This window comes from Sorangium sp. So ce693, assembly GCF_051521375.1.
GTDB classification, from domain to species: domain Bacteria; phylum Myxococcota_A; class Polyangia; order Polyangiales; family Polyangiaceae; genus Sorangium; species Sorangium atrum.
This window is the reverse complement of sequence record NZ_CP150347.1, coordinates 7,461,215-8,383,960: the sequence shown is the minus strand read 5'-3', so window position 1 is coordinate 8,383,960 and position 922,746 is coordinate 7,461,215. Positions and strand designations below refer to the sequence as shown.

655 protein-coding genes, 1 tRNA gene and 6 pseudogenes (2 of these 662 only partly in view) are annotated in these 922,746 nt (G+C 71.0%); 356 read left to right on the top strand and 306 right to left on the bottom strand.

Translation table 11 applies throughout. The features are described from left to right. On the top strand, nt 1–1,448 hold the 3' portion of the coding sequence (locus WMF14_RS31035) for a beta-propeller fold lactonase family protein (protein ID WP_437792066.1). It extends 1,306 nt beyond the left edge of the window; the window shows 1,448 of its 2,754 coding nt (coding positions 1,307–2,754); the start codon falls outside the window, past its left edge; its stop codon occupies nt 1,446–1,448. A 275-nt stretch (nt 1,449–1,723) separates the two neighbouring features. Then, on the top strand, nt 1,724–3,082 hold the full coding sequence (locus WMF14_RS31030; RefSeq protein WP_437792063.1) for an LLM class flavin-dependent oxidoreductase: 1,359 nt from the start codon (nt 1,724–1,726) through the stop codon (nt 3,080–3,082). Nucleotides 3,083–3,091: 9 nt separating this feature from the next. Here the strand turns inward: WMF14_RS31030 and lysA are convergent, their stop codons facing one another. The 4 genes from lysA to WMF14_RS31010 all read right to left on the bottom strand — a co-directional run bounded on the left by lysA (nt 3,092) and on the right by WMF14_RS31010 (nt 7,194). Beyond that, nucleotides 3,092–4,399 (bottom strand): diaminopimelate decarboxylase, encoded by a 1,308-nt coding sequence (gene lysA / locus WMF14_RS31025; protein ID WP_437792060.1) that lies wholly within the window; start codon nt 4,397–4,399, stop codon nt 3,092–3,094. A 186-nt stretch (nt 4,400–4,585) separates the two neighbouring features. Beyond that, a complete protein-coding gene (locus WMF14_RS31020; protein ID WP_437792058.1) occupies nt 4,586–6,142 on the bottom strand; it encodes a phospholipase D-like domain-containing protein in 1,557 nt (518 codons plus the stop codon). Nucleotides 6,143–6,149: 7 nt separating this feature from the next. After that, complete coding sequence (locus WMF14_RS31015) at nt 6,150–6,371, bottom strand: hypothetical protein (protein WP_272094528.1); 222 nt, start codon at nt 6,369–6,371, stop codon at nt 6,150–6,152. Between the two features lie 280 nt (nt 6,372–6,651). Then, nucleotides 6,652–7,194, bottom strand: coding sequence for a hypothetical protein (locus tag WMF14_RS31010; RefSeq protein WP_272094527.1), 543 nt, complete (start codon nt 7,192–7,194; stop codon nt 6,652–6,654). On the opposite strand from WMF14_RS31010, the gene WMF14_RS31005 reads away from it, so the two are divergent. Then, complete coding sequence (locus WMF14_RS31005) at nt 7,193–7,693, top strand: hypothetical protein (RefSeq protein ID WP_437792056.1); 501 nt, start codon at nt 7,193–7,195, stop codon at nt 7,691–7,693. The two genes, WMF14_RS31010 and WMF14_RS31005, sit on opposite strands and share 2 nt — an antisense overlap. Nucleotides 7,694–7,804: 111 nt before the next feature. On the opposite strand, the gene WMF14_RS31000 is transcribed toward WMF14_RS31005, so the two are convergent. From WMF14_RS31000 to WMF14_RS30985, 4 genes are all read right to left on the bottom strand, one after another. Continuing rightward, on the bottom strand, nt 7,805–8,149 hold the full coding sequence (locus WMF14_RS31000; RefSeq protein WP_437792053.1) for a hypothetical protein: 345 nt from the start codon (nt 8,147–8,149) through the stop codon (nt 7,805–7,807). 105 nt (nt 8,150–8,254) lie between these two features. Continuing rightward, complete coding sequence (locus WMF14_RS30995; RefSeq protein ID WP_437792051.1) at nt 8,255–9,016, bottom strand: hypothetical protein; 762 nt, start codon at nt 9,014–9,016, stop codon at nt 8,255–8,257. 642 nt (nt 9,017–9,658) lie between these two features. Further along, nucleotides 9,659–10,855 (bottom strand): glycoside hydrolase family 11 protein, encoded by a 1,197-nt coding sequence (locus tag WMF14_RS30990; protein ID WP_437792049.1) that lies wholly within the window; start codon nt 10,853–10,855, stop codon nt 9,659–9,661. 834 nt (nt 10,856–11,689) lie between these two features. After that, nucleotides 11,690–13,057, bottom strand: a complete 1,368-nt coding sequence (locus WMF14_RS30985) for a sigma-54 interaction domain-containing protein (protein ID WP_437792046.1) — start codon at nt 13,055–13,057, stop codon at nt 11,690–11,692. Nucleotides 13,058–13,236: 179 nt separating this feature from the next. On the opposite strand from WMF14_RS30985, the gene WMF14_RS30980 reads away from it, so the two are divergent. The 6 genes from WMF14_RS30980 (at nt 13,237) to WMF14_RS30955 (ending at nt 17,931) form a co-directional block, all read left to right on the top strand. Beyond that, nucleotides 13,237–13,572 carry a 4Fe-4S dicluster domain-containing protein gene (locus WMF14_RS30980; RefSeq protein ID WP_437792043.1) on the top strand — a complete coding sequence of 112 codons (336 nt, stop codon included), beginning with the start codon at nt 13,237–13,239 and terminating at the stop codon, nt 13,570–13,572. Nucleotides 13,573–13,677: 105 nt separating this feature from the next. Next, nucleotides 13,678–14,373: a hypothetical protein gene (locus tag WMF14_RS30975; protein WP_437792041.1), complete on the top strand. Its 696-nt coding sequence runs from the start codon at nt 13,678–13,680 to the stop codon at nt 14,371–14,373. Then, nucleotides 14,370–14,912 (top strand): hypothetical protein, encoded by a 543-nt coding sequence (locus WMF14_RS30970; RefSeq protein ID WP_437792038.1) that lies wholly within the window; start codon nt 14,370–14,372, stop codon nt 14,910–14,912. The genes WMF14_RS30975 and WMF14_RS30970 overlap by 4 nt, the downstream gene beginning before the upstream one ends. A gap of 703 nt (nt 14,913–15,615) precedes the next feature. Then, entirely contained in the window at nt 15,616–16,167 is a 552-nt protein-coding gene (locus tag WMF14_RS30965) for a hypothetical protein (protein WP_437792035.1), read from the top strand. Next, nucleotides 16,164–17,198, top strand: a complete 1,035-nt coding sequence (locus WMF14_RS30960; RefSeq protein ID WP_437792033.1) for an HTTM domain-containing protein — start codon at nt 16,164–16,166, stop codon at nt 17,196–17,198. Before WMF14_RS30965 ends, WMF14_RS30960 begins: the two co-directional genes overlap by 4 nt. A 70-nt stretch (nt 17,199–17,268) precedes the next feature. Then, nucleotides 17,269–17,931, top strand: a complete 663-nt coding sequence (locus WMF14_RS30955; protein WP_437792031.1) for a hypothetical protein — start codon at nt 17,269–17,271, stop codon at nt 17,929–17,931. A gap of 37 nt (nt 17,932–17,968) precedes the next feature. Here the strand turns inward: WMF14_RS30955 and WMF14_RS30950 are convergent, their stop codons facing one another. Continuing rightward, nucleotides 17,969–18,445 (bottom strand): helix-turn-helix domain-containing protein, encoded by a 477-nt coding sequence (locus tag WMF14_RS30950; protein WP_272094516.1) that lies wholly within the window; start codon nt 18,443–18,445, stop codon nt 17,969–17,971. 249 nt (nt 18,446–18,694) lie between these two features. On the opposite strand from WMF14_RS30950, the gene WMF14_RS30945 reads away from it, so the two are divergent. Together WMF14_RS30945 and WMF14_RS30940 are read left to right on the top strand one after the other, a co-directional pair. After that, a complete protein-coding gene (locus tag WMF14_RS30945; RefSeq protein WP_272094515.1) occupies nt 18,695–19,366 on the top strand; it encodes an FMN-binding negative transcriptional regulator in 672 nt (223 codons plus the stop codon). 307 nt (nt 19,367–19,673) lie between these two features. Further along, entirely contained in the window at nt 19,674–20,903 is a 1,230-nt protein-coding gene (locus WMF14_RS30940) for a flavin-dependent oxidoreductase (protein WP_437792029.1), read from the top strand. A gap of 162 nt (nt 20,904–21,065) precedes the next feature. Here WMF14_RS30940 and WMF14_RS30935 read toward each other — a convergent pair whose 3' ends face one another. Beyond that, nucleotides 21,066–22,730, bottom strand: a complete 1,665-nt coding sequence (locus tag WMF14_RS30935) for a glycoside hydrolase family 43 protein (RefSeq protein WP_437792026.1) — start codon at nt 22,728–22,730, stop codon at nt 21,066–21,068. 571 nt (nt 22,731–23,301) lie between these two features. Between WMF14_RS30935 and WMF14_RS30930 the strand changes: the two genes are divergently transcribed. Next, complete coding sequence (locus tag WMF14_RS30930) at nt 23,302–23,721, top strand: hypothetical protein (protein WP_437792023.1); 420 nt, start codon at nt 23,302–23,304, stop codon at nt 23,719–23,721. 246 nt (nt 23,722–23,967) lie between these two features. On the opposite strand, the gene WMF14_RS30925 is transcribed toward WMF14_RS30930, so the two are convergent. Further along, on the bottom strand, nt 23,968–24,801 hold the full coding sequence (locus tag WMF14_RS30925) for a helix-turn-helix domain-containing protein (RefSeq protein WP_437792021.1): 834 nt from the start codon (nt 24,799–24,801) through the stop codon (nt 23,968–23,970). Between the two features lie 128 nt (nt 24,802–24,929). Between WMF14_RS30925 and WMF14_RS30920 the strand changes: the two genes are divergently transcribed. Both WMF14_RS30920 and WMF14_RS30915 read left to right on the top strand, forming a co-directional pair. Then, a complete protein-coding gene (locus WMF14_RS30920; protein ID WP_437792019.1) occupies nt 24,930–25,658 on the top strand; it encodes an SDR family oxidoreductase in 729 nt (242 codons plus the stop codon). Nucleotides 25,659–25,690: 32 nt separating this feature from the next. Next, nucleotides 25,691–26,371 (top strand): dienelactone hydrolase family protein, encoded by a 681-nt coding sequence (locus WMF14_RS30915; protein ID WP_437792017.1) that lies wholly within the window; start codon nt 25,691–25,693, stop codon nt 26,369–26,371. A 171-nt stretch (nt 26,372–26,542) separates the two neighbouring features. Here the strand turns inward: WMF14_RS30915 and WMF14_RS30910 are convergent, their stop codons facing one another. Together WMF14_RS30910 and WMF14_RS30905 are read right to left on the bottom strand one after the other, a co-directional pair. Then, nucleotides 26,543–27,094, bottom strand: a complete 552-nt coding sequence (locus WMF14_RS30910) for a DUF1993 domain-containing protein (protein WP_272094507.1) — start codon at nt 27,092–27,094, stop codon at nt 26,543–26,545. Nucleotides 27,095–27,409: 315 nt separating this feature from the next. Further along, nucleotides 27,410–28,345 (bottom strand): LysR family transcriptional regulator, encoded by a 936-nt coding sequence (locus tag WMF14_RS30905; protein ID WP_437792014.1) that lies wholly within the window; start codon nt 28,343–28,345, stop codon nt 27,410–27,412. A gap of 194 nt (nt 28,346–28,539) precedes the next feature. On the opposite strand from WMF14_RS30905, the gene WMF14_RS30900 reads away from it, so the two are divergent. The 4 genes from WMF14_RS30900 to WMF14_RS30885 all read left to right on the top strand — a co-directional run bounded on the left by WMF14_RS30900 (nt 28,540) and on the right by WMF14_RS30885 (nt 34,502). Further along, entirely contained in the window at nt 28,540–29,304 is a 765-nt protein-coding gene (locus WMF14_RS30900) for an SDR family oxidoreductase (protein WP_437792013.1), read from the top strand. Nucleotides 29,305–29,978: 674 nt separating this feature from the next. After that, the gene (locus tag WMF14_RS30895) at nt 29,979–31,613 is read left to right on the top strand and encodes a hypothetical protein (RefSeq protein WP_437792011.1); all 1,635 of its coding nucleotides are present in this window, start codon (nt 29,979–29,981) and stop codon (nt 31,611–31,613) included. Nucleotides 31,614–32,090: 477 nt separating this feature from the next. Continuing rightward, on the top strand, nt 32,091–32,648 hold the full coding sequence (locus WMF14_RS30890) for a dihydrofolate reductase family protein (RefSeq protein WP_437792008.1): 558 nt from the start codon (nt 32,091–32,093) through the stop codon (nt 32,646–32,648). 1,059 nt (nt 32,649–33,707) lie between these two features. Further along, entirely contained in the window at nt 33,708–34,502 is a 795-nt protein-coding gene (locus WMF14_RS30885; protein WP_437792006.1) for a hypothetical protein, read from the top strand. A gap of 761 nt (nt 34,503–35,263) precedes the next feature. Here WMF14_RS30885 and WMF14_RS30880 read toward each other — a convergent pair. Then, the gene (locus WMF14_RS30880) at nt 35,264–35,695 is read right to left on the bottom strand and encodes an enoyl-CoA hydratase/isomerase family protein (RefSeq protein ID WP_437792003.1); all 432 of its coding nucleotides are present in this window, start codon (nt 35,693–35,695) and stop codon (nt 35,264–35,266) included. Between the two features lie 79 nt (nt 35,696–35,774). Between WMF14_RS30880 and WMF14_RS30875 the strand changes: the two genes are divergently transcribed. Continuing rightward, nucleotides 35,775–37,628 (top strand): CotH kinase family protein, encoded by a 1,854-nt coding sequence (locus WMF14_RS30875; protein WP_437792001.1) that lies wholly within the window; start codon nt 35,775–35,777, stop codon nt 37,626–37,628. Nucleotides 37,629–38,155: 527 nt separating this feature from the next. Here the strand turns inward: WMF14_RS30875 and WMF14_RS30870 are convergent. Then, nucleotides 38,156–39,061, bottom strand: a complete 906-nt coding sequence (locus tag WMF14_RS30870; protein ID WP_437804329.1) for a LysR substrate-binding domain-containing protein — start codon at nt 39,059–39,061, stop codon at nt 38,156–38,158. 84 nt (nt 39,062–39,145) lie between these two features. On the opposite strand from WMF14_RS30870, the gene WMF14_RS30865 reads away from it, so the two are divergent. From WMF14_RS30865 to WMF14_RS30855, 3 genes are read left to right on the top strand one after another with little or no spacing between them, the layout of a single operon-like run. Next, complete coding sequence (locus WMF14_RS30865; protein WP_437791999.1) at nt 39,146–39,415, top strand: hypothetical protein; 270 nt, start codon at nt 39,146–39,148, stop codon at nt 39,413–39,415. A gap of 44 nt (nt 39,416–39,459) precedes the next feature. Beyond that, complete coding sequence (locus WMF14_RS30860; RefSeq protein WP_437791997.1) at nt 39,460–39,915, top strand: DUF6640 family protein; 456 nt, start codon at nt 39,460–39,462, stop codon at nt 39,913–39,915. Between the two features lie 16 nt (nt 39,916–39,931). After that, nucleotides 39,932–40,564 carry a HupE/UreJ family protein gene (locus tag WMF14_RS30855; RefSeq protein WP_437791994.1) on the top strand — a complete coding sequence of 211 codons (633 nt, stop codon included), beginning with the start codon at nt 39,932–39,934 and terminating at the stop codon, nt 40,562–40,564. A gap of 986 nt (nt 40,565–41,550) precedes the next feature. Here WMF14_RS30855 and WMF14_RS30850 read toward each other — a convergent pair. Next, on the bottom strand, nt 41,551–41,931 hold the full coding sequence (locus WMF14_RS30850) for an FG-GAP repeat domain-containing protein (protein WP_437791992.1): 381 nt from the start codon (nt 41,929–41,931) through the stop codon (nt 41,551–41,553). 46 nt (nt 41,932–41,977) lie between these two features. Between WMF14_RS30850 and WMF14_RS30845 the strand changes: the two genes are divergently transcribed. Then, the gene (locus WMF14_RS30845) at nt 41,978–42,271 is read left to right on the top strand and encodes a hypothetical protein (protein ID WP_437791989.1); all 294 of its coding nucleotides are present in this window, start codon (nt 41,978–41,980) and stop codon (nt 42,269–42,271) included. A 20-nt stretch (nt 42,272–42,291) separates the two neighbouring features. Here WMF14_RS30845 and WMF14_RS30840 read toward each other — a convergent pair whose 3' ends face one another. Then, on the bottom strand, nt 42,292–42,687 hold the full coding sequence (locus WMF14_RS30840) for a GNAT family N-acetyltransferase (RefSeq protein WP_437791986.1): 396 nt from the start codon (nt 42,685–42,687) through the stop codon (nt 42,292–42,294). Nucleotides 42,688–43,486: 799 nt separating this feature from the next. On the opposite strand from WMF14_RS30840, the gene WMF14_RS30835 reads away from it, so the two are divergent. Then, nucleotides 43,487–44,338, top strand: a complete 852-nt coding sequence (locus WMF14_RS30835; RefSeq protein ID WP_437791984.1) for a hypothetical protein — start codon at nt 43,487–43,489, stop codon at nt 44,336–44,338. A 1,829-nt stretch (nt 44,339–46,167) separates the two neighbouring features. Beyond that, the gene (locus tag WMF14_RS30830; RefSeq protein WP_437791981.1) at nt 46,168–46,416 is read left to right on the top strand and encodes a hypothetical protein; all 249 of its coding nucleotides are present in this window, start codon (nt 46,168–46,170) and stop codon (nt 46,414–46,416) included. A gap of 671 nt (nt 46,417–47,087) precedes the next feature. Here WMF14_RS30830 and WMF14_RS30825 read toward each other — a convergent pair. From WMF14_RS30825 to WMF14_RS30815, 3 genes and pseudogenes are all read right to left on the bottom strand, one after another. Continuing rightward, nucleotides 47,088–48,182, bottom strand: a complete 1,095-nt coding sequence (locus WMF14_RS30825) for a GRAS family protein (RefSeq protein WP_437791979.1) — start codon at nt 48,180–48,182, stop codon at nt 47,088–47,090. A 369-nt stretch (nt 48,183–48,551) separates the two neighbouring features. Next, nucleotides 48,552–48,865: pseudogene (locus tag WMF14_RS30820) on the bottom strand (ATP-binding protein); the annotation flags it as partial. After that, nucleotides 48,787–49,116 carry an ATP-binding protein gene (locus WMF14_RS30815; protein WP_437791976.1) on the bottom strand — a complete coding sequence of 110 codons (330 nt, stop codon included), beginning with the start codon at nt 49,114–49,116 and terminating at the stop codon, nt 48,787–48,789. The gene WMF14_RS30815 and the pseudogene WMF14_RS30820, both read right to left, overlap by 79 nt. A 219-nt stretch (nt 49,117–49,335) precedes the next feature. On the opposite strand from WMF14_RS30815, the gene WMF14_RS30810 reads away from it, so the two are divergent. Next, complete coding sequence (locus tag WMF14_RS30810; protein ID WP_437791974.1) at nt 49,336–49,860, top strand: hypothetical protein; 525 nt, start codon at nt 49,336–49,338, stop codon at nt 49,858–49,860. Nucleotides 49,861–49,869: 9 nt separating this feature from the next. Here WMF14_RS30810 and WMF14_RS30805 read toward each other — a convergent pair whose 3' ends face one another. Together WMF14_RS30805 and WMF14_RS30800 are read right to left on the bottom strand one after the other, a co-directional pair. Further along, entirely contained in the window at nt 49,870–51,285 is a 1,416-nt protein-coding gene (locus WMF14_RS30805; protein ID WP_437791971.1) for an RCC1 domain-containing protein, read from the bottom strand. A gap of 151 nt (nt 51,286–51,436) precedes the next feature. Further along, nucleotides 51,437–52,930: a serine/threonine-protein kinase gene (locus tag WMF14_RS30800; protein ID WP_437791968.1), complete on the bottom strand. Its 1,494-nt coding sequence runs from the start codon at nt 52,928–52,930 to the stop codon at nt 51,437–51,439. 113 nt (nt 52,931–53,043) lie between these two features. On the opposite strand from WMF14_RS30800, the gene WMF14_RS30795 reads away from it, so the two are divergent. Continuing rightward, a complete protein-coding gene (locus WMF14_RS30795; RefSeq protein ID WP_437791965.1) occupies nt 53,044–57,054 on the top strand; it encodes a protein kinase domain-containing protein in 4,011 nt (1,336 codons plus the stop codon). A gap of 195 nt (nt 57,055–57,249) precedes the next feature. After that, complete coding sequence (locus WMF14_RS30790) at nt 57,250–58,128, top strand: hypothetical protein (RefSeq protein ID WP_437791962.1); 879 nt, start codon at nt 57,250–57,252, stop codon at nt 58,126–58,128. 81 nt (nt 58,129–58,209) lie between these two features. Here WMF14_RS30790 and WMF14_RS30785 read toward each other — a convergent pair whose 3' ends face one another. After that, nucleotides 58,210–59,577 (bottom strand): TolB family protein, encoded by a 1,368-nt coding sequence (locus WMF14_RS30785; RefSeq protein ID WP_437791960.1) that lies wholly within the window; start codon nt 59,575–59,577, stop codon nt 58,210–58,212. Nucleotides 59,578–59,691: 114 nt separating this feature from the next. On the opposite strand from WMF14_RS30785, the gene WMF14_RS30780 reads away from it, so the two are divergent. Further along, nucleotides 59,692–60,324: a hypothetical protein gene (locus WMF14_RS30780; protein ID WP_437791957.1), complete on the top strand. Its 633-nt coding sequence runs from the start codon at nt 59,692–59,694 to the stop codon at nt 60,322–60,324. A 243-nt stretch (nt 60,325–60,567) separates the two neighbouring features. Beyond that, a complete protein-coding gene (locus tag WMF14_RS30775; protein ID WP_437791954.1) occupies nt 60,568–62,154 on the top strand; it encodes an SNF2-related protein in 1,587 nt (528 codons plus the stop codon). Between the two features lie 40 nt (nt 62,155–62,194). Here the strand turns inward: WMF14_RS30775 and WMF14_RS30770 are convergent, their stop codons facing one another. Both WMF14_RS30770 and WMF14_RS30765 read right to left on the bottom strand, forming a co-directional pair. Next, nucleotides 62,195–63,571, bottom strand: coding sequence for a cytochrome P450 (locus tag WMF14_RS30770; protein ID WP_437791951.1), 1,377 nt, complete (start codon nt 63,569–63,571; stop codon nt 62,195–62,197). 67 nt (nt 63,572–63,638) lie between these two features. Then, the gene (locus tag WMF14_RS30765; RefSeq protein WP_437791948.1) at nt 63,639–65,096 is read right to left on the bottom strand and encodes a hypothetical protein; all 1,458 of its coding nucleotides are present in this window, start codon (nt 65,094–65,096) and stop codon (nt 63,639–63,641) included. A 398-nt stretch (nt 65,097–65,494) separates the two neighbouring features. Between WMF14_RS30765 and WMF14_RS30760 the strand changes: the two genes are divergently transcribed. Beyond that, nucleotides 65,495–66,685, top strand: coding sequence for a hypothetical protein (locus tag WMF14_RS30760; RefSeq protein ID WP_437791946.1), 1,191 nt, complete (start codon nt 65,495–65,497; stop codon nt 66,683–66,685). Between the two features lie 27 nt (nt 66,686–66,712). Here WMF14_RS30760 and WMF14_RS30755 read toward each other — a convergent pair whose 3' ends face one another. The 5 genes from WMF14_RS30755 to WMF14_RS30735 all read right to left on the bottom strand — a co-directional run bounded on the left by WMF14_RS30755 (nt 66,713) and on the right by WMF14_RS30735 (nt 73,234). Then, the gene (locus WMF14_RS30755) at nt 66,713–67,270 is read right to left on the bottom strand and encodes a hypothetical protein (RefSeq protein ID WP_437791944.1); all 558 of its coding nucleotides are present in this window, start codon (nt 67,268–67,270) and stop codon (nt 66,713–66,715) included. A 208-nt stretch (nt 67,271–67,478) separates the two neighbouring features. Beyond that, nucleotides 67,479–68,408: a trypsin-like serine protease gene (locus WMF14_RS30750; RefSeq protein WP_437791941.1), complete on the bottom strand. Its 930-nt coding sequence runs from the start codon at nt 68,406–68,408 to the stop codon at nt 67,479–67,481. A 430-nt stretch (nt 68,409–68,838) separates the two neighbouring features. After that, nucleotides 68,839–70,221, bottom strand: a complete 1,383-nt coding sequence (locus WMF14_RS30745) for a B12-binding domain-containing radical SAM protein (RefSeq protein ID WP_437791939.1) — start codon at nt 70,219–70,221, stop codon at nt 68,839–68,841. Between the two features lie 221 nt (nt 70,222–70,442). Beyond that, nucleotides 70,443–71,774 (bottom strand): restriction endonuclease subunit S, encoded by a 1,332-nt coding sequence (locus WMF14_RS30740; RefSeq protein ID WP_437791938.1) that lies wholly within the window; start codon nt 71,772–71,774, stop codon nt 70,443–70,445. Then, entirely contained in the window at nt 71,771–73,234 is a 1,464-nt protein-coding gene (locus WMF14_RS30735; protein WP_437791935.1) for an N-6 DNA methylase, read from the bottom strand. Before WMF14_RS30735 ends, WMF14_RS30740 begins: the two co-directional genes overlap by 4 nt. Nucleotides 73,235–73,377: 143 nt before the next feature. Between WMF14_RS30735 and WMF14_RS30730 the strand changes: the two genes are divergently transcribed. Genes WMF14_RS30730 through WMF14_RS30720 form a run of 3 tightly spaced genes read left to right on the top strand, consistent with a single transcriptional unit; the run spans nt 73,378 to nt 75,404 of the window. Next, nucleotides 73,378–74,064, top strand: a complete 687-nt coding sequence (locus tag WMF14_RS30730; RefSeq protein ID WP_437791933.1) for a hypothetical protein — start codon at nt 73,378–73,380, stop codon at nt 74,062–74,064. After that, nucleotides 74,061–74,975, top strand: coding sequence for a DUF4159 domain-containing protein (locus WMF14_RS30725; protein WP_437791930.1), 915 nt, complete (start codon nt 74,061–74,063; stop codon nt 74,973–74,975). Before WMF14_RS30730 ends, WMF14_RS30725 begins: the two co-directional genes overlap by 4 nt. Before the next feature lie 6 nt (nt 74,976–74,981). Continuing rightward, on the top strand, nt 74,982–75,404 hold the full coding sequence (locus WMF14_RS30720; protein ID WP_437791927.1) for a hypothetical protein: 423 nt from the start codon (nt 74,982–74,984) through the stop codon (nt 75,402–75,404). 34 nt (nt 75,405–75,438) lie between these two features. Here the strand turns inward: WMF14_RS30720 and WMF14_RS30715 are convergent, their stop codons facing one another. Continuing rightward, nucleotides 75,439–76,743, bottom strand: a complete 1,305-nt coding sequence (locus tag WMF14_RS30715; protein WP_437791926.1) for a PAS domain-containing protein — start codon at nt 76,741–76,743, stop codon at nt 75,439–75,441. A 248-nt stretch (nt 76,744–76,991) separates the two neighbouring features. Between WMF14_RS30715 and WMF14_RS30710 the strand changes: the two genes are divergently transcribed. Continuing rightward, the gene (locus WMF14_RS30710) at nt 76,992–79,373 is read left to right on the top strand and encodes a glutamine amidotransferase (RefSeq protein WP_437791924.1); all 2,382 of its coding nucleotides are present in this window, start codon (nt 76,992–76,994) and stop codon (nt 79,371–79,373) included. Between the two features lie 33 nt (nt 79,374–79,406). Here WMF14_RS30710 and WMF14_RS30705 read toward each other — a convergent pair whose 3' ends face one another. The 5 genes from WMF14_RS30705 to WMF14_RS30685 form a co-directional block, all read right to left on the bottom strand. Then, nucleotides 79,407–80,792 carry an SMP-30/gluconolactonase/LRE family protein gene (locus tag WMF14_RS30705; protein ID WP_437791922.1) on the bottom strand — a complete coding sequence of 462 codons (1,386 nt, stop codon included), beginning with the start codon at nt 80,790–80,792 and terminating at the stop codon, nt 79,407–79,409. Nucleotides 80,793–81,057: 265 nt separating this feature from the next. Then, nucleotides 81,058–82,602 carry a hypothetical protein gene (locus WMF14_RS30700; protein WP_437791919.1) on the bottom strand — a complete coding sequence of 515 codons (1,545 nt, stop codon included), beginning with the start codon at nt 82,600–82,602 and terminating at the stop codon, nt 81,058–81,060. 128 nt (nt 82,603–82,730) lie between these two features. Continuing rightward, the gene (locus tag WMF14_RS30695; RefSeq protein ID WP_437791916.1) at nt 82,731–83,813 is read right to left on the bottom strand and encodes an ABC transporter substrate-binding protein; all 1,083 of its coding nucleotides are present in this window, start codon (nt 83,811–83,813) and stop codon (nt 82,731–82,733) included. Further along, nucleotides 83,813–84,595: an ABC transporter permease gene (locus WMF14_RS30690; protein ID WP_437791913.1), complete on the bottom strand. Its 783-nt coding sequence runs from the start codon at nt 84,593–84,595 to the stop codon at nt 83,813–83,815. Before WMF14_RS30690 ends, WMF14_RS30695 begins: the two co-directional genes overlap by 1 nt. Nucleotides 84,596–84,772: 177 nt before the next feature. Beyond that, on the bottom strand, nt 84,773–84,904 hold the full coding sequence (locus WMF14_RS30685; protein WP_269454198.1) for a hypothetical protein: 132 nt from the start codon (nt 84,902–84,904) through the stop codon (nt 84,773–84,775). A 421-nt stretch (nt 84,905–85,325) separates the two neighbouring features. On the opposite strand from WMF14_RS30685, the gene WMF14_RS30680 reads away from it, so the two are divergent. The 6 genes from WMF14_RS30680 to WMF14_RS30655 all read left to right on the top strand — a co-directional run bounded on the left by WMF14_RS30680 (nt 85,326) and on the right by WMF14_RS30655 (nt 91,539). Beyond that, entirely contained in the window at nt 85,326–85,967 is a 642-nt protein-coding gene (locus WMF14_RS30680) for an HAD family hydrolase (protein WP_437791911.1), read from the top strand. A 155-nt stretch (nt 85,968–86,122) separates the two neighbouring features. Beyond that, nucleotides 86,123–87,094, top strand: a complete 972-nt coding sequence (locus WMF14_RS30675) for a hypothetical protein (protein ID WP_437791909.1) — start codon at nt 86,123–86,125, stop codon at nt 87,092–87,094. A 198-nt stretch (nt 87,095–87,292) separates the two neighbouring features. Then, nucleotides 87,293–87,880: an RNA polymerase sigma factor gene (locus tag WMF14_RS30670; RefSeq protein WP_272094452.1), complete on the top strand. Its 588-nt coding sequence runs from the start codon at nt 87,293–87,295 to the stop codon at nt 87,878–87,880. Then, entirely contained in the window at nt 87,877–88,656 is a 780-nt protein-coding gene (locus WMF14_RS30665) for a hypothetical protein (RefSeq protein ID WP_272094451.1), read from the top strand. The genes WMF14_RS30670 and WMF14_RS30665 overlap by 4 nt, the downstream gene beginning before the upstream one ends. A 97-nt stretch (nt 88,657–88,753) precedes the next feature. Continuing rightward, nucleotides 88,754–89,935 (top strand): glycosyl hydrolase family 8, encoded by a 1,182-nt coding sequence (locus tag WMF14_RS30660; RefSeq protein ID WP_437791906.1) that lies wholly within the window; start codon nt 88,754–88,756, stop codon nt 89,933–89,935. A 461-nt stretch (nt 89,936–90,396) separates the two neighbouring features. Continuing rightward, on the top strand, nt 90,397–91,539 hold the full coding sequence (locus tag WMF14_RS30655) for a purple acid phosphatase family protein (protein WP_437791903.1): 1,143 nt from the start codon (nt 90,397–90,399) through the stop codon (nt 91,537–91,539). A 39-nt stretch (nt 91,540–91,578) separates the two neighbouring features. On the opposite strand, the gene plsY is transcribed toward WMF14_RS30655, so the two are convergent. Beyond that, nucleotides 91,579–92,250 carry a glycerol-3-phosphate 1-O-acyltransferase PlsY gene (plsY, locus tag WMF14_RS30650; protein WP_437791901.1) on the bottom strand — a complete coding sequence of 224 codons (672 nt, stop codon included), beginning with the start codon at nt 92,248–92,250 and terminating at the stop codon, nt 91,579–91,581. Between the two features lie 114 nt (nt 92,251–92,364). Here plsY and WMF14_RS30645 point away from each other — a divergent pair, with 114 nt between their 5' ends. The 5 genes from WMF14_RS30645 to WMF14_RS30625 all read left to right on the top strand — a co-directional run bounded on the left by WMF14_RS30645 (nt 92,365) and on the right by WMF14_RS30625 (nt 99,210). Next, a complete protein-coding gene (locus tag WMF14_RS30645; RefSeq protein WP_437323528.1) occupies nt 92,365–93,639 on the top strand; it encodes a patatin-like phospholipase family protein in 1,275 nt (424 codons plus the stop codon). A gap of 136 nt (nt 93,640–93,775) precedes the next feature. After that, nucleotides 93,776–95,863, top strand: coding sequence for an SUMF1/EgtB/PvdO family nonheme iron enzyme (locus tag WMF14_RS30640; RefSeq protein WP_437791897.1), 2,088 nt, complete (start codon nt 93,776–93,778; stop codon nt 95,861–95,863). Nucleotides 95,864–96,199: 336 nt separating this feature from the next. Further along, nucleotides 96,200–96,823 (top strand): STAS domain-containing protein, encoded by a 624-nt coding sequence (locus WMF14_RS30635; protein ID WP_437791894.1) that lies wholly within the window; start codon nt 96,200–96,202, stop codon nt 96,821–96,823. A gap of 164 nt (nt 96,824–96,987) precedes the next feature. After that, nucleotides 96,988–98,175, top strand: a complete 1,188-nt coding sequence (locus tag WMF14_RS30630) for an oxygenase MpaB family protein (RefSeq protein ID WP_437791891.1) — start codon at nt 96,988–96,990, stop codon at nt 98,173–98,175. A gap of 132 nt (nt 98,176–98,307) precedes the next feature. After that, the gene (locus WMF14_RS30625; RefSeq protein ID WP_437791888.1) at nt 98,308–99,210 is read left to right on the top strand and encodes a hypothetical protein; all 903 of its coding nucleotides are present in this window, start codon (nt 98,308–98,310) and stop codon (nt 99,208–99,210) included. 79 nt (nt 99,211–99,289) lie between these two features. Here the strand turns inward: WMF14_RS30625 and WMF14_RS30620 are convergent, their stop codons facing one another. Further along, nucleotides 99,290–99,475 carry a hypothetical protein gene (locus tag WMF14_RS30620; RefSeq protein WP_272094442.1) on the bottom strand — a complete coding sequence of 62 codons (186 nt, stop codon included), beginning with the start codon at nt 99,473–99,475 and terminating at the stop codon, nt 99,290–99,292. On the opposite strand from WMF14_RS30620, the gene pgm reads away from it, so the two are divergent. Continuing rightward, a complete protein-coding gene (gene pgm, locus WMF14_RS30615; RefSeq protein ID WP_437791885.1) occupies nt 99,474–101,120 on the top strand; it encodes a phosphoglucomutase (alpha-D-glucose-1,6-bisphosphate-dependent) in 1,647 nt (548 codons plus the stop codon). The two genes, WMF14_RS30620 and pgm, sit on opposite strands and share 2 nt — an antisense overlap. 104 nt (nt 101,121–101,224) lie before the next feature. On the opposite strand, the gene WMF14_RS30610 is transcribed toward pgm, so the two are convergent. After that, a complete protein-coding gene (locus WMF14_RS30610) occupies nt 101,225–103,561 on the bottom strand; it encodes a DNA polymerase II (RefSeq protein WP_437791882.1) in 2,337 nt (778 codons plus the stop codon). 475 nt (nt 103,562–104,036) lie between these two features. On the opposite strand from WMF14_RS30610, the gene WMF14_RS30605 reads away from it, so the two are divergent. After that, on the top strand, nt 104,037–104,669 hold the full coding sequence (locus WMF14_RS30605; protein ID WP_437791880.1) for a DUF4142 domain-containing protein: 633 nt from the start codon (nt 104,037–104,039) through the stop codon (nt 104,667–104,669). 25 nt (nt 104,670–104,694) lie between these two features. On the opposite strand, the gene WMF14_RS30600 is transcribed toward WMF14_RS30605, so the two are convergent. After that, on the bottom strand, nt 104,695–105,864 hold the full coding sequence (locus tag WMF14_RS30600) for a zinc-dependent alcohol dehydrogenase (RefSeq protein WP_437791877.1): 1,170 nt from the start codon (nt 105,862–105,864) through the stop codon (nt 104,695–104,697). A 2-nt stretch (nt 105,865–105,866) separates the two neighbouring features. Beyond that, nucleotides 105,867–106,604, bottom strand: a complete 738-nt coding sequence (locus WMF14_RS30595) for a hypothetical protein (protein ID WP_437791874.1) — start codon at nt 106,602–106,604, stop codon at nt 105,867–105,869. A 332-nt stretch (nt 106,605–106,936) separates the two neighbouring features. Between WMF14_RS30595 and WMF14_RS30590 the strand changes: the two genes are divergently transcribed. From WMF14_RS30590 to WMF14_RS30580, 3 genes are all read left to right on the top strand, one after another. Next, nucleotides 106,937–107,806: a hypothetical protein gene (locus WMF14_RS30590; protein WP_437791871.1), complete on the top strand. Its 870-nt coding sequence runs from the start codon at nt 106,937–106,939 to the stop codon at nt 107,804–107,806. Nucleotides 107,807–108,043: 237 nt separating this feature from the next. Beyond that, on the top strand, nt 108,044–109,567 hold the full coding sequence (locus WMF14_RS30585; RefSeq protein ID WP_437791869.1) for a sugar ABC transporter ATP-binding protein: 1,524 nt from the start codon (nt 108,044–108,046) through the stop codon (nt 109,565–109,567). Continuing rightward, complete coding sequence (locus tag WMF14_RS30580) at nt 109,564–110,664, top strand: sugar ABC transporter permease (protein WP_272094433.1); 1,101 nt, start codon at nt 109,564–109,566, stop codon at nt 110,662–110,664. Before WMF14_RS30585 ends, WMF14_RS30580 begins: the two co-directional genes overlap by 4 nt. Before the next feature lie 402 nt (nt 110,665–111,066). Here WMF14_RS30580 and WMF14_RS30575 read toward each other — a convergent pair whose 3' ends face one another. The 6 genes from WMF14_RS30575 to WMF14_RS30550 all read right to left on the bottom strand — a co-directional run bounded on the left by WMF14_RS30575 (nt 111,067) and on the right by WMF14_RS30550 (nt 120,151). Then, nucleotides 111,067–112,998 carry an ABC-F family ATP-binding cassette domain-containing protein gene (locus WMF14_RS30575; RefSeq protein WP_437791865.1) on the bottom strand — a complete coding sequence of 644 codons (1,932 nt, stop codon included), beginning with the start codon at nt 112,996–112,998 and terminating at the stop codon, nt 111,067–111,069. 203 nt (nt 112,999–113,201) lie between these two features. Continuing rightward, entirely contained in the window at nt 113,202–116,393 is a 3,192-nt protein-coding gene (locus WMF14_RS30570; RefSeq protein ID WP_437791862.1) for a CARDB domain-containing protein, read from the bottom strand. 334 nt (nt 116,394–116,727) lie between these two features. Then, complete coding sequence (locus WMF14_RS30565; protein ID WP_437791859.1) at nt 116,728–117,123, bottom strand: type II toxin-antitoxin system VapC family toxin; 396 nt, start codon at nt 117,121–117,123, stop codon at nt 116,728–116,730. Beyond that, on the bottom strand, nt 117,120–117,365 hold the full coding sequence (locus WMF14_RS30560; RefSeq protein ID WP_437791857.1) for a hypothetical protein: 246 nt from the start codon (nt 117,363–117,365) through the stop codon (nt 117,120–117,122). The genes WMF14_RS30565 and WMF14_RS30560 overlap by 4 nt, the downstream gene beginning before the upstream one ends. 96 nt (nt 117,366–117,461) lie before the next feature. Next, entirely contained in the window at nt 117,462–118,304 is an 843-nt protein-coding gene (locus WMF14_RS30555; RefSeq protein WP_437791854.1) for an ABC transporter ATP-binding protein, read from the bottom strand. Between the two features lie 62 nt (nt 118,305–118,366). Next, a complete protein-coding gene (locus tag WMF14_RS30550) occupies nt 118,367–120,151 on the bottom strand; it encodes an SUMF1/EgtB/PvdO family nonheme iron enzyme (RefSeq protein WP_437791851.1) in 1,785 nt (594 codons plus the stop codon). A 102-nt stretch (nt 120,152–120,253) separates the two neighbouring features. On the opposite strand from WMF14_RS30550, the gene WMF14_RS30545 reads away from it, so the two are divergent. After that, entirely contained in the window at nt 120,254–121,039 is a 786-nt protein-coding gene (locus WMF14_RS30545; RefSeq protein WP_437791848.1) for an aldo/keto reductase, read from the top strand. A gap of 14 nt (nt 121,040–121,053) precedes the next feature. Then, entirely contained in the window at nt 121,054–122,028 is a 975-nt protein-coding gene (locus WMF14_RS30540) for an NAD(P)-dependent oxidoreductase (RefSeq protein WP_437791846.1), read from the top strand. Nucleotides 122,029–122,060: 32 nt separating this feature from the next. Here WMF14_RS30540 and WMF14_RS30535 read toward each other — a convergent pair whose 3' ends face one another. Then, entirely contained in the window at nt 122,061–122,318 is a 258-nt protein-coding gene (locus WMF14_RS30535) for a hypothetical protein (RefSeq protein ID WP_437791843.1), read from the bottom strand. A gap of 305 nt (nt 122,319–122,623) precedes the next feature. Further along, entirely contained in the window at nt 122,624–122,767 is a 144-nt protein-coding gene (locus WMF14_RS30530; protein WP_272094423.1) for a hypothetical protein, read from the bottom strand. A gap of 210 nt (nt 122,768–122,977) precedes the next feature. On the opposite strand from WMF14_RS30530, the gene WMF14_RS30525 reads away from it, so the two are divergent. Genes WMF14_RS30525 through WMF14_RS30470 form a run of 12 tightly spaced genes read left to right on the top strand, consistent with a single transcriptional unit; the run spans nt 122,978 to nt 136,957 of the window. Then, complete coding sequence (locus WMF14_RS30525; RefSeq protein ID WP_437791840.1) at nt 122,978–123,379, top strand: hypothetical protein; 402 nt, start codon at nt 122,978–122,980, stop codon at nt 123,377–123,379. A gap of 23 nt (nt 123,380–123,402) precedes the next feature. Continuing rightward, the gene (locus WMF14_RS30520) at nt 123,403–124,464 is read left to right on the top strand and encodes a hypothetical protein (RefSeq protein WP_437791837.1); all 1,062 of its coding nucleotides are present in this window, start codon (nt 123,403–123,405) and stop codon (nt 124,462–124,464) included. Nucleotides 124,465–124,473: 9 nt separating this feature from the next. Beyond that, on the top strand, nt 124,474–126,456 hold the full coding sequence (locus tag WMF14_RS30515; protein WP_437791834.1) for a tetratricopeptide repeat protein: 1,983 nt from the start codon (nt 124,474–124,476) through the stop codon (nt 126,454–126,456). A gap of 50 nt (nt 126,457–126,506) precedes the next feature. Next, nucleotides 126,507–127,493, top strand: coding sequence for a sialate O-acetylesterase (locus WMF14_RS30510; RefSeq protein ID WP_437791832.1), 987 nt, complete (start codon nt 126,507–126,509; stop codon nt 127,491–127,493). Nucleotides 127,494–127,502: 9 nt separating this feature from the next. Next, a complete protein-coding gene (locus WMF14_RS30505) occupies nt 127,503–128,960 on the top strand; it encodes an MBOAT family O-acyltransferase (protein ID WP_437791829.1) in 1,458 nt (485 codons plus the stop codon). A 9-nt stretch (nt 128,961–128,969) separates the two neighbouring features. Continuing rightward, the gene (locus WMF14_RS30500) at nt 128,970–130,277 is read left to right on the top strand and encodes an alginate O-acetyltransferase AlgX-related protein (RefSeq protein WP_437791826.1); all 1,308 of its coding nucleotides are present in this window, start codon (nt 128,970–128,972) and stop codon (nt 130,275–130,277) included. A gap of 1 nt (nt 130,278) precedes the next feature. Further along, entirely contained in the window at nt 130,279–131,238 is a 960-nt protein-coding gene (locus tag WMF14_RS30495) for an NAD-dependent epimerase/dehydratase family protein (protein ID WP_437791823.1), read from the top strand. Next, the gene (locus WMF14_RS30490) at nt 131,239–132,282 is read left to right on the top strand and encodes a hypothetical protein (RefSeq protein WP_437791820.1); all 1,044 of its coding nucleotides are present in this window, start codon (nt 131,239–131,241) and stop codon (nt 132,280–132,282) included. It begins immediately after the preceding gene. Next, nucleotides 132,279–133,358 carry an NAD-dependent epimerase/dehydratase family protein gene (locus tag WMF14_RS30485; protein ID WP_437791819.1) on the top strand — a complete coding sequence of 360 codons (1,080 nt, stop codon included), beginning with the start codon at nt 132,279–132,281 and terminating at the stop codon, nt 133,356–133,358. The genes WMF14_RS30490 and WMF14_RS30485 overlap by 4 nt, the downstream gene beginning before the upstream one ends. Then, nucleotides 133,355–134,074 carry a glycosyltransferase family 2 protein gene (locus WMF14_RS30480; RefSeq protein ID WP_437791817.1) on the top strand — a complete coding sequence of 240 codons (720 nt, stop codon included), beginning with the start codon at nt 133,355–133,357 and terminating at the stop codon, nt 134,072–134,074. The genes WMF14_RS30485 and WMF14_RS30480 overlap by 4 nt, the downstream gene beginning before the upstream one ends. Continuing rightward, the gene (locus WMF14_RS30475; RefSeq protein WP_437791814.1) at nt 134,061–136,106 is read left to right on the top strand and encodes an alginate O-acetyltransferase AlgX-related protein; all 2,046 of its coding nucleotides are present in this window, start codon (nt 134,061–134,063) and stop codon (nt 136,104–136,106) included. Before WMF14_RS30480 ends, WMF14_RS30475 begins: the two co-directional genes overlap by 14 nt. Then, on the top strand, nt 136,103–136,957 hold the full coding sequence (locus WMF14_RS30470; RefSeq protein WP_437791811.1) for a transglutaminase family protein: 855 nt from the start codon (nt 136,103–136,105) through the stop codon (nt 136,955–136,957). The genes WMF14_RS30475 and WMF14_RS30470 overlap by 4 nt, the downstream gene beginning before the upstream one ends. Before the next feature lie 287 nt (nt 136,958–137,244). Here WMF14_RS30470 and WMF14_RS30465 read toward each other — a convergent pair whose 3' ends face one another. Both WMF14_RS30465 and WMF14_RS30460 read right to left on the bottom strand, forming a co-directional pair. Continuing rightward, nucleotides 137,245–137,730, bottom strand: a complete 486-nt coding sequence (locus WMF14_RS30465; protein WP_437791809.1) for a hypothetical protein — start codon at nt 137,728–137,730, stop codon at nt 137,245–137,247. A 402-nt stretch (nt 137,731–138,132) separates the two neighbouring features. Next, on the bottom strand, nt 138,133–138,678 hold the full coding sequence (locus WMF14_RS30460; RefSeq protein WP_437791807.1) for a hypothetical protein: 546 nt from the start codon (nt 138,676–138,678) through the stop codon (nt 138,133–138,135). An 865-nt stretch (nt 138,679–139,543) separates the two neighbouring features. Between WMF14_RS30460 and WMF14_RS30455 the strand changes: the two genes are divergently transcribed. Both WMF14_RS30455 and WMF14_RS30450 read left to right on the top strand, forming a co-directional pair. Continuing rightward, nucleotides 139,544–141,718, top strand: coding sequence for an FG-GAP-like repeat-containing protein (locus WMF14_RS30455; protein ID WP_437791806.1), 2,175 nt, complete (start codon nt 139,544–139,546; stop codon nt 141,716–141,718). 268 nt (nt 141,719–141,986) lie between these two features. Next, entirely contained in the window at nt 141,987–144,125 is a 2,139-nt protein-coding gene (locus WMF14_RS30450; protein WP_437791803.1) for an FG-GAP-like repeat-containing protein, read from the top strand. 7 nt (nt 144,126–144,132) lie between these two features. Here WMF14_RS30450 and WMF14_RS30445 read toward each other — a convergent pair whose 3' ends face one another. Next, nucleotides 144,133–144,618 (bottom strand): hypothetical protein, encoded by a 486-nt coding sequence (locus tag WMF14_RS30445; protein WP_437791801.1) that lies wholly within the window; start codon nt 144,616–144,618, stop codon nt 144,133–144,135. Between the two features lie 148 nt (nt 144,619–144,766). Continuing rightward, nucleotides 144,767–145,273 (bottom strand): hypothetical protein, encoded by a 507-nt coding sequence (locus WMF14_RS30440; protein ID WP_437791798.1) that lies wholly within the window; start codon nt 145,271–145,273, stop codon nt 144,767–144,769. Nucleotides 145,274–145,657: 384 nt separating this feature from the next. Between WMF14_RS30440 and WMF14_RS30435 the strand changes: the two genes are divergently transcribed. The 3 genes from WMF14_RS30435 to WMF14_RS30425 all read left to right on the top strand — a co-directional run bounded on the left by WMF14_RS30435 (nt 145,658) and on the right by WMF14_RS30425 (nt 149,848). After that, entirely contained in the window at nt 145,658–147,319 is a 1,662-nt protein-coding gene (locus tag WMF14_RS30435) for a hypothetical protein (protein ID WP_437791796.1), read from the top strand. A gap of 782 nt (nt 147,320–148,101) precedes the next feature. Further along, complete coding sequence (locus WMF14_RS30430) at nt 148,102–149,607, top strand: EGF domain-containing protein (protein WP_437791793.1); 1,506 nt, start codon at nt 148,102–148,104, stop codon at nt 149,605–149,607. Beyond that, a complete protein-coding gene (locus WMF14_RS30425) occupies nt 149,579–149,848 on the top strand; it encodes a hypothetical protein (RefSeq protein ID WP_437791791.1) in 270 nt (89 codons plus the stop codon). The genes WMF14_RS30430 and WMF14_RS30425 overlap by 29 nt, the downstream gene beginning before the upstream one ends. Before the next feature lie 350 nt (nt 149,849–150,198). On the opposite strand, the gene WMF14_RS30420 is transcribed toward WMF14_RS30425, so the two are convergent. After that, nucleotides 150,199–150,933: a hypothetical protein gene (locus WMF14_RS30420; protein WP_437791788.1), complete on the bottom strand. Its 735-nt coding sequence runs from the start codon at nt 150,931–150,933 to the stop codon at nt 150,199–150,201. Nucleotides 150,934–151,068: 135 nt separating this feature from the next. Beyond that, nucleotides 151,069–152,289 (bottom strand): RNA polymerase sigma factor, encoded by a 1,221-nt coding sequence (locus WMF14_RS30415; protein ID WP_437791785.1) that lies wholly within the window; start codon nt 152,287–152,289, stop codon nt 151,069–151,071. Between the two features lie 233 nt (nt 152,290–152,522). Here WMF14_RS30415 and WMF14_RS30410 point away from each other — a divergent pair, with 233 nt between their 5' ends. From WMF14_RS30410 to WMF14_RS30385, 6 genes are all read left to right on the top strand, one after another. Then, on the top strand, nt 152,523–153,572 hold the full coding sequence (locus tag WMF14_RS30410) for a hypothetical protein (RefSeq protein WP_437791783.1): 1,050 nt from the start codon (nt 152,523–152,525) through the stop codon (nt 153,570–153,572). A 32-nt stretch (nt 153,573–153,604) separates the two neighbouring features. Continuing rightward, a complete protein-coding gene (locus tag WMF14_RS30405; RefSeq protein ID WP_437791782.1) occupies nt 153,605–154,717 on the top strand; it encodes a hypothetical protein in 1,113 nt (370 codons plus the stop codon). Between the two features lie 231 nt (nt 154,718–154,948). Further along, nucleotides 154,949–156,061 carry a hypothetical protein gene (locus tag WMF14_RS30400; protein ID WP_437791780.1) on the top strand — a complete coding sequence of 371 codons (1,113 nt, stop codon included), beginning with the start codon at nt 154,949–154,951 and terminating at the stop codon, nt 156,059–156,061. After that, a complete protein-coding gene (locus WMF14_RS30395) occupies nt 156,058–156,573 on the top strand; it encodes a hypothetical protein (protein ID WP_437791777.1) in 516 nt (171 codons plus the stop codon). Before WMF14_RS30400 ends, WMF14_RS30395 begins: the two co-directional genes overlap by 4 nt. 115 nt (nt 156,574–156,688) lie before the next feature. Continuing rightward, nucleotides 156,689–157,801, top strand: coding sequence for a hypothetical protein (locus WMF14_RS30390; protein WP_437791775.1), 1,113 nt, complete (start codon nt 156,689–156,691; stop codon nt 157,799–157,801). 636 nt (nt 157,802–158,437) lie between these two features. Beyond that, complete coding sequence (locus WMF14_RS30385) at nt 158,438–159,556, top strand: DUF6544 family protein (protein ID WP_437791772.1); 1,119 nt, start codon at nt 158,438–158,440, stop codon at nt 159,554–159,556. A 37-nt stretch (nt 159,557–159,593) separates the two neighbouring features. Here the strand turns inward: WMF14_RS30385 and WMF14_RS30380 are convergent, their stop codons facing one another. Then, nucleotides 159,594–160,580: a hypothetical protein gene (locus tag WMF14_RS30380; RefSeq protein ID WP_437791769.1), complete on the bottom strand. Its 987-nt coding sequence runs from the start codon at nt 160,578–160,580 to the stop codon at nt 159,594–159,596. 222 nt (nt 160,581–160,802) lie between these two features. Between WMF14_RS30380 and WMF14_RS30375 the strand changes: the two genes are divergently transcribed. Beyond that, complete coding sequence (locus WMF14_RS30375) at nt 160,803–161,093, top strand: hypothetical protein (protein WP_437791767.1); 291 nt, start codon at nt 160,803–160,805, stop codon at nt 161,091–161,093. Between the two features lie 110 nt (nt 161,094–161,203). On the opposite strand, the gene WMF14_RS30370 is transcribed toward WMF14_RS30375, so the two are convergent. From WMF14_RS30370 to WMF14_RS30355, 4 genes are all read right to left on the bottom strand, one after another. Next, nucleotides 161,204–163,165, bottom strand: coding sequence for a sugar-binding protein (locus WMF14_RS30370; protein WP_437791765.1), 1,962 nt, complete (start codon nt 163,163–163,165; stop codon nt 161,204–161,206). Nucleotides 163,166–163,350: 185 nt separating this feature from the next. Further along, nucleotides 163,351–166,173 carry a cation-translocating P-type ATPase gene (locus WMF14_RS30365; protein WP_437791762.1) on the bottom strand — a complete coding sequence of 941 codons (2,823 nt, stop codon included), beginning with the start codon at nt 166,171–166,173 and terminating at the stop codon, nt 163,351–163,353. Between the two features lie 13 nt (nt 166,174–166,186). Beyond that, nucleotides 166,187–167,023 (bottom strand): PspA/IM30 family protein, encoded by an 837-nt coding sequence (locus WMF14_RS30360; protein ID WP_272094395.1) that lies wholly within the window; start codon nt 167,021–167,023, stop codon nt 166,187–166,189. A gap of 53 nt (nt 167,024–167,076) precedes the next feature. Further along, a complete protein-coding gene (locus WMF14_RS30355; RefSeq protein WP_272094394.1) occupies nt 167,077–167,466 on the bottom strand; it encodes a hypothetical protein in 390 nt (129 codons plus the stop codon). 377 nt (nt 167,467–167,843) lie between these two features. Between WMF14_RS30355 and WMF14_RS30350 the strand changes: the two genes are divergently transcribed. Together WMF14_RS30350 and WMF14_RS30345 are read left to right on the top strand one after the other, a co-directional pair. After that, nucleotides 167,844–169,334 carry a serine/threonine-protein kinase gene (locus WMF14_RS30350; protein ID WP_437791760.1) on the top strand — a complete coding sequence of 497 codons (1,491 nt, stop codon included), beginning with the start codon at nt 167,844–167,846 and terminating at the stop codon, nt 169,332–169,334. A 1-nt stretch (nt 169,335) separates the two neighbouring features. Beyond that, on the top strand, nt 169,336–170,730 hold the full coding sequence (locus tag WMF14_RS30345) for a sigma 54-interacting transcriptional regulator (RefSeq protein WP_272094392.1): 1,395 nt from the start codon (nt 169,336–169,338) through the stop codon (nt 170,728–170,730). Between the two features lie 31 nt (nt 170,731–170,761). Here the strand turns inward: WMF14_RS30345 and WMF14_RS30340 are convergent, their stop codons facing one another. Further along, a complete protein-coding gene (locus WMF14_RS30340; protein ID WP_437791757.1) occupies nt 170,762–172,564 on the bottom strand; it encodes a monovalent cation:proton antiporter-2 (CPA2) family protein in 1,803 nt (600 codons plus the stop codon). Nucleotides 172,565–172,608: 44 nt separating this feature from the next. On the opposite strand from WMF14_RS30340, the gene WMF14_RS30335 reads away from it, so the two are divergent. The 3 genes from WMF14_RS30335 to WMF14_RS30325 all read left to right on the top strand — a co-directional run bounded on the left by WMF14_RS30335 (nt 172,609) and on the right by WMF14_RS30325 (nt 178,050). Beyond that, entirely contained in the window at nt 172,609–174,012 is a 1,404-nt protein-coding gene (locus tag WMF14_RS30335; protein ID WP_437791754.1) for a B12-binding domain-containing radical SAM protein, read from the top strand. A 422-nt stretch (nt 174,013–174,434) separates the two neighbouring features. After that, nucleotides 174,435–175,940, top strand: a complete 1,506-nt coding sequence (locus WMF14_RS30330) for a hypothetical protein (RefSeq protein WP_437791751.1) — start codon at nt 174,435–174,437, stop codon at nt 175,938–175,940. A gap of 547 nt (nt 175,941–176,487) precedes the next feature. Further along, the gene (locus WMF14_RS30325; protein WP_437791750.1) at nt 176,488–178,050 is read left to right on the top strand and encodes a hypothetical protein; all 1,563 of its coding nucleotides are present in this window, start codon (nt 176,488–176,490) and stop codon (nt 178,048–178,050) included. 33 nt (nt 178,051–178,083) lie between these two features. Here the strand turns inward: WMF14_RS30325 and WMF14_RS30320 are convergent, their stop codons facing one another. Together WMF14_RS30320 and WMF14_RS30315 are read right to left on the bottom strand one after the other, a co-directional pair. Then, nucleotides 178,084–178,605 carry a hypothetical protein gene (locus tag WMF14_RS30320; RefSeq protein ID WP_437791748.1) on the bottom strand — a complete coding sequence of 174 codons (522 nt, stop codon included), beginning with the start codon at nt 178,603–178,605 and terminating at the stop codon, nt 178,084–178,086. Between the two features lie 151 nt (nt 178,606–178,756). Continuing rightward, a complete protein-coding gene (locus WMF14_RS30315; RefSeq protein ID WP_437791745.1) occupies nt 178,757–178,894 on the bottom strand; it encodes a hypothetical protein in 138 nt (45 codons plus the stop codon). 430 nt (nt 178,895–179,324) lie between these two features. Between WMF14_RS30315 and WMF14_RS30310 the strand changes: the two genes are divergently transcribed. Together WMF14_RS30310 and WMF14_RS30305 are read left to right on the top strand one after the other, a co-directional pair. Continuing rightward, nucleotides 179,325–184,190, top strand: coding sequence for a hypothetical protein (locus tag WMF14_RS30310; protein WP_437791743.1), 4,866 nt, complete (start codon nt 179,325–179,327; stop codon nt 184,188–184,190). 442 nt (nt 184,191–184,632) lie between these two features. Next, nucleotides 184,633–185,763 (top strand): protein kinase domain-containing protein, encoded by a 1,131-nt coding sequence (locus tag WMF14_RS30305; RefSeq protein ID WP_437791740.1) that lies wholly within the window; start codon nt 184,633–184,635, stop codon nt 185,761–185,763. A gap of 148 nt (nt 185,764–185,911) precedes the next feature. Here WMF14_RS30305 and WMF14_RS30300 read toward each other — a convergent pair whose 3' ends face one another. After that, on the bottom strand, nt 185,912–187,138 hold the full coding sequence (locus WMF14_RS30300) for a glycosyltransferase (protein WP_272094383.1): 1,227 nt from the start codon (nt 187,136–187,138) through the stop codon (nt 185,912–185,914). A gap of 831 nt (nt 187,139–187,969) precedes the next feature. Next, on the bottom strand, nt 187,970–190,549 hold the full coding sequence (locus WMF14_RS30295) for a collagen-like triple helix repeat-containing protein (RefSeq protein WP_437791738.1): 2,580 nt from the start codon (nt 190,547–190,549) through the stop codon (nt 187,970–187,972). A 643-nt stretch (nt 190,550–191,192) separates the two neighbouring features. Here WMF14_RS30295 and WMF14_RS30290 point away from each other — a divergent pair. Then, a complete protein-coding gene (locus WMF14_RS30290; protein WP_437791735.1) occupies nt 191,193–191,723 on the top strand; it encodes a GNAT family N-acetyltransferase in 531 nt (176 codons plus the stop codon). Nucleotides 191,724–192,346: 623 nt separating this feature from the next. On the opposite strand, the gene WMF14_RS30285 is transcribed toward WMF14_RS30290, so the two are convergent. From WMF14_RS30285 to WMF14_RS30255, 7 genes are all read right to left on the bottom strand, one after another. Beyond that, nucleotides 192,347–193,081 (bottom strand): DUF7873 family protein, encoded by a 735-nt coding sequence (locus WMF14_RS30285; RefSeq protein WP_437791732.1) that lies wholly within the window; start codon nt 193,079–193,081, stop codon nt 192,347–192,349. A gap of 109 nt (nt 193,082–193,190) precedes the next feature. Next, nucleotides 193,191–199,241, bottom strand: a complete 6,051-nt coding sequence (locus WMF14_RS30280) for an AAA family ATPase (RefSeq protein WP_437791730.1) — start codon at nt 199,239–199,241, stop codon at nt 193,191–193,193. A gap of 165 nt (nt 199,242–199,406) precedes the next feature. Beyond that, nucleotides 199,407–205,421: an AAA family ATPase gene (locus WMF14_RS30275; protein WP_437791728.1), complete on the bottom strand. Its 6,015-nt coding sequence runs from the start codon at nt 205,419–205,421 to the stop codon at nt 199,407–199,409. 235 nt (nt 205,422–205,656) lie between these two features. Next, entirely contained in the window at nt 205,657–206,259 is a 603-nt protein-coding gene (locus WMF14_RS30270) for a hypothetical protein (protein WP_437791725.1), read from the bottom strand. A gap of 70 nt (nt 206,260–206,329) precedes the next feature. Further along, nucleotides 206,330–207,397 (bottom strand): hypothetical protein, encoded by a 1,068-nt coding sequence (locus WMF14_RS30265; RefSeq protein ID WP_437791724.1) that lies wholly within the window; start codon nt 207,395–207,397, stop codon nt 206,330–206,332. Next, the gene (locus WMF14_RS30260; protein WP_437791721.1) at nt 207,394–208,980 is read right to left on the bottom strand and encodes a FecR domain-containing protein; all 1,587 of its coding nucleotides are present in this window, start codon (nt 208,978–208,980) and stop codon (nt 207,394–207,396) included. The genes WMF14_RS30265 and WMF14_RS30260 overlap by 4 nt, the downstream gene beginning before the upstream one ends. Further along, complete coding sequence (locus WMF14_RS30255; RefSeq protein WP_012238084.1) at nt 208,956–209,603, bottom strand: RNA polymerase sigma factor; 648 nt, start codon at nt 209,601–209,603, stop codon at nt 208,956–208,958. Before WMF14_RS30255 ends, WMF14_RS30260 begins: the two co-directional genes overlap by 25 nt. 154 nt (nt 209,604–209,757) lie before the next feature. Between WMF14_RS30255 and WMF14_RS30250 the strand changes: the two genes are divergently transcribed. The 3 genes from WMF14_RS30250 to WMF14_RS30240 all read left to right on the top strand — a co-directional run bounded on the left by WMF14_RS30250 (nt 209,758) and on the right by WMF14_RS30240 (nt 213,634). After that, nucleotides 209,758–211,995 (top strand): DUF3160 domain-containing protein, encoded by a 2,238-nt coding sequence (locus WMF14_RS30250; RefSeq protein ID WP_437791719.1) that lies wholly within the window; start codon nt 209,758–209,760, stop codon nt 211,993–211,995. A 327-nt stretch (nt 211,996–212,322) separates the two neighbouring features. Continuing rightward, nucleotides 212,323–212,946: a hypothetical protein gene (locus WMF14_RS30245; RefSeq protein ID WP_437791716.1), complete on the top strand. Its 624-nt coding sequence runs from the start codon at nt 212,323–212,325 to the stop codon at nt 212,944–212,946. Between the two features lie 208 nt (nt 212,947–213,154). After that, nucleotides 213,155–213,634, top strand: coding sequence for a hypothetical protein (locus WMF14_RS30240; RefSeq protein WP_437791714.1), 480 nt, complete (start codon nt 213,155–213,157; stop codon nt 213,632–213,634). Between the two features lie 58 nt (nt 213,635–213,692). On the opposite strand, the gene WMF14_RS30235 is transcribed toward WMF14_RS30240, so the two are convergent. The 10 genes and pseudogenes from WMF14_RS30235 to WMF14_RS30190 form a co-directional block, all read right to left on the bottom strand. After that, on the bottom strand, nt 213,693–213,926 hold the full coding sequence (locus WMF14_RS30235) for a hypothetical protein (protein WP_437791711.1): 234 nt from the start codon (nt 213,924–213,926) through the stop codon (nt 213,693–213,695). Between the two features lie 248 nt (nt 213,927–214,174). Continuing rightward, nucleotides 214,175–214,602, bottom strand: a pseudogene (locus WMF14_RS30230) (sensor histidine kinase); the annotation flags it as partial. Nucleotides 214,603–214,753: 151 nt separating this feature from the next. Then, nucleotides 214,754–215,077: a hypothetical protein gene (locus WMF14_RS30225; RefSeq protein ID WP_437791708.1), complete on the bottom strand. Its 324-nt coding sequence runs from the start codon at nt 215,075–215,077 to the stop codon at nt 214,754–214,756. 361 nt (nt 215,078–215,438) lie between these two features. After that, on the bottom strand, nt 215,439–221,477 hold the full coding sequence (locus WMF14_RS30220) for an AAA family ATPase (protein WP_437791706.1): 6,039 nt from the start codon (nt 221,475–221,477) through the stop codon (nt 215,439–215,441). Between the two features lie 129 nt (nt 221,478–221,606). Further along, a complete protein-coding gene (locus WMF14_RS30215) occupies nt 221,607–227,654 on the bottom strand; it encodes an AAA family ATPase (protein ID WP_437791704.1) in 6,048 nt (2,015 codons plus the stop codon). A gap of 207 nt (nt 227,655–227,861) precedes the next feature. Beyond that, nucleotides 227,862–233,903, bottom strand: a complete 6,042-nt coding sequence (locus WMF14_RS30210) for an AAA family ATPase (RefSeq protein WP_437791701.1) — start codon at nt 233,901–233,903, stop codon at nt 227,862–227,864. A 212-nt stretch (nt 233,904–234,115) separates the two neighbouring features. Then, complete coding sequence (locus tag WMF14_RS30205) at nt 234,116–240,139, bottom strand: AAA family ATPase (RefSeq protein WP_437791699.1); 6,024 nt, start codon at nt 240,137–240,139, stop codon at nt 234,116–234,118. 160 nt (nt 240,140–240,299) lie between these two features. Further along, complete coding sequence (locus tag WMF14_RS30200) at nt 240,300–246,356, bottom strand: AAA family ATPase (RefSeq protein WP_437791696.1); 6,057 nt, start codon at nt 246,354–246,356, stop codon at nt 240,300–240,302. Between the two features lie 128 nt (nt 246,357–246,484). Continuing rightward, a complete protein-coding gene (locus WMF14_RS30195) occupies nt 246,485–252,538 on the bottom strand; it encodes an AAA family ATPase (RefSeq protein WP_437791694.1) in 6,054 nt (2,017 codons plus the stop codon). A 134-nt stretch (nt 252,539–252,672) separates the two neighbouring features. Then, entirely contained in the window at nt 252,673–253,758 is a 1,086-nt protein-coding gene (locus tag WMF14_RS30190; protein ID WP_437804327.1) for a P1 family peptidase, read from the bottom strand. 489 nt (nt 253,759–254,247) lie between these two features. Here WMF14_RS30190 and WMF14_RS30185 point away from each other — a divergent pair, with 489 nt between their 5' ends. After that, nucleotides 254,248–255,525 carry a PAS domain-containing protein gene (locus tag WMF14_RS30185; RefSeq protein ID WP_437791691.1) on the top strand — a complete coding sequence of 426 codons (1,278 nt, stop codon included), beginning with the start codon at nt 254,248–254,250 and terminating at the stop codon, nt 255,523–255,525. A gap of 99 nt (nt 255,526–255,624) precedes the next feature. Here WMF14_RS30185 and WMF14_RS30180 read toward each other — a convergent pair whose 3' ends face one another. Next, nucleotides 255,625–256,485: a helix-turn-helix domain-containing protein gene (locus tag WMF14_RS30180; protein WP_437791688.1), complete on the bottom strand. Its 861-nt coding sequence runs from the start codon at nt 256,483–256,485 to the stop codon at nt 255,625–255,627. Between the two features lie 81 nt (nt 256,486–256,566). On the opposite strand from WMF14_RS30180, the gene WMF14_RS30175 reads away from it, so the two are divergent. Next, nucleotides 256,567–257,562, top strand: a complete 996-nt coding sequence (locus tag WMF14_RS30175) for a quinone oxidoreductase family protein (protein ID WP_437791685.1) — start codon at nt 256,567–256,569, stop codon at nt 257,560–257,562. A 76-nt stretch (nt 257,563–257,638) separates the two neighbouring features. Here WMF14_RS30175 and WMF14_RS30170 read toward each other — a convergent pair whose 3' ends face one another. From WMF14_RS30170 to WMF14_RS30160, 3 genes are all read right to left on the bottom strand, one after another. Next, entirely contained in the window at nt 257,639–258,625 is a 987-nt protein-coding gene (locus WMF14_RS30170; RefSeq protein WP_437791682.1) for an HTTM domain-containing protein, read from the bottom strand. Nucleotides 258,626–258,629: 4 nt separating this feature from the next. Further along, nucleotides 258,630–259,418, bottom strand: a complete 789-nt coding sequence (locus tag WMF14_RS30165) for a DUF5819 family protein (protein WP_437791680.1) — start codon at nt 259,416–259,418, stop codon at nt 258,630–258,632. A gap of 115 nt (nt 259,419–259,533) precedes the next feature. Beyond that, nucleotides 259,534–259,929, bottom strand: a complete 396-nt coding sequence (locus WMF14_RS30160; protein WP_437791678.1) for a hypothetical protein — start codon at nt 259,927–259,929, stop codon at nt 259,534–259,536. Between the two features lie 570 nt (nt 259,930–260,499). On the opposite strand from WMF14_RS30160, the gene WMF14_RS30155 reads away from it, so the two are divergent. Then, nucleotides 260,500–260,793 carry a hypothetical protein gene (locus tag WMF14_RS30155; RefSeq protein WP_437791675.1) on the top strand — a complete coding sequence of 98 codons (294 nt, stop codon included), beginning with the start codon at nt 260,500–260,502 and terminating at the stop codon, nt 260,791–260,793. A gap of 140 nt (nt 260,794–260,933) precedes the next feature. Here WMF14_RS30155 and WMF14_RS30150 read toward each other — a convergent pair whose 3' ends face one another. After that, nucleotides 260,934–262,022, bottom strand: coding sequence for an AraC family transcriptional regulator (locus WMF14_RS30150; protein ID WP_437791672.1), 1,089 nt, complete (start codon nt 262,020–262,022; stop codon nt 260,934–260,936). Nucleotides 262,023–262,263: 241 nt separating this feature from the next. Between WMF14_RS30150 and WMF14_RS30145 the strand changes: the two genes are divergently transcribed. Both WMF14_RS30145 and WMF14_RS30140 read left to right on the top strand, forming a co-directional pair. Further along, a complete protein-coding gene (locus WMF14_RS30145; RefSeq protein ID WP_437791669.1) occupies nt 262,264–263,514 on the top strand; it encodes an esterase/lipase family protein in 1,251 nt (416 codons plus the stop codon). Between the two features lie 63 nt (nt 263,515–263,577). After that, nucleotides 263,578–265,002 (top strand): transposase, encoded by a 1,425-nt coding sequence (locus WMF14_RS30140; RefSeq protein WP_437791667.1) that lies wholly within the window; start codon nt 263,578–263,580, stop codon nt 265,000–265,002. Nucleotides 265,003–265,013: 11 nt separating this feature from the next. Here the strand turns inward: WMF14_RS30140 and WMF14_RS30135 are convergent, their stop codons facing one another. The 3 genes from WMF14_RS30135 to WMF14_RS30125 form a co-directional block, all read right to left on the bottom strand. Further along, nucleotides 265,014–265,493 (bottom strand): YbhB/YbcL family Raf kinase inhibitor-like protein, encoded by a 480-nt coding sequence (locus tag WMF14_RS30135; RefSeq protein ID WP_437791664.1) that lies wholly within the window; start codon nt 265,491–265,493, stop codon nt 265,014–265,016. A gap of 83 nt (nt 265,494–265,576) precedes the next feature. Next, nucleotides 265,577–266,257, bottom strand: coding sequence for an HAD family hydrolase (locus tag WMF14_RS30130; RefSeq protein WP_437791663.1), 681 nt, complete (start codon nt 266,255–266,257; stop codon nt 265,577–265,579). A gap of 75 nt (nt 266,258–266,332) precedes the next feature. Then, nucleotides 266,333–267,676 carry an erythromycin esterase family protein gene (locus WMF14_RS30125; protein WP_437791661.1) on the bottom strand — a complete coding sequence of 448 codons (1,344 nt, stop codon included), beginning with the start codon at nt 267,674–267,676 and terminating at the stop codon, nt 266,333–266,335. 793 nt (nt 267,677–268,469) lie between these two features. Here WMF14_RS30125 and WMF14_RS30120 point away from each other — a divergent pair. The 3 genes from WMF14_RS30120 (at nt 268,470) to WMF14_RS30110 (ending at nt 271,871) form a co-directional block, all read left to right on the top strand. Next, nucleotides 268,470–269,585 carry a glucuronyl esterase domain-containing protein gene (locus tag WMF14_RS30120; protein ID WP_437791658.1) on the top strand — a complete coding sequence of 372 codons (1,116 nt, stop codon included), beginning with the start codon at nt 268,470–268,472 and terminating at the stop codon, nt 269,583–269,585. Nucleotides 269,586–269,944: 359 nt separating this feature from the next. Then, nucleotides 269,945–271,483 carry a glucuronyl esterase domain-containing protein gene (locus tag WMF14_RS30115; RefSeq protein WP_437791655.1) on the top strand — a complete coding sequence of 513 codons (1,539 nt, stop codon included), beginning with the start codon at nt 269,945–269,947 and terminating at the stop codon, nt 271,481–271,483. A gap of 154 nt (nt 271,484–271,637) precedes the next feature. After that, nucleotides 271,638–271,871, top strand: coding sequence for a hypothetical protein (locus tag WMF14_RS30110; protein WP_437791653.1), 234 nt, complete (start codon nt 271,638–271,640; stop codon nt 271,869–271,871). Nucleotides 271,872–271,973: 102 nt separating this feature from the next. Here the strand turns inward: WMF14_RS30110 and WMF14_RS30105 are convergent, their stop codons facing one another. Continuing rightward, nucleotides 271,974–272,807 (bottom strand): hypothetical protein, encoded by an 834-nt coding sequence (locus WMF14_RS30105; protein WP_437791650.1) that lies wholly within the window; start codon nt 272,805–272,807, stop codon nt 271,974–271,976. 560 nt (nt 272,808–273,367) lie between these two features. Here WMF14_RS30105 and WMF14_RS30100 point away from each other — a divergent pair. Continuing rightward, nucleotides 273,368–274,393 (top strand): FG-GAP repeat domain-containing protein, encoded by a 1,026-nt coding sequence (locus WMF14_RS30100; protein WP_437791648.1) that lies wholly within the window; start codon nt 273,368–273,370, stop codon nt 274,391–274,393. A gap of 43 nt (nt 274,394–274,436) precedes the next feature. Here the strand turns inward: WMF14_RS30100 and WMF14_RS30095 are convergent, their stop codons facing one another. After that, on the bottom strand, nt 274,437–275,858 hold the full coding sequence (locus WMF14_RS30095) for a hypothetical protein (RefSeq protein WP_437791645.1): 1,422 nt from the start codon (nt 275,856–275,858) through the stop codon (nt 274,437–274,439). A gap of 307 nt (nt 275,859–276,165) precedes the next feature. Here WMF14_RS30095 and WMF14_RS30090 point away from each other — a divergent pair, with 307 nt between their 5' ends. The 4 genes from WMF14_RS30090 to WMF14_RS30075 all read left to right on the top strand — a co-directional run bounded on the left by WMF14_RS30090 (nt 276,166) and on the right by WMF14_RS30075 (nt 279,697). Next, the gene (locus WMF14_RS30090) at nt 276,166–276,981 is read left to right on the top strand and encodes a hypothetical protein (protein WP_437791644.1); all 816 of its coding nucleotides are present in this window, start codon (nt 276,166–276,168) and stop codon (nt 276,979–276,981) included. A 43-nt stretch (nt 276,982–277,024) separates the two neighbouring features. After that, nucleotides 277,025–278,182, top strand: a complete 1,158-nt coding sequence (locus tag WMF14_RS30085) for a sensor histidine kinase (RefSeq protein ID WP_437791642.1) — start codon at nt 277,025–277,027, stop codon at nt 278,180–278,182. Beyond that, a complete protein-coding gene (locus WMF14_RS30080; RefSeq protein ID WP_437791641.1) occupies nt 278,179–278,835 on the top strand; it encodes a response regulator in 657 nt (218 codons plus the stop codon). The genes WMF14_RS30085 and WMF14_RS30080 overlap by 4 nt, the downstream gene beginning before the upstream one ends. A 130-nt stretch (nt 278,836–278,965) precedes the next feature. Beyond that, nucleotides 278,966–279,697 (top strand): DUF2306 domain-containing protein, encoded by a 732-nt coding sequence (locus tag WMF14_RS30075; protein ID WP_437791639.1) that lies wholly within the window; start codon nt 278,966–278,968, stop codon nt 279,695–279,697. On the opposite strand, the gene xylA is transcribed toward WMF14_RS30075, so the two are convergent. Continuing rightward, on the bottom strand, nt 279,678–281,009 hold the full coding sequence (gene xylA / locus WMF14_RS30070; RefSeq protein WP_272094344.1) for a xylose isomerase: 1,332 nt from the start codon (nt 281,007–281,009) through the stop codon (nt 279,678–279,680). The genes WMF14_RS30075 and xylA overlap by 20 nt on opposite strands. A 1,092-nt stretch (nt 281,010–282,101) precedes the next feature. Between xylA and WMF14_RS30065 the strand changes: the two genes are divergently transcribed. Together WMF14_RS30065 and WMF14_RS30060 are read left to right on the top strand one after the other, a co-directional pair. Then, nucleotides 282,102–283,655 (top strand): hypothetical protein, encoded by a 1,554-nt coding sequence (locus WMF14_RS30065; RefSeq protein ID WP_437791636.1) that lies wholly within the window; start codon nt 282,102–282,104, stop codon nt 283,653–283,655. 196 nt (nt 283,656–283,851) lie between these two features. Beyond that, entirely contained in the window at nt 283,852–286,296 is a 2,445-nt protein-coding gene (locus WMF14_RS30060) for a substrate-binding domain-containing protein (protein ID WP_437791633.1), read from the top strand. A 34-nt stretch (nt 286,297–286,330) separates the two neighbouring features. Here the strand turns inward: WMF14_RS30060 and WMF14_RS30055 are convergent, their stop codons facing one another. Then, complete coding sequence (locus tag WMF14_RS30055; protein ID WP_272094341.1) at nt 286,331–286,774, bottom strand: DoxX family protein; 444 nt, start codon at nt 286,772–286,774, stop codon at nt 286,331–286,333. A gap of 171 nt (nt 286,775–286,945) precedes the next feature. On the opposite strand from WMF14_RS30055, the gene WMF14_RS30050 reads away from it, so the two are divergent. Continuing rightward, entirely contained in the window at nt 286,946–287,884 is a 939-nt protein-coding gene (locus tag WMF14_RS30050; protein ID WP_272094340.1) for a LysR family transcriptional regulator, read from the top strand. A gap of 159 nt (nt 287,885–288,043) precedes the next feature. Here the strand turns inward: WMF14_RS30050 and WMF14_RS30045 are convergent, their stop codons facing one another. Beyond that, the gene (locus WMF14_RS30045; protein ID WP_437791630.1) at nt 288,044–289,882 is read right to left on the bottom strand and encodes a vWA domain-containing protein; all 1,839 of its coding nucleotides are present in this window, start codon (nt 289,880–289,882) and stop codon (nt 288,044–288,046) included. A 327-nt stretch (nt 289,883–290,209) separates the two neighbouring features. Here WMF14_RS30045 and WMF14_RS30040 point away from each other — a divergent pair, with 327 nt between their 5' ends. From WMF14_RS30040 to WMF14_RS30025, 4 genes are all read left to right on the top strand, one after another. Then, nucleotides 290,210–291,403 carry a hypothetical protein gene (locus WMF14_RS30040; protein ID WP_437791628.1) on the top strand — a complete coding sequence of 398 codons (1,194 nt, stop codon included), beginning with the start codon at nt 290,210–290,212 and terminating at the stop codon, nt 291,401–291,403. Between the two features lie 78 nt (nt 291,404–291,481). Next, the gene (locus tag WMF14_RS30035; RefSeq protein ID WP_437791626.1) at nt 291,482–293,176 is read left to right on the top strand and encodes a DUF1592 domain-containing protein; all 1,695 of its coding nucleotides are present in this window, start codon (nt 291,482–291,484) and stop codon (nt 293,174–293,176) included. A 169-nt stretch (nt 293,177–293,345) separates the two neighbouring features. Next, a complete protein-coding gene (locus WMF14_RS30030) occupies nt 293,346–294,818 on the top strand; it encodes a protein adenylyltransferase SelO (protein ID WP_437791623.1) in 1,473 nt (490 codons plus the stop codon). A 48-nt stretch (nt 294,819–294,866) separates the two neighbouring features. Continuing rightward, entirely contained in the window at nt 294,867–295,796 is a 930-nt protein-coding gene (locus WMF14_RS30025) for a YkgJ family cysteine cluster protein (RefSeq protein ID WP_437791621.1), read from the top strand. A gap of 73 nt (nt 295,797–295,869) precedes the next feature. Here WMF14_RS30025 and WMF14_RS30020 read toward each other — a convergent pair whose 3' ends face one another. Both WMF14_RS30020 and WMF14_RS30015 read right to left on the bottom strand, forming a co-directional pair. Continuing rightward, nucleotides 295,870–296,910 (bottom strand): hypothetical protein, encoded by a 1,041-nt coding sequence (locus WMF14_RS30020; protein ID WP_437791619.1) that lies wholly within the window; start codon nt 296,908–296,910, stop codon nt 295,870–295,872. A 73-nt stretch (nt 296,911–296,983) separates the two neighbouring features. Continuing rightward, nucleotides 296,984–298,234 carry a hypothetical protein gene (locus tag WMF14_RS30015; RefSeq protein ID WP_437791616.1) on the bottom strand — a complete coding sequence of 417 codons (1,251 nt, stop codon included), beginning with the start codon at nt 298,232–298,234 and terminating at the stop codon, nt 296,984–296,986. Between the two features lie 477 nt (nt 298,235–298,711). Between WMF14_RS30015 and WMF14_RS30010 the strand changes: the two genes are divergently transcribed. Beyond that, nucleotides 298,712–299,557 carry a helix-turn-helix domain-containing protein gene (locus WMF14_RS30010; protein ID WP_437791613.1) on the top strand — a complete coding sequence of 282 codons (846 nt, stop codon included), beginning with the start codon at nt 298,712–298,714 and terminating at the stop codon, nt 299,555–299,557. A 144-nt stretch (nt 299,558–299,701) separates the two neighbouring features. On the opposite strand, the gene WMF14_RS30005 is transcribed toward WMF14_RS30010, so the two are convergent. Both WMF14_RS30005 and WMF14_RS30000 read right to left on the bottom strand, forming a co-directional pair. Further along, complete coding sequence (locus tag WMF14_RS30005) at nt 299,702–300,073, bottom strand: hypothetical protein (RefSeq protein WP_437791610.1); 372 nt, start codon at nt 300,071–300,073, stop codon at nt 299,702–299,704. 108 nt (nt 300,074–300,181) lie between these two features. Then, on the bottom strand, nt 300,182–301,162 hold the full coding sequence (locus WMF14_RS30000) for an aldo/keto reductase (protein WP_437791607.1): 981 nt from the start codon (nt 301,160–301,162) through the stop codon (nt 300,182–300,184). Nucleotides 301,163–301,212: 50 nt separating this feature from the next. Here WMF14_RS30000 and WMF14_RS29995 point away from each other — a divergent pair, with 50 nt between their 5' ends. After that, on the top strand, nt 301,213–301,833 hold the full coding sequence (locus WMF14_RS29995) for a TetR/AcrR family transcriptional regulator (RefSeq protein ID WP_437791605.1): 621 nt from the start codon (nt 301,213–301,215) through the stop codon (nt 301,831–301,833). Between the two features lie 18 nt (nt 301,834–301,851). Here the strand turns inward: WMF14_RS29995 and WMF14_RS29990 are convergent, their stop codons facing one another. The 4 genes from WMF14_RS29990 to WMF14_RS29975 all read right to left on the bottom strand — a co-directional run bounded on the left by WMF14_RS29990 (nt 301,852) and on the right by WMF14_RS29975 (nt 308,042). Continuing rightward, nucleotides 301,852–302,250 carry a hypothetical protein gene (locus WMF14_RS29990; protein WP_437791603.1) on the bottom strand — a complete coding sequence of 133 codons (399 nt, stop codon included), beginning with the start codon at nt 302,248–302,250 and terminating at the stop codon, nt 301,852–301,854. A 169-nt stretch (nt 302,251–302,419) separates the two neighbouring features. Further along, nucleotides 302,420–304,978, bottom strand: a complete 2,559-nt coding sequence (locus WMF14_RS29985) for a helicase HerA-like domain-containing protein (RefSeq protein ID WP_437791600.1) — start codon at nt 304,976–304,978, stop codon at nt 302,420–302,422. Nucleotides 304,979–304,983: 5 nt separating this feature from the next. Beyond that, complete coding sequence (locus tag WMF14_RS29980; RefSeq protein WP_437791597.1) at nt 304,984–307,179, bottom strand: hypothetical protein; 2,196 nt, start codon at nt 307,177–307,179, stop codon at nt 304,984–304,986. Beyond that, nucleotides 307,176–308,042 carry a hypothetical protein gene (locus WMF14_RS29975; RefSeq protein WP_437791595.1) on the bottom strand — a complete coding sequence of 289 codons (867 nt, stop codon included), beginning with the start codon at nt 308,040–308,042 and terminating at the stop codon, nt 307,176–307,178. The genes WMF14_RS29980 and WMF14_RS29975 overlap by 4 nt, the downstream gene beginning before the upstream one ends. 22 nt (nt 308,043–308,064) lie before the next feature. Between WMF14_RS29975 and WMF14_RS29970 the strand changes: the two genes are divergently transcribed. Beyond that, the gene (locus WMF14_RS29970) at nt 308,065–308,334 is read left to right on the top strand and encodes a hypothetical protein (RefSeq protein ID WP_272094323.1); all 270 of its coding nucleotides are present in this window, start codon (nt 308,065–308,067) and stop codon (nt 308,332–308,334) included. 91 nt (nt 308,335–308,425) lie between these two features. After that, nucleotides 308,426–309,976 (top strand): outer membrane protein assembly factor BamB family protein, encoded by a 1,551-nt coding sequence (locus tag WMF14_RS29965; protein WP_437791592.1) that lies wholly within the window; start codon nt 308,426–308,428, stop codon nt 309,974–309,976. Between the two features lie 110 nt (nt 309,977–310,086). Here the strand turns inward: WMF14_RS29965 and xseB are convergent, their stop codons facing one another. From xseB to WMF14_RS29940, 5 genes are all read right to left on the bottom strand, one after another. Continuing rightward, nucleotides 310,087–310,401, bottom strand: a complete 315-nt coding sequence (xseB, locus tag WMF14_RS29960; protein ID WP_437791589.1) for an exodeoxyribonuclease VII small subunit — start codon at nt 310,399–310,401, stop codon at nt 310,087–310,089. Between the two features lie 4 nt (nt 310,402–310,405). Beyond that, a complete protein-coding gene (gene xseA / locus WMF14_RS29955; protein WP_437791586.1) occupies nt 310,406–312,049 on the bottom strand; it encodes an exodeoxyribonuclease VII large subunit in 1,644 nt (547 codons plus the stop codon). A gap of 206 nt (nt 312,050–312,255) precedes the next feature. Next, nucleotides 312,256–312,879 (bottom strand): glutathione S-transferase family protein, encoded by a 624-nt coding sequence (locus WMF14_RS29950; RefSeq protein ID WP_437791584.1) that lies wholly within the window; start codon nt 312,877–312,879, stop codon nt 312,256–312,258. Between the two features lie 206 nt (nt 312,880–313,085). After that, entirely contained in the window at nt 313,086–314,450 is a 1,365-nt protein-coding gene (locus tag WMF14_RS29945) for an MATE family efflux transporter (protein ID WP_437791581.1), read from the bottom strand. Nucleotides 314,451–314,456: 6 nt separating this feature from the next. Further along, nucleotides 314,457–315,434, bottom strand: a complete 978-nt coding sequence (locus tag WMF14_RS29940) for a phosphotransferase family protein (RefSeq protein ID WP_437791578.1) — start codon at nt 315,432–315,434, stop codon at nt 314,457–314,459. 837 nt (nt 315,435–316,271) lie between these two features. On the opposite strand from WMF14_RS29940, the gene WMF14_RS29935 reads away from it, so the two are divergent. Then, nucleotides 316,272–317,324: an ATP-grasp domain-containing protein gene (locus WMF14_RS29935; protein ID WP_437804325.1), complete on the top strand. Its 1,053-nt coding sequence runs from the start codon at nt 316,272–316,274 to the stop codon at nt 317,322–317,324. Between the two features lie 99 nt (nt 317,325–317,423). Here the strand turns inward: WMF14_RS29935 and msrB are convergent, their stop codons facing one another. Next, nucleotides 317,424–317,822 carry a peptide-methionine (R)-S-oxide reductase MsrB gene (gene msrB, locus WMF14_RS29930; protein ID WP_437791575.1) on the bottom strand — a complete coding sequence of 133 codons (399 nt, stop codon included), beginning with the start codon at nt 317,820–317,822 and terminating at the stop codon, nt 317,424–317,426. Nucleotides 317,823–318,323: 501 nt separating this feature from the next. On the opposite strand from msrB, the gene WMF14_RS29925 reads away from it, so the two are divergent. Then, on the top strand, nt 318,324–322,553 hold the full coding sequence (locus tag WMF14_RS29925) for an nSTAND1 domain-containing NTPase (protein ID WP_437791572.1): 4,230 nt from the start codon (nt 318,324–318,326) through the stop codon (nt 322,551–322,553). A 41-nt stretch (nt 322,554–322,594) separates the two neighbouring features. Here the strand turns inward: WMF14_RS29925 and WMF14_RS29920 are convergent, their stop codons facing one another. The 11 genes from WMF14_RS29920 to WMF14_RS29870 form a co-directional block, all read right to left on the bottom strand. Beyond that, nucleotides 322,595–323,224, bottom strand: coding sequence for an SGNH/GDSL hydrolase family protein (locus WMF14_RS29920; protein ID WP_437791570.1), 630 nt, complete (start codon nt 323,222–323,224; stop codon nt 322,595–322,597). A 195-nt stretch (nt 323,225–323,419) separates the two neighbouring features. Beyond that, the gene (locus WMF14_RS29915) at nt 323,420–323,824 is read right to left on the bottom strand and encodes a 1-deoxy-D-xylulose-5-phosphate synthase (RefSeq protein ID WP_437791567.1); all 405 of its coding nucleotides are present in this window, start codon (nt 323,822–323,824) and stop codon (nt 323,420–323,422) included. A 24-nt stretch (nt 323,825–323,848) separates the two neighbouring features. Further along, a complete protein-coding gene (locus WMF14_RS29910) occupies nt 323,849–324,316 on the bottom strand; it encodes a hypothetical protein (RefSeq protein ID WP_437791565.1) in 468 nt (155 codons plus the stop codon). A 174-nt stretch (nt 324,317–324,490) separates the two neighbouring features. Beyond that, nucleotides 324,491–324,898 (bottom strand): VOC family protein, encoded by a 408-nt coding sequence (locus WMF14_RS29905; protein WP_437791563.1) that lies wholly within the window; start codon nt 324,896–324,898, stop codon nt 324,491–324,493. A gap of 168 nt (nt 324,899–325,066) precedes the next feature. Beyond that, the gene (locus WMF14_RS29900) at nt 325,067–325,483 is read right to left on the bottom strand and encodes a DUF6210 family protein (RefSeq protein ID WP_437791561.1); all 417 of its coding nucleotides are present in this window, start codon (nt 325,481–325,483) and stop codon (nt 325,067–325,069) included. Between the two features lie 167 nt (nt 325,484–325,650). Beyond that, nucleotides 325,651–326,262, bottom strand: a complete 612-nt coding sequence (locus tag WMF14_RS29895) for a hypothetical protein (protein WP_437791558.1) — start codon at nt 326,260–326,262, stop codon at nt 325,651–325,653. Between the two features lie 909 nt (nt 326,263–327,171). Next, nucleotides 327,172–327,711 carry a carboxymuconolactone decarboxylase family protein gene (locus tag WMF14_RS29890; RefSeq protein WP_437323405.1) on the bottom strand — a complete coding sequence of 180 codons (540 nt, stop codon included), beginning with the start codon at nt 327,709–327,711 and terminating at the stop codon, nt 327,172–327,174. Nucleotides 327,712–327,786: 75 nt separating this feature from the next. Then, nucleotides 327,787–328,251, bottom strand: a complete 465-nt coding sequence (locus tag WMF14_RS29885) for a MarR family winged helix-turn-helix transcriptional regulator (RefSeq protein ID WP_437791555.1) — start codon at nt 328,249–328,251, stop codon at nt 327,787–327,789. 108 nt (nt 328,252–328,359) lie between these two features. Beyond that, nucleotides 328,360–329,682 (bottom strand): hypothetical protein, encoded by a 1,323-nt coding sequence (locus WMF14_RS29880; RefSeq protein ID WP_437791552.1) that lies wholly within the window; start codon nt 329,680–329,682, stop codon nt 328,360–328,362. A gap of 62 nt (nt 329,683–329,744) precedes the next feature. After that, nucleotides 329,745–330,485: a HEAT repeat domain-containing protein gene (locus WMF14_RS29875; protein WP_437791551.1), complete on the bottom strand. Its 741-nt coding sequence runs from the start codon at nt 330,483–330,485 to the stop codon at nt 329,745–329,747. Nucleotides 330,486–330,567: 82 nt separating this feature from the next. Further along, entirely contained in the window at nt 330,568–330,963 is a 396-nt protein-coding gene (locus tag WMF14_RS29870) for a type II toxin-antitoxin system PemK/MazF family toxin (protein WP_437804323.1), read from the bottom strand. Between the two features lie 334 nt (nt 330,964–331,297). On the opposite strand from WMF14_RS29870, the gene WMF14_RS29865 reads away from it, so the two are divergent. The 3 genes from WMF14_RS29865 to WMF14_RS29855 all read left to right on the top strand — a co-directional run bounded on the left by WMF14_RS29865 (nt 331,298) and on the right by WMF14_RS29855 (nt 335,402). Further along, the gene (locus WMF14_RS29865) at nt 331,298–332,629 is read left to right on the top strand and encodes a serpin family protein (protein WP_437791548.1); all 1,332 of its coding nucleotides are present in this window, start codon (nt 331,298–331,300) and stop codon (nt 332,627–332,629) included. Between the two features lie 288 nt (nt 332,630–332,917). Beyond that, entirely contained in the window at nt 332,918–334,276 is a 1,359-nt protein-coding gene (locus tag WMF14_RS29860; RefSeq protein WP_437791545.1) for a serpin family protein, read from the top strand. Nucleotides 334,277–334,487: 211 nt separating this feature from the next. Next, nucleotides 334,488–335,402 (top strand): hypothetical protein, encoded by a 915-nt coding sequence (locus tag WMF14_RS29855; RefSeq protein ID WP_437791544.1) that lies wholly within the window; start codon nt 334,488–334,490, stop codon nt 335,400–335,402. A 107-nt stretch (nt 335,403–335,509) separates the two neighbouring features. Here WMF14_RS29855 and WMF14_RS29850 read toward each other — a convergent pair whose 3' ends face one another. Beyond that, nucleotides 335,510–337,027 (bottom strand): xylulokinase, encoded by a 1,518-nt coding sequence (locus WMF14_RS29850; protein ID WP_437791541.1) that lies wholly within the window; start codon nt 337,025–337,027, stop codon nt 335,510–335,512. Between the two features lie 136 nt (nt 337,028–337,163). Here WMF14_RS29850 and WMF14_RS29845 point away from each other — a divergent pair, with 136 nt between their 5' ends. Both WMF14_RS29845 and WMF14_RS29840 read left to right on the top strand, forming a co-directional pair. Next, a complete protein-coding gene (locus tag WMF14_RS29845) occupies nt 337,164–338,198 on the top strand; it encodes a zinc-dependent alcohol dehydrogenase (protein ID WP_437791539.1) in 1,035 nt (344 codons plus the stop codon). A 158-nt stretch (nt 338,199–338,356) separates the two neighbouring features. Next, on the top strand, nt 338,357–339,115 hold the full coding sequence (locus tag WMF14_RS29840) for an SDR family oxidoreductase (RefSeq protein WP_437791536.1): 759 nt from the start codon (nt 338,357–338,359) through the stop codon (nt 339,113–339,115). A gap of 24 nt (nt 339,116–339,139) precedes the next feature. Here WMF14_RS29840 and WMF14_RS29835 read toward each other — a convergent pair whose 3' ends face one another. Continuing rightward, entirely contained in the window at nt 339,140–339,301 is a 162-nt protein-coding gene (locus WMF14_RS29835) for a hypothetical protein (RefSeq protein WP_272094304.1), read from the bottom strand. Nucleotides 339,302–339,914: 613 nt separating this feature from the next. Between WMF14_RS29835 and WMF14_RS29830 the strand changes: the two genes are divergently transcribed. Further along, nucleotides 339,915–340,469, top strand: a complete 555-nt coding sequence (locus WMF14_RS29830; RefSeq protein WP_437791533.1) for an RBBP9/YdeN family alpha/beta hydrolase — start codon at nt 339,915–339,917, stop codon at nt 340,467–340,469. A 16-nt stretch (nt 340,470–340,485) separates the two neighbouring features. Here WMF14_RS29830 and WMF14_RS29825 read toward each other — a convergent pair whose 3' ends face one another. Both WMF14_RS29825 and WMF14_RS29820 read right to left on the bottom strand, forming a co-directional pair. Then, nucleotides 340,486–340,944 carry a hypothetical protein gene (locus WMF14_RS29825; RefSeq protein WP_437791531.1) on the bottom strand — a complete coding sequence of 153 codons (459 nt, stop codon included), beginning with the start codon at nt 340,942–340,944 and terminating at the stop codon, nt 340,486–340,488. A 107-nt stretch (nt 340,945–341,051) separates the two neighbouring features. Next, the gene (locus tag WMF14_RS29820; protein WP_437791529.1) at nt 341,052–345,353 is read right to left on the bottom strand and encodes a CARDB domain-containing protein; all 4,302 of its coding nucleotides are present in this window, start codon (nt 345,351–345,353) and stop codon (nt 341,052–341,054) included. 258 nt (nt 345,354–345,611) lie between these two features. Between WMF14_RS29820 and WMF14_RS29815 the strand changes: the two genes are divergently transcribed. Together WMF14_RS29815 and WMF14_RS29810 are read left to right on the top strand one after the other, a co-directional pair. Beyond that, nucleotides 345,612–346,439: an SDR family oxidoreductase gene (locus WMF14_RS29815; RefSeq protein WP_437791527.1), complete on the top strand. Its 828-nt coding sequence runs from the start codon at nt 345,612–345,614 to the stop codon at nt 346,437–346,439. A gap of 57 nt (nt 346,440–346,496) precedes the next feature. Further along, nucleotides 346,497–347,717, top strand: coding sequence for a lanthionine synthetase C family protein (locus tag WMF14_RS29810; RefSeq protein ID WP_437791525.1), 1,221 nt, complete (start codon nt 346,497–346,499; stop codon nt 347,715–347,717). Between the two features lie 44 nt (nt 347,718–347,761). Here WMF14_RS29810 and WMF14_RS29805 read toward each other — a convergent pair whose 3' ends face one another. After that, nucleotides 347,762–348,715 (bottom strand): hypothetical protein, encoded by a 954-nt coding sequence (locus tag WMF14_RS29805; RefSeq protein WP_437791523.1) that lies wholly within the window; start codon nt 348,713–348,715, stop codon nt 347,762–347,764. Between the two features lie 338 nt (nt 348,716–349,053). On the opposite strand from WMF14_RS29805, the gene WMF14_RS29800 reads away from it, so the two are divergent. After that, the gene (locus WMF14_RS29800; protein ID WP_437791520.1) at nt 349,054–352,047 is read left to right on the top strand and encodes a PEP/pyruvate-binding domain-containing protein; all 2,994 of its coding nucleotides are present in this window, start codon (nt 349,054–349,056) and stop codon (nt 352,045–352,047) included. A 16-nt stretch (nt 352,048–352,063) separates the two neighbouring features. Here WMF14_RS29800 and WMF14_RS29795 read toward each other — a convergent pair whose 3' ends face one another. After that, nucleotides 352,064–352,909, bottom strand: a complete 846-nt coding sequence (locus tag WMF14_RS29795) for a hypothetical protein (RefSeq protein ID WP_437791517.1) — start codon at nt 352,907–352,909, stop codon at nt 352,064–352,066. Nucleotides 352,910–353,428: 519 nt separating this feature from the next. Between WMF14_RS29795 and WMF14_RS29790 the strand changes: the two genes are divergently transcribed. Together WMF14_RS29790 and WMF14_RS29785 are read left to right on the top strand one after the other, a co-directional pair. Further along, the gene (locus tag WMF14_RS29790; protein ID WP_437791514.1) at nt 353,429–354,469 is read left to right on the top strand and encodes a Gfo/Idh/MocA family protein; all 1,041 of its coding nucleotides are present in this window, start codon (nt 353,429–353,431) and stop codon (nt 354,467–354,469) included. Between the two features lie 14 nt (nt 354,470–354,483). Further along, on the top strand, nt 354,484–354,621 hold the full coding sequence (locus WMF14_RS29785; RefSeq protein WP_437791511.1) for a hypothetical protein: 138 nt from the start codon (nt 354,484–354,486) through the stop codon (nt 354,619–354,621). A gap of 105 nt (nt 354,622–354,726) precedes the next feature. Here WMF14_RS29785 and WMF14_RS29780 read toward each other — a convergent pair whose 3' ends face one another. From WMF14_RS29780 to WMF14_RS29770, 3 genes are all read right to left on the bottom strand, one after another. Beyond that, nucleotides 354,727–358,242 (bottom strand): AgmX/PglI C-terminal domain-containing protein, encoded by a 3,516-nt coding sequence (locus WMF14_RS29780; protein ID WP_437791508.1) that lies wholly within the window; start codon nt 358,240–358,242, stop codon nt 354,727–354,729. A 110-nt stretch (nt 358,243–358,352) separates the two neighbouring features. Then, the gene (locus WMF14_RS29775) at nt 358,353–359,948 is read right to left on the bottom strand and encodes a carboxypeptidase regulatory-like domain-containing protein (RefSeq protein WP_437791506.1); all 1,596 of its coding nucleotides are present in this window, start codon (nt 359,946–359,948) and stop codon (nt 358,353–358,355) included. 231 nt (nt 359,949–360,179) lie between these two features. Next, complete coding sequence (locus WMF14_RS29770; RefSeq protein WP_437791504.1) at nt 360,180–360,686, bottom strand: hypothetical protein; 507 nt, start codon at nt 360,684–360,686, stop codon at nt 360,180–360,182. A 1,367-nt stretch (nt 360,687–362,053) separates the two neighbouring features. Here WMF14_RS29770 and WMF14_RS29765 point away from each other — a divergent pair. From WMF14_RS29765 to WMF14_RS29755, 3 genes are all read left to right on the top strand, one after another. Continuing rightward, nucleotides 362,054–362,230, top strand: coding sequence for a hypothetical protein (locus WMF14_RS29765; protein WP_437791502.1), 177 nt, complete (start codon nt 362,054–362,056; stop codon nt 362,228–362,230). A 145-nt stretch (nt 362,231–362,375) separates the two neighbouring features. Further along, nucleotides 362,376–363,053, top strand: coding sequence for a hypothetical protein (locus WMF14_RS29760; RefSeq protein WP_437791500.1), 678 nt, complete (start codon nt 362,376–362,378; stop codon nt 363,051–363,053). 45 nt (nt 363,054–363,098) lie between these two features. After that, the gene (locus WMF14_RS29755) at nt 363,099–364,187 is read left to right on the top strand and encodes a Kelch repeat-containing protein (RefSeq protein WP_437791498.1); all 1,089 of its coding nucleotides are present in this window, start codon (nt 363,099–363,101) and stop codon (nt 364,185–364,187) included. 96 nt (nt 364,188–364,283) lie between these two features. Here WMF14_RS29755 and WMF14_RS29750 read toward each other — a convergent pair whose 3' ends face one another. Further along, a complete protein-coding gene (locus tag WMF14_RS29750; protein WP_437791495.1) occupies nt 364,284–366,326 on the bottom strand; it encodes an ATP-binding protein in 2,043 nt (680 codons plus the stop codon). Nucleotides 366,327–366,488: 162 nt separating this feature from the next. Between WMF14_RS29750 and WMF14_RS29745 the strand changes: the two genes are divergently transcribed. Further along, complete coding sequence (locus WMF14_RS29745) at nt 366,489–367,715, top strand: sigma-54-dependent Fis family transcriptional regulator (protein WP_437791493.1); 1,227 nt, start codon at nt 366,489–366,491, stop codon at nt 367,713–367,715. 9 nt (nt 367,716–367,724) lie between these two features. Here WMF14_RS29745 and WMF14_RS29740 read toward each other — a convergent pair whose 3' ends face one another. Then, nucleotides 367,725–369,635 carry a DUF4215 domain-containing protein gene (locus WMF14_RS29740; RefSeq protein WP_437791492.1) on the bottom strand — a complete coding sequence of 637 codons (1,911 nt, stop codon included), beginning with the start codon at nt 369,633–369,635 and terminating at the stop codon, nt 367,725–367,727. 268 nt (nt 369,636–369,903) lie between these two features. On the opposite strand from WMF14_RS29740, the gene WMF14_RS29735 reads away from it, so the two are divergent. From WMF14_RS29735 to WMF14_RS29720, 4 genes are all read left to right on the top strand, one after another. Then, nucleotides 369,904–370,650 carry a TVP38/TMEM64 family protein gene (locus WMF14_RS29735; RefSeq protein WP_437791489.1) on the top strand — a complete coding sequence of 249 codons (747 nt, stop codon included), beginning with the start codon at nt 369,904–369,906 and terminating at the stop codon, nt 370,648–370,650. Nucleotides 370,651–371,301: 651 nt separating this feature from the next. Then, nucleotides 371,302–373,032, top strand: coding sequence for a glycoside hydrolase family 5 protein (locus WMF14_RS29730; protein ID WP_437791486.1), 1,731 nt, complete (start codon nt 371,302–371,304; stop codon nt 373,030–373,032). Between the two features lie 768 nt (nt 373,033–373,800). Then, nucleotides 373,801–375,444 carry a cache domain-containing protein gene (locus WMF14_RS29725; protein ID WP_437791483.1) on the top strand — a complete coding sequence of 548 codons (1,644 nt, stop codon included), beginning with the start codon at nt 373,801–373,803 and terminating at the stop codon, nt 375,442–375,444. A gap of 168 nt (nt 375,445–375,612) precedes the next feature. Further along, complete coding sequence (locus WMF14_RS29720; RefSeq protein ID WP_437791481.1) at nt 375,613–376,620, top strand: hypothetical protein; 1,008 nt, start codon at nt 375,613–375,615, stop codon at nt 376,618–376,620. Nucleotides 376,621–376,682: 62 nt separating this feature from the next. On the opposite strand, the gene WMF14_RS29715 is transcribed toward WMF14_RS29720, so the two are convergent. The 5 genes from WMF14_RS29715 to WMF14_RS29695 all read right to left on the bottom strand — a co-directional run bounded on the left by WMF14_RS29715 (nt 376,683) and on the right by WMF14_RS29695 (nt 382,322). Then, entirely contained in the window at nt 376,683–377,057 is a 375-nt protein-coding gene (locus tag WMF14_RS29715) for a DUF4406 domain-containing protein (RefSeq protein ID WP_437323371.1), read from the bottom strand. Between the two features lie 9 nt (nt 377,058–377,066). Then, nucleotides 377,067–378,101 (bottom strand): aspartate-semialdehyde dehydrogenase, encoded by a 1,035-nt coding sequence (locus WMF14_RS29710; protein WP_437791478.1) that lies wholly within the window; start codon nt 378,099–378,101, stop codon nt 377,067–377,069. 169 nt (nt 378,102–378,270) lie between these two features. Further along, complete coding sequence (gene glgC / locus WMF14_RS29705) at nt 378,271–379,533, bottom strand: glucose-1-phosphate adenylyltransferase (RefSeq protein ID WP_437791476.1); 1,263 nt, start codon at nt 379,531–379,533, stop codon at nt 378,271–378,273. Between the two features lie 96 nt (nt 379,534–379,629). Next, a complete protein-coding gene (locus WMF14_RS29700; RefSeq protein ID WP_437791473.1) occupies nt 379,630–381,291 on the bottom strand; it encodes a serine hydrolase domain-containing protein in 1,662 nt (553 codons plus the stop codon). Nucleotides 381,292–381,494: 203 nt separating this feature from the next. Further along, nucleotides 381,495–382,322 (bottom strand): TIGR02452 family protein, encoded by an 828-nt coding sequence (locus WMF14_RS29695; protein WP_437791471.1) that lies wholly within the window; start codon nt 382,320–382,322, stop codon nt 381,495–381,497. Between the two features lie 610 nt (nt 382,323–382,932). On the opposite strand from WMF14_RS29695, the gene WMF14_RS29690 reads away from it, so the two are divergent. After that, nucleotides 382,933–383,643, top strand: a complete 711-nt coding sequence (locus WMF14_RS29690; protein ID WP_437791469.1) for a matrixin family metalloprotease — start codon at nt 382,933–382,935, stop codon at nt 383,641–383,643. A gap of 41 nt (nt 383,644–383,684) precedes the next feature. Here the strand turns inward: WMF14_RS29690 and WMF14_RS29685 are convergent, their stop codons facing one another. After that, nucleotides 383,685–385,091, bottom strand: coding sequence for a serine/threonine protein kinase (locus WMF14_RS29685; RefSeq protein ID WP_437791467.1), 1,407 nt, complete (start codon nt 385,089–385,091; stop codon nt 383,685–383,687). A 217-nt stretch (nt 385,092–385,308) separates the two neighbouring features. Here WMF14_RS29685 and WMF14_RS29680 point away from each other — a divergent pair, with 217 nt between their 5' ends. Next, entirely contained in the window at nt 385,309–386,160 is an 852-nt protein-coding gene (locus WMF14_RS29680) for a hypothetical protein (RefSeq protein WP_437791465.1), read from the top strand. A 185-nt stretch (nt 386,161–386,345) separates the two neighbouring features. Then, nucleotides 386,346–390,176, top strand: a complete 3,831-nt coding sequence (locus WMF14_RS29675) for a protein kinase domain-containing protein (protein WP_437791463.1) — start codon at nt 386,346–386,348, stop codon at nt 390,174–390,176. Nucleotides 390,177–390,418: 242 nt separating this feature from the next. Here the strand turns inward: WMF14_RS29675 and WMF14_RS29670 are convergent, their stop codons facing one another. Further along, entirely contained in the window at nt 390,419–392,518 is a 2,100-nt protein-coding gene (locus WMF14_RS29670) for a hypothetical protein (protein ID WP_437791461.1), read from the bottom strand. 436 nt (nt 392,519–392,954) lie between these two features. On the opposite strand from WMF14_RS29670, the gene WMF14_RS29665 reads away from it, so the two are divergent. The 5 genes from WMF14_RS29665 to WMF14_RS29645 all read left to right on the top strand — a co-directional run bounded on the left by WMF14_RS29665 (nt 392,955) and on the right by WMF14_RS29645 (nt 398,645). Beyond that, the gene (locus WMF14_RS29665; RefSeq protein ID WP_437791458.1) at nt 392,955–393,662 is read left to right on the top strand and encodes an alpha/beta fold hydrolase; all 708 of its coding nucleotides are present in this window, start codon (nt 392,955–392,957) and stop codon (nt 393,660–393,662) included. A gap of 116 nt (nt 393,663–393,778) precedes the next feature. Beyond that, on the top strand, nt 393,779–395,293 hold the full coding sequence (locus WMF14_RS29660) for an NfeD family protein (RefSeq protein ID WP_437791456.1): 1,515 nt from the start codon (nt 393,779–393,781) through the stop codon (nt 395,291–395,293). Further along, on the top strand, nt 395,290–395,763 hold the full coding sequence (locus tag WMF14_RS29655; protein ID WP_272094270.1) for an NfeD family protein: 474 nt from the start codon (nt 395,290–395,292) through the stop codon (nt 395,761–395,763). Before WMF14_RS29660 ends, WMF14_RS29655 begins: the two co-directional genes overlap by 4 nt. Before the next feature lie 50 nt (nt 395,764–395,813). Next, entirely contained in the window at nt 395,814–396,806 is a 993-nt protein-coding gene (gene floA, locus WMF14_RS29650; RefSeq protein WP_272094269.1) for a flotillin-like protein FloA, read from the top strand. A 180-nt stretch (nt 396,807–396,986) separates the two neighbouring features. Then, nucleotides 396,987–398,645, top strand: coding sequence for a hypothetical protein (locus tag WMF14_RS29645; protein ID WP_437791452.1), 1,659 nt, complete (start codon nt 396,987–396,989; stop codon nt 398,643–398,645). A 190-nt stretch (nt 398,646–398,835) separates the two neighbouring features. Here the strand turns inward: WMF14_RS29645 and WMF14_RS29640 are convergent, their stop codons facing one another. The 6 genes from WMF14_RS29640 to WMF14_RS29615 all read right to left on the bottom strand — a co-directional run bounded on the left by WMF14_RS29640 (nt 398,836) and on the right by WMF14_RS29615 (nt 406,652). Next, on the bottom strand, nt 398,836–399,732 hold the full coding sequence (locus WMF14_RS29640) for a fatty acid desaturase (RefSeq protein WP_437791449.1): 897 nt from the start codon (nt 399,730–399,732) through the stop codon (nt 398,836–398,838). Nucleotides 399,733–400,538: 806 nt separating this feature from the next. Continuing rightward, entirely contained in the window at nt 400,539–401,549 is a 1,011-nt protein-coding gene (locus WMF14_RS29635; protein ID WP_437791446.1) for an FAD-dependent oxidoreductase, read from the bottom strand. Nucleotides 401,550–401,886: 337 nt separating this feature from the next. Beyond that, entirely contained in the window at nt 401,887–403,221 is a 1,335-nt protein-coding gene (locus WMF14_RS29630; RefSeq protein WP_437791444.1) for a formylglycine-generating enzyme family protein, read from the bottom strand. Nucleotides 403,222–403,438: 217 nt separating this feature from the next. Next, nucleotides 403,439–405,355, bottom strand: a complete 1,917-nt coding sequence (gene ilvD / locus WMF14_RS29625; protein ID WP_437791441.1) for a dihydroxy-acid dehydratase — start codon at nt 405,353–405,355, stop codon at nt 403,439–403,441. A 216-nt stretch (nt 405,356–405,571) separates the two neighbouring features. Then, the gene (locus WMF14_RS29620; RefSeq protein ID WP_272094263.1) at nt 405,572–405,808 is read right to left on the bottom strand and encodes a hypothetical protein; all 237 of its coding nucleotides are present in this window, start codon (nt 405,806–405,808) and stop codon (nt 405,572–405,574) included. Nucleotides 405,809–405,908: 100 nt separating this feature from the next. Continuing rightward, entirely contained in the window at nt 405,909–406,652 is a 744-nt protein-coding gene (locus WMF14_RS29615) for a class I SAM-dependent methyltransferase (protein ID WP_437791439.1), read from the bottom strand. 978 nt (nt 406,653–407,630) lie between these two features. Between WMF14_RS29615 and WMF14_RS29610 the strand changes: the two genes are divergently transcribed. The 4 genes from WMF14_RS29610 to WMF14_RS29595 all read left to right on the top strand — a co-directional run bounded on the left by WMF14_RS29610 (nt 407,631) and on the right by WMF14_RS29595 (nt 412,206). Next, entirely contained in the window at nt 407,631–408,146 is a 516-nt protein-coding gene (locus tag WMF14_RS29610) for a hypothetical protein (protein ID WP_437791436.1), read from the top strand. A gap of 206 nt (nt 408,147–408,352) precedes the next feature. Continuing rightward, nucleotides 408,353–410,197, top strand: a complete 1,845-nt coding sequence (locus WMF14_RS29605) for a type IV pilus twitching motility protein PilT (protein WP_437791433.1) — start codon at nt 408,353–408,355, stop codon at nt 410,195–410,197. Nucleotide 410,198: 1 nt separating this feature from the next. Then, nucleotides 410,199–411,269, top strand: a complete 1,071-nt coding sequence (locus tag WMF14_RS29600) for a type IV pilus twitching motility protein PilT (protein ID WP_272094259.1) — start codon at nt 410,199–410,201, stop codon at nt 411,267–411,269. 121 nt (nt 411,270–411,390) lie between these two features. After that, complete coding sequence (locus tag WMF14_RS29595) at nt 411,391–412,206, top strand: arylamine N-acetyltransferase family protein (protein ID WP_437791431.1); 816 nt, start codon at nt 411,391–411,393, stop codon at nt 412,204–412,206. 117 nt (nt 412,207–412,323) lie between these two features. Here the strand turns inward: WMF14_RS29595 and WMF14_RS29590 are convergent, their stop codons facing one another. After that, the gene (locus WMF14_RS29590) at nt 412,324–414,900 is read right to left on the bottom strand and encodes a LamG domain-containing protein (RefSeq protein ID WP_437791429.1); all 2,577 of its coding nucleotides are present in this window, start codon (nt 414,898–414,900) and stop codon (nt 412,324–412,326) included. 650 nt (nt 414,901–415,550) lie between these two features. Next, nucleotides 415,551–417,089, bottom strand: a complete 1,539-nt coding sequence (cysS, locus tag WMF14_RS29585) for a cysteine--tRNA ligase (protein ID WP_437791426.1) — start codon at nt 417,087–417,089, stop codon at nt 415,551–415,553. A gap of 177 nt (nt 417,090–417,266) precedes the next feature. Here cysS and WMF14_RS29580 point away from each other — a divergent pair, with 177 nt between their 5' ends. After that, on the top strand, nt 417,267–418,334 hold the full coding sequence (locus WMF14_RS29580; RefSeq protein WP_437791424.1) for a class I SAM-dependent methyltransferase: 1,068 nt from the start codon (nt 417,267–417,269) through the stop codon (nt 418,332–418,334). A 157-nt stretch (nt 418,335–418,491) separates the two neighbouring features. On the opposite strand, the gene WMF14_RS29575 is transcribed toward WMF14_RS29580, so the two are convergent. Next, nucleotides 418,492–420,045, bottom strand: coding sequence for a serine/threonine-protein kinase (locus WMF14_RS29575; RefSeq protein WP_437791421.1), 1,554 nt, complete (start codon nt 420,043–420,045; stop codon nt 418,492–418,494). Nucleotides 420,046–420,250: 205 nt separating this feature from the next. On the opposite strand from WMF14_RS29575, the gene WMF14_RS29570 reads away from it, so the two are divergent. The 3 genes from WMF14_RS29570 (at nt 420,251) to WMF14_RS29560 (ending at nt 426,705) form a co-directional block, all read left to right on the top strand. After that, nucleotides 420,251–424,138 (top strand): serine/threonine-protein kinase, encoded by a 3,888-nt coding sequence (locus WMF14_RS29570; RefSeq protein WP_437791417.1) that lies wholly within the window; start codon nt 420,251–420,253, stop codon nt 424,136–424,138. 215 nt (nt 424,139–424,353) lie between these two features. Further along, nucleotides 424,354–425,268 (top strand): hypothetical protein, encoded by a 915-nt coding sequence (locus WMF14_RS29565; protein ID WP_437791414.1) that lies wholly within the window; start codon nt 424,354–424,356, stop codon nt 425,266–425,268. 513 nt (nt 425,269–425,781) lie between these two features. Next, on the top strand, nt 425,782–426,705 hold the full coding sequence (locus WMF14_RS29560) for a hypothetical protein (protein ID WP_437791411.1): 924 nt from the start codon (nt 425,782–425,784) through the stop codon (nt 426,703–426,705). 52 nt (nt 426,706–426,757) lie between these two features. Here the strand turns inward: WMF14_RS29560 and WMF14_RS29555 are convergent, their stop codons facing one another. The 5 genes from WMF14_RS29555 to WMF14_RS29535 form a co-directional block, all read right to left on the bottom strand. Beyond that, the gene (locus tag WMF14_RS29555; protein ID WP_437791408.1) at nt 426,758–428,815 is read right to left on the bottom strand and encodes a protein kinase domain-containing protein; all 2,058 of its coding nucleotides are present in this window, start codon (nt 428,813–428,815) and stop codon (nt 426,758–426,760) included. 111 nt (nt 428,816–428,926) lie between these two features. Continuing rightward, nucleotides 428,927–429,565, bottom strand: a complete 639-nt coding sequence (locus WMF14_RS29550) for a hypothetical protein (RefSeq protein ID WP_437323339.1) — start codon at nt 429,563–429,565, stop codon at nt 428,927–428,929. 26 nt (nt 429,566–429,591) lie between these two features. Continuing rightward, nucleotides 429,592–430,113, bottom strand: coding sequence for a hypothetical protein (locus WMF14_RS29545; RefSeq protein WP_272094248.1), 522 nt, complete (start codon nt 430,111–430,113; stop codon nt 429,592–429,594). 95 nt (nt 430,114–430,208) lie between these two features. Next, the gene (locus tag WMF14_RS29540) at nt 430,209–431,309 is read right to left on the bottom strand and encodes a fibrinogen-like YCDxxxxGGGW domain-containing protein (RefSeq protein ID WP_437791404.1); all 1,101 of its coding nucleotides are present in this window, start codon (nt 431,307–431,309) and stop codon (nt 430,209–430,211) included. 120 nt (nt 431,310–431,429) lie between these two features. Next, a complete protein-coding gene (locus WMF14_RS29535) occupies nt 431,430–432,608 on the bottom strand; it encodes a PAS domain-containing protein (RefSeq protein WP_437791401.1) in 1,179 nt (392 codons plus the stop codon). A gap of 358 nt (nt 432,609–432,966) precedes the next feature. On the opposite strand from WMF14_RS29535, the gene WMF14_RS29530 reads away from it, so the two are divergent. The 6 genes from WMF14_RS29530 (at nt 432,967) to WMF14_RS29505 (ending at nt 440,585) form a co-directional block, all read left to right on the top strand. Further along, nucleotides 432,967–433,866, top strand: a complete 900-nt coding sequence (locus WMF14_RS29530) for a 1,4-dihydroxy-2-naphthoyl-CoA synthase (protein WP_012237941.1) — start codon at nt 432,967–432,969, stop codon at nt 433,864–433,866. Between the two features lie 196 nt (nt 433,867–434,062). Further along, nucleotides 434,063–436,027, top strand: coding sequence for a glycoside hydrolase family 9 protein (locus tag WMF14_RS29525; protein ID WP_437791398.1), 1,965 nt, complete (start codon nt 434,063–434,065; stop codon nt 436,025–436,027). A 267-nt stretch (nt 436,028–436,294) separates the two neighbouring features. Further along, entirely contained in the window at nt 436,295–438,196 is a 1,902-nt protein-coding gene (locus WMF14_RS29520) for a DEAD/DEAH box helicase (RefSeq protein ID WP_437791396.1), read from the top strand. A 102-nt stretch (nt 438,197–438,298) separates the two neighbouring features. Then, a complete protein-coding gene (locus tag WMF14_RS29515; RefSeq protein WP_272094243.1) occupies nt 438,299–438,700 on the top strand; it encodes a DUF4398 domain-containing protein in 402 nt (133 codons plus the stop codon). Between the two features lie 17 nt (nt 438,701–438,717). Further along, complete coding sequence (locus WMF14_RS29510; protein WP_437791393.1) at nt 438,718–439,689, top strand: OmpA family protein; 972 nt, start codon at nt 438,718–438,720, stop codon at nt 439,687–439,689. 53 nt (nt 439,690–439,742) lie between these two features. After that, nucleotides 439,743–440,585 carry a CPBP family glutamic-type intramembrane protease gene (locus WMF14_RS29505; protein WP_437791390.1) on the top strand — a complete coding sequence of 281 codons (843 nt, stop codon included), beginning with the start codon at nt 439,743–439,745 and terminating at the stop codon, nt 440,583–440,585. A gap of 160 nt (nt 440,586–440,745) precedes the next feature. On the opposite strand, the gene WMF14_RS29500 is transcribed toward WMF14_RS29505, so the two are convergent. Beyond that, nucleotides 440,746–442,899 (bottom strand): hypothetical protein, encoded by a 2,154-nt coding sequence (locus WMF14_RS29500; protein WP_437791387.1) that lies wholly within the window; start codon nt 442,897–442,899, stop codon nt 440,746–440,748. A gap of 140 nt (nt 442,900–443,039) precedes the next feature. Continuing rightward, the gene (locus WMF14_RS29495) at nt 443,040–443,801 is read right to left on the bottom strand and encodes an SDR family oxidoreductase (RefSeq protein ID WP_437791384.1); all 762 of its coding nucleotides are present in this window, start codon (nt 443,799–443,801) and stop codon (nt 443,040–443,042) included. 294 nt (nt 443,802–444,095) lie between these two features. On the opposite strand from WMF14_RS29495, the gene WMF14_RS29490 reads away from it, so the two are divergent. Then, nucleotides 444,096–444,293, top strand: a complete 198-nt coding sequence (locus tag WMF14_RS29490) for a hypothetical protein (RefSeq protein WP_272094238.1) — start codon at nt 444,096–444,098, stop codon at nt 444,291–444,293. A 52-nt stretch (nt 444,294–444,345) separates the two neighbouring features. On the opposite strand, the gene WMF14_RS29485 is transcribed toward WMF14_RS29490, so the two are convergent. Next, a complete protein-coding gene (locus tag WMF14_RS29485) occupies nt 444,346–445,596 on the bottom strand; it encodes an SLC13 family permease (protein WP_437791381.1) in 1,251 nt (416 codons plus the stop codon). Nucleotides 445,597–445,650: 54 nt separating this feature from the next. Here WMF14_RS29485 and WMF14_RS29480 point away from each other — a divergent pair, with 54 nt between their 5' ends. Both WMF14_RS29480 and holA read left to right on the top strand, forming a co-directional pair. Continuing rightward, complete coding sequence (locus WMF14_RS29480) at nt 445,651–446,130, top strand: hypothetical protein (RefSeq protein WP_437791379.1); 480 nt, start codon at nt 445,651–445,653, stop codon at nt 446,128–446,130. Between the two features lie 91 nt (nt 446,131–446,221). Further along, complete coding sequence (holA, locus tag WMF14_RS29475) at nt 446,222–447,298, top strand: DNA polymerase III subunit delta (RefSeq protein ID WP_437791377.1); 1,077 nt, start codon at nt 446,222–446,224, stop codon at nt 447,296–447,298. Between the two features lie 230 nt (nt 447,299–447,528). Here holA and WMF14_RS29470 read toward each other — a convergent pair whose 3' ends face one another. From WMF14_RS29470 to WMF14_RS29460, 3 genes are all read right to left on the bottom strand, one after another. After that, on the bottom strand, nt 447,529–448,659 hold the full coding sequence (locus WMF14_RS29470; RefSeq protein WP_437791375.1) for a hypothetical protein: 1,131 nt from the start codon (nt 448,657–448,659) through the stop codon (nt 447,529–447,531). Between the two features lie 266 nt (nt 448,660–448,925). Further along, nucleotides 448,926–449,909 carry a hypothetical protein gene (locus WMF14_RS29465; RefSeq protein WP_437791372.1) on the bottom strand — a complete coding sequence of 328 codons (984 nt, stop codon included), beginning with the start codon at nt 449,907–449,909 and terminating at the stop codon, nt 448,926–448,928. A gap of 1 nt (nt 449,910) precedes the next feature. After that, a complete protein-coding gene (locus tag WMF14_RS29460) occupies nt 449,911–451,698 on the bottom strand; it encodes a MutS-related protein (RefSeq protein ID WP_437791369.1) in 1,788 nt (595 codons plus the stop codon). 206 nt (nt 451,699–451,904) lie between these two features. Here WMF14_RS29460 and WMF14_RS29455 point away from each other — a divergent pair, with 206 nt between their 5' ends. The 4 genes from WMF14_RS29455 (at nt 451,905) to WMF14_RS29440 (ending at nt 457,178) form a co-directional block, all read left to right on the top strand. After that, the gene (locus WMF14_RS29455; protein ID WP_437791367.1) at nt 451,905–452,789 is read left to right on the top strand and encodes an STAS domain-containing protein; all 885 of its coding nucleotides are present in this window, start codon (nt 451,905–451,907) and stop codon (nt 452,787–452,789) included. 252 nt (nt 452,790–453,041) lie between these two features. Then, a complete protein-coding gene (locus WMF14_RS29450; RefSeq protein WP_437791365.1) occupies nt 453,042–454,343 on the top strand; it encodes a formylglycine-generating enzyme family protein in 1,302 nt (433 codons plus the stop codon). 97 nt (nt 454,344–454,440) lie between these two features. Then, nucleotides 454,441–455,544: a hypothetical protein gene (locus WMF14_RS29445; protein WP_437791362.1), complete on the top strand. Its 1,104-nt coding sequence runs from the start codon at nt 454,441–454,443 to the stop codon at nt 455,542–455,544. Nucleotides 455,545–455,675: 131 nt separating this feature from the next. Beyond that, nucleotides 455,676–457,178, top strand: a complete 1,503-nt coding sequence (locus WMF14_RS29440; protein ID WP_437804321.1) for a protein kinase domain-containing protein — start codon at nt 455,676–455,678, stop codon at nt 457,176–457,178. 164 nt (nt 457,179–457,342) lie between these two features. On the opposite strand, the gene WMF14_RS29435 is transcribed toward WMF14_RS29440, so the two are convergent. Next, a complete protein-coding gene (locus WMF14_RS29435; RefSeq protein ID WP_437791360.1) occupies nt 457,343–458,026 on the bottom strand; it encodes an HAD family hydrolase in 684 nt (227 codons plus the stop codon). Nucleotides 458,027–459,428: 1,402 nt separating this feature from the next. Here WMF14_RS29435 and WMF14_RS29430 point away from each other — a divergent pair. Together WMF14_RS29430 and WMF14_RS29425 are read left to right on the top strand one after the other, a co-directional pair. Then, nucleotides 459,429–460,223 carry a hypothetical protein gene (locus WMF14_RS29430; protein WP_437791358.1) on the top strand — a complete coding sequence of 265 codons (795 nt, stop codon included), beginning with the start codon at nt 459,429–459,431 and terminating at the stop codon, nt 460,221–460,223. A 136-nt stretch (nt 460,224–460,359) separates the two neighbouring features. After that, nucleotides 460,360–461,259 (top strand): helix-turn-helix domain-containing protein, encoded by a 900-nt coding sequence (locus WMF14_RS29425; RefSeq protein ID WP_437791356.1) that lies wholly within the window; start codon nt 460,360–460,362, stop codon nt 461,257–461,259. Here WMF14_RS29425 and WMF14_RS29420 read toward each other — a convergent pair. After that, entirely contained in the window at nt 461,225–462,145 is a 921-nt protein-coding gene (locus tag WMF14_RS29420) for a methyltransferase domain-containing protein (protein WP_437791353.1), read from the bottom strand. The genes WMF14_RS29425 and WMF14_RS29420 overlap by 35 nt on opposite strands. Nucleotides 462,146–462,365: 220 nt before the next feature. Here WMF14_RS29420 and WMF14_RS29415 point away from each other — a divergent pair, with 220 nt between their 5' ends. Further along, entirely contained in the window at nt 462,366–463,715 is a 1,350-nt protein-coding gene (locus WMF14_RS29415; protein WP_437791350.1) for an efflux RND transporter periplasmic adaptor subunit, read from the top strand. Continuing rightward, nucleotides 463,712–466,894, top strand: a complete 3,183-nt coding sequence (locus tag WMF14_RS29410) for an efflux RND transporter permease subunit (RefSeq protein ID WP_437791347.1) — start codon at nt 463,712–463,714, stop codon at nt 466,892–466,894. Before WMF14_RS29415 ends, WMF14_RS29410 begins: the two co-directional genes overlap by 4 nt. Here the strand turns inward: WMF14_RS29410 and WMF14_RS29405 are convergent. Beyond that, a complete protein-coding gene (locus tag WMF14_RS29405) occupies nt 466,871–468,235 on the bottom strand; it encodes a Vgb family protein (protein WP_437791346.1) in 1,365 nt (454 codons plus the stop codon). The two genes, WMF14_RS29410 and WMF14_RS29405, sit on opposite strands and share 24 nt — an antisense overlap. A gap of 612 nt (nt 468,236–468,847) precedes the next feature. On the opposite strand from WMF14_RS29405, the gene WMF14_RS29400 reads away from it, so the two are divergent. The 4 genes from WMF14_RS29400 (at nt 468,848) to ribA (ending at nt 472,418) form a co-directional block, all read left to right on the top strand. Continuing rightward, nucleotides 468,848–469,090, top strand: a complete 243-nt coding sequence (locus WMF14_RS29400) for an addiction module protein (protein ID WP_437323306.1) — start codon at nt 468,848–468,850, stop codon at nt 469,088–469,090. Beyond that, complete coding sequence (locus WMF14_RS29395) at nt 469,087–469,413, top strand: type II toxin-antitoxin system RelE/ParE family toxin (protein WP_437791344.1); 327 nt, start codon at nt 469,087–469,089, stop codon at nt 469,411–469,413. The genes WMF14_RS29400 and WMF14_RS29395 overlap by 4 nt, the downstream gene beginning before the upstream one ends. A 146-nt stretch (nt 469,414–469,559) precedes the next feature. Beyond that, a complete protein-coding gene (locus WMF14_RS29390; protein WP_437791342.1) occupies nt 469,560–471,374 on the top strand; it encodes an acyl-CoA dehydrogenase in 1,815 nt (604 codons plus the stop codon). A gap of 366 nt (nt 471,375–471,740) precedes the next feature. Beyond that, nucleotides 471,741–472,418, top strand: a complete 678-nt coding sequence (gene ribA, locus WMF14_RS29385; RefSeq protein WP_272094217.1) for a GTP cyclohydrolase II — start codon at nt 471,741–471,743, stop codon at nt 472,416–472,418. Between the two features lie 15 nt (nt 472,419–472,433). Here the strand turns inward: ribA and WMF14_RS29380 are convergent, their stop codons facing one another. From WMF14_RS29380 to glmU, 4 genes are all read right to left on the bottom strand, one after another. Then, on the bottom strand, nt 472,434–473,237 hold the full coding sequence (locus tag WMF14_RS29380) for a family 1 encapsulin nanocompartment shell protein (protein WP_437791340.1): 804 nt from the start codon (nt 473,235–473,237) through the stop codon (nt 472,434–472,436). 2 nt (nt 473,238–473,239) lie between these two features. Then, entirely contained in the window at nt 473,240–473,623 is a 384-nt protein-coding gene (locus WMF14_RS29375; protein WP_272094215.1) for a ferritin-like domain-containing protein, read from the bottom strand. An 18-nt stretch (nt 473,624–473,641) separates the two neighbouring features. Beyond that, a complete protein-coding gene (locus tag WMF14_RS29370) occupies nt 473,642–473,821 on the bottom strand; it encodes an FmdB family zinc ribbon protein (RefSeq protein ID WP_437791338.1) in 180 nt (59 codons plus the stop codon). Nucleotides 473,822–474,122: 301 nt separating this feature from the next. Beyond that, the gene (gene glmU / locus WMF14_RS29365) at nt 474,123–475,544 is read right to left on the bottom strand and encodes a bifunctional UDP-N-acetylglucosamine diphosphorylase/glucosamine-1-phosphate N-acetyltransferase GlmU (protein ID WP_437791336.1); all 1,422 of its coding nucleotides are present in this window, start codon (nt 475,542–475,544) and stop codon (nt 474,123–474,125) included. A gap of 177 nt (nt 475,545–475,721) precedes the next feature. Here glmU and WMF14_RS29360 point away from each other — a divergent pair, with 177 nt between their 5' ends. Together WMF14_RS29360 and WMF14_RS29355 are read left to right on the top strand one after the other, a co-directional pair. Continuing rightward, entirely contained in the window at nt 475,722–479,585 is a 3,864-nt protein-coding gene (locus WMF14_RS29360) for a hypothetical protein (protein ID WP_437791333.1), read from the top strand. Between the two features lie 5 nt (nt 479,586–479,590). Next, nucleotides 479,591–481,087, top strand: coding sequence for an OmpP1/FadL family transporter (locus WMF14_RS29355; protein ID WP_437791331.1), 1,497 nt, complete (start codon nt 479,591–479,593; stop codon nt 481,085–481,087). Here WMF14_RS29355 and WMF14_RS29350 read toward each other — a convergent pair. From WMF14_RS29350 to WMF14_RS29340, 3 genes are all read right to left on the bottom strand, one after another. After that, nucleotides 481,053–481,553: a host attachment protein gene (locus WMF14_RS29350; protein WP_437791329.1), complete on the bottom strand. Its 501-nt coding sequence runs from the start codon at nt 481,551–481,553 to the stop codon at nt 481,053–481,055. The genes WMF14_RS29355 and WMF14_RS29350 overlap by 35 nt on opposite strands. A 268-nt stretch (nt 481,554–481,821) precedes the next feature. Further along, entirely contained in the window at nt 481,822–482,784 is a 963-nt protein-coding gene (gene pip / locus WMF14_RS29345; RefSeq protein WP_437323292.1) for a prolyl aminopeptidase, read from the bottom strand. 164 nt (nt 482,785–482,948) lie between these two features. Beyond that, on the bottom strand, nt 482,949–484,802 hold the full coding sequence (locus tag WMF14_RS29340; protein ID WP_272094206.1) for an AMP-dependent synthetase/ligase: 1,854 nt from the start codon (nt 484,800–484,802) through the stop codon (nt 482,949–482,951). Nucleotides 484,803–485,143: 341 nt separating this feature from the next. On the opposite strand from WMF14_RS29340, the gene miaB reads away from it, so the two are divergent. From miaB to WMF14_RS29320, 4 genes are all read left to right on the top strand, one after another. Beyond that, complete coding sequence (gene miaB / locus WMF14_RS29335; RefSeq protein ID WP_437791324.1) at nt 485,144–486,649, top strand: tRNA (N6-isopentenyl adenosine(37)-C2)-methylthiotransferase MiaB; 1,506 nt, start codon at nt 485,144–485,146, stop codon at nt 486,647–486,649. 1 nt (nt 486,650) lies between these two features. Continuing rightward, nucleotides 486,651–487,235: a gamma carbonic anhydrase family protein gene (locus WMF14_RS29330; RefSeq protein WP_437791322.1), complete on the top strand. Its 585-nt coding sequence runs from the start codon at nt 486,651–486,653 to the stop codon at nt 487,233–487,235. Then, nucleotides 487,232–487,432 (top strand): sulfur carrier protein ThiS, encoded by a 201-nt coding sequence (gene thiS, locus WMF14_RS29325; RefSeq protein WP_272094203.1) that lies wholly within the window; start codon nt 487,232–487,234, stop codon nt 487,430–487,432. The genes WMF14_RS29330 and thiS overlap by 4 nt, the downstream gene beginning before the upstream one ends. 99 nt (nt 487,433–487,531) lie before the next feature. Then, nucleotides 487,532–488,959 (top strand): VanW family protein, encoded by a 1,428-nt coding sequence (locus WMF14_RS29320; protein ID WP_437791319.1) that lies wholly within the window; start codon nt 487,532–487,534, stop codon nt 488,957–488,959. A gap of 36 nt (nt 488,960–488,995) precedes the next feature. On the opposite strand, the gene WMF14_RS29315 is transcribed toward WMF14_RS29320, so the two are convergent. Both WMF14_RS29315 and WMF14_RS29310 read right to left on the bottom strand, forming a co-directional pair. Then, nucleotides 488,996–490,579: a DHA2 family efflux MFS transporter permease subunit gene (locus WMF14_RS29315; RefSeq protein ID WP_437791317.1), complete on the bottom strand. Its 1,584-nt coding sequence runs from the start codon at nt 490,577–490,579 to the stop codon at nt 488,996–488,998. A gap of 16 nt (nt 490,580–490,595) precedes the next feature. Next, the gene (locus WMF14_RS29310) at nt 490,596–491,837 is read right to left on the bottom strand and encodes an HlyD family secretion protein (protein WP_437791315.1); all 1,242 of its coding nucleotides are present in this window, start codon (nt 491,835–491,837) and stop codon (nt 490,596–490,598) included. 197 nt (nt 491,838–492,034) lie between these two features. On the opposite strand from WMF14_RS29310, the gene WMF14_RS29305 reads away from it, so the two are divergent. The 4 genes from WMF14_RS29305 to WMF14_RS29290 all read left to right on the top strand — a co-directional run bounded on the left by WMF14_RS29305 (nt 492,035) and on the right by WMF14_RS29290 (nt 496,232). Next, nucleotides 492,035–492,718 carry a TetR/AcrR family transcriptional regulator gene (locus WMF14_RS29305; protein ID WP_272094199.1) on the top strand — a complete coding sequence of 228 codons (684 nt, stop codon included), beginning with the start codon at nt 492,035–492,037 and terminating at the stop codon, nt 492,716–492,718. A 285-nt stretch (nt 492,719–493,003) separates the two neighbouring features. Next, nucleotides 493,004–494,374 carry an ABC transporter substrate-binding protein gene (locus WMF14_RS29300; protein WP_437791313.1) on the top strand — a complete coding sequence of 457 codons (1,371 nt, stop codon included), beginning with the start codon at nt 493,004–493,006 and terminating at the stop codon, nt 494,372–494,374. Then, nucleotides 494,371–495,369 (top strand): carbohydrate ABC transporter permease, encoded by a 999-nt coding sequence (locus WMF14_RS29295; RefSeq protein WP_437791311.1) that lies wholly within the window; start codon nt 494,371–494,373, stop codon nt 495,367–495,369. The genes WMF14_RS29300 and WMF14_RS29295 overlap by 4 nt, the downstream gene beginning before the upstream one ends. After that, the gene (locus WMF14_RS29290) at nt 495,366–496,232 is read left to right on the top strand and encodes a carbohydrate ABC transporter permease (RefSeq protein ID WP_272094196.1); all 867 of its coding nucleotides are present in this window, start codon (nt 495,366–495,368) and stop codon (nt 496,230–496,232) included. The genes WMF14_RS29295 and WMF14_RS29290 overlap by 4 nt, the downstream gene beginning before the upstream one ends. Before the next feature lie 261 nt (nt 496,233–496,493). On the opposite strand, the gene WMF14_RS29285 is transcribed toward WMF14_RS29290, so the two are convergent. Together WMF14_RS29285 and WMF14_RS29280 are read right to left on the bottom strand one after the other, a co-directional pair. After that, on the bottom strand, nt 496,494–497,456 hold the full coding sequence (locus WMF14_RS29285) for an MBL fold metallo-hydrolase (RefSeq protein WP_437791307.1): 963 nt from the start codon (nt 497,454–497,456) through the stop codon (nt 496,494–496,496). 174 nt (nt 497,457–497,630) lie between these two features. Further along, entirely contained in the window at nt 497,631–498,602 is a 972-nt protein-coding gene (locus WMF14_RS29280; protein ID WP_437791304.1) for an aldo/keto reductase, read from the bottom strand. 253 nt (nt 498,603–498,855) lie between these two features. Between WMF14_RS29280 and WMF14_RS29275 the strand changes: the two genes are divergently transcribed. After that, the gene (locus tag WMF14_RS29275; RefSeq protein ID WP_437791302.1) at nt 498,856–499,425 is read left to right on the top strand and encodes a hypothetical protein; all 570 of its coding nucleotides are present in this window, start codon (nt 498,856–498,858) and stop codon (nt 499,423–499,425) included. 54 nt (nt 499,426–499,479) lie between these two features. Here the strand turns inward: WMF14_RS29275 and WMF14_RS29270 are convergent, their stop codons facing one another. Beyond that, nucleotides 499,480–500,499: a LysR family transcriptional regulator gene (locus WMF14_RS29270; RefSeq protein ID WP_437804319.1), complete on the bottom strand. Its 1,020-nt coding sequence runs from the start codon at nt 500,497–500,499 to the stop codon at nt 499,480–499,482. A 203-nt stretch (nt 500,500–500,702) separates the two neighbouring features. Here WMF14_RS29270 and WMF14_RS29265 point away from each other — a divergent pair, with 203 nt between their 5' ends. Further along, nucleotides 500,703–501,251: an ester cyclase gene (locus WMF14_RS29265; protein WP_272094192.1), complete on the top strand. Its 549-nt coding sequence runs from the start codon at nt 500,703–500,705 to the stop codon at nt 501,249–501,251. A gap of 85 nt (nt 501,252–501,336) precedes the next feature. Here WMF14_RS29265 and WMF14_RS29260 read toward each other — a convergent pair whose 3' ends face one another. Together WMF14_RS29260 and WMF14_RS29255 are read right to left on the bottom strand one after the other, a co-directional pair. Continuing rightward, entirely contained in the window at nt 501,337–502,053 is a 717-nt protein-coding gene (locus WMF14_RS29260; RefSeq protein WP_437791299.1) for a serine/threonine-protein kinase, read from the bottom strand. Between the two features lie 523 nt (nt 502,054–502,576). Next, nucleotides 502,577–503,851, bottom strand: a complete 1,275-nt coding sequence (locus WMF14_RS29255) for a hypothetical protein (protein ID WP_437791296.1) — start codon at nt 503,849–503,851, stop codon at nt 502,577–502,579. Nucleotides 503,852–504,167: 316 nt separating this feature from the next. On the opposite strand from WMF14_RS29255, the gene WMF14_RS29250 reads away from it, so the two are divergent. Continuing rightward, nucleotides 504,168–504,779 carry a hypothetical protein gene (locus WMF14_RS29250; RefSeq protein ID WP_272094189.1) on the top strand — a complete coding sequence of 204 codons (612 nt, stop codon included), beginning with the start codon at nt 504,168–504,170 and terminating at the stop codon, nt 504,777–504,779. Nucleotides 504,780–504,899: 120 nt separating this feature from the next. Next, a complete protein-coding gene (locus tag WMF14_RS29245; RefSeq protein ID WP_272094188.1) occupies nt 504,900–505,589 on the top strand; it encodes a class I SAM-dependent methyltransferase in 690 nt (229 codons plus the stop codon). Between the two features lie 38 nt (nt 505,590–505,627). On the opposite strand, the gene WMF14_RS29240 is transcribed toward WMF14_RS29245, so the two are convergent. The 4 genes from WMF14_RS29240 to WMF14_RS29225 all read right to left on the bottom strand — a co-directional run bounded on the left by WMF14_RS29240 (nt 505,628) and on the right by WMF14_RS29225 (nt 510,653). Beyond that, complete coding sequence (locus WMF14_RS29240; RefSeq protein WP_437791293.1) at nt 505,628–506,776, bottom strand: hypothetical protein; 1,149 nt, start codon at nt 506,774–506,776, stop codon at nt 505,628–505,630. Between the two features lie 512 nt (nt 506,777–507,288). After that, the gene (locus tag WMF14_RS29235) at nt 507,289–508,410 is read right to left on the bottom strand and encodes an aminotransferase class I/II-fold pyridoxal phosphate-dependent enzyme (protein ID WP_437791290.1); all 1,122 of its coding nucleotides are present in this window, start codon (nt 508,408–508,410) and stop codon (nt 507,289–507,291) included. Further along, nucleotides 508,407–509,471: a cupin domain-containing protein gene (locus tag WMF14_RS29230; RefSeq protein WP_437791287.1), complete on the bottom strand. Its 1,065-nt coding sequence runs from the start codon at nt 509,469–509,471 to the stop codon at nt 508,407–508,409. The genes WMF14_RS29235 and WMF14_RS29230 overlap by 4 nt, the downstream gene beginning before the upstream one ends. 171 nt (nt 509,472–509,642) lie before the next feature. Further along, nucleotides 509,643–510,653, bottom strand: a complete 1,011-nt coding sequence (locus WMF14_RS29225; protein WP_437323270.1) for a methyltransferase — start codon at nt 510,651–510,653, stop codon at nt 509,643–509,645. Between the two features lie 127 nt (nt 510,654–510,780). Between WMF14_RS29225 and WMF14_RS29220 the strand changes: the two genes are divergently transcribed. From WMF14_RS29220 to WMF14_RS29205, 4 genes are read left to right on the top strand one after another with little or no spacing between them, the layout of a single operon-like run. Continuing rightward, nucleotides 510,781–511,695 carry a phytanoyl-CoA dioxygenase family protein gene (locus tag WMF14_RS29220; RefSeq protein ID WP_437791285.1) on the top strand — a complete coding sequence of 305 codons (915 nt, stop codon included), beginning with the start codon at nt 510,781–510,783 and terminating at the stop codon, nt 511,693–511,695. Continuing rightward, complete coding sequence (locus tag WMF14_RS29215; RefSeq protein ID WP_437791282.1) at nt 511,692–515,426, top strand: ATP-binding cassette domain-containing protein; 3,735 nt, start codon at nt 511,692–511,694, stop codon at nt 515,424–515,426. The genes WMF14_RS29220 and WMF14_RS29215 overlap by 4 nt, the downstream gene beginning before the upstream one ends. Next, nucleotides 515,423–516,445 (top strand): hypothetical protein, encoded by a 1,023-nt coding sequence (locus WMF14_RS29210; protein WP_437791279.1) that lies wholly within the window; start codon nt 515,423–515,425, stop codon nt 516,443–516,445. Before WMF14_RS29215 ends, WMF14_RS29210 begins: the two co-directional genes overlap by 4 nt. 30 nt (nt 516,446–516,475) lie before the next feature. After that, a complete protein-coding gene (locus tag WMF14_RS29205) occupies nt 516,476–517,657 on the top strand; it encodes an ATP-grasp domain-containing protein (protein WP_437791276.1) in 1,182 nt (393 codons plus the stop codon). A gap of 4 nt (nt 517,658–517,661) precedes the next feature. Here the strand turns inward: WMF14_RS29205 and WMF14_RS29200 are convergent, their stop codons facing one another. From WMF14_RS29200 to WMF14_RS29190, 3 genes are all read right to left on the bottom strand, one after another. Next, nucleotides 517,662–520,292, bottom strand: a complete 2,631-nt coding sequence (locus WMF14_RS29200) for a DUF5916 domain-containing protein (protein WP_437791273.1) — start codon at nt 520,290–520,292, stop codon at nt 517,662–517,664. Nucleotides 520,293–520,568: 276 nt separating this feature from the next. Beyond that, on the bottom strand, nt 520,569–520,838 hold the full coding sequence (locus WMF14_RS29195; RefSeq protein WP_437791271.1) for a hypothetical protein: 270 nt from the start codon (nt 520,836–520,838) through the stop codon (nt 520,569–520,571). Nucleotides 520,839–521,363: 525 nt separating this feature from the next. Next, nucleotides 521,364–522,107: a formylglycine-generating enzyme family protein gene (locus WMF14_RS29190; RefSeq protein WP_437791269.1), complete on the bottom strand. Its 744-nt coding sequence runs from the start codon at nt 522,105–522,107 to the stop codon at nt 521,364–521,366. Nucleotides 522,108–522,232: 125 nt separating this feature from the next. Here WMF14_RS29190 and WMF14_RS29185 point away from each other — a divergent pair, with 125 nt between their 5' ends. The 3 genes from WMF14_RS29185 to WMF14_RS29175 all read left to right on the top strand — a co-directional run bounded on the left by WMF14_RS29185 (nt 522,233) and on the right by WMF14_RS29175 (nt 525,591). Continuing rightward, nucleotides 522,233–522,970 (top strand): hypothetical protein, encoded by a 738-nt coding sequence (locus WMF14_RS29185; protein ID WP_437791268.1) that lies wholly within the window; start codon nt 522,233–522,235, stop codon nt 522,968–522,970. A 169-nt stretch (nt 522,971–523,139) separates the two neighbouring features. Then, the gene (locus tag WMF14_RS29180; protein ID WP_437791265.1) at nt 523,140–523,952 is read left to right on the top strand and encodes a hypothetical protein; all 813 of its coding nucleotides are present in this window, start codon (nt 523,140–523,142) and stop codon (nt 523,950–523,952) included. Between the two features lie 16 nt (nt 523,953–523,968). Next, nucleotides 523,969–525,591: an NFACT RNA binding domain-containing protein gene (locus tag WMF14_RS29175; RefSeq protein ID WP_437791263.1), complete on the top strand. Its 1,623-nt coding sequence runs from the start codon at nt 523,969–523,971 to the stop codon at nt 525,589–525,591. Nucleotides 525,592–525,639: 48 nt separating this feature from the next. Here WMF14_RS29175 and WMF14_RS29170 read toward each other — a convergent pair whose 3' ends face one another. From WMF14_RS29170 to WMF14_RS29145, 6 genes are all read right to left on the bottom strand, one after another. After that, entirely contained in the window at nt 525,640–526,098 is a 459-nt protein-coding gene (locus WMF14_RS29170; protein WP_272094173.1) for a tellurite resistance TerB family protein, read from the bottom strand. Between the two features lie 25 nt (nt 526,099–526,123). Next, complete coding sequence (locus WMF14_RS29165) at nt 526,124–526,903, bottom strand: HAMP domain-containing protein (protein ID WP_272094172.1); 780 nt, start codon at nt 526,901–526,903, stop codon at nt 526,124–526,126. 480 nt (nt 526,904–527,383) lie between these two features. Beyond that, the gene (locus tag WMF14_RS29160) at nt 527,384–528,907 is read right to left on the bottom strand and encodes an SOS response-associated peptidase family protein (RefSeq protein WP_437791260.1); all 1,524 of its coding nucleotides are present in this window, start codon (nt 528,905–528,907) and stop codon (nt 527,384–527,386) included. Between the two features lie 107 nt (nt 528,908–529,014). Next, nucleotides 529,015–530,388, bottom strand: a complete 1,374-nt coding sequence (locus tag WMF14_RS29155) for an extracellular catalytic domain type 1 short-chain-length polyhydroxyalkanoate depolymerase (RefSeq protein WP_437791258.1) — start codon at nt 530,386–530,388, stop codon at nt 529,015–529,017. Between the two features lie 627 nt (nt 530,389–531,015). Continuing rightward, entirely contained in the window at nt 531,016–531,822 is an 807-nt protein-coding gene (locus WMF14_RS29150; RefSeq protein ID WP_437791256.1) for an alpha/beta fold hydrolase, read from the bottom strand. A gap of 63 nt (nt 531,823–531,885) precedes the next feature. After that, nucleotides 531,886–532,758 carry an alpha/beta hydrolase fold domain-containing protein gene (locus tag WMF14_RS29145; RefSeq protein WP_437791253.1) on the bottom strand — a complete coding sequence of 291 codons (873 nt, stop codon included), beginning with the start codon at nt 532,756–532,758 and terminating at the stop codon, nt 531,886–531,888. A 113-nt stretch (nt 532,759–532,871) separates the two neighbouring features. On the opposite strand from WMF14_RS29145, the gene WMF14_RS29140 reads away from it, so the two are divergent. Then, nucleotides 532,872–533,780, top strand: coding sequence for a LysR substrate-binding domain-containing protein (locus WMF14_RS29140; RefSeq protein ID WP_437791251.1), 909 nt, complete (start codon nt 532,872–532,874; stop codon nt 533,778–533,780). A 24-nt stretch (nt 533,781–533,804) separates the two neighbouring features. Here WMF14_RS29140 and WMF14_RS29135 read toward each other — a convergent pair whose 3' ends face one another. The 3 genes and pseudogenes from WMF14_RS29135 to WMF14_RS29125 all read right to left on the bottom strand — a co-directional run bounded on the left by WMF14_RS29135 (nt 533,805) and on the right by WMF14_RS29125 (nt 536,297). After that, complete coding sequence (locus WMF14_RS29135; RefSeq protein ID WP_437804317.1) at nt 533,805–534,554, bottom strand: SDR family oxidoreductase; 750 nt, start codon at nt 534,552–534,554, stop codon at nt 533,805–533,807. 498 nt (nt 534,555–535,052) lie between these two features. Then, nucleotides 535,053–535,256 (bottom strand): annotated as a pseudogene (locus WMF14_RS29130) (LysR family transcriptional regulator); the annotation flags it as partial. 528 nt (nt 535,257–535,784) lie between these two features. Beyond that, nucleotides 535,785–536,297 (bottom strand): DUF1801 domain-containing protein, encoded by a 513-nt coding sequence (locus WMF14_RS29125; protein ID WP_437791249.1) that lies wholly within the window; start codon nt 536,295–536,297, stop codon nt 535,785–535,787. A gap of 157 nt (nt 536,298–536,454) precedes the next feature. Here WMF14_RS29125 and WMF14_RS29120 point away from each other — a divergent pair. The 3 genes and pseudogenes from WMF14_RS29120 to WMF14_RS29110 form a co-directional block, all read left to right on the top strand. Further along, nucleotides 536,455–536,613 (top strand): annotated as a pseudogene (locus WMF14_RS29120) (beta-xylosidase); the annotation flags it as partial. 665 nt (nt 536,614–537,278) lie between these two features. After that, entirely contained in the window at nt 537,279–537,653 is a 375-nt protein-coding gene (locus tag WMF14_RS29115; protein WP_437791246.1) for a molecular chaperone DnaJ, read from the top strand. A gap of 297 nt (nt 537,654–537,950) precedes the next feature. Beyond that, on the top strand, nt 537,951–538,301 hold the full coding sequence (locus WMF14_RS29110; protein WP_437791244.1) for a hypothetical protein: 351 nt from the start codon (nt 537,951–537,953) through the stop codon (nt 538,299–538,301). Between the two features lie 161 nt (nt 538,302–538,462). On the opposite strand, the gene WMF14_RS29105 is transcribed toward WMF14_RS29110, so the two are convergent. After that, entirely contained in the window at nt 538,463–539,236 is a 774-nt protein-coding gene (locus WMF14_RS29105) for an SDR family NAD(P)-dependent oxidoreductase (RefSeq protein ID WP_437791241.1), read from the bottom strand. Between the two features lie 446 nt (nt 539,237–539,682). Between WMF14_RS29105 and WMF14_RS29100 the strand changes: the two genes are divergently transcribed. Continuing rightward, nucleotides 539,683–540,648 carry a PAS domain-containing protein gene (locus tag WMF14_RS29100; RefSeq protein ID WP_437791239.1) on the top strand — a complete coding sequence of 322 codons (966 nt, stop codon included), beginning with the start codon at nt 539,683–539,685 and terminating at the stop codon, nt 540,646–540,648. Nucleotides 540,649–540,721: 73 nt separating this feature from the next. Beyond that, on the top strand, nt 540,722–541,795 hold the full coding sequence (locus WMF14_RS29095; protein ID WP_437791236.1) for a cyclase family protein: 1,074 nt from the start codon (nt 540,722–540,724) through the stop codon (nt 541,793–541,795). Nucleotides 541,796–542,129: 334 nt separating this feature from the next. Here the strand turns inward: WMF14_RS29095 and WMF14_RS29090 are convergent, their stop codons facing one another. Further along, entirely contained in the window at nt 542,130–543,308 is a 1,179-nt protein-coding gene (locus WMF14_RS29090) for a lipase family protein (protein ID WP_437791233.1), read from the bottom strand. A 186-nt stretch (nt 543,309–543,494) separates the two neighbouring features. Next, the gene (locus WMF14_RS29085; RefSeq protein WP_437791231.1) at nt 543,495–544,667 is read right to left on the bottom strand and encodes a lipase family protein; all 1,173 of its coding nucleotides are present in this window, start codon (nt 544,665–544,667) and stop codon (nt 543,495–543,497) included. A 448-nt stretch (nt 544,668–545,115) separates the two neighbouring features. On the opposite strand from WMF14_RS29085, the gene WMF14_RS29080 reads away from it, so the two are divergent. After that, nucleotides 545,116–545,433 carry a hypothetical protein gene (locus tag WMF14_RS29080; protein ID WP_437791228.1) on the top strand — a complete coding sequence of 106 codons (318 nt, stop codon included), beginning with the start codon at nt 545,116–545,118 and terminating at the stop codon, nt 545,431–545,433. 205 nt (nt 545,434–545,638) lie between these two features. On the opposite strand, the gene WMF14_RS29075 is transcribed toward WMF14_RS29080, so the two are convergent. From WMF14_RS29075 to WMF14_RS29060, 4 genes are all read right to left on the bottom strand, one after another. Beyond that, complete coding sequence (locus WMF14_RS29075; protein WP_437791227.1) at nt 545,639–546,325, bottom strand: translation initiation factor IF-2; 687 nt, start codon at nt 546,323–546,325, stop codon at nt 545,639–545,641. Between the two features lie 1,067 nt (nt 546,326–547,392). Further along, nucleotides 547,393–547,731, bottom strand: a complete 339-nt coding sequence (locus tag WMF14_RS29070; RefSeq protein ID WP_437791224.1) for a tyrosine-type recombinase/integrase — start codon at nt 547,729–547,731, stop codon at nt 547,393–547,395. Between the two features lie 17 nt (nt 547,732–547,748). Then, nucleotides 547,749–549,041: a trypsin-like serine protease gene (locus WMF14_RS29065; protein ID WP_437791221.1), complete on the bottom strand. Its 1,293-nt coding sequence runs from the start codon at nt 549,039–549,041 to the stop codon at nt 547,749–547,751. 85 nt (nt 549,042–549,126) lie between these two features. Then, entirely contained in the window at nt 549,127–549,675 is a 549-nt protein-coding gene (locus WMF14_RS29060; protein ID WP_437791218.1) for a hypothetical protein, read from the bottom strand. 1,267 nt (nt 549,676–550,942) lie between these two features. On the opposite strand from WMF14_RS29060, the gene WMF14_RS29055 reads away from it, so the two are divergent. After that, the gene (locus WMF14_RS29055; RefSeq protein WP_437791216.1) at nt 550,943–552,217 is read left to right on the top strand and encodes a metallophosphoesterase family protein; all 1,275 of its coding nucleotides are present in this window, start codon (nt 550,943–550,945) and stop codon (nt 552,215–552,217) included. Between the two features lie 113 nt (nt 552,218–552,330). On the opposite strand, the gene WMF14_RS29050 is transcribed toward WMF14_RS29055, so the two are convergent. Continuing rightward, entirely contained in the window at nt 552,331–553,368 is a 1,038-nt protein-coding gene (locus WMF14_RS29050) for a PA0069 family radical SAM protein (RefSeq protein ID WP_437791214.1), read from the bottom strand. A 232-nt stretch (nt 553,369–553,600) separates the two neighbouring features. Between WMF14_RS29050 and WMF14_RS29045 the strand changes: the two genes are divergently transcribed. Next, entirely contained in the window at nt 553,601–554,023 is a 423-nt protein-coding gene (locus WMF14_RS29045; RefSeq protein WP_437791212.1) for a cupin domain-containing protein, read from the top strand. A 153-nt stretch (nt 554,024–554,176) separates the two neighbouring features. Here WMF14_RS29045 and WMF14_RS29040 read toward each other — a convergent pair whose 3' ends face one another. Continuing rightward, entirely contained in the window at nt 554,177–554,623 is a 447-nt protein-coding gene (locus WMF14_RS29040; protein ID WP_272094160.1) for a CoA-binding protein, read from the bottom strand. 83 nt (nt 554,624–554,706) lie between these two features. Between WMF14_RS29040 and WMF14_RS29035 the strand changes: the two genes are divergently transcribed. Together WMF14_RS29035 and WMF14_RS29030 are read left to right on the top strand one after the other, a co-directional pair. Then, nucleotides 554,707–555,900, top strand: coding sequence for a mechanosensitive ion channel family protein (locus WMF14_RS29035; protein WP_437323250.1), 1,194 nt, complete (start codon nt 554,707–554,709; stop codon nt 555,898–555,900). A 181-nt stretch (nt 555,901–556,081) separates the two neighbouring features. After that, a complete protein-coding gene (locus WMF14_RS29030) occupies nt 556,082–557,044 on the top strand; it encodes an L-lactate dehydrogenase (RefSeq protein WP_437791211.1) in 963 nt (320 codons plus the stop codon). Between the two features lie 452 nt (nt 557,045–557,496). Here WMF14_RS29030 and WMF14_RS29025 read toward each other — a convergent pair whose 3' ends face one another. Next, nucleotides 557,497–558,699, bottom strand: coding sequence for an FIST signal transduction protein (locus WMF14_RS29025; RefSeq protein WP_437791208.1), 1,203 nt, complete (start codon nt 558,697–558,699; stop codon nt 557,497–557,499). 295 nt (nt 558,700–558,994) lie between these two features. Beyond that, on the bottom strand, nt 558,995–564,697 hold the full coding sequence (locus WMF14_RS29020) for a DNA repair ATPase (RefSeq protein ID WP_437791206.1): 5,703 nt from the start codon (nt 564,695–564,697) through the stop codon (nt 558,995–558,997). 531 nt (nt 564,698–565,228) lie between these two features. On the opposite strand from WMF14_RS29020, the gene WMF14_RS29015 reads away from it, so the two are divergent. After that, entirely contained in the window at nt 565,229–568,159 is a 2,931-nt protein-coding gene (locus tag WMF14_RS29015; RefSeq protein ID WP_437791203.1) for a DUF4215 domain-containing protein, read from the top strand. A gap of 540 nt (nt 568,160–568,699) precedes the next feature. Next, nucleotides 568,700–569,941 (top strand): hypothetical protein, encoded by a 1,242-nt coding sequence (locus tag WMF14_RS29010; protein WP_437791201.1) that lies wholly within the window; start codon nt 568,700–568,702, stop codon nt 569,939–569,941. A gap of 189 nt (nt 569,942–570,130) precedes the next feature. On the opposite strand, the gene WMF14_RS29005 is transcribed toward WMF14_RS29010, so the two are convergent. After that, complete coding sequence (locus tag WMF14_RS29005) at nt 570,131–572,344, bottom strand: hypothetical protein (RefSeq protein WP_437323244.1); 2,214 nt, start codon at nt 572,342–572,344, stop codon at nt 570,131–570,133. 183 nt (nt 572,345–572,527) lie between these two features. Beyond that, nucleotides 572,528–573,403 (bottom strand): glycine zipper family protein, encoded by an 876-nt coding sequence (locus WMF14_RS29000; RefSeq protein WP_437791198.1) that lies wholly within the window; start codon nt 573,401–573,403, stop codon nt 572,528–572,530. 646 nt (nt 573,404–574,049) lie between these two features. Between WMF14_RS29000 and WMF14_RS28995 the strand changes: the two genes are divergently transcribed. After that, nucleotides 574,050–575,330, top strand: coding sequence for a lipase family protein (locus WMF14_RS28995; protein ID WP_437791196.1), 1,281 nt, complete (start codon nt 574,050–574,052; stop codon nt 575,328–575,330). Between the two features lie 108 nt (nt 575,331–575,438). Here the strand turns inward: WMF14_RS28995 and WMF14_RS28990 are convergent, their stop codons facing one another. The 4 genes and pseudogenes from WMF14_RS28990 to WMF14_RS28975 all read right to left on the bottom strand — a co-directional run bounded on the left by WMF14_RS28990 (nt 575,439) and on the right by WMF14_RS28975 (nt 579,170). Then, complete coding sequence (locus WMF14_RS28990) at nt 575,439–576,578, bottom strand: radical SAM protein (RefSeq protein WP_437791193.1); 1,140 nt, start codon at nt 576,576–576,578, stop codon at nt 575,439–575,441. Nucleotides 576,579–576,733: 155 nt separating this feature from the next. After that, nucleotides 576,734–576,985, bottom strand: coding sequence for a hypothetical protein (locus tag WMF14_RS28985; RefSeq protein ID WP_437791191.1), 252 nt, complete (start codon nt 576,983–576,985; stop codon nt 576,734–576,736). 252 nt (nt 576,986–577,237) lie between these two features. Beyond that, nucleotides 577,238–577,996, bottom strand: a pseudogene (locus WMF14_RS28980) (AbgT family transporter); the annotation flags it as partial. A gap of 823 nt (nt 577,997–578,819) precedes the next feature. Then, nucleotides 578,820–579,170, bottom strand: a complete 351-nt coding sequence (locus tag WMF14_RS28975) for a BON domain-containing protein (RefSeq protein ID WP_437804315.1) — start codon at nt 579,168–579,170, stop codon at nt 578,820–578,822. A gap of 147 nt (nt 579,171–579,317) precedes the next feature. Between WMF14_RS28975 and WMF14_RS28970 the strand changes: the two genes are divergently transcribed. Further along, nucleotides 579,318–580,502, top strand: coding sequence for a hypothetical protein (locus WMF14_RS28970; RefSeq protein WP_437804451.1), 1,185 nt, complete (start codon nt 579,318–579,320; stop codon nt 580,500–580,502). Between the two features lie 466 nt (nt 580,503–580,968). Here WMF14_RS28970 and WMF14_RS28965 read toward each other — a convergent pair whose 3' ends face one another. Further along, on the bottom strand, nt 580,969–581,490 hold the full coding sequence (locus WMF14_RS28965) for an ion channel (protein ID WP_437791188.1): 522 nt from the start codon (nt 581,488–581,490) through the stop codon (nt 580,969–580,971). A 151-nt stretch (nt 581,491–581,641) separates the two neighbouring features. Here WMF14_RS28965 and WMF14_RS28960 point away from each other — a divergent pair, with 151 nt between their 5' ends. Then, nucleotides 581,642–582,961 carry a DUF5690 family protein gene (locus WMF14_RS28960; RefSeq protein WP_437791186.1) on the top strand — a complete coding sequence of 440 codons (1,320 nt, stop codon included), beginning with the start codon at nt 581,642–581,644 and terminating at the stop codon, nt 582,959–582,961. A gap of 70 nt (nt 582,962–583,031) precedes the next feature. On the opposite strand, the gene WMF14_RS28955 is transcribed toward WMF14_RS28960, so the two are convergent. Beyond that, entirely contained in the window at nt 583,032–584,525 is a 1,494-nt protein-coding gene (locus tag WMF14_RS28955) for a hypothetical protein (protein WP_437791184.1), read from the bottom strand. 329 nt (nt 584,526–584,854) lie between these two features. Beyond that, nucleotides 584,855–585,367 carry a hotdog fold domain-containing protein gene (locus WMF14_RS28950; protein ID WP_272094140.1) on the bottom strand — a complete coding sequence of 171 codons (513 nt, stop codon included), beginning with the start codon at nt 585,365–585,367 and terminating at the stop codon, nt 584,855–584,857. 446 nt (nt 585,368–585,813) lie between these two features. Between WMF14_RS28950 and WMF14_RS28945 the strand changes: the two genes are divergently transcribed. Next, on the top strand, nt 585,814–587,103 hold the full coding sequence (locus tag WMF14_RS28945) for an RNA polymerase sigma factor (protein WP_437791180.1): 1,290 nt from the start codon (nt 585,814–585,816) through the stop codon (nt 587,101–587,103). A 40-nt stretch (nt 587,104–587,143) separates the two neighbouring features. Here the strand turns inward: WMF14_RS28945 and WMF14_RS28940 are convergent, their stop codons facing one another. From WMF14_RS28940 to WMF14_RS28930, 3 genes are read right to left on the bottom strand one after another with little or no spacing between them, the layout of a single operon-like run. Further along, nucleotides 587,144–589,411, bottom strand: coding sequence for a hypothetical protein (locus WMF14_RS28940; protein ID WP_437791178.1), 2,268 nt, complete (start codon nt 589,409–589,411; stop codon nt 587,144–587,146). Next, the gene (locus WMF14_RS28935) at nt 589,408–590,808 is read right to left on the bottom strand and encodes a hypothetical protein (RefSeq protein WP_437791175.1); all 1,401 of its coding nucleotides are present in this window, start codon (nt 590,806–590,808) and stop codon (nt 589,408–589,410) included. Before WMF14_RS28935 ends, WMF14_RS28940 begins: the two co-directional genes overlap by 4 nt. Continuing rightward, nucleotides 590,805–591,119 (bottom strand): hypothetical protein, encoded by a 315-nt coding sequence (locus tag WMF14_RS28930; RefSeq protein WP_272094136.1) that lies wholly within the window; start codon nt 591,117–591,119, stop codon nt 590,805–590,807. Before WMF14_RS28930 ends, WMF14_RS28935 begins: the two co-directional genes overlap by 4 nt. A gap of 612 nt (nt 591,120–591,731) precedes the next feature. Here WMF14_RS28930 and WMF14_RS28925 point away from each other — a divergent pair. Continuing rightward, nucleotides 591,732–595,157: a protein kinase domain-containing protein gene (locus WMF14_RS28925; protein WP_437791172.1), complete on the top strand. Its 3,426-nt coding sequence runs from the start codon at nt 591,732–591,734 to the stop codon at nt 595,155–595,157. 179 nt (nt 595,158–595,336) lie between these two features. Further along, nucleotides 595,337–595,996, top strand: a complete 660-nt coding sequence (locus WMF14_RS28920) for a hypothetical protein (RefSeq protein ID WP_437791169.1) — start codon at nt 595,337–595,339, stop codon at nt 595,994–595,996. A gap of 13 nt (nt 595,997–596,009) precedes the next feature. Here WMF14_RS28920 and WMF14_RS28915 read toward each other — a convergent pair whose 3' ends face one another. Beyond that, nucleotides 596,010–596,999, bottom strand: a complete 990-nt coding sequence (locus WMF14_RS28915) for a helix-turn-helix transcriptional regulator (protein ID WP_437791166.1) — start codon at nt 596,997–596,999, stop codon at nt 596,010–596,012. A 116-nt stretch (nt 597,000–597,115) separates the two neighbouring features. Between WMF14_RS28915 and WMF14_RS28910 the strand changes: the two genes are divergently transcribed. Continuing rightward, nucleotides 597,116–597,571: a GFA family protein gene (locus tag WMF14_RS28910; RefSeq protein ID WP_272094132.1), complete on the top strand. Its 456-nt coding sequence runs from the start codon at nt 597,116–597,118 to the stop codon at nt 597,569–597,571. A 109-nt stretch (nt 597,572–597,680) separates the two neighbouring features. Here WMF14_RS28910 and WMF14_RS28905 read toward each other — a convergent pair. After that, nucleotides 597,681–597,770 (bottom strand): annotated as a pseudogene (locus WMF14_RS28905) (WYL domain-containing protein); the annotation flags it as partial. A gap of 145 nt (nt 597,771–597,915) precedes the next feature. Here WMF14_RS28905 and WMF14_RS28900 point away from each other — a divergent pair. Further along, nucleotides 597,916–598,371, top strand: a complete 456-nt coding sequence (locus WMF14_RS28900; protein WP_272094130.1) for a GFA family protein — start codon at nt 597,916–597,918, stop codon at nt 598,369–598,371. A gap of 67 nt (nt 598,372–598,438) precedes the next feature. Here the strand turns inward: WMF14_RS28900 and WMF14_RS28895 are convergent, their stop codons facing one another. Together WMF14_RS28895 and WMF14_RS28890 are read right to left on the bottom strand one after the other, a co-directional pair. Further along, nucleotides 598,439–600,364 (bottom strand): PAS domain-containing hybrid sensor histidine kinase/response regulator, encoded by a 1,926-nt coding sequence (locus WMF14_RS28895; protein ID WP_437791162.1) that lies wholly within the window; start codon nt 600,362–600,364, stop codon nt 598,439–598,441. 214 nt (nt 600,365–600,578) lie between these two features. After that, nucleotides 600,579–601,940, bottom strand: a complete 1,362-nt coding sequence (locus WMF14_RS28890; protein WP_437791159.1) for an SGNH/GDSL hydrolase family protein — start codon at nt 601,938–601,940, stop codon at nt 600,579–600,581. Between the two features lie 548 nt (nt 601,941–602,488). Here WMF14_RS28890 and WMF14_RS28885 point away from each other — a divergent pair. Beyond that, nucleotides 602,489–604,990, top strand: coding sequence for a PAS domain S-box protein (locus WMF14_RS28885; RefSeq protein ID WP_437791156.1), 2,502 nt, complete (start codon nt 602,489–602,491; stop codon nt 604,988–604,990). 211 nt (nt 604,991–605,201) lie between these two features. Next, entirely contained in the window at nt 605,202–607,583 is a 2,382-nt protein-coding gene (locus WMF14_RS28880; protein ID WP_437791153.1) for a hypothetical protein, read from the top strand. A 229-nt stretch (nt 607,584–607,812) separates the two neighbouring features. Here WMF14_RS28880 and WMF14_RS28875 read toward each other — a convergent pair whose 3' ends face one another. Then, nucleotides 607,813–608,883 carry a glucuronyl esterase domain-containing protein gene (locus WMF14_RS28875; protein ID WP_437791150.1) on the bottom strand — a complete coding sequence of 357 codons (1,071 nt, stop codon included), beginning with the start codon at nt 608,881–608,883 and terminating at the stop codon, nt 607,813–607,815. A gap of 676 nt (nt 608,884–609,559) precedes the next feature. Between WMF14_RS28875 and WMF14_RS28870 the strand changes: the two genes are divergently transcribed. Together WMF14_RS28870 and WMF14_RS28865 are read left to right on the top strand one after the other, a co-directional pair. Then, nucleotides 609,560–611,344: a DUF1592 domain-containing protein gene (locus WMF14_RS28870; protein ID WP_437791147.1), complete on the top strand. Its 1,785-nt coding sequence runs from the start codon at nt 609,560–609,562 to the stop codon at nt 611,342–611,344. Then, nucleotides 611,341–612,951, top strand: coding sequence for a DUF1552 domain-containing protein (locus WMF14_RS28865; RefSeq protein WP_437791145.1), 1,611 nt, complete (start codon nt 611,341–611,343; stop codon nt 612,949–612,951). The genes WMF14_RS28870 and WMF14_RS28865 overlap by 4 nt, the downstream gene beginning before the upstream one ends. Before the next feature lie 239 nt (nt 612,952–613,190). On the opposite strand, the gene WMF14_RS28860 is transcribed toward WMF14_RS28865, so the two are convergent. Both WMF14_RS28860 and WMF14_RS28855 read right to left on the bottom strand, forming a co-directional pair. Continuing rightward, nucleotides 613,191–618,326, bottom strand: coding sequence for an AAA family ATPase (locus tag WMF14_RS28860; protein WP_437791143.1), 5,136 nt, complete (start codon nt 618,324–618,326; stop codon nt 613,191–613,193). 334 nt (nt 618,327–618,660) lie between these two features. Continuing rightward, on the bottom strand, nt 618,661–619,239 hold the full coding sequence (locus WMF14_RS28855; protein ID WP_437791141.1) for a Uma2 family endonuclease: 579 nt from the start codon (nt 619,237–619,239) through the stop codon (nt 618,661–618,663). A gap of 124 nt (nt 619,240–619,363) precedes the next feature. Here WMF14_RS28855 and WMF14_RS28850 point away from each other — a divergent pair, with 124 nt between their 5' ends. The 11 genes from WMF14_RS28850 to WMF14_RS28800 all read left to right on the top strand — a co-directional run bounded on the left by WMF14_RS28850 (nt 619,364) and on the right by WMF14_RS28800 (nt 636,300). Then, nucleotides 619,364–623,956, top strand: a complete 4,593-nt coding sequence (locus WMF14_RS28850; RefSeq protein WP_437791139.1) for an nSTAND1 domain-containing NTPase — start codon at nt 619,364–619,366, stop codon at nt 623,954–623,956. A 146-nt stretch (nt 623,957–624,102) separates the two neighbouring features. Beyond that, nucleotides 624,103–624,636: a hypothetical protein gene (locus tag WMF14_RS28845; RefSeq protein ID WP_373372160.1), complete on the top strand. Its 534-nt coding sequence runs from the start codon at nt 624,103–624,105 to the stop codon at nt 624,634–624,636. Continuing rightward, complete coding sequence (locus WMF14_RS28840; RefSeq protein WP_437323200.1) at nt 624,617–624,994, top strand: hypothetical protein; 378 nt, start codon at nt 624,617–624,619, stop codon at nt 624,992–624,994. Before WMF14_RS28845 ends, WMF14_RS28840 begins: the two co-directional genes overlap by 20 nt. 40 nt (nt 624,995–625,034) lie before the next feature. Next, nucleotides 625,035–627,518 (top strand): SpoIIE family protein phosphatase, encoded by a 2,484-nt coding sequence (locus WMF14_RS28835; RefSeq protein ID WP_437791137.1) that lies wholly within the window; start codon nt 625,035–625,037, stop codon nt 627,516–627,518. Nucleotides 627,519–627,695: 177 nt separating this feature from the next. Further along, nucleotides 627,696–628,151 carry a hypothetical protein gene (locus WMF14_RS28830; protein ID WP_272094116.1) on the top strand — a complete coding sequence of 152 codons (456 nt, stop codon included), beginning with the start codon at nt 627,696–627,698 and terminating at the stop codon, nt 628,149–628,151. Further along, nucleotides 628,132–628,509 carry a hypothetical protein gene (locus WMF14_RS28825; protein ID WP_272094115.1) on the top strand — a complete coding sequence of 126 codons (378 nt, stop codon included), beginning with the start codon at nt 628,132–628,134 and terminating at the stop codon, nt 628,507–628,509. The genes WMF14_RS28830 and WMF14_RS28825 overlap by 20 nt, the downstream gene beginning before the upstream one ends. Before the next feature lie 17 nt (nt 628,510–628,526). Further along, nucleotides 628,527–631,016: a SpoIIE family protein phosphatase gene (locus tag WMF14_RS28820; protein ID WP_437791135.1), complete on the top strand. Its 2,490-nt coding sequence runs from the start codon at nt 628,527–628,529 to the stop codon at nt 631,014–631,016. Between the two features lie 298 nt (nt 631,017–631,314). Then, complete coding sequence (locus WMF14_RS28815) at nt 631,315–631,728, top strand: hypothetical protein (protein ID WP_437791133.1); 414 nt, start codon at nt 631,315–631,317, stop codon at nt 631,726–631,728. Further along, entirely contained in the window at nt 631,709–632,086 is a 378-nt protein-coding gene (locus WMF14_RS28810; protein WP_437791131.1) for a hypothetical protein, read from the top strand. Before WMF14_RS28815 ends, WMF14_RS28810 begins: the two co-directional genes overlap by 20 nt. Before the next feature lie 19 nt (nt 632,087–632,105). Next, complete coding sequence (locus WMF14_RS28805; RefSeq protein WP_437791129.1) at nt 632,106–634,574, top strand: SpoIIE family protein phosphatase; 2,469 nt, start codon at nt 632,106–632,108, stop codon at nt 634,572–634,574. A 223-nt stretch (nt 634,575–634,797) separates the two neighbouring features. After that, nucleotides 634,798–636,300 (top strand): pyruvate kinase, encoded by a 1,503-nt coding sequence (locus WMF14_RS28800; protein WP_437791128.1) that lies wholly within the window; start codon nt 634,798–634,800, stop codon nt 636,298–636,300. A 289-nt stretch (nt 636,301–636,589) separates the two neighbouring features. Here WMF14_RS28800 and WMF14_RS28795 read toward each other — a convergent pair whose 3' ends face one another. Further along, the gene (locus tag WMF14_RS28795) at nt 636,590–637,264 is read right to left on the bottom strand and encodes a hypothetical protein (protein ID WP_272094109.1); all 675 of its coding nucleotides are present in this window, start codon (nt 637,262–637,264) and stop codon (nt 636,590–636,592) included. Between the two features lie 18 nt (nt 637,265–637,282). Here WMF14_RS28795 and WMF14_RS28790 point away from each other — a divergent pair, with 18 nt between their 5' ends. Then, nucleotides 637,283–639,307: an ATP-binding cassette domain-containing protein gene (locus tag WMF14_RS28790; protein ID WP_437791126.1), complete on the top strand. Its 2,025-nt coding sequence runs from the start codon at nt 637,283–637,285 to the stop codon at nt 639,305–639,307. Between the two features lie 37 nt (nt 639,308–639,344). On the opposite strand, the gene WMF14_RS28785 is transcribed toward WMF14_RS28790, so the two are convergent. Beyond that, on the bottom strand, nt 639,345–639,950 hold the full coding sequence (locus WMF14_RS28785) for a hypothetical protein (protein ID WP_437791125.1): 606 nt from the start codon (nt 639,948–639,950) through the stop codon (nt 639,345–639,347). A gap of 206 nt (nt 639,951–640,156) precedes the next feature. On the opposite strand from WMF14_RS28785, the gene WMF14_RS28780 reads away from it, so the two are divergent. From WMF14_RS28780 to WMF14_RS28770, 3 genes are all read left to right on the top strand, one after another. Then, nucleotides 640,157–641,107: a hypothetical protein gene (locus tag WMF14_RS28780; protein WP_437791123.1), complete on the top strand. Its 951-nt coding sequence runs from the start codon at nt 640,157–640,159 to the stop codon at nt 641,105–641,107. A gap of 74 nt (nt 641,108–641,181) precedes the next feature. Beyond that, nucleotides 641,182–641,943 (top strand): S8 family peptidase, encoded by a 762-nt coding sequence (locus WMF14_RS28775; RefSeq protein ID WP_437791121.1) that lies wholly within the window; start codon nt 641,182–641,184, stop codon nt 641,941–641,943. Then, entirely contained in the window at nt 641,930–643,717 is a 1,788-nt protein-coding gene (locus WMF14_RS28770) for a hypothetical protein (RefSeq protein WP_437791118.1), read from the top strand. Before WMF14_RS28775 ends, WMF14_RS28770 begins: the two co-directional genes overlap by 14 nt. 58 nt (nt 643,718–643,775) lie before the next feature. Here the strand turns inward: WMF14_RS28770 and WMF14_RS28765 are convergent, their stop codons facing one another. Together WMF14_RS28765 and WMF14_RS28760 are read right to left on the bottom strand one after the other, a co-directional pair. Beyond that, a complete protein-coding gene (locus WMF14_RS28765) occupies nt 643,776–644,696 on the bottom strand; it encodes a transposase (protein ID WP_272094103.1) in 921 nt (306 codons plus the stop codon). Nucleotides 644,697–644,845: 149 nt separating this feature from the next. Continuing rightward, a complete protein-coding gene (locus tag WMF14_RS28760; RefSeq protein WP_437791114.1) occupies nt 644,846–645,808 on the bottom strand; it encodes a LysR family transcriptional regulator in 963 nt (320 codons plus the stop codon). Between the two features lie 124 nt (nt 645,809–645,932). Between WMF14_RS28760 and WMF14_RS28755 the strand changes: the two genes are divergently transcribed. Beyond that, nucleotides 645,933–647,153: an Acg family FMN-binding oxidoreductase gene (locus WMF14_RS28755; protein WP_437791112.1), complete on the top strand. Its 1,221-nt coding sequence runs from the start codon at nt 645,933–645,935 to the stop codon at nt 647,151–647,153. A 62-nt stretch (nt 647,154–647,215) separates the two neighbouring features. Here the strand turns inward: WMF14_RS28755 and WMF14_RS28750 are convergent, their stop codons facing one another. Further along, entirely contained in the window at nt 647,216–647,722 is a 507-nt protein-coding gene (locus WMF14_RS28750) for a hypothetical protein (protein ID WP_437791109.1), read from the bottom strand. Nucleotides 647,723–647,746: 24 nt separating this feature from the next. Then, nucleotides 647,747–648,382, bottom strand: a complete 636-nt coding sequence (locus tag WMF14_RS28745; RefSeq protein ID WP_437791108.1) for a TetR/AcrR family transcriptional regulator — start codon at nt 648,380–648,382, stop codon at nt 647,747–647,749. A gap of 84 nt (nt 648,383–648,466) precedes the next feature. Between WMF14_RS28745 and WMF14_RS28740 the strand changes: the two genes are divergently transcribed. Continuing rightward, a complete protein-coding gene (locus tag WMF14_RS28740; protein WP_437791107.1) occupies nt 648,467–648,931 on the top strand; it encodes a nuclear transport factor 2 family protein in 465 nt (154 codons plus the stop codon). A gap of 343 nt (nt 648,932–649,274) precedes the next feature. Here the strand turns inward: WMF14_RS28740 and WMF14_RS28735 are convergent, their stop codons facing one another. Further along, nucleotides 649,275–650,450 (bottom strand): lactonase family protein, encoded by a 1,176-nt coding sequence (locus WMF14_RS28735; RefSeq protein ID WP_437791104.1) that lies wholly within the window; start codon nt 650,448–650,450, stop codon nt 649,275–649,277. A gap of 960 nt (nt 650,451–651,410) precedes the next feature. Here WMF14_RS28735 and WMF14_RS28730 point away from each other — a divergent pair. From WMF14_RS28730 to WMF14_RS28720, 3 genes are all read left to right on the top strand, one after another. After that, nucleotides 651,411–652,208, top strand: a complete 798-nt coding sequence (locus WMF14_RS28730; protein WP_437791101.1) for a sensor histidine kinase — start codon at nt 651,411–651,413, stop codon at nt 652,206–652,208. 513 nt (nt 652,209–652,721) lie between these two features. Then, nucleotides 652,722–654,203, top strand: coding sequence for a hypothetical protein (locus tag WMF14_RS28725; protein ID WP_437791099.1), 1,482 nt, complete (start codon nt 652,722–652,724; stop codon nt 654,201–654,203). Nucleotides 654,204–654,268: 65 nt separating this feature from the next. Next, nucleotides 654,269–655,762, top strand: coding sequence for a flavin monoamine oxidase family protein (locus WMF14_RS28720; protein ID WP_437791097.1), 1,494 nt, complete (start codon nt 654,269–654,271; stop codon nt 655,760–655,762). Between the two features lie 14 nt (nt 655,763–655,776). On the opposite strand, the gene WMF14_RS28715 is transcribed toward WMF14_RS28720, so the two are convergent. The 3 genes from WMF14_RS28715 to WMF14_RS28705 all read right to left on the bottom strand — a co-directional run bounded on the left by WMF14_RS28715 (nt 655,777) and on the right by WMF14_RS28705 (nt 659,400). Beyond that, nucleotides 655,777–657,630, bottom strand: a complete 1,854-nt coding sequence (locus WMF14_RS28715; RefSeq protein ID WP_437791095.1) for a sigma 54-interacting transcriptional regulator — start codon at nt 657,628–657,630, stop codon at nt 655,777–655,779. Between the two features lie 186 nt (nt 657,631–657,816). Further along, nucleotides 657,817–657,984, bottom strand: a complete 168-nt coding sequence (locus WMF14_RS28710; protein ID WP_437791092.1) for a hypothetical protein — start codon at nt 657,982–657,984, stop codon at nt 657,817–657,819. A gap of 309 nt (nt 657,985–658,293) precedes the next feature. Continuing rightward, a complete protein-coding gene (locus tag WMF14_RS28705; RefSeq protein ID WP_437791089.1) occupies nt 658,294–659,400 on the bottom strand; it encodes a sensor histidine kinase in 1,107 nt (368 codons plus the stop codon). A 658-nt stretch (nt 659,401–660,058) separates the two neighbouring features. On the opposite strand from WMF14_RS28705, the gene WMF14_RS28700 reads away from it, so the two are divergent. After that, entirely contained in the window at nt 660,059–661,231 is a 1,173-nt protein-coding gene (locus tag WMF14_RS28700; protein WP_437791086.1) for an amidohydrolase family protein, read from the top strand. A 1-nt stretch (nt 661,232) separates the two neighbouring features. Here WMF14_RS28700 and WMF14_RS28695 read toward each other — a convergent pair whose 3' ends face one another. Further along, a complete protein-coding gene (locus WMF14_RS28695) occupies nt 661,233–661,682 on the bottom strand; it encodes a BMA_0021/BMA_0022 family TOMM bacteriocin (protein WP_437791083.1) in 450 nt (149 codons plus the stop codon). Nucleotides 661,683–661,827: 145 nt separating this feature from the next. After that, the gene (locus tag WMF14_RS28690) at nt 661,828–666,057 is read right to left on the bottom strand and encodes a TOMM system kinase/cyclase fusion protein (RefSeq protein WP_437791081.1); all 4,230 of its coding nucleotides are present in this window, start codon (nt 666,055–666,057) and stop codon (nt 661,828–661,830) included. A 561-nt stretch (nt 666,058–666,618) separates the two neighbouring features. On the opposite strand from WMF14_RS28690, the gene WMF14_RS28685 reads away from it, so the two are divergent. Then, on the top strand, nt 666,619–667,455 hold the full coding sequence (locus tag WMF14_RS28685; protein WP_437791079.1) for a hypothetical protein: 837 nt from the start codon (nt 666,619–666,621) through the stop codon (nt 667,453–667,455). A 163-nt stretch (nt 667,456–667,618) separates the two neighbouring features. Here WMF14_RS28685 and WMF14_RS28680 read toward each other — a convergent pair whose 3' ends face one another. Then, nucleotides 667,619–668,467: a hypothetical protein gene (locus WMF14_RS28680; RefSeq protein ID WP_437791076.1), complete on the bottom strand. Its 849-nt coding sequence runs from the start codon at nt 668,465–668,467 to the stop codon at nt 667,619–667,621. A 111-nt stretch (nt 668,468–668,578) separates the two neighbouring features. Between WMF14_RS28680 and WMF14_RS28675 the strand changes: the two genes are divergently transcribed. Then, nucleotides 668,579–671,302: a pentapeptide repeat-containing protein gene (locus tag WMF14_RS28675; protein ID WP_437791074.1), complete on the top strand. Its 2,724-nt coding sequence runs from the start codon at nt 668,579–668,581 to the stop codon at nt 671,300–671,302. Between the two features lie 128 nt (nt 671,303–671,430). Here WMF14_RS28675 and WMF14_RS28670 read toward each other — a convergent pair whose 3' ends face one another. Next, nucleotides 671,431–672,504 carry a GDSL-type esterase/lipase family protein gene (locus WMF14_RS28670; protein WP_437791071.1) on the bottom strand — a complete coding sequence of 358 codons (1,074 nt, stop codon included), beginning with the start codon at nt 672,502–672,504 and terminating at the stop codon, nt 671,431–671,433. 1,066 nt (nt 672,505–673,570) lie between these two features. Between WMF14_RS28670 and WMF14_RS28665 the strand changes: the two genes are divergently transcribed. Genes WMF14_RS28665 through WMF14_RS28650 form a run of 4 tightly spaced genes read left to right on the top strand, consistent with a single transcriptional unit; the run spans nt 673,571 to nt 677,506 of the window. Continuing rightward, entirely contained in the window at nt 673,571–674,302 is a 732-nt protein-coding gene (locus tag WMF14_RS28665) for a sensor histidine kinase (RefSeq protein WP_272094086.1), read from the top strand. Beyond that, nucleotides 674,299–675,207 (top strand): hypothetical protein, encoded by a 909-nt coding sequence (locus tag WMF14_RS28660; RefSeq protein WP_437791068.1) that lies wholly within the window; start codon nt 674,299–674,301, stop codon nt 675,205–675,207. Before WMF14_RS28665 ends, WMF14_RS28660 begins: the two co-directional genes overlap by 4 nt. Then, nucleotides 675,204–676,739, top strand: coding sequence for a sensor histidine kinase (locus tag WMF14_RS28655; RefSeq protein ID WP_437791066.1), 1,536 nt, complete (start codon nt 675,204–675,206; stop codon nt 676,737–676,739). The genes WMF14_RS28660 and WMF14_RS28655 overlap by 4 nt, the downstream gene beginning before the upstream one ends. Next, entirely contained in the window at nt 676,736–677,506 is a 771-nt protein-coding gene (locus WMF14_RS28650) for a response regulator (RefSeq protein WP_272094083.1), read from the top strand. Before WMF14_RS28655 ends, WMF14_RS28650 begins: the two co-directional genes overlap by 4 nt. A gap of 15 nt (nt 677,507–677,521) precedes the next feature. On the opposite strand, the gene WMF14_RS28645 is transcribed toward WMF14_RS28650, so the two are convergent. From WMF14_RS28645 to WMF14_RS28635, 3 genes are all read right to left on the bottom strand, one after another. Beyond that, complete coding sequence (locus WMF14_RS28645; protein WP_437791063.1) at nt 677,522–681,466, bottom strand: protein kinase domain-containing protein; 3,945 nt, start codon at nt 681,464–681,466, stop codon at nt 677,522–677,524. Nucleotides 681,467–681,675: 209 nt separating this feature from the next. Then, a complete protein-coding gene (locus WMF14_RS28640; RefSeq protein WP_437791061.1) occupies nt 681,676–682,362 on the bottom strand; it encodes a GNAT family N-acetyltransferase in 687 nt (228 codons plus the stop codon). A gap of 109 nt (nt 682,363–682,471) precedes the next feature. Then, nucleotides 682,472–683,008: a GNAT family N-acetyltransferase gene (locus WMF14_RS28635; RefSeq protein WP_272094080.1), complete on the bottom strand. Its 537-nt coding sequence runs from the start codon at nt 683,006–683,008 to the stop codon at nt 682,472–682,474. A 262-nt stretch (nt 683,009–683,270) separates the two neighbouring features. Here WMF14_RS28635 and WMF14_RS28630 point away from each other — a divergent pair, with 262 nt between their 5' ends. Further along, a complete protein-coding gene (locus WMF14_RS28630; protein WP_437791058.1) occupies nt 683,271–683,711 on the top strand; it encodes a hypothetical protein in 441 nt (146 codons plus the stop codon). 56 nt (nt 683,712–683,767) lie between these two features. Continuing rightward, a complete protein-coding gene (locus tag WMF14_RS28625) occupies nt 683,768–684,385 on the top strand; it encodes an antibiotic biosynthesis monooxygenase family protein (RefSeq protein WP_437791055.1) in 618 nt (205 codons plus the stop codon). 69 nt (nt 684,386–684,454) lie between these two features. On the opposite strand, the gene WMF14_RS28620 is transcribed toward WMF14_RS28625, so the two are convergent. Further along, entirely contained in the window at nt 684,455–685,315 is an 861-nt protein-coding gene (locus WMF14_RS28620; protein WP_272094077.1) for a PAS domain-containing protein, read from the bottom strand. Between the two features lie 575 nt (nt 685,316–685,890). On the opposite strand from WMF14_RS28620, the gene WMF14_RS28615 reads away from it, so the two are divergent. The 11 genes from WMF14_RS28615 to WMF14_RS28565 all read left to right on the top strand — a co-directional run bounded on the left by WMF14_RS28615 (nt 685,891) and on the right by WMF14_RS28565 (nt 697,317). Further along, nucleotides 685,891–687,132, top strand: a complete 1,242-nt coding sequence (locus WMF14_RS28615) for an enolase C-terminal domain-like protein (RefSeq protein WP_272094076.1) — start codon at nt 685,891–685,893, stop codon at nt 687,130–687,132. Then, a complete protein-coding gene (locus WMF14_RS28610) occupies nt 687,129–688,247 on the top strand; it encodes a hypothetical protein (protein WP_272094075.1) in 1,119 nt (372 codons plus the stop codon). The genes WMF14_RS28615 and WMF14_RS28610 overlap by 4 nt, the downstream gene beginning before the upstream one ends. Then, entirely contained in the window at nt 688,244–689,017 is a 774-nt protein-coding gene (locus WMF14_RS28605; protein WP_272094074.1) for an SDR family NAD(P)-dependent oxidoreductase, read from the top strand. The genes WMF14_RS28610 and WMF14_RS28605 overlap by 4 nt, the downstream gene beginning before the upstream one ends. Further along, on the top strand, nt 689,014–690,678 hold the full coding sequence (locus WMF14_RS28600; protein WP_437791051.1) for an MFS transporter: 1,665 nt from the start codon (nt 689,014–689,016) through the stop codon (nt 690,676–690,678). Before WMF14_RS28605 ends, WMF14_RS28600 begins: the two co-directional genes overlap by 4 nt. A 109-nt stretch (nt 690,679–690,787) precedes the next feature. Then, entirely contained in the window at nt 690,788–691,885 is a 1,098-nt protein-coding gene (locus WMF14_RS28595) for a PfkB family carbohydrate kinase (RefSeq protein ID WP_437791049.1), read from the top strand. Next, nucleotides 691,882–692,523, top strand: coding sequence for a bifunctional 4-hydroxy-2-oxoglutarate aldolase/2-dehydro-3-deoxy-phosphogluconate aldolase (locus WMF14_RS28590; protein WP_272094071.1), 642 nt, complete (start codon nt 691,882–691,884; stop codon nt 692,521–692,523). Before WMF14_RS28595 ends, WMF14_RS28590 begins: the two co-directional genes overlap by 4 nt. A 226-nt stretch (nt 692,524–692,749) precedes the next feature. Next, the gene (locus WMF14_RS28585) at nt 692,750–694,162 is read left to right on the top strand and encodes a hypothetical protein (RefSeq protein ID WP_437791047.1); all 1,413 of its coding nucleotides are present in this window, start codon (nt 692,750–692,752) and stop codon (nt 694,160–694,162) included. A gap of 44 nt (nt 694,163–694,206) precedes the next feature. Then, the gene (coaA, locus tag WMF14_RS28580) at nt 694,207–695,133 is read left to right on the top strand and encodes a type I pantothenate kinase (RefSeq protein ID WP_437791046.1); all 927 of its coding nucleotides are present in this window, start codon (nt 694,207–694,209) and stop codon (nt 695,131–695,133) included. Nucleotides 695,134–695,154: 21 nt separating this feature from the next. Further along, nucleotides 695,155–696,012: a hypothetical protein gene (locus tag WMF14_RS28575; protein WP_437791044.1), complete on the top strand. Its 858-nt coding sequence runs from the start codon at nt 695,155–695,157 to the stop codon at nt 696,010–696,012. A 216-nt stretch (nt 696,013–696,228) separates the two neighbouring features. Beyond that, nucleotides 696,229–696,678 (top strand): hypothetical protein, encoded by a 450-nt coding sequence (locus WMF14_RS28570; protein WP_437791043.1) that lies wholly within the window; start codon nt 696,229–696,231, stop codon nt 696,676–696,678. A gap of 45 nt (nt 696,679–696,723) precedes the next feature. Beyond that, complete coding sequence (locus WMF14_RS28565; protein WP_437791042.1) at nt 696,724–697,317, top strand: hypothetical protein; 594 nt, start codon at nt 696,724–696,726, stop codon at nt 697,315–697,317. Nucleotides 697,318–697,380: 63 nt separating this feature from the next. Here WMF14_RS28565 and WMF14_RS28560 read toward each other — a convergent pair whose 3' ends face one another. The 3 genes from WMF14_RS28560 to WMF14_RS28550 are packed head-to-tail and all read right to left on the bottom strand — an operon-like array spanning nt 697,381 to nt 700,130. Then, entirely contained in the window at nt 697,381–698,463 is a 1,083-nt protein-coding gene (locus WMF14_RS28560; RefSeq protein ID WP_437791041.1) for an AraC family transcriptional regulator, read from the bottom strand. A 12-nt stretch (nt 698,464–698,475) separates the two neighbouring features. Then, nucleotides 698,476–699,738 carry an RNA polymerase sigma factor gene (locus WMF14_RS28555; RefSeq protein ID WP_437791040.1) on the bottom strand — a complete coding sequence of 421 codons (1,263 nt, stop codon included), beginning with the start codon at nt 699,736–699,738 and terminating at the stop codon, nt 698,476–698,478. Next, the gene (locus WMF14_RS28550) at nt 699,738–700,130 is read right to left on the bottom strand and encodes a YciI family protein (RefSeq protein WP_272094063.1); all 393 of its coding nucleotides are present in this window, start codon (nt 700,128–700,130) and stop codon (nt 699,738–699,740) included. The genes WMF14_RS28555 and WMF14_RS28550 overlap by 1 nt, the downstream gene beginning before the upstream one ends. 510 nt (nt 700,131–700,640) lie before the next feature. On the opposite strand from WMF14_RS28550, the gene WMF14_RS28545 reads away from it, so the two are divergent. Together WMF14_RS28545 and WMF14_RS28540 are read left to right on the top strand one after the other, a co-directional pair. Continuing rightward, nucleotides 700,641–701,573, top strand: a complete 933-nt coding sequence (locus tag WMF14_RS28545) for a DUF2935 domain-containing protein (protein WP_437791038.1) — start codon at nt 700,641–700,643, stop codon at nt 701,571–701,573. Nucleotides 701,574–701,731: 158 nt separating this feature from the next. After that, the gene (locus tag WMF14_RS28540) at nt 701,732–702,097 is read left to right on the top strand and encodes a DUF4180 domain-containing protein (RefSeq protein ID WP_437791036.1); all 366 of its coding nucleotides are present in this window, start codon (nt 701,732–701,734) and stop codon (nt 702,095–702,097) included. Nucleotides 702,098–702,188: 91 nt separating this feature from the next. On the opposite strand, the gene WMF14_RS28535 is transcribed toward WMF14_RS28540, so the two are convergent. After that, nucleotides 702,189–703,379 (bottom strand): endo-1,4-beta-xylanase, encoded by a 1,191-nt coding sequence (locus WMF14_RS28535; protein ID WP_437791034.1) that lies wholly within the window; start codon nt 703,377–703,379, stop codon nt 702,189–702,191. A gap of 185 nt (nt 703,380–703,564) precedes the next feature. Continuing rightward, on the bottom strand, nt 703,565–703,831 hold the full coding sequence (locus WMF14_RS28530) for a DUF6289 family protein (protein WP_272094059.1): 267 nt from the start codon (nt 703,829–703,831) through the stop codon (nt 703,565–703,567). Nucleotides 703,832–704,225: 394 nt separating this feature from the next. Between WMF14_RS28530 and WMF14_RS28525 the strand changes: the two genes are divergently transcribed. After that, nucleotides 704,226–708,119, top strand: a complete 3,894-nt coding sequence (locus WMF14_RS28525; RefSeq protein ID WP_437791032.1) for an ATP-binding protein — start codon at nt 704,226–704,228, stop codon at nt 708,117–708,119. Between the two features lie 55 nt (nt 708,120–708,174). Here WMF14_RS28525 and WMF14_RS28520 read toward each other — a convergent pair whose 3' ends face one another. The 3 genes from WMF14_RS28520 to WMF14_RS28510 form a co-directional block, all read right to left on the bottom strand. Further along, complete coding sequence (locus tag WMF14_RS28520) at nt 708,175–708,678, bottom strand: SRPBCC family protein (RefSeq protein WP_437791031.1); 504 nt, start codon at nt 708,676–708,678, stop codon at nt 708,175–708,177. A 35-nt stretch (nt 708,679–708,713) separates the two neighbouring features. Beyond that, nucleotides 708,714–709,130 (bottom strand): VOC family protein, encoded by a 417-nt coding sequence (locus WMF14_RS28515; RefSeq protein ID WP_272094056.1) that lies wholly within the window; start codon nt 709,128–709,130, stop codon nt 708,714–708,716. 164 nt (nt 709,131–709,294) lie between these two features. Then, nucleotides 709,295–710,245, bottom strand: a complete 951-nt coding sequence (locus WMF14_RS28510) for a sigma-70 family RNA polymerase sigma factor (RefSeq protein WP_437791029.1) — start codon at nt 710,243–710,245, stop codon at nt 709,295–709,297. Between the two features lie 276 nt (nt 710,246–710,521). Between WMF14_RS28510 and WMF14_RS28505 the strand changes: the two genes are divergently transcribed. Both WMF14_RS28505 and WMF14_RS28500 read left to right on the top strand, forming a co-directional pair. Further along, nucleotides 710,522–712,291 (top strand): serine/threonine protein kinase, encoded by a 1,770-nt coding sequence (locus tag WMF14_RS28505; RefSeq protein ID WP_437791027.1) that lies wholly within the window; start codon nt 710,522–710,524, stop codon nt 712,289–712,291. 169 nt (nt 712,292–712,460) lie between these two features. Next, nucleotides 712,461–713,495, top strand: coding sequence for a serine/threonine-protein kinase (locus WMF14_RS28500; RefSeq protein ID WP_437791025.1), 1,035 nt, complete (start codon nt 712,461–712,463; stop codon nt 713,493–713,495). A gap of 135 nt (nt 713,496–713,630) precedes the next feature. On the opposite strand, the gene WMF14_RS28495 is transcribed toward WMF14_RS28500, so the two are convergent. Together WMF14_RS28495 and WMF14_RS28490 are read right to left on the bottom strand one after the other, a co-directional pair. Then, a complete protein-coding gene (locus WMF14_RS28495; RefSeq protein WP_437791024.1) occupies nt 713,631–714,671 on the bottom strand; it encodes a serine/threonine-protein kinase in 1,041 nt (346 codons plus the stop codon). Between the two features lie 530 nt (nt 714,672–715,201). Beyond that, entirely contained in the window at nt 715,202–716,671 is a 1,470-nt protein-coding gene (locus WMF14_RS28490) for a serine/threonine protein kinase (RefSeq protein WP_437791022.1), read from the bottom strand. A gap of 161 nt (nt 716,672–716,832) precedes the next feature. On the opposite strand from WMF14_RS28490, the gene WMF14_RS28485 reads away from it, so the two are divergent. The 5 genes from WMF14_RS28485 to valS all read left to right on the top strand — a co-directional run bounded on the left by WMF14_RS28485 (nt 716,833) and on the right by valS (nt 724,060). Further along, entirely contained in the window at nt 716,833–718,158 is a 1,326-nt protein-coding gene (locus tag WMF14_RS28485) for a flavohemoglobin expression-modulating QEGLA motif protein (protein WP_437791020.1), read from the top strand. A gap of 133 nt (nt 718,159–718,291) precedes the next feature. Then, entirely contained in the window at nt 718,292–718,996 is a 705-nt protein-coding gene (locus WMF14_RS28480; protein WP_437791018.1) for a hypothetical protein, read from the top strand. Between the two features lie 903 nt (nt 718,997–719,899). After that, nucleotides 719,900–720,109: a hypothetical protein gene (locus WMF14_RS28475; RefSeq protein WP_437323130.1), complete on the top strand. Its 210-nt coding sequence runs from the start codon at nt 719,900–719,902 to the stop codon at nt 720,107–720,109. Between the two features lie 214 nt (nt 720,110–720,323). Continuing rightward, on the top strand, nt 720,324–721,058 hold the full coding sequence (locus tag WMF14_RS28470) for a ferredoxin--NADP reductase (protein WP_437791016.1): 735 nt from the start codon (nt 720,324–720,326) through the stop codon (nt 721,056–721,058). Between the two features lie 299 nt (nt 721,059–721,357). Beyond that, on the top strand, nt 721,358–724,060 hold the full coding sequence (valS, locus tag WMF14_RS28465) for a valine--tRNA ligase (protein WP_437791015.1): 2,703 nt from the start codon (nt 721,358–721,360) through the stop codon (nt 724,058–724,060). Nucleotides 724,061–724,439: 379 nt separating this feature from the next. Here the strand turns inward: valS and WMF14_RS28460 are convergent, their stop codons facing one another. Further along, entirely contained in the window at nt 724,440–725,990 is a 1,551-nt protein-coding gene (locus tag WMF14_RS28460; RefSeq protein WP_437791013.1) for an ATP-binding protein, read from the bottom strand. Nucleotides 725,991–726,143: 153 nt separating this feature from the next. Between WMF14_RS28460 and WMF14_RS28455 the strand changes: the two genes are divergently transcribed. From WMF14_RS28455 to WMF14_RS28445, 3 genes are all read left to right on the top strand, one after another. Next, on the top strand, nt 726,144–726,566 hold the full coding sequence (locus WMF14_RS28455) for a WD40 repeat domain-containing protein (RefSeq protein WP_437791012.1): 423 nt from the start codon (nt 726,144–726,146) through the stop codon (nt 726,564–726,566). 17 nt (nt 726,567–726,583) lie between these two features. Next, nucleotides 726,584–729,565, top strand: coding sequence for a caspase family protein (locus WMF14_RS28450; RefSeq protein ID WP_437791010.1), 2,982 nt, complete (start codon nt 726,584–726,586; stop codon nt 729,563–729,565). 253 nt (nt 729,566–729,818) lie between these two features. After that, nucleotides 729,819–733,694: a protein kinase domain-containing protein gene (locus WMF14_RS28445; RefSeq protein ID WP_437791009.1), complete on the top strand. Its 3,876-nt coding sequence runs from the start codon at nt 729,819–729,821 to the stop codon at nt 733,692–733,694. Between the two features lie 96 nt (nt 733,695–733,790). On the opposite strand, the gene WMF14_RS28440 is transcribed toward WMF14_RS28445, so the two are convergent. Further along, entirely contained in the window at nt 733,791–734,582 is a 792-nt protein-coding gene (locus tag WMF14_RS28440) for an OmpA family protein (RefSeq protein WP_012237759.1), read from the bottom strand. Between the two features lie 807 nt (nt 734,583–735,389). Here WMF14_RS28440 and WMF14_RS28435 point away from each other — a divergent pair. From WMF14_RS28435 to alaS, 3 genes are all read left to right on the top strand, one after another. Continuing rightward, nucleotides 735,390–737,582: a TIGR04551 family protein gene (locus tag WMF14_RS28435; RefSeq protein ID WP_437791007.1), complete on the top strand. Its 2,193-nt coding sequence runs from the start codon at nt 735,390–735,392 to the stop codon at nt 737,580–737,582. Nucleotides 737,583–737,874: 292 nt separating this feature from the next. After that, complete coding sequence (locus WMF14_RS28430) at nt 737,875–738,714, top strand: HEAT repeat domain-containing protein (protein WP_272094041.1); 840 nt, start codon at nt 737,875–737,877, stop codon at nt 738,712–738,714. Between the two features lie 178 nt (nt 738,715–738,892). Beyond that, nucleotides 738,893–741,646, top strand: a complete 2,754-nt coding sequence (gene alaS / locus WMF14_RS28425) for an alanine--tRNA ligase (protein WP_437791005.1) — start codon at nt 738,893–738,895, stop codon at nt 741,644–741,646. Between the two features lie 33 nt (nt 741,647–741,679). Here alaS and WMF14_RS28420 read toward each other — a convergent pair whose 3' ends face one another. Then, nucleotides 741,680–742,072, bottom strand: a complete 393-nt coding sequence (locus tag WMF14_RS28420; protein ID WP_272094039.1) for a hypothetical protein — start codon at nt 742,070–742,072, stop codon at nt 741,680–741,682. Between the two features lie 847 nt (nt 742,073–742,919). On the opposite strand from WMF14_RS28420, the gene WMF14_RS28415 reads away from it, so the two are divergent. From WMF14_RS28415 to WMF14_RS28405, 3 genes are all read left to right on the top strand, one after another. Next, nucleotides 742,920–744,836, top strand: a complete 1,917-nt coding sequence (locus WMF14_RS28415; RefSeq protein ID WP_437791003.1) for an HTH domain-containing protein — start codon at nt 742,920–742,922, stop codon at nt 744,834–744,836. Between the two features lie 191 nt (nt 744,837–745,027). After that, on the top strand, nt 745,028–745,915 hold the full coding sequence (locus WMF14_RS28410) for a LolA family protein (protein WP_437791001.1): 888 nt from the start codon (nt 745,028–745,030) through the stop codon (nt 745,913–745,915). 161 nt (nt 745,916–746,076) lie between these two features. Further along, entirely contained in the window at nt 746,077–747,624 is a 1,548-nt protein-coding gene (locus WMF14_RS28405; RefSeq protein WP_437790999.1) for a serine/threonine-protein kinase, read from the top strand. A gap of 26 nt (nt 747,625–747,650) precedes the next feature. Here the strand turns inward: WMF14_RS28405 and WMF14_RS28400 are convergent, their stop codons facing one another. Continuing rightward, nucleotides 747,651–748,457: a glycerophosphodiester phosphodiesterase gene (locus tag WMF14_RS28400; protein ID WP_437790998.1), complete on the bottom strand. Its 807-nt coding sequence runs from the start codon at nt 748,455–748,457 to the stop codon at nt 747,651–747,653. Then, nucleotides 748,454–749,458, bottom strand: a complete 1,005-nt coding sequence (locus tag WMF14_RS28395) for a hypothetical protein (protein ID WP_272094034.1) — start codon at nt 749,456–749,458, stop codon at nt 748,454–748,456. Before WMF14_RS28395 ends, WMF14_RS28400 begins: the two co-directional genes overlap by 4 nt. A gap of 79 nt (nt 749,459–749,537) precedes the next feature. Here WMF14_RS28395 and WMF14_RS28390 point away from each other — a divergent pair, with 79 nt between their 5' ends. From WMF14_RS28390 to WMF14_RS28370, 5 genes are all read left to right on the top strand, one after another. Then, nucleotides 749,538–750,281 carry a hypothetical protein gene (locus WMF14_RS28390; RefSeq protein ID WP_437790997.1) on the top strand — a complete coding sequence of 248 codons (744 nt, stop codon included), beginning with the start codon at nt 749,538–749,540 and terminating at the stop codon, nt 750,279–750,281. 82 nt (nt 750,282–750,363) lie between these two features. Continuing rightward, nucleotides 750,364–751,335: a DNA-processing protein DprA gene (locus WMF14_RS28385; protein ID WP_437790996.1), complete on the top strand. Its 972-nt coding sequence runs from the start codon at nt 750,364–750,366 to the stop codon at nt 751,333–751,335. Nucleotides 751,336–751,462: 127 nt separating this feature from the next. Beyond that, nucleotides 751,463–754,057: a type I DNA topoisomerase gene (gene topA, locus WMF14_RS28380; RefSeq protein WP_437790994.1), complete on the top strand. Its 2,595-nt coding sequence runs from the start codon at nt 751,463–751,465 to the stop codon at nt 754,055–754,057. A gap of 33 nt (nt 754,058–754,090) precedes the next feature. Further along, the gene (gene trmFO, locus WMF14_RS28375) at nt 754,091–755,524 is read left to right on the top strand and encodes a methylenetetrahydrofolate--tRNA-(uracil(54)-C(5))-methyltransferase (FADH(2)-oxidizing) TrmFO (RefSeq protein WP_437790993.1); all 1,434 of its coding nucleotides are present in this window, start codon (nt 754,091–754,093) and stop codon (nt 755,522–755,524) included. Nucleotides 755,525–755,818: 294 nt separating this feature from the next. Beyond that, nucleotides 755,819–757,309 carry a DUF2330 domain-containing protein gene (locus WMF14_RS28370; protein WP_437790991.1) on the top strand — a complete coding sequence of 497 codons (1,491 nt, stop codon included), beginning with the start codon at nt 755,819–755,821 and terminating at the stop codon, nt 757,307–757,309. Nucleotides 757,310–757,316: 7 nt separating this feature from the next. Here WMF14_RS28370 and WMF14_RS28365 read toward each other — a convergent pair whose 3' ends face one another. Then, nucleotides 757,317–757,802 (bottom strand): DUF421 domain-containing protein, encoded by a 486-nt coding sequence (locus tag WMF14_RS28365; RefSeq protein WP_272094028.1) that lies wholly within the window; start codon nt 757,800–757,802, stop codon nt 757,317–757,319. A gap of 7 nt (nt 757,803–757,809) precedes the next feature. Further along, nucleotides 757,810–758,370, bottom strand: coding sequence for a hypothetical protein (locus WMF14_RS28360; RefSeq protein ID WP_437790990.1), 561 nt, complete (start codon nt 758,368–758,370; stop codon nt 757,810–757,812). Nucleotides 758,371–758,746: 376 nt separating this feature from the next. Between WMF14_RS28360 and WMF14_RS28355 the strand changes: the two genes are divergently transcribed. Then, nucleotides 758,747–759,880, top strand: coding sequence for a phospholipase D-like domain-containing protein (locus WMF14_RS28355; RefSeq protein ID WP_437790989.1), 1,134 nt, complete (start codon nt 758,747–758,749; stop codon nt 759,878–759,880). A gap of 34 nt (nt 759,881–759,914) precedes the next feature. Here the strand turns inward: WMF14_RS28355 and WMF14_RS28350 are convergent, their stop codons facing one another. The 4 genes from WMF14_RS28350 to WMF14_RS28335 all read right to left on the bottom strand — a co-directional run bounded on the left by WMF14_RS28350 (nt 759,915) and on the right by WMF14_RS28335 (nt 768,925). After that, nucleotides 759,915–761,783 carry a serine/threonine-protein kinase gene (locus WMF14_RS28350; RefSeq protein WP_437790987.1) on the bottom strand — a complete coding sequence of 623 codons (1,869 nt, stop codon included), beginning with the start codon at nt 761,781–761,783 and terminating at the stop codon, nt 759,915–759,917. 184 nt (nt 761,784–761,967) lie between these two features. Further along, a complete protein-coding gene (locus tag WMF14_RS28345; RefSeq protein WP_437790985.1) occupies nt 761,968–762,483 on the bottom strand; it encodes a hypothetical protein in 516 nt (171 codons plus the stop codon). A 272-nt stretch (nt 762,484–762,755) separates the two neighbouring features. Beyond that, complete coding sequence (locus WMF14_RS28340) at nt 762,756–767,783, bottom strand: HAMP domain-containing protein (protein WP_437790983.1); 5,028 nt, start codon at nt 767,781–767,783, stop codon at nt 762,756–762,758. A 545-nt stretch (nt 767,784–768,328) separates the two neighbouring features. Next, nucleotides 768,329–768,925, bottom strand: a complete 597-nt coding sequence (locus WMF14_RS28335; RefSeq protein ID WP_437790981.1) for a hypothetical protein — start codon at nt 768,923–768,925, stop codon at nt 768,329–768,331. A 407-nt stretch (nt 768,926–769,332) separates the two neighbouring features. Between WMF14_RS28335 and WMF14_RS28330 the strand changes: the two genes are divergently transcribed. Further along, on the top strand, nt 769,333–770,514 hold the full coding sequence (locus WMF14_RS28330; protein ID WP_437790979.1) for a mechanosensitive ion channel family protein: 1,182 nt from the start codon (nt 769,333–769,335) through the stop codon (nt 770,512–770,514). Nucleotides 770,515–770,949: 435 nt separating this feature from the next. Continuing rightward, complete coding sequence (locus WMF14_RS28325; RefSeq protein ID WP_437790978.1) at nt 770,950–772,074, top strand: CBS domain-containing protein; 1,125 nt, start codon at nt 770,950–770,952, stop codon at nt 772,072–772,074. 367 nt (nt 772,075–772,441) lie between these two features. Here the strand turns inward: WMF14_RS28325 and WMF14_RS28320 are convergent, their stop codons facing one another. The 4 genes from WMF14_RS28320 to WMF14_RS28305 form a co-directional block, all read right to left on the bottom strand. After that, a complete protein-coding gene (locus WMF14_RS28320; protein ID WP_272094019.1) occupies nt 772,442–772,990 on the bottom strand; it encodes a hypothetical protein in 549 nt (182 codons plus the stop codon). Between the two features lie 10 nt (nt 772,991–773,000). Further along, nucleotides 773,001–773,507 carry a YtxH domain-containing protein gene (locus WMF14_RS28315; RefSeq protein ID WP_437790977.1) on the bottom strand — a complete coding sequence of 169 codons (507 nt, stop codon included), beginning with the start codon at nt 773,505–773,507 and terminating at the stop codon, nt 773,001–773,003. Nucleotides 773,508–773,865: 358 nt separating this feature from the next. Then, nucleotides 773,866–774,438, bottom strand: coding sequence for an OmpA family protein (locus WMF14_RS28310; protein ID WP_272094017.1), 573 nt, complete (start codon nt 774,436–774,438; stop codon nt 773,866–773,868). Between the two features lie 129 nt (nt 774,439–774,567). Beyond that, entirely contained in the window at nt 774,568–777,111 is a 2,544-nt protein-coding gene (locus WMF14_RS28305; RefSeq protein ID WP_437790975.1) for a PAS domain S-box protein, read from the bottom strand. Nucleotides 777,112–777,401: 290 nt separating this feature from the next. On the opposite strand from WMF14_RS28305, the gene WMF14_RS28300 reads away from it, so the two are divergent. Further along, nucleotides 777,402–777,908 (top strand): hypothetical protein, encoded by a 507-nt coding sequence (locus WMF14_RS28300; RefSeq protein ID WP_437790974.1) that lies wholly within the window; start codon nt 777,402–777,404, stop codon nt 777,906–777,908. A gap of 222 nt (nt 777,909–778,130) precedes the next feature. Here the strand turns inward: WMF14_RS28300 and mug are convergent, their stop codons facing one another. Beyond that, entirely contained in the window at nt 778,131–778,643 is a 513-nt protein-coding gene (gene mug / locus WMF14_RS28295) for a G/U mismatch-specific DNA glycosylase (RefSeq protein ID WP_437331175.1), read from the bottom strand. A gap of 227 nt (nt 778,644–778,870) precedes the next feature. Here mug and WMF14_RS28290 point away from each other — a divergent pair, with 227 nt between their 5' ends. The 8 genes from WMF14_RS28290 to WMF14_RS28255 all read left to right on the top strand — a co-directional run bounded on the left by WMF14_RS28290 (nt 778,871) and on the right by WMF14_RS28255 (nt 794,977). After that, nucleotides 778,871–782,059, top strand: coding sequence for a hypothetical protein (locus WMF14_RS28290; RefSeq protein WP_437790972.1), 3,189 nt, complete (start codon nt 778,871–778,873; stop codon nt 782,057–782,059). Nucleotides 782,060–782,221: 162 nt separating this feature from the next. Beyond that, nucleotides 782,222–783,664, top strand: a complete 1,443-nt coding sequence (locus WMF14_RS28285) for a sigma 54-interacting transcriptional regulator (RefSeq protein ID WP_437790970.1) — start codon at nt 782,222–782,224, stop codon at nt 783,662–783,664. Between the two features lie 204 nt (nt 783,665–783,868). Further along, nucleotides 783,869–787,054 (top strand): hypothetical protein, encoded by a 3,186-nt coding sequence (locus tag WMF14_RS28280; RefSeq protein ID WP_437790968.1) that lies wholly within the window; start codon nt 783,869–783,871, stop codon nt 787,052–787,054. Between the two features lie 147 nt (nt 787,055–787,201). After that, nucleotides 787,202–790,555, top strand: a complete 3,354-nt coding sequence (locus WMF14_RS28275; RefSeq protein WP_437790966.1) for a hypothetical protein — start codon at nt 787,202–787,204, stop codon at nt 790,553–790,555. A gap of 59 nt (nt 790,556–790,614) precedes the next feature. After that, nucleotides 790,615–791,217, top strand: a complete 603-nt coding sequence (locus tag WMF14_RS28270; RefSeq protein ID WP_272094010.1) for a hypothetical protein — start codon at nt 790,615–790,617, stop codon at nt 791,215–791,217. A 159-nt stretch (nt 791,218–791,376) separates the two neighbouring features. Continuing rightward, entirely contained in the window at nt 791,377–792,300 is a 924-nt protein-coding gene (locus tag WMF14_RS28265) for an MYXO-CTERM sorting domain-containing protein (protein WP_437790964.1), read from the top strand. A 195-nt stretch (nt 792,301–792,495) separates the two neighbouring features. Beyond that, nucleotides 792,496–793,965, top strand: coding sequence for an alpha-amylase family glycosyl hydrolase (locus WMF14_RS28260; protein ID WP_272094008.1), 1,470 nt, complete (start codon nt 792,496–792,498; stop codon nt 793,963–793,965). Nucleotides 793,966–794,134: 169 nt separating this feature from the next. Further along, complete coding sequence (locus WMF14_RS28255) at nt 794,135–794,977, top strand: glutathione S-transferase family protein (RefSeq protein ID WP_437790962.1); 843 nt, start codon at nt 794,135–794,137, stop codon at nt 794,975–794,977. A 117-nt stretch (nt 794,978–795,094) separates the two neighbouring features. On the opposite strand, the gene WMF14_RS28250 is transcribed toward WMF14_RS28255, so the two are convergent. Next, nucleotides 795,095–796,135: a phosphatase domain-containing protein gene (locus WMF14_RS28250; protein ID WP_272094006.1), complete on the bottom strand. Its 1,041-nt coding sequence runs from the start codon at nt 796,133–796,135 to the stop codon at nt 795,095–795,097. Nucleotides 796,136–796,668: 533 nt separating this feature from the next. Between WMF14_RS28250 and WMF14_RS28245 the strand changes: the two genes are divergently transcribed. Together WMF14_RS28245 and thpR are read left to right on the top strand one after the other, a co-directional pair. Beyond that, nucleotides 796,669–798,606 (top strand): M2 family metallopeptidase, encoded by a 1,938-nt coding sequence (locus WMF14_RS28245; RefSeq protein ID WP_437804314.1) that lies wholly within the window; start codon nt 796,669–796,671, stop codon nt 798,604–798,606. Nucleotides 798,607–798,633: 27 nt separating this feature from the next. Beyond that, complete coding sequence (gene thpR / locus WMF14_RS28240; protein ID WP_437790961.1) at nt 798,634–799,221, top strand: RNA 2',3'-cyclic phosphodiesterase; 588 nt, start codon at nt 798,634–798,636, stop codon at nt 799,219–799,221. Between the two features lie 64 nt (nt 799,222–799,285). On the opposite strand, the gene norR is transcribed toward thpR, so the two are convergent. Beyond that, nucleotides 799,286–800,857, bottom strand: a complete 1,572-nt coding sequence (norR, locus tag WMF14_RS28235; RefSeq protein WP_437790960.1) for a nitric oxide reductase transcriptional regulator NorR — start codon at nt 800,855–800,857, stop codon at nt 799,286–799,288. A 327-nt stretch (nt 800,858–801,184) separates the two neighbouring features. Here norR and WMF14_RS28230 point away from each other — a divergent pair, with 327 nt between their 5' ends. Next, complete coding sequence (locus WMF14_RS28230; protein ID WP_272094004.1) at nt 801,185–801,643, top strand: globin domain-containing protein; 459 nt, start codon at nt 801,185–801,187, stop codon at nt 801,641–801,643. 56 nt (nt 801,644–801,699) lie between these two features. Here WMF14_RS28230 and WMF14_RS28225 read toward each other — a convergent pair whose 3' ends face one another. Further along, nucleotides 801,700–802,113 carry a secondary thiamine-phosphate synthase enzyme YjbQ gene (locus tag WMF14_RS28225; RefSeq protein WP_437790958.1) on the bottom strand — a complete coding sequence of 138 codons (414 nt, stop codon included), beginning with the start codon at nt 802,111–802,113 and terminating at the stop codon, nt 801,700–801,702. 171 nt (nt 802,114–802,284) lie between these two features. Between WMF14_RS28225 and WMF14_RS28220 the strand changes: the two genes are divergently transcribed. Further along, on the top strand, nt 802,285–802,638 hold the full coding sequence (locus WMF14_RS28220) for an HNH endonuclease (RefSeq protein ID WP_437790956.1): 354 nt from the start codon (nt 802,285–802,287) through the stop codon (nt 802,636–802,638). Nucleotides 802,639–802,738: 100 nt separating this feature from the next. Here the strand turns inward: WMF14_RS28220 and pdxH are convergent, their stop codons facing one another. Continuing rightward, on the bottom strand, nt 802,739–803,359 hold the full coding sequence (pdxH, locus tag WMF14_RS28215; protein ID WP_272094002.1) for a pyridoxamine 5'-phosphate oxidase: 621 nt from the start codon (nt 803,357–803,359) through the stop codon (nt 802,739–802,741). A gap of 177 nt (nt 803,360–803,536) precedes the next feature. Here pdxH and WMF14_RS28210 point away from each other — a divergent pair, with 177 nt between their 5' ends. Together WMF14_RS28210 and WMF14_RS28205 are read left to right on the top strand one after the other, a co-directional pair. Next, nucleotides 803,537–805,090 (top strand): serine/threonine-protein kinase, encoded by a 1,554-nt coding sequence (locus tag WMF14_RS28210; RefSeq protein WP_437790954.1) that lies wholly within the window; start codon nt 803,537–803,539, stop codon nt 805,088–805,090. 83 nt (nt 805,091–805,173) lie between these two features. Further along, nucleotides 805,174–806,280 (top strand): hypothetical protein, encoded by a 1,107-nt coding sequence (locus tag WMF14_RS28205; protein WP_437790952.1) that lies wholly within the window; start codon nt 805,174–805,176, stop codon nt 806,278–806,280. 501 nt (nt 806,281–806,781) lie between these two features. Here the strand turns inward: WMF14_RS28205 and WMF14_RS28200 are convergent. Continuing rightward, nucleotides 806,782–807,051, bottom strand: a complete 270-nt coding sequence (locus WMF14_RS28200) for a hypothetical protein (RefSeq protein WP_437790951.1) — start codon at nt 807,049–807,051, stop codon at nt 806,782–806,784. Between the two features lie 132 nt (nt 807,052–807,183). Between WMF14_RS28200 and WMF14_RS28195 the strand changes: the two genes are divergently transcribed. The 7 genes from WMF14_RS28195 to WMF14_RS28165 all read left to right on the top strand — a co-directional run bounded on the left by WMF14_RS28195 (nt 807,184) and on the right by WMF14_RS28165 (nt 816,564). Continuing rightward, nucleotides 807,184–808,689, top strand: coding sequence for a PQQ-dependent sugar dehydrogenase (locus WMF14_RS28195; RefSeq protein ID WP_437790949.1), 1,506 nt, complete (start codon nt 807,184–807,186; stop codon nt 808,687–808,689). 243 nt (nt 808,690–808,932) lie between these two features. Beyond that, on the top strand, nt 808,933–809,124 hold the full coding sequence (locus WMF14_RS28190; protein ID WP_272093998.1) for a hypothetical protein: 192 nt from the start codon (nt 808,933–808,935) through the stop codon (nt 809,122–809,124). A gap of 41 nt (nt 809,125–809,165) precedes the next feature. Then, a complete protein-coding gene (locus tag WMF14_RS28185; protein ID WP_437790947.1) occupies nt 809,166–811,337 on the top strand; it encodes a hypothetical protein in 2,172 nt (723 codons plus the stop codon). A gap of 156 nt (nt 811,338–811,493) precedes the next feature. After that, nucleotides 811,494–813,002 (top strand): FAD-binding oxidoreductase, encoded by a 1,509-nt coding sequence (locus WMF14_RS28180; RefSeq protein WP_437790945.1) that lies wholly within the window; start codon nt 811,494–811,496, stop codon nt 813,000–813,002. Nucleotides 813,003–813,006: 4 nt separating this feature from the next. Beyond that, nucleotides 813,007–813,546 (top strand): crossover junction endodeoxyribonuclease RuvC, encoded by a 540-nt coding sequence (ruvC, locus tag WMF14_RS28175; protein WP_437790943.1) that lies wholly within the window; start codon nt 813,007–813,009, stop codon nt 813,544–813,546. A gap of 293 nt (nt 813,547–813,839) precedes the next feature. Continuing rightward, on the top strand, nt 813,840–814,538 hold the full coding sequence (locus WMF14_RS28170) for a LolA family protein (protein WP_012237707.1): 699 nt from the start codon (nt 813,840–813,842) through the stop codon (nt 814,536–814,538). 379 nt (nt 814,539–814,917) lie between these two features. Then, complete coding sequence (locus WMF14_RS28165) at nt 814,918–816,564, top strand: PrsW family glutamic-type intramembrane protease (protein ID WP_437790941.1); 1,647 nt, start codon at nt 814,918–814,920, stop codon at nt 816,562–816,564. 8 nt (nt 816,565–816,572) lie between these two features. On the opposite strand, the gene WMF14_RS28160 is transcribed toward WMF14_RS28165, so the two are convergent. After that, nucleotides 816,573–817,154, bottom strand: a complete 582-nt coding sequence (locus WMF14_RS28160; RefSeq protein ID WP_437739493.1) for a serine O-acetyltransferase — start codon at nt 817,152–817,154, stop codon at nt 816,573–816,575. A gap of 248 nt (nt 817,155–817,402) precedes the next feature. Here WMF14_RS28160 and WMF14_RS28155 point away from each other — a divergent pair, with 248 nt between their 5' ends. The 7 genes from WMF14_RS28155 (at nt 817,403) to WMF14_RS28125 (ending at nt 825,329) form a co-directional block, all read left to right on the top strand. Then, nucleotides 817,403–818,110, top strand: coding sequence for a response regulator (locus WMF14_RS28155; protein WP_272093991.1), 708 nt, complete (start codon nt 817,403–817,405; stop codon nt 818,108–818,110). Nucleotides 818,111–818,287: 177 nt separating this feature from the next. Next, the gene (locus WMF14_RS28150; protein ID WP_437790938.1) at nt 818,288–819,058 is read left to right on the top strand and encodes an energy transducer TonB; all 771 of its coding nucleotides are present in this window, start codon (nt 818,288–818,290) and stop codon (nt 819,056–819,058) included. Nucleotides 819,059–819,115: 57 nt separating this feature from the next. Further along, nucleotides 819,116–819,826, top strand: coding sequence for a MotA/TolQ/ExbB proton channel family protein (locus tag WMF14_RS28145; protein ID WP_272093989.1), 711 nt, complete (start codon nt 819,116–819,118; stop codon nt 819,824–819,826). Further along, nucleotides 819,777–820,238, top strand: a complete 462-nt coding sequence (locus WMF14_RS28140) for an ExbD/TolR family protein (RefSeq protein ID WP_437790936.1) — start codon at nt 819,777–819,779, stop codon at nt 820,236–820,238. Before WMF14_RS28145 ends, WMF14_RS28140 begins: the two co-directional genes overlap by 50 nt. A gap of 4 nt (nt 820,239–820,242) precedes the next feature. Continuing rightward, entirely contained in the window at nt 820,243–820,680 is a 438-nt protein-coding gene (locus WMF14_RS28135; RefSeq protein ID WP_437790934.1) for an ExbD/TolR family protein, read from the top strand. 198 nt (nt 820,681–820,878) lie between these two features. After that, nucleotides 820,879–823,815 carry a TonB-dependent receptor domain-containing protein gene (locus tag WMF14_RS28130; RefSeq protein WP_437790932.1) on the top strand — a complete coding sequence of 979 codons (2,937 nt, stop codon included), beginning with the start codon at nt 820,879–820,881 and terminating at the stop codon, nt 823,813–823,815. A 101-nt stretch (nt 823,816–823,916) separates the two neighbouring features. Next, a complete protein-coding gene (locus WMF14_RS28125; RefSeq protein WP_437790930.1) occupies nt 823,917–825,329 on the top strand; it encodes a hypothetical protein in 1,413 nt (470 codons plus the stop codon). A 128-nt stretch (nt 825,330–825,457) separates the two neighbouring features. Here the strand turns inward: WMF14_RS28125 and WMF14_RS28120 are convergent, their stop codons facing one another. Beyond that, nucleotides 825,458–826,105: a hypothetical protein gene (locus WMF14_RS28120; RefSeq protein WP_272093984.1), complete on the bottom strand. Its 648-nt coding sequence runs from the start codon at nt 826,103–826,105 to the stop codon at nt 825,458–825,460. Nucleotides 826,106–826,311: 206 nt separating this feature from the next. Between WMF14_RS28120 and WMF14_RS28115 the strand changes: the two genes are divergently transcribed. Then, nucleotides 826,312–827,700: a sigma 54-interacting transcriptional regulator gene (locus tag WMF14_RS28115; RefSeq protein ID WP_272093983.1), complete on the top strand. Its 1,389-nt coding sequence runs from the start codon at nt 826,312–826,314 to the stop codon at nt 827,698–827,700. A gap of 962 nt (nt 827,701–828,662) precedes the next feature. Then, a complete protein-coding gene (locus WMF14_RS28110; protein WP_272093982.1) occupies nt 828,663–829,970 on the top strand; it encodes a GRAS family protein in 1,308 nt (435 codons plus the stop codon). A 106-nt stretch (nt 829,971–830,076) separates the two neighbouring features. Here WMF14_RS28110 and WMF14_RS28105 read toward each other — a convergent pair whose 3' ends face one another. The 4 genes from WMF14_RS28105 to gltB all read right to left on the bottom strand — a co-directional run bounded on the left by WMF14_RS28105 (nt 830,077) and on the right by gltB (nt 837,692). Then, nucleotides 830,077–830,487, bottom strand: a complete 411-nt coding sequence (locus WMF14_RS28105) for a hypothetical protein (RefSeq protein WP_437790927.1) — start codon at nt 830,485–830,487, stop codon at nt 830,077–830,079. 160 nt (nt 830,488–830,647) lie between these two features. Further along, nucleotides 830,648–831,643, bottom strand: a complete 996-nt coding sequence (locus WMF14_RS28100) for an MDR/zinc-dependent alcohol dehydrogenase-like family protein (protein WP_437790925.1) — start codon at nt 831,641–831,643, stop codon at nt 830,648–830,650. A gap of 9 nt (nt 831,644–831,652) precedes the next feature. Continuing rightward, entirely contained in the window at nt 831,653–833,092 is a 1,440-nt protein-coding gene (locus WMF14_RS28095) for a glutamate synthase subunit beta (protein WP_437790923.1), read from the bottom strand. Then, nucleotides 833,085–837,692, bottom strand: a complete 4,608-nt coding sequence (gene gltB / locus WMF14_RS28090) for a glutamate synthase large subunit (RefSeq protein WP_272093978.1) — start codon at nt 837,690–837,692, stop codon at nt 833,085–833,087. Before gltB ends, WMF14_RS28095 begins: the two co-directional genes overlap by 8 nt. Before the next feature lie 230 nt (nt 837,693–837,922). Between gltB and WMF14_RS28085 the strand changes: the two genes are divergently transcribed. Both WMF14_RS28085 and WMF14_RS28080 read left to right on the top strand, forming a co-directional pair. Further along, a complete protein-coding gene (locus tag WMF14_RS28085; protein WP_437790921.1) occupies nt 837,923–838,762 on the top strand; it encodes a metallophosphoesterase family protein in 840 nt (279 codons plus the stop codon). Continuing rightward, a complete protein-coding gene (locus WMF14_RS28080; RefSeq protein ID WP_272093976.1) occupies nt 838,763–839,503 on the top strand; it encodes a 4'-phosphopantetheinyl transferase family protein in 741 nt (246 codons plus the stop codon). A 121-nt stretch (nt 839,504–839,624) separates the two neighbouring features. Here the strand turns inward: WMF14_RS28080 and WMF14_RS28075 are convergent, their stop codons facing one another. Beyond that, a complete protein-coding gene (locus WMF14_RS28075) occupies nt 839,625–841,244 on the bottom strand; it encodes a metallophosphoesterase (RefSeq protein WP_437790919.1) in 1,620 nt (539 codons plus the stop codon). A gap of 267 nt (nt 841,245–841,511) precedes the next feature. On the opposite strand from WMF14_RS28075, the gene WMF14_RS28070 reads away from it, so the two are divergent. The 5 genes from WMF14_RS28070 (at nt 841,512) to WMF14_RS28050 (ending at nt 847,617) form a co-directional block, all read left to right on the top strand. Continuing rightward, nucleotides 841,512–842,750, top strand: coding sequence for a YncE family protein (locus WMF14_RS28070; RefSeq protein ID WP_437790917.1), 1,239 nt, complete (start codon nt 841,512–841,514; stop codon nt 842,748–842,750). Further along, the gene (locus WMF14_RS28065) at nt 842,747–843,502 is read left to right on the top strand and encodes a c-type cytochrome (RefSeq protein WP_437790915.1); all 756 of its coding nucleotides are present in this window, start codon (nt 842,747–842,749) and stop codon (nt 843,500–843,502) included. Before WMF14_RS28070 ends, WMF14_RS28065 begins: the two co-directional genes overlap by 4 nt. Then, a complete protein-coding gene (locus tag WMF14_RS28060; RefSeq protein WP_272093972.1) occupies nt 843,499–844,125 on the top strand; it encodes an endonuclease III domain-containing protein in 627 nt (208 codons plus the stop codon). The genes WMF14_RS28065 and WMF14_RS28060 overlap by 4 nt, the downstream gene beginning before the upstream one ends. A gap of 225 nt (nt 844,126–844,350) precedes the next feature. Then, nucleotides 844,351–845,412, top strand: coding sequence for a 3-oxoacyl-ACP synthase III family protein (locus WMF14_RS28055; protein ID WP_437790913.1), 1,062 nt, complete (start codon nt 844,351–844,353; stop codon nt 845,410–845,412). 582 nt (nt 845,413–845,994) lie between these two features. Next, on the top strand, nt 845,995–847,617 hold the full coding sequence (locus WMF14_RS28050; protein ID WP_437790911.1) for a protein kinase domain-containing protein: 1,623 nt from the start codon (nt 845,995–845,997) through the stop codon (nt 847,615–847,617). Between the two features lie 74 nt (nt 847,618–847,691). On the opposite strand, the gene WMF14_RS28045 is transcribed toward WMF14_RS28050, so the two are convergent. Next, nucleotides 847,692–848,582: a BON domain-containing protein gene (locus WMF14_RS28045; RefSeq protein WP_437790909.1), complete on the bottom strand. Its 891-nt coding sequence runs from the start codon at nt 848,580–848,582 to the stop codon at nt 847,692–847,694. A 208-nt stretch (nt 848,583–848,790) separates the two neighbouring features. Between WMF14_RS28045 and WMF14_RS28040 the strand changes: the two genes are divergently transcribed. Further along, on the top strand, nt 848,791–850,515 hold the full coding sequence (locus tag WMF14_RS28040; RefSeq protein WP_437790907.1) for a MutS-related protein: 1,725 nt from the start codon (nt 848,791–848,793) through the stop codon (nt 850,513–850,515). Nucleotides 850,516–850,564: 49 nt separating this feature from the next. Further along, entirely contained in the window at nt 850,565–851,548 is a 984-nt protein-coding gene (locus WMF14_RS28035) for an aldo/keto reductase (protein WP_437790905.1), read from the top strand. A 19-nt stretch (nt 851,549–851,567) separates the two neighbouring features. Here the strand turns inward: WMF14_RS28035 and WMF14_RS28030 are convergent, their stop codons facing one another. Next, nucleotides 851,568–851,927, bottom strand: a complete 360-nt coding sequence (locus WMF14_RS28030) for a phage holin family protein (protein ID WP_272093966.1) — start codon at nt 851,925–851,927, stop codon at nt 851,568–851,570. Nucleotides 851,928–852,059: 132 nt separating this feature from the next. Further along, complete coding sequence (gene argG / locus WMF14_RS28025; RefSeq protein ID WP_437790902.1) at nt 852,060–853,412, bottom strand: argininosuccinate synthase; 1,353 nt, start codon at nt 853,410–853,412, stop codon at nt 852,060–852,062. Between the two features lie 314 nt (nt 853,413–853,726). On the opposite strand from argG, the gene WMF14_RS28020 reads away from it, so the two are divergent. Beyond that, on the top strand, nt 853,727–854,554 hold the full coding sequence (locus WMF14_RS28020) for a GNAT family N-acetyltransferase (protein WP_437790900.1): 828 nt from the start codon (nt 853,727–853,729) through the stop codon (nt 854,552–854,554). A 493-nt stretch (nt 854,555–855,047) separates the two neighbouring features. Here WMF14_RS28020 and WMF14_RS28015 read toward each other — a convergent pair whose 3' ends face one another. The 3 genes from WMF14_RS28015 to WMF14_RS28005 form a co-directional block, all read right to left on the bottom strand. Beyond that, nucleotides 855,048–857,201: an anthranilate synthase component I gene (locus tag WMF14_RS28015; RefSeq protein ID WP_437790898.1), complete on the bottom strand. Its 2,154-nt coding sequence runs from the start codon at nt 857,199–857,201 to the stop codon at nt 855,048–855,050. Nucleotides 857,202–857,290: 89 nt separating this feature from the next. Further along, nucleotides 857,291–859,498, bottom strand: a complete 2,208-nt coding sequence (locus WMF14_RS28010; RefSeq protein ID WP_437790897.1) for a chorismate-binding protein — start codon at nt 859,496–859,498, stop codon at nt 857,291–857,293. A 97-nt stretch (nt 859,499–859,595) separates the two neighbouring features. Continuing rightward, nucleotides 859,596–860,876 (bottom strand): isochorismate synthase, encoded by a 1,281-nt coding sequence (locus WMF14_RS28005; RefSeq protein WP_272093961.1) that lies wholly within the window; start codon nt 860,874–860,876, stop codon nt 859,596–859,598. Nucleotides 860,877–861,619: 743 nt separating this feature from the next. On the opposite strand from WMF14_RS28005, the gene WMF14_RS28000 reads away from it, so the two are divergent. The 3 genes from WMF14_RS28000 to WMF14_RS27990 all read left to right on the top strand — a co-directional run bounded on the left by WMF14_RS28000 (nt 861,620) and on the right by WMF14_RS27990 (nt 864,958). Next, complete coding sequence (locus WMF14_RS28000) at nt 861,620–863,023, top strand: ABC transporter substrate-binding protein (protein ID WP_272093960.1); 1,404 nt, start codon at nt 861,620–861,622, stop codon at nt 863,021–863,023. A gap of 122 nt (nt 863,024–863,145) precedes the next feature. Beyond that, nucleotides 863,146–864,078, top strand: a complete 933-nt coding sequence (locus WMF14_RS27995; RefSeq protein ID WP_437790894.1) for a carbohydrate ABC transporter permease — start codon at nt 863,146–863,148, stop codon at nt 864,076–864,078. A gap of 1 nt (nt 864,079) precedes the next feature. After that, nucleotides 864,080–864,958, top strand: coding sequence for a carbohydrate ABC transporter permease (locus tag WMF14_RS27990; protein WP_272093958.1), 879 nt, complete (start codon nt 864,080–864,082; stop codon nt 864,956–864,958). A 24-nt stretch (nt 864,959–864,982) separates the two neighbouring features. On the opposite strand, the gene WMF14_RS27985 is transcribed toward WMF14_RS27990, so the two are convergent. The 3 genes from WMF14_RS27985 to WMF14_RS27975 are packed head-to-tail and all read right to left on the bottom strand — an operon-like array spanning nt 864,983 to nt 866,600. Further along, on the bottom strand, nt 864,983–865,519 hold the full coding sequence (locus tag WMF14_RS27985; protein ID WP_437790892.1) for a hypothetical protein: 537 nt from the start codon (nt 865,517–865,519) through the stop codon (nt 864,983–864,985). Further along, the gene (locus WMF14_RS27980; RefSeq protein WP_437790891.1) at nt 865,516–866,223 is read right to left on the bottom strand and encodes a DUF4166 domain-containing protein; all 708 of its coding nucleotides are present in this window, start codon (nt 866,221–866,223) and stop codon (nt 865,516–865,518) included. Before WMF14_RS27980 ends, WMF14_RS27985 begins: the two co-directional genes overlap by 4 nt. Continuing rightward, complete coding sequence (locus WMF14_RS27975; RefSeq protein WP_272093955.1) at nt 866,223–866,600, bottom strand: hypothetical protein; 378 nt, start codon at nt 866,598–866,600, stop codon at nt 866,223–866,225. The genes WMF14_RS27980 and WMF14_RS27975 overlap by 1 nt, the downstream gene beginning before the upstream one ends. A 362-nt stretch (nt 866,601–866,962) precedes the next feature. Here WMF14_RS27975 and WMF14_RS27970 point away from each other — a divergent pair, with 362 nt between their 5' ends. Genes WMF14_RS27970 through WMF14_RS27960 form a run of 3 tightly spaced genes read left to right on the top strand, consistent with a single transcriptional unit; the run spans nt 866,963 to nt 869,930 of the window. Further along, complete coding sequence (locus WMF14_RS27970) at nt 866,963–868,102, top strand: hypothetical protein (RefSeq protein ID WP_437790889.1); 1,140 nt, start codon at nt 866,963–866,965, stop codon at nt 868,100–868,102. After that, on the top strand, nt 868,102–868,827 hold the full coding sequence (locus tag WMF14_RS27965) for an RNA polymerase sigma factor (RefSeq protein WP_437790888.1): 726 nt from the start codon (nt 868,102–868,104) through the stop codon (nt 868,825–868,827). The genes WMF14_RS27970 and WMF14_RS27965 overlap by 1 nt, the downstream gene beginning before the upstream one ends. Continuing rightward, complete coding sequence (locus WMF14_RS27960; protein ID WP_437790886.1) at nt 868,824–869,930, top strand: hypothetical protein; 1,107 nt, start codon at nt 868,824–868,826, stop codon at nt 869,928–869,930. Before WMF14_RS27965 ends, WMF14_RS27960 begins: the two co-directional genes overlap by 4 nt. A gap of 60 nt (nt 869,931–869,990) precedes the next feature. On the opposite strand, the gene WMF14_RS27955 is transcribed toward WMF14_RS27960, so the two are convergent. Continuing rightward, the gene (locus WMF14_RS27955; protein WP_437790884.1) at nt 869,991–870,146 is read right to left on the bottom strand and encodes a hypothetical protein; all 156 of its coding nucleotides are present in this window, start codon (nt 870,144–870,146) and stop codon (nt 869,991–869,993) included. Nucleotides 870,147–870,368: 222 nt separating this feature from the next. Here WMF14_RS27955 and WMF14_RS27950 point away from each other — a divergent pair, with 222 nt between their 5' ends. Both WMF14_RS27950 and WMF14_RS27945 read left to right on the top strand, forming a co-directional pair. Then, nucleotides 870,369–872,351 carry a hypothetical protein gene (locus WMF14_RS27950; RefSeq protein WP_437790882.1) on the top strand — a complete coding sequence of 661 codons (1,983 nt, stop codon included), beginning with the start codon at nt 870,369–870,371 and terminating at the stop codon, nt 872,349–872,351. Nucleotides 872,352–872,665: 314 nt separating this feature from the next. After that, nucleotides 872,666–873,292: a hypothetical protein gene (locus WMF14_RS27945; protein ID WP_437790881.1), complete on the top strand. Its 627-nt coding sequence runs from the start codon at nt 872,666–872,668 to the stop codon at nt 873,290–873,292. Between the two features lie 71 nt (nt 873,293–873,363). Here WMF14_RS27945 and WMF14_RS27940 read toward each other — a convergent pair whose 3' ends face one another. From WMF14_RS27940 to WMF14_RS27930, 3 genes are all read right to left on the bottom strand, one after another. Then, complete coding sequence (locus WMF14_RS27940) at nt 873,364–878,301, bottom strand: translocation/assembly module TamB domain-containing protein (protein ID WP_437790879.1); 4,938 nt, start codon at nt 878,299–878,301, stop codon at nt 873,364–873,366. A 5-nt stretch (nt 878,302–878,306) separates the two neighbouring features. After that, a complete protein-coding gene (locus tag WMF14_RS27935) occupies nt 878,307–878,633 on the bottom strand; it encodes a hypothetical protein (RefSeq protein WP_437790877.1) in 327 nt (108 codons plus the stop codon). Nucleotides 878,634–878,699: 66 nt separating this feature from the next. Further along, on the bottom strand, nt 878,700–878,864 hold the full coding sequence (locus tag WMF14_RS27930; RefSeq protein WP_012237660.1) for a DUF1328 family protein: 165 nt from the start codon (nt 878,862–878,864) through the stop codon (nt 878,700–878,702). Between the two features lie 478 nt (nt 878,865–879,342). Between WMF14_RS27930 and WMF14_RS27925 the strand changes: the two genes are divergently transcribed. Further along, nucleotides 879,343–880,650 (top strand): DUF362 domain-containing protein, encoded by a 1,308-nt coding sequence (locus WMF14_RS27925; protein WP_437790875.1) that lies wholly within the window; start codon nt 879,343–879,345, stop codon nt 880,648–880,650. A 47-nt stretch (nt 880,651–880,697) separates the two neighbouring features. Here WMF14_RS27925 and WMF14_RS27920 read toward each other — a convergent pair whose 3' ends face one another. The 3 genes from WMF14_RS27920 to WMF14_RS27910 form a co-directional block, all read right to left on the bottom strand. Beyond that, on the bottom strand, nt 880,698–881,282 hold the full coding sequence (locus WMF14_RS27920; RefSeq protein WP_437790874.1) for a Uma2 family endonuclease: 585 nt from the start codon (nt 881,280–881,282) through the stop codon (nt 880,698–880,700). 114 nt (nt 881,283–881,396) lie between these two features. Then, nucleotides 881,397–881,831, bottom strand: coding sequence for a hypothetical protein (locus WMF14_RS27915; RefSeq protein ID WP_437790872.1), 435 nt, complete (start codon nt 881,829–881,831; stop codon nt 881,397–881,399). 408 nt (nt 881,832–882,239) lie between these two features. Further along, nucleotides 882,240–884,291, bottom strand: a complete 2,052-nt coding sequence (locus tag WMF14_RS27910) for a B12-binding domain-containing radical SAM protein (protein WP_437790870.1) — start codon at nt 884,289–884,291, stop codon at nt 882,240–882,242. A 127-nt stretch (nt 884,292–884,418) separates the two neighbouring features. Between WMF14_RS27910 and WMF14_RS27905 the strand changes: the two genes are divergently transcribed. From WMF14_RS27905 to WMF14_RS27870, 8 genes are all read left to right on the top strand, one after another. After that, a complete protein-coding gene (locus tag WMF14_RS27905; protein WP_437790868.1) occupies nt 884,419–886,227 on the top strand; it encodes a DUF2169 domain-containing protein in 1,809 nt (602 codons plus the stop codon). Between the two features lie 193 nt (nt 886,228–886,420). After that, complete coding sequence (locus tag WMF14_RS27900) at nt 886,421–888,559, top strand: type VI secretion system Vgr family protein (RefSeq protein WP_437790866.1); 2,139 nt, start codon at nt 886,421–886,423, stop codon at nt 888,557–888,559. A 215-nt stretch (nt 888,560–888,774) separates the two neighbouring features. Continuing rightward, on the top strand, nt 888,775–889,257 hold the full coding sequence (locus WMF14_RS27895) for a DUF6484 domain-containing protein (RefSeq protein WP_437804312.1): 483 nt from the start codon (nt 888,775–888,777) through the stop codon (nt 889,255–889,257). Next, a complete protein-coding gene (locus tag WMF14_RS27890) occupies nt 889,254–890,498 on the top strand; it encodes a TIGR02270 family protein (RefSeq protein WP_437790864.1) in 1,245 nt (414 codons plus the stop codon). The genes WMF14_RS27895 and WMF14_RS27890 overlap by 4 nt, the downstream gene beginning before the upstream one ends. 74 nt (nt 890,499–890,572) lie before the next feature. Then, complete coding sequence (locus WMF14_RS27885; RefSeq protein WP_437790862.1) at nt 890,573–891,742, top strand: beta-ketoacyl synthase N-terminal-like domain-containing protein; 1,170 nt, start codon at nt 890,573–890,575, stop codon at nt 891,740–891,742. Nucleotides 891,743–891,762: 20 nt separating this feature from the next. Further along, nucleotides 891,763–892,491, top strand: coding sequence for a hypothetical protein (locus tag WMF14_RS27880; RefSeq protein ID WP_437790860.1), 729 nt, complete (start codon nt 891,763–891,765; stop codon nt 892,489–892,491). A gap of 47 nt (nt 892,492–892,538) precedes the next feature. Next, nucleotides 892,539–893,120 carry an imm11 family protein gene (locus WMF14_RS27875; RefSeq protein ID WP_437790858.1) on the top strand — a complete coding sequence of 194 codons (582 nt, stop codon included), beginning with the start codon at nt 892,539–892,541 and terminating at the stop codon, nt 893,118–893,120. A 1-nt stretch (nt 893,121) separates the two neighbouring features. Further along, a complete protein-coding gene (locus tag WMF14_RS27870; protein WP_437790857.1) occupies nt 893,122–893,925 on the top strand; it encodes an Imm49 family immunity protein in 804 nt (267 codons plus the stop codon). A gap of 56 nt (nt 893,926–893,981) precedes the next feature. Here WMF14_RS27870 and WMF14_RS27865 read toward each other — a convergent pair whose 3' ends face one another. Further along, the gene (locus tag WMF14_RS27865; protein ID WP_437292911.1) at nt 893,982–894,452 is read right to left on the bottom strand and encodes a DUF4150 domain-containing protein; all 471 of its coding nucleotides are present in this window, start codon (nt 894,450–894,452) and stop codon (nt 893,982–893,984) included. Between the two features lie 28 nt (nt 894,453–894,480). Then, nucleotides 894,481–895,560: a DUF2169 family type VI secretion system accessory protein gene (locus tag WMF14_RS27860; protein ID WP_437790855.1), complete on the bottom strand. Its 1,080-nt coding sequence runs from the start codon at nt 895,558–895,560 to the stop codon at nt 894,481–894,483. Nucleotides 895,561–895,792: 232 nt separating this feature from the next. Between WMF14_RS27860 and WMF14_RS27855 the strand changes: the two genes are divergently transcribed. The 5 genes from WMF14_RS27855 to WMF14_RS27835 all read left to right on the top strand — a co-directional run bounded on the left by WMF14_RS27855 (nt 895,793) and on the right by WMF14_RS27835 (nt 900,440). Continuing rightward, the gene (locus tag WMF14_RS27855) at nt 895,793–896,824 is read left to right on the top strand and encodes a synaptic vesicle VAT-1 family membrane protein (RefSeq protein ID WP_437790853.1); all 1,032 of its coding nucleotides are present in this window, start codon (nt 895,793–895,795) and stop codon (nt 896,822–896,824) included. Nucleotides 896,825–896,915: 91 nt separating this feature from the next. Beyond that, nucleotides 896,916–897,095, top strand: coding sequence for a hypothetical protein (locus tag WMF14_RS27850; protein WP_437790851.1), 180 nt, complete (start codon nt 896,916–896,918; stop codon nt 897,093–897,095). A gap of 276 nt (nt 897,096–897,371) precedes the next feature. Next, nucleotides 897,372–898,325, top strand: coding sequence for a hypothetical protein (locus tag WMF14_RS27845; protein WP_437790849.1), 954 nt, complete (start codon nt 897,372–897,374; stop codon nt 898,323–898,325). 232 nt (nt 898,326–898,557) lie between these two features. After that, nucleotides 898,558–899,643, top strand: coding sequence for an AAA family ATPase (locus WMF14_RS27840; RefSeq protein WP_437790848.1), 1,086 nt, complete (start codon nt 898,558–898,560; stop codon nt 899,641–899,643). Next, entirely contained in the window at nt 899,640–900,440 is an 801-nt protein-coding gene (locus WMF14_RS27835) for a hypothetical protein (RefSeq protein WP_437790846.1), read from the top strand. The genes WMF14_RS27840 and WMF14_RS27835 overlap by 4 nt, the downstream gene beginning before the upstream one ends. A 30-nt stretch (nt 900,441–900,470) precedes the next feature. Here the strand turns inward: WMF14_RS27835 and WMF14_RS27830 are convergent, their stop codons facing one another. Together WMF14_RS27830 and WMF14_RS27825 are read right to left on the bottom strand one after the other, a co-directional pair. After that, nucleotides 900,471–901,205, bottom strand: coding sequence for a sigma-70 family RNA polymerase sigma factor (locus WMF14_RS27830; RefSeq protein WP_437790845.1), 735 nt, complete (start codon nt 901,203–901,205; stop codon nt 900,471–900,473). Continuing rightward, entirely contained in the window at nt 901,202–901,507 is a 306-nt protein-coding gene (locus WMF14_RS27825) for a hypothetical protein (protein WP_437790843.1), read from the bottom strand. The genes WMF14_RS27830 and WMF14_RS27825 overlap by 4 nt, the downstream gene beginning before the upstream one ends. A 168-nt stretch (nt 901,508–901,675) precedes the next feature. Here WMF14_RS27825 and WMF14_RS27820 point away from each other — a divergent pair, with 168 nt between their 5' ends. From WMF14_RS27820 to WMF14_RS27805, 4 genes are all read left to right on the top strand, one after another. Continuing rightward, nucleotides 901,676–903,250 carry a protein kinase domain-containing protein gene (locus WMF14_RS27820; RefSeq protein ID WP_437790841.1) on the top strand — a complete coding sequence of 525 codons (1,575 nt, stop codon included), beginning with the start codon at nt 901,676–901,678 and terminating at the stop codon, nt 903,248–903,250. A 78-nt stretch (nt 903,251–903,328) separates the two neighbouring features. Next, nucleotides 903,329–903,637 (top strand): hypothetical protein, encoded by a 309-nt coding sequence (locus WMF14_RS27815; RefSeq protein ID WP_437790840.1) that lies wholly within the window; start codon nt 903,329–903,331, stop codon nt 903,635–903,637. Continuing rightward, a complete protein-coding gene (locus WMF14_RS27810; protein ID WP_437790838.1) occupies nt 903,634–904,746 on the top strand; it encodes an AAA family ATPase in 1,113 nt (370 codons plus the stop codon). The genes WMF14_RS27815 and WMF14_RS27810 overlap by 4 nt, the downstream gene beginning before the upstream one ends. Then, nucleotides 904,743–905,369 (top strand): hypothetical protein, encoded by a 627-nt coding sequence (locus tag WMF14_RS27805; protein WP_437790836.1) that lies wholly within the window; start codon nt 904,743–904,745, stop codon nt 905,367–905,369. The genes WMF14_RS27810 and WMF14_RS27805 overlap by 4 nt, the downstream gene beginning before the upstream one ends. Before the next feature lie 176 nt (nt 905,370–905,545). Here WMF14_RS27805 and WMF14_RS27800 read toward each other — a convergent pair. The 3 genes from WMF14_RS27800 to WMF14_RS27790 all read right to left on the bottom strand — a co-directional run bounded on the left by WMF14_RS27800 (nt 905,546) and on the right by WMF14_RS27790 (nt 907,436). Then, nucleotides 905,546–905,617: transfer RNA gene (locus tag WMF14_RS27800), tRNA-Thr, on the bottom strand. Between the two features lie 48 nt (nt 905,618–905,665). Beyond that, nucleotides 905,666–906,532, bottom strand: coding sequence for an alpha/beta fold hydrolase (locus WMF14_RS27795; protein WP_437790834.1), 867 nt, complete (start codon nt 906,530–906,532; stop codon nt 905,666–905,668). 139 nt (nt 906,533–906,671) lie between these two features. Further along, nucleotides 906,672–907,436: a peroxiredoxin gene (locus WMF14_RS27790; RefSeq protein WP_437790832.1), complete on the bottom strand. Its 765-nt coding sequence runs from the start codon at nt 907,434–907,436 to the stop codon at nt 906,672–906,674. A 78-nt stretch (nt 907,437–907,514) separates the two neighbouring features. Here WMF14_RS27790 and deoC point away from each other — a divergent pair, with 78 nt between their 5' ends. From deoC to WMF14_RS27775, 3 genes are all read left to right on the top strand, one after another. Beyond that, nucleotides 907,515–908,468: a deoxyribose-phosphate aldolase gene (deoC, locus tag WMF14_RS27785; RefSeq protein ID WP_437323010.1), complete on the top strand. Its 954-nt coding sequence runs from the start codon at nt 907,515–907,517 to the stop codon at nt 908,466–908,468. Between the two features lie 63 nt (nt 908,469–908,531). Then, nucleotides 908,532–910,085 carry an aldehyde dehydrogenase family protein gene (locus WMF14_RS27780; protein ID WP_437790829.1) on the top strand — a complete coding sequence of 518 codons (1,554 nt, stop codon included), beginning with the start codon at nt 908,532–908,534 and terminating at the stop codon, nt 910,083–910,085. A gap of 131 nt (nt 910,086–910,216) precedes the next feature. Next, nucleotides 910,217–911,056, top strand: a complete 840-nt coding sequence (locus WMF14_RS27775; protein WP_437804311.1) for an aldehyde dehydrogenase family protein — start codon at nt 910,217–910,219, stop codon at nt 911,054–911,056. 48 nt (nt 911,057–911,104) lie between these two features. Here WMF14_RS27775 and fmt read toward each other — a convergent pair whose 3' ends face one another. Both fmt and WMF14_RS27765 read right to left on the bottom strand, forming a co-directional pair. Further along, nucleotides 911,105–912,040, bottom strand: a complete 936-nt coding sequence (fmt, locus tag WMF14_RS27770) for a methionyl-tRNA formyltransferase (RefSeq protein WP_272093909.1) — start codon at nt 912,038–912,040, stop codon at nt 911,105–911,107. 78 nt (nt 912,041–912,118) lie between these two features. Continuing rightward, nucleotides 912,119–912,952: a formylglycine-generating enzyme family protein gene (locus WMF14_RS27765; protein ID WP_437790827.1), complete on the bottom strand. Its 834-nt coding sequence runs from the start codon at nt 912,950–912,952 to the stop codon at nt 912,119–912,121. A 398-nt stretch (nt 912,953–913,350) separates the two neighbouring features. Here WMF14_RS27765 and lon point away from each other — a divergent pair, with 398 nt between their 5' ends. Then, nucleotides 913,351–915,804: an endopeptidase La gene (lon, locus tag WMF14_RS27760; RefSeq protein WP_272093907.1), complete on the top strand. Its 2,454-nt coding sequence runs from the start codon at nt 913,351–913,353 to the stop codon at nt 915,802–915,804. 272 nt (nt 915,805–916,076) lie between these two features. After that, complete coding sequence (locus WMF14_RS27755; protein WP_437790825.1) at nt 916,077–917,264, top strand: FHA domain-containing protein; 1,188 nt, start codon at nt 916,077–916,079, stop codon at nt 917,262–917,264. A 13-nt stretch (nt 917,265–917,277) separates the two neighbouring features. On the opposite strand, the gene WMF14_RS27750 is transcribed toward WMF14_RS27755, so the two are convergent. Continuing rightward, entirely contained in the window at nt 917,278–918,381 is a 1,104-nt protein-coding gene (locus WMF14_RS27750; RefSeq protein WP_437790823.1) for a hypothetical protein, read from the bottom strand. Between the two features lie 158 nt (nt 918,382–918,539). Next, nucleotides 918,540–919,250 carry a hypothetical protein gene (locus WMF14_RS27745; protein ID WP_272093904.1) on the bottom strand — a complete coding sequence of 237 codons (711 nt, stop codon included), beginning with the start codon at nt 919,248–919,250 and terminating at the stop codon, nt 918,540–918,542. Nucleotides 919,251–919,396: 146 nt separating this feature from the next. Between WMF14_RS27745 and WMF14_RS27740 the strand changes: the two genes are divergently transcribed. Continuing rightward, entirely contained in the window at nt 919,397–920,104 is a 708-nt protein-coding gene (locus tag WMF14_RS27740; protein ID WP_272093903.1) for a hypothetical protein, read from the top strand. Nucleotides 920,105–920,186: 82 nt separating this feature from the next. On the opposite strand, the gene tssG is transcribed toward WMF14_RS27740, so the two are convergent. Together tssG and tssF are read right to left on the bottom strand one after the other, a co-directional pair. After that, on the bottom strand, nt 920,187–921,320 hold the full coding sequence (gene tssG / locus WMF14_RS27735; RefSeq protein WP_272093902.1) for a type VI secretion system baseplate subunit TssG: 1,134 nt from the start codon (nt 921,318–921,320) through the stop codon (nt 920,187–920,189). Then, nucleotides 921,284–922,746: the 3' portion of a type VI secretion system baseplate subunit TssF gene (gene tssF / locus WMF14_RS27730; protein ID WP_272093901.1), read on the bottom strand. The gene runs 307 nt beyond the window's last position; the window shows 1,463 of its 1,770 coding nt (coding positions 308–1,770); the start codon falls outside the window, past its right edge — the gene reads right to left on this strand; the stop codon is at nt 921,284–921,286. The genes tssG and tssF overlap by 37 nt, the downstream gene beginning before the upstream one ends.

Below are 922,746 nucleotides of genomic sequence, written 5' to 3'. Positions count from 1 at the left end.
AGCGGCTCTACGTGCTCGCGCGCTTCGATAACGCGATCTCGGTCATCGATACCCGGACCCGCCGCGAGGTCGCGCACGTGCCGATGCACAACCCGGAGCCTCCGAGCGTCGTCCGGGGGCGCCGCGTCCTCTATGACGCGTCGCGGAGCTCGAGCCACGGCGACTCGTCCTGCGCGAGCTGCCATATCTTCGGAGACTTCGACAGCCTCGCGTGGGACCTCGGGAACCCGGACGGCTCTGCGGTGGAGAACCCGGGACCGTTCTGCACCGATCTCTTCGGCCAGGATACGAGCTTGCATCCGATGAAGGGGCCGATGACGACCCAGAGCCTGCGCGGCATGGCGAACCACGGTCCGATGCACTGGCGCGGCGATCGCACGGGCGGCCAGGATGCGCCCACGTCCCAGCCGGACAGCGGGGTGTTCGACGAGCGGGCGGCGTTCAAGAAATTCAGCGTATCGTTCGTGGATCTGCTCGGGCGAGACGAGACGATCTCGGAGGAGGAGATGGACGATTTCACGGACTTCATCCTCCAGGTCACGTATCCACCCAACCCCATCCGCGCGCTCGACGACTCGCTCACGCCCGATGAGAGCGCGGGGCGCGACTTCTTCGGGGGGCCCGTGTCGAGCATCCTCGGCACCTCGTGCATCGGGTGTCACGTCGTCGACCCTGACGCCAACCCCGACGACTTCGCGCCGGGCTTCTTCGGCAGCGACGGTGGCTCGGCCAACGCCAACGAGACCCAGCTCTTCAAGGTCCCGCACCTGCGCAATCAGTACCAGAAGGTCGGGATGTTCGGCATGGCGGAGTCGTTCGTGTTCCCGTTCGGCGGCTCCAACGCGCCCATGGGCGACCAGGTCCGGGGCTTTGGCTTCCTCCACGACGGCGCCGTCGATACGCTCGTTCGGTTCAACGCGTTCTCCGATTTCGTCCAGACGCCGGAGAACCCCGGTGGCTTCTCCGTCGACCCCGAGGGGGAGCTCCTGAAGCGGCAGGTGGCGGAGTACATGCTGGCGCTGGAGTCGAACCTGAAGCCCATCGTGGGCCAGCAGATCACGCTCACGTCGTCGAACGCGGCGGTGGCCGGCCCGCGCGTCGATCTGCTCGTGGCGCGCGCCGACGCCGGCGACTGCGATCTCGTGGTCAAGGGCTGGTCACAGGGGGACGAGGTGGGCTTTCTGTACATCGGCAATGGCCGTTTCGAGGCCGACCACGCGCGCGCGCCGCGGCGATCGGACGGCGAGCTCCGCTGGCTGGGCACGAGGGGCGGCGGCGAGCTGACGTATACCTGCGTGCCGCCCGGGTCGGGCGGGCGCATCGGCGTCGATCGCGACGGCGACGGCTTCCGCGACGGCGACGAGCGGGACGCCGGCAGCGACCCGGCCGACCCGCAGAGCATTCCGCGACGGGGACCGCACGGGCCGTTCCCGTGGCCGCATCGCTGAGCGGAACGATCGCGCGCGCTCACCCGCCCATCGACCGGTGAGCTGCCGCGGACGGGTGCTTCCCTGACAGCAATGCTTCCGCAGCGCTGGTGGTCCGTTGCTGCCCTCGCAGCACGTCGGGGGGCAGGGGAGGGGCGGCGCTTCGATCTCCGCCGCTGCGCCCGTGGCTCCGGCGCCGGGCACGGCGCTTGCGCTCTGGGCGTGGTGATGGCGTGCGGCGGTCGCGCGGCGACGCGCCCTCGCGCGCACGTGAAGGACCGAGATCGAGGACATCCATGAGCGACAATCAGAGGAAGATCCGTTTGGGCGCCTTTTTGCCTGGCGCAGGACACCACGTGGCGGCCTGGCGGCACCCGCAGGCGCAGGCGGACGGAGGCATCAACTTCGCGCATTACAAGCGCATTGCGCAGGCGGCGGAGCGGGCCAAGTTCGACGCCGTGTTCCTGGCGGACGGGCTCGCCTTGCAGAACCGGCCCGGAGCGCAGGGCCGCACCGCTTATGGGGCCAGCTTCGAGCCGGTCACCTTGTTCTCTGCGCTCGCGGTCGTCACCGAGCGCATCGGCTTCATCGCCACCGCGTCCACCACGTACGAGGAGCCTTATTTGCTGGCCCGCAAGTTCGCGTCGCTGGACCATATCAGCCAGGGGCGGGCAGGCTGGAACGTGGTCACCACCGGCGGGGGCGAGGCGGCGGGGAACTTCGGGCTCGACGCTCACCCCGATCACGCGCAGCGCTATGTCCGGGCGCGCGAGTTCGTCGATGTGGTGACCGGCCTGTGGGACAGCTGGGAGGACGACGCCTTCCTCCGCGACAAGGCGTCGGGGGCTTACTACGATCCGGCAAAGCTCCATACGCTCGATCACAAGGGGAAGTTCTTCTCCGTTCGAGGGCCGCTCAACATCCCGCGTCCGCCGCAGGGACACCCGGTGATCGTGCAGGCGGGATCGTCGGAGGCGGGCAGGGAGCTCGCGGCCGAGACCGCCGAGGTGATCTTCACCGCGCAGCAGACGCTGGAAGACGCGCAGGCCTTCTACGCCGACGTCAAAGGCCGGATGGCCAAGTACGGGCGGCACCCTGACCAGCTGAAGATCATGCCGGGGGTGTTCCCCGTGGTCGCAAGGACGGAGTCGGAGGCCAGGGCGAAGTACCAGGAGCTGCAGGACCTCATCTTGCCGGAGGTCGGGCTGTCGCTGCTCTCGGGCCTGTCGGGCGGGATCGATCTGTCCGCATATCCGGTGGATGGGCCGCTCCCCGAGCTGCCCGAGACCAACAACAACAAGAGCCGGCAAGCGCTGATGTTCGACATCGCGCGTAAGCGCAACCTCTCCATCCGGGAGCTCTACCTCTGGGTGGCTGGAGCGCGCGGGCACTGGACGATCGTGGGCTCGGTGGAGCAGATCGCGGATCAGCTGGAGGCGTGGTTCACGCAGGGCGGCGCCGACGGGTTCAACGTGATGCCGCCGTGGCTCCCGGGCGGGCTCGACGACTTCATCGAGCTGGTGATCCCGGAGCTGCGGCGGCGCGGGTTGTTCCGAACGGAGTACGAGGGCCGCACGCTGCGGGAGAACCTCGGGCTGGCTCGGCCGGTGAACCGCCATGCGGCCGGCGCGAAGCCGCGGGCGTCGGCGGCCTGAAGCTCGCGCTCAGCCGCAGCCGGTCGCGCCTGCCGCCTCTCCCGCCGCCGCGCGCAGGCGCCCCTTGATGTCGTCGGACAGGCACATCCGCGAGACCATGTCCTCGAACGTGTCGCGCCGCCGGATCAGCCGGCTCTTCCCGCCGTCGATGAGCACCTCGGCCGGACGCAGCCGGCCGTTGTAGTCGTAGCTCATCACGTGGCCATACGCGCCCGCGTCCATCAGGACGACCACGTCCCCCGCGGCGACGTCCGCGGGGAACTCGCGCTCCGCGATCCACATGTCCGTGTTCTCACAGACCTGGCCCGTCATCGCCATCGGCGCCGTCGGGCCGAGGCGGCCGTTGATCCGCACCTCGTGGTACGCGCCGTACATCACCGGGCGCGCCATCGTGTTCATCGAGATGTCCGTGCCGATGATCGTCTTGTATCCCTGCTTGATCGAGATCACCCGCCCGAGCACGTAGCCCGCGTCCCCGACGAAGTAGCGCCCCGGCTCCATGACGAGGCGCGGCTCCTTCAGGCCGTGCTCCGCGCACTTCTTCCGGACCACCGCGGCGATCCCGCGGGCGACGGCCTCCACGTCGAGCGGCGGCTGCTCCCTCCGGTAAGGGATGCCGAGCCCGCCGCCGATGTCCATGAACGCGAGATCGAAGCCGAGCTTCCGGGCCACCGGGCCGATCAGGTCGAGCAGCTTGCCCGTGACGTGCGCGAAGTTCTCCGGCTTGTGCGCCTGCGAGTGGGGCATCATGTGCACCCCGAGCCGCTCGACCCCGTTCTCGAGCGCGGTGCGATAGGCCTCCTCCACGTAGCGCGGGTGGATCCCGAACTTCGCGGACGGGCCCGCGAACGGCTTCAGATCGGGGGTCGCGATGTCCTCGCCGCTCGGGTTGATCCGGAACGACAGACAGCGCGGCTTCCCGAGCGAGAACAGGCGCTTCAAGATGCCGTGATCATCCACGTTGAAGACCACCCCGGCGCGCAGCCCCGCGGCCAGGTCCTCGTCCGACAGGCTGTTGCCCGTGTAGATGATCTGCTCGCCCGACAGCCCGAGCGCCTGCGCCAGGCGGATCTCGTTCGGGCTCGCGGCGTCCACGCCGGAGCCCTCGTCGACCAGGAGCTTCGCTACCTCCAGGTTGTTGCACGCCTTGATGGCATAGAAGACGGACACCTCCGGGTAATTGCCGCGCAGCGCCCGCGTGAGTCGACGGAAGTTCTCCCGGATGCGCTCGGCATCGTAGGCATAGAGCGGTGTTCCGTAGTGCTCCGCGAGGTCGCGGACCGAAATGCCCCCGATCTTGATCTCTGCCTCTTGCATACTCCTCGTCGCGTCAACGCTTCAACTTTGAGAGACAACCTGAAGAAACCGTTCGCAATTCCGCGGCACAGCCTACCATGTGCCCCTGGCGGCCGGAAGGGGCGCGCCCTGCCTCGGGGTCCAGGAAGACCGCGGGGGCCCGCGCCCCCGCCTCCCAGGCGCTCGCCCGGAGCGCCTGGCGCGCGCCTATTTCGCGGGGTCCCGGCTGACGAAGAGGTGCCGCCAGAGCGCGCCGAGCCCGCCGACGAACAGCGAGCCCTGGCGCTGGTCGATGTCCTCGACCGCGGCGGGGTCGAACGGCAGCTGCTGCGGGTCGATCACCTCGAGCAGGGCGCGCTCGTCCGCCGTGGGTGAGGGGTGGAGCCTCAGCCGGCACGAGCTCCCAGGCGTGCGCGGCCCGGTCGCCGGGCTCGCCAGCCCGTCGAGGCAGGCGACGAGGTCGTCCACCCGATCGAAGTCCGTGTCCCCCAGGTGCTCGCCGATGAGCGACGCGCGCGCCGCGCGGATCGAGCGGCCCAGCGCGTCGTCGGGGTCGTCGGTCTCGACCGAGGCGTTGATCTCCGTGTCGATCGAGAGGCTGCGGTTCGTCAGGTTGGCCGAGCCCACGGTGAGGAAGCGGTCGTCGACGATCATCAGCTTCGAGTGGATGTACGTGGCGCGTTCGGCGGTCTCGTCCTCGGCGCACGCCGGCAGGGTGTAGTAGACGCCGAGGTGATGGCCGGTCTCGGCCGCCACGTCGCGCAGCCCGCCGAGCACCTTGGCCTGGGAGAGGCCGACGGCGATCTGCTCCTTCATCGTCTCGGCCTCCATGTTGAGCACGAGCACCACGTCGAGGAGCGGCCGGCCCTCGGCGCGCATCCGCCGCGCGAGCCCCTCGGCGATGACGTGAGAGCTGAAGTACTGCGTCTCGATGTAGATGAAGCGCTCCGCGGCGTCGATGGCGTCGAGGTAGAGGTCGCGTATCTCCGTGCGGTGCGGGGCGCCGGTGGGCGCGCCGTGCGGATCGGTGCGGCTCAGCGTCACGTGCGCCGCCGCGAGGGGGACGCCGCCCTCGGGCCGGTAGTCGGGGAACGTCGGATCGGCCCCGTCGAGGTCCGGCAGCGTGATGTCCACGCCGCCCGCGCGCCGCCAGCGATCCGTGAAGATCTCTGTCAGCGCCCGCGCGACCGCGCGGCTGCGCAGGTAGGCCTGCACGTCGTGAAACGGCTTGTGCGGCTCTCCTCGGCTGACGCGGAGCGGGTTCTTGTTCGTGTGGCTGCGGTCGTCCCAGCGGTGGTCGCAGAGGTCGAGGCCGCCGAGGAACGAGAGCTCGCCGTCCACCACCACGAACTTCTGGTGGTGCGAGGCGCGCTCGACGTGGGTGGCGTCGAAGAGGAAGCGCAGGCGATGGTTCGTCCACTCGAAGACGAGCTGCTGGAGCCACTCGCGCTCGAGCGCGAACACGAGGTGGAAGTCCCAAGCGAGGATGAAGATCTGGAGATCGGGGCTCTGCTCGCAGAGGTGGTTCAGGAACTTGAGCAGCGTGATCGGGCTCGACACCTGCTCCTCCCTACCGCCCCGGAGCAGGGCGACGTCGCTGTCGAACTGCCAGCCGGCGAGGAGCAGATACCGCCGCGCCCTGGACGCGACCCGGTAGAACTCGGGGTAATACTCGTCGGCGTCGACCAGCAGGCCGATGTCGTCCACCGGGGTGTCGCACCACGTGTGGCGTCGAGGGTCGATGATCGTCCGTGCGCCCTTCATTGCGCGCCTATGGCTTCAGGTGCTCCTCGACGAGCCGCTTCAGGCCCGCCACGTCGGGCCGGCTTCCGCTCGCTTCGCCGATCGCGGCGAGCCGCTCCGCCTCGTCGCGCGAGAGATCGGGGCATATCCACTCCAGCAACGCTGCCCAGTCCGGCGCGCCGTCGCAGCTATAGCAGTCATCGGGGATGGGTGTATTGTCGGGGAAATTCCGGAAAACCAGGTACGGCATCGCATCTACCTTCGTGCCGGGATCGCGGTCGCGTCGCCACCGTGTTGCCACCACGGCTCGCGCTTGCGCGCGCCCGCGGAGCGCTGGCCACATAGGCTATGGGGCCGGCGGAGCGAGGGAGCAAGCGTGCCCGGGGCCGCCGGGGCCCTCCGCCGACGGGCCGTGCCCCGAGCGGGGGCGGTGCGCGTTCAGGGGAGAAGCAGGAAGGAGGCCGCGTGGCGCGCGCGACGGCGATCAGGCCATCGCGCTGGCATCACCTACGCGCCGGCGCTCGGCCGTGTCAGGGGGCGCAGCCGATCCGCTCCGGCGCGACCGCCACGTCGTCATACCACATCGTCCGCGCCGGGCCGTGGAAGCCGAGGTAGCCGAAGCTGAACGTCTTGTAGTTGAGCGTCTTCACGCCGGTCTTGTCGATGATCTTGGTGCCGTTGGCGTAGACCTGGACGCCGCCCTTGGCGCCGTCGAAGTAGGCCTCCATGCAGTGCCACTGGTCCTTGGGGAGCTTCACACCGTTGCTCCCGCACCGGGTCTCGCCGCCCGTGGACAGGGTGACATCGTCGTGCAGGTTCAGCACGATCTGGCAGTACTGCTCGGCGACCTCCATGTTGTCGCCCGTGTTCGGCTCGCCGTCGCCCGTCATGGCCTGGAAGTAGGCGTTGTGGTCGGACTGGCCGAGATCGACGCTGCTGCGCACGTAGAGCCGGACCCAGAACGTCGAGCTGGGCGACGGGACGGAGAGCATCCTCCAGTCGTAGCCGGCGGCACCGGGGTTCACGCGCAGCGCGCGCGTGCCGGCGTGGAAGATCGAGGAGTCGATCGCCATGTTCTTCAGCGCATCGGCCGCCTGGTACGAGGGACGGTACGTCGCGCCCTCGGGCAGCCCGTCGCCCTCGAAGTCGGAGCAGAACGTCGCGCTCGCCGGGCACCCGCCGGTCGGCGTCCCGCTGCCGGTGCTCGACGTGGCGCTCGTCTCGGGTGTCCCGGTGCTCGTGGTGCTGGTGCTGCTGGGGTCACCGCCGCCCCCGCTGCTGCTGCTGCTGCTGCCGTTGCTGGTGGTGCTGCCGTTGCTGGTGGTGCCGCTGCTGCCGCTGCTGGTGGTGCCGTTGCTGCTGCTGCCGGCGACGGGGCTGCCCGCGCCCGAGCTCACGCTCGAGGCGCCGCCGGTCCCCGCGCCGCTGCCGCCCGCGCCCCCCGTTTCCGAGGAGTCGCCAGCGCCGTCCGAGCAGCCCGCCGCCGCAGCGGACAGGGCCAGACAGGAGATCCCGACCCAAGTGAAGCGTGCGATTTCGCGATGGAAAGTCATGTTGATGCCCGAAAGGTGATAGGCCCGTTCGCCGGAGCTGCGCGCTGCCGCAGCGCGGCACGTCTGCCGGTGATCCTAAGAAGCTGCCGCTGCGCCGAGGCGCTACCAGCGCTCGACGCGGCTCACAGCTCTAGCAGAATTCGCCGCACCTCGGGAGGTGTTCTTCCGGGTCCAGATGGGCAGTAAACTTCTCAGCGGAGCGGCGAGCGCGGATGGCGCGGCGCCTGGGCGGGCTGGACGGCCAAGAAGGGGAGGGCGAGCTCACGGCGGCGCTCCCCGGCAAGGCGGATGCGCCGAGCAAGGCCGCGGCGGCGGGGCGCACGACCTCGTCGAGCGCGCGGCGGAGGGCGGCGGCGACCTCCGCACCGCCGAGCCGCCCGTGGGCCGCTAGCTCGGAGCTCGCCGCGGCGCCGCTGACGAAGCCGGCCGGCACCTCCTCGCCCGCCGCGAAGGCGTCGACGACGGCGGCGCGCACCTCGGCGCCGCCCGCCTTGGCCGGTTCGCGTCTGCCGTCGCTGGCTCGCTCCGATTCTGCGAGGCGTTCTCACGAGAGCCGCGGCCCCGGAATGAGAGCGGTCCGTCACAGCGCGCGACAACCTGGATTGATGGAGTGCACATAGTCGTCGGCCTCGCCGATGATCTGAACGATGGCGCTCCCCATCGGGCATTTGACCCCGTAACCTGTGCTGTGCATGTTGCCGATGCCGGGGCCGACATTGACGCTATCGCTCATCTTCCACGCTTCGACCGTCTGGCACAGCAGCTCGACCCGGTAAACCTGGGTGTCGACCCAGATGTTGATCCCGACCAGGACCTGGTTCGCAGGGCAGATCACGCTGCCCGGCCCGCCGCCGTTGCCGCCGGCGGTCACGGTCTGGAAGGCGGTGCCCAGGGTGCCGTCGCCGGCGAGCGGCGCGCAGATCAGGCCGATTTGATCGATCGAGCCGCCGCTCCGGCCGTGGACGCCGACTGCCACGTTGCCGCTACCACAGGGGATTACGTAAGAGTTGTCGTCGCCCGTGCCGCCGGCGCCGCCCGTGTCGCCGGCGCCGCCCGTGCCGCCGGCGCCGCCCGTGCCGCCGGCGCCGCCCGTGTCGCCGGTGCCGCCCGTGCCACCGGCGCCGCCCGTGCCACCGGCGCCGCCGCCGCCCGCGTCACCGCCGGCCGTACCACCGCCGCTGCCGCCAGCGCCGACGCCCGTCGCGCCCGCGGTGCCCGAGAAATCGAGATCGTCGACCCCCGAGATCGCGTTGCATGCCGCGCTCCAGCAGACGACGGCGAGCGCCGCGGCCATGACCGTCGCGATGGGCTTCGTCGTCCGGACTGCTGCGTGTTCTCTCATCAGAAGCTCCTGTGGCGGGTGATCTTGCCGGGCCCGAGGCTCGCCTGGAGGGCTGACGAACCCGAGGGGCCGAGGTGCAGGGTGGGGTCAACCTGGGGGGGGTCGGGTCGGCGGCATGAGGGCTCCCCGTTCGGGGATCGAGGTCTCGGTGCGGGCGATGGTCTGCTGTTCCGAGGCCTGGCTGACCCGGAGGGTGCGGTCGTCGTGCCGGGTGGTCAACGACGAGGGCAGCCAGGACGCCTGGCGTGACCATACCCGCGAGAATGGCCGGAAGGAACCCGAACCTCGCCCCGGAGGCCCTCGGGAAAGCGCCGCCGCCCAGCGGCAGGCCCTCGCGGGGAGGCAAACACCCGGGCGTGCGCGGGCGACGCCCCTCGCGCCGCCGATGGTTGGCGACGCCATGGCGGAGCTGCGACGCCGCGGGGAGCGGCGAAGGGGCTCCTGCGAGGCAGGCGAGCTGAGCGTGCCCGATGCAGTGCGAGCGAGAGCGATCGGCGACGGCGGCCGCCAGCCGTTCGAGCCTTCTCCGCGTATCTGTCAGGTGGGTGGGGAGTCGTGCCCGGGGCTGAAGAAGTCCGGGCACGTGGCGCGCGGGATGGACATCCCGCGCGCGTTCATCATGCGACGCTCAAGGCCGAGCGCTCACTTCATCGACACGTTCACGTTGGCGCTACCGCTGCTCTGATAGCCCTCCACGACCATCGAGACCTCGTACAGGTTCCCCATCTTCATCCCCAGGCGATCCCACGCGTTGAAGTGGTTGGCGACGGTGATGGTCCCGCTCGTGCGCTTCTGCTGCCGGACGCTCCAGAACTGATAGAAGGTGGTCGAGTTGCCTTCGATCGACGGCTGGTTGACTCGCTGGGTCCGATAGATGTCATAGGTGCCTCCGTCGCTGGTGACGGTGCCCATGAATCCTTGGCCGCCCGGCGGACGCCAGGTGCCCCAGCTGTCGACGATGTAGTACTCCACGAGCGGGCTCTTCGTCCACCCGTAGACGGCCAGGTACGAGTTGCCGTTCGGCCGGTAGTCGGCCGAGTAGGTCACGATCTGGTTCTTCGACCCGGGCCTCAGACCCTTACGGCCCAGCAGGTTGTTGATGTTGCTCCATTCGACGTTGAAGCCATTCGCCGTGTTGGTCTGGCATCCGCTCCCGGTGTCCTTCCAGTATTCGAAGGTGTAGCCGCAGTGGGTGCCCGTCTGATTCCCGCAGACCTGCTGGTTGGGTGAATTGCACGTGCTGCCGCCGCCGGAGCCGCCCGACCCGCCGGAGCCGCCCGACCCGCCGCCGCCGCCGGCGCCTCCCGCGCCCGAGCTGCTGCTCGAGCTCGCGCTGCTGCTCGACGAGCTCGCGCTGCTGCTCGAGCTCGCGCTGCTGCTCGACGACGAGGACGCGCTCGAGCCGTCGATCGTGCCGCCGGAGCCGGTGACCGAGGCGATCGTGGGCCGCCCGCTGCCGTTCGCGCAGAACCCCCACTCCGTCGAGGAGCCCTTGGCGATCGCGCCGTTATGGCTCACGTTCGTGGCGGTGAACTGGCCGCCCGAATCCGTGGCGTTCACGTTCCACGAGTTGCTCCTCGTCGAGCCGTTGAGCCCGACGACGACGTTCCAGCCCGTGGTCGCCGGGCTGCGGGAGTTGTTCTTGACCGTCACGTTCGCGCAGTAGCCGCTTCCCCAGTCCGAGGTGACGGCGACGTTCGCCGACACCGAGCGGTCCGCGCTGTCCAGCGCGCCCTCCTGTGCCTCGATGTCCTCGTCCACGATGTTCTCGACGCTGCACGCCAGCAGGCCACACGCGATCGAAGCGGATAGATAGCCAAGTAAGGGAACGATGCGCATTTAAGATTTCTCCATGATCGGATCGGCGGAGTCACGGCCTCTGCTCGAAATGGATTTGTGAACCATCGAGGAAGACGCGAGCCCTCCGAGTCCTTGGTTAAAGTTCAAAATTCCCGGCCAGCGTGCTCGTGATCCGGTGATCACGGATGCGCCCGCGGGCCTGCGCCGACCACATGCCTGGCAATCACGATGTTGGTCGGACAGATGCTCACATGCGAACACCCCGTGTGACGGGGCCGGGCATCGACTCGGAAAAAGCAAGAACAACTCGAACGCGAAGCCGCAAGAAGCAAGTAGCCCCGGCAGTGTCACCCGGAGTCGACCTCTGTACGATCCTGCAACCGTCTACGGCCCCCGGCCGAGAACGGTCCGGATCGTCAAAGGGGATTAGAATATTCATACAGACAGGAGGTGAAAGTCAAGACTCTTTTCTAAGTCGCGTCCGCTTTTCCCCGGCCCGCCCAGCTGCGTCCTTGGCGTGCTGCTGTTGGTTGTCTCGTAGAGCGCAAGATCCAGCCACGTTGCGCGCGTACGTCCGACGATAGAATCCAGATTCGTTCACTCTCCTCGAAAAGCGACGAACCCTCGAAGAAAACCGGTTTTGCGACGATCGGCGTCATCCGGTATTGCGGTGAAACTCCACGAGGAACAGGGCCTGACCGTCAGGGTCGAACTGATGCAGCAGCTCTGATACGACGATCCTGGGGCGCTCCGGATCCAGGGGAATCTCTCGACCGCCGGGCCCGTCGGTGCGACGGCGGAGCCGCCTGGAGGTCATGTGGATCACGCCCCCACACCGGGTAGGGTGGCATGGTTTGACGAGGCTCTCGGTCGTCAGCCCTTCTCTCCGCCCTTCCGGATCCCGAGCTTCCGCATCTTGCTTTGCAGCGTCGTCGGCTTGAGCCCCAGCGCCGCCGCGGCCCCGTCCTCTCCGTAGATCTTCCCGCCCGCGGCCCGCAGCGCCTCCTCGATGCAGCGCTGAGCGGCCTCTCGGTACGTCGTCACGCGCCCTGTCGCGCCGGGCGCAGCAGAGAGCGGCGCTGACAAGATGAGCTCGTCTCCTGTCGACATCACCATCGACCGCTCGATCACGTTCTCGAGCTCCCGCACGTTGCCCGGCCAGCCGTGCGCCCGCAGCCGCGTCATCGACTCCGCGCTCACCCGCGGCGGCGTCCGGCCGAAGGTCGCCGCCACCTTCTCGACGATGACGCGCGTGAGCGGCTCCAGGTCCTCTGGCCGCTCCCGCAGCGGGGGGACGATGATCGGGAATACCTGCAGCCGATAATAGAGGTCGTCGCGGAACGCTCCGCTCGCCACCATGGCCTCGAGCGGCCGGTGTGTCGCGGCGATCACCCGCACCGAGACGCGCACCGCGCCCTCGCCGCCGACGCGCTCGATCTCGCCCTCCTGGAGCACGCGCAGGAGCTTCGCCTGCGCCGCCCTGGGCAGCTCGCCGACCTCGTCGAGCAGCAGCGTCCCGCCGCTCGCGCGCTCGAACAGCCCGAGGTGCCGCGCCGCAGCGCCCGTGAACGCGCCGCGCTCGTGGCCGAACAGGGCGCTCTCGACGAGCCCCTCGGGCAGCGCTCCGCAGTTGACCGCGAGGAACGGCCGCTCCGCGCGGCGCGAGAGCGCGTGGATGCGGCGCGCGATCACCTCCTTGCCCGTGCCCGTCTCGCCGCGCACAAGCACGGTCGTGTCCTGCCGCGCGACGAGCGGCACCATCTGCTGGAAGATCGCCCGCATCGCCGGGCCCACCGCGACCACCTCCCTCGGCAGCGCGACGCGATCGAGCTCCTCCTTCAGCGTCCGCTTCTCCCCCTGCGCGCGGCGCGCGATGGCCGCGACGCGCCCGAGGACCTGCACCTGCCGCAGCGCCACGGCGAGCAGGCGACCGATCGCCTCGAGCAGCGCGGGCGAGACGTCGAGCGCCGCGCCGTCGCCGAGCGCCATCGCGGCGCAGCCGACGGCGCCCTCCGCGTCGCGGAGCGCGAAGACGGCCATCGTCTCGCCGCCCGCGCCGCGCCGGACCTCCGGCGCGCCTGGGGCGGCCGCGCCGCGGCGCAGATCGAGCCGCCGCAGCGGGAGATGGCGCGAGAGCGCGGCGCTCACCGCCGGGACGAGCGTCGCCTCGGTGTGCGCGCGGGCCGAGGCCTCGCCGAGGTCGGCGAGCAGGAGGAGGGCGTGATCGGCGGAGGCGGTCATCGTGCGCGGAGCGAGGCCGACGAAATGGCGTCGTGCGGCACCGTAGGAGCGTTGTCTGGACCGCACAAGGCCGGCGAAAGCCCAGGAAAAGCCGCTCGGGCCGCGGGCACGCTCCCTGCTCCCTGCCGAAGGGGGGAGAGGAGAGCGCGCGGAGGACCGCGCCGCGGAAAGGAACCCTCATGGCCTACGTCATCGCCGAGCCCTGCGTCGCCACGTGTGATACCGCCTGTGTCCCCGTCTGCCCCGTGGACTGCATCCACGGCCCGCTCGCGGCGGACGAGATCTCGCGCATTCCCGAGGCAGAGCGGAAGACACGCCTCGCCGGCCTCCAGCTCTACATCGATCCCGAGTCGTGCATCTGCTGCGGCGCCTGCGAGAACGAGTGCCCGGTGGGCGCCATCTTCGATGAAGACGAGCTGCCGGCCGAGTGGCAGCGTTACCGGGAGATCAACGCCCGCTTCTTCGACGACCGCGCGACGGAGCGCGCGAAGGAGCGCGTTCCGGAGACGACCTGAGCGCGGCTCGGGAGCGGCCGATATCGGCGAGCGACACGAGGAGAGGCGGAGGTGGCTGCGGGGCATTGACAGCCCGGAGTCGCCGCGATGTCATGATCCTCTCACGTGCTCCGCCCACCGGTCAGCTTCCAGGCGCGCGCGATGTGCATCGGGCTCTGCTGTGCGGCGCTCGCGTGCATGGCGCCGCCCGGCCCGAAGGGCGTGCTTCCCTTCCTCGCGTCTCCGGCGGGGCTGGGCGTCGCCGCGCTGGCGCTCATGGCGCTGGGGACGTCGATCGAGGAGCTCGGCAGGATCCGGCGCATCCGCGCCGGCGTGGGCTTCTGCATCGTGGCCGCCGCGCTCATCGCGGCGGGCGCGCTGTGGGGCGCCGCGCTGCCCGCGCTCAAGCCGTCGCTCGCCTGGTTCGCCTGGCTTCTTTATGGCGCCGGCGCGACCGGCGTCGCCCTCGCGCTCCGGCGTGACATCGCCGTCTTCCGCGATCCGCGTCACGGTCAATCCGTCCGCCTGGAGTCGATCTCGGCCGACGCCGTTCGTCTCATCGCCAACGGCGCTCCGGTCACCATCCCCGCCGCGCAGATCCGCGGCGTGAGCCTCGGCGCCGGCCTCGAAGGGCGGGGCGTCTTCGTCCTCGTCGGCAGCCGGGACAAGGTGATCGGCGACGCGCGCGCGCTCCCCTGGGTCGCCGCCCACCGGGACGGCGACACCTTCCTCTTGACCGAGCACCAGGCGGCGATCGACGCAGAGGTCCTGGCCGTGCGGCTGCACGAGGCGGCTGCCGCCAGCGGAGGGGATTATCGATGAAGGCGAGCGAACACGCGGCGGACGACGCTCTCGAGATCCCGCTCCGCCGTCCCTACCCGGAGCTCCTCCTGAGCGCCCTCTTCTTTGCAGTCTGCGCGGCGGTCCTCGCCCACCGGGCCCAGACGAACGATCGCGGCCTGATCCTGAACGGGATCATCCATTTCGAGCCTGGAGGCGCCGAGGTCTTCTACGCGGTGCTGGCGATCCTGTCAGGGGCCTTCTGCGCGCTCGGCGTCGCCGGCGCTGCGCGGTTTGCGGCGCTCAAAGAGTTCCGGATCGTCCTTGGCCCTCGATCGATCACCTTGCCGTCGATGCATCCGCTCCGTGGCGCGCGGGAGGTCACCGTGCCGCTCGATCGCGTCGAGTCGGTGGAGCTGCAGCCCCCGGCCAAACCGATCACGCTGGTGATCCGCGAGGACGATCGCGCCCACAGCATCCCGCAGCGCTGGCTCGCCAAGGGCTGGCCGGCCGAGGAGGTCGCCGGCGCGATCATCGCGCGGGTGCGGGGGGCGCACGCCGGGGAGCGCGACGGGGGGTAGCGCCCCGAGGCGGTGGGATCGTGGCGGCGATGAGGCGGTAGCGCTGCTGCCGCACGAGCACGAGAAGGAGGAGCTCCTCGGGCTTGCCCAGCGCATGAGGCGCCTCGTTCTCTTCACAGGAGGCCAGGAATCGCCGGCACACTCGCCGCGTCCAAAGCCCCTCCTTGGACGGCGCCGGGCCGTCCCTGGCTGTGCGCTTGCCCCTCTTGGCGTCGGGCGCACCATCACCCGGCACGTAAGTCAGCGTGCCCGGATGGAAGGACAGGAATCGAAAATGAAACAGTCGAGGTTGACCGGCGCTCTCGTGGCGACCGCGGTCGTCGTTGTCGCTCCGCTCGCTCGTGCGGCCAGCACGATACCGATTCAGGACCTCGCGCTCGTCGAGGAGACGAGCGCGTCGGGCTCGGCGGACGCGAGCGCCAGCGATCGTCAGGGCCACCACGGGCATCACGGCCTCCACGGGGCTCACGGCCATCACGGCCATCACGGCCATCACGGCCCTTGGGGGGTCAGGGGCGACGTTTCGCGGGCAGGGCTCCCGGCTCCGGTCGTGAGCCTGACGGCTGGTCAGCGCTGATCCCTGACGGCCCATGGCGCCGCGTGCAGGTCGAGTCGACGCTCGGCCCCAGCGCCGCCTTGCCGGCAACGCGGATCGTCCTGTCGGGAGAGGTGCCGGCGTCGTGGCACCCTGGAGGTGAGTCGCATGAACGGAACAGCCGCGGGCCGAAGGCGGGCCATCCTTCTGCTCGCCGCAGCGGCGGCGCACCTCGCGGTGGTCTGCCTGGGCGCTCTGCACGTCAACGTGGGAGACGGGGGCTGGGCGCGCCGGGCGGTGCAGGTTTATGGCCTGCTCTCCGGAGCGGACAGCGGGTACTCGTTCTTCGCTCCAGGGGTCGGAACGACGCTCTCCGCGAGCTTTCAGGTGAACGGCGCGAACGGGAGCAAAGCCTCCGACGTCCTGGAGACGGGGGTGAGCCGTGAAGCGGATATCCGGGTCAGGAACATCATCGGGATGTTCTCGCTGGAGGACGATCCGATGGTGAGGCGCTCGCTCGTGGCTTCCTGGGCCGGCAAGGTGCTCGCCAGGCACCCAGACGCCGACAGCGTCGTCGTACGACTCGACACGTTCGAGCTCCCCACGATGGCGGAGTACCGCGACGGCAAGCCCACGGGATGGAAGCTGAATTATCGAGCGAAATTCGTTCATCGCGCGAAGCTCGTGCGCGCGCAGCAGAGCGGCGGGAGCGCGCCGTGAACGCGCGGTCGACGGCTGCTCCCCGGGCCGCGATCGAGCGTGGGGTCGCGCGAGCGTGCGCGGCCGTCGATCGCTTCGCCTTCGCTCCTGCGTCGGCGGCGCCGCTCGCCGTCCTCCGGATCGGGCTCGCCTCGGTTCTTCTCATCCAGGCGGCGATGGTCGCTCCTGCGCTCTTCGAGCTTTATGGGCGATCGGGCATCCTCCAGACTCCATTCCTCGACGCGCTCGGGAGGCCGGGGGCTGTCCGGCTCAGCTGGCTGATAGACCGCCTCGCCGCGCTCGGAATCGGAGAGGCGCCCATCATCGCCGCCGTGGGCGCCCTCTACGTGCTCGCGCTCGGCGCGCTGCTCGCGGGATGGTACACGAGGGTGGCCGCGGCAGGCGCCTGGTTCGCCCACCTGATGCTGATGATGACGGCGGACAGCACGAATTACGGCGTGGACCAGTTCGCCAACATCTTCCTGTTCTATCTCCTGTGGATGCCGGCGGGAGCGGCGCTCTCGCTCGATCGACGGCTCGGCCGCGCGCCCGCCGGGCCCACGAGCATGGCGCGGCTCGCCCTGCGCGTGGTGCAGATCCACCTCTGCATCGTCTACCTCGCGAGCGGGCTGGGAAAGGCGCTCGGTGAGCAGTGGTGGAACGGCGATGCCATCTGGCGGACGCTCAACCTGCCCGAGTATCGCCAGCGCGACTTCACCTGGCTTGCCCGCTATCCATGGCTCGCCGTGGGCGCGGGCTGGATGGTGCTGCTCATCGAATGCGGCTATCCCCTCATGATCTGGCCGCGGCGCACCCGGCGGCTCTGGGTGGCGGCCACCGTGGCGCTCCACGTCGGCATCGCGGCCTTCATGGGGCTCGGCACCTTCGGAGCCATCATGACCGTGCTGACCATCTCTGCGTTCGCGGTGCGCGCAGATGAAGGGTCGGCAGGCAGCAGCTCGACCGGAGCATCGCGGACAGCGCCGTGCGCGTGGGCCCACCGGGCGGCGGCGGCGCCGGGGGGCGCAAGCGGGCAGCGCGCCGGCGGGTAGCGCCCCGCAGGTCGTGGGATCTCGGCGGCGATGCGGTAGTAGGATGGCGCCCGATCAGGAGGAGAGATCCATGAAGACCGCGGCCGCGCTGGTGAAGGACATTCACGAAGAGCTCCGGAGCATCGACGATCAGCTGAGGGCTCACCCCTATCCGGACGCCATCGAACGGGGAGAGGTCACGGCCGTTGGATTGAGGGCCTTCCCGGGCCACCAGCACCACGTGGTGCTCAGCGACCTGCGCTCGATGGCGATGATGCTCCAGCGCTTCGGGGACACGCCCTGGCGCGATTTCTGGAGCGGCGTCCTCCAGGGCGAGCTCGTGGCGCCGGACGGGATCGCCGCCATGGGCCGGAAGCTCGGCATGACGAAGGACGACCTGGATCGGTACGAGGTCACCGCGGAGGGGTTCGCGTACGCCGTCCAGATGGCCTGGGCGGCGGCCAACGCCTCGGCGGCCGAGATCGCGTGCGCCCTGCTCATCAACTTCCCAGCGTGGGGGTTCAACTGCGGCAGGATGGGGAAGGCGCTCCGCGACCGGTACGGCTTCGGCCCCGAGCACACCGCCTTCCTGGACGCGTTCGCGGCGCTGCCGTCGTTCGAGGACACCGCGGTCGCCATCGTGCAGGACGGGCTCGACCGCGGCGTGGAGCCCCGCGCGATCCGCCGCACGACCAGGCTATTTCAGGCGTATGAGAAGATGTTCTGGGACGCGATGATGGCGCTGGGAACGTAGAAGGCGAGCGGCTAGCGACTGCGACGGTCTTCCGGAGCTAGCGCCGCCCTTCCTCGCGTTCACACCCGTACTTCTCGCGGATCTCCACCGCCATCCGGTGCACCACCGCGCCGGCGTCCGCGCGCACGTGCAGCTCCAGCCCCGGCATCAGCTCCACGCGCCGCCACGCCCGGCCGAGCTCCGCGGCGTCCGCGCGTTCCCCCGCGCCGGACGCCGCGCTCTCGGCTGGCTCCGGCGGCAGCACCTCTTTCGCCAGCTCCTCGAGCGGGATCTCGGCGAGCTTCCGCTTGATCTCCGGGAGCAGCAGGTTGTGCTCGCGCAGCTTCTTGATGGCGAGCGCCCGCACGAGGTGCTCGCGACCGTACGTCGTGCGGCGGCCGTGGAACGCGGGCTTGTCCATCAGACCCTCCGCGAACCAGTGCTTGATCGTGCCAGTGCTGACACCGGCGGCGCGCGCCAGCTCGACGGCGCTGTAGCCGCGCGGGGCGACAGGGGGCGCAGGGACAAGGGGCATCGAGACATCCTAGCCAAAGAACCAGACAAAAGTCGACAGAATCTAGACAATCAATTCTGATTTCTAGGTGGGTGGAGGCTCCAACGAGAGATCTACCTCTGGAATCTGGCTAATAATGGGCATGAACCAAAGAATCTTCTCAGAAAACTAGAATAATACACCCTGAATCCAGAAAAACGGCTCAAAAATCGAGCCAATCGAGTCGCCCGATCGCGCTGGTCGGGTCGCCAAGGGCTGCCGGCGCGCGCCGTGGTACACCCTGCCGTCATGACGACGGGCGCGCCGCGATCCATCTACCTTCCCCGGGTCTACGAGGCACCTGACCTCGCCGACCTCCACGATCTCATCGACGCGAACCCGTTCGGCATGCTCATCGCGCCCGGGGAGGACGGCGTGCCCATGATTGCGCACGTGCCCTTCCTCCTCGATCGCGACAGCGGCCCTCATGGCACCTTGCTCGCGCATGTCGCGCGGGCCAACCCGATCCGGCGCGCGCTCGACGGGAGCACGCCGGTCCTGGCCGTCTTTCGCGGGCCGCACGGGTACATCTCGCCCGGGTGGTACGCCTCGCGCGACGACGTGCCGACCTGGAACTACGCCGTCGTCCACGCGCATGGCGCGCCGCGGGCCATCGAGGACCACGACGCGCTGCTCGCGCTGCTCGCGCGCCTCTCCGACGTGAACGAGCGCGGGCGGCCCGAGCCCTGGAGCGTCGCGGAGCTCTCGCCGGAGAAGCGGGCCGCGCTGCTCCCCGCGATCGTCGGCCTCTCCATCGAGATCACGCGGATCGAGGGCAAGCTCAAGCTCTCGCAGAACCGCCGCCCCGAGGATCGCGACGGCGCCATTGCCGGGCTGCGCGCGCAGGGCACGCCCGACGACCTCGCGCTCGCGGAGGCGATGGCGCGCGCCCGCCCTCGCTGAGCCGTCAGCTCCGCTCCCCATCGCCGCTCGCGATTGCGCGCGCGTGCTCCTACGCGATCAGCGCCTGTCGGGATCGGTGCTCCCCGGAGGAGAAGATTCCCAGCTCCTCGGATCGAGCACGGTGCTGGACGCCAGGTGCGTGCTGTCCTCGAGCGACGGCGAGGTCATCGTGATAAGGACCTGTGGACCGCTCGTCGCAATGCTCGGAGGCCGCGATGATGACGCTCAGCGGCCGCCGTGCCGGCGATCGAGAGGGCGGCGGCTTCAACAAGGGGCGGCGTCGAGCCGCATGTCTACGGGAGGACCTATGCAAGTGATCGTCGCGGGCGCCGGGATCGGCGGCCTGGCCGCGGCTCTGGCGCTGCACGCCTCGGGTCATGAGGTGACGGTGTTCGAGGCGGCGCCCACCGTCCTGCCGCTCGGGGTCGGCATCAACCTGCTGCCCCACGCCCTCGAGGTGCTGGGCGAGCTGGGTCTCTTCGAGGCCCTGTTGGCCCAGGGCGTGGCGACCCGCGAGCTTATCTATTTCAACCGCTTCGGCCAGCGCATCTGGGGCGAGCCGCGCGGCCGCTTCGCGGGTCATGCCACGCCGCAGCTGTCCCTTCACCGCGGCGCCCTCCAAAGTGTGCTGTTCGACGCCGCCGTCGAGCGGCTGGGCCCCGACCGGGTGCTCTGCGATCGGCGCCTCTCGGGCCACGACGAGGGCGAGGGCCGCATCGTGGCGCTCTTCCACGATCGCGCGGGCGCGGCGTGGAAGGTTTCCGCCGACCTCCTGATCTGCGCCGACGGCATCCACTCGGCGGCGCGCGCCGGCCTCTATCCGGACGAGGGGCCGCCGATCTACGGCGGTCGCATGCTCTGGCGGGCGACCACCTTGGCGGCGCCCTTCCTCACCGGCGCCAGCATGATCATTGCCGGGCATCAGGACCAGAAGTTCGTCGCCTATCCGATCTCCCCACCGGGGCCGGACGGCCGTCAGACGATCAACTGGGCCGCCGATCTCGCGGTCACCAGGAGCCTGCGACGGGAGGACTGGAACCGGCTGGGCGACCCCGCCGACTTCCTGCCCAGGTTCGAGGCCTGGCGCTTCGGCTGGCTGGATGTGCCCGACCTGATCCGGGGCGCCGAGGCGATCTACGAGTTTCCGCTGGTCGACCGCGATCCCCTGCCGCGCTGGAGCCATGGGCGCATGACGCTGCTGGGCGACGCCGCCCATCCCATGTATCCGAACGGCTCCAACGGGGCGAGCCAGGCCATCCTGGACGCCCGCGCGCTGGTCCGCGCGCTCGCCGCCCATGCGGATCCGGTGGAAGCGCTGGCCGCTTACGAGGCCGAGCGCCTGCCCGCTACCGCCGCCATCGTCGCGTCCAATCGCCGCAACGGTCCGGAGCAATGCTTGCAGATCGCTTATGAGCGCGCGCCCGACGGCTTCGACCGTATCGAGGACGTCTTCGCCCCCGGCGAGCTGGAGGCCATCGCCGCCCGCTACAGGGCGCTGACCGGCCTGAAGCGCGCCTCGGAGCCCCTCGTGCGCTGACGAGAGCCCCCGGCGCGCTCGCGGATCCAGGTGTTTGCGGGGTGCGCCGGGACCTCGCCGCCGCTGCTGCTCAGGCGCAGTCCCGCAAACGCCTATTCGATTTCGCCAACCTGGCCAGCGATGCCGGCCGTTCGCAGCGATCCGCGACCGGATCGCGAGCGCCTACCGGCGCCGACGCCCGAGAACGAGCGCCGAAGCGACCAGCCAGAGAGCGGCGGCGCTTCCGCCGTTCCCGGTGCTCGCGCCCGTCCGGCAAGCGCACGAGCCGTCCGAGTCGTCGCCGTCCGCGTCGTTCCCACCGGAGGATCCGGCGCTGCCGCTGCTGCCCGAGCCGGCGGTGCCGGTCGTTCCGCTGGTGCCTCCGGTGACCGAGCCGCCGCTGCCCGAGGTCGTGCCCCCGGCGACGGCGCTGCCGCCGGTGCCCGACGTCGCGCCCCCGGCGCCGTCGCTGCCACCGCTGCCGCCCGCTCCCGGGTCCGAGCCGCCTCCGCCGCCTCCGCCGCCTCCGTCGCCCCCGTCACCCGGCATGGTGGGTCCGGTAAACCGCCACCAGTTGAACTTGAAGAGGTCGCCGCCGCCACCGACGAACTTCAGGAACAAGTCGTGTTTCCCGCTCCCACCGCTGACCGCACAGGTCTTGGTGGTCCAGGACGCCGCGCCCGAGACGTCGCACGTCCCGAGCAGCGTGCCGTTCTGGCTGTCGAGGTGGAGCTCGATCTTCGCGTTGCCGGCTGCGGACGATACCCGAGCCTCGAAGGAGGTCACGCCGTCCAGGAAATCGACGTCCTTCACCTTGATGTAGTCGCCGTTGCTGATGGACGTGACGTTCATGCCGCCGCCGGTGTCGGTGCACACCTCGGTCTTGAGCCCTGACGAGAAGGCGATGGTCTCGGCCTCGACTTGCTTGAACGGATCCAGCGTGGCGATGGCGGGCGGTCCATTCGTGGACATCGTGAGCTTCGGGATGCTGCCGTCGGCGCCGTACTTGAACTCCTCCACGCACACCGAGCGCTTGAAGTCACCGCCGCCCGGCAATGCGCTGTTGTGATAGAAAAAGTACGAGTGCCCCTTGTAGTCGACGACGCCGGGGTGATTGGTGAAGGTGCGGCCAGCGTCCATGACGTCGCCGCGGATGTTCCAGGGCCCGGTCGGACTGTTGCTGGTCGCGTAGCTGATCTTCTCGCTCCCGGCGATGGCGGCGTAGACCATGTAGTACAGCGACCCTCGCTTGTAGAACCACGGCCCCTCGGTGAAGCCATTCAACGCCACGTTGGTGATGTTTCCCGAGGTGGTGATCATGTCCGAGTTCAGCTTCACGTACCGGAGGGTGCCATTCCCCCAGTACATGTAGGCCTGTCCATCGTCGTCGACGAACACCGTCGGGTCGATGTTGCCGCTGTCTTTCTGGGCCAGCGCCTTCCCCAGCGGGTCCATGAACGGGCCTGCCACGTTGTCCGATACGCCCACGCCGATCTTCGCGCCGGTGGCGTTGTTCAGCGGCACGTAGAGATAGAACTTGCCGTTCCTGGCGACGCCCTGCACCGCCCACGCATCGCCGGTTCCCCAGCTGAAGCTCTTGTAGCCCGCGGGCGTGCCGTGGTCGGTCCAGTTGACCATGTCCGTGGTGGAGTACAAGTGCCAGTCGTTCATGGTGTAGAAGTTGTTCACCGACACGTCCTCGTCGTGGGACGTGTAGAGGTACAACCGGCCTTCGTGCACCATGGGAGCGGGGTCGGCCGTGTAGGAGGTCTGCACGATCGGGTTGTCCGCCCGAGCGGGGGACGCAATCGCGGCGGCGGTGGCCAGCGCCATCGCCGACAGGGTCATTCTTCTTGCTCGGTACCACGTTGTGTTAAGGCGCACGTTGAATCCTCTCGCGAGCGGAATTACCGGCGCCCCGCACCCCTGGTGCTGACTCGACGGAGGCGCCCATCAGATGGGAGGATGGCCCGCGCAAAGGCACGCAGGACGACCCACCCATGGCAAAGAACAAGTATTCCCCTTCGAAATGTGAACGATCACATTCCTTGTGTCAAACCCAATCGACCGGCCCGAGCGGATCCTCGATCCCGAAGGGAGGACGCGCCGGCGGGCTCATCTGGAGCGCCGCGTCACGGGGCGGGGCGGGCGCCGGACCGCGGTGATCGCCGGCCCGATGCGCTCGATGGCGACCTGCGCCGACCTGCGGCGACCTGGCAACGGACGGCTGGCGCTCGAGGCCGCAGGCGGCCGGCTCCCTGGGTATCGCCTCTTGTGCGCGTCGACTCGAGCGCGCGCTCCGGCCAAGAGACCGCCCCATCCTCGGCCGATTTGGATTGACGTCGGCAATGTGAACGATCACATTTCGTGCTGCGATGGGGTGGTTGAGCTTGCTTTTCACCAGACCAGGAGACGTCAGATGTCGATGAGCATGAAGCTGATGGGGGCCATGATCATGAGCGCCAGCATTGGCATTGTCGGCGGCGTTGCGGGCGCAGCGTGGGCCGCGGGCGAGGCGGCGGACGTCCCCGCATCGGTCGCCGAGGGGAAGGATTTCGGCTGCGGCGCAAAAGGACAGAAGGCCTGTCCGATGCAGGGCTGGATGAAGACGGTGATGCAGTCGGCGACCACGAGCGGCGACGGCGCGAAGATCGCGTCGGCGCTGGACTATGTGGCGTCGAAGCCGCCGCCCGGGATGTCGAAGTGGGTCGCCATCTCGAAGGAAGGCGCGGAGAAGGCCAAGAAGGGCGATATCGACGGCGCCAAGGCGAGCTGCAAGGCCTGCCATGATCTGTACAAGGCGGAGTACAAGGCGAAGCACCGTGACGCCGCCTTCTGAGGCGCCGCGCCCCGCTCTCGCCTTCTCCGCTCCTCGCGCAGGGCGCGCGCTCTGCCGTGAATCAGACAGAACAGATTGAAATTGTTGATATCCCGCCCGCGTCCGCCGCATCGTCGCTGAAATCCTGGCGGGACTCTTCCGCGGGGGCGAACCGTCGCAATCCGTCGCTTCCGGCTGCATCCCGCCGGAGATCGACAGGCTGATCCGGCAGGCGTAGGCGAGGCGCGGCGCGTCGAGGAGAAAGAGTCAGCGGACGGCTCGGGCGTACGCCCCCGGCGTCACCCCGGCGATGCGCTTGAAATGCCGGTGGAGCTGGCTCTGGTCGTAGAGCCCCACGCGCGCAGCGACCTCCGCCTGAGGGACTCCCCGGGCGAGCAGCGCCCCTGCGAGGCCGACGCGCCGGTAGGTCACGTACGCGTGCGGGGGAAGCCCGACCTCCTCGCGGAAGGCACGACAGAGGCGGAATTTGTCGAGTCGCGCGTGGGCGGCGAGCTCGTCGAGCGCGATCGATTCGGTGAACCGCGCATCGAGGAGCTCGCGCGCGCGCGTCACCGCGCGAGCCCACGCGCTGCGCGGACGGGGCGGATCTCGGCGCATGGTGGTGAGCTCGCACAGGGCGGCGAGCGCCTCGGACGACACGCCCGCGAGCTCGAGAGGCGTCGCGTCGCCGCGAAGCAGCGAGCGATGCAACGCCGCCAACGGTGCAGCGCGCGGGTCGTGCGCGCAGAGCGCGTTCTCCGTCGGGGGCGACGCGGGAGAGTCCAGCGTCGCGCGCGCCTCGTCGACCATGCGCGCGTCGAAGATCACGACTTGAAACCGCCGCTGGCCTTGGCGGGCGTGCTCTGCGAAGACCTCTCCGGGGACCTTCACGTCGATCGTGCCCGGGCCGCTCGACCAGCGCGCGCCTCGAAGCGACCACTCGGAGCGGCCACTGAAGTGCAGCGCGGTGGCGTAGCGGTCCGTCACGCAGGTGAACAGGGGCCCGTCGCTCCGGAACTGCCCGACGGTGAGGCCGGGGAGCGCAGCCGGGCGTGAGAATGCGATCTGGCTCCGCCCGCGCTGCGCCGCCGAGAGATCCACGCTGAGGACGTTACCGCGCGGCCCTTCTCGGCGCTAGGGCGTTCTCGGGCTGCTCCCTGCTCCCCAAGCACGCGCGTCGAGCCAAGATCGCCCAATCTCCTCTGGGCGCTCGGTCGTAGAGGGAGGGCATGAACGTCCAGCGAACAGCGCTCGTCACGGGCGCGAACAAGGGAATCGGCCTCGAGACCGCCCGCCAGCTCGGCCGCGCGAGCCTGACGGTGCTCGTCGGAGCACGCGACGAGGAGCGCGGCGCGCGAGCCGCTGCGGCGCTGCGCCGAGAAGGCATCGACGCGCGCTTCATCGCGCTCGACGTGACGGACGCCGCGAGCGTCGCCGAAGCGCATCGCACGATCGAGCGCGACCTCGGGCGGCTGGATGTCCTCGTGAACAACGCGGGCATCCTCCTCGGCCGCTCCACGCCGAGCGCGACGCGAGTCGACGAGGTGCGCCACGTGTTCGAGGTCAACGTCTTCGCTGCCATCGCCGTGACGAATGCGATGCTCCCGCTGCTCCGACGAGCGTCGCCCGCGGCGCGCATCGTCATGGTGTCGAGCGGGCTCGGCGGGCTCGCGAACCACGGCGACCCAGCGTGGGAGTACGCGTCGTTCAACGCCATCGCGTACCCCGCCTCCAAGGCGGCGCTCAACATGGTGACGGTGCAGTACGCGAAGGAGCTCGCCCCGACGGGCATCAAGGTCAACGCCGCGGACCCCGGTTACACAGCGACCGACCTGAATGGCCACCGCGGCACGCAGACCGTCGAGGAAGGCGCCCGCGCGTCCGTGAGGCTCGCGCTCCTCGACGACGCCGGCCCGACCGGCGGGTTCTTCGACGCGCGCGGCCCCGTGCCCTGGTGACGAGGAGTGAGTGACGAAAGGAGCAGGACAACATGACGACGATGGTGACGTTTTCGCTGGGGAACGCGGGGCAGATGAAGGGCGCCCTCTCCGAGCCGCCTGGCTCGGGCAAGGTCGGAGGGCTCGTCGTGGTCCACGAGTGGCACGGCCTCAACGAGGTGATGCGAGCGCACTGCCAGCAGTTCGCGCAGGCGGGCTTCCTCGCGCTCGCCCCCGACCTCTATCACGGCAAGCTCGCCGAGAACGACGAGGAGGCGGCGAAGCTGATCGGCGCCTTCGACTTCCAGAAGGCCGTAGGTGAGCTCGGCCACGCGGTCGGCTACCTGCGCTCGCATCCCCGGTGCAACGGGAGGGTCGCGGTCGCGGGCTTCTGCTTGGGTGGCGCGCTCACCCTCGCTGCGGCACGTTACGTGCGGCCGGCCCTGGAGGCGGCGGTCCCGTTCTACGGTCTTCCGCGGATCGCACCGGAGGAGTTCGCCGAGGTGAAGACGCCCATCTGCGGGCACTACGCCAAGGTGGACGACTGGGCGAACCCTTCCATAGCCGAAGAGATCCAGAAGGCGGCGCGCTCCGGTGGAGGCGAGATGGATCTCTACGTCTACGACGCCGGCCACGCGTTCATGCGCTCGACCGATTCGTCCAAGTTCGAGCCGAAGAGCGCCGCGCTCGCGTGGCAGCGCACGGTTGAGTTCCTCCACACGCACATTGGCTGACGCGTCAGGCGGTGCCGGGCGAGGGCTACGCCGGGTCGGAGCGGCCGGCATCTTGAGCGTCAACGGGCCCACGATCGAGCCCTCGACGCCGGCGGTGCGACCCTCGGTATCGCGCCGGTGGCACAGGGGGGCGCCTCCTCGTGCGTCCGCCGGAGGGGCGACCGTTGATGGTTACTGCCGCCCGCTTCCCTCGGCAGGCGGGGTGCCGCGCAGCGCGTAGCCGATGTGGGCCAGGTAGTCGGCTTTGCCGATCTGGACACCCTGGTTGCGCAGGATGTCGTAGGTCGTGACCAGGTGGAAATAGAAGTTGGGGAACGCAAAGTCGCGCAGGAACTGCTCGCCTGTGAACTCCACCGCCAGGTCGGTCGCCAGCGGAAAGGCGATCGTGCGCGTCTCCGCGCCCCGGTAGCGGTCGGCCGCGACGGACTCGACGTAGGCGATGGTGCGCTCGATCCGGGCCTTGAAGCCGGCGAGGTCGGCGTCGGCGTCGGCCTCGGCCACCGCCGGCGGCTCCTCGCCCACGAGCCGCGCGACGCCGAAGCGGGCCTGGTCGCAGACGAAGCGCACCTGCATCGAGAGCGGCAGCATATCGGGGGCGAGCCGGATCTGGGCGAGCGCAGCACCGTCGTGGCCCTGCGCCGCTGCCTTGTCGAACAGGGCGGAGAGGTTGCGCAGGAAGGGTACGAAGGTCCCGGTCGTCAGGCTGTGCAGGGCGATGGTCATGGGCGTCTCCTTGGGTCTCGGTCGGTCGGCGGCCTCTCGGCCGCGCTCGCGTCGGCGCGCACGCAGGTCGTGAAGCCGAAGCCCGGCGGCGCCCAGAGTACCCTGTCCGGGCGCCCCCCGGGGATATGCCCCGCCCCGTCGTCGTCATTCGCAAGCGCTTCGAGCTGCTCGGCGCGGAGCGCGCGGCGCCGCGCCGCACGTCGACGAACATCCACGAGCGGGTCGCGCAGCAGACCCCGCAGGTGCGCGGCGTCGAGCGCTTCGTGGGTTGCGAACCGCAGACGGGAGGGCGGAAGGGCCGTCAGTCTTCCGGGTTCACTTCGGCTTCGCGGAGGAGCCCTTCTTCTCTCCCACGTCTTCATCCCAGTACGGCGGCTTCCCGAAGGCGGTGACGAGATGGTCGGCGAGCGCGCGGAGCTTGGCCGAGGGGCGCCGCCCCTCCGTGTGCGCGATGAAGATGAACTCGGGCTCGGGCTGGGCGCCGACGTCGATGACGCGCAGCTCACCTGCCCTGAGCGCCGCGCCCACGATGAACATCGGCAGTAGAGCGACGCCGAGGCCGGCGACGGCGGCGTCCCGCATCATGTCGCCGTTGTTGACGCGGAGGCCGACGCGCGCCCGCACGAGCACGGCGCCGTCCGGCCCCGGGAAGCGCCAGTCGGCGATGCCGCGGTTCGTGTAGAAGATGCCCCGATGCTTCTCCAGCTCGGCGATGGACGCCGGCGCGCCGTGGCGCGCCAGGTAATCCGGCGAAGCGACGAGGACGCGCTGGCTCGGCGCAAGGCGCCAGACCACGAGGCGCGAGTCGACGATGGGCCCGTGCCGCACCACCGCGTCGTGGCCGGCGGCGGCGGCGTCCACGCGGCGGTCATCCAGATCGAGCGTCAGCTCGATCCTCGGGTGCTGCAAAAGGAAGGGGTAGAGCGCCGGGCCGAGGTGCATGCGCCCGAAGGTCACCGGCGCCGACAGCCGGAGGGGGCCCGCCAGGGTGCCGCGCCGCGCGGCGAGATCGGCGGTCGCGTCCTCGACCTCGCGGACGATCCGGACCGCCCGCTCCAGGAACGCCGCCCCATCTTCCGTGAGCGACAGCTTGCGCGTGGTGCGGTGGATGAGGCTCGCGCCCGCGCTCTTCTCGAGCTCGGCCAGGCGCTCGCTGACGACGGACTTCGACAGGCGCAGGCGCCGCGCCGCCTCGCTGAGCGATCGCGCCTCGGCGACGGCCACGAACGTCGCGATGCCCTCGAGCTTCATCGTTCGGCGTTTCCGAAATCCAGTTCCACCGACGGGAGCCTACTGCGAACGCGCGCCGCGCTCTACCCTCTCGCCTGTCAGAGGGGCTGACGCGCTGGCTGATGGCGGCGCCCTCTCCCCTCTTTCGAGCAGCAACGCTGACCGTCTGTCACTCGGCCCCTGGGACGCCGCGCGCCGGACAGGAGAGAAGGATCATGGGACGTTTGCAAGACAAGGTGGCACTCATCACGGGCGCAAGCGCTGGTATCGGCGAGGCCACCGCCAAGCTCTTCGCCGCCGAGGGGGCGAAGGTCATCCTCGGGGCGCGGCGCGAGAGCGAGCTCGCGCGCCTGGTGAGCGAGATCGAGAAGAGCGGCGGGCGCGCCGCCGCGCTGGCCGGCGACGTGCGCTCGGAAGACTACGCCAAGGCCCTCGTGGCGCGGGCGACAGAGAAGTTCGGCAAGCTCGATATCGCCTTCAACAACGCGGGCGTCCTGGGCGAGGGTGGCCCCAGCACCGGGGTCTCCGAGGCCGGCTTTCGCGACACCCTCGCCGTGAACCTCACCGGCGCGTTCCTCGGCGCCAAGCACCAGATCCCCGCGATGCTGAAGCACGGCGGAGGGTCGGTCATCTTCACCTCGACCTTCGTCGGCTACACCGTCGCGTTCCCGGGCACCGCCGCGTACGCCGCGAGCAAGTCCGGCCTGATCGGCTTGACGCAGGCCCTCGCCGCCGAGTTCGGGCCGCAAGGCGTGCGGGTCAACGCGATCCTACCGGGCGCCGTCGACACCGCGATGTACCACGAGGCGAACAGCACGAAGGAGTCGCAGGCGTTCATCACGAGCCTCCACGCCCTCAAGCGCGTCGCGACCCCGGAGGAGGTGGCCCGCTCCGTGCTCTACTTCGCCTCGGACGACGCCTCCTTCGTCACCGGGACGGCCGCGCTGGTCGACGGCGGCCTCTCCATCACGCGCACCTGACCCGAGGAGGTGAGGGGGAGTCGAGGCGAGGAGGCGAGGGGGAGTCGGGGCGCGCCCCGCCGGGCCGACGTGAGGAGAGGCGGCCGCGCGGGCTCCTGCGCGCTTGCGGACACAAGCTCGCGACGTGCACCTGCTCGGTGATCGGGATCATTGGCGTGGACAGCTCCGCTAGCCGGCTCTGCTGCACCCGGATGATCTCCTCCTGCAACGCTGCGCGCTCGCTCTCCCGACCGGGGACCACCGTACTGGAAAAGCACCGTTGTGCGCCGCAAGGCGCTCGGTGACGCCGTATAGCGTCTCGCGACGCGCCTCCCGGGCCCGACCAACGCCCGGACGGCCAGACCAACGCGCGGACGGACACGTGTGCCCACGGCACGCCGATGCGCCCCTTAGCGCGCGCGGCGCCGTTGGCGAAGGTGCCCGACGGGTCGAGGTCGCGGCGCGCGATCGGCCGCCGTTGTCAAGGTGACCGAGCACATGGAGCTTTCGTGCCACGGAGCCATTTCGCGTTAAATTGACGATCCCGACGTCCCGTCAGGCTCCGAATGCACCCGGAGCAGGAGGCGAACGACCCGCAAGTACGGCGAAGGTGGCGTGGCGCAGGCGCCGCCGAGTGGCATCGTTTGGCCCGTCCGCAGCCGGGAGTATCAGGCAAAGCACCGCGGAGGTGAAGAATGGCGAGAGTCAACGAAGGTACCCCCAAGGCCGTCGGCGCGGCGCTCTTCGTGCTGCTCACCGCTGCCACAACGCATGCCATGCCGCGACCCGTGCCTCCCGATCCCGACCACGTGCAGGTGGTGGGGAACGGCACGGTCATCCGGGTGACGCCGGTGGGGCTGCAAGACGATTTCAAGCGCATGGCGACCGACACGAGGAACCTGCAATGGGCGCTGAACAACGTGGCGCGCGGCGGCCGCATCGCGCTGGGCGCCGGCACGTTTCACGTGAGCGAGACGCTGGCGGCCGAGGGCCTGGACGCGGAGGTGCATGGCGCCGGCATGAACGAGACCGTGCTGGTGGCGCGCGGCCGCGCCGCGAACGGCACCTACGTGTTCCCCCTGCTGAATGAAGCGTATCGTAAACGGCTGTTCCCACCGGGCTATCCGCCGATCCTGGCGGTCTTCAACAAGCCGCCTTCGCGCAAGACGCCCTGGCAGCTGACCAGCACGAACCTCACGCTGCGCAATCTGTCGTTCACCGTCGAGGGCGAGGGGCCCACGTTGACGTACTACGGCACCGAGGTCAGGCCAGTGTGGGCGGCCGTGCTGGTGACCGGATCCAAGGGCAACTACGACCCGACGCAGGACTTCGAGGTGGAGCATTACGACGTGTCGATCAAAAACGTGGGCGTGTACGGCCAGATCCTGAGCCCGACGCTGGGCAGCAATCTGATGGGGGGCCTGGTGTTCATCGGCGGCGAACAGTGGCTGCCGGTCACGCCCGGCACCGCCGTCGGTGGCTGGAATGAGTTCGACCACATCCCGGTGAACGGGCTCGTGACGGTGAAGAACTGTGACTTCGAGCATACCCAGCTGCACTCGGTGGCCGTGGAGACGCTCCTGTCGCCGCCCGCCTCCCTGGCGGCTTTCGAGGCCCAAAGCGCCTTCCGCTTCCCGTTTCCGCCGCAGGACGTCTACCCGCAGGCGTTCGCCGATATCGAGAACAACGTCTTCGACGATTCGGGGCGCGGCGTGGCGGCGGATCCCTTTCAGATTGCCTTCGGGACGCTGCTGCTGAGCCCGTCGAACGCGCCGGTGACGGTGGAGCACAACCGCTTCCTCAACTCGAACGCGCACGCCGTGGGCGTGATCGCGGGCCAGAGCCTCACCCAGACGGGCGGCTGGCCCAAGGAGCCCTCGACGGTGAGCTTCGCCCACAACAAGATCCAGGCGGTGGCGACAGGCGGCTTCAACGCGTCGTCCCTGTTCATCGCGGACCTCAGCGAGCTCGACGGGGCGCCTCCGTACCTCCAGCCTTCGGTGCGCTTCAACCATATCGACGCGGCGCCGGGCTTTGGCAGCAGCCTCATCGAGCACCTGATGGGCAACGGCCTGGTGGCCGACCACAACGTGCTGTCGGGCAGCGCTCCGCTGGGCATCAGCGTGGGCGCGCCGAACATCATCCTGGGCACGCCGCTGCGCTGCACGAACGACCTGCTGACGCTGAACAACTTCGCCAACTTCAGCGGGCAGCCCATCTTGCTGGGCCCTGGCTCGCAGTCCTGCACGGCGAAAGTCTTCGACGCCTCCGACGTCGTCGACACCGGAACCAACAACATTATCGTGGTGGTCGGGCACGGAGGCGGCTGATCCTGCGCGTCATCCTCGGAGCGCGCAGGCGGGGGGCCAGGACAAACCTGCGCGCTTCCTGTATGTTCGCGCGATGAATGCGACGAATATCGAAGCCGACGTCTGCGTGGTGGGCGCAGGGGTCGACGTCGAGGTGGCCACCCGCGAAGAGCTGCGGGTGACGGCGTAACCCGATGGCACGCCCAGCGGGCGGCTATCGGGCGGTCGACAAACCAACCTTGGCGACGCAGGAGACCCAAGTCTCCTCGAAGGTGAGCCGAGTTGTCCCCTGGGCCGCTACCGAAAACGTCTCACCTAGTGTAGGGGGGACTCAGGCATCCCTGCAGCTGCACATCTTGCCAGAACGTCAGATTGGGCCTGTGCTTTGCGACACCACGGACTCGAGGGTCTTGCGAGACGACAAAGCCGAGAGCCTCGCGGTGCGCATGGCACTACCGCAACATTGACCGATGCCTCGTTCCGAGGGAGACTCGCCGCATGGGACTGCTGACCTTCGCCATCAACGTCACCCTGGACGGCTGCGTCGACCACCAGGAGGGGATCGTCGACGACGAGACGCACGCCTTCTTCACCCGCCTCATGGACGAGAGCGGCGCGATGCTGTGGGGCCGCGTCACCTACGAGATGATGGAGAGCTACTGGCCGGCGGTCGCCCGCGGCGACGAGGAGGCGCCTCCGGCGCTGCGCGAGTGGGCGGCCAAGCTGGAGACCAAGCCGAAGTACGTGGTGTCGTCCACGCGCAAGGACTTCCCGTGGACCAACAGCCACCCCATCGCCGGCGACCTGCGCCTGGGCGTGCAGAAGCTCAAGGACGCGACCCCGGCCGGCGTGCTCCTCGGCAGCGGCAAGCTCGCGACCGAGCTGGATCGGCTGGATCTCATCGACGAGTACAAGTTCCTCGTCCACCCCACGCTCGCCGGCCACGGCCCGACCCTGTACCAGAGCGGGCTGCCCGCCACGCGGCGGCTCGATCTGGTCTCGGCCAAGCCGCTCCGCTGCGGCGCGATGGCGATGCACTACCGGCGCGCGCGCTGACTCAGAGGAGCCCCATCGCGCCCAGCTCGCGGGCCGAACCGCGCGTCCGCTGGCGCGGACTGGATCTCGATCAAGCCGGCGCGATCCCCAGCCACCGGCGCAGATCCGCTGTTCTCATCCAAGCTGCCCAACCAGCGGATGCTGCCGGTCGCATTTCACGCGGCGGCAGATCCGCACGTCGTTGGGCCGGCAGAGTGCGGGGACGCAGGCACGATCCCGAAACAGGCGGCAGCGCATCGAAGGGCCCGGCAACAGGGCGGCGAGCGAAGGAGAACCCCTCGGCGCTGCGCCGCCAGGCCAGGCGCCGACCCCGATCGGTGATGCCGCGGGCCCTTCACCGCGGGCGATGCGGCGGAAGAGGGCGCCGCGTTGGGCCACACCGGAGCCGCCCTCGGCGGCGAAGCAGGCGGAAACTACGAAAATCGCTGCTGTTTCCAGCGACCACTCGCTATCGACCGGTTTCTCTGGCGGGACGATTCCGCGGGGGCGAACCGTGGCGATCCGTCACTTCCTCGGGGATCTGGGGAGGGCGTGACGATCGATCGCAGCCCCTCGGAAGGCGTGGGCCCAACCCGGGCCCAACCGGCGAGCCTCGATCCTGGGAAGCTCGCGTCGGCCGACGCGTCGCCTCGGGCCGTCGTGGTTGCCTCGCTCGCCGGCACCCTGAACCGCGCCGTCGTCCTTGGGGATGAGGAGGCGGCGCGGATCGTTCACGAGGCGATCGGCCGGCTGCTCGGCCTGGTGCCAGCACAGGAGGGGAGAGAAAGGTCGCGCCGACGGTAGCAAGCCGCAGCCGTGCTGAGCGCGCCTCGGCGCACAGCGCGCTCTTCGTTCAACCACTCGAGCGTCAAAGCGATCACGGATCGAGCCATGCCGTCTGGGCCGTACCAGGCTTTGAGCCCCGCCCGGGGCGGCGCGAGCACGGCTGACATTGGCCCGCTTCGTGACGCTTGACATTCATTAAAAGTCACGCATGGTTAACAAAATTCCAAGGCCTGATTCAGCCGGAAGCGCGCGGCCGACGAGGAAAGTTGGGAGCGTTGTTCAGGAGGTCTTTTTTTGAAAAAGCAAACGCCATTCGTCCTTTGCTGGTTGTTGTGTGTGGTGACCCTGGCAGGTTGCGACGGGGAAGCACCGAGCCAGGAGGAGGGGGTCGGAAACGTCACTGCCGCCTTGACGATGGCGAATCAGCACGATGTGGCAGCCATCGATTTTCGTGTCGCGACGCTTGCCCAGTCTTGTGATAATCCGCTCACGCAGGCCATCAATGCGCTGGAAACGGAGGTCCTTCCACCATCGCTCCAACCACCCGGCTCCGGCGCACACGCATTCGCAGACGCACTATTCGTGTTGCCAGTCGGCGACTACCGACTGTGCGCCATCCCTGTCACCACGTTCGGCACGCCATCCGTGCAATGTGGACGAGTCGAGGCCACAGTGACGGTGTTGCCGAACGTGACGAACGAGGTTGTCCTCGTATCACAGTGTAGTGGCGCCGAGATGGGCGGGCTTGACGCGGTCGTCGTGCTCAATGATCCGCCGCAGATCACAGGACTGCTCATCGCCGAGAGCAAATTCATCACCTTGTGCCAGGCGGCGCAGATCAGGGTCAACGCCGTCGATCCGAACGGTGATGCCCTCTCGTTCTCGTTCTCGGTCGTGTCAGGACCCGGCCCGGGTTCGCTGATGCAGGGCGCTCCGGCGATCGTAGGTTGCACGGCCGAATCGCCGGAATGCCAGACCTTCACTCCCAGCATCGTGGGCGATTACCTGTTGCGGGTGGAAGTTGGCGACGGGCTCGGAGGCGTGGCTACTCTCACGTTCCCGATCCACGTCTCCCCATGTGACCCATAGCACCGCCGTGGAATTAGGGACGCAAGTCCTTGAAATGACATGGAAGCGCCCGTCGGCGAGGTCATCCATTGATCCGCGCCCGAGCGGGGCCTCGCTCCAGGTAGGGTCTCTCCCTCGCTTGACCGGCGAAGGATCCACCGGCATGCCGAGGTGCTCGAGGATCTTTGTGATCGTGGCGCGCTCGGTGATCGCACAGAGGATGCAGATCCGCGCGTGGCACTTTCTGCACCGAGTTTCATCGATTTCGAACGTTCGGCGCAGAGGTGTAGCCCACGGGAGGCGCCTTGACTTCGCGAGCAACGCCCCACCGAAGAGCCGATCCCAGTGGTGCACCATGATGATGTTGAAGTCGACCTCCACGCCCTCGGTGATCTTTGGCGACACATCGCTCTCTGCGCCAGCGGCGACAGAGCGAGGAGTCGGCTAAGGTGCCAAGGAAAGCGGCGCGGCGAAGGGTGAGCCGGTAGCGGAAACGGTTGTCAGGCGACGGCAACTTTTATTGACGCTCTACACCCCATAGCTCCAGTCGTTGGGCCGGAAGAGTGCGGGGACACATGCAGGATCCCGAAACAGGCGGCAGCGCATCGAACGGCCCGGCAACAGGGCGGCGAGCGAAGGAGAATCCCTCGGCGCTGCGCCGCCAGGCCAGGCGCCGACCCCGATCGGTGATGCCGCGGGCCCTTCACCGCGGGCGATGCGGCGGAAGAGGGCGCCGCGTTGGGCCACACCGGAGCCGCCCTCGGCGGCGAAGCAGGCGGAAACTACGAAAATCGCTGCTGTTTCCAGCGACCACTCGCTATCGACCGGTTTCTCTGGCGGGACTGTTCCGCGGGGGCCAACCGTCGTGAACCGTCGCTTCCCCGGGGATCTGGGGGGAGCGAGACGACGGATCGCACCCCCTCCGGGAAGCGGAACGCCGCGCCGAAGGCGGCGTCGAAATCGTCGAGGAAGCTTGAGAGCCTCTCCCGATCGAGCGATGCGAGCTCGTGCAAATCGAGCCCCGCGGACAGGCACTGTCCGGTGCCGCGGACGAGAACGCCGCTCACGGCGTCGTCCTGCGCGAGCCGCCCGAAGACGTCGGTCATCTCACGGAGCAACGCCTGGTTCATGGCGTTGACCTTGGGTCGGTTCAGCGTGATCTCGGCCATGCCGTCACGGGTGAGCACCTCGACGCATTGCATCGCGAGATGCATCGCGCAGCGCCGCTCATGGCGCAAGATCGCGTGTCAGGCGGCCCCGCGGAGGCGGCCGGACGTGCTAGACGCTTGTCTCATGGGACGGAAACACACAACCACGCTCGTTCGTGCACGCAGCATGCTCTCGGTGATGGCGTTGGCGCTGGCCCTCGGCGCGTCCGCGTGCGGCTCCGACCCGCCGCAGACGCCCGGCGAAACCCCCGACGCCTCCTCCGGCGGTGGCCCCCCCGGCGACGGCGGCGGCCCCTCCGGCGGCGGCGGCCCGTCCGGCGACGGCGGCGGCCCCGACACACCCGATCCCGACCCGAGCGACGCCATGTTCGATCCCGACCACGTCATCGAGGTGGGAATCACCCTGGCGCCCGAGGACTGGGAGACGCTCCGCCGCCAGTCCCGCGACGTCTCGGAGGTGATCGGTGAGGGCTGCATGGAGGGCCCCAAGAGGAGCCCTTACACCCAGTTCCCCGCGACCGTCACCGTCGACGGCACCACGCTCGAGATGTCGTCCGTCCGCAAGAAGGGCTTCCTCGGTTCCGCCAGCCTGTCGAAGCCGTCGCTCAAGGTGAGCTTCGACGAATACGTGGACGGGCGCGAGTACGCCGGCCTCGAAGGGATGACCCTCAACAACGCCCGTCAGGATCCCTCGCTGATCAAGACGTGCCTCGCGTTCAAGGTCTTCCGCGACGCCGGCCTGCCCGCCTCGCGCTGCAACTTCGCCCACGTGACCGTCAACGGGCAGGACCTCGGCATCTACGCGCACGTGGAGCCGGTCGGGAAGCGCCTCCTCGAGCGCCATTTCACGGACGCGAGCGGCGACCTCTACGAGGGCCAGGTCAGCGACTTCCGCGACGGATGGACCGCCACGTACGAAAAGAAGACCAACGAGGACGACCCCGACCTGAGCGAGCTCGACGCGGTCTCCGCCGCGCTCCTGGCCAGCGACGCCGAGCTCGAGGCGACGCTCGGCGCGGTCCTGGATATCGAGACCTTCCGGCGGTACTGGGCCACCGAGTCGCTGATCGGCGCGTGGGACGGCTACGCGGGCAACACGAACAACCACTTCGTGTATTTCGACCCGGCGTCCGGGAAGATGTCCTTCTTGCCGTGGGGCCCCGACATGTCATTCGACGCGGACGACCCGCTCGGCCCGCCAGGGCGGCCGCAGTCGGTCTCGGCAAAGGGCGCCATCGCGAACCGGCTCTACCAGACCCCGGAGCTCCGCGCTGCCTATGCCGAGGCGATGATGGACCTCCTCGAGACGGCCTGGAATGAGGACGCGCTGCTCCTCGAGATCGACCGGATGGAGGAGCTCCTCGCGCCGTACGTGCGCGCGGACGCGGCGGCCGTGAGGGGGGCGACCGACGCGATACGGAGCTTCGTGAGCGGGCGCCGCGCCACGATCACCGCCGAGATCGCGCCGACGCCCCCCGCGTGGACGTTCCCGCAGCCCGCCACCGCGTGCCTGACGACGGTCGGGACCGTGAAGGGCACGTTCTCGACGACGTGGGGGTCGCTCACCGAGCCGGATCCCTTCGCCGCGGGGACGGGGACGTTCGACGCCGCGTTCCCTGCGGATGACCCGCAATCGGCCCGGACCGTCGGCTCCGCGGCGGGCTATGAAGGCTCCGAGCCAGGGGTCGAGTCCATCACGAGCGGCCGCGCCCAGGTGACGGTCGTCGGGAGCTTCCCCGACGGGACGGTGCGCGCCCTCGTGTTTTTCGTGGACCCGGAAGTCTTCGCCGCCGGAAAAGAGGGCCCGTACGACTGGCAATCGGTCATGGCGTTCGCGCTTGATTACACGCAGTCGGAGCCGGTGCTCACGGGCTTGTTCGGCGACGGCAAGATCCACTTCGACGAGGCCTCGACGGAGTCGGGAGCGCCGGTCACGGGCTCCTTCGAGGCGACCGTCCTCGGACGCGGTCTATTCTGACGTGATGCCGATTCTGCTCCGCCCGGCAGGACGGCGCTGGCCGCGCGTGGCCTCACCCGCACCGTGATCGCGGTGCTGCGCCGCCAGGCCAGTCGCCGACTCCGATCGGTGATGCGGCGGGCCCTTCACCGCAGGCGACGCGACGGAGGAGGGCGCCCCGTTGGGCCACACCGGAGCCGCCCTCTGCGCGCAACAGGCGAAAACGATGAAATATCTACTGTTTCCGGTGGCCGCTCGTCATCGCCCGGCTTCTATGGCGGGACTGTTCCGCGGCGCTGAACCGTCGCGATCCGTCGCTTCCCCGGGGATTTGGGGAGAGCGTGACGACGGATCGCACCCCCTGGATGGAATGAGGCAGCCGAAGCGGCGCCTGGACCCATGATGCCGATTGCACCGACCCGAGCCTCCTCTCGACGCGTTCGCGCGGCGGGGCCTGCGAAGACAGCCCGCAGCAGCGTGGAGGTCGGCCCATCGGTAGCCGAGGGTGTCCATTCTGTGCGTGCACGACGACATCGACGAAAGGAAGCTTACGACCGTGAGGTGGCCCGATCCGAGGAGCCGGATGCTAGCTTCACGAAGGCGCGTACAGCGCCGGCGGTCTCGTCAGCGCGGCCGATCAGGTGCAGCTCGGCGAAGACGTTCTTCGGGGCGACGAACGGACGATAGACGACGCGGGGAACCTTCACCTGAATCAGCGGTTTTGGAGCCAGCGCCACGCCCAGGCCTGCGCCGGCCAACGACAGCATGCTCAAGGTGGTGTCGGCGCGGTGGACCCGGCGCGGCTCGCGTCCTATCAAGAAAATCAATCTCTTCAGCACGTCGCCACCGGCCTCTTCCGATGGGAACATGATGAGCGGCTCTCCGGCGAGCATCTTCGGCGTCACGCGCCTGTGCGCCGCGAGCGTGTGCTCCTCTGCCATCGCGACCACCAGCGGCCAGGCGCCGATCGGCTGGACGCTCAACCGCGGATCTACCTTGAGAGCGAACGCCGAGCAGTAGCCGACGTCAACCTCGCCGGTCAACACGGCTTCCGCCTGCCTCGAAGGTGGCATCTCGCGCAGCTCGATCTCCGCGGCAGGATGGGCTTTGCGGAACGCTCGCAGGTGGTCCGTCATCTTGCCAGTGAGGATCGCGTTGCCCGCGTAACCGATGCGAACTTTGCCGATGTCGCCGCGCAGCGATTGCTGGACGATCGCCTTGGCCCGCTCCGCCTGCGCGACCGCCCGCTGCGCCTCGACGACCAGCAATGCGCCGGCTTCGGTCAGCTCCACGCGCCGACTCGTCCGCACGAACAGCGCGCCGCCGATCTCGCTTTCGAGCGCCCGAATCTGCATGCTCAGCGCCGGCTGAACGATGTGCAGTCGCTGCGCGGCGCGGCCAAAATGGCGTTCTTCGGCGACGGCCAGAAAATAGCGAAGGTGTCGTAGGTCCACGACATTCGACCGTACCATGGATCAATCAGCAGATCAAATCGATCGATTGGATCAATATATTGTTATTCTTGTGAATGGGCGGCTATGGTCTTCCTGGCCGACGCGCCCGCCACCTACTGGCCAATGCTGATAGCCAACGGAGTCACCGGTGTGCGGGAAATGGGTGGCTCGTCACAGCGGATCGATCGTGCCCGCCGGCTCAATGACGCCAGCGCGGCAGGGCGCGTCGACGCTCCCGAGATCGTGCTCATCCCCGGGAACATCATCAGCTCCACCGTATCGCCGCGCGAAGCGATCCAGACCGCGCAGAAGCAAGTTACTGTGATTTTCAACGCAAGGTGGCCGCGCCGATGAGAAAAGCGGGCTATTCAACCAACGAGAGTCAGGAGCCTATCACCATGAACCGAAGTACCCTGGGAAGAGTCGTTCTCACGTTCGTTCTGGCGAGCAGCGCCATCGTCGCTGTCGGCGTGGACTGGAATAAAACCCACCTGTTCAACCCTGCATGGCATGAGCATGCGCGCTTTCATGACGCCCTCATGCTGCTCATCCTGTGTGGCGTGACGATCGTCGGATTGTGGATGGTGTGGCGGCGGTCCATGGAGCCGCAGGTCGGGTTCAACGTGGCGGCCTGGATCGTCGTCATCATCTGGACGCCCTTCTTCTACATTACGTGGCTCATCCCGGGGACCAGCCTGCTCGCGGGACCCGACGTGCCGCTCCCGGTCGTCGCGGGCATCCCGCTCTACCCGAACGTGCTCATCGCAGGTACCGAGCTCTTGCTCGCGGCGCTCGCCTACAAGCTCTTCCACAGCGATCCTGCATCGACGGCAGCGCGCGTGGCGAACGCCTGACGAGGAGAGGCGCTTCATGAAATCCAGGATCCAAAACACGATGGGATGGGCTTCTTGTCCCGGCGCGCGCGCCCTGCTCGTCGCCATGCTCGTCTCGTGGCCCTCCGTGAGCTGGGCGCACCCGGGCGGCGCCGATGCGGGATTTCTGAAGGGCCTCTTCCATCCGGTGTTCGGCGCGGACCACCTGCTCGCGATGGTGAGCGTCGGTGTCGTCAGCTCGCAGCTCGGCGGAAAGCACCTCCTCCGGATCCCCGCCACGTTCGTCGCCGCGATGCTGGTCGGCGGCCTCCTGGGGATGGCGCGATGGCCCATGCCCCTGGGTGAGCTTTGCATCGCGGCGTCGGTCGCGGCGCTCGGTCTCGGCATCGTCACCACGACCCGTGGCTCCTCACCGTTCCTGCTCTCCGGATGCGTGGCGATGTTCGGTGTCTTTCACGGACATGCCCACGGCCTGGAGATGCCTCATGCGGTCAGCCCGACGCTGTATGCCCTGGGCTTTCTGCTGAGCACGACCGTGCTTCATCTCTGCGGTCTCGTCCTCGGCGAGCTCGCCGCCGGTCGAGAGTCCCTGTCGCGGGGGCTGCGCTATGCCGGCGCCGCCGTGATGGGGACGGGGATGGTCCTTCTGGTGCGCGGGGCCGGCATCTGACTGGAAGCGGCTCGCCGCGACGGATGCGTAAGGCGAAGAGGGCGCGCGCCCACGCGGTCAGCGACTGGATGGAAATGGTGCGCGAGCGTCGGCACCCAGGACACGCCATGCGGCCGCGCGCGCCATGCGGTCGCGCACGTCGTGGCCGACCCATGCGGCACTTGCAAGGGGCGGATGAAGCTCGTCGCCATGGTCACTGAGCCCCGGAACATCGCCCGCTTCCTCTCCGCGCTCGGCGAGCCGACCGATGTTCCAGCACGCTCTCCCAACCGAGCGAGGTGAGCCCGCTCCTGCAGCACGCCGCAGACCGCGCTCCCTCCCCCAGGGCCGCCGGGCGAAAGCGCAACGAGCGCTGAGGCGTTTCCCGGGCGGTCACGAGAGCAACACGCGTCGCCTCCGCGCCTGTGCGGCTGATTTGCCAGTGCGGAGGTCGAACTATGCCGAAGACGGCCTCCCCGACGCTGGGTCCGCGCCGTGGCTGCCCGTTCCGATGGCCTGGGCTTCCTCCTGCTCGATGCCCGGCTCGGAGGCGGGCGGGCTCGGATCCGTGCCGTACCGGTGGGTGCCCTCCGAAGGGCCAGGGCGTGAGTCATCTCGTGGCCCAGGATCACCTGCGGCGGCTGCGCGATCATCGCGCCGGAGGCATCGAAGGCATTGGAGCGATCATCTGGATTGTACTGAATGACCGAGCCCGTCGAAGACGGCGGCTCGCCGGGGGCGGCGATGGCTTGGTACGATGCGTAATTCGCCGAGTCACCGGGCGGCCCGTTCGCCGCCGAGGCGCTCGGCCGCAGGATGGTCGCGGTCGAGCGCACGGGCGGCCTTCGGCTCCTTGCCGCGCGCAGCGAGCCGGTCGGCGGATGGCGCCGCGGGGCGGCGGCGCCGACGCGCTGACGCAGCTCCGCGCGATGTCCCTCAGGGATCACCCATGGAGGGCGCGGCGGTGCACCAGGTCCCGCCCAGACAGGCGGAAGCTATGGCAATCGCTACTGCTCAGGCACGCCGTCGCCGGTGATGTCGGCGAACACGGGCGACTCGTTGTCGATCGGCCACGGCAGCGTGTCGTGACGAGCCCAGAGCGCGTCGCCGCCGCGCGGGTTCTGGTACCAAGCCGCGGGCATCCCCGGAAAGCCGACGACGAGGACGTCGGTGAACCCGTCGTGGTCGAAGTCGTAGGGGAACTCGAAAAAGCAATCCGAGTAGCCGTGCGGATCGAAGGCTTCCCTCGGCCACACGGGATGGCTCGTGCCATACCCCGGACCCTCGTACCAATCCGGGCCCGCGATGACATCCGTCACCCCGTCGTGATTGAAGTCCGCAAAGCTCGCCCCCTCGCAGTAGAACTCGCGGTGCAGCGTGATCTTCACGAAGCGTGCGTCGAGGGCGGCCTCACGCGGGAGCGGTGAGGGCGCGGTGACGGTGCCCGCGGGCGGCGCGTCGGTGCCCGCGTCGACGGGCGCGCGCGAGGATTCGGCCGCGCAGGCGATAACCAAGTCGAGCGGTGTGCAGCACAATAACCCCATTCCCGAAGCCATCTCCGAGCGCTTAGCACGTCGTGGCCTGCTCGAGAACGTGCTCGCCGCGCGCAACCTCGGCGACGAGGCCCGCGCCGCGCATGCGGTGCTCCTGGAGAAGGACCGCGAGAAGCTGAAGGAGATGAGCGACGACCTGTCGCTGGCGATGGACGACCTCGACGATCCGCTCTGACGGCGGACCGGCGCTCGATCTCAAGTGCGCGCGTTCTGCGCGTCGCTTGCAGCGCATTGTTCGGCACACAGGCCCAGCTCTGTCAGCCTGCCTGCAAGCACCACCATGTACACGAGTGATGTGACGCTGGCATCGTCTTCTGGGTACCGAGCTTCCACGAACCCCAGCCTCCGATACAGCCGAATCGCGGGCGTGTTGTCTGCAGCAACGAACAAGGAGCATTCGCCAACGCCAAGCTCCTGAACGCCAAGCTCAACCAGACCACGAATGAGCCACCGCCCTAGGCCGGCACTGTCGGAGATGGCAGCCGAGGTGGCGCAGGACCGGAGCAGGCGAGAACCAGCGCTAGCAGGCCGAAAGCGAGCCAGACGACGAGACGGAATGTGGGGCAGCGACAGGGACCCAAGCCTGGCCATTAATGCATGGGGAGGCGCGGTCCAAGGGGCAGAGCTTAAGCTTCACAACGGTTGCCATCCGAGCAACCCCGATTGCACCTGGACAAATCGGTAGTGCTTTCGGAGGAGGGGAACGCGATCGGGGACGCTCAGGCTGGGATCATCGTATGCCTCCGAGCGCACGAACGACGTGGGCCAGCGTATCCTCGTCGGACGTCGCCGGCACGCGCACGAACGCCCCGTCCGGAAACACGATCTCCAGCGTGGTGCCCGGCGAGCACGCCGTAGCGCCCGACGGGGCGACCACCACAACGCAGGCTCCAAGACAGCATGCGGGTCGCCTCACGCGTACTCCGGGCGGTCCGATCAGACGTACGCCGCCTGTCGCCCTGGGGCTTCGGCTCCGTTTTCGGCAATAGAGGCTCGACTCGTTCCCAGAGCTCGTCCGGCACCAACAGCTTACCCACGCTCTATTCTGTCGCACGTTCCGCATCGCTCAAGCGAGCGGGCAAACGAGCGACGTCAGCGGGGTAATGTTAGGTGCTCTTAGCCCTCGCAGGCTCACAGGGTACCGCACGACATCCAGTTGGACGGTTTTATTACATAGGGATAGCGCGTTCCGGCAGAACGGTTCTCGTCAGCAGCCGGTTCCGGGCGCGACTGAGCGATGCCGCTCGTCATGTCTCGCCGTTATTGCGTCGCGCGGGACGCTGAACCGGGTCACCTTGACGCGAGCACGGATCACGTATAGCTTTGAGCGATGCGTTCGACAGGTGTATCGAGCGGATCTCGTGCGCGGTGGGCCACGGCCCTGAGCGCGATGATGCTCGCCGGCTGCGGAGTGACTGAGCTCTCGCCCATTGAGGGCGCTGCGGGTGCGATCGATAACGCCGGCAGCGCGGGTTCGGGCGCGGGCGCCTCCAGCCAGAGCGGCTTGGGGCATTCTGGTTCCGGCGCGTCCGGCTCCGGCGGCTCCGGCCCTGGCGCAACACCAGAGCTGGACATCAGCGGTACATGGGCCATGTTCGGGTTTGAAGACCCGGTCGCCGTGGACATCGAGCAGCGCGGCAGCGTGTTGTCCGGGAAGGGTTGCTTCTCGGGGCTCGAGGTCGACGGGGTGCCCCATCCCTTGGGGCCGTGCACGCCGCTCACCGGGCGCATCGTGAACGGGCGCGCCGAGTTCGCGTTCATGGCCCTCGAATACCGCTATGCCGCGGACGCTTTTGTCGCAGAATCCGGCGATCGCATGGCGGGCCGCTTTCACGGCGTTTCAGCGTGGTACGGGCCGACGGCGTGGCTGCGGATCGATCCTTCGCAACAGTGGCTCGCGCACGACAAGCGCCTCGGAACCGCGCTGCGCGAACACCAAGGCAGCTACGATTTGACCCTGGATCCGAGCAGCGCACCGGGCGACGCGTTCTCGACCGATCGCTCCTACGCGCTGAGTCTGGGTGTCAACGCTTCGCCGCTCATCTTTGGCGATCTGGGTGCCTTTTGGGCGAGCGAGATGGCATGGCATGAGCCCACCCTCACGATCGGCCCTGTACCGGCGACTCATCCCGAGCTGCCCGTTGCGCTCGAGCTCCGCTTCCGCGACACCGTGCTTCACGAGGTTACCGCGACAATGCCGGAGGGCGAGCGCTACGTCTTCACCGCGGCGCCCACGCCCTGATACGGGCGGGACACTGTCCCGGGCTTTCGTGCTGTCGTCAGTTCGGCTCAGTCTTCGAGCGGCGCTTCGGGACAGCGCTGCTGTTCGATGCCGCGGCGCGCTGCCGCTGCTCGAAGCATGTCAGGGCGCACGCTCCGCGGTCTTGATATGTGTACTGGAGCAGGTAGACGCGATTGACTCCGGGGGCGATCCGCACCGTTTGCTCGCTCAAATACTTATCCACGCATCAAAGGCGCCGCCTTCACTCCACAGCCACAGCCTGCGAGGCCGAGGGCGATCTGCAGGAGCACCGGGACGCGGACATGCGGCGGAGCGAGGTCGCGAGCTCGCCGATCTCGTCGCCGCGCGCGCCGTGCGAGCCGTCGCCGAGCGCGAGCTCGCGCCAGCGACGCGCCGATGAGCCGCGCCTGCGCGACGAGGCGCAGGATGGGACGGGTCACGTGTCCCGCCGTGACCACGGCGGCGAGGAGCGCGAGGAGCAGCGCGCCCGCGGCGACCGCGAGGCCGCGCCGCCGCATGTCGGCGAGCGTCGCGTACGCCACCGGCTCGGGGGCAGCTAACCGTTGCTTGGCTAAGGAAGGATACCATGCAGAATCGTCGCTCGTTGTTCGCTCTCGTCGGCGCGTGCGCCCTGTTCATTGGCATTCCGATTGCCCTCGCGGGCAACGGGCCCGCGCAGCCGCCGCCCGCCAACCCGATACAATGCTTCCAGGACAATGTTTGCGAATGCCGACAGGAGCAAAACGAGACCATGCAGACAAGGCGCGTCGCTCGGGTGGCCCTCGAGTGTTTCTGCGGCACTGAGGCGTGCCCCCATCCCTGAGTAGACCGGCGTAGGCTCGGAACCCCAACCGAGCGCGAAATGCCCGGGTGCCGCCGTCCTCGGAGCACCAGGGAACGCCTTGTACTCTGCCGCGTGTTCGGCATATCGCTCCGACGCAAGCACGCTCGCGCGTCATGCGCTCGTCGTGCCAAACCCGTTTGCTGCCGTTTTCTCGAGGGTTTCAAGTGTCGACACCTGGCGGCCGCCATGGCGGCACCTGGCGGCCGCCAGACGATTGGCTCCTGCCGGATGATACGGCGAATTCGCGGCGCTCCTGGCAGATTGGCGTGCGGCGCCTTGGCCACATCATGAGGTTTTGCAGCAAGCGATGAACGAAGCTCGAGCTCTCACAGCACAGCAGAGCGAGAGCCCTTGAGGACCAACACGGGCCGCTCGTGCTCCGCGGGGGATTCAGCGGGACGAAAGCCGGCGGGACCTGGCAGCGCCATGGCGGAGAGGTAGGGCGCGACCACGACCGCTACTGCGGCGAGCGGCGGCTCTCAGCCCGGCAAGAGGCGGCTCTCGGATGTCTGATCCCATGATGTGCGACCAGACACCACCCGACACAGAAATGGACCTGACGGCGCTTCGCGCCGCAGGTCAATTCAACGTTGGGCTGGCAGAGTGCGGGCACGCAGGCACGATCCCGAAACAGGCGGCAGCGCATCGAGGGGCCCGACAACAGGGCGGCGAGCGAAGGAGAATCCTGGGGCGCTGCGCTGCCAGGCCAGGCGCCGACCCCGATCGGTGATGCCGCGGGCCCTTCACCGCGGGCGGCGCGACGGCGGAGGGCGTCCCGTTGGGCCACATTAGAGCCGCCCTCGGCGGCGAAACAGGCGGAAGCCACGAGAATCGCTTCTGTTTCCAGCGGCCGCTCGTCATCGATCGGTATCTCCGGCGGGATGATTTCGCGGGGGCGAACCGTCGCGATCCGTCGCATCCCTGGGGATTTGGGGAGGGCGTAACGACGGATCGCAGCCCCTCGGAAGGCGTGGGCCCAACCCGGGTGAGCAAGCTTGGGCCGAACGTCGAGCCCGCCGCTCGCGTCGACTCGCTTGCGATCGATGTTCTCGAGTGCCCAACCTGCAAGGGGCGGATGAAGCTCGTCGCCATGGTCACTGAGCCCTGGAACATCGTCCGCTTCCTCTGCGCGCTCGGCGAGCCGACCGATGTTCCAGCACGCTCTCCCAACCGGGGACCACCGTACTGGAAAAGCACCGTTGTGCGCCGCAAGGCGCCCGGTGACGCCGCATAGCGTCTCGCGACGCGCCTCCCGGGCCAGACCAACGCCCGGACGGACATGTGCCCACGGCACGCCGATGCGCCCCGTATCGCGCGCGGCGCCGCCCGGACCACGCTCTTTCGACCCAGGACCGAGCCATCACGACGCTCGCGGCCCCACCCTTTCGGTTTGCTGCGCTACGCTTCTTCGCGCTGCGATCCGGCTTCTTTTACCTACGCGCACTCTTTGGGGACTACCGCGTCACATGGACCCGCGTGAAAGCATGGGCCACCCGAGCGGACCCATAACCCCGAGGGAAGGCGCCTCCGCGGCGAGCCGGATGCGGGAAATCCGCCCGTCCGGTTCGATGTGGCGGGGGCCGGAAACGGAGCGATGGAGCGGAGACTGAGGCACCGTCAACCGAAAGGGACGGGAACAGATGGGCCGGCGTAGCAGCTCGCGGCGCGTTCTGGGTCGTCGTCTCGCGCGTCTGGTGGCGCTGGACCGAGGTGCTCGCCATCGTGCGGCCGAGACGGTGATCGCGTGGCCCCGGCGCGGCTTCAGCAACCACCTCGAAAAGGTAGGTGGACTCCATTCCAGGTATTCGAGAGCGGCGTGACTCCGGACGATTCTAGCCGTCACAGGCTTGGTGGCGGTCTTCGCGGCAGGCACGGCCTGCGGCGGTCACGATCGCCGCCTGCGCGTCAGGCTACCGCGCAAACGATCGCGACCAGCGTCTCCTGCTGGAAATCGAGCCCCACGTACCCCTCGCGCGCCACCACCTCGACGCCGCCGCGCCCCTCGGCGCCGATCCTGCCGAGATCGTTCGCCGGCTGGAAGCCGGCCTCCGCCAGCCGCGAGAGCCAGCGCGCCGCGGGCTCGTGGCGCTCGTAGCGGCGCTCCTCGGCCGAGGCGAGGATGTCCTCGATCTCGCGCGCAAAGAACATCTTCATCGCGTTCCTCTCCTCGCGCGAGAGCCCGAGCGAGTCGATGAGCTGGAACGTCGCCCCGAAGTGCTGCCAGCAGTGCTGGAAGCGCCGGCGCAGCGAGGAGTTGAGGTGATCGGCGTTGGGCTCGCAGAGCACCACCGCCTCGGCGCCGAGAGCGCGCAGCCGGCGGAAGAGAGCGTCGCGCGCATCGAGCGACTCGGTGTTGCGCACGTGGTGCACCGCGAACGAAGCGTTGACCACCCGCTTGCCGGGCAGGGTCGCGAAGAAGTCCCAGTCCTCCTGCCCGAGCTCCTCCACCAGCTTGTTCACTCCGTAGAAACGCAGATCCAGGCCGACCTGCGCTGCGATCTCGTGCAGCGCGCCGCCGGCGCACGCGAGGCTGCTCGGGTCGGGCTCGAGCGCCACCACGTGCAGCACCCGCGGCAGGGCCGAGCGCTTGGCGAGCAGCCGGATCAGCGCGATCTCCTGCTGCCCGGTGCCGATGCCGATATCGAGCAGCGTGATCTCGTCGTTGCCCGCGAACTGCTCGGCGAGGATCTCGTTCCCCACCTGGCCGGCGAGCGCCACCGTGGGCAGATGCTTGGCCACGAGGTTGAAGAGCGCGATCTGCGGTAAGCCGAGCTGCTGCAGGTAGAGGTTGATCTCTTCGTGCCGCTCCCATGCGAGCCGCTTGGAGAGGGCGCGCGCGAAGATGAGCGCCTGGATGTCCTCCGGCTCCCCGTCCCCGCCCTGCAGGCTGTTCAGCAGGCGGGAGAGGATGCAGCGCGCCGCGTCCTCGCAGCCGGTGACGATGGCGTCGATGACGGAGGCGACGGCGGGATACTTCTTCGAGGGCAGATGACAAGGCATGGCGGTCTCCGGTTCCTTCCCTGAGCCGGGGCGCGCACACGGGGGCGCTCCGCTCGGTCACGGGTTGAAGAGAAGGTGAAGTGCAGAGCGAGCCAAGGACGCGAGAAGGTTTAGGCCAAGGACGCGAAGCCCTGGACGAGGTGGCGTGCCCAGCGCTTAGCAGGGAGCGGGCCAATGCCATGAGCGGTGATTGGCCCGTCTTTTCGGCCGGAGCTCTGCGCACTCCGCTCGAACCGCGCCGAGCTTGCGCAAGTTGTGCAAGCGCAGCTCGACGGGTGTGCGTATTCCGACGGACGTGACGGCTCGTTCCGGAGCGACGCGACGGCCCAGTCCGGCGTGACGTGGACCGGAGCGTAGCGACGAGCGCGGTCAGGTCTTCGTCTCGGTCACCTCGGGAGCCACCGCCTTCTTCTTCCGCATCGACCCGCCGCGGAGCGTCACCACGTGCGCGTTGTGGACAACGCGGTCACAGATCGCATCGGCGATACTCGCCTCTCCGATGGCTTGGTGCCAACTTTCACCGGGATCTGCGAAGTGATCACCGTTGACGACCTGTCGTATCTATCCTCGAGGACCTCGAGCAGATCGCGCCTCTCGACATCGGTCATCGGCGCGAGCAGAAAGTTGTCGAGGACCCGCACGGCGACCTTGGCCAGGCGCGCGAGGGCGTTCGCGTAGGTCCCGTCGGCACGCGCACCGCGGGCTGCTGGAGCAGGCGCGGGGTGCGGATGACGAGGGCGCGGAAGCCCTGCCTGCAGGCCGCCTGCGCCAGCGCGCCGCCGAGAAAGCTCTTCCCGGCTCCGGTCGCTCCCAGCACGATCACGTTCTGCTTCGCTCGGACCCACTGGCAGGGGCCCAGCGACCGAGCGAAGGACCTGTCCACGCCGCGCCCCGCCTCGCAGGAGAAGTCCTCCATGCACGCGCCCCCCGGCACACGCGCATCCTTCTGCAGGCGATGGAGTCGCTTGTTCTCACGGGCCGTCCACTCGCCTGGGCACTCTCACCCGACGTCGTGCGCGCGCTTCGGACCTATTTCGCTCTATGTCCCCCGAAGGCGCGTGTCTTCAATGGGCCGAGCGGATCCCTGCCGGGGCGCAGTGGGGCGCACAATTTTCGAAATCGCCTGCGCCGCGCTGGCATCGATCGGCCCGAGTTGTTCGAGACCACGCAGTCGAGGCTGAATATACGCTTGCACGATACCCGTGCGACCTTCATCACGATCAAGCTCGCGAACGGCCGCACGGAGACGTGGATCTCCGATCGGACCGGGCATAAGTCGAGCCGCCAGATCCACCACCACAAGCGCGCGGCGCGCAAGGTCGCTGAGCTCGGCTTGGGGGACTTCGTTCCTCTGGACGAGGCGATCCCTGAGCTGAACGGTAGGGGCGGCCGTTTAGGTGGAAGTGATCCCATGTCCGCGAGCCGGGAGGCGGGCTCGCCGTCGCCGAGCAACGACGCGTCCCTTGTCCGCGCGCTGCACCACCGAGCGCCGGGCGCGGTCGTTGACCACGCCGGCCAGCCAACAGCGGGCGCCCCGGTGGCTGCAGGTGGCCCGTTGGGTCCGCGTTGGGCCACGCCGGCGAGCGACCCGGCCGCGAATCAGACAGAACAGATTAAAATTATTGATATTTCGTCCGCGTCCGCCGCATCGTCTCAGGAATCCTGGCGGGATTTCTGACGCGCGGAATCAGTACCTCGGCTCCCACGGGATCTGGATGCGCACTGGAGTCGCCTCGAACGACGCACCCGGGCCGCGGCCGAGCTGGCCGTGCGTGTCGAGGCCCCAGCAGTAGACGTCGTTCGCGCCGGTGAGCGCGCACGCGTGGCCGTTGCCGACGGCGACCGAGGCCGCGTTCACAACGCCGGAGACCAACCGCGGTATGGGCGCGCAATCTGGAGACCCCGGCCAGCACTCCCCGGCGCTCGCCGGGCTCGTGCGCGACGGGGTTCCCCAGCAGTACACGACGCCGGGCTGCGCCACCGCGCACGCGTGCTCGTAGTACGCCGCGACGTGCTTCACATAAGGGATCTCCACCCGCACTGGCTTCGTTGCGCAACGCCCGTTCCCCGGGCACCACTCGGGGGAATCCTGGCCATCGACGCCCCAGCCGAGGCCGCCGAACTGGTTCTGGCCCCAGCAGAACAGCTGCTGGCCCCTGTCGACGCCGCAGGTGAAGTCGTTGCCGGCGGCGAGCTGCACGAAGCCGAACACGGCGTCGCGCGTGATCGGCCTGGACGCGACGTCCAGGCTCGTGCCCAGCCCGAGCTGACCCACGCCGTTGTCGCCATAACAAACGACGTCGCTCGCCGGATCCTGCCCGGGCGCGGGCGCGAACAGGACGCACGTATGGGCGTAGCCCGCTGCCGCGGAGAGCGCGTGGAAGCCAGAGTCGGTCACCCTCGGCGCCGCGCCCCAGCACTGGACGTCCCCGTCCGGCGCCAGCACGGCGCAGGCGTGGTGCGGGCCCGCTGCGAGACTGACAGCCTCCGTGACCGGCGCCTGTACCGGGACCGCGCTGCAAGGGAAGCGGAGCCCGGGACAGTCGGCGGTCTGCGCGCCGAGCTGGCCGTGGGAATTCGAGCCCCAGCACCAGACGGTGCCGTCCAGCCGCCGCGCGCACATCGCGAGGCTGCCGATGGCGAGCTCCACCACGCCGTCGAGGTCGGGGATCCAGGTCGGGGTCGAGTGATCCACGAAGCCCCCCAGCCCGAGCTGCCCTGTCTCGGCGCTGCCCCAGCACGCGACGTGACCGTGAATGCCCACGACGCAGGTGTTGTCGCCGCCGGCCACGAGACGCATTTCTTGCGGGGGAAACGGGTCGGCCCCACCGTACGGCTTGGGGGCAGGCTCAGGCTCCGGCTCGGGTTCTGGCTCCGGCTCGGGTTCTGGCTCCGGCTCGGGTGCTGGCTCGGGCTCAGTGACCGTCCCGCCGGCATTACCGGGCTCGGTGACGGGCGAGGACCCACCATCGCCGGTGGGCGGCGATCCGCCGTCGACCACCGGCGGATCGCCGGCCCCGAACTCGACCGTGGTGCCGCACGAGGCGGCGCTCACGGCGAGCGCGGCGGCGACCGAAACGAAGGCGAATGACGAGGTGCTCATGATCGCGAGGATGCCGCTCGATCGGCGCGCTGGGCCTTAATCCGGCCTTAATCCGGGGGCGCCAGCGCTTCGCGGCGTCCCGCGCCGCCGCCCGCCGGGGAGCGCCGCGTCGAGTCCGCCTCGGCGCGGGCGCCGAGGGCTACGCCCGCTGCTAGGGCTCCAGCACCCGGAGCAGCGCGCTCGACCCCTGCGAGACGGACGCGGGGTGCGCGGTGACGCCGAGGCCGTCGAGCAGGGCGGGCGATGCGAAGAGCCCCTCCGCCGCCCCCTCCGGCACCCACCCGGAGAGCTCCAGCAAATCGCCGCCCGTCAGCGTGCCGTCCGCGCTCGCCAGGAGCTCGCCGACGTGCACGCAGAGCCGGACGTGCACCCGCCGGTCGCGCCCCGAGCGCGCTTCGAGCCGCTGCTTCAGCGACAGCGCCGCGCCGAGCGCGTCGCGGCGCGCGGCCTCGTCGCGCGCCGGGTCGAGGGGCCGGTCGGCCGTGACCAGCGCGGTCGTGCCCGTCTCGACCGCGGTCGAGAACCCCGCCTTCGTGAGCTCGGACAGCGCGAAGGGCAGGACGGACTCGAAGTCGTCGAGCAAGTCCGGCGTCGGCTCATCGAGCGCGCCCGGGTCGGCCTGCACCTCCACGTGGATGCCCATGGCCGATCGCCGGGGCGCCGCGGTCGTCGCGCCCGCCGCCCGCGGCGCCGCGACGGCCGCGCGCAGCTCGGCGAGCAGCTGCCCCGCCGACGGCTGGCGCTCCGCCGGGGCCTTGCTGAGCGCCCGCAGCACCACATCGTCGAGCGACGGGCTCACGCGCGCCTGCGCGCTCGGGCGGGGCGGGCTCGCGAAGAGGTGGAGCTGGCGCAGCACCGGGAACGACGCGCCGGAGAACGGCGGCTCTCCCGTGAGCATCGCGTACGCCAGCGCGCCGAGCGCGTAGACGTCCGTCCGCGCGTCGACCGGGCGGCCCAGGAGCTGCTCGGGCGACATGCTGGAGGGCGAGCCCAGGACGTGCCGCGACGTGGTCAGCGCGGGACCGGGCGCGTCGAGCAGCTTCGCCACGCCGAAATCGAGCAGCACCACGCGGGGGCCGCGTCTCTGCATATCGCCCGAGCACAGGAAGACGTTGGACGGCTTCACGTCGCGGTGCACGATCGCCTGCGCGTGGGCCGCGTCGAGGGCGCTGCAGAGCGGCTCGAGGAGGGCGAGCACCTCCTCCAGCGGGAGCCGGCCGCGGGCCTCGAGGTGCGTCTCCAGGCTGACGCCGTCGAGCAGCTCCATGACGAAGTAGGGGCGGCCGTCCTCCAGCCTGCCGACGTCGAGCACGTCGACCACGTTCGGGTGCCGCACCCGCTGCATCACGACGACCTCGCGCTCGAAGCGGAGGCACACGTCGGGGTGCAGCGCGAGCTCGGCGTGCAGGACCTTGATCGCCGCCTTCGTGCCGCGCGCCGCGTGCTCGCCGCGGTAGACGACGCCGAAGCCGCCCTCGCCGAGGACGCTCTGGAGCACATAGTCTCCGGCGCGCGAGGGCACCTCGGCGCTGCACCGGCCACCCGCGATGGATTCCTCCACGGCCGAGAGGGTGACCGTCTCGTCGGTGGGGCTCACCACCCCGCGCGGCGCGCTCGGGATGGTGTCGTCATCGACGTGTGCCATGCTGGCCCGCGACGATAGCATAGGCGTGGTGCGCGCTCGCGCGCGCGCCTGTGCGCCTGCGTTGGAGAGGCCGAGTGCATCGCTGTCCTTTGTGTCACCGGCGTCGCGAGGGCATGGCGCCGTGCCCCCTCGACGGATGGACGCCGCCGCCCGGCGAGCCCTCCGCGCCCGCTCCGCCGCGCGTCCCCGGCGTCTCGCTCGGCGAGCGCCTGGGGCAGGGCGGCTTCGCGATCGTGTGGGCGGGGGTCTCGGACGAGGACGGCGCCCCGGTCGCCGTCAAGGTCGGCATGTCCACCACGCCGATGCTGGAAGAGCGCTTTCGCCGGGAGGCCGACGCGCTCGAGCGCATCGGCCCGCCGCACGTGGCGCGGTTCCACAGGTGCGGCCGGCTCGACGATGGTCGCCCCTACCTCGTGATGGAGCGGCTCTTCGGCCGCACCCTCGCCTCGGAGCTCGCCGCCCTCGCCGCCCCGCCCGATCCGGGCTGGGCCGCGGCGCGGGCCGACGCCGTGCTCGCCGCGCTCGAGGCCGCCCACGGCAGGGGCGCGATCCACAGGGATCTGAAGCCGGAGAACCTCTTCATCGAGGGCCGCTCCGGAGCGGCGGACGAGCGCGTCGTGCTGCTCGACTTCGGGCTCACGAAGCGCTCCGAGCGCACGCCTGGCGACGCGGCGCGGGAGGAGCTCCTCACCCGCAGCGGCGTGGTCCTGGGGACGCCCGAGTACATGGCGCCGGAGCAGTTCCGCGGCGAGGTGGTCGACGTGCGCGCCGACGTGTACGCGTTCGGCGTCATCCTCTTCGAGCTGCTCACGCTTCGGCTGCCCTTCGCGGGCGACGGCGCCTCGCTCGAGCATGCGCACCTCACGCTGCGCCCGGAGCGTCCGGGCGAGCTAGCGCCGGTGCCCGCGGCGCTCGAGGAGCTCACGCTGGCGTGCCTCGCCAAGGATCGCGAGCGCCGCCCGTCGGACGCGCCCGCGCTGCGGCGTGCCCTCGCCGCGGCGCGCTCCACGTTCGCGCCGGCCGGGCCGGGCGCGCCGGGCGCTCCGGCCGAGCCGGGCGCGCCGCCCGCGCGCGCCGCGCCGCCGGCGGACTCCACCGGCGCCAGGCTGATCGCCGGGGGGCGGAGCTCGGTCGTGCTGCTCGTCGCGGACACGACCGCCGCGGCGTCGCCCGTCATCGCCTCCGTGACCGGCCGCAAAGGGTTCATCACGCGGCAGCGCGGCAGCCGCTACGTGGCGGTCTTCTCTGGCAAGGACACCGATCACCCGGCGCAGGCCGCGCTCGCCGCCGCGCGCGAGCTCGCCGGGAAGCACGGGGCGCGCGCGGCGCTGCACCTCGCGTCGGTCACCCTCCGCCGCAGGGCGCGGGGCGCCGTCTCGGCGTACGGCGCCGCCGTGGAGCGACCCGAGACCTGGCTGCCGCCGGAGCCGTGGTCCGGCGTCGCCCTCTCCGCCGAGATCGAGCGCGCCCTGCCGGCGCGCGAGGACGGCGACAGCCGGCCCGCCTCGGCCGAGGCCGAGCCGTCGGTCGAGATCGAGGCCCCGCTCGCCGGCCGCGACGATGTCCTCGCGGCGATCGCGGAGAGCGCGCGCGCGGCCTTCGACGGCACGTGCCCCGGTCTGTTCACGCTGATCGGCGACACCGGGCTCGGGAAGAGCCGCCTCGCGGCGGAGGCGGCCTCGGCGGCGCTCCGCTGCGACGCCGGGGCGCTCGTTGTCTCGCTCCGCGCGGCGCAGCCGCTGCTCGGCGACGCGGCGCGCGACGCGGCGCGCGACGCGGCGGAGCTCCTCGGCCGTGTGCTCGACGCGCCCGCGGAGGCGCCGCCGGACGTCGCCGCGTTCTGCCGCGAGCGGCTCGGCGCCGCGCTCGGCGAGGCGACGTGGCCGTCGGTCGCGGCGGCGCTCGGCTGGTCGTCGCTGCCCGCGCGCGGCGCGCCCGCCTCGCTCCACCACGGCGTGGTCCAGGCGCTCGGCGAGGCGCTGCGCCGGCGCGCCCAGCGCGGGCCGGTGGCGGTGATCGTGGACGACGCGCACTGGGCCGACGACGCGCTGGTCGACGCGCTCGAGTACGCCACGCTCGACGGCGCCGGCGTCGCGCTGTGGGTGCTCGTCGCCGCGCACCCGCGCTTCGAGCAGGTGCGCCGCGCCTGGGGCGCGCGCACCCAGCGCCACGACCGCGCGGCGCTGACGCCGCTCGACGACGCGGCGGCGATGGCGCTCGCCGCCGAGCTGCTGCGGCCGGCGGAGTACCCCCCTGCCGAGACGCTGCGCCGGCTCGCGCGCTGGGCGGGCAACAACCCGGCGTGCCTCACGGAGCTCGTGCGCTCGCTCAAGCGGGCCGGCATCGTGAAGCGCCGCGTGAACGCCGGCACCCACTACGTCGCCACGGCCGAGCTCGACAACCTCCCCCCGTCGCCCGCGTGGCAATGGCTCGCGGAGCGGCGGCTCGACGCGCTCTCGCCGGAGCTCGCGGCGTGCGTCCGGCTCTGCGCGGTGCTCGGCGACTCGTTCGCCCGCTCGGAGCTCGAGCAGATCCTGGACTCGATCGCCCGGGCGGGGGACGCCGGCACGCCCATCGACGCGGGCTACGGCCTGAGCGCCCTCGTCGAGCAAACGATCCTGGAGCGCGGCGCGGGCGAGCGATACTCGTTCCAGAGCGCCGTCTTCCGGGACGCGGTGGTCGAGCTGCTCGACCCGGCGGAGCGCGCGCAGATCCACCTGCGCGCGCTCGCCTACTTCACGGCCAGGGTGGAGGCGGAGGGGCCTCGCCCGGAGCTCCTGGCGCCGCTCGCGCGGCACGCCGGCGGGTGCGGGGCGCGGGAGGCGGCGGCGGACGCGTGCCTCACGCTGGCCGATCTCGCGTTCGCGCGGCACCGCCACGTCGAGGCGGACCGGCACTACACGGCGGCGCTCTCGTTCGCGGCGGCCGGCGACGCGCGCCGGCGAGCGCGCGCGCTGGCGGGGCGGGGCAAGAGCCGCTACCGCGTCGACCGGACGCGCGAGGCCACGGACGACCTCGCGGCCGCGCGGGCGCTCGCCGTGGAGCTCGGCGACGACGCCTCCCTCGCGGACGTGCTGCTCGAGGAGGCGGCCGCGCTCGACTGGGCGGGCGAGTTCGAGCGCTCGGCCGAGCGCGTCGAGGAGGCGCGCGCGCTCGTCGATCGGCTCGGCGCACGCGCGCTCGTCGACCGGCTCGGCGCGCGCGCGCGCGCGCTCGAGGGCCGCGTGCTCGTCGCCGAGGGGCGCTCCTGCTTCCGGCGTGGCCGGGTCGCCGAGGCCGTCGAGCTCCTCACGCGAGGCGCCGCCAGCGCGGAGGCCGAGGGCGACTACGGGACCAGGATCGTCGCGCTCCTCCTGCTGTCGCCCGCCTTGATGTGGCTGGGAGAGCTCGACCTCTCGAACGCCCGCTTCGACGAGACGTTCGCCCTGGCGTCGTCCGCCGAGGACTGGCCTCACCTCTGCGCCGCTTGCACGTGCCGCATCCCGCTGCGGGCAATGCGGCGCGAGCTCGACCTCGCCATGGCCGACATGCGCCACGCCATCGCGCTGGCGCGCGAGCTCGGAAACCCCGTCCTGGAGCGCCACGTGACGCTGAACGCGGCGGAGCTGCTCCACGCCAGCGACCACGGGGACGAGGCGCTGAAGCTGGCCCGCCGCGCGCACGTGCTCGAGCGGCGGTTCTTCGAGCACACCGCGCCCGAGTGCTCCCTGCTCCTTGCGCGCATCCTCGTCTCGAGGCGCTGCCACGACGAGGCGAGCCGCCACCTCTCGTGGATCGAGCGGAGCTGCCCGCCCGACCCCTCGGCGCCCTCGCTGTGGGCGTTCTACCGCGCGCTCCACCTGGCGCTCTGCGAGCAGGGCCTCCGCGCCCGCGAGCCGTCCGCGAGCGCCGATCCGTGGGAGGACGTGCTGTCGCGGTGCCGGGGCGGTCTCCTGGCGATCGAGCTCGTCGAGCTGCTCTCGATGCGCGCCGAGATGGCGATCGCCGGCGGGCGGCCGCTGGAGGCCGCCTGTGCTCTCCAGGAAGCGACAGCGCAGCTCGACGAGGCGCCGGGCTTCCGCACGCGCCTGGCGCGGCTCGCGGCTCAGCTGGATCGGATGGAGGCTCCGGGCATCAGCGGGTGAGGGGCGGAGCCTCCATCCGATGCCCCCGCGAGCCGGCCTTCGCGCCGGATCCGGGTTGTAAATATTGGATATAATTGATTATTTTGTGAAGGGGCGCGCGTCGGCTTCCCGCGCGGGAGGGGGTCGGCCGCCTGGCACGAAAGCTGGAAGTAGCCGGTCAGGACGCGCCGCACGGCGTCGCCTCAGGAGAAGATCATGTCCAGCTTGGGAGCCCCGGTTACAGCGCTGCTCGGTACGTGCCTGTTCGCGCTTGGATGCGTGGTGACGCCGGCGCCGGCCCACGACAACGAGGAGGACATCGTTGCCGAGGAAGACGTAGCGTCGGTCGAGCAGGCGTATGTCTTTCCGAACGGCGACGATCCGGTGTTCTTCTGGGAGCCGCGGACGATACAGATGCTCCAGCGGCTCGCCATGGCTCCTCTCGCGGACGCCGCCGGCAAGCTCGCGAGCACGCCGCTCCTGGAGACGGCGCAGGGCCGCAAGCTCCTCCATTATGTCGTTGGCTGCGCGCTCCGCCCGGACATGACGGTGAAGGGGGTGGTGGGCGCGTCCTCCTACGTGTACCAAGGGGCGCTCGGCCTCGCGGCGCCGTGGCGGAGTCAGGCGATGACCCTCACGTCCCCGCAGCGCTGGGTGACGGCGTGTCTCCTCCAGACCTTGAACGGCTTCCTGGAGGAGGTGCCGATCCGCATGGTGGGCAAGCACCCGGGCCTCGCGGACGCGCCGTGGATGAACCCGGCGCAGTACACGTTCCCGGACGCGACCATGTTCGGCAACATCTTCGTCCCGGGCCAGGAGGTCGCTTATGCCTGCGCGGATGAGGGCGCGCAGCTCGCGTGCGGCGATCTTCTGTGGAGCCAGTTCGCGAACCTGCGGATCTGCGACTCGTTACCGACGTGCAAGCTCACCCTCCTCGGACCGTGCAAGGGCTCGCTCCCGAACGAGACGGACTGCACGACGAACGCCGCTGGCCAGCCGACGTGCCACGCGGACGGCGTGTCCTACCCGGAGTCGATCTCGTCGAAGCTCGACGCGGAGGGCATCTTCCACCTCTACCCGAGCTGCGGGCAATGAGGCGCGGGGACCCTCGTCCACCGAGAGCGCCGCGGGCAGCCCGAGCCGCCGGCGCGGCGCCGCCGACGAAGGGTCGTCTCTCTAGGGAACTGGGCTCCACGAGGCGTTGCCGCCGTAGGCGATGAACGCGGGCACGGCCCTGGCGTCCCGGGTGTCGACGACGACGACGCTTCGAATCCTCGGCTCGCAGCCGGCGTAAGGGCATAACGAGAGCGTGAAGGCGAGGTGGCGATCGTCGGGCGCCCAGGCAGGCTCGTAGGCGCTGTAGAAGGGGCGCGGAAACGTGCTGGTGAGCGGGCGGTCGGCGCCGCCGTTCGCGTCGAGCAGCGTGAGCTCGTTCCAGTAATCTGCGCCGAACCCTCCCACGCGGACGGACCACGCGACGGCGATCTTCGAGCCCTTCGGCGAGACCTCCGGGCGCATCGAGCCCGAGACCCAGAACGAGCCGAGCCCCTTGATCCCGGTGCCGTCGAGGGCCGTCGTGTAGAGCTGCGACCGCTGGCAGCAGAGAGCCCCCGTCGGGCTCGCCGAGAAGAGCAGGCGATCGCCGAGAAAGCGGGCGGCGCTGAACATGTGGTTGCCCGCGTCCGGCAAGCGCCTGACGCGCCTCGTGGCGATATCCACCGAGAGGAGGTGCTCTGCGTCGAACTCGCCTGCGACGCAATGAACTGCGTCGCCGCTCGGCGAGAACGTGCACTCGCTCAGAGGTGTTGGTGCGCCGATGCGCTGGTCGTCGCCGCTCGCGACGTCGACGAGGTGAAGCTCTTCCAGGCCTTCGTCCGCCGGCGCTCGCGCCCTGGCCACGTAGGCGACGCGGGCGCCGTCCGGCGAGATGGTGAATGAAGGCTCGCCATACCACGCAGCGAATTTGCCGGTGATCGGCCGCTGCTCCGTGCCGTCCGCGTTCATGAGGAAGACGCGCCAGGCCATCCCGTCGCGGTTGCTGAGAAAGGCGATCCGCCGACCGTCGCCAAGGAAGGTGGGCGCGACGTTGCGCTGCGTCTTTCGCGTGAGCTGCGCCTCGACCCCCGTCGCGAGGTCCATCGTGAAGACATCGCCCGAGCGCACGAAGGCGATGCGCCCCGACGCGAGGGCGAGCTCCTTGGCGAGGCGGAGCCGCGGGGGCCTCTTCTCCGCCTCGGGCTCGCCGAGCCCCGCGTACGCCTTCACCCAGTCGTCGAACGTGCCGATCGACCGGCGCGGGGCTGGGGCCGCGGTTGGCTCGGGGGGCGGCTGGTAGGGAGCGGTTGGAGGCTCCGCGCTCGGCGCCGGCGACGCCGCGAGGGCAGGGGTGGCGAGCGAAGCCGTGTCGGCGCATTGGAGCGAGGCGTCCGCGCTCGAGGCGCTGGGCGGGGGAGGGGGCTCACCGTCGCTCACCTGCCTGGGCGTGCACGCGGCGAGCAGGAGCCACGCGATCGCGGTGCGCTGCGTGCGTTCGTGCATGGTCATGGGAGAACGCCGCGGCAGGGGGGCGCTCATCCCGTTCTCGGAGCATTGCGCCGCGAGCCGCTCGAACGGCAGGGCTCCTTCTGGCGCCCACGCGAGGGGTGCTAGGCTCGCGCGATGAGCGCCGCCGCGCCGCCCACCCTTGAGGCGGTCCTCCCTCGCCCCTTCCTCCGCGCGCGCTCGCCCGCGGGGCGCGCCCTCGGCGCCGCGACCGTGGCCGCCGCGCTCGTGTCTCCGGCCGCGGCCAGCGCCTCGGACTCGGCGCCCGCGTTCACCGCCATGGGCTCCGCCGTCGTCGAGGCGCTGAATGAGCTCCGCTTCTGGGGCCAGGCCCAGATAGGCGCCACTGGCGCGATCAGCGATTGGGAGGAGCCGGGTGGGGTGAGCCTGCGCGCCTCGATGAGCTTGCGCGGAATCGGGCTCGCCGGCGCGCTCCGCTATGAGCAGGTGGAGGGCCGTGACGGCGGCGTGCTCGCGCTCGGCGGCCAGTTCCGGCCGCTCGCCTTCGCCCAGATGACGGCCTACGAGCGGATCGATCCCTTTCTGAGCCTGGGCGGTGAGGTCGGCGGCGAGCGAGACGCTCTTCGCGCCGATCTCTACGCGGGCGCTGGCCTCGATTTCGTGCTCTTCCCCGAGGAGGACGCGCAGCCTACGCTCGTCCTCGAATACCAGCTCCGCCCCCTCCGCACGCCCTCGGACACGCCGCTCCAGATCCTGCACCTCGGCGCCGCCATGCGCGGCGTCTTCTAGCTCGACCGTGAGAGGTCTTGCTTCCTTGCGTTGATTCGAACCGACGATCTCCAGGCTACACGCGGAAGTCGTCGATCCACCTCGACCAAGTGGCTGCTTTCTGCGCGGGCGCGCGTCCGCGCTGGTATCAGGGTCGTCATGACGACGATGCGTGCCAAGCGAACGGTGTCGGCCCCGCGTAGAGCTTCCAGAGCGGCCGCTCCAGCGGCCCCCGCTCCGCGTGCGGCGCCGGAGCGAGCCCATGTGCTCGACGTCCCGTTCGCGATGCGCGCGGTCGCGTCCGCGAGCGGCGCGCGCTGGGACGCGGAGCGCGGCGTGTTCGTCGTCCGCGCAGAGACGCTCCCGCCGGCCCTCGCGCCGTTCGGCGCCGCGCCGTACTCGTGGGAGCGACGCATCGAGCACGAGCTCAACGACGACCCCGCGCCCGCGCCGGCCGCCCCCGCCGGGGCGATGGTCCTCCGCCCGCACCAGCTGGACGGCGTGCGGGCCATCGCCGTCGCGAAGGCCGCCAGGCGCGCCGGGTTCCTCCTCGCCGACGACGTCGGCCTCGGCAAGACGATCACCGCCTGGGCAGCGGTCCTCCAGATGCCGGACGTCACCACGGTGCTGATCGTCTGCCCGCTCGCCGTCGTCGCGCACTGGCGCCGCACGGTTCAGGCCATGGGCGACGCAGGCAAAGAGATCGTGATCATCAACTATGATCGGCTGGGCAAGCTCTTCGAGGTGACCCCGGAGGCGCGGCGAAGGATCCGATCGAAGAAGGGCCTTGCGCGCGCCGGCAGCGCCGCGGAGTTCGACGTGGTGATCTGGGACGAGAGCCACCGCTGCAAGAACCCGGCGGCGGCGCGCTCCAAGCTCGCGGTCAAGCTCAACGCACGCGCACGGTTCGTGCTGTGGCTCTCGGCCACCGCCGGGCAGAACCCGCTGGAGCTGTCGTATCTCGGGCCGCTCCTGGCGAGCGCGACCGGGAGCCGCTCCGCGGATCTGAAGGACTTCGAGCAGTGGTGCGAAGGCCAGGGGCTCGGGGTTGCGCGCGGCGCGTTCGGCAGGTGGGACTGGCGCGGCGATCCGGCGGACTGCGAGAAGGTGCGTGCCCTCCTGTTCGACGGCCGTCCCGCGGTCGGGATGCGGCGCCGCCCGGAGGACGTGGCCGGCTGGCCCGAGATCAACCGCATCCTCACCCCGCTCGAGCTCGACGCCTCCGCGCGCGAGCTCTACGCGCAGGCGTGGACCGCGTTCCGCCGGGAGATGGACCTCCTGCCAAAGGGCGCGAACCCGAGGTCGGCGCTCGCCGCGACGCTGCGCCTGCGACAGAAGAGCTCGCTCATCCGCGTGGCCGGCACCGTGGAGCTGGTGCGTGAGCTGCTCGACAACGGGCATCAGGTCGCGGTTTCCATCGCCTTCATGGAGACGCTCGAGGCCGTGGAGGCCGCGCTGGCCCGGGAGCGCGTCCCGTGCGCGCTGATCCACGGCGCGCTGCCGGCCGGCGAGAAGGAGGCAGAGCGCCTCCGCTTCCAGCGCGGCGAGCCGCGCGTGGTGCTCTTCACCGTGGAAGAGGGGATCTCGCTCCACCAGGGCGAGCACAACGAGGTGCCGCGCTCGGAGGTGATCCACGATCTGCGGTGGTCGGCGATCCAGATGGCGCAGATCGAGGGCCGCTGTCACCGCGATGGACGCTTTGCGCAGGTCTACTGGGCGTATGCCGACGATACCGTTGAAGACAAGATCGCCGAGATCGTGTGCCGCAGGATCCGGTCGATGAAGGCGATGGTCGGCGATGACGTCGAGACGATGCGCGAGATCGAGCGGTTGCTCGCCGGAGCCGATTGAGAGGCGCGCCACGCGTCATGCTGTCGCCGGACGCAGCGCCTCAGCCATCGAATCGGACGCGCGTGCCCCCCGCGGGGCGGAGCACCGGGAGGTAGCGCGAGGCGGGGAATCCGTTCTGGAGCCTGGGGCCCGAGGCCGGGAGGCTCCGCCCGAGCGCGACGAGGAACTGGACGATTTCCATCCAGGCGAGGTGATAGCCGAGGCAGAAGTGCGCGCCACCGCCGAACTGGGCGATCTCGAGCGGCGAGAGCGCCTCCTTGCGGCCGAGCCAGCGCTCGGGGCGGTAGCTGTCCGGATCCGGGTAGAGCTCGGGATCGCGTGAGAGCAGGACCAGCGGGATCGCCACGTGGGTCCCTGCGGGGACGGCGCGGCCCTCGATCTCGAAATCGGCGACGGCGCGGCGGGCGTCGTGCGCCACCGGCGGGTGGAGGCGGAGCGCCTCGCGGAACACGGCCTCGGCGTAGGGGAAGCGGCGGAGATCCGCGGGCGAGCGCGGGAGATCCGGCGCGCTCGACGCCTCGTCGCGGAGCGCGCGCCAGACCGCGGGGCTCTCGGCGAGGTGGGCGACGCACCAGGCCATGACCGAGGCCGAGGTCTCGTGGCCGGCGAGGAGGAGCAGGCGGAGGTTGCCCACGAGATCCTGCTCCGAGAGCGGCTCGCCGTCCTCGTCGCGGGCCGCGAGCAGCGCGGGCAGGAGGCCCTTCGCGCCGCCGCGGGCGCGCACGCCGGCGAGGATCCGGCCGATGCGCTCGTCGAGCCAGGCGCGGGCGCGGAGGCCGCGGCGCCGCGGCGAGCCCGGCACGTCGGGCAGGCTGAACACCACGAGCATCAGATCCTCGTAATGGTGGCGCCACTCGGGGAGCTCGTCGTCCTCGACGCCGGTGATCTTGAACATCACCTCCAGGGCCAGCTCGCGGGTCTCGCGCAGCAGCGGGACGTCACGCCGGCCGAGCCACGAGCGGACCTTGCGCTCGACGCTGGTCGCGACGATCGCGCCGACCTCCGCGGCGTCGAGGCCCTTCGGCGAGAAGGGCCCGTTCATCGCGGTGCGGAGGCGGCGGTGCGAGGCGCCGTCGTGGGCCATCAGCGTCTGACCGAAGATGTGACCGACGCCGCGCTCGGTCAGGTACGAGGAGTCGACGGCCTTGCTCTTGAAGAGCGAGAAGGCCTCGTTCGACGCGTAGATGAGCTGCCATGCATCGACGCCAGGGGCCCAGAAGAAGAGGGAGCCGAAGCGGCGCTGGCCCTCGCGGAGCAGGTCGAGCTCGTCGACGGCCATTGCCGGCAGGTGGCCCACGACCGGGAAGCGGCCGGGGAGGATGGGGAAGCCATGCCGGGTCTCGATGCGGCGGGCGAGGGGATTGCGGCCCCGCAGGAGCGGGAGATCGGTGAAGGAAGCGGGGAGGGCGGTGCTCATGGCGGGTGCGTACTCCTCTTGTACCATCGCGCCGGCGCGGCCTGGGCGCCCGGCGAGAGGCGCGCTGTCATCTCCGGATCTCGGACACGAGGACGAGCCGCCCGTCATCGTATCGGGCGCACACATGGTAGTCGGGGTCGGTCCCGGGGCCCCGCTCGAGCACGCCCGCGATCACGCCGAGCAGGTTTGGCCATGTGCCGGCGGCGGCGATCAGGTAGGCAGACCAGCCTGCCTCCTCGAACGCGGTGACGACCTTCTTCGGGTCGTCGAAGCCCTTCCCCGGCTCGCCGACCGCCGCGCGGAGCGCCGGCAAGAGCTCCGTGATCGCCGCGTCGCCGACGGCGCATCGCTCGGCGGCGAACGCCCTCTCGACGCCGGCGCGCGAGGCGTCCGTCAGCGCCCACGACGCGACGAAGCGGCCCCGCTTGCCCTGCACGGTGACCCCGAGGGTGCCGTCGCTGGCGAGCCTGCGCGCCGGCGCGGCGAGCCAGAGGTTCTGCCGGGCCTCGGCGAAGCCCTGGGCGGCGATCCCCGGGATCGCCTTCGGATCGACGTGGCCTCCGGAGAGCGCCCTCGTGATCTTGCCGTAGCCGTCCGTCGCGCCCAGCTCGCCCATCCGGTCGGGATCGATGCACACCGACACGACGGGGCTCGCGTCGAACCTGGAGCACCGGCCCTCCGGGCCCCCGACCTCTTCGCTGAACGCGACGAGCTCCTTCAGGGCGGCCGGATCGCCGCCGGATCCGAAGAGCGGCATGACGACGTCGATCCGGAGGTCGGCGCCGTCCGCGTAGACCGCGACAGCGGCGATCCCGCCTTGCGCCACGCCGAGCGGCGCCCGGGCGCCGAAGCCGGCGCAGCGCGCTGCGCCCGGGCACGCGTCCAGCGGGGCGCCGCCCGTGAGGACATCGACCACGGTCGCCAGGGCGCGCCGCGGGTCCGCCCCGCTCACGAGCGGAACGAGGAGCCGCACCCGCGTCGCGTCCGCCGCGTGCCCGCGGACGACCTTCTCGAGCGCCTTGCCGGAGGCCCCCTTGGCCATGGCGTCGACGACCGCGCGCGCGCTCTTCTCGGACGCCGGCACCACGGCGCCCAGGATCGGCCTGCGCGGATCGATGCCGGTCTTCGCGAGCGTCACGTCCGGCGGATCCTGGCTGCCGAGCGCGCGGTTCGCCTCGATCAGGACCTCGGCGATCTGGGGCACGTACTGGACGGCAACGTCGAGGGCGCTGTTGCGAAGCGAGGCGTAGATCGCGGCGCCCGGCGGGAGGCGCGCGATCTGCTCGGCCGACGGGGGCGGCGGCTCGGGCGCAGCTCCCCCGGGCGCGGCCGGGTCGCTCGCCGCCGGTCGCGCCGGCGCCGCCGCGGAGGCGCTCGCCGGTGCGCTCGGCCGCGCCGGCTGCGCGGCGGCGCTCGACGAGCTCGCGCCGGTCGAGCCTTGTCGTGCGGCGCAGGCCGCACTCCCCGCCCCGAGCGCGACTCCTGCGCCGAGGAGGACGATGGGAAGGAGCTCTCGGAGGGGCATGAGCGGGCTTCATGCCCGCGCGGTCGCCGCGCCACAAGCCATGAGGTGATACGCTCGGGCGTAGGGGCGGCCAGGGGCGGAGGCGCGGGGCCTCCCGCAGGCTGAGCCGGGGTCTTCGCGAGATCATGCGCGCCGCTGCGCCGGGCGGCGCGATGGTCGTGAAGGGCTGCGGGGCCGCGCCGCCCTTGTCCTCTGCCAGGCGACAGTGCCGCCGCCGCGTGTGACGCCAAGACCACCGTCGGCCCCGCCCTCCACGCGAGAACCCCCGGAAACCCGCAGCAGCTCGCGCGCCCGGCGTCTGGCCCGCGCGCTGCAATGAGCCCCGCGTCGCCACGAAGCTGCGCACCGCGAGAGAGGGCGCGCACCCCAGTCCCTATTTCACCCCGAGAGGTCTCCCCATGTCGATGCTCAAGAATGGCATCTTCGCTGTACTCGTGTCGTCCTTCGCCTCGCTCGCCGCCACGGTCGCGGCTGGCTGCGTCGCGGATACGCAGGATCCCGAGGCCGCGGCGCTCTCCGAAGAGGACACCGGCAGCGCCGAGGAGGCCATGCTCTCCAGCTCGTCCACGCAGGGCTTCGGATGGGTATGGTCGACCCTGACCAGCGTGGGCACCATCAACGCCAACGCCTCGTACTCGTACAACTCGGCCGGCGGCACCAACACGATCACCAACACGGGCACGGGCGTCTATTACGTCGACTTTCCGAACCTCGCCGGCGCCGGCGGCAACGTGCAGGTCGCGAGCTACGGCAGCGGCAGCGACCGCTGCAAGGTGGCGTCGTGGGGCACCGGCGCCCTCGCCACCACGCTCCGCGTGAACGTCCGCTGCCACACCGTGGGCGGCGCCCCGGTGAACACGTATTTCGTCGCGCTCTATTCGCGCGAGAACAACAGCTATGGCGGCGCGTACCTGTGGAACGACCAGGCGTCTGCCTCGCTCAACGCGCCGTACACGCCCTCGACAACGTACCAGTACACGAGCGGCAGCCAGTACAGCACCATCACCCGCGTGAACACCGGCCGGTACACCGTCCGCGTCCCGGGCATGTCCGCAACCGGCAGCACCGTGCATGTCACCGCGTACGGCGGCGGGATGGAGTACTGCAACGTCTCGGGCTGGACCCAGAGCGGCGCCGACACCCTCATCGACGTGGGCTGCTGGGGCGCGGCGGGCGCGTCGGCCGACAGCCTGTTCAGCCTCAGCTATCACCTCGGCATGCCGAGCACCGGCCGCGTGGGCGGCTTCGCGTGGGCGAGCGACCCGGTGTCGTCGTCGTACACCCCGCCCGCGAGCTACACGCGTCTGTACAACACGCTGCATCCTTGCTACTTCGGCCCGGGCATCAGCGCGGGGCACAACGCGCCCGTCGGCTCGCATTTCGTCCGGTACCCGAACATGCTGTCGTACAACTCGACCGCGATGGTGACGGCGTACGGCTATGGCAACCAGTACTGCAAGGTCTCGTACTGGACCGGCGTCGGCTCGGACACCCAGGTCAACGTGCAGTGCTACGATTACCTGGGCAATCCGGTCAACAGCCAGTTCACGAACACCTATCTCGGCGCCGAGATGTTCACGCCCTGCTGAGCGAGCGCTGATACCCGGGGGCCGAGCTCACTCGCCCGTATCGAACTCGCACGCCGCGACCTCCGGCTCGCACTCGCCCTCCACCTCGGCGGCCACAGAGACGAGGCAGTCGTTGCACTCGGCGCTCCGCGCCTCGCCGGCGCCGCACGCGCCATAGCAGGGCAACTCCTCCACCAGGCCGCAGGCAGCGCAGAGACAGTCCATGAGCCCCTCGTAAATCTCGGCCGACGCCTCGCACAGGTCGGCCGGATCGTCGGTGTCGTAAGGGGGCAACGAGCAGGTCGCGCACTCGACGCTGCCACCGGCTCCGCTCGCGGCGCCGACATCGCCGCCGCCGGCCTCGCCTCCCGTCGAGCTGCCGCCCGAGGCGCCGCCGGCCTCGCCTCCCGTCGAGCTGCCGCCCGAGGCGCCGCCGGCCTCGCCTCCCGTCGAGCTGCCGCCCGAGGCGCCGCCGCCTCCGCTCCCGTCCACCAGATGGTAGCTTTCGTCCAGCCCCGCCAGCGCGGTACATCCGCCTGCCGCTGCAGCCGCGAGCCCGACCAGCCCCATCGCCAGGGACGCGTTCACCTGCTTCCAGCCCGCCATGGCGGCGGAGCATCACCCTCTCGCGCCCTCGGCGTCAAGTGACTGTATGGCTGCTTCGACCTGGCGCCGTGGCTGGAGGCACGCGACACGCGAGCCTTTCATGTCTGTTACAGTCGTAGCAATCGCATGTTCGTGGACGCCAGCGCTCATGACCGCCACCCTCCAAACTTGCCCTGATCGCCCTGCCATGTCGTGGCTCGCCATGGAGTCAGCCGGCCGGGATCGGCACGACCGAGATCAGGTCGTCTTCACCCACCGTCGCGGCTATCTCGAGGATCCAGTCGAGCAGCTCCTGCTGATCGACCCGGAACGCGAACCCGTTGCCGAGGCACTGCCGGTGTTTTCCGAAGCTGACGAGGCCGGCGATGATGTCGCTGTCATCCCAGAGCACGGGTCCGCCTGAATCGCCGATGCAGAGCCCGCCCCGATCGTTTCCCGGAGACATCGAGACCTGGAAGTTGTAGCCGTCGGTGAATACGTTCCTCAGGTTCTGCAGCTTCGTGGTGGCCATCAATCGCTGGCCGAACCACACCACCGGTCTGTCAGGAGGCCAGTTGTCCGATACCCCGTAACCGCTCGCGACGAACGTGGTGTCCTGGGTCCCCCGCCGCGTCGCGAGCTGATCCAGCGTGCCGGGGGCGGCCAGGCTCGGGAAATTTGTGGGGAACGAAGCCGGTTCGTCGAGCACGACGATCCCCGCGTCGTGGGTGTTCGGGATGAAGCCGGGGAAGCCGACGAAGCCGAAGTCGTACAGCGTGTGGCCGGTGACACAGTACGGGTCGTCTCCGACGCATCCGGTAGGATAGCCCGTCACGGGGTCCATTTGCGTCGCCGGGTCGAAGCTCGTGGCCGCGAACTGATGAAAGTAGACTCGCGCGTAAGACCAATTGAACGCGTCGTTCGTGCAGTGCCCAGCCGTCAGGAAGATGCGCGGCGACAGCAGACTGCCCGAACATTGAAACGAAGGCACGCCGTCCTGATTGTAAAATTCGACGAGGCCCACGTAGGTGTGTACCGGGTCGGGTTTGTAATTCCCGGTGATCGCACGCGCAGGCGCGGCGCGCAGGCTCACGGCCAGGGCCACGGCAGCGGTGGCGGCCAGCAAGCGGCCTGGAACCAGCTTCTCGATCGTCGTCATATCCCATCCCCCCAGTTGCTGAGATCATCGGACGCGAGGCGCAGATCTTCAGCGTCGGGGCAGGCTCCACCCGCGGCGCGCCTGCACCGGCGCTGCTGCTCCGAGGTGCCAGCCAGACCGTCGGGCACGAAGCACGTCGGAAGCACAATGTCTCATGACATCGATTTGCTCCTCGCCTTCATGAAACTACCTTCGCGCACGAGCGCCTGGGTCTAGTCCGCTCAGCATGCTTGTCAAGCGGCCTTGACCTGGCGGGCCAGGGCCCCCGCGAGCCGCCGGATGCGCTGCGTGCAGGGCGTCCTGTGGGCTCGAGCAGGGGATGAGCAGAGGTCGCGACGTCAGGGACAACGGCGTGGTGACCGTCGAGATCATCGACGCTCGCTGTGTACGTGGACCGGTGATCACTGGGAGATCCCGACGCCGTCCCGCTTCAGGCCGAGGCGCGAGAGCCGGACCGGGGCGTCCCGGGCGCGGGGTGCCGGATCGTCCCTTTCGGCTCGATCGGCGGCGCGGCCGGCTCGTTGCCGGTCATCTGCTTCAGGCCGTAAAAGCCGTTCATCGCCGCCGACAGCATCATGGCGCCGCGGCTCAGCGACCGCGCGCCCCGCGCGAGGCGCTCGAGCACCGCAGCCGGGCCGAAGGCGCGATTCCACATCTGGCGGTGGGCAGCCAGGAGCTGCTCGGGGGACATGCGCGCCGGCCGGAAGGCGACCCCATAGCCGCTGTAATGGGGCCAGTCGCGCTCTTCCAGGATGCGCCCGTCTCGCCGGTGCTCGTCGTACAGCGGCGTGCCCCGGAACGGCGTGAGGATGCTCAGGAACGGGACGTCGACGCCGATCTCGTTCAGCCGATCGGCCGTGGAGGCGATGACCTCCGGCGTCTGATCGTCGAAGCCCGAGATGAAGCCTGCCATCACGCAGATCCCGCGATCGTGCAGCTTGCGGATGGCGTCGCGGTACTCGCGCGCGCGGTTCTGGCGCTTGTCGACGCTCTTGAGATCGGCCTCGTCGAGGCTCTCGATGCCGAGGAAGATGCCGATACAGCCGGACCGCTCCATCGCGTCGAGGAGCTCCCGGTCCTTGACGATATCGATGGATGCCTGCGTGAGCCACCAGCGATCGAGCCCGGCGAGCTCCCGCAGGAGCTCCTTGGCCCAGCGGCGCTGGACGAGCAGGTTGTCGTCCCAGAACCACGCGACCTTCTCCTGCCAGAAGCGGGGGAAATGGGTGGTGGCGATGTCGCGGATCACCTCGCCGACGGGGCGCACGCGGAAGCCGGGGTTGAGGTCCGGCACCGTGCAGAAGGTGCAGGTGAACGGGCACCCGCGCGTCGCCTGGAGCACGCGGGGGACGAGGAAGCGCTCTTCGAGCAGATCGTAGCGAGGGGTCGGCAGCCCGGCGAGCGAGGTCGGCTCGCCGCGATAGACGCGCCGCTGCGTGCCTCGCGCGAGATCGCGCAGGACGGAGGGCCAGACCGCCTCGGCCTCCCCGGTGACCACCACGTCGACGTGCTCGAGCGCCTCCTCGATCGAGTACGAGACATGCGGCCCGCCGGCGACGACGCGCACGCCGAGGGCGCGGTAGCGATCGGCGAGCGCGTAGGCGCGGCGCGCGAAGCCGGAGAAGAACGAGAGCGCGACAACGTCCGGCGAGGCGTCGACGGGGATGGGGCGCACCTGCTCGTGGAAGAGCTCGACCTCGTGCTCAGGCGGGGTGATCGCCGCGAGGTGAATCCCGGTGACGGGCGGGACGAAGTGGAAGCGGTGGCCCCGGCGATAGCGGGGGACGTAACTCACGACAATCCGCACCTTCATGAGCACCTCCTCGGGATCATGCGCTTCATCGGATCGGACCCGCGATGACGGCGTGGAGCCGCGGGCGAAGGTGATCCGATGAGGCGTGCTGAGGATAACGGAAGGCGACCCGTGGCGATTCCAGAAGCGGGAGGAGCTACCGTGGAGGGACGGTGGTGGACGCGTGCGGGGGCCGAGGAAGCGAGAGGATCGATGAAGTTCGATGTCGATCAAACCGAGAGCTAGCCGCTCACCCCATTGCGCCGGACGCGGCGCAGCAGCGCCTCCGCCGGCTCGTAGCCCCGCCCCTCCGCGCGGGCCAGCGCCGCCTCGGTGGGGACGAGCTCTCCGGAGAACGCCCTGGCGAGGATCGTGTGCGGTAGCCTGTCGGCCCGGGCCGCGGCTCGGGCCACGCGCTCCTCGACCTCGCTGGCGAGCGCGAAGAGCGCCTGTGCGCGGCGGACGATCTCCGCCTGCTCCTCCGCCGGCGGCACCGGCACGGGGACGCCGTTGAGCGCCGCCTGCGTGAGCTTCGGCTGCGCCGAGCCGGTCACGTGGTGCTGCAGGTCGAGCGAGTTCAGGAGCAGCTCGAGGTACCCGAGGACCACGCCGGCCTTCGGCTGGACCACATGAGCATGGTTGTTCACCCAGAACCTCCCGCTGGCGGCGAACGCCACCCGGGTGTTCCTCGACAGGAGGTTCGCGCCGTCCTCGGCGATCAGCAGGTAATCGCCGTCGAACAGGTAGCCATCGATCGAGTCGATGACCCCCGACGCGCCGTAATACGGATAGGGCCCCCGGCGCCTCTCTCGAACCGCGGAGCTCACCGGGACGCGTCGGCCATCGTGGTTGTCCACCAGGGAGCCGAACGGGCAGAGGACCCAGGACGGCGGCAGGGGGCGCCCCGGCCCGTCGCTGCTCGCCCTGGGCGCGGCCGGCGCCGACGTCGAGCAGCGCGGCAGGGGCTCCGCCGGTCCCTCGGCCGGCGCAGCGGCGCCCGGCGCGCGCAGGTCCTCGGTGAGCCTCCCCGAGCACGCCGCCGCCAGCACGGCCTGCCGGAGCCGCCGGAGGAGCAGCGACGACCTCGCAAGCCGGGCCTTCGCCGCGTCCACCTCGCCGAGCAGGGCCTCGGCCTTCGCGACGATGCGGCGCTGCTCGGGGAGGGGAGGCAGAGAGAAGGGCCGCTCGAACGTCTCGCGCACCTTGACGAACGGCTGCGCGGAGCCGCCCTTCGCCCAGAATCCCTCGTCGTTGAGGTGGAGGAACAGGTAATCGACGTCGACGGCCCGCTCATCCGGCCAGACCACGTGGGTGTTGGCGATCGCCGACCACCGCCCGCGCGCCTTGAACGCCTTCCCGCACCGCGTCCCCACGGCGGAGACGACGATCGCATCGCCCTCGTGCTCCCAGCCGTCGCACCACACGTCGGGGCCGGCGGCGCTGAACCCCTGGTAGCGCCCTGGCCGCTGCTCGGCGTGGAGCTTCCCCTTGATGAGCTTCGAGCTCCCGCTCCGGTGCGAGCAGAGCGACGCGAGCGTCGTCTCGGCCCATCCCTCGGGCAGCGGCCCGCTCACGCCTCCGCCGCCTTCGCCCCGCCCTCGAGCAGCGCGAGCACGCGGTTCAGCGCGGCGACCGCCTCCGCCAGCTCCTGGAGGGCGTCGGTCGCCAGCTCCTCCGGCTCGGGCGGCTCGCCGGCCTCGTCGGGCGACTCCTCCCTGAGCCACCTCAGCCCGTCGAGCTTGAACTCTCGCTCCTTCACCTCGCGGAGCTCGAAGCTGCGGAACCGACCCTCGCTGGAGCTCGCCGCCTCGCGCGCCCCGCGCCCGTCGGGGTCGCCGCCGTAGCACCGCTCGAACTCCGCGAAGTGCGCTGGAGACAGCGGCCGGCCCTTCTTGGTGATCGACGGGACGCCCGTCCGCGCGTCGTAGATCCAGACCCTCTCCGTCGCGCGGCCCTTCGTGAAGAAGACGACGTTGGCCTTCACCCCGGCGCTGTACGGCGTGAAGGTCCCGTGCGGCAGGCGGAGCACCGTGTGCAGGTCGCAGCCCCCGGCGACGATCTCGAGCACCGCGCCTGCCTGGTCGGCGAACAGGCAATGGTCCGGCAGGACCATCGCCGCCCGGCCGCCGGGCCTCAGGATCGTCAGCACGTGCTGGATGAAGTTGAGCTGCTTGTTCGCTGTCGCGATCGCAAAATCCTCGCGGCGCGGCGTCTCGTGCGCCCCCTTCGTGCCGAACGGCGGGTTCGTCAGGATCACGTCGAACCGCTCGTCCGGCGGCGGGGCGTCGATCGAGTCGCCGAGGGTGATCCTCGGCTCGATCCCGTGGAGGTACAGGTTCATCAAGGCGAGTCGGCGGGGGCGCGCGACGAGCTCCTGGCCGAAGAACGCCCCGGCCTTGATCCGGCGCGCCGCCTCCCGGTCGAGCGCTCCCCGCGCCTCGGCCTCGATCCACTCCCAGGCGGCGACAAGGAAGCCCCCGGTGCCGCACGCCGGGTCGCAGAGGGAGAAGCCCGGCTTCCCCTGCGGATCGGGCCTGATGCACCGCACGATCGACTGGATCAGGGCGCGGGGCGTGAAGTACTGCCCCGCGCCCTTCTTGCCCTCGGCGGCGGCCTTCTCGAGCAGGCCCTCGTACGCCGCGGCCTGGATGTCCACGCCGAGGCGCGTCCACTCGATCTCGTCGATGAGGTCGACGAGCTTCCCGAGGCTCGCGGGGCTCTTGAAGCGCGGCTGTGAGCCCGCGTAGATCTCCCCGAGGACGCCCGGGGCTCCGTCGAGGGATCGGAGGACGTCGGCGTAGCGCTCGAGCAGCGCTTGCCCGCTGCGCGCGCGCAGCGCGGGCCAGGAGCAGTCCGTCGCATCGACCTCGCCGCGGGGCGTCCTGTGCTCGACGCGCGAGAGATCGATGCCCCTCTCGGCGGCCATCTTCAGGAAGAGCAGGTAGGTGATCTGCTCGATGTAGTCCCCGTGGTCGATGCCGTCGTGGCGCAGCGTGTGGCAGAACCCCCAGAGCTTTCCAACAACGTCGGTCATGCGGCGGCGGCTTCGTTCGGGTCGTGGAGCGGGAAGGCGAGGCGCGGAAGGAGCCGGCTTACCACGGCCGGGCCCCTCACGGCGGCCGCCGCGCTCGTCCATGGCGCTGGGACGCGCCGCCGTTGATGTACTAGGCTCGCCCCGTGCCGCGCGCCCTCACCTCGCTGCTCGCGCTTCTCTTGCCGCGATTGCCCCGATCGCCGCGGCTGCCGCTGCCGCTCCTGTCGCTCTTGCCGCTGTCCGGCCTCGCCTGCGCGTCGTCCTCGCTCCCCGACCCCAAGGAGGCGGTGCAGGTCTACGCCGACGCCGCGGCGCGCGGCGACGCCGACGCCATCTACGGCATGCTGAGCGACAAGAGCCGCACCGCGATGTCGCGCGACGAGGTGCGGCGGCGCGTCGCCGAGGCGCGCGCCGAGCTCGCGGAGCAGGCGCGGAGCGTCACGGCGCCGGGGGTCGTGGTCAAGACCCGCGCCCGCGTCCGCTACCCGGACGGCGAGATCGCGACCCTCGAGCTCGACGAGCGGGAGCGCGCCTTCCGGATCTCGGCCGCCGACGCGCTGCCTGCGGGCGGCCGCACCCCCGAGCAAGCCCTCGAGCAGCTCCGCCGCGTCCTCGCGCGCCGCAGCTACGCCGGCCTGCTGCGCGTCCTCACGCCGGCCACGCGCGCCGCCATCGAGAGCGACCTCCGCTCGCTCGTCGAGGGGCTCGCTCAGCCCGAGGGGCTCGAGGTCCGGATTGCCGGCGACTCCGCGACGGTGCAGATCCCGGGTGGGCACGAGGTGAAGCTCCGGCGCGAGGCGGGCGTATGGCGGGTCGAGGACTTCGATTGAGGCGATGGCTCGGCCAGCTCGGCGCTCGCCGGCCGCGCGGCCGGGGCGGTGAGGTGGCGCTGCCGCCCTCGCGCCCAGCCGCCTCGGCCCGGCCGCTGCGCCTCGCCGCGGCGCGACCGCGGCGCGTCGCGGTCCTGGCGCTGGTGCTGGTCTCCGCGCTGCTCCTCCTCGCGGCGCCGCGCCCCGTGCGCGCCTTCGGCGAGGAGGGGGCGTGGAACCCGCGGCCGCTGCTGACGGGCGACGCGCGATGGGAGGGGGTGCGCGCCACCGCCCCCGCGCGCTGGTCGTTCGAGCTGGAGCGGCGGACGAGCGCGCCGGCGCGCCGCAACCCGACCACGGTCCGCGCCGACGACCCGGCGCTGCTCGCCGAGCCGTTCGCGTTCTGGGGCGGCGAGGGCGATCTCCCGCCGCTCACCGAGCGCGAGGTCTTCGGCTTGCGCCGCTTCCTGGCGCTCGGCGGCGTGCTCCTCGTCGACGACTTCGCCCCGGGGAGCGGCGCGTTCGGCCGCGCCGCGCGGCGCGAGCTCGCCCGCGTCCTGCCGGAGGGCTCTCCCATCCCGATCGGCACGGAGAACGTCGTCTTCCGCTCCTTCTATCTCCTCCCGCGCGCCGTCGGCCGGGTCGAGGGCCCGCCGAAGCTCTCCGCGATCGTGCGCGGCGGCATGCCGCAGGTGATCTTCTCCGACCACGACCTCGCCGGCGCCCTGGCGCGCTCGGAGGGCGGGGGGCCGAGCGTCGAGGTCACGCCCGGGGGCGAGGCGCAGCGGGAGCGCGCGTTCCGCCTGGCCGTGAACATCGCGATGTACGTGCTCTGCTCGAACTACAAGGACGATCAGGTGCACGCGCCGTTCCTGATGCGCCGCCGCGCCATCGACGACAACCGACCCCGCTCCGCGCCTTCGCGGCCGTGAGGCCCGATGACGTCGGATCGCCTCGCCCCTGCTCCGAAGCTGCTCTGGCAGGACGACCACTTCACCGTGCTGTTCGACGCGTCCCTGCGCGTCGTCTGGACCGTCCGCAGCTCCAGGCCGTTCGCCTCGCTGGAGGAGATCGAGGCCGTGATGGGAGAGCTCATCCGCGTCCTCGACAGGCTGGGCCGCTCCCATCACGCCCTCTTCATCGATGTCCGCGCCGTCCCCGGCAGGAACGACCCGTCGTTCGAGGCGACGATGAAGCGCTTCCGGCCGCACTGGCTGCGGGGCTTCCGGAGGGTCGGCGTGCTCGTGCAGAGCGTCATCGGCGCGCTCCAGATCCAGCGCCTCGCGAGGGATGACGGCATCGAGCGGCTGATCACGAGCGATGAGGACGCGCTCCTCCGGTACCTCACGCAGGAGGGCTGAGCGGCCAGGAGCTCCGGTATCCGGGCGCGCTCAGCTACCGTCTGGCGTGGCGGAGGGCGTGCGCGATGCCGCTCTGCAGCGTGCTCAGCGTGGTGATCCCGGAGAGATCCACGCCGAGCGTGACGAGCGTCTGCGCCACCTCCGGGCGGACGCCGGTGAGCACCACGCGGGTGCCGAGCAGCTGGGCGGCGCGCGCGGTGCGCGTCAGCGCGTCCGCGACGTGCGTGTCGACGGCGCGCACGCCGGTGATGTCCAGGATCGCCGTGTGGGCGCCCTGGCTGCTGATGCCGGAGAGCAACGTCTCCATGATCTGCTCTGCGCGCCCGCTGTCGATCGTCCCGACGAGCGGCATCGCGACCACCCGGTCGGCGAGCGGGATGAGCGGCGTGGACAGCTCGCGGAGGGCGGCCTGCTGCGCGAAGATGATCTCCTCCTGCAGCGCCGCCCGCTCCGCCTCCGCGCGCTTCAGCGACGTGATCTCGGTCACGATGCCGCCCATGCCGATCGGCGCGCCGCGCTCGTCGTGGATCGGAAATTTGACCGTGAAGAAGTGGTATTGAGCGCCGCCTATCGGCACCACCTCCTCGAACTGCATGACCTGCCCGCCGGTCATCACCTCGCGCTCCTTCGCCACGATCATCTCGCTGGCCGCGGGGTCCACGGCGGCCAGCTCGAACTCATCTCGGCCGATGAGCTCGAGGACGTGCCTATTCATCATTTGCGCATGCAGACGGTTGGCGAGGACGTAGCGCCCTGCGGTGTCCTTGACGAAGATGGAGCTGCGCGCGTTGTCCACGAGCTGCAGGAGCAGCTGGTACCGCCCCTGCACCGTCTTCTCCCTCCGCTCCCGGTCGCTGGTGTCATCGACGAGCGCCGCGAGCTCGTGCGCGTCGCCTCGGCCGTCGCGCAGCACGGCGTAGGTCCATCGGCAGCTGAGCGCGTGACCTCCCTTCGTCCTGCACTCGCTCGTGGCCGCGGCGAAGCGGCTCTCCTCCCGGGCGAAGTTGAACGCCCGCGCCGCGGCGGCGGACACGGGGACCGCGCCCACGAGGTCGGCCAGCGGGCGGCCGACGGCCTCGCTCGCGCTCCAGCCGAAGAGGCGCTCGGCGCTGTCGTTCCAGTACGTCACCTCGCCGTCCAGGCGCCAGTGGATCACCGCCGGCACCGCCGTGGGCAGCCCCTCGAGCGCATCGAGGGCCTCCGCGCCTGCCGGCGCGGCTCCGTTCTGCGCGTGACCGTTGGAGCGCTCCGCCAGCGCCTTCTCCAGCGCCTCTACGCGCGCGCGTAGATCTGCGTTCTCTGCCCTGAGCCGCCCTGCCTCGTCCAGCTCTTCGCGCATCGTCACAAGGCTTCGAGCCTACGCGCGGCGCGCCCGGCGTTTCAAGGTGGCTCGCGGGTCGTTCGAGGTCGCCCGAGAGGTCGCAGTGACGGCGCCGGGCTGGGACACCCCGCTCCGATGTACTAGGCTCCGCGCGTGTCACGCGCCCTCGACTCGCAGCCCGCGCTGTCGCTCTCCCACGCCGGCGCGGCGAGCGGGCCTCCCTCTCCTCGCATGCTTCTTGGGCTCCCCTCGCTCCCGGAGCGGCCGTGACCCGGAGCTTCGCGCCCTCGGGCGACCTCTCGTCGCCGGTCGTCGCCGTCGCCTGCGTCGTCGCCGCCCTGAGCTTCGGCCTGCTCGTGCTCGAGCTCGTCCGCGCGCGCGGCCGCGCCGCCGGGGCGGTGGGCGCCCCGTCCGCGCGCGCGGCGCTCGGCACGGCGCTCACGGGCGCGCTCGCCGTGCTCGGCCTGCTCGCCGCCATCCTCCGTCCGGTCGCGGTCACGTCGCGGGGGAGCCTCGTCGGCCCCAAGGTCGTTGTGCTGGTCGACGGCTCCCGATCCATGGACCTGCCGGGCGTCGCGGGGACGCGCCGCGACAGCGCAGCGCGGGCGCTCGAGGAGCTCGGGAAGCGCGCCGACGTCCGGCTCTCCCGCTACGTGTTCGGCGAAGGCGCGCCGCTGCCGGCCGACGGGCAGGCAGGCGAGGGCGGCAGCGTCGCGCCGGCGCCGGGCGGGAGCGCTGGCGCCGCTGCGACCCCCGACAGGGACGCGGGCGCCGGGGCGCCGGCCGCTGCGTCCGCTGCGTCCGCGCCGGCCGCGCGAGGCCGGCCGCAGCGCCGCTCGGACCTCAGCGCCGCGCTCGAGGCGCTCGCCCGCGCCGCCGACGAGCGGCCGTCGGCGTTCGTCGTCGTCTCCGATGGCCGGCTCGATCGCCCGGGTCCGGACGACACCGCCGCGGCGACGCGGGCCGCGCTGGAGGGGCTCGACGTCCCGGTGCACACGGTCGCGGTGGCGACCGAGTCCGTGCGCGACGCCGGCGTCCGCGCGGTCCGCACCTCCGGCGCCGCGGTCGCCCACCAGCCGCTCTCGCTCCGCATCGACATCGGCTGCAGCGGCGGCCTCGCGTGCGACGCGGTGCCTGTCGTGGCCCGCGAGCTGCGCGAGCAGGGCGCGCCCACGACCCTCGCCACGGGCACGGCGCACGTCGAGGGCGGCGTCGGCACGGTCGAGCTCGGCGTGACGCTCGACCGCGCCGGCACCCGCATCCTGGAGGTGTCGATCAAGGCGCCGGACGGCGACGAGCTCCCCGAGAACGACGTCCGGTACGTCACGCTGGACGTCGCGCGCGACCGCATCCGGGTGCTCCACGTGGCGGGCCGGCCGACGTACGACGTGCGCGCGCTCCGGATGTGGCTCAAGGCCGACGCCTCCGTCGACGTCGTGGCCTTCTTCATCCTGCGCACGCCCGGCGACGAGGTGAACGCGTCGTCGGACGAGCTCGCGCTGATCCCGTTCCCGGTCGACGAGCTCTTCAGCGTCCACCTCTCGAGCTTCGATGCGGTCGTCCTGCAGGACTTCGACGCCGCGCCGTACGGCCTGACCAAGCACCTCCCGGCGCTGGCCCAGTATGTCGACAAGGGCGGCGGGCTCATCATGGTGGGCGGCCCGAACGCCTTCGTGTCGGGCAACTATGCGCGCACGCGGCTCGCCCGCGTCCTGCCGGTGGATCTCGACATCGGCCGCGCGCCCAAGGTGGATCTCGGCGCCTTCGTGCCGCGCATCACCGCCGCGGGCCGCGCGGCGCCGGTGCTCGCGCCGCTGCTCGCGCTGATCGGCGACGAGATGCCGGAGATGCCGGGGACCAACGTCGTCGGCGATCCGCTCCCCGGGGCGACGGTGCTGATGACGCACCCGACCCGCACGACGGCGTCGGGCGCGCCGATGCCGGTGCTCTCGCTGGGCGAGCACGAGAGCGGCCGGACGATCGCGCTGACGCTCGACGGCAGCCACCGCCTGCTCTTCAGCGCGTTCGCCTCGAGCTCCGCGGGCCGCGCGCACGGCGCGTTCTGGGACGCCCTGCTCGGCTGGCTCATGCGCGATCCGCGCTTCGAGCCTGCCGCGATCGAGCCGCGCGGCGGCTGCCTCGCGGGCGAGGAGACGGCGCTCGTGCTGCGCCCCCTCGCCGGGCAGCGCGGCGAGGCCAGGGTGACCATCGCGCGCCTCGGCAGCGGCGCGGTCGTGAAGACGTTGACCGCGCCGATCGGCGAGGGCGGCGAGCCGGTCGAGCTCGCCGCCGGTCGCCTCGAGCCCGGGGGGTATTCGGCCACGGTGGAGATCGTCCCTGAAGGCGCCGCTGGCGACGGAGGCGACCAGAAGCGGGCGACGACGCGGCGCGACTTCGCGTGCGAGCGCGGCGGCGATGAGTGGGCCGATCCCCGCCCCGACGTCGCCCGCCTGGAGGCGATCGCCCGCGCGACGGGCGGCGCGTCGGTGCTCCCGTCCGGCGCCGGCTCGCTGTCGCTGCCTGCGGCGACCCAGGTGGCGGCCGAGCGCCACGTCGCGCCGCTCCTGCCCCCCTGGGCCTGGACGCTGGTGGCGGCCGCTGCGCTCGGCGCGCACTGGATCGTGCGCCGGCGCGGGGGCCTCACCTGAGGCGAGGGTGGCGTCCGGAGCCCTGGTCTCGTCTCAAGGAAGCGACGGCTTCTCGAGCGGATCGGCCTTGTCGCCGACCCAGACCCTCAGCACCCCGAAGTGCTCGGGGTTCCCGGTGAAGCTCGCGTGATTCACGATGAGCAGCATCTGCGCCGGGTCGTTGAAGGCCACGTTGGCGGGGGCGTCGAGGGGAATCTCCTCCCCTGGTGCGCTCTCGATGCGCGACTTTTCGACCCCGTGCTCGTCGAGCACCGAGATCGCGTTGGCCGCCGCGAGGGCGACATAGAGCTTCCCCGACTTGCCGAACGCGAACCCGTCGGGCGCCTCGCCAGCATCGTAGTCGTGGACCAGCTCCAGATCGGCCTCTTCGGGGGCGTCGACGAGGGGGAGCCGGTAGATGGATCCCAGGCTCGTATCCGTCGGGGAGAACGTCACAGAGAGATAGACGTGCTCCCGCTCCGGATCGAGCCGGATCCCGTTCACGCCGATCGGCAGGTCGCCGCTGCCGACGAGGGCCGTGCTCTGGAACCAGATCTCCGGCGCGCCGCCGCCGGGCGCGTAGCGGAAGATCGTCGCCTGCAGCGAGTCGGTCACATACGCGTAACCCTCCTCGTCGAAGGCGATATCGTTCGGTAGCGGCGGCGTCGGGAAGGGCGTCGGCGAGCACGCCTGTCCCGGCGCGGCCATCACACAAGCCGGTAGATCCGGCAGCGGATCGCCGTAGCTCTCCTGGACATATCCGTGTCCAGTCTTCGTGAAGCGCAGAAGCCCGAGCTGCGTGCTGAGCGCGTAGACGCGGCCGTCGTCGTCGACGGCGATGCAGCTCAGGGCATGCTCGGCGCCGAGCGCCTCGCCCGCCACCACGATCGTATTCTTCTGGACTTTGCTGTCCCTGTCGAATACAGCGATCTTGGACGGGCCTTGACCTGCGGTGCCGAACGTCGCTGGGCCGGAGACGTAGACCCGATTGCCATGGACCGCGATCCCTTCGGGGAACCCCGGAGCCGCCGGAACCGTCGCGAACGTCTTGATCTCGCCGTAGCATCCCCCCTGCGCCAGCGCCGGACCCGGGATCAGCGGCGACACGGCGGAGAGGAGCACCAGCGCGCCGCAGGCCAACCATTTTCCGTTGGAGTGCGATGATTTTGACGTGGCGGAATGCGACATATGCCCTCCAGGGGTCCATGGTTGCCGGACCGGGGTTGTCGAAATAGGCCGCGTCGAGAAGCCAAAATGCAAACTGCCTGGCTTCGTCAGGCTGACGACGCGGTCATGATAGCTGGAGTATATGCGGTTGAGTTGATTGGCTGTCGAGTCGAAATTATCCGGTTCATGAAATATCAGGGTGGCGGCTGACCAGCTGACCAGCTGACCGGTGCTCGCATCGCCCGCGTCACCCGCATCGCTCGCGTCGCCCACGTCTGTTTTCGCATGTGTGTCCGCGTGGTTGCGCGCTTGCGCCCTTGCTGCACGGCGCGCGTCACGTCGGTCATGTCTGTCACGTCTGCCACGTCATGTTACGTGGTGTCCCTGGCGGCAGATGTGTGCAACAGGCGGAGATCGCGTCCTGGTCGGGTAGTGGTGAATGCTGCCGGATGTTCTCGAAGGCCATTGAGGCGCGTCGGGCGATGCCCAGTCGGCTCACCGCGCGTGCGTCGGCGGTCCCCGCGGTCGAGGCGTCGCGTTACGGCGGCGTCGGCCAGACGACGCGCGTCGGCACGAGCCGGGGCTCGACGGTCCCGTCGCCCAGCTCGCCGTTGCTGTTGTTACCCCAGCAGAGCATCTCGCCCGTGCGCTTGAGCGCGCAGCTGTGGTCATCGCCGAGGGCCAGCTCGACCACGTCGGTCAGCCCGATCGGCTCCGGAAGGAGCCCCGGATCCTGCGTGCCGGTGCCGAGCTGCCCCTTCGCGTTGTCGCCCCACATGAGCACCTCGCCGCCCGTCAGGACCGCGCCGGAGTGCCTCGCGCCGAGCGAGATCCGGGTCACGTCCACGAGGTCCGAGATCTTCCGGGGAATCGCCTCAGGGTTCACGACGCCAGTCCCGAGGCGGTACTGCTCTCCCTTGCCCCAGCAGGAGGCCACGCCGCGCGCCGGCGCGGCGCACGTGTGCAAGGCGCCCGCGGCCGTGAGCGCGACGCTGGTGAGGCCCGCGACGGGCTGCGGGGTGTTCTGCTGGTTGAAGTTGCCGATGCCGAGCTGGCCGCTCTCGTTGTGGCCCCAGCAGTTCATCGTGCGCTCGCCCATCCGCTCCACCATGCCCGCGCAGGTGTGCGAGAGACCGGCGCTCACCGAGTCCACGCCGTCCAGCATCACGGTGGGCTCGACCCGATCGACCTCGTCGCCATAGCCCAGCTGGCCGGAGCTGCCCTCGCCCCAGCAATAGAGCTCGTGCGACGTCGTCACCGCGCACGTATGGGTCCCACCTACGGCGACCTGGGTCGCGCCCGCGAGCTCCTTGGCGCGCACGGGGGAGGGGGAGTTCGTCGCCTCGCCGTCGCCGAGCTGTCCGCTGTTGCCCGCGCCCCAGCACCAGACCGAGCCGTCGCTGAGCACCGCGCAGGTGTGCACGCGCCCCGGCGAGATGCTCGCCGCGACCCTGGTGGCGCCGCTGAGGCCCGCGACCGGCCTGGGGAGCGGTCGATCCTGCTGCAGCGTGCCGTCGCCGAGGTTGCCCCAGGTGTTCTTGCCCCAGCACCAGACCGAGCCGTCGCTGAGCACCGCGCACGTGTAATCCGTGCCGGCCGCGATGTGCGTGGGCGCGACGCAGGCGCCCCGCACGCACTGGCCGCCGCAGGGCTTGTCGCACCTGCCGCAGTGCGCGGTGCTCGTGAGGAGATCCACCTCGCAGGCGTTCTCCGGGTCCTTGTCGCAGTTGCCGCGGTTCTCCTCGCACGCCGGCGACTGGCAGACCCCGTCCAGGCAGGTCGGCTCGCCGCCGAAGGTCGGGCAGGCGACGTCGCACGTGCCGCAGTGCTGCGCGTCCGTCATCGGGTCGACGCATGCGTCGCCGCAGATCATGCCGCCTCCAGGACACCCGCCGCCGCTCCCGCCGCTCCCGCCGCTCCCGCCGCCTGTGCTCGAGCTCGTCGACGCGTCGGGGGGGCGCGCCGTGAACTCGGGGCCGCACGCGGCAAAGGCGATGGCGACGGCGGCAGGCACGTACGCCGCCGCGAGGGGCAGCGAGGCGAACGGGAGCCGGCTGGCCCGAGGTCGATGCGTGGAAGCCATGGAGGGCGTTCTTCCCTTGCGTTGAGGCGCGGCTGCGCCGGGAGGCGCGGCGGCGTGCGACATTCTAGACGAAGTCGCGCGCCGAGATCTCGCGCCGCGCGCCGCGCGCGGGGCGCCTGTCGTGCCGATCAGCGCATCGCGACGAGCACCTCGTCGATCGGCGGCGCCTTCTGGAGCACGCCGAGGTCGACGAGCTGCTTCGCGAGCGTCTCCCAGCGTTCGCTGGTCATCACGCCGAGGCCCTTCTCCTTGGTCTCGGGGGTCTCGATCAGCGGCCGCTGCGCCTCGGCCGCGGCGACGAAGGTCTCCGCGTCCATCGAGGTGTTGAGCTTGGCCATGATCTCGTTGGACCGCGCCGGATCCTGGAGGTACGTGCGCCAGCCCTCGCGCGTCGCGCGGACGAACGCGCGGACGCGCTCCGGGTTCTCCTTCCAGAGGGCTGCGCGCGTGATCACGACGACGACGTACGGGTTGAACCCCTCGGTGGCCACCAGGAACGCGGCGGGGTCGCTCCCCTTGCGCTTGGCCGCGATCGGCTCGGCCGTGATGAAGCACTGCTGGGAGAAGTCCTTGTCGGCGACGAAGCGGGCGACGCCGCCGTCGTACGGCACGACCTTCACCTTGTCGAACCCGTACTTCTTCTTGAGGTATGCGGCGTAAGGCAGCCCCGGCTCGATCGCGAGCGTGCCCGACTTGAGGATGTCGGCGATGCTCTTCGCGCCGCGGCTCTCGTGGGTCATGATGGCCTGCGGCGAGGTCTGGAACACGGCGAGGAGGGGGAGCACGTCCGCGCCGCGGGCGCGGGCGGTGAGCACCTCGTCGGCGCCGGAGATGCCGAAATCCACCTGCCCGCCGGCCACCATCTGGACGACCGGCACGCCGGCGCCGCCGCCGAGGATCTCGACGTCGAGCCCCTCCTTGGCGAACGCGCCCGACTCGCGCGCGGCGTAGAACCCGCCGAACTCGGGCTCCGGGACCCAGTTGAGCGCGAGCTTCACCTTCGCGGCCGGCGCGCTCTGGGCAGCCGTGGCCGGCGCGGCCGGCGCGCCCTGGGAAGGCGTGGCCGGCGCGCTTCCTTGCGGGGACGCGGACGACGCGCGCCCGTCGCCTTCCGGAGATTGCGAGCGCGAGCAGGCGGGGGCGAGGAGGGGGACGGCGACCAGGGAGGCGAGGCGTTGAAGGAACAACCGGCGGCTGTCGGGGGAGTGCATCAGCGATTGATCTCCGAAGGATGCCAGCGCCGCAAGAGCCGCCTGCCGGCGAGGTCGACGGCGCCGAAGAGCGCGAGGCCGAGCCCGGAGGCGAGCAGCACGGCGGCGAAGAGCAGATCCGTGCGCAGCTGGCGATAGGCGGAGAGGACAAGGATGCCCAGGCCGGCGGCGTCCTCCGAGAAGCCGGCGACGAACTCCCCGACGATCGCGCCGATGACCGCGAGGCCCGCCGCGATCCGGAGCCCCGTCACGAGGTGGGGGAGCGCCGAGGGCAGCTCGAGCTTGCGGAGCGTGGCGAAGCGGCCGGCCCCGTAGAGCCGGAAGAGATCCCGCAGCGCGGGCTCGACGGAGCGCAGGCCGGTGAGCGTGTTCGCGATGACCGGGAACACGGACACGATGAACGCCGAGACCGCGACCGCGCGCAGTCCGGGGCCGCACCAGAGCACGAGCAGCGGGGCGATGGCGACGATCGGGACGGTCTGCAGGAAGACGGTATAGGGATAGAGCGCCCGCTCGAGCGGGCGCGACGAGGCGAGCGCGATGGCGGCGAGCACGCCGACCACGGCGCTGAGGAAGAAGCCCGCGAGCGCGGCCTTCGCCGTCGTGACCGCGCCGGCGAGCAGGGGGCCGGCGTCCACCGCGCCCGCCCGCGCCACGTCCGAGGGGGGCGGCAGGAGGTAGGCAGGGATGCTGAGCGCTCGGGCGAGCGCCTCCCAGAGCGCGAGCAGGATCGCGAGCGCGGCGAGCGGCGGCGCGACGGCTTGGAGCGGGGTGGGTCGCACGGCTCGACCCTCTCTAGCGCGAGGCCGCCGCGCCAGGAAGATGCTGCGGTGGAAGAAATCTGGCCCCTCCGCGGCCCGGCGCCGAGCGACCCGCGCGCCGAGCCCCGGGAGAGGCGAGGTGGGGAGCTTGTCGAAAGGGGGTGTGGACCGCGCCGAGCGCGGCCCCGCTCGGTCCGACTACTTGCCCTTCTTGGCGGGCGCGGCCGGAGCAGGCGACGCCTTGGCGGTCGCGGCTGCCTTCTTCTGGTTCTTCTCCGCCGTGTCCTGCTTCTTCTGTCGCTCTTTGGCCTTCGGAGATTTGTCACCCATGGGAGCACCGCCTCGGTGGATGCGTTGGTGTTATGCGCCTTGACCGAGGCTAGCACCATCCCTGGTGGCGCAGTCACGAACTTTGTCCTTCGCGAGCGCTTATGTCTCGGCTTCTCCGTATCTCGCCTCGTCGCCTTGTCGCCTCGTCGCCTCGTCGCCTCGTCGGTTTGCCTCTGGGTTGCCTCTCCCACCGACAGGCAGGGCGGCAGGGAAACGGGCGACGCGCTCGGCCGGGTCCCTCGCTGCCTGCAGCAGATGGGTGTCCGCTGCGGGCGTCCACGACGTGAGTCGCGACGGCCCGGCGGCGCGCATCCGCGCTCGCGCGGGCGCGTCCTGCCGAGCGCCGAGGGGACGAGGCGCGGCGTCCGCTGCCGCGGAGCTCGCTTGCCGGCATCGTGGGGCGGCGCTACGAAGGCCCGGCGTGTTCAAGGCCATCCTCTGGGACAACGATGGAGTCCTCGTCGACACCGAAGGGCTTTACTTCCAGGCGACGCGCGAGACGATCGCGTCGGTCGGCGTCGAGCTCACCATCGACGACTATCGCCAGCTGTTCCTCGTCGAGGCGCGCGGCGCCTGGCACCTCGCCGGCGCTCGCGGGGTCGACGAGGCGGGCGTGCGGCGGCTGGCCGATGAGAGGGATCGCCGGTACCTCGAGCTCGTCGCGGGCGGAGACACGCTGTTGCCGGGCGTTCGCGAGGTCGTCACGGAGCTCGCCGCGCGCTTTCGCATGGCGATCGTCACGAGCAGCAAGCCCGAGCCGTTCCAACGAGCGCACGCGGCGACGGGCCTCCTGCGGTGGTTCGAGTTCGCGCTCACGCGGGACCAGTACGCGCGCGCCAAGCCGGACCCCGAGCCGTACCGGATCGCCTGCGAGCGGCTGGGGCTCGCGGCGCGCGATGTCCTCGTGATCGAGGACTCCGAGCGCGGGCTCCGGTCGGCCAAGGCCGCGGGCCTGACGTGCTGGGTCGTCCCGTCGCCGCTCACCGCGCCGTCGGACTTCACCGGCGCGGACGCGGAGCTCGGATCGCTGCGCGAGGTGCTCGTTCGCCTCGGAGGAGCGTGAGCGCGATCTCACGCTCCCGCGATGAGGTAGCTCACAGCGCCTGTGTGCGCGCCGCCACCGCGCCGCGTCACCACCCTGGATTTTTGCACGTTGCACATCGGCTGGCTGCATGACCATCTGGCGGTTCGCGAACGGTTCGTGGCACCTTCGGGCCCGTGGCTTCCGGTGACGGCATCTCGCTCATCGAGCTCGTCGTCCTCGGTTGGTCGTCAGCCACCGCGGCGCCGGCGCCGATCCCCATTCGCATCGACTTCGATGCCCCGGCGGACTGCGCGACCGCCGACCAGTTCTACCAGGGCATCCGTGCCCGGTCGGACCGCGTGCGCCTCGCGGCTGACGGCGAGGACGGCTGGGGTGTCCGCGTCCGGCTGAGCCGCGGCGGGGCCGGGGTCCACGGCGAGCTGCGCGTCGTTCACGCGGGCGGCGAGACCGACACGCGGATCGTCGATGCCACGTCGTGCGACGTTGTGGTGCAGGCGCTCTCGCTCACCGCGTCGCTCGCGCTCGACGAGGTGGCCGAGGTGACCGAGCCCCTCTCTCCCCCTGCGCCGCCGCCCGCTGTCCCCCAGGCGCCTCCGGTCGCCCCGCAAGAGGCGCCGCCGCTCCCGCTCAGGTTCACGCTCGGCGCGCACGCCCTGGTGACCCAGGTCGTCGCACCTCATGCGAGCCTGGGCGGCGCCCTCGGTGTCCGGGTGACCCCGCACGTCGAGGGCCCGCTGAGCCCGTCGTTCGGTCTCTCGCTGATGTACGCGCGGAACGACCTGCTGTCGGGCGGCGACAGCGTCCTCATCCAGTGGGCGGCCGCGGCCCTCTCCGCGTGCCCGCTGCGCTGGCAGATCGTCGGTATCGTCAGCGCAGAGCCCTGCGTCGTCGCCGCCGGCGGCTGGCTCGCGGCGGCGGGGCGAGGTATCTCGAACCCGGAGTCCGCTGTGCGGTCGTGGTGGAGCGCCGGAGGCCTCGTGCGCGCCGCTGCGCTCCTCGGCGAGGACACCGCCCTCGAGCTCGAGGCGGGCGCCTCCGTGCCGCTCGTCCACCGGCGGTTCACACTGGGGTGGTCTGCAGAGACCGTCGGTGAAACGCCGGCGATCTCGCCGCTCGTCGGCGTTGGAATCGTGCACAACTTCTAAGCCAGGATTCTGTGATCACTCCGACTCGCGCTGGGAATTATGACCCATGGACGGCATCCGGAAGCTGGGCCGCAGGCACGCTGCCCCCCCCGACCCGAGGACAATGTTCCGCTCTGGCTGTCGCCCATTGCTTCCCGGTAGTGTCCGTTCTTCACTGGTCTCATGCCTCGCCTCGCGGTGAGTATGGTTGTCGACGTCATGACATCGTCTGCTTTGCCTGACAGCGAGCCGGCGAGCGTGGCGCCACCGGCGGCCAGCGTGAAGCAGCGGGACGCGCGCTTGCGACGGATGGTGGACGCTCATCTTGACTTCATCGGGCGGGTGCTCCGCAACGCGGGGACCCCTGCTGCCGAGATCGACGATGCGGTGCAACGCACCTTCATCGCGGCCGCGCAGCGGCTGGACGACGTCCGGCCAGGCGCCGAGAAGAGCTTTCTTCTCCAGACCGCGCTTCACGTAGCCGCCCACGCGCGCCGCAGCGCCGCGCGTCGGCGGGAGTTCCCCGCGGCCGAGCCGCCGGAGGTTGTGGACGCTGCGACACCCGAGCAGCTCACCAGCCAGAAACACGCGCGACAGATGCTCGATCAGGTCCTCGACCAGATGGAGTCAGATCTGCGGACCGTGTTCGTGCTGTACGAGTTCGAGGAGATGAGCATGGTGGAGATCGCCGGCGTGCTGGGGATCCCGCAGGGCACCGTGGCCTCTCGGCTACGAAGGGCCAGGGCCGATTTTCGTGAGCGCGTCCGCGCGCTGGAGCTCGTTTCGACGAGCGAGGTGAGACGATGATGGAACCACGTCGCCTACTGGATGAGAGCGACAACCCGCTCGAACGCGCGCTGCTGAGCGCAGGCGCATCGTATTCTACGTCACCGGAGACGCGCGCGAAGACGCTTGCCGCGCTGGGACTCGCCGGCGCTGCCGCCCTGTCGGCCAGCGTGGCGGCGCCTGCGGCGCTCTCCGCGGCAGGGGTGTCCTCTACGTCTTCGTCGCTCGCCGTGAAGCTCGGCTGGACCAAGATCCTCGTCGCGCTCTCGACGGTGGGCATGCTCGCGGGCATCCCGGCGGGCTACCTCGCCTGGCGCGGGCAAGACGCGTCGGAGGTCGCCGCGGCGCACCGCTTCGGCGCCGCGCTCGCCGACCCGGTCGCGCAGACGGCGGTCCAGGCGCCTGCGCAGGCGCCAGCCACGGCGCCGGCGCCGGTAGAGGCTGTCGCGGAGGAGACGATCGCCCCGGCGCTCGCTGGTGGCAGCAGCGCTGCGGCCACGAAGCTCGATCCCAAGCCGTCCGGTACGGGCGCCGCCCTGGAGGCAGAGCTCGGCGCGCTGGACGCGGCGCGCACGATGCTCGCGAGCGGGAACGCGCGAGGCGCGCTCTCGCTCCTGGACGCCTACTCCAGGACGCATCCGCGCGGGCGGCTGAGCCTCGAGGCCGAGGTCCTGCGGATCGACGCGCTCGCGAAGAGCGGCCGCTCCGACGCTGCGTCGCAGCGCGCCGCGGCATTTCTTCGCCGGCATCCAAACAGCGTGCTTGCTTCCCGGGTACGGCGCTATGTAAACAACTGAACTCTGGGTCATGCGTTGCCCTGCCCTCCTCCGTTCGTTCCGCGCAGCTTCCGGCGTCGCCGGTGCCTGGATGGCGGTGTGTGTGTTGCCTGGGTGTATGACCACGGTGGATTCGCTCGGCTACGACCGAATGAGCAGCGATGAGCTCGGCCCGCTGACGGGCCCCTCCGAGTACCCCAACGCGTTCCGCGACGTGCTCGGCAAGACGGACGAGGAGATCGCGGCCAAGATCGAGGACAGCTTCAATCAGCTCTTCTACGGCAATCCCAGCGACGAGACCGTCTACTACACGGTGCCTGGCAAGGAACAGGCTTACATCTGGGACGACTACCACAATAGCGTGCGCTCCGAGGGCATGGGCCTCGGGATGATCATCACGGTCGAGCTCGACAAGCGAGACGAGTTCGACCGGCTCTGGAGATACGCCAAGTCCACGCTCCAGCCCACGTCCGGTCCCAACCAGGGGTATCTCATGTCGTGGTGCGACACCCCGGCAGGCCCGATGTTGTGCGCCGATCCCTTTGGCCTCCAGCAGATCGCGATGGCGCTGTTCTTCGCCCACGGCCGCTGGGGGAGCGACACCGGGACCATCGACTATGGGCTGGACGCGATCAACTTGCTCGAGGTGATGCGCCACAAGGAGGCCCTGAACGGGGGAGTCGACTCGGGTGTGACGAACACCTTCGATTCGACGACGAAGCTCGTCTACGACTACCCGCACGTCTCGGCGGCGGACGTCACCCGTCCTTCCATCGAGATGCCCGCCTATTACGAGCTCTGGGCGCAGGCCATGCGCGACCCCTTCTGGTCCGACGCTGCCTCCAGCGCGCGCACACACTGGCAGGAGGCCGCGCACCCGAGCACCGGGCTCATCCCGGTGCGCACCCACTTCGACGGCACGCCGGTGCTCAACTGGGACTACTTCGGCTCCGAGGCCTACCGCACGCAGCTGAGCCTCGCGCTCGACCACGTCTGGTTCGGCGTCGACCCGTGGCAAGTGGAGGAGGCGGACCGGCTGCTCGGGTTCTTCTCGAAGCTGGGCATCGGCAAATACGGCGCGGTCTTCAAGATCGACGGCGCGATGCTCAACGCCACGCCGGAGTCGGCGCTCATCTTCATGAACGGGGTCACCGGGCTGGTCGCGACGACCGAAGATCGCGCCGATTACATCGCGGCGGTGTGGACGACGCCGCCGGCGACCGGGGAGACCCGCTACTTCTCGGGGTTGCTCCACATGCTCTCGCTGCTGACGCTGAGCGGGCAGTTTCGCGTGTACTGATCCGGCGCGAGCTCGCGCTCGCGAGGATTGTCGGCGGCGGAGGCGAGCCCTCCTCGCACGCGGGCTCCGGCAGGCACGAGAGCTCAGATGGGAGCAGGCGGCCGACAGAAAGCGGTGTGCGCGAGCTCACGAGGCTTCTTCCGGGCGAACGTCGGACAAGAGGAAAGCGGCGAGCGCGGCGCATCCGTACAGGCTCGAGGCAGGGGCCGTCTCTCGGATCACGTTGGCTTCGTTGTTGATGTTGAAAGTAATGTTCAATTTTCTTGCTTGTGGATCTCGCCGACGTCAAGCAAAAACGGGCACCGCTGGAGGGGGCCGGCCCGCGGCGCGGATACCGTGTTGATGCCTGTGTCCGGTCTGGATGGAAGAGCTGGTGTGCTCGAGTTTCCTGGCGCGCCGGGACGAACAAAGCTTTGGACGGGTGATCATCGGAGACCGGCGTTGGTTACAATGGGCGCCAGATGAAGCCTCGCCGCGCAGCACGTCCTCTCGCGATCTCCACGAAGTCCCTTGTCGCTCTCGTCCTCTCCGCGTCTCCGGCCATCGTCTTCGGCGCGGGCTGCGGCGTGGCGGACAGCGTGCCGATCCCGGGCGCAGGCGCGCTGGCGGGGGCAGGCGATGAGCCGACCAGCACGGGCGCCGCGAGCAGCGGCGCCGGGCCGAGCGGCGGGATCCCCGCGGACCACGGCGCGAGCTTGGGCGCGGCGGGCGCCCAGGCCATCGGGACCGTCGTCTCTCACCTCGATGTCGTCAGGATCATCGCTATCGGCGACACCGGCGAGGGAAACCTCGCGCAGAACCAGGTCGCCGATCGGATGAGCGAGAAGTGCATCGAGGTCGGGGGCTGTCATGCCGTGATGATGAACGGCGACAATTTCTACGACAACGGCGTGGCCGACACGGGCGATGCGCAGTGGGGTCCCAAGTTCGAGCAGCCCTACGACAGGGCCGGCCTGAACGGCCTCCCGTTCTATGCGGTGCTGGGGAACCACGACCACGGCCCCAGCAGCAACGGCGTGCGGCAAGCGCAGATCGACTACTCGCAGCTGCCCGTGGGCGACGGGCCCGGCATGCGGATGACCGGCAAGTGGCACATGCCCGCCTCGTACTACGACGTTCGCGTCGGTGACGTCCATCTCTTCGGGATCGATACCGTCGACTTCACCTCCGATGACCAGGCGCGCGACATGGGCGCGCGGGTCGCCGCCTCGGACGCCACCTGGAAGATCGTCTTTGGCCATCACCCCCGCTACACGTCTGGAGCTCACGCCTCGGACAACCCGTCGCTCGGGATGAGCGGGATGTTCGCCATGCAGCAGGCCATCTACTGCGGGGCCGACATGTATATGGCCGGCCACGACCACAACCTCGAGTTCATCGACAAGGGGCGAGACGAGGGCTGCCCGAGCACCTATTTCGCCATCAGCGGCGCCGGCTCGAAGACCCGCCCGGTGTCCCCCTCGGTCCCGACGGAGCGGGGGCAGCTCTTCTTCACGGACAAGACCGAGGGCTTCGCCTATCTGCGGTTCGAGGGGCGGAACCTGCTGTTCGAGTTCATCGACAAGCAAGGCGCGGTGATCTTCACGAAGACCATCTCCAAGTGAGCGGGCGCCGCGCTCGGCGGCCGAGCGACGCCGCGGCCGTCACCGGCGCTCGTCGTCGCGCGGCGCGCCGTCGCGCTCGTCGTTGCGCTCGCCGTCGCGCTCGTCGTCGCGTCGCTTCCCGAACGAGATCGTGTTCTCGGTGCCCGCGAGCATCCGCCGGATGTTCGGGATGTGCTTCAGCCAGACGAGCCCGGCGAGGAGCAGCGAGAGGCAGAGGGCCGGGGCGGCCCGCTCGCCGAGCAGCCAGAGGAAGAGGGGCAGGGCGAGGGCGCCGGCGAGGGAGCCCGCCGAGACCATGCGGGTCGCCCGCACGATGACCGCGAAGACGGCCAGCGTGGCGAGCGTGGATCGCGGCGCCAGCACGAGCAGGACGCCGCAGGAGGTCGCGACGCCCTTGCCGCCCCGCATCCCGAGGAAGACCGTGTAGTCGTGGCCCAGCACCGCGGTGAGGCCGCCCGCCGCGGCGACCCACCCGCCCGGCGCGACGGAGAGCCACGACGCGAGGGGCCCGGCGACGAGCGCGCCCTTCGCCACATCCGCGGCCAGGACGGCCAGGCCAGGCCCCCAGCCGAAGGCGCGCAAGACGTTCGTCGCGCCGATGTTCCCCGAGCCGACCTGGCGGAGGTCGACCCCTTTGACGAACCGCGCGAAGAGGTAGCCTGTCGGGATCGCTCCGAGGAGGTAGGCAAGGGCCAGGTAGATTGCCGTCATCTGCCGTCACCGCGCGCCTCCGTGCCCGCGCTCACGGCGGGTGTAGCACGCGCGCCGCGTCGAGCGCGCGCCAACGGGACCATGTCACGATGGCGATCATGGTATTCTGCGACGATGGCTGACCTGGCGCCCGTCTCGACCCGGAGTGGCCGCGCCCCCAAGATCGCGCTCGTCCTGGCCGGCGGCGCCGCCCGCGGAGCTTACGAGGTCGGCGTGGTGCAGCACATCCTCGAGGACGTCTCTCGCGATCTCGGCCGCGAGGCGCCGCTCGATATCCTGTGCGGCACCTCGGTCGGCGCCATCAACGTCTGTGGGCTCGCCGCGTTCGCGGACGAGGCGCGGAGCCGCGCGCGGCGGCTCGCCGGGGTGTGGACGCGCCTGCGCATCGACGACCTCGTGCGCCTCGACGTGCGCGGCGTGCTGGCGGTCGGGCACGACCTGCTCCGCGGGGGCGCCGCGAGCGCGCCCTCGAGCGGCCGCGCCGCGATCCTCGACACGTCGGGCCTCGAGCGGCAGATCGCGGAGGCCGTGCCCTTCGAGCGGATCGACGGCCACCTCGAGAGGGGGCTCCTGTCGGCGCTGACCGTGTCGACGACGCTGGTCAAGAGCGGCCGCACCGTCGTCTTCGTCCACCGCCGCGAGCCCGGCCTGCCGCCCTGGAGCCATGATCCGACGATTTCACCGCGCGCCACCGCGATCCGCGCGCAGCACGCGCTCGCCTCGTCGGCGCTCCCCATCCTGTTCCGCCCGGTGAGCATCGACGGAGAGCTCTACTGCGACGGCGGGCTGCGCCAGAACGTCCCTCTGTCGCCCGCGCGGCGCCTCGGCGCCGACGGCGTGATCGTGGTCAATCCGCGGTACATCGAGCCCGCGTCGAGCGCGGCCGACCGCGACGCGCCGGGCTTCCCCGGGCCCCTCTTCCTGCTCGGCAAGACGCTGAACGCGCTGATGCTCGACCGGATCGACAACGACCTGGCGCGCCTCGAGAGCATCAACGGGATCCTGGAGGCGGGGCGGCGGCGTTATGGAGAGAGCTTCATCGGCGAGCTCAACGACGAGCTCGGGCTGCCGCCGGGGCGCGCGCTGCGGCCGATGCGGTCGCTGCTCATCCGCGCCTCCAAGGACATCGGCAGCCTGGCGGCGGAGTTCGTGCGCTCCCCCGCGTTCCGCGCGCGGACTACCAGCGTGCTCGGCCGCGTGATGCGGCGCCTCGCCGAGGGAGACGAGCAGCGCGAGGCCGATTTCCTGTCTTACCTGCTGTTCGACGGGGAGTTCGCCGGGGCGCTCATCGAGATAGGCCGCGCGGACGCGCGCGCGCGGCACGAGGAGCTGTGCGCGTTCTTCGAGCGGGCGCTGAGGCCGGGCGGGTTCGAGGAGCGGGCGCCCTGAGGGGATCGGGAGACACGCTCTGGATCCGTCCGGATCCTCCCGGGCGCCGACGCTCAGACGATGTCGGGGCGCTCGGCGCCTATCTCGGCGCGAGCTCCGCGCGGCCGCGGCGCCCGGTGTAGACTCGCGCCGCGAGATGGCACCTTCGGATCCCTTCGGCTGGGTGGGCGCGACGATCGGCGGCAAGTACCGGCTCGACGCCGTGGTCGGCGAGGGCGGGTTCGGCGTCGTCTACCGCGGCCAGCACCTCGGGTTCGACGAGCCGGTCGCGGTCAAGTGCCTGAAGCTGCTCGGATCGCTGGCCCCTGCGGAGCGCGCGTCGTTCCAGCGGATGCTCCTCGACGAGGGGCGGCTCCTCCACCGCCTCTCCCGCGCGAGCGCCGGCATCGTGCAGGCCCTCGACACCGGCGCCGCGGTCTCGCCGTCGGGCGAGTGGACGCCGTATCTCGTGCTCGAGTGGCTCCATGGCGTGCCGCTCGACCGCGAGATCGCCGAGCGGCGGGCCCGCGGCGATGCGGCGCGCCCGCTCGCCGAGGCGGTCGCCCTGCTCGCGCCCGCGGCGTACGCGCTCGATGTCGCGCACGCGCAGGGCGTCGCCCACCGCGACGTCAAGCCGGCCAACCTGTTCCTCGCGGAGATCGGCGGCCGGCGCACGCTGAAGGTCCTCGACTTCGGCATCGCCAAGGTGCTCGGCGAGCTCTCGAGCATGACGCAGGCGATGGCCGAGACAGGGAGCGCGCTCCGGGCCTTCACCGTCCATTACGGCGCGCCGGAGCAGTTTCACCACCGCTTCGGCGCGACCGGGCCGTGGACCGATGTCTTCGCGCTCGCCTTGGTGCTCATCGAGGTCGCCTCGGGTAACCGCGCCCTCCTGGGAAGCGACGTCACGCAGCTCTACATCGCGGCGACCGATCCGGCGTTCCGCCCGAGCTTGCAGGGCGCGGGCGTGAGCGCGCCCGACGCCGTCGAGGCGGTGGTGCGCCGCGCGCTCGCCATCGACCCGCGAGAGCGCTACCGCACGGCAGGCGAGCTCTGGGGAGCGCTCGAGGCTGCGATGGCGACGGTCGCGCCCGCCGGCGCTGTCGCGCTCGCGGCGGGCAGCCCGCCTGCGGGCGCAGCGCCCGGCGCTGCGGCGCTGGGCGTGGCGGGGACGGAGCGCGTGGCCGCAGGCCCGCCCGCCGGCGGGCTTCCCACGTCCGTCGGTGCGCCGCCCACGCCGTCCCTCACGACGATGCGCGGCCTGGCCACGAGCGCGCCGCCGCAGGCAGCCCCGCAACCGGCGTCGCCCCCTCCCGCGCCGCAGGCCGCCAGGGCCGCTCCGCGGCGGCGCCTGTTGCCCGCGCTCGCCTCGGCGGCCGCGCTGGCCGCCGCGGCCGGCGCAGGCGCCGTCGCGTTCGTCCGTTACCGCGCGCCCGACGATGCGCGGCCGGCGCGTGTGCTGGGCGGCCTGACCGCGCCCCAGATGAAGGCGCCGCTCCGGCCCGACATGGTCCGGGTGCCGGCGGGCCACTTCACGATGGGCAGCGAGAAGGGCGGCAAATCCGAGCGCCCGCCCCATGACGTGACGCTGACCCGCGCGTTCGACGTCGATCGTACCGAGGTGACGGTCGCCGCCTACCAGCGCTGCGTCGAGGCGGGCCGGTGCACGCCGAGCGGCCTGCACGGCCCTCGCGCGACCGACGCCGACGTCGAGCAGCGCGGCGCGCTCTGCACCGCGGCGGATCCCGCGAAGTCGCAACACCCGATCTCGTGCGTCGACCAGGCGCAAGCGGCCGCGTACTGCGCCTTCGCCGGAAAGCGGCTCCCGACCGAGGCCGAGTGGGAATACGCCGCCCGCGGCGCCGACGGCCGCGAGTATCCGTGGGGCAACGAGGCGCCAGGGTGCGCGCACGCGATCGTGTCTCGGCCTCCTGGGCAGGGCTGCGGCGGGCGCGGCAAGGGCACCCAGGAGGTCGGCTCGGCCAAGGCCGGAGCGAGCCCGTCGGGCGCGCTCGACATGGCGGGCAACGTCTGGGAATGGGTGGCCGACGGCTGGGATCCGGGCGTGTACGCCAGAGGCGCCCAGACAGATCCCCAGGTGCCGGCGACCGGCAGCAGGGGCGTGCTCCGGGGTGGATCGTGGGACTTCTCCGCTAGCACCGCAAAGGCGACATTCCGGCTGGCGTACGATCGTGAGGCAGGTGACGTATCGACCGGGTTTCGTTGCGTTCGCTCGGTCGATTGAACACGAGGTCGCCAGAGCGGGCGGCGGGGAAGCGCGGAAGCGCGGATCAACCGGCCAGGCTCATTTCAGCCGCGCCGCGGATAGGCTATCTATCCCATCTTGGTCGAAGGTCGATTCACACGCCCGGTCGCGAGGTAGGATGTGGGGATAGATAGGTAGAGCCGTGCGATCGGGCACACGAGGCCAGATCACCGCGGGCACGTCCTCCCATGCGGCCGGCGAGGTCGACCCGGCGCATGAGCCCGGTGACTCCGCTTCCTCACCGGTCAACCCCTGCTGCGCCCCCAGGAGCCCATGCAAGAATCCGAGAACATGATCTCCATTGAGGAACGCCGGATGCAACGCGTCATCGATGCGGTTGCGCTCGCGTCCACCGGAGAGGTCGAGCTCGCGTTGACGCAGCTCGCGGAGGTCGAACACGACGCCTTCGGGGTGATCGAGGAGGCTCTGCGCGTCTTTCTCTCCGAGCTCTCCGTGACCACGCAGCAGAAGAGCCAGGCGCTCGCCGCGCTCGCCACCTCGAAGCGAGAGCTCGAGCATCAGCTCGACACCATCCAGCGCCAGGAGTGCGCGATCCGGGAGCTCTCGGTGCCGATCATCGATATCTGGCACGGCATCCTCACGCTCCCGCTCGTCGGGCTGTTCGACTCGGTGCGCGCCGTCGAGGTGACCGAGCGGCTCCTCGTGCGCGTGGCGGAGGACAGCGACGTCGAATGGGTGATCCTCGATCTGACCGGCGTCACGCTCATCGACTCCATGACCGCCCAGCACCTCATCAAGCTGGCTCAGGCGGTGCAACTCCTCGGCGCGCGCTGCGTCCTCACCGGCCTGGGCGGTCATGTCGCGGAGACGCTCGTCGCGATCGGGGTCGCGTTCGATGAGCTGAACCCGATGCGCAGCCTGCGGGAGGGGCTCAGGTTCTGTCTTGCGCAGCGCGGGCGCACGATCTCACCGAGGTGATCCGCGGAGCTCCGGTCCGCGCGCGGCGTCGCGCAAGGCGGCGCCCTGAGCCGCAGCGACGCCCCGCGGCGGAGCGCTCGGCCGCTCGCCTCGGCGTGATGATCCGCGCGGCGTCGCCTTTGCGGAGTGCAGCCGGTGCGCCAAGGGATATTCTGTTCCAGCGCATGGAGAACGCGACGATTCCGGCTCGCTTCCAGGACACCGCAGACGCCCGCCGTCGCTTCGGCGACCAGCTCGATCGCCTGGGGCCCTTCCTGCTCCGCGTCGATCCGGCGGCCGACGCCGTCGTGGAGTCGTTCGCGTCGATGTCCCCGGGCCAGGGCTTCCGCCTCCTGGAGGCTGCCCTCGCGCGCGGCATCGACGATGACCGCACGGCGAAAGAGGCGCCGGCCGAGCTGCGGGCGCTCTTCGCGTCGGTCGATCACGTGCCCCTCTGGGTGGACTGGGAGGCGGTGAACCGCGGCGGGGCGGCGTTCCTGCGCACGGGCTTCCTCGGAGGGATCCTGCTCGCGATGCAGTCGCTCGTCCTCGGGTACGCGTCGCCTGGCGGGAACAAGCCGCTCGTCTTGTCGGGGAGGCTCCGCGAGCAGGCCGCGCGCCGCCTCGCCGAGACGAGCCGGTTCGTCTACGCCGTGAGCCAGGCGAACGGAATGCGCCGCTCCGGCGAGGGCTTCGCGATCACCGTCAAGGTGCGCGTCATGCACGCGCAGGTGCGGCGCCTCATCCGCGCGAGCGGCCGGTGGCAGACGGCTCTCTGGGGCGAGCCGATCAACCAGCACGACATGGTGGCGACGGCGCTGCTCTTCTCGGTCGCGGTCATCGACGGCCTCGACAAGCTCGCCTACCGCTTCACGCCCGCCCAGAGGGAGGACCTCGTCCACCTGTGGCGCTACGTGGCCCACGTCATCGGCGTCGAGCCCGAGCTCATCCCCGGGTCCTACGCCGAGGCGCGAAGGCTGGCCGAAATGATCTTCGCGACGCAGGGCGCGCCGGACCACGACTCGCGCATGCTCGTGGACGCGCTGCTCACCGGCAAGGTCCGCAGCGCGCGCACCGCCGGCGAGCGCCGGAGCGCCGAGCGGTTCATGGCCATCTCCTGCAGCCTCTCCAGGGCCGTGCTGGGCGACGAGCTCGCCGAGCAGCTCGGCGTGCCCCGGCAGCGCGCGCCCCTCGTCGTGCCGCTGCTCCGCGCGATCGCCGCCGCGTCGAGCCGCGCGCACGCGCTGCCGCCCCTGCAGGATCTCGCGCTCGATCTCGGCGACCTCCGCTGGCGGCGCGTCATCTCCATGGGCCTCGGCGGCCGCCCGGCCGACTTCGCGCCTCCGGAGCGCTTGGCCGGCAGCGGCACCTGAGCGCACCTGAGCGGTCGCGCCGCTCGCAGGGCGAGGCGGCTGCGGCGCCGGATGTCCAGGGCGATGGCGTGGGAGCGGGCGCGGCAGTCGGGGTTGAACCGCCGTCCGGTTCTGCGGTACGAGACCTCCGGCATGGAGATCATCCCTTACGGCGGTTGGAAGCGCGCCGCGCGCCTCGTCTGCGGCGACACGGAGCTCGTCGTCACGCTCGACATCGGCCCGCGCATCATGCGGTACGGCGTCATCGGCGGCCCGAACGAGTTCTCCGAGATCCCCGAGGACCAGGGCGCGACAGGCGGGACCAAGTACAGGTTCTACGGCGGTCACCGGCTCTGGATCGGCCCCGAGGACGAGCAGCGGACGTTGCAGCCCGACAACGATCCGGTCGAGCACCGGGAGGAGAACGGCGCGCTCGTGCTCCGGACCGCGCCGGACAGGTACGGAATGCAGAAGGAGGTCCGCATCGCGGCGGACGCCGCGGCGGGCAGGTTCGTCATCGATCATGCGATCGAGAACCACAGCGCCTATGCCGTCGAGTTCGCCCCGTGGTCGCTCTCCGTGATGGCGGCCGGCGGCGAGTGCCTGTTCCCGCAGGCGCCGTTCGTCCCGCACCCCGATCGCGTCTTGCCGGCGCGGCCGCTCGTGCTGTGGTCGTATACCGACATGGCCGAGCCCCGGTGGACCTGGGGCAAGCGCGTGATCCGCCTGCGGCAGGTCGCCGGCAAGGACCCGCAGAAGGTGGGTGCGCTCGTGAGCCAGGGCTACGCGGCGTACGCGAACCACGGGAACGTGTTCCTGAAGCGGTTCCCGTTCATCGAGGGCGCCAGGTACCCGGACATGGGGTGCAACTTCGAGACGTTCACGAACGCGGACATGCTCGAGATCGAGTCGCTCGGCCCGCTGCAGCACGTGGAGCCCGGCGCCCGCGTGGAGCACCGGGAGGCGTGGTATCTCATCAAGGGCGCTCAGCCGCCCGCCGAGGACGGCGCGTGCGCGGACTGGCTCGAGGCGCTGGCGCAGGCGCGGCCGCTCTGAACCGCCGCTCCTGAGCGCGTGGCGTTCGGCTCTCCTCGCCATCGCCCATCGCGCCCCCGCGGGCGGCGGCGAACGGCGCTCAGGCCTCCACCTTGACGGCCGCGCGCCCCAGGAACCCCTCCACGAGCGCCACGCCGACGAGCTGGCCGGCGCTCCAGCAGGCCAGGCGGAGCGCGAGCGGCAATCCAGATTCGCCGTGCCCGGGACCCGCGGCACCCGTGGAAGGGTTGGCTCGTCCCGCGCGCTCGGCTATGCGGAGGCTCATGCCGCTCCACCCCCTCGCAGGCCGCAAGGCCCCTCCCGATGTGCTGATCGATCCCGACACGCTGCGCGCGCAGTACTACAGCGAGCGCCCCGACATGGGCGATCCGCAGCAGCGCGTCGCCTTCGGCACCTCAGGCCACCGCGGCTCGGCTGCCCGGCGCAGCTTCAACGAGGCGCACGTCCTCGCGATCGCGCAGGCCATCTGCGAGTACCGCGCGAAGGAGGGCACGACGGGCTCGCTCTACCTCGGCATGGACACGCACGCGCTCTCGGAGCCGGCGCAGCGCAGCGTCATCGAGGTCTTCGCGGCCAACGGCGTCGACGTCCTCATCGCCGAGCGGAGCGGCGTCACGCCGACGCCGGCCATCTCGCACGCGATCCTCACGGCCAACCGCGGGCGCACCTCGGGGCTCGCGGACGGCGTGGTGATCACGCCGTCGCACAACCCGCCCGACGACGGCGGCATCAAGTACAACCCGCCGAACGGCGGGCCGGCCGACACCGCCGTCACCGGCTGGATCGAGGATCGCGCCAACGAGCTGCTCCGCGAAGGCAACGCGGGCGTGAAGCGCACGCCCTACGAGGCCGCGCTGCGCGCGCCGACGACCCACCCGTACGATTTCATCGGCCCCTACGTCGCCGATCTCGGCAACGTGGTCGATCTCGAGGCCGTCCGCGGCGCGAAGCTGCGCATCGGCGTCGATCCGCTCGGCGGCTCGAACATCGCGTACTGGGCGCCTATCGCTGAGAAATTCGGGCTGGATATCACCGTGGTGAACCAGGCCGTCGACCCCACCTTCGGCTTCATGCCCCTCGATCACGACGGCAAGATCCGCATGGACTGCTCGTCGCCCCACGCGATGGCGAACCTCATCGCGCTCAAGGACGACTACGATCTCGCGTTCGGCAACGACGCCGACTCGGATCGCCACGGCATCGTCACGCGCAGCGCCGGGCTGATGAACCCGAACCATTACCTCGCCGTGGCGGTGTCCTACCTCTTCCGGAACCGCCCGCTCTGGCGGCCCGACGCGGCCGTGGGCAAGACGCTCGTCTCGAGCAGCATGATCGATCGGGTGGCGAAGGACCTCGGCCGCCCGCTCCGCGAGGTGCCGGTCGGCTTCAAGTGGTTCGTCGACGGGCTGCTCGACGGCTCGCTCGGCTTCGGCGGCGAGGAGAGCGCGGGCGCCTCGTTCCTGCGGAAGAACGGGCAGGTGTGGTCGACGGACAAGGACGGAATCCTCCTCGACCTGCTCGCCGCCGAGATCCTCGCCCGCACGGGGCGCGATCCGGCCGAGCACTACCGCGACCTCACCGCGCGGTTCGGCGCGCCGATCTACACGCGCATCGACGCGCCGGCCACGCCGAGCCAGAAGAGCGTGCTCAAGAAGCTCTCCCCCGACGCGGTGCGCGCCAAGACCCTCGCGGGCGAGCCGATCACCGCGAAGCTCACGCGCGCGCCCGGCAACGGCGGCGAGATCGGCGGGCTCAAGGTCGTCGCGGAGAACGGCTGGTTCGCCGCGCGCCCGTCGGGCACCGAGGACGTTTACAAGATCTACGCGGAGAGCTTCAAGGACCAGGCGCACCTCGATCGCGTGCTCGACGAGGCGCGCGCGATGGTCACCGACGCGCTGTCGGCCAAGTGAGCTTCCCGGGCGCCCCCGCGAACTCCTGATCTCCCGGCGCTCCGCCGGGGACTCCGCCACGCGCCCGCCCGCCCCCGGATGCGCCTCGCGCGACCAGCGCCGGGTCAGAACAGCGAGAGCTGCCGCCGCGCGCCCGTCATCTCATCGAAATCGGCCCCGCCCAGCCACCGCAGCACCGCGTCCGCGATCGGCTTGAGCTGCTGCGACACGTAATGGTCGTAGTCCGGCGGCGCGGTCGTCTGGCCCGCCGGCTCCGGGCCGGCGCGCGTGATCACATAGGCCACGATCCTCCCCGCGTCCCCGCCCAGCTTGCGGGCCGCCTTCACGTGCGGCGGCGTCGTCTTCGTGTAAGCGCCGAGCGGCTTCCTCAGCGCCTTCTTGTAGACGAGCTCCGCGTCGAACCGCCCCGCGCGGAGCTCCGTCACGAAGCTCCGCACGAAGCCCTCCACCGGGCGATCGTGGAAGACCAGGTCGAGCAGCTCCCGCTGGAAGCGCCGCGCCACCGCGCTCGCGTCGCGCCGCACCGCCTCGAGCCCGACGATCTCGAGCTTGTCGCCGCCCTCCCCGGCGACCAGGCCGGCATAGCGCTTCTTGCTGCCCTGCGCGGCGCCGCGCAGCTCGGGCAGGAGGAAGCGCGCATAGACCTTCTCGAACTCGAGCTCCAGCCGGCTCTCGCAGCCGAACGTCCTCGCGATCTCGGCGGCGACCGACCCGGAGATGGCCTCGCGGAGCTCCTCGGCCCGGGCGACGGCGCGCGCCGTGTCGGGCTCGCCGATATCGACGAAGAGAGAGTCGGTGTCTCCGTAAAGCACCCGGTGCCCGGCCCTCCGCACCGCCTCGGCCGTGCGCCGGATGACGTGCTGCCCGGCGCGCGTGATCGCGTTCGCGACCTCCGGGGAGAACAGGCGCGACGCGGGAGAGCCGAGCACGCCGAAGAGCGAGTTCATCAGGATCTTGATGGCCATCGCGCCCCGCTCGTCGCCCGCCCGCCGCGCCTCGGCCCGCTCGTCCCAGAGGCGCGCGACGAGCTCGGGCAAGATGCCCGGCTCGTCGCGCCGGAAGGCCGCGCCGCCCGGCGTCACGATGAGCGCCTCGGGCGGCCCGGCGCCCCCGGCGACGAACGTCAGCGGGTCGATGTTGAAGGTGCGAATGAGGCTCGGATAGAGGCTCTTGTAATCGTACACCACGATGTTGCGGTAGAGCCCCGGGAGCGAATCGAGCACCAGGCCGCCGGCGATCTCCGCCTCTCCCTCCGGCCCCTCCCTCGATACCGAGGGCGCGACCTTGCCGCGGGCGCGGAGCGCCGGCAGGTAGAGCGAGTCGATCGCGGCGATCTGCGCCCCCACGCGGTCGAGCTGCATTCCGGTGAGCAGGCTCCTCCGCACCGAGAGCTCGATGAGCCCCGTCTTCTCCAGCAGATCCCGGACGAGGCGCGCGTCCTCGAGGTTGTATTCCGCGAGCCGCGCCGGATCGTCGCGGTACGACGCCTCGATCTGCTCGCCCCGGTCGTCTGGGCCGAACAGCTTGCCGCGCCCGAGGATCGTCCGGGCGGCGGTCTCGAGGCGGTAATCGTCGAGCCGCAGGAAGGCGCCGCGGAGGAGCGCGAGGCCGTCGAGCACCACCCGCCCCGGCAGGACGGCGCGCGCCTCGCGCGAGAAGCCCGGATCGCGCAGGATCGTGATCTCGTCATCGCCCCTCCCGAGCGCGCACGGGAGCCCGGCGCGCCGGCAATAGCGCTGGATCGCGGGCAGATCGAAATCCGGGATGTTCCAGCCGGTGAGGACGTCGGGGTCCGCCTGGGCGACGAGCTCGAGGAAGCGCTCGAGGAGCGTCCGCTCGTCAGGGAAGCGCTCGACGAAGGAGGGGAGTCCGCCGGGCACCGGCTCGTCGCGGACGAGGAGGCAGCGCTCGCCGCCCGCCCCCGCGAGGCTGATGGCATAGAGGCTCTCGCCGTCGAGGCTCGTCTCGATATCGAGCGAGAGCACGCGGAGGCGGGGGACGAAGCTCGCGGGCACGAGCGTGGGATTGCGGTACACGCGCCCGACGCCCGGGCGGAGCTCGAAAGGCCCGGAGACCGCGAACGCCCCGCGGATGCCGCGATCGATGAGAAAGCGGTAGGGAAAGCGCACGTCCGCCTCGAGGGCGTCGGCGCCGGCCTCCGCCAGCCTGTCGCGCAGCGCCGCGACGTCCCGGGGGAGCGCCGCGTCGACGCGCAGGACCGGCTCTCCGTCGAGCGTCTCGAGCGCCTGCGGGGAGACGCGGCGGTCGGCGAGCCGCCGCGCGGCGTCCTCGTCGCGGGCGCGCACGAAGAAGTAGGGCCTGAACCTGTCCTCGATGACGAGCGCCGGCGCGCCGTCCTCCATCACCGCGTGGAGGTGGATCTCCGGGCACCCGGCGACGACGCGGGTCGTGGGCGTGAGGATGAAGCCGCGGTCAGGCATGTGCGAATTCGCGGAGGCCCCCAGGCGAGCTCTTCGCCAGCGCGCGAGGCGGCCCGGGGGCCGCGCCACGCTGCACTTGACCACCGGGACCGGCGCCCCGCAAGCCCCTCTCGCCCCCGGCGCAGGGGATTTCCCGGAGGAGCCCGATTGCCGAGGGAGCGGGGCCACCGCCGGAGAGGGCGCCTTTCGAGGAGGCGACCCTCCCTTGCACGGCCGATTGAACGGCGGATAACGGGCCCTCTTGGCTCGACGTGGAATCCCGAGACACGGCGCGGACGACTCGCCGGGTGTGCGGTGATCGCCCCGCGAGCGCGCCCGCGCGCAGCGCCATGAGCAGGGCAGTCCCTCGGTCTACGTCGAGAGTTACGTCGAGAGCGGGTCCGCCGCTTGCTTGACGTTCGAGACGTCGTGAGCCGCGGGCATCCACGGATCGGCCCGTGAAGCGCGCCGCGGAAATCCAGGAAGGGAATCCACCATGATGCGCCATCATTTCAAGCATCGCGTCGCGGTCACCGCCGCGCTCGCCGCGAGCGTCATCGGCAGCACCGCGCACGCGGGTGGGCGGGGAGGTCATGTCCATCAGGGCGCGCAGATCTCCCAGCAGCAGAGGCCGCAACTGGCGAGGCTGCAGCCAGCGGAGAGACGGGTATCGGACGGCGCCCTCGTCAAGGTGATCTCCGCGGCGAACCAGGGTGAGATCGCCCAGGCGAAGATCGCCCTCGAGCTGGCGAAGTCGCGCGAGGTGAAGGACTTCGCCCGGGAGATGATCAAGGCCCACACCCAGGCGGAGAACGACCTGGGCGCGCACCTCCGGCGCCTCGGGATCAAGGCGGAGCCGACGCGGGCGAGCGCCATGCTCGCCGCGCACTCGTCCATCATCGCGGCGCACCTCCGCGCGCAGCCGGTCGAGAGGTTCGACCAGGAGTACATCGCCATCCAGGTGAGGATGCACAGCTATGCCGTGCGGATTCTGGACGAGCAGGTCATCCCGCGGGTGAAAGACCAGGAGCTCAAGCAGGAGCTCCAGCGCATTCGCGACACGGCGGCGAGCCACCTGAAGCGGGCGCAGGCCATCCAGGCGACGCTGGCGGAGGGGAAGGAGCGCTAGATCCCGCGCGGCGGCCTCCCCAGGGTCAGGGGGCGAACACCGCGCGCATGCACCCCTCCGTGCGCGCCTCGAACAGGCGGTATCCGCGCGGCCCGTCATCCAGGCACATCCGGTGCGTCAGGAGGTACGACGGATCGACGTCGCCGCGCTGGATGTGATCGAGCAGCCGCGGGATGTACCGCTGTCCGTGCTGCTGACCGGTCCTGACGATGAGCGCCTTGTTCATGAGCGCGCCGAGCGGGATCTTGTCGGCGAACCCCGAATAGACGCCCACGATGGACACCGTGCCGCCCTTGCGGCACGCCAGCATCGCCTCGCGCAGCACGAGCGGGCGGTCGCTCTGCATCCGGAACGCCTGCTTCACCCGATCGACCGCGTGCTGCAGGCCCGTCCCGTCGGCCTCCATGCCCACCGCGTCGATGCAGGCGTCGGGGCCGCGCCCTCCCGTCATCTCGCGGAGCGCCTCCTGGACGTCGACCTCGGCGTAGTTGAGGGCGTCGGCGCCCCCGTGCGCCTTCGCCATCGCCAGTCGGTCCGCGATCCGGTCGATCGCGATGACGCGCTCGGCGCCGAGGAGATAGGCGCTCTTGATCGCCATCTGACCGACGCCCCCGCACCCCCAGACGGCCACGACCTGGCCCGGGCGGATGTCGCAGAGCTCGGCCGCCATGTAGCCCGTCGAGAGCGCGTCGGAGGCGAACAGGGCGCTCTCGTCCCGCACCCCGTCGGGGACCTTGAACGCGCCGTGATCGGCGAACGGCACGCGCACGTACTCGGCGTGGCTCCCCGCGAAGCCCCCGAAGGCGTGGGAGTAGCCGAAGATCGCGGCTGTCGTGTCCCCGAACACCCTGTCCGCCACCACGTGATGAGGATTCGAGTTCTCGCAGAGCGACCACAGCTCGCGCTGGCAATACGCGCACCGCCCACACCCGATGATCGACGCCACGACGACGCGATCGCCCCGCTGGACCCGCTTCACCTCCGCGCCGGTCTCCACGACCTCGCCGAGGAACTCGTGCCCGAGGATGTCGCCCTGCTTCATCGTCGGGACGTACCCGTGGAGCAGGTGCAGATCCGAGCCGCACACCGACGACAGCGAGACGCGGACGATGGCGTCGTGCGGGCTGATGAGCCTCGGCTCGGGCACCGACTCCACGACGATGTCATCCACCCCGTTCCAGCAGATCGCGCGCATGGTCACTCCCCCTCACGGTCTGTCCGGCCGGACGGCTGCCCCGCCGTCGTCGGGATCTCGCCGATCTCGATCCATTGCCTCAGCCGCCGCAGCTCGCCCCGCAGCTGCCGCCTGGGCAGCTCCGCGAGCAGCTCTCCCGCCGCGCGCGCGAGCCGCCCTCTCGGCCGCGCGCCGGGCAGCACCACCTTGATCTCCGTGCCCCCGTCGCCCGGCGCGGTCGCGAGCGAAACGACGCCTGCCGGCGTGCGCTCCGGGCCACCCGCGCCGGCCGCCCGGATCGTGGAGGCCTGCCTCTTCGCGCCGGCCTCCACGCGCCCGATGCTCGGCAGGAGGCGCCTCACGCCCGCCGCGTCCTGCAGCGCGTTCAGGACCGCCGCCCGCGCGCGGCTCACCGTGACGCTGCTCACGACCCGCGGGGCGCGGGCCCCGAACGCCCGCAGCGCCGACGCCGCGAGCTCGACCCCGAGCGCCGGCCGCTCCTCGGACAGCCCGGCGACCCGCTCGTAGATGCGGTATGCCGCCGTCTCCAGCCGGCTCAAGAGCAGCCCCGCGACTCCCCTCCTCCCCGGCAGCCGCGCGCAGCTCCCGCGCTGCGCCGCCGCGCTCTGCCGCTCTCTCCGCGGGGCTCTCTCCTGCTCCGTCGGGGGCGCGCCTTCGCCTTCGCTCCGCTCCCGGTCCGCGCTCTGCGCGCCCCTCTGCGCCGCGGCGCGCGCTCGCCGGCCAGCCTTCGCCCGTGCCATCTTTCCTCCTTCGAGCCTCGCCGAGAGAGCCCGCGAAGGCGCCTTGCAAGCAGGCGGCCACTCGCGCTGATCCAGGCGCTCACGTCTCAACGACGCTTCGAACGTGCCACCGCCGTCGCGAGCGGCCCCAACAAGGACATTCGCGCGAGCCTCGTCTCCAAGGCGAACGAAGGCGAACGAAGAGAAAGACGGATTGCAGAGAAGGAAGAAGAAGGTTGCAGGGCCTGAACTTCCAGGCGATACTCGCCGCGCCAGGACGCTCCTTGATTCAATTGACGTCCGGCCCAGCGCGAGCGCTGATTAGCATAACCTAGGTTCGGAGATATGAACGTATGAAGACTAGAATTTTCCTGCGTGCCTTTAACTTGACGGTGTGTGGACTGGCTGTCGCGGCGTTCGCGGCGTGTGGCGGCGACGACGATGGTGGCGGCGGCGGGAGCGGGGGCGCTGGCAGCGCCGGCAGCACCACCTCCTCGGGCAGCGTGGATCCGTCGACCACGACGGCGGCGAGCACGGGGACCACCGATCCCACCACGACCTCGACGGCTGCGAGCACCTCCGCGTCGACGGGCGCGGGCGCGGGCCCCCAGACGATCGAGATGATCGATGACATGGAGGACAACGACAACGCCATCCTCGCCGAGGGCGGGCGGGTCGGTTACTGGTACACCTTCAATGACGCGACGGAGGGGGCCACGCAGACCCCGCCGCCCGATCCGGAGGGGACCGGGGAAGAGCCTTTCACGATGACGGCGCTCGAGCCGGCGCGCGGGCAGAGCACGTACGCGGCGCGATCGTGGGGGACGGGCTTCACCGAGTGGGGCGCTGGCTTCGGCTTCGATCTGAACAGCCCCGAGGGGGTCAAGGCCTCCTATGACGCCTCGGCGTACACGGGAATCACCTTCTGGGCGAAGCTCGGCCCGGGCTCCGGCACGAGCGCGACCGTCATGATCTCGGACCCGGGGACGGATCCTGCCGGCGGTGCCTGCTCAGACAAGTGCGACGCGTGGCAGAAGACCTTCGCCGCCACCGAGGAGTGGCAGCAGTTCACCATTTCCTTCGCGGACCTGAAGCAGGGCGGCTGGGGCGATCCGGCGGGCACGGACCAGATCGACGCATCGAAGCTCTACTCGCTCCAGTTCCAGATCGGCAAGGCGCCCCAGTTCGACCTCTACATCGACGACCTCGGCTTCTACAACTGAGCGTCCTCGCCCGGGCCGCCCCGGGAGCCCTCGCGCCGGGGGCTCTCAACCACTCCTCTTCGCCCCCGGCGCTTCCCAGGGAACATGCGTGACGCGCGACACGCGACCGCGCGGCGCGGGTCGACGCGCGTCGACCCGAGCGCCCAGCTCCTCTTCGCGCTTCCAACAAAGTGCTTGCATCGCAGGCCCCTCCCAGGCGAACGTGGCCGCGCGCTGACGCCCCTTGCGCCCAGGACAATGCCTCTCCTCGAGCTCGCATCGATCACGAAGCAGTTCCCCGGGGTGAAAGCCCTCGATGGCGTCTCGTTCGACCTCCAGGAAGGCGAGATTCACGCCCTCTGCGGCGAGAACGGCGCGGGTAAGAGTACCCTCATCAAGATCCTCTGCGGCTACTACCCCGCAGGCACCTACGGCGGCGAGATCCGCTTGAACGGCGGCGTCGTGCAGTTCAGCAGCATGCGCAGCGCCGAGGAGCACCGGATCGCGCTGATCGCGCAGGAGCTCGCGCTCGTGCCCGATCTCACCGTCGCCGAGAACCTCGTGCTCGGGCGCGAGCCCATCCGCGGGGGGCTCATCGACTGGGACGCGGTGCGGGCCGTGGCGCGGGAGGCGCTCGCGCGCGTCGGGCTCGACATCGATCCCGAGCGCCCGATCAAGGAGCTGGGCATCGGCCAGCAGCAGATGGTCGAGATCGCGAAGGCGCTGCTCAAGGACGCGAAGATCCTCGTCCTCGACGAGCCCACAGCGGCGCTCACCGAGTCTGGCGTGAGGACGTTGCTCGGCCTGCTCCGCGACCTGCGCGCCCGCGGCGTCTCCTGCATCTACATCAGCCACCGGCTCGAGGAGGTCTTCGAGATCGCCGATCGCATCACGGTCCTCCGTGACGGGAAGTCGATCACGACCCAGCCGCGGACCGCGCTCACGCCCGACAACGTCATCTCGTACATGGTCGGCCGCGAGGTGACGAACCTCTATCCCTGCCCCCCGCCGCCGGAGGGCCCTGTCGCGATGTCGGTCCAGGGCTGGTCGGTCGAGGACGCGGGGCACCCCGGGCGGTACGTGCTGCGCGACGTGAGCTTCGAGGTGCGCGCCGGCGAGGTGCTGGGCGTCGGCGGCCTCATGGGCGCCGGCCGCACCGCGCTCCTCTCGACGATATTTGGCGCTGCAACGAGCCGCGTCACCGGCGCGATCTCGGTCCGAGGCGGACCCGCGACGCCGCCGTTCAGGGAGCCCGCGCAGGCGATCGACGCGGGCATCGCGCTCGTCAGCGAGGATCGCAAGCGCTACGGCCTCGTGCTCGAGGCGACCCTCCTCGACAACATCACGCTCGCGACCCTGCGGCGGTTCGTCAAGGGGCTCTTCCTCGATCACGCCGATCGGGAGGTCACTGCGGTCGAGCAGATGAAGGCGCTCCGGACCAAGGCGTCTGGGCCGCTCGCGCTCGCGAACCAGCTCTCGGGCGGCAACCAGCAGAAGATCGTGATCGGCAAATGGCTGATGACGGGGCCGCGCGTGCTGCTGCTCGACGAGCCGACCCGGGGAATCGACGTCGGGGCGAAGGCGGAGATCTACCAGCTCATCCACAAGCTCGCTTCGGATGGGCTCGCGGTGGTGCTCGTGTCCTCCGATCTACCGGAGCTGCTCGGCATGAGCCACCGCGTGCTGGTCCTCAACCAGGGCAGGCCGACGGCCTGCCTCGATCGGAAGGACGCGACCGCGGAGCGCGTGATGGCTGCTGCAACGAGGAAGGTGACGGAATGAGCGAGGCCAAGCTTCGCGTGCGTATCCCCTGGCGCGCCCTCTCGATGGTGGGCTCGCTCATCGCGATCTGGATTGCCTTCTCCATCACGACGGATGGGACGTTCGTGACGCCGCGCAACCTGACGCTCCTCGCGCGGCAGATGTCGGTGACCTCGATCCTGGCCATCGGCATGGTGATGGTCATCGTCTCGGGGCAGATCGATCTCTCGGTGGGCGCGCTCGCCGGTCTGCTCGGCGCCTCATCGGCGATGATCTACGTGAGCCTCGGCTGGCCGCTGCCGGCCGCCTTCGTCCTGCCGCTCCTGCTCGGGGCCGTCCTTGGCTTCGTGCAGGGCACCCTCGTGGCGCGGCTGCGGATTCCCCCCTTCATCGTCACGCTCGGCGGGATGCTCATCTTCCAGGGCTCCATGCTCGGCTTGACGGGCGGTGTGTCCATCTCGCCGGCGCGTCCTTACCTGTTCGTGGGCCAGGCGTACGTGCCGCACGCCCTCGGCTGGGCGGGCGCCGGCGTCCTCTGCGTCGGGCTGCTGTACAAGGCGGCGCGCGCGACCGGCTCGGCGCGCTACCCGTGGATCGGGCTCGCCGTGTTCTCCGTCGCGTTCGCCGCCCTGATGAACTCCTACGAGGGAGTCCCGTTCCCCGTGCTGGTCGTGCTCGTGCTCGCGACCGCGTTCACGGTGCTCGCGAAGCACACGACGTTCGGGCGGCACCTCTACGCGATCGGCGGCAACCGAGAGGCGGCCTTCTACTCCGGCATCAGCATCGATCGTCACCTCATCGCCGTGTTCACGCTGATGGGCGTGATGGCGGGCATCGCGGGCGTGGTGCTCACCGCCCGCGTCGGCTCCGCGACCTCGGACGCCGGCCGGATGATGGAGCTCGACGCGATCGCGGCCGCCGTGATCGGCGGCACGTCGCTCCTCGGCGGTCAGGGCACCATCTGGGGCGCGCTGCTCGGCGCGCTCGTCATGGCCTCGCTCGACAACGGCATGAGCCTGATGAACACGGAGAGCTTCTGGCAGCCGATCATCAAGGGCATCATCCTCATCCTGGCCGTCGGCATCGACATGGCCAGCCGCAAGACAAGAAGTCACTGAGCGGCGGCTCACCCGCTTCGGATACGGGCCCACCTCGACGTTTTCGGTGCTCAGCGCACTTGAGTGCGCTTCCGCGCCGAAAACGCCGATCTGGGCCCGTCTCCTGTGCGGGTGAGCCGCCGCTCGCGTCGCCCAGGGGAGCCGCCGCTTGCGTCGCCCAGGGGAGCCGCCGCGTGCTGAGCGGGTCATCAACAGAGCACCGGTAGGCCCCGGGAGAGGGGGTCCGCCGCGCGGCGCGGGGGATGGGCCGATGTTTGAGCCTGAGACGATGATCCTCCGGCGAAGCCGGAGGATCATCGTCTCAGGCGAGTTCGGCGGGGCCCCCGCGCCGCGCGGCGGACCCCCTCTCCCGGGGCCGTGCAGCCCGGCAGGACCTTCGGGCCGGGGCAGCCCGGCAGGACCTCACTGCGCCTGGACCGCCCCGAGCTCCGCGATCTCCTGCTCGATCTGCTCCCACTCCGCCATGAGCGCGTCGATGCGCGGCCCGAGCGCCACGTCCTCGGCCTGGAGCGCCGCGATCTCGGCCTGTCCGGTGCGCTCGAAGAAGCCGTCGCTGCAGTAGAGGTCGTGGATCGCCTTTTTTCGCGCCTCGGCCGCCTCGATGGACGCGAGCACCTTGTCGCGCCGCGCGGGCAGCTCCTTCTGCCGGTTGCGACGCCGCTTCTGCTCCTCCCAGGAGCCGCCCGCCTCGGCCGGCGCGGCCGCCTTCTGGTGGTCGCGCTTCGCCTTGAGCACCACCGTGTCGGCGTCGAGGTGATCGTCGCCGCAGCCGGCCAGGTACTCCTCGTAGGTGCCTGGGAAATCGCGCGGCCCGCTCGGCGTGACCTCGAGGATGCGCGTCGCCAGCTCGGACACGAAATAGCGATCGTGCGAGACGAAGAGCACCGTCCCCTCGAACGCCTTGAGCCCCTCGACGAGCCCCTGGATCGCCTCGAGGTCGAGGTGGTTGGTCGGCTCGTCGAGCACGAGCACGTTGGGCCGCTCGACGATGATCCGGCAGAAGATGAGCCGCGCCGCCTCGCCGCCGGAGAGCGAGCCGACGCTCTTCTCGACGTCGTTGCCAGAGAACAGCGCCTTGCCGAGCTGGCCGCGGACGTAGCTCGGCGACTCGTCGGGGCACGCCGCCCACAGGAAGGAGAGCGGCGTCATCGACCCGTCGACGAGCAGCTCGCGGTGATCCTGGGCGAAGTAGCCGACGCGGGCCTCGTGCCCCCACGACGCGCCGCCGGCGTCGGCCGCGAGCCGGCCCACGAGGATCTTGAGCAGGGTCGATTTGCCTAGCCCGTTCGGCCCGATCACCGCGACCCGCTCGCCCCGCCGCACAGACAGCGAGACGTCGCGCAGCACCTGCTTCGCGCCGTACGATTTCGAGATCCCCTTCGCCTCGAGCACGTCGCGCCCGCTCGGCCTCTGGATCGCGAACCGGAACACAGGTGAACGCCGCGACGTGTCGGCGAGCTCCTCGACCTCGATCTTCTCGATCTGCTTGAGCCGGCTCTGCGCCTGGCGCGCCTTCGTCGCCTTCGCGCCGAACCGCTCCACGAACGCGCGCTTGTCCGCGATGATCTTCTCGGCGCGGGCGATCTCGGCCTGCTTGCGCTCGCGGATCGCCTGCTTCTCGACGACGAACGCGGCGTAGTTGCCCGTGTAGAGCGTGATGGTCTCGTAGTCGACGTCGAGGATGTGCGTGGCGACGTTGTCGAGGAAGCGCTGGTCGTGGGAGATGACGAGCGCGCAGCCCTTGTAGCCGGCGAGGAACTTCTCGAGCCAGCGGATGGAGAGGATGTCGAGGTGGTTCGTGGGCTCGTCGAGCAGCAGCACGTCCGCGCCGCCGAGGAGCACCTGCGCGAGCAGCACGCGCAGCTTGAAGCCGCCCGAGAGCGTGGAGAGCGGCCTCCGGTGCGCCTCCACGGGGATGCCGAGCCCCTCGAGGACGGCGCTCGCGCGCGCCTCCAGCGTGTACCCGTCGTGGGCGCGGATGCGATCCTCCAGGTCGGCCACCCGGCCGGCGTCGCCGCCGTCCTCCGCGAGGCGCCGCGACTCGACGAGCGCCTCCCACACGACGCGATCACCCATCATCGCGAGATCCAGGATGATCTGGTCGTCGCTGAGGAACCGGTCCTGCCGGAGCACGCCCACGCGGGCGTCCTTCGGGACGCTGACGCTCCCGTCGCTCGCGGGCTCGTCGCCCGCCACGATCTTCAGGAAGGTGGTCTTCCCCGAGCCGTTCGCGCCCACCAGGCCGTAGCGGGACCCGGCGTTCAGCTTGAGCGAGACGCCCTCGAAGAGGGTCCGATCACCGAATGATTTTGCGAGGTTCGAGGTTCCGAGCATGGCGCTGTGGGGGCTTGGGTCGCGGGGCGTGGGGCTCCGCGGGCCGGGGCGGCGCGCCGTCAGCGGCGCGGCGGGGCGCACAGGCATAGCACCGCGCTCCGGGCGGGAGCCTGTGTTCGTGCGTCAGCGCGGCGCGCGGCGCGCGACGCCGGCGTGGCGCGCGCCCGGCCGGCGGGGAGGCCCGCCGGCCGGACGCCGAGGCGTCAATTGATCTCCGGGCACAGGAGCTTGTCCGAGGCGGCGTCCTTGTTGTTCCCGTCGTTGCACTCGTCGATCGCCCCGTCCGGATCGACGACGGCGTAGATCAGGATCGACAGGTTCGACGGGAACTGTTCGATGGTGGCGGTGAGATCCACGCTCGCCCCTGGCGCGATCGGCCCCGGGATGACCTCCTCGTGGAGCACCGTCCCGCCCTGGCCGGGGTCGCCCGCGTAGTACCGGATCCGCACGTCGCTGGCCGGCGCGGAGCCGGCGTTGGTGACGGTCGTCGGGACGTCGACCTGCTTCCTGTCGCACTTCGCGCCGGTCACCCGGCCGATCTCGATCTGGAGGTCCGGGCGCGCGCTGCCGGCGTCGAGCGGCGCGGTGAGCGCGTTGTTGTCCTCGTGGCACTCGCGCTCGACGGCGTCCTCGTCGACGACCGCGCGCAGGCGGGCGGGCAGCGTCCCCTGCGCGTTGTTCGCGGCGTCGTACCTCACCGTCAGGAGCAGCGAGCTGTGCGGCTCGATGCTGCTCTGGAGGACGAACTGCAGCGGGGCGAGGTCCTCACCGTAGAGCGGCTCATCAACGTCCGGCGTGTCCCACTCGCCGTAGAAGTTGATGGCGACGCCGGGGCCCACGCGGAGATCGCCGAGGTTCTCGACGCGCACCGTGATGGCGATCTCGTCGGTGAGCTCGCCGCAGGTCGCGTCCGGGGACGAGACCTGGATGCCGCTCAGCGCGAGATCCGGCGCGATGCCGTACGACCGCGGGTTCGAGCGGTAGGTGTTGTAGACGCGGCCGCCGTACGCCTTCCAGCTCTCGGGCTCCCGCACGGGGATGCCGCCATTCTCGAGCACGTTCGTCACGTGGTAGCTGTGCTGGTTCCAGATGCGGCGCGCCGAGACCCAGAGGTCCTTCTGCGCGCCCCAGACCTCGAGGCCGTTGTTGTAGTCGGCGCCCTCCGAGCAGTGGTTGGACTCGTTCGAGGTGCCGAACACGATCTCCGCGTTGCCGTCGTTGTCGACGTCGGCGACGATCGGGTACTCGGACCGGGTGCGGCTCGGCGAGTGCTCCTTGAACAGGACGTCGGCCGTCACGCCGTCGTAGATGCGGAAGTAGCACTCGTCGTTGTAGATGACCTCGGCGGCGCCGTCGCCGTTGAAGTCGAACACGCTCGACCCGGTGGTGCGGCTCGAGTCGTCCTCGGTCAAGCGCTGCCAGCCGTTGTGGTAGCAGACGCAGGTGCCCCGCTGCTGGTTGCACGTCGCCGCGCCCGGGGCGCCGCAGTCCTCGTCGGTGGTGCACGGCTTCCCGTTCGGGGTCCGCGGCGGGTTGCCCTGGAGCCCCGTCCCCGCGTCGGTGAACGCGTTGGGCCACGCCGGGCACTCGGCCGTCGGCTCCTGGAGATCGAACATCATGTAGCGGAGGCCGAACGCCGTGCCGACCTCCGGGAAGCCGTCGCCGTCGAAGTCGTCCACGTTCGGGGCGCCGCCGTCGAAGGTGGTGCCCTCGGCCGTCATCACCTGGTGGCGCTGGATGGTGCCGTTCTGCCCGTTGAGCACGAAGAAGTGCCCGTTGTTGAACAGGATCACCTCCGGGCGCTGATCGAGCGGGTTGTTCGGCCCGGGCGCGGCGGCCTGGTTGCGCCCGAGGATGTCGGCCACGGCGCAGAGGCCGTCTCGCTGCGCGTTCGGGATCTGGGCCGTGCCGTTGACGATCTGCCCGTCCCAGAGCTCGAGGAGCCTCCCCTCGCAGAACGCCGTCGCGTCCTCGTTGGCGTAGGGCGGCGTGCACCCGGCCCTGCTCGTCACGCCGGCCGGCGGGCGGGGCAGCCGGTAGGCGGTGCTGCCCGCGACGATCTCCAGCCGGGGGTCGTCGTCGAGGTTCGCGACGCACGCGATGGGCCCGAGCCGGTTCTGCGGGTTCGTCGGTGACCCCTGTATCCCTTGCGCCTTGTCGCCCTTGAAGTGGTCGACGATCGAGAGCTCGCGGGTGTCCTTGTCGACGCTGAGCGTGAACACGTGCGGCCCGACCACGATCTCCGGGAGCCCCTCTCCGTCGATGTTGGCGAGCGCGGGCGACGGCTCGTTGTAGCCCGTCCAGATCTCGTTCACGAGGACCTTGGTCTCGCCCGTGTTGCTGAAGATCTGGAGCCCTGTCTTCGTCACCTCCGTGGCCCCAGACCCCGTCACGACGGCGGTGATCGCGACGATCTCGGGGACGCCGTCGCCGTCGAGATCACCGACGGCGAGCCCGGCGGTCGGCATCAGCGTCGCGTCGGCGCAGGCGTAGGGCGCGTCGATGGGGTCGCCTTCGTGCCAGACCTGCGCGCCGAGCACCGCGAAGTAGTTCTCTCCCTTGCGGGGCCCGCCGCCGTGGATCGCCCGGAGGACGCCCTGCTTGCCGAAATTCGAGCCGCAGAACGTCGTGAAGATGATCTCGGGGAAGTCGAGCTCGTTGATGAGCCCGTCGCCGTTGTCGTCGTCGAGGTTGGCGACAAGCGGCGTCATGACGGTCTGCGCCGAGGTCTTGAACGGGCTGTTGGCGGCGTCGGAGTTGGCGCGGTTCTGCCCTCCCCACTGGATCTCGTTCTGCGGCAGGGCGCCCGCGAACGGCTCCGGCGGCAAGAGGCACGTCGGCGCGGCGCCGGTGCCTGCGCAGGAGCCGACCTCGCAGGCGGCGTACGTCGGGCAGTCCCAGTCGTCCTCGCAGGGGCAGCTGGCGTGCCCGGCGCCGTCGTCGGTGCACGTGCTCTCGAAGTAGGCCTCTCCGCCGCACGTGAAGAGCTCGCTCGTCGTGCTGCCGTTCGACACGCACAGCCGGAGGCTGTCGCCGTCGCACGTCCGCGCTCCGGCCGTGCAGGCGTCGACGACGCAGATGGTGCCGTTGCAGAACTGGTCGACGGCGCACTGGAGGTCGCTCTCGCAGGCGATATCGACGCAGCGCGCGCCCGCATCCGGGGGCGTCTCGCACACCTCGGTCGCGTCGCAGGTGAGGTCGTCGCACGTGTTGTTGACGCAGGTGCCTTGTCCGTCCTCCTCCTCGCAGTGCTGGTCGGCCCGGCAGCTCACGCCCTCACAGCCAGTCCCGCCGCCGGCGCCGCCCGAGGCGGCCATCGACCCGACGAACCCGCCGCCTTCGCTCGAGCTGCTGCTCGCGCCGCCGTCGCCCCCGCCGCCATCGCCGGGCGGCATCACGACATCCGGATCGCCGCCGCAGGCGGCTACAGCGAACAAAAACCAAGGAAGGGCGCGGGGAAGCAACCGCCGGGGGCACGTGGGCATGAGGCGATTGTACGAGCGCGCTGTCGGCATGGAAGCGCGTTCGCGCGCGGGATCGTGCGGCGAGTGGGAGCTCTGCCCACGATGGCCACGATGGACGTCGCTTTGCGGCAGGGGGCAGCTGCGCGGCGGAATGGGCGCGCGGACCGCCCTGGGGGCCGTGGGGACGGCCGTTCCGGGAGGGGCCGGGCTCAGCGGGCGTGCGGGAACGACGGTTCGACTTGGCGGCGCCAGCGTCGCTGCTCTGTCACGATCCGGCCCAGAGCACTGTGGCGCCGTAGCGAGTGAGCAGCTCGTCCACTGTGACGAGCGCTGCGCCTTCGCAAAGCGCCTGTGCCACGAGGAGGCGATCGAAGGGATCTCGGTGATGGTACGGCAAGGCGGCGGACGAGATCGCGTGACGGGAGGTCACGGGGAGCTCGATCGCTTCGAGCGCGGCGATGACCCGCGGGACGAGGAGCTCCGGCTTTTCGGGGAGCGGGAGCTTGCCGATCGCGTACTTGACCGCGATCTCCCAGGCGCTTGCGGCGGAGATCAGGAGGGTGTTGTGAGGATCCTCGATGGCCTGACGGGCCGTCGCGGCGATGCGCTCCGGCGTGAGCACAGCCCAGAGCCACACATGGGTGTCAAGGAGCAGCTTCACGTCTCGTCATCTCCCTCGAAAGCGCGCAGCATGTCCTCGGGCAGGGGAGCGTCAAAATCGTCAGGGACGTCGAACAGGCCTCGGAGCGCCCCGAGCGTGCGCGTCGGTGGCGTGAGCCTGCGCGGGGCCGACTCCTCCTCGAGGATGATCACCTCGACGTTCTTGCCCGCGAGCGCCGAGAGCTCCGGGATGTGGAGGATATCGGAGGTGACCTGGGTGCGAATGCGGATCGCGTTGGCCATGGTGGGCAGGAGGGACTGTAGCGCACGTCAGGAGCCTCGCGGCGCGCCGCCGAAAGCGCGCGGCGGCAAAAGGCGAGCGGGAGGGACCTCCACGCCTCACGCCCCGCCGCTCTCCAGCGCCTCTTGCAGCGCGCGCACCTCGCGCGCGAACGCGGGCTCGGTGCGCAGCGCGGCCGTCCGCTCATCCGGCAGCGCCAGCGTGCGGTCGGCGACGACGCGCGCCGGCCGCGGGGACAGGACGACGGCGCGCTCGGCGAGGTAGGCGGCCTCGGTGATCGAGTGGGTCACGAAGAGCACCGTCATGCCGAGCTCGGCCCAGAGCGCGCGGAGCTCGTCGTCGAGCCGGCTCCTCGTGAGCTCGTCGAGCGCGGCGAACGGCTCGTCGAGCAGGAGCAGCCGCGGGCGCGTGACCAGCGCGCGGGCCAGCGATACGCGCATGCGCATGCCGCCGGAGAGCTCGGCCGGGTAGCGCGCGCCCGCGTCGGCCAGGCCGACCTGGACGAGCGCGGCCCGCGCCGCCGCGTGGCGCTCGTCGAGCGGCGCGCCGGCGAGCTCGAGCGGCAGGGCGGCGTTCTCGAGGACGCTCCGCCAGGGCAGGAGGTGGGCGTCCTGGAAGACGTACGCGAGGGGCGCGCGCGCGCCGCCTGCGCCGCTTCCGCCGCCCTGCGTCTCCTCGGCCTCCACGACTGCCGCGCCGGTGTCGGCGCGGTCCAGCCCGGCGACGAGCCGCAGCAGGGTGGATTTGCCGCACCCGGAGGGCCCGAGCAGCGCGACGAACGCGCCGGGCGCGATGTCGAGATCGATGCCGTCGATCGCGATCACGCCGGGGGCGCCGTCCCTCGGCCCTCGGCCCGCGTCGTCCAGCACCGGGAAGACGCGCCGGACGCCGGTCAGCCGCACGCGGACGCCGCCGCTCGTCCTGGCCTTGTTCGTCTGCATCTGCGCCCGGCGTTCTATCCGCGCCGCCGCCGGTTGACCAGGCGCTCGTGCGCCGCGCGCCCTCAGCTCGCCGAGGCCGTTCGCACGCAGCGGAAACCGCCGCCGGCGAAGCGGTAGTGCGCCTCGAAGCTCGTGCGCGCCCAGGTGCGGAGCGACTGCGCGCCGTACATCCACGAGCCGCCGCGCATCACGAGCAGCGGCCGATCCGAAGGCCGCGTGTTGCGCGGGTTGTGGGAGGGGCCGTCCGCGTAGAAGTGCGGATCGTCGTAGTCCTCGCACCACTCCCACACGTTGCCGGCGAGGTCGAGGATGCCATACGGGGAGGCGCCCCCCGGCAGCGAGCCGACGGGCACCGTCCCGCCCTCGCGGTTGTCGTAGTTCGCGCGCGTGGGCCCGGGCTCGGCGCGCCCCCACGGGTATTTGCGGCCGTCGGTGCCGCGCGCGGCCTTCTCCCACTCGGCCTCGGTCGGCAGGCGCTTGCCGGCCCAGTTGGCGTAGGCCCGCGCGTCGTCCCACGACACGTACACAACCGGGTGGTCCTCGAGGCCCGCGGGGATCTCGCCGCGCCTGAAATGGGCGAGGAGCCGGCTCGCGTCGTCGTCGTCGGGGCGGTACCCGGTCACGTCGAGGAACGCCTTGAACTGGCGGTTCGTGACCGGCGTGCGATCCATGTAGAAGGCGTCGACATGGACCTTCCTGCGCTGCTGCCCGCTCAGGAACGGCCCGCCGGGGACGAGGATCATCTGCTCGCCGGTCTTCTCGCGGACCGTCGGCGCGAGCTCGCGCCCATCGGACGAGGGCCGCGACGGGGCGGGCGAGAACTCCGAGAGCGCCTCGTCGAGCCGCGCCCGGAACTCCGCGCACGACGCCGGCCGCCCTGCCGGGTCCTTCGACAGCGCGTCGAGCACGAGCCGGTCGAGGGCCGGCGGGATGTCGGGGCGCAGCGACGAGGGGGGCGCCGGGGCGTCGGCGACGTGGGCCATCATCACGGCGAAGTGGTTGGGGCTGTCGAACGGCACCTGCCCTGTCGTCAGCTTGTAGAGCGTCACGCCGAGAGAGTAGATGTCCGAGCGCCGATCCGCGGCGTGGGGGCTCTTCACCTGCTCGGGCGACATGTAACAACACGTCCCGAGGAACGCGCCGCTCAGCGTGTACGTCGTCCCCTCCAGGATCTTGGCGATGCCGAAGTCGACGATCTTGGGGGAGAGGCCGTCTTTCCCGGTCGTGACGAGGATGTTGTCGGGCTTGAGGTCGCGGTGGATGATGCCCATGCGGTGCCCCTCGTCCATCGCCTCGAGGACGCCGCCGAACAGCGCGCGGATCTCCTGGAACGGGATGCGCCCGCGCCACCGCTCGAGGTGCCGCACCAGCGTCGACCCGTCGACGTACTCCATGACGATCGCGAGCAGGTGATCGCGCTCGACGAAATCGTAGACGGCGACCACGTTGTCGTGGCTCCAGGAGCGGAGCACCCGCGCTTCCCGCGCGAACCGCCGCCGGATCTCCGGGTTGCCGCAGAGGTTCGAGTGCAGGCATTTGACGGCCACGACGCGCTCGCGCGCCCGGTCGTAAGCGCGGTAGACGACGCCCATGCCGCCCTCGCCGAGCGTCGACTCGATGCGATAGACGCTGATCTCCGTCCCGGGCAAGAGCCGCACCGGCGGCAGCGGCAGGGAGGTTGGCGGCAGCCCGACGGCGCCGGGCTGCGTCGCGGGGAACGCCGTCGGGGCGAGGGCGGGGCCGGGATCCGGGGCGGTGACGAGCCGGCCGCACGAGGGGCAGAAGCGGGCGTTCTCCGGGAGCGGAGCGCTGCAGCCGGCGCACCGGGGAGGCGAGTCCTGGCCCATCGGTGGCCCGGGAGTCTCGCACAGGTCGGGGCGGCCGTGGGCGGCGAATGTGCGGCGCCCCGGAGCCGGTGACATCGACGGAGGTGATGTAAGATCCGGCCCATGGACGACTGGCTCCACCGCGCGCCGACCGCCTTTCGCGGCAAGCGCATCTTCCGGCTCGGGCTCGCGGCGAACTACGGCATCGACGAGGGCGGGGTGCGCGCGGCGATGGACCGGGGCGTCAACCTCTTCCTCTGGACGATGCGCTCGGGCGGGCTCGGCAACCCGCTGCGCGAGGCGCTGAAGGGGCGCCGCGACAGCGTGGCGGTGGTCGGCTTCGCGCAGGCCGGCTGGTTCGGCTGGGGCGTGCGCCGGGGCGCCGAGAAGCTGCTCCGGGAGCTCGGGACCGACCACCTCGATGTCTATCTGCTCGGCTGGCTCGGCGTCGGGTCTGCCTGGACGAGCGCGACCGAGCGCGAGCTCGTGCACCTGCGCGAGAGCGGCAAGGTGCGGGCGCTCGGGGTGAGCATCCACGATCGCGCGCGGGCAGGCAGCCTGGCCGAGTCGTCGCCGCTCGACCTGCTCATGATCCGCTACAACGCCGCGCACCCCGGCGCGGAGCGTGACATCTTCCCGCGCGTGCGCGACGCGAAGCCGAGCATCCTCGCCTACACGGCGACGGCGTGGCGTCGGCTGCTGAAGCAGCCGAAGGGCTGGGATCGCCCGGCGATGACGGCCGGCGACTGCTATCGATTCCAGCTCTCCAGCCCGCACGTGGATCTCGCGCTGACGGGGCCGAAGAGCCGCGCCGAGGTGGAGGCGAACCTCGACGCGCTCGCGAAGGGCCCGCTCACCGCCGACGAGGAGGCGTGGATGCGGGAGTTCGGGCGCGCCGTGCACGGGTGAGGGGGGAGGCGTCGGTGGATCGGCTGATCATCGCGAGCACCGTTGTTCTGCCGGCGGAGGCGGCGCGCTCGCTCTCGGAGGGCGTCGCTCCGCACGCGCTCGAGCTGGCCGCGGCGCGCTCGGCGAAGAACCTCGCCGTCGTCGCGCCGGATCCGCTCGTCCTGGGCGCCGAGGTCGTCTTTGGCCAGCCGCACCCGGACGACGTGTGCGCGGCGCCGCGGCTCCGCTGGGTGCACCTCAGCACCGCGGGGTACGCCCGCTACGACGTGGCGGCCGTGCGCGCCGCGCTCGCCGCCCGCGGCGCCGCCCTGACGACGAGCAGCGGTGTCTACGCCGATCCCTGCGCGGAGCACGCGCTCGCGTTCCTGCTCTCGGCCTCGCGGCGGCTGCCCGAGTGCCTCGAGAACCAGCTCGGTCCGCGCGGCTGGCCCGACGCCTCCGTGCGGTCGAGGAGCGCGCTCCTGCGCGGCCGGCGGGTGCTCCTCCTCGGCTTCGGCGCCATCGGCCGCCGCCTCGCCGAGCTGCTCGCCCCGTTCGATGTGGATCTGCGCGTCCTGCGCGCCCGCCCCCGCGGCGGCGAGACCTTCCGCGTGGTCGTGAGGGAGGAGCTGGGCGACGCCTTCGCCTGGGCGGATCACGTGGTCTCGAGCCTGCCCGAGGCCGAGGGCACGCGGCGGCTGGTCTCGGCCGCGCTGCTCGGGCGGATGCGGCCGGACGCGTGGTTCTACAACGTCGGCCGGGGCATCACGGTGGACCAGGCCGCGCTGCTCGAGGCGCTCGAGGCGCGCCGCATCGCGGGCGCGTACATCGACGTGACGGATCCCGAGCCGCTGCCGCCGGAGCACCCGCTCTGGCGCGCCCCGGGCTGCACCATCACGCCGCACACAGCTGGCGGGCGGCGCGAGGAGCCGATGGCGCAGGTCGAGCATTTCCTGGCGAACCTGCGGCGGTTCGAGCGGGGGGAGCCGCTCGTCGACCGGGTGATCTGAGGCGGCGGCGCGCGCGGGCAGCGGGCGGCGCGTCACTCCAGCCGGAGCTGATACCGAGGCAACGGGTCTCTGCTCGTCCCCTGCAGCCACCTGGCGTCGTGCCGCCACGCGCCATTCACCTCCTCGCGGCAGCGCGTCTCGACCGTCATCGTCCCCCCGGAGAACAGGAGGAGATTGTACTGGAGGGGGTATCCCGGCACCCATTGCCGCGCGGGCGCGCCGAAGGTGCCGGCGGAGGCGAGCTCGAGCCGCCTGCCGCCCGGGCTCATGTCGCACCGTGATGAGCTCATCGCGATGCGTGAATCGGATGTTCGCCGCTTGCTCTCCTTTGATGATCAGCTCGGCGATCTTGACGTCCTTCTGGCGATCCATCTGGATGATCCGGAATCGGCCGGAGAGGTCGGGCAGCGCCTCAATGAACGAGCTACCGATCGGGTTGATCCCTATGAGGGTCACCTTGGCCTAAGGCCGCTCCTGATCCGCGAGGATCTTCATACGGCAGCCGGCGCAGAGCGAGACAAGGGGCGCGTCGGCGTGCCGCGGGCACACCTCGCCCTCCGGGCGTTGATCTGGCCCGGGATGTTGTCGCGATGCGCTACGCGGCGTCGCCGAGCGCCTTGTGGCGCAGGACGGTGTTCTTCCAGTACGGCGGTCCCCGGTCGGGTGAGCGACCAGGAACGTCGGTCGGCTCGCCGAGCGCGGAGAGGAAGCGGGCGATGCTGCTTGGCTCGGTCACCATGGCGGCTCTCGCGCACCCTGCCGTAAATTACCAGCGGTAGTGCTGCCCTCACGGTGGAAAGATGCCGACAGCCTGGAGCGATCTCCGGCGTGGGTTGCTTCATTTCGAGAATCGGCGCGTGCCTTGTTGCGAGAACGACCTTTCTCGCCCTATTCTTCGACGATGATGCATTCGAGCCGACGCCACTTTGGTCGCCAAGCGTTGATGAGCATGCTGCTGCTCGCCGTAGCCGGTGTCGAGCGGAGCGCCCGGGCGGACGGGGTGGTACCCCTGGAATTGACGGCAAAGCTCGTTGAAATTCCCTCCAAAATGCCCCCCGATGACCTGTACGATTACGCCTACGTGATGCGCTACCAGGTCCAGGGCGGGCCGCTCGACAAGCAGTTCATCCTTGTCGCGCACTACAAGCCGCTCGTGCCGCGCTCCAAGATCAAGGACAAGATGAAGGAGCAGGTCGGCGGCAAGCTGCGCAGCTTCAACCAAGGCGACGTTCACCAGATGAAACTGACGGCTGATCTGAAAGCCATCTGGAAAGGTGCACTCGTAGACGAATATGCTGCTACGGATCGCGGGAGCGTTCGCTATTGGTGCCTCCAGGTCGACCCAGCTTGACCTCGCGCTTGGGAGAAACTCGATTGAACTTCAGACGACTACGTGTCCCGGGCGCCTGGCTGGTCACATGTGGTTTGGCCGCGGTCGCCAGCTTCCCGTTCATTGCGGCCGAGCGCGCGGCTCGGCAAAACGATGTGCGAGTGGCCCGCCTGGAGGCGACTCTCGGCGAGCGAGGCGGCGCGCTCGCCGAGCTCGGACCAGCGCTGTCTTTACGAGTTTCACGGTTGGAAGGCCTGCTCTCGAGCTGGGAGACGATCGGCGGCTGCGGGGCCGGTAGCTCCACGGGCGCGGGGGGCGGAATCAAGTGGATCGGCCACAGCGTGACCGGGGGGCTATTCGAGCAGCAGACACTCGGCACGTACACTCACCTGGACGACGGCTACAACCTCAGCCTCAGCCCTCAAGTCTCGCGTAATTTGAACGAGAAATGGAATGTGGGGCTCGTGGTTCCGCTGCTCTACAAGTACTACCGCGACTACTACGGCCTGCCCGTGGACATCTCGAACTCCGGCGTGGGTGACGTCGCGGGGTTCGTCACGCGGCGCTTCGGCGAGATCAACTCCACCAGCCTGACGTTGCAGGTCGGTGTCCCGACCGGCGTGCACGACGCCCAGTACAAGAACGACTATCTCACGCAGGAAAAGCAGCTTGGCCTTGGCAAGGTGAGCGGCAGCCTGACGCTCGACCATACGATCGACAAGACGTGGGGGCTGATCGTGCTGGGCGGCTCGTTCGGCTACCGCGGCGGGGAAAACGAGCTGGGCAACTACCGCGCACCGGCGGCCGCGATCTACGGCTACTCGGGCTATTTCTGGGGGCCGCTGGTGCCGTCGCTCGGCCTGTCGCTGTCGCACTTCTTCGGTGCGGATCGTGACCGTGGGCTTGACCAGGAGGTGCAGCTGTGGGCAGTCACCGGCACGCTCGCCGTGGAGTGGTCGAACGCCTGGCTGGCGATCCTGGGGGGCGTGTCGCTGCCGCTCGGCTGGGACAAGCGCGGAGTCGTCGACGGCGCCGAGAGCAGCAGCCAGGGCGCGAGCCTGCAACCGTGGACGGCAGGCATCGGCTTCACCGTCTCACCGTTCTGAGAAGTGGTCATGTTGCCCGTCGCCGCCCTGCTCCGCCATCGCACGCCGCTCGTCGCGGCGTTGCTCGGCCTGGGTGCGGCCTCGACGGGGCTCGCGCCTTCGGCCGACGGTGACATCTGGTGGCATCTCGCGGCAGGTCGCGAAATGGTCGCTCGGCGTGGGCTCCTGTTCACCGATCCCTTCTCGGTCAGCGCGCAAGGGCGTGCCTGGGTCGACGTGCACTGGCTTTTTCAGCTCGCGGTGTACGCGGTGCACCAGGCGGTCGGCCTCGTCGGTCTTGTTCTGGTCAAGTGCGCGCTGATCGGCCTGGGCGCGGGCTTCCTCTACTTCGCGCTCGAAGCGCGGCGCGGCTCGTGGGCGAGGGGGCTCCTCGTGACGTCGCTGGTCGGCGGGCTCCTGGCGGCTCGCTCGCTCTTGCTCGTCCGGCCCGTGATAGGCACGCTCGTCCTGCTCGCGTTCTTCTGGTTCGCGCTCGAGCGCTTTCGGCGCGACGGCCGGGTCCGGCACCTGCTGCTATTGCCCTTGGCGCAGCTGGTCTGGGCGAATTTCCAGGGCCTTTCGGCGCTTGGCCCCGCGGTGATCGCGGCGTACGCGGTGGCGGCGCTCGGCTGGGCGAGCTTTGGCCAGACGCGTGCGTGGCCGTTTGCGCGCGAACACGCCGGTGCGCTGGCACCGTGGGCGCGGGTACAGCAGCTGTTCGCGACGCTAGGGGGGTGTTTGCTGGCGACGTGTCTCACGCCGTTTGGCTTGCGCGGCGCAGCGTTGCCGGCGCTGCTGCTCGGGCGCTTGTTGCCCGGCGAGCACCAGGTCTTCGCCCACGACGTGGCGGAGAACCTGCCGCCCTTCGAGCTCGAACGCCTGTCAGACGGCGAGTTCTGGCACTTCAAATGGTGTTTGGCGCTGCTCGCTCTGTCCGTGCTCCTGGCCGGGCGCCGCTTGAGACTGAGCCATGCGCTGCTGCTGCTCGGCTTCGCCGGGCTGGCGCTGATGAGCAACCGCAACGTGCTCCTGCTGTACTGGGTCGGGGCGCCGATCTTCGCGGTCAATCTGGCCCCGGCGCTCCGGCGGCTTTGTGTCTCGAGCTTTCGCCGCGCGGGCGTGCGCGTGGCGGTGGGTCTCAACGCGGTGCTCCTGAGCGCGCTGCTGCTCGTCTCGGCGTCGGCGGCGGCGCGCGAGCCGCCGCTGGCGGATCCGAGCCCGTTCCGGGTGCCGGCCGAAAGCGCTGCGCGCCTCGACGCGCTGCCCGGGGGCGACGTCTTTGCGGCCGATCATCACGGAGGCTACCTGATCTGGCGGCTCTATCCGCGGTTTCGGCCGTACATTGACACCCGGCTCGTGTTGCGCACCGCCGACGAGTTTGCCGAATACCTGAGGCTCGCGGACGAGCCAGAGCGCTTCGAAGCGTTTCAGGCGCGCCATTCCTTCGCCTACGTGGTCTTGCCGGTGATGTTCCCCGAGCGCTACCAGCGCTTGATTGGCCACCTCTACGCGAGCGCTGATTGGAAGCTACTCTACACGGACGGCTCGGAGGTGCTGTTTGCTCGCCGCGACCTCACGCCCGGCGTCGCGGAGCAGCCGTTCCGTGAAGCCAGCGAGACGGACCGCACCTTGGTCCAGCTGGGGCAGCGCTTCGCGGATTCCCCAAAGGTGCACGCCGCGGCACGTCTGAGCCTGGCCACGTTGCACGGCGTGCTCGGTCAGTTCGAGCAAGCGGAGCGTACGCTCGCGAGCCTCGACACGCCGCAAGCCCGGGCCCTCGAAGCGCGTCTTCGCTTCGCGGCGGGTGAGCTCGATGCCGCCGAGCGGCTCGCCCGGCAGAGCCTGATTTCCCAGGACGACGACGTCGGGAGCCTGAACCTCATGGCGTTGATCGCCCTGCGAAGGGGCGAATCGGCGCAAGGCCTGGGCTTTCTACGGCGTGCCTTGCGCGTCCGGCCTTTCGACCCCGAAGCGAGGCGGATTCTGGTGAACTTGGAGGAGAGTCGACGATGAAACCACTTCTCAACGTGAGCCTGTCCAGGTCTCGGTGGGCGCTCGTTTCCTTGTTCGCGCTGATCGGCGGGCTCGCCTGCGGGGTCGCCGAGCATCCACACGACACGCAGTCCGTCGGGACGGGGGACGACTTCGGGCCTTCGAGCGGCGCTGGAGCGGGGACCACCACGGGTGGAGCTTCGGTCGGCGGTGCCATGACCGCGGCGAACGGGAGCGGTGGCGGCGGGAGCAGCGGGACCGGCGACGCGGGGTCCGGCGGTGGGCCGGCGCCTTCGGGCGTGACCATCAACCTTGGAGGCGTTGACGTCCCGAGGGAGCGCGCGATCGCCTTCATTCATATCGGTCACTCCAACATGGCCGGTCGCGCCACGAGGCCCCAGAGCTCACGCCCGTTCCATTTCACGGAGACCCATCCGCACGCCTTCATGTACCACCCTGGCTCGGCGCCGGAGCTCGCGATCGAGCCGAAAACCGCGGGTGACACCGACGCCGGCGGGCCGGGTACGGCGCTGGTCAAGGAAGCCGCGATGCTCGCGCCCGACAACTATTTCATCTCGCTCGGATTTGGGTGGCCCTCGGCCTACTGCTCCCAGTTCGTTCCGGGCGGCCTCTACTACGACAAGCTGATCGCCGCACCGAAGGCTATCAAGGGGCGGGTGACCTTCGGCGGTATCTTCATCTATCTCGGGATCACCGAGCGACACGGCACTGCCGCCGATCGCTCCGGTTTTCCCGAATGCATCAATACTCTCGTGACCGCCATTCGCAACGACGTCGGCGAGCCCACGCTGCCTGCATTGATGAACGACTACGAGGTGGAAGGCTCGGGCGAGTTCGTGGTCGGCGGCGCCGTGGCGACCGCCATCCGTCCCGAGATCGAAAGGTGCCCGAGCGTGGTGTCGAACTTCGCGCTCGTCTCGGCCGAGGGTCTGGGCATGCAAGACGACCATCACTTCAATCTGGACGGCCATCGCACCTGGGTGCAACGCGCGCTCGCGACGATGAAGGACAAGGGCTGGCGCCCGTGGGCCCCGTGAGCCGCTGAGATGGTCTTTTCCAGCCATATCTTCCTGTTCTACTTCTTGCCGCTGGTACTGGCCGCGTACTACGCCCTGCCGGGCCGGGCCCGCACGGCCCTCATCGCCGTGTCGAGCTACGTATTTTACGGCTGGGCGAACCCGAGCTGGGCCGTGATCATGTTCTTCGGATCGAGCGTCGACTACGTGTGCGGCCTCTTGCTTCTGAAGATGTCACGGCTGCCCGACGTCGACGGCTTGCCGCCCGTGATCGGCCCCGAGGTCGTGCGGACCCGCCAGATGAAGCTGGTGCTGGCGACGTCCATCGTCACCAACCTCGGGCTGCTCGCGGCGTTCAAATACACGGGCTTCGTCGCCGAGAACATCAACGCGCTTGGCGCGCTCTTCGGCAGCTCGACGCAGATCGTGCCGGTCTTGCACGTCGTTTTGCCGGTGGGCATCTCCTTTTACACGTTCAAGGCGATGAGCTACGCCATCGACGTGTACCGCGGTGACGCCCGACCGATGCGGCGCTTCACCGACTACATGTGTTTCGAGGCCTTCTTCCCCGACTTGGTGGCGGGCCCCATCATCCGTTATGCGGCGATCGAGGAGCAGATGCGCGTGCGCCAGCACACGCTCGAGAAGTTCGCGCGCGGCGTCGCGTTCTTCTCGCTGGGGATGGGTAAGAAGATTCTGCTGGCCAACCCGATGGGGCACATCGCCGATACGGCGTTCGCCGGTGGCGCCAAGCACTTCTACGACGCGTGGTTCGGGCTGGTAGCTTACGCATTCCAGATCTACTTCGATTTCTCCGGCTACTCAGACATGGCCGTGGGCTTGGCGCTGATGCTCGGCTTCGTGCTGATCCAGAACTTCGACTCACCCTACAAGTCGCGCAGCATCACGGAGTTCTGGCGGCGCTGGCATATCAGCCTGTCCACGTGGCTGCGCGACTATTTGTACATTCCGCTCGGTGGCAACCGCAAAGGCCCCCTGCGCACGTACGCCAACTTGATGGCTGTCATGTTGCTCGGCGGGCTCTGGCACGGTGCCAGCTGGAACTTCGTCATCTGGGGCGGCATCCACGGTGGCATGCTCGGGGTGGAGCGCAGGCTCGGTAAAGCTCACCCGCTGCGCCGCCTGCCACCTGCTGTCGGCGTCGCCTTCACCTTCTTGATCGTGTGTTTGTCGTGGGTGTTCTTCCGCGCCAAGACGCTCGAGCAGGCGGTGACCTACCTGGGCTCGCTGTTTGGGCTCGCCGCCGTTTCGCCGGCGGCGGACGTCGTGGCGGGCGCATTCCACCCGCGGTACTACGTGGGGCTATTCGCTTTGGCCGCGGTCGTGATCTTCGGCATGCCCAACAGCTGGGAGCTCACGCGGCGCTTGTCCTTGCCACGTACCGCGTTCGTGACGGCCACGATGGCGCTCGCGACGTTGATGATGTGGACGCAGACCATCAACCCGTTTCTGTACTTTCAGTTCTGAGGCCGCGCGATGCAAAGTACCTTGCCTCCCTCGTCCTCCGCCATCGAACGCAGCGGCGGTCCGACCGACCCCACAGGCGACGAGCAGCTGCGCCGCGGTATCATCGCGACCGACGTGAGTCGCGGCGCGGCCTGGCTGCTCACGCTGCTGTTTCTGGGGGCGATCTACGCTGTTCCGCTCGCGCAGGCCTACCTCGAGAAGAGCGAGGGTGAGGAATCGCCTCTCGCGGATCTGGTGCGCCGCCCACCGACGGCCGAGAACCTGCGTCAGCTCGAGAAGGGCATCGAGGATGCCTCGTACGTCAAGGCCTGGGTCCAGCCCCGCGTGCAGCTGCTGCTCACTCGTCTAGGTCGTGTGGGCAACAAGCTCGCGGTCGTCGGGCACGGCGGCTGGCTCTATTACACGCCCGGTGTGCTGCACGTCGGCGGGCCCGGATTCCTGGAGCCCGAGGTGCTGCGGGGCCGCGCCAGGGAAGCCCTCGACGCAGGCCAGGAGCCCATCCACCCGGATCCGCGACCCGCCATCTTCGCGTTCCAGCAAGCGCTCGCGCAACGCGGGATCCGCCTCGTGCTCCTGCCGATGCCGGACAAGGCTGGGATCGAGCCCGGTCCACTTCTTGGGCGTGATGGGCGCGTCGAAATGGCGCAGAATGTCGACTACGACCGCTTCTTGAGCGAGCTTCGAGCCGCCGGCGTGGCCGTGCTCGACGCGCGCCGCAGCGTGCCTGAGCCCCGTACCGAGCCGCTCTTCCTCGCTCAAGATACGCATTATACGCCCGGCTACATGGAGCGCATCGCCGCCGACCTCGGCCAGCTCGTGATCGGGCTTGGGGTATTGCCAGAGCTGGCCGAGAAGCCCGTGATGCGCGGCGTTCCGCAGCAGGCTTCGCGCGTCGGTGATCTGGTCGACATGCTCAAGCTGCCCGACGATCAGAGCCTGTTTCAACCGGAGAGCGTGGTCGTGCACCAGGTGCAGGACGCGGCCGGCACCCCCTGGGAGCCTGACGAGAGCGCCGACGTGCTCCTGCTCGGCGACAGCTTCACCAACATCTTCACGCTCGAGGGGATGGGCTGGGGCAATGCGTCGGGCCTGGCCCCGCACCTGGCCCTGGCGCTTGGTCGCCCCCTCGACGTGATCGCGCAGAACGACTCCGGCGCCTTCGCTACGCGCCAGGCGCTCGCGCGCGAGCTGAAGGCCGGCCAAGATCGCCTGGCGGGCAAGCGCGTGGTGGTCTGGGAGTTCGCTGCGCGCGAGCTGTCGGTCGGAGATTGGATTCCGCTGGATCTCCCGACTCCCGAGCCTGCGGGGGCTCCGTAGGATGCTGACAGCCCTGGTGACTGGCGCCGCCGGCGTGATGGGCGCCCGCTTGACGGCGCGGCTGCGCAAAGCGGGCTGGCAAGTGCGAGCGCTCGTGCTGCCCGGTGATCCGTTGCGAGCGCGCATCGATGCGCTGGGCTGCGACGTGCGCGAAGGCGACATCAGCGATCCGAACACATTGGCCGGCGTGTGTCGCGGCATCGACCTCGTCTACCACCTGGCCGCCATCATCATTACCCACGACCCCACGATGTTTCAGCGCGTCAACCGCGACGGCACGGCGCACCTCGTTGCGGAGGCGAGAAAAGCGGGGGTGCCGCACTTCGTGTACGTCTCGTCGGCCTCGGTCGTTTACCCCCGTCGCACGCGCTATGCCGAGTCCAAGCTCGAGGCCGAGCGTCTCGTCCAGGGCTCAGGGCTCACCTACACGATCGTGCGGCCCACGCTGGTTTACGAGCAGGGCGGCGGTCAGGAGCTCCTGATGTTCCTCGACTACTTGCGGCGGTTTCCGGTGGTGCCGTTCATCGGCGCCGGGGGCGCGCTCAAAAGGCCCGTTTGGTCCGAGGATATCGTCGACGGCCTCGTGCGGCTCGCCAATGCGCCGATCGCGCACGGCAAGATCTACAACTTCAGCGGCGCGGAGGTGATCTCGATGCGCGAGCTCGCGGAGCTGCTGCTGCTTCATCACGATCGGCCTAGGCCCTTCTTGCACCTGCCGGTGTGGGCGTGCCGGGCGCTGGCAGCCGTGCTCCCCGTGTTCATGAAGCGGCCCCCGCTCACCTCGAGCGCGATAGCCGGCATCGTCAACGACGCCGATCTCGACCCGACCGAAGCCATGAACGACCTCGGCTACGCGCCGCTCGGCGTGCGCGCTGGGTTGCGTCACTGTTTCCCTTCACCCGCCGTCGAGGCGGCCACCCTCGCACCCCGCGCGAGTGGAGCTCGCGAAAGGACAAATTAGATGAGCCTGCGTTTCCCACTGCGGCAAATTGGTACTCTGTGCTGCTCGGCTGTGCTCGGATGCTCGGCCTTTTCGGGCGAGCCCCCGAAGGGTGCCGACGAAGCCCCGCCCGCGGAGGACGTCGCGCTGATGCGCGAGGTCGGCGGAAAGGCCAACGGCACCATCGTCTGGTCCAGCTCCCGCGTGGGCAATCACGACCTGTTCACGATGAAGACGGACGGCTCGGACGTCAAACAGATCACCAAGGGCGACGAGGTCGACTGGTTCCCGAGGTACTCTCCGAGCGGCGAGCAGATCCTGTTTTGCCGCAGCAAACAAGGCTGGGTGAGCGAACGCGACGCCAACACCAGCGACAAATGGGACATCTACACGATCAAGCCGGACGGCTCCGAGCCGAAGAAGGTCGTCGAGAGCGCGAGCTGGGGTAGCTGGATTTCGGAGGATGAGATCCTGTTCGTACGCGGCACGAAGGTCTTTCGCAGCAAGCTCGGCAGCGGCGCAGAGACGCAGTTGATGGACAGCGAGGGCGTATCCGAGCTGGACGGCGCTTTGCTACAGCAGCCGGAGCTTTCGAGTGACGGCAAGTACCTCGCCATCACGCTGCGCGGTTCGAAGCGCGAAACCGGCATCTGGAACATCGCCAAGAAGGCCTGGACCCAGACCGGGCTGGGCTGCCAGGTGAACTGGACGCCGGATCACACGGCCATCTACTGGGTTCACCCGACCGGGAACGGCGATAGCCGGGTGCTGCGCATGCCGATCGATGACGGCACGCCGCCGAAGGACGTCGACCTGGACAAGCTCCAGTTCATGGACTTGCCGGGTCGCCGCTCGCACGAGTACTTCCCGCAGCTGTCGCGCGATGGCAAATGGCTGGTCTGGGGCATCACCCAGCGCGGTCACGACCACGACACCGCCGACTACGAGATTTACCTGTGGGAGGTGGGCACGCCGCCCGAGAAGGCCGCGCGCCTCACCTACAACTCGGCCAATGATCGCTGGCCCGACGTCTTCATTCCGTCCGCCGGGAGCGGCTCACCGTGAGGGAAACGCGCATCGCGGTGGTCGGCGCGGGCGGCTTCATCGGCTCGCACCTGGTGCCGGCTTTGCTTGAACGCTTTGCCTGCCAGGTCGACGCCGTCGACGTGGATCTGACCAAGCTCGAGTGTTGGGACCCGCGCGTGCGGCGCATCGAGGCGCGCGTCGAGGCGCCGGGGCTCGTCGAGGACGTGACCGAGCGCTGTCAGGTCGTGATCTCGCTCACGGCGCTTTGCAACCCAGCCCAGTACTCGACCATCCCGCTGGAGGTCATCGACGCCAGCTTCACGCACCTGTTGCCGCTCGTGAAGCGCTGCGCGGAGCGCGCCGTGCGCTTGATTCATTTCTCGACCGCCGAGGTGTACGGGCGCACCGCGCTGGACGGGCAGGGGCTGCCGACCGCGCGTATGCACGAGGACGACTCGTGCTTCTTGCTCGGCCCGGTGGGGCGCGAGCGCTGGACGTATTCGTGCGCGAAGCAGCTGCTCGAGCGGGTGATCTGGGCGCACGGTCAGCACGGCGCGTTGCCGTTCACGATCGTTCGGCCCTTCAACACCATCGGCGCGCGCATGGACTTCCTGCCCGGCATCGACGGGGAGGGGACACCCCGCGTACTGGCCTGCTTCATGAGCGCGCTGCTGCGAGGGGAGCCTTTACCGCTCGTGGACGGCGGCGCGCAACGGCGGGCGTTCATGGACGTGAGCGACATGGTCGAAGCCGTGTGCCGCGTGCTCGAGCGGCCGAAGCAAAGTAGAGGCCAGATCTTCAACATCGGCAACCCGGACAATAACGTCAGTATCGCGGAGCTCGCTCGGCTGTTGGCCGACGCTTTCGCTGAGCGGTTACCCGAGCGCGCGCCTGCGCAGTTTCGCGCGGTGTCGGCCGCCGAGTTTTATGGCCCCGGCTACGACGACACGCAGGAACGCATCCCGGACGTTCAGAAAGCGCAGCGACTGCTCGGTTGGAAGCCCCAGCGACGCCTGGCCACCTCTTTGCCGCCGATCGTGCACGACTACGTCGAGCGCTACGGCGCTCGCGTCGCAGCGGCATCCTCGCTCTCCCAGCTCGCGAGCTCCGCATGAAGCTAACGGTCGTCATCCCTGCGTACAACGCTGCCCGGCACATCGAGTCGGTGCTGGAGCGCGTCGGCGGCTTGGCTTCGTCGGGGCCCACCCACGTGGTGGTCGTCGACGACGGCAGTCGCGACGACACGGCCCGTCGGGTCGAGCGCTACAGCTCGTCGGCGTTTCGCCTTAGCTTGCTCCGGCGGCCCAGCAACGGCGGTTACGGTGCGGCGATGAAGGACGGTCTGGCCAAGGCTCGCGCCGATGCGCCGGAGCTGGTCGCCTGCATCCACGCCGACGGTCAGTATGCGCCCGAGGCCTTGCCTGGGCTGATCGGGGAGCTCTCACGTCGCGGGCTCGATCTGCTGCAGGGCTCGCGCATCGCTGCAGGCACGGCCTTGCAGGGCGGTATGCCCATCTACAAGTACGTCGGCAATGCGCTGCTGAACCGCATCGAGAACCGGACGCTGTCGCTTTCGATGACTGACTACCACAGCGGCTATCTTCTCTATGGGCCGCGCGCGCTGGCGCTGCCGTTTCACGACTTGTCCGACAGCTTCGATTTCGATCTGGAGGTCATCGCCTCGGCGCGGGCACGTGGGCTTTCGGTCGGCGAGGCGCCGGTGCCCACGCACTACGGGGACGAGGTCTCGCACCTGAACCCGCTGACGTACGGGCTCCGGGTGCTTCGAGTGATGTGGAACTACCGTCGAGGTCGCTATGACGCAGCGTAAGCGCGCACTTGGGGTCTGGGGCTTGCTCGCCGCCGCATCGGCGCTCGGCATTGTTGCTTGTAACGCCGGGTCCGCGAAATTTCCCTGGGGTGATGCGAGAGCCGGCACGCGCGTCGAGCACGCTTACGTCCATACGCTGAACGAAGGCTATGCACGAACGCGCTCGCAGGTCTGGGTGCGTGAGGTGGCACGCCCGACGCGCGCCGCGCTCGACTACGCCGCCTATCACAGCAACTTCATGATCGCCGACCCGGAGCCAGAGACGCCCATGTCGGCTGCGGGCACGCCCGACACCTCGCACGCGTTCGCGGGTCAGCTCGAGCAGGGCAGCCTGACGAGCGATCTCGCGAAGACGCCGCTCTCGCCGGTCGAGCAGCAGCAAGCGTTGGCTTTCGCGCCGCTGTCGGAGTTCTTGCAAGCGCACAAGGTAGCGGGGGCCGAAGCGCTGGCCGAGGTTGGCTCAGCCGTGCGCAGCGAGCGGTGGGGCCTGCAGTTGCCGCCCGGCACCTCCGGCCAGCTCCTGAGCGAGGTGTTCGTTCATCAGGCCGCGTCGGGCGCAGTGGAGTTGTGGGCCAAGGTAGAGTTTCAGCCTTGGTTCAAGCCTTTTGCGGGCTCCGTCGATCAGGACGGGGACGGCTTTCCCGAGCTCTATGGCCGAGTGGCGCCTGGCGTCGTCACTCCCGTGCTTGTGGCTGCGATTCAGAAGGACTACGTCGCGCCAGTGCTGTCGCCGAGCGAGGTGAAGGCTTGGGCGAACCAACTCTCGTCGTATTGGTACCCGTCCTTCAACACCGATCTCATGCCGGTGGGAAAGAGCTTTCCCGACGCGCAGACCGAGCCTTACATCAAGCAAGAGCTGGGCGGGCGCGCCTTTCCGGCGCCGACCATCGTGCTGCGCGGCAAGCCGCAAGGCAAAGCCACGTACAACGTCTTTCTTGTGCGTGGCGAAGGCGCGGCGCTCGCGGCCGCTGCGCCCGCGAAGCCGGCGCTTCGGCTGAGCAAGACACGTCCGTCGCCGAACCCCGCGCCGGGGCTCGAGACGGTGCAGCGCGAGCTGGCCCAGGCGGGCGGCTCTTGGCCGACGTGGATGGCCAAGCTCAGGCCGACCCATGACGCCCTGAAAAAGCGGCTCAAAGGCATGCCGCCGAAGGTCAAGGCGCTGGCTGGGCGAGATGGCTTTCTGTTCTACCGCAACGACCTCGAATACGTCAGCGGTGGTGATCTCGAGCAGCAACGCAAGGGAAAGAACCCGCTGCCGGTGATCCTCGAGTTCAAGAAGCTGCTCGACGAGCAGGGGGTCGACTTCTTGTTCGTGCCGGTCCCGACGAAGCTCGAGGTGTATCCGGAGAAGCTGGACCCCGCTTTCACAGCGCTGTCGGGTCACGTCATCAATCCGGCTTTCCGCAAACTGATCGAGAGTCTCAGCAAGGAAGGCGTGGAGATCGTGGACCTGCTGCCGGCGTTCCTGCAGGCGAAGGTCACGAGCGCAGCGGAGCCGTTCCTGTTCCAGCGCCAGGACACGCACTGGACCGACCGTGGGCTGCGCTTGGCCGCAGACCTCCTGGCCACCCGCGTGAAGAAGTACCCCTGGTACGCCGAGCTCGCCAAGCAGAAGCGCGCTTACGACCTGCGCGAAACCAGCTTCACCCGCTTCGGCGATCTGCATTCGCGACTGCCGGAAGCTGAGCAGAAGAAATACGCGCCTGAGACGCTCGTGGCGCACCAGGTCGTCGCCGACGGCAAGCCGTACGACGACGACCCGGATAGCCCGGTCGTGCTCCTGGGCGACAGCTTCACCGCCGTCTATGAGCTGACGGACGCCGAGCACGCTGGCGTCTCGGCGCACGTCGCGCGTGGCATCGCGTATCCGCTCGACCTGGTCATGAGCTACGGCGGCGGCCCCAACGTGCGGCAAAAGCTGCTGCGCCGCAGCGTCGAGGCGCTCGGCACGAAGAAGCTGGTCATCTGGATGATGACGGCGCGTGATCTCTACAACTACTGGGAAGACTGGGAGCCGCTGAAGAAGCCATGAAGCGCCGCTCGCTCCTGCTCTTGCTCGCGGGCAGCGGCTGCTGGCGTGTTCCGCGTCGAGAGCTCGCGTTCGGCCGCGCCCTGATCGGCGTGGCCCGTGACACCGCGTTCGTCGACGAGAGTCAGGTGACCTGGAGCCTGACGGAGCTTTCGCGTCTCGTCGACGAGGCGGAGAACGCGCTCGCTTCGTCGCCCCAGCGCTCACCTGCTTCGGTGTTGAGTGAGCTCTTGTTCGGTCGTTGGAGCTTCGTGCGCGAAGTGGCCGACACGAATCTAGCCTTCGTGTGCCTGCCCGGCGTGCTGGAGCGCCGCCGCGGAAGCTGCGTTGGCCTTGGTACCTTGTTTCTCGCGCTGGCTGACGCGCTCGGCTATTCGGCGTCCGGGGTGATGATGCCTGGGCACTTCTACGTGCGGGTGCAGGAACAGGGCGGCGCGCGCAACGTGGAGCTGCTGCGCGCCGGTGAGGCGATGCCGGACGCGTGGTACGGCCAGCGCTTTCCGGTACCGGGCGGCTCGGCGCGCGAATACGCGCGTCCACTCAGCCAATCCGAGGTGCTGGGCGTCGTCGAATACAACGTCGGCAACGAACGGCGCCGGCAGCTACGGCTGACCGAAGCGCGAGCAGCCTTCATCCGCGCCACCGGCTTCTTTCCGGAGCTGTCCGAGGCCCACGCCAGCCTTGGCGCCGTCGAGCAGCTGCTCGGTAATCTCGAGAGCGCGGAGGCAAGCTACCGTCGCGCTTGCAACGCCAATCCGCACTTGCCCGGCATCGAGCAGAACCTTTCTCTCTTGGCAGCGGAGCGCACGACCGCGACGACTCCGCGGGCGTGCCCACTGCCGCCGAGCTACTGATTGGCAAGGCAATCTCGCTAGGGCGTGTCGGCAAAGCTGCTCGCGCCCCGAATCGTCGCTCGCCCTCCCTCGAGATCCTCCGTAAGTCCGTAAGTCCTCGCCCTGGCCCGTCCCCGGTGCGCCTGGCGTTCGTGTAAACGCGCGCGCGCGAGTGCCGCCGGCACATCGTTCGCGCACGAGTGCGCGTTCCCCTGCGGACGGGTGCGTATTCCGAAGGACGTGACGGCTCGTTCCGGAGCGACGCGACGGCCCGGTCCGGCGCGACGTGGAGCAACCCGATCATCTCGTCAGTGGAGAGTGGCTCCGTCGGCGGCGCCGCCGCCCTCTCTCTCAGCATCGCCGCCATCGCGTTGAGCTTCATCTCGATCAACTTCTGAATTGTCTCTTCCAAGATCACTCCTCTCCTCCTTGTCGAAGTACTCGGCGACGCGGAGGTTCTCGTGCGGCAGCGCTCCACGAGGCGGCGGCTCGACCAGCGGCGCGCGCTCGAGACCATGCTTCAGGATCGCGCTCACGCTCTTCGCGGTGGGGCTGCCGATGCGAAGCGCCCGCGCGCACGCGGCGTCCACGCGCTCGCGCCCGTACTTGTCCGCGAGGCGGATCACCCCGAGACACGTCCTGTATCCCGTCTCCGGGTGCGTGCGGTGGCTCATGACCGCGCGCGCGAGCTCGCCGACGTTCGGGCCGACCGTCTCGGCCCACGCGACCACCCGCTCCGGCGGCCACTTGCCGTAATCGCGATGAGCCCTGGGACGGTGCTCGTCGGCGATCACCGCCGCGGCTGCGCTTGCACTCGAACTTGAGCCTCAAAATCTCTCGAACCTTCCGCATCGATAGCCGCTCCGACATCGCGCCCATGTACGCGATGAGGCTGCGACCGCGATCGCCGCGTGCGGGCCGTCACCCCCGTCGGAAAGGTCCGTCACGTCCCTCGGAACGGCCGTCGCGCGTGTCGGAACGAGCCGTCACGTGCGTCGGAACGAGCCGTCGGGTGTGTCGGAACACCCCGTCGGGTGGCCCGGAACGCCCCGTCACGTCCCTTCGGAACGAGCCGTCACGTGCGCTCGGAATCGGCCGTCACGTCGGCCCGGAATACGCATTCTGTCAACCCAAGGCAGGTTCCGCGGTCGGTGCGTGACGCCTCCAAGGTGTTCAGGCTTTCTCCCCCCGTGCAATCATTGGGTGAGCACGATGCTGTCGACCAGGCCTGTGGTGTTGCTGACGGGCGTGCCGAGCAGGCACTCGATGACGCTGCCGAGATAGCTGATCCCGGATGTGACCTTGGTGGCAGAGTCTCCGGCGTAGCGCCCGGCGGTGACCGTCCCGGTAAATAGGGCGGTCTGGCCGACGACGGTGGGGGCCGCCCAGGTGATGGTGCTGGTGCCGCCGGTGGCATCGTTCCAGGTGACGGTCTCCGTCTCCGGCGGTCCCGCGGAGACGGGCACGCAGCCGAGGGACAGCGTGATGGAGGCGGCGCCGGTCGCGCTGGGGCCGATCAGGCACGTGTCGTAGTCGAAGGCTTCGGTCACCGTGACGGTCTGCGGGGTGACGGTGACGGCCGGGCTGAACGATCGGTTGAAGTCGCCCACGCATTGAACGTCGATGACCGCTGCGCGCGCGGGCGCGGCGAGGGTGAAGCAAACCGGGACTGCGGCGGCCATGAGGGTGGCAATGGTGAGCTGAGCGATTCGGAGATGGTTGATCTTCGCATTGCGGAGCATAGGTCATCCCTCCTGTGAGAATCGGGGAGAGCAGCGCGCCAAACGTGCACGCTCATGGCGCCCTGCGAACGCAGGGCGGCACCCTACGCCTCGGCGCCGCCGCGATCAAGGCGCCGAGGCCAGCGCTCACCGACGCGTTGTACGATCCTGGCCACGCGTCGTCGGGGAAGGCGAGCTGCTGCAATATCTGCGCACGGAGCTTGCTCCCGTCCCTTGAAGGCCGGCTGGACCAGCGGTGTGGCGCCGTCCGGAGCGGAACTGCGTTCGGGCACCTGGGTCGGTTCAGCGATGTGCTGAGCGTCCTGTCGGCTATGCACAACGTCGCCCTCTGTGCAACATGCGAGATGGCGCCTCCCCACGCACGTGAATCACAGATGTGAATCACACTGTGAATCGCGTGGGCCGGCGAATTTTCCGATTTACGTGACTCGCCCGGTCCGTACTATACAGGCGGGCACTTCTCCATCGTTCTCGACAGCGGTCCGAAGTCGTTCACGTCAGTGAGGGGCGCGCTCCGCGGCTGAGACATACAGGCAGCAGTGCCGGCAGCGGAGCGCGGCTGGGCCCCAGGCTGTTCGTGCCCGGTACCGCGGCGTGCGCGATACCGGGCAAACGGCCCTGATATGGCGATATCCCCTGGTTTCAGCGCGATCTCAGCGCGGGAGCCGGTGGCTCGTGCGGCGGCGCGCGCGAGACGCAGCGCGAACGGCGCGCAGGGGCCTGCCTCGACATCACCTCCGCCTGCGGCGCCTTCACGCTGGCATCGGTCTTGAACTGTTGAAGTGCGTGACCTGAGGTTGCTCCAGCCAGCGCAGGCTCCGCAGCGCGCGGCACACCCCATCTGAACGAAAACAGAGGACAAGACATGCTCCATCGCAAGAGCTCTCTTCTCGGCTATCTGGCGATCCCTGCTTTCTCCACCCTGCTGGTCGCGAGCTGCACCAGCGCCGGCCCCTCCGTGACCGGCGGCGATCACGACGACGAGGCCGTGGGCGAAGCTCATGACGCGCTCACCCCCGAGCAGTGCAACTACTTCGACGTCAACGGTACGGTCAAGATCTGCCACAAGACGGGCTCCACGAAGCATCCGTACACGATCATTCGCGTCAGCGAGCAGGCGTGCATCGACGCGCACAGCGCCCACGCCGGCGATTATGTCACCAGCCTCGACCCGAGCTCGCCGCTCTACGACCCGACCTGCAGCGGCGAGGGCTGCCTGCCTGTGAACGCGCCGTGCGACCCCACGGTGCCGTGCTGTGACGGCCTCACCTGCCAGAGCGGCACGTGCACCGATGTGAACGAGTGCGCCCTGGGCGCCGACAACTGCGACGCGAACGCGGCGTGCACCAACACGCCGGGCTCCTTCACGTGCGCTTGCAACGCGGGGTACTCCGGCGACGGCGTGACCTGCACCGACGTCGACGAGTGCGCCTTGGGCACCGACAACTGCGACGCGAACGCGGCGTGCATCAACACGTCGGGCTCCTTCACCTGCGCCTGCAACGCGGGGTACGAGGGCGACGGCGTGACGTGCACCGACATCGACGAGTGCGCCGGAAGCCCGTGCCAGAACGGCGGGACCTGCACCGACGGCATCAACAGCTACACCTGCGCGTGCTTGCCCGGCTACACAGGCGCCAGCTGCGAGACCGACATCGACGAGTGCGCGTCCAACCCGTGCCAGAACGGCGGGGCCTGCACCGACGGCATCAACAGCTACACCTGCGCGTGCTTGCCCACCTACGAGGGGACCAACTGCGAGGCGTGCGAAGGCAGCCTCGCGGACTGCAACGGGCTCACGTCCGACGGCTGCGAGGTGAACCTCCAGAGCGACGCCGCCCACTGCAACGCCTGCAACAGCGCGTGCGGGTCGGGGCAAATCTGCTCGAACGGTGGCTGCCAGACCCCGCCCTCCGGCCAGGTCCCCGGCACGCCGATCAACGCCTCCGTCCCCCACAACCCGCTGGCCCCGGCGGTCGCCGATGTGAATGGCGACGGCAAGCTCGACGTCCTGGTGGCCAACGGCGAATCCGGGGCGCTGCTGTTCCCCTCCGGGTCGCTCTCCGTGTTCCACGGCAACGGCGACGCGACCGTCCAGCCGGAGCTCTACTCCACGGGCGCCCCGCTCTCCAGCAACGCGGTCGTGGCGGTGGACGTGGACGGCGACGGGTGGCTCGACGCCGTCACGGTCAACGGTCAGACCAACCAGCTCCTCATCAACGGCAGCATCAGCGTCTACCGGAACCTGGGCCCGAGCGCGCCCGGAACCTTCGGCGCGCCGACGACCTTCACCACTGGCACCCCGGGCTCCGTCCACCTCTGCACCGGGGACTTCGACGGCGATGGGAGGGCCGACATCGCCACCACCAGCGTGACCCTGAGTCAGGTGAGCGTGATCTTCGGCACCGGCACGGGCAGCTTCGGTGCGCCCACGCTCATCGCCATCGCGGGCACCGGGGGCGTCCAGTCGAGCATCGCCTGCCGCGATCTGAACGGCGACGCCTTCACCGATCTCGTGGTGACGAGCCCCGCCTCCGCACGCCTCTCGATCCTCATCAACCAGGGCAACGGCTCGTTCGCCGCGCCGGTCGCCTACACCAACGCCGTCAACGGCCAGACGGCGGGCATCGCCTTCGGCGACGCCGACGGGGACGGCAAGCTCGACATCCTCTCGAACGGCGCGGCCGGCCGGTACCTCTTCTTCTTCAAGGGGAACGGTAACGGCACTTTCGCGAGCGGCGTTCAGTCCGCCGCCGCGCCGACCACGAGCGCCAACTCGGCGCTGGGGGTCGTGGCCAATGACTTCAACGGCGATGGGAAGCTCGACGCTTACATCCTGGTCACCACCGCCTCGGGCGGCGTCCGCCCGATGACCGGCAACGGCAACGGGACCTTCGTCGCGGGCCCGGTCGTCCCGACCGGCACCTCGCCCGGCCCCAACGCCATCGCCGCCGCGGATCTGGACGCCGATGGGTACGACGATCTCGTCCTGACCAACAGGGGATCCGGCACCCTCACCGTGATCCCCAACGGACTCTGACCCGCCTCTTCGCCCTTTTTCATTTACGTGGCTCGCCTGGTTGGAGCATCCTACGTGAGCTGAAAACGCTCCACCGACGGCGGATCGTACGCAGTCCTTCCGCACGATGAGGGGCGCGCTCTGCAGCTGAGGCATTCACGCAGCAGCAGCAGTAGCAGCGGAGCGCGCCTGGTCCCGGGGGCTTGGACGACTTGACGTCTCTCCAGCCAGCGCAGGCTCGACATCGCGCGGCATCCCCCCGGCTTCAACAAAAAACAGAGGACAAACCATGAGCTATCGCAAGAGCTCTCTTTTCAGCTGTCTGGCGATCCCGGCATTCTCCAGCCTGCTGCTCGCGAGCTGCACAAGCGCCGGCCCCTCCGTGGCCGACGGCGATGACGACGAGGACGCCTGCCAGAGCGGCACATGCACCGATGTGAACGAGTGCGCCCTGGGCACCGACAACTGCGACGCGAACGCGGCGTGCACCGACACGCCGGGCTCCTTCACCTGCGCTTGCAACGCGGGGTACGAGGGCGATGGCGTGACGTGCACCGATGTCGACGAGTGCGCCCTGGGCACGGACGACTGCGACGCGAACGCTACATGCACCGATACGTCGGGCTCCTTCACCTGCGCTTGCAACGCAGGGTACGAGGGCGACGGCGTGACCTGCACCGACGTCGACGAGTGCTCCCTGGGCACCGACGACTGCGACGCGAACGCGGCGTGCACCGACACGGCGGGCTCCTTCACCTGTGCCTGCAACGCAGGGTACTCCGGCGACGGCGTGACGTGCACCGACGTCGACGAGTGCGCCCTGGGCACCGACGACTGCGACGCGAACGCTACATGCATCGATGCGTCGGGCTCCTTCACCTGCGCTTGCAACGCAGGGTACGAGGGCGACGGCGTGACCTGCACCGACATCGACGAGTGCGCCGAAAGCCCATGCCAGAACGGCGGGACCTGCATCGACGGCATCAACGGCTACACCTGCGCGTGCTTGCCCGGTTTCACCGGCGACAACTGCGAGACCGACATCGACGAGTGCGCCGAAAGCCCGTGCCAGAACGGCGGGACCTGCGTCGACGGCCTCAACAGCTACACCTGTGAGTGCTTGCCCACCTACGAGGGGACCAGCTGCGAGGCGTGCGAAGGCAGCCTCGCGGACTGCAACGGGCTCACGTCCGACGGCTGCGAGGTGAACCTCCAGAGCGACGCCTCCCACTGCAACGCCTGCGACAGCGCGTGCGCGGCGGGTCAGATCTGCTCGAACGGTGGCTGCCAGGACCCGCCCTCCGGCCAGGTCCCCGGCACACCGGTCAGCGTTTCCGCGCCCCACAGCCCGCTGGCTCCCGCGGTCGCCGATGTGAATAACGACGGTGAGCTCGACATCCTCGTGGCCAACGCCGAATCCGGGTCGTCGACGACCCCCTCCGGGTCGCTCTCCGTGTTTCACGGCAACGGCGACGCGACCGTCCAGCCGGAGCTCTACACCACGGGCGCCCCGCTCTCCAGCAACGCGGTCGTGGCGGTGGACGTGGACGGCGACGGGTGGCTCGACGCCGTCACCGTCGACGGCCAGACCAACCTGCCCACCAGCAACGGGAGCATCAGCGTCTACCGAAACCTGGGCCCGAGCGCGCCCGGGACCTTCGGCGCGCCGACGAGCTTCACCACCGGAACCCCGGGCTCCGTCCACCTCTGCGCCGCGGACTTCGATCTCGACGGGGCGGCCGACATCGCCACCACCAGCGTGGCCCTGAATCAGGTGAGCGTGATCATGGGCACCGGCGGGGGCAGCTTCGGCGCGCCCACGCTCATCTCCATCGCGGCCACCGGGGGCGTCCAGTCGAGCATCGCCTGCCGCGATCTGAACGGCGACGCCTTCACCGATCTCGTGGTGACGAGCCCCGCCTCCGCACGCCTCTCGATCCTCATCAACCAGGGCAACGGCTCGTTCGCCGCGCCGGCCGCCTATACCAACTCCGCCAACGGCCAGACGGCGGGCATCGCCTTTGGCGACGCCGACGGGGACGGCAAGCTCGACATCCTCTCGAACGGCGCGGCCGGCCGGTACCTCTTCTTCTTCAGAGGGAACGGCGACGGCACGTTCGCGAGCGGCGTTCAGTCCACCGCGTCGTCCAGCGCGATCGCCAACTCGGCGCTGGGGGTCGTGGCCAGTGATTTCAACGGCGATGGGAAGCTCGACGCCTACATCCTGGTCACCACGTCATCGGGCGGCGTCCGCCCGATGACCGGCAACGGCAACGGGACCTTCAGCGCGGGCCCGGTCGTCCCGACCGGCGCCGCGCCCGGCCCCAACGCCATCGCCGTCGCGGACCTGGATGGCGATGGGTACGACGATCTCGTCCTGACCAACACGGGATCCGGCACCCTCACCGTGATCCCCAACGGACTCTGACCCGCCTTTATGGGCTCGCCTTCGCGCGGCGGCCGGTGAAGGTGTCGGAGGCGATGGGATCGCCGGTGTCGGTCGAAGGGTCGAGCGGATCTTCCCCGTCCTCGAAGGTGCGCACGACGAGGGAGCCGGCGATCTCGTCGCATCCCTGACCGACCGTGTCGAGCACGATATCGATCCGGGCCGTCGTCATCAGGGTGTTGTCCTCGTCGTAGACGAAGGCGAACAGGGCGCCTCGAGCGCCGTCGTGGCCGACCTTCTCCCAGCTCCCCTGCTGGTTGGAGAAGTTGTAGAGGGGCTGTGTCGAGGTGGTCCCGAAGAAGGACCCGTCGGCCGCGAACGTCCAGAAATCCCTGGCACCGCCCCCTTCCGAGATCAGGTAGGTCCCGGCGCATCTGGAAGGGAAGCCGCCGGCCAGGGTGGGCGCCGGCCGGACGGCGAGCCCGAGGGCCGCGAGCGGGAGCAGCGAGAGAGCAAATAGAAGCTTTTTTCGCATACGTTTCGATCCTTTCCACGGATCGGTGCGCGTGCTCTCGGCGCGTCCTCGCGCCAGGGCGCCGCGACAGGTCCGTTAAACGAGCGTGGAGAAACTCTCTCTTATCTCATGGCAGCGACGCCGCCGGAAGCGCTTTCGGTGCGGAGAGCTAGGGCGCGGACGACCGATGGTAGAGATGCCCATTCAGGTACGCGCAATCGAACGCCGTGGTCGGCGTGGCGGCGGGATCGAGCGGGTCGACGCCCGTGGCGAAGATCTTGCCCTGGCAGCTCGCCGTGAACGTCTCCTTGTTGGGTGCGAACACCAGGACGTAGTCGACGACGGCGATCCCGGAGAACGCGGGCGCTGCGCCGGTCAGATCGAAGTTGAGGTTGAGCATGCGCACGGAGATCGTATGGTTCCCCGAGCGCCTCCAGGAGCCCAGGCTGTCGCTGAACGTGAACCCGCCGGCGCCGAACGTGACCTGATCCGAGAGGGTCATCCCGGCCGTGCCGTCCCGGTGAAGGTGCATGATCTCCGCGCGATCCGGGAGGCTCGCCACGTAGGTCCCGGCGAAGTCCGTGCCCTCCGCGAGAGCGCCCCCGGCGCCGGCGAAAAGCCCTCCGGTCGCTGCGGCGAGCGCCGTGGCTGCAAGATGGATTCGAGAGATACGCATCGCTGAACGCTCCTTTGTATTGAAATGTTCATTCAATCATGTCCGTGCATCGGCTGTCGATGGGCAGTGAAGGAGCACGGAACCCGGGATCTCGGGATCAGGGCCTGGCCGAGCAGCGAGGGGAGGGGGAGGCCCGGCCTGCGTCTCGCGGAGCGGGGCATCGAAGACCGCGACCGGAGAGGCGCTCCAGAGGGCCAGAGCCGGCCCGTTGCCCCCGAGCGTCGCGGAGGCCGCCTCGCGCACCTCGGCCATCGCCTCGCGCGCCTCCCATGGGAGCGCGTCACCGCCGGGCGCGCGGAGCGTGGGCGAGGCCAGCCGGGTGGGAGCTCGGTCCGATTCACGCTGTTGCGTCCACGAGGGCCACGGGTGAGGATGTGCAGACGAATGAAGCGTTCTCCGCAGAGCGCCCAGCACGCCGCCGTCGCGGCCGAGCTGGAGCAGGTGGTGGCGAGTCCGGTGTTCGGTGGGTCAGCGCGGCAGATCCGGCTGCTCCGTTTCCTTGTCGGCGAGGCCCTCGCGGGGCGCGGCCCCGATCTGCGCGCACCTCTCCTCGCCACCCGCGTCTTCGATCGGCCCGAGGGCTTCGACTCCGTCGAGGACTCGATCGTACGCGTCGAGATGAGCAAGCTCCGGCGCGCCCTCGAGCGCTACTACGCCGCGAGCCCCGCCGCCGTGGTGCGCATCGAGCTGCCGCGCGGCCGCTATGCCCCCGTCTTCGCCACGGGGCCGGCCGCGGCCGACCCCGCCCCGTCCGGCGCCTCCCCGCGCCCCCCGATGGACTCGCAGCCCGCTGATGGGTCGGGTCCGCTGTCTCCCCGATCGGGCTGTGTCCCGGACAGCGCCGGGGGGCCCGTCGTCGCGATCCTCCCCTTCACCTCGATCATCGCCGTCTCCGCCTCCTTGAACGCGAACGCGCCGGAGAGCGAGCCGCCGGTGTCGGGCTCGACCGGCGCGCGGAGCCGCGCCGTCGCCCACGGCCTGACCGACCGGCTCGGCGACCTCTTCGTTCGCGCCCCGCGCGTGCGCGTGCTCTCGCGCGCCGCCACCCTGGACGAGGCCGAGGCGCGGGGCGCGCGCTACGTGGTCGAGGGGAGCGTGCGCCTCATCCCCGGCGCGCTCCGCGTGACGGTCAAGCTTCACGACACCGCGTACGGGATCCAGGTGTGGGGCGAGAAGTTCGACCGCTTCGACGTCGATGGCCGTCTGTTCGCCGTCGAGGACGAGATCGCCCGCGAGATCACCACCTTGCTTGTCACGCTGCCCCTCGGCGCGGTCCATACCATCGAGTCCGAGGAGCGCGCTGTCCACCCTCCGCGCTCGGCGTATGAAGTGCTCCTGCGCTTCCCCCGGTGGCTCGCCACCTTCGATGGCGGCCTGCAAGCCGAGCTCGCGGACCACTGCGCGCGCTTCCTCGACCGCGACCCCGATGACGGGGTGCTGCTGGGGTATTCGGCGTTGTTTCATGTGCTCTCCTCGTGGACGGCCGCCGGCAGGGATCACGACCTTCGCCGGGCCGCGGACCACGCGCGGCGGGCCGTGGCGCTCGAGCCGGAGCTGACCAATGCCCGCCAGGTGCTCGCGTTCGTGCTGCTCGACGCCGGCGACGGTCCGGGGGCGCTGGCCGAGGCCGAGATCGCCTTGAAGCTCGGCGGGTCGCTCATGTTCACGGGCTTCCTCCTCGCGCTCGCCGGTGACTGGGAGCGCGGCACTGCCATCCTCCGCAAGCATCAGGGCCTGGCGAAGCGCTATCCCGGCGCCGTCCACCACGCGCTCGCGCTCGACGCCTGCCGCCGCGGCGACTACGAGGCTGCCCTCGTCGAGGCCGGGGCCATCGGCCACCCCAACCTCGCCTGGAGCGCGCTCGACAGCGCCGTCGCCCTGGCCCGCCTCGGCCGCCTCGCCGAGGCCCGCGTCGCCGGCTGCCAGCTCGCCGCCGTCCTGCCCCAGGTCTCGCGGGATCCCCGGGCCGTTGTCAACCGACTGACAGCGGACCAGGCCCTTGTCGACGACCTCGTGGAGGCGCTCGCGCTCGCAGGGCTCGGTTGAAGAAGGGACGGCGGCGTAGCACGGCCGCGGCCGCTCGTGCCGGTGCGGCGCGCCCTCGCGGCGGCCTGCACCTGCCTCGATATCGAGCGCTTGCAGGACGCCTGAGCCGTGCTCGGGCGGCGGAAGCCCGGCGAGCTCGCCGCCCGCACAGCGCGTGATCTGCCGGTAGCCTGCCGTCGATCGCTGCGGATTGCGCGGGTCGCGACCGAGGATCTGTCATGAGCGATATCGCTCGTGCACGAACGGCGGCGTCTGTCCACGAACAGCGCCGCCCGCGCATGAACGGCAGCGTCCGTCCACGAGCGGCGGCAATAGTCCAGAAAATGGCAATCAATGGGGCGAGCGCATTTTCTGGTTTACATGGCTCACCCCGTCATTCATATGCAGACCAGCGCTCTGTTATCGGTCGCGGCAGAGCGTCCGTATTCGTTCAGGATGGTTGGGGCGCGCTTCGCAGCTGAGGGGTTCGGGCGAGGGGAGCGGCGGAGCGCGACTGGCGGCGGGGGCCGCTCGTGCCCGGTGCCGCGGTGCGCGCGACACCGGGCAAACGGGCTTGATGGGGCAGTGTTCCCTGATCTTGGCGCGATTTGAGCGCGGGAGCAGGTAACTCGCGCGGCAGCGCGTCGAGAGACGCGCAGGGGCCTGCCTCGAGATCACCTCCGCAAGCAGCGTATTCGCACAGGCATCGATCCTGAGCTGTCGACTTGGATGCACCGAGGTTTCTTCAGCCGGCGCAGGCTCGGCATCGCGCTCCGGCTTGAACACGAACAGGGGGACACACCATGCGCTATCTCAGGAGCTCTCTTCTCGGCTATCTGGCGATCCCGGCGTTCTCCGCGCTGTCGGTCGCGAACTGCTCCAGCGTCGGCCCCTCCGCGGCCGACGGCGAGGACGAGGCCGCGGGCGAGGCCCATGGTGCGCTCACCCCCGAGCAGTGCGACTACGTCGACGTCAATGGGACGGTCCAGCTCTGTCACAGGACCGGCTCCGCGACGAAGCCGTACACGATGATTCGCGTCAGCAGGCGGGCGTGCATCGACGACCACAGCGCTCACGCCAATGATTACATCACGAGCCTCGACCCGAGCTCGCCGCTCTACGACCCGACCTGCAGCGGCCAGGGCTGCCTGCCTGTGGGCGCGCCGTGCGACGCCACGGTGCCGTGCTGCGGCGGCCTCACCTGCCAGAGCGGCACGTGCACCGACGTGGACGAGTGCGCCCTGGGCGCGGACGACTGCGACGCGAACGCCGCGTGCTCCAACACGCCGGGCTCGTTCACCTGCGCCTGCAACGAGGGATACGTCGGCGACGGCGTGACGTGCGTCCTGCCCGGCTGCGGCAACGGCTTCGTCGAGGCGCCTGAGGAGGTCTGCGACGATGGAAACCAGACCGCCGGCGATGGTTGCCGCGCGGACTGCAAGGGCCTGGAGGTCTGTGGGGACGGCTTGACCGACTACCCCACGGAGCAATGTGACGACGGTGACGACGCCGATCCTGCCGACAGCTGTCACACGTGCCAGTGGCTTGCGATCACGAGCGTGCCCGCCCAGAAGATCAGCGGCGCCCTCTCGTGCCCGAACAGTGAATTCTCGAACACAGGGCGCAAGATCTCCAGCGATGTGTTCGGCAACGTCTACGTCGTGATGCTCTGCGGGGGTGAGGCCTTCACGGTCGTGAGCCGGGATTTCGGTCAGACCTGGAGCGCGCCGATCTCGACCGGTCTCACCGGCGTGTTCGAGGCGGCGATCGAAGGCGGCGTCGGCAATACCGCGTACGTCGCGGCGACCCGCAGCTCCGGCAAGCTCAGCTTCACGCGCTCGACGGACGGCGGCGCGAGCTGGGAGGCCGTCCAGGAGCTCGTGGAGCCCATCGTCGACGCGGAGGTGAGCATCGACTCGCTCGGACAGCACGTCTACATCTCGGTCGTTCCGGCCGCCGGGCAGCTCCAGATCCTGCGCAACGATCAGGGCGGCGACTCCGGCGCGTGGGCCTCCACGACCATCGCGCAGTCGAGCGCTTTCCACGAGGTGATCGTCGACAAGATCAGCGGCGCCGTGATCTCGGCGTCGGACGACCCTGCTTTCCACATCCGCACGAGCACGGACGGCGGCGTCACCTTCGGCCCCGAGGCCAACCCCCCCGGGCAAGCATTCTACTCGGACTGGGCGAGCGCGAAGGGGCTCCTTATACACGACGGGCACCTTCGGCGGCACGGACATCGACATCATCCCCCTCTCCGCGCCCGGGACATCGACCCAGGTGAAAGGGCTCCCCGCCAACGGTCCTGACCCCCTCCGCGCGATCGACGCCGATCCGGTCGGCAATGCGTACGTCGTCAGCCAGCTCAACGACGACAGCATCCAGCTCGACCGCATGGTGTACCAGTCGGGCGTCATCTCGGCCGCGGATGCCCGGCTGATCGCGCCGACCGGCGCGGCGCCGGGCGTCGCGGGGCTGCCCAACAGCCAGGGGGCAATCGTCGTGTTCCGCGACCGGAGCGACATCTACGCCGCGGTCGAGGTCTACTGACGAGACCGGCCGCACTGGCACGTAGCGGTCCCGGAGGGTCCCGGAAGCGCAGAGGCCGTCAGGGGCTCGGCCTCGCGCGCCGCCGGCGCGGCGGTGAGCCCTCTTCTGCGGTGAGATCGCCTTCCCTGGCGCACAGTCACCCGCCTCAAGGCTTGAAATGCCCGACTCGGTCGCCGAGTTGGCGATCTCAAGGCCTGAAACGGCCCACCGGGCCGCCCAGTCGGCCGTCTCAAGGCGTGAAACGACCCGCTGGGCCACCGAGTCGGCCGTCTCGAGCCTTGAAACGGCCAACTCGGCGACCGAGTCGCCCGCTGCAACGCTTGCATCAAGCGTTGCAGCGGGCCGTCGGCTCACGCCTCCGGCGAGGGCCCCGGCTGGGCGGCGGCCGGCGCCGTCGGCGCGGCCGGCTGGCCCGGCGGGACCGCGTCGCTGACGCCGGACGCGCGGTGGATCTCGGCCAGGTCGTCGAAGATGAGCGGCAGGAGCTCGGGCTTGCCGAGGTGGGCGAGCAGCCCGCGGACGAGGCTCTTGTTCGCGTTGTAGACACCCAGCCAGGCCTCGCGCGCGGTCGACACCTCGGGGCCGAGCTCGAGCCGCTCGACACGCGTGGCGCGCTGCTGCCGCTCGATGATCCCGAGCTTCTCGTGCGCCTCCCGGAGCTCGGCCAGCCACATGTCCGCGCCGCGGACCTTGTCGCGCTGTCTCTCGAGCTCGTCCGCGATGTGCCCGACCGCGGCGGTGAGCTTCGTGAGCCGCCGGCGCGCGAGCACGCTCGGCGCCTCGCCGCGGAAGAACAGCCGGGTATCGACCGGCCTCCCCTTGAGCGAGTCGAGGTAGGAGGCGAACCGCACGATGACGTCGCGCGCCTCGTCGAGCACCTCGGCGGTGTCGAGCTCCGGCGCCGGCTTGGGCTGGCGGTCGAGGACGTCGGACATCGCCTGATCGGCGAGGAGCTGCTTGCCCATCGCGAACTCGACCATGCCGTCGAGGGCAGCGACCTTGCCCATCAGGACCGCGGCCATCTGCTCGCGCGCGAACTTCCCGTAAATCTTCGTCTCGAAAGGATCGATGTAGGGGTCTGCCATAGGCGCCTCCTTGGGTTGAGCAAAACGCGCTGATGTTGGCAGAGCTCCTCGGGCCATGGCAATGGCTCATGGCCTCATCGGCATGGAATGGCACGAATCGGACGCCCTGCGGGGCTGACCAGGCCGCGGTCCCGTTCAGTTGCGGTGTGGCAACGCCCGCAGCCGCTGCAGGAGCACCTCGCGATCTCCGGCGTAGGTGCCCTTGGGGAAGTCGCGTCTGTGTTGCTCGAGCACGAGCCGCACAGCGTCGTATTCACCGGACGTGAGCGCCGCGAAGGCCTGCCGCATCAAGCGGTCCTCTGGCATCGAGACGGCGGCGTCGCGCCGAAGAAGGCTGTGCGGAGCGCGCGGGGGCGTCACGTCGGGGCGCGGCGCCTTGAGGGCGCCGCTCACGGCGCCGGTGGGCGGCTCCTCGGGGCGCAGCTCCGGGCCCGAGGGCAGGGCGCCGCGGCGCACCGTCGCGGCGACTGGGGAGCGCAGCGCGACGGCGTGAGGTTGCGGCGGCGGGCTCTCGCTGCGCGGGCCGGGGACCAGCAGGACGAGCGCACCTGCCAGGGCGGCCACGGCGCCGGCTGCGGTGCTTCCCACGCTGCGTCTGCCGGCCCTCGTGGCCAGGGGCGGCCTCCGCTGCGAGCTCGCGGCCGGGCTGGCCTCGCCGCGAGCCGGCGCGCGCCGGAGGGCGCGGCGGGTCCAGTCGAGCAGCCGCCGCAAACGGCCTTCGTGGAGAGGCCGCGAGGCGGCACGCGCCTCGAGCGCGCCGAAGGCGATGGCGAGCGGCGCGATCAGGGCGCCGCTGCCGCGGTTCCGGGCCCGCCAGCGGCGCGCGGCGGCGACGAGGCTCTGCCGCGCGAGCCGGAGGTGATTCCATGCGGTGTTGCACGGCATCGCGCGCTCCTCGGCGATGTCCTGGACCGCCTCCTCCTCCAGGTCATGCGCGACGAGGATCTCCCGGCGCATCGGGGGCACCTCCAGGAGCAGATCCGCGAGGAGCTCGTGCTGTTGCGCCTCGATGAGCTGTGTCTCGGAGTCAGGCGCTGCGCTGGAGAGCCCGTCCAGCGCCTCCTCCGGCCAGGGCTCCTCGTGCCGGCGATGGGCGCGCTTGCGCTCGTTGGAGATGTGGTTGAACGCGATCCGCAGGAGCCAGGTGCGCACGCTGGCAACGTGAGGATCGTACCGGGGCAGCGACCGCGAGGCGCCGAGGAAGATCTCCTGGAGCAGGTCGTCCCGATCCGCGCCCCGGAAACCCTGCCGCTCGACGTAGCGGCGGACGAGATCCAGGTGTTCGGCCATGATCGCCTCGATGGTGAGCGGTGATTGCTCGGCGGGGGTGTCCGTCGTGCGAGACGATTTCCTCATGCGAGCGTAGTTACCTGGTGACCTCGTCGGCCATTTGAGAATCGACATGCCGCGCTGAACCGAGCCAGGCGCATGGGGTTCGCGCGTGGGCTTCTGGCACAGGCCGCGCAGCCGCAGGGCGCGCATTCTCGCGGCGCGACCAAAATTGCCTGACGGTCGAGTCGATTCCGTCACTTTCTCCGGACCAAGGCGGCTTGACCGAAATGAGACTCGCCACGTAGTATGCCGTGGAGATGGCGTCCACAGGACGGTTGCTCCTCGCGGTGACCGCCGCAGCTGTCGTGTGGAGTCGTGCGGCAGTGGCCGCCGAGGAAGGTCCTTCTGCTGGACCGTCCGGAGCGGCCACGATCCGCTCCGAGGGCGAGGAGGCGTTTGCGCGGGGCGAGAGGGCGCGGCGCGCGGGGCGGTGGGAGGACGCGGAGGCGTCGTATCGCGCGGCGTGGAAGGCGGATCCGCGGCCGGAGTTCGCGGGGGAGCTCGGGCTTTCGGAGCTCGCGCTGGGGCGGCCCCGGGACGCGGCAGAGCACCTGCGGGAGTCCCTGCTGTATCCGGAGACGCTCCAGCTGGCGGCGCAGCGGCGCTTCCGGGCGGGGCTCGAGAAGGCGGAGCGCGAGATCTCGTCCGCGACCGTCGCGGTGAGCCGGCCCGAGGCCGAGGTGTTCATCGACGGTCGGCGGATCGGCCGCGGACAGGGCATGTATTTCGTCTACCTCGATCCGGGGCGGCACGAGGCGCGCGGCAAGCTCGAGGGGTATGTCGATGACGTCTATCCGTTCGAGGCGCAGCGGGGAAGGGAGTCGATGGTCGGCCTTCACCTGGAGCCCAAGCCCCCGCCGACGGCTGCGCCTGCGCCGGTCGCGCCCGCGCCGGTTGCGCCTGCGCCGGCTGCTGCGCCCGGGGGGCCGTCGGCGGGAACGGTGTTCCGCGTCGGCGGGATCGCGCTCGCGTCGGCCGGGGTCGCGCTCGGGACAGGCTTCGCGCTCGCGGCGGCGGCGCGCGGCGACGAGGCCGCGGCGCAGGCGGAGGCGCTCCGCCGGCGCGGCGGCCCGGCGGCGTGCATGTACCCCGAGCATGCGGACGCGTGCGCGGCGCTGGCCGACAGGAACGGCGCGCGCGGCACGCTCGAGACCGCGGCCTGGGCGAGCTTCATCGGCGCGGGCGTCGCCGGCGCGGTGGCGATCTCGTCGTTCTGGTGGGCTCCGGCGCCGCGCGCGAGCGCCGTGCGCGCCGTGGCGCTCGCGACGGCGGAGGGCGGTGCCGTGCTGTTCGTCGGCGCTTGGTAGGCCGGAGCGACAGACGGAAAGGAGCGATAGTGATGTGGTGTGTGCGAAGCTGGGTCGCGGGGGGCTTGCTCCTCGCTGTGGGCGGCCTGGCAGCGGCGGGAGGGTGCGGCGGCGCCGATGCCTACGACTGCGCGGAGGAAGTGACCTGCGACATCGTGAACGCCAACGGCACCAGCAACGGCCACTGCTGGGGGCAGTGCGTGCCCGAGCCGCCGCGTGCTTTCGATGAGCCGATGCTCGTATGGACGGGCCTCGAGACGCTCGCGCCGTCGTGCGACGATCTCGTCTGGGCCATCCCCGGGACGAACGAGGTGATACGGATCGCCGACGGGCCGCCTGCGTTCGTGGGACGGACCCCGCCGGCGGAGGCGCCTTCATGTCCCGTGTGCGCGTGCACCGCACCGTCCTGTGCGCTGCCCTGGGACATCACGACGAGCTCGCTGCCCCTGTGCGAGGGAGAAGGCGCGGGGACACAGACGCCCTTCGCGCCGCCTCCGGGCTGGGACGGCTCGTGCGTGTCGCCGGGCTGGGTGCCGTCCGGGCGCCTCGGCTCGCTCTACATCGGGTCCACCACCGAGCAGCCCTGCGCGCCGGTGGTCGAGGAATCACCCACGCCTCCCGATGCGCTCACCGGCGAGGTGGCGATCGCCTGCTCCGGCAAGGTGTCGTCGACACTGTGCGCGCAGGACGGGCAGCGCTGCATGCTCTACCAGCAGCACGACCACCTACCCGAGGGGTGGCGGCACTGCATTCTCGCGGACGGGGACGACCGCGAATGCCAGGCGCCCGTCGCGGCGGGGGACCCTTGGCCGAGGTTCTCCGAGAAGCTGGGGGTCTTCTACACGGAGGTGGACGATACGCGCGGCTGCACGGCGTGCACGTGCAAGCCGCCCGAGACGCACCGATGCGTGGCGGACGTGTCCGGTTACGAGGACCGCGCGTGCAGCGACTTCCTCGTCGTCGCCCGTATGACCACGCAACGAAAGATCTGCGTGGATCCTGGGTCAACCCGGACGCTCGGGAGCCTGAGCGCGACGTGGATCGTCAACGAGCCGGGGCGCTGCACGCCGGAGGGCGGGGCGCTAGCTGGCGAACTCGATGCCCGAGGTCCCAAGACGATCTGCTGCTTGCCGAGGGACACTTGATGCGGCGAGAGGCGGAGCACCTGCGTGAGTCGCTGCTCGATCCGGGGTCGCTCGCGCTGGCGGCGCAGCGCCGTTTCTGCGAGGGGCCGTGCAGGGTGGGGCGCGAAGATGGCGCAGGCGACCATCCTGGCGAGTCGGCCCGATGCGGAGGTGTTCATCGATGGCTGGTGGGTCGGCCGGAGACAGGCGAACTGCGGGACTGGTAGGCCGGAGGGCAAGCCGAAAGGAGCGATGGCGATGCGGCGTGTGCGGAGCTGGGTGGCGGGGGGCCTGCTCCTCGGTGCGGGCGGCCTGGCGGCGGCGGGAGGGTGCCGCGCCGGGGAACACGACTGCGCGGAGGAAGTGACCTGCGAGATCGTGAACGCCAACGGCACGAGCAACGGCCACTGCTGGGGGCAATGCGTGTACCCACCGGGCGGGAAGTTCGGGGAGCCGATGCTCGTCTGGACGGGGCCCGACACCCTCGCGCCGTCGTGCGAGGATCTCACCTGGGTCGTCCCCGACACGGATGTGATCATCCGGCCGTCGAGCGGAACGCCGAAGCTCCTGGGACGGGCGCTGCCGCGCGTCGAGCGCCATTGCCCCACGTGCGCGTGCACCGTACCGTCCTGCGCGTTGCCCTCGGACCTGGCGGCGGTCTCGTTGGCCATGTGCGGGGACGGGCCGGCGGAGACACGGACGCTCTTCGCGCCGCCGCCGGGTTGGGACGGCTCGTGCGTGTCGCCGGGCTGGGTGCCGCCCGAGCAGCTCGCCGCGCTCTTGGTCGGGCCGATGATTGAGCAGCGTTGCGAGCCGGTCATTGAAGAATCCCCGGTGCCCCGCGACGCGGTCGCGGGCGAGGTCGCGATCGCATGCCCGAGCCGGGTATCGACCACGCTGTGCGCGCAGATGGGCCAGACATGCCTGGTGTACCAGCAGCAGGATTCCCTGCCCGCGGCGTGGCGGCAGTGCGTCTACATCGAGGGGCTCGACACGGAGTGCGAGGCGCCCGCCGCGGCGGGAGACCCTTGGCCGAGGTTCTCCGAGAAGCTGGCGGTGTTCTACAAGGGCGTCGAGGACACGCGCGCGTGTACGCCGTGCACGTGCAAGCCGCCCGCGACGAGCCGGTGCGAGGCGTTCGTGTCCGCCTACAAGGACAGCGCGTGCGGCGATTGGCTCGTCGGCATCAGTGTGACCACAAAAGAGGTCTGCGTCGCCCCTGGGCCAGCCCCGATGATCGGGAGCCTGAGCGCGACGTGGATCGTCAACGAGCCAGGACGCTGCACGCCGGAGGGTGGTGTACCTGACGGCGCGCGAGAGCCGGAGGAGCCGGTGACGATCTGCTGCTTGCCGAGGGGCACATGAGGCTGCCGGCGGAGCGAGGCCGAGTTGCATGGCAAAAGAGGAAAGAAAAACCGCCAGGGCACAAGGATCGCAAGCAGCAGCCGGCCCATCTGCCCGACGGCTGGCGCCACTGCATCGTCGGGGAGGGGGATCTCGGATGCCAGCAGCCCCAGGGAGGAGCGGACCCTCGGAAGATCTTCTCGGACAGGGTGGGGGTGTTCTATGTGAACCTGGTGACCGCGCCCGCGTGCTCGCCGTGCACCTGCGAGGCGCCGGCGACGAGCCGGTGCGAGGCGCTCGTGTACGCCTGGGAGGATGCCGCTTGCAGCGACATCCTCCTCGGCGTCGATGTGACCGAGCGTGGGATCTGCCTGGTTCCTGAGCCTACCTCCAGCCTGGGCAGCGTGAGCGCAACGTGGCTCTCGAACGAGCCCGGGACATGCAAGCCGACGGGGGGCGATCCCATCCACGACGAGGTGGTCGGCGACGCCAAGACGGTCTGCTGTCTGCCGAAGGCGCTGGAGGCGCCGTGACGGCCTGGTCGAGAACACCGGCGGGCGGCGGGCGCGCCGCCCGCGGCAGGAGCCAACCGGTGGTACAGCGTGCACGGGCTCCTTGGGAGCGCGCGGGGAAGGCGGTGATGTCGCGATGAGGTGGAACAGGAAAGGGTGGCTCCTGCGAGCGTCGATCACGCTGTCGCTGGGGGGCCTGGGCGGCGTGCTCGTCGCGAGCGGCTGTGGCAGCGCAGAGCCGCCGTGCGGCCTCCCGGGGAATCTCTGCCACATCACCAACGAGGACGGCACCAGCAACGGCGTCTGCGCCGGGAGGTGCGTGATACAGCCGATGGTCGGCTTCTACGATCCGCTGCTCCTGTGGATCGGAGACCCTGACGAGCCCGAGCCGTCGTGCGGGGACCTCACCGGATACGACCTTCAGCGTCGCAACACGCAGAAGATCGCTCCGACGGTGTTCTCCCGGCTCCGGTCGTTGCGGCCGGGCGAGGAGCCCTGTCCCAAGTGCGGATGCAGCGTTCCGCTCTGCTACATGCCGGCGCTGGTTGCGGCGCACTCGCACGCCTCGTGCGAGAACACCCCGGCGGAGACGCTCAGGCCGTTCAATCCGCCCCGGAACTGGCGAGGCGAGTGCACGTCTCCAGGGACCGTGCCGGCAGACGAGTTCAGCGCAATCTGGATCGCGCCGGGGCCGGATGGTTCGTGCACGCCGTTCACCGTGGACGAGCCCTCTCCGCCGGCGGGCCCTGCCAAGATCGCGATCGCGTGCAGTGGCGGGGTGGCCCACTTCGAGTGTCCAGTGGGCGGGGATGTCTGCATGCTCAACCAGCAAGAGGCCAACGTGCCCCCCGGGTGGCGCTACTGCATGATCGGGTTGGAGGGGGATCGCGGATGCTACCCGCCCGCCGCTCCGGGGGAGCCGCCCGTGTTCTCGGAAAAGTTCATCTTCTATAACCGGGACCTCACGCGGAGCTGCGAGCCGTGCGCCTGCGTGCCCAACCGCACGCCGAGGGAGTGCGTCGCGCGGGTGAGCGCCTACTCGGATCGCGCCTGCAGCGAAGACGCGCTCCTCGGGACGACGACGGTGACGGCCGGCGGGGCAGATGACTGCCTGCTTCCCGAGGAGGATGGTGCGGCGCTCGGCAGCATCCGCGCCGAATGGGAGGTCAACCATGTGGGGTTCTGCGACCCGGCCGGCGGCGAGCCGCGCCCGACGACCGTCTGTTGCCTGCCGGAGCCCACCGGATGACACGGCCGTGAACGGCGACGGCCACGCGGACGCGGGCCTCTTCGATCCCACCAGGCTGCACGCGGCGGTCTCCCCCTGGCGCTTCACGGCTTCTTGCGGGTACGTCTTTGCCGAACCTTGAAGAGCTCTTCCTGGTTCTCGGCAGGAGCTCTCTTGCTGGTGACATGCGCCACCACGGTCCGGCTCGGGGATGCTTCGCCGCACCGGGATTCGTCAACCTGTCGAGCGCCGCTCCGTTTTCGTCATCGTGCCAGCAGCTGCTGGCCAGGCGGAGCGTAGGATACCGGCGACCGACGCAAGCAGCGGTCCACTTCGGTCGAGTGAGGCGGTGCCGTGCGGCAGGGATCTCTAGCGCCTCGATTGGGAGCTTCGTCAGCAGCGTCCGCAACACCTCGTCGAAGTTGAGCCCAACAGGTGTAGCAGCGACGGCGAACGTGGCGCGCAAGATCTGCGTGGACGACGGCCGAGCCGCGCGTCTCGGCGCTCGGCTCCGCCCGAATGGACAGCCCCCTCGGCGTCGATCCCGGTTTGGCACGCGGGCTGCAAATGCAAAAAGAGCACGTGAGAGATGGAGTCGGCTGCAAACGACCACTCGACGGCCGGGCGCAGCAGGCGATTCCGGGAAAGAGACACGCCATGCGGCTCGGATTGGCCCTCCTGATCGCGCTCCACGGCGCGATTCACCTCGTCGGATACCGCGAGTGGTCGAAGCTCGCGGCCGCCGGTCAGCCGAGCGATCGCACGCTCGTTCCCTTCTCTCCCGCGGGAAGCCGGGTCTTCGCCCTGCTCTGGCTCGCGGCGCTGCTCGTGCTGCTCGCGGCGGCAGCGCTCTGCGTCCTGCGGCGCGACGCGTGGTGGGCGCTGGCGCTCTTCGGCGTGTTCCTCTCCCAGGGCCTCATCGTCCTCGCGTGGCCCCAGGCGAAGTTCGGGACGCTCGTCAACGTGCTCCTCCTCTTGCCGATCGTGGCCGCAGCCGCACACGCACGCTTCCGCCATCAGGTTGATTCGGAGGTTCGAGCGCTGCTCGCGCGCTCCGCCGAGCCGCACGCTTCCACCGTCGAGCCCTCCGAGCTCGAGCCCTTGCCCGCGCCGGTGCGCACCTGGCTGGAGGCCTCGGGCGTCGTCGGCCGGGAGAGGACTCAGACGGTCCGGCTGAAACAGCGCGGCGAGCTCCGGGCCAGCCCCGGCGCCGCCTGGATGCCCGCGGAGGCCGAGCAGTACTTCTCCGTCGGCGAGCCTGCGTTCGTCTGGAAGGTCACCACGAAGATGATGGGCGTCCTCCCGATCGAGGGCCGCGACAAATACGCCGCCGGCAAGGGCCAGATGCTGATCAAGGCGGCGTCGCTCCTCGACATCGTCGATGCGGCCGACGAGAAGATCGACCAGGGCGCCATGCTGCGCTTTCTGGGCGAGATCGTCTGGTTCCCGTCAGCGGCGCTCCGCCCCTACATCGCGTGGGAGTCGATCGACGCGACGAGCGCGAAGGCGACGATGCGCCACGCGGGGAAGGTCGCATCGGCGGTGTTCATGTTCGATCCTCAGGGGCGCGTGCTCGGGCTGCAGGCAGAGCGTTATCTCGGCGGCGGCGCGGACGCGAAGCTCACGCCCTGGTCCGTGGCGTGCTCGGAGTGGGGCACGTTCCGGGGCATCCGGATCCCGAGCCGAGGGGAGGTCCTGTGGAAGCTCGAGAGCGGGAATTTCAGCTACTACCGCTGGGAGATCCTCGACGTGGAGCACAACCCCGCAGGGCCGTAGCGGGAGAGCGGCTCCCGCACGCAAGCCCTGCGCTTCGCTAGAGCGGGCGGCCGATCCGGGCGCGGATCTGCGCCCGGACATCCTCTGGAAGCGAGCGCAGGTAGTCGTCGGGCAGCAGCCGCAACGTCTCGTCAGGCACGAGGAGGAGCCGCTCCTCGGGGGTGAGCCCTGCGACGCGCTGCTCGGGCGGAAGGCCGGCGAGCCGCTGCTCGGGCGGAAGGCCGGCGAGCCGCTGCTCGGGCGGAAGGCCGGCGAGCCGCTGCTCAGGGGTCAGCCCCGCGGCCCGCTGCTCGGGGGTCAGCCCCGCGGCCCGCTGCTCGGGCGGCAGCGCCGCCAGCAGCTCGTCCACCGGCAGCGCTGGCAGCAGCGTCTCGATCGGCAGCTTCTTCAGCAGCGTCCGCAGCACTTCGTCAAAGCCTTCCAGCTCGCGCATCGCCATCGCGATCTCCTCCGCACCGACCTGCTCGGCCAGCCAGCGGCGCGCCTCAACAGTCCGCGCCGTGCCGTGACCGAGCAAGTGTAGCAGATCATCGCCCTCCTCCTCGGCCACCCTGGCGAGCTCGACCACGTACAGCGCGAACGCTCCTCCCTGGAGCTGCCAGTAGCCGCCGGCGAGGTTGCGCCAGAGCAGCCCGAGCGCCGCGGCATCGGCGTCAAGGGGGCGGCTGCGCGACGGCAGCAGCAACACGCCGGCCAGGTCGCGGCGCGGTCCGAGCCGCTTCCCAGCGCCCGCGTAGTGCAGCGACAGGTAGCCCCAGAGCCGGTCGAGATCGCGGCCGCGGTAGGTGCGCCGGACACTCTTGAACTCGACGATCGTCTCCCTGGGCAAGAGCGACCAGAGCCTTCGCAAGGTGCCGGCCGGCCCGTGGGTTTCGCCCGGAGCCTCATTGCGCAGCAGGAGAACATCGGCCCGGGGCGGCTCTGTCGACAAGGGCACCTCGTTTTGGATCTGAAAATGGCGCGGGCGGCGCTGGCGCAGCAATGCGGCGAGCAGCACGTGCCACGCGGTCCGGGTCGAGCCCATGGCACCCTGTACTGGCAACTCCGGCGCAGGACAAGCAAGCATGAGCGCGAGAGGCGTCTCAAGGTCCTTGTCTCATCGGCCTCATCGCTTTACGAGGACAGGTAACCTTTCATCATGCTTTCTTCAGGAGCAAGCGAATCGTGGTGATCCCGGGCACCACGCGGCCCCGCGCCAGCGGGCTCGGCGCGTGCCCTGCCCCCTCCGAGAAGGCGTCATCCCGGCGTGACCACCCCCCAGCCCCTGCGCGCGCAGCGTCTCGGCCTGGAGCCGCTCCGCGACCGCGTTGAGCTCGCCGAGCGCTTGGCCGGAGCCGCCGCCCACGATCGTGCGCAGCGGCCGCTTGCCGGCCGGCGCCTCGACGAGCGCCACGAGAGCACGTTCACCTGGAACAGCCTCAGCGCCTGGTCGGTCGTGAACCCCTCGCTGAGCCCCATCGCCGACAGGCCTGCGTTGTTGACCACCACGTCGATGCCGTGGCCCCCGGCGCGCCGGAGGGACCCGACGAGGTCGTGAAGCGAAACTCGGCCACCTGCGCCCCTCAGGCCCGCGACGGCCCCCGCCTCACCGCGCGCCGCTCGCGGTGAGACCCAGCGTTTTCTGACGCCGCGAGGCCCTCTTCCCGCCTACTTGGCAAAGATCGACCCGTTCCAGACGTACCGCGCCGGCTGCGCTCCGCCCCACGGCAGCAGCAGCGGCTCGAAGCCGCCGACGGGCGCCTTGTCCTGGTTGAAGGGGTACGTCTGCTCCGTCCACTCGACGGCCTTCCCCGGGGCGAGCTCGATCCCCATCTTGTCGCCCACGCGCACGAACTTGAGCTCGCCGGCGATCTTCTTGCCGCCCACGCTGCGCGCGATCTCGGCCGCGAAGATCCGCTGGATACTCTCGCCGTCGACCCGGAAAATCATCACGACGTCGCGGTCCACGGTCCCGCCGCCCGCCTCCTTGGGCGCCGCCGCGCGGACGGTGCCGTGGACAATGATCTCCGCCTTGCCGTCGCCGGTGAGATCGAGCGCGCGCACCGAGCGGATGTCGGCCGGAGAGGCGAACTGCGCGAGCGTCATGAACGCGTACCCCGCGCCGCCACGGAACCCCTTGCCGAACACCACGATGTCGCGGTCGTGCAGGAGCACCCGCTCGGGCTCCTTGCCGCCGGCCACGTCGGCGCCGAGGTCGAACTGCGGCTTGCTCGCCGAGGCGCTCCGGTCGCGCCGGTAGAGGGCGTACACCTTGTCGAGCATCTCGGCCGGCGAGAGGCCGGCCGGCTTCGGCGCGGCCCGCGCCTCCTCGGCCCTCGCCGGCGCCGGGCGCGGCCCCGCGGCGCTCGCCTGCCGCTGCTCGCTCGCCTTGGTGAACACCCCGCCGGTCAGCTTGTAGAGCTGCGACTTGATCGACCCCCACGGCAAGAGCAGCGGGTCGTACGTCGTCTCGACCCCCTCCGCGTAGTTGCTCGCGTCGTACCGGGTCGCCTTGCCCGGCTCCACGCGGATCGCCACCTTGTCGCCGTCCGCCACGAAGTCGACGTCGTTGACGACCGAGCCCTTGTCCGTCGCGATCGCGATCTCGTGCTGGAAGATCGGCTTCGGCGTATCGCCGGCGCCGAACTGGAGCACGTGCATCACCTCGCGGTACTTCGCGCCGCTGCCGGAGCGCTTCCGCAGGATGAGCTCCGCCTGGCCGTCGCCCGTCAGGTCGCGCGCCGTGAGCGACGGCAGCATCCCGTCCTTGGCGTCGACCCCGAGGTCCTCGAAGTAGTACTGCGCGCCCTTCCGGAACCCGGGGCCGAGGACGATCATGTACCGCTCGTAGACGAGCACCCGCTCCCGCATCGCATCGCCGGCCACGTCGGCGACGAGGTCGTAGCTCGCGCGGCCCTGGATGCCCTTGCTCCGGAGGAGGCCGTCGGTGAGCGCGAGCTCCGGCTCGGTCGCGAGCGGCGACAGCGACGCGTACGCCTCCGAGGCGGCGCTGCCGACGACGGCGTCGACCCCTCCGCCGTCGTCGTCGTGGACGAAGAGCCCCGCCCGCAGCCCGACCCGGGTCGTCGCCGCCTCGGGGAACGCCGCCCAGGGGACGCTCGCCTCCAGGGTGTACCCGCCGCTGCGGGGGGCCTCGACGACCCTCGCCCCGGCCACCGCCTTGCCGCCCGGGACCTTGACGCTCCCCGCTGTCTTGCCCGGCTGCCCCGGGTAGAGCGCGACCTCCTGCACCTTTCCGCCCGGGAACCCGATCACGACCTTCACGTGATCGGCGCCGCCTCGCAGCGTGTCGTCGGTCACGTCGGCCGCCACGTAGATCCGCGCGTCGTCGTAGGCGATGGCCACCTGGGCGGCGAGATCGGCCTTGCTGGGCTTGCCCTTGAGCTTGAGGCCGAGGGAGGTGAACGCCACCGGCCACTCCTTCGGGACCCCGTCGAGCTTGAGCCATTTCGACTCGACGAGCGGCGCCGCGATCGGCGTGCCGGCGGCGAGGGCGGGGGAGGGGGCGGCGGTGGTCAGCGCCGCCAGCGCGACCGGCGCGAGCGCGGCGAGGCGGGAGCCGGAGGTTTGCGCCCCCGGCGCACGGTACGAGTGTGTTTTACGTCTCATAAGCTCGGGTTTGGACGCCTCTCCGCGCCCGCTTGTTCTTACCACGAGCACTTTCTTTCCGGATCGCTCCGCGTCGCCCACGTCGCCCACGTCGCCCACCCGAGGCGGCACCCTGGACGCCGCGAGGCGGCGATCTCGACGTGGCAGGCGAGGGGACCCGGCGGTGCCGAGGCCCTCACCCGCTGTCATCCGTGGGGCCCGGGAGAGGGCGCGAGGCGGGCGGGGCCGGCGCCTTCGGGGCGGATCCGGCGGTACACGAGCTTTGCGATCTCGACGGCCGGCACGATGAGCGCCGAGAGGACGAGCAGGAGCATCCACTCGTTCGACGACATCGCGTACGTGCGGAAGACCGGGCGCAGGGCGGGCACGAGCAGCGCGATCAGGTGGATCGCCGCGCTCGCCGCGACCGCCAGGAGGAGCGGGAGGCTGATGAGCGGCTTCGACGCGAAGAGCGAGATGACCGGGCTCCGGCAGCTCCAGGCGTGGAAGAGCGGCGACAGCGCCAGCAGCGAGAAGGCGACGGCGCGCGTGCGGAGCAGCGCCTCCTCGGTCTGGTCCGACGTCGCGTAGAGCGCGACGGCGGCGAGCCCCATGATCGCGCCGACGTAGACGATGCCGAGGTAGTCGCGCTTGACGAGCAGGCCCTCGTCGCGCGGCCGCGGCGCCTCGGACATGAGCTGCGGATCCGGCGGATCGATGCCGAGCGCGAGCGCCGGCAGGCCGTTCGTCACGAGGTTGATCCAGAGGATCATGAGCGGCGTCAGCGGCGGCCACTTGCCGAAGAACGAGACGACGAACACGGCCACGAGGAGGCCCATGTTCGACGAGAGCAGGAAGAAGATGAACTTCTGGATGTTGCGGTAGATGGCGCGCCCCTCGCGCACCGCCTCGACGATGGTCGCGAAGTTGTCGTCCGCCAGCACGAGGTCCGCCGCCTGCCGCGCCACGTCGGTGCCCCCGCGCCCCATCGCCACGCCGATGTGCGCCTCCCGGAGCGCGGGCGCGTCGTTCACGCCGTCGCCCGTCATCGCGACGATGTGGCCGTGCGCCTTGAACGCCCGCACGAGCCGGAGCTTCTGCTCCGCCGTCGTCCGGGCGAAGACGCGCAGGTGCATGATCCGCCGCGCCAGCTCCTCGTCGCCCATCGCCGCGAGCTCCGCGCCGCTGAGCGCCTCGTCGCCCTCGTCCCAGAGCCCGATCTCCTTGGCGATCGCCGTCGCGGTGAGCCGGTGGTCGCCGGTGATCATGACGGCGCGGATGCCGGCGCGGCGGCACTCGGCCACCGCCTCCTTCACCCCCTGCCGCGGCGGGTCCATCATCCCGACCAGGCCGAGGAACGTGAGCTCGCGCTCGACGTCGTCCTCGTCGCGGCTGAGCCGCACCCGGCGGCAGATCGCGAGCACGCGCAGCGCGGCCGCGCTCATGCGATCGGCCTCGGCGACGATCGCGACGCGGTCGTCCTCGGTCAGCGCCCGCACGCCCTTGTCGTCGGCGAACTTCACGCAGAGCGGGAGGAGCACGTCGACGCTCCCCTTCACGTGCGCGATCTCGCGGCCGCGCTCGTCCCGCGTGATCACCGTCATCCGCTTGCGGTCGCTGTCGAACGGCAGCTCGTGCACGAACGCGTGCGACGGCGCGACCGACTCGCGCGAGTAGTTGCCCTTCGCGGCCAGCGTCAGCAGCGCCCCCTCGGTCGGATCGCCGACGATGTTCCAGCGGCCCGTCGCCCGGTCCTCGTCCAGCGACGCGTTGTTGCAGAGCGCGACCGTCGCGAACAGGTACGTGAGGGGCGCCGCGTGGTCCACGACCTCCGCGCCGTGCTCGTCCCGCAGCGCGCCCGCCGGGTTGTACCCCTCGCCGGTGACCGTGTAGCGGCGGCCGCCCGCGTACACGTGGCGGACGGTCATCTCGTTCTGGGTGAGCGTGCCCGTCTTGTCCGACGCGATGATCGTCGCGGCGCCGAGCGTCTCGACCGCGGGCAGCTTGCGCACGATCGCCCCGCGCCGCGCCATGCGCTGCATCCCCAGCGCGAGCGTGATCGTCGTGATCGCGGGCAGCCCCTCGGGGATGGCGGCCACCGCGAGGCTCACGCCCTCGAGCAGGAGCTCGTGCCACGGCCGGCCGCCCCGGATGAACCCCCAGCCGAGCAGCACCGCGGAGAGCGCCAGGCACACCCGCAGGATCACCGAGCCGAAGCGATCGAGGCGCTCCTCGAGGGGCGTCTTCTGCTCGCCGACCGAGCGGATCATCTCGCCGATCCGGCCGAGCTCGGTGCCCACGCCGGTCGCGGTCACCACCGCGCGCCCCTTGCCGCGCACGACGCTCGTGCCGGTGAAGACCATCGTGACCCGGTCGCCGAGCGGCGCGTCGCGCGCGACCGGGGCGAGCGCGTCCTTGACCGCGGCCGCGCTCTCGCCCGTCAGCGCCGCCTCCTCGGTCGCGAAGCTGATCGTCTGCACGAGCCGCGCGTCGGCCGGGACCGAGTCGCCCGCCTCGAGCTCGAGGATGTCGCCGGGCGCGACGTCCTCGGCCGCGATGACCACGGTCTTGCCGCCGCGGCGGACGCGCGCGTTCGGCGCGCTGAGCTTCTGGAGGGCCTCCAGGGCCGCCTCCGCGCGCCGCTCCTGGTAGTAACCGAGGAAGGCGTTCAGGATCACGATGAGCAGGATCGCGATCGCGTCGCCGAACCGGTGGAGCAAGCTCTCGTCCTGGTCGGCCGTGAAGCCGACGACCACGGCGATCGCCGCCGCGGCGAGGAGCGTGAGCACGAGCGGGTTCGCGAACTGCTCGAGGATGCGGACGAGCGCGCTCTTCTTCTTCGTCTCGGGCAGCCGGTTCTTGCCGTGCTCCGCGAGGCGCCTCTGCGCCTCGGCGTCGGAGAGCCCGCCGGACGAGCTGACCCCGACGCGCTCGAGGAAGGCGCCGACCTCCTCGGCGTGGACTGGGATGGGAGCGGCGGGAGAGGCGTTCGGTCCGGCCGGGCGGAGCGCCGTGGCGGCTTGGCTCATGGGCAGGCGTGCTCTAGCGCTTCATCCTGGCTTGTTCACGTTGTTCTTCGGCCTCGAGCTCCGCGATCGCCGCCGCGAGCTCGTCCTGCTCGGCCTGGGGCGCGGCGGCCGGCGCGCCGCCCGCGCCGGCCACGCGCACCTGAGGCGGCGGCGCCGCGGCGGGCGGCGGCTCGGGCGGGAGCACGCCCATCTTCCGCTTGAGCGCGAGCAACTCGTCGTCCGCGCCCGCCGTCGCCTCGAGCTGCCCGAACCGGTGCGCCAGCGTGTCGCCCGTGTACTGCTCGGCGATCTCCCCGGCGGCCTCGGCCTCGGCCTCGATCTGGTCGATCTTGTTCGCCATCCGGTCGAACGTCTCGAAGGCGGAGGCGTTGTTCAGGCCGCTCATCGTCTCCTGGATGGCCTTCTGCGCCTCGGCCCGCTTCTTCCGGGCGATGAGCACGTTCTTCTTGCGCTTCGCCTCCTCGATCTTGTTGTTCAGGAGGCGCAGCGCCGTCTTCAGCTGGTCGACGGCCTGCTTCTGCTTCTGCCACTGGTCCTTGTAGGAGGTGGCGAGCTGGTCGTGCTCCTTCTTGCGGTTCAGCGCCTCCTTGGCCAGCGCGTCGTCGCCCGCCTTGATCGCGAGCATCGCCCTGCGCTCCCACTCCGCGGCGTGGGCGGCCTCCTGCTCGGCCTGCTTGGCCAGCCGCTTCTCGTCGGCGATCGAGACGGCGACCTGCTTCTTCGCCTCGATCAGCTGGTTTGCCATGTCGATGACGACCTGGTTCAGCATCTTCTCGGGGTCCTCCGAGCGGCTGATGAGGTCGTTCAGGTTCGACTTGATGAGGGTCGCAAGGCGCGCGAAAATTCCCATAGATCAGCTCCAACTCTCGGGGTGCGCAGGGTCGAAAGGCGCGGCGGGTCTGCTCAGCTGAGCGCGAGATCGTGCAGCACGGGGACGTGGCGGGCGAGCGCGAGATCGATGTCGCTCAGGATCGCCTCGAGCTCGTTCATGTCGAGGTTCTCGAGCTCCAGCGCCGCCGACAGGACGACGGTGCCCGCCTCGATCCCATACGAAGCATGCATCAGATCGGTCGCGTTGTACTCGAGCAGGCGGCGGAAGAGCTTGGTCTGGTGTGCGTCGTCCCCGGGGACAGGGCCGATCGAGACGCGCACCGCCACGATCGGCGGGTCGATGCGGATCGCGATCGGCGGCGCTCCCGCGCCCCCCGAGACGAGGTAGGTACCGGCGTCGTTCTCGAACCGGCGATCGAGCTGCAGGAGGTAGGTTTCGACATCCTCGGCTGTGCGCGGCATGGCGCGCCGAGCCTACAGAATCATGTCGCCTCGGGCTAGTGCCGCGTCCCTCGGATTCTTCCCGGGATTCCGCGCGCCGCGGGCTGCGGGCTGCGGCGACGACGCCGCGACGATGGTTCATCGAGCCCGCGCGGCTCGCCGTGGTCCTCCGAACCATGGCGCCCCCTTCGTTGGGTTCGTGCTCCGATCGCATCGGCGCGCTGTCACGTCACGAGCGCGCGACGCGCGCCGCACGCCTGGATTGCGCGCCGCGAGCCGCGACGCGCGCCGCTCCGTGATCGGTTCTGCTCGCTCCGGGAATCACCGCCTTTCCCCGGACGCTCGCTTTTTTCTCACCTGTCCGAGAGTGGCGGTGGTACGGTCCCGATCCAGGTTACGTGGCGATCCACCCGGGCGACGTCGTTGCTGGCTACCGTGTCACCCGCCTGCTCGGGCGGGGCGGCATGGGCGAAGTCTGGGCAGCAACACGGGAATCGGACAATCAGCAGGTCGCCATCAAGGTCCTGCTGGCGCGCGCCGCGATGAAGCCGGATCTCGTGCGGCGCTTCGACCGCGAGGCGAAGATCGCCTCGGCCATCCAGAGCCCGTACGTCTGCCAACTGCTCGAGGTCGGCCAGACGGACGAGGGCGAGCACCTGCTCGTGTTCGAGCAGCTCGACGGCGAGTCGCTGGCGGACCGGCTGAAGCGCGAGCAGTACCTGCCGTTCAGCGAGGTCGGGCCGATCATCGATGACGTGCTCCAGGGGCTCGTGGCCGCGCACGCCGCGGGCGTCATCCACCGCGATCTGAAGCCGGGCAACATCTACCTCGAGCACCTCGGCCTGCCGGATCGGCGCGAGCGCGCGAAGATCCTCGATTTCGGCATCTCGAAGCTCACGCGGCGCGAGAAGGAAGAGCCGACGCTCACCGCCTTCGACGCGACGCTGGGATCGTTCGCGTACATGGCGCCGGAGCAGGTGCGGGGCGCCGCGCGGGCCGACGAGCGGGCCGACATCTACGCGGTCGGCGCGGTGGCCTTCCGGGCCCTGTCCGGGCGGCTGCCGTTCGAGGGGGCGAACGCCGCGGTGCTCGTCGCGATGAAGCTCGACCGCCCGGCGCCGTCGCTCGCCGAGGCGACCGGCGAGAAATGGCCGGTGGGCATCGAGCGCTTCCTCGAGCGGGCGCTCGATCGCCGGCGCGAAGGGCGCTTCGGCTCCGCGGGAGAGGCGCTGTCGAGCTGGCGCGCCATCCAGCCGGCGAACATCACCCGCGCGACGCGCCGCTCGCAGCGGAGCAGGTATCCCTCCGAGCTGCCCGACGCGTTCCTGGAAGACAACCCCACGGTCGTCGACGGCCCCCCGACGATGACGGAGAACGGCGGCGGCTTCACCGACGCCGGCCACAGCTCGCCGCCGCCTGCTCCGCTCGCCCCTCCCAGGGCCGGGAGCACCGTGCCGCCGCCGCCGCCGAGCAGGGCCGCTGCGCCGCCGGCGTCGCCGAGCAGGACGGGCGTGGGCGCGCCGCCGGCGCCGCCGAGCAGGACGGGCGCAGGCGCGCCGCCGGCGCCGCCGAGCAGGGCGGGCGTGGGCGCGCCGCCGGCGCCGCCGAGCAGGGCGGGCGCAGGCGCGCCGCCGCCACCGCCGAGCAGGGCGGGCATGCCGCCGCCACCGCCGAGCAGGGCAGGCGCAGGCGCGCCGCCGGCGCCGCCGAGCAGGGCGGGCGCAGGCGCGCCGCCGCCACCGCCGAGCAGGGCGGGCGCAGGCGCGCCGCCGCCACCGCCGAGCAGGGCGGGCGCAGGCGCGCCGCCGCCACCGCCGAGCAGGGGCGGGGGCGCAGAGATTCCCCGGCCGGAGGGACCCCCTTCGCGCCGCAAGACAGAGAGGCACTGAGTTGCTCGACGCAACGGTAGGCACGAAGAACCGGGTCGAGGTGCGCGGCGGGCGCATCCGCCTCACGAAATCGTCGGCCGCGCGCGGCGGCGGATGGATCGAGATCGGCACCGATCCCGTCATCGTCGGCCGCAACGCGGCCTGCCAGCTGGTCCTCGACGACGCCAAGGTCAGCGCGGTGCACGCCGAGTTCGTCGCCACGGAGCAGGGCGTGCGCGTGCGCGATCTCGACAGCCGGAACGGGACCTTCGTCGGCGGCGTGCGGGTCGGCGACATCTACCTGCTCACGAGCACGAAGCTGCGGCTCGGCGAGACCGAGATCCAGTTCGAGCCCCTGCGGCCCGAGCGCATCACGGTCTCGGCGATCCCGTCGTTCGGCCCGCTCGTGGCGAGCAGCCCCGGGATGCGGGCCATCTTCGAGCGCCTGTCGAAGATGGCGCCGACCGACCTCACGGTGCTCATCACGGGCGAGACCGGCACGGGCAAGGAGCTCGTCGCGCAGGCGCTGCACCTGGCGAGCGCCCGCTCGAAGAAGCCGTTCGTGGTCGTGGACTGCGGCTCGATCCCGCCGACCCTGGCCGAGGCGACGCTGTTCGGCCACGAGCGCGGCGCGTTCACGGGCGCTGTCGACAAGCGCCTCTCGCCGTTCATCGAGGCGGACGGCGGCACGATCTTCCTCGACGAGCTCGGCGAGCTGCCGCTCGAGGTGCAGCCGAAGCTCCTCCGCGCGCTCGCCGAGCGCCGCATCAAGAGCGTCGGCGGATCGAGCTACCGCGAGGTCGACGTGCGCGTGCTCGCGGCGACGCGCCGCGACCTCGTGCGGGCCGTCAACGGCGGCAACTTCCGGAGCGACCTCTACTTCCGCGTCGCGCAGATCAAGATCGAGCTTCCGGCGCTCCGGCAGCGCGTGGAGGACATCCCCGTGCTCGTCCGCAGGATGCTGAAGGATCTCGGCGACGAGAGCGCCTACGAGCGCGTCTCGAACATGACGCTCGAGCGGCTGATGCGGCACGACTGGCCGGGCAACGTCCGCGAGCTCAGGAACGCCGTCGCCGTCGCGTTCGCGCTCGCCGCCGAGGGCGAGGAGATCGACATCGCGGCGCACCTCGGCGCCCTCACCGAGACGCCGGTGCACCCGAGCTCCTCCTCGCCGTCGATCCCGCCGGGCGCCGGCGGCAGCGCGGCCGGCAGCTCGTTCGCGTCGATGAAGGGCCGCCAGTTCCAGGAGGCGAAGCGCGACGTCCTCGCGCGGTTCGAGCGCGACTACTTCGCCGCCCTGTCCGAGGACGCGAAGGGCAACGTGAGCGAGATGGCGCGGCGCGCGGGCATGGAGCGGGCGCACGTGCGGGCTTACCTGCGCCGCCACGGCATCGGCGCGAAGCAGGAACAGGAGTGAGCGGGCGCGACGGCGGCTCGCTCGCCTCGCGTCACACCGCCGCGGCCTTGTCGTCCCTGCCGGACGGCGCGATCTCGTCGGACTCGAACAGCCCTTCGAGCTCCTGCGCCGCCTGCTTCGCCGCCTCGATGAGCTTGACCTCGTCGTTGTGCACAGCGTGCCCGCGGAGCAGCACCTTCTCGTCGTGGGCCCTGAACCGCTCGATGGTCGCGCGGGCGTCCCGCTCCCGCATCCCGAGGCCCTCGAGCACGCGCCCCGCCACCTCGAGCGACGACAGGAACGTCTCCCGCTCCAGCACCGTCACGCCGATATCCATGAGCTGATACGCGTGCTGGCGGTTCCTGGCGCGCGCGTAGATCCGGATGTCCGGGAAGTGCTGCTTCACCACCTCCGCCGTCTTCACCGACGACGCGACATCGTCGATCGCCAGCACGAAGATCTTCGCCTTGTCGGCGCGCGCCGCGCGGAGCAGGTCGAGCCGGGAGGCGTCCCCGTAGTAGATCTTGTTGCCGTACCTGCGGACGAAGTCGACCTGCGTCGCGCTCGCGTCGAGCGCGGTGAAGGGGATCTTCCTCGTGCGGAGGACGCGAGAGACGATCTGCCCGAAGCGGCCGTATCCGGCGATGATGACCCTGGGGTCGTTGTCGTCGATCGCGTCGAACTCGCGCTCTGGCGCGCCCCGCCGCCATCGCTTCACGATCGCGTCGCCGAGCGCGATGACGAGCGGCGTGAGCGCCATCGACAGGGTGACCACGACGACCAGGAGGTCGGTGAGGAGCCTGTCCATGATGCCCTGTCCCGCGGCCATCCCGAAGAGGACGAAGGCGAACTCGCCCCCCTGCGGCAGCGCGAGCGCGAGGTCGCGCGCGGAGCCCCGCGCGTGGCCGGTCGCCCTGCCCAGGACGAACAGGACGGCGGCCTTGAGCGCCATCACGCCGAGGACGAGCCCGAGGACGAGCAGCGGCCGCGCGACGACGAGGCCGATGTTCGCCGACATGCCGACGGCGATGAAGAAGAGCCCCATGAGCAGGCCCTTGAACGGCTCGATGTCCGCCTCGAGCTCGTGGCGGTACTCCGAGTCGGCGAGCAGCACGCCCGCCATGAAGGCGCCGAGCGACATGGACAGGCCCACCTGCACCATGAGGAGCGCCGTGCCGAGCACGACGAGCAGGGCCGCCGCGGTGAAGATCTCGTGGGCGTGGGTGGCGGCGATGGCCCGGAAGACGGGGCGCACGAGGTAGCGGCCGCCGGCGACGACCGCGAGCAGCACGGCCACCGCCTTGAGCGACGAGGCGACGGCGCTCCCCTCGGCGGGGGCCCCGCCCGCGTGGCTGAGCAGGGGGAGCACCGCGAGCAGCGGGATCACGGCGAGGTCCTGGAAGAGCAGGATGCCGAACGCGGAGCGGCCGTGCTGCGACTGCATCTGGCCCTTCTCGGCCAGGATCTGCAGGACGAACGCCGTCGACGAGAGCGAGAGCCCGACGCCCGCGATGGCCGCGGTGTCGGCGCGCAGGCCGAGCGCGGCGCCGATCAGCGCGATGAGCGCGCCCGTGACGGCGACCTGCGCGCCGCCGAGGCCGAACACGGCGCGGCGGAGCACCCAGAGCCGCGACGGCTGGAGCTCGAGGCCGATGAGGAAGAGCAGCAGCACCACGCCGAGCTCCGAGAAGTGGAGGATGTCTTCGACGTTGGTGATGATCCGCAGCCCCCACGGGCCGAGCAGCGCGCCCGCGACGAGGTAGCCGAGCACCGCGCCGAGGCCGATCCGCTTGAACAGCGGCACGGCGACCACGGCCGCGCCGAGAAAGACTGCGGCGTCAGAGAGCAAGCTCATTCGTCGTGGGTCTCCTTGGGGCTCCGTGATAAGCACGATCGGCCATGCAGATCGAGCTCATCGCCACGGCAAGCGAAGATTCCGCGTACCTGCCCCGGGTGGGGCTCGGCACCCTCGCGGCGCTCACGCCCCCCGAGGATGAGATCATCTACACCGATGACGTCGTACAGCCCTTCGATCTCCAGCGCGACGTCAAGGACGTCGACCTCGTCGGGATCAGCGTCGACAGCAAGACCGCCCGCCGCAGCTACGATATCGCCGCCGCTTACCGCAGGCGCGGCGTGAAGGTGGTGCTCGGCGGCATCCACCCGACGGCCTGCCCCGACGAGGCCCTGCAGCACGCGGATGCCGTCGTGGTCGGCGAGGCGGAGGACGCCTGGCCCGCCCTGCTCGCGGACGTGAAGCGCGGCGAGCTCAAGCCGATCTACCGCCCGGAGCTGCCGAGCCTCGCGGGCAGGCCCCCGCCGCGGCGCGACCTGTTCACCTCCAAGAAGTACATCCCGTTCCAGGTCGTGCAGACGATGCGCGGCTGCCCGTATCCGTGCGAGTTCTGCAGCGTGTCGACGGCGAACGGCACCACGATGCGGTTCCGCCCGACCGACGAGGTGCTGAGCGAGCTCCGGTCGCTCGGCAAGCTCATCATGTTCGCGGACGACAACGTGATGATCCACCGGGCTTACTCGAAAGAGCTCTTCACCCGGATGGTCCCGCTGAAGAAGCACTGGATAGGGCAGTGCTCGCTCGCCGCGGTCAAGCGCCTCGAGAACGTGAAGCTCATGGCCGAGAGCGGGTGCAAGGCGCTCTTCATCGGCTTCGAGAGCATCGACGAGGAGACGGTGAAGTTCACCGGAAAGCGGCAGAACCGGCCCTCCCAGTACAAGGACACGATGGCGATGCTCCACGATCACGGCATCTCCGTCTGGGGGAGCTTCGTCTTCGGCTTCGATACGGACGATCCCGAGGTGTTCGATCGCACCGTGGAGTTCGGCATCGACATGAAGCTGACGATGGCGCTGTATGCCATCCTCACCCCGTACCCCGCGACGCAGCTGTACCGCCGCCTCAAGGCGGAGGGGCGCCTCACGGACGAGCGCTGGTGGCTGCGCCGCGACCACGACGCCGGCTCACCCTATTTCGTTCCCAAGCAGATGTCGCGGGAGCGGCTCCGGGAGGGGTGGGTGTCCGCGTGGACGAAATTCTACTCGCCGTCCTCGATATGGCGCAGGTTCACCCTCACGCGGCAGTCGAGCTGGATCCAGCTGGCGGGCTTCTTCCCGCTGAATTTCATGCAGCACACGCTGGCGCACCGCAAGATCGCGGGCGGCGAGCAGCGCTTCCGCTCCGGCGTGCACATCGAGGAGACGGCCGCTTCGTCCGTGGCGCAGCCGCAGCCGGAGCCGCAGCCCGCGAAGGCCAAGGGCGCTCGGCAGCTCCCGATCATCGGATAGGCGATCCCCTGGCGCCAGCTTCGCGCCCTGTGCGTGCGTGGGCGCCGTCCTGCACGCTGCGGCGCAATGGTACGCCACGGCGCAATGGCGCCGCGCTCCGCTCGCCGGCAATGAGGCGGCGCCCTGGCGCGGCGTTATGGGGCGCCGCAGGACGCCGCGTCTAGGCCGCTCTTGCGCCCGCGCAGGCCGAGCGCTCCGCGGCGCGCGGAGCGCCCGCAGCGCATCGGTGGATGTGGGCAATCGACCGCTCCTGGATTGACAGCAGCATACGGTGAGCGAGCGACGTTCTTCTGTCGCGCTTGCAGTGCGATTGTCGCTTGCTGATTTTGCTACACTCGCGTGAGCTCCTGGAATGCCGGGGTATCGAGCGGGGTGTGAGCCCGCTTTGTCGCGGCATCGAGCATCCCTCAAGCGGAGGTGTCATGGGTCGACGTCGGTTCTCCTTCTCGCTCCTCATCGTGGTTGGCGCTGCCGTGTCCAGCGCTGGCTTCGCGGCCAGCTGTAGCGCGACGGGTCCGTCCAACCAGCTCGACTCGAGCGGAGCTCACGATACAGGGGTGGGAGGGGGCGGCACGACCGGCGGAGTCGACGGGCTGGGTGGGCTCCTCGACATCGATGGAGGGCGCGAGCCGCAGGGCGATGTGGTGGTGAACTCTTGTGGGAGCGCGTGCGGCGACAGGGAGCTATGTACCGGCGCGACCCTCGGCCTGGACGACGACTGCGATGGTTCCATCGACGAGACGTGCGCCTGTATCCCCGGTCAGGCGCACTCCTGCTTCCGCGGCGATCCGTCGTTCCGGAACAGCGAGGGGTGCTTTCCTGGCACCCAGATCTGCGACGAGACCGGCACCTGGGGCCCGTGCGTCGGCGGCGTGCACGCCGACGAGAACTGTCATATGGATAGCGGCGCTCCGTGCCGCCCGATGCAGGCGTCGCCCTTCGCCGATGTGAACCTCAAGGCGGGCACCGGCGCGTTCGGCGCGGATGCGGTCGCGGGATCCGAGCTGTGGACGGTGGATTGCCCCGACGGCGTCGACCCGTGCCCCGGAGTGGCCGGCACCGATCCGGCGGACGATTTCAAGCCTCTGCAGTCGGGCGAGTACACTGTCACGTACACGAAGCGCGTCGCGAGCGGCGCTACCCAGAGCTGCCAGTACCCGCTCTTCGTCAGCGCGGGCGGCCTGCGCGTCGAGCTCGAGTGGGAGCACGACGTCGGCGACATCGATCTCGATCTACACCTCCACAAGCCGAACAACACGCAACCCTGGAGCATGTCGGGCTCGTCGGTGGACTGCGGCTTTTACAACTGCACCATCGACCACTTCTCGTCAAAGGGCTCGGATATCCGCTGGTTCTTGAACAGCGCGAGGCTCCCGGATCCCGTGAACTGGTACCTCGACCCGGTGCCGGGCAACAATGGCTGCTTCAACGCCCCTCGGGGCGTGGGGAGACAATGGGAGGCCAACGGTCTTGGCTGCCACAACCCGCGGCTCGACCTCGACAACTGGAAATGCGACCCCACCGCGACGGACCCCAACGACGTAGACTTCTGCGCGCCGGAGAACATCAACCTCGACTATCCGCCGAAGGGACAGTGGATGCGCATCGGCGTGTATTACTATGGTCAGGGCAGCGCGAAGCACGATATCCACCCCCGGGTCAAGATCTTCTGCGACAGCGCGCTCGGGGCCGATCTGGGGCACACGGGGTTCTACAGCCCGGAGCGGCCCGTCGCGTTCAAGCCCACGGACGGACACAAGAGGTTCTGGCTCGTCGCCGACGTGCTCTTCCCCGAGCCGGACGAGTGCGGCCAGGCGGCCTGCATCGTGCAGCCACTCTATGAGAACGCCAGCGCGATGACGCCGCTGCTCACCACGCGGAACGACGTCGAGGCGAGCTTCGGTCCCGCCTACCCCACGCTGCCCTGAAGAGAGCGCGCGCCGCGCGCCCTGAACCGTATCCCATCCAGCTCACCGGCCAGGCCTCGCGACGTCAGCGCGCACGAGCGCGCCGTCGCGAGCGCGCGAGCTCTGCCGGCGCCGCCTTGCCCCACGCAGAGGAGCGGTGAGGCGCAACGCCACACCGGCCAGCAAGGCAAGCTCCGTGGCGATCTGTCTGAGGATGATTTGTCTGGCTCCTTGGCTGAGCTGGTGATTCGCCTGACTCTGTCTCTGGCGAGGGCGCCTCTCGCCGGCTGAAGGCGGCTCATTGTGTCCATCGCCGGACGGAGTCCGTGCTAGGGAGTCCTCCTCCTGCGACTCACCCTGCTGAGTCTGCATGACAGTGGTTCTTGTTACTCGATGAGGGTCGGGGCTTCGTGATCTGGCGTCCCGAGCCGCGCGTCCGCGCGCGCTGGGGACACCGGTATCCGCTTTGCTTCACGCCGTAGTGCCTGGTGCACGGCGCGCTTCGCCGTCGCGCGGAGCGGGCGCAGGCCGCGGCGACACCGCGTCTAGGTCTCCAAGTGGAGGTATCATGTCTCGTCTTCGTGTCTCCTCCGTGCTCCCCGTCGCGATCGCGATCGCGGCGTCGGGCGCCGGTTCCGCGGCCGGCTGCAGCGCCGAGGGAAAGCGGCTCACGTTCGATCCGACGACGGGCGGCGGCTCGCGCGCCGACGAGGCCGGCAGCGCCGGCGGGGCGGGCGGCGCCGGCGTGGCGACCGCCCAGCCCGGCGACCCGGAAGGTTACGGCGGCTTCCTCGGCGATATCGATGAAGGGACGCACGAGGGCTTGCCGGTGACGGTCAACCCGTGCGGGAGCGCCTGCGGTCCGACGGAGCTGTGCGGCGTGGATGAGCTCGGCGTGGATCACGCCGGGCTGGACGACGACTGCAACGGGATGATCGACGAGAGCTGCGGGTGCATCGCCGGGCAGGCGCACTCCTGCTTCCGGGGCGATCCATCGTACCGGCGCAGCCCGGGGTGCTTCCCCGGGACCCAGATCTGCGACGAGACGGGCACGTGGGGCCCGTGCGTCGGCGGCGTGCACGCGGACCAGGACTGCCACCGGAACGACGTGGCGGGCTGCCACCCGCTCCAGGCGGCGCCGTTCACCACCGTCGATCTGAAGGAGGGCACCGGCACGTTCAGCGAGGACGCGCAGCCGGGCTCCGAGGTGTGGACGGTGACGTGCCCGCCGGGCGTGAACCCGTGCCCCTCGGTGGGGGGGCAGGGGCCGGCGGACGACTTCAAGCCGCTCCAGTCGGGCGAGTACACGGTCACGTACACGAAGAGCCTGGCGAGCGGCGAGGCCGCGACCTGCGTTTACCCGCTGTTCGTCGGCGCCCGCGGCCTCCGCGTCGAGCTCGAGTGGGAGCACGAGCCGGCCAGCGTCGATATGGATCTCTACCTCCACAAGCCGAGCAACATGCAGCCCTGGACGGTCGGCGGCTCCAGCGCCGCGTGCGGCTACGGGAACTGCACGCTCGACAGCCTCTCGGGCGGCTCGGCCATCACGTGGTTCAGCGACGCGGCGACGCCCCCCGAGCCGGTGAACTGGTACCTGGATCCGGAGGAGACCAACAACAGCTGCTTCTACGCGCCTCGCGGGGTGGGGGAGGAATGGCGCGAACACGGCAGGGGGTGCCACAGCCCGCGGCTCGATCTCGACAACATCTCCTGCGCCCACCGCACCACGGATCCGGACGACCCGACCTTCTGCGCGCCCGAGAACATCAACGTCGATTTCCCGCCCAAGGCCAGCTGGATGCGCATCGCCGTGCACTACTTCGGCGGCAGCGTGTCGTTCGACGTGCACCCGCGGGTCAAGATCTACTGCAACGGCGAGCTCGGGGCCGACCTCGGGCCCACCGGCTTCTACGATCCCGAGGTGCCCGTCGCCTTCGTTCCGGAGGACTCTGGCGACAGGTTCTGGCTCGTCGCCGACGTGATCTTCCCCGAAGCAGGGGAGTGCGGAGACGACACGTGCGTCGTCAGGCCGATCTACCGGGACGAGGCCGTGAAGACGCCGTTCCTCTCGACGGTCCGCGACATGCGCAACGACTTCGGTCCGGCCTACCCCAGCCTGCCGAGGCCCTGACGGCGCGGCGCCGGCCGGCGGCGGGCGCGCCCCTCACGCCTCGACGCCGGCCCGCCTGAGGAAGGCGAGCGCCGGTCCGAGCGCGTAGGCGGGCGCCCTGCCCAGGCGCAGCTGCTCCCCTGTCGACAGGTGGAGGAGCAGCCAGCGCGGCGCGAGGCCCGGCTCGTCGACGTCCGTGTCCGAGGCGGGCGGGGTCGAGACGCCGACGATCGCCTGGATCGGCAGGGTCCGCCGGAAGCCACGGCCGTCCTGGATGAGCTCGTGCCGCTCGAAGTCGAGGCGGAACAGCCCGTGGAGCCGGCGGCGCCGGCGGACGGCGAGCAGCGCGGCGGTGGCTCCGGCGGTCCAGGTCCCCGCGATGAAGAGGATGGGAAAGGGGGCCGCGCGCGCCGTCACGATGCCCGCCACGACGAGCGAGGCGACGAGCGCGAACGTGGCGACGCGATGGACGGCGAGGTCCAGGCCGTCGCCACGGCACTCGCAGACGAGCACGGCGGGGCCTTGCGCCAGGATGGTGCCGTCGGTGTTCGAGAGCAGGACGTCTCCGTCAGGCACTGCGGTCCTCCCGATCGGGTGAGGTGGTCGAATACCGCAGCCTTGGGGGCGAGGCGAGGGGAGGCGAAGGTCGTGCCGAGCCGCCGGGGGCCTCAGGCGAGGACCAAGCTTCGCACCGCGTTCTCCTACATCCGAACGTTTACGTGGTCGTTTACGTGGTCGTGGTCGTGGTCGTGGTCGTCAACGGCAGGCCGTGAACGACCACGACCACGTAAACGTTCACGACCACGACCACGTAAACGTCCACGACCACGACCACGACCACGTGAACGTTTACGTAAACGTTCACGTTAATGACGGATGGGGGCGGGTTTCGTGCCCTGAACGTGACCGAACGATCTTGGTTAACGCCGATGCCCCGGGGGCCTCCCGCGAACGACTGGAGCAGCCGAGCCGCTCGCCGATTAGAACAGGCTATTTCCGTCCACGCACGGAGAGGCGCGCGACAAAGGGGGCAGCGGCTGTCAATCGCCTAACGCCCGGCGGCGCAGCGCGGCCGCGCGGTGAGAGGGACGCGAGGCGGAAAAGGCATTGAATGCCCGTGGATTGGCCAGGAATGGCGAGGGTGTTGCGCGCGTGGTACGTGGTATGCCGCTGTGCCGGCGAGGGCGAGCAGGCACGCCCCTCGCGCGACCGGGGCGGTCGTCGCGGCGACTGACGCCGAGGTTCTCATGGGGGCATGCGCGCTCGGGACCGAGCTGCCAGAGGAGGACTCTGCGATGAGTTGGATTGTGAGACAGGCATTGCTCGCGGCAGCGGTGTGCTCGATCGCGGGCTGCGCCGAGGAGCGGCCGGCCATCCGCCAGGTTCAGGCGAACGCGCTGGCGAAATCGTTCTTCGTCGGCGCGGATCTGCAGAGCAAGGAGGACGATCCAGAGTTCTGGGCGCGGACCACGGTGGTCGACGTGGGCTACGGCGCCTCGCAGGACGGGCTCTTCTCCTCCTCGTACGCTCAGGCCGAAGTCGCGCGCATCAAGTGGATCATCCAGGAAGACCTCCTGCTGGGGCGCCTCACCTACGAGCGCGTGAAAGACAGCGACGGCAAGGGCGCCGGCGCCGCCACGGACGATGGCGTCGTGGTCGTCGCCTACAAGATCCTCTCGCACTTCGACATCCAGCGCGACTACAACCGGGCGACGGGGGAAGAGAGCAACGTCGTCGTCGAAAATACGACCGACCGTCCATGGTATGAGCGCGAGTACATGCGGGTCGATTGGTCGAAGAACCTGAACGTCGACTCCTACGACTTCGACACGCTGTCGCTCATCGGCGTCTACGGCGGCGTGCAGTACGAGCCGCTCTCCTACTACGTCAGCGACCCGAGCCACCCCGACGCGCCCCATTTCGACCCCGAGGAGGGGTATTTCGACGTCACCAACAAGGCCTTCGCGGTGCCCCAGCTCGTCGATCTCAGCCACCTCGGGTGGGGCATCGACAGCTTCCCGGCCTGCATGCTCGACACGGACTTCGCGGGCGGCACCGCGCCGGTCGGCTCGTGCAACCCGGTCGAGATCACCCTCCGGCAGTCGTTCCGGCGCGTCGTCGATCGGGACTACGAGCCGGCCGAGTGGGACGGCTACCGGTTCCGAGCGTTCGGCGCCTTCGTGCGGGAGCGCTTCGGCTACGCCCGCAACTACGGCATGAGCGACGCCAAGTGGCACCGCATGATCTCCCGTTACAACATCTGGGAACGCAGCCACTACTACGACGATCCGGAGAGCATGACGGGCGAGATCCCGTGCTTCACGCCCGAGACCACCCCCGCCGGCGCAGATCCGCACCGCGACCAGGACCGGAACGGGACCGAGGACGAGTGCGAGGCCGTCACCGGGGCCTCGATGGCCCGGGATGGAGGGATGGAGGCGGTGGGGCCCGGCTCGCGGTGCGATACCTTCAAGCAACGGTGCACCCTGCCGTACCAGCGGCGCGAGGCCGTGCCGCAGGCGTGGTACGTGACCTCGGACAGCAACCCCGACTATTTCGCCGCCACGGACATGGCAGCCCACGAGTGGGACGTCGCCCTGCGCAGCGCCGTCGTCACCGCCAAGTACGCCGAGTGCGTCCGGACGCAAGGGGACGCGGCGCGCTGCGGCGAGGCGTTCCCGATCTACGACGGGCAGATGGACGATGACGCCGACGCCGTCGCGCTCGCGCGCGAGGTCGACGCGTGCCGGCGCGGCGCGGCGCCCGAGGGGCAGCGCTGCGAGGCGCTCGCCGACGAGATCGGCGCGCGGCGCGGGTACTCGAGGGGCGTCATCGCGCTCGCGAAGATGCCCGAGATGATCGTGCTCTGTCACAGCCCCGTCGAGGCGGCCGACCCCGAGGCGTGCGGCGGTCCGCGGCTGCCGGCGGGCGTGACCGCCAGGATGTGCAGCGACGAGCGCCGCAAGGAGACAGGGCGGGATCCCGAGCTGATGAAGTCGTGCGGCGACGCGCTGAACGCGCGGATCGGCGACCTGCGCTACCACCAGATCAACAACTTCGAGGCGCCGCAATCGCCCTCCGCCTGGGGCATCTACAGCGACTCGGAAGACCCGCTCACCGGCGAGAAGGTCGCGGCGAGCATCAATGTCTGGACGCACGTCAGCGACATCTGGAGCCAGGGCGTCGTGGACACGGCCCGCTACATCAAGGGAGAGCTCAAGACCGAAGACGTGACGGACGGCGGCTACGTCCGGGACTGGGCGCAGGCGAGCGAGGGCGCGTCGCGCAGCGGCGCGCTGCCGCGGCTCACGCGGGAGGAGCTGGCGCGGCGGATCGCCCGGTCCGCCGGGGTGGACGAGGCGGCCGTCTCCGAGGGCGCCGGCCAGATGCCGCAGAACCCGGCGCTGCGCGAGAGCCTCCGGCGGCTCTCGAAGGAGGTGCGCGGCATCGCGGCCGACGCCACGGCGCCCGACAGCATGCGCGGGGTCTACGAGGCGCGCCGCAGGGCCGCCGTGGGCACCGAGCTCGAGGCCGAGCTCACGACGAAGGCGATCCAGGAGCTCACCGGCGTCGAGGGGCTGCCGCTCACGGACGAGGTGATGCGCTTCGCCTCGCCGCTCCGAGGGGCGAACCCGAGCGTGCGGCGCGAGCTCGGGAACCTGAAGGAGCTCGCGCTCGCCGAGCGCGGCGCGTGCGTGATGCACGAGGCGCCGGCGCCGCTCGCGACCGCCAACCTGGCGGACCTCCTCGAGGAGAAATTCGCGAGCAAGCTCGGGCGCTTCGGCGAGGGGGACGACGCGCGGAAGGCGCGGCGCGCCGAGGCCATGCGGCGCTACCTCGCGCAGCGGGCGCACACCTCGGTGATCCTCCACGAGATGGGCCACTCCGTCGGGCTGCGGCACAATTTCGTGAGCTCTTCCGACGCCTGGGGCTACCGGCCGCAGTACTGGCAGCTTCGCACGAACGATGGACGGGTGAAGACGCGGTGCGAGACGCTCTCGGAGGACGGCGAGGCCTGCGTCGGGCCGAGGTACTACGACCCCGTCACCGAGAACGAGCAGAAGAACCTGATCTGGATGTTCATGCAGTCGTCGACGATGGACTACGCCGGCGAGCCCACGCAGGACCTCATCGGGCTCGGCGCGTACGATTTCGCCGCGGCCCGCATGTTCTACGGCGATGCCGTCGCCGTGCACGCCGACCCGAGCTACAAGGCGACCACCCCGCGCGGCAAGGGCATGCTCGCGAAGATCGACGATTTCGGCGGCATCCTCGGCATCCAGCCCGAGTACGACGACGAGGACATCCATTACTCCGAGCTGCAGAGCAAGTACGAGCTGATCAAGCCGCGCAGCTGCGTCGAGGTCGACCCGAGCGCGTACGTGCCCTCGGACTGGGACGAGGAGCGGAACGGCGCCTGGCACCCCTTGCTCGACGGCCAGATCGTGTCGATCGGCGGCAAGTACACGCGGTGCCGGCAGCAGAAGGTCGATTATGTCACCTGGCGCGCGCTGGCGACGCCGAAGGACGTGAAGGGGCCCTCGGTGGACCCGGCGGGGCGGACCCGCCTGCCCTACGGCTTCGCGAGCGACCGGTGGGCCGACCTCGGCAACCTGAGCGTGTACCGGCACGACAACGGCGCGGACGCCTACGAGCTCTTCAATTTCTTCGTCACGCAGCAGGAGGTGAACCACATCTTCGACAACTACCGCCGCGGCCGGCAGGCGTTCAGCGTGCGCGCGGCGTCGGAGCGGACCCTGAACCGGTACAACGCGAAGATGCGCGACGGCGCGAAGGGCCTCGGGCTCATCATGAACATCTACCGCGAGTTCGCGCTGGGCCGCGGCTACGATTTCGACACGTTCTGGGTCCAGGCCGCGAACAGCCTCTTCAAGGAGAACACCCTCGCGGCCGGGATCGCGTTCGATCACTTCTCGCTCCAGATGGCGCGCCCGCAGCCGGGTGAGCACTTCCTGCCGGACGGGGATACAGTCCTCCGGTCATCGAGCGATGTCTTCGGCGATCCCGGGGAGCCGCTGGTGGTCGTGCCGAACGGCGCGACGGGCTATTTCGGCGACATCGCCATCGGGGGCAAGCCGCTCGAGAACGCGCTCGCGGAGGACAAGGGCGAGTACGACTCGTCGTACACGATGAACGCCGGGGCCTATTACGACAAGGCGTGGGTGTCGATGCTGATGACCGAGTCGGTCGACAACTTCATCAGCGACTCGCGGCACGACTTCCTCGACGCGCGCTACCGCGCGGTCTCGCTCGCCGACGTCTTCCCGGAAGGGTACCGCCGCTGGCTCGCCAACAACCTGACGGGCGACGACGCCTTGAAGGGCGTGCGCGTCGAGGCCGACCAGCGCGGGCGGCCGGTCCGGGACTCGAGCGGGTACCCCGCCGGCGCGCTCGGCTGGACCTCGTGGTGGGCCGAGAGCGGGCCGGAGAGCTGCTTCCCCGGGGCCGGGAGCATCGTCTGCAGCTCCTACGGCGCGCCCGACAGCGCGCCGTGGAACCCGCGGGCCCCGGCCAAGGTCGCCATCCTCGACCCGCAGATCGGCTGGGAACAGCAGAAGTTCCTCATCGCGTGGACCCTCCTCTATCTGCCGGAGAACCAGAAGCAGAAGTGGCTGGACATGATGCACGTCTGGGAGGCCGGGGCAGACACCGATCCTGCCTTCCCGGACCGGATCGAGCTCCACCATCCGTCCGGGAAGGTGTTCGTGGCGAAGGCCTACGGGACCGAGACCGTCTTTGGCAAGGTCGTGCAGAAGGGCATCGGCGCGCGCGTCCTGGAGTACGGGAATGAGCTCCTGGCAAAGGCGTATGTCACGGAGCCTGGACCCGACCTCGACGGCGACGGCAAGGCGGACTGGTACAAGGTGAAGCCGAACCCGGAGACCGGTCAGCCGATCGTGCGGTGGGATCCGACGATCGCCGCCATCGCGGACGACGGCGAGGTCCTGCGGGAAGGCGTGGACGGCTGCAAGGCGGACGCCGACGCGGACGACGACGACTTCAGCGATTTCTACAAGTGCACGTGCTCCTCGAACCGCGCTTGCGGCGCGCTCGAGAGCTACCTCTCGGTGCCCGCCTTCATCCGGCAAGCGCTGGCGGCGTTCAAGCTGGGGGATCCGACGATGAAGGGCCTCCACTGAGCCCACGCCCGAGCACATCCGATCCTGTCCGATTGCGCCCCACGGCTCCGAGCACATCCGAGCACATCCTTGGCAGCCTCACGATGACGAGCCGGAGGCCCCGGCGAGGCCACAATGGTCGGGGCATCTTGCCGCATGGGGCGATTCGCCCCACGCGGTCGCGCGTTCGCCGCGGCGCTCCAGGCGCGCCGGCGTGGCTCGGGTTTTGCTGAACTTTTCCATGAAATGACGTGTTGTTGGATATCGCCCACCCCCTGCGGCTCTCGTGTCGGTGACGCGGGACGGCCGGGCGGGTCGCGGTGCCGACGAGCTGCAACCCCGGCCTTCCGTCGTGGAGCGCCGATTCGACCGTAGCGCCGTCGCCGGGACACGGGAAACGCAGAGCAGAGAGGCTCTCCTGCGCCGGGAGGGCCGTTGGGTCGAGGTACGGAGAGGACCAGCGATGGAGTTCGAGAACGTCACGAACGCCCAGAGAGCGCAGGCGCGGGTGGGAACGTCGCTCAACGGCGCATGGCGGCTGGATGCGCTGATCGGCCTCGGCGGGATGGCGGCCGTGTATGCCGCGACGCACCGGAAGGGCCAGCGGGTCGCGATCAAGCTGCTGCACCCCGAGAGGGCGAGGGACCGGGGCGATCGCGCGCGGTTTCTCCGAGAGAAGGCCATCGCGCAGACGGTCGATCACCCGGGGGTCGCGGCGGTGATCGCGGACGACGTGACCGAGGACGGCTCGCCGTTCCTCGTGATGGAGCTCCTCGAGGGAGAGAGCCTTCTCCAGCGCTGGAAGGCGCAGAGGGGCCCGCTCCCGCCGGCCGAGGTCCTCTCCGTGAGCGAGCAGATCCTGGAGGTGCTCGCGGCGGCGCACGCGAGGGGCGTCGTTCACCGGGATCTGAAGCCTGACAACATCTTCCTCACGCGAGAGCGCGGGGTGAAGATCCTCGACTTCGGCATCGCGCGCCTGCGGGCCCCCTCGGGGCAAACCTCCCTCGTGGGGCTCCGTGCGATGGGCACGCCGGCGTACATGCCGCCCGAGCAGGCCCGCGCGCGCTGGGATCTCGTCGATGCGCGGACGGACCTCTGGGCGCTGGGGGCGACGATGTTCTCGCTGCTGACGGACCGCTACGTCCAGGAGGCGCCGACCGTCAACGAGCTCTTCTTCCTGAGGATGACCTGCCCGATTCCGTCGCTCGCGCGGGTCGCGCCGTCGATGTTTCCGGCCGTGGTGCGGGTGGTGGACCGCGCGCTCGAGTTCGCGCAGGCGGATCGCTGGCCGGATGCGCGGTCGATGCTGGCAGCTTTGCGCGAGGCGCACGCCGCGCTCGCGCTCGCGCCACCCCGGAGCACGCTGGTGCCGCCACCCCGGAGCACACTGGTGCCGCCGCCCCGGAGCACACTGGTGCCACCGCCCCGGAGCACGCTCGCGCCGGCGACGGACCCGCGCGACCTCGGCGCGCTGGACGAACGGCCGCCCTCGGGTCGTCCCCAGGCGCGGCTTTCCCGGACGGCGGCGCTCTCGTCGCCGCCGTCGCTCGCGACGAGCCGGCGTGCGCGCTCGACGATCCCCCGCGCGCCTTGAAGCGAGCGTGAGGCAGCGACAGCCTGCCCCCGGAGCCTGGCGACGCGCTTGCCGCGCCGTTCGCGGTTCGCCTGGGTGTGGATCGTGGAGGCGAGCCTGCGAGCCGCTCGCTGGGTGATGGGGGCGAGCCTGCGGGCCGCTCGCTGGGTTATGCGTTCAGGCCAGCGAGCAGCTCGCTAGGCCGCAGCACGCCTCGCCGCTCCGACTCGCGCCGGGCGAGGAGGGTCTCGTAGATATCCATGTAGCTCGCCATCATGCGTTCGGCGGAGTAGCGCCGCAGCGCGAGCTTCCTCCCGCGCTTGCCCATCGCCGCGGACTGCGTGGGATCCCCCTTGAGCGCGGCGAGCTTGGCGGCGAGCGCGCCCTCGTCGTCCGACGGCACGAGGAAGCCCGTCTCCCCGTCGGCGATCAGGGCAGGGATGCCGCCCACGGCGGTCGAGATCACCGGCAGCCCCGTGGCCATGGCTTCCACCATGGAGAGCGGCAGACCCTCGGACTTCGACGACAGGACGAAGACGTCGCTGGCGGAGAGGAGCCCCGGTACGTCGTGCCGCTCGCCTGCGAAGACCACGCGGTCGCTGATGCCCAGCTCTTCGGCGAGGGCGCGCAGCGCGGCGGCTTCGGGCCCGTCTCCGACCAGGAGGAGGCGCGCGTCGTCCGAGTCGCCCGACAGGATCCCCGCGGCGGCGGCCGCGCGGAGCAAGAGCGCGTGGTTCTTGACCTGCGACAGGCGCCCGACCGCCCCGGCGACCCACGCGTCCTGGGGGATCCCGAGCTCGGCTCGGATGCGGTGCCGCGCCGCGGCGTCCGGCCTGAACCGGGAGAGGTCGATTCCATTCAAGACCACATGGAGCTTCGAGCTCGGCACCTCTTTGTGCTTCAGCATGAAGTCGGCCGTGGACTGCGACACGGCCACGTGCGCGTCGGCGAGCCTGGCGGCCATGTGCCGCAGCCACGCCCTGCGTCCCTGATCGAACATGGCGCCGTGCAGCGTGTGGCACACAGGTACACGGTGCAGCCGGCCCGCGGCCGTGGCGTAGATGAGCGGCAGCTGGTTGTGCGAGTGCACGATCGAGACACCGTGCTTGGCGAAGAACGCCGCGAGCTTCCCGGGGAGCTTGAGGTCGAAGCCGGAGCGCTTCGGCAGCATGTGCACCGCGACGTCGCGCTCCCGGAGCTGCGCCGCGCGCGGCCCGTCGGGGTTCGTCTCGATGCCCACGACCATCACCTCATGTCCGGCGGCGCGCTGCAGCCCGGCCAGATCCACCACGACCTGCTCGGCGCCGCCCACCTGGAAGGAGTTCAGCACGTGTGCAATCACGAGACGGTCGTGGCGGCGTGCTCCGGTCATCGTCGCATGCTCGGTGGTCTTCATATCGTAATCTATTCTCATGGTTCCCCTCTGGGGTGCGCTTCGGGCGCATGTGGTCCGACCTGAGAGAAACCCCTCCTTCGTGTCCGCGTCCCCGGGGAGGGGCAAATTACCACAGCATTTACGAAGCGAGGAGATTTCTCTGTGTGTCTCCTCGATATGCCGGGTATCGCTGGATTGACGTGAGGGGATGTCTTCATCGGCCCGTCCGCTGACTACGTGCAATCGCGCCTGTGGCAGATGGCAACAGCTGTGACAAAGAGCGTCGCGGTGGCTTCACGCGCGTGCCATCGGAGCTCTCCCTGATCCAGGGCAGCAGCGATGCCACGCCGACATTCCGGCAGAAATGTCGGAAGCCGCGCATTTTTTTCGGAACGTGGAAGAGCCCGCTGTTCACGCAGTCACCAGCCAGGAATTCATGCGAAAAGCGTGCAAGCTGCCTCACGCGTCCCTGCGGCACAGCTGTACCCCCCGGTGCCGCGATGGCGAGGGATGTCATCCTTTGTGGGTGAATGTGTGGCGATGGTGCTTCTATGGTCGCGCGGGGGCCGCTGATGCGGCGGTGTAAGGAGCTCCGGGGAGGGCCGCGACCTGGGTCCGGCGGCGTCGCTGACCGTGCTCCTGGGGAGCACGGGCGGATCGCGGTGACCCGTCCAGGCGGGGCGGCAGGTGGGGCTGTGCGGCGATGGCACGGCTGCCCTGCGGCGTGCAGAGAGCAACGGTGAGGTGCTGAGCCAGCTGCCCCCGCCCTCGGATCACGGTGGACGGGCGGGGGACAGCGGGTCGAGCGATGGGCCCGTGCTCAGGCGAGCAGGGCCCTCCGGTCTTGCGGGATCAGCGCTCGGACAGCTCGGCGCACACGGCGAAGGTGGTCAGCGACACCGTCTGCGCCTTCTTGCCGTAGCCGCTCTCGAACACGGCGGTCGATGTCCAGCCCGTGCGGCCTTCGGCGGCGTCGGACGGCGAGTTCTCGACCACCCTGCTCGTCGCCTGTGCGCCGCCGGAGATCGAGAATCCGCCGCCGAGCACGACTTCACCCGCGTCGCAGAGCGCCTTGACGTTGACGAACGCGCTCCCGGGCGACGCCTCGCGCGTCACGGAGACCACGTGGATCTTCACGAGTCCAGGCGATCCGGCCTGCCCCTGGGGGCCGCGCTCGCCCTTGGGTCCAGCGGGGCCCTGAGGACCACGCGCGCCGTCAGCGCCCTTGAGGCCCTGAGCGCCGTCAGCGCCCTTGAGGCCGTGAGCGCCGTCGACGCCCTTGAGGCCCTGGAGGCCCTGAGGACCGACGATCCCCGGGAGGCCGCGCTCGCCGCGCTCGCCCTTGGGTCCGGCCGGTCCCTGGGGACCCGCCTCGCCCTTGGGTCCAGCGGGGCCCTGAGGACCGCGCGCGCCGTCAGCGCCCTTGAGGCCCTGAGCGCCGTCAGCGCCCTTGAGGCCGTGAGCGCCGTCGACGCCCTTGATGCCCTGGAGGCCCTGAGGACCGACGATCCCCGGGAGGCCGCGCTCGCCGCGCTCGCCCTTGGGTCCGGCCGGCCCCTGGGGACCCGCCTCGCCCTTGGGTCCGGCCGGTCCCTGGGGACCGAGCTCGCCCTTGGGTCCAGCGGGGCCCTGAGGACCGCGCGCGCCGTCAGCGCCCTTGAGGCCCTGAGCGCCGTCAGCGCCCTTGAGGCCGTGAGCGCCGTCGACGCCCTTGATGCCCTGGAGGCCCTGAGGACCGACGATGCCCGCGGGGCCCTGGAGGCCGCGCTCGCCGCGCTCGCCGCGTTCGCCCTTGGGTCCGGCCGGTCCCTGGGGACCGAGCTCGCCCTTGGGTCCAGCGGGGCCCTGAGGACCGCGCGCGCCGTCAGCGCCCTTGAGGCCCTGAGCGCCGTCAGCGCCCTTGAGGCCGTGAGCGCCGTCGACGCCCTTGATGCCCTGGAGGCCCTGAGGACCGACGATCCCCGGGAGGCCGCGCTCGCCGCGCTCGCCCTTGGGCCCGGCCGGTCCCTGAGGACCCGCCTCGCCCTTGGGTCCAGCGGGACCCTGAGGACCGCGCGCGCCGTCAGCGCCCTTGAGGCCCTGAGCGCCGTCAGCGCCCTTGAGGCCGTGAGCGCCGTCGACGCCCTTGATGCCCTGGAGGCCCTGAGGACCGACGAGCCCCGCGGGGCCCTGGGGACCGGGCTCGCCGCGCTCGCCCTTGGGCCCTGCCGGCCCCTGCGGACCACGCGCGCCGTCAGCGCCCTTGAGGCCCTGAGGACCGCTGTGCCCCTGAGGACCCATCTCGCCCTTGGGCCCTGCCGGCCCCTGAGGACCCATCTCGCCCTTGGGCCCTGTCGGCCCCTGAGGACCCATCTCGCCCTTGGGCCCTGTCATCCCCTGCGGACCATGCGCGCCGTCAGTGCCCTTGAGGCCCTGAGGACCGCTGTGCCCCGCCGGCCCCTGAGGACCCATCTCGCCCTTGGGCCCCATGGGTCCCGCGGGTCCCTGAGGACCGCGCGCGCCGTCGACGCCCTTGAGGCCCTGGAGGCCCTGGAGGCCTTGCGGGCCGATGTGCCCCGCGGTGCCTGCCGACCCCTGCGGGCCCGGCTCGCCACGCTCGCCCTTGGGTCCCATGGGTCCCGCGGGCCCCTGCGAACCGCGCGCGCCGTCGACGCCCTTGAGCCCCTGGAGGCCGGTGTGCCCCGCCGGCCCCTGGGGGCCGACCTCGCCCTTGGGTCCCATGGGTCCCGCGGGTCCCTGCGGACCGCGCGCGCCGTCGACGCCCTTGAAGCCCTGGAGGCCCTGCGGGCCGATGAGCCCCGCGGTGCCCGCCGGCCCCTGGGGGCCGACCTCGCCCTTGGGTCCCATGGGCCCCGCGGGTCCCTGCGGACCGCGCGCGCCGTCGACGCCCTTGAAGCCCTGGAGGCCCTGCGGGCCGATGAGCCCCGCGGTGCCTGCCGGCCCCTGCGGGCCGGGCTCGCCCTTGGGTCCCTGCGGGCCGCGCGCGCCGTCAGTGCCCTTGAAGCCCTGGGGACCGATGAGCCCCGCGGTGCCCGCGGCGCCTGCCGGCCCCCGCGGGCCGGGCTCGCCGCGCTCGCCCTTGGGCCCCTGCGGACCGCGCGCGCCGTCAGTGCCCTTGAAGCCCTGGAGGCCCTGGGGACCGATGAGCCCCGCGGTGCCTGCGGCACCTGCCTGCCCCTGCGGGCCGGGCTCGCCGCGCTCGCCCTTGGGGCCCTGCGGACCCTGCGGACCGCGCTCACCCTGCGGCCCAGCGGGCCCCCGCTGCCCCATGGGCCCCTGGGGACCACGCTCCCCCTTCTGATACTGCTGATACTGCTGTCCCACGAACCCCTTGCCCGTGCCGGGCATGTGGTGCCCGACCTCGTCGGACCCCCCGGCCTCGGCCTTGACGTCTTGCGGATCGCCGGCCCAGCTCGCGCCTGTGCTGGCCATCACGCCGGCAAACCCGGCAAGGATTCCAGCAGAAACCGCACTCGCTCGATACTTTCGCATGTGACTCCGCCTTTCTATCGATTCCGAGCTTCAATGCGCTCGATCCCGCAGACAGCCGCGTTCCGATGAGGTGGAGCCCAGCAGGCGAGTGAATCGGGCGAAGGCCGACTCCGGGACGGATCTCCGCCCTGCCCCGCACCGACTCCTCGATGAGAGTCCCACCAATTGCCGGCACGAAAAGTCAGGGCGATTCGTCGATGCGGCACCCGACACGCCACGCCACGACGCGGGCGTGACCAGGTGCAGCCAGCGCTCGAAGGCTCCAGTCGCCAACCCGCTGTGTCTGGAGCGATCCTAAGTTGATGGGGGCGGTTCACCAAGCCCCTGAGGAGGGGTTGACGGCCACGCCGCCCGTCGAGCCGCCGGCGATCGTTCGTCCTCGCGCCGGGGGAACGCCGCGCCCCCGCGCGAAGCCGGGGTATTTGCAGGTATCGAGAGCAGATCAGGGCGAACGCGTGGAAAGGCAGCAACTCGCGCCTGGGAGCAGGCAACGGCGCCAAGGAGCATCAAGGCGAGAATCAGGAGACGACCGCGCACGGGGCAGGAAATGGCGAACACGCGGCGGACCGGGTAGGATCGCCGGGTGCCCGGCCTCGACACAGACGACGACGCCCTCCTCTTGACGGAGCGCCTGAGCCTCCACCCCCACCGGCTGGCGGACGTCCGGTTCATGATGGAGCTGAACTCGGATCCCGAAGTGGTCCGCTACACCGGCGACACCGCGTTCGCGTGCGAGGACGAAGCGCGCGCGGTCGTCGCGCGGCTCGCGCGCCAGTTCGAGGACTTCCGCATGGGCCGGCTCATCGTCTCGGACCGGACGACGGGGGAAAAGCTCGGCTGGTGCGGCCTCAGGTGGCACGACGACCTCGAGGTCGCGGACCTCGGGTACCGCTTCTTCCGGAAGCACTGGGGCAGAGGCTACGCCACGGAGTCGGCCGCCGCGTGCATCCGGTATGCGGTCGAGGAGCTCCGGCTCCCACGCCTCGTCGCGCACGCGATGCTCGAGAATGTCGCGTCGGTCAAGGTGCTGGAGAAGCTAGGATTCTGCCGGACCGGCCCGACCGTGTTCAAGGGGCTCGTGGCCGAAGGGTTCGAGCTCCTCCTGAGGGCCTGAACCGCCGGCGCTCTCGCGCGCTGCGCCCAGCTTCACCCCGCCCCGCGGTCGTCAGCGGCGGAGAACGAGGCGTCGTCGATCGAGCTCCCGCGACCCGAAGGCCCCTGAAATAGGTGAGACCCGGGACTGTGGCCTAGTCCCGGGCCTCGGTTTGCCGCCATCTGCGCACACCCACACGTTTAAGGTCGAAGGTCAGTCCTTACACCGCCGTGTTCTGCCATTGAACTACCGGCCATCACAGACTGCGCGCCGGGGCGGGAGCGCCCCGGCGCCGCGCGAGGCGAGGCGACGCCTCACCTCGCGCGGGCTGGCCAGGCTGGAATTGAACCAGCATCCGACGATTCAAGCCTCCTCCCGTTCGATTGGGTGATCGGCGGCGAATGCTCGAGCCTGGAGTGAGAGCTTGAGACCATTGAACGGGCCGGCGCTGCCTCTTCCGAGTTGGGCTACCCCGCCGCGAGAGAAGATGCGGTGGCGGGGGCAGGATTCGAACCTGCGCTTGGGCGCCGAGCCCATCAAGCTGAGCTTGAGCTTCAACTTGCACTCCGCCGCCACGATATCGCTCCGGCGGCCGCGGCGCAAGCGCGGCCTGGGCGGCGCAAGCGCGGCCTGGGCGGCGCGCGTCAGGCGCTGAAGAGGTACCCGAGGACGGCGGCGCCGACCTTCTGCTCCTCGACCGTCTGGTTGTTCGCCTCCTCGCGGGCGAACTTGACCGCCTTTTGCAGCTTCTCCACCCGATCGAGCAGCTCGTTGATGCGCCGCGCCGGCAGCGCGCCCGAGAACTTGACCGTCTTCCAGTAACCGACGACCACGTCCTCGTGATAGACCTCCACCTGCGCCGGGTGTTTGTCCGTCGCCTCGGCCTTGACGTGGTTGCGTGGGATCTTCTTGGTCCGCGCCGTCTGCACCGGCTCCGTCGCCCAGGAGTCCGCGGAGGGATCGAACGTCCAGCTCTCCGACGCGTCGAGCACCGGCAGCTTCTTGATGAAGGTGTTCATGTCGACCAGCTGCTTCTCCAGGAAGAGCAGGTAAGTCACGGGCGCCCCCGTGAGGAGCACCTTGCCGTCGACGACCACGTCCGCGCGGGCCTTGCAGTTCGCGTAGTCCTTGGTGGCCGTGACGTCGAAGAGCTCGCCCAGGATGTCGGCGGTGCTCCGGATGATGTCCTCGGCCTTCGCCTGCACCCTCGTCGCCTCGGGCGGGAGCTGCTCGCCCTCCTCGTCCTTCGACCGGTAGGTGCGCGAGATCCCGGAGAGCAGCGCCGGCTTCTGCAGCGCGTGGTGCGCCTCGGTGAGGCGCTGGTGGGAGCGGGCCTTGACGCCCTTCTCGATGGCGATGATCTGGTTCAAGCGAGGCATGGCAGTCTCCTAGGACGACTACCCTATCAGAGGAGCAAAGCGCCTGTCAGCGCCGTCGCGTGAGCGCGCACGGCGGGCTCGGGAAGCGCTGTCGTGAGCGCGTGAGCGCCTAGGCCGATGGGAGCAGAGCCCCTTGGCCATGGGTCGCCGTCTCCGCCTCGGCCGGGCGCAAGGGGAGCTCGACGATGAAGGTGGCGCCCGCGCCTGGCGCGCTCTCGACGCGGATGGTGCCGCCGTGGGAGGTGACGATCCACCGGACGATGTAGAGGCCGAGGCCGAGGCCGCCGAAGTTGCGGACGGAGACGGCGCGCTCGAAGCGCTCGAAGATCCTGGCCTGGTCGGCCTCGGCGATGCCGATGCCATGATCGCGGACGACGAGCAGCGCGCGGCCTTCCAGGCGGCGCACGACGACGTGAATGGGGCCTCCCGCGCCGTACTTGAGCGCGTTGGACAGCAGGTTGATGAGGACCTGCTCGACGCGAGAAGCATCCCAGTCGCCCACCACGGGCCCTTCCAGATCGAGCTGGGTGCGGCAGCGGGCGTCGGCGAGCTGCTGGTGCATGCGCTCGACGACCTCGCGCGTCAGGGCGGCCAGGTCGAGGGGCGCTCGCGCGAGGGAGAGGCGGCCGGCGTTCAGGCGGGTGACGTCGAGCAGCTCGTTGACCAGGTGGGCGAGGCGCGCGATCTGTCGGTTGAGGACCTGGAGCGCGGCGTCGATGCGCTCCGGAGCGACCTCGGCGCGCTGGAAGCGGGGCAGGAGCCGGGCGAGGAGGTGGGCCTGCATCTTGAGCGAGGTGAGGGGGGTCTTGAGCTCGTGGGATGCGACGAGGAGGAACTCGTCGCGGCGCTCGATCGCCACCTGGGCCTCGGCGAACAGGCGGCTGTTGTCGAGGGCGAGCGCGGCGCGGCTCGCCAGCTCCTCGGCCAGCCACAGGTCGGCGGGGCGGTAACGGCGCCGTGGCGAGGTCGCCAGCAGGGTCATGACGCCGAAGCACCGGTCGCGGGCGAGGAGCGGAGCCCGGAGCAAGGAGTGAACGCCGAGCCGTTCCAGGAGGGGCGCGGCGCGGACGTCGCCCACCTCGGGGCGGCTCAGCGACGCCGCCGAGAGGGGCTGCAGCGCGTCCATCACTGCCCCTGCGAGGTCGGCAGGCATCCCCGCGGCGATCGTGTGTCCCGGGGAGCTGCGAGCGAGGTCCACGTGGATGACGCACCGGTCGGCGAGCTCGGGCACGGCGAGCTGCGCGACGCTCTCGAGGGTGGCGCCGTAGCCGAGGGCCATGAGCTTGCGGCTCGCCTCGGCGAGGAAACGCTCGGCCAGCTCGGCGCGCCTGCGCTCGGTGATGTCGGTGGAGATGCCGCAGAGCACGCCGGGCATGACGCTCTCTCCGAGCGGGAACTTGACCGACACGAAGGTGTGCGGCCCGTCGTCCAGCAAGATCTCCTCCTCGCACTGCAGCGGCTCGCCCGCGTCGAGCACCTTCCGGTCGTTGTCGTGGAGCAGCTCGGCGGTCGCAGCGTGAAAGACCTCGGCGTCGGTCTTTCCGAGGAGCCCATGGCGCGGCAGCCCGACGGCGCTCTCCGCGTGGCAGTTGGCGAGCAGGTACCGGCCGCCGCGATCCTTGAGGTAGATGGATGCCGCGGAGTTGTCGACGATGGCCTGGAGCGTCTTCTGGTTGGCCTGGAGCTCGCGCTCCGCCCGCCGCCGCTCGGCGTTCTCCTGCTCGATATCGGCATAGAGCACGGCGTTCTCGAGCGAGATGGCCGACTGCGAGGCGAGCAGCTCGAGCACGGTGAGCCGCCCTGGGGTGAACGCCCCGGTGATGAGCCTGTTCTCCAGGTAGAGCACGCCGAGCAGCCGGGCCTGCCGCACGATCGGGAGGCACAGCGCCGATCCCGGCCCCCTCTGCCTGAAATAGTCGTCCTCCGAGAACGGGTGCCGCCCGGCGGCGTCGTCGAGCAGCACGCGCTCGTGGCTGCGGCGAACGTAGTTGAGAATGGATTGCGGCAGAGCGACCGCCGCCGCCTCGCCCGCGTCGAGCAGCCGCGCCGCGCCGCCGGACGTCGAGATCGCCGCCGCGGTCGACAGGCGATCCCCCCGGAGCAGGAGCACGACCCCCTCCCCCGCGCCCGCGTGCTCGACCGCGACGCGCAGAAGCGTCTCCAGCAGGCGCGGGAGCTTGAGCTCGCCCGAGATGCTCTGAGAGGCGGTGACCACCGACAGGACATCGAACTGCTCGGCGCGCACGGCGAAGGTGACGGTGGGGGCGATCGGCTTGCGCGGGGCGAGGTAGGGATAGCGCTGGTCGAGCTGCTCCACCTTGGCGTGGGCGCCCCAGCGAAAGTAGCCGGCGCGGGCCTCTCGCAGGTAGGCGTCGGCGGACGTGAAGAGGCCGCACGCGCGGTAAAACGCCGCGGCGAGCTCGCAGGCGATGGCCTCGTGCTGGACGAAGCCGCCCTCCCGCGCCGAGGAGATGGCTTGCTCGTAGAGCCGCATCGCCTGCGGTTCCTGCCCGCGGAGCCGGGCAATCTCGGCCCGGACCAGGGCGTGCTTGTGGAGGAAGTTCTCGGGGCAGCTCCTGGCCCAGGCGCCGAGCTGCCGCTCGCACTCGAGCAGCTCGTCCGTGGGCTCCCCCGGCGGGGCGGGGCGCGCCTCGCGAGCCTCGCTGGAGAGGGCCGCGAGCGAGAGCGCGAGGTAATAGGAGCTCTCGGCGACGATGGCGTTCGACTCGACCCTGGTGGGGTGCTCGGCGCGCCCGCGGGTCACCGCGGCGAGCGCCGCTCCGGGAGGGCCGATCAGGAAGCGCGCCTGCGCCTTCAAGTTGTAATAGAGGGCGCGGACGAGCGGGGGATTCCCTTCCTCCAGCGACGCCTCGAAGGCCAGCAGGTCCAGCGCCGAGCCGTCCAGCGCCGAGAGGCGCACCGGCCTCCCGCGCAGCGCCTGGATCATGGCGGAGATGCCGACGAGGACGCAGTGCGGTAACGCGTAACCGGCCCTGCGCACGAAGCCGAGGCGCTCTTCGACCGCGCGGAGCACGTCTTCCAGCGGCTCCCCGGAGAGCAGCGGGAACACCTCGGCCCACATGCAGTTGTAGCAGGCGTCGTTCAGGTTGCCGGACTCCACCGCGGCGCTGAAGCCGGCGCGCGTGTACGGATACGTCTCTCTGTAATGGTGGGTCCAGAAGACGATGTGCTGTCCAAACATGGTGAGCACCACCGATTTCGTGGTGAGCAGGCCGCTCCTCTGCGCCAGGTCGTGACCGAGCTTGCCGAACAGATATCCTTCCTTGTATCGCCCGTACCTCGGGCCGATCACCCGCGCGAAGAAGGTGTACGCGTTGGGGGAGCTGTCGGCGTTGCCGTGGCGCAGGCTGAGCTGGACCATCCGCAGGACGACGAGGTAGTGCAGGTTCGCGTCCATGAAGAACGCGGGGAGGGACACACCGTTCAGCACGCCCATCGCGCTCTCGATCTCCGGATTCGTCATGCGGGGCAGGTGGATCAGGTCCGCGATCTCGCGAACGCCCAGATCCCGCCAGACGCGCTCGGTCTCCTCGTCGACCTGCGCGTCGCCGGGGCCGAGCGGGAGCGCGATGTCGCAGGCGCGGAGCCACCCGAGCCCGATCTCCACCGCGCGAGCGTGCCGCCCTCGGGTGACGTTCAGCGCGACGGCGAGCTCGACGGCGGCGGCCGTCTCGGTCCTGGTCCTCGCGCGCTCCATGAGCTCTTCGAGGAGCCGCTCGGCCTCGTCGAAGCTGCCTGTGATGTACGCGACGTGCGCGCGCTCGAAGGTCAGATCGTAGGTCAGCGCGCGCCGGGCCTCCCAGCGGCCCGGCGCGAGCAGGGAGAGGCCCGCGGCGAAGAGCGCGGCGGCGGACTGGAAGGCCGCGGAGGCCTTGGCCTTCCTTCCGGCGCGGAGGTTCAGCGCGGCGAGCTCGTCGCGCTCGGCCTGGGAACGGAGGAGCGCGGCGCCGCGGTTCAGGTGCCCCACGACGTCGAAGAGCGACGCGTCGCGCTCGTCGGCGCGCTGCGCCTTCACGAGCAGCTGGCCGATCCGGAGGTGCACCTCGGCGAGCTGCTCGGGCGGGATCAGCGAATACGCGGCCTGCTGCACCCGGTCATGGAGGAAGCGATAGCCAGAGCTCCGGCGGAGCAGGAGCACCTCCCGCGCGGCCTCCTCGAGCGCGTCGCGGAGCGCTTCCGCCGATCGGCGCGCGACGATCGCGAGGGTGTCGAGGTCCAGGCTGCTGCCGAGGCACGCGGCGAGCTCGAGCGCGTCCCGCGCCGGGATGGAGAGCCGCTTGAGCTTGCCCACCATCAGCTCGACGACGTTGTCGGTGAAGCCCTTGTCGCGGATGGCGGCGATGTCCCAGCGCCATACGCGCTGCTCGGCGTCGAGGGTGAGGAGACCTTCCTGGTGCAGCTCGAAGAGGAACTGGAGCACGAAGAAGGGGTTGCCGCCGGTCTTCTCGTGGACGAGCTGCGAGAGCGGCTCGACCTGCGCTTCGGGCGCGTGGACGGCCTCGGCGACGAGCGCGCCGACGTGGGCGGCGGAGAGCGGCGCGAGGACGAGCTCGGAGACGGCGGCGCCGCGCTTCTGCGCCTCGGCGAGCGTGAGCCGGAGCGGGTGCGCGGGGCCGACCTCGTTGTCGCGGTAGGCGCCGATCAGCAGCAGGTGCTCGGAGCCGGTATAGGTGGCGAGCTGCTCGAGCAGGAGGAGGCTGGCGGGGTCGGCCCATTGCAGGTCGTCGAGGAAGAGGGCGACGGGGTGCTCCTTCCGGGCGCAGGCGGCGACGAAGCGCCGGAGCGCGGCGAGCAGCCGGCTCTGCGCCTCGGCGGGGGGGAGCTCGGGCACGGGCGGCTGCGGGCCGAGGAGGACCGTGAGCTCGGGGAGCACGTCGGCGAGCAGACTGGCGTCCTGGCCGAGGGCCTCGCGGAGGCGCTGTCGCCAGCGCTCGACCTGCTCCTCGCTCGCGCCGAGGATCTCCTGCAAGAGCGCCCGGAACGCCTGAAGGAAAGGGAGATAAGGGACGTCGCGCTTCAGCTGCTCGAACTTGCCGGAGAGGAAGAAGCCGCGCTCGCGCACGACGGGCCTGTGCAGCTCGGCGACGAGCGAGGACTTGCCGATGCCCGAGTAGCCCGACACGAGCGCGAGCTCGGACCGGCCAGCCGCGACCACGCGCTCGAACGCGGCGAGCAGCGCCTCGAGCTCGCGCTCGCGGCCGTAGAGCCGCTGCGGGACGCGGAACCGGTCGGAGAGATCGCGCTCACCGAGCGCGAAGGGCTCGATGGCGCCGGTCGCCCGCAGCTGGGAAGAGCACCGTTCGAGGTCGTGGCGCAGGCCGAGGGCGCTCTGGTAGCGCTCCTCGGCGGCCTTGGAGAGCAGCTTGAGGACGACGGCGGAGAGCTGCGGTGGAATCGAGGGGACGAGCGCGTGCGGCGGCCGCGGCGCCTGGGCGATGTGGCAGTGCACCCACCCGACGGGATCGCTGGCCTGGAACGGCAGGGCGCCAGTCAGCGCCTGGTAAAAGGTGATGCCAAGGGAGTACAGGTCGGTCCGCTCGTCGATCCAGCGGTTCATGCGGCCCGTCTGCTCGGGCGCCATGTACGCGAGCGTGCCCTCGATGAGCCTGTCGCGGGTGAGGTCCTGGGACTCGCGGGGCAGCAGGCAGGCGATGCCGAGATCGGTGATCTTCACCTCGCCGGTGTCGGGGTTGCAGAGCAGGTTCTGGGGTTTGATGTCCTTGTGGATGATGTGATGGCGGTGCAGCTCGGCCAGCGCGTCGGTCAGGCGGAGAGCGAGGGGGAAGAAGCGCTCGATCGCCATCCCGCGCATCCCGCCCATCCCGCGCATCGCTCGCATCGGCCCGTCGCCATCGAGCAGCTGGTCGAGCGAGCGGCCGCCGAAGTCCTCGAGGACCAGCGTCACCTGGTCGCGGAATGGCTCGATCCCATAGGCCTTGATGACGACGGGCGAATCGAGCGCTCTGGCGACCTCGAGCTCGTGCTGGAGCCTGCCGAGGGCGCGGGGGCTCGCGTGGTCGCGCCGCAGGACCTTGAGCACCACCGGTCGGCCGTCCTCCGCGCGCCGCGCCCGGTAGAGGATCGTCTCTGCACCTTGGTGCAGGACCTCCACCACGAGGTAACGCGGACTTTCTGGCATAGGTCGGATCGTCGGCAGCCGGAGCGGCCTCCGAGGCGTCGGCGTCGGGCCTGATGGTGCCAAACGCGCCATGCTTCGCCACGGGAAATGGCGGCGCGTCCTCGCGCCGGCTCGCCCGCAGGACGGCGAGTGGACCGGTCGCTCCGAGGGGGCCCGGGTGAGCGCCTACGTGGGCGAGAGGGAGGTGCCCTGGCCGTCTGTCTCCGCCTCGGCCGGGCGCAAGGGGAGCTCGACGATGAAGGTGGCGCCCGCGCCTGGCGCGCTCTCGACGCGGATGGTGCCGCCGTGGGAGGTGACGATCCACCGGACGATGTAGAGGCCGAGGCCGAGGCCGCCGAAGTTGCGGACGGAGACGGCGCGCTCGAAGCGCTCGAAGATCCTGGCCTGGTCGGCCTCGGCGATGCCGATGCCATGATCGCGGACGACGAGCAGCGCGCGGCCTTCCAGGCCGCGCACGACGACGTGAATGGGGCCTCCCGCGCCGTACTTGAGCGCGTTGGACAGCAGGTTGATGAGGACTTGCTCCATGCGAGAAGCATCCCAGTGCCCGACCACGGGCTCGTCCAGATCGAGGTGGGTGCGGCAGCGGGCGTCGGCGAGCTGCTGGTGCATGCGCTCGACGACCTCGCGCGTCAGGGCGGCCAGGTCGAGGGGCGCGCGCGCGAGGGAGAGGCGGCCGGCGTTCAGGCGGGTGACGTCGAGCAGCTCGTTGACCAGGTGGGCGAGGCGCGCGATCTGTCGGTTGAGGACCTGGATGGCGGCGTCGATGCGCTCCGGAGCGACCTCGGCGCGCTGGAAGCGGGGCAGGAGCCGGGCGAGGAGGTGGGCCTGCATCTTGAGCGAGGTGAGGGGGGTCTTGAGCTCGTGGGATGCGACGAGGAGGAACTCGTCGCGGCGCTCGATCGCCTCCTGGGCCTCGGTGAACAGGCGGCTGTTGTCGAGGGTGAGCGCGGCGCGGCTCGCCAGCTCCTGGGCCAGCCACAGGTCGGCGGGGCCGTAGCGGCGCCGTGGCGAGGTTGCGAGCAGGGTCATGACGCCGAAGCACCGGTCGCGCGCGAGGAGCGGAGCCCGGAGCAGGGAGTGAACGCCGAGCCGTTCCAGGAGGGGCGCGGCGCGGACGTCGCCCACCTCGGGGCGGCTCAGCGACGCCGCCGAGAGCGGCTGCAGCGCGTCCATCACCGCCCCTGCGAGCTCGGCCGGCACCCCCGCGGTGGCCGTGCGCTCCGGAGTGTCCGGATCGAGGCGCACGTCGACCACGCACTGGTCGGCCAGCTCGGGCACGGCGAGCTGCGCGACGCTCTCGAGGGTGGCGCCGTAGCCGAGGGCCATGAGCTTGCGGCTCGCCTCGGCGAGGAAGCGCTCGGCCAGCTCGGCGCGCTTGCGCTCGGTGATGTCGGTGGAGACGCCGCAGATCACGCCGGACATCACGTCCTCGCCGAGCGGGAACTTGACCGACAGGTAGGTGCGCGGCCCGTCCTCCATGAACAGCTCTTCCTCGAACTCGAGCGGCTCGCCCCTGTCGAGCACTTGCCGGTCGTGCGCGTCCAGCGCCTCGGCGCGCGCGGCGGGCAGGAGCTCGGCGCTGGTCTTTCCGATGATCTGATCGAGCGGCCTGCCGAGGGCGCGGCTCACCCCGCGGTTGGCGAGCAGGTGCCGGCCCTCGCGATCCTTGAGGTAGATGGCCGCCGCGGAGTTGTCGATGATGGCCTGGAGCGTCTTCTGGTTGGCCTGGAGCTCCCGCTCCGCCCGGCGCCGCTCGGCGTTCTCCTGCTCGATATCGGCGTAGAGCATGGCGTTCTCGAGCGAGATGGCCGATTGCGAGGCGAGCAGCTCGAGCACGGTGAGCCGCCCCGGGGTGAACGCCCCGGCCACGAGCCGGTTCTCCAGGTAGAGCACGCCGAGCAGCCGCGCCTGGCGCACGATCGGCAGGCACAGCACCGACCTCGGCTTCTTCCGCGTGAAATACTCCTCTTCCAGGAAAGGGTGCCTCCCGGCGGCGTCATCGAGCAGCACGCGCTCGTGGCTGCGGCGAACGTAGTTGAGGATGGATTGCGGCAGCGCGGCCGCCGCCGCCTCGCCCGCGTCGAGCAGCCGCGCCGCGCCCCCGGACGCGGCGATCGCCGCCGCCGTCGACAGGCGATCTCCTCGGGCCAGGAGCACATAGCCTTCCTCTGCGCCCGCGTGCTCGATCACCGTGCGCAGGAGCATCTCGAGCAGGCGCGGGAGCTTGAGCTCGCCGGAGATGCTCTGAGAGGCCTTGACGATGGACAGGACGTCGAACTGCTCGGCGCGGACGGCGAAGGTGACGGTGGGTGCGATCGGCTTTCGCTCGACGAGGAAGGGATAACGCTGGTCGAGCTGCTCGACCTTGGCGTGGGCGCCCCAGCGGAAGTAGGCGGCGCGGGCCTTCTGAAGATGGGCGTCGGCGGCCGTGGCGAGGCCGCGCGCGCGGTAGAACCCCGCGGCGAGCTCGCAGGCGATGGCCTCGTGCTGGACGAAGCCGCCCTCCCGCGCCGCCGACGCGGCCTGCTCGTAGAGCCGGGTCGCCTCCGGTTCCTGCCCGCGGAGCCGGGCGATCTCGGCGCGGACCAGGGCGTGCTTGTGGAGGTAATTGTCGGGGCCGCTCCTGGCCCACTCGCCGAGCTGCCGCTCGCAGTCGAGCAGCTCGTCCGGCAGCTCCCGCTCCGGCGACGGCGGCGCCTCGTGCGGGCTGCGCGCGTCGTGCGCATCGCCGTCGTCGACGAGCGCCGCGAGCGCGAGCGCGTGATAATAGAAGTCCTCCGCCACGAGCGCGTGCGGCTCGGTCCTCCAGGGCCTGTCGACGATCACCCGGCGCGTCGCCTCGCACGCCTCCGCGGGGGAGCCGAGCAAGAACAGCCCCTGGGCCTTCAGGCTGCAATAAAAGCTGAGCACGCCGCCCATGTCCCCGGGAGGCAGCCGCGCCTCGAACGCGCCCGGATCCAGCTCGGATCCATCCATCATCGGGAGCCGGGCCGGCCTGCCTCGCAGCGCCTGGACAAGCGCGTAGGCGCCCAGGAGGATATCGTAGACGAACTCGTATCCGGTCTTGCGCACGAAGCGGAGGTGCTCCTCGACGTCGCGGAGGACGTCCTCCAGCGGCTCGCCGGCGAGCAGCGGGAACAGCGGGGCCCAGATGCAGAGGAAGCACGCCTCGTTCAGGTTGCCGGTCTCGACCGCGGCGTTGAAGCCGGCGCGCGTGTACGGATACGTCTCCCGGTAGTGGCGCTTCCAGAAGATGATCAGATTGCCGAACAAGGAAAAGACCATGGCCTTCATGGCGAGGAGGTTGTCCCTCTCCACCAGGTCATGACCGAGCTTGCCGAACAGATATCCCTCCTGGTACCGCCCGTATTTCGGGCCGATCACCTTCGCGAAGGCCGCATACGCGTGGGGCGAGCTCGCGGCATTCCCGTGCTGCAGGCTGAGCTTCACCATGCGCGCGACGACGAGGTAGTTCAGGTCCGGGTTCACGAAGTAAGCGGGGACAGACACGCTTGCCAGGACGCTCATCGCGATCTTGCACGTCAGGTGCGTCATGGGAGGCAGGCGGATCAGGCCCTCGATCGCCCGGTCGCCGAGGGCCTGCCAGACGCCCTCGGTCTCCTCCGCGAGCCGCGCTTCGGTGAGCGGGATCGACAGGTCGACGTCGCAGGAGCGGAGGAACGAGAGCCCGATCTCGACCGCGCGGGCGGACTGCCCGCGGGTCACGCTCAGGGCGATGGCGAGCTCGACGGCCGCGGCTCGCTCGGCCTCGGTGCTCGCGTGATCCATGAGCTCTCGCAGGAGCCGCTCGGCCTCGTCGAACCCGCCGGTGATGTACGCGGCGTGCGCGCGCTCGAAGGTCAGATCGTAGGTCAGCGCGTGCCGCGCCTCCCAGCAGCCGGGCGCGAGCAGGGAGAGGCCCGCGGCGAAGAGCGCGGCGGCGGACTGGAAGGCTGCGGCGGCCTTGGCCTTCCTGCCGGCGCGGAGGTTCAGCGCGGCGAGCTCGTCGCGCTCGGCCTGGCAACGGATGAGCGCGGCGCCGCGGTTCAGGTGCCCCACGATGTCGAAGAGCGCCTCCTCGCGCTGACCCTTCAGGAGCAGCCGGCCGATGCAGAGGTGCACCTCCGCGAGCTGTCCGGCGGGGATCAGGGCATGGGCGGCCTGCTGCACCCGATCGTGGAGGAACCGGTAGGCGGCGCCCCGGCGGAGCAGAAGCCCCTCGCGCACGGCCTCGGCGAGCGCCTCGCCGAGCTCGGCTGCAGGGCGGCTCGCGACCAGGGCGAGGGTGTCGAGGTCCAGGCTGCTGCCGAGGCACGCGGCGAGCTTGAGCGCGTCCTGCGTCGGGACGGGGAGCCGCTTCAGCTTGCCCACCATCAGATCGACGACGTTGTCGGTGAAGCCCTTGTCGCGGATCGCGGCGATGTCCCAGCGAAAGGCGCCGGCCTCCGCGTCGAAGGCGATGAGGCCTTCCTGGTGCAGCTCGAAGAGGAACTGGATCGCGAAGAAGGGATTGCCGCCTGTCTTCTCGTGGACGAGCCGCGCGAGCGGCTCGGCGCGCTGGGCCGCGGCGTGGACCGCCCCCGCGACGAGCGCCCCGACGTCGGAGGCGGAGAGCGGCGCGAGGACGAGGTCGCTGAAGGTCGCGCCGCGCTTCCGCGCGTCGGCCAGCATGAGCGGCAGCGGGTGCGCCGGGCCGACCTCGTTGTCCCGGTAAGCGCCGATGAGCAGGAGGTGCCCGGTCTCGGTGTAGGTGATGAGCTGCTCGAGCAGCTGGAGGCTCCCGGCGTCGGCCCACTGGAGATCGTCGAGGAAGAGCACCACGGGGTGCTCCTTCTGGACGCACGCCGCCACGAAGCGCTGGAGCGCCGCATGGAACCGGTGCCGGGCCTCGACGGCCGGGAGCTCCGGCACGGGCGGCTGCGGGCCGAGGAGCAGCGCGAGCTCGGGGAGCACGCCGGCGAGCAGCGCGCCGGTCGAGCCGACGGCCTCCCGGAGGCGCTGCCGCCAGCGCTCGAGCTCCTCCTCGCTCACGCACAGGATCTCCCGCAAGAGCGCCCGGAACGCCTGGAGGAAGGCGTGGTAAGGGACGTCGCGCCTCAGCTGCTCGAACTTGCCGGCTAGGAAGAAGCCCCGCTCGCGCACCACCGGCCCGCGCAGCTCGGCGACGAGCGACGACTTGCCGACACCCGAGTAGCCCGACACGAGCACGAGCTCGGGGCGGCCGCTCGCGACCGTCCGGTCGAACGCGGCGAGCAGGTCCCTCAGCTCGCGCTCGCGGCCGTAGAGCCGCTGCGGGATCTGGAACCGGTGGGAGAGATCGCGCTCACCGAGCGGGAAGGGCGGAATCGCCCCGCTCGCTCGCCACCTGGCAAAGCACTCGTCGAGGTCGTGCTGCAGGCCGAGCGCGCTCTGGTAGCGATCCTCGGCGGACTTGGAGAGCAGCTTGAGGACGACCGCCGACAGCTGCGGGGGAATCGAGGGGACGAGCGCGTGGGGTGGGGATGGGCGCAGGGCGACGTGGCAATACACCCATCCCACGGGATCGTTCGCCTGGAAGGGCAAGGCGCCGGTCAGCAGCTCGTAGAAGGTGACGCCGAGGGAGTACAGGTCGGTCCGCTCATCGGTGGGGCGGTTCATCCGGCCCGTCTGCTCGGGCGCCATGTACGCCAGCGTCCCCGCGATGAGCCCGTCGTGGGAGAGGTCGTGGCATTCGCGGGGCGAGAGGCAGGCGATCCCGAGGTCGGTGATCTTCACCTCCCCGGTGTCGGGGTTGTAGAGCAGGTTCTGGGGCTTGATGTCCCTGTGGATGACGTGGTGTCGATGCAGCTCGGCGACCGCGCCCGAGAGGCGGAGAGCGAGGGGGAAGAAGCGCTCGAGCGGCGTCGGCCCCTGGATGAGCCGGTCGAGCGAGCAGCCGCCGAAATCCTCGAGGACCAGCGTCATCTGGTCCCGGAACGCCTCGATCCCGTGGGCCTTGACGATGGCCGTCGAGTCGAGCGCCCTGGCGACCTCGTGCTCGTGGCGCAGCCGGCCGAGGGCGCGGGGGCTCGCGTGGTCGCGCCGCAGGACCTTGAGCACCACCGGCCGGCCGTCCTCCTCGCGCCGGGCTCGGTAGAGGATCGTCTCGGGCCCGTCGTGCAGGACCTCGATCACGAGGTAGCGTGGACTATCGGCCATAGGGGGATCTTCGAAGGCCAATGCGGGCGGCGGCCTCCGAGGCGTCGAGCATCGGCGCATGTTGCCAAACGCGCCGCGCTCCGCCATGGGAAATGGCAGAGCGCCCTCGCGCCGGCTCGCCTGCGACGACGAGGGAAGAGAGGGAATTCGCCGAGGATCCTCCGACGCCTACCGCACGGGCGCGCTGTGCTGCTCCTCCCGGAGCCTGACGGCGAGCCGCCGTGCGACCGTGGAGCTATGAGCCGCAGCGCTGGACCGTGTGATCTCCGTCGATCGGAAAGCTCGTGTTGCCCGTGCCGCGCACCTTCACGAAGAGCGAGGTCTCGTCGCTCTCGACGATCTCGAGCGTGCCCCAGTATCCGCTGCCCACCCCACCCCCGCCGCCGCCGGCGCACCCGGCCATCGCCATGAACTGATGGAAGCCGATCCGTCGATTGGAAAGATCGATCAGCCCGGGCGTGTTGAGCTCGGGCGGGATCATCAAGATGTGTTGCCAGACAGGCTCGATTTTGCACGTGCCGTCGGACTCTATCTCGATCGGGATCACGGGCTGGGTACACTGCTGGACAGCGCTGCTGAAGAACAGGACGAGCGCGTCGGGATCATCCCAGGGGTGCGGGTCGAATGTGGGATAGAAGTGGAGCGACTCGAAGTCCACGTCGCTGCCTCGCAGCGCGATCACGTGGGGGGTCGAGGGGCCGTTGTCCGCCTCCTCCGGCCCCTCGTCGACGGGCACGACGGACTCCGGGGAGCTCTCCAGAGACCCACTTTGAATCGGATCGAAGACGACCTCGTGACATCCGCTGTTCATCACCGCCATCGCTCCGAGGACCATCATCCATCGTTTCATTCGAACGACCTCCAGGCCAGGCTCCAGAGGTGAAGTCCCTCCGGCGCGAGACGGCGGCTCATAAAAACAGATCGAGCTCGATGCCGGCCGAAGAGAGGATGAACGGCTTGCCCCAGGTCGCCGTCTCTCGCTCGACGAACCGGACGGAGACTCCCTGGACGAGCACGCTGGCGAGGGCGTCGGCGCGCAGCCGGAAACGCGGGGTCAGGGCGAAGGAGAGGCCGACGCCCGCGAAGGGGCTGGCGGCCACCGCGGCGGATGCGCTCGAGCGGAAGCCTTGGCTGGAAACCCCCGAGCTCCAGAGCAACACGGCCGAGAAGCCGAAGTCTGCCGAGGCCGTCCACGGGGTGTCGCGCGGGGCCAGCTGGAAGCGCGCGCCCCCACCGGCGAGCAGGACGGAGAGATCGGCGGTGCCTTGCGATCGCTCGATCCGGTGAGGGCTGAGCGGAATCGCGGCGAACGCGATCGCGCCGACGTGCTCGCTCGGCATCCAGGAGAGGCCGACATCGACGCTGACCTCCGCGCCGAAGCCGCCTGGGCTCAGCAGCACGCCGGGAGCGAGCGAGAGCCGGAGCGCCGGCGACGGCCTCTGGGCCGGCGCGGGCGGCGTGTCCGGCGCGCGCACCCGCAGCTTCTCGCGGATCTCGGGCGTCGCGGGCACCTCTCCGGGCGGGGGCGCGGGCAGGCCGACCTCGAGGAGGCTGGCGCGCAGGAGCTCGACGGCGCGGAGCGCGAGCGCCGCGTCGCGGTCGAGCGTGCCGCCGTCGTCCGCCATCTCGCGGAGGACGGTCTTGCCGGTCACCCGATCGGCGATCCAGATCTCGACGCCGCGCTCGGAGGGGACGGCGCGGATCGCGGCGATGGCGCCCACCTCGCGCGCCGAGGCCTCGAGGGACGCGCGCGACGCCGGCTCGGCCGCGGGGTCGAGGCGCTCCGCCCGGAAGCCCAGCGACTCGATCTCGGCCACGATCCGCAGGCCGAAGCGATCGCCTGGGGCGCAGAGGACAGCGATGGTCGAGGAGGCTTCGGTCCGGGTCTCGTCGGCGCGCGCGCCCTCCGCGAGCGAGGCCCCGGCGGCGAGCGCGGCCCCGGCGAGGAGGAGGAGCGTCGCGGAGCGGCGTCTCACGGCGCCGGAGGCTCGGCGGCAGGGCCCGGCTCGCCGGGCGAGCCTCCGGGGGTGACTGGCCTGGCAGGCGAGCCTCCGGGGGTGACCGCCTTCGCGCCGCGCGCGAGCACGTGCTTCGCGTACCCCGCGTGCGAGCCGCTCGGATGAGCGGCGAGGTACTGCTCGGCCGCCCTCCGGGCGCCCGCCTCGTCGCCCCGCCTGTCCTCCGCCTCGACGAGGCGCCCCGCGGCGTCGGCGGCGAACGGGCCCGCCGGCTGCTCGCTCAGGTACCGGGCGAACCAGCCTGCGGCGGCCGCGTGGTCCTTGCTCTGGTCCTGGGCGATCCTCCCCAGCATGAACGCGGCCGACGCCGCCTCGGGCGAGCCAGGGAACCGGGCGCGGAGGGAGGCGAAGGCCTGGGCGGCGCGCGCCGGGCTCCCGCCGAGCCGGGCGGCGTCGCCGAGCGCGCGCAGATCGCTCGCGCTCGCTGCATCGCAGAGCGCGTCGAAGCCGTCGCCCTCCGCGGCGGCCAGGGCGTCCCTGTACCTGGCCTCGAGGGCCAGGGCGCGCCACGACGACGCCTCTCGGCGCGCGGGCAGGGGAGCGACCGAGCCCCCGCCGCCCGCTCGCCCTTCCAGCGCGGCCGTCCCGGCGCCCGGGGCGCGGGCGGTCGCGAAAGGCCCACTCATCGAGGGCGCCGCGCTCGGAGCGGCCGCGCCCGAGGGCGCCGCGCCTGGAGCGGCTTCGCTCGGGGCAGGCGCGCCTGGAGCGGCCGCGCTCGGGGCAGGCGCGCCCTGGGGGGCCGCCGTCGAGGTGAGGCCCGAGGCGGCGTCGATCGAGCCCACCGCGAGGGTGTTCGTCGCGGCCGAGATGGTGAGCCGCTCGCCGGCGCGCACGGCGCGCGCATCACCCACCACCGGCCCGGAGACCGTGATCGCCCCCTCGCGCAGCGCGACCACGAGCTGCTCGGTCTCCGGGTTCCAGCGGGTCTCGAAGCGCGTCCCGATCACGTGGACCTGGAACGGCCCGACCCGCACCGTCCAGCGCGCGCCCTCGCGGTGGATGACCGAGAGATCGAGCGCGCCTCGCTCGAGGGAGAGCTCCGCGCCGTCCGCGTCCACCGAGGCGACGCGGGCGCGCCCCCCGGGCGCGAGGCGGAGCAGCGAGCCGTCGGAGAACCGGATCGGCAGCTCCGCCGTGGTCGGCGCGGCGATCCACGCGCCGACGACCCCTGGCTCGGCCGTCCCGAGCTCGAAGCGCATGGGAGCGCGGGGGCGCGCCACGAACGCCACGGCGAGCGCGGCGACGACCAGCGCCGCCGCTGCCAGCGAGGCGGCGCGCCGCGCCGCGAACGACCTTCCAGGCGCCGGCAGTCCGGGGCCGCTCGCCGCGCCATCGCCGCGGAGCCTCGCCAGCCGCGGCGCTCCGGGGGACCCGTGGCGGAGCCCCGATCCACGATCGGCTCGCTCCGTATCGGGCAGCCGCGCCGCCGCGAGCAGCCGCGCTCGCCCGCGCTCGCGATCGAGCCGCGCCGCCGGCGCCCGGTCCTGCAGCTCGGCCACGTGCCGCCCCAGGGCGGTCAGCGGGCGCTCGGATTGCCCCACCGGGTACCTCCATCGAGCCACGCCTCGAGCGCGGGTTGCTTGCGGGCTTCGGCCTCGAAGCGGGCGCTGGCGCGGGCGAGCCGCCGCTTGATCGTCGCGAGCGAGGTCTCGCACGCCGCGGCGACCTCGGTGAGCTCCATCCCGTCGATGAACCGGAGCGCGAAGGCGATGCGCTCGTCCACCGGGAGCGCGTCGAGGACCGCGTAGGTCGCGCGCAAGGCGTCCAGCACGTCGCCCGACGCCGCGCCGGACTCGACCTCGGGCAGCTCCTCGCTCGGCAGGAACCAGAGCCAGCTGCGCCGCTTCCTGCGGGTGATCGACGATCGCGCCACGTGCACGGCGATCATCGTGAGCCAGCCCTTGAGCGCGCTCGGGTCCTCCAGGCCCGGCAGCGAGCCGAGCGCGCGGACGAAGACGTCGTGGTGCAGGTCGGCCAGGTCGTGGCTGAAGCCCAGCAGCCGGTAGAGCACCCGGTGGACGTGATCCGCGAACCGGTCGTAGAGCGCGGCGCGCGCCCCCGGGTCGCCCCGCCGGAACGCGTGCACGAGGGTCGCGTCGTCGCCCGCGAAGGCCCGCTTCGGGGCGGGCGGCGGTGGTCGGACGAGCTTCAAGGGACGGGTCAAACAGGGCTCCTCTGCTGAAGTCCCGCGAGGGGAGGCTCACGGCTCAGGGGGTCGCGCGATCGTCCCCGAGGCCGGAGAAGAGCCCACGGCACCACCTTTGCTTGCGAAGCCGTCGCGCCCCGGGCCGAGGGGCACGCTTCGAAAGGGGAGCACGATGCGCAACCTGCTTCTTCGCCTTCACGTCGTCCCGATCCTCGTCGCCCTCGCCGCCGGCTGTTCGGGGGAGGGGAGCCAGCCCGCGCCCGGCGCCGGCGGCACCCAGCTGCCGGCCACGGAGCTCGGGCCCGAGCAGCAGGCGGAGCTCACCGCGCTGCTCGCCGAACAGGAGGCCTCGGCGAGCATGACCGCCGAGGACTTCGCCTCGCGGTACCCCGTCCCCTTCGCGTCGGGCCTGTCCTATGCGCCGGCGGAGGCCGCGGGCCTCTCGCTCCTCCAGGGCACCGCGCTCGCCCTCGACGAGGGCGAGCTCGCGAAGCTCTCCGAGAACGGCTTCGTCATCTCGAGCAAGAAGTCCTTCCCGACCTTCGTCTACGGCTACAGCAGCATCTACGCGCTCGACCTGCCGCTCTACGTGTCCGCGGACTCGATCCTGTTCGCGGTCCACCGCTCGTACGACGAGATCCTGAAGGCGGTGGAGCGCGCCTCGCTCGCGCCCGAGCTCGGGACGATGCTGAAGCAGATGCGCGCGCGGCTCGCCGAGGGCGCCGGAGCAGAGCTCGGCGCCGAGGCGCGCGCAGACGCGGATCTCTTCACGGCCGTCGCGCTCGCGCTGCTCGAGGGCGCGCCCGTCGCCCCCGTCGCGGGCGCCAGCGCCGCGGCGATCGACGAGCTCGTCGCGGGCGCCGAGGCCCACGACGGCATGGGAAAGGTCCGCCTCTTCGGCTCCGAGCGGCTCATGGACTTCTCGCAGTTCGAGCCCCGCGGCCACTACATCGACGAGCTGCACCCCGAGCTCGCGCGCTACTTCCGCGGCATGATGTGGCTCGGCCGCGTGGATTTCCGCTTCCTCGAGACCCAGGAGGACGGCACCCAGCGCTTCCAGCGGCGGCACCTCGAGGGAGCGTACATGCTGCGCGCCCTGGCCGACGCGGAGACGCTCGCGCGCTACAAGCGCATCGACGACGCCGTCCAGGCCTTCGTCGGCGAGAGCGACTACATGACCCTGCCGGAGCTCGACGACCTGCTCGCCGACCTCGGCCTCAGCGACGCCTCCGGCCTCGCCGGCGTCCCGGACGCGCGGATCGCCGACGTGATCGTGAAGGGGGGCTACGGCACCCAGCGGATCTCGAGCCACATCATGATCAACGGGCTCGGCGAGGGCACATTGCCCCTCTCGTCGAGCTTCGCGCTGCTCGGCCAGCGGTACGTCGTCGACTCCCACGTCTTCTCGAACGTGGTCTTCGACCGGGTGCAGGGCGGCGCCGTCAAGCGCATGATGCCGAACCCGCTCGACGTGGGCTTCGCCGCGCTCGGCAACGATCAGGCGGGCCAGCTGCTCGCCCCCGAGCTCGGGCAGTTCGGCTACGCGCCGGACCTGCACATGATGCGCGTGCTCGTCGACGCGCACCCCGAGGACTTCTGGGGCAAGAACCTCTACAACCGCTGGCTCGGCGCGCTGCGGGAGCTGTCGCCGGCGCGCGCGATCGGCGACGGTGAGGGGCTGCCCGGCGTGACGAAGACCGAGGCGTGGGGCCGGCGGCTGCTGAGCACCCAGCTCGCCTCCTGGGCCGAGCTCCGCCACGACACCCTGCTCTACGCCAAGCAGTCGTACACGGGCGGGGACACGTGCGAGTTCCCGGACGCGTACGTCGACCCGTACCCGTCTTTCTTCACGCGCATCGCCGAGCTGGCCGAGCACGGCGTCGAGATCGTCGGCGCGCTCGATCTGTCGAGCGCGCCGCAGCTCGGGGAGAGGGTGTCGGCGTACTTCTCGCAGCTCCACGACGTCGCGCGGACGCTCGGCGAGATGGCCGCGAACGAGCGCGCCGGCCTGCCCCTCACCCAGGAGCACCTCGATTTCATCAACAAGGCCGTGAAGGTCCAGCCGCAAGGGTGCGGTGCGCCCTATGTCGAGGGGTGGTACATGCAGCTCTTCTTCGACCAGATGAAGAGCCTGGAGCAGGATCCGACGATCGCCGACGTGCACACCCAGCCGACCGAGAACGGCGTGCCGGTCGGCCGCGTGCTGCACGTGGGCACCGGCCTGCCGCGGCTCATGGTCGTGACGGCCGATCCCTGCGGCGGCGCGCCTCGCGCGTTCGTGGGGCTCGCCTCGTCGTACTTCGAGGCCGTCACCGAGGACTTCGAGCGCATGGACGACCAGCAGTGGGCCCGCACGGTCCTGAGAACGACCCCCGACGTGCCCTGGATGACGGACCTCGTCTCCCGCTGATTCCGTCGACGCAGCGCTCGGCGCTGGCGATGGCGGCCCCCTGAATTCGTGCCGAGTCGTGCCGGCTTGTGCCGATCAGGGACCTCTGCGCGCCAGCGGGATCATGGTGCTCGATCGATCCCGCCAGCCTCCCCCGTCAGCCTCCTGAACGTACCGCCTTCATGCGCTTGTCGCCATTTCGATCTCGCGCCGGAGGCAAAGCTCGCGGAGGATCCCGCCGATCTCCGCTTCGTTTACTCCATTTACTTGGGGTCCGGCAGGCCTCCCGGGATCGTCGGCTCCCCGGCGGATCGGGGCCATGAAAACACATAGAGAGGTTCGGCTCGTATGCAAGCGCAGAGCATGTTGGTGCAGGCAGGGACGGCGGTCTTCGCGATACTGGCGGCGTCGGGCTGCATCGTCGCCGAGCGGATAGAGCAACCAGGAGAAGAGGAGGTCGACTCGGTGAGCGAAGCGCAGCTCGACCCTGGCATGTTGACCCCATGGCGGCTGTACACGGCGACCTTCTCGAACGGCCAGCCGTTCTTTCGGGTCCTTGCCATCGGCGGGAGCAACGTGGGCAGCTACCAGGCGAACACCGAGTACGTCTATGTGACAACGGCGAGCCTGCAGTACCTCGGCAAGAAGGGCGTGAGCTTCAGCCACACGGACGGCACCGGCGCGCCGCCGGCGCAGAGCGGAACGCAGCAATTTCAGCTGCCGGTGAGCTCCTCCTGGACAGGGTTCTCGAGCGACCAGGTGAGCGGTGGATACCGCTATGACAGCGGCACCGTGCACCTGCGGCTCGACACGGGCGGCGGAGAGATCACGCGGCTGACCTGGTACCAGACCATCGGGCAAGGACAGAACCCGGCCAACATCACGCCGAACGGGGCGTTCGCCATTGGCTCCGGGGCCGTGACGGTCCCGGTGGGAAGCGCCGGATACTACGTCGACGACACGATCCCGTGATCCCGGCGATCCATGGCGGGTCGAGGCGCTCGGCGGCGAGGGGCCGATCCGCGATCGGCCCGCAGAGAGGGAGCGCCAGCGCATGACGTTCATCCCACCGCTCGCTCTCGCAGCGGCCGTCCACCCAGCCCGCGCCGGTGGCGCGCCAGGCGCTTCTCCGTGACCGCGGCGACACGCATGGGGTCAGCGCGAGAGGCTCCCGGCAGGGATGAAGCTCGAGCCGGAGGGCGTCGAGAGGCTCCCGGGACAGATGAAACTCAAGCCGGAGGGCGTCGAGAGGCTCCCGGCAGGGATGAAGCTCGAGCCGGAGGGCGTCGAGAGGCTCCCGGGACAGATGAAACTCAAGCCGGAGGGCGTCGAGAGGCTCCCGGCAGGGATGAAGCTCGAGCCGGAGGGCGTCGAGAGGCTCCCGGGACAGATGAAACTCAAGCCGGAGGGCGTCGAGAGGCTCCCGGCAGGGATGAAGCTCGAGCCGGAGGGCGTCGAGAGGCTCCCGGGACAGATGAAACTCAAGCCGGAGGGCGTCGAGAGGCTCCCGGGACAGATGAAACTCAAGCCGGAGGGCGTCGAGAGGGTCCTCCAGGCTCCACACGTGCCCGGTGAGCCCAGCCTCCATCGCGGGCGTCACGCGTGGTGTGCGCACCGCACCGGTGCCGAGCGCGAGGGCGAAGCGGGGGTGGCGCGATGACGCGGCGCCGCCGCAGGGATGCTCGCGGCCACCTCGATCCCGTGCGCCCTGGCGCGGCCTACTCTCTCCCCGTCGTGCCGTCTCTCTTTTTCTCCAGCAGCATGGCCGTGCCGCGCACGATCATCATCAGGAAGAGCACCGGAGGGAAAGGCATGCAGAGCCCTATTCCGATGAAGATCATGAGGTGCGCCTTGAGCAGCGCGCCTGCGAGCACGAGCAGCAGACCGAGCGCCGCGAGCCGGAGGAAGAGCCTGAGCCACCATCCCGCAGAAAATAGACTATCTCCCGGCATACGGACTCCTTGCGTTCAGGGGAGACCTATCCAACATACTCGTCCTGCTGACCCTGCCCGGATTGCCACCTGACCCGGGTTGATCCATCGATGTTTGACCCATCTCCATCGGGATCGTCCACCGGTAAGCACGCTTTCGTCCGATTCAGCAGGGCCTGCGCTCGAAGATGGGACCTCGTATCGGAGACGAGCGCTTCGCCGGTCGTCGTCCCGTGCCCGTGCCTGGGAAGAACCTGGGTTACGCGGAGCTACGCCCGCGGGGGAGGCGCCCCGTGGCCGTCCGCCGCCGTCTCCGACCCCGCCTCCACCGGGTGGAAAGGAAGCTCGATGATGAACGCAGCGCCCGCGCCCGGCTTGCTCTCGACGCGGATGGTGCCGCCGTGGGAGGTGACGATCCACCGAACGATGTAGAGGCCGAGTCCGAGACCGCCGAAGTTGCGGACGGAGACGGCGCGCTCGAAGCGCTCGAAGATCCTGGCCTGATCGGCTTCCGCGATGCCCATGCCGTGATCGCGGACGATGAGCAGCGCGCGGCCTTCCAGGCCGCGCACGACGACGTGAATGGGGCCCCCGCGCCGTACTTGAGCGCGCTGGACAGGAGGTTGATGAGGACCTGCTCCATGCGCGTCGCATCCCAGCTGCCCACCACGGGCTCTTCGAGATCGAGCTCCGACCGGTGCGCGCGGCCGGCGACGGCAAGATCTTGCCGCCGCCGGCAATGGTTTGCCGGGGCGCCTCGGCGAGATCTTGCCAGCGCGGGCCGTCGCGGGGCCGATGCGCATCACCGACCAGGGCGTGCGGTCACCGCGCCCGCTGAAGCGACGCGGCTAATACGTCAGCGTGACGGGCTGCTCGAAGCACGGGTTCACTCCGGTCGTGCCGTTCGCCCAATCGTACTCCCAGAACCCCAATGGGTCGTGGATGTGAATGTGAACCTCGACGTCCATGTCCCCGGTGATCGTGGCGGTGATGTGCATGACGGGATCCGAGGGCGACGTGTGACCGCCCGCCGACACCTTCACGACAGTTTTTTTCGTGCCGAAGCTCGTGTTTTCCAGCGCGGTCTGCACGATCCACTCGACCTCCCTTTTCTTCAGGCCGGCCGTGTTCTTGTTGCCCTCATTCCAGCCATCAAGGATCTCTATTCTCATGGCGCACCTCCGTCTTCGGCGACCGCATACCCTTGCAACGCGGGCAGCTCCGGCGAGGTAACGCCCGCGCCGTCGGTCGCCTGATGACTCGTGAAGATGGCAAGAGCAATGCCAGTATCCAGGCAGCGCGCCAACGCGCCCTCTCCCCGCACGGCACGCCGGGGACGCGCAAGACGACGCCGGTGGCCGGACAGCCGGCCACCAAGGGCTGGCCAGCGCAGGCGCCGCACGCAGCGCTCGACCACGTTGAGGCGATGCGCGCAAGATCGCGGCGGCGCCTCGTCCGTGGTCGGCATGTACTGGAAATGGGGGCTTGTACTGGGTTGAGCTCGAGGACGATAAGATCCTGCGCGACGCGGCGCTATGCCGTCGGCTGCAGATCCTCTTGGCCGTCCGTCTCCGCCTCTGCCGGGCGCAAAGGCAGCTCGATGATGAACGCGGCGCCCGCGCCTGGCTTGCTCTCGACGCGGATGGTGCCGCCGTGGGAGGTGACGATCCATCGAACGATGTAGAGGCCGAGCCCGAGGCCGCCGAAGTTGCGGACGGAGACGGCGCGCTCGAAGCGCTCGAAGATCCTCGCCTGATCGGCCTCCGCGATGCCGATGCCGTGGTCGCGGACGACGAGCAGCGCGCGGCCTTCCAGGCAGCGCACGACGACGTGAATGGGGGCTCCCGCGCCGTACTTGAGCGCGTTGGACAGGAGGTTGATGAGGACCTGCTCCATGCGAGAAGCATCCCAGTCGCCCACCACGGGCCCTTCCAGATCGAGCTGGGTGCGGCAGCGGGCGTCGTCGAGCTGCTGGTGCATCCGCTCGACGACCTCGCGCGTCAGGGCCGCCAGATCGACCGGCGCGCGCGTGAGCGAGAGCCGGCCGGCGTTCAGGCGGGTGACGTCGAGCAGCTCGTTGATCAGGTGGGCGAGCCGCGCGATCTGGCGGTTGAGGACCTGGATGGCGGCGTCGATGCGCTCCGGAGCGACCTCGGCGCGCTGGAGGCGAGGCAGGAGCCGGGCGAGGAGGTGGGCCTGCATCTTCAGCGAGGTGAGCGGGGTCTTGAGCTCGTGGGAGGCGACGAGGAGGAACTCGTCGCGGCGCTCGATCGCCACCTGGGCCTCGGAGAACAGACGGCTGTTGTCGAGGGCGAGCGCGGCGCGGCTCGCCAGCTCCTGGGCCAACCACAGATCGGCAGGGCCGTAAGGGCGTCGCGGCGCGGCCGCCAGCAGGGTCATGACGCCGAAGCGCCGGTCGCGCGCGACGAGCGGGACCCGGAGGAAGGAGTGAATGCCGAGCTGCTCCAGCAGGGGCGCGGCGCGGACGTCGCCCACCTCGGGCCGCTCCGGCGAGATCGCTGCCAGGGGCCGCAGGGCGTCTGCCGTCGCGCCTGCGAGCTCGACCGGCACGCCCGCGGTGACCGCGGTGACCGTGCGCCCCGGGGCGTCCTGGGCGACGTCCACGTCGATGACGCACCGATCGGCCAGCTCGGGCACGGCGAGCTGCGCGATGCTCTCGAGGGTGGCGCCGTAGCCGAGGGCCATGAGCTTTCGGCTCGCGTCGGCCAGGAAACGCTCTGCGAGCTCGGCCCGCTTGCGCTCGGTGATGTCGGTCGAGATGCCGCAGAGCACGCCGGGCATGACGCTCTCACCGAGCGGGAACTTGAGCGACAGGTAGGTGTGCGGCCCGTCCTCCATCATCACCACCTCCTCGCACTGCAGCGGCTCGCCCGAGTCGAGCACCCGCCGGTCGTTGTCAGCGATGATCTCGAGATCCGTGGAAGGGAAGAGCTCGGTGGTCGATTTGCCGATGATCTGCTCGGGCGGCATGCCCAGGAGGCGGCCCACCTCCCGGTTGACGAGCAGGTGTCGGCCGTCGCGATCCTTGAGGTAGATGGTCGCAGCCGAGTTGTCGACGATGGCCTGCAGCGTGGCCTGGCTCCCGCGGAGCTCCCGCTCCGCCCGGCGCCGCTCGGCGTTCTCCTGCTCGATATCGGTGTAGAGCATGGCGTTCTCGAGCGAGATGGCCGACTGCGAGGCGAGCAGCTCGAGCACGGTGAGCCGCCCCGGGGTGAACGCCCCGGCCACCAGCTTGTTCTCCAGGTAGAGCAGGCCGAGCAGCCGCGCTTGCCGCACGATCGGCAGGCACAGCACGGACCTCGGCTTCTTCCGCGTGAAGTACTCGTCCTCCGAGAACGGGTGCCGCCCGGCGGCGTCGTCGAGCAGCACGCGCTCATGGCTCCGGCGAACATAGTTGAGAATGGATTGCGGCAGCGCGTCCGCCGCCGCCTCGCCCGCGTCGAGCAGCCGCGTGGCGCCCCCGGACGCGGCGATCGCCGCCGCGGTCGACAGGCGATCTTCCCGGAGCAGGAGCACGTACCCCTCTCCGGCGCCTGCGTGCTCGATCACCGTGCGCAGGAGCATCTCGAGCAGGCGCGGGAGCTTGAGCTCTCCCGAGATGCTCTGAGAGGCCTTGACGACGGACAGGACGTCGAACTGCTCGGCGCGGACGGCGAAGGTGACGGTGGGTGCGATCGGCTTTCGCTCGACGAGGAAGGGATAACGCTGGTCGAGCTGATCGACCTTGGCGTGGGCGCCCCAGCGGAAATAGGCGGCGCGGGCCTTCTGGAGGTAAGCGTCCGCGGGCGTGGACAGGCCGCGGTCGCGGTAGAGCCGGGCGGCGAGCTCGCAGGCGATGGCCTCGTGCTGGACGAAGCCGCCCTCGCGCGCCGAGGAGATGGCCTGCTCATAGAGGCCGATGGCCTCCAGGTCCTGCCCGCGGAGCCGCGCGATCTCGGCGCGGACCAGGGCGTGTTTGTGGAGGAAGTTGTCGGGGCCGCTCGCGGCCCACTCGCCGAGCTGCCGCTCGCAGTCGAGCAGCCCGTCCGGCAGCTCCGGCCGGGGCGACGGCGCCGCCGCGCGGTCCTCGTCGTCGACGAGCGCGGCCAGCGCGAGCGCGCGATAATAGAAGCACTCGGCGTACAGCGCGCACGCGTCGAACTTCCAGTCGTAGTCGACGACCACACGGGTCGTCGCCGCGAGCGTCTCCCGGGGCGCACCGAGGACGAACGTCGCCTGAGCCTTCATGCTGAAGTGGAAGCAGCCAGAGACGATCGCCCCCTCCCGGCCGAGCCGCGCCTCGAAGGCCGCCTGATCCAGCTCGGCGCCATCCAGCATCGCGTAATGGACCGGCCGCCCGCGCAGCGCCTGGATGAGGTGCCGGGCGCCGAGGAGGATGTCATAGACGAACGCGTAGCCGGCCTTGCGCACGAAGGCGAGGCGGTCCTCGGTCAGGTGGAGGGCGTCCTCCAGCGGCTCGCCGGAGAGCAGCGGGAACATCGCCGCCCAGATGCAATTGTAACATGCGTTGTTCCAGTCGCCGCCCTCCACCGCGGCGTTGAAGCCGCGGCGAGCAGTGAAGCCGGTCTCCCGGTAATGGCGCGTCCAGAAGACGATCTGCTGCCCGAACAGGGTGAACACCGCGCCCTTCGTGGCGAGGGCGTGGCCCCTGTCCGCGAGGTCGTGGCCGAGCTTTCCGAACAGGTAGGCGTCACGGTATTGCCCGAACCGCGGGCCGAACATCCGCGCGAACGCGGTGTACGCCTGGGCGGAGCTCTCCGCGTTGCCGTGGCGCAAGCTGAGCTTGACCATCCGCACGAGGAGCAGATAATGCAGCTTCACATCCACGAAATAGGCAGGGATGTTCACGCCCATGAGGACGCGCATCGCGACCTTGATCTCGGGGTGCTCCATGGGGGGCAGGTTGACCAGATCCTCGATCGCCCGGCCGCCCAGGGCCTGCCGGACGCTCTCGGTCTCTTCTTCGACCTGCGCGTCGGTGACGGGGAGCGACAGCTCGATGTCCCAGGCGCGAAGGCATGAGAGCCCGAGCTCCACGGCGCGGGCGCACTGCCCGCGGGTGACGTTCTGCGTGACGGCGAGCTCGACGACGGCGGCTCGCTCGATCTTCGTCCTCGCGCGCTCCATGAGCTCGTCGAGCAGCCGCTCCGCCTCCTCGAAGCTGCCGGTGGCGTAGGCGGCGTGCGCGCGCTCGAGGCTCAGGTCGTAGGTCAGATCGTACCGAGTCTCCCAGCGCTCGCGGGGATCTTGCGCGAGGAGCGCCATGCCCGCCGCGAAGAGCGCGGCGGCAGACTGGTAGGCGGCGGCGGCCTTGGCCTTCCTGCCGGCGCGGAGGTTGAGGGCGGCGAGCTCGTCGCGCTCGGCCTGGGAACGGAGGAGCGCGGCGCCGCGGTTGAGGTGGCCGACGACATCGAAGAGCGCCTCATCGGGCTCCTCCGCGCGCCGTGCCTTCAAGAGCAGCTGGCCGATCCGGAGGTGCACCTCGGCGAGCTGTCCTGGCGGGATGAGCGAATAAGCGGCTTGCTGCACCCGGTCGTGGAGGAAGCGATAGGCGCTGTCCCGGCGGAGCAACAGCCCCTCCCGCACGGCCTCCTCCAGCGCCGTGCGCAGGGCCTCCGCCGGCCTTCGCGCGATGATCGCGAGGGTGTCGAGGTCCCCGCTGCCGCCGAGGCAGGCGGCGAGCTTGAGCGCGTCGCGCGTGGCGACGGGGAGCCGCTCCAGCTTGCCCACCATCAGCTCGACGACGTTGTCGGTGAAGCCCTTGTCGCGGATGGCGGCGATGTCCCAGCGCCATGCGCCCTCGTCGGCATCGAAGGTGATGAGCCCCTCGTCGTGCAGGGTGATGAGGAACTGGAGCACGAAGAAGGGGTTGCCGCCGGTCTTCTCGTACACCAGCCCTGAGAGCGGCTCGACCTGCGCTTCCGGTGTGTGGACCGCCTCGGCGACGAGCGCCCCGACGTGGGCTGCGGAGAGCGGCGCGAGGACGAGCTCGGAGACGGCGGCGCCGCGCTTCTGGGCCTCGGCGAGCGTGAGCCGGAGCGGGTGCGCGGGGCCGACCTCGTTGTCGCGATAAGCGCCTATCACGAGGAGGTGCGCGTCGCCCGCGAGGGTGGCGAGCTGCTCGAGCAAAAGGAGGCTGCCGGGGTCGGCCCATTGCAGGTCGTCGAGGAAGAGGGCGACGGGGTGCTCCTTCCGGGCGCACGCGGCGACGAAGCGCTGGAGCGTGGCGAGAAGCCGGCTCTGGGCCTCGGCGGGGGGGAGCTCGGGCACGGGCGGCTGCGGGCCGAGGAGCAGGGCGAGCTCGGGGAGCATGTCGGTGAGCAACCCGCCGCTCGCGCCGAGGGCCTCGCGGAGGCGCTCTCTCCAGCGCTCGACCTGCTCCTCGCTCGCGCCGAGGATCTCCTGCACGAGCCCCCGGAAGGCGTGAAGGAGGGGGCGGTAGGGGACGTCGCGCTTCAGCTGATCGAACTTGCCGGAGAGGAAGAAGCCGCGCTCGCGCACGATGGGCCCGTGCAGCTCGGCGACGAGCGAGGACTTGCCGATGCCCGAGTAGCCCGAGACGAGCAGGAGCTCTGGCCGGCCGCTGGCGACCACGCGCTCGAAGGCGGCGGCCAAGGCCTGGAGTTCGCGCTCGCGGCCATAGAGCCGCTGCGGGACCTGGAACTGGTCGGAGACGTCGCGCTGTCCGAGCGGGAAGGGCTCGATGGGGCCGCTCTGGCGCAGCTGGGAAAAGCACCGATCGAGATCGTGGCGCAGGCCGAGCGCGCTCTGGTAGCGCTCCTCGGCGGCCTTGGAGAGCAGCTTGAGGACGACGGCGGAGAGCTGCGGTGGAATCGATGGGACGAGCGTGTGTGGCGCCTCTGGCGCCTGGGCGATGTGGCAATAGACCCACTCGACGGGATCGCTGGCGCGGAAGGGCAGGGTGCCAGTCAGCATCTCGTAGAAGGTGACGCCGAGGGAGTACAGGTCGGTCCGCTCGTCGACCCGGCGGTTCATGCGGCCCGTCTGCTCTGGCGCCATGTAGGCGAGCGTGCCCTCGATGAGGCCGCCGTGCGCGAGCTCCTGGGCCTCGCGGGGGGAGAGAGAGGCGATGCCGAGATCGGTGATCTTCACCTCGCCGGTGTCGGGGTTGTAGAGCAGGTTCTGGGGCTTGATGTCCTTGTGAATGACGTGCCGCCGGTGCATCTCGGCGAGCGCGGCGGCGAGGCGCAGGGCGAGGGGGAGGAAGCGCTCGATCGCCATCCCGCGCATCGGCGCGTCGCCATCGAGCAGCCGGTCGAGCGAGCGGCCGCCGAAGTCCTCGAGGACCAGGGTCGTCTGATCGTGGAACGGCTCGATCCCGTAGGCCCGGACGACGACGGGCGACTTCAGGGCGGTGGCGACCTCGAGCTCGTGCTGGAGCCTGCCGAGGGCGCGGGGGCTCGCGTGGTCGCGCCGCAGGACCTTGAGCACCACCGGCCGGCCGTCCTCCTCGCGCCGCGCGCGGTAGAGGATCGTGTCCGCACCTTGGTGCAACACCTCCAGCACGCGGTAACGTGGACTATCGAGCATAGGAGGATCTTTGAAATCCGGGGCACCGGTGGCGTGCTGCGGTTCAACCCGGTACACTGCCAAAAGCGCCGCGCCTCGTCACGAGCAAACGGCGGCGCGTCCGTGCCGCCTGAGGCTCCCGGAGAACGCTTACGCCGGCGGGAGGAAGGTTCCCTGGCCGTCCGTCTCTGCCTCCGCCGCATGCAAAGGCAGCTCGACGATGAACGCAGCGCCCGCGCCTGGCGTGCTCTCGACGCGGATGGTGCCGCCGTGAGAGGCGACGATCCACCGAACGATGTAGAGGCCGAGGCCGAGACCGCCGAAGTTGCGGACGGAGACGGCGCGCTCGAAGCGCTCGAAGATCCTGGCCTGGTCGGCCTCCGCGACGCCCATGCCGTGATCGCGGACGACGAGCAGCGCGCGGCCTTCCAGGCCGCGGACGACGACGTGAATGGGGGCTCCCGCGCCGTACTTGATCGCGTTGGACAGCAGGTTGATGAGGACCTGCTCCATGCGAGAAGCATCCCAGTCCCCGACCACCGGCTCGTCCAGGTCGAGCTGGGTGCGGCAGCGGGCGTCGGCGAGCTGCTGTCTCATTCGCTCGACGGCCTCGCGCGTCAGGGCGGCCAGATCGACGGGCGCGCGCGCGAGGGAGAGCCGGCCGGCGTTCAGGCGGGTGACGTCGAGCAGCTCGTTGACCAGGTGGGCGAGGCGCGCGATCTGGCGGTTGAGGAGCTGGATCGCGGCGTCGATGCGCTCCGGAGCGACCTCGGCGCGCCGGTAGCGGGGCAGGAGCCGGGCGAGGAGGTGCGCTTGCATCGTGAGCGAGGTCAGCGGTGTCTTGAGCTCGTGCGAGGCGACGAGGAGGAACTCGTTCCGGCGCTCGATCGCCTCCTGCGCCTCGGTGAACAGGCGGGTGTTGTCGAGCGCGAGCGCCGCACGGAGCCCGAGCTCCTCGGCCAGCCACAGGTCGGCAGGGCCGAACCGGCGCCGGGGCGCGGTCGCCAGCAGGGTCATGACCCCGAAGCGCCGGTCGCGGTCGCGGGCGAGGAGCGGGACGCGCAGGAAGGAGTGAACGCCGAGCTGCTCCAGGCGGGGCGCGGCGCGGACGTCGCCCACCTCGGGGCGGTCCGGATAGATCGCTGCCAGGGGCCGCAGCGCGTCCGTCACCGCGCCTGCGAGCTCGGCCGGCACGCCCGCCGTGACCGCGGTCACCGTGTGTCCCGCGGTGCAGCTGGGGAGCTCCACGTGGATGACGCACCGGTCGGCGAGCTCGGGCACGGCGAGCTGCGCGACGCTCTCGAGGGTGGCTCCGTAGCCGAGGGCCATGAGCTTGCGGCTCGCGTCGGCCAGGAAACGCTCTGCGAGCTCGGCGCGCTTGCGCTCGGTGATGTCGGTGGAGATGCCGCAGAGCACGCCGGGCATGACCTCCTCCCCGAGAGGGAACTTGAGCGACAGGAAGGTGTGCGGCCCGTCCTCCATCGTCACCTCTTCCTCGAACTCGAGCGGCTCGCCTGTCTCGAGCACCCGCCGGTCGTGATCGCCGATGATCTCGGCGAGCGCAGCGGGCAAGAGCTCGGCGTCGGTCCTTCCGAGGAGCCGATGGCCCGGCAGGCCGGCGACGTTGCTCGCCTGGCGGTTGACGAGCAGATACCGGCCCTCGCGATCCTTGAGGAAGATGGCGGCGGCGGAGTTGTCGACGATGGCCTGCAGCGTGGCCTGGCTCTCACGGAGCTCCCGCTCCGCCCGGCGCCGCTCGGCGTTCTCCTGCTCGATATCGGTATAGAGCATGGCGTTCTCGAGCGAGATGGCCGACTGCGAGGCGAGCAGCTCGAGCACGGTGAGCCGCCCCGGGGTGAACGCGCCGGTGACGAGGTTGTTCTCCAGGTAGAGCAGGCCGAGCAGCCGCGCCTGCCGCACGATCGGCAGGCACAGCACCGATCTCGGCCGCTTGCGCGTGAAATACTCGTCCTCCGAGAACGGGTGCCTGGCGGAGGCGTCGTCGAGCAGGACGCGCTCGTGGCTCCGGCGGACGTAGTTGAGAATGGATTGCGGCAGCGCGGCCGAAGGGGCCTCGCCCGCGTCGCGCATCCGCACCGCACCCCCCGGCGCCTCGATCGCCGCGCTCCACAGGCGTTCGCCCCGGACCAGGAGGACGCACCCCCGCTCGGCGCCCGCGTGCTCGACCATGGTGCGCAGGAGCATCTCGAGCAGGCGCGGGAGCTTGAGCTCTCCCGAGATGCTCTGAGAGGCCTTGACGACGGACAGGACGTCGAACTGCTCGGCGCGGACGGCGAAGGTGACGGTGGGTGCGATCGGCTTTCGCTCGACGAGGAAGGGATAACGCTGGTCGAGCTGATCGACCTTGGCGTGGGCGCCCCAGCGGAAATAGGCGGCGCGGGCCTTCTGGAGGTAAGCGTCTGCGGGCGTGGACAGGCCGCGGTCGCGGTAGAGCCGGGCGGCGAGCTCGCAGGCGATGGCCTCGTGCTGGACGAAGCCGCCCTCGCGCGCCGAGGAGATGGCCTGCTCATAGAGGCCGATGGCCTCCAGGTCCTGCCCGCGGAGCCGGGCGATCTCGGCGCGGACCAGGGCGTGTTTGTGGAGGAAGTTGTCGGGGCCGCTCGCGGCCCACGCGCCGAGCTGTCGCTCGCAGTCGAGCAGCTGGTCCGGGAGCTCCTGCGGCGGGGAGTCGCGCTCCGCGTGCGGCGCGCTGGAGAGGGCCGCGAGCGAGAGCGCGAGATAATAGAAGCTCTCGGCCATGAGCGCGTGCGGCTGGTTCCAGAAGGGTTGCTCGGTGACGACGCGGGTCGCCGCCTCGAGCGCCTCCCCGGGAGCGCCGAGCACGAAGAGCGCCTGCGCCTTCAAGCTGTAATAGAATTCGCGCGCGGTCTCCAGCTCTCCCTCCTTCAGCCGCGCCTCGAAGGCCGGAGTATCCAGCTCGGAGCCGTCGAACATCGCGAAGCGGACCGGCCTCCCGCGCAGCGCCTGGATCATGGCGTGGGCGCTGACGAGGGCGCCGTGCGCGAACGCGAAACCCGCGCTGAGCACGAAGCCGAGGCGCTCGTCGACCTCGTGGAGCACGTCGTCGAGCGCCTCGCCGGAGAGCAGGTGGAACAGCGCGTCCCACATGCAGTTGAAGCACGCCATGCTCAGCGCGCCGGACTCGACCCCGGCGCTGAAGCCGGCGCGCCCGTACGGATACGTCTCTCTGTAGTGGCGTGTCCAGAAGACGACATGGTGTCCGAAGGTGGCGAACACCATCGATTTCGTGGTGAGGAGGCCGCTCCTCTGCGCCAGGTCGTGGCCGAGCTTGCCGAACCGATAGGCCTCCTCGTATCGCCCGAACCTCGGGCCGAACATCCTCGCGAACGACGTGTACGCGACAGCGGAGCCCTCGGCGTTGCCGTGGCGCAGGCTGAGCTGGACCATGCGGAGGAAGATGAGAAAGTAGAGGTTCGGGGTCATGAAGGACGCCGCGATGCCCGCGCCCTCCAGCACACCCATCGTCAGCTTGACCTCCCGGTCGGTCATGGAGGGCAGGTGGATCAGGTCCTCGATCGCCCGGTCACCCAGGGCCTGCCAGACGCCCTTCGTCTCCTCTTCGAGCTGTGTGTCCGTGGGGAGGCGTGGAAGAGCGATGTCGCAGGTGCGGAGCCACGAGAGGCCGATCTCCACGGCGCGGGCCGATTGCCCGCGGATCAACTGGAGCGTGACGATGAGCTCGACGGCGGCGGCCGTCTCGGTCCTGGTCCTCGCGCGCTCCATGAGCTCTTCGAGGAGCCGCTCGGCCTCGTCGAAGCTGCCTGTGATGTACGCGGCGTGCGCGCGCTCGAGCGTCAGGTCGTAGGTCAGCTCGTGCTGCGCGTCCCAGGAGGTCTGCGCGAGCAGGGAGAGGCCCGCGGCGAAGAGCGCGGCGGCGGACTGGAAGGCCGCGGAGGCCTTGGCCTTCCTTCCGGCGCGGAGGTTCAGCGCGGCGAGCTCGTCGCGCTCGGCCTGGGAACGGAGGAGCGCGGCGCCGCGGTTGAGGTGGCCGACGACATCGAAGAGCGTTTCGTCGGGCTCGTCGGCGCGCCGTGCCTTCACGAGCAGCTGGCCGATCCGGAGGTGCACCTCGGCCAGCTGCTCTGCCGGGATGAGCGAATACGCGGCCTGCTGCACGCGGTCATGGAGGAAGCGATAGCCAGAGCCCCGGCGGAGCAGGAGCCCCTCCCGCACGGCCTCCTCGAGCGCGTCGCGGAGCTCCGCCGCTGGACGGCCCGCGACCACCGCCAGGGGTTCGAGGTCCAGGCTGCTGCCGAGGCACGCGGCCAGCTTGAGCGCGTCGTGCGCGGAGGCCGAGAGGCGCTTGAGCTTGCCCGCCATCAGCTCGACGACGTTGTCGGTGAAGCCCTTGTCGCGGATGGCGGCGATGTCCCACCGCCATGCGCCCTCGTCGGCGTCGAAGGTGATGAGCCGCTCTTCGTGCAAGGCGATGAGGAACTGGAGCGCGAAGAAGGGGTTGCCGCCGGTCTTCTCGTGGACGAGCTGCGAGAGCGGCTCCACCTGCGCGTCGGGCGCGTGGACGGCCTCGGCGACGAGCGCGCCGACGTGGGCGGCGGAGAGCGGCGCGAGGACGAGCTCGGAGACGGCGGCGCCGCGCTTCTGCGCCTCGGCGAGCGCGAGCCGGAGCGGGTGCGCAGGGCCGACCTCGTTGTCGCGGTAGGCGCCGATCAGCAGCAGGTGCTCGGAGCCGGTATAGGTGGCGAGCTGCTCGAGCAGGAGGAGGCTGGCGGGGTCGGCCCATTGCAGGTCGTCGAGGAAGAGGGCGACGGGGTGCTCCTTCCGGGCGCAGGCGGCGACGAAGCGCCGGAGCGCGGCGAGCAGCCGGCTCTGCGCCTCGGCGGGGGGGAGCTCGGGCACGGGCGGCTGCGGGCCGAGGAGGACCGTGAGCTCGGGGAGCACGTCGGCGAGCAGACTGGCGTCCTGGCCGAGGGCCTCGCGGAGGCGCTGTCGCCAGCGCTCGAGCTGCTCCTCGCTCGCGCACAGGAGCTCTCGCGAGAGCGCCCGGAACGACCGGAGAAAGGCGTGGTAAGGGACGTCGCGCTTGAATTGCTCGAACTTGCCGGAGAGGAAGGAGCCGCGCTCGCGCACGACGGGCCTGTGCAGCTCGGCGACGAGCGAGGACTTGCCGATGCCCGAGTAGCCCGAGACGAGCACGAGCTCTGGCCGGCCGTTCGCGACCACGCGCTCGAACGCGGCGAGCAGCGCCTCCACGTCGCGCTCGCGGCCGTAGAGCCGCTGCGGGACCTGGAACCGGTCGGAGTGATCGCGCCCGCCGAGCGGGAAGGGCTCGATGGCGCCGGTCGACTGCCACCTTGCGAAGCACGTGTCGAGGTCGTGGCGCAGGCCGAGGGCGCTCTGGTAGCGCTCCTCGGCGGCCTTGGAGAGCAGCTTGAGGACGACGGCGGAGAGCTGCGGTGGAATCGATGGGACGAGCGCGTGCGGCGGCTGCGGCGCCTGGGCGATGTGGCAGTGCACCCACCCGACGGGGTCGCTGGCCTGGAAGGGCAGGGTGCCCGTCAGCATCTCGTAGAAGGTGACGCCGAGGGAGTACAGGTCGGTCCGCTCGTCGATCCGGCGGTTCATACGGCCCGTCTGCTCAGGCGCCATGTACGCGAGCGTGCCCTCGATGAGCCCGTCGTGGGCGAGCTCCTGGGCTTCGCGGGGGGAGAGGGAGGCGATGCCGAGATCGGTGATCTTCACCTCGCCGGTGTCGGGGTTGCAGAGCAGGTTCTGGGGCTTGATGTCCTTGTGGATGATGTGATGGCGGTGCAGCTCGGCCAGCGCGTCGGTCAGGCGGAGAGCGAGGGGGAAGAAGCTCTCGACCGCCATCCCGCGCATCCCGCCCATCGCGCGCATCGGCCCGTCGCCATCGAGCAGCCGGTCGAGCGAGCGGCCGCCGAAGTCCTCGAGGACCAGGGTCACCTGGTCGCGGAATGGCTCGATCCCATAGGCCTTGATGACGACGGACGAATCGAGCGCTCTGGCGACCTCGAGCTCGTGCTGGAGCCTGCCGAGGGCGCGGGGGCTGGCGTGGTCGCGCCGCAGGGCCTTGAGCACCACCGGCCGTCCGTCCTCCTCGCGCCGCGCGCGGTAGAGGATGGTATCCGCACCTTGGTGCAGCACCTCCAGCACGCGGTAGCGTGGACTATCGAGCATAGGAGGATCTTTGAAAACCGAGGCGCCAGCGACGCCTTGCGGCTCAACTCGCTACACTGCCAAAAGCGGTGCGCCTCGTCACGGGCAAACGGCGGCGCGTCCTCGCGCCAGCTCGCCTGCGGCGACTCCCTCGCCCAGGCATGGCGATGGCGTGGACGGAAAGCGAGCTGCTGACGCGCAGTCGGGTAGCGAGCGCGCAGCGCGCACCTACGCCTGCGGGAGCAGGGCATCCTGGCCGTCCGTCTCTGTCTCCGCCGCATGCAAAGGCAGCTCGACGACGAACGTGGCGCCCGCGCCCGGCTGGCTCTCGACGCGGATGGCGCCGCCGTGAGAGGTGACGATCCACCGAACGATGTAGAGGCCGAGTCCGAGACCTCCGAAGTTGCGGACGGAGACGGCGCGCTCGAAGCGCTCGAAGATCCTGGCCTGGTCGGCCTCGGCGATGCCGATGCCGTGATCGCGGACGACGAGCCGCGCGCGATCGCCCTCGCCGCGCACGACGACGTGAATGGGAGCCCCCGCGCCGTACTTGAGCGCGTTGGACAGGAGGTTGATGAGGACTTGCTCCATGCGAGAGGCATCCCAGTGCCCGACCACGGGCCCTTCCAGATCGAGCTCGGCGCGGCAACGCGCGCTCGCGAGCTGCTGTCTCATCCGCTCGACGACCTCTCGCGTCAGGGCCGCCAGATCGAACGGCGCGCGCGTGAGGGTGAGCCGGCCGGCGTTCAGTCGGGTGACGTCGAGCAGCTCGTTGACCAGGTGGGCGAGGCGCGCGATCTGCCGATTGAGGACCTGGAGCGCGGCGTCGATGCGCTCCGGGGAGATCTCCGCGCGCCGGTAGCGGGGCAGCAGCCGCTCGAGCAGGTGCGCCTGCATCTTCAGCGAGGTGAGCGGTGTCTTGAGCTCGTGCGAGGCGACGAGGAGGAACTCGTTCCGGCGCTCGATCGCCTCCTGCGCCTCGGCGAACAGACGGCTGTTGTCGAGCGCGAGCGCGGCGCGGCTCCCGAGCTCCTCGGCGAGCCGCAGGTCGGCAGGGCCATAACGGCGTCGGGGCGCGGTCGCCAGAAACGTCATGACCCCGAAAGACTGGTCGCGCGCGAGGAGCGGGACCCGGAGAAAGGAGTGAACGCCGAGCTGCTCGAGCAGCGGCGCAGCGCGGAGCTCGCCCACCTCGGGGCGGTCGAGAGAGCTCGCAGCCAGGGACTGCAGCGCGTCCATCACCGCACCTTCGAGCCCGTCCGGCACGCCTGCGGTGACCGTGGTTCCCGGGGCCCGGTCGGCGAGGTCCACGTCGATGACGCACCAGTCGGCCAGCTCGGGCACGGCGAGCTGCGCCACGCTGTCGAGGGTGGCGCCGTAGCCGAGGGCCATGAGCTTGCGGCTCGCCTCGGCGAGGAAGCGCTCGGCCAGCTCGGCGCGCTTGCGCTCGGTGATGTCGGTGGAGATGCCGCAGAGCCCGCCGGGCATGACCTCCTCCCCGAGAGGGAACTTGACCGACAGGAAGGTGTGAAGCCCGTCCTCCAGCGGCAGCTCCTCCTCCCACTCCATCGGCGCGCCCGTCTCGCGAACCTTCCTGTCGTGGTCGTGCAAGGCCTCGACGACCGGAGAACACACGATCTCGGCGACCGTCTTTCCGACGATCGCCTCGATCGGCATGCGCATGACGGCGCGCACGTGCCGGTTGGCGAGCAGGAGCCGGCCTTCGCGATCCTTGACGTAGATGGACGCAGCGGAGTTGTCGACGATGGCCTGGAGGGTCGCCTGGTTGGTCTTCAGCGCCTGCTCGGCCCGCCGCCGCTCGGCGTTCTCCCGCTCGACCTCGGCATACAGCATGGCGTTCTCCAGCGAGATGGCCGATTGCGACGCAAGCAGCTCGAGCACGCTGAGCCGCCCGGGGGTGAACGCCCCGGTGATGAGCCTGTTCTCCAGGTAAAGCAGGCCGAGCAGCCGGGTATGCCGCACAATCGGGAGGCACAGCACCGATTTCGACCCCCTCTGCCTGAAATACTCGTCCTCCAGGAACGGGTGCCTCGCGGTCGCGTCGTCGAGCAGCACGCGCTCGTGGCTGCGGCGAACGTAGTTGATCACGGATCGCGGTAGCGCGGCCGCCGCCGCCTCGCGCGCGTCGAGGAGCCGCGCCGTACCGCCGGATGTCGAGAGCGCCGCCGCGATCGACAGGCGATCCTTCCGGACCAGGAGGACGTGCCCCTCTCCGGCGCCCGCGTGCTCGATCGCGACGCGCAGGAGCGTCTCGAGCAGGCGCGGGAGCTGGAGCTCGCCGGAGATGCTCTGAGAGGCCTTGACCACGGACAGGACGTCGAACTGCTCGGCTCGCACGGCGAACGTGACGGTGGGCGCGATCGCCTGGCGCGGGGCGAGGTGGGGATAGCGCTGATCGAGCTGCTCCACCTTGGCGTGGGCGCCCCAGCGGAAATAGGCGGAGCGGGCCTTTTGCAGGCAGGCGTCCGCGGGGGTGGCGAGGCCGCGCGCGCGGTAAAACGCCGCGGCGAGCTCGCTGGCGATGGCCTCGTGCTGGACGAAGCCGCCCTCTTGCGCAGACGACGCGGCCTGCTCGTAGAGCCGGATCGCCTCCGATTCCTGCCCACGGAGCCGGGCGATCTCGGCGCGGACCAGGGCGTGCTTGTGGAGGAAGTTGTCCGGGCCGTTCCTGGCCCACTCGCCGAGCTGCCGCTCGCACTCGAGGAGCTGCTCGGGGAGCTCCACCGGCGGGGAGGGCCGCGCATCATGCGCCTCGCGCGCCTCGCGCTCCCGCCCGGCGTCGACGAGCGCCGCGAGCGAGAGCGCGAGATAATAGCAATTCTCGGCGATGAGCGCGTGCGGCTCGGTCCTCAAGGGGTTCTCGTGGATCGCGCGGGTCGCCGCCGCGAACGCCTCGCCGTGAGCGCCGAGCACGAAGAGCGCCTGGGCCTTCAGGCTATAATAGCGGCTGCGGATCCGGTGCAGATCCCCCTTGTCGAGCCGCGCCTCGAAGGCCGACGCATCCAGCTCGGACCCGTCCAGCATCGAGACGCGGACCGGCCTCCCGCGCAGCGCCTGGATCATCGCGTGGGCGCCGAGGAGGGAGCTGTGTGCGTACGCGTATCCGGCCCTCCGCACGAAGCCGAGCCGCTCGTCGACCTCGCGGAGCACGTCCTCCAGCGGCTCACCGGAGAGCAGCCTGAACAGCGCGACCCAGATGCAGTTGAGGCACGCCATGTTCAGGTCACCGGACTCGACCGCGGCGCTGAAGCCGGCGCGCGAGTACGGATATGTCTCTCGGTAGTGGCGTGTCCAGAACAGGACATGCTGTCCAAAGACGGTGAACACCGCCGATTTCGTGGTGAGCAGGCCGCTCCGCTCTGCCAGGTCGTGGCCGAGCTTGCCGAACAGATACCCCTCCTGGTATCGCCCGAACCTGGGGCCGAGCACCCTCGCGAAGTCGGCGTACGCGTAAGCGGAGCTCTCGGCGTTGCCGTGGCGCAGGCTGAGCTCGACCCTGCGCAGGACCATGAGACAGTGCAGGTCCACGTCCGCGAAGAACGCAGGCGTGGCCATCGCATGCAGCACGCCCATCGTGATCTTGATCTCCGGGTGCTTCACGAGGGGCAGATGGATCAGGTCCTCGATCGCCCGTTCGCCCAGGGCCCGCCAGACGCACGCCGCCTCCTTTTCGAGCTGTGCGTCGGTGGGGTGGAGCGGAAGCTCGATGCCGCAGCTGCGGAGCCACGCGAGCCCGATCTCCACCCCGCGGGCGCATTGCCCGCGGGTCAGGTAGAACGCGAGCGCGAGCTCGACGACGGCGGCCGTCTCGCCATGGGTCCTCGCGCGCTGGCGGAGCGCTTCGAGGAGCCGCTCGGCCTCGTCGAAGCCGCCGGTGATGTACGCCACGTGCGCGCGCTCGAAGGTCAGCTCGAAGGTCAGCTCGTGCCGCGTCTCCCAGGAGTCCTGCGCGAGCAGGGAGAGGCCCGCGGCGAAGAGCGCCGCGGCGGACTGGAAGGCCGCGGCGGCCTTGGCCTTCCTGCCGGCGCGGAGGTTGAGCGCGGCGACCTCGTCCCGCTCGGCCCGGGAACGGAGGAGCGCGGCGCCGCGGTTGAGGTGGCCGACGATCTCGAACAGCGTGTCCTCGCGCTCGTCGGCGCGCTGCGCCTTCACGAGCAGCTGGCCGATGCAGAGGTGCACCTCGGCGAGCTGCTCGGGCGGGATCAGCGAATACGCGGCCTGCTGCACCCGGTCATGGAGGAAGCGATAGCCAGAGCCCCGGCGGAGGAGCAGCCCCTCCCGCACCGCCTCCCCGAGCGCGTCGCGGAGCTCCTCCGCCGGACGGCGCGCGATGATCGCGAGGGGGTCGAGGTCCAGCGTGTTGCCGATGCACGCGGCGAGCTTGAGCGCGTCCCGCGCCGGGATGGAGAGCCGCTTGAGCTTGCCCACCATCAGCTCGACGACGTTGTCGGTGAAGCCCTTGTCGCGGATGGCGGCGATGTCCCAGCGCCATGCGCGCCGCTCGGCGTCGAGCGTGATGAGGCCTTCCTGGTGCAGCTCGCAGAGGAACTGGAGCACGAAGAAGGGGTTGCCGGCGGTCTTCTCGTAGACGAGCTGCGAGAGCGGCTCGACCTGCGCTTCGGGCGCGTGGACGGCCTCGGCGACGAGCGCGCCGACGTGGGCGGCGGAGAGCGGCGCGAGGACGAGCTCGGAGACGGCGGCGCCGCGTCTTCGGGCCTCGGCGAGCGTGAGCCGGAGCGGGTGCGCCGGGCCTACCTCATTGTCCCGGTAGGCGCCGATCAGCAGGAGGTATTCGGGCTCGGCGTAGGTGGCGAGCTGTTCGAGCAAGAGGAGGCTGGCCGCGTCGGCCCACTGGAGATCATCGAGAAAGAGCGCGACGGGGTGCTCCTTCCGGGCGCAGGCGGCGACGAAGCGCTGGAGCGCGGCGAGGAGCCGGCTCTGGGCCTCGGTGGCCGGGAGCTCGGGCACGGGCGGCTGCGGGCCGAGGAGGAGCGTGAGCTCGGGGAGCACGTCGGCGAGCAGACCGCCGTCCTGGCCGAGCGCCTCCCGCAGGTGGCGTCTCCAGCGCGCGACCTGCTCTTCGGTCGCGCCGAGGATCTCCTGAAACAGCGCCCGGAACGCCTGAAGGAAAGGAAGGTAGGGGACATCCCTCGTGGTCTGATCGAACTTTCCGGAGAGGAAGAAGCCGCGCTCGCGCACGACAGGCCTGTGCAGCTCGGCGACGAGCGAGGACTTGCCGATGCCCGAGTAGCCCGAGACGAGCGCGAGCTCTGGCCGGCCGTTCGCGACCACGCGCTCGAACGCGGCGAGCAGCGCCTCCACCTCGCGCTCGCGGCCGTAGAGCCGCTGCGGGACGCGGAACCGGTCGGAGAGATCGCGCCCGCCGAGCGCGAAGGGCTGTATGGCGCGGCTCGCCCGCCACCTCGCGAAGCACTCGTCCAGGTCGTGGCGCAGGCCCGCCGCGCTCTGGTAGCGCTCCTCGGCGGCCTTGGAGAGCAGCTTGAGGACGACGGCGGACAGGACCGGTGGAATCGAGGGGACGAGCGCGTGGGGTGGGACCGGGCTCTGCGCGATATGGCAATAGACCCACTCGACGGGATCGCTGGCCCGGAACGGCAGGGCGCCCGTCAGCATCTCGTAGAAGGTGACGCCGAGGGAGTACAGGTCGGTCCGCTCGTCGAGCCGGCGGTTCATGCGGCCTGTCTGCTCCGGCGCCATGTAGGCGAGCGTCCCCTCGATGAGGCCGTTGTGGACGACGTCCTGGGATTCGCAGGGCAGACGGCAGGCGATGCCGAGATCGGTGATCTTCACCTCGTCGGAGCTGGGATTCCAGAGCAGATTCTGGGGCTTGATGTCCTTGTGGATGACGTGCCGCCGGTGCAGCTCGGCGAGCGCCGCTGTCAGGCGGAGGGCGAGGAGGAGGAAGCGCTCGATCGCCATCCCGCGGATCGGCCCGTCGCCCTCGAGCAGCCGATCGAGCGAGCGGCCGCCGAAGTCCTCCAGGACCAGCGCCGCCTGGTCGTCGAACGATTCGATTGCGTACGGCTTGACGATGGCCGCCGTATCGAGCGCGCTGGCGACCTCGAGCTCGTGCTGGAGCCTGCCGAGGGCGCGTGGGCTCGCGTGGTCGCGCCGCAGGACCTTGAGCACCACCGGCCGGCCGTCCTCGTCGCGCCGCGCGCGGTAGAGGAGGGTATCCGCACCTTGGTGCAGCACCTCCAGCACGCGGTAACGTGGACTATGGGGCATAGGAAGAACTTTGAAACCGGTGCGTCAGCGACGTGCCATGGCCCAATTCGATACACTGCCAAAAGCGGTGCGCCGCGTCACGAGCAAACGGCGGCGTGATCTCGCGCTGGCTCGCCTGCGTCGGCGCAGCCGTCATGCACGGCGGAAGCGAGGACGGAAAGGGTGCGTGTCCGTCGCGGCCGATCGAGTGAGCGCGCCTGCCCGGTGGAGGCTCACTCCGGCGGGAAGGGAGCGCCCTGGGGGTCGGCCTCGGCGTCCGCCTGGCGCAAAGGCAGCTCGACGATGAAGGTGGCGCCCGCGCCCGGCTTGCTCTCGACGCGGATGGTGCCGCCGTGAGAGGTGACGATCCATCGAACGATGTAGAGGCCGAGGCCGAGGCCGCCGAAGTTGCGGACGGAGACGGCGCGCTCGAAGCGCTCGAAGATCCTTGTCTGATCGGCCTCGGCGATGCCCATGCCGTGATCGCGGACGACGAGCCGCGCGCGATCGCCCTCGTCGCGCACGACGATGTGAACGGGGCCTCCCGCGCCGTACTTGATCGCGTTGGACAGGAGGTTGATGAGGACCTGCTCCATGCGAGAAGCATCCCAGTCCCCGACCACGGGCCCTTCCAGGTCGAGCTTCGTGGGGCAGCGGGCATCGGCGAGCTGCTGTTTCATCCGCTCGAACACCTCACGCGCCAGGGCGGCCAGATCGACCGGCGCGCGCGCGAGGGTCAGGTGGCCGGCGTTCAGGCGGGTGACGTCGAGCAGCTCGTTGACCAGGTGGCCGAGGCGCGCGATCTGGCGGCTCAGGACCTGGATCGCCGCGTCGATGCGCTCCGGAGAGACCTCGGCGCGCTGGAAGCGGGGCAAGAGCCGAGCGAGGAGGTGCGCTTGCATCGTGAGCGAGGTGAGCGGCGTCTTGAGCTCGTGGGATGCGACGAGGAGGAACTCGTCGCGGCGCTCGATCGCCACCTGGGCGTCGGCGAACAGGCGGGTGTTGTCGAGGGCGAGCGCCGCGCGTAACCCGAGCTCCTCGGCGAGCCACAGGTCAGCGGGGCCGTAGCGGCGCCGTGGCGCGGTCGCCAGCAGGGTCATGACCCCGAAGCGCCGGTCGCGCGCGAGGAGCGGGACGCGGAGGAAGGAGTGAATGCCGAGATGCTCGAGCCGCGGCGCAGCGCGGAGCTCGCCCACCTCGGGGCGGTCGAGAGAGCTCGCTGCCAGGGGCCGCAGCGCGTCCATCAACGCGCCTGCGAGCTCGTGCGGCACGCCCGCGGTGACCGCGTGAGCCGGGTCGCCGTGAGCGAGGCCCGCGTCGATGACGCAGTGATCGGCCAGCTCGGGCACGGCGAGCTGCGCCACGCTGTCGAGGGTCGCGCCGTATCCGAGGGCCATGAGCCTCCGGCTCGCCTCGGCCAGGAAGCGCTCGGCGAGCTCGGCGCGCTTGCGCTCGGTGATGTCGGTGGAGATGCCGCAGAGCACGCCGGGCATGACGTCCTCGCCGAGCGGGAACTTGATCGACAGGTGGGTGCGCAGCTCCCCGTCTATCAGAATCTCTTCCTCGAACTCCATCGGCACGCCCGCCTCGAGCACCTTGCGGTCGTGGTCGCTGGTGGCCTCGAGGAACGCAGCGGGCAAGAGCTCGGCGCCCGTCTTGCCGATGACCTGCTCGGCCTTCATGCCGATGTTGCGGCTCGCCCGCCGGTTGACGAGCAGGTACCGGCCGTCGCGATCCTTGAGGTAGATGGCGGCGGCGGAGTTGTCGACGATGGCCTGCAGCGTGGCCTGGCTTTCACGGAGCTCCCGCTCCGCCCGCCGCCGCTCGGCGTTCTCCTGCTCGATGTCGGTATAGAGCATGGCGTTCTCGAGCGAGATGGCCGACTGCGAGGCGAGCAGCTCGAGCACGGTGAGCCGCCCTGGGGTGAACGCGCCGGTGACGAGCCTGTTCTCCAGGTAGAGCAGGCCGAGCAGCCGGGCCCGGTGCACGATCGGGAGGCACAGCACCGATCTCGGCCTCTTGCGGGCGAAATACTCGTCCTCCATGAACGGGTGCCTCGCGGCGGCGTCGGCGAGCAGCACGCGCTCGTGGCTGCGGCGAACGTAGTTGAGGATGGACTGCGGCAGCGCGGCCGCCGCCTCGCCCGCGTCGAGGAGCCGCGCCGCGCCGCCGGACGCGGCGATCGCCGCCGCGGTCGACACGCGATCTTGCCGGACCAGGAGCACATGGCCCTCCTCGGCGCCCGCGTGCTCGACCACGATGCGCAGCAGCGTCTCGAGCAGGCGCGGGAGCTTGAGCTCGCCGGAGATGCTCTGAGAGGCCTTCACGACGGACAGGACGTCGAACTGCTCGGCCCGCACGGCGAAGGTGACGGTGGGCGCGATCGGCTTGCGCGGGGCGAGGTGGGGATAGCGCTGGTCGAGCTGATCCACCTTGGCGTGGGCGCCCCAGCGAAAATAGGCGGCGCGGGCCTTCTCCAGGTAAGCGTCGGCGGCCGTGGCGAGGCCGCGCGCGTGGTAGAACCGGGCAGCGAGCTCGCAGGCGATGGCCTCGTGCTGGACGAAGCCGCCCTCTTGCGCCGAGGAGATGGCCTGCTCGTAGAGCCGGATCGCCTCCGATTCCTGCCCGCGGAGCCGGGCTATCTCGGCGCGGACCAGGGCGTGCTTGTGGAGGAAGTTGTCCGGGCCGTTCCTGGCCCACTCTCCGAGCCGCCGCTCGCAGTCGAGCAGCTGCTCGGGGAGCTCCAGCGGCGAGGATTCCCGCTCCGCGTGCGGCGCGTCGAGGAGGGCCGCGAGCGCGAGCGCCGAATAATAGAAGTTCTCGGCGAGGAGGGCGGTCGGCACGACCCCGTGTCCATGCTCGATCATCGCGCGGGCCGCCGCCTCGAGCGCCTCTCCGGGAGCGCCGAGCACGAAGAGCGCCTGGGCCTTCATTTCATGATAGAAGCTTTGAACGTTCTGCAGGTCCCCCTCGCCGAGCCGCGCCTCGAAGGCCGGCAGATCCAGCTCGGACCCATCGAGCATCGAGAGGCGGACCGGCCTCCCTCGCAGCATCTGGATCATGCCGCGCGCGCCGAGGAGGATGCCATAGGCGAACGGGTGACCGGCGCTGCGCACGAAGCCGAGGCGCTCGTCGATCTGATGGATCACGTCCGCGAGCGGCTCGCCGGAGAGCAGCCGGAACAGCGCGTCCCACATGCGGTTGAAGCACGCGTGGTTCAGATCGCCCGACTCGACCGCGGCGCTGAAGCCGGCGCGCGAGTACGGATACGTCTCTCGGTAGTGGCGTGTCCAGAAGACGACATGCTGTCCAAAGATGGTGAACACCGCCGATTTCGTGGTGAGGAGGCCGCCCCTGTCCGCGAGGTCGCAGCCGAGCTTTCCGAACCGATAGGCCTCCTTGTATCGCCCGAACTTCGGGCCGAACATCCTCGCGAAGGAAATGTACGCGTGAGGGGAGCTCTCGGCGTTGCCGTGGCGCAGGCTGAGCTGGACCATGCGCAGGACGATGAGAAAGGGCAGGTTCGGGGTCACGAAGGACGCGGGGATGCCAGCGCCCAGCAGCACGCTCATCGTGGCCTTGATCTCCGGGTGCGTCATGGCGGGCAGATGGATCAGGTCCTCGATCGCCCGGTCGCCCAGGGCCTGCCAGACGCTCTTCGTCTCCTCTTCGAGCTGTGCGTCGGTGGGGAGGAAGGGAAGATCGATGTCGTAGGTGCGGAGCCACGCGAGCCCGATCTCCGCCGCGCGGGCGTATTGCCCGCGGGTGACCTTCAGCGTGATGACGAGCTCGACGACGGCGGCCGTCTCGCTCCTCGTCCTCGCGCGATCCTCGAGCGCTTCGAGGAGCCGCTCGGCGTCGTCGATGGCGCCGGTGATGTACGCGACGTGCGCGCGCTCGAAGGTCAGGCCGTAGGTCAGCTCGTGCTGCGTCTCCCAGGAGTCCGGCGCGAGCAGGGAGAGGCCCGCGGCGAAGAGCGCGGCGGCGGCCTGGAAGGCCGCGGCGGCCTTGGCCTTCCTGCCGGCGCGGAGGTTCAGCGCGGCGACCTCGTCCCGCTCGGCCCGGGAACGGAGGAGCGCGGCGCCGCGGTTGAGGTGGCCGACGGCGTCGAAGAGCACCTCGTCGCGCTCGTCCTGGCGCCGCCCTTTCAACAGGAGCCGGCCAATCCGGAGGTGCACCTCGGCGAGCTGCTCTGCCGGGATGAGCGAATAAGCGGCCTGCTGCACCCGGTCGTGGAGAAATCGAACTCCGTTGCTCTGGCGGAGGAGCAGCCCCTCCCGGACGGCCTCGTCGAGCGCGTCGCGGAGCTCCGCCGGGCTACGGCGCGCGAGCAGCGCGAGGGTGTCGAGGTCCAGGCTGCTGCCGAGGCACGCGGCGAGCTTGAGCGCGTCGCGCGTCGGGACCGAGAGCCGGTTCAGCTTGCCGGCCATCAGCTCGATGACGTTGTCGGTGAAGCCTTTGTCGCGGATCGCGGCGATGTCCCACCGCCACATGCGCTGCTCTGCGTCGACGGCGATGAGCCCGTCTTCGTGCAGCGCGATCAGGAACTGGAGGACGAAGAAGGGGTTGCCGCCGGTCTTCTCGTGGACGAGCTGCGAGAGCGGCTCGACCTGCGCTTCGGGCGCGTGGACCGCCTCGGCGACGAGCGCCCGGACATGGGCGGCGGAGAGCGGCTCGAGGACGAGCTCGGAGACCGCGGCGCCGCGCTTTCGGGCCTCGGCGAGCGTGAGCCGGAGCGGGTGCGCTGGGCCGACCTCGTTGTCCCGGTAGGCGCCGATCAGCAGCAGGTGCGCGCCGCCGGCATGGGTGGCGAGGTGCTCGAGCAAGAGGAGGCTGGCCGCGTCGGCCCACTGGAGATCATCGAGGAAGAGCGCCATGGGGTGCTCCTTCCGGGCGCACGCGGCGACGAAGCGCTGGAGCGTCGCGTGCAGCCGGGCCTGTGCCTCGGTGGGCGGAAGCTCGGGCACGGGCGGCTGCGGGCCGAGGAGCAGCTCGACCTCGGGGAGCACGTCGGCGAGCAGCCTGCCGTTCTGGTCGAGGGCCTCGCGGAGGCGCTCTCGCCAGCGCTCTACCTGCTCCTCGCTCGTGCCGAGGATCTCCTGAAACAGCGCCCGGAACGCCTGCAGGAAAGGACGGTAGGGGACATCCCTCGCGGTCTGATCGAACTTGCCGGAGAGGAAGAAGCCGCGCTCGCGCACGACGGGCCTGTGCAGCTCGGCGACGAGCGAGGACTTGCCGATGCCCGAGTACCCTGACACGAGCGCGAGCTCTGGCCGGCCGTTCGCGACCACGCGCTCGAACGCGGCGAGCAGCGCTTTGACCTCGTGCTCGCGGCCGTAGAGCCGCTGCGGGACGCGGAACCGGTCGGAGAGATCGCGCTCCCCGAGCGCGAAGGGCTGAATCTCGCCGGTCACCCGCCACCTCGCGAAGCACACGTCGAGGTCGTGGCGCAGGCCGAGGGCGCTCTGGTAGCGCTCCTCGGCGGCCTTGGAGAGCAGCTTGAGGACGACCTCGGACAGGACCGGTGGAATCGAGGGGACGAGCGCGTGGGGTGGGACCGGGCTCTGCGCGATATGGCAATAGACCCACGCGACGGGATCGCTGGCCTGGAAGGGCAGGGCGCCCGTCAGCATCTCGTAGAAGGTGACGCCGAGGGAGTACAGGTCGGTCCGCTCGTCGATCCAGCGGTTCATCCGGCCTGTTTGCTCAGGCGCCATGTAAGCCAGCGTCCCCTCGATGAGGCTGTTGTGGACGAGGTCCTGGGATTCGCGGGGGGAGAGGGAGGCGATGCCGAGATCGGTGATCTTCACCTCGCCGGTGTCGGGGTTGTAGAGCAGGTTCTGGGGCTTGATGTCCTTGTGGATGACGTGGTGTCGGTGGAGCTCGGCGAGCGCGGCGGCGATGCGGAGGGCGAGGGGGAGGAAGCGCTCGATCGTCATCCCGCTCATCCCGCGCATCGGCCCGTCGCCATCGAGCAGCCGGTCGAGCGAGCGGCCACCGAAGTCCTCCAGGACCAGCGCGGCCTGGTCGCCGAGCGATTCCATCGCGTAGGCCTTGACGACGACCGCCGTATCGAGCGCGCTGGCGATCTCGTGCTCGTGCTGGAGCCGCCCGAGAGCGTGGGGGCTCGTGTGGTCGCGCCGCAGGACCTTGAGCACCACCGATCGGCCGTCCTCCTCGCTCCGCGCGCGGTAGAGGAGGGTATCTGCACCGTGGTGCAGCACCTCCAGCACGCGGTAACGTGGACTATGGGGCATAGGAGGATCTTTGAACCCGGGGCGTCAGCGGCGTGCTGCGGTTCAATTCGATACACTGCCAAAAGCGCTGCGACCCGTCACGAGCAAACGGCGGCGCGTCAGCGCCCGACGAGGCAGCCGTCGGCGGCGAGTGCGCAGCGCGCGCCTGCGCCTGCCGCGCCTACGCCTGCGGGAGGAAGGTGCCCTGGACGTCCGTCTCCGTGTCCGGCGAGCGCAAAGGCAGCTCGACGATGAAGGCGGCGCCCGCGCCCGGCTTGCTCTCGACGCGGATCGTGCCGTCATGGGAGGTGACGATCCACCGCACGATGTAGAGGCCGAGGCCGAGACCTCCGAAGTTGCGGACGGAGACGGCGCGCTCGAAGCGCTCGAAGATCCTTGCCTGATCGGCCTCCGCGATGCCCATGCCATGATCGCGGACGACGAGCACCGCGCGGCTGGCCAGGCTGCGCACGACGACGTGAATGGGGCCCCCCGCGCCATATTTGAGCGCGTTGGACAGGAGGTTGATGAGGATCTGCTCCATGCGGGAAGCGTCCCAGTCGCCCACCACGGGCCCGTCCAGGTCGAGCTGGGTGCGGCAGCGGGCGTCGTCGAGCTGCTGGTGCATCCGCTCGACGACATCACGCGCCAGGGCGGCCAGATCGACGGGCGCGCGCGCGAGGGAGAGCCGGCCGGCGTTCAGGCGGGTGACGTCGAGCAGCTCGTTGACCAGGTGGGCGAGGCGCGCGATCTGGCGGTTGAGGAGCTGGATCGCGGCGTCGATGCGCTCCGGAGCGACCTCGGCGCGCTGGAGGCGGGGCAGGAGCCGGGCGAGGAGGTGCGCTTGCATCGTGAGCGAGGTGAGCGGCGTCTTGAGCTCGTGGGATGCGACGAGGAGGAACTCGTCGCGGCGCTCGATCGCCTGCTGGGCCTCGGCGAACAGGCGGCCGTTGTCGAGGGCGAGCGCGGCGCGGCTCGCGAGCTCCTCGGCCAGCCACAGGTCGGCGGGGCGGTAACGGCGCCGGGGCGCGGCCGCCAGCAGCGTCATGACCCCGAAGCGCCGGTCGCGGGCGAGGAGCGGGACGCGAAGGAAGGAGTGAACGCCGAGCGGCTCCAGGAGGGGCGCAGCGCGGATGTCGCCCACCTCGGCCTGATCCAGAGAGCTCGCTGCAAGGGGCCGCAGCGCGTCCGTCACCGCGCCTGCGAGCTCGGCCGGCACGCCCGCGGTGACCGTCCGCCCCGGGGCGTCCTGGGCGAGGTCCACGTGGATGACGCACCGGTCGGCGAGCTCGGGCACGACGAGCTGCGCCACGCTCTCGAGGGTGGCGCCGTAGCCGAGCGCCATGAGCCTCCGGCTCGCGTCGGCCAGGAAGCGCTCGGCGAGCTCGGCGCGCTTGCGCTCGGTGATGTCGGTGGAGATGCCGCAGAGCACGCCGGGCATGACGCTCTCGCCGAGCGGGAATTTGAGCGACAGGTAGGTGCGCAGCTCGCCCTCCAACTGCACCTCCTCCTCGAACTCCAGCGGCTCGCCCGCCTCGAGCACCCGCCGGTCGTGTTCTTCGATGATCGCGGTGGCGGTGGCAGGCAAGAGCTCGGCGCTCGTCTTTCCGAGGATCTGCTCGGCTGGCTTGCCGAGGGCGCGGCTCACGCGCCGGTTGACGAGCAGGAACCGGCCGTCGCGATCCTTGAGGTAGATGGCGGCGGCGGAGTTGTCGACGATGGCCTGCAGCGTGGCCTGGCTCTCACGGAGCTCTCGCTCCGCCCGGCGCCGCTCGGCGTTCTCCTGCTCGATGTCGGTATAGAGCATGGCGTTCTCGAGCGAGATGGCCGACTGCGAGGCGAGCAGCTCGAGCACGGTGAGCCGCCCTGGGGTGAACGCGCCGGTGACGAGGTTGTTCTCCAGGTAGAGCAGGCCGAGCAGCCGCGTTTGCCGCACGATCGGGAGGCACAGCACCGACCTCGGCCTCTTGCGGCCGAAATACTCGTCGTCCGAGAACGGGTGCCTCGCGGCGGCGTCGGCGAGCAGCACGCGCTCGTGGCTGCGGAGGACATAGTTGAGGATGGATTGCGGCAGCGCCGCCACGGCCTCGCCCGCGTCGAGCAGCCGCGCCGCGCTCCCCGACGCCGTGATCGCCGCGGTCGACACGCGATCTTCCCGGACCAGGAGCGCAACCCCCTCTCCGGCGCCCGCGTGCTCGACCACGATGCGCAGCAGCGTCTCGAGCAGGCGCGGGAGCTTGAGCTCGCCGGAGATGCTCTGAGAGGCCTTGACGATGGACAGGACGTCGAGCTGCTCGGCCCGCACGGCGAAGGTGACGGTGGGCGCGATCGGCCTTCGCTCGACGAGGAAGGGATAACGCTGGTCGAGCTGCTCGACCTTGGCGTGCGCGCCCCAGCGGAAGTAGGCGGCGCGCGCCCGCTGCAGGTGGGCGACGGCGGGCGTGGACAGGCCGCGGTTGCCGTAGAACCGGGCGGCGAGCTCGCAGGCGATGGCCTCGTGCTGGACGAAGCCGCCCTCGCGCGCCGAGGAGATGGCCTGCTCGTAGAGCCGGATGGCCTCGGGCTCGTTCCCGAGGAGCCTGGCGATCTCGGCGCGGACCAGGGCGTGCTTGTGGAGGTAGTTGTCGGGGCAGCTCGCGGCCCACACGCCGAGCTGCCGCTCGCACGCGAGGAGCCCTTCGGGGAGCTCCCGCCCTGGCAACGGCGGCGCGTCGTGCGTGTCGTGCGCGTCGTCGGATACCGCGGCGAGCGCGAGCGCGTGAACATAGAAGGTCTCGGGGATCTCCGCGCATGCGTCCATCCTCCAATCGTAATCGACGACGACGCGGGTCGACGCCGCGAGCGCCTCCCGGGGAGAGCCGAGAAGGAACAGCGCCTGCGCCTTCAGGCTGTAGTACAAGCTATGAGCTCCGTACGAGGACCCCGGAGGGAGCCCCGCCTCGAAGGCCTCCTGATCCAGCTCGGAGCCATCCAGCATCGCGTAACGGACCGGCCTCCCGCGCAGCGTCTGGATGAGGTACCGGACGCTGAGGAGGATGCCATGGATGAACGCGTAACCGGCCTTGCGCACGAAGCCGAGGCGCTCCTCGGTCACGTGAAGGACGTCCTCCAGCGGCTCCCCGCAGAGCAGGGGGAACACCGATGCCCAGACGCAATGGAAACATGCGTTGTTCAGATCGCCGCACTCCACGGCGGCGTTGAAGCCGAGGCGATTGTAGGGGTAGGTCTCTCTGTAATGGCGCGTCCAGAAGACGGTCAGCTGCCCGAACAGGAAGATCACGGTGGGCTTCGCGGCGAGGTGGTCGCTCCTCTCCGCGAGGTCGTAGCCGAGCTTGCCGAACAGGTAAGCCTCCTTGTATCTCCCGAACCGCGGGCCGAGCACCCGCGCGAAGGCGGTGTACGCATGGGCGGAGCTCTCGGCGTTGCCATGGTGAAGGCTGAGCGTGACCATGCGCTCGAGGACCAGATGATGCAGGTTCTGGTCCTCGAAATACGCAGCGACGGACACGCTCTTCAAGATGCTCATCGCGATCTTGATCTCCGGGTGCGCCATGGGAGGCAGGTGGATGAGGTCCTCGATCGCCCGGTCGCCCAGGGCCTGCCATACGCTCTCGGTCTCTCGTTCGATGCGCGCGTCGGTGAGGTGGGTCGGCAGATGGATGTCGTAGGAGCGCAGGAAGGAGAGACCGAGCTCCACAGCGCGTGCGCTCTGCCCGCGGGTCACGTGCAAGGCGACAGCGAGCTCGACGACGGCGGCCCTCTCGATCTTGGTCATCGAGCGATCCGTGAGCTCCTCGAGCAGCCGCTCGGCTTCATCGAAGTTGCCGATGATGTACGCGCAGTGCGCTCGCTCGAAGTTCAGGGCGTGGGTCAGCGCGTACTGCGTCTCCCAGCGTTCCTGCGGCTCGCTCGCGAGGAGGGCCGCGCCGGCGGCGAAGAGGGCGGCGGCGGACTTGTAGGCGGCGGCAGCCTTGGCCTTCCTGCCGGCGCGGAGGTTGAGGGCGGCGAGCTCGTCGCGCTCGGCCCGGGAACGGAGGAGCGCGGCGCCGCGGTTGAGGTGGCCGACGATCTCGAAGAGCGTGTCCTCGCGCTCTTCGGCGCGCTGCGCCTTCAAGAGCAGCTGACCGATCCCGAGGTGCACCTCGGCGAGCTGTCCTGGCGGGATGAGCGAAGTTGCGGCTTGCTGCACCCGGTCGTGGAGGAAGCGATAGGCGCTGTCCCGGCGGAGCAGCAGCCCCTCCCGCGCGGCCTCCTCGAGCGCCTCGCGGAGCTCCTCCGTCGGCCGCCTCGCGACCACCGCGAGGGCGTCGAGGGTCAGGCTGCCACCGAGGCAGGCGGCGAGCTTGAGGGCGTCGCGCGTCGGGACCGAGAGCCGATTGAGCTTGCCCACCATCAGCTCGACGACGTTGTCGGTGAAGCCCTTGTCGCGGATGGCGGCGCTGTCCCAGCGCCATGCGCCCTCGTCGGCATCGAAGGTGATGAGCCCCTCGTCGCGCAGGGTGATGAGGAACTGGAGCACGAAGAAGGGGTTGCCGCCGGTCTTCTCGTACACCAGCCCTGAGAGCGGCTCGACCTGCGCTTCGGGCGCGTGGACCGTCTCGGCGACGAGCGCGCCGACGTGGGCTGCGGAGAGCGGCGCGAGGACGAGCTCGGAGACGGCGGCGCCGCGCTTCTGGGCCTCGGCGAGCGTGAGCCGGAGCGGGTGCGCGGGGCCGACCTCGTTGTCGCGATAAGCGCCTATCACGAGGAGGTGCGCGTCGCCCGCGAGGGTGGCGAGCTGCTCGAGCAAAAGGAGGCTGCCGGGGTCGGCCCATTGCAGGTCGTCGAGGAAGAGGGCGACGGGGTGCTCCTTCCGGGCGCAGGCGGCGACGAAGCGCTGGAGCGTGGCGAGCAGCCGGCTCTGGGCCTCGGCGGGCGGGAGCTCGGGCACGGGCGGCTGCGGGCCGAGGAGCAGGGCGAGCTCGGGGAGCATGTCGGTGAGCAGCCTGCCGTTCTGGCCGAGGGCCTCGCGGAGGCGCTCTCTCCAGCGCTCGACCTGCGGCTCGCTGGCGCTGAGGATCTCCTGCACGAGCCCCCGGAAGGCGTGAAAGAGGGGGCGGTAGGGGACGTCGCGCTTGAGCTGATCGAACTTTCCGGAGAGGAAGGCGCCGCGCTCGCGCACGACAGGCCCGTGCAGCTCGGCGACGAGCGAGGACTTGCCGATGCCCGAGTAGCCCGAGACGAGCAGGAGCTCTGGCCGGCCGCTGGCGACCACGCGCTCGAAGGCGGCGCGCAGGGCCTCGAGCTCGCGCTCGCGGCCGTAGAGCCGCTGCGGGATCTGGAGCCTGTCGGAGACGTCGCGCTGCCCGAGCGGGAAGGGCTCGATGGCGCCGCTCTGGCGCAGCTGGGAAGAGCACCGCTCGAGGTCGTGGCGCAGGCCGAGGGCGCTCTGGTAGCGCTCCTCGGCGGCCTTGGAGAGCAGCTTGAGGACGATGGCGGAGAGCTGCGGTGGAATCGAGGGGACGAGCGCGTGCGGCGGCTGGGGCGCCTGGGCGATGTGGCAATAGACCCACGCGACGGGGTCGCTGGCCTGGAAGGGCAAGGTGCCAGTCAGCATCTCGTAGAAGGTGACGCCGAGGGAGTACAGGTCGGTCCGCTCGTCGACCCGGCGGTTCATGCGGCCCGTCTGCTCTGGCGCCATGTAGGCGAGCGTGCCCTCGATGAGGCCGTCGTGGGCGAGCTCCTGGGCGCCGCGGTGAGAGAGGGAGGCGATGCCGAGATCGGTGATCTTCACCTCGCCGGTGTCGGGGTTGTAGAGCAGGTTCTGAGGCTTGATGTCCTTGTGGATGACGTGATGTCGGTGGAGCTCGGCGAGCGCGGCGGCGAGGCGGAGGGCGAGGGGGAAGAAGCGCTCGATCGCCATCCCGCGCATCCCGCCCATCCCGCGCATCCCGCGCATCGGCGCGTCGCCATCGAGCAGCCGGTCGAGCGAGCGGCCGCCGAAGTCCTCCAGGACCAGGGTCATCTGGTCGCGGAACGGCTCGATCCCGTAGGCCTTGGCGATGACCGGCGAAGCGAGCGCCGTCGCGACCTCGAGCTCGTGCTGGAGCCTGCCGAGGGCGCGGGGGCTGGCGTGGTCGCGCCGCAGGACCTTGAGCACCACCGGCCGGCCGTCCTCCTCGCGCCGCGCGCGGTAGAGGATCGTGTCCGCACCTTGGTGCAGCACCTCCAGAACGCGGTAACGTGGACTATGGGGCATAGGAGGACCTTTGAACCCGGAGCGTCAGCAGCGTGCTGCGGTTCAACTTGGTACATTGCCAAAAGCGCTGCGACCCGTCACGAGCAAACGGCGGCGCGTCAGCGCCCGCTGAGGCTCCCGGTGAACGCTCACGCCGGGGGGAGAAAGGTGCCCTGGCCTTCCGTCTCCGCCTCCGGCAGGTGCAAAGGCAGCTCGACGATGAAGGTGGCGCCCGCGCCCGGCTTGCTCTCGACGCGGATGGTGCCGCCATGGGAGGTGACGATCCATCGAACGATGTAGAGGCCGAGGCCGAGGCCGCCGAAGTTGCGGACGGAGACGGCGCGCTCGAAGCGCTCGAAGATCCTTGCCTGATCGGCCTCCGCGATGCCCATGCCATGATCGCGGACGACGAGCACCGCGCGAGCGCCCTCGCGGCGCGCGATGACGTGAATGAGGCCTCCCGCGCCGTACTTGATCGCGTTGGACAGGAGGTTGATGAGGACCTGCTCCATGCGGGAAGGATCCCAGTGTCCAATCACGGGCTCGTCCAGGTCGAGCTGGGTGCGGCAGCGGGCGTCGGCGAGCTGCTGGTGCATCCGCTCGACGACCTCGCGCGCCAGGGCGGCCAGATCGACGGGCGCGCGCGCGAGGGAGAGCCGGCCGGCGTTCAGGCGGGTCACGTCGAGCAGCTCGTTGACCAGGTGGGCGAGGCGCGCGATCTGGCGATCGAGGAGCTGGAGCGCGGCGTCGATGCGCTCCGGGGCGACCTCCCCGCGCTGGAGGCGGGGCAGGAGCCGGGCGAGGAGGTGGGCCTGCATCTTCAGCGAGGTGAGCGGCGTCTTGAGCTCGTGGGATGCGACGAGGAGGAACTCGTCGCGGCGCTCGATCGCCTGCTGGGCCTCGGCGAACAGGCGGCTGTTGTCGAGGGCGAGCGCGGCGCGGCCCGCCAGCTCCTCGGCCAGCCACAGGTCGGCAGGGCCGTAACGGTGCCGGGGCGCGGCCGCCAGCAGCGTCATGACCCCGAAGCGCCGGTCGCGCGCGAGGAGCGGGACGCGGAGGAAGGAGTGAACGCCGAGCGGATCGAGGAGAGGCGCGGCGCGGATGTCGCCCACCTCGGCCTGATCCAGAGAGCTCGCTGCCAGGGGCCGCAGCGCGTCCGTCACCGCGCCTGCGAGCTCGGCCGGCACGCCCGCGGTGACCGTCCGCCCCGGGGCGTCCTGGGCGAGGTCCACGTGGATGACGCACCGGTCGGCGAGCTCGGGCACGACGAGCTGCGCCACGCTCTCGAGGGTGGCGCCGTAACCGAGGGCCATGAGCCTCCGGCTCGCGTCGGCCAGGAAGCGCTCGGCGAGCTCGGCGCGCTTGCGCTCGGTGATGTCGGTGCAGATGCCGCAGACGACGCCGGGCATGACGCCCTCGCCGAGCGGGAACTTGAGGGACAGGTAGGTGCGCGGCTCGCCCTCTTGCATCACCACCTCCTCGAACTCCAGCGGCTCGCCCGCGTCGAGCACCCGCCGGTCGTTGTCTCGGAGGACCTCGGCGTTGGAACCCCGAAAGAGCTCGTCGTCGGTCTTTCCGAGGAGCTCTTGGCTCGGCACGCCGGCGACGTTCCCCGCGTGGCGGTTGGCGAGCAGATACCGGCCCTCGCGATCCTTGAGGAAGATGGTCGCGGCGGAGTTGTCGACGATGGCCTGGAGCGTCGCCTGGTTCGCCTGCAGCGCCTGCTCTGCCCGGCGCCGCTCGGTGTTCTCCTGCTCGATATCGGCGTAGAGCATGGCGTTCTCGAGCGAGATGGCCGACTGCGAGGTGAGCAGCTCGAGCACGGTGAGCCGCCCTGGAGTGAACGCCCCGGCCACGAGCCCGTTCTCCAGGTAGAGCACGCCGAGCAGCCGGGCCTGCCGCATGATCGGCAGGCACAGCACCGACCTCGGCCTCTTGCGCGCGAAATACGCGTCCTCCGAGAACGGGTGCCTGGCCGCCGCGTCGTCGAGCAGCACGCGCTCGTGGCTGCGGAGGACATAGTTGAGAATGGATTGCGGCAGCGCCGTCGACGCCTCGCCCGCGTCGAGCAGCCGCGCGGCGCCCCTGGACGTCGCGATCGCCGCCGCCGTCGACAGGCGCTCCTCCCGGACCAGGAGCACGACCCCCTCTCCGGCGCCCGCGTGCTCGACCACGATGCGCAGGAGCATCTCGAGCAGGCGCGGGAGCTTGAGCTCGCCGGAGATGCTCTGAGAGGCCTTGACGACGGACAGGACGTCGAACTGCTCGGCGCGGACGGCGAAGGTGACGGTGGGGGCGATAGGCTTTCGCTCGACGAGGAAGGGATAACGCTGGTCGAGCTGCTCGACCTTGGCGTGGGCGCCCCAGCGGAAGTAGGCGGCGCGGGCGTCCCGCAGGTAGGCGCCTTCGGGCGTGGACAGGCCGCGGTCGCGGTAGAACCGGGCGGCGAGCTCGCAGGCGATGGCCTCCTGCTGGACGAAGCCGTTCTCCCGCGCCGAGGAGATGGCCTGCTCGTAGAGCCGGATGGCCTCGGGCTCGTTCCCGAGGAGCCGGGCGATCTCGGCGCGGACCAGGGCGTGTTTGTGGAGGAAGTTGTCGGGGCAGCTCGCGGCCCACGCGCCGAGCTGCCGCTCGCCGTCGAGGAGGCCCTCGGGGAGCTCCTGCGCCGGCGACCGCCGCGCTCCGCGCGCGCCCTCGTCTGCGAGGGCCGCGAGCGCGAGCGCATGAAAATAGCAGTTCTCGGCGATGAGCGCGTAGGGCTCGCTCTTGAAGGGGTGATCGACGATCACGCGCGTCGCCGCGGCGAGCGCTTCGTCGTGGGAGCCGAGTATGAAGAGGGCGCGCGCCTTCATGCTGTAATGGAGGCCGCGGGCGCCCCTCATGTCCCCCTCATCGAGCCCCGCCTCGAAGGCCTGCCTATCCAGCTCGGAGCCGTCGAGCTTCGAGAAGCGGACCGGCCTCCCGCGCAGCGTCTGGATGAGGGCGCGGGCGCTGGCCAGGACGCCGTGGGCGAACTCGTAGCCGGCCTTGCGCACGAAGCGGCTGCGCTCCTCGACCTCGTGGAGGACGTCCTCCAGCGGCTCGCCGGCGAGCAGCGGGAACAGCGGAGCCCAGACGCAGTTGAAGCACGCCATGCGCATATCGCCGGACTCGATCGCGGCGCTGAACCCGGCGCGCGTGTAGGGGTACGTCTCCCGGTAATGGCGTGTCCAGAAGACGACTTGCTGCCCGAAGAGGGTGAATACCAGCGACTTCACGGTGAGGAGGTCGCTCCTGTCCGCGAGGTCGTAGCCGAGCTTTCCGAACTTGTAGGCCTCCTTGTATCGCCCGAACCGCGGGCCGAACAGCCGCGCGAAGGCCGCGTACGCGTGGGCGGAGCTCTCCGCGTTGCCGTGGCGCAGGCCGAGCTTCACCTGGCGCAGGACGATGAGGTAGTGCAGGTCCTGGTCTACGAAGATCGCGGGGCCGGCCACGGCTTGCAGCACCGCCATCACGACCTTGCACTCCGGGTGCTCCATGGGGGGCAGGCGGATGAGGTCCTCGATCGCCCGGTCGCCCAGAGCTTGCAAGAGGCCCTCGGTCTCTTCCTCGACCTGTGCGTCGGTGGGGTGGAGAGGAAGATCGATATCCGAGGCGCGGAGCCACGCGAGCCCGAGCTCGACGGCGTGGTCGGACCGGCCTCGGGTCTGGTAGAAGGTGACGGCGAGCTCGACGACCGCGGCGCGATCGAGCTCGTTCCTCGTGCGCCCCAGGAGCTCCTCGAGCAGCCGATCGGCCTCCTCGGAGCTGCCGGTGACGTAGGCGGCGTGAGCGCGCTCGAGGCTCAGGGGATAGGCCAGATCGTACCGAGTCTCCCAGCGCTCGCGGGGATCTCTCGCGAGGAGGGCCAGGCCGGCGGCGAAGAGGGCGGCGGCGGACTGGTAGGCGGCGGCGGCCTTGGCCTTCCTGCCGGCGCGGAGGTTGAGGGCGGCGAGCTCGTCGCGCTCGGCCTGGGAACGGAGGAGCGCGGCGCCGCGGTTGAGGTGGCCGACGATCTCGAAGAGCGCCTCATCGGGCTCCTCCGCGCGCCGTGCCTTCAAGAGCAGCTGGCCGATCCGGAGGTGCACCTCGGCGAGCTGTCCTGGCGGGATGAGCGAAGTTGCGGCTTGCTGCACCCGGTCGTGGAGGAAGCGATAGGCGCTGTCCCGGCGGAGCAGCAGCCCCTCCCGCACGGTCTCCTGGAGCGCCTCGCGGAGCTCCTCCGTCGGCCGCCTCGCGACCACCGCGAGGGCGTCGAGGGTCAGGCTGCCGCCGAGGCAGGCGGCGAGCTTGAGCGCGTCGCGCGTCGGGACCGAGAGCCGATTGAGCTTTCCCACCATCAGCTCGACGACGTTGTCGGTGAAGCCCTTGTCGCGGATGGCGGCGCTGTCCCAGCGCCATGCGCCCTCGTCGGCATCGAAGGTGATGAGCCCCTCGTCGTGCAGGGTGATGAGGAACTGGATCACGAAGAAGGGGTTGCCGGCCGTCTTCTCGTGGACGAGCCGGGCGAGCGGCTCGACCTGCGCTTCGGGCGCGTGGACCGTCTCGGCGATGAGCGCCCCGACGTGGGCTGCGGAGAGCGGCGCGAGGACGAGCTCGGAGACGGCGGCGCCGCGCTTCTGGGCCTCGGCGAGCGTGAGCCGGAGCGGGTGCGCGGGGCCGACCTCGTTGTCGCGATAAGCGCCTATCACGAGGAGGTGCGCGTCGCCCGCGAGGGTGGCGAGCTGCTCGAGCAAAAGGAGGCTGCCGGGGTCGGCCCATTGCAGGTCGTCGAGGAAGAGGGCGACGGGGTGCTCCTTCCGGGCGCAGGCGGCGACGAAGCGCTGGAGCGTGGCGAGCAGCCGGCTCTGGGCCTCGGCGGGCGGGAGCTCGGGCACGGGCGGCTGCGGGCCGAGGAGCAGGGCGAGCTCGGGGAGCATGTCGGTGAGCAACGCGCCGCTCGCGCCGAGGGCCTCGCGGAGGCGCTCTCTCCAGCGCTCGACCTGCGGCTCGCTGGCGCCGAGGATCTCCTGCACGAGCCCCCGGAAGGCGTGAAGGAGGGGGCGGTAGGGGACGTCGCGCTTGAGCTGATCGAACTTTCCGGAGAGGAAGGAGCCGCGCTCGCGCACGACAGGCCCGTGCAGCTCGGCGACGAGCGAGGACTTGCCGATGCCCGAGTAGCCCGAGACGAGCAGGAGCTCTGGCCGGCCGCTGGCGACCACGCGCTCGAAGGCGGCGCGCAGCGCCTCGAGCTCGCGCTCGCGGCCGTAGAGCCGCTGCGGGATCTGGAGCCTGTCGGAGACGTCGCGCTGCCCGAGCGGGAAGGGCTCGATGGCGCCGCTCTGGCGCAGCTGGGAAGAGCACCGTTCGAGGTCGTGGCGCAGGCCGAGGGCGCTCTGGTAGCGCTCCTCGGCGGCCTTGGAGAGCAGCTTGAGGACGATGGCGGAGAGCTGCGGTGGAATCGAGGGGACGAGCGCGTGGGGTGGGACCGGGCTCTGCGCGATATGGCAATAGACCCATTCGACGGGGTCGCTGGCCTGGAAGGGCAGGGCGCCCGTCAGCATCTCGTAGAAGGTGACGCCGAGGGAGTACAGGTCGGTCCGCTCGTCGACCCGGCGGTTCATGCGGCCCGTCTGCTCTGGCGCCATGTAGGCGAGCGTGCCCTCGATGAGGCCGTCGTGGGTGAGCTCCTGGGCCCCGCGGTGGGGGAGGGAGGCGATGCCGAGATCGGTGATCTTCACCTCGCCGGTGTCGGGGTTGTAGAGCAGGTTCTGGGGCTTGATGTCCTTGTGGATGACGTGGTGTCGGTGGAGCTCGGCGAGCGCGGCGGCGAGGCGGAGGGCGAGGGGGAGGAAGCGCTCGATCGCCATCCCGCGCATCCCGCCCATCCCGCGCATCGCGCGCATCGGCCCGTCGCCATCGAGCAGCCGGTCGAGCGAGCGGCCGCCGAAGTCCTCGAGGACCAGGGTCATCTGGTCGCGGAACGGCTCGATCCCGCAGGCCTTGACGACCGCGGGCGACCTCAGCGCCCTGGCGACCTCGAGCTCGTGCTGGAGCCTGCCGAGGGCGCGGGGGCTGGCGTGGTCGCGCCGCAGGACCTTGAGCACCACCGGCCGGCCGTCCTTCTCGCGCCGCGCGCGGTAGAGGATCGTGTCCGCACCTTGGTGCAGCACCTCCAGCACGCGGTAACGTGGACTGTCGGTCATAAAGGGAGGGTGTCCAAGGCCGGATCGGCCTCCGAGGCGCCGGGTCGATTTGTGATGTTGCCAAAAGCGCCTCGTTGCGCCACGGGAAATGGCGGCGAGCTCTCGCGCCGGCCCGCCTGCGGCGGTCTCTTGCGTCATGCAGGGCGGGAGCGGCCGGACGGCCGCTGGACGCCGTGCCTCGACAGCACCTCACGGACGCGATCCAGCGGAATGGCATCCACGGTGCGACCGCTCCCCGTGGTGGTCTCGGCCGTGAAGAGCGAGTTGTAGATGGCCTCCTCCGTCGCCTCGATCACGGCCTGGAAGAGGGCGGACGTCTCCTGGTTCGAGAGCTCCGTGATCGCGAGCCGCTTCGCGCCGGAGCGGCGCCGCACCGAGGCGCTCGTCGAGAAGGCGATCACGTAGTCGCCGGAGCCGTTCGCGCCGGAGGATCCGGTGCGTGCCAGGCCCAGGATCGCGCGGGCAGCGAGTCGCCCGAGGTTGCGATCCGACAGCGGCGCGTCCGTCGCGACGAGGATGAGGATGGAGCCGTCGCCCGCCGCCGCCTCGACCTGCGACCGGAAAGCGTACCGGCCGAGCTCCTCGCCGACGGGCGCGCCCATCACCTGCAGCACGCCGCCGAAGTTCGACTGGACGAGCACGCCGACGCAGGCCCCGCCGAGCGACGCCGGCAGCACCCGCGAGGCGGTGCCGATCCCCCCCTTCCAGCCGAAGGCGACGGTGCCCGTGCCCGCGCCGACGCACCCCTCCAGCGTGGGCCCCTCCCGCGCCGAGCCCAGCGCCGCGCGCACGTGCTCGGCGGTGATCGGACGGAGCCGGACCGCGTTGAGCGCGCCGTCGTTGGTCTCGCCGACGACCGGGTTGAGCGAGCGCACCTCCTCCATGCCCGGCTGCGCCAGCATCCATTCGACGAGCGCGTCGGCGGCCCGGAACACGCAAAGCGTGGTCGTGAGGAGAATGGGAGTCTCCAGCTCACCCAGCTCGCGGACCTGGGTCGCGCCGACGAGCTTGCCAAACCCGTTGCCCACATGGATCGCCGCGGGGACGCGATCGAGGTAGAGGTTCCCTCCGTGGGGGAATACGGCGGTGACGCCGGTGCGGATCGCGTCCCCCTCGATCACCGTGGCGTGCCCGACGCGCACGCCGCCCACGTCGGTGATCGCGTTCAGCGGGCCCGGATCGAAGATGCCAGGCGCGACGCCGAGATCACGCGCGCGCACGGCGTCTCCCGCGGGCTCCGGGGATCCGGGCGCGAACGGCGCGCTGCCCGCCTCGTCCGGGCGCCGAGCGATCGGGCAGCGGCAGGACGAGGCGGCCGGGCGCGGCGTGCGGCCCGGTGGCGGCAGGCGACCGAGAGAGGTATTCGGCATCCACGGGGAGCATCGATATCATCGATATGATCATCGATACAAACGGTATCAATCTCCGTGCCAGGCGCGTTGGAGGCCGCCCGATCAGGCCGTGTCCTTGCCGGTGCACCGCGAGCGGCCCGAGCAGGGTTCGAGCGGAGCCCGCGCGCCTGAACAGGGTTTGAGCAACAATCGGTCTTTCCGGGGAGCTACGGCGCTACCTGTACGAAATTGTTAGATATATCACACGATGACGAGCGCATCACGATTCCCGGAGAGCGCGTTGAAAGGTTGGGGTATTCGACGGGTCGTCCGGCTCGGAGAGCGCTGGGCAGCTCGTGTCGCGTAGAAGGATCCCGAATGACCCTAGATCTCGATGGGCCCGGCCTGCACGTCGGCGCTGGTCCCCTGCCGCACGCTGGCGTCGACCCCCTGCCGCTCCTCTGCGCGCTCCCGGTAGCCGCCGCCGTCTTCGATGCAAAGGGAGCGCTCCGGTGCGCCAATCCTCGCCTCGAGCAGATCCTCGCGGAAGGCGCGCTCCCCGCCTGGCCGGTGTCTCCCGCGCACGCGCCGGCCGTCCTGCCCGCATCGCCCGAGGGGCTCGCCGGCGAGGCGCAGGAGGTGCTCGCAGCCATCCGCGCCGTCCTCGAAGGCGAGCGCGAGCAGGCCGGCATCGAGCTCCGGGGCGGCGCGCCCGGCGCGCCTTCCTGCGGGATCTCGGTCACGCAGCTTCGCGTCGATGGCGCGCGCGGCGCGCTCGTCTGCGTCCACGACCCGGCTGCGCCGCGCGGCAAGCCGGGGACGGTGCCTATCGAGAGCTTCCTCGACACCATCATCGAGCACGTGCCGGTCTCGGTCTTCATCAAGGAGGTGACGGAATTCCGCCTCGTCCGGATGAACGGCCATTACGAGAAGGTCTTCGGCGCCCCGCGGAGCGGCGTTCTCGGCAAGAACGTCTTCGACCTCTTCCCGCATCGACTGGAGGAGGCCAGGTGGCTCGATCGCATGGATCGCGACGTGATCGAGAAGGGCGAGATCGTGGACATACCCGAGTCGCGCATCGCCACGCCGACCGGGGAGCGGTGGCTTCACATGGTGAAGGTGCCCCTCAAAGACGAGCACGGCGTCTGCCGCTATCTCCTTGTCATGATCGAGGACATCACGGAGAAGAAGCGCGCCGACGAGGCGGTGCAGAAGGAGCTCGCGTGGTTCGCGACGCAGCGGCAGCTCCTCGACGTCATCCAGGAGCTGTCCACGCCGGTCATCCCGGTCCACGAAGGCATCCTCGTGGTGCCCCTCGTGGGGACCATCGACTCCGCCCGCGGCGCCCAGCTCCTGGAGACGCTCCTCCAGGGCATCGAGCGCCACAGGGCCGAGACGGTGCTCATCGACATCACGGGCGTGCCGGTCCTCGACGCCGACGTGGCTGACCGCCTCCTCCAGGCCACGCGGGCCGCCGCGCTCCTCGGTGCCACGTGCGTCCTCGTCGGGGCGTCACCCGACGTCGCACGGACGCTTGTCGCGCAGGGGATCGATCTGGGCAACCTCCTGACGCAGCGCGATCTCCAGGCCGGGATCCTCTATGCCCTCGCCCGTCAGGGCAAGGCGATCGTCCAGCAGCGGCGCGAGCGCCGCTGATCTCACGCCGCGGCTCGCCCGGCGCCAGGCTGGAGCCATGAAGGCGCGACGAGGGGGGCTGGGCGACCGAGTCTCGAGCGAACCCCCTGGATGGCGGCGTCAGATCGCGACGAACCGGTCCTGGCAACCCAGCGGCCGGTACACAGGCGCGATCAGGCTCGCCCCGGTCGCGCCGCGCAGCGCGGCGGGCGTCATTCCGGCATACCGCCGCACGGCGCGGCAAAGGTGGCTCTGGTCGGCGAACCCGGCGTCGGCGCTCAGCGCGGCCCACGACAGGTCCTGATCGAGGCGCTCCAGCGCGCGCTGGAAGCGCCGGATACCCTTCATCTCCCGCAGCGTCACCCCGTGGTGGCGCCGCAGCAGCCGCTCGGACTGGCGCAGCGAGACGCCCAGCGCGCGCGCCAGGCCGGCCGCGTCCCGGTCGGCGAGCCGGGCGTCGCGCAGCGGGGCTGGCGCCGCCGCGCGCGGCGTCAGCGCGGCCAGCCAGCGCCGCACCGCCAGCAGGCGGCCCTGCGCCGTGCCGGCGCGCTGCACCGCCGGCAGCAACCTCGCCACCGGCGCGGCGCCGAGGACGTCGCGCAGATCGACGCGGCGATCGACGAGGCAGGCGGCGTCGACGCCGAACCACTCGGAGATCGCCCAGGGCTCGATCAGGACGATCACGGCGTGCAGCTCGGCCGACAGCCGGTAGCTGAACGGCCGGGTCGCGACGCCGGACAGCCACACCGCGCCCCCCGCGCGGTCGTCGCGCTCGCTCTGGATCTCGCCGAGCAGGCCGATGCTCAGCACCGCATGCAGCGACGGCAAGGCGCACGGCGCCGGCGGGCCCCACGACGCGACCCGCCCCGCCACGTCGACGAGCCCGGTGACGCCGCGCTGGCCGCCCCCGGGCGCGGCATGCGCGGCCAGCTGCGGCGCGCGGAGGGGGCTCCTGGCGATGGTGAGCGTCGATGTCGACATCGTTCAATACAGGGCCGCCGCCGGCGGGCACACTGCGCCTGCGCCGCCGCACGCCGGCGTCGTTCGAGAGGACTGCAGCGAATGAAGGCAATCGGAATCCATCACCATGGCGACGCCTCGCAGCTCGTGCCGCTGGAGCTGCCCGAGCCATCGCCCGGACCTCACCAGGTGAGGGTGCGGGTGATCGCGTCGTCGGTCAACCCGGCGGACATCCGGGCGCGGTCGGCGGCGCCCGGGCCCCGCCGCATCGAGCGGCAGTTCCCGCTGGTGCTCGGCTACGACGCCTCCGGGATCGTCGACGCGGTCGGCCCCGGCGTCGACGAGCTCGCGGTCGGAGACGAGGTGTTCGGCTCACCCAGCCTGTTCGGGCAGGGCGCGAACGCGGAGCGGGTGGTGGCCGACAGCCGCACCCTCGCGCGCAAACCGGCGGCCCTCTCCCATGAGCAGGCTGCATGCCTGTCGCTCGCGGGCGTCACGGCCTGGGAATGCCTCTCGCGCGCGCGGCCCGCGCCCGGCGCCGCGGTGCTGGTCACCGCGGGCGCGGGCGGCGTGGGCCATCTGCAGCTGCAGCTCGCGCGTCACCTCGGGCTACGGGTGGTGGCGACCGCCAGCCGACCCGAGTCGACGGCGCTCTGCCGCGAGCTCGGCGCCGCGGTCGTGCTCGATCACACGACGCAGGACGTGGGCCAGGCGTGCCGGGATCTGACCGGTGGGGCGGGCGTCGCGGTGGCCTTCGACAACGCAGGCGGCCGCGCGCTGGATCAGGCGCTCGACGCCGTGGCGCCGATGGGCACCGTGGTGAGCATCGTGCCGACGCCCGCGCCGGTCGCGGACCGGCTGTTCATGAAGGCAGCGTCGCTCATCTATCATGTGATGGGCGCTGCCACGATCTGGCGGCTCGACCCGCACGCGCAGGGCCGCGCGCTCGCCGCTGTGGCGGAGCTGGCGGCGCAAGGCCACATCAGGCCCATCGTCAGCGCGAGCTACCCGGTGCGCGAGCTCTCGCAGGCCCACCGCGCCATCGAGTCGGGCCGCACGATCGGGAAGATCGCGATCCGCGTGGCGGAAGGCTGGTGAGGCTGGGCGGGGAGCGCTGGGACGCCGGCGGGAGGGACATGGCGCGGGCGCTCGAGCGCGCCTGCGCCACGCCGCGCTACTTCGTCTGGATCCGGCGCGCGGGCAGGAGGCGCCGGAGCGCGGGCGCCTCGAAGGACACGAGGCGCCTGGCGAACGCGCCGATCGACCGGTACTCCGCGTCCGCGATGAGCGCCAGCTCGACGCTGATCATGAAGGCGGCGAACGTGCCGAGCCCCATCATGACGGCGATGCCGGCGTGGAACAGGAACGCCGCGGCGAGCGAGAGCCTGCGTGTGTGCCGGTTCAGGGCGAACAGGAACGGGAAGCTGAGCTGGAACCCGACCGTCGCGTAGGTCAGCGCCGTCACCACCGCGACGCTGCGGGAGAGGCTGTCGCTGTGGCCGGGCCAGGTGAACTCGCCGACGCGGGTGATGTAATAAAGGGCCGTCCCGTTCTGCCACAGCTCCCCCTGCACCTTGTAGAGCCCTGCGACCCCGTAGACCAGGCACACCTGGACGGCGCAGGCGAGGATCGCCGCGTTGTGGAGCGTCCCCTTGATCCGCTGGAGGTCCCCGCCGCGCTCCCGCTGCGCGCGGAGGCGGTCGGCGTCGAGCGAGAAGTAGGCGCCGAGCTCGGCGAAGATGCCATAGAGGAGCGCGAGCCGGACGAGGTTGTCGCCGCCGTCGAGCAGGACGGGGTTCCGCTGATGCAGCGACCAGAGCCCGACATACGTGAGCAGCGACATGAGCCGCGTGCGGAAGCCGATGACCCACAGCGCCGCGAACAGCATGGCGAGGTGGAAGACGACCTCGAAGTAGAGCGGCGACCTGCTGAGCAGGTAAATCGAGAACGCGCCGGTGCTGTGGGCCTCCTCGAGCGACCGCGCGAATGGCCACACCCCCTCGGGGCCGTAGAGGTAATGGCGCTGGAAATAGTTGGCCAGGTAGAGGTGGAGGAGGGTCAACCCGGCGACGATCCGGAAGAGGCTGGCCCCGATCAGGCAGCGCTCGCGGCTCGCGAGCTCCACGACGCGGCCCCAGCGTGCGTTCAGCTTGCTCAGCATGGCGTCACCGCTCCTCCACGGCCGCTGCCCGGAGGGCCACGGGCGTCTGGCGTCTGTCCTCGGTCGCCGCCTCCAGCGGCGCCACCGGCTGATACGGAGCCCAGTCGAAATCGTAGTACGACAGTTCACCCTTCGCGTCGGGCAGGTCGCGCCGGGAGAAGCGCGGGAACTTCAGCACCGCCAGGCGCAGCCGCACCGCCGCGGTGCGGTTCGGGCCGAACAGCCTGTCACAGTGCGCGGAGCCGGCCCGCTCCAGGACGGTCTTGCCGAGCTGAAAGCCGGCGTCCTGCTCCTTCTTCACCTGGTCCCTGAGCATGTCGACCACCTGAGCATCGGCGGCCTCGGCGCCGCCTCCGCCCGCCTGCGCGCGGGCGCGCTGCTGATCGAGCTTCTTCGCCATCTGCAGCGACGTCGGATCGACGGTGTAGATCATGCGCGCAGCGCCCGTCACCGATCGTCCGAGGCGCGTCGCGGGGCCGAGGCGGTTCTCCAGGTGGGATTCCCAGTAAGGGGTCGTGATATCGGTCCACCCGGTCTCGGTCGTGCTCCCGTCCGGCTCGCGCAGGCGGCAGGCGACCATCACGAATCGCGTGTCGGTGATGGGATCGGGGGCGAAGAGGTGCCAGTTCTGCTGGAGGAACGGGTTCATGTACCCGCTGATGAGCCGCGCCAAGCGGAGCTGGAGCGGGTTCTGCGGCGTCAGGTAAGCGACTGTCATCGCGAAATGAAAACAGAGCGCCGCGGCGAGCAGCGCGGGCGCGGACGTCGAGAGCACACGGAGTAAACGGCGCATGGTTTCGTCCATCCCGGGTTCGGGGTCGTCGGAGAGAAGGCCGCGCGCGGCCGGAGCGCCGCGCGCGGCCCGTGGATGCTCCGGCCCCAGCGGGCCGGCCGGGGCGGGCGGAGCGCTAGTTGTCGAAGAGGATGTCGGCTTGACCCGGCGCCGGCGCGTCGTTCAGCGCGACGCTCCTCCAGCCTCCAGGGCCGCGGCCGTGGAAGCCCCCTGCGTTGGCCGTCGAGACGCCGAGGTTGCCGTACCCGCCGGCCTGGGCGACCGACGACTGGGCGACGGACCCCGAGGTCCCGATGGCGATGCCCGCGATGCCGATGTTCGTCGTGGTGGCCACGTTGGCCCCAGGGAACCCACAGTAATAGGCCACCTTCTCGGGGATCCCGGCGCTCGCGTTGGTCTGGAGGACTGAGCGGCCCTTCAGGCTCGAGGTGGGGAGCGTCGCCGCCTGGGCCATCGCCACGCCGACGAACAACGACATACCAGCGACCGCGGTGATGATCTTTCGTGTCATGTTCTTCCTCTTTCGTTCGATCTTGTGATGGTTGATGGTCGGAGAGGCCAGACACGCCAGCTGCGTTTGCCGGCCGCGCGGAGCCCCTTTGTTCGAGGAGCTCCGCAGGACTCGGTGCATCGAGCCAGCTCGCAGGCCATCTGCCCCTGTGTGTGCCTGCTCCTTGGCGGAAGAGCACTCGTCGTGCCAGCCGTGCTCACCGCTGGTGCAGCGCGCGCCGCGCGCTCTGGCCGCGCCAATGTGAGGCCGCGGCCGCTCGGCGGCGCCGCCCGCCCGCGGGCGGTTTGCGTGTTCGAGCAAACGATCGCGCGCAACCCTTTGCTCGGATTGTCGCGTTCGAGGCAGCGATCTCGCCGCCTTGGGTGATGGCGTGACAGGCGAGCTCGACCGGAGCAGCCGGGCTGGCTCCGCCGTCCGAACACCGCAGACACACGCGGGGCAGCGCTCCCGTACCCGTCACGACGGCGCGAGCGCCGCCGCCGTCCGCGCCATTCGGCACGCCGCGTGCCTCGGCCCCTGGCGACCCATGATGCCCATTCATGGAAGCATCGCTGATCAGGAGGAGTGAAGATGCGCGGTACGCTGTTATCGGTGTTCGGGTTGTCGATGCTGCCCGCGTCCACGGCGCTCTGGACGAGCGCGGGCGCGGAGCCTGTAAACCGCAGCGCCTCGGCGTCGATCGACGCCGAGGCGCCTGATCCTTCGCAGGCCAGCGACGCCGAGGTCGCGGCGGGCGCCGAGGAGGCCTCGAGCGCCTCGTGCGTCGCCACCTGCCCGAAGGGCGATAAAGTCGTCACGTGTCCCGAGGGAGCATGTCAGTGCCACTGTGACGATGACGGTCGCCCGGTCTGCAAGTGCGGTTGAGCGCGGGCCGTTCAGGATGACCGGGATGACAGGCGCGTGAGGCTCCCGAGGTGCCGCAGCGGGCTCTCGAGCGAGCCACGATCTTCATCGCGGATGCGGCGCGCGAACGTCGCGCTTTTCGATCCGCTTGCGCTTTTCGATCAACGCACGCGGCCGCGGCTTCGCATCGTCACGCGGCTCAAGAGCGTCTGGGAGGGGCTCTCATGGAAGCGCTTCCTGTACTCGACGCTGAATCGCCCCGCGCTCCGAAACCCCATCGCGCTGGCGACCCCCGCCACGGTCGTGTCGGGGAGGGCGGCGAGGAGCATGTGGCGCGCCTGCTCGAGCCGCCGGATCTTCAAGAACCCCATCGGCGTGACGCCGCGCGCGGCGCGAAACGCCGCCTGGAGCGAGCGGGCCGGCGCCCCCGCAGCGGCGACCACGTCCGCCAGCGTGATCGCCTCGCCGGCGTGAGCCGCGATGAAATCTTCGGCCCGGCGCACGATCGCCGGAGCGATGCGCGGAGGCGCGCGCTCGAACACGTGCGAGCTCGTATGGCGCGGGATGGTCACGAGCGCGGTGAGCAGCACCTCGTAGAGCAGGGGCCGGACGACGGGCGTGTGCGCGGGAGACTCGATCTCCTCCCGGAGCGAGCGCACGATCCCGTGGAGCGTCGCGCCGCCGCCCACGGCGAGATCCAGCTCGGGCTCGAAGGCGATCGCCGCGCGCGGCGCGTGGCCCGTGAGCAGCGCGAAGTGCACCTCGAGCGCGGATCGCTCGACGGCGATGCTTCGCCCCCTCCAGCCCGGCGGCAGCCGGACGCTCCCGGGCCGCTCTGGGATGAACAGGACGGCCCGCTTCTGAGGTCGGATCGAGAGGCGCTGCCCGCCGAGCTCCACGTCGGCGTCGCCGCTGCCTGCCCCGCCGAGCCCGAGCGCGTACCGATCGCGGAGGGCGGCTCCTTCCAGCCGAGCGCCATGGACCCAGTCTGCCGTCACGAAGCTCACCGGGCCGACCGTGACCATACCGATGTCGCACGCAAACGCGTGTGCCTGGAGGGGCCGAAGCGCGGCTCCCGGATAGAGGCGGGCAATGTACGGGGCCGCCTCGTCCGGATCGGAGGTGCGGATCCGGGAACGCGCCACCGGAAGCGGCGGCGCGGCAGGGGGGCGCGCCCTGGGGGCCGGCTCCGCGCCGCGGTGGGTCTGCGATGAGCGGGCGAGACCTGGCTTCGATTTGGCGTGAGTCATCGGCGAATCTGGTCTGGATTGAACGTCTCCCGCGGCGCTCGAGGCGCCGGCGGTCATCGGGATTCGTGCCCGGGCGGGGCGCCGCGGGTGGTGATCGAAAAGTGCAGGATCGATCGAAAAGCGCAGGAAATTTGCGCACTGCGTCGACGCCTGTTGCTGCGGGAACATAGGAAGGAACAGGATGCGAGCCAAGCGCTTCTGAGGCGAGCGGCGTGCGCGGATCTCCCAGACGAGGGCGTACATGACTCACATCTTTCTCGTGCCAGGCTTCATGGGGTTTCAGTCGTTCGGCGAGTTGACCTATTTCCGGCGCGTACCGGAGATGCTGGCGCGGCGCCTCCGCGAGCTGGGGCATGAAGACGTCCAAGTGCACGAGTGCCCCACCATCCCCAGCGGATCCATCGCGCGCAGGGCGCAGCGAGCGCTCCAGTTCATCGCGGATCGCGGCGGGGCTCAGGCCGAGAGCATCCACATCGTCGGCCACTCGACCGGTGGGCTCGACGCGCGCCTCGTCGCGGCCCCGGGCGTGAGGCTCCTGCCGGGCGGGATCGAGGAGGAGGTCGGCAGGCGTATCCACTCCGTGATCACCGTGTCGACGCCCCATTATGGGGCGCCGCTGTCCAAGGTGCTTATGGCGATGCCGTTCCGTCGCGCGCTCGAGACGATCGGCTTCATGGGGCGGAACCCGCGCGGTCGGGTCGCTCTCCTGGCGCTGGCGCGCGTGATGGAGATGGTGGCTCGCGCCGACGACTGGATGGGCCGGACGGATACGTTCCTGGACGTCGTGGTGAACAGGGTGCTGAAGCGGATCGGCAAGACGAGCGACGACCCGGTCTGGGAGTTTCTGCACGAGCTCTCGTCGGACCAAGGCGCGACGATCCAGCTCACGATGGAGGCCATGCACCTGTTCAACGCGGCGGTCGCCGACCGCCCGGGGACGCAGTACAGCTCGCTCATCACGGTGGCTCCGACGCCTCCTGGCTCGTTCCGCCGCGCCGATTTCCTCTCTCCGGTGAAGGCGGCGTCCGCCCTCGTTTTCTGGGTGCTCTACCGGATCGCCGCGTCGGTATCGAAGCAATACCCCTACACCGCGCTGGACATCGAGGCCCTCAAGCTCAGCGAGCACTCCGCGCCCGTCTCGATCACGATAGCATCGAACGACGGCATCGTCCCCTGCCAGAGCCAGGCGTATGGCAAGGTCCTGGACATCGTGCTCGGCGACCACCTCGACGTGGTCGGGCAGTTCCCGGGCTCAGGGGGCGACGCCCACGCGGACTGGCTCCCCTGCGGCGCGAACTTCGGCGAGGAGCAGTTCTGCAGGGCGTGGTCCCGGGTGGCCGAGGAGATCTCCAGGAACACGCCGGCGACGCGGCGGCCGGCCCGGATGCCCGCGAGCCTGCCCGCGCCGATCGTGAGCGTCGCGCGCGCGAGCAAGGCCGTATCGGCGAAGAACGGGAAGGCGAAGCCGAAGCTCGTGCCCGTCGCCAGCTGACGTGTCCCCTGGCGAGCTCGATGGACGGCCTGCTCGGTGGTTTCTCGGTCTGGAGGGTCAGGTATGCTGGATTCGGTCTGGAGCCCGTTTAAGCTGAATGATCCGGACTCGTTCGAGAACCGCACGACGGACTTCGTCAAGAGGTGGACGGGGATCTTCGACAAGACCCTCGTGCCCTACCACAGGGCGGAGGTGCGCGGCCTCGATCGGATCCCCCGTCAGGACGGCCTCATCTACGTCGGCAACCACAACGGCTACCCCTACATGACGGAATTATGGCTCTTTCTGGCCGGGCTCTTCAACGAGTACGGCATGAGCCGATATCCGTACATTCTCACGCATCAATTCTCGCTCAAGCTGCCGTTCGTGAACCAGCTCTTCACCGGGATCGGCGGCGTGCGGGCGACGGCCAAGAACGCGATTCGCGTGCTGGAGCGCGGGAGCCCGCTGCTGGTCTATCCGGGCGCGGACGCCGAGCTGATGCGCCCCTACCGGGAGAGGACGCGCCTCCGGTTCAACGGCCGCACGTCCCACATCCGACTCGCGCTCAAGCGCAACGTGCCGATCGTCCCCGTCGCCGGCGTCGGCGGCCACTCGACGGCCATCATCCTCGACGATCTGCCCTGGCTGGCAGAGGCGATCGGCGCCAAGAGCAGGCTTGGTGTCCACGCGTGGCCCCTCATCCTGAGCATCCCCTGGGGACTGACGCTGGGCCCCGCCATCCCGCCGTACGTCCCGTGGCCCTCCAAGATCATCCTCGAGGCCCTGGAGCCCATGGCGTGGAAGCGAAGCGCTGCGGGCGCCGAGAGCGAGAGCCGTGTCGCGGAGTGCGCGGCTCAGGTCGAGCAGGCGATCGAGAGCGCGATGGCGCGCCTGGAAGCGGAGCGGCTGGCGCGCGAGCGGCCTCCTCTCGACGTGGCGAAGGACGCCGCGCTGAGGTCCCTGCGCTGGGTCGAGGAGCAGATCAAGCTGTTCGTCCGCTGGCTGGCCGCAGTGATGGAGGGCTCGCCGGGGCTATCGGGCAGGCGCGAGGAGCAGCGAGAGGCGTCGTCGGCCGCCGCCCGCGTCCGGTCGGACCTCGCCCATGACATCGACCTCCTTCGCGGCATGCTGGAGCGGACGGGGCGCCGCGCCGCTGGCGCCGTGGCCGCCGCCGGATCTCCGCCGCCGGGCACGGCCCGCCCCTCGATGCCGCCTGCTGGCGAGCCTGAGGGCCCGCCTGCCACCGCGTCGCGAGCCGCGTCGGCGCCCGCGAGATCGCGGTACACGGAGAGCGAGATCCGCGCGGTGCTCGAGCAGGTAAAGCACGGGAAGACCGTGGCCGAGGTCTGTCGCGAGCATGGGATTGCCGCCGGCACCTTCTATCGCTGGCGGTCACGGTACCTGCCGGCGAGCGCGGCAGCGGGCCTGCCGGCGCGATCCGATCCGGATCGCAAAGGCATGCGACCGGCTCGGCAGGGTGTCGCGCCAGCGGCGCCTGCTGGATGAGCGCTCGGCTCCTACGGGCCGCCCCTCTTCTGGTACGTCCCGACGAGCTCGACGCGCGCGAGGACGTGTCCCTCCATCGCCTTCTCGACCTCCACCTTCGTGAGCCCGTCTCGCGAGGGCAGCACCGTGTCGAGCGCATACAGCTTGAAGAAGTAACGGTGTTTGCCGATCGGCGGGCACGGGCCGCCGTAGCCGGCGCGCTTCCAGTCGTTCCTTCCCTCGAGCGTGCCCGCCGGCAGGTTGGCCTTGCGCGCGCCCTCGGGCAGGCCGCCGGCGTCGGGCGGGATGTTGTAGAGCACCCAGTGGACCCACGTCGTCTTGGGGGCGCGCGGATCGGGCGCGTCCGGGTCGTCGACGATGAGCGCAAGGCTCCTCGTGCCGCCGGGGACACCCGACCAGGAGAGCGCGGGCGGCACGTCCTTGCCCTCGCAGGTGTGCACGATCGGGATCACATCGCCATCGTGGAAATCGGGAGATTGTAACGAGAGCATCGGAACACCTCGCCTTCAGAGCCTCCCTGAGGCTCATGCCTGAACTCCGCCGCCGCGCGCGGACCGCCTTCACCAGGCGGCCCTCAGGGCAGGACGCCGAGCTCGTCGAGCGCGGCGCCGAGCTCCGCGGGGTCGCGGTACACCCGGTACGCCCCCGCCGCGAGCAGCTCGTCCTGCCCGTACCCACCGGAGAGCAAGCCGACCCCGAACATGCGGGCTCGGCGCGCGGCGAGCAGGTCCCACACAGAGTCGCCGACAACGTAGCAGTCCTCGGCCGCCACCCCGAGGCGCTGCTGGCAAGCGAAGAAGAGATCGGGCGCCGGCTTCGCGCGGCTCACGTCGCCGCGAGCGACGACGACCATGTCCGGCGGGAGCTCGAGCGCCGCGAGCGAAGCGTCGATATCCGGCCGCCGTCCGGAGGTGGCGATGCCGTGCGGCACGCCCGCCTCGCGCAGCTGACGGAGCAGCGCGACGGCCCCCGGGAGCGGGCGTCGCTCCGGTAGGATCTGCTGGAAGATCGCGCCGTGGCGTTCCTGGACGAAGCGCGCCTGCTCGGCCGCCAGCGGATAGCCGACCTCGCGCGCGACCGCGCGAGCGAAGAGCCCGCCGCTCATCCCGATGCGCCGGTGCACCCGCCAGGCGTCGATCGGCATGCCCGCCTCGGCGAACGCGCGCTGCCACGACAGGACGTGGGCGTAGACCGTGTCCACAAGGGTCCCGTCGAGGTCGAAGAGGATCGCGTACACAGCGCTCTCGCGGTTCACTGGATTCACCTCCTCCGGCGCCGGGATGCCCGCGCCCCCGGCGCGCTTTGCGCTGCGCGCGCCATGCCGCCGGCGTCACACGCCGGTGGGGTAGGTCTCCGGCGGCTCCCTCTCTGCCCGCGGCGCGAGGTGCAGGGGCCGGACGGCCTGTGACTCGTCCACGAAGAGGAGCGCGTCGTAGCGGCGCGGCAGCACCGTCGGCACGTAGTTCCCGTACCAGTCGTACTCGGGGTGGTAGACGACGCCGACGGCGCGGTGGCCGCGCCAGGCCAGCGACTCCTGCGGCAGCCGCCCCGGCTCGAAGATCAGCAGCTGATCCCGGCCGCCCGTCTCGTGCAGCAGGTCCTCCCAGCTCTCGGGCCGCCCGACCGGCAAGCGCATCACCTCCATCGGCGCGTCCCACTCCCGGGCGGCGATCACCGTGCCGCGGTGGGTGCCGAAGGCGACGAGCGCGACGCGCTCCTCTCCGTGGCGCTCGCGGGCGAGCTGGCCGAGGTTCACCTCACCCCGCTCCGCCATGTCGGTGAAGCGCGAGTCGCCGATGTGCGTGTTGTGCGCCCAGACGATCGCGCGCCCGCGCGGGCCGTGCTGCTCGATCAGCCGATCGAGCGTCTCGGCCATGTGCCGATCGCGGACGTTCCAGGACTCCGCGTCGCTGCGCACCATCGCCCGGTAGTAGGCCTCGGCGTTCTTGACCACGAGCGCGTTCTGCTCGGCGACGAAGTGCCCGTCGCGCCCGTCGGCGCCGAACGCCGGCGCTCTCCTGCGCACCTCGGCGAGCAGCCTGACGGCCTCCGCCTGGCACGACTCCGGTACGAGCACCGTCGCCCTGGCGTACCCCTGGGCATCGTCGGCATACGGCTCGAAGCAGCGGAGCGCGCGCCGCGCGGCCGGAAGCGCGTCGGGCGCGGCCCCCTCCAGGTAGCGCATGACCTCGCGGAGCGAGTCCCAGAGGCTGTAGACGTCGAGCCCGTAGAAGCCGACCCGCTGCTCCTCGGACCGACCCTCGTTGTACCTGCGCAGCCACTCGATCAGGTCGGCGACCTCCTCGTTGGCCCACATCCAGGTCGGCCAGCGATCGAAGGCGCGCAGCACCGCGCGGGCGCTGCTCCCCGCGTCCGCGTAGCCCTTCACATACCGGTTGACGCGGTAGCAATCGGGCCAGTCGCCCTCGACGGCGATGAAGGAGGCGCCCGCCTCGACGATCAGCCGCCTGGAGAGCTCTGCGCGCCACGTGTAGAACTCGCGCGTCCCGTGCGTCGCCTCGCCGAGGAGCGCGCAGCGCGCGGCGCCGATGCGCTCGATCAAGGGGTCGAGATCGGCCGTGGAGCGCAGCGGCCGGGCCAGCGCGCGGAGCCCGGCCAGGAGGTCGGGCGTCGCGCGCGTCCCCGGCTCGATGAGGCGTCGCAGCCGCGCCATGATGGGATCCTCCTGGGGCACCGCGGCGGAACGGCAAGCTCGCGCGGGGGAAGGGCGCGTGTGCAGGCCGCCTGGCGGCGGAAGAAGGGCCGCCCGGCGCCGCCGAGCCCGTGCCTCCGCGGGCGCATCGCCGCCGGAGTCCGGTTCGTCCTTCGATCACGAGCAGGCGATCAGACTCTACGTGAACGCGACGCGACGCGACGCGACGCGACGAAACAAGTCTTGCCCCAAAAGTGTCGCTTCCTCGGATGTCCCGCAGGTGTGAGCTTTCGTGATGTGTTCCCGGAGACGAACCGGATGGATGACATCGACTACAAATTTGTTGAACATTTGCATCCTGACCAAACGCTGCCCGCTCCGGTCGTACGATTCATAGCGATAAGCGTGATCGAACCGCCCTCCGCCGGGAATGTGCACTCGAAACATGGAGGCCTTCATGTCTGTCCGTTCTCGTGCCTCGCGCAAGTTAACCGCTCTCGCGATTCCCGTCCTCGCCCTCTTGAACTTCCCTGGCTGCGCTTCAGAAGTAGGATCCGGAGGTGCCGGGGGAGATGCTTCGGGCACAGGCGGCGGGACGCCGAGCGGGAGCGGGGGAGTCACCACGGGTGGAGGCTCCGCGACCAGCGGTGCTTCCGCGACCAGCGGAGCCGCCAGCACGGGCGGCGGTGCTCCGACGGGCGGAGCCGGCACGGGCGGCTCCCCGACTGGCGGGGCCAGCGCGACCAGCGGGACTGGCGGGGCCAGCGCGACCACCGGGACTGGCGGCGGCGCCTTCACGTGTACCCTGCCCACGTTGCCTGAGCCGAGCGGTCTGACCGAGGTAAACGAGAAACTCCCGGATCCATTTACGTTCTTCAACGGAACGAAGGTCACCACCAAGGAGCAGTGGGAGTGCCGCCGCAAGGAAATCCTGGCAATGGCAGCCAAGTACCTCTACGGTCCAGTTCCCGCCGAGCCGGATGAGGTGACCGGAACCGTATCCGGAGGTAACGTTTCAATCACCGCCAAGGTGGGTGGAAAAACAGAGAGCTTCTCGGCGACTATCAGCGGATCCGGCAGTGTGATCGCCCTCAAATTGTCGGGTGGGATTTTCCCTTCGGGCAGTAAAACGCTGTCGTTTGGGAGCGGCTTCGAGGGCAAGATTAGAAATCTCTTCGGCTTGTCCGAGGTCAACACCAACATCGCCAACGGGTGGATGATTGACCGGGTGATGGACGTGTTGGAGCAGAACCCGGGCAGCGGGCACGATCCCACGAAGGTGATGGTGTCGGGGTGCTCCGGGTGCGGAAAAGGTGCTTACCTGGCGGGTGTCTTCAGTCGTGCACCGGTGGTCGTCATCGTGGAGTCGGGCGGTGGTGGTGTAGCCAACCTGCGTCAGGCAGAGTGGTTCAGGCACGGTGAAGGTGGTTCTGTTTGGCAGTGCTCAGACGCCAAGCCTCAGAGCATCGACAACCTTGAAGACAGCGGCATCTGCGGACCCTGGGTGACCAGTGCAGCCCGTTGGCTCCGGAGCGACCCCTCGAAGGTGTACAACCTCCCCTTCGATACGCATATGCTCCTGGCGACCATCGCTCCACGGTATCTGGTGCACTTCACGAATGCCAATGGCAAGAACTCATGGTGTCACCTGGGTGGAACCTGTGAGGCGCTCTCCGCATGGGCAGCAAAACCGGTATGGAAAGCGCTCGGTGTCCCGGAGCGCATGGGTTTTCAGATGTACAGCGCAAACCACTGCGGCGCATCGGCCTCTCAAACCGCCCTTGCAGGCGAGATGTTCAAGCGAGCGTTCGAGGGCAACACCAGCGCAAACACGGACGTGTTGAACATCATGGACAATGGCGTTCAGCAGCCGGTCAGCGAATGGAAAGACATGTGGATTGACTGGGATATGGATACCGTGCTGCAGTAGTGATGCCCTTGGGGGGCATGAAAGCCGTTCTGGCCTTGCCCCCCATTCGGCGTGGTTCCCGGGCGTCGGTCATTCGCCGGCCAGGCCCGGCTCGCTCGCCGGCGACGAGCACGAGCACGAGCAGACGACCAGACGCTGCGAGATCGCGATGGGCGAGGCCTTGCTCGAAAAATGTCACCTCATCGGATGCCCCCCGGGCGCACCTTGGGTGCGAGGCGTCCCCGCAACCGATCAGAGTGAATTACAGCGGTTGCATCCAAGGTGGATATCTGCCGCTGAGTTGAAGACCTCCCACGCCGGCGATGCGATTCCCAGCCGTAAGCGTGATCGAACCGTCGTCCGCTGGGAATGGGCGTCCCATGATGTCGTTCCGATCAAACTTCTCCCAGCTTCTCCCCCTGACCGCCCTCCTCCCCCTGTTCGTCGCGTGCGGCCCCAGCGATGGTGGCGTCACAGTTGATGAGGATGACACCACCACCACCACCAGCTCCGGCGGCCCGCCCAGCGGCTCTTCGTCGGCTGGCAACACGTCGTCCGTGTCCGGCACCGGCGGCGGCAGCACCAGCGGCGTGACCTCGGGAACGGGCGGTCCGTCGACGAGCGTTTCGGGGGCCGGTGGGTCGGACCCGACGGGCGCCGGCGGCTCGGACCCGACGGGCGCCGGCGGCGCTGACCCGACGGGCGTTGGCGGCTCGAACCCGACGGGCGGCGGCGGCTCGAACCCGACGGGCGGCGGGGACACGACGCTGGTCGGAGTCGAGACCCCCGGCGAGGACTGTGCTGTGCCGAAGATGCCCTCCTTCGGCGAGCTGAAGGCGTACGACAAGCTGCACGATCCCTTCACCATGCTGGATGGTACGAAGGTGACGACACGCGCGCAGTGGGTGTGCCGGCATCGTGAGATCTCCGAGCTGGTCCAGCACTGGGAGACCGGCCCGAAGGAGGTGAAGAAGGCCACCGTCAAGGGCAGCTTCGCCGGCGGCAAGCTGACGATCAACGTGAGCGGCGGCGCCCAAAATGTCTCCTTCTCCGTGAGCATCTCCCTGCCCAGCACCGGCTCACCTCCCTATCCTGCGCTGATCGGGCTCAGCAACGGCTCGCTCGACAACAACCATCTGAAGCAGATGGGCGTCGCGATCATCAACTACGATCACAACGGGGTGCAGCCGGAGAGCGACCGGAGCGGCGGCATCTTCTCCAAGTTCCATGGGAACGCGGAGAGCGGCGCCCTGATCGCCTGGGCCTGGGGCGCGAGCCGCATCATCGATGCCCTCGAGTCCACGCCCGACGCGCAGATCGATCCGAAGCGGCTCGCCATCACGGGCTGCTCCCGCAACGGCAAGGGCGCGCTGATGGTCGGCGCGATGGATTCGCGCTTCGCGCTGACGATCCCGCAGGAGTCTGGCTCGGGCGGCGTGGCGGCGTGGCGCGTCTCGGAGGTCGATAACAAGGGCCAGACCGGCAGCGCCGGCGTCCAGAACCTCACGAGGACTTACGGCGAGCAGAAGTGGTTCAGCAAGACGATCGAGCAGTTCGGCAGCGCGGTGACCAAGCTCCCGCTCGACCACCACCAGCTGGTCAGCATGGTGGCGCCTCGCGGCCTCCTGATCCTCGGGAACCTCAACTACGAGTGGCTGAGCACGAACAACGCAGATCAGGCCGGCGGAGCCGCCAGGCTGGTCTACGAGGCCCTCGGCGTGAAGCAGAACATCGGGTACGTCGACAGCGGGCACAACCACTGCGGCACGGACTACAAGAACGGCGAGCAGGCCGCGATCGACGCCTTCGTCAAGAAGTTCCTGCTCAACGACGCCAGCGCGAACACCGACGTCTGGAAGCCGAAGAACGAGCTCGACAAGGCGAAGTGGGTGGAGTGGACGGCCCCGATGATCCCGTGACGGAACGTCGTGGCTGAGTGAAGGGCCCCGAGCACCGAAGGTGAGGGGCCCGGCGGCCCGGTCATGAGAACGCGTGGCCGGGCCGTTCTGCGAGGCATGGCCGAACCGCCCCGTCGACCCACCATCGCTCACCAACGCTAACGCTAACGCTAACGTGAACGTAAACGTTTACGTGAACGTTTACGTGAACGTTTACGTGAACGTTTACGTGGTCGTGAACGTGGTCGTGGTCGTGGTCGTTAACGGCCTGTCGTTGACGACCACGACCACGACCACGACCACGTTCACGACTACGACCACGTTCACGTTCACGACCACGTTCACGACTACGACCACGACCACGACCACGACCACGTTCACGACTACGACCACGTTCACGACTGCGTAAACGTTCGGAGGTAGGAGAACGCGGTGCGAAGCTTGGTTAACGCGTATGCGGGCGCACGGTCCGATCAGCGGAACGGTAGAAACGAGCGGAGGCGAGGCTCGTTCACTCCCAGCCCGAGCTGCTGGCCGCGCCCAGGAACGCGCTCACGCCGTAGACCTGGCCGCCGCGCATCTTGAACATGTGCATGTCGGTGTTCCCCATGAACATGGTGAACCCGACCCCGATTCCCCTCTCGACATCGGCGAAGATGAGGCGAGGGGGCAGCGCGGGTGACCCCGAGCCCGGCTGGCCAGGATCGCAGCTCGCGCCGGCGCTGCACGTGAACGACCCGCCGCCGTTCTCGATGCGCTTGCAGTTGCTGACCGTGTTGCAGACGCCGCGCGGGAACATCCAGAAGTACTTCTCCATCCAGCCCTCGAGCTCGTCCCGCGAGTTGCGCTCGTTCTCCGGAACGGGCTCCTCCCACTTGACGGTATCCCCGCTCGCGATGATGGCGCCGGTGTTCGAGGCAAAATTTTGCCCGGAGACCTTGTAGTCCCCCGGCCGCACGGCGATGGTCTCGATCTCGGTGATCTCCTGGCCCTGGAGCTTGAGTCGAAGGGCGAGCGGGATGTCCATGCTGCCGTCCGGCACCACGGCCTGGCTCGCGGAGCTACAGGTCTCGGTGTCGAGCGCGCTGTGAGCATATTTGAGCGCCCCTGCGGTCTTCCAGAGCCCTTCTTGGCCGAGCGTCAGGGCTTTGCCATTTTCCGTGAATTTTACGCTGTTGGCGAGGGGCAATGTCGACGGATCGTGCGCCGCGAGCGCTTCGAAATAAGCGTCGATCGTGCTCTTCAGGAGCTCGCGCGTGCAAGCCGTGGAATTCCCGCCTCCGCCCGTCCCTGCCCCTGTCGCTGTCCCGGTGGTCGCGCTGTCGACCCCGCTTCCAGCGGACATCGCTCCCCCGCCTGCCCCGCCTGTCGATGATGCGCCGGCCCCGCCGCTGCCCGTCGCGCCGACGCTCTCACTGGTCGACGTCGCGCCCGTGCCGCCGCTGCCGCTCGTTTCCGGCGTAGGTGGTGTGTTGGCGCCGTCTCCGCCGCAGGCGATGAGCGCGAGCAACGGCAGACAGGCAGCGAGGGAGCGACACACAGAGAGGGTGGATATCACGCCATGGTCAGCCATATCCTCGGCTACATCTCCCACGTCGGCACGTCAAGGCCATCTTGCCTGCAGCGATCGCGCACCTCTCTTCGAATGTTCGAGTGCTCCTCCGAGACAGAGAAAAATATCGTCACAACGTGCCCGTCACACGCTGGCCCGGCCTTGCTCGCCGCCGCTGGACTGGCGCTTGCCGCTCCACGGGCGCGCGTGCTCGGCGCACCCACGAGGCCGGATACCGGACAGGAAATGCCCGAACGGCACCCGTGCCTGCGCCTGAGGCGCAAGAGAGGGCGGGTATGAGACGGTCTGCGGCTACAGGGGCGGCGCTGCGCGTAATCGCTGCGATTCACACCATGGCCGCCTGCTCGGCGGGCGTGGACCTGCACGAGGAGCGTGGGGCGGACGAGCCCGCGGTGTCCCTGCTGGGGGTCGCGACACCGAGGCTGGGCCGCCACCGGTGGGAGGCAGTCCGCCTGAATGACTTCGATGCCGACGGCATGGGAGACATACTCTGGAGCAGCAAGGAGCAGAACCTGATCGCGATCTGGCTGATGGAGGGGAGCCGGCTCCTGGCGCCGGGGGCGTTCATCCCGGGACCCATCGGCCAGGGGTGGGAGGCGGCCAATGCGGGCGACTTCAACCGCGACGGCATGGCCGACGTCGTCTGGCTCAACGCAGGCCAGAACCTGGTGACGATCTGGCTGATGAACGGAAGCCAGCTGCTGGCGCCGGGGCCGGTGCTCCCAGGGCCGCCCGGCGAGGGATGGACGGTCACCTCGGCGACCGATTTCAACATCGATGGGATGTCGGATCTGCTCTGGAACAACGAGCGACAGAACCTGATAACGATCTGGCTGATGGACGGAAGCCAGCTGCTGGCGCCGGGGCCGGTGCTCCCAGGGCCGCCCGGCGAGGGATGGTCGGCGCCCACCGCGCAGGACGTGAACTACGACGACATGGGGGATGTGTTCTGGAACAACGTAGAGAAGAACCTGATGGAGATCTGGCTGATGGATGGCGCCCAGCTGCTGTCGCCGGGGCCGGTGATCCCGGGGCCGCTCGGCCGCGGCTTCCAGATCGTCACGTCGTCGGACTTCAACCTCGACGGCATGGGGGACGTGCTCTGGAACAGCCCCGAGCAGGGCCTGATGGCCGTGTGGCTGATGGACGGCGCCCAGCTGCTGTCGCCGGGGCCGGTGATCCCGGGGCCGCTCGGCCGCGGCTGGCAAGTGCGCCCCGGCACCGACGTGAACTTCGACAACATGGCGGACGTCCTCTGGTACGCCGTCGGGACGAACCAGGCGGCGGTCTGGCTGATGGACGGCACGCAGCTGCTCGCTCCCGGGCCGGTGATCCTGGGGCCTCACGACGGCGGGTGACGCGGCCCCGCCGCGCGCCCAGGCACGCGGCGGCGCGCTCGCGTCAATGCCGCCGCTCGTTCTGGACGCGCGACTGCGGCAGACCGGCGCGGCTCTTCTGGAGGTAGCAGATCTCGACGAGCGTCGGCCACAGCTCGAGCGAGCCCTTGAACTGGCTGATCACGTCGTCGACGATGCGGACGAGGTTCTGCTGGAAAAAATCGGGCTCGAACCCGTAAAAGGTCTTCTCGAGGGTCACGGCGAAGCGGCGCAGGGCGTCGGCGCGCTCGTGATTCACCGTCGCCGCTGCGGTGCCCAGCACCCGCGCATGGAGCGCTGTGATCCGCCCGAGGATGCGGTCGCAGTCCTCCGCGGTCACCTCGCCGCCGTAGTCGAAGCTGATGCTGAGGTCCTCGACCTTCGAGAGGGTCGACTTGATCTTCAGCTTGAGGAGGTTCGACACCTCCTCGTTGAACACCTCCGCGGCGAGCGGGCTCCGCATGTAGTTGCTCTTGATGTGCGTCTGGGCGGCGTCGACGTGGGCGGCGGCCACGCCTTGCTGCTGGATCCAGAGCCGGTAGATGTAGTCCTCGAACCTGAGCCGCGTCGGAAAGAACGGTGGAAGACCGAAGCTGTTGTCATAGCCGGCCACCCCGCAGTCGATGCGCCAGTTCTTGTTGGTGACCGCGGGGCGGAAGTTGACGAGGACGTAGACGTCGTTCAGCTCATCAAGCTCCACCTGCCCCTCGTCGTCGAGGAACATCTCCACGTAATCGATGGCGTCGATGTCGTTCGTCCCGGACCGGAACGTCTGCGCGACCTTGACCACCGCCTCGTCGGGCACCTCGCCCGGGTCGAGCAGCAGCGAGTTCTCGCAGACGAGGCCCTGCGTGGCGTTGGTCTCGAGGTCCATGGCGCTGTCGCGGAGCAGCTCGCCGCGCGCGTGGTTGGCCGGGACGTCCGCGACGCGCCTGCCCAGCACGTCGAGGAACGCGGCCAGGATGTCGAACGACTTGCGGGTGAAGCCGTCGCCGTTCGCCTTCAGGAGCTTGCCACGGCAGACCTCGTCCTGATCGAGCGACTCCGGGCTGTGCTCGACCAGCGCATAAGGCCGCATGTCGTCGTCGGCGCTCAGCATGCGGGTTCCCAGCGTGTACATCAGGGTATAGTTGCGGTTCCCGCCGTAGCTCGGCCTAAACAAATTCCTGACGAGCGGCTCGAGCTTGCGATCGCGGAGCCGCTGGTTGAGGTACGCGATGAACGCCTCCTTCTCGCGCGGACCGACGTAGTAGAGGTCGTTGTAGGTCGCCGTCGCCTCGAGCAGAGCGTAGTATTTCTGCTGGTTGTGGACGTTCGAATCGTCGAAGACGACCATCGGGATCGCATGTCCGTTGCGCCAGAAGTGCTCGTCGTAGAGGTGGATGGTCTCGCCCACGTCGCGCAACCGGTACGTGGGGATGACGAAGATGGGTGGCCTGTTCTGCATGACAGCCCCAAAGCTAGGTCCGCCGGCTTCAAGAAAACGTCAAGAGCCGCCCGGGCGGCGTCAAGAAGTCATCAAGCACGGGGCGCTCGTGGGCACGTGAACACTTCGCTTTTCAGGAGGGGCGGATCGTGCAAACGATTGTTCTGTCGACTCAAAGCACGTCGTGTAGCGGCTGGGGGCTTGACGTTGTCGAGGCGTTTCGATTTCCTCCTCTCTCATGAACGGTGTGAATTCAGCTGCCGGAGCTGCTGGCGAACCCGCGAGAACCCGGCGTTCGGCTCGGTCGTGGCTCGGCCGGCTGACGTTGATGGCCGCGGTCTCGTCGTTCCTCGCGTGCGGCTCGGGCGATGGGGACAGCGCCAGCGCGGGCGACACGGTCACGGGGGGCCCGGGCGGCGCAACGAGCGGGACCTCTCACGGTGCGTCGGGAGGTCTGGGCGGAGGCAGCGACGGCGGCCGCGCGGGGGAGGGCGGCTCGGGCGGAGACACGGGCCCTGGCGCGACGTCGGGGGCTTCCGCCGGGGGCGCTGGGGATTCCGGAGAAGGCGGCGCCGGAGATTGCGAGAGCGGGCCGGAGGCGCTCGAAGGCAGCGTCCATCAAGGCGATCTGCTCATCGCGTCGGACGCGGACGCCCTCGCAGCGCGCGCTTACTCTGCCATCAACGGCATGATCTCGGTCAGGTCCGACTTCGCCGGGACGCTCGACTTGCCCAGCTTGCTCGAGGTCGGCGGTATCCGGGCCGAGGGCGGTGCCTCGAGCGGGGAGCTGGTCACGGCGAAGATCAAGGCGATCCGCATGCCGAACCTGGCGCGAGTTCGCGGTACGCTGTGGATCTACCTGGCGTTCGAGCTGGTGGAGGCCGATTTTCGCAAGCTCGAGGCCGTCGACGAGCGGCTCTGGATCCATCGAAACACGGAGCTCGCGACGCTGCGGCTCGATGCCTTGCGCAGCGTGGGCGAGGACGTACAGATCACCGACGACTTCAAGGTCCCGGCATGCGCTCTCGAGAGGATCGAAGCCAACCTGAGGGCGGCCGGCAACACCAGCATGAACATCTCCGGAGGCCTCCAGGAGAACGGCTGTGAATGCAGGCTCGTCTGCGGGCAGGGGCTCTGCTTGTAACGGGCGTCGATCCGTGGCCGAGCCGAGAAGGTGAGCCATCGTCATGAGGCAGGTGCGCGAGTTCTTTCGATCCGTGTGGTCCGAGCCACGAGCGCCGCACCCCCCTCGACGCGTCCGGATGGACTGGGTGCTCCTGGCCGTGTTCGCCGCGCTCGGGTCTCTCGAGGTGGCGATCCGGCGCGGCCTGCCGTGGCGGATCGCCTCGCTGGTCCTCTGCCTCGGGCTCTTGCCGACGCTGCTCTGGCGGAGAACCAGGCCGCTGGAGATGGTCGTGATCGCGTTCGGCCTCCTCATGGCGATACAGCTCGCCGTGATGGTGACCGGCAGCGCGTCGCCGGGGCTGTACGCGATGGTCTACATGGTGCTGCTGCCCTACTCGTTGTTCCGGTGGGGTACGGGGCGTGAAGCGATGATCGGGCTGCCGATCATGGTGACCTCGGCGGCGCTCGACATGATCCGTTCTCATGCCAGGACGGGCGATGTCATCGGGGGCTACGCCGTCCTGCTCTCCACGATGGCGCTCGGCGCGGCGGTGCGCTATCGGGATCGCGTGCGTCTGCGAGAGCTCGACGAAGCCAAGCTGGCCGAGCGAGAGCGTATCGCCCGCGACCTGCACGACACCGTCGCCCACCATGTATCGGCGATCGCGATCCGCGCGCAGGCTGGCCTGGTCGCCGCGTCGTCTCGCCCCGAGGCTCCCGTCGACGCGCTCCGCGTGATCGCGGACGAGGCATCTCGCGCCCTCGGCGAGATGCGCACGATGGTCCGGCTCCTGCGTCGCGGCGAGTCGGCCGAGCTCGCGCCGAGCCCGCGGGTCGCCGACCTCGGGCAGCTCGCAGGCACGTCCGCCACGGGGCCTTCTGTCGAGGTGAAGTTGACCGGGAGCTTCGATGACCTGCCATCGTCGGTCTCCGCCGCGATCTTTCGCCTCGCGCAGGAGTCGATCACCAACGCTCGCCGACACGCTCGCCATGCGACCCGGATTGACGTGGAGGTCACGGCCGACGACACGTCCGTACGTTTGCGGGTCACCGACGACGGCCAGGGAGCCCACGGTGGCCAGTCGACGTCGACGGGATACGGGTTGGTCGGCATGATCGAACGAGCGACGCTGCTCGGGGGCACGTGCCATGCGGGCCCGGGCCCAGAGCGAGGCTGGACGGTGACGGCCGTACTGCCTCGGAAAGGACAACCCAGTTGAGCATTCGCGTCATCGTCGCCGACGATCAGGAGATCGTCCGCACCGGGCTCAGCATCATCCTCGACGCCCAGCCCGACATCGAGGTCGTGGGCGTCGCCGACAACGGAATCAAGGCCGTGGAGCTGGCGCTCGCTCTCCGTCCCGACGTGTGCCTGTTCGACATTCGCATGCCCGGGATCGACGGCATCGAAGCGACCCGACGGCTCGCCGGCCCAGGGGTCGATCCTCCCCTGGCGGTCGTGGTGATCACCACCTTCGATCATGACGACTATGTGGTTGGCGCCCTCAAGGCCGGCGCCCGCGGCTTCCTGCTGAAAGACGCCGGTCCCGAGCTGCTCGCGCAGGCCATCCGCGCCGCCGCGAGCGGCGACGCCTTGATCGCTCCACGCGTCACCGCCCGCCTCCTCTCCACGTTCGCCGCCTCCAAGCCCCAGCTGACGCGAGCGCAGCCCGGGGAGTCCCTCACGGCCCGCGAGGAGGAGGTCCTCCTCACCGTGGCCCGCGGTCGAACCAACGCCGAGATCGCCGACGAGCTCCACATCAGCCTGAGCACCGTCAAGGCGCACATCGCCAGCCTCATGACCAAGCTCGGCGCGCGCAACCGGGTCGAGATCGCCATCTGGGCCTACGAGACCGGTCGCGTCCGGGACTGACCCGTCGGCCCGGGGCGAGGTGGCGGTGCACCTGGCCGAAAGTACGATCGCCCCGTCGGGCGATCGGCCGACTCGGATCCGACATTTGCGCCAATTGCGACGCAACCATGGCCGTCCCTAGCTTGGCGGCATGACGAACGAGAGCACCACGGCCCCCTCGGCGAAGCGAGACTGGCTCGTACCCGCGCTTCTGCTCGGCCTCAGCGCGGTCCCTGTCGCAGCCGGCGCCTTCCGCCTGGCCGAGCTGAGCGCCGGCGCCAAGGTCACCCCGGACAACGCCCGCTTCTTCGCTGCGCCCGTGCCCATCGTGCTGCATATTTTCAGTGTGACCGTATTCTCGGTCCTGGGTGCGTTCCAGTTCTCCTCGGGCTTTCGCCGCCGGAAGCCTCGCTGGCATCGCATGACGGGGTGGGCCGTCGCCCCGTCGGGGCTCGTCGCTGCCGCTTCGGGTCTGTGGATGCAGGCATCCTACGAGCTCCCCAAGGGGGACGGCTACGCCCTCGCCGTCCTCCGGGTGCTGTTCGGCTCTGCCATGTTCACGTCGCTCGTGCTCGGCCTTGTCGCCATCTGGCGGCGCGACTTCGAAGGGCACGGCGCCTGGATGCTGCGAGGCTATGCGATCGGTCTGGGCGCGGGGACTCAGGTGCTGACCCACGTACCGTGGGTGTTGCTCGTCGGCGTGCCGAGCGAGGGCGTCAGAGCGCTCCTGATGGGCGCCGGCTGGGGGATCAACGTCGCCGTCGCGGAGCGGATCATCCGCAGGAGAGCGACATCTCCTCGGAAAGAAAGACAGCCGGGCGCGCAGCTGCGTCGCCCGGCCGTCGTTCCCGCGATCGCTCGACTTATCGGATCCAGCGATTGACGATGTTTTCGTACAGCTCTTGCTGACCGCTCGTGAGCTTGACCTCACCGCCGGCGTTGCCGATCTCGGCCAGCTGCTCCAGCGTCAGCTTGCCCTGCTCGAACTCGGCGCCCTTGCCGCCGTCGAAGGACGCGTAACGCGCCTTGCGCATCGCCTCGAGCGGCGACTTGCGGATCAGGTCATCGGCGATGAGGAGCGAGCGGGCGAACACATCCATGCCGCCGATGTGTCCGTGGAAGGTGTCGATGAGATCGCTCGAGTTGCGGCGGCGCTTGGCGTCGAAGTTGACGCCGCCGCCCTGGAACCCACCGCTGCGGAGCAGGATGAGCATCATCTCGACCGTCTCGTTGATGTTGTAGGGGAACTGATCGGTGTCCCACGCGTTCTGGTAGTCGCCGCGGTTGGCGTCGATGCTGCCGAGCATGCCGTTGTCCGCGGCCACCTGCATCTCGTGGTCCATGGTGTGGCCGGCGAGCGTCGCGTGGTTCGTCTCGAGGTTGAGCTTGAAGTCCTTGTCCAGGCCGTGCTGGCGCAGGAACCCGATCACGGTCTCGGCGTCGAAGTCGTACTGGTGCTTGGAGGGCTCCATCGGCTTGGGCTCGATGAAGAAGACCCCCTTGAAGCCGCGCGCGCGCGCGTAGTCGCGGGCGATGGTCAAGAAGCGAGCGAAGTGCGCCTTCTCGCGCTTCATGTCCGTGTTCAGCAGGCTCATGTAGCCTTCGCGGCCGCCCCAGAACACGTAGTTCTCGCCGTTCAACGCGATGGTCGCGTCGAGGGCGTCCTTGAGCTGCGCGCCGGCGTAGGCCAGCACGGAGAAATCAGGGTTCGTGGAGGCGCCGTTCATGTAACGCGGGTTGGAGAACAGGTTCGCCGTGCCCCACAGCAGCTTGACGCCCGACTGCGCCTGCTTCTGCTTGGCGTACTCGACGATGCTCTGGAGGCGACGCGACGTCTCGGCGCGGTTCTCGCCCTCTTCGACGAGGTCGATGTCGTGGAAACAGTAGTGCGTCGCGCCCAGCTTGGTGATGAACTCGAAGTTCGCGTCCATCTTCATGCGAGCGCGGGCCAGCGCGTCCTTGCCCTCATCCCAGGGGAAGTTGATCGTCCCCGGGCCGAACGGATCGTGCCCACGTCCGCAGAACGTGTGCCAGTAACACACGGCAAACTTGAAGTGATCCTTCATGGCCTTGCCGGCAACGACGCGGTTGGCGTCGTACCACTTGAAGGCGAGGGGGTTGTCGGACTCGGGCCCCTCGTAGGGGATCTTGCCAACACCCGGGAAGTACTCTCTGTCTCCAGTGACAACGGTCATAAACGGATCTCCAGCTCGTGGTTTGCGTGTGCCTTAGTTCAGAGGGCGCTTTCGACAACGGTGTCCGCGGCAAGCCCCAGGGCTCTGGTCTGCGGGCCAGGGTGGAGGCGGCGTCTCCACGCCCAGGTTGGGCTTCCAGGCATGTTGCGTTTGTTGTGGCTCCAGCGCTCCTCAAGTCAGGTGAACCACCGGCGCGCATCAATTGCGCGCGTGGCGGAATCGGCGGGCTAGCAATAACATGGTGCCGGGTCGGAGGCTAGGGCGGGCCTCCGGCGCCGGGGCCTCGCACCGTCGACTCTGGCTAGCTGTGCCGCGTCAACCTGCCCCGCGCGGACGAGCCGCTAGGCCTTACCGAGGTTGCCTGCGTTTCCCTCGCTGGATCCGTCGAGGCGCTCAGGCTGCCGCCCTCTGCGACGCCGGCCGTGTTGGGCGAGCCGGTCCGCGGTGGTGGTCTCTTACAGCTACATGGCATTAAAGCGCCTGGCGGCGGAACTCGACGTGGGCGGCGCCTGGGCGCCTGGGCGGGGCCAAGCGCTGTAGTACATCGGTGGCCTCGCGAGGCAGGAGCTCACCGGCATCGTTTGCCGCCGGCCGCGCTCGCACGGACGCTTGGGTCACGTACCAGGTCAGCGTGTGCGTGTCAACGCTCGCCAGGACCCGCGTGACGAGGGGGCGGAAGGGCGCAGAGGAGGCGTTGCCGAGCCGCCCGGCCCCCGGTGAGGTGGCGCGTCGCGCGGGGCAGGGACGGGCAGAACTCGCGTGAGACGTCCTGTGCCCTGCGTGCGGAGCACGCAGGGCACAGGACGTTGATGGCGCTCAGACATCTGCCCGTCCCCACCCCGCGCGACGCGCCACCTCGCGCCACCTCACAGGGGGCCTACGGGAGATCCTGGGAATCATCGCGCGGCGGTGGGTGAGCGGATGTCCGCCATCGATGGCTGTTCTGGGTCAGGGTGCTGGCGTGGCTTCCCTGCCGGCGAGATCTCCGCACAGGAAGCGGAGAGCCCGGGAGCGTTCCTCGGCGCCGAGCGGAGATTCTGCCCCATGAGGGGCCGGTCAGCGCTGTAGCGTGGCGAGATGTCGAGACGATGCATGCGAGTCATCTGGTCTTTGGTTCTCGTCTCCCTGCCCCCGGGCTGCGTTGGCGAGTCGGGCGGTGAGGTGTCGAGCAGTGGCGGAGGCGCATCGAGCGGGAGCGGGGGAGGGGTGTCGAGCGCGACCGGCGGCGGAGCGTCGAGCGCAAGCGGGGGAGAGGCATCGAGCGCGACCGGCGGTGGAGCGTCGAGCGCCAGCGGGGGAGGGGCATCGAGCGCGAGCGGCGGTGGAGCGTCGAGCGCGAGCGGGGGAGAGGCATCGAGCGCGAGCGGCGGAGGCGCGGGCGGGGATCCGGGACCTGGCGCGTGCGGCGTCACCCGGGACCGCGTCCGCATCACCGAGGTCGACGTCGGGGGCCGCGTGATCAACAACGAAGACGAGGCCGCGCTGAAGCCGCTCGTCATCTCGCCGATACCGTCCGGCGGGTCGCGCCTGGCATGGATGAGCGACGACGGGCAGGTCCACGTCGTCCAGCTCGACGCCGATGACAAGGCCGCGGGGCGCCCGTTCGGGTTGCCGGCGAACGACTTCGCCGACCTCTACGCTGACGACAGCGGCGGCGTGCTGCTGCTGACCCGCGACGCAGAAGGCGGCGGGACACTGAATTGCGGAACGCCCTCGAACCTGTGCGGTACGCCGCCGTCCCCACCGATCGCCTGTCACGACATGTACATGGTCCGCTTCGACGGCGAGCGCGCGACCTGGGCGACGAAGCTCACGAGCTCGAGCGCCGCGCTGCCGCCCTACTCGACCGGACCCGCCGGGCCCGATGTGTACATGATCTGGTGGTACGCGCACCACGGCCGCATCGCCTTCGACGGCTCGCGCTATGCGGGCTATTTCGGCGCCGCGATCAGCGTCTCGCAAGGCGGGTGCATCAACATCCATCAGGGCGATCGCATGAAGGTCGTCGACGCGAGCGGGGAGCTGCAGCGGGACGGCTTCGACTGGGGCTGCAGCCACAGCGGTTACGAGCGCATCCTCTGGGACGACAGCGCCCGGAAGTTCGTGACGGTGTGCAAGACCGACAACAACAACCGCATCGCGTTCGCGCCGAATTACAAGACCATCTATCCGGTCGATCTCGCCTACTCGAACCTTGGAAACCTCGTCACGGCGGCCGGCGGCGGCTACTGGCTCACGACGAGCAATATCCGCTCGGGCCAGCCGGCGGGCGCGAACGGGCTCGCGGACGTCCGGCTGCTCCACTTCACCGACGGCGCCGCGGACAAAGACATCACGATCGCCAGCGAGGCGGGCATGAACCACCGCGCTCCGCACCTGGCCGCCTATGGCCGCTCCCGCATGCTCGCGGCCTGGGAGACCACGACGAAGGCCGGCGATATCGCCCGCAACGACGCGGCGCGCGCGCTGTACCTGCAGACGCGCGATCGCGCCACCGGCGAGGCCGAGGGCGAGCCGCTGGAGGTCGACGTGCTCGGCAATCGCTACCAGGACTTCGTCGCGTTCCCCGACGGGAGCGTGGCCTTCGCCGCGCCCGGCAGCACGAACACCTCGATCCGCGTTCTGCGCGTCCTGCCCTGCGAGTAGCGCGCGCCGCGCGGGCGACTCGCCACCTCCACAACGACGCGGCGCGCGCCGCGACGCCCCCGGCCGCCGACGGCGGGCCGCGAGCCGGCCCGCGCGCCTGGGGAGAGGGGCAAATCGACCTTGACAGAACTGTGGTCGATCGCGCTTTCTGGACCGCCGCGTCGCGCGTCGTGACGGCGGATCGAGCGGGACCCGTATGCGCCATGGAGTGGATCTCTTCGCGACATTGCAGCAGATCGTGCGACGGGCCATGGCGATCGCGCCGCGGGCGCCGCGCGGCAGCCTGCTCCTCTGCGAAGGGCACCGCCTCGTCTACAGGGCGCTCGAGGGGTTCGACGCGCTCGCTCGGCAGGGGGTGATCCTCTCGACCGAAGCGTGCCTCGCCAGCGAGAGCGGTCTGCGCGCCCCGCGCGCGGCGCCAGAGGCAGCGGGCGGGATGTGCGTCGTCGGCGCACATGCGTGGTATGAAGCGCACCTTCCTCTCGCGAGCGCGGCAGAGGGGGCCGTGCCCGCCGACGCGGGGGTGCTGGTCGCGCCCGTCGTCGTCCGGGGAGCGCCGGCAGGCTACCTCGCCCTGGAGCAGGCGACCCTCGAGCCTCCGCAGGGCGAGCGCCGCGCGATGCTGGAGGTGTTCCTGGACGCCGCCGGGGCCGCGCTGGAGCGGCACAGGCTCTATGACGAGAAGGCGAGACTGGCACAGGAGATTCGCCTTCTCGAGCAGGTGCTGAACGCGGTGGGCACCACGGTGGAGCCGCGCCACCTCCTGGACACCCTCGCTCACGGCATCAAGAGCGTGCAGATCGACCAGCAATGGGCCTCTGTGGATCTGTGGCTGGTCGAGGACGCCGGCGGCGGAGAGGGCGCCGCGGCCGCTTCGGGCGAGCAGGAAGCCCGCGTGTTCCGTGCCCGCCGTTCGGCCCCCATGACGTACTTCCACAACATGCGCGACGGCGCGGTCGACGCCGCGCGCTGCCTGGGCATCTCCGTGGATTTCCGCGTCGGCCCCGCCAGCGGCCCGGGAGGCCAGAGCGAGATCCTCGAGGACGGCATCCGCCGGGGCGTGGACGGCATCATCATCGCTCCGGGCGCCCCCGAGGAGGCCGAGGAGGGGTTCCGGCGGGCGGCGGAGGCGGGGATCCCGGTGGTCGTCGTCGACACGCCGCCGGTGCCGGGCAGCCGGGCCCCGCTTTATATCGGCACGGACAACGTGGCGGCGGGCAGGCTGGCGGGCGAGGTGATGCGCCGGCTGCTGCCGAGCGGCGGGGTCGTGGCGCCGCAGCGGCCCACGAAGGACGCGAACAACACGCGCGAGCGCATCGAGGGGTTTTGCGCGGCGATGGAAGGGGCGGAGTTCACCGTGCTGCCCCCCCACCAGGACAACGACCACGACCAGGAGCTCGGGACGGTGCTCGCGCGGGCGGCCCTCCAGCAGCGGCCGGACATCGCCGGCGCCTTCGGGGTGGCGGGCGGCGGCGGGCCGGCCTGGGGCCGCGCCGCGAGGGAGATCGGCAGGGGCGGAGAGCTCAAGATCGTCGCGTTCGATCTCTTCTCCGCGACGGTCGCGCTGCTCCGCCGGGGCGCGATCCACGCGACGATCGTGCAGCGCGAGTACGACATGGGGTATCGCGCCGCCGAGATCGTCCACCGGATGATCACCCACGGCGTCGAGGCGACGCTCGCGGAGCTGCCGGCCTCGCGCATCATCCACACCGGCGTCGATTGCGTCACCCTCGAGCACACGCCGTGGTCCACGACGCTCAGCGATCACCTCGCGCTCGACGCGGCCCGCCGCGTCGCGAGCCGGCGCATCGATTGCGACGCGGCCGGCCGGCCGATCGAGGTGCTGTTGATCGGCGTGGCGGCGCGCAGCGAGCCCATCGTCGAGGAGCGCGTGCCCTTCTCGCCGCGCTCGCTGGTCGGCCGTGTGCTCGATGCCGGCCGCCCGATCGTGATCGATCCGGCCGGGCACGACGAGCGAGAGGACGCCTCCCTCCTCCGCGAGCACGCCGGCGCGCGGACGCTCGTCGGCGTGCCGCTGCGGGCGCGGGGCAGCGTCGTCGGCGTCCTCGTCCTGAGCAGCGAGCGTGAGGACGCCTGCGGGAGCGACGACGTGCCGTTCCTCGAGCGCGTGGCCGCCACCGCGGCCGTGGCCATCGAGAACGCCCGGCTGTTCAGCCGGATCTCCGAGCGGACCGCGGAGCTGGAGCGGGCCAACGAGCTCCAGGAGTCGATGCTCCGGACGATCCATGAGCTGTCGAGCCCCGTGGTGCCGATCGCCGATGGAATCCTCGTCATGCCCGTGGTGGGCACGATGGATGCCCAGCGCTCGAGCCGCTTCATCGCGTCGCTGCTGAAGGAGATCCACGAGCACGACGCGCAGGTGGTGCTGATCGACGTCACGGGGATGGCGGTGGTCGACGCCACGGCGGCGAACCAGCTCGTCCGGGCGGCGCAGGCGGCGGCGCTGCTCGGCACGGAGGCGGTGCTCGTCGGCGTGACCGCGGGAGCGGCGCAGATGATGGTCGCCCAGGGCCTGGACGTCGGCGCGATGGTCACGCACGTCGACCTGGCGCGCGGCTTCCGGTACGCCCTGGCGAAGACCGGCGGCCGCATCCTTTACCAGGGCTCACCGCGGCGGTGACGGGGGCCGACCGGGGGAGCGCCGGGCGGGCGGCTCAAGCCGCGCTCTCGACCGGCCGGAGCTTGCTCTGCTCCGCGCCGACGCTCGCGTCGACGCGCGCCGCGAGCATCGGGCGGAACGCGGCGCGGTACGCGAAGGCGAGGTAGAGCTCGATGGCGAGGATGAACCACGCGAGCGGGTTCCCCGGCGCGAGGAACGTGTGGAAGGCGACGATGTTCACGACGATGGGCGCGAGGAGCGCGAGCGCGAGGGGGACGTAGCGGTTCGAGAGCAGCAGCGCGCCTGCGACGACCTCGGTCCCCTTGATGAGCGGGAACATGTACCCGGTCGCCGCGAGCGCGCCCCCGAAGCTGGCCGCGGCCTCCGGAGCCGGGGGCTGCGGCAGGAAATGCAAGAAGCCGTTGAGCCCGAACACGAAGAACACGAGCCCTAGCAGGATGCGGGCAGCGGCGGGGGCGAAACGCTTGACGTTGTTCATGATGAGCCTCGCTGAGGTGTGGCGGGCTCTCCCGAGCGGAGCGCCCATGCCTTTCCTGATGCGCCCTCGCGACGCCCGGTGCTATCGTGCAACGGCTCAACTCAACGTTGCGCTGGCGCAACCTGGCGTGAGCCCTCGTCCGACGCCGCCCGCCCCTCGTGAGGTCCTATCATGCCCAGCCCCCGCGCGGCAGCCCGAGCGCGCCCTGCCCGGGCGCCCCAGCTCGATGAGATCGCCGCGTTCGCCAGGGTGGCGGAGCTTGGCTCGTTCACCGCCGCGGCGGAGCAGCTCGGGGTCCCGAAATCGACGGTGAGCCGCGCGGTGACGCGGCTCGAGGACGGCCTCAAGGTGCGTCTCCTCCAGCGGTCGCCGCGCGCCGTGGCGCTGACCGACGCGGGCCGTCGCTTCTTCGGCGACGTGGCGCCCCACATCGCCGGTCTCCGCGACGCGGCGCAGGCGCTGGACGCCTATCAAGGGCAGCCTCAGGGCACGATACGGCTGAGCGCTCCCCCGGATGGTGGGGAGTCTTTCCTCGGCGAGATGCTCGTCGAGTTCGGCGCACGTTACCCGCTGCTGTCGGTGGAGGTCGACATGTCCACGCGCCGGGTGGACCTCCTGCGCGAGAGCTTCGACGTGGCGATCCGGGCGATGCGCGAGCTCCCGGACTCCTCGCTCGTCGTGCGCAAGCTGCTCGACTCCTACGTGCAGCTCTTCGCTGCTCCTTCGTACCTCGCGCGCCGCGGCATGCCCCGCGCGCTGGAGGAGCTCGCCGACCACGAGCGGGTGGTGTTCCTCCCCGATGCCCGGCGCGGCCAGCAGCCCGTCGACGGCGCCCGCGCGGTGCGCGACGCGATGGCGACCGGGCGCATCGCGACCGACGACTTCCAGCTCATCCGCTCGCTGCTCCGGGCGGGGGGCGGTATCGGGCCGCTCCCGCGCGTCCTCGCCGCGCCCGAGCTGGCGAGCGGGCGCCTCGTCCACGTGCTGCCGGAGTGGTCGCAGCGCGCCGGGACGGTGTACCTCGTCTATCCGAGCGCGCGGCACGTGCCGCGGAACGTGGTGGTGTTCCGCGACTTCGTCCTTGCCTGGGTGAAGCGGCTCGCGTGCTAGAGCGGCGGTCACCCGCTTCGGATACGGGCCCATCTCGACGTTTTCGGTGCTCAGCGCACTGGAGTGCGCTTCCGCGCCGAAAACGCCGATCTGGACCCGTCTCCTGTGCGGGTGACCGCCGCTCTGCGACGCTCGTACTAGGCTCAGCTGAAAACCGCTCTATGGCTGGTTGTCGATCATCTTCTGGAGGGTCGCCGCGATCTCGAGGAGATCGGCGTCCGCGCCTGTCGTGTTCGCGGCGAGTACCGTCTCCCGGGCGGCCGAGAGCGCGCTCGCGCGCCCTCCGGCGTCGAGCTCGACGAGGTGCTTGAGCGCCTCGGCATACGCGATGATCGCCGCGGCCTTCGTGAGGTTGCCGTCGTCGATCCCGAGCCCTCCGAGCGTGGTTTGCTGCACGGCCTCCCTGGCCTCGCCGGTCGCCGCGTCGCGCCAGGTGACGCGGACCCGGTAAGGGTCGTTCGCGCTCGGCAGCGACGGGTCGCACGGGCGGAGGATCTGATACAGCATCATCGAGTCGTTCGGGGCGAGGTGCTGCGTGCGCACCTTGGCCGGATCGGGCGAGTACTCCTCTCCATAGAACTTCTGGATGCCGAAGTACGGCGGCAGCGTCAGCTCGATCCTCACGTCGCGCGCGGCGACGAGGAGCGTCTCGGCGAACCGGTCGACGAAGACGCGCCTGGCCTCGTCGGCGCTGTCGAGATAGACATACGCGCCGCGGCCGGCGTCGGTGACCACGTCCATGAGCGTGTCGTTCACGCCGTCGCCGACGCCGACGCCGACGAGGTAGATGCCTTCTCCGTCCGCGTCCTCGGCGTTCGCCCCGATGATCGCCTCCTCGGTCACACCGGCGTTGGCCTGTCCATCGCTGATCAGCACGACGCGGTTGATGCCGCCCGCGGTCCTGTGCGCGTTGGCGAGCGCGTAGCCCGCGGCGAGGCCGCTGTTCAGATCGGTGCCTCCGTCGGCCACGATCGCGCTCGCGACGCCGAGGAGGACGGGGTCGTCGGGGCCCGAGGCGACGTGGCCTTTGAGCACGGGGCTCTGCCCCGTATTCCACGTGACGGCGTTCACGACGTCGCCCTCGACGAGCGTCGACGCGATGGCCCGGACGGTCGCCCTCTCGAGCTCGATCGGCTCTCCCGACATCGATCCCGAGGTGTCGAGCACGAGCGTGATCGTCATGGGCTCTCGCGCGGCGGGCGCCCGGCTCGACTGCACCGCGATCTGGAGCGCCAGATCGCCCGTCAGCACGCAGGAGCCGAGCTGCGATACGATCGAGAGCTCTCCCGGATCGGCCGGGGCGAACGAGTACCGGTAGTAATTGAGGAACTCGTGCGTGCGGACGACATAAGGGTCGACCTGCGGCGCGCCGCGCTCGATCTGGCGGCGGACGATGACCGGAGATGCCATCGAGTTCGAGTCGTCGGACGAGAGGTAGAGCGTGAGCGGCGTGGAGAGGTTGACCCCCGCGCACGAGCCGCCGCTGGCCTGCGGCGTGAGCCGGGGCCCGGCGTCCCGTGAGCTGCCGGCCCCGCTGCCCGCCGTTGCGCCGCCGCCGGTCGCCGCGGCGCCCGAGCCGCCGCTGCCGCCCGAGCCGCCGCCGGCCGAGCCGCCGCTGCCTGCCTCATCGCCGCACCCGCCGGCCCCGTCGCCGCCGCCGCCGGCCCCGCCTTCGGCGCACCCGCCCCCGGAGCCGCCGCTGCTGCCTCCGGAACCCCCGCTGCCCGTGGCGCCTCCTTCACCCACCGGCGGCTCGCCGTTGGGGTCCGTGAAGCCGCCGCTCGAGCCTGCACTCGTGCCCGTGCCCGCGCCCACGCCCGCCACCGGGTCGCGCCCGGAGCCGTCTCCCTCGCGGGTCGCGCCGCCGCCGCAGATCGCCGCCGGCGCCTCGCCCAGCTGGAGCGGCTCGTGCGGCGGCGCGTCGCTCGACGAGGAGCAGGCGATCGACAACGAGGCCGGGATGATGAGAGCGAGCGCTGTACGCTGAAACTGTGCCATGAACACCTCCACGGGCCGTGCGCTCTCGCACGGGGGGTGCCAGGTAAAATCGTCAATCATTCCGGCGATGGACACCTCGTTGCGCCACGGTGTTCGGCTCATAGTGGCCTGAATCGATTCGAGGTGTGCCAATGTGCGATGGGCGCGTCAGCCGCGCGCCGGCGAGGAGGGGGAGCCGAGCGCCCGAGCGCCCTCACGGGTCTGGTCCACGCGGAGGCGCCACATGGCCCGGGATCGAGCGCGAGAAGGGCGCGGCGATGACCGCAATGCCGCCGCGGACGGTGGCTCGGTGTACCCTCCCGCGCCGTGCGTGCGTTCGAGAGTGCCGTGCTCCACCCGCGCTGGCTCGCAGCCGTCGTCGTGCTCGCAGGCGCCCTGACCGGGGGTGACGCCTGGGCGGAGGCCCAGCGCCTGCGCATCGCGTACGAGGCGCACGACGGCTGTCCCGACGCCGAGGCGTTCCTGCGCGAGGTGACCGCGCGCACGGACCGCGCCCGCGCCGCCGCGGCGGACGAAGCGGCGCTCGACGTGCGCGTGCGCATCACCTCGAGCGAGGGCAGGAGCCGTGGCCGGATCACGCTCGGCAAGGGCGAGGACGCGCGCGTCCGCGAGGTCGACGGCGCGACGTGCGGCGAGGTCGTCGCGGCCCTCGCGCTCATCACGGCCCTCCGGGTCGACCCCACCGCGTCTCTCGATCCGCAACCGCCTGCCGCAGGGCCGCGCTCGTCCGAGGCTCCGGACGCCGGAGGGGCGCCGGGCGCCGGAGGGGCGCCGGACGCCGCTCCACCCGCCGCCGCGGATCCAGGCGGTCCTGCGCGGCCGGCCGCGGCTGGCGTCTCCGCCGAAGGAGCGCCCGGCGCGGGGAGCCCGCCGCAGCTTGCGCCGCCGCCCCCGGCCTCGCCGCCCCCGGCCGCGCGCCCCGCGACCGCGCCGATCGGCCTGCCGTCACCGGTCGCTGGGGCCTCGCGCTCTCCGCAGCCGCGGCGGCCCGTGGAGCGCCCGTGGACGCTCGGCCTCCAGGGGAGCGCGGTGTCCGGGGTCGCCCCCGAGGCGCTGCTCGGCGGGGGGCCCTTCGTCGAGCTGCGCGCCGATCTGGGCCTCGGCGCGGCGTTCCGCGTCGCTGCCGAGGTGGCCTCCACCGGCGCTGTCGATGCCGGGCCGGGCGGCGCCCGCTTCCTGCGCGGGATCGGCCGGGTCGACGCCTGCGCGGACCTCTTTCGCCCGGCACGCCGGCTCTCGCTCGGGCCCTGCGTGGGCGCGGAGGGCGGCTTCCTTCATGGCAGCGGGCTGGTCGGCAAGGCGATCTCCGACGTGGAGGAGGGCACCGTCCCCTGGGCCAGCCTCGGGCTGCTCGCGCGCGTGACCGCCTCGCTCGGGGCCCTCGTGCGGGTCGACGCGCAAGGTGGACCGGAATTTCCGCTGGTGCGGCGATCGTTCGTGTTCGAGAACCCCGCGCAGCTCATCCACGAGGTGCCCGCGGTCACGTGGACGCTCCGCGTCGGCGCCGGTCTCTCGCTCTGATCACCGGCCGCCCGGCGCGCGACGAAATTGTGATCCCCGGGGAGAGACTCGGAGATTGCTACGGCGGGAGGCTTTGTCATGAGGCTCTTGCACGCCGTATCTTCGCTCTGCTGCTTCGCGGCGCTCTCGCTCATCGCCCCTGGGTGCGGGATCACGATCCTGGGCAAGGGCACCGACGCCGACGAGCAGAGCGGCGGCGGCAGCGGCACAGCGGCCGGCGTCGGGGCGGGATCAGGCGTCGGAGGGGGGGATCCCTGCCTCCCCGGCATCCCGGTGACGTCCCAGATCCCGCGCCTGCTCGACCGGCAGTACGACGCGGTGGTGCGGGATCTGCTCGGCGTGACGACGCTGGCGAGCGCCGGCGACCTCCCGCCGTCTGCGCTCCTCGTCCCCGACTTCGAGGGGGACATGACAGACCCCGCATGGAACGGCTATCTCGCGGCCGCCGAACACGTCGCCGCCGAGGTGATGGGCGGGCCGAACAAACCCAGGTTCCTCGCCTGTGATCCGGCGGCGCCGACGTGCCTGGAAGAGACGATCATCACCTTTGGTCGCAGGGCGTTCCGCCGTCCTCTGCTCGAAGAAGAGGTGCAGAGCCTGCTGCGGCTCACCGCCGTGGAGCCCCGGGGCACGCCCGATGAGATCGCCGAGGCCATCCTCTTCGCCTTCCTCGCTTCGCCCTCGTTCCTCATGCGCCCCGAGCTGACGCAGGACCGCGAAGGAGACGCGATCAAGCTCTCCAGCCACGAAGTGGCGGCCAGGCTCTCGTTCCTGCTGTGGGATTCCATTCCAGATGACATCCTGGACGCCGCGGCCGACGCTGGCCAGCTCGCCACCAAAGCGCAGATCCTGGCGCAGGCCCAGCGGATGATCCAGGACCGCGAAAAGACGGCGCCGGTCGTGGCCCAGTTCCATCGTGTTTATGCGGACATTCGCACGGGTTCGCGCTGGGGAGCGATCGAACACGACACGACCCGGTTCCCCGACTACTCCCCGGATGTGGTCGCTCCGATGATGGCAGAGATGGACGCCCTCTTCGAGGACGTGGCGTTCGAGGGGGGGGCGTTCAAGGACCTCTTTCTGAGCAACGTCGGTTACGTCAATCAGGACACCGCCCCGCTCTATGGGCTCGATGCGGCCGACTACGGCGCGGAGCTGACGCGGGTGGAGCTCGATCCGAACGAGCGGCCGGGCTTCTTGACCCGCGTCGGGTTCTTGAGCTCCTACTCGCGCTATGACGCCACGAACCCGATCCTCCGGGGCGCGTTCGTGTCCACCAGGCTGCTCGGGGTCAACCTGGCCCCCGTGCCCGGCGCGAGCGAGACGCCGCGGCCTCCGGGCGAGTTCTCCACGGAGCGTGAGGTCGTCGATGCGCTGACCTCCTCCACGAACTGCGCGGTATGCCACGACACGTACGTCAACCCGCCGGGCTTCGTGCTCGAGAGGTACGACGCCGTCGGCAAGGTGCAGACCATCGATCCGCTCGGCGGCGCCATCGACGGGACCGCCGATGTCACCTTCGGCGCCAACAACGTCAAGAGGATCACGTCACCCATCGAGCTGATGAACGAGCTCGCCGCCGATCCGGGCGCCAGGCGCCATTATGCCGAGCGGTGGGTCGCCTTTGCCACCGGGCGGACGCCCAACGGGAACGACGCCTGCGACGTCGACGGGCTCAGCGCCAGCCTGTCTGTCGATGGCTATACCCTCCTCGATCTGCTCACCGATCTCACCCAGACGGACTCTTTCCGCCTGCGCGTCGTGGGAGACTGAGGAGGGAATTCGGTAGGACGAAGAGTCTGTCCGCAAGTACCTCTGCGACCTGCCGAACGCCATCGGGGTGAACGCCGGCGCCGACGGCTTCCCGCGGCGTCCTGGCGCAGCCGGTGACGGGTTCTTCCGGCGGCTTGAGCAGCGGCACCTCCGCGCGTAAGGTTCGCCGATGAAGCTCCCGTTCGACAACACCTACGCCCGCCTTCCCGACCGCTTCCACGCGCGCGTCTCCCCCGCCCGGGTCCGCGCGCCGCGCATCGTGAAGGTCAACCGCGCGCTCGCGGAGGTGCTCGGGCTCGACGCGGAGCAGCTCGCCTCGGCGGAGGGGGCCGAGGTGCTCGCGGGCAACGCGCTGGCCGAGGGCGCGGAGCCGATCGCGCTCGCGTACGCGGGGCACCAGTTCGGCAGCTTCGTGAGCCAGCTCGGGGACGGGCGCGCCATCCTGCTCGGCGAGGTCGTCGGCAGGGACGGCAAGCGGCGCGATCTCCAGCTCAAGGGCGCGGGGCGGACGCCGTTCTCGCGGGGCGGAGACGGGCGCGCGGCGCTCGGGCCGGTGCTGCGCGAGTACGTCGTGAGCGAGGCCATGGCGGCGCTCGGCGTGCCGACGACGCGGGCGCTCGCCGCGGTGACGACGGGCGAGCCGGTCTATCGCGAGGAGGTGCTCCCCGGCGCGGTGCTCACGCGCGTGGCCGCGAGCCACATCCGCGTGGGCACGTTCCAGTTCTTCGCCGCGCGGGGCGACCGCGAGGCGCTGGCCACCCTGGCGTCGTACGCGCTCTCCCGGCACTACCCCGACGCGGTGGGCAGCGGCAATGACGCGCTGGCGCTGCTCGAGCGCGTCGTCGACGCGCAGGCGACCCTTGTCGCGCGCTGGCTCGGCGTCGGCTTCGTGCACGGCGTGATGAACACCGACAACACGTCGATCTCCGGGGAGACCATCGATTATGGGCCGTGCGCGTTCCTCGACGAGTACGATCCCGCGAAGAAGTTCAGCTCGATCGATCGGGGCGGCCGGTATGCCTTCGGGAACCAGCCGCGCATCGCGCAGTGGAACATGGCGCGGCTGGCCGAGGCGCTCCTGCCCCTCCTGGCCGAGGGCGAGGAGGAGTCCATCCGCCTGGCGACCGAGCGCGTGGAGCGCTTCTCCGCGCTCTTCGTCGCAGCGCACGAGCGCGTCCTGCGGGCCAAGCTGGGGCTCGCGCGCGAGGAGGAGGGCGATCTCGCGCTCGCCGCGGATCTGCTGGAGCGCCTCGCGTCGAACGGCGTCGATTACACGGTCTTCTTTCGCCGGCTCTGCGCTTCAGCGGCCGATCCAGCGGCCGATGCGCAGGTGGCCGCCCTGTTCGCGGAGCCCGGCGCCTTCCGCGACTGGGCCGAGTCGTGGCGCCGGCGGCTCGCCCGGGAGGAGGTCACTCCCGAGGCGCGCGCGAGCGCGATGCGGCTCGTCAACCCGGCGTTCATCCCGCGCAATCACCGGATCGAGGCGCTCATCCAGGCGGCCGTTCTCCGTGACGACTTCGAGCCGTTCGAGACGCTGGTGCGGGTGCTCGGGCGACCGTACGACGATCAGCCGGAGAGCGCTCATCTGAGCGAGCCCCCGCAGCTGGACGAGCGTGTGCAATACACGTTCTGCGGGACCTGAGTCTCTTCGAGCGCTCGGGCGGTAACCACCCTCCAGGAACCGGCCACCATGAGTCAGAGGAAAGGCAAGCCGCGCTCCGCGTCAGGAAAGAAGGGCCGGCGCGACGCCCGCAAGGACGGTGTGGGCCGCGTGCATCTCACGATCCTTCGCGACCCCGTGAGCGGGAATGAGCGCGTGGCGCTCAGGAGCCCGGTGTTCCGGGAGGCCTGGCAGAACGACATCGCGGCGGCCGCGGCCAACACGGCCTATGCTGCACTGCGCGGGGAGCCGAGCGTGGATGGCGCGGTCGAGCTGACGCGGGACGCGATGGCAGCGACGTCGCGGCTCGCGGCGGGGCTCCTGGCGCGCGCGCCCGATGGCGCGGTGGCGTGCAGGGCGGGCTGCGATCACTGCTGCCATCAATCGGTCGGGGTCACGCCGCCGGAGGCGCTCGCGATCGCCGATCACCTGAGGTCGACCCTGTCCGACGCGGAGCTCGCGCGCGTGGCTCAGCACGTGTCCGGGTGCCACGACAGGACGCGGAGCCTGCCGTCGGCAGAGCGGTTTTCGCCGGACCACCCTTGCCCCTTCCTGCGGTCGGGGCGGTGCTCGATCTACGAGGTTCGACCGCTCTCCTGTCGAGGGATGAACTCGCTCGACGCGGGAGAGTGCGCGACCAGGCTGCGGGACCCCGAGGCGCGCGCCGCGTTCCTGGCGCGCGGCGTGGGAGGGCGCTCGTTCATGGAGCCCATTCGCGGCGTCCACGCCATCAGCGCCGGCCTGCAGCTCAGCCTGTCCGAGCTCTTCCGCCTCGACATGCGCCCCCTGGAGCTGACGGCGGCCATGCACCTGCTCCTGAACGGGCCCGACTCGCTCGCCGACGCGTGGATCCGCGGGGAGCGGCCGTTCGAGTCGGCGCGCAGCGCTGACCAGGCGACGGATCCCGGCCTGGGCGAGCTCATCGCAGCGGTGGGTCTCGCGCCCGGCCGGGCGCCGTGAACGGCTCGAAGCGGGGTGCAGGATCTTGGGATACGGGCTCAGCCGCCAGGCAGGCGAGTGAGGCGTGCGTCATTCACCGCTCGAGCCAGCGCGTCCTCTCACGCGCGAGGCGCGCGACCGCTGCCCAGTCGATCGGCGCCGCTCTCCGCAGCTCGTGGGCGGGCGAAGCCGGGTTTTCCCACATGTCCTTCGCGCCGAAGAGCACCTCGACGACGGCTGGGTCCTCGTCCCACGCGACGGGCGCGAGGTCGTCGAGGCACGTGGTATCGATCGGAGCCTCGGGGTCCGCGATGAATTTCGCCATCATCTGCGTGCCGCACGGCGCCGCGCCGGGGGTCTTCACGGGGGACTCGAACGCGACGCCGTGCGGGCTCCAGGGCACGGCCACGAACGTCTGATGAGGCGCGGTGAGCTCGTCGGCCGAGAGCTCCGCCAGATCGATGGGCGTCTGCGGGTCGAGCAGGCCATTCATCGCCAGGATGGGCACGGTGGAGTCCGGCCACCCGCCCCAGAGCCGGTCGTGCGGGTAGCGCGGCCAGGCCTCGTAGAGCTGGCCGAGCTCCAGCGCCTCCCGCGGGCAGAAGCGCTGCGCATCGCAGCGCGCCTGGAGCTCGGCTGGGGTGGGGGCCGGCTCTTCCCACAGCTCGGAGAGGGCCACGTGTGTCCCCAGGAGGATCGATCCCCGCGGCTCGCCTCCGCCGGGCTGCGACATCAGCTCGAGCAGCGTCTTCATGTAATGGCCGACCACCTGCACGTCGCCGGGCTCGCAGCGGTCGATGCGGTAAGCGAGCGGGAAGAGGTGCGTCCGCAGGCTCCGGATCTGCACGAAGAGCGGAGCGATGGAGGCGAACAGCGCGACGTCGGCGCCGAGCTCCGCGCAGTGGCCTTCTGCGAGCTTGCCGAAGAGCGCGTCGAGCTTCGCCCAGGGCTCGGGGCCGAGCTTCGCCCCGCAGACCGGATCGGCGGCGCAGATCGCGGACAGAGCCTTCGCCACCGGATCGAACTGGGTATCGTACCGAGACAGGCGCTGCGCGCCCGGCGATGCGACCGAGTCGAGGACGCGTGGAGGTCGAGCGCCGTGCCCTGTGTGCCCGCTCGTCCGGTTTCCGCTCAACGGCGGTGCTGTTTTTCCGGCCGGGCCGCAGGGCCGAGGAGGCCCCCGGCCCGCCCGGGAGAGGGCCTTCCGCTCAGAGGAGCTTCATGTACGCGACGATGTCCGCCTCTTCCTGGGCGGTCAGGGTCGTTCGCCCCCCGAGGGGGGTGGCCAGGATGGGCGCGGCCTCGAACACCAGCTTGTAGTGGTGGACGACGTCCTCCAGCGTATGGGCCGAGTTGTCGTGGAAATAGGGCGCCGTCTCGTTGATGCCCCAGAGGGAGGTGGTCTTGCCGTCCCCCAGGCCGTCCAGGCTGCCGAGGACGAGGGCGTAGGCCGGATCGGCGGCGAGCATCGAGAGGATGCCGTTCTCGAGCCGCGGCTGATAGACGGCGATCAGCGGGAAGAACTGGTCTGGATCGGAGCAGAGGAAGCTGCTCCCGTCCGAGGGGCAGACCATATCGTAGCGGCGCATCGGGTTCGGCGTTGGCCGCGTCTCGGTGGTGCCGAGGACCTCGCCCGAGAATCCGGTCAGCACGCCCGTGATCCTCAGGAACGGCCCGAGGACGAACTGGTCGCTGGCCGTGTTCAGCATGGGCCCGCTGTGGCACTGGCCGCAGAGTTTGTTCGGGAGAAAGTGCTTGCGCCCGCGCTTCTCGGACGGCGTGCAGCCACGAGGCAGCTCGGGCTCGGGCCCGCCGTGAGCGTAGCGGCGCAGCTCCCGCGAGCTGAACAGCGTCCTCTCGTAATCGGCGATCTTCTCGAGCTGTCGCCGCGTGGGCGTGACCGTCGGCTCGAAGTGCGCAAGGATCGCGTTCGCGGCCTGCGTCTCGAGGTCGGGCTCACGGGTATCGAACGTGATGAGCGGATCGAGCGCCGGCGAGTTCTTGGTGGAGGCGATGCCTCGGAAGACGGTCACGCTCGTGGCCGCGGGGTCGTCGTGCAGCCAGATGTTCGGCGGCAGCGGGAACTCGTAGCGGATCGTGGCCTCGTTGAGGAGCCGCGTGTAGCTGTTGCCGACGCCATCGTCGCTGTCGATCGGGCGGAAGAGAGGATCGTGCGGGTTGGCCGCGTACCGCCGCTGCACGTCCGCCGGGGACAGCGTGCCTGTCTCCTCGCTGTGGCAGGTCGCGCAGCGGCGCCCATTGCCGCCGAATGTCTCTCTTTCGAAGAGCTGCTCGCCGCTCTGGACCCGATGCGCCTGGGCGGCGAACGCGACGGCCTCTTCGGAGTCCCACTCCTCCTCCTGCCCGACGCAACCCGCGGCGCCGGCCCCCAGCAGCGGGACAAGGAAGAAGAGACAGGCCATGAACACGCCTTGATGGGAATTGAACTTGAGTTGCATAAACCCTCCCTGGTAATGAACTGACAGGGGAGCATCGCCCGGAGCGATCCCGGTGTCGTGATCGCGCCGGTCGAGAGACGCGCGCCCATGCCGAGCGCGCAGCCATCATGTTCGATCTAGATCATGGTGAATTCGGGCGTCCGCGCGAGGTTGCGGCGCGCCGCGATAAGGACCCCCGGGTGACCTCGCAGGTATTCAGAAGAACGAAGGACTTCCTGGCTGTCAAGCGAGCTCAACCATTTCTTGCCCGTTCCACATGTGTGCATGTCGGGGCGCCCACGCACGCCGCGTTCTGCTCCTTTTGTGACGCCGCAGACGCCTCTGACGTCGCACCGACGGAGCCTCGAAAGCCTGGCCAGGCCGATCGAAGACCTCGCCATTCCCTGTCGTCGCGCCCGGAGCCATCCTCCGACGGCGCTCGCGGGGGATCCTTCGGGATCCTGCGCGGTCGGCGCGTGTTACCCTCCGACGGTGGCCATGGAGTCGCAGCTTACAATTGACGCCCTCGAGAACGGCGTGATCCACGTACGTGCCTGTCGCGCGCCGGAGATCCGCCCGATGCGGCGCGCCGCCGTGCACACCTATTCGGTCCTCGCCTTTCACCTCGGCGGCCGCGTGCGCGTGGAGCACCGCGGCGAGCTGGAGCTGACGGCGGGCCAGGTCCACCTCGTCCCTGCCGGTGATGCCCACCGGTGGCTCACGGCGAGCAAGGCGGATCTGCGCGGCGTGGCCTTCTGTCGCTCGTGCCTCCCCCCGGATCGCTTTCAGGAGCTGCTCGCCCCGCTCGATCGCGTCCGGCGCGGGGCTTTCCCCGTCGTCGAGCTGCCGACCCGCAGGCAGCCCCACGTGCTCGGCCTGCTCGAGGAGCTCGAGCGCGAGCTGTCGCGATCCTCGGGCATGCTGCCCGTCGTGGCCGAGAGCCTCCTCGGGCTCCTGCTCGCCGAGATCGTGCGCGCCGCCCCGCGCGACGCGGCTCTCCCAGAGGCCCCGTCGATCGTCGCCGAGGCGCTCGCCGTGATCGAGGCGCGCTGTCTGGGACCGCTGACCCTCGGTGAGGTCGCCCGCGCGGTGCGCCGATCTCCCGCGTACATCACGACCGCGGTGAAGCGGTCGACGGGGCGCTCTGTGGTGGCGTGGATCCTCGAAGGCCGCCTCGCCGAGGCGCGGCGTCGCCTGCGCGACACGGACGAGCTCGTCGAGATCATCGCCGAGCGGGTCGGCTATGCCGACGCCAGCCAGTTCAGCCGCCTCTTCCGCCGCCGCCACGGCGTGGCCCCGGCCGCGTGGCGCGCCCGCGAGCGCGCGCTGCCTCGCCCTGGGTGATCGTCCGGCAGGCCTGTCACGCCGAGCGCAATTTCCGGCCGATTCGAGCGCCGGGAGCCCTGGGGCGCGGCGCGCTTCTGACGCGACCGTCCTCGATCGGCTTCACCTGGACCGACACGGCGTGCTGGCGCGCCGCGCGCGCCGTCACCCCGGGCCCCGCAGCGCCTCGACCAGCGCCTCGACCAGCGCGCGCACGGGGAGCGAGGGCGACCGCTCGCCGAGCAGCTCGAGCACGTCCTCGTCGTCCTCGCCGCACGAGAGTTGTACGGCCGCGACCACGGCCCCATCGCGCTCGACCGCCAGGTCGAAGATCCCCTCCTCGTCGCTCACCGGCGCGCCGAGCAGCGCGGACAGCCGGCGGCCCAGGAGCTCGGCCAGCGGCTCGTCACCGTCGAGGCTCGCCTCGCCGGGCTCGATGGTGGCCTGGACCGCGCGCGTCGGCGCCCCGCTCACCTCGGCGCCCTCGCGATCGAGCCGGAAACGAAAGCCACGCGCCTCGAAGAACCCCGTCGTCACGCGCGCGATCAAGGCACGCCGCGGGCGCGCCGGCAAGCGGGGCGGGTGATCCACGCCCATGGCGGTTGGCGGGCGGTGACGGGAGCGTGTGGTCGCGACCCGGGTCGCTCAGCGCGCCGCGTACTTCATGACGAACGAGGGGTACCGATCGCCGACAATCGAGCCCGGCGCGAACGCGGCGTCGAGCTGCGCGAGCTCGTCCGTGGAGACGCGCACGTCGAGCGCCGAGAGGTTCTCGTCGAGCCGCGCGCGCCGGCGGATGCCGACGAGCGGCACGATGTCGTCGCCGCGCGCGCGGAGCCACGCGATGGCCAGCTGGGCTGGCGTGCAGCGCTTCCGGGCGGCCAGCTCGACGAGCGGGCGAGCTGCGCGGACGTTCTGCTCCAGCGCGTGTCCTTCCATCCGCGGCGCCACGAAGTGCGCGCCAGGGCTCGGCGCCGTCGCGCCGCTGAGCAGCCCGTCGGCGAGCACGCGGTAGGCGACGACGCCGATCCCGAGCTCGCGCGCGGCCGGCAGGATCTCTGCTTCGATGAAGCGGCACGCGAGCGAGTACTCGATCTCGAGCGCGGCGATGGGGTGCACGGCGTGCGCGCGGCGCAGGAGCTCCACGCCGACCTCGGACACGCCGACGTGGCGGACCTTGCCCTCGCGCACGAGGTCGGCGATGGCGCCGATCGTCTCCTCGAAGGGCACGTCGGGATCGGGTCGCCCGGGCTGGTAGAGGTCGATCTCGTCGACGCCGAGGCGCTGGAGCGAGTAGGCCGCGAACGTCTTCACCGTGGCGGGGCGGCCGTCCATCCCAAGGAACTTCCCGCCCGGGGTACGCAGCATGCCGAACTTCACGCTCACGAAGGCCCGGTCGCGCCGGCCTTCGATGGCGCGTCCGATGAGCGCCTCGTTGTGCCCCATGCCGTAGAAATCGGCGGTGTTGAGGAGGTTCATCCCGGCGTCGAGCGCCGCCTGGATCGTGGCGATGCTCTCGGCGTCGCTGTCGGCGCCGCGGCCGGGCGACATCCCGCCGCAGCCGAGGCCCAGCGCGCCGACGAGCGGGCCGTTCTTGCCGAGATGCGTGCGCGGTATCATGGGCATCGTTCGACCTCCTCAATGTTAGAGCGAACGCTCTAGCATTGGGTCGCCGCATGCGCACTGTCAACCCCGACCAGCACGAGAAGAAGCGCCGCGAGCTCCTCCGCGCCGCCCTGCGCCGCTTCGCCGCCGAGGGCGTGCAGGCCTCCATCGCGAGCATCTGCGCCGAGGCGGGCGTCAGCCCCGGGCACCTCTACCATTACTTCCCGAGCAAGGAGGCCATCCTCGAGGGCATCTTCCAGCTCGTGCTCGACGAGGCGACCGCGCACCTGTCGGGTGACGTGCAGGACGCGCGCGACCTCCCCGCGCTCGTGGCCGACCTCTACGGCGGCAAGGGGCCGTCCCTCCTCTTCGATCTGCTCGCCGAGTCGCAGCGCAACGCCGCGATCGCGGATCGGCTCCGGCGCCACAGCGCCGAGATGAAGCAGCTCCTCGCGAGCGCGATCGCGCGCGGACAGGCCGCCGGCCTCGTCGACGACACGTTGCCGGCGGCGGCCCTCGCGACGATGCTGCTCGCCGTGCTGGATGGCAGCAAGGCGATCCGGCTGCGCGATCCAGCCGTCGACGGCGGCCACGCGCGCGAGATGCTGCTCGCGCTCGTGTCACGCGTGCTCGGCAAACGGCCCACGTCGCCGACCGCAAGCTCCGCGGCGGCAGATGACAGACCGCGGTAAGGCGCCGGTGCGGATGGGCTACGTCAGTCGTCGGATACCGACCATGGCAAGCGCGCCGCCAATCGCAATGGGGAGAAGCAGTTGCCATGTGAACTCGGGACGTGTCTCCCTCGTGGCGTTGATATAGAACGCTATGCCGGCAATCAAGGTGATGACACCCCCAAGGATCAGGCAGAAATAGGCACCAAGCCTCTGCCAGATGGAGAGACTCGGCTTGGGCGCAGTGGCCGCCGGCGTGAGCTGGGGTAATGCCAGACGCCGCAAGGCGACGAATGCGGCCGGAGCTCCGATCCACAGGAGACCGTACTCTCCCAAGAGCGGTATCCGAGAGAGTGCGCCAGCCACTGCGAGCCCGAGGAGCGCTGCAGGCACATCCCAGAAGTGTAGCGTCGGGTTCCTTGGGTTTCCGCTTGCCATGTCGATCTCCCTACCAGACGTCATTCTGTTACGAAAATCGATCTGGAGGCGGAAGCCAGGGCGAGTGGTGACGACTCCATCAACTCGCCCACGAAGCAGGGGGCGATGCCGGAACCGAGCGCCTCGCGGCGCAGGTGAAGAGGCCTCGACCCCGCCCGCGCTCGCCGCCTCACCCGCCTGTGCCACGGAGCCCCGCCTCGGTGACGGCCCGCTCCACGCGGTCGGGCGACCACGCGCCGGCGTGGCGCGTGAAGAGCGTTCGCCCCTTGAACGCGCGGCCAGCGAGCTCCGCGGGCATGTCGGGCCAGCGCGCGACGAAGCTCCCCTTCGGCGCCCCCTTGCGCGCGGCGACCCACGGAGGCGCCCCGCCCTCGATCGTGAACCAGTCGATCACGCGCTCCACGTCCTGGGCCGCCTCGAGCCGCCCGATGAGCTTCGTGCTCGTGTTGCCGAACACGTTGTAATCCACGGATCGAGGGCTCTGGGTGCACAGCAAGCAGCCCACGCCGTACTTGCGGCCCTGGGTGAAGAGCCGGATCAGCGGCTGCTTGGCGGGCGGCTTGCTGCCGCCGGCAGGGATCCAGTCGCGCGCCTCGTCGATGTAGAAGAGGAGATTCACGCCGCCGGAGGTCGCGTCCACGGTCGTGATCATCCAGCGGTACAGCTCCGTCGCGAGGGCCGCGAGGAAGAAGTGCTTCTCGTCGTCGTTGCTGAGCGCGTTCAGGTAAACGATGTTGAGCGGGACGCGCCCGGGCTTCGAGGGCCGGAGCAGCTCGGTGAAGTCGAGGCGCGTTCCCCCCGTGAAGAGCCTCGCGGACGGGCCCTGCACGAACGTGTTGAGCTTGCGCGCGAGCCGCTCGCGCTCGGACTTGCGGATCAGGCTGTCGACGTCGTCGATGCCCAGGTCCTCGGGCGCGGTGACGGCGGCCACGATGTCCCTCAGCCGGACCGGCGCCGCGCGCGGCAGGTGCCGCAGCACCTGGTAGAGGAAGGTGCGCTGTGACTCCTCCTCGCCGCCGCACGCGCAGAGGCTGACGAGGTTGGCCGCCACCGCCACGAGCAAGCCCTCCTCCTCCTCGGCGCGGAGCGCGGGGTTCGTGATGTGGGAGAGCTCGCCCGCGCTCGGGAGCCGCAGGGGGTCGAGGCAGAGCCGCTGGCCGTGCGAGGACCCGGGCGTGAGGATGCGCGGCTCCATGCGCTCCCTCAGCTCCTCCCAGGCGCGGTGCAGCTCCGGCGGCACATCGGACGGCGGGCGCGCCTCCATCATCTGGACGAGATCGCCCTGGGGGTCGATCGCGACGACGGGGACACCGGCGCGCAGCGCCTCCTCGGCGATGACCTTGGCCATCCACGTCTTGCCGCTCCCCGCGGCGCCGACCACCGAGACGTGCGTCCGGAGCACCGCAGGGTCCACGCAGACGGGCGCGCCGCCGTCGTCGAAGCCGAGGAGCATGCCGGTGACGTTCGCAGTGCGGGCCTCCGGCGGCTTCACTCCCGCGTTGAGCGCCGCCGGGGTCGGGCGCTCGCCGCCTTGCGGCGCCTCCGGCGGCTTGACGCTGGTACCGCCTGGCGGCGCCTCCGCCGGCCTGGCGCTGGTACCGCCCGGCGGCGCCTCCGCGGGCGCCTTTCGCCCACGGCCCCGCGCCGGCGCCGGCGCCGGCTTCGGGCGCTCGACGGCCGGCTTCACGACCGCCAGCGCCTCGTCGAGCTCGGGATCGTCCTCCACCATCGGCTCGTCCGCGGCCGGCTCGTCCGCCGCCGGCGCGCTGGCGGCGGCGCGCTCGCTCCCCTCCGGCGCTCCGCCGCCGCGCGTGGCCTCGAGCGCCGTCCAGCGCCTGTCCCACGCGCCCACGTCCTTGTGGCCGAGCTGCGCGACGCAGGCCCCGGAGCGCTCGTGCTTGCAGCCGCCGCAGTACGCGCGGTCGCCCGGCGGCGGGAGCCCGCCCGCGCCCACCGCGTGGTCGGACCAGGCCACCATGCTGGCGATGAGCTCGTAGACCTTGCCGCGCTTCGCCTCGATCTCCTCCCAGCGCGCCTCCCGGACGCTGCGCGTGGGGTGCAGGTAGAACACCGCCACGTCCGGCCGCGTGCCGTGCTGGTGGTGGTGCATCAGCGCGTACGTGAAGACCTGGAAGAGATCGCTGTTCGGGGAGGTCGCGGGCGTGAGCTTGTAGTCCACGATGCGGTGCTTCCCGAGCCGCGGATCGAAGTACACGTAGTCGATCGCCCCGGTCACGTGGACGTGGACGTCCTCCCCCACGTGGAACGTCACGTCGACCCGCTTGCGCGAGTCCCCGAAGAGCTGCGCCCGGAGCTCCGCCGCGGGCAGGCCCGCCGCCCTCGCGTGCGCCGCGAGCCGCGCGAGCTCCTCCATGTAGAGCTGCACCGCCGAGATGAAGCCCAGCCGCAGCGGCACCGGGCGCGCCGCGAGCGCGTCGAGGTTCAGGCAAGAGGCGTTGAACCAGCGCATCAGCGCCTGCTGGAGGCCCGGGGCGTCGCCGGCGGCCTCCAGCGCCGCCAGCACCTCGTCCGAGCTCGCCGCGGCGGCGTTGAAGCGCTCCACCGCGGTGTGGAACAGCGCGCCGCAGCCGGGCGCCTCCCCGCCCTTGCGCCAGATGCGGCTCACGACCGTCCGCCCGTCCTGCCGCTCGGCCGTGGCGCGCGCGTCGAACCAGTGGAGCCTCGGGCACGTCGCCGCGACGCGGAGCTGGGTCACGTTGACGTGCACGAGCCTCACTTCTTGCCCCGCAGCTGGACGAAGAGGTCGTCGTCAGTCGCGGTCGCGTGGACGTGGCCCTCGTCATGGAGCGCCTGCGCCGTCTTCTTGATGTGCGACCACACCTCCGGGAAGCGCTTCTCCTGCAGCTTCTTCCGGCTCGCGAAGATCTGCGCGAGCTCCTTCGCCATCAGGCCGAGGCGCCACGACAGCTCGGCCATGATGTGCTCCCGCGTCTGCTGCGGATCCCACGCCGGGGGCGGCGTCGAGTCCCCGCCGCCCTTCACGATCTCCTCGGTGAGCAGCTCGCGCAGCAGCGGGTGCGCGAGCAGGAGGCTCTGGCGCTCGAAGGACGCCAGCACCTCGGCCTCGGTCACCTTGCGGTACTGCCCGCGCGGGTGCTCGATCTCGAGATCGTGGCTCCTCGCGGCGCCGAGCAGCCCCACGAGCGAGTCGAGCTCCGCGTGCCCGGCGAAGTCGAGGGTGAGGTGGAGGAAGCGCTGGCGGCCCAGCTTGCAGAGCGCGTCGTACGCGGCCTTGCCGGCGCCGCCGAGCCGCAGCGGCCGGCGCTCCTCGTCGGTGACGAGGATGCGCTTGTCCGTGTGCTTCGTGTCCTCGACCATGCGCTGGAGCGGCAGCCGCGCGCCGTGCCCGCTCGGCGCGCAGAGGAACGTCACGCCGGTGGTCACGATGACGCCGTCCGCGCGCTTCTCCTTGGCCACGAGGTGGTGCGCGGGGGCGGCCTTGCCGCGCCTCTTCGCGGTCGCGTGCTCGACGCTGAGCAGCGTCGAGGCGCCCTTGCCGGCGCACCTGGCGAGCAGGTGGTGCGTCAGGCTCGCGAGGTTGTCCTCGTCGGGCGGCAGCGACGCCTGCTGAAGCCGGCGGCGGGTCGTGCCCTCGACGAGCTTCTTCTTCACCTCGGCGTCGATGACGTCCTCGAGCCTCCCGTCCGGCTCCTTCGGCTCGCGCTCGGGGCCAGGCCACTCCTTGAGCCAGCGCTTGCCGCCGACGGCCGCGAGCCGATCCTGCTGCGCCTCCCAGCGGTCGCGCGCCCAGAGGATCGCGTCCCGCGGCCGGAGCTCCTGCACGCCGTCGAGGCGCCGCTCGAGCCACGCGCTGCCGAGCGGGAAGAGCCGATCGCGCTTGCGCGCGGCCATGAGCTCCTCGATCTCCTTCTCGTCGAAGCCGGAGAGCGCGGCGTCGAGCCGCCCCTCGAGGATGGCGCGGGCCTCCTCCGGCGAGATCATGTGCAGCTCGAGGATCCGCTCGGCGATGCGGTCCCACGCGGCCGCCGGGATCACCTCGCCGGTGCGCAGGGAGAGCATCGACTGCTTCACGCCGGAGACGATCACGACGAGGTGCTTCGCGCGGTCGAGCAGCGCGTGCGCGTAGGACATCAGGGCGCGCACGGCGTCGGCGTCGAGGTTGTCGATCTGGTCGAGGCAGAGCACGAGCGGGAGCTCGGCGAGGGCGCACAGGTGCGAGAGGACGTGGAGGACGCGCTCCACCGCGGCGTCGTCCGCGAGAGCGAGGCCGTCCTCCCCGGCCGCCTGGTCGAGCAGGCGCGCCTCGTCGGGCCCGAGGGTCTCGCCGGAGAGCCACAGCACCGCCGCCTGGGCGCGCTTCTCGGCGCCGGCGTCGCCGAGGCTCGCGTGCGACGTCCCGGTGAGGAACGCGTTGAGCACGGGGATGACCGCGTTCTGCGGGTCGATCTTGGCGCCGAGGCGGGCCAGCGCCTCCTTGCGCGCGTCGATCTCCCTGGGCCCCGTCATCATCTTGCGGCCCTTGAGCGCGCCCGTCCGGATGACGGCGCGGTTGAGGACCGTGTACAGGCGCGACTGCGTGTAGTCGCTGCCGCGGTGCCCCGCGAGATCGCTGACGGTCGCGCTGAGCACGTACCGGAGCATCCGCTCGGGCGAGGCGAGGATGTTGTGCAGGTAGACGACCGTCGCCCTGTCTTCCCCGGCCCACTGGAACAGCCGCGCGAGCAGGTGGCTCTTGCCGACGCCGGGCGCGCCGATGAGCAGCGCGCCGATGCTGATCGGCTCCTTCGCGGCGTCCTGCACGACGCGCACGAGCTTGGTGAAGGCGTTCTTGTGGATCGACTCGACCGTGGCCTCGCCGCCCCCGACGTCGGTGATGCGGTGGCTGCGGAACGGGTTGGTGCCCCGGACCGCCGCCAGGAAGCGCTCGAACGTCGGCTCCTCGCTCATGCGTCGTCCCTCCGCGCCACGTAGACGAACAGGTTCCCGCCCTCCACGATGCCGGCGTCGCGCTCCGCCTCGGCCATCTGGTGGTGGCGCCCGTCGGACGGGTCGAGCGAGTAGCGCCGCTGCCGCCGGAGCGCGCCGAGCTCCTTGTCGAAGGTGTCGCGCGGGATGTCGGGCAGCGCGGTGCGGAGCGCGTGGAGGGTGACGTAGTTGAGGCGGCCGGACGCGCGGTCGAGGGAGGAGAAGGCGGCGTCGAAGCGATCGGCGAAGGAGACGGCCGGCGCGCCGGGGCCGCTCTGGGCCGAGCTGACGGCGCTGCTGGGGGCCGAGCTGCCGTGGCCGTCGGCCGTGGGGCGGTCAGCGCCGTCGGTCGCGATCGCGGCGGGCCGCGCCGGCGCGCCGGCGGCCGGGAGGACGGCGTCTGCGAGGAAGAAGAACAGCGGCTTCTTCCCGAGCAAAGCGCCGATGGTGCGGGGGAGCCGGCGCTCGGTGATGCGCTGAGCGAGCGCTGCCTTGAACGCGCGGCCCAGGGGAGTCACGAGGCCCTTGGGGAGCTGCGCCAGGCCGACTGCGGGAGCGTCGGCCGTCCGCGCCGACTGGAGCTGCACCTCCAGGAGCCGATCGGACTGCGCGATCGCCTCCAGGTCCTCCGAGAGCAGCACCAGCGTGGCGCCGGGGGCTGGCTTCTTCTTGCCTCTCGCGGCGCGGGAGAGCAGCACGCGCGCCTTCGCCTCCTTGGTCGTCAGCGCCTTGCTCGTCACCGCGAGCGTGTCACCGGTCAGCTCCGTCAGCCGCTCGAGCGTCGGCGGGTACGACGCGCCGCCGAGCTGCTTCTGGGACTCCAGGACGCCGAGGAGCCTCGGCACCGGCGAGGGCGGCGGCTCCTTCTTGCGCGCCGCGCCCTTCTGCCTCGCGGGAGCCTTCGGCGCGGCGGCCTTCCGCGGCGCGGCGGCCTTCTTCGGCTCCTCGGCGCTGCTCTTCCTCGCTGCAGTGGTCTTCGTGGTCGTCGCCCGCGAGCGCGGACTCGATGCGCTGTTCCGGTTCGTGGCCCACCTCCCGAGTGGCCGAGATTACCCCGGTATCCAGCCATGGGAAGGGGCTCCGCGCCGCCGCGCCGCCTTTCTCTATCCGATTGACGCCCAGCTCGATTCCGCGTGACCTAGACTCGGGGCCTCGTGCTGCGGAGGCGACGGAACTGGCGCGTCGCGCGGCCGATCGCCGCTCACCTCGATGCCCCGGGAGGAGCACCATGAAGCGTATCTTCTGGGTCCGGTCCGCGATCGGGGCCGCCGTATGTCTTGCCTTCCTCAGTGTCGTCCTGGGGAGCACGGCCATGGGCACGGGCGCCGGGCGCTGGACCGTCTATGGCTACGATCTGGCCAACACGCACTACGCACGCGACGAGCACGACATCGGGCCATCGAACGTCGCATCGCTCGCCGTGAAGTGGGCCTTCACCACGACCGGGATCGTCCCCGCGACGCCGGCCGTCGAGCACGGCGCGGTCTACTTTCCGGACGGGGGCGGCAAGCTGTACAAGCTCGACGCCAGGACCGGGCACCCGATCTGGACGCGCACGATCGCGGGCCTCACGGGCACGGTCGGCGCCGTCTCGCGCACGACCCCCGCGCTCCACGGCCACACGCTGTTCCTCGGCACCCTCGCCGGCGCGCACATGATCGCCGTGGACACGCGCACCGGGGCGCTCTTGTGGAAGAGGCAGCTCGACACGCACCCCGCGGCGATCATCACGCAGTCTCCCGTCGTGCATGGCGGCCGCGTGTACGTGGGTGTCTCCTCGCGCGAGGAGCTCTTCGCGGCGGACAACGCATATCCGTGTTGCAGCTTCCGCGGCAGCGTGGTCGCGCTCGACGCGGGGACCGGGGCGGTGCTCTGGAAGCGCTACACGGTGCCCGCCGGCTACACCGGCGGCGCAGTCTGGGGCGGCGCGCCCGCGCTCGACCTCAAGCGCCGCACGCTGTACGTGACCACCGGCAACAACTACACCGTTCCGCCGTCCGTCTCCGCGTGCGTGGAGGCCGCCGGAGACGACACCGTCGCCGCCGAGGCCTGCCTTGCGTCGGACGACTATATCGACGCCGTCCTCGCGCTCGACCTCCGCACCGGGGCGCTGAAGTGGGCGCGGCGGCTCCAGGGCTTCGACGCCTGGACGGGAGCCTGCTACTTCGGCGGCAACTGGTGCCCCGATCCGGCGGGCCCGGATTACGACTTCGGCACGGGCGCCACGCTCTTCACGGCCGGCGCGGGGGCGGAGCGCCGCGATCTGGTCGGCGCCGGCCAGAAGAGCGGTATCTTCTGGGCGCTCGATCGGGACGACGGGAGCGTGGTGTGGAGCACGCTGGTCGGTCCCGGCGGGGAGCTGGGCGGCATCATGTGGGGAGTCGCCGTCGACGAGAGCAGGATTTACGTGCCGATCGGCAACAACGGCCAGGTCGAGTACACGCTGCAGCCCTCCGGGGAGGTCATCAACTGGGGTTCGTGGAGCGCGCTCGACGCCGCCACGGGCGACATCCTGTGGCAGACGCCCGATCCCACGCCGGGCGCGCAGACCAGGGGGCCGCTGACGGTCGCGAACGGCGTGGTCTACGGCGGCTCGATGAGCGGCGACTTCCACGCGCTCGACGCCGAGACGGGCGACGTCCTCTGGAGCCATCCGGCCGACGGCTCCGTCAACGCCGGGCCGGCGGTGACGCGCGGTAGGGTGTTCTGGGGGAGCGGCTACGAGAGCTTCGGCATCGGCACGCCGGGCAACACGCTCTTCGCGTTCGACTTGCCGTAGCGCTGCCCGCCGCCGGACGGCGGACGCCGGAGCCGGCCGTGCCGTGGTGCCAGGCGCGGGCGCCGGTGGCCGTCCGTCGGCCACGAAGCCTTTTCTCCTCCTGCGCCCGCCTACTCGTCGTCTTCGTCGTCTTCGTCGTCGTCCGCGTCCGTGGTCACGGGCGCCTCGCGCTCGAGCTGCTCTGTGATGGTCTGCACCTGGATCTCCGCGGCGTGGATCTTCTGGCGGCAGAGCGTCACCAGATCCGCGGCCTCCTTCACGAGCGCGGAGAGCGCGTCGATGTCGACCTGACCTTCCTCGATGTTCTGCAAGATCTCCTCGAGGCGCGACGACGCCTCGCCATACGAGGCCTCTTTTGCGGCGCGCTGCGGGCTTGCCGTGTCCCCGTCGGACAGCTCCTTCGTCCCGCGCTTCGGCTTTGCCATGACCCTATGTCTCCTCCGATCCGTCCGAGCGAAGCCGCAGCACGCCCCGCTTCAGCTCGGCGATGAGCGTCGTCCCCTGGGGCGCGCGCGCCGCGTCGGTGAGCACCGCCCCTTCCGTCGTGCGCAGGATCGCATATCCTCGCTCCACGACGCGCCGCGGATCGAGGAGGCGCAGGCGCCGCTCGCGCGACTCGAGGCGCTCGGATTCGAGCGCCAGCCGCCGGGACGAGCGCGGCCCGAGGAGCGAGGCCATCTCGTCGACCCGATGCGAGGCGGCGTCGAGATCGCGCCTCGCCCCCTGCCGGAGCTGGCGGACCGCCTCCTGGAGCTGGCCCGCGCGGCGCGCGATCAGCAGCGACGCGGAGCGCGGGACCCGGGCCGCCCGGCGGGTGAGATCCGACGAGGCCGACCGGAGGACCCGCCGTCCCTGGTCGAGGATGCTCAGGAGCGACGACTCGACCTCATCCCTCGCTTCCGAGACCCGCTTGACGAGCATCGCGGCCGCGGCGGTCGGGGTCTTCTCGCGAAAGCCCACGAAGTCGAGCGCGGAGATGTCTCGCTCATGGCCGATGCCGACGACAACGGGGAGGGGGAACGTGGCGACGGCGCGGGCGATCGGCTCCGAGTCGAACCAGGCGAGGTCGGTGCGCGAGCCGCCGCCGCGGCAGATCAGCAGCACGTCGAGCTCCGCGGCGCGCGCCCGGAAGTAGTCGAGGGCGTTCAGGACCGATGGCTCGGTCTGCCGCCCCTGGACGCGAACCCCGTGCGCCACGACGCGGAACGCGAAGCCTGACTCCCTGAACGTGCCGAGCACGTCGTTGTAGGCGTCCGAGCCCAGGCTGGTCACGAGGCCGACGCGGAGGGGCAGGGCGGGGAAGGGCAGCGAGCGGTTCCGATCGAGCAGCCCTTCCTCGGCGAGCCGGCGGCAGATCTCCTCTCTCCGCCGGGCGGCCTCGCCGAGCGTGTAGCCCACGTCGAGGTCCTCGATCAGGAACCGGTACGAGCCCCAGGGGACGTACAGCTCGACGCGCCCGCGCACGCGGATCTGGATCTCGTCCTCGATCTGGAACGGGTCGCCCGCCGCGGCGAGGCGCCGCTCGATCTCGGCGCGCGCGCTCTCGAAGAGGGTCGCCTTGACCTGGGCGATCTCCTTTCCGTTGGCGTCGCGCTCGACGAGCTCGAAGCCGACGATGCTCTTGTGGGCGGCGCGGTTGTACCCGCAGACCTCGCCCACCAGCCAGATCGAGGCTGGAAACGCCGCCTCGAGCGCGGCGCGGACCTGCCCGTTGAGCTTCGAGACGGTGAAGTCGGACGCGGCCATGGCTGGCCTCGGCCGAGCGTCCCCGTCGCGCGGCTCATCGGCTCGGGCTGGCTCCACGGTGGGGATCGGCGTGACGCCCCCTTCGTCGAGGGCGAGGGCCCCGCCGCGTTCCCGGTAGAGGCGCTGCGTCACCTCGCAGAAGCCGAACCCTTCGGCGTGCAGCACCTCCACCACCGCGACCACGTGTGTCTCCGGGACGCGCCAGGTCTTCTGTTCGGGATTCCAGCGCCGGGACGGGAGCGACTTCACGACGTCCACCAGCCTGCGATCGAAGGCGAAGTGGATCTGGAGGGTCCCGGTCCCGTCGCTGCTGACGCGGCGGCTCATCGCGCCACTCTATCATCGCGGGTCGCGCACGGGCATCGCGGGGCTCTCCCGGCCGACCGGGCGTGCGGTGGCCGGAGCGTGCGCCGCGCGGTGGCCGAGCGCGCGCTGCGTGGCGGCCGGGCGCGCGCCGCGCCAGGGCACGCGCCATGGCGACGACGAGCGGGCTCTCGGACTGGAGGACGAGAGCTCCTCCAGCCGGCTGCCCCTCACGCGTTGAGGCTGGCGAACGCCTGGGCGATGCGCGGGGCCGCGCGCGGGCGGGCGTACATCCGATCCATGTAGGCCCGGAGCTGCGGGAAGCCGTCCAGGAGGTGGATCTCGTTGGCCCAGTCGAGGGTGTAGGCCATCACGAGATCGGCGACCGTCACGCTGTCGCCGACGACGAACTGCCGCTGCTCCATGTGCTTCTCCAGCACGTCGGCCATGGCCTTGAAGTCCTCGCAGGCGACGGGGATGTCGCCAGGCTGGCGTTTGTCCTCCGGATACAGAAACTTGTTGCGCGCGATGCGCCACAGCGGCTGCTCCAGCTCGGTCGCCGCGAACAGCAGCCATTGGTTGACCTTGGCCCGCTCCCTCGGGTCCGTGGGGAGCAGGCCCTTCTCGGGGTACTTCTCGGCCAGGTAAAGCACGATGGCAACGGACTCGGTGAGCACGAGGTCGCCGTCGACGAGCACGGGGAGCTTGCCGGCAGGGTTGAGCTTGAGGAACTCGGGGCGGCGATTCTCGCCGGCCCGGAGGTTGACCTGGACGGTCTCGAAGTCCACGCCCAGCTCCTGGAGCGCCCAGCGCACACGGATCGAGCGGGTAGGAGCGAACTCATAGAGCTTCATCGATGCCTCCCTCCTCAGCCGCGCGCCGCGGCTGGTTCGTTGCTTCTGTTTACTTACGTCCGGACCTGCTGTGTTTTTGAATGAACGGTGTCGGCCAGCAGGCGAATGGCCGAGTGTATAGCCGCACCTTGCGACGAGTGTCAACGGACACATTCGCGGTGCGCAGACGGACTCTGCGCCGCATTTTCGGTGGCCTGGAGCCAGGCTCAGCCGGCGTCAGGCGCTCTTGCCATGCCATGCCCAGAACCAGCGTGGCTATTCTTCAGAAAGAGGAAGGAGACGATGCAAAGAATCAGCTCCGAGATCGCCTCGGAGGCCCAGATACCGGTCAGGGAGAACAGGCGGGAGGCCAGCAGCAGCACCGGCAGCTTGACCAGGAGGATGCCCCCGAGGGTGAGCAGCAGCGCCTCCCTGGCCCGGCCGACCGACTGGAACGAGGCCGCCGTGACCATGGCCACGCCGGCAAGCGGGTAGGAGAGCGCCAGCAGCCGCAACGCGGTCTGCCCTTCGGCGATGATCGCGCTCTCCTTCGAGAGCAGGGCGATCAGCGCAGCCGGCATCACCAGGCAGACGCCGCAGACGAGCGATCCATAGACGACCGCGGCGCCAAGGGAGAGCCGGATGGCCTCCCGTACCCGCTCGAGCTTCTTCTGGCCGAAGTTGTACCCCACCAGCGGCTGCATCCCCTGGACGATGCCGGTGAGCGGCGCGAGCAGCCCGGAGTAGAGCCGGCCCACGATCGCGAACACGCTCAGGGCGCTGTCGCCGCCGATCAGCCTGAGCAGGTTGTTGGTGATGATGGCGATCAGGCCGACGCTGGCGCTCTTGATGAGCGAGGGGGACCCGATCGTCACCACCTCGATGATGATGGGCCAGTCCGGCTTGAAATACGACGCCTTGATGCGATAGGAGCGGTTCCTCCTGAAAAAGAAGAAGTGGACACCCATCCCGGCCGAGGTGGCCTGGCAACAGACCGTCGCCAGGGCAGCGCCCGAGACGCCCATCTGCAAGACGATGATGAAGAGCCAGCACAGGGCGATGTTGACGCAGATGGGGATGATCCACTGGGCGGTCGAGTACCTGGCGTTGCCGTCCGCCCTGACGATGGCCGAGTAGCCGGTGCCGGCGATGGCGCCGAGGAAGATGATCCGCCCGTACTCGATGGCATAGGGCGCGATGCTGTCGGTGGCCCCGAGCAGATGGACGATCGGCTCGATGAAGACCGAGCCCAGGACCGTGATGGTGATCGCCGCCGTCCAGAAGATCAGGAAGGTGTTCGCCACCGTCCGGGAGGCCTTCTCCACGTCCTGCTCGCCGAGCGCCCTCGAGACCACCGAGGCGCCGCCGGCCCCGACGGTCGTGGCGACCGCGCCGAGGGCGATCAGCACCGGCGAGATGATCGAGGCCGCGGCGGCGGCCAACGAGTTGACGCCCACGGAGAGAAAGTAGATGTCCGTGAGGCTGTAGATGGCATAGACCAGCAGCGAGAGCGTTGTCTGGGAAGACATCTCCAGCAGCAGCTTCCCGACCCGCTCGGTCCCCAGACTTTCAACCCTGGAGCTCTCGCCCATGAGCGTTCAGTTTGCGCTCAGCCAGGCCATGTGTTCGCCCATCCACTGCCTGGAGAGGTCGAGGACGAAGTTGGTGTCGTAGTTGCGGTAATAACACTCCGTGTTCATGACGAGGGCGAGGTGCAGCGAGTAGAGGCGGCACCTTCGCTCTTCTTCGAAGGTGAAGGAGGTCTTGCCATAGCCGCGCATGCTGCTGTTGATGCCCTCGGAGGAGAGCAGCCGGAACTGGGCCTCCATCAAGGGATCGGCCCAGAGCGCCCTCTCGAAGTCGATGATGCCGGTGACCCTGCCTTCCTTGACGAAGACATTGGGGTTCCAGACGTCCCAGTGGACGAGGCGGGGCGTGGCGACCTCCTCCAGCGCGGGGGCGTGCCTGAGGACGGCGGCGCGGATCTCGTCGTAGCCTTGATCGTACACCACGCCTTTCCGGGCGCCGTCTTCAAGCACCGACTCCATGATCTTGATGAACGCCTCTCTCCAGGTGCTCGCGCGCAGGTGCGGGTTCCCATCGTAACCAAAATAGGTGCCGGTGAAGCCGTTGATCTCCCGGACGATCTCGCCGATGTGCAGGTCGATGGACGCCTGCGTCTCGGGGGAGAGGCTCGACTTCACGTGCTCGAGGTTGTCCCCGGCGATCTTCTCCATGAAGAAGTAGTCCGAGTCGCACAGGTCGCGGGCGTCGTCGAAATGGTAGATCTGGGGCACCGGGATGGCCGGGTTTCGCCGGACCAGGCGCATGGCGGCGATCTCGGTGGTCATGATGTTCTTCTCATAGAACATGACCTCCGCATCTCTTGGCGGCGCGATCTTGAGGATGACCTCCCGGCCATCGGCGATCCGGACGCTGTAAGCCGCATTGAACCAGCCGTCTTTCAGCTCGACCACGGCGCCTTCGCCGTCCGCGAGCGCCATGCCGCCAAAGGCTCTGGCGACCATGGCGGCGATCTGCGGGCGTGACTTTGTGTTCTTGGTCTTGCTCTCCACGGTCTTCCTTCGTCGATTGGCGGCCCTTGTGATGAGCGAAATGGCGTCCATTGTGCTGGATCCTGGGAAGCTGTCAAGTCACGACCTGGAGTCGTGCCGGGGCCCGGAGCAGGAGGGGCAGGAGGGACCAGAGGCGCCCGCGTAGCCGGCGGGGGCTCACGCAGGTTATCGTGTTATCCTGCGCCCTATGCCGACATACGCCGCCGAGGAGAGCTGGAGTCGCGGGGGCTCACCATGCGCGTCAACGCGCCCTGCGCTCGTAGCGTCTTCTGCGGTTCGTTCCTGGTCGCGTCCGCCCTCGCGGCGGGCCATCTCCTCGCAGGCTGCGGCGGGAGCACGCCCGGACCGAGCGCGGCGATCGGAGCGGCGCCGGCGAGGCCGGCGGAGCCCCAGCTGGTAGAAGACCGGCGGACGTTCGCCGAGCGGGCGCCCGCACGGACGGACGCATTTGCTCGCGCAGATCGAGCCGAAGGCTCTGCCGGCTGGCGACGTCAGCGCACTGCTCGGATGGGGCGCCGGGCGGTGCGGCGTGGACATCGAGCGGAGCGTCTCGCGGGTTCAGATCGCCGTCGCCGAGCCAGCGGAGCTCCGACGGCTTCGTCCTGCGAATCAAGATCGCGACGGAGGCCGCGCGCGCCGCGGGCACGGCGCTCGCCGTGCGGCGGCACGTGATCGAGTCCTTCAAGGTGCCTTCCGGGAGCATGAGCCCGACCGTGATACCGGGCGACCCGAGGCGCCGCCACGGAAACGTGCGATGCTTGAGCCGTGTCCCGCGTCGCCCTTATCTCCGACCTCAACCGTGCCTTCGATGCCCAGGCCGACCCCCGCAACGTGGCCATGATCCGGCGTCGCCATGCGCTCTGGACCCAACTTGCCCGCCTCCATGGCTGGGACCTCGCGGTCCGCGACGTGGCCCTGCTCGACGCGCCGCAGGGGGTCCGCGGCTGTGTGTCCTGGATCGATCTGCCGATGCTCCCTCGCGCCACTTACCAATCCGTCTTCGATCGGGCGGTTGCTGCCGGCGCCGCGTGCGTGCTCGACCTCCCCGAGCATGTGGAGCGGGTCCTCGGGCTCGATCGATTCTACTCGGTCCTCACGAACGCCGGTGTCCCCACGCCGCGCACGGCGTTGCTGCCCGTGGACGCCGCCGTCGCTGCCGCGATCGACTCCCCCGCGGCCGTGCGCCGCCTGTTGACCGAGGCGATCTACGGCGCCCTCTTCGATGCGGAGATTGAGCCCCACGCCGGGGTCTTCGTCCGCGGCTTCTACTCGTCGGCCAAGTCCGCCAACCCCGAGCTCTACTATGGCAGCAACCAGGCGGACATCGAGGCCACGGTCTTCGAGGTGGTCCGCCGCCTGCGTGTCGCTCTCGATGTCGGTGGCCTCGCCTTGCGCGAGCACCTCGACCTCGAGCGCATCGAGCTCGCCACCCTGCCCGGCGACTGCAACCCCCTCCGGGTGCCCTTCGAAGTGCGGCTGACGGTGCTGGGTGGCCGTCTCCTCATGGCCAGCTACCACGGACCCTTCGAGGTCCTCATCGACGACGCGCGCCGGCTCCTCTCCGATGAGCTCACTGCCAGGAGCGAGGTGGTGCAGAGGGCGGTTCGCGCCCTTGCCCCAGCGCTCCTCACGGCTGACCTCCCGGCGAACTACGTGGCTGACGTAGCCTTCGCTCGAGACGGCCGGCCGGTGGTCCTTGAGCTCAACCCACTCTATGCCGCGGGTTACAACGTGCCCTCCGCGCACGTCCTGCTTGTCGCTGCGCTCGGCGCCGACCTCGCGCACCGTGCCGGGTACGCAGCGTTGCCGTGGACCCAGATCCTCGACAGCGCTGCGACGCTCGCCGGCGAACGTGTCGAGCAGAGCCCGGCCGTATGGCTGCTCGGGTAGTGGCCAACCCCTCGCATCCTGTTCCGGCGTCGTCGGTGAGTGCCTCCGGCCTCACCCCGCCATGTCACGGCGTCGACGCGATGTTCGCCGTCTCGCGAGTCATTCGCTCTCGAGCTCGAGGCAGGCGGAATTGATGCAGAAGCGCTCGCCCGTCGGCGCTGGCCCGTCGTCGAAGACGTGCCCCAGATGTCCATCACAGCGGGCGCATACGACCTCCACCCGATCGAGACCATGCTTCCGATCGGCCCGGCGCTCAATCCGTTTCTCGTCGAGGACTGCGCTGAAGCTGGGCCAGCCGGTCCCAGAGTCGAATTTCGTCTGCGACGAAAAGAGTTGGGTGCCGCAGCCGGCGCATCGATAGACGCCCGTACCGTGATGATTCCAGTACTGCCCTGTATACGGACGTTCGGTGTTGCCGTAGCGGAGCATTCGGTAGCGGTGGGGCCCGAGCAGCAAGAGCCACTCGGGTTCGGTCTTGGAGATCTTTTTGTCTGCCATCGCTCGATTCCCGTCGTTGGGTCGTGACGTCGTGCGCGTTCGGCTCGGCGTCGGCGGCCCACATGAATTTAAGCTATTCGCCCGCGCATTGCGAGCGCAACGACGAAGCCCAGAGCATGCTCGTGCGGGCGCTGCGCCCCGGTACGGCACGTGTGCTCATGGTCCGCTTTGACGCTCAGGGTGGATTTGGAATGGCATCCTTTTGACTGGCGCCGAATCGAAACGGCCGTCGGCCCGATGCCCCGCCGTTGCAGGTCCGCCAGCGGGGCGTGGGTTGGGTCGACGGCCGCCGGATCGAACGTGACGGAAATGAGGGGCGAACCGGCCCCGGCCGACGCGAGCGGCCGCGGAGCCGATCCACCTGCTCGTCCACTTCACGGCGGTGGGGCCATCGCTGGATCGGCTCATCGACGATCCGGCCGCGCTCGCGGCCCGCGCGCCGGCGCGCCGTGATACCTTGCGCGGCGGGACCGATCGACCATCCAGGAGGCCCACCGCGAGATGCCGGCGCAGCTCTTCCTCGCATTCGCGGACGAAGATCGTCCGCACCTCGACGCGCTGGTGCGCCACCTCGCCGGCCTCGAGCGCGCCGGGATCGTCGCTGGCTGGCACGAGGGCCGGATCCTCGCCGGCGCGACGGTCGCCGCCGAGGTCGAGGCGCGCATCGAGGCCGCCGACGTGCTGGTCCTCCTGATCAGCGCGGACTTCCTCGCCTCGGATCGCTGCTATGCCCTGATCGAGCGCGCCCTCGCGCGTCACGACGACGGCCGGCAACGCCTCGTGCCGGTCATCGTGCGCCCGTGTCCTTGGCAGCCCGTGCTGGGCGGCCTCCGCGTCCTGCCGCCCGACGGTCGCGCCGTCACCCTGGCGCCCGATCGCGACGCCGCTTGGCTGGCGGTGGTCGACGGCCTCCGCGCCGCCGTCTCCGCTTCACGGCCGACCCTCGCGCCCGCGCTCGCCGCCTCGCCCTACCGCGGTCTCTCCGCCTTCGAGCCCGGTGACGAGGCGCTGTTCTTCGGGCGCGAGGACCTGACCCGCCGCCTCTGGCGTCGCCTCGACGCGCAGGTGCGCCGCGAGGGGGCCCTGCGCCTGTGCGCCGTCGTCGGCTCTTCGGGCTCGGGCAAGTCCTCCGTCGCCCGCGCCGGCCTGGTGCCGCTCGTCGCGCGCGAGCCGCTCGGCGATGGCCCGGCGCCCGACGTGATCCTCCTCAAGCCCGGCGAGCGGCCCACGACCGCGCTCGCCGACGCCCTGTGCACGCTCGACCCGCGCTGGCCCGCGCGCCCGGCCGCCGAGCGCATCGAGGAGGCCAGGCGTCTCCGCTCGCTGTTGCTCGACGTCGAGGGGGGCGAGCACGTGGGCCTGCGCCGCTACGCCGAGCTGCGCGACGGGCGACGTCCCCTGCTCGTGCTCGTCGACCAGTTCGAGGAGGTCTACGCCCTGTGCAACGACCCCGCGGAACAGAGCGCCTTCGTCTCGCTCCTGCTCCACGCCGCCGCCGACCGCGCGAGCGGTGTCTCCGTGGTCCTCACGCTGCGCAGCGACTTCCTCGACGCGACGCGCAGGCACCCCGCGCTCAACCGCGCCATCGCCCAGGCGCACGAGCTGGTGCCGGTCATGGCGCCCGCGGAGCTGCGCCGGGCCATCGCCGCGCCGGCGCTCGCCGCTGGCCGCCCGCTCGACGACGCCACGGTGGAGCTCTTGGCGCGCGAGGCGGACGGGCGCGAGGGCGCGCTGCCGCTGCTCGAGTTCGCGCTGACGCAGATCTGGACCGGCCTCGCCGCGGGGCAGCCAGCCGCGGCGACGCTCGAGGCGATCGGCGGCGTCGGCGGTGCGCTGGCGGGCGAGGCGGAGCGCATCTTCGGCGAGCTGGACGACGAGGGGCGCAGGATCGCGCGGCGCGCCTTCCTGGGGCTTGTCCAGCTCGGCGAGGGGACGCGTGACACGCGGCGGCGCGTGCCCGTGGCCGAGCTGACGGCGCACGGCGAGAGCGCGGACGCGGTGCTGGGCGTGCTGCGTCGCTTCGCGGGCGAGCGTGCACGCCTGGTGACCCTCTCGGACGACGTGGCGGAGGTGACGCACGAGGCGTTGCTCGAGCACTGGAAGGAGCTGCGCTCGTGGCTGGAGAAGGGCCGCGACGACCTGCGCTTCCACCGCCGTGTCGGCGAGGCGGCGGCGCGCTGGGACGCGCTCGGACGCCAGGAGGGCTCGCTGTGGCGGGCGCCGGAGCTGGATCTCCTGCGCGCCTTCGCCGAGCGGGCGGACGGCGATCTCACGGCGTTGCAGCTGGAGTTCTTCCGCGCGGCGGAGGAGCGGCAGCGCCAGGAACAGGAGGCGGCGGCGCGCCTCGCGGCCGAGGAGCGGCGGCGCCAGGTCGATGCCTCGCGGCGCGCGCGGATCCTCGCCGCGTCCTCCGCGCTCGTGGCGGCGGTCTTCATGGGCCTCGCGTGGTGGGCGGTGCGCCAGCAACGAGCGGCGGAGGAGGCGAGCATGCGATCCCGCGATCGCCTGGCGCGCTTCTACGAGCAGCAGGGGCGCGAGGAGTACCTGGCCGGCCGACCTGCGCGCGCTGCGGTCTATCTCGACGCGGCGTACAAGGATCGGCCGACCGAGCCCGCGACGCGCTTCCTGCTGGCGCGCGCCCTGCCGGGGGCCCTCACGGGGCGCGAGGTGGCCCGCCTGGAGGGGCACACGGACAAGCTGTGGTCGGCGGCCTTCAGCCCCGATGGAGAGCGCGTCGCCACCGTCGGCCTCGACACGATTGCGCGCCTGTGGGACGCGAGGAGCGGCAAGGAGCTCGCTCGCCTCGAAGGCCACACCAGGCGCCTGTATTCGGTGGCCTTCAGTCCCGACGGCGCGCGCGTCCTCACCGCGGGCGACGACGGGACCGCACGTCTCTGGGACGCGAAGAGCGGCAAGGAGCTCGCGCGCCTCGAGGGCCACGCCGATGGCGAGCGGACGGTGGCATCGTTCGGCCCCGACGGCACACGCGTCGTCACCGCCAGCCATGACAAGACCGCGCGGGTGTGGGACGCGCAGAGCGGCAAGGAGCTGACGCGCCTCGAAGGGCACACCGATCACGTGGAGGCGGCGGCGTTCAGCCCCGACGGCACACGCGTCGTCACCGCGAGCTGGGACAAGACGGCGCGCATCTGGGACGCGCAGAGCGGCAAGGAGCTGATACGCCTCCAAGGCCACGCTGGGCCGTTGTTCGCGGCGTCGTTCAGCCCCGATGGCACGCGCGTGCTCACCTCCGGCAAAGACGTGGCCAGCCGGCTGTGGGACGCGGCGAGCGGCAAAGAGGTGTCCCAGCTCAAGAGCGATAGCGAGATGATCTGGACATCGTCCTTCAGCCCCGACGGCAAGCGCGTCGTCACCGCTGCCATCAATGGTTTCGTGCGGCTGTGGGACGTGGCGAACGGCAAGGAGCTCGCCAGCTTCTCGCACAACGGCGTCGTGTGGTGGGCGTCATTCAGCCCCGATGGCACGCGGGTCGTCACCGCCAGCCACGACAAGACCGCGAGGCTGTGGGACGCGCGCACGGGCAGGTTGTCGGCGAGCCTCGAGGGCCACACCGACGGGGTGTCGTTCGCGTCGTTCAGCCCCGACGGCACACGCGTCGTCACCGCCAGCGCCGACAAGACCGCGAGGCTCTGGGAGGTGCACGGCGAGCGCGTCCTGTCCCTGGAGGGCCACCAAGGCCAGGTGTGGTCGGCTTCGTTCAGCTCCGACGGCAAGCGCGTCGTCACCGCGAGCTTCGACCAGACCGCGCGCGTCTGGGACGCGCAGAGCGGCAAGGAGATCATGCGCCTTCCGGACTGCGGCTATCCCCTCTGGTCGGCCTCGTTCAGCCCCGATGGCAAGCGCGTCGTCGTCCCCGATTCGGCGAAGACCGCGCGGGTCTGGGAGGTGGCGAGCGGCAAGGAGCTCGTCCGCCTCGGGAGCCCCGACCTCGCTCGCTCGGTGACGATCACCACCCCGGACGGCAAATCGACCGCGACCCCTGCCAACGATAGTCGCAGCGTCGTGGTGGCCTTCAGCCCCGATGGAGAGCGCGTCGCCACCGCTGGCGTGAGCGCCACGGCGCAGATCTGGGACGCAGCGAGCGGCAAGGAGCTGGTCCGTCTGGAGGGCCACCAAGGTCAGCTGTGGTCGGCCTCGTTCAGCCCGGATGGCGGGCGCATCGTCACAGCCAGCGACGACAGGACGGCGCGCATCTGGGATGCAGGGAGCGGCAAGGAGCTGGTCCGGCTCGAAGGCAAGAAGGGGAGCCTGGCCAAGCTGTTCGGCGCGTCGTTCAGCCCCGACGGCGCGCGGGTCGTCACCGCCAGCTTCGACAAGACCGCGCGAATGTGGGACGCGCGGAGCGGAGAGGAGCTCCTCGTCTTCGAGGGCCACCAGGACCTCGTGTGGTCGGCAGCGTTCAGCCCCGACGGCGAGCGCGTCGTCACTGCCAGCGAGGATCGGACGGCGCGCATCTGGGACGCGCGGAGCGGCAGGGAGCTGGCGCGGCTCGAAGGTCATGGAGAGCGCGTATCCTCGGCGTCGTTCAGCCCCGATGGCGAGCGCGTCGTCACCGCCGACGACCAGACCGCGCATATCTGGGATGTTCACCTCGAGGCTCGCCCTCCCGAGGTGATCGGCCGTCTCGTGCGCTGCTACGTCCCGCTTCGCCTCGAAGGCGAGACCATCGTCCGGGCCGCGCCGAGCGCCACCGACTGCCCGTCGCCCTGAGCATGGGGCGAGCGGACGAAGGTCCGCCCGACGTCCTGCCGTCAGCCCGCGGTCACGGTCGTCGCTCGCTTCTGGACTGCGGCGGCGCCCAGGGCGCGGACGAGCGCATGTGCGATCTTCAAGCCGCCGGCGCCCGACGGCTCGATGGCGTTCGCGAAGTCCCCCGCCTCCGAGCAAACAAGGCGGAGATCGACGACGTCGAGCGCGCGCGAGAAAGCTTGGCGAAGGATGACGTCATTGAACATCATCAAGGCGACGCGAGCTCGCTCGGCCTCATCGGGAGCGAGGTTGCCGTTGTAGATCGTGCAGACCGTGGTCGGTCGACCGAGCGCGACGACGGCCTCGAGCGCCCACGAGTAGGATTGCTCAAACGCATCCACGCGTTCGCGGAACAGGTCGAGAGCCTCGGCCGTCGACCGGACGGGCAGCCCGAGAATCTCAGCGTTCGAGAGCGCGTCGTTTCCGCCAAGCGAGAGGAGGACGTGGGTCGCGTCCTTCGGTATTCGATCGAGCTGGGGTCCGATATCGGAGGTGGTCGTACCGTCGACGGCACACAGGGTGACTCGCCAGGAGGGTAAGAGTGCGCGGAGGTGTGAGGCGACGTCGGGCTCGCCGTTGGTGTACGAACCATTGTCGAAGATTGAATCACCCAAGAGAACGACAGACGACATGATCTTCTCCCGTGAAATGAGCCGCAGCGGCTGGTTCGGCGGTCGGTCGGGTCGCTCGAGCGCCGCAGCGCGCTCCCGCGCCGTCAAGTCGGAGGATGAGGCGGCTCGGGGTCGACGGCACCGGGGCGCGGGCCGTCGATGCGCGGAGGAGGCGCGCGGCCGTCGCCACCCGGCCGCCGTCAACTGCGTCCTCGATCATGCGCTCGGCCGTGGACGGGAGCGGGCGCGGCCCCGGACCCGCTCGTCGTTGCGGCGCGTGGTGCCAGCGGTCCGCGTCGAGGCGCCCGCGCGGTACTCGGTGAGCTCCACGAGGTCGGGCCGCTCGCGGATCCGCGTCCAGTACTCGACCCTGGCGTCCTCGTCGATGTGGACGACGCCGCCGTAGAGCTTGTCGGCGCCGTCCCTGCGTGGGCCGGAGACCCAGTACGCCTCCCGGGTCTCCTCGTCGATGCAGTTGTACTTGTATCCGCTCCCCGTCTTGGCCAGGTGGCGACCGCGGTAATGGTACGTCCGCCTCGATCGGGAGAGCTCGACCCAGCCGATGCGACCGTCGCCGTCGAGCCCGCCGCGCTTGTTCTCCACATACATGATCCGGCGCATGGCGACCCCTCTCGTCCGTTTCTATCACGACTCGAGCTCGAACTCGTCCGCGAGCTCGTACACCCGGCGCTCCGAGAGCCGCGGCGGCCGGACCGGCCACGAGCCGGGTGGCGCCTCGATCGGCCTCGCGGCGCCGATCAAGCGAACGACGTAGCGGTGCAGGGTGCCAGGCTTCGCGGGTCCCGGAGGCGAGCAGCCATAGGCGCCGCTCGACCGGTGCATGCTGAGATACCCGGTCTCGCCCGGCTGGAGCGGCGGCGGCGCGGGTCCGATGTTGCCGCAGGCCCAGCAGTCCCAGCGTTCATGGGTGCGCGACGTCTCGAGCCACATGTCGCTCAGGCTGATCGGCTCGTCGCTTCCGTTCGAGAGCTCATACCGTCCAAACTCACCCGGCGCCGGCGTCCACAACCGCCGCAGCTCGAGGCCCGGCGGCGGGGGACGGTCGCGTCGAAGCGCCACCGTATCGAGGATAGGCTGCTCTCCCTCGGTCATGGCAAGCCAGACGTCGACCGCGACGCGCGTCTCTCTCCCGGGCCGAGCGCAGCGAGGCTCGGCGCGCCATTCGCCGTAGCGGTTTGTTCGGCAGCCCCGTTGCATGCGACTGGACGTCGGGGGGGCGGCTGGCCGACGTCACCATGGCGATCGAGCCGGTCGACGGCCGCACGGTCAATGTTCGTGCAGCACCGCCTCCAGCCGGTGGCCGTCGGGGTCGCGAACGAACGCCGCGTAGTAGCCGGGATCGTAGTTGTCGCGAATGCCGGGCGGCCCTTCATCGACACCGCCCTTGCTGAGTGCCTCCGCATGGAAACGATCGACCGCCTCGCGGCTCGGAGCAACGAAGGCGAGGTGGAAGCCTCGACCGGGAGCCTTCGCGTCAGGACCGGACGCGACGATGGCGAAGGGCGGCTCAGCTTCGTATCCCTCGGGCCCGTACGCCACGCTACGGGCGTTCTGCGAGAGCCGGACAAAACCGAGCGGCGCCAGACAGGCGTCGTAGAACTCCGCAGCACGCTCGAGGTTCTCGACACCGACCGAAACGTGATCGAACACGAAGACTCTGGCATCCTTGGGCATGGGTACGAGGTACCTCTCGCGGTCGTCCGTGGCAAGCGACGAGGCGCGGGAGGACCCGTCCGAACGCGCCGGAGAGAGCGGTGCCGAGCGGACAACCGAAGACCGCCGAGGACAAGATATGCCTGGCGCTCGCCGCCGAGCAGCTCGCGCGCTACGAGCGCGCGGCCCTCAATCGGAGTTGGGCCAGGTGAGAATCCCAGGGCGCGGGTACGGTCCGAACCCGGTGAAAGGGCTCCAGTCCGATTCGCCTTCTATCACGGCGTGCACCCACGCCTCATGCGAGTCTACGAGACGTGCCCGGTCGGTCATGAGGCCAACGATGCGACGCTCGCGCAGGATGCGATCGACGATATCCGCGTCCTCCTGGTCAAGTCCGAGCATCGCGCCGCTGCCCATGTACTTCGGTCCTTCGAAGTGCGCCGCGAGGGAGCGCCACCCGTCTTCGGCGTCTAACGGAACGAATACGCCCTCGATCTCGGGTTGCATGCAAATGTTCCCACAGGTCTGATTCGAGTAGATGACCCCGCTCGGGCAGGGGATGATCACGCCGAGGCCTGCGTCGTAGAGCCTGATGATCTTGTTCATCGTCCTCGCCTCCCGAGCGCGCGCGGCTCTGCCGCGCCGCGAAGCGGCGTCGATCGCCGCTGCTCGTTGGGCAGCTCGCGCGACGGTTCGCGAGCGAGCCGGCCTGTCTGGGTCCGCGATGTTCGCCCACGAAACGATGGTTTTAGACCGTGGGCCATGGCGCAGGCTCAAGGTGAGAAGTTGAAGGAAGACTCCACCAGCTCAAGGCCAGGCTTCACATGATTCATGTCATCGTCATAGCATTGCTCCACCGCGATGAACGAACGTTTGTCGTTCGCGTGAGAAAACACCCGCACTGAGCCCGCGTTCACGCCCAGGAGCTTCCCTTTCAGGAGCATCCCTTGTCCTGCGTATTTGCCCCACATGGTGAGCGGCGTGCGTGCAGGCGCAGAGAGCAGCTTGGGGACGAACCCGTCAATCTGCGCTTGAACGTTGTCTGCGGGATCGGTTGGCACGTCAAAGACGAAGATCATCGTCATGCACGAGCCGGGGCTCTCGACGTTCACGTGGTGGTCGGGATCATTCTCCGGGGAGTCCGCCTCGACTCTCCAGTTTCCTGGGTATTTGAAGGAGAAGCCGGGCCGCACGTAGCTCTGGGCGTTCGCGACATCGGCAGGCGCCTCGCTGGACGCGAGATCTTCGAGGAACGCAGCGCCGGCCTTCGTCGCTCCGATTCCGGCGAAGAGCCCCACCACGAGCCCGATGAACAGGAACAGGAGAGCGACGGCGGTCTTGCTCATTCCGCCTGCTGATTGCGACGGGCCGTGGGGTGTCATCATCGGTAGATCCTACTGTGTTTCAGGCTGGCAGCTGCAGTACAGTAACCTGATGCCGTACATGTCCAAGGACCTGTTCAGGCGTGCGCGTTTCGCGCGTCGATTGATTGGGCGCCTCGTGCGGGGCTGTTTTGGGTGCCGAACAATGCGAGCATCACGAGAACGAGCACCCTAGAAACGTCAGCATCGTCTCACCCATGATCGTGCGCAGCTCCACGCGATATCCGCCGTTGAAGGTAGCGTAGCTGACGGTTGCCCCGCCTTGTCAAGGAGACCAGCGCGTGATCGTGCGGGCTCCACACCGGACGACTGCGCGGACGGGCCTCGATGCACCGCCCCCCCGAGCCGACCGCGCCCGTTCTCGGGAGATCGAGAGAAAGAAAGCCGGGCCTTCTCGCTGCTCTCCTGGCGGCGCGTGCGCAGCTCGACCTCGGCGGAGAGGTTGGTCAACTCGATCGCGCGCTGCGCCTCGGCCTCGCCCCGCCGGACCGCGCGCTCGGTGAGCAGCGACGCCTCCCCGGCCTTCCGCTCCCCGCATAGGCGACGACGACATTGATTTGAGCGGTCATCCAATCCTCTCGGAGGCATGCCACGTCACCAGCTGCTGCACCGCATGTCTCGCCTCTGCGACGCCGGCTCCAGGGGTGTCGTTGATGCGCCCGTCGTCAATCCGCAGCGCAGCCCCCGGCGCCCTCGGTGCCGCGGGCGCCGGTGACGGCCTTGCCCAGGGACGCGAGACCCGAGGATGAGCGAGGATGCCGACGAGCGACATGCCATCCTCTTATCATGGACAACATTCGTTCTGTCGCAGTTTCAACGGCTCGGTGCGGGTCAAATCCTCGCTCCCGAGGAGGTCAGGCCCGCGGCCCGGCGAGGACGACGCGGGCTCTCGGCCCCGCGCCTCTGCGCGGATCAGCGCAGCGCGTGGGTGCGGGTCATCCGGTTCGCGAACGTCGACAGCGTGTAGGTGCCGATACCGACGATCACCTCCAGGGCCTGCTCCGCGGTGAAGCCCGCGCGGAGGAAGGCGTCGAGATCGGCGTCCGGCACCTCTCCCCGCTCGCGCAGCGTCGCCTCGGTGAACGCGGCGAGCGCCTGGAGGCGCGCGTCGGGCGCCGGCCTTCGCTCGAACAGCGCGGCGGCGACCTCGGGGGAAGCCCCCGCGCGGAGGAGCAGCCCTCGATGCATCGTGCGGCAGAGATCGCAGCCGTTCTCGCCGGCGACGACCATCACCACGACCTCGCGCTCGACCGGCGAGAGCGTCGCCCCCTCGAAGACCGAGAGGAGCTCGTCGAACGCGCGCACCAGGAGCGGTGAGGTCGCGAAACGCGCGGAGGGCAGCGGCAGGAAGCCGAACTTCCGCGAGGTCCGCTCCAGCGCGGGGCGGGCCGCCGCGGGCGCCGTGTCGAGCGTGTGCGCAGGAAAGTGAGGGGAAGCAGCGGTCTGGCTCATGCGGGTGTCTCCTGAATTGGTTGTCTATGCAATTAATTGGTCGTGAAGAAGGCGGCGCGGAGGGCCGGGATCCTTTCAGCCCTCGGGCTCGAGGTTCGCGAGGATGCGCTGCAGCGTGCGCCGGGTCGTGAGGAGATCCTCCTCCGGGATGCCGGCGCGCAGCGTGTCCACGAGGGCCATGGCCTCGCCCGACAGGGCCTTGCGCAGCGTTCGCCCGCGCGCGGTCAGGTAGACGAGCCGCGCCCGCCGATCCGTCGGGTCGAGCCGGCGCTCGACGAGCCCGTCGCGCTCCATGAGCGCCACGATCCGGCTCATCGTGGGCACGTCCCGGAAGGTGCGCTCGGCCAGGTGCGTCTGCGTGACGCCCTCCTGCTCCCACAGGCGGACGAGGACCATCCACTGCTCGGGCGTGATCTCGACGCCGTGCGCGCGGAAGCGCCGGTACATCGCGGCGCGGGAAGCGAGGTAGACGCGCGCCACCCAGTAGCTGAGCGCGTTGTCGAGGACGATCCCCCCTTCGGCCGTGAACTGATCGCGCATGATGGCCCAGCATAGCGCGAAGAATTTGGTTGTCAATGCAACCAAATTCGTGATGCGCCTCACGGCGCGCGCGCCGCGAGCCGGCCAGCCTCTCGAGCGACATGGCTCTCAGCGCGCCGCGAGCTGGGTCTCGAGCAGGTGCACGAGCACGCCCCGCCGCTCGTACATCGACGCGTGCGACGGAAAGGATCTCCCCGACTGGGCCAGAGGACGGAGCTCCGCGTAGAGGGCGTCCCTGGCGATCGGCTCGGCCTGGAACGCCGAGCTCGTGGCCGGCAACAGGTAGCGCGGCACCGCGGCCGGCCCGGCATCCCTGGAGAGGAGCAGATCGCGCACCACGTCGTCGCGGGTGATGAACTCCGCCCACGCGGCCGCCGCGGCATTGCAGGCTGGATCGCCGGAGCATCCCTTTCGCCGCACGAAGGCGTCGGTGAACAGGAGGGGCGTGGCGCTGGTCCCGAGCGGGATCGTCGACACACGCAGCCCCGCGACGGGCATGCCCTGAGCCTTCATGAGCGCGACGGTCCGATGCAGGCGCTCGCTGAATCCCCAGTACCCGATCGCGCTGCCCTTCACGAACTCATCGACCGGACCCTCCTGCGTCTCGTCGTACGTGCCGTCGATGCATGGGTTGTTGTCACCCTTCCGACAGAGCTCGGCGAGCTGCTTGAGCGCCGCTGTGCTGGCGGCCTCAAGGGGCGGCTTCAGGGCATTGCTCAGGGCCGCTGGATTCGTGGCATCGAGCCCGTTGTCGACACGTGCGTCCAGGTAGAGGGCGGGTAGATCCCAGCTGCTCGCGAAATTCCCGAGCAGAGGCTTCCCGCTCTCGCGCGCGGCCTTCACGAGGCCGATGATGCTGGACGCGGCATCGAGCTTCTCTGATCTCGTGACCAGGAAGAACCCGCAGGTGAGATGGGGGACACCCCACCAGGCGGGCTTGCCGCTGCCATCGATCTCGGTGCTGCCTGACCTCGCTGCGGCGAGGTAGTCCCGCTCCGGCACGGAAGGCCACGGCTCGAGGACGTCCGCGTCGATCAGATCTCCCAGCACCATGGTGTCGATCTCGACGAGATCGTAGCGACCGGACGCGAGCCATCCGGCGAGGCGCACCGGATTGTGGTAGCTGTCGTCGGACTTGACGAGGCGCAGGTCGAGATCGATCGCAGCATGCTGCGATTCGAACCCGTCCTCGATCATCGTTCGCAGGGACGCGAAGGCATCGCCGGCGGCGTCTGGAATCCAGGGGACGAGGGCAACGCTGAGCTTCGTGCGGCCAGGCTTGCCGGAGGAATCGGCCGACGAGGCCGCCGGAGGCGCTGTGGGGGGTGGGCAGGGCATGTTGGCGGCGGAGGTGCCAGCCACGCCGCCGCAACCGGCAGCGGAGAGCGCGAGCACGGCGAACTGCAGACAGGCGCTCGGTCGTCGGAGCATGGTCATGTCGTCCATGGACGGAGGCGCTGGCACGGCCTCGCGCGTGCGTGAAATGAAGCCGTTCAGGGGGCACCCTGGGTCGCACGAAGCTCCCGTACGAGTCGTTCGATCATGAATCTCGATTCGTGCCACGAGGTATCGCTCCGGCTGAGCGCGGAGATCCGGTCCAGGAGCTCGTTCATCTCGGGCAAGAGCGCGGACGCATCCCGTCCAACGGTGGCGACCGCGCGCAGCCAGCTCTCGAGCCGATAGGCAGCAAGCCGAGCGTCGAGCCGTGGACGCGACGCCGCAAGGACCGGCGCCAGCGGATGTTCATCGCCGCTGCGCGCGAGCGCCTCCACCGCCAGCCAGCGCACCGTGAACAGCTCGTCGGAGAGCGCACGACGGAGCGCCGGCGCCTGCTCGGGACACGGCGCAGCGCGCGCGAGCACGCGGGCTGCGGCGAGCCGCACGATGGGCTCCTTGCTCGCGAGCGCGTCGGCGACCGTACCCAGAACCGGCCGGGAGACCACCCCGGCCTTCTCGAGGGCGGAGAGGGCGGCTCGCTGGACGTCTGGACTGGCCGCAGATACCCAGCGTGCCACGCACTTCACACCACGCTCGGTCGGGGCGACCGGCGGCAGCCGCCGTCCGAGCGACACCCGACATGGAACCGGGCGGCCCCACGCCCCGGCGAGCGCGAGCAGGAACCGCTCAGCCTTCGTCTCTTCCCCGGAGAGCCGCTCGATCGCCGCATCGATTCGCGCCCGATCCTGGGCAAGCGTCTCTCTGAAGGCTACCTCCGGGTCGCCGTGGTGAGGCATTCATCCTCCTCCCCAGGAGCCGCGCTCGTCCAACGTCGCTGCCTCGGTGACGTCGACCTGCCCCACGAGGTGTCCCCGCTCGCTACCGCCTGAAGAACGACGCCTGCTGGAAGCGCAGGCCGGCCAGGATCTGATCCACCCGTGCGTCGGACAGCGACCCGATCCGCTCGCCAAGGCGGGTCTTCTCGACCGACGAGATCTGCGACACGACCACGACGCTCTGCCTGAGGAGGTTCCCTTCGCCCACATCGAGCAGGACATTCCCAGGCTCGTTCGCGCGGTGCAAGTTCGACGTCAGCGCGCATACGACCACGGTCGCGATGCGCGAGTGGTTGAAGACGTCGTCCTGGACCACCACATGGGGATGGGAGTAGCTCGGGACAGGCCCCCGCGAGTCGTCGGGCCCTATCCAGAACACATCGCCGCGATCGATCCGCGCGGAGCGCGTGCCTGTCCGTTCTCCTGCACCCTCGTCCATCTTCATGTGCCTCGCGCGTCGACCCGAAGGATGGTCCGTGGCGCACCTCGGCGCAACCAGCTCCTGCTGCACGGCCTTTCCAGTACACCAGGGGGCCTGGCAAGAAGCACAGGTACATCGACCCCGCCGATCCATCGGTTGCGCCATCACCGGCCCCTCGCAGCTCGCCGGGGACCACCGCGTACGGCTCATCTTGGCACAATCTGCTCCAGACTTGCCGGCTGTGCGCGTCTTCCCAGGACAGACGTGCGGTTTTCGGCGCAAAGGCGCTCTGGCACGCAGTCTGCAAAACCCTGGCATCATGAGAACATCAATTGTCTTGGCGACCCTTGTCATGTCGGCTCTCGTGGGGTGCAGCTCGAACGATGGAGGCGGCACCGGCGGCGGTGGCCCGGACCAGGGACAGGGCGGCTCGGGCCCGGGAGGGGGCGGCGGGGCCGCCGAGTGCTTCGAGAAGAAGGCCGGCTGCGTGCTGCCCTCGGACACGGCGCGCATCGAGAGCCCGGTCGTCTCGGAGGAAGATCAGGTGTTGCTGACGCGCAACAACGCGAGCTTCGCGCTCGACCTCGGCCGCGTGCTCCCCAGCACGAACGGGAACGTCGTCTACTCGCCTTACAGCATCTCGACGGCGCTCGCCATGACGTACGCGGGCGCGCGGACCACCACGGAGCAGGCGATGGCCGCGGCGATGCGGTTCGAGCTCCCGCAGGAGCGGCTGCACCCTGCGTTCAACTACGTGGATCTCGAGCTCCACAAGCGCGCCGAGGGCTCGAGCAACGTCGAGGGAGGCGGCTTCCGGCTCCACACGGCCAACGCGATCTGGTCGCAGATCGATCTCGCGCTCGAACAGCCGTTCTTGAAGGTGCTCGGCGAGAACTACGGGGCGCGCGTGCGGCTCGCCGACTTCGGTGCCCCGGACGAGGCCGAGAGCCTCATCAACGCGTGGGTGAAGGACCAGACGGAGGGCATGATTCCGGAGCTCCTCAAGAAGAACGTGAACCCGGAGACGCTCGTCGTGCTCACCAACGCCATCTACTTCGACGCCGCGTGGCACACGCCGTTCAGCGAGGGCGCGACGAAGGCCGGGGAGTTCCAGCGCGGCGACGGCGCGAACGTCACCGCCCAGATGATGCACGGCACACAGGAGACGCGCTACGGCGCCGGCGACGGCTGGGAGGCGGTGGAGATCCCTTATGCGGGCACCCCTGTCTCGATGTTCCTCGTCCTGCCTGCCGAGGGGAATGCGGACGCGCTGGCGGAGTCGCTCGACGGCGCGGGGCTCGAGACGATCATCGCCTCGCTGCAGTCGCGGTCGGTCGACATCACGATGCCGAAGTTCTCGTTCGGCACCTCGGCCTCGCTCAAGAAGGCGCTGACGGATCTCGGAATGGGCGCCGCCTTTGGCCCCAGCGCCGACTTCTCGGGGATCATCGCGGGTGGAGGGATCCAGATCCAGGACGTCATTCACAAGGCGGTCATCGACGTGGACGAGGCCGGGACCGAGGCGGCGGCGGCGACAGCGGTCCTCATCGCCGCCACGGGCGCGGGCTTCTTCCCCGAGCCCGCGGAGATCGTGCTGGATCGGCCGTTCTTCTTCTTCATCAGCGATCTGTACACAGGGGCGCTCCTCTTCGCGGGGCGCGTCAACGATCCGACAGCGCACTGAGGTGAAGCGAGGCCCCTCGGGCGCCGGAAGAGCTCTTTGCCATCCCCATCCCGGGCCTGGCAAGCAGTGGCACAGTCATACCGACCCCTGAGCCATGAATTCGCCGCCAACCGCATTTCCCAGCTCTCTCACGGGCTCAGCGTGCGGCTCATCATGGCACAATCTGTCTCTGATTCCCCCGCTGCGCGCAGTCCTTCAGGCCAAAGTCGCGTTTTTTCGCGCGGAGGCGCTCTGGCATGCTACCTGCAGTCCGCCAGCGCCATGCGAACAGCGATTCTCTTGGCGACCATGCTTGTGTCAGCGCTGGTGGGGTGCAGCTCGGCCCAGGATGGGGGCACGGGAGGCGGCGGCCCAGGCCAGGGCGAAGGCGGCTCGGATCAGGGCGGGGGAGGGGGGGGCTCGCCCGAGGCTCCCGTCGAGTGCTTCGAGAAGAAGGCTGGCTGCGTGCTGCCCTCGGGCGCGGCGCGGATCGAGAGCCCGGTCGTCTCGGAGGAGGATCAGGTGTTGCTGGCGCGCAACAACGCGAGCTTCGCGCTCGACCTCGGCCGCGTGCTCCCCAGCGCGAACGAGAACGTCGTCTATTCGCCTTACAGCATCTCGACGGCGCTCGCCATGACGTACGCGGGCGCGCGGACCACCACGGAGCAGGCGATGGCCGCGACGATGCGGTTCGAGCTCCCGCAGGAGCGGCTGCACCCGGCGTTCAACCACGTGGATCTCGAGCTCCACAAGCGCGCCGAGGGCTCGAGCAACGTCGAGGGAGGCGGCTTCCGGCTCCACACGGCCAACGCGATCTGGTCGCAGATCGATCTCCCGCTCGAGCAGCCGTTCTTGAAGGTGCTCGGCGAGAACTACGGGGCGCGCGTGCGGCTCGCCGACTTCGATGCCCCGGTGGAGGCCGAGGGCCTCATCAACGCGTGGGTGAAGGACCAGACGGAGGGCATGATTCCGGAGCTCCTCCACGGCAGCGTGACCGAGGATACGCGCGTCGTGCTCACCAACGCCATCTACTTCGACGCCGCGTGGCACACGCCGTTCAACGAGGACGCGACGAAGGCCGGGGAGTTCCAGCGCGGCGACGGCACGAGCGTCACCGCCCAGATGATGCACGGCACACGGGAGACGCGCTACGGCGCCGGCGACGGCTGGGAAGCGGTGGAGATCCCCTATGCGGGCACCCCTGTCTCGATGTTCCTCGTCCTGCCTGCCGAGGGGAACGCGGACGCGCTGGCGGAGTCGCTCGACGGCGAGGGGCTCGAGACGATCATCGCCTCGACGCAGTCGCGGTCGGTCGATATCACGATGCCGAAGTTCTCGTTCGGCACCTCGGCCTCTCTCAAGAAGGCGCTGACGGATCTCGGAATGGGCGCCGCCTTTGGCCCCAGCGCCGACTTCTCGGGGATCATCAAGGGCGGAGGGCTCCAGATCCAGGACGTCATTCACAAGGCGGTCATCGGCGTGGACGAGGCCGGGACCGAGGCCGCGGCGGCGACGGCGGTCCTCGTCGCCGAGAACTCCGCGGGCGCGGGCGTCTTCCTCGAGCCGGTGGCGATCGTCCTGGACCGTCCGTTCTTCTTCTTCATCAGCGATCTGCCGACGGGGGCGCTCCTCTTCGCGGGGCGCGTCAACGATCCGACAGTGCACTGAGGAGACGTGAGGCATACGCACTGCTGAGATCGCCCTCGCACTGCAGATTCTCACATAATGGGTTCGATGTGTCTGTAAGTGCAGGTCGGTTCCTGCGGCATTACCGGCATCGCTCGAATATCGCGTCGAATCTGCCGATTCTACAATTCGACTCTCCGACTCCATAGATGGTGGCTCACGCCGCGATCATGGGTTATAGGGTCGCGCGTCGATGCACAACCGCTCCGACCAGTTCTCCAAGAACTTGCTGCGCGATGGGCTGAGCCTCGTATCGGCGGTGCAAACCGAGGTCGAGGTGCTGGCGGCTACCCAGAAGATCGACGTCTACTGCGTGCCCGATCCAGCTCGGGAGGCGGAGCGCGCCAGGATGGGACTGCTCGGCGAGCTCTCGACGGGGCCGAGCCTGTTCGAGCCGTTCTACGGCACGCCGAGCCTTCGACTGGTCCGGCGGTGCCTGCGCAAGCAGCTGACATGGCACCACGAACTCGAACGTCGCGCCCGCGCTGCGGCCGGCTCCGTCGCGCCGGACGAGGACACCGAGGCGCCCTCGCAGCCGGCGGTGGACTTTCCTGCGCTGGTCGTCATCAGCCGGGGGCGTCCTGAGACGGTGCTCGACGCTTACGGGTTCAAGCCGGCGCAGGCAGGCGTCTACCAGGCCGTGCCGGGCCTGGCGACGTGCGTGGTGGTGCTCGCGGAGCTGCCCCGGACGCGTGCCACGCTGCTGATGCGGCTGCTCGGGTCAGGCCGCCGCTTTCGCGACGCGCTTGCGGATCTGGCGGCCCTGCCGGACGGTGCCTGGGAGAAGAGCGTCGCCACGCCGCTGCTGGTACACTTCCGGTTCGCAAGCCATGAGCCGACGACGGACGAGGAGGACGATGTGAGCGCAGAGATCCGGGCGTGGTTCGAGGAATACGAGCGGAAGCTTCGGGCCGAGGAGCGGAAGGAAGGCCGGGCCGAGGAGGCGGCGCGTGCCGTGCTGACCGCGCTCAGGGTTCGTGGCATCGCCGTGCCGGACGCGGCGCGTGAGCGCATCCTGGCCGAGAAGGATCCGGAGACTCTGGAGCGATGGCATGAGCGGGCCATCGTCGCCGCGTCGCTCGCCGAGGTACTCGACACTCTGAGCTGAGCAATACCGGCCAACGACGGGCTGCCCAGGTCGCAGACGTCGGTAGCGGCGCCTCCTTGAGCGCGGGTCTGCCGCCGCGGATCGCGTCCTGCAGCGAGGGGGCGCACTTACTCCCTCGTGAAGGCCGAGAGGCGGCGCAGCAGCCCCGAGAGCTGCGGATACATGTCCCGGTAGATCTCGAGCAGCGCCGCATAGCGCTCCCGGCGCGCGGCATCGGGATGGAACGTCGCCGTGGCGCTCCCGCGCATCGCCTTCGCGGCCGCCTCGATGCTCCCGGCCAGCCCGGCGCCGGCGGCCGCGCACATGGCGGCGCCCAGACAGGCGGCCTCGACCGTCTCGGACCGCTGGATGGCGACGCCCGTCGCATCGGCCATCACGGCGCACCAGAGGTCGCTCGCGGCCACGCCGCCGACCGCGGCGAACTCCGCGACCTCGATCCCCGCCGCTCCCCGCATCAGGTCCAGCACCAGCGCCTGCTCCAGCGCGACGCCCTCGATCAGGGCGCGGTAGACGTGGCCGCGCCCGTGCGCGTCCGTGAGGCCCAGGATCGCGCCGCGGGCGTCGGGATCCCAGTGGGGGTTCATGGCGCCCTCCCAGTAGGGCAAGAGCAGCAGGCCGCCGCTGCCGGGCGGCAGCGACGCCGCCTCGGCCTCGAGCGCGGCCATCGCGGCGCCGTCGCGAGGATCGACGCCCAGCTGGCGGCGCAGGTACCAGTCCGAGAGCAGCGCCCCGCTGCGCAGGCTGCTCTCCAGCACGTAGCCGCGGCCGGAGGCGCTGGTCATGGTCCGCCACGCCGGGTCCTGCCGCGGCTCCGGGGAAAAGACGCCGAAGACCACCGCCGTGCCGAGGTTCAGGTAGGCGCGCCGCGGGTCCAGGGCATCGACGCCGAGCCCGGCCATCTGGCCATCGCCGCCGCCAGCCAGCACCGGCGTGCCCTCGCGCAGCCCGGTCGCCGCCGCTGCGGCCGCGGACACCGCGCCGAGCGGCGCGCCGGGAGGGAGCGCCTCCGGCAGCCGGTCGGGCGTGATGCCGGCGGCGGCGCAGAGCTCCTCGGACCAGCGGTGCGCGCCGATGTCGAAGAGCGCGAGCGGATCGGCGCTCGCCCAGCTGGTGCGGGCGCGCCCGGTCAGCGCCTGCACGAGGTAGGCCTGCACGTCGCAGAAGAGGGCGGTGCGGCGGTGGGTCTCCGGCTCCTCGCTGGCCAGCCAGGCGATCTTGGGCAGCGCCGGGCCGAAGTCCGCGGCCTTGCCGGACAGCGCCCTCAGGCGGTCTTGCCCGATGCGGTCGATCAAGGCGCCGAGGTGCCCCCGCGCGCGGCCGTCCAGCCAGAGCATGGCGGGGCGGAGCGGCTCGCCGTCGGGACCGAGGCAGGCGAAGGTCTCGCGCTGGTGCGCGATGGAGAGGCCCGCGATGCGGCCCGGGTCCACCGCGGCGGTGACGCCGGCGACCGCCTGGCACAGGGCGGCCCACCAGTCCCGGGGATCCTGCTCGAATCGCTCAGGAGCCGGCCGGGCCAGCGAGAGCGGCGCGCGGCCGGCGGCGTGCAGGCGCCCCTGGACGTCGAAGGCCGCCGCCTTGGCGGCGGTGGTGCTCAGGTCGATGCCGAGGACGAGGTCGGCCCGCATGGCGCCGTCAGCGCCCCGGAACGCAGGATTGACAAGCGATCACCGGCGCAGACTACAGTACGGAATCGCGCCGGCACAATCGTCCAGCGCGGCCCTGCCGGGGAGCCGGCGGCGTCTTGAAAGGGAGTCTGGAACGGTGCGCGCAACCTTCATTCACGGCATCCGCGATGTGCGGCTCGGCGAGGTCGAACCTCCGCGGCCGCGCGAGGGCATGGTGACGATCCAGGTCGCGGGCTGCGGGATCTGCGGCAGCGATCTGCACTACTACCTGGAGGGCGGGATCGGCGCGGCGCAGGTCCGGGACCCCTTCGTGCCAGGGCACGAGTTCGCCGGCTGGGTCGTCGACGACCACCCGGAGCTCGGCCTCTCGAGGGGGCAGCTCGTCGCCGTCGACCCCGCGCACGCCTGCGGCCGCTGCGAGTGGTGCCACCGCGGCCACGTGAACCTGTGCCCGCACGTGGAGTTCCTGGGCGCGCCGCCGCTCCACGGCGGCATGGCGGAGCGGCTGGCGGTGCGCCCCGACCAGGTCGTGCCGGTCCCCCGCGGCTTCTCGGTGCGAAAGGCCGTGATGCTGGAGCCGCTGGGCGTCGCCGTTCACGCGATCGACCTGGCGCGGCCCCACCTGCAGGAGACGGTGGTGGTGCTGGGGTGCGGGCCGATCGGCCTGTGCCTTGTCCAGCTCGCGCGCCTGGCCGGCGTCGCGCGCGTCTTCGCGGTCGACCCCGTCGCGTACAGGGCCGAGGCCGCGCGCCGGCTGGGCGCGCACGACGCGGCGCCGAGCTTCGCGGCCGTCGCGGAGTGGACGGGCGGCCGGGGCGTCGACCTCGTGCTCGAGGCGACGAACTCGCCCGAGGGCTTCCACCACGCGGCCGAGGCCGCTCGCATCGGCGGGCGGATCCTCCTGGCGGGCATCCCCGACGGCGACCGCTACGCGCTGCCGGCGGCGCTGTGCCGCCGCAAGGGGCTGAAGATCAAGTTCTCCCGCCGCATGGGGCACGTGTACCCGCGGGCGATCCGCCTGGTCGCCGAGGGGGCGGTGGACGTCGAGTCGATCGTCACCCACCGGTTCGACCTGTCCGAGGCCGAAAAGGGCTTCCGCCTGCAGGCGGACTGCCAGGACGGCGCGCTGAAGTCGATCATCGTTCCGGACGAAGGCGACACGCCGTTCTGATCCGGGTCGTCGCGCGGGATCTCCGGACGGAGGGAGCGCGGCTGTCATTTTCCTTCGCCCCCTGTCACACGAGCTAGACCCACTTCGTCATCGACGGTGAGCGCGGGGTCACAGGAGCAAGGCGCCGGTCGCTCGCGTGACGGACAAGGGAGAAAGACATGAAGATCGTGGTTATCGGTGGAACCGGTCTGATCGGGAAGAAGCTCGTACGCAGGCTCCGCCAGCGGGGCCATGAGGTCGTCGCGGCGTCGCCCTCCACGGGCGTCAACTGCCTCACGGGCGAAGGGCTCGCCGGAGCGCTCGCAGGAGCCGAGGTCGTTGTCGATGTGGCGAACTCGCCGTCGTTCGAGGACAAGGCGGTCCTCGACTTCTTCGAGACCTCGGGCCGAAACCTGCTCGCCGCCGAGGCCGCCGCGGGCGTCAGACATCATGTGGCGCTCTCGGTGGTCGGCACCGATCGAATGCTCGTCAGCGGCTATTTTCGGGCGAAGATGGCGCAGGAGGCGCTGATCGAGGCCTCCGGGATCCCCTACACCCTCCTGCGGGCCACGCAGTTCTTCGAGTTCATGGACGGGATCGCGCGCTCCAGCGCCGACGCGGAGCGGGTCCGCCTCTCGTCGGCGCACCTGCAGCCGATCGCGTCCGAGGACGTCGCCGAGGCCCTGGCCGACGTCACGCTCGGGGCGCCCGTGAACGGCATCGTCGAGGTGGCCGGCCCCGAGAGGCGCCCGCTCGCCGAGTTCGTCGGCAAGTACCTGAGCGCGAAGAAGGACCGCCGCGAGGTGATCGCCGACCCGGAGGCGACCTATTTCGGCGCCCGGATCGACGATCGGTCGCTCACCCCCGACGACGGCGCGCGCGTCATGCCGACGCGCTTCGACGACTGGCTCGCCCTGTCGTCGGCCGGCGCGGCGTGAGGCATTCGAGTCTGTGAGGTGCAGTCAGCGCCGTTCGAGCGGCTTCACGACGAGCGCCCCGGTCTTCACATAGCGCTCGTAGACGACACGCAGCTCCGCGTCGTTGAGCCCCTGCTCGTCGTCGACGACGTAGACCCCGCGCTGCGGGTCGCGGTAGACGTTCGCCTTGAACTCCTCCCAGCTCATGATTTCGTCTCCGTTCGGCGTGGACTCGTCAGCTTCGGACGAGGAGGAGGGATCCGTGGCGCCGCAACCGGCGAGCGCGAGCGCCACCACGGGCACGCAGAGAAACACAGAGAGGGAGCTCCCGATGCGGCTCCTGGGCAGACGCCCCGAAGACGATCCTTGATTCATTGAAACCCCTTTCGCGGTCATGTCACACGTTGTTTCAACCAGGAGAATCCTGCCGGCGGCGATTCGACATCCAGCGCCGCCAGCATCTGGTATATTTACACAGGAATCGAGGGACATGGAAGTCCCATGCGGGAGCTGCAGGGGCAGCTTGATCGCCGCCGGCGGGGGATGGCGTCCCGGCGGCGACTGCGCCTCGCGAGCCAGGAGGAGAACGTCGACGGCGTCTGGCATGCGACATGAGTCGCGACGCCCCGGGGCGACCCGCGCACGGCCGAACGCAACTTTTTCTACGCGTCCCGCCTCCTTGCTGGAAAAGCGAGTGATATCAACGGCTTGTCCACGCGTCGAAGGGGTCGACTCCGCTCCGAGGTCTGCGGGGTGGCGACGAGGTGATTTTCACCCGCTTCCTCTGTACCCTCCTCGTTCGCGGGGAGGTCTTCTCACGATGCTTTCGCTGCTCATCGTCCCTGGCTACAGCGGCTCCGGCCCTCGCCACTGGCAGACGCTCTGGGAGCAGAAGCTCTCCTTCGCGCGCCGCGTGGAGATGCCCGACTGGGAACACCCTGACCGACGCGCGTGGGTCGAGGCGCTCGACCGGGCGGTCGCCGCCAGCGCTGAGCCCCCGGTGCTCGTCGCGCACAGCTGCGGCGTCAGCACGGCGGTCCACTGGGCGGCGCTGGGCGCGCGACCCGTGCGCGCCGCGCTGCTCGTCGCGCCGGCCGACACCGAATCGCCGAGCTACCCGCGCGAGGCGTCGACGTTCCACCCGCTGCCCAGCGGCAGACTCCCGTTCCCGTCGATGGTCGTCGCGAGCTCGAACGACCCGTACTGCACCCCGGAGCGAGCCGAAGCCTTCGCGCGCGCCTGGGGGAGCCGCTTCATCCATGCGGGGCCGTGCGGGCACATCAACGTCGACGCCGGCTTCGGGCCCTGGCCCGAGGGCGAGCGGCTCCTCGCTGCGCTGATAGGCGAGCCCGTCTCTCGGGTGTTTCGCGCTTGAGGCGGCGAGCGCCGTCTCAGCGATTCTCGGCCTGGGCCGGGACCTCGAGGCGCAACGCCCATGCCTCGTAGGCCGGCACGCCCAGCGCGGCGAGCGAGGGGAGGATCACGCGGTCGATCCGCTCGTAGAAGGCGCGCGCCGCGGCCGGGCGCGAGGGGATCCCGAGGTTCGGGCCGGAGGGCGGCGGCGCGTCGGGCAACGGGCCGCCGTCGGCCAGGCAAGGATCGGTGGTGTGCTGCTGGAGGACGTCGAGGATGCCGACGGACGCGGATTCGCCCACGCAGAACATCGATGCTGTCCACCGGGCGACGAAGAGATGGGCCGGAAGGCCGTTTCGCGGGAGCTGGAGATCCGAGGGGGCGAGGGTCGCTCCGTGGTTGCCGCCGAGCGCCTCGGCCGCGCGCGCGCACAGCTCGGTGTGGCGAGCCTCGTCCTGGAGGAGGCGCGAGGCCGCGGTCGTGACCTCCAGGGGCAAGCGCAGCTCGGCGAAGCGGGCGATGGCTTCGTGCGCGACGGCGTGTTGATGTGCACCGGCGACGTCGGAGGAGCGCCGTCACGCCCGCGAACTGTGGAAACGGGCGATCAGAAGCTGACGACGAGCTCGCCGCCGGCCATGGCGTTGTTGCCCTCGAGGAGCTCGGGGATTTCGCGGTAGGCGTCCACGATGGCGCCGAGCGTGTAGGTGTCCACGGGGACGTAGGTGTCAGAGGGGACAACGAGGCTATCGCACTGGCCGACGCCGAGGCCCGGCACCCAGGCGCCTCCGGCGAGGAAGTCGGCCGTCGTGATCGTCGCGTCGGCCGACAGCCGGACCTCCACCATGGTGCCGTAGCTCGGGGCCGTCCCCTCGTTGCACACGGTGATCGAGGCGTCGAAGAGGCTGCCCTGCGTGGCGCTCGCCGGGCCGCTCACCGCCGAGATGACGAGATCGGGGCCGTAGCCGATGGCCATCAGCTCGCCGGCGGCGGTGTTGTTGGTCTCGATGAGCTCCTGGACCGGGCCGTTCAGGTCCACGATCGCGCCCAGGTGGTAGGCTCCGTCGGGAGCGTAGGCGCCGGCGGCCACGGTGATGTTTTCGCACTGGCCAGGGCTCAGCCCGGGGACATAGCCGTTGCCGACATGGATATCGGAGGGCGTGACCGTCCCGTCCGACGACAGCAGCACATCGACGCTCGTACCTCCGCTCGGGCTGGTGCCCTGGTTGCACACGGTGACGACGGCATCGAAGCCGCTGCCCGGCGCGGCGGTCGATGGGCCGCTCACGGACGCAGTGAGATCCGGCCGGTAACCGACGCCGAACACGCTGCTCGTGTTGGTGTTGTTGGTCTCGATGAGCTCCTGCATCCAGCCGTTGGGGTCCACCGTGGCGGCGAGGCGATAGGCGCCGTCGGGCGCCGCCAGGTAGGTGGGGATTGCCACGACCGTGCACTGGCCGCGATCCAGGTACGGCACCGGCGCGCTTCCGGCATAGAACCCGGTGCTCACCTCCTGGTCGCCGGCCGCCAGGCGCAGCTCCACGTCGGTGCCGTAGCTCGGCTGCGTGCCCTGGTTGCAGACGGTGACCGCGGCGTTGAAGCTGCTGCCCGGGAGGGCGCTGGGCGGGGCGGCCACCGCCGAGACGATGAGGTCCGGTCGATGGCCGACGCCGATCACGCTGCCCGCCGCGGCGTTGTTGGTCTCGATGAGCTCGGGAGTCCAGCCGTGCGGATCGACGATCGCGCCCAGGTGGTAGGCGCCTTCAGGCACGTAAGCGTTCGCCGGGAAGGTCACGGTGGCGCACTGGCCCGGCGCCAGGTAAGGCGCCGGCCCGTTGCCGGCCAGGAAGTCGGCCGTCGTGATGGTCGCATCCGACGAGAGGCGGAGCTCCACGTCGCCGCCGTAGCCCGGCTGCGTGCCCTGATTGCAGACGGTGACGGAGGCGTCGAATCCGCTGCCCGGCATGGCGCTGGGCGGGCCGCTGATAGCCGAGACGACGAGGTCGGGCTGGAAGCCCACGCCGATGAGGTCGCCCGAGGCGGCGTTGTTGGACTCGATCAGCTCTTCTTGCCAGTCGTACGCGTCGACGATCGCTCCGAGGTGATAGGCGCCATCGGGAACATAGGCGCTCGCGAAGACGGGCACGGAGGTGCACTGCCCGGGCGCGAGGAAGGGGACCATGCCGTGTCCTGCCGGCGTGTCGTCGTGCGTGATCGTGGCGTCGGCGGACAGGTAGAGATCCACGTCGGCGCCGTAGCTCGGCTGCGTGCCCTGGTTGCAGACGGTGACGGAAGCATCGAATCCGCTGCCCGGCATGGCGCTGGGCGCGCCGTCGACCGCGGAGACGATGAGGTCGGGCGAGTAGCCGACGCCGATCACGGCGCTCACCGCGGCGTTGTTCGTCTCGATGAGCTCGGGGATCCAGTTGTCCCGGTCGACGATCGCGCCCAGGTGATAGGCGCCTTCGGGCACGTACGCGCTCGCCGGGAAGGTCACGGTGGCGCACTGGCCCGGATCCAGGTACGGCACCGGACCGTTGCCAGCAGGGGAGTCGGCCAACGTGAGGGTCGCGTCGGCGGAGAGGAGCAGCTGCACCTGGGCGCCGTAGCTCGTCTGTGTGCCCTGGTTGCAGACCGTGACCGACGCGTCGAAGCTTCCGCCTGGGATCATGCTCGGCGGCCCGCTCACGGCGGAGACGACGAGATCCGGCGCGTAGCCGACGCCGATCACGCTGCCCGCCCCGGCGTTGTTGGTCTCGATGAGCTCGGCGATCGCGCCGTTCGGGTCCACGATCGCGCCGAGGTGATGCGCGCCGTCGGGCGCATAGGCGATCGCGGGCACGGCGACGGAGGCGCACTGCCCGGGGCTCAGCCCGGGGACATAGCCGCTCCCGGCGTGGGTGTCCGAGGGCGTGATCGCCCCGTCGCCCGACAGGAGCAGCTCGACGTTTACGCCGTAGCTCGGGGTCGTGCCCTGATTGCAGACGGTGACGGCGGCGTTGAAGCTGCTGCCGGGCGTGACGCTCGACGGCCCGCTCACGGCAGAGACGACGAGGTCGGGCCAATAGCCGACGCCGATCAGATCGCCCGGCGTCGCGTTGTTGGTCTCGATCAACTCGGGCTGCCAGCCGTGCGGATCGACGATCCCGCCGAGGTGATAGGCGCCGTCGGCCACGTAGACGCCGCAGGGGATCGTCACGGCCGCGCACCGGCCGGGATCCAGGTAAGGCGTCGGCGCGCTGCCCGCGAGCGCATCGGCCTGCGTGATCGTGGCGTCGGCGGACAGGCGCAGCTCCACCATGCTGGAGCCCGGGGTCGTGCCCTGGTTGCAGACGGTGATCTCTGCCTCGAAGCCGCTGCCCGGCAGGACGCTGGGCGGGCCGCTCACGGATGCGACGATGAAGTCAGGCCAGTAGCCGACGCCGATCAGAGAGCCCGAGCCCGCGTTGTTGGTCTCGATGAGCTCGGGGACCCAGCCGTGCGGGTCGACGATCGCGCCGAGGTGGTAGGCACCCTCGGGCACATAAGCGTTCGCCGGAAAGGTCACGGTGGCGCACTGGCCCGGATCCAGGTACGGCACAGGACCGCCGCCGCCGGCGAGGAAGTCGGCCGTCGTGAGCGTCGCATCCGCGGAGAGGCGCAGCTCCACCTGGGCGCCGTAGCTCGTCTGCGTGCCCTGATTGCAGACGGTGACCGATGCGTCGAAGCCGCCGCCGGGGAAGATGCTGGGCGGCCCGCTCACGGAGGAGACGATCAGGTCGGGCCCGTGGCCGATGCCGATCAAGCTGCCCGACGCGGCATTGTTGGCCTCGTTCAGCTCTTCTTGCCAGTTGTACAGATCGACGATCGCGCCGAGGTGATAGACGCCTTCGGGCACGTACGCGCTCGCAGGGATGGTCACCGCCGCGCATTGCCCGGGATCCAGGTACGGCGCCTGGGCGCCGCCGGCGGGCGGGTCGGTCCCCGTGATGGTCTCGTCGGCTGACAGGCGCAGCTCCAGGGCTGCGCTGTAGCTCGGGGTCGTGCCCTGGTTGCAGACGGTGACGGTGGCGCCGAAGCCGCTGCCCGGAAGGGCGCTCGGCGGGGCGCTCACCGAGGAGACGATGAGATCCGGCCGATGGCCGATGCCGATCACGTCGCCCGCTGCGGCGTTGTTGGTCTCGATGAGCTCGGGAACCCCGCCGTACCGATCGACGATCGCGCCCAGGTGGTAGGCGCCGTCAGGCGCGTAAGCGCCCACGTGGAGCGTCCTCGTGGTGCACTGCCCCGGATCGAGGTACGGCACCAGCTCGCCGCCGATGGGCACGTCGTTCGCCATGATGATCGCGTCCGAGGAGAGGTACAGCTCCACGTTGCTGCCATAGCTCGGCTGCGTGCCCTGGTTGCAGACGGTGACCGAGGCGTCGAACCAGGCGCCGGGCATCTGGCTCGGCGGCCCGCTCACCGCCGAGACGATGAGATCCGGGCCGTAGCCGACGCCGATCTCGCCCGCCAGCGCCGTGTTGTTGGTCTCCGAGAGCTCGATCACCTGGTCGAGCTGGTCCACCACGACGCCGAGCGTGTACACGCCGTCGGGCACGGCCGCCGTGGTCTCGGCGCCGACCTCGACGCATTGCCCCGGGCCGAGGTACCCCAGCGGCGCATAGCCGACGGCCGGATCCGATGGTGTGATGATGTCGTCGTCCGACAGGCGCACCTCGACATGGGTGCCGTAGCTCGCCGAGTTGCCCTGGTTGCACACGGTGACGGACGTCGTGAAATAGCTGCCCGGCACGGCGCTCCGGGGCGCGCTCACGCTCGAGATCACGAGGTCGGGCTCGTCGTCTGTGAGCGCCCCGATCGCGGCCCCGATCGGCTCGGGATCGTCCGGGGGTCCGCCGCTCCCGCACCCCACGGTCATCGCCAGCATGCCGAACACAAAGCACGCCCGTCGCACAAGAGATACTCTTAGGCTGAGCATAGAGAATCAGGAGAAGCTGGGGGCGCGTCCACGTCAAGGGGGTCGCAGATTCTCGCCGGAGTTTCGCGGGATAGGGACGTTAGGCCGTCACGAGGTGGGGGCGCCTCGCTTCCCCGGCGTCTTCCGTGACGTCTTCCGTTTCCGTGGCGCGCGCGCGCCGTGACCTTGCGCCTTGCGCCCACCGCCGGAACCTGAGAGAGGAGCATCATGAACGGGAAGGTCTGCATCGTCACCGGGGGCAACACGGGCATTGGCAAGGAGACGGCCCGCGGCCTCGCTCAGCGCGGCGCGAAGGTGGTGCTGGCGTGCCGCGACACCGGAAGAGGGGAGGCGGCGCGCGACGACATCGCCCGCTCCACCGGCCGCAAGGACGTGGAGGTGATCGCGCTGGATCTCGGGAGCAAGGCGAGCATCCGCGCCTTCGGCGAGCGCTTCCGCGCGGCGCACGAGCGCCTGGACGTCCTGGTGAACAACGCCGGGGTGTGGCGGAACTCGCGCGGCACGACCGAGGACGGGATCGAGGCGACGTTCGGGGTGAACCACGTGGGGACGTGGTTGCTCACGCAGGACCTCCTCCCGCTCCTGAAGAAGAGCGCGCCGTCGCGGGTCGTCGTCCTGTCCTCGAAGCTGCATTACCGCGGCCGGATGGACTGGGAGGACCTGCAGTTCGAGCGGCGGAAGTACGGCACGACCGCGGCGTACACCCAGTCGAAGCTCGCGAACGTGCTCTTCACCAAGGCGCTGGCCCGACGGCTCGAGGGCACCGGCGTCACGGTCAACGCCGTCCATCCGGGCGTGGTCAGGACGGACTTGATGCGCGATTATCCAAAGCTCCTTGTGAAGCTCTTCAACCTGTTCCTGCTCACGCCCGAGCGAGGGGCCGAGTGCTCGCTGCACGTGGCCACGGCGCCGGAGCTGGCCGGGGTGACGGGCGAGTACTTCGAGAAGAGCCGTATCAAGCCGGCGGCGGCGGAGGCGCTCGACGAGGCCGCGCAGGAGCGGCTCTGGGCCCTGACCGAGGCGCTGGCGGCGTAGCGCCGCGCGGCGGCCCGCGGTCGAGCGCGACGCTCGCAGAGCAGGCAAAGGCACCGTATGCTGCACGAACCCGAGCGCCACGAGGCATTGACGTCCGTCGCATGGGACGAGGACGTCGCCCGCGACGCCATCGAGGGCATCGTTCGCGACACCGAGGGGCGCTTCTCGGATGACGCGTACTGGCCGCTGCACCCGAAGGACGTCGAGCCCGGCGACGACCCGAGCCAGCCGGCGCTGCCGCTCTACCACGGCGCTGCAGGCGTCATCTGGGCGCTGCGCTACCTCCGAGAGGTGGGGGCGGCGCCGGGCGCGAGGCGCACCACCGAGCAGCTCGACGCGCTCTTGCTTCGCAACCGCGCATGGCTGGCCTCGATGCCGGGTGACGAGAGCGCCGCGTTCATGATGGGGGACACGCCCATCCTCCTGATGGCGCAGGGCGAGCAGCCCACCGACGAGCGAGCCGACCGGCTCGCGGCGCTCATCGAGGGCAACCTCGACCACCCGGCGCGCGAGCTGATGTGGGGGGCGCCCGGCACCATGCTGGCGGCGTCGTTCCTGCACGAGCGCTTCGGCGACGCGCGCTGGGCCGAGCTCTTCCGCCGCACCGCCGCGCGCCTCTGGTCGCAGCTCCAGTGGTCCGACGAGCACGGCTGCCATTACTGGTCGCAGGACCTCTATGGCCGCCGGAGCACCTATCTCGACGCCGTCCACGGGTTCGTCGCGACCGCGCGCGCGCTCCTCCACGGCCGGCGCCTGCTGGACGCGGGCGACTGGGCAGCCTGGGAGCAGGTCATCGCCACCACGATCGGGCGGACAGCCACGCGAGAAGGCAGAATGGCCAGCTGGCCGGCGCAGCTGGCTTTACAAGGCGAAGCCCCGTACCCCCGGCTCATGCAGTTCTGCCATGGCGCGCCCGGCTTCGTCATCTGTCTTGCCGAACTCCCCGGCCCCACGCTCGACGAGCTCCTCTGTGCCGCTGGCGAGGCGACGTGGGCGGCCGGCCCGCTTTGCAAAGGCTCGAACCTTTGCCATGGCACGGGCGGAAACGGCTACGCCTTCCTCAAGCTCCACGCGCGCACGGGCGACGCGCTCTGGCTTCATCGCGCGCGCGCCTTCGCGATGCACGGCATCCTTCAGACGAAGGAGGACGCGCGCCGGTACGGACAGCTGCGCTACTCGCTCTGGACGGGCGATCTGGGGTTCGCGATCTACCTCTGGGACTGCATCCGGGCCAAACCAGCTTTCCCGACGCTCGATGTCTTCTATCCGCCCGCGTAGCGGAGCCCTGGAGGCGCTGCGGCCCTCGCCCGGCTCACGAGGCCTCAGGGGCAGCTCGGCCGCCACGCGTCGTCGGCGAAGTACCGGGCGATGAGATCGTGGAGCTGGCGATCGTAGTCGCGCAGCTCGGCCCGGGTATCGATCTCGTTGTGGATCCCGTTCGTGGGGATCGCCTCGGTGTTGGCGTCGAACCAGGACTGGACCCCCTCGGCCCAGTATTCGTCCTTGTTCGTCGCCGCGTAGGTGTTCTCCCATTTCCCGGCCTGGAGCGCGGCATCGAAGACGTCCTCGAGCTCCCTGTCGAACGTCGGCTCGACGAAGGCGATGCCCATGATCGCGACGGCGTGCGAGAACTCGTGCACCAGGATGTCCTCGCCGAGGTACGGATCGCTCGGGTAACACAGGACGTTCTCCTCCGCGCAGGAGCTCGCGGGCCGGGCGGGGGTCGCGCCGAGGCCGCGGGCCCGCGTGTCCCAGTCCGTCCCCGGGAACGCCTCGTACAGGTCGCTGTGCTCGGGGATGTCGGTCGTCACCTCCGTCTCCGCCATCACGGCGACGCGCGTGTGGTTCTCGATCATCGCCTGACGCACGTCGTCGCGGTGGCCGAGCATCCGGACGACCACCGAGCACGCGCGCAGCAGCGCCGCGTCAGGCACCTTCTCGGAGCTGATGACGGGAATCCCGGCGGCGTCGATGTACTTCTTGTAGAAAGGGTCGAATCCCAGCTCGGACGGCACCTCCGAGACGCTCCCGCACCCGCCCTCCGGCTCTCCTCCTCCTCCGCCGCCGCCGGCCCCGGCGCCCGTCGCGGCGCTGGAGGTCGCGCCCTCGGCCGCGCTCGAGCTGGCCTCCGCGGCGCCGCCGGAGCCGCCGCTGCCGGCTGGACCCGCGCCGCCGCCGCCCGCGCCGCCCTCGTCGGCCGGCGACTCCGAACAGGCGGCCAGGGCGCAGGTGAGGAGAGCGATCCATGCATATCGACCATGCACGCTTTCACGCATGCGGGCGATGCTACATGAGCTCAGACCAGCATCCAAGTCGCGCGCCGGCTGAATGGGCCGTTGACCGTGTGCGCCGGCGCAGCCCCCTGGCGGTGACGGCGCAGGGGCTGGCACAGCCCGGCGCACGGCGGGCCAGGCCGTGTGGCCGGGCGGCTTGGTTCCATGCGTTTTCTGCGATGGGCCAGGCGCGGGTGCGTGCGGCACGCTGCGTGCTGACGCAGCGGGCATGATGGGGCGGGCATGACGGAGCAGGCACGACGGGAGCACACATGACGGAGCGCTCACCCAGCAATCACCACGTTCATCCTTGGTCCCAGCCGCGCGCAGCGGCGGCCCTCTTGTCGCTCGCCCTCGGCGTCGGCTGTTCGGGCGAGGTCCAGAAGCCCCCGCCGGAGCCGGAGGTGTGCGACTTCGAGCTTCCTGTGGCCGCCGCGCCCGCGCTGAGCGGCGATCTCCGCATCAACGAGGTGATGACGGGCAACGACGGCGCCTGGGTCGATGAGGTCGGCGAGACGGACGACTTCATCGAGCTGATAAACATCGGCCAGCGCGCGCTCGATCTCGGGGAGTACTCGGTGAGCGACAAGTCCGGCAAGGCGACGCCGCTGCCGCGGATGACGATCGAGCCGGGGCGAGGGGTGCTGCTCTGGGCCGACGACACGCCGGAGCAGGGCCCGCTACACCTGCCGTTCAAGCTCTCGAACTCGGGCGCGCGCGTGGCGCTGTGGTCGGCGTCGTGCCAGCTCGCCGACCTGGTGAATGTGCCGGAGCTGCCGCGGTCCGAGAGCTACGCGCGCTTGCCCGACGGCACGGGCGAGCTGTCGATCTGCCGCTATGCCACGCCCGACCGGGAGAACGGCGAGACCTGCGGTCCGCCGGATCCACCGAACCTCGACGACAGCATCCGCTTCGCGCCTTTCCAGTGGCCCGAGCCGTTCCCGGCCATCGCCGGGCCGCTGGTCATCTCCGAGCTCTCGCTGCGGCCCGCGGGGTTCGTCGAGGTGCTGAACGCGAGCGGCGCGCCCGTCGCGCTCGACGGCTTCGCGCTGCGCCTCGCGGCGCTCTCTCCGGGGCAAGCGCTGCCCGGCGCCGATGCGGGCGTGCTGCTCGCGTGGCCCGAGCCGTCCGCCACGCTCGCGCCCGGGGAGCGGGTGAGCGTCCCGGTGAGCGCGAGCGAGACGGCCGACCTCGAGGCCTCGCCCGAGTTCGAGGGCGTGGCGACGCTGTGGCGCGAGGACACGCCGGAGCCGAGCGATCGCATCGACTTCATGGCCTGGCCCGAAGGCGCGTCGCTGGCCCGCGTGCCCGACGCCACCGGGGCGCCGCGCTTCTGCGGGGCTGCGAGCCCCGGCGCCGCGAACGAGGGCTGCGCCGAGCTCCCGGGGCGCGAGCTCGCGAGCGGGCGCGCGCACCGGCTGGAGACGGCCGCGGACTTCGCCGAGCTGGCCGAGGGCGGCACCGCGGTCGGCGAGCTCGGCGTCAAGTTCGTGGTCGACATGGCAGCGAACGACACGGTGCACCTCCTGAGCACGCGCCAGTGGGCGCTCCATTACACCTGGGTTCGCGAGCAGATCCGGAAGGAGCCGCACCTCGATCGCTGCGACCCGGAGCAAGCCGCGGAGTTCAACGTCGGCTGGGGGTTGTTCAGCCAGACCGAGTACTTCCGGTCCGAGGGCCGCCGCTACCTCCTCGGCACCCTTGTCGAGCACACCAACGGCGCCAGGACCGTCGAGTTCTCGCCCGGCGACCAGATCGTCGGCGAGCAGATGCGGCGCGCGTTCTTCGCGGCCATGAAGGCGGTGCCCGACCCGGAGGCGTGGGCGATACGGCCCACCGAAGGGCGCCAGATCATCGAGCTGCGGAAGATCGAAGGGACCGCGCCCATCGTGGGGCCGAACGCGCCGTACAAGGGGCTCACGTACCAGTCGCTCAACCCGGCCGAGGGCTTTGGCACGCTGACGTTCGTCCCGGCGCGTGATCTGGAGTCGGCCGAGCTCGGACCGAACGTCATCGTGGTGACCGACGACGTGCCGAACGAGACCGCGTTCATGGGCGGCCTCATCACGGAAGCGTTCCAGACGCCGCTGGCGCACGTGAACGTGCTGGCGCGCGGCCGGGGCACGCCGAACATGGCCCTGCGCGGCGCGCGCGACGACGAGCGCCTGAAGGCCCTTTTCGGCAAGCTGGTGCGGCTCGAGGTGCGCGCGTCGGACTTCGACATCCGCGAGGCCACCGCGCAGGAGGCGGACGCTTACTGGGAGAAGCGCAAGCCGACCGGCGAGCGGCTGTCGCCGGCGCTCGACCTCTCCGTGCGCGGGATCGTGCCGCTCGACGCCGCGGGCTACGCCATGGGCGACAGCATCGGCTCCAAGGCGGCAGGCATGGCCGAGCTGTACCGCGTGAGCGGCGTGGGGCAGTATTGCCCGCTCGACCTGCTGCCGCTGTACGTGCCGCCCGCCGCGTTCGCGATCCCGTTCTCGCACTACATGGACCATTTCGAGGCGAGCGGCGCGGCGGAGCTCCTGGCCGAGCTCGAGCAGGATCCCGAGTTCCGCGCCGATCCGCACGCGCACGCCGAGGGCCTGGCCGAGGTGCGGGCGCGGATGCTTGCGCACCCGGTGGACCCCGCGATTCTGCGCGAGGTCACGGGCGCGATCGAACAGCGCTTCGGCGGCGACCGCGTGCGCCTGCGCAGCAGCAGCAACACCGAGGATCTCGCGACCTTCAACGGCGCGGGCCTGCACACGTCGACGAGCGGCGACCTGGACGCCGAGTCGAGCTCCATCGAGGACGCGCTGCGCACGGTCTGGTCGAGCCTGTGGAACACGCGCGCTTACGACGAGCGCGAGTTCGGCCACGTCGACCAGGCGCGCGCGGCCATGGCCGTGCTGGTGCACCAGGCCTGGCAATCGGAGCGCGCGCAGGGCGTGGCCATCAGCCGCAACGCGCTCGACGCCACCCGCGACAGCCAGTACTACATCAACGCGCAGATCGGGGAAGCCTCGGTCACCAACCCCGCGCCCGGCGTGACCAGCGACGAGATCGTGTACACGCCGCCGCCTCGCACGATCAAGGCGGAGTACCACACGCGTTCGAGCCTGTCGCGCGGGCGCGACGTGCTGTCGTTCCCGGAGATCCAGCGGCTCGGGTGCGTGCTCGAGTCCGTCCACGCTCATTACCGGCCGCTGGTCGACCCGAAGGGGGAGAACCACCTCTACGCGATGCAGATCGAATGGAAGCTGATCGGCCCGGAGCGCCGGCTGCTGGTCAAGCAGGCGCGGCCCTACAGCTTCGGCACGCTGAACGCGCCCGGCGACTGCCGCGAATACTAGACGCGACGCCTCCCTCTCATTCGAGGAAAACCGTGATCGGCTGGAGGTTCATGGTGGCCGAGCGGTTCGCCGGATCCGTGAAACAGGAAGGGTGATAGATGCCATTCTTGGGGGCGATGGGGTCGCAATAGGTGTCACACGAGCCGAGACGCTGGATCGCCCCGCACGGCTGGATGGAGCCGGTCGTCTGGTCGATGTGCCCGGCGGCGCAGTCACGGAGGGCCGCGCGTGAGGCCGCATCGTTCTCTGGAACATGGCAGGCATAGAGCGCCGGCGAGCTCCCGTAGATGTTGCCCCAGAATGCACCCTCCTCCCTCGTGAACGTGAACAGCTCCGGGGTGTTTTGTTTGTTGATCGCCTTGGTGGGTCCACGCGAGGAGAGCAAGACGGGGACCCTGTAGTAGTTGGTGCGCGCCGCGAGGCACGCCGAGACCCAGCGCTGTTCTTCACCAACCAGCGGGGCCCACGCCCAGCTCCTGGCGAGCCCGAGCACGCCTGTGTAGATTTCGTCGTGATAGACGCCAGAGGCGTCGAACCAGCCGAAGCGGAATGATTGCGAGCTATCGAGAGCGCACTCGACGGCGTACCTCAGGTGCTCGCGTGAGAGGGCGCCGTTCGGCCCGGGGTCCAGGATCGCGGTCAGCGCCTGCGAGCCAAGGGCATTGAAGCTCAAGGCGCCGACAGCCAGCCCGTTGGGGTTCAGGGCGTTGGGATTGAGCGCGTTGGGGTTGAGCGCGTTGGGGTTCAGCGCATTGCCGGCCTCCAGCGCGCTCGGCGCCTCGCCCAAGGCCGCTTCCAGCAACTCTCCGCCCTCGCCGCACCCGGTTCCGGCCAGAACGATGATCGGTATGAGACCTACCATGGAATTTCGAGCCATATCAGTCCCCCGCTGAAAGGCTGCAATTCTGGTAATAGTGGCAGAGTTTGCCGGTGCTGTCGAGCGAGCCGACGAAGTATTGACGTGACGTCCGACGGACAGACGTCTGGAGCGTGAGGGGGACTTCGATGGCAGTCGCTGTTCCGCCCCTGGGCGATCTCGGATATGTCATTGGCGGCGAGGAGATCGAGTGGCGCTCGGTGCGGCGGCGCCCCAGCGCTTCCGCAGGCACGTGCGGAGTTCGACGGAGACGGCCGCGAGGAGGATGCCTTTGATGAGCTGCTGTCGGCGGGGGGCATCTCGAGGACGCCAGGGCCCTTGTTGAGGACCTCGAAGAGGAGCGCTCCGGTCAGGCGGCAGCCGGCGGTCCCGATGCCACCTGACGTCGGGGCGCCTCCGATCACGCAGGCCGCGAAGGCGTCGAGCCCGTACATCGGGCCATCGTCGAGTCGAGCGTTTACAGGCGCGCCGCCGCCCGTTAGATTCGCGAGCAGCGAGGTGCCCATGTCCACATCTGTCCAAGGTCCGAAATCGAGCGAATCCCTCACCCCCGTGCGCTGGGGCGTCCTCGGGGCGAGCACCTTCGCGTTGACGGTCAGCCTGCCCGGCATGAAGCGGGGGCCCCTGACCCAGCTCGCCGCGCTGGCGTCGCGTGACGCCGGCAAGGCGCGGGACGCCGCGCGGTCGCTCGGGATCCCGAAGGCGTACGGCAGCTACGATGAGCTGCTCGAGGATCCGGAGATCGAGGCCGTCTACAACCCGCTGCCCAACCACCTGCACGTGAAGTGGACGGCGCGCGCGGCCCGCGCCGGCAAGCACGTCCTGTGCGAGAAGCCGATCGCGCTCAGCGCCAAGGACGCCGAGGCGCTTGTCGACGTCCAGCGCGAGACGGGCAAGCTGATCGCCGAGGCGTTCATGATCCGCAACCACCCGCAGTGGCAGCAGGCCAGGGACTGGGTGAGAGGCGGCCAGATAGGCGACCTTGTCAGCGTCCAGACGGCGTTCTCGTATTTCAACCGCGACGCCGCCAACATCCGCAACAAGAAGGAAGTCGGGGGCGGCGCGCTCTATGACATCGGCTGCTACGCGCTGAACACGTCGCGCTTCCTGTTCGAACGGGAGCCCGTGCGGGCCATCGCGCTCGTCGAGCGCGATCCCGAGTTCGGCACCGATCGCTTGACCTCGGGCCTGCTCGACTACGGCGGCGCGCACCTGACGTTCACGTGCAGCACGCAGGCGGCGGCCTACCAGCGCGTGAACGCGCTTGGCACCAAGGGCCGCATCGAGATCGAGGTTCCGTTCAATGCCCCCGCCGACCAGCCGTGCAAGGCATTCCTCGATGACGGCTCGACGCTGAACTGCAGCTCGGCCAGGGTCACCTCGTTCCCCGCCGTCGATCAGTACCACCTGCAGAGCGAGGCGTTCTCGCGCGCCATCCGCACGGGCAGCCCGGTCGAGAATCCGATCGAGGTCGCGGTGGGCAACATGCGGGTCATCGACGCGCTCTTCCGTTCCGTCGAGAGCGGGCGGTGGGAGAGGGTCTAGCGGCGCGTCAGCGCGTGACGGCGCCAATCCGGGCGATAACCAACGTTTACGTTTACGTTTACGTTTACGTTTACGTTTACGTTTACGTGGTCGTGGTCGTGGTCGTGGTCGTTCACGGCCTATCGTTGACGACCACGACCACGACCACGTAAACGACCACGACCACGTAAACGTTCGGATATAGGAGAGCGCGGCGCGAGGGCTGGGTAACGTTTATGGGAGTGACGAAGAGCTGGGCTGGCGAAGTCCTCGGCGCGTCAGCGCGTGACGGCGCCGAGCTCCACGAACGCTCCGTCGGTCATGACCACGAAGGGGCGCTCGTCGAAGGTCAGACCGCCCTTGCCGTCGTGGTCGACGATCTGGAGCTTCCCCATGCCGTAACCCATCGGCCCGCGCGCGTAGTAGTGCGCCTGCAGGGTGTACCGGCTGGCCCGTTGCTCCCGGGGAGCGCGGATGGTGAAGCACTCGGGCCCGTAGCCGGTGGTCACGTCGGCGTAGAGGTGCCCGCCGCCTGGCAGCGTCGGGTCGCCGTAATAGGCGTGGCCGCCGCGGTCGTCCCGGATGTGGAAGTCGACGTCGTTGGCGTCGGTCTCCCAGTTCAGCACGAAGCGGAGCGAGGGCGCGTCTTCGAGCGCGGCGCCGGCCTTCGCGAGCCGGGCCAGGATGGCCGCCCGGCGCGCGGGCTCCGCCTTGAGCCACGCCGCGGCGACCAGGCCGAGATCCTCGCGCAGGATGCCCTCCACGCCCGAGAAGCGCCCCGGCGGGTAGCGGCGCGCGATGCCCGCCTCGAGCGCGTCGAAGGCGGCGGCGTGCTCGCCCCGCTTGAGGCGGGCGAACGCGAGCAAGCGGTGGCTCGCGGGGTGGTCGGGGCGCTGCTCGCGCGCCTTCTCGTAGGTGTCGACCGCCAGCTCCAGGCCGGCGCCGCCCGCGAGCCGCTCGAGGCGCGCACCGGCGAAGCGGCGGAGGTCCGCGCGCGCCGGGAACAGATCGATGAGCGAGCCATACGCGCGGGCGGCGCCCGGCGTGTCGCTCGCCGCCTCGAGCGCCTCGCCGAGCGCCACGAGCGCGAGCACGTCACCGGGGACCTCGGCGCGCCAGGCCCGGGCGTCGCGCACCGCGGCGGGTGCGTCGCCCCGGGCGAGGGTGTCGTGGATCTGCTTGAAGCGGCCGGTATACGGCTCCGATCGAGGGGGCGCGGCGCCGTCGGGCGCGTCGGGCGCGGGCGCGGCGTCCGGGGGCGGGGTGAACAGGATCGGGTACACCACGTCGACGCTGCCGCCCTCGGGCGCGGGGAAGGTGAGGTCGCGGAAGGCGCGGACCACGCAGGAGACCGTGGCGCTGTCGGGCAGATCGGAGCCGCCGTCGCGCGCGTTGGCGAGCGCGCCGCTCGGGTCGATGGTGAAGCGCACGGTGACGCGTCCTTGCAAGCCCTCGTCGCGCTGGAGCCCGCGCTCGTAGCAGAGGCGGAAGCGGCCGAAGTTCTGGCGGACGATGCGCTGGATCACCTCCGGCGGGAGGCGGCCGCTCACCTGGGTTGCGCCCATGCGGACCTGCGGCGCCATGGTCCGGTGGCTGCCAGCGAGGCGACCGTGCCCGCTGCCGAAGCCCTGGCCGGTGCCAGTCGCCGACGCGGCGCTCGGCGCGGGCGCCGCGGCCCCGCTGCCGTGGCCGATGGAGCCGATCGCGCCGAGGCCGATGCCCTCGCCGCGGCCGCCGCCGCCCTCGCCGACGCCCGATAGCCCGAGCCCGCCGGCGCTCCCGCTGGCGCCCGACGGCGCGGGCCCCTCCTTGAGGAGGGCATATCGGGTGTCCGCGCCGGCAGGAGGCGCCGGCGGCGCGGGGGGAGGGCGCAGGGCAGCGCTCCCGCCAGGGGAAACGTCGGCGCTCTGCTCCGTGGCAACCTCGGCGCGCTCGCCAGGCGAAGCGCCGGCGAGCGCGCCGGTGGCCGGCGCGGGGGCCGACGGCTTCCCGGCCTGCGACCGCGAGCGCCTCTGCACGGCGACGCGGCCGCCCTCCACGGTCAGGATGTCGGAGAGCCCTCGCCGGGCGATGTCGAAGCGCGCGTAGTCGTGCTCGGTCTCCAGCACGAGCAGCGCGGTGTACGGGCTGAGCACCCGGTGCGCGATCGAGAGATCGATGATCTGCTTGCGGATCGCGTCCTGGTCGCCCCCGGCGCCCTCTCGGGCGAGGAGGCCGTCGATCTTCGCCCGGGCCCACGAGCGCTCGAGCAGCGGGCGCTCCACGCCGCGGAGGTCGGGCGTCGTTGTGCGGCCGTCGACCGTGAGCCGGACGGGCAGCGCGGCCGGCACCTCGGCGTAGACGAGCGCCTCGTCGCCGGGCTGCACGCCGTTCAGGGTGCGGGGCCAGACCCAGCGCGCGCCCTCGATGTTCACCGCGATCCCCGAGCGCGTGGCCGAGCCGAGGCGCCGCTCGATCTCGGCGGCGCCGCGCGCGCCGTCGACCACGGCGCCGTCGCGGGGCAGGCCAGCCGCGACGAGCTGCCGCAGCGCGGCCTCGTCGCGGAGGCCGCCGAGCGCGACCGCGTCGAGCCGCTCGACCCCCGCGCCCCGCAGCGCCGCCGCGGCGCCGCGCAGCGCGCCCGGCGCGACCTCACCCGCCGTCGCGATGCCGTCGGAGAGCAGCACGACGCGCCGCTGGCCGCGGGCGCGCGCGCGTTCGCCGGCCCAGCGGAGCGCGCGCCCGAGATCCGAGGCGCCGAGCGCCTGCCGCTCGCGGATGCGCGCGATCTCGACCTCGCCGAACGCCGACGCTGCGCCGTCGAAGATGGGGGTGACGGCCTGGTCGTAGCAGGCGACGGTGAGCGGCGCGCCCGGGCCGCCTGCCTGGGCGACCGCCCGCGCGAGGGCCGCGAGCGCGCCGAGCTGCTCCTCGAGCCCGAGCGCGCGCGAGGCGCTCGTGTCCACGAGGATCACCGCGGAGGCGAGCGGATCGGGCCGCGCGTCCACCGGAGCGTTCACGCGGGCGAGCACGAGCTCTCCGCTGCGCAGGCCGCCGCGCGCCTCGATCGACGTGAGCCGCGCGGGATCCACAACGAAATCGGCCTCGGGCGCCGCGTCGTTCCGGCGCAGCGCGTGGACGGGCGCGGCGGCGCCGGCGACGGCGGCCTCGATGTCGAGGCGGCTCACCGTGGGCAGGCCGCGCAAGGGGACGGTGAAGGGCGCGCCCGGGCGGAGCTCCTGGGAGTACGACAGCACGATGTGCTTCACGCCGCGCGCCGGGATGGGGAAGACCCGCGCGCTCACCTCGTTGCCCGCCGCCTGCTCGAGCAGCGCAGGGTCCTGCTTGCGGTGGAGGAAATCCTCGTACGCCTCGCGCGCGCGCTGGAGCTCGACGACCTCGCCCTCCTGCCACCGATCGTCGATCTTCATGGCGAGGCGCCCGACGCTCGCGCCGGGCGGCAGCGTCACGCTGAAGGTGCCCTCGAGCACGCGATCCTCGGGGTTCTCGAAGGTGAGGTGCAGCTCGGCGAGCGCGAGCGGCGCCTCGATCACCGCGCGGCCGGTGAGCGCGACGAGGCGCAGCCCGGTGCCGTCCGCGGCGGTGAGCCGGAACGGCGCGGCCTCGGCGCGGCGCGCCGCGACGGCGAAGGCCGGCGCGGCGGGCAGGGCGCGCGGCGCGGCAGGCCCCGGCCCGCGCGAGAGCGTGGCGGGCGTGGCGGGCGGCGAGGGGCTGTCGGCGCAGCTGAAGAGGGCAGGGACGAGGGCGGCGATCGCGGCGAGCGCAGCGCGGCTGCGGAGGAGGGCTCTAGGCACGGGGGATCTCCGGTCGTTGCGCGGCGGGCCGAGCCTGAGCGCGGACCCGCCGGCGGTGGGGCAGGGCGATCGACAGCCCGGGCGGGCCGGAGGTTCCCGCCTCGCGCCGCTCAGTCGCCGGTGAAGTGCGCCGGAGCCACCGAGTCATCCTCTGGCTGGGGCTGCCCGGCCACATCCAGATCCGCCTGCGCGACGCCGCCGTCACGAACGACGGCCGAGGTGCCCTCGACCGCCGAGGAGACCATGACCATGTAAGCGCCATCCGGCAGCCCTGTCGCCCGATAGGTCCCGTCGTTGCTCGTCGTGACGTGGCGCATGTCGAGCCCAGGCTCGCCCTGGTTGCACGCGACCACGACCTGGACACCCCGGAGCGGCTTCCCGCCGCTGGTGATGCGCCCGCGGATCTCGCCCGAGCTGTCCGCGGGAAGAGAGATGTCCCGCTCGACGACCTGCCCCTCACTCACGTTGGCGTACACCACGGTATGCTGCGACTTCGCCACCAGCTCGAGGCGCATGACGGCCGCCGGGAGCTTCTCGAAGCGATAGCGCCCCTCGGCGTCGGTCACCGCGTTCACGAAGCCGATGCTCCGGTGAGACGCCATGATCTGCGCGCCGGCGACAGGCTTGCCGTCGCTCCCCCGCACGACGCCGGCGACGCTGCCTCCCCTGGACATCCTGAGCTGGATCGGGTCGAGCGCGTCACATTGCGCGACCTGGACCTGGGCCGTCGTCGCGGCATAGCCGCCGTCATACGCGCGGACCAGGATCTCGCCGGGAGGGACATGCTCCAGCCGAAAGCGCCCTTCCAGATCGCTCTGGGCCTGGCTCGCGGCATCCATCGACCCCTGGCTCGACGAGCCCGTGGTGAAGCGCGTCTCCGCGTCGAGGAATATGCCGGCGAGCGGCGCGCCGTTCTCGTCATGAACCGTCCCCGTCAGCGTGCACCCGTGCGAGAGCGTCAGCTCGACATTCTGGGTCTTGTCGGGCCCGACATGAACGGGCGCTGAGAAGACAGGAGCGTAATCGGCCGCCGTGACCCTGAGGAACACCGGCCAGCCGGGGACCTGCTCCACGCGGAAGGCGCCGTCCGCCGCGTCGAAGCGCTTCGACCAGAGGGGCGCGGGCGCCGCCGTGCTGTCGGGGAACAGGGCGACGATGTCCACGGTGAACTGCGTTATCGGCTCCTTGCGCTCGTTGTAAACATGCCCATCGACGATCCCGCTCCTCGGGATCAGCAGGGCGACATCGTCACCGCTGTGCGCGACGACGAGCATGGGGCCGTATCCCTCCTTGTTGCTGACGAGGTTGTAGGTTCCGTTCGGGGCGCGGAGCTCGAAGCGCCCGTGCTCGTCGCTCTCGGTCGAGGCCGCCGTCGTGGGGAAATTGCCGGCGACGTCGAAGGTCGTCGCGGCGATCGTGACGCCGGCGACCGCGGTGCCGCTCAGGTCGTAGACGGTCCCGGAGATCGGCGGCACCTCCGTGGCTGCTTGGTCCGGGGGCGCGGCAGGGCGATCCCATCGCGCACGGTTGCCGTAGCCCGACTTTTGCTGATGCATGGATGAGCGGGGGGCGGGCTCGGGCAGCGCGGCGCGTGGCGCGTCGAGCTTCGGGCGGAGGAGCAGGAAGGCGGCGAGCGCGAGCGCCGCCAGCGCGCACCAGAGCGGCCATCGGCGGGGAGTAGCGTGATGCAGGACAGGCGGTTGCATGAGAACGTCTCCATCCGATCAGGGTGAGTGGGTTGCGGCGCTCGCTGCGATGTCACGACGACGAGGAGCAGGGCCCTAGGGGGCGACTCCCGCTCGCCCTCGGGCAAGGCAGCGGCTGACACGGGCGATGATCGCTGGGCGCAAGCGAGCAGATCTCCCGGCCGCGAGGCGCGGTCCGGGAGATCTGCGCACCCGACGTCCGCATGGCGGCGCGTCGGGCGGCGCTCGGTCTTAGTTGATCGTGATGCCTTGGATGAAGCCGAAGGAGAACGGATCCCGGAACGTCCCGCCGAAGCTCGGCGTGCCGAGTGCCGTCTCGCCCAGGACGATGGAGGCGCTGATGGTGGTAAAGCCTGCACCTTGGGGCCCGAATGCCATGCCGAACTGATTGAATCCACTGCAGTTGGTATTGAAGCCAGAGCCGGCATACATGGTGGTATTGATGTCCATGTTCGGGCAGTTGGGGTTGGTGGTCGTCTTCACCTCGCGGACCGTGCAGGAGCGGGACTGTGCCGCGTTGTTGGGGTTGGTCCAGGTCATGCTGATGAGGCATGTCCCGTTCGGGGCCAGGAGGTTGTCACTCAGGCCGTTGGCATTGATGACGGCGTTGAAGGTCGCCGTGCCGGCCGACGCCCCTTCGATCAGGATGGCGCGCGCGGGACCGCCCCGGGCAACTGCCATGGCGCTCCCCGAGATCGACATGGTGGCGAGCGCGGCGAGGATAACGAGCTTCTTCATAAGAACAACTCCTTGTGTTTCGTGCCCTGTGGAACGTACGCCTTGAGATGAACGCGCGGCGATAACCCCCACGGAGAGCGACGGATACGCCTGCTCTCGTGGAGCCCTGCGCTGCCCGAAGACCGCTGCGCCGAGGATGTCTGGCGAGGAGCTCGCGCGAAGGTCACCGTACGCCTCGCTCTCCGCCATCGATTTCATGGCGCGTGGCGCCAGCGGAGAGAGCACGCCACAGCGGACCCCTCCGAAGTACGCCCCGATGAAATCGGAACTCCTGTCGGCTTGAACAGGAACTCCTCGAATCGGACGGGGCTGACGATACCCCTCATTTCCTAACGAGCAAGTCCTGGAGAAAGAAAGAATACGTTAAACAGGCGAGGAACGCGTGGACGGCGCGCCACGGCACGGGCGATCTCCGCCGTTGCATCCGAACTGCACAATCTTGGAACATCCCAAAGCGCGCCGTGGGTCGTCCAGCCGAGATCGCGCCCGTTTGTCAGGAGCATTGTCAGACATGTCCAACGTGGTTCATCGAGTGACGCTGAGCGCACAAGGGCCCCGTCCGGCGTGGCCAGCTCCAGGTGCGCTTGTGTCCTTCATTGTGCGCCATGCCAAGGTCGCCGCGGCGCCGGGGCGCCTTCGGGCCTCGTGGAGGTCGCGCCGGCGCTTGCCCGACGACGGACGCCTCACAAGGAGAGGAGGGGATCTGTCCGATACGGACCGGACGCCTCACGAGGAATGAGCTCGGCCCGCGAGGGGCCGGCAAGAGCGCTCGCAGGGAGCTTTGAGGCGGAGCGATGGCGAAAGCCGTCCAGCGGCAGCGGCCGAAGCACCGCGGTGCGGCCGCGCCCTGCGCCGCGCGATCCGGCCTCAGTGCATCTTGACGAGCTCAGTCGGCGATTGGGACGTCAGAACTCGGGGAACCTCTCGTGGGCCGTCCGCATGCGTCTCTGGGGCGGTCATCTCGTGTCCATCGGTCGATGACGCGACCAGGCCGAAGGCATGATGGGGCCCGTGGGCCAGAGAGCCCCGCTGCTCGGCAGTCTGCGTGCGGCGCACACGTTCCGGGCCTGCCCTCGCCCGAAAGCGCTGCCGTATGGCTGTATTGGGGTGGGGACAGAACGAATGAGCCGTCGACTTGTGGTCGTCGTGCCATGGTAGATTCGGCTCGCCAGGATGGCCGCGCACCCATCGCTTTGGCGTCTACGGCGGCCGGCGCGTATGCGCGGCGGAGAGAGGAGACGCCATGAAGTGCAGAATCGTGTCAAGCAACACCGACCTTGCCTTTCTGGAGGGTGCATTCGCGAAGCTGGAGGTGCACTCATCGGCGTGAGGCGAATGAGTGCGATTCGTGGACCGTCAGCACCAGATTGACCAAGCGCGAGCTGCGCAAGCTCATCAAGGCCACGTGCGGCGGCTCGTTGGTCTTCACGCTAGAGGAGGCGGACAGCGAGTCCTCGTCCGATTCCGATGGCGAGCCGGAGGGGGACGACGATGACGAGGGGACCACCAAGCAAAAGCAGCAAAAGAAGATGTTCGGTTACTGACCGCCTGGCGCTCGCGCCCGCCCTCTCCGATCTCGACGCGAGGCGGGGCCGAGCGCCGGCGCAGCGGCGGGCTCGGCGCCACGCCCGCAGATGCGCGCTGCTATAGTGCGCAGCGGTGCGCTTGAAGTAGATTGCGGCGCTACTTATGCAGCTCCCGAACCTCCCACCCGCCGAGCGCAGCTCGCTGCGCGCGCCGGGCGCGCCGTCGAGGCGCTGCCGGCTCATCCCCGTCTTCCTGCTGGCGCTCGCGGCCGCCGCGTGCGGCGGCGGCTCGCGCGGGGACCCCGATCGTACGCGTGATGACGGCGCCGGTGGCAACGGCGCTGCTGGCGGCAACGGCGGCGCCGGCGATCAGGGTGGAGGCGCCGGGAGCGCCGGCCAGGGCGACGCGCGTTGCCACGACTACACGCGCTTCGACGCCGGGCGCCCCGTGGAGTTCCGGACGGAGGTGCTGCCGCTCCTGCAGCGCTCCTGCGCGACCGGCGCCGCCTGTCATGCCGACTCGCGCGGCGACCCGACGCGGCCCTACCTGGGACCGACCGCGAGCACGCCGCCGGCGCAGGTCGACGCGGAGGAGCTCGCTGCCATCCGCGAGCAGAACGTGGACGTCGACTCCGGAGAGGCCTCCGGGATGAAGCGCGTGGCGCCGGGGGACCCGGAGCACAGTTACGTCATGCACAAGATCGATGGAACGCTCGAATGCGGGCTCGTTTCGTGCGACGAGGGCTGTGGCCTCGCGATGCCGCCGACGCTGAAGCCGCTCTCGGCCGACGAGAAAGACACCGTCCGCCGCTGGATCGCTCATGGCGCCGCGATCGATTGAGGCCGCCGGCGGTCGATGGTTTCACGGACAAGGAGATCCGTCACGATGTCTCACAGGAACGGTTCGCTGTGGTTCACTCGGTGCATGCTCGCCGCGGCGAGCGCTCTGACAGTCCTGGGTTGCGGCGACGACGAGGAGGTGCGGCCGGCCCCGACGCCCGCAGCCTTCCGCGCGCTCCCCGCCGTCCCCACGGGGGAGGCCCGGGAGCTCGAGCTGCCGCGGGCTCAGCCCCCGCGCCGCTATCCCGACCTGCCCGAGGCCGTCAGCTCCTTCGGCGCCGCCCTCGCCGACGACACGATCTATACGTACGGGGGGAACCTCGGAGGAGGCTTTGCGGCCGAGCACCAGTCGACCGGGTTCCGCCGGCTCTCCCTCGCGCAAGGCGGCGCCTGGGAGGACCTCGGGGCCGTGGAGCACCTGGAGAGCATCGCGCTCGTGGCGCACGGCGGCTTCATCTATCGTATCGGCGGCCTCCGCGTGGACAGCGCCATCGACGAGCCGGAGGTCCTCACCTCCGTGGCGACGGTCGAGCGCTACGATCCGCGCGAAGGGACATGGCAGGCCATGCCGGACTTGCCGGAGGGGCGCTCCGGGCACGGGGCCGTGGTGGTGGGGGACCGGCTGTACGTGGTCGGGGGTTGGACGCTCGCGGGCCCCGGCGAGCTGCTGACCCGGGGAGTCGCGCTCGACCTCTCCACGCCCGACGCGGCGTGGGTCCCCCTGCCCGAGGCGCCGTTCGCGCTCCGCTCGCTGGGCGTCGCGAAACGCGGTGACACGATCTATGCGCTCGGCGGGGTCGGCGAGGGGATGGCGTTCTCGGGCGAGGTCTACCGGTTCGACACGAAGACCGAGGCCTGGTCGCCGGGCCCGGCGCTCCCCTCGGAGATCCCGATTGCCGGCTTCGGCGCGACGGCGTGCAACGACGAACAGGACCTCTACGTCAACTTCGCCGACGGCCTCTTCCGGCTCGACGAGGCGGGCGACGGCTGGGAGCCCGCGGGAGCCCTGGAGTTCACGCGGTATTTCAGCCCCCTGATCTGTCCTGGCGGCGGCGAGGTGATCGTCCTCGGCGGGCGATCCGCGGCAGACAACGAGCTGACCGCATCCGTCGAGTCCGTCGACGTGGCGCAGTGACCGCGACGCGGAGCGCAGGAGCAACCGCTCATAGAGTGGAGCCGGCTCCAGCCTTCTGGAGTCGTGCTCACCGTCGGACATGCGGTGAGGAGCGCGCTAGCCTCCTCGGGCTCCGTGCGCGACCGGGATCGTGCAGGAGAACGTCGTCCCCGCGCCGAGCTCGCTGTCGACCGAGATCTGCCCCCCGTGCGCCTCGACGATGCCCTTGACGATGTACAGCCCGAGCCCCGCGCCCGCGCAGCGCGCCGCCCGCCCTTGCCAGTAGCGATCGAACAGGCGCGGGATGTCTTCGGGCCGGATCCCCGTGCCCGTGTCGCTGACGGACAGGCGGACATGAGGCCCCTGGCGCTCCGCGATGATCGTGATCTCTCGTCCTTCAGAGGTGAACTTCAGGGCGTTGCCCACGAGGTTCGACAGCACCTGGAGCATGCGGCCACGGTCGCAGCGGAGCTCAAGGCCGCTCCCCGGAAGGAGGGTGTGGAGCCGGATCCGCTTCTCTTCGGCGAGCGGCGCGAGCATCTCGGTGACCTCGCGCACGAGCGAGCCCGCCTCGCACGGCTGGACGTCCAGCTTCAGGCCCTTCGCCTCGATGATCGCGGCGTCGAGGAGCTCGCCGAGCATCTCGACGGTGCGCTCCGCGGCGCGCTTGATCTGCCGCGCCCGATGGCGGATCGGCTGCCCCGCCGCGTCCGCCGGGGCCGATCGCTCGAGCAGGGACGCGGCCAGGATGATCGACGACAGCGGGTTCCGGAGATCGTGCGCCGCGATGGCCAGCGCCTCTTCGCGGAGCCGCCGCGCCCGCTGCTCGGCCTCGTAGAGGCGCGCGCGGTCCAGGGCCTGCGCGCACTGCAGGGCGAGCGTCGTCATGAAGCGCCGATCCTCCTCGCTGATCCGACAGGCGTCGCGGTACGTGACCCCGAGCACCCCGATGGTCACGTCGCCCAGCGTCATGGGGACGCAGATCATGGTCTTGGCCCAGTCGCCTACCGGCGCGTCGGGATAGGCAGCCTTATACGCCTCGAGCGACTCGAAGATCAGCAGCTGACCCGTGCGGATGCAGTCGACGGCAGCCAGGCGCGCGGACATGGGAATGCGGCGTAGGCGCTCGACCACGTCCTCGGGGTAGCCGGGCGCGCGGAGGACCTCGATCACGCCGTCCTCCGCGAGGAGCGCGACGTACCCCGCGTCGGCGTAGAGCGCGGCGAGCCCGAGCGAGAGGACCACCTCGGCCACCTGCGCGGGCGTCGCCGCGCGCGAGAGCTCGGACGTGAACGTCTGGAGGCGCGCGACGCGCGCCTCCGCCAGCTCGACCCGGATGCGCGCGACGCGCTCGCTGGCGAGCGCCCGCTCCCGCGCCTCCTCGGCCCGCTTGCGGCGCTCGATCTCGTTCACGACCTCGACGACGTAGAGCGGCGCCCCCGCGCGATCGCGAGCGAGCGAGCGCGTGACCGCGACCCAGAGCATCGACCCGTCCCGCCGCACGCAGCGCTCTTCGGTGGTGGAAGAGAGGATCTTCCCGTCGCACAGCGCATGGACGTGCCGGAGCGCTCCCTCCGCGTGGTCCGGATGCCGGAGATCCTGGGCGCGCAGCGCCATCATCTCCTCGACGGTGTATCCGAGCAGCTCACAGAGCTTCGGGTTCACGCGGAGCAAGCGGTCATCCAGGGAGACGTGGGCCATCCCCACCGCCGCCTGGTCGAAGGCCGCGCGGAACCGCTCGTCGCTCTCGGCGCGCGCGACGTTCGCCGCGCGCGCCTCGAGCAGAGCGCGGACGGCCGTCATCAGGAGCCGGCTCTCGATCGGCCATGCGCGCGAGCCGGCACGACAGCAATCATACGTGGAACCGCACGAACTCAAGGTCGACGGCTGACCGACGGCCGCGCGGGCCCGGCCGGCGTGCAGCACCGGGATGGCCGCCGCGCCCAGCGCCGCCTGGAGGCGCTGGCAGAGCTCGCACCGCTCGCTGTCCGGCAGATCGACGCTGATCAGCACCAGGTCCGGCGGTCGATGGGCTCTTCGCAGGCTCTCCGCGATCGTCGCTGCGAGCTCGACCCGCAGCCCAGCGGTCTCGAGCGTGCGGCGGATCTCCTCTCGTTGGGCCTCGTCATGATCGACGATCAGGACGGTAGGTGCCTGCATACGGTCCGCGCTCTTCCTTGGGAGAATGGAGAGTTGAAGTAGCTCACCTTCTCGCGGCTCGCTCTCGCGGAGGCGTGTCGAGGGTACGAACTGTGCAAGATCCTGGAGCAGAATCGCGGACGAGAGCGGACGCGACCGCGCGCTCGAACGAGGGGTTGGCTCATGGCAGCGTGGCTGGAATCAGCGCTCGAGGCAGGACGCCTCTACCGCTCGATCGGCGCCCTGGAGGCGGAGCAGCTGCGTCCTCACGTGCACCGCGCCTGGGTGCGCTCTCATGGGGGAGGAGCGGATCCGCGCCGTCCCAAGGCCGAGTTCCTGAGCGCGCTCGACACCGAGCGCCTGCGCGAGCGGCACCAGGAGCTCGTTCTCGCTTCCGAACCGTACCTTCGCGCGCTCAGCCAGGCCTCGGGCAACGAGCGCCATGCGGTCATGGTGGGGGACGAGCGGGCGATTCTCCTGGATGTCCGCGGTGACGAGCAGACCATTCACGGTCCCGAACGGGTGCCCGGTCCCGGCGCGTTGCTCGAGGAGAGCGTCTGTGGCGCGAACGGCGTCGGTACGGCGCTCGCCGAAGATGGCTATACGGAGCTCGTGGGGCCGGAGCATTTCATTCAGGGATTCCACGCCTTCACCTGCCAGGGGCTCCCGCTCCGGGACGGCGATGGGACAGCCATCGGCGTGCTCAGCCTCTCTGTCAGGAGACCCGAGATTGGCTGGCGTCTGCGCGAAATTCTGCTCTGCGCCGCGCGCGCCATCGAGATGGAGCTCCTCGCCACGCGCCTCGAGCGGGACATGGATCGCTTGCTCACTGCGCGGGACGTGCCCATGGAGGACCTGACGCGGTTCCTCCAGGACATCCTCCAGGCGCGGGCAGCCGCGCGACTCAGGATCGATCTCGCCGCGGATCAGCTCGCCGGGAGCGTCCTCGCCCAGACGCGCGATCTGCTCCACCTCGCCGCCAACGTGCTGCGCCGCTTCCGGCGCTCCGCTGCGCTGTGGCGAGCGCTCGCGCTGGACGGGGCGACGTCGCCGCGCCCGGTGGCGCTCGACGCGCTGATCCGCGATCTCGCGGAGCTGCTGGAGGTCGAGTCGGCTGTCTGCGACGTCACGACCAGCATCCAGGAGCTCGAGCCCGTGGTCGTTCAGGCGGACCACAACACCCTGGCCCGCGCGCTCTTTCGCGTGCTGCTGAGCGCCGTCCGGGCTGCGCGCCGCGGCGTCGTGCACCTCGCGCTCCGGGCGACGCCGACGGGCGGAGAGCTGTGCCTCACGCTCTCACCCGGCACGGGGGTCGCCGCGCGCGCGCCGCCCCCTGTGCGGGTGCTGGTGCCGACACACCCGGGAGCCCCGGAGCGCGCGGCGGACGATCTCACGGGGTGGATGGCCTGAGCCGCCGGGTCAGCGCGGAATGAGGTTGCGGCAGCCGCTGCCGCAGGCGTCCCCGTCGCGGTTGTTGCCGTCGTCGCACTCCTCCACCGCCTGGACGACGCCGTCGCCGCAGTACTCGCCGAGCTTGCAGTCCTGCGCGCACTCGCCGTAGCCGCCGTCGTTCACCCCGTCGTCGCACTCCTCGCCCAGGCTGACGACGCCGTCGCCGCAGACGGGCTTGCACTCGCTCCGCGCCGTCGCGAAGCCCTGCAGCGTGAGCTTGAACGTCGACGCCGCGGTCTGGCGCTCGGCGTGGAACACGGCGATCTGGTAAACGCCCCCGTCCATCAGGCCGAGATCGACGTTCCGCGGCTGGATGACGTCGTCTTCCTCCGTCGCGTAGGTCACCCTGCCTCCCCCGTTGGCGTTGATGACGAGGCGCCCGTTGACGGCGCTGTGGATGCCGCCGACGTCGACAGCGAGGCGATCGTTGATGAACACCCACACGTCGTCGTCGCCGGTGAAGTCGAGCTCGTACTGCTCGCCCGCGTTGTACTGGAACCAGTAGCGGATCTCGCTCGTGAAGTGGAAGTTGTGCTTCGGGCTGCCTGCCTCCTTCAGCCAGTCGCCGCCGCCGTAGCTCGGGAAGATGTCGGCCGCGACGCGCTCGGCCGCCGGGGTGAACGGATCGTCGTCGACCGGGAAGAACAGCGGGTTCCCGTCGTAGGTCTCCTCGATATACCTCGCCCAGTAGACCCCGTCGCGCACGTTGCAGCTGTGGAACTCCTCGCTGTGGATGTCGCCGCACTGCGGGGTGGCCTGGGCCGACGAGGTGCACTCCTCGTCGTTGATCTCGTTGCCCACGTTGCCGCAGTAGTGCTCGCTCTCCGTGGACAGCAGGGTCCACTGCTCGCCGTCCTCGCCCCAGCGGTTCACGAAGCGGCCGTCGCCGGTGTCCCAGAGCGTGAGGGTGGTGGCCGTGGTGCTGTTGGTGCCGGGCACATCGTGGTACCACTGGGCGAAGCTGTCCGCGCTCGTGACCAGGCTGTTGGCGGCGGCCATGTACGTCGGCTTCTTCTGAGCGTCGAGCCGCTGCCCGACCATGTTGAAGATCGGCTTGCTGTTGGCGGGGCCCTTCGGCTCGAAGTCGGCGTGGGCCGCCTTGAAGTCGCGGAAGACGACCGGCACGGCCATCGATCCAGAGGGCTGGGGAACGGCGCAGGTGTAGCCCGGCTCCTGCTTGCACGTCGCGGAGCAGCCGTCGCCGTCGATGTTGTTGCCGTCGTCGCACTCCTCGCCGAGCACGAGGCCGTCGCCGCAGCGCGACGCGCACGAGCCCGCGGAGCAGTCGGGCTCGGCCTGGCAGCTCGCGGAGCAGCCGTCGAAGGGCATCGTGTTGCCGTCTTCGCAGCTCTCCGCGCCCTCCTGGGTGCTGTCGCCGCAGGTCGTCGGCGTGCAGGCGCTCGGGTTGCCGCTGCACTTGAATCCGACCTCCACCTTGCAGGTCGGCGAGCAGCCGTCGGTCGCCTCGGTGTTGCCGTCGTCGCAGAGCTCCGGGAACACCACAACGCCGTCACCGCAGCGGGCGATGCGCGTGCAGGCGACTCCGGGCAGCGGGCACGACCAGCCGAGCTCTACCGAGCGGCAATCCGCGGCACAGCCGTCCTCGCCCACCGCGTTACCGTCGTCGCACGCCTCGTCCTTGGTCAGGCCCCCGTCGCCGCAACGGAACGCGCTGTCGCCGTCGCCGATGTCCGATCCGCTCCCCGTGGTGTCGCCGTCGCCGAGTTCGCCGCCGGTCGTGGTGGTGGGGTTGTCCCCGCCGCCGCCGGTGCTACCGCCTCCGGCCGGACGCTCGCGGCTCGCAGAGCAGCTCGCCGTCAGGGCGGCGCAGCTCATGATGAAAATGGTCGAACCAAACCACGAAGATCGAGGACGCATGACCTGCTCCTTCCGGTTGCCCGGGACCTCTCGGGATGCGTGAATTGGCGACAGTCTCCCACGCGGATGCCCTGAATTCGAGCCCTTCCTGCGCGAGCCGTCACCTCCAGGGCTGTTGAATAAAGGGGCTCCCTCTGTGCGTGGATAAATCCTCAACCAGCGTCTCTTTCCCCCGAGGGCGGACCGCGTGAGGGACGTATACTCGCGCGCCGACCGGCTCGCTCCTCCTCGCGGGGCGGCCGGCCCGTCACCGGACCTGGAGCGCTGCATGTTGCGATCGTCTGACTCGACCCCTCCTCCGGGGAGCGCCCGCCTTCCCGGCGCGACCGCGCGCCCCCGGCGCTCCTGGGCCGGGTGGGCCGGCTTCTCTGGCCTGCTCCTTCTGATCATCCTCGTGCCGTTCTTCCTCTTCGCCGACAGCCTCGAGGCTGCGGCCCGAAGGCTGCTCGCGGCGCCGCCTTCGCCCATTGCGACGGCGCTCGTCCTCGGCGGATTGCTCGCCGGCGATATCGTCCTGCCGGTGCCATCGAGCCTGGTGAGCACGGCGGCGGGCGGGCTGCTCGGCTTCTGGCGCGGGACGGCTGTCTCGTGGGCAGGCATGATGGTGGGCTCGGGGCTGGGTTATCTGGTCGGCGCGCGCGCGGGCGCGCCGGCCTTGCAGCGGATGGTGGGCGAGGCGGAGCTCGCGCGCCTGACGCGGGCCGCCGAGCGTCACGGCCGCTGGTTCCTGCTCCTTTTCCGCGGCGTGCCCGTGCTCGCGGAGGCATCTCTCGTCTTCGCGGGCGCGGGCCGCATGCCCTGGCGCGCGTTCGTCGCGGTGACGGCCCTGGCCAACCTGGGCATCTCGGCGACCTATGCCGCGGTGGGCGCCTCGGCCGCGCGGCTCACCTCCTCCCTGCTGCTGCTCGCGGGGATGGTGCTTCTACCGGGGCTCGCGCTGCTCCTCGCCCGCCTGCCGGAGCGCTGGCGTAGACCGGTAGGAGAGGACGAGGGCGGTGGGAGAGGAGGGGAGTAGCGCTGGCAGCTCGGCTGCCGGCACACCCGCCGCCGTGAGGATCGATGAAGGCCGGAGCAGCGCGTCGACGCGTCGACGCATCGCGTGCCCCTGTGACTGGCACTGTGGCGAATCGCAGCCTTCCAACATGCCTCTCCCATTGACGAGATCCGACCAAGGCCCCTTTCACGGCGTTTGACGCTGCGCGTATGTGGGATGACGCTGCGCACCTTCCAATGACGCTGTGCGCCTGGCAAATGACGCCGCGCGTGCGATGGGAGCGCGGGGCTGCGGAGCGGCTCGGTCATTCAAGCGCAATTTGAAAGTCAAGTGTCTCTTGGCGGTCGTCCCCTCGTGCAGCGTTCCTGCAGGATCCCGTTGGAGGAGAGCGCCTCCTGCGATCCACCGTCGTGGGAAAAGCACCGCCATATCGATATTGGTTCCGGCGTCGGGGGGTGCGTCTCGTCTTGACCCTCTGTTTGGTGGCGGGTAACATGCGAGCCCGGTTGGCAACCCGTCGGTGTTGCTTGATTGCGAATTCTGCGCAGGGTCGACTGTCGAGCGCGACCAACCGTTGATCTGGCTTGAATTGTCTTACGGACGAGCCTTGGGGGTTGTCGCTCGAAGCAGTGCGCCGTGCTCTGAATTTGTGCTTAACGAAAGAACGAACCTATGAGAATCCGAAGAAGCCATATCTTCTTGTGTTCCTTCGCCGCCCTCGGTCTGGTGGGCATCGCCTGCGGCGGTGACGGCTCGACCGCGGCGACCGGGGGTGGGCTGACGGGCTCCGGCGGCGCCAGCAGCGGCAACGGCTCGGGTGCGGGCAGCAGCGTCAGCAACGGCGCGGGCGCGGGCAGCAGCGGCAACGGCTCGGGTGCGGGCAGCAGCGTCAGCAACGGCGCGGGCGCGGGCAGCACCACCAGCAACGGCGCGGGCGCTGGAATCCCGAGCGGCAGCGGCAGCGGCAACCCGGACGCGAAGCCCACGCCGGACACCGATGGCTCGCCCGACGGCATCTTCCGCGTCAACCTCGACAATGGCCGCCTGATGCAGAACGGCCAGGAGATCCAGGTTCGCGGCGGCAACTGGTTCGGGCTCGAGGGACAGGACGATCTCGAGCGCCCCGGCGCCATGGAGCTCTTCATCGGGTCGATGTGGTGGGCCGAGAACGATGCCCCGCGCACCATCGAGGCCACGATGAAGGAGCTCACGAGCTCCAACCTCAAGTTCAACACGATCCGGCTCCCCATCGCGCCGCAGACCCTGGTCGCCAACCACGAGGACGGCGACTACAGCCGCACCTCGCCCCGGATCAGGAACAACAACGAGAAGGTCTACCCGTACGCCAACGCGCGCGCGGCGCTCGAGGACTTCCTCAAGCAGGCCGACAAGAACAACCTGAACGTCATCCTGGGCATCCACTCCTGCTCGAACCACCTCGGGTGGCGCGCGGGCAGGCTCGACGACGACAAGCCCTACGTGGACAGCGATCGCGAGAACTACGATTACAAGGCGGACGCCTACAGCTGCAAGACGGGTGAGGACGCCTACGATTACGACAAGTGGCTCGCGACCATCCGTGAGATGGCGCAGCTGCCCAAGAAGCTCGGGATCGACAACATCATCGGCATCGACTGCTTCAACGAGCCGTGGAAGTACAGCTGGCCCGAGTGGGCGGACATGGCCAAGGCGTGTTACGACGTCATCGCCGAGGAGAACGACGACATGGTCGCCGTGGTCCAGGGCGTGTCCGGCAGCCACCAGCCCGCGGGCGCCAGCGGCCTGACGCTGGAGCCGGAGCCCCACGGCGATCCCGACCTCAACCCGAACTGGGGTGAGAACTTCTACGGACAGACGGCCTACCCGATCCAGATCCCCAGGAATCGGCTCTGCTTCTCGCCCCACACCTACGGGCCTGCAGTGTTCGTTCAGAAGCAGCACGTCGATCAGTCCAAGCCCGAGTGCGTCGGGCTCGAGGACGAGGAGGCCGCCAAGGCCAAGTGCGGGCTGATCCTGGAACGGAGCAACGCAGACGCCGTCGCGAAGCTGACAAAGCAGTGGGACGAGCACTTCGGGTTCCTGCACGACCAGAACTTCTGCGTGATCACCGGCGAGTTCGGCGGCGTGAAGGACTGGCCGAAGAACGAGATGGACCCGGGGCTGGCCCAGACGTGGGCGCACCTGCCTGCCGGCAAGCGCTACGACTGGGAGTGGCAGAACATGTACGTGGATTACCTCATCAAGAAGAAGATGACGGACTTCACGTACTGGTCCATCAACCCCGAGTCGGGTGATACGGGTGGCATCTACCTGCACGCGTACACCAATGCCGACAAGACGGGCTGGGGCAAGTGGACGGGCCTGGACACCGAGAAGGTCGACATGCTGGCGCGTCTCAAGTAGGCCGAGTCGCTGATGAAGAAGGCCGCCCGCAGAGCCAGGCTCTGCGGGCGGTTCTCTTTTGTGATTTCATCTTTGTGACTCCAGCTTGCCACGGCGGAGTCGACCCGGGTCGTCGGCTAATCGCAGCTGTTGTCGCGCGCGTTCACCAGCGCCTCTCGTCTTTCCGGTGTGCCGCCGCGCGAAGCGTGGTCGGCATCAGCGGCCTGTTGCCTGGGAGACAGACAGAGCAAGAGAGAATACACAGGGAGACGGGGAGGAGAGAGAACTCGAAAACAAGGTGGATAGGTGAGGGGGCCATCGTTCGAGCCTGCTCGCCTGGGGGCGACCGCTTTCAGGTCGCTCGATGGTTCGAGCGATTTTATCTCTCGCCTCCCCGTGAATCTTCTCTTCTTCCCCTCCGCCCTACGCCGCGTTTCGTCTCGGTCGATGTCGCGAGCTCCACGCCCGGCGCCATGGCGGTGCTGGGAAGGATTCCTCTGTCCGGGGCGATCTCGCCACGTCGCCGCCGTCTCTGCTGCTTGCTGCGCGCAACTTCCCGCATTCCCGTGGTCTGCGACGATGTGGCGAGAGCTGCCCCACGTGAACTGGATGGACTGGCGTCCGAGGAACTCGTAGCCTCGTCCTGCGAGCTGGATCGTCGTCGCGTCCGGAGGTGAAGAGCTCTTCCACGCGACGGGCGCATGTGAACCATCGGTCGGGGGGGCCCGGGCGGCTGCGTATCGGTGCGATTGCCGGTTTCGGCGGAGCCCGTGGCACGGGAGGAGGCTCATGGAGGATCGCAGGACGGCCCGCGCGAGCGCGGACCAGAACGTACGTTTCAGGGTGCTCGCCCCGCTGGTGCTCGCCCTGGCGCTGCTGCTCTCGCTCTATCTGGTGACGACCTACAGAGCGTTCACCTCGCAGCGCGAAGCGAGCCTCCAGCAGGCGACCGAGACCACAACGGAGCTCCTGCGGCGGGCGACCGAGGACAACATCGCGACCCTGGGCTCCCTCATGAGCGCCATCGGGCGCGATCCCCTCCTCGAGGACGCGATGCGCCGCCAGGATCGCGAGGCGCTCCTCGCGCGGGGGGCGCCGCTCCTCCAGGAGCTCCAGGCGCGCGCGGGGATCACGCACCTCTACTTTCATGCTCCCGACCGCGTGAACTTCCTGCGGGTTCACCAGCCAACCCGTTTCGGCGACACGATCTCTCGTGTCACGCTCATGGAAGCGGAGCGGACGGGACAGCCGAGCGTCGGCAACGAGCAGGGGCCCCTCGGCACGTACACCCTCCGGTACGTCATGCCGTGGCGCTCCGGGGATCGCCTCCTCGGCTATATCGAGCTCGGAAAGGAGTTCCAGCTCGTCGCCTCCTCGCTGCGCGAGGCCCACGCGATGGATGTCGCCATCCTCGTCGACAAGAAGTACGTGGATCGAGCGCTCTGGGAGCCGACCGCCGCGGAGCAGCGTCTGCCTCCGTGGGACACGCTCCCCTCGATCGTCGCCGTCTTCAGCACGGCGCAGGCGCTGCCCGATGAGCTCTCGGCGAGGCTGGCGCGGCAGGGCCTCGACCTCGACGAGCCGACCGTGACCGTCCAGGCGGACGGACGCGTCCTGGAGTGCACGCTGCTCCCGATCGACGACGTCCGGTCGCTCGAGACAGCGAAGCTGCTCGTGATGCGCGACGTGACGGGCGTCGCCGCCGCCGCCCGCGCGCAGCTCGTGGCCGGCTGCGCCGCGTTCGCCGGCGTGAGCGGCGGGCTGCTCGCGATGTTTCACGTCCTCCTCGGCCGCATCCAGCGGGATCTCCGGGAGCGATCGAGGCTGCTGACCAGCGCGAAGGAGCGTCTGGAGCAGGAGATCGAGGTGCGGATCGTCGCGCAGCGCGAGCTCGAGGGGGCGCTCGGCGCGTCGGCGGCCGCGTCCCAGGCGAAGACCGAGTCGCTCGCCCAGCGCGAGGAGGCGCTCTGCGAGCTGCAGGCCACCAAGCGGGCCCTCGAGCAGCAACTCCAGACGATCGAGCGCCAGCGCGTCACCATCCGGGAGCTGTCGTTGCCCATCGTGGACGTGTGGGACGAGATCCTCGCGCTCTCGATCGTCGGGCCCGTGGACTCCGAGCGGGCGGCCGACATGATGGATGGCCTGCTCCGCCGGATCGTCGACGCGCAGGCCCGCTGGATCATCCTCGATGTGACGGGGCTGCCGGCCATCGACGACGAGGTCGCGGCGCGCCTCGCCCGGGTGGCCAAGGCCGTGCGGCTGCTCGGGTGCGACTGCATCGTGACGGGCATCAGCCCCCATATCGCGCGCGCGTTCGTCGCGCTCGGCGTCGAGCTCGGCGATATCCGGCCGTTGCGCAGCTTGAAGGACGGCATCAAGCACTGCATGTCCGCCCGCCAGGCGGCCGCGCTCCGATCGACCCTGGCGACCTGAGCGCCGCGCGGTCAGGGCGGATCGGGCAGCGCGCCCGCCGATCGGCGGCGGCGGCGCGCTGCCGTGTTCCGCGGCGGTCCAGGCTTGGATACGCTACCTCACGAGCTCGCCCGCCTCGCGTGTGGATCCGGGGCCGAGCGCGCCGTTCTTCGAAGCCCCGCACCCGCCATGTACCGAACCGCCGCTCCGCTGCCTCCCGAGCCGCCCCGCGAGTGGCAGCTCATCGTCGAGGCCTTCCTGTACGAGCACCTCTCCGTGCCCGAGGCATGGCTCGCGCGCGCCGGGGGCACCGTCGCGCTGCTCGTCGGCGCGCGGATGCTCGCGCCCGAGCACCACGGGGAGAACCGCGCCTGGCTGTTCGGCGATCTGCGGCGGATAGAGGGCCAGCGGCCGCCGCTCCTCGCCCCCACCTCGTTCGGGCTGGAGCGCGTGTGCGCGCCGGGCGAGGCGGAGGCGCTCCCGCGGCACGTCGCCGTGTGCCCCTGGCCCGACGCGGCGGGGATGACGCTGGAGGGCATCGCGCGCCACCTTCCGGGCTCGCGCTTCGAGATCGGCGCGGCGGCGGAGGTCGCGGCGCAGCTCGCGCGCGTGCGGCTCGCCGTGCCGCACGCGAGCTTCACGTACGCGCGCGTCATCGTGTTCGAGAGCGGCGAGGTGCGCGTCGCGCCGCCCCTGCCGGAGACGGAGCGCTCGGCCGCGCTGAGCGATTCGGGGTTCGAGTTCCTCGACGACCTGGGAATCAGGGTCTCCCCGCTCCACGACCCGAGCGACCTCGAGCCGGCCTTCGGCGTCGCGTCGGCGCTCTTCGAGCTCGTCGCGGGCTTCGGCGAGGCGGGCAGCGTGGCGAAGCGCCAGCTCCTCCACGCCGCGGCCACGGCGCAGCCCGCGCACCCGCTGCCGTCGGACTTCGGGGTGCGCAGCCGCGAGGTCGACGCCCTCGTCGCGCGGGGCACCTCGGGCGAGGCGTCGCTCCCCGAGCTCGCGCAGGCGCTCGGCGCGCTCAGCCAAGCGCTCGACGGCCCGGCCGCGCTCGGGCGCGCTGTGCGCGCGAGCGTCGCGGCGGCCACGCCCTCGCCGCCCCACCGGCAGATGGGGGACGGCAAGCGCGTCTACATGCTCTTCCCCGACGTGCAGGCGCTCCCTGTCGGCGCAGTCTGGCCGGGGCCCGAGCCATGATGGGACCGCGCCGCCGAGGCGTCTCGCGCGCCTCTCACGTGCCTCTCGTGCGGCAGCCGCGGCTAACCGCGGCCCGGGACCTCATCGAAGCTGAAGAAGACCAGCTTGCCCATGGAGCGGGACAGCTCGACCATCTCGTCGGCTCCCTTCGAGGGGCCGCCGATCCGCAGGCAAGCGTCGCAGCGCGCGACGAGCCGGCGGGCGACAGGATGGAAGATCTCGTTGAATACCTCGTCTCCGATCTGCCGCGACCCGGCGTGCTCGATGAGCGGCAGCGCGAACCATTCGCCGAGGACGGGGAGGTGGCCCGCCCGGAACAGGCGCACGGCCATGTCGTTCATCGCGCGAACGTTCGCCGCGATCAGGACCGGATCATCGCCCGTGCCGGAGCGATAGGGCCCGGCGACGAGGATCATGAGGGGCTGGGTGGGTTGCATCGTCTGCCGTCAGGGAGCCTGCAGGTCCCGATCGGCGCTCGGGAACCAGCGCGTCGCGGCGCGGACCGCGTTGGTGGCCGCGCCGAGCCGAAGGTTGTCCCCGACCACGGTGAGGCACACGCTCTTCCGGTCGCGGTCCCGGTGATCGGGGCGGATCCGCCCCACCAGCGCGAGGTCTCGGTCCTGCACGCAGTGGAGCGCGCTCAGGCCCTCGCCGGCGGCGCCGGGGAGGTGCTTCACGAAGGGCGACCGCGCCGGATCGCTCAGGATGCTCGCGACCCGCTCGAGATCCACCGGGCGATCGAACGTGACCCACGCGTTCTCGTAGTGGCCCACCGCGACGCCGACCCGACAGCACTGCGCGGAGATGTCGAGCTCCGGCGTGCTCAGGATCTTGCGGCTCTCGAAGATGAGCTTCCGCTCTTCCGAGGAGAAGCCGCTCTCGTCGGTGCCGCCGTTGTGCGGGACGGTGTTGCCGGCGTAGCCCGACGCCTTGAACGGCAGGCCCAGCCGATCGAGGGCCTGGAAGCCGTCGCGCGCGTCCGCGAGGAACGCGTCCAGGGCGGCGATGCCGGCGCCGCTGACCGCCTGGTACGTGCTCACCGTGACCTCGCTGAGCCCGAACTCCCGGCGCAGGGGCGAGAGCGCGAGCATCAGCGGGATCGTCGTGCAGTTCGGGTTGGCCACGAGCCGGACCGAGTCATCGACGATGCTCGAGTTCACCCCGGCGACGACGAGCGGCACCTTCGGGTCGGCGCGGTACGTGTTGCTCTTGTCGATCACGCGGTACCCGAGCTCCACGAGCCGCGGGACGTACCGCTTGCTGTGATCGTCATCCAGGGCCACGAACGCCAGGTCTCCGCGGGGGGCGTCCTGCGCCTCGAGGCGCGACGCGCCGAGCACCTCGTACGACTTGCCGTCGAGGGTGAGCTCCTGGTCCCGGCTCGCGAACAGGGCGAGCGTCGCGCCGGGCCAGGCCCGCGCGATGAGGGTGATGGTTTCGCGGCCAACAAGGCCCGTGGCGCCGAGGATGCAGATTCGCATAAGGGCGCTCTTTACCAGACCGGGGCCCAGCCGACGAGGGGCGAGTGGCCGGGCGCCGCAGCGGCGTTCTACCTACCTACCTACCCGCGCGGCGCGTCCCCTTCCGCTTTCCGCCTTCCGCCCGCGCGCCCAGCCGCCGTCCCCTCGGCGGCCGGGCCGCGGCCCGCGCTCAGATGACCGTGCCCGGCGGGACGACGGCGTTCTTCGGGACGACCACGATGCCCTCCCGGGCCGCGTAGTACGGTGCGTCGGTGTCCGGCCGATCGGGGATGTTGCGGATCACCACCCCGTCGCCGATGCGCGCGTTCTTGTCGATGATCGCGCCGTCGATCGTGCATCCCCGGCCGATGCCGATGGGCGGGAGGCCCCTCGTGCTCTCGGGGCCGTGGGCCTGGAACAGGGACTCGTAGTCCGCGCCCATCATGACCGTGTTCGACATGCTGACGTGGGGCCCGATGGAGGAGAGCTGCCCGACGACCGACCGGGAGATCTTCGACTCGACGATCCGGCTCCCCTCGGCGAGGAGCACCTGGTCGAGGACCGAGCCCGCGGTGACGTGGGCCGGGGGGAAGAACTGCGGGCGGGTGTAGATCGGCCGCTGCGGGTCGTAGAACGAGAACGGAGGATCGGAGTCCGTCAGCGCGAGGCTGGCCTCGTAGTAGCTGCGGATCGTGCCGATGTCCTCCCAGTACCCGTCGAACGTGTAGGTCATCATCCGATGGGTATCGAGCGCCCGGGGCAGGATGTGGCTGCCGAAGTCGGAGGCGTTGTCGCGCTCGAGCATCTCGTAGAGCGCCTTCGCGCTGAAGATGTAGACGCCCATCGAGGCGAGCCACGGGTTCGCCGGATCGGGCAGCTGCCGCACGTTGTCGAGCAGCTTCATGTCCTTCGGCTTCTCGACGAACTTGACCACCCGCCCGGTGTCGTCGGTGTCCACGATGCCGAGGCGCGACACCTCGGCCGTCGGGACGGGGCGAACGGCGAGCGTGACGTCGGCCCGGGTCTCGCGGTGGTGCTCGAGGAAGGGCTCGTAGTCCATGCGGTAGAGGTGATCGCCCGAGAGGATCATGACGTCCCGCGGGTTCGGCGATTTCACCTCGACGAGCTGCTTGCGGACGGCGTCGGCGGTGCCCTGGTACCAGTCGCTGTGGGTCGGCGTCTGCTCGGCCGCGAGGATCTGCACCGCGCCGGCCGAGAAGACGTCGAATCGATACGTCTGCGTGATGTGGTTGTGGAGCGAGACCGAGTTGAACTGCGTGAGGATGTGGATGCGGTTGAAGCCCGAGTTGAGGCAGTTGCTGATCGGGATGTCGACCAGCCGGTACTTGCCGCCGGTCGGGACGGCTGGCTTCGAGCGCAGCTTGGTGAGCGGGTAGAGGCGGCTTCCTACGCCTCCGCCGAGGATCAAAACCACCACGTCGTTGTGCTTCAAGCGGGTCTCCGCGAGGTGAGGGGGACGGTTCGACGCCCGGGACGATGGGCGCGGTTACACTAGCAGGTGTGGCGATTCAACCGGGCTGCAGATCGCTCAGCGGCAGCGCGCCGGGCGGTCGCTCGGGCCGGGGGCTCCCCGGGGGATCGCCCCCGTCTGCTCCTCCACGCTGAGGGACGTGATCCGCGCGTCCGGCGAGGTGTCCACACGCACGGCCAGCGAGAGCGCGCCGCGCTCGCAGCGCAGGCCGAAGCGCGCCGCCGTGGCGCTCTCCACCGCGGCGGAGCCGTCGAGCGCGCACGCTCCCACCCGCGCGCCCGCGTCGCGCAGCGCCTTTCGCAGGGACGCGAGGTGTGCCTCCGGGAACCAGCCGGGCCTGAGCCTGCGATCGAGCGCCTCCGTGCGCGCGCGGCCGATGACGGAGGCGACGGCCTGGGCGGCGCGGCGCACGGGCGGGGAGGGCGGGACGACGCGCGCTTCCATGGCGCCGGTCGCCGCGAGCCGGCCGAGCACCTCCGCGTTGAGCGACTCGAGATCGGCGCCGGCCACGTTGGCGAGCGCGACGACGCCGACGCCCCGCTGCGGGAGGAACGTCACCGACGCGGAGAATCCGTCGATCAGGCCGTCGTGGAACACCACGTGGCCGAGGTCGCAGTCCTCGCGCACGTGCCAGCCGAGCCCGGGGCCGTCGTCGTCGCCGGCGGCCGGGAACGCCGAGCCGTTGCGCGCCATCATGTGCGACTCGCGCACCGTGCTCCGCCGCAGGGCCCCTGTCTCGGGCGCGTCGCGCGCGGGCCAGGCGGAGAGCTGCAAGCCGACGAAGCGACCCATGTCGGCGAGGCTCGCGTAGAGCCCCGCGGTCGCCTCGGAGGCCCCGAGCCGCCAGGGCTGGATCGACGCCACGGCGCCGTCGTCGACGCCGCGCGCGTGGGGCGACGCGAGCGCGCCGGGCGGCACCTGCGACGGGTCCCAGGCGGCGTCGCGCATGCCGAGCGGCCCGAGCACCGCGTCGCTCATGTAGCGCCGGTACGGCACGCCGGAGGCGCGCGCGACGACCAGCCCGAGGAGCGAATAGCCGAGGTTCGAGTAGGACGTCCCGGTGCCCGGCGCGCTCTCGAGCCCGAAGCCGTCGAGCGTCGCCAGGATCTCCCGCTCGGTGACGTCGCGCGACGTCGACGCGGGGGGAAACACGCCGAGCCGCGGCAGGCCGGAGCTGTGCGTGAGCAGGTCGCGGACCGTGATCTGCCGCGCGTCGCGCGTCGGGTAGACGACGCCGGCGAGCGCTGGCAGGTAGCGCGCCGCCGGGGCGTCGATCGACAGCCGCCCTTCGTCGCGGAGCCGCAGTATCGCCGCCGCGGTCAGCGGCTTGGTGACGGAGCCGATGCGGAAGCGCGTGTGCTCGTCGACCGCTCCGCCCGCCGCGGCGTCCCGCACGCCGAGCACCGCCTGGATCGCGAGCTCCTCGTCGATGACGACGCCGAGCGCGAGCGCCGGCAGCCGCTCCCTCTCCGCGGCGCGCCGCGCGAGCGCCTGCACGTCGGCCGCCGCCGCGCGGAGCTTCCGCCCGCGCTCCGGATCGGGGAAGCGCGGCGTCGGCGTGGGCTCGCTGGCGAAGCGCTGGGCGAGCGGCGCCGCGGCCACCGGCGCGGCGGCCGGCGGCGCGGGCGCGGTCGATGCGCACCCGCAGAGGAGAAGGGGTGACGCGGAGAAGACGGCCGCGGCGAGGAGCGCGGCGAGCCTGTCGTCGATCGTCCTCAAGTCGGAGCCATGACTCTCGCTCTTCGATCGCGACCCGACAATCCGAAACGGACCCGGTGGAGGGGGGCAGTCCTCGATTTTCTCGGTGGAGGTAGGCGGGGAGCGCGACGTCTACGCAGCTCTGGTGTGGGGATCCCACGGTGTGATCCGCGCGGGGCCGTGGCGGCGCGCGCGGGATCGGCGGCGCTGGCGGCCGTACGCGCCTACGCCTGCGCGAACCGCTCCTGGAACGCCCGGTAGTTCGGCCGATCGTCGCCCCGGTCGTACACCGCGAACACCACGCGCGAGAACGCGCCGCGGAAGCGCGGGCTCCCCAGGCACCGGGCGAAGACGTCGGCGACCTCGCGCGGATCGTTGCGGAAGACGCCGCACCCCCACGCCCCGAGGACCAGGCACCGGTGCCCGTGCGCGCCCGCCGCGGCGAGCACCATGTCCGCGCGGCGCTCCAGGGCGGCGCGGATCTCCTGGTCCGCGGCGTCGTCGCGCTGGAACGCCTCGCCGGCGTTCGGCGCCGGCGCCGTGATGATCGACAGCGCGAACGGCCGGTCCAGGAGGGCGTGCTGCTCGTCGCGGAAGAACGGCACGTCCGGCGAGTAGATGATGTGGTCGGTATAGAGAAAGCTCCCGCACGCGCGGTTCTGGTCGTAATAGTCGCGCTGCTCGACCAGGGACGCGTACAGCGCCGAGCACCTGGCGAGGTCCTCCTCCTGGGCCTTGGCCCCGCGCAGGAACCCGCCCCCAGGGTTCTTGGCGGAAGCGAAGTTGAGGGCCATGACGCGGGCCTCGCCCTCCTGCTCGATGAGCCGCCGCCCCGCCGCCCCCGTGGTCTCGCCGGTGACCTGGATCGCCGTCGGGCGATCGAGGCGCTCCTTCGGCTCCCAGGCGTCGAGTGATCCGGGCCGGTAAAGCACGGTCCCCTTCACCGCGGCGAGCACGCGGTCGCGGATGCGAACCGTCGCGCCCGAGGGCGCGGTGTATTCGCCCCGACTCGCGATCTGCACGGTCTCTGCGGCGATGCTGGTCAGCTTCATGCGCTCAAGGATTGGCGAGCCGCGGCCGCTCGTCCAGCGAAACGCGCAGGCCGCCGCGCCGTACGCCACCCCGGCAGCGCGCGGCGCAAGATCACGACGCTCGACGCTGCTCGCGCGATCCGACCGGCGCGACGGCGGGACGAAGGACCCCTCGATCCGGGCCCGGCGGCGCGCGCTGCTTCGATCTCGATACGCAAGTCCTTGCACAGGTGCGCAAGCACCCGCTCCGCAGGTGTGGACTCCATCGCTCCGCGCTCGGCCTGTGGACCGCAAAGTCACGCCATCGCGCATGCGGCACGTCGCTTGCCAATATCGGACACTGAAACCGGACGCCATCCGCGTCAGTACCAGCCGTCGAGTCGGCCCGACCCGCCCTGAGAGTCCCGTGGCGCCGTCTGGCGGAGCTCGCTGCGGCGCTGCGCGCCCTCGCCTCACCCGAGAGGGAGAGGCATGAACGAGAGGAGCTTGTATGATGAGTCACCTGTTTGCGGAGTCTCGTGGTCTCACTCATGGCACCCTTGGTCTCCTTGTCTTATCGCTCGCGTCGGTCGGGTGCGCCGCTGGCGCGCCCGCAGGAGAGGAGATCTCCGAGCGGGTCGGCGATACGGAGGTGAGCTTCGACGAGTTCGAGGCGCGCACCTACCGTGAGCCGGAGAGCGGTATCTACATCGTCGATGGCGACACGCCCATCGAGGGCCTCGACGGGCTCGAGCGGTTCTATGAGCGCCACGTCCAGCGCGGAGCGCTCATCGTCGACCAGAGCCATGGAAGGGACGTGAGGTGGAGCGACAGGGAGAAGCGGAACCTCACCTACTGCGTGAGCGAGGCGTTCGGTGACGACCATGGCGCGGTGGTCGCCGCGGTGGAGAGCGCCGCGGCGGCGTGGGAGGAGGTGGCGGACGTCCGCTTCATTCACCGCGCGGACCAGGACGCCGCGTGCGATGCGCGCAACAAGAGGGTCGTCTTCGACGTGAACCCGGTCGAGGGGCAGCCGTACTACGCGCGCGCGTTCTTCCCCGACAGCTCGCGCCGCGCGCGCAATCTCCTCATCGACTCGGCCGCCCTCGGCCCGCTGGATCTCTGGACGCTCACGGGCGTCCTGCGGCACGAGCTCGGCCACGCGCTCGGCTTCCGGCACGAGCACACGCGGCCCGAGGCGGGCGCCTGCTTCGAGGACGACGGCTGGCGCGCCCTGACGCCGTACGACGCGGGCTCGGTGATGCACTATCCGTGGTGCAACGGCACGAACTGGGGCGACCTCGATCTGACGAAGCACGACGCGCGCGGCGCCGCGGCCCTGTACGGCCGGCCCTGCCGGTGAGCTCCGCCCCGCGGCGCGCTCTCTTTCGTTGCGGCTCGTGGCTACGCGCGGCGCGTGGGGGTCGGCTCGTCGTCCAGCAGGCCCGCGTTCGCGCTCGGCGTCGCGAACACCCCCTGCACGTCGTCGGCCGGAGCCCAGTGCCCCGCGCACATGAGCGCGCCCCCGGTGATCTCGGGCTGCATCGAGAGGCGCGCCTGCACGTCGTCCGCGTGCACGCACACGTTGACGTGCAGGCGCGGGTCCGCCTCCGGTCGCTGCGCCAGCGCGCGGTGCACGGCGGTCGCGAGCTCGATCGCAGCGCGCCGTTCCCGCAGCGCCTCTGCCGCGTTTGCCGGGAGGAGACGAACGCCGAGCACCTCGTTGCCCGTGATCGACGCCAGGATGAACCCGGCGCGCGAGAGCTGTGACTCGGCGATATCGAGCACCCGACCGATATCGAAGGTCAACGCGTCGTCGAGCTCGCCGGCGTCGCCGCGGGTCCGGACCTCCAGGTAGACCGCCACCGCAGGGTGCGTCGGGTCGGGCCCGCTCGGCATGCCCGACGCGGGCCCGCCGATGGCGTCCCTGAGCGCGCGCATCAGCTCCTCGACCGAGCCAAAGCGTCGCTCCCGCCGCTTCTCCATGCACCGCAGCACCACCGCGTCGAGCTCGATGGGCAGCGGGACCCGCAGGCTCGGGGGCAGCGGCTGCTCCTCCAGGTGCTTCCGCACCATCTCATCCATGTCGTGCGTGTGGAACGGCAACCGGCCCACCAGCATGCGATGAAGGAGGACGCCAAGCGCATAGACGTCCACCCGCGCATCGATGGGACCGCCGAGGATCTGCTCTGGGGCCATGATGGATGGCGTCCCGGGCATACGTCCGGCCGTGGTGAGCCATGTCGACCCCTCCTCGGGCGCCATCATCTTCGCGATTCCGAAATCGAGCAGCTTCACGGTACGTGGCGGGCCCGAGCAGATGAAGATGTTGCTCGCCTTCACATCCCTGTGAACGATGCCAGCTGTGTGCGCGGCTGCTAGCGCAGCGCACACAGGCTCCATCAACTCCAGCGTCTCGCGCTGCGTGAGCCGCGTCTCGGACCGGATCAACGCGTCGAGCGTCTGGCCCTCGAGGCGCTCCATGACATAGAACGGCTGATGGTTGTTCAGCTCACCAACTCCGTAGATTTCCACGATGTTGGGGTGGGATATCGACCGCAGCACATCGATCTCGCGTGCGAACCGATCGACTACCCGGCGAGAGTGGGCTACCGCCTCGCTCAGTACCTTGACCGCGGCGGGTCTGCCCGATCGGACGTGCCTCGCCCCGTAGACCACACCGCAGCCGCCACGCGCGATGAATCCTTCGAGGATGTACTCGCCCGCCAGGGTCCCCGGCGGGAACTCGCCGCGCGCGGCCGACCTCTCGAAATCCGAAAACGGCCTGGTCTCGTCCTCTTCGTCGCTCATCTGCCCCTCCGCGCCGTGCGTCGTGATGCGTCGCGGTGCGTTACAGTGCCGCTGCCAGCGCGCGCTCCGGATCGAACGCATCCTTTACTAAAGCGCTATGCAGAAGCATTTCGAAATGGTAACTTAAACTTTGCGGCTACTCGACCTTAAACGCCAAAACGCGGCGATGAAAAGGGGGACCATCATGGTTCTTTGCTGTTCACGAGGTGTTGCGGTCTTGGCATTACCTCTGCTTACCGCTGCCTGCATCGGCGCCGAGCTCGACGAGCAGGCGGAGGAGCTCGTCGGGGAGGCCGAGAGCGAGCTCGTTGCCGACAACGGCTTCCTTCCGAACGCGCTGAGCTTGAACGCGCTGAGCTTGAACGCGCTGAGCTTGAACGCGCTGAGCTTGAACGCGCTGAGCTTGAACGCGCTGAGCCTGAACTCGAAGTCGGCCATCCAGAACCCGGGAGAGACCGGCGCCCTGTCCAGGGAGCTCCTGCGCTACGTCGTGAGCTGTTCGCTCCGCACCGACCAGACGTTCTCGTTCTCATGGACCGACAGCAGCGGGGTCGTCCACCCGGAGGTGTACCGCGGCGACCTCGGCTACGCGCACTGGTGGGCGACCGCTGGCATCGGCAACGATACCTATGTCCAGCATCAGATCTCGGCCTGCCTCGCCGCGCGGGTAAACTGGTACGGTGTCTCGGTGAGGATCTCCCTGCGGAACAACGAGCTGGCGTCGACTGCGGCGGAGCGCGCGGAGTTTTCGGTGAGAGAGGGCGCGTTCTGGGGCAACCTGTTCTCCACGACACCGTACGTGGGGGCCTGCTACGATTCGGTGGGCTACGTTCGTGCGCGCCAGGTGAAACGCGACTGCGCGGCCGGCCACGTCGAGACCAACCCGACGACCGGGGAGGTCACTTGGCAACAGTGCGGCTCCATGGTGATCTGGGGCTCGTGCAATCAGCTGTGCAACGGGATCGACGCCAACGCCGGCTACTTCAGGGGGTGTGTCACGAATTATGTCGTCAGCCCTTATGTCCGCACGGATCAGGTGGTGACCACATTCTTGACGGCCGCCCCATAGGAGCGTGAATGCGCTCGGAAGCGCTGCGAGACGAGGCGCCGGAACGCGCGGCCCGGGAAGCGGGGCGCTGTCCGGGCTGTGGGCGGCGGAATCAGGGCGCGTGCCCCGAGTGCGCGCAGTCCGCTAGGCCCCCGTCCGGCCAGTCGTCGATTCCTCCGGAGATCACGGGGGTCGTCCCCGTTGCCTTGCCTCGTTTCCCTGGCTACTGGACCCGCAGGACGCTGGGGCAGGGGGGCTTCGGCCTCGTCTTCGAGGCCGAGCCGGAGGGCGGCGGCGCGCGCGTGGCCATCAAGCTCGCGCGCGCCGATCGCCGCGGCGCCGCCGAGCGCCTCCGGGGTGAGGTCGAGGCGCTCTCAGCCATCGGCGCCCCCCACGTGCCGGCCGTGCACGCGTGGGGGGCGCTGGACGACGGCTCGCCGTACGTGGTGATCGAGCACATCGCCGCGCCCACGCTCGCCTCCCGCCTCGCGGCGCGCCCCGCGCCGCAGCTCGAGGAGGCCGCCCGGCTGGGGCTCGCGACGCTCGCGACCCTCGAGGCCGTGCACGCGCGCGGCTACGTGCACTGCGACCTCAAGCCCGAGAACATCCTCGTCGATGAGGCGAAGGCGACGCTCATCGACCTCGGCATCGCCCGCGTCGTGGGGTGGCGCTACGACGGGCAGGACGAGGACCTCGCCGTGGGGACGGCCGAGTACATGGCGCCGGAGCAGTCGGCCGGGTGGCCCGATCTCGATGCGCGCGCCGACATCTACGCGATGGGCGTCATCCTGTACGAGCTCTTCGCGGGCCGGCCCCCGTTCTGGGGGCCGCGCGCGGCGGTGCTGGAGGACCATCGGAGCCGCAGACCGCCGCGCCTGTCGGTTTGCGCGGCGGTGCCGCAGGCGGTCGAGGAGGTGGTGCACCGCTGCCTGGCCAAGGAACGGAGCGAGCGTTTCGCGAGCGCGAGCGAGCTGCGCGTGGCGCTGGAGCGCGCGCTCCGGGACGAGGTCGCTGCGAGCGCGCGTGAGGGGTCGCGCTCCGCGGCTGGCATCGAGCGCCGCGTGACGGGGCTCCTGTTCTTCGAGAGCGCGGCCGATCGCATCGCGGTGCAGCGCAGGCTCCTGGCGCTCGGCGGCGAGCTCGCGCACGCCTCCGGCGCTCGCTACGTGGGGGTCTTCGGCCAGGAGGGGACGGCGAGCCCCGCACGCCGCGCGCAGCGGGCGGCCGACGAGCTCCTGCGACGAGGGCTGTGCGCGCGGGTCCTCATCGATCTCGCGCCTGTGTCGATCCAGGCGCGCCCGGATGGGACGCGGCGGTTCCTGAGCCCGCTCTTTTCGCGCGCCGAGCGGTGGCCGTCCGCCGCCGGGCCGCTGGGGCCTTTCCTCACGCCCGAGGCGTCGGCCGCGCTCCCGCAGCCGTCGCACGTCCCAGCGGGCGACGAACTCCCCCCGGGTATCGAGGATCAGTCGCGGGACGCGACGCGCCCCGGCGGGTTCGTCGGCCGTCGCGACATCCTCGAGCAGCTCCTGCAGAGCGCCGAGGAGGCGCTCTGCCTGAAGAAGCCCACGGTCGTCTCGGTGACGGGCGGGCCCGGCCTCGGGAAGAGTCGCCTGTTCGTCGAGCTCGGCAAGCAGCTCCGGGAGCGCCTGCCGCACGCCCGGATCATCGAGCTGCGCGGGCAGGAGCCCACGAGCGGCGCCTCGGACGCGACGCTCCACGAGCTCGTGCGCAAGGCGCTCTGCGTGCCCGAGCAGCCCCCGGAGAGCGGCGTCCGCGGGGCGCTCCCGGAGTCGCTCGGCGCCGTGCTCGGCGAGGAGCTCCGCTTGGGGCTGGCGATGGCGCTCGGATGGGTGGACGAGCAGACGGGCGTCGACATCTTCCCCGAGCTCGAGGCGCTCCGGGCCGCGCCCGGCGCGCTTCGCTCGGCGCGCGTGCGGGCGGCGGGCGAGTGCCTGCGCCAGTGCGCGACCGCGTCGCCCGTGATCGTCCTCCTCGACGACGCGCACTTCGCCCACGACGCCACGCTCGCTGCGCTCGAGTACGCGGCGCTCGCGGACGAGGCCACGCCGCTGTGGGTCTGCGCGATGGGGCGCCCGGCGTTCGCCGAGGCGCACCCCTCGTGGGGCGAGCGCGCCGCGCGACACGAGGCCCTGCGGCTCGAGCCGCTGGACGACGAGAGCGCGCGGGCGCTGTGCCGGCGGCTGCTCCTGCCCGCGCGGGACGTGCCGGAGCCGGCGATCGATCGCCTGCTCGAGCGCTCGCAGCGGGTGCCGCTCTTGCTCGTGGAGCTCGTGCACGGGCTCAAGCGCGAGGGGATCCTGCGCCGGCACCTGCGGGGCGACGCGTGGTACCTGGCGACCGACGAGCTCGAGCGCCTCCCCGTGCTGCCGTCGCTCGATCCGCTGGCGCAGGCGGAGATCGCGGCGCTCGGCCCGGCGCTCGGGGCGCACGCGCGGCTCGTCTCGCTGCTTGGCGCAGAGGTGTCGATCGACGAGATCGCGGGCGTGCTGCGCCAGCTGGATCTCCGCGGCGACGGCGCGTCCTTCCCGCTCGATGCGCGCGTCGGGACCGAGCGGTTGCTGAAGGTGGGCGTGCTGGTCGGCGATCGGAAGGACCGGCTGCGCTTCCGCCACGCGCTGGTGCGCGAGGCGGTCGCGCAGGACGTCGCCGAGGCCGAGCGGCGGCGGATCCACCTGGCGGCGTACGAGTACCACCGCGAGGCGGCTCACGAAGGCCGGGAGCAGCGGCGGCTCAGGATCGCGCACCACGCGGCCGAGGCGGGACTCGCGACGGTCGCGGAGGACGCCTACCTGGAGCTCGCCGAGCGGGCGCGGGCGCGGCACGCCTACGTGGAGGCGGAGCTCTACTACAGCCGGGCGCTCGCGCAGCCTGTCGAGGCGCCTGGGGTGCGGCGGAGGAAGGCGTACCGGGGCCGGGGGCTGATGCGCTACCGGCTGGGGCGCTATCACGATGCGCTCGGGGATCTCGATCGCGGGCGCGCGATGGCGGTCGAGGAAGGCGACGTGATCGAGCAGATCGAGATCCTGCTCGACGAGGCAACGGCGCTCGACTGGATGGACGACTACAGCCGATCCAAGCAGCGCGTGGAGGACGCGAGGGCGCTCGTCCGCGGCGATCTGCCGCCCGCGCTGGCAGCGCGGCTCGCGATGGCGGCGGCGCGCTCGCTCCACCGCGAGAGCCGCGATGAAGAGGCGGCGCATCAGTTCGAGCGCTCGGCGGCGCAGGCAGAAGGGCTAGGCGACGAGGGCTACGAGACGCTCGTCGTGTCGTTGCTCCTCCTGGGCTTCATCTACCCGGGGCTGGGGAAGCTGGACGAGGCAGGCACGGTGCTGAATCGTGCGGTCCGCATGTGCGAGGAGCGCGGCGATCTCCTGCATCTCGGACCAGCGATCAACGCCCGGGCGCTCCTGCGGGCCTGTCTCGGGGACAGCGCGGGGATGATCCTGGATTTTTGTCGACTGCTCACCATCTCGCGCGAGCTGGGTCTCGGGCTCATGGAGCTCGTAAGCGAGTTCAACCTGGGAGAATACCTTTACCTGATGGGCAATCTAGACGCCGCCGTGCCGCACGTGGAGCGGGCCGTGTCGCTGGAGCGCCAGCGGTGGGGGGAGGGGATACGGCCGGTGGTCCAGCTCCTTCAGGCGAGGCTGCTCCTTTATCAGGGCGAAGAGGGCAGGGCGCGGGAGATCATCGAGCTCATCCGGGCTCAGCAGGCGAAGGCCGCCGCGGCGGGGCACGAGCCCACGGCGATGACCCCCGCGGAAGAGGTGCTGTGGTCGATGATCGACCTGGCGACGCGGGAGGCGAGCGACGAGGAATGGGACGAGCTCGAGCAGCGGTCCGCTCGCCACTTTGTGGGGCAGGAGCAGATCGAGGTCATCGAGGCGCGGGCGCGAGCGCGCTCGCGGCGCGGCCTTTACGAGGACGCGAAGGCGGCGCTGGCGAGGGCGATCGAGGCGGCTGGGAGGATTCCCAACGTGATGCGAGAGCGGCTCGAGCGGCAGCGAAGCCGCTAGCGGGCCACGCGACGTGTACTGATGATCTGAGCGCCAGCGTCTGCGGAATAGAAGCAGCGCTACGTGCCTTTGGCCAGACTGGCGACCGTCGCAACGCTTGCTGCACCAGCGAGGAGCTCGGCTTTGCCGATGCGGAGCTCGGCGACATCGAGCGGGCGGAGTCGATGTTGTGCGCAGCCTGGTAGGAAGGTGACCGGTCGCGACTGGGGGCCTTGAAGCTCAGTCCCCGCGCAGCCCCGTCCTCACCGCGGGACAGCCGCCGCGGCGCGGCGCGGCGGGTCCTCGCGGTGGGAGACGCCCGTGACGGCGCCCTTTGCGCCCGGATGCGCAGCGGGATCGCCCGTCGCGTCGAACAGGGCGAGCGCCCTCGTATAATCGAGCGCCGCCCCCGCGGTGTCGCCCCGCTCGCAGCGCAGATCGGCGCGCGCGTGGAGCACCGCGGCCTGGCCCGCGCTGTCCCCGAGCTCCTCGAAGAGCCGCAGCGCATCCTCGTAGTCGCGCTGCGCGCCCGGCAGCGCACCCCTCTGGCGGCGCAGGTCGCCGCGCGCCTTGAGCACGGCGGCCTCGCCGCGGCGATCTCCGCTGTCCCGGTACAGGAGGATCGCATTGCCATAGTCGCGCGCCGCGAGCGCCGTCTGCCGCTCTCGCAGGCGCAGGTCGCCGCGCGCCTGCCACGTGCGCGCATGGGTCTGCTCGCACCCGAGCGCCCGGAGGAGATCAGGCTGCGCGAGCACCTCGCGCGCGGCGCGGGCGTGGGAGCTCGGGCCGCGACGCTCATCGCGGCTGCTCGGCGGGGGCGAGCGGAGCTGGCTGAGGACGCGCTCCTCCACGCCCTCGAGGATGTAGAGCGCGCGGTCGTAGTCGCGCGCGGCGCCCGCGAGGTCCCCCTCCCTGAAGCACAGATCGCCCTGCGCCTTCAGCACGTTGGCCTCGCCCAGGCGATCGCGGCAAGCCCTGAGGAGCGTGAGCGCGCACCCGTAGTCGCTCGCCGCCCCCGCCAGCTCGTCCTGGTCGAGCCGGAGGTTGCCGCGCGCGAGCAACCCCATCGCCTCTCCGGCCCTGTCCGACGCCGCCTTGAACAGCGACAGCGCCCGCTCGTGATCGCGCGCGGCGGCCGCGAGGTCCCCCTGCCGCCGGCGCACGTCGCCGCGGAGCAGGAGCGCCGTCGCCTGGCCGCGCCCGTGCGTGGCCGCCTCGAACGCGGCGAGCGCTTCGCTGTAGTCCGCCACGGCGGCCTCGAGCGCGCCCTCGCCGAGGCGCCGGTTGCCGCGCGCGAGCAGCTCCTTTGCGCTGCGGAAGACCTCGTCGTCGGCCGGCGGCGAGCTCCGCGCCGCCGCGCGCTGCACGTTCGCGCGCACCGCCTTGCGGAGGACGTCGCGGTGACCCGGGCGGCCGCGCTCGCGAGCGGCCGGCGTCGCGCGGAGCGTCCCGAAGGTGCCGCGCCGCTTGCTCGCGAGCTCGGAGCGTCGCGCGCTCTCGAGCGCCGCGAGCGCGCGCTCGCGCAGCTCGGGGAGCGCGTCGCCCGAGAGCCGCGCCGCCTCGTCGAGCAAGCGCTGCTGGAGCTCGGCCGGCAGCCCGAGGTCCACCACCGTGCAGGCATCGACGAGCGCTCGTGCCAGCACCTCGGCGCCGCGCTCGCCGTCCCGGAACGGCGCGAGGTCGAGGGCCGCGAAGAGCTCGCAGGCGACGCGCCGGCGTGACGCCGCCTCCGGCCGCCCCTCGACCGCGGCCGTCCAGAAGAGCAGCGCCTGCATCGCGTCCGCCGAGCTCCGGTGGAGCGCATCCCAGCGCCTCGCGTCGGCCGCCGCGTCCTCGCGGGCCGCGGCGCGCACGGGGGGCGTCATCGTGAAGGTCTGCGAGCCCTGCTCGAGCGACACCACCCGCCCATGCACGAGCAGCTGGAGCGGCCGCGCAGCGGAGGGCGCCGGCTTCCCCGCCGCGGCGGCGACCACCTCCAGCGGGACGCCCGTCGGAGGCAGCACGGCGAGCGCATGCACCACCCGGCGCGCCTCCTCGCCGAGCGACTCCAGCGCGTCGCCGAGCACCGCACCCACGATCTCCCCCTCGGGTCCCCCCGGATCCAGCTGCGCTGCGTTCTTCCGCAAATACACCTCGGCCGACATCCCTGTCCGCCGCAGCGTGGCTGCGGCGATCTCGATCGCGGCCGGCAGATACCCGAGCGCAGCGACGAGCGCGTAGGCCCACTGGACCTCCGCAGCGGGCGGCGCGTCCGTCCCCCATGCACCCTGGGAGAGGACGGACATCGCAGCGGATACGGAGAGCGCCGAGACGCTGAGCTCGGGCGGCTTCCGATCTCCGGACGTGGAGCGGAACCTCAACATATCGCCTCTGTCATTCCAGAAGAGCTGGTTATCCGAGCAGGCGCCGTCCGGCTCTCGGCCCGCGGCGACATGCCTGCTGGCCCCCAATCAGCCTGGAGATTGCTATGTCGAAGCCTGTGTCGACGAGCTTAGCGCGGCGCGCGACAGGCTCAACGGCCTTCCAGGTTTTCACGCGATCCCCGCGGCGAATTCGCGGCGAACCAGCCCGCGCTGGCACGCGTCCGGCAACGGCTCGCCGATCATGGGAAAGCGCGTTCGACGAAGCGGAACGACGGGATCCTGCGCCGGACGCTCGCTCCTCGTCGCCGGCTCGTATGTCCCGCGGTCGGGTCGAGGAGAGAAGATCCTGCCCATCTCCGCGCGCCCTGCGGCGAGGCGGGCTGCTCGGGCGGAAGGCGGTGGGCGTGAGATCTGGGTCGGAGACGAGATCCTTTATGTGACCGAGACGGGCACCGGCAAGCCCGCGGTGCTTCTGCCCAGCATGCTGATCGACGGCGCGACTTACCGGCCCGCGGTCGAGGCGATGGCGCGCCACGCGCGGGTGCTCGTCGTGGAGCTGCCCGGCTCGGGCCGCGCCTCGCCGCTCCGCGCGCCGTGGACCCTGGAGCGGTATGCGCGCTGCGTCGCCGAGGCCTTGCGGGCTTTGCGCCTCGAGCGCGTCACGCTGATCGGCCACTCGCTGTCTGGCGCCGTGGCGCTGATCGTCGCGGCGCTGTACCCCGAGCGGCTCTCCGGGGTCGTGCTCGTCGATTCCATCGGATTCAACCCGCCGGGCTCGGTCCTCTCGCTCGTCCTCGCGCGCGCGGCCGAGGCGGCGCTGGCGCCTCGCTTCATCGCGCGGGGGACGCCTGCTCTCCTCCACAACCTGCTCTTCCACACGCGGAGCGCGCTGAGCCTCCTGCGGATCGCCGCGACCGCGGATCTGAGCGGTCCTGCGGCGCGCGTGCGCGTGAGGACGCTGCTCGCCTGGGGCGCGCGCGATCTCACGGTGCCGATCGGCTCGGCCCTCGCCATCCAACGCTTGATCCCCGACTCGACCCTTGTCGTCTCCTCGAAGGGAAACCACGACTGGATCGTGGAGCGACCAGCCGAGTTCGCGGACGCGGTGGCGAGGTTCATGGCTGGCAGCGGCGGAGCCGCCTGAGCAGGGGGTATCGTGGAGCGCCGCCATGCGCTACCCTCGCCATGCCGTTCTTCGGCGTGAACCTCAGGGAGCATGGCGCGCGGCGCGAGCCGAGCCGCCATAGCAGGGAGCGGGGCTTGACTGGTTTGTGGCGCCTGCTGGAACAGGCCGCGAGGTGGGCGCGGCTCGCGACCCCGCTCCTCGCGCTCCTCGCGACGATGGCGCTGTGCCTTCCCGCCCGAGGCGAGACTGCGACGCCCGCGGGGGGCCCGGGCGGCGCGGCCGCGGCGGGGACCCCCGCGCCGCCCGGCCCGCGACCGCTGCCGCCGATCCCGGGCGCGGGGAAGGTCACCGTGGTCGCGATCTCCGGGACGATCGATCTCGGCCTCTCGCCCTTCCTGGAGCGCGTCGTCGCCGCCCAGGGGGAGGGCGACCTCCTCGTGCTCGACATCAGCACGCTCGGCGGCCGCATCGACGCCGCGCTCGCCATCCGGGACGCGCTGCTCCGGGCGCGCGCCCGCACGGTGTGCTGGGTCAACCCGCGCGCCATCTCGGCCGGAGCGCTCATCTCGCTCGCCTGCGATGTCATCGCGGTCGCCCCCGGCGCCACCCTCGGCGCGGCGACGCCCGTGCAGATCGGTGAGGGAGGCGAGATGAAGCCTGTCGCCGAGAAGGTCGTGTCCTACATGCGGAAGGAAATGCGCGCGACCGCGGAGGCGAAGGGGCGGCGCGGCGACATCGCCGAGGCCATGGTCGACGCCGACGTGGAGGTCCCCGGCCTCGATGAGAAGGGGAAGCTGCTCACGCTGGACGGCGCGCAGGCGCTCGCGTGGGGCGTCGCCGAGGTGCAGGCTGGCAGCGAGGCAGACCTCTTCGGCGCCCTGGGCCGCGCCCAGCCCGCGGAGATCACCCGCCCGCGCCCCAGCTTCGCCGAGCAGCTCGCGCGCTTCCTCTCGGATCCCACGCTCTCCGGGGTCCTCATGACCCTCGGGATGCTCGGCATCCTCCTCGAGCTCTACGCGCCGGGCCACGGCGTCTCGCTCGCCGTCGGTCTCTCGTGCCTCGCGCTGTTCTTCTTCGGGCACCACGTCGTGAAGCTCGCCGGCTGGGAGGAGCTCGCGCTCTTCGCCGTCGGCGCGATCCTCATCGCGGTGGAGATCTTGGTCCCGGGGCACGTCGTCCCTGGGGTCGCGGGCGCCGCGTGCGTGGCGAGCGCCCTCCTCCTTTCGCTCCTCGATCTCGAGCGCGTGCCGGTCGACGTCGCCTGGCACGCCGGCTGGCTGCCGCGCGCCCTCGCCTCGGTGTGCGGCTCGCTCGCGGCGACGGCGGCGCTCGCCGTGGCCGCCGCGCGCATCGCGCCGAGGACGCGCTTCGGGCGGCGGCTCGTCCTGGACGCGGCGATCCGCGGCGTCGCCGTCGGAGGGCCTCCCGAGGTCTCCGCGGCGCCCGCGTCGCTCGTGGACCGGCTCGGCACGGCCGCGACCGATCTGCGCCCCTCGGGCAAGGTCGCGCTCGACGGCCGCCGCGTGGAGGCGCTCTCGGAGCTCGGCTACGTCGAGGCCGGCGCCCGCGTGCGCGTGATCCGCGCGGAGGGGGGCCGGGTCGTCGTGAGGGCGATCGCGCGCGGCGCGGACGAGGAGCGCGGAGCGTGACGCCGGCGCTGCTCGTCGTCGCGCTGCTCGTGGCGGGGCTCGTGCTGCTCGCCATCGAGGTGCTGGTCATCCCCGGCGTCGGCCTCGTCGGGGTCCTCGGCGGCGCCGCCGTGCTCGGCGCGGTCGCGCTCGCATGGGCGTCCCTCGGGATCGGCTACGGCCTGCTCGCCCTGGGCGCCGGCGTCTGCGTGGCGGGGCTCCTGTTCTGGGCTGTCCCGAGGACGCCTGTGGGCCGCAAGATGGTGCTGCTCGAGACCCAGCGGAGCGGGCGTGGCCCGGACGCGCGGCTCGCCGCGCTTGCCGGCAAGGAGGGCAGGGCGCTCACGCCGCTCCGCCCGGCCGGCACGGTCGAGATCGAGGATCGCGCGGTCGATGTCGTGACCGACGGCCTCTACGTGGAGGCGGGCACGCCTGTGCGGGTCGCGAGCGTGGAGGGGAACCGGGTCGTCGTCGAGCCGCGCAAGCCCTAGAGAGCGCGCGAGAGGCGGCCCTTCACGGACAGGGACGGGTGGAGAGGGATATGGAGATCATCTCGGTCATCGTGATCGGCGGGCTCGTGCTCGTCGCCATCGTCGCGACGCTGTACATGGTGCCGCTCCGGCTGTGGATCGCCGCGCAGGCGTCGGGCGCCGGGGTCTCGATGCTCACGCTCATCGCGATGCGCCTGCGCCGGGTGCCGCCCGATCAGATCGTCAACGCGCGGATCAGCGCCGTGAAGGCGGGTCTCGAGGAGGTGTCCGTCGACATGCTCGAGGCCCACTACCTGGCCCGCGGCCGGGTGGAGGCGGTCGTCAACGCGCTCATCTCGGCGGGCAAGGCGGGGATGGAGCTCGATTTCTCGCGCGCGGCCGCCATCGATCTCGCCGGCCGCAACGTGCTCGAGGCGGTGGCGATGTCGGTGAACCCGCGCGTCATCGAGACCCCGAAGGTCTCGGCCGTGGCCAAGGACGGTATCCAGCTGCTCGCGATCGCGCGCGTGACCGTGCGCGCCAACATCGATCGCCTCGTCGGCGGCGCGGGCGAGCAGACGGTGCTGGCCCGCGTCGGCGAGGGCGTCGTCTCGACCATCGGCTCGGCCGACGACTACAAGCACGTCCTCGAGAACCCCGATACCATCTCGAAGAACGTGCTCAAGAAGGGCCTCGACGCGGGCACGGCGTTCGAGATCCTCTCCATCGACATCGCCGACGTCGACGTCGGCTCCAACATCGGCGCGAAGCTCCAGACGGAGCAGGCCGAGGCGGACAAGCAGGTGGCGCAGGCCAGGGCGGAGTCGCGCCGCGCGCTGGCGGTCGCGCAGGAGCAGGAGATGAAGGCCAGGACGCAGGAGATGCGGGCGAAGCTCGTCGAGGCGGAGTCGATGATCCCGCTCGCCGTCGCGGAGGCGCTCCGCACGGGCAAGCTCGGCGTCATGGACTACTACAACATGCGCAACGTCATCGCCGACACCGAGATGCGCCAGGGCATCGCCGGCACCACGGGGGGCAAGCCCGATCCCGTCGGGGAGTCGTGAGGTGCCGCCGCGCGACCCGCCGAGCCCGCTCCTGGCGTGGCTCGGCCGCCGCGACGCGCTCGTGCGGCGCTTCGTCCTCGCCGAGGTGCTGGGCCCGCCCCGGGCGTTGTCGCCGCGCTCTCCGCGGCCGGAGAGCCGCGCGGCCCGCGAGCCGCGCCCCGACGACGCTGGACGGGCGCCATGCGTGACATCGACCTCGAGAAATACGTCGGCGCCCTCATCGGAGTGATCTGGGCGATCGTCAAGCTCGCGAGCATGGTTGGGAGCGTGCGAGCCAGGCGCGCCGAGCGCGCTGCGCGTGCCGCCGCGCGGCCCGGCGACGCGGACGCCCCGCGGGGCGATACGGCGCCCGTCGACGCCGCGCGGGGGAGCGATGCGGGGCTCGTCGATGTCGCGCCGCCGAGCGCTGCGCCGTGGGCGGGGATGCCGTTCGGCGCCCCGCGCGCGCCCGACGCCGACCGGCTGCGCGGGGTGCTCCTGCGGCTCGGCGAGCTCGAGCAGAGCGCCGCGGCGCTCGGCGAGATGGTGCGCCATGAACGGGCGAACCGGCGCTTCACGGACGTGCTCCTCGGGGCCGTCCCGCACGAGATCGGGTCCCTGCGCGCCGCCGTCGACGCGGGCCTCACGGCGCGCGAGGCGGAGGTCGCGGCGGACCGCATCGAGCTCGTCGTCGGCGAGATCGCGGTGCTCGTGCGGCAGCGCCGCGATCCATCGCTCCTGCCCGAGCTCGGCGACGCGGACGCCCTCGCCGACGCCTGCTACGCCCCCGTGATCGCGTTCGCGCGGGCGGAGGGGTTGCCGCTCCGGAGCGGAGCGCCGGCCACGCAGCTCACGGATTTCGATCTCGCGATCTGGACGGGCTTCATCCCGACGTCGATCGCGCCCATCTTCCTCCCTGTCGACTTCTTCTCGACCCCGCTGCGCTGGCCGGCGCTCGCGCACGAGATAGGGCACGATTTCCTGGCCTCGGTCGACGGCCTCGAGCCGGCGCTGCGCCGCGAGCTCGGCCTGGGGGGCGAGCGGGCGCGCCCGCCTGCGCTGGAAGGCGATCGAATCAGGGCTCCCGAGCTCAGGCGGGTGTTCGGCGTGTGGTTCGAGGAGATCTTCTGTGACGTCTTTGGCACGCTCATGTTCGGCCCCGCCTACGTGCTCACGATGAGCGAGCTGTTCTTCCAGGAGGACGAGCCGTACGCGTCGATCGCCGTCCAGACGGACGTGACCGGCGCGCGTTATGACGAGCACCCTCCGCCTCACCTGCGCGTGCTCATCGGGTGCATGGTCCTCGAGCGGGGCGGGCTCAACGAGGACGCGCGCGCCCTGCGGGAGGCGTGGGCGCGCCGCCACGCCGAGGTGAGCCTCGACGACCTGCTCTTGCCCGTGAGGGGGGAGTTGCGCCCGTTCCCGCTCTCGCCCTTCGCCAGCATGGCCGCGTGGATCGTGGAGCGCCTCTATGCCGGCCCGCTCACCGCCCTGTCCGGCTTCGGTCTGCAGGACATCAGCGGGCTCGACTATGGCCCGCACGAGCGGCAGGAGGCCTCGCGCGCGCGCGACGCGCTGCTCGCCGGCCGGGTCCCCGCCGTCCTCGACGCCCGGGCGCTCCTCGCGGGCGCGGTCCTGGCGGCGCATCATGCGCCCGCGCAGTCGCTGTCGATCCTCATCAAGGCGCGCGCCGCGATCCCGGCGCTCGGCACGAGCGAGCGACGGCCCGACGCGTTCGGGTCGCGCCTCGACGCGTCCCGCGTCACGCTGGACCGCCGCGCCGTGACGGAGGCCCTGCTATTCCGGGAAGTCCTGCTGCCGCCGCGAGCGCTTCGCGCCCGCCGCCGCGTACGCCTCTAGAGCGACGGTCACCCGCTTCGGAGACGGGCCCACCTCGACGTTTTCGGTGCTCAGCGCACCGGAGTGCGCTTGCGCGCCGAAAACGCCGATCTGGGCCCGTCTCCTGTGCGGGAGACCGCAGCTCGGCGGGGCTTGTGACAGGAGAAGGGGCGGGGGGCGGATACCGCCGTGGAGCGGGGCGCCGCTCGGATCAGATGGCGTCGAGCTCGGCGGCGGCCTGCGGGGAGTGGGCCGTCTGGATCGTGGGCGCCCGCGGCGCGGCGAGGCTGCCCGCCGTGATCAGGGGCAACGGCGCCCGCGACGGGGGGAGGCTCTCCGAGCGGAGCTTCATGAGCTCCTCGCGCTGGTGCTTCCACACGGTCCGGTAGCGGAAGAACGGCACGGCCGGGTAGAGGTGATGGATCAGGTGATACGTCTGCCCGAAGAGCAGCACGTTGAACAGCGCGCTGTCGACCGCGCGCGTCGCGCTGTACCGGTCCTGCGCCGCCGTGATCTCGTGGGGGTAGTGAGGCAGGTAGTCGAAGGCGAACGCGAGGAAGAAGATCGCCAGCCGCGCCGGCAAGATCCAGTAGAGGAGCGCGAGCTCGCCGTAACCGAGCCCGAAGGCCAGGGCCACGAGGGCGAGCATGGCCGCGAGCGACGCGACCGTCTCGATCCGCTCCGCGCGCTTCTGCGCGCGGTAGGAGCGCAAAAATAGATAGTAGTAGTGGAGATCCTGTGTTGCCCAGCGGAGCGGCAGCACGTACCACGGGCCGCGCCCACTCCAGTAGTCGGGATCCCGATCAGCCTCGTTCGTGTGTTTGTGATGCTCGAGGTGGAAGTGACGCACCGCCAGGAACGGCGCCACGAGCAGCAGCCCGGACAGCCGCCCGATCATGCCGTTCAGCAGCGCGGAGCGCGCCAGCGACCGATGCGCGGCCTCGTGCATCGGCGTGAAGGCGGCATACGCGGCGACGGCCGCTGCGAGCACGGCCGGCACGGTCGACACCCAGCCCGCGACGCCCGCGTAGACGGCCGTCGCCCAGAGGGCGTACGACCCCGCGAAGAGCGCCACCGTCGGCCACTCGATCGTCCGGGTCTGCAGCAAGCCGCTGTCGAGCGGCAGGACGCTCCAGAGGGCCGGCCGCCCGGAAGGTCTCCCCGATGGCCTTCCCGAGGGCCGCCCCGACGGCCTTCCCGAGGGTCTCCCCGACGGCCTTCCCGAGGGGCGGCTCGGGCACTTCTCGTCGTTGTTCCTCGTGAAACTCCAGACGGCTGGCCGCCCCGATGGACGACTGAGTCGGTTCTCGTCGTTGTTCATGGCGCTCAAAACTCCCGGGGGAAGCTTCGGGTCTTCACGTTGGTGACAGCGGACGGTGTACGCCGGATCAAGCGCAAACGAACGTTCGACCACTCGGGACCGTTCCACGGATGGCACCGAGAGGTCGTCAGGGGTTAGCGACCTCCAGAGCGAGGCCGTCCACGGCCATTCCCTCGGACGAACAGGGGAGCGCCACGGGCGGTTCCACTGCGAGAGAAGGCGGGAGACGCTCGCAGACGAGCACGAATCCAATCTAGCAGCCTAGCAACAGGAGCACAACGGGACTTTCGGAGCGTCGCGTTGGGCTTTCTGGTTGGCTGGATTCCAGAAGCAGCGTCGTTTGTTTCGGTTTGTGACGGTTGCGGCCGTTACGAGCGTTGCGAGCGTTGCGACAGTTGCGACAGTTGCGACCGACGCAACCGTTGCGTCGGTTTGCGATGACGTCGTCCGCCTGCGTCAGCCTGCGTTGGTTTGCGGCGGCGTGCGTGAGCTGGCGTTGGCGCCGACGCCCTTGTCCGAGGAACAGGCCCGGAGGCGCCGTTCTGACGCTGACATCACGGCGCGCGTCAGAACAGTGCGCTCGGCACATTCCACTAGACATGGCCGTATGTCGAGGCGTTGCCGTCCCGCAGCATGGCGCTCACCTCGTGGGCACAACCCCATGCCAGCGTGTATCCCGAACCGCCGTGGCCGTAGTTGTGGATCACGCGGCCTTCACGCTCGAGCCGCACGGTGCTCCGATAAGGGCGCAGCCCGGCACGTGAACCGAGCAAGCGGCCCGGCCTGAGCCCGGCCGCGCGCACCCGCTGGAGCATTGCGTCAGCGAGCTCGGGATCAGGCGTCAACGGGCGATCATCGGGCGACGGGATGAAACAACCGCCAATCACGATCTCGCGACGCCTTGGGATGACATAGACGAGCGCCGATTCGTCCCTTTCATCACCCAGTGCGACATCTGGGTAGATCTCGCCTGGTTCGACGATCGCTACCTGGCCATAGACACCGATGAGCTCGCTGTCGCCGGTGAGCGCGCGCGCCCCGAGCCCGGTGCAATTCACGACGCAGTCGCCCTCGACCTCGGCGAGCGATCGCACGTGCTCGGTGCGCACTGGACAGTCGAGCTGCGCCTCCAGCCAGGGCAGGTGCAACGATGGCTCGATGCGCGGCGCCGTGAATCGCAGGCTGTACGGCGCGCCCAGCGGGTGGGGTCCAGGCTCGAGCGCGAGGTCCGGGACGCTCGGAGCCCACCACGGCAGGCGCGTGTCGTCCGCCGCCTCGCGCGCGGTCAGGAGATCCACACCCGCCTCCGGGTGTTCGTTCGCGATGCGCGTGAGTTCATCGAGGCTCCTCGAGGACCACGCGTTGACGCGCTCGGGCGGGTTCGCCAGGAAAGGGTGCCACAGCGCGGCCGCGACCGCGGACGTCGTGCGCTCGCCGCGCGCCGCTGCGATCACCTGCACCCGGTGGCCGTCGCGCTGGAGGACGACCGCCGTGGTCAACCCGATCACCCCTGCGCCCACGACGGTGATCCGCTGCGCCTGAGCCTGGCCCCTCGATGACGCCACGATCGCGCGCTTTAGCACGCCGCGTCTCACCGTCGACATCGCACACCACGCCCGGCGTCGAATCCGGTCACGTGGACGTCCCGCTGCGTCCAGCGCCGTCCCGCTGCGTCCAGCGCCGTCCCGTGATGTCCGATCCACAGCCGTTTCCGCCCCCCTCTACCACGTGCCGAGCAGAGCGACGGTCTCCCTCCGCCCCCCTCTGCCACGTGCCGAGCAGAGCGACGGTCTCCCTCTGCCACATGCCGAGCAGAGCGACGGTCTCCCGCACAGGAGACGGGCCCAGATCGGCGTTTTCGGCGCGCAAGCGCACTCCACCAGTGCGCTGAGCACCGAAAACGTCGAGATGGGCCCGTATCCGAAGCGGGTGACCGCCGCTCTAGCGGGCGCAGCGGGCGCCGATGTTGTTTACGCGGTCGATGGGATAGCTGAAGTCGCGGTTGCCTGCGCGCACGTCGGCCGCCGGCGCGCGGTAGCTCCCGCCGCGGGTGACCCGCGTCGCGTCGCGATCGCCGTCCACGCGATGCACGCAGTCGATGCACGGCGTGGGGGGCGCATCCCGCCACCAGTCCATCGTCCACTCCCACAGATTGCCGGCCAGATCCGAGTGCCCCCATCGCCCGTCGCCCCGCGGCTTCGACCCGACCGGCAGGATGTCGCTCAGCGCGCAAGCCCCCGCGGCGCTCCCATCCCCTGTGCAGCTGTAGGACGCGCGATCGCCGTCGATCTCGGAGCCCCACGGGTAAGGTCGATGCTCGTCGCCTCCCGCAGCCGCATAGTTCCACTCCGCCTCCGAGGGCAGGCGGCCGCCGTCCCACGCACAGAACGCGAACGCCTCGAACCAGGTGATGCAATTGATCGGCAGCTCCTCGTTCGCCCCGGGGGCGTCGGTCCACGTCCAGAGGCGATCGCCATTGCACTGCAGCGCCGCCTTCAACGCCGCGGTGTTCGGCGCGAGCCGCGTGTTCCACCCCGCGACCCACCCGCTGCCGTTGACGTGGGGGTGCCGGCCAGCGCCGATGGCCGGCGGGCTCTCCTGGACGCCCTGCCCGGCATCCACGAACGCTCGGAATCGCCCCACCGTGATCTCGTACTTGTCCAGGCGGAAGTCGCTGATGGCCGCGGGGAACGAGTCGTCCGTGCTCGGCGTCCCGTCGTAGCCCCTCAGGAAAGTGCCACAGGGGACCATCCTGTTGCCGCAGCAGCTCGCGTCGCCCGGCCCGCAGCTGTCCCCGGCGCCCGGCCCGCCCCCCGCGCAGCTCGGAGGCGTGACCATCACGTCCATCGATCCGCACGTGTTCGGGCAACCCGGCTCCCCGCACTCGCACGCCATGCCGCCGGCGCACGTCACGCAGTCCCCGGCTCCGTCACACTGCGCGCTGCCGTCTGCCCCGCAGGGTGTCCGCGCCGGCCTCGGCCGCTCCGCACACTCACCCTCGCTGCACACCGCTTCCATGCAGGCGCCCTGCGCTGGCGGGCAGTCCTCCGCCGGGTCGACGCAGCTGTCTGTCCCGCCGCCGCCGCCGCTGCTGCTCGCGCCGCTGCTGGTGGTGTCACTGCTGCTGGTGGTGTCACTGCTGCTGGTGGTGGCACCGCTGCTGCCACCGGCCCCGCTTCCACCGCTCCCGACGTCGTGGTCACCAGGGAAATCACGCACCTTCGGGCTGCAACCCGAGACGAGAGAGGTGGCCACGATGAGCGCCAATGTTCTCATGTACGGCATCATACGCGACCGGGCGCACCCCCGTCGCTGTTGATGCCGGACCGGCCCGGAGCGTTGCAGCGCTCGACCCGCGCCGGGCGCGCCGGCCTTCGGGTGGCCGGCGCGGCGGCCACCGTTCCATCGACGGCGAACGCCGTGCTGCGTGCGCTGTGGCCCCGTACGCGCCTCGCCAGCGCGGCACGGCGGCTGGACGGCGCCTGGAGCTCCGTTACTTGCGCTGCCCCGAGCCGCTCGCGGCCGCGCCGTCCCCGGCGCGCCCGCCCGGCTCGATCTGGCCGACGTCGCGGACAGCGCCGTTGGCGGCGCTCGTGGCCATCAGAGCGTAAGCCCGCAGGGCAGGGGAGACCTTCCGATCGCGGTTCGGCCTGAACGCATCGGCGCCGCGCGCCTCGGCGGCGCCGCGGCGGCGATCGAGCTCCGCCTCGCTGACGAGGACATCGATCGTCCGGGCGGGGATGTCGATCCGGATGCGGTCGCCCTCCTCGATGAGCCCGATGGTCCCGCCCTCGGCCGCTTCGGGCGAGACGTGCCCGATGCTCAGGCCCGACGTCCCGCCGCTGAACCGGCCGTCGGTGATGAGGGCGCACGCCTTCCCGAGCCCCTTCCCCTTCAGGAACGACGTCGGATAGAGCATCTCCTGCATGCCGGGGCCGCCCTTCGGCCCCTCGTAGACGATCACGACCACGTCGCCCGAGCGGATCTGGCTGTCCCAGATCGCGTCGCACGCCGCCTCCTGCGAGTGGAACACCCGCGCGGGCCCCTCGAACTTCCAGATCTCGGGATCGACGCCGGCGGTCTTCACGATGCAGCCGTCCACCGCGATGTTGCCGTAGAGCACGGCGAGCCCGCCCTCGCGGCTGTACGCGTGATCGACGTCGCGGATGCAGCCCTTCTGCGCGTCATCGTCGGTGTCGGCGAAGTACTTGTCTTGCGAGAACGCGACCGTGGTCGGCACGCCGCCCGGCGCGGCGAGCGAGCGCTTCTTCGCGGCGGCCGTCGCCGTGGGGCGGCGGATGTCGTTCTCGTCGATCGCCTCGCCCAGCGTGCCCGTGTGGACCGTGCCCACCTGCCGGTGGATGAGCCCCGCGCGATCGAGCTCGCCGAGGATCGTCAGCACGCCGCCCGCGCGGTGCACGTCCTCGACGTGGTGATGCGACGACGGCGCGACCTTGCAGATGTTGGGCACCTTGCGCGACATCCGGTCGATGTCCGCCATCTTGAAGTCCACCTGCGCCTCGCGGGCGACCGCCAGGAGGTGGAGCACCGTGTTCGTCGAGCCGCCCATCGCGATGTCGAGCGCCATCGCGTTCTCGAACGCCTCGAACGTCGCGATGCTCCGCGGCAGCACCGAGGCGTCGCCGTCGACGTAGTGCCGCTGCGCGAGCGCGACGACGCGCTTCGCCGCCGCCTCGAAGAGCTCCCAGCGCGCGGCGTGCGTCGCGAGCAGCGTGCCGTTGCCGGGCAGCGCGAGGCCGAGCGCCTCGTTGAGGCAGTTCATGCTGTTGGCCGTGAACATGCCGGAGCACGAGCCGCAGGTCGGGCACGCGGACCGCTCCATCGCGGCGAGATCCGCGTCGGTCACCTTGTCGTCGCTCGCGGCGATCATCGGATCGATGAGGTCGAGCTTCCGGATGAGGGGCTTGCCGTCGCGGTCGTGCGTCCCGACGAGCTTGCCCGCCTCCATGGGGCCGCCCGACACGAAGACGGTCGGGATGTTGAGCCGCATGGCGGCGAGGAGCATGCCGGGCGTGATCTTGTCGCAGTTCGAGATGCACAGCAGCGCGTCGGCGCAGTGCGCGTTCACCATGTACTCGACGCTGTCGGCGATGAGCTCCCGGCTCGGCAGCGAGTACAGCATGCCGGCGTGGCCCATCGCGATGCCGTCGTCGATGGCGATGGTGTTGAACTCGACGCCCCACCCGCCCGCGGCGTCGATGACCTTCTTCGCCCGCTGCCCGACGTCGTGGAGGTGGACGTGCCCCGGAACGAACTGCGTGAAGCTGTTGGCGATGGCGACGATCGGCTTCTCGAAGTCCGCGTCCTTCATGCCGGTGGCGCGCCACAACGCGCGCGCCCCTGCCATGTTGCGCCCCTGGGTGGATGTACGACTGCGGTATCCGGCCATGCCGGGAACCTACTCCGTTCCGGCCCTCGCGCCTAGCCGGCAGGCGGGGCCGGCGCTCGTGGGACCACCGCGCCCGCCGCGCCCGCCGCGCCCGCCGCGCGCTGCGTCCACGAGCGGCGAGGTCGTTCGAGCGGCCAAGGCGGCGCGCTCACCAGGTCTCTCGGGGCTTTGGCTCGCGACTCCGGGCGTCACCGCAGCCCGGTGCCGGCCCTCCGGTCATCGGCCTCGTGGCTTGGACCACCGATCCACGGCGACCATCGCGGCGCCGAGCCCGTCGATGTAGGTGCCGTGCCGGAACGTCGCGCGCTTGAGCGCCACGACCAGCGTGGCCAGAAGCTCGCGCGCCTCGTCTCGTTCTCGCCGCAGGTCCTGGACCTCATCCCGCGACGGCCGGTTGACGACCGCAGCTTGCCCCGCGTCGTTCGTGCCTGTCTGACTCGCTCTCTCGGACATGGGTCTGATCCTCCCATATCAAGTTAGCGCCGCGTCGGCCGCATCATCAACCTCCACAGGAGGTATTTGAATGGGTGTTCGTATCCCGGCCCACGTCAGCTCAGGAGCGCGCGGCGAGGGTGACGAGGCCGCGCGTGATCTCGCGATGGATGACGCGGAGTCCGGCCGCGTCGAGCCTGTCGCAGACCCAATCGGGGGAGAGGCGCAGCTTGCGATAGAAGCTCGCTGACAGCGTCCACCGGCCGTCGTCTCGGCCGCGGGTGTGAACGAGATCGTGCACCTTGACGGTCTCGGGTTCGTACTCGAGGAAACAGGTCATGATCACATCTGCCGAGTCGTGTACTGGGATGAACCGGTCGACCCCTTCGAGCTCGCGGGTGAGGTCGCGGAACGTGAGCACGAGATGGCCGCCGGGCGCGAGTCGCCGGGCGCAGCCGGCGAACATCCGCTCCACGTCCGACTTGCTGCCGAGGTGGGGGAGCGTGTCGCCCATGCACACGGCGAGCGCGCAGGGGGGCCCCGAGCGCTCCAGCGCGTCCAGGAGATCCCCTCTCACGATCTCGACGGCGAGCGGCCCGCGGCGCGCGTCGAGCTCGGCGAGGAGCCTGTCCGAGGTGTCCACGGCCGTCACCCTGAACCCGAGCTGCGCCAGCGCGATGGACTGAAAGCCGGAGCCGCACCCGAGGTCGATGGCCTCGGGTGAGCCGCCGGACGGGCCTTCGGAGCGCAGGCCGAGCCGCTCGAACAGCGCCCGTTGCTCGGCGACCTTGGCGTCGTAATCTCCGAACATCCTCGAATAGTGCTCGGCGAGGAGCGTGTCGTAGTGAGCGGCGACCGTGGACATGGGCTCTGTTCCTCCACGGCCATCCTACCAGCCGCAGGGCCCGCCGGCGCCGGCACACATGGACGCTCGGGCGTGCGCCCTGCGCCGGCGCGCGTCACACATGCGCGCACGGGGGCGCACCAGAATCGATTGCGTCCGAAAATTTCTGCTCTGCTTTGACGAAGACATGATATCTTGGTTGAAACGCGACTCTTACTCCGACATCGATTTTCGGGTCGGCGGTGTTGGAAGGCACCGGGAAGGTTCCCGGAGCGAGGTTGGAGAGGGAGAGGTCGCGCTGCTGTGCGCAGCTGGTTTGGTCGGACGGGTGAGAATGAGGCACGGCGGGCTTGGACCGAGCCAGCCTGTCGCTCGCGTGGGTGTTTCGCTCTTCGAGAGCGCGCCTCGCGAAGCGCGCTGATGGACCTGTCGGAGAACCAGCGAGGCGAGCCGGAGAGCCCAGGCAGGCGGTCAGGCCGGGCAACCAGGCAGCCGGAACGACGGGCGAGCCAGAACGACAGGCAAGCCAGATGACCAGGTGAGCTCAGGCGAGCCGCGCCGCACGCCTGTGTGCGCCGCGCAGCCGGAGCCCGGTCGGCCTCTCGCCGAGGCGGCCAGCACCGGAATCTGAGCGAGGCGCGCCAGACGCCCAAGGCGGCGAGAAGCTGACGACACGGACGAAGCCGACGAGCCGCCGACGATGGACGATGGACGATGAAGGTGAAGCTGCGCGGCGCGCGGGAGCAGCCGCGGCTGGGCGCCGTTGATGCGGGCCGCGCCGGGGACACCCGCGATGATGACGGATGTGGATGTGAATGTGAATGTAGATGAGCGTGTGGCCGATGGTTCATGATCGCAAACCCCGTCGAGATCGAGAAATGAGTTGCGGAGGGTGCCAGTCTGCGTCACGATGAGAAGTTTTGTAACTGCGGTGTTTGCGAACCTGCGTAGTTCGCGCGGGTCGTGGGATCGCTTCGAAGTAGCGAAGGAGCGTGGTGCATGAAGACGGTTGGTGATTGGCTCTCCAGGTGCTCGCGATCGCTCGTCGCCGCGGGCGCGGCCGCGCTCCTCTCCGCCACGCCGACCGCGGCCTCGGCAGAGCACCCCGCCACGCCGCGGCAGGCTGCGCCGGCGGCTGCCGGCGCGGAGAGCGCGCCTACGGCAGAGCCCGCCTCGGCCTCCAGCGCGGGCGAGTGGGAGAGCTACTCCGTCGAGGTCTACGGCAGGCTGGTCTCGCGTACGGGGAAGGTCGCGACCCTGCTGCCGCTCGTCTCCACGACCGAGAAGCCGGTCGTCGCGGGGACCAAGGCGGTGCTCTTCCGCAAGGTCGAGGACCCCGGCGGACCGAGATCCTCGAAATGGGTCGAGATCGCCAGGGTGACCATGAAGAAGATCGAGTCGACCGGCAACATGCAGCTCACCATCGACTCGGAGCAGCAGGCGCCTCCCGGCGAGAAGGGCAAGACGCCGGGCCACTTCGTGAAGGGCGCCAGGCTCAAGCTCGCGATCCAGTAGCTCGGCGTCGCGCCGCGGGCGTGAGCCGGGTCGCACCGCTCCGAGGAGGACCGGCGCGGTCGCCGCGAGCGGTGGCGGTGGGAGGGAGTCGGCGCGGGGCCGCGCGGCGCGGGTCGCCGCCGCCGAATGTCGCCGCCGTCGCACGACATTTTGAAACGCGGCGCCTCATCGTTGATAGAGTCGGCTTGCGGAGACGAGCGACGACGATGAACGCCCTTCGATCCTGGCTCTCGCAACTGAACCGTCCCGAGGTGACAGAGTTCGCCGTGGCCACCGGGCGCATGCCCAGCGTCAAGGTCTCGGGCGCCTTCCAGGCCGTCGATCCCGGCGCCCTCTCCACGGAGGACATCCTCATGCTCCTCAGCGCGCTCGGCGGCGGCCGCCACGTCGAGGCCCTCGGCGCGAAGCCGTCGCAGTGGCACATCCGCATCGAGGGCATCGGCGCCATCTCCGTCGTGGCCGCGCGCCAGGGTGACCTCGTGCACGCCCGCATGACGCGGATGCAGTCGTCCGCCGCGTCGGGGACCGCGGCCGCCGCCGCGCCTCCCGCCCGCCCCTCGCAGCAGTTCTCCATGCGGGAGCACCTCGCGCCCGAGGAGGGGCAGCGCCCTCCGCCGCGCGAGGCGGACGCGAAGCGCACGAGCTCCTCGGAGGTTGCGGTCGACCTCCGCTCCCCGCCGCCGCCTGCAGAGCCCCGCGTCAGCCGGCCCTCGGTGGCCCGCTTCGAGGCGCGCGCCGACGAGGCGCCGGCCGCCGAGCGCGCCGCGCCGGCCGCCCGCCCGTCATCACCGTCCCCGGAGCCCCGCCCCGCCGCGCGCACGGCGGCGGGCGGGCGCGCGCGGCCCTCCTCCGCCGAGGTGCCGTCGACCGCCCTCGATGGGCTGCTCGCCATGGCGCGCGATCAGGGCGCGAGCGATCTCCACCTCGTCGCCGGCCGCCCGCCACTCCTGCGGGTGGCGGGCGAGCTCATGCCCCACGGCGAGCCGCTCGACCCGGCGGCCGTCGAGTCCCTCCTCTTGCCGCGCGTCCCGGCGCGCCTCTCGCCGGTGCTCGACGCAGAGGGCTCGTGCGACTTCGCCCTCGAGCTCGGCGCGCTCGGCCGCTTCCGGGTGAACATCTCGCGCCACCGGCAGGGGTACAAGGGCTCGTTCCGGCTGATCGCGCGCAGCATCCCGACCCTCGCGTCGCTCGGCCTGCCCGACGCCATCGGGCTCGCCACCCGCCACCACCAGGGCCTCATCGTGATCACCGGGCCGACGGGCCACGGCAAGACCACGACGCTCACCGCGATCATCGATATCCTGAACCGCGAGACCAGCCATCACATCATCACGGTCGAGGATCCCGTCGAGTTCGTCCACGCGCGCGGCAAGGCGATGATCAGCCAGCGCGAGGTCGGCACGCACACCCGCTCCTTCGAGAACGCCCTCAAGGCCTCGCTGCGCGAGGATCCCGACGTCATCGTCGTCGGCGAGCTCAGGGACACGGCGACGGTCCGCATGGCGCTGGCCGCGAGCGAGACTGGCCACCTCGTCCTCGGCACCATGAACACCCCGAGCGCGGCGAAGACCATCGATCGGCTGATAGACCTCTTCCCGCCCGGCGATCAGCAGCAGGTGCGCGTCACCCTCGCGGGCGGCCTCCGGCTCATCGTCAGCCAGCGGCTCCTGCCGAGCGAGGGCGGCAACCGCATGGTCGCCGCCGCCGAGGTCCTGCCCGGCTCCGTCCCGCTCTGGAACCTCATCCGCGACTCCAAGACGTTCCAGATACCGAGCCTCCAGCAGCGGGGGAAGGGCCTCGGGATCATCCGCCTGGACGACTCGCTGGCCGAGCTCGTCCGCGCCGGCAAGACCACGCTCGAGGCCGCGCTCAAGGTGGCGGAGGCCCCCGAAGAGCTCGAGGCCGTCCTCGCCGGGAGGCGGCAGCCCATGCTCACGCCGGACAGGAGGCCGCCCGCCCCACCGCCCGACGCGTCGAGGTCCGCGCCCATCGAGGCGGGCAAGGGCCTCTTCGAGCGCGCGGGCGCGCTCTTCGGGAAGAAGGGAGCGTAACGTGGCCCGGATCGACCGCCTCTTCGACGAGCTGCTCTCCAGGAAGGGCAGCGATCTGCACCTCGGCATCGGCTATCCGCCGCTCGTGCGCGCCCGCGGCGAGCTCCTCGCCCTGCGCGACACGCCCCTCGACGCCGCCGAGATGGAGGCGCTCCTCTTCGAGATCACGACCCCCGAGGAGACGCGGCGGATCGTCGACGAGCTCGATCTCGACTTCGCCTATTCCTACGCGGACAAGGCCCGTTTTCGCGCGAACTACTTCTACAAGACCACCGGGCTCGCGGCCGTCTTCCGCACCATCCCGAGCAAGATCCTCTCGCTCGACGATCTCGGCTGCCCCGAGATCATCCGCCGGCTCTCCGAGCGGACGAGCGGGCTCATCTTGATCACGGGGCCGACCGGCTCCGGCAAGTCCACGACGCTCGCGGCGATGATCGATCACATCAACCGCTCGCGCGCCTGCCATGTCCTCACGATCGAGGATCCGGTCGAGTTCGTGCACAGCCCCATCAAGGCCCACATCACGCACCGCGAGGTCGGCCCCGACGCGGGCAGCTTCGCGAGCGCGATCCGCAGCGCCGGGCGCGAGGACGCCGACGTGATCCTGATCGGCGAGCTCCGGACCAACGAGACCATGAAGCTCGCCTTGCAGCTCGCGAGCTTCGGTGTCCTCGTCTTCGGCACCGTCCACACGAACAGCGCCGCCGCGACGATCGACCGCATCATCAACGCGTTTCCCGCCGACGAGCAGCTCCAGGTCCGCGGCATGCTCGCCGAGAGCCTCGCCGCGATCATCGCCCAGCAGCTGCTCCGCACGAAGGACGGCACGGGCCGCGTCGCCGCGCACGAGATCCTCGTCGGATCGAGCGCGCTGTCCTCGATGATCCGCGAGGGCAAGACGTTCCAGATCACGAACCTGATGCAGGCGGGCCGCTCCGCCGGCATGCAGACGATGGACATGGCGCTGGAGCGGCTCGTCAAGAAGGACACCATCTCGGTCCAGGCGGCGCTGGAGAAGGCGATCGACAAGGACAGCTTCCAGAAGCTCTTCCCCGACCCGCAGGGGCCGTGACGCAGAATCGAGCCGCGGAGACGCCAGGAGGAAGGCGGAGGGCGACTCCACCGCCGTCAATGTGCTGACCGGCGCGTTGACGGTCAAGCGAGGGGCCGCGTATCCTCGCTGCACCGATCCAATGCAACCTTCGACACAGGACAGCGCATCGCTCGACCTCGACGCCTACCTCGCACGCATCGGCCATCGCGGCGCGCTCGCCCCCACGCGGGAGGTCCTCGACGCGCTCCACGCGGCGCACGTCTACTCCATCCCTTTCGAGAACCTCGACGTCCTGCTCGGCCGGCCGATCCGCCTCGACCTAGCCAGCGTCCAGGCGAAGCTCGTCGGGGCGCGCCGCGGCGGCTATTGCTTCGAGCACAACACGCTGTTCGCCGCGGTGCTGCGCCGGCTCGGATTCAAGCTCACGACGCTCATCGCGCGGGTGCGGTTCCAGCGCAGCGACACGGGCCCTCGATCTCACATGCTGTCGCTGGTCGAGCTGCCCGAGGGGCCGTTCATCGCGGATGTCGGCTTCGGCGGTCCGGGGCTCCTACAGCCGCTCCCGCTCGTCGAGGGCGAGGGCCGCGCGCGGGTGCTCGACGTGATCGGCTTGCGCCGGGAGGGCGCGTCATGGGTGCTCGTCTCCAGTGCGGGTGAGGCGTGTCAGGACATCTATGCGTTCACGCTCGAGGAGAACCTCCCGATCGACTACGAGGTGGCGAACCATTACACGTCCACGCACCCGAGCTCGCTGTTCGTGAACAACCTCATCGCGGCGCTCCCGTCGCCGGAGGGCCGGGTGACGCTGCGCAACCGTGAGCTGGGTATCTGGAGGAGGGACGGCGTCGAGCGCGTCCTGGTGCGCGACGACGCGCTCGTCGACGTCTTGAGAGAGCGCTTCGGGCTGGAGCTCCCGGCCGGGACGCGGCTCTCCTGCGCGGGCCTCGACAGCTGAAGCGACGGCGCGTCTTCCTCGGGGCCTGCCCGGGAGGCCTCGGGGCCTGCCCGGGAGGCCGGGCGGGCGCGGCTCGTCGGCCGCGCCCGCCGCCCCTCGCGCCGGGGCGCTTCCGGATCAGTGCACGCGCCCGATGCCGCGGCGGATGAACGCCGAGCGGCTCGCGGCCGCGCTGGCCGACGCGCCGCCGCTCGGCGCGGCCCTGAGCGCCGCGAAGGCCGGGGCAGGCTCGCAGACCAGCGCCGTGAGATCCTGATTCCGGCGCCTCAGATCGTTCAAGGTGCGCGGCTCGCCGGTCACCGGATCAGGGACGGTGATCCCCGTCATGAAGCCCGACAGCGACGCCTCGTTCCCGGGCGACCTCGGGTTCACGTGCAGGAACCCCGTCCCGGTCTCCTGCGCGCCGTGGCACCCGTTGCAGGTGTTGAGCGAGAACTTGTGCCGTGCCTCGTTGTTGAGGATGCCAGGAGCGGTCCAGGCCGTGAGGTTGTTGAACGACGATCCGCCGAGGAACGGGCTCCCCTGGAACGTGTCGGGCACCGTGTGCTGCTCCGCGATGATCGAGGCCTCGTTCTGGTTCACGAAGGCAGCGAGCGTGGGCGATCCGTCGAACCCGAGATCCGGCGTCAGCTTGACGGTCTCCGGCCGCAGGAAGCCCGTCTGGGGCGAGAGGACGAACTCGCGCAGCTCCCACGGCCCCGCGAGCGCGATCTCGTTCGTGCGGAGCTGCCCGAGCGAGCTCCCGTTCGGCTTGCCGGGCGCGGCGTTCCGGCCCGCGAACCGCGTGGTGATGTCCTGGAGCGCCGCGTTGTACGCTTCGGACGGGAAGGGCAGGCTGCCGAGGGCGTGCCAGTCGTTGGCCCAGTCGAGCACGTCGGCCTCGGTCGACGCGGGGAGCTTGTACTCCAGGATCACGGTGAACTGCTGCGGGAAGCCCTGGCTGACGACGCCGAACACGAACCTCCCTTCGCCGGCGTTGCCTTCGGCGAGGTTGCGCACGTCGATCCTGTTGACGATGCCGAGCAGCAAGAGCGGCGCCTGCTGCAGGTCGAGCGACCCGTCAGGGCTCCTCGGCCACTCGTCGAGCACGACCTGTTGAATCGTCGGGCGCGCCGGCACGGTGAAGCCGTTCACGGCCTGATCGGTCAGCCAGGTGCTGAAGAGCTCCTCGACCATCGCCGGGGCATCGGCGGGCGTGGGCGCCATGTCCTCCATCAGGCGCGCGAACGTCCACGCGCCCGTGCGGGGGTCGCCCGGCGGCCCGTTGAACGTCGTGCGGAGGGGATCCTCGACCACGCTGATGTGCTTCACGAAGATCTCTCGGCTCGTCCGGACGAAGCACCCCGTCGGCTCGGTCAGCTCGAAGTTGAGGGCCCCCGAGGCGACGAAGAACGCGGGCGAGCTGAAGTCGACGACGGAGAAGGGGATCTCGTGGGCGCCGGGCTCCGCGTCCTCGGTGCCGGTGACGGTCACGGGGAACGTCACCGTGGTCCCGGGCAGGACGCCCGGGAAGAACTGGGGATCCGCGGAGACGTCGATCCCCGCCGAGGGGCTGGAGATCTGGAGGAAGTAGTCGCCGGCGGTGCACGAGCCGACATCGTTGTTGGTGACGGCGATCTGGTACGGCACCGGCGTGTTCGGGGCGACCACGCCGCTGCTCTCCGGCGTGACGACGAGCGTCGCGGGGCGCCTGAGGCAGGAGAGCTGGGCGATCTCGAAGGCGGTCGTCGGCGAGGCGGAGAGCCAGACCTCGTCGAGCACGCCCGTGAAGCGCTCCTTCTGCACGTTGTTGCCGATACGGATGGGCGCGTCGATGTCGTGGAGCGTGCCCGCCGCGCTGATCTGGCCGACCTGCTCGCCGTTCAGGAAGAGCCGAACGAACCTGCCGTCGTAGGTGCCCGCGACGTGGGTCCACACGTTGGCCTGGATGGGGGCGCGGGAGGTGACCGTCCGCCCGTTGGTCAAGGTCACGGTGAACCGCGCCTGGCTGTTCCGGATGTCGAGCGAGAAGCTCGTCTCTCCGCCGCCCTTCTCCTGCACGATGGTCCGCGGCGTCGACCCCGACACCGCGGTCGGCTTGACCCACGCGGCGACCGCGAGGTTCTGTCCGAACGTGAAGCTTGCATCGTCGTCGACCAGGATCTTGTCGTTCTCCTTGTTGAAGGCGACCCCGAGGCCGCTGATCCCTTGAGCGCACGCCGCGTTGGCCGAGCGGGTGGCCGTGTTGCCGTTGCCCGACGAGTCGAACAGCGCCGTCGTCGCGGCGTTGCAGTCGTCGAGCTGCCAGAAGCCGACGGCCGGCGGCCCCACCGGGGGCGGATCGCCGGGGTCGCCGCCGCCGACGCCGACGCCGACGCCGGTGGTGGCCGGGTCGCCGCCGCCGACGCCGGCGATGGACGAGGTGCTGCTGCCGGAGCCGCCGGAGCCGCCGCCGCCGACGCCGACGCCGACGCCGGTGGTGGAGGTGGCGACCGAGCTGCTGCCGACGCCGGTGCCGACGCCGCTGCTGGTGCCGCTGACGACGCTCGACGCGCCGACTGTCGCTTCGAGGGCTAGTTCTGCATCGCCGAGTGAGCCTTCATCGACGCCATAGCTTCCGCACGCGGCGGCGCCCGAGGCGAGCAGGGCGAGGACCGCGGCCGAGCTGGTTTTGATTGAGAGAGGATGGGCGAAGCCGAAGGAGAGGTTCCGCATCTGCGTTCTCGTTGGGTAAGAGTTGACTGCACGAGCGCCGTCCGGCCGCAGCTCGAGCTGCGGTCGGCGACGCGAACAGGCGTCTGTCAGACCCGACCGGGCTGTTCGGGTTTGGGCGCTGGTGCGGAGCACCCGATTGGCAATTGATATGCCCAGCCCAAGATCGAGCTTTTCGCCCCGTTGCGTCGATCCCAGCGGGCCTGGCCATGTCGTTGAACCCCGACACTGGCACATCTGGCACACCCATTTTGCGATCCCAGGCGGATGCCCGAGATCAAACAAGCACGCTTCCGACGCGTCGAAATGGTGCGCCCGTGGCGAGCGGCAGAGAGGGACAACAAGGTTCCTCCTCGCAGCCGCGCGCCCGTCACACTTCGTCCCGACCGCAGCTCCGCCGTCGAGCGGTCATCCATTGCGCCGCTTCTATATGCCGCGCCGCCGCATCCACCTTCACCGCGCGGCACCTGCCCCCGGCAAGTTTCCGCCGCGCGATCCTCGCCGCTCTTTCTCCGACCTCTGATACACCCGTTAGCGGAGCTCTCCCGCACAGGAGACGGGCCCAGATCGGCGTTTTCGGCGCGGAGGCGTACTTTGGTACGCCGAGCACCGAAGACGTCGAGATGGGCCCGTCTCCGAAGCGGGAGAGCTCCTCAGGAGGAAGACCAGCGGGGGCCGCGGGGGGTGTCTTCGAGCACGACCCCTGCCTCGGTCAGCAGGTTGCGGATGGCGTCCGCCTTGGCGAAGTCCTTCGCCTTCCGGGCCTCCTGGCGCATCGCGATCAGCCGGTCGATCGCGGCGTCACCGCCGCGCCCAGCCGCGCCCTCGGCAGGGGGGAGCGCGTAGTCCGGGACGAGCTCCGGATAGAGCGCCGGCTCGGCGATCTCCACCCCGAACACCGCGAGGTGACGCACGATGGCCCGGTAGACCGCGAGCATCGAGGGGCGATCCTCGCACTGCTCGATCCCCGCCGAATAGAGCGCGCTCACGTAATCGAAAAATGCAGCCACGGCGTTCGGCGTGTTCAGATCGTCGTCCATCGCCTCGATGAACCGCGCGATGAACCGCTCGGTGTGCTCCCCGAACTGTCCGTGAACGTAGTGGTGGCGCATCCTCGGGAACCGCTCTTCCTCGGGGCGCTGCGACGCGTACGCGCCCGGGGCGAGGGGAGCCTCCGTCGCGCCGCGCAGCTTTTCGGCGAGGACCGTCGCGAGCTTCTTGATGCGCGCATAGCCCGAAGCGGACTGCTGGAGCAGCTCCCAGCCGAACGGGAGCTTGCAACGGTAATGCTGCGTCACGAAGAACCAGCGCGCCTCGTCGTGCCCGTGCCTCGACAGGAGCTCCTCGATGGAGATGACGTTCCCGAGGCTCTTCGACATCTTCACGTCCTTGAGATCGAGGTGCTCCGGGTGCAGCCAGTAGCGCACCCAGGGCCGCCCGCAGAGCGGCTCGCTCTGCGCGATCTCGTTCTCGTGATGAGGGAACATGTTGTCGATGCCGCCCCCGTGGACGTCGAAATGGTCGCCCAGGAGCGCCGTGCTCATCGCCGAGCACTCGATGTGCCAGCCGGGGCGTCCTGTCGGCCACCCCTCCTCACCGGTGCCCCAGCTCGGCTGGCCCGCGCCGGTCGGCTTCCAGAGGCTGAAGTCCGCCGGGTGCCGCTTCCGAGCGAAATCCTCCTCGACGCGGCCGCTCGCCCCGACCTCCTGCTCGTCGACCTTGCGCCCCGAGAGCTCACCGTAGGACGCCCACGTGCCGACCTCGTAGAAGACCTCGCCGTTCACCGTGTAGGCGTGGCCCTTCTCGATCAGGCGCTTCGCCATGTCGACCTGCTCGTCGACGAAGTCGGTGGCGCGCGTGTAGACGGCGTAGTCCTTGATGTGGAGCTTGCGGCAGTCGCGCCGGAACGCCGCGATGTTCCGCTCGGCGACGTCGACGGCGCCCTCGCGCTCGCTCGCGCGCTGCATGATGCGATCGTCGATGTCCGTGTAGTTGATGATGCTCAGCACATGATAGCCGCGGTACTCGAGGTAGCGGCGGAAGACGTCCCAGAAGCAGTAGGTGCGCGCATGCCCGATGTGCATCGGAGCGTAGACCGTGAGACCGCACGTGTAGATGCGCACGACCTTCGGCCGGGCGGAGACGAAAGGCTCCTTCTTCCTCGTGAGCGTGTTATGGACCTTGAGCGGCATCGGCCACCTGCGTGAGTGTGCGAGCACCCCCCGGGACCGCGTACGCTACCCTGGCCCCGCCGCCCGGTCAACGCGGAACCTCGCCGGTTTTCCCTGTGGTTTCGCTGTGTCTTGCCTTGCTTTGCGTCGTCTCGCCACGTCTTGCGGCCGTCCTCCCTCCGGTCTACGCAACCGCGCATGCACATCACTTCAAGGACCTTGCTGTTCGTCCTCGCTGGCGCGCTCTCCGCCTGTGCGGGGAGCCCCCCGCCCGTCGAGAGCGCCCCGCCCCCGCCGCCGGCCCCCGCGCCGGCGCCGCCGGCCGCCGCGCCGGTCGCGCAGCCCGAGGCGGCGGCGCCGCCCAAGGCGGACCCGGAAGCCGAGAAGAAGCAGGCGGAGCTCGCCAAGCTCGCCGAGGACACGAAGGCCATGGAGGCCAAGGCCGACAAGGAGGCGGCGCGGTTCGACGACGCGCTCAAGGCCGAGGTCAAGGCGCTCATCGCGGCCAATTACCCGAGCGCGGGCGCCGCGCTGCGGGCAGCGCTCAAGGGGAAGCACCGGACCCCGGGCAACGCCGAGCGCGACGCCGCCCGGCACCCGGTCGAGACCCTGGAGTTCTTCGGCCTCAAGCAGACGAGCACGGTCATCGAGCTCGGGGCCGGCGAGGGCTGGTACACCGAGCTGCTCGCGCCGGTGCTCGCGAAGAAGGGCAAGCTCCTCATCACGTCGTTCGATCCGAGCGGCCCCGAGGACTCGCGCAACACGCTCTATGGAAAGCGTGTGAAGCGCCTGCTCGAGAAGTCTCCCGATCTGTTCGGCAAGGTCGATGTGATCGTGATCGATCGCGACAGCCCGAAGCTCGGGATCGAGGGCAAGGCCGACCTCGTCATCGCCATTCGCGAGGCGCACAACTGGCACCGGAACGGCAAGTTCGACGCCTATGTCGCCGAGGCGTTCAAGGCGCTCAAGCCGGGCGGCGTCCTCGGTATCGAGGCGCACCGCGCCAAGCCCGACGCCAACCCCGATGAGAGCGCGAAGCAGGGATACCTCCCGGAAGCGTGGGTGATCCAGAAGATCGAGTCGGCGGGCTTCAAGCTCGGCGGCAAGTCCGAGGTCAACGCGAATCCGAAGGACACGAAAGACTACCCGGAAGGGGTCTGGACCCTGCCGCCGAACTTCCGGCTCGGCGACAAGGACCGGGCGCGTTACGCCGCGATCGGCGAGAGCGACCGCATGACCCTCAAGTTCGTCAAGCCCGCCCGCTGACCCGCTCCGCTTCGGATACGGGCCCACCTCGACGTTTTCGGTGCTCAGCGCACCGGAGTGCGCTTGCGCGCCGAAAACGCCGATCTGGGCCCGTCTCCTGTGCGGGAGACCGTCGCTCTGCTCGGCATGCATGTAGCCGAGGTGGGCAGAAACTGCTCTAGGCGGGGGCCGCGCCGCGGCCCGATGCCCGCACGAACACGCGGCGCATCGGGATCGTGGCGCCGGCGGCGCCCGAGACCCGGTGTGACAGGAAGGCGACGCCATCGAGCATGGCCGGCGACGCGTACACGCCCGGCTCCGCCGCCTCCGGGAGGCACGAGGAGAGCTCGAGGAGGTTCCCGCCCACCAGGACGCCGTCCTCGGTGAGCACCGCGTCGCCGGCGTGGAGGCAGAAGCGGACGCTGATCCTGGGATCGCGCTGGCCCGGCCCGGCGAGCCGCGTGTGCAGCGCAATGGCGGCCGCGATCGCGCGGTGGCGCGCCTCCTCGGTGCCGCGCTCGTCGCGCCGAAAGGGCGCCGCGAGCAGCACGCTGGTGCCCGTGATCGCGAGCGGCGAGAACCCCGAGGGCGCGAGCGCGGCGACGGCGTCCGGGACCACGGCCTCGAAATCGGCCAGGAAAGCGTCGGTGGGGGCCTCGAGCGCGCGGCTCTCGGCGAGGACCTCGACGAGCAGCCCGATGGCGAGGCGCCGGATGTGCCCCGCCTCCACCGCGCCGGTCCGCGCGATCCGCGCCGTCGCGGCCCGGACGTCGCCCAGGAACGCGGCGACGTCCGGGTGGCGGCCCGCGGGATCCTTGTTCATGGCCCGCACGACGATATCGTCGAACGCCGGGTCGACCGGCGCGTGCAGGCTCGGGCGGGGCGGCGCCTGGTGCAGGTGCAGGTGGCGCAGCACCGGATACGTGGTCGCCAGGAACGGCATGGATCCCGCGATCATCGTGTAGAGCAGCGCGCCGAGCGCATAGACGTCGGTCCGCATGTCGACAGGCCGGTTGAGGAGCTGCTCGGGCGACATGAACGCCGGGGTCCCCACGACGTGCCGTGACGACGTGAGCGAGAGATCCGTCGTGCCGAGCAGCTTCGCGATGCCGAAGTCGAGCAGCACGACCCTGAGCTCGCCGCCGCGCTCGCACAGGATCACGTTCGAGGGCTTCACGTCGCGGTGGATGATCCCGAGCGCGTGGACCGCGGCGAGCGCGCTGCAGAGCGGATCGAGGATCGCCAGCGCCTCGTCTGCCGGGAGCCGGCCGCGCGCGAACAGGTGCTGCTCGAGGCTCCTGCCCTGGAGGAGCTCCATCGCATAGTAGGGCCGCCCGTCGTCGAGCCGCCCGACGTCGAGGATCTCCACGACGTTCGGGTGCTGGATCCGCCCGATCGCGTCAACCTCGCGCTGGAAGCGGAGCACCACGTCGGTGCGCGAGATCAGGTCGGCGTGCATGATCTTGACCGCCGCCGGCGCCTTGCTCGCCGCGTGCACCGCGCGGTGGACGACGCCGAACCCCCCCTCGGCGATGACGCCGTCGAGCAGGTACTCGCCTGCTCGCAGCGTCGCGGCGCGCGGGGCGCCCGGGCCGGGGTCCTCGCGATCGCGTGTGTCGGGCGTGTGTTGTTTCCATGTCCGCGACGTGACGAACGGCGGTTCGCCCGCCGCGGGGGCGTCGGCCGGCGGCGCGGCGGGAAGCGGCTCATCGTTCTGGCCAGGGTTCTTCATGGGGTATGCGACAGCCGCTTACTTCCTCGATGACAACTGCTGAGCCCGCGCATTACAGTACGCGTAAGCCGGTGTCGACCGCGACCCCGGTTGCCGGCAGACGAGCCGAATCATGCACCGTTGCTCCGTATGTCACGGGCGGCTCGCCGCTGGCGCTCCGTGTGTCAGAGATGGCTTTGTCCCGCCGCCCGGTGAGCGTGACACCGTGGAGCGCGCGGCGCCCGCGATCGAGGGCTTCTCGCTGCTCGGTCCGCTCGGTCATGGCGGCTTCTCCGACGTATGGGCCGCGCAGCAGGACTGTGATGGAGCGCCGGTCGCCATCAAGGTGGGGAGGCACGCGGCGTGGAACCTGCGCGAGCGGTTCCGGCGGGAGGCGGCGCTGCTCGAGCGCGTCGGCGTGCCGCACGCCCCGCAGCTGGTCGCTTGCGGCGAACTCCCCGGGGGGCAGCCCTATCTCGTGATGGAGCGGCTCTTCGGCCAGACCCTCGCCGAGGAGCTGGCGGCGCTGCGCGCGCCGCTCGATCCGGATCGCGCCGCCGGGCGCGCGGACGCGATCCTCGCCGTGATCGAGGCGGCGCACGCGCGCGGCGTCATCCACCGCGATCTCAAGCCGGAGAACCTCTTCCTGCTCGGCTCGAGCGACCGCGCGGTGCTGCTCGATTTCGGCCTGGCGAGGCCCACCTTCGGCGTCGAGCCGCCGGACGCGCCGGCAGGCGCGACGCGCGCCGGCGACATCGTGGGGACGCCCGAGTACATGGCTCCGGAGCTGCTCCGGGGCGACGCCTCGCGGATCGACGCGCGCGCGGACATCTACGCGTTCGGCGTGATCCTGTTCGAGCTGCTCACCCTGCGCCCGCCGTTCGTCGGGGGCGAGACCGCCGTCGAGCACGGCCACCTGGCGCTGCGCCCGCCGCGCCCGAGCGATCTCGTGGACGTCCCCGAGGGGCTTGAGGCGCTGACGCTCGCCTGCCTCGCCAAGGACCCGAGCCGCCGCCCGGACAGCGCCGCCGCGCTCCGGCGCACCCTGCACGCCCTGCGCGCGCGGCCTCGCGCCGACTCGATCCCGCCTCCGTCCGCGCCGCGATCGCAGCGGCAGGGCGATGGCGCTGCGGCGGCCGTCGCCGAGGGACTGCAGCCGGTCGCGCTGCTCTTCGCGGAGGGCGGCGCCGGGCCGGTGATCGCGGCGATCGGCGGCCGCCGGGGGTTCGTCGCGCGGCAGCGGGGGCAGCGCTGCCTCGCCGTGTTCTCCGCGAGGGACGTCGACGATCCAGCCCGCGCCGCGCTGGCCGCGGCGCGCGATCTCGCGCTGAGCGGCGGCGCGCGCGTGGCGCTGCACCTCGCCAGCGTGCGCCTGCGCAGGATCGCCGGCGGGCTGCACGCCGCCTACGGCGCGCCGGTCGAGCGCCCCGAGGCGTGGTTGCCGGCCGAGCCCTGGGGCGGCCTCGCGATGACCGAGGAGTTCGAGCGCGCGCTGCCCGACGACGAGCTCGCCCCCACGCCGCCAGGCGACCCGGAGAGCCTGCGCGAGCCGGCGCTGCTCGGCCGCGACGACGTGCTCTCGGCGCTCGCGGCCAGCGCGACCGACGCCTTCGACGGGACGTGCCCCGGCCTGTTCACGCTCATCGGCGACGCCGGTCTCGGCAAGACGCGCCTCGCGGCCGAGGCGGCCAGCATCGCCGGCGTGCCGGTCCCGGACGTGCGCGTGGTGGCCGTGCGCGCGCTCCACCCCATCCACGGCGGCGCCGCGCAGGCCGTGCGCGCGCTCCTCTGCGTCGCGCTCGACGCGCCGAGGGACAGCCCCGGAGATCCGCGGCAGTTCTGCGTGGAGCGGCTCGGCGAGACGCTCGGCGGCGCGACGTGGGAGGCCGTCGCCGCGGCGCTCGGCTGGGCCGGGCCCCGCGGCGGGCGCCTGGCCGGGGAGGCCCGCAACGGCCTGATGCTGGCGCTCGCCGAGGCGCTCCGCCGCGGGGCGCGCCGCGGCCCCCTCGCCGTGATCCTCGACGACGCCGACCAGGCGGACGACGTCCTGCTCGACGCGCTCGAGTACGCCACGCTCGACGGCGAGGGCACCCCCCTCTGGGTGGTCGTGACCGCGCGCCCTCGCTTCGAGCAGGCCCGTCCCAGCTGGGGTCAGCGCAACCAGCGCCACACCCGCGTGACGCTCGCGCCCCTCGCGGAGGAGGCGGCGATGGATCTCGCCTCGCGCCTGCTCTTGCCGGCCGAGTACCCGCCGGCGGAGATCCTCCGCCGGCTGGCCGACTGGGCGGGGGGCAACCCGGATTGCCTGCGGCAGCTCGTACGCTCGCTCAAGCGCGCGGGCGTCGTGCGCCGGCGCGCCGGCGGCGGCTCGTACGTGGCGACCGCGGAGGTCGAGGCGCTGCCGCCGGCGCCGGCGTGGCAATGGCTCGCGGCGCAGCGGCTCGACGATCTGCCGCCGGAGCTCGCGACGTGCGCCCGGGTCTGCTCGGCGCTCGGCATGTCGTTCGATCGCGCCGAGCTCGAGGCGGTGCTGGACGGCCTGGAGCGCGCGGGCGGCGCCGGAGCGATGGTCGACGCGGGCTTCGGGCTCGCGGCCCTCGTCGAGCGGCGGATCCTGCTGCGCGACGGCGAGGGCCGCGGCGGCGGCGTGGACGACCGGCACGCGTTCCAGAACGCGGTCCTCCAGGAGGCGGTCTACGAGATGCTCGACCCGGCGCACCGCGCCGCGATCCACCGGAGCGCCCTCGCGTACTGGCGGGCGCAGGTGGCGGCCGGCTCGACCGACGGCCTCCGCGCGCTCGCGCGCCACGCGGCCGTGTGCGGCGAGCGCGCCGAGGCGGCCGACGCCTACCTCGCGCTCGGCGATCTCGCGTCCGCGCGGCACGACGCCGTCGAGGCCGACCGGCGCTACGACGCCGCGCTCCAGATCGCCGAGCAAGGCGACGCGCCCCGGCGCGCGCGCGCGCTCGCGGGCCGCGGCAGGAGCCGGTACCGGATGTGCCGCGTCCGGGAGGCGCGGAGCGATTTCGGCGACGCGCTCGCGCTGGCCGAAGCGCTCGGCGACGCGCAGGCGAGGGCGAGCCTCCTGCTCGAGGACGCGACCGTGCTCGACTGGGCCTTCGAGTTCGAGGCGTCGGCGCGCCGGGTGGAGGAGGCGCGGCCGCTGGTCGACGCGCACGCGCACGCGCAGGGCTCGCCCGAGCTCGCGCTGCGCCTCCGGGTCGCCGAGGCCCGCACCTCGTGGCGGCGGGGGAAGATCGAGGAGGCCATCGCGGAGCTCACCGCGTGCGCCGATCGCGCCGCGGCGTCGGGAGACTACGACGCGCGTGTCCCTGCGTTGATCATGCTGTCGTTCCAGCTGGCGAGCGCAGGTCGCCGCGAGGACGCCGAGCGCGCCTCCGACGACCTGATCGCCCTGGTCACGGCGGCCGGCGATCGATTTCACCTCTGCGGGGCGTACATCAACCGCATCGCGCTGTGGGCCTGGCGGTGGTCGCTGCCGGGCGCGGTCGGCGACCTGCGCCGCGCCGTCGATCTCGCGCGCGAGATCGGCAATCCGTGGCTGGAGAAGATGGCCTCGTACAACGTCGCCGTGCTGCTCCACTGGAGCGACAGGCAGCGCGAGGCGCTCGCGCTCCTGCGGCGCGCCCGGTGGCTGGAAGAGCAGGCCTCCGAGCGCCCGTTGCCCCAGACGGCGATGCTGCTCGCGCAGATCCACCTTGCGCTCGACGAGTACGAGCAGGCGAGCCAGCTGGTGCTGTGGATCCAGCGATCGTGCGCCCTCGAGCCGGGCGATCTCACCGAGTACGGCTTGCTCGAGCTCGTGCTCTCGGAGGTCGGGCTCCGGCCGGGACCTCCATCCTCTCTCGCGTGGGGCGAAGCGATCCGGCGGGCGAAAGACCAGTCGATCGCCGAGCAGACGCTGATGTTCCTTTACTGGCGTGCTCGCATGGCGCTCCGTCGCGGACACGTGCGTGAGGCGGAGGAGGCGCTCGCGAGCGCGCGGGAGCACCGCGGGGAGAGCCCCCTGTGGCTATCCCGCTTCGTCGAGCTAGAACGCAACCTGGAGGAGACATTGCGGACACTCGACGTTCGTCCAGCCGTGTCGCAGTGACTCGAGCCTGGCTTGATCCTGACTCGATAAGGCGCGTTCCGCTCGATATTCCGGCGAGCCCGGATACGGGCGACAAACCTCCGTATGCTGCTTTTCACTATTGCGCATCTTCCTGGAAAATGAAAGACTGTTAATTTAAGGAAGAGCGAGATCGCTGGTCGGTATCGGAGCACGGCCCCGTGCGTGGCAGCGCGCCTTTCTCGGAGGAGAGCTGGATGTCATCGATCCGTTTCATTGCGGCTGGTCTGCTTGGCGCCGGTTTGTTCACGGCGGGGTGCGTCGCCCCGTCGGACACCGACCCTGACGCTCCGTCGGACACCGAGCCCGTCGAGACGGCGGAGCTGCCAATACGGCGCAATGCGGTGCCCATCGGATGTAACGGCCTGCTCCCCAGCGACTTCTGGGCGCCGGCGAACCGCACGGCGTTCCAGGCGCTCGGTCAGGCTGCGCTCGCCGGCGCCAACGACGTCGTGGTCCCGACGGCGCTGCTCGGCACCTCCGGTGGAAAGAGCGTGCTCGACTACACCGTGCGCTGCGCGCTGTCCTCTGAACAGGTCGTCTACGGTCCGGACGGCTCTCCGTTCCACGGCACCTTGGGGTTCGCGCCGGAGTGGACGGAGCGTGGTCTCACCCCGTCGGAGCAGCGCTGGGTCTCGGCGTGCATCTTCCAGCACCTGAACGGCTCCGGCGAGCATGTGGAGATCTTGCTGAAGGGCAGTCACACGGCCCTCGAGTCCTCCCCGGACGAGGAGCCCTTCACGGAGTTCGTCGTCCACGACGCCACGATGTACGGCAACGCGTTCGTTGCTTCGGCCATCGCCGGGTATGCCTGCATCGATCCCGATCTCGCCGGGGAGCTCTCGGCGCTCTCGCTGAGCTGCCCGCTCGATCTCAGCCTCCTCGCGCGGGAGCGGCTCTGCGGCCACGTGCCGACGTGCGGTATCGCCTTCCTCGGGCTCTGCGATCTGACCTGCCTGGAGGACGCCGATGGGGATCAGACGTGCCGCACGCTCCCGCTGCTCGGGCCCCTGCTGGGTTCGCTGCTCGGGCCGAGCTACTCGGAGACGATCCGGACCGAACTGCGCGACAGGGATCTCCTGCCGCTCTACCCCGGCTGCGGCCTGCTCTGAGGGCAGCGCCTCTGTGGCGGGGCCCGGCGGAAAGGAGGCGCGCCGCGCGCGCCGGCCACGTCCCGAGGCGCGTCTTCAGCTGCTGGATGGCGTCGGCGATCGCCTTGTCGTCGCGGAAGCAGCAGGGATCGCTCCGCCTGCACCGCGCGCCGTGCAGCACCTGGAGCTCGGCGTGCGGCGGAGGAGGCCCTCGCGAGCGCGCGGGAGCACCGCGGGGAGAGCCCCCTATGGTTGTCCCGCTTCGTCGAGCTAGAGCGCGCGTTGGCGGAGACGTCGCGGGCTCCGGACGTTCGTCCACCCGTGCCGGACTGATGCGAGCCTGTTGCGATAGGGTTCATCCCGTGTCGTGCTCGGGTAAGCCCGCAGTTTCATACAACCACCGTGTGCCGATTTTCAGCATTGCGCGCCTTTCTTGAGGGTGGGAGATTGCCGATTCAAGAAAGCGCGATATTGCTGGTCGATGTCTGATCTGGCCCTGTGCCTGGCTGCGCGACCACCTCGGAGGAGAGCCGAATGTCATCGATCCGTTTCATCGCAGTTGGTCTCCTTGGTGCCGGTGTGTTCACGGCGGGATGCGCCGCCCCGCCGGACACCGACCCCGACGCCCCGTCGGACGCCGACCCCGTCGAGACAGCGGAGCTGCCAATACGGCGCACTGCGGTGCCCATCGGATGTAACGGCCTGCTGCCCAGCGACTTCTGGGCGCCGGCGAACCGCACGGCGTTCCAGACGCTCGGCCGGGCTCCGCTCGCCGACGCCAACAAGGTCGTGGTCCCGACGGCGCTGCTCGGCACCTCCGGCGGCAGGAGCGTGCTCGACTACACCGTTCGCTGCGCGCTGTCTTCGGACCAGGTCGTCTACGCTCCGGACGGCCGTAGGTTCTACGGCTCCTTCGGGTTCGCGCCGGGATGGACGACGCGTGCTCTCCTCCCCTCGGAGCAGCGCTGGGTCTCGGCGTGCATCTTTCAGCACCTGAACGGCACCGGCGAGCATGTGGAGATCTTGCTGCAGGGCAACCACCCGGCCCTCGATTGCTCCCTGGACGAAGAGCCCTACTCGGAGTTCGTCGTCCACGACGCCACGATGTACGGCAACGCGTTCCTTTCTGGGACCATCGCCGGGTATGCCTGCATCGATCCCGATCTCACGGGGGAGCTCTCGGCGCTCTCGCTGAGCTGCCCGCTCGATCTCGGCCTCCTCTCGCTCGAGCGGCTCTGTGGCCACGTGCCGACGTGCGGTATCGCCTTCCTCGGTCTCTGCGATCTGACCTGCCGGAAGGACGCCGCTGGCAACCAGACCTGCTACCCGCTCCCGCTGCTCGGGGCGGTCCTGGGCCCGCTGCTGGGGCCGCGCGTCCAGAGCTACTCCGAGACGATCCAGAGCTACGTGCGCGACAGCGATCTCCTGCCGCTCTACAACGGCTGCGGCCTGCTCTGAGCGGCGCCTCCGCGGCGGGCCCGGCGGAAAGGAGGCGCGCCGCGCGCGCCGGTCACGTCCCGAGGCGCGTCTTCAGCTGCTGGATGGCGTCGGCGATCGCCTTGTCGTCGCGGAAGCAGCACGGATCGCTCCGCCTGCACCGCGCGCCGTGCAGCACCTGGAGCTCGAAGAGCATGCGCTCGTCCCCCTCGGCCGCGGCGCGGCCGAAGAGCGCCCGCTTGCCGCCGCAGCTGGCCTTGCGGAACGCGAAGATGACGCGGAGCGCGGGGGTCGCGCGCGCCATCACGTCGGGCCGGGCCAGGATCTCGCTGGCGCGCCGGGCCGCCTTGGTGCCGCCGCGCGCGCGCACGAGGTCGAGCAGCACGTCCAGCCCGCCGCTGCCGAGCCGGTTCGTGAGCAGGTCGAAGACCTCGTCCGCCGCCGGGTTGTCCTCCTCGAACCCGATGCCCGCCACGGTGGAGAGCACCTCTTCGCGCAGGCCCCTGCTCAGGGCGAGCTCCGGATCGGCCTCCGCGAGGGCCAGCAGCGCCCGCGCCCCGAGCACCCAGTTCCTGGTCGCCACCGCCCGGCTGAGCTGCGCGCGCGGGCTCGGGGCGCTGCGGGCGTCGTCCTCGGGCGCCGCGCTCGCCGAGGCGGAAGGGGGCGGCGCTGCCGGCGCCGGCGGGGGCTCGACGGAGGCGACGGCGGACGCCGCCGTGGTCGCCTCGGGCCGCCGGACGACGAGCCAGAGCGCGACGCCGATCGCGAGCGCCGCCACGGCCGAGAGCGCCGCCGCGAGGGGCACCCAGCCCGCCGAGGCCGCGGGCCGGCGGTGTGCGCGCGCGAGCAAGGTCGCCCGGGGCCCCGGCCAGGCAGACGGCGCCTGAGCCCTGGGCGCCGCGTTCGCAGCCTGCTCGGCGGCCCCGCCCGCCGCGGTGGCCCCGCCCGCGGTGGCCTGGCCAGCCGCGGCGCTCGGGCCCGCCGCGGTGGTGGCGCCCGCGGCGGATCCGCCCGCCGCGATGGCCCCGCCCGACGGGGCCTGGCCAGCCGCGGCGATCCCGCCCCCTGCCGGCGCCGCGGCGCGCGTGATCGCCGCGAGCCCCTCATCGAGCGCCGCGATGGCGTCGGCCGCGGTCTGGAAACGGAACGACGGATCCTGCTCCATGAGCCGCATCACGGCCTGCTCGACCTCGTAGGGCACCTCCAGATCCGGAGCGCGCGCGCGGAGGGCCGGCGGACCTTCCGGCCCCTGCTGCTTGAGCCGCTCCACCACGTTCTTCGTGCCGAACGGGTGCTGTCCGGTGAGCATCTCGTAGAGCATGAGCCCGAGCGCATACAGATCCGCGCGCGCGTCCACCGCGTCCATCCCGCGCAGCGCCTCCGGCGCGAGGTACGCGAGCGTGCCGAAGACCTCGCCGGCGCTGGTCAGGGCGGGGGTCGGCGCCGCCGTCTTGCGGCTCTGGCTGGACAGGAGATCGACGTTCACCTTCGCGAGCCCGAAATCGATGAGCCTGACCTGATCGTGCGCGTCGAGCAGGACGTTCTGGGGCTTCACGTCCCGGTGGACGATGCCCTTCTCGTGCGTCGCCGCGAGCGCCGACGCGATCTGGCGCGCGATGCGGAGCGCCCGCGCGGGCGGGAGCCGTCCCCCCGCGATCGCCTCCTTGAGCGGCGTCCCCTCGACGTACTCGAGGACGAGGAAGAACGACGCGTCGTCCAGCTGACCGAAGTCGATCGCGGCGACGACGTTCGGGTGCCGGATGTGCGCTCCCGCGACGGCCTCGCGCTCGAACCGCACCACGAGCTCCGGCATCCGCCGGGCGAGGGGCCGGAGCAGCTTGATCGCGACCTGCTTGCGGAGGTGCACCTGCTCGCCCCGGTAGACGGCGCCCATCCCGCCCTCGCCGATGAGCTCGTGGACGCGGTAGCGCCCCGAGATCAGGCTCCCGATCAGCGGGTCGCCGCCCGCGCCCCCGGCCACCGCCGTCTCGATCGCCTCGATGTCCTCTGTGAGCGCCGAGCTCGAGAGCTCCTCCATGGGCTGCGCGGCCGGCGCGCCGAGCCTCGGGACCGTGAGGTCCTCGACCAAGGCCGAGCCGAGCGTCTCTTCGGATCGCGGCGTCTCCGGCATGCGGCGCAGGATATCAGGTCGGCCGGCGTCGCGGGGAAGCGGTGCGTGGGCGCTCCACGAGCGGGAGGGGCGCGGGGGCGCACGACGCGGGCGTCCGCGAGCGCGCGAAATTCACAGGAGGAACGAGACGCCCAGCGAGAACGCCGGGTATCCGAGCCGCATCGTGAGCGTCACGTTCTCCGTGAAGTGGAAGCGCCCGCCGACGAACAGGGCCGGTGAGACCCCGAAGACCCCGTCGCGGCCCACGTCGCCGAGGTACAGCGACAGCCCCGGCTCGCCGAAGACCGACCACTTCCGGTGAAGCCAGAAGTTCCACTGCATCACGACCGAGCCGAACACGTAGTTCGAAGGCGCACCGTACCGGTCGACCTCGGTGCAGATCCGCGTGCCCGCGGGCCCGTTCTCGAAGCGGGTGCAGACGCCGCGGTAGTCCGCGTCCCCTCCATAGTGGATGCCGTCGAGGCCAAAGCCGATCCCGACCGAATCGTTGAGGCGCTTGATGAAGCCGTCGGGCGCGATGTCGATGGTGGCGCGGAACCCGGCGCCGAGGCCGTTCCCGGCGCCAGGGCCGCCGAGCGGCTCGAACGGCGTGAGGAGGAGGTGCGGCTCCAGCTCGACCTTGTAATCGGGGCGATCGCCGGGGCGCTTGATCGTCATCTGCGCCTCGCCGACCTCGGCCCACCCGATCGTCAGCGCCACGAACGAGAGCGCGGCGGCCAGGAGGCGCGGCGCGCGAAGCTGCGATGTCATCGCTCTCTGCATCGGTCTCGGTCTCCTCAGCATCCGCCGCACGAGCGCGAGCCGTTCGGGCACATGACCGCAGCATCGCCGCCGGGGCAGGTGACGCGGCACTCGCCGCCCACGTTGTCGCAGAACACCTCGCATGAGCCCCGGCACTCGACCTCGCAGGTCGCCACGTTCCGGCAGGTCACGACGCTGCGCGAGCCGACGACGACGCCGCACCGGCTCGTGTCGTGGCACTCGTACCGGCAGTCGCGATCGCAGATGGCCCCGCACGCCGCCGTGTTATGGCAGTTGAGGTCGCAGTCGTCCCCGCAGGAGGCCGAGCACTCGTCGACATCGAAGCACTCGAACGAGCACCCGTGCTCGCAGACGGCGCCGCAGCGATCCATCTGGAAGCAGCGCTGGTCGCAATTGTCACCGTCGCAGCCGAGGTAACACTCATCCCCATTGGAGCACTCGCACGCGTCTCCCTCCACGCAGGCGCCGCTGTTCCAGCAGCTCGCCAGGCAGAGGCTCGCGAAGAGCGTCAGCAAAGTCAGTGCATAGAAGCGCATGGCCGGGCGAGCATACCCGAGCCTCCCGGAAATTGTCACAAAATCCGCGGAGGTACGCGCGGAGGTGCGCGCGGAGGTACGCCTGAGGCCCCGGCTCACCACCGTGTCCAGCGCGAGATTCGCCGCACGCGGGTATACCGCGTATCGTCGTTCGCGAGGCCGACCTGGTCCGCGACGTGCGTGCCGAGGTGGGGACCCCAGCCGCCGTCGTCGAACGGTGCGTCCCCGTCCGCGCCGAGGTTGTAGTCCCAGCACTGCGCGTAGTGCTGCGTGACGTTCAGGGATTCGACCGCGCAGTTATTGTCCGGGGCCGTGTCACCGTCGTGGTCGGGCGACGACCACCCCGAGAGGAAATGGGAGAAGAAGACGTCGGCGTCCCCGGAGCGGTGCAGGGGGTGGAGGAACTTCATGGTCGTCGTGTCGATGCCTTCGGCGGTCGCGCGCAGGACCTCCGCGACGGTGCCCTCGATGTCCTCGATCTCATCGCGGTACTCCCGGCCGACGAGGTAGAGAGAGCCCCTGTAGAAGTTCCGCGTGAGCGCCGGCTCGCCCTTGGTCCCGAGCCGCTCGGCGTACGGGATGTCCCAGAACGCCAGCGTCGTTCCCTCCGCCGAACCAACGCTGTTGTAGACGAGCGCCCACCCTCCACCGGCCGTCTCCAGATCGCACACCACGGGGAACTCCGGATCTCTCCCGGCCCCGTCCAGATCGAGGGTGTACACGCCGCTCGGCAGGCCGCGGGGGACGTCGGCGCACCGGGCGTAGGCGCACCCCGCGTTGACCGCGCCGTCGCAGTCCTCATCCTCGGCGGTGTCGCAGCGCTCGGCGGCGGGCAGCACCTCTCCGGCGCACGGGCCGAACCCGTTCCCTTCGTCGTCGCAGATCTTCATGCCGGCGCGGCAGGGTCCGCGGTTCAACGTGGCCGGCGCCCCTTCGTAACAGGCCTCCTGGCGGCCGGGCTCGCACCCGCCCCCGCCGCTCGACGCCGAGGCGCCGCCATCGGCGCTCCCGGCCGAGCCGCCCTCGCCGGTGCTCGCGGCCGAGCCGCCGGCGGCGCTCGACGCCGAGCCGCTCCCGCCGCCTCCGACGTCGCCGTCTCCGAACCTCCGCACCCTGGTCGAGCAGGCCGACACGGCGGCGAGCAACACGATGGCTGCGCAGCAGGCTCCTGCGACCGAACCTCGGCCGAGCGACATGCGACCTCCACGGACACGAACACACGCCACGCGGCCTTATACACCAGCCGCCCCGGCGCGCGCATCCGCCCAGCGCGGTCGGCTGCTCCGCCGCCTGGCGCCGGCACGTTTCCGACGCTCTTATCGGGCGAGGGCCCGCGGCGCGCCCTGGTCGCTCTGCAGCGCAAAGGCGATGGCGCTCTGGAGGGTGCTCTTCGTCACGAGGCCCGCCAGGTCGAGCGAGAGCCCGACGAGCGTCTGCGCCACCGCTGGCCGGATGCCGGTCAGGATCGTCCGTGCGCCGAGCAGCTGCAGCGCCCTCGCGGTGTCGACGAGCCCGGCGGCGACCCGCGTGTCGATTTCCTTGAGCCCCGTCACGTCGAGGATGACCACCTGAGCCTGGGTGGACTGGACTCCAGCGAGCGCGGCCGACATCACCTGATCGATCCGCTCCGAGTCCATCTGGCCGACGAGGGGCATGACCATGATGCGATCGGTGATCGGGATGAGCGGCGTCGACATCGCCTGCATCGTGTCGCGGAGCCGCGCGAGCGTCCGCTCGAGCTTGTCGAGCAGCTCCCTGTAAGGCGTGACGTCGTGGGCGGTGCCGTAGACGAGGCGGCGCGACGGCTCCTCGGCCGCGTCCAGGTGCGCGGTCCACGCGAGCCACCTGTAGGAGCCGTCCTTGCACGCGTACCGGTTGTCGAACTTGATGGTCGTGTGGCCCTGGAAGAGCGCGGCGGCCTCGGCGAGCGTGGCCTCGCGGTCGTCGGGATGGACGAACTCGATGAACGGCTTCGAGATCATGTCCGAGGGGGACCAGCCGAGGGTGCGCTCCCAGGCCGGGTTGGCGTGCCGGAAGTACCCCTCTGCGTCCAGGGTCACGAGCAGGCCCACGGACACCCGGAACAGCTTCTCGTAGACCGTGGTCAGCTCCGCCGCCTGCGTCAGCTGCTCCGTCCGCTCCCGGTCGCTCGTCAGGTCGAGCGCCGTGGCGACCATGAGGCGTTCGGAGGGCGCTCCGTCCATGTCCACTCGGGCGGTCCAGCCGAGCCACCGGTACGAGCCGTCCTTGCACACATAACGATTGTCGAACCGGCCGTTCGCGCGACCCTGGAAGAGGGCGGCGGCCTCGGCGAGCGTGGCCTCGCGGTCGTCGGGGTGGACGAGCTCGATGTAGGGCCTGGCCCTGAGCTCGTCGAGGGACCAGCCGAGGGTCTGCTCCCACGCAGAGCTCAGATCATGGAAGTAACCGCGCGCGTCCGCGGTGGCCAGGAGTCCTGACGAGACCTGGAAAAGTCGTTCGTAGCTCAAGCCCATGTCGTCCCCCCTCGCGGGCAGGCTGATGCGCGCCCGTCGTCGAGGCCGCCCGCCATCAGCGATTCTCCTGTCCGAACGCCGGCGAGCGCCTCGCGCGCCGCCTGGCCAGAGCGCGCACGCGCAATGCCCAAGCGGCGCGACGTCGACCTCACCGCGCGTCGAAGCCTGCTTGTCCACGAGAACGGCTTATGTGTCAAGGGTATCGGGAGGCTCGTTAGCGGGCGTGCTGGGCCGGCCGCGCCAGAAGGGACGCCCGGGCCTGGCGAACCGCGCGCGCTCGGAGGTCGCCACTGTCATGTCGCCGAGGTTGCCAGCCCACGATGAGGCGAGTACGGTCCGCGCCCCAAAGGAGTGGACCATGACCGTCTCTGCGATTTTCAACCCGGCGCGCTGGCGCGAGGTCGATGGGTTCTCGTTCGAGGATCTCACCTACCACCGCGCCGTGGACCAGGGCACCGTCCGCATCGCGTTCAACCGTCCCGAGGTCCGCAACGCGTTTCGTCCCCGCACCGTCGATGAGCTGTACACCGCGCTCGAGCACGCGCGTACGACCTCGGACGTGGGTTGTGTGCTGATCACCGGCAACGGGCCCTCTCCGAAGGACGGCGGCTGGGCGTTCTGCTCCGGCGGCGATCAGCGTATCCGCGGGAAGGACGGTTACAAATACGAGGGTGAGAGCGCGGGGCAGGCCGACCCGGCGCGGCTCGGCCGGCTCCACATCCTGGAGGTGCAGCGGCTCATCCGGTTCATGCCCAAGGTCGTCATCGCGGTGGTGCCCGGCTGGGCGGCGGGCGGCGGCCACAGCCTCCACGTGGTCTGCGACATGACGCTGGCGAGCCGCGAGCACGCGATGTTCAAGCAGACGGACCCGGACGTCGCGAGCTTCGACAGCGGGTATGGCTCGGCGCTGCTCGCGCGGCAGGTCGGGCAGAAGAAGGCGCGGGAGATCTTCTTTCTCGGGCTCGATTACACGGCGGAGCAGGCGGCGGCGATGGGCATGGTCAACGCCGTCGTCCCTCACGCGGAGCTCGAGGAGGAGGCGCTGCGGTGGGGCGCGATCATCAACTCGAAGAGCCCGACCGCGATGCGGATGCTGAAGTACGGCTTCAACCTGCCTGACGAGGGGCTCGTCGGACAGCAGCTCTTCGCCGGCGAGGCGACGCGGCTCGCCTACGGCACGGAGGAGGCGAAGGAGGGCCGAGACGCCTTCCTGGAGAAGCGCCGCCCGGACTTCACGCGTTATCCCTGGCACTACTGACGACGGCGCGCCGCCGCTCCCGCGCCCGGAGCCCACAATAGCGCTTGACACCGACATCCACTTCCTTGATGGTGGCGGCGTTGTAAGATTCCGTGCGCGGCGTGTGGTCGCGCGGCTTCAACTTTACCTGGAGATACACATCATGCTTTGTCTTTCGGCTGCGAAGTCGGCTCGTCGGGAGCGTTCTTGGCTTTGGTTGGGAGGGTCTCTTCTTCTGGCGCTCGCGGGCGGCCTCACCGCTGTTGGCTGCGGCGACGACAGCCCCTCGGACGGCGCGGGCGGTGCGGAGGCGTCGGGCGGCGCGGGCGGTGCGGGTGGCGCGGGTGGTGCCGGCGGTGCCGGCGGTGCGGGCGGCGCGGGCGGCGCGGGCGGCGCGGGCGGCGCGGGCGGCGCGGGCGGCGAGGCGCCGGTCGAGACGGTGCCGCCGTCGGGCACCGAGCTGATCCGCGTCAACCAGGTCGGGTACCTGCCGGCCGCCGCCAAGGTCGCCACGGTCGTCGCCGCGGCCGACAAGCCGCATGCGTGGGAGCTCGTCGACGCCGGCGGCACGGTGGTCGCCAGCGGCGCGACCCGGGTGGTGGGCGACGACGCGAGCTCCGGCGAGCACGTGCACACCATCGACTTCAGCGGCTTTACCGCCCCCGGCGAGGGGTACACCCTCCGTGTCGGGGAGGTGTCGAGCCACCCGTTCGACGTGGGCCCGACCATCTACTCTCAGATGAAGTACGACGCGCTCGCGTACTTCTATCACAACCGTTCAGGCATCGAGATCCTGGAGCAGTACGTCGGCCCCGACCACGCGCGCCCGGCGGGGCACCTGCCGGACGAGGCCCCGTGCGGCGCGGATATCGGCTGCACGTACACGCTCGACGTCACCGGCGGGTGGTACGACGCCGGCGATCACGGCAAGTACGTGGTCAACGGCGGTATCTCCGCCTGGACGTTGCTGAACCAGTACGAGCGCTTCGTCGCGCTCGGGTCGACGGCGGACGACTTCGGCGACGGCAAGCTGAAGATCCCCGAGAACGCGAACCAGATCCCCGACCTCCTCGACGAGGCCCGGTGGGAGATCGAGTTCATGCTCGCGATGCAGGTGCCGGAGGGCCAGACCCATGCGGGCATGGTGCACCACAAGATCCACGACCTGGAGTGGACCGGCCTGCCGATGCCGCCGCACGAGGATCCGCAGCCGCGCTTCCTGCGCCCGGTCAGCACGGCGGCGACGCTCAACCTGGCTGCCACCGCGGCCCAGGCCGCGCGCATCTGGCGCGAGCTCGATCCCGGGTTCTCGGCCGAGTGCCTCGAGGCCGCGACGCGGGCGTGGACCGCGGCGAAGGCGAACCCGAAGGTCGTCCCGGACGAGAGCAAGGTCGTGGGCGGCGGCGGCTACGGAGACGCCGAGCTGAGCGACGAGTTCTACTGGGCGGCCGCCGAGCTCTTCCTCACCACGAAGGACGCCGCGTACCAGGCCGAGCTCGCGGCGTCGCCCTACAGCGAGGAGCTCGCCGGCGCGGACGGCACCTTCAGCGCCATGACGTGGGGACAGGTCGACGGGCTGGGCGCCATCTCGCTCGCGGTGGTCGAGGCCCAGCATGCCGCAGCGGAGCGTGAGGCGGCCCGGACCAAGCTGATCGCCATCGCCGACAAGTACCTCGAGGTCCTCGGGGCGGAGGGGTACCGGGTGCCCTTCAAGGCGAACGAGAAAGGGTATCCCTGGGGCTCCAACTCCTTCGTGCTCAACAACATGCTGGTCCTGGCGCTCGCCCACGACTTCACCGGCGAGCAGAAGTACTTCGACGGCGTCGCGTCGGGCGCGGATTACCTCCTCGGCCGCAACCCGATGGACAAGTCCTATGTCTCCGGCTACGGCGAGCACCCGCTCGAGAACCCGCATCATCGCTTCTGGGCGCACCAGCTGGACGCGTCGTTCCCGTCCGCTCCGCCCGGCGCGGTCTCCGGTGGGCCGAACTCCGGGCTGGAGGATCCGGTGGCGAAAGAGGCGCTCGATGCGGCGGAGGGCCGCGCGAAGTGCGTCCCGCAGAAGTGCTACATCGACGACATCGAGGCGTGGTCGGCGAACGAGATCACCATCAACTGGAACAGCCCGCTCGCGTGGACGGTGGCCTGGCTGGACGAGAAGGCCAAGGCGAGCGCCCAGTGATCCGGAGCGCGGGGGGGCACGTTGACTGAAGGTGGGGGCTTTTGAGCCGCCAAGGACGCCAAGGACGCCAAGGACGCCAAAAAATATAATAATATCGGCGTCTTATGGCGTCTTATGGCGCCTTGGCGGTTCCATCATCCCGGCAGGGTGGGGGATTTCCGCCACCCCCGGAGCGCCGCGCAGCCGCGCCGCGCCATGCCGCGCCCCACGCCCGATGAGCGATTGGCCGCGACAACCGTCCAGCTTCTGCTAGGTTGCGCGGCTTTCATGAATCCAGCCTCATCGCTCGACGCCTTGCCCGCGCCGCTCGCGGGCGCCCTCGCCCGCCGCGGCTTCACCTCACTCACCCCCGTCCAACAGGCCGTCCTCGCCCCTGAGCTCGCCGGGCGGGACCTTCGTGTCTCGTCGCAGACCGGCTCCGGAAAGACCGTGGCCATCGGCCTCGCGCTCGCCCCCCGCCTCGCGCGCGCCCTCGCCGAGCGCGCGGCCGCGCCCGACGGCGCGCCCCGCACCGCGGCGGCTCCGGCCGCGGTGATCATCGCGCCGACGCGCGAGCTCGCTGCGCAGATCGCCGGCGAGCTCAGCTGGCTTCTCTCGCCCCTCGGCGCGCGCGTCGCGTGCGTCACCGGCGGCACGAGCTTCGGCGACGAGGCGCGCTCGCTGCGGCGCGACCCCCTGGTCATCGCCGGGACGCCCGGCCGCCTGCTCGATCACCTGGAGCGCGGGACGCTCGATCCGCGCGGCGTCCTCGCCCTCGTGCTCGACGAGGCGGACCAGATGCTCGACCTCGGCTTCCGCGACGACCTCGAGGCGATCGTCGGCAAGATGCCCGAGGCTCGCCAGACGCACCTCGTGTCGGCCACCTTTTCCCGCGAGGTCCGCGCGCTCGCCGATCGCTTCCAGCGCGACGCCGTGAGCGTCGAGGGCACGCGCCCCGGCGCCGCGAACGGCGACATCGCCCACGTCGCCCACCTCGTGCTGCCGGCGGAGCGCGACGCGGCGGTCGTGAACCTGCTGCTGCTCGCGCCCGGCGAGCGCACGCTCGTCTTCGTCCGCACCCGCGAGGGCGCCGCCGAGCTCGCCGACAAGCTCACCGCGCTCGGCCTGCCCGCGCGCGCCCTGAGCGGCGACCTCGAGCAGCGCGAGCGGACGCGCACGCTCGACGCGTTTCGCTCGGGCGCCATCACGACCCTCGTCGCGACCGACGTGGCCGCGCGCGGCATCGACGTCCCCGAGGTCGGGCGCGTCATCCACGCCGATCCCCCGGGCGATCCCGAGATCTTCACGCACCGGAGCGGCCGCACCGGCCGGGCGGGCCGCAAGGGGACGAGCGTGCTGCTCGTCGCGCCGTTCGCGCGAGAGCACGCGCTGCGGCTGCTCCGGCGCGCTCGCGTCGAGGCCACGTTCCGGCCGGCGCCGTCGCCGGACGACGTGCTCCGCGCCGCCGACGAGCGGCTCGCCGCCGAGCTCGCCGCGGTGCGCCTGGAGGGCGCGGCTGCGGGCGATGCGGTCGCGGGCGACGCGGCCGCGGTCGATGCCATCGCGGTCGACGCGAACGTGCGCGGCCCGCGCGAGGCGTCCGGCCCCGCGCCCGAGGCGCGGCACAGGGAGCTCGCTGCCCGCCTGCTCGCGGACATGGACGCGACCGAGCTCGTCGCGGCCCTCCTCGCGCGGGCGAAGCACACCGGCCCCTGCGCTCCGCAGCCCGTCACCGCCGTCGCGCCCCGCTCCGAGCCGCCGTCGCGCGCCCGGCCGTCTGCGCCGCCCTGGTCCGGGGCCCCGTCGCGCGCCCGGCCGTCTGCGCCGCCCTGGTCCGGGGCCCCGTCGCGCGCCCGGTCCTCTGCGCCGCCCTGGTCCGAGGCCCCGTCGCGCGCTCGTCCCGCCGCTCGTCAAGGCAACGGGGAGCAGCCCCCGCGCCTCCCCTTCGTGCCTTTCCAGGTCAACTGGGGCGAGCGCCACGGCGCCGACCCCCGGCGCCTGCTCGCCCTCGTGTGCCGCCGCGGCGGCGTCTCGAGCCAGCAGATCGGCGCGATCCGCATCGGCTCCACCGCGTCCGTCGTCGAGGTGGCCTCCCCGGCCGCGCCCGAGTTCGCGCGCGCTGTCAACCAGCCCGACGCGCGTGACGCGCGGATCCGCATCGTCCGCGCGAGCTCGATGCGCGTCGAGTAGCGCCGCTCCTGGCGCGGCGGACCGGGGCAGACAGCCGAGATCGCTCGCAATAGTAGGGGTTTCCTGATTTCTCGGAGACCTCGGGTGTTGTACAACGGCCGGGTGAACCGAAGCCCGAACAACAAGCCACCCCTACGCCGCCTCGCGAGCCCGGCCGCGGTGCTCGCTGCAGTGCTCGGTCTTGCGCTCGCCGCGTGCGGCGGCACCGTGCCTCCGCCGAACGACCAGCTCGCCTCGTCCCAGGCCGCCATCCGCGCGGCCGACGAGATGGGCGCCGGGTCCGACCCCCAGGCCACCCTCCACCTGAAGCTCGCGCGCGAGCAGCTCGAGCAGGCCAAGCAGCAGATGCAGGCCGAGGACAACGGGGCTGCCACGCGCCTCCTCCAGCGCGCCGAGGCCGACGCCGAGCTCGCGCTGGCGCTCGCGAAGGTGCGCTCCACGCAGGCCGAGGCGCAGGAGGCGCTGAAGCAGGTCGAGAAACTGAAGCAGACGGGGGTCAAGTGAAGCGAGAGGTGATTGCGATGGCTTCTCTGGTGAAGAACCCGTCCTGGCCTGTCCGGTCTCTCGCCCTGTGCGCCGCGCTCTACGCGGCGTCCGGGTGCGGCGCGGCCGTCCCGCCGAAGGAGCTCGTCGACGCCCGCGCGAGCTACAGGCGCGCGGCGGAAGGCGCCGCCTCGCGCCTCGCGCCCGCCCAGCTCGACACGGCGAAGCAGGCGCTCTCCCGCGCCGAGGGGGCGTTCGGCGAGGACCCCGAGGCCCCGCAGACGCGCGATCTCGCGTACATCGCCGACCGCAAGGCCCAGGAGGCCGAGGCGGCGGCGGCGCTGCTGCAGGCGCAGCGCGACAAGGCCGCGGCCGAGGACACCTTCAAGGATCTCTCGCAGCAGCAGCTCGCCAGCGCGAGGGACGCGCTGCACAGCGGCCAGCAGCAGATCGAGCGGGAGCGGTTCGCGCGCGCCCAGGCCGAGACCGCGCAGCAGCAGGCCGAGAGCGCGCGGCAGCAGGCCGAGAGCGCGCGCACCGCGGCCGAGAAGGGCCGCCAGGAGGCCGAGGCGGCGCGGCGGGAGGCCGAGCGCGTCGCGAACGCGGCGCTCGCGAGCCTCAAGGAGATCGCCGCGGTGAAGGAGGAGAAGCGCGGCGTGGTCATCACGCTCTCCGGCGCGGTGCTCTTCGCCTCGGGCAAGTCCGATCTCCTGCCGATCGCCAAGGAGAAGCTCAGCCAGGTCGCGGCCACGCTGAAGGACCAGGGGTCGCCGCCCATCAGGATCGAGGGGCACACCGACTCGACCGGCTCCGCGCAGGCGAACCGCAAGCTCTCGCAGGAGCGCGCCGACGCCGTGAAGGCCCACCTCATCACGGCGGGGCTGCCCGGGGACAAGATCGCGACCGTGGGCCACGGGCCGGATCGCCCCGTGGCGGACAACACGAGCGCCGAGGGCCGGGCCAACAACCGGCGCGTCGAGATCATCGTCAATCCCACCGGCCAGCAGTAGCGGCGCCTGCCCCACGGTTGTGCGGGGGGCGCCGGCGGTGTTAAGCACGGCGCGTGATCGGACGCTTTTTCCGCCGGATCTGGCAGGAGTACGTCATCGACCTGCGCGACCGGCTCGACGCCGAGGCGGCGCACCACCGGGCCACCACGCCCGCGGGCGAGGTCACCCGCCGGATGGTGTGCGTGTTCCTCACCGTGATCGGGGCGCTCCTCTTCGTCCGGTTCGCTGGCAACGAGAACGACACGCGCTGGATGGTCGACGGCCTGCGCGCCCTGGGCCTCGACGGCGCCGCGGCGAGGCTCCACGACGCGCTGAACACGTCGCCGGATCGCCGCTTTCACCAGCGGATCGTCTGGGCGCTCGGCCGCCTCGTCGGTTACCTGATACCGACCCTCGTCGTCGCGAAGCTCGTGCTGCGGGCGCCGATCCGGAGCTTCGGCCTGCGCGTCCGCGGGACGGCGCGGCACCTGCCCGTCTACGGCGTCCTCTTCGCCGTCATGGCCCCGTTCCTCTTCGCCGCGTCGCTCTCGCCGGCCTTCCAGGCCAAGTACCCCTATTACAAACTCGCGCCGGGCGAGGGCCCGTGGCCCTGGCTCTGGGCGTGGGAGGCGCTCTATGCGGCCCAGTTCGTGGCGCTCGAGTTCTTCTACCGCGGCTTCTTCCTCCACGGGATCCGCCGCGCGCTCGGCTACTCCTCGATCTTCGCCATGATGGTGCCTTACGCGATGATCCATTTCGGCAAGCCGCTGCCCGAGGCGCTCGGCTCGGTGCTCGCCGGGTTCATCCTCGGCACGGTGAGCCTGAAGAGCGACTCCATCTGGGGAGGCTGCGCCATCCACATCGTCGTCGCGACGTCGATGGACCTGCTCTCCCTGGCCCATCGCGGGCTTCTCTAGCGCTTCCCGCCCGAAGCCCGGCCGCGGATGGCCGAACTTCGGCGCCGCATCGCGCGCGCCCTCCTCGAGCGGGCTCGAGGAGCACGCCTGGATGCCTCGCCCCTCGCGGGCTCGTTCCACCCGCTGTCCCGGGCGCGTTGCACTGTCGCGGGGCGAGCCGTCAGGACACCCGCCGGGAGAGGGCGTCGCGGAGCTCGCAGAACTTCTTGAACATCTGCCAGGTGTGGAAGGCCACCCGCGAGCGCCCCGCATATTCACGGACGCGACTCCCGAACTCGGCGCGCTCGTACGGATCGGGCTCCTGCTCGGCGACCTGCCAGTCGAGGTGGGTAATCACGCGGTCGAGCCGCTCGAGCAGCGCGCGGCTGGGCTGCGCCGTCGAGATCTCGGAGTACCACTGTGCCATGGTCTCGGCGCTGACGGTCTTATTTGCCATGTCCGCCAAGCCGAGGTGGACGGGGTACACCTGGCCGGAGGGGCTCGGGCGGAACTCCTCCCCGCGCTGGTCGAGCTTCTTCTTCGAGCTGCTCTCGCCCGTGGACTTGCCGTCGCCCTTGGAGCCGCCGCCGGCCATCTGGGTGAGGACGCGCGCGAGGTTGTGAAAGATCATCCGCTGGGCTCGCCCGCTCACGTTGAACTTACCGCGGAGGTAGTGCGCGGTGCAGAGGGCCGAGAGGATGAGCTGGTCCATCTCTTCGTGGACGGCGATCTGCGGGAAGAAGACCTTGAAGAAGAGCAGGTTGAGGTCGAGCTCGCGCTGGAAGAACCTCTGGAACTTGGGGTACGTCGCTTCGTTTTGTTCCGCGCTCGAGAGGGTGCCATTGCTCAGCATCTGGCTGTGGCGCACCATCGGCCGGAGGCCCTTCTCGGGCTTGTCGGCGCCCATGACGAAGAAGGGGATGTCCTGGCGCTGGAAGAGCACCTGGGCCCAGGTGAGGTGGCGGTTGGCGACGAGGTCCAGGCACATGGGGGCCTGCAGGACGGTCAGGTTGTTCTGGCTCCCCTCGATGCCCACGAGCAGGATCGCCAGCTCGCCGAAGAACGGGTTCCTCGCCTGGCCCGGGATGCGGAGCGCACGCGACAGCTCCTCGATCACGCTCGCGGGGGGGAGGAGGTCGAGGTAGTCGACGATGCGCTCGTAGCTCAGGTCGAGCGCGGCGCTCGAGTCGTCGCCGATGCGGTGCATGATCGAGAGCGCCTGCGAGAAGATGAGGCGCACCGAGCCCGCGTACGCCATCCCGACGTGACGGCCGTTGCCCCACGGGAGGGCCATGTTGCGGAACTCCGGCTTTTGCATGGCCTTCATGAGATCGATGCCGTCGAGCGTCTTGCCGAACGCCTTCTCCATCTGCTGCACGTTCGTGATGAGCGCGTTGCGCTTGGCCTTCGCCAGGTCATCGAGGGTGTAATTCCTGCCCCACGTGTTCTCGAGCAGGTTCTTCTTGCGGGCGAGGACCTTCGCGAGGGTGGTGAAGCTCTTGATGACGGCATCCCGGCGGGGGGCGTCCTCGAGCAGCGTGTCCGGCGGCATGAGCGAGACGAGGACGAGGAAGCGCTTGTTCGTCGAGGCGAGACTCAAGATCGTCTGGGTGGCGTCTCTGGCCCCCATGAGACGGGTCATCCGGAGGACGAGGTCGAGCACCAGCATATCCGCTGGGGTCCACGCGATCGGCAAGGTCCCTCCCAGGTTCTTCAGGAGCGACCTGCGCACGATCTGGTAGACTCGGAACTTGGCGTCGGAGACGTAGCTGCGGAATGGCGCCGTCTGGCGCCGCTGCCCCTCGGCGGTCGCCGTGAGCCCCCGGGAGATATGCTCGATGTTCGCCGAGCTGAGGTGCGTGCGCTCCTTGAGAAAATTCGGAGGCACCCAGTTGAGGGGGATCGCGCGTGTGTCGTTGGCGAGGAAGTCCTGCTCGTTGATCATCATCGACAGGCGGCCGACGGTGTAGAGCAGGTCCTCTCCGGTGATCACGTTGAGCTCGGCCTCCTCGCCGATCGCGTGGTTCACGCCGGCGAGGGTCAGCTGGACGACCTGGTGCAACAGGCGCAGCCGCTCGAACTCGAACCGAGGGCTCGGGGGGGCTCCGAGCGATCCCGAGACGACCCGCGGCGCCCTGCCCATCAACACCGCGAAGTCCTGCAAGGCGGCCCTGTAGATCCGCTCCGCGTCCTCCTGGTAGGCCTGGCGTGGGCTCCTCAGGCGCGGGAGGGCGCGCTGCAGGCTGCTCAGGCTGGTCACGTCGAGGTAGCTCACGATGAGCGAGAAGACCTCGGGCGGACACACCTCGAGGAGCTCTTGCAGTGTGCCGGGCATGCCGCGATTTCAGCGCCCCCGCCCGGGAAGTGTCAAATTCGCAGCGGTGTGCCGCGTCGACGGACAGCGCCGGTGAACTCGGCGCCGGCATGAGCCGCCGCGCCGGAGCGTGCGTGTCGTGCGGGCTCGCCTCGAGGCGCTCAGGCCAGGGTCCTGCCGCCGTTCACGGACAGCTTCTGGCCCGTGATGAACTCGGCGGCGTCGGACGCGAGGAAGGTGACGGCCTCGGCGATGTCGTCCGGCGTGCCCATGCGCCGGAGCGGGTTGCTCGCCCGGTAGGACTCGATGGCCTCGGCGCTCGCGCCCTCCTGGATGTGGCGCTCGACGACGACCCAGCCGGGGGACACCTGGTTGACGGTGATCCCGTGCGGGCCGAGCTCCATCGCCCAGGAGCGCGTGAGGCCGAGCTGCGCGCCCTTCGCCGAGACGTAGCTCGAGAACTCGGGGACGCCCTGCTCGAAGACCTCGGACCCGATGTTGATGATCCGCCCAGACCGGCGCGCCTTCATCCCCGGGACGACCGCCTTCGCGAGGAGGAGCGGGCTCTTCACGAAGAACTCGAGCTGGTCGAGGCAGTGCTTCCAGGTCAGGTCCTCCAGCTTGACGAACGGCTGCGGGCCCGTCGCGTTGATCACCAGCACCTCGATGGGGCCGAGGCGGGCCTGCACCTCGCCCACGAGCCGGGCGACCTCCTGCTCGTCGCGCACGTCGGCCTGGAACGCCTCGGCCTCGCCGCCGCCCAGGCGGATGCCCTCGACCACGCGGGTCGCCTCCTCGCGGCTGCCGAAGTAGTTGACCGCGACCCGCGCGCCCGAGGCCGCGAGCTTGCGGGCGATGGCCGCCCCGAGGCCGCGGGAAGCGCCGGTGACAAGGGCGACTCGTTTGGATAGTTCGTGCGCCATTCAGGCTTCTCCAGGGGATGGGTGACCGCGGTTCGCTCGCCGCTGCGAAGGAGGTCGGCCGCTCAGGCGCGCCTCCGGGAGCCTCCCTGCCGCACGGGCGCGGACCGCTGGCCGCGCGGCAGAAGGGTCGACAGATGGTCGAGGTCGGTCACCCCCAGCTGTAAACGAGCAAGATCCAGCAATACAAGATTTTTCCGCGTATAAACTTGAGCATGGGTCTTTCCAGCAGCAGAGTTGAAGTTTTTCAATTCAATCCGCTGCGGGGCCTGGCGGGGGTGGTGTACGCTGGGCCACATGAACAAGCGCACGATCCGGCAAACTTTGCGGCTCCTGGTGATGCTTGCGATGGGGCCCGTGTTCTGTGCTGCCGTGGGGATCACGGTGATCCACGCGTGGCTCGACGTTCGGCGCAGGTCGCCGGCGCGGCGCCCTTTCGCGCGCGCTGGGGTGCGGTATCGCCGGCTGCGCCTGCGCGAGCAGGCGCCGCTGTGATCGCCGCGGCGCTTGCGCTGCGGGGGATGGCGCGGCGGGGGGGCGGCGTCGCTCAGCGTACGACGAGGAGCCAGGCGAGCGCCGCGGCGGTCGAGGCGAGCGTCACCGGGACACCCACCCTGGCGTAAGCGCGGAAGCCGATCTCGCGCTCGGCGCCCACCGTCTCCACGACGATGATGTTGGCCACCGAGCCCAGCAGCGTGAGGTTGCCCGCGAGGGTGGAGACCAGCGCCGTCGTGATCCAGGCGAGGTGCGGATCGGGCTGGCTGCGGATGTACGAGTCCGCGAGAAGGATGAAGGGCACGTTCGAGACGATCTGGCACCCGGCGAGCATCGCGATGCTCAGCCCGAGCAGGCCCAGCGTCGGCCCGGAGGGGAAGAATGGGCTGGCCGCGCGCAGCGCCTGCTCGGGCATTCCGGTCTTCTGGAGGCCCGCCACGACGATGAAGAGCGCCCCGAAGAAGACGAGCACGGTCCACGACACCCGCTCGAACAGGCCGTTCGCGTCGCGCCGGTGGAGCAGGATGACCGCGGTCGCGCCGCCGATCGCCGTCCACGCCAGGTTCGCGCCGAGCATGAACAGCGCCGACACGACCACGATGCAGGCGAGCGGCGCCAGGGCGCTCGGCCGGTCGCCTCGCGTCGACGCGGGCTCGGGCGCGGGCTCGGGCGCGGGCGTCCGCACCGCGATGCGGCGCCGGAGCAGCAGGTGCAGCGTCACGGCCGTGACGGCGAGCCCGATCAGCGCGGCGGGGCCCGCCTCCAGCAGGTATGTGCGGTACGAGATGCCGGAGAGGTGGCCCACGAGCATGTTCTGCGGGTTGCCGGCGAGCGTGAGCGCGCTGCCGGCGTTGGCGCCCATCGCGAGCGCGAGGAGGTACGGCGCCCGCTCGAGCCCCGCGCGCCGGGCGGTCCGGTCGACGAGCGGCGCCAGCATCACGCAGACCGAGTCGTTCAGCAGCACCGCGGAGGCGAGCCCGGAGGTCACCGTGACGAGGTAGAGCAGGCGGACCGGCGACAGGTCCCGCCGGGCGACCCACGCGGCGGCGCGCTCGAACACCCCCGCGGCGTCGAGCGACGCCGAGAGCAGCATCATGCCGAGCAGCAGGCCGATGGTGTTCGGCTCGATCGCGGCGAACGCTTCCTGCGGGTCCAGGCCGGCGCCCGGCTGGATCGCGCTCAGGAGGACCATGGCGCACGCGCCCGCGAGCGCGCCGGCCGGGCGTCCGATGGGAAGGATCGACAGGCGCCGCGCCGCGATGAGCACGTACGTGGCGGCGAATACGAGCAGGACGGACCACACGGCGCGGATCTAGAGTCGTCGGGGGGGATCCTGTCAAACTGGGAATGCCAAGGCATGGGCAGGCAGCTCTCGACCCCCACCGCGATCCTCCTCGGCAGCGCCATGATCTCCGCCGCGGTCTATCTCGGCCTTCGCCACGGCCCAGCCGGCGTCCCCACGGAACCGCGCCCGGTCGTGGGAGCGCCCTGGCAGCCTGCCGATGCGGTGTCCTCCGCCGGGGCGGCGCCCGCGCCGAGCGTGCCGCGCGAGCAGGTCGCGATGCAGGCCGCGCGGGCGCTCGAGGCGCACAGGCCGGCCCTGATCGAGCGCTGCTACAAGCCGGCGGCCGCGGCGCGGCCGGCGCCGCGCGGGGTGAAGTACATCTTCAACCTCACGTTCGACGCGCGGGGCCGGCAGCTCGCGCGCGGCATCATCGAGGACCGCGAGGCGTCGAGCCCCGAGGTCACGGCCTGCGTGGTCGACGCGCTCCCGGCGGTCGCCGTCCCGCCGCCAGGGGCGAACGTGCGCGTCGATGTCCCGTTCTCGCTGCCGTGATCGAGGGGAGGGCCGGGCTCGCGGGCTCGCCGGCGCCGGGGGCGAGCGCGGCGCCCTTGACGCACCCGCCTGAACGCCCGATGCCGGAGCGGTGACGCCCGACCAAGCCTTGAAGGAAGCGGCCACCGGCGCCCTCCGCCCCGTCTACCTCGTGCTGGGGGAGGAGCGCTGGCTTGTCGATCGCGTGGTGAGCGCGATCCGGGAAGCGGCGGCCAAGGGGGGCATCGCCGGCTTCAACGAGGACAAGTTCACCGCGGGCGACGCGCCCATTGAGTCGATCCTCGGCGCCGCCCGCATGCTCCCGATGATGGGCCCGCGCCGCTTCGTGCTCGTCCGCGGCGTCGATCGCTGGGAGAAGAAGGACGAGGGCGACGACGGCGAGGGGGACGACGAGCGCGGCGCGAGCGGCGCGAGCGGCAAACGAGGCGTGTCGAAGCAGCTGAGCCCGCTCGACGCGCTCGCGGAGTACACCAAGGCGCCGTCGCCGAGCGCGGTCCTCGTGCTCGTCGCGACGAAGCTCCACGGCCAGCGTCGCCTCGTGACCGCGGCCAAGAAGGGCGATTTCCTTGTCGGGTGCGAGGCCCTGAACCGCCGCGCCTTGCCCGGCTTCATCGCGACCGTCGCCCGCGAGAAGGGCAACCCGATCGCGCCCGACGTGGCCGATCAGCTCGCCGAGCTCGCCGGGCCCGAGCTCGGCTACGTTGTCGACGCGCTCGAGCGGCTCTCGCTGTACGTCGGGGCGAAGCAGCCGATCACCGAGGACGCGATCGCCCAGGTGGTCATCCGCGTCCGGCAGAGCACCGTCTGGGAGCTGATCGACGCGCTCGGGAAGCGGCGCCTCGACCGCGCGCTCGCGGCGCTCGCCGACGCCTACGATCCGCGCGACGGCGGGCTGCGGCTGCTCGGGGCGGTGTCGTGGTCGGTGCGGCAGATGGTGAAGTTCGAGTCGGCGCTCGCCGGGGGCGCGAGCCAGGCCGAGGCCGCCCAGCGCGCGGGCGTGGCCCCCTTCAAGGCGAACGACGTGGCGCAGTCGGTCCGTCAGCTCCCGAAGGGCGCGCTCGCCGGCTGGATGCGCGTGCTCGCGGAGACGGACCTCGCGCTGAAGAGCAGCCGCCGCCCGGCGCAGGCGGTGCTGGAGACGATGCTGATGGAGATGTGCGCGCGCTGAGCGGGCGAGGGCGGGGGGGCGCCGCGCGCGCATCGAGAGCGTGACCGTGGGTGGCCCCGTGCCCGTCGCCGGCGTCCTTCGCCCGGCCATCGAGCTCGGCGCCGCTGCCGACAGCGCACCCGCGGTGGTCGCGTCCCGGGCCTCAATGGCTCACCCACCAATTTTCTGAGGCGGAAAACAGAGCGATTTCAGCAGGTAAGGGTGTCCCGTCGGGATCAACGGTCACCGCTCTACTGCACGCGCTCCTGATTGTAAGCGTCGTCCACCTCGTCCCAGAAGTCATTCATGCCGTCCTTGATGTCCTTCACCAGCTCGTCGATGGTCTTCATTCCGCCGAAGACCTCCGGGCCATAGGGCAGGATCACCGGGCTGTACCCCTCGTCGGTGAGGAGCTTGTTGAGGACGACGTAGATGTTGAGCCTGCCGTTGGCATCGCGGAAGAAATGCCCGACGTGGAGGGCCCGGACGGTCCTGGCGATCGCGGCCAGCGCGGCGTCGTGTGTCTTCGCCGCTTTGATCTCCTTGTTGTACCTTTCCAGGATGGCCTTCACGCGCTTCTCGGCCTCGCCCGGGCGGTAAGCGGCGCTCATCGTGCCATTGCTGTCGAGCAGGTGCACGCCAATCCTGTCCTGGTCTTCCTGGCTCAGCTTTCGTATGTTGACGTCGTCAGGAGTGTAGATGAGCCCCTCCCGCCTCATCTCCTCGATGGCCGCCTTGACGTCCGCTTCCCTGATGCCATAGGCGTAGGTATCTCCCGTGGGCCAGCTGTCCCAGTCATATGACCCGAACGAGGTCTGCCTGCCGTCTTCGTACTCACTCCATTGCTTTCCGCCCTCGTTGATGGTCACGCCAGCTGTGACCTTCTCATGCAGGAATCGATAATATTCAGCGTCCAGTCTGCGTTTGAAGTGAGGCCCGTCGCTGAGCAGCACATTGTCGAACACGTCCTTGATGGCGCGGCTGTACCCGCGCGACTTGTCGTTGTCGTAGAACGCCTCCGGCTTTTCCGTCTTCTGGGCCTCGCCGTGATGCTTGCTGTCAATGAAGAGCTTCCACCAGCGGTCAGCGGGCAGATGATCGAGGGTCGGCCGTCGCCGACTGTTGTAGGCCGTGACCTGCGCCTGATCGGGTGTCATCGGCGGAGGCGGGGGCTGCGCCGCGGAGGTACTGGAGGTCGAGGGAGTGGGGGTGGCGGTCAGGGTCGTCGCGGGGGGGGCCTGCTTGGTGAGGGGGATATTCGTCTTGGTCGCGGCGCGGCCGCGATCCGAATTCATCTTGCTGGCACCGGTCTGGGTGGCACCGCTGAGGGTCGTGTTCTTCTTTGTCTGATGATTGTTCCCGGGTTGTTTCTTGCGCAGCATCGGCGTTGTTCCGGATCCTTCGGTAGCGAAGAGCAGCCTACCACGGTGCGAAAGTGCCCCGTCCGGTGCCTCACCCCCGTCCAGCATCCCCACGTGGCAGCTCCACCACGACCTTCGTCCCCCGCCGAGGCGGCCCGCCACCCCTCACAGCCCGGCTTCTCCTCGCTCGTCACTGCCCCCACCCCCGCCGCGAGCAGCAGGAGCGCCGGCGCCAGCGCCGCCCAGCGCAGCGCCGCGAGCGGCTCCCGCGCCGGGGATCGAAGCCTTCACTCCTCGACGCTGCGCCGCACCGCGAAGGCGAGCCCGCAGCCCTCGATCTGCTCGCGATGGAGCACGCCCGTCGGCGAGAGCCCTTGTTGGTCGACCCGCCGGCCCATGCGCAAGAGTACCTTCTTCGCCGCAAGATCCACGAGCGAGACGCGCGCCGAGCTCGCGGACGTCGTGCTCTCGACCGGGCTGTCGGCCACGATGATCAGCAACTCCGCGCCGGCCGCCTTCTTCGCCAGCTCGATCGGGGATCGATCCAGCTCGTTGCGGTGCCTCCTTAGCGCCGCGACGTCGCGGGCCGCGCGCACCGAGCCCTCGAACACGGGGCCGAGCACCGCGAGGCCGAGCCGCGCCTCGGCGAGCCGGCGGACGTTCGCTGTCTCCTCGTCGACCTTGGTCCCGCCGAAATACACGCCTCGCACCTTCGTGAGCAGATCGCGCTCCGAGGGCGAGGGCGGAGGCTTCAGGAGGCACAGGAGGAACGCATCCTTGTCGGATCCGCGCGCGGCGTCGTCGATCTTGCGCGCGTCGCGCAGCTCGGCGCGAGGCGCGCGCACGTACACCGCGGGCCGGTGGAGCAGGGCGTCGAGCGCCCCTGGAGCGCGGAGCGAAGGGTCCACGACATCGGCGGGGTCCCCGTCGCTCGCGGCCTCGCCGATCCAGCGATCCGTCGCCTCGACGAAGCCCTCGTAGCCCGCCGGGAACTCCGCGCGGCGCTCGTCGAGCACGGCCAGAAGGGCGCGCCGCTCGGCCTCGATGGCGCGGCGATCCTGGAGGTACATCGCGACCGCGAGGAGCACGACGGCCGCCGCCGTCAGCAGTGTGAGCAGCCGCGCGCGCCCGAGTCGCTTGTCGCTCGCGAACGTCCCCTTGATCCCGGAGCGAGCCGCGTGATGGCGCGCGCGCGTCCGGTGGCTGGCGGCCCGCTCCACGCGCGCGCGGAGCGCGGGGTTCATCCGCTCCGTCGTGAGGAACGTCGCCACGTCAGCTCTCCCCGGAGGGACCCGCGAACGCGGAGTCCCGACCCACGACGGACAGCGCTCGGGAGGCGAGCAGGTTGCGATCGATGTTGCGATCGATGAGGCCCTCGAGCTCGCCGCGGGTCACGCCGAGCCGAGCCGCGGCCTGGGCCGCGAGCGAGGTCGCGGCCACGCCGTCGACGAACTGGTACGTGGGCCTCTGCGCCGCATCGAGCTCCACCTGGACGAACCGGAGGTTCCTTATCGCCTTCTCCCGCTCCAGCCGCGCTGCGAACGTCAGGAAATGCGTGGTGATGAACGCCTGCGGGCGGAGCTTCTCGAGCAGCGTGACGACGAGCTCGAAGATCTCCTCCCCCTCGGACGGGTTCGTCCCCGAGCAGAGCTCGTCGAGGATCACCATCGCTCCCGGGCCGAGCTCCTCGAAGAGCGCCCGGATCCGGAGGAGCTCCATGCCGAGCCGCCCCTCGCTCTGATCGAACTTCGTCTCCTGGATGAGCGACACAACGAGCCCCGGGACGCGGGCAACGCTCGCCCTGCGCGCCGGCACGAACATGCCTGCCTGCGCGAGGAGCTGCGTCAGCGCCACCGACTGGAGCAGGCGAGTCTTCCCGCCCGAGTTCGGCCCCGTGACCAGCAGCGTCGTGTCGGCCCGATCGGTCACGACGTCGCACGGCACCGCCTTCCCTCCGCCGGCGACGAGGAGCGGATTGAAGAGGCCGAGGAGCACGCGCTCGCCCTCCGCGCCGGACCGGAGCTCCGGCAGGCAGACCTCGAGCCCCGCCGCTTCGGCGAGATCCCGGAAGCCGAGCGCTCCCAGGTAGACCTCCATCTCTCCGACGAGCGGGACCAGCTTGACGACCTGATCCTCGACGCCCTCGAACACCGCGTCGACGAGCCTCGCCATGACCTCTCCGTCGCCAAAGCTGTACCCGCGGAAGAACATCTCGAGCTTCGCGAGCCAGCGCCGCACCGGCGACAGGACGAACGGGTTCTCCTGCCGCTCCCGGACGGTCACGACGTCGAAGCCTCGGATTCGGCCGTCGGCGCCGACGCGGATGTCCAGGCGGAGCGTCGCGAGGTGCTCGTCGTAATCGAGGAGATCGGCCATCGATCGATATCCCTCGGTCGCCTGCACCGCCTGCCCGAAATCGCGCAGCCGGGAGAGGCCCGATCGCGCGCCCTCGAATGACTCGCTCATCAGGTCGAAGACCTCTTTGACGATCGCGAGCACGTCGAGCTGCCGCCGCGTCGGATCGAACTTCTTCCCTGCCACCGCGCCCTCGAGCGCGCCCCGCAATCGGCACGAGGCCGTGTAGAGCCGCTCGAGCTGCCGGCGAAACGTGGGCGAGCCCGAGAGCTCGTGGAGGATCTCCCTCCGGAGCTCGGTCACGCGCGTGTCGCTCGGGGGCCGCGAGAGGACGCGGAGGATGAACCCTCGGTGGACGACGGCCTCGTGCCCCCCGACGCGGACGCGGAAGCACCGGGCCACGAGCTCCTCCAGGAACAGGTCGGGCGCGAAGCTCTTCGGATCCCACGTGGAGGGCGCGATGGGCGCCCGATCGAGCGCCTGGCCGAAGAGCCCTCCGGAGACGCCGCTGGTGAACGCGAACGAGAGAGACTGCCGCAGCTCGTCGAGATCGGCCCGCGCGGGCGGGTCCACGAAGAGCAGGCTGGGGATCCTGTCCGTGGACGGGAGCGCGGGCGCGTAGGGCACGTCGGGCGCGTGGGCCCTACCGGGCTCGGGCGGGCGGGCAATGCTCTCGGCGGGGACCTGCGCGCGGATCGGGTGCATGAGCAGACGACCCGCGCTCGCAGGAAAAGTTCCCCCGCGCGGGGAACACCGATGAAAATAGTGGCACCGCGCGCTGCCGCGGCGGCATCGGGCTTCTGGGGACGAACGCTTTACAGTACCGTGTCCGTTCGCGTGCTCGGTCGCGCTCCCGAGCTCGACACGCGATGACGCACGATCCGGTGTGCGCGACCCCTGGAGCCTACAGCATGCCCGACTACCCGCCGCTGTCCTCGTTGAGCATCGTGAGCGCCCTCCATGATATCCCTGAGATATCCTACATTTACCGCGATGATGGGGTGCTGGTGGCGATGAATGCCACCTGCGAGCGGCTCACCGGGGTCCCACGAGCGGCGGCGGTCGGCGTGTTCAACCTGTTCGCGAACGAGGCGGTGGTGGGTCCGGTGCTGATGCAGGGCTATCGGAATGCGTTCCGCGGAGAGACCCAGATCCTCCCCCCGACGGAGATGCGGCTGGAGAAGCAGCGACTGGGCGACATCGAGGTCCGCTCCTCACTGACATGGGTCGAGACGCTGCTCATCCCGCTCGAGCGAGCTCCGGACGGCACGGCGCCGTACGTCCTCGGGATCCAGCGCGACGTCTCGGCGCTCGTCCACACGCGCAACGAGATCGAGGCGGCGAAGCAGCAGATCGACTTCCAGCGCGACACGATCATCTCCCTCGAGGCCGCGCGGAAGGAGATCGAGGCGCAAAAGATGACGATTCACGCGCTCTCGACGCCCGTGATCGAGGTCTGGGACGGCATCGTGACGCTGCCGCTGCTCGGGCACTTCGACGCCGAACGCGTCAGCAGGATGACGTCGGAGCTGCTCGACGCGGTCGTGCGGACACAGGCCCGCTACGTCATCCTCGATCTCACCGGCATCGCCGTGATCGACACGGCCACCAGCGACCATCTCCTCCGGATCGTCGGCGCCGTGGGGCTCCTCGGCGCAACTGGGGTCCTCGTGGGCATCCGGGCCGATGTCGCCCAGACGCTCGTCGGCCTCGGCGTCGGGCTCGACCACCTCCGCCTGTACCAGAATTTGCGTCAGGCATTGAAGGCATGCATGCGCGAACAGGGGCTCTTCTGACGCGGCGCTGATTGCGCTCGGAGGGGCTCGTGCGCCGGAGCCGGCCACGCTCGGTCTCCCGCGAAGACCGCGCCGCCCCCGATACCGCCGTACGAGCCGTCGGTCCGGGTGCCGGCGCGATTCGAGGCGCGGATGCCCACGGGCGCAGCCGGCGCGTCCCGGGAGCGCCTTCCGGACAGGACACAACACCTCGTGGCGCCCGCGGCGAGCACCCTGGTGGACAGCACCCGTGGAGCGGCTGTAAGAATCGAGATGCTCGGAAGACGCGCGGGATGGTGGTGGGGAGCATTGGCCTTTGTCGCGAGCGGATGTGGCACGCTCGTCGGGCTCGGCGACGATTACATCCCAGACGACCGCAGCGCCGCGGCGACCGGGAGCACGGGTGGCGCAGGTGCCGGCGACGGCACGGCCACGCGTAGCAGCGGCGACACAGACACGAACAGCGCCGGGGGCATCGGCGGCGGCGCGACCTCGACCAGCGCCGCGGGCGGCGGCGCCCCGGGCGGCGATCCCCCCTCGACGAGCTCGACCGCCGCCACGTCGAGCAGCTCCACCACCGCTGGCGGTGGAGGGTGCTCGACGGGCGAGCGTCGCTGTGACGACAAGACGCCGCAACGGTGCAATGGCGGCGAGTGGGAGAGCTCGGCGCCATGCGCAGGCTCGCTGCCCTTGTGTTCCGTCGGAACATGCACCGACCGCCCGAGCTGCGGCGGGCTGCCCGAGACCTGCGGACCGGAAGGCAACGAGCGCTGCTGCGCGACGATGGCGGTCCCGGGAGGGACCTTCGATCGCGGCAACGACATCACGTTTCCAGCCACGGTGAGCGGCTTCGAGCTGGACCGGTTCGAGGTGACCGTGGGGCGATTCCGGAGGTTCGTCGACGCCTATCCAGAGAGCCGGCCGACCGCGGGCGCGGGCGCGCACCCGGAGATCGTGGGGAGCGGGTGGAATTCTGCCTGGGACGAGGCCAACCTGCCGCGGGACCCGGCGGTGTTCAGGTCGGCGATCCGATGCACCTCCAGCTACAGCACGTGGACCGATGCGCCCGACGCCAACGAGCGCCTGCCGATGAACTGCATCACCTGGTACGTGGCCTTCGCCTTCTGCGCGTGGGACGGGGGCAGGCTGCCGACGGAGGCGGAGTGGAACTACGCGGCTGCCGGCGGGAGTGAGCAGCGAGTCTATCCATGGTCCGCCCCGCCGTCCTCGACGACGCTCGATGTGGACCACGCCGCGCACGATTGTCTCCCCGGGGGGCCCACGCTGTGCATGTACACCCATATGAAGACGGTCGGGTCGAAATCGCCCCTGGGGGACGGGAGGTGGGGACACGCGGATCTGGCAGGCAACATGTCGGAATGGACGCTGGACTCGTATTTGGGTTATCCTACTCCATGCACCGATTGCGCTCAGCTGGCGGCCCACGGGCAGCGGATCATCCGGGGCGGAGGCTGGAACGACGAGTCGTCCAGGCTGACTACGTCATCCCGCGGTCATTACCCTGCGAACGACAACGGCCGCGCGATCGGCTTCCGCTGCGTGAGGACGCCGTAGGCGCCCGGCGCCGGGGCCTCCGGTGATCTGCGCGCGCCCCTGCCGGACGGTCGGCCATTCGCTCCGAGGCCCCTTCTCCTGCCCGGTGAGACAGAACATGACGTTTTGGATCCGCCGGTCCACGCAAGTCCTCATGGCCCTCGGCTCGCTCTCGCTCGCCGCGCCCGCTGCAGCGCAGGACGCCGCGGCCGCGGAGGAGCTCTTCAATCGCGGTCTCGCCGACATGGGGGCAGGGAGATACGAGGCAGGCTGCACCGCGCTCGCCGAGAGCGAGCAGCTCGATCCCCAGCCGGGCACGCTGTTCACGCTCGCCATGTGCGAGTCGCGGTGGGGCCGCGTCGCGACGGCGGTGACGCAGCTCGGGAATTACCTTGCCTGGGTGGAGCGGATGTCGCCGGCGCAAAAGGCCCGTCAAGGACATCGACCGAAGGTGGCGAGAGACGAGCGCGAGCGGCTCGCGCCGCGCGTGCCGAGGCTCTCGCTCGCCCTGCCGGCAGGAGCGCCGCCGGGCACTGTGGTGCTGCGCGACGGCAGCCCCCTGGGGCCGGCCTCGCTGGGCGTCGCGCTGCCGGTGGATCCGGGGGAACATCGCATGTCGACCCGGGCGCCGGGAGGGCCCGCGTGGGAACAACGCGTCGCGATCGCTGAGGGCGAGACGAAGGCGCTGATGCTGGAGATCCAGCTCGCGCCGGCGCCCGACGCCCCTGCGCAGCTGCCGGCGCCCGACGCGCCCGCGCAGCCGCCGGCGCGGGCGACGTCCCCGGCCGGGACGCAGAGCCAGGCGCCGGCCGCGCAGAAGGCCCCGGCGGCGGCGACAGCCGGGAAGGGCTTTCGGACGGCGGCTTACGTGACAGGCGGGCTTGGCGTGGCAGGGCTCGTGGCCGGCGGGGTGATGGGCGCGCTCGTGCTCGGCAAGAGGTCGGTCGTCAGCGAGCACTGCGGCAGCGCTATCCGGGCCAGCAATCCGAAGAGCTGCGATGCGACAGGGCTCGACGCCGCGCAGACAGGGAGCACGATGGCTCTGGTGAGCACCGTCAGCTTCGGTGTGGGGCTCACAGCGCTCGGCGCAGCGGCGGTGCTCGGCTTGACGGCCCCCGGCGGGGCCGCGCCCGCGAGCCCCTCTGGCACGATGTGGATCCGCGGAACCGTGCTTCAGGTGGGGCCGTCGGGAACGGTCCTCGGCGCGCAAGGGCGCTTTTGACTCGCTCCGGATCGTCGCAAACCGTCGTAAACCGTCGTAAACCGTCGTAAACGGCTGTCACAACGAACCTTTTCACCGAGGCGCCTTGACGGGGAGGGCACCCTAAACGACGCTTGGCGATCGTGTCGACTATGCTGGCCGAGGGGATCGTCTTCGCCCGCCGCTACCGCGTCGTGCGCCTCATCGCCACCGGCGCGATGGGGGCCATCCACGAGGTGACGCACATCGCGACCGAGCGCCGGCGGGCGCTGAAGGTCATGCACGCGCACCTCTTCCAGAGCGAGGAGATGCGCGAGCGCTTCAAGCTCGAGGCGTGCATCACGGCGACGATCGAGTGCGAGCACATCGTGGACGTCTTCGACGCGGGCGTCGACGAGGCGACGGGCATGCCCTTCCTGGTCATGGAGCTGCTCCGCGGCGAGGAGCTCGGCGAGCGCCTCAAGCGCACGAGCCGCCTCCCGCCGGCCGACGTCGTGACCTACCTCCACCAGGCTGCGCTGGCCCTCGACCGGACCCACGCGGCGAACATCGTGCACCGCGATCTCAAGCCCGCAAATATCTTCCTGTCGCAGCGCGAGGACGGCTCGATCCGCGTGAAGATCCTCGACTTCGGCGTCGCGAAGCTCGTCGCCGAGGGCGCCACCGCGGCCGGCGCCACGCGCAGCCTCGGCACGCCGCTCTACATGGCTCCCGAGCAGTTCCAGGTCGGCAAGAGGCTCACCAGCGCGGCCGACATCCATGCGCTGGGCATGATGGCGTACACGCTGCTGGTGGGATTCCCGTACTGGGATCCCGAGGCGAACGAGGCCAGCGACGTGTTCGCCTTCGCGATGCTGGCGGTCCGCGGCCCGCAGGAGCCGCCGGTGCAGCGGGCGCGCTCGCTGGGCGTGACGTTGCCGCCCGGCTTCGACGCGTGGTTCGCGCGGGCCACGGCGCTCGATCCCGCGGCACGTTTCCGCCGGGCCACGGACGCGGTGAGCGCGCTCGGCGAGGTGTTCGGCATGCCGGTATGCGGCGCCCGCGTGGCGGCCGGCGCGAGCTCGCCGCCCTCGCCGCGCGCGGGCCAGGGCTCGCCTTCGTCGCCCGAGGCGCTGTCAGCCATCCCGAGGACGGGGGCCGCACCTGGGATGACCGTGGCCCCGGAGCACGGCGCCGACCCGGATCGCGGGCGATTCGCCGCGACCTCGACCGGAGCTGCCATCACCTCGCTGCCGCCGAAGGCGCGCCGCAAGCCGCTCGCTGCCGGGATTGCGCTGGGGGTCGGGACGCTCGCAGGCGCGGCGCTCTGGCTCTCGCAGCCCGCGTCGAGCGCGGACGAGCCAGCCGCGGCGGGCGTCGCCGCCGCGATCTCGACGGCCTCCGAGCCGAGCACGGCAGCCCCCGCGCCGCTCGCGACAGCGCCCGAGCCGCGCGGGGCGATCCCTGAACCGAGCTCGCCGCCCACGCTGGCTCTAGCGCCACCGCCGGCGGTGACGCCATCCGCCGATGCGCCCGTCGTGGCTGCTCCCGTCTCGAGCGCGTCGGCACCGGGCCCCCAGGGCAAGCTGCCGACGAACGCGTCCAAGCCGGTCCCGGGGAGCAGGGAGTCCGCCCCGCGCCCATCGACGCCCGAGGACCTGTTCAGCCGCTACTGAGCCTCGCGCTCGCCGCGCTATGCGTCAGAGAACCTGTCGCCCTCTCTGATCCTCTTCCGGAGGATCAGAACACCGTTTACGTGATCTCGCAGAGACACGCTGTCGCATCGGAGCCGCAGCGGTCAGGCGGCCGCTCGCCTCGCTTCGTCGAGAGATCTCGGATCTCAACCGAGCAGCGCCTCGAGCGCGCCCCTCGCCCGGAGGTCGCTGAAGCTGTGGGTCGGGGCGCATGCGGCGAGCTCTGCCAGGGTGTAGTTGCCGGTGGCCACGGCGATCGACTCGGCGCCGATCGTCCGGGCCGCCGCGACGTCCTTCGGGGTGTCGCCGATGACGACGACGCGGCACGCCGCGAGCGGCGCCTCGAGCATCGCCGCACCGCGCGCCGCGCCGATGCGCAGGAGCTCGTCGCGGAGCTCGTGATCGCAGCCGAAGCCGCCGAACGCGAACCGCTCGTAGATGCCGACCCGCGTGAGCTTCGCCTGCGCCCCGGCGCGGACGTTCCCCGTCCCGAGGCCGATGGCGCACTCCGCGCGCCGGGCGGCCGCGTCGAGCGCTTCGATGACGCCGGCGTGGACCCGGGTGTCGCCGGCGAGCGACATCTCCTGCGCGAGGAGCTCGACGTAGATCGCGAGGAGCGCGTCGATGGCGTCCTCCGTGGCCTCGCGCCCGACCGTCTCGAGCCCTGTCCGGATGATGGCCCGGTCGGTCATGCCGGCGAACGAGAACGCCTCGCACGCGTCGCGCCGGTCGGCGTACCGGGCGAACGCGCGCTCCATGGCGCGCCGGCCTGCGCCGCCGGTGGAGAGCAGGGTGCCGTCGATGTCCCAGAGGAGCACGGTGGGGCGCATGTCCCCATGGTATAGATCGACGCCGCCCCAGGGCGAGCGCGGACGGGCGGCGGGCGCGACGGCCTCGTCGCGGCCTCGTCAGGCGGGTGGACCGGGGGTCGTCGGCGTCATCGTGGGTCGACCTTGAAGCCAGAGATCCGGCACGGGTCGACGTGGGAGCCAGGATCAGCGCTCGTCCGGCTCCACGGCGCCGGAACCTGGCGGCGTCGTCCGGCGGCCGGGCGTCCAGCCAGCAGCGCGCCGGAGCGCCCGATCGCGGCGCGGTTGTAACGTCGGCGCGGGCTTCCGGCGGTTGGATGAAGGCTCGCTGCGTCGCCCGCCCCGCGCAGCTCGCCCAGGTTGGGAATTTCTGGAGCGTCGGCTCACCCAGGTTGAGCAGCCGTCGGCTTGCACCGGCAGCCCACCCAGGTTGAGGCGCCAGCTCAGGTTGAGGGGCTAGCTCACCCAGGTTGAGGAGCGGCGTCGCGTCGGCTGACCCAGGTTGAGAATTTTTGAAGCGTTAGCTCATCAAAGGTGAGAAATTTATACGGATCGATGCAATGCAAGGAGCTCGTTTGGTGTTTGGCCTACATAGTAAGTGGTTCGAACGAAGCTGCACGGTGATCTCGGGCATCAGCTGACCCAGGTTGAGAACACAGTCAAAATTTGGCGCGAAAGCTCATCTGGTATGAGAATTTTTGTTCTCTAAACGCAATGGAATCGTTGCTCCTGGCGCCTTCTCCTCATGTCGTTCGTGCTCACTCCTTCATGTTGGTGTCGAGCGTTTCGAGCGCAACCGTGCGGTGATCTCTGGTAGGAGAGGCGCTGGAAATCGAGAGAGCGCGCTGCCCGAGCTCTCGTGCCAGGCCTCGACCCTGAGCCCGAGGCGCACCGCGCCTGCGACGCCCTCGCGATCTGCGCAGGGCTCCATCGCTGCGTGAAGGGTACCCGGGAGACAAGACGATGCGACGCCCGCTGCACAGCCCGATCACCAGGCGGAGTTCCTCTCGATCTACTTCGATAGGGTCGGCACCCCCGACGCCCCGAAGATCTGGGTGCCCCCGGGCTTCAAGGAGAGCTACGAGCTCGCGCGGGCCAATCCCACGAGTCATGCAGAGCGGCGTGTGCGAGGATGGCGTTTGCCGCGAGGCAACGTGTAGCGATGGAGTGATGAACGGCGACGAGGCCGGACTCGACTGCGGCGGCCCCTGCGCCGCATGCCCCCTGTAAATCGCCGCTGCGCCTCGTGCACATCGTCCGCGCCTGAGCTGACAAGAACGCAATGCATCGAGGGCGCTGCCGGTGCCCTGATCCGAGGGAGGAGAGATTCGCTGCAATCCAGCCGCGAAGGAGGAGGGGCCTCCCCTGAGCAGAACTGGCGGCGCGACCTCTCTTACAAACACATCGGAGGGTGGAGGAAATCATGCGCGACATCATGTGGCTGGCTTTGATCACCGTCGTGGGGCTCTCCGGGGCAGCGTGTGGCCCGGACGAGTACCGGCCCCTGGCGGAGAACGAGGCGGTCGTCATCCGGGTCTACGGATACAACGTGCCGATCGTCCGCGATGGAGTCGAATACCTGGGCGAAGCGGAGGCCTACGTTACGAAGGTGGACGTCAGCGGCGCGTCCGGCGTTCGAGATCCCGGGGACGGGGAGTACCTCCCCGACAGGTTCGTCGTGAGCAACGGCGTGGAGGAGGCGGAGCTCGCCTGCTATTGGTGGCATGACAGCCATCCAGAGGACAACCTCATCGCCGCCAAGTGCCGCGGCTACCTCAAGCAGGCCGAGCCGGGCCGCGCGATCCGCGCCCGGTTCAACGACCTCGACGGCTGGGAGATCGTGATGCCCGAGCTCTCGGAGCTCACGTCTCCCGAGCCGGACAGCGTGTTCAGCGTCGGCGCCGGCGAGGATCTGGTGCTGGCGTGGGAGGCGCTGGGCAAGGACGACATGATGAGGTGGTCTATCGGACCTGTCAGCTTCGATGAGCCGGGCCCTTGTCTGGATGACGTATCCTGGGACGACTCGTCTGGGGAGGTGGACGACACCGGCTCGTTCACCGTTCCCGAAGGCTCGTACCCCACGGGGCTTCCCGCCGAGGGGTGTCAGGCCTTCGTGCGCTTGAGCCGCGGTCGGGACGGGAGCATCGATCCTGCTGTTCCGACGGGCGTGATGTTCGGCATGCAGGTCTACAAGATGCGGATGACGCTGAAGCCGTAGCGCCGTCCTCCAGGCGTGCGCGCAGGTCGGGCCGCCAGATTTTCGCTGGCGCAGCGTAGGGAAGAGCTCCTTACCATCCAGCAGCCTGCTCGGCGGAGAGCGCCGGCGCTCGCCCCCTGCTGCCGCCGATGTCATCATGGCGCGCATGCCCCCCGCGCCGGCGATCCAGCGAGAAGACCTCGTGGGCGGAGGCCGAGCGATCTTCTGCTGCCGGCAGCCCTCTCCGGTGCAGCCCGCCATGCGGGCGTCCGTGACCCACGCCTTTGCCGCGCTGGCGTTCTACACGAGCGGCTCTTCCCGGATCGAGCAGCGCGGTCGATGGAACGTCGAAGCTGGAGACGTCCTCCTGGTGCCTGCCGGACAACCGCACCGCTCGATCGAGAAGGCGGCCCCGGACTGGATCGGCGTTGGCTTCTGTGTCCCCTGCCTGGCTGCCGAGGAGGCGGGCACCTTGCTCGAACCGTTCGAGCGCGTGCGCGCCGGCGCATCCCCCGTCGTTCGGGTGGGCGCGGAGCGTCACGCGCACATCGAGATGCTCCTCCGCGAGCTGATGCGCGCGACGGAATCGCGCGATGGCGGCGCTCCTGACGTCGTCCAGCGGAGCCTCCTTGTGCTCATCCTCGACGAGGTTCGGCAGGCCGCGCGCTCGCAACACCCTGCCTCGGCGTCGCCGGGAGTCGTCGTCGATGCCCTTCGCTTCATCGAGCGAAACTGCCTTCGTCCGCTCTCGCTGAAGGACGTCGCGCGGTCCGTGGGGCGGAGCCCGGCGCACGTGACGACGGCGCTCTCCCGGGCGACGGGCCGGAGCGCGGTCGAGTGGATCGTGGCTGGGAGGATGGCGGAGGCTCGCCGCATCCTCCTCCACTCCGACGAGAGGGTCGAGATCGTCGCCGAGCGCGTCGGCTACGCGGACGCGACGCACTTCATCCGGATGTTCCGTAGAGAGCACGGGGCGACGCCGGCGGCGTGGCGCGCCGAAGCGCGGAGCAAAGGCCGCACGCTCACGCGGGACTCGGCGTCCGGCCGCACACGCTGAAGACGAGGTCGCCGACGAACGTGGTATTGGCCTTCGTCCGTTCGGCGGCGAGACGCTCTTCCAGGGTGTCCACGTCGACCTCGGCCTCCGACGCCACGCCTTGCTGCACGATGCGCGGGAGCATCGCGCGAACGATGAACGCGAGCTGATGCTGGATCCTCGGCGTCTGCACGATGGCCTCGGCCCTCACGAGCTGCACGGTCAGGCCCGCTTCTTCAAAGACGCTCGGCATCTGGAATCCCATGTGGAGGCTCGCGCCCTCGCGCTCGACGGTCCGCCAGATCCACTGGTGCACCTGGCGGTGCAGCTCCATGGGCATGAGGCTGCCCTGGCCCATCGTCGGGTCGTTCTCCTGGAGCAGGATCAAGCCGCCGGCGCGCACGGCACCGGCCATGGCACGGACCGCAGCGACAGGATCCGGCTGGTACATGAGCACCCTCCGGCCGACGGCGGCATCGAAGCCCCCGGCCGTGGGGGAGAGCGCGGCGAGGTCCCGCTCTTCGAAGGCGACTCGGCCGAGCCCCAGCTCGGCGGCTCGCCGGCGAGCGACCGCGATGGGCGCCGGGTCACGGTCCACCCCGAGCACACAGCCCCGTTCGCCAACGATGCGGGCGACCATGAAGCTCACGTCGCCTCGGCCGCATCCCACGTCGAGGACGCGCATGCCGGGAGCGATGCCGGCGTCGCGCAGAAATCGTTCGGTCATGTCGTTGACCAGGTCGGTCATCGTCGTCTCCGCGAGTTCGTCCAGTGATGTTCGCCGCGCCTCGCATCGGCGCAGCACGCCAGGAATGTACGGACTGTCCGTCCTGTGCGGCAGTGCGTGTCTTTGTGCCGGATCGGCGGGGTTTTCGATCGGCGGGCAGCGGAAGTCCTGGGCGCCCATCGCGAGCGCGGCGGTGCACGCCGCCGGCGAGATCGGGCCGCGTGCACCGTGCTCCCCGGCGCCCCTCCGCTGCGCGGCGCAGACCCCGCCGCCCGCAGGACCGGCCCCGCAGGCCTCGCCGAGGCACGCCCCGCTGCGCGGCCGGTGGCCGGTGACGCTGCCGGGCCACCCCCGCTCGGCCCGCGCACAGCGGCTCAAGTTGCGCTACTCCTCCACCTAGATGGTGCTCCAACCGATTCGCGTGGCCGCGCTCGCCCTGGTGGCAGGGCTTGTCTTCCTCGGTTCTCCGGCGTGCAAGAAGGGCGGGGAGGCCTCGCCCGAGCAGGGGCGCAAGCCCGCGAAGCAGGCGCTCAGCTTCCCTGTCGAGGTCGTGCCCGTCACGGCGGAGCGGGTCGAGTATGCCGTGACGGCCGTCGGAGCGGTCGAGGCGTTCGAGCAGGTGCAGCTCACCGCGCGCGTCGCCGGCGTCGTCGAGGCGGTGAGGTTCATGGAGGGCGCCGAGGTCAAGGCGGGGCAGGTGCTCGTCGAGATCGACCCGGCCCGGTACAACCTCGCCGTCCGCGCGGCGCGCGCGACGCTCGAGCGGATGACCGCCACCCAGGCCGAGGCCGCCGCGGGGCTCGAGCGGCGCGAGGCCGAGGGCGCCGAGGGCGTCTTCAGCAAGGAAGACGTCGCGTCCTGGCGCTCTCGGGCGGCGACGACGTCCGCGCAGGTCGCCGAGGCGAAGGTCGCCGTCGACCAGGCGCTCCTGAACCTGCGCGACGCCTACGTGCGCGCCCCCATCCAGGGGAAGATCCAGACGCGCACCGTGCAGACGGGCCAGCACGTGCCTGTCGGCACCGTGCTCGCGACGCTCCTGCGCCGCGACCCGCTCCTGCTCCGCTTCCAGATCCCCGCCGCCGACGCCCTGCGGGTCACGCCCGACATGGAGGCGCGCTTCACCGTGAAGGGCGACGAGCGGACCTACAGCGCCAGGCTGACGCACGTCGCCGACGCGGCGGATCCGGCGACGCGCATGGTCGCCGTGACCGGCGAGGTGCAGGGCGAGGGCAAGGAGCTGCTCCGCCCCGGCACCTTCGCCGAGGTGACCGTGCCCGTGGGCGCGAGCGGCGACGCGCCCGTGATCCCACTGACGTCCGTGCGACCGAGCGAGCGAGGGTTCCTCGCATACGTGGTCGACGGCACCACCGCGCGTGAGCGCGTGCTCTCGCTGGGGCTGCGCACGCCCGACGGGCGCGTCGAGGTGAAGTCGGGCCTCTCCGTGGGAGAGCTCCTCGTGGCGCGCGGCGCGGAGGCGCTGCGCGAGGGGGCGCAGGTCCGCATCGCACCGCCAGGCAGCGTACCGGGAGGCCAATCCCCGGCGCGTCGCCCCGAGGGAGGCGCAGAGGCCAGCGCCTCCGCGGCCGGCGCGCCACCGCCCGCCGCCTCGGCCGGCGTATCACCGCCCGCGTCGCCACACGCCTCGTCCGGCGCGCCGCCGCCCGCCTCCTCGTCCGGCGCGTCACCACCCGCCTCGGCGGGCGCGTCGCCGCCGACCTCTCCCGCCAGCTCGTCACGGAGCGTGCCGTGAGCCTCACCGAAGCCTGCCTCAGGAAGCCGGTCTTCGCCTGGATGCTGATGGCCGCGACCATCGTCTTCGGCCTCGTCGCCGTGTCGCGCATCGGCATCAGCCAGTTCCCCGACGTCGACTTCCCCACCATCACCATCTCCGCCACGCTGGAGGGCGCCGCCCCCGAGATCATGGAGCACGACGTGGTCGAGCCGCTCGAGGAGGCGGCCGTCCAGGTCGAGGGGATCCGATCGATCACGTCGACGTCGCGCCAGGGGAGCGCCTCGGTCACCATCGAGCTCGACCTGTCACGCGACGTCGACGTCGCGCTCCAGGACGTTCAGACGAAGATCTCCCAGGCGCAGCGCCGGCTCCCGCTCGACCTCGACCCGCCCGTCGTCTCCAAGACGAACCCGGAGGACCAGCCGATCATGTGGGTCGGGCTCTCCGGCCCCTTCTCTCCCCAGCTCGTCGCCGACATCGCGCGTTACCGGCTGAAGGAGAAGCTCCAGACGGTGCCCGGCGTCGGAGAGCTCACGCTCGGCGGCTACCTCGAGCGCAACGTCCGCATCTGGATCGACGCCGATCGACTCGCCGAGAAGGGGCTCACCGTCGCCGACGTCACCGAGGCCCTGCGCCGCCAGCACATCGAGCTCCCCGCCGGCCGCATCGAGACCGAAGGGCGGGAGCTCAACGTGCGGGTGATGGGGGAGGCGCTCGATCTCGCGACCTTCAAGCGGATCGTCCTCCGCCAGGGCAGCCCCGGCGCGGCCGCCCTGCCGGGCGCGGCCGCCCAGGCGGCGGGGCCGCCGTCGTCGGCGCGCGCCACGGTGTACCTGGAGGACGTCGCGCTCGTCGAGGACGGCTTCGAGGACGTCCGCCGGCTCGCCCGGGTGAACGGGGAGCCGGCCCAGGGCCTCGGCGTGAGGAAGCAGCGCGGCTCGAACGCGGTCGAGGTCGCCCGCGGGGTCCGGGCCGCGCTTGCCGAGGTCCAGAAGTCCCTGCCCGAGGGGATGGAGGTCGGCGTGAACTTCGACTCGACGAAGTTCATCGAGGAGTCGGTCCACGAGATCGAGCTCGAGCTCGGCATGGCCATCGCGCTCACGGCCCTGGTCTGCTGGATGTTCCTCGGCTCGCTCTCGAGCACGATCAACGTCGTCCTGGCCATCCCGATGTCGCTGCTCGGCACGGTCGCCGCGATCTACTTCCTCGGCTTCACGCTGAACACCTTCACGCTGCTCGGGCTCTCGCTCGCCGTCGGCATCGTCGTCGACGACGCGATCATGGTGCTCGAGAACATCCACAGGCACGCCGAAGGGGGGAAGGACCGCGTCCGCGCCGCCCGCGAGGGCACGGCCGAGATCACCTTCGCGGCGCTCGCCGCGACGCTCGCCGTCGTCGCGATCTTCCTCCCGATCATCTTCATGGAGGGGGTTGTCGGCCGGTTCTTCCTCCAGTTCGGCGTGACCCTCTGCATCGCCGTGCTCCTCTCGTACCTGGAGGCGATCACCCTCGCGCCCGCCCGCTGCGCGCAGATCCTCGACGTCTCCCGCGAGGGCCGGGGCCGCCTCGGGCGGCTCGTCGATCGCGGCTTCGAGGCGCTCTCCCGCGGCTATGGCTGGCTCCTCGCCCGGGCGCTCCGGTTCCCGGCCGCGGTCGTGCTGCTCGGCGCGGTCCTCTTCGCCGGCGCGATCGTCGCCATGCAGCGCCTCCCGACGGAGTTCGTCCCGTCGCAGGACCAGGGGAGGCTCCTTGTCCGCCTCCAGACGGCGGTCGGCTCGGACATCGAAGAGACCGACAGGCTCTTCCGCCGCGCCGAGGCGGCCGTGGGCGCGAACCCGGCGGTGGAGCGGGTCTTCGCCGTGGTCGGAGGCTTCGGCGGAGGGGGCGGCGTGAACACGGGCATCCTGTTCGTCACGATGAAGCCGCCCGAGGAGCGGGCGCTCTCGCAGGCCGATCTCCAGGGCGCGCTCCGCAAGGAGCTGAACGGCTATCCCGGCTTGCGCGCCGTGGTCCAGGACCTCTCGCAGTCGGGCTTCACGGCCCAGCGCGGGTTCCCTGTCGAGTTCTCGATCCGCGGCCCCGACTGGGACGAGCTCACGAAGCACAGCGAGCGCATCCGGGCCGAGCTCGCGCAGAGCGGCCTCGTCGTGGATCTCGACTCCGACTACCAGCTCGGCATGCCCGAGCTCCGCATCGTGCCCGACCGGGCGCGCGCGGCGGATCTCGGCGTGAGCGTCGAGGCCATCGCGACGACGCTGAACACGCTGATCGGCGGCGGCCGCGTCGCCAAGTACAACGACAACGGGCGCCGCATCGACGTCCGCGCGCGCCTGCTCGCGGAGCAGCGGAGCCGGCCCGAGGATCTCGCGCGCATCCAGGTGAGGAGCGCGTCGGGCGCGCTGGTACCGCTGACGTCGGTCGTCACCTACGACGAGCGCCCGGCGCTCCAGGCGATCACGCGCCGCGACCGGGAGCGCGCCATCTCGGTCTTCGGCAACGTCGCGCCGGGGCGCTCGCAGGGCGAGGCGGTGGCCCGCGTCGAGGAGCTCGGCCGGGATCTGCCGGCCGGCTACCGCCTTGTGCTGGGCGGCGCGAGCGTGACGTTCCGCGAGTCGATGGGCGGCCTCCTGTTCGCGTTGGTGCTCGGGATCCTGGTCGCCTACATGGTGCTCGCGTCCCAGTTCAACTCGTTCCTGCACCCGGTCACGGTGCTGACGATCCTGCCGCTGTCGATCGCGGGCGCTGCGTTTGCGCTGCTGCTGACGGGGCACACGCTCAACATCTTCAGCATGATCGGGATCCTCCTGCTCATGGGGATCGTGAAGAAGAACTCGATCATCCTCGTGGATCACGCGATCGAGGTGAGGCGCGGGCACGGCCAGGGGGAAGGGGACGTGATGGACGCGCGCGAGGCGATGCTCCGCGCCGGCCCGGTGCGGCTGCGGCCTATCCTGATGACCTCGATCGCGACGCTGATGGCCGCTGTCCCGTCGGCGCTGGCGCTCGGCCCAGGCGCCGAGATCCGGGCGCCGATGGCCGCGGCGGTGATCGGCGGTCTCGTCGTCTCGACGGCGCTCAGCCTCCTCGTCGTGCCGGCGTTCTACGTGGTCGCGGACGACCTGCGGGCGCGCCTCGCCCGGCTCCGGCGGTCGGGCTCCACGGCCGCCACGAGCTCACTTGGGGCCGTGGATCGGTGACCAGCCGGGGGGCGGGTTGAAGGCGAGGTCGATGAGCGATCCGAACGCCTCGCTCGTCAGGACGGTGGCTCCCGTTTCCACGTCTCCGCCCGCGACGAGCTCCGCCTTGGCGATCGCCGCCGCCGAACCGACCTTGGAGGGCAACCACAGGTTCCCCTGCTGATCGAAGGCGATGCTCTCCGGAAGCGCCAGCACCCCCACTTCGAGTTGAACGTCCGGGGTGAGCTCCGCTGACGCTTCGAGATCGCCGGGCTCGAACTTGGCAATGGTGTTCGAGCCCCAGTAACCCACCCAGAGCGCGCCCTGCTCGTCGAACGCGAGCCCCGTCGGGTGGCCCAGCGGCCCGATCACCGGCTCGGGGGTGAGCGCCTTCAGCACCACGTCGGCGGGATCCCCGTCGTCCGCGGCGAGCCGCTCGGCCGTGTACATCAGCACCGCGTCCTGCTCGGCGCTCGCCACCCACAGGTTGCCCGATCCGTCGAACGCGAGCGCTTGAACGTTCTCGATCTCGTCTCCGGTGATGGTCGCGGAGGGCTCCACCACGCCGGAGCCTTCGAGATCGGCCGCGTCGATCCTCAGCAAATGATCGCGGATCCCGACCCAGAGGTTGCCGGCGGCGTCGAACGCCAGGCCGCCCGCGGCGCAGGGGATGACGCCCGCGCACGCCTCGGACACGTCGAGCACGCGGTCAGGGGCGGCCTCGCTGCTCTCGCCCAGCGTGTCGACGAGCCGCACGGTGATCTGCCCCGCGTTGGCCGAGACCCACAGGTTGCCGGCCCCGTCGAACGCGATAGCGCCCTGGTTGATGATCTCGGCGCTCCCCTGGAACGCGACGCTCGGTGTTACCGCGCCCGACTCGAGCAGCGCCTCGCCGTCGAGCGCGCCGACCAGCTGGTCGCCGTTCTGCGCGGTGAACCAGAGCTTGTGGCTCCCGGGCGTGAGCTCGTAGTTGAAGGTGACCTCGGTGGTCGCGCCGTCGGCGACGCAAGCGCTCTGCTCCGGGTCATCGGGCCGGTACACGAAGCCGACGCGTTCGTCGTCCGGGTAGTCGGCCACGCTGCTTGCGCGCAGCGTGTACTCACCCGCTGGCGTGTCGAGGGACGTGCTCGAGTCCAGGCGCTGGTCCGCCACTCCCGGCGAGGTCACGGCGACGTCTCCGGCGTCGTTCGGGCTCACGATCTCGACGTCGAGGGTCCCGTCGCCTCCGGCTTCGCAAGCCGCGCCACCACCTTCACCGCCGCCGCCTTCACCGCCCGAACCCGCCTCCGACGGGTTGTCGTCGTTGTCCCCACAGCCCACGGAAACCAACGCCGCGAGCAGAACCCAGGAAAGTCGTTTCATGGGGCACGAGTCTAGGAACCCGGGGCAAGCACCGCAAAGAGCGTGTGGCCGCCGAACGCTCGATTTCAAAAAAAGCGTGGATCTACCAACGACAGCGGGCGCCGCGTGGACGTGCGCGCGCGACTTGTGCTTCCCGAGAGTGACGCTAGAAGGTTCGAATCCTTCCCCTTGCACCAAGACGATCCATTGAAGCAGCACGCGTCCGGCCGGCGAGGCGAGGCCAATGAGGTGTTTCCTGCGCCCAGTCGCATCGCGCGGAATAGGCTGCCAACTCGCCGCTGTTGCTGACACCGCATTGAGCCTCTCTTCGCGTGGCGGGGCTCAATTGAGCAGAGAGCGAGGCGCTAGCCAGCGCAGCTCCGTCGACCCGCTGCGGGCGATCTCGACGCCGAGATGAAGCATACCGCAGCAGGGGCGAAATCCAGGGGAGGGACGCACGGACCTCGACGACAGGGCCACGGTAGGGTTCAGGTGTACGTTCACCGGCGGCGCTGCGGTCCCGCATTGGCGTGACGGTGCCGCGGTGCGCGGCTCGCCGTCGGCGCCGCTCGCTCTTGACCGCGTCAACCACGCGCTGCGCCGTCGCGTGCCCCTTGTGGTATCCTGCGGAGCATGGAGCGAGCCATCCAGAACCCGCCGCCTGGCTTCGACGAGCTCACCGTGAACGAGCAGATCGAATACGTCCAAGCGCTCTGGGAGCGGATCGCGGCGAGGGAGGACGAGGTGCCGGTACCCGAGTGGCATAGCGCCGAGCTCGATCGCCGGCTCGCCGAGTACGAAGCAGCGCCAGACGCTGGCCGGTCCTGGGAAGAGGTCGAGGCCGACCTTCGTACGAGCCTCGCGACGCGTCGATGATCCGGCTCATCGTACGCCCGTCTGCCGAGCTGGACATCCGGGAGGCGGCGGAATGGTACGAGGACGAGGAGGCCGGGCTGGGCGGACAGTTCGTTGATGAATTACGGCACATCGTCAGCCGGATCCGCGAGCTCCCGTCGCAGTTCCCCGACGTCGGGCGGGGGACTCGTCGTGCACTGCTCAAGCGATTCCCCTATGCGATCTACTTCCTGCTTCGTGGTGAAGCCGACCAGCGGGCGGCGGTGATCCTTGCCATACTTCATCAGCGGCGCCGCCCGTCTGTTTGGAAGAAACGCACTCGAGACGAAGGCGGAGCGGGCTAACTCGGCGCCAGCGCCGACGCCGGCCGGATCCGGCCGGATCCTGTCGGTTCGTTTCCGCCCGCGCTCGCCGGACCCATGATCGAGACAAGCCGTTCGACATCCCGCATCGTGCGCGCCTAGCGTGCGCCACATTCGGCGAGAGACACATGACCGCTCCCCAGAACCCCCTCATCAACAACCGCGACGTCGAGTTCCTCCTCTACGAGGTGCTCGACGCGCCGCGCCTCTGCGAGCTCCCCTATTTCGCCGAGCACTCGCGCGACACGTTCGATCTCTACCTCCAGAGCTGCCGGCGCTTCGCGCGGGAGGTGCTGTTCCCGACTTACAGGCCGGTCGACGAGGCGCCGCCGCGCTTCCAGGCGGGCGCCATCACGGTGCACCCCGCCATCAAGCAGGTCTTCCGGCCGATGGTCGAGCTCGGGGTGCTCACCGCGGCGCGGCCGGCCGCGGTGGGGGGGCAGCAGCTGCCGCTCGTCGTCGCCACGCTCGCCGGCGCCTACCTGCAGGCGGCGAACCTGAGCGCGTGCGGCTACCTCAGCCTGACGGCCGGCGCGGCGCACCTCATCGAGACGTTCGGCGACGACGCCCTGCGGTCCGCCTTCATGACCCGGATGTACGCCGGCGAGTGGACCGGGACGATGGCGCTCACCGAGCCCCAGGCCGGATCGAGCCTCGCCGACGTGCAGGCGAGCGCGGTGAAGACAGACGCGGGCCACTACCTCGTCCGCGGGTCCAAGATGTTCATCTCGGGCGGCGATCACGACCTCACCGAGAACATCGTCCACCTCACGCTCGCGCGCATCGAGGGCGCGCCTCGGGGCATCAAGGGCGTGAGCCTGTTCGCCGTCCCCAAGCGGCGGCCCGAGCGGTTGACCGAGGGCGGGCAGCTCGTCCCGAACGACGTCGAGGTCGCCGGCATGATCCACAAGCTCGGCTGGCGCGGGCTCCCCAGCCTGTCGCTCAGCTTCGGCGAGAAGGGGGACTGCCACGGCTACCTCGTGGGCAGCCCCCACCAGGGCGTCGCCTGCATGTTCCAGATGATGAACGAGGCCCGCATCATGGTCGGCGCGAACGCCGTGGCGACCGCCTCTGCGGCCTACCACGAGGCGCTCGGCTACGCGCTCGTCCGGCCGCAGGGCCGGACGCTCGGCGCGAAGGACCCGGCGGCGCCGCAGGTGCCGATCATCGAGCACGCCGACGTGCGCCGGATGCTGCTCCGGCAGAAGGCCATCGTCGAGGGCGGCCTCGCGCTCGTCTCCACGACCGCGCTGTACGCCGATCTCGCGGCGCACGCCGCGGACGCGGCGGACCGGGAGCGCGCGCAGCGGCTCCTCGACCTGCTCACCCCCATCGCCAAGACCTTCCCCGCCGAGAAGGGCTTCGAGTCGAACGCCCTCGCGCTCCAGGTCCACGGCGGCTACGGCTACTCGAGCGAGTACCTCCCGGAGGCCTGGCTCCGGGATCAGAAGCTCAACTCGATCCACGAGGGCACGACCGGGATCCAGGGCATGGACCTCCTCGGCCGCAAGGTCGTGGCCGGGAACGGCGCCGCGCTCATCGCGCTCGGCGGCGAGATCCAGCAGACGATCGTCCGGGCGCAGCGAGCCGGCGTCGAGCCCGCGTGGGGCGAGCGCCTCGGCGCGGCGCTCTCGCTGCTCGGCGAGGTGACGGTGCAGCTCGCCGAGGCGGGGATGCGCGGCGACACCGAGCGGATGCTGCGGCACAGCGCCGATTACATGGAGCTCGTCTCCGTTGTCGTCGTGGCCTGGCAATGGCTCGCGATGGCCGCGGCCGCCCGCGAAGGGCTGGCCAGGGGCGCCGCCCCGGCCGGCTTCTACGAAGGCAAGCTCTGCGCGGCGCAGTACTGGTTCTCGACGGAGCTGCCCCGGGTCGAGGCGCTCGCCGCGCTTTGCCGCTCCGGCGAGGACTCGTACGCCAGGATGCAACCCGGGTGGTTCTGAGGCGGGCGCGGCGGCCCTGGCGCGTCACCGGCGCGTTCAGGGGGGCCGGAGGCGGGCGCCGCGGCCCACCGGCGCCCTCGACGCGCTCCGACGGTCCGCCGGCGTCTCGATGGTGAGTCCGCTCACGGCCGGCGGGACCGCCGATCGCGCGGGGACGAAGCGGATCGGCTGCTCCAGACAGCGGATCGGCTGCTCCAGGTATGTCCTTGGAGCAACATCTTGGAGAGCTTATCTTGTTCCTGCCCGGTGCTTACGCTACCTGATTGACGCCACCTTCAGGGGTGGCTGGACAAGGCAGGGCAGCGGGCTACCAGGCGCGTTCCTTGCTTTACAGGTGACCCAGGATTCCTCCACCAGGAGAGCGAGATGCACGTCCCGACGACGGCGATCCGGCCTCAGCTCGATATTCGTGCCCAGGCGCCCGTGCCCACGAAGCACGGCGTCTTTCAGATGTTGGTGTTCCACTTCGGTGGGACGACGAGCCCCGACCAGGGGCTCTCGCCCGATCACGTCGCGCTCGTCATGGGCGACGTGCGCGGCCGGTCGGACGTGACCCTGCGCGTCCACTCCGAGTGCCTCACGAGCGAGGTGTTCGGCTCCCTCAAGTGCGACTGCCGCGAGCAGCTCGAGGCGGCCCAGGCCGAGATCGGGCGCCGCGGGCTCGGCGTGGTGCTCTACCTGCGGCAGGAAGGGCGCGGCATCGGGCTCGCCAACAAGATCCGGGCGTACCAGCTCCAGGCGTTCGGCCACGACACGGTCGACGCGAACCGCATCCTCGGCCTGCCCGACGACGCCCGCGGCTACGAGCCCGCGGCCGCGATGATCGAGCACCTCGGCATCGAGTCGATCCGGCTCCTCACGAACAACCCGGACAAGGTCGAGGCGCTCCGCGCGCTCGGCGTCCGGATCGCCTCGCGCTCGGCGGCCATCGTCCCGGCCAACCCGTTCTCCGCGCCCTACCTCGAGGCGAAGCGCCTCCGGATGGGCCACGTCATCCCGTCGCTGCGCGACGGCGAGGGCGCGGCGGTCGGCGACGCCGAGTAGCCGCGGGGGCTGCTCTCAGCCCCGCCGCAGCGCCACGGCCGCGGCGCGCTCGAGCACGCGGAAGGTGAAGCTCTCGGTGAGGAAGAGCTCCACGACGTGCCTGTCGTGCCCGTCGTAGCCGATGGACAGGTCTTCCCCCACGGTCAGCTCGAAGTCGCCGCCTCGCGTGCTCAGGAGCACGCCGCCTTCGAGCGCGGGCGCCCACACGATCGGCCCGTCGATGAGCTGGCGCTCGATGTGCTTGAGGAGCGGGTACCCGTCCTCCGCGGCCGCGGCCAGCTCGTCGTACGCCTTCGGACCCAGCGCGAGCGCATAAGGACCGTCGACGCCCGCGGCGCGGAGCACCTCTCTCGCCGCCACCACGGCGCGCGGCCACGCCTCCGGCGCGGGGATCACCACGGGCTTGTGCGGCGCGACCTCCAGGATCCCCTCGATCCCGGCGGCCGCGAGCCCGTTGAAGATGGCGCCGTCCTCGAAGCGCGCGGCGTGCTCGGCGGCGCGCACGACGTCCTCGATGTTGGGCTCCTGCGCGCCGCGCCCGACGGCGTCGAGCTCGGCGAGATCGAGGCGGATGGGCGTGCGGAACTCGACGAGCGGCCGCACGAGGCGGATGCCCGCGCTCACCGAGGACGCCTCCTTCCGCTCGAGCGCGCGCGTGCGGCCCGTGTTGACGGCGGCGTACTCCCAGCCGAACGGGCCGCGGAAATCGACGACCTTGCGGCCGGCGAGGTGCAGCTTGAGCACGCGCGTCGCCTCGTGATCGATGAGGTCCCATGCGGCGGGGAGGATGGGAGCGAGCTCGCGCTTGAGAAGATCCATGATCATGCCCCCTTCAGGCTCCCGATGCCGAGCCCACCGCTCGGCGCCATGGCGCCGGTCTTCGCCGTGGCGCCGAGCTTCGCCGCCTCCTCGGCCGCTTCCACCTCGGTGATCGGTCCCTGGCTGTTGAGATAGATGTCGATCTTCTCCTGGAAGACGCGATCATTCCGCCGGAGCCACTCGAGGTTCATCATCGCGTGCTCCACCTCCTCCTCGAGGTGGTGGAGCAGCACGGCTCGGAGCTCCGCGTCCGTGCACGCCTCGGCGCGCTGCTGGTACCAGTCGATCGCCTCGAGCTCCTCGATCAACGAGACGATCGCGCGGTGCCGTTCCTTGGTCGCCTCCGACAGGAGCTCCGGCAGCTCGTGGTAATTCTCGCTCGACACGCCGCTCTGTCCTTCTGTCTAGGCGCTCTTTCGCGCCGTTTGCACCTGGAAGGCCACGATCTCCGGCTCGACGTTCGAGCGGCCGCAGGCCGTGCACTGGGCCGTGCGCTCCCGCTTCAGGCGTTCGAACTCGGAGAGCGACGCGACCACCTCGAACTCGGCGCCGCAGTCGTTGCACTTGAACTCGTACGTCGGCATGGAGCTCCCTGTCTTGCAAATGTGAACTGAATCACATGTGCAGGCACAAGCGAGATCCGTGCCCTCCCAGGATTCGAGCCGACCCAGGTTGCAGCCGGACGACCACGGGTGTCTTCGGCATCGCGCGAAAATGACCGTGCGCGGTCGGTGTCGGAGGCCGAGCTGAAGCCGCGGCCGGGGCCTCGGGCCGGATCGCCGATGCGCTCGCCGCGTGCCTCCCGGCGCTGGAAGGTGTGATCTCGAGGGGTCGGCCGGTCGCCTCGCTACCGCCTTCTACCGTGCGTGAACAGCACGGCGCCCGCTACTTCTTCGCCGCGTCCTTCAGCCGCGCCTTGAGCCGCGTCGCGTAGCCCTCCTTGTTCTCCTGCTTCACCCGGCCGATCGCCAGCGCCTCGTCCGGCACGTCGCGGGTCACGGTCGTGCCCGTCGCCACGTAGGCGCCCGCGCCGATCTTCACCGGGGCGACGATCTGCGAGTCGCTGCCGATGAAAGCGCCGGCGCCGATCTCGGTCCGGTGCTTCCGGAAGCCGTCGTAGTTGCAGAAGATCGTCCCGGCGCCGACGTTCGCGCCCTCGCCGATGTCGCCGTCGCCGAGGTAGGCGAGGTGGTTCGCCTTCGCGCCCTTCCGGACCACGGTCTTCTTGGTCTCGACGAAGTTGCCGATGTGCGCGTCGGCCTCGATCTGGCTCTCCGGCCGGAGGTGCGAGAACGGCCCGATCTGCGCGCCGGCGCCGATCGACGACTGCGAGGCGACCGTGTACGGCTTCACGGAGGCGCCCGCCTCGACGACCACGTCCGTGAGCACCGAGCCCACGTCGATCCGCGCGCCCGCGCCCACCCGCGTCCGGCCCCGCAGGACGACGGCGTGCTCGATCACGGCGTCCGGCTCGACGGCCACGCCCGCGTCGATGCGGGCGCTCGTGCGGATCGTGACACCGCTCTTGCGCAGCCGATCGGAGATGCGGCCGTGGAGCACCTCCTCGGCGGCGGCGAGCTGCGCGCGGTCGTTGATGCCCACGAGCGAGCCGACGTCCCTGGCCACGACCGCCGCGGCGCCGCCGGCCTTCGCCGCCTGCGCGACGATGTCGGTCAGGTAGAGCTCACCCTGCGCGTTGTCCGTCGTCAGCCCGGCCAGCGCGCGCTCGAGGAACCCGCTGCGGGCGAGGTAGACGCCGGGGTTCACCTCGGTGATCGCGCGCTCCTCGGGCGTCGCGTCCTTGTGCTCGCGGATGCCGATCACACGGCCCGACGCGTCGCGGAGGATCCTGCCGTACCCCGTCGGATCGGAGACCTCCGCGGTGAGCATCGCCATCGGCGCGCCGCCCGCGCGGTCGAGCGCCCCGCGGAGCTGCGTGAGCTGCTCCGGATCGAGCAGCGGCGTGTCGCCGCACAGGATCAGGATCGCCTCGGAGGTGGCGTCGATGTGCGGCATGGCGCAGCGCACCGCGTCGCCCGTGCCGCGCTGCTGGGGCTGGAGCGCGGTGCGGACCTTCTTCCCCTGGGCGCCGAACGCCTTGTCCAGGGCCGCCGAGACCTCGTCGCGGCCGTGGCCGACGACGACCACGACGTCGGAGGCGCCGGCGGCCAGCGCCGCGTCGACGACGTAATGGAGCATCGGTCGGCCGCAGAGCTCGTGGAGCACCTTCGGCCGGGCGCTCTTCATCCGAGTCCCTTGTCCAGCAGCGAGAACGACAGCGGTGAGCGGGGTGGGTTGGGTCGCCATCGCTCCGCAGCCTATACCCACGAGCCCGCCGCCGTCCCCGTCGCAGCGCAGTGACGCTGGAGAACTGGAGAACGCGCGCTCCGGCGTCGCCCACCTCACCCCCGCTGGGGCGCCAAGCCCCCTACGCACCTGGAGTGGAATCGTCTACCCTGGAGGCAACTGGGGGAGGTTGTCGTCATGCGCAGGCGCGCGCTGGGTTCCTCGGTCGCTGTACTCCGGCTCGTCGCGCTCATCGCGGCCGGCGGGGCGATCGCTTCGTGTCACGAGCCGCTCGACACGACGCGGAAGGCGCCTCCCAAGGTGAAGGAGGGCGGCGGGCTGGGCGACGACGTCTTCGGCATGCTCTGCGACCGCGTGGGCGCGTCGAGCCTCCACGAGGACCACACGGGCGCCTCGTACCAGCGCGTCTGCCACTACGACGGCGAGGGCCGGTACGAGGACGAGGTCGACGTCTCGGTGCTCCCGCCGGTCTCCGGCGAGCGGGCGGCGCAGGCGCGCAGGCTGGGTGTGGCCAAGGTGGAGGCCATGGCGCGGTGGCGCAACGCCCTCGTGGACGCCGTCAACGCCGCCGTGCCGGACATCGAGATCGACAACGTCGCGCCCGGCGAGGGGGGCGGCAGGATCCGGCTGCACGATGCCGTCCTGAGCCTCTCGCAGACCCTCGCGCCGCTCTACGAGTCGAACCCGTTCGACGCGGCGGGGCCGGCGGTCCTGCCCGAGTCGACCCGGGGGATCGCCCGGCTCCTCGACGCGCTCATCCACGGCGGCGAGGAGAACGCGAGGCTGGACGAGGGCGACCAGAAGAGGCAGCGGGAGCGGGCGCCGATCGCCTGCGACAGGGCAGAGGGGCAGGGAGCGCCGGTCTGCGCCCTCGCGAGCATCTGGGGGCGCCGGGGCTATCGCTCGGCGGAGGTGGGGCTCGGCATGGCGGGCGCGGCGCTCGCGTACCCCGGGCTGCGCCCGATGACCGTGGCGGCGCTCGACGTGCTCGGCCCCGGCGGCCCGGGGGCGCCCGCGCTCCAGGCGCTGCTCGCGGCCGGCGAGCAGGAGCTGGCCACGCTGTCGCTGCCGGAGCGGGAGCCGCTCGCGGTCGACGCCGCCACCGCGCAGCCGAGCCGCCCGCGCACGACCCTGGAGCTCGCGCAGGCGGCGCTGCTCGCGGAGCACCCCGGGCTCGCCGCGCCGCCGTCGATCTTCATCACCCGCCGCGATGGGCGCGGGTGGGTGCTCCCCCAGGGCGAGGGGGTCCCCGCGCCGTTCGCCGACGAAGACCGCGACGGCCTCGCCGACATCGACGCGGCCGGCAGGTTCGTGGACCGGAGCGGCGCGCCGCTCGCGATCGAACCGCCGTTCGCCATCCCCGGCGTCACCGAGCCGCCGCGGGACCAGTTCGGGCGCCTCTCGCCGGAGCTCTACGCCTACGTCGACACCTCCCGCACCGTCCTCGGCGCGGCGCTGCGGTCGATCGTGCCGCTCGTCGACGCGACCCGGTACGCGGGCAAGGGCGATCCGGAGCCGTGGAAGACCGAGCACGAAGGGCTCATGTACGCGCTGTCCGGCGCGTACCTGCTCTTCGGCGACCGCGAGGAGGCCCGCTACGACGCCCGCCGCGGCAGGATCGTGCCCGCGGGCGAGCGGTGCGACGGCTGCCTGTCGTACCGCCGCTTCCGCGGCGAGGACTCGCCGCTCGCCGACCTCGCGCACGCGGTCGGCCAGGTGCTCGCCGACAAGGACTCGGACGTCCTCCTGCTCACGCTCATCGATCTGCTCGAGAACCGCGAGGCGGAGCTCGCGCGCATGACCGCCGCGGCGCTGCGCATCCGGGATGTCGCCCGCGAGCACGACCGGCTGGCCGCCCAGGGCAAGGAGGCGCCCGCGCGGATCGACGAGAAGGCGCCGCTCTGGGACGAGCTCTCGGCGGTGCTCGGCAGGGCCGTCGAGCAGCCGGGGCTCGTGGCGCGCTTGATCGGGGCGCTCGGGAGCGACGCGCTCCTCGCCTCGCGCGGCGGCGCGCGGCACGCGGGCGACGCGATCGCGGCGATGCTCACGACCCGCGACCGGTACGCGTACAACCCGGCGCAGCTGAACGGCCCGGCGATCAACCTCACGGTCGGGGCGCCGACGATCGCCGCGCCGCGGACGCCGGTGGATCAGACGAAGCCGAAGATCGGCGACAACCGCTCGGGCATGGAGCGGCTGATGCAGCTCATGCACGACACCGCCGGCGTCAGGCAGTGCAACAAGGAGGGCGCGGTGGTCAGCGTCTTCGAGGTCACTGTGCCCTTCGTCGAGTACGCCGAGTGCGAGCTGTTCCAGATCGACAACCTGGCGGCCTTCTACCTCGACTCGCTCCTCCCGGAGGGGCACGACAAGAAGGCGGTGCTCGAGGTCAAGCCGACGGTCCTCGCGCTCGCCGTGACGGACTCGGTGCTCGAGTCCTCGAGCGGCATCCACGGCTTGACGAGCCATCCCACCCCGGCCGCGCTGAACCGCCTCATCTATTTCGGAGCCGACTCGGACAGGTTCCCGGCGCTGCAGGATCTGGATCCCTTCCGGGCGCTGTCGGGAGCGGGCGGGAACCTGACGACGAACCTGTTCATCTCCGGGACGCTCGAGCCGGCCGGCACGATCCATTGCCCGAGGAACGCGCTGGGCGTGAACGAGTGCAGCTCCTCCGAGGGCCTGATCCGGGGGCGCCACCCGGGGACGGCCTTCTTGCTGGAGCAGCTCGGGCTCGGCGAGTACCTGAGCCCCATCGTGGCGGCGTTCGCCGAGGTCGCCCCGGATTCCACGGGGGAGGACCTCCTGATCGATCTCTTCAGCACGGCGTACCATCACTGGCCGGGCAAGCAGCACGGGCCGGAGTGCATCAAGGCCGGCTCGCCCAAGACCAACACCGCGTACTGCTCGGAGGCAGGGGCCAGCTCGTACGAGCCGCTCATGGCCGACGCGCTCCGGGCCAAGGACGTCCTCGCGTCGTCGGTGGCGTTCGCCCGGATGGCGCGCGACACGTCCGTGACCGTGCGGCGCGGCCCCGCGGCAGATCGGCCGTTGACGAAGGCGCAGGTCCTCGAGAAGCTCGCGCGCACCCTCTTCAGCACCCGCTACGCGGCCGGCGTGGGCATGGTCGACCGCTGGGGGAAGAAGAAGGCCACGTGGGCGGATGGTCGCGTCCAGGACCAGCTCACCGTGTTCACCCTCCTCGCCGGCGCTCTGAACGGCATCGACGCACGCTTCGCGCAGCGGAATGCGCCGGACGCCGCCGAGCGAGAGGGCCAGTGGAAGCGCGGCGTGGACGAGCTCGTCGATGCGCTGCTCGCGGTCGAGGGGTCGGGGCCTGAGGCCCGGTTCAAGAACCGCGCGCTCCCGAGGATGGGCGCCCTCGTCCTGCGCGTCCTCCGCGAGCAGCTGAACGCCCACTGCCCCGATCGCGAGACGACGGGGCGGTGCGCCTGGGCGCAGAAGGAGCTCGGCGCGACGGTGAGCGACCTCCTGGGCCACCCGCTGTTCGCCGCCGCCGTCGACGTGATGGAGGCAGTCCGCGCCCACGAGCCGGCGCGACGGGAGATCGAGCGGTTCCTCACAACCCTGCTCGACGCGGACGCAGCCGGCGCCCCGTTCCAGGCGCTCTCGACGACGCTCGCCGACGGCCTCCAGCTCCTCGCCAACGACGACGGCTCGCGCCGGATCCTGAAGGCCGCGTCGACCGCGCTGACCCCGGCGGGGGGCGCCGGCGGGCCAGGCGCGGCCGACGCGGGGCTCAACGCGCTGAAGGCGCTCAACGACGATCGCTACGACAGGTATCACGCGATGGAGCACGTGCTCCCGGCGCTCGTGACGCCGATGGCGGACGGCCGAGCGCCGCTCGACGTGTTCCTCGACGCGTTCGCGGACGTGAACCGCATCGAGGCCGGGAGCGGCGCGCCGCTGACGGCGGAGGACTACCGGCAGCTGTTTGTCTCGGCCAGGGACTTCCTGACGGACGAGACTCGCGGGCTCGAGCAGATCTACGCCATCGTCAAGAACCGGCCGCACGAGTGATCCACGTGCAAAAGCCCACGATCCGCGCCGTGCTCTCCGTGGCGTCCGCCGCGGGGGCGCTCCTCCTGCCCGCGGGCGACGCCGTCGCCGCCGGGCTGTACTTCACCGACCGCGGCGTCCGCCCGTCGTCCCGCGGCGGGGCGTACATCGCCGGAGGCGACGATCTCGGGGCGATCGCCTACAACCCCGCGGGCGTCTACGAGGCCGGCACCCAGGTGCTGTTCGACGTCGGGCTCTTCGAGTGGCGCAGCCGGCACACGCGCCAGGCGATCGTACGCCAGGTCGATCCGAACACCGGCGAGCCGACGGGCGCGAGCTTCGTGCAGACGATGGATCCGGTGACCGGCAGCGCGCCGGTGCTGCCGATCCCCACGCTGGCGGCGTCCTTCAAGGTCGACCCGCGGTGGGTCGTCTGGGGCGGGATGTGGGCGCCGTACGCGGCCCTCTCCAGCTATCCGGAGCAGGTGAACGGCATGCCGGCGCCCCAGCGCTACGCGCTGCTCACGCTCGAGGGCTCCGCGCTCGCGCTCCTGGGGGTCGGGGCGGCGTACGCGCCGTCGCCCGAGTGGCGCTTCGGCGCCGGGCTCGGCGCGCTGGTCGGCACGTTCAACAGCCGGATGGTGGTCTCCGGGTGCCTCCCGGAGCGGATGTTCTGCGCGCCCGAAGATCCGGAGTGGGACATCCATTCCGAGCTCAGCGTCGCGCCCATCGTGGCGCCCACGGGCCAGCTCGGGGCGCTCTTCGTCCCGACGCCGCGCTGGCGTGTCGGCCTGGCCTTCCAGCTGCCCATCTGGGTGCGCGCGCCGGCCAAATTCAGGGCGCGGCTCCCCGCGGCGCCCGTCTTCGAGCGCGCCGTCCAGGAGGGCGAGGACGCCGACGTCGCGTTCGATCTGCCGTGGGTCCTCCGCGCCGGCGTGGAGGCGCGGGTCGTGGACGACCTGCGCGTGGAGCTCGGGCTCGGCGTCGAGGGCTGGAGCATGCACGACGACATCCTCGTCGAGCCCGACGGCGTGGTGCTCCGGAACGTCGCCGGCTTCCCAGAGGCGTTCCGCGTGCCAGCCGTCTCGTTCCCGCGGCGGTTCGAGAACTCACTCTCGGCGAGGCTCGGGGGCGAGTATTCCTTCGACCTCGCGGGCGCGCGGTGGGATCTGCGCGCCGGCGTGAGCCTCGAGCAGAGCGCCGTCCCGCCCGAGTACCTGTCGGTCCTCACGATCGACGCGACCAAGCTGACGACGGCGGCCGGCCTCGGCGTCCACCTCGGCCGGTGGCGCCTCGACGCGAGCTACGCGCACGCCTTCGCCGCGGACGTGAGGGTCGATCCGAGGGAAGCGCGGCTCCCGCAGGTGAGCCCGGTGCGGGCCAATCCGCCGGAGGACCCGAACACCATCAATGGCGGCGCCTACAGCGCCCGGGCGAACGTCGTCGGGCTCGGCGTCGCCTACACGTTCGAGGCAGCGGGGAGCGGCGTTACCCGGCCCGCAGCTCGCGCAGCCGCTCCGTGAGCCGGGGGCCGTCCAGCCAGCTCAGGTCCTTGTCCACGCTCGTCTCGATGTGGTTACTGACCTGCTTGCTCACCGTGCCGCGGAGCAGGCCCAGGAAGTGAGGCGGCGCGATGAGCACCAGCGTCTCGTAGGCGTGCTCGTTCAACCCCTTCTCCAGCACCTCCGCGAGCTCCTGGGCGAACTTCTGCTTCTCGACCTCCTTGGGATCGGTGTCGGGAGCGGCGCCGGGACGGCCGAGGTATTGGCCCCCTGCGCCGTTGCCGAGGCTGCCGTTCCCGCTGGAGGTGCCGTTCGGCTTGCGGCCGTACGCGTCGGCCATCAGATCCCGCACGCGCGCCCGGCTCTCGTCATGGTTGTATGACTCGAGCAGGGTGAAGCCCTTGCCCGCAGGCTCTTCGCGATAGAGCTGGGCGCGGCTTGCGTCGGAGACCAGGATCCACGTCTTCCGTGCTGCCTTTTTTGCCATAAGCCTCCACGGGGGAATCAACCCTTCCTTGGTTTACGTTAAAGACCGACCCCACGCGGCGCAAGCGGCCGGAGGGCCGAGTCCGGCGCAATTCGGCCGGATCGCACCCCGAGAGGAAGGCTCCAGCAGACTCGACAACCCGCTCTCGGCCTGAATTCGTGGAGAACGAGAGGGGGAGAGCGGCGCTCGGGAGGTGGTTGACCGCGAAATACGGTGTTTGGTGTACTGCGCGTGTCCAGCGACCTCGGCCGCGCTCGTTGACCGCCGGTCAACGGAACCGGTCGGTCGCCTCGACCAGCTCGTGCAGGATGCCCGGCTCCATCGCCGAGTGCCCTGCGTCCGCCACGATGCGCAGATCGGACTCGGGGAACGCGCGGTGGAGCGCCCACGCGCTCTCCGGCGGACAGACGACATCGTAGCGGCCCTGCACGATGACGGTCGGGATATGGCGGATCCGGTGCACGTCGTCGAGCAGCTGCGTCTCCGCCGTGAAGAACCCCTTGTTCATGAAATAGTGGCACTCGATCCGGGCGAACGCGAGGGCGAAATCATCACCTGACGTCTTCGCGACGAGCTCATGGTTCGTGAACAGGCAGCTCGTCCGCCCCTCCCAGACGCTCCACGCGCGCGCCGCCCGCTGCTGCAACCCGGGGTCCGGGCTCGTGAGGCGCCGGTGGTACGCCGTGAGCAGGTCGTCCCGCTCGGCCTCGGGGATGAACGCGAGGTACTCCTCCCACGCGTCGGGGAAGATGGCGCTCGCGCCCCGCTGATAGAACCAGTCGAGCTCCTGCTTCCGCAGGAGGAAGATGCCGCGCAGCACGAGCTCCGTCACCCGCTCCGGGTGCCGCTCGGCGTAGGCCAGCGACAGCGTGCTCCCCCACGAGCCGCCGAACACCTGCCAGCGCTCGATCCCGAGGTGCTCGCGGAGCTTCTCCATATCCTCGACGAGGTGCCAGGTGGTGTTCTCCTCCAGGCTCGCGTACGGCGTGCTCCTGCCGCAGCCCCGCTGGTCGAAGAGCACGATCCGGTAGGCGGCCGGGTCGAAGAAGCGCCGCTGCTTCGGCTCCGTGCCGCCCCCGGGGCCGCCGTGCACGAAGACCACCGGTTTGCCGCGCGGATTGCCCGATTCCTCGAAATAGATCTCGTGAAGATCGGAGACGCGCAGCCTCCCGGCGCGGTACGGCTCGATCTCGGGATACAGCGTTCGCCTCTGGGTGCCTGTCGTCGTCATGCCGCTCCCGTTCGTCGGCCGACGTCGCGCGTCGCGCGCGCCGGCGCGTCCCCTGCGCGCCCAGCGTACGCGAAGGCGCGCCGGGAGGGGAGAGGGCGTGGACGGGGGACGGCAGGTCGCGGCGGGGGGCGGCGAGGGACGGCAGGTCGGGGGGCGCGGGAGGCTCAGCTGGGCTGCGCGGCCGCGCGCGGCGCGGTCTTCTCCGCGCCGCCCGCGCCGCCCGCGCCGGCGTAGAGCGCCTCGATCACGGGCCCGTACTTCTGGAGGGCCACGCGCCGCTTCAGCTTCAGGGTCGGCGTCAGCATCCCGTTCTCCGCCGTGAAATCCTCGGCCGCGAGGGCGATCTGCTTGATCCTCTCGAAGGACTTGAAATCGGACGCGTACCTGTCGACCTCCGCCTGGACGTGCGCGACCACCCGCGGGTGCTTCAGCATCGCGTCCGTCGACTCGAACGAGAGCCCCTCGGCCCGCGCCCATTCCGTGAGCGCCGCCATCTCGGGCACGATCAGCGCCACGTTGAAGGGGCGGTTGTCGCCGTGGACCATCGCGCCGTTGATCAGCGGAGACAGCTTGAGCTTCTCCTCGAGCGGGGCCGGCGCGATGTACTTGCCGTTCTCCAGCTTGTACTGCTCCTTGATGCGGCCCGTGACGAAGAGGTAGCCGTCGTCGTCGAGGTAGCCCAGATCGCCTGTGCGGAAGCCGCCGTCCTCCGTGAAGACGGCCTTGTTCTCCTCGTCGCGCTTGTAATAGCCCACCATGACGTTCGGGCCGTAGACCACGATCTCTCCCTGCTTCGGGTCGTGCGTCTCCGACCTGTCGATGACGACCTTCACGCCCGGGATCGGCTTGCCCACGCTGCCGAGGCGGCGGGCTCCCGGGTAGTTCACGGCGACGACGGGCGATGTCTCCGTGAGGCCGTACCCCTCGAAGACGGTGATGCCGAGCGCGTCGACGAACTCGGCCACCTCATAGGCGAGCGCCGCCCCGCCGCTGATGGCGTATTTCAGCTTGCCGCCGACATTGGCGCGTATCGTCGAGAAGATGACGCGGTCGGCCACGGCCAGCGCGAGCCGCTCGACGAGGCCGAGGGGCTCGCCCTTCCGCTGCTTCGTCGCGGCGCGCATCCCGGCGCGGAACAGGGCCTGGATGACCGCGGGCTTCCCCGCCATCTTCTTCTTCACGCCCTCGTAGATGCGGTTGAAGATCCGCGGGACGCTCATCAGCACGGTGGGGTGCACCTCGCCGAGGTTCGCGAGGATCTTGTCGACCGACTCGCTGAGCGCCATCGACGCGCCCACCGTGATCATCACGTGGAGCTCGCCGGTGTGGCCGAACGAGTGGGCCCACGGGAGGAACGAAAGGCTCCGATCGTCGCCGCCGAAGGGGATGAGATCCAGCACCGCGCAGACGTTGGAGGCGATGTTGCCGTGCGACAGGATCACCCCCTTGGGGTTGCCGGTCGTGCCCGACGTGTAGATGAGGCACGCCGTGTCCTTCGATGTCGGCTGGATGGCCGGGGCCGGGCTCCCCTCGCCCGCGGCGAGGAGCTCCTTGTACGAGCTGATCTTCGCCCCGGGAACGCCGTCTCTCGCCCCGTCGGGGTCGAACAGACAGACGACGTGCTTCAGCGAGGGCGCCTTCTCGGGGAGGTCCTTGCATTTCCCGTAGATCTGCGGCGTGGCGACGATCGCGGCCACGGCCTCGCAATCGTTGATGATGAACGCCCACTCGCTCGGGAGCTGCGCCTCGTACATCGGCACGACGGCGACTCCCATGCTGAAGCAGGCGTAAGCCGAGACCGCCCACTCGACGCGGTTGTTGGAGATGAGGGCCACCCGATCTCCCCGCTGGACCCCGAGCGACGCCAGCCCACCGCGGAACCTGGCGACGAGCTGCCCGAACTCCGCGTACGTGATCCAGTCCCAGCGGCCATCGGTCTTCGTGCCGAACACCGGCCGGTGGCCATGACGCTTCAGCGCGCGATCGAGCAGGTCTACCAGATTCTCCAGTTTCGCCATCGGTCTCCTCCCGAGCTGATTGTTAACATGGTATTGCGCCGCGTCCGTGTCCTTTTGGCGGCGCGCGACGCCGGCTGTCGTCGCGCCGCCGCTGAGGCTGCCTCGCGCGGGGTTGGCGATGGGGGAGCGCTCGCGCGGCGCTGGCGACGGAGGGCGGCCGCGGGGCTGCTGGAGACGGAGGGGGCTGCGCGGAGGCTGGAGACGGAGGGCGACCGTGGGGCGGGTGCGGCGGCTGGAGAGGGCGAGGGGAGCGGCGCGCGGCGCGCGGCGTCGACGGACGCGGCTCCTGGCGCGCGAGGTGGCGGCCTCGGGCCCCTTCTGTTAGAGCGTGCATCGCTTCGATGCCCCGGTATTCGATCACGACGTTCGGCTGTCAGATGAACGTGCACGACTCCGAGCGGATGCACGACGTGCTCCGCTGCGCCGGCTACACGGAGGCCGGCAGCGCCGACGAGGCGGACGTGCTCGTGCTCAACACGTGCAGCGTGCGCGAGAAGGCCGAGCAGAAGCTGCGGAGCGAGGTGGGTCGGCTCGCGCGCTGGAAGCGGGAGCGCGCGGACCGGGTGCTCGTCGTGGCGGGCTGCGTGGCGCAGCAGGAGGGGGAGCGCCTCCTCAAGCAGATGCGCGCGATCGACGTCGTGGTAGGGCCCGACAACATCCCGGAGCTGCCCGGCCTGCTCGGCGACCTCGCGATCGGCGGGCTGCCGATCGCGCGCACGGTGTTCGACCTCGACGCGCCCCGGTTCCTCGTCGCATCGCCGCCGTCGCCGCCGTCGCCCGCGTCCTCCTCCTCGCCGCGCGCCGCGCCGACGGCGTTCGTGACCGTCATGAAGGGCTGCGACGAGCGCTGCTCGTTCTGCATCGTCCCCTACACCCGCGGGCCGGAGCGGTACCGGCCGAGCGACGAGATCGTCGCCGAGATCGCGGCGCTCGTGGCGGCGGGGACGCGCGAGGTCACGCTGCTCGGCCAGACGGTGAACAGCTACAGCGACCCGCTCGGCGCGCTGCCGCGGGCCCCGGGCGCGAGCGCGGACGACCCGGACGAGAGCGAGTTCGCGGCGCTGCTCCGGCGCGTCGCGGCCGACGTCCCCGGCCTCGCGCGCCTGCGCTACACGAGCCCGCACCCGCGGCACCTCACGCCCTCGCTCGTCCTCGCCCACGCCGAGCTCCCGGCGCTGCCGCGCCACGTGCACATGCCGGTGCAGTCGGGCAGCGATCGGGTCCTCCGGCGGATGATCCGCCGCTACACGCGCGCCGAGTATGTCGCGAGGACGCGGGCGCTCGTGGAGGCGGTCCCGGGGCTGACGCTCTCGACCGACATCATCGTCGGCTTCCCTGGCGAGACGGAGGACGACTTCGCGGCGACGCTGTCGCTCGTGCGCGAGGTGGGGTTCAAGGGGCTGTTCGGCTTCAAGTACTCGCGCCGGCCGCACACGCCCGCGCTGAAGCTGCCGGACGACGTGCCCGAGGGCGTGAAGGGCGAGCGGCTCGCGCGCCTGTTCGAGGAGAGCGAGGCGCTGCTCGCCGCCCACCTGTCGGCCCTCGTGGGGACGACGCAGGAGGTGCTCGTCGAGGGGCGCGACAAGGAGCGGGGGCACGGCGGAGCCGGCGGCGCGCTCTGGTCCGGCCGGACGGGGCGCCACGAGATCGCGCACATCGAGGGCGCCGGGGAGCTCGATCTGCTCGGCGAGGTCGTCGAGGTCTCGATCGCGCGGGCGAACAAGCACTCGCTGCAGGCCGAGCTCACCGAGGCGGCGCGCGCCGCGGCCCAGCCACGGCAGCGGGGCGGCCTGGAGGCGCGGCCCGCCCGACGCTCGCTGCCGGTGGTCGCGGCCGAGGGCGGCTGACGTGGCGCTCGTCCTGGACCTCGGCGGGGTGTCCCCGCGGCTCGGGCGCGACGTGTTCCTCGCGCCGAACGCGACGGTGATCGGCGACGTCGAGCTCGGCGACGAGGCGAGCGTGTGGTTCGGCGCGGTGCTGCGCGGGGACATCGGCGCGATCCGCGTCGGCCCGCGGACCAACGTGCAGGATCTCGCGTGCCTGCACCTGACGGGCGGCGTCTCGCAGACGATCGTCGGCGCCGACGTGACCATCGGCCACAGCGCGATCCTGCACGGCTGCCTCGTCGGCGACGGGTGCCTGATCGGGATGGGCAGCATCGTGCTCGACAACGTCGAGATCGGCGAGCGCTCGGTGATCGCGGCGGGCGCGGTGGTGCCGCCGGGGCGGGTGATCCCGCCGCGCTCGATGGTGCGCGGCAACCCGGCCCGGGTGGTGGGCGAGGTGCGGCCGGACCAGGCCGAGCTCGGGAAGCTGGGCGCCGCGGGCTACGTGGAGAACGCGCGGCGCTTCCGGGCGGCGCTCGCCGGCGAGGCCGTCGAGCCGCCGGAGGTCGCGGCGCGCCTGGTGATGCGAGAGGTGAGGAAGCCATGAACATCACGGTGAACGGGGAAGCGCGCGACGTGCCGGCGGCGCTCACGGTGCGGAGGCTCGTCGAGCTGCTCGGGCTGACCGAGGGGCCGGTGGCGGTGGAGCGCAACGGCGAGGTGGTGCCGCGCGCCGAGCACACGGCCGCCGAGATCGCCGAGGGGGACGTGATCGAGATCGTCCATTTCGTCGGCGGCGGCTGAGGCCTTTCGGCGCCCTTGACGTTCTGACGGTTTTTTCTCTTCTCAACGGTCTGGCGATCTTCCAGATCGTCCGCGATCCGGGTAGCATGGCGAGCTGCCGTGGATACGAGGGCCCTCGTTCTGGTCTTGGCGCTCGGCGGGTCGGCCGGCGTGGGCGCCGCCGTGGGGGTGCGCCATGCGTTGCCGGCCTCTCCGGTGGTCCGCGGCCTCTCGGTCGGCGAGCGCTTCCTGCCGGACGGCGCCGCGCCGGCGGCCTGGCTCGCGGCGCGGCGTGACGCGCTTCGCGAGCGCGTGGTCCGGCTGCGCCATGACGACGTGGAGCTCACCGCGACGCTCGGCGAGGCGGGCGTCGAGGTCGACGTCGACGAGACGCTCGCGGCGGCGCTGCGCGTCGGCCACGAGGGGCCCTGGGCGCGGCGGCTCCGGGAGGCCCGGCAGGCGCGGCGCGGCGAGATCGACGTGCCGCTCGCCTGGGCCGTCGACGAGCCGCGGGCGCGGGCGTTCCTCGAGCGGCTCGCCCCGCAGATCTACCGGGCGCCCGTGGACGCGCGGCTCGACCTCGCGAACCGGCGCAAGATCCCGGAGCAGGCCGGCCGGGCGCTCGACGTCGAGGCCTCCCTCGCGGCGCTGCGGGCCGGGGAGCACGGCGACGAGGAGCTCATCGAGCTCGCCGTCCGGCAGGTCTTGCCGCAGGTCGAGGTCGCCGACCTGGTGAGCGTCGACGTCACGAGGGTCGTCGCGGCCTACGAGACGAAGTTCAAGCAGCTCGGCAAGGAGGCGGGGCGCGCCCGCAACATCAGGAACGCCGCGTCCAAGATCGACGGCACCATCCTGGCCCCGGGCGATACCTTCTCGTTCAACGCCCACGTCGGCCCCCGGACGGCCAAGAACGGGTTCACGATCGCCCCGGAGATCCTGGGGGACGAGACCGTCCCCGGCTACGGCGGGGGGACGTGTCAGGTCTCGAGCACGCTCTACGCCGCGTCGCTCTTCGGCGCGCTCGACACGCCGGATCGCCAGAGCCACTCCCGCCCGAGCGCCTACATCCCCATGGGGCTCGACGCGATGGTGACCTACCCGGAGTCGGACCTGAAGATCAGGAACACGCTCCCGTTCCCGATCATGATCCACGCGTATCTCCCCGAGCCGACGGTGCTCCGCGTCGAGATCCTGGGCGGAGACCCCGTGGCGGAGGTCGAACACCACGTCTCGGCCGAGCACACCGACGATTTCATCCGGCGCATCTACGTGAAGTCCGAGCTCTCCGAGGGCAAGGTGAAGCGCCACCAGAAGGGCTCGTGCGGATACGACGTGAGGTCCTTCGTCTCGATCCGTTACAAGGACGGCAGGGCCTCGGAGCGCAGCTATTCGAGCGAGTACAAGCCCGCGCCGGAGGTCTTCTGGGTCGCGCCCGACTACGACCCGCAGGCGCTGCCGGCGCTCCCCGAGCACGCGAAGGCGGTGGAAGAGCTCCGCGAGGGCGAGGCCCCCGCTGCGGGGGGCCAGGGCGGCGCCTACTCGATGTGAGGCCGGTCGAGGGCGCCGGACCCCTCGGCGAGCGGCTCAGTGCCCCGCGGACGCGGGGCCGCCCCGTCCCTTCCCCAGCAGGAGCACCAGCGGGAGCGTGGCGAGGACCAGCACCGCCGTGACCCAGAACGTGTCGTTGAACGACATGACGGCGGCCTGCATGTTCACGATCCCGTCGAGGACGTGGAGCGCCTTGTCGCGCGCGTCCGCCAGATCGAACCCCTTCGCGGCGAAGCCCGCGGTGTACGCGGCGACGCGCTCCAGGGTCTTCGGGTCGCTCGCCCCCATGTCGCTCACAAGGACCGCCCGGTGGAACGCTTGCCGGTCGGCGAGCACGGTGGTGAGCAAGGCGACCCCGACGCTGCCCCCGAGCTGCCGCGTCAGGCTGTAGAGGCCGGTCGCGGCGGCGATGTCCTTCTTGGGGAGCGGCCCCAGCGTGGCCATGCTCAGCGGCAGGAACATCAGCGTCGTGCCGAACGACCGGATGATCAGCGGCCAGAACAGGTCGCCCGAGCCCGTCATCGGGGTCAGCGTCTGGAGCTGGAAGAGCGCCGCGAGCAGGATGAGCCCCCCGACCACGAGGAGCACGCGCGGGTCGAACCGGTTCAGCAGCCGCGCCACGAGCGGCATCGAGAAGGCGGAGGCCAGCGCGCCGGGGAGCAGGAGCAGGCCGGTCTGCTGCGACGTGAAGCCGAGGATCGACTGGGCGAAGATGGGCACCGCGAAGAGCGCGCCGTAGAGGCCCATGCCGATGACGGCGGACAGGAGGCTGCCCGCCCAGAGCGAGCGGTACCGGAGCACGCGCAGGTCGACGATCGGGCTTTTTGACGTGAGCTCGCGGTGGATGAACAGGGCGAGGCTCACGGCCGCCACCGCGGAGAACGCGAGGATGAACGGCGAGTCGAACCACGCCTCGGAGTGCCCCTCCTCGAGCACCGTCTGCAGCGAGCCGACGCCGGCCGCGAGCAGGGCGATCGCGAGCCAGTCGACGCCGCCGCGCTCCCGCTCGCCCGCGGCGTCCGGGGGCAGGAAGGCCAGGCACATGAGCACGGCCGCGATGCCGAGCGGGACGTTGATGAAGAAGATCCAGCGCCAGTCGATGTTCGTGACGATGTAGCCGCCGAGCGTCGGCCCGATGGTGGGGCCGGCGATGACGATGGCGGAGAAGAAGCCCTGCGCCATCGCCTGCTCGTGCTTCGGGAACGTCTCGAACAGGATCGACTGCGCCTTCGCGAGCAGGCCGCCGCCGCCGAGCCCCTGGAGCACGCGGGCGACGATGAGCATCGGGAGGCTGTGGGCGACGCCGCAGAGCACCGACGCCGCGGTGAAGGCGACGAGCGAGAAGACGAAGTAGCGCTTCTTGCCGAAGCGGTGCCCGAGCCACGCGGTGAGCGGCAGGATGATGACATTCGCGATGGCGTAGCTCGAGACGACCCAGCTCACCTGCGTGAGCGTGGCGCCGAGCGAGTTCTGCATCTCGGTGAGCGCCACGTTGACGATGCTCGTATCGACGATCTCGAGGAGCGCGCCGAGGGCCACCGCCACGGCCACGAGCCACCTGTTCGCGTTGGCGGGCGCGTCGGCGTACGCCGGCGGGGCCGCGATAGCCACCTCTGCCATGGCTCCCTCCTCATCCCTATTTGCTCGTGTCGACCGCCAGCTCGACGCTCATCCCGGGGCGCAGCACGACGTCGGGCGGCGCGTCGTGGACGTGGATCCGCACCGGCACCCGCTGGACGACCTTCGTGAAGTTGCCGGTCGCGTTGTCCGGCGGCAGCAGGCTGAAGCGCGCGCCCGTGGCGGCGGAGAAGCTCTCGATCTCGCCGTGCACCGTCACGCCGGGGTAGGCGTCGATCGACACGCGCGCGGGCTGGCCGACGTGCATGTGCGCGAGCTGCGTCTCCTTGAAGTTGCCGGTCACCCAGACCTGCCGCGCCGGGACCAGCACGCCCACGGCCTGGCCCGCCGAGACCATCTGCCCGACCGAGAGGGTCTTCTTCGACACGGTGCCGTCCTGGGGCGCGACGATGCGCGTGTACGAGAGCTCGAGCGCGGCCAGGTCCCGCGCGGCCTGCGCGGTCTCCACCTGGGCGTGGGCCACGCGGGCGCGGGCGCGCGCCTGCGCGATGAACGCGTCGACGTTGCTGGCCTGCTGGACCTTCGCGTTCGCCTCCTCGACCCGGCTCCACGCCTGCGTTGTCGTCGCCCGGAGCGCCGCGAGGCGCGCCTTCGCCTGCTCGAGCGACGCGCGGGCGACGTCGACGGACGCCTGCAGCTGGTCGAGCTGGGCCTGCGCGAGCGCCCCGGTCTCCACGAGCTTGCTCGCGCGGTCCCGCTCGAGCGTGGCCTGCTCCAGGGTCGCCGTCGTCGAGGCGACCTGCGCCTCGCCCTCGGCGATCTGCTGCTTCGACGCGGTCGCGCTGCTCGCCGCGCCGTGCAGCGAGGCCTCGGCCACCGACTTGTTGCTGCGCGCGTTGGTCTCGGCGATGCGCTCGTCGGCGTCGGCCGCGTCGGCGCTCGCCCTGGCCGCCGAGAGGCTCGCCTCCGCCTGCGCGAGCCGCGCGCGCGCGGGGTCGGCGTCGAGCTCGGCGAGCACGTCGCCCGCCTTCACCGCTTGATTTTCCGCGAAGAGGACCTTCACGACCACGCCGGCCGCGCGCGCGGGGACCGACACCACCTCCGCGTCGATCTGCGCGTCGTCCGTCGCCTCGACCCCGCGGTGGGCGACGTACCAGCCCGCGCCCGCCGCGACGGCGAGCGCGGCGACCGCCGCCATGATGCCGGCCGCCTTGCTCGGCTTCCCGGCCTTGACCGCCCCGGAGATCGCCTCCGGGGCCGCCCCCGGCTCTCGAGGGAGAGCGCTCGTCGTCGTGGACATGGTCGCCGCTTGCTCCTCGTCGCCCCGACCGCGGCGCATCGAACGGCCGCATCTCTAAGGCAACCTATGGTTGCGATAGTGGTACCACGGGGGCTACCAAAGACAACTGTTTGTTGCCATAGTCGGAGCGAGGCCTCCGGCGCCCACCGACTTGTGCGGTCGTGGTTCCATGGAGCGCCCTCGAGATGCGGAGCGCCATGTCGCCCACCCTGAGAGAGCCGCCCTCGGCTGAGCCCGCCCCCGCGGTGGGGCGCCGTCGGACCGGTGTGCACGGCGCGCGGCACGGGGGCCGCAGCGAGCGCGTGGTGCGGGCGGTGATGCACGCGGCCGCCGCGGAGATCGCGCGCGCGGGCTATGCGGCGCTCCGGGTGGAGGACGTCGCGGCGCGGGCGGGCGTGAACAAGACGACGATCTACCGCCGCTGGCCGACCAAGGCCGAGCTCGTCAAGGCGACGCTGCGCTCGTTCTCCGACGGCCGCCAGGCGCCGCCGGACACCGGCGCGCTGCGGCTCGACTTGCTCGAGCTCGTGCGGCGCTTCGTCGCCGTGGCCTCGACGCCCGAGGGGCAGGGCATCTACCGCATGCTCCTGGCCGAGCTGCACGTGCCGGAGGTCGAGGCGCTCGCCCGCGCGCTCCGCGAGGAGCGCCTCGCCCCGTGGCGGGAGGTGCTCGAGCGCGGCGTCGCGCGCGGCGAGCTGCCGCCGGGCACCGATCTCGACCTCCTGGTGGAGATGATCCGAGGCGTCGTGACGAACCGCCTGTTCCGCCTGCGCGGGCCCGTCGACGCCGGCGCCCTGGAGTCCATCGTCGACGTCGTTGTGCTCGGCGCGAAGGCCGGCGGCGCTCTCCGCCGCGGCCCCGCCGCGCCGGGGGCGCCATAGGCGCAACAGGAGGCCGCCCGGCAGCCATCATGTCCTGCTGGCAACCTTCCTGTCTTCGGCGATGAACCGGGATGAAATCTGCCCTCGAAAAACAGAAGATTAGAGCATCAAGGGATGATCGCGTGGTCTCCGCTGCTCTCCGGGAATAATCCGCTGGACGGCGGATGACGTCGGTGCAAATCGCCGCGGCAGCCGGGGGACCCGGGGTTGAGCCACGGCTCGGCTCGGTCGCGCGCGACAGGCCGGAAGCGAGCCCTCTGCGGGGATCGCAGGAACAGAGGGCAAATGCAGAGGGCGCGAGCACCGGAGACGCGAGGAGGGCCTGGGCGGCCGCCGGGCCGTCGCGAGCTCCTCGCGGGCGCGGGGGCGGCAGCGGGGCTGTTGCTGCTCGGCTGTCGCGGCGAGCCGGTCGACGTGCGCGATCAGGCCGCGATCGCCGCCGGCGGCAGCAGGGGATACGCGGGCCCGGCCGTCGATCTCGCGTTCTGGACAGGCTTCACCGGGGGCGATCGGCTGCCGATGGAGCGGCTCATCGAGCGGTTCAACCGCGAGCACGACAACATCACCGTGCGGATGAGCGTGACCCGGTGGGGCGACTTCTATCAAAAGATGCCGGCCGCGGTCGACAGCGGCCATGGCCCCGACGTGGCCGTCATGCACGCCGATCAGCTGGCCACGGCGGCGGTCCACCGCACCATCCTTCCGCTCGACGAGGTGACCGAGGCGCTCGGCCTCGGCGCAGGCGATTTCTCCGACACGCTCTGGAGCGCGGGCGTCTTCCGGGGCCGCCGTTACGGCGTTCCCCTCGATGTCCACCCCCTCGGCCTCTACTACAACCGCGCCGTTCTGGCCGGCGCCGGCCTCGGCGACGCCGCGCTGCCGCGCTCGCGGCCCGACTACCTGGCGATCCTCGAGCAGCTGAAGCAAAGGGGGGTCCAGGGATCGTGGGTGTCGCCAGCCCTGTTCACCGGAGGGCTGATGTTCCAGTCGCTCCTGTGGCAGGACGGCGGACAGCTGTTCTCGGAGGACGGCGCCCGGGCCACGTTCGACGCCGAGGCAGGCGTCGAGGCGCTGGGCTTCATGCTCGAGCTGATCCAGCGGGGCTACAGCCCGCGCGACGTCGGCCAGGACGCCGACAGCATCGCCTTCACCAACGACCGGAACGCCTTCATCTGGAACGGCATCTGGATGATCAACATCTACAGGGCGACCCCCGGGCTCAAGTGGGGCGTCGCGCCGGTGCCCACCATCGGCGCGCAGCGGGCGGTCTGGGCCAACGCGCATCACCTCGTGCTCGCGCGCCAGCCCTCGGCCGGCGAGCGCCGGCTGCAGGCCTCGGTGGTCTTCCTCGACTGGCTCAGCAGGCACTCCCTCGAGTGGGCGGAGGCCGGCATGGTGCCCGCCCGGCGCGAGGCGCGGGAGAGCGCCGCGTTCCAGCGCATGACCGAGCAGGCGATCTTCGCCGAGCAGCTCCCGGTGGTCCGCTTTCCGCCGGCGATCGCCGGGATCGACGCGGTGCGGGCGTCCACGCTCGATCTCGCGGTGAACGAGGCCGTGCTGCTGCGGGCCACGCCGAGGGCGGCCCTGCGCCGCGCGGCCCGCGAGGCCGACGCGCTGCTCGCGGCCAACCTGAGGAAGTTCGCGAGGGCCCTGTGAGCGCGGTCGACGTACCCCTCGTGGAGCCCGGCCAGGCGGAGGTGGACGGCGGCGCGCAGAGCGCCCCCGGCGTCGGGCAGCTCCGGGGTCGCGGCCCCGCGCGCGCGCGCTGGTGGGCGCCGTACCTGTTCCTCACGCCGTACCTCGCGCTGTTCGGCCTCTTCGTGCTGGCGCCGATCGCCCTCGGGGTGTGGATAAGCCTTCACGACTGGGACCCGTTCCTGCCGTCGAGTCCGTGGGTCGGGCTCGACAACTATGCTGACCTGTTCCGGTCCGGCTCGCCGAGCCGAGGCAACTTCTGGCGCGCGCTGCGGGCCACAGCCCTCTTCACGGCGCTGAGCGTGCCTGTCCTTGTGACGCTCCCGCTGCTCCTCGCCCTCGCGCTCGACCGGAGCTTTCCCGGGCGATCGCTCTTCCGGGCCCTGTTCTTCGCGCCTTACGTGCTCGGCGTGGCGGTCGTGGCCCTCGTGTGGCGCCTGTTGCTCGACCCCCACGTCGGCGTCATCAACCACCTGCTGGGGAAGGTGGGATTGCCCGCCGGCACGGGATGGACCACGGCGGTCCCCTGGGTGTGGGTCTCTCTGGTGGGCATGACGGTCTGGTGGACGCTCGGATACAACACCGTGATCTACCTGGCCGGGCTGCAGAACATCCACCGGGAGCTCTACGACGCTGCCCGCATCGACGGCGCGACCCGCTGGCAGCTGTTCCGCCACGTCACCCTGCCTGGGCTCAGGCCGGTGGTCATGTTCGTCGTGATGATGACCGTCCTCGGGTCGGCCAACATGTTCGGACAGGCCTACCTGGTCACCGGGGGCGGACCTGGGAGCGAGACCCGCACTGTCATCATGTACATCGCCGAGGAGGGGTTCCGGAGCTTCCGGCTCGGCGCCGCGGCGGCCATGAGCTACGTCCATGCCTTGCTCCTCGCGCTCGTGAACCTCGGCATGGTCCTCCTGTTCTTCGGCCGGGGCGGCGACGAGGAGGCTCGATGAGGCTCCCGCGGGTCCAGGGGAGCTGCCCCGTCCGCCGCCTGCAGGTCTGGAGAGCGCTCTCGTATGCTGCGCTGATCCTCCTCGCCGTGATCTACCTCGCCCCGGTGATCTGGATGGCGCTCACGTCGCTCAAGTCGCCGTACGAGGCGACGGCGATGCCGCCCACGCTCCTGCCCGCGCGGGTGACCGTCGAGAGCTACGAGGCGCTCGCGCGCTCGGGCTCCCAGGCGCCGGTGCTCCGCTGGCTCCTGAACAGCGTCCTTTCCGCCGTGGCGCACGCGCTGCTCGTGCTGGCCACGGCGGCCCCGGCGGCGTACGCGCTCGCGCGCATGGAGTTCCGCGGCAAGCGGCTCGTGCTCGCCGCGGTCCTCGCCACGCTGTTCGTCCCGCCGATCCTGTTCCTGCCTGCGAATTATCTCATCGTCAGGTCCCTCGGCTGGCTCGACAGCCTCCCGGCGCTCGTCGTGCCGCCGGCCGCTTCGGCGTTCGGCGTCCTCTTCCTGCGCCAGTTCTTCCTCGGTTTCCCGCGAGAGCTCGAGGAGGCGGCGGCGCTCGACGGCGCCACCCGGCTCCAAGTGCTCTGGAAAATTGTTTTGCCTCTGTCGAAGCCGGCCCTGGCCACGCTGGCCGTGCTCAGCGTGCTGAGCAACTGGAACGACTTCCTCTGGCCCATCTACGTGCTGTTCAACCCCGAGAAGCTCACGCTGTCGCCCGGCCTCGCGCTGCTGCAGGCGGCTCACTCCACCGACTACGCCCTCGTTGCGGCGGGCGCGGTGGTCGCGAGCGTCCCGATCCTCGCCGTGTTCATCGCGGCCCAGCGGTACGTGATCGAGGGTGTCGCTCGCACCGGCCTGAAAGGGTGATCGGCGCCCCGACAGGGGGCGAGATGCACATGCGATGGCAAGGACATTGGCTGTCCTAGCGAGCCCGTGACCTCGCTTGACCGGGAATCGTCCTCAGGGGAAACTCTGTGTCCATGGCGGCGGGCGGCGCCCCTCTGTGCGCGGCCGAGGCGCCGAGGATCGCCTGCTGCCAGGGACGACGACGGGCGTGGTCTTCGCTTAGCTTAACTTCGCTGCTCGCGACGGCAGACTCATGATGATCGCGACCTTCTCCTGGATCGCTCAACGCGGCCGACGCGCGAGCTCGGCCATGAGGCCGAAGAGCGCGATAGGGCCCGGCAAGGGGAGCTTCCCGCCGCTGAACTCGCTGTAGAGCGTGTGCACGTTGACGACGATGCGCTCGGCGTCGCCCCAGCTCGCGTAGTCGGCGAGCGCGATGTCGCGGGCGGCGTCCGCCGGGGGCATGCCGGCGTCGTAGCGGCGCCTGGCCTCGTCGCGGATGTACACGAGATAGTCGCGGACCGCGCGCACGCCCGCGCGATCCGTGATGGGGCCGTGTCCCGGCACGATGACGTCGACGTCGGCCGCGAGCAGGATGTCGCAGGCCTTGAGCCAGTTGCCGACGGGCCCTGCCCACAGGATCGGCGTCACGTCGATGAAGAGGACGTCTCCCGTGTAGATCACCCGGTCCGACGGCACGTGCACGAGCAGATCGCCCTTCGTGTGCGAGGGGCCCACCTCGATGAGGCGGACCTCCTTGCCCCCGACCGCAATGGTCAGCTCCCCGTCGAACACCCGGGTCGGCGGCGTCGGGGCGATTCCGTCGAAGTCGAAGGCGCCGAAGCAATGGACGAGGTACTCGCCCAGCGCGCCGGCGGCGCCGCTGCGCGCCTGTCGCATCAGCGTGGCCAGCATCGGCGCGGGGATCTCGTCCATCTCGGCGGCGCCGGCGCGCGTCGCGATGATGGTCGCGCCCTCGACGAGCGCGTTGCCGTAGCAATGGTCGCCGTTCGCGTGGGTGTTCACGACGGTGCCTATCCGCGCCGCGGCGGGGGCCGCCGCGCGCATGGCGTCGAGCATCTCGCGCGTGCGCTTCAGGTCGAAGAGCGTGTCGACGAGCAGGGCCTCGCCGTCCGACGTGACGAGCCCCGCGTTGCTGAGGCCCCAGGTCCCGGCCGGCTGGAGATAGGCAAAGCAGCCATTGCCGATGTCCTGCAGCCCTCGCTCATACCGCCATCGGCCCATATCCGTCCCCTTGTGCGCGAGCGTCTCTTGACGCGTCTCCAGATCTCTGAGCGTAGGCCACCCGCGCGACGCCATGGAATCGAAATCGACCCGTCCCGCGGCGCGATTCATGAGGATGGCGCAGGCGTGGCGCCCGGGTGCAGGCGAGCGCCGCGCAGTGTGGCGCGGGCGGCGCTACCAGGCGTAGGCCTCCGGCGCCTCGCCGCCGGGGCCGGGGAACATCGCGTCGAGCCGCCCGAGGTGCTCCGGCGTCAGCGTGATCTCGATGGCGCGCAGGCTCCCGTCGAGCTGCTCGACTGTGCGCGGGCCGAGGATGGGCGACGTCACGACGGGGTTCCGGAGCAGCCAGGCCACGGCCACGTCGGCGGGCCTCTCTCCGATCTCGGCGCAGAACGCCTCGTACGCCTCCAGCTTGGCGCGGTTCTTCTCGATGCGCGCCAGCGCGTCGGCGGAGGAGCGCCGGCCCTCGCGCGCCTTCTGGAGGGCGCCGCCGAGCAGCCCGCCGGCGAGCGGGCTCCAGGGCATCACGGCGAGGCCGAGCGCGCGGCACGCGGGCAGGACCTCCAGCTCGACGGTGCGCGCGTCGAGGTTGTACAGGCTCTGCTCCGAGACGAGGCCGAGGAAGTGCCGCTGCGCGGCGAGGCCGTTCGCGTGCGCGATCTGCCATCCGGCGAAGTTGCTGCTGCCGACATAGAGGACCTTCCCCTCGCGGACGAGCTGCTCCATCGCCTGCCAGATCTCGTCCCAGGGCGTCTCGCGGTCGATGTGGTGCATCTGGTAGAGGTCGATATGGTCTGTCTGCAGGCGGCGCAGGCTCGCCTCGCAGGCCCGCCGGATGTGATAGGCCGAGAGCCTCCTGTCGTTGGGCCCTTCGCCCATGAGGCCGTAGACCTTCGTGGCGAGCACGATGCGGTCCCGGCGCCCATCGCCCTGGGCGAGCCAGCGCCCGACGATCTGCTCGGTGATCCCCTCTCCGCGCTTCCGGCCGTAGACGTTGGCTGTGTCGAAGAAGTTGATCCCGTGCCCGAGCGCCCGGTCCATGATGGCGAAGCTGTCGGGCTCGCTGGTCTCCGGGCCGAAGTTCATCGTGCCGAGGCACAGGGGGCTGACCTTCAGGCCAGTGCGTCCGAGATTGCGGTAGTTCATGGCGACGGGGAGGGTAGCAACGCGCTCCGTGAGCCGTCCACGCCCCAGGGCTGAACGCGTCGTAGGGTTCTGCCTGAGTCGCGCCGTCATGAGCCGGCGCGGCGGCGGCGCCGCCGAGCGCGCGACAGGCGTTGCGCGCCGCGCCGGAGGCCTCGTCGTGATGTGGCGGCGGCGCGGATCAGCGTGAAGGGCCGCTTCCTTGATGCGCAACGGAGCTTCACTTATGCTCGCTCGGCGGGGCGAGGAGACGACCATGTGGCAGCAAGAAGACACGGAGATCGCGCACGCCGAGAGCGTCCACGACGAGGCGCGAGGCATGCGCGGGGTCCGGTTCGTCATCGATATCGGGAACATCGACCCGCTCGACGCCGCCGCCGTGTGGTGGGATCAGCATGGCTGCGCGCGGGAGCTCTTCCCCGGGACCGCGTGCGAGATGCAGTCGGGATCGTACCGTGAGCCGCGCTTCGTCGTCCGGATGAGCGTGCCTCTCCCGGGCGTCGGTCACTTCACGCAGACGTCGCGCTTCTCTGCAGAGCGCGTCTCGCCCGAGGTCTTCGTCATCGTCGTCGATGCGTTCGAGGAGAACGTGCTGTGGACGAGGGGGCTCGGGACTTACCGCTTCTCGCCGGGCTCGGACGGCACGACGCTGATCGAGGTGACGAGCCTGTATGCGCCCAAGGTGCCGATAACGGTCCTGAATCAGGCGTCGCTGGCGGCGGCCCGCGCGCACCAGCGGCGCTACCTCTCGGGCCGGCGCCCGACGGACGAGGAGAGAGAGCAGTTCCTGTCGGCGATCGACGCGGGGCCTCAGGCCGACGCCTGAGGCGCGCCGCTCGTCCCGGCAGCGGCCCCGCCTCGCGCGCCGCGGGGCGGCTCCTCAGGCGCGCCGCTTGCCGCGAGGCGATGGCGGCGGTGAAGGCGGCTCCGCGCGCGGCGTCGACGCGGCCAGCACCGCGGCCTCGTGCGCGGCGAAGCGCCGCTGGAGGAAGTCGACGAACAGCCGAGCCCTCGCGGGCAGGAAGCGCCGGCTCGGGTAGATGACGTTCACGGCCGAGCCCGGCGCGGGCAGGTCGGTGAGCAGCGGGACGAGGCGCCCGGCGTCGATGTCGGCGGCGACGTCCCAGATCGACTTGAAGGCGAGGCCATGGCCGGCCACGGCCCAGTCGCGCACCAGGTCGCCGCTGTCGGCCACGAGCCGCCCCGAGGGCCGGACGGTGTGGAGCCCCTGCTCGGTGCGGAAGGTCCACGAGAGGGCGCGCATGCCCGGGCGCTGCAGCACGATGCACTCGTGCTCGGCCAGGTCTGCGATCGTGCGCGGCCGCCCGCGCCGCGAGAGGTAGGCCGGCGCGCCGCAGACCACGCGGCGGCTCCGGGCCAGCCGGCGCGAGACGAGGCGGGAGTCGGCCAGCGCGCCGATGCGCACGGCCGCGTCGACGCCGGCCTCGAACAGGTCCACCACGCGGTCCGACAGGCTGACGCGCACGCTGAGCCGCGGGTGCGCCGCCGCGAAGTCGGCCGCGGCCGGCCCCACCCACTGGCGGCCGAGATCCACCGGCGCCGCCACGTGCAGGAGGCCGCGCGCCTCGGCCTTTCCGGCGGTCACCGCGAGCTCGGCCTCGCTCACGTCGGCGAGGATGGCCATGCAGCGCTCGTGGTAGGTCGCGCCCTCGCCCGTGAGCGTGAGCCGCCGCGAGCTGCGCTGTAACAGGCGCACGCCGAGCGCCGCCTCCAGCCGCGTCATGCGCTTGCTCGCCACCGCCGGTGAGAACCCGAGCTCGCGCCCCGCCGCCGACAGGCTGCCGCTCGAGACGGCGCACACGAACAGCTGCATGTCCTCGAGCTCGACCATCGCGCGCACCTCGGCGAACCCCGGAAGGGTAGGCGCGCCGGCGAGCATCTTCAACTTTATCGAAAAGCTGGTTCGGTCGATGCGGTCGTTCTCCTTCGCAGGGGAAAGGATCAAGGTGTCCCTGTCGCCGCGCCGGGGCGGGCCTGGGGCCCGTCGCGCTCGGCGCTGCGCCCCGCCGTGCCGGCGGCGCCACCGGTCGGCTCGTGCGCGCCGACCGGCCGCCCGAGATCGCCGTTCGAAGGAGACACGTCATGAGAAAGCCCTTGTCGATAAGCGCCCTCTCCCTCTCGCTCTTCGCCGCCGCGAGCGCCTGCTACGTGCAGGGCGCCGGCGCGGAGGACCTGCCCGCGCCGCGGTCGATGGTCATCGACGCGAGCCTGCCCAGGGCCCAGGCGGACGCGGAGATCCTCGCGGCGCGCCGCTTTTACGCGTTCTGGAGCACCGGCGAGCCGCGCTACCTCGACGCGGCGATCGCGCCGACGTTCACCGACCGCACCTTGCCCAAGGGGCGCCCGCAGGGCCCCGAGGGCCCGGCGTTCGCGTCGACGAGCTTCCGCGCCGCGGTGCCGGACCTGAGCTGCGAGGTGGAGCAGCTGATCGTCGCCGGCGATCGCGTGGTGGCGCACCTGCGCTTCCGGGGCCGCTTCACCGGCGCCTTCGGCGACAGGAAGGGCGCCGGGCAGGCCGTGGACTTCATCGCCACAGACATCCTGCGCGTGCAGGACGGTCGCATCACCGACAACTGGCACATCGAGGACAACCTGACGCTGTTCCAGCAGCTCGGCGTCGTGGCGCAGTGACCGCCGAGGGGGGCGGAGCGGGCCTCGGCGATCGAGGGGCTTCCTCGCGCTGACGAGCGAGCACCCGGCGTACGCCGTCCGGGGATCACCGGGCCGAGCTGCTCTGTGACTGCTCGGCGGCTCGCCACCCCATCGCCTCGTTCGGCAAGGGGAGCCGCCCCGTGAGCGCTCGGTAGATCACGAGGCCGAGCGACCAGAGATCGGTGCGGTGATCCAGCGGCTTGCCGTCGAGCTGCTCCGGGCTCATGTACCAGAGCGTGCCGAGGATCTTGCCGGACGTGGAGATCGCCCCCGGCCCGAGCTCCTTCACGATGCCGAGATCCAGGAGCTTGATCCTCTCCTCCTCATCCTGGGAGGAGATGAAGATGTTCGCCGGCTTGATGTCCCGGTGCACGAGCCTGATCGCGTGCGCCTTCCGCAGCGCACAGGCGATCTGAGGAAGGAACGCGGCGACCTCCTGAACGGACAGCGTCCCGCGCCGCACGAGCCGCGCTTCGAGATCTTCCCCGTTCAGCAGCTCCATCACGATGTACGGCGTCGCGGCGTCGACGCCGAAATCCAGGATCCGTACGACATAGTCCGTCTCCGTGCCGAGCCGAGCCGCCGCCCTCGCCTCGCGCGCGAACCGCTCGCGCGCGCCTGCGTCCGAGGCATAGGTGTCCAGCATCAACTTCAGGGCTACCGGGCGCTCCAGGGCGAGATCCTGAGCATGCCAGATCGTCCCCATGCCGCCTGCCGAGATCCGTCGCTCCATCCTGTAGCGGCCGGCGACGAGCTCTGGAATCACGCTGTTACGGGTCATGGTGCCTCTCTCGCTCTGGCGAACGACGCGAGCCAGATGCATGTGAACCAGCGCCACGCGCGCCTGCGCGCGGCAGGCGCAAGGAAAGCAAGGCCGCCCCATCGAAGGGTGTGCGTTCCGTTCTCGATCGTGATGACTCGATGCGCCTCAGCGCGCTCCACGCCGTTCGAGGGGCGATATCGCCACCTCTGCCGTGGAGAGCGCGCTGGGCTGGGGGTGATCGGCGGGGGATGGAGAGCTGGTGATCCCGTCGCGTCGACCGGCGCGAGCGCTTCGGAGCGAGCCGAATCGGTGGTAGCGGTCGTTATTCGTTATTGGTAATTTGAACTTAGCAAGGAGTGTGCCCCGACGCGCGCGGCGGCCGAGGGCATGGTTCTGCGTACGTGGGATCCTTAGGCCGTTGAGGAGCTTCGCGTGGCGCGCGTCGGCGAGAGGATGGTGCGCGGCGCGGCTACGGGGTCTTTCGTCACATCGTGGCAAAACCATCGTAGCAAATTCGCCGGGAGCGCGATCGGGGCGCAGCTCACTTGGCCAGCTTGATCACCGACGCCGGCTGCTCCTCGGTGGCCCAGGTCGTCCAGTAGAGGGCGCCGCAGTCCTGGGCGAGATCCCGGATGTCCGCGCTGTCGGCGAGCGGCTCTGGCGCGCCGCCCGAGGTGCGCACCCGCTGGAGCTGCCCCTCGCGGCTGTACCAGTAGACAAAGGTGGAGTCCGCCAGCAGGCGCGTGGGGAAGTCCGTCGCCACGAGCGTCCCTGCGTCGGTGCCGTCCTTGTTCGCGGCGTGGATGGCGTAGCCGCTGATCCAGAAGATCCGGTCGCCGACAGCGATGTCTCCGGGGAGATCGCCGTCGTGGATGGGGATCGACGCGACGATCTCGGTCTGGCCGGGCTCCCCGAGCGCCATCCGCCGAACGGCGCTGTGCGTCCCGCCGGGCTCCAGCTCGGTCCAGTAGAGATGGGTGGCGTCCAGCGCGAGGCCTCCGACGTACGTGTCCCGGTCGAAGACGGAGAGGCCTGTCTGAGCGGTCGCGTCGGCCCGCGCCGCCCAGATGCGCTTCGGGACCTCGCGCGCGTCGGGATCCTGCTCGGGGTCCTCGATCATTCCGGTGATCCAGTAGACCCAGCCGCCGCCGGCCACGGGCCGCCGGTAGCCCGCCGCTCCCTGGGCGCTGGCGGCCGTCGAGACGGTGACGTTCCCCGTGAGCGGCATCCGGTACACGTCCGGCTCGGTCTCGTCGGTGATGAGCAGCGAGCCCTCCGTGCGCGCGAGCAGGGTCGCGAGCGAGTCGAGCACCACCAGCGGCTCGGTCGAGCCGGAAGCCGCCTTCTCGGTCGCGAAGATCGTGTTCCCATAGCCGCTCGCCCAGAGCACGCGCCCATCGTCCCCGTCCCCTTCCACCACGAGGCCGATCGCTTCGTGCTCCTCGTCGTTGGTCGTGGTGAGGACGACCGGCAGACACCTGCCCTGCTTGCAGGCGCCGCCGAGGCAGCTCCTGCCGGGAACACAGCAATTCTCCCGATCGGAGAGGTAATCGTGGTCGCCGTCGGCGGCCTGGCACGCGCCCGGCGCGCGCCCCGTGAACGGCTCGCTCGGGCACTCCGCAAGGGGCCCGCCGGCCGCGCCGCCCCCGCCGGCCCCGGCGCCCGCGGTGGCCCCTGCGCCCCCTGAGCTCCCTGCGCTGCTGGCCGCGGGATCGCCGCCGGCTTCCCCGTCGGGGATCCCCCAGATCGCGTTGCAGCCAAGCGCCGTGCTCAGGGCGGCGCACGCCGCCAGGCCGGTCCAATAGGTTTGTCGCATCTCGGTACTCTACCGCCGCGTGCTTGCGGTGGAGAAGCCGGACGCGCGCGCAATGTCATTTCCTGATCGACACGCGTCGACTCCCGTCGGCAGGAAGAAGGTCAACGCGCCGGCCCCGCTGCCACGGTTGGAATTTGGCGACCCCCTCGTCCACCATCGCGCGATTGCGTCGCGTGCGTCCGCATGCTTTCTAGTCTCTTCGTGAATCGCTCGCGCGGCGAACGCCGCGTGACCAACACCATGATGAAGAGGTACCTTGTATTATCACAACAATTCGCTTCGATTGGTCGTTTGCCTGGCTCTCGGGATCTCGGCGGTGGCTTGCTCCGATGACGATTCCACGGGCACCGGCGGCGGCGCCGCCTCCAGCACGACCAACAGCGGCAGCAGCTCGAGCCAGGCCAGCAGCGGCAGCGGCTCCAACCAGGGCGGCGGCGGCGCTGGCGAGGGCGGCGGCGGCGCGGCGGCCGGCACCGGGGGCGAGGGCGGCGGCGGCGCGGCGGCCGGCACCGGGGGCGAGGGCGGCGGCGGCGCGGCGGCCGGCACCGGGGGCGAGGGCGGCGGCGCGCCTCCGAGCGATCCCGCCTGCGGCGCCGACACGGCGGCGTTCGCTGACGTGGCGCCGATCCTGGCGAGGAGCTGCGCGAACCAGTACTGCCATGGCAACGCCGGCGCACCGTCCGGCGGGCTCGACCTCCGCGCGAGCGCGGCCGTGGGCAAGCTCGTCGATCAGGACAGCGCGTCTTGCTCCCGCGAGCAGGCGCTCGTCGTGCCATTCAAGCCGAGCAGCAGCTATCTCATGAACAAGCTGAAGGAGGTCGGCCTGTGCGACCCTGACGAGAGCAGGATGCCGCCGACCGCACCCTTGCCCGCGGCCGATATCAAGACGATCAACGACTGGATCTGCGCGGGCGCTCCCGCCCGCTGAGCGCTGCCCCCGCTCAGCGCCGGCGCGCGCCCGCGATCGCCGCGCGCTGCTCGACGGTCAGAGCTGCGTGGAGGAATTGATTCTGGAGCCGGCGCTGCGAACTGTGTATCGTACGTGGCCATGAGATTACAGCGCGTCCTCGAGCCCGAGGTGATGGATTCGGAACAAGAAGCGGGCGACTACGACGCTATCGACAACCGCGAGGTGAACGAGCAGTTCTGCGCTGATGTGCTCGCGGTCGCCCCTGCTCCGCGGAGAGCCCTCGACGTGGGGACGGGCACCGCGCTCATCCCGATCGCGCTCTGCCGTCGCGCGGCGGGCGTGCACGTCGTGGCCATCGACATGGCGGATTCGATGCTCGCCCTGGCGCGACGCAACGTCGAGCGGGCGGGGCTGGCATCCCGCATCGAGCTCGCCCGGCGCGACGCCAAGGACACCGGCTACCCGCGCGGGTTTGATCTCGCTCTGTCCAACAGCATCGTCCACCACATCCCGGAGCCCCTCGAGACGCTGCGCGAGATGGTCCGCGTCGTCGAGAGCGGGGGTGTCGTGTTCGTGCGCGATCTGGCGCGCCCACCGTCGGATGCGGACGTGCTCCGCCTGGTCGAGATGCACGCCGAGGTCCCGGATGGCGTCCCTGCCCCGGAGCGTAACGTGTATCTCCGCCAGCGCGCCCTCTTCGAAGCCTCGCTCCGCGCCGCGCTCACGGTCGAAGAGGTGAACGAGCTGATTCGCGAGCTGCCGTTCTCGTCGGTGGATCTCCGCATGACGAGCGATCGTCATTGGACCCTGGTCGGGCGGGTCCGCTGAGCCGACCGCGGCGCAGCGGCCGTCACGCTGTCACGGCGTCACATCACCCCAACGACAGCTGACCCGGCCCGCAGGCGCATCTTCGCCTGGTACTCGTCGAGCACGAAATCGAGCTGCTCGTACGACTCGAAGAGATAGTACTGCGCCTGATGATCCGAGAAGTGGATGTCCTTCTCGATGACCGCTATCGAGAACGGGCGGATGTCGGCCCCTGGCTCGTACAGGGCGGCGCACTCCGAGAGGGAGGAGAGCAGCCCCGCTCCGAGGACCCGGTACGAATCGCGCGTCCCGATGAGCCCGAACTCGATGCTCCACAGGAAGACGCGCGCGAGGTGCGTGAGCTCCGAGGGGTTCGCGAGCAGGTGGCGCTGCACGCGGTCGACCTCCGCCTCGGCGGCGGCGACGAGGTCGCGCGGGGCATCGGGGTCGCTCTTCAGCGCGCCCATCCGGCGGTTCGCCAGGTAGAGCGCGTGGTCCCAGGGGGACGCCTCGGCGCGAGCCGTCATGGCGGCCAGGCGCTGGAGGTACCGCTGGTAGGGGGCATGAAAGAGCAGCGGGAGGTGACCAAAGATGTCATGCACGAGATCCGGCGTAGGAGAGAAATCGATGTGCGCCATGTGCCGAACGTTGCGCGACATGGGGAATATCCGGTTCGCGATGAGCTCCGCGTAGACGGGGGCGGGGATGTAGCCCTCGACGCACACGGCCATCCATCCTGTCGGCGCGAGCTTCGCATTGATGGCCTCGAGCGTGGGGATCCGCTCCTGGTCGAGCCCGAGGTCCTTGAGACCCGCGATGTACGGCTCGTAGAGCCGCTCTGCGTACTGCTCCACGGCCTGCAGGTTCCTGCGCACGAGCGTGCGCCAGACGAGGTGCTCTGTCTCGGTATATTGTTCGTGCCGCTGCGGCATCACGAAGTCGCGCGCGCTCGCTGGTACGCGGCGCGTGGCGAGCCAAGCGGGCGCCCCCGCCGACGGCCGGAGGCGCTCGCCCCCCTGGAGGGGCGCGTCGCTCGCCAGCGAGGAGGCGGCGCGGCTCGCCCCCGCGTCGTACCGCGACAGCGCGGCCGACCCGACGATGCGTCGGGCGAGCTCGCCGCAGGAGCCGTGCGTACGAGCGGTGAGTCGACGTTCGGTCGTGCCGGTCCGGGTCAGGCCGATAGAATGGTTGACGGATGCCGACCTCACAGCGAGACAGCGAGCCTCACTCTGGGTTACATGAGCGGTGGTGTGCGTGCCGATCCGTGATTTCGTTGTCATCGACCTATGCTCTCTTTCGGTCCAGTGGGGCACCCCGCGCAGACACACGACCGCGTCGATCTCACCAGCAGAGACGCGCCCGTGAGGCGCCCGCTAGATCGACTCGGTCGCGCAGCTGGGGACTCGCTGAAGCAAGTTGATGGGTGGCCGCTGGCGCGTGCATGATTGTTGTGCACGCCCCATGCCAGGAGAGCGCCGGCGGGTACGCCCGCCGCGGCGGTCGAGGTCCACGGAGGAACCCAGGTGACGTGCGCTCCGGCGCGCTGGAGTCCGCGTGAAACGCGCGCTGGCCGCCGCATGCGACACCGACTGGCCGGCCAGTGGCCGGTCGTCCTGTGTGCCGGCGCAGCTGGCACGACGCAGGGCGTTGGCGTCACATCCTCGGCCTCGATTCCGCAGGAATCAGCCGACGCCGCCGTTCGTGCCGGCGCGTGCCGCGGTCAGCCGTGGGCCTGGAGAAACGAGAGGAGGCGCGCGTCGTTGTCCGGCCGACCCATGGAAACCTTCAGGGTTCCCGGGACATGCGCGTGCGCATTCGCAGCGAAGACGTCCGGCTCCCGCTCCAGCGCGGCGTACACCGCATCAGGGCGGCGGAGCCGGACGAGGACGAAGTTGGTGGATGTGGGATACACATACTCGACAGCCGGCGAGCGCGTGAGTGCGGCCACGAGAGCGGCTCGCTCGGCCCGTAGCCGGGCCAGCACGGCGCGGAGCTCGCCGACGCGATGGAGCTCCCGGGCCAGCGCGGCCTGGACGGGGGCCGTGCAGGCGAACGGGTCCTGGACGATGCGCAGCGTGTGGACCACGTCTGGGGCGGCGATCACCACGCCCGCCCGCAGGCCCGCGAGCCCCCACGCCTTCGAGAACGTCCTCAGCACGACGAGGTTCGGGTACCGGGAGACGAGCCGCGCGAACGAGCCGACATCCGCGAGCTCCACGTACGCTTCATCGACCACGACGAGCCCGCGCGAGCGCTGGACGAGCTCGAGCACCTGCTCGGCCGCGACCGTCGTCCCGACGGGGTTGTTGGGCGTGCACACGAACGTGAGCTTCGCGCCGAGCGCCGACATCGCCTCTGTCCTGAGCACGTTGAAATCGCGCCCCTCGAGCGGGACATCCACGACCTCGACGCCGTGGAACCTGGCGTACTGGGCGAAGGCGGGGAACGTCGGCGTCGATACGCACACGCGGTCCTCGCCGGGCTCGCAGAAGCAGCGGACGAGCAGGTCGATCCCGGCGATGGAGCCCGCCGTGAACAAGACCCCCTCCGGGTCGATGGAGGCTCGGCCCTCCACCATGGAGGGGCCAGCCTCCATGGAGGGGCCAGCCTCCATGGAGGGGCCAGCCTCCATGGACGGGCGAGCCTCCTCCAGGAGGTCGACGACCACGGCGTACCTCCGCGCGAGCTCGACCGGGACCGGGCACGGATAGGGTGCCCATTGCCCTCCATGTGGGTTGGTGAAGAGCCGCTCCGTGATGCCAGGCCGGTAGCCTGTGATGATGGGCGCCAGGCCGGCGTCCGCGAGCGTCCTCCGCGCGAGCGGTGAGCCGCGCTGGCTCAACCGGCCGCCTCGGCGAGCTCGGCCATCCGCGCGGTGAGCGCGTTCAGCATGTCCCACCCTTCCTTCTGGATGCGCAGGCACCGCGCGTAGGCAGCCGGCGAGAGCCCTTTCAACACCTCCAGCCCCATCTCGAGGTGGCCGTCGTCCGCGAGGTCATGTACGGCGAAGTGGTCTGTCTCGTTGAACTTCGCCATAATGGGGTGGGCAACCCGGTGAAAGACCGTCGCGGCGCCCTCGAGGACGAGGTGCACGAGCACGGTCTTCTCCGCGTCGTCGATCGACAGCATCTTGGAGGCGAACCACGCCGAGCAAGCCTCGAGCAGCGGATCCCACACCGGCGTCCCCTTGCCATGCCGGCTCGCGGCGAGGTTCTCGTCGTGGCCGTACTCGCCCGCGAAATGCTGGCGCGCCAGGGCCAGATAACGCTCGTCGCGGCCGAACACCATGCGGCTCATGATGACCTTCTGGAAGTAGCCGGACCACACCTGGATGGTGTCGATCAGCCGCCCGCGTTGCGCGGCGTCGTTGACGCGCTCGCTCTCGACGAAGCGGAAGATCGCGTTGGACTTGTGCTCTTCCATGTACTGGTCGTTGCGGCGCAAGAGCTCCTCGTACTGAGATGCGCTCTCGTCCTTGAACGAGACGAGCGCGTCGTCGGGGCGCTCGTAGAGCCCGCGCGCCTCGAACTGGATGGACAGCGCCCAGTAGCCGTGCGTGCCCGCACCCACGAAGCCGTGAGCGCAGCCCCGCGGGATGGCGACGACATCGCCCTCGAGGAGCTCGGTCGTGACGTCCCCGAACATGCGACCCTGACCGGCACACATGACGATCATCGTCTCGATGGGGTGCTCATGGGCGTCGAGCGTCTCGCCGGGCTCGAGGTGGACCCACGCCATCGAGAGGCGTGTGTTGTCAGGGATGAACTGGGAGAGGACCGGATCCCGGCGGAAGTCCTTGTGGAGGCCGAGCCCGTGCTCCTTTCCATCGACGATGACAGAGCGGAGCGTCGGGATGGCCTCGCGCCGGATCACGGTGACCTTGTTCAACGTTCTCTTGCTCATGTGTTCTTCTCTCTCGCGACGCCCTCGACAAGCTGCCCTGATGGCTCCTCGATCGCGGGCGTGCACAGGCGGTCGCGGATGTCCTGCTGATTGAAAACGTGCTCGACCTCCCCCGAGGCCCCGCTACCTTCGCGAGGCCAGCGCCGCGCGGGGCGACGCGTTGACCGCGGCTCAAGCGCGCAGACCCTCGATGATGTCGAAGCCGGACGCGAGCGCCACGCAGCGGGTCAGCTCGAGGCCGGAGGCCTCGTAGAGGCGAGCGTATTCGGCCCGCGTGCGCTCGCGTCCCCCCGTCATCACGAGCATGTTCACGTCGACGAGCTTGCTCCAGTGGTACCCGTCATGATCCGGGATGACGCGCTCGAGGACGAGGAGCTTGCCGCCTCGAGGCAGCGCCGCGGCGCACCGCGAGAGGATCCGGACGCACTGCTCGTCGGTGCACATGTGGAGCACGCTCTTCATCGTGCACAGCTCCATGGCGGGAACGGACTCCTCCGCGTTGCCATGAACGATGCTCACCCGGTCCGCCACACCCAGGCTCCGGAAGTTGTCCGGCGCGCCGCGGACCGAGATGGGCAGGTCGAAGAGGACGCCGCGCAGCCCGGGGAGCTTGGCAAGGATGGTCGCGAGGAAGATGCCATACCCGCCGCCCACGTCCGTGATCGTCGAGACGCCGGTGAAATCGTACGCCTCCGCCGTCTCACGCGCCGCGCGGGTCGTGATCTCATGCCAGCCTTGGTGGAAGAGCTCTGCCGTGACGGGCTGCTCCGGAAGCCACTCGAAGAGCGGCTTGCCGCGTCGCCGATCGAAGGCGCAGCGCCCGGTCCGGACGGACTCGAGGAGGTCCCCCCACGTCTGGTAGACCTCGCCGCCGGAGAACATCCGAATCTCCTTGGCCATGGACTGCTCGTGATCGGAGCGCAGGTAGGCTCCGACGGGCGTCAGGGAGACTCGGCCTTCCGCGTCGCGCGCGAAGAGATCGACGGACACGAGCAGCCGAAGGAGGCGCTCGGTCGCGTCGGCGTCGGTGCCGAGCTGCTGGGCGAGCTCCGCCGCCGTCCGCGGGCCTCCGGCCAGCGCGTCCGCGATGCCCAGGTTGACGGCAGCATAGAGCGCACACGAGAAATAATAGCCATGGGCAGCGAGACGGAGCGCGTCTCTGTCGGGTAGCTTGGGGAGCATGGGCTTTGGCTTTCTTCAGGGCGCCGCTGCGTTCTGGGTGCGCGTTGGCTCGCAACCCTTGCCGCGCGTCCGCTTCCCCGCTTATGTTATCGCGGCAGAAGAGCGCTAGGAAGGGATCAAGTGACCGATGAACTCACGACCGGCGACGACCGACACCACGGCGGACTCGCGCGATACGAGCGGCAAGATCCAGCGGGCGCTCGCGCAGCCAGCGCTGTTTGACGGTGGGCCCCGGCGTGTTCCCCTCCAGCAGGCGGTCGCGCCGCTTCGCGACGAGGCCGCGAAATACCTCGTGGAGCGGGGATTCACGAGCCGACCCCTTCCCCTGGAGGAGCTGCACGACCACGTCTCGGCGGAGGACCAGGCCTGGACGGCGGAGAGGCTGAGTCGCCCTTCCTGCGAGATCGCCAGCGCCTCACCCGGCCTGCTCGCCGCATACCACGACGTCGTGCGGCTCGTCGCGCGGGAGGTGCTCGGCTTCGACGTCGTCTTCGAGCGCGATCCGCCGCTCCGCTTTCACTTCCCCGTGCCGGCTCCCCAGCGCTTCCGCGCGCCGGACGGCAGCCTGCTCACCCACCACTCGGACATCCTGCTGGGAGACTACTTCGAGCAAATCAACATCTGGCTCCCGCTGACGGACGCCGCGGGATCGGCCAGCCTCCTGGCGACGCCGTTCGAGACCAGCATCGAGGTGCTGCGCGCCTTCGCGGCGAGCGTCGGCTACGATTTCGAGCGCTTCCGCACGGGGCGCACCGCGTTCTATGAGCTGCTCGTCTCGGACGACGCGCTCCGCGGCAAGCTCTCCGCTGCGTGCCTTCCGGTGCCCGTGCGGTGGGGCGATCTGCTGATGTTCGATCCCCGCGTGGTGCACGGGACGGCGGAGAACCGCGAGGGCACGACCCGCGTGAGCATCGACTTTCGCGTGGTCCCCCTGGACGCGTACGAGCGCCTCGTCGCCGAGGACGCGGGAAAGCACACGATCGAAGGGCACGTCGCGGTGCGAGGGGGCTTCTACGACGAGCGCTCCGCCTTCCAGCTATGACCGCTGCCGCGGAAGACGCCCGGCGCTCCCCGGCGCCCTCGCGCCTGCCCCCCGACGCGCGCTCCCCGATCGCGTCTCGCCTCGTGTTCGCGTGGGTCGGGCCGCTCCTCGACCGCGCGGCGTCGAGGACGCTCGCCGCTGAAGATCTCTTCGATCTTCACGAGAAGGAGGCGCCGCGCCGGTCGACGGCCGCCCTCGAGGAGGCGCTCCGCCGGCACGGCGGGCGCCTCGGGCGAGCGCTCCTCTCGACGGCGGGGCCGACCATCGCGCTGGCGCTCGGCCTCGGGCTCGCCCACGCGGCGTCGAGCGTGTCGCTCCCGGGCGTGCTCGAGCGCTTCCTCCAGTGGCTGGAGACGCCCGACGCGCCGGTCCGCGAGGGCCTTCTGCTGACCGCCGCCCTGTTCCTCGGGAGCGTCTGCGCCTGGGGGCTGCTCCACCACTGCTTCTTCGTCCTCGGCAAGATGACGTTCCGCGTGCGCGCGGCGCTCACGGGCATCACGTTCCGCAAGCTCCTCCGGGCGGCCCCGCGCGCCCGTCACGGCGGCTCTCTGGGCACGGTCGTCAACCTGGTATCGAACGACGTCATCCGGGCCAGCACGGCGATCGAGGACGCCGCCCTCATCGTCATCTCGCTGAGCATCATCGTGCTCGCGGCGCTCCTGCTCTACTCGCTCGTCGGCGCCGCGAGCGTGATGGGCATCCTCGCCCTCGCGGCGATGACGCCCATCACGAACCGCCTCGCGCGCGCCCTCGAGCGCGTGTCGAGCGAGCTCGCGCAGAAGACGGATCATCGGCTGGGGCTCCTCTCGGACGCGCTCCGCGGGATCCGCGCGCTGAAGCTGAACGGCTGGGAGGACGTGCTGCTCGCCCGCGTGGAGGAGGCGCGGCGCGGGGAGCTCCGGCTCCTCGATCGCAAGGCGTTCGGCCTCGCGGCGCTCAACGTCGTCTTCCAGACCGGGCCGATCCTGGTCGCCCTCGTCACGTTCGCCGTCCACGCCGCGCTCGGCGGCGCCCTGGACGTGCCGATCGTGATGTCGACGATCGCCGTCCTCGGCATCCTCCGGCCGCCGCTCCTCTTCCTGCCGCGTCTCCTCATGTCGGTCATCGAGGGCCGCGTCGCGCTCCAGCGGATCGAGGCGTTCTTCGCCATCGAGGAGCTCGCGCCCGCGGCGCCGGCGGTGGCCCCCCCGGGGACCGTGCGGCTCGAGCGCGCGGACGTGTCGTGGGCAGGCGCGCCGGTCCTGCGGCAGATCGACCTCCGCCTCGCGCCGGGAGAGCTCGTCGCCGTCGTCGGGGCGGCCGGCAGCGGCAAGACGACGCTGCTCACGGCCATCGCGGGCGAGGCCACCTTGCTCGCCGGCCAGCGGGAGGTCTCGGGGCGCATCGCCTTCGCGCCGCAGGAGCCGTGGGTGCTCGGCGAGTCCATCCGCGACAACGTCCTCTGCGGAGCGCCCCTGGACGACGGGCGGTACAGGCGCGTCCTCGCCGCCGCTGGGCTCGACGTCGACGTACGAGATCGCCCGGGCGGCGACACCACGGCCGTGGCGGACGCCGGAGCGAGCCTGTCGGGCGGGCAGCGCCAGCGCGTCAGCTTCGCCCGCGCGGCGTACGCGGACGCGGAGGTCGTCCTCCTCGACGACCCGCTGAGCGCGCTCGACGAGCGGCTCGCCGATCAGGTCTTCGAGCGCGCTGTGCTGGGCGAGATGGCAGGCCGGACGCGCGTCCTCGCGACGACCCGCCTGCACTACGCCCGGCGCGCGGACCGCGTGGTGGTGCTCGACGGGGGGGCGATCGTGGAGCAAGGCCGCCCGGACGATCTCCTGCGCGCCGGGGGAGCGTTCGCCCGCCTCGACGAGATCGCGCGGGCCACCGCGTCCGCCGGGCCCGCGGAGGAGGTCCGCGCCGCGAGGGGCGGCGTCGTGTCCCAGGACGGCGCGCCGCCGGCCAGCGGGGACGACGGGCGCGCCGCGCCGGCGCCGTCGGGTGAGGACGAGGAGGCCGCGGGCGACGAGGAGCGGGCGGCGGGCGCCGTGCCATTGGACGTGTACCGCGACTACCTGCGCTCCATGGGCCCCCTGGGCTTCGCGGCCGCGGTGGCCGTGCTCTTTATCCTGCGTGAGCTGCTCGCCGTCGGCGGCGACGCCTGGCTGGCGCTCCGCTCCGGCGCCCCCGGCACGCCCGCGCGCGCCGTCGTCGAGGGATATGCCCTGTTCGGGGCGCTGGCGGCGATCGCCACGTTCGCGCGCTCGCTGATCGTCGCGCGCGGAGGCGTCGAGGCGGCCAGGCGATGGCACGACAGGCTGCTGAGCGGCGTCGCGCACGCGCCCTTCGCGTTCTTCGACGCGACGCCCATCGGCCGGGTGTTGAACCGCTTCACCCGCGATCAGCGCGCCGTGGACACGGCCGTGGTCCCTGCCGCCCTCGACACGCTCAACGTCCTCTTCGCGCTCGCCTCCGCGCTGGCCGTCGTGGTCGTGAGCTCGCCTTATGCGCTGCTCGTGCTCGCGCCGCTCCTCGCCGTGTACCTGCGGGTGCAGCGGCGCTTCCGCCTGGCGTCGCGCGAGGTCGCGCGCCTCGACGCGGTGGCTCAGGCGCCCCTCCTGTCGAGCGTCGAGCAGGTGTGGGTGGGCCTCCCGTGCGTCCGGACCCTCCGTCGCGAGGGCCATTTCGACGCGCGCTTCTTCGCGCGCGTCGAAATGGCCCAGCGCACCGCGTACGCGCAGCTCGGGCTGGAGCGCTGGCTCTCCTTCAACCTGGACGCCCTCGGGGCCGTGCTCCTGGGGACCACGGCGCTGCTCACCATCGCCCTGCGTGGGTGGGGGTCGTTGGCGCTGGGGAGCCTGGCCGTGACGTACGTGCTCACCATCACGAGCAGCCTCCAGCGCGCGGTGCATGCCAGCGCGGAGCTGGAGATCAGCATGACGGCGCTCGAGCGCGTGCGGGAGTTCTCGCGGCTCGCCCCCGAGGCTCGCGGGGCATCCGCCGCGGAGACGACCTGGCCGATGGAGGGGAGCGTCGAGTTCGATCGTGTCGAGCTCGCCTATCGAGATGGCCTCGTCCCCGCGCTGCGCGGCGTCTCGTTCACCGCGCGTCCCGGGGAGAAGATCGGCGTCGTGGGGCGGTCGGGCTCGGGGAAGAGCAGCCTCGTGGCGGCGCTGCTGCGGACCGCGCCCATCCAGGCCGGCCGGATCCTGGTGGAAGGAGTCGATATCATGAGCGTGCCGGTCGACGCGTTGCGCTCGCGTCTCACCGTCGTGCCGCAGGACCCGGTGCTGTTCGGCGGGACCTTGCGTACGAACCTCGATCCGCGGGGCCAGCACGATGACGAGGCCCTCTGGCGCGCCCTCTCCAGCGCCGGCGTGCGGGACGCGCTCTCGGCGCAGGGGATCGGGCTCGACAGCGACATGGGCGGGCATGCGGCCCGGCTCGGCGCCGGCCATCGCCAGCTCGTGTGCCTGGCGCGGGCGCTCCTCCGCGGCTCGCGCGTCGTGGTGCTCGACGAGGCGACCGCCAGCGTCGACGTCGAGAGCGAGGGGCGCCTCCTCGACGCGCTCGATACCGCGCTGTCCGACACCACCGTGATCATCATCGCGCATCGCCTCGAGGCGCTCCGCGGCGTCGACCGGGTCCTCATCATGGATCGCGGCGAGGTCGTGAAGGTCGTCAACGCCGCGGGCGCGGCGCAAGCCGTGCTGCCGGCGCTCGCGCCCTTCGTCGAAGGTGACGCGTGACCGGCCAGCCCGGAGCGGCGACGCTGCTGGAGTCCGAGCTGGCGCTCGGGGTCTTCGAGGCGCTGTTCGTGCGCCTCTACGAGCTCTCCGGGCCGGCGCTGCCGCTCCAGCAGATCATGCACTGGGTCCGTCGGTTCCAGGTCGATTGCCCTGCCGTGGACCACGAGCGGACGCTGGTCTTCGGCGGTTATTTCTACAACTTCTCGAGCGTGGCGCCGTCGGCGGACGCCATCGCCGAGGCGCGCGCGCGGGCGCGCGCGCTGGGGGCCGCGCAGCTGCTCGTGCCCACCGTGCGCCGCACCTCGGACAGGGCGGCGCTCCGCGAAGCCGGGTTCCTCGCGCTCCCGTGGTTCATCGAGGCGATCGTCGATCTGCGCGATGGGGTGGACGCCGCGCTCGCCGAGCGCCTCTCCTTGCACCAGCGCAAGGAGCTCGCGCGCCTCGTGCGGCGCGCCGAGGAGACCTATGACCTCGTGTTTCTGGAGGGCGAGGAGGCGCTGCGCGACCCGGCAGCCATGCGCGAGGTGGCGCGGCTGCACGGCATGAACATCGAGAAGTACGGGCACGCGCGGAACTTCTACGACGAAGGTACGCTCGCGGCGATCGCGGCGTCCGCGCTCGGCCCGCACCTGCTGCTCTGCCTGCGTCGCGAGCGCGCGACCGGCGAGGCGGTGCAGGCGTCCGTGAACTTCATCGACAGGACGAGGGGCCAGCTCTTCCAGATGGTGCAGGGGATCGATCGCGCGAGGGTGCCGGGCGGCCAGAACCTCTACATCGCCGAGACGCTCCAGATGTACCGGCTGGCGGAGCGGGCGGGCCTGCGGGAGGTCCACCTCGGGCGAGGTGGCCACCCGGCCAAGCGCAAGCTCGGCGCGAACCGTTTCCGCCTCCTGGAGAACTGGGTATACGCGCCCGCCGCCGCGCGCGCGGAGCTCACGACCCTGCGCGCGGCGGCCGTCCAGGCGCTCGGCCTGGACGACGACGAGGCGCGCGCGGCCGGCGATTTCACGCTCGAGTGAAGAGCCCCGCGCCGCGGGGAGAAGGTCACAATGGCACACGTGCTTCTGGTGGGTGGACACGAGGATACCGTCGGGCGGATCACCTCGACCGGCGTCAAGCTGACCGTGTTCCAGAGTCGCGCCATGGCGACACCGCAACAGGTGGAGTCGGCGACTCGGCTCTTTGTTTTCAACTATGAAGATCTGAACGAGACGCTGCAGCTCGCCCGCGCCGTCCACGCCGTCGAGCCCGTGTCGGCGGCCCTCTCCTTCACGGAGTACGGTCTCGAGCCGGCTGCCGCGGTCTGCGAGGCCCTCGGCGTTCCGGGCAACCCGCCGGGCGCCGTCCGCGCGACCCGCGACAAGGTCGAGATGCGTCGCCTCCTCGCCGGCAGCGACGTCGGCACGACGCGCTTCTCCGAGTGTCCATCGTTCGAGCACCTCGAGCGCTTCCACGCCGAGATCTCGGGCCCCCTCATCCTCAAGCCCGTGCGCGGCTCGGGGAGCGAGGGCGTCTCGATGGTGAGGGACGGGCAGGGCCTGCGCGCCGCGTGGGACCGGAGCTCGGCCGCGGGGGTGCTCCCCCTGATGGCGGAGGAGTTCATCGACGGCGAGGAGATCAGCGTCGAGACGCAGAGCGTGGACGGGCGGCACGAGGTCGTCGCCATTACCGAGAAGCTGACCACGGGCGAGCCGGGCTTCGTCGAGGTGGGGCACCAGATGCCGGCGCGCTTCGACCCTTCGGAGGCGGAGCGCATCTCTGCGTGCGTGCTCCGCTTCCTCGACCGGATCGGGCACCGGCACGGTCCGGCTCACACGGAGCTCCGCCTGTCCTCCAGGGGGCCCAGGATCATCGAGTCGAACACGCGCCCTGGCGGCGACTTCATCTGGGAGCTCGCGCTCCTCACGCGCGGGGTCGATTTCGTGAAAGAGACCGTGCGGGCGCTCGTCGGCCTGCCGCAGGAGCCCCGCCGTCCCGTCGCCGAGGCGGCGGCGGTCCGGTTCTTCGCGGTCGACGGGGGCGCGCTTCAGGCCATCGAGGGCCTCGACGAGGCGCGCGCCATGCCCGGCGTGGTCCGGGTCTCCTGCTCGGCGAAGCCGGGCGACGCGCTCGGTCCGATCCTCTCCAGCGACTCGCGTCAGGGGTACGTGATCGCGACGGGCGCCTCGCGCGAAGAGGCCATCTCCCGCGCCTCCGCAGCGCACGCGAGGGTTCGCTTCGTCCGCGCGTGACCCGTCAGAGCGGGAGGAAATAGGAGAGCTTGACGAGCCCTACGTCCACCGCCGGGGCCGCGCCGAGCAGCGAGGGGCGGAGCGTCGCGATCGCCCCCTCGGCGAGCTCGACGAGGGGCGCCTGCGCCCGCGTGTACACGACATAGAGCGTCGATCCCAGGGCGTACTCCCACCGGAACACCACGCTCACGTTGAGCGCCACCTCCTCGACATCGGGGTTCGTCGCGGGGGGCGCGGCGGGCTGCAGGGACTCGAGCGTGACGACGCGCGGCGCCCCGTCGCCGCGCGTCGCCGAGGACGCGGAGAAATCCGAGAAATGCGCCGACGCGAGGAACAGCTGCCCGTAGGCCTGCAGCGTGATCCGTGGCGTGAAGGTGAACGTCGAGCGCACGGTCCCGCTGACGCTGCGCGCCGAGAGGCGGCCGAACAGCAGATCGTCCGGGCCGGGGCCCGATCCGGCGTACCGTGGCTCCCCGTCGGTCAGGAACACGCTCGAGAGGAGATCGAGCTCGAGCTGAGAGACGGGGCGCAGGTTCAGCTCGCCGTCAAACCCCACGTTCCTCCCGTTCCCGCGGAACTGCAGCGTGGAGGTGAGCTTCCCGGCGACCGGGGCGCGCGGGTCGGTCGAGACGGTCTGCACCGTCTCGATGGCCGGCGCGCGCTCGAGCGCTGTGCCGTCGCCCACCTCCCGATCATCGAAGTACGCGCCCATCAGCGCGACGTTGGCGAGGACGCTCCAGTAGCCGCGGAGCTTCCACGATGTCTCGACCTGGACCGTGCGCGCGAGCGCCAGTCCGTCGAAGTTGTTCTTGTAGCTGCCGAAGAGGGACGTGTGCGTCTCGAGTGTCGCCCACCACGGCTTCAGCGTGCGGTATTCGATGTTGATGCCCAGGCGCTGGAGGTTCTGCCGCTGGAGGTACCCGAGATCGTTGAGCGCCACCTTGGGCGCGTAGATGTCGCCGTAGAGCTCGCCGACCCAGTGCTCACCGCCATCCTTGATAAGATCGAGGAGCGCGCCGGGCGCGACGTCTCCCGACGCGATGACGGTGCCGTCTCGGAGGCGCTGCTCCGGTCCTGCGGTCACCGCGGTGGCGATGGCCTGGCCCTTGATGGTGTAATCTCCTCCGCGGGAGCGCCAGCGCCCGTCCACCCCGCCGACGAAGGCATTGCGAAAGCACCGGGCTCCCACCTCGGTGACAGACCCGTCGGGGCACAGCTGGCTGGGCGGCGCGCCGGCCTCCCCGGGCACGCTGGGATAGGCGGCCGAGCCCGAAAGGAACTCGGGAACGTGCCCCGGCTCGCCGCGCAGGGCGGCTGTGCCGAGGAGCGCGACATGCGCGTTGTCTCCGAGCTCGCGCTTCACGCGGAGGAAGCCGTAGAGGGCCGATGGCTCCGTGAGGCGCAGCTCCCTGGGGCCCGTCGCGGGGGCGATCTCGACCGAGTTGGGCGCTGTCATCGCGGTGAGCGCGCTCATGGACCAGGAGGGCCCGAGCGTGCCGGCGAGCTTGGCGGCGAACGGGATGGTCGTCGGGCCGGGCACGTCGGCGAGGCGCTCCCCGTAGGGCGCGTCGGTGCGCACGGCGGGCCACGGCGGCGCGAGCCCGATGCGGCGCGTGTAGAGCACCTGGATGGGCGTCGAGTACGCGTCGATCCCCGAGAGGAAGAAGGGGCGCAGCTCGGGGAACAGGACCTCGTAGTTCGTCAGGTTCAGGACGCGCTGGTCCGCCTCGACCTGGGCGAAGTCGGGGTTGACGGTGGCGTCGAGCGTGAGGTCCTCGGTGATGTTCCATGCGAGGTCGAGCCCCGCCGACGCGGATCCATCCACGCCGCTGTCAGCGATGGCGGGGTCGATATCACGCTTGCGGATCTGCGCCAGCGCGAACGGGCGCAGCGCGAGCTCGACGCGCGAGGGCACGTCGCGCAGGCCGGTGAGGCGACCATAGTGGGAGACCTCGCCGCCGACGGCTCGTGGGATGAAGGCCCATTCGTCCGTCTCCTGGCGCGCGGACACGTAGCGCCGGACCTGAAACCCCCATGCCATGTCGGGCGCCGCGTCGAACCGGAGGATCCGGTAGGGAATGCGCATCTCGGCCGTCCATCCCCGAGCCGTGCGGGCGGTCCGAGCCTCCCACGCCTCGTCCCAGTCCGCGGAGATCTCGGTGTCGTTGTAGCGAAGGCTGTCGTAGAGGACTCCGGCCGCGTTGACGCCGAACTCGAAGGCGCTCGTCCCCGCGGAGCGGCTGTCGATGGCGACACGCACGTAGTCTGACTCGATCTCCCGATCGCGGCGGGTCAGCCGGGCGCGGAGCGGGGCAGAGCGCTGCTCACATTCCACGGCGACGTAGAGCGCGTCGTCCCCGTACAGGACGCGCACGAGGGTCCGCTCGACGGGCGAGCGCCCCTCGTCGGGGAACTTCTGGACGAAGGCGTCGCTCGGCGTCGCGCTGGCCCATACAGCGTCGTTGAGGGCGCCATCGACGGCGGGGGGCGTACGGGCCCGCGCGGCGGCGATGCGGGGGCGCCCGACCGAGGTCGGCAGGGGCGCCGGGGCTGCGGGGCTAGGGCTGGGCGGCGAGGAGCGCTCCGGCGCCGGGTTGGTCAGGGGTCGCTCGGAGGAAGGGTCCGTCGTGGTCATGCCTGACGGCGTTGGCGGCGGCGCGGGCGCCGAGTCGGTCTGGGCCGCCGCTGGGCGCGGGCCCCACGAGGCGGCGACGGCGAGCAGGATTGTGGCGGCGGCGCCCGTCGGGCGGCGGCGAAGCCGCGTCTCCAGGATCACGCGCCGAGGATAGTCGAGCGCGGCGGGGAGGAGGAAGCGCAAACGCCGCCGGCAGGAGCGGCAGGCTGCGGGTCGAGTCGCCCCCTGCCGAGGTGCATGCGAGTCGGCCGATCCGCGCCTGCCGAGCCGCATTGATCACTGGCAAACCGGGAATTGCGATGAGGTGGATTGCTCGGCGGTGGTGGTATTGATCGAGGTCTCGATCGTCTTGCCGAGGACGTCGGTCACACGGACACGCCATGGCGCCTGCCCCATGTCGCCGCTGCCGACGCGCCAGTAGTTGTACGGCTGCCGCGTGGCCTCCGTCCAGCGCCCGCCGACGTACACCTCGAGCTTGCGCACCGGGGTGCGATGGCCCTGCACGCGGAGCTCGTTCCACCACGCGTTGCCCGGCTCCTTCAACACGATGGATACGTTCTCCTCGACGGGGCAGGTCGATCCTCGCCTCCTCTTCCTCGCCCCCTGTCGCGACGGCGCACGCGGCGGCGACCAGACCGAGGAAAGATATCGCAACAGCGGAACGACAAGCTCCCAATCGCATCCTGACTCTCCAAGCCATCGGGGCGCCGAGACGGCGCACCTGGCGATGTAATAGACACGGATTGATCATCTGGCCATCGCCTGATGGTCAATCAGATCGTTTTGGGAGACAATCACTCTGAAATGTTCGTCTGCGGCCGGAGAGCACCCGCAGATTCGTCGAACATTTCACCTCAAGCACAACAACCTGCGATGGGGCCAGTTGTCCACATCAGGCGCCATGTGCTCCCACGGTGCAGCCAGTACGCCATATATCCCTGCATCCAAGGGGCCGCGTTCGCTCCACGGCAAACGGGGCTCCGATCGAGGATCACCTGGCATTCCGGTCTTCTCCGCTCCGTGCAATCGGTGACCGATCCTCTCGCCGGTTCGCCCTCGGGGGACCCTGTGCTACGGCCCTGGCCGCGGATCCTTGCAGCAGCGAAACCCGATCTCGTAGAACCGGAACATCGGTCCATGCGAGTCGTTGGTCCCCCGGCACCCGGCCCACGGCTTGGACCAGTAGCCGCCCTTCAGCGACGAGCGGTGTGGCCACTCGGGGCGCGAGGTCGATACCCACTCTTCGACGTTGCCGACCATGTCGACGACGCCGTACGGGCTCACGCACGCCGGATACGAGCCCGTCGGCTCTCCCTGCCAGAGCCGCTGCGTCTCGGCGGCCCGCACCGCCGGGTCGTCGGACGCGAGCCGCCGCTCGCTGATCCCTCGGTACGGCTTGCTCACGTTGCAGGCGGCCGGATCGTGCGCGTGGCCGTAGGGGAAGGGGAGCGCGGACGGCCCCTCGCACGCGAGCTCCCACTCGAACTCGGTGCAGAGGCGCTTGCCGACGGCGGCGCACTCCCGCTCGGCCTCGATGAAGCGGAGCATCACGACCGGCAGCGCGCCGGCCCGGTTCGGCCACTCGTGGCGGTCCATGCACGTGCGCACCGGCGTGAAGCGCGGCTCGGCGGCGAACAGGCCGGGGAAGAAGTCGAAGCAGTGGCCGCCGCGGTAGCTCGTGCAGATCCGCTGCACGTTCTCGGCGTGGGTGCCCTCGACGAGCACCATGTCGGACGGGCAGGACGCGGCGGGTCCGGGCCGGGGCAGCGCGTCAGCCTGGGCGAGCAGCGGGGCGAGCAGGAGGTCGAGGAGCACGCGGCGGGTCTCTATCGCAAAGCGGCGCGGCGGACGAGAGGCCGCGCGGCGGCTCGCCTCGATCCGCCCGTCGCGCCTGTGCCGCGCTCGCGCTCGGGCGCGCACCTGGGCTATTCTCGCGGCCCATGGGAATGCCGCTGCTCAGGATGCGCGCCGCTGCGCTCGCCGCCCTGGCCTGGGGAAGCGCTTGCGGTGGAAACGTGGTGGTCGACGGGATGCCCGACGGATCGGGAGGCGCCGGGGCGACGAGCTCCAGCGCGGTCAGCACGGGCGCGCTCGCGGTCAGCGTCGGCGTGGGCGGCTCCACCGCGGTCGGCGCCGGCGTTGGCGGCTCCAGCGCGGTCAGCGCCAGCGCGACCGCCACGTCAGGGACAGGGAGCGCCTCCACCGGGGCGGGCGGCGGCGATTCCTGGGCGATGTGCATGAAGTTCTGCGAGACCTATACGGATACCTGCGAGCAGGTGGAGCCGGGTCAGTGCGAGGGGTTCTGTAAGCAGTATCTGGGCGAGGCGCCCCAGTGCAACTACCTGCTTTCCAAGTTCTTCGACTGCGCGACGAACGGCGGCGTCGACTGCGACTTCGCCCTGGAACGCTGCCAGCCGTTCCTGGCCAAGTACGACGAGTGCCGGGGCAACGGTCGCTGCTCGCCGCTCGAGTGCTTCACCGATTTCGACCGGGCCTGCTTCTGCAATGGCTCGTGCCCGAACGCGTCGTTGGGGGTCGAGTGCCACCCCGACATGCACGACGGGTTCGTCTGCTCCTGCTTCGTCAACGGCAAGGAGCTGGCCACGTGCCAGGATGTCGGCCCGGCGTGCGAGCTCGCCCATGGCTGTTGCGAGCCGTTCTTCGACGAGTTTCGCTGAGGGACGCCCGCGCGGCGTCCGCCATGAGGGACCAGCCGGGGAGCGCGGCGCAGGGCGGAGCGCTCGCCGAGACGATCGCGCGCTGCGGGGGGCGCGGATCGACGCGGCGCTCGCGCCCGGGCGCGCACCTGGGGTATTCTCGCTGTCCATGGGAATGACGATGCTCAGGATGCGTACCGCTGCGCTTGCCGCCCTGGCGTGGGGGAGCGCGTGCGGTGGCAACGTCGTCGTCGATGGGATGCCCGACGGGTCCGGAGGCGCCGGAGCGACGAGCTCCAGCGCCATCAGCACGGGCGCGTTCGGCTCCAGCGCGGTCAGCACGGGTGCGGTCTCGGTGAGCGCCGGCGTAGGCGGCTCCGGCGTGGGCGGTTCCACCGGGGTGACCGTCGGCGTGGGCGGCTCCAGCGCAGTGGGCACCGGTGGGGGCGGCATCGGCGGGAGCGGCTCCAGCGCGGTCAGCACCAGCGCGACCTGGATGGCCACGTCGGGGACAGGGAGCGCCTCCAGCGGGGCGGGCGGCGGCGAGGCCTGGTCGGCGTGCGTGCGCTTCTGCGAGCGTTACGCGGAGACGTGTGGAGCGTCGGAGCCGGGCGGCTGCGGGACGATGTGTGACACGGAGCTGGCCCAGGCGCCCCAGTGCAACGATCTGCTCATCCCGTTCTTCGACTGCCTGACGAACGGCAGGTTCGACTGCGACGTCGTCGGGCCCCGGTGCCAGCGGTTCCTGGACGAGTACGACGTGTGCGCGAACGGCGACGGCTGCCCGGGGATCGAGTGCGCCGGCGATCGCGACAGGGCCTGCAGTTGCAAGGGAGCGTGCCAGGGCTTCGTCGTCGCGGCCGAGTGCCGCGCCCAGGGCGCCGGCAAGACCGTCTGCTCCTGCTTCGTCAACGGTGAAGAGGTGGCCTCGTGCGAGGACCGCGGCGCGGCGTGCGAGCTCGGGCTGCGCTGCTGCGGGCCGTACTTCGAAGCGTTGCGCTGAACGAGCCGCGTTCGCCATGGAGGACCACCCGGGGAGCGCGGCGCAGGGCGGGGCGCTCGCCGAGGCGCTCGCGCGATGCGTGGGGGCGCGGATCGACGCGGCGCACGCGAACCCGGCGACGGGGCTCGTCGCGCTCGCCGTCTACGACGGGACGCGGCGCGTGCTCGGCGCCGGCATCGGACCACGCGTGGCGGGGGCAGGGATCCTGCCGAGGCTGCCCCGGCTCCGCGCCGGCGCGTCGCACCCGCTCGTCGCCGCCATGAGGGCGCACCTGGTCGGCCGCCGCGTGCTGGCGATCGAGGTGCGGAGCGACGGGATCGTGATCGTCGCGGGGGGTGGCGATGCGGTCATGGTGGAAAATGACCGAGGGAGTGCGGAGGCCGCACCCAGGTTGGAGGTGGCCGAGGTGGCCGCACCCGAACCCGGGTTGGGGTTGGCCGCGGCCGAACCCGGGTTGGTGCCGGCGGCAGTTCCCGAACCCGGGTTGGGGTTGGCCACACCCGAACCCGGGTTGGGGCCGGTGGTACCCCCACCCAGGTTGGGATCGTCCCCGGGGGCGCGGCTGGAACTCGCCCCAGGACGCCGCGGCGAGGCGCGCCTGCTCGACGCCGCCGGCCACCTGATCCTCCGCTGGCCGCCTCAGGGGGGCGCCCCCCCGGCGGCGATCGCCTACCCGGCGGATCCCCTGGCCGCCGGCGCGGCGCTGGTCGAGGCGAGCGACGATGCGGCCGCCGGGCAGGAGAAGGCGGCGCTCGCGCGCGCCGTGAAGGCGCGGCGCGCGGCGCTCGAGCGCAGGGCCGAGGCGGTGCGCGGCGATCTCGGGCGGCTGGGCAGCGTCGCGCGCCTGCAGAAGACGGGGCAGCTCCTGCTCGCGCAGGCCGCCCGCGTGCCGCGGGGCGCCGCGAAGGCGCTCCTCGACGACTGGGAGACCGGCGGCAAGATCGAGGTCGCGCTCGACCCGTCGCGCCCCGCCAAGGCGCAGGCCGAGGTCTTCTTCGCCAAGGCGCGGCGCTACCAGCGCGGCGAGGCGGTGATGCGCGCGCGCCTCGCCGAGACCGAGCGCGCCCTCTCGGCGATCGCCGCGCTCGAGGCGGACGTCGCCGCGGCGGAGGCGCGGCCCGAGTCGCTCGAGCCGCTCGCGCAGCGCGCCCGCTCCCTCGGCGTCTCGCGCGCGGAGCTCGCGGGCGCCGGCGAGCCCGGGACGTCCGGCGCCCGCGCCCCCGGGGCCGGGCGGCCCGCGCCGAGGCGGCCGTTCCACGCCTACCGCAGCGCGTCCGGCGCCGCGATCCTCGTCGGCCGAGGCGCCGAGGACAACGACGCGCTGACGACGAAGCACGCGCGCCCGCACGACCTCTGGCTTCATGCAAAGGGCGTCACGGGGTCGCACGTCGTCGTGCCGCTCGCGAAGGGGGCGAGCTGCCCGGCGGACGTGCTCGTGGACGCCGCGACCCTCGCGGCGCACTTCAGCGACGCGCGCGGCGAGGCGGTATGCGAGGTGAGCTACGTCCAGCGCCGCTACGTGCGCAAGCCGCGCGGCGCGGCCCCGGGCGCGGTGGTCTTCGACCGGGAGAAGGTCATCGCCGTCCGCATCGAGGGCGATCGCCTCTCGCGGCTGCTCGCGACCAAGGAAGAGGGCTGACGCCGCGCGCGGTCTGCCAAGGCCTTTTTCCCTCGGCGGAGGCCGCCGTCAGGCGGCGAACGCCGCCCGGACCTGCTCGTTCAGCTGATCGAGCCGGCGCGCGGGGAGCTCGGCTGCGCGGGCGAGCAGCTCGATGACCGCGCGCTCCGCGTCGGAGATCCCCTCGCTCGCGTGGGCGACCGCCAGCGCGATGAGGATGCCCTCCTCCACCGCGTCGCAGTCCATGAGGATCTCCGCGAGCAGGCGCACCCGGGGCTCGACGCCCGCCGCCGCGATCACCTTCAGGCTCGCCTCGATGAGGTAGCGGACGAGCTCGGCGTTGAGCTGGGCGCCCAGCATCGGCTCGATCAGCTGCCGCAGGGCGTCGATCTCCTCGGCGTCGACGGTGCCGTCGGCGTTCGCCACGAGCGCGCCGAGGTCGACGATCGGGGTCGGGTTGTACTCGTTGAGATCGAAGCGGGCTCGGAGCAAGCCGGCCGCCTGCTGGATCAGCTCGGGAGGCTTCATGTCGCCTCCGCCTCGGCGATTCGCCTCATGACTCACCACCTTTCGGAGCGCGGCGCCGCACCGTCTCGGACTCGCTGAGGCCGAGGCAGAGCTGCGCCCGCAGCGCGCGCAGCCCCGCGAGCACTTCGGCCGAGGCCGACTCGGCCTCGGCCCGCTGGATGGCCGCGTCGAGCGAGGCGAGCCTGCCTGTCTGGAGCGCCTTGAGCGAGTAGGTCATCTGCACGAACGTGTCGAACAGGTCTCCGAGCTCATCGCCCTTCCGCAGCCCCTCTCCGATGGTGAGCCGCGTCGTGCCGACCTGGCGGCACAGGCGCTTCATCTGGTGAACCGGCCCCACGATGCGCTGGGTGATGAAGATCCCGAGCACGCCGAGGACGGCGAGCAGGAACGCGCCGCCGCCGACGAGGATGCCGAGGAGGCGACCTTGCAGCGCCTCGACGTCGGCGCGCCGCCTCGCGACCTCTGCCAGGTTGCGCTCGTACTCGCGGTTCGTCTTCTCGAGCTCCTCGTCGAGGGTGCTGCCGAGCTCGGCGCCGTCGCCGCCCATGGCGGCGGTGCTCATCTTGAGGATCTTGGCGCTGTTCGCCGCTTCCTTGAGCGCGAGCTCCGCCTGGGTCGCCGCGTAACGCGCCTGTTCGTTCGCGACGCTCGCGGTCTGCCAGATGACGAGTCCGAGCGCCACCATCACGGCGAGCACCACCGAGACCAGGAGCCCTGTGTATTTGAGCTGGAATCGCGGGTTCAGGAGCAGCTTGCGGCGGGATGCCGGGCGGGCTGTGGCGCGATCCTGGGCAGGTGAGGTCATGAGGGCTCGTCAGCGGGCGTGCGGTATCGTCGCGTCCCCAGGATAGACCAGGAGCGGGCCGCGCCGGTGCGACCCCCCACGAAAACGCACTGCGGTCTCCGTGGTACAGCATTCCGTGCGCCGGTCGCAAGGGCCAATCCGCGGGCGGGGGCTCCGACGCGGTTCGCGGCTTGTAAGGGCCATGAGGCGGCGGTGCTGGTTATCCGGGGCCGGCGCGGCACCGACACAGAGGCGCGACGTGATGGCGGCGCATCCGACCGGGGCACCATGTGCGCTCCTGTCGGGCCCAGTCGGGGCGCAGGAGGTCGTCGGAGTCGCGGGAGGCGTCGTTCGGCCCGGCCCAGCTCAGGAAGAGCAGCGGCACGGGCGCCCCGGTCACTCCCCATCTCATCGTCACGAGCGACGGGCTCCAGAGCGGGCTCGGGGGGCGTTCTTTCCGGCGCCCGAGGCGCTGCCGCTCTACCACCACAAGGTCTTCAGTCACCTGAGGCAACCGCAGGCGAGCGAGCCTTCGCGCACCGAAAAGCCGTCGGCGTCGGCGTCGTCGGTCCAGAAGAACGGTTTGACGCCGCCGCTGCACTCCGCGTCCGGCGCGAGCGCGATGCCTTCGTTGTTGGAGTCCGGCAGCCCGTTGGGATGCGCGAAACGCCGCTCCAGCACGAAGCGCCCTAGCGCGTCGTCGATACCGAACACGGCGGCTTGGTTGTCGCACGTGTCGTCGCAGTGAGCCCACAAGCTCCCTGTATCACGGTCGAGCTCGAGCCCCATCACGCCTGCGAGCGGCGTCGAGATGCTGGCCACCAGGGTGGCCGCGCCGCTCTCGTGATTCAGCGCGAAAGCATACACCTTGCCGGTCTCTTCCACGCCCACCAGAAACAGGCCGGCGCCATGCTCGCCGTAGTCGCTCGGGACGTAAGCTCGAGCCTTGCTCTCGTCGAAGAAGTGGTGCGCCGTGAGCAAGCTGTCGGCCGCCCAGGTGACCGCTTCCAGACCCGCGTTCGCGTCGACCTCGGGCAAGAGCGCGGTGAGGTTCCACTCGTGAGTCGCGGTCAGCGTCGCTCCGGCGGCCCTCACATCGTAGCGCAACACGGACAGCCGGCTCACGGACGGATTGTCCGTGTCGCGCTCGGCGCACACGTAGACGCCCGCGGCGCTCGTGGCGGCGAGCGTCACTCCCTCCGCGTCGGGCGTGCCCTGGCCGTTCGGGTAACGCAGCCGTTTGCCGGAGGCCCAGCCATTGGACGTGTCCGGCGCGTAGCGCCCTCCGCTCTTCAGCAACCGAAACAGCTTGGAGGAGAGGTTGTTGGTCGCCCACAGCACTCCGGGCGCCTCGTAGGTCAGCCCGCTCAGATCGCTCTCGAACGCGTCCTCGCTGTCGAGCGTGCGAACCTCGGCCTTGCCGGGCCACGGCGACAGCTGCGTCGAGCCCGCCGGGCACGCGCCGGCGCCGCCCGCCCCCGCGCTCGCCCCACCGGCTCCGGCGCCGTCGGCGCCGCCGGCGTCCGGGGTGCCGGCCACGCCGGTCGAGCCCGCGACAGCCGCAGCGCCGCCACTCGCCCCCGCACCGCCTGCTTGTGCTGCGCTCCCGCCCGAGCCTCCTGCATTGGACGAGGCGCCGGCCGCCGACGTACCGCCTGATCCGCCCGATGGCTCTGGCAGAGGCGGCTCGCTCGATCCGCTGCCGCACGCGGCCAGCCATGCCATCGCGACGACGGTCGCGTAAGACCGGAGGTTCATCGCGCTCGCGGCGCTTTCTTCCATCACCAGCGGCATGTGGTCACGAACCTCGGCGGCTTGGGCGTTCGGCGCGGCCGTCACGATCGCGCACGAGTCGACGACTTCACCGTCCGGCGACCTCCAGCGCGACCACAAGCCGGCAAACGCGAACAACTGCCGTGACAGCCGAAATTGATACGGCTGCTTCTTCTCACCCTCGGCCTTGAACTGTCGCCAACCGGTCGCCGGCACAAACCAACGATAGCGCTCGAGCGCGCCACGCCACAACGACTTGTGTCGAGATCCTCCGCGACGTGGAGCAGAAGAAGACGGCAAACGCGCCGTGGAGGGTTCGTGGAGGGCGTGGCGCCGTAAAAGGCAGGGGTCTTACGCGCTCAGCGAGGGCGGCGCTTCGGGCGACCGAGCAGCAATCCCAGGGCCGCGAGGAGGAACCCCGCCTGGGCGCCGGAGTCTCTCGCGTCGCTGCCCAGGGCGCAGCTGCAACCGGAGCTCGAGCTGTCTCCTCCCGTCGAGTCGCCAGCTCCCGAGCTGGCGTCCTGTCCATTCGCCCCCGCGGACCCCGAGTCAATCGCGCCGCCGCTGCCTACGCTGCCGCCTGAGCCACTTTCCATGGCCCCGCCCTCGCCACCGGTTCCTGCCGTGCCACCAGCACCGCCGGTTCCTGCCGCGTTAGCCGCACCACTGGTTCCTGCCGCGCTACCCGCACCACCGGTTCCCGCCGCGCCACCCGCGCCACCCGCGCCATCGGTGCCGTCGCCACCGGGAACAGCGCCGGGACACGCTGCCGTCTCTGGATCCTGACCGCCGGCCTTGTCGAGGCCGAAATAGGCGGCGACGGCGGGGCCGTCGAACGGCACAGCGTGCCCGACGCCGTCCATCGCAAACGTCTCGTAGACCGTGTAGCCGCAAGAGCTCTTCCAGAACTGGCGCGTGGTTCCACGCTTTGGCGTGTCGGTCCCATCCGCGGTCTCGCTCAAGCCCAGAAGGTTCGTCCACTCTTTGACGTCCTCAGCCATGTTCTTGTAGTTGAGGACCGTGTCGGCGGTGCCGTGCCAATGCTGCAGGCGCGGGCGATGGCCGGTGTAACCGGGATAGTAGGAACGAACGAGATCTCCCCACTGCTGCCCGGTCTTCGTGACGTTGCCGCCCCCGCAGGGGCCGCTCCACTGGGCCGAGTTCCCCGTCCCGGTGACGTCGTTGTAGCCCTCGGCCCAGCAGCCACACGGAACGCCCATGAGCGACACGCCGGCCATGAACACGTCGGGGTACACACCGAGCAGCGCCTCGGTCATGATGCCGCCCGATGACCCGCCGACCGAGTACACGCGGCCCCCATCGCCGTTGTACTTCGCGAGCGTGTATTTCACCATCTGGACGATGGCCCCCGTATCGCCACCACCGCCGTGGTGGAGCGATCTCGTCGATCCCGCGTCCCAGCAGTTCTGCCCGGTGGCCTCCGGGAAGATCATGATGAAGCCGCTGGTGTTCGCTATGGAAACCAGGCTCGACATCTCGCTGAACGTCCCCTGGCCATTGCCCTGGCAATGATGGGGAGCGACGACGATGGGAGGCTTGGTCGCCAGCTTGTCAGGCACGTAAATGTACATGTTGACGTAGCTGGGCAGGCCGTCCGCCCCCCATTCGCTCTGGTTGACTTTTTGTAGCGACGCCCCGCGCGCAGGCAGCGCGACGAGCAGCGCCAACGAGAGCGATGCGAATCCGAGAACGTGATTTTGAAGTTGATTCATCGGACGGAGATTCTATATCAACGCCAACCTGGCACGCAAGTCAGCACCGCTTTGCTTCGCGCGCTATAAATCTAGAATTGCCGCAGGTAGTTCCAGACTTCCTGCGGCATCCACGACATGTGCTGCCCGGCGTCGTTCGGTGACGGGGTATGGCCGCCGTCGTAATCACACCAGCGGGTGGGATGCGCCTCTGAGCAGCCCTCGTGGTCTGAGCAGGCCTGGCCGCCGGAGCCAACACGAGACGGCATCGGTTGGCATCCATCCCAAGGGGGGTGCGAGCCAGGCGCGCCGCGGACGGGCGTCTTCCGGAGTGCGCCCTGATGTCATCCCAGCCGAGCCCACCTGCAACGCCTCCTTTCCCCCTGCGTGCGCCTCGTCTGGAGCCATGGCGCAACCGTCGACGTGAGCGCGCAGGAGGAGTCAGGGCCCGGTGCGCAGGACGGCCTATCCAGGGCAAGGCAGAAGAAGCTCCGGAGCACCGAATGTGAACGCTCACATGTTCGGCGTCAACCACAAACTGGCGCGCGGTGATCGTCGGCGAGCGCGGGGTCCGCGTCTGGCGGGGAACAGAGCTGGTGGCGCAGCGTGACCGCGCCTTCGAGGTGCCTCAGGCTCGCGTCATCGGCCTCAGCCGCGCTGTTCGATGAAGGGCTCGAGGAGCGAGAGCAGCGTCTCCGGCTGGTCCTCCGGGAGGATGTGCGCGGCGTTGTCGATCGTGGCGGTCGCCAGGTGGGGGGCGACGCCTTGGAGCTGCCCGGCCAGCGCCCCGCCGATGACCCCTCCCGCGATCGCGAGCGTCGGGATGTCGAGGCGCCGCGCGCTCGTGATGCTCGCGATCTGTCGCGCGCTCTCCGGCATCGCGCGGTAGTGCTCGCACATGCAACGAATGGATTCGCGACCGGAGTAGGCTCGAACGAAGGCCTCGCGCGCCTCCGGCGCGACACCGCGACGCTCGTAGGTCCCGATCGCGAGGAAGTAGTCGACGTAGGCGGCCTCGTGGCCTGCGATGAGCGTCTCCGGAAGCTCGGGGACGCCGTGGAACCCGAACCACCATGGAGCGCCACGCGAGAGGAAGCTCTCGGCGCCGGGCAGCGTGCCCACGAGCCCCTCCATCAGGGCCACGCGGCGAACCCGGCCCGGTGACGTCATGGCAAGCATGAACGCGGTCTGGACGCCGAGATCGATCCCCACCGCGGCCACGCTCGCGACGCCGAGCACGTCGAGCAGCCCCGCGAGGTCTCCTGCGACGGTGGTGACGTCGAAGCCCATTCGAGCGCGCTCGGTGCCACCGAGCCCGCGCAGATCCGGCGCGATGACGAAATAACGATCCGCCAGCGCGGCGATGACACGACGCCATAGGAACCACGTGTGTGGAATCCCATGGACCAGGAGCACAGCGGGCCCCGCACCGGCGATCGCGACCTCCATGCGCATGCCGCGTACATCGACGTTTCGGACATCGAAGCTGTCTCGTCGCATTGTCGCCTCCGTCCTCCGTTACCGGTCGATGCCCTGGCGCAAGAACGCGCCGGCGAGGTCGAGCGCGTCGCGCGCGGCCTCGAACGTCGCGACGCTCCTCGGGAACACGTGGGGCATACCCTCCCAGACATGGACCTCAGCGCCGGCGAGCGCATCGAGGCGAGCGGAGTCGTCGAGCAGGATCTCGGCCGTGCCCACGTGAACCTGGACAGGCGCGAGGTGATCCATCGCGCCGTACAGCGCGGAGGCGCGCGGATCGCGAGGGTCGTGCCCGCACAGGTAGTGACGTGCGCCGGCCTCGAGCGCCCCTCGGGAGAGCACCGGATCTTCGAGGGCCCTGGCTTCGATGCTCGCGCCAGTCATGGACAGATCGGTCCATGGCGAGAGGAGCACGCCGCACGGCGCCTTGCGCTGAGCGATCAGCAGGGCGAGCGCGAGCCCGCCGCCCGCCGAGTCTCCGGCGATGGCGACCCGCTCCACACCGAGCTCGCTGGCGAGGCCGAGGTGCGCATCCCTTGCATCCTCCCACGCGGCAGGGAAAGGGTGCTCCGGCGCCAAGCGGTAGTCGGCGACGAACACGGAGATGCCTGCGCGGACCGCGAGCTGGCCGGCGAAGTGGCGGAACGCGCGAGCGCTGCCGAGGATGAACGCGCCGCCGTGCAAGTAGAGGATCGCTCGACCGGGCCGCGGCGACGGCGGGATGCACCATGTGCCCGGCACCCCGCCGACGCGAGCCTCGCGGTGCGAGGCGCCCGCGCCGGGCGGCGTGAGCTCGATGAGCTGGTCGAACGACGCTCGCGTCGGAGCGGCGCGGCTCTTCGCGAGCTGGGAGCGCAGCGCGATCATCGCGTCGCGGTCGGCGGAAGAGAGCGGGTGATGGATTTGCGGCATAGGCGACCTCGGCAAAGGGGTGACGTCGTGAACGAATACGACCTCCCACGTGGCTTGAGAACGGCGTCGCGGAGGGTAAGATCCATTCCTGGTCGGAATAAACGGAGCGGCGCATGGATAGACTGGAAGCGTTCAAGATCCTCCTTCGAGTCGTCGAGACGAGGAGCTTCTCGGTGCCGGCGCGCGAGCTCGGCGTGGGTCAGCCCGCCGTGAGCAAGACGATCGCGCGTCTGGAGGAGGAGCTCGGGCTCCGGCTGGTCGGGCGCACGACGCGACACGTGAGCGCGACCCCGGCCGGGCAGCGCCTCGTCGACGAGATCGGGCCGCTCGTCCGAGCCCTCGACGAGCGCGTCGCGCGGCTCGCGCGCGGCGATCGCGCGCCGAGCGGCACCGTGCGTATCGCGGTCGCCCCAGGCTTCGGCCGCGCCTGCGTCGTGCCGGTCCTGCGGGCGCTCCGCGCCGAGCACCCGGGCATCTCCGTGGAGCTCGCCGTCTCCGATCGGCTCGCGGACCTCGTGGCCGACAACATCGACCTCGCCGTTCGAGCTGGGGCGCTCGGTGACTCGGGCCACGTCGCGAGGCGCGTGGGGGAGACGCCGCTGCTCACCGTGGGCTCGGCGGCGTACCTGGCGCGCCACGGCGAGCCGCGTGAGCTGCCCGATCTCCAGGAGCACGAGTGCGTCGTGTTCTTCACTCGAGGCGCGCGGCGCGCGTGGCGATTCGGGCGGCCGGCGGCGACGAGCCATCACCCTTCACGTGTGACCTTCCTCTCGAGCAACGCGGACGACATCCGCGCGGCGGTGCTCGCCGACGTCGGCCTCGCCCAGGTGCCGGGGTGGCTCGTCGCGCAGGATCTCTCGACCGGCGCCGTGAGGGCCGTCTTGCGGCCGCACGAGCCCGAGCCCATTCCTCTCTTCTTCGTGCGGCCGGCTCAGAAGCGACCGCCGGACCGCGTGCGCGTGGTGGAGCAGTTCCTGCTTCGTGAGCTCGCGCGCGAGCCGCTGCTGGACATGGGGCGCTGAGCCGGCCGCCGTGGCGTGACGCGGTCACACCTGCGCGGAGCCTCCATCGACGAAGATCTCGGTGCCCGCGATGAAGCTCGCGTCGCCCGATGCGAGGAATGCCACCACGTTCGCGACCTCGCCTGGCTCTCCCATCCGGCCAAGCGGAATGGTGGAAATCGCCTGCGCCTTCATCGCGCTCCGCGTCTGCTCGTCCGGGGTGAGGCCATCCCAGCCCGGCGTCTGTATCGGACCGGGGCTGACGACGTTCACCCGGATGCCGCGCCCCTTGAGGTCCGCGGTCCAGGTACGCGCGAACGAGCGGAGCGCGGCCTTCGTCGCGCTGTAGACGCTCGTGCCTGCGAAGCCCTTCGAACCGACGACCGACCCATTCAGGATCACTGCTCCTCTGTCGCGCAACAATGGAAGCGCCTTCTGCACCAGGAAGAAGACGCCCTTGACATTGACGTCGAAGTGACGAGCGAAGGTGTCCTCGGTGACCTCGGGGAATGGGGCAGCTTCGACGGTGCCCGCATTCGCGAACAGGATGTCGAGATGGCCCTTCTCCGCCTTGATCTGGGCGAAGAGGCGATCGAGCTCATCGAGCTTTCCCGCGTCTCCCTGGACCGCAGTCACGTTCCTGCCTATGCTCGTAACCGCTGCCTCGAGCGCGTCGCGGCGCCGCCCTGTGATGAAGACGTGCCCGCCGCGGGCGACGAGCTCCTTCGCCGAAGCGAGACCGATGCCGCTGTTGCCGCCAGTAACGAGGGCGACCTTCCCTTCAAGCTCATTCATAGATATCCTTCTGTGTCTTTGGGGATCGACCCCTCGGCGCGAACCAGGGCCGAGTCGTCTCCCCAGATCAGGCAATCAACGTTGCGACCGTACTGCGTGGCCCGTCAGCGCGGCGATGCCTCGATGGCGGGTTCGTTCCGACGTTCCAAAGCACGACGGAGGGCCTCATGTGCGTTACGCGCAAACGCTGCCTCCACACGCGTCCCAGGAATCAAGTCGGCTCCGTGGAACGTTCCTGGATACGCGTGCAGCTCCGTCGGCACTCCTGCGCGCACGAGGCGTGTCGCGAAGGCGAGGTTCTCCGCGATGAACAAGGGCACGAGCTCGGGATCGACGAGGTGCCTTGATTGCATGGTAAATACATATCAAGCGAACTTCGCTCGCGCACCGGGGCTCGCGGTTCACGCTGACCGGACAGAATTGTCCGGGATCGACTCTGCGACGGCCAACGCGAGGTGAACGGCCTGGACCCTGAATCTCGGCGAGGATACGCCGTCAACGCGCAGCGAAGCGCGCTCCCTCCGGCGTGAGTCGCAGGCTGCGGCTGGTTCGATGAAACAGCCGGAAGCTCGCGCGCTCCTCGAGGCGCGTAATGCTCTTCCCGACAGCGGACGCAGAAATGCCGAGGACGCGAGCGGCTGCGACGAAGCTTCCGCTGTCGACAACCTGAACGAAGACGTTGAGGGAACTGACGCTGTCCATCGCGAACACAACGTAATCCGGACCCCGGCCGCGTACCAGGACGGGGAGCCGGGGCTGAGCAGCGCCAGGAAGATGGCGGCTCCCGGGCGCCGTCCTGGGGGAGTTTCTTTCTCCCCGGGTGGTGAGCGCCAGCTGCACGCCTCAACAGCGCAGGGTGCCGAGCGTGCGGCATCTGCCTTGACACCGGCGACGCGTCGAACCTGCTGCGGAATCCCGTGATGCAAATCCCGCACGCTGGTACCCCGCCACACCTGCATCGGCCTGCTCTTTTTCTGTCACCTATTCATCTGGCACGTCGGGGAAAGGGCATGTCTTGCAGCAGATCGTCGATGCAGGACTTCCAGGTGGAGGGCTCGAGGAGCTGCGAGAGCTCGTCGGATGAGCCTGTCGCGACCCACCCAGGTTTGCGCACCGCCGCTGGGTCAGTAGCGGCGGCCGAGGCCGCTCGTCAGTCATCCAGGGTGCTCTCGCGCTGCACCGCTGCGGACAGGCACGCTCGGCCCCGCTCGCCCGCTACCAGCGCAGGGGTTAGATCCATCGGAGCCAGGCGCGCAGCACGGACTCCAGCGCCGCCCGCTTCGCCTGGACGTCCTCTCCGTTGCTGAACGTCACGAGGCAGCGATCCTTGGCAAGCCACTCCAGCAAGCCAGCCGGGTCCGCGATCTCGAGCCCTTTCGCCGCTGTGTCCTTCACCTTGGCTCCGAGGTGAAGGATGAGCCGGACGCGGTCCTTTGCGCGCAAGTTGAACGTGGCAAAATGCTCCGTTGTCCGGAAGCTCGGCGCGTTCCACTTGATCTCCTCGCGGATCGCCGGGCTGACGCCGAGGATGATCTGCCGGAGGGCCACGATCGCCTCCTTCAGCGGATGATCCAGCTCGCGCAGGAACGCGACGACGGCCGGGCTCTCCTGCGCGTCGGCGGGCTCGGTGGGCGTGGCGCGCGCGGCGGGCGCTCCGGGGGCCTCCCGAGGCTCGCGCCTTTTGGGCGACGCCTTCTGCGCCTTCGCGCGCGGCTTGCTCGGCTTCTCGGTTGTGCGCTTCATGATGTGTTGTACGCCTGACTCGATGGCCCGAGCTCCAGCGCCCTTTCACGGGATCTCGCGTGACCCGACAGCCATGATCGGACGCGCTCAGCGTTAGAAAAGACGAACCGACTCGAGGATGTCAAGGCGAAACCGCCGCACCCGCTCATCAGCCGATGACGGCACGGCCTACATGATCTCGGCCGCGCGCGAGAACGCCGATCTGCACATCTACCGCCTGACGTCCGATTACCTGAACGTGACCAGCCTGGTCCAGATCCTCTGGGCCGGCTCGTGGCGTGAGGCGCCGGCCATGTTCAAGCGCAACGGCGTGTACTAACGTCTGCTTCGCACGATCCTGCGGTCTGGCACCATGATCACGGGGTTGTGGTCCTCGCCCCCCGGCATCGAGCGCCACCCTCGAAGGTCGAACAGCGTTCCCTGTCGGCTCGGCCGCCGGAAAGTCGAGCGCTCTTCCGCCTCGTCGGCCGCGTCGCCCACGCGCGCCCGGTTCAGCCCGAGCCGCTGGCATTGGACTTCGAACAGCCGCTGGATCGCCGCCCAGCGCGGCCCGCGCCCTCGAAGCGCGCACCGACGGCGGCCTCGTTCATCTTGCCGCCGGTCGGCCCCGCCCTCGTTTGCGACGACCACGGTCACCGAGCCGTAGACCTCGCCGAGGGGCCCGTCGGCATCGACAGGCTGCCGATGCTGCCGAGCCCCGCCGAACCCCTCGATCACGGCCTGCGCGCGCCCTTCTCTTTCGCGGGACTAGCGCGTCACCGCCGCGACGGCGCGGCGCGACGTCGCCGACCACGATCAGATCGTCCGCCCCGTCTGCGGGCCAAACGACGCGGATCTCGCTCACGCCGCGCGACGCGGACGACAGCCGCAACGCACAAAATGGAGGATCGCCCCAGGCGAAGCTTCCACGAGCCACGATCGGCTGTATGCTCTCGGGCATGAAGGACCCGAAGCACCTGCCCCGACCCGAGGGCCAGGCTCATGGCTGGTGAATCCTGCGGCATCTGTGGCGGCGACGGCCGCATCGCCAACTCGTTCTCCGGCACCACCGCCACCTGCCCGGGCTGCCACGGCACCGGCCGGCGCTCGGACGACACCGGCTTCCGCGACGTCACCAAGACAAAGCCTTCCCACTTCCGGCAGCCGAACAAGCAGGCGGCCGTCGAGAAGCCGCAGGGACCTGCGTCGCTGGAAGGCATCCAGCTCGCCAGGGAGGTGAACGCGGTTGCACATCTCTCCAGCGCGACGAAGTCCAAGCTCACGCTCGAGATCATGGAGCATGAGGCCACCCACGGAAAGTGCACCCAGACCTTCATCAAGAAGGTCCGCAAGCAGCTCCGTCCGCCCGGATCGTGATCGGCGAAGGGCAGCGGTGAGCACCCCTTCTCGGGTGGTGGCGACGTCACGAAAACTCAAGGCGCCGGCGGCAGAGAGGATTCCAGCCCTGCCGCCTTGAGATACCCTCAGAAAGTGCACGTTTCCAGCTGGCCAATTTGGATCGCGCTCCTTGGCGTCTCATTCGCTTTGCCCACGGCGTGTGGCAGGGCCGATGACGTCGACGGTTCGGTTGCGAGCGGCGGGACATCGGGCGGCGGGACATCGGGCGGCGGGACGTCGAACGGTGGGGTATCGGGCGGCGGGACAAACGGCGTCATGATCGCCGCCTCGGTCGACGCGCTGCACGATCCGGCGCAGAACCTGATCGACAAGACCCATGGTCTCGACGAAAACGGCGCTCAGGTCCCCGGCCGCGGCGACATGCCGAACCAGCACGACATCCTCACCGGCTCCGACGTCAACGGCATGTCGATGGGGGTGCACTGCGACAACTGGACAAGCTCCGCCGAGACCGGCGTGACCGTTCGGGTCGGCCACCACGACCGCATGGGCGGCGGCGAGATGCCGACCTCGTGGGTCTCGGCCCACACCACCAGCGGTTGCTCGGCCGAACGCTTCGTCGAGACCGGCGGCGCCGGCCGGATCTACTGCTTCGTGGCGCGCTGAGCGTCAGCAGCGAATCCGTCGGCAAGCACCGCGCTGCTCGTGGTGCACGATCACGACGAGCCCGCAGGCTACGCTCGGAGGTCGAACAGCGTCCCCTGCCGGCTCGGACGCCTGAAGGTCGACTGCCTTCGGCACGGTCATCTTGAGGTGAGTCTCCCCAGCTAGCCGAGGCGATAGCCGCCGTCGACGTCCCAGGTCGCTCCCGTGACGAAACCGCTCCGGCGTTCGTCGAGCAACGTCAGCGCGATCTCGGCGATCTCCGCGGAGGGCGCCATTCGCTTGATCAGGTTGGTCGCGATGTTGGCCTCGATGAGCCCCGGTATCGCTCGTTCAGCGGTGTGCATCGCGGGCGTATCGGTGGCGCCGGGACAGAGCGCGTTGACGCGGATCCCCGCGGGAGCAAGCTCGATGGCCCAGGCCTTGGCGAGGTAGACCTGCGCTGCCTTGGTCGCGCCGTAGGTGGTCGTGCCCGGCGTGGGCATTCGGGCGGCACACGAAGAGATCAAGAGAACCGCCGCGCCCGGGCGGCCGGTCATGGGCGCGACCGCCGCCCGGGTGAACAGGATGGTCGCCCGCAGGTTCACCGCGAGCATCCGATCCACGTCCTCGAGCGATTGCTCCCCGACCGTGCCAGGGAGCAGGACGCCGGCGTTGTTCACCAAGAGGTCGAGCCCTCCATGGCGAGCCACTGTTTCGGCCACAGCCCGCTCGGCGCAGGAAGCGTCCGCGACATCGCCGACCACGAAAGAGGACGCGGGGCCGAGCTGCTGGACCGCTCGGGCGAGCTTGTCTTCCCCCCGCGCGACGAGCACGACGCGGGCGCCCTCCTTCACCAGCCCTGCTGCGATCGCGAGCCCAATCCCCTCGCTCGCGCCGGTCACCAGCGCAGATTTACCTTCGAACCTCATCGTGCCTGCATTTTCGGGTGTCGTCATCTCCACCCATCGTTGCGCGTTTCGAAAGCGGATACCAGCGGGGCGTTTCGCTGATCATCGGCCCACCCCACGACACGCACGCCCTCCGGATCGAGCCATCCGGTGATGGGGGTAATGAACGATCGTTCAGGGCCGGATCCGCTTCACCGCCTCGGTGACGTCCTTACCCGTTCACGGTCGCTCTCCTCCTCCTCCTCCTCCTCCTCCGTCCAGGCCGCGGGAGCCCTGGCGGCGGGGCCTCGATCGGCCGCTACCTCGTGCTTTCGCGGCTCGGCGTGGGCGAGGTCTATGCAGCTTCCTGCCCTCGCGCTCGACCTGGGCCCGCCTCTCACTCTGGCGGAGGCAATGCGTCCCGCGCGCCAGGGCCGCTATCGGGGCCTTGGATACCCAGGAGAATTGTGATCCACCCAAGCTCGAAGCTGGGATAGCATCGCCCTGGGAGGGCGATGGACGAGCAGAACACCGTGGCGATCGAGTCGGAGCTGGACGCATTGCAGAAGGAAGTGCAGCGCCTGCGCTCCCGCATCGCCGAGCTGGAGGAGGCCGACCGCAGCCCCCCAGAGCGCTTGCTCGACGTGCTGCCCAGCCTCGTTTACGTGCTCGATCTCGATGAGCGGCGGTACATCTACTGGAACCGGGAGCTCGCCGATCTCGCCGAAGGGGGCGGCGGAGCCGCGGTAGGCCCGCTCCGCGGCGGCGGCCTGTCCCCCCTATTCCATCCAGACGATATCGGTCGCATCGAGGAGTACCGGGCTCGCGTGGCCGCCTCGGAGAGCGGGGAGCAGGCGACGGTGGAGTACCGCGCGCGCGGTCGCGACGGCGGCTGGCGCTGGTTCTTCGAGCGAGGCGTCGCCCTCGGCCGCGATCCGGAGGGACCGGGGCGCCGGATGCTGGGCTCGGCGCACGACATCACCGCGCGCAAGCATACGGAGCAGATGCTCGAGCGGAGCGAGAGCCTGCTCCATACGTTCCTCGAATACACGCCGTCCATGATGGTCGCGGTGGACGCCGAGGGCCGGCTCCTCCTCGTGAACCACGAAATCGAGTCCTTTTACAGGATGAGCCGCGAGGAATTGCTCGGGCGGGTCGTCTACGACATGCTCCCGGCGCTGGCGGCCGCCTCGATACGAAAGGCCAATGAAGAGGTGGCAGCCGCCGGACGCCCGGGCGTATCCGAGCATGTGCTCGTCTTCCCGAACGGTCCGCGCAATTACCTGTCGACCAAGTTCCACATCCGCGACGCCGCGGGGAAGATCTACGCGGTCGGGACGGTCTCGGTGGATATCAGCGCGCTCCCACCGAGAGGCCGGGTGTACGCGCGTGCGTACAAGGCTTCCACGGCATTGGAGGGATCCGCGAGGACCGCGGGAGAGCCGTATCCTGGCGCCCCTGACGGTGTACTATGTCGATGACATGCGCCCGCACCCATCCCTGGAGCGCGGGGCGCTGTCGGTACAACGAGCGATGGTACCCAGGAGGTCGTCCATGAAGCCTGGAGTGATGCCGTTACGTGGCGCGATCGTGGTGACGATGGTGATCAGCCTGATCGGGGGCGCGGCGCTGGCTCGGGGCGTGCCGATGCTGCGGAGTTACGATCCGGTGCCCGGTCCCTCGCCGTGGGGCCCTGATGACGAGGCGGGCGCCTCCAATACGCAGACGCCGGACAAGGTCCTCGACGGCAAGCGCCTGATCAAAGAGGGCAAGGTCTATCGCCTGGGTCACGTCTACGAGCCGGGTATGCCGGCGTTCCCGGGCAACCAGGGGCTCTCCGTGGAGGCCGGGCCGACCACGGTGATCCGGCAGCAGGTCACGAACTCCGAGGTGATGCACGGGGAGTTCGGCCAGATGGGGACGGAGTTCGACGCGCTGGGCCATTTCGGCTACATCCCTCCCGGGAGCTCGGACCCCGCCGACGCGCTCTTCTACAACCAGTTCACTGGCGCCGAGATCCTCACGGGAGACGGGCTCGCGCACCTCGGCGTCGAGAACGTGAAACCGATCGTCACGCGCGGCGTCCTCCTCGACGTCAAGCGCTACGCGAACGGTGGGGAGACGCTCGCGTTCGGCCAGGAGATCACCCTGTCCATGGTGATGAAGACGCTGCGCGCGCAGAAGATGGACGCGCGCGACATCGGCGCCGGCGACGTCGTGCTGATCTTCACGGGCTGGGAGGAGAACTGGGAGCTCGGCACCGAGGGGTATTACACGCAGCCGGGCGTGGGGCTGGCCCAGCCGGGGATCGGGATCGAGGTCGCGATGTGGCTCTCATCGAAGGGAATCGCCTGCGTCGGGTCGGACAACTTCGGCATCGAGGTCCTCCCGCCGAAGGCTCCGGTGGCGCCGGGGGTGATCTTCCCGGTGCACCATCACCTGCTGGTGAAGAGCGGAATCTTCCTGCACGAGGCGATGGTGCTCTCGGAGCTGGCAGCGGATCTGGCCGCGGAGCTCGAGGAGCGGCCGCACGGGCACAGGAGCCCGTACGAGTTCTTCTACGTCTACAGCCCGCTGCCCCTCCGGGGCGCGTCCGGATCACCGGGGATCCCGCTCGCGATCCGGTGAGCGGATCGGCGCCCCGCAAGATCGTCGACCACCTCGGTGCAGGGCGCCAGCACGAGGACGGCCAGCGCCGTGCTCCCCGGGATCACCGGCGCGGCGTGGCCCTCGATCTTCTGCATCAGGCTCCGCAGCGTACCCCGGGCGGCGCTCCACTGCGGCCGGCCATCGGGCGGCCCGCCCTACCTTGCGACGACCACGGTCGTGACGCTGTAGGCCTCGCCGAAGCGCGCGTGGACGGCGACGAGCTGCCCGTGATGCCGGGTCCCGCCGAACACCTCGACCACCGCCTGTGTTCTGCCTCTGTCGGAGCCTGACGGCCCGCCCGGCCATTCCCGGTTCACAGGAGTCCCACGCTGGCGGCGCCTTGCTGGGATGCGCGCATGTAATTGAGCGGCGCATGATCGGCAAGGGAGCGGCGCAGCGGAACGCGGTCGAGGAAGGGGAAATCGACAAAAACTTCTTGCTGGAACCACGCCATCGCAGCCGAGGCAAGGGTCGTCAGGAGCGTGCACGCCCGCCTCGTCGAAGCTCGGCTTGGCATCCATCCAGCGCCTTCCTTCGCGGTGTACAGCGAGCCGAAATGCACGAAGGGACCCATGGTCCACGCCGGCAGGTGCGGGAAGACGTCGTTGCGGTAGACGTGCCTGAAGAGCATTTTCCCGAGATCTCGTTCGAACCTGTCCTTGAAATCGTGGTAACCGACCATCGGCTGTCCGTACGTGTAGACGCCGCGCAGCTTCTCCCGGAAGTAGGCGAGCCGAGGATCCGCGAAGAGGAGCGCCGCCATAATGACACCGAGCGCGCCCCCCAGGCTGTGACCGGTGATGTAAAGCGCCTCCAGCACATCGGGGTCTTCGCCCCTGGGCGGCCGGAGCACCCCGCGCGAGGTGCCCATGTCCGCCCCGGCGTGGCGCCGATCGTCCGCGCAGTCCCGCGGGTCTCTCCTGAGGCAGTCGCTCCACATGGCCCTCTCCCGCGCGACCGCGTCGCAGATGGATCCGCCCTTGCGGGCGCTCTGGAGCAAGTTTCGCAGGGGCGCAGCCAGCATCATCGCCGTGCGGAAGAAGCCACCATGGATATGCCCCGCTGAGAGAAAGGGAACCGCCCTGGAGCTGGCGTTTGACAGCCAGTTGACGATGTTCAGGATCCCCGTGCCCCGGAAGCAGAGGACGCACAGCCTCCCGTCCTCGCTCTGTACGAGATACGCGGTCGTATCGGTGAGGAGCGCAGGGCTCCTCGCCGTGAGCGCTACGGTTTCGTTCCAGGGGACCCCGGCGCGTCGATGCATCACCTTCGCAAAGGTATCCGGGTCGGAATATGACCACGATGACGCTGCGCCAAGGATAGCTGCCACGTGTCGGTCGTATTCCCCCGCGTTCGCCCGAACCATATGGTCGACATGGTCGACGTGCTCGATCCCGGCCGCCGCAGGCGACCAGGTCTCAATAGATCCAGTCTTCTCCCCGTACACATTGCGCCTGGAGAACCTGGTCATGCGAATGGCATCGAATTTCATGTGTCGCCCTCGCCTTGGTTACACGTTGCTTGTATGAGGCGCGGAGAGTGCATCGTTTGTTGCTAAAATCTCTTCGTGTCTTTCGACGTCTGCCGTGCTGCTGGATTCGTCGAGTTCTTGCGCTCCGCCTGCCGTCGGTCGGTCGACCTGACGCGCGTCATGCCATCCATCGATTGGTCGGACATTCTATGTGAATGTTGCGCCGGTGGTGCCTGCCTCGGACGTGCGTAAGTAGTGGATCGGCAGATGGTCGGCATACGAGATGCGCAGCGGAAGACGACCGAGGATGGGAAACATCTCCTGCATGATCCACGACCCGGACGCCTTGAGCATGGAGCCGACATAGGTCCACGCCTGCGTCGTCGAGCCTCGACTCGGTACCCATCCAGTACCTTCCTCCGAGATGTACAGCGAGCCAAAGTGCACGAACGGGCCCATGGTACATGCCGGCAGGCGCGGTATGGAGTCATTGCGATAGACATGCCTGAAGAGCCGTTTTCCCAGGTCTCGTTCGAACCTGTCCTTGAAGTCCTGGTAACCGACCATCGGCTGTCCGTACGTGTAGACGCCGCGCAGCTTCTCCCGGAAGTAGGCGAGCTGAGGATCCGCGAAGAGGAGCGCGGCCATGATGACACCGAGCGCGCCCCCCAGGCTGTGACCGGTGATGTAAAGCGCCTCCAGCACATCCGGGCCTTCCTCGCCGGGCTGCCGGAGCACCCCTTGCGAGATGACCGGATCCGGCTCGGGGGGGCGCAGATCACCCTCGCTGTACTGCGAGTACTCCTTGGCGCAGTCACTCCACATGGCTCGTTCCTGCGCGACCGCGTCGCAAATCGATCCGCCCATGCGGGCGGTCTGGAGCAAGCTCGTCAGGGCGGTGGCCAGCACCATGACGCCGCGCAAGAAGCCGCAATGGACGTGCCCCGCGGAGAGGAAGGGTTCCGCTTTGCAACTGGCGGTCATTAAGGCTTGGATCGCGTTCGCCAAGTAATCCGCGCCGGGGAAGCAGAGGATGCACAACCTCCGGTCCTCGCTCTGGACGAGGTATGCGGTCGTATCCGTGAGGAGGGCAGGGTTGGCCACCGTGAGGCGTACGGTCTCGTTCCAGGTGATCCCGGCGTGCTGGTGCATCACCCTGGCGACGGTGTCCGTGTCGGAATAGGCCCATATCGACGCTACGCCGAAGACAGAGGCGAGACGGTGGTCGTGTTCTCCTGCCGTCGCCTTGATCATGTAGTCTACGTTGACGACATGTTCGCGCTCGTTCTCCAGCGTGAGCGATCTTGCAGCGGATTCGGCATCCTCTGCGCACGCATCATACTCGTGGCTTCTGGTCACCCGAATTGCCTCGAACTTCATATGCCACCCTCTCTCGGGCCCCACGCGACGGCTGGTTTTATAGCTCGTTCGCCTCGTGACGCCAAGCGCCGGATCGCCGCTTGGCGCTCAGGCGTTGAGTCCCGCAGCAAGCTCGAGAATCGAACGATGAGGCTCTGTCCCACGCAGCTCTGAGGCGAGTTTGCGAGAGATGGCAGAGGGCGCGGCCGTCTGCACCCGTGATGTTCTGGGCAGAAGTCTGTCTCGGCGCCGCGACGCTCGCCGTCCCCGCACCATCATGATGCAGCCTGCCGCCGCGCGCCGCAGAGGGGAACTGGATCCTCGCTCAGCGTCAGAGATCGAACAGCGTCCCCTGCCGGCTCGGCCGCCGGAACGTCGACTCGCCCTCTCCCTCGCGCTCCTCGCGCGCTTCCGCGCGCCACGTTGAGCCCGAGCCGCTGGCAGTGGACCGGCGTGCTCCACGACGCTGATGGATCAAGGGGACGGCACCTACGTGGTGACGGCGATGCGGGTTACCGACGACGATCTCGAGAGCCCGGCGGAAGCTCTCGCGCGCTCGGGCGATGCGACGGCCGGCACCGTGATCTCCGGCGTGAGCGACAGCGCGGATCTGGCCTTCGACGCGGCGGGGAACCTGTGGGTCGCGACGGGCGACGCCATCCTGCGCTACGACGCCGGGCGACTCGCCGCCTCGCTCCGTGGCCATCGAGAGCTCCTGCTCAAATGGTTCCGCGCACGGAGCGCCTTCGCTCATGGCGCCACCGAGGGATTCAAAATAAAGCGATAATTACGGCCAGAAAAGCGTATGGGTTTCGGACCTGCGAACACGGGGAGATCGCCCTCTGCCACGCGCTCGGGAACCTGCCGGAGCCCGAATGGATCACCCACAAATTTTTCTGAAGAGGCCAAAAAGTGCGCTCCGCTGATCCGCCTACAAAAACCAACAGATCCAACGAGTTCACTCGGCTGTGTAATGCCAGGGCGACGAGGGACTAGCGCAGCGGGGGCATGTCCTGCATCAGATCGTCGATGCAGGATTTCCAGGTGGAGGGCTCGAGGAGCTGCGAGAGCTCGTCGGATGAGCCGCCGAGCGCCGCTTCTTCAGCCGTGCCCATCGCATCCATGAGGCTCCGCAACCTGGCGCCGTCGCCGCGAACGAAGCAGCCGACCATGCTGGCCGCTTGCACATAGAACATCACGGCATCGTCCGTGCGAAGCGTGTATGGGACCGCCTGCTCCATCACCTGCAGGGGCATCGGCGCGTCCCTCACCTGCTCGAGCCTGACCGGGTCGAGCCACCATGTCTCGCGCGCGACATGCATGGCAATGCCCTCTTGCGCCCAGGCCGGCCCCAGCATGCCATGGCTCATCAGCACGTGATGCGTGTACTCGTGCAGGACGCTGGCCCGAATGTCTGCGCGCGTCGTGACCACGTGCAGTGCGCCGTCGTAATAGGCGACCACGCCGCGGTTGGTGCAAGCAGCAGCCACGAGCAGCTCCGTGTCGAGGTACGCGAAGACGTCAGGGCGCTGGGCTTCGAGCTTCAGCTGGGCGAACACCTCCCGTTCCGCCTGCTCGAGGTGATAGAGGAGGGGCAGGTGTGCATCGTCCGGCAGCCTGGGGTCGACGTACAGGCGCCCGGCATCTCCCCACGTCTCGTTGCGGAAGCGGGAGATCAACGTCTCTCGCGCCCGGGCTGCCTCTCTGGGGTCGGTGCACAGCCCGGGCTGCAACCTCCGCTGGAACGCGGACTGCTCCAGCCGGCGCGCGCGGCGCGGCGCGGCGGCTGCCTCCGTGGGGGCATCGTCGAGCGGACGCTCGAGCGGTTCCTCGTCGAGGCGGGGAGACGGGGGCTCCTGGGCGGCTTGGTCTTCCGGACCGCGCGCCGGCGCCTGCAGCGATGTCGGCTCGGTGGGAGGCCTGCCGGGCGCCGGCCGGCTCGGGACGGAGCTGGCCCTGCGCTGGAGCGCGCGAGGGGAGGGTGGCTCGGGCGCGGAGGCGCCAGATGGGCCCGCCGGCGGGCTCGGCCGCTGCGGGGCGGGGGTGCTCACGATACCCGAGCGCCGCGCCATCCACGCGATCACCGCGATGATCATGACCAGTCCGAGGCCGAGCGCGAGGCGGCGAGCAAGTGTCACGGTGCGATGATAGCAAGCATTGCGCCGCGTAGACTCTGCGCGGAGATGGGTACACCCCATCTTTTGTTGGAGCCTCCTGGTACTGGTCAAATTGGAACAGGGAGGCGGGGAGGCGGGGAGAAAAAACTGAGTAAATCTCCGTGTCTCCCCGCCTCCCTGTGATCTTTCTCGGGCAAAGTTGACCACCACCAGCCTCCTCCAGCACGGAGATGGGTGCCACCCGTCTTTTGTTGGAGGCCTCGCCGCCGCCTTTTCGCTGTACGTGCCGCTCACCGCCGCCCCGCTCGCCCTCCGCGCCCCGCCCGGCCCACCAGCCGCCACCCGGCGACGCTCTGGACCCGCAGCATCTCGGCCAGGCCGAAAGGTTACTTTCTGCATCTGCACGGCCCGCACCAGACTTCCCCGTAACGCCACCTCGCTGCCACGAACCGGCTTCGTTCAACACGATGTTTGCCCGGACGCTGCCGCCGCTCTTGCCCGCCTCCGGGCAAACGCCTATTGGTTGGGCGGCATCCTGGGCTTTGGCTTTATGGGTGATGAACGCTCGCGATGACCTCCGCGTACCGCTCGGTTCTCGCGCAGACCCGTAGAGCGAGCTGGTAGTAATCCTACTCCCACACGGCAAGAGGCGATCCCTCAATCTGCAACGCGCGTCGATAGTCGAAGGCACGGCTCGCTTCTCCGATGTAGTCGGGTTCGGAGTACGTTCTAATGCCGGCCGCGACATCGGCGGCGTGCTGGGCGCGCACGGCGGTGCGGTGATTGCGGAGTAGGGGGACCAGGCGGAGCGGCAGCATCGTGATTCGATCCTTCCGGCCCTTGCCGTCGCGAACGAGGATCTTGCGGCGCTCGAGGTCGACGTCCTTCGCGCGGAGCTCGGCGCATTCAAGCAGATGGAGGCCGGCGCCGTGGAGGAGAGAGGCCATGCGTCGCGGGACGCCGGTCATGCGCTCCAGGAGAGCGCTCACCTCGGTCGGCGTGAGCACCGCGGGGAGGCGGCGCGGCGGCGCAGCGCGCGCAGCCCGAGGACGAGCGCGCCCACCTCGACCAGCGCGAGCCAGCGCGCGCGGGCGCGCGGCGGGAATCGCTCGACCGCGCAGCCGCCCGCGGCCGCCGGCGGCGCGGGTGCCTCGTACCTGCAGCCGTGAGCGCGCGCCGCCCCAGCCGCGGGCGAGCAGACGCCCCCATGGGGGCAGGGCTCCGGATCCTCCGGGAAGCAGAGCGCGCTGCAGGTCGGGCTCTCCTCCCCGTCGAACCGCGCGCACATGCCGAACTCGCACGTCTCGTCGCGATCGCACCGGGCGCCGATCGCGCCCGGGCTCGGCCGGGCGTACCGGCACTGCGATGTCCCCGGCGCGCCGCCCTCGCAGCGCATCGAGGCGGGGCAGTCCGCGGGGCCTCCGCACGCGCGCGAGCAGTAGGGGAAGCTCGGCGCGTCCTCCGGCGACACGCAGAGGCCCGAGGCGCAGTTGCCCGGCTCCACGCAGGGCTCGCCGGCCTGCCCGCCGCTCTGCTCGATCGCCGCAAGCAGCGGCTCGATGAAGCCGCCGAGGTGTGCGTCGACGCGGACGGCGCTGGCGCGCACGGCGCACGCCTCGTCGCCGCGTGAGATCACGCCGAGGAGGATCTCTCCCCCGCCGCCCGCGCCGAGGACGGGCCCGCCCGAGTCGCCGGCGCAAGCGCTGGAGGGCGAGGGCGTCAGGGAGAACGTGAGCGCGTCGAGCTCGCCGAGGACGGCCGTCCCTTGCATCCTCCGGGCGTCGCCGCGCTCCTCGACGTCCTCCCTACCGAACCCGACAAACCGGACGCTCCGGCCGGCGTCCTCGTCGGTCAGGGGCTGCGCGCGCACCGGGATCGGCGCCACGTCGAGCGGCTCGCGCAGGAGCAGCAGGCCGATGTCATGATCGGCAGCGCCAGCGCGGTAGTCCGGCGAAGGCCACGCTTGCGCGACGCCGACGTGGACGCCCTCGACGGCGGACGGCCCCACGAGCACCGTGTCCGGATGGCCGGCGAGGCAGTGCGCCGCGGTGACGACAACGCGCGGGCGGATGATGACGCCCGTGCACCCGACCTCGCCGCCCGCGGCAATGCCGACGACCGCTGAGTCCTCGGTCGCCGGCGTGCCGTTCCTCACCTCCTGCCGCGCCTCGGCGGCGTCTAGCGGCAGGGGACCGTCCGCGGGGGCGCACCCCGTCCCGCGGAGCAGGAGCAGGGCGGCCCCGCAGGCTGTGGAGTGAACGCGGCCTCTTCGATGCATGGATAAGTTGTTGAGACAGCGTCACTTTTCCAGGATGGAGGTGGATCGCGTCAGGTTTGCTCGGCGCTCGCCGGTCGGCGCCGCGTCAGCGGGGCTGGCCGCAGTTCCCGGCGGCGCAGCACGAACTCGGCCCCGGGTTGTCGAACGCGATGCAGGAGACGACAGCGCCGTTGCATCGATCGCAGTCGCCGCCCGGCCATGTCCAGTACCAACTGGACGCGGTACAGCCGTGCTCCGCGTAGCAGGCGTCATGTACATCGCAGCACGCGCCGTTGCTCCCGCAGCTGTCGCCGAACCACACCCACGACGGCAGATCGCACCCGTAGTTGTCGTACTCCTGGCCCTGGAGCGAGTTCACGATCTTCGATTGGATATAGAGCGCCCCTTCGATGGAGTTCTCCAGGGTGGGGAGCTCATCGAGCTGGGGCCGCAGGCTGCCCTCGACCGGCGCGCCCTGGGCCTCCGCGCCCTCCTGGGCGAGCAGCGTCCAGCGGACCGTCTCCTCCTCGGCGCTGCCAAGCTGGTAGTCCACCGAGAACTGCGGTGTCCCTGCGCGATCGTAGATGTCAACGCGCACGAGCGACGGGCTGAGCTTCGCGCTGCGCGCGACCACGTTGTCGAGATCCATCGTCAAGGTCTCGGGGCTCGTGGCCTCCTCCCGGGGCGTATCGTTTTTAGCCTCATCGCCCGCACCGGCGCACCCGATGGCCAGGGTCGAACCGCACACGACGAGCGCGATGACGCCAGACGCGAATTGCATCATTTTCATGACAATTCCCCTTCGTTCCGTCGACGAGGCTGCTCTCGCGGCGCCGCCGACATGTTGGGCTCGAAGCAACTCGGACGCGATTGATTTAATGGAAGTGGTCTGTCCGTCAAGGTGATTTGGTAATTCGAGCCTGTAGCAAAAATGATAGATCCTCGTCGATCCACCCCTGGATCTCGGCATTGGTGTCCGATGTGCACGAGCTCGGGATGTGGCGCTGTTTGCCTGGTATTCGCGTCGGCTGATGCGGACTCGTCAGCTGGTACGGACTCGTCAGCTGGTGCGGGCTCGTCGGTTGATGCTGACTCGTCGAATTTGTGCTCGCGTCGAGCTCGCGATCCAGGCGACCCTGTCACGATGACGTGGCGTGGCGAGCTCCTCGGGCTCGTGAACGTCGGGCAGCGCAAGGTCTCCCGTGTTTCGTGCCCTTGCGTGCGTACGTGCTGCGTCCACTACCCCGGCGAGCAAACGGGTCTTCGCGCATCGATGAATCCGACCCGTTTCGGCGGCTTTCGCCCAGTGAGAGGGGGCTCAGCGCTCGCATTCAACCTTTCGAGGCCTGCTCGGCTACTTTAGCCCTTGTCATCGCGGGGGAGGCATTCGCCTCCCGCCACGAAACCCCACGTTTTTCGGGGTCCCCACCCCTCCGGCCTCGCTTCGCGAGGCTCTACATCAGCGAGCGCGGGTCTCGCTCGCTGATAGGCAGAAATCTGCGGATCGGGGTGGCTATCAACATCCTTCGCATGCGGCGAGACGATCTCGTAGAGCCAAGCGCTTTGGGTGCCCTCCTCCAGCGCCACGTACGTGTCGCCAGCGATCGTCTTGAGGCGCTCCGCAAGAGCTTGTCCGTCGGTCTCCACGACATGCGTCCCCAGCTGCATGCCGCTCTCGCTGAGGACGCCTCATCGAGGCGGCGATGGGCGAGCGCTCGATCGCAACCGCCGCGACGGACGACAGATCTCCGGCTGCCCAGTCGCTTTCGCGATAGAGGCGTGAAAGAGGTTCCGACGACGACGCAACGCGCGCGGGGCGGGTCGGCAAGGCGCGCGCAAGGGCAATTGCGGTGAAGGGATCGGGACACTAAACTTCATCTTATCAGCCTTGGCCGTCCGCAGCGCAAGGCGCGGAGTCGAACATGGACATTCCCGATTGGTCGAGGGCACGCCTGCGGAGGGCGCTCGACGCGCTGCCTCCAAGAAAGAGGGACTGTGCGCGCGATCTGCTCGAACGCGCGCATCGGCACGCGATGGCCGTGCTCAACACCGCCGGCGCCGCCTCTCAGGCGAACCACGACCTCGGCGTCGCGGCCCTCGGCCAAGCCGCCCTCGATCCCGTGGCCGAGGCAGAGATCCGGAGCTCGCTGCATCACGTCCCCTTCGTCGCGAACGACGGCGCGATCTGGGGCGTCGGTCTGTACAGGCAGCTCGACGTCGGGTGGATCACGTCGCTCATCGCCTGGATGATCTACTCGGACCGAATCTACGCCCCTTTCCCGGCGAACCCGCAGACGATCCGGATCCCGAACAAGACGACCATCGCGCTCCTCGGCGACTGGGGGGGCGGGCCGGCGAGCCTCGCTGGCCGCCGGGTCGGGCGAGCGGTCGAGCGCCTGAAGCCTGACTACACGATTCACCTGGGCGATGTGTACTACTTCGGCGGCTTGCTCGCGCGCGAACGGCTGAACCTCGTCGACATCTGGCCGGGCGCGCCTGGCACCTCCTTTGCGCTCAACTCGAACCACGAGATGTACGCAGGCGCGCAAGGCTATTTCAAGATCGCCCTCAACCCGCGGCGCCGAACGCCGTTTACCGCGCAGCAGGGGAGCAGCTACTTCGCTCTCGAGAACGACGCGTGGATCCTCGTGGGCATCGACTCCGCCTATTTTTCCGACTGGTGCGAGCTCAGCATGGTCGGACGGCTCGACGAGGGGCAGCTTGCGTTCTTGGACGAGCTGGCCAGCAAGGGAAAACAGATGGTCGTCTTCAGCCACCATGAAGGCCTCGTGCTGAACGGGACCGGAACAACGCCGCTTTGGGCTCAGGTGGCCCCTCTGCTCCCTCGCGGCGGCTACTGGTACTGGGGTCACGCGCACGCGGGCATCGTCTACACGCCGCAGCCCGGCGCCGCCCAGGGCGCGCAGATCCACGGCCGATGCGTCGGCCACGGCTGCATCCCTCAGGGCCGACCCTGGGGGCTCGACGCCCTGCGGTCCGGGCCGAACCCGACGGTCGCTTGGTTCGAGGAGACCCCGGTCGAGCACAGCAGGGGCCGTGTGAGCAACGGCTTTGCGCTGCTGACCCTTGAGGACCATCGCCTCACAGAGCAGTTCTTCGATGAGGACGGCAACCAGACCTATTCAACCTCGAATTCCACGGCGTCCGAGCCGCGGATAGAGTCTTCGGTCCGGTAGGCGCGCCGCGCGCAGGCTCATGCCGAGCGTGGCGAGGACACGAGGTGGCTCGGCGCGAGCACGGCGGCAGCTCCGTCGCGCGATGGGCCCAGGCATGCCATGCATGCCCACCCTCACAGGTCGAACAGCGTCCCCTGCCGGCTCGGCCGCCGGAAGGTCGACCGCTCTTCCGCCTCGTTGACCGCGTCGCCCACGCGCGCCCGGTTCAGGCCGAGCCGCTGGCAGTGGACCTCGAACAGCCGCTGGATGGCCGCCCAGCGCGGGCCAGCGCCCTGGAAGCGCGCCCCGAAGGCGGCCTCGTTCATCTTGCCGCCGCGCATCTCCTGGATGCCGCGGCGGACCTTGGCGGCGCGGTCCGGGAACGCCTCCTCGAGGCGCTCGTCGAAGACCGGGAGCACCTCGCGCGGGAGGCGCAGCGGCATCATGAACGCGCTCTCCGCGCCAGCGTCGCGGGCGCGCTCCAGCAGCTCCGGGACGTCGCTGTCGTTCAGGCCAGGGATCATCGGCGACAGCGAGATCCCCGTCGGCACCCCCGCGTCGGAGAGCGCCCGCATCGCCGCGAAGCGCAGCGACGAGCGGCTCGCATACGGCTCCATCTTGCGCGCCACCGCGTCGTCGGCGAACGGGATGCTGAAGTGGACCCGAGCGCGGGCCCGGCGCGCCAGCTCGCCGAGCAACGCGGCGTCGCGCCGCACGAGCGCGCCCTTCGTGATGAGCCCGACCGGGTTCCTGAACGCGAGGCACACCTCGAGGCAGCGGCGGGTGAGCTCGTAGCTCGCCTCGAGCGGCTGGTAGCAATCGACGTTGCCCGAGAACACGATCGTGTCTCCCTGCCAGCTCGGCTTGTTGAGCTCCTTCTCCAGCAGCTCGGGCGCATTCGACTTGACCACGATCTTGCGGTCGAAATCCGTGCCGGCGCCCCACCCGAGGTACTGGTGCGACGGCCGGGCATAGCAGTAGGCGCACGCGTGGAGGCAGCCCCGGTACGGGTTGACGCTGTACCGGAAAGGAAGATCGGGGCTGTCGTTCGCGGCCACGATGGAGCGGGCCTGCTCCTCGAAGATCTGCAGCGTCGCCGGGGGCGCCTCTTCGAGGTACTCGACCTGCGTGGACGACCACGGGTTCGGAGGGTTGTTCACGGGGCGCGGCATGGTGCGGAGTGCTCCGGGCGAAGAGGCGAGCGCTGCGAGCGCAGTGTAGCGCGTCCCGGTCAGGATGGGAGCGTTTGTTCAGTAGAGCCCGGCGGGCCCCGCCGGGGCGCCTGGGACGCACCGGCTGCGCCGGGCGTGCGTCCGGGGGGGGGCGACGGTGGGAAGAGCGGATTGACGCGGTAGGGGAGCCCTGCTGGCATGGACGCCCTCAGTCGAGACGGGGGAGGGAAATATGGCCGAGCCGAGACAGCCTGGGTTCGATCTCCGCAGCACCTACCTGCACCTCGCGGAGGGCGGGGACGCGCTGCAGATCGATGTGAAGCCGACGTTCTGGCAAGAGCTCATGTCCGACGAGCCGACGGGCGCCGACATCCGGCGGGTCAAGCGCGTGGATGGCTGGCTCGTGACGAGGTTTCACATGGCCGAGGACACGGCCCGGTGGGAGATGCACCCGGCCGGGGACGAGATCCTGTACCTCCTCTCGGGCACGATCGACGTCGTGCTGCAGGACGAGGGCGGCGAGCGGGTCGTCGCGCTGCGCGCAGGGACCGCGTGCACGGTGCCGCAAGGGGTGTGGCACCGGATGATCGTCCACCAACCGGGGGATTTCGTGGCGATCACGTACGGCAAGGGGACGCAGCACCGAGCGGTGTAGTCGCCCCGCGGCGAGTCCGAGTTCGACGTTCCGGGGCCGCGCCTTGCCGGGCTGCCGCAGCGACATTCCGGGGCCGCGCCTCGCCGGGCTGCCGCAGAACGACGTGGATGGGAGTCGCGGAGGAGGTCGATGTCCTCGACGACGTTCTTCGCCTCAGCTCCGCCCTGCGTGGCGGCGGTGCTCCACCATCAGGCAGCGGTCCTGCACGACCAGGATGCCTGCCTCGACCAGCCGCTCGGCCACCTTGTCGTTCCGGATGCCGCTCTGCAGCCAGACGGCGCGCGGCCGGGCGGCGAGCAGGTCGTCGAGGTGCCCGGTGACGTCCTGGCCCCGTCGGAAGACATCGACGATGTCGATGGGGCCCGGCACGTCGGCCACCCGGCGATAGACCTGCTGGCCGAGGATGGTCTTCACGTCAGGATAATAGACAGGGACCGGGATCACCTCCACGCCCGCGCCCTGCAGATAGCTGGGCACGTAGAAGGCAGGCTGATCCGACTGCGCCTCGGTTTTGATGCCGAGCACGGCGACGCGCCGCGCCGAGCGCACCAGCTCCGCCACCCGGGCCTCGTCGTGGCTGATATCGCGAATGTCGTCCATGGAGGGAGTCTACGCCCCAGGGCGCCGCTCGGCGACAGATCCCCGCGCGCGGGTCGCGGCAGAGTTGTGGCAGACTCGGCCGCGTGAACCTCGACCGGCTCCCCGCGCTCTGGGCCGACCTCATCCGCTCTCCCGCCTCGCTGCCCGTCGCGCTGGCGCTCTCGGCCTCCGTCCTCGCGCTCGGCTTCTTCGCTTACCGCCTGGTCTTCGCCTCGCTCTCGCGCCTCGCGGGCGCCACGCAGACGTCGCTGGACGACCTCCTGGTCCGCCGCATGCGGCTGCCGGCGCGCATGCTCGTCGCGCTGCTCGCGATGCACGCGTTCATCTCCCTTCGCGGGGGAGAGCTGCCCACGCTCCACAAGGGCGTGCTCCTCCTGGAGCTCACCCTCGCCGCGTACCTCGCCATCGAGATCGCCGAGACGCTGATCATCGACTACTGGCTCGCCGAGCGCCGGAAGGTGCTGCTCCCGGCGCTGGTGCGGCACCTCCTGCTCACGATCCTCTACCTGGTCGCCGGCCTCTCGATCGTCGGCGCGGTCACGGGGGTCGACCTCGTGCCGCTGCTCGCGACCTCGACCGTCATCACGGTGGTCCTCGGCCTCGCGCTGCAGGACACCCTGGGCAACCTCTTCGCCGGGCTCGCCCTGCACTCCGAGCGCTCGTTCGGCGTCGGGGACTGGATCCTCGTCGACGGGGTCGAGGGCCAGGTGATCTACGTGGGATGGCGCTCCACGCGCCTCCGGACGTTCTCCGGAGACGTCGTGATCCTGCCGAACTCGATCATCGCCAAGGCGCGCGTGCAGAACTTCTGCGCGCCGGACCGGAACTGCGCGCGCAACATCGAGATGCTCGTCGCGCTCGCCGCGTCCCCCGAGGCCGTGGAGCGCGCCGCCCAGCGCGCCTGCGGCGAGGTGCCCGAGGTGCTCCGCGAGCCCGCGCCCAGGCTCTGGCTCGCCTCCGTCACGCCGCTCTTCCAGCGCTACGTCATCAAGTTCTGGATCGCCGACTTCGAGCGCCACGATCTCCTGGAGTCCGAGGTCATGAAGGCGTTCTTCCGGGCGTGCCGCGACGAGGGCGTGGCGCTCAGCCCCGCCGCGGCGCAGCCGGCCCTCGCCGTCGAGATACGGCCCCCGGCAGGCGCCCCAGGGCCCGCCGAGGGCGCCGCAGGGGCCGCCGCCGGCGCCGCAGGGCCCGCGGCCGACCCGAGGGCGGCGCCGGCGGTCCTGGCGGCGATCGTCGTGGCGCCGGCCGCCCCGCCGCCGGACGCTCACCTCTGAGCCCGCGCGGGCTCAGGTCGTGGCGCCAGCCGCCCCGCCGTCGGGCGATCACCGCCGCGTCTGCGCGGGCTCAGGTCGTGGCGCCGGCCGCCCCGCCGTCGGGCGATCACCGCCGCGTCCGCGCGGGCTCAGCGGCCTGATTTGCCTTGGTGCAGCCGCCTCGCCGCGGTACCCCGGCGGCATGCCTGATCACCAGTCCGTCTCTCCCAGCAAGGTCGCGATCGTGGGTGCTGGCAGCGTCGGGGCGACGATCGCCTATGCGTGCCTGATCCGCGGCGTGGCAAAGCAGGTCGCCCTGTTCGACACGAACCGGGCCAAGGTCGACGCCGAGGTGCTCGACCTCAACCATGGGCTGCAGTTCGTCCCGGTGGCCACGCTCGACGGCAGCGACGATGTCGAGGTCTGCCGCGGGGCGCACGTCGTCGTGATCACCGCCGGCGCGAAGCAGAAGCCCGGGCAGAGCAGGATGGACCTCGCCACCGCGAACGTCGCGATATGCCGTGAGCTCCTGCCGAGGCTCCAGGCCGTCGCGCCGGACGCGCTCTACCTGCTCGTCACGAACCCGGTCGACGTGATCACGTATGTCACGCTCAAGCTGACGGGCCTCCCGCCCGCCCGCGTGATCGGCAGCGGTACGGTGCTCGACAGCAGCCGTTTCAGGTTCCTCATCGCGAGCAAGCTCGACGTGGCCGTGCAGAACGTCCACGCGTACATCGCGGGAGAGCACGGGGACAGCGAGGTGCCGCTGTGGAGCAGCGCGAACGTGGCGAACATCCCGCTCGACGCGTGGTCCGTGCCTGGCCACGGCCACCTCGGCGCGACCGAGCGGGCGGAGATCTTCTCCAACGTGAAGAACGCCGCCGCCCAGGTGATCTCCGGCAAGGGCGCGACGAATTACGCTATCGGCCTCGCGACCGCCAAGATCCTGGAGGCCCTGCTCCGCGACGAGCACCGCGTGCTGCCCGTCAGCAGCCTGCTGAGCGGCTATCGTGGGATCGACGATGTCTGCCTGAGCGTGCCGTGCATCGTGAACCGGTCCGGCGTCGAGTCGCGGCTGCCCATACCGATGAGCCCCGAGGAGGAGGCGGGCGTCCGGGCCAGCGCGGACACGATCCGCAAGGCGATCCGAACGCTAGGATTCTGAGGCGACCCCGGGTGTGCCGCGACTGCCATCGCGCCCCGTGATTCCCGTCGGGCCCAATCGCCCGTGCCCCTCGAAGGCGTCTATCGTCCGTCTGCCGACCAACCCCTCTCGTCTGCTCATCCGTGGCAAACCAGCGCGTTCGCCCTCATTGGCAAGGCCGTAGGCCCGAGGAGCGGCAGCTCGTCGCGCGGAGTGGGGGACGGGCCGATGTTCGAGCTTGCCCTCATTGGCAAGGCCGTAGGCCCGAGGAGAGGCAGCTCGTCGCGCGGAGTGGGGGACGGGCCGATGTTCGAGCCCAATAGCCATCTTTCATCCGGCGAAGCCGGATGAGAGATGGCTCAGGCGAGTTCGGCGAGGCCCCCACTCCGCGCGACGAGCTGCCTCTCCTCGGGCCGGTCAGCTCAGCAAAGCCCCCGCACCGCCCAACGATCCGCCCCGCCTCTTCCCAAAGCTCACCCGCCAGCAGCCGCCTGGTCCGCTTCCCCCCACGCCACCATGACAGCGCTCGTGTTGTAGAACCCCTCGACGCTCCCCCCGAACTTCGCGATCTGCCCGTAGCACGCCATCCCGAACATCGGGTTCGACGCCGCGTTCGGCGAGAGGAACGCCCGCACCTCCTCGCGGTACCGCTCGCCCAGCATCCGGAACCGCGCCGCGCAGTCGAACACCAGCGAGCCGGCCACCCCGGGCAGCGGCCCCAGCACCTTCGTCGACAGGCTCTTCGCCGCCTGGAGCACCGCGTCGGTCGCCGCGTTCACGACGCGCACCACCTGCCCGCGCGCCAGCCCCCCGGTCAGCACCACCGCGCCGTCCCCGCGGATCGCGATCGGCGACCTGATCTTCAGCGCCTCGCCGAACGGCGTCTTCGCCCCGAGCGCGTGCTTCGCCATCGTCTGGAGCAGCCCCTCGCCGCTCGAACGGAAGCCGAGCCGCGAGAGCTCCTCCTCGTACACACGCGCCGCCGGCTGTCCGTCCAGCGTCCTGAGCACGTTCCGCTCGATGTCCGTGATCGTGAAATCCCGCCCGCCCTCGGCCGCGCGGAACCCGTGCACCACGTCGATGTTCACCCGCTGCCGGTGCGTCAGGCGCACGAGGACCGCCGCGTCCGTCAGCACCTTGCGGCCGAGGAACACCCGCGCCCCCTCGAACGTCCACCCGTCGCCCGCCGTCCCGCCGAAGACGCGCGTGTGCGGCGGCACGCCCTGGCGGAGCGCGGCCACCAGATCGTCGCCGTCGCACGCGAACGCGTCCGCCAGCACCAGGATCGAGCTCGTCGCCCCGCTCCGCCCGCTGCCGCTCGAGACGGCCTCGTCCATGTCGCTCAGCGCCGCCCTGATGCTCTTGGCGTGATCCGAGCGCAGCTCGCGCGCCGCCGTGCAGGCCACGTCGATGTTCGCTCCGCCGAGGAACGCGCACGTCACCCCGCTCCTGCTGAAGCCGCGCTCCGTGAACGACGCGCCGCCGGTGGTGGCTCCGACCACCGGAACGCCCGTCGCGTCCTCGACCGCGGCGAGGTAGTCCTCGTGCTTCGTCCCGCTCGGCATGGCCACGATCGCGAGCCGCGCGGGCTCCTTCCACTCCGCGACCGTCCGCTCGATCTTCCGGCCGAGCAGCCACGCGTTCCCGTCAAAGGGTCCGAGGGTCATCATCTTCATGCGCTGAAGCTCCTGCGTGCCCGGCGCCGGAGCGCGGGCTTCGGATCCAGGCCATCACCGACGAACCGCGACCGGACGGTGATATCACGCACGAGGGAGGCCTCTCCACTCCTCATGGATGGGCGCCCGCCGCGCGCGGCCGCTCGTTCGAGGGACGAGCATCGGCTCAGCTCGGATGCTGTGTTCGCGCCGCATACCTCCGCGCCGGCGCACGGCGCCCTGCTCCGCCCTGCGCGCGCGAGCGCGGCGTCGGCGTCACCAGGCGAGCGCTCGAGCGCCGTCTCTGCGAGCGCGCTCACATGCCGAGCAGCATCGGCTCCCGCTGCCGCACGAACCCCTCCACGAGCTCCCGCTGCTCGCCCGAGAGCCGCACGAAGCGCGCCCCGAACCCAGGCGGACCCTCTTCCTCTGCCTCGCGCGTCCATTCGACCACCCCCACCGCGTCGATCTCGCCGCCCTCCGCGAACGGGATCGTGAGCGCCACCGTCGTCCCCCGCGCTGGCGGCGGCCGGAAGGTCGGCACGAAGATGCCGCCGTGGTCGACCACGTCGGCCGCGGGCGCCGTCCGGTAGAAGTTCGCCGGCGACGCCGCCCCGACCCGCGCCTCGAAGCGCGGCGGCGGCGGCTGGCTCTGCGGGCGCGCCGCCGCGCGGACCTTCTCCTCGAGCGACCGGAGCGCCTGCGCCAGCTCCGAGACCTGCGCCTCGATCGCCCGGATGCCGAACGCGCTCTGTGTCGTCGCCTTCGCGAGCGGCGCGACGAGCCGCTCCACAAGCGACAGGTGGTGCCCCACGAACTCCGACACCGAGCGATCCGTCTCGACCTTCACGTCGACCCGCGGCTGCGCCGCCCCCTTGAGCGCCGCGGAGAGCCGCTCCATCTCGGGCGCGAGCCACTGCTTCATCTCCCGCGCCCGCGCGTCCCCCGCCTGCGCCACCGCGGCCGCCTTCCCGATCGCCCCGCGGATGCCCTCCAGCTGCTCGCCCAGCATCGACAGCGTGCCGGTCACGCGCACGACCGGGTCGTCCTCCTTGCCGCCCATGCGCTTGATCCGCACGAAGCCCTTCTTGATCTCGTCCCACCGCGCCGCCTGCTCCGGCGTCATCCGGCCGCGCAGCTCGGCGAGCTTGAGGAGGTTCTGCTCGGCGCCCGTCGTCAGCGTCTGCGACTCGCTCACGTAGTGATCGTCGATGAGCCGGTCGACCTCCTCGTGCGTGTGCGCCGCCACGACCTTCTCGGCCAGCTTGTTCATGTTCCGGTAGCTGCCCTGCAGCTTGAACGGCGGCTCCGTCCGGAAGGCGTCGTCCTGCGACGCGCTCCGGATGTACTCGAGGTTCACGGACAGCAGCACCTTCTGCACCCGGAAGAGCCGCTCGAACACGGCGACCATCTCCGAGACCTCCGCCGCGGAGTAGGCGTGCTCGAGCTCCGTCGCGGCGATGGCCTCGCCCTGCGCCATCCGGATGAGCTTGTGCGTGTCGCCCGGCGCCCGCCCGGAGAGCGGCGCGAGCGTCGGGTTCGACGTGAGCGCGTTCTCCAGGTAGCTCAGCGCGAACAGCGCCTCCTTGCCGTCGAGGATGTCGCCGAGGTTGTACGTGTCGGCCCGGTTCGACAGCATGTCCGGGATCTGGAACCGCGCGCCCGACTCCGTGTACGGGTTGCCCGCCATCACCACGCAGAACTTCTTGCCGCGCAGGTCGTACGTCCGCGTCCGGCCCCGCCACACGCCCTCGATCCGGCGCTGCCCGTCGCAGAGCGAGATGAACTTCTGGAGCAGCTCCGTGTTCGTGTGCTGGATGTCGTCCAGGTACAGCATCACGTTGTTGCCCATCTCGAACGCCAGGTTGATCTTCTCGACCTCCTGGCGCGCCGTCGCGTTCGGGGCCTCGGCCGGGTCGAGCGACGTCACCTCGTGGCCGAGCGACGGCCCGTTCACCTTCATGAACACGAGGCCGAGCTTGCTCGCGACGTACTCCATCAGCGTCGTCTTGCCGTAGCCCGGCGGCGAGATGAGCAGCAGCATGCCCATCAGGTCGGTGCGCTTCACGTCGCCCGCGGCGCCGAGCTGCTTCGCCAGGTTCGCGCCGACGAGGGGCAGGTAGACCTCGTCGATGAGCCGGTTGCGCACGAACGAGGTGAGCACCCGCGGCGCGAACTCCTCGAGGCGCAGCCGCTTCCGCTCCCGCTCCGCGATCTCGCTCCGCACCTTCCTGTAGGCGCGGTAGCGCGGCGCCCTCTCGTGCAGGAAGTCCTCGATCTTGCTCAGGAATTCGTCGAGTCGGAGCGCGATCGCGCGCTCCTTGATGCGCGGGTGCTGCCCGAGCAGCCCCTCGACGCGGGCCTCGGTGACGGCCGCGCTCGGCTCCCGCTCGATGTGCCGCTCCGTCACGACGACGACCGCCGCCTCGAGCGCGAGGTGGGCAAGCGCGGCCGGGGGTTTGGGGGCAGAGCCCGGCTTGCCGGGCGAGCCCCCATCGTTGGCCAAGGGTTTGGGGGCAGAGCCCGGCTTGCCGGGCGAGCCCCCATCGTTGGCGACCGCGGCGAACCCGCGCAGCCACGCGAGCGCGAGCTCCAGCCGCTCGGCCGGGTGCTTCTCGAGCTGCCGCAGGTCCTCCTCGAACGCCGCGCGGCCGCCCGCGAGGTCGAGGCGCGCGAGCAGCGCGTCCCGCAGCGAGATCGCCGCGTCGCTCGTCACGAACCGGGGGCGCTCCGCCGCGAGCTCCTCCACGAGGTACCGCGCCGCGACGCGCACGTCCGCCGCGCTCGCCTCGATCCGGTGCGCCGCCGCCGCCGCGGCCACGCCCTGCGCGAGCTCGGCCGCGAGCGCCGCCCGCGCCTCGCTCTCGCCGAGCTGCGCCGCGAGCCGGCCGAGGCTCCGCGCCCGCCGGTGCGCGAGATCCCGGGCGCGCGCGTCGAGCCCCGCCCAGGTCAGGCACGCGAGGGCCCGCGGCGCGCTGCCGAAGCGCAGGAGCCCCGCCGTGGACCGCAGCGCGAGCAGCTTCTCCAGGATCAGCGCCGCGTCCGCGTCGTGGACGCCGCGCTCGTAGCCCTCGTCGTGCCGGCCCTCCGCGTACGCGCGCACCGCGCCGAGCAGCCCGCCAGGGCCGAGCGACGCCTCGCGCAGCCGCTCGATCGACAGCCCGCCCCGCCCCGCCTCCGCGTCCGCGAGCATCGAGCCCGCGAGGAGCTCGCCGCGGTAGACCTCCGGGGTCTCGCTCGCGAGCTCCTGTCCCCAGAGATCGCGCGCGCCCTCGAGCGCCGGGTCCTCGATCGGCTCGAAGAAGTCGGTCCCGGTGAGGTGCAGCGCGAGCCCGTCGCCGCGCGGGACCAGCGTGAGCTCCAGGGCCTGCGTGCTCACGTTGAAGCGGTGGCGGCCCAGCTTGATGACGTCGCCGCCGCCCTCGAACAGGTCCTCGCGGTCGCGCAGCGCCCGGAGCGCGTCCTGCCGCGCCGACTTGAGCCGCGCCTCGACCTCGTCCCCCTTCACGCTGTCGCCGAGCGCGTGGAGATCGGCCGCGAGATCGCGGAGCTTCGCGACCATGGCGTCGGACGCGAAGTACGTGTTGAGCTCGTCCACGCCCGCGAAGGTGCGCGCCCGCCGCGCCACCCCCTGGACGATCCGGTCCGCCGCGGCGACGAGGTTCGAGACGCGCCGCTGCCGCTCGTCGAGCAGCGCCTGTCTGCGCGCCGCGATCGCGTCGTTCACCTCCTCGCGCTTGGCCGCGAGCTCGCCGAGGAACTCGTCGAACTCGCCGAACTTCCCCTCGAGCTCCTCCAGCTGGACGAGCAGCTTCGACAGCTCGGCGTCGCAGCGCTCGGGCGTGTCGCACACCGCGATCGCGCTGGAGACGCTCTGGCCGAACACCTTGAACTGCGCGCCGAACTCGGCGCGCCCCTCCGCGCCCCGCAGGTCCCTGCCGCGGGCGCTCAGGGTCGCGCGCGCGCGGTTCAGCTGCGCGTAGACCTCGCTGATCCCCTCCAGGATCCGGGTCCGCGCCGTGGGGTCGTCGACCTTGAGGCTCGCCACGATCTCGGCGAGCACCGAGAGCCCCTCGTTCACGGCGTCGAGATCCGCGGCGAACGGCGCGAGCTCGGGCGACTTCGCGACCGCCTCGATCTTCGCGATGAGGCCCGCGAGCCGGTCGCAGAGCGGGCGGAACGCCTGCTCGCCGAGGAGGAACGTCACGCACGCCTGGCTCACCTCGTCGGCGCGCGCGACGATCTCGGCCTCGAGCGCGTCGACGCGGCCGAGGTCCATGTACTTGAGCTCGCGGAGCGTGATGAGGTGCCCCCGCTGCCGCCGCAGCGCGGTCAGGGCCTGCAGGAACGCGTCGACGCTCGCCGCGTCCTCGGGCCGCACCCCGGAGAGCAGCTGCCGCTGCGCCGCCTCGGTCTCGGCGAGCGCGGCCGCGGCGCGCGCCTTGATGCCCTCGATCTTCTCGAACTCGTCGACGATGCTCTCGGAGACGCCCCGGAGCTCGCCCACGACCGACAGGAGATCGCCCGCCTCGGCGTGGCCGAGCCAGTAGTAGGCGTCGGTCATCCGCTCGGCGGTCTTGATGAGATCCTCGTACGTCTGCCGGGTCGGCGACCCGTCCAGCGCCGCGCGCCGCATGCTGAGCGCGTCGGAGATCCCCCGCACGAGGTCGGCGTTGCCCACCTTCGCGAGGTACGAGCCGTCGGTCGGCGCCGACGCCGCGAACTCCGCGGTCATGAACGGCGTCTGCCAGATCTGCATCGGGTGGACGCGGGTCGCCTCGTCGCCCGACGCCCGGAAGATCACCATCTTGCCGTCGTCGAAGAGGCTGTAGCCGTGGCACTGGATCGGCGTCGCGATCTCCTTGCGGATCAGGTTGTACGGGAAGAGCACGTAGCGCCCCTCGACGACCTGGTGGAACACGTAGAGCACGTCTTCCCCGTTCGGCGAGCGGATGACCCGCTCGAAGACGAGGCTCTCGGTGCTGCCCTCGAAGCGCTTCGTCTCGCCGGTGATGAGGTAGTAGCCGTTCGGGAAGACGATCCCCTGGTCCTCGGGGAGGCTCAGGCAGGCGAGGCCGATCGCGTCGATGCGCGTCACCTTCCGGGTGCGGCCGTTGTAGACGAGGTAGCGGTACGAGGGCTCGCGGAACGGCTTGATCTTGAGCAGGATGAGCGGCCCGAGCCGGGCGTACTGGATGTCGGCGTCGTCGAGCGCCTGGCCCGCGTCGTCGACCGGCTCGCGGTAGATGCCGAGCCCCGTGGTCGTGTTGTTCTCGATCTTGACCGTGAGATCGCCGCCGACCGTCTCGACGAAGATCTCGCCGAGGACGGCGACGTGCGGGTGCTTGCCCTGCACGTGGTCGTCGCGCGTGGCCTGGGTCCAGGCGAAGTCGTGGGCGCGCGGCCGGACGTTGTCCTCGTCGCCGCGCGCGTCGAGGTAGCGGACGCGCCCGGTCGCGTCGATGCTCCAGCGGAACACCTTGGTGTCGCGCTCGGTCGCGCCGACCTGGAAGATGGCGAGCAGCCGCGTGTCGCTGCGCCGCAGCTGGAGCAGCCGGGGCTCCTTGACGTAGCGGTGGAAGTCCTTGAATTCCTTGACGAAGTTGGGGTCGCCGAGGAGCGCGTCGCCCTCCTCGATCGGCGCGGGGGACAGGTCGAAGGCGCCGCCGTCCTTCGCGAAGCGGTGGAGGCTGAAGACGTCGCCGACGTTGACCTCCTTCAGCCCCATGAACACGAGGTAGCCGACGAGCAGCTTGCCCCGGATGCTCACGATGTCGCGCGGCACGCAGTTGTTCTCGGTCCTGACGCGGGCGTTCTCGAGGAGCGCGAGGTCCGTGCCGCCGAACACCTCTTTTCGCCGCGCGTTGAGCGCCTCGGCGCGGCGGGCGAGCTCCTCGGCGCGCTCGACGAGCCTCCGCCGGATGACCTCGTAATTGCCCCCATCCAGCGGCTCCGCCGCCTGCGGCGGGGACGCCCCCGCCGCCCGGGCCGCGCCGTCCAAGGCCCCTGTCGACACCATGCATGCTCCGTGTGGTCAGCCGAAAGGCCCGCCCCCGCGTCGAATCCGCGCGGGCCTCGGCCTGCCCGCGGCCAGGTTACAGCCGTTCGCCGCGCCCGGGGGGCGAGATGGCGACCGCGCGGCGGGGCCGCCGCGAGGCGGCGTTCTCGGCGTCGGCGGCGGGACGTCTTCCGAGGATGTCAAGCGCGAGCGACGCCGCCGTCGTTTCCGCGCCGCCGCGCCGCCGCGCCGCCGCGCCGCCGCGCCGCCATGCCGCCGCGCCGCCGCGCCGCCGCGCCGCCGCGCCGCCGCGCCGCCCGCCGATTCCGTCGCGCCTCGGCGGGCGGCGCGTCGGGAACCGGCCATGCCGTGAAATCCGCTTGCTCCACGGGGGTGGTTGCGTTGCGATGAGCGGGAACGAGGGCAACCCACATGTCGATGCGAGCGCGCGCCTGTGCGACGCGCGCTTACGCCGTCTCCAGCGCACCTCGTCGGTCGAGGCGCCTCGCGGCGTGGCTTGGACAGCGTGGCGACCTTCTGCAGCAAGTTGGGATGGTGGCGTCGATGGGCTTGGGAAAGAGACTTACTTCCGTGCTCCTCGTCGTGCTCGCCGGTCCGCTCGTCGCCTGCGGCGGCGACGACGGGGGCGGCGGCGAGGGCGGCGCGGGCGGCGGCGTGGGCGGTGCGGGCGGCGGCGGGGCCGCGGGCACCGGCGGCGAGGATACGAGCGGGGGATTCGGCGGGTTCATGACGGTCGGATCGGGCGGGAGCGGCGGCGGGGGCGATCCCTGCGAGTCGCCGGATCCTCCGCCGGAGTGCGACGCGGTGGAGCCGGCGTGCGGCGACGGCGAGATCAACCAGGCGAGCGAGGCGTGCGACGACGGGAACAGCCTTCCCGGGGACTGCTGCTCTGGCGCCTGCAAGGTGGAGCCGTACTGCGTTTGCGAGCCCGGGGAGCTCTGTCACACGACGATCGCCTGCGGCAACGGGGCGGTGGAGCCCGGCGAGAGCTGCGAGGACGGGAACACCGCCTCGGGCGACGGCTGCGACGATCACTGCCAGAGGGAGCCGGGCGACTGGGTCTGCCGGACCCCGGGGGAGCCGTGTTACCGGCTCCACTCGTGCGGCGACGGGCGCGTCTCGGGCGGGGAGAGCTGCGACGACGGGAACGCGGTGTCCGGAGACGGGTGCTCCGAGGTCTGCGCGCTGGAGGATCCCGGCAGCGTCACGTGCCCTGTCCCCGGGCAGCCGTGCAAGCCGGTGGAGCGCTGCGGCGACGGCCGCCTGCGGCCGACCGAGCGGTGCGACGACGGGAACACGGAGCCGGGCGACGGCTGCTCGCCGAGCTGCCTTGTGGAGGCCGGCTGGAAATGCCCGGACGGCGTGCACTGCACGTTCACGGTCGTGTGCGGCGACGGCCAGATCGGCGTGGGCGAGGCGTGCGACGACCGCAACACGGTCTCGGGCGACGGCTGCTCGTCGACCTGCGCGCTCGAGGCCGGGTTCGACTGCGCGCGCGCGGGGAGCCGCTGCACGGCGGTCTGCGGCGACGGGCGCGTCGTCGCGGGCGAGGACTGCGACGACGGCGACACGAGGAACGGCGACGGGTGCAACGCCAGCTGCAAGTGGGAGCCTGGCCTCGTGTGCCAGCCCGCGCCCGGCGGCTACACCTGCCGCGCTACCGTCTGCAACGACGGGAAGAGGGAGGGCTCGGAGCCGTGTGATGACGGCAATGCCAACCTCGGCGACGGCTGCACGCCGTTCTGCCAGGTCGAGCCGGATTGCGGCGACAGCGGGTGCACGTCGGCCTGCGGCGACGGCCTGCGCCTCGGCGACGAGGAGTGCGACGACGGCAACACGAGGAGCGGCGACGGCTGCTCGGCCGCGTGCACGGTCGAGCCGGGGTACAGCTGCAGGAACGACTCGGTCCTCGGCGACGAGCTCCGCGTGCCGATCGTGTACCGCGACTTCAAGCACGACGCGCCGAACTTCGAGCCTGACTCCAACCCGCCGGACGCCATCGTCACGGGCATCGTGCAGCCCCTCCTGGGCGCCGACAACAAGCCCCAGTTCGCCGCGGCGCGACCGAACGCCTTCCTCACGAACGCCACGGATTTCAACCGCTGGTACTACGACTCGTCCCTCTCGAAGACGGTCGTGGACTGGCTCCCGCTCGCGCGCGTCGGGACGTCGGACGTGTTCCTCTTCGAGGATCACCTGTTCTTCCCGCTCGACGGCAAGGGCTGGCAGGACCCGTTGGTGCCGACGGCGCAGCGGGAGGCGAGCCGCGAGGCCCGCGACCCGTTCAACGACTGGGCCGTGGCGGGCAATCACAACTTCTACTTCACGAGCGAGGTCCGCTATTGGTTCGAATACCGCGGCGGGGAGCGGCTCGATTTCTACGGGGACGACGACGTCTGGGTGTTCATCAACAACCGGCTCCGCATCGATCTGGGCGGCATCCACACCCCGATGGGGACCGGCGAGGTCGCCGGCGTCGAGGACGATCGCGGGACGGTGCTCATGGATGATCTCGGCCTCACGGTGGGGCGCGTCTACGAGGTCGTCGTGTTCCAGGCGGAGCGCCACACCACGGCGTCGAGCTACAAGCTGACGCTCGGCGGCTTCAACGCGGCCTCGTCCGTCTGCGAGCCCGTGTGCGGCGACGGCATCGTCACGCCGGACGAGCAGTGCGACGACGAGGACGAGAACGGCCCGGGGTACGGGAAGTGCTCCACGAGCTGCATGCTGGGGCTCTACTGCGGCGACGGGGTGACGACCTCGCCGTACGAGATCTGCGACGACGGCACGAACCTGGGGGGCTATGGCTCCGAGGCGTGCGCGCCGGGCTGCGTGGCGGCCCCCCGCTGCGGGGACGAGGAGATCGACAGCCAGTTCGGCGAGGAGTGCGACGACGGCGTGAACGACGGCCGCTACGGCGGGTGCACGGCGGAGTGCCTGATCGGGCCGCGGTGCGGTGACGCGGTCGTCCAGGAGCCCAACGAGACGTGCGACGACGGCGTGAACGACGGCCGCTACGGCGGGTGCACGCCGGAGTGCGGCGACGCGGCGAAGTGCGGCGACGGGGTCACCCAGGACGCGTGGGGCGAGGAGTGCGACGACGGGGTGAACGACGGCAGCATGGGCTGCCTCGGCTGCCGGATCGGCGCCGTCTGCGGCGACGGGAGCGTGCAGCGGGAGCTCGGCGAGGAGTGCGACGACGGAGAGAACGACGGCGGCTACGGCGAGTGCGCTCCGGGCTGCGTGTACGGCCCGCGCTGCGGCGACAGCGTGACCCAGGCGCCGCCCGAGCAGTGCGACGACGGGGAGAACGACGGCGGCTACGGCGAGTGCGCGCCGGGCTGCGTGTTCGGCCCGCACTGCGGCGACGGCGTGCGGCAGGCGGCGTTCGAGGAGTGCGACGACGGCAACACCGCGAGCGGCGACGGCTGCAGCGCCACGTGCCACAACGAGGTCCACTGATCCAGGGCGAGCCCTGACGGCGACGGGAGCGCGGCGGCTCGCCTGGGCCGCCGCGCTCGCGTGGAGGACCGCCTGGGCCGCCGCGCTGCCTTCTCGACGGCTCAGAGCACGTTGCCCGAGGCGCCCGCCGCGCCGGCGTCGCCCAGGGCGGTCCCGACCGTGCCCCCACGGCGTGCCCATCGCCCTCGCTCCGCATCCCGGAACCATTCAACCTGTGCTGCGGTCTCTTTCCGCCACCGGACACCTGTGCTGGACGGTGTGTCGTGTTGTTGTAATTATGTGACTGCGCTGTCAGCGCCTGGCGAGCCGTGTTGCGGCGGGACATTCGTGCTCCCGGCGCCGCGTCGGCGCGACGGGGGCTATTGAACACGCGGGCTATCGAAAAGGGGTCACATGCGAAATTCGACATCTGGCGCGCTCACGTTGCTTGCGGTCCTTCCGGGGCTCCTTCTCGGGTGCTCCGGCGAGGAAGCGCCCGGCTCCACGGCGGCATCTCCGACGTTCCATCGAGACGTCGAGCCGCTTCTGCAGAAGCATTGCATGAGCTGCCATTCTCCCGGCAACATCGCCCCGTTCAGCCTGACGGAGTACGACTCCGCGCACAGCGTGGCCAGCTTGCTCGCGCGCTCGGCGCGAGAGCGCACGATGCCGCCGTGGGGTGCGATGGAGACGGACGAGTGCCAGCCTCCTCACGGCTGGAAGGACGATCTCCGGTTGACGGAGGAGGAGATAGCGCTCCTCGAGGCGTGGGCCGCCTCGGGCGCTCCCGAGGGGGATCCGGCGGACGCGCCGCCCCCGTTCGTGGCCGAGGCGCCGGGGCTGCCCGGCGTCGAGCTGGAGATCGCGCCGAAGGAGCCGTTCGTCGCGAGCGGCGACGCCGATCAGCTCCGGTGTTTCGTGATGGATCCTGGGCTCACGGAGACGCGGTACATCAACGGCGTGCACCTCATGCCGGGCAACAGCAAGGTGGTGCACCACGCGCTGGTGTTCCTCGACAGGGACGGCGCGTCCGATGCGCTCGTGGACGAGCACGGCGGATACGACTGCTTTGGCGGCCCCGGGTTCTCGGGCGAGCTCGTCGCCGCGTGGGCGCCGGGGGGGGTCCCCTTGGCGCTCGAGCCGAACATCGGCGCTGAGCTCCCCGCGGGGGCGCGGCTGGTGATTCAGGTCCACTATCACCCGGCCGGGACGACCGCCGAGCCCGACGCGACGCGCCTCCAGCTGCGCTTCACCCAGGGCGTGCCGGAGTGGCTCATGGGCATCGCGCTGATCGGCAACTTCGAGTCTCCCTTCGCGCAGGGGCGCGGCCTCCTCCCCGGGCCGGACGACGCGGATGGCGTCGAGTTCCGGATCCCCGCCGGCGCGAAGGACCATGTCGAGACGATGCAGTTCAAGCTGCCCGCGGCGGTGTCTGCCAAGGAGGTGTACCTCTACGGCGCGGGCACGCACATGCACTATGTCGGCACGGACATGAAGGTCACCCTCGCGCGCGAGGAGGGCGCCGCCGGCGCGCCTGAGGAGCAGTGCCTGGTGCAGACGCCGAGGTGGGACTTCTCGTGGCAGCGCGGGTTCTACTACGACGCTCCCATCGAGCGGCTCCCGCGCCTCCGCGGCGGCGACCTGCTGACGATGCGCTGCACTTACGACAACTCGAACAGCAATCCATTCCTCGCGAAGGCGCTCAAGGAGCAGCACCTCCCCGCCCCGGTGGACGTGCACCTCGGCGAGAGCACCCTCGACGAGATGTGCCTCGCCGCCGTGATCCACGTGACGAGGAATTAGTAGCGAGCCGTGTCTTGATGGGTGTGGGAGATCGGTAGCGGTCGGCGACTATCGATCATCGTCTCCGAGCGGTGCTCTCCCGCACAGGAGACGGGCCCAGATCGGCGTTTTCGGCGCGCAGGCGTACTCAAGTACGCCGAGCACCGAAAACGTCGAGATGGGCCCGTATCCGAAGCGGGAGAGCGCCGCTCAAGCGCGCGGGGGGCGGGGCTTCACGAGCTCGTCGATGCCGAGCTCACGCGCCTTCTGGGCCAGCGCCTCGATCTTCTTCTTCCCGTCGGCGTCGGCGCTCGGCAGGAGCGACGTCAGCATTCCCGACAGCGTGCCGTCCGAGGGCCTTCCCCCGTGCGCGACGAGCTGCTTCAGGTCCTCCGTGACGCTCGCGTTGCCGTTCAGGTAGTCGCTGGCCAGGGCGCGCACCGTGGCGCTCTGGTCGACCAGCCCGTCGACCGACTGGCCCAGGGTGACCGCCTTGACGAAGCGATCGAAGAACGCCCCGTCGCCGCCGACGATGTTGATCTTCGCGTGCTCGAACGCCCCGTGCAGGATCTCGGCCTGCGCCTTGGCGATCTCGGCCCGGATGCGCAGCGACTCGAGCTCCACCGCCCGCTCCTTCTCGAGCCGGAGGCGGAACTCCTCGTGCTCGCGCCCGACGCCGTCGAGCGCCTTCATCGCCGCCGCCTTCTCCGCCGTGCCCGCCGCCTCGGCCAGGAGCCGCTGCTTGATCGCGGTCGCCTCGGCGAGGCCCGTCTTCTCCAGGGCGAGCGCCTCGGCCTCGCGCGTCCGCGCGGCCGCGAGCCCCTTCTGCTCGATGCCCGCCGCCTCGGCGAGGAGCCGCTCCTTCGCGACCAGCGCCTCGGCGCGCCCCTGCTTCTCGATCGCCATCGCCTCGGCCTCCTTGACCATCACCCGCGCGAGGCCCTGCTTCTCCTCGCCGGCGGCGGCGGCGTTCATCTTCTCGAGCGTCACGCGCGCCTCGGCGAACCCCTGCTTCTCGATCGCCTGCGCGTCGGCCTCCTTCACCCGGATGCGCGCCAGCCCCTCGGCCGCGGACTCGGCCTGCAGGCCCTCGGCCAGGCGGATCTTCGCGCGCGCGGCCTTGTCGCTCGCCTCGAGCTCGGCGTCGGCCGTGATGAGCCTCTCGCGCGCCCGGAACTTCGCCGCCTCCTCGCTCGCCTCGGCGCCCTTGAGCTGCTTGACGAGCTGCTCCTGCGCCTCGGCCTCCGCGTTGATGCGCGTCACGTCCTTGAGGCGCGTCGCCTCGGCCACCGCGCGCACGTCCTTGATGCGCTCCTCCTCCTCGGCCACCGTCTTGTCGACCGCGATCCTCGCCCGGACCACGTCGGCGATGTCCTTCTTCTGGAGCTCGATCTCCTTCTCGCGCGCGATCTGCTGGAGCATCACGTCGCGCTCGCGGCTCACGATCTCGAGCTGGCGCGCCTTCTCGACGCGCTCGGTCTCGACCGCGACCTCCCGCTCCTTGTTCTTCTGGGCGACCGAGACGCCGCGCTCCTTCGCCTCGCGGGCGACGAAGGCCTCCTCGTCGTTCTTCTCCTGGAGGAGCACCGTCTTCTTGCGCTCCTCGCTCGTGATGCGGGCGGCCTCGTTCTGCTCGCGCGCCTGCGCCACCGAGATCTCCTTGTTCTTCTTCGCCTCGGCCTCGGCCCGGCGCTGATCGAAGCGGAAGATGGCCTCGTCGGAGTTCAGGTTCTGGCTGCCGATCTCCATCCGCTCCTTCTGGCGGAGCTCGTTCGTCAGCACGTTCTGCGCGACCGTGAGCTCGGTGATCTTCCGGATGCCCTCGGCATCCATGATGTTGTCCTTGTCGAGCAGGTCGATGGGCGTCTGCTCCAGGTAGTCGATCGCCGCGTCGGCCAGCACGAACCCGCTCAGGTCCTTGCCGATGACGTCGATGATGTCGTCCTTGAACTTCTGCCGCTCCTTGTAGAGGTCCTCGAAGTTCAGGCGCTTGCCGACCGTCTTGAGCGCCTCGGAGAACTTCGCGGCGAAGAGCTGCTCGAGCGTCTCCGGGTTCGACGCGCGGACGCAGCCGATGGTCCGCCCGACCGTGCGCACGTCGTCCTGCGTCTTGTTCACCTGCACGAAGAAGGTGACCTTGATGTCCGCGCGGATGTTGTCCTTGCAGATGAGGCCCTCCTTGCCGCGCCGGTCGATCTCGATCGTCTTGACCGAGATATCCATGTACTCGGCGCGGTGGATGATCGGCAGCACCAGCGTCCCCGTGAAGGTGACGATGGGGTCCTGGCCTCTCGTGTTGATGATCAGCGCCTTGCCCTGATCCACCTGGCGGTAGAACTTGGCGTACATCACCAGCATCCCGAGGGCGACGAAGGCGAGGACGCCGACGAGGACGATGATTAAGGGGACGGTCACAGTGGGCACGCGGAGCTCCTTCGCGTTTCGGTGGAGGGGAGGGCGCCGGCCCCCGCGTTCACGTCGGTGAGGGTCGGACGTCCAGGCCCGCTCAGAGCCGGGTCGGGGGCCGAATGACGCCCCCTCGGGGACGAGCGTACACGAAACCGCCTGCCCGACAGCGGCGTTCAGCCGCGGCGCCCTCGCCGGCGTTCAGCCGCGGCGCTGCCGCTCGTCCGCTGCGCGCGCCGAGGGCGCGTCTTCTTCCTCGACTTCCTCGACGCCGGCCGGGCGCGCTTGCGCGCGGGACGCTCCCCGCTCGGCCAGGGGAGGGGGAGGGCCCAGGAGGGCGTCGAGCGGCTCGACGCCGAAGACCTCTCGGTCCGGGTCCCAGCTCACGAGCAGCGCGCGGTCGCCCCGGCGGAGCGCGCCGGGCGTGTCGCACCGGACGTCGAGGATGTGGCTCGCCCCGCCCTCGTCGATCGTGGCCTGACCGAAGCGCTCGTCGACGCGCCCGGTGGAGATGACGCACACGCGGCCCACGAGATCCTTCTTCGACTGGGCGTGCCGGGTCACGAACAGCGGCCCGAGCGGCCGCACCGCGAGCGAGGTCAAGAGCACGGCCGCGACGAGCGAGCCCGCGAGCACCGCGAGGCCGAGCGTCCAGCCGGGCAGCCCCCAGCCGAGCCAGAGCGGCCCGACGAGCACCGTCGACAGGGCGCTCGTGAACCAGCCGAACGTCGCGATCAGCGAGAGCGTCACGGTCGCCGGCACGCGGTGAAGCTCAAGGGCCGCGAGCAGCGAGCCCACGCCGTGCGCGCCGTCGGCCCCGTCGGCCCCGTCGGCAAGTCCCTCCGCGGCGCCCTTGGCGGCGCCCTCGAGCGCGCCCTTGGCGGCGCCTTCGAGCGCGCCCTTGGCGGCGCCCTCGAGCCCGCCCAGGTCGGGCGCGGCGTCGCCGTGGGCGCCGCCGAGCAGGTCGAGGTCGAGCGCGCCCAGGAGGACGAACAGCCAGTAGATGAGCGCGAGCGCGAGCAAGACCGTGAAGATCACGGCAGGGAACGCGAGCGATGCGGCGAGCACCTCGGCCATAGGCAGACGCGGGCAGGGCGCGAGATGCGGCGCCTGCGACCAGCGTCTCGGATTGGATCACAAGGAGGGGAGGAGTGGGGCCAAATTCGGCTGGCCAGCGTGCTGCCGAAAAGACTTGACTTGCGTGGGTGCGCGCTCGATCGCAGAGCGCGCGGAGCGCAGCGTGGGGGCGCTGGACGCGGCCACGCCGTCCTGCCAGGGAGCCGCTTCAGCCAAGGGGGCGCTCTGCGACTCGAGGCGTGCGCCGCGATCCACCCTGGTATGCGTGAATCGCTCCGATCTCTCCTTCCTCCAACTCTTGCGAGGGCGCTCGATCTTCTGGCCCAGGTAATCACGCATTCTCGTCGGAAGGCCCGGCAGGCTCTTCGCAGGCCTCCGCCGCGCTCGGATGGTTGCAGAGGGGGGAGGCGGTGGTAGTTTGAGGTGTGGGGTCGACCCGCTCCGGTGTTGGTGGGCGCGGGGCGTGTCGTCGGCGCGAAGGCTACGTTGCGCGTCGAACCAGCTCACGATGAGCGCTGGTGATAAAAGCGCGGCTCACGCCGACCGGACTCCGAGCGACGGCGCGCGCGTCCCGGCCGGAGGCGCGTGTTCGTCGCAGCTTCCACAGCGAACGCCGGCGGAATGGCGATGAGGAGCGAGGTGAGCCATGACGGACAAGGATTTGTGGCCAGATCAGGACATGTCGAGCAGCGCCGACGACACCCGGATCGCTGAGACACTTCAGCGTGCAATCGCTCTCTTTCCGGAGCAGTGGGCGGCTGCCGCGACGCGCTTGAGGACCGGTGACCTCGTCGACGACCTCGTGAACGTGAGTCCAGGCGCATACGACCACGCTGCTTCATCTCTCCTCGCTTCCGCGTCGGCATGGGCATACTCGGACAACGAAGAAGTCATCAGAATGATGGAGCGTCGCGGATTTTCGAATGTCTGCGTCACGGTCAAGTTCAATAATCAGGGTTTTCTCATGGATTCGCTCGTGCACTTCGTCCTGAGCAGGGACGGGCGGGTGGGAATCCTCGTTTTTCGTGGATCGCAGCTGCAGCCTCTGACCAATTGGTTGGCCAATATCAATATGAAGCCGGAGGCGTTCTATGCCGCCGGACGTGTGCACGGAGGCTTTTATCACGGCATCCTGTCGGTGTGGTCACGCGTGAGACATTACCTTGTCGCCGCCCAGAACGGTGAATCGATCTGTCGAGCATCGCAGCGCGATGCGATAGACAAGCGCTGCGCCCAGGAGCCCTCGACGGAGGATGTCCGTGTGTCCTGTGGCGAGGTGCTGGGTTTGTCGACGCAAGATGAAGAATCTCGCAAAAAGGAGAAGCTGCGGTCGATGGTGGGGGCGCTCGAGGACGCGCTCCGGTTCAAGATGGAGGCGCTCTACATCACCGGCCACAGCCTGGGCGGCGCGCTCGCCGTCCTCGCGGCGGCGCTGATCTACTCGGACGAGAAGCTCCGTGACTTGCGGCCGCTGTTGCGCGGAATCTACACATTCGGACAGCCGATGGTCGGCGACCCGGCTTTTGCCACGAAGTTTCAGAGAGAGTTCGGGAGCAAGCTCTTCCGGCACGTCTATTCCCGAGACATCATACCGCACTTGCCACCGCGCTCGGCAGGGATCTTCGAGCACTTCGGTCAGGAGTACATCTCTTCGGTAGAAGGCTGGATCAGCAACAGGGGGCCGACCGCAGGCCAGGTGCGCATCGGGGGGGTCGCCATGCTCGGCAGCGCTCTTGCCTGGCTCGGTGAGCAGTTCTCCCCTCGCGGCCTGCTCCCCGACCTCGGACCCGTGGGATGGCTCGCGAAGAAGATCGTCCCTCCCATCCTGCGTGAACCGCTCCTGTTCCGCTATTCGCTGGGCGATCATATGCCAATCAATTACCTCCGCGCCTCCCGTGGACCCGTCCCTGGCAGCGAGTTCCTGTGAGCGAGCGCCTTCGTCAGGGCCCTTTGTGATCGTGGCCGAGCGGGCCCTGGCCTGCCTCGCGCGCCAGATCCGGACGCGGCTGGACCTCGCCGGCGTGGATCTGTCCCCTCAGGGACGGACCATTGCGATCATCTCGGGGGGCAGCGACTCGATGACGCGCTGGCGGATATGGCGAATGAGCTTCTGCAGGTCCTCGCAGTATACGGAGGGGTTGTCGAACCGTCGCTCCCGGCTGAATCGATGCGGCATGTAGCCCCCTCCGCACACATCCCGCAGATCGCAGGCGTGGCACGTCGCGCAGAGCGCCGTGACGCCGCCCTGCATCGCGCGGACGATCGACGATCGACGCGCGTCGTCGAGCTCGTTGCGCAGCACATTGATGCCCAGCTTCGTGAGCCCGTGCTCGCAGCACTTGAACGCGTCGGTCGGCTCGATGCCGCCGTCCGTCTCGACGATGATCGCCCCTGCAGGTCTTCCGCCGATGTTGTCGGTGCTCATCGGATGCCCGAACAAGAGGCGCAGGATGTTCTCGAAATACCGCACGTGTCGATCGGGCCGATTCTGCTCGAACCATAGGTCGAAGAGCTCGATCATCCAGTCCCCGTACGGCATCGCCCCCGCAGGCGGCCGATGTTCATGGTTCGCGTGCGGAAGGTTGATCTCCATGCCCGGAACGTCGAGGAACTGCCACAGCTCGAACATCTCCCGAGGTGGGATGTCCGTGTTGATCACCGCGAGCACGTTCGCGAAGATCCTGGGCCCCCTCGGGTGCGCCTGGAGGCGCCGGATGGCCGCCACGACGTCGTCGAACGACCCGGCGCCCTGGTGGTCCACCCGGTGGCGGTCATGAAAGCGCTTCGGGCCGTCGATGCTGAGGCCCACGTTGATGGAGAGATCCGCGAGGAGATCGATCCACTCGTCATCGATCAGCACACCGTTGGTCTGGACGCTGAAGTGCGAGCGAACGTGGGCCTCCTCCAGCGCGCCCCTGACTTGCTCCACCCACCCGCGGAAGCGGCGTCTGCCGAGCAAGAGCGGCTCCCCGCCGTGCAGGATGATGTGAACGGTCGGAATGTCGTGCCGGGCCACGTGCGATACGATGCGCTTCGACAGCGCCGTCGTGACGTCCTCGCGCATCACCGCGGGCTGGGACACGTAGGTCCGATCCGCCAGGTTGTACATGTAGCAATAGCTGCAGTTGAGGTTGCAGCGGCTCACCACCTTCACCACATAGGTCGATATGGGCACGGCGTGAGATCGGTCGGTTGCGATAGGCAGTCTCACGACGGGGGCCATCCGGGCGCTCTCCATGACGAGTGTGGTTGCGAGGAAGGGGCTCCGGACAGCGGCGCGCGCCCATCCCAACCTCAGAGAGGGCATGTCTCCTTGGAGCGCCGCCGTCGCTAGCTCTCCGGCAGTGCGCCGGGCCTCGGCGCGGAGCCGAAGTCAGTCCACTCGCTGAGGGTGAGCGAGTCGTGGCGCCTCCGCCCCTCGCGCAGGTCTGCGACCGACAGCATCGCGGACTTTACCGCCTCTCTCCCGATCTTCCGGATGTGCTCCGGATCAGGGTTCAGAGCAGCAAGGTTGATCTCCTTGGATTCGTCGCCAGGCGGCTCTGCCTCGACGCGCAAAGATTCATTCATGTCCTTATTCATCGTCAACTCCAGATCCCTTACACCCGGCACGCCCATCGGGCGTGGGCGCACCTCATGGTAAGCTTGTGCTACTCGCAGGCGCTCGCAATGGGGTGCAGCGGGGAGCAGGTCTGGATTCCGAGGTATAACCGGTCCTCCCGGCGACGCTGGCGGGAGGCTCCGGCAAGCCCGGCACCGCGCGCGGGCGCATGGCTCTTCGTGCGACCCGCCGAGCGGATGCGCTATTTGCGGCGGCCGCCCCGGAGGGGTACGTCAGGGGTAGACATACGGCGCGTCCAGGCCGAGCGGGAGGCCGAGCTGCCAGTAGGCGAGGAGGAACAGCGTCCACGCCACGAGGAAGGTCACCGAGTAAGGGACCATCAGCGCGACGAGCGTGCCGATCCCCGTGCCCTTCACGTACTTCTGGCAGAAGACCACCACGAGCGGGAAATACACCATCAGCGGCGAGATGATGTTCGTCGTCGAGTCCCCGATCCGGTACGCCGCCTGCGTGAGCTCCGGCGAGATGCCGATCGACATGAGCATGGGCACGAGGATCGGGGCGAGCAGCGCCCATTTCGCCGACGCGGACCCGATGAGGACGTCGGTGATCGCCGTGAGCAGGATGACGCCGACGATGGTCACCGCGCTCGGGAGCGCCATCGCCTGCAGCGCCGAGGCGCCCTTCAGCGCGAGGAGCGCGCCGAGGTTCGAGCGGTTGAAGAGGTGGATGAACTGCGCGGCGAAGAAGGCCATGACCAGGTAATACGCCATCGTGCTCATCGTCTTGCTCATGCCGTCCATCACGTCGCGGTGGCTCGTGAACGTGCCGGCCGCGTAGCCGTAGACGAGCCCCGGGATGAGGAAGAAGAGGAAGATGAGCGGCACGATCGCGCTCATCAGCGGCGCGCCGCTGACCGTGAGCTGCCCGCTCGGCGCGCGCAGCGGCGAGGAGGCCGGCGCGCTCGCCGCGACGAGCAACGCGACGCCGGCCGCCATCGACGCGAGGGCCAGCCAGAGCGCGCGCGCCTCGCGCGGCGCGCTGAACATGTGCTGGCGGCTTTGGGCGGACACCGGTTGTGCTCGTGCAGAAGCAGCGGATCACCACCGGCTGCTGCTGGGGCAGCAATGCGCGCCCGGGCGTCGCCGCTGCATTGCCGCGCCGGCGAGGCTCGACGAGCGCGCGCCGCCGGACGCCATGACGTTTCGGCGGCGGCCCGGTGGCTCAGCGGGCTTCTTGGCTTTCGAGGCTCGAGAGCACGCTGAGGTCCTCGGGCCCGCCGAAGACCGGCGCAGGCACGCCGAGGACGCCGAGCTCGAGCAATTCCCCGAACGACCTCGCCGAGATCGCGAAATAGCCGATGCACAGCGAGGCTCTCAGATCGGGCCTCGCGCCCGTCTGCGCGTCGAGCCTGCGCGCGCGCTCGACCAGGATCGCGCCGACCTCCCGCAGACGCGAGGCATGTGAAGCCGAGGTCCGCGAGCGCGTGGAGCACGAGCGAGAGGGGCGCCTGGTTTGCCTCGCACACTTGGTTGGCCGCGCTCGGCGCTTACGGGTTCTCCGAGAGGCTCGAGATGTAGAGCTCCTTGAAGCACACCTCCTGAAACCCCTCTTCGGCGCTCGGCTCTTGCGAGGACGAAGTGGTCCGCGGGCCTCCTGCGCTCGGGAGATCGCCGCCGCCGCTGCTCTTATGGCGTCTTGGTGGTTCGAAATTCTGCGCAATTCGGGCGGTTTCAACCCGTTTGTCGCCCTGGGCGTGGCCGCGGCGGCTCCTGCCGCCACGTCTGCCACGCGCTCGGCCTGCGATCGACCGCTGCGCGGCGGTCCGCCGGCCTCTGCCATTCACGCCAGAGCTCAGGAGGCGTTCCGGCGCGACTCGTTGTTCTTCGTCTCCGGGGGTGACGTCGCGCCGATGGACGTCGCGGAGCTCGCCGTGGCGCCGGTCGTGCTCGTGGCGGCGCGCTCGCTCGACGACAGCCCCGAGCTCGTCCTCGCCTCGCTCTGCTGCTCGCGGTGGAGCCGGATCTCGTTCCGCACGTCGATCACGCCCGAGATCCGCTCGGCGACCGCCTCCAGCTGGTGCTTGAAGCGACGCTCGCGGACGGTCCCGGAGAGGATGACCTCGCCGTTCTGCACCTTCACCTCGACGTCGCTCGCGTCGAGGTCCGGCTGATCGGAGATCTGATCGCAGATATCCTCACGGATCCGCTCGTCCGAGCGCTTGTACCCCTTGGGCGGGCGACCGCGCGAGCCGCTGAGCCCGCCGCCCTGTCGAGCGGTCTGGAGGGAGCTTCGGCCGCCTGAGGCCTGTCCGCCGAACCCCTGTCCGCCGTAGGGCTGAGGATAAACGCCTTGATCGCCGCCGGAGGACGACTCGTTGCCTTCGTACCCGCGCTGCTGTCCTGGCCGCTCGTTCCAGCCGCGCTCGTCGTCGGCCCACTGCCGGAGGCCGCCGCGGGCTCCGTATCCTTCGTGGTGGCCACCGCCCAGGCCTCCCTGGCGACCGAAGCCGCCCTGGCCGCCACCAGATCCACCCTGGCCACCGAATCCACCCTGGCCTCCGAAGCCGCCTTGACCGCCCTGGCCGCCGCCGAATCCACCCTGGCCGCCGAAGCTGCCCTGGCCAGCCTGGCCGCCGAATCCACCCTGGCCGCCGAAGCTGCCCTGACCGGCGCCATGACCGCCCTGGCCGCCGCCGAAGCCGCCCTGTCCGCCGAAGCCGCCCTGTCCGCCGAAGCGGCCCTGTCCGCCCTCATCGGCATGGCCGCCCTGCCCACCGCTGAACCCGCCGTGGCTGGCGCCGAATCCCTGGCCGCCGTAGTCGCCGAGTCCGCCCTGTCCACCGAAGCTGCCCTGGCTGCCACCGAAGCTGCCCTGGCTGCCGCCGAGTCCGCCCTGGCCGCCGCCGTGACCGCCTTGGCCGCCGCCGAAGCCGCCTTGGCCGCCGTAGCCGCCCTGGCCGCCGCCGAAGTGACCTTGGCCGCCGTAACCGCCCTGGCCGCCACCGAAGCCGCCCTGGCGGCCGCCGAAGCCGCCCTCGCCGCCGCCGTAGCCGCGCCTGGAGCCAAGATCGTCTCGACCTCCTCGCTGGAAGTCATCACGCTGGCCGCCCCACGCCTGGCGCTGGACGTCCTCGCGCTGGCCCCAGCCACGATCCTGCCTGCCCTCCCACCCGCGCTCGCCGCCGTGGCCGCGCCAGCTCGGGTCGCCCTCGTAGCCGCGTCCGCCGGATTCTCGCTGATCGGATACGGCGCGGAAATCATCGTGACCTCCTCGGGAATGGCTTCGATCGTCGCGCTGGAGGACTTGCTCGTAATTGCCACGATGCCCGTAACTAGCATCCCCGGTCGCTCCGCGCTCGCCGCGATACGCCTCGTCTCCTCGCGGTCCCTGGTGTCGCCCGCCCCTGTCCTCGTCGTGACCTCGCCCGTCGTTATGTTCCTCGTCGATCCAACCATGGCGATTCGGCATGGCTTCTCCGCCTTTCTTGCAGCACGAGCGACACCGCAGCGAGCCCGTGTCGCGACGCTTTTGTGATCCAGTCGACGTCCGGTCGACGCTCCGTCGGCGCTCAGGCGCACGGCGGACAGCCGTCATCGGGCCGCCTTTTATGCGGGCCTGTCCGGCTCCGCGTGACCTGGAGATCCGAGGCCTCGATGCCCCGGCGCGGCACGACATCGCAAGAGGTATTCCAGAGCCGGCGGAGCGATGTTTCGCTGCTTTTTCAGGAAGATTACGGCCCCGCCGCGCGCGCGCCGAGGTGCAAAGCGCCCCACGTCAGAGCGACAAAGCGTCCCATCGAGACGTCATGCCACAGTGATGACGTGTGAGTCAGGGATCCCCCTGAGCATGCTTAGGGAACCGACGGACCGATCTCCGGCGCAATCGAGGGTGCTCTCCAGGGCTCATGGGAAGGTCTGCGGCAAAACACCTTGGGTCAGGTGCCCCGGACGTCGACAGCACGGTTGTGCTCGACGGCGTCGTCGGCTCGGCCCGCGGCCGCTCACCGCGGCGCGCGCAGCGCCTCGAGGATCCCGTCCAGTCGCTCGATGATCGCCCGGCTCTCGGCCTCCGCTCCCTGCGGCGTGCTGAGCGCGGAGGCCGCGAGCGTCGGTCCGCACGTCATCACGAAGGACGCGATCGCCTTGCCCGCAGCGGTGCGCGCGAAGATGTCGGCGTAGCCGACGGACAGGCAGGTCGAGATGAACAGAAGGGCGTCCATGAAGCTCCCGCACCGCGGGTTCTCGCCGTGCTCGGCGAGGTAGAAGAGGTACGAGCAGCCGAGGATCATCACCGCGAGCGAGTCGAGGGGATCGCGCGTCATCGCGCTCCGGAAGCGCTGCTTCAGCTGGTCGTACGAGAGCTCGCCCGCTCCCCCGGCGGCGAGGCCCATCGCGACCAGGGCGGCTGCGCCGCGCAGCCTTTCATCCCGCCCGAACGCCGGGGCCGCCCGCCCGGCCGAAGGGGCGGCGGCCACGACATCTTCCAGGATCTTCCTTGCAGCGAGCGATGACGGGTCTGCCAAGGCGTGCCCTCCCTGACGGCGCCGCAGGCCGCGGCGCGGGATCCATGTCTCGCACGGACGCAGGCCGAAGGGAACCGGCCGCGCTCCTCACTGAAAATCCATGCGCGCGCTGCGCGGCCGCGACTACCCTCGCGCCTTCCTCGGAGCTCCCATGCCGGCCCAGCGAAGCGTGACGAAATGGCTCGAGCGAGCCCCCGCGCCGGTGTTCACGGCCTTCGCCGTGATCGCCGCGTTCGCGACCTACTTCTGCATGTACGCCTTCCGCAAGCCGTTCGCGGTCGGCTCCTACAAGGGGATGGTCGCGCTGCCGCTGCTCCCCGCGCTCGACCTGAAGAGCCTCTACATCATCGCCCAGGTGCTCGGGTACTGCGCCTCCAAGTTCCTTGGCATCAAGATCGTCTCCGAGATGCCGCCCGAGCGGCGCGCGTTCGCCATCCTCGCGTGCATCGGGGTGAGCGAGGTCGCGCTCGTCCTGTTCGGGCTCGCGCCGGCCCCGTACGCCGCCGTCTTCTTGGTGCTGAACGGCCTGCCCCTCGGCATGGTCTGGGGGCTCGTCTTCGGCTTCCTCGAGGGGCGCCGCGTGAGCGATCTGCTCGGCGCCGGGCTCTGCGCCAGCTTCATCGTCGCGAGCGGCTTCGTAAAGACCGTTGGCAAAATCACGCTCGGCTGGGGGGTCCCGGAGGTCTGGATGCCGGCGGTGACGGGGGCCCTCTTCTTCCCGCCGCTGCTCCTCTCGGTGTGGATGCTCGCGCAGATCCCTCCGCCGTCGGTGGACGATGAGGCGCTCCGGACCCGGCGCGCGCCGATGGACAGCGCCGCGCGGCGCGCGTTCGTCCTCGCGAACGCGGGCGGGCTCGCGACCCTCGTCCTCGGCTACGTCGTCCTCACCGCCTACCGCGATTTCCGGGACAACTTCGCCCGCGAGATCTGGGACGCCCTCGGCTACACCGACCAGCCGGCCATCCTGACGACGGCCGAGATCCCCGTGGCGGTCGGCGCGCTGCTCTCGGTCGCGGCGATGATCGGCATCCGCAACAACCGCACGGCGCTCGCCGCGATCCACGGCGTCATGGTCGCCGGGGCGGCGCTCGCGGGGCTGAGCACCGCGCTTTACCAGGCGGGCGTCATCGGCCCTGTCGCCTGGATGATCAGCGTCGGGCTCGGGCTCTACGTGGGGTACGTCCCGTACAACTGCGTCCTCTTCGACCGGCTCATCGCGGCCGTGGGCTCTGTGGCGACGGCGGGCTTCCTGATCACAGCGGCCGACGCCTTCGGCTACCTCGGGAGCGTGGCGCTCCTGCTCTACAAGAGCTTTGGCCAGGCGAAGCGCTCGTGGATCGAGTTCTTCCTCGGCTTCAGCTACGCGACCGCGCTCGTCTGCGGGGCCCTCTTCGCCGCATCTGCGGTGTACTTCTGGCTGCGCACCCGCGGCCCGGCCGCCGCCGCGCGGCCCGCGGCGCTCGACGCCTGACGCGCCGCCTGCTGCCGGCTGCACGGGCGAGCCATGGGGGGCGCGTGGCGCGGGCGTGCGGGGGAGGGGCTCAGTTGACCGGCGGGATCTCGGTCTTGCAGCCGACCTGGAGCTGGACCTGCCCGCCCGCCTGGAAGCGGGTGCAGGTCGCCGGGCACATCACGATCTTCGTCGGCGTGCCGCCGGTCGTGGGGTCGATGTCGTAGTACCAGCCGCCGGCGGTCGCGTCGCAGCGCGCCTCGCTGGCCACGTAGAAGATGGTCGACGGGTCGGCGCCCTCCGGCGGCGTGTGCTGGACGTTGAGCGTCCCGTAATCGAGCGTCTGCCCGGCGGACGGCGCCGGGACCTGGTACTCGCACGCGAGGCTCGTCCCGCGGATCTCGCTGAGCGCGTCGAGGAACGCCTGCGTCACGTCGGAGCTCGTGTCGATGAAGTAGGCGGACGTCGTCCCGCCGCCCTCGGCGATGCGGTTCATCGTGTCCTGGGCGCCGTCGTCGTCCCTGCCGAAGACGCCGATGACGAAGGTCGAGATGCTCGGCGAGCCGCTCAGCCCCCCGGCCGCGATCTCCGCGATGCCGTCGGCGGACGTGGGATTGCACTCGGTGGGCATCCCGTCGGTGGCGAGCACGGTGACGACCCTGTGGGTCGGGTTCGCCTCGGCGTGGGCCCGGGCCTGGGCGATCGCGCCGGACAGGGCGCCGGCGGTGGGCGTGCCCCCGTCGGGGAATGTCCGGCCGATCGACCCGATGAGCTCGTCGGCCCAGGCGGCGTCGAGCGGCGCGATCGAGACGTCGGGCGTCGCGTAGTCCTCGGTGACGCACGAGTACGGGTGCGCGCAGGTGCTCCGGGACACCCGGTAGCACGTGCCCGCGCGGCCGCCGCAGCGCTCGCCGACCAGATCGCAGATCTCGCGGCTCTGGGAGCACACGCCGATGTCGATGCACTCGTCGCCGTCCGAGCAGTCCGCGTCCTCGACGCAGATCTGCATGCCCGTGGAGGCGGAGAACGAGCTGCGACAGGCCCGGAGCGCGCACGGCCCGCTGTCGCCGCACTGCTCGTGGGTCGTACAGCTGTTGGGTACGTCGGCGTTCAGCAGAGGGAAGTACTGGAGCCCGACGCCGAGCCCCTCCGACTTGGGGTCGGTGAAGAAGGCCTCGAGCGCGTCGGTCACGGCGTCCCACTTGGAGCGGCCCGTCGCGAGCCGATCTTTCATCGACCCCGACGAGTCGAGCATGATGTAGAGGTCGAGCGGCACGAGCTCCGCCGTTTTGGTCTCCCCGGCGCACGACGCCCCGCCGCCGGCGCCCTCGCCGGCGCCGCTGCTGGGCCCAGTGGTGATCTCTCCAGGCCCGTCGGTGCCAAATCCGGTGCTCGTATCTCCGCCTGTTCCCGAGCCATTCCCGGAGCCATTCCCCGAGCCATTCCCCGAGCTCGCGTTGGCGCCGGCACCCGCTCCGCCGGCGCCCGCTCCGCTGGAGACCGAGCCCTCGGACCCCCCGCACGCCGCGAAGATCACGCTGATCCCCGTCGCGGCGAGCGCCACCATCGTCGACCGGTTCCTCATGAGAAGAATCGAAACACCCTGGAAGCGCTTTGTCGAGCGCGTTGACTCGCACCCTCTGTCCGGACCTTGGCTCGATGTGGGACGGGGTGAGACGCTTCGAGGTCAGGCGATAGCCGAGCTCCCCATGTGCTTGCGGGTACAGGATTGCTCCGAAGCACAGGATTGCTCCGGACCGTAAGGTGCTTTGGAGCACAGGGCTGCTCTGGAGCGTAGGGCTCCGCCGGAGCGCAGGGGGCTTTGCGTACAGGGGGAGGCTTCGGCGCGTGGCGCCTTGCCGGAATGCACCGGGCGGGAGCACCCGGGGCTCCCGGGGCGGCGCGTTGCCGAACTCAGGGGTGCTTCTTCGGACCCACGAGGCTGCGGAGGACGGCGCGGGCGACCTCGGTCCCCGTCGCGTCGCGCAGGCTCACCGGGATATCGTACTCCCTGCGCTCGCTGGTCTCCGGGAGAGGGCACTCGCAGACGGCGCGGATCGTCCCGCGGGCCTTCTTCAGGTACTCGATCGAGAGGCCCGCGACGATGAACCGGGCGTCGTCGGGCAGCGCGTAGGACAGCGCCGTGTTGCCGGTGAGCTCGGCGAGGTTGACGAGCGCGACGGCGTGCACCGAGCGGAGGTGGTTGCGCAGCCCCGGCCGGTCGCGCATCGACACCTCCGCGCGGCCGCGCTCGAGGACCTCGACCTCGGCGCGGATCGTCCCCGTGTACGGGGCCATCGCGCCGATGAGCCTGCTGAACAGGCGCTTGCCCCCTGGCAAGGGGCTCAGCTTGTCCCAGACGTCGCGGATGGTGTTGCGGCGCGAGGTCGCCGCGAGCGATGCGAGAGAGAAGTCGGTGAGCTTCATGCGCTGGAGCCGCGGGGCGGGGGCGGCAGCCTGCCTCGAATCGCGCGCGGGCGCACCCGGAATCCCAGGCCAGCCGGTGCGTCCCGGCGCCGCCTCGAGCCGCAACCCGGGTGCGGAACGATCCATTCTCCGTATGAATTGCATTTCAATGTGTCATTCGAAATTCGGATGGATCCGGAGCGCCCTGGTACCCCGTTTTCGCGAGGAGTCTGCGGCATTTCCGGCCTCCGGACGCCCGCGAGCAGCCGTATGGCCCCCCGTCCGTCGCCCGTGGCCTGCCGCGGGCGGCAATCTCCCGTCCGTGCCCGGAACTGGACTTGTGTATGACAAGACCTCGACGCCCGGGCCAAGGCGGTCCACCCGAGAAAGAGCGCGCTTTCGAGCTTCTCTTTCGTGAGCAAACATCCGCGCTCGTAGGGCGCTGGCTGACGGGCCTGGGGGTCCCGTTGCGCGATCGCAAGGACCTCGCGCAGGAGGTCCTGTTCGCGGCGTTCCTCAGCTTCAACAAATACAACCCCGAGATCTCCCGGCCCGAGCGCTGGCTGAACAGGATCACGGTCCACACGGCCTCGCACTACCTGCAGCGGGCCCAGCACCGCTACGAAGAGCTCCTGCCCGACGACGAGATCCCCCCCCTCGTCGACCCCGCCAAGACCTCGGAAGAGCTGCTGATCTCGGATCAGGAGCGGCTCGTCGTGCTGGAGCTCATGCAACAGCTCGACGCCGATGCGCACTGGATCCTGGTCGGGCACGATCTCCACAGCATCCCGATGGCGGATCTCGCGCAGCAGCGCGGCATTCCGCTGTCCACGGCGTACAAGTGGCGCGCGCGCGCCATCCGCCTGTTCCACGACATCGTCGTGAAGCGCCGGCGCGAGGACCGGAAGCGGGAGGGCTGGCGCCTCGTGCTGCCCCTGGATCTGGCGGCGCTCCTCGCCACCGCGCGGATCTCGCCGCGCGTGCCCGACGACGTGCGGGTCTCGATCCTCCGCGGTGTGCAGGAGTCGGTGGGGGCGCTCAAGGCGGGCAGCGCCGGGAACGCCGCCGGGGGCGTCGGCCAGGCGCTGAGCGACGCCGCGACGTGGCTCAAGGGCCTCGCGAAGCTCGTCCAGCTGCCGGCCCTGGGCGCCGCGCGCCTCGTCGCCGCGGCCACGGCGGCGGCGGCCACGGGGGCGGCCTGGCTCGCGCTCCAGGCACCGGCGCCGCCTCCGCCGGAGGTGCAGCACGTCGTGCCCGCGCTCGTCGCCGCCATGCCGCCGCGCCGGCCCGCCGAGCCGCCGGCGCCGCTCGTCGAGCCGCCGGCGCCGCTCGTCGAGCTTCCGGCGGCCCCGGCGCCCGTCGAGGCGCCGCGGCGGAGCCCGCCGGCTCGGCGAGCGCGCGTGCCGGCGCCCGACCGGGGGGAGCGCGCGCCGGCGCCGGTCGCCGCCGAGACGATCGAGAAGCTCAAGATCGAGATCGACGGGCCTGGCAGCAATCACGACATCGCCCTGTTCGATGCGGTCACCGAGGCGCTGCAGGCGCGCGATCCGGGCCGGTCGATCGCGGCGCTCCAGCGCTACGAGCGCGAGATGCCGAACACCCTCTTCGCGTCGGAGCGCAAGGTGCTCTGGATCCGGGCGTTCGTGATCGCGGGGCGCTTCCCCGAGGCGCGCGCCCTGCTCGAGGAGGTGCGGCTCGATACCGCGATCCAGCGGCGGACGATCGAGGAGCTGGACACGATCCTGAACCGCCGGTGAGCGGGCGACCGGGCCGCTGCGGGCTCTGCGCCGCGGCGGCTCAGTCGCCGGCGTAGGTGCCGAAGCTCGCCCGGCCGCTCGTGGAGACCTGCGGGGCGGCCTGGCCGACCTGCACGACCGCGGACACGAACGCGGCGGGCTTGAGGCCCTCGTCGGGCCCGGCGTCGTTGGTGATGTACTCCAGCCCGAGCCCGGCCAGGAAGCCGAACGACGTTGTGTTGCCGCCCGAGCCGAGGATGGGGATCGTCGGCGCGACGCCGACGTAGCCGAGGAGGCCGACCCGCCCCTCGCCGAGCGTCTGCACGAAGCCGCCGAGCTGCGCCGCGATCGGGAAGGCGCGGCGCTCCACGGGGTCGTAGCGGTCGATCGCGAGCGCGACGCCGACGGCGCTGAGCACGCTCCGCGTGACGAGGGGCTTCTCCACCCACGGCGCGCGGGTGACCTGCAGCGTCGCCAGCATCGCCGGGACGGTGAGGTACGCGCGGAAGCAGGTCCCCGCGGCCTCGAGCGTCTGGAAGTTGTCCTCGCCGCACAGCGGGACCGAGTGGATCGCCACCGATCCCACGAGGCGCCGGGCGCGCTCCGGCTCGCCGGGCTCGTTCGAGCGCAGCGAGCTCGCGACGCGGCCCGCGTCGGAGACGAGCACCACCTTGCCCTGCGGGCTCAGCGGATCGCTGTAGACGGCCAGCCGGAGCCGCGCGTCCCCGTCGAAGTCCTCGGCGAGCGGCGGGAGCGGGAACTCCGCGCTGCTCGGCGTGACGATCCACGTGCCGTTCTGGAGGAGCTCGATCGGCGTGCCGCCCCGCATCTGATCGGTGCGCGTCAGCGAGACGTAGAGCGCGAGCGGCGCCACGAGCCGGTGCTTGGCCTGGCCCGTCAGCCGGATGCGGCAGTTGCCCAGCCGGAGCGGCGCCGGCGAGATGACGACCGCGCCGTGCGCGAGCGGCTGCGGCCCGGGGCGTGATGGATCCACGTCGGGCGCCCGGCGTGGAGGCGGCAGCCCGGCCGGCGGCGCGGGCGCCTGAGGGGCCTGCTCCGCTGCGCCGGGCTGCGCCGTCGGACCGGCCTGCGCCGCCGTCGGAGGCCGCCGGCCGGCGCCTGCGCCGCCCTGGACCTGTCCGGCCGCGCGGGGAGGGCTCCGGCCGCCCGGCGGGGCAGGGGACGGCGCCCGCGGCCCGGGCGGGCGGGCGCTCCCGGGCGGCGGGGTGCTCCCGGCGTCGGTGCGGGGCGCGATCGGCGTCGGGCCGCAGTCGACCTTGAGGTCGTCGGCGAGCGGATCGGGGAAGAGGAGCCGCGCGGGGTTCGACTCGACGAGGTTCTCGAGGGGCGGGATGGTGACCCGGTACGTCGCGTTGACGACGTTGCCCGCCGCGGGCGCGTGGAGGTTGAAGGCGGTGACCCGGAGCCAGCCGCCGCCAGGGAAGACGCGGAGGATCTTGCCATCGGGGCGCCCGCAGCCGCCCGAGGCGACCTCGAGGACCGGCACGGTGAACGTGCGCTGGAACGGCTGCACGCGGGCGTTGCCGCAGCTGTCGACGATGGCGAGGTAGTGGAAATCGGCCATCTCCGATTGCTTCGGCCACTGCATGCCCAGCGTGAGCTCGCCGGCATCGGCCGGGGGCGGCTCGGGCCGGCCGTCGCGGCAGACGTCCACTCGCTCAGGCGACAGCGGTGACGGCGCGCCCGGCGCGGCCGGCGCGCCCACGGGAGACCGCGGGGCGTCGGCGACCGGGCGGTAGGCGCAGACGTGCCGGTACGAGCGGCGGCCGAGCAGCACCGGGTCGAAGTCGAGCAGGCGCTGGCCGTCCTCGGTGAGCCGCCCCCACACCGTGAGCGGCAGGGGCAGCGTCGGGGTCTGGAGCTTGATCGAGCGCAGCATCTGGTCGCCGATGGCGCTCTGCCCGGGATCCCCGGTCTGCGCCGCGCAGCCGCCGCCGCTGCACAGCCAGCGGCCGCCGCGGCGCGCGGCCTCGATCGGGACCGGATCGGTGTCGCGGACGCTCATCCAGACGCGGCGCGCGTCCGGGAAGATCTCCGGCCCGCCGGCCGACGACGCGGCGGCGCTGGCGGTGCCCGGCGGCGCGCGCACGACCTGCAGGCTGCCGCCGAAGTCGGCGGGGACGGCCATCGGCGCCGCGTCGGTCGAGCGCTTCAGGGTGGCCGGCGTGGCCGCCTCCGGCGTCGCCTCTTCTTCGGTCTCCCCTGTGTCCGCCTCGGGATCGTCCTGCGCCGGCGCGGTGGCGGGCGCGGCGAGCGCGATCGCGAGCGCCGCGGCCGACAGGAACATGGCGGATCTGCGTGCGCTCACGGCGAGCCTCCCCCTCCGGCGCCCGGCTCGGGCTCCGGCTCAGTCTCCGTTTCGGTGTCCGCTTCCGGCTCCGGCTTCCGCGTGACGGTGATGGGCTCGGAGGAGCACTCCGGGCTCGCGAGCAGGCGGGGCGTCACGCGGAGCGTCGTCGTCCCCGGCGCGACCGCGACGCCCTGGATGATCGTCGCCTCGCTGTCCTCGCCGCGCAGGGTCACGGACGCCTCGCCGAGCGCGATCACCTGGTCGTCGCCGACGGTCAGGTCGACGGGGACGGCGATGCGCACGCGCTCGGCGTTGTAGGCGCTCACCTCGAAGAGATCGCCGGGCGTCCCCGCAGCGACGACGCTCCGGAGGGCGCGCACGCGGAGCAGGCGCGGCTCGGGGTCGACCGTGAGCGAGGGGATCGGGTCGAGCGCCTTCTGCCCCGAGCTCACGGCGATCTTCACCTCGCCGCCGAGGTCGCTGAAGCACAGGATGAAGGGCGGGCTCTCCCCGGTCGCGCCGAGCAGCACGCGCAGGCGTGAGGTCCGCTCGCGGCAATCGGGGGTGAGCGAGAGGGCGGCCTCGCTGTGCAGCGACTCGATGATCACGGGCGCGTGCTCCACGACGCCCGGCGCGTTCAGGGGAGGCGACGCCCGGACGCGCGCCTCGCGCGCCCGGATCGCGCCCGGCCGCCAGGTGGCGCCGAGATCGTCCGGCAGGGGGCCGATCGTGCACCTGAGGGGGACGTAGGTCGCGAGCACCCGGTCGCTGTCGCCGAGGCCCCCCGCGATGAGCGCGAAGTTGGTGGCGTCGTCCGGCAAGCCCGCGGGGAGGACGGTGATCGGGAGCTCCTCGGTGCGGTCGGCCCACGAGACGACGAGCCGCGCCTCGCCGGACCAGTCGCCCTCCGAGGCGGCGGTGAAGCGGGCGTAGCCCTGGGTTCCGGCGGTGCAGCGGAACGCGCCGTCCTTCGTGCCGCACGAGGCCCCAACTTCCTGGTCGTCTCCCGCGGGGTGCAGCGCGAGCGCCTCGCTCGGGACGGCGCGGACCTCGACGTAGCCGCCGTACGCCGGCTCGTTCGCCTCGGTGAGCTTGAGCGAGACAGCGGTCGACCAGGGGCTCTGGCGGGGCAGCACCGGCTTGCCCGCCTCGTCGAGCGTGTCGGCGGCGAACAGCGGCCCGGCGACGTCGGCGCGGAGCTCGACCTGCCCGCTCCCGGCGAGGGGGTAGCCGCGCTCGATGCAGGCCGAGGCGAGCGAGGCGAGGAGGAGCGCGCCGGCGGCCGCCGCGAGGAGCGGCGCGCTCGGTAGGCGTGGGCGGCGCGGGCGGCGCGGGTCGTGCGGGCGGCGCGGGCGAGCTTTCGCGTGGAGCGCGCGTGGGCAGGAGCGGGGCACGGCCGGCCGGGGCGCGCTCACTTCTGGTAGATCTCGGTGTACTCGGTCCCGAGCGGGTGGCGGTGCCAGGCGTAGGCGCTCTGCGGGAACCCGCTCTCGTCGGTGTAGTCGCAAGGGCCGAGCTCCCACTCGGTGTGCCAGACGCTCGCGCCCGTCGCGGGGTCGACGGACATCCCGTGGGCGGTCACGTCGCTCTCCGGCTCGGCCGGGTCGTGCACGACGTGCGTTGCCTCGTCGAGGTAGCGCTCGAGGACCGCGATGGGGATGCGCGCCACGCGCTTGCCGGGCATCGGGATGAGGAACACGTCGCTCTTGTCAACGGTGCTGGTCATGGAGCTCTCTCCGGGCGAGCAGCGGGGGGCGGCGTCCCGGGCCGCGGAGCGCAGGCTCCGTGGCCGCGGGTCGCGCCGGAGCGCGGGCTCTCACCGGTGCTCGGCGCCGTCCCTCCAACGCGGCGCCGAGCATACCCGCTTCCCGCAACGCGAGGGAGCGCTTCGCGCGGCGCGGGCACGCGGGGCCGAGGTGTTCCCGCGCTCTCGGCGCTGGAGCCGCCGCGACCGGGCCCGCCGCGGCGAGGCCCCACTCGAGCGGCGGTCACTCCAGTGCGCTTGCGCGCCGAAAACGCCGATCTGGACCCGTCTCCTGTGCGGGTGACCGCCGCTCTCGACGATCGTTTCGAGAAGGGACCCGCGCGGCACGCGGGTGGACATCGCGTGTCCGGTGGCGCCGACCACCGGCGCGATCGCGTCGTTCGATGTCATGGACATGCCCTCTCCCTCGCGCGGATCCGCCCCGCGGACGCGTCGCGCGGAGCGCTGCGCGGGAGCATCGCGCCGGGACATCGACGCGGAACGGAAGCCGCCGGCGGCGGGGCGCCGGCGCCCCCTGTGGTAAGCTGCCGCCGCCGTGGCCCCTCCCGCGCTCGTCCCGGTCGCGGCCGCCTCATGCTCTCTCCGGATTGCCCGCTCGTCCTTGGTGGCCGCTACCGTCTCCTGAGCGAGATCGGCCGCGGCGGCGCGGGCGTCGTGTACATGGCCGACGACCTCGACGGAGGCGGTTGTGTCGCGGTGAAGGTCCTGCTCCGGACGCACGCGGCCGGCACGGCGGCGGCCTCCCGGTTCGAGCGCGAGATCCGGGCCATGCGGCTCCTCGACGCGCCCGGGTTCGTGCGCATGCTCGACGCCGGCTCCGCCCGCGAGCTCGACGATGCCCCCTTCCTGGTGATGGAGCTGCTGCGGGGCCACGACCTGGAGCAGCTCGTCACCACCCAGGGCAGGCGCTCGCCCGGCGAGGTGCAGCGCTGGCTCGGCGAGGTCGCCGAGACCCTGGAGCTCGCCCACGCGCGGGGCCTCTCCCACCGCGATCTCAAGCCCGCGAACCTCTTCCTCGCGCTCGGCGACGACGGGCGGGAGCGCGTGAAGATCCTCGACCTCGGCCTGGTCAAGGCGGTCGACCCGGGCGCGCTCGGCGCGTCGGGCGGCATCACCGCGACGGGCACGGCGATCGGCACGCCCATCTACATGGCCCCCGAGCAGGCGCGCGGGCGCTCGGACCAGATCGGCCCGGCAGCGGACGTGTGGGCGATCGGCCTCATCGCCGTCCGCCTCCTGACCGGCGACATCTACTGGACCGCGAACAGCATGGCCGAGCTGATGGCGGCGCTCCTCGTGATGCGGCTCTACCCGCCGTCGACGCGCTGGCGGTGGCTTCCGCCCGCGTTCGACGCGTGGTTCCTGCGGTCGTGCGACCGCGACCCGGCCGGGCGCTTCCCTTCGGTCCGCCAGCAGAGCCTCGCGCTGCGCGCCGCGCTCGAGGGCTCCTCGGCGGCCGCCGAGCCGCCCGGCGCCGGCGGGCCGGCGTCGCGGGGGGGCGGCGTGTCCGCAGACATGCTCAGCACCGACACCATCGAGCTCGCAGGTACGGTCGAGGCCCCGCCCCAGGCGCTCGCCGGCGGCGCGCACCGCGACTCGGACCGCTTCCTGCCGCCTCGCCTCGATGGCACCTCGCCGCCCGGCCTCCACGGCGCTCCGCCGCCCGGCCCCCACGGCACGTCGCCCCACGGCCTCTCCGGCGCTCCGCCGCGCGGCACCACGCCGCCGCCCGGCTCCTACAGCACGCCGCCGCTCGGTCTGTTCGGCTCGCCGGAGGCCGAGCGGCCGCGCCACAACCTGCCCGTCCAGCGCACGCCGTTCGTGGGCCGCGCCCGCGAGCGCGCCGAGATCGCCGCGCTCCTGCTCGACCCGAGGGCCGGGCTGCTCACGCTCACCGGCGTCGGCGGCACCGGCAAGACCCGGCTCGCGCTCCAGGTCGCCGAGGAGCTCGTCCCCGCGTTCCCCGGCGGCGTCTGCTTCGTGCCCCTCGCGTCGCTGTGCGAGGCGGCGCTGGTGCCCTCGGCGATCGCGCAGGCGCTCTGCCTCGGCGAGGGCGGCGCGCGGCCGGACCTCGAGCGCGTTGTCCAGTTCCTCCGCGACCGCCGCCTGCTGCTCCTGCTCGACAACCTCGAGCACCTGACGGCCGCGGCGCCGGCGATCGCGCACCTCGCCGCGAGCTGCCCGCACCTCTCGCTCCTCGTGACGAGCCGCGCCGCGCTGAACCTCTCGGGCGAGCGGCGCTACGTCGTGCCGCCGCTGGAGCTGCCGGAGCCGCGCGACGTCACGGTCTCTGCCGCGCTGGCGAGCTCGGCGGTGAGCCTGTTCTGCCGCCGGGCCGCCGCGATCAAGCCCGGCTTCCAGCTCGGCCCCGACAACGCCGCCGAGATCGTGGAGATCTGCGCGCGCCTCGACGGCCTGCCGCTCGCGATCGAGCTCGCCGCGTCGCGCCTGCGGGTCCTCACCCCCGCGGCGCTGCTCTCGCGCTTCGGCGACCGCGGGGCCGCGGGGCGCGCCTCCGCGCCCGCGGGCTCGTTCCGCCTGCTCACGGGCGGCGCGCGCGATCTGCCCGAGCGCCAGCAGACCATGCGCGCCGCCATCGACTGGAGCTACGGCCTCCTCGATCCGGAGGAGCAGCTGGCCTTCCGCACTCTCGCCGTGTTCGCGGGCGGCTTCTCGCTCGCCATGGCGGACCAGATGTGCGCCTTCCGCGATCCGGCGCTCGACGCGCTCGGGATCCTCGAGTCGCTGATCGACAAGAGCCTCGTGCTCCAGGTCGCGGGCGAGGAGCCGCGGTTCCAGATGCTCACGATCCTCCGCGAGTACGGCCTCGATCGGCTCGCGGAGGAGGGCGCCGCGGCGGCGTGCAACCGGCGCTTCGTCGAGCTGTCGCTGGAGCTCGCCGACAGGGCGGCCGAGGCGCTCGGCGGGACCGAGCAGGCCGCGTGGCTCGCGGCGCTCGATCTCGAGCACGACAACCTCCGCCTCGCCCTGGAGCTCGCGCTCGCGGGCGCCGACGCGGGCGCCGCGGTGCGCCTCGCCGCCGCGCTCTCGCGGTTCTGGTACATCCACGGGCATTACCAGGAGGGCCGCGCGTGGCTCGGCCGGGCGCTCGCGGGCGCCGCGGGCGTCGCGCCCGAGCACGTGGCCTCGGCGCTCCGGGGCGCGGGGCGGCTCGCGCTCCTCCAGTGCGACTACCGCGAGGCGCGCGCGCTGCTCGAGCGGGGCGCGACGCTCTACCGCGAGCTCGGGGACGAGGGCGGGCTCGCCTCGGTGATCCAGATCCTCGGGAGCGTCGCCCGGGAGCAGGGCGACTACGAGCGCGCGCTCGCGCTGCACGGCGAGAGCCTCGCGCTGGCCACGCGCCGCGGCGACACGCTCGAGGCGGCGCGCGCGCTCGGCTACTCGGGCTTCGCGGCGTGGCTCTCGGGCGACACCGCGCGCGCGGAGGGCGCGTGCCGCCTCGCCCTGCCGGAGCTCCGCCGCGCGGGCGATCGCGAGGGGACCGCGACGGCGCTGCTCTACCTCGGCTGCGCGGCGCTCTACCGCGGGGAGCTCGGCGAGGCGGCCCGCCTCTGCGAGGAGAGCGAGGGCCTGTCGCGGCAGGTGAAATTCAAGGAGGGGATCGCCTGGACGAGCAACATCCTGGGCCTCATCGCCATCGAGCGCGGCGATCTCGCCCTCGCGGAGCGGCGCCTGCGGGCGAGCCTGCGGCTGCACCGGGAGCTCGGCGATCTCTGGCGCTCCGCGAGCGTCCTGGAGGCGCTGGCGCGCGCGGCGGTCCGGGCGGGGAAGGCGGAGCGCGGCGCGCGCCTGCTCGGCGGCGCCGCGGCGCTCCGCGAGGACATCGGCACGCCGGTGCCGCCCATCGAGCGGCCGGCGCTCACCGAGTGCGCCGCCGCCGCGCGGGCGGCGCTGGGGGGAGCGGTCCACGAGGCCTGCCTCCTCGAGGGCCGGGGCGCTGGGCTCGACGCGACGATCGCGGCGGCGCTCTTGGAGTGAGCCCTTTCGCGTCGCGTGAGGGAACAGGTCTTCAACGCGAGTGAACGGGGCGGTTCGAGCAGGATTTTGCGCCCTGGAAACAGTGCGGTTCGCTTCCGTCGTCGAGCGCGCCGTGCTCGATGGTGGACATGAAGAGCGCACGATGGTTGTTCGCAGGGTTGATCGGGATGATGTTGGCCTTGCCCGCATGCTCCGATGACACGCAGGAAGGCTCGGGCGGCGGCACGGGAGAGGGTGGCGGCGGCGGCACGGGAGAGGGTGGCGGCGGCGGCACGGGAGAGGGTGGCGGCGGCGGCACGGGAGAGGGTGGCGGCGGCGGCACGGGAGAGGGCGGCGGCGGGACAGGTGGATTCACGGTCACCGGACCGATCTCCGGAGAGACGGCTCCAGAGGACGCCGTGGTGGCCGTCGTCTGGGTGGTGAGCTCGTCCAGCCCCGACTACGGCTTCCGCTTCGGCGAAGGGACGGTCTCCGGCGCGACGTTCACCGTCGGCTTCGGGTCGGCGCCGCCGCGCGAGGCGATCAACAGCAACGGTGTCGGCATGGGCTTCGTCATGCTGCTCGCGCCGGGCACCCAGGTGCCCGAGGGCGAGATCGACTCCGATGTGCTCGATGCAGCGCTCCTCGGGGCGAGCTCGCGACACGTCATCGTCTGGCACGAGACCTCCGGCGAGGGATTCGGCTGGTCCGAGAGCTTCCCGGCCGGGTTCGGCTGCGGCAAGTGCGTCGCGGCGCCGCAGGGCGAGGGGTTCGACTCCTACGAGCCGGTCGACTGCTCTGAAGTGGAAGTCCAGGCCACCTCGGACCCGGATTCGCTCGAGTTCTGCAACTGGACCTGACGTCGCGACTTGCTCACCGCGCGCCCGAGCCTTCTCCCGCCGCCCCGCTCCGCCCCGCGGCCCGGCCGAGGCGCTCGGCCAGGCGGCGGAGCTGGTCGATGAGCTCCTCGGGCTCGTGCACCTCGAACTCGAACCCCATGAACCCGAGGTGGAACGCGAGCGCGTCGAGGCTCCCGCCGCCGGTGTGGACCACGCAGCGGTCCGGGGCCAGGTCCTCGATGCGCCCCGCCACGCCCGAGAGCCGCTCCGAGACGGCCTGCGCGGGCGCGTGCACGGTCACGCGCGCGCGGATCGGGTAGGCGTCCGTGGAGACCGACTTCGACACGTAGGCGGCCACGTCCTCCGCGGGCAGCGGGCGCGGCTTGAAGCGGCCCGCGGTCTTCGGCCTTCCCTGGATGCGATCGACGCGGAACGTCCGCCATGCGCCGCGATCGAGATCGTACGCGAGCAGATACCAGCGGTGGCTCGTGTGCACGAGCCGGTACGGCTCGACGGCGCGCGTGCTCGCGGCGCCGCTGGCGCTGCTGTAGTCGAAGCGCAGGATCTCGGCGTCGCGGCACGCGTTCGCCATGACGGCGAGCGCGTCCGCGTCGACGGTGGGGCCGCCGTCGCCCAGCCGCACGCTCACGGCGCCCAGCGCGGTCACCTTGCGCCGGAGCCGCTTGGGGAGCACCTGCTCCAGCTTCCCGAGCGCGCGGACCGACGCCTCCTCCAGCCCCCTCACGGGCCCCGTCGCCGCCGCGCGCAGCCCCACGGCGACGGCGACCGCCTCGTCGTCCTCGAGCGGCAGCGGCGGCAGCTCCTTCCCGGCGCCGAGCTGGTATCCGCCGCCGATGCCGGTGGCCGCGTGGACCGGGTACCCGAGGCTCCGGAGCCGGTCCACGTCGCGCCGGACGCTGCGCTCGGTGATCGCGAGCTCGCGGGCCAGCTCGCCGCCCGTCCAGAAGCGCCGGGATTGGAGCAGCGACAGGAGCTTCAGCAGCCGCGCGGAGGTCTGGACCATGTGCCGCTTCTCTCCTTGCGGACCGAATCTGTCCGCAACCCAGTCTAGCTTCCTCTCATCCCGCAGGCGAGGCGCCCGAAGGCGCCCCGCCCGCCCAATCCCTGGAGCTACCGCCCATGAGCAACGCCGCTTCCGAGCACACGACGACGACCCCCGGCCTCCGGACCTACAAGGGCAGCTGCGTCTGCCGCGCCGTCCGCTTCGAGGCCGACTTCGACCCGAGCGCCGGGACGACGCAGTGCAATTGCACGATCTGCACGAAGACGAGGGCGTGGGGCATCATCGTGAAGCCGAGCGCCTTCCGCCTGATCGCCGGCGAGGAGGTCCTCGGCGACTACTCGCGGTACGAGGCCGGACATGCCCGGTTCTGCAAGACCTGCGGCATCCGCGTCTTCGGGCACGGGAACATCCCGGAGCTCGGCGGCGAGTTCTGCTCCGTGAACCTGAACTGCCTCGACGACGCGGACCTCACCGGCGTCCCGGTGGTGTACCTCGACGGGCTCCACGATACGTGGGCGCCGATCGGCTCCACGACGTACGTGAGTCCGTTCTCCGCCGCAAAGGTGGCTTGAGTTGGAGCGAGTTGGAGCGCGCCGCGGCTCGGCCTCGCCGCTGCGATGACGACGGCGCTCTCGGCGCGAGCGGCGCTCAGCGCCCGCCGGCGTCGTCGGGGAGCCCGTCGGCGGCCTTCGGTCTGCCCTGGGTGCGATCGACGCGGAACGTCCGCAATGCGCCCCGATCGAGATCGTACGCGAGCAGGTACCAGCGGCGGCAGGGCGCGGAGGTCTGGACCCTGTGCCGCCTCTCTCCTTGCGGACCGAATCTGTCCGCAACCCAGTCTAGCTTCCTCTCATCCCGTCATCCCGCGGGCGAGGCGGCCAATGGCCCCCCCGCCCAATCCCTGGAGCTACCGCCCATGAGCAACGCCGCTTCCGAGCACACGACGACGACCCCCGGCCTCCGGACCTACAAGGGCAGCTGCGCCTGCCGCGCCGTCCGCTTCGAGGCCGACTTCGACCCGAGCGCCGGGACGGGGCAGTGCAACTGCACGATCTGCGCGAAGACAAGGTGGTGGGGCATCATCGTGAAGCCGAGCGCCTTCCGTCTGCTCGCCGGCGAGGAGGTCCTCGGCGACCACTCGCGATCGGAGGCCGGCCATGCCCGGTTCTGCAAGACCTGCGGCATCCGCGTGTTCGGGCACGGGCACCTCCCGATGCTCGGCGGCGATTACTGCACCGTGAACCTGAACTGCCTCGACGACGCGGACCTCACCGGCGTTCCGGTGGTGTACGTCGACGGGCTCCACAACACGTGGGCGCCGATCGGCTCCACGACGTACGTCGATCCGTTCGCCGCCGCGAAGGTGGCTTGAGCCGGAGCGCGCCACGGCTCGGCCTCGCCGCTACGATGAACGACGGCGCTCTCGGCCTGAGCGGCGCTCAGCGCCCGCCGGCGTCGTCGGGGAGCCCGTCGAGCAGCGGAACGAGCACCCTGGCGTCGATCGGCTTGACGAGGTGCAGCCGGAAGCCCGCTGCGTCACTGCTGCGCTTGTCGCTGTCCTGGCCGTAACCGCTGAGGGCGATCAGGATCGGCGGGGCGTCCTGGAGGCGCGTGTGGAGCTCGCGCCCGAGCGTGTAGCCGTCCATCACGGGCAAGCCGATGTCGAGGATGGCAATCTGGGGCCGGAAAGCGTCCACGAGCGACAGCGCGCGTGACGCGTCGTGAGCGATGCGCACCTCGTGGCCGCTCTTGCTCAGCATCTCCGCGATCAGCTCGGCGCCGTCTCGGTTGTCGTCCACGACGAGGACGCGCCGGCGCCGCGCCTGCGGCGGCCTCGATTGCGGCGGGCGGGCCTCGGGCGCCGCCGAGGGCGGGGCCGCCGCCGCCGGAAGGCGCACCGTGAACTCGCTCCCTCGACCGACGCCGGCGCTCTTCGCGCTCACGGCGCCCCCGTGCATCATCGTCAGCGTTCGCACGAGGGACAGCCCGAGGCCGAGCCCGCCCAGGGCCCGGTCCGAGCCACGTTCGCCTTGCACGAACATCTCGAACACGTGGGGCAGCAGGCTCGAATCGATGCCCTCGCCGTCGTCCCGGACGCGCAGCACGACGTCGCCGCCCTCGCGGCGGGCGGTCACCTCGATGTGGCCTCCGGGCGGGGTGTAGCGCGCGGCGTTCGTGAGGAGGTTGTTGACCACCTGGGTGAGGCGCACCTCGTCGCCCTCGATCGCGAGGCCCTCGGCGGGCACCGACACGGTGAGCTCGTGCCTTCGCTGCGAAACGAGCGGCTCGGTCGCCTCGACCGCCTGCTCCACGACCCTCGCCAGCTCGAGCCACTTCTTCGACAGCGTGACCTTGCCGCGCGCCACCCGCGCGACGTCGAGCAGGTCGTCGACGAGCCGTATCAGGTGCTGCGCCTGGCGCGCGATCACCTCGCGTTCGCGCGGCGTCGCGACGTTGCCGCGCAGCTCCATCAGCTGGACCGCCGTGAGGATGGGGGCGAGCGGATTGCGGAGCTCGTGCGACAGGAGCGCCAGGAACTCGTCCTTCTGGCGCGCCACCTCGTGGAGCCGAGCCTCTGTCTCCTTGAGCCGCGTCACGTCGACGAGCGCGCCGATGGCGCCGCGCGGCTCGCCGCTCGGCTCGCGCAGCGTCACCGCCCCGCCGTACAGGTGGATCGCGCGCCCGCCCGGGAGCTCGAGCACGATCTCGTGGGGCCTCACCTCGTCGCCGCGCGCCGCCCGCTGGAGCGGAAGCTCCCCCGGGGGCACGCCCGCGCCGTCGACCAGCACCTTGAACCCGCGGTCGTCTCCCGCGCCGAGGGCCGTCCGTGCCAGGTTCTGCCCTGGATCGCTCCCGAGGAGCGCGTGCAAGGCGCGGTTGCCGTGCAGCTCCTGGCAGCCAGGGTCGCGGGCGACGAGCACCGCGGCCGGGACGGCATCCATCAGCACCGCGAGCTCATCTGCGCGCGCTCGCGCGAGCGCTTCGGCCTCCTTTCGATCATGCATGTCGAACACGGCGGCCACCCATCGCGTGACCTTGCCGTCGTCGCCCCGGATTGGCGCCACCCGGCCGAGGTGGAAGCGATAGACACCCGCCCGGGTGCGGATCCGGTATTCCATCTCGCACGCGGTAGAGGTGGAGAGGGCCGCGGCGAAGCACCGCTGCACGTGCTCCCGATCGTCGGGGTGCACGGCGGCGAGCGCGCCCTTGTCCCGGAGCGACCCCTCGCGGCTGAGGCCGGTGAGCTCCGTCCATTGATCGTTGACCCAATCCAGGCGCCCCTCGGCGTCGCACGTCCAGATGATCTGAGGCAGCGCGTTGGCGAGCTTCCTGTAGTCCCCCTGATCGCCGTCGTCAGAGCTCATATCCCCTCGACGCGTGATACCGGCCTTTCACGCCCAGATCACATCCGACCAGGACAATCTCGTTCGTCTCGGGCGGCTTGATCGGCGCACGGACGGGCATGATAAGGCCACTTATCACGTGTGGCGCCCACAGACAATCATTGCATCTCGGGCGCTCGCCCCGGCGAAGGCACGAACGCGCCGGGGCTCGAATGCGAGCGCGCTGTGCGCGGCGTTACGGAGAGGTCGCTTTGACGACGCCGTTGATGATCGCGTCCAGGTCCACGGCGTTCGCCATCGCCTGGTACCCGGCGTCGTTCGGGTGCAGCTTGTCAGCGTCGTAGGCCGGGAGCAGGCGGCTCGGATCGGCCGGGTCGCGCAGGGCCTTGTCGAAGTCGATCACCCCGTCGAAGGCGCCGCTCGTGCGGATCCAGGTGTTCAGCTTCTGCCGCTCCTGCTCGCCCTTGGCGGTCCCGTAGTCGCCCTTGTAGGTGCCGGTCGAGCCGGCGAACGGCACCAGGGTGCCGCCGTAGATCTTGAGCCCGGCGGCGCGGGCAGACTGGATGATCTGCTGGATCGCCGGGATCAGTTCCGTGGCCTTGGCGGAGCGATCGCCGATGTCGTTGATGCCTGCCAGCAGGATGATCGCGCGCGCTCCGGGCTGGGTCAGCGCGTCGCGCGCGAGGCGGGCAGGGACGGGGTACCCGAACTGGAGCTGGGGACGGACGGTGAGCAGCTCGTTCCCGATGATCCCGGCGTTCACCACGGCGAGGGTCGGCCCCTTCCGGCTGGCGAGGCGCTGCGCGAGGTAATCGGGGTAGCGATGGTTGTCGTTCTTGGTCGACAGATATCCATCCGTGATCGAATCGCCGAGCGTGATCAGCGTGCCGACGACGTCCGGCGAGGCCTTGACGTCGACGCCCGATACGGCCATCCAGCACGAGATCTTCCGCGTGAACTGCTTGTCAGCGCCGTTCCCTGTCTGGTTGCCCGAAGCGAGGAAGTTGTCCTGTGCGGCAAAGTAATGTTGCGTGATCGGCCCTGTCTTGACCGGAAGGTGGACGTTCACCGCCAGCGTCTGCAGCGGCTGGACCTTCAGCGCCACGGGGTCGCTCACCGCCTCGCCGCCGGCGGCGATGAGGATCGATGTCTGGCCTCCGAAGCGCAGCGGTTGTGAGCTCCCCGCGACCGTGGCCGCGCCGCCCGCCGAGAGCGCGACCGACGCAGAGCCCACCTTGAGCGGCTCGCTGCCGCCCGCGTTGGAGATGCGCACGCGCACGGAGCTCCCGCCGGCGCTCACGCGGACGATGTTCCGGACCGTCTGGTCGGCGAGGCCGACATCCGAGGGACAATCCTGCGAGTTGAACGTGCCGCCGGGCGTCGGGCTGCTGTGCCAGGCGGAGACCCATCGCCCCTCTGGTGCCTTGTCCGCGGCCAGCGCGGGGCGCCCCGGCGCGGCGGTCATCAGCGCGATCGCCGCGGCGATGAGGGGACCTCGCGGCGAGGGGCGGCGCTTCGGTCCGGGCAGATCGAGCGAGGAGCGGCGAGCGTCGCGGCGCGCCGAGGTGACTCCGTGGTGTCTCTGTTGATGTCCCATCGGTTCTATCTCGTTGGTTCGCGTGGAGCGCGGAGAGCTCCCCTGGCTCCTCGGGGGCCGCGCGTTCGCTTCGCCCGACGTGATCCTCGAAACTGCGGGAGATGGGCCGTGGCGCGGCCAGGAGGCAGGGTGCCAGCGCGGGGAGGCGGGAAAAGGAAATGCAAACACTTCGGGGGCGTCAAGCCCGATCTGCCCGGGGGGACAGCGCGCTTTTCTGCGAGCCGATTCGCCCTGGAAAAATGACGTGGTATCGAAACTCGCCCACGCACAGAAGAGGCCGCCGTCGGCTCTCGCGGGCCTCGGTGCTCGGCAGCGGAGTAGCAAGTCGCGAGCCGCGGGTTCGCCGCTCGATGGTGGGAGCGCCGCCTGCTGCGCGCGCCGAGCGTGCGTTGATGAGAGCGGGCGGGGCGAGCCGCTCAGAGCGCCGCGCTGACTTCTGTCGCCGGCGAGCGTGAACAGATCGGCATTCGGGGAGGGCATTCCCCATCGGCCTGTCCACGTTGGCGCTGCAGGCAGCGCGGCTCTCGTGCAACAATCGGCCGATCAGGGTGAGGGTCACGGTGTCGCCAGAAGAGATGGAGATCGAGGCGCCGAGCGGCCACGACGAGGAGATCGGCTGCGTGGCCTCCCCCTACCAGGGCGGGTGCCGCGAGCCCTCCGCTGCGCCGGGCGAGCTCGTGGAGCGCGCTGCGCTCCGCATGGCGCGCGCGGCCGATCTCGACGAGCTCTCGGGGCTCCTGCTCGACCAGGCGATGGAGCTCGGCGCGCGAGCCGCCTACCTGCTCCTGACCTCCGAGGACACCGGCGAGCTCGGGCTCCATTCCGATCGCCACCTGCCCGCCGAGTTCCGTCGCTGCCTCGCGCGGGTCGCGCGGGGCGCGCCGCTGCTCGATGCATGGGCGGCGAGCTCGGGTCGGATTCAGGTGATGAGCGATGTGCGCTCGCTCGATCGGGGGCCATCCATGACACGTGATCTCTGCGCGCGGATCGACGCGCAGAGCGCTGTTTCGATGCCCCTCTGCGTCCGCGATCGCTGCCTTGGCGTCCTCTCCTTTTGCCTGCCCTGCCCTCCTCCCCACGCCGGCGCCGAGCTCGGCGCGCGCGCCGCGCTCTTCGCGATCGGCCTGGACAGCGCCCTCGCGCGCGAGGGGCGGGCGCGCGCCGAGGCCCAGCGCGAGGCGGTCCGGCGGTCGATGGCCCAGGAGCTCCGACGCACGAGTCACCTGGAGGGGGCGCTCCGGGAGAGAGAGCAGCGCTTTCGGGCGATCTTCGACGGGGCCCTCCAGTTCGTCGGCCTGCTCTCGCCGGAGGGCATCGTCCTCGAGAACAACCGCACCGCTCTCGAGTTCTGCAGGGCCACGGAGGCAGAGACGATCGGCCGTCCGTTCTGGGAGCTGACGGGGTGGAGCCCCGGGCACAGGGAGCGCGTCCGCGCCGGCGTTGCCGAGGCCGCGGCGGGCCGGCTCGTGCGGGACGAGATCGAGGTGATCGGAGCGAGCGGGCGGCGCTGCATCGACTTCTCCATCAAGCCCATCACCGACGACCGTGGCAGGGTCGTGATGCTCATCCCCGAGGGGCGCGACATCACCGAGCGCAAGCAGATGGAGCAGGCGCTCCGCGAGAGCGAGGAGCGCTTCCGGCTCACCTTCGAGAACGCGCCCGTCGGCATGGCCATCGTCGCGCTCGATGGGGGGTTCCTCCTCGTCAACCACGTCTACTGCGAGATCGTGGGCTATGGGGCCGACGAGCTCTCGAAGCTCCGCTTCCAGGACATCACCCACCCCGACGACGTGGACACCGACATGGGCCTGGTCGAGCGGCTGCGCCGCGGTGAGATCCCGCGCTATCAGCTCGCCAAGCGGTACATCCACAAGAGCGGCACGATCATCCACGTCGTCCTGCACACCTCCGTGGTGCGCGACGAGGAGGGCGAGCCGGTTCACTACATCGCGCAGGTGGAGGACGTGACGGCGCGCAAGCAGGCCGAGGAGGAGCGGGAGCGCCTGCTCGCGCAGCTGGACGCCGAGCGGAGGACGCTGCAAACGGTCTTCGACAGCGCGCCCATCCCGCTCCTGCTCATCGATCGAAGCGGCGTGGAGCGCCTGCTCGCCAACCCGCACGGGCGAGATCTCACCGGGGGCGCGGAGGAGCGGGCGCGGTGCGTCGGTCGCGTGCGGCGCCCGGACGGCGCCGCCCTCGATCTGGACGAGCTGCCGTCGAGCCGGGCGTTGCGCGGCGAGACGATCCCCGGCGAAGAGCTCCTCGTCACCAAGACGGACGGCTCTGTCGGGACGTTCCTTATCGCCGCCGCGCCGCTCCGCGACAGCGCGGGGAAGATCACGGGCGCCATCGTCGCTGGCGAGGACATCAGCGCGTTGAAGGAGCTCGCGCGCATGCGCGAGGAGTGGACGAGCATCATCGCTCATGATCTGCGTCAGCCGATCACCACGATCGTCCTCAAGGCCTCTCTGCTCGCGGCGGAGCCGCAGTGCAGCGACAGGGCGCAGCACATCCTGGCCAGCGCGATGCAGCTCAACCGGATGATCGACGATCTGCTCGACGCCTCCCGCCTCGAGTCGCATCGGCTGGATCTCAGGCGCGTCGAGGTCGATCTGCCAGCGCTCATCCGGGCGACGGTGGAGCGGACGGCCGACGCGACGAGGGGACATCGGGTCGACCTCGAGGTGCTGGACGGGGGGCCGCCGCTTTGGGCCGATCCCGGGCGCCTGGAGCAGGTGCTCACCAACTTGCTGTCCAACGCGGCCAAGTACGGCGCGCCCGGGACGCCGATCAGGATCGCGGTGGAACGGCGGAGCGGCGAGGTGTTCGTGGCGGTCGAGAACGAGGGGAAGGGGATCGCTCCGGACGAGCTGCCGAGGCTCTTCACCCGCTATTACCGGACGCGCGAGGCGAAGGCGGGAGGCGCCGCCGGGCTGGGCATCGGGCTCTACATCGTGCGAGGGCTCGTCGAGGCCCACGGGGGGCGGATCTGGGCGGAGAGCGCGCCCGGGAAGACGACCTTCCAGTTCACGCTGCCCTGTCCCAGCTAGGCCTGGTCCGCGCGGCGCTGGGGGCTTCGAGCTCCGCGGCGTTCCGCCGGCTCCCGTGCTTCGGGGGGGCGACGCGGTGAGGACGGCGGCTCGAGGAATGCTCCGCGACGCATTTGCGTTGAATTTGCCGTGGCGCGGTGCGGTAATCGCCCGAGGAGCCCGCCGGGTGCTCGGGCGGCGCGGCGCGCGGGATCACCATGGACAGGGACGCGTGACGGGCGGACGAGACAGCGGCGGGGACCTTCCGGCGGGCGAGAGCGTCCCGCCCGCGCCCGTCGAGGCGAGCGGCCCCGAGGGCGCGCCCGGGGCCGAGCTGCGGTCCGTCGCGGCGGGCGGCGCCACGCTCTGGCTCACGCAGGCGCCCGGGTTCTCGCTGTGGCGCGGCGAGGTGGCCGCGCCGGATCGGCTGCGGATCGAGGGGCGCGACGGCTACCTCCACGAGCTCCGGCTCGAGCCCGTCGGCGATCTGCGGCTCGGCCGCGTGGAGCGCGTGGGCGACGAGCGCAACGAGCTCGTCTACCCCGACGTGGCGTCGAGGCTCGCGGCCTCGCTGCGCCACGACGGCGTCCGCTGGTGGCTGCGCCGCCGCGACGAGTGCAGCGTGCCCGTGCAGGTCGGCGCGCGGCACCTCGCGCGCGGGGAGGAGTCGCCGCTCGTGCACGGCACCTTCGTCTGCGTCGGCGGCATGCGCGCGACGTTCTTCGATCGCCGCTACGCCGCGCTGTCGGTCCCCGCCGGGGCGGTGGACCCGGCGACGGGCCTGCTCGCGCGCGCCGGGCTGGAGCAGGAGTGCGCGTCGCTCCTCGCGCGGAAGGGCCAGGGCGCGCTCGTCCTGCTGCGGCCGATCGAGGCGGGCGCGCCCTCGCGCGCGGCGGCCGCGCTGGTCGCGGTGCACCGGCTGTGGCCGGATCGGCCGGTCGGCGACGCGGACGGCACGGCGGTGGTGCTCGTGCGGGGCGGCGCCGCGGAGGCGGCCGCCGCGGCCCGGCAGGCCCTGGAGGCCGCCGAGGCCGCGGGGCTCGGGGCGTTCGCGTGCGGCTACTTCACGGTCGCCGGCGAGGCGGACGTGGCCGGCCGCGAGGTCGAACTCGGCCTGCACGCGATCGCGTCGCTCGCGGCGGAGCGTGAGCGCGGCGCGTCGCTCGCGGCGGAGCGCGAGCGGGGCGCGTCGCCCGTGGCGGAGCGTGAGCGCGGCGCGCCGGGGGCGTCCACCCCCGTGGTGGAGCTCCGCGACGGCGCGGCCAGCGCGCGCTTCGCCGCGCCGTTCGAGGTGATCGAGGCGTCGCGGAGCGGGCGCCGGGCGACGGTCCTGTTCGGCATCGAGGAGCAGAGCGCGCTCGGCGGCGTCGGGCCGCACGTCATCGGGGCGCTCGCGCAGGAGCTCGCGGCGGTCGTCGCGACCCACGCGGGCGCCGGCGCGCTGATCGCGCCGCTCGCGCCCGGCGTGGTCGCCGCGTGTGTGCCCCGCAAGGCGGATCCGGCGGTGATGGCGAGCGCGGTGCAGTGCGACTGGCACGGCCGGCCGCCCATCCTGGACGGGAGGGTCGAGCACGCGCGGACCCTGTCGTGGGAGCTCCTGCACGACGCCGACGCGGGCGCGCGGGCCGCGGAGATCTCGCGCGAGTGCGGCGATCCGCACGGGGTGCTCTCGGCGCTGAGCGGCGGCCTGCCCTATCCCATCGCGGGGCGGGTGCGGGCGGCGATCGGGGCGTCGAGCGCGATCGAGCGGGTGAAGATGCTGTTCGACGTGCTCGAGGGCACGTGGCGCTTCATCGCGACGGTGCTCGTCTCGGCCTTCTTCAGCGGCGGCAGCGCGCCCCCGACCTCGGCGCGCAGCGGCGTCGCGAGCGGTCCGGGCACGGGCGGTCCGGGCGCGAGCGGGGCGGGCGCGGGCGGGGCGCCTCCCGGGTGGAGCGCGCTCCTCGATTTCCACGGCCGCACGCGCACGCGCGACGGCCTGGCGCTCGGCGCGTGGCGCGAGCTCGCGCGCACGGCCGCGCGGGCGTTCGGCGATCGCGACGATCCGATCGGCTCGATGGCGAGGGAGGTGCTCGACGTCAAGCTGTCGCACAACCAGACGTTCGAGACGCTCTCGAACCTGATGCAGGCCGAGCGCAACCAGTTCGCGCACGGCCACTACACCGAGGCGCGGGCGGCCGCGGATCTGCCCGACTTCGAGCAGATGACGCGCGCGCTCCTGCGGGCGCAGCGGCCGCTCTGCGCGTGGACGCTGGTGACGGTCGAGAAGACGGAGCCGGACCTCTACGGCGATCTCCAGACGGTCGAGTTCATCGATCACACAGGCCCGTACGCGTCCGGGACGCGGCGGCGCATCGGGCTGAACTCCCCTGTTCGCCTGTCGAACGTGGTCTATCTGGCCCGCTTCCGCGAGGGGCTGATGCTGCCGCTCGAGCCGATGGTGCGGCGGCTCGCGCCGGACGACCGGTTCGATCTCTACTGGATGGACCACCTGCCGCGGCCGGGCACGTGCCATATGAGCGCGGTCGTCGCGGGCCGGGCGGTGAAGGCGCCCTGCGATCCGCGGCGCACGCCGCCGCTCCTGCGGGCGATGCTGGACGCCGCGGGCGGCTGAGCAGCACGGTCGCGCGGCGGGCTCGCTTCGTCCCGTCTCCTGTCTCCCGTCCGCGACGTGGACGGAGCATGCCATTGCCCCTGGCCTGGAGCGAGAGTCCGAGATCCGCGCAGCTCTGCAAGAGGCAGACCTGGATGTACATGGTGTAGGGCGCAGCAGGCCCGAGCATGCGGTCAACCGGCGCATCGACCGGTTCGGGCTGGGCTCCCGCGACGAGTGAGCCCAGGGGTCACTGGAGGTTCGGCGGCGTCCACGTCATCCACCGGCCGAGGTCGGCCTTCGCCCCGTCGCTCTCGAGCAGGTTGGTGTCGTCGGTGCCGCCCCCGACGAGGAACTTCTTCACGTACGCCTCCAGGATCGCCCGCTGCTGCGCGGGGAACTGGCAGTGCTCATGGCCGCCGAGCTGCGAGTAGGCCATCCTGTCGGGCACGCCGAGCCCCTCCCAGATCGCGTGGGCGATGGAGCCGGCGGTGAAGGTGCTGTCGATGCCGAGCCAATCGATCTTGTTGTCGACGACGAGCAGCGCGCGCGGAGCGACGAGGCCCATGACCATGTGATGATCGAACGGGAGGGTCGTCACCTTGTTGCCGAAGTTCGCGCCGAAGCTCTCGCGGAACCACGGCTGCTCACCCGCCGCGCTGGACAGGGTCTGCACGTTCTCCCCACCGTCCTTCCCTGCCTGTGAGACGCGCCAGCTCGCCGAGCCGCCGGCGCCCGACTCCTGCGGGATCGTCAGCACGATGCGCTCGTCGAACGCTCCTGCCGTGAGAGCCCCCTTTCCATCGCGCGAGCAACCCGTCACGGCGATGCGCTTCGGATCGATGTTGGCCGCCGGGGTCTTCTCCAGCGCGTCGATGATCCGGCTGATACCCCAGGCCCACGCGATCATCGAGCTGGCCGGGTGGTCCTTGCCGTAGAGGTCGTAGAAGATCCCCGTCCCACGCGCGCCGCCGCCGCCCTGGGCGCCCATGTCGTTGTTGTTGAAGATGGCCGTCGCGACGCCGTTCTGGCTGAACACGCTCGCGTCCAGGGTCACGCTGCCAAAGCCGTAGAGGCTGATGAGCAGCGGAATCGGCGCGGAAGGCGCCGCGGCAGGCCTGTTGATGTCGATGGAGAAGGAGACGCTCTTCGAGCCCTCGTTGACGCCGACCGTCAGTTTGTTCCCCGAGAACTCCCCCGTCACGTCATCCTTGGACACCGCGGGCTTCGGTCCGGACTCGTACTCCTCGACCTGCGCCTTGATCTCCGCGCGTCGACATGCCCATTCCGACTTCTTCGTGATGCGCGATCCATCCAGCATCGTGAACGGATCTTGATGAGTTTCGTAAACGGGGAGAGATGCTGCAGCAGGCAACGTCGGCTCGGGGCAGCTCGCGCCGCTGTCTTCGACGCCGCCTGGGCCGCCCGTGCCGGTGGATCCACTCCCACCCCCTCCTGAGACCGATGAGCTGCCTGAGGAGCCGGCTCCTCCGCTGTTGTCCCCGCCGCTCGACGACGTGGCGCTCGACGCCGTGGTGTCGGCGGGGTCATCACCGCAGCCGGGGATCGACAGGAACAGCAGAGTCAGAAGAATTTTTCTCATTGTCCTCGATGCCCGAAAGTTGGTTTGGTTCGCGACCGCTCGAATCGCTCAGCAGAGCAGCGCCGAGAGCGTGTCCGGCCGCTCCTGCGCAGGCTTGGTCCGGTTCGCGCGAAGAGCGCATTGGGTCGCGTGGCGCTGTCCGCTGTACGTTGATCCCATGTGAGCGCTCACAATATCATGCCACTCTCACGCAACAATTTCTGTATCACAAGAGAAGTCGAAATTCTACTCACGCGCCTCGCCCCGGCGCCTTGCAAACCAGGGGATTTGCCGGGCGAAAGCAAACTTGCGCCAAGACGAAAATACGAGAAAACTCGTGATCTGCGACCCACGACAAGGCATCCTAGGTCTGGGCGATGCTCGATGTGAGAGCTCCTCGGACGAGGTGAGTCCTATGAACACGTGGGCGAGACGGTTCATCGTTCCTGTGCTGCTCACGGCGAGTTACGCAGCCATGGGCGGTTGCACCGCGATGATCGGCGGCGGCGATGACCCGGAGGCGAGCAGCGGGGCTGGCGACGGGCCTGGGAGCGGATCTGGCAACGGGTCTGGTAACGGCTCTGGCAACGGGTCTGGAACCGGAGACGGCGTCGGAGGGGACGGCTCGGCGGGGGGCGGCCCCGGCGTCGAGCCGACGGTGTGTGTGCCGGGCATCCCGCGGACGTCGGCGCTGCCGCGTCTCACGAGGGCGCAGTACGACAACACGGTTCGCGATCTCGTCGGCATCGACAACCAGCCGTCGTCGATGCTCGCACCCGACGGCGTCGGGAGCGTCGATCAGCGCGCGTGGGACGGGTACAAGACCGCTGCAGCGACGGTGGCGGCGGCGGTGATGGCAGACGCCCGGGCGCGCGCCAAGACCATCCCGTGCACGCCGTCGGGCGACGGCGCCGCGTGCGCGCACCAGCTCATCGATACGCTGGGACGGCGCGCCTTCCGGCGACCGCTCACCGAGGAGGAGAGAGGGCTCTTCCAGGCCCTCTACGCTCGCCGCCAGGCGCTCACGCCGACCGGCTCGTTCGACGACGGCGCCCAGCTGATCATCGAGGGGTTCTTGCTCTCTCCCTCCTTCCTGATGCGCGCAGAGATCAGCGAGAAGCCCGAGGGCGAGTACTTCGTCCTGAACAGCCACGAAGTGGCGTCGCGCCTCTCGTACCTGATCTGGGGAACCATGCCGGACGACGCGCTGTTCGCAGCGGCGGACGCCGACGCGCTGCAGACGCCGGAGCAGATCCTCGCGCAGGCGCAGCGAATGCTGGCGGATCCCAAGAGCCGCGGGATGGTCAAGGCCTTCCACGAGCTCTACCTCCACATGGGCCCCGGCACGCGCTGGTCGGACATCCAGCGTGATCCGGCCGCCTTCCCGGACTTCAAAGCGTCGATGGGCCCGCTCCTGTCGGAGGAGACCGAGCGCTTCATCGAGCACGTCGTCTTCGACCAGGCCGGGACGTTCCAGGATCTGGTCACCACGCCGGTGGGCTTCGTCAACGCCTCGCTGGCGCCGCTCTACGACCTCGATCCTGCGGAGTTCAACGGCGCGGAGCTCGTGCCGGTCGAGCTCGACCCGACGAAGCGCTCTGGCCTCTTCACCCGCCTGGGCTTCCTGGTGTCGCACTCGGGGTACGACCGGACGTCGCCCATCCTGCGCGGGGCGTTCTTGCAGAAGCAGGTCCTCTGCGCGGACATCCCGCCGCCGCCGCCGATGGTGGAGGGCACGCCGCTGCCCACGGATGAAAGCCTGACGACCAACCGTGCTCGGGTCGACGCGCAGACGGCGGGAGACTCCTGCAAGTTCTGCCATCACACGTACATCAACCCGGCGGGCTTCGCCCTCGAGGCGTACGACGCCGTGGGCGCCTACCAGCAGACAGAATCGTTCTCGGGCGCGCCCATCGACACACGGGTGGACGTCGGCGTGGGCGACGACACCGTGGCGGTCGACGGCCCGGTGGCGCTCTCCGAGGCCATCGCGAGCTCCCCGGCAGCGCACAAGTGCTACGTGCGAAAGTGGGTCTCGTTCGCCTACCAGCGCGAGCTGAACAACGAGGACTCCTGCACCGTGGACGAGCTGACCGCCAAGCTCACGCAGGGCGGCTACACGGTGCTCGATCTCATCGCAGACCTCACACAGAGTCAATCGTTCCGAGTTCGTGCCCTGCAGGCGGAGGTGGAGCCGTGAACCGAAGACTGTTCCTGCGTGGACTTGGCGGCGCGGCCCTCGCCGTCCCCTTCTTGAATACGCTCGACCGCTCCGCGCGAGCGCAGGAAGCGCCGTCGCCGCGCCGCCTGGTGATCTTCTACACCAACAACGGTTGCCTGACGAACCGCTGGTTCCCGACGATCGAGAACGGGGTCGGGAGCGTCACCGCGGCGTCCCTGGAGACGTCGCAGGCGGACGGGAAGCCGCGGACCCTCGCCCCGCTCGCGCCCTTCGCGTCGAAGCTGCTCTTCCCGCGCGGGCTCGCGATGCCGTTGAACGGCTTCAACAACAAGGTGGACGGCACGGCGTATTTCGATCCCCACGATCAGGGCATGGGCAGCAAGCTGACCTGCGCGCCCCTCGATCCCGCCGGAGAGCACTGGGCGCTGTCGCACTCGCTCGATCACGAGATCGCGCAGCGCTTCAACCAGGGCACCAACAAGGTCCCGCTCGTGCTCTCCGTCGGCAATGCGTTCACGAACGTCAAGGGTATCGTATCGTACTCGGCGCCGAAGACGCCGTACGCGCCCGTGACCAACGCGCGGACGGTGTACAGCAGCCTGACAGGGCTCTTCACGAGCGGCACCGCGACCGAAGCGGATTATCGCGTGGCTCGCGGCGAGAGCATCATCGATCTGGTGAGCCATGACCTGAACGCCTACAAGGCCCGCAAGATGAGCGGCGGCGATCGGAAGAAGATCGACGACTGGCTCTCCCTGCTCCGCGAGACCGAGCAGCGGGTCGTCCCCTCTGCGTGCACGGCGGAGTCGGCGACCGCTCTCGGCATCACGGACGCCGCCCTCACGCAGGCGGGCTACCCCGCTCGCGGCGGCGGCTTCCCCAGCAGCGAGACGGTGTACACGCTCGGCAGCGAGATGATGATCCGGCTCATCGCGCTCACGATGATGTGCGACAACAACCGCTCTATCGTGCTCCAGTGGCCGGGCTTCGTGACGTTCAAGTGGGACGGCATCGCGCACACCCATGATCATCACGGGCTCTCGCACCGGAACGGGAGCGCCGCCGTCGGCGGCCAGTGCGTGAGCGGCGTCATCGAGCAGATCCACGAGATCGACCGCTGGTATGCGGGTCGGTACGCCAAGCTGGTCAAGACCATCGACAGCCTCGAGGAGGGCGGAGGCACCATGCTCGACAACTCCGCGGTCATGTGGCTGCCGGAGCTCGCCGACGGCAACGCGCACAACAACAACAACTTGCCCATCGTGATCGCCGGCAGCGCCGGCGGTTACCTCAAGCAGGGCGTCTCGGTGAACGTCGGGAGCGGGAAGCTCGAGGCAGGCAACAGCGAAGCCTCCTGCTCGAGCGGCGCGGAGGGCGAGAGCAACAGCGGCAACACCGGCTCGTCGGGCGGAACCGTCCCGCTGAACAAGCTCTACACGACGTTGATCAACGCGCTCGGCGCCGGGACGCCCAACTGGGTTCCGGTCGATCGCTTCGGCGTCTCCGATGCGGTCGCGGCCGGCTTCGGCGGCAGCGGGCCGGCGTTCACGACCGACGGCGCAGGCAACGTCACCGACGGGCCTGGCATCAGCAATCCGGGGGAGCTCGACGCCATCAAGGCGTGAGGCGGCCGAACGCACGCCACAGGCCCGGACTGGAGCGACAAACGGGTTGAAACCCCAGAAAAGAACAGGAATTTGAACCGCCAAGCGCGCCAAGGACGCCAAGATTGTGTCTTGTTCTTGGCGCCTTGGCGGCTCATTTCTCGCTCGATCAACGTGATCGTCGGTGTCTAGCACGTGCATGAGAGCGCCGTCGGCGCTCTCTGACTTTCACGAGCGGTTCGAGCGTGACCGCCCGATCCTCACCTCGCCGGCGGGCGCGCGCGGGCTGGCCCAGAGGACAGCGGCGCGCCGATCCCGGTCGACTGCCCGGCGCGGCGGAGCGCATAGGCGATGCCGCTCTGAAGGGTGCCCATGGTGACGATGGACTTCAGCTCGATGTCCAGGCCCACCATCGCCTGGGCGACCTCGGCGCGTGTGCCGGTGAGCACGGCCTCCGTGCCGAGCAGCCGCAGCGCAGTGGCTGTCCCCACGAGGGTCTGCGCAATCTGGGTATCGATGTGCTTCATCCCCGTGATGTCCAGGATCACGACGCGCGCCTGGTGGCGCTGGGCGCCGTCGAGCGCGACCTCCAGCACCTGGGCCGCCCGCGCGGCATCCATGGTCCCGATGAGCGGCATCACCATGATCCGATCGGTGATCGGGATGAGCGGCGTCGAGAGCTCCGCCAGCCTCGACTGCTGCGCCTCGAACATCTGCCGCTGCAGCGCGGCCCGCTCCCGCTCCGCCTGCTCGCGCTGCGCGAGCTCGATCTTCAGCCGCTCGTTGCTCGCGCTGAGCTGCGTGTTGGAGCGCTGGAGCTCCTCGGTGCGCTGCGCGACCTCGGCCTCGAGCCGCCGGTTGGCGTGCAGGACCTGCTCCTTCACGACCCGCATGCCCGAGAGGAGCAGCGCGTTCTCGATGGATATCGCGGCCTGGGACGAAAGGAGGCCGAGCAGCTCCACGCGGCTCGCGTTGAACGCCCTGCTCGCTGCGTTGTTCTCCAGGTAAAGGACGCCGCTCATGCGGCCCTGGTGGATCAGCGGCAGGCACAGGACGGATCGCGTGCCCTGCCGGAGGATGCACGGATCGTCGGAGAACCGGGCATCGGCGCTGGCGTCGTCGAGGACCAGCGGCTCGCGGGTGCGGGCGACGAACAGCGCGACCTTGTGCGGAAGATCGGGGCGCACATCGAGCGGCTCGCTCGGCCCGAGCGCGAGCGTCCCGGGCTCGACCCCGAAGGTCGCCTCGACGAAGAGCCGCCCGTCCCGCTCCAGGACCAGCGCCCCCCGCTGCGCGCCGGAGTTCCCGAGCACGAGCGTCACCAGGCGTTCGATCACCCGCTCGAGCTCCGTCTCGCCGGCGATGCCCTGCACGGCGCGCACGATCAGCGCAGCGTCCCGCAGGTTGCCGACCGTCGTCCGGCCGAGGATGGTCCCGGCGTGCGCCGGGCCCGACGTCGCCGAGGGGATGGACGAAATCGGCACGCTGTTGCTCGAGGAGGGCAGCAGCGCGGCGTGATCGCGCGCGAGCGCGTCTGCCTTGGCCGTCGCTCCCCAGTGCCGGTAGCCGAGGTACGCGTCGGTCATGTAGGCGCGCGCCACCTTCGTCCTGCCCTCGTGGAGGTGCAGCTTCGCGCACAGCTCGTTCGCGAGCGCCTCGTCGTGAGGAAACTCGCTCTCCCGGGCCAGCGAGATCGCCCGGTCGTAAAGGCCCATGGCCTCGAGCTGATCGCCGGCGACGCGCGCCTCCTCGGCCTGGATGAGCAGCAGCAGGTGCTGGAAGTTCATGGGAGCGCTCGCGGCGAGGCCCGCGATCCGCTCCTTGTGGCGGGCGATCGTCCGCGCGCGGCGCTCCGCCTCATCGGGCGAGCCCGCGGCGGGCAGCGCGAGGAACGCCATGCACGCGTAGAAATGCAGCTTCGTCGGTTGATACAGGCCGAGCATGCCAGCGCCATAGGCCTCGGCGTCCGCGGCGTTCGCCGCGGCCCTCTCGCAATCGCCGTACAGATAGGGAAGCTGCAGCTTGAGCAGCGCGTAAAAGAAGAGGCCCGCGATCAAGTCCCTCTCCTTGAGGCCCGCGACGAAGTCGTCTTCGTCGAAATGGTCGTCGCTCAGGCTGTCGGGGGCCCGCGTCCGTCCCTGCAGGCTCGCGATCGCCTGCCTCATGAGCGTCAGCACGGTCGTGCCGACGACGTCCCCGGTTCGCCGAAACACGACGAGGCCTCGCTCCGTCTCCTCGCGCAGCTCCTCGAGCGGATAGCCCGCGGTGAACATGTTGCTGACCACGCAGGTCCATGCGTTGCTGAGATGGGCGAAGTCGCCTGATTCCAGCAGTCCTTGCCGCGCCTGCAGGAAGCGAGAGATCCCGTCGCGCACGCCGTGGAACAGGTGGGAGTACGTGGCGAAGACGTAGCTCACCCTGGCGGCCAGGGCGGCGTTCGAGAACTTGTCGCTCAAGGTGATGGCGAGGCGGCCGAACGCGTGGCCGTCGGCGGGCCGCCCCTGCAAGACCGCGAGCAGGAACCCGTACGAGGTGTACGCGAGGGCGGACACGTCAGCGTGGCCGTACCGCAGGGAGATGTTGACCTGCTTGAGGACGATCAGCGGGTAAAGCTCCGGCCTCAGGCAGAAGAGCGGCCCCATCATATCGCTGATGAGCTGCACGAGCGCCCTTTGCTCGGGGTTGTCCATCACCGGCGCGTCGATCAGGTCCTCTATGCGCCGGCCCGCCAGGTTCGCGTCCACCTCGGCGAGCTCGGCCTGGACGCGCTCCTGCAGCTCCGCCTCGTTGCTCGGCAGCGTCAAGCCGAGAACGCCGATTCCCTCGCTGCCCAGGCGCACCGCGTCCGCGAAGTTCCCCAGCGTCACGTGGAGCAGCACGCGGAGGCTGTAGATCTGCGCCCGCTCCACGTTCGACCGCGCTCGGGGCATGAGGGACGTGAAGAGCGCCTCGGCCCGCTCGGGCGCGCCGCTCAGGTACACGCACTCCGCGTTCTCGCGGCTGAGCGCGAAGCAGAGCTCCTCGTGGCGCGCCCAGCGCGCGTCCCCGAGGAGCTCGAGCCCCGCGCCGAAGTGGTCCGCGGCCGCCTGATAGGCTGTCCTGATCTTGGCCGCCCTGCCTGCCCGCTGGTTGAGCCGGGCCAGGGCCAGCCGCCCGGCCTCGTCGGCGATGCCCCGCGCGCCCAGGTTCAGGTGGCGGACGATCTCGATCAGGTCCTCGTCCGGCGGCGTCTCGCCGGCCCGCGCCCAGAGCAGCCGGCCGATCGCGAGGTGCAGCGCTTCCCTGCGCGAGGGCTCGACGAGCGAGTAGGCCGCGTGGCGCACCCGGTCGTGCAGGAACCGGTACGATACCTTGATCTCCTGGGGGGCCGAGGGCTCCGTGTCCGCGCTCTCGTCGAAGAAGCGATAATCGCTGTCGCGCGGCACGATCAGGCCTCCGCGCAGCGCGTCCCACAGGTCGGCGGCCGTCGCGGCGGGCGATTTCTCGTGGACGGCCGCCAGCGTGGTGAGATCGAACGCGTGGCCCAGGCACGCGGCGAGCTTCAGCGCGCGCTGCGTCGCCGGCGGGAGTCGGTGCAGCCTGTCGAGCATGAGGTCGACCACGTTGTCTGCGGCGACCGCCTCCCGGACGCGCGCCGCGTCCCATGCCCAGGCCTCCGAGGGCGCGTCGAACCACAGCGCCCCCGCGTCGTGGAGCGCGCCGAGGAGCTGGCCCAGGAAGAACGGGTTGCCCTCGGTCTTCTCGAAGACCAGCGCCGCGAGCGGCGCGACCGCGCGCGGCGGCGCGCTCAGCGTGTCGGCGACGATCTGCGTGACGGTGGGCATGTCGAGGGGCCCGAGCGTGAGCTCGGCGATCGCCACGCCCGCCTTGCGAAGCTCACCGAGCGTCGCGTGCAGCGGGTGGGCGGCGTCCACCTCGTTGTCCCGATAGGCGCCGACGATCAGGAGATGGTTGCCCTCCACGTCCGTGAGGAGGCGCTCGAGGATCCTGAGCGACGCCGGATCGGCCCACTGCAGATCATCGAGGAAGAGGGTCAGCGGGTGCGTCGAGGCGGCGAAGACCCGCACGAAGCGCTGCAACAGCAGATCGAAGCGGTTCCTGGCCTCGGTCGGCGCGAGCTCCGGTACGTCCGGTTGAGGCCCGAGGATCAGCTCGAGCTCCGGGATCAGCTCGATGAGGAGCCGCCCGTTCGCGCCGACCGCGGCGAGCAGCTTGCGCTTCCACGCCTCGACCGCCGCCGCCGGCTCCGTCAGGACCTGCCGGATGAGCTCGCGGAAGGCCTGCGCCACCGACGCGAGCGCGACATCCCGGTTGATCGGATCGAACTTGCCTTTCGCGAAATACCCTCCATGACGGGCGATGGGCTTGTGGATCTCGTTCACCAGCGTGGTCTTGCCGACGCCGGAGTAGCCCGAGATGAGCACCAGCCCGGCCGCGCCCTGGCGAGCCCGCTGAAAGGCGGACAGGAGCGCATTCACCTCGTGATCCCGCCCATAGAGCCGCTGGGGAACGCGCAGATCCAGCGGCCGGTCGTGCTGGCCCAGCGGAAACGGCTCGGCGCGGCCCGTCGCCTCCCACCGCCGGAGGCACTCCTCCAGGTCGAGCTTGACCCCGCGGGCGCTCTGGTATCGGTCCTCCGGCATCTTGGCCAGGAGCTTCACGATCACCTCCGACAGCGCGCGGGGCACCCCCGGCGCGCGCTCGTGCGGCGGCGTCGGCATGCGCGCCATGTGGCTGTGGATGAGCGCGGTGGGATCGCCCTCCTGGAACGGGAGGGCCCCTGTCACCATCTCGTAGAGCGTGACGCCGAACGAGTAGAGATCGGCGCGCAGATCCACGCTCCGGTTCATCCGGCCAGTCTGCTCAGGGGCAATATACGACAAGGTGCCTTCGAGCGCGTCCGGCGGGAGCGTCTCGGGGGTCTCCCTCGAGAGGCGCGCCGCGATGCCGAAGTCGACGAGCCGCGGGCTCTGCGTCTCCTCGTCGATCAGGATATTGTGCGGCTTGATGTCCTTGTGAATGATCCGGAGTCCGTGGAGCGTGTCGAGGGTGCCCGCGAGCGCGATGGCGGTGCGGAGCGCCGTGCCCACGTCGAGCCTGCGCGCCTTCAGCACGGCGTGCAGCGAGGAGGGGCCGAGGTCCTCCATGATGAGCGCGAGGCCTCTGCCGCACTTCTCGATGCCGTGCGCCTTGACGACGCCGGCCACCTCGCCCGCGTCCCGCAGGATCGCGAACTCGCGGCGCAGCCGCGCGAGATCCCTGGCGGTCGGGAACTCGGACCGAGGCACCTTGACCGCGACCGGCGCGCCGTCCTCATCCCGGCGGCCGCGGTACAGCACGCTCTCGGAGCCTTCGTATACCCTCTCGAACAGCGTATGACCTGATAGATCGATCATTGCAGCAAGGTCCCGTATTCGGCGTCAGCCATCCAAAGGAGCGTGACGCCCCCCACACATCAGCTCGAGTATCCGCCGTCCCCCGGTCGGACAGAGACCCGCCCGCCGGCAGAATACCCGGCAAGGCATGGAAGTCCAGCCTGACGGCGCTCATCACGCTCAGCGCTCCTCGCGACCTTGCGCGGCGTCCTCGAGGCGTCTCCCGGGGCATTCCGTGCGGGAATGGGGCGAACTGGCGAGCTTGGCGCAATGACGGTTTTCGCCCCGAACCGGGACGACTCTTCGCTACAGCGCTGGTGGACCGGTTCGATGCGGTGTCGCTGAAACCACAGATTCAGAGGTTGGTGGCCGCGAGCACGCCCCGGTACACGTCGTCCACGCCGATCTCGCATCCCACCGACGACAGCGCAGCCCGAGCGCCGGGGCCATGGACCCGGAGCACCCAGCTCCCGTCGGCCTGGCGCGCGAACACCTCGATGCGAGGCGCCTTCTGTGACGCCAGGACGACCTCGCGGATCGACGCCACGGTCTGGTAATGCGCGAACTTGTCGCCGCGATCGTACGCCTCGCAATCGGAGAGCACCTCGATCACGAGGACCGGGTTCAGGAGGGTGTCGCGCCGCTCGTCCTCGAACTCGGGGCGGCCGCAGACGACCGAGCCGTCCGGGTAGACGTAGCGATCCGCGGCGGGGATCTTGATGCGCATGTCGGAGTTGAGCGCCACGCATCCGCGCTCGCTCAGCGCGTTGCCGAGCAGTCGGCCGATGTTCGCGGCGATGGCGCTGTGCTCGAACGTACCGCCGGACATCGCGAAGAGCTCGCCGCCGGCGTACTCGTGCCTCGCCTCCGATGCGCGCTCGAGATCGAGGTATTCTTCCGGCGAGAGCTTCCGTCGCGGCGCCGCTTCTCCCATGTGCGGCAGTGTCGCGCGCCGGGCTTCCGATGTCCACGCAGCCGGGCGGACCGCCGCGGCGTCGGGGGCTGCGGTGAGCGGGACCGTCCACCTGTCGCTGCGCCGGTGATACCGTCGTCTCGCGATGGACCGCACGCTCGTCGACGAGGGGAGCTCCCGCGATCCGGGCCCGGTGCCCATGCCCGCGGGCGGGCTCGCGCGCGCCCCCGGCGACGTGCTCGATCGCCGCTACCGGCTCCGCGTCCGCCTCGGCCGGGGCGGCTTCGGCGACGTGTGGCGCGCCGAGGAGCTCCTGCCCGACGGCGCGCCGTTCCGCGAGGTCGCCCTCAAGCTCCTCGTCTCGGACTTCGCCGACGCAGCCGACTGGGCCGACGAGGCCAAGCTCCTCGCCTCGTTCCGCCACCCGTCGCTCGTCACCATCTACGCCGCCGGCATCCTCCACGGCGCGCCGAAGACCCCGTTCGTCTCGATGGAGCTGCTCGAGGGCCGGAACCTCGCGGACCTGATCCGCTTCCGCCGCCGCATCCCCTGGCGCCGCGTCGTCGCCTGGGCCCGCGACGTCGCCGGCGCGCTCGACGTCATCCACGCGCGCGGCGTCGTCCACCTCGACCTCAAGCCCGCCAACCTGTTCCTCACGCAGGACGGCGCCCTCAAGGTCCTCGACTTCGGCATCTCGCGGCGCGCGGGCGCCCCCGTCTCCCGCGCCCCCGGCGCGCCCCCCGCCGTCGCCGTCGGCGGCGGCCACGACAGCGGCGGGAGCGACCTCGGCACGGCGGCGTTCCTCGCCGAGCGCGACGTCTACGCCTCCACGCGCCGCGCCTTCGCCGGCGCGGACAGCCCCGGCGCCGCGCGCAACGTCATCGGAACACCGGGCTTCATGGCGCCGGAGGTGCTCGAGATGGCCGAGCCGACCGCCGCCACCGACGCCTACGCGCTCGCCGTCTGCATCGCGCAGCTCGCCACCGGGCGCCTCCCGCACGCCGTGCCCGACGAGCCGGACGACTGCTCCGACCCCGCGAGCGTCTCCGCCTGGTGGACCGAGCTCCGCGCCGCGACCCTGCGCGGCACCATGCGCGACCTCGAGCGCGACCCCGCGCGGCTGCCGCGCGGCCTCGTCGCGCTCCTCCAGCGGCTCCTGTCCGTCGACCCCGCGCACCGGCGCGTCACGCCGGGGAAGCTGACGCAGCTGCTCGACGAGGTCTGGGAGCGGCCCCACGGCGTCCCCGACCGGCCGTACAGGGGCCTCGCGCCGCTCTCGTCCACCGACGAGGGGCTCCTGTTCGGGCGCGACGACGACACAGCGCGCCTCGGGCGCGAGCTCGAGTTCGAGCCGTGCGTCGTGCTCCAGGGGCCGCGAGGATCGGGCAAGACCTCGCTCGCCTCCGCGGGGCTCGTGCCCCACCTCGCGCGCCGCCACGTCGACCAGAAGGACGACTGGATCGAGGCGCGCCTCACCCCCGGCGACGACCCCGACGGCGCCCTCGCGCGCGCGCTCGCCGCCGTCTCGCCGGAGCTCGAGTCCGTGGATCTCGACGCCCTCACCAGGTTCTGCATGGCGTCCGCCGTCGGCGTCGCGCTGATCGTCGACCCCATCGCGCCCCTCGGCGGCGGGCGCCTCGCCGCCCTCGTGGGCGCGCTCGCGACCGGCGAGCCGCGGCGAGGCCTCCGGCTCATCGGCGTGCTCGACGAGGCCGACGACCGCACCGCAGCCCTCCTCGCCACCCCGGCCGGCGAGGGCCTCCGGGCCGCGCTGCGCTACGTGGGGCTGCCCGCCGCCGCCGCCGTGAAGGACCTCGTCGCAGGCCCGGCGAAGCTCGCCGGCGCCGAGGTGCGCGGGCTCGCCCAGGTCGCGGCCGAGGCGCAGCGCGAGCTCCGGAGCGGCGGGGCGGCGCTCTCGTTCATCGCGCTCGCCCTCGCCGAATGGTGGGAGCGCGCGCGCGACCCGCGCGGCGCGCTGAGCGGCGAGACATGGCAGGAGCTCGGCGGCGTGCGCGGCGCCCTCGCGCGGCACGCCGACGCCGCTGTCAAAGCCCTCGCCCCGGAGGACCGCGCGATCGCCGACGAGGCGCTGCTCCGGCTCGGCGCGATGGACGGGTCGCGCGTCCGCTGGGCCGAGGCAGAGCTCGTCGAGGCCGTCGCCGCCCCGCCCGCCGACGTCGACCGCGTCCTCGGCGCCCTCGAGCGCGCGCGCCTCCTCGTCCGCCGCGACAGGTCCGTGGAGCTCGCCCACGAGTCGCTCGTCTCGAGCTGGCCGCACGCCGCCGCCACCCGCGCGCTGCACATGGAGCGGCTCATCCTGCTCGAGCGGCTCCGCGAGGCCGCCGACGTGTGGGATCGCTCCGGCGAGAGCCGCGATCTCCTCCTGCGCCGCGACCTGCTCGATCAGGTGAGCAAGAGCGCGGCCTTCGCCTCGCGGCTGCCGCGGCGCGAGCAGGCGCTCGTGCGCGAGAGCCTCCGGCGCGCCCGCGCCCAGCGCGCCAAGAAGATCGGCGCGGCCGTGGCGCTCGGGCTCACCGTCGCCTCGGCGTTCGTGGCCGAGCGGTGGGTCGCGGCGCGCCAGGCGCAGACCGAGGCCAAGGCGCGCGAGGCCGAGGAGCGCGCCGAGCTCGCCGAGCTCATCGGCAAGGCGCGCCGCACGGAGGACCCGTACCACCGCGCCGCGTGGATCGCCGCGGCCCTCGCGCGGCGCGCGGACGACGCGGCGCTGCCGCTCGATCTCGCGTCCGCCGCGGTCGGCCTGCCGCGCGCGCGCTTCCTGACCGTCGACGGCGTGGTGGGGCCGGCGCTGCCGTGGGACGATCGGTGGGTCATCGCCGGCGGCCCCGGGGGCTCGCTGCTCGTCGCCGACCTGCGCCCGCCCGACCCGGAGGTCATCGACGACGTGGCGCTCGACGCCGATCCGGAGAGCGCCCCGCGCGCCAAATCGCCGCGCGTCCTCGCGCTGCGGCCGCACGACGCCCCGCACGTGGAGCGCGTGCCGTTCGCGTTCGACACGGCGCTCGCGACGCGCTCGGTCACCGGCGAGGTCCGCGTCTTCCGGCTGCGGGAGGGCGGGACGGTCGCGCTGGCCGCGGTCGCGCCGGTGCGCTGCAGCAGCGCCGTCCACGCGGCCGAGGCGGCGCCCGTCCTCGCCTGCTCGACCGACGGCGGGATCGCGCGCTGGGACATGCGGCGCGGCGGCGGCGCCGAGGCGGTCGATCGGCACCCGTTCCGCGGCAACGTGCTCGGCGTCTCGCCCGACGGGGCGCACGTGGCGGCGGTGCTCGGGCGCAGGGCGCTGCTCTGGGGGCCCGGCGCCGGCGCGGGCGCCGAGATCACCCTGGGCGCGCCCGCCGTGCTCGGCCGGTTCAGCCCGCGCGATCCCGTGATCGCGCTCGTGCAGCAGAGCAGGACGGCGATCTACGCCCTCGACCGGCCCGAGGCGCCGCTCTTCGAGCTCGACACCGATCCGGCGCCCGCGTCGGCGCGCTGGGACGCCGGCGGGCTCGATCTGGGCGTGTGCGGCAGCGGCGGCAGCGTCTGGCACTACCTCCGGAAGGGCGGTCGGGCCGCGGGCGATCCGCCGCCCGAGGGCTCGCCGTGCGAGGCGTCCCCGGGCAAGGGAGCGCCGCGGCCGCTGCGCACGCGCGGCGAGATCGCCGACATCGCCGAGCGCGACGTCGGCCCGCACGCGCTCGTCGGCGGGTGGCGGCTGCCGGACCGGCGCGTGCTCACGCGCGACCTCGTCCTGTTCAGCCCGGGCGCGCCCGCCGCGGAGCGCCTCCTCGGGTTCGAGGGGCTCGACCCGGAGGGGAGCCCCGAGGCGCGCGACGCGGCCGCCTCGGCCGCCGCCGCGCTGCGGCGCGGAGGCGTCGTGGCCTTCGAGATCGGCGGCGAGGTGCGCCTGTACGACGAGGGCTCGCGGCGCCGCACGGCCGCGCGGCGGGGCCACCTGCTGCGCGCCTGCGACGACGGCCGGCTCATGGCGTACCGCCGGGACGAGGGGGTGTGGACGCTGTTCGACGCGGTGACCGGCGCGACCGTGGAGGTGGTGCCGAGGGCGCCGGCGCTCGTGCTCGGCGTCGACGCGGCCTGCCGGACGCTGTTCACGCAGGAGCTCGACGGAAACCTCGTCGCGACGTCGCTCCGCGACCTGTCGTCCCGCACGATCGCGGTGACCGACGGCTACGTCTACGAGGCGCGCCCGAGCGCCGCGCGCGGCGACGTCGGCCCCGGCCTCTGGCTCGCGTTCAGCTCCGGCGCCCTGGCGCGCATCGACGAGGCGCGGGGCGAGGTGCGGGTCCTCGGGTACGCCACGCCGCGCGCGACCGCGATCGCGGACGGCCCGCTGCCGGGCGACGCGGCCTTCGCGGACGCGACGGGGGTCGTCGTGATCCGCCGCGCCGGCCTCACCGAGCGGGTGCTCGAGGGCGTGAGCGGGGCGGAGTGGGAGGACATCGCCGCCGCGCCCGACGGCAAGACGTTGCTGCTCTCGTCGGCGGACCGGATCGCGGCGCTCGATCTGGAGCGGCACGAGCTCGTCGGCGCCATGCCGTCCGACGGCCGCGAGCGGTTCGCGCCGTGGGACGCCGACGGCTCGGTGCTCTCATGGTCGTTCGGCCGCGTTGGCGGGGCGACCGGCCACGTGGTGCCCCGGGGGCTGCCGCTCGCCCAGCGCGTGGGAGAGGCGGTGTCGAACCTGAGGGCCCAGGGGAAGCGGCTCGTCCCGCGGCCGTGAGGCCGCGCCGACGCGGCCGACGCGGCAGGTCAAAGCCAAAGCCCGCCGTCGCGCCGTATTGTAGGGCCTGCCCTCACCCGCGCGATCGCGCTCGCGCTCGCGCGAGAGCAGAAGGCGTTGGCTCCGCTGCGGGAACGACGTAGGCTGTGGCAATCGTGCCCGCGTCCGAACCGAACCTGAATGCATCGCTGTTCCTGTGCATCACGTTCTTCCCGAGCGACCGCCTGGCGACCGCGGTGCTGAGGCTCGTGTCCAGCTTTTGCGGGATGATCCTGGACGACGCGAATGTGAGCTCGCGGTTCTACATGGCCGCGCACGAGCTCGCCGAGAACATCACCAAGTATTCGACGGGCCCCAAGGTCAGCCTGGAGCTCGCGCTGGAGGAGGCCGAGAGCTCCTGTATCCTGAAGATCCGCGCGCGGAACGAGGCCTCTCCCGACCGCCTACGCGAGGTGGAGAGGCGCCTGCTCGAGCTGAAGACGACGAGCGATCCTGTGAAGCACTACGACGAGCTTATCCATGAGACGGCGATGGTAGAAGGGGTGTCGGGGCTCGGCCTCGCGCGGGTGCGCGCGGAGGGCGGGCTCGACGTGGACTACAAGATCGAGGGGAACGAGCTGACGATCATCGCGCACGCGCCGGTTGGGAGATGGAGGGGAGATGAGCAGCTTAAAGGTTGAGTCCGTCGTCACGGACAGCTTCGGGATCGAGCCGGCCCTGAGGGAGGACACCCTCAGCATCAAGCTCACCGGCACGGGCGACATGGCGGCGGCCGCGCCGCTCGGCTCCTACTGCAAGGCCCTCCAGGCGGAGGTGGCGCGCCTCTCCGTGAGCGCCGTGGAGTTCGACGTAAGGTCTCTTTACTTTCTGAACTCGAGCTGCCTGAAGGCGTTCATCAGCTTCATCTGCGGGCTCGCGGGCCAGGGGCTGAAGTGCAGGGTGCAGTTCGTCACGGACGCGAGGCTGGGGTGGCAGCGGCGGAGCCTGACGGCGCTCGAGCGCATGTCCCCCGAGCTGGTCTCCATCGCGGACGCCTGAAGCGCATCGCGGACGCCTGAAGCGAGGACTGCGGGACACGATGAAGAAGCGCCGGACGATCGCCCTCCTGATGGACTACGTACGAGGAGAGTACCAGTCCGAGGTGCGTTTCGGGGTCGAGCGCGCCGCCGAGGCGCACGACGTCAATCTCGTCATCGCCTTCGGCGAGACGCTCGCCCTCCCCGGGGCGGCCAGCACGGCCCAGAACAGCATCTATCACCTCATCGGCGCGGAGACGGTCGACGGCATCATCGTCGCCTCGACGACGCTCTGCCACCACGTCGGCATCGAGGGGATGAAGCGGTTCTGCCGGTCCTACGCGCCGCTGCCGATCTGCAGCCTCGGGATGGCGATCGACGGCATCCCGAGCCTCGTCGTCGACAACGGCCTCGGGCTCGATCTCTCGGTCGGGCACATCGTCGACGATCACGGGCGCCAGCGCGTCGCGTACATCGGCGGCCCGCCGAGCAACGAGGAGGCGGAGGTCCGCGCCGACGCCTACAGGCGCGCGCTCGCGGACCGCTCGCTCCGCGTCGACGAGCGCCTCGTCGCGTTCGGCGGCTTCACGATCGACACCGGGCGCGCCGCGATGCGGGAGATCATCGGGCGCGGGGCCGCGTTCGACGCCGTGGTCGCCGCCAACGACAACATGGCGCTCGGGGCCATCGAGGAGCTCAAGGCGCACGGCCTGAGCGTCCCGAAGGACCTCCCCGTGTGCGGCTTCGACGACGCCGTCATCGCGCGCTTCGCGAAGCCGTCGCTGACCACCATCCGCCAGCCCATCAAGCGCATCGGCGCGCGCGCCGTGGACATGATCGTGCGCATGATCGAGGGCGAGCCGGTCCCCGAGTACAACCTGTTCCCGGTCGAGCTCACGCTGCGCGAGTCCTGCGGCTGCGGCTACCAGGTGGATCCCGTGGGCGCGCCCTCGAGCAAGGCGTGGAGCGCGTCGCTCCCTTCCGCTGGCCAGCGGGACGACGTGGAGCGCCTGATCGAGAAGAGCGTCGCGATCCCCGCCGGCTCGCTCGACGGCTGGGCCGGTCTGCTCCTGTCGGCGCTGGAGGAGGAGCTCGAGGGGAGCGAGGGCCGCTTCCTGCGCGCGATCGAGTCGCTCCTCGACGCGGCGGGGCGCGAGGGCGCGATCCTCGAGCACTTCCAGAGCATGATCACGCTGCTCCGGGAGCAGTACCGCCGGGGCCACGGGGCCCTCCGGGACGCGGTCCTCGACGAGGCGCTCGAGCGGATCTGGCACGCCTCGCGCATCGTCATCGGCAGCGCGTCGGTGCGCGCCGAGGGGCAGCAGCGGCTCAACGTGGAGCTCGCGTCGCTCTACCTGAGCTGGAGCGCGCGGAGCTTCTCGACCTGTTTGAGCCTTCCCATCCTGCGGCGCATGATGGCGTCGGAGCTGCCGCGGATGCAGTTCTCGCGGGTCGCGGTGTCGCTCTATGACACCGCGCACGACCCGCAGCGCACCACCATGAAGGCGCTCTTCCTGATGGAGGACGGCCGCGAGCTGGAGCCGCCGGCGGAGAGCTTCCCGGCGCGCCGCCTCGCGCCCGAAGGGTTCCTGGGCGGCGGAGAGCGCAGGAGCGTGATCGCGCTCCCGGTCGCGTTCGGCGACGAGGAGAAGTTCGGTGTCGCGGTGCTCAACAGCGGCGCCAACGAGATGGTCTATGACGCCCTCCGCCTCCAGATCGGCTCGGCGGTCAAGGCCGCGGCGCTGCACTGGGAGGTCGTGCGGCAGGTGGAGCTGCGCGAGCGGCTGGAGCAGGAGAAGGTCCGCCAGGAGAGCGTCGTCGCGGCGCGCATCCAGACGACGCTGGTGCCGGCGCAGCTCTCGGTCGATGGCCTCGAGCTCTCCGCGGTCATGAAGCCGGCCGCCGAGGTCGGCGGCGATTACTACGACGTGCTCGCGACGGACGAGGGCGGGTGGCTCGGGATCGGCGACGTCGCGGGGCACGGGCTCGCTGCAGGGCTCGTGATGCTGATGATCCAGAGCATGATCTCGGCCCTGACGCGCAACGACCCGCGCGCCAGCCCCGGGGACATCCTCTCTGCGGTGAACGGGGCGGTGTACGAGAACGTCCGCAGTCGGCTGAAGCGGGACGAGCACGCGACGCTGCTCCTGCTCCGGTACGAGCGGAGCGGGCGGGTGACGTTCGCCGGGGCGCACGACGACATCATCGTGTGCCGCGCGAAGACGCGCCGCTGCGTGTGCATCCCGAGCTCTGGCGTCTGGATCGGCGCGCTGCCCGCCATTGACGCGATGACGCGAGACGCCGAGTTCGTCCTGGAGGACGGGGATGTCCTCGTGCTCTACAGCGACGGCGTGACGGAGGCGCGCAACGCGCACCATGAGCAGTTCGGCCTCGAGCGGCTCTGCACCACCATCGAGTCCTCCCAGGGCGCGCCCGCCGAGGCGATCCGGGACCGCATCCTCGGCGAGGTCGAGGGCTGGTGCCCGAGCCCCGATGACGACATCACGGTCGTCGTGGCGAGGTACAGCGCGCCTCGAACACTGTAACTGTGGCAACTGTGGCCCGAGGCCGCCCGCTTTCCTACATGAGCGCTATCGTCGGTGTCAGCAGAAGGGATTGGATCCGGGTTGAGAACCACGTACGCTCCGCCAATCGTGTCAGTGTCCGAACCGAGTCAGAACGGGTCACTGTTTCTTTGCATTTCGTTCCACCCGAGCGAGCGTATGGCCAACAGCGTGCTTCGGCTGGTGTCCAGCTTCTGCAGCATGGTGCTGGACGACGCGAACGTGAGCTCGCGGTTCTACATGGCCGCGCACGAGCTCGCCGAGAACATCATCAAGTACTCCTCGGGCCCCAAGGTCAGCCTGGAGCTCGCGCTGGAGGAGCGCGAGAGTTCCTGCGTCATGAAGATCTGCGCGCGGAACGAGGCGTCGCCGGAGCGGCTGCGCGAGGTGGAGAGACGGCTCTTCGAGCTGAAGGCGGCGAGCGATCCTGTGAAGCACTATGACGAGCTCATCTGTGAGACGGCGATGATAGAAGGCGTGTCGGGGCTCGGCCTCGCGCGGGTGCGCGCGGAGGGCGGGCTCGACGTGGACTACAAGATCGAGGGCAACGAGCTGACGATCATCGCGCACGCGCCGGTGGGGAGGTGGAGGGTCGATGAGCAGCTTAAGGGTTGAGCCCGTCGTCACGGACGGCTTCGGGATCGAGCCTGCCCTGAGGGAGGACACCGTCGTCGTCAAGCTCACCGGCACGGGCGACATGGCGGCGGTCGCGCCGCTCGGTCTGCTCCTCAAGGACCTCCACGCCGAGGCGGCGCGCCTCCGCGTGAGCGCCATCGAGTTCGACGTGAGGGCCCTTTACTTCCTGAACTCGAGCTGCCTGAAGGCGTTCATCAGCTTCATTGCCGGCCTCGCGAGCCAGGGGCCGAAGTGCAAGGTGGAGTTCCTCACCGACGCGAGGCTGGGCTGGCAACGGCGGAGCCTGACGGCCATCGAGCGCATGTCTCCGGAGCTCGTCTCCATCGCCGACGCCTGACGCGAGAGCCGCGGTAGATGAGCGAGAAGCGCCGGACGATCGCCTTCCTGATGGATTACGTCGGGGGAGACTACCAGTCCGAGGTGCGCTTCGGCATCGAGCGCGCCGCGGAGGCCCACGACGTCAATCTCGTGATCGCCTTCGGAGAGACGCTCGCGCTGCCCGGCGAGGGGGGGGCGGCCCAGAACAGCGTTTATCAGCTCATCGGCCCGGAGACGGTCGACGGCATCATCGTCGCGTCGGCGACCCTCTGCCACCACATCGGGATCGAGGGGATGCGGGCGTTCTTCCGGGCTTACGCGCCGCTGCCCGTCTTCAGCATCGGGATGGCGATCGACGGTATCCCGAGCCTCATCGTGAACAACGGCCTCGGGATCGAGCTGTCGGTCGGGCACATGATCGACGTCCACGGGCGCCGGAACATCGCGTATGTCGGCGGACCGGCCAACAACGAGGAGGCCAGGGCGCGCGCCGACGCCTACTGGGGAGCGCTCGCGGCGCGCGGCCTCCCGCTCGACGAGCGCCTCTTCGCGGTGGGCGCGTTCACGATCGACAGCGGCCGTGTCGCGATACGCGACATCCTGGACCGAGGGGTCGAGGTCGACGCCGTGGTCGCCGCCAACGACAAGATGGCCCTCGGGGTGATCGAGCTGCTCGCGGAGCGGGGGCTCCGCGTCCCGCAGGACATCCTCGTATCCGGCTTCGACGACGCCTTCATCGCGCGCTTCTCCAAGCCGTCGCTGACCACCGTTCGCCAGCCCATGAAGCGGCTCGGGGCCCAGGCGATGGACACGATGATGCGCATGCTCGACGGCGAGGTCGTCCAGGACATGGCGCTCCTCGACGTCGAGCTCACGTGCCGTGAGTCGTGCGGCTGCCGGGTTCAGGCGAGCGCCTCGCTCTCGCCGTCGGCCTCGGCGGCGCGCGACGGGGCGTCCCTGGTCGCGGCGCGGCGGGAGTCGCTGGAGACCGCGCTCAGGAGGAGCGTGGCCATCCCGACTGGCTCGCTCGACGGCTGGCCTGGCGAGCTCCTGTCGGCGCTGGAGGACGAGCTCGCGGGGCGGGAGGGCCGCTTCCGGCACGCGCTCGAGGCGCTCCTCGACGCGGCGGGGCGCGGGGGCGCGATCCTCGATCACTTCCAGGGCGTGATCGATGTGCTCCGGGAGCGGCTCGGCCGGCCGCCGTCGGGCGGCGGGGGCGTCGCTCTCTACGATGCCCTCGAGCGGCTCTGGCACGTGTCGCGCATCGTCATTTCGAGCGCGTCGATGCGGATCGAGGGGGAGCGGCGGCTGAGCGTGGAGCTCGCGGCGACCTACCTCAGCTGGAGCGCGCGGAGCTTCTCGACGTGCCTGAGCCTGCCCAGCCTGAAGCGCGTGCTCGCGTCGGAGCTGCCGGTCCTCGGGATATCGCGGGCCGCGGTGTCTCTGTATGACGACGCTCCCGAGGCGCAGCGAGGTGTCATGAGGCCGCTCTTCCTGATGGAGGACGGCCGCGAGGTGGAGCCGCCGGCGGCGAGCTTCCCGGCGCGGCGCCTCGCGCCCGACGGGTTCCTGGGGGGCCGGGAGTGCACGACCATGATCGCGCTCCCGGTCGCGTTCGGCGACGAGGAGAAGTTCGGTGTCGCGGTGTTCAACAGCGGCGCGCACGAGCTGATCTACGACGCGCTCCGCCTCCAGATCGGCTCCGCGGTCAAGGCCGCGGCGCTGCACCGGGAGATGGTCCGCCAGGTGGAGGCGCGCGAGCGGCTGGAGCAGGAGAGGGTCCGCCAGGAGAGCGTCGTCGCGGCGCGCATCCAGACGACGCTGGTCCCGGAGCGGCTGTCGGTCGCGGGGCTCTCGCTCTGCGCCGTCATGAAGCCGGCCGCCGAGGTGGGCGGCGACTACTACGACGTGCTCGCGACCGCCGACGGCGGTTGGCTCGGGATCGGCGACGTCGCGGGGCACGGGCTCGCTGCGGGGCTCGTGATGCTGATGATCCAGAGCATGGTCTCGGCGCTGACGCGCAGGGATCCGAGGGCGAGCCCCGCCAGGGTGATCTCGGCGATCAACGCGGCGCTGTACGAGAACGTCCGCAGTCGGCTGAAGCGGGACGAGCACGCGACGCTGCTCCTGCTGCGGTACGAGCGGAGCGGGCGGGTGACGTTCGCGGGGGCGCACGACGACATCCTCGTGTGCCGCGCGAAGACGCGCCGCTGCGTGTGCATCCCGAGCACGGGGGTCTGGATCGGCACGCTGCCATCCATCCACGAGATGACGCGAGACGCCGAGTTCGTCCTGGAGGACGGCGACGTCCTCGTGCTCTACAGCGATGGAGTGACCGAGGCGCGCGACGCCCACCATGAGCAGTTCGGCCTCGAGCGGCTCTGCACCACCATCGAGGCCGTCCAGACCGAATCCGTCGTGGTCATTCGTGACCGGATCCTGAAGGAGGTCGAGGGGTGGTGCCCGAGCCCTGACGACGACATCACGATCGTCGTGGCGAGGTACCGCGCCCCCCGGCAGCCCTGACGCATCGGTCGAGCCGCGGCCGACGCGCGGCGGAGCGGCGGAGCGGCGGAGCGGCGGAGCGCTGGGGTGGTGACGGACGACGTGAACGGCGCGCCGTGCGCTCGCGATCGTTCGCTCGCCTACATGAGCACACGGCCGACCAAGGGGGATTGGATCCGGTGCAAGAATTACGTACGCTGCGTGAACCGTGTTAGCTTCCGGACTGAGCCAGGACGCTTCACCGTTCTTATGCATCACGTTTTTCCCGAGTGAACGGATGGCTAGCGCGGTGTTGCGGCTGGTGTCCAGCTTCTGTGGGATGGTGCTGGACGATGAGAGTGCGAGCTCGCGGTTCTACATGGCCGCGCACGAGCTCGCCGAGAACCTCGTCAAGTACTCGTCCGGCCGGGAGGTCAGCCTCGAGCTCGCGCTGGAGGGGGGCGAGGGCGCGCGGGTCCTCGTGATTCGCGCGCGGAACGAGGCGTCGCCGGAGCGGCTGCGCGAGGTGGAGCGGCGGCTCTCCGCGCTGAGGTCGGCGAGCGATCCTGTGAAGCACTATGACGAACTCATCTGTGAGACGGCGATGGTAGAAGGGGTATCCGGGCTCGGCCTCGCGCGGGTGCGCGCGGAGGGCGGGCTCGACGTGGACTACACGATCGAGGGGAGCAGGCTGACGATCATCGCGCAGGCGCCCGTTGCGGGATGGAGGGGAGATGAGCGGTTTACGGGTTGAGCCTGTCGTCACGGAGAGCTTCGGGATCGAGCCGACGCTGAGGGACGACACCCTCGGCGTCAAGCTCACCGGCACGGGCGACATGGCGGCGGCGGCGCCGCTCGGCCTTTGCCTCAAGGCCCTCCAGGGAGAGGTCATGCGCCTGTCCATCAGCGCGGTGCAGTTCGATATAAGGGCTCTTTACTTTCTCAACTCGAGCTGCCTGAAAGCGTTCATCAGCTTCACCTGCGGGCTCGCGGGCCAGGGGCTGAAGTGCAAGGTGCAGTTCCGCACGGACGCGCGGCTGGGATGGCAAAGACGGAGCCTGGCGGCGCTCGAGCGCATGTCTCCGGAGCTGGTCTCGATCGAGGACACCTGACGGAGAGCCGCGGGACAAGATGAAGAAGCGCCGGACGATCGCCCTCGTGATGGATTATGTGCGCGGCGAGTACCAATCCGCGCTGCGGATCGGGGTCGAGCGCGCCGCGGAGGCGCACGACGTCAACCTCGTGATCGCCGTCGGGGAGACGCTCTCCGCCCATGGTCCCTCCGAGGCCGCCCAGAACAGCATCTACCGCCTCGTCAGCGCGGAGGCGGTCGACGGCATCGTGGTCGCGTCGGCGACGCTGTGCAATTTCGTCGGCGCCGAGGGGGTGCAGCGCTTCTGCGAGGACTACGCGCCGATGCCCCTCTGCAGCATCGGGATCCCGCTGGAGGGCATCCCGAGCATCGTCGTGGACAACGGCCTCGGGATCGAGATGGCGGCCGGCCACCTGCTCGACGAGCACGCGTGCCGGCGCGTCGCGTACATCGGCGGGCCGGTCAACAACGAGGAGGCGAAGATCCGCGCCGGCGCGTTCCGCAAGGCGCTCGCCGCGCGCGCGATCCCGTACGACGAGCGCCTCGTCGCGAGCGGCCAGTTCACGATCGACACGGGCCGCGCCGCGATGGCCGAGATCCTGGACCGCGGGGTCGAGCTCGACGCCGTTGTCGCGGCGAACGACAACATGGCCCTCGGCGCGATCGAGCTCTTGAAGGCGCGAGGCCTCCACGTGCCGAGGGACATCCTGGTGTGCGGCTTCGACGACGTGGGCGTGGCGCGCTACGCGAAGCCGTCCTTGACGACGGTGCGCCAGCCGATCAAGCGGCTCGGGGAGATCGCGCTCGATACGGTCGTGCGCATGCTCGACGGCGAGGCCGTCCCCGATCGGAACATGCAGCAGATCGAGCTCACGCGGCGCGAGTCCTGCGGCTGCGCGTACCAGGCGGTCGCGATGCGGCCGCTCACGAGCCCGCCGCGCCTCGGGGCGATGTCGCTCGGCGGCCGGCGCGACGAGCTGGAGCGCGCGCTCGAGCAGGCCGTGGGGATCCCGGCCGCGTCGCTCGACGGCTGGGCCGGCGGGCTCCTGTCGGCGCTGGAAGAGGAGCTCGCGGGCCACGAGGGGTGCTTCCTGCACGTGCTGGAGCGCGTCCTCGACACGGCCGGGCGCGAGGGGGTGTTCCTCGATCTGTTCCAGGGCGTGGTGACGCTCCTGCGCGCGCGGCTCCGGCGGCCTGTCGAGGACGGGGGCGACGCCGCCGTGAACGAGGCCCTGGAGCAGCTGTGGCATGCGTGCCGCGTCCTCATCGGGAGCGCGTCCGTGCGCGTCGAGGGGCGGCAGCGCCTCGACGTCGAGGTCGCCTCGATCGACCTGAGCTGGAGCGGGCGGTGGTTCTCGACGTGCCTGAGCTTGCCCCTGTTCCAGCGCATGCTGGCCTCGGAGATGCCGAGGCTGCACTTCACGCGCGCCGCCGTCTCGCTCTACGACGACGCCCAACGAGCCACGCTGAAGACGCTCTTCCTGATGGAGGACGGCCGCGAGGTGGCGCCGCCGACCGAGATCTTCCCGTCGCGCTCCCTGGCCCCTCCGGGGTTCCTGAGCTCGAGCGAGCGCAGGAGCGTCGTCGTGATGCCGCTCACCTTCGGTGACACGGAGTATTTCGGCGTGATGGCGCTGAACAGCGGCATGAACGAGATGGTCTACGACGCGCTGCGGCTCCAGATCGGCTCGGCGGTGAAGACCGTGGCGCTGCACCGGGAGATGGTGCGGCAGGTGGAGCTGCGCGAGCGGCTGGAGCAGGAGAGCGAGCGGCAGGAGACGGTGCTCGCGGCGCGCCTCCAGACGACGCTGGTGCCGGAGCACCTGCACATCGAGGGGCTGGAGCTCTCCGCGGCCATGACGCCGGCGGCCGAGGTGGGCGGCGACTACTACGATGTCATCGCGACGCCCGAGGGGGGCTGGCTCGGGATCGGCGACGTCGCGGGGCACGGGCTCGCTGCGGGGCTCGTGATGCTGATGATCCAGAGCATGGTGTCGGCGCTGACGAGCAGGGACCCGGGCGCGAGCCCGAGCGAGCTGCTCGCGGCGCTCAACAAGGCGCTCTACAAGAACGTGCGCGGCCGCCTGAAGCGGGACGAGCACGCGACGCTGCTCCTGCTCCGGTACGAGCGGGGCGGGCGGGTGACGTTCGCGGGGGCGCACGACGACATCATCGTGTGCTCGGCGCGCACGCGGCGGTGCGTGTGCATCCCGAGCTCGGGCGTCTGGATCGGCGTGTTGCCCGTCATCGACGAGGTGACGCGGGACGCCCACTTCGTCCTGGAGGACGGGGACGTCCTGGTGCTCTACAGCGACGGCGTGACGGAGTCGCGCAACGCGCACCGCGAGCAGTTCGGGCTGGAGCGGCTCTGCACCGCCATCGAGGCCGTGCAGGGCGCGCCGGTCGAGGCGATCCGAGACAGGATCCTGAGGGAGGTCGAGGGGTGGTGCCCGAGCCCGGACGACGACATCACGGTCGTCGTGGCGCGGTACCGCTCGCCGCCGTAGCGCCCGGGGCTGCCCTTACCGTCGCGTCGCCCCGGCATGGCGGCGCTCGATGACGCTGCTGTGAAGGAATGGAGACGTTCCGTCCTCGCCCGCGCTCTTCCGGCGTGGGGCGCTGGACTGGTCTTGCGCGCGATGCTGGAGTCATCGGCGCGGCGCGCGGCGCGCGTCGCGGTGTGGTGCAGCGGACGCGGGGGTCCGCGCGCCGGAGCCCGGAGATCGCGCCATGGTTTATCCCGACTTGCAGGTTGTCGAGCGCGCCCTCGCCGCCGTCGAGGCGCTGCGTGCGAGCGCCATCGAGCACGAGCTGCGCAACCGGCACCTGATCGACGCGGTGCACCCGAAGCACCGAGCGGGAGCGACGAACCTGCTGCATTACCTCGCCGTCCGGCAGCACGACATCCGCGAGCTGCAACGGCAGCTCGCGTCGCTCGGGCTGAGCTCGCTGGGGCGCCTGGAGCGCTGCGCGCTGGCCTCCCTCGACGCCGTGCGCGGCGCGCTCGACGCGCTCGCGCGGCGCCCCGTGGTGCGGCCCCCCGGCGAGTCGCCGACCACGTTCGCGTCGGGGGGCGCGCTGCTCGAGGAGCACGCGCGGGCGCTGCTCGGGGAGGGGCGCCAGGGGCGAACGACGCGGGTGATGGTGACGCTGCCCGGGGACGCGCGGAAGGGCGAGCTGAAGCGGCTGCTCGAGGGCGGGATGGACGTCGCGCGGATCAACTGCGCGAAGGAGGACGCGGGCGCATGGGCCGGGCTCATCGAGCGGCTCCGGGAGGCAGGACGGGAGACCGGGGTCCGGTGCAAGGTCCTCTGCGACATCGCCGGGCCCAACCCGCGCGTGAGCAAGATCGACGGGGATCCGGCGCGCGTCACGCTGTCCGAGCCGGGAGAGCGGCCCTGGCTCTGGCTCTGCAAGGACGTGAAGCGGGCGCGCCCCTCGGCGGGCAGCACCGGCGCAGGGGAGGTGCTCGCGCTCGGTTGCACCATCCCGGAGGTCGTCGACGACCTCCGGCCCGGGCACCGGGTGTTCTACGACGACGGGCGGCTCGGCGGCACGGTCAAGCTCGTGACCGAGGGCGCGGCGCTCGTGGAGGTGGATTTCGCCCGCCAGGGCTCCGTGAAGCTGAAGCCAGGAAAGGGCCTGAACTTTCCGGACACCGAGCTCGGGATCCCGTCGCTCACGCCGAAGGATCTGGAGGATCTCGGCTTCATCGCGCGCCACGCGGACATGGTGGGGCTCTCGTTCGTTCGGTCTCCTTCCGATGTGGAGCGCATTCAGGCGGAGCTCGGCGCGCGCGAGGCCGCTCACCTGGGGATCGTCCTCAAGATCGAGACGACGCCTGGGTTCGCGCGGTTTCCGAGGCTGCTGCTCACGGCGATGCGCAGCGAGAACGTGGGGGTGATGCTGGCGCGCGGCGATATGGCCGTCGAGATGGGGTTCATGCGGCTGGCGGAGGTCCAGGAGGAGCTCCTGTGGCTCTGCGAGGCCGCGCTGGTCCCCGCGATCTGGGCGACGCAGGTGCTCGAGAGCCTGAACAAGACGGGCGTGCCGACCCGCGGGGAGGTGACGGACGCGGCGATGAGCTCGCGCGCCGAGTGCGTGATGCTCAACCAGGGTGAGAACATCGTCGCGACGGTCGCCTTCGTGGTCGACGTCCTGCGCCGGATGCACGAGCACCAGGACAAGAAACGGGCGCTCATGCGGTCGCTCGGGGTCTCACGCCTCGACTGAGGCGTCGAGCCGACCCGGGTTGGAGGTCTGGGTCAACCCAACCTGGGTGGGCAGCCCGAGCCCGGGGTGCGTAGCCAGGATGACCCAACCTGGGTGGGCAGCCGGGGGTGGGCCGGTGGACCCGACCCGGGTTGGGGCGTCGAGCCGACCCGGGTTGGGCGACCCGGTGGACCCGACCCGGGTTGGGGCGTCGGATGACCCAACCTGGGTGGGCAGCCGGGGGTGGGCAGCCCGGTGGGGTGGGTAGCCCGCGGCAGGCGGCCAGCACGCCCGCCGGAGCCGCTCCGGCTCAGTCAACTGAAGGCACGGTGGCGTCGACCCGGGTTGGGAGCCCGCGCGCGCCCGCCGGCGCGCGGAACGCTGCGCCCGACAGCTCCCGCCGCATGCAAGTGGCCGCCTCGTCGTACCGGGGGTCGGACGCGCTCCCGATGATCGTCGGCACCACGATATAGCCCTCGGCGTCGACATTGAACTCCACCCGGATGGCGTCAGGCGGCAGCAGGCTCCCGCCCGGGCCGCGGCAGCGCTGCACGAGGTCCCAGTAGAGCTGCGCCCGCGCCGCCTTCTCGATCGCCGGGCTCGACATGTTGGCCTGCACCATGGGCGCGCCGATCTCGACGCGCGACCGGGGGGCAGGGGCGGGGGCGGGCGCCGGCTCCGGCGGGAGCGCGGAGGGCGCTGGAAGGCCTGTGCTGGTGCCGATCTTCTCGACGCTCACGCCATCGGCCGGCCTGGGGGCGGCCTCCCGCGCTGCGGCGAGGATCTCCTCGAGCGCGTCTGGCTCGACGGAGCCCACCGCCGGCGCGCTGTCCGTCCGGAGGCGGGCGCCGCGGTCGTCCAGCGACGCGGCGACGCCGCGCGTCCAGGGGGTGAGCGCCCCGGCGTCGGTCCCCGCCGGCGGCGCGGGCGGCGGGCGCTCGCAGGCCGCGAGCAGCGGGAGCAGGACCACGACCGCGGTACGCACGAGGAGAGGGTCGATCGAATGCGCGTCGCGCGCAACGGCGTCGGCAGTGTACCGTGGCATCGCACGTCGATGCGCGCGCTCCTCGCGATCCTGCGGATCGGTCTTCGCTCGCTGCGCGAGGGGGGCGCGCCGCCCATGTCGTCGTCATCGGGAGGCCTCCGCGGCGCCTCGTCCAGCGCCGCCGCGCGCCTCGCCCTCGTCGTGGCGTTGTCGTCGCTCGCGGGCGCGCTGTCCGGCCTGCTCCCGGCGATCGCCGGCGTGGCCCTCGGCGCTGTCGCCGGGCGCGAGGCGCCGCCCTCGGGCGGCATCGGCGGCGCGCTCGCCCGGCTGCTCGCCGGCGCACCGCCGGCGGCCGCGGTCCTCGCCGCGCTCGGCGCCACGCTCGTGTCCGCCTCCCTGGCGGTGCTCTCGGGCCGGAAGAGCTCGGAGCTCGGCGGCGACCTCACCGCCGCGCTCCGCGTCGCGCTCTTCCGGGCAGCGCTCTCCGCTTCGCCCCGCGACGTGGACGCCGCCGGGCGCGCGCTCATCGCGGCGCAGGCGGCGGGGCCCGCGCCGCGGCCGCCGAGCGCCGGGCCCGCGCCGCCCGTCCGGGGCGCGGAGGTCGTGCGGCTCGCGATCGCGCGGGACGCCGGCCTCGTCGCCGATTTCGCGATCGCCGTCGCGACCGGCTTGCCCCAGGCGCTCGCGACGCTCGCGGTCCTCGCCGGGTCGCTGGTCTCGAGCGGCATGGCGCTCGTCCTCGCAGGCGGCGCCGCGCTGTTCGCGGCCTCGCGCCTCGCGGCGGACCGGGCCTCGGGCCGCGTGGCGCGGGCGATGCGGGAGATGCAGCACGCCGACACGGCCGTGTTCGGCGCGGTGGGCGAGGCGCTGGCGGGAGCGGAGGACCTTCGCCTGCTCGGCGCGCGCGCCCAGGCCGAGGGAGAGCTCGCCGTGGCCGCGCGCCGGGTCGCGGACGCGCGCCGCCGCTTCGGCCAGGCGCTCGCCGTCTCCGGCCAGATCAAGGGCACGCTCGCGGCGCTCTCGCCGCTCGTCATCGTCGCCGCGCTCGCGGCCTCCCGCGGGGGCGCCGGCGCAGGGGAGGTCGGAGAGCTCCTGCTCGTGGTGCCGCTGTTGATGGCGCGCCTCGAGGCGCTCGACGCCCTCCGCGCCGGCTTCATCGAGCGCGCCCCCCTGCTGCGCGCGACGCTCGCGCTGCTGCGCCTGCCCGAGCACCCGCCCCGTCCCTCCGGCGGCCTCGCGATGCACCTCGACGGCGAGGCGAGGCGCCCCCTGTCGATCGCCTTCGAGGGGGTCACGTTCACGCCGCCGGGCGCGAGCCGCCCCGTCCTCGACGGCGTGTCGCTCTCGATCCCCGCCGGAGCGGTGGTCGGCGTCTGCGGTCGCTCCGGCAGCGGCAAGTCGATGCTCCTGCGCCTGCTCCTGCGCCTCGACGATCCGTCGTCGGGCGCGATCGCCGTGGGCGGCGTGGATCTGCGGCAGATCCCGCCCGAGGAGCTCCCGCGGCTGTTCGGCGTGGTGGGGCAATCGACGCGGCTGTTCGAGCGGAGCATCGCGGACAACCTGGCGCTCGGCCTCGATCCCGCGCCCACGGAGGAGCGCATGCGCGAGGCGCTCCGCCGCGTGGAGCTCGACGAGCTCGCAGGCGCGCCGCCGGCGGAGGGCGAGGCGCGGCCCGCGCGCGGCCTCGCGACGGAGGTGCGCGCCTCACCGCCGAGCCTGTCGGGCGGTGAGGCGCGGCGGCTGCTGCTCGCGCGGGTGCTGCTGCGCGAGCCGCGGGTCTTCGTGCTGGACGAGCCGGAGGCGGGCCTGCCGGGCGCCACCGCCGAGGCGGTCCTCCGCACGGCTTGCGAGGTCGCCGCCGGGCGCACGGCCATCGTCGTGACCCACGCGCCGCACCTCCTCAGGTCGACGTTCAACGTGTTGCTCGACGGCGGTCGGGTCGCGGCGGTGGGCACGCACGAATCCCTTCGCGAGAGCTCGCCGCTCTATCGGTCGCTTCTGGCCGAGGCGCTGCAGCGGTCCGCGAGCCCGGCGGCAGGCTGATGAAGGCGCGCGCGGTCACCCCGCTCGCGCGCGGAGGTCACGGATCGCAGGGGCCGCCTGCCCGCGCGGCCTGGCGGGCGAGATGCTCGGCGTCGATGGCAGCGCGGCGCGGCTCCTCGGGCACGTCCGCCGAGATTCCCAGCGGGCGGCCCGCGAGCCCTCGCGCGAGGCAAACGAGGATGGATACGGCCCCCCAGGCGAGCGCGAAGGCGACGCCTGCGTCGACGATCGCGCGGTAGGGCGGGGGCATCTGCCGCACGAGCAGGATGAGCGCCACGATGCCTGCGACGAGCGCCCACGTCGCGATCAGCCGGCGGCGCGTCGCGTGGAGGAGCGCCATGCAGTAGAGGGGCGCCAGCGCCACGTGGAGGGGCCGCCCGTGCTCGGCGAGGTGGAGCGCGCGCGCGACGACCCGCGGCGAGAAGCGCTGCTGAAAGCCGCGGTACCCCTCGAAGTAGGCGATCGTGACCGTCCAGGCCGCGAGCAGGACGAGCTGTCCCGTCGTGAGCGCATGCACCGTCAGGATGCGCGCCGCCGTCGCGCCGAGACGACAGAGGGCCTCGACCAGCACGGCCACGACACCGAGGACACCCCACAGGATGACGGCGAGGCGACGCCGCCCCTTGCGGACGGGCGGGCTCATCGCGACCGCGCCGGATCGAGGGGCCTCGCGGCCGTGGATCGCGCTCGAACGGCCGTGCGCGCGGACGGACGCTTCGGACGGTGCGCCGGACAGCCGAATCGCCGCATGTCGCTGCATGCTAGGAGAGGAGCTGGGTACGTCAACCGGATCTCACGGAGGTCATGGCGGTTCGCTCCGGCGCGGTCCGGCGGTAGCATCGGTGGCCCATGCCGCTCGCCGACCGCTCCGCGCCGGGTGTCTCGCCCGCCCCGGCGCGGGCCCTCCCGCCCCACCCGCACGCGCTGCGCTCGCCGCTCGCGCCCTTCACGGCGCGCCTCCGCGACCTGCTCTCGACCGTCGAGTCGGCGGCGCTCCTCGGCGCGGTGGAGGCGCGGGTGCGCGGGCTCGGGGAGCACCTGCGCTTCGCGTGCCTCGCGATGCCGTGCTCGGAGGCGCTCGTCGCGCTCGAGATGGAAACGCTCGGGCGGCTCACGGTCCCTGTCGTCGCCGACGCGGTCGGCTTCCGCGCCCCGGGCGCGGAGCTGCCGCCGAGCGGCACCCCGTTCGCATACCTGCTCGGTGGCGGCGGCGGGCACGCGGTGGAGCTGTCCGAGGGCGATCCGATGATCGCGCCGCTCCGGCCGCTCCTAGGCGCCGCGCCGACGTCCGCGATCTTCGTGCCGATCCGCGTCGGCGACGCGATCGTCGGCGGCGCCGCGCTGCTCTCGCACGAGGCGCCCCTCGGAGGGCGGGAGCTCGACATGGCCGAGCGGCTCGCCGAGGTCCTCGCGCTCACCGTGGAGTCGTTCCGCACCGAGCGCGTCGTCTTCGAGCTCTTCGCGCGCGCGATGCCCGACCTGCTCGCGCAGGCGCCAGGCCAGCCGGCGGCAGGGCCGGGCCGGCGAGAAGCGTCGGGCGCGGAGCCTCCCATCCCGGAAGGAGCGGCACCGCCGCCGACCTCGCTCCGCGCGGCGCTGGAGCGGCACATCCACGCGCTGCGCCTCACGCCCGAGTACCGCCGCCGCCTGGAGCTCGCTGCGGTGGTGGGGAGGCTCGCCGAGCGCGGCGAGGCGGAGGCCCGCCTGGCCCTCGACCTCCTCGCGCGGATCGACGCCTACGCGAGCGGCGCCGGCGATGCAGGGCCGCCGGCCTCCGCAGGGGAGGGGAGCTCCGCGTGACCACGGCTTCTCCGGCAGGACCGGGCGGCGAACTCCACGGTGCGCCACGCCCGAGCTCGCGAAGCGGCGCCGGCGTGCGCGTCGCGCTGATCGACTCCGGCGTCGATGCCTCGCACCCCGCGCTGCGCGCAGCGGCGCTGCGGCACGTCGCCCTGGTCCAGCGCGGCGCTGGCGGCGGCGCGTACGGGGTCGCGCCGTGCGCTCCGGAAGATCTCAGCGGGCACGGGACGGCGTGCGCGGGCATCGTCCACCGCATGGCGCCCGCGGCCGAGATCACGAGCGTCCGCGCGCTCGGCGACGGCGGGCGGTGCTCGCGTGACGGGCTCGTCGCCGCGCTGCGCTTCTGCGTCGGCGAGCGATTTTCTGTGGTCAACCTGAGCCTCGGCATCGACATCCCGAAGAACGCGCCGCTCCGCCCGGGCGACTACCGCTCGCTGGTCGAGCTCTACGAGGTCGCGGACGCCGCCTACACCGCGGAGGTCGTGCTCGTGGCCGCCGGCCCGAACGCGGCGGCGTTCCGCACCTATCCAGGGCGCTTCAAGTCGTTGATCGGCGTCGGTAGAGGGGCCTTCCAGGACCCGGAGGCGCTCCGGAGCGAGCTCACGCTCGACCACGAGATCCTCGCGCCCGGCGACGACGTGCTCGCGCCCGCGCCCGGCGGCGGCGAGCGGCGCTGGACCGGCACGTCGTTCGCTGCGCCCCACGTGACCGCGCACGTCGCGCGCATCCGCGCCGCCTGGCCGGAGCTCTCGATCGAGGCGGTGAAGGCGGCGCTGCACGGGCTCGCGCGCGGGGCGCGCGGCGAGGGGGTGGAGGAGCGCGGTGCTCCCGCTTGATCCGCTCGAAAGCGTGTCGCCGCTGTCGCGGCTGCTGCGGAGCGCGCCGGGCGCAGAGGTCCGCGCCGAGCTCGACCGCGTCGAGGCGCTCCTCGGTGCCGGTTGCGATCCTGCGGCGGCGGCGCTTCATGGCGGCCCGCTCGTCGCGGCGGCGCTCGGCTTTGGGCGCGGCGCGCTCGCGTTGCGTGAGGGGGCGCTGGACGCCGCCGTCCTGCACCTCGACGGTGCTGTCGCCGCGTTCGACCGAGAAGGGGCCACGGAGGCCCGTGACCTCGCGCGGTGCGAGGCGGCGCTCGCGCGCTTGCGCCGCGACGTACGATCGGCCTGTGCGTCCGCCATCGCGGAGCTCGACGCCATCGCGGCCGCAGGCGATCCCGGCCGCCGCGCCGCCGTCGTCGCCGCCCACTACCGCGGTACGGCCGAGCGGCTCCTCGGCGACGCGGCGGCTGCGCAGCGCACGCTGCTGTCGGCGCTGCGCCGCTCGGAGCCGTTCCTCGGCGAGCGCGCGCAGATCCTGAACTCGCTCGGCACGCTCTACGTGACCCTCGGCGCGCACGGCGCGGCCGAGGCGCTGCTCGAGCACGCGGCGGAGCTCCATCGCCGCCGCGGCGATTCCGTGGGCGAGGCGATCGCCTGCGGCCAGCTCGGCGCGGCGGCGCTCGGCCTCGGCGCCCTGGAGCGCGCCCGGGCCCCGCTCCAGCGACAGGAGTGGCTGTGCGCGCGCCTCGGCGACGCGTTCGGCCGCGCGCGCGCCCTCACGTTCCTCTCGGAGCTTGCGCTCGAGCTCGGCCGCGCCGACGACGCCCTCGCGCTGGCGACTTCCGCCCGCGACATTGCCGAGCGCGCCGCGCCGCCGCTCCGAACCTGGGTCGCTTACGCTTCGAGGGCGATCGGGCGCGCGCGGCGGGATCTCGGCGATCCGGGCGCGGCGGCGGCGCTCGACGAGGCGGGCGCGCTCTTCCGCGCGCTCGGCCTTCCGCTCGGAGAGGCGCTCGCCGCCTGGGATCGCGCCTCGACCGAGGCGCTCGCGCTCGCGGAGCCGGCGGACTGGTTCTCCGCCGCCTGGTCGCTCGGCTCCCTGGGTCTGTCCTCGCGGGTGGCGCAGCTGCTCCGGGAGCGTCTGGAAATCGAGGAAATGGACCCACTCCCGGCGATGGGAGGGCCGGCGCTGGATGGCGATGCCCGCGAGCGGGCGCTCGCCGCGGCGGCGCAGACGTCGCCTCACGTGGCAATGCAGCGCGAGGTCGAGCTCGTTTACGATCGTCCTGACCACCTTGCTGCGATCGCCGCTCGCCGGACGGCGGCTCAGCGCAACCTCGGTCGGCTCGCAGCATTGACGCTCGCCCGGCCGGGGCTCATCGTCGCGGCGATCGCGGCATCGCCCCTCGGCACCCGTGGCCGCGCGCTCCCCCCCGAGCGCGCGATGGCGGTCTGCGTGGCCGACCTGCCCGGCTTCACGGTTTGGATCTGGCCGGCGGTCGCCACGCCAGCCGCCGTCGGCAACGATCTAGCCGTGCTGCGCGCGACGCTGGGCGAGCCGCTGCGCGCAGCGCTGGCGCTCGCGCCGGCAGGGCGCGTACTGTGTCCGCCGTTCGCGGGCGACACCGGCGCGGAGCTCGATGCGGTCGAGCTCGTTGGTCTGATGGCGCTGCCCGCCGTGCTCGCGCCGGGCGAGCTTCGCCTGGATCCGCAGCTCGGCTGGGACGGCGATGCCCGCGCCAGCGTGGAGGCGCTGGGGTTTGTCGTCACGAACAACCCGAGCCACCCAGGTTGACCCGCGAGCCGCGCGCTACCTCACCCAGGTTGTCGCTACCCTTCCACCGTCGAAGCACCTACACCGTGAGCACGACATCGGCCGTGTTGGCGCCGTGAAACGTGCACATCCACCACGTTCCTGCCGGGAATACCACGCTGCGCACTCCGGCACGCCACCGATCGAGCGCCGCGCGGTACAAGGCGCGAAACCCGCGCACAGCGGCACGAGCCACGCGCCATGCGTCGCCCTGTTTGCGGCCGACTGCAAACGTTGGATTGCCAGAGCGCGGCGCCTCGAGGCTCGTGACGCGCTCATGAGGTGAGACCTTGCCGGCTTGCTCCGCGCCAAGGAAGCGGCGCCCTTGCTGCTTCACCTCCGCTTGCGCCTGCAATTCCTGCCTCTCGAGCTCGGCGGCGATGGCATGGCGAAAGTCTTCCGCGCGGTCATGGTCGATGGTCGGCGGCAGCGCGAGTGACAGTGTAGCTTCCTCCGGCCACTGTGGATTTTTCGGGTCGAAGTATGCGGCGGGACGCGCTGCGCACAACACGCCCAGGCCGATCTCGCCCACCTTCACCTTGGCGCCCGGCCACTCATGCGCATGCGGGACGAGTCCAGCGGCCACAGGGTTTGCGAGGACATAGGCGATCTTCTCCACGACCGCCGCGCGTGTCAGTAGCCGCACCACGCTCGTGGCTTCGTGGTCCCACACCGGCCCTTCCCACGCGCGAAGCACCTTCGTGCCCAGCGCGACGATGCGATGGAAGAACTGCAGGAAGCGCGGCAGAACGCCGTTCGCATCGGTCACGACGAGGTGCAGGTGCGTCGACATCGCGCAAAGCGCGTGGACGCTGATGCCGTAGCGACGGGTCGAGACCGCGAGGGCGTAGACCAAGAGCTGAGTGATGGCTGCATCGGGGCGAAAGAGGAGATGCCGGCGCAGGACGCGACGGGTGATCAGGTAGGTTGCGCCGGGCGCGATCTGGCGGGGCTGGCTCATGGTCGTGCAGAACTCCAAGAGCCGTGCCGGCGATTGCGGTGAACGATCTCAAGTACTTGCCCGTGCCGTCTGGTGGCGGCGCCATGTCGGACTGTGCTCAGCCACCCCTGCGGTCGGGTCAACCTGCTGGGTCGGGTTTCCCCTTCCGGTCAACCTGGGTCGCCCTTCCGGTCAACCTGGGTCGGGTCAACCTGGTTGGGTCGGGCCCTCGCACCCGCGCGGATCGCCTTGCTGAGCCAGGAGCGCAGCCAGCGATGGCCTGGATCGTCCTGCACGCGCTCGTGCCAGACAGCCGAAGATCGGTCCACGCCGAGCTCGACCGGAGGCCGGACCGCGCGTAGGCCGAAGGGCGTCGACAATGCCGCGACGGTCGCTGGACACGTCACCACGAGGTCCGAGGCCGCGATCAGGAAAGGCACCGTCACGAAGTGCTGGACCTGCGCGACGATCCGCCGGCGCCGCCCACGAGCTTCCAGCGCGCGATCGACCAGGCTGCCCGGCATGCCGTGCGGAGCGATCAGCACGTGCCCGAGCTCCAGATAGCGCTCCAGGGTCAGCCGCTGTGTCGCTGCAGGATGGTCGCTGCGCATCAGCGTCACGAATCGCTCCTCCGGCAAGCGCAGCTGTCGTGACGACGGGGGCACGAGGAACTCCGGGACGAACGCCAGATCCCCCGTTCCCCGCTCGAGCCGCCTCACGAAGTCTGCTTCGGCGCGGTCGACCTGCACCGTGATGTACGGCGCCTCGCGCGCCAGCATGGGCAAGAGCCGCGGCAGCGCAACCGCCTCCAGCAGGTCGTTGCCGAGCAGCACGAAGCGGCGCTCCGACGTCGCTGGGTCGAACGGCGCGCCGGCCTGGACCGCCGCTCGCAGGCTCGCGAGCGCCTGAGCCAGCGGATCGGCGAGCGCCTCGGCGCGCGGCGTGAGGGCGAGCAGCGGCCGCCCCGGAGCGAGCAGCGCATCACCGAAGAACTCGCGCAGCCGTCCGAGCCGCTGGCTCGCAGCCGACTGCGTGATGCCGAGCCGCTTCGCGGCGCGCGTCACGTGCCGCTCGCGCAGCAGCACGTCAAGCGCGAGCAGGAGATTCAGGTCGTCGGGGAGCGCCTCGAGCATTAGGTATACTAATACATCATAGTAGAGCGATATCCTGTACTAATCATTAGAACCGCCTCAATCTATGCGCATGGCCGTCGCTCGCGGAGCCCGGCCAGACGTCCTCTGGAGGATGGAGCGCATCATGGAGAGGAAACTCAAGGTCTCGCGGCGGCGCCTGCTGGAGGGCGTCGCGACGCTCGCCGTGGCCGCGGGAGCGGGCTGGTACGCGGCCGGTCGGGGTGTGTTCGACGCTCGGACGGGCGAGCCGTTCGCGCCTTGGACCGCGTTCCGCGGGCAGCGCGGCGGCGAGCTCGCCGAGCTCGTGCGCGCGGCGGTGCTCGCCGCGAGCCCGCACAACACGCAACCCTGGCTGTTCGAGGTCCACCCGGATCGCATCGACGTGTTCTCGGACAGGTCTCGATCGCTCGGCTCCATGGATCCGTTCCTGCGCGAGATGCACATCGGGCTCGGTTGCGCGATCGAGAACCTGGCGCTCGCGGCGGGTTCAATGGGATGGGCGCCCCGTGTCGAGCTCGAAGCCGGTCATCTCCGGGGCTCCGACCCGGAGGGATCGCGCGCCCTCGAGCGCGCGGCGCCGCGGGCGATCCGGGTGGCGAGCGTCCGGATCGAGCCAGGCGCAGCGGAGTCCCCGCTCGCGGAGGTCATCGCACGGCGACACACGAACCGCGGCCCGTACCAGGCGCAGCGCGTGCCGGTATCGGCGCTCCAGGAGCTCTCGCGCCTGAGCGAAGCGGGCTCGGACGGTGAGATCGTCTGGCTGGAGCGCCCCGATCAGCGCGAGAGCTTCGCCGCTCATACGCTGCGCGCCACCGAGACCATCGTCCGCGACGCGGCGATGGTGCGGGACAGCGACGCGTGGTTCAGGCTGGCGCCGGAGGCGGTACCGAGCCATCGGGATGGGCTGACCCTCGATGTGATGGGGCTGGGGCCGCTGCTCACCGCGGCGGTCAAGCTGCTGCCGCGTCCGTCGGCGGAGCAGATGCACGACGACTGGCTCCGCGTCACCCGCGAGGTCCATCTCGCCGGCGATCCCGCCATCGGCGTCATCGCGGTCCGCGACCGCTACGATCTGGGCGCGACGCTCCGCGCCGGGCGCCTGTGGCAACGCATGCATCTCTGGGCGACCGCGCGCGGCATCGCGATGCACCCGCTGAACCAGGTGCCGGAGATCATCGACCGGGAGCGTATGCTCGGACGAGCACCGGCAATGGAGCGCTCGTTCACCGAGGCGCTTGGCCTGGGCGACCGGCAGCTCACCTTCGCGTTCCGGCTGGGCTTCCCGGAGCGAGAGGGCGTGTGCGGCCCGCGCCGCGCCGCGGAGGAGGTGATCCGCGCCGCGTGAGCGCCGCGCCCGGCTGGCGTGCTGGCCGAGGGCGGCAAACCCTGGACGCCGAGGAACGACCGTCACCGAACGGCGATGCCCTGGGCGCCGCCGCCGGGCGTCAATCCACCCGCCTCGCCTCGCGGGACCAGGCCGCCGTCGCGGCTCACCTGGAACGCCGCGATCGTCCTGGCGCCGGCGTTGAGGGTGTACAGAAAGCGGCCGTCGCGCGTCATCGTGAGGTCGATCGGCGCCGTTCCGGTGGGGAACGAGGCGGACACGCCCTCGTCGAGCAGCGTCAGCGCGCCACGCGCGTCGACCTGGAGCCCGGAGAGCGTGTTGCTGCCCGTGTTGGCCGTGAAGACATAGCGGCTCCCAGGGGCGCCGGCGATCCAGCAGGTCGCCCGCTGGAAGGTGTCGACCGTATCGCTGATGACAGCGCAGCCCCAACCTGGGTCGGGTCGCCGGGTCGCCGCAGCCCCAACCTGGGTCGGGTCGCCGGGTCGCCGCGGCGCCGTCCTGGACGCCTCGCCGCGCAGGATGTCGGCGAAGGTGGCGCTCGCCGCCTCGTTCTTGCGGAGGAGCGGCACGATCCACGCAGAGCTCGTCCAAGCCTAACGGCGCGCTCGGGTCGCTCGAGCGATCGATTCTCCGGCCGCAGCCGGTCGCATGCCGTCGAAGAGGATGGTCAGCGCGCGCTGCCGGAACGGTTCGCTCCACTCGTCGGTCATCGCCTCCTGGCAGATCGCCGCGAGCAGGGCGACCAGCTCGGTGGGGAGCAAGTCGTCGCGGACGGTGCCCGCCTCCTTGGCGCGTTCGAGCAGCAGATCGACGGCGGGCCGGAGGCGTGTCAGGGCGTCGCCGACACGGACCTGGACCCCGGTCTCGGCGAGTCGGGCGAACACGGCCCTGTTCTGGGCGCCGATCTCCATGACGCGGGCGCAGAACTCGAACAGGGCGGCGACAGCGTCAGGGTCGCCGACCATGGCGTCGGCTTCAGCAATGAGCCGGTCCAGCAGGTTCATCACCACGGCTTTGAGCAGCTCGGGTTTGGTCGGGAAGTGCCTGAACACGGTGCCGATCGCGACGCCGGCGCGCGCGGCCACGGCCTCCGTCGAGGCCGAGGCACCCTCCTCGGCGAACACCGCCTCGGCCGCCTCCAGAATGCGCGCGCGATTGCGGCGGGCGTCGGCGCGAACCGGTCGTTCACCGGCACCGCCGCCGGCGGGCGGCACACCGTCTCGATCCATCGGCACTCCGTTCTTGACAAAGTGAGTCGCACTCACCATGGTGATGATGAGTCAAACTCATCTTACTGTCAAGGAGCCTCCACCATGCCCCAGTCGACGACCGGCGCCGCGGGTCCTCTCACGATCTACCGGCGCATGCAGGAAGCACTCTTCGGGGACAGCCCCACTCTTCTCCCGGCCGAACTGCTGGCCGAGGACATCGTGGTCGAAACCCCGTTCTCCCCTCCTGGCATGCGACGTCACGAAGGCCGCGAGGCGTGGCTGGCGTTCTACGAGGCCAGGAGCGCGGTCCTGCCGGTGTGCTTCGACAGGTTCCGCGAGCTGGCCACCCATCAGACCGACGACCCCGAGGTCATCGTCGTCGAATACGAGCTCGGCGGGACGGTTACCACCACCGGCCTGCGCGCCTCGACGACCCTCATCGGCGTGCTGCGGGTCCGCGACGGCCTGATCAAGAGCTGGCGCGAGTACCAGGACGTCCTGGCGATCACGGAGGCGCTGAAACTGACGCCCGAGGACCTCGGCGGAACCGGCACGCCCGCCCCATAACGCTCAGGTCTCCTTGGCCGCCTTGCGGCCGGTCTCCTCGGCCTGGGCCTGCTGCGCCAGTGCGGCGCGGCTGCTTCTCCTCCGCCGGCTGCCTGAAGACGAGGGCGACGCGCACGCCACCGAGACGGCTGTGTCCGACGTCGAGGCTCCCGCCGGTGGTGGCGGCGACGCGGCGGACGATGTCGAGACCCAGACCGGTCGACCCGGCACCCGACGACTCCCTGGTCAGGGCTGCCCGGGATCCTCGATGCCCGGGCCACCGTCCTCGACGGCCAGGATCCGCCGCCGGTTCACCCAACCTGGGTGGGTTGTCCAACCTGGGTCGGGTCGCCAGGAACGAGCCTCACCTCACAGCGATCCCCTGCGCGCCGCCTCCAGGCGTCAATCCACCCGCCTCGCCTCGCGGGATCAGGCCGCCGTCGCGGCTCACCTGGAATGCCGCGATCGTCCCGGCGCCGGCGTTGAGGGTGTACAGAAAGCGGCCGTCGCGCGTCATCGTGAGGTCGATCGGCGCCGTTCCGGTGGGGAACGAGGCGGACACGCCCTCGTCGAGCAGCGTCAGCGCGCCACGCGCGTCGACCTGGAGCCCGGAGAGCGTGTTGCTGCCCGTGTTGGCCGTGAAGACATAGCGGCTCCCAGGGGCGCCGGCGATCCAGCAGGTCGCCCGCTGGAAGGTGTCGACCGTATCGCTGATGACAGCGAGGCTCCCGTCGGGCCCGATTTTGTACGAGGACACCACGCTCGTGTCGCCGGTCGCGGGCATGCCGTCGCCTCCGACCTCCGCCACGATGAGATGGCCGCGACGATCGAAGGTGAAATCGAACGGGACTAGGCCCCTGGAGATCGTCGTGACCGGCGCGTCGCTGGGCAGCCCGCGGCCGCTCATGGGGAACACCTGGAGCTGATTGGACCCCTTGCCCGCCACGACCAGCACCTCGCCGTCGGGAGAGAAGCCGATCTGACCCGGCGTCGCGCCGAGCGACGGCGGTGTCGTGCCGCCGAGGCCGAGATCGCGGCTCGACCCGTCGAGCGGGACGAGCTCGCCGCACGGGTTCACTTCAAAGCCGGCGATGTTGCCTTCGCCACCCACGTTGAGGACATAGAGCAGGTCACCGTGCGAGGCGACGCTCACCGGGAAGTCGCCGCCCGAGTCGACCACGTCGAGCAGCGTCAGGCCGTGCGGGCCGACGCGGAACATCGACACCTCGCTGCTGCCCGCGTTCACGGCGAACAGGAGCGTCCCGTCGTCGCTGAGGACGAGCGAGCCCTGGGATCCGAGCGCGTTGATCGGCCGGGTCGGCGCGCCGAGCCCTCCGGTCGCGTACGTGCCGGCATACGAGAGCGAGCCGTCCGCCGCCCGGTCATATTCCATCACGGAATTGCCGTCTCCGGCGTTGGTCATGACGAAGATCTGGCCGTGCCGGTGGACGCCGCTGCCGTGCGCCATGGCGTCGCCGGGCGCGCCCGCTGCGAAGAGACCGAAGCTCAGGGCCGTGATGCTCATCGTGCTGCGAAACATGAGAAAGCTCCTGGGGAATGGCGCCGCGAACCCAGCGGCGCGGGCTTGTCGGTGCGTCGATCGTCAAGGCGCATCTCCGTCGTGACGACGGGCACGGAGCGCCCCGAGCTCGCGGGCGCGCGGCTCTGCGCGCTCCGTCGGGCGGGTTCATCGGCTGCTACGCGGCAGCTCCTTCGCGGTTTCGCTGCCGTCGACCGGTCGGCTCCGGCGCGCCTCAGCCGTTCACCTGTGCGTCGAGCCGCCTGCGGCAGCCTGGTCGGCGCGCGTGCGTGACCCTGCCTCGCGTGACGAGGGAGCGACGACGCCTCCGCTGGCGTTGACCGCTCCGCCGGCGGTTGGGGCAGCAGGTCGCCGCGCCGCCGCCCCAACCTGGGTCGGGTCGCCCCGCCTTGACCGCTCCGCCGGCGGTTGGGGCAGCAGGTCGCCGCCCCGCCGCTCCAACCTGGGTCGGGTCGCCCCGCCGCCCCAACCTGGGTCGGGTCGCTGCCCCTGGTTGCCGCCCCAACCTGGGTCGGGTCGCTGCCCCTGGTTGCCGCCCCAACCTGGGTCGGGTCGCTGCCCCTGGTTGCCGCCCCAACCTGGGTCGGGTCGCTGGGGTCGGGTCGCCGCCCCAGCCTGGGTCGGGTCGGGTCGCCGGGTCGGGTCGCCGGGTCGGGTCGCCGCCCCAACCTGGGTCGGGTCGGCGGGGTCGGGTCGGCGCCCCAGGTCACAGCCCCAACCTGGGTCGGGTCGCTTCGCTTCAACCCGGAAGCTGGCATTGCCGCTCGCGGGCACCGGCTCTGCTTCTTGCGCACCTGAGCAACCGTTCGCCGGGCGCCACGACTAACCCGCCCTCGGCAGCCCGGAGCCCGCGCGAGATGCCGCGGAAACCGCGCTTCTCCGAGGGCGATGACGCGTGGCATCGCCGATGCTTCAGACGCGATCGCGAAAGTCCATCCACTCTCCAACGGGAGTTGAACCATGTCCGTCTCGAACGCCCCTCTCACTGGAACCCCAGAAGCTCGCCGGCCCGCCCGCGCCTGGGAGCCCGACGCGGGCGCCAGTGTTCGGGACGAGTTCCTCACGCTCGCGTCGCACGAGCTCTTGACGCCGCTGACCTCGCTTAACCTGCAGGTGCAGCGGATGAAGCGGCTGAGCGAGCAGCGCGCGGAGGACGGGTCAACGTGGGTCGCCTCGCTCGAGGTCGTCGGCCGGCAGGTCAACCGGCTCACCCGGCTCTGCGATGACATGCTCCAGGCGATCAGGCTCCGAGCGGGCCCGCTCGATCCCGAGCGCGAGACCGTCGATCTCGGGGCGCTCGTCCGGGAGGTGATCGCCGTGCTCCCGGTCGAGCTCCGCTCCCCGTCCTCCACGATCTCCGTCGACGCGCCGGAGGGCATCGTCGGCCGCTGGGACCGTGAGCAGATGGGACGCCTCGTGTTCCACCTCGTCAAGAACGCCATCCAGTTCGGCGCTGGCCGGCCGATATCCATCGAGGTGAGGGCCTGTCCCGGCGGGGCGGAGCTCCTCGTCCGCGATCAAGGCGCGGGCATCGCGGAGGAGGACCAGGCCTGCATCTTCAGGTGCTTCGAGCGCGTGGGCGGCGTTGTGCACTTCGGCGGCCTCGGGCTCGGGCTCTACATCGCGCGCGAGATCGTGCGCGCTCACGGCGGAACCATCGGCGTGGAGAGCTCGCCAGGCTGTGGCTCGACGTTCATGGTCGAGCTCCCCCTCGAGCCCGAGCCCGCCAGTCGGGCCACCATCGCGCTCGCTCCCTGACACCGTCGCTCCTTCGACGCCCGCCCACACGCCATCACCCTCCCATCCCCTCGTGGAGCGCCCGCCCACACAGCGAGGCGCCGCGCATCCCCCACCATCGACGTGAGCTCACCGGTCGCGCGCGGCGCGCGGCGCGCCCGAGGCTCGCCGCCACGCGAGGTCCGCGGCGCGAGGCAGCGCGGGCACGCGACGGCGCGAGTTGGCCGCTCGCCGCGAGATCTCATGATCTCCCGCCTCGCCGAGGACGCCATCACCCGTCGATAACGCGGCGCGCCCTCCCTGGTACGCAATCCATTGCTCGATCGCGTAGCGGCCCGCGCGCTCATCCCCGCTCGCGCGGCCCGCGCGCCGATATCACGGCGAATCTGCGTGGGCGCGACCGGCACGAGGTGTGCTCTGGCTCACGTGAGAGCTAGGGCCAGATAGGCAATCCGCGTTCGACGAATGCTCGATCGAAGCGGAGCCGATCGAACGATGGGGCGTCACCGTGGCGCCCGCGTCGCAGGGAGAACCATGAAGATCGAAGGGACCAGCGACCTCATCAGCATTGTGTTCGGCAAAGGTCACCCCACCATCGTCTCGGAGGCTGCGAAGAACACCGAGGCTCACGGCGCGCGTCATCCCATGAGCGCGCGGCCCGCCGGCGGCGCGGCAGCACAGGCCCGCGGCACCACCGACCTCGCGGAGCTCGACGGGGGGAGGGAGATTGGCGGCGGCACCGCCGTCCCTCGCTACCAGAGCGCCGTGACCCAGCCGGCCGCCGGCCTCGCGAAGGCCCCGGAGCTCCTCGCCGCGAAGCGGCGCGTGCTGTCCGGCAGCAGGCTACCTGCGGCCTCGGTCCGCTTCGCCGGGCCTGCCGAGATCGATGTCTTCCTCGGTGAGCTCGATCAGGCGGTCCGACCTTTCGAGGACTGCTTGCGAAAGGCAGGGGCCCGACACAGCGACAGGGCCGCCCAGCTCAAGGCCATCATCAAGAAGGCCTCGATCCAGACCAGCAAGACCCGGTTCGAGTGCCCCCGGGACATGGCGGAGTTCGACGCTCGGCTCGAGCGGGTGGTGCGGACGGGTGAGCCGATCGTGCTGGCCATGCCGGAGGGCGGCGGCAAGGTGCCAGTGCCGCTCAAGACAGGCAGGTTCGGCCGGGGGCCCGATTTCGCGGAGTTCCTCGGCATCAAGATGCGAGCGGCGCTGGCGCGCGTCCTGCGCGAGTTCCACCCAGGCGGCGCCCACGTGGTGGTCGTGCCGGATACGTGCCTTCACACCCGCGACATGGGCTTCTGCGCGGACGAGGTCCGGAGCCACCTCGAGCAGCTCTGGCGCGATCTACCCCGCCTCGGCATCCATGACGAGGTGATCGTCGCCGATACCCTCGCGTATCTCCCCGCAGACTGGGGCAGCGTCATCGAGCGCAGCGTCGCGGAGGTGGTCGCCTCGATCGCGGAGGATGATGCGGTGAGGGAGGCGGCGGCCGCCCAGTCGAGGTCGCTGATGTTCATCAAGGACTGCGGCCTCTCCGACGAGGACGAGGCGGTGCTGTTCTATGCGGCCGTGGCCGGGCACCCGGACGGGATCCCCCCCGGGGTCGCCGCCCAGGCCAGGGCCTTCCAGGCGGCGACCGATGAGGTGACGCCCCTTTACATGGCCATCAACCATCATGGCATCCGGGGCCTCGGCCTGATCGAGCGGGTGGTCGACGGGCTCGGCTTCTCGAGCGCGAGCTACCTCCGCGCGAGCGTCCACGCCAAGCCCGGCTGTCCACGGCCCGCCCTCAGCGTCTTCCATGCCATGGCGCCGGTCGCCCTCTTGCCGATGCACGCCCTCGGCGTGCGCGTGATCGACGAGACGCCTCGCTGGGGGCTCTCGTTCGATGTCGTCGGGCGGATGCGCGGCTGGCAGGCCGTCTGCGAGGCGACCACCGGGCGCTTCCTGTTCTATGAAACGACGCAGGAAGGCGTGGAGATGGGCGGCGCCTGTGCCGAGCGAGCCGCCGCGTGACTGCGCCGCGGAGGCCGGCGGGGACGCCGGCCTCGACCCCTGTCCAGGAACCGAGGAGGAGCTGCGTGCAAGAGTTCGATACGATCGTGGTCGGCGCCGGCATCACCGGCCTCTACTGCAGCTTTCGCCTCGCCGGGCGGGACCCCCGCCGCACCGTCGGGCTCTTCGAAGCCTCGGAGCGGTTCGGGGGCCGGATCGAGACGGTCGACCTCGATGGTTTCCTCGCCGAGTGCGGCCCCATGCGCTTCGAGAAGCGCCGGCAGCGCCTGCTGATGGGGCTGCTCGGCGAGCTCGGCCTGAAGACCAGGCCGTTCACCCCGTATTCGGCCGAGCCCGCCCAAGGGCCGCGGTTCTCCCTCGCCCCCGACGAGGCCGGACCCGCTCATCGCCCCCACACGACGCTCGAGCTGATGAAGCTCGGTATCCTGAGGATCTTGAAGGATACCCCGTGGGCGAGCCCCGGTAACCCGGACGACCCCAGGGACGAGAAGCACCGGGAGTGGCTGAGGAGCCTCGCGGAGGACGACTATGCCAGCATGCGCCGCGGCGCCAGGCTGGGAGGCGCCTTCCTCTACGAACAGGGGTTCTGGAACGCGCTGAGCGACGTCCTCAGCCACGGGGCCGTGCTCGCGATCCGGGATCAGGGCACGTTCTTCCACCTGATTCCGGAGAACCCCAACGCCATGGACTGGATCGTCTTCTGGCTTCGCGCGCTGTCCAGCGAGGGGGAGAAGGACGCCTCGCTCGTCAGCATCGAAGGCGGCTCCCGGGCGCTGCCCCTCGCCCTGGTGCGGGAGATCGAGCGGCGCCCCGAGCAGGTCGCCATCCACCTTCGCCACACGCTCACGTCGCTCGCGGCAGCGGAAGGAGGGAAGATCCGGCTGCAGTTCGCCCGCGGCGAGGAGACCGTGGAGGCCGTCGCGAAGCACGTGATCCTCGCCTTGCCCCGCAGCCCCCTGATGCGGCTCGCCGGCTGCTTCTCCCGGGAGATCCAGCGGGATCTCGACGCGGTCTTCGGGTTTCCGCTCCTGAAGTGCTTCCTGGTCACGGACGCGCCGTGGTGGACGGGGCGCACGCCGCCCCACAGGAACGCGTCGCTGATGCCCGCCAGGGAGGTCCACACCACCTACCGCGAGAGCGACGGCAAGGGCATGATCATGCTCTACACCGATCGACCGGCCACGGAGTTCTGGAAGGTCTATGTCCAGGGCGAGGCCCACGATCGCGCGGAGATCGACGGCAGCGAGGCGCTGAAGCGGCAGCTCCTGAAATACCTCGGCGTGGACCTCCAGGACCCGGCCGGGCAGCAGCGCGCCGCCGGGACCGTGACGACCTGGGCCATCCGGGACTGGAGCCGGGAGCCCTACGGGGCGGGGGCCCATACCTGGCGGCCAGGCGTCAGGTCGTGGGAGGTCCTCGAGAGGCTGAGGGCGTTCGACCTCCCCGGCAGCGCCGCGCCTGTCAGCAGCGTCCATGTCTGCGGCGAGGCCTACTGCGATTATCAGGGGATCGAGGGCGCGCTCCGCTCGGCCGAGAGCGCGCTCCAGACCGTGCCCTGATCCCCGACCGCGCGCTACGGCTCCCGGGGGGGCGCGTACCCGAGCCGCTTGATGCCGAGCGCCTTGAGCTTGTACACGAGCGTGCGCAGCGGCATGCCGAGCGCGCGCGCCGCCTCCGTCTGGTTCCCGCTCGCCTTGCGGAGCGCCTCGACGATCAGCTCGGCCTCGCAGCGCTGCAGCCGCGTCTTCAGGTAGTCCCCGCCCGGGGGCGCGGCCGTGAGCTCTCCGACCTGGTACGGCGGCTCCCCTTCCGCCGCCGGCTCCGAGGTGGGCGTCGCTCTGGCGCGCTCTGGCAGATCCTGCTCGGCGATCCACTCGCCCTCGGCGATGACCACGGCCCGCTCGATCGCGTTCCGCAGCTCCCGCGCGTTCCCCGGCCAGGAGTACGCCCGGAGCCGCGCGAGCGATCCGGCGTCGAAGCCGCGGACCGACCGGCCGTTCGCCTGGTTCGCCTGGTCGAGGAAGCGCAGCGCGAGCGGCTCGATGTCCTCCGGGCGCGCCCGGAGCGGCGGGATCGTCATCGTCATCGTGTTCAGGCGGTAGAGCAGATCGCTGCGGAACGCCCCGGACCCGCACATCGCCTCGACGTCGCGGTGGGTCGCCGCCACGACGCGCGCGTCGACGTCGATCGGCTTGTTCGAGCCGACGCGGGTCACCTGCCGCGTCTCGAGGACGCGCAGGAGCGCGGCCTGCACCACGGCCGGCAGCTCGCCGATCTCGTCGAGGAAGACCGTCCCGCCGTCGGCCGCCTCGAACACCCCTCGCTGCTGCTGCCACGCGCCGGTGAACGCGCCGCGCTCGTGGCCGAAGAGCGTGCTCTCGACGAGCTGCTGCGGGATCGCCCCGCAGTTGACGCACACCATCGGCTTGCCGCTCCGCGGGCCGCTGTCGTGGATCGCCCGCGCCACGACCTCCTTGCCCGTCCCCGTCTCGCCCAGCAGGAGGACCGGGATCGACGAGCGCGCGACCCGCTTGACGATCTCGAAGACGCGGCGCATCGCGGGGCTCACGACGACCGGCTCGGCGTGGCCAGGGCCCGGGCTGCTCTTCCAGGTCCCGCCCGGCGCCGAGCGCACCGGCTGCTCCACCGTCGCGCTGCGCACGGCGCTCCAGCACCGATCGAGCAGCTCCTCCGCCACGGTCCCCGCGTCGGGGAACGTCGCGAAGCCCGCGAGCACGACGGGCGACCCGCCCCCGGGCGGCGCGGCGAGCGCGCGCGCCACGTCGAGCGCCACCTCGGCCCCGGCCTCGAGCAGCAGCGCCGCAACCACGTCCGAGCTGTAGAGCGCGATCCGGTCCACGGGGCGCAGCAGCGCCCGCACGCGCGGGAACAGGTGGCTCACGTGGGCGCCGGGCTGGCGGGCGACCCGGGCCATCACGACGGCGAAGCTCCGCCCGAAGTACCGCGCGCGCTTCACCTCCTCCTCGAGGGCGACGCGGAGCTGCTCGTGGCTCATCAGCCCTGGCAGCTCGTCCTCGGCCGCCGTGATCGAGCGGACGGCGACCACCACCTTGCCGAGGATCACCTCCTCGCCCGGCTTCACCTCGCCTCGCGTGATGCGCTCGCCGCCGAGCCATGTGCCGTTGGTCGAGCGCAGGTCATCGATGACGACCCTGTCGCCGGACTGGGTGAAGCGGGCGTGCTCGCGCGAGAGGCTGACGTCGCCGATCTGGACCTGCGACGGCGGCGCGCGGCCGATCACGACCGGCACGCCCGGGCTCAGCACGGCGCGCTCGGCGCCGTCGCGGTGGTAGACGAGCAGGGCGACGCGTCGATCGTCCTGCCTGACACCCTGGATCGCATCGATGAAGCTGCTGGACAGCGGCGTTGTCTCCGGGCCGATGTCCGTCTCGCGAATGACTGCCACGCTGCTCACCCCCTTCTCACACGACCTCGCCTCCGGGCTCGCGGGCGGCGCGTCGCGCCCGTCCGCGCGCTCCCGCGGCGTGCGCCGGCGAGCCCGCCCGCCCGCGCCCCGAGCAGGCGCCCGCTGACGCTGAATTGCGCACCAGCGCGGGCGCCTCCGGCGGGCGTGACGCACCAGCTTTGTCCATCAGGGTCCGGTGTTCATGAAGCGCATCCCACGCACCCGCGCCTCCAACGCACCCGGAGCACCTTGCAATTCGAGCACCACCTGGGCGTCGAGCTCGGTGGTAACAAGGAGATGGTGTTCCTGATCGGCGAGCGTGAGCGCACCATGCTCCGCGGCCGTGTCGTTCACCTCCTGAGTCCGCTCCTCGACGGCCGGCGGACGGCGGACGAGCTCGTCGCCGCGCTCGACGACGAGGTCTCCAAGCCCGGCGGGGTCGAGCCGTGGATCGGTCCGGTCTTCCAGCCGGGCGCGCGGCCGTGCTGGGCCGGCGTGGGACGCCCCTGCGTTCGGCGATTTCCAGCGGGCGAGCGGAGGCAGAGGCAAGGGCCGCCCCCCGCCCAGGCCAGGGCGAGCGCGCTGTGCGAGGCGATCGAGCGCTGCAGCGCGACCTACCAGGGCGACGAGCCCCTGCGCCGCGCGCGCCTGGCCGAGCGAAGCCTACCTGTTCCCCGAGCCGCTTGCAGTCGTCGTTGTCGGTTCCGGGGCGCTGGCTTGGGCGATGATAGGCACGGTAAACGAGAAGGTCGACCCATGGCCCACCCTGCTGTCGGCCTCTATGGTGCCATGGTGCGCCTCCACGATCGATTTGGAGATGAAGAGCCCTAGTCCGACGCCCCCGCCGCGCGTGCGCTCCTCGCCGAAGTAACGCTGGAATATCCGGGGCAGCTCGTCGCCGTCGATCCCGACTCCCGTATCCGTCACGCTGAATCGCACGAAGCGGCCCGAGACGCCGGCACGCAGGGCCACCTTCCCTCCGGTCGACGTGAACTTCATCGCATTGACCACGAGGTTGGTGAGCACTTGGTGGATTCGAGCACGGTCACAGAGTATGTGAGGGATCCCTGCCGGAACATCGTGCTGGAGCTCGATGTTTCTCACCTTTGCGTGGTCGACGTGGGCCTCGACCACCTCGGCGAGCAAAGGCTCCACGGATTCAGTCGCCATGTCGAGGGCGAACCCTCCAGCGTCGATCCGCGCGACGTCGAGCAGGTTGCGGATGATGCCCTCCATCCGCTGTGCCGTCCGGTGAACGAGCGCCGCACGCCGCGAGATCTCCGCGTTCCCCTCTGCCGTCGAAGCCCTCGAGATCAGCGCGGCGTTCAGATCGATGACGCCGAGCGGATCGCGCAGGTCATGGGCGACCATCGAGAGCATGTCCTCCCTGGCCCGCGCAGCGGAGCGCTCTGCCTCGGCGACCTTCTCGGCCAGCTCGCGCGAGGTCCGCTCGTACCGGACCGCTTTGCGTGCGTTCTCGCCGAGAGCGCTGAGCGCCGCCCCGAACAGGAATAACAGGACGAGCGCGACAACGTCGACTGACTGGTGGATCTGGAGCAAGAGCCCGCGCGGCTCGAGCCAGTAACTGGCTCCAACAGTGCAAAACACCGTGGCGACGAGCCCCGGCCAGAATCCGCCAAGCCACGCGCTGGCAATGATGAGCATCGCGTAAAGCTGGATGAGCGGGAGCTTCAGCGGAAGTTCTGAAGGAACGCTGATGGCGAGTGTCAATGCGATTGCGCCGGCAAAGAGGGGGACGCCATAGCGCACGACGGGTGAGTTTGAGCACCGCTCTTGCAGGGAGATTGTCACTTTGGACGAATATGAGCCCGCCTGGTGGGCCACGCAAGCAACCGGGCTCGCATTGCGCTGTCACTGCGAGAGGGTGTGGGCGGAATGATCCGCTCGAGAGCTTGAGCGCATTGGATCTCTACCGCGCGCTCGAACCGCCCCGCGGCGGCGCACGGGCCTCCGCAAACGCGGCGGCGAACTCGGGACCGATGATGGCGTTGGGTCGAGGCCTTCACAGCCCCCATTTCGGCCCCTCGGCAGGGCTCTCCAGAGTGCCCAACCCGCGATGCGACAGGGTATTCACTCCACGCAGCTCTCCAGGCAATTCGTGCAGAATTACCGGCGGCGCAGAATTGCCGTGCGATGACGCGTCCCTCGCCCGTGCGCCGCACGGCCAAGCACCCGGCGCGCTCTATCCGTCAGTCCGTCCGCAGCGAGCGACGCGACGGCTGCAGGCGGCGCGTCGGGCGACGCCGGAGACTGGCTCGGCTGCAAATGATATAGAACTAATTGAAATTATTGAAATTTCATCCGGATTCGCGGCGTCGTCTCAGGAATCCTGGCAGGGTTTCTGACCGCGGCACAAGGCCAGGTCCGGGGGATTCGGCAGCAGCAGAAGCAGAAGAGGAGATGTCCCGTGCGCGACGGCTATCGCATCCTCGACGCAGATCGTCACGTGATCGAGCCGCTCGATCTGTGGAAGGACCACCTCGATCCGGAGCTCCGCGTTCACGCGCCTTACCTCGCGTACCCTGGCGAGGGCGAGCCCCTGGCCGACCGCGTGGCGCACCTCGGGCCGGAGGGGCTGCTCCGGCTGCCACCGCAGCCGATGGTGGATGGCCGGCCGGTCCATCACCGGATGAGCGCGCGGACCAGGCGCGTGATCGCCGCTGCTGGCCGCCGGCGGCTCGGGGCGCTCGCGTCGCTCGGGCCGCTCGATCAGCCGCGGGCGCAGCTCGACGACATGGATCGCGAGGGCATCGACGTGGCGTTCCTTTATCCGACGCTCGCGCTGGCGCTCCTCGGCATGACCGGGCTGGAGCCCGCGCTGGGGAGCGCGTTCGCCAGGGCGTACAACACGTGGTTACGGGGCTTCTGCGATCACGACCCCTCGCGCCTCCGGGGCGTGGCCCTGATGAGCCCGCACGATCCGGCGCAGATGGTGCCCGAGCTCTCGCGCGCGGCCGCGCTCGGCTTCCGCGCCGTCGTGCTCCGGCCGAACCCCGTCGCGGGGCGGACGCTGGGCGACCCTGCGTATGAAGCGTTCTGGGCCGAGTGCGAGCGGCGCTCGATCGCTGTCGCCATCCACGAGGGCACGCACGCCTCCTTGCCGGCGGCCGGCGCCGATCGCTTCCGCACCCGCTTCGCCCTGCACGCCTGCTCGCACCCGATGGAGCAGATGATGGCCTTGCTCGCGCTGATCGAGGGGGGCGTGCTCGAGCGCCACCCCGGCCTGCGTGTGGCCTTCCTCGAGGCCGGCTGCGGGTGGCTGCCCTACTGGCTCTGGCGCCTCGACGAGATCGAGTACCGGGGCCTCGCCGAGGAGGTCGCGCCGCACGTCCGCCGCGACCCGTCCGCGTATTTCCGCCGCCAGTGCTTCGTCGAGATCGAGCCGGACGAGCCGTGCCTGGAGCAGGCCATCCCGTGGCTCGGCGAGGACAGGGCGATCTTCGGGACGGACTTCCCCCACATCGATCACGACGCCGGCATGGTGGAGCGGGCGCTCGCGCTCCGCCGCAGGCTCCCCGGCGAGGGCCTCCGCAAGATCCTCTGGGACAACGCCGCCAGCTTCTACGGTATCGACGGATGACTCAGCAGATGACGCTGACCGACCCGGGGTCGCTCGCGAGCTCGGCCAGCGCGACGGGCTGATCGTCCAGCTCCGGCGGCGGTGGGACATAGAGGGTGATGGCGCGCGGCGACGGGTCCCAGCCCTTGCGCTGCTCGCAGAAGCGCAGCGCGTCGCCGCCCGGCGAGCCTGGCTCCCGCGCCTCGCGGATGGTGAGGTCGATCCCCGGCGGCAGTCGATAGCCGCAGCACGCCATCAAGAAGCCCCGTGGGTCGCTCTTCAGCCGATCGAGCTGCGTCGGGTCTTCCCAGCAGATCGCGACGGCGCGCAGCCACGCTCCCTCCAGCTCCAGGAGACCCTCCTCCATCGCGCCTCGCTCGCTCGGGGGGCGCGCCTCCTCGTCGAGATGCGCGGGATCGCCGCCGGTGTTCGGCATCCTGGACGTGTACTTGGATGACTGATGGGAAAACATGGCACCCTCCACTTGCCGGCGCCGCAGGTCCTGGCGTGGGATATGAGGCTCATGGAACCGGCGCCGCGCGCCGTCGAGCCCTGCGCGCATCCAATGCAGATAAATGCACACGCGATGAGGGCGACCGAGGCGGCGCCGGGGCAGATCAATCGGTCATCTCCTGGAGCAGCGCTCGCGCCTCGGCAAAATCGGGAAGATCGGCGCACTCCGCGGGCCAGTCGGTGATCTCCCCGAGCAGGCGGCGCGCCTCGTCGCGCCGGCCCTGCTGCGCGAGCATGCGGCAGAGCGCCAGCGTCGAGCGCAGCTCGAACGTTCGCGCGCCTTGCTCGCGCGCGACAGCGATCGATCGCCGCAAGCACCGCTCGCTCTCCTGCTCGGCGTCGGCGCCGGAGGCGCGGAGAGACAGCGCCCTCAGGCGGCAGAGCTCCGGGAGGTAGTACACGTCCCCCGACTCCTCGGCGAGCAGAAGGCAGCTCGCCAGCTGCTCGATCGCGGCCTCGTGCTGCCCGCGCTCGGCCTCGAGCTCCGCCACCAGCGAGAGCCAGTACGGCAGTCCTGTCTTCTGGCCGGCGTCCCGGATCACCTCGACGTGCTGCCTCAGCTGCTCGAGATCGCGCTGCGCCCAGCAGCGCAGGGCCCAGCAGTGCACCTTGAACCAGAGCGGATGATGCTCCGTCAGCTGCAGCACGGAGTCGGTCACCGCGGCGACCTGCGCCCGCTCGCGGCCATAGTGGTAGACGCCGGCCAGGTGGAGCAGCGCCATCCCGACGCTGTTCAGGTGATCGAGCTCGCGCGCCCACGCCACCGCGGCCTGCCCGTGGGCGAGCGCCTGGGCTGGAAAGCCCATCAGGTAGAGCACCACAGCGAGCGTGTACTGGCCCCAGACCTTGACATCGACGCCGTAGAAGAATGCGTGCTCCCGATGCGCCCGAGGGTCGTAGAGCGCGATGCCGCCATCGAGCTGCTGGCGGGCCTCTGCGAGCTTTCCTTCGAAGAACGAGCACTGTCCCAGCAGCACCATCGACGAGACCAGCTGCCCGGTGTCCTGCGACCGCCTCGCCAGGTCGAGCCACCGCTCGGCGATCGCCCGCGCCTCGGGGCGATGGTTCCGCATGTGGTGGTACCAGAACATCGCCCACAGCGTCGGCGGGGTCATCGAGCTCTCCCCGAGCTCGTCGCTCAGCTCCTCACAGCGGTGGACCGCCGCCTCCAGCTCCTTCGGCATGTACCCGCGCCGGCCGATGAGCGCGAGGATCAGCAGGCTGTTCAGGCGCAGCTCCGCCAGCGCGCGCTCCCGCGCGTCCGCGATGGCCGACAGCCAGCCGAGCGCCTGCGTCACGTGGACGATCGCCTCGGTGTCGTCGGCGTTCGCAGGCCGCTTCAGCGCGCGCTCGGCCGCGATCTCCGCGTACGCGATCGCCCGCTCCAGCTGCTCGGCGGCCGCGTGGTGGTGCGCGAGCAGGTTGGGCCGCGCCGCGACGATCTCGGGGAAGCGCGCCTCGAGCGTCCGGGCGATGGTGGCGTGCACCTTCCGCCGGCTCCGCTTCGAGAGCGACTCGTAGGCCGCGTCCCGGATGAGCACGTGCTTGAACTGGTACGTCGGGTTGTTCAGCCGCCGCTTCCTGTGGATGAGATCCGCGGCCATCAGCCGCTCGAGGTCCTCCTGGACATGCTCCCCGTCGAGCGTGGACACGGCGCAGAGCACGTCCTGGGAGAACTCCCGGCCGAGCGCCGCGGCGATGCGGGCCGTCTCCTTGGCCCTGCCGAGCCGATCGAGGCGCGCCACCAGGAGGCCCCGCAGCGTCGTGGGGATCGCGAGCGCCGAGAGCGGCTCGGCGAGGCGGTAGTGGTCCCCCTCCTCCACGAGCGCCCCGGACTCGAGCATCATCCGCGTCAGCTCCTCGACGTAGAGCGGGACGCCGTCGGTCCGGTCGACCACCTGCGCCAGCACCGGCTCAGGCAGGGCGCGGCCGCCGGCGAGGCGCGCCACCAGGTGCTCGACGTCCGACCGATCCAGGCGGCTCAGCTGGATCTGGAGCATGCCCGACATCGACCACGGCGGCGAGAACTCGGGCCGCGCGGTGAAGGCCGCCATCAGCGGCGCCGACGGCACGTCGGCGATCATCACGCCGAGCCACTCGAGGGTCGTCGGATCGGCCCACTGTAGGTCCTCGACCACGAACAGGACGGGCTGCTCATCGGCCATGTCGAAGAGCATCGTCGCGAGCGCGTTGAGCGTCCGCTCCTTCTGCCGCGGCGGCGGATCCAGCGGGGCGGCGTAGCGCCCCTCCAGGGGGATCGACAGCAGCGCCGCCAGCAGCGGCACCATCTCCGAAAGATCGAAGCCGCGGCGCGAGAGGAGCGCCTCGAGCCGGGCGAGCCGGCGTCCCGTCGCGTCGTCCCGGCCGGTGTCGATCAGCCGCTCCAGGAGCTCGATCAACGGGTAGAGGGCGCTGCTCCGCTGATCGGGCACGCAGCGGCACTCGAGGCAGCTGTGCCGCTCGCCGCGGAGCCGCCGGGCGAGCTCCCCGGTGAGGCGCGACTTGCCGATCCCGGGGCCGCCGGTGATGAGGATGCTCTGCCCGATGCCCTGCCGGACCTGGCCCCAGCGCTGGAGCAGGAGATCGAGCTCCTGGCTCCGGCCGATCAGCGGCTCGGTGTCGCGGCCGGCGATGTCCTGGTCCTGGGCCGGGGGAGGGATCTCCTGCCCCATGCGGTAGACAGCGAGCGGGCGCGCGACGGACGAGAGATCGGGCGGCGCCATCGGATCGAGCGCGAACCGGCTCCGGAGGAGCCTGAAGGTCTCGCCGCTGACCACGACCGTGCCCGGCGCCGCGATCGCGCTCAGCCGGGCCGCGATCTGCGGTGTCGTCCCGAGGTGCTGCGTGTGCCGCTGGAGCTGGCCTGCGACCACGAGGCCGGTGTGGAGCCCGATCCGGACCTCGAGCGCCACGCCCCGCGCCGCCGTGAGCCGCGCGCTGCGCGCCTTCACGTCCGCCACGATCTCCAGCGCCGCGCGGGCGGCGCGCCGGGCGTCATCTTCCTGCGCGGAGGGATAGCCGAAGTGCAGCAGGACCTGATCCCCCAGCGCGCCGGCGAAGCGCCCTCGGTGGCGGCGGGCGAGCTCGGCGCAGACGTCCTGTTGCTCGTCGAGCAGATCGTCGATCTCCTCGACGTCGGTGGTCTTCAGCCCCGGGCCCGAGGCGGTGAAGGTGCAGCAGACGACGGTGAGGGGCCGCCGTTCGCCGTCGGCTCGCTCGAGCTCCGGTCCCTCGGGCCCCGGCGTGGCCGGCGCCTCCACGCGCCGGGGCGTGGCCGGAGACGGCATCGTCTCGGCCGCCGCGTGGTCGCCGGGCAGCGCCCGGGGCTCCCGCGGGGGCGCGTCGAGCGGCGCCGTCTCGCTCGCGACGCGGCGCCACGGGCTCGCGTCCGCCGCGCTTCGGATCGGGGCTGACGGCGAGCTCCGCGCTCGCGCGGGCTCGGCGAGGTCCTCGCGGCTCAGCGCGTCCACGTCGCAGGCCTCGAGCTCGCGCAGCAGGCCCGAGGCCGTGACGACGCGCGCGGACATGTCCTTGAGGGTCGCGCGCCGGAGGAGGGCGCCGAGCGGGTGCCCGAGGAGCGCCGGGGGGATCGGGATCGGCTCGGGGCTGGCCTGCCGGAAGAGCACCTCTTGCACCGATCTGCCGGTGATCGACGGCCTGCCGGTGAGGCACTCGAGGAAGACGAGCCCCCAGGCGTACAGGTCCGAGCGCACGCTCACCGGCTGTCCGAGGAGCTGCTCCGGCGCCGCGTACGCGGGCGTGCAGAGGATCTCGTTGCTCGGGGTGAGCTTGGGATCGACGCCCTCCATGGCCCCGGCGATGACCGCGCCGATGCCGAAGTCGAGCACCAGCGCGTTTCGCCGCGCGCCGGTCGAGACGATCATGATGTTGCTCGGCTTGAGGTCGCGGTGGACGACGTTCTGCGCGTGGGCGCAGCCGAGGGCGTCGAGGATCTGGAGCATCAGGTACCGCGCCTCGCGTGGATCGAGGGCGATCTCTTCGGCCAGCACCTCCGCCAGGTTCTGGCCGGGCACGAACTCGAAGATCGTATAAAGGGTGCCGTCGTCCGCCTGTCCGGCGTCGATGAGCCGGACGATGTTGGGGTGGTGGAGCTGCGCGCAGAACCGCGCCTCCTGGTGGAAGCGGGCGCAGCGCCGCGCGACGTCGGCGGGCTTGCAGCCCCGGATCGGGTGCATGACCTTGATGGCCACCGTCTGTCCGGTGGCGAGCTGACGCCCCTTGTAGACGTCGGCGAAGCCGCTCTCGCGCAGCGCGGAGACGATCTCGTAGCGCTCCTGGAACACGGCGCCCGACGCGATGGCGCTGTGGCTCATCCCATCTCCCTCCATCGGGCGGCCCGGCGCGGCCGCGGGAGCGGGCGTGATCCGGGGAGGGCGGCGCGCTGCGCCGGCCGGCCCGCCTCATCGATGAAGCGTCTGGACAGAGCGGCTGTCGATCTCGTCAGCACAGCTCGTCCGCGGCCGACCTCGCTGCTCACGTTGGTTCATATAGGGTGGTACTCCGTCGACGTCCGTCGATGCCGACCGGGTTCCGGTGCCTTCGGCGAAGAAACCCCGGAAGGCGCTCGCGTCCGGTCGGCTCCGTCGGGCTTGGCTTCGTGGAGGCGGGCCGGCGTGCGCAAGCGCGCCCCTCGCGGGGCGGCGGCTGAGCTCCTCTTGTTGAGTTCGACTCGGCTACAAATTTCTATCGTGGCTGCTGCCGCGGCGACCGGGCAAGTCGCGGGGAACAGCGGCGAATTGACCTCTGGCACGGCCGGTGAGAGGGCAGATCGCGGACTTCGTCGGCGCTCGACGCGCGAGGGGAGCCGCGAGCTTTCCTTGGACGGTGAGCGACGATTCAATGCTTTTCAATCCTTTGTGGAAGGAGCACGAAACATGCTGAGGCAACTGGCGACCCACATCGTTTTGCTCGCGCTGGCGGCGGTTGGTCCGGTCGCGTGCGCGGGCTCGGATGACAGCCCCGCGGACGCCGGCAGCGTCGCCAGCGGGAGCGGCGGCGCGGCCGCTTCCGGCGGACAGACCTCGGGAGGCGGCGCGACAGGAGGAGACGGCGGAGCGGGCGGCAGCGCCGCGGGGAGCGGCGGCGCGGGGGCGGGCGAAGCGGGCACGGGCGGCGCAGGCACCGGCGGTGCGGGAGGCGCCGGCGCCGGCGGCACGGGCGGCGCGGGCGAAGCGGGCACGGGCGGCGCGGGTGACGGCGGCGCGGACACCGGCTGCCCGGGGACGGGGGGAATCACCTACACGCTCGCGAAGGTCGCCTCGCCGACGGCGGAGGAGCAGTCTGCCTACGACAAGATCACGAGCGCGATGGATGAGGCGCTGTCGTACTACAACTGTCAGACGAGCATCGAGAAGCGCCTGTCGGTGTCCTATGTGCCCTCGGTCGCGACGGCCGACGGCAACGTCAATGGATCGATCCGGTTCGGCGCGACGAGCTCCATGAACTACATCACCGCCATGCACGAGATCGGTCACACCGTGGGGGTCGGTAGCCGCGAGTTCGGCGCGCTGGTGGTGGACGGCGTCTTCAGGGGCGAGGCGGCGACGCGCCAGCTCAGGGCCATCACGGGCAACGAGAGCGACGTCGTGCACGCGGACACGCAGCACTTCTGGCCGTACGGCCTCAACTACACGACCGAGGTCAAGACGACGGACGATCTCGTGAACCACTGCAAGATCGTTGTCGCCATCCGCGAGGACATCGGGTTCTGACGGAACGATTCCGCGGGGGCGAACCGTTGCGATCCGTCGGATCGCAAGGACTCTCGTACCTGACGCATGAACGTACCGGGGTCATCGGACAGAGCCTGGCAGCGCAAGCCCTGCAACGCCGATGGCGCCCAGAGGACGCGCCTCCGGCGCAAGCGCGGGCGGGTCAGTACGTGAGCGAGGGCGTCGCGCAGCCCAGGCCGAAGGCGCCGATGGCTCCGCCCTCGACGACGGTCTGAACGAGGTTCGCGACCTGGTCTGCGCCGCAGAAGGTGTCCGGAAACTCGCTGCCGCCGTCGCCGCCCACGCCGTCCGGCCACGTGACGGGGCCGAGCGCGACGCGGAGATCGCCGGGAGGTCCCGTCACGAGGAGCGGCGCACAAGCGATGAAGAGGAGATCGAGGTACCTGCCAGACCAGCCGCTGAAGCCCACAACCACCTCGTTCTCGGGGCACATCATCTCCCACGACTCGGTGCCTTCGCTGCCCCGGAAAGGGGTCACGTCGCCGGGCATCCTGGTGATGGTGTACGGGCCGTCTCCCGTGAGCTTCAGGTGGCCGCACTGCGCCTGGATCTTGGCATGGATGAGCGACTCCCCCAGCGGCCCCAGGGACCCTCGAAACCCGAGGAGCACCTGGCTCTCGGGGCACCGGTCCATGGCAGGGGTGGCCGTACCGGGGCTGCCGCGCAGCTCGGTGTAGGTCTGCTCCACGACGTCGATGCCTGTCGGCGTCGGGCACGGCTCCCCCTCGCACTCGCCGCCGCCGCCCGCGCCGCCCGCCTCACCGCCGCCGCCTGCCTCACCGCCGCCGCCTGCCTCACTGCCGCCGCCCGCCTCACCGCCGTCGCCGCCCGACCCGCCACCCCCATCGCCAGGCAGGGCGCCGCCTCCTCCGCTCGCGCCCACGCCGTCGAAGGTCAGGCTGTCGATACCCGAGATCGCATTGCATCCGGCGAGGACGAGGCTGGAGATCAGCGCGGAGAGGCCGAGCAGATGGCGCGTCACCGAGACCAAGTACCCGATCCGCGGCCGGACCGGTAGCTGGTCGCCCGAATGCCGCTTCGTCCTCGATCACGGTGGGCTCGGCGGCGACATCAACGTCGGTCAAGCCCCGATGGTTACCCGATGTGCGCGCCGGCTCGCACGTCCGAAGACGACGGCCGATGGAGCGCTGAAAGACAACGGATCCGAATAAGATTCGGTTCGATGATCCGACAGGTCTTCGGCGCCACCCGCTTCAACGCGCCCGGCGGCTTCACTGGTCTCGATTTTTCTCCGGACTCCAAGACGCTCGTGGCTCTCGTGACCGGCGAGAAGCGCACGAAGGTGCATCGCTTCGCCGTCGACGACGGTCGTGCCCTCGACGAGCAGACGGTGACCGGTTGCTTCACTGGCGTCTTCGCGTTGCCTGACAGCGACCTTCTCCTGTGGGCGCGCGGATCCATCGCGCGCCTCGGCCAGGACGGCGAGCTCTCGTGGAAGCTCGGAGAGAAGGCGACGAAGAAGTTCGCCTTCGCGACCGTGAGCGCCGACGGCGCGATCGTCGCGACCTACGGCGGAGACTCCGTCGCCAGCGTCTTCGACGCGCGTACCGGCAAACGACTTCACGACCTGAGCGAGCCCGCAGGCGAGATCTTCGCGTTCGCCTTCTCACCCGACGGAGCGACGTTCGCGACCGGCGGACAGAAGGGCATCGTCCGCGTCTTCGATCGCGAGTCGAAGGAGGAGCTCGCCCAGCGAAAGAGCTCCAAGATCCTCGTACTCGCGTTCTCACCCGACGGCAGCGTGCTCGCCGGCGGCCACGGACAAGGCGACGTCCACCTCTGGGACGGCGCGTCGCTCGAGCCCGTCCGCCTCCTGGGCTCGCATCGCTTCCAGGAAGATTACGGCTCGGGCGAGCAGGACGCGGGGCCGGCCGGTTGTCGCTGGCTCGCGTTCCTGGCCGACGGCAAGACGGTGGTCTCGCAAGGCAACGATCGCTACTTTCGCTGGTGGAAGCGTAGCGGCGCCGAGATCCGTCGCGTCCGCACGCCTCGCCACCACGCGTACGGCCAGGGCCCTGCGATGGCGCTCTCGCGCGACGGGAAGTGGCTCGCCGCAGGCTCGACGGCGTCTGGAATCGGCATCTGGACCTCGGACGGTGAGCCGGCTTCGAGCGAGCTCGGGATCGACGCGCCGCACGCGATCGCGCTGAGCCGCGAGCGCGTCGTCGTCGCCGGCTCGTCGGGGATCTGGTCCTGGCGAAGGACCGACGGCACGGTCAGCGAGCGGCGCGCGAGGGGCCCCGCTGCGCTCGCGAACCTCCCGCAGGGAGAGCTGCTCATCGTCGAGCCCGAAAACGCCGTCGTGGTGCGCGAGATCACCGACAAGGGCGAGGCGATCTTCGCGAACGACGCGATCTCTCCCCAGGGCGTGGCGGCGGTCTCGCGCGACGGAAAGACGGTGATGCTCCCCGTCGCGTCGAACGTCGAGCTCTGGGACCGCGCGCGCGGCGTCCGCGCCGCGGCGCTCTCGCACGACGCCAAGGTGTCGGCGTGCACGTTCGGGTCCGACGACACCTGGGCCGTCTCGGTGTCCGACGCGGTCCGGATCTGGCGGCTCGACGATCCGGAGACACCCGTCCGTACGATCGAGCTGGAGAGCGGTGCGCCCGAGTACTGCGGCGGCGTCGCCGTCTCGCGCGTCGGATGGGTCGCCGTCAGCATCGATCGTGACATCAGCAATCATTCGTCGGACAGCGCGCTCGTCTTCATCGATCCGCGTTCGGGTGAGGTGACAGCCACCCTCTCCCATCCAGACAAGCGCCTCGGGCAGGTCGCGTTCATCGACGATGCCCGCGCGGTCGTCGTCGACTCCGCGGGCCGTACGAGGACGGCCGACGCCGAGACGGGCAAATGGCTCGACGAGCCCGAGGCTCCGGAAGACGTTGAGTTCCACGGCTTCGAGATCCTCCCGCTCACCGCCTCCGAAGATGGAACCGAGATCGCGCACATCGACGGGCACGGCAACCTCGCCATCCGCCCGATCGAAGGCGCGAAGGAGCGTGTCGCTCCCTTCGATCTCGGCTTCACCCCGCTGGCAGAGAAGAAGCCGCAGGGCATGTTCGAGGAGCGCCTCGTCGGGACATGCATTCTCTATGCAGGCAGATTCCAGAGCTCGGCGATGGATGTGCGCACGTCGCGCGAGTTTCGCGAAGACATGCTGATCGAGCTCGGCGGCGCGGTCGCGAAGAAGGCGAAGGACGCGACGCACTTCGTCGGCGCGCGTATTCCGTACGCGAAGCACGTCCCGTCGAAGGCGGAGACCGAGATCGACGCGCGCATCGCCAAGGGCGACAAAGTCATCAAGCTGAGCGAGAAGAAGCTCATCGAGATGCTGCTCCCTACGTTCGAAGAGTCGCGCGCGATGCTGCGAGGCGAGGTCAAAGACGGCATCGAGCGCTGGAACCGATGGCGGTCGCGCTGGCGCACGTTGAGCGGCGGGTTCGTGCAGCTCTCGGGCATCGATCTCACGGGAGCCGACCTGCGAAAGGCAGACCTCATGGTGATCCCGTTCGAAGAGGCGAAGCTCTCGGACGCGCGCCTCGAGGGGGTCGATCTCTACGACTGCGTCTTCCGCCGCGCCGACCTCCGCGGGGCGGCTCTCGAAGGCGCTCGCTGCGGCCGCGTCGTCTTCTCGAACGCCGACCTCCGCGAAGCGACGCTGGCCGGCGCCGAGTTCACCGGCGCCGAGTTCGACGGCGCCGACCTCCGCGGCGCCGACTTCCGCGACGCGGATCTGCGGTACGCGAAGCTCACTGGCGCCAAGCTCGACGGCGCCAGGTTCGACGGCGCCAAGCTCCCGCAGTAGAGCTACCCGGGCGTCGAGCTGACGGTCGCCGCCGGCGACAGCGAGGTCAGCCTGTACGATTCGTCAGCTTCCGAGGGGGCCCGCGCCGCGAGGGCGGCGCGGCCCTGGCCGGCGCGCGCCGGCGGGGATCACTCGAGGTACGCAGCCAGGCCGAGCTTCTGATCGCGGACGGCTCCGGCCATGAGCTTCGCGATCTGCACCGCGCCGGAGCGCGAGAAGTGCGTGTGATCATCGCAGAAGAACTCGCCGACGGGGCCGCTGGTCGTCGCGCTCACGTCGCCCCCGGGGACAGGGCAGAAGCCCAGGGTGTTGTAGAGCGCAATGCTGAGCTCGTGCAGGTCGATCACCGGCACGCCGTACTCCTTGCCCGCCTCGTGGGTCGCGGTCACGTAGCCGCCGCGCGTCCCCCGGGCCGTGCTCCCGTTGCAGGAGATCGCGCTCACGGGGGTCACGAACACGGGCTGGGCGCCTCGCTCCTCTGCGGCGCGGGCCATCATCCCGTAGCTCGACTTGAAGGCGTTGAGCCCCACGTGCCGATCGCACGTGCTCGAGCCGTCGTTGATGCCGAACTGGATGAACAGGTAATCGCCCCGCTTCATGCCGTCGAGCATCTGGACCCACCTGCTCTGCAGTACGGGCTCGCCGCTCGAGTCACGCTCGAGCTCGCACTCCCCCGCGCTATCCATGGTGGTCTTCACGTTGTAGAGCCACGTGCGCACGCTGCGGCCCCCGACGGCGCTGTTCACCACGGTGACCCGCTCGTCGAAGAGCGCCGCGAACTGGCCACCCCAGCCGGTCGGGCAGGGGGTCTGCCCGTTGGCGACCGTCGAGTCCCCCGCGATCCAGATCGTGATGTCCTGCAGCGGCCCCGCGCCGCCCGCGCCGCCGCTGCCCGCGCCGCCGCTACCGCTCGGCCCACCTGAAGATCCCGCCGAGCCTCCCGAGCCGGCGGGCGCGTCGCCCCCGGCCCCCGCGCCGCCCGTGGAGCCGGCCGAGATCGCGGTGCTGCCCGCGCCCGCGCTCGAGCTGCTCGCTTCTGGTTGCGAGCTCCCGCCCGCGCCGCCCGTCCCTCCGCCTCCGCCGGCGCCGCCCGCTGCCGTCTCCGGATCGGCGGAACAGGCGGCGGTGAGCAGCGCGAGACAGGACACCCGGGCAAGCATCCGGCCGCGCGCGCGCGCGGCCGATCGAACGTTCCAGTCCATGAACATGCCTTCCTCCAGTCACGACATGAGCATCAGCTCCATCCACGCCGGATGGCGCTGGCCCTTCGCCTCCCGGTCCCGCAGGCCGTCACGGCGCGTTCGGTCGAGGTGCCAGGCCAGCGGCGCGACGAGCGCGCGCCGCTGCGGGCGCAGGGCGCGCCGGGAGCGGCAAGGCAACGCCGACGAGGCGAGCGGCGGGGGCGACGGGGAGCGAGCACGGCTCGCGTCACTGTGTCTGGAACGGCTCCGAACCAATCACGGAGAGGTGTTTTTTTTTCGGATCCGCATGCCAGGGTGCGCTTCGGAGCACACTCATCGCAAATCTGAAGCGGTGGCAGAATCGAGGCCGACGCGAGCGCCGGCGCGAGCGGCTGTCGCCTGGACGCGTGGCGCTCGGCGCCCGCTCCTGGAGGCGTCACCCCGGGACGCGCCGATGGTCGTGAGTCGGTCCGCACACGGCACGTCTGCCAGCTGTCGGCCCTCGGAGCCTGGGATGCGCGGTCGAGCGTCTCCGCCTGTCCACCCGCCGCAGCGACGCCACGCATGTGGAGAGGAGAGCCGCGGCGGTTCGTTCACGACACACGGCGATGTCCAGCGACGTATTGGCCAGCTGGCTGGGCAACCACGGCAATCACCGTGATGCAGGGCAAGGGGTACGAGGGCGGAAGGTGGACGGAAATCCGTTGAATGGAGATGTGCTGTGGAGGGCATTATTATGCCGTTGACTGACACAAACTTTGTCACGTATGTTTATCAAGGGTGACGCTGGTTGAGGGGTGGCGTCGCACCAGTCGTACAGGCGTTCAGACGTGCAGACGTGGCCGATGGCACGGATCAGCCAGGCGTGCTCTCGTGCGCCCGCGACGCAGCGGCGCCAGGCTCGGGCGCGCGATGGCCCCAGGGAGACGACGTTTGTGTCAGTGTCTTTAAGAACTCATCCCGAGCTCTCACACGGTCGAGGCGACGGCGGCGTCGGCGCGATGGTGCAGAGAAGGGTTCGAGTGTTCCTCGTCGGCGGCGACACGCGGGCCGCGCCGCTCGCGAGGGCCGAGGAGCGAGGAACGGCATGAACAGCTGGGATCCCCTGGGTGCAGCGGAGCAGGCTGCGGTCGCGGACGAGATCCTGTCCGTGCTGCGTCACGACCTGCGCAACCGCTTTGCGATCGTCCGGAATGCGTCGTTCTATATCAGGCGGAAGGTCGCGCGGGACGCGGCCTACACGGCGGACCCGAGGATCGAGGAGTTCTTCGGGATCATCGACGAGGAGGTGGTCGCGGCGAGCGCGCGGCTCGAGGAGTCGGTCGACGCCGCGAGGGTCTTCAACCGCAGGAGCGTGTGCGTGAGCGCGGCGGGCTGCGTGCGCCGCGCGGCGGCGTGCGCGCGCATCGGCACGTCCGGGGCCCGCATCGTCCTCTCGGCTCAGGACGGCGACGTCGAGGCCGATCCGATCGAGCTCGCCGTCGCGGTGCGGTGCCTGATCGAGAGCGCCGTGGAGTCGACGCCGGGGGACGGCGTGGTCACGGTCCGGGGCACCGCGAGCGGCGCGCGGTACTGCATCGAGGTCACGGACACGGCGCCTGCCGCCTGCGAGGCCGACAGCGAGGCGATCCTGCGGCCGTTCTACACGACCAAGCCGGGTCACTCCGGCCTGGGGCTGAACATCGCCAGGCGGGTCACCCGCCGCTACGGCGGGACGCTCGCCGTCGAGCAGCGGGCGCCCGGCACGTCGGTCGTCATCGCGCTGCCGCTCGCCGCCACGCCGGTGCTCGGCGACGTCGGATCGGAGCCGGCGCCGTGAGCGTGGGCGGTCAGCCCGCAGGGCGCGCGCTGCGCCCGCCGGCGGCCCGGGAGCCAGCGGCCAGGACCTCCGCGCGGCGCGCGGGCCCCCGGGCCTCGCTGGTCTCGCTCCTCGTCGCGTCGACGGCGGCCGCGCCCGCGGAGCCGGAGCGGACGGAGGCAGAGGACGAGCCGGCGCGGCCGCCGGTCGAGGAGCTGTTCCTCGGCGAGACGGCCTTTCCGCAGGAGGCGCTCGAGCTGCAGATCACGAGCGCGCCGAGGTGGGAACGCGACGGGCGCCAGGTCGGCTTCCGCATCCCGCTGCTGCTGGAGCTCGGTATCACCGATCGTCTGCAGCTCGGGGGAGAGCTTCCCCTGGAGCTCGCGCGCGAGGACAGCGGCGTCGTGGCCGGGCTCGGCTCCGTCGAGCTGGAGGCCCTGTACAACCTCGTCAACGAGCGGGGGCTCGGGCTCGCGCTGTCCGCAGGGCTCGGGGCCGGGCTCCCCGCCGGCGCGCGCGGGCTCGGCGCGCCGGGATACGCGCTGGAGCCGTTCGTGAGTTTCGACAAGGCGATCGGGGGCGTCCACGTGGGCCTCTCCGCGTCGGCCGAGATCCGGCTCCCGGCAGCGGGGCGCGGCGCCACGGAGCTCAGCCCCGGCGCCTCGCTGGGCGTGATCCTGCCGCTCGGCGACGTGGTGCCGACCCTCGAGCTCGCCGCCGAGCTCGAGGACACCACGTCGCTGCTCGTCGCGCCCGGCGTGCTCTGGCACCCCGCGCGCGGCCTGGAGCTCGGCGCCGCGCTCGAGCTCGGCCTCGCGGGGGAGACGCCCGACGCCGGGCTCATGCTCCTCTTCACGAGGGAGATCGAGCTCGCGGGCGACGGCGACGACCACGTGAAGCACGCAAGCAGGAGCCGCTCCCGATGAGCATTCGAGCCACACTGGCCTCCATCTTCGGCGTCGCGCTGGCGGCGGTCCTCGTCGCGGGCGGCGCCTTCTACTTCGCCATCGCGGAGATGCTCGTCTTCCAGCGGCGCGCCGAGGCGTCTTACGACGACCTGAGGCTGCACGTCACCCTCGCCAGCAACGCCAGCCGCTACATGAACGAGGCGGTCAAGTCGGTGCTCCACGGCAGCGTCAGCGCGGAGCTCACGAGCGCGGGCGAGGCCACGGCGCGCGATCTCGACTCCATCGAGGCGCGCAAGAGGGCGATGAGCGCCGACGCGGAGATCAGGGAGACCGACGAGGAATCGTCGGAGGAGATCGAGCACATCCACTTCATGCGGGAGAGCTTCGAGCGCATCGCCGAAGGCGTGGCGGCCACGATCCATGTCGAGCGCGAGCGCACGAACGAGCGACACGAGATGTTCGTGAAGCTCTCCGACCGCGAGTACAAGGCGGGGTTCCTCCCGCACATCAGCGCGGCCGTGCACGACGCGGAGCGCGACGTGGCCAGGATCCTCGACGACGAGCGTCACCTCCGGGCGCGGATAGCGTTGCTCGGCGCGGCCGCGACCGGCGGCGCGCTGATCGTCCTCGTCGTGCTGCTCGGGCGGCTCCTCCGCTCGGTGGACCGCGGCTTCAACACGCTGATCGACGGCTCCCGGCGGCTCGCCCGGGGGGATCTCGAGCTGCGCCTCCCCGAGCTCGATGAGCACGAGTTCGGCCGGATGAGCGCGGCGTTCAACCACATGGCGTCCAGCCTGCGCGCCGCCCAGGAGGCGAGGATGCGCATGGAGAAGCTCGCGGCGGTGGGGCAGCTCGCGGCGAGCGTCGGGCACGACCTGAGGAACCCGCTCGGCGCCGTCCGGAACGCGAACCATTACCTCAAGAAGCGCCTCGCCGGGACCGAGCTCGGCGCGGAGCCCCGCGTGACGCAGTTCCTCTCGATCATCGAGAAAGAGCTCGCGGCGTGCACCAAGATCATCGGCAACCTGCTCGACTTCGCGCGCGAGCGGCGGCCGCGCTTCGCGGCGTGCGCGCTGAGGCCCCTCGTGGACGACGCCATCTCGGTCGTCGAGATCCCGCCGCGCGTGCGCATCGACAACGACGTGCCGGACACGCTCCCCGTCGTGGAGATCGACAAGGACCAGTTCCGGCAGGTGCTCGTGAACCTGATCCAGAACGCGGCCGAGGCGATCCCGGCCGAGCGCGAGGGGCGCGTGCGGATCGCCGCGGAGCGGACGGGCGACGGGGTGACGCTCTCGGTCGTCGACGATGGGACGGGCATCTCGGAGGAGACGCTCGCGCGGATCTTCGAGCCGCTGTTCAGCACCAAGCTGAAGGGGACGGGCCTCGGCCTGGCGATCAGCGCCGGGATCGTGGAGCGGCACGGCGGCACGATCGCGGCGACGAGCGCGCTCGGCAACGGCACGACCTTCGTCGTGCGGCTGCCGGTGCGCGAGGAGCCGGAGGCCGCGGAGCCATCCCTTTCGCCGACCGGAACTCAGGGCGCATGACGGGGGGGCAAGCCATGCAGGTGCAGGAGGCCGCGCAGCGGGGCAAGCGGGTGCTCGTGATCGACGACGAGGAGGGCATGCGCGTCACGCTCGCCGCCAGCCTCGAGCTCGAGGGCTACGAGGTGGTGGAGGCGAGGGACGGCATCCACGCTCTCGAGCTCGTCCGGCAGCAGGCGTTCACGCTGGTCATCAGCGACATCCGCATGCCCGGGCTCAACGGCGTCGAGACGTTCCGGGAGCTCAAGAGGATCCAGCCGGAGCTCACCGTCGTGCTGATGACCGCGTTCGCGCTCGAGAAGCTCATCGAGGAGGCGATCGCCGAGGGGGTGTACACGGTGATCCACAAGCCGTTCTCGATGGACCACCTCGCGCGCATCGTCGCTCGCGCGGTGGACTCGCCGGCCGTCCTCGTGGTGGACGACGTCCCGAAGGTCGCCGACTCGATCGTGGCCGTCCTCCGGGCCGCGGGGCTGTCGGCCCTCGCCGTCCACGATGGGCGGGCCGCCGTCCAGTACGTCAGCGAGCGGGGCATCGATGTCTGCGTGCTCGATCTCGTCATGCCCCATCAGGACGGCGTCACGACGTGCGCGCAGATGCGGGGGCTGAAGAAGCGCGTCACGGTGATCGCCATGACCGGCCACGCGGTCCCGGAGATGGTCAGCGCGATCATGAGCAAGGGCGGGTACGCGTGCCTGCACAAGCCGTTCGACGCGCACGAGCTCATCCACACGATCGCCCGCGCGCGCGGGGACGCGGCGCAGGGATGAGCGCGCGCGCCCACCTCATGCGGGCGCGCGCGTGGCTGGCGAGGGGACCTCGCCGAGCCACGCGCGGGCGAGCGCGAGCGTGCGGGCGTTGGCGGAGACGTCCTCCAGGAAGCCTCTCCTGAACGCGGGGTCGCCGATCCGGTCGGCGCGCGCGAGCAGATCGTCGCGCGCCGCGCGGAGGATCTCGCGGGCCTCCTCGACGTCGCCCTTCGCGCGGAGCGCCTGGGCGTAGAGCGCCGGGAGCGCCTCCTGACGAGGCGTGAAGACCGCGCCCGCGCGCCGCTCCGCCGCGAGCGCCTCGCGGGCGAGCGCGGCCGCTTCCTCCGCGCGCCCCTGCCGGAGCCGGATCTCGGCCATCAAGGACAGGTGCGTCGCCTGGAGCGGCGGCATCAGCGCGGACGGGTCCCCCACCGCGCGGAGCTCTTCCTCCGCCTCGACCAGCTCGCCAAGGAGGCAGCGCGCCTCGACGCGGAGCAGGCGCGTCGCCGCGCTGCGCCGCCTGGCGATGGGCGTCGTGGCTTCCCGCTGGAGCGCGGCGCCGGTTTGCGCGAGCGCCTCCGTGAGATTTCGCCGCTCGAGGAGCGTGACGATCCGGAACGTCAGCGCGCGGCTCGAGACGAAGCCGGGCGCGCCCTCGGCGGTGAGCACGCGATCGAGGTGCCGCTCGGCGGCGTCGAAGGCGCCGAGCCACACGCAGTCCATGGCCGCGAGCACCGACGCCACGAGCCCGTAGAGCTGATGGCCGAGCGACTCGAAGTGCCGCACCACGGCGAGGTGCGCGTCGAGCGCCCCCCACGGGTCGCGCGCCGCCTGGCACAGCCAGGCGCCCCGCGCGACCTGGGCGCAGACCTCGGCGCGCGGATCGCCCGCGAGCTCCTTGGCGACGTCGCTCTCGAGTCGGCTCAGGTACCGCTCGGCCAGCGCGGGCATCCCTTCCCACAGCAGGCAGAGGACGATCCGGCAAGCGAGCTCCGCTCCCTGAAGATCGGCGGGGAGATCCGCTGGATCGAGCCGCGGGAGCAGCGCGTCGAGCGCCCCTCGGTCGTCGAAGCTCACGATGTAGCTCAGCGCGCCGATCAGGGCGCGCCGGTAGGTGTGGCTGCCGGGAGCGGAGGCCTCGAGCGCCCGGAGCGCGGCCCTGTAGGCCTCGTCGTGGGCGTCGCTCCAGAGCAGGCCGTCCATCTGGCGGACGTGGAGGGCGGCCAGCGTCTCCCCCGTGGCCCCGCAGTCGAGCCCCTTCTGGACGCGCGTGAGCATCGCGGGCACGTCGGCGCCGCGCAGGGCCAGCTCGGCCGCGCGCAGGTACTGCTCCGCGGCGCGCGCCGGGTCGTCGCCCCGCGCGAAGTGCTCGGCCAGCACCATCGGATCCTGCTCGCCGGCCTCGATCAGCCACTCGCCGGCGAGCCGGTGGCCGAGCGCCCGGTCGCGATCCGTCAGCATCGCGTAGGCCCCCTCCCGCAAGAGCGGGTGGCAGAAGGCGATCTCCTCCTCGCCCGCGAACCGGGAGCTCGGCCGGCGCTCGATGATCTCGCGCTCGACCAGCTCGGCCCACGCGTCGCGCTCGCTCGTCCCCGGCGTCCCGGCGCCGAGCAGCGCGCGCACGCCGCCCACCCAGGCGACCTCCCCGAAGACGCTCGCCGCCCGCAGCTGCCGCCGCGCCTCGAGCCCGAGCGCCGCGAGGCGCGCCTCCGCCATGCCCAGCACCGTCTCCGGCAGCGCGCCGCCGCGACCTTCCGCCAGGGCCCGGATGAGCTCCTCGAGATAGAAGGCGTTGCCTCCGGCCCGCTGGATGAGGGCGGCGATCTCCCCGGGCGCGCGCTGCCCGCCCGCGCCGCCGAGCGCGCTCCGCACGAGCTGCTCGGCCGCGCGGGCGGGCAGCTCGCGCAACCGGAGCTCCGAGAGGCCCCGCTCGGCCCAGAGCCTCGGGAACACCGCGTGAACCTCGGGCCGGGCGAAGGCGAGCACCGCGTAGGGCCGGTCGCCGAGCTCCCGCAGCGCCCGGTCGAAGATCCCCATCGAGGGCGCGTCTCCCCAGTGGAGATCCTCGAGCACGACGAGCACGGGGCGCGCGCCCGTCACGGCCCGCGCGTAGTCGAGGTACGCTCGCTGGATCCCCTCGGCCATCATCGCCGGGTTGTGCCGAGCGGCCCGCAGCGCCGGCAGATCCTCGTCGGGGAGGGGGGCGACGCCGAGCAGCTCGCCGAGGAACCCGGCCACCCGTAGCCCTTCCTCGCCCGAGAACAGCGGCGCGAGGGCCTGCGCGAGCTTCCGTCGCCGCACGTCGACGGCCTCGCCCGCGACGATCCCGAGCGCGCCCCGCAGCGATCCGGCGAGCATCGCGAACGCGGCGCCCGTGCCGATGGAGTCGCCGCGGACGACGCTCAGGCTCACGTCGGGGTGGCGCTGGCGCAGCACCTCGACGGCCTCGTGGCGCAGGCGCGATTTGCCCATGCCCGCCGCGGCGGTCACCAGCGCCACCGCGGCGCGCCGCTCGGCGAAGCTCTCGTCGACAAGGTCGAGCAGGTGGCGCAGCTCCCGCTCGCGTCCGACGTGGGGGCTCGGCTTGCCCAGGAGCTTGCGCGGCCCCTCGCCGATCTCGCGCTCTGCCCTGAGCCAGGAGATCCCGCCCCGCTCCACGACCTCGAAGCGCACGTCGAGCAGGGCGCGCGTCACCGCGTCGATCTGGACGCCCTCGCGCCGGCTCTCCGCGCGGCCGGGCGCGGCGGCCTCGTCGAGCAGGGCGGCCGCCCTGTCCAGCACCTCGCTGAGCGGCGATCGACCCGCCGGCTCGCCCCACCCCGTTACCAGCACGACCGCCGCGCTGGGGAGCTGCGCGCAGATCTGCAGCGCGCAGCGCGCCACGAGCGCCGCCTGGTCGGTCGCGCTGCCCGCGCTCACCACGAGCGTCACCACCATCCCGTCGCCGAGCTCTTCCACCTGCGCGCTCAGCGGCGTGGCCGCGCGGCGCACCACGGCGAGCGCGTTCGGCGGTGACGCGTGCAGATCCAGCGACTCTGTCGACTCGAAGAACGAGGCTTGCGCCGGCCGGACCGCAACGATCGAGACCAGGCGCTTCTCGCCCGTGGTGATGACCGCGCTGGGAAGGGGAGCCGAGGACACCTTGCTCGTCTTCCAGGCGCCGAGCGTGTCCAGGGTGCGCGCCACGGCCGCGCCGTCCTCGGGCCGCGCCGAGGGATCCTTGGCGAGCATCTGCGCGACGAGCTCGTCGAGCGCGTGGGGCACCTCGGGCCGCAGCTCCCTCGTCCTCGGCGGCTCCTCCAGGAGCAGCTTCCACACGAGCGCCATCGGGTGTTGCTTGCGGAACGCCGGCTTCCCGGTCAGGCACTCGTACAGCACGCATCCGAGCGAGAAGATGTCCGCGCGCGCGTCGAGGGTGTCCCGCTCGCCCCGCGCCTGCTCCGGCGCCATGTAGCCCAGCGTGCCCAGCACCGCCTCCGTCCGCGTCAGCCGCTTCGAGGCGTCCGCCAGCTGCGCGATGCCGAAGTCGAGGAGCTTGACCCGATCGAGCGCGCCTTCGACCAGGAAGAGGTTGCTGGGCTTGATGTCGCGGTGCACGATCCCGCGCGCGTGCGCCGCGCCGAGCGCGTCTGCCACCGTCCTCACGAGGGCGATGGACTCGTCGATGCGCAGCTCCTGCCGCGCCAGCCGATCCGAGAGGCTCTCGCCGGAGAGCCACTCCATCGCGAGGTACAGCTCCCCCGTCGGCGCCATGCCGTGCGTCGCGTAGCGCACGATGTGGGGGTGCTCCAGCCGGGAGAGCGTCTCTGCCTCGCGGAGAAAGCGCGCCTGCGCGCGCGCGTCCGCCGCCTTGCGCAGCAGCTTGACGGCGACCACCGTCCCGCTCGAGCGATCGAGGGCCCGGTAAACGGTGCCCATGCCGCCGGATCCGGCGATCTCCGCCAGCTCGAAGCGGCCGTCCAGCAGCCTGCCAGGCAGCATGCGCGTGAAGGATGCACCTTCACTGGAGCGCGAGGCAAGGCGGACGGACGGCGCGACCGTGCCGTGGCGCCCGCGCGATGTGCGAAGGCGAGCTCGGCCGGCGCGGATGCGCGTCGTCCGATTCCGAGCTCCGCGAGGACCCTGGCCCGATCACGCTCCCTCGCTCACGCCGCAACCCGCCTGTCGGGAGGCTGAGCCGCCTCGATGCGTCATGATTCCGGGTCGGCGCCCGACCCGCGCCGGAGCTGCTCCAGCAAGAGCGGCATCGCGCCGGTGCCGGCCGCGAGCAGGCGCTCGTCGATCGTGGCCAGGCCGCAGCGGAACTCGTAGACCCTGAGGTGCGCCTCGTTGTGAAAATACCTGAGGTTCAGGCTGGTCCCCGTGGCGGCGTCGATATCCATGGCGACGATGCGGAACCCTGCTTTCAGCTTGGCGATGAGCACCGCGTTGTTGCCGGGGGCGTGCTCGCTGACCACGTAATCGAAGCCGAGCTCTCGCGTGTACGCGAGGACCCGGCGGACGAACTCCCGGTACAGGCCGCGCCGGCGGTAGTCGGGGTGAACGGCCGAGTGCCACATGCGGTAGGTCTCCGCGTCCTTCTGGTGGCCCGAGAACATGGCCACGACCGCCTCGCCGTCGCGCGCCGCCCAGAAGTCTGCGAGGCGGTGGGCTCCCTCCGACGCCGTGAGGCGGGCGCGGGCGCGCTCCCCCTCCTCGCCGGACAGCGCCCGGAGATTGAAGAAGACCTCGGGCGGGAAATGGCGGAGCAGCTCGGCTTTGTGCAGCGCCCAGTAGGCGTCGGCGTCGGCGAGGCGCTCGAGCGGGTAGAGGCCTGCGAGCGGCTCGCCGAAGTGCTTCTGTCGAATCGGAACGACCCAGTCCCACGCGGTGCTCATGGATCGAGCCCTATCATGCGGCTCGATCCACCCCAAGAAGGCTGTCCGCGGACCCGCTCGATCCGTTCAACGGGCCGATCGCGGCGTGGACCGAGTTGGACAGGAATCGTTACGAAGCGCTGTCACCGCGATGGAGGTCGAGCCGCATGGCGCAGCGCTGCGCCGGGTCGAGGCCCATGCGCGCCTCGTTCCCGAGGATCTCCGCGAGCCGCGGGGGCGTCTCGGCCGGCGACAGCTCGCGGAAGCCCATGGAGGCGTAGAACGGCCCGTTCCAGGGCACGGTCCGGAAGGTGGTCAGGGTCAGCGCCTCCAGCCTCGCGGCCCGCGCCCACGCGATGACGTGGGCGAGCAGGCGTCGCCCCAGCCCTTGCCCCTGGCGGTCGAGGACGACGTCGAGCTCGCGGATGTGGAGCTCCTCGCCGGCCGCCTCGGCGCCCAGGAACGCGATAGGCGTGCCGGCGCCGTCGTCCATCACCCAAAGCGTCCCGGCCCGGAGCGCGCCGCGCCAGCCCTCCGCCGGCGTCGCGTTCGCCAGGGCCTCGACGTCGAGGTCCGTCCCCCGGAATGCGCGGCTCGCCGAGCGCTCGATCTCGGGTAGGTGAGGCAGGTCGGACTCGACGGCAGGTCGAATGAACGTCGATGTCATCGGGGCTGCGCAGGCTAGGCAGTCACGGGCCCACCCGCAACATCGGGGTGCGACGGCGCTCCGGGGGAGGGCGACCCCTGGGGGGTCGTCGATGCCGCATGCCGCACGCCGCACGCCGCACGCCGCGGCTCCTCGGGCCGCCCCGGACGAAAGTGCGGCGTCGATTGAACGTTCCGGGACCGTCCGGGAACTGAGGTCCATCCGGTCACGCAGCGGCGCCCCCACGGAGGGAGGCCTGACGCGTGATCGCAAGGAGCCACAGATGACGCTCGTCTCCTCGGCCCGCGCCGCGCGGAGCTCCGCGCCGCGATCCGCCCGGCGCCGGCTCGTGAAGCCGCTCCTCGGCCTCGCGGTCTTCGCGGCGCTCTTCGTCGTGCTCGCGTGGCGACTCGACAGGCCCTCTGTGGCCGCCGGGCCGCTCGACGCGGCGGCCGGCAACCCGCTCGGCCAGCTCTCCCGCGCCGCCGCCGACCGCGCGCCCATCGCCGGCCTCGTCGAGGAGCGGCTCCCGGCCGGCCCGTACACCTATGTCGCCGTGCGCAGCGGCGAGAGCCTCACATGGGCTGTCACCGTCGGCGACGCGCCGCCTCCCGGCACACCGGTGCAGGTGCGGAGCATGGGTCGCAAGGCGAACTTCCACTCACGCCGCCTCGCGCGGACGTTCCCGGAGCTCGTCTTCGGGATCGTCTCGCGCGCTGACTGAGCCCCGACAACGGACACAGACCTCCGGCGACGGACAGAGCAGAGAGGACCATGACCATGACGACACGTGGATTCGACAAGATGCTGAGCGTGACGATCGATCGCTCGCTCCTCGGGCGCGCGCTCGCCGCCGCCGTCATCGCGGCGCTCGGCGCGCTCCTGTCGGGGTGCAGCTCCGATTCCGACGGGAAGACGGCCGACGCTCCCCTCGCCGAGTGCACTGGGGGCGTGCTCGAAGCCGATCTGGAGGCGGACACGCTGAGCGGGCCCGGCGTCGATCCGGAGACCGGGAAGCTCCGGCCGCCTCCGGAGGGGTCGTCGTACACGGTCAGCGCGACGTACGGGGTTCCACGGCGGGGCGAGGCCGTGATGGAGCGATACGGGCAGATCTTCGGGGCGATCCAGGCGGACCTCGCGTCACAGCCCGGCCTCCTGGCCCTCCAGCTGGGCCAGTCGCCGTCCTGTGGCTCCGGGCGCACGCTGGCCGTGTGGGCCTCGACCGACGCGATGTACGAGTTCGTCATGGGCCAGGCCCACCTCGCGGCGATCGACGCCGCGGACGACCTGCTCGAGCCCACCTATGTGGTCACCCACTGGGAGACGGCCGAGACCGATGGCATCTCGATGGCCGAGTCGGTCCGTCGCATCCGGGCGCTCGACGCCCGTGCGCCCTGAGCCGACGCGGCGGCGGCGGCGCCCTGCGCGCGCCGGCGTCGCCTGCACCGGCGGGGCGAGCCCCCGGGCTCAGCGGGCGGCCGCGCGCTGCCCGCTGAGGCGGCTCATCGCGTAGGCGAGCCCGCTCTGGAGCGTGCCTTGCGTGGTGATCCGGCCGAAGTCGATGCCCAGGCCGACCAGCGTCCTGGCGATCTCCGGGCCGATGCCCACCATCACGCTCCGGCAGCCGAGCAGCTCTGCCGCCTGCACGGCGCGCACCAGGTGGCGCGCCACGGCGGAGTCGATCACCGGCACGCCGGTGATGTCGAGGATCACGAACTCCGCGCGCCGCTGCCCGATGGCCGCGAGCAGGCTCTCCAGCGCCTGGGACGCGCGCCGATCGCTCATCTCGCCGACCAGCGGGATGAGCAGGATCCCCTCCCAGACCTGGATGACCGGCATGGCCACGCGATCGAGCAGCTCCGCCTGCATCTGGATGATCGCGCGCTGCTCCCGGTTCTCGGCCGCGATCCGCTCGGCCTCCATGTGCCGCTGCTTCAGGTCGGTGATGTCCGTGATGAGCCCGCAGAGGCCGACCACCTGCCCTTGCTCGTTCTTCATGGGGAACTTGCGGGTCCAGATCGTGCGCGCCACCCCGTCCGAGCCCGTGGCGCTCTCCTCGTTCTCGCTCGGCTCACCCGAGTTGAAGACGACGTCGTCGTAGCTCCAGAAGACCTCGGCCTGCGCCTTCGGCCAGTAGTCCGGGTCGCTGCGGCCGATCAGATCCTCGTAGCGCTGCCCGATCAACCCGCAGAAGCCCGGGTTGCAGGCGATCCAGCGATGTTGCCGATCTTTGACGAAGATGGGATCCGGGATGGTGTCGATCACGAGCTGGAGCAGCCCGAAGGTCTTCCAGTCCGAGACGTCGATGCAGCGGAGCGTGAACGCCATTCAGCCAAGCCCATCTCCCCCGACCCCGATCCGCCTCTCTTTATCAGCCATCGTGGATGGCCATGCAAGGGCAGAAATGCGGCGGATCACGGCGGAGACCCGCAGACGTGTTGGCGCGCGCGCACCGCTGAGCGTCCACCGAACGTCCACCGAGCGCGCGCGTGTGCCTCGCCTTGCTAACTGCCGCTACATCACGACGCAGGGGGCACCTGGACAGCGAGCGGCGGTGAACCCCCCGCCCCGGCGCGGCTCCGGCGTGACGGTGCCGCGCCGCAGCGACCTCGGCCGCCCCCCCGAGCCCCCTCTCGCGGCGTCGTCGGCGCGGCGATGGCCTCCGTCCAGATTCGACCGCGAGGTGTGATCACTTTGTCGTGGTCCGGGAATTCATCCGGGCCGTTCGGAAAATCTCCTTCCAAAGGAGGCCGCTGCATATATAACTCGCCACCTCGCTCATCGGTTCCCTGCGCTCTGCAGACGATCGCGCGATGGCCCGCCGAGACAGGTGTCCCTGCCCGTCGGGATGCCTCTTGTCGAGGCACGTCGGACCGTAGGGGGCCCCAGGAATCCCGTCCTGCATGAAAATCGTCGATATCCGCGCCACCACCGTCACCGTGCCGCTGGAGGCGCCCCTGCGCCACGCCAACGGCTGTCACTGGGGCCGCTTCGTGCGCACGATCGTCGAGATCGAGGCGGACAACGGGCTGATCGGCCTCGGCGAGATGGGCGGCGGCGGCGAGTCGGCCGAGGCCGTGTTCCGCGCGATGAAGGGCTACCTGGTCGGTCACGACCCCGCCCGCCTCGAGGAGATGCGGTTCAAGATCGCGAACCCGACGGCCTCTCTTTATAACAACCGCACCCAGGTCCTCGCCGCGCTGGAGTTCGCGTGCCTCGACCTGCTCGGACAGGCCTTCGGCGTGCCGGTCCACGATCTCCTCGGCGGCAAGCTGCAGGACGAGGTGCCGTTCGCGTCCTACCTCTTCTTCCGCTACCCGAACGCCGACGGATCAGGCGAGGTGCGGACGCCGGAGCAGCTCGTCGAGCAGGCGAAGGAGCTGAAGAAGAGCCACGGGTTCACCTCGCACAAGCTCAAGGGCGGCGTGTTCCACCCGGACTACGAGCTCGAGTGTTACCGCGCGGTCGCCGACGCCGTGGGCCGGGATCGCGTCCGCTTCGATCCGAACGCGGTCTGGTCGACGGAGCAGGGCATCCGCTTCGGGCAGGCGATCGAGGATCTCAACAACGACTACCTCGAGGACCCCGTCTTCGGCCTCCACGCGATGCGGCGCACCCGCGAGAAGGTGCGGATGCCGCTCGCGACCAACACCGTGGTCGTGGGCTTCGAGCAGCTCGCCGCGAACGTCCTCGACACGGCGGTGGACGTCATCCTGCTCGACACGACGTTCTGGGGCGGCATCCGGCCGTGCGTGAAGGCGGCGGGGATCTGCGAGACGTTCGGCCTCGGCGTCGCCGTCCACTCCTCGGGCGAGCTCGGCGTGCAGCTCGCGACGATGCTGCACCTCGGCGCCGTCATCCCGAACCTCTCGTTCGCCGCCGACGCGCACTATCACCACCTGCGCGACGACGTGATCCAGGGAGGCCCGCTCCCGTACCGGAACGGCCGCATCCGCGTCCCCGCCGGCCCCGGCCTCGGCGTCCGCCTCGATCGCGAGAAGCTCGCTCACTACGCCGAGGAGTACCGCCGGCTGGGCTCCTATCCCTACGACAAGGACCCGCTGCGGCCGGCCTGGTGCGCGACCGTGCCGAACGACCGCTGGGCCGATCCGAAGGACGACCGAATCCCCGAGGTGCCGAGATGACCCTCGCCGAGCGCGTGGCCACGGCCGTCGACGCCGCGCCCATCATCGATCTTCACACCCACCTCTTCGCGCCCCAGTTCCCCGCGCTGAACCTCTGGGGCGTCGACGAGCTCCTCACGTACCATTACCTCGTCGCCGAGGCGCTGCGCGCCGAGCCGAAGGTCACGCCGGAGGCGTTCTTCGCGCTCGACAAGAAGGCGCAGGCCGATCTCGTGTGGGCGTCGCTCTTCGTCCGCCGATCGCCGCTGTCCGAGGCCACCGCGGGCGTCGCGACGGTGCTCGCCGCGTTCGGGCTCGACCCCGCCGCGCCGGATCTGCGCGAGGCCCGCGCCTTCTTCGCCGAGCGCCGGGTCGAGGATCACGTGGAGGACGTGCTGCGGCTCTCGGGCGTGAGCGCGCTCGCGATGACGAACGATCCGACCGACCCGGCGGAGCGCGCGATCTGGGAGTCGGGCGCCACGCCCGATCCGCGGTTCTACACGGCGCTGCGCCTCGATCGGCTCATCCACGCGAGCGATCTCGCGTCCGAGCTCGAGCGGTGGATCGCCCGCATGAGGCCGCGTTACCTGGCGATCTCGGTCAACGAGGTCTCGGCGCCGCCCCGGGCCGTGCTGGACGCGTGCCGCGAGCACGGGCTGCCGTTCGCCATGATGATCGGGGTCCGGCGCGCGGTGAACCCCCGCCTCGGCGTGGCCGGCGACGGCGTGAGCACGGTCGACCTGATCCCGCTCGAGCGGCTCGCCGCGGAGAACCCCGACGTGCGCTTCCTCGTCACGACGCTCGCGCGCGAGAACACGCACCCCCTCTGCGTCGTGGCGCGCAAGTTCGCCAACGTCCTGCCGTTCGGCTGCTGGTGGTTCATGAACAACCCGAGCCTCATCGAGGAGACGACGATGATGCGCCTGGAGATGCTCGGGCCGACCTTCGTGCCGCAGCACTCCGACGCGCGCGTCCTCGATCAGCTCATCTACAAGTGGCGCCACTCGCGGCGGTCGATCGCTTCAGCGCTGACCCGGCGCTACGGGGCCATGCCCGTCCCGCCGACCGACGCGCAGATCGAGCGCGACGCGCGGGCGCTCCTCGGGGGCATCGCGAAGGACTGGCTGGGAGCATGACGAACCTCTTCGACATCTCGGGCCGCACGGCCGTCGTGGTCGGTGGCACCTCCGGCATCGGGCGCGCGATCGCCCTCGGCCTCGCCGAGGCGGGCGCCCACACCGTCGCCACGGGCACCCGCGCGGACCGCGTGCAGGCCGTCGCCGCCGAGATCCGCGAGCGGGGCGTCCGCTCGATCGAGGCGGCGTGCGACGTCAGCGATCGCGCGACGCTCGACGCCCTGCGCGACCGCGTGCTCGAGGCGTTCGGCCGCGTCGACATCCTCGTCAACTGCGCCGGTCGGACCTTCCGGAAGCCCACCGCCGATGTTGGAGAGGCCGAGTGGGCCAGCCTGCTCGACACCAACGTCACCGGCATGCTGCGCGCCTGCCAGGCCTTCCATGGCCCTTTGAAGGACAGCGGCCGGGGCCGCATCGTCAACATCGCCTCGCTGTCGAGCTTCGTCGCGTTCCACGAGGTCGCGGCCTACGGAGCGTCGAAGGCGGCGGTGCTGGCGCTCACCCGGAGCCTCGGCGCCGAGTGGGCGAAGCACGGTATCCGGACGAACGCGCTCGTGCCGGGCGTATTCGTGACGGACCTCAACCGCGCCCTCCTCAACGGCACACCGCGCGGGCAGGAGCTGCTCGCTCGCACGCCCCTCGGCCGCTTCGGCGACACGCAGGAGCTGGTCGGCGCGGCCCTCTTCCTGTGCTCTGACGCGGTGAGCTTCATCACCGGCACGAGCATCACAGTCGACGGTGGATTCCTCGCCTCCGGGGTGAACCAATGACCGCAGCGTCTCCCGTGGCCCCGGCGACCGCCGGCGTCATGACCCGCACTCGCTGGACCATCTGCGCGCTCCTCTTCTTCGCGACGACGATCAACTACCTCGATCGGCAGCTGTTCTCCCTGCTGATCCCGTTCTTCGAGAACGAGCTGCGCCTCGGGCCGACGGATCTCGCGCTCATCAACGTGAGCTTCCTGCTCGCCTACGGCTTCGGCATGGTGTTCGTCGGTCGCTGGATCGACCGCGTCGGCCCGCACAAGGGGCTCAGCGCGACGTTCCTGCTCTGGAACATCGCCTCGGCCGGCCACGCCATCGTCGCCAGCTTCGCCGGCTTCGCCGGGATCCGCTTCCTGCTCGGGGTGGGCGAGGCCGGTAACTTCCCGGCCGCCGTCCGCACCGTGGCCGAGTGGTTCCCCAAGAAGGAGAGGGCGCTCGCGACCGGGCTGTTCAACTGCGGATCGAACGTGGGCGCCATCCTGGCCCCGCTCCTCGCGGTGCGCATCGCGGAGTCGTACGGCTGGCGGACCTGCTTCCTCCTCCTGGGCGGCGTCGGCGTCGTGTGGATCGTCTTCTGGGCGCGCCTCTACCGGCGGCCCGAGGAGCACCCGAAGGTATCGCCCGAGGAGCTCGCGCACATCCGCTCGGACGCGAAGGAGGCGACAGGGTCCCTCGGCGTCGGCGAGGTGTTCGGGATGCGGCCTGTCTACGCGGTCGCGGTGGCGAAGTTCTTCACCGACGCCCCGTGGTGGTTCTACCTCACGTGGCTGCCGAAGTTCCTTGTCAGCGAGTTCAACCTGAAGCCGACCTTCATGGCTTACGCGATCCCCGTCGTGTTCCTCGTGGCCGACGGCGGCGCGATCGGCGGCGGCTGGCTGTCGTCGAAGCTCATCGCGGGCGGCCGATCGGTCGGCACGGCGCGGAAGCTCGCGATGCTCGCGTGTGCGCTCTCCGCGGTGCCCGTCATGTCCGTCGGGCTGCTCGTCGATGTCCCGAGCGTCGCGGGCATCCCCACGATCTACGTCGCGGTCGCGATCCTGTCGCTCGCCGCGGCCGCGCACCAGGGCTGGAGCAGCAACCTCTACACGCTCGTCTCGGACGCCCTCCCGCGCCCCGCGATGGCCACGGTGGTCGGCGTGATGACCGCGTTCGGCGTCGTCGGCGGAGCGCTCTTCCAGATCTTCGTCGGCTGGGCGCTCACGGCCACGGGCTCGTACGCCCTGCCGTTCCTGCTCGCGGGGACGCTGTACCTCGTCGGCCTGCTCGCGCTGCACCTCATCCTGCCGCGCGTCGAGCCGGTCGCGCCGAAGCGGCGCGTGCCGAGCGTGGCGGTCGTCGCCGGCGGCCTGGCGATGCTCGCCAGCATCGCAGGGCTGCAGTTCGCCCTCAACCGTCCTGCGTACACCTCTCTCGACCAGTACCGCGCGGCGCGGCAGGCCCAGCTGAAAGCGACGGGCGCGCCGGTCGAGGGCCCCGCCGCCCACGTGGGCTGGATGGACGCGCGCTGGTACCTCTGGCCGACGGCCGCGGGGACCAAGGCGGAGCTCGTCAAGCTCGACCGCGATGGGCGGCCCATCGTCGAGGGGAAGGGCGCTGCCGCCAAGGGCTACACGGGCCCGTCCGCCGCGGAGGTCGAGTCGTCTCGCGCGCCAGGAGGCGATCGGTGATCACCGTCATCGGCGCGCCTCATCGCATCTCCGCGATGGCGGCGGCCCCTTGAACCCTGCTTGTCCACCAGCTCTCCGGCCACGCGGCCCGCACCCCTGCAAGTGATCCATGTCCTTCACGCTCCGTGATCCTTCCACCTGCCGCTGGGATCTCGTCTCCCTCGGCGAGGTCATGCTGCGCCTCGATCCCGGCGACGGGCGGATCTCCACCGCCCGCAGCTTCCACGCCTGGGAGGGAGGCGGCGAGTACAACGTCGCCCGCGGCCTGCGCCGCTGTTTCAAGCTCAGGTCGGCCATCGTGACCGCCCTCGCGGACAACCCCGTAGGCCGCCTGCTCGAAGATCTCATGCTGCAGGGCGGCGTGGATCTCACGCACGTCCGCTGGGCGACGCACGACGGCGTGGGGCGCCTCGTGCGCAACGGCCTGAACTTCACCGAGCGCGGCTTCGGCATCCGCGGGGCGGTCGGCCTCTCGGACCGTGGCCACACGGCCGCGTCTCAGCTGAAGCCCGGCGAGATCGACTGGGATACGATCTTCGGCGCCCAGGGCGCGCGGTGGTTCCACACCGGCGGCATCTTCGCCGCGCTCTCCGAGACCACGCCTTCCGTGGCGAAGGAGGCGATGGAGGCGGCCAGGCGGCACGGCGTCGTCGTCTCCTACGATCTCAACTACCGTCCTTCGCTCTGGAAGTCGATCGGCGGTCAGGCCCGCGCGCAGGAGGTCAATCGAGCGCTCGCGCCGTACGTCGATGTGATGCTGGGCAACGAGGAGGACTTCACGGCTGCCCTGGGCTTCGAGGTCGAGGGCGTCGACGAGGGGCACGCCACCCTGCGCGTCGGCGCGTTCGAGAGCATGATCGAGCGCGTCATCGGGGTATTTCCGAACATCCAGGCGGTGGCGACGACCCTCCGTGTCGCGACCTCGGCGACGCGCAACGACTGGAGCGCGGTGCTGTACCAGGGCGGCCGGCTCTACAAGGCGCCGGAGCGGAAGGACCTGGAGATCTTCGATCGCGTCGGCGGCGGCGACTCGTTCGCATCGGGGCTCATCTACGGCTTCCTGATGGGCATGGGGCCGCAGTGGGCGGTCGATTGCGGCGCGGCGCACGGGGCGCTCGCGATGACGACGCCTGGCGACACGACGATGGCGACCCTCGACGAGGTGCTCAAGGCGATGAAGCTGGGCACGGCCCGGGTGGACCGATGAACAAGCGCTCTGTGCTCGAGTGGATCGCGCGTGGCCGCATCGTCCCTGTGGTGCGCGCCGGCTCGGCCGACGAGGCGCTGCAGGCGGTCGAGGCCCTCCTCGAGGGGGGGATCGACGTGCTCGAGATCACGATGACCGTGCCCGGCGCGGTGGAGGTCGTGCGCGAGGTCGCCGCGCGCCACGGCGAGCGGGCGCTGGTCGGCGCGGGGACGGTCCTCGATGCGCGCACCGCCGAGGCGTGCGTCGAGGCCGGGGCGCGCTTCGTCGTCAGCCCTGCGCTCGACGAGGCGACGGTGAGGGCGTGCGTCGCGATGAACGTCGTCCACGCCCCCGGCGCGCTCACGCCCACCGAGGTCGTGGCGGCGCACCGGGCGGGCGGAGATGTCGTGAAGGTGTTCCCCTGCGACGCCCTCGGCGGCGCCTCGTACCTCAAGGCGCTCAAGGCGCCTTTGCCCCATATCCCGCTCATGCCCACGGGCGGCGTGACGCTGCAGAACGTGGGCACCTTCTTCGCGGCGGGCGCGGTGGCGGTCGGCGTCGGCGGCAACCTCGTGGATCTCAAGCTCCTGCGCGACGGGCGGCGCGACGAGCTCGTCGCCCGCGCCCGTGCGTTCTGCGACGCGGGCCGCGCATCTTGAGGAAGCGCGCAGGCGGCGCGCACGCCGTTCGCCGCCTCGACCCCGGCTGCTTCGCCGGGGAGACGGCTGCGGCGCCCGGGCCGTGAGCTGCGCTGTGCGACGTAAAGTTGGCGGAACTCACCATTTGCGGCGTTTGCAGGGGATTCCCGGCGCCATGGATAACCCAGGGGCTTCGAACATGAATCAATCGAAGGTTGCGAACCTAGTCGGTGCGTCGATTTTCTTCGTGGCGGCAGTCGCGCACGCCCAGACTCCCCCGCCGGCGCCGGACGCGGCCGCTCCGCAGGCCGCGGCGCCGGCCCAGCCGACGGACGCGCAGGCGCCGGCCACGCCGCCTGCGGGCGTGGCCGCTCCGGCGGCGCCGGCGGCGGAGGCCGTCAAGCCGGCCTCCAAGGATCCCGTTCCGGTGACCTCCAAGTGGAAGGCCACGATCTACGGGATGGCGGAGTTCGACATCATGCACGACTCCACCCAGAGCTTCGGGGAGTCGGTGGGTGCCACGGTGATCCAGCGCGAGGACACCTACGCCGGCTCGCACGGCCGCACGCACTTCACGGCGCGGAACTCCAGGTTCGGCGTCAAGGTGAGCGCGCCCGAGGTGTCCGGTATCAAGGCCACGGCCATGCTGGAGCTCGACTTCTTTGGCAACCAGCCGCCCACCGTCTCCGAGGCCTCGCTGGTGAGCAGCGGCACCTTCCGTCTGCGTCAGGCCAACATCAAGGTCGAGTCGGACTACGTCGATCTGTTGATTGGACAGGGCTATCACCTGTTCGGGTGGCAGCCGTACTTCTTCCCGGCCACGACGTCCTTCTTCCCGGTGATGAACCAGGTGTTCGGGCGGATGCCGCAGCTGCGCGTCGGCCACAGCTTCAAGGGGGACGCCGCCAACGTGGAGCTCGCCGCCGCCGTCCTCAAGCCGCCGCAGCGCGACTCCGAGGTGCCGGACATGCAGGCGGGGTTGAAGGTCGGCTTCAACGGCTGGAAGGGGATCCACACGCTCGGCGCCGGCGGGATGCTGCACGACCCGCTGACGCTCGGCGTGTCGGGCATCTTCCGCAAGTTCAGGGTCAACGAGCACGCGGCGGCCCCTGTCGAGTCGAGCTCGGCCAACGGCTACGGGATCTCCGTCGATGCGCTGCTCCCGATCATCCCGGCCAAGTCGCTTGAAGAGTCCGGCAACGCGCTGACGTTGACCGGCTCGTTCTTCACGGGCACGGGCATCTCGGACGTTGTCGGCGTCGCGAGCAACGTGCCGCACCCGGCGCTCCCGGAGGAGGGAGCGACCTATACGCCGAACATCGACAACGGCCTCGCTGTGTACGACGCGAACAACAAGCTGAAGACGATCGGCTGGACGGGGTTCATGGTCGGGCTCCAGTACTATCTGCCGCCCTCGGGGCGCTTCTCCATCTCCGGCAACTACACCCAGGGCTCGAACGACCGGGTGACGGAGGAGAACGGCTACGGCGCGCTCCGCACGGCCTTCCACAAGTCGCGCTACATCGACGGGAACCTGTTCGCCGACATCACGCCGGCGATCCGCGCGGGCCTCTCGTTCCAGTACTCGGAGCAGACGTTCGCGGACGACGTGACCGCGACCAACGAGCGTATCAAGCTGTCCCTCTACAGCTTCTTCTGAGCGACGACGGCGGGCGGGGAGCGTACTATCGCTCCCGACCGACCATGGATGCCGTCACGACCTACGAGGTCTTCTCCGCCGCGCAGTGGGCCGGCCTGCGCGCGGCCACGCCGCTCCCCCTCACCGAGGCCGACCTCGTGGTCCTCCGGAGCCTCAACGATCGGCTCTCGCTCGACGAGGTCGCGACGATCTACTTGCCGCTCTCCCGGCTGCTCAACCTGCACGTCGGCGCGGCGCAGCAGCTCCGCCGCGTGAAGGACACATTCCTCGGCCGCCCCGTCGGGCGGCGGCCTTTCGTGATCGGCATCGCGGGTTCGGTCGCGGTGGGCAAGAGCACGACCGCGCGCGTGCTGCAGGCGCTGCTCGCGCGGTGGCCCGACCACCCGCGGGTGGATCTGGTGACCACCGACGGCTTTCTGTACCCCAACGCGGTGCTCGCCTCGCGCGCCGGCCTGCACCGCAAGGGGTTTCCAGAGAGCTACGATCTGCGGCGGCTCGTGCAGTTCCTCGCCGACCTGGAGGCCGGCGTCGAGGCGATCGACGTGCCGGTGTACTCGCACGCCACCTACGACGTGGTCGTCGGGAAGGCGCAGACCGTGAGGCAGCCCGACATCGTGATCCTCGAGGGGCTGAACGTCCTGCAGGGCCCTGACCGCACCGCGGCGATCGCCGTCAGCGACTTCTTCGACCTCGGGATCTACGTCCACGCGGACGAGGCCGACCTCGAACGATGGTACATCGAGCGCTTCCTCGCGCTGCGGGCCACGGCGTTCCGCGACCCGACCTCCTATTTCCACCGCTATGCCGCGATGGACGACGACGAGGCGCGCGCGTTCGCGTTGCAGATCTGGCGCACGATCAACGGCCCCAACCTCACCGAGAACATCCTGCCGACGCGCGCGCGCGCCGACGTCGTGCTCGAGAAGGGGCCTGACCACGCGGTGCGCGCCGTGCAGCTCCGCCGGCTCTGATCCAAGAGGAGGATTGTCGCCATGGATTGGAAAGAGAGTTGTCGCTCCCGCCTCCGCCAGCACCTCGACGTGCACGGTGACATCGCTCCGCCGTGGGAGCGCTTCCCCGACTACGAGCGCTACACGATCGGCTGGCGGATGGGCTCCGGTGAAGACTGGATGGGGATGTGGGGCGTCTTTCTCGAGCAGCTCGCGCCGGACCGCGAGACACGCATCGCCTACCTGCGACGCCACCCTCCCGCGCCGATCACCTGGGCAGAGGCCGTTCACAAGGTGTTGCACCCGGCGGATGATCGGGCAGAGGACGAGGACGACGAGGAGGCGGAGGACGGCGACGAGGAGGACCCTATCGCGGCGGCCTCGCGTCGCTCGGCGCTCCTGGAGCAGGGGCTCATCGCGGTCGACGTCTCCTTCACCATATGGCTCAGCCAGCAGGACGGCGTGCGTTGGCCCTGGGAATCGTACGAGACGCCCGAGAAGGCGGCCCGCTACAACACCCGCGAACTCTGGTTCTGGTCGCGCCAGGTCGCCGAGCTGCGGAGAGGCGACGGATGGGCGTCTCCCGCCGTGCCGGAGGGGTGGCGAGCGTGCGCGACAGCGCTCGCGAGCGGCGACGCAGATCCGATCGAGCCTCGCAACGGGCTCCTTTCGCTGGCTCGACTGCTCTGCGCCGGATACGTCAAGGCGCCTTGGCAGCTCGGCCTGGAGCCCACCGACTTCGCCGATTCTTTTGAGGACGACATGGGTTATGTCGACGCGTTCCGCTTGTGGGGAATGTCTGCCTTCGATGACGCCCACCAGCTGGGTCGTTACCTCGAGGCCACCCGAGTCGCGCCGGGCTGGGAGGCGTGGATAGCGGAACATTTCCCCGTGGATTGAACGGCGGACCCGGTCTGACCCACTCGCCCTGGGTCAGCTGACGCAAGCTGGGTCAGGTCGCCACACAGGCCGACGCAACCGGGGTCAGGTCGCCTCCTGGGCCGGGGGGCGCCCAACCTGGGTCGGGTCGGTGGCGCCGGAGGCGTGGCCGAGCGGGCCAACAACTTGGCCGTACGGGCAAAGGCCGGCTCCAGCCGCGGGGCGTAGCTTCCCGGCATGCTGCTCGCCGCTCACCGCACCTCGCGCTTCCCTCGGACCCGCGCCCTCGTGGCCGCTGCCCTGCTGGTCGGGCTCGTGGCCGCCGGCAGCAGGCTCGGCTTCCACTCCGCCGCGCATCCTGGGACGCACGCTGACCTGAACGCCGCGGGAGACGCGCCGCCCGGCAGCCCGCTCGGCGATCTATCGAGATCCCTCGGCGACCTCGCGCCCGTTGTCGGCGTCGTCGAGGAGCGGCTCGCAGCGGGGAGCTATACCTACCTCGCCGTGCGGCCGGACGGCGGCAGCCCGATGTGGGCCGTGACCCTCGGCAGCGGACAGCCGGTGGGCGCGCGCGTCTCGGTCAGGAGCTTCGGCCGGCGCACGGAGTTCACGTCTCGCCGCCTGCAGCGGACCTTCCCCGTGCTCGTCTTCGGCGTGGTCTCGCCCGTGCGCGTCGACGAGCGCTGATTTGCACCCGACAACATCACTCACTTCCCTGTCATGAGGTCCATCATGTCTCGAATCGATTTTTCCCTCTCTCGCGTCGCGCTTGTCCCGTTCCTCGTCGCGGTCGCAGCCCTCGTCCCGGCGTGCGGCGCGGACGACCAGCAGGGGACAACTGGCAACACGGGCGGCGGCTCGGGCACGCAGACCGCCGCCTCCGAGTTCACGTGCACAGACGACGACCTGCAGAGCGCGCCGTTCGGCGGGCCCGGGTTCGGGGACGGCGCGCCCACGGGCGCCGCGCAGGACTCCTATGTTGTCTCGTCGACCCTGCTCTGGATGAAGCCCGACGAGGCGGCCCAGCGGAGGTTCGGCGAGCTGATGGGGCCCATCCTCGCCCAGCTGCCCGCGCAGGAAGGCCTGATCGGATTCACGCTCGGAACGTCGGCGAAGTGCGGCTATGCAAGGACCATCACGGTGTGGAAGGACGAAAAGGCGATGGGGAAGTTCGTGATGTCGGACGCCCACCTCTCGGCGATGAGCGCGGCGAGCGCGGTCAGCGTCCACGGCGTCGTGACCCAGTGGACCGTCGGCGCGGGGGATCTCCCGCTGTCGTGGGAAGCGGCGAGAGAGAAGGTCGCCGCCGCCGAGATATCGTACTGAGGCCGGGCGCGCTCGACGGCCGCGGCCCGAGGCCCCGCGCCAGGCGGGCCATCGCCCCGGCGGTCAGCCGTCGTCCGCCGCGCGGTCCACGCCCGCGGCGGCGCGGCGCCCCCGGCCGCCGCGCGTGTCCTCACGGAACCGGCCGGGCGTCCTCCCGGACCAGCGCTTGAAGGCCCGCGCGAAGGCCGTCACCTCCGAGAACCCCAGCACAAAGGCGATCTCCGACATCGATGTGTCGCTCTCGCGGAGCAGCTCCTCGGCGGTCTGACGGCGCACCTCGCCGACGAGCTGCCGCAACGTCGTCCCCTCGTCCTCGAGGTGCCGCCGCAGCGTGCGCTCGCTCGTCCCGAGCCGCCGCGCGACGGCGGTCGCCGACGGCTCGCCCGAGGCGAGGAGGTGCGCGATGACGTCACGCGCCCGAGCGGACATGGGCGACGCGTCGACGACGCGACGGCGGCGGAGCTCCTCCGCGTGCTGGTGGAAGAACGCGCTCAGGGCCGGGTTCGCGTCGCGAGGCACGAGGTCCAGCAACGACGGTGGGAAGGCAAAGCCATCGCGGGGCGCGTCGAACTCGACAGGGCAGCGGAAGAAGTCCCGGTGCGCCGCGAGATCGCGCGGCGCGGCGTGGCGGAAGCAGACCCGGAGCGGCGAGAACTCGACGCCGGCGCACTGGCGGAAGCAACGGATGTACACCGCCAGGCTGCACTCTGTCGCGACGCGCGCGCCGAGCGTGAAGCGGGGCGAGCGGTGCATCTCCGCGAACGGAGCGTCCCGGTCCGTCGTGGTATCGGTCACCCAGCGCGGTGTATCCTGCAGGAGCACCATGTAGCGGTCGACACGGTCGAGCGCCTCACGGGCGCTCGCGCTCGTCATGACCGCGAAGCCCATGACGTGCATCTCCTCCATGCGCGTCCGCGCGGCGAGGCAGATGGGCGCCCCGGGATCGTCGAGCGCGCGTACCAGGTGCGCCCACAGGGCGTCGAACGACGTCACCGGTATGCGGCTGTCCGCGTCGGTCAGCGACTCGGCGGAGACGCCGGCGACCTCGAGAAGATCGCCGTGGCGGAGCCCGCGAGAGGCGGCATACGAGATCACCCGGCCGACGATGGCCATGGACACCGTGGGCCGCGACGGGGAAGACGGCATGGACGAGCGAGCCTATCTCATCGCGTCGCTCAGCCGGGCCGCCTGCGTCGCCAGGTAGTTCTGCTCCGGGATGCTCGTCGTGCGGCTCGCCGCGCGCCTGTAGTGCGCGATCGCCGCCTCGCGATCGCCGGCCCGCTCCAGGAGGTGCGCGCGGGCGGCGTCGAGGCGGTGATGACCCGAGAGGCGCGCGTCGGCGTCGAGCTCCTCCAGCAGATCGAGCCCCGCCCGAGGGCCGTGCACCATCGCGGTCGCGATCGCGTGGCTGAGCGCCACCATGGGATTGTCGGACATCCGCATCAGCACGCCGTACAGCGCCAGGATCTGCGGCCAGTCCGTGTCCTCGGCCCGCGCCGCCTCGTCGTGCACCGCCGCGATCGCGGCTTGCACCTGGTACGCGCCGATCGAGCCCCTCGACAGCGCCGCCGTGACGAGCGCGACGCCCTCGGCGATCGCGCGCTGATCCCACAGGCCTCGATCCTGCTCCGCGAGCGGGATCAGCTCGCCCAGAGGCCCGGTCCGCGCCGCGCGCCGCGCGTCGGTCAGGAGCATGAGCGCGAGGAGGCCCGCGACCTCGCCGTCGTCCGGGAGGAGCGCGTGCACGGCGCGCGTCAGGCGGATCGCCTCGCCCGACAGATCGTCGCGGTGCAGCGCGGGGCCGGAGCTCGAGGTGTAACCCTCGTTGAAGATCAGGTAGAGCACGTGCAGGACGGCGCCGAGGCGCTCCGCGCGCGCCTCGGGCGTCGGCCGCTCGAACGGCACGCCGGACGCCTTGATGGTCTGCTTGGCCCGGCTGATCCGCTGCGCCATGGTCGCCTCCGGGACCAGGAACGCCCTTGCGATCTCGGGGGTCGTCAGGCCGCCGACGGCGCGCAGGGTCAGCGCGATCGCGGACGGCGTGGACAGCGCGGGGTGGCAGCACATGAACAGCAAGGTGAGCGTGTCGTCCTCGAGCGGCGCCTCGTCGCTGTCGGCGGCGAGGGCGATCTGCAGCTCGGGCGGCACGAGGCTGACCACGATCGCCTCGCGGCGCCGGCGCGCCGCCTCGCTCCGGACGTGATCGGCGATGCGCCGCGACGCGACGTGGATCAGCCAGGCGCGCGGCTCGTCGGGCACGCCCTCGCGCGGCCACTGCGTGGCCGCCGCGATCAGCGCCTCCTGGACCGCGTCCTCCGCGGCGCCGAAATCTCGGAATCGCCGCATGACGGCGCCGAGCACCTGCGGCGCGAGATCGCGCAGCAGGCGCTCGGCCGTGGGGCCCTGGGACGGAGAGGCCACTAGAGATCGACGGGCGGCGCGCTCATCACCTCTCGCACCTCGATTCCCATGTTGAGCGGCGCGCCGCCGGGGCCGGGCGCGGCGGACGCCTGCGCGGCGATCTCGTATGCCCGCTCGGGGCTCTCGACGTCCACGATCCAGTACCCGGCGAGGAACTCCTTGGTCTCCGGGAACACCCCGTCGGTGATCGGCGCGCCGTCCTTGCCTGCGCGCACGAGCTTGGCCTGGTCGGGCCCCGCCAGGCCCTCGGCCGCCACGAGCTCGCCCGACTCGCTGAGCTTCCTGTGGAAGCTCTTCATGAACGCGATGTGCGCCTGGAAGTCCTTCTGCTGCCAGTTGGCGACCTGGTACGGCCCCCCGCACGGGGTGTTCATCATCAGGATGTACTTCATGATCGGCTCCTTTTCTTCGCTGCCGCCCTGGGATCGGGCGCGCCTTCGTGGGGATGTCGGAGCCGAGGGCGGGTCCTCGACATCCCGGGCGACGATAGCGAAGAAATCCGGAAGCCGACACAAAGGACGGCCGTGTGTGAATGTGGGTGCGCTGAAGGCGCCAGCGGGGGTGTGCAGGTCTGTCGTCGCGAGCGTCTGTCCTCCACGGCGTGATGTGCTCCACGGTCGCAGGTGGTCGGTAGAGGAGGGTCGATGTGCTCTGTCTTCGCAGGGCGCCGACCGCGAGGCGGCCCATCACGGGCGGATTCCGCGGGTGACGTCCGGCGCGCCTCCAAGCGACCACTCTGCTGACGAGGCGCTCGGGCGTGGTGATTCCGCGCGTCACCGGCCGTCGTGATCGGTGAGGCGCGCGCCGGCTGACCGCCCTGCGAGTCGACTCCTTGGCTCGGGCGCGGGACATGCACCCTCACGCTCCGATTCTCACGGATGCATCAACCTGGAGGAGCGTCGATGGAGAAGCGTGTTCCGCAAGGGAAACTTGGACGCCGGCGATTCGCCGGCGGCGCGATGGCCACAGCGGGTGCCTCGCTGCTCGCCACACCGAGCCTCGCGCTCCCCGACAAGAGCTACGCGGTCTGCGAGTCGATCGCGCCTCTCGCCCTCCCGGAAGGGGTCGCCTATACGCCCGGCATCTCCGTCGACCGGCGCTCGAGGAAGCCGGTCTTCCTGCCCGCCCCGGGCGCCGGCTATGCAGCGCACGCCATCTCGGAGGTCCTCTTCTGGACGGACCAGATGATGGAACATGCGTTCTTCATCGCGCTGCTCATGCCCGGCGACCACCTCCGCGGGCCCCGGGACGAGGCGCGGCAGTACCAGAACCTCTTCGCCAGGCACTTCCTCGCGGCGCGCGACCGGGGCTATGGTGATTACGGGATCTCCTCGCTCCTCGCCTCGATGCGGCCGAGCGTCCAGCGGTTCATCGAGTACAAGCGCCGCATGCAGCGCGCGCAGGAGAGCGGCTCGCTCCGGAGCCTCGTCTGGCCGCTCTTCTTCGACCACATCGCGCGGGAGGCCGAGCGCTTCGTCGCCCGGCTCGATCGGCTCGCGTACGGCAACACCGCGCTCGAGAGCGACGAAATCGGGGCGTTCTGGACGACGATCATGGCGGAGCACCTCGAGTTCATCGCGCACCTGCTCGACCCGCAGGAGCGCGCGCTCATCGACCAGGCGACCGCGCGCGCCGGGCAGCTGTACCAGGCGCACGAGTTCCGCGTCGAGAGCGGGCAGCTCGCGACGATGGCCGACGAGGTCATCGACTTCAAGACGGCCGCGGAACAGGGCATCGAGACGGGGCAGATCAAGAGCATCATCGAGCCGACGCTCGCCGATCACGTGCTCCGCGAGGCGGTGAGGTTCTCCGACGAGGTCAGGCGCGCCCAGTGACGCCCGGGGCGCCGCGCGGCGGCGGCGAGCACGGCCCTCGTCCGGGCCGCCGCGCGCTGCCGCCTGTACAGCGGCCGCTCGGTGGGATTACCCTGGTCGCGGGCCGAGCGGAGCTCTCCGCCGAGCCCGCGGCGCAGAGGCGGTGTCGGAGGGGTGCCATGGATCTGGCGGTGGTCGACGAGGGCGGTGTGCAGTTCGTGGAGGGGTCGCCGGACCACGGGCTCATGGCGAGCGTCCGCGACGTCGACCGCGTGATCGAGGCCTGTTTTTCGGGCGGCGTGCGGTGTGCGCTCCTCCACCCGGCGAACCTGACGGCGGCCTTCTTCGACCTCAGCTCAGGGGAGGCTGGGGAGATCCTGCAGAAGCTGAGAAACTACTGGATCCGGCTCGCGGTGGTGTGCCCTCCGGGGGCCGTTGATTTCAGCAGCCGGTTCGGGGAGATGGTGGCCGAGGAGCGCCGCGGCCAGCATTTCGGCGTGTTCGAGGCGCGTCACGCCGCGATCGCGTGGCTCGGCCAGACGTAGCCCTGGCGGCCCGGCCGACAGCGCCTCTTGCGCCATCGCCGCCTCCGGCGCAGCCAGACCTCGATCTCGAGCGCTCACCACGCAGGCGGGATCACTGGCCGCGACCGAGGAAGTCCATGAGCCAGGCCATGGCCGGCCGCATCGTGCCGTCCGGGTGCATGAGGCCCGTGCTGTCCCGCCAGGTGGAGCCGACGATGTAACCGTACAGGGTGATGCCTTTGACGGCGCTGTGGTTGTAGAGCATCGTGAACTGCTCCTCCATCACCCTGCGCTGCTCGTCGTCGTCCGCGATGTCGATGTCGAGCTCGGTGATGTACACGGGCAGGCCCATGGCGGCGAACCTGTCGAGGAAGCCCTTCACGGTGCCGGCGTCCTTCTTGTACACGTCGTGGGCCTCCGCGCCGACGGCGTCGATCGGGGCGCCCGCCTCCAGCGCCGCGCTCAGCGTCGCGACGAAGCGGTCGTGGTCGCTCTGGTACTCGATGATGTTGTAGTCGTTGAGGATCAGGGTCGCGTCCGGGCAGAACTCGCGAGCCCACTTGAAGGAGTTGACGATCCAGTCAACTCCGCTCTCGCCGTCGCCGCCGATGGCGCTCTTGAAGGAAGGCGTGGTGTGGGGCGGCGGCTCGTTCACGACGACGATGTACTTCGTCTCGGGGTATCGCTGACAGAACGCCTGCATCCAGTCCATCACGGCCTGCCGCTGCTCCTCCGCGGAGAGGCGCCCGAGCCAGCCCTGGCTCGTGGCTCCCCACACGAAGGATTGCTGCATGAAGGGGATGTCGTTGTCCTGCGCGTACTTGTAGATCGCGTCGAGCCTGCTCCAGTCTCGCTCGCCGCGGGACGGCTCGACGGCGCTCCACTTGCCCTCGACCTCGGGCGTGATCTGGTCCCAGTACCGGACGAAGCCGTCGCGCACGGCGCGGTCCGTCGTGATGTTGCCGACGAACTTGCCGGTGCCCGTGCTGCTCGAGCCGCCCGACCCGTCGCTGGAGCCGCCGACCCCGGAGCTGGTGGTTCCAGAACCTCCGGAGCCGCCGTCACCCGAGCCGCCCGCGCTCGACGAGCCGCCCGCACCAGAGCCAGCAGCGCTCGTGCTGCCCGTGTCAGCTCCGCCGGCGCCCGTCGTGTCGGCGTTGCCGCCATGGCCGCCCGCGCTCGACGAGCCGCCCGGCGCATCGTCGCCCCGGTCCACCCGCCCAGAGCAGCCGGACAGGGCCACGATTCCGAGCGCGATGCTGGCTGTGCCGTACAGCCATCGAGAAGAACGGTTCTTGTTCATGCCGACCTGAAGCATCCCCCCCGAATTTCGGGAAAATTCACAGGGAGGCGGGGAGACGGGGAGACGGGGAGAAAAATCCAACCAATCTCCTCGTCTCCCCGCCTCCCTGTTCAATTGTTCTCAGAAGCTGAACGACTGGGGCCGGCGATAGCCATCGAGCCGGCCGCCGTTCACCGGCGCTTCCCTCAGCGAGGAGGCGGTGTGCAGGTGAAGCACCCGCCGCACTCGTAGTGCTGCGTCGTGGTGCCCCACGCGATCCGGTTGTTGCAGCAGTCGCGGCCGTACTGGCCGACGACCGTGTCGTGGCTCTCGTCGCTGTAAAAGGTGCAATTCCCCCCGGGCGCCGCCGCGCTCGAGGGGACCAGCAGGGCAGTGGTGCCCAACATCGCTGCGCCTGCCGTCAGGGCAGCGAAGAAGTACCGAATGCGGGCAGCAGGGCTGAGACGACGCATGGACGCTCCTCTTGCAATGGGAGGCCATTTCGGCCTCCGAAGTTATGCGAGAGAGCTTAGACCGATTGTTCGGATCGAGCAAGCGCTCCGCGCCGGAGTGGTCTTTGCGGAGCTCTGTAAATATTCATTCGGCGGCAGGAGGGCCGCGCGTCCGCGCGTGATTTCAGGAGATGATGAGAGCGCGCGCGAGCCTCTGCGAGGGCGCCACGGAGGTGTCCCGCAGGCGGTGGAGTGATTGAGGTGTCAAGGAAATTCAGTCGCCCCGATGGGGCTGGGCCGGCGTATCCACGCGGTACGCATCGCGATGGTCGTCGAGCCGAGCGGGCGAACGCCCCCAGCGCGGCGGCGCCGAGGATGGCTGGACTCGGCTGTGGTAAGAAAGCAGGTGTTCGCCATGGCGAGACGGCGCACCGGCCAGCACGACCGCGTCGAGGAGCGGACCGGCGCGGGGCGCGTCGAGGAAGCGAGCGCCGGGGCTGGGCTGGATCCGGCCGGCGGCGCGCTCGCCGGCGGCGGGGAGACGGGGGCGCTGATACGCTCGATCGACTGGTCGCAGACGGCGCTGGGCCCGGTCGAGGCATGGCCCCAGTCGCTGCGGACAGCGCTGTCCATCCTGCTCTCGTCCGAACACCCCATGTTCCTCTGGTGGGGCCGGGAGCTCATCCAGTTTTACAACGACGGCTACCGCCCGATCCTCGGTTCCAAGAAGCACCCGGCCGCCATGGGTCAGGCGGGCCGCGAGTGCTGGAAGGAGATCTGGGAGATCATCGAGCCGATGATCGAGAAGGTCTTCGCGGGAGGGGCCACCTACGTCCGCGATGGCCTGCTCGTCCTCGATCGGCACGGCTTCATGGAGGAGTGCTACTTCAGCTACGGTCAGAGCCCCATCCGGGACGAGAGGGGCGCTGTCGCGGGCATCCTCGTCGCGTGCTCCGAGAGCACAGGGTACATCCTCGGACAGCGACGGCTGCAGATCCTCGGGGCGCTGGCGGCGAGGGCGGCTGACGCCAGGAGCGTTCAGGACGTCTGTCGGGTGATGATGGAGACCCTGGCAGAGGCCGGGCGCGACGTGGCCTTCGCCCTGCTCTATCTCGTGGACGACGACGGCGCGGTCGCCCGGCTCGCGGGGACCGCCGGGCTCGACCCGGGCCACGCGGCGGCGCCGGCGGCGGTGGAGCTCGGCGCGGCGGCCGGCGCGCCGTGGCCGCTGCACCGCGTATTGCGCGAGGACGTGGAGGTGGATCTGTCGGAGCTGCCCGCAGGCGTCGGCTCCCTTCCGGGGGGGCCGTGGCCGGAGGCCGCCCGCCAGGCGGTGGTGCTGCCGCTCCCCCGCGCCGGCAACGGAGGTCGTCCGGCCGGCTTTCTCGTCGTGGGCGCCAGCCCCCGTCTGGTGCTGGACGACGACTACCGCCGCTTCCTGCGGCTCCTGGCCGGCCACGGCGCCGCGGCCCTCCAGAACGCCCGGGCCAGCGAGGAGGAGCGGCGCAGGCTGGACGCGCTCGCCGAGCTCGACCGCGCCAAGACGGTGTTCTTCAGCAACATCAGCCACGAGTTCCGCACGCCGCTCACGCTGATCCTGGGGCCCGTCGAGGACGGCCTCTCGGACGCCGAGCACCCCTTGCCCGCGCCGCAGCGCGACCGCCTCGCGATCATCTACCGCAACAGCCTCCGGCTCCTCCGGCTCGTCAACACGCTGCTCGATTTCTCGCGCATCGAGGCGGGCCGCATCCAGGCCAGCTACCAGCCTACCGATCTCGGCTCCTTCACCGCGGAGCTGGCGAGCTCGTTCCGCTCGCTCATGGATCGGGCCGGCCTCGCCCTCACGGTGGAGTGCCCGCCCCTCTCCGAGCCGGCCTACGTCGACCGCGAGCTCTGGGAGAAGATCGTGCTCAACCTCATCTCGAACGCCTTCAAGTTCACGTTTTCGGGGGGCGTCCGGGTGACGCTGGAGGAGGCCGGGGGGCGGATCGTCCTGTCGGTCGAGGACACGGGCACCGGCATTCCGGAGGAGGAGCTGCCGCGCGTGTTCGATCGGTTCTACCGCGTCGAGGGGGCCAGGGGCCGCAGCTACGAGGGCAGCGGCATCGGCCTCGCGCTGGTGCGAGAGCTCGCGAAGCTCCACGGCGGCAGCGTGGCCGTGGAGAGCCGCCTCGGCGCGGGCAGCCGCTTCTCGGTCGCGATCCCGCTCGGGAAGGCGCACCTGCCCGCGGATCGCATCGACCTCGCCCCCGCGCCGGCCGCGGCGGAGGCGCGCGGCGCGGCGCCCTTCCTCGACGAGGCCGCGCAGTGGGGGCGCGACGAGCGGGCGCCGGATGCCGTGCCGGCGGAGGAGCGCCCGGCCCCGAAGCGGCCGGGGCACATCCTCGTCGCGGACGACAACGCGGACATGCGCGATTACGTGCAGCGGCTGCTCCTCGCCGAGCGGTGGACGGTGGAGGCCGTGGCCGACGGCCAGGCCGCGCTGGAGAGCGCCCGGGTCCACGTCCCGGACCTCGTGCTCACCGACGTGATGATGCCGCGGCTCGACGGCTTCGGCCTGCTCAAGGCGCTGCGCGCCGACGAGCGCACCCGCGGCGTCGCCGTGATGATGCTCTCCGCGCGCGCGGGCGAGGAGGTGCGCGTCGACAGCCTCGGGGCCGGCGCCGACGACTTCCTCGTGAAGCCGTTCTCCGCGAGGGAGCTCCTTGCGCGCGTGCGCATCCACGTGGAGCTCGCGCGCCGACGGAGGGAAGCCGAGGGGCAGCGCCAGTACCTGAACGACCTCTTCATGCAGGCCCCGGGGCCCATCGCGATCCTCCGCGGGCCGGAGCACGTCTTCGAGGTGGTCAATCCGCTCTACCAGCAACTGGTCGGCGGACGAGCGCAGGTGGGCAAGCCCATCCTGGCCGCCCTGCCCGAGCTCCAGGGGCAATCCATCCCGGATCTCCTCTACACCGTGACCCGCACCGGTGAGCCCTTCGTGGGAAGGGAGCTCGCGGTGCGGCTCGATCGCAAGGGCAAGGGCACGACGGAGGAGGGCTTCTTCGACTTCGTCTTCCAGCCGATGCGCGACCGCGACGGGGCGGTCGAGGGCATCTTCGTGTTCGCCTTCGAGGTGACCGACCAGGTGAACGCCCGCCGGCGCGTGGAGGCGCTCGTCGAGGCGCTGAAGCTCGCGGATCAGCGCAAGGACGAGTTCCTCGCGACGCTCGCGCACGAGCTCCGCAACCCGCTGGCCGCCATCAGCCTGTCGCTCACGCTGCTCGGCGATCTGGCGGGCGAGGCGCCCAGGTCGGCGCGCTACCGCGAGATCGCCCGGCGGCAGGTGGGCAACCTCGTGCGCCTGGTGGACGATCTCCTCGACGTGTCGCGCATCACGCGCGGCACGGTGGAGCTGCGCCTGGAGGACGTCGATCTCGCGGCGGCGGTGAGGAACGCCGCCGCCGCGGTGAGCCCGGCCGTAGAGGCGCGGCGCCACGCGCTCTCGGTCGAGGTCGGGCCGGGGGACTTCGGGATGCGGGCCGACGCCACGCGGATCGAGCAGGTGGTCACGAACCTCCTGACGAACGCCGCGAAGTACACGCCGCCGGAGGGAGCCATCTCGGTGCGCCTGACCCGGGAGGCGGCGGGCGGCGCGATCGAGGCCGTGCTGCGGGTGCGCGACACGGGCCGCGGCATCCCGGCGGCGATGCTCGAGCGGGTGTTCGACCTCTTCACGCAGGTCGATCAGACCATCGACCGCAGCACGGGCGGGCTGGGCCTCGGGCTCACGCTGGTGCGGCGGCTGGTGGAGATGCACGGCGGCAGCGTCGTCGCGGAGAGCGCCGGACCGGGCCGGGGCAGCGAGTTCATCGTGCGCCTTCCGCTCGGCCGGGGCGCGGCGCTGCCGCCCCCCGCACTGGGCGCCGAGCCGCCCGCCGCCCCGCCGCCGGCGGAGGCCGCCGAGCGGCGCCGGGTGCTCGTCGTGGAGGACGTGGAGGACGTGCGCCGGGTGATGAGCGAGTTCATCGAGGCGCTGGGGCACGAGGTGACGGTCGCGGTGGACGGGCTGGACGGCGTGACGAAGCTCCTGGAGCTGCGCCCCGAGGTGGCCTTCATCGACATCGGCCTGCCGGGCATCGATGGCCACGAGGTCGCCCGCCGCGCGCGGGCCGCGCCCGGGGGCGACGCGCTCTACCTGGTGGCGTTCTCGGGCTACGGTGGACCCGAGGACCAGGCCACGTCGAGGCAGGCCGGCTTCGACCTGCACCTCACGAAGCCCGTGGGCGGCGCGACGCTGCGGCAGGTGCTCGCCGAGCGGCGCGCGTGAGCGAGCGCGGGCGCGGGCTGGCAGCGCCGCGCCCGCTCACCGCCGGCCGGTCGGCTCATCGCTGCTGCAGCTGCGCGACCAGATCTTCGAGGCGGTCGTAGCTGATGCCCGCGCCCTTGAGCATCCCGGACGCGAGGACGATGTCGCGCACTTCCGTCGACGGATAACGCACCGTGGCCGTGAGCCGCGTCTTTTCGCCCTCGTCGGTGAAGACCGCCGTCACCACCGTGACGGTGTCCGGAAACTGCTCGAAGATCTCGGTGAACACGAGCCGGCTCGTCGGCGTGATCTCCTGGTTCTCGCCGTGGAAGGCGGCCTCGCCCCCGGGGTGGCGGTTCACGAAGCGCCACTTGCCGCCCGGCCGGAGGTCCATCTCGCAGACGGGCACCGAGTAGCCCTCGCCCAGACAGCCCCACCACCGCCTGATGTGCTCGGGCCTCGTCATCGCCTCGAACACGAGGCGCCTCGGCGCGTCGAACAGGCGCGTCATGCGGACCTCGTCCGCCGACGGCGTCGTGACCTGGAAGCTATCGCTGTTCGCTGTTTGGCTCTCGACCATGGCTCTCCTCCTTCGCTCCTTCGTCGAGGCGCCGGCTACGACTGGATCGCCTCGGGGGCCATCCAGACGACCTCCCAGTGGTGACCATCGATGTCGTAGAAGCTCCAGCCGTACATGAAGCCGTGATCCTGCGGATCCATCGCGTGCGACCCGCCCGCCGCGATCGCCTTCTTCACGATCTCGTCGACCTCGGCCCGGCTGCTGCACGAGAGCGCGAACATCCCCTCCGTGTGCGTGCGCGTGTCGCAGATCTCCCGCTTCGTGAAGCCCTTGAAGAACGGCTCCGCGAGGAGCATCACGAAGGCTTCCTGGCTGACGATCATGCAGGCGGCGTTGCTGTCCGTGAACTGCGGGTTGAACTCGAACCCGAGCTTCGCGAAGAACTCCATCGACCGCTTCAGGTCGCGGACGGCCAGGTTGACGAAGATCTTGCGAGCGCTGTTCGTTGTCATGGTCCTCTTCTCCTGTTCGAGCATGGACGCCGGGTGATGCCGGCCACGATCGCGGCCATGAGGGCCGTCGTGCCGGAGTTCACCCCCACAGACCCCCGCCTGCGCCGGGACTCATCGGTCGACCGGAAAAAAAGATCGCCGCCCGATCCGGCCGGGCGCGGGGGCTACGCGGGGAGATCGAGCGGCAGGCCGAACCGCGGGAAGAGCGTCTCGGTGTCGAGGAAGGACGTCATGCTGGCGATGCGGTCCCCCGCGAGCTCGAGCACGATGAGCGCCCAGGCCCGGTGGCCGCCCTCCGGCGCGGGGCGGTACTGGCCGAACGCCGGCGAGCCGCAGGCGGCCGTCGGCACGAGCCGCGAGCCGCGGCAGCCCGCGCCCCGCCCCAGCAGCCACGCGCGGATGGCGTCGGGGCCGCGGAGCCAGAGGGTGAAAGGCGGCATCGACAGGGTCGCGTCCTCGTGCAGCAGCGCCGCGAGCCTGTCCACGTCGTACTGCTCGAAGGCGGTGACGTAGCGGTCGACCAGAGCCGACTCTGGCTCCGGCAGCGTGGCGCGCACATCGCCGAGATCGCGGCTCGCGAGCGTCGCCCGCGCGCGCTGGAGCGCGCTGTTGATCGCGGCGACCGAGGTGCTGAGGCTGTCGGCGACCTCGGCGGCGGACCACCCGAGCACCTCCGTGAGCAGCAGCGCGGCGCGCTGCTTCGGCGGCAGGTGCTGGAGCGCCGCGACGAACGCGAGGCGGATGCTCTGGCGGAGCACCACCCGCTCCGCGGCGTCGATGTCCGCCGGGAGGGCGTGCGCGTCGGGGACGGGCTCCAGCCAGTGCGTGCGCGGGCGCGTCTGGAGCTCGTCGTCCACGGTGCCGACAGGGCCTTCCTCGAGCGGGCGCGCCCGGCGCGCGCGATCGGCCCGCGCGTCGAGGCAGACGTTCGTCGCGATGCGGTACAGCCAGGTGCGCAGCGACGATCGCCCGTCGAACTTGTCGAGGCTCCGCCAGGCGCGCACCATGGTCTCCTGCACGGCGTCGTCGGCGTCGACCACGGAGCCGAGCATCCTGTAGCAGTGCCCGGTGAGCGCCGCGCGGTGTTCCTCGAGCTGATCCACGCTCCCTGACATCGCGCCGACGGTACCATCGGTTTTCCGGCGGATCCACGGTCACGCTCCCTCCGCGCGACATGCGCGCCGAGGGCAGGGCGCTGGTCTCGACTCGGGCGCTTTTTGTCGGCCTGGCCGGCCTGCGGCCGCGCTCGGCCGGCGACACACCCGGGACGGCACGCCGAGTGTCGCGCGATCACGACGCCACGGCCAATCGGCTAGGATGGGCGACGGTCAGGGCGGTGCTGGGGCGCCGCGAGGACTCCGTTCGGCAAATTAGCAACCCTGAACCCGGATATGGACGACCAGGAACTGCAGCGCAGAGTCGGCACAGTGTTGTGCGGGAAGTGGACGATCGAGCAGCTGTTGGGCTCGGGCGGCATGGCCGCTGTTTACGTCGGCGCGCACAGGATCGGGCGGCGAGATGCCATCAAGATCCTGCACCCCGAGATCGCGCGCATGCCCGAGCTGCGTGCGCGGTTCGATCAGGAAGCGCAAGCCGTCAATCGATTCGTCCATCCCGGCGCGGTGGAGATACGCGATATCGACACGACGGCGGACGGCTGCCCGTTCCTCGTCATGGAGCTGCTCGATGGTGAGTCGCTCGCCGGGTACGGAAGGCGCCTGGGCAGGATGGACATGGCCGAGCTGCTGGCCATGGTGGACGGGCTGCTGGACGTGCTGGCAGCGGCCCATGCGCACGGCATCATCCACCGCGACATCAAGCCAGACAACCTGTTCCGCCTCCGCGACGGGCGCCTGAAAGTGCTCGACTTCGGCGTCGCCCGCGTCAGGCAGGCCGCGGCCGACTACGTCCGGACGCGCACGGGAACGACGCTCGGCACGGTCGCCTACATGCCACCGGAGCAAGTCAGAGGCGACGAGATCGACGCGCGTGCCGACCTGTTCGCGGTCGGAGCGACGATGTTTCGTCTGATCACGAAGCGGCGCATCCATGACGCGAGCTCTGACACCGATCTGGTCGTCAAGATGGCCACGCTGCCTGCGCCGCCGCTCGCGAGCGTCGCTCCGGAGACCCCGCAGTGGGTGTGCGCCGTCGTCGATCGCGCGCTCGCGTTCGACCGAGGCGAGCGCTACCCGAGCGCGACGGTCATGCAGCAGGACGTGCGCGCGGTCCTCGCCGGTCAACCGCCCGCTTTTGCCCTGCGGTTCGGCGCGGCCGGGGCCCCCGCGGCGGATCCGCTCAGCACCGCCACGACGGTGTGGATGCCGCAGGGGCTCGCCCCTTCCTCGGCCGTCTCGGTGCGCGCCTCGGGCGCCGGTGGCCTGCATCCCGCCTCGCCGCCGGCAGGTGACATGGGGAGCGTCATCCGCGATGTCTCCATCGCCAGCGCCCCGAATAGGTCGAGCGCGCAGGGCGTCCCGGGCGGCGGATCGGCCGTCGCTCCGGCGCGTGCCCCCTCACCGGCGGCGTCGGGGTTCACCCAGGCGACGCAGTGGACGGCGACCACGGTACGTGGACGGAGGCTGCGATGGGCCGTGCTGGCGTTTCCGCTGCTCGCCGCAGGCGTGCTCGCCGCCGTGGTTCTCCGTGCGGTGAACGTCGAGCCCGACGCGAGATCGCCGGGGGCGACCGGCGCGCAGCGACCGGCGGCCTCACCGCCCGCCAAGGTTCCCGGTGGCCCGGCGGCGGATCGCCCCCTGGCAAAGGCTCCGGATCCCGGCCCCGAGAAGAAGGGCGACACGAGAGCTCGCCTCCCTGGCCCATCGAGCCGCGGCCCCGAGGAAGGGCGCGGCGCGTCGCAGCGGACCAGCTGTATGCTGACAAACGACTGCGATCACGTGTGCGATGAACCGTGCCAGATTGCTTGTCAGGACGGGACCGTCTGCGACATCGGGGCGCGCCGAGACGCGCTGGTGAACTGCATGGGATCGGGGATGCACAAGATCTGGTGCGAAGGTGATTGCTCGGTCAATTGCATGACGAGCGCTCCATGTCTGGTGTACTGCACGCCTGGCTCCGATTGCGTCATCGGCACGTGTCTCGGGCAGATAGAAGCCTGTCCTGGCAACGTCATGGCCTGCGGGGCCCCATGCCCCGACTGATCGTCGCGTCGCGCTCATGCGCTGCTGTCATGGCGTCTGCGAGGAGGGCGCCGCGGCACGCGCGCTCGACCGCGCCGTGGCGGTCCGCCGGGCGCGGGATCAAGGGCATCCGCGCCCGCGAAAAGTCCAGTGGAAACGACGCTTGCGGCGATGGGCGTGGCGCATCGCGATGGCCGCTTCGACGCTGCTGGGCCTTTCGCGATCGCTCCTGGTGAACGGGATGGTACCATCCGCCCGCTCGATGGACGACGAGGAGCTCGCGGCGCGGCGCATCGGCACCCAGATCGGGACCTGGACGGTGGAGCGCGTGCTCGGTGGCGGCGGGATGGCGAGCGTCTTCCTTGGCCGGCGCGCTGACGGCTGCGTCGCGGCGGTGAAGGTCCTGCACCCGTCGCTGAGCCAGATCGAGGAGCTCCGGAAGCGCTTCCTGCGCGAGGGCCCGATCGGCAGCGCCCTGGCGGCTGTCGGCCCCCTCTGCGAGGGGCTGCCGCTCGTGCTGGAGTCGGGCGTCGCGGACGACGGCGCCGCTTACCTTGCGATGGAGGTGCTCGAGGGCGAGACGGTCTTCGACCGCATGGCCCGGGTGGGGACGCTCGCGGTGGGCGAGGTGCTGGCGCTCGCCGAGCGGGTCCTCGATGTGCTGGTCGTGGCGCACGCGTACGGCGTCGTTCACCGGGACATCAAGCCCGAGAACCTGCATATCGGGAGCGATGGGCGGGTGAAGGTGCTCGATTTCGGGATCGCCCGCGTGCTCGATCCGCTTCCTTTCGGGATGGGGGAGCTGCCGGAGAAGACGGCCACGAAGACGGGCGTGGCGCTCGGCACGTGCGAGTACATGGCGCCAGAGCAGGCGAGGGGGATGGTCCGCGAGATCGACGGCCGGACCGACGTCTTCGGCCTGGGCGCCACGATGTTTCGGCTGCTCTCCGGTCGCGCGATCCACGGCCACGTGGCCGACGCGCGCCTGCTCATCGCCGCGGCGACGGCGCGGGCGCCGTCGCTCGCGCAGTGCGCGCCGGACGTGCCCTCGGAGGTGTGCGACGTCGTGGATCGTGCCCTCGCGTTCGACAAGGCCGAGCGTTACCCGGACGCGGCGACGATGCGCGCCGACGTCCGCGCGGTGCGGTCGGGCCGCCTGCCGCCCTACGTCGTGGCCGTCGAGGAAGGGCGGATCCCGGCGGGGGCCCCGCTTCCGCGTCGCTGAGGGAGCTCACCTCGCGAAGGGCGCCCTGCGCGGCCGTGGCGCGCGTCCGCGGCGGGGGACCGAACCGACGGGGCTCATGGAGCTGCCGCCGAGCGACGAGCCCGCTCTCTCGATGTGGCCTTATTTGAGTCTCTGTCAGCTGAGCAGGATGGCGATCAAGAGCGCGACGCTGAGCAAGAGCGATACGACGATGGACGCAATGAGCCACGGCCGCATCGCCGGCGAGCTCCACCTGGACGCGAGCGATGTCGCGCTCGTCGGGTGCCCCGGAGCACCGGGCTGCATCGCAACGGTCGGCTCGAGCTGCCTCGGCGCGTTCTCCGTCGCCGCAATGGCCCCGTCGATGGCCGCGATCACGTTCGTAGCCGTCGGATAGCGCTGGATTGGGTCTCGCTGGACGAGCCGCATCACGAGCGCCTCCACTTCGGGGCGGATGCCTGATCCCGGAGCACGCTGGCGGAGGGGGGGCGCATCCTCGACGAGCCGCTTCCGGAAGGAAGATTGGCCGTCGCTCGCGTCGAACGGGCTTCTCCCGGACAGCATTTCGTACAAAATGATTCCAAGCGCATAAAGATCTGCGCGAGCATCGACGGCATCCATGCCGCGCACGGCCTCCGGCGCGAGATAGCTGAGCGTGCCGAGGACCTGGTCGGCAGCGGTGAGGTCCTGGCCTTTGCGCGCGGCCTCGCGGCTCTCCGTGGACAGGAGCTCTACGTTCACCTTGGCGAGGCCGAAATCGATGAGCTTCACCTGATCACGGGCGCCGAGAAGGACGTTCTGCGGCTTCACATCGCGGTGCACGATCCCCTTCGCGTGCACCGCCTCCAGAGCAGACGCGATCTGCCGCGCGATGTGGAGCGCGCGCCGCGCGGGGAGCGGTGCCGAGGCGATCACGTCCTGGAGCGGGGTGCCCTCGACATACTCGAGGACGAGAAAATGCGACCGATCCGCGAGCTGACCGAAGTCGCTTGCGGAGACCACGTTCGGATGCTGGATATGCGCCCCCGCGATCGCCTCGCGCTCGAACCGCGCCACGATCTGGGGGAGGTTCCTGGCGCTCGGCTGGAGGACTTTGATCGCGACCTGCTTGCGGAGGTGCACCTGCTCGCCGCGGTACACGGCTCCCATGCCGCCCTCCCCGATGAGCTCGTTGACGCGGTACCGCTCCGAGATCAAGCTCCCGATCAGCGCTGGCGCTCTGTTGTCTGAGCGCACCAACGTGGGTGCGTCGTCCGACCACGGCCGCGCCGCAGTCTCAATTTCTTCCACCAGCGCCGAGCTTGTGAGCTCAACGACGGATGCGTCGCCTTGTCTCCCGAGCATCGGCACCGTGACGTCGTCGGTGCTTGAGGGCCCCTTGGGTGGGATTGTCCCTGGCATGCCGAGGACTGTACACGCACAAAGGCGCTGAGAGCGGAGGAACCGCGCCGCCGTCCGAGTGGACATCCTGCTCAATCCACCGTCCGTACGGAAAATCTGTGCAGTTCCGCGATGTTCGTGGATCTGGTTCCGTACGCCGACATCAGCCTACAGGGATGTCCACAGTGCATCGAACCGTAGCTCGCTGGTCGCCGCCCGCATCGCGGGAACCTCCAGCCCCGAAGGCATGATGAAGACATCGGGGGACAGCGATCGAAGAGTTGGGCGGCTGGGTGCTCTTCGGCACGCCGCCACGGCGCAAGACGAGGCCGCCGCACCTCACAAAGCTATTCCCATTGAAGCTCGGAAGGGTGGTAGGCTTTGAGGCCCTCAATCGGAATGGGCCCATCGGGGGTGCCGCTGCACACTTTGACGCCCTCGTCATTCGTGCGTACTGGATAGGCGTGTTTCAGTTTCGAGGTGACGCAAAATGGATATTTGCCATCTTTGACGAGGAGGCGATACTTGCTATTGGGCGCGGGCCGGCGCGTCGATGGGGGCGCAGCGGTCGAGGACGGCGTGGATGGCGTGGATGGCGTGCTGGTAGTGGAAGACGTGGCCATCGTGCCAGAGCTACCGCTCGCCTTGTCCTCTTGCGATGTCTCGTCGTCCGCGCTCTCACGAGTGCCTTCGTCGGAGCCTCGCGAACGAACAACGAAGAAGACAGCGGCGAGGCAAACGGCGACAGCAAACGAGGCAATCACTGCAATCATCAAGAGTGGCGAATTCGAGCTCGCCCGTGGGCTGGTTGCAGCAGATTGAGGCGGCACGGGTACGACCATCGGTGCCTGCATCGCTTGGCCGGGAGCAGGAGCGGCCATCGTCGGGCCATCGACGCTGATGGGAGACGACACGTCGGCTCGGATCGACACCGGGGCTGGCGCGTGAGGGGTCGCATTGGCGCCCAAGACTCGCTCGATGTCTTCGCGCATGGCGCGGGCCGTCGGATAGCGGCGCGATGGATCGAAAGCGAGCGCGCGATCGACGATGGCGCAAACCTCTGGGCTGACAGAGGGGGCAACGGTGCGCAGGGCCGGCGCAGGCTGCGTCGCCATTTTGATGAGGAGCTCGCTTTCCATGGAGCCCTCGTGCACACGGCGTTTTGCTAGGATTCGAAACATCGTCGCGCCAACGGCGAAGACGTCGGCCCGCCCATCGATCTGGCCACCCGTGAGCTGTTCGGGCGACATGTAAGGTATAGTCCCGAGCATCGCGCCGGTGCGTGTATGAACGTTGGAGCCGCCCTGTTGCATTCGAGCGATCCCGAAGTCGAGGACCTTGACGCCGCCTGAAGAGGTCAAAAACAGATTGTCAGGCTTGATGTCTCGATGGACGATGCCGAGCCCGTGCGCGACTTCGAGCACCTCGAGCACGGTCGAGACAACGCGGAGCAGCTCGCGCTCCTCGATGCCGCCGGAGCCGTGGGCGCGCTTGCCGAGCGATTCACCGTCGAGCAACTCCATCACCAGGAACGGCGAGCCATCTTCGCTCGTATCAATGTCGAGGACATTGACGGCTGCGGGGTGACCGAGCTGGTTTACCGCGAGCGCCTCTTGCTCGAACCTGGCTCGAAGCTCCTTCGAGACCGCGATTTCCGGATGGAGGATTTTGATCGCGCAGCGCCGGCCGATCCTGTGTGTCGCCTCGTAAACCGCAGCCATACCGCCGACGCCGATGAGCGAATCGATGCGCCATTTGCCCCGGAGGACCGTTCCGATTCGTGCTGTACAGTGTGCCAGCTGGGGATCATCATTCATCGAGGTTCAGGCTCCAATGTATCCCGGATGCGAGGAGCTGAACAACATGCTCGGCGCGGCCACGGGGAGCGCCGGCGCGCGCCCTCGCGGATCCGCGCCGGAGCCGCAAGCGCCCGCGCCGGCGGCTTTCCGCGCCCCGCGGTTCGGGCGAGCATGGGGCCATGAGCATCGACCGCGCCGTGCTGGAGCAGCTCGATCGGGTCGGCGCCCGCCTCTCCGAGGGCAAGGCGCTCCGGCTGCTCGAGGACATCGCCTGGCCTCGCGAGGTCGAGGAGCGCTTCTTCGCCGCCGGCGAGGACCGCCTCCCCGAGATCGAGCACCGCGTGGATCGCGACGGGCTCGCGCGGCGCATCGCCGAGCTGCGCGAGCTGCTCGGATCGATCGACGGCGACGCGCCCGCGCTCGGCTGGCTGCGGGACAACGTCCGCGCGCAGATCCAGGCCGCGGAGCTGCTCGAGGCGGCGGGGACCCGCGAGTTCGCCGAGCGGTCGCGGGCGCTCTACGGCGGCGCGCGCTCGCGGTTCTTCGGCGGCGAGGTCCGCAACATCGACCTCGCCGAGCACCTCACGGCGCGCCTGCGCGTCCACGGCTGGGACGAGGCCAGCGATCCCGAGGAGGAGCCGCTCGACGCCGGCGCGCTCCGGGATCTGCTCGCCGCCCGCGTCGCCGCGCGGACGCCGCCGCTCGACCTCGAGATCGTGCTCGACCCGCGGATCACGGCCAAGGTGGTGGCCGGCATGAGCCGCGTCCGCATCCGCCCGGAGGCCACGTTCGCGCCCTGGGAGGCCGAGGGGCTGTGGCACCACGAGGTGGAGACGCACGCGCTCACCGCGCACAACGGCGCGGCGCAGCCGCGGTGCGCGTTCCTGCGGTCGGGCGGCCCGCGCACCACGCGCACGCAGGAGGGGCTCGCCATCTTCGCCGAGCTGTACAGCCGCTCGCTCTCCATCGGCCGCCTCACCCGGCTCGCCGAGCGGGTGCGGCTCGTGGACATGGCCGAGCAGGGCGCGAGCTTCCTCGATCTCTACAGGTACCTGCGCGAGCGCGGCGCCGGCCGCCGCGACGCCTATTTCGACGCCCAGCGCGTCTGCCGCGGCGGGCTCGTCGAGGGCGGCGCGCCCTTCACGAAGGACGCCTGCTACCTGGCCGGCCTGCTCGAGGTCTATGCCTTCCTGGCCGCGGTCCTGCGCGGCGGCCTGCGCGACGAGGTGGAGCTGCTCGTCTGCGGCCGGATCGCGCTCGACGACATCGCGGTGCTGGCGGAGTTGCGCGCGGCCGGCGTGCTGGAGCGGCCGCGCTACCTGCCGGGCTGGCTTCGCGCCTGGCAGACGTTGCTGCCTTATTTCGCGTTCACCTCGTTCATGGATGGCATCGACCTCGGCCCGGTGGAGCGGCACTTCCAGGAGCTGCTCCGCGTGGCCGCCGAGGCGCGGCCGGTCGGGGACGGGGAGGGGAGCAAGCGCCGCGGCCGGCCGCGGGCGGGGTGAGCGCGCCGCGATCGCGGGCGTAAGCCGGCGAGCGGGACGCGACGGATGTCCCTGCGCCACGGTTGAGGTATGCCGCTCGTCGATGGGACGAGTCCATTCCCGTTTCGCGCATCCCTCCGCGCCCCCGGCGCACGTGTCTTCCACTTCCGTGGCGGCGGTGCGCCGCCGCCTCGTCGCGTGGGCGCTCGCCCTTGCCGGCGCGGTGCTCGCGTCGAGCGCGGCCGCGCAGGCGCCGGCGGAGGGCGCGGACCGCACGCCGCCCCCGCATCTCGCGCCCTCCGCGCCCCCTGCCGCGCCGGCCGTGGAGGGGCTCCCGCCGCAGGCCATGTGGGAGGCGACGGTCGCTGCGTACGAGGCGAGGATCAAGGCGCTCAAGCACGAGGCGGACGCCGTCCACGATTTTGTTGAAGACGAGGACATGCGAGACGCCCACGGGCGCCAGATCGAGCTGGAGATCGAGGCGACGAAGAGAGAGCTCCGCGACTTCGTGGAGCGGACGACCGAGCGGAACAGCACGGTCATGATGGTCTCGGGCATCGTCCTCGCGAGCCTCGGAGCAGCCGCCCTCGTCACCGGCGCGGTGCTGATCACCGCGAACCACGACGAGGCCGCCACGGAGCACCGTGACACGTACACGGTGGCCCTGGCGACGGCGGCCGGGGGCGTGGCTGCGGTTGGCGTCGGCCTGCCGCTCTACGTGATCGGCAAGAAGCGGGTGCTGCGGAAAGGGCTCGATACGCGCGGGCCGGCCGCAGCGCGCCTCCTCGTCGGTCCGGGCGCCGTCGGCGCGTCGCCTGGAGCGGTCCCCCTCGGCGTGGGGCTGCGCTTGACGTTCTGATCGGTGGCTCGGGGCGCCCGTGCGAGCTCCTGCCGCTCGTGGAGCGGGGGGAGAAGCAGAAGTGTAATAATGAGGAGAGGAGCGCTCCGCGAGGACAGCGCTCCTCCGAAGACACAGAAAATGGGGTGGGGGAATTCCTCCCCCCTGCCGGAATGATGGAACCGCCAAGACGCCACAAGACGCCAAGATTTTGTGGTTTTTGGGCGTCTTGTGGCGTCTTGGCGGTTCAAAAGACCCCACTTTCGGCCGAAGCACCCCACCACCAGAAAGTGCTGGGCGATCTCTGGCTCCGGTGCTAGCGTTGCTGTCGACGCGTCGCCCGCGTCAATCATGCGCACTTTCCTCTGATACCACCGCTCCGTCACGCGGCCCCGAAGGGGAAGCGCCTGTTGCCCAGGTAGGCACGGCGCCCTTCTGCTGCCGCACGTGAGCAGCCACGACGGCCGCCCGCAGCCTTCCCGCGCGGGCGTGGGTCGTGTGCTCGTGGGACGGAGCGTGGCCGAAATGCGAACGAGTCCGATGCGCTGGAGGTCGCTGACCTCGCGGTCGCACGCTCTCGCTCGCTGGCCGCTCGCGCGAAGCACCGAGCCGGATGGTTCGTGGCGCGGCGGTCCGACTCGCCATCTCCCCTGACGGCGAGGCGCTGAGGCGCCTTGCGAGGGGGCGTGTGGTGATGCGGACCGCCCTGCCCCGGCGATGCGTGGAGGTGCGTCCATCGCGCGAGAGCGCCAGTCGAGCGGCCTTTGGGCGGCGTCCATGGCCAGCGTCCGTCGCGGCATCGGTGTGCCTGCAGTCCGGGGTCGTACGATGAATGGAGGGTATATGAGAGCCGGTTCTTCGAAGGGTTCGTTCAGCCTTGGTGCTCTTTCTGCTGTGGTGATGAGTGATCGAATGGAGGATTCCATGACGGAGCGACCCGCGTATCTCCCCGAGCGCGCACTGCAGCTCGGCTCGGCCAAGACGCCCGAGCGGCGCCCGCCGCAGACGGGGCCTGTCCCCGCGCCGAAGCCCGCGCACCGCGAGCCCCGCCCGCCGAGCAAGCTCCCCCACCAGGACCGCTCCCGGCCGGCGCTGAACATCCCGCAGCGCCGCCGCATGGGCGTGCAGAGGTAGATCCGCTGCCGCTCCGGCGCCGGAGCGCCGCCAACGGGCGGCGGTCCGGCCGTGCGCTCCGGCGGCGTGGGGGCGGAAGGCCTAGACTTCCGCGACTCCACGCCGTCCGGCGGCGCCATGACGGCTCCGATCGTGATTGGGCCTGGGCGAGGGCTGCGGTAAGACCTCGCCACCCGCGCGGCCCGGCAGCCTGTGGCCCCGCAGAGGCCCGATCATGATCCAAGCCGAACCGTTCGAAGCCCGCCTCGTCGCCGTCCGGCCTCTCAGCCCCTTCGTGCGAGAGCTCTCGTTCGAGCGCAGCGACGGCAGGGCGTTCCTGTTCGAGGCCGGGCAATGGGTCAACCTCATCCTCCCGCTCCCGGGCGGTGAGGTGAAGCGCGCCTACTCGATCGCCTCTGCGCCCGACGGCTCGCCTCGCTTCGATCTGGCGGTCACCCGGGTGGAGGGCGGGGCCGGCTCGGAGTACCTGCACCGGCTGGAGCCCGGCGCGACGCTCCGCGCCGTCGGCCCGCACGGGCTCTTCACGCGCGATCCCGAGAGCCCAGCGCCCTCGCTGTTCGTCGCCACCGGCACCGGCGTCACGCCGCTCCGGAGCATGCTGCACGCGTCGCTGCGCGCCGGGGCGGCCGCGCACCTGTGGGTCCTGTTCGGCGCGCGCTTCGAGGAGGACGTCATCTACCGCGACGAGCTCGAGGCGCTCGCGCGTGGCTCGGACCGGATCCGCTACGAGATCACGCTCTCGCGCGGCGGCCCGTCCTGGCCGGGCCGCCGCGGCTACGTGCAGGCGCACGTGCCCGAGCTCTACCGGGAGCTCGCCGGGGTGAGCGGGGATCCGGCCCCGCACGTCTACATCTGCGGCCTCGATCGGATGGTCTCGCTCGTCCGCGAGCTTGCCCGCGGCGAGCTCGGCGTCCCCCGCAAGCACGTCCACGTCGAGCGCTACGACTGAGCCGCCGCCTCGGCTGGCGCGTCGACGTCGAGCGCTACGACTGAACCGCCGCCTCGGCGGGCGCGTCGACGTCGAGCGCTACGACTGAGCCGCCGCCTCGGTGGGCGCGTCGAGCGCGTCGAGGTCGAGCGCCGCGATGGAGCCGCCGGGCTCTCCAGGACGGAGGCGCCGATCCCGGGCGGACGCGAGCGTGGATCGCCCTCCGGTGACGCGGCGCGCCTTGAGCGTTACCCTGGGTACGACGTAGGATGCGCGCCCCCGCGGGCGGTACCTGCGGGGTCAGTTTTGCAGGTGATCACGTGACGACCAAGAAGACGTTCCGCACCATCGATCCAGCGACGCTCCCGAAGCATTTCGACTCGCCCGTCGCCGAGCAGCGCCTGGCCGACGCGTGGGAGGCCGACGGGACGTACCGTTATGACCCCTCGCGCCCCCGCGAGGAGACCTTCGTGGTCGACACGCCTCCGCCGACCGCCTCGGGCTCGCTGCACATCGGCCACGTCTTCAGCTACACGCACACCGACGTCATCGTCCGGCAGCGCCGGATGCTCGGGTTCAACATCTTCTATCCCATGGGCTGGGACGACAACGGCCTGCCCACCGAGCGGCGCGTGCAGAACTATTTCCACGTCCGCACGGACGTGCGCACGCCGTACGAGCGCGGCCTCTCGCTGCCGCAGGCGGCGCCGGAGGCGCTCAAGAAGGAGCCGCCGCGCATCGTGTCGCGGCCGAACTTCATCGAGCTCTGCCACAAGGTCACGCGCGAGGACGAGCAGGTCTTCAAGGCGCTCTTCCGCCGGGTGGGCCTCTCGGTCGACTGGCAGTACGAGTATGCCACCATCGATGATCACTGCCGCAAGACGGCGCAGCTGTCGTTCCTGGATCTGCACGAGAAGGGCCACCTCTACTCGGTCTTCGCGCCCACGATGTGGGACGTCGATTTCCAGACCGCGGTCGCGCAGGCGGAGGTCGAGGATCGCCCGCAGTCCGGCGCGTTCCACGACATCGCGTTCGCGGTGGAGGGCACGGGCGAGCAGCTCGTCATCGCGACGACGCGCCCGGAGCTGCTCGCGGCCTGCGTCGGCGTGACGGCGCACCCCGAGGATCCGCGGTATCAGCACCTCTTCGGCAAGACGGCGCTCACGCCGATCTTCCGCGCGCCGGTGCCGATCTTCCCGAGCACGCTCGTGGATCGCGAGAAGGGCACGGGCATCCTGATGGTCTGCACCTTCGGTGACGCGACGGACGTGATCTGGTGGCGGGAGCAGAAGCTCCCTCTCCGCCAGATGCTCGGCAAGAACGGCCGTGTCCTCCCGGTGACGTTCGGGGAGGGCGACTGGCAGAGCCGCGATCCGGCCGCCGCGAACGCGGCGTATGCCCCGCTCCAGGGCAAGGGAGTGAAGCAGGCGCGCACGGCCGTCGTCGAGCTGCTCCGCCGCGACGAGCACGCGGCGGTGGCGGGTGCGGGCCCGGCGCTGCGGGGCGAGCCGAAGCCGATCGAGCGGGCAGTGAAGTTCTTCGAGAAGGGCGATCAGCCGCTCGAGTTCGTGCCCACGCGGCAGTGGTTCGTGCGGCTCGCGGACAAGAAGGAAAAGCTCCTCGAGTTCGGCGACAAGATCGAGTGGCACCCGGATTTCATGCGCCTCAGGTACCGCAACTGGACCGAGGGGCTCCAGGGCGACTGGTGCATCAGCCGCCAGCGGTATTTCGGCGTGCAGTTCCCGGTCTGGTATCCGCTCGACGCCGAGGGCAACCCGGATCACGGTAGGCCGCTGCTCGCGACGCGCGAGATGCTCCCGGTCGATCCGACGGTCGACGTGCCGCCCGGGTACGACGCGTCTCAGCGGGACAAGCCGGGCGGCTTCACGGCGGAGTCCGACGTGTTCGACACGTGGTTCACGAGCTCGCTCACGCCGCAGATCAGCTCGCACTGGGGGCTCGACGAGGGGCGCCACGCGCGGCTGTTCCCGGCCGATCTGCGCCCGCAGGCGCACGACATCATCCGGACGTGGGCGTTCTACACGATCGCGAAGGCGATGCTGCACGAGGCGTCGGTGCCGTGGCGTCATATCGCGATCTCGGGGTGGATCCTGGACCCCGATCGCAAGAAGATGTCGAAGAGCAAGGGCAATGTCGTGACGCCGATGCACCTGCTCGACAACTACTCGTCGGATGCGGTCCGCTACTGGTCGGCGAGCGCGCGGCTCGGCACGGACACGGCGTTCGACGAGAAGGTGCTGAAGATCGGCAAGCGCCTCGTGACGAAGATCTGGAATGCGGGCAAGTACGTGCTCAGCCAGTCTGCGGAGGTCCATCCGGTCTCCGAGGAGCTGGACCGGGCGTTCTTGCACAAGCTGTCGGCGGTGGTGGCGGACGCGACGCGCTCGTTCGAGGCGCAGGAGTTCGCGGCGGCGCTCGAGCGGACGGAGGATTTCTTCTGGCGCTGGTTCACCGACGCGTACCTGGAGCTGGCCAAGGCGCGTGCGCGCGGCGAGGGCGGCGCTGGCGACGCGGCGCGGGGCTCGGCGGTGGCTGCGCTGCGGCTCGGGCTCTCGGTGCTGCTGCGGCTGTTCGCGCCGGTGCTTCCGTACATCACCGACGAGGTCTGGGCCTGGGTGTACGCGGAGGAGACGGGGCAGCGGTCGATCCACCGGGCGAAGTGGCCGGCGGCGAGGGATTTCGCGGAGGTCGCGGCGCCGGCGGACGCGGGGCTCCTGGAGCTGGCGGCTGCGGCGATGGCGGCGGTCAACAAGCGGAAGAGCGAGCTCGGCGCGAGCGTGGGGCGCGTGGTGACGCATCTGGCGCTGGGGGCGAACGCGGCGACGCTGGCGCGGCTGAAGCCGGCGCTGGGGGACGTGCTCGCGGCGGTGCGGGCGGGGGCGCACGAGCTCGTGGAGCGGGCGGAGCTGGCGGACGGCGAGGTCCAGGTGGTGCGCTGCGAGCTGGAGGTGGCGGCTGCGGCGGCGGCCGGGACGGGGGAGGCTGCGGCGGCTACGGAGTAGAGTCGCGGGTTCTGATTCGCCCGGCCCTCGCGGAGGGAGCACGCCGCGCGGCGCGCGCACGGGCTGAACTCGCCTGAGACGTCCTGTGCCCGTCGCGCTGCGCGCGCCGGACACAGGACGTTAAATGGGCTCAGACAACAGCCCGTGCACGCGCCGCGCGGCGTGCTCCCTCCGCGAGGGCCTACGGCCTCAAAGATCACGAGCCCGGCAAGTACCGCGTCGAGGTCGAGCCTTGCAGGGCGGGGATGGAATGCGGACACGAGCCTGCATCGAAATTCCGAACCCGGCTCGGCGCGCGTCCTCGCGTCCCGCGCCGCCGGCGTCAGATCGGAAGGCACACCGAGGGCGTCCCGGGACAGCTTCTGAATGACGAGCGCGCTCAGGCGCGAATCAGGACGACCTCACGGCCGGCAGGGGTCGACGCGAGCTCCCGGCGCGTGCGCTCGGCGATGGGAGGCTGTCCAGCGCGCTGGTCGAAGAGGATGAGCCATCCGCGCTGGAGCCCCAGCCCGGCGAGGTACTCGTCGAGCTGAGCGAGCCCCTCGGCGAGGGGATCCGGCCGGCCGTCGCGCCAGACCTTGCGCTCTATCGCGAGCGTCTCGCCGGCATAACGAACGCAGAGATCCATCCTGCCCCGACCGATGGCGTACTCGCGCTCGATGCTGCCGCCGCCGTTCACGACGCGGTGGAGGAAGGCCATGACGACGAGGTGTGGCGCGATCTCGTGGTAGGGCGCCGCTCTGAGCAGCGGCTCGCCGTGCTGGCGCCAGAAGGACAGGAAGGCGTCGAGGAGGCGATCGGCGTCGAGGCGGCCGTCGGGCGTGAGCCAGGTGGCCGGGATCCGCGGCAGCGAGTCGCGCACGCCGCTCGCGAGCTCACGGATGATGATCTCGCGGTAGATCGGATTGGCGATGGCGAGACCACCTTCCGCCGTGCGGCGCACGAGGCCCAGGTCGACGGCGAAGCGCCGGTCGTCTTCAGGGACGTCGCCGAGGGTGCTGCCGGCGAGCATGGGCTCGATCACGGCGCGGACGCGCGGTTCGCGCAGGCGCTCTACCAGGCTATCGAGGTGCGTGTCCTGCCGCTCGATCAGGATGTCCCTGGCGCGATCGACGTCCGCGGCCGTGATGGGCTGCGCGCGATCCTTGACCAGGACGTCGACGAGCTGACGGGCGAGCGCGTTGACGAGCCACGGCTGGCCCTGGGTGAGCTCGAAGGCCCGATCCACGGCGCTCGCTTGAAAGCTCTGGCCCGTCTCGGCCGTGTGCTGGGCGTAGAGGGCGGCGATCTCTTCTCGGGTGAAGTTGCGCAGCGTGAGCGACTCGACCTTGATATTGAACGGGCTCGACGTGCCGAGGCGGTCGCTGTTGCCGGATTCGACCTTGTAATCGCGCACATCGCGCAGACCGATGAGGGCGAGCGCGTGCGGGAAGCCATGCGGGCGGCCTGGATAGCCGCTCCGGAGCTGACGTAGCACGGAGATCAGCGTCGTATCTCGCAAGGCGTCGATCTCGTCGAGGAAGATGACGAGGGGCCGCGGTGCGGCCTGGGCCCAGGCGCGCAGGGCGGCCCCGATGCGCTGGCCAGGGGGCGCATCCGGGAAAGGCGGCGGCTGCAGATCCTCGGGGAGCTGCGAGCTCGCGTTACCTCGCCACTCGCTCAGCATCGCGAGCTCCGCCGCGCCGGGGTCGTCGGGAAAGGGGGCGCCGACCTCCATCGAGACGAGCACCGCCACATAGCGCCCTTCCCGCGTGAGGGCCTGGGCGAGCGTGAGCAGCGATGTCGTCTTTCCGATCTGCCGCGGCGCGTGCAGGACGAAGTAGGCTTTGCGATCGATGAGGTCGCGCACCCCGGGCAGGCGCTCCTCGGGCGGGAGCATGTAGTGGTCGGCCGGATTGCAGGGGCCTGCAGTGTTGAACCAGCGGTGCATCGCGGCGCGAGTCCAGAGAGCAGCGCGCGGGATGGCCAGCGCGCCGCTGGCGGCGGTGTTCGCTCGCCGGAGCGGCGCCGGGGGGGCCAGCGCGGCGATGTCCGCGGCGTTCGCCCGGCGGCCGCGAACCTTGATGAGATAGGATGGGTGGCAATGTCGAACGGGCGATTCGGAGGCGGCGCGGCGGGGCTGGGCGCAATCGCCCTGGTGGTGGTGATCGGGGGCTGCGGAAGCGCGCCGCCGGCGCCGTCGCAGCAAACGCAGCACACGCCGGCCGCCCCTCCGGAGGCCTGGCCGCCGCCGGGGGCGCGGCTGGCGAAGCCCGAGGGGCACCTCGCCAAGGTGACCTGCCTGGCGTTCTCGCCGGACGGTCGGCAGCTCGTGTCCGGGGGCGAGGATCGGGTGCTGCTCGTCTGGGATGTGGCGACCGGCCAGGTCGTCCAGCGGCTGGAGGGGCACGGCGGATGGGTTTGTGGCTGTGCGTTCCTGCCGGACGGGCGCGGGGTGGTGAGCGGCGGCTGGGGCGGCGAGGTCTTCGCCTGGGATCGCAAGAGCGGCGGCGGCTCGGAGCCCTGAGCCCGACCGAGGCTGTCATGTCGCTCAGCGTGCGACCCGATGGAGGCGAGATCCTCGTCGGTACGCTCTCCGGGATGGCGAAGGCCTGGGAGCTGGGCTCGGGCGCAGCCACCCTCGAACAGGACGCGCTCATCCGCCCTGGTGAGAGCAGCGTCGTGTGGGCGACAGGCTACCTCGACGACGGGCGCGCGTTCGCAGGCGGGAACGCCGGTGTCGTGGTGTGGAATGGGCGACAGGCCGTGACAGCCAGGTACGACGCCGCGAGCGCGGTGGCGTTGCCCGGCGGTCTCCTTGCGCTCGGCGGGGAGGGCGAGGTGACGCTGCTCCAGCCCGGCGGCGCGCTCGAACGCCTCGGCGCGCAGGAGCGCTGGGTGTACGGGCTCGCGCTGAGCCCGCGGCGCGATCTGCTGCTCGCCGGAGACGCCGCCGGGGGCGCTCGCGTCTTCCGCCTCGCCGACAGGTCGCTGCGGTGTGAGCTGAAGCGATCGGCGGGCATCTCCGCCGCTGCGTTCGATCCCACCGGGACCTGGTTCGCGGTGGCCGGCGACGATGGCTCGATCGCGCTGGCCAGGGTCGCGGACTGCACGGGCGTGGATCGCCAGCTCGCCGTGCGGCAGCTCGGGATCCCGCAGCGGCGGATGCGCAGCGTCGCGGCGGGGCAAGCCGTGCTCGTCGGAGACGGCGCTGGCAACGTCAGCGCGTGGTCGACGGCCACATGGTCGCTCGCGGGCCGGTGGTCCGCCCACGCGGGCGAGGTGACCGCGCTGGCCGCGCTTCCCGATGGCGGCTGGGTCTCTGGGGGTCTCGATCATGCCGTCGTCGCGATGTCCGGCGTCTCCAGCGCTCCCCCTCGTCGGATTGGCCGGCTGCGCAACTTCCCCTGGGCGCTCCGCCCCAGCCCTGACGGCATGTCCGTCCTGTCGGTCGATGCCGCAGGGGATCTGACGCTCCTGCCGCTCGGCGAGGGCGGGGCGCCGGCCACGCTGCTCTCCGAGCGGCGGCCGCTCTATGCCCTCGCCGTGGCCCCCGGCCGTCCTGAAGTGGTCGTCGCCGGGATGACAGAACGCGTGCTCCGGGTGAGCCTCGTCCAGGCGGAAGACCGGAACGCATCCTGGCCACGGGCCACCATGCTCCGAGAGAGCATGACGGCGCTGGCCTACAGCCCCGACGGCCGCTGGCTCGCCGAGGCCGGCACCGACGGCACCGTGGCGCTCCGCGACGCCGAGCCCGGCGACGCCCCGCCCCGCCGCTTCGAGGGGCTCGAACGTCAGGTCCACGCCCTGGTCCTCACGCCCGAGCACCTCTGGGCCGGGGGTGACGATGAAGTGCTCGTCCGCTGGCCGATTCACGCCGGCGCCGCCGCAGCGCCGCTCCGCATCGAGGAGCACGCGCCGATCCACTCCATCGCCGCCACCCCCGACGGCAAGCACCTCATCGCCGTCCTCGGCGATGGCCGCGCCTCGGTGCGCGCGCTCCCGTCGGGCGACCTCGTCGCCCACCTCGTCCCGCTCGGCGACGGCAGCTGGGCCACGGTGTTCGCCGACGGCCGCTTCGTCTCGTCCGGCAGCGGCGCCGCCCTCGGCCTGCGCTTCGAGGACCCCGTCACCCGCAAGGTCACGACGCTCGGCGGCCTCCCCCGCGTCGGCGTCAGCCCGCCGTCGGCGACGCGCACGGCCGAGGGGCACCTCCTCGTCCGGGCCACGGTTTTCTCCCCGCGCGGCGTCCCCCGCGTGCGCCTCGACGGCCGCTGGGACGTGCGCGGCGTGACCCCGAGCCCGACCGTCGTGTCCGCGTACGAGGTCGAGCTCCTCCTCGGCGACCGCTCCCCGGCGCCCCACCGCCTCGACGTGCTCGGCCCCGGCGGCGAGAGCGCCCGCGCGGACATCCGGCCCGAGCCCGACCTCCGCGCCCGCGCGTTCCGCCCGCGCGCCCTGCTGATCGGCAACGCCGCGTACCGCGCCCCGGGCGTCAAGCGCCTCCCGGGCGCGCTGGTCGACGTGGACGCGATGCGCGGGACCCTGCAGCGCAGCGACGGCTGGGCCCTCGACGATGACCGCATCAAGGCCTCCAAGGATCTCGACGCGGCCAACCTGGAGCCGACCGTGACCGGCTTTCTCGCCGGCGCCGCCGAGGGGGAGACGCTGCTCGTCTACTTCTCTGGTCACGGCCTCGACCAGCGCGGCGAGGGCTTCCTCCTGCCCATCGACTACGACCCCGCCCGCCCTGCCGATCCTCGGAACGCGCTGTCCGCCGCGCGCCTCTTCCAGGCCATCGCCGCGTCGAAGGCGGGGCGCGTGCTCGTCATCCTGGACGCGGGGCGCGCCGGCGCCTTCTCGCTGCCCGAGGATTTCGGCGTGGAGCACGACCACAGCGAGCGCGTCGGCGTCGTCACCGCGGCCAGCTCTGGCAGCGACGCCGCCGAGACGCCGCGCGGGGGCGTGTTCACGCAGGCGCTCGTCGGGGCCTGGACCGACCCGGCGGCCGTGGATCCCGAGCGCGAGGCGGTCACGCTCGGCCTGGCGTTCAACCGGGCGCTGGGCCGCACCCACGCGCAGCGCCCGCGCCTCTTCGGCGGGCTCGATACGCTGCCGCTCGCGTGGCCGCGGCTCCGCGCCGCCGAGGCGCCCGCGATGATGGCGAGCGAGGAGGCCGCCGCTCCAGGCACCACGCTCGCGCGCGTGAAGGCGACGGTCCTCGGGACAAGGCACCTGACCGCGCTCGGGCATCGCATCGACGGGACCCTGGAGGTCGAGATCGCCTTTGGCCACGATACGGAGTCCGTGCGCATCGGCGTGTACGCGATCGACGAGACGCCTCCGGCGGCGCGGCCCGAGGTGTTCGAGCCGGGGCCATGGCAGAGCGGCCAGGTCCAGCGCCTCCGTGTGCCGCTCAAGGACCTCGAGCCCGGCGATTACCGCGTCGAGGTCGAGCCTTGTCAGGCGGCAACGGAGTGCGGCCACGAGCCTGCATCGCTATTCCGGATCCGACTCGGCGGTTGAGATCGCGCCGCGCGCTGCCTTGCGCGGCGGGCCAGGACCTCGGTCCCCGGGCACCAGAACGCGCTCTGGTCGCGAATGTCTCCGGACGCCCGGGCACCAGAACGCGTCGTGGTCGCTCTGCGATCCAGGTGCCGAGATAGACCACACATCGGGATGATCGTGTTGTAGATCACATGTGGCTCCCGGCGGGGCGCCGTGATCCTGCGGGGGAGGGCCGTCGCCAGAGGCCCGTGTGAACGACATCGCAGACGCAATGCGCGATTTGGACGTGGTCGAGGAAAGGTTCGAGATCGAGCGGTTCGCCGGAAGCGGCGGGATGGGGGACGTCTATCGCGCGCGTGACCGGCGGTCGGGGGAGGCGGTCGCGCTGAAGGTGCTGCAAGGCGCGAGCGCGAGCGATCTGCGCCGGTTCGCGCGGGAGGCGGAGGTGCTCGTCGCGCTCCGGCTGCCAGGGGTCGTGCGGTACGTGGCGCGCGGGACGACGGCGGCAGGACAGCCGTACCTGGCGATGGAATGGCTCGACGGCGTCACCCTGGAGCAGCGGCTCGCCCAAGGACCGCTCTCGATCGCCGAGGGCGTGACGCTGGCGGCGCAGGTGGCGGCGACGCTCGGCGCGATCCACCAGCAGGGCATCGTCCACCGCGACCTGAAGCCGAGCAACCTGATGCTGGTGGGCGGCGCGGTGGATCGAGCCACGCTGCTCGACTTCGGCATCGCGCGCGAGCTCTGGCTCACGCGGAGCCTGACGGCGCCCGGAGCGATCCTCGGGACGCCCGGGTACATGGCCCCCGAGCAGGTGAGCGGCGAGGCGCCGGTGGACGCCCGCGCGGATGTGTTCGCGCTCGGGTGCATCCTGTTCGAGTGCCTCACGGGGCGCCGGCCGTTCCTGGGCGACAACCTGCTGTCGCTCCTCGTGAAGGTCGTGCTGGAAGAGCCGCCGCGGCTCGGGGAGCTGCGCGACGGCATCCCCGAGCCGCTCGAGCGCCTCGTGGCCCGGATGCTGGCGAAGTCGGCGGCGCACCGGCCGCGCGACGGCGCCGCCGTCGCGGCGGAGCTCGCCGCCTTCGCCGGCGAGGGGCTCGCCGCAGGAGGGGGCGCGATCGCGGCGCCGCGCGCGCCTGGCGAGGAGATCACGACGTCGGAGCGGCGGGTCATGTGCGTCATCCTGGCCGCCCATGGCAGCGAGGAGACCGACGCCACGCTGGCGGAGGCCGATGGGATCGCGCAGGCCCAGGCGCTGCGGGACCTCGCGGCGCGCCACGGTGGGAGCCTCGATTTCCTGCAGTCGAAGTGGCTGCTCATCGCGCTGTCGGGCGCCGAGTCTCCGACGGACCTCGCGGTGCGAGCGGCCCATTGCGCGCTCGCGCTCCGGACGGTGGTCGGCGGCGCACCCGTGGCGGTGGCGACGGGGCTGGCGGAGATCGAGGGGAGGCTGCCTGTCGGCGAGCTCGTCGATCGCGTGGCCCAGCTGATCGTCGGGCACGACGGCCCGCCGTCCGGGGGAATCCGGCTCGACAGCGCGACGGCGAGCCTGCTCGCGAGCCGCTTCGAGACCGTCCAGGGCCCGGAGGGGTGCTGGCTGCGGGGCCGGAAGGAGGAGCCGGACACGGTGCCGAGGCTGCTCGGGAAGCCGACGCCGTGCGTGGGGCGCGAGCGCGAGCTCTCGCAGCTCGCGGCCGAGTGGCGCCATTGCGTGGACGAGCCGACCGCGAGCGCGGTGGTCGTCGTTGGCGCGGCGGGCATGGGCAAGTCGCGCCTCGCCTGGGAGTTCCTCCGCGCCGTCGAGGAGCAGCGCGAGGCCGCCGAGGTCTGGATCGGCAGGGCCGATCCCATGGCGGCCGGCTCGGCGTTCGGCTTGCTCGCCCAGGCGCTCCGCCGCGCCATGGGGCTGCTCGACGGCGAGTCGCTGGAGGTGCGGCGGAGCAAGGTGCTGGCCCGGGTCGAACGGCTCGACGGGCTCGGGAGCACGGGGCCGCACGTCGCGGCGTTCCTCGGCGAGCTGGTGGGGGCGCCCTTTCCTGACGAGGGCGACGTGCAGCTGCAGGCGGCGCGCCAGAGCCCGGTGCTGATGGGCGACCGGATCCGCCAGGCGTTCGAGGACTTCGTCCGGGCCGAGTGCCAGCGGCAGCCGGTGCTGCTGGTGCTGGAGGATCTGCACTGGGGCGACCTGCCGACGGTGCGGCTGATCGACGCGGCGCTCCAGCACGCGAGGGACCTCCCGCTGCTGGTGCTGGCGCTCGCGCGCCCCGAGGTGGACGAGCTGTTTCCAGAGCTGTGGCGCCAGCGGGTCGGGCTCCGGCTGCGGCTCGCGCCGCTGCCCCGGCGCGCGAGCGAGCGGCTGGTGCGGCAGGTGCTCGGCGACGGCGTGAGCGCTGCGCAGGTGGACGAGCTGCTTGCGCGCGCCGAGGGCAACGCGTTCGTGCTGGAGGAGCACATCCGCGCGGTGGCCGAGGGCCGCGGCGAGGGGATGCCGGAGACGGCGCTGGCGATGGTGCAGGCGCGGCTGGAGGCGCTGGGCGTGGAGGAGCGGCGGGTGCTGCGCGCGGCGAGCGTGTTCGGCGAGACGTCGTGGGAAGGCGCGGTGGCGGCCCTGGTGGGCGGCGCGCCGGTGGCGCAGCCGCTCGCGGAGCTCGGGCGGCGGGAGCTCCTGGTGCGGCGGCGCGAGGCGCGCATCGCGGGCGAGGTGGAGTACGAGTTCCGGCACGCGCTGGTGCGGGAGGCCGCCTACGGCATGCTGACCGAGCGCGATCGCCGCGTCGGGCACGGCCTTGCGGGCGACTGGCTGGCGCGCGCCGGCGGGGCGGACGCCATGGCGCTGGCGGAGCACTTCGAGCTCGGCGGCGCGCCGGCGCGGGCGGCGGAGGCCTACCTGCGCGCGGCGGAGGAGGCGCTCCGGGGCGGCGATCTCGACGCGGCGATCGCGCGGGCCGAGCGGGGTATCGGCTGCGGCGCGGCCGGGGACGCCGCGGGCAGGCTCCGCCACATCCAGGCGGAAGCCCATGTGTGGCGCGGCGATCTCGCGCTCTCCGCGGAGCGGGGGAGCGAGGCGCTGGGCCTTGTGGAGCGCGGCTCGGCCGCATGGTTCTCGGCCATCATCCCCCTCGTATGGGCCACGTCGAAGCTGGGCCGACTGGACGTCGTCGCTCGCGTGACGACCGAGGCGGTGGACGTGGCCGCCTCCGGCGACGCGCAGGACGCGAAGCTCCGCTGCCTGTCCGCGGGCGCGAGCGCGCTGGCGCTGGGCGGGCGGTACGCCGAAGGCGCCGCGTTGCTCGATGTGGTCCAGCGCGCCCTCGCGAGCGCGGAGACGAGGGATCTCGAGGTGGTCGCGCACCTCCACGACGCGCGCGCGGCCTATGAGATGTGCAAAGGCGACCTGGGCTCCTGTGCGGGCAGCCAGGAAGCCGCGTTGCTCGCCTTCGAGCAGGCCGGCGATCATCGCAACGCGCTCAGCGCCCGGGCGAGCCTGGGCGCCGTGTGCATGGAGCTCGGCGACTTCGAGACGGCCCAGTCGATGCTGCGGGCAGCCATGGAGGCCGCCGACCGGATGCACCTGGACGAGCTGAAGGTCTCTGGGCAGGCCAACCTCGCGCAGGTCCTCGGGTACCGTGGTCAGCTTGTCGAAGGGCGGGCGCTCGCCGAGGAGGCGGTCGCGTCGAGCCAGGGAGCGGGCCTCGTGCGCACGGAGCTCTTCGCTCGCTGCTACCTGGCGAAGATCGCCCTGGCCATGGGCGATTCCGAGGCCGCCGAGCGCGAGGCGCGCGCCGCCATCGCGCTCTTCGAGAGCGCGCCGACCCTGGGCGTGCAGGCATTTTCCATCCTCGCTCGCGTGCTGCTCGGGCTCGGGCGCACCGACGAGGCGATGCGGGCTGCCGCCGAGGCGAGCGCGCGGTTGGCAGAGTTTGGCACGCTGGAAGAGGGGGAGTCGCTCGTCCGCTTGACCCATGCCGAGGCGCTCGCCGCGAGCGGGCGGCGCGCCGAGGCCGAGGTCGCGATCACGTCGGCCAGGACGGCGCTGCTCGCGCGCGCCGAGCAGCTCAGCGATCCGACCTGGCGCGAGCGCTTCCTCCGCGACGTGCCGGACAACGCCCGCACGCTCGAGCTCGCGCGGCAGTGGCTCGGCGGCTGAGCCACTGCCGCGAGCGCGCCGAACGACGCGGGTGAGCCCGTGGCGCACGAAGCGGCACACCGCTGCCGGCGTCACGGGCCCGTCTTTTGCGGGCGCTTACTTCGTGGCGAGCTTCGTCAGGTCGAGCATTTCGTCGACGTCCGGCAGTACGATCAGGTCGCACCGGCGGTTCTTCTGCTTGCCGGCCGGCGTGTTGTTGCTCGCGATGGGGTCCGTGTCCGCGAACCCTGCCGCGCTCCAGTGCCTCGTCGGCAGCTGGCCCTCCTTGCCGATCAGGAACAGCAGCACGGCCCGGGCGCGCATCAGCGACAGCCCCCAGTTGTCCTGGAACGGGCCGCTCTTGTACGGCTGGCTGTCGGTGTGCCCGGCGACCTGGTAGTCGCGGTCCACGAGCGACTTGTCGCCCCGGATGACGTCCGAGATCTTCTTCAGGATCTGCTGGCCGTCCTTGCTCAGCGTGTCCTTACCCGAGTCGAACAGGACGTCTCCGGGCAGCGAGATGACCATCCGGTTCCTGCGGACCTGGACCTCCAGGCCGAGCTTGACGAGCTCCTCGAGCTTCTTCCGGAGCAGGTCGAACCGCGCCTGGATCGCCTCGAGCTGCTTCGCGCGCGCCTTGTACTCGGCCAGCGCCTTCTCGCGGTCCTCCAGCGTCGAGCTCATCTTCGAGATGTCGGCGCCCTGGTCCGCGAGCTTCTTCTCGAGCTCCTCGACGCGCTGCTTCGCGTCGGCGAGCTCCTTCTCGAGCTCGGCCTCCCTCTTCTGGCTCCGGTTCTGGAGCTGGTTGTACTTGTCGAGCTGCGACTTCCACTCCTGCTCGGAGTGGCCGCAGCCCGCGGCGAGCAGCGACGACAGCGCGAGGGGTAGTGCAATGAGTGTCCGGTTCATGAGCGCTTTCTCCATGGCTCCGTTGGCGGGAGCGGGATGCTGCGGGCGAGAGCGTCGCTCAGCTCGGGCGAGAGATCCAGAGGGGAGGACGGCGAGATCCGCCCGTCCGCGTGGCCGTGCGCTGCGGGTGGGGAGGGATCGGGGCTTCGGCGGCGCAGGCGAGAGCGGCGGCGCTGCCGGAGGCGATGGCGCGGTGGCCGCGGGCGTTGCTGGCGTCCGTTGCGGCTCCTTCGGCGAGTGCACGAGGATGAACTCGACGCGCCGGGTCCTCTGCCGACCCCGACCGAGGTTGAGGCTGCCAACCCGACCGAGGTCGAGGCTGCCGACCCCGACCGAGGTTGAGGCTGCCAACCCGACCGAGGTTGAGGCTGCCGACCCCGACCGAGGTTGAGGCTGCCGACCCGACCGAGGTTGAGGCTGCCGACCCAGGTTGCCGACCCCGACCGAGGTTGAGGCGACCGAGGCGGCCCCGCCAGGCGGCCCCGCCGCCCCGACCGAGGTTGAGGCCGGGCCCCGCCAACCACCCCGACCGAGGTTGAGGCGGCCGAGGCGTCCCCGCCGCCCCGACCGAGGTTGAGGTGACCCCACCAGCCGTCCCCCGCCGGTCGACCGAGGTTGAGGTGGCCCCTGCTTCGGTGCGTCCCGGGTGTGTATCCGTGACCGGCTTCCAGGGCTCGGGGCCGAGCGGTGCCTTGACCACACAGGCCGGGCGTGAGACATCGGCCCCCGGCCTCCGGGCCACCGAGAGCTCGGATCTTCAACCTCTTCCTGCGCGCGGGGCGAAAACGCGCGAACGAAACCAAGCAGATGCCCATCTCGTCGCGGTCTCCGGGTACGTCGTGCCGCCCTGGCACCCCTCGCCGTCGCCTCCGGTCGGGCCTCGCGCTCGCGCTCGTGCTGGGCGCGTCTTCCGCGTCCGCCCAGCCGGCACGCCGGCCGGCCCAGCCGCCGGCGGCCCCAGCGCAGCCGCCCGCCGGGCAGGCGGGCGCCCCCGCTGCGCAGCCCGCCGCTCCGGCCCAGCCCGGTGCAGCGCCCGCCGCGCCGGCCCAGCCCGCCGCGCCGGCCCAGCCCGGCGCCGCGCCGGCCGGCGCCGAGACGCCCGAACCCCCGGCGGCGCGCGAGCCGCTCCTGCCGCCGGCCGACACGGCCGCTCCCTCCGCGCCGCAGCCGGCCGCGCCGGCCGCCTCGGAGGGGCCCGCAGCCGCTGCGGCGGCCGAGCAGCCCGAGCGGCAGGCGATCCAGGCCGAGATCGGCGCCCGGCCCAGCGAGGTCTACGCCGAGGACTGGTGGTCCCACGCGCGACCGACGTTCGAGTTCCACGGCTACTACCGGCTCCGTTGGGAGCTCTTCAACAGCTTCGCCCTCGGCCGCATCGACCCGCGCAATCGCGCGCTCTGGCCGCAGCCGGCCGACAACTCCTACAAGGGGAGCGTGCTCTCGCTCTGCAACCCGAGCGAGACCACGAGCGGCGGCACCCGCTCGTTCGACGCGTGCAAGAACGACACCCAGGCCGGCGCGAACATGCGTTTCCGGCTCAACCCCGAGCTGCACATCAGCGACAACCTGCGCATCCTCACGCAGGTCGATCTCCTCGACAACGTGGTGCTCGGCTCGACCCCGGAGGGCTACGCGAACCAGCCGGCGGCGGGCGGCGGCTACCAGGTCGCCCGCCGGGGCGGCTACTCGCCGCTCGGGGCCTTCTCCAGTACCCAGTGGGCGCCCAGCGCCGGCGTCAACTCGACGAAAGACTCGATCTCCGTCAAGCGGATCTGGGGAGAGTACATGACCCCCGTCGGTCTCCTCCGCTTCGGCCGAATGCCGAACCACTGGGGCCTCGGTATGGTGGCGAACAGCGGTGATGGGTACGACTCCGACTACCAGTCGACCGTCGACCGGCTGATGTTCGTCACGGGCATCAAGAAATACGACATCTACTTCGCCGGCGCGTGGGACTGGGCCAACGAGGGCGCGACGAGCGCCTCGCTCCAGGACCTCGAGGGCCAGCCGTACGACCTCGCCCAGTCCGATGACGTCAATCAGTACGTGTTCGTCGCCGTCCGCCGCAAGAACCCCGAGCTCCAGAAGCTCGAGCTCGCCCGCGGCAACATGGTCATGAACGGCGGCGTCTACTTCGCTTACCGGCAGCAGACGCTGGCGAACGACGTCACCGCCGGCGACACGAACGCCGAGCTGTCCGCGTCGCTCGGCCAGAGCGCCGACAACGTCGCGGCGGGGTACGTGCATCGGGGTGCGGAGATGGTCATCCCCGACGTGTGGCTCCAGCTCCTTTACAAGAAGTTCCGCTTCGAGCTCGAGGCGGCGATGATCTACGGATCCCTCGACCTGCGCGGGCAGGACGAGAGCGATTATGCGAACGTCCTCTCGCCGAAGGACACCGGCTGGGGCATCCGGCAGTTCGGGCTCGCCACGCAGGCCGAGCTCACCGAGATGGAGGGCCGGCTGCGCGTCCACTTCGGCTTCGGGTACGCGAGCGGCGACGACGACGCGCCCGCCCTCAAGCCGCAGGGGACGCAGCTCGGGGCCATGGATCCCCAGAACTCGACCGATCGTACCTACTCGACATTCCGCTTCCACCCCGATTACCGGGTCGACCAGATCCTCTTCAGGAACATCCTCTCTCGGGTCCAGGGGGCGTATTATTTCCGCCCTGGCGTCGACTGGGACTTCGCCCGCGACAAGAACGGCCAGCGCGCCGGCCTCGGCGCCGCGGCCATCTGGAGCCGCGCCTCCGAGTTCCTCCAGGCTCCCGGCAACTCCCGGGATCTCGGCATCGAGCTGAACGCGCAGCTGTACTTCCAGTCCAAGGACGGGACGCTCAACGACGACCCCGACAAGATGGGCGGCTTCTACACGGCGGTGCAGTACGGCGTGCTGTTTCCTCTCGGCGGGCTCGGCCAGCTCAGGGGTGAAGACACGGTCCAGAAGATCGATCTCGAGACCGCACAGACGGTGCGCTGGTATCTCGGTATCCTCTTCTGAGCCGGACCCGCCCGGCGCTCAGCCAGCCTCGCGCGTCGCCGCGTGTCTGGAAATGAACGCTCGGGGCGGCGAATCGGTGCGAGACGGCGCGAAACCGTGCGAAACGGCGCGAAACGGCGACGTCGTCGCTCTCGTCATGAGTCCTGCATGAGCCATCCGGGGCCAAACAGCCCTTGATCTCGCGACCGTCCTGGCCAAGGATAGGATTGTCTGGACGCCAGCGCGTCGCGATACTTCCGTGGATCACCGAGGAGAACGGGTGGCGTGAGCCGCCGTTCTCCGGAGGGACGTGATGGTTCGTCGTCTCTTCATTGCGATGTTCTTGGCGGCGTCGATGGTGCTCGGGTCGACCGCCCTGTCCGTCGCCCAGGACGCAGACACGTCCGCTTTCCGCGACATCGCGGTCGGCAAGGACTATCGGCTCCGTGTCGCGGCGGCGCTGTCGCTCAGCAGGTCGAAGAGCCCCGGCGCGCGGCCTGCCCTCGAGAAGGCGCTCAGGGACCCGCACCCGGCGGTGCGCGCGTCGGCCGCGGCGGCGCTCGGCGCGATGGGCAACCCCGCGGCGGTCCCGGCGCTCAAGGCGGCGCTCAACCTCGAGCCTGCCCCCAACCTGAAGCGCCCGATCGAGGCCGCCATCGAGAAGCTGTCGCGCTCGTCGTCCAAGGCGCGCTTCCTTGTCAGCCTCGGCAAGTTCGAGAACCGCTCCGGCGTGAAGGACGCGAAGCTCGGATCGCAGCTGAGGCAGCAGACGCGCAACCGCGTGGCGCAGTTCGCCGACATCGAGATAGTGGCCGACGGCACGGACGTGGCCGCTGAAGGCAAGAGCCGCAAGCTGCCGGCCTTCACGCTGGACGGCTCGGTCATCCACCTGAGCAAGCGCCATGGGGCGGAGGGGGTCGGCTTCGCCGCGAAGGTCGAGTACGTGATCCGCGAGATGCCGAGCCAGACGCTGAAGGGCTCGATGACCGGCTCGGCCCAGGCGCTCGCCGAGGCGAAGCGCGCCCAGGGCCTGAGGGAGCTCGCCCAGCTGCAGAGCGACGCCGTCGCCGGCGCGATCGAGAGCGCGCTCCAGAGGGCGCCGCTCGCCCTCGAGGCCGCCTCGGGCAGCAGCGTCGTCGCCTCCGGCCGCTGACCCGGCGGTCCGGCCTCGCCGGCGTGAGCCAGCGCGCCACCGTGCCCGGCGCGAGCCGGCTCGCAACCCGACCCGGCGCACACCGGCCCGGCGCGCGCGTCTTCCGCGGCGGGCGTCGCGGGCGCGCGTCGAGCAGGCGGAAGCCGCTCTCCGGTCGTGCTAGACCGCGCGTCCTCCTATGTCCATCGCAACGCCTGCCAGCTCCGACCTGCTCCGCCGCACATTCCTCGAGTTCTTCGCCCAGCGCGGGCACGAGATCGTCCCGAGCGCGCCGCTCGTGCCCCAGAACGATCCGACGCTGATGTTCGTGAACGCGGGCATGGTGCAGTTCAAGGACGTCTTCACGGGCAAGGACAGGCGCCCGTACCAGCGCGCCACCTCGAGCCAGAAGTGCATCCGGATCAGCGGCAAGCACAACGATCTCGAGAACGTCGGCGTCACCGCGCGCCACCAGACGTTCTTCGAGATGCTCGGCAACTTCAGCTTTGGCGACTACTTCAAGGAAGACGCGATCGCCTTCGCCTGGGAGCTCCTGACGAAGGTCTACGATATCTCGCCGTCGCGGCTCGTGGTCACCATCTACAACGGCGAGGGGGGCTTCCCGGCCGACGACGAGGCCGCGGCGATCTGGCGCAAGGTCACGGGCTTCGGCGACGACCGGATCCTCCGGCTCGGCCTGGCCGACAACTTCTGGACGATGGGCGACGTCGGCCCGTGCGGCCCCTGCTCGGAGATCCACTTCTTCCACGGGAAGGAGCCCGACGTCGCGCGCTTCGGCGAGGAGCCGCGCATCGACGGCACGGGCTGGACCGAGATCTGGAACAACGTGTTCATGCAGTACGAGCGCGTCGAGAAGGACGGCCCGCTCGTGCCGCTGCCGGCGCCGAGCATCGACACCGGCATGGGCCTGGAGCGGCTCGCGAGCGTGCTCCAGGGCGTGACCTCGAACTACGACACGGACCTGCTCCGCGGGCTCGTCGACAAGGCGGCCGAGCTCAGCGGCAAGCCGTACACGGGGGGCAGCGCCGACGACGACGTGTCGATGCGGGTCATCGCGGATCACGCGCGGACGGCCGCGTTCCTGATCGCCGAGGGGGTGATGCCCGAGCGGCAGCGGCGCGAGTACGTGCTCCGCCGGGTGATGCGCCGCGCGATCCGCCACGGGCACCGGCTCGGGATCGATCGGCCGTTCCTGCACGAGGTCGCGCTCGAGGTGGTCCGGCGGATGGGCGAGACGTACCCCGAGCTCCGCGATCGGCGAGAGCTCATCGCCCGCGTCACCGAGGACGAGGAGGTCCGCTTCCGCTCCACGCTGAAGCGCGGGATGAAGATCCTCGATGAGCGCTTCGACGAGATGCGCTCGTCCGGCGAGCGGACGCTCCCGTCCGCCGCCGCGGCCGATCTCTACACCACCTATGGCTTCCCGCTCGATCTGACCCAGGTCATCTGCGCCGAGTCGAACTTCGGCGTCGACGTCCAGGGGGCCGAGGCGATCATCAAGGGCGCCGGCGAGGCGGACGGCCCGATCGATCCGACCGCCGCGGTGGACCCGGCGCACCGCGAGGCCCGCGCCAAGCTCGCGCAGCCGGTGGTGTTCACGGGCTACGAGCACGAGGAGGGCGACAGCGAGATCGTCGCGATCGTCCGGGTCGAGGTCCAGGGCGAAGGCGACCGGGCGCGCAAGGTCCGCGCGCTCGTCGAGCGCGCGGAGGCCGGGGCGACGGTCGAGATCGTCGTGCGCGAGACGCCGTTCTATGCCGAGTCGGGCGGCCAGGTGGGCGACGTCGGCGAGGTGACGGCGGACGGGGCGCGCGTCGAGGTGAAGGACACGCAGAAGCCGCTCGCCGGGCTGGTCGTTCACGAGGGCGTGGTCAGCGAGGGGGCGATCGCCGTGGGGCAGCGCGTCCACCTGGCGGTGGACCACGCGGCGCGCTCGGCGACGCGGCGCAACCACTCGGCCACGCACGTCCTGCACTGGGCGCTGCGCAAGGTGCTCGGCGAGCACGCGCAGCAGAAGGGCTCGCGGGTCGGCCCGGACGTCCTTCGCTTCGACTTCACGCACAACCGGCCCCTCACCCGCGAGGAGATCTCGCGGATCGAGGATCTGGTGAACGAGAAGGTCCTGACGAACGCGAAGGTGACGACCGAGATCCTGCCGATGGACGAGGCGCGGCGGCGGGGCGCGATGGCGATCTTCGAGGAGAAGTACGGCGACACGGTGCGGATGCTCACGATGACGCCCGAGGTGGTGGAGCTCTGCGGCGGCACGCACGCGTGCGCGCTGGGGGACATCGGGCTGTTCAAGATCACGAGCGAGGGCGGCGTGGCCGCGGGCGTGCGGCGGATCCTCGCGTCGACGGGGCTGAACGCGCTCGCGTACACGCGGGGCGTCGAGGCCGAGCTCGCCCGGGCGCGCCAGGTCGCGAAGGCGCAGGGCGGCGATCTCGCCGAGAAGATCGGGAAGATCGTGGCGCACGAGCGGGAGCTCGAGAAGAAGGTCACCGAGCTCGAGCGGCGGATCCTGGAGGGTGCGGGCCCCGCGCAGGGCGGCGGCGGCGGCGGCATCGACGCGATGCTGGACGGCGCCCGGGAGATCGGCGGGATCAAGGTGCTCGCGCGCCGGGTGCCAGACGGCACCAACCCGGGCGCGCTGCGCGATCTCGCGGAGAAGCTGCGCGACAAGCTCGGCGATCGCTCGGCGGTGCTGCTCGGCGCGGCCGTGGGCGACAAGGCGCAGCTCGCCGTGATGCTCTCGAAGTCGGCGACCGAGCGGCTCAAGGCCGGCGAGCTCATCAAGCCGATCGCCCGCATCGTGGGCGGCTCCGGCGGCGGCCGCCCGGACATGGCGCAGGCCGGCGGGACCGACGTCGCGCAGCTCGACGCGGCGATCGCGGCGCTCTACGCCGAGGTCGAGCGGACTCTCGCCTCGTAGCGCGCGCTGCCCGCGCCCCGCCGGGACGGTCGTTCAGGCGTCACGCCACTTGGTGCGGGCGAGCGGGAGCAGCTTCGGGGCCTTCCCGCCCCGCGCGGGGCGCGCCGGCAGCCGCGCTGGCTCGCCCGGCGCGGCCGCCCGGGGCCGCGCGCCGCGGGCGTGAGCGCCGATGGTCGCGCGCACGATCGGCGGCAGGAACACGGACTCCAGATCGACGCGCGCGAGCGCGCCCGCGACCGTGGCGATGCGATCCGGCAGCGACGCGTTGGCGTCGACCAGGATGATCCGCCGGCCGAGCACCGTGCAGAGCCCGCCCCGCGGATTGCGCGCGTCCGACAGGTGCGGATCGAACGCTTCCATCCTGACGGCGATGCCGACCTTGTCCGCCGCCAGGGTGAGCTCGTCGAGCAGCCGCGAAAGCTCCACCCACCTAGCGTAGCCCTCCTGTCCGGCAGATGGCAAAGCGCAAAAGCGCTGTTGCCCGCGCCGCGCCGCGCCACCCGTGGCCGGGCGAGCCGCGGCCGTGACGACCGCGTGACGACCGCGGCGCGCCGTCCTGGAGCGCCTTTCCACGCCCGGTTACACGCGGTTACACGCGGTTACGCGTGGGTGCGCGCGGTTACGCATGATCACGCACGATCACGCATGATTACGGGTGGTGAACTGCGGTGATGCCCGGTCGGTCCGGCGCGCAGCGGCCAATCGCATCCTCCGTCATCGCATAGCGCTCCTCGGTCGCGCGGTGGTGGCGCGGTCGTGCGGCGACGCGGTGAGTTGAGCGAGAGACTTCGATTCCTGGACTCCAGGATATATCGACGCACTCAACACCTCGACAGAGCAACGCATCAACTCATCTTCTCCCTTTGTCTTCTCCCGTGCTCCGGACTGGCCGACATCCACTCACGAGCCATATCGATGCTCATCCAGGAGCCCGCGCGCCGTGGCCGCGCGTTCATCCAGGCTGCCGTCGCCGGCCGCCGCGCGCTCGCCTCGGCGCGCGGTCGATCCGGGCCTCGCGCCGCCCGCCCCCCGTTCCGCGCCCTAGAGGTCGGTCAGCGGCTTCTCCTGAGCCGGATCGCGCGGCCCGTTGACCGCCGTTTCCGAGCATGCTACGAGCACGCCGTTCCGCGCGTCGTGGCCGAGTGGGAGCGAATGTGCGTTTCCCGGCTGCGGTGGGGTATCCCGCGCGCTTCGTCAGCCACTTTGGACGGGGCGGCCGCGATGGGGACGACGAGGGCGCCCGCCGGGCGGCGCGCCCGAAGGGCGAACAAAGATGACGTTCACGGATGCAGCCGCCGAGGTGCTTCGCCTCATCGGTAGACCGCTTCACTATAAAGAGATCACCGATATCGCGATCGAGAAGAACCTCCTTAGCCACGTTGGAAAGAGCCCAGAGGTGACGATGGGCGCCCGCCTGGCGGCGACGTTGAAGAAGGACACGGCGGACAACCCCCTGGTGCGCGTGAAGCCGGGCGTGTTCGCGCTGCGCGAGTGGGACGAGAAGACCATCAAGTCCGGGCTCGACGGCAAGAAGGCGAAGCGCGGCGGCAAGCCCGAGGCGGCCAAGGCGCGCAAGGACGAGGAGCAGCCGACCCTGTTCGATGCGGGCGCCGACGACGACGCGGCGGAAGAGAGCGAGCTTGGCGCTCCCGCGGAGCTCGAGGTGGAGAGCGGAGCGGTCGAGGTCGAGGGCGGCGCCGCAAACGAGGCGGCGCAGGCCGCGCCTGCGATCGACGATGAGGACGAGGACGACGAGGACGTCGTGGCCGGCGCGACGAGCGCGGCCGGGCTGAACGGCGTGGACATCGCGGCAGCGCGCGAGCCCGTGCCGCCGCCGACGCCGTCGTCCCCGCGCGCCGCGAGCGCCTACGTCGACGAGGAAGAGGGCGAGCTCGACGACGCGGAGCCGCCGGGCCCGGACGAGGCGATGCGGGCCGAGGCCGTGGCCGGCGCCGCGGAGCTCTTCGACGAAGAGGACGACGACGATCAGCCGATCCTCGGCGGCGAGGACCGCGCGGCGCCCGGCTCGTCGGGCGAGCAGGGCGAGGGCCGCCGCCGCCGCCGTCGGCGCCGCCGCGGCCGCGGGACCGCGGAGGCCAACCCGAGCACCGGCGGGCTGCCTTCCTACGTCGCGACGCCGGTGTTCGAGGCGCGGCGCGAGAACGGCCGCGAGCCGCCGCGCTCCGACCGGACCGAGCGCTTCGATCGCCCCGAGCGAGGCGAGCGCACCGATCGGGCCGAGCGCACCGACCGGACCGAGCGCACCGATCGGGTCGAGCGCACCGATCGGGCCGAGCGCATCGACCGAGCGGACCGCCCCGACAGCTTCGGCGCCGAGCCCGTCTACCGCGGCCCGCAGGTCATCGAGCTCACCGGCGGCGAAGGGCACGCGCTCGACGACCTGGCCGGCCGTGATCTCGCCGATGCGGTCGCCGGCATCCTCTCGACCTTCGATCGAAACGCGGGCGCGGTCTCGCTCCGGCAGATCGCGGAGACGGCGCAGCGCCGCGGCCGCCTCGCCGGCGACGTGCAGCTCGTGCAGTCCCAGGTCGCGGCCGCCGTGCGCGCCGACAACGCGCGCCGCACCGCCGCCGGGCAGCGGCCTCGCTTCCGCTTCGCCGGCGGCAGGATCGCGCTGACGGACTGGCTGTTGCCGGGCGACCTCGCGCGGCTGGAGCAGGAGGCGCTCGCCGCGGTGGAGCGCTACCGCGATGCCGCGCGGCGCGCCTTCGTGCGCAAGCTCTCCGAGCTCCCGGGCCATGCCTTCGTCGAGATCTGTGTCCTCGCCCTCGAGCGCATCGGCATCGGCCAGCTGCGCGCGGTGCGCCGCGCCGGGGCGCCGGGCGGCGAGAGCCACTTCTCCGGCGCGCTCCGCACGGCGGGTGACGAGATCAAGCTCGCGCTGGTCATCCGGCGGGACGGCCGCGAAGTCGGCCGCGAGCGGGTCACCGAGCTGCGCGGCTCGCTCCACCACTACGGCCCCGCCACCGCCGGCTGGATCCTGACCGCCGGTCAGATGCTCTCCGGTGCGCGCGAGGAGGCCGCGATCGTGGGGACCGCGCCCATCTCCCTCTTCGACGGGCTCGCGGTGGCTCGCCTCTGCGAGGACAACGACGTCGCCGTGCTCCGCGCCCGCCTCCCGGTCGCGATCCCCGACGTCGATCTGCTCGAGGCGCTCCGGGCGTCCTGATCCTGCTCGCGCGCGTCCGGCCGGGGGCGCGCTCCGGGCCGGACGCGCGGCCCTCCCCGCCGTCGTCCCCTCGACCTCCCCTCGACACCCCTCCTCCACGGCCACGCCCGTCGCGCCGCTCCGGCGGTGGATGGGCTCGGCGCCGCTTCCGCGGTTGACGGGCTCGGCGATCCTTGCCAGCGTCCGCGCCCATGCGCCATCGCGCGATCGTGTGGGCCGCGCCCCTCGCCGTGCTCGTGACCGGCTGTGCCTCCGTGGATCCACCTGCGTCCCGGTTCCCGAGCGCCGACGCGGCGCTCGACCGGATGAAGGCTTCCTATGCCTGCGTGAACGGCGTCCAGGGCACCGCCAAGGTCGACCATTTCTCGCGCCAGGGGCGGCTCCGCGGGGACATGTACATCCTCGCGGTCAACCCGGATCGGGTGCGCTTCGACGTGGTGAGCCCGTTCGGCGCGACGCTCTTCACGCTCACGTCGAATGGCACCCAGTTCCAGATGCTGGATGTCCGGGAGAAGCAGTTCCTGCATGGGCCCGCGAGCACGTGCAACCTGGCGCGGCTCACCCAGGTGCCCATCCCCGGGCACGCCCTCGTCTCGCTGCTCCGCGGCGAGGCGCCGGTGCTCGCTCACGAGCCGCACGGCGCCTCGATCGCCTGGGACGGCGACGGGTTCTACCGTGTGCTGATCCAGGGCTCCCGCGACGCGGTGGAGGAGATCCACCTCGAGCCGCACCCCCGCGACTTTCTCGCGCCGTGGAGCCAGCAGCGCCTGCGCGTCCGCGAGGTCCGGGTCGCGCAGCGCGGGACAGACCTCTATCAGGTGGAGCTGAGCCATCACGAGGCCATCCGCACCGCGCCGCCGCGCGTCGATCCGGAGGGGATCGACGATCCGATCCCGCCGAGCGGCGGCGCCTGCCTGGCCGAGATCCCCCGGTCGATCCGCATGCGGGTGCCCAACACCGAGGACGACATGATCTTTCAGTACAAGGAGGCGAAGTGGAATCCGCCCATCATCTCGGGAGCATTCACGCAGCCGGTCCCGGGCGGCGTCGTCCGCCGTCATGTCGACTGCCAGGACTAAGGTGCTCTGAGCAGGCGCGCTCAGGCGGCTCCTGAAAGGACAAAGGCCATCTCGGGTGGCGCCGGCTGGCGTACGGCAGCGCTCGCCTGATGGCGTGGACGCCGCTCGCTCGAACGTCTAGACAGACGCCATCTACCTCGCCGTGGCGGGAGGAGTCGGCGATGGACGTCGAGCCGGGAACGATCGTCGGCGATAAATACCGCCTGGAGGGGCCGCTCTCGCGGGGCGGGATGGGCTCGGTGTGGCTGGCCCGGCACCTCCAGCTGGGGGCGCCGGCGGCGATCAAGTTCATGGATCCGGAGCACGCGGCCTCGCCGGAGTTCCGCGCGCGCTTCTACCGCGAGGCGCGGACCGCGGCGAACCTCGGTAGCCCGCACGTGGTGAGCGTGCAGGACTACGGGATCTGGGGGACCGTCCCGTACCTCGTCATGGAGCTGCTCCGGGGCGAGGATCTCAGCCGTCGCCTCAGGCGGGTCCGCCGCGTCTCCCTCGCCGAGGCGGCGCGCATCGCGATCCAGACCGGCAAGGCGCTGCGCCGCGCGCACGAGTCCGGGCTCGTTCACCGCGATCTCAAGCCCGGCAACCTGTTCCTCTCGCGCGTCGACGAGGACGAGGAGATCGTCAAGGTCCTCGACTTCGGCATCGCCAAGCAGCTCACCGGCAAGCTCCTCACCGACGAGACGACGAGGACCGGCGAGCTCCTAGGCTCGCCGTTCTACATGAGCCCGGAGCAGGCGCGCGGCGACAGGAACCTCGACGCGCGCAGCGACCTGTGGTCGCTCGGGGTCATCCTCTTCCGCGCGGTCACGGGCAAGCTCCCGTTCGAGGGCGACGTGCTCGGCGCGGTGCTGTCGCGGATCCTCGTCGAGCCGATCCCGCTCGCGACGCACCTCGCGCCCGACGTGCCGGCCGATCTCGACGGCTTCTTCGTCCGCGCGCTCTCGCGCGACAGGGCCCAGCGGTTCCAGTCGGCGCAGGAGATGGTGCACGCCTTCGTCGCCGCGGCGGGCGACCCGAGCATCCCGCTGCCCGTGCCCTCGGCGCCGCAGCCGGCGCCCGTGACGTCGCGCACGGGGACGCTGCTCGGGCTGTCACCGGGCGGCACCGGCGAGCTGGAGGGCCCAGGGGAGCTCGCCTCCCTCTCCCGGTCCGGGGACCAGGGCCCGCGGCACGACGCGCTCGCCCCGCTGGCCGAGCCGTCCCAGCCCGGCACGCTGACGGCGGCATCGGCCGGCGAGGTCCGCGCGGACCGCAGGCCTCACGCGAGCGCGACGCTCCGCTGGCTCGTGGCGTGCGGCGCGCTGTCCGCGATCAGCGGGACGGTCGCGGTGACGGCGCTGCGGCCCGTCGGCGAGGAGGACGCCGCGCCCTACCACGTGATCGCGCCGATCGAGCCCGAGAGCGTGAGCGCGGCTGCGCCTGCGCCGGCTCTGGAGGTGGTCCGCGCATCGACCGCGGTGGTGGTGCGCCTGCCCGCGGCCGACGGCGCGCCAGCCGCGGACGCCGCGCTGCCCGCGGTCGAGGTCGCGCCGACCGCGGACGCCGCGCTGCCCGCGGTCGAGGTCGCGCCGGCCGCGGACGCCCCGCTGCCCGCGGCCACGGCGGAGCCGGCTGCGTCCGCCGAGCGAAAGGCCCCGCGGGCTCCGTCGGCCCCGCGCCGGAGCCCGCGCCGGTCGCGCGAGATCATCGACCCCTGGCAGCGACGGTAGCGCCCGGCCGCGCCGGACGACGCTGGCTACTCGAGCGCGTCGCGGATGCGGCGTGGCGCGTCGGTGATGAGCCCGTCGACGCCGAGCGCCGCGAGGTCCTGCGCTTCCCGCGGGTCGTTCACGGTCCACACGTTGATCACGCGGCCCTGCCGCTTCAGGAGCGCGATGCGCTCGGGCGACGCGATCGTCCGCTCGATGTGCGCGGCGAGCGCCCCGAGCGCCGGCGCGAGGCGCACGGCCGCGTCGTGGTAGCGGCTCCGGTGCACGAGGAGCGCGCGCGGGACGGCCGGCACCAGGGCGCCGAAGGAGGCGATCATGACCGGATCGAACGAGGAGACGAGCAAGGCGTGGCGGGGATCCCAGGCGCGCACGAGCCGCGCGGTCGCGAGCACGACGGCGGTGCGATCGGGCACGTCCCGCTTCATCTCGATGTTCACGGCGAGCCGAAGGCCGCGCGCGAACGTGAGCACCTCGGACAGGAGCGGCACCCGCTCGCCGCGGAGGTCGACCCGCCGGAGCTCGTCCCAGGGGAGCGCCGCCGCGGCGCGCGGGTCCGCGCCCTCGGTCACCCGCGCGAGGTCCGGGTCGTGCAGCGCCACGAGCTCGCCCGAGCCGCACACCCGCACGTCGAGCTCGATCCCGTCGGCCCCCTGCGCCGCGGCTTCCTCGAAGGCGGCGAGGGTGTTCTCCGCGGGGGCGCCCTCGCCGCGCACGCCCCGGTGCCCGAAGAGGAGCGGCGCGCGCGTGGCCGCCGCCCCGGCCTGCGCGCGTGATGACGCTGCCCGCCCCGTCTCGCGCGCGCTCCTGCGGAAGCGCTGCTCGGCCCAGGTCACCGCTCGGGCTCCTTGTCGAGCTCCTCGGCGACGGCGCGGGCCGCCTCGCGCGCGCGCTCGAGCGCGGAGAGCGGGAAGGACGCCGCGCCGACCGCCGGGTGCCCGCCCCCGTCGTAGCGGCGGCAGATCGGGGCGATGTCGCGATCGCGGGGGACGCCGCACCAGGGGTTATAGCCGACCGAGAGCTTGTAGTGCTGCTTCTGCCGGGAGAGCGTGACCGAGTACACGCAGTCCGGGTACATCGCGTACGTCATGAACTTGCCGACCGCCTCGAGCGGCGCGTCGGAGAGATCGACGAGCACCACGCGGCCGAGCTTCCGCGCGCCGCGCTCGATGCGCGTGACGAACGTCTGCCGCGAGACGGAGAGGGGACGCCAGAGCTCCTGGATGTCCGCCTCGCGCGCCACCTCGCTCACGGGCCGCTCGACGAGCCGGGGCACCACGGCGGCGAGGAACGGCCCGTCCCCGTGGTGCTCCACCACGGAGGCGAGCTGCATGATCGGCTCCTCCCGGCTCACGGCGGCCTCGGCCGAGGGGAAGCGCGCGGTGTCGATGAGGTCGGCCCACCGGATGAGCTCATCGGCCCCGGACATCTCGACGCCGAAGTGATCGCGGGCGACGTCCGCGATGAGCTTCGTGCACGAGCCGTAGGCGGCGTCGTAGAAGACCTGGGGCGCGTCGCCCGCGACCTTCGAGCGCGACGCGCCGGCGAGCGCCGCGTCGCGCTCCTCGTCCGAGCCGAACCCGGTGACGTGGTGGTCGAAGTACCACGTCAGCTTCTTCGTCGGCGTGTAGCGGAAGTCGAGGATCGCGTTCTCGTCGCCGTCGAGCCACGAAGGCGGGATCATCGTCATGCCCGGGCCGTACCCGCAGGAGCGGTACCGCAGCGCGAGCGGCTCGCCAGGGCGGAGCGCCTGCATCAGGCGGGTGAACAGCGCCGCGCTCGCCATGCCGTCGAAGCAGTGACCATGCGTCGCGACGACGATGTCCCTGGGTTTCATCGGGCGAGTGGGTAGCACGACCCACGGCCGGCCGCTCGCAGACCGAGCGCGGCGCGGCGGTTCTGGTAGGCTCCGCGCGGTGCGGCGCGCCCTCGCTCTCATCGAACTGCATCCGTTCGGGCCGGCGCGCCGCCTGCTCGCTGCGTCGCTCGCGCTCGCCGTGTCGGCTTGCGGCGGAGGCCGCGCCGAGGTCCTGCACCCTAGCCCGCCGCCTCCGCCGGCCTCCTCGCCCGCGCCCGACGCGCAGCGGAACCCGCCGCCTCCGCGCGATGCGCCCGAGCCGGACCCGGAGGCGTCGCGCCTGTTCCTGAGCCGCGCGGCGCAGCAGCGGCCCGCGGCGAGCGCGCCGGTGCCGCGCGTGACGGCGCTCGCGCTCGCCAACACCGCGCGCGGGGAGGCGGGGGGCATGGCGCCCCTCGGCGACGTCGTGTCGCTCGCGATCGCGGAAGGGGAGAGCGGCGCTATCCCCGCGCGCATCCCGCCGGGGGAGTGCGCGGTGTTCATCGCGCAGGGCGGGCTCGGCGTGATCGAGGTCGATCTCTTCGTCACGAAGGGCGCGCCGCCCGCGCTCGAGATCGTCGCCCAGGACGCGGACCGCGGCCCGGTCGCGGTGATCGGCGGCCGGGGAGCGTGCCTCTCCGCGCCCGCCGCCGCGCCGCTCGCCGTCGAGCTCCACGCGCAGGTGCGGCGCGGCGCGGGCGTCGTGCTCGTCCAGGGCTTCCGGGGCGCGCGTCCAGCCGCGCCGCCCGGCGCCGCGCCGTCCGGCGCGACCCCGCCCAACACGGCGCCGCCGAGCGCGCCGCCCCGCGTGCCGCCCCGGTAGCGCGGCGATCTCGCCGGGAGCGGGCGGCCGCGCGCTCTTCATTTCGCGCAACTCGTCCCGGGCGTCGGTCGACACGCCGCGTATGGCGTCGATCGAGATCCAGCCCGCAGATCCATCCTACCCCGCGCAGCTCTGGGCCCTCGTGACGGAGACCGAGGCCGCGCCGCCGACGCTCTACCTGCGCGGCGCGCTCCCGGCGTGCCCGGGCGTCGCGATCGTCGGGACGCGCGCCGCGAGCGACGAGGCGCTCCGGTTCACCCGCGCGCTCGCCGCGGCGCTCGGCGAGGCGGGCTTCTCGATCTGGTCGGGCGGCGCGCGCGGCGTCGACGCGGCCGCGCACGAGGGCGCGCTCGACGCGCGCGCGCCGACGGTCGTCGTCAGCGGCGGCGGCCACGCGCGCCCGTACCCGCGGGAGCACGCGGCGCTGTTCGAGCGCGTCCTCGCCGCGGGCGGCGCGCTGCTCGCGCGCGTCCCCGACGACACGCCGCCGCTGCCGGCGCTGTTCCTCCAGCGCAACGCGGTCCTCGCTGCGCTCACGCTCGCGACCGTCGTCGTCGAGGCGGGCGTCGAGAGCGGCGCCCGCTCCGCCGCCGCGGCGGCCCGCCGCCTCGGCCGCCACCTCTGCGTCGTCCCCCACGCCCCGTGGAGCCCGCGCGGCGTGGGCTGCGCGCTGGAGCTCGTCTCCGGCGCGCGCCCCATCACGCGCGCGGCCGACGTCATCGACGTCCTCGGCGGGCAGGCGCCCCCTCCCCGCCGGCGAGCGCGGCGCTCGGCGCGCAGCAGGTCGCCCGGCGGCGGCACGCTGCCGCTCCCGGAGGCCGCCTTCGGGGCGCCGACGGGCGCTTTGCCCGGGGAAAGCGGGCCATTTCCGTCGATGAGCGCGGCCGAACGCGCGGTCCTCGACGCCCTGGACGCCCGGCCGGCGCACGTGGATGAGGTTTGCGAGAGGACGGGGCTTCCGCCCAGACGCGCCGTGGAGGCACTCTTGACGTTGACGCTCCAGGCCGTAGTAGTAGAGGGGCCCGCCGGGTTGTTTCGGCGGGCTCTTCGTTGAAGGGGCGCGCCGGCTCACCCTGCCCAGTGCGGTTTCGGGTGGCCGCCTCCTCGCGGGGGGGCCTCCCTCGCACCGAAGGGCGCCCCTCAATCCTCACAAGCCCGATCTCGTTGCTCAGAAGGTGGTGATGGCCAAGACGCTCGTCATCGTGGAGTCGCCGGCGAAGGCGAAGACCATCAAGAAATATCTCGGCAACGGGTACGAGGTGTTCGCCTCGAAGGGGCACGTCAAGGACCTGCCCAAGAAGCAGAACGCCGTCGACGTGCAGAACGATTTTGCCGAGACCTACGAGGTCATCGAGGGCAAGGAGAAGGTCCTGGAGGAGCTGAAGTCCGCAGCGAAGAGGGCGGACGAGGTGCTCCTGGCGACCGACCCCGATCGCGAAGGGGAGGCGATCGCGTTCCACATTTCGGAGGAGATCAAGAACCCGAAGCTGAAGGTGGCGCGGGTCGAGTTCCACGAGATCACGAAGAAGGGGGTCGATCACGGCGTCCACAACCCCCGCAAGCTCGACGAGAACCTGTACGACGCGCAGCGGGCGCGGCGCGTGCTCGACCGCATCGTCGGCTACGACGTCTCGGCGCTCGTCTGGTCGAAGCTCGCGTTCGGCCTGTCGGCGGGGCGGGTGCAGTCGGTCGCGCTGCGGCTCATCGTGGACCGCGAGCGCGAGGTCGAGGCGTTCGTCCCGGAGGAGTACTGGAACATCGCGGTCGGCCTCGGCGCGGCGAGCCCGCCGCAGCGCGCTCCGTTCGTCGCGAAGCTCGCCTCCGCCGACGGCAAGAAGCTCGAGGTGACGAACGGCGAGGTCGCCGGGAAGGTGCGCGCCGATCTCGAGACCGCCCGCTACCGGGTGGCGAAGGTCGTGCGGCGCGAGCAGAAGCGCAACCCGCCCGCCCCGTACACCACCTCGAAGCTCCAGCAGGACGCGACGAACTACCTGCACTTCGGCGCCAAGCGGACGATGCAGATCGCGCAGGCGCTCTACGAGGGCATCGACCTCAAGCGCGACGGCGGCCCGGTCGGCCTCATCACGTACATGCGTACCGACTCGACGCGCGTCAGCGACGACGCGATCGCCGAGGTGCGCGGCGTGGTCGCGAAGCGGTACGGCAAGGAGTTCGTCCCCGAGCGCCCGAACGTCTACAAGTCGAAGAAGAACGCGCAGGACGCGCACGAGGCGATCCGGCCGACGAGCGTCGAGATCCACCCGGACTCGATCAAGAAGCACCTCAAGGACGAGCAGTACAAGCTGTACAAGCTCATCTGGAACCGCTTCGTCGCCTCGCAGATGACCCCGGCGGTGTACGACCGCACGACGGTCGAGATCGACGTCGCGCCGACGGTCGCGGCGCCCGCGTACCGGAGCTACCTCGCCCGGGCCACCGGGCGGATCCTGAAGTTCGCCGGCTGGCTGCAGGTGACCGAGGGCCAGCAGGAGTTCGCCGGCGAGGAGGAGAGCGCAGGCGCAGCCGCGGACGGCGGCGCCGCCGCGCCGGCGCCCGAGGCGACCGCCGTCGAGGCGGAGCGCGCGGCGCCGGGGCCCTCGGCCGAGGAGGACTCGGAGGCGCTCCTGCCCGACATGAAGGAGGGCGAGGCGCTCTCCGTGTCGCCCCCGGGGGTCATCACCGACCAGAAGTTCACGCAGCCGCCACCCCGCTACAACGAGGGCTCGCTCGTGCGCGAGCTGGAGAAGCGCGGCATCGGCCGCCCGTCGACGTACGCGGAGATCATCAGCAAGGTGCAGCAGCGCGCGTACGTCGAGAAGCGGGACGGCGGCGCGTTCCAGCCGACGCTCCTCGGGAAGTTCGTGGTCGACGGCCTCGTCCGGTCGAACCTCGACATCATGGACCCGAACTTCACCGCGCAGATGGAGGAGGAGCTCGACGCCGTCGGCGCCGGCAGCCTGAAGCGCGAGCAGCTGCTCAAGAGCTTCTACAAGAAGTTCAGGGAGCAGCTCGACAAGTCGAAGAAGCTCGCGCCGTGGAAGCCCGAGGCAGAGAAGACCGACATCGTCTGCGACGAGTGTGGGTCGATGATGCTCAAGAAGTGGGGCAAGAACGGCTGGTTCTTGAGCTGCGAGCGCTACCCGAAGTGCAAGGCGACGCGCGACCTGTCCGACGCGCGGGGGACCGCCGCCGTCCGCGAGACCGACATCTCGTGCGACAAGTGCGGGAAGCCGATGATCATCAAGACGGGCCGCTTCGGCGACTTCCTGTCGTGCACCGGGTACCCGGCCTGCAAGAACACGCGCCCGGTGCCGCTCGGCGTCGCGTGCCCGAGCTGCGGCGGCGATCTCATCGAGATCCGGCCGCGCAAGAAGGGCGGGCGCACCTTCTACGGCTGCTCCAACTGGAACGCCGAGCAGAAGTGCGAGTTCAAGCTCTGGCAGAAGCCGGTGCCGGTCCCGTGCCCGCAGTGCGGCGCGAAGTTCGTCACCCGCACCGGCGGCAAGAAGGCGATGCTCGTCTGCGCGACGAAGGACTGCGGCTTCAAGCAGGAGATCGTCGAAGGGGAAGGGGAGGACGGGGCCGCGGACGGCGCCGCCCCCCCGGACGCCGCGGCGGTCGTCGCGAGCGCCGCCCCGGCGCCGGCCGCCCGGCCCGCGCCGGCAGAGCCCACGCCGGCCGGCCGGCCCGATGCGGCGCCGCAGGGCGCTGGCGCGGCCCAGGGAGCCGCCGAAAAGCCCGCGCGGGCCGTGCGCGCCCGCCGCACGGCGAGCTAAGAAGCCCGCGACACCCCCCACCTGGTGAGCTGTATGAACGGAGCGGAGAGCCAGCACGACGTCGTCGTCGTCGGAGGCGGCCTGGCCGGTTGCGAGGCGGCGTACCAGCTCGCGCAGCGCGGGCTGCGCGTGCGCCTCGTCGAGATGAAGCCTCACAAGCGCACGCCTGCGCAGACGAGCGATCGGATGGCCGAGCTCGTGTGCTCGAACTCGCTGCGCGGCGCCGCGCTGAGCAACGCGGTGGGGCTCCTCAAAGAGGAGCTCCGGCGCGTGGGCTCGCTCGCCCTGCGGTGCGCCGACGAGACCTCGGTGCCGGCCGGCGGCGCGCTGGCGGTCGACCGCGAGCGGTTCGCCGAGGCGATGACGCGTGAGATCGAGGCCCACCCACGGATCACCGTCGAGCACCGGGAGGTGACCGAGATCCCCGCCGAGCGGCCCGTGATCCTCGCGACGGGGCCGCTCACCTCCGACGCCCTCGCGGCGAGCCTCGCCGCGGCCGTCGGCGCCGAGCACCTCGCCTACTACGACGCGATCGCGCCGATCGTCAGCGCCGACTCGATCGACTGGTCGCGCGTGTGGAAGCAGTCGCGCTACGGCAAGGGGGGCGCCGTCCGCGGCGACCGGGCCGCGCAGCGGGAGCAAACCGCGCAGCCGGATCGGGCCGCGCAGCCGGAGGACGCGGCCGAGCGCCGCGACGACGCCGAGGCCGGCGACGAGGCGTACGTGAACTGCCCCTTCGACGAGGCGCAGTACAAGGCGTTCGTCCAGGCCCTCGTCGCCTCGGACAAGGTGGAGGCCCGCGCCTTCGAGGAGGTGCGCTACTTCGAGGGGTGCCTGCCCTGCGAGGTGATGGCGGCGCGCGGCGAGCAGACGCTCGCGTTCGGGCCGATGAAGCCGGTGGGGCTCACCGATCCGCGCACCGGCCGGCGCCCCTACGCGGTGCTCCAGCTGCGCCCGGAGGACGAGGCGGCGACGGCGTACAACCTGGTCGGCTTCCAGACGCGCATGAAGTACGCCGAGCAGCTGCGGGTGTTCCGGATGGTGCCCGGCCTCGAGGAGGCCGAGTTCCTCCGCATGGGCTCCGTGCACCGGAACACCTTCGTCGACGCTCCCGCGCTCCTCGGCCCCGCGATGGAGCTCCGCGCGATGCCGGGCGTGCACCTGGCCGGCCAGATCTCGGGCGTCGAGGGCTACGTGGAGAGCGCCGCGGCCGGGTTCGTGTGCGCGATCCTCCTCGCGCAGCAGCTGCGGAACGAGTCGCTCCGGCCGCCGCCGCCCACGACGGCGCTCGGCGGCATCCTCACGCACCTCGGCCGGAAGCAGCCCACGTATCAGCCGTCCAACATCACCTGGGCGCACATCGCGCCGCTCGATCCAGCGCACGGCAAGCTGCGCAAGCGCGCCCGCTACGAGGTGATGGCCGAGCGTGCCCTCCGCGATCTCGACGCGTGGTGGGCCGCGGGCTGACCGCGGCTCGCCGGGCGGCAGGCGGCGCGCCGATCGCGCGCGGGCCGACGGCGGCTCGCCGGGCGGCAGGCGGCGCGCCGATCGTGCGCGGGCTGACCGCGGCTCGCCGGGCGGCAGGCGGCGCGCCGATCGCGCGCGGGCCGACGGCGGCTCGCCGGGCAGCAGGCGGCGCGCCAATCGTGCGCGGGCTGCCCGCCGCGCGCAGGCTTGGATAGCCTGACGGCGGTGCGCCGCGCGCCGCCCGCGCGCTCCCGAGAGCCCGCCCGCGCGGACCCGCCCCCCTGGAGGTAGCCGATGAAACTTCGCTTGTTCGCGCTCCTTGCGCTCGCCGTTCCTTCCGCAACGCTCCTGTCGCCGCGCGAGGCGCTCGCCTGCGGCGGGTGCTTCGCCCCGCCCACCGAGACGACGGTCGTCAACGCGCACCGGATGGTGCTCTCGGTGTCGCCCGTCCAGTCGGTGCTCTGGGATCAGATCCAGTACTCCGGCGATCCGAGCGCGTTCGGGTGGGTGCTCCCGGTGAAGCGCGGGGCGCTCCTCGAGGTCGGCTCGGACGCCTGGTTCGAGACGCTCGACGCGGCCACGTCGGTGCGCATCACCGCGCCGAGCTCCACCTGCGCCCGCAGCGGCGGCGGCTGCGGCTCGACCCTCGGCTCCGCGGAGGCAGCGGGGGACTCGCTCGGCGTCGGCGATCAGGTCACCGTGCTCCACCGCGGCACCGCCGGTCCGTACGAGACCGTGACGCTCGCGACAGACACGCCCGGCGCGTTGAACACGTGGCTGGAGACGAACCGCTTCAACGTCGACGAGTCGACGCAGCCGATCATCGATGCCTATGTCGAGGAGGGCTTCGACTTCATCGCCATCAGGCTCCAGCCCGGCAAGGACGTGAAGGAGATGACGCCGGTGCGGGTCGTCACGCCGGGGGCGAACCCCGCGCTCCCGCTCCGGATGGTCGCCGCCGGGACGGGCGCGAACGTCGCGATCACCCTCTTCACCATCAGCGAGGCGCGGCTCGCCCCCGAGGGGTTCGCGGCCGCGGCCGTCCCCATCGACCTCCTCGCGTGGGACTTCGCCTCGCAGGAGTCGAACTACGGCGTGCTCCGCGAGAAGGCGATCGCGGCGGCCGACGGCGGCCGCGCGTTCCTCACCCCCTACGCGCAGCAGGGCTCGCTGTTCTCGCCCGTGTCGAGCCCCGCGGCGCCGTTCGGCGTGCGCTACACAACGAGCGGCTCGACCACCCCGGTCGACACGATCGCCGCCGCGTTCGCCCAGCAGGGGCTCGCCAACGGCGAGACCGGCGAGGTCCAGGACGCCGCGTGCGCCGTGCGCTTCGCCGAGATCGCGACCGAGAGCCGCGCCGTGGCGAACCCGTGCCCGGCCGGCGTCCCGCTGTCCGATCCGAGCTGCGGGGAGGTCGCTTCCGGCCAGATCGACGCGCGCGAGCTCGCGTGCGGGGCGCTCGACGACCTCGCGATCGCGATGGTCGGCCTGCACCCGAAGGACGTCTGGCTGACCCGCCTGGAGGCGAACCTGCCGCGCGCCGCGCTCGACACGGACCTCGTCCTGAGCCCCGCGCCGCAGGAGCGGGTCGACAACTGGCTGCGCGCCCGCGTCAGCGTCCACGCCGACGTGCTCTGCGGCGCGGCGACCCCGGTCCTCGACGGCGACCGCCCCTCGCGGACCCGCGGGCAGGGCACGCTCGTGGGCATGACGCTCGGCGCCCTCGCCCTCGCGGCGGCGATCGCCCGCCGCGGCGCGCGCCGCCTCGCCTCCCGCCCGGCCTGACCGGCGCTCACACGCCTTCGTCCCGCGTCCTGGCCGGGGAGACGGGCAGGCCGTGGCCCTGCTCCGGGACGATGGTGAGGGCGCCGTCCGCCTCCAGGATGGCCCATCGCACCTGGGAGAGGCGCTCCAGCCCGCTCTTGTGCATCTCGGACAGGATCTCCTCCGGCTGGATCCGCTCGCGATTGCACGCCGCTTCCAGGATACGGCCCTTCGCGACCAGCACCGTGGGCGAGCCGTCGATGACCTCGGACGCCTTCGGGAAGAGGTGCGTCAGGACGGACGTCAGGAACACGAGCACGAGGACGGTGGACACGCCCGCGAGCGCGTTCGCGAGCGACGCCTCGCGGACGAGGGCCTGAGAGACGATCTCGGGGATCAGCATGAGCGTGACGAGCTCGAAGGGCGACATCGAGCTGAGCTCGCGCTTGCCGAGCACGCGGAACGCGGCGGCGAGGAACACATAAACGAAGGCGACGCGGGCGACGGTCTCCATGGTGATCTCAGGGGAAGATGAACGTGCGGAGCGGCACGTGGACGCCGCGCTCCCCGCCGCACGACAGGGTCGCGTTGCCCGAGGCGAGCCAGCTGCGCTCGCCGCGGAGCTCGATGTCGATCCGGCGTCGCTCGCCGGGCGCGAGGTCGCCCAGCGCGAAGCGCCCGAACGCCGCCTCTGCGGGCGTGGCGTGGTGCTCCTCGAAGCTGTCCAGGTACGCCTCGTCGAGCGTGAGCGCGGCCGCCCGGCAGGGCTCGCCCGCCGCGTTCTCCACGTCGAACGTGACCCGCTCCATGTCGCGGAAGCGCATCCTCTCGGGATGAGCGACGCGCAGGGTGAGCCCCTGCGCCGTCGCCTCGCGCGTCCCCCGCGCGTGCATGAACAAGGCGCTCGCGGCCACGCAGGCGAGCGCGAACGCGCCGATCGCGTGCAGGGGATCCAGGGCGAGCCGGCGCCGCAGCGGCGACGCGGGCGGCGGTTTGGGTTCGGGCGCGGCGGGCGCTCGGCGCGACCTGGCGCGCGTCCGGGCGGGTCGAGGAGCGGCGAACTCGCGGGCGGCGGGCATCATCGCGCCCACGCCGTTCAAGACTGGTGCCGCGGCCCGCTCGCGCGCGCGTGGCCCGCCTGCGAAGCCCGCGAGGACAGCGATGCGCCGGAGAGACCGGTCGCCTCACCGGCGCCACGCGCGTGGCACTTTGCCACGTGGTGAGCCTTCTCCTGCGGACATCCCTGCGCGCTCGCGCCTTGGCGACGTGGCACACCGGCTGCTTGAGCCACGGTGGTGAGGACGCGCGGGCCGCTGTGGCAATCGAGCTGCAGCCGCCCGGCGTTCGGGACTCGACATGACCTGCTCGGCGCCGACGTTTCCAGGCTCCAGGGCGGACTCCAGCACCGGTCGCGCTGCGGCAGGGGGCGCTCTCCACACGACGCGCCTCCTCCCGGGGATGAAATGGGTGCTCGAGTCGCTCCTCGATGACATTGCGCGTGCCCGGGAGCGGATCTGGATCTCCACGTACATCTACCGCAACGATCTCATGGGCCGTCGCTTCGCCGACGCCTTCGCGAGCGCCGCGCGGCGCGGCGTGGATGTCCGGCTCCTGTACGACGCGCTCGGCAGCCACACGACGCCGGCGGCGTTCTTCGAGGACATGAGGGCCCGCGGCATCCGCGCCCGCGCCTACAGGCCGCTGGGCGCCATACTCCGCGGGGGCGCCCTGTTCCCGCGGGAGCACTCGCGCATCGTGGTGATCGACGGCGCCGGGTACGTCGGCGGCGCTGCGTGGGCCGACGAGTGGCTGCCGCGCGACGAGGGCGGCGACGGCTGGCACGAGGTCTGTAGCCGGGTGATGGGGCCCTGCGTGACCGACATGGCGCGGGCGTTCGAGTGCCGCTGGATGCTCGCCGACGAGGCCGCGGGGCGGTCCTTCGATTACTGGACGGGCGGCGTCTACGACGACGTGGAGTTCATCACCGACGCGCCCACGCCGCCCGCGGTCATCTACGAGCGCCACCTCGCGCGGGTGCGCGCGGCGCGGCGGCGGGTGTGGATCGAGAACGCGTATTTCTGCCCTCCCCGCGGGCTCGAGCGCGAGCTCATCGACGCCGCCCGCCGCGGGATCGACGTGAAGATCATCGTGCCGCGCGACTCCGACCTCCCGGCCATCCGCCACGCGAGCCTCGCGCGGTACACGTCATGGCTGGAGAACGGGCTCCAGATCCACGAGTTCCTCCCGTCGATGCTCCACGCGAAGCTCGCGGTGATCGACGACGACTGGGCGACGGTGGGGACCTTCAACGTGAACCCGACGAGCCTGAGGTGGGTGAGCGAGGCGAACCTCATCGTGAAGCAACCCGCCTTCGTGAGGGACACGGCCCACCTGTTCGAGCAGGACCTCGGGCGGAGCGAGGCCGTGCGCCTCGACAACCTGCCCAGGCAGGGCCTCTTCGCGCAGGCGCGCAACGCGCTGTGGAGCTTCGGCCTCGACCTGCTGGAGCCTCGCCATGCGGGCGTGCGCCGGGGAGGCGCGCTCCCCGACGCCGAGTGCGACGGCGGGTTCCTGCGGGCGCTCGGCGTCTAGCTCCAGCCCCGCCCGCCGGGGCGGCATCGGGCCGCTACGGCGCCGCTGGAGCGCTCGAAGAGCCCTCCGCTGCGCCGGCATCCGCGGACGGCGGCGCCTCCTCGGTGGGCGCCGCACGGTGGACGGCGGGCTCCTTCTCGGCCGCCCCGGCGTCATCATAGACCTCCGCGGCGCTCGCCGACGCCTCGGCGGCCGGCGGGCAGGCCGCTTCCCCCCCTTCCCGGCCTCCGCCAGCCGAACAGGCGGCGCTCCCCGGCACCGGCGCCGAGCCGGCGGACACCGGCTGTGCAGGCGGGGCAGGCGCCTCCGCGCCTGTGTTGGGCCCGGATGACCCGGGCGGCGCGCCCGCCGCTGCCGCCGGCGGCTTCCCGGTCGCGGCGGGCGCGCTCGCCGCCGGCGCGGCGGTCGCAGTCCGCGCTGCCGCGGCCGGCGTCGCAGGCGCGGGGACCGTGGCCTTCAGAGCGCGCGCCGGGCGCGGTACCGGGGGCCCGGCCGGCGGCGCCACGCTCCCGGGCGCCACGCCGGCCGAACGGGAGATCGCCTCTAGCGCTGGCTGCGCCGGAGACGGCGCAGCGGCGATCACCGCCACGGGCTCGACCGGCGGCGCCAGCGTCGACTCGACCGCGCTACCCGTCGTGCCCAGCGCGACGCTCCACACCCCCGCTCCCGCCAGGGCCACGAGCCCGGCCGCCGCGACGGCGCGGAGCGGAAAGCGCTCCCGCCACGAGGATCGCGGCGACGGAGGCGCCGCCCCCGGCAGATTCACCATCGCTGTCGCCTCGGACCACGCGCGCTCTCCGCTCTCCTCGATCCCCTTGCGCTCCGCCGCCCCCGGCGCCCTCGGCGCGGCCGTCAGGGGCAGCTGCAGCTCCAGGGAGTCCTCCGCGCGGCGCGAGTGCAGCGTCGGCGCCGAGCTCACCGCCATCTGTCGCGGCGACGGCGACGGGATCTGGCTGGCCCGCTCCTCCAGCCATTGCGCGCGCAGCGACGCGCCGCTCACGTCCTCCGAGACACCCCTCGATACGAGCCACGTCGCGAGCGCGCCGCCGAGCTCGCGCATGCTCCCCCAGCGATCCGCCGGATCCTTGCGCAGCCCGCGCTCGATGATCGACCACAGCGCCGGGTCCGAGCCGCACCGCTCGACGAGCGAGCGCACCGGATCCTGGATGATCGCGCGCAGCGTCCCGAACCCGTGCTCCCCCGCATACGGCGTCTCGCCCGCGATCACCTCGTACAGCATCGTGCAGAGCGCCCAGACGTCCGCGCGATGATCGATGTGGCCCTGCCCCAGCGCCTGCTCCGGCGGCATGTACTGCGGAGTCCCGATCACGGCCGCGCCCGTCGATCCGGACTCGGGCTCGGTCCACGTCACCTTCGCGATCCCGAAATCGACGACCTTGGGCCTTATCCGCCCGTCGCCCTGATTCGCGAGCATCACGTTGTCCGGCTTGAGATCCCGGTGAACGATGCCCCGCTCGTGGGCCGCGTGCATCGCGCTCGCGACCGGCAGCAGGATGGAGACCGCCACCTCGGGAGCGAGCCGGTGCTCGCGGCAGAGCACGTCCCGGAGGGCCTCGCCCTCCAGGAGCTCCATCACGATGTACGGGGTGCCGCCCGCGGTCTTGCCGAGATCGAAGACACGCACGATCCCGGGGTGGCTGAGCTTCGCCGCGGCCCGCGCCTCACGCAGCAGGCGCTCGGCGATCGCGGGAGAGCGCATCTCCGGCCGCAGCACCTTGATGGCCACATTGGCCTCGAGCGCCGTGTTCATGGCGACCCAGACAGACCCCATCGCGCCCTCTCCCGCTTTGCGGAGGAGCTGATACTTGTCGCCCACCACCGTGCCGACCTCGAAGCATTCCCCTGAGGTGTGATCGAACGCCTGGGTCATGTTGCTCGACATGCGGTCTCCTGCCGTGTGCTCCGGCCATCCGCCGCTCGCCACGCGACGGCACGCGCCGAGTCTGGAGCATCGCCTGTGCCAGGCGATCCGCTCGGGGAGCTCCTGAACCCCTGCACGGGCGCGTCAGCGGCAGCGCGCCTCAGCGAGGCAAGTTGCCACGTGCCTTTCGCTTTCCAGCGAGCGCTCAGATGAAGCTGTCGTAAGGACGCCGCTGCGAGCTCTCGCTCCGGACGTCCTCGGCGCCGGCATACTCGAGGATCAATTCCAGGATCTCTGCATCTCGCTCGGAGGAAGCCATTACGCCCACGAGGATCGCGCCTTGTCGCAGGCCGCTGTCGTAGATGCTCGCGCGGTGCTCGGGGATGCCGGCGTCGACGAGCGCATCGACGAGCCCGCCGGCCGCGCCGCCCGCGCCGGCGCCGGCGAGCGCAGCCTTGATGGGCCCCGCCGCCACGAGCCCCAGGCCAGGGAACGCCACGCTCGTGCCGAGCACCGCGAGCGCGGCCGAGGCCGACCCCGCCGCCCCGCCGACGTCCGCCGCCGCGCCGGCGTTTCCGCCCGCGGCGCGCTGGTCGCGTTCCCCATCGCTCATGACAAGGCTGATGGCGTCACGCGTGTATCCGCAGCTCATCACGCGCTCGACCGACCTCTCGGCGTCCGACCAGGTCCTGACGAGACCGGTCACCAGCTTTGCCCTCACCTACAGCTCCTTTCCCGACGAACATCCTCTCGCGCGCCTTGCCTGTATTCTGGAATCCCACATCGCTGCGTTGCTACAGCAGGCGGTATGCCAAAAGAAAATGCGGAAAATGCTCGGTATTTTGCGCTGTCGACGGCCCGTGTGCCGCGCAAGATCTTGCGCAGGTGCGCCACACTGAGGCGTCGTTGCAGCGCAGACGAAACCGACGGACGTGCTCGGGAGTGATCTCGGGGCGTTGTGTGGGAGCGGCGGTGACGCGAGGTGAAGCGAGCTCAGCGATGCAGCCAGATGCGGAGCTGCGCCAGCAGCTGCTCCGTGTCGACCGGCTTCGAGGTGTAGTCGGTCGCGCCCGCCTCCAGGCACTTCTCCCGGTCGCCTTTCATCGCCCTCGCCGTGACGGCGATGATCGGTAGCGTCTGGAATGCCGGCTGTTTGCGGATCGCGCGGATCGTGTCGTATCCGTCCATCTCCGGCATCATGATGTCCATGAGCACGACGTCGATCCCGCTCGTGCTCCCCAGGCGCTCGATGGCGGCCTTTCCCGTGTCGGCGGTGAGGGTGGTCATCCCGTAGCTCTCGAGGACGGTCTTCAGCGCGTAGATGTTGCGGAAATCGTCGTCGACGATCAGCGCACATTTGCCGGAGAGCGTGGTTGCCGACTCGTGGAGCTGCTCCACGATGAGCCGCGTCTGCTCCGGCAGGTCCGAGAGCCGGCGGTGCAGCGCGAGCGTAAGCTCGTCGAGCAGGCGCTCTCTCGACTGGACAGGCTTCACGGGCAGCCTCTGCGCCAGCCGGGAGAGGCGCGCCTCGTCGTCCCCGGCCACGCCGGCCGGCGCGTACACGATGGCCGTGAGATCGGCGAAGCGCCCCGCGCGATCGAGGCGCTCGATGAGCTCGAGGCCGGGCATGTCCGGCAGGTGCAGATCGATCACGATCGCGTCGAACGCCTCGCGATCGAGCGCGTCGAGCGCCTCCTGGGCCGTCGTCGCGCCGGCGACCGTGACCTCCTCGTCCCCGAGCAGCTCGGTCGCCGAGGCGAAGGAAGCCTCGTCCGGCGCGGCGACGAGCAGCCGGCGCCGCGGCGAGTCGATCAGCCCGGCGAGCCGCGCGAACGCCTCGTCGAGCGCCGTCCTGCTGCTGAGCGGCTTGTTGAGCAGGCCCACCGCGCCCATCCGCCGCGCGCGGCTCCGCTCCTCCTCCGTCTCTGTCGTGATCACCTGGACCGGGATGTGCCGCGCCGAGAGGTCGCGCTTCAGGCCGTCGAGCACGCGCCACCCGTCGACGTCGGGCATGTTGATGTCCAGCGTGATCGCCGCCGGCTCGATCTCTCGCACCAGCGAGAGCGCGGTCGCGCTGCGGAGCGCGACGACCGCCTTGAAGCCGTGCTCCCGCGCGACATCCACGAGGAAGCGGGCGAACACCGTGTCGTTCTCGACGATCAGGATCGCGCGGTCGCCAGGGCGGACGCTCTCGCTGTCGTCGATGATCTGGACGTCCGCGCTCGCGGACGTGCGATCCGACGGCCGGCTGCTGTGGACGGCATCATCGACGGACGGCGGCGCGTCGAGGACGTGTGTCGGCTGCCGCCGCGCCGCCCGCACGGGCCGGAAGGTGCGCGGCAGGTAGAGCGTGAACGTGCTGCCGCGCCCCGGCGCGCTGACCAGGGTGAGCTCGCCGCCCAGCATCCCCGCGATCTCCCGGCTGATCGCGAGCCCGAGCCCGGTGCCGCCGTACTTGCGGCTCGTGCTGCCGTCCGCCTGCTGGAACGCCTCGAAGACGATCTGCTGTTTGTCCGGCGCGATCCCGATCCCTGTGTCGTGGACGGAGAGGGCGATCACAGCGTCGGACCGGTTGAGCACATCGTTCTCACGGCTCCAGCCGCTGCGGGCCACTGTCACCTCCAGGACCACCTTGCCGCGCTCGGTGAACTTGAAGGCGTTGGAGAGCAGGTTCTTGATCACCTGCTGCAGCCGCTTCGCGTCGGTGGACATCGACGTCGGCAGCGTCGACGAGAAGGAGAGCTCGAAATCGAGCTTCTTCGCCTCGGCGACGTGCCGGAACGTGCGGCGCACGTAGTCCGAGAGGTCCGTGAAGCTGATCTCCCCGACGTCGACGACGACGGTGCCCGACTCGATCTTCGTGAGATCCAGGATGTCGTTGATGAGCCCCAGGAGATCGGTGCCTGAAGCGTGGATCGTCTTCGCGTACTCGACCTGCCTCGCGGTGAGGTTCTGGTCGTTGTTCCTGGAGAGCTGGTCCGACAGGATGAGCAGGCTGTTCAGCGGGGTCCTGAGCTCATGGGACATGTTGGCCATGAACTCCGACTTGTACTTGGACGTGAGGGCGAGCTGACGCGCCTTCTCCTCGAGGGCCTGGCGGGCCTGCTCCACCTCGTGGTTCTTCCGCTCGACCTCCACGTTCTGCTCGGCCAGGAGCCGCGCCTTCTCGCCGAGCGCGGCGTTCGTCTCCTGGAGCTCCTCCTGCTGGCTCTGGAGCTCGCGGGCCAGCGACTGGGACTGCTTGAGCAGGTCCTCGGTGCGCATGTTGGCCTCGATCGTGTTGAGCACGATGCCGATCGACTCGGTGAGCTGGTCGAGGAACGCCTGGTGGGTGGGGCTGAAGCGCTCGAGCGACGCGAGCTCGATGACGGCCTTCACCTGCCCCTCGAAGAGCACGGGCATCACGATGATGTTGACCGGAGGCGCGTCGCCGAGGCCGCTCGTGATCGTGATGTAATCGTGGGGCGCGTTGACGAGGAGGATCTTCTCCTTCTCGAGCGCGCACTGCCCGACGAGCCCCTCGCCCAGCTTGAACTGGTTGTCGACGTGCTTGCGCTCCTTGAACGCGTAGCTCGCGAGTAGCTTCAGGACGGGCTCCTCGCGGGAGGCATCCATGATGTAAAAGACGCCCTGCTGCGCCGTGACGACGGTGGCGAGCTCGGACAGGATCCTCCGGCCGACGGTGAGCAGATCCTTCTGCCCCTGGAGCATGCGCGAGAACTTGGCGAGGTTGCTCTTGAGCCAGTCCGTCTCGCTGTTCTTCAGCGTCGTGTCCTTGAGGTTCCGGATCATCTCATTGATGTTGTCCTTCAGCGCGGCGACCTCGCCCTGCGCCTCGACCTTGATGGACCGGGTGAGATCGCCCTTGGTCACGGCGGTGGCGACCTCGGCGATCGCGCGCACCTGCGTGGTGAGGTTCGCCGCGAGCTGGTTCACGTTGTCGGTGAGGTCCTTCCACGTGCCGGCCGCGCCGGGCACGCTCGCCTGCCCGCCGAGCTTGCCCTCGACGCCGACCTCGCGCGCCACCGTCGTCACCTGATCCGCGAACGTCGCGAGCGTCTCGATCATGCCGTTGATCGTGTCCGCGAGCGCGGCGATCTCCCCCTTGGCGTCGACGACCAGCTTGCGCTTGAGATCGCCGTTGGCGACCGCGGTCACCACCTTGGCGATGCCGCGCACCTGGTTCGTCAGGTTGCCGGCCATCGAGTTCACGTTGTCGGTGAGGTCCTTCCAGGTGCCGGCGACGCCGCGGACGTCGGCCTGTCCGCCGAGCTTGCCCTCGGTGCCGACCTCGCGGGCGACGCGGGTGACCTCGGAGGCGAAGGAGCGGAGCTGATCGACCATCGTGTTGATGGTGTTCTTGAGCTCCAGGATCTCGCCCTTCACGTCGACGGTGATCTTCTCGGAGAGATCGCCGTTGGCGACGGCGGTGGTGACGGCGGCGATGTTGCGCACCTGGGAGGTGAGGTTGCCGGCCATCGAGTTGACGGAGTCGGTGAGGTCCTTCCAGGTGCCGGCGACGCCGCGGACGTCGGCCTGCCCGCCGAGCTTCCCCTCGGTGCCGACCTCGCGGGCGACGCGGGTGACCTCGGAGGCGAAGGAGTTGAGCTGGTCGACCATCGTGTTGATGGTGTTCTTGAGCTCCAGGATCTCGCCCTTCACGTCGACGGTGATCTTCTTCGAGAGATCCCCCTTGGCGACGGCGGTGGTGACGGTCGCGATGTTGCGGACCTGGGCCGTGAGGTTCGACGCCATCGAGTTGACGGAGTCGGTGAGGTCCTTCCAGGTGCCGGCGACGCCGCGGACGTCGGCCTGCCCGCCGAGCTTGCCCTCGGTGCCGACCTCGCGGGCGACGCGGGTGACCTCGGAGGCGAAGGAGTTGAGCTGGTCGACCATCGTGTTGATGGTGTTCTTGAGCTCCAGGATCTCGCCCTTCACATCGACGGTGATCTTCTTCGAGAGATCGCCGTTGGCGACGGCGGTGGTGACGGCGGCGATGTTGCGCACCTGGGAGGTAAGGTTGCCGGCCATCGAGTTGACGGAATCGGTGAGGTCCTTCCAGGTGCCGGCGACGCCGCGGACGTCGGCCTGTCCGCCGAGCTTGCCCTCGGTGCCGACCTCGCGGGCGACGCGGGTGACCTCGGAGGCGAAGGAGCGGAGCTGATCGACCATCGTGTTGATGGTGTCCTTGAGCTCGAGGATCTCGCCCTTCACGTCGACGGTGATCTTCTTCGAGAGATCGCCCGTGGCGACGGCGGTGGTGACGGCGGCGATGTTGCGCACCTGGGAGGTGAGGTTGCCGGCCATCGAGTTGACGGAATCGGTGAGGTCCTTCCAGCTGCCGGCGACGCCGCGGACGTCGGCCTGCCCGCCGAGCTTCCCCTCGGTGCCGACCTCGCGGGCGACGCGGATGACCTCGGAGGCGAAGGAGCCGAGCTGCTCGACCATCGTGTTGACCGTCTTGGCGGTCCGCAGGAACTCGCCGTCGAGCGGCCTGCCGTCCACCTCGAGGGCCATCGTCTGCGAGAGATCGCCCTTGGCCACGGCGCCGATGACGCGCGCCGTCTCGGCGGTGGGGTGGACGAGATCGCCGATCAGCGCGTTGATGCACCCGATCTCGTCGGCCCACGCGCCGCTCACCTCGCCGATGAAGGCACGCTGCGAGAGCTTGCCCTCCTTGCCCACCGCGCGGCTCAGGCGGTCGAGCTCCTTGGCGAGCTTCTCGTTGCGCTCGACGACATCGTTGAACGTGTCGGCGATCTTCCCGTCGAGCCCGAGCCAGTGGACGGGCAGCCGCACCGAGAAATCGCCCTTCTTCAGGCCGGTCAGCGCCATCAGCAGCGTCCGCCGATCGAGCCTGTCGCTCTCGAGCGGCGCGGCGGCGCGGGGGCGCTCGGCCGGGCGGGCCTTCGCCGCGCGCGCGGCGCCGTCCAGCCCGTCCCCGGACGCGGCCTTCTTGCTCTTGCCATTGCCGGCTCTGGCCTTGCGGGCCGCCTTGTCGAGGTCGCTTCGCTGCTCCATGCCGCTGTTCTCCTGGTCCCGCCTGCGGACAGGACCGATCGGTCAAAAAGGGAAATGAGCGCGCGTCCCGGGCGCGGAGGGGCTCCGGAGCGCTGGAGGCCGTCGGACCAGGCGCCCCGGCGTGATCCCAGGGCGCCGCGCGAGAGGACCACAGGAGGACAGGCCCTCTCGCCTGGTCGGCGGTCTCATCGATGGACGCTGCGCTCGGGCGCCGCGCGACGCTTCCCGCCGCCGAGGACCGGGGCCCTCGCTGCCCAACCGCGAGCGGGCCGTCGGGATCCCCTCGGGTTCAGGCTTCATGGCACGTCGGCCATGCGCTTCTGCTCCCACCGCAGCAGCATGTGTTCGTATTACACCGCAGGCGCTCAGCCGCGCAAGCTTCGCGCCACGCGCAGCGCAGGGCGCGCGTGTGCAGGCCGCGCGTGCGGCGCGCAAGGCGCGCGTGTTCGCCGCGTTCTATCGGGCCGAGCGCGCGCGTGAAGCCGCGGCGGCACACCGGGGCAGGGGCCCCCCGCGCCGGCGCGGCTACCCTCCGAGTCGGCGCCTCAGGCCACGTCGGACTTGGGCGAGCGGCGCCTCGTCGGGAGATCGCTCGGCTTGTTGCGCGGCGTGATGATGCTGTAACGCCCTGCCTCTCCCACCCTCTCATGGACGCCCGACTCCATGGCGTCTCTCCCGGTCCTGAGCGGCGGCAGCCACCGCGACACGTTCGCGAGGCACGAGGTGCGCTCGGGAAAGGGAGAGTGACGGGGGGGCGGCCTCTCCGTCGCTCCGCGGAGCGGCCGCTCCGATGCCGCGTCGTGCGTCCGCTCCTGGGCGGCGTCATACGGCCGCTCCGGCGACCCGTCATACGGCCGCTCTTGGGCGGCGTCATACGGCGGCTCTTGGGCGGCGTCGCACGGCCGCTCCGGGGTCGCGTTGTGCGTCCGCTCCAAGGGGGACCCGTGCGGCGGCGTGAACGGGGCGGCGCTCTGCGCAGGGAGCGTACCGGAGGACGCGCGGCGCTTCGCGGTCGTCGCGGCGATCCGGTGCCGGAGGTCCTCGACGTGCTTCGCGAGCCGCTCCGTCTCCTCGGTGAGCCGCGTGAAATCCTCCTCGGTGAGCCGAGTGAAATCATCGACCTGGCTTCTGCGCTCTGACATAAACGAGTCCTTTTGCCGCGTTTCTTCAGCCGATCTCGACGCCCCGTCGGCTCCGCTGCAGATCCAGCGTGCACACAGCATGCCGCGCCGCTCGGGTCGGTCGCACGCACCGAGCGGGGTCGAGCGGCGCTGGTGCGGATCGCCGCAGCGGGGCGCGCGCGCCTCCATCCGTCCTCGCGAGCTCTGCTCGGCGAGCGACGGAGATCCGGCTGGACACGCGGGGGAGGGTCCGGCGGCACGCCCTGTGCCGTGGGGACGCCGCACACACGATGGATGAGCCCGCCGCGCCTCGCTCGGTCACAGCCCTCCCCGCCGCTCTCCAGAGCGCGGCGGGGAGGGCTGTGACCCCGGGGCTCCAGATCACGGAGGCGCGCGCGGCGCTGGTGCGCTGGTGAAGGAGTGGACGCATGCAGAACTCGAACTTTGAATCGCTCGGCGCCCGGCTGGGGATCCCGGGTGATGGAGTGTGGCCGTGGGTGATCGTCGCGGCGAGCGTTCCGGTCGGCTTCGGGCTCGCTCGGATCGCCGCGGGCGTCTTCCGACGCGGCGGTTCGCTCGTCGCGCGACGGACTGCGACGCCGTGGGACGAAAAGACACTCGACGCGGCAATCGGCCCCGTGACCCTTTGTCTCGGGGTCGTCCTGACAGCCGGCCTCGCCAAGCTCACGCGGATCGGCCAGGGCCTCGTGACCGATCTGCGGTCGCTCCTCTCGGCGCTGTTCATCGGCGGAGTGGCGTGGCTCCTGATGCGCATCGTGGGGATCCTTACGGAGGTGCTGGACGCGCGCGCCGTGCGTCATCTCAAGGAGGGGAGCGAGTCGTCCCGCGGGCTGCGCACCCAGGCTCGCGTGCTCGAGCGGGTCGCGCGGGTGCTCATCGTGATCGTGGCGGGCGCGCTCGTGCTCATGAACTTCGAGGCGGTGAGGAACGTCGGCGTCTCGCTGCTGGCGTCGGCCGGCATCGCCGGCGTCGTGCTCGGCCTCGCGGCGCAGAAGCCGGTCGGCGCGATCCTGTCGGGCCTCCACATCCTGTTCACCCGCCCCATCGACCTCGGCGACAAGGTCGTGGTGGACGGCGAGTTCGGGACGATCGAGGAGATCCGGCTGACCCACGTGGTCGTGAAGATCTGGGACGAGCGGCGGCTCATCGTCCCGACGGCCAGGCTCCTGGACCAGTCGTTTCAGAACTGGACGAAGCACGGGTCGGAGAAGCTGGGCACCGTCGAGCTCTACGTGGATTACCGGACCCCGGTGGACGCCCTGCGGCGGCACTTCGAGTCGATCCTCCCGAGCAGCGAGCTCTGGGACAAGCGCGTGAAGGCGGTTCAAGTCACGAATGTGACAGAGCGCACGATCGAGGTGCGTTTGCTCGTCTCGGCGCGCGATCCTGGGCAGCTGTTCGATCTGCGGTGCTGGCTTCGCGAGGAGATGCTCCGCTGGGTCCAGGAGCTCGAGAGTGGTGCGTACCTGCCGCAGGAGCGTTTGACCCGGACCTCCTCTGTCATGGAAGCGGCGGAGGGTCGTGCTCCGGCCTCGGGCCGCACACGTCGGGCTGGAGCGGGCGACAGGCTACCCGATGCGGCGCCGTGACGGTATGCGCCCACCATGTCGCGGAACGCCACACCGCGGCGTTCAGGCGAGGTGCGATGAGCCCGGCGCATCCGCTGCGCCCTCGGGTGCGCCGCAGGCCCGTCCAGGCTCTGCCGCAGGCGCTCCGCCTCGGTGGGCGCGATGTTGACGCGATGATGAGACCACCAACGCCGCGGAATAGCCCTTCAGGCCAGTCGCGCCCGCTCTGACCGCCAGGAGTGGCTCCGCGCGCCGCTCCCTTGCAAGCGAGGCGCAGGAAACCGGCATGTGATTTGCAGTAAAATCAGAAAGATCTGGGACAAGTGCCCGTCAGCCGAGCCGTCGATCGCGCGACGAGGTGTTCGCCACGCCCCGGGGGAGGAGGCAGTGGCACGTCGGAACTGCGCCTCCCGCCATGTGCAGGTGCCTGCGCGGGAACCCCAGGAGCAAGACACCATGAAGTCGGTCATCAGGATCACACGGCTCGGCGGTGTTGATGTGTTTGCGCACGCGGCGTTCGGCCTGCTGCTCCCGATCGGGGCGCTCCAGTGGGGGGCGCGGCACGGGTGGAGCGGCGCGCTCTTCGGCTGCGCGCTGGGCTCGGCGCTGCTCGGGTGCGCGGCGCTGCAAGCGCTCGTGCATGGGATCGTGGCGAGGCTGCTCGGGCTGAGGCTGCGGGAGGTCCAGCTCTCGCCGCTCGGCCCGATCGCCCTCCGGTCGCGTCCTTCTGGGGGGCGGGCGCAGGGCCGCGCGCTCGGCCTCGCGGCGAACGTGGCCCTCGCGGCGCTCTTCGCGCTGGCCGTCGAGGCCCAGCGCGGGGCGGGCGAGCTCGGGTGGATGTCGGCTCTTCAGGCCGCCGAAGCGCCGTCGCGCGAGGCCGCGATCGTGTGGATCGCCAGCGCGAACCTGGGGATTGCGCTGCTCGGCCTGCTGCCGGCGCTGCCGCTCGAGGGGGGGCGCGCGCTGCGCGAGGCGCTCTCGCCGCTCACCGGCGCCTGGCTCGCGACGTCGATGACGGCGGCGCTCGGGCAAGCGGCAGCGGCGGTGCTGTTCTTCATGGGCCTGTTCGGCGGTCAGCTCGTCGTGGCCGCGGTGTCGGCGCTCCTCTTCGTGGAGGCGCGGCGGGAGTGGAGCGCGGCGCAGGCGGTGATGGCGCCCGCGGCGCCGCCCGAAGAACATCCGAGCGAGGGCAGGGCGGTTCAGCTGTGGCCTGGCGAGCTCGTGGGCGACGCCGCGCGCCGGATCCTCGCGAGCCAGGAGCCGGACTTCCCGGTCGTCTACGAGGACCGCGTGATCGGGATCGTGACGCGCACGGACGTCATGTGCGCGCTGGCCGCCGGCCAGGAAGGGTCGTTCATCGCGTGGATCATGCGCTGCGACCTGCCCCGGGTGGCGGCGGACGTGCCGCTCAACGAGGTGGGGCGGCAGATGATCGAGAAGAACACGCCGGTGGTCGCCGTCTTCGACGGAGAGAGCTACCTCGGGCTCGTCAAGCACTCGGACATCGCGGGCGCGCTCACGCGCGGGCGGGGGGGGCGGCTCGGGAGGATTCACCTGGCTCCTCAGGTCGGCTCGGCATAGGCGTTAACCAAGCATCGCGCCGCGTCCTCCTACATTCGAACGTTTACGAAGTCGTGGTCGTGGTCGTGAACGTTTACGTGGTCGTGGTCGCGGTCGTGAACGTTTACGTGGTCGTGGTCGTGGTCGTGGTCGTTCACGGCTTATCGTAGACGACCACGACCACGACCACGACCACGTTCACGACCACGTAAACGTTCACGTTGGCGACCGATGGTGGGGGGCTCGGCGGGATGCCCCGGCCCCCTCCGGGCTCGGGAGGTAAGGGGCGAGCGTGTTTCCGGACACAAGGACGCTCGAGCAACGCGCCCCGCCAACCCGAGAGGGGGGCGGGGCGCTCGTCGGGAATCGAGAGGCGGAGCTCAGGAGCTCAATCGCCTCGAACGAAATTGAGCTTGAAGGAGACCACGAGCACGAGCGCGTCCTGACTGATACGGCGCTTGCCCCAGGCGACCCCGATGTGCAGCCCCTCGATGGGATCGAGGTTGGAGGGGAGACCTACGGTGTGCGTGAGCGTCTTCGTGAAGTTCCACTCAGGCCGCTTGTTCGCGAGCGCCGCGTTGACCGCCTTCATGACGGTGTGATCGAGGATCGAGGGGATGCCGCGGATGTCGGCCTCCTCGAGCTCTACGTTGAACGCAAGGACGTTCCCCTTGTTCCTCTCGATGATCTCGGGGCAAATCAGCACCCTGAGCTCGTCGAGCCGGATGGTGGGGTTGACGCCCGCGATGGACCACTGGAGCTCCGCAGGGCAGGTGACCCGTAAGCCCAGGTCATCGGCCAGGGCAATCTGGGTCGCCTTGCCCAGGTACAGCCAGCGATCGGTCGTCTCATCGTCGTCCAGGTGGATCTTCACAGGGAGGAACTCGCCCAGGAGCTGGGCGAGATCCTCCCGCGTGATGATGGCTTCGAGCCACACGGCAAGCGCCTCAGCTCAGGTGATGGCCGCTCTCGCCGCCGTGGGACAGCCCAGCTCCCTCGATGCCGTAATGCGAGTTCGCAGAGCTCGTGTCGGACGGCGTGACCGCGCCCTTCACCGCGTCGACCGCGTTGCCGACCTTGTCCTGGACCTTGCGCTCGGCCTGCTCGACCCCGCGGGTCGCCTGGCGCTTCAGGCCGTCGAGGCGGGTCAGGAGCTCGCGGCGCAGCGCCTCGCCCGACGTCGGCGAGAGCATCAGGGCCACGCCCGCGCCCACCGCGAGGCCGGCGCCGAAGAGGCCGAGCGCCGTGAGCGGGCTCCGCTTGCGCGCGAGCCCGACCCAGCCGAGCACGTCGTCGAAGCCGAGCGCCCCGACCGTGGCGGCGACGCCGGCGATCGCCTTCGCGACGTCGAACGCCGTCGTCCTGGCCGTCGTCGCGGCGACGCCCGCGCCGGAAGCCGCCGACTCGACCACACCCTTCGCAGTCCCCACCGCGTTGCTCATTCGGTTCGTCATGGCTCTTGTCTCCTCGTGACGGACACGACATCCGCCGGTTCGTGTCAGGAAACCATTGCAGGGCCCGGACCAACCGAGAGCTCGCGTCCAGAGCGCCTATCTCCGAGGCCGCGCATCCTCGCCGTGGCGCGAGCGTGACGAAACGCCACAGCTGTCGTGACGCGCCTCGGGCGCAACGCATGCCATGAGACGAGCGCCCGTGAACCAAGGGCCGTGGCGCGCGGCGCCGTCGCCAACGGAAGAAATGGGATGAGGGGAGGAGAGGGGAGAGCAGGCCCGCGGAGAGCGGGAGATCCAGCGGCTGCGCCGCTGCGGCAGGGGCTTCGAGCCGCGTCCGCCGAGCGGGCGAGCGCGCGCGTCACCGGGGGGCGTGGGCGACGCCGATCAGCGCGACGTCGACCCTGCGATCATAGCCATAGGAGTACATCGGTTGAGCTCCGACGGCCTGGGCGTCGCCCGTCGCGCGCGTCGTGATGCGATCCGCAGGGATGCCCTCCTTCACGAGGATCTCCTTCACCCGCGCGGCGCGGCGGAGCGAGAGATCCTGGTTGTACGCCTGGGTGCCGCGCGGATCGGCGCGGCCGACGAGCTCTATCCTCGCGCCCTGGAGGCCCGAGGAGAGCAGGCAGTCGACGAGCGCCCGGAGCTCCACGTGCTCCTGCGGCAGCGGCTCGGCAGAGTCGAAGGCGAAGCTCGTCTTGGGCAGGCGGCAGACGTCGGCGATGTCGGCCCCGAGGGTGAGGCCGATGAACCGATCCTCGCCCTCCCTGAGATCGGGCCATTCGACCTTGTAGACTCCATCCGGGCCGGGGTTGGGCAACCTCGGCTCGGGGTGAGCCTGCTCCGGGGGTGGGGCCGCGGCGCACGCGGTGAACAGCGAGAGCGCAAGCGCGCCAAGGCAGAGCCTGGGCAGGTTGGACATCGACAGCATGAGAACCCTCCTTTCGAGGTCGGCCGTGATGAGCCGCCTTGTGTTCCGAGGAGGTCGTTCAAGCTCCGTGCCTGTCCAGCGATCGAGGCGTGTCGCCGCGCGCCGCGCCCCGCGCTCGAGGCGGGGTCATCAGGGGGATGAAGGCTCTCTGGCCTCGATCTTGGGCCAGGTGAACCGGAAGGTGGCGCCGGCGCCGACGGCGGACTCGACCCAGGCGCGCCCGCCCTTGCTCTGGACGATCTTCTGCACGACCGACAGGCCGATGCCGGTGCCCTCGACCTTGTCGCGCGCCTTGAGCGTCTGAAAGATGCCCCAGATGCGGTCGTGGTACTCGGGGGCGATGCCCGCCCCGTTGTCGGAGACCGAGAACTCCCAGAACGGTCCGGCGTCGCGCGCGCTGATCCGGACCTCCGGATCGGTGCCCCCGGCGTGCTTCAGCGCGTTGCCGATCAGGTTCAGGAACGTCTGCTGGAGCGGAGCGCGCTCCGTGACGAGGACGGGCATGTCGGGGACAATCTCGACACGCGTCTCCGGGGGGGGCGCGAGCAGCTCGATGATCTCCCGGAGGAGCTTGCCGACGTCGATCGCCTCGGGCTTCTCGCGGGCGCGGCCCGCCCGCGAGTAGCTCAGGATCCCGTCGATGAGGTTCTCGAGCCGGTGGACGCGCCCGCGCAGCAGATCGAGCTGCTTGCGGCTCTCCGCCGTCATCTTGTCGTTGAGGTCCTCCTCGATCCACTGCGAGAGGTTGGCGATGCCCCTGAGCGGCGCCTTGAGGTCGTGGCTCGTGACGTACGCGAACTGATCGAGCTCCTTGTTGCTGCGCTCCAGCGCCTGGACGAGCCGCTGCCGCTCCTCCTCGGCGCGCTTCTGATCGTCGATGTCCGTGTACGTGCCGAACCAGCGGACGATGCGGCCCGACCCGTCGCGCGCGGCGACCGCCCGGCCGATGAACCAGCGGTACACGCCGTCCGCGCGCCGGAGCCGGCACTGGCTCTCGTACGGCTCGCCCGTGCGGAGCGCCTCCCGGAAGGCCTCGATCGCCCGCTCGTGCTCCTCGGGGTGGATCATCCGGCTCCAGCCCTCGCCGCCGGTGTCCTCCGCGGTGAGCCCCGTGTAGTCGTACCAGCGCCGGTTGAAGTACTCGTGGTGGCCGTCCGGGCGGTTCGTCCACACGAGCTGCGGCATGGTCTCGGCGAGCAGCCGGAACTGCGCCTCGCTGTGCTTCAGCTCCTCCGCGAGCGTCTCGACCTCCTTGCGCACGGTGACCTCGCGCTCGAAGAGGAGGGCGTTGTCGACGCTGAGGGCGGCGCGCCGGGCGAGCTCCTCGGCGAACTGCACGTCGGCCTTGCTGTAATTCCGGCCCGACTCGGCGTGCGCGAGCGTGATCGCGCCGAGGACGCGGCCGCGCGCCGCCAGCGGCACCACCAGGTACGACCGGAGGCCGAGCTCGCGCGCCATCCGGAGGTGCTCCTCGTCCCGCGCGTTCTCGACGAGCAGGAAGTCCGGGATCTCGGAGGCCCACTCGGCCTCGCCGGTCCGGAGCACCTTCGGCACACCGCGGCTCGCCGCGGGATCGACAGGATAGATCTGCTCGATCTGGCGGACGAGCTCCACCTTCTGAGGGTCGGTGTGCTGGACGGCGACGCGCTGGATCGCGCCGTCCTGGCCCTGGATGTCCACGGCGCACCAGTCGGCGAGGAGCGGGACGACGAGCCGGGCGAGCTGCCCGAGCGTCTCGCGGAAGTCGAGCGAGGACGAGAGGATCTCGCCCGCGCCGGCGAGGAGGCTGACGTTGGCCTCGGCGCGCTTGCGCTCGCTGATGTCGAGCACGTAGGTGAGGTTGCGCCGCTGCGTCTCGATGCGGGCGGAGCCGACGAGGACCGCGACGCGCTTGCCGTCCTTGCGGATGTACTCCTTCTCGAACTGCTTCGTGACGCCGTGGAGGCTCAGCTCGTTGACCGCGTCGTGGTGGACGTGCTCGTACTCCGGCGGGGAGAGCTCCTGCCAGCTGAGCAGCCCCGCCTTGAGGTCCTCGCGGGTGTAGCCGATCATCGACAGGAAGCAGTCGTTCGCCTCGATGACGCGCCCCTCGTAGTCGCTGAAGAGCAGGCCCATCATGCTGGTGTCCATGATGCGCCGGAACACCTCGTCGCTCGCCTGGCGCTCCAGCTGGCGGAGCGCGGCCTCCTGCCGCTTGATCTGCTCGGCCCTCCGGTGCAGCTCGACGAAGACCGCCACCTTGGCGCGGAGGATGTCGGGATTGAACGGCTTGACGACATAATCGACCGCGCCCTCGCGATAGCCGCGATACCGTCGGTCCTCGTCCTCCGGCAGCCCCGAGATGAAGATAATCGGCGTGTGCCTCGCCCGATCGAGCCCCCTCACGCGGGCGGCCGTCTCGAAGCCGTCGATACCGCGCATCTTCACGTCCATGAGGATCAACGCGAACTCCTCGCGGTTGAGGTGCTCGAGCGCCTCCTCGCCGGATTGCGCGGTGACGAGCCGCTGGCGCAGCGGATCGAGCACGGCCTCGAGGGCGAGGAGGTTGGCGCGGTGATCGTCGACGAGCAGAATGCTCGCCACGGGCTCGGAAGGAGCGGACGGGAGGGGAGCGCCCGGCGGGACCGAGGACTTCACCTGAAGCGGGCTCAGCCCTGGCTTTCGGTCGGGCATGACGAAGACGGTTAACGGCGCCCGGACCTTCTGGCAAGCGAAAGCGGCGCTCGGCCGGCGAGGGCCATTCTCCTGCTCGACGCGCTCGAAGCAGTCCTCTCCGGCTCGCCGCGGCGTCTCCGGCGCGCGGCGACAAGGCCGCGCGGGATCGGGCCTCCGCACGCCACGCTGTGGCGATCCGTCACGCGCGGCGAGCGGAGCGGACCGTCCTGGATGGGGCGCCGCGACGGGGCGGGCGGCCGCGCGTGGCTGGCATGGGGCCTGCTGGACGTGCCGCAGAGGGAGCACGTATGCGATTCGGACTCAAGCTGGCTTCATTCGTGGGGGCGCTCGTGGGCGCGCTGCCGACTTCGCCGGCTGCGGCGGCCGACGGAGCGGGGCTCTTCGCGCTCCCGCCAGGCCGGCTCGACGCGGCGGACCGCGCGGGGACGCCGACATCCGAGCCGCCTGCGATGTCTGGAGCGACGTTCGTCGAGCTGATGGAGCGCACGATCATGGCCGTGCTGTCGCCGCCTCCGGCGGAGCTCCGCGTGGCGCCCCTCGTGGGCCGAGGTGGCGGCGGAGGGCTCCGCCTCGTCCTGCCCGTGTGCGAGGACGGCTGTGCGCGTTACGCGTCCCGCGCCGTCCTCCTCGTCGCGCAGAGCGCGCCGGACTCGCCGTTCGCGTGGCTCGCCGCGGTGAGCAACCGCGGCGGGCGATCGTCCGAGGGGCCGCCCGGCCTCGCCGCCGTCCGGGAAGAGGCCCGCAGGGCGCGCGCGAAGGTGCCTCAGGAAGAGGCGAGCGCGCTGCCCGAGTAGGCGCGCCGGCGAGCGACGCCGCGAGCGCGCTGCCCGCGTAGGCGCGCCGGCGTGCGACGCCGTGAGCGCGCGCCGGGAGACCGCCTGTCTGTCGGCCATCGCGGCCGCTGAGCTGGCCTGAAGCGGAGGAGCCGAGTCGGGGCACGACGCACGTCGCGCGGGGCGGCGACGGTACGCTGGACCCTGCCTTTCAGGGGATCGGCGTCGGCGCGCGTTCGCCGCTCACGGCGAGGCCCCGGTCGACGTGACCGCCTCGTGGAGGGCGCGGAACATCGCCGCGAGCCTGTCCGGCTGATAGCTTGCGTTGAGCCCGCTGGGGTTCGGCAGCACCCAGAGCCGCGTTGCGCCGAGCGTCTCTGTCTGGGGGCCGGGCACGGCGCGAGGCCTGCCGAACGCGCCTCGGTAGGCGCCGATCCCGAGCACGGCCAGGAAGCGAGGGCGGTAGCGTCGCACCGTGGCCTCGAGCCGCCGCCCGCCCGCGGCGAGCTCCTCGGCGGACAGCTCGTCCGCCGACGCGGTCGCGCGCTCGACCACGTTGGTGATCCCGACGCCGAGCTTCAGCAGCTCGCGCTCCTCGAACGGGGAGAGCACGCGATCGGTGAACCCGCCGGCGTGCAGCGCCGGCCAGAACCGGTTGCCGGGGCGGGCGAAGTTGTGCCCGACGGCGGCGGTGTAAAGGCCCGGGTTGATGCCGCAGAAGAGGACATCGAGGTCCGGGGCGATGACGTCCGGCACCGTCTTGCCGGCGGCGGCGAGGAGCTCGTCGCGGGTGGGTCGTCGAGGTCGGGGAGGGGAGTGCACAGGCTTTCCGGGCGGGCGCAGGGCGCCGCGGCTGCAGCTTACGACGGGCGCTGCCTGAAGGAGCGCGGGAGCCGGGGACGATGGGCGCGGCCGCCGGGGGCGAGGACGTGGATCGACCCTGGACGGGGGCGCGACAACGGATACCGTCGTGCTTTCCCCGGATGCTGGTGCGCTCCCTCGGTCTGATCTCGGCTATTCTCGCGGCCGCCTGCGCGCGTGCGCCCGAGCCGAGCCCGGCGAGCGGCGCGGGGGCTGCTCGGGCCGCGCGTGCGCCGGGCGCGACCGGCGCCGCCAGCGCTGCCCCGGCGGGGGCGCGCTATTTCCAGGCGCTCTCCGAGGGCGTGTTCCGGGCGACGCACGACGGACCGGCCGCGGCCGTCGCGGCTCGCGTCGTCACGGAGGGCGCGCGGATCGAGCTCGGCGGAGACGGGCGCATCGCCGCGGCGGCGTGGGAGGCCGAGCTGTGGGCGTCCGGCGACCCCGTCGTCGGATCGCTCGCGATCGCGCCCCACCTCGGCGGGGGCTTCCTGCACTGGACCCGGCGCAGGGCGTTCCGCTCGCGCGGCTTCACGGGGCCGCTCGCGGAGGTGGCGCTCGGCGGCGGCGGCGCGGTGCGGGGCGCCCGCAACGGCCTGCGAGGCGTCGTGGTCTTCCTGGAGCAGGGGCCGCGGGAGCTCCTGCCGGGCGAGGATCGGGGCCGGGCGCTCGACATGCCGGCCATCCACGATCTGGCCGCGCTGGACGCTTCGCGCGCGGCGCGCCTCGACGTCTTCGGCCGCGCCGCGACGACGGCGGACGGCGGCAGGACGTGGATCGATGCCGGCCAGCGGCTCGGGCTCGCCGTGCGCGCCCTGAGCGTCGCCCCGGATGCGCTCGCGCTCGACACGGCGCTCGGGCGCGTGGCCGTCCTCCCGGACGGCTCGCTCGGTCGGCCCGACGGCGACCTCCGCTCGAGCTGGCCGAGCGGGTCGTTCCAGCTGAGCTTCGCGGGCGCCCAGGCCGCCTCGCGCGACGCCCTCGTCCTCGACGATCTCGCGCCGCTCGCGGCGGCCGTCTCCGCGGGCGCGCTCTTGCCCGACGGGACCGCGCTCGGGGTGTTCGAGGGCGGCGCCGCGCGGATCGACGTGAGCACGGGCGCGGTGCGCGAGCGGTTCTCCGGCTGGCTCCCGGACGGGCTGGGCTGCGCGCCGGTGCCCGCGGAGGACGGGCCGCTCTTCCTCTGCGTGTGGGACGATTACGACGGCTACGGCAGCTACGTCCTGCGCTCCGAGCGCGGCGAGGCGCCGCGGATGGAGCGCTCCTTCAGCGACGAAGGGTTCTTCGTGGCCGACGACGGCGGCGCGCTCGGCTACGTCGGCGGCTGCGCGGCGTCGCCGCGGGTCGCCAGCGACGAGGAGCGAGATCGCCGCTACGGCGAGGTCGTGATCCACCCGAGGATCTGCGTGCGGCGCGGCCCGGGCGACTGGGTCGAGCACGCGGTCGAGCTCGGCGAGTCACAGACGCTGGTCGGCTGGGCGCCGCGCCGGGACGGGAGCGCGATCGCGCTGCTGAGGGGCGAGCGAGACGCGCGGCTGCCAGCGCCGGCCGGGGCGCCGCGGGGCCGCGACGAGGGGGGCGCGCGGGTCGTGGAGCTCCGCGGGCACCTCCCCGGCTGGTACTGGACGCCGCCCCTGCGCGACGGGACACGGGCGCTCGTCGACAGGCGCTTCCGCGCGCGCGAGGACGGCGGGGTCGACGGGTGGCTGTCGTCGGTCGAGTGGCCCGATCCCGTCCGGCAGGCGAGCCTGGGCGTCACGATCGCGGAGGACGGGGCGGTCTCGCCGCACGCCCTGCCGCCGGATCCAGCGGGGATGGTGGTGACCGGCGACCGCGGCGTGCTCGTCACGGCCGGCGCGGAGCTCTACGAGACGCTCGATCACGGCCGGACGTGGCGCGCCGCGGGGCGCTCGCCGGTGCCGCCGCCGTCGTTCCAGGGCGGGTGCTCCGCGCTCGGGTGTGCGCTGAGCGGCGTGGTGCGGCTCGGCTGGGGCGCGGGCGAGCTGTCGCCGGCCATCGCCGCCGCGCCGGGCCTCGGCTGCGGGGCGGCGCAGGCCAGCCGCGCGGGCGATGCCGGGGCGGACACGGCGGCTTGCGGGGGCGGCGCCGGCCGGATCGAGGAGCCGCCGGCAGCGCTGCCGTCGCTCTCCTGCGCGCCGATCGAGCTGCCGGCGCTGCGCCCGGGCGCAGCGCCCGAGGCTGGCTCGGAGCGATGGACCGTGCCGACGTCGTATGGCGAGACGCTCGAGCTCGTCGCCGACGCGCCGGCGCCTGGGCGCGCCGCGCGGCCAGCCGAGGAGGCGCCGCCCGCCGAGGAGGCCGCGCCCGAGGAGGCGCCGCCCAACGGCGCGGCGTCGGGCAAGGGCGCCGCGGCGCCGGGAAAGGGGGACCCGAAGGTCGCGGCGGTCCGGACGCACAGCGTGCTCTACCTCCCGCCGTTCGATCTGCGCGGCGAGGCGCTGCGGCTGAACGCGACCGAGCTCGCGCTGAGCGGCGGGCAACGCGGGAAGCGCAGCGCGTCGATGCCGCTGCTCGCCGCGAGCGGCGAGGTCGGGCTGCTCGTCCTCGCCGAGGCGGGCGAGCTGCTGCTCGGCCCGCAGGGCGCGCGGGCGCTCCCGGCGTTCGAGCCGCGCCGAGGTTATGCGGACACCGCGCCGGGGCGGGCCCCGGGTCTCCTGCTCGGTCCGGGCCGCGCGCTCGTGCTCGGCGAGCTCCGGCGCCGCGTGGCCATCGAGGAGCACACGCCGGAGCCCCGGCGGCCTGCGCGCCTCGTGGCGCTCGACCGCGAGGAGCTCCGGGGCCGGCCGATGACCCTCGCGTGGCGCGACGACGGCGAGGCCGGCGTGTTGGTGCTCGACGGCTCGGCGCTCGAGATCGCGGGCGCGGCGGTGCTGGATCGCATGGGAGGGACCGTGGGCGAGGTGGTCGCGCTCGCGCCCTGGGCGACGCTGACCGCGGCCAGCGACGCGCGCTGCCGCGCCCTGAAAGGCGCGTGGCGCGCGCTCGTTGCGCTCGATCCGGAGCGCGCCCTGCGCCTCGATGGGAGGGCGCTGCCCGCGCTCGCGCTCGGGAACCAGGGCCTCGCGCAAGTGCGCTGGGGGCGCGAGCGCGTCTGCCTCGAAGCGCTGCACCTCGCGGCCTCCGACTCGAGGCGGCGCGGTGAGCGCGCGGAGGGCGCGGCGCTGGTCGCGCGGTGGGCGGCCCCGCGCGGGCAGGAGAGGCGCGGCGCCGGCGCCGGACAAGGCGTGCTGCGAGCGCAGGCGACGACCCAGCGCCTCGTGTGCTCCGTGGGCGCGCGGCCCGAGGACGGCTGAGGCGCGGCGTGGATGTGGGTCAGCTCGTCCGAAGACCGCTCCGTGAGCACGATCGGATCGGACGAATGATGCGCCCTGCGGACGGATAGGTTGGTACCATCACCATTTGCAATGCACGGCGACGGGACACAGCGGTCGAAGGACATCGATAGTACAGCGACAATGCAAATTCGTGCTCCGTTCTCTCGGCAGGACAGCGCCGGGGCGGGGCTCGTGTTGCTCTACGCCGACAATTACGAGCAATTCCGGCCGGCGTACCCCCTGCTCGAGCAAGGCTCGGTCCTCGGCCGCGATCCGACCGCGGATGTGTCCGTACCGACGCGGAGCGCTTCGCGCCATCATGCCCGGATCGAGCGGCGGGGCGGCGTCTGGGTGCTGACCGACCTCGGCGGCCGCAACGGCACGCTCTGCAACGGCGAGTTCGTCATGGAGGTGCCCATCGCGCACCTCGACCAGGTCCGGGTCGGCGACGCCATCTTCAAGTTCGTCGAGCGCGACGTCGAGAGCTACGCCCGCTACCGCATCGACGGCGCGACCCTCGAGGCGCAGGAGGTGCCGGAGGGGCCGCCGCGCTTCTCGATGGGGCGGATCGTGGGCGGGTACCAGACCCGGAGCCTCGCTCGCAGCCTGTACGAGATCGCGCGCAGCGAGCTCTCGGTGCTGATTCGCGGTGAGAGCGGGACTGGAAAGGAGATCTTCGCCCAGCAGCTCCATGACTGGAGCGGCCGGCGCGGCCCGTTCCTGGCCGTCAACTGCGCCGCCATCCCCGCCGCCCTCGTCGAGGGGGAGCTCTTCGGGCACCGGCGCGGCGCGTTCTCGGGCGCCGACCGCGACAGGGCGGGCATCCTCCGCGCGGCCCACGAGGGCACGCTCTTCCTCGACGAGATCGGGGACATGCCGGCGGAGGCCCAGGCGAAGCTCCTCCGGGTGATCCAGTCGAAGGAGTTCACGCCGCTCGGCGGGACGCAGTCCGAGCGGATCGACGTGCGGATCGTCGCCGCCACGCACCGCGATCTCGACAAGCTCCAGCAGACGGGCGCCTTCCGCGCCGATCTGTTCGGTCGTCTGAACGAGCACAGCGTGACCCTGCCCCCCCTCCGCGAACGCAAGGAAGACATGTTCTTGCTCTGCACCGCGCTCGCGGCGCGCCACGGTCGGTCCGAGATCCGGCCCAGCATGGTCGCCATGACGGCCCTGCTCCACCACGATTTCCCCTACAATGTGCGGGAGCTCGAGGCGCTCCTGAAGCGCTGGGCCGCCGCGGATCGCGGCGCCGAGTTCGGCGTCCAGGATCTCAGCGACATCATCCGCGATCGGATGAAGACGTACGGGGCCCGGGGCGCTGCCCTCGCGAGCCAGCTCGGGGAGGATTCCCGCGCCACCGTCTACCCGCAGTACGACGAGGAGCCCGCGGAGGACGGGGCGTCCGCGCCGGGCGGGCCGCTGCCGCCGAGGACCACGCCGGAGGAGAGCGTGCTTCGGGATCTGCTCGCGCGGCACCAGGGGAACGTCGCCGCCGTGGCGCGCGTGCTGGGAAGAGATCGAGTGCAGGTGCACCGCTGGATGAGGCGGTACAACCTCAAGGCCGACGCGTTTCGCGGGTAGCATCGCGCTCGGCGCCGCGCAGAGCGGCTGCGCTCGCGCCCGCCGAGGCCCACCCGCACCCGTATGACCGTCGAGAGCCCGCTCACCCGCAAGCTCCAGATCATGCCCGCTCACCGCCTCTTGCAGCGCAGGCGCTGAGCGGCCTGCCCTCGATCGCGCCGAGCACCGCACGGGATGGATCCTGCCCGCCTGAGACTGGACGTCGTGGCCCCTCTCCTCGCCGCGCTCGCGCTCGCGGCGTGCGGCGTGGCCGAGCCGGCGGCCGCGCCGCACGCCGCGCTCGAACCGCCTCCCCGCGCCCCCGCGACCGTCGCGCTCGGCCCGGCCCGGTACGTCGCGCAGCCCTACCTCGGCCTGGTCGAACGCGTGGTCATCGGCGGCCGGGAGGTCGACAGGGCGATCGTCAACGGCCAGCGCGCCGAGCTGCACGGCCTCGATCGGCTCGACCCGCTGGGCGCGGACCGCGTGGTGCTCGCCGGCGGCGCGGCGTTCCCCGCGTGGGCCCGGCCCGGCGCGGCGGCCATCGGCGCGGCGCGCTACCTGTTCTGGAGCGGCGGCGACATCTACGCCGCCGAGAGCTTCGGCGGGGAGCTCCGCAAGCTCGCGACCCTGCCGGGCGACGTCGCCAGCGCGTTCCCATGGCTGGACGGCATCGGGCTGCTCACCGCGGCCGGGAGCTTCGTCGTCCAGGGCGCGAGCGGCGCGCTGCGGCCGCTCGGCTCGCCGTCCCTCGTCGCGGCCGCGGCGGCCAGCGAGCGCCGCGCGCTCGTCCTGACCGTCTTCGGTCGCGCGCTCCTCACGCTGGACGCGGGCGCGTCGTACCGCGACGTCACGGCGGAGCTCGGCGATGCGATCGCGCTCGACGTCCGCGGCGAGGAGATCGTCGCCTCGCTGGCCTTCGGCCTCGAGCGCGCCGTCGAGCCGAGCGGTCGCCTCGGCGAGCCCCGCGTGCGGCGCGCGCCGCCGGCGGCCGGCGTCGATCCCGGGTGGCTCGGCCGCGGGCCGTTCGAGCAGCTCGCGGACGCGGTCGCCTCGGGCCTGCCGCTCGCCGACGGCGGGGCCGCGCTCGCCGTGGACGGCCTCATCGGCCGCGTCGACCTCGCCACCGGCCGCGCCTCGTCCGTCGCGCCGCTCCCGCCGGGCAGCGGCGAGTGCGCGCCGTTCCGCGCGAGCGACGCGCTGCTCGCCGTCTGCGCCGGCCCGGAGCGCGCGAGCGTCGTCGACCTCTCCAGCGACGCGCGCGCGCTCCGCGTCGAGCGCTCGTTCGAGCTCCTGCCCGAGCCGGCGCGGGAGACCGATCGCTTCGTCGGCGTCGACGGCGAGGCGCTCGGTTACGTGGGGCCCTGCGAGGGGACGCCGAGGCCGCGGATCGATCTCCGCGCGCTCTCTCAAGGGGCGCTCGGCGGCGACGCGACGCAACAGAGCGCGGTGTTCTGCGTGCGGCGCGGGCCGGGGGACTGGGTCGAGCACCGCCTCGACGCGGCGGACGCGAGCGACGTCCTCGCCTGGATCCCACGTCGCGGCGGGGGCGCGGTCGCCCTCATCGCGCGCCCCGGCACGTTCCTGCCGGACGGCGAGCGCGTCGAGGTGCGCGGCGCGCTGCGCGTCGTGCGGCTCGCGCGGGGCGAGCCGCCGCTCCTCTGGCCCCCGTACGGCGACGAGCGGGCGGAGCTGCTCTCGCGCGCGCTCGCCGCGCGCGCGGACGGCGCCATCGAGGGCTGGCTCCCCGTGCACGGCTACGCGGCCGATCCCGCGCCGATCACGATCGACCCCGCCGGTCGGCTGCGCCGCCACGCCGTGCCGGCGCGCGCGCGCTCGATCGCGGCGTCGGGCCCCTTCGCGCTCGCCGAGACCGAGGACGGCGGGCTCTTCGAGACGATCGATCGAGGGCAGCGGTGGGCGCCCGTCGCGCCGCCGCCGGGCGGCGGGGCCGCGCGCCTCAACGCCTGCTCGGCGGTGGGCTGCAGCCTCGGCACGCTCCTCCGGCTCGGGTGGGCGTCGGCCCCGCGCTCCGGCGGCGGCGGAGGCCGCGCCGCGTCGCCGCCCGGCGCGGCCCTGGCGGAGCCGCCCCCTGCTGCGCGGCCCCCGCCCGATCGCGACAGGGCGGCGCGGCCTCCGGCGCCGCCGCCCCTCGCGCGGCTCGCCTGCACCTTCGCGGGGCCGCTCGACGCCGCGCGCGTGCCGGAGTCGTCCGGGTTCGGCGCCGTCGCCGCGCCGCCGTCGCGCATGGCGGGCACGCTGCGGCTCGGCACCCTCGGGATGCTGAGGCTGCCGTCGTTCAACGTTGGCCTGTCGGGCAGCGTTGGCCTGCCAGGCAGCGGCGGCCTGCCGGGCCCCTCCTTTGCCGACGCGGAGCTCGCGTGGATCGCGCCGCTCGACGTGCGCGCCGAGATCCACCGCGCCACCGTGCCCCTCGCGGGCGCCGGGCTGCTCCAGCTCGCGTACCGGCCGTACGAGGCGCAGGTCGGGCTCGTCATCGATCGCGACGGTCGCGTGGCCCCGGTCGCGGCCGGCCCCGCGGAGGCGTGCCTCGCCGGCCTTCTGGACGCCGCGCGCGTCACGCGGCCGGTCGGCGGCTGCGCCCCCCAGCCAGCGATCGGCGTCGATCTCGGCGAGCGCGCGGTGTTCCTGAGCCCTCGGCACGACGGCCTCGCGGTGAGCTCGGTCGACTTCCGCGGCGCGCGCGGCGGGGCTCCTCTCGCGCGGCCCGGGGGCGGCGGGCCGCCTCCGGCGATCCGGGAGCTCCACGTGCAGCGCACCGCGCGCGCGACGGCGGCGCAGCAGGCGCGCTTCGCCTTCGGCGCAGGCGCGCGCGCGGGCGCGCCCGTCTTCGTGGCGGTGGCGGGAGACGGCGGCGCGGTGCTCTCGCCGGTCGACCCCGTGCTCGGCACCCTGGGCCCCGAGGAAGCCCTCGCCCCGCTCGGCGCGCTCGGCGCGGGCAGCGACCCCGCGTGCGCGCCGCGCGCCGCAGAGGTGCGCGTGGTCCTGCCGTTCGACACGGAGATCGGCCTCGTGCCCGGCTCGCTGCCGGGGATCACCGCGGCCGGGACAGCCGGCGTCGCGGTGATCCGGTGGTCACGCGAACGCGCGTGCCTCGACGCCGTGGAGCTCGTCGTACGAGACGAGCGCTACGAGGGCGGCCTCGGCTTCTACGAGCCGCCCGGCGTCGTGAAGAAGCTCATCGCGCGCTTCGCGGGGCCATCACCCGCGGCGCCGCTCGGCGCGCACGGCGGGCTCGTCGATCGGCGCGGGCGCGGCGGGCCGAGCCCCGCGGCGGCGCGACGGAGCGAGCCGGCGCAGGGCGCCGGCGGCGGCACGCTCGCGCTCGTCCTGTACGGCCAGGAGAGCCGGCAGCCGGTGCAGTGCAAGGCGGTCGAGAGCGTGCGCTGAGCTGAGCGCGCGCTCTCGGTCCTCTCGGCCGCGGCGCACGGCCCCGGACCGCGCGGGGCGCCGCGGAGGGCGCAGCGTTCGCGGCGCACCGTCTGCCCGTCCAGGAGCACCCAGCAGTGGATTTTCAGATGGTCTAGAATGCGTCGCGTGAGCGCCGCCGCGATGCCCTCCCGCGCAGGCGTGCTCCTCGCGCTCTCCCTCGCCGCCGCGTGCAGCGCCGCTCCGGAGCGCCCCCCGCGGCCCGCGCAGCCTCGGGCCGCCGCGCTCACCGACCCGCTGCCGCTCTCTCCCGCGCGTTACGTCCTCACCGAGGACATCGGCGTCCTCCTCGACGCCGCCGGGGACGGCGAACGCGCGCCCGCGCCCCGCCCGGAGCCCGCGCTCTTCGAAGGGCGCCGCGTGCGCCTCGAGGGAGGCGTCGTGCTCGCCGACGCCCCCGCGGCCGAGCTGCTCCGCGGGTTCCGGTCGATCCCGGCGCGCCTCGGGGGCGGGTTCCTCCTGTGGTCCGAGGGCCGCGTCTACCGCGCCGCCGACTTCCTCGGCGAGCTCGCGCCCATCGCCGACGTCGGCGCTCCCGGCGGCGCGCGGCCGTACCTCGACACGATCCTCCTGCGCAGCGATCGGGGGCTCCTCGAGATCGATCCCTCCACGCTCGCCGTTCGCCGCTCCGGCGCCGCGGGCGTCGTCGACGCGGTGGCCGTCGACGCGCGCCGCGCGGCGCGCCTCGACCTGGTCGGCCGCGCCTCGGTCACCCTCGACGGGGGCGCTACCTGGATCGACGTGCTCGAGACGCGCGGGCTCGCCACGTCGCTCCTCGAGGAGCAGGACGGCGGCGGAGCGGTCGCGCTCCTCGGGCCGTCGGGCGGCGCCACGCTCCACGTGAGCGCCGCCGGCCTCGTACCCGCGGTGCCCGCTCCGCCGCGGTCCGGGCCGAGCGCCTCGCTCTCTCTCCCGCCTCCGCGGGGCCTTCCGCTCGGCACCACCTCGGCCCGCGCGCTCGCTCCGGTGGGGGTCGCGCTGGCCGCGGCCACCGGCGCTCTCCTCCCTGGCGGCAGGCTGCTCGTCGCTCGCGACGGCGGCCTCGCGGTGCTCGCGGCGGCGACCGCCCAGCCCCTCGCGGAGGCGGAGATCGAGAGCCTCGACCCGAGTTATGCGCGCTGCCAGCCGTTCCGGTCGGGCGATGACGTCTTGCTCGCGTGCGCGCACGAGGCCGCCCAGGTGCTCCGGCTCGAGACGACGCTCTCCGCGCCACGGCTGGAGGCCACGTTCCCGCCCCGCAGCCGAGGCCCCGATCCGATCGCGAGCTCTCCGGGCGCGTTCGTCGGCGACGATCGCGGTCGCCTCGCCTTCATCGGCCGGTGCGGCAGCGTTCCCCCTGGGCTCCACGACTTTCCGGAGAGCCCGGGAGACGTCGTCCCGACGGACGACGAGACGCCATGGCCCCGGCGCTCCGCGCGGCCGGCGCCGGACGAGCCGCAAGAGGACGCCGCGAGCCGCGAGCCCGCAGAGCAAGGCGTTGCACGCGTGTGCGTTCGCGTCGGCGGCGGCCGCTGGGTCGAGCGCCGGATCGAGGGCGAGGACGCCGACCGCCTCTACCGCTGGATCGTCGGCGAGCGCGGGACCGTCACCGCGCTCGTGCTGGAGGCGTCGAGGGGGCCGCGGCCCTCCGAGGAGGACGAAGGGGAAGGGCGCCGGACCTCCGAGATCGAGGAGGAGGACGGCGCGCCGCGGAGGTCGCCCCCCGGCCCTCCCGTGCGCGGGCGCGAACGTCGTCCTGTGGGTCCACCCGAAGGCGTCCGCGTGGTCCGCGTGCGCGATCGCGACCCGGCGCTCGCGGGCGGCGCCTTGCCGGCGCTCGCGGGCGGCGCCTTGCCGGCGCTCGTGGGCGGCGCCTTCCCGGGGTCCGGCGATGCCGCATCGCCGCGCCTCATCGACACCGATTTCTGGGAGGACGACGACGGCGCCGTGCGCGGCTGGCTGCACCTGCCCGAGGAGGTCGACGGCGTCTCGCCCGCCCGCGATGCGCTGCCGGAGGCGGGCTCTCCCGCGCGCGCCCGTCGAGCGGAGCCGCTGCTCTCGCGCCGCCGCGGCGGCCGCATCGCCGGCCTGCGCATCGACGCGCGCGGCGGCGTCACCGTCTTTCCCCTCCCGGCCGGCGTCCAGAACGTCGTCGTCGGCGGGCGGTTCGCGCTCGCCGCCACCGGCGACGACCCGCCGGCCTTCTTCGAGTCGACCGACGGCGGCCGCTCGTGGCGCCCGGCCGAGGGCCCGCCCGCACGCCAGATCGAGCCTCCCTTCGACGAGGGCGCCCCCTTCGCGTGCTCCCCGATCGGCTGCGTGATGGGTGAGCACGGCCTCGTCCGCCTCGGCTGGGGCGGCCCTCCGCCCTCGCCGCGCAGCGCGCCGCCCTTCGCTCCTGCGGCGAACCCAGCGCTCCGCGCCTCCCCTCCGCCGCTCGTTTCCTGCCGCCTCGACGACGACCCGTCCTCCTTCCCACCGCCGTCGGTCGCCCCGGCGCCGCGCCCCTCGGGTCGCCTCCCCGATCGCCGCGCTCCCCGGGGCATGCCCGCGGCAGGCGGCGAGCCCGCGACGGCCCGTCTGACCGGCGGCGAGCTCCCGGTCGTCTCGCTGTCGACCGCCCCGTCCTCTCCCCTGGGCGCGCTCCGCGACGGCACCTTCACCGCGAGCGTGCTCCTTCCGTTCGCGCGCGCCGAAGCGCCGCGCCGCCTGTCGCTCCGCGACGGCTCGCTCGGCGTGGTGTCCGGCGATGCTGTCCCCGTGCTGCTCGCGCCCGGCGCCAGGGCGCCTGCGGATCTCCTGCTGCTGTTCGACGCGAGCGGGCCGCAGGGGCGGCGCGGCCTCCGCGTCCGCGCGGGCGCCGAGCCGCCTGCGCTCCTGCCGTTCGACCACGCCGGCACGATCGCCGCCGCGGTCGACCTGCCGGGCGGCGAGCTGCTCGCCCTCGACGCCGGAAGGCGCAGCTTCGTCGTCGCGGTGCGGCAGGGCACCTTCCCGGCCTTCGGGCTCGCGCGTGTCCCCGAGCTCGCGGGCGCCCGCCTCACCCTGGGACGCCGGCTCGACGTTCCTGGCGTGGCCCTCATCGGCTACTCCGTCGCTTCGGGGGAGGTCGTCGCAGGGCCGATCGACGTCGCCCGTGGCGAGGTCGGCCCGCTCGAGCCGCTCGGGACCCTCGCGTCGCTCGCGGAGATCGGCGCCGGCGGCTGCGGCGGCGCGCGACCGTCGCACCGGTTCATCGCCGAGCTGCCCGCCGCGCTGCGGGTGGCCTCGAGGAGCGGGGCGCCGCTGTTCGACGGGGATGCCCCCGGCGCCGCGCTGCTCGCCGGCGGCCCCGGCGCCCTGTGCGTCGAGGCGATCGAGATCCGCGCCGCGGCCCGGGGTGGGCTGGACCTCGGTGTGGTCTTCGGCCCCGGCGCCGCCGCCGCCCTCCGCGGCGGCGGGGGCGCGAGGCTCCGCTGCGAGCTTCTGCCAAACCGGCCATGACGGGCGGTGGGTATCCGGAGATTCCGCGTCGGCGGGGCTCTCGTGCTAGGGTCCCGCCCATGCCCGCCCTTCGATCCTTGGCCCTGCCGATCGCGGTGGCTGCGTCGATGCTCGAGCTGAACGCTTGCTCTGAGCGGCCCACCAGCTTCCCCGATCGCGACGGTGTCATCGCAGCCCAGGCCGAGTGGTGCGCCGCGCTCGCCAAGCTCCAGCGCGCCGGCGCATCCTGGGAGCACCTCAACGCGTGCAAGGCCGCCTACCCGACCGCGTCGCCCACGTACCTCCGCGCGATGACGAGCTGCTTCTCGCGCCGCATGGAGGCCGCCACCGAGAGCTCGCCGGACCGGAGCCAGATCATCCTGGAGTGCAACGACGAGGTGGCCGTCAAGCTCAACCCGGACGAGCCCACGGCGGCGCAGGTCATCGAGTCCCGCTGCGCGCGCATGGCCCGCTGCGAGAGGGTGCCCGTCCCCGCGTGCAAGAGCGCGTTCAGCAAGCTCGAGGGGGCCCAGCGCGCGATGTTTACCACCATCTACAACGCCACTGGCCGTTACGAGATCATCGACTGCCTCGAGAACGCGAGCTGCACCGACAACGAGGAGGCGGGCCGCCAGGCCTGTTACAAGCCCACCTCCGACGCGCTGCTCTGGTTCCCGGACTGAGCCCCGCGCGCTGGCGGTCGCCGTCTCGTCCACGCTGGCGGTGATCTTCTCGTCCGCGCCGCCGGCCCTCTTCGTCCGCGCCGCCGGCCCTCTTCGTCCGCGCCGCCGGCCCTCTCGTCCGCGTCTCGTTGCCGCGAAATCCCTGGTAGCGTGCCGCGTATGCGAACCGCCCGATCTCGAACCGGTCCCCTGTCTCAGCTCGGCGCGCGGCGTCCGCGCGCCGAGCGTCCTCACGCCCGCCCCGCCGCGACCCAGCCCGGCGCGGCGCGCCGCCTCTTCCTCGCCGCGCGCGTGGTCGCCGCCGCGCTCGCGCTGATCGGGGCGTGGCTGCCCGCGAGCGCCGCGCATGCGGCGGGCACCGTCACCATCGTCGACCGCTCGCCCAAGGAGGACGACGGCCGATGGAAGCTCAAGATGACGATGAACTACGGAGCGATGCCGCACCTCGGGCACATCCCGATGCTGTTCTCGTTCACGCCGACGGTGCACTACGAGCGAGCGCTCACCGACAAGTCGCCCGAGACGCCGATCCTCGTCCGCATCCCGCTCCAGAACCAGCAGTCGATCAACGAGAGCATGGACGTCGGCTTCTCCGACGGCAGCGGCAAGATCTTCGCGATCACCAAGTTCGACTTCGTCCTCCGGCGCGATCGGGGCTTCGAGGCCGGCGAGTACGAGCTCGTGATCAAGCGCGCGAGCGACGGCGTGCAGATGGGGCAGAAGCAGAAGATCACCCTCCAGGGCGACAACCCCGTCATCGATCGCCGCGCGATCGTCTTCAGCGGCGAGAAGAAAAAGAAGGACGACAAGGCGGGCAAGGCCGAGGCCGAGAAGAGCGACGAGCCCGCCAAGGAAGAGGCGTCCGAGGGCGCGCCCGCGGAAGGCGCCGCCGAGGCGGAGGCGCCCGTCGACGACGCGCCGCCCACCGAGGCGCCGCCGCCGGTGGAGCCCAAGCAGGGCGGCTGCGGCTGCCGGCTCTCGCCCGACGAGGCCGCGACGCCCCTCGCCCTGCCGCTCGTCGCCCTCGGCGCGGCCGCCGCGCTCGCGCGAAGGCGCGGCGAGCGCCGCGCGCGCCGCGCCTGACAGCGCCCGCGCCGCGAGCGCCCGGGATCGAGCGAGGCAGCCTCTGTGCTGGACGTTTCGCGCGCGGCCTCGGCCGGCCGCGCCTGCAGCACATCGTGATCGCCCTTGCAGGGACCACCCGAGCCCGCAGACAATCCTCCGCCGACGTCCGCTTTCCGCGACTCCCTCGCGGGCCCGCCGTCGCCAATCCAATCGATGAGCTCCCTAGTCCCTGCCCACCAGCACCCCCTGCTGTACGCGATCTTCGTGCGCGTCTGGCTCCACGAGCTCTCGCGCGCTGCCAAGGCCAGGGTGACGCTCGCCAGCGTGCCCGACGCGGCGCTCGACCGGCTCGCCGCGCTCGGGGTCGACTACGTGCACCTGATGGGCGTGTGGACGCTCGGCGAGGAGGGCCCGCGCCGCTCGCTCACGGATCCCGATCTGCGCGCCGAGTACGACCGCGTGCTGCCGGACTGGACCGAGGCCGACGTGGCGGGCTCCCCGTTCGCGGTCGCGCGCTACGAGGTGAGCCCCGCGTTCGGCGGCGACGCCGGCCTCGCGGATCTGCGCCGGCGCCTCGCGGCGCGCGGCATCGGGGTCATCCTCGACTTCGTCCCCAACCACGTCGCGCGCGATCACCACTGGGTGGCGGAGAAGCCCGAGCTCTTCATCGCCGGCGACGACGGCGCCCCGCTCAGCGGGCGCGATCCCTACATCCCGCCGTGGCCCGACACGGCCCAGCTCGACTACCGCCTCGCGGCGACGCGCGCCGCGTCCGTCGAGGCGCTCCGCGGCGTCGCGTCGCGCTGCGACGGCGTCCGCTGCGACATGGCGATGCTGGTGCTCGACGACGTCTTCCGGCGCACGTGGTCCAAGCGCCCGCCGGCGGAGCGAAAGGCCGAGGCCACCGGCGAGTTCTGGGCCGAGGCCATCGACGCCGTCCGCCGTGACCACCCGAGCTTCGTCTTCATCGCCGAGGCCTTCTGGGACCTCGAGTGGCGCCTGCAGATGCTCGGGTTCGACTACACCTTCGACAAGAGCCTTTACGATCGGCTGAGCCACGCCTCCGCGTCGTCGGTCCGCGGCCACCTCGCGGCGACGCCCGACTACCAGCGGCGGAGCGTCCGCTTCATCGAGCACCACGACGAGCCGCGCATCGCGGCCGTGCTTCCCCCGGATCGGCGCCGGGCCGCCGAGTTCATCGCGGCGACGGTTCCCGGGATGCGGTTCATCCACCACGGCCAGCTCGAGGGGCGGACGGTGCGCGCCTCGCTGCACCTCGCCCGCGCCCCTGAGGAGCCGGTCGATCAGGCCTGCCTCGCCTTCCACGAGCGGCTGCTCGCGGCCGTGCGCCGCCCCATCCTGCGCACCGGGAGCTTCGCCACGCTCACCGCGCGCGGTCCGGGCGCCGACGCGTTCGTCGCGTACCGGTGGGAGCCGCTCCCGGCCACCGGCGCGCCGCGGAGCGCGGCGCCCCTCGTGGCGGTGATCAACTTCGCCCCGTCGCGCAGCGGGTGCCGCATCCCGCTCGACATCGCCGGCATCGCCGGCCGCAAGGTCCTGCTCGCCGACCTCATGACCGGCAACGAGCACCCGCGCGACGGCGACGAGCTCGTCGATCTGTCGCGCGGCCTCGGCGTCGAGCTCCCCGCGTACGGCATCCACCTCTTCGAGATCCGGCGCTGAGGCGCGTCGCGCCCGGGTCGTTCCCATGGCGGGGTGCAGATTCGTGTGATGCGGGCTCAACCGCCAGGCAGGCGAGTGAGGCGTACGAAAGTACGCCGCAGCGAGCCGAACGACGCGGCTTAGCCCGCAGCGCACGAAGATGCGCCCCGCGGTAGCCCTTGGAGATCTGATGTCTGATCCTGGCGCGGGCGCGCCCCTCCGCCTCATCACCATTCCCTGGAGCCACTTCTGCGAGAAGGCGCGGTGGGCGCTCGATCGCGCCGGCGCGCCGTACAGGGAGGACGCCTACCTCCCGCTCGCCCACGCGCTCCCGGCGCTGCGGGCCGGCGGGCGCCGCTCCGTCCCGGTGCTCGTCTCGCCGGCGGGCGTGCTCCACGACTCGACCGACATCCTGCGCTACGCCGACACGCTCGTGCCGCCGGAGCGCGCGCTCTTCTTCCAGGGTTCCCGCGAGCCCGACGCGGGCCGCGCCGAGGTCGAGGCGCTCGAGGAGCGCTTCGACGTCGACCTCGGCCCCGCGACCCGCCGCGTCGCGTACTTTCACCTCCTGCCCGACGCGGAGGGCGCGTTCGCCTTGATGGGCGGGTCGTTCCGCTCGCTCGAGGGCGCCGGCGCGGCGCTGCCCTGGTGGTTCGGGCGCGGCACCTTCCGCGCCTACTACCCGGTCGCGCGGGCGGTCATGAAGCGCGCCATGCGCATCGACGCCGCCGCCGCCGAGCGCTCGCGAGGCAAGGTCCGCGCGGTCTTCGACGCGGTGAACGAGCGCCTGCGCGATGGGCGCCCGTTCCTCGTCGGCGACCGTTTTTCGGCCGCCGATCTCACGTTCGCCGCGCTCGCCGCGCCGCTGCTCGCGCCCGAGCACCACCCGTCGCCGCTCCCGCCGCCCTCCGAGCTGCCGTCCGATCTCCGCGCGCTCGTCGAAGGGCTCCGCGGCGAGCCGGCCGGCGCGTTCGCCCTGCGCATGTACCGCGAGCACCGGCGCGCGAGGCCCGGACCAAGCGCCGGCGGGTGACGCTCGAAGCCGCCCGGCCGCGGGACGGCGCCGATGCCGGCCCGCGCGCTCACGCGAGCGGCGCGCTCACGCAAGCGGCGCGCTCACGCAAGCGGCGCGCTCACGCAAGCGGCGCGCTCACGCGAGCGCCGGCACGCCCGCGATGAGATCGCGCGCCGCCGGCCCTGCCTTCAGCGGGTCGCGGTGCGCGCCGAAGTGCCGCGCGTGATCCCGGACCGCGCCGATCGCCGCCTCGGGGGAGAGGCCGTGCCGGGCGCGCAGCCACGCTGCGAGCACGACGCCCGCGCGGCCCGCGCCGGACGCGCAGTGCACGACGGCGGGCGCGCCGCTGGACTCGGCGCGCCTGAGCGCGTCGAGCGCGCGCTCCAGCGCGTCGGGCGAGGGGAGCGCGCCCCCCTCGAGCGGCACGTGCGTCACCCGGAGGAACTCGCGCTGGTAGCGGCCGAGGAGCGGGATCCGGTGGAGCGCCAGCTCTCCCTCGTCGAGCAGGCAGAGCACCTCGCGCATGCCGTGCCGCGCCATGAAGGCGAGCCACGCCTCGACGGGCGCGTCGCTCGGATCCGGCTGTGAGGTCGAGCTCGGCGGCGCGACCACCGAAGAGCGGATCCCGGAAGCCGACCAGAGCGCCATCCCGAAGCCGGGCCGCTCCGCGCCGTGGACGATCCTGTCGAGCGGCGACGCGGGCGCGAAGTTGAAGGGGGCCGGCGTCATCTGCTCGTGCGCGCTCCGGTAGAACAGCTCGAACTCCGCGACCGACGCCTCGAGCTCGGGGTCGTCGATGGAGCCCGGCCGCACGCGCCGCACCTCGGCGATGGCTTCGGCCGCCGACCTGCCCAGCGACACGAGGCGGCACGCCAGCACGACGCCGGTGCGCCCGACGCCGCCCTCCCCGTGAACGGCGATCGGCCGCGGCGCCCGGCCGAGGAACGCCACGGCGCGGAGGAGGTCCACGCTCGGGATGCGCGTGAAGTCGGCGAGCGGGCAATGCAGGTGGATGAGCGGACCCACCGCCGCGGGCGGCGGCGCCCGGCGCGAGAGCGACACCAGGCTGCGGAAGCCGAGCTCCGCGAGCTCCTCGACCGCCTGGGGCGCGTGGGGGTAGGCCATGCCGGCGAGCTCGCCGGGGATCACGAACGAGAAATTTTCGAGCTCACTCATGGCCGTCGCTCGGTGCGCAGGAGGTCGTGGCTTGCGCCTCGGGGTGGGGCGTCGGCCTGCACCTCGCGTCGAGGTCGCAGCTCGTCGCAGCGCTTCGCCGCCTCGCGCTGCGAGGCAACCGGGAGCAGCTGCATCGGGCCGGCAAGCGGCGGCCGCTCGCCCGCCCTGCGGGCGAGCGGGGCGCCGGGCGGGCGGTGGCGGCGAGGCCGAGGACCGCCGAGATCGTGGGCCTGGGCGCGAGGGCATTCCTCATGGTGGGTGCGCATTGTAACGGCAGTTCCCCGCCGCATGGCAGCCGTCACCGCGGGGTGGTTCGTCCTGGTCGCGCCGAGCCGTGCGACGGGCGGGTGGTGCAGGTGAACAGCGGACGGTGCGGGTGAATCCCGGGGGGCGGGTGGATCCCGAGGGGCGGCGCGGCGGGGCCGCGCCCCGACGATCGCACGTCGCTCCTGGTTCCCTCGGCACGGTCCGGCGTGTATGAAGGGCCCGTGGTCCGCTTTGCCCTCGCCCGGACGGCCATCGCGCGTCCGCTGATGCTCGTCGCGCTCGGGCTGGGCGCGGCGTGCAGCGGCGCCGCTTCGCCGACGACGGCGCCAGCGCCGCCGCGCCAAGGTGAGGAGGCGCCCGCGACCCCGGCGCCCGTGGGGGCCCGGCCGGAGGCCGCCCCCCAGCGGGCGGCGCCGCCCGGCCCGGCCGAGGCGCAGGCCTTCGTGGCCGCCGTCGACCGGGAGCTGCGCAGGCTGCGGATCCAGTCCGCGCGCGCGTCCTGGGTCAACCAGACCTACCTCACGGACGACACCGACGCGCTCGCCGCCTCTGCCGAGGAGGCGAGCATGGAGTACCTGAGCCGCACGATCAAGGCGGCGGCGCGCTTCGACGGGCTCGCGTTGCCCGCGGATGTCTCCCGCCAGCTGGCGCTCCTCAAGATATCGACCTCCCTTCCAGCTCCGAGCGATCCGGCGGCGCGCGCCGAGCTCGCCGCGCTCTCGGTCGAGATGACGAGCCTGTACGGCAAGGGCAAGCACTGCCCGAAGGCCAGGCCAGGGCGGGCGGCGACCGCAGCCCGCGGGGCTGCGCCCGCGGGCGCAGGGGCCGAGCCGAAGTGCCTCGCGCTCGACGAGCTCTCCAGCATCCTGAAGACCAGCCGTGACTGGGACGAGCTGCTCGACGCGTGGGCGGGCTGGCACGCGATCGCCCCGCCGCTCCGGCCGAAGTTCGAGCGCTACGTCGCCCTCGGCAACAAGGGGGCCGCGGAGCTCGGCCTCCCGGACGTCGGCGCGCTCTGGCGAGCCGGCTACGACATGCCCCCCGACGCGTTCGAGGCCGAGACCGAGCGGCTCTGGGGCAAGGTGAAGCCGCTCTACGACGAGCTGCACTGCTACGTGCGCGCCAGGCTGCGCGCCATCTACGGCAAGGACAGGATCGGCGAGAAGGCCCCGATCCCGGCGCACCTCCTCGGCAACATGTGGGCGCAGGAGTGGTCGAACGTCTACGCGCTCATGGAGCCGTACAAGGGCCAGCCCTCGCTCGACGTGACGCGCAAGATCAAGGCGAAGAAGCTCGACGAGAAGAAGATGGTCTCGCTCGGCGAGCGGTTCTTCACCTCGCTCGGGTTCGACCCGCTGCCGGCGACCTTCTGGGAGCGATCGCTGCTCAGGAAGCCGGCCGACCGCGAGGTCGTCTGCCACGCGAACGCCTGGGACGTGGGCGACCGGGACGATCTCCGCCTCAAGATGTGCATCGAGCCGAGCGAGGAGGATCTCATCACGATCCACCACGAGCTCGGGCACGTCTATTACTTCCACCAGTACTACAAGCTCCCGATCCTCTTTCAGTCGGGCGCCAACGAAGGCTTCCACGAGGGGATCGGGGACACGCTGGCCCTCTCCGTGACGCCGAGCTACCTGATGTCGCTGGGGCTGCTCGACAGGGTGTCCCAGGACGAGAAGGGGATCATCAACTTCCTCTTCAAGAAGGCGCTCGACAAGATCGCGTTCCTCCCGTTCGGCAAGCTCATCGACCAGTGGCGGTGGGATGTCTTCTCGGGCAGGACGAAGCCGGCCGACTACAACGCGGCGTGGTGGGCGCTGCGGCTGAAGTACCAGGGCGTCGCGCCGCCGGTGCAGCGCAGCGAGGCCGATTTCGACCCGGGGGCGAAGTTCCACGTCGCGGCCGGCGTCTCGTACATGCGCTACTTCCTCGCGCACATCTACCAGTTCCAGTTCCACCGCGCGCTGTGCAAGGCGGCCGGGCACACGGGGCCGCTGCACACGTGCTCGATCTACGGCAGCGCGGCGGCGGGCGAGAAGCTGCGCGCCATGCTCTCGCTCGGCGCGAGCCGCCCGTGGCAGGAGGCGATGAAGGCGGTGACGGGGGAGACCGCCGCCGATCCGGGCGCGATGCTGGAGTACTTCGAGCCCCTCCGGAGGTGGCTCAAGGAGCAGAACAAGGGTGAAGTCTGTGGGTGGTAATTGAGCGTGGGTGAGCGTAGGTGAGCTGTGCGCGTCTTCGTCGCCGTTGATCCGGGAGCCGAGCTCCTCGCCAAGGTCGGAGATCTCCTGCGGGAGATCTCGCCACGGGCTCCGTCCGCCAAGTGGGTGGAGCCTGCTGGGCTGCATATCACGCTCGCCTTCATGGGCGAGATCGGAGAGGAGCGCCTGCCGCTCGTCATCGCTGCTGCCGGGAGCGTCGCCGCATTCCACAGGCCGCTCGCGTTGCGCATCGAGAAGGGCGGCGCGTTCGGAACGCGGCGTCGCCCCCGCGTGCTCTGGCTCGGCGTGGGCGGCGCGGTCGGCGCCCTCACCGCGATCCACCGCGACCTGGAGCAGACGCTCTCGATGTCGACGGGCTACGTGCCGGAGGACCGGCCGTTCGAGCCGCACCTCACCCTCGCCCGCTCGCGCGATCCGCGCGGCGATCCGGCGCTCGACGCCTGCGCTCAGGCGGTCGGCAGCGTCGACTTCGGCGAGACGCGGATCGAGGAGATCATCGTCTACCAGAGCGAGCTGACCCCGAAGGGGGCGCGCTACACCGCGCTCGCGCGCGTGCCGCTCGAGGGGATCGGCACCCCCGAGCCGGCGCGCTGAGCGTCGTCCTCCGTGGAGGTGCTGCGCTCCGCCCTTCGAGAGGACGGCGTCTCGCTCGGGCTCCTCAGCGCTTGCGCGGCCCGGCCGGAGGGATGAGCCCGAGGCGCACCGCCTCCTTGTAGGCGAACGATCGGCTCAGCCCGAGCAGCCGCCCGGCCGTCGCCGCGTTGCCGCCTGCTGCCCGGAACGCTCGGGCGAACGCCTCGCGGCGGGCCCTCTCGAGCGCCTCTGCCAGCGGCTCGACGGGCTGCCCCTGCAGCGCGTCCGCGAGCCGCAGCCGCTCTCCGGGGAGCTCGATCCGCGGGGCGGGCGAGCGCTCCGGCGCGCCGCCATCGATCGCGTCGACATCCTCGCGCCGCACGACGATCGCCCTGCCGGCTGCGCTCTTGCCCTCCGTGATCGTCCGGCGAAGCACGGCGCGCTCCACGGCGTTCTTCAGCTCCCGGACGTTGCCCGGCCACGCTCCCTGCGCGAGCGCGCTCAGCGCCGGCTCGGTGAAGTCCACCCGCCCCGCGCCGAGCTCGGCCGCGAGCTCGGCGGCGAAGCGCTCGCAGAGGGCGGGGATGTCCTCGCGCCGCTCGCGCAGGGGCGGCACGCAGATCGGGTAGACCCAGAGCCGATGGAACAGATCGGCGCGAAAGCGCCCCTCGGCCACCTCGCGCCGGAGATCGCGGTTCGTCGCCGCGACGACCCGCGCGTCGACGCGGCGCGCCCGGTCCTCGCCCACGGGCTGGATCTCCCCCTCCTGGAGCGCGCGCAGGAGCTGCGCCTGCGCCGAGAGCGGGAGCTCGCCGATCTCGTCGAGGAAGATCGTCCCGCCGTGCGCCGCCTCGAACCTGCCGGCGCGCGCGGCCGTGGCGCCGGTGAACGCGCCTCTCCTGTGGCCGAAGAGCTCGGATTCGACCAGCTGCGCTGGGATCGCCGCGCAGTTGACGATCACGAGCGCCCGGCTCGCCCGGGGCGATCGCTCGTGCAGCGCGCGGGCGACGAGCTCCTTCCCCACGCCCGTCTCGCCCGTGACGAGCACCGGCACCGACAGCGGGGCGAGCACCGCGATCTCGCGCTCGATCCGCTGCATCCCGGCCGATCCGCTCGCCGGTGCCGGGCCCCTCGACGCCGGGCCGAGCGCGCGGCGCGCCTCCGGGCGGGCGTCAAGCAGCCCGGCGTCGAGCCGCAGCGCGCCGGCGCAGAGCCCCGCGAACACGCGCGCGTCCTCGTCGTGCAGGCCGCGGAGGCCGTGGGGATCGCAGGCGTCCAGCGTCAGCAGCCCGGCGAGGCGGCCCTGCACGTGCAGCGGCACGGCCATGCAGGCGTGGATCGGATGGATCTCTCCATGACTGCCGAGCAGCCAGCCGCTGTAGGGATCAGGCTCGCTCGGGTCGAGGAACCGGATCGGCCCGGCCGCCTGCGTCGCCCTGCGGAGCCGCGGGTGCTCCGCGGGCCGGAAGCTCATCCCCAGGGCGGCCGGCGACAGCCCGATCTGGGCGGCGACGCCGACCGAGCCGTCCTCCGCCGCCGTGAGCACCGAGAGCGCGTCCGCCGCCGTCACCCGCGCGAGCGCGCGCAGGATCCGCTGCAGCGCCTCGTCGCGGGCGGGCGCTTCCGACAGGCTGAGCACGGCGTCGAGCAGGGTCACGCGGGTTCCTCGAGGAGACGGGTGCGACGGAGGTTTCCTGTCGGAGACTCCGGCAGGAAACACCGTGAGGTGCAGCGGAGCAAGGCGCGCGGCGGGCCGGCGCGCGGGTGGGCGCCGCCGGAGCGGCCGCCCTCGGCAGCCGGCCGGGTTTCCCATGGGAAACCGCCGCTTGTCGACGGGCGCGCCGAGCCGGCGAGATCGACGCGATCCGCGGAGAAACGCCCCTGGCACAGCCCGTGCGAGCGCGTTCGGCCAGCGCGCGCCGACGGGGGAATCGACCGCCGACGACGGCTAGCACGGGCGCAGCGCCCGGCCTGGAGGTTTGTCATGGGATTGAACGTTGGCTTGCTGCGGGAGAGCTTCGAGCTCGTGATCGAGAGGGAGCCCAACCTCACGCACCGTTTCTACGGGATCCTGTTCTCTCGGTATCCGCAGGTGAAGCCGCTCTTCGGGCGCAATAGCCAGGAGCAGCAGGAGAAGATGCTCACGGAGGCGCTCGCCGCGGTCATCGACCGGCTGGAGGACGCGTCGTGGCTCGAGGAGAAGCTCATGGCGATGGGGGCGAAGCACGTCGACTACGGCGTCACGGACGCGATGTACCCCTGGGTCGCCGACGCGTTGATCTCCGCGATGGCCGAGGTCGCGGCGGCGGACTGGTCCCCGGCGCACCAGAAGGCCTGGACTGACGCGCTCGGCGCGATCGCCTCGCTCATGCAGCGCGGGGCGAGGGAGTACGGCGCCGCGAGGCCCCACGCGCCGCCACCCGCGGCGCACGCTGGCGGCTAGGGAGACGAGCCCCCTCGACCTTGTCGCCCGCGGAGCCCGCGCGTCGGCCGGCGGCGTCACTCCCCCATCGCCTTCACGACGACACGCTTGCGCCGGCCGCCGTCGAACTCCGCGTAGAAGATCTGCTGCCAGGGCCCGAGATCGAGCTTCCCCGCGGTGATCGGCACGATCACCTGGTGGTGCACGAGGATCGATTTGAGGTGGGCGTCGCCGTTGTCCTCGCCGGTCCTGTGGTGCTTGTAGTCGGGCCCCTCGGGGGCGAGCTGCTGGAGCCACGCCCAGATGTCCTCCCAGAGGCCCGGCTCGTGGTCGTTCACGAACACGCCGGCGGTGATGTGCATGGCGCTCACGAGGACCATGCCCTCCCGGATGCCGCTGGCGGCGACGACGGCCGCGACGCGATCGGTGACATTGATGAGCTCGCGCCTGGCCTTCGTCTCGAAGTAGAAATAATCGGTCTTCGACTTCATGGCTTCTCCCCCGCGCGGGTCACGGAGCGTGACGGAGCGCGCGTGATCGACGATCGCGCCCTGACCGTCTGCCGCCGCGGGCGCGCGCCGGCTCCCGGGCTCCATAGCCCACCTCCAGGCCTTTCGCGAACCGCGTGCGGGCGCCGCGCCGTGGGACTACGATCGGGCGCCGTGAAGGCGGCGCGGCGGCGGCTCATCCTCGATATCGTGGCGACCGACGCGACGTTCGAGCGCACAGAGATCCGGGGTCAGGCGGCGTGGGCGGGCAAGTGCATCCATTGCCTGTCGCACGTGGTCGTCGGCCTCGACGGCGAGCCCATCCAGCGCGCGACGATCGAGCACATCGTCCCGCGCGCGCACGGCGGGACGGACGCGCTCGACAACCTGGCGCTCGCGTGCGGCCGGTGCAACGCGCTGAAGGGCATGCGGCTCGACGTCCGGCGCCGCGACGACCCGAGGCTCGTCGCGGTGATCGAGCGGCTCAGGGAGCGCAAGGCGAGCCGCCTCCGCGGCGCCGGGACATAGCGTCGCTCCGCCGTGGCGGTGCAGGCATGGCCCCCGCGCAGGAGGCCCCGTCGGGATCCGGACGCGCGGCCGCGAGGGCTCCCTCCTCGCGGCGCCGCGCTCAGGGGAAGAGCCGCTCGACGCGCCAGCCGTCGCCGTGGCGGACGTAGACCACGCGATCGTGCAGGCGGTTCTCCTGGCCGTACCAGAACTCGACGCGCTCCGGCACCACCCGGTAGCCGCCCCAGAACTCCGGCCGAGGCACCGGCCGGCCCTCGAAGCGGAGCTCGATCTCGCGCACCCGATCGAGGAGCGCCTCGCGCGAGGGCAGCGGCGCGCTCTGCCGGGACGCCCACGCGCCGATCTGGCTGCCCCGCGCGCGGGTCTCGAAGTAGGCGTCCGACTCCGCGTCGCTGACCCGCTCGATGCGCCCCTCGACGCGGATCTGCTCGGCGGCCTTCGCCCAGTGGATGCACAGCGCGGCGAACGGGTTCGCCGCGAGATCCATCGACTTGCGGCTCTCGTAGTTGGTGAAGAACACGAACCCGCGATCGTCGATGCCCTTCAGCAGCACCATCCGCGCCGAGGGGCGCCCGGACGCGTCCGCCGTGGCCAGCGTCATGGCGGTCGCGTCGGTCGGTTCGGTGGTTTGCCGCTGCTCGAGGAGCTCGCGCGCGAGGACGAACGGATCGGTCGGCTCGGTGATCATGGTGAACCGGTGCTCATGGTGAAATTGCGTCATGCATATACAAGCAGAGCGCGCCGCTGGCGAACCCGCGATGCGCGCGCGACACGCGCGACCTCGGGTGGATAATGGCGGCGCGGCGGCTTCCCTTGCTCCTCGCCGATTTCCGGGAAAGCTCGCGTTGTCGCGCACGCGCTGGTTTGATACTAGCGGAGGGGCAGAGCGAGGGCGTGCATGGTCGTACCGGTGAGCGTGGGGGACGTCCTCGCGGAGAAATACGAGGTCGAGCGCGTCCTCGGTGAAGGCGGGATGGGCGTTGTCGTCGCCGCCCGCCATCTCCTGCTCGGCGAGCGGGTGGCCATCAAGTTCCTGCGGCCCGAGGCCCGCGAGCGCGCGGATCTCGTCGCCCGCTTCCTGCGCGAGGGGCAGGTCGCGGCGCGCATCCGCAGCGAGCACGTGACGCGCGTGTACGACGTCGGCACGCTCGCGCGCGGCGAGCCTTACCTCGTCATGGAGTACCTCGAGGGGACCGATCTGAAGGCCGTCCTGCGCGACCGCGGGCCGCTCCCGGTCGCGCTCGCCTGCGACTACCTGCTCCAGGCGTGCGACGCGCTCGCGGAGGCGCACGCGCTCGGCATCATCCATCGGGACCTGAAGCCGGCCAACCTGTTCCTGACCCAGCGGGCCGACGGCAGCCCGCTCATCAAGGTCATCGACTTCGGCATCTCCAAGATGGCCCTCGCGGCGGAGGCGGCCGCGCCCAAGGCGCACGACATGACCGAGAGCTCGGCGATGCTGGGCTCGCCGTTCTACATGGCGCCCGAGCAGATGGTCTCCTCGAAGAGCGTCGACGTGCGGGCCGACGTCTGGTCGATGGGCGCCATGCTCTATCAGCTGCTCACGGGCGCCGTCCCCTTCCGGGGCGACTCCGCGATGGCCATCTACGACCGCATCCTGGAGGGACCGCCGCGGCTCGACGCGCAGCGGTCCGACGTGCCCGAGCGCCTCGGCTGGGTGGTCCAGCGCTGCCTCCAGAAGAGCCCTGCCGATCGCTTCGGCAACATCGCCGAGCTCGCTGCCGAGCTCGCTCGGTTCGCGCCGCCGCACGCGCAGCACCTGGCTGACCGCGCCGCGCGCGTGCTGCAGATCCGCCTCGACGCGAGCGCCGAGGCGGGCCGCGCGCCCGGGCCGCCCCGGCGCTCGACCTCCACGTCGCCCGGGCCCGCGACGCCCTCGTCCAGCGACTCGGATGGGAAGGGCGTGGCGGCCGGCTCCGCGTGGGATGGCGCGCCCACGGCGCTCCTCTCGGACGGCGCGGCCACGGATCGCTCCTGGGGCGGCACGCGCGCCTCGTCGCGCCAGGGCGGCGGGGCGCGCGCCCTCGGGATCGCGGCGGCCCTCGCGGCGGCGCTCGTGGGCGCCGCGGGGCTCGCGTGGCTCGTGTGGTTCGCGCTCCGCGCCCCCGCGTCGGGTGGGGCGCCGCATGCCGCGTCGGCGTCCTCGCTGGCGCCGGAGGCGCCCCTGGCGCCGGAGGCACCCTCGCGCGACGCGGCGGTGCCCGCGGCAGATCTCGCTGCGGGCAAGGCGGCCGAGCTCCTCGACGGCGGCCCTGCGCCGCCGCCTGAAGCGCCCGTGTCCGATCTCGCGACCGCGCGGCCGACCGAGAGCGGGTCTGCGGCGCCGCGACCGGTGGCATCGTCGAAGGGCGCGCGGCCGTCGGGGCGGACGCCGCCGCCGACCCGCCCCACGTCGACTGCGCCGCAAGACCTCTTTTCCGATCCGCGATGACATCCCGTGAGCCCAGGAGAGGTGCCGTCTTGCTTTGCCATCGTCGTCTCTCGAGCCTCTGTCCGGAGTCCGGCCGAGCTGCGGTGGTCTCCCGCGCGCCGCTGGCCGGGGCCGGTCGCCGTCGAGCGGCCGCGCTCCTGTCGGCGCTCGCTGCGCTCGCCTCGCTCGCGCCGGCCGCGCGCGCCGCCGAGCCGACCCGGGAGGAGCGCGCCGCTGCGGTCGCGCTGTTCGACGAGGGCCGCGCGCTGATGGCCGCGGGGAAGCACGCCGAGGCCTGTCCGAAGTTCGCCGAGAGCCATGCGATCGACCCGGGCATCGGCACCCTCTTCAACCTCTCCGACTGCTACGAGCGCACCGGCAAGATCGCGACGGCGTGGATCGGCTTCCGCGACGTCGCGGCCGCCTCGCTCTCGGCCGGGCAGACGGAGCGCGAGCGAGTGGCGCGCGCCCGGGCCGCCGCGCTCGAGCCGCGGCTCTCCCGCCTGCAGATCGTGGTCCCGCCGGCGGCGGCGATCGCGGGGCTGGGCCTCACGCGGGACGGGGTCGCCGTGGGCAGGGCGCTCTGGGGGACGGCGGTGCCGCTCGACCCGGGTGAGCATCGGATCGCCGCGGCCGCGCCTGGGCACGAGCCCTGGGAGGCGAAGGTCACGATCGACAAGCCGGGCGTGGTGAGCGTCACGGTGCCGGCGCTCGAGCGCGTCACGGAGCCGGCCTCCGCCTCGGGAGCGAGCGGCGCGCCGACGCCGGCGGTCGCGTCGCCGCCCCCGGTCCATCCGCCGGCGAGCGATCCGCCCTCGGCGGAGGGGGGGAGCGTCCGCAAGCCGCTCGGCATCGTGGGGGTCGGGCTCGGCGTGGTCGGGCTCGGCGTCGGCACGGCGCTCGGCTTCATGGCGAAATCGACGTTCGACAAGGCCACCGACGGCGGCCATTGCGACGAGGCGGGCCGCTGCGTCGATCAGACGGGCCTCGATCTGCGCGACGACGCGGTCGCGAAGGGCAACATCGGGACGGCGGTGTTCATCGCAGGGGCGGCCCTCGCCGTGGGCGGGGCGATCCTCTGGATCACCGCGCCGTCTGCGCCTGATGCCGCTGCGGCGTCCGTGCGCGGCCGCGGGCCGACGGCCGGCGCCCCCTGGAGCGCGCGCGTCGGCCTGGGCCTCGGGAGCGTCTGGATCGCGGGCACGCTCTGAGCGGAGCGCCCTGGGAGCAGGAGGGGGCGTCGTCGCAGCGGCGGCGCTCGCGGGATGCCCCACGCCGTCCGGCATCGAGCCGGGTGAGCCGATTGGCACCGATGACAGCGGAGAGCCGGAGTGAGCGAGGGCGCCCGGAGATACCGGCGTTCGACGCGGCGCCTCGATTGACACGGATCGCCTCTCCGACGTGGCGCCGTGCGGCGAGCTCGATCGATGATGCCGAGTCGGCCGGCATCGTTTGCGGCGCGCGCGTGAAACAGAGCACGTCTCACCGCCGGGGCTCGTCCGGCGCGCCGAGCCAGGCGCCGTAGCGCTATGGCGCGGCGCGGCTGGCTTGCTGGTGACGCTGCGCGCCGGCCAGCGAGCTCCGGTGGCGAGGGTGTGGCGAGCGATGATCCGTCGCAGGCGATGATCAGAAGGGTCCTGGACGGGAATATAGCCCCGGCCCCGAGCGGACCTCGGGGACTCGCACGTACCGCTCTGTTTCAAATATCCACCTCAGCGAGTGAGCAGCGCATCAAAGGCGTGCGCCAGGTGCATTTCATCTGAACGGCTGATCAAAATGTGGGCAATGCTGCTCGACGCCGGTCGAGTGGCGCTGTTCTCCCATTGCCCGATTGCGGTGGCGACCGGGCGAGCAGGCCTGTCGAAGGCCCTTGAGCCCACAGGCCATGGAGAGAGGAGCCCGGCCGGCGTCGCCGAGCTCGCATCGAGCAAACGCACGCCGTCGGCCGGCCAGGCGAACGGGTGTTGACGTTCTGCAGGCATGATCCGTCACCTGCTCACCCGGGCTCCGATGTCCTGTTCTTTCGTCCGGCAGTAGTTCATGAGTGCGCCACGGCGCTTGTCATGTATAGAATGCGTCCCATGACGAAACAGCGTTCAACCTTGGCTTTGTGGATGACCTTCGCGCTGGGTGGCGGCGCGTGTCTCGCGCTGGGCGCCGGTGCGTGCAGCGACGACGGGGCGACCAGCTCTGGCGACTCCGCGACGAGCGGAGGGAACCAGGGCTCCTCCGGTACGCAGACGGGGACGGGGGCCGGCGCTGGCTCCGCCTCCAGCTCCGGCGCAGGCGCCGGCTCCAGCTCTGGTTCCGACGCCGCCTCCGGCTCTGGTTCCGGCTCCGGCTCCGGCGGTGGCAGCAGCACCACGTCGTCGTCCGGGACCACCGCCGGACAGGGCGGCTCCGGCGCCGGCGGCGGCGACCCGGTGGAGTGCGATGCCAGCGCGGCGCCCGACGTCGGGAAGCTGGCGCTCGCTCCCGTCGTCACCGGCGTGGACAAGCTGGTTTACGCCGCTCAGCCGAAGGGGTCGAGCGACTGGTATCTCGTGCTGCAGACCGGGCAGATCCGCGTGTTCTCCGGCGGTCAGCTGCGCAGCGGGGTCTTCCTCGACGTGAGCAGTCAGATCCAGCTCAGCTCCGGCACCTTCGACGACGAGCGCGGGGTCATCAGCATGGCGTTCCCGCCCGACTACGCGACGAGCGGCAAGTTCTACATCATGATGACGGCGACCACGGGCACGAACATGAACCGTGACATGGTGGTCGAGTACAAGCGGTCCAGCGATCCTTACGTGGCGGACGCGAACTCGGCGAAGACGATCTTGCGGCTCGACGCGTCCGCGGTGAATCACAACGGCGGCCATATCGTGTTCGGGCCCGACGGCATGCTCTACGTCGGCACGGGCGACGGGGGCGGGTCCTGCAACAGCGACAAGCCTGGCGGGTCGCAGGATCCGGCCTCGCTGTTCGGCAAGATCCTGCGCCTCGATCCGAATGCTGCGGAGCCGTACGCCGCGGCCGGCAATCCCTTAAGCGGCACGGCCTCGCGGGTCTGGCACTATGGTCTGCGCAACCCGTATACCTTCACCTTCGACCGGGGGACGGGCGATCTCTTCATCGGCGATGTCGGCCAGGATAGCTACGAGGAGGTCGACTACGTTCCTGCCGGCACCTCGGGGCTGAACTTTGGCTGGCCGAAGTGGGAAGGCACCCACGCGGATACCTGCCAGGGGCGCACCATGCGCGCGGGCGATACGCACACCCCGCCCATCGCCGACATGGATCGGCGGCAGAGCGCGACAGGGCCGTACCGCGACTACAAGTCGGTCGTCAGCGGATTCGTGTACCGGGGCAGCCAGGTGCCGCAGCTCCGGGGCGTCTACCTGTTCGGCGACTACACCGGAGGGAAAATGGGCGCGCTCATGCAGTGCGGGGCGCAGACGTCGCCCATCACGGTCATCAACAAGAACCCCGATCCGAACGCGCCGAACGCTCCGGCATTCACGCGTCAGGGCAACCTGCCGACCTTCAACGCGCTCACCGCGGTCGTCGAGGACAACGACGGCGAGCTCTACTTCGTCGCGAACCGCAACAGCCTGGTGAAGATCGTTCCCGGGACCTGACCAGGCCGCCCAGGGCGCGGGCGCCGGATCTCGCGCCCGGCCTTGGATCCAGCGCGCGAGCTCCCGCACGCTCCTGCACGTTCTTGCACGCGGGCGGCCAAGCTCGCCCGCTCCGCCTCCGCCGACGCAGCCAACCCCACGCAGCCGCCGTCGCGCCGCCTCCGATGGCAGCGGACGGCGCGCCCCCCTTCCGAGCGCCCAGCGGATGTGCTTCGCTTGCCCCGCTCGTTCAGGAGGAGTCCCATGAAGAATGTCTTGACAGTGCTTGTGGCGCTCGGCGCCATGTGTCTCTTCGGCTGCGAGGGCAAGCCCCAGGCGACGCCCGAGGCGAAGCCCGCGGCCACGACCGAGGCGGCGAAGCCCGCGCCCAAGGCCGAGCCGGACAAGGCGGCGCCGGCCGAGACCGCGAAGCCGGCGAGCACCGGCGGCTGGTGATCGGCGCGGCGGCTCGGCCCGCTGCCCCGCGGCGCAGGCGCATGGCCGCGGTCCGCCTCGCGCTCACGCTCTCGCTCGGCCTGACCGCCCTGGCGTGCGACGGCCGCCCTGCGCCGCCGGTCCACGGCGGTGCCCCCGATCCGGACCCGCTCGAGCCGCTGCGGCGCTTCGAGGCGGCGCGCCGAGCGGAGGCCGATTTCTCCCGCGCACCCAGCTCCGACCGGCTGTTCGGGTCCGACCCGATCGCGCTCCGCCCCGTGGATCCGCTGGGCCGCCCCGCCGCGCCGGGCGCGCCCGCGCTGCTCTCCCCGCTCCGTGGCCGCGACGCGCTCGTCCTGCTCGACGCGTCGCTTCGCGAGCTCTCCCGCGCCCCCGCGCCGGCCTCGCCGACAGGGGTCGCGGTCATGCCCACCGGCGAGGTCTTCGCGAGCGGCGAGGCGTCGCCCTCGCTCTTCCGCTACGCCGTCCGCGGCGCCTCGCTCGAGCCCGCGGGGCGCATCGAGCTCGCGGGCCTCCACGGCGTCCGGGACCTCGCGGCCGGCCCCGAGGGCCTCCTTTACGCGCTCGACGAGCGCGCCGGCACGCTCGTCACGCTGCGCCCTGGTCACGCCGGCGCGGACGGACGCATCGAGGTCGAGCGCTGGGACGAGCCGATCGGCGCTGGCCCGTTCCGCGTCGTGCGCCTCGCGCATCACCTGATCGTCGATTGCCTCCTCGACCACACGCTCGTCGTGCTCCCGGTCGGCGCCGATGGCCGCCCGCTCCCGGGCGGCGCGGCGCGCGTCCGCCACGACGGCCCGATCTGGAGCTTCGACGCCCTCGAGACGGGCGGCGCCGGGGGCGGGCTCCTGCTCGCGGCTGGCGGGGTCGAAGATCACCCGCTCGACCGGACCGGCGGCTCGTTCGGATACATCGACTCGTTCGTCTTCCTCTACCGCGTCGCCGCCGGCGCCCGGCCCGAGGTGACGCGGCTCTCGGCCGTGAACGTCTCGGAGCTCGGCGTGCTCACCCCGAAGGCGATCGCGCTCTCGGCGATCCCCGGATCGAGCGGCGTGCGCGTGATCGCGACCGGCTATGGCGGCGATCGCAGGGCCGAGCTCCTGTTTCGCGCCACGGACGCCGGCCTCGGGAGCGCGCCGGAGGTCTCCACCCGCCCGCTCGCCCCCGGCGTGGCCGGCATGGCCGCGCTCGGCGGGGGCGCCTTCGCCTACGCGAACCCGTTGCTCGACGCGTGGCTGCTCGACGCAGGCGACGGCGCGGTCGTGAAGCAGCCGGTCCGGGACGGCGAGGACGCCCGCTCCGACGAGATCCGTATCGGCGAGGCGCTCTTCTTCACCTCGCTGATGGCCCCGTGGAACAAGGCCGACGGCCCGCTCAGCCGGTTCACGTGCGAGACGTGCCATTTCGAGGGCTACGTCGACGGCCGCACGCACCACACGGGCCGCGGCGACGTGCGCGCCACGACCAAGCCGCTGCTCGGTCTGTTCAACAACCGCCCCCACTTCTCCCGCGCCCTCGATCCGGATCTCACCGCGGTGGCGGACAACGAGTTCCGCGTCGCCGGCGCGCTGAGCGGCCACGACCCCTGGTTCTCCATCTCGAGCGAAGGTGCGCCGTGGCTCGCCGATCTCGGGCTCGTCGACGGCGGGCGCGATGCGCGGTCGCCCGAGGCGCTCCGCCGCGCGCTGATGAGCTTCCTCATGGCGTTCTCGCACCGCGCGAACCCCGCCGCCCTCGGCCGAACGAGCTTCACCCCGCTCGAGCGCGACGGCGCCCGGGTGTTCCGGGACCGCTGCGCTCGCTGCCACGCGCCGGTGCTCCGCAGCGACGATCCCGGCTCCGCGGCGCCGTTCGAGCGCTGGGAGGCGCTCGTGTTCGCGCCCGAGGGCGCGATCGTGTGGGGGAGGGCCGGATACGAGAAGACCGGCGTCGTGCCGTATGTGCACGAGGAAGGCGCGCGGGTGCCGTCGCTCCGGCGGCTCTACAAGAAGCGGCCCTACTTCACGAACGGCTCCGCGAAGACGCTGCGCGAGGTGCTCGAGCGGGCGCGCTTCGAGGATACGGGCGGCCGCGCGGCCGGTGACCAGCGCGGCGCGGCCGCCGCCGCTGCGCCGGGCGCCTTCTTCCACGACGGCGCGCCCGCGGGCGAGGGCCTCGTCGCGCTGGACCCCGGCGCGATCGAGGCGCTCCTCGCCTTCCTCGATCTGCTCTGATCGCGCGGCGCGTCCGCGCGCCCGCTGGCAGGCAGACCGAGGGCACGCCGCGCGGGGAACGCGTGTCCGTGAACCAGATCCCGGCCGCGGCCAGCCCTGAGGCCGCCCGCGCGGATCCGCCCAGCATCGCCGCGCGATCCGCGGTAAATGGGGGAGATGCGACAGCACCCCACGTTCCCCCGCCCGTCGGCGTCGGCCATCGACAAGGCGCGCCGGCTCCTCGAGCGCGCGCTCGGCCCCTCGAAGGTCATCACATCGGCCGACGGGTGCGCGGCCTACGCGGGCGACGAGTCGGATCAGCCGCCGGTGAGCCCGGATGCGGTCGTGCTCGCGTCCTCGGCGGCCGACATCGAGAAGGCGGTGCGGGCGGCGAGCGAGGCGGAGGTGCCGGTCGTGCCGCGCGCCGCTGGCAGCGGCAAGTCGGGCGGCGCGGTGCCGGTGGGGGGCGGGATCGTCATCGCCACGATCGGCATGAACTCCATCAAGGAGATCAGCCGTGAGGAGCAGATCGCGGTCGTGGAGCCGGGCGTCATCCTCGCCGACCTGCACGCGGCCGTCGAGGCCGAGGGGCTCTTCTACCCGCCCGATCCGAACTCGCTCAAGATGTGCGCGCTCGGCGGCAACATCGCCGAGAACGCGGCCGGCCCGCGCGCCTTCAAGTACGGCGTCACGCGCGAGTATGTGCTCGGGCTCGACGCGATCCTCATCGATGGCACGCGCCTCCGCACCGGCCGGCGCACGGTGAAGGGCGTGACGGGGTACGACGTCACGGCGCTTCTCGTCGGCAGCGAGGGCACGCTGGCGATCACGACGGAGGCGACGCTCCGGCTCATCGCGAAGCCCCCGTCGGTCATGACGCTGCTCTGCCTGTTCCCGGACGTGCGCGCCAGCGGGCGCGCGGTGAGCGCCCTGGTCGCCGCCGGCGTCGTCCCGCGCTGCCTCGAGCTGCTCGATCGCCCCACGCTCGATGCGGTCCGCGCGCGCGGCGTCGGGGTCGACGAGCGCGCGGGCGCGATGCTGATCATCGAGGTCGACGGCGAGCCCGCGGACTGCGAGGTCCAGGCCGAGCGCGTGGGGGAGGTCTGCATGGATGCCGGGGCGCTCGACGTCCTCGTCGCGCAGGACGAGGCGCAGCGCGAGCGGCTCTGGGAGGCGCGCCGCCAGCTCTCGCCCACGACGCGCGCCATGGCGCGCTACAAGATCTCGGAGGACGTCGTGGTCCCGCGCGACAAGATCCCGGCGCTGCTCGACGAGGTCGCGGAGATCTCGGCGGCGACCGGCGTCCGCATGCTGACGTACGGCCACGCCGGCGACGGCAACCTCCACGTCAACCTGCTCTGGAACGACCCGGAGCTCGTCCCCCAGGTGGAGACGGCGCTGTCGCGCCTGTTCCGCGCGGTGATCGGCATGCGGGGCACGCTGAGCGGCGAGCACGGCATCGGGACGTCGAAGGCGGACTTCCTCGCGCTCGAGCAGTCGCCGGAGCTCATCGCGCTCGAGCGCAAGATCAAGGCGCTGTTCGACCCGAAGGGCCTGCTCAACCCGCACAAGATCTTCCCGCGGCGGACGCTCGATGCGGCCGAGCGGGGCGAGCGAGACGGGGGGCCCGAGCGCGCGCCGGGCTTCCCGACCCACGTCGTGGCGCCCTCGCACGGGGCGTGCTGAGCCGATGCGGGTCCTCGGCATCGATCCCGGCTCGCGCCACCTCGGCTGGGGCCTGCTCGTGCGGCAGGGCACGCGCATCGAGCACGTCGCGCACGGCGTCATCGACATCGACACGAGCGGGACGTTCGCCGGCCGGCTCGTGGAGATCGACGACGAGCTCGGCAAGGTGATCGCGTCGCTCGCGCCCGACGCGGCCGCGGTGGAGAGCCTGTTCTTCGCCAAGGACGCGCAGAGCGCCGCGAAGCTCGGCCACGCGCGCGGGGTCGTGCTGCTGCGGCTGGCGCGCGCGGGCGTGCCGATCTCGGAGTATCCGCCGGCGCTGGTGAAGCGGACGATCGTCGGCCGGGGCGCGGCCGAGAAGGCGCAGGTCGCGCAGGTGATGACCGCGGTCCTGCGCCTCGCCACCCCCCCGCGGCCGGACGCGGCCGACGCGCTGGCCATCGCGATGACCCACCTCAGCGCCGCGGGCTTCGCGGCCGCGCTGGCGGCGTCGGGCGCGCCCGTCCCGCGCCGCGCCCGGCCGCGACGGGCGCGCCTCGGTTGAGCGGGCCGACGCGGCTCCCTGGTCGCACATGGGGACGCCAGGCGCGGCGCCTCGGTTGACTGCGTGGTTGGGGGCCGGCGGGCGCGGCCGGGGCGGTCCGGGCGCACATCCCGTGTGCTATGGAGCCTGCATCGGACGCTCCCGCGCCGCGTCCAACATGAAAATTGTGCGGCGCGCCCCGGCTTCAGCGAGGGTGCGGCGCCAGGGCACGGAACCGGCGGTGCATCGCCGGCGCCCCCGTCGCCGACGAGCGGGGGCGACACGCCTCTGGACATCAAAGGAGATCGGGAAGGATGACGCGAACCTCACTCAACCGCCTCGCCGCCGCGTGCCTCATCGGGCTGACGGCGCCCCTCACGGTCGTGCTCGCGACGCTCGCGACCGCCGGCGAGTCCCAGGCCGCGGGTCCCACCGCCGAAGAGCTCGGCAGGCGCGTCCAGCAGTTCTACGACTCCACGAAGACCTTCAAGGCGAGCTTCACCCAGACCTACACGATCAAGGTCCAGGACGTGAAGAAGGTCTCCACCGGCAAGGTGACCTTCGAGAAGCCGGGCAAGATGAGCTGGATCTACGACGCGCCGAACGGAAACCGGGTCGTCTCCGACGGCGTCACGATCAAGGTCTACGAGAAGGACAACGAGCAGATGTTCGAGACCCCGGTGAAGGGCTCTCAGTATCCGGCGGCGCTCGCGTTCTTGATGGGCAAGGGGCAGCTCACGAAGGATTTCTCGCTGCGCCTGCTCGATCCTGCGCAGATGAAGTTCGAGGGCGGCTATGTCCTCGAGGGCACGCCGAAGGAGGCGACCCCTGCGTATCAGAAGATGCTCCTCTACGTGGACGGGCAGACCAACCAGGTCCGCCGCGTGCTGATCCTCGACGCGCAGGGCAACCGGAACCGGTTCGATTTCTCGTCGCCGGTCGTGAATCAGCCGGTCGGGAAGACCGAGTTCGATTTCACGCCTCCTCCGGGCACGCGCGTCGTCCGCCCCTGACGTTCTCCCGCCACGTTCCCGGCGCGGAGAGGCTGCTGCCGCGTTACCCCGCCGACCCCCGACAGCGCGTGAAACTCGTGGAAGCGGAGCGTCACAGCCTCCGCGCTCCTCGCCGGCAGCGCGCCGTGGCGAAGCTGCTGGGATATATGCCCGGCGCGTCCCTGCCGTGGTAGAAATATTGCGTGATACTTCGATCCCACGGGCGTGAGCGACAGCTCCGAGGCTGGCGTCGCCCACCGCGGATCGTCACCGCTGCTTTCGGCTCCACGCGCGCGGCGGGGATTCGCCTCGGCTGAACGGTCACCCGCTGTCACGAGGCTTTCGCGAGAGCGCTCGATCCATGAACAATCCCCCCGGACATCGTCCCGATTCCCCCGGCGTGCCGCAACAACCCCGGCCGGCGGAGCGCTTGAGCGAGCGCGCGCAGCCTGGAGGTGGGCAGCTCCCGTCGGGGTATCCGGCGCAAGGCGCGGGGCAGAGCGCCACGGGGCAACCGCCCTACGGGCCGCAGGGGCACGCGTACGCGCAGGCGCCGCAGGGGCAAGCGTACGCGCAGGGGCCGCAGGGGCACGCGTACGCGCAGGGGCACGCGTATCCACAGGGCCCGCCAGGACACGCGCACGCGCAGGGACCGCAGGGTTATGCGCAAGGGCCGCAGGGGCAAGCGTACGCGCAGGGGCCGCAGGGCTATAAGCACGGGCACGCGTACGCGCAGGGGCAGCAGGGCTATACGCACGGGCACGCGTACGCGCAGGGGCCGCAGGGTGATGCGCAGGGGCAGCAGGGGCATGCGCACGGGCCGGAGGGGCACGCGTACCCGCAGGCACCCCAGGGCTACGCGCAGCGGCAGCAGGGGCACGCGTACGCGCATCACCACGCAGGCTACCCGGCGGCCGTTCGGAGGTTCGACCCGGACCGGCGGCTGCGCATCGCCGGGCTGTGGCTTTGGGCCATCGGCCTCATCGCGGGCGCGGTCCTCAACGTGCTCTTCACGCTCCTCGGCGTCATCGAGTCCGGGGGGAGCATGCTGAGCGCGATGCTCGTCGGGGCGCTCTTCGCGTTCCCGCCGCTCGTCCTCTACCTGTTCGTCCCGATGATCATCGATCGGTACGATCCCGAGCCGTGGTGGTGCCTGGTGATGGCGTTCCTGTGGGGCGCGCTCGCGGCGACCGGCTTCTCGATCCTGATCAACACAGGCGTCCATATCGGCGTCTCAAGCAACTTCGGCGAGTCGGCCGGCGAGCTCGTCAGCGCATCGGTCAGCGCGCCGTTCGCAGAGGAGCTCTTCAAGGGGCTCGGCGTGTTCGGCTTCTTCTACTTCCTGCGCCGGGAGTTCGATGGGATCGTCGACGGCATCATCTACGCGACGTTCTGCGCGCTCGGCTTCGCCGCGGTGGAGAACGTGCTCTATTACGCGCGCGCCTCGATGCAGGGCAGCGACGTGCTCGCCGGCACGTTCGTCCTGCGGGGCGTCTTCACGCCCTGGCTTCACCCGCTGTTCACGTCGATGACCGGCATCGGCTTCGGGCTCGCCCGGGAGTCGTCGAGGACGTGGGTGCGCGCGACGGCCCCGATCGGCGGCTACCTGCTCGGCGTCGCGCTGCACGCGGTGTGGAACTTCCTCCCGACCGCCCTGGGGCGCGCGATGGGCGACATCTTCATGCCGTGGCTCCTGCTCTGGCTGTGCTTCGTCGCGTCGTTCTTCGGGATCATCGTGGCGCTCGTGATCCGCAAGGGCTGGGTGATCCGGGATCATCTGCGCGATGAGGTCGCGCTCGGCATGCTCACCCAGGACGAGCTCGAGCTCGTCTGCTCGCCGATCGGCCGGCTCCGGTGCACCCTGGGCTGGCGCGGCGCCACGGGGCGGAGCTTCATCCGCGCCGGCGCGCGGCTCGCGCTCAGCAAGTGGCACACGGCGCGCGCGCTGCAGGCGCGGAACCGCACCCTGAGCGCCGATTTCATCGGCCCGCTCCGGCAGGAGATCGCGCAGCTCAGGCAAGAGCTTCTCGCCCGGACGCCTCGATAGGGCAGGGGTCAGCTCTGCGAGGTGTTCGTCCCGTCCGCGGCTGGGCGCGCGGCGGGCTGGGCGGCTCGGTCCTCGCGCCGCTGCACGGGCTTCGCGGGGATGCCCACGACCGTGGTGTTCGGCGCGACATCGTGCACGACCACGGCGTTGGCGCCGATCCTGGCGCCGTCGCCGACCGTGACCCCGCCGACGATCTTCGCCCCCGCGCCGATGAAGAGGTCGCTCCCGAGCACCGGTGTCTGTCGCCGATCGGCGCCGATGGTCACCTGGTGCTCGATGAGCACGTTCGAGCCGCCGCGGACGTTGCCGTTGATGACGACGCCGTTCGAGTGGATGAGCACGAAGCCGGGCCCGAAGTCCGCGCCGCGCCCGATCACGCAGCCGCCGGCCAGGTTGGTCGCCTTGTTGAGCACCATCTCGAGCACCGGCATCCGGTGGGCTCGCGCGGCCTGCGTGAACCTGTAGAGGACCATCGCCGCCGTGCCGTCGGTCGCCAGCGTCTTCAGGAGGGTCGGCAGTGGATCGCTGCCGTAGCACCATGTGGCCTTCTGGCGCACGTCGGCCGCGATGAGTCGCAAAGTCCGCAGCATCGGACGAGGCTAGCGCATCTCGCCTCGCCCGTGCGACCTTTCGCCGCGCGCCCGCGGGGCACGTCGTCGCGAGCGCCCGCGTGACATTTCGCCGCGCCTCTGCGCCTGCGCGCCCCTGCTACATCTCGTCGTGCGTCGTCGTGAGTCCGTTGCGCCTGCGTGCCCGCGCGGTCTTTTCGCCGCCGCACCGCCCTGTTGCCATCCGGTCATCGGTCCGTCACATCGCTCGGGTACACGCGCTCTTCACCATGGCGCGGATTTTAGTCATCGAGGACGAGCCGGCGCTCCAGAAGGTGCTCGACTACAACCTCAGGCAAGCCGGGCATGAGGTGCTCCTCGCGGGGCAGGGCGGCGAGGGGGTCCGGCTGGCCATGGACCAGCGGCCCGATCTCGTCCTGCTCGACCTCATGCTGCCGGACATCCCAGGGACCGAGGTGTGCCGTGCTCTACAGCAGAGCGATGGCACCCAGCGGATCCCCGTGATGATCGTGTCGGCCCGCGGGGACGAGGTCGACCGCATCGTCGGCTTCGAGCTCGGCGCCGTCGATTACGTGGTCAAACCGTTCAGCGTGCGGGAGCTCGTGCTGCGCGTGCAAGCCGTGCTCCGCCGCGCGAAATCCTCCGGGGACGGGGAGCGGAGCATCGAGTTCGGGTGCCTGCGGATCGACGAGGGCGCTCACCGCGTGTGGGTCGAGCGCGAGGAGGTCGAGCTGACGCTCCTCGAGTTCAAGCTCCTCGTCGCGCTGTACGAGGCGCGCGAGCGCGTGCAGACGCGCACCGCGCTCCTCGACGGCGTCTGGGGCATCGACGTGAGCATCACGACGAGGACCGTGGACACCCACGTCAAGCGGCTTCGCGACAAGCTGCGCCGCGCTGGCGATTACATACAGACCGTCCGCGGTATCGGCTATCGATTCGCCGCTTCGCCCGATCTCCCCGAGAGCCGCAGCGCCTGAGCGCCCTGCCGGGCGAGCACGACAATCGTTGCCCCACCGTCACCGGGCCGCAACGACAGCCGGTGTACCGTGCAGACGGTGATTCACATGCTGAGCGACATCGTTGAAGACTGCCGGTCCCTCTCATGAGGTCCGGCGGAGCTCCGGTGTCGTCGCCAGCGTGTGTCGGGAGCCTCGATGCATCTTGAGACGTGGAATGCAGGGGAGGCCGATCCTGAGCGGGCGAAGCGGCTCGCGATCGGGGTTGCGGCTGGGCTCCTGCTGTTCGTGGCCGTCGCGCTCGCCGCCGCCCGCCTGAGCGGCGCGATCGCGCCTCCTCCGCCCGAGGAGGAGGTCGTCGAGGTCAAGCTCGCCACCCAGCTCCCCGAGGCGCCCCCCGTGGCCCCTGCGCCCGCGCCCCCGCCGCCGGCGGCGGAGGCTCCGGCGCCTCGCCCGGCGGCGCCCCGGCGCCCGGCGCTCGTCGCGCCGACCGTGGTGCCCAGCGAGGCGCCGGCGGAGGCGGACCCGAGCCAGGCCAAGGCGAGCAACGACGACACCTACGGTGAGCCGGGAGGCGTACCGGGCGGCGTGCCCGGAGGGGTCCCCGGCGGCACGGGGACGGCCGCCGTGGCTGCGCCCGCGCCGCCGCCGCCACCGCCCCCTCCTCCGCAGGCGAAAGGGCCGATTCACCTCCCCGAGAACGCCACGCCGCCTGTCGCGCTCTCCAACTCGCTCCCTCCCATCCCCGAGGCGGCGCGGAGCGCGGGGATAGAGGCCACCGTGGTCGTCCGGTTCGTGGTGACCGAGACCGGCGAGGTCACGAACGTCACCATCGTCCGTGGCCATCCGCTGTTCAACGACGTGGTGCTCGCGACCGTGAGGACATGGCGCTACAGGCCGGCGATCCACGAGGGCAGGCCGGTGTCGACCTTCAAGACGGTCAGGATCCCGTTCAAGGCGAAGAGATGACGTCGAGCGTGCGGCCGCGGACGCGGCCTCTCGCGCGAGGAACGAAGGAGGTTAGCCATGATGCAGTTTGATCTCGGGCACATCTGGGCGACCATGGGGCTTTTGAGCAAGCTCGTCGCGTTCGCCCTCGTGCTCATGGCGCTGGCGAGCGTCGCCGTCGTGGTGGAGCGGCTCATCGCGCTCGCGCGTCAGGCGTCGGAGACCCGGCGCTTCGCGAGGGAGGCGCGCCCCGTGATGGAGGCCTGGGACACCGCGCGGCTCGTCTCGATCGCCGACGGCTACGGAAGCTCCGCGCTCGCCCGGCTCGTCGGCGCGGCCGTGCGCCGCTTCCAGCGCGCCGTCGAGGCCGGCGAGGGCGGCGTGCCGCCGGTGGAGCTCGCGCGCCGCGAGGTGTCGCGCCGCCGGGAGGCGATCTCCGCCGACCTGCGCCGCGGCCTCTCGGTGCTCGCGACGGTCGGCTCGGTGGCCCCGTTCGTCGGGCTGCTCGGCACCGTCATCGGCATCATCACGGCCTTCCAGACCATCGCCTCGACCGGCTCGGGCGGCCTCGGCGCCGTGAGCGCCGGCATCTCCGAGGCGCTCATCGTCACCGCGCTCGGGCTCGCGGTCGCCATCCCGGCGGTGCTTTGCTTCAACTACCTCACCACCCGTATCGCCGCGGTGGAGCTCGCGCTCGAGCGCAGCGCGGGTGAGCTCATCGACGAGATGGAGAACGAACATGGGCGTTCGAGCGGAGAGCAGTCGCTCGGGTCGGCAGCCGCCGCCTGAGCCGGAGATCAACGTCACGCCGCTCGTCGACGTGGTGCTCGTGCTCCTCATCATCTTCATGGTGATCGCGCCCCAGATGGAGCACGGCGAGCGGGTCGAGCTGCCGGCGGTGTTTCAGCCGGATCCGAAGTCGAAATCGAAGCTCGACCCGATCTACGTGACGATCACCGGCGCAGGCACCGTGTTCCTCGAGAAGGAGGCCGTCGCCGATCTCGGCGCGCTCGGCGAGCGGCTGCGGGCCATCCGAGCTGCCGAGCCGGAGCGCCGGGTGGTCATCAAGGGCGACTCCTCGTTGAGGTACGGCCGCGTGCGGGAGGCCTTCGCGCTGTGCCAGGAGGTCGGGTTCGCCGGGATCTCGCTGCAGGTGAGCCAGCGGGGCGGCGGGGCGTCCGCGGAGCCGGAGGAGGGATAGCGCCATGGGGATGAGCGTTCCGCAGGGCGGAGGCAAGAAGGGCGGTGTCGCGCCGAGCATGAACGTGACGCCGCTCGTCGACGTGGTGCTCGTGCTCCTCATCATCTTCATGGTCGTGACGCCGCTGCTCGCCAAGCAGTTCTGGCTGAATCTGCCCAAGAAGGACGACACAGCGAAGCTCGCGCCGCCTCCCGTCGACGCCGACAAGCCCGTGGTGCTCACGGTGGATCAGCGCGGCGTCCTCCGCATCAACCAGGCCGAGGTGCCGCGCGGCGAGCTGAAGGAGCGGCTCGCGCGCATCTTCGCGGCGCGCTCGGACAACGTTCTTTACTTCGACGCGGAGGACGAGGCCGTCTACGCGGTCGCCGTCGAGGCCATGGACGCCGCGCGCATGGGCGGGGCCAAGACGATCGCCGTCCTGACGGAGAAGCCCGCGCGCTGAGCCAGGGCACAGGCCCGATGAGGTGAAGTCGAGGCGCGCGGCGGCCGCCGCCGCGTCGCTCGAGCGCGCGAGCGCGGCGGGGTGCACGGGAGAGGGCGCGAGTCGGCCCTGCGCTCTCCTCATCAGACGGGCGCGCGTGCGCCCGGCCATCGAATCGAGAGTCGCGCCCGGGCTCGGAGCGCGCGAAGGGACAGGTGCATGAGTCGCAGAAGGATCTCGGGGGTAGTCGCAGCGCTGGTGACACCGCTTTGCTGGGGGGCCACGGCCTTCGCGCAGGGCGACCCCGGAGCCGCTGCGCCGCAGCCGGACGGCGCGGCGCATCAGGCCGGCGGCCCTGCGGCGGACGACGTCGCGGGGCTCGATGAGCCGAGCCCGTCGCGCCCGCCGCCCGCGGGGAAAGGCGTGGTGTGGGGCGTCGTCACCGACACCGCCACGAAAGAGCCCTTGCTCGACGCCCAGGTGTCCGTCGTGGGGACGAAGCTCAAGGCGATCGCGGACCTCGACGGGCGGTATCGCCTGGAGCTCCCGCCGGGCACCCATCAGCTGCGGGTCTGGTACGAGGCGCACAAGCCGCAGCGCGTGCAGGACGTACGTGTGACCGTCGGGCAGGTGGTCCAGGTCGATGTCGGCCTCGATCCCGATCAGCAGACAGAGGAGGTCATCGAGGTCGAGTTCGAGCCGGAGCGGGCGAGCGTCGCGGCGCAGCTGCTCATCCGGAAGAACGCGGCCCACGTGGGCGACGCCATCGGCGCGAAGGAGATCGCGAAGACACCCGATCGCAACGCCGCCGAGGCCGCGAAGCGCATCGTCGGCGCGACCGTGGTCGACAACAGGTACGTCTACGTCCGTGGCCTGGGCGAGCGCTACACGAACGCGCTCCTGAACGGCGCCCCCCTGCCGAGCCCCGAGCCCGACCGGCAGGCCGTCCCGCTGGACCTCTTTCCATCGCTGGTCCTCAGCGACATCACCGTCGTCAAGACGTTCACGCCCGATCTCCCCGGCGATTTCGTGGGCGGCTCTGTCCAGGTCAACACACGCGAGCTCCCGACCCAATTCCTGTTCCAGGCATCGCTGTCGCTCGGGTTGAACAGCCAGGCGACGTTCCGGGATCGCCTGAGCTACGCCGGCTCGGGCACCGACTGGCTCGGGATCGACGGCGGCGCGCGCGCGCTTCCCCGCGAGATCCCCGACTACAAGGTGGTGCGGCTTGGCTCCAAGCCGGGCGGCGGCACCATCACGAGGGACGAGATGACGGCCTATGGGCGGGCGATCAACTCGTCGATGGTGACGACGCGGTCGTTCACCCCGCCGAACGGGAGCGGCAGCGTGGTCGTCGGCGACACCCTGAAGCTCGGCGGCGAGCAGCGCCTCGGTTACATCGCCACCCTGAGCTATGGCCGGAAGTTCGCTCCGCGCGCTGAAGAGCGCACGAGAGCCTTCCTGCCCGCTCCTCTGGGCGGCGAGCCCGTACCCAACGTCGACACCGGCACCGGAAGCATCCGTGACCAGGTGTCCTGGGGCACCTTCGCCAGCGTCACCTACAACCCGGATCAGAACCACAAGGTGACGATCACCGGACTCCACAGCCGCTCGTCCGAGGACCTGGCCAGCGAGATCGACGGGAACCCTCTGGACGGCGGCAGCGTGTTTCGCGACACGCTGCAGCGGTTCATCTCCCGGGCCCTCACCCTGGGCCAGCTCCAGGGAGAGCACCGCATCGGCGCGCTGGACGGCGGCACCCTCGACTGGAAGGCGTCCATCTCCCACGCGTCCTCGGACGAGCCCGATACGAGGGAGACCGTCTACATCAGGGACGATACGAGCGGAGCCTACTCGTGGGACGAGGGCACGCTGAGCGGCGCCCACTTCTTCAGCAACATGACCGACGTGAACTACGGCGGGCAGCTCTCCTATACCCAGCCTCTCGTTCGGGGGGACACCCCGACCCGGGTGAAGCTGGGCGGTCTGTTCAACCTTCGAGAGCGCGAGTTCAACGCGCGCCGGTTCCGGTTCAAGCAGCGCCCGGGCTCGGACTCGACGATCCTGCGCCAGGAGCCGGGCCAGCTGTTCTCGGACGAGAACATCGGCACGGCGCTCGAGCTGGAGGAGATCACGCGCGAGACCGACTCCTACACGGCGAACAGCGATCTCTACGCCGGGTACGTGATGACGGACGCCGCCATCACACGATGGCTCCGAGCGGTGATCGGCGCGCGGATCGAGGCGTCCACGCTGTCGCTGAGGGCGTTCGACAGGTACTCCCCGGCAAACCCGGAGATCAAGGCCGAGAGCGATAATGTCGATCTCTTGCCTGCGGCCAACGTCATCTTCAAGGCGAGCTCGAACTCGAATGTCAGGCTCGGCGTGTCCAGGACGCTGGCCCGGCCCCAGCTCCGCGAGCTCAGCTCGACCTTGTATCAGGAAGGATACAGCGGGATGGAGGCGCAAGGCAATCCGGCGCTCGGGCGGACGAGCGTCGTGAACACCGATCTCCGCTTCGAGATCTTCCCGACGGCCGGTGAGGTGGCCGCGGTCAGCGTTTTTTATAAGCACTTCCAGGATCCGATCGAGGAGATCATCTTCCCGAACGGCGGCAGGGGCAGGCTCAGCTACGTGAACGCAGAAGCCGGTCACGTCGCCGGGGTCGAGCTCGAGGTCAGGAAGGGCCTGGGCTTCGTCACCCCGCTCCTGAAGGAGGTCACGGCGCTCGGAAACCTCACGTTCGTGCAGTCGGAAGTGACGATCGATCCAGATGACAACGAGGGAGGGGTCACCATCGCGAGCACACCGACGCACCCGCTCCAGGGGCAATCCCCCTTCGTGGTGAACCTGGGGCTCGATTATGCCAGCGAGTCGACCGGCACGAGCGCCCGGCTCCTCTACAACGTGTTCGGCGCCCGGCTCAAGCGGGTGGGTCGCAAGGGGCTGAAGGACGAGTACGAGCAGCCGCGACACCAGATCGACTTGACCCTGGCCCAGCGCCTCGGCGAGCACATCGAGCTGAAGCTGGCCGGCGAGAACCTCATCAATGCGCCCATCCGCGTCACCAAGGGGAGCGACGGCGATGAGGACAAGATCGCCAGCCAGTACAGCGTTGGGACGACTGTGACGTTGAGCGCTGCGTTCACCTACTGAGCACCTGCCATTGAATCGTCACGCGGCGCTCGTCACGAGTTTTCCTACATGCGCCATGTTGGGGCAGGAGGTAGAATAAATTGCGTACATTCAAATTGGGCTTGGTTTGCGCCTCGGCGCTGTCCGTGGCGGCGTTCGCCGCGTGCGGCGATGACGACTCGATCTCCCCGTCCTCGACCAGCACCTCGTCCGCGAGCAGCTCCGCTAGCGGCGGTGACGGTGGCGGCGGCGGTGATGGCGGCGGTGGCGACGGCGGTGGTGGTGGTGGTGGCGACGTCAGCGCCGATTGCTCCTCCCCGGTGGAGGTCAGCGAGGCGATCACCGCCAGCACGAAGTGGACCGCCGACAAGTGCTACCTCATGAAGGGGATCATCTTTGTCGAGCGCGGCGCGACCCTGACCATCGAGCCCGGCACGAAGATCATGGGCGAGAAGGTGAGCCTCGCCACGCTCGTCGTGAAGCCCGGCGCCAAGATCAACGCCAAGGGCACGGCGAGCAAGCCCATCGTGTTCACGAGCCAGGGCGAGGCGGGCGATCGCGCCGCCGGCGACTGGGGCGGCGTCATCCTGCTCGGCGAGGCGCCCGTCAACGTGGAAGGCGGCAAGGCCAACGTCGAGGGCATCACCGGGGAAGGCACGGAGTACGGCGGCGACAAGCCCGCGGACAACAGCGGTGTCCTCGAGTACGTGCGCATCGAGTACAGCGGGATCCTCCTCTCTCAGGACAACGAGGTCAACGGCCTCACCTTCGCCGGCGTCGGCTCCGGGACGACCGTCGATCACGTGATGGTGCACCACACGCTCGACGATTGCTTCGAGTTCTTCGGCGGCACCGTCAACGCGAAGCACCTCATCTGCGCGCAGAACGGCGACGACGGCTTCGACTGGGATCTCGGCTACACCGGCAAGCTCCAGTTCCTCGCGCTCCAGCAGGACCCGTCCGTCGCCGACGAGACGAACGGCTTCGAGGGCGACAACGACGCCGATTCGTCGGCCAACATGCCCCTCAGCGAGCCGACGATCTACAACGCGACCCTGTGCGGCAAGAACAAGGAGGTCGACAAGCAGCAGTACGGCATGCTGCTCCGCCGCTCGACGAAGGCCCACATCTTCAACACCATCGTGACCGGCTTCGAGGCGGGGGTGGATCTGCGTAACGAGCTCACCGAGGTCGAGCTCGCGAGCTCGATCTTCTTCGGCAACATCGAGGAGAACATCGCCTACGAAGAGACGGATACCGAGGCGGCGACCGAGTCGAAGCTCGACGACGACGACGACGCTGGCGCGGACGAGGTCGCGTGGTTCGGGGACGAGGCGACCAACAGCACCGATGATCCTGGGCTCGCCGACTGCTTCGCCGCCACGCCCGACTTCCGGCCCGAGGCCACGCTCACCGAGAACGCGGCGACCCCGCCGGATGACGGCTTCTTCGACCCGGAGGCGAAGTACATCGGCGCCTTCAAGGCCGATGACACCTGGGCGACGGGCGCCTGGGTCTCGTTCGACGCGAACTGACGCCGCGCCGTCCGCGCCGGCCCTCCGCGACGCGGTGGGCGGACCGGATCCGTGGCGAGAGAAATGACGAAGGCCGGCTCTTCAGCCGGCCTTTATCGTCACGAGCATCACGGCTCCGCCGCAGGCGCTCAGCGCACCCGCGGCGTAAACCCGGACACACTGCTCCGATGCTCGCTGCATACGCCTCGCGCGTCCGCGGTCTCCTTGAATGACACCCTTCCGCACACCTCGCAGATGCACAGGTGTGCGCGATAGAACTCCCGGTCGAGCAGGATGTCGGCGGCGAGCAAGCTGAGCACAATGTCACCGAGGAAGTCGATCTCGCGCGGCGAGGCGACCCAGACGGGACGGCCGCCGACCGCCGCCCGGCGGACCCTGCCCCCGTAGATCGCCGCGTTCAGGAATCGATCGTCGGCGACGGGCGCGATCAGCCCCCGCAGGGCCGTGATGACGCGCCCGCGGGCCTTGTGGATGAGCTCCTCGAGGTTGCTGCTGCCGTCGGCCCGGGGATCGAGCATGACGGGCGTCGCGCCGGGCTCGCGCACGATCTGGGGGCGCTTCATCAGGCCCGGGGTCACCAGGTGGTCCACGAACCAGTCCTGGAGGTCCTTGGGCGTCCACTCGGACGCCGGCCACTCCAGGAACTCGAGCGCGCCGCGGAGGCCGCTGATGCTCTGGAGACCAGGGTGGGAGGGGAGGCTCGGCAGGGTGCGGGATGTGTGCAGACGCCGGGACGAGCGGCGGCTCGCCTCCTCGATGTTGCGGCCGGATCCCATGTTCACCTCGAGGGCGGACCCCCGGTCCCGATGGATGCGAGCTCTTGCAGAGGCCACCATGCCGAGGGAACAAGCACAACTTGTGCCGAACCTGGCGAACGGGGCGACATGGATTTGCTGGGAGTTCTGCCCAGAGAGCGTTCGCAGGCCGTTGGGATGGCCGGCCACTGGCCGGCCAGGTTCTTCAACGGGTAAGATTGTGCCCGATGGACCACTCCACCGTCCGCGTCTCGGTTTCACCGGAGCCCTCGGTCGCCGAGCCCGTTCCCGGCATCGTCCTGATCTTCTCGGGGGATCAGCCGCGCTGCGCTCCGATCCCGCTGGATCGTGGCTCCGTGGTGGTGGGTCGCGGAGGCGTCGGCGGCGTGCCCCTCATGGACGACTCGCTCATGTCGCGACGACACGCCCGCATCGCGTACGACGGCGGCGCTTGGACCGTGGAGGACCTCGGCAGCACCAACGGGACGTCGGTCAACGGCGAGCCGATCCGCGGCGAGGTGCGGAGGGACGCGATCCAGGTCGTCGGCGCGGGGACGTCGGTGTTCCTCGCGCTCAGCGACATCCGGAGCTTCGCGCGCGGGGGCGTGCGCGTCGAGAAAGAGAGCGTCCTCGGGCCGAGGCTGCAGCTGATTTACGACACGATCATCCGCGCCGCGGCCGCGGGAGACAGCCTCCTCGTGACGGGCGAGAGCGGCACGGGCAAGGAGCTCGCGGCGCGCGCCTACCACGAGGCGGGGCCGCAGGCGCGCGGCCCGTTCGTCGCCGTCAACTGCGCGGCCATCCCGGAGGGCCTGGCGGAGCGGCTCCTCTTCGGCGCCAGGCGCGGCGCTTACTCCGGCGCGACGCACGACACCGACGGCTATGTGCAGGCCGCCCACGGAGGCACGCTCTTCCTCGACGAGGTGGCGGAGCTCGACGCGGCGGTCCAGGCGAAGCTGCTGCGGACGATCGACACCCGGCAGGTCCTCGAGCTCGGCGCGGTCGCGCCTCGCCCGGTGCAGATCCGGATCTGCGCGGCGACACACGACCTCCGCGCCCGCGTCGCCCAGGGCCGCTTCCGGGATGATCTCTACTACCGTATCGGCCGGCCCGAGGTCCGGCTCCCGCCCCTCCGCGAGCGGACCGAGGAGATCCCGTGGCTGCTCGCGCAATGCGCAAAGGCGGTCGGCGCGGCCGCTCAGAGCGGGTCGCCGACGATTCACCATTCAATGATCATCGCGTGTGCGATGCGCCGCTGGCCGGGGAATCTGCGCGAGTTCGTCGGCGAGGCGCGGCGCGCCGTGACGCGCGCGCTCGACGAGGGGCGGCGCACGGTCGAGGCCAAGGATCTGGACCCGCTCGCCGGCGTCGGGCTGAGCCCGGAGGCGCTCGAGCCGCACGCCCGGCCGACGGCGAGCGATGTTCGACCGGCGCGCGCAGGACAGGCGCCGCCCGAAGATGAGATCGCCGAGGCGCTTCGCCTCGAGCGAGGCAATGTGTCTCGCGCCGCCATCAGGCTCGGAGTGCACAGGAATCGAATTCGACGCTGGCTCGAGAAGAATGGCGTCGATCGCTCCCACTTCGCCGAGGGAAGCGACCTGTCCGATAACGACTGAACCGCTGGCGCCCGCCGTCGCATGCACAGGTGCAGGAGTGCGTCAATGGTGCCGCCGCGTCGCTGGAGAGCGCTCGTCACCCGGCTGCGTTGCGATGACGAAGTCACTCCCGGCGTAGGCTGCTGAGCCCGAGGGGGCGGTCGTTCCGTACATCACCTCCAGCAAACGCTCTGCTCCTTACGAAGGCCTGAAGGCCCTCGCGGCGCTGTTTCTCGGGCGAAGGAGCGCCCGATCGTCGCAGGGTTGCCTCCATCTGGCGACGCAACGTGGGATCGATCGACCGAGCGCCCATGTATAGGGACTTTACAGAGCTGATTATGCGGGTTGTAATGTGGTGTGTAAGCCCCGTCCCCAGCGAGGTGCTGTCACGACCACGGTCCACTCGACGAGTCCGGCGCGTGCTCGCCAGGTCGGAGCCCACGATGCGCCCTGAAGAGACCACCAGTGAAGTGTCCCGCGGGCCCGTGCGTCGCGCGCGGCCTGCGTCATCGAGGCCGCGCTCCGCGCGATCCGCGCGCGCCGGGGCCGGCCGGGCTTCCGCCTGCGGCGCGATCACGCTCGCCTCGCGGGACGCCTACGAATGCCTACGTCTGTCGCCAGAAGACAGGCTCGGACGTCGCGCGGAACACGAGGACGGGCGCGCGACGCACAATGACGATCTTGGACTTGACCGGGCGGGCGGCTTCATCGATGTACAGAGAGTTGCCTCTCGGGTCTCCGTGCGAGCTCAGGCCCCGTCGCGTCACGGGCGGGCGCTGCGCTTCGCGGCCTTGCCGCGGGCGCGCGGCCGCCGAGCGCCTGCTCCCTGCTCGCCGTCGGGCTCTCCCTCAGCGACATCTGCAAACATTGAAACCCCTGGCTCCTGCGAGGTGGTCGACGTCATGCGTTCGCGCCTGAAATCGGCCGCCTGCGGAGAGCCCAGCCAGGACGGCGGGCTGCCTGGTTGAACAGCCCTGGACACCATGAACGCGATCCGTAGACACGTAGTATCGGCCGAAGAGGCGCCTCTTAGCCTACGAGCGCACATCGAGGGGCCCACCAGCTCGACCGCGTCCAGCCCAGGGCAGCAGCCGAGCTCGGGAACCCGCCAAACCCACTCGCGTCGCCGCCCGTTCCTGAGCCGCCTCCTCGCGGCGGGCGAGGCGATCGACGCGGGGGATGGCGAGCGCGCGAGGGCCCTCATCGAGGGCATCCTGCGGGCCGAACCCGATACGGGGGACGCGTCCGAGCGCATTTCTGGCGTATTTGGCAGGGCGCTGCTCGCCCGCCTGGACGGAGATCGCTCCGGCGATGGGAATCTGTACCTGCGCAGCGCCGGGCCGCGGGACATGCTCGCGGCGTTTCAGCTGCTCGTGCACGCGACGCCGCTCATCCGGTTCGGCTACCTCAGCGCGAACGCGGCCATCGTCGAGGCGTTCCAGGACGAGGGGGAGATCCATGTCATCGACATCGGCGTTGGCGGCGGTACGCAGTGGCCATTCCTGCTACACCGGCTGGCGACGCGGCCCGGCGGCCCGCCGCGGGTCCGGCTGACCGGTATCGATCTGCCGTGCCGGGGCCCCGATCCCGAGCAGCGGCTGCGCTGGGCGGGCGCCTTCATCGGGGGGTGGGCGGAGCGGCTGAAGGTCCCCTTCGAGTTCCACGGCGTCGCGTCCTCGGTGGAGCGCGTCGACTGGAGCCGTATCGCGTCCCGCTCCACGGCGCCCATTGCGGTCAATGCGGCGTTCGCATTGCACCATGTGCCGGATGCCTCGGTGCACGCCACCGCGAACCGCGACACCATCCTCACGAGGATCCGCGCGCTGTCGCCGCGCGTGCTGACGCTCGTCGAGCCGGATGTGGAGCACAACGCGCACCAGTTCCTCCCGCGGCTGTCGGAGGCGATCGGCCACTACTATGCGGTATTCCAGGCGCTCGAGGCGCTGCTCCCGCCGCACATCGCCGCTCGGGAGACCATCGAGCAGGTCTTCTTCGGGCAGGAGGTGATGAATGTGGTGGTGGGCGAGGGGGCCGCGCGCGTCGAGCGGCACGAGCGCCGGGGCGCCTGGCAGCGCCGCCTCCGCATGAACGGCTTCGAGCCGCTCCGCGTCTCGCCGCACGAGTCGCTCGTCCGCGGAGCGCTCCGCCTGAACCAGGGGTTCGACGTCCGGAGCGACGAGCCCGCGATCCTGCTCATGCGCAACGGCGTGTCCCTCGTCGCCGCGTCGGCGTGGCGTCCACGGCAGCTCCCGCCGCCATCGCGGTTCATGTCCGGGCTGTTCCGCCGCTAGGAGCGCCGAACAGCGCAGGTGAGCCCCTAACGCACGAATCTGCGCCGCTCGATCAACAACCGCTCCCCTGTCCGGATCCCATCCGGACGCGAGCGGCTCCTCGCTCTCAGCGCCTCAGGAGGACGAGCGCCACCCAGAGCACCAGCGCGCCGATCGCGAGGCCTGCGAGGGAAATCCACAGGGCGCGGCGCCTGTGCATTGCGATCTCCCAGAGGTCGCGCCGGTACCCCGCCGTGTGACCGCCCTCGGCCGCGGACCGGGGGTCGTGGAGCGGAAGAGGGCTCAGCCCTTCGCGCCTGACGAGCTCGAACAGCACCGAGCCGCGCGCCTGGGCCCGTGCGAGCTGCGCCAGCATCTCACGGCGACAATGAAGGCAAAACGTCGACGCATCCTCTTCGATGCCGACGAGGCCGAGCTCCCGTAGCTGTTGCTGCTCCCAGCTCTCCCTGGCTCGCCGGGCCTCATCGTGCGCGTCCTCTCGGCGGTCGTCGTGGTGTGGGCTGTCCTTCGCGGTCATCGCAGCTCCTGATCGGGGCCGCGACCTGCGGCTCCCTAGGAGGATCTATTCCGGCCAGCCGCGAGAAATTCTCACGCAATCCGCTCGGCGGACATGCCGCGATGGCCGCAGGCCACCCGGACGAGCCGCTGACAGCCAGCGAGCGGCGAGCTCGCCGAGCTCAGCAGGTGACGAGCACCTTGAGGGCGCCAGGCGCCGCCGCGGCCGCCAGCGCCTCCGCGGCGCGCTCCAGCGGGAGTCGCGCCGACACGAGGGGGCGGACGTCGACGGTCCGGGCCTCGAGGGCGCGCAGCGCTGGCCCGAACAGCCCGCAGCGCGACCCGACGACGGTGATCTCGTTGATGACGAGCTCCGCGAGGTGGACGCTGGAGAGCCCGGCCACCGTGCTCTTGAGCACGAGCGTGCCCCTGGGCCGGGTCGCGCGGACCGCCCTCACGAACCCCTCGGCGGTGCCGGTGGCCTCGACCACCAGCTCGGCCGGATCTCCGGCCCAGGCGCCCTGAGGCGGGGAGGCGCCGGCGCCGGCCTGGCCCGAGGGCTCCGGGCGAGCGAGCTGGGTCGCGATGCCCTGCGCGCGCAGCAGGGCGAGCTTCTCTTCGTGCTTGCCGACAGCGAGGACGCGGGCGCCAGCCTGGTGGAGCACCTGCGCAATGAGCAGGCCGAGCTTCCCGTCGCCGAACACGAGCGCCGACGTGCCCGGCGACACACGCACCTGCTCCAGGATCGCGAACGCCGCCGCGAGCGGCTCCGCGAAGACCGCCTCCTCGTCGTCGACCCCGTCGGCCACGGCGTGGAGGTTCGCCACGGGCACCGCGACGCGCTCCGCCAGCGCGCCGTCGGCGCCGACGATGCCCATGACGGTGCGCGTCGGGCAGTGCCTGCCCAGCCCGCGCGCGCAGAGCTCGCAGCGGCCGCACGCGAAGTTGATCTCGCCCACCACGCGGCGGCCGAGCCAGGCGGCCGGGCCCTCCACGACGTCGCCGACGAACTCGTGCCCCAGCGTGCCGCGGAAGCCCATGTAACCGTTGATGATTTCGAGATCCGTGTTGCAGATCCCGGCGCACCGCACCTCGACCACGGCCATGCCGGCCGTGGTCGAGGGGGGCTCGCGGTCGATGACGCGCGCGGCCGTTCCGTCCCAGACCAGCGCTCGCACGATCGCGCTCTAGCCCGCCGCGAGCGCCAGCCGGCGCTTCGCCGGCTGCATCAGGTAGGCGTCGACCGCGTCCGCGGCCTTGCGCCCCTCGGCGATGGCCCAGACGACGAGGCTCTGGCCGCGCGACATGTCGCCGGCGGCGAAGACGCCCTCCACGCTGGTGCGCCCGCCGTGGGCCTTCACGTTGCCGCGCTGGTCCATCTCGACGCCGAGCTGCTCGATCAGCCCCTCGCGCTCCGAGCCGACGAAGCCCATCGCGAGCAGGACGAGCTCGCACGGGATCTCGAACTCGCTGCCCGGGACCGGCACGAACTTCCCGCCTTCCAGCTTCACCCGCGTCGCCTGGAGCGCGCGGACGTGCCCGTGCTCGTCCCCGAGGAACGCGGTGGTCGACACCGACCAGTCGCGCTCGCCGCCCTCCTCGTGGGAGGACGAGGTGCGGAGGATGAGCGGCCACGCGGGCCACGGGTTCGTCAGCGAGCGCTGCTCGGGCGGGCGGGGGAGGAGCTCGAGCTGCGTCACGTGCGCCGCGCGGTGGCGGTGGCTCGTGCCGACGCAGTCGGAGCCGGTGTCGCCGCCGCCGATGACGACCACCCGCTTGTCCGTCGCGAAGATCGCCTCGCTGTCGGGGATCACGTCGCCGGCGACCCGCTTGTTCTGCTGGGTCAGGAAATCCATCGCGAAATGGACGCCCTTCAGGTCCCGGCCGGGCACCGGCAGGTCGCGCGGCCGGCGCGCCCCGCCGCACAGCACGACCGCGTCGTACTGCTCGCGCAGGGCGTCGCCGGTGATGTCGACGCCGACGTGGACGCCCGTGCGGAAGGTCACCCCCTCGGCCTGCATCTGCTCCATGCGCCGATCGATGAGGTGCTTCTCCATCTTGAAGTCGGGGATGCCGTACCGGAGCAGGCCGCCGATGCGATCGTCGCGCTCGAAGAGCGTCACGTCGTGGCCCTTGCGCGCCAGCTGCTGGGCAGCGGCGAGCCCGGCGGGCCCCGAGCCGACCACCGCGACCTTCTTGCCCGTGCGCTGCTTCGCGATGACCGGCGCCACCAGGTTCCGGTCGAACGCGCGATCCGCGATGGCGCGCTCGACGTTCTTGATGGTGACCGGCTTGCCCTCGATGTTCAGCACGCACCCCGCCTCGCAAGGGGCGGGGCACACGCGCCCGGTGAACTCGGGGAAGTTGTTCGTCGCGTCGAGCGACGCGATCGCCTCGGGGAGGCGCTCGCGGAACATGTGATCGTTCCAGTCGGGGATCAGGTTCCCGAGCGGACATCCGTCGTGACAGAACGGGATGCCGCAGTCCATGCACCGCGCTGCCTGATCGCGCAGCTCGGCGTCGGGGACCGGGAGCTCGAACTCCTGCCAGTCGTTCAAACGCTCGGAGACGGGCCGCTTCTTGATTTCGACCCGCTGGATCTCGAGGAAGCCTCGTACCTTACCCATGGGCGGCCGACCTCTCTCCCGTGCTCAGGGGACCCGCGTTGGCGGGGATGTAACGTCCAGTGGAAACATAGGGGGTGGAAGGAGAAAGGAGAGACACGAGCCTGTCCGACCCGTCCGCTCCGTTCGTCGCGGGCGACGCCGCGGCCTCCAGGGCGCGGCGGTACTCGCTCGGGACGACCTTCACGAACTTCGACAGGACGGCCTGCCAGGAATCGAGCAGCTCGATCGCCTTCCGGCTGCCCGTGCGCCGCACGTGCTCCTCGAGCAGCGCCCGCACCGACTCGGCGTCGGCCGCGGTCATCGTCTCGAGCTGCACCATCTCCTTGTTGCAGCGCGCCTCGAAGAGCGCGTCCTCGTCGAAGACGTAGGCGAGCCCGCCGCTCATGCCGGCCCCGAAGTTGCGGCCGGTGGTGCCGAGGATGATCACGGTGCCGCCCGTCATGTACTCGCAGCCGTGGTCGCCCACGCCCTCGACGACGGTGGTGGCCCCGCTGTTCCTGACCGCGAAGCGCTCGCCGGCGCGGCCGTTGAAGAACGCGCGGCCGTTCGTCGCGCCGTACAGCACGACGTTGCCCACGATGACCTGGTCGTCCGGCCGGAACGGCGCCTCGCGCGGCGGTCGCACCGCGACGACGCCGCCCGAGAGGCCCTTGCCGACGTAGTCGTTCGCGTCGCCTTCGAGCTCGAGCGTCATGCCCCGGGAGGCGAAGGCGCCGAAGCTTTGGCCGGCGCTGCCGGCGCACTTGACCACGATGCTGTCCTCGGGGAGCCCGACGCTGCCGTGGCGGCGCGCGATCTCGCCGCTCAGCATCGCGCCGAGCGTCCGATCCGAGTTCTTCACGCGGGTCTCGATGACGACGGGCGGCCCGCCGTCGATCGTCGCGCGCGCCTTCTCGATCAGCTTGAGGTCGAGCACCCGGTCGAGCTTGTGGTCCTGCAGCTCCACGCAGTGGGTCGGGCTCGTGAGCGCCTCCTTCGGGCGGTACAGCACCTCGGAGCAGTCGATCTTCCTCGCCTTCGGGTGGAGCCCGGCGCTCCGCTGCACGATGCAGTCGGAGCGCCCGACCATCTCGGTCAGCGTGCGGAAGCCCAGGCGCGCCATGATCTGCCGGAGCTCCTCGGCCACGTAGAAGAAGAAGTTGATGACGTGCTCCGGCGCGCCCGTGAACTTCTTGCGGAGCTCGGGGTCCTGCGTGGCGATGCCGACCGGGCAGGTGTTGAGGTGGCACTTGCGCATCATGATGCAGCCGGTCGCCACGAGCGGCGCCGTCGAGAAGCCGAACTCCTCGGCGCCGAGCAGCGCGGCGAACGCGACGTCGCGGCCCGTCATCAGCTTGCCGTCGGTCTGCACGATGGCGCGGCCGCGGAGCCCGTTCATCACGAGCACCTGGTGCGCCTCGGCGAGGCCGAGCTCCCACGCGACGCCCGCGTGGTGGATCGACGTGAGCGGGGAGGCGCCGGTGCCGCCCGAGTCGCCGCTGATCAGCACCACGTCGGCGTGCGCCTTCACGACGCCCGCGGCGATGGTGCCGACGCCCGCCTCGGCGACGAGCTTCACGCTGATGCGCGCCTTCGAGTTGATGTTCTTCAGGTCGAAGATGAGCTGCGCAAGGTCCTCGATCGAGTAGATGTCGTGGTGCGGCGGCGGCGAGATCAGCGTCACGCCGGGCGTCGAGTGGCGCACCTTCGCGATCACCGCGTCGACCTTGTGGCCCGGGAGCTGGCCGCCCTCGCCGGGCTTGGCCCCCTGCGCCATCTTGATCTGCAGCTCGTCGGCGTTCACGAGGTACTCGGCCGTGACGCCGAACCGCGCCGACGCGACCTGCTTCACAGCGCTCCGCTTCGAGTCGCCGTTCGGCAGCCGCAGGAAGCGCACCGGGTCCTCACCGCCCTCGCCGGTGTTCGACCTCGCGCCGATGCGGTTCATCGCGATCGCGAGGGTCTCGTGCGCCTCCTTCGAGATGCTCCCGAAGGACATGGCGCCCGTGGCGAAGCGCTTCACGATCGAGGCGGCGGGCTCGACCTCCTCGATCGGCACCGGCGGGCCCGCGGGCCTGAAGTCCCACAGGCCGCGGAGCGACATCGGGTGCTCCTGCTGCTCGTTGATGACGGAGGCGTACTCGGCGTAGCTCTTCGCGTCGTCGAGGCGGACCGCCCGCTGGAGCGAGGCGATCGACTGCGGCGTCCAGAGGTGCCGCTCGCCGGACACGCGGAAGTGGTGGTGGCCGCCGACGTCGAGGTGCGCGCGCGACCGCTCGCCGTACGCCGCGTGGTGGCGCGCGAGCGCCTCCTCCGCGATCTCGCGCAGCCCGACGCCGCGGACGCGCGACGCCGTGCCGGTGAAGTACGCGTCGATGACGAGCTGATCGATGCCGATCGCCTCGAAGATCTGCGCGCCCTGGTAGCTGGAGAGCGCGCTGATCCCCATCTTCGACATGATCTTCAGGATGCCCTTCTTGAGCCCCTTCACGTACCGCGAGCCCGCCGCGGTCGGCGAGAGATCGGCGCCGAGGGTCTTGTCGCGGCACATCGCCGCGATCGACTCGAACGCGAGGTACGGGTTCACCGCGCCGGCGCCGTAGCCGATGAGCAGCGCCATGTGGCCGACCTCGCGCGCCTCGCCGGTCTCGACGATGATGCCCGCGCGCGTGCGCGCCCCCTCGTTGATGAGGTGGTGGTGCACGGCGCCCACCGCGAGCAGGCTCGGGATGGGGGCGAGCGTCTCGTCGATGCCGCGGTCGCTGAGGATGAGGATGCTCGCGCCGTCGGCGATCGCGCGGCTCGCGTCCTTGCAGAGCTTCGCGAGCGCGGCGCGCAGGTTGTCCTCCGGGTCGCCGTCGACCGGGAAGTACATGGGGAGCGTGGCCGCGCGGAAGTCGGGGAAGACGTTCTTCCGCAGCTTCGACAGGTCGTCCTGCGTGAGGATCGGGTGCGGCAGCTCGAGCATCCGGCACTGGCGGGGCGTCTCCTCGAGGAGGTTGCCCTCGCCGCCGACGCAGCTCACGAGCGACATCACGATCTCCTCGCGGAGCGGGTCGATCGGCGGGTTCGTGACCTGCGCGAACAGCTGCTTGAAGTAGCGGAAGAGCAGCTGGGGCTTCTCGGAGAGGACGGCGAGCGGGATGTCGATGCCCATCGAGCCCACCGGCTCCTCGCCGAGGGTGGCCATCGGCCCGAGGATCATCCGCAGGTCCTCCTCGGTGTAGCCGAACGCCTGCTGCAGGCCCCGGAGGTCCGCGTGCGGGATGGTGTAGAGGCTCGGCACGTCCTCGAGGGCGCGCAGATCGATCTTGTTCTCGGCGACCCACGCCGCGTACGGCTTCTGCGTCGCGACGCGGCGCTTGATCTCGTCGTCGCTGACGACGCGGCCCTCGGTCGTGTCGACGAGGAACATCTTGCCCGGCTGGAGGCGCCCCTTCTGGATGACGCGCGCCGGCTCGATGTCGAGCACGCCGAACTCGCTCGCGAGCACGACGAGCCCGTCGCTCGTCACGACGTACTTCGCGGGGCGCAGCCCGTTCCGGTCGAGCGTCGCGCCGATCAGCCGTCCGTCCGTGAAGCACAGCGCCGCGGGGCCGTCCCACGGCTCGATCAGACAGCCGTGGTACTCGTAGAACGCCTTCTTCTCGGCCGACATGTCCGGGTCGAGCGCCCAGGCCTCGGGCACGAGCATCATCATCACGTGGGGCAGCGAGCGGCCGCTCGCGAGCAGGAAGTCGACCACGTTGTCGAGCGCCGACGAGTCGGAGCCGCCCGGGCGGATGATCGGCTTGAAGTCCTCGATCGCGTTCGCGAAGACATCGCTCTTCAGCAGCGCCTCGCGCGCCGACATCCACGCGGTGTTGCCGCGCACGGTGTTGATCTCGCCGTTGTGCGCGATGACCCGGTACGGGTGCGCGCGCTCCCACGTGGGGAAGGTGTTCGTGGAGAAGCGCGAGTGCACCATCGCGAGCCGCGACACGGTGCGCTTGTCGGACAGATCGGGGTAGAACGCCGCGACCTGCTCCGCGAGCATCAGGCCCTTGTAGACGACCGTCCGCGACGAGCAGGACGTGATGTAGAAGTCGTCGGCGTTGGCGGCGCGGCCGGCGCGCTTGCGGATCGCATAGAGGACCTGCTCGAAGGACTGGCGAGGCGCGACCCTGCCGATGAAGAGCTGGCGGATCGCGGGGCGCGAGTCGCGCGCGATCGGGCCGAGCGCCGCGTCGTCGATGGGGACGTCGCGCCAGCCGAGGACGCGCTGTCCGTGGTGCACGACCGCGGCCTCGAGGATCGCCTCGCACTGGCGGCGCCGCGACGGGAGCTGGGAGAAGAACGCCGTCGCGACGGCGTAGTCGCCGGGAGCAGGCAGCGCGATGCCAAGCGCGGCCAGGGACGTGGCGTACAGCTCGTGCGGGATCTGGAGGAGGACGCCCGCGCCATCGCCGGTGCAGGGGTCGCAGCCAGCGGCGCCGCGGTGGGTTAGATTTTCGAGGATCTCGAGCGCTTGGCAAACGACCTCGTGCGTCGCTTCACGGCGGAGCGTGGCGACGAATCCGAGACCGCATGCGTCGTGTTCGAAAGCCGGATCGTAAAGACCTTGTCGTTGGGGCAGAGGCATGGTGCTGACTTCACACGCGCGTAGCACATGTGGCACAAGGATTGGAGCCCTAGTTTAATGCGGCGCGCCAGGAGCCGCGGAACCGGGCGCAAAATGGGGGGAGAAGTGTCGCCTTGGCCGGGCGCCGCTCCGCCCGGCGGCGGCGCTCGGCAGTGGACGCCCGTCGTCGGCCGTGGTGTGGGTGGTTGCGGCCGGCGTGCCGGCCCGGCCTCCGGCGGCGCGGTATTCGGATGAAGCTCTTCGCACTCAGCGATCTCCACGTCGGGTATGCGGAGAACCGGTTGGCCATCGAGCGCATCACGCCGCGGCCGAGCGACTGGCTCATCCTCGCCGGTGATCTCGGGGAGACGGAGCAGCACCTCATCTACGTCCTCGAGACCCTGGGCCCGCGGTTCAAGCGGCTCGTGTGGACGCCGGGCAACCACGAGCTCTATACGATGCCGAGTGAGCGCGGCGGTCCGCGCGGCCAGGCACGGTACGAGCGGCTGGTCGAGCTGTGTCGGAGCCGCGGCGTGCTCACGCCGGAAGACCCCTACGTGCTCTGGGACGGCGAGGGCGGACCTCACGTGCTGGCGCCGATGTTCCTGCTCTACGACTACAGCTTCCGGCCGGACGGCGTTCCCGAGCGCGACGCGGTGGCGTGGGCCATGGAGAGCGGCGTCCTCTGCAGCGATGAGGAGCTGCTCGACCCGGCCCCCTACGCGAGCCGGCCCGAGTGGTGCCGGGCCCGCCTCGCCGCGACGGAGGCCCGCCTCGCCGCGATCGGGGGGCGCCCCACGGTGCTCATCAACCACTTCCCGCTGCGCGAAGAGCTCGTGCGGTTGCGGCTCATCCCGCGCTTCTCGATCTGGTGCGGGACGCGCCGCACCCACGACTGGCACACGCGGTTCCGCGCGCGGGTGGTCGTGTCAGGGCACCTCCACATCCCCCGCACCGACTGGATCGACGGTGTTCGTTTCGAGGAGGTGTCGTTCGGCTACCCGCGCCAGCGGCCCGCCGACCGCAGCGCCGACAGCTGCCTGCGGGAGATCCTCCCGGGCCCTGCAGGGGCGGCTCCGCCGAGGATGTAGATGCTCACGATCGGTCCCGGCGCCGCGCACCTCTGGTACGTCTTCTGCGACGCAGCTCGCGACGAGGCGTTGCTCGCGGCGTACCACCGGCTGATGGCGCCTGACGAGGCGGCGCAGCAGGCGCGCTTCCTGTTCGCCGAGAACCGGCACGAGTACCTGCTCACCCGCGCCCTCGTGCGCACGGTCCTCTCGAAGTACGCGAACGTCGCGCCCGAGGCGTGGTCGTTCGTCCGGAACGAATTTGGCCGCCCGCAGATCGCCGGACCTCCGGGGGTGCCGCCGATCCGGTTCAACCTGTCGAACACGCGGGGGCTGATCGCCTGCCTGGTCGCGCTGGATCGCGACGTGGGCGTCGACGTCGAGGACACCGAGCGCGCGAGCAGCGCGGTGGACATCGCCGACCGCTTCTTCTCGCCAGGCGAGGTGAGCGCGCTGCGCGCGCTGCCGCAGGAGAGGCAACGCGCGCGCTTCTTCGAGTACTGGACGCTCAAGGAGTCGTACATCAAGGCGCGCGGGATGGGGCTCGCGATCCCGCTCGATCAGTTCTCGTTCCACCTGGACGACGGGCCGGCGATCGGCATCTCGTTCGATCCGCGGCTCGGCGATGATCGCTCGGCCTGGCAGTTCGCGCTCTACCAGCCCTCGGCGCGGCACACGATGGCCGCCGCGATCCGCAGCGGGGGCGGACCCCCGCTGTCGATCGAGCTGAGGGAGACGGTGCCGCTGCGCGACGGCGGATGAGCGGCGGCTGAGGTCGCCGGCGCGAGGCCGCCGCGCGGCGGCGCCGTCGCGCATCCCTCCCCGGCGGGCCTCCGGCTGGCTGGGCCGGCGCGCCCGCGGCCCCGGCGCGCGGCGCGCGAGGTCAGTCAGGCCGCGCGATCCAGAGCTCGACGTTGCGCCACGAGGGCTCTCCGCGGCCGTCGTCGCCGAAGCCGGAGGTGACGTCCACGATGGCCCGGCGGCGCCCTTCGGCGGCGATCGGATCGTCGTCGACGGCGTAGTCGAGGGCGGCGCCCCGGATGGCGACGAAGCCGTCGTCCTCGTCCCAGATCTCGATGACGCGGACCTGATGGGGGTAGTCGGCGAGCGCGGAGGTCTCGAGCTCCCAGTACGCGTGCCCGCCGGCTGGAGAGACCCGGGTCACCCGGTGCACGTGGGTGTGTCCGGCGAGGTGGAGCAGGACGTTGTCGTAGCCGCCGACGAGCGACTGCCACGCCTCGACGTCGATCGCGCCGGGCACGGCGGGGGTGCCCGTCGCGGCGAAGGAGCCGTCCCCGAGCGAGCGCGAGGCGTGGTGGGACGTGAGGATGACCCACCTGCGCTCGCGCTTCGCGCGGTCGAGCGCGGGCCGGATGAACCGATCGACGTCGTCTTGGAGGATCACGCCGTTCGGCCCGCCCGTCTCGGCGGCCGTATCGAGCACGATGACGCGAAGGGGGGTGTCCTGGATGTCGAACTCGTAGAACGCTTTCCCGTAAGCGCGCTCGTCGGGCCCGATCCCGTGCCCGTCGCCGGTCGCCGCGACCCGATCGAGCAGATCGGGGCGGCTCAGGAGCGCTCTCCTCGGGTCGGGGACGACGTTGCCCGTGATCACCGGAGCGCCGGGGAGAGACCAGTCGCGCGTCCCGCCGTCCGACCAGCTCCCCGTCGCGAGCTCGGCGCGCGTGTGCACCGGGAAGTTCCCCTGGTGCAGGACATCGTGGTTGCCGGTCACCCACCGCCAGGGCATGAGCAGCCCCTCGGCGAAGAACGGATCCTTGGGATCGTTGTCGGGGCCTGGCACGGGGTCGTCGTCAGCGCCCGAGTCGCACTCGACGCGCTCGGCGCCGTCGAGGATGGCCGAGAACCACGCGATCTCGTTCGTCTGCGCGCTGTCGGCGTTGTCGCCGCCGAGCAGGACGAAGTCGATCGGCGTGCTCCGATGGAGCGCGTTGATCGTGCGGACGGCGGCGTTGAGGATCCGGCACTCGTGCCCTTCCTGCGGGCGGAACGCCGACGCGAACACGCCGGGCGAGTCGAAGAGCGCCAGCCGGGCGGGCGACTCGTCGTCTGCGAGCTGGGTGTCGGCGAGGTGGACGAACCTCGTCAGGAGCCTCGACCGCTTGCCGCGCGGCGGTGGAGGGGTGTCGTCGAGCGTCGCGGGGGCGAGCGGCTGCCCCGGCCCGCTCTCGAGCTCGCCGTAGCCCTCCGCGAGCATCTGCTCGATCGCCGCCGGGACAGCGGGGTTCCTGTCCGGTGGATCGGCCACCGCGGCGCGCGGCGCCCAGGTGCGCGCGGTCGTCAGCGGCGGCGCGCCGCGGAGCGCTGGCAGCGGTACCGGCGCAGGGAGCGGCGCCGGAGCGATGGATTCCTCTCCCGCGCACGCCGCGAGCGCAAGAGACGCAAGAAAGAAGCGCGCCGCGGGGCGACCTCGGCGCGCTCGCGCGATCCGCCGCCGACCGGGCTCCAGTGTTGTGACGCCCACCGCTCGTGTCTGGCTCATCGCTTCCTTACATGACAACACGACAGCGCCTGATCAAGAAATGTTCACCCACGCGGTAGCGTTGCCGTTGAGGGCCGGTGCCGACCGAGGAAGAGAGGGTTCGGAACGAGCGTAGTACTTCCCACGTCGCTCAGCGTGGCGCCGCGGAGCGTCACGTCGAGGCGCACGAGCGAGCCGAGCCATGGTAGGGCGGAGCCGCGGCCGGCGCGCCGGCGGCTGCTAGGATGCGGCGCGTCCGAGCCGGAGGCGCTCGTCTCGAGGTCATCTATGGTCATTTCGCGATTCCTGGGTTGCGCGCTCGCGGCGGCGATGCTGGTGAGCTGCAGCGATCCCGAGCCCATCATCGAATACCGCTACAGCGCCTACGAGGGCGACGCCTATCCGGACCGACTCCCTGAGATCACGATTCCGGAGGGCGGAATGGGCGTGGTGAGCGATAGCCTCTCCGATACGATCTCTCTTATCTCGCTGGCGACCGGGGAGCGGTTCGGCGTCCACCCCGTGGGCCGCGATCCCGTGACGATCGACGGGCCTCACCACGTGGCCGTGGACGCCGAGGGCGGCGCGCTCTACGTCGCGCTGTCGTACCCTGACGTCGCCGGCGCGATCGGCCCCCACGCGGTGCACGGCGGGAGCGCGGTGGCGGGCTACGTCCAGAAGCTCGCGCTCGACGATCTGCGCATCCTCGGGCAGGTGCGCGTCGAGGCCAACCCGGGCGACATCGTGATCTCGGACGACGGCCGGCGCGTGGTCGTCTCTCATTTCGATCTGAAACGCGTGCTCGACAACCCCGGCGACGTCGAGGCGGCGCGCTCGTCCCTCGCGGTGATCGATCCCGAGAAGGTCGGGCTCTCGGGATCGTCCGATCCGGTGTTCATTCCGGTCTGCATGGCCGCCCACGGAGTCGCCCTCTCGCGCCCGGACGGCGCCCGCGCCTACGTCGCTTGCTATGGCGAGGACGTGCTCGCGATCGTCGATCTGTCCGATCCTTCCGCCGAGGTGAAGCGCGTGCCCGTGGGGTCTACCTCCAACCCCTCGCCCCATGCCAGCAACTACGGACCCTACGCGGCCGTCATGTCGCCCGACGGGAAGACCATCGCCGTGAGCAGCACGGAGAGCAGGGACGTGCGCTTCTTCGATGTCGCGTCGGAGACGTTCGACGATTCCCGGAAGATCCTCACGATCGGCGCGCCCTACTTCGCCGCGTGGACCCCCGACGGGAGCGCCATCTACGTGCCGACCCAGGTGCCCGACACCATCGTTCGGATCGGCGTCACCCCGGACGACAACGAGGTCGTCACCCGGAACATCGCCGAGGAATGCATGCGGCCGCACCTTGCGCAGCTCGACGAGGAGCACGGGCTCTTCCTCGTCTGCGAGGGCGATCGGAGCACGACGCCCGGCAAGGTGCTCCGGCTGGACCCCGAGACGCTGGAGACGCTCAGCGACACGGAGGTGGGCCTCTATCCCGACGGGCTCGTGCGCGTCGCGCCGGAGGCGCCGTGAGGGCGCCCCTTGGCCTTGCCGCCGCGCTCGCGTGCGCGGCGCTCCTCTGCGGCTGTCCGGGCGATCCCGAGACGAAGGTCGTCGACGCGACGGCCGTCGACCACGGCGCGGCGCTCTTCCGGGACCCATCGATCGCGGAGACGCGCTTCAATCACTATGCCTGCTCGACGTGCCATGAAGCTGCCGCCGGGGACGCGGGCGACGCCATGCTCCCGGGCGCCCCGCTGGCCGGCGCCGTCGAGCGCCCGCATTACTGGGGCGGGCAGGAGGTCGAGCTCCTCGGCGCGATCAACCATTGCCTGTATTACTTCATGACGAAAGATCTGCCCTGGACCGCGGACGATGACGCCGCGCAGGCCATCTATGCGTACCTGGAGTCGCTGCCCAGCGATGGAGGCGCAGCCGAGGCCGTCCCCTTCACGCCGGTCTACGAGCTGAGCCAGATCCCGGCCGGCGACGCGGCAGCCGGCGAACGCATCCACGAGCGCGCCTGTGCCTCGTGTCACGGGCGCGCCCATTCGGGGGAAGGCCGGCTCGTGCCGCGGGCGCCGGCGCTGCCCGAGCAGACGCTCAAGGAGCACCCGCTCGGCGAGTACACGGAGGCCGACCGGCGGCTGGTCTTCATCGAGAAGGTCCGGCACGGCGGGTTCGTCGGCTACGGCGGGCAGATGCCGCCTTTCTCCCGCGAGGTCCTCTCCGATGAGGAGCTCGGCGATCTGCTCTCGTTCTACGGGCTGCCCTGGCCCCCGTGAAGCGCGCCGAGAAAGCCGCGAGGATCGTTGAGATCCTCGACCGATTGTACCCGACCCCGCCCATTCCGCTGGCCCACGACGATCCATATTCGCTGCTCGTCGCGGTGATGCTCAGCGCCCAGACGACGGACAAGATGGTCAACGCGGTGATGCCGGCGCTCCTCGCGCGCGCCCGGACGCCCGCGGCCATGGCGGCGGTGCCCACCGAGGAGATCGCCCAGCTCATCCGGAGGATCGGGTTCGCGCCCACCAAGGCGCGGCGTCTGAAGGAGCTGAGCGAGCGGATCGCGACCGAGCACGGCGGCGTCGTCCCCGCCTCGTTCGAGGCCCTGGAGGCCCTGCCGGGGGTCGGTCACAAGACGGCCTCGGTGGTCATGGCGCAGGCCTTCGGCCACCCCGCCTTCCCGGTCGATACCCACATTCACCGGCTCGCGTTCCGCTGGGGGCTGTCGTCCGGAAGGAACGTCGTCGAGACCGAGAGCGACCTGAAGCGCACGTTCCCACCCGAGCAGTGGAACAAGCTGCACCTGCAGCTCATCTACTTCGGCCGCGAGCACTGCCCGGCGCTGCGCCACGACATGACCGGCTGCCCCATCTGCAGCTGGGCCGCACGCCGACGATGATCGCGGCCCCGCGGCCGCCGGCGACGGGGTGCGGGCACAACGCCTCCGCACAGCGCGGCAGGCTATCGAGGCGGCCGACCTACGTCAAGCACGGTGCAACGTCCCGGCGATCTCATGAGGACGAGCGTCCGCCCGCGTGCTGCGGCGCGAGGCGGCCGGGCGCGGTCGTGTGCGGGGGTGCGGTTCCGGGTCGCCGCCCGCGTGCGGTTCGAGTAAGGCACCTCTGTGACAAAGATTGGATTTGAGATCATCGGGACGGGCCACTACGTGCCCGGAGAACCTGTCACCAACGACGACCTCGCGCGGGTGATCACGACCTCCGACGAGTGGATCTACCAGCGCTCCGGTATCCGCCAGCGGCATTACGCGCCGGATGGCGTGGGGGTGAGCGATCTCGCGTGCGAAGCGGCGAAGCGCGCGATCGAGTCGGCGCGCATCGCGCCGTCGGAGATCGATTACATCCTCTTTGCCACGATGACGCCGGACTATATTTTCCCTGGCTCCGGGGCGCTGCTCGGCGCGAAGCTGGGCATTCCGGGCGTCCCCGCGCTCGACATCCGGCAGCAGTGTGCCGCGATGCTGTTCGGCCTCCAGACGATCGACGGGCTGATCCAGACCGGGGCCGCCAAGACCATCCTGTTCGTGGGCGCAGAGGCGCACGCCGGCTTCATGCCCTGGGAGGACTGGGGGGCGCTCGACCCGAAGAATGGCCGCTCCGCGACGCCGGAGGCGCGGGCGCACGCGGACCGCCACCGGAACCTCGCCGTCCTGTTCGGGGACGGGTCGGGCGCGCTCGTCCTCCGCGCGACCGATCGCGACGCGGGCCTGCGCGGCAACAAGATCTGCTCCGATGGACGCTTCGCCGAGCTCCTCTTCGTGCCGGGCGGCGGCTTCCGCTCGCGCCCGTACTGGAAGCCGACGTCGTTCGACGAGGACCTGCATATCCCCCGCATGGATGGCCGCGAGCTCTTCAAGTTCGCGGTGACCAAGCTCCCGGCGACCGCGCGGGAGCTCTGCGCCTCTCAGGGCCTCGCGATCGAGCAGATCGACGTGTTCCTGGCGCACCAGGCGAACGGGCGGATCAACGAGCACATCCGCAAGGACCTCGGCGTGCCCGTCGAGAAGCTCCCGAGCAACATCGATCGATTCGGCAACACGAGCGGCGCCACCGTGCCCATCCTCGTCGACGAGGAGATGCGCGCCGGAAGGCTGAAGAAAGGGCAACTGGCCATGGTGCTCGCGCTCGGGACCGGCGTCCACTGGGGCTGCGCGCTCTGGAAGCTCTGAGCAGCTGAGCGGCGGCGCCTCGCTCGCAGGCCGTCATCGTCCTCATCGTCGTCGAGCCGCAGCGGTAGCGCGTGGCGTATTGCGTCCGGCGCGGACGCTGCAGAAATTTCGTGCGATCGTGTCGCGACGGATTGCACGTGGCGTATCGCTTGTTACGTTTGTATCAACGCCCGCAGCGGACCCCGTGTTTCCAATGCGATCGACCTGGCGCGGGCGCCACCGGGAAGGGAGCCACCCCAGGGCTCGACTGCACGGCCCCTCCCCGGCCAGCGGCGAATTGCGCACGCAGCACGTAAAGCGCAGCGGGTAGCGCGCAGCAGCTAAAGCGCAGCGCGTGACCTACGTGCGCTACGTGCGGGGGTGTGGTGCGCGTGGGTGTGCGTGAGTGCGTAAGTGCTTGAGCGCGTGTGTTTGAATGTCGTTTTCTGCCGCTCTCGCTCCTACGGTTGTGGGCCATTCACTTCATTGGAGCATGTTTTCACTTGATGGCGAGGACGCAAACTCTTCGCATTGACTCGGACGCGCAATTGTTGAATTTTGCACACTGAGGTGAGTGTGATCGGAGAACACGGAGCGTCGATCTTGAGAGACACGCCGACCCAGCTTGGGCTCGGCCGGTATCGTCCCATCGCGAAGCTCGGCCGCGGCGGGATGGCAGACGTCTTCCTCGCGATGGCTCACGGGCCCGCTTCGGTGAACAAGCTGGTCGTCGTCAAGCGTCTCCGCAGCTCCGGGGACGAGGAGGATCGCCAGGTCCTCATGTTCATGGACGAGGCCAAGCTCTCGGCCCGCATGAACCACCCGAATGTCGTCCAGACCTACGAGGTTGGCAGCGACCGGGACGGCTACTTCATTGTGATGGAGTACCTGGAGGGCCAGACGCTGAAGCGCATCATGAAGGCGGCTGTCGAGCGGGAGTCCGGTACGGGTGGGCTCGTCCGCGGCACGTGGATCCGGATCGTCGCCGAGGTGCTGCGCGGGCTCCATTACGCGCATGAGCTCTGCGATTTCGATGGTCGTCCTCTCGGCATCGTGCATCGCGACGTCTCGCCGCACAACATCTTCGTTACCTACGACGGCGCGGTGAAGCTCGTGGATTTCGGCGTGGCCAAGGCCGTCGTCAACGCCTCCAGCACCGAGAGCGGGACCTTCAAGGGCAAGCTGACGTATATGGCGCCCGAGCAGGTCACGGCGGGCAAGACGGTGGACCGCCGCGCGGACATCTTCGCGGTCGGCGTCGTGCTCTGGGAGCTCCTCGCCGGGCGGCGGCTGTTCGAGGGCGATCAGATCACCGTGATGCACCAGCTCCTGCTGGGGAAGATCCCGCGGCTCTCCACCATCGTGCCGGGGATCCCCATCGCGCTCGATCAGATCGCCGCAAAGGCCCTCGAGCGCGAGCCATCGAAGCGCTTCGCGACGGCGCAGGAGATGTGCGATGTGCTCGAGAACTACCTTCAGTGGTCGGGCGAGGACGTCCGCAGCGAGTTCCTCGGCGCCTGCATGCGGGGGATCTTCGCCGAGAGCCGGGCCTCCATACGCCAGCAGATCAAGGCGCAGATCGAGCGGGTGGCCAGCGCGTCGCTGCTGGGCGACGCCTCCAGCCAGGTGACGATGAGCGGCATCGGCCTCGCGATGGCCCCCTCGAGCTCCGGCTCGGGCAGCAGGCTCCCCTATGTCGGTGAGTCCAGCCGGTCGGGCGTCGAGCGCATGTCAAGCGTCGAGCGGCCGTCGGGCGTCGAGCGGCCCAGGACGCCCGTGAGTGATTCGGTGAGCCTGCGAGCGACCACGTCGGGCCCCGTGTCGGCCTCGAAGCGCGGTTACTTCATCGGCGCGTCCGCCCTGACCGCGCTGGTCGCGCTGGTCGGCGGCGCGGTTCACGTCGCGAACAAGGGCGCGCCCGCCCTCGACGCTCCTGCGGCCGCGGTCGCCTCGCACGGCGCCGAGGCCGAGGAGGCCGTCGAGAAGAAGATCGAGGAGGGCCCCAAGGCGAGCGTGGTGATCTCGAGCGATCCGCCCGACGCGATCGTGAGCTGGAAGGGAAAAACGCTCGGCAAGACGCCGCTCAAGACCGAGCTGCCCGTGGGCACGCAGGTCGTGGTCGTGTCGAGGTCCGACTGCTTCGATGAGACGCTCATGCTGGCGCTCTCACCCGCGGAGGCCGTGGAGCGCTCCGTCAAGCTGCGCCCCAAGGACTTCGCGCATTGATGATCCGGGGGGCATCCGGCGTCTGCGACCGGAGGCACCCTGAGACCGCGGCTAGGTTGACGACCTCACGGGGGTCATGAGCCGTGATGGAGGTAGGCGATCACCTTGGTGACGCCGTCGGCGTCCATGGCCTCCTTCACCGCCTCGGTCGCCTCCTTCACGCTGGCGACGTTGCCTTGCAGCGTGACCACGCCGTCGCGCACCGTGACGTGCAGCTTCTTCACCGCGTCGTGTTTGCTGTCCGCGAGCTTGCCGCCGACCGCGTTGCGGAGCGTCTCGTCGGACGGGCGCGCGCCGGTTTGCTTCGCCTCCTTCGTGGCGATGACCGAGCCGTCGCGGCCGAAGGTGACCTGATAGTCGTTGTCCTTCGCCGCCTTCGTCCACTCGTCACGCTCCATCGCGGCGGCATTCGCGTCCTGCTTCTTGGCTCCCTCAGCCTGGCCTTGTTGTGGCGACTGCGGTGCGGCCTTGTCCTTGGGAGCGGCGGGCGGCGCCGACTGCGGGCGCGCGCCCTGGTTGTCCTTGAGCGCACCGGTCTGCGCGCCGACCCTGTTCATCTGGTCGTTGATGTCGCGGCCCGCCTGGTGCCCTCGCTCGGCGAGCTGGTTTGCCTTTTCGCCCACGCGCTCGGCCTTCTCGCGCGTCTCCTGGCCGAGCTGCTGACCCTCCCGGGCGAGCTGCTCTGCCTTGTCACCCGCGCGCCCGGCCTGCTCTTTCGCCTCCTTGCCGAGCTCCTTGCCCTCCTGGGCGAGCTGCTCCGCCTTTTCGCCCACGCGCCCCGCCTGCTCGCGCAGGTCTTTGCTGGGCGCCTGGTTCGGGCCCGGAGGCGGTTCGCCTCTCCTGGCCGTCTGGTTCGCGGGCTCGCGGACCGCTCCTTCAGCTCTCTCGCTCTCGCTCCTGCAGGCCGTGCCGGCGAGCGCGAGCGCGAGGACGGTTGGGCCGGAGAACCCGCGTATTCTGCTCATCGTGCAGCGATAGCTCATGGTGCATCTCCAGGTGCACACCGAGGCAGACGTCGTGCCAGGGACTCGGTCGTTCCCGGCCGCCCGGGAACAACGGCGCGCCGCGCGTGTCGACGGGGGCATGCCGAGACCCTCCCTGGCCACCGCGCGGCGGCGGCACCGGACACCGGACGAGCGCTCCGGCCCCACGCATCGTAGTAGGCTCGAGGTCGTGAGCGCGGCGCCGCCGGAACCCGCCCTGCCTGACGCCCCGCCCGGACAGCGCTCCGCGCCCGATCTCCTCTCGCACCGGCCGGCGCTCCGGGTCGACGCGCGGGCGGTCAAGGAGTCGCTGGCGTTCGCGTTCGCGGGCGGCGCGCCCGCGGGGGCGTTCGAGCGGCACGTCGAGTCGGCGTCGCTGCCCGCGTCGACGTGGGATCCAGCCCGCTTCGCGCAGCACGTCTTCCTGCGCGAGCTCATCGTGGGCTGCCTCCATTTCACGAGCGATGGCCGCTCGTACATCCCGAGCCCGGCGCTGCTGGGCCGCGCCCTCTCCCAGCCGCCGAGCGATCGCGACACGGTCGAGCTCCGGCGCGCGATCTTCCGCGAGCTCACCGGGTCGGAGGCGCAGCGCCGCGATCTCGAGCGCGCCTACGCGGCGCTGCGCCGCTGGGTGGCCCAGCTCGAGACGATCCCCATCTCTCGCGGCGAAGGCAGCCGGCGCCGGCTGGACATCCTCGCCGCCGCCAAGGACGCGTTCGACGCGCTCGCGGGTGGGTTCGCGGGCGCTCGCTCGGGCCTGTCGCGGCTCTCGGCGTTCGGCGCGGCCGTGCGCGAGACCGAGGCGTACCGCCGCCTCGCGGATCTGCTCGCGTACGATGAGGAGATCGCGACGCTGGATGTCCGGATCCGCGTCGGCTCCGACGGCCATGTCCGCGACCTGCGCGCCCTGTCGATCCGCGAGAACAGCGAGAACCGCTTCTACCAGTCGCCGCTCGGGCGCTTCGTCACGAAGCTCGTGATGCTGTGGAGGGGGTACCGGTTCAGCGACGACGAGCTGCTCACCCGCCACGTCAACAGCGTCTTCGACGGCATCGAGGACGATCTCGTCGCGCTCGTCCAGCTGATCGGAGATCTCGAGTTCTACCTCGCCGGCCTCGCGCTGCGCGACCGCGCCCGCGCGGCCGGGCTCGCCGTCTGCCTGCCCGAGCTCGCCTCGCCGGGCTTCTCCGATGGCGCGCACGGCGCGCACGGCGCGCGCGGCGAGGGCCCAGGGCGCGAGCTCAAGGGGCTGTTCAACCCGCTCCTCTTGGCGAGCTCGGCGAGCACGGTCCCGTGCGACATCGCGACGGATCACCACGACGCGACCGTCATCGTGACCGGGCCGAACTCGGGGGGGAAGACCCGGCTGCTCGAGGCGCTCTCGCTGGCCCAGATGATGGGGCAGGCGGGCTTCTTCGTGCCCGCCGCGGAGGCGCGCCTCTCGCCGTGCCACGGGCTCTTCGTGTCGCTGATCGAGCAGGCGCAGGCCGATCAGAGCGAGGGCCGCCTCGGGATGGAGCTGCTCCGCATCAGGTCGCTGTTCGAGGCGATGCAGGTCGGCGACATGGTGGTGCTCGACGAGCTCTGCTCCGGCACGAACCCGTCGGAAGGCGAGGAGATCTTCCAGCTCGTGATCTCGCTCCTCTCGGAGCTCCGCCCTCAGGCCTTCATCACGACGCACTTCCTCGAGCTCGCGGCGCGGCTCGAGCGGGAGCGGCCGGTCGATCGGCTGGTGTTCCTGCAGGTCGAGCTCGACGCGCAGCAGTGGCCGACGTACCAGTTCGTCGATGGGGTCGCCCGGACCTCGCTCGCGCACCGGACGGCGGCGCGGCTCGGGGTCACGCGCGAGGAGCTCGTCGCCCTCGTCGAGCGCAGCAAGCGCGCGCACCGCCGCCGCGGGGTCGAGCCCGCCTGAGCGCGGTCACGCTCGCGGTGGCGGGGGAAATCTGGTTGTATGCGCCGCCATGGAGTATCGACCTCTTGGCAGGACGGGTTTCCGCGTCTCCTCGGTGAGCTTCGGGGCCTGGGCGATCGGGGGTACCTGGGGCGACGTCGACGACAAGGAGTCGCTCGCGGCGTTGCACCGGGCCGCCGATCGCGGCGTGAATTTCTTCGACACAGCGGACGTGTACGGGGACGGCCGGAGCGAGCGGCTGCTCGCGCGCCTCAGGCGCGAGCGGCGCGAGGAGATCGTCGTCGCGACGAAGGCGGGCCGGCGGCTGAGCCCGCACACGGCGGCGAGCTACGACGAGAGGAACTTCACGGCCTTCATCGATCGCAGCCTGAAGAACCTCGAGACGGACGCGCTCGACCTCGTCCAGCTGCACTGCCCGCCGACGGACGTCTACTATCGACCCGAGGTGTTTGACGTCCTCGATCGGCTCGTGAAGGCGGGCAAGATCCGGTTTTACGGCGTCAGCGTCGAGCGGGTGGAAGAGGCGCTCAAGGCCATCGAGTACCCCGGCGTGCAGTCGGTGCAGATCATCTACAACGTCCTCCGGCAGCGCCCGGCCGAGCTCTTCTTCCCCGAGGCGAAGCGCCGGCAGGTCGGGATCCTGGCGCGACTGCCGCTCTCCTCGGGGCTGCTCACCGGCAAGATGAGCGCAGCGACCCGGTTCGCGGCCGACGATCACCGCAATTTCAACCGCGAGGGCGCCGCGTTCGACAAGGGCGAGACGTTCTCGGGCGTCGACTACAACCTGGGCCTCGAGGTCGTCGAGGAGCTCCGCCCGCTCGTGCCCGCCGGCGTGAGCATGGGCGCGTGGACGATGCGCTGGATCCTGATGCAGGACGCGGTGACGTGCGTGATCCCCGGCGCGAAGCGGCCCGATCAGGTGGATGAGAACGCGGGCGCGGCGGACCTGCCGCCGGTGCCGCAGGAGACCATGGCGAAGATCCGCGAGATCTACGACCGGCGGCTCCGGCCTCGGGTTCACCAGCTCTGGTAGACGCCGCCCGGGCGAACGCTCACAGGAGGCGCGGCAACAGCCATCCAGCGAACGAGATGAGGGCCGCCGTGCCGAAGAGCGGCCCCAGCCCCCGGATCTCGAAATCGTCGATCAGCTTGTCGGTGGCGTAGAGCAGCACCGAGTTCACGACCAGGCCGAAGAGGAGATACGCGAGGCCCAGCGTGAGGATGGCGGCGGGCAGGAGCGCCACCGCGACCAGGAACTTCACGAGCCAGCCGAGCAGGAGGTTGAGGAGCGTGAACACGGCGGCGACGACGAGCGCCGTCTGGGTCGTGCGGATCCGCACGCCGGGCAGGATCTTCGTTCCGACGAGGACCGCGAGGCCCGCGGCGAGTGCCTGGATGATGAGCGCCTTCATGACCACCTCCCTGGGCCGGCACCGCTCCGGGCGGGCCGGCGTTCGCACCTTCCTCGTGACCCAGGCAGGTGCCGGGCGCAACCTCGTCCGGCGTGTCGCGGGCGGAGCCGGCGCGCGGCCTCCGCCCCCGGCTCATTCCTTCGGCTTGTCGCCGCCGAGCAGCTCGCCGATGGCGGGGGCGCCGCCCGGGCCGAGGGCCTGCGTGCTCTCGATGAGGTGGATCAGGAACTGGCGGTTGTCCGTCACCGACAGGTTCTGGAGCTCGAGCGCGCCGATGCGGTCCTCGGGGGTGAAATAGGCCTCCTCGACCTTCTCCATCGAGAGCTTGTGCGGCGCATAGGCCATGTAGTCGGCGCGCGTATTGAGGATGTTGTAATCGTCGCCGCGGCGCAGCTCGAGCGTCACCTCGCCGGTCACGCCGGGGGCGATCCAGCGCGAGAGCGCGTCCTTCAGCATCATGGCCTCGGGGTCGTACCACTTGCCCTCGTAGAGCAGACGCCCGAGGCGCCGTCCCTGGGTGAAGTACACGTCGAGGGTGTTCTCGTTGTGAATGGCGGACAGGAGCCGCTCGTAGACAGCGTGGAGCAGGGCCATGCCCGGCGCCTCGTAGATGCCGCGGCTCTTCGCGTCGATCACCCGGTTCTCGATCTGGTCGCTCATGCCGAGGCCGTGGCGTCCGCCGATCCGGTTGCACTCGACGAACAGCTCGAACAGGGAGCCGAAGCGCTTGCCGTTGATCGTCGTCGGGACGCCGCGCTCGAACCCGAGCGTCACCGTCTCGGCCTCGATGGCGACCTCCGGCCGGAAGGAGGCGACGCCCATGATGGGCTGGACGATCTTGATCCCGGTGTTCAGGTGCTCGAGGTCCTTCGCCTCGTGCGTCGCGCCGAGCACGTTGGCGTCGGTGCTGTACGCCTTCTCCGTCCCCATGCGGTAGGGCAGCCCGTGGAGCTCGAGGTACTCGCTCATCTCCTTGCGCCCGCCGAGCTCTCCCACGAACCTCGGGTCGAGCCAGGGCTTGTAGATCTTGAGAGAGGGGTCGACGAAGATGCCATAGCGGTAGAACCGCTGGATGTCGTTGCCCTTGTGCGTGCTTCCGTCGCCGAAGACGTGGACGTCGTCGTCGCGCATCGCGCGGACGATCGCGGTCGTTGTCACCGCGCGGCCGAGCGGCGTGGTGTTGAAGTACTTCTTGCCGCCCGTCGAGAGGTGGAAGGCGCCGCACTGGATGGCGAGGATGCCCTCGCGGACGAGCGCCTCGCGACAGTCCACCAGCTTGGCGGAGACCGCGCCGTGCTGCAGGGCGATCGGCGGGATGTCGCCGGGGGAGTCCTCGTCCGGCTGCGCCAGATCGGCGGTGTACGCGTGCACCTTGAGCCCGTTGCGCGAGAGCCACGCCACCGCGCAGCGCGTGTCGAGACCGCCCGAGAACGCGATGCCGAGGTGGGTGCCCGGCGGGGGGAGTGAACGGAAGATCCTGCTCATGGCGGCGCAGCATAATCGCAACGCCCGCGAGCACGCGAGCGGAGATCGCGGGGCGGCGGAGGCGCGTGACGGTGCGTGCACGCGCGCGCCGTCAGGCATCTCCGCCATCTCCGCCCGCCCGCTCCGCCGGGACGGCGCGGCCGCGCGATGCGCGATGTCGGCCCGTCCGCCTGCCCCCGCGCGCGCCGGCTGGCGGACGGCGCCTCCGCCGGAAACGCGCTGGCCTGCACGAAACGGCGCAGACCGGGCCTCATCGGACTAGGATGGAGGACACCGTGCCACGCGAGCCCTGCTCGCCAACGAGGTGCAAGTCCATGCCGAAGCTGTCGTACGCCGAGATCGCCCGGATCGAGGAGCGCCGGCTGGCGGTCGGCACCGCCGCCGTTGTCGCTTGCGCGGAGCCCATCGGGGGCGGGTGGATGGCCTTCGATGGAGAGGGCTCCTGGGGCAACTTCGCTGTCGGGCTCGGGCTCGACGGGCCCGTCTCCGGCGAGGATCTCGATCGCCTCGTGCGGTTCTACGCGGCGCGCGGCGCGGAGCCGCAGATACAGGTCTGCCCCTTCGCGCACGGGTCGCTCGTGCGCGGCCTCGCCGATCGAGGGTTCGTGCTGCGCGAGTTCGAGAACGTGCTGGCGCGCGAGCTCGCGCCGGACGAGGACCTCCGCGCGCTGGTGCCGCGTGGTGGCCCCGAGGGGCTGGAGATCGTGCGCATCGATCCGGGCGACGAGGCGCAGGTCCGGGTGTTCATCGAGATCGCGACGAGCGGCTTCCGGCCTGACGACGCGCCGCTGTCGCCGGCGCTCTTCGAGATCACGCGCCGCCTGGTCGCGCACCCCGGATGCGACTCGTACCTGGCGCTCGTGAACGGCGAGCCCGCCGGCGGCGGCAGCGTGGAGATCCACGGCGAGGGCGCCGCGCTCTTCGGCGCCTCGGTGCTCCCCCGGTTCCGCGAGCGCGGCATCCAGCAGGCGCTCATCACCCGCCGCCTGGAGCGGGTGCGCGAGCAGGGTTGCCAGCTGGCGTGCATCAGCGCGAGCCCCGGTATCCCCACGGAGCGCAACGCGATGCGGCTCGGCTTCTTCATGGCGTACAGCAAGGGGATCTTCACGCGGCGGAGCGAGAGCCCAGAGTCGCCTGCCTGAGCCCTTCCCGGGCGCCCCGGGCCTCGCCGGCGGCGCACCTTTCAGGCGTGCAGCGCTGATCGTGCAGAATCGAAATGATCGCCCGGGACATCCATCCGAAATGCCCGACCATGACGGAAGTCCGCCATGGCACGCCTCATGCTGATATTCCGGTTCAGCGTCGCTGGCGTGGCCTCTCCCCCCCCCGAGGCCCCGGCGGCGCTTTTTCATTTTGTGGCCTGACGCGAATCGAACGGGCCCTCATCGCCTTTCGGAAGATCAGCAATCCTCCAGCCGGGAAGAGCGGACTCCCCTCAACGCCCGCTCCGAGCGAGGGAGTGCTCCCCGCCGCGCCGGTGGGCGTGGAGGGTCCGTTGGTTCATGAAGCAGACGTGAGGCCCTGAGCGAGGGAGCGCGCCGTTCCGCGCTTACGCGGTGCGGCCCATTCCCTCACCCGGGGCGGGGCAACCTCGATTTCGCCCCGGCGCCCCGCTTTACCTTTACCGCTCGACCGTCACCGCCCGCCGCTCCGCTGCAGCTCGGTCACGGCGTTCCTCACGAGCCGGAGCCCCACGTTGTCGTCCTGCGACAGGATCGACTCCGGATGGAACTGAACCGCCGCGAGCGGCAGCTCCGTGTGCTCGATCGCCATCACGACCCCATCCTCGGTCTCGGCCGTGACCTTCAGCGACGCAGGGAGCGCGTCGCGCAACGCGTAGAGCGAGTGGTAGCGCCCCGCGCGGAACTCGCGCGGCAGCCCCTCGAAGAGGCGCCCGCCGAGCACGCGCACGTTGGAGGCCTTGCCGTGCATCGGGTAGTCGAGGACGCCGAGCTTGCCGCCGAAGTGCTCGACCATGCCCTGCAGGCCGAGGCAGACGCCGAAGACGGGCAGCCGCCGCTCGAGCAGCGCCGCGAGCGTGCCCGAGAGATCGAAATCGCTCGGAGTGCCAGGGCCGGGCGAGAGCACCACGAGGTCGGGAGCGTAGGCGTCGAGCTCCTCGAGAGGGAAGCCGGCGCGGAGCGTCACCACCTCGGCGCCCGTCTGCCGGAGGTAGTTGGCCAGCGTGTGCACGAACGAGTCCTGGTGATCCACGAGGAGGACCTTGCGCGTGCCGCCAGGCACCGGGTGGATGGCCGCCGGAGGCGGCGTGGGGATGCCGCGCGGCCTCCGGATCGCGTCGAGGAGCGCCGACGCCTTCACCTGGGTCTCGCGCTCCTCCTCGTCGGGATCGGAGTCGAAGAGCAGCGTCGCGCCGACCCGGACCTGGGCCACGCCGTCCTTGACCCGGATCGTGCGCAGCGTGAGCCCCGTGTTCATGCTGCCGTCGAAGCCGACGATCCCGACCGCCGCCCCGTACCACGCGCGCGGCGAGCGCTCGTGATCCTCGATGAACTGCATGGCCCAGGCCTTCGGCGCCCCCGTGACCGTGACCGCCCACGTGTGCGCGAGGAACGCGTCGAGCGCGTCGTAGCCGTCGCGCAGGCGGCCCTCGATGTGATCGACCGTGTGGATCAGCCGCGAGTACATCTCGATCTGCCGGCGCCCGATCACCCGCACGCTCCCCGGCACGCAGATGCGGGACTTGTCGTTGCGATCGACGTCGGTGCACATGGTGAGCTCCGACTCGTCCTTCGCGGACGCGAGCAGGCGCGCGATCTGCGCGGCGTCGGCGAGCGGGTCGCTGCCGCGCGGGATCGTGCCCGAGATGGGGCAGGTCTCGACGCGATTGCCCTCGACGCGGACGTACATCTCCGGCGAGGCGCCGATGAGATACTCGGCGTTGCCGAGGTTCATCAAAAAGCCGTAGGGCGCCGGGTTGCGCTCCCGCAGGCGGTAAAACAGCTCCGTGGGCGCGACCGGGCACGGCTCGTGGAGCGTCTGTCCCGGCACGACCTCGAAGAGATCGCCCCGCTTGAAGGACTCGCGCGCCACCCGGACGAGCTCGGCGTACTCGCCCGGCGCGTACTCGTTCTGGGGCGCGCGGTCGGCGCCGACATAGGCGCGCGTCGCGCCCTCGCGCGGCAGCCCGTCGGTCGAGCGATCTCCGAATTTCAGCTCGTAGCGCGTGCGCGTCGCGCGCTCGCGGCGGTGGTCGACGGCGACGATCTCGTCGGGGAGGTAGAGGACGAGATCCCGCTGATCCGCCGGGCGCTCCAGGCGGAGCCGGATGGGCTCGAACTGGAAGGCGAGATCGTACGCGAACGCGCCGTAGAGCCCGAAGAGCGGGTCGCCCGGGACCCCGAAGAGCTCGATGAGCCGGCGCAGCACCGAGAAGATGGACGGCTGCCGGCTGCGCAGCTCCTCCGGCACCCGCTCGCCCGGCGGCCGGACCGCGCCGACCACCTCGTCGCTGCGCCGCTCGAGGGCCGCGACAGCGTCGAGATCCCGGAGGGCCTCGTCGATGGCCGGCAGCAGAACGCGCCCGCGCTCGTTCAGCGCGGTGAACCGGAAGTCGCGGCCCCGGGAGACGAGCACGAGCGGCGGATCGATGAAGCCGATGTCCCAGCGCGTGTACCGGCCCGGGACCTCGTAGCTGGACGCCAGGACCACGCCCAGGTGGCTGTCGAGCGCCTCGACGATGGGCTGGATGGCGCCGTCGACGGCGAGGTCCTCGACCGTCCGCCGCACCGCGACGCCTCTCCGCGTAATGTTGCTGTCTCGTTTCACGACCGCGTCTCCTTATGCGATGAGTATACGCGGTGCGGCATGCGCGCCGTACCAGCATCTTTGCCGCATGCACGTCTCCGTCGGGCGCGTTATCCGCGGTGCGCACTCGTCGCGCGCACTTCTTGCGCGGACGCCCGGCCACCGTCCGCGGCGCGCTCCGCGAGGTAGATGGCGCGGAGCAGGGGGAAGCTCTTGACGAGGACCTCCTCGTACTCGGCTTCCGCGCTGGACTCCGCGACCACCGCGCCGCCGCTGCCGAAGCTGAGCCCCCGGCCGTCGGCGACGAGGGTCCGTATGGCGATGTTCATGTCCATGGGGCCCTCGTAGGCGAGGTACCCGATCGAGCCCGTGTACACGCCCCGCGTGCGCCGCTCCAGGGCGTCGATGATCGAGATCGTCCGGTGCTTCGGCGCGCCGGTGATGGATCCGCCGGGGAAACACGCCTCGATCGCGTCGAGCGCGCCCTTCCCCTCGCGCAGCGCGCCCGTGACCACCGACGAGAGCTGGAGCAGGGTCGCGTGCTCGGTGATCCGCTGGAGCGCCTCGACGTCGATCGAGCCCATGGCGCAGACGCGGCTGAGGTCGTTGCGGACGAGGTCGGTGATCATGAGGAGCTCGGAGCGGTCCTTGTCGCTGGTCGCGAGATCGCGGCGCAGGGCGAGGGTCTCTTCCTCGGTGGCGCCCTTCGGCCGCGTCCCCTTGATGGGCTCGCTGCGCACCCGCCGCTCCCGGTCGACCGCGAGGAACCGCTCCGGCGAGGACGACAGCACCGCGCCCTCCGGCAGCTTGAGGAAGGCCGAGAACTGCGCGGGGTTCGTGCGGCGCAGGACGCGGTAGAGGGCGAACGGCTCCAGCGAGGTCGGCACGTGGAACTCGTTCGTGAGGCACACCTCGTACGTCTCGCCCTCGCGGATCTCGCGGAGGATGGCCTCGATGGCCTCGAGGTGCTCCCGGCGCGAGAGGCGCGGTGCGTGCGTGAGCCGGTCGGCGAAGCCCTCCGGGACAGGCGGCAGGAGCGGCTCCGAGAGCGCCGGGAGATCGTGCAGCCGCGCCGCGATCTCGTCCAGCCACGGTGCGGACGAGGGCGGCGCAGGCCTCGCAGGCTCGTCGCCGTCGATCGCGTCGATCGCGTCGATCGCGCACGCGTATACCGCGCGCTCGACGTGGTCGAAGGCAAGGATCCGCCGCGCGATCATCATCGCGCTGTCCGGGAGCGCGCGGCGCGGGTGGGCGGACGCGCCGAAGCCGAGGTGCTCCTTCAGCTCGTAGCCGAGGTAGCCCACGAGGCCCCCCGTGAAGTGGAAGGGCAGGCCGCTGGGATCGAGCGACACCGACGCCAGCTCCCGCCGGAGCGCGGCGAACGGGCTCCCCTCGGACGTGGTCGAGGTAAGGGCGTCTCCGGGGCCGCCGGCGCTCCACCGCGTCACGGCGGCGCCGCGGCTCTCGATGGCCTCGGTCGCGCTCCCCATGAACGAGAAGCGCCCGTCACGGCCTGTCGCGCTCGAGTCGAGCCAGAACGCGTAAGGGGCCGCGGCGAAGAGCCCGGCGAAGGCCCGCTCGGGATCGACCCACGGGAGCCGGAGGTGACGCACGCGCCCGCGTCGCCGCGCGCCCGCCGGCGCGCCCGGCGCGCAGCCGCCCAGCGCGCCTGCGGAGAGGCCCGGCGCGCGTGCGCTCCGGTGGAGCGCCGCGCGCCTCCGGTCGCGCGGCGTGTTCAGGGCGATATCTCTGAAATTGCGGATGATCCTCCTGCCGTGCTCGGTGCCGATCGACTCGGGGTGAAACTGCACGCCGTAGAACGGCCGGTCCTTGATCTTGAGGGCCATGATGAGCCCGTCGCCGCGCGTCCGCGCGGTCACCTGGATCTCCGCCGGCAGCCCGCCGTCACCGACGATGAGCGAGTGGTAGCGCACCGCCTGGAACGGGCTGGGCACGCCCTCGAAGAGCCCGGCGCCGTCGTGCTCGATCTCGACGATCTTGCCGTGCATGACCCGCGGGGCGTGCTGGACGCGCCCGCCGAAGCGCGCGGCGAGCCCCTGGTGGCCAAGGCAGACGCCGAGGATCGGCGTCCCGGCGAGCGCCTCGATCACCTCGGCGCAGACGCCGAAATCGGCCCGGCGCTCCGGGCGGCCGGGGCCGGGCGAGATGACGATGCCGTCGAGCTCCAGGCCCTCGATCTCGGCGAGCGAGAGGCTGTCGTTCCTGACGATGATCGGCTCCTCGCCGTTCGCCTCCCAGAGGTACTGCCCGAGGATGTGGGTGTACGAGTCGTAGTTGTCGATGAGGAGTGTCTTCACGGCGAAGCTCGCCTTGGGGCCCGCATCGAGGCCGTCAACGCGGGCGAGCCGGCGCGGATCCCGGCTCGGGTGAGGCGCGCCGGCGGCGGGCGCGGCATCAGGGGCGGATGATGGCCGCGAGCATGGCCTGGAGCTTGAGCTGCGTCTCGACCAGCTCGGCGTCCGGGCTCGAGCCCGCGACGACCCCGACGCCCGCGACCATCCGCGCGCGCGCGCCGTCGACGGTGGCGCTGCGGATGCCGATGAACCAGTCGCCGTCGCCGCGGGCGTCGACCCAGCCCACGAGCCCCGCGTAGAGCCCGCGCCGGATGCCCTCGTGCGCGCCCAGCCAGGCCTCCGCCGCCTCGCGCGGCGTGCCGCACACGGCGGGCGTCGGGTGCAGCCGCGCGGCGAGCGTGAGGGCGTCCGGCGCCGCCTCCGCGAGCTGGCCGTGGATCGGGGTGCCGAGGTGCATCACGTTGCGGAGGCTCAGGATCGACGGCTCGCTGGGGACCTCGAGCGACGCGCACTCCGGCGCGAGCGCGGCGGCCACGGCGTCGACAACGAAGCGGTGCTCGCGCTGGTCCTTGGCCGAGCGCCGCAGGACCTCGGCGAACCGGCGGTCGGCGTCGACGTCGGCGGAGACCGCGTAGGTGCCGGCGAGGGGGTGCGAGGAGACGGCGCGCCCGCGCCGCGAGAGCAGGAGCTCGGGGCTCGCGCCGAGGAAGCCGTCGACGTGGAAGATCGCGCACGAGGGGTAGAGCGCGGTCAGGCGGCGCAGGACCTCCTCGACGACGATGGGGCGGTTCGCCTCGACGTCGACAGCGCGCGCCAGCACGACCTTGGAGAGGGCCCCCTGCTGGATGTCGGCCACCGCGCGCGCGACGCGCCCGCACCACTCCTCGTGGGGGAGCGCCGAGCGGAGCGTGAAGCTGTCGGGCGAGCGCCGGTGGCCCTCGGCTCGCTCCAGGTGCGGCGCGGGGGCGGCGCCCTCGCCGATCGTGGTGACCCACGCGGTCCCGTCGGAAGCCGCGCCGACGATCTGGGCCGGCACGACGAGCGCGGCCGGCTCCGTCCGGTCGAACGGCAGGGCGCCGAGCGCCACCGGGCCGCAACCCGGGCGGCCAACGGCGTCGGCGGCCTCGATCGAGGCGAGCGCCTCCTTGATCCACGCCACGCCGCCCTCGATGCCCTGCGGCAGCTCCAGGCGGGCGGCGACCCCGTGCGCGACCAGCTGGGTGCCGGGGTGCAGCCAGACGCGCGCGCCGTCTCCCATGAGCGACGAGACGCCGCCGGGCAGCTTGGCGAGCGTGTCGGCGTCGAGCCGGAAGGTGCGGGCGACGAGCCGCGCCGCCTGGCGGGGGGCGTCGGCCGAGGAGGAGAACGTCAGGGGAGTCATGCACCGCCGTGCGCAGGCCGGTTCGGGCTCGTCCTGCTCGGCAGGACCAGCCTGGAGCCAGCAGGCCACGAGCCCGCGGCACCGTGCCGGATCGCGAGCGCCGGCCACGCAGCATCGGCTCTACCGCCTCCGGAAAGGCTCCGCAAGCGCAAAGCAGCCCACGTTCTGGGCGCGGGCGACGCGCGTTCTGCCGCTGAAATCGCGCTTCGAGGCGAGGTGGCGGCGTCGGCGCGCGAGCGCGCACGCATTGCGCGCGTTGTCTCCTCGCGCTGCAGGCGCATCGCGTTTCCGTGCGCTGCAGGCGTATCGCGTTTCCTCACCTCATCTCGCCGCCAGCGCGCGTCGTGTCCCCGCGCGGCGCATCTCCCTTCGCGCCACGCGCCTTCTCCACGCGTCGTGTGCGGCGCGCGGCGCGCTGTCTGCTGTGCTGCGCTCGCTGCCCGCGATCGGCGAGCAGCGAGCAGCAAGCAGCGAGCAGCGAGCAGCGAGCAGCGAGCAGCGAGCAGCGAGCAGAGCAGTGCCGAGCAGCGCGCGCTCCGTCCCGTCTGTGATCGACGGCTCTTTCCTGGGTTTTTTACCCATGGAGAGGCGGCGCGAACCCTTGCCCCCGAGCGCGCATCTGGTCGATGCTGCCCCGGGCGCTCGCCCTTCGCGGCGCGCGCGTGAGCGGCACGTCTCGATAGCTCTGCCGGCGACCGGGAATGTGGAAATTCTCCAGAACAGAGCTCAGAAAGGATCCTGCGATGGACCCCACTCGGCAGCATGATCGCCGCGCATGGCGAACCGCAGCGCTGTTCCTCTTCGTCGTCGGGCTGTGCGCCTGCCGTGGAGACAAGAGCCCGCCTGCCCGCGAGAACCGCCCTGGCGCCGCTGCCACGACGGCGGCCGCGGTGTCGGAGGCGCCGGGCGAGAAGGCGATCAAGGCGCAACCCCCCGCCGTGCCGAACGCCGCCGAGGCGAAGCGATACGCCGGCAGCAAGCTCAAGTATTACAGCGAGCCGGTGGGCGTGGGCGCCGAGCTCGACAGGGTGATGATCCAGCAGTTCCAGAAGGACACCGGCATCGAGGTGACGATCATCCCCCGTCCCAAGGACGCGACCGAGACCTACTCCGTCTACCAGCGCCTCTTCCAGGCGCAGTCCGGGGACATCGACGTCATGATGCTGGACGTCATCTGGCCCGGCGCCTTCGCGCCGAACCTCGTCGATCTGAGCGAGAAGCTCGGCGAGGCGGCGAAGCAGCACATCGAGAGCATCGTCCAGAACAACACGGTCGACGGCAAGCTCGTGGCGATGCCGTGGTTCACCGACTTCGGGCTGCTCTACTACCGCACCGATCTCCTGGAGAAGTACGGGTATCAGAAGCCGCCGGAGACGTGGGACGAGCTGGAGCAGATGGCGAAGAAGATCCAGGACGGCGAGCGGGCGGCGAGCCCGAACTTCCTCGGCTTCGTCTGGCAGGGCAAGGCCTACGAGGGGCTGACCTGCAACGCGCTGGAGTGGATCGCGTCCCACGGCGGCGGCGCGATCATCCAGGAGGGCAAGATCACCGTGAACAATCCGGAAGCCCAGAAGGCGCTCGCGCGCGCCAGGGGCTGGGTGGGCTCGATCTCCTCCGCCGGCGTGACGAGCTACGAGGAGGAGGACGCGCGCAACGCGTTCCAGGGCGGCAACGCCGCCTTCATGCGCAACTGGCCTTATGCCTACGCGGCGGGTAACGCCGAGCGGTCGCCGATCAAGGGCAAGTTCGCGGCGGGCCCGCTGCCGCACGAGCCCGGACAGAAGAGCGCGGGCACCATCGGCGGATGGCAGCTCGCGGTGTCGAAGTTCTCGCCGAACAAGGACGCGGCGATCGAGCTCGTCCGCTACATGACGAGCCCCGAGGCGCAGCGGTTCCGCGCGACCTCGGGCTCCTTCCTGCCGACGATCCGATCGGTGCAGCAGGACCCCGAGGTGGTGAAGTCGCTGCCCTTCCTGGCGAGCGCGAAGGACATCGCGCTCGTGCCGCGCCCCTCGAACAGCACCGGCGCCCGGTACAACGAGGCGTCGATCGCCTTCTTCCAGGGGGTGAGCCAGGTCCTGCAGGGCAAGGATCCGAAGGAGGCGCTCGGGCAGGTGGAGCAGCGGCTCACGCGCGCGCTTCGCTGACGCCGCACGCCGCGCGCCGCACGCCGCCCTCGCGCGCCTCGCCCAGCGTTGGCGAGGCGCGCTGCGCGCGGCGCGGTCCACGAGATCTCCCGGCCAGACCACCTCGCGAGAACGGACATCCCATGAGCATGCCGGCGAACCCAGCGGCCACGAGCGCGGCGGCCCCTCCAGACCACCCATCGCTCGACGCGCGGCGACAGCGGCGCGCCTGGCTGTTCCTCCTGCCGACGCTCGCGGTCGTCGCGTTCATCGCCCTCTACCCGCTCGCCCAGACGTTCTACCTGAGCTTCACGAACGCGCGCCTCGGCACCGGGGAGCCGGCGAGCATCATCGGCGCGCAGAACTACGTCGATCTCGTGCAGGACAGCTACTTCCTCGACGCGGTCCTCCTCACGGTCCTCTTCACGGTCGTCACCGTGCTCGGCGAGCTCGCCCTCGGGCTCGGCGTCGCGCTCGTCGTCAACTCCCGCTTCAAGGGCCGCTCGGCGGTGCGCGCGGCCATGCTCATCCCCTGGGCCATACCGACCGTCATCTCGGCCCAGATGTGGAAGTGGATGTACAACGACGTCTACGGCGTCTTCAACGACCTGCTCGTCAACCAGCTCGGCGTGCTGGACCGCAACATCGCCTTCGTCGCCGATCCTGCGGTGTCGTTCTGGGCCGTGGCGCTCATCGACGTCTGGAAGACGACGCCTTTCATGGCGCTCCTCCTCCTCGCCGGGCTGCAGCTCATCCCGCACGATCTCTACGAGGCCGCGCGGGTTGACGGCGCGACGGCGCTCCAGCAGTTCACCCGGATCACGCTGCCGCTCCTCAGGCCCTCGATGCTGGTCGCGCTCATCTTCCGCACGCTCGACGCGCTCCGGGTGTTCGACGTCTTCTTCGTCATGTTCGGCAACCGGCCGGACATGCAGACCATGGCCACCTACGCCCAGCAGACCCTCGTCAGCGTCTCGAACATCGGCTACGGCTCGGCGATCTCCGTCGCGCTCTTCCTCATCATCGCGGTGTTCATCATGATCTATCTCGCGGTGTTCCGCGCCGAGGAGGCGTGAGATGAGCGGCGCTCCGCGAAGGGCAGCGCGGCGACGCTCGCCGGGACAGGGCGCCTTGCGGGCCCTGTTCTACGTGCTCGTCGCCGCGGTGCTCGTGTTCACCGTCTTCCCGTTCGTCTGGGCGTTCGTCTCCTCCATCAAGCCCGACGACGAGCTCTTCACGACCCCGGTCCGCTACTGGCCCGGCCGCGCGACGCTCGACAACTACCGCCTCGTGCTGGCGAACGGCGAGTTCCAGACGGCGCTCCTGAACAGCGTGATCGTCGCCGTCTCGGTCACCGCGGTGTCGCTCGCCGTGGGCTCGCTGGCCGCCTACGCGCTGGGGAGGTTCCGCTTCCGCGGGCGCAGCCTCGTGCTGTACGTGGTCCTGGGGATGACCATCTTTCCGCAGATCGCCGTCCTCGGCGCGCTGTTCGAGATGATCAACTTCTTCAAGCTGTACAACCAGCTCACCGCGCTGATCCTGACATACCTGATCTTCACGCTCCCCTTCACGGTGTGGGTGCTCACCGGCTTCATGAAGGCGATCCCGCGCGAGATCGAGGAGGCGGCCTATGTCGACGGCGCGACGCACTGGCAGGTGTTCACCCGGGTCATGCTGCCGCTCGCGGTCCCCGGGATGGCGACGACGGGCATCCTCGCCTTCATCGCCGCCTGGAACGAGTTCCTGTTCGCGCTGTCCTTCACCCAGACGCCGGACAAGCGCACCGTGACCTACGCGATCCAGGCGTTCTCGACGACGAGCAGCGGGCTCTACGAGATCCCCTGGGGGCAGACCATGGCGGCCTCCATCGTCGTGACCGTGCCGCTCGTGGTGCTGACGCTGGTCTTCCAGCGGCGCATCCTCGCGGGGCTCACGGCGGGCGCGGTGAAGGGCTGAAGGCGCGCTGGCGCGGTCAGCGGCTCAGGCGCGCCCCCAGGGGAAGCGGAGCCAGCGAGGCCCGTAGGCGGCGCCGAGGTCGCGCAGCCCCGAGAGCAGCACGCCGGCGGCCATGAGCGGCAGGATCACGCGGAGCGAGAGCGGCGCGTCCCAGCGGGAAAAGCCCGTGGGGTCATGCGCCCAGCGCCAGATCTCGGGGACGAGGTGGGCGAGCGCGCCGCCGTAAATGATGCCCATCACGGCGTGCATCACCCGCTCTCCCGGGTACACGCCGCCGAGCGGCCTCCGGACCGTGTCCTCGACGACGAAATCGCGGAGCGTAATCGCGATCTCCGCGAGGAGCAGCGCCGCGAGCGCCCACGCGGCGAGCCCCTCCCAGCGCACGAACGGCAAGGAGGCGAAGAGCGCCGCGTACAGGAGATCGCGCGCGCCGTGAAGGACGAGCTCGGGCGCGGTGCCCGGCACGCCGCCGGGCAGGCGCGCCCGCCACTCGTGGTAATAGAGCGTGTCGAAGGCGCCGAGCGCGCCCTGCACGGCGAGGAGCACGAGCGCCGTGATCATGCGCGGGGCTCCGGCGCGCGGGGCTCCGGCGCTGACAGCGCGGTCGACGCCGGCGTGGACGCGCCGGCGCGAGCAGGGGGCGCCTCGCCGCCCGCATCGTAGACCACGCGCCCCTCGTACGCGACGAGCAGCCCGGCGACCGGCGCGAAGATCCGCACGTCGACGTGGACCTCGTCCCGGAGCGGCCCGGCCCGCCCCTCGACCCGCGGGGCGAGCCACCGGGGCAGCGGGAGCCCGAGGCGGCGGAGCCCGAGCGTCGACCGGACCTGCTCGAACACGAGCGCTCCGCCCTCGGCGCGGAGCCGGAACCAGCACTGGACGAGGCCGAGCCCCTCCACCAGCAGATCACCCGAGCGCCACTGCGAGGAGAAGAGCGGGCGTGCCCCGAAGGTGCGGAGCCACCGCTCCCCGTCGCCCGCCGGCTCGACGGCGAGCGTCACGGCCACGTCCTCGGCCGCCTGCGGCATGCGCAGGAGGCCGGCGACCAGGCGCGCCGCGAGCCCCCGGCCGCGCCGCACGCGGAAGCGGCCGCGAGCGCGCGCGCCGCCCGCGTGGAGACGCTGGACCGGCGGCGCGAGCGCAGCCCACGCGGCGCCGAGGAGGGCGGGGTAGAGAGCAGCCGCCGGAACACCCCGCGCCGCGCCAGAGCAGGGCGCGCGAGCTCCCGTGGGTCGACTGTCCGGCTCCCCGGCGGAGCCGGGCATCAGGCGTCCTCTGGCAGCATCTCTCGCGGCATCGCAGGGCTCCTCGGGGCGACGGCCGCGTCGGCGAGATCGCGGATCTTGACGATGATCGCGTCGTCGGCGTCGCTCCGCGCCTCCTCGCAGTACGACCGGATCTGCCACAGCAGCTTGCGGGTGCGCCGCAGCTCGAAGACGAGCCATCGGGTCTCCGGCTTCACCTCGTGGGGGTGGCGCTCCAGCTCGACCTCGATCTCGCGGATGCGCTCCTCGATCTGCTCTCCGGTCGGAAGGATGCGGCCGTTCCCTTGGCAGTCCTTGCAAAGATAGGGGCCGGAGTCCGTGTTGATCTCGCCTTCGCCATAACAGCTCGCACACGTCACCAGCTCGTAGGAGTTCATGCGGCGCACTCTATCCGATCCTGCGCCGTGCTCGCGACCGGCGTCGCCGTCGTTGCGTCGGTCGCGCGTCGCGCCACAGGCGGCGTCGTGCTCTCCGGCACGGCAGGCGGTGACGCCTCCGGCATGGAACGCGCGCCGTCGCGACCGGCGTCGCCCGAAGGCGCCGGGGGTCCGGTCGTCCGGCGCTCTCGCCCTCGCAGCGATTTCGCCCAAGCCCACGGAGCTCTGCGCGTCCTAATTCCGCTTGCGCCGTTCCTTGCGGTAATGGGAGGCATCCTGTGACCTGCCCTCATCCCTCGCGTCGGGGCGCGCTTTGCGTCCTGACCGTGTGCGCCTTTTCCCTTGTTTGGCCGAGCGTCGTCGTGGCCGCCCCGCTCCCGCGGCTCGCGGTCCAGCGGGCGCCCTCTGCGGCCGACTGCCCGGATGCGCCCTCGCTCGCCATCGCGGTCGAACGCGTGATGGAGAGGCGGGCTCTCGACCCCGTGAGCACCTCGGGCGCTCCCGCTGGCGCCGGCGTTCCTCCCGGTGAGGCGCCCGCGAACGCGGGTGGCGCCCTTCCCGGCGATACGCCTGCGAACGCGGGTGGCGTTCCTCCCGGTGACGCGCCTGCGAACGCGGGTGGCGTTCCTCCCGGCGATACGCCTGCGAACGCGGGCGGCGCCCTCGCGAGCGCGGACGGGGCGGCCGAGCTCGAGGTCCGCTTTCTCCGTGATGGCGCCACCTACACCGCCGTCCTTCAGGCAGGTGGTCGCACCCGGCAGCTCTCGTCCGAGGTAGGGGCGTCCTGCGGCGAGCTCGTCGAGGCGGTGGCGCTGACCATCGCCATCCTGCTCGACAGCGATCCGCCCGCGCCGGCTCCTGTCGCGCCTGCGCCCGCGCCGGCCCCTGTCGCGCCCGCGGCGGCTCCTGTTCCTGTCGTGCCCGCGCCGCCGCGTCCTCCGCCACGGGCGGCGCGCGAGGACGTCTCGATGGAGCTCGGCGCCGCGCAGACCGTGGGCATGCTGGATCCCTTCCGGGCGGCCGCGATGGCCGATGTCTCCCTGCGGCGCCGCGCGTGGTCCGCAGGCGTCGGCGCTGTGTGGCTGCCTCCCCAGGACACCGAGCTCGCGCCGGGCGTCGTCTCCCTCGGGCTCGTCGCCGCCACGGCGCGCGGCTGCGCGACGATCGCCGGCGGCCTCGACGGCCTCCGGCTCTCGGCCTGCGCGGCGGCGGTGCTCGGCGCCGTCTACGGCTCAGGCAAGGGGTTCGTCCCGGATCGCGAGGCCTCCGCGCCCTGGTTCGCCCTCGGCGGCTCGGCCGTCGCGGAAGGAACCCTCCTCGGCTCCAGCGCGCTGGGCTGGTCCGCGCGCGCGACGCTCCTCGCGCCGGTCGCGCGGGCGCGCTTCACGGTCGAGCGCCGCGCGGGCGGCGAGGCCGGCACGCCCCTGACGCAGGACGTGGCGCTCGACCCCTCCCCGGTGGGGCTGCTCGTCGGCCTGAGCGCCCGCGTGTCGATTTTCTGATGGCGAACCACGGGACCCACCACGGAGGCGATGGGCATGGCGAGAAGCGGCAGGACAGGATGACCTTCGGAGAGGTCTATGCGCAGCACTTCCGGTTCGTGTGGCGCTCGCTGCGACGCCTTGGCGTGCCCGAGAGCGACGTCGCCGACGCGGTCCAGGACGTGTTCCTGGTCGTCCATCGGCGGTTGTCCGAATTCGAGGGTCGGTCGAAGATTACGACCTGGCTCTACAGCATCTGCTTTCACGCCGCCCGTGACCGGCGCAAGCTCGCGCATCTGAGGCGGCGCGCTCACGACGACGAGCCGCTGCTCGACTGCGCCGATGACCGGGCCGACGTCGGCGCGGAGGCGGAGCGGCGGCAGGCGATCACGCTGCTCGAGGCGATCCTCGACGAGCTGCCGCTCGAGCAGCGCGCCGTGTTCACGCTCTTCGAGCTCGACGGCATGGGCGGCGAGGAGGTCGCCGAGCTGCTGGACGTCCCGCTGGGGACCGTCTACTCGCGCCTCCGCCTCGCCCGCGATGCGTTTCGCCGCGCCGTCGCGCGCCTGAAGGCGCGCGACGAGTTCCACGTGGGCGGGGCCCGGGTCACCACGCGGTCGCAGCCCGTATTGAAGGCGGCGGCCGCCGAGCGCGCGCCGGCGCCCGAGGGGCATCCCTCGGTCGTCCTTCCGCTGTCGGAGGTGGAGCGGCAACCCGTCTGGAAGCGCGCGGGAGGGGAGCGATGAGCGATCCGGTGCGCTGGCTCGACGCCGAGGCGAACGCGCTCGAGATGGAGCGCGAGCTCCTGCGCGCAGCTCCCTCGGCGGACCCGCCCGACGGGGCGCAGGAGCGGGTGTGGGCCGCGATGGCCGCGCAGATCGGCCTCGCCGGAGCCGCCGCGCTCGGAGGGGCTCAAGGCGCCGCGGGAGGGGCGCTCCCGGCGAGCGCGGGCGGCGCGGCGAGCGCGGCCACGGGCGCTGGCGAGATCGCCGCGGCGGTGTCCGCGGGCAAGGTGGTGTCCGCTGCGGCGGGCGCCGGCGCTTCCGGCGCTGCGGCCACCGGCGGCGTGGCCGCAGCGGCGGGCGCTGCGGGTATCGTGCAGGCGATGCTGTTCGGCGCCGCCTGCGGGGGCCTGATTGTCGCCGGCTATGTCGTCGTGGCCCCGTCGAGCGAGGCGCCGCCGGCTCGGATCGTCGAGGCCGCAGAGGTCGTCGCGGCGCCGGCATCCGGGCCAGTTTCTCCGCCGGAGGGGCGTGGGCCTGCTGCCGCGCAGGCCGAGCCGCCGCCTGTCGAGCCGCCGCGGCCTGTCGAGCTGGCGCCGCCTGCCGAGCCGCCGCCGCATGTCGAGGCGCCGCTGCGATCGAGGCCGCTTCCGCCGGCCGAGGCACCACTGCCGGACAGGTCACCCGCGCGGACCGGCCCCCGCGCGGCCGCGACGCCCGCGAGCCCGGGCGCGTCGCTATCGGAGCGCGCCGCGAGCGCGTCGCCCGCGGCCGGGGCGGACGTCCTCGCAGCGGCGCCCGTGCCGGAGGCGACGGGCGCTGCGGTCGGCGCGGAGAGCGCGTCCAGCCCGGCGCTGCGGGAGAGCCGGCTGCGCGAGGAGCTGACGCTCCTCGGCGACGCGCGCGCGGCGCTCCGGCGCGGCGATGCCGCCGGCGCGCTGAGGATCGCAGAGCAGGCGCGGCTCCGCTTCCCCGGCGGCGCGCTGGCGCAGGAGCGCGAGGCGCTCACCATCGAGGCGCTCTGGCAGAGCGGCGATCGCGCGTCGGCCGCGCAGCGCGCGTCGGCGTTCCTCCTCGCCTATCCGTCGAGCCCGCACGTACCCCGTCTCCGCTCCTTCACCCCCTAGCGCGGGGCAGGGTGAGGGATAGGCGTTAGCCAAGCGTCGCATTCTCCTACATTCGAACGTTTACGTGGTCGTAATCGTGGTCGTGGTCGTGGTCGTGGTCGTCAACGATAGGCCGTGAACGACCACGACCACGACCACGTTCACGTTCACGTTCACGTTCACGTAAACGTTCACGTTCACGTTCACGTTCACGTTCACATTCACGTAAACGTTCATGTTCACGTTCACGTTGGTGGCCGAGGGGGGAGCGGGCAGGCTTCGTGCTGTGAGCGTGACCGAACGAGCTTGGTTAACGCCCATGGGCGGTGGGAAGGGGGCTGTCCGCGTCGTTTTGGGGCCAGGTGGTTTTTTTGAAATGGGAAGCGGGGCGGGCGTCCCTTCACGTTCGGTCACTGCCGGTGTTGGACGGCGCGTCACGGCACCGCGCAAGGAGGAATTATGTCTTCGAGGCTATCAAGAGCGCTGTCTCCCTTTCTCGTCCTGAGCGCCGTCTCGCTCGTTGCATGTAAAGTCGATGTCTCCCTCGGCGGACCCGGCACCAGCTCCACCACCAGCACGGGGATCGGCGGCAGCGACGGTACCGGCGGCAGCGATGGTACCGGGGTGGGCGGGGGCGACTCCGGCACGGGCACGGGCGGCTGGGTTCCGCCGCAGTTCACGCCGGACAAGGTCGATCTGCTCTTCGTGGTCGACAACTCCGGCTCCATGTCGGACAAGCAGGAACTGATGCGCCTGGTGCTCGCCGACTTCGTCGACGGCATGACCAACCCGTTCTGCGTCGATCCGACGGGCGCTGCTCCCCCCTTCCAGCCCCCGAGCGGGTTGAGCGCATGCCCCGCCGGCACCTTGCGCGTGCGCACCCCGGTGCAGGACATGCACATCGGCGTCATCAGCAGCAGCCTCGGCGGCCACGGGTCGGCCGCCTGTCAGGGGGCAACGTCCGCTTCGAACGTCGACATGGCCCACCTCCTCGCGCGCTCCAATGAGGCGTCGAACGAGAACGACCTGCCGACCTACCAGGACAAGGGCTTCCTCGTGTGGGACCCGACCGGAAGCCACGTCCCCGCGGGAGACTCCGATCCGGTGGCGCTCGCCGGGAAGCTCAGCGACATCGTGCAAGGGGTCGGGCAAGCCGGGTGCGGCTTCGAGGCGCCGCTGGAGAGCTTCTATCGCTTCCTCGTCGATCCCGAGCCGTATGCGACGATCGGCGTGTCGTCGCCGAGCGAGGACATTGCAGTGACGGGGCTCGACACGACGCTCCTGGCGCAGCGGAAGGCGTTCCTCCGGCCGGACTCGCTCCTGCTCATCGTGATGCTCTCCGACGAGAACGACTGCTCGATCAAGGAGGAAGGCAAGAACTACCTCGTCGCCGAGACGGGAGCGGGCTTCAGGTTGTGGCGGCCGCGGAGCGAGTGCGCGACCGACCCGAACCATCCGTGCTGCACGTCCTGCGCACAGCAGCAGGACGGTTGCCCCGCGGATCCGGCCTGCACCGGCCCCGATGGCAACCCCGCCAGGCTCACCGCGGCGGAAGACCCGGTGAACCTCCGGTGCTGGGACCAGAAGCGCCGCTTCGGGATCGACTTCCTCTACCCGATCGAGCGGTACACCCGGGCGCTCACGGAGCGCATGGTGGTATCGAGGAGCGGAGAGCTCGTGCCAAACCCGATCTTCTCGGATCTGGACCCGAGCGATGACAACACCCGGACCCGAGGGCCGCAGCACGTCGTGTTCACCGGCATCGTCGGCGTGCCTTGGCAGGACCTCGCGCGCCAGAATGCGCTCGGCGACCCCGATCTCCGGGGCGGCCTGAACCAGCTCGGCCAGTCGGTCGGCGGGCTCAAGAGCGCCGCCGAGCTCCTCGACCCGCCGTACGCCACGACGTTCAGCAGCACGTGGGATGTCTTCCTCGGCGATCCAGCGAACCACGTCGTGGCCGGGGATCCGTTCATGATCGAGTCGACGGCGCCCCGCTCGGGCATGAACCCGATCACCGGTTCCCCGACCATCCACCCGAGCTCCGCGGGCTGGAACCCGATCAACGGCCGCGAATATACGATCCCAGCGGGCAGCGTTGGAGATCTCCAGTACGCCTGCATCTTCCCCCTCGCCGAGGAGCGCGTCTGCGAAGGCATGGCCCAGTCGTGCGATTGCAGGGCGGTCGCCGGCATGAACGTCGACAGCCCGCTGTGCAAGCCCGAAGGCACGAACGACCCCGCGGATCCCGGGGCGCGGTCCACGACGCAGGACCACGCCAAGGCCTACCCCGGCCTCCGCGAGCTGCAGCTGATCCGGAGCCTCGGGGAGCGCGGGGTCGCAGGCTCGATCTGCCCGGCGCAGCTGGCCGACCCCTCAGCGCCCGACTACGGCTATCGGCCGGTCATGAACGCCGTGCTCGACCGGCTCTCCACCGCCCTCTGACGCCCTCTGACGCGTCGACGCCCCCCCATCGACGCGGCCCGCCCAGGGGCGGCGCGCGGAATGCATAGAATGCATACGAATGCATACGAATGCATACGAATGCATACGCCGCCCCTGGGCTCGTGGAGGAGACGACCTCCACCCGCGCCCGCAGATCCTCCCGTCAAGCCGTTGGCACAACCGCGACACAGCAAGACACCGCGATCGCGGTGCCCGCGACGAGGATCGCGCGCTCCGCCCGAATTGCGTCCGCCCCCCGTGGCACCGAAGGTGCTTCAATGCGGCGTTCGGACAAACGCAACGCGGAGGTTCTGATGCGCCACAAAGGGCTGGCTCTCTTGCTGATCGTGATCGGGCTCGTGGGCTGCGGCAGGAACGACGGCGACACCGGTGAATCGGTGGATCCGTCCGAATCAGAAACGTGCGGCGGGTTCCTCGGGACCAGCTGTCCCGACGGGCTCGCCTGCGTCGACGATCCGAGCGACGACTGCGACCCCGAGCACGGCGGGGCGGACTGCCCCGGCGTGTGCGTCGAGGACCCGCCGACGACGATGTGCGGGGGATTCGCGGGTTTCCCGTGCCCCGACGGGCTCGAGTGCGTCGACGATCCGAGCGACGACTGCGACCCGAAGCATGGCGGGGCGGACTGCGGCGGCATCTGCGTGGAGCCGACGCCCAAGCCGCCGTTTTGCGGGGGGTTCGCGGGGTTCGAGTGCCCCGAGGGGCTCGAGTGCATCGACGATCCGAGCGACGACTGCGACCCGAAGCGCGGCGGGGCGGACTGCGGCGGCATCTGCGTGGTGCCCGAGCCCCGGCCTCCCGCGTGCGGCGGCATCACGGCGCGCCAGTGCCCCAAGGGGCTCACCTGCATCGACGATCCGGGCGACGACTGCAGCCCGCCGATCGGCGCAGACTGCGGCGGCATCTGCGTCGCGCGCTGAGCCGGCGCGCAGCCGCTGCCGAAGGGGATGCGCCGTCCTGACGAGCGGGCGCGCCCGGCGCGCGACGGCGCTCAGTAACGGTGCTTCCAGAGCAGGTCGAGGCTCGTCGCCGGGTTCGCGCCGGTGGCCATCGCCGCCCGCACGGACCAGTCCCGGCGGAAGCGCCACTCGAGGCTCACCTCGGTGCGCGCCTGCGCGCCGGTGTTGCCGCCCCCGGACCCTGGCCCCTGTCCTTGCCCCGTCGGCCCCGCCTCGTAGCTCGCGCTCGCCGTCACCTGCTGCCCGAGCTGGTAGCCAACGGTCGTCTTCAGCGCGCCTTCTTCGGTCGTGCCCAGCTTCGTCTCGAAGTTCCGGAGCGGACCGATGCTCTGGAGGATCATGTTGAGCTGCGCGGACGCGAGCCCCGTCCCCACGCTGGCCGCGACCCCGCCGGCGGCGCTGCCGCTGCCCGACGCGGGCTGCCCGGCGGACGTGCCGCCCGCCAGCGTCCCCTCCGCGAACTCCCTGCCGAGCAGGAGCTCGGCGATCACCTCGTTCTCCGGGCGCGGCGGCTCCGAACGGAAGGTGATCTTGTCCTCGGTGATCGGGTTGAGCTGCCCCACATAGTCGATGAAGATGCGCGTCCCCTCCGGCGTGTCGTGGTACGCCCTCACGTTCAGGAAGGGATTCGACGGATCCCCCTGCAGGGCGACCACGCCAGGCTCGATCTCGAACTCCTTGCCGAGCACCTCGAGCCTGCCCGACACGATGTTCACGTTGCCCCGGATCTCGGTCTCTCCCGCGACCTTGATGCGGAGCGGGTGCGCCCGATCCCCCGACAGCGAGGCCTGCACCATGTCGCCCTCGACGCCGATCCTGCCCAGGTGGACCTCCATGGCGATCGGCGTGCCGCCCGCGCTCTCCTTCGCCTGCTCCGGCGGCTCGGCCGGCGCTCGCCGCGCCTCGTACTCCTTCTGGCTGAGCGGCGCCGACGTCGTGATGTCCGCGTTCTCGCCGAGCGGCTGCACGCTCCGCCCGATCGTGGGCGGCAGCGTCAGATCGAGCGAGGGCACGTCGACGCGGACGGCGATCTCCTCGGCCCGCTTCTCCGCCGCGAGCTCCACCCGGCCGCGCACCTCGCCCATCGGGACGCCCTCCAGCGCGATCGGGAGGGCCCGGCCCCTCGGGATGGAGAGCTCGGCGCGGGCGTTCCGGAACGCGAACCCTTCCATCTGGAGGGTCGCGTTCCCGCGGACCTGGCCGTTGCCTGCGTCGGCGCGGAGGTCGTCGATGCGGAGCTCGCCGGAGGGGCTCGCGGCGACGCGGAACGAGGCGTTCTCGAACGGCTGGCCGATCGTGGCCACCTGGACGACGCCGCCCTCGAGGCGCATCTCGCCGGAGAAGCCCGCCTGCGCGCCGAGCCCGAGCCGCACCTCGCCGTCGAGCGTGCCGTCGAGCCGGTTCACCGAGCCCTGCACGAACGGCTCCAGCGCCCTCAGGCGGAAGCGATCGACCGCGAGCGACACCGAGGCGTTCCGATCGTCGGTGAGCGTCGGGATCGCGTTCGCGTCCCACACCATGGGCGCCTGGGCCTTGGCCTCGAGCCGGCCGCCGTCGCGCCCCGCGAGCCGCACGCTGGCCACGGCCGCGGTGCGCCCTGCGCCGCCCGGCGGCGCGATGTCGAGCGACGCCTCGGCGGTCTCGTACCGCGCGTCGGGGCCGAGCGTGAGGCCCGGGAACTGAAGGTGCGCCCTGACCTCGGGCGCGGCCTCGAACAGCCCGCGCACGGAGATCTCGCCGCGCGCCTCGCCGCCGATCTGCATGTCGGCGAGGACGGGGACCTCCGCGAGCGGCAGATCCGCGATCTTCGCCTCGAGGCTGCCGTTGCTGAAGCGCCGAGCGGAAGGGGCCCCGCCGAGGAAGGCGGCGGCGTCCGCGCCCAGCTTCGCCTTCGCCGTCAGGTAGGTGATCGGCCCGCGGAACGCGTAGGCGTCGAGCGCGGCGTCGCGCCCGTCATAGACCAGCAGCGTGTCGACCCGGAGCTTGCCGAGGAGCGAGGGGCCGGTCGTGCCGCTCACGTTCGCGGCCGTCGCGCGGGCCACGACCCGGGGCTCGGCGAGCTTGCCCGCGAAGTACACGTCGAGCCCCGCGGAGCCGGAGAGCACCGGCGTCCGCTTCCCGAAGGCGGCCAGCTCGGTGAGATCGTTGAGCCGCCGGCGCGGCACGCGCAGGTGCGCCGCGATCGCCGTCCGCGGGAGCGCCGCGGCCGGATCGGCGAGGAGCGCCGGCAGATCCGCGTCGAGCGCGGCCGAGAGCTCCGCCACGAGCTGGCGATCGAACACCGACAGCGTGACGTGGGCGTCGCCGGTCTTCGCGTCGAGATCCCCCGCGAGCCGCGCGTCGAGCTTCCTCGACACCCACGCCGGCGCGCCCGTCTGCTCGTCGATCGGCCCCGCCGCGCGCAGGCCCTCCGTGCGGACAAGGAGGTCCCGCACCGACGGGAGCCGCTCTCCCGCCTCGCGCGCGACCGCGAGGCGCGCGGTGAGCCGGCCCGCGAGCTCGCTCAGCGCGAGCGGGACCGGCGACGCCTGCGCCAGGCACCCGAGCTGCCACGCGTCGGCGTCCATGCGGGCCGAGCCGGTGACGGTCTGCCAGGTGCGCGCCGAGAGCAGCGGCCCGCGCAGCCTCGCCGCGCTCCCGTCGACCAGCACGCGCGCGATGGCGCCGTGGCATACCGGCGGGGGCGGCGGCCTCTGCTGCGGCGCCGTGTCGAAGGCCGTGGTCCACGCCTCGTCGGGCGTCGCGCCCGGGCGCTGGGCCTCCCGCGCCTGCGCCGGCGGCGGCTCGGGCGGCGCGAGCAGCCGGACCAGGCCGTCCGCCTTCAGCGCCTCCCCGTCGAGGCGCGCCGTCACGTTCATCGAGAGCCGCGGCGCCACGCCCGGGACCGAGCCGTCCTCGAGCTCGATCTGGACGCGCCCCGCGCGGCGCGCCCCCCGGCCGTGCACCGACACGTCGAGGTTGGCGAGGCCTCCTATGCCGAGCGGCGCCCCGGTGATGTCGGCGATGCGCGCGAGGTCGAGCGCGGTGCCGCGGAGGTCGCCCTCGATCTCGTCCCCGGCGAGCGAGAGGCTCCCCTCGAGCTCCCCCACGCCGTCGCCGCGCAGCGCGAGCCCGCGGAGGGCGATCCCGCGGTCCCACGCGACGCGGGCGGCCTGCGCGGTCACCTCGTCCTCCCCGCGCGCCACCTCCACGCGGAGCTGCCGCGCCTCGCTCCGCGGCAGATCGAGGTGGGCCGAGGCCATGATCCGGCGCTCCGCGCTGGCCAGCGACACGCGGACGTGCGGCGCCGTGACGGGCCCCGCGGCGCTCGCCGCCACGCTGCGGAACGCGTACTGCTGGGCGCGTAGGTCCGCTCCGCGGAACGCGCCGCCGATCGTGAGCTTGTCGAGGGGCCCCGTGGCCTTGGCCCGGACCTCGCCGCGCCCGAGCTGCAGATCGGACCCGACGCGGAGCCCGGCGACGCGCACGGTCGCCTTGGCGTCGAGCGCGTCGTCCCGGAGCGCGCCCTCGACGTGGAGCGCGGCGCTGCCGTGGATGCCGCGCGGGACGCGCTGCACCGCGCTGAGCGACGGGATCTCGCTCTGCGCCTCGAACTGGAGCACGCCCTCCTTCGAGCGGGCGACGCTCGCCTCGATGGGCGCGCCGGGCTCGTGGATCGTCGCCGCGGCCCGCAGCGCGCCGCGCTCGAGGGTCGCGCGCGCTTCTGTCGCCGGCACGCGCTGTCCCGCGACGAGGAACGGCTCCGTCCTGGCCTCGGCGATGATGCGCGGCCCGCCCTCCTCGTCGAGGTGGATCTCCCCTCGGGCCTCCGCGCTCACCCGCGCGGCGGGCGCCGTCCCGACGAAGGCGCGCGGGTCGAGCTCGGCGATCCGCACCTCGGCCGTGATGCGCTTCGGATCGAGCGCGTCCAGCCGGGCGTGGGCGGTGACCTCACCGGTCACGGCGTCGCCTGCGACGAGCGGATCGAGGACGGCGACGTGCGCCGTGACGGCCAGGTCCGAGAGCGCTCCGTCGGCCGTCACCCGCACCGAGAGCGGCCGGGCGAGCGGCGCGCTCGGATCGATCGCGAGGGCTGCCTCGGGCGTCACGCGCGCGGACGAGACCCGCGCCGTGAGGCGCTCGTCCTTCAGGGTCCCCTCGGCCGTGAGCGGGATCGCCCCGACGCTCCCTTCGAGCTTCGCGGTGAGCTCCATCGGCGCGTCCGCGGGCACGCTGACGCTCCCGGAGATGCTCGTCGCCTCGACCGGGACCGGCAACAGGCGCCGCTCGGTGATGCGCACGCGCTCGAGCGCGTACCGGCTCCGGTCCGCGACGACGACGCCGCCGGCGAGGTCCTCGATCGTCGCGTCGATGGGGCTCCCTGGCGCGACGGTGCCGTGGACCGCCGCGCGATCGAGCACGACGCGCGACAGCTCGAGGCGGAGCGGCCGCGCAGGCTCGGCGGGCGGCTCCTCCGGCGGCTCCGACGGCGTCGGCGTGAACGCCTCGGCCAGGGTGAGCGCGCCTTGCTCGTCCTGCTCGAGCAGCACGTCCGCGTCCGCCACCCGGACGAGCGGGATCGTGACGGCGAGGTCGCCGTCGCCGAGGAGGAGCTCCGTCGCGATCGACAGCGCGTTGAAGTCCGCGTGGACGCCGCTGACGCGCAGGAGCTCGGTTCCGTTCGGGTGGCTCACCGTCACCCTGGAGACGTCGGCGGTGAAGAGGCCGAGGCGGTCGATGTGCTCGATCTCGATCCGTCCCTCGAGGCTGGATCGCAGGGTGTCGTTGATGAGCTGCCTTGTCAGGTTGCGGGTCGACGAGGCGTTCAGGTGAACGACCGCGCCGACCGCCACCGCCGTGACAAAGACGGCGCCCAGGCCGATCACGCTGGCTGACACCGCGGCCGCGCGGGCCAGCGCCCGGCGGAAGCGGCCTTGACGACGCGGGGCGCCGGCGCCGGGCGCGGGAGGGAGGGCGGGAGTCTCTGGCATATCGCCTATGGACCGCTCCGAGCGCGCGGGAAATCGTGGCCGGGGACCTCGTGAGGCGGCGGCGCCGGGATCTCCTGCGTGTGCGCGGGCGCTGGCACCTCGGGCTGGTGCCTCGTCCCCGGATCCCCTCCGGGCTGCGCCGTCCCCGGGAGCTGGATCTCGCGGTCCGGCGACGCGCGGCCGGGCGAGCCTGGCGAATCAGGGGTCGCCGGGGTCGCCGGCGATTCGCCGGGGGGGCTCGCCGCCGGCGGCGGCACGCCGGGCTTCCAGGGTTCACCGTTCGGCGCGATGTTCGGCGCGCCGTTCAACGTGCTGTCCAACGCGCTGTCCAACGTACCGTTCCTCTCACCATTCCGCGGTTGCGAAGCGTTCTTCATGGCCTCCACCCTGTCTCCGGATCATGCCGGCATGCGGCGCCCGAGCGCGAGCGAGATCACCGCGAGCACCAAGAACGCGACGAACAGGATCTTCGCGATCGACGCGGCGCTGGCGGCGATCCCGCCGAAGCCGAAGATCGCAGCGATGATCGCGATGATGAAGAAGGTGACAGTCCAGCCGAGCATGATGTCCTCCAAAGGGGTTTCAGGGGTCGATCCGTTGTCTTCGTGGAGACGACCTCAACGTGGTTCCTGATGGCGGCTGTTCGCCGCGGTTCCTTGCTGTTCCCTGGTGTTGGAGCATTGCAGCCCCCGTGCCGACCGGCGGCAGAGGCTGTCGGCCGGCGCGTTCTCGGGGACGCGAGGCGGGTAGCGTCGAGATCGGCCCCAGCCGCTTCCGTCCGGGCGCGTGTGCGGCGCCTCGCGCCTGGGGCAAGATGCCACGATCGTGACAGGGTGGATCTGCGCGTACGCTCTGCGCGTACGCTCTCCGCGTACGCTCTGCACGTACGCTCTCCGCGTACGCGGAGCGCGGAACGCGGGCGTCGGGCGAGCGCGCGCCCGCGCCGCGCTCCGTGCCGACCGCGCCTGCACGGAGCCTCCACGCGGACGCCCTGCAACTTCCCGGAACGGGCGACTCCGGACGGGCTATAAGGGCCCAGCCATGCCGAAATCGAAGGTCGCTGTGATCCGCACGTCGCCTGCGACGGTGCTCTCGGACTACCACCGGCTGATGAACCTGGCCGGTTACCAGGATGTGGTCGCCAAGGACGCCGACACGGCGCTCAAGGTGAACATCTCCTGGCACTTCTTCTACCCGAGCTCATCCACGACGCCCTGGCAGCTCGAGGGGGTCATCCGGGCGATGACGCAGGACGGGTACTCGAAGGACCTGATCCACGCCTGCCACAACCGCACGGTCGTCATCGACGCCCACCTCGGCGAGCGCGAGAACAAGCAGATCGACGTCGTGCAGGCGCACGGCCTGCGCAACGTCCACCTCTACGAAGGGGAGGAGTGGATCCCGATCGGGGACGCGGTCGGCGATCTGCGGAAGAAGTTCCTCTGTCTGAACGAGGTGTACCCGAAGGGGTTCTCGATCCCGAAGCGCTTCATCGGGGAGAACATCATCCACCTGCCGACGGTGAAGACCCACATCTTCACGACGACGACGGGCGCGATGAAGAACGCGTTCGGCGGCCTCCTGAACGAGCACCGGCACTGGACGCACCCGGTGATCCACGAGACGCTCGTGGATCTCCTGATGATCCAGAAGAAGATCCACCGCGGGGTCTTCGCGGTGATGGACGGGACGTTCGCGGGCGACGGCCCTGGGCCGCGCTGCATGGTGCCGCACGTGAAGAACGTGCTGCTCGCGTCCTCGGACCAGGTGGCGATCGACGCCGTGGCGGCGAAGCTGATGGGGTTCGATCCGCTGCGCGATCTCAAGTTCGTGCGGCTGGCGCACGATCTCGGCCTCGGGACGGGCGACGTGCGCGACATCGAGCTCGTGGGCGACGTGGACGCGGCGAACGAGCAGTGGAACTTCGATGGACCGTTCAAGGAGATGACGTTCGCCTCGCGCAACCAGCACCGCATCTACTGGGGTCCCCTGAAGAAGCCGATCGAGTGGTCGCTCAAGACGTGGCTCGCCCCCTGGGCTTACGTGGCGTCGGTCACGTATCACGACATGTTCTGGTATCCGCGCTACGCGAAGGAGAAGATGGCCCCCGTGCTGGAGAGCCCGTGGGGACGCCTGTTCGCGAACTGGGGCAAGGTGCAGCCCGACGCGGAGGGGCGGGGCTACCCGGAGGTCGGCGAGGCGAGCCACGAGCTCGTCCGGAGCGGGGTGAAGCACTTCCTGGAGGGCATGCGCCTCGTGGGGATGGCGGTCGCGGAGTCCCCGGAGATCATGGTCCGCAAGCGGGCGCGCGCGCAGGCGGCCGGCGGGGGCGGGGCGGCGGCGGTGTAGTCCTGGAGCGGTGGCTCCGCTTCGGGCCAAGAGCCGAGCGGAGCCGCTCAACCGCCCGTGGGCCGAGCGAAGACCTTCAGGTAGAGCTCGTCGATTGCCAGGTCGCAGCCGATCGACGCGATCTGGAGTCGTTCGCCCGGGCCGAGCACACGGAGCAGCCAGGTTCCGTCCGGCTGGCGGCGGAAGTGCTCGACCTCCACCTGCTTCTGGGACAGCAGGACGTAATCGGCGATCGATGGAATCCCCCGATACAGGGCGAATTTGCCGCCGCGGTCGTAGCTCTCCGAGGAGTCGGAGAGCACCTCGAAGACGGCTGTGGGGTTGAGCAGGGTGTCGCGGTGTTCGTCCTCGAACAGGGGCTGGCCGCAGACGACCGAGGCGTCCGGGTAGACGTAGCGGCCGATCGTCACGTTCTTGATCCGCAGGTCGGACGCGTGCGCCTCACAGGGACGCGCTCTCAGCGAACTGCGAAGCTCACCCACCACATTGGCAGCGATGAGGCTGTGCTCGCGCGTGCCGCCCGACATCGCGAACACCTCACCGCCAGCGTACTCGTGCTTCACCTCGGAGGAGCGCTCGAGCGCGAGGTACTCCTCCTGGGACAGCTTCGCCTGGGGCGCCTTCTGGGCCATTGGCCCGATCCTACCATGCCCTTCCGAGAGCAGGCCGCCGGCGGGATCGGGGCGGCGGCGGTAGGGCGCGGGGTGGGCGGCCCCAGGAGCGCTGCCTGCGACCCGCCGCGCCGGTCAGCCGATGCCGCCGCCCCAGCCCGAACCGTCCGCTCGATAACATGCGTAGTAGTAGCCGATCTGTCCGGGTGCCCCCTGCTCCCTGTAGTTCGTCGTCAGGTAGTACGTCATCGCCCAGCCCCATCGGCCGAGCGAGTACGAGTAGCCGTAGGACCAGCTGCCGCTGGTCGACTGCACGTAGAACTTCGAGACGCCGTTGTACGGACCGGTGTACATCGTGCCGAGCGTCGCCCCGCCGGGCTGGTCGCGGAGCGTGAGGGACTCGGCGCAGGCGGCGTTCACCGCGCCGTTCGTCACCGCCTGCTCGGCGACGGAGGTTTGCTCGTCGACCTCCGCGTCGTCTCCCAGCTCCGACGAGGAGTCCGCATCGACGACGCACCCCGTCAGCGCGAACACCGAACCCAGGATTACGAATGCATTGAAACTTTTCATTCTATGATGCCTTTGAACTCCACCGCGTGACGACCCGCACGCGGCTTCCCCAAGCAAGCGCGCCGAAGGCGCATGTCCTATCGACTCCCGGAGCCCCTCCTGTGCTTCGCTGACTCAGGGGCTCGAGGGCGACGGACCTCCAACAGTGGAACTTAACCGATCGTGAAGGCTCGTGGGAAGCCTATTCGATTCATCGCTGATTGGTCGATTCGACGATGGGTCGATTCGACGATTCGTCGCGTGTGCGACGATAGGTCGCATTGCCTCACGTCGGGCGACAGCGCCGCCGCGGCGCGCGGCCAGGCGGCCAGGCAATGGGCCCGTGCGCCGTCAGCGGATTCATGCCTCGATGCGCAACGGCGAGCCATCGCGTGATGCGTCGATCGCCGCTCCTGTTCGGGCCGAGGCTCAGCGTGCCGCGCTGGTCGCGTGCGACGGCCGTCGCCCCGACGTCACGGCCGGCGCGGCGCCCGCGACGAACCTGACGCGCACGGGCTTCGGCCGGAGCGGCGGCAACGACCGGGCGAGCCGCTCGTAGGCGTCGCGCCCCACGCGCCGCTCCTCGTAAACGAGCGTCGCCCAGATCTCCGCCTCGCGCGCCTCCGCGTGCTCGGCGGCGCGCGGATCGAAGCGCAGCCCGCGCTCGATGGCGCTGGCTCCGGGGATGCTCTCGTCGGGGCGGCGCGCCGCGCGATCGCGGAAGACGCCGGGGCCGAAGCGGTCGTACTGGAGGATCGTGTGCGCGGTCGACACGGCGCCGGCCCACGGATAGCTGCGCAGGGTCCAGCCGCGCGACAGGTCGGAGAGCCGCGCGTCGACGTCGGCGCGCTCGGCGTCGGTCTTCCACGGCTCCCGCGGGACGAAGAACAGGCCGAGCCCGAGCTCGTCGCCCTCGAGCGCGAACACCTCGTCGATCCCGAAGCGCTCCGGGGTCTGCGCGACGAGCGCGCCGTGCGTCAGCCCGAACTCGCCGACGATGTAGACCGCGAGCGCCTCCCGCCGCGCGCGCAGGAAGTCGAGCGTCTCGACGGCCTCGGCGTGCGTCTCGGTGGGGAAGTCCGTGAAGCACATCGCCTCGGCGGCCACGCCCGCGGACGCGAGGTGGTCGATGACGTCGGAGACGACCTCGACGGGAGCGCCCTTGTCGATGAGGCCGAGGACGCGCGGCGACGCGGACTCGACGCCGAGCGCGCATGCGACGGCGCCCGCGCGGCGCAGCACGTCCGCGCGCTCCCTGGTGAGGTACTTCTCCGGCTTGAGGTCGGTGGCCCACCGCACGTCGAGGCCCGCGTCGAGGATCGCCTGCGCCATCTTCACGAGCGTCTTCGGCGCGACCGAGTCCTGCGACAGGTAGAAGTGGCGCGTGCCGTGCCGCGCGGCGAGGGCCCCGAGGTGCGCCACGATCGTCTCGACGGCGCGCTCGCGGTACGCCGCCGTGCCGACCTCCGCGAGCCCGTAATGGCAGAAGGTGCATTTGCCCCAGTAGCAGCCCCGCGTCGGGTCGTACGGGAGCACGAGCGCCGGCGCGAGGTACGCCTCCAGGGGGAGCCCATCGAAGTCGGGCGGGGGGAGCGCTTTCAGGTCCTCCATGCCGTGGCCGGACGTCCAGCGCGCGCCCATCAGGCGATCGCGCACGACGACGTTCGGCACGTCCCGGAGCGGCCGGCCCTCGTCGAGCGCGCGCGCGAGCGCGAGGAGGGTGTGCTCGCCCTCGAACAGGCACGCCGAGTCGAACGGGCCGAGGGCGCGCGCGAGCCGCTCGCCCGACAGCCGGAGGAGCAGCTGCGTGACGCCGGGGCCGCCGCACGTGACGTGCGCGCCGGGCAGCGCCTCCTTGATCTTGCGCGCGAACGCGTATGCGGGCTGGAGCTGACCCGGGAAGCACACGGAGAGGCCCACGATGTCGGCGCGCGCGTCACGGAGCCGGGGCACGAGCGTCTGCTGCACCCAGGCGTCGAAGGGGTCGTGCTCCGGCCGGCTCGACCGGGCGATCTCGTCCATCGACGTGAGGCCGAACGGCGTGCGGTATGCCGTGAAGTCGAGCTTGAGCGGGTGGTGCGTGGCGGACACGACGCCGAGCGCCGCCTCGATCGTCGCGACCGCGCGGGCGTAGGCGTCCGGATCGTAGAAGGCGTCAGGGGAGCGGAGCGTGGCCTTGGCGAGGTCCACCGCATCCGGGACGGCGTGCGCGTCGCCGCGCGCGCGGGCGAGGGCGACGTACTCGAGCTGGTCTGTGTGCGGGAGCGCGGGGCGGCGGTCGAGCTCGCCGAGGCGCGCCTCGAGGCGGTCGCGGAGGTCGGCCATGCGCTGCGGCGTGAGGAGCGCGTCGAAGGCCTCGATGTTCGCGTCGACGGGCAGGACCTCCACGCCGTTCGCGCGGAGGAAGCCTGTCAGCATCGGCACCGCGAGGTACGGGGCCGTGGGATCGCAGGTCGGCGGATAAACGAGCGCGATGCGCATTCGGGCGCCGCTCTAGCACAGGGCGGGAGGGGTGTCCGGCCCGTGCGGCCGGCCCCGCGGCGCGGCGCAGGGCACGGGCGCGCCCGACGGCGCAACTCCGAGCTTCCGACGTAGTATCGTCTCCGACATGACACGCGCTTCGATGTCTGCGCCCAGCCCGCGAGTCGCTGTCACCCCCCTCGGCCCTTCCGCCGCTGCGACGGTCTGCTTCCGCCTTCGCGGCCGGCTCCATGTCACCGTCGTCGTGAAGGCGACGTTCGCGCTCGTCCCCGAGGGGCGCATGTCGCTCGTCGCCCCGGATCCGATCGCGGCCGAGGAGCAGCCGGATCCTTCTGGCCAGCGCCTCCAGGTCGCGAGCGACCTCGTGCCGTACCTCGATCCGTGCGGCGTCGTGGTGACCGGCCACGCAGAGCTGCCTCCGGGCTTCTCGTCGCCGCAGGCCATGGTCCGGCTGACGGTCGTGCAGGACGGCCAGCTCCGCATCGACAAGCAAGCTCAGCTCGACGGCTCCGCGCGCGTCGGCCCAGCCCGCTCCCACGTCCGTATCGACGGCCTGGGGCCGCTTCCCCGCACCTCGCCGCTGCGCAGCCGGCTGCTCGGCGCGGTCGACGCGCGCCGCGTTCACGGCGCGCTGCTCGACATCCCCGAGGGGCTCGACTGGAGCTACTTCCAGGCGGCGCCCATGGATCAGCGCATCCCGGCGCTGCGCGGCGACGAGTGGATCGTGCTCGGAGGCATGATGGCGCAGCGGCCGAAGCTCCGGACGCAGCTGCCCGAGGCGCGCGGCGTCGCGCGGCTGTACCGACGGAAGCTTGCCTCGCCGCGCGCCGGGGAGCCGATCTCGCTCCGCGCCGACACGGCGCACATCGACGTGGATCGGCGGCGCTGCTCGGTGGTGTGGCGCGGCCATGCGCCCGTCGAGGAGGCGGAGATCGAGTCGCTGCGCGTCCTCGCCGGCGTGGAGCTCCCGGCGCAGCCGATCGCATGGGCCGATCCGTTCGCCGCCGGCGGCGCGTCCGCTGCGCGCGCTGCGCCCTCGGGATCGGCGTCCCAGCAAAACCCCAAGGCCATCACGCTGGACGGCACCAGCCAGCTCAGCCCCGAGGACGCTGCCAGGTTGGTTGCGGCGGCGGCGACCCCGTTCAGTGCAACGCGAGGGCTTTCGGAGCCTGCGCGCTCGGTGACCCCGGCGGCATCGCAGCCGGCCGTCGCCCCGCGCGCTGCTGCGGCCCCTCCCGCGCGGCCCGGCGGCGTCCGCGACCTGCTCGGGGAGACGGACGCGCTCGAGCCCGAGGACGCGGCGAGGGTGGTGGCCGCCGGGGCGATGCCGTTCAGCACCACGCGAGGGCCTTCGGAGCCTGCGCGCTCGGCGCCGCTTTCGACGTCGCAGCAGGCCGTCGCCTCGCGCGAGGCAGCCGTCGCACCGGCGCGGCCCGTCGGCGTTCGCGACCTGCTCGGGGAGACGGACGCGCTCGATCCCGAGGACGCGGCCAGGGTGGTGGCCGCCGGGGCGATGCCGTTCAGCGCAACGCGAGCGCCTTCGGCGCCTGCGCGCCCGGCGACGCCGGCGATGTCGCCGCCGTCCGCTGCCCCCGTCGCGCCGGCGCGGCCCGGCGGCGTTCGCGATCTGCTCGGAGAGACGACCTCGCTCGAGCCCGAGGACGCGGCGAGGGCGATCGCCTCCGCCGCGACGCCGTTCGATGCACCCCGAGCTCCGGTCGCCGCGCCGGTCGAGCCTCCGCGCCAGGCAGCGTCATCGAGCGCGCCTCCAGCGCCCCCTTCGCTTCTCTCGCCAGCGCCTCCCGTCGCCGCGCAGGTCCATGCCCCGCCGTCCATCATGTATCCGCCGGGCCCCGGCGAGGCGAGCGCCTTGCCGGAGGGGCTCGGTGCTCAGTTCCTTGCCGCGATGGCAGCCGCAGGGCTGCTTCACAGCTAACACCCCCCAGGAACTGCCGAGCCAGCGTCGCTCCGAGCGGCGGCGCCGATGTCGCGTCGGCTCTCCCGATCAGCTTCGCTGGCATCGAGCTCAACCGTCCATTGCGGTCGAGCGGTCGCAGCATGTAGGATGGCTCGGGCTGAATGCTGCCCGCGGTCTGTCCGCGCACGCGCTCTGAACAGGGGGAGAGGCCATGCACTCGTTTCAGGTCGACGGACTGGAGCACGAGCTCCGTGTGACGCGGTTCGAGGGGCGCGAGGGCATCTCCGAGCTGTTCCATTTCGACGTGCTCGTCGCTTGTGCGGACAGGGACATCGCGTTCGCCGATGTCGTGGGAAAGACGGCGCTGCTCACCTGGCAGGTCGGCGAGCTGCCTCGGCACCTCCACGGTGTCGTCTCGAGCTTCGAGCAAGGTGAGGAGGGCAAGCGGGTCACGGCCTATCACGCCACGGTCGTGCCTGACGTCTCCCGCCTCAAGCATCGCAGGAACAGCCGAATCTTCCAGGCGCTCTCCACCCCGGAGATCATCGAGAAGGTCCTGCGTGCGGCCGGGATCTCGAGCAAGGGTTATCGCTTCGTGCTGAGCGGCGCTTATCGCCCGCGGGAGTACTGCGTGCAGTACCGGGAGAGCGACTTCGCCTTCGTGTCGCGCCTGCTCGAGGAGGAGGGCATCTGTTATTTCTTCGAGCACGACGAGGGCGGCCACGTGCTCGTGTTCTCTGACGGTGCGTCGGGGCACGGGCCGATCGCGGGGGAGAGCACCGTCGTGTTCCGGCCGCCGCTCGGCGCGCTCCACCAGAGCGAGCACGTCTCCCGTTTCCGTTATGTCGAGCGGGTACGCTCCGGGAAGGTGACGCTGCGCGACTACAACTTCAAGAAGCCCAGCCTGTCGCTCGAGAGCAACGCCCAGGCCGAGGCGGACGACGACCTCGAGGTCTACGACTATCCCGGTGACTACGACGCACCCGGCGCGGGATCGAGCATCGCCAAGATCCGGCTCGAGCAGATCCAGAGCTCGCGCAAGACCGGCAGCGGCGAGGGCGTCTGCCCGCGCTTCGTCCCTGGCCAGACCTTCACGCTCGCGGAGCACGCGCGCGACGATTTCAACCGGGAGTATCTGCTGGTGTCCGTGCGCCATGAGGGCCACGAGCCCGCGGTGGACGCTGTCCCCGAGGGCGACGCCGCGGCCTACCGGAACCAGTTCCAGGTCGTGCCGTCCGACGTCCCCTTCCGTCCGCAGTCGGTGACGCCATGGCCGACGATCAAGGGGATCCAGACCGCGATCGTTGTCGGTCCTTCCGGCGAGGAGGTCTATACGGACGAGCACGGCCGCATCAAGGTCCAGTTCCACTGGGATCGGGAGGGCAAGAAGGACGCGCAGAGCTCGTGCTGGATCCGCGTGAGCCAGATCTGGGCGGGCTCTGCGTGGGGCGCGGTGTTCCTGCCGCGGATCGGCCACGAGGTGGTCGTCGACTTCCTGGAGGGCGATCCGGACCGGCCGCTCGTGGTGGGGAGCGTCTACCATGGCACCAACGTGCCGCCGTACTCGCTCCCTGCGGAGAAGACGAAGAGCACCATCAAGTCGAACAGCTCGAAGGGCGGCGGGGGGTCCAACGAGCTCCGGTTCGAGGACAAGAAGGGCTCGGAGGAGATCTTCCTGCACGGTCAGAAGGACTGGAACATCGCGATCGAGCACGACAAGAAGCAGTGGATCGGGAACGACGAGGCGCTCGAGGTGGACCACGACCGGAGCAAGGTGGTGGGGAACGACCAGAGCGAGCAGGTCGGCGGAAACAAGAGCATCGACGTCGCGAAGAACCACACCGAGAGCATCGGCGAGGACGAGACCCTCTCGGTCGGGGGCAACCGGTCGGTCAGCGTGGAGGGGGATCACACCGAGTCGGTCGGGGGGGGCCAGTCGATCGACGTGGGAAAGAGCCAGAGTGCGTCGATCGGCAAGAACAAGAGCGAGACGGTTGGCGGATCGAGCTCGGAGAGCGTCTCCAAGGGCAAGTCGACGAGCGTGGACGAGGGCTACACCGTGACGGTGGGCAAGGACATGACGGTGACGATCGGGCAGAGCGCGAAGGAAGAGGTGAAGGAGAAGAAGACGATGATCATCGGGGAGAAGCTCTCGATCCAGTGCGGGGACGCCACGATCACGGTCGAGAAGAACGGGAACGTGACGGTGCAGGGGAAGAAGATCACGGTGAAGGGCGAGGGGCCGATCCGGGTCGAGGGGAAGAAGCTCGACGTGAAGAGCGAGGGGGCGGTGAACGTCGAGGCTTCTGGGAACGTGAAGATCAAGGGGAGCAATGTGGGGGTGAACTGAGGTCGATGGGGGGATCGCGGGCGCTTCGGGATGAGGGGGAGCGGAGGAGCTGGGTGATGAGAGACGACGGGCGGGCACCGGCGGCGGAGCCGAGCGGCGAGGCGATCCTGATCGAGGAGGGGGAAGGGGAGGCTGCTGCCGCCAGCGGGGAAGTGGCGGACGAGGGCGGGGGAGAAGCGGGAGCGATCGAGGGCGCGGATGGGCTGCTCGAGCTGGTGGTCGCGGCGCACGAGGAGCGCGTCCGGGCCGAGGCTGAGAAGGCCGGGCCGATCGAGGGCGTCGTGGTGGGGCGGATCGTGGGGTTTGGGCCAAGCGGGGAGCCGCTCGTCGAGGCGGCTGTCCTGGGACAGAGCGCGCGTGGAGGAATTCCGGCGCGGGCGATGACGGCGCTCGGGCCCGAGGACGACGGGCGGGAGGTGGCGCTTCTGTTCGAGGGCGGGCGGCGCGACAGGCCGGTGGTGATGGGGCGGATGCACGTGGCGGGGGAGAGCGCCAGTGCGGCGGTGCAGGCTGGGGCGACGGCGACCGCCGATGGTGAGCGGCTGGTGTTCACCGCGGAGAAGGAGATCGTGCTCCAGTGCGGAAAGGCCAGCATCACGCTGACGCGCGCTGGGAAGATCTTGATTCGCGGGGCTTATCTGCTGACCCGGTCGTCCGGCGTGAACCGGATCCAGGGTGGATCGGTGCAGATCAATTGATCTCGACGATCGAGGCCGAGATCTTCGAGCAGCACGCCCTGGAGGCGGCGTTCCTGTGGTCCTACCGGGATGCTGCGGCCGTGGATCCGCTCTACGATTTGCAGAGCCTCGGTGAGCTGGACGAGCGGCTGGAGGCGCATGTCGACGGCCTGCGGTTGGCTGGCGATGCGGGGTGGGAGATCTGCAAGGGCGCCATCGACGAGGAGGAGCCGGGGAGCTTGTTTGCGCCCATGGTGCTCGCGGTGGAGCGGCGGGATCTGAAGGGCATCGCCGGGGTGCTCGACGTGGGCGGGGGCGTGCCGGCGCTGGCGCGGGCGATCGTGTCGGCGCTGGGGTGGGTGAGCTTTGACAAGGTGCGGGGGATCCTGCCGGGGCTGCTCTCGCACCGGGTTGGGCCGGAGCTGCACCGCATCGGGATCGCGGGGTGCGCTGTCCACCGGCAGGATCCAGGGGCGGCCTTGGGATACGCGATTATGTCGAGCGACCTGCGCCTGAAGGCGCGGGCGCTGCGCGCCGTGGGGGAGCTCGGGCGGGGGGATCTGCTGGGTGAGGTGCGCGGAACGCTGGGCAGCGAGGACGAGGCGTGCCGGTTCGCAGCGGCGTGGTCGGCGGCGCTGCTCGGCGATGCGGCGGCGCTGCGGGTGCTCGGGACCATCGCGGATCGCGGAGGGCCGTTCGCGGAGCGGGCTTGCGCGATGGCGATGAGGAAGACGGATCTGGGGATGGCGTCCACATGGCTGCACGCGATAGCCGGGACGATACGAGGGGCGCGCGTGGCGCTCGCGGGGGCGGCGGCGCTCGGGGATCCGGCGCTCATGCCGTGGATCCTCGAGTGCATGGGGACGCCGGAGCTCGCGCGGGCGGCGGGCGGCGCGTTCACGATGATCACCGGCGTGGATCTCGAGGGGGCGAAGCTCCGGGGGGCGCGGCCGGCTGGGTTTCAGGGCGGGCCGAGCGACGATCCGGAGGACGAGGACGTGGCGATGGATCCGGACGAGAGCTTGCCTTGGCCGGACAGGGAGAAGATCGCGACGTGGTGGGGGAGTCGGGGGAAAGAGCTGAAGCGGGGAACGCGGTGTCTGCTGGGAAGGCCTATGGAGGTGGCGTGGATCGAGGAGGTGCTGCAGCGGGGGAGCCAGGCGGCGCGGGGGGCGGCGGCGGTGGAGCTGGGCTTGCGCAGCGCGGGGCCGGGCATGGTCGAGGTGCGTGCGCCGGCGCGATGCCGTCGGCGGGAGCCGTAGCCAGCGAGGCTCTCGATGACCCTTGTTGACGCTCTCCGGTCGATACCCTCCGATGAGCGAGGAGTCGCTCACCCATGACGCACGCAAGCGGCGCCATCGGCTTCGGGATCACGGCGCTGGGAATGGTCAGCGCGCTAGGCCGTGATGTGGAGACCTCATGCGCCGCCGCCCGAGCCGGGCTCAGCGCCGCTTCCGAGCTGACGGTCATGGACTTTCGGACCCAGGCGCTCTTCGGTTCGGAGACCCTCGACGGGCCGCCGAGCGTGTTCGGCCACGTCGTCAGGGAGGTGGCCGAGGGGTTCGCTGGGCCTGGCAAGGCCCTTGTCCTTGGTGCGGCGGCGCTCCAGAATCTGATGCGGCGCAGGGGCCTGTCGCATCGCGAGCTTCGCCACACCGGGCTGGTGGTCAACCTATCCGATGCGGCGGTGCAGGACGCCGACGCGCGCGGCAGCTCTTCCGACGTCCACGGGGCCTCTCCCTCCGCCGCATGGCGAGCCCGCACGGCGTCCTTGGCGCAGCGGCTCGCGGACATGGCCGAGATGCCCATTCCAGGCCAGCTTCAGGCCGTGCGCCACGCCGGCAACGCAGGCATGTCGCTCGCGGTAGCGGACGCGATGACCATGATCCGGGATGGAAGAGCCGAGCGCTGCCTCGTCGGAGGCGTCGACTCGCGCGTGGAGCCTGGGTTCCTCAAGGCGGCTGCCCGCCTGAGGTTGCTCCGAACCAACGAGCACCCGGTTGGCCTGGTCCCTGGCGAGGGCGCGGCGTTCTTCCTCATCGAGCCGATCGACTCACGCCGAGCTCCCGCCGCTCTCACAGGCGCTCCGCTCGCCTTCATCGAGTCCGCGGTGTCCGCCAGCGATCCAGTCGGCCTGCTGTCCGAGGCCACCCCGAACGGGATCGCGCTCGCCCGGGTCGTGCTCGGGTCGCTCTCGCCGAGCCACGGCGTCGAGCGGCCGATGTCGGCATGGCTCATCGGAGACCTGAACGGCACCGAACGGCGAGCCATGGAGTGGGGCGGCGCCCTGATGCGGGTGCGCGAAAAGATCGACATCGGCGGCCTGTCCTGCTGGTTCCCAGCGACGTCGTTTGGAGATACGGGGGCGGCGAGCGCAGCGATGGCTCTATGCATGGCAGCGCGGGCGTTCGAGCGGGGCTATGCGCCTGCGCGAAGATGCGTGATCTGGATGTCCTCGGAAGGCGGCGCCAAGGGCGCTGTCGTGCTGCACGGCGGCTCGGGCTGACTGCGCGAAAGAGGTGGAGCGTGAGCAACAAGCATATGGAGGAGGCCAACGGCTGGAAGTTCAAGCGCAACCGCGACGGCGACAAGCATGAGAAAAACTGCTCCGACGGGTACTACCGCACGCTGACCATCCGCGACGGAACGGAGAAAACCAGGGGGGAACGGCGGGTCACCGAGATCCACCACGTGCTCTGCGTGCATGCCTGCTCGGACGAGACATTCCCGCCCGCCTTCACCCCGGAGGAGATCGACTTCATCCATAAGTCGCTTGCGATCACCGACTGGGACATCAACGGATCCGGCAACAATATCGGGCTTCCGAAGAAGTGGGCCTATGTTCTCGATACTGGCAACACGACGCAGTGGGGCGGGTTGCCGTGCCACCAGGTAGATCACGACATCTATCTTGATGCGCTCGAGCTGTGGATGGCCGAGAACGTATGGGACAAGATCGCGGAGAATAAGAAGCAAGAAAAATGTGAGAACATGGCCGCCGAGTCTGTCAAGAATTTGTTCGAGTGCGGGAGTAGCGAGTGGAAAAAGTTCTTGAAGAAGAGAGGCATGGATCACGGCGGCACCAAGGCCTGCCTCGATTACTGCCTCACCGGCTCGAACGATCCAGCCAAGGAGAGCGTATGGCACATACCATTCTCTATGGCATGTCCGGAGAGTGACGTACGACGCCGCGTCAAGCCGCCGGCGGGGGCCTCGGTGGCAAGGAAGCACCTCCTGGCTGCTGCGGTTAAGTAGATTCGAATAGCTGCCGGGATGTCGCAAAGAAAGGAGTGGGTGAACGTATGAGCTTCTTGCTGTGGAGGCCGGGGCGAAACCTCGACGGTATCTGCAAGATCCTGGACGTGGAGGGGGTGGAGGACGCCTTCGAGCTAGCGCAGGGGGTGTCTCGGGCCGCCGGCTGGCCCAAGGACGCGCGCTGCCGGATGGACCCTCGCAAGCCGAAGGACATCGCACTGGCAGATAGCCTGCTCGGAGCGAAGCGCCTTGTCGTCTCCGGGCGGGTGAAGAAGGCGCTCGAAGACGCCGAGGTCAGCAACGTCGAGCTCTTGTCGATCGCGATCATCAACCACAAGGGCCACACCGCCTCGGCTGACTATTTCATCGTCAACCCGCAGGACGTCTGCGACTGTATCGATGTGGCGCAGTCGGGTGTCACGTGGAACGCGCTCGATCCCGATTCGATCTGCGCCTGCGACTCGCTCGTGCTCAGGCAAGACGTGGTGCCCGCTTCGTACAAGGTGTTTCGCCTCCACAAGTGGCGGAACCTGGTTGTGATTCGCCGGGAGCTGGCTGATTCCATGCTGGCGCAGGGGCTTTCCGGGCTGAGCTTCGTCGAACCCTCCAAGTACACAGGGCTCGGCTGAGATGGATATTGCCGACGTTCATGCGGAGCTGGTCTCCGAGATTCATTACAACATGCTCTGCGTCGGCAAGGCGCCCATTGCAGAACTCGGCGATATATTTGATGAGCTCGCCGCCCAGTTCGGAGCTCTCGGGATCTGTCACCTGCTCGAGTTCGCGGATGTCGGCGAGTTTCGTGCGAACCTGATCCGCAGCGGGCATTCACGGCGGTACTTCTTGCGGCGCTCACGCGCGGAGGGCAACGTGCGCGACAGGCACCTGGCGCTCAACCGGACGAACTCCGTCCTCGACGCCGTCGTCGCTGGCGACCTTGCGCTAGCGCGCCAGATCGCGGACGAGTCGACCGAAGTGTGGAATCCCGATTGGGAGTACGAGGATGACCATTGCTTCTTCCTGCTGCTTCACAGGATGCTGCAGAACCCGGGTACATCCCCACCGCCCGACGCACCGGTGCTCCTGACGCGCTTCGAGCGCTCCCTGGAAAATCGGCGATCGCCGCGGTATGAAGTATGTCGATCGCTGGTGGCAAGGGACTCGGAGGGGTTCGACGTGTCGGTATCGGCGCTGCTGGACGAGGAGGCGGCGAGGAACGACGAGGCTCGTGATTCAGCGGCTGTGCATGAGGGTGACGTCGTGTACTGGCCGCGCAGTTATCTCTCCATCGAGGGCCTGGCGCTCATCAAAATCGCCGAGCTTCTGGGCATGAAGGTGAGCGGCGAGCTCGCCCGCTGCCCCAGGATCGCGCGTCTGCCCTGGGCCAGTCACTCCGTCGAGGATCTCTTCGCGGCGATCGAGGGCCTGCCCTGACGTCCGTGCGGCCCAATCGGCCGCCGTGCACGTGCACAGCGGGCTCGGCCGCTGTTTCAGAATTCCTTTTCGCACGCGGCGCACACCCGCTTCGGCGCCTGCCCTGCTGGCAGGATCACCACCACCGGCCCCTGCATCACCGGGAACGGCGGCGTGTTCTTGTCGTTGTGCAGCATCAGATCGAACGCCCGCGCCACGTTCTTCCCCTCGAACTTCACGTCGAACGAGAAGTTCACGAACTCCGCCTTCCCCTTGGTCTTGCTCGACACGATCCCGCCGAGCGAGCCGGCCTCGTCCCCGGTGCTCGTGCTGAAGTTCGAGTCCTTGACGCAGACCGACTCCCCGTCGCACTTCACCTTCTTCGTGCCCTTGGCCGTGTCGCCGCTCTTGGCGATGTTCGGGTAGGGGATCGGCAGGGGCGGCGCGGGCGGCGCCGGGGTCTTGCAGACGTCCGGGAATGCGATGGTGATCCCGCTGCTCTTCGCGTGGACCACCGACATCATGTTCACGCCTACGGTCACGCCCATCGCCGTCTCCTCGAGATGCCAGCGTTCACTACGGTCGAGCTCCCTCCCGGGACCAGCCCGAGGGGACCTGTCTCCTGACAGCGCCCAGATCTTCCTCGATCGCGATCGTGCGCACGTCGTGCGGCCCATCCCGCAGCGCGACGTGCCCGCGGAACAGCGTCATCACGCGATCGGCGTCGGTGTCCACGATCACCGTATCCAACCGCAGCTCCACCTGCGCGTCTTCCTGCCGCACGAGCTCTACCCGGCACCTCGGGGCGCTGAGCCCGGGCAGCCGGAACGAGAGCCTCCCGAACGGCGACGCGTTCTCCACGAGCACCGGCTCGTCGCCCCTCAGGTATCCCGGCGCGACGAGCCCCTTGGAGGCCGCGTTGAAGAACCGCCGGTCGAAATCCTTCGGCAGGAGCGGCATCCGTTCCTTGGTCCAGGCCTCATCGTAGGTCCCGGCGAGCGTGGCCCGGGGCTGCCAGTCCGGCGAGACGAGCCCGAGTCCGGCCGGTGCGACGACCTGCCCGTAATGCTGCAGCGGATCGTTCGGATCCTCGATGTTCGGCAAGCGCAGACCCTCCTCGACGGCCGCGTTCGGCGCGCGGAAGCCGATTCCCACGGGGTTCCTCGGCTCGAGCGCATGCTTTGCCGGATCAGGGTGGGTACGGTCCCAGCCGCCGAAGGCGTGCTCGTAGTTGAGCGGGACTCGATCGAACGGCCGCGGTCGCGATGGGACGAGGCCTCCCGCGTTACGGACCCACGCCCGATCGCCGAGGACCCGCACGGCCTTCCCGACCGGACCGACGCGGAACACGACCTGGAGCTCCGCGACGGAATGGCGCGGCGCCTGCGCATGGCCGATCAAGACAACGTCCGTCGCGGGCTTGAAGAAGGCGAACGTCGGCTCGATCTTGTAGCTCGACGTGGCGGCGTCGGCCCCCCACAACTCCCCCGCGAGGCTCGGTGGCGGCTGCTGCTCGGCGCGCTCGACGCCGCGTACCGGGTGCAGGTCGAAGGTCGCCTGCACCAGCGCGACGAGGAGCGGGCGCCCCTCCTCGTCGGTCACGAAGAGAGGCTCCAGGGCAAACGGCGTCTTGTTGTCGACCGCGGGATGCCCCATGCATCGAGAGGATCTCCGATCCGCCAGATCGGCGCAACAGGTGCAGCGCGGCTCTCTTTTTCCCCCGGTTCAGCGCACCACGCGCGGCTCGCCGCCGCGGCTGGCGCCCAACCCGTGAGCGCAGGAGCGGGCCGCTTTGCGGCGCTCTCCCGCCCCGATCGGTGTACAACCGCAGCCGCCGTCTCCGAGGTGTCCGACCCGCGGTGAGGCCACATCGACCGAGCAGGTGTCCATGCGGAAGATCGTCGTCCACGAGCCTGGCAGCCACGACAAGCTCCGCGTCGAGGAGCACCCCGACCCGACCCCCGCGCGCGGCGAGGTGCTCGTCGACGTGCGGGCGGCTGGCGTCAACTACGCCGACTGCGTCGTCCGCATGGGCCTTTACGAGTCGGCGAAGAAGTACGTCGGCTGGCCGATCACGCCCGGCTTCGAGTTTGCCGGCACCGTCGCCGCGCTTGGCGAGGGCATCTCCGATCTTGCGCCCGGGGCGCCCGTCTTCGGCGTGACGCGCTTCGGCGGCTACGCCTCGCGCGTCGCGGTCCCGCGCCACCAGGTCTTCCCGCTGCCGGCGCGGCTCACGCCGGAGGAGGCGGCCGGCTTCCCCGCGGTGTTCATGACGGCGTACTATGCGCTCTTCGAGCTCGTGCGGCTGCGGCCGGGCATGTCCTTGCTCGTGCACTCGGCCGCCGGCGGCGTCGGCAGCGCGCTCGTGCAGCTCGGCAAGATCGCCGGCTGCCGGGTGGTCGGCGTGGTGGGCGCGGGGCACAAGGTCGAGGCGGCGAGGCGCCTCGGGGCCGACGCGGTGATCGACAAGAGCAGCGAGCCGCTCTGGGCGGCGGCGGAGCGGCTCGCGCCCGAGGGCTACGACGTGGTCCTCGACGCGAACGGGGTCGAGACGCTGCGGCAGAGCTACCGGCACGTGGCCTCGGCCGGCAAGCTCGTCGTGTACGGCTTCCACACGATGCTCCCGCGGCAGGGCGGCCGCCCGAGCTACCCGAAGCTCGCTGTCGACTTCCTCCGGATGCCGCGCTTCAACCCGCTCGATCTCTGCAACGACAACAAGAGCGTGCTGGCCTTCAACCTATCGTACCTGTTCAATAAGACGGAGATCCTGCGCGAGGCGATGGAGCGGCTCGTGGGCTGGCTGGACGAGGGGCGCCTCTCGGCGCCGCCGGTGAAGACGTTCCCGCTGGAGAGAGCCGGCGAGGCGCACCGGGCGCTGGAGTCGGGCAGCACTGTGGGCAAGCTGGTACTCACGCTGTAGCGATGGCTGCTCGCCGCCGCGTCGAGCGCGTTACCGCTGGCGGCGGCCTCCACGTAGCCTCCCCGAGGCTGTCGAGAGGCTCCCGGCAGAGATGAAACTCTGGGCGGAGGCTGTCGAGAGGCTCCCGGCAGAGCTGGAGCTCTGGGCGGAGGCTGTCGAGAGGCTCCCGGCAGAGCTGGAGCTCTGGGCGGAGGCTGTCGAGAGGCTCCCGGGAAGGACGAACCTCTGGGCGGAGCCTCTCGACAGCCCCGCCGGCCTCTTTTTCTCGTAGTAACGGACCTCCGCGCACGCAGGGCCCGTGCCCGACGGAGCCGCAAAGAAATCGACAGGCCCAGGTCGATTTTCGTGACCCGATCGGGGTCGCGCTCCCGATTGATCTCCTCGACGGGACGGAAGGACGCCGGGCGACGGATCCCCTTCGCGCGACGCGCTCTGTCCCGGTGGCCCTGGTCCATCGTTCGCTCGCGCTGCCTGCGCGGCGCGGCGGCGGCTCGGGTCGAACGCAACCAACAGACTCCCTTTCCGAGGAGATTTCAGGAGGAGAGATATGCCTGCTGTGACGAAGTCGAAGAAGCGCTCCGTGACCGCTGCCGCCTCTGGAGAGCCGTCGTACGCTCCGCCCATCTACGATCCCGCGGCTGGCAAGAAGGCGCTCGAGGCGCTCGCCCCGGAGCTCGACCGCCTCGCCGAGGCCGAGCTCATCACCGTGAGGATCGATGTCGAGGCGGCCACGTATGCGGCGCTCGGCGTCGTCGGGTTCGTGTCCTCTCCCGACGTGCGCGCGCGCTTCGCGCGGCTGCCCCGGGAGGAGTTCGACGTCACGCACGTCGACGAGCTGGAGCTCGCGTGTTTCGCCGCGCTGCACGCGCTCGCGGAGGCCCGGGCCGCCGGCGCGCTCGAGACGGAGGCGCGGCTGCCGGTCGCGCTGGTCACCGAGGGGCTGGAGGTCGAGGCGCGCATGCAGGCGCTGTGCGAGTACCAGCTCGCGGACGACCCTGCGATCAAGCCGGAGCTCGACCGGCTGCGGCCGGGCACCGGGCACCGCGACCTCGCGAACGATCTGCTCGGCTACGCGCGGCTCTACGAGCTGCGCGCCGACGTCGTGAAGGCGGACCCGAAGCACTACCGGGCCGACGACGCGGCGCGCGCGCGGGAGCTGGCCGGGGCGATGATCCAGAAGCTCTCGACGGCGATGACGCCGAGGGCCCGGCAGGCGTTCGACCGGTACGTGCGGGTCTGGACGCTGCTCTGCCTGCGCTACGAGGAGGTGCGGGCGGCAGCGCTGTGGCTGTGGCGGAAGAGCTCGCGCACCCAGGAGCGGTTCCCGTCGCTGTTCGCGGTGGGCAGGCCCAACTCGGCCCGGTCGTCGAGGAAGGAGGCGCCGAAGGGAGGCGAGGGGGACGGGCGCGGTGATGGCGGAGGCGGTGGTGGGAGCGGCAGCGGAGAGGAGCCGGGGGCGACTCCTGTCGTCCCGGAGCTCGTGACGGAGAGCCCTGGCTGAGCTGGTGTCGAGGCGCTGCGCTGCGCGCTCCCGGTCCGCGTGCAGCGCGGCGGCGAAGCGCCCCCGGGCCTCCGCCGAATGGCCGAAGGACGCCCAGGCCTTCACAGGACAGGCTTCACCGGCTGGTCCCACGGGCGTACCTTTCCGCCTGCCCGTGGCGCCTGACGCGGCGGGCGGACCCGGATGCCGCTGCTCTCCGGCCACGGGAAGCTCGACCTGTAGGAATTTCCTCATGATCACGTCCGTTCGACTCCAGGAATTCAAGGGCCATCGGGACAGCACCGTCGCGCTCGGCCGGCTCACCGTGCTCGTTGGCCCGAACGGGTCCGGGAAGACGAGCGTGCTCGAGGCGCTCGCGCTTCAGAGCCGCCTCGTGAGTCACGCGCCCCGGGACGTGTTGACGGGTGACTGGTCGCCCGGGGATCTGCTTCGCCGGGGGGCCAAGGGAGGGCGGATCGAGCTGACTTCATCGGGCAGACGGGACGACGGGCTCTGGCGCTTCCGGACCGCGCTCTCGGGATTGTCGGTGCTCGTCGAATGGCAAGCAGGCGGCCCTGCGCAGCAGTTCACCGCGCAGGGTGACCGCTCCCTCCGTGGTATGCTGCCGTGGCTGGGCGAGGTCGTCGCACCCGCGACCCTCTACAAGCTCAATGCGGAGCGCATCGCCGCCGCAGCGTACAGCGATGATCTCGCGCCCAACATTCGCTACGACGGGACCAACACCGCTGTCGCGCTTGCCGCGATCAAGCTCGGTTACGACGAAGTGTTCGAGCGTATCGAAGAGTCGCTCCGTCGAATCATTCCGAACGTGGAGCGGGTCCGCATCCGGCAGGCTAAGGTCGGACGCCCGAATCCAGAGCTGCCTCATAAATCCGAGGCCGTCGTTGGGAGCAAGGTGTACTTCGATTTCCGCGGCGCCCCTTCCGTCCCAGCGCACGCGGCGAGCGAGGGCACCCTCATCACACTGGCGCTCCTGACCGTGCTTCACGGCCCGAACCGACCGAATGTCCTGCTCCTGGACGACTTCGCCGAGTCGCTCCACCCGCAGGCGCAGATGGAGCTCGTGCGGCTGGTCAGACGCCTGCTCGAGGAATTCAACGATCTCCAGATCGTCGCCACGACGCACTCTCCCTACATCCTCGACGAGCTCGACCCCTCCGAGATCTACGCCTTCGCGCTCCGCGACGACGGCACAGTGGCCCTCAAGCGCCTCTCCGAGCACCCGCAGGCGAAGGAGGTGAAAGGCACGCTCTCGGCGGGCCAGCTCTGGAGCATGGATCCAGAGCGAGACTGGGTGCTCGCCGAGAGCGCGCCGTGAAGCTCCTGGTCTTCTGTGAGGCCACCGCCGACTTCCTGACAGTGAGCGCTCTCGTGGACCGCGTGCTTCACGACGAGGGGCCCTCCTGGGTGAGCGATCTCCTGCGTTCGCACCCGGAGTCCATCCGTAAGTGGGAGAGCGATGGCCACGGCAAGGAGTTCTTCGACCTCCACAAGCTCGAGGCGTACAGGCGAGACCTCGGCAACGTGCGCTTCATGCCGGGGCATTTCGACGGAGTGCGCGGAGCGGCGGGCGCCCAGGCCGCGAGGAACGCGCTCGCGATCGCGCGCGAGGTAGGGAAGCGGGATCCGTCGACCCGCCTGGGAGCGGTCTTCATCGTCTGGGACATGGATGATCAGGGGGAGCTCCGCCGGAAAGGGCTTGCTCAAGCCCGGACCGAGGCCTCGCGGTGGGCGTCTTTTCAAATCGTCCTCGGCTGCCCTGATCCGATGCGCGAGGCCTGGGTGCTCGCGGGGTTCGAGCCCGAGTCGGACGAAGAGCACGCTCGCCTCGGCGAGCTTCGACGCGAGCTCGGCTTCTCCCCCTGCGACGAGGCGCACCAGCTCAACGCGAAAGACGAGCAGGCGAAGCGGAACCCGAAGCGGGTGGTCCGCCGGCTCATGGGCGACGATCGTGAGCGTGAGGCGCGCTGCCTGACCGAAGCGCCGCTCGAGCGGTTGCGGGAGCGGGGCGCCGTCTCTGGGCTGCGCGAGTTTCTCGGGGAGGTGAAGGCGCGCGTCGTGCCGCTGATCCAAGGGCCCTCTGCGAGCGCTCGGCATGCTCGACGGCAAGAATAGCGGCAGCGGCGAGACGCTCCGCCTGGTGCTCTACCCGGAGGTCGCTCCGGAGAGCCCCACCCGATCCGGCGCTGCGGCGCCGCCCTGCGCGCGCTCCCGGTCCGCTCGCAGCGCGCCGGCGAACCGCTTCTGGGCCTCCGCGCTGCGCCGCTTCGCGGTCCGCTCCGAGCAGCCGAGCGCCGCGCCGATCGCCTGCCAGGTCCGCTCCTCGACGTGGCGGAGCACGAGGATGCGCCGCTCGTCGTCCGGGAGCCGCGCCAGCGCAGCCTCCACCGCGCGGATGGCGCGGTCGTACGTGGCGCGGATCCGCTCGCCCTCCTCGCCCTGCGCTGTCAGCGCGCGGCCGACGAGGCCGAGCACCGCGGCGGCCGCGACCTGGTCGGCCATCCCGTCGGCCTGCGCAGTCGTCTCGGCGTCGCCGTCGGCGAGCACGTCGCTCGTGTCCTGCGCCGCCTCGGCGGCGTCGTAGCCGTCCTCGCGGGCGGCGCGCCAGTGCTTCGACTCCTGCTGCAGCGCGTCCGACAGCGCGCCGTCGACGCGCCGCCACGCATAGACCTGGAAGGGGACGCCGCGGGCGGGATCGAAGCCGAGCGCGGCCTCGTGGAGCGCCTGGACCGCGGCGGAGCGGAGATCGTCGGCCACGTAGTGCGCGCGCGTCCGCCGGAGGAAGTGGCCGCAGAGCCTCTCGACGAGCGGAACGGCCTCCGCGACGAGCGCCTGCTGCTCGGGGCTCAGGGGCCTCCGCGGCCGGTCGCCGTGGCTCATCGAGCGCCGCCTTGCCCTCGCCCCTTGGCGCTCGCCTTCGCTGCGAGCCGTTGCGCGGCCTCGGCCAGCGCCGCGGGCTCGCGCCGGTCGACCTCGCCGCTCGCGGCGGGGGGCGTGCGCGGGCGGAGCCGGTCGACGAGCGGGGCGGCGACGGGGTGCGTCGCGAGGAAGCGCGCGGTCAGCGCGCGCAGCGCCTCGAGATCCTCGGCGGGCAGGAGATCGGCGTACGGCGCGACGGCGTGGGCGACGCGGGCCTCGAGGGTCGGATCGCCGTCATCGGGGTCGGGGCGGGGGCTCGACATCGGGCTCCGGGGGCACGCTGCCCGCTGGCGCTGCATGCGCTCGGCGCGCTTCGCGCGATGGACACCCGACGCTACCTTTCCCAGGGAGGGTCAACAAGGGCAGAGAAGCGAGGAGGGCGGGGGCGCTCTCTCGCCATCGTCAGCTGCTGCGAGGTAGGGTGTCGCGAGGTGACGAGCGTCGATGAGCCGCTGAGCCCCGGCGCGCTGTTCCAGGGGCGCTTCCTGATCGATCGCCTCCTCGGACGCGGCGGGATGGGCGAGGTCTGGGCCGCCCTCGACACGGCGCTGGAGCGGCCGGTGGCGATCAAGATCATCCACCGCTCCCTCGCGGGGGAGGCGCGTTACGCCGAGCGTTTCCTCCGGGAGACGAAGCTCGCCGCGCGGGTCGCGCACCCGAACATCGTGCGGCTGTACGACGCCGGCAGGGCCGCGGACGGGCGGCTCTTCATGGTGATGGAGCGCGCCTCGGGCGTGCCGCTGCGGGAGATCATCGCGGGCGGCGCGCGGCTCGATGCGGTGCGCGCGCTCCACTACGCGATCCAGATCGCGGACGCGCTCTCGACGGCGCACGAGGCCGACCTCGTGCACCGCGACGTGAAGCCCGAGAACATCCTGGTGAGCGACGGCGTGCGCGCGCGGCTCGTCGACTTCGGCGTGGCGAAGGACGCGCGGGGCGTGGGCCTCGGGCTCACAGGGCAAGGGAGGGCGGTCGGGACGTCGCGCTACATGGCCCCGGAGCAGGTCGCCGGGGGCGCCGTGGACGCGCGCGCGGATCTGTATGCGCTGGGCGTGGTCCTGTACGAGATGCTGGCCGGGGCGCACCCGTACGCGGTGCTCGACGAGGCGTCGGGCATCGGGGAGACGGAGATCCAGGCGGCGCACGTGCACCTGGAAGCGACGCCCCTGCCGGAGGTGCTCCCGGGCTGTCCGGAGGCGCTCTGGACCGCGGTGGCCAGGTGCCTTGCCAAGCGGCCCGAAGCGCGGTTTGCGCGGGCGGCGGAGCTCGCGGCGGCGCTGCGCGAGGTGGCGCGGAACGCGGTGACGGCAGAGAGGGCCGCGGACGACGCGGGCGCGCGGCAGCTCCTGAGCGAGGCGGCGGACGCGGCGAGGGAGCGGGTGATCCGGGAGCGCGCGGGGACACCTCGGGAGGAGAGGGCGGCGAGCGCGGTGCAGCTGGTGGCGGCGCTGCCAGGGCAAGGGGTGATGCCGGGGAGCGCGGCGCCGGGCGCGGATGCGTGGAGCAGGCTTGCGATGGCGCAGCGGTTCAGGGTGGAACCGGCGTGGGGACTGGGTGCGTCGAATGCGGGGACGGGGACCCGGAGCGAGGATGCAGCTGGCGGGCAGCCACTGCGGGGGCCGGTGCTGCCCGCAGCAGGGGGTGAAGTGGCGGGGTCGGCGTCGGGGGAGGGCGCGAGCGTGATCGAAGCCGGCGCGGGAACCAGTCTGCTGGTGAGCACGGAGCGGTGGGAGGGGGCGGCTGCTCCGGTGACAGGAGCGGGGACGCGGGTGAGCACGGAGCGGTGGGAGGGGGCAGCGGCTATCACGGCGGCGGTGCCAGGAGCAGAAGCAGAGCGGCTGGCGAGGACGGAGCCCTGGGATGCGGCAAGGGTTGGCGCGCGGTCGCCAGGACCGCGCGCGGCATCTCCGCCGACCAGGCGGGGGCTCGTCGTGCTTGTCGTGCTGGCGCTCGGCGTGGCCGTGGTGCTGATCGCTGCGGTGATGCTGGGTCTCGCCCCGGCGTGACGCAGCGCCGTCGGCGGGCTGTGGTTCGAGAGTCCAGGCTCCACATCCGCGATTCCTGGCGTACTCTTCGCCCCGTCCATGCCCAGCAAGCGCCAGGTGTTCGACCTCCTGTCCCGTGACGAGCTCGCGGAGCTCGTCGGCCGCTGCGATCCGCTCGTCCAGGATGGTCGCTCCAAGGCCCAGCTCGCCGACGCGCTCGTCGGCCGCGGGCGCTTCCGTGGCGCGGAGCCCCGGCCCGAAGTCCTCCAGGATGAACCGAGCCGGCGCGGCTTCGAGCGGCTGCACGCCTTGCCCCGTCTTCCGGAGCGGCTCGACCTGCGGACGGAGAATGTCGTGCACGCCCTTCAGGGCAGGCGAGCGGCTGACGCCCACGTGGAGCTGCCATGATTCACACCTTCTACGCTCGGAACTACGGCTGCCTGGTCAATACCGAGGCCTCGCTGACCCCGCTTCATGCGTTCATCGGTCCGAACGATAGCGGCAAGAGCACACTGCTGCACGGCATGCGGACCCTGGTGCAGTTCGCTGGATCCGGCTTTCAGCGGGATGATGATGAGGATACGTGGGAGCCCTTTGATCCCTATCTACCCACGACGTATCCATCCCATCAACCACCGGGGAAACCGCACGACATCCTGCTTGAGTGCGGCGTCGACGGGGGCTGGTTCGCCATCGCAACGGGGCTGCAAGACCTGGAAGCGTATGCCAGCGAGCGGCGTGGCAGCGATACGTCTGTAGGTCACGATCGGTCGGATGTTCCATGGCACTGGGAAGAACTCAGCGTACTGTGGAGGGCCAACCGCCCATCGGATCGGCAGATCCGGAACCAGCTCCGCCAGGCGAGACTCGTTCGCTTCGACCCAGACGCGCTTCGCCAACCAAGCGGTCTGATCCCTGAAACGCGGCAGGTCGGCTTCTTTGACGACCGGGGTCATGGTCTGGCCGGCATCTACTTTGCCATCCGCAACCGCAACGACGATGCTTTTTCCCGCATCGTCGACGACGTTCGCCGCCACTTCCCGACGATCAAAGGCCTTCGTGTCAAGGCAGTGACGAGCAGCAAGGTCGTCCTGGAAGTCGAGCTCGTGAATGGCGCGCGGGTGGAAGCCGCTCGGCTCAGCGAGGGCCTCCTCTACTATCTCGCGTTCGCCGCGCTCCGCTACTTGGACCCGGTCTCGCTCCTGCTCGTGGAAGAGCCCGAGAACGGCCTGCATCCGGCGCGCATCGCCGAGGTCATGCGCATCCTCCGTGCCATCGTCCAGGAGAGCGGCACACAGGTCCTCATGGCGACCCACAGCCCGCTCGTCGTGAACGAGCTCAAGCCCGACGAGGTGTCCGTCGTCACCCGCACCCCCGGGGAGGGCACCAGGGTCAAGCGCATCAAGGATACGCCCGATTTCGAAGAGCGCTCCAAGGTCTACGCGCTCGGCGAGCTGTGGATCGCCTATGCCAACGGCGAGGACGAGGCGCCGCTCCTTGAAGGCACAGAGCCTTGATCCGCGTCATTCTCGCCGGTGAAGGAAAGAACGAGCTCGGCGGTTTCGCAGCCGAGCCGAGCTTCCGCGACGACAACCCTGAGCCAGGTGTGGTTGAGGCGCTGCTGCGGCAGGTCCGTCCCGAGGGGTGGAAGGTCGTGGACGCCATCCTCTGGAAGAACATCCCCAAACTCCGCGTGGGGATTGGCGGAAAGGGCGAGGAGCTCAACGTCCAGCGCGCGTTCCACCATGCCAAGAAGCGTGGGTGCGAGGTCTTTGCGTTCACGCGCGACCGCGACAAGGCCAAGTTCGCCCACCGCGAGGACGGCATCGAACGGGCGATCGAAGGGCTGGGCAGTTCGGCTGACCAAACGCCGGCCGTCGTTGGCGGTGTTGCCATCGAGAAGCTGGAGTCGTGGCTGGTGGCCATCGCCGGTCACCATGGCTCCGAAGAGTTGCGCAGGCCGCAAGAGAGGCTCGCCGAGCTCGGCATGAACGAGAAGGACACCGCCGCCATGGTGCGCCTCGTGGAGGAGAACGGCCTGACCAACATCCCCGCTGACGCTCACTCGTTGCGGCGATGGATCGAGCGCGCGCGCCGGGCGCTCGGCCCATCCGCGTCGATGCGCTTCGATTCCGCATGAGCTCGTACGGCTTGCGGTGTCCGGGCCCCGCCGGCTCAACCGGTAGACCCAGGCACCGATGCGGCACGTCGATCATACTCCCGAGCAGGGGAGTTCTCTGAGCGGCGCGTACATGGCCGCACCCAGCGCGCCAGCTGCTCGCCCAAAGGGCAGCGAACACGCTGGCATTCTCTTTGAGCCACCTTCGAGATTTGAACTCGAGACCTACGGTTTACGAAACCGTTGCTCTACCACTGAGCTAAGGTGGCACGCCTCTCGTCGAGGAGGCGCGCAGATTACCCACTCGCCCTGCCGAGTCAAGCTCTTTTATTTCCGTCCTCGAGCGACCCGGTTTCGCTCGCGAAGAACTCGCCCAGCCGCTCCGCCAGCTCCGCCGCCGCCGACCAGTGCATCATGTGCCCGGCGTCCGGCAGCTCGACGTGCTCCGCGCGCTTGAGCCTCGCCACCCGCTCGGCTTCGTCCTCCGGGTGCCACCCCGTCGGCCCGCCGCTCACGAGCAGCGTCGGGCACGCGATGCGGTCCAGGAACGTCATGAACGCCTCCACCTGGAACAGCAGCGGCGACGTCGTCCGGTGCATCGGATCGTACGCCCACGCGAGCCCGCCGTCCGGCTCCTCCCGCGTGAGCAGCGGCGCGCGCGTCGCCAGCACGTCGCGCGGCACGCGCGGGTGGTTCGCCACGAGCCGCGCGATCGCGTCCTTCATCGACGAGAGCCGCCGCGGCGCGCGATCGAGCCCCGCCATCTGGCGCAGCCACGCCTCGACGCGCGCGACGGCGACCTCGGGACCGCTCGCCGGCGGCCCCACGCCTTCGAGCAGCGCCAGGCGCTCGACGCGGCCAGGGAACGCGCCCGCGTAGTACACGGCGACCGCGCCGCCCATCGAGTGGCCGACCACGCCGAGGCGCGCCGGCGCGAGCGCGTCGACGAGCGCCGCGACGTCGGCGATGTAGTCGGGGAAGTAGTAGTAGCTGCCCGCGCCGACGCGGGCGCTCCGACCGAACCCGCGCTGGTCCGGCGCGACGACGTCGTGCCCCGCCCGCGCGAGCGGCTCGGCCACGAGGTCCCACGTGCTCCCTGCGTCGAGGAAGCCGTGGAGCAGCAGCAGCGTGAGGCCCGTCGGCTGCGCGCCGTCGTCGCGGAAGCGGTGGACGCAGAGATCCAACCCGTTGGTGTTCCAAATTTCCGACGACCTACGCACCACGCGCGCGCTCCCGTGTGCAGATGCTCCCGTCAGCCCTCCGCGCGGCCCGCGCGGTCCGCGCACGAGCCGCCGGCGCTCCTGCGCCGCGTGCGCGCGGGCATCACCGCTTCGCCGGCGAACCCTTCGCCGGGGGCGCCGCGGGGGCCGCCGGGGGCAGAATGGTCCCCGTCGCCACAGGAGCGGCCGTGGCCGGATCCGCAGCTCCCGCAGGCGTCGCCGCGGGCGCCGCCCCGGTCGCGGCCGGCGCCGCGGTGTCCGCCCCGGCCGGCGCTGCGCCGCCCGCCGGCGCTGGCGCGACAGGGAGCGCGGCGCCCGTGAGCTGCGCGGCGTCCTTGAGCACCTCGTCCGCGTGCACCCCGGGATCCACGTCCGGATAGACCTTCGCGATCTTGCCGTCGGGATCGACGAGGAACGTCACGCGCGCCGTCGTCCCGAGCTTCATCGGCACGCCGAACGCGGTGGCCCAGGTGTGATCGGTGTCGACAAGGATCGGGAACGGCAGCTTGTGCTCGATCGAGAACGCCTCGTGCGACTCGCGGGTGTCGGAAGACACGCCGAAGACCTGCACGTTGGCCTGCGTGAAGCGATCCCACGCGTCGCGGAACGCGCACGCCTCCTCGGTGCAGCCCGGCGTCCCGTCCTTCGGATAGAAGTACACGACCACGGCCCGACCCCGCTGGTCGGACAGCCGCTGGATCGCGCCGTGCTGATCCGCGGCGAACACGTCGGGCGCTGTCGCGCCGACCGGGATCAGCCCTTGTCCACCATCGGGTCGCTCGGCCGCGCCACACCCGAGCAGCGAGGCAAAGGCAAAGACGACAGCAAGTACGACAAAAACGACCGCAATCGGGAAGCGTCTCTTCATCAGAGCGCCACGTTAGCACGCACTCGGTAGGATCGATCCGACGCTTCTGGTACGTTCCCGCGCCAGGAGACGAGGCCGATGGCGATCTTCGGAAACGACGGCGGCGCCGCGCCCGGCGTGGTGCGCCAGGGCAGGGAGGTCACCTACCCCGATTTCTCTTCGCCCACCGTGGATAAGGTCATGGTCGAAGAGCGCGCAGCCGGGCTCGGCAAAAGGAGCATCAAAGGCCCCGCCAAGGTCGCCGGCCTCAAGCTCGCCATCTCGATGATGGACCTCACCACCCTCGAGGGGAAAGACTCCCCGGGAAAAGTTGAGCAGCTCTGTCAGAAGGCGCTTCGGCCCCACGAGCGCGCGGACATCCCTTCCTGTGCGGCGGTGTGCGTCTATCCCAAGCTCGTCGCCGTGGCGAAGCGAGCGGTCTCGGGCTCGACCGTCAAGGTGGCCAGTGTGGCGACCGCCTTCCCGAGCGGCCTGTCCACGCTCGCCGTCAAGCTCGCCGACGTCCGCCAGGCGGTCGAGCTCGGCGCCGACGAGATCGACATGGTGATCGACCGCGGCGCGATGCTCTCCGGCGAGTACGGCGCGGTGTACGACGAGATCGCCGCGACCAAGCAGGCGTGCGGGCGCGCGCACCTCAAGGTGATCCTGGAGACGGGCGAGCTCGGGACCTACGACCGCGTCCGCAAGGCGAGCCGCATCGCGATGCTCGCGGGCGCCGACTTCATCAAGACCTCGACCGGGAAGATCACGCCGGCGGCGACGCCCCCGGTGACGCTGGTGATGCTGGAGGCGATCCGCGATCACGCGCAGGCGACCGGCCGGCGCGTCGGGATGAAGCCGGCCGGCGGGATCCGCACCGCGAAGCAGGCGCTCCACTACCTCGTGCTGGTCAAGGAGACCCTCGGCGACGCCTGGCTCACGAGCGACCTGTTCCGCTTCGGCGCGTCGACGCTCCTCAACGACGTGCTCATGCAGCTCGAGAAGGAGCGGACGGGCGCCTACCAGAGCGGGGACCATTTCAGCAAGGACTGACCGCGCCGCGGGGCGGGGCCGCGTCGGTGTTCAACGCGCGGCGGCGGGCGTAGAGTGCGCGGCATGAGCGACAACAGCACCGCCGCGGCAGGCGGCGACGGGGGCTCGCCGCGAGACGTGCGAGACGCGAGCGCCGCGCGGGACGCGACCGCGGCGCCCGACGCGGCCGTCGTGTTCGGCGACGCCTGGCGCTACGCGCCGGCGCCCGAGGGGCGCGATCACGTGAAGATCGCGCCGCGGTACGACCTCTTCATCGGCGGCGCGTGGCGCGCCCCGGCCTCGGGCCGCTACCTCGACAGCATCAGCCCGTCGACCGAGGAGAAGCTCTGCGAGTTCGCCGAGGCCTCCGAGCAGGACGTCGATCTCGCCGTGCAGGCGGCGCGGGCCGCGTACGAGAAGCACTGGTCGCGCATGCGCCCGCTCGAGCGCGGCAAGTACATCTACCGCATCGCCCGGGCCCTCCAGGAGAAGGCGCGCGAGCTCGCCGTCGTCGAGTCGCTCGACGGGGGCAAGCCCATCAAGGAGTCCCGCGACGTCGATCTCCCGCTCGCGGCCGCGCACTTCTTCTACCACGCGGGCTGGGCGGACAAGCTCGAGCACGCCTTCCCGGGGCGCGACCCCCGGCCGCTCGGCGTCGCGGGCCAGGTGATCCCGTGGAACTTCCCGCTGCTCATGGCGGCGTGGAAGCTCGCCCCGGCGCTCGCGGCGGGCAACACGTGCGTCCTCAAGCCCGCCGAGACGACGCCGCTCACCGCGCTGCTCCTCGCGCAGATCATCGAGGAGGCGGACCTCCCGCCCGGCGTCGTCAACGTGGTCACGGGCGCCGGCGCGACGGGCGCCGCGGTCGTCGGCCACCCCGGCGTCGACAAGGTCGCGTTCACGGGGTCGACCGAGGTCGGCAAGCGCATCCAGCGCGCGCTCGCCGGCACCGGGAAGCGGCTCACCCTCGAGCTCGGCGGCAAGGCCGCGAACATCGTGTTCGAGGACGCGCCGCTCGATCAGGCCGTCGAGGGGATCATCGGCGGCATCTTCTTCAACCAGGGCCACGTCTGCTGCGCGGGCTCGCGCCTCCTCGTCGAGGAGAGCGTGCATGATGCGCTCCTCTTCAAGCTGCGCGAGCGCATGGCGACCCTGCGCGTCGGCGACCCGCTCGACAAGAACACGGACGTGGGCGCCATCAACTCGAGGGCGCAGCTCGCGAAGATCGAGGAGCTCGTGGCCGCGGGGGAGCGCGAGGGGGCCGCGCGCTTCTCGGTGAGCTGCGCGCTCCCGCAGCGGGGCTACTGGTTCGCGCCGACGCTCTTCACGGGCGTCGCGCAGTCGCACCGGATCGCGCGCGAGGAGATCTTCGGCCCGGTGCTCTCGATCTTGACCTTCCGCACGCCCGAGGAGGCGATCGAGAAGGCGAACAACACGATGTACGGGCTGTCGGCGGGCGTCTGGACCGGCAAGGGTTCGAAGAGCTTCTGGGTCGCGCAGCGCCTCCGCGCCGGCGTCATCTGGGCGAACACCTTCAACAAGTTCGATCCCAGCGCGCCGTTCGGCGGCTACAAGGAGAGCGGCTTCGGCCGCGAGGGCGGACGCCAGGGGCTGCTCGCCTACCTCGAGGTGGACTGATGGCGCTCGGCAACCAGGACAGCGGCGGCGACGAGGGGTGCACGTCGATCGGCGATTGCGCCGGCGCGGCCGCGCTCGACGCTCCTTCGGGCGAGGCGCGCGCGCGGGTCGGCGTGCGCAAGGCGTACAAGATGTTCGTGGGCGGCGCGTTCGTGCGCTCGGAGTCCGGGAGGTACACGCAGGTGCGCGATCACGGAGGCGCGGGCGCGGTCGAGAACATCCCGCGCGCGTCGCGGAAGGACGGGCGCGACGCGGTGCTCGCGGCGGCCGGCGCGCTCGGCGGCTGGTCGGCGCGCACCGCGTACAACCGCGGGCAGATCCTCTACCGCCTCGCCGAGATGCTCGAGGCGCGGCGCGCGGAGCTCGCGGCCTCGCTCGCGCGCGGCGGGCAGGGCGCCGGCGCCGCCGAGCGCGAGGTCCTTTCGGCGATCGATCGCGCGGTCGCCTACGCGGGCTGGGCCGACAAGTACCAGAGCCTCTTCGCGAGCCTGAACCCCGTGTCCGGCCCGCACTTCACCTTCACGGTGCCCGAGCCGATGGGGGTCGTCGTCATCGCGGCGCCGCCGCGGCCGGCGCTCCTCGGCCTCGCGGGCGCTCTCCTGCCGGTGATCACCGCCGGCAACACGTGCGTCGTGCTCGCGAGCGAGGCGGATCCGCGCACGGCGCTCGTCTTCGGCGAGGCGCTCGCCACGAGCGATCTCCCGGGCGGCGTCGTCAACATCCTCACCGGCCAGCTCGCGGAGGTGCTGCCGCACCTCGCCGCGCACATGGACGTCGCCGCGCTCGATCTGCACGGCGTGGACGCGGCGCTGGCGAAGCGCCTCGAGGAGGCGGCCGCGGCCAGCGTCAAGCGGGTGCGCGCCCGCTCGCTCAGTGAGGCGCAGTGGTTCGACGACAGGGCCGCGACGTCCCCCCGCTGGATCGAGCGGTTCGTCGAGATGAAGACGATCTGGCACCCGGCCGGGCCGTGACGCGGGCGGCGCTCATCGACGGGGCGCCGTGAACGGCGCCCGGGGCGCTCATCGACCGAGCACCATCCCCGTCTGGAGCGTCCGCCCGGCGACGAGGTCCGCCGCCGCGAGCGGCTTTCGTCCCTCGGCCTGGGCCCGCAGGATCTGGATCGCGCCCGCGCCGCACGCGACGATCACGACGCTGCGGCCCGCCATCACCACGGTCCCCGGCGGCGCTCCGGCCTGGTCGGCCTCGCTCTCGACGCGCGCGGCCAGCACCTTGAGCGCCTTGCCGTCGATCGTCGTGAAGGCGCCCGGCCACGACGTCATCCCCCGGATGTGGTCGTGGATCTGCCGGGCGCTCCGCTCCCACCGGATGCGCCCGTCTTCCTTCTTCAGGAGCGCCGCGTGCGTCGCCGCCTCGTGGTCCTGCGGCGCCAGCGCGAGCGCGCCGTCCACCGCGCGGCGGAGGTCCTCGCGCACGACGCGCGCGGCGAGCGCACCGAGATCGATCGCGAGCTCGTCGGCGGTCGTGTCCGGGCCGATCGGCGCCCGGTGCACCGCGTAGACGGGCCCCGTGTCCATGCCCTCGTCCATCTGCATCAGCGAGATGCCCGTCTCGGCCTCGCCCCCGACGATAGCCCACGTGATCGGCGCGGCGCCGCGGTAGCGCGGCAGGATCGACGCGTGGAGGTTCATGCAGCCGCGCCGCGGCGCCTCGAGCACCGCCTTCGGCAGGATGCGCCCGTAGGCGATCACCAGCGCGACGTCCGCTCGCGCGTCCGCGACCCACGCGGCGAACTCGGGCGTGCGGACCTTCTCGGGCTGCACGACAGGCAGGCCGAGCTCCAGCGCCTTCACCTTCACCGGCGGCGCCTTCAGCTCGAGCCCGCGGCCGGCCGGCCGATCCGGCTGACAGACGACGCCGACGACGTCCGCGATCGACGCGAGCGCCTCGAGCGACGGCACGGCGATGGCGGGGGTACCGAAGAACAGGGCGCGCACGCCCTGGCTTCTAGCAGGACCTGCGCCCCTCGTGCCGCCTTCTTCGCTCGCGGCGAGCGCCGCCGCGGCGGCCCGACCTCAGGGCCCGGACGCTGGCCGCCCGCCGCGCTCCTCGTTCTCCTCGCGCGCCGCCGCGCCGCGCGAAGGGAGAGCCGAGCGCGGATCGGCGCAGCAGCGGAAGCCGGTCTCGTAGAACACGAACTTCGGCTCGTGCGCGTCGTTCGTCCCGCGGCAGCCCGTCCACGGCTTGGCCCAGAAGCCGCCCATGAGCGCGCCTGGCCACCGGCGGCCGCCGCGCGAGGCGACCCACTCCTCGACGTTGCCCATCATGTCGAAGACGCCGAAGGTCGAGGCGCACGCGGGATGGGAGCCGCTCGGCGCGCCCTGCCAGAGCCGCTCGACCTCGCGCTGCGCCACCTCGCCGGAGGCGCCGAGCTTCCGCTCGTCGACCGGCCGCCACGCCTTGCCGCTGTTGCAGACCGCCTTGTCGACGCGCCAGCCGTAGGCGAGGGGACGCCGCTCGGGGCCCTCGCACGCGAGCTCCCACTCCTGCTCGGCGCACACCCGCTTGCCGCGCGCGGCGCACCACGCGGTCGCCGTCTCGAACGACTGCATGACGAGCGGCTTCGCCCCGCGCTGGTTCGGCGCCTCGAACTGGTCCATGCACACGGAGATCTCGGTCGCCGGCCCCTCCTCGGCCGTGATGTCCTCCCAGTACGCGAAGCAGTGGGTCGCCTTGCCGCTCTTGACCGGCTCCACGCAGACGTGCTGCACCTCGTCGCGGTGCGTGCCGGTGACGAGCCGCATGTCCGCCGGACACGCCGGGCTGGGCCCTGGATCGAGCGACGGCGCCGCCGGCAGGCCGAGCATCGCGATCGCGAGCGCGCCGAGGCCGAGCAGGGGATCGATCATCGTTCAGCGAGGGCCAGGGTGTCGCTCCGTGCCGGGCGCAGCCTCGGCCGCGCCGCGCCGCGCGGCAAGCGACGGCGCGGAGGATCCTGCGCCGCGTCGCGCGCGCCAGGTGGTGGTGATGACGAGCGAGCGCTGCAGGTCGGAGCTGACCCGCAGCGTATCCTCATTCAAAAAAATGGCCAGGGCTGTGGCATGCGGCATGCGCCGTGTCTATGGTGAGTTCCCGTAGCCTCGCGGGCTGTCTTCCACCAAGAGCTGCCAGCAGGGCTCCGCGTTGCACCATCCGCATCCGTCTGGATGCAAGCCAAGATGACCGGGGCGCGCGGTGGCCGCGCGGCCCGGCTGCGTGTTGATGAAGGGGTTTACCTCCCCCGGTCGGGTGCCTAGAGGAGATCGCCATGTCCGAGAAAAAGAACCCGCCGATGCCGCCGCGCTCCGAGGAAGAGGTCGTCTTCGGCGACGAGCTGCCGGTTCTGCCGATCCGCAATGCGGTGCTGTTCCCGGGCGCCGTCGCGCCCTTCGATGTCGGCCGCGAGAAGTCGGTCGCGCTGGTGGAGGATGTCGATAACCTCCCTGGCCCGGTCATCGCGATCTTCGCCCAGCGCGATCCGTCGACCGACGATCCCGGGGCGGAGGACCTGTACCCGATGGGCTGCGCCGCGCGCGTGCTGAAGGCGCTGAAGCACAGCTCGGGCAACTACTCGTTGATCTTGCAGGGCCTCACGCGGATCCGGCTCGACACCGTCACGGCCCACACGCCGTACCTGCGCGCCAAGATCCGCCGCATGGACGAGCCGGCGACGGAGGACGTCGAGGCGGAGGCGCTGGCGATGAGCCTGCGCGACATCGCCAAGCAGGTCATCCAGCTGATGCCGGAGCTCCCGCGCGAGGCGGGCTCGCTCATCGACTCCATCCAGGCGCCCGGCGCGCTCGCCGATCTCGTCGCTGCGAACCTCGACGCTCCGGTCGAGGAGAAGGCGCAGCTCATCGAGACGATCGACGTCAAGGAGCGCATCCGCAAGGTGCTCCGGCTGCTCACGCGGCAGCTCGAGATCCTGAAGATGCGCGAGCGCATCAACTCCCAGATCAAGGAGGAGATGGGCAAGAACCAGCGCGAGTACGTGCTGCGCCAGCAGCTCAAGGCGATCAAGGAGGAGCTGGGCGAGGACGACGGCGATCAGGGCGATCTCGACGGGCTCGAGGATCGCATCGCGAAGGCGAACCTGCCGACCGAGGCGGAGACCGTCGCGAAGAAGCAGCTGAAGCGGCTGCGCACGATGCAGGTCGGGTCGGCCGAGTACACCGTGGTGCGGACGTACCTCGACTGGATCCTCGACGTGCCCTGGACGCAGTCGACGCAGGACAACCTCGACATCGGCAGCGTCCGCAAGGTGCTCGACGAGGACCACTACGGCCTGGAGAAGGTCAAGAAGCGCATCCTCGAGTACCTGGCGGTCCGCAAGCTGAAGCAGGACAAGAAGGGGCCGATCCTCTGCCTGCTCGGGCCCCCCGGCGTCGGCAAGACGTCGCTCGGCCGGAGCATCGCGCGCGCCCTCGGCCGCAAGTTCCACCGGGTCTCGCTCGGCGGCGTGCACGACGAGGCGGCGATCCGCGGCCACCGGCGCACCTACGTCGGCGCGCTCCCTGGCCAGATCATCCAGGGCATGAAGAAGTCGGGGACGATCAACCCGGTCTTCATGATGGATGAGGTCGACAAGATCGGGCACGACTTCCGCGGCGACCCGTCGGCGGCGCTGCTCGAGGTGCTCGATCCGGAGCAGAACAACACGTTCGCGGATCACTACCTGGAGATCCCGTACGACCTGTCGCACGTGATGTTCGTCGCGACCGCGAACGTGGCGGATCCGATCCCGCCGCCCCTCCGCGACCGCATGGAGATCCTCGAGATCCCCGGCTACACGCGGAAGGAGAAGCTCGCGATCGCGCGGCAGCACCTGCTCCCGAAGCAGCTGTCGGAGCACGGGCTCACGACCGAGCAGCTGGAGGTCACGGACAAGGCGCTGGAGGAGATCATCGATCACTACACGCGCGAGGCCGGCGTCCGGTCGCTCGAGCGGCAGATCGCGGGCGTCATCCGCGGCGTGGCGGTGAAGGTCGCCGAGGGCGACACGCAGAAGCGGCGCGTCGACAACGAGGACGACCTGCACGAGTTCCTCGGCCCGGCGAAGTACACGAGCGAGGTCGCGGAGCGCACCGCCGAGAGCGGCGTCGCGACGGGCCTCGCGTGGACGAGCGTCGGCGGCGAGATCCTCTTCATCGAGGCGACGCGGATGTACGGCACGGGCAAGCTCCAGCTGACCGGCCAGCTCGGCGACGTGATGAAGGAGTCGGCGCAGGCGGCGCTGTCGTTCGTGCGCAGCAACGCGTCGAGGTACAGCATCGCGAAGGACTTCCTCGAGAAGAGCGATCTGCACATCCACATCCCCGCCGGCGCGATGCCCAAGGACGGGCCGAGCGCGGGCGTGACGATGTTCACGGCGCTCGTCTCGCTCCTCACCGGGATCAAGGTCCGCCACGACGTCGCGATGACGGGCGAGATCACGCTCCGCGGTCGCGTGCTCCCGATCGGCGGCCTGAAAGAGAAGGTGCTGGCGGCGCACCGCGCCGGCATCAAGCGCATCATCGTCCCCGAGCGCAACCGGGCGGATCTCGAGGAGGTCCCGAAGGAGGTCGTGGACGAGCTGCAGTTCTTCTTCGTCAGCCGGATGGAGCAGGTCCTGGAGGCCGCGCTCGAGCGGCTGCCCGAGCCCGCGCCCGCGACCGAGGAGTCGAAGGACGGCGAGAAGAAGGAGATCGAGAAGTCGGAGAAGAGCTCGATCGCCAGCAACTGACGAGCGTCGCCAGCGATCGCTGAGCGACCTGTCTCCGAGGCGCCGCGCGGCTTGAACGCGCGGCGCCTTTTTTCGTGCCTCTCTTCGTCAAGACGCCCCGCGCGGCGGCGACGGACGCCTCTGCCGCTCGGCGAGCTTGGCGCGTTCGCTTGGCGCGCGGCGGCGACATCGCGTCGCCTGCGCAGCGCAGGCCGACCTGCGCTGCGGTGCTCGCGCCTGCGGGCGGCTTTCGCCTCGACGGATGTCAAGCGAATCGGTAGCCTCGAGAGCGCATGAGGCCGTGTCCGAACTGCGCGTGGATGCTCAAGGAGACCGACGCTGCCTGCTCGATGTGCGGTACGAGCGTGGCGGGCGCAGCGCCTGGAGCCTCCGTTCCGGTCGCGCCTCCGCCGGTGCAGGCGGGGGCTGGCGCCTATGCCCCGCCTGGCCCGCCGGGCTATCCAGGGCAGCCCGCCGCCTCGGGTTATGGCGGCGCGGCAGCGCCAGGCTACGCGGCAGGGGGCGCGCAGGGCGCCTATCCGCCTCCTCCTCAGGCGTACGGGGTGGGCGGGGGCGGGCTCTCGGTGCCGGCGTCACCGGGCGGAGGCGTGGCCTTCTCGGCGGCGGGCGGGGAAGCTAACTTCCCGGTCTCTCCCTGGGCCCGAGCGGCACCTTCTGCCGGGCTCACGTCGCAGCCGGCGTCTCTTCCGATGAACGCGCCGGGCGTCCCGCCGGTCCAGGCCCAGCCGGCGCTCGGTGCGCCGGGCCCGGGCATGGTGCCTGGCGCGTCGATGGGGGGCGCGATGGGACAGCAGCCCGTGGCGCCCGCGCCGGTCTTCGGCGTGCCCCCGCAGATGGTTGCGCCGCCGCCGATGGTCGTGCCGACGGGAGCGTCTGGGCTGGTCGCGCCGCCGATGGTGCAGGGGGGCGCGGTCGCGCCGCCGCCGATGGTGCAGGGGGGCGTGGTCGCGCCGCCGCCGATGGTGCAGGGGGGCGCGGTCGCGCCGCCGCCGATGGTGCAGGGCGGGGTGCCGGCGATGGTGCAGGGCGGGGTGCCGGTGGTCGCTCAGGCCAGGGCGCCTGCGATCGTCGCGCCTCCGATCGTCCAGGGCGCGGTCTCGGGCGCGGTGCCGCAGGTGTCGGCGCAGCCGGCGCGCGTCCTCGTCGGCTTCATCGTGACGTTCCAGAACGATCCCGGAGGCAGCTTCTGGCCGATGTACAGCGGCCGGACGCAGGTGGGGCGCGCCGGGGCGGACGCTACGACGGAGATCGGGCTCGCGGATGCGAGCGCCTCTTCACGGCACGCGTCGATCCACGCGGACCCGACGACGGGCCAGGTCTTCATCGAGGACGACGGCTCGCGCAACGGCACCTTCGTCAACGAGCAGCGCCTCGGACAGGGCGAGCGCCGGCAGCTGCGCGACAACGACCGGCTGCGCCTCGGGAGCACGACGTTCGTGGTGAAGGTGCTGGTCGCCTGAGCGGAGAGCGAGGTTACTGACCGCCGGCGCCGCCCGAGCCGCCAGTCCCATCTGCGCCGCCAGCGCCGGCTGCGCCGCCACCGCCGGCGCCGCCCGTGGACGCTGCGCATTTCGAGAAGCCATCCACGATGACGCACTCGAACCCATCCGCGCAATCATTGCCGCCCTTGATACAGGACTGACCATCGCCGCACCGCGCTGTGCAGAGCGTGCCGCCACAGTCGACGTCGGTCTCCGTGCCGTCCTTCACGCCATTGAAGCAGAGGGGGAGGGGCGCCGGGATCTCGCAGTTGAAATACTCCACCACCTCAGCCGAGGGGGCCGCGTCGGAGCCCGCTCCACCATCGCCCCCGCCGCCAGTACCCCCACCCTCAGAACCAACGATAGGTGGGTAGTGGATGCTGAAGGAGATGAAACCATTGTATCCATCGAGATCGTTGGGGTCTGCCTCCGGGGGGGGCTGTTTCCCCAGGCTCGTTTTGAGTATGGCCCTCGGAAGGAGCGTGTCGTGGCCGCCGCACTTCGCTTCGGCTTCGAGCCGGTTGAAGTGGTATTGCGTGCCTTCCGAGCAGCTCACGTCGAGCGTTGCACGGTCTTCCGGTGTGATGACGGTCACTGTTCCGCCGTCCACGTCGGCAGACTCGTTGCCGCCCCCGCCAGTAGCGCTACCACCGCCGGCATTTGCGTCCTCGCATTGTGCGATGGCGGTGGCGCCACCGGCGCCGCCACCACCACCACCACCACCGGCACCGGTGTCATTTCCGGGCTGGACGCATGGATTGATGGTCACCGAGTAGCTGAACTCCCCCGAGTACGTGAAGGAGCCGCATTCCTCTGCCCGGGCGTCGAGGCGCTTGAACGCGATGCTCTTCGGAGGGAATGATGCGACGTCGAGCGGCGGGTCGAAGACGACCTGACCTCCCTCCGTGAGGAAACAGACGTCGAGGGTCTCGCGGCCAGCGAACTTGCCTTTGGGCCCGTTCCCCGCACCAGGCGCACCGCACCGATTCACGACATCGGCATGAAAATCTGCGTAACAGTTGCTCGTGTCTTCGAGGAACGCGCAGACGTCATCGAATTCCTCTGCGCAGCCGGGCACGGAGACGGCTGCGGTCACGGCGAGGATCGGGGCAACGGCGGCGGCGAGCAAGACGTAACGGCGCATGGGCGCAGTCTACGCGTTCTCCCCGAGCGTGGGCCAGCTTCGCAGAGGTAGAGGTCTGCCGACGGCGCGCCGGCAGCGTGCGCCTCCGCCCCGCGCGCCGCCTGCTCCCCTCACAGCTCTGCGTAGGGCCCGGGGACGACGTACGCGTCGTCGTTGGCCGCGTACGTGAAGACCCCCCAGCACACGAGCTTGTACTTGATGGCGAACGCCATCGCTTCCCTCAGGTTCGCCTTCGGCGCGAGCACGGCGAGGTTCGAGCGGCGGACGCCCCACCAGCCCGGCCCGTGCTGCAGCACCGCGTCGTGGAGATCCTGCGTCGCGTGCTTGGAGTCCTCGAGCACCGCAAGGCGCAGCCGGACGAACGACTTGTCGCGCGCGGGGAAGTCGAACCAATACAGGTTCGACCTCGCCAGCTTCGGGGTGATGCTCCCGGCGCCCTGCGCCGCGAGGAAGCGGCTGAGATCCTCGGGCGAGAGCTTCTGGGTGACCGGGTGCGTGTCGACGCCGCTGCACGTCTCGGGGCCGATCTTGAACTCACCCAGCGCGAGCGGCGCCTCGGGTCCGTTCTCGGGAGTCAAGAGGTACCGATCGATCGCGGGCAGGTCGCCCGGGTACTCCACGCCGGCGTCGATGCCGCTGCACGCCGGGGCCCCCAGCGCAAGCGCGAAGGCCGCCGCGAGCGCGGGGCGCCGGGGCGCGCGCTGGCTCGGCGCCGGACGCTCGTGGCCCTGGCGCGTGCTGGTGGAGGGGGGGCTCGGCGCGCTCGCCGGCTGTGCTCCGGCGGGCTCGCCCTTGCGACTCGGTATGCTTTCGTTGGACATGGCTCTCTCGCGGCACGGGGGTACCGCCTCGATCGGCGGGCGCAGCGCTGCCCGGGCCGGGCAATCATTCAATGCCGGGCACCCCGAGGGCAAACTCCTCGGCGAACATTTGGCTGGCGTGCCCTCGCTGGCCTAGAGTTCCCCCGATGAGGCACCTCGGAATGCCGATGCTCGCGCACGTCCCCGCCTTCCGCGCCCGCCGTCCGCTCGCCGCCGGAGCGGGGCGCGCGGGCGTGGCCTGCGTCGCCGTGGCTGCGATCGCGCTGCTCGCCGGCTGCGGCGGCTCGCCCACCGCCCCCAGGCAGGACGACGTCTTCTACCTCCACGGCGCGGCCGGCACCCTGAGCAAGGACTCGAGCTTCGAGGTGTACTTCCCGCCGCTCGACGCGCCGGCGACGGACCGGGTGCCGCGCCGGATCGGCGTGGGCCTCATGAACGGCGACGTCCGCATGAGCCGCCCGATGGACTGGAACGTCGGCGGCGCCGACTACACGCCCGAGCGCCGCTTCATCACGTACCAGTCCCCGCGGCAGTTCCTGTTCTCGATCTACGAGCGCATCGACAGCCCCGACGAGCCGTGGCCCGACGTGCTCAAGCGCTACGAGGCGGACCTCGAGGAGCAGGGCGCGGAGATCCTCTCCGGCCGCGCGCCCGTGGCCACGGCGAACACGCAGGGGCGCAGCTACCTCGTCAAGGCGAAGATCCCGTCGAAGCCCGTCTCGGATGCCTTCGCCCACGAGATCCTGCTCCGGAGCCCCCGCCGCATCCTGCTCGTGCAGATCGTGCACCACGAGAACGTCGACGCGAACGCCGACGAGATCACCGCCGCGCTGCAGAGCCTCACCGTTTACTGAGCGCAGGGCGGGTCAAGGCGGCGCCACGGCGCGAGCGCCGCCGCGCCTCCCGGCGGCCCGCGGCGGCGGCGCTCGGCCTCGCTCACATCGGCGGGGGCTCGCCCCGATCGTCGTCGTCCTCGTCGTCGCCGCCCGCGAGGTGCTTGTCGTCGAGGGGGATCGTGATCACGAGCCGCTCCGCCGCAGATCCGCCGATCCACGCGGTGCGCTTGAGCGTCGCGGCGCGCGGCGAGCCGAGCTGGAACCGAGGCGCCTCCTCCGTGTCCACGTGGATCTCGAGCATCACGTCGTGGATGCCCGGCGTGAACGTCTCGATGACGCCGCGGACCAGATCCTGGCGCCGGCCCCCGGGCAAGAAGGAGAGGTACTCGTCGTAGCCCACCGGGCCGAGCACGACCTTGTAGCGGCCCGAGCCGTCGAACACATAGCGCCCCAGCGTCAGGCTCTCGCCCAGCTGATGGTTCATCACGCCGAGCTTGTTCCTGAACGGCTTCTCGATCTTCGTCCAGTGGCCGACGAACTGCTCGATCTTCACCCCGATGTTGCCGAGCATCTCGGACAGGACCGTCTCCAGGTTCCTCGCCGAGCGCGACTTCGAGGCGAGGACCGACGCATAGCGGAGGAAGAAGAAGCGATCGAGCGGCGTCTCGTAGCCGCGGAAGCCGTCGACGCCGACCGCGCAGAGCATCCGGCGCGAGAAGGGATCGGCGCCCTGCTTGCGGTACGTGACGGGCAGGCGGTACTTGGTCCACGCGCGGTAGAGCAGCGACAGGAGCCGGTGGTGGAAGACGTCGAGGAGCTCTCGGATCGGCTGCGGGCCGCCCTGGTAGTCGGCCTGCGCGATCTGCTCGATGAAGTACGCCGGCATCGGCGACACCGAGCCGTACAGGCTGAGGAACGTGGTCGAGACGCGGGCGCGCTCGACGCCGTCGGCCGACTTGACCGGCGCGAGCTCGCTCACGTCGCTCGAGGCGAAGATGAGCGACGGGTCGCCGCGCAGCCGGATGCGCTCGTCCTGCGCCGGCCCGAGCTGGCCCACCGGCGGCGCGGCAGGGAAGAGCCGCTCGAGCAGGTAGATGAGGCGGTAGTACGAGAAGCGCGGCGCGGTATCCGCGAAGCGCCGGAGCGTCTCCAGCGCGACGGGGTCGGCGCTCGCGGCGCCCCTCGGCGCAGCCGGCCTCAGATCAGCGTCAGGCTGCCGCTCTTCGGGTCCCATTTGTGCACCACGCGTGTATTCGTGCCGGTGACCGTCAGCTGCGTGAACGAGTTCAGCGAGACGTAGGACCCGAGCATCTCGTTCAGGATGCTCGCGAACAGGTACATCTCTCCCTCGCCGACGAACCCGCCCTCGTCGAGCTCGATGTCGACCGCGACGCCGCGCACCGGCGCCCCCCGGTACAGCCGATCCGTCGGCCGCACCCGGATCGACTTGATCGCGGCCAGGCGGAGCTGGTTCGCTCGCGCCGCCTGACGATCGACGATCGCCTGGAAATTGTAGAGATCGACCGTCGCCCGGAGCACCTCGAGCTCGGTGATCGAGCGGTAGCTCATCGCCATGTGCGCCAGCACGCGCCACTGCAGCTCGCGCCCGAGCGGCGGCGGGAGCGGCGCGGTGACGCCGGTGAGGTTGGTGAAGCTCGCCACGGCGGGCGAGGTCGCCGTCGGCACCCTGAGATCGCCGAGCTTCAGCTGCGCCGGCAGGCGGCGGTTCGTGCTCGTCGCCTCGATGCTGATCACGTCGAACTCGGGGAGGGCCCCGGCGTCCTGCGGGGAGCCGAACGAGAGGTACATGTCGATGCCGTCGCCGATGGCGGCCGGGCGGAGGTGCGCCTGGTAGAAGATCGTCCGCGCGGCGGCCTCGGGATCGAGCTCGTGCTGGAAGCTGAAGAACGAGGGGATCTCGACGCGCTGGCTCGTGCGCCGGGCGATGCCGACGACCTTGTCGATGCTGTGGATCTCGAACGCCGCGGGCGCCGCGCCCGCCGGGCGGCAGAGGTACTCGTGCTTCGTGGCCTCGGGCTTGATCGGATCGCTCGTGTGCTCGAACAGGTTCACGACGGGCGAGCAGAACAGCCGGAGGTTCTCCCTGCTGATCCTCGTCCCCGGCGGGAGCCCGTCCCTGAACTGCAGCAGGATCGCGAACCGGTCCGAGATCCGCTCCGCCGAGAGCGCCTGCAGGCCGGTCACCTCGAAGAACGCGAACTTCTGCGGGAGCGTGAAGAACTCCTGCAGGAGCCGGAACCCCGGGTAGACCGTCTTCGGGTACGGGATCAGCGACTCTTCATCGGAGAAGCCGGTGAGCCGCACGGCGCGGGCCGGGAGCGACGCGATCGTCGTGTCGCGCCCCGCGGCGTCCACCGCGGCCAGCGCGACGGTGTCGACGTGCGCCCCGACCCAGAGGCGGAGGTCGTCCTGCAGCCTGCGCTCGCCGTGGATGTAGAAGCGCAGCGAGGAGAGCGACAGGCCCGACAGCGCGGCTCCGCCGGTCAGACGGAGCTCGATGCGGAGCGTCTGCGCGAGCTGCGCGCCCGTGTCGACGCGCACGTCCTCCACCGCGAGCGGGACGAGCTCGACGTCCTGGGTCGTGCGGAACCGGCACGAGACGCCGTCGACCGGCACCGATCCGACCTCCGCGTGCCGAG

Excerpts from the sequence above, each read along its gene's own strand:
- WMF14_RS30430 (WP_437791793.1), top strand. The coding sequence starts at position 148,102 with ATGCGCTATCTCAGGAGCTCTCTTCTCGGCTATCTGGCGATCCCGGCG.
- WMF14_RS28595 (WP_437791049.1), top strand. The coding sequence starts at position 690,788 with ATGTCCTTCACGCTCCGTGATCCTTCCACCTGCCGCTGGGATCTCGTC.
- WMF14_RS30280 (WP_437791730.1), bottom strand. The coding sequence starts at position 199,241 with ATGCCAGAAAGTCCGCGTTACCTCGTGGTGGAGGTCCTGCACCAAGGT.
- WMF14_RS30760 (WP_437791946.1), top strand. The coding sequence starts at position 65,495 with ATGTCGATGCTCAAGAATGGCATCTTCGCTGTACTCGTGTCGTCCTTC.
- WMF14_RS30605 (WP_437791880.1), top strand. The coding sequence starts at position 104,037 with ATGATGCGCCATCATTTCAAGCATCGCGTCGCGGTCACCGCCGCGCTC.
- WMF14_RS30415 (WP_437791785.1), bottom strand. The coding sequence starts at position 152,289 with ATGAGGAAATCGTCTCGCACGACGGACACCCCCGCCGAGCAATCACCG.
- WMF14_RS30985 (WP_437792046.1), bottom strand. The coding sequence starts at position 13,057 with ATGACCGCCTCCGCCGATCACGCCCTCCTCCTGCTCGCCGACCTCGGC.
- WMF14_RS28575 (WP_437791044.1), top strand. The coding sequence starts at position 695,155 with ATGGATTGGAAAGAGAGTTGTCGCTCCCGCCTCCGCCAGCACCTCGAC.
- WMF14_RS30700 (WP_437791919.1), bottom strand. The coding sequence starts at position 82,602 with ATGGCTTCCACGCATCGACCTCGGGCCAGCCGGCTCCCGTTCGCCTCG.
- WMF14_RS30490 (WP_437791820.1), top strand. The coding sequence starts at position 131,239 with ATGAGCCTGCGTTTCCCACTGCGGCAAATTGGTACTCTGTGCTGCTCG.
- WMF14_RS28815 (WP_437791133.1), top strand. The coding sequence starts at position 631,315 with ATGGTGCTGGACGATGAGAGTGCGAGCTCGCGGTTCTACATGGCCGCG.
- WMF14_RS28870 (WP_437791147.1), top strand. The coding sequence starts at position 609,560 with ATGAACACGTGGGCGAGACGGTTCATCGTTCCTGTGCTGCTCACGGCG.
- WMF14_RS29755 (WP_437791498.1), top strand. The coding sequence starts at position 363,099 with ATGTCTCACAGGAACGGTTCGCTGTGGTTCACTCGGTGCATGCTCGCC.
- WMF14_RS30670 (WP_272094452.1), top strand. The coding sequence starts at position 87,293 with ATGACATCGTCTGCTTTGCCTGACAGCGAGCCGGCGAGCGTGGCGCCA.
- WMF14_RS30635 (WP_437791894.1), top strand. The coding sequence starts at position 96,200 with ATGCAACGCGTCATCGATGCGGTTGCGCTCGCGTCCACCGGAGAGGTC.
- WMF14_RS27910 (WP_437790870.1), bottom strand. The coding sequence starts at position 884,291 with ATGCGCATCGCGCTCGTTTATCCGCCGACCTGCGATCCCACGGCCCCG.
- WMF14_RS31020 (WP_437792058.1), bottom strand. The coding sequence starts at position 6,142 with ATGAAGGGCGCACGGACGATCATCGACCCTCGACGCCACACGTGGTGC.
- WMF14_RS29545 (WP_272094248.1), bottom strand. The coding sequence starts at position 430,113 with ATGCGCTTCTATGCACTGACTTTGCTGACGCTCTTCGCGAGCCTCTGC.
- WMF14_RS30215 (WP_437791704.1), bottom strand. The coding sequence starts at position 227,654 with ATGCTCGATAGTCCACGCTACCGCGTGCTGGAGGTGCTGCACCAAGGT.
- WMF14_RS28245 (WP_437804314.1), top strand. The coding sequence starts at position 796,669 with ATGCTCGTCGCGCTCGGGCTGGGCGCGGCGTGCAGCGGCGCCGCTTCG.
- WMF14_RS30895 (WP_437792011.1), top strand. The coding sequence starts at position 29,979 with ATGGCGAGAGTCAACGAAGGTACCCCCAAGGCCGTCGGCGCGGCGCTC.
- WMF14_RS29575 (WP_437791421.1), bottom strand. The coding sequence starts at position 420,045 with ATGAAGAACCCTGGCCAGAACGATGAGCCGCTTCCCGCCGCGCCGCCG.
- WMF14_RS30360 (WP_272094395.1), bottom strand. The coding sequence starts at position 167,023 with ATGGGAATTTTCGCGCGCCTTGCGACCCTCATCAAGTCGAACCTGAAC.
- WMF14_RS30115 (WP_437791655.1), top strand. The coding sequence starts at position 269,945 with ATGATGTCGTTCCGATCAAACTTCTCCCAGCTTCTCCCCCTGACCGCC.
- WMF14_RS30840 (WP_437791986.1), bottom strand. The coding sequence starts at position 42,687 with ATGGCCAGGCTTGGGTCCCTGTCGCTGCCCCACATTCCGTCTCGTCGT.
- WMF14_RS29360 (WP_437791333.1), top strand. The coding sequence starts at position 475,722 with ATGCGCAGGCGCGCGCTGGGTTCCTCGGTCGCTGTACTCCGGCTCGTC.
- trmFO (WP_437790993.1), top strand. The coding sequence starts at position 754,091 with ATGAACGGAGCGGAGAGCCAGCACGACGTCGTCGTCGTCGGAGGCGGC.
- WMF14_RS29285 (WP_437791307.1), bottom strand. The coding sequence starts at position 497,456 with ATGGGCCGATGGCGGTATGAGCGAGGGCTGCAGGACATCGGCAATGGC.
- WMF14_RS29880 (WP_437791552.1), bottom strand. The coding sequence starts at position 329,682 with ATGCTCCGACGACCGAGCGCCTGTCTGCAGTTCGCCGTGCTCGCGCTC.
- WMF14_RS29110 (WP_437791244.1), top strand. The coding sequence starts at position 537,951 with ATGATCGCCGCCTCGGTCGACGCGCTGCACGATCCGGCGCAGAACCTG.
- WMF14_RS29795 (WP_437791517.1), bottom strand. The coding sequence starts at position 352,909 with ATGGTAGGTCTCATACCGATCATCGTTCTGGCCGGAACCGGGTGCGGC.
- WMF14_RS28030 (WP_272093966.1), bottom strand. The coding sequence starts at position 851,927 with ATGAAGGCGCTCATCATCCAGGCACTCGCCGCGGGCCTCGCGGTCCTC.
- WMF14_RS30835 (WP_437791984.1), top strand. The coding sequence starts at position 43,487 with ATGATGCTCGCCGGCTGCGGAGTGACTGAGCTCTCGCCCATTGAGGGC.
- WMF14_RS29535 (WP_437791401.1), bottom strand. The coding sequence starts at position 432,608 with ATGGGCTTGAGCTACGAACGACTTTTCCAGGTCTCGTCAGGACTCCTG.
- WMF14_RS29490 (WP_272094238.1), top strand. The coding sequence starts at position 444,096 with ATGAACAAGCGCACGATCCGGCAAACTTTGCGGCTCCTGGTGATGCTT.
- WMF14_RS29935 (WP_437804325.1), top strand. The coding sequence starts at position 316,272 with ATGATCCGGCGTCGCCATGCGCTCTGGACCCAACTTGCCCGCCTCCAT.
- WMF14_RS29255 (WP_437791296.1), bottom strand. The coding sequence starts at position 503,851 with ATGCGACAAACCTATTGGACCGGCCTGGCGGCGTGCGCCGCCCTGAGC.
- WMF14_RS30050 (WP_272094340.1), top strand. The coding sequence starts at position 286,946 with ATGCCCAGCCCCCGCGCGGCAGCCCGAGCGCGCCCTGCCCGGGCGCCC.
- WMF14_RS29185 (WP_437791268.1), top strand. The coding sequence starts at position 522,233 with ATGGGAATGCCGCTGCTCAGGATGCGCGCCGCTGCGCTCGCCGCCCTG.
- WMF14_RS27815 (WP_437790840.1), top strand. The coding sequence starts at position 903,329 with ATGCCCAGCAAGCGCCAGGTGTTCGACCTCCTGTCCCGTGACGAGCTC.
- ruvC (WP_437790943.1), top strand. The coding sequence starts at position 813,007 with ATGCGGGTCCTCGGCATCGATCCCGGCTCGCGCCACCTCGGCTGGGGC.
- WMF14_RS30035 (WP_437791626.1), top strand. The coding sequence starts at position 291,482 with ATGAGGCTCTTGCACGCCGTATCTTCGCTCTGCTGCTTCGCGGCGCTC.
- WMF14_RS28615 (WP_272094076.1), top strand. The coding sequence starts at position 685,891 with ATGAAAATCGTCGATATCCGCGCCACCACCGTCACCGTGCCGCTGGAG.
- WMF14_RS27990 (WP_272093958.1), top strand. The coding sequence starts at position 864,080 with ATGAGCGGCGCTCCGCGAAGGGCAGCGCGGCGACGCTCGCCGGGACAG.
- WMF14_RS30065 (WP_437791636.1), top strand. The coding sequence starts at position 282,102 with ATGCGAGTCATCTGGTCTTTGGTTCTCGTCTCCCTGCCCCCGGGCTGC.
- WMF14_RS28805 (WP_437791129.1), top strand. The coding sequence starts at position 632,106 with ATGAAGAAGCGCCGGACGATCGCCCTCGTGATGGATTATGTGCGCGGC.
- WMF14_RS29695 (WP_437791471.1), bottom strand. The coding sequence starts at position 382,322 with ATGAAGCTGACCAGCATCGCCGCAGAGACCGTGCAGATCGCGAGTCGG.
- WMF14_RS30930 (WP_437792023.1), top strand. The coding sequence starts at position 23,302 with ATGTCGATGAGCATGAAGCTGATGGGGGCCATGATCATGAGCGCCAGC.
- WMF14_RS28250 (WP_272094006.1), bottom strand. The coding sequence starts at position 796,135 with ATGAGTGAGCTCGAAAATTTCTCGTTCGTGATCCCCGGCGAGCTCGCC.
- WMF14_RS29010 (WP_437791201.1), top strand. The coding sequence starts at position 568,700 with ATGAGCTGCCATTCTCCCGGCAACATCGCCCCGTTCAGCCTGACGGAG.
- WMF14_RS30405 (WP_437791782.1), top strand. The coding sequence starts at position 153,605 with ATGTGGTGTGTGCGAAGCTGGGTCGCGGGGGGCTTGCTCCTCGCTGTG.
- WMF14_RS29400 (WP_437323306.1), top strand. The coding sequence starts at position 468,848 with ATGGAGCGAGCCATCCAGAACCCGCCGCCTGGCTTCGACGAGCTCACC.
- WMF14_RS28690 (WP_437791081.1), bottom strand. The coding sequence starts at position 666,057 with ATGAGCCACAGCGCCATCGCGTCGGGCGCCGTGTTCCAGGAGCGCTAC.
- WMF14_RS30140 (WP_437791667.1), top strand. The coding sequence starts at position 263,578 with ATGCTGGATTCGGTCTGGAGCCCGTTTAAGCTGAATGATCCGGACTCG.
- WMF14_RS29070 (WP_437791224.1), bottom strand. The coding sequence starts at position 547,731 with ATGACCGGCGTCCCGCGACGCATGGCCTCTCTCCTCCACGGCGCCGGC.
- WMF14_RS27855 (WP_437790853.1), top strand. The coding sequence starts at position 895,793 with ATGCGGAAGATCGTCGTCCACGAGCCTGGCAGCCACGACAAGCTCCGC.
- WMF14_RS28790 (WP_437791126.1), top strand. The coding sequence starts at position 637,283 with ATGCGCGTCGCGCGCAACGGCGTCGGCAGTGTACCGTGGCATCGCACG.
- WMF14_RS30335 (WP_437791754.1), top strand. The coding sequence starts at position 172,609 with ATGCAGATCGAGCTCATCGCCACGGCAAGCGAAGATTCCGCGTACCTG.
- WMF14_RS30530 (WP_272094423.1), bottom strand. The coding sequence starts at position 122,767 with ATGGTGACCGAGCCAAGCAGCATCGCCCGCTTCCTCTCCGCGCTCGGC.
- WMF14_RS29405 (WP_437791346.1), bottom strand. The coding sequence starts at position 468,235 with ATGAAACGACTTTCCTGGGTTCTGCTCGCGGCGTTGGTTTCCGTGGGC.
- WMF14_RS30890 (WP_437792008.1), top strand. The coding sequence starts at position 32,091 with ATGGGACTGCTGACCTTCGCCATCAACGTCACCCTGGACGGCTGCGTC.
- WMF14_RS28020 (WP_437790900.1), top strand. The coding sequence starts at position 853,727 with ATGCCGAAGCTGTCGTACGCCGAGATCGCCCGGATCGAGGAGCGCCGG.
- WMF14_RS28520 (WP_437791031.1), bottom strand. The coding sequence starts at position 708,678 with ATGGTCGAGAGCCAAACAGCGAACAGCGATAGCTTCCAGGTCACGACG.
- WMF14_RS29115 (WP_437791246.1), top strand. The coding sequence starts at position 537,279 with ATGGCTGGTGAATCCTGCGGCATCTGTGGCGGCGACGGCCGCATCGCC.
- WMF14_RS30010 (WP_437791613.1), top strand. The coding sequence starts at position 298,712 with ATGGAGTCGCAGCTTACAATTGACGCCCTCGAGAACGGCGTGATCCAC.
- WMF14_RS27875 (WP_437790858.1), top strand. The coding sequence starts at position 892,539 with ATGAGCTTCTTGCTGTGGAGGCCGGGGCGAAACCTCGACGGTATCTGC.
- WMF14_RS30480 (WP_437791817.1), top strand. The coding sequence starts at position 133,355 with ATGAAGCTAACGGTCGTCATCCCTGCGTACAACGCTGCCCGGCACATC.
- WMF14_RS30625 (WP_437791888.1), top strand. The coding sequence starts at position 98,308 with ATGGAGATCATCCCTTACGGCGGTTGGAAGCGCGCCGCGCGCCTCGTC.
- WMF14_RS30755 (WP_437791944.1), bottom strand. The coding sequence starts at position 67,270 with ATGGCGGGCTGGAAGCAGGTGAACGCGTCCCTGGCGATGGGGCTGGTC.
- WMF14_RS27905 (WP_437790868.1), top strand. The coding sequence starts at position 884,419 with ATGACACGCGCTTCGATGTCTGCGCCCAGCCCGCGAGTCGCTGTCACC.
- WMF14_RS28825 (WP_272094115.1), top strand. The coding sequence starts at position 628,132 with ATGAGCAGCTTAAGGGTTGAGCCCGTCGTCACGGACGGCTTCGGGATC.
- WMF14_RS29645 (WP_437791452.1), top strand. The coding sequence starts at position 396,987 with ATGCGTGACATCGACCTCGAGAAATACGTCGGCGCCCTCATCGGAGTG.
- WMF14_RS29805 (WP_437791523.1), bottom strand. The coding sequence starts at position 348,715 with ATGCGTGAAAGCGTGCATGGTCGATATGCATGGATCGCTCTCCTCACC.
- WMF14_RS29895 (WP_437791558.1), bottom strand. The coding sequence starts at position 326,262 with ATGATGACACCCCACGGCCCGTCGCAATCAGCAGGCGGAATGAGCAAG.
- WMF14_RS29340 (WP_272094206.1), bottom strand. The coding sequence starts at position 484,802 with ATGGCGAAACTGGAGAATCTGGTAGACCTGCTCGATCGCGCGCTGAAG.
- WMF14_RS29000 (WP_437791198.1), bottom strand. The coding sequence starts at position 573,403 with ATGGCCGAGGTGCTCGCCGCATCGCTCGCGTTCCCTGCCGTGATCTTC.
- WMF14_RS31005 (WP_437792056.1), top strand. The coding sequence starts at position 7,193 with ATGTTCTTCAGCGCATCGGCCGCCTGGTACGAGGGACGGTACGTCGCG.
- WMF14_RS29965 (WP_437791592.1), top strand. The coding sequence starts at position 308,426 with ATGAAGCGTATCTTCTGGGTCCGGTCCGCGATCGGGGCCGCCGTATGT.
- WMF14_RS30800 (WP_437791968.1), bottom strand. The coding sequence starts at position 52,930 with ATGGCACACGTCGATGACGACACCATCCCGAGCGCGCCGCGCGGGGTG.
- WMF14_RS29770 (WP_437791504.1), bottom strand. The coding sequence starts at position 360,686 with ATGAAGAAGCTCGTTATCCTCGCCGCGCTCGCCACCATGTCGATCTCG.
- WMF14_RS28335 (WP_437790981.1), bottom strand. The coding sequence starts at position 768,925 with ATGTCAGAGCGCAGAAGCCAGGTCGATGATTTCACTCGGCTCACCGAG.
- WMF14_RS30875 (WP_437792001.1), top strand. The coding sequence starts at position 35,775 with ATGGGACGGAAACACACAACCACGCTCGTTCGTGCACGCAGCATGCTC.
- WMF14_RS30795 (WP_437791965.1), top strand. The coding sequence starts at position 53,044 with ATGGCGCCGTGCCCCCTCGACGGATGGACGCCGCCGCCCGGCGAGCCC.
- WMF14_RS30105 (WP_437791650.1), bottom strand. The coding sequence starts at position 272,807 with ATGTCCGCTGGAAGCGGGGTCGACAGCGCGACCACCGGGACAGCGACA.
- WMF14_RS27920 (WP_437790874.1), bottom strand. The coding sequence starts at position 881,282 with ATGGCCCAGAAGGCGCCCCAGGCGAAGCTGTCCCAGGAGGAGTACCTC.
- WMF14_RS30160 (WP_437791678.1), bottom strand. The coding sequence starts at position 259,929 with ATGACACGAAAGATCATCACCGCGGTCGCTGGTATGTCGTTGTTCGTC.
- WMF14_RS27740 (WP_272093903.1), top strand. The coding sequence starts at position 919,397 with ATGAGGCACCTCGGAATGCCGATGCTCGCGCACGTCCCCGCCTTCCGC.
- WMF14_RS30085 (WP_437791642.1), top strand. The coding sequence starts at position 277,025 with ATGAGGCAGGTGCGCGAGTTCTTTCGATCCGTGTGGTCCGAGCCACGA.
- WMF14_RS29610 (WP_437791436.1), top strand. The coding sequence starts at position 407,631 with ATGAAGACGGTTGGTGATTGGCTCTCCAGGTGCTCGCGATCGCTCGTC.
- WMF14_RS28785 (WP_437791125.1), bottom strand. The coding sequence starts at position 639,950 with ATGAGCCCGCCCGTCCGCAAGGGGCGGCGTCGCCTCGCCGTCATCCTG.
- WMF14_RS28325 (WP_437790978.1), top strand. The coding sequence starts at position 770,950 with ATGAAGTCGGTCATCAGGATCACACGGCTCGGCGGTGTTGATGTGTTT.
- WMF14_RS30535 (WP_437791843.1), bottom strand. The coding sequence starts at position 122,318 with ATGAGCTCATCACGGTGCGACATGAGCCCGGGCGGCAGGCGGCTCGAG.
- WMF14_RS30805 (WP_437791971.1), bottom strand. The coding sequence starts at position 51,285 with ATGAGCACCTCGTCATTCGCCTTCGTTTCGGTCGCCGCCGCGCTCGCC.
- WMF14_RS28435 (WP_437791007.1), top strand. The coding sequence starts at position 735,390 with ATGCCCATCTCGTCGCGGTCTCCGGGTACGTCGTGCCGCCCTGGCACC.
- WMF14_RS30435 (WP_437791796.1), top strand. The coding sequence starts at position 145,658 with ATGAAGCGTTCTCCGCAGAGCGCCCAGCACGCCGCCGTCGCGGCCGAG.
- WMF14_RS30655 (WP_437791903.1), top strand. The coding sequence starts at position 90,397 with ATGAAGCCTCGCCGCGCAGCACGTCCTCTCGCGATCTCCACGAAGTCC.
- WMF14_RS29350 (WP_437791329.1), bottom strand. The coding sequence starts at position 481,553 with ATGGCAAAAAAGGCAGCACGGAAGACGTGGATCCTGGTCTCCGACGCA.
- WMF14_RS30745 (WP_437791939.1), bottom strand. The coding sequence starts at position 70,221 with ATGAAGGTGCGGATTGTCGTGAGTTACGTCCCCCGCTATCGCCGGGGC.
- WMF14_RS27945 (WP_437790881.1), top strand. The coding sequence starts at position 872,666 with ATGCGCCACAAAGGGCTGGCTCTCTTGCTGATCGTGATCGGGCTCGTG.
- WMF14_RS27885 (WP_437790862.1), top strand. The coding sequence starts at position 890,573 with ATGACGCACGCAAGCGGCGCCATCGGCTTCGGGATCACGGCGCTGGGA.
- WMF14_RS27940 (WP_437790879.1), bottom strand. The coding sequence starts at position 878,301 with ATGCCAGAGACTCCCGCCCTCCCTCCCGCGCCCGGCGCCGGCGCCCCG.
- xseA (WP_437791586.1), bottom strand. The coding sequence starts at position 312,049 with ATGAGCCGCCGCGTCAGCAGCGACGGGACCGGGACCCTCCAGATCCAC.
- WMF14_RS29950 (WP_437791584.1), bottom strand. The coding sequence starts at position 312,879 with ATGAAGCTCTATGAGTTCGCTCCTACCCGCTCGATCCGTGTGCGCTGG.
- WMF14_RS28915 (WP_437791166.1), bottom strand. The coding sequence starts at position 596,999 with ATGGTCCAGACCTCCGCGCGGCTGCTGAAGCTCCTGTCGCTGCTCCAA.
- WMF14_RS30585 (WP_437791869.1), top strand. The coding sequence starts at position 108,044 with ATGCCTCTCCTCGAGCTCGCATCGATCACGAAGCAGTTCCCCGGGGTG.
- WMF14_RS30235 (WP_437791711.1), bottom strand. The coding sequence starts at position 213,926 with ATGCCGGGAGATAGTCTATTTTCTGCGGGATGGTGGCTCAGGCTCTTC.
- WMF14_RS30000 (WP_437791607.1), bottom strand. The coding sequence starts at position 301,162 with ATGCCCATGATACCGCGCACGCATCTCGGCAAGAACGGCCCGCTCGTC.
- WMF14_RS29615 (WP_437791439.1), bottom strand. The coding sequence starts at position 406,652 with ATGTCCACGGTCGCCGCTCACTACGACACGCTCCTCGCCGAGCACTAT.
- WMF14_RS28080 (WP_272093976.1), top strand. The coding sequence starts at position 838,763 with ATGCTCACGATCGGTCCCGGCGCCGCGCACCTCTGGTACGTCTTCTGC.
- WMF14_RS29170 (WP_272094173.1), bottom strand. The coding sequence starts at position 526,098 with ATGAAGCCTCCCGAGCTGATCCAGCAGGCGGCCGGCTTGCTCCGAGCC.
- WMF14_RS28670 (WP_437791071.1), bottom strand. The coding sequence starts at position 672,504 with ATGGACTGGAACGTTCGATCGGCCGCGCGCGCGCGCGGCCGGATGCTT.
- WMF14_RS30090 (WP_437791644.1), top strand. The coding sequence starts at position 276,166 with ATGGCCGCGGTCTCGTCGTTCCTCGCGTGCGGCTCGGGCGATGGGGAC.
- WMF14_RS27925 (WP_437790875.1), top strand. The coding sequence starts at position 879,343 with ATGCCGAAATCGAAGGTCGCTGTGATCCGCACGTCGCCTGCGACGGTG.
- coaA (WP_437791046.1), top strand. The coding sequence starts at position 694,207 with ATGGATGCCGTCACGACCTACGAGGTCTTCTCCGCCGCGCAGTGGGCC.
- WMF14_RS30865 (WP_437791999.1), top strand. The coding sequence starts at position 39,146 with ATGGTCTTCCTGGCCGACGCGCCCGCCACCTACTGGCCAATGCTGATA.
- WMF14_RS30015 (WP_437791616.1), bottom strand. The coding sequence starts at position 298,234 with ATGCAACTCAAGTTCAATTCCCATCAAGGCGTGTTCATGGCCTGTCTC.
- WMF14_RS30955 (WP_437792031.1), top strand. The coding sequence starts at position 17,269 with ATGAAGACCGCGGCCGCGCTGGTGAAGGACATTCACGAAGAGCTCCGG.
- WMF14_RS30125 (WP_437791661.1), bottom strand. The coding sequence starts at position 267,676 with ATGGCGCGGCTGCGACGCCTCATCGAGCCGGGGACGCGCGCGACGCCC.
- WMF14_RS29220 (WP_437791285.1), top strand. The coding sequence starts at position 510,781 with ATGAACTCACGACCGGCGACGACCGACACCACGGCGGACTCGCGCGAT.
- WMF14_RS29270 (WP_437804319.1), bottom strand. The coding sequence starts at position 500,499 with ATGCTCGCCGGCGCGCCTACCCTTCCGGGGTTCGCCGAGGTGCGCGCG.
- WMF14_RS29310 (WP_437791315.1), bottom strand. The coding sequence starts at position 491,837 with ATGTCCACGACGACGAGCGCTCTCCCTCGAGAGCCGGGGGCGGCCCCG.
- WMF14_RS29495 (WP_437791384.1), bottom strand. The coding sequence starts at position 443,801 with ATGGCGCACGAACTATCCAAACGAGTCGCCCTTGTCACCGGCGCTTCC.
- WMF14_RS28755 (WP_437791112.1), top strand. The coding sequence starts at position 645,933 with ATGGAGAGGAAACTCAAGGTCTCGCGGCGGCGCCTGCTGGAGGGCGTC.
- WMF14_RS29025 (WP_437791208.1), bottom strand. The coding sequence starts at position 558,699 with ATGAAGATGATGACCCTCGGACCCTTTGACGGGAACGCGTGGCTGCTC.
- WMF14_RS29305 (WP_272094199.1), top strand. The coding sequence starts at position 492,035 with ATGTCGCCCACCCTGAGAGAGCCGCCCTCGGCTGAGCCCGCCCCCGCG.
- WMF14_RS27775 (WP_437804311.1), top strand. The coding sequence starts at position 910,217 with ATGTTCGTGGGCGGCGCGTTCGTGCGCTCGGAGTCCGGGAGGTACACG.
- WMF14_RS28200 (WP_437790951.1), bottom strand. The coding sequence starts at position 807,051 with ATGCCTGCAGAACGTCAACACCCGTTCGCCTGGCCGGCCGACGGCGTG.
- WMF14_RS30205 (WP_437791699.1), bottom strand. The coding sequence starts at position 240,139 with ATGCCCCATAGTCCACGTTACCGCGTGCTGGAGGTGCTGCACCACGGT.
- WMF14_RS28955 (WP_437791184.1), bottom strand. The coding sequence starts at position 584,525 with ATGAGGAACCGGTCGACGATGGTGGCGCTCGCCGCGACGGGGATCAGC.
- WMF14_RS30300 (WP_272094383.1), bottom strand. The coding sequence starts at position 187,138 with ATGAAGACCACCGAGCATGCGACGATGACCGGAGCACGCCGCCACGAC.
- WMF14_RS29065 (WP_437791221.1), bottom strand. The coding sequence starts at position 549,041 with ATGCATCGAAGAGGCCGCGTTCACTCCACAGCCTGCGGGGCCGCCCTG.
- WMF14_RS30590 (WP_437791871.1), top strand. The coding sequence starts at position 106,937 with ATGAAGACTAGAATTTTCCTGCGTGCCTTTAACTTGACGGTGTGTGGA.
- WMF14_RS29275 (WP_437791302.1), top strand. The coding sequence starts at position 498,856 with ATGTGGCAGCAAGAAGACACGGAGATCGCGCACGCCGAGAGCGTCCAC.
- WMF14_RS29530 (WP_012237941.1), top strand. The coding sequence starts at position 432,967 with ATGACCGTCTCTGCGATTTTCAACCCGGCGCGCTGGCGCGAGGTCGAT.
- WMF14_RS29040 (WP_272094160.1), bottom strand. The coding sequence starts at position 554,623 with ATGGACGACATTCGCGATATCAGCCACGACGAGGCCCGGGTGGCGGAG.
- WMF14_RS28105 (WP_437790927.1), bottom strand. The coding sequence starts at position 830,487 with ATGACCGCGAAGGACAGCCCACACCACGACGACCGCCGAGAGGACGCG.
- WMF14_RS28035 (WP_437790905.1), top strand. The coding sequence starts at position 850,565 with ATGGAGTATCGACCTCTTGGCAGGACGGGTTTCCGCGTCTCCTCGGTG.
- WMF14_RS28535 (WP_437791034.1), bottom strand. The coding sequence starts at position 703,379 with ATGAACAAGAACCGTTCTTCTCGATGGCTGTACGGCACAGCCAGCATC.
- WMF14_RS28170 (WP_012237707.1), top strand. The coding sequence starts at position 813,840 with ATGACGCGAACCTCACTCAACCGCCTCGCCGCCGCGTGCCTCATCGGG.
- WMF14_RS28445 (WP_437791009.1), top strand. The coding sequence starts at position 729,819 with ATGCGCGATTTGGACGTGGTCGAGGAAAGGTTCGAGATCGAGCGGTTC.
- WMF14_RS29260 (WP_437791299.1), bottom strand. The coding sequence starts at position 502,053 with ATGACCCGTAACAGCGTGATTCCAGAGCTCGTCGCCGGCCGCTACAGG.
- WMF14_RS30475 (WP_437791814.1), top strand. The coding sequence starts at position 134,061 with ATGACGCAGCGTAAGCGCGCACTTGGGGTCTGGGGCTTGCTCGCCGCC.
- WMF14_RS30790 (WP_437791962.1), top strand. The coding sequence starts at position 57,250 with ATGTCCAGCTTGGGAGCCCCGGTTACAGCGCTGCTCGGTACGTGCCTG.
- WMF14_RS29720 (WP_437791481.1), top strand. The coding sequence starts at position 375,613 with ATGTACCGAACCGCCGCTCCGCTGCCTCCCGAGCCGCCCCGCGAGTGG.
- WMF14_RS28925 (WP_437791172.1), top strand. The coding sequence starts at position 591,732 with ATGCTCTCTCCGGATTGCCCGCTCGTCCTTGGTGGCCGCTACCGTCTC.
- pdxH (WP_272094002.1), bottom strand. The coding sequence starts at position 803,359 with ATGACGCAATTTCACCATGAGCACCGGTTCACCATGATCACCGAGCCG.
- WMF14_RS28350 (WP_437790987.1), bottom strand. The coding sequence starts at position 761,783 with ATGTCGAGCAACATGACCCAGGCGTTCGATCACACCTCAGGGGAATGC.
- WMF14_RS27830 (WP_437790845.1), bottom strand. The coding sequence starts at position 901,205 with ATGAGCCACGGCGACCGGCCGCGGAGGCCCCTGAGCCCCGAGCAGCAG.
- WMF14_RS30250 (WP_437791719.1), top strand. The coding sequence starts at position 209,758 with ATGCGCAACCTGCTTCTTCGCCTTCACGTCGTCCCGATCCTCGTCGCC.
- WMF14_RS28455 (WP_437791012.1), top strand. The coding sequence starts at position 726,144 with ATGTCGAACGGGCGATTCGGAGGCGGCGCGGCGGGGCTGGGCGCAATC.
- xylA (WP_272094344.1), bottom strand. The coding sequence starts at position 281,009 with ATGACCGTTGTCACTGGAGACAGAGAGTACTTCCCGGGTGTTGGCAAG.
- WMF14_RS30660 (WP_437791906.1), top strand. The coding sequence starts at position 88,754 with ATGACCACGGTGGATTCGCTCGGCTACGACCGAATGAGCAGCGATGAG.
- WMF14_RS29840 (WP_437791536.1), top strand. The coding sequence starts at position 338,357 with ATGAAGATCGTGGTTATCGGTGGAACCGGTCTGATCGGGAAGAAGCTC.
- WMF14_RS28440 (WP_012237759.1), bottom strand. The coding sequence starts at position 734,582 with ATGAACCGGACACTCATTGCACTACCCCTCGCGCTGTCGTCGCTGCTC.
- WMF14_RS30545 (WP_437791848.1), top strand. The coding sequence starts at position 120,254 with ATGGACGACTGGCTCCACCGCGCGCCGACCGCCTTTCGCGGCAAGCGC.
- pip (WP_437323292.1), bottom strand. The coding sequence starts at position 482,784 with ATGACGACGACAGGCACCCAGAGGCGAACGCTGTATCCCGAGATCGAG.
- WMF14_RS30325 (WP_437791750.1), top strand. The coding sequence starts at position 176,488 with ATGTCTCGTCTTCGTGTCTCCTCCGTGCTCCCCGTCGCGATCGCGATC.
- WMF14_RS29215 (WP_437791282.1), top strand. The coding sequence starts at position 511,692 with ATGACCGCTGCCGCGGAAGACGCCCGGCGCTCCCCGGCGCCCTCGCGC.
- WMF14_RS28620 (WP_272094077.1), bottom strand. The coding sequence starts at position 685,315 with ATGGCGTTCACGCTCCGCTGCATCGACGTCTCGGACTGGAAGACCTTC.
- WMF14_RS28685 (WP_437791079.1), top strand. The coding sequence starts at position 666,619 with ATGCTGAGGCAACTGGCGACCCACATCGTTTTGCTCGCGCTGGCGGCG.
- WMF14_RS28095 (WP_437790923.1), bottom strand. The coding sequence starts at position 833,092 with ATGGGTAAGGTACGAGGCTTCCTCGAGATCCAGCGGGTCGAAATCAAG.
- WMF14_RS28370 (WP_437790991.1), top strand. The coding sequence starts at position 755,819 with ATGAAACTTCGCTTGTTCGCGCTCCTTGCGCTCGCCGTTCCTTCCGCA.
- WMF14_RS27745 (WP_272093904.1), bottom strand. The coding sequence starts at position 919,250 with ATGTCCAACGAAAGCATACCGAGTCGCAAGGGCGAGCCCGCCGGAGCA.
- WMF14_RS29830 (WP_437791533.1), top strand. The coding sequence starts at position 339,915 with ATGCTTTCGCTGCTCATCGTCCCTGGCTACAGCGGCTCCGGCCCTCGC.
- WMF14_RS30395 (WP_437791777.1), top strand. The coding sequence starts at position 156,058 with ATGAGGCTGCCGGCGGAGCGAGGCCGAGTTGCATGGCAAAAGAGGAAA.
- WMF14_RS30380 (WP_437791769.1), bottom strand. The coding sequence starts at position 160,580 with ATGGGCTCGACCCGGACCGCGTGGCACGTGCTGCTCGCCGCATTGCTG.
- WMF14_RS29775 (WP_437791506.1), bottom strand. The coding sequence starts at position 359,948 with ATGCAACCGCCTGTCCTGCATCACGCTACTCCCCGCCGATGGCCGCTC.
- WMF14_RS29055 (WP_437791216.1), top strand. The coding sequence starts at position 550,943 with ATGGACATTCCCGATTGGTCGAGGGCACGCCTGCGGAGGGCGCTCGAC.
- WMF14_RS27950 (WP_437790882.1), top strand. The coding sequence starts at position 870,369 with ATGTCTTCGAGGCTATCAAGAGCGCTGTCTCCCTTTCTCGTCCTGAGC.
- miaB (WP_437791324.1), top strand. The coding sequence starts at position 485,144 with ATGCCCCGGTATTCGATCACGACGTTCGGCTGTCAGATGAACGTGCAC.
- WMF14_RS28365 (WP_272094028.1), bottom strand. The coding sequence starts at position 757,802 with ATGGAGACCGTCGCCCGCGTCGCCTTCGTTTATGTGTTCCTCGCCGCC.
- WMF14_RS28830 (WP_272094116.1), top strand. The coding sequence starts at position 627,696 with ATGGCCAACAGCGTGCTTCGGCTGGTGTCCAGCTTCTGCAGCATGGTG.
- WMF14_RS30665 (WP_272094451.1), top strand. The coding sequence starts at position 87,877 with ATGATGGAACCACGTCGCCTACTGGATGAGAGCGACAACCCGCTCGAA.
- WMF14_RS30075 (WP_437791639.1), top strand. The coding sequence starts at position 278,966 with ATGACGAACGAGAGCACCACGGCCCCCTCGGCGAAGCGAGACTGGCTC.
- WMF14_RS30170 (WP_437791682.1), bottom strand. The coding sequence starts at position 258,625 with ATGCTGAGCAAGCTGAACGCACGCTGGGGCCGCGTCGTGGAGCTCGCG.
- WMF14_RS29175 (WP_437791263.1), top strand. The coding sequence starts at position 523,969 with ATGGAGGACCACCCGGGGAGCGCGGCGCAGGGCGGGGCGCTCGCCGAG.
- WMF14_RS29990 (WP_437791603.1), bottom strand. The coding sequence starts at position 302,250 with ATGGCAAGCGGAAACCCAAGGAACCCGACGCTACACTTCTGGGATGTG.
- WMF14_RS29555 (WP_437791408.1), bottom strand. The coding sequence starts at position 428,815 with ATGCCGGAGACGCCGCGATCCGAAGAGACGCTCGGCTCGGCCTTGGTC.
- WMF14_RS29470 (WP_437791375.1), bottom strand. The coding sequence starts at position 448,659 with ATGCTGCGCAAGAAACAACCCGGGAACAATCATCAGACAAAGAAGAAC.
- WMF14_RS29450 (WP_437791365.1), top strand. The coding sequence starts at position 453,042 with ATGCTCGGAAGACGCGCGGGATGGTGGTGGGGAGCATTGGCCTTTGTC.
- WMF14_RS29165 (WP_272094172.1), bottom strand. The coding sequence starts at position 526,903 with ATGACCTCACCTGCCCAGGATCGCGCCACAGCCCGCCCGGCATCCCGC.
- WMF14_RS29865 (WP_437791548.1), top strand. The coding sequence starts at position 331,298 with ATGTCGGCTCTCGTGGGGTGCAGCTCGAACGATGGAGGCGGCACCGGC.
- WMF14_RS29085 (WP_437791231.1), bottom strand. The coding sequence starts at position 544,667 with ATGAAGTTCGAGGCAATTCGGGTGACCAGAAGCCACGAGTATGATGCG.
- plsY (WP_437791901.1), bottom strand. The coding sequence starts at position 92,250 with ATGACGGCAATCTACCTGGCCCTTGCCTACCTCCTCGGAGCGATCCCG.
- WMF14_RS29915 (WP_437791567.1), bottom strand. The coding sequence starts at position 323,824 with ATGCGCCGGATCATGTATGTGGAGAACAAGCGCGGCGGGCTCGACGGC.
- WMF14_RS29395 (WP_437791344.1), top strand. The coding sequence starts at position 469,087 with ATGATCCGGCTCATCGTACGCCCGTCTGCCGAGCTGGACATCCGGGAG.
- WMF14_RS28140 (WP_437790936.1), top strand. The coding sequence starts at position 819,777 with ATGGGCGTTCGAGCGGAGAGCAGTCGCTCGGGTCGGCAGCCGCCGCCT.
- WMF14_RS27860 (WP_437790855.1), bottom strand. The coding sequence starts at position 895,560 with ATGGGGCATCCCGCGGTCGACAACAAGACGCCGTTTGCCCTGGAGCCT.
- WMF14_RS30525 (WP_437791840.1), top strand. The coding sequence starts at position 122,978 with ATGCTGCTGCTCGCCGTAGCCGGTGTCGAGCGGAGCGCCCGGGCGGAC.
- WMF14_RS28995 (WP_437791196.1), top strand. The coding sequence starts at position 574,050 with ATGACGGACAAGGATTTGTGGCCAGATCAGGACATGTCGAGCAGCGCC.
- WMF14_RS29835 (WP_272094304.1), bottom strand. The coding sequence starts at position 339,301 with ATGAGCTGGGAGGAGTTCAAGGCGAACGTCTACCGCGACCCGCAGCGC.
- WMF14_RS29080 (WP_437791228.1), top strand. The coding sequence starts at position 545,116 with ATGGATCAAGGGGACGGCACCTACGTGGTGACGGCGATGCGGGTTACC.
- WMF14_RS29980 (WP_437791597.1), bottom strand. The coding sequence starts at position 307,179 with ATGAGCGAGGAGCCGACGTTCGAGCGCTTCCTGGCGGCGGTCCGGGGC.
- WMF14_RS28500 (WP_437791025.1), top strand. The coding sequence starts at position 712,461 with ATGGCCGCTTCGACGCTGCTGGGCCTTTCGCGATCGCTCCTGGTGAAC.
- WMF14_RS29550 (WP_437323339.1), bottom strand. The coding sequence starts at position 429,565 with ATGACATCGCAGCTTCGCGCGCCGCGCCTCCTGGCCGCCGCGCTCTCG.
- WMF14_RS30505 (WP_437791829.1), top strand. The coding sequence starts at position 127,503 with ATGGTCTTTTCCAGCCATATCTTCCTGTTCTACTTCTTGCCGCTGGTA.
- WMF14_RS30145 (WP_437791669.1), top strand. The coding sequence starts at position 262,264 with ATGACTCACATCTTTCTCGTGCCAGGCTTCATGGGGTTTCAGTCGTTC.
- WMF14_RS29445 (WP_437791362.1), top strand. The coding sequence starts at position 454,441 with ATGACGTTTTGGATCCGCCGGTCCACGCAAGTCCTCATGGCCCTCGGC.
- WMF14_RS28835 (WP_437791137.1), top strand. The coding sequence starts at position 625,035 with ATGAAGAAGCGCCGGACGATCGCCCTCCTGATGGACTACGTACGAGGA.
- tssG (WP_272093902.1), bottom strand. The coding sequence starts at position 921,320 with ATGGGACCCGAAGAGCGGCAGCCTGACGCTGATCTGAGGCCGGCTGCG.
- WMF14_RS30715 (WP_437791926.1), bottom strand. The coding sequence starts at position 76,743 with ATGCGCGAAGAGCTGGACGAGGCAGGGCGGCTCAGGGCAGAGAACGCA.
- WMF14_RS29030 (WP_437791211.1), top strand. The coding sequence starts at position 556,082 with ATGCCTGATCACCAGTCCGTCTCTCCCAGCAAGGTCGCGATCGTGGGT.
- WMF14_RS30030 (WP_437791623.1), top strand. The coding sequence starts at position 293,346 with ATGAAGCTCCCGTTCGACAACACCTACGCCCGCCTTCCCGACCGCTTC.
- WMF14_RS29710 (WP_437791478.1), bottom strand. The coding sequence starts at position 378,101 with ATGCGAATCTGCATCCTCGGCGCCACGGGCCTTGTTGGCCGCGAAACC.
- WMF14_RS29415 (WP_437791350.1), top strand. The coding sequence starts at position 462,366 with ATGGTGCTCCAACCGATTCGCGTGGCCGCGCTCGCCCTGGTGGCAGGG.
- WMF14_RS29245 (WP_272094188.1), top strand. The coding sequence starts at position 504,900 with ATGAGATTACAGCGCGTCCTCGAGCCCGAGGTGATGGATTCGGAACAA.
- WMF14_RS29580 (WP_437791424.1), top strand. The coding sequence starts at position 417,267 with ATGCACATCACTTCAAGGACCTTGCTGTTCGTCCTCGCTGGCGCGCTC.
- WMF14_RS30905 (WP_437792014.1), bottom strand. The coding sequence starts at position 28,345 with ATGAAGCTCGAGGGCATCGCGACGTTCGTGGCCGTCGCCGAGGCGCGA.
- WMF14_RS30240 (WP_437791714.1), top strand. The coding sequence starts at position 213,155 with ATGAAGCTCGAGCCGGAGGGCGTCGAGAGGCTCCCGGGACAGATGAAA.
- WMF14_RS29685 (WP_437791467.1), bottom strand. The coding sequence starts at position 385,091 with ATGAGCGACGAAGAGGACGAGACCAGGCCGTTTTCGGATTTCGAGAGG.
- WMF14_RS30025 (WP_437791621.1), top strand. The coding sequence starts at position 294,867 with ATGAGTCAGAGGAAAGGCAAGCCGCGCTCCGCGTCAGGAAAGAAGGGC.
- WMF14_RS28150 (WP_437790938.1), top strand. The coding sequence starts at position 818,288 with ATGCATCTTGAGACGTGGAATGCAGGGGAGGCCGATCCTGAGCGGGCG.
- WMF14_RS30780 (WP_437791957.1), top strand. The coding sequence starts at position 59,692 with ATGAGCGCCGCCGCGCCGCCCACCCTTGAGGCGGTCCTCCCTCGCCCC.
- WMF14_RS28210 (WP_437790954.1), top strand. The coding sequence starts at position 803,537 with ATGGTCGTACCGGTGAGCGTGGGGGACGTCCTCGCGGAGAAATACGAG.
- alaS (WP_437791005.1), top strand. The coding sequence starts at position 738,893 with ATGTCCATCGCAACGCCTGCCAGCTCCGACCTGCTCCGCCGCACATTC.
- WMF14_RS27960 (WP_437790886.1), top strand. The coding sequence starts at position 868,824 with ATGAGCGATCCGGTGCGCTGGCTCGACGCCGAGGCGAACGCGCTCGAG.
- WMF14_RS28395 (WP_272094034.1), bottom strand. The coding sequence starts at position 749,458 with ATGAAACCCAGGGACATCGTCGTCGCGACGCATGGTCACTGCTTCGAC.
- WMF14_RS28415 (WP_437791003.1), top strand. The coding sequence starts at position 742,920 with ATGACGTTCACGGATGCAGCCGCCGAGGTGCTTCGCCTCATCGGTAGA.
- WMF14_RS27975 (WP_272093955.1), bottom strand. The coding sequence starts at position 866,600 with ATGAACTCCTACGAGCTGGTGACGTGTGCGAGCTGTTATGGCGAAGGC.
- WMF14_RS28330 (WP_437790979.1), top strand. The coding sequence starts at position 769,333 with ATGCAGAACTCGAACTTTGAATCGCTCGGCGCCCGGCTGGGGATCCCG.
- WMF14_RS29995 (WP_437791605.1), top strand. The coding sequence starts at position 301,213 with ATGCGCACTGTCAACCCCGACCAGCACGAGAAGAAGCGCCGCGAGCTC.
- WMF14_RS28820 (WP_437791135.1), top strand. The coding sequence starts at position 628,527 with ATGAGCGAGAAGCGCCGGACGATCGCCTTCCTGATGGATTACGTCGGG.
- WMF14_RS28190 (WP_272093998.1), top strand. The coding sequence starts at position 808,933 with ATGAAGAATGTCTTGACAGTGCTTGTGGCGCTCGGCGCCATGTGTCTC.
- WMF14_RS30095 (WP_437791645.1), bottom strand. The coding sequence starts at position 275,858 with ATGCAGAACAGGCCACCCATCTTCGTCATCCCCACGTACCGGTTGCGC.
- ribA (WP_272094217.1), top strand. The coding sequence starts at position 471,741 with ATGCACGTCCCGACGACGGCGATCCGGCCTCAGCTCGATATTCGTGCC.
- WMF14_RS29180 (WP_437791265.1), top strand. The coding sequence starts at position 523,140 with ATGCGTACCGCTGCGCTTGCCGCCCTGGCGTGGGGGAGCGCGTGCGGT.
- WMF14_RS30900 (WP_437792013.1), top strand. The coding sequence starts at position 28,540 with ATGGGACGTTTGCAAGACAAGGTGGCACTCATCACGGGCGCAAGCGCT.
- WMF14_RS29565 (WP_437791414.1), top strand. The coding sequence starts at position 424,354 with ATGTCATCGATCCGTTTCATTGCGGCTGGTCTGCTTGGCGCCGGTTTG.
- WMF14_RS28355 (WP_437790989.1), top strand. The coding sequence starts at position 758,747 with ATGAAATGGGTGCTCGAGTCGCTCCTCGATGACATTGCGCGTGCCCGG.
- WMF14_RS29420 (WP_437791353.1), bottom strand. The coding sequence starts at position 462,145 with ATGGGCGCCCAGGACTTCCGCTGCCCGCCGATCGAAAACCCCGCCGAT.
- WMF14_RS30560 (WP_437791857.1), bottom strand. The coding sequence starts at position 117,365 with ATGGCCAACGCGATCCGCATTCGCACCCAGGTCACCTCCGATATCCTC.
- WMF14_RS28560 (WP_437791041.1), bottom strand. The coding sequence starts at position 698,463 with ATGCCGTCTTCCCCGTCGCGGCCCACGGTGTCCATGGCCATCGTCGGC.
- WMF14_RS30855 (WP_437791994.1), top strand. The coding sequence starts at position 39,932 with ATGAAATCCAGGATCCAAAACACGATGGGATGGGCTTCTTGTCCCGGC.
- WMF14_RS29145 (WP_437791253.1), bottom strand. The coding sequence starts at position 532,758 with ATGCCGCAAATCCATCACCCGCTCTCTTCCGCCGACCGCGACGCGATG.
- WMF14_RS27930 (WP_012237660.1), bottom strand. The coding sequence starts at position 878,864 with ATGCTCGGCTGGACTGTCACCTTCTTCATCATCGCGATCATCGCTGCG.
- WMF14_RS30570 (WP_437791862.1), bottom strand. The coding sequence starts at position 116,393 with ATGCCGCCCGGCGATGGCGGCGGGGGCGACGGCGGCGCGAGCAGCAGC.
- deoC (WP_437323010.1), top strand. The coding sequence starts at position 907,515 with ATGGCGATCTTCGGAAACGACGGCGGCGCCGCGCCCGGCGTGGTGCGC.
- WMF14_RS29510 (WP_437791393.1), top strand. The coding sequence starts at position 438,718 with ATGGCTTCTCTGGTGAAGAACCCGTCCTGGCCTGTCCGGTCTCTCGCC.
- WMF14_RS28985 (WP_437791191.1), bottom strand. The coding sequence starts at position 576,985 with ATGAATAAGGACATGAATGAATCTTTGCGCGTCGAGGCAGAGCCGCCT.
- WMF14_RS28740 (WP_437791107.1), top strand. The coding sequence starts at position 648,467 with ATGCCCCAGTCGACGACCGGCGCCGCGGGTCCTCTCACGATCTACCGG.
- WMF14_RS28405 (WP_437790999.1), top strand. The coding sequence starts at position 746,077 with ATGGACGTCGAGCCGGGAACGATCGTCGGCGATAAATACCGCCTGGAG.
- WMF14_RS30175 (WP_437791685.1), top strand. The coding sequence starts at position 256,567 with ATGAAGGCAATCGGAATCCATCACCATGGCGACGCCTCGCAGCTCGTG.
- WMF14_RS29520 (WP_437791396.1), top strand. The coding sequence starts at position 436,295 with ATGAATCCAGCCTCATCGCTCGACGCCTTGCCCGCGCCGCTCGCGGGC.
- WMF14_RS28910 (WP_272094132.1), top strand. The coding sequence starts at position 597,116 with ATGAGCAACGCCGCTTCCGAGCACACGACGACGACCCCCGGCCTCCGG.
- WMF14_RS29635 (WP_437791446.1), bottom strand. The coding sequence starts at position 401,549 with ATGTCGACGGTGAGACGCGGCGTGCTAAAGCGCGCGATCGTGGCGTCA.
- WMF14_RS29230 (WP_437791287.1), bottom strand. The coding sequence starts at position 509,471 with ATGAGCAAGAGAACGTTGAACAAGGTCACCGTGATCCGGCGCGAGGCC.
- WMF14_RS30640 (WP_437791897.1), top strand. The coding sequence starts at position 93,776 with ATGGCACCTTCGGATCCCTTCGGCTGGGTGGGCGCGACGATCGGCGGC.
- WMF14_RS29910 (WP_437791565.1), bottom strand. The coding sequence starts at position 324,316 with ATGACCGAGGGAGAGCAGCCTATCCTCGATACGGTGGCGCTTCGACGC.
- WMF14_RS29290 (WP_272094196.1), top strand. The coding sequence starts at position 495,366 with ATGAGGCTCCCGCGGGTCCAGGGGAGCTGCCCCGTCCGCCGCCTGCAG.
- WMF14_RS30595 (WP_437791874.1), bottom strand. The coding sequence starts at position 106,604 with ATGGCACGGGCGAAGGCTGGCCGGCGAGCGCGCGCCGCGGCGCAGAGG.
- WMF14_RS28075 (WP_437790919.1), bottom strand. The coding sequence starts at position 841,244 with ATGAGCCAGACACGAGCGGTGGGCGTCACAACACTGGAGCCCGGTCGG.
- WMF14_RS28485 (WP_437791020.1), top strand. The coding sequence starts at position 716,833 with ATGAGCATCGACCGCGCCGTGCTGGAGCAGCTCGATCGGGTCGGCGCC.
- WMF14_RS28930 (WP_272094136.1), bottom strand. The coding sequence starts at position 591,119 with ATGACCAGCACCGTTGACAAGAGCGACGTGTTCCTCATCCCGATGCCC.
- WMF14_RS29280 (WP_437791304.1), bottom strand. The coding sequence starts at position 498,602 with ATGAACTACCGCAATCTCGGACGCACTGGCCTGAAGGTCAGCCCCCTG.
- WMF14_RS29905 (WP_437791563.1), bottom strand. The coding sequence starts at position 324,898 with ATGCCCAAGGATGCCAGAGTCTTCGTGTTCGATCACGTTTCGGTCGGT.
- WMF14_RS28385 (WP_437790996.1), top strand. The coding sequence starts at position 750,364 with ATGGCGTCGATCGAGATCCAGCCCGCAGATCCATCCTACCCCGCGCAG.
- WMF14_RS29590 (WP_437791429.1), bottom strand. The coding sequence starts at position 414,900 with ATGCGGAACCTCTCCTTCGGCTTCGCCCATCCTCTCTCAATCAAAACC.
- WMF14_RS28230 (WP_272094004.1), top strand. The coding sequence starts at position 801,185 with ATGGGATTGAACGTTGGCTTGCTGCGGGAGAGCTTCGAGCTCGTGATC.
- pgm (WP_437791885.1), top strand. The coding sequence starts at position 99,474 with ATGCCGCTCCACCCCCTCGCAGGCCGCAAGGCCCCTCCCGATGTGCTG.
- WMF14_RS27900 (WP_437790866.1), top strand. The coding sequence starts at position 886,421 with ATGCACTCGTTTCAGGTCGACGGACTGGAGCACGAGCTCCGTGTGACG.
- WMF14_RS28475 (WP_437323130.1), top strand. The coding sequence starts at position 719,900 with ATGACGGAGCGACCCGCGTATCTCCCCGAGCGCGCACTGCAGCTCGGC.
- WMF14_RS29860 (WP_437791545.1), top strand. The coding sequence starts at position 332,918 with ATGCTTGTGTCAGCGCTGGTGGGGTGCAGCTCGGCCCAGGATGGGGGC.
- WMF14_RS30970 (WP_437792038.1), top strand. The coding sequence starts at position 14,370 with ATGAAGGCGAGCGAACACGCGGCGGACGACGCTCTCGAGATCCCGCTC.
- WMF14_RS28255 (WP_437790962.1), top strand. The coding sequence starts at position 794,135 with ATGTCTGATCCTGGCGCGGGCGCGCCCCTCCGCCTCATCACCATTCCC.
- WMF14_RS30060 (WP_437791633.1), top strand. The coding sequence starts at position 283,852 with ATGCGCCATGGAGTGGATCTCTTCGCGACATTGCAGCAGATCGTGCGA.
- WMF14_RS31010 (WP_272094527.1), bottom strand. The coding sequence starts at position 7,194 with ATGGCGATCGACTCCTCGATCTTCCACGCCGGCACGCGCGCGCTGCGC.
- WMF14_RS30685 (WP_269454198.1), bottom strand. The coding sequence starts at position 84,904 with ATGGGTGACAAATCTCCGAAGGCCAAAGAGCGACAGAAGAAGCAGGAC.
- WMF14_RS29050 (WP_437791214.1), bottom strand. The coding sequence starts at position 553,368 with ATGCCGCGCCCCGTGAACAACCCTCCGAACCCGTGGTCGTCCACGCAG.
- ilvD (WP_437791441.1), bottom strand. The coding sequence starts at position 405,355 with ATGGCCGGATACCGCAGTCGTACATCCACCCAGGGGCGCAACATGGCA.
- WMF14_RS30370 (WP_437791765.1), bottom strand. The coding sequence starts at position 163,165 with ATGAGACGTAAAACACACTCGTACCGTGCGCCGGGGGCGCAAACCTCC.
- WMF14_RS28185 (WP_437790947.1), top strand. The coding sequence starts at position 809,166 with ATGGCCGCGGTCCGCCTCGCGCTCACGCTCTCGCTCGGCCTGACCGCC.
- WMF14_RS30150 (WP_437791672.1), bottom strand. The coding sequence starts at position 262,022 with ATGACTCACGCCAAATCGAAGCCAGGTCTCGCCCGCTCATCGCAGACC.
- WMF14_RS27980 (WP_437790891.1), bottom strand. The coding sequence starts at position 866,223 with ATGCCCGGCTCCGCCGGGGAGCCGGACAGTCGACCCACGGGAGCTCGC.
- WMF14_RS30055 (WP_272094341.1), bottom strand. The coding sequence starts at position 286,774 with ATGAACAACGTCAAGCGTTTCGCCCCCGCCGCTGCCCGCATCCTGCTA.
- WMF14_RS28510 (WP_437791029.1), bottom strand. The coding sequence starts at position 710,245 with ATGTCAGGGAGCGTGGATCAGCTCGAGGAACACCGCGCGGCGCTCACC.
- WMF14_RS28900 (WP_272094130.1), top strand. The coding sequence starts at position 597,916 with ATGAGCAACGCCGCTTCCGAGCACACGACGACGACCCCCGGCCTCCGG.
- WMF14_RS28730 (WP_437791101.1), top strand. The coding sequence starts at position 651,411 with ATGTCCGTCTCGAACGCCCCTCTCACTGGAACCCCAGAAGCTCGCCGG.
- WMF14_RS30225 (WP_437791708.1), bottom strand. The coding sequence starts at position 215,077 with ATGAGAATAGAGATCCTTGATGGCTGGAATGAGGGCAACAAGAACACG.
- WMF14_RS30045 (WP_437791630.1), bottom strand. The coding sequence starts at position 289,882 with ATGGCACAGTTTCAGCGTACAGCGCTCGCTCTCATCATCCCGGCCTCG.
- cysS (WP_437791426.1), bottom strand. The coding sequence starts at position 417,089 with ATGCCGCTCAAGGTCCATAACACGCTCACGAGGAAGAAGGAGCCTTTC.
- WMF14_RS28180 (WP_437790945.1), top strand. The coding sequence starts at position 811,494 with ATGCGACAGCACCCCACGTTCCCCCGCCCGTCGGCGTCGGCCATCGAC.
- WMF14_RS29435 (WP_437791360.1), bottom strand. The coding sequence starts at position 458,026 with ATGCGCCCCACCGTGCTCCTCTGGGACATCGACGGCACCCTGCTCTCC.
- WMF14_RS28600 (WP_437791051.1), top strand. The coding sequence starts at position 689,014 with ATGACCGCAGCGTCTCCCGTGGCCCCGGCGACCGCCGGCGTCATGACC.
- WMF14_RS28305 (WP_437790975.1), bottom strand. The coding sequence starts at position 777,111 with ATGCCCGACCGAAAGCCAGGGCTGAGCCCGCTTCAGGTGAAGTCCTCG.
- WMF14_RS30445 (WP_437791801.1), bottom strand. The coding sequence starts at position 144,618 with ATGCGAAAAAAGCTTCTATTTGCTCTCTCGCTGCTCCCGCTCGCGGCC.
- WMF14_RS29920 (WP_437791570.1), bottom strand. The coding sequence starts at position 323,224 with ATGTCGTCTGTCGTTCTCTTGGGTGATTCAATCTTCGACAATGGTTCG.
- WMF14_RS29430 (WP_437791358.1), top strand. The coding sequence starts at position 459,429 with ATGCGCGACATCATGTGGCTGGCTTTGATCACCGTCGTGGGGCTCTCC.
- WMF14_RS28550 (WP_272094063.1), bottom strand. The coding sequence starts at position 700,130 with ATGAAGTACATCCTGATGATGAACACCCCGTGCGGGGGGCCGTACCAG.
- WMF14_RS28300 (WP_437790974.1), top strand. The coding sequence starts at position 777,402 with ATGCGATTCGGACTCAAGCTGGCTTCATTCGTGGGGGCGCTCGTGGGC.
- WMF14_RS29595 (WP_437791431.1), top strand. The coding sequence starts at position 411,391 with ATGCAACCTTCGACACAGGACAGCGCATCGCTCGACCTCGACGCCTAC.
- WMF14_RS29900 (WP_437791561.1), bottom strand. The coding sequence starts at position 325,483 with ATGAACAAGATCATCAGGCTCTACGACGCAGGCCTCGGCGTGATCATC.
- WMF14_RS27870 (WP_437790857.1), top strand. The coding sequence starts at position 893,122 with ATGGATATTGCCGACGTTCATGCGGAGCTGGTCTCCGAGATTCATTAC.
- WMF14_RS29670 (WP_437791461.1), bottom strand. The coding sequence starts at position 392,518 with ATGTTGAGGTTCCGCTCCACGTCCGGAGATCGGAAGCCGCCCGAGCTC.
- WMF14_RS30165 (WP_437791680.1), bottom strand. The coding sequence starts at position 259,418 with ATGCGCCGTTTACTCCGTGTGCTCTCGACGTCCGCGCCCGCGCTGCTC.
- WMF14_RS27985 (WP_437790892.1), bottom strand. The coding sequence starts at position 865,519 with ATGATCACGGCGCTCGTGCTCCTCGCCGTGCAGGGCGCGCTCGGCGCC.
- WMF14_RS28285 (WP_437790970.1), top strand. The coding sequence starts at position 782,222 with ATGCAAATTCGTGCTCCGTTCTCTCGGCAGGACAGCGCCGGGGCGGGG.
- WMF14_RS30880 (WP_437792003.1), bottom strand. The coding sequence starts at position 35,695 with ATGCATCTCGCGATGCAATGCGTCGAGGTGCTCACCCGTGACGGCATG.
- WMF14_RS29725 (WP_437791483.1), top strand. The coding sequence starts at position 373,801 with ATGGAGGATCGCAGGACGGCCCGCGCGAGCGCGGACCAGAACGTACGT.
- WMF14_RS29740 (WP_437791492.1), bottom strand. The coding sequence starts at position 369,635 with ATGCGTCCTCGATCTTCGTGGTTTGGTTCGACCATTTTCATCATGAGC.
- WMF14_RS28045 (WP_437790909.1), bottom strand. The coding sequence starts at position 848,582 with ATGAGCAGAATACGCGGGTTCTCCGGCCCAACCGTCCTCGCGCTCGCG.
- WMF14_RS27755 (WP_437790825.1), top strand. The coding sequence starts at position 916,077 with ATGAGGCCGTGTCCGAACTGCGCGTGGATGCTCAAGGAGACCGACGCT.
- WMF14_RS30920 (WP_437792019.1), top strand. The coding sequence starts at position 24,930 with ATGAACGTCCAGCGAACAGCGCTCGTCACGGGCGCGAACAAGGGAATC.
- WMF14_RS29425 (WP_437791356.1), top strand. The coding sequence starts at position 460,360 with ATGGCGCGCATGCCCCCCGCGCCGGCGATCCAGCGAGAAGACCTCGTG.
- WMF14_RS29540 (WP_437791404.1), bottom strand. The coding sequence starts at position 431,309 with ATGTCGCTCGGCCGAGGTTCGGTCGCAGGAGCCTGCTGCGCAGCCATC.
- WMF14_RS29850 (WP_437791541.1), bottom strand. The coding sequence starts at position 337,027 with ATGCGGGCCGACCTCGTCCTCGGCATCGACCTGAGCACCACCGCCGCC.
- WMF14_RS29140 (WP_437791251.1), top strand. The coding sequence starts at position 532,872 with ATGGATAGACTGGAAGCGTTCAAGATCCTCCTTCGAGTCGTCGAGACG.
- WMF14_RS28470 (WP_437791016.1), top strand. The coding sequence starts at position 720,324 with ATGATCCAAGCCGAACCGTTCGAAGCCCGCCTCGTCGCCGTCCGGCCT.
- WMF14_RS28675 (WP_437791074.1), top strand. The coding sequence starts at position 668,579 with ATGTGCGCGCCGGCTCGCACGTCCGAAGACGACGGCCGATGGAGCGCT.
- WMF14_RS30750 (WP_437791941.1), bottom strand. The coding sequence starts at position 68,408 with ATGACGACGATCGAGAAGCTGGTTCCAGGCCGCTTGCTGGCCGCCACC.
- lysA (WP_437792060.1), bottom strand. The coding sequence starts at position 4,399 with ATGCAAGAGGCAGAGATCAAGATCGGGGGCATTTCGGTCCGCGACCTC.
- WMF14_RS31015 (WP_272094528.1), bottom strand. The coding sequence starts at position 6,371 with ATGCCGTACCTGGTTTTCCGGAATTTCCCCGACAATACACCCATCCCC.
- WMF14_RS29455 (WP_437791367.1), top strand. The coding sequence starts at position 451,905 with ATGCCCGACTACCCGCCGCTGTCCTCGTTGAGCATCGTGAGCGCCCTC.
- WMF14_RS31030 (WP_437792063.1), top strand. The coding sequence starts at position 1,724 with ATGAGCGACAATCAGAGGAAGATCCGTTTGGGCGCCTTTTTGCCTGGC.
- WMF14_RS29735 (WP_437791489.1), top strand. The coding sequence starts at position 369,904 with ATGTTGCGATCGTCTGACTCGACCCCTCCTCCGGGGAGCGCCCGCCTT.
- WMF14_RS28085 (WP_437790921.1), top strand. The coding sequence starts at position 837,923 with ATGAAGCTCTTCGCACTCAGCGATCTCCACGTCGGGTATGCGGAGAAC.
- WMF14_RS30285 (WP_437791732.1), bottom strand. The coding sequence starts at position 193,081 with ATGCCTCGCTTGAACCAGATCATCGCCATCGAGAAGGGCGTCAAGGCC.
- WMF14_RS27810 (WP_437790838.1), top strand. The coding sequence starts at position 903,634 with ATGATTCACACCTTCTACGCTCGGAACTACGGCTGCCTGGTCAATACC.
- WMF14_RS29885 (WP_437791555.1), bottom strand. The coding sequence starts at position 328,251 with ATGCGCGATCAGTTCACGGCCGAAGGGGGGATCGTCCTCGACAACGCG.
- WMF14_RS29105 (WP_437791241.1), bottom strand. The coding sequence starts at position 539,236 with ATGACGACACCCGAAAATGCAGGCACGATGAGGTTCGAAGGTAAATCT.
- WMF14_RS29870 (WP_437804323.1), bottom strand. The coding sequence starts at position 330,963 with ATGGACGAGGGTGCAGGAGAACGGACAGGCACGCGCTCCGCGCGGATC.
- WMF14_RS30470 (WP_437791811.1), top strand. The coding sequence starts at position 136,103 with ATGAAGCGCCGCTCGCTCCTGCTCTTGCTCGCGGGCAGCGGCTGCTGG.
- WMF14_RS30935 (WP_437792026.1), bottom strand. The coding sequence starts at position 22,730 with ATGACCCTGTCGGCGATGGCGCTGGCCACCGCCGCCGCGATTGCGTCC.
- argG (WP_437790902.1), bottom strand. The coding sequence starts at position 853,412 with ATGAGCAGGATCTTCCGTTCACTCCCCCCGCCGGGCACCCACCTCGGC.
- WMF14_RS30135 (WP_437791664.1), bottom strand. The coding sequence starts at position 265,493 with ATGCTCTCGTTACAATCTCCCGATTTCCACGATGGCGATGTGATCCCG.
- WMF14_RS30305 (WP_437791740.1), top strand. The coding sequence starts at position 184,633 with ATGGAGTTCGAGAACGTCACGAACGCCCAGAGAGCGCAGGCGCGGGTG.
- WMF14_RS30770 (WP_437791951.1), bottom strand. The coding sequence starts at position 63,571 with ATGAGCACCGCCCTCCCCGCTTCCTTCACCGATCTCCCGCTCCTGCGG.
- WMF14_RS29715 (WP_437323371.1), bottom strand. The coding sequence starts at position 377,057 with ATGCAACCCACCCAGCCCCTCATGATCCTCGTCGCCGGGCCCTATCGC.
- WMF14_RS28810 (WP_437791131.1), top strand. The coding sequence starts at position 631,709 with ATGAGCGGTTTACGGGTTGAGCCTGTCGTCACGGAGAGCTTCGGGATC.
- WMF14_RS28960 (WP_437791186.1), top strand. The coding sequence starts at position 581,642 with ATGCCGGCCCAGCGAAGCGTGACGAAATGGCTCGAGCGAGCCCCCGCG.
- WMF14_RS28315 (WP_437790977.1), bottom strand. The coding sequence starts at position 773,507 with ATGACGAACCGAATGAGCAACGCGGTGGGGACTGCGAAGGGTGTGGTC.
- WMF14_RS28895 (WP_437791162.1), bottom strand. The coding sequence starts at position 600,364 with ATGAGCTCTGACGACGGCGATCAGGGGGACTACAGGAAGCTCGCCAAC.
- WMF14_RS30990 (WP_437792049.1), bottom strand. The coding sequence starts at position 10,855 with ATGCGCATCGTTCCCTTACTTGGCTATCTATCCGCTTCGATCGCGTGT.
- WMF14_RS29150 (WP_437791256.1), bottom strand. The coding sequence starts at position 531,822 with ATGCGCATGGAGGTCGCGATCGCCGGTGCGGGGCCCGCTGTGCTCCTG.
- WMF14_RS30420 (WP_437791788.1), bottom strand. The coding sequence starts at position 150,933 with ATGGCAGACCCCTACATCGATCCTTTCGAGACGAAGATTTACGGGAAG.
- WMF14_RS29045 (WP_437791212.1), top strand. The coding sequence starts at position 553,601 with ATGGCCGAGCCGAGACAGCCTGGGTTCGATCTCCGCAGCACCTACCTG.
- WMF14_RS27995 (WP_437790894.1), top strand. The coding sequence starts at position 863,146 with ATGAGCATGCCGGCGAACCCAGCGGCCACGAGCGCGGCGGCCCCTCCA.
- WMF14_RS30620 (WP_272094442.1), bottom strand. The coding sequence starts at position 99,475 with ATGAGCCTCCGCATAGCCGAGCGCGCGGGACGAGCCAACCCTTCCACG.
- WMF14_RS29560 (WP_437791411.1), top strand. The coding sequence starts at position 425,782 with ATGTCATCGATCCGTTTCATCGCAGTTGGTCTCCTTGGTGCCGGTGTG.
- WMF14_RS28360 (WP_437790990.1), bottom strand. The coding sequence starts at position 758,370 with ATGATGCCCGCCGCCCGCGAGTTCGCCGCTCCTCGACCCGCCCGGACG.
- WMF14_RS27915 (WP_437790872.1), bottom strand. The coding sequence starts at position 881,831 with ATGAAAAGTTTCAATGCATTCGTAATCCTGGGTTCGGTGTTCGCGCTG.
- WMF14_RS30645 (WP_437323528.1), top strand. The coding sequence starts at position 92,365 with ATGGCTGACCTGGCGCCCGTCTCGACCCGGAGTGGCCGCGCCCCCAAG.
- WMF14_RS28525 (WP_437791032.1), top strand. The coding sequence starts at position 704,226 with ATGGCGAGACGGCGCACCGGCCAGCACGACCGCGTCGAGGAGCGGACC.
- WMF14_RS30735 (WP_437791935.1), bottom strand. The coding sequence starts at position 73,234 with ATGACCGACGTTGTTGGAAAGCTCTGGGGGTTCTGCCACACGCTGCGC.
- WMF14_RS29605 (WP_437791433.1), top strand. The coding sequence starts at position 408,353 with ATGAACGCCCTTCGATCCTGGCTCTCGCAACTGAACCGTCCCGAGGTG.
- WMF14_RS29855 (WP_437791544.1), top strand. The coding sequence starts at position 334,488 with ATGCACAACCGCTCCGACCAGTTCTCCAAGAACTTGCTGCGCGATGGG.
- WMF14_RS30940 (WP_437792029.1), top strand. The coding sequence starts at position 19,674 with ATGCAAGTGATCGTCGCGGGCGCCGGGATCGGCGGCCTGGCCGCGGCT.
- WMF14_RS29205 (WP_437791276.1), top strand. The coding sequence starts at position 516,476 with ATGGCACACGTGCTTCTGGTGGGTGGACACGAGGATACCGTCGGGCGG.
- WMF14_RS30580 (WP_272094433.1), top strand. The coding sequence starts at position 109,564 with ATGAGCGAGGCCAAGCTTCGCGTGCGTATCCCCTGGCGCGCCCTCTCG.
- WMF14_RS29745 (WP_437791493.1), top strand. The coding sequence starts at position 366,489 with ATGGCAGCGTGGCTGGAATCAGCGCTCGAGGCAGGACGCCTCTACCGC.
- WMF14_RS28265 (WP_437790964.1), top strand. The coding sequence starts at position 791,377 with ATGCGAACCGCCCGATCTCGAACCGGTCCCCTGTCTCAGCTCGGCGCG.
- WMF14_RS29225 (WP_437323270.1), bottom strand. The coding sequence starts at position 510,653 with ATGCTCCCCAAGCTACCCGACAGAGACGCGCTCCGTCTCGCTGCCCAT.
- WMF14_RS28490 (WP_437791022.1), bottom strand. The coding sequence starts at position 716,671 with ATGAATGATGATCCCCAGCTGGCACACTGTACAGCACGAATCGGAACG.
- msrB (WP_437791575.1), bottom strand. The coding sequence starts at position 317,822 with ATGGCAGACAAAAAGATCTCCAAGACCGAACCCGAGTGGCTCTTGCTG.
- WMF14_RS28410 (WP_437791001.1), top strand. The coding sequence starts at position 745,028 with ATGCGCCATCGCGCGATCGTGTGGGCCGCGCCCCTCGCCGTGCTCGTG.
- WMF14_RS28765 (WP_272094103.1), bottom strand. The coding sequence starts at position 644,696 with ATGAGCCAGCCCCGCCAGATCGCGCCCGGCGCAACCTACCTGATCACC.
- WMF14_RS30210 (WP_437791701.1), bottom strand. The coding sequence starts at position 233,903 with ATGCCCCATAGTCCACGTTACCGCGTGCTGGAGGTGCTGCACCAAGGT.
- WMF14_RS28745 (WP_437791108.1), bottom strand. The coding sequence starts at position 648,382 with ATGGATCGAGACGGTGTGCCGCCCGCCGGCGGCGGTGCCGGTGAACGA.
- WMF14_RS30295 (WP_437791738.1), bottom strand. The coding sequence starts at position 190,549 with ATGGCCAGCACAGGCGCGAGCTGGGCCGGCGATCCGCAAGACGTCAAG.
- WMF14_RS28000 (WP_272093960.1), top strand. The coding sequence starts at position 861,620 with ATGGACCCCACTCGGCAGCATGATCGCCGCGCATGGCGAACCGCAGCG.
- WMF14_RS28850 (WP_437791139.1), top strand. The coding sequence starts at position 619,364 with ATGGACCGCACGCTCGTCGACGAGGGGAGCTCCCGCGATCCGGGCCCG.
- WMF14_RS28120 (WP_272093984.1), bottom strand. The coding sequence starts at position 826,105 with ATGGGATCCGGCCGCAACATCGAGGAGGCGAGCCGCCGCTCGTCCCGG.
- WMF14_RS28635 (WP_272094080.1), bottom strand. The coding sequence starts at position 683,008 with ATGACATCGACGTTCATTCGACCTGCCGTCGAGTCCGACCTGCCTCAC.
- WMF14_RS30365 (WP_437791762.1), bottom strand. The coding sequence starts at position 166,173 with ATGAGCCAAGCCGCCACGGCGCTCCGCCCGGCCGGACCGAACGCCTCT.
- WMF14_RS29300 (WP_437791313.1), top strand. The coding sequence starts at position 493,004 with ATGCAGAGGGCGCGAGCACCGGAGACGCGAGGAGGGCCTGGGCGGCCG.
- WMF14_RS28515 (WP_272094056.1), bottom strand. The coding sequence starts at position 709,130 with ATGACAACGAACAGCGCTCGCAAGATCTTCGTCAACCTGGCCGTCCGC.
- WMF14_RS30950 (WP_272094516.1), bottom strand. The coding sequence starts at position 18,445 with ATGCCCCTTGTCCCTGCGCCCCCTGTCGCCCCGCGCGGCTACAGCGCC.
- WMF14_RS28130 (WP_437790932.1), top strand. The coding sequence starts at position 820,879 with ATGAGTCGCAGAAGGATCTCGGGGGTAGTCGCAGCGCTGGTGACACCG.
- WMF14_RS30500 (WP_437791826.1), top strand. The coding sequence starts at position 128,970 with ATGCAAAGTACCTTGCCTCCCTCGTCCTCCGCCATCGAACGCAGCGGC.
- WMF14_RS28145 (WP_272093989.1), top strand. The coding sequence starts at position 819,116 with ATGATGCAGTTTGATCTCGGGCACATCTGGGCGACCATGGGGCTTTTG.
- WMF14_RS29095 (WP_437791236.1), top strand. The coding sequence starts at position 540,722 with ATGAAGCCTGGAGTGATGCCGTTACGTGGCGCGATCGTGGTGACGATG.
- WMF14_RS28890 (WP_437791159.1), bottom strand. The coding sequence starts at position 601,940 with ATGGGACATCAACAGAGACACCACGGAGTCACCTCGGCGCGCCGCGAC.
- WMF14_RS27850 (WP_437790851.1), top strand. The coding sequence starts at position 896,916 with ATGAAACTCTGGGCGGAGGCTGTCGAGAGGCTCCCGGCAGAGCTGGAG.
- gltB (WP_272093978.1), bottom strand. The coding sequence starts at position 837,692 with ATGCCTCTGCCCCAACGACAAGGTCTTTACGATCCGGCTTTCGAACAC.
- WMF14_RS28860 (WP_437791143.1), bottom strand. The coding sequence starts at position 618,326 with ATGATCGATCTATCAGGTCATACGCTGTTCGAGAGGGTATACGAAGGC.
- WMF14_RS30495 (WP_437791823.1), top strand. The coding sequence starts at position 130,279 with ATGCTGACAGCCCTGGTGACTGGCGCCGCCGGCGTGATGGGCGCCCGC.
- WMF14_RS28270 (WP_272094010.1), top strand. The coding sequence starts at position 790,615 with ATGCCCGCCCTTCGATCCTTGGCCCTGCCGATCGCGGTGGCTGCGTCG.
- WMF14_RS28840 (WP_437323200.1), top strand. The coding sequence starts at position 624,617 with ATGAGCAGCTTAAAGGTTGAGTCCGTCGTCACGGACAGCTTCGGGATC.
- WMF14_RS29480 (WP_437791379.1), top strand. The coding sequence starts at position 445,651 with ATGGGCAGGCAGCTCTCGACCCCCACCGCGATCCTCCTCGGCAGCGCC.
- WMF14_RS28505 (WP_437791027.1), top strand. The coding sequence starts at position 710,522 with ATGGACGACCAGGAACTGCAGCGCAGAGTCGGCACAGTGTTGTGCGGG.
- WMF14_RS30185 (WP_437791691.1), top strand. The coding sequence starts at position 254,248 with ATGACCCTAGATCTCGATGGGCCCGGCCTGCACGTCGGCGCTGGTCCC.
- WMF14_RS28800 (WP_437791128.1), top strand. The coding sequence starts at position 634,798 with ATGGTTTATCCCGACTTGCAGGTTGTCGAGCGCGCCCTCGCCGCCGTC.
- WMF14_RS28780 (WP_437791123.1), top strand. The coding sequence starts at position 640,157 with ATGCCGCTCGCCGACCGCTCCGCGCCGGGTGTCTCGCCCGCCCCGGCG.
- WMF14_RS30785 (WP_437791960.1), bottom strand. The coding sequence starts at position 59,577 with ATGACCATGCACGAACGCACGCAGCGCACCGCGATCGCGTGGCTCCTG.
- glmU (WP_437791336.1), bottom strand. The coding sequence starts at position 475,544 with ATGGCGACCCAACCCACCCCGCTCACCGCTGTCGTTCTCGCTGCTGGA.
- WMF14_RS28855 (WP_437791141.1), bottom strand. The coding sequence starts at position 619,239 with ATGGGAGAAGCGGCGCCGCGACGGAAGCTCTCGCCGGAAGAATACCTC.
- WMF14_RS30440 (WP_437791798.1), bottom strand. The coding sequence starts at position 145,273 with ATGCGTATCTCTCGAATCCATCTTGCAGCCACGGCGCTCGCCGCAGCG.
- WMF14_RS28115 (WP_272093983.1), top strand. The coding sequence starts at position 826,312 with ATGGACCACTCCACCGTCCGCGTCTCGGTTTCACCGGAGCCCTCGGTC.
- WMF14_RS28070 (WP_437790917.1), top strand. The coding sequence starts at position 841,512 with ATGGTCATTTCGCGATTCCTGGGTTGCGCGCTCGCGGCGGCGATGCTG.
- WMF14_RS29750 (WP_437791495.1), bottom strand. The coding sequence starts at position 366,326 with ATGCAGGCACCTACCGTCCTGATCGTCGATCATGACGAGGCCCAACGA.
- WMF14_RS28005 (WP_272093961.1), bottom strand. The coding sequence starts at position 860,876 with ATGACTCCCCTGACGTTCTCCTCCTCGGCCGACGCCCCCCGCCAGGCG.
- WMF14_RS30270 (WP_437791725.1), bottom strand. The coding sequence starts at position 206,259 with ATGATGGTCCTCGGAGCGATGGCGGTGATGAACAGCGGATGTCACGAG.
- WMF14_RS30450 (WP_437791803.1), top strand. The coding sequence starts at position 141,987 with ATGAGCTATCGCAAGAGCTCTCTTTTCAGCTGTCTGGCGATCCCGGCA.
- WMF14_RS28290 (WP_437790972.1), top strand. The coding sequence starts at position 778,871 with ATGCTGGTGCGCTCCCTCGGTCTGATCTCGGCTATTCTCGCGGCCGCC.
- WMF14_RS29370 (WP_437791338.1), bottom strand. The coding sequence starts at position 473,821 with ATGCCGACGTACGAGTTCAAGTGCAACGACTGCGGCGCCGAGTTCGAG.
- WMF14_RS30180 (WP_437791688.1), bottom strand. The coding sequence starts at position 256,485 with ATGTCGACATCGACGCTCACCATCGCCAGGAGCCCCCTCCGCGCGCCG.
- WMF14_RS28590 (WP_272094071.1), top strand. The coding sequence starts at position 691,882 with ATGAACAAGCGCTCTGTGCTCGAGTGGATCGCGCGTGGCCGCATCGTC.
- WMF14_RS30455 (WP_437791806.1), top strand. The coding sequence starts at position 139,544 with ATGCTCCATCGCAAGAGCTCTCTTCTCGGCTATCTGGCGATCCCTGCT.
- WMF14_RS30825 (WP_437791979.1), bottom strand. The coding sequence starts at position 48,182 with ATGCCTTGTCATCTGCCCTCGAAGAAGTATCCCGCCGTCGCCTCCGTC.
- WMF14_RS29460 (WP_437791369.1), bottom strand. The coding sequence starts at position 451,698 with ATGCACCCGATCCGCGCGCAGGTCCCCGCCGAGAGCATTGCCCGCCCG.
- WMF14_RS28310 (WP_272094017.1), bottom strand. The coding sequence starts at position 774,438 with ATGCTGTCGATGTCCAACCTGCCCAGGCTCTGCCTTGGCGCGCTTGCG.
- WMF14_RS29015 (WP_437791203.1), top strand. The coding sequence starts at position 565,229 with ATGGTGGCGTCGATGGGCTTGGGAAAGAGACTTACTTCCGTGCTCCTC.
- WMF14_RS28760 (WP_437791114.1), bottom strand. The coding sequence starts at position 645,808 with ATGCTCGAGGCGCTCCCCGACGACCTGAATCTCCTGCTCGCGCTTGAC.
- WMF14_RS27790 (WP_437790832.1), bottom strand. The coding sequence starts at position 907,436 with ATGAAGAGACGCTTCCCGATTGCGGTCGTTTTTGTCGTACTTGCTGTC.
- WMF14_RS28650 (WP_272094083.1), top strand. The coding sequence starts at position 676,736 with ATGACGGGGGGGCAAGCCATGCAGGTGCAGGAGGCCGCGCAGCGGGGC.
- WMF14_RS29380 (WP_437791340.1), bottom strand. The coding sequence starts at position 473,237 with ATGGATCTTCTCAAGCGCGAGCTCGCTCCCATCCTCCCCGCCGCATGG.
- WMF14_RS30245 (WP_437791716.1), top strand. The coding sequence starts at position 212,323 with ATGCAAGCGCAGAGCATGTTGGTGCAGGCAGGGACGGCGGTCTTCGCG.
- WMF14_RS30550 (WP_437791851.1), bottom strand. The coding sequence starts at position 120,151 with ATGGGCCAGGACTCGCCTCCCCGGTGCGCCGGCTGCAGCGCTCCGCTC.
- WMF14_RS28655 (WP_437791066.1), top strand. The coding sequence starts at position 675,204 with ATGAGCATTCGAGCCACACTGGCCTCCATCTTCGGCGTCGCGCTGGCG.
- WMF14_RS28430 (WP_272094041.1), top strand. The coding sequence starts at position 737,875 with ATGGTTCGTCGTCTCTTCATTGCGATGTTCTTGGCGGCGTCGATGGTG.
- WMF14_RS30630 (WP_437791891.1), top strand. The coding sequence starts at position 96,988 with ATGGAGAACGCGACGATTCCGGCTCGCTTCCAGGACACCGCAGACGCC.
- WMF14_RS27845 (WP_437790849.1), top strand. The coding sequence starts at position 897,372 with ATGCCTGCTGTGACGAAGTCGAAGAAGCGCTCCGTGACCGCTGCCGCC.
- WMF14_RS28155 (WP_272093991.1), top strand. The coding sequence starts at position 817,403 with ATGGCGCGGATTTTAGTCATCGAGGACGAGCCGGCGCTCCAGAAGGTG.
- WMF14_RS30310 (WP_437791743.1), top strand. The coding sequence starts at position 179,325 with ATGAGTTGGATTGTGAGACAGGCATTGCTCGCGGCAGCGGTGTGCTCG.
- WMF14_RS28725 (WP_437791099.1), top strand. The coding sequence starts at position 652,722 with ATGAAGATCGAAGGGACCAGCGACCTCATCAGCATTGTGTTCGGCAAA.
- WMF14_RS29790 (WP_437791514.1), top strand. The coding sequence starts at position 353,429 with ATGTCCACATCTGTCCAAGGTCCGAAATCGAGCGAATCCCTCACCCCC.
- WMF14_RS28630 (WP_437791058.1), top strand. The coding sequence starts at position 683,271 with ATGACGCTCGTCTCCTCGGCCCGCGCCGCGCGGAGCTCCGCGCCGCGA.
- WMF14_RS30860 (WP_437791997.1), top strand. The coding sequence starts at position 39,460 with ATGAACCGAAGTACCCTGGGAAGAGTCGTTCTCACGTTCGTTCTGGCG.
- WMF14_RS28160 (WP_437739493.1), bottom strand. The coding sequence starts at position 817,154 with ATGCTGCGGACTTTGCGACTCATCGCGGCCGACGTGCGCCAGAAGGCC.
- WMF14_RS30995 (WP_437792051.1), bottom strand. The coding sequence starts at position 9,016 with ATGAGAGAACACGCAGCAGTCCGGACGACGAAGCCCATCGCGACGGTC.
- WMF14_RS30355 (WP_272094394.1), bottom strand. The coding sequence starts at position 167,466 with ATGCCGCGCACAGCCGAGGATGTCGAAACCTACCTCCTGCAGCTCGAT.
- WMF14_RS29020 (WP_437791206.1), bottom strand. The coding sequence starts at position 564,697 with ATGGTGTCGACAGGGGCCTTGGACGGCGCGGCCCGGGCGGCGGGGGCG.
- WMF14_RS30765 (WP_437791948.1), bottom strand. The coding sequence starts at position 65,096 with ATGCCCCTCCGAGAGCTCCTTCCCATCGTCCTCCTCGGCGCAGGAGTC.
- WMF14_RS28645 (WP_437791063.1), bottom strand. The coding sequence starts at position 681,466 with ATGCTGCCTGGCAGGCTGCTGGACGGCCGCTTCGAGCTGGCGGAGATC.
- WMF14_RS29090 (WP_437791233.1), bottom strand. The coding sequence starts at position 543,308 with ATGAAATTCGATGCCATTCGCATGACCAGGTTCTCCAGGCGCAATGTG.
- WMF14_RS30915 (WP_437792017.1), top strand. The coding sequence starts at position 25,691 with ATGACGACGATGGTGACGTTTTCGCTGGGGAACGCGGGGCAGATGAAG.
- WMF14_RS30330 (WP_437791751.1), top strand. The coding sequence starts at position 174,435 with ATGGGTCGACGTCGGTTCTCCTTCTCGCTCCTCATCGTGGTTGGCGCT.
- WMF14_RS30385 (WP_437791772.1), top strand. The coding sequence starts at position 158,438 with ATGCGGCTCGGATTGGCCCTCCTGATCGCGCTCCACGGCGCGATTCAC.
- WMF14_RS28640 (WP_437791061.1), bottom strand. The coding sequence starts at position 682,362 with ATGAGCACCGCGTGGGACTGGGTCGTTCCGATTCGACAGAAGCACTTC.
- floA (WP_272094269.1), top strand. The coding sequence starts at position 395,814 with ATGGAGATCATCTCGGTCATCGTGATCGGCGGGCTCGTGCTCGTCGCC.
- WMF14_RS29265 (WP_272094192.1), top strand. The coding sequence starts at position 500,703 with ATGAGAAAGCCCTTGTCGATAAGCGCCCTCTCCCTCTCGCTCTTCGCC.
- WMF14_RS28735 (WP_437791104.1), bottom strand. The coding sequence starts at position 650,450 with ATGTTTCGCAGCACGATGAGCATCACGGCCCTGAGCTTCGGTCTCTTC.
- WMF14_RS27865 (WP_437292911.1), bottom strand. The coding sequence starts at position 894,452 with ATGGGCGTGACCGTAGGCGTGAACATGATGTCGGTGGTCCACGCGAAG.
- WMF14_RS29500 (WP_437791387.1), bottom strand. The coding sequence starts at position 442,899 with ATGCCCGGCACACTGCAAGAGCTCCTCGAGGTGTGTCCGCCCGAGGTC.
- WMF14_RS29875 (WP_437791551.1), bottom strand. The coding sequence starts at position 330,485 with ATGCCTCACCACGGCGACCCGGAGGTAGCCTTCAGAGAGACGCTTGCC.
- WMF14_RS30155 (WP_437791675.1), top strand. The coding sequence starts at position 260,500 with ATGCGCGGTACGCTGTTATCGGTGTTCGGGTTGTCGATGCTGCCCGCG.
- WMF14_RS29810 (WP_437791525.1), top strand. The coding sequence starts at position 346,497 with ATGCTGCACGAACCCGAGCGCCACGAGGCATTGACGTCCGTCGCATGG.
- WMF14_RS30980 (WP_437792043.1), top strand. The coding sequence starts at position 13,237 with ATGGCCTACGTCATCGCCGAGCCCTGCGTCGCCACGTGTGATACCGCC.
- WMF14_RS28695 (WP_437791083.1), bottom strand. The coding sequence starts at position 661,682 with ATGTTTTCCCATCAGTCATCCAAGTACACGTCCAGGATGCCGAACACC.
- WMF14_RS28195 (WP_437790949.1), top strand. The coding sequence starts at position 807,184 with ATGACCTTCGCGCTGGGTGGCGGCGCGTGTCTCGCGCTGGGCGCCGGT.
- WMF14_RS28875 (WP_437791150.1), bottom strand. The coding sequence starts at position 608,883 with ATGCTGGATGGATCGCGCATCACGAAGAAGTCGGAATGGGCATGTCGA.
- WMF14_RS28605 (WP_272094074.1), top strand. The coding sequence starts at position 688,244 with ATGACGAACCTCTTCGACATCTCGGGCCGCACGGCCGTCGTGGTCGGT.
- WMF14_RS28610 (WP_272094075.1), top strand. The coding sequence starts at position 687,129 with ATGACCCTCGCCGAGCGCGTGGCCACGGCCGTCGACGCCGCGCCCATC.
- topA (WP_437790994.1), top strand. The coding sequence starts at position 751,463 with ATGGCCAAGACGCTCGTCATCGTGGAGTCGCCGGCGAAGGCGAAGACC.
- WMF14_RS30275 (WP_437791728.1), bottom strand. The coding sequence starts at position 205,421 with ATGGCCGATAGTCCACGCTACCTCGTGATCGAGGTCCTGCACGACGGG.
- WMF14_RS29925 (WP_437791572.1), top strand. The coding sequence starts at position 318,324 with ATGCCGGCGCAGCTCTTCCTCGCATTCGCGGACGAAGATCGTCCGCAC.
- lon (WP_272093907.1), top strand. The coding sequence starts at position 913,351 with ATGTCCGAGAAAAAGAACCCGCCGATGCCGCCGCGCTCCGAGGAAGAG.
- WMF14_RS29760 (WP_437791500.1), top strand. The coding sequence starts at position 362,376 with ATGCAGCTCCCGAACCTCCCACCCGCCGAGCGCAGCTCGCTGCGCGCG.
- WMF14_RS28545 (WP_437791038.1), top strand. The coding sequence starts at position 700,641 with ATGGAGAAGCGTGTTCCGCAAGGGAAACTTGGACGCCGGCGATTCGCC.
- WMF14_RS28260 (WP_272094008.1), top strand. The coding sequence starts at position 792,496 with ATGAGCTCCCTAGTCCCTGCCCACCAGCACCCCCTGCTGTACGCGATC.
- WMF14_RS28625 (WP_437791055.1), top strand. The coding sequence starts at position 683,768 with ATGACGACACGTGGATTCGACAAGATGCTGAGCGTGACGATCGATCGC.
- thiS (WP_272094203.1), top strand. The coding sequence starts at position 487,232 with ATGAACATCACGGTGAACGGGGAAGCGCGCGACGTGCCGGCGGCGCTC.
- WMF14_RS29730 (WP_437791486.1), top strand. The coding sequence starts at position 371,302 with ATGAGAATCCGAAGAAGCCATATCTTCTTGTGTTCCTTCGCCGCCCTC.
- WMF14_RS29200 (WP_437791273.1), bottom strand. The coding sequence starts at position 520,292 with ATGACCACGACGGACCCTTCCTCCGAGCGACCCCTGACCAACCCGGCG.
- WMF14_RS28450 (WP_437791010.1), top strand. The coding sequence starts at position 726,584 with ATGTCGCTCAGCGTGCGACCCGATGGAGGCGAGATCCTCGTCGGTACG.
- WMF14_RS29890 (WP_437323405.1), bottom strand. The coding sequence starts at position 327,711 with ATGAGCCAGACCGCTGCTTCCCCTCACTTTCCTGCGCACACGCTCGAC.
- WMF14_RS29315 (WP_437791317.1), bottom strand. The coding sequence starts at position 490,579 with ATGGCAGAGGTGGCTATCGCGGCCCCGCCGGCGTACGCCGACGCGCCC.
- WMF14_RS30340 (WP_437791757.1), bottom strand. The coding sequence starts at position 172,564 with ATGAGCTTGCTCTCTGACGCCGCAGTCTTTCTCGGCGCGGCCGTGGTC.
- WMF14_RS27840 (WP_437790848.1), top strand. The coding sequence starts at position 898,558 with ATGATCACGTCCGTTCGACTCCAGGAATTCAAGGGCCATCGGGACAGC.
- WMF14_RS28110 (WP_272093982.1), top strand. The coding sequence starts at position 828,663 with ATGAACGCGATCCGTAGACACGTAGTATCGGCCGAAGAGGCGCCTCTT.
- WMF14_RS30515 (WP_437791834.1), top strand. The coding sequence starts at position 124,474 with ATGTTGCCCGTCGCCGCCCTGCTCCGCCATCGCACGCCGCTCGTCGCG.
- WMF14_RS28340 (WP_437790983.1), bottom strand. The coding sequence starts at position 767,783 with ATGGAGCAGCGAAGCGACCTCGACAAGGCGGCCCGCAAGGCCAGAGCC.
- WMF14_RS30200 (WP_437791696.1), bottom strand. The coding sequence starts at position 246,356 with ATGCCCCATAGTCCACGTTACCGCGTTCTGGAGGTGCTGCACCAAGGT.
- WMF14_RS29125 (WP_437791249.1), bottom strand. The coding sequence starts at position 536,297 with ATGAAGCGCACAACCGAGAAGCCGAGCAAGCCGCGCGCGAAGGCGCAG.
- WMF14_RS27765 (WP_437790827.1), bottom strand. The coding sequence starts at position 912,952 with ATGATCGATCCCCTGCTCGGCCTCGGCGCGCTCGCGATCGCGATGCTC.
- WMF14_RS27955 (WP_437790884.1), bottom strand. The coding sequence starts at position 870,146 with ATGAACGTTTACGTGAATGTGAACGTGAACGTGAACGTGAACGTGAAC.
- WMF14_RS30410 (WP_437791783.1), top strand. The coding sequence starts at position 152,523 with ATGGCGTCCACAGGACGGTTGCTCCTCGCGGTGACCGCCGCAGCTGTC.
- WMF14_RS28950 (WP_272094140.1), bottom strand. The coding sequence starts at position 585,367 with ATGAAGCTCACCGACTTCTCTCTCGCATCGCTCGCGGCGACCTCGCGC.
- WMF14_RS29155 (WP_437791258.1), bottom strand. The coding sequence starts at position 530,388 with ATGAATCAACTTCAAAATCACGTTCTCGGATTCGCATCGCTCTCGTTG.
- WMF14_RS29390 (WP_437791342.1), top strand. The coding sequence starts at position 469,560 with ATGACCGCTCCCCAGAACCCCCTCATCAACAACCGCGACGTCGAGTTC.
- WMF14_RS29945 (WP_437791581.1), bottom strand. The coding sequence starts at position 314,450 with ATGGGCGAGAGCTCCAGGGTTGAAAGTCTGGGGACCGAGCGGGTCGGG.
- WMF14_RS30600 (WP_437791877.1), bottom strand. The coding sequence starts at position 105,864 with ATGCGCGCGATCTGCTGGAACGGGGTGGATGACATCGTCGTGGAGTCG.
- WMF14_RS30195 (WP_437791694.1), bottom strand. The coding sequence starts at position 252,538 with ATGACCGACAGTCCACGTTACCGCGTGCTGGAGGTGCTGCACCAAGGT.
- WMF14_RS27965 (WP_437790888.1), top strand. The coding sequence starts at position 868,102 with ATGGCGAACCACGGGACCCACCACGGAGGCGATGGGCATGGCGAGAAG.
- WMF14_RS28225 (WP_437790958.1), bottom strand. The coding sequence starts at position 802,113 with ATGAAGTCGAAGACCGATTATTTCTACTTCGAGACGAAGGCCAGGCGC.
- WMF14_RS28540 (WP_437791036.1), top strand. The coding sequence starts at position 701,732 with ATGGATCTGGCGGTGGTCGACGAGGGCGGTGTGCAGTTCGTGGAGGGG.
- WMF14_RS28460 (WP_437791013.1), bottom strand. The coding sequence starts at position 725,990 with ATGCACCGCTGGTTCAACACTGCAGGCCCCTGCAATCCGGCCGACCAC.
- WMF14_RS30695 (WP_437791916.1), bottom strand. The coding sequence starts at position 83,813 with ATGCACTCCCCCGACAGCCGCCGGTTGTTCCTTCAACGCCTCGCCTCC.
- WMF14_RS28570 (WP_437791043.1), top strand. The coding sequence starts at position 696,229 with ATGCTGCTCGCCGCTCACCGCACCTCGCGCTTCCCTCGGACCCGCGCC.
- WMF14_RS29630 (WP_437791444.1), bottom strand. The coding sequence starts at position 403,221 with ATGAGAACATTGGCGCTCATCGTGGCCACCTCTCTCGTCTCGGGTTGC.
- WMF14_RS29100 (WP_437791239.1), top strand. The coding sequence starts at position 539,683 with ATGGACGAGCAGAACACCGTGGCGATCGAGTCGGAGCTGGACGCATTG.
- WMF14_RS30390 (WP_437791775.1), top strand. The coding sequence starts at position 156,689 with ATGAGGTGGAACAGGAAAGGGTGGCTCCTGCGAGCGTCGATCACGCTG.
- WMF14_RS30610 (WP_437791882.1), bottom strand. The coding sequence starts at position 103,561 with ATGCCTGACCGCGGCTTCATCCTCACGCCCACGACCCGCGTCGTCGCC.
- WMF14_RS28530 (WP_272094059.1), bottom strand. The coding sequence starts at position 703,831 with ATGCGTCGTCTCAGCCCTGCTGCCCGCATTCGGTACTTCTTCGCTGCC.
- WMF14_RS28135 (WP_437790934.1), top strand. The coding sequence starts at position 820,243 with ATGGGGATGAGCGTTCCGCAGGGCGGAGGCAAGAAGGGCGGTGTCGCG.
- WMF14_RS29620 (WP_272094263.1), bottom strand. The coding sequence starts at position 405,808 with ATGTCCGAGAGAGCGAGTCAGACAGGCACGAACGACGCGGGGCAAGCT.
- WMF14_RS27780 (WP_437790829.1), top strand. The coding sequence starts at position 908,532 with ATGAGCGACAACAGCACCGCCGCGGCAGGCGGCGACGGGGGCTCGCCG.
- WMF14_RS30575 (WP_437791865.1), bottom strand. The coding sequence starts at position 112,998 with ATGCTCGGAACCTCGAACCTCGCAAAATCATTCGGTGATCGGACCCTC.
- WMF14_RS30400 (WP_437791780.1), top strand. The coding sequence starts at position 154,949 with ATGGCGATGCGGCGTGTGCGGAGCTGGGTGGCGGGGGGCCTGCTCCTC.
- WMF14_RS29135 (WP_437804317.1), bottom strand. The coding sequence starts at position 534,554 with ATGAATGAGCTTGAAGGGAAGGTCGCCCTCGTTACTGGCGGCAACAGC.
- WMF14_RS28665 (WP_272094086.1), top strand. The coding sequence starts at position 673,571 with ATGAACAGCTGGGATCCCCTGGGTGCAGCGGAGCAGGCTGCGGTCGCG.
- WMF14_RS30555 (WP_437791854.1), bottom strand. The coding sequence starts at position 118,304 with ATGCAGACGAACAAGGCCAGGACGAGCGGCGGCGTCCGCGTGCGGCTG.
- WMF14_RS30910 (WP_272094507.1), bottom strand. The coding sequence starts at position 27,094 with ATGACCATCGCCCTGCACAGCCTGACGACCGGGACCTTCGTACCCTTC.
- WMF14_RS29820 (WP_437791529.1), bottom strand. The coding sequence starts at position 345,353 with ATGCTGGCGATGACCGTGGGGTGCGGGAGCGGCGGACCCCCGGACGAT.
- WMF14_RS27825 (WP_437790843.1), bottom strand. The coding sequence starts at position 901,507 with ATGTCGAGCCCCCGCCCCGACCCCGATGACGGCGATCCGACCCTCGAG.
- WMF14_RS29440 (WP_437804321.1), top strand. The coding sequence starts at position 455,676 with ATGCTGGCCGAGGGGATCGTCTTCGCCCGCCGCTACCGCGTCGTGCGC.
- WMF14_RS30220 (WP_437791706.1), bottom strand. The coding sequence starts at position 221,477 with ATGCTCGATAGTCCACGTTACCGCGTGCTGGAGGTGTTGCACCAAGGT.
- WMF14_RS30100 (WP_437791648.1), top strand. The coding sequence starts at position 273,368 with ATGGCCGCCTGCTCGGCGGGCGTGGACCTGCACGAGGAGCGTGGGGCG.
- WMF14_RS29815 (WP_437791527.1), top strand. The coding sequence starts at position 345,612 with ATGAACGGGAAGGTCTGCATCGTCACCGGGGGCAACACGGGCATTGGC.
- WMF14_RS30460 (WP_437791807.1), bottom strand. The coding sequence starts at position 138,678 with ATGCTCCGCAATGCGAAGATCAACCATCTCCGAATCGCTCAGCTCACC.
- xseB (WP_437791589.1), bottom strand. The coding sequence starts at position 310,401 with ATGGCAAAGCCGAAGCGCGGGACGAAGGAGCTGTCCGACGGGGACACG.
- WMF14_RS30720 (WP_437791927.1), top strand. The coding sequence starts at position 74,982 with ATGACGTCGGATCGCCTCGCCCCTGCTCCGAAGCTGCTCTGGCAGGAC.
- WMF14_RS28565 (WP_437791042.1), top strand. The coding sequence starts at position 696,724 with ATGTCTCGAATCGATTTTTCCCTCTCTCGCGTCGCGCTTGTCCCGTTC.
- WMF14_RS30965 (WP_437792035.1), top strand. The coding sequence starts at position 15,616 with ATGAACGGAACAGCCGCGGGCCGAAGGCGGGCCATCCTTCTGCTCGCC.